Origin of the sequence: Acutalibacter sp. JLR.KK004 (genome assembly GCF_036941085.1) — a bacterium.
In the GTDB taxonomy this organism is placed as follows: Bacteria; Bacillota; Clostridia; order Oscillospirales; family Acutalibacteraceae; genus Acutalibacter.
The window spans coordinates 1-677,146 of sequence record NZ_JAYMNQ010000002.1 but is presented as its reverse complement, the minus strand read 5'-3'; the positions used below and the strand labels follow the sequence as shown (position 1 = coordinate 677,146).

654 protein-coding genes, 5 tRNA genes, 1 other RNA gene, 25 pseudogenes and 1 other annotated feature are annotated in these 677,146 nt (G+C 54.9%); of the genes and pseudogenes, 395 read left to right on the top strand and 290 right to left on the bottom strand.

The genetic code is table 11. The features are described from left to right. A partial coding sequence (locus VSQ30_RS17740; protein WP_334466042.1) for an S-layer homology domain-containing protein occupies window positions 1-3,520 on the top strand: 3,520 nt, incomplete at its 5' end. Between the two features lie 358 nt (window positions 3,521-3,878). On the opposite strand, the gene VSQ30_RS17735 is transcribed toward VSQ30_RS17740, so the two are convergent. Further along, window positions 3,879-7,376, bottom strand: coding sequence for an S-layer homology domain-containing protein (locus VSQ30_RS17735; protein ID WP_334466039.1), 3,498 nt, complete (start codon window positions 7,374-7,376; stop codon window positions 3,879-3,881). A 148-nt stretch (window positions 7,377-7,524) separates the two neighbouring features. Between VSQ30_RS17735 and VSQ30_RS17730 the strand changes: the two genes are divergently transcribed. The 38 genes from VSQ30_RS17730 (at window position 7,525) to ychF (ending at window position 33,589) form a co-directional block, all read left to right on the top strand. After that, window positions 7,525-7,764, top strand: a complete 240-nt coding sequence (locus tag VSQ30_RS17730) for a hypothetical protein (protein ID WP_334466037.1) — start codon at window positions 7,525-7,527, stop codon at window positions 7,762-7,764. Then, window positions 7,754-9,178 carry an NAD(P)/FAD-dependent oxidoreductase gene (locus VSQ30_RS17725; RefSeq protein ID WP_334466035.1) on the top strand — a complete coding sequence of 475 codons (1,425 nt, stop codon included), beginning with the start codon at window positions 7,754-7,756 and terminating at the stop codon, window positions 9,176-9,178. The genes VSQ30_RS17730 and VSQ30_RS17725 overlap by 11 nt, the downstream gene beginning before the upstream one ends. Before the next feature lie 156 nt (window positions 9,179-9,334). Further along, complete coding sequence (gene mnmA, locus VSQ30_RS17720; RefSeq protein WP_334466032.1) at window positions 9,335-10,408, top strand: tRNA 2-thiouridine(34) synthase MnmA; 1,074 nt, start codon at window positions 9,335-9,337, stop codon at window positions 10,406-10,408. A gap of 24 nt (window positions 10,409-10,432) precedes the next feature. Continuing rightward, on the top strand, window positions 10,433-11,653 hold the full coding sequence (locus VSQ30_RS17715) for a class I SAM-dependent rRNA methyltransferase (protein WP_334466029.1): 1,221 nt from the start codon (window positions 10,433-10,435) through the stop codon (window positions 11,651-11,653). An 11-nt stretch (window positions 11,654-11,664) separates the two neighbouring features. After that, window positions 11,665-12,189: a cysteine hydrolase family protein gene (locus VSQ30_RS17710; protein WP_334466026.1), complete on the top strand. Its 525-nt coding sequence runs from the start codon at window positions 11,665-11,667 to the stop codon at window positions 12,187-12,189. 84 nt (window positions 12,190-12,273) lie between these two features. Then, window positions 12,274-12,705, top strand: coding sequence for a hypothetical protein (locus VSQ30_RS17705; RefSeq protein WP_334466023.1), 432 nt, complete (start codon window positions 12,274-12,276; stop codon window positions 12,703-12,705). 2 nt (window positions 12,706-12,707) lie between these two features. Next, the gene (locus VSQ30_RS17700) at window positions 12,708-13,391 is read left to right on the top strand and encodes a Type 1 glutamine amidotransferase-like domain-containing protein (RefSeq protein WP_334466020.1); all 684 of its coding nucleotides are present in this window, start codon (window positions 12,708-12,710) and stop codon (window positions 13,389-13,391) included. Between the two features lie 22 nt (window positions 13,392-13,413). Further along, the gene (locus tag VSQ30_RS17695; RefSeq protein WP_334466017.1) at window positions 13,414-14,454 is read left to right on the top strand and encodes a 3-deoxy-7-phosphoheptulonate synthase; all 1,041 of its coding nucleotides are present in this window, start codon (window positions 13,414-13,416) and stop codon (window positions 14,452-14,454) included. Between the two features lie 456 nt (window positions 14,455-14,910). Continuing rightward, on the top strand, window positions 14,911-15,081 hold the full coding sequence (locus VSQ30_RS17690; protein ID WP_334466014.1) for a tyrosine-type recombinase/integrase: 171 nt from the start codon (window positions 14,911-14,913) through the stop codon (window positions 15,079-15,081). Window positions 15,082-15,548: 467 nt separating this feature from the next. After that, on the top strand, window positions 15,549-16,010 hold the full coding sequence (tnpA, locus tag VSQ30_RS17685) for an IS200/IS605 family transposase (RefSeq protein ID WP_334462478.1): 462 nt from the start codon (window positions 15,549-15,551) through the stop codon (window positions 16,008-16,010). Window positions 16,011-16,270: 260 nt separating this feature from the next. Further along, window positions 16,271-16,645, top strand: coding sequence for a hypothetical protein (locus tag VSQ30_RS17680; RefSeq protein WP_334466013.1), 375 nt, complete (start codon window positions 16,271-16,273; stop codon window positions 16,643-16,645). 330 nt (window positions 16,646-16,975) lie between these two features. After that, a complete protein-coding gene (locus VSQ30_RS17675; RefSeq protein WP_334466011.1) occupies window positions 16,976-17,326 on the top strand; it encodes a hypothetical protein in 351 nt (116 codons plus the stop codon). Further along, window positions 17,289-17,882 carry a hypothetical protein gene (locus tag VSQ30_RS17670; protein WP_334466009.1) on the top strand — a complete coding sequence of 198 codons (594 nt, stop codon included), beginning with the start codon at window positions 17,289-17,291 and terminating at the stop codon, window positions 17,880-17,882. Before VSQ30_RS17675 ends, VSQ30_RS17670 begins: the two co-directional genes overlap by 38 nt. Window positions 17,883-17,959: 77 nt before the next feature. Then, window positions 17,960-18,301, top strand: coding sequence for a nucleotidyltransferase domain-containing protein (locus VSQ30_RS17665; RefSeq protein WP_334466007.1), 342 nt, complete (start codon window positions 17,960-17,962; stop codon window positions 18,299-18,301). Further along, complete coding sequence (locus VSQ30_RS17660; protein ID WP_334466005.1) at window positions 18,294-18,701, top strand: HEPN domain-containing protein; 408 nt, start codon at window positions 18,294-18,296, stop codon at window positions 18,699-18,701. Before VSQ30_RS17665 ends, VSQ30_RS17660 begins: the two co-directional genes overlap by 8 nt. A gap of 192 nt (window positions 18,702-18,893) precedes the next feature. Further along, window positions 18,894-19,250 (top strand): hypothetical protein, encoded by a 357-nt coding sequence (locus VSQ30_RS17655; RefSeq protein WP_334466004.1) that lies wholly within the window; start codon window positions 18,894-18,896, stop codon window positions 19,248-19,250. A 32-nt stretch (window positions 19,251-19,282) separates the two neighbouring features. Next, window positions 19,283-19,723, top strand: a complete 441-nt coding sequence (locus VSQ30_RS17650) for a hypothetical protein (RefSeq protein WP_334466002.1) — start codon at window positions 19,283-19,285, stop codon at window positions 19,721-19,723. Between the two features lie 11 nt (window positions 19,724-19,734). Further along, a complete protein-coding gene (locus VSQ30_RS17645; RefSeq protein WP_334465999.1) occupies window positions 19,735-20,811 on the top strand; it encodes a vWA domain-containing protein in 1,077 nt (358 codons plus the stop codon). Window positions 20,812-20,821: 10 nt separating this feature from the next. After that, window positions 20,822-21,235, top strand: a complete 414-nt coding sequence (locus VSQ30_RS17640; protein WP_334465997.1) for a hypothetical protein — start codon at window positions 20,822-20,824, stop codon at window positions 21,233-21,235. Window positions 21,236-21,341: 106 nt separating this feature from the next. Continuing rightward, window positions 21,342-21,572, top strand: coding sequence for a type II toxin-antitoxin system antitoxin VapB (gene vapB, locus VSQ30_RS17635; RefSeq protein WP_334465995.1), 231 nt, complete (start codon window positions 21,342-21,344; stop codon window positions 21,570-21,572). Further along, the gene (gene vapC / locus VSQ30_RS17630) at window positions 21,569-21,970 is read left to right on the top strand and encodes a type II toxin-antitoxin system tRNA(fMet)-specific endonuclease VapC (protein WP_334465993.1); all 402 of its coding nucleotides are present in this window, start codon (window positions 21,569-21,571) and stop codon (window positions 21,968-21,970) included. Before vapB ends, vapC begins: the two co-directional genes overlap by 4 nt. A 163-nt stretch (window positions 21,971-22,133) precedes the next feature. Further along, window positions 22,134-22,403 carry a type II toxin-antitoxin system RelB/DinJ family antitoxin gene (locus tag VSQ30_RS17625; RefSeq protein WP_334465991.1) on the top strand — a complete coding sequence of 90 codons (270 nt, stop codon included), beginning with the start codon at window positions 22,134-22,136 and terminating at the stop codon, window positions 22,401-22,403. Continuing rightward, window positions 22,396-22,674, top strand: a complete 279-nt coding sequence (locus tag VSQ30_RS17620; RefSeq protein WP_334465989.1) for a type II toxin-antitoxin system YafQ family toxin — start codon at window positions 22,396-22,398, stop codon at window positions 22,672-22,674. Before VSQ30_RS17625 ends, VSQ30_RS17620 begins: the two co-directional genes overlap by 8 nt. Window positions 22,675-22,881: 207 nt before the next feature. Further along, the gene (locus VSQ30_RS17615) at window positions 22,882-23,241 is read left to right on the top strand and encodes a helix-turn-helix domain-containing protein (RefSeq protein WP_334465987.1); all 360 of its coding nucleotides are present in this window, start codon (window positions 22,882-22,884) and stop codon (window positions 23,239-23,241) included. A gap of 80 nt (window positions 23,242-23,321) precedes the next feature. After that, on the top strand, window positions 23,322-23,582 hold the full coding sequence (locus VSQ30_RS17610) for a type II toxin-antitoxin system RelE family toxin (RefSeq protein ID WP_334465984.1): 261 nt from the start codon (window positions 23,322-23,324) through the stop codon (window positions 23,580-23,582). Between the two features lie 15 nt (window positions 23,583-23,597). After that, window positions 23,598-23,819, top strand: coding sequence for a hypothetical protein (locus tag VSQ30_RS17605; protein ID WP_334461591.1), 222 nt, complete (start codon window positions 23,598-23,600; stop codon window positions 23,817-23,819). A 316-nt stretch (window positions 23,820-24,135) separates the two neighbouring features. Further along, complete coding sequence (locus tag VSQ30_RS17600) at window positions 24,136-26,082, top strand: AAA family ATPase (protein WP_334465981.1); 1,947 nt, start codon at window positions 24,136-24,138, stop codon at window positions 26,080-26,082. Further along, window positions 25,982-26,842 carry a hypothetical protein gene (locus VSQ30_RS17595; RefSeq protein WP_334465978.1) on the top strand — a complete coding sequence of 287 codons (861 nt, stop codon included), beginning with the start codon at window positions 25,982-25,984 and terminating at the stop codon, window positions 26,840-26,842. The genes VSQ30_RS17600 and VSQ30_RS17595 overlap by 101 nt, the downstream gene beginning before the upstream one ends. 177 nt (window positions 26,843-27,019) lie before the next feature. Further along, complete coding sequence (locus VSQ30_RS17590; RefSeq protein ID WP_334465975.1) at window positions 27,020-27,295, top strand: type II toxin-antitoxin system RelB/DinJ family antitoxin; 276 nt, start codon at window positions 27,020-27,022, stop codon at window positions 27,293-27,295. Window positions 27,296-27,420: 125 nt separating this feature from the next. Then, window positions 27,421-27,651 (top strand): type II toxin-antitoxin system Phd/YefM family antitoxin, encoded by a 231-nt coding sequence (locus VSQ30_RS17585; protein WP_334465972.1) that lies wholly within the window; start codon window positions 27,421-27,423, stop codon window positions 27,649-27,651. Further along, window positions 27,648-28,025, top strand: a complete 378-nt coding sequence (locus VSQ30_RS17580) for a hypothetical protein (RefSeq protein WP_334465969.1) — start codon at window positions 27,648-27,650, stop codon at window positions 28,023-28,025. The genes VSQ30_RS17585 and VSQ30_RS17580 overlap by 4 nt, the downstream gene beginning before the upstream one ends. Before the next feature lie 207 nt (window positions 28,026-28,232). Continuing rightward, the gene (locus VSQ30_RS17575; RefSeq protein ID WP_334465966.1) at window positions 28,233-29,150 is read left to right on the top strand and encodes a ParM/StbA family protein; all 918 of its coding nucleotides are present in this window, start codon (window positions 28,233-28,235) and stop codon (window positions 29,148-29,150) included. 3 nt (window positions 29,151-29,153) lie between these two features. Then, window positions 29,154-29,504 (top strand): hypothetical protein, encoded by a 351-nt coding sequence (locus tag VSQ30_RS17570; RefSeq protein ID WP_334465964.1) that lies wholly within the window; start codon window positions 29,154-29,156, stop codon window positions 29,502-29,504. Between the two features lie 351 nt (window positions 29,505-29,855). After that, window positions 29,856-30,269 carry an RNA polymerase sigma factor gene (locus tag VSQ30_RS17565; protein WP_334465963.1) on the top strand — a complete coding sequence of 138 codons (414 nt, stop codon included), beginning with the start codon at window positions 29,856-29,858 and terminating at the stop codon, window positions 30,267-30,269. Beyond that, window positions 30,266-30,541, top strand: coding sequence for a helix-turn-helix domain-containing protein (locus VSQ30_RS17560; protein ID WP_334465962.1), 276 nt, complete (start codon window positions 30,266-30,268; stop codon window positions 30,539-30,541). Before VSQ30_RS17565 ends, VSQ30_RS17560 begins: the two co-directional genes overlap by 4 nt. Window positions 30,542-30,822: 281 nt before the next feature. Continuing rightward, window positions 30,823-31,092, top strand: a complete 270-nt coding sequence (locus VSQ30_RS17555) for an excisionase (protein WP_502876310.1) — start codon at window positions 30,823-30,825, stop codon at window positions 31,090-31,092. A gap of 140 nt (window positions 31,093-31,232) precedes the next feature. Continuing rightward, window positions 31,233-32,417: a tyrosine-type recombinase/integrase gene (locus VSQ30_RS17550; protein WP_334465960.1), complete on the top strand. Its 1,185-nt coding sequence runs from the start codon at window positions 31,233-31,235 to the stop codon at window positions 32,415-32,417. 77 nt (window positions 32,418-32,494) lie between these two features. Continuing rightward, window positions 32,495-33,589: a redox-regulated ATPase YchF gene (gene ychF, locus VSQ30_RS17545; protein WP_334465958.1), complete on the top strand. Its 1,095-nt coding sequence runs from the start codon at window positions 32,495-32,497 to the stop codon at window positions 33,587-33,589. Between the two features lie 172 nt (window positions 33,590-33,761). On the opposite strand, the gene VSQ30_RS17540 is transcribed toward ychF, so the two are convergent. From VSQ30_RS17540 to eno, 5 genes are all read right to left on the bottom strand, one after another. After that, window positions 33,762-35,048: a 2-hydroxyglutaryl-CoA dehydratase gene (locus VSQ30_RS17540; RefSeq protein ID WP_334465956.1), complete on the bottom strand. Its 1,287-nt coding sequence runs from the start codon at window positions 35,046-35,048 to the stop codon at window positions 33,762-33,764. Between the two features lie 204 nt (window positions 35,049-35,252). Continuing rightward, the gene (locus VSQ30_RS17535) at window positions 35,253-38,162 is read right to left on the bottom strand and encodes an acyl-CoA dehydratase activase-related protein (protein ID WP_334465954.1); all 2,910 of its coding nucleotides are present in this window, start codon (window positions 38,160-38,162) and stop codon (window positions 35,253-35,255) included. Between the two features lie 333 nt (window positions 38,163-38,495). Beyond that, on the bottom strand, window positions 38,496-39,899 hold the full coding sequence (locus tag VSQ30_RS17530) for an MATE family efflux transporter (RefSeq protein WP_334465951.1): 1,404 nt from the start codon (window positions 39,897-39,899) through the stop codon (window positions 38,496-38,498). Between the two features lie 115 nt (window positions 39,900-40,014). Next, the gene (locus VSQ30_RS17525; protein WP_334465950.1) at window positions 40,015-40,842 is read right to left on the bottom strand and encodes a purine-nucleoside phosphorylase; all 828 of its coding nucleotides are present in this window, start codon (window positions 40,840-40,842) and stop codon (window positions 40,015-40,017) included. A 56-nt stretch (window positions 40,843-40,898) separates the two neighbouring features. Further along, the gene (eno, locus tag VSQ30_RS17520; protein ID WP_334465948.1) at window positions 40,899-42,125 is read right to left on the bottom strand and encodes a phosphopyruvate hydratase; all 1,227 of its coding nucleotides are present in this window, start codon (window positions 42,123-42,125) and stop codon (window positions 40,899-40,901) included. Window positions 42,126-42,240: 115 nt separating this feature from the next. On the opposite strand from eno, the gene VSQ30_RS17515 reads away from it, so the two are divergent. From VSQ30_RS17515 to VSQ30_RS17470, 10 genes are all read left to right on the top strand, one after another. Beyond that, window positions 42,241-42,858 carry an MBL fold metallo-hydrolase gene (locus VSQ30_RS17515; protein ID WP_334465945.1) on the top strand — a complete coding sequence of 206 codons (618 nt, stop codon included), beginning with the start codon at window positions 42,241-42,243 and terminating at the stop codon, window positions 42,856-42,858. Between the two features lie 171 nt (window positions 42,859-43,029). After that, window positions 43,030-44,559 (top strand): serine hydrolase domain-containing protein, encoded by a 1,530-nt coding sequence (locus VSQ30_RS17510; protein ID WP_334465942.1) that lies wholly within the window; start codon window positions 43,030-43,032, stop codon window positions 44,557-44,559. Window positions 44,560-45,104: 545 nt separating this feature from the next. Further along, complete coding sequence (gene rpmE, locus VSQ30_RS17505) at window positions 45,105-45,305, top strand: 50S ribosomal protein L31 (RefSeq protein WP_160643558.1); 201 nt, start codon at window positions 45,105-45,107, stop codon at window positions 45,303-45,305. An 11-nt stretch (window positions 45,306-45,316) separates the two neighbouring features. Continuing rightward, window positions 45,317-45,586: a DUF2087 domain-containing protein gene (locus tag VSQ30_RS17500; RefSeq protein ID WP_334465939.1), complete on the top strand. Its 270-nt coding sequence runs from the start codon at window positions 45,317-45,319 to the stop codon at window positions 45,584-45,586. A gap of 66 nt (window positions 45,587-45,652) precedes the next feature. Continuing rightward, a complete protein-coding gene (locus VSQ30_RS17495) occupies window positions 45,653-46,282 on the top strand; it encodes an IMPACT family protein (RefSeq protein ID WP_334465936.1) in 630 nt (209 codons plus the stop codon). Window positions 46,283-46,460: 178 nt separating this feature from the next. Beyond that, window positions 46,461-47,465, top strand: a complete 1,005-nt coding sequence (locus tag VSQ30_RS17490) for a deoxyguanosinetriphosphate triphosphohydrolase (RefSeq protein WP_334465934.1) — start codon at window positions 46,461-46,463, stop codon at window positions 47,463-47,465. Between the two features lie 216 nt (window positions 47,466-47,681). Continuing rightward, complete coding sequence (dnaG, locus tag VSQ30_RS17485; RefSeq protein ID WP_334465931.1) at window positions 47,682-49,445, top strand: DNA primase; 1,764 nt, start codon at window positions 47,682-47,684, stop codon at window positions 49,443-49,445. 45 nt (window positions 49,446-49,490) lie between these two features. After that, window positions 49,491-50,585, top strand: coding sequence for an RNA polymerase sigma factor RpoD (rpoD, locus tag VSQ30_RS17480; protein ID WP_160643550.1), 1,095 nt, complete (start codon window positions 49,491-49,493; stop codon window positions 50,583-50,585). A 75-nt stretch (window positions 50,586-50,660) separates the two neighbouring features. Then, window positions 50,661-51,113: an RrF2 family transcriptional regulator gene (locus VSQ30_RS17475; protein WP_334465927.1), complete on the top strand. Its 453-nt coding sequence runs from the start codon at window positions 50,661-50,663 to the stop codon at window positions 51,111-51,113. Next, window positions 51,070-51,288, top strand: a complete 219-nt coding sequence (locus tag VSQ30_RS17470; protein WP_334465925.1) for a hypothetical protein — start codon at window positions 51,070-51,072, stop codon at window positions 51,286-51,288. The genes VSQ30_RS17475 and VSQ30_RS17470 overlap by 44 nt, the downstream gene beginning before the upstream one ends. A 40-nt stretch (window positions 51,289-51,328) precedes the next feature. On the opposite strand, the gene VSQ30_RS17465 is transcribed toward VSQ30_RS17470, so the two are convergent. Next, the gene (locus tag VSQ30_RS17465) at window positions 51,329-51,781 is read right to left on the bottom strand and encodes a hypothetical protein (RefSeq protein WP_334465923.1); all 453 of its coding nucleotides are present in this window, start codon (window positions 51,779-51,781) and stop codon (window positions 51,329-51,331) included. 347 nt (window positions 51,782-52,128) lie between these two features. Between VSQ30_RS17465 and rpoB the strand changes: the two genes are divergently transcribed. The 6 genes from rpoB to tuf all read left to right on the top strand — a co-directional run bounded on the left by rpoB (window position 52,129) and on the right by tuf (window position 64,279). Next, window positions 52,129-55,845, top strand: coding sequence for a DNA-directed RNA polymerase subunit beta (gene rpoB, locus VSQ30_RS17460; RefSeq protein ID WP_334465920.1), 3,717 nt, complete (start codon window positions 52,129-52,131; stop codon window positions 55,843-55,845). 31 nt (window positions 55,846-55,876) lie between these two features. Beyond that, complete coding sequence (rpoC, locus tag VSQ30_RS17455; RefSeq protein ID WP_334465917.1) at window positions 55,877-59,578, top strand: DNA-directed RNA polymerase subunit beta'; 3,702 nt, start codon at window positions 55,877-55,879, stop codon at window positions 59,576-59,578. Between the two features lie 225 nt (window positions 59,579-59,803). Continuing rightward, window positions 59,804-60,229, top strand: a complete 426-nt coding sequence (rpsL, locus tag VSQ30_RS17450) for a 30S ribosomal protein S12 (RefSeq protein WP_160643897.1) — start codon at window positions 59,804-59,806, stop codon at window positions 60,227-60,229. 168 nt (window positions 60,230-60,397) lie between these two features. Then, window positions 60,398-60,868: a 30S ribosomal protein S7 gene (gene rpsG, locus VSQ30_RS17445; protein WP_160643895.1), complete on the top strand. Its 471-nt coding sequence runs from the start codon at window positions 60,398-60,400 to the stop codon at window positions 60,866-60,868. Between the two features lie 16 nt (window positions 60,869-60,884). Next, window positions 60,885-62,981 (top strand): elongation factor G, encoded by a 2,097-nt coding sequence (gene fusA / locus VSQ30_RS17440; RefSeq protein WP_334465914.1) that lies wholly within the window; start codon window positions 60,885-60,887, stop codon window positions 62,979-62,981. Window positions 62,982-63,076: 95 nt separating this feature from the next. Continuing rightward, window positions 63,077-64,279 (top strand): elongation factor Tu, encoded by a 1,203-nt coding sequence (tuf, locus tag VSQ30_RS17435; RefSeq protein ID WP_160643891.1) that lies wholly within the window; start codon window positions 63,077-63,079, stop codon window positions 64,277-64,279. Between the two features lie 63 nt (window positions 64,280-64,342). On the opposite strand, the gene VSQ30_RS17430 is transcribed toward tuf, so the two are convergent. Next, window positions 64,343-64,780, bottom strand: a complete 438-nt coding sequence (locus tag VSQ30_RS17430; protein WP_334465911.1) for a hypothetical protein — start codon at window positions 64,778-64,780, stop codon at window positions 64,343-64,345. A 115-nt stretch (window positions 64,781-64,895) separates the two neighbouring features. On the opposite strand from VSQ30_RS17430, the gene hisH reads away from it, so the two are divergent. From hisH to VSQ30_RS17395, 7 genes and pseudogenes are all read left to right on the top strand, one after another. Then, complete coding sequence (gene hisH, locus VSQ30_RS17425; protein ID WP_334465908.1) at window positions 64,896-65,528, top strand: imidazole glycerol phosphate synthase subunit HisH; 633 nt, start codon at window positions 64,896-64,898, stop codon at window positions 65,526-65,528. Window positions 65,529-65,534: 6 nt separating this feature from the next. After that, window positions 65,535-66,302 carry an imidazole glycerol phosphate synthase subunit HisF gene (gene hisF / locus VSQ30_RS17420; RefSeq protein ID WP_334465906.1) on the top strand — a complete coding sequence of 256 codons (768 nt, stop codon included), beginning with the start codon at window positions 65,535-65,537 and terminating at the stop codon, window positions 66,300-66,302. Window positions 66,303-66,831: 529 nt separating this feature from the next. Next, window positions 66,832-67,117, top strand: a pseudogene (locus VSQ30_RS17415) (hypothetical protein); the annotation flags it as partial. Window positions 67,118-67,507: 390 nt separating this feature from the next. Further along, on the top strand, window positions 67,508-67,873 hold the full coding sequence (locus tag VSQ30_RS17410; RefSeq protein WP_334465905.1) for a DUF4258 domain-containing protein: 366 nt from the start codon (window positions 67,508-67,510) through the stop codon (window positions 67,871-67,873). A 402-nt stretch (window positions 67,874-68,275) separates the two neighbouring features. Next, complete coding sequence (locus VSQ30_RS17405) at window positions 68,276-68,749, top strand: helix-turn-helix domain-containing protein (RefSeq protein WP_334465904.1); 474 nt, start codon at window positions 68,276-68,278, stop codon at window positions 68,747-68,749. Beyond that, on the top strand, window positions 68,739-69,461 hold the full coding sequence (locus tag VSQ30_RS17400; RefSeq protein ID WP_334465901.1) for an ImmA/IrrE family metallo-endopeptidase: 723 nt from the start codon (window positions 68,739-68,741) through the stop codon (window positions 69,459-69,461). Before VSQ30_RS17405 ends, VSQ30_RS17400 begins: the two co-directional genes overlap by 11 nt. 13 nt (window positions 69,462-69,474) lie before the next feature. Continuing rightward, window positions 69,475-69,717 carry a hypothetical protein gene (locus VSQ30_RS17395; protein ID WP_334465899.1) on the top strand — a complete coding sequence of 81 codons (243 nt, stop codon included), beginning with the start codon at window positions 69,475-69,477 and terminating at the stop codon, window positions 69,715-69,717. A gap of 168 nt (window positions 69,718-69,885) precedes the next feature. On the opposite strand, the gene VSQ30_RS17390 is transcribed toward VSQ30_RS17395, so the two are convergent. The 6 genes and pseudogenes from VSQ30_RS17390 to VSQ30_RS17365 form a co-directional block, all read right to left on the bottom strand. Continuing rightward, a complete protein-coding gene (locus VSQ30_RS17390; RefSeq protein WP_334465897.1) occupies window positions 69,886-70,362 on the bottom strand; it encodes an RNA polymerase sigma factor in 477 nt (158 codons plus the stop codon). An 81-nt stretch (window positions 70,363-70,443) separates the two neighbouring features. Continuing rightward, a complete protein-coding gene (locus tag VSQ30_RS17385) occupies window positions 70,444-70,872 on the bottom strand; it encodes a sigma-70 family RNA polymerase sigma factor (RefSeq protein WP_334465896.1) in 429 nt (142 codons plus the stop codon). Between the two features lie 421 nt (window positions 70,873-71,293). Next, the gene (locus VSQ30_RS17380) at window positions 71,294-71,662 is read right to left on the bottom strand and encodes a metal-dependent transcriptional regulator (protein ID WP_334466087.1); all 369 of its coding nucleotides are present in this window, start codon (window positions 71,660-71,662) and stop codon (window positions 71,294-71,296) included. Further along, complete coding sequence (locus VSQ30_RS17375; RefSeq protein ID WP_334465893.1) at window positions 71,659-73,038, bottom strand: MATE family efflux transporter; 1,380 nt, start codon at window positions 73,036-73,038, stop codon at window positions 71,659-71,661. Before VSQ30_RS17375 ends, VSQ30_RS17380 begins: the two co-directional genes overlap by 4 nt. Beyond that, a pseudogene (locus VSQ30_RS17370) lies at window positions 73,035-74,246 on the bottom strand (cation diffusion facilitator family transporter). Before VSQ30_RS17370 ends, VSQ30_RS17375 begins: the two are co-directional and overlap by 4 nt. Before the next feature lie 65 nt (window positions 74,247-74,311). Beyond that, complete coding sequence (locus tag VSQ30_RS17365) at window positions 74,312-74,881, bottom strand: TetR/AcrR family transcriptional regulator (protein ID WP_334465891.1); 570 nt, start codon at window positions 74,879-74,881, stop codon at window positions 74,312-74,314. Window positions 74,882-75,050: 169 nt separating this feature from the next. On the opposite strand from VSQ30_RS17365, the gene VSQ30_RS17360 reads away from it, so the two are divergent. After that, on the top strand, window positions 75,051-75,422 hold the full coding sequence (locus VSQ30_RS17360) for a helix-turn-helix domain-containing protein (protein WP_334465890.1): 372 nt from the start codon (window positions 75,051-75,053) through the stop codon (window positions 75,420-75,422). A 26-nt stretch (window positions 75,423-75,448) separates the two neighbouring features. Here the strand turns inward: VSQ30_RS17360 and VSQ30_RS17355 are convergent, their stop codons facing one another. The 6 genes and pseudogenes from VSQ30_RS17355 to VSQ30_RS17330 all read right to left on the bottom strand — a co-directional run bounded on the left by VSQ30_RS17355 (window position 75,449) and on the right by VSQ30_RS17330 (window position 78,815). Continuing rightward, the gene (locus VSQ30_RS17355) at window positions 75,449-75,748 is read right to left on the bottom strand and encodes a hypothetical protein (RefSeq protein ID WP_334465888.1); all 300 of its coding nucleotides are present in this window, start codon (window positions 75,746-75,748) and stop codon (window positions 75,449-75,451) included. Window positions 75,749-75,759: 11 nt separating this feature from the next. Beyond that, entirely contained in the window at window positions 75,760-76,131 is a 372-nt protein-coding gene (locus VSQ30_RS17350; RefSeq protein WP_334465885.1) for a TnpV protein, read from the bottom strand. 16 nt (window positions 76,132-76,147) lie between these two features. Further along, window positions 76,148-76,306 carry a hypothetical protein gene (locus VSQ30_RS17345; protein WP_334465882.1) on the bottom strand — a complete coding sequence of 53 codons (159 nt, stop codon included), beginning with the start codon at window positions 76,304-76,306 and terminating at the stop codon, window positions 76,148-76,150. Continuing rightward, complete coding sequence (locus VSQ30_RS17340; protein WP_334465881.1) at window positions 76,281-77,165, bottom strand: recombinase zinc beta ribbon domain-containing protein; 885 nt, start codon at window positions 77,163-77,165, stop codon at window positions 76,281-76,283. The genes VSQ30_RS17345 and VSQ30_RS17340 overlap by 26 nt, the downstream gene beginning before the upstream one ends. Before the next feature lie 41 nt (window positions 77,166-77,206). Further along, window positions 77,207-77,452, bottom strand: a pseudogene (locus tag VSQ30_RS17335) (plasmid recombination protein); the annotation flags it as partial. Between the two features lie 328 nt (window positions 77,453-77,780). Beyond that, the gene (locus VSQ30_RS17330; RefSeq protein WP_334465879.1) at window positions 77,781-78,815 is read right to left on the bottom strand and encodes an AAA family ATPase; all 1,035 of its coding nucleotides are present in this window, start codon (window positions 78,813-78,815) and stop codon (window positions 77,781-77,783) included. Between the two features lie 902 nt (window positions 78,816-79,717). Between VSQ30_RS17330 and VSQ30_RS17320 the strand changes: the two genes are divergently transcribed. The 4 genes from VSQ30_RS17320 to VSQ30_RS17305 all read left to right on the top strand — a co-directional run bounded on the left by VSQ30_RS17320 (window position 79,718) and on the right by VSQ30_RS17305 (window position 84,433). Continuing rightward, window positions 79,718-79,792: transfer RNA gene (locus VSQ30_RS17320), tRNA-Thr, on the top strand. Between the two features lie 267 nt (window positions 79,793-80,059). Continuing rightward, window positions 80,060-81,754, top strand: coding sequence for a DAK2 domain-containing protein (locus VSQ30_RS17315; protein ID WP_502876309.1), 1,695 nt, complete (start codon window positions 80,060-80,062; stop codon window positions 81,752-81,754). Between the two features lie 141 nt (window positions 81,755-81,895). Next, window positions 81,896-83,926, top strand: coding sequence for an ATP-dependent DNA helicase RecG (gene recG, locus VSQ30_RS17310; protein ID WP_334465874.1), 2,031 nt, complete (start codon window positions 81,896-81,898; stop codon window positions 83,924-83,926). Window positions 83,927-83,965: 39 nt separating this feature from the next. Further along, complete coding sequence (locus tag VSQ30_RS17305) at window positions 83,966-84,433, top strand: GNAT family N-acetyltransferase (protein ID WP_334465871.1); 468 nt, start codon at window positions 83,966-83,968, stop codon at window positions 84,431-84,433. Window positions 84,434-84,602: 169 nt separating this feature from the next. On the opposite strand, the gene VSQ30_RS17300 is transcribed toward VSQ30_RS17305, so the two are convergent. The 6 genes from VSQ30_RS17300 to VSQ30_RS17275 form a co-directional block, all read right to left on the bottom strand. Beyond that, entirely contained in the window at window positions 84,603-85,772 is a 1,170-nt protein-coding gene (locus tag VSQ30_RS17300; protein ID WP_334465869.1) for a hypothetical protein, read from the bottom strand. A gap of 230 nt (window positions 85,773-86,002) precedes the next feature. After that, window positions 86,003-86,572, bottom strand: coding sequence for a CDP-diacylglycerol--glycerol-3-phosphate 3-phosphatidyltransferase (gene pgsA / locus VSQ30_RS17295; protein WP_334466085.1), 570 nt, complete (start codon window positions 86,570-86,572; stop codon window positions 86,003-86,005). A 2-nt stretch (window positions 86,573-86,574) separates the two neighbouring features. Beyond that, window positions 86,575-87,927 (bottom strand): 30S ribosomal protein S12 methylthiotransferase RimO, encoded by a 1,353-nt coding sequence (gene rimO, locus VSQ30_RS17290; RefSeq protein WP_334465867.1) that lies wholly within the window; start codon window positions 87,925-87,927, stop codon window positions 86,575-86,577. 69 nt (window positions 87,928-87,996) lie between these two features. Beyond that, complete coding sequence (locus VSQ30_RS17285) at window positions 87,997-89,064, bottom strand: GNAT family N-acetyltransferase (protein WP_334465865.1); 1,068 nt, start codon at window positions 89,062-89,064, stop codon at window positions 87,997-87,999. Window positions 89,065-89,347: 283 nt separating this feature from the next. Beyond that, on the bottom strand, window positions 89,348-90,505 hold the full coding sequence (locus tag VSQ30_RS17280; protein WP_334465863.1) for an RNA polymerase sigma factor: 1,158 nt from the start codon (window positions 90,503-90,505) through the stop codon (window positions 89,348-89,350). Between the two features lie 14 nt (window positions 90,506-90,519). After that, entirely contained in the window at window positions 90,520-91,419 is a 900-nt protein-coding gene (locus VSQ30_RS17275) for a YihY/virulence factor BrkB family protein (RefSeq protein ID WP_334465861.1), read from the bottom strand. A 534-nt stretch (window positions 91,420-91,953) separates the two neighbouring features. On the opposite strand from VSQ30_RS17275, the gene VSQ30_RS17270 reads away from it, so the two are divergent. The 6 genes and pseudogenes from VSQ30_RS17270 to tnpA (VSQ30_RS17245) form a co-directional block, all read left to right on the top strand. Next, window positions 91,954-93,717, top strand: a complete 1,764-nt coding sequence (locus VSQ30_RS17270; protein ID WP_334465858.1) for a peptide ABC transporter substrate-binding protein — start codon at window positions 91,954-91,956, stop codon at window positions 93,715-93,717. A 390-nt stretch (window positions 93,718-94,107) separates the two neighbouring features. Continuing rightward, window positions 94,108-95,049: an ABC transporter permease gene (locus tag VSQ30_RS17265; RefSeq protein ID WP_160642162.1), complete on the top strand. Its 942-nt coding sequence runs from the start codon at window positions 94,108-94,110 to the stop codon at window positions 95,047-95,049. Window positions 95,050-95,053: 4 nt separating this feature from the next. Continuing rightward, a complete protein-coding gene (locus tag VSQ30_RS17260) occupies window positions 95,054-96,007 on the top strand; it encodes an ABC transporter permease (protein WP_160642163.1) in 954 nt (317 codons plus the stop codon). A gap of 28 nt (window positions 96,008-96,035) precedes the next feature. Next, a complete protein-coding gene (locus tag VSQ30_RS17255; protein WP_237076189.1) occupies window positions 96,036-97,061 on the top strand; it encodes an ABC transporter ATP-binding protein in 1,026 nt (341 codons plus the stop codon). Continuing rightward, window positions 97,054-98,028 carry an ABC transporter ATP-binding protein gene (locus VSQ30_RS17250; protein WP_160642164.1) on the top strand — a complete coding sequence of 325 codons (975 nt, stop codon included), beginning with the start codon at window positions 97,054-97,056 and terminating at the stop codon, window positions 98,026-98,028. The genes VSQ30_RS17255 and VSQ30_RS17250 overlap by 8 nt, the downstream gene beginning before the upstream one ends. 207 nt (window positions 98,029-98,235) lie before the next feature. After that, window positions 98,236-98,541, top strand: a pseudogene (gene tnpA / locus VSQ30_RS17245) (IS200/IS605 family transposase); the annotation flags it as partial. A 141-nt stretch (window positions 98,542-98,682) separates the two neighbouring features. Here tnpA (VSQ30_RS17245) and VSQ30_RS17240 read toward each other — a convergent pair. After that, window positions 98,683-98,964 carry a hypothetical protein gene (locus VSQ30_RS17240; RefSeq protein ID WP_334465853.1) on the bottom strand — a complete coding sequence of 94 codons (282 nt, stop codon included), beginning with the start codon at window positions 98,962-98,964 and terminating at the stop codon, window positions 98,683-98,685. 99 nt (window positions 98,965-99,063) lie between these two features. Here VSQ30_RS17240 and VSQ30_RS20695 point away from each other — a divergent pair, with 99 nt between their 5' ends. Further along, complete coding sequence (locus tag VSQ30_RS20695; protein ID WP_350339963.1) at window positions 99,064-99,291, top strand: helix-turn-helix domain-containing protein; 228 nt, start codon at window positions 99,064-99,066, stop codon at window positions 99,289-99,291. Here the strand turns inward: VSQ30_RS20695 and VSQ30_RS17235 are convergent. The 13 genes from VSQ30_RS17235 to VSQ30_RS17175 all read right to left on the bottom strand — a co-directional run bounded on the left by VSQ30_RS17235 (window position 99,230) and on the right by VSQ30_RS17175 (window position 104,370). Continuing rightward, window positions 99,230-99,442 carry a helix-turn-helix transcriptional regulator gene (locus VSQ30_RS17235; protein ID WP_334465851.1) on the bottom strand — a complete coding sequence of 71 codons (213 nt, stop codon included), beginning with the start codon at window positions 99,440-99,442 and terminating at the stop codon, window positions 99,230-99,232. The genes VSQ30_RS20695 and VSQ30_RS17235 overlap by 62 nt on opposite strands. A 12-nt stretch (window positions 99,443-99,454) precedes the next feature. Next, entirely contained in the window at window positions 99,455-100,810 is a 1,356-nt protein-coding gene (locus tag VSQ30_RS17230) for a DEAD/DEAH box helicase (RefSeq protein ID WP_334465849.1), read from the bottom strand. Then, window positions 100,807-101,163, bottom strand: a complete 357-nt coding sequence (locus tag VSQ30_RS17225) for a hypothetical protein (RefSeq protein ID WP_334465847.1) — start codon at window positions 101,161-101,163, stop codon at window positions 100,807-100,809. The genes VSQ30_RS17230 and VSQ30_RS17225 overlap by 4 nt, the downstream gene beginning before the upstream one ends. A 13-nt stretch (window positions 101,164-101,176) precedes the next feature. Then, complete coding sequence (locus VSQ30_RS17220) at window positions 101,177-101,338, bottom strand: hypothetical protein (protein ID WP_334465846.1); 162 nt, start codon at window positions 101,336-101,338, stop codon at window positions 101,177-101,179. Window positions 101,339-101,343: 5 nt separating this feature from the next. Beyond that, window positions 101,344-101,727: a hypothetical protein gene (locus VSQ30_RS17215; protein WP_334465843.1), complete on the bottom strand. Its 384-nt coding sequence runs from the start codon at window positions 101,725-101,727 to the stop codon at window positions 101,344-101,346. Between the two features lie 84 nt (window positions 101,728-101,811). Continuing rightward, window positions 101,812-102,045, bottom strand: coding sequence for a hypothetical protein (locus VSQ30_RS17210; RefSeq protein ID WP_334465841.1), 234 nt, complete (start codon window positions 102,043-102,045; stop codon window positions 101,812-101,814). Then, window positions 102,042-102,326: a hypothetical protein gene (locus VSQ30_RS17205; protein ID WP_334465839.1), complete on the bottom strand. Its 285-nt coding sequence runs from the start codon at window positions 102,324-102,326 to the stop codon at window positions 102,042-102,044. The genes VSQ30_RS17210 and VSQ30_RS17205 overlap by 4 nt, the downstream gene beginning before the upstream one ends. Next, window positions 102,316-102,633, bottom strand: coding sequence for a hypothetical protein (locus VSQ30_RS17200; protein WP_334465836.1), 318 nt, complete (start codon window positions 102,631-102,633; stop codon window positions 102,316-102,318). The genes VSQ30_RS17205 and VSQ30_RS17200 overlap by 11 nt, the downstream gene beginning before the upstream one ends. 13 nt (window positions 102,634-102,646) lie before the next feature. Further along, window positions 102,647-102,997, bottom strand: a complete 351-nt coding sequence (locus VSQ30_RS17195) for a helix-turn-helix domain-containing protein (protein ID WP_334465834.1) — start codon at window positions 102,995-102,997, stop codon at window positions 102,647-102,649. After that, window positions 102,994-103,344: a hypothetical protein gene (locus VSQ30_RS17190; RefSeq protein WP_334465831.1), complete on the bottom strand. Its 351-nt coding sequence runs from the start codon at window positions 103,342-103,344 to the stop codon at window positions 102,994-102,996. Before VSQ30_RS17190 ends, VSQ30_RS17195 begins: the two co-directional genes overlap by 4 nt. Before the next feature lie 126 nt (window positions 103,345-103,470). Further along, a complete protein-coding gene (locus tag VSQ30_RS17185) occupies window positions 103,471-103,656 on the bottom strand; it encodes a hypothetical protein (protein ID WP_334465828.1) in 186 nt (61 codons plus the stop codon). 64 nt (window positions 103,657-103,720) lie between these two features. Next, window positions 103,721-104,176, bottom strand: coding sequence for a hypothetical protein (locus VSQ30_RS17180; protein ID WP_334465825.1), 456 nt, complete (start codon window positions 104,174-104,176; stop codon window positions 103,721-103,723). A gap of 32 nt (window positions 104,177-104,208) precedes the next feature. After that, on the bottom strand, window positions 104,209-104,370 hold the full coding sequence (locus VSQ30_RS17175; RefSeq protein WP_217960200.1) for a hypothetical protein: 162 nt from the start codon (window positions 104,368-104,370) through the stop codon (window positions 104,209-104,211). 136 nt (window positions 104,371-104,506) lie between these two features. Between VSQ30_RS17175 and VSQ30_RS17170 the strand changes: the two genes are divergently transcribed. Both VSQ30_RS17170 and VSQ30_RS17165 read left to right on the top strand, forming a co-directional pair. Further along, window positions 104,507-105,130: a helix-turn-helix domain-containing protein gene (locus VSQ30_RS17170; RefSeq protein ID WP_334465822.1), complete on the top strand. Its 624-nt coding sequence runs from the start codon at window positions 104,507-104,509 to the stop codon at window positions 105,128-105,130. 256 nt (window positions 105,131-105,386) lie between these two features. Further along, complete coding sequence (locus VSQ30_RS17165; protein WP_334465819.1) at window positions 105,387-106,478, top strand: tyrosine-type recombinase/integrase; 1,092 nt, start codon at window positions 105,387-105,389, stop codon at window positions 106,476-106,478. Window positions 106,479-106,540: 62 nt separating this feature from the next. Here VSQ30_RS17165 and VSQ30_RS17160 read toward each other — a convergent pair. Further along, window positions 106,541-106,617: transfer RNA gene (locus tag VSQ30_RS17160), tRNA-Val, on the bottom strand. A 173-nt stretch (window positions 106,618-106,790) separates the two neighbouring features. Between VSQ30_RS17160 and VSQ30_RS17155 the strand changes: the two genes are divergently transcribed. Further along, window positions 106,791-107,642, top strand: a complete 852-nt coding sequence (locus VSQ30_RS17155; protein WP_334465816.1) for a hypothetical protein — start codon at window positions 106,791-106,793, stop codon at window positions 107,640-107,642. Between the two features lie 15 nt (window positions 107,643-107,657). Beyond that, window positions 107,658-107,852, top strand: a pseudogene (locus VSQ30_RS20690) (transposase family protein); the annotation flags it as partial. Between the two features lie 13 nt (window positions 107,853-107,865). Here VSQ30_RS20690 and VSQ30_RS17150 read toward each other — a convergent pair. The 6 genes from VSQ30_RS17150 to VSQ30_RS17125 all read right to left on the bottom strand — a co-directional run bounded on the left by VSQ30_RS17150 (window position 107,866) and on the right by VSQ30_RS17125 (window position 111,380). Beyond that, window positions 107,866-108,006, bottom strand: a complete 141-nt coding sequence (locus VSQ30_RS17150; protein WP_334465813.1) for a hypothetical protein — start codon at window positions 108,004-108,006, stop codon at window positions 107,866-107,868. Between the two features lie 127 nt (window positions 108,007-108,133). Further along, window positions 108,134-108,721, bottom strand: coding sequence for an ABC transporter ATP-binding protein (locus VSQ30_RS17145; protein ID WP_334465811.1), 588 nt, complete (start codon window positions 108,719-108,721; stop codon window positions 108,134-108,136). After that, window positions 108,643-108,996, bottom strand: coding sequence for a hypothetical protein (locus VSQ30_RS17140; protein WP_334465808.1), 354 nt, complete (start codon window positions 108,994-108,996; stop codon window positions 108,643-108,645). The genes VSQ30_RS17145 and VSQ30_RS17140 overlap by 79 nt, the downstream gene beginning before the upstream one ends. A gap of 136 nt (window positions 108,997-109,132) precedes the next feature. After that, window positions 109,133-110,500 carry a sensor histidine kinase gene (locus tag VSQ30_RS17135; protein WP_334465805.1) on the bottom strand — a complete coding sequence of 456 codons (1,368 nt, stop codon included), beginning with the start codon at window positions 110,498-110,500 and terminating at the stop codon, window positions 109,133-109,135. Continuing rightward, window positions 110,484-111,155, bottom strand: coding sequence for a response regulator transcription factor (locus VSQ30_RS17130; protein ID WP_334465802.1), 672 nt, complete (start codon window positions 111,153-111,155; stop codon window positions 110,484-110,486). The genes VSQ30_RS17135 and VSQ30_RS17130 overlap by 17 nt, the downstream gene beginning before the upstream one ends. A gap of 36 nt (window positions 111,156-111,191) precedes the next feature. Beyond that, window positions 111,192-111,380 carry a helix-turn-helix domain-containing protein gene (locus VSQ30_RS17125; RefSeq protein ID WP_160641739.1) on the bottom strand — a complete coding sequence of 63 codons (189 nt, stop codon included), beginning with the start codon at window positions 111,378-111,380 and terminating at the stop codon, window positions 111,192-111,194. Window positions 111,381-111,492: 112 nt separating this feature from the next. Here VSQ30_RS17125 and VSQ30_RS20825 point away from each other — a divergent pair, with 112 nt between their 5' ends. Beyond that, the gene (locus VSQ30_RS20825; protein WP_502876307.1) at window positions 111,493-111,873 is read left to right on the top strand and encodes a helix-turn-helix transcriptional regulator; all 381 of its coding nucleotides are present in this window, start codon (window positions 111,493-111,495) and stop codon (window positions 111,871-111,873) included. 29 nt (window positions 111,874-111,902) lie between these two features. On the opposite strand, the gene ppdK is transcribed toward VSQ30_RS20825, so the two are convergent. Both ppdK and VSQ30_RS17110 read right to left on the bottom strand, forming a co-directional pair. Beyond that, window positions 111,903-114,533, bottom strand: coding sequence for a pyruvate, phosphate dikinase (ppdK, locus tag VSQ30_RS17115; protein ID WP_334465799.1), 2,631 nt, complete (start codon window positions 114,531-114,533; stop codon window positions 111,903-111,905). Window positions 114,534-114,730: 197 nt separating this feature from the next. After that, window positions 114,731-115,477: a glycyl-radical enzyme activating protein gene (locus VSQ30_RS17110; RefSeq protein ID WP_334465797.1), complete on the bottom strand. Its 747-nt coding sequence runs from the start codon at window positions 115,475-115,477 to the stop codon at window positions 114,731-114,733. Between the two features lie 408 nt (window positions 115,478-115,885). On the opposite strand from VSQ30_RS17110, the gene VSQ30_RS17105 reads away from it, so the two are divergent. Genes VSQ30_RS17105 through VSQ30_RS17095 form a run of 3 tightly spaced genes read left to right on the top strand, consistent with a single transcriptional unit; the run spans window position 115,886 to window position 117,696 of the window. Further along, complete coding sequence (locus VSQ30_RS17105) at window positions 115,886-116,155, top strand: hypothetical protein (RefSeq protein WP_334465796.1); 270 nt, start codon at window positions 115,886-115,888, stop codon at window positions 116,153-116,155. Window positions 116,156-116,214: 59 nt separating this feature from the next. After that, a complete protein-coding gene (locus tag VSQ30_RS17100; protein ID WP_334465794.1) occupies window positions 116,215-116,817 on the top strand; it encodes a hypothetical protein in 603 nt (200 codons plus the stop codon). Between the two features lie 60 nt (window positions 116,818-116,877). Further along, complete coding sequence (locus tag VSQ30_RS17095; RefSeq protein WP_334465793.1) at window positions 116,878-117,696, top strand: HAD-IIA family hydrolase; 819 nt, start codon at window positions 116,878-116,880, stop codon at window positions 117,694-117,696. Between the two features lie 211 nt (window positions 117,697-117,907). On the opposite strand, the gene VSQ30_RS17090 is transcribed toward VSQ30_RS17095, so the two are convergent. Genes VSQ30_RS17090 through VSQ30_RS17050 form a run of 9 tightly spaced genes read right to left on the bottom strand, consistent with a single transcriptional unit; the run spans window position 117,908 to window position 124,970 of the window. Next, window positions 117,908-118,213 (bottom strand): helix-turn-helix domain-containing protein, encoded by a 306-nt coding sequence (locus tag VSQ30_RS17090; RefSeq protein ID WP_334465791.1) that lies wholly within the window; start codon window positions 118,211-118,213, stop codon window positions 117,908-117,910. 23 nt (window positions 118,214-118,236) lie between these two features. Beyond that, complete coding sequence (locus VSQ30_RS17085) at window positions 118,237-118,944, bottom strand: tRNA threonylcarbamoyladenosine dehydratase (protein ID WP_334465789.1); 708 nt, start codon at window positions 118,942-118,944, stop codon at window positions 118,237-118,239. After that, window positions 118,931-119,584: a ComF family protein gene (locus VSQ30_RS17080; RefSeq protein ID WP_334465787.1), complete on the bottom strand. Its 654-nt coding sequence runs from the start codon at window positions 119,582-119,584 to the stop codon at window positions 118,931-118,933. The genes VSQ30_RS17085 and VSQ30_RS17080 overlap by 14 nt, the downstream gene beginning before the upstream one ends. 35 nt (window positions 119,585-119,619) lie before the next feature. Continuing rightward, window positions 119,620-121,125 (bottom strand): UDP-glucose--hexose-1-phosphate uridylyltransferase, encoded by a 1,506-nt coding sequence (locus VSQ30_RS17075; protein ID WP_334465786.1) that lies wholly within the window; start codon window positions 121,123-121,125, stop codon window positions 119,620-119,622. 16 nt (window positions 121,126-121,141) lie between these two features. After that, window positions 121,142-121,825, bottom strand: coding sequence for a (d)CMP kinase (cmk, locus tag VSQ30_RS17070; RefSeq protein ID WP_160642181.1), 684 nt, complete (start codon window positions 121,823-121,825; stop codon window positions 121,142-121,144). Further along, complete coding sequence (locus tag VSQ30_RS17065) at window positions 121,807-122,412, bottom strand: GNAT family N-acetyltransferase (RefSeq protein WP_334465785.1); 606 nt, start codon at window positions 122,410-122,412, stop codon at window positions 121,807-121,809. The genes cmk and VSQ30_RS17065 overlap by 19 nt, the downstream gene beginning before the upstream one ends. Continuing rightward, window positions 122,409-122,816 carry a hypothetical protein gene (locus VSQ30_RS17060; RefSeq protein WP_334465784.1) on the bottom strand — a complete coding sequence of 136 codons (408 nt, stop codon included), beginning with the start codon at window positions 122,814-122,816 and terminating at the stop codon, window positions 122,409-122,411. Before VSQ30_RS17060 ends, VSQ30_RS17065 begins: the two co-directional genes overlap by 4 nt. A gap of 37 nt (window positions 122,817-122,853) precedes the next feature. Then, window positions 122,854-124,101 carry a BaiN/RdsA family NAD(P)/FAD-dependent oxidoreductase gene (locus tag VSQ30_RS17055; protein WP_334465783.1) on the bottom strand — a complete coding sequence of 416 codons (1,248 nt, stop codon included), beginning with the start codon at window positions 124,099-124,101 and terminating at the stop codon, window positions 122,854-122,856. Then, the gene (locus VSQ30_RS17050; RefSeq protein WP_334465782.1) at window positions 124,098-124,970 is read right to left on the bottom strand and encodes a MurR/RpiR family transcriptional regulator; all 873 of its coding nucleotides are present in this window, start codon (window positions 124,968-124,970) and stop codon (window positions 124,098-124,100) included. The genes VSQ30_RS17055 and VSQ30_RS17050 overlap by 4 nt, the downstream gene beginning before the upstream one ends. Window positions 124,971-125,451: 481 nt before the next feature. Between VSQ30_RS17050 and VSQ30_RS17045 the strand changes: the two genes are divergently transcribed. The 4 genes from VSQ30_RS17045 (at window position 125,452) to VSQ30_RS17030 (ending at window position 128,021) form a co-directional block, all read left to right on the top strand. Further along, the gene (locus VSQ30_RS17045) at window positions 125,452-125,844 is read left to right on the top strand and encodes a helix-turn-helix domain-containing protein (protein ID WP_334465781.1); all 393 of its coding nucleotides are present in this window, start codon (window positions 125,452-125,454) and stop codon (window positions 125,842-125,844) included. After that, window positions 125,807-126,268 (top strand): transposase, encoded by a 462-nt coding sequence (locus VSQ30_RS17040; RefSeq protein WP_334465780.1) that lies wholly within the window; start codon window positions 125,807-125,809, stop codon window positions 126,266-126,268. Before VSQ30_RS17045 ends, VSQ30_RS17040 begins: the two co-directional genes overlap by 38 nt. Window positions 126,269-126,326: 58 nt before the next feature. Continuing rightward, a complete protein-coding gene (locus tag VSQ30_RS17035; protein WP_334465778.1) occupies window positions 126,327-126,620 on the top strand; it encodes a helix-turn-helix domain-containing protein in 294 nt (97 codons plus the stop codon). A 93-nt stretch (window positions 126,621-126,713) separates the two neighbouring features. Then, a complete protein-coding gene (locus VSQ30_RS17030) occupies window positions 126,714-128,021 on the top strand; it encodes an IS4 family transposase (protein WP_334461212.1) in 1,308 nt (435 codons plus the stop codon). A 233-nt stretch (window positions 128,022-128,254) separates the two neighbouring features. Here VSQ30_RS17030 and VSQ30_RS17025 read toward each other — a convergent pair whose 3' ends face one another. From VSQ30_RS17025 to VSQ30_RS20820, 6 genes are all read right to left on the bottom strand, one after another. Beyond that, a complete protein-coding gene (locus VSQ30_RS17025) occupies window positions 128,255-128,581 on the bottom strand; it encodes a hypothetical protein (protein ID WP_334465776.1) in 327 nt (108 codons plus the stop codon). A gap of 203 nt (window positions 128,582-128,784) precedes the next feature. Beyond that, the gene (locus VSQ30_RS17020; RefSeq protein ID WP_334465775.1) at window positions 128,785-129,123 is read right to left on the bottom strand and encodes a hypothetical protein; all 339 of its coding nucleotides are present in this window, start codon (window positions 129,121-129,123) and stop codon (window positions 128,785-128,787) included. Between the two features lie 112 nt (window positions 129,124-129,235). Then, window positions 129,236-129,415, bottom strand: coding sequence for a hypothetical protein (locus tag VSQ30_RS17015; protein ID WP_334465772.1), 180 nt, complete (start codon window positions 129,413-129,415; stop codon window positions 129,236-129,238). Window positions 129,416-129,887: 472 nt separating this feature from the next. Beyond that, window positions 129,888-130,022, bottom strand: a complete 135-nt coding sequence (locus VSQ30_RS17010; RefSeq protein ID WP_334465769.1) for a holin — start codon at window positions 130,020-130,022, stop codon at window positions 129,888-129,890. Further along, window positions 130,019-130,306 (bottom strand): hypothetical protein, encoded by a 288-nt coding sequence (locus VSQ30_RS17005; RefSeq protein WP_334465767.1) that lies wholly within the window; start codon window positions 130,304-130,306, stop codon window positions 130,019-130,021. The genes VSQ30_RS17010 and VSQ30_RS17005 overlap by 4 nt, the downstream gene beginning before the upstream one ends. Before the next feature lie 473 nt (window positions 130,307-130,779). Then, complete coding sequence (locus VSQ30_RS20820) at window positions 130,780-131,640, bottom strand: DUF6273 domain-containing protein (protein ID WP_502876314.1); 861 nt, start codon at window positions 131,638-131,640, stop codon at window positions 130,780-130,782. 2,641 nt (window positions 131,641-134,281) lie between these two features. On the opposite strand from VSQ30_RS20820, the pseudogene VSQ30_RS16995 reads away from it, so the two are divergent. The 16 genes and pseudogenes from VSQ30_RS16995 to VSQ30_RS16920 all read left to right on the top strand — a co-directional run. Continuing rightward, a pseudogene (locus tag VSQ30_RS16995) lies at window positions 134,282-134,512 on the top strand (DDE-type integrase/transposase/recombinase); the annotation flags it as partial. A gap of 123 nt (window positions 134,513-134,635) precedes the next feature. Further along, entirely contained in the window at window positions 134,636-135,943 is a 1,308-nt protein-coding gene (locus VSQ30_RS16990) for an IS4 family transposase (protein ID WP_334461212.1), read from the top strand. 39 nt (window positions 135,944-135,982) lie between these two features. Then, window positions 135,983-136,312 (top strand): annotated as a pseudogene (locus VSQ30_RS16985) (IS30 family transposase); the annotation flags it as partial. 519 nt (window positions 136,313-136,831) lie between these two features. Next, a complete protein-coding gene (locus VSQ30_RS16980; RefSeq protein ID WP_334465756.1) occupies window positions 136,832-138,103 on the top strand; it encodes a glycosyltransferase family 2 protein in 1,272 nt (423 codons plus the stop codon). 184 nt (window positions 138,104-138,287) lie between these two features. Further along, window positions 138,288-142,046 (top strand): phosphoribosylformylglycinamidine synthase, encoded by a 3,759-nt coding sequence (locus VSQ30_RS16975; RefSeq protein WP_334465753.1) that lies wholly within the window; start codon window positions 138,288-138,290, stop codon window positions 142,044-142,046. A gap of 254 nt (window positions 142,047-142,300) precedes the next feature. After that, window positions 142,301-144,205 (top strand): glycoside hydrolase family 13 protein, encoded by a 1,905-nt coding sequence (locus VSQ30_RS16970; protein ID WP_334465751.1) that lies wholly within the window; start codon window positions 142,301-142,303, stop codon window positions 144,203-144,205. 152 nt (window positions 144,206-144,357) lie between these two features. Beyond that, window positions 144,358-146,655, top strand: coding sequence for an S-layer homology domain-containing protein (locus VSQ30_RS16965; RefSeq protein ID WP_334465749.1), 2,298 nt, complete (start codon window positions 144,358-144,360; stop codon window positions 146,653-146,655). 595 nt (window positions 146,656-147,250) lie between these two features. After that, window positions 147,251-148,354, top strand: a complete 1,104-nt coding sequence (locus tag VSQ30_RS16960; protein ID WP_334465747.1) for a Gfo/Idh/MocA family protein — start codon at window positions 147,251-147,253, stop codon at window positions 148,352-148,354. A gap of 262 nt (window positions 148,355-148,616) precedes the next feature. After that, a complete protein-coding gene (locus VSQ30_RS16955; protein WP_160642171.1) occupies window positions 148,617-149,234 on the top strand; it encodes a cytidylate kinase-like family protein in 618 nt (205 codons plus the stop codon). 235 nt (window positions 149,235-149,469) lie between these two features. Next, complete coding sequence (gene rpsB / locus VSQ30_RS16950) at window positions 149,470-150,219, top strand: 30S ribosomal protein S2 (RefSeq protein WP_334465745.1); 750 nt, start codon at window positions 149,470-149,472, stop codon at window positions 150,217-150,219. A 134-nt stretch (window positions 150,220-150,353) separates the two neighbouring features. Then, entirely contained in the window at window positions 150,354-151,280 is a 927-nt protein-coding gene (gene tsf / locus VSQ30_RS16945) for a translation elongation factor Ts (protein WP_334465742.1), read from the top strand. Between the two features lie 212 nt (window positions 151,281-151,492). Beyond that, on the top strand, window positions 151,493-151,909 hold the full coding sequence (locus tag VSQ30_RS16940; RefSeq protein WP_334465739.1) for a hypothetical protein: 417 nt from the start codon (window positions 151,493-151,495) through the stop codon (window positions 151,907-151,909). A gap of 10 nt (window positions 151,910-151,919) precedes the next feature. Next, window positions 151,920-152,399, top strand: coding sequence for a GNAT family N-acetyltransferase (locus VSQ30_RS16935; protein ID WP_334465737.1), 480 nt, complete (start codon window positions 151,920-151,922; stop codon window positions 152,397-152,399). A 118-nt stretch (window positions 152,400-152,517) separates the two neighbouring features. Next, window positions 152,518-153,792, top strand: a complete 1,275-nt coding sequence (locus VSQ30_RS16930) for a competence/damage-inducible protein A (protein ID WP_334465734.1) — start codon at window positions 152,518-152,520, stop codon at window positions 153,790-153,792. Next, window positions 153,793-154,758 carry a tRNA glutamyl-Q(34) synthetase GluQRS gene (gene gluQRS, locus VSQ30_RS16925; RefSeq protein ID WP_160642176.1) on the top strand — a complete coding sequence of 322 codons (966 nt, stop codon included), beginning with the start codon at window positions 153,793-153,795 and terminating at the stop codon, window positions 154,756-154,758. A gap of 165 nt (window positions 154,759-154,923) precedes the next feature. Further along, window positions 154,924-157,113, top strand: coding sequence for an alpha-galactosidase (locus VSQ30_RS16920; protein WP_334465728.1), 2,190 nt, complete (start codon window positions 154,924-154,926; stop codon window positions 157,111-157,113). Between the two features lie 272 nt (window positions 157,114-157,385). On the opposite strand, the gene VSQ30_RS16915 is transcribed toward VSQ30_RS16920, so the two are convergent. The 5 genes from VSQ30_RS16915 to VSQ30_RS16895 all read right to left on the bottom strand — a co-directional run bounded on the left by VSQ30_RS16915 (window position 157,386) and on the right by VSQ30_RS16895 (window position 161,222). Beyond that, complete coding sequence (locus tag VSQ30_RS16915; RefSeq protein ID WP_160203198.1) at window positions 157,386-158,897, bottom strand: recombinase family protein; 1,512 nt, start codon at window positions 158,895-158,897, stop codon at window positions 157,386-157,388. A gap of 94 nt (window positions 158,898-158,991) precedes the next feature. Continuing rightward, entirely contained in the window at window positions 158,992-159,183 is a 192-nt protein-coding gene (locus VSQ30_RS16910) for a hypothetical protein (protein ID WP_430981912.1), read from the bottom strand. A gap of 4 nt (window positions 159,184-159,187) precedes the next feature. Continuing rightward, window positions 159,188-160,129: a MobV family relaxase gene (gene mobV, locus VSQ30_RS16905; protein ID WP_066534335.1), complete on the bottom strand. Its 942-nt coding sequence runs from the start codon at window positions 160,127-160,129 to the stop codon at window positions 159,188-159,190. A gap of 172 nt (window positions 160,130-160,301) precedes the next feature. Further along, window positions 160,302-160,697, bottom strand: a complete 396-nt coding sequence (locus VSQ30_RS16900; RefSeq protein WP_160203196.1) for a replication initiator protein A — start codon at window positions 160,695-160,697, stop codon at window positions 160,302-160,304. Window positions 160,698-160,808: 111 nt separating this feature from the next. Further along, complete coding sequence (locus VSQ30_RS16895; protein ID WP_016304738.1) at window positions 160,809-161,222, bottom strand: cysteine-rich VLP domain-containing protein; 414 nt, start codon at window positions 161,220-161,222, stop codon at window positions 160,809-160,811. A 370-nt stretch (window positions 161,223-161,592) separates the two neighbouring features. Here VSQ30_RS16895 and VSQ30_RS16890 point away from each other — a divergent pair, with 370 nt between their 5' ends. From VSQ30_RS16890 to VSQ30_RS16855, 8 genes and pseudogenes are all read left to right on the top strand, one after another. Further along, entirely contained in the window at window positions 161,593-161,985 is a 393-nt protein-coding gene (locus VSQ30_RS16890) for an MBL fold metallo-hydrolase (protein ID WP_334465726.1), read from the top strand. A 27-nt stretch (window positions 161,986-162,012) separates the two neighbouring features. Continuing rightward, window positions 162,013-162,456, top strand: coding sequence for a YfbO family protein (locus tag VSQ30_RS16885; RefSeq protein WP_016304742.1), 444 nt, complete (start codon window positions 162,013-162,015; stop codon window positions 162,454-162,456). Between the two features lie 585 nt (window positions 162,457-163,041). Next, window positions 163,042-163,200 (top strand): annotated as a pseudogene (gene tnpA / locus VSQ30_RS16880) (IS200/IS605 family transposase); the annotation flags it as partial. Between the two features lie 173 nt (window positions 163,201-163,373). Beyond that, window positions 163,374-164,753, top strand: a complete 1,380-nt coding sequence (locus tag VSQ30_RS16875) for an MATE family efflux transporter (RefSeq protein WP_334465723.1) — start codon at window positions 163,374-163,376, stop codon at window positions 164,751-164,753. A 383-nt stretch (window positions 164,754-165,136) separates the two neighbouring features. After that, on the top strand, window positions 165,137-165,415 hold the full coding sequence (locus VSQ30_RS16870; RefSeq protein WP_502876313.1) for a transposase family protein: 279 nt from the start codon (window positions 165,137-165,139) through the stop codon (window positions 165,413-165,415). Between the two features lie 321 nt (window positions 165,416-165,736). Continuing rightward, complete coding sequence (locus VSQ30_RS16865; protein WP_334465718.1) at window positions 165,737-166,939, top strand: Gfo/Idh/MocA family protein; 1,203 nt, start codon at window positions 165,737-165,739, stop codon at window positions 166,937-166,939. Window positions 166,940-167,082: 143 nt separating this feature from the next. Continuing rightward, entirely contained in the window at window positions 167,083-167,451 is a 369-nt protein-coding gene (locus VSQ30_RS16860) for a VOC family protein (RefSeq protein ID WP_334465716.1), read from the top strand. Window positions 167,452-167,519: 68 nt separating this feature from the next. Beyond that, window positions 167,520-168,347 carry a sugar phosphate isomerase/epimerase family protein gene (locus VSQ30_RS16855; RefSeq protein WP_334465715.1) on the top strand — a complete coding sequence of 276 codons (828 nt, stop codon included), beginning with the start codon at window positions 167,520-167,522 and terminating at the stop codon, window positions 168,345-168,347. A gap of 146 nt (window positions 168,348-168,493) precedes the next feature. Here the strand turns inward: VSQ30_RS16855 and VSQ30_RS16850 are convergent. The 4 genes and pseudogenes from VSQ30_RS16850 to VSQ30_RS16835 form a co-directional block, all read right to left on the bottom strand. Continuing rightward, window positions 168,494-168,762: pseudogene (locus tag VSQ30_RS16850) on the bottom strand (helix-turn-helix domain-containing protein); the annotation flags it as partial. A 269-nt stretch (window positions 168,763-169,031) separates the two neighbouring features. Continuing rightward, a complete protein-coding gene (locus VSQ30_RS16845; RefSeq protein WP_334465712.1) occupies window positions 169,032-169,649 on the bottom strand; it encodes a flavodoxin family protein in 618 nt (205 codons plus the stop codon). A 474-nt stretch (window positions 169,650-170,123) separates the two neighbouring features. Then, a complete protein-coding gene (locus tag VSQ30_RS16840) occupies window positions 170,124-171,953 on the bottom strand; it encodes an ABC transporter ATP-binding protein (protein WP_334465710.1) in 1,830 nt (609 codons plus the stop codon). 396 nt (window positions 171,954-172,349) lie between these two features. Continuing rightward, window positions 172,350-174,173, bottom strand: coding sequence for an ABC transporter ATP-binding protein (locus VSQ30_RS16835; protein WP_334465709.1), 1,824 nt, complete (start codon window positions 174,171-174,173; stop codon window positions 172,350-172,352). A gap of 489 nt (window positions 174,174-174,662) precedes the next feature. Here VSQ30_RS16835 and trhA point away from each other — a divergent pair, with 489 nt between their 5' ends. The 5 genes from trhA (at window position 174,663) to VSQ30_RS16810 (ending at window position 181,192) form a co-directional block, all read left to right on the top strand. Further along, a complete protein-coding gene (gene trhA / locus VSQ30_RS16830) occupies window positions 174,663-175,343 on the top strand; it encodes a PAQR family membrane homeostasis protein TrhA (protein WP_334465707.1) in 681 nt (226 codons plus the stop codon). A 282-nt stretch (window positions 175,344-175,625) separates the two neighbouring features. Then, complete coding sequence (locus VSQ30_RS16825) at window positions 175,626-177,698, top strand: elongation factor G (protein WP_334465706.1); 2,073 nt, start codon at window positions 175,626-175,628, stop codon at window positions 177,696-177,698. 370 nt (window positions 177,699-178,068) lie between these two features. Then, window positions 178,069-178,848, top strand: a complete 780-nt coding sequence (locus VSQ30_RS16820; RefSeq protein WP_160643537.1) for an ABC transporter ATP-binding protein — start codon at window positions 178,069-178,071, stop codon at window positions 178,846-178,848. Then, on the top strand, window positions 178,841-180,832 hold the full coding sequence (locus tag VSQ30_RS16815) for an ABC transporter permease (protein ID WP_334465703.1): 1,992 nt from the start codon (window positions 178,841-178,843) through the stop codon (window positions 180,830-180,832). The genes VSQ30_RS16820 and VSQ30_RS16815 overlap by 8 nt, the downstream gene beginning before the upstream one ends. A gap of 96 nt (window positions 180,833-180,928) precedes the next feature. Next, window positions 180,929-181,192 carry a hypothetical protein gene (locus VSQ30_RS16810; protein ID WP_334465700.1) on the top strand — a complete coding sequence of 88 codons (264 nt, stop codon included), beginning with the start codon at window positions 180,929-180,931 and terminating at the stop codon, window positions 181,190-181,192. 176 nt (window positions 181,193-181,368) lie between these two features. Here the strand turns inward: VSQ30_RS16810 and VSQ30_RS16805 are convergent, their stop codons facing one another. After that, window positions 181,369-182,049 (bottom strand): transaldolase family protein, encoded by a 681-nt coding sequence (locus VSQ30_RS16805; RefSeq protein ID WP_334465698.1) that lies wholly within the window; start codon window positions 182,047-182,049, stop codon window positions 181,369-181,371. A gap of 133 nt (window positions 182,050-182,182) precedes the next feature. Beyond that, window positions 182,183-184,585: a glycyl radical protein gene (locus VSQ30_RS16800; protein ID WP_334465695.1), complete on the bottom strand. Its 2,403-nt coding sequence runs from the start codon at window positions 184,583-184,585 to the stop codon at window positions 182,183-182,185. A gap of 369 nt (window positions 184,586-184,954) precedes the next feature. Here VSQ30_RS16800 and VSQ30_RS16795 point away from each other — a divergent pair, with 369 nt between their 5' ends. From VSQ30_RS16795 to VSQ30_RS16785, 3 genes are all read left to right on the top strand, one after another. After that, window positions 184,955-187,069 carry a glutamine synthetase III family protein gene (locus tag VSQ30_RS16795; protein WP_334465692.1) on the top strand — a complete coding sequence of 705 codons (2,115 nt, stop codon included), beginning with the start codon at window positions 184,955-184,957 and terminating at the stop codon, window positions 187,067-187,069. Between the two features lie 153 nt (window positions 187,070-187,222). After that, window positions 187,223-188,116: a helix-turn-helix transcriptional regulator gene (locus VSQ30_RS16790; RefSeq protein WP_334465690.1), complete on the top strand. Its 894-nt coding sequence runs from the start codon at window positions 187,223-187,225 to the stop codon at window positions 188,114-188,116. 77 nt (window positions 188,117-188,193) lie between these two features. Continuing rightward, complete coding sequence (locus tag VSQ30_RS16785; protein WP_371721648.1) at window positions 188,194-188,466, top strand: zinc ribbon domain-containing protein; 273 nt, start codon at window positions 188,194-188,196, stop codon at window positions 188,464-188,466. Between the two features lie 69 nt (window positions 188,467-188,535). On the opposite strand, the gene VSQ30_RS16780 is transcribed toward VSQ30_RS16785, so the two are convergent. The 3 genes from VSQ30_RS16780 to VSQ30_RS16770 form a co-directional block, all read right to left on the bottom strand. Beyond that, window positions 188,536-190,065, bottom strand: a complete 1,530-nt coding sequence (locus VSQ30_RS16780; protein ID WP_334465687.1) for a putative ABC transporter permease — start codon at window positions 190,063-190,065, stop codon at window positions 188,536-188,538. A 450-nt stretch (window positions 190,066-190,515) separates the two neighbouring features. After that, window positions 190,516-191,196 carry an MgtC/SapB family protein gene (locus VSQ30_RS16775; protein WP_160642625.1) on the bottom strand — a complete coding sequence of 227 codons (681 nt, stop codon included), beginning with the start codon at window positions 191,194-191,196 and terminating at the stop codon, window positions 190,516-190,518. A gap of 356 nt (window positions 191,197-191,552) precedes the next feature. Then, the gene (locus tag VSQ30_RS16770) at window positions 191,553-193,244 is read right to left on the bottom strand and encodes a M3 family oligoendopeptidase (RefSeq protein ID WP_334465686.1); all 1,692 of its coding nucleotides are present in this window, start codon (window positions 193,242-193,244) and stop codon (window positions 191,553-191,555) included. Window positions 193,245-193,897: 653 nt separating this feature from the next. Here VSQ30_RS16770 and glgX point away from each other — a divergent pair. After that, on the top strand, window positions 193,898-196,009 hold the full coding sequence (glgX, locus tag VSQ30_RS16765; protein WP_334465685.1) for a glycogen debranching protein GlgX: 2,112 nt from the start codon (window positions 193,898-193,900) through the stop codon (window positions 196,007-196,009). Window positions 196,010-196,087: 78 nt separating this feature from the next. On the opposite strand, the gene VSQ30_RS16760 is transcribed toward glgX, so the two are convergent. The 5 genes from VSQ30_RS16760 to VSQ30_RS16740 form a co-directional block, all read right to left on the bottom strand. Beyond that, window positions 196,088-196,237: a hypothetical protein gene (locus tag VSQ30_RS16760; protein ID WP_166554247.1), complete on the bottom strand. Its 150-nt coding sequence runs from the start codon at window positions 196,235-196,237 to the stop codon at window positions 196,088-196,090. A gap of 67 nt (window positions 196,238-196,304) precedes the next feature. Beyond that, entirely contained in the window at window positions 196,305-196,541 is a 237-nt protein-coding gene (locus VSQ30_RS16755) for a hypothetical protein (protein WP_334465681.1), read from the bottom strand. Between the two features lie 54 nt (window positions 196,542-196,595). Next, entirely contained in the window at window positions 196,596-197,447 is an 852-nt protein-coding gene (locus VSQ30_RS16750; RefSeq protein ID WP_334465678.1) for a hypothetical protein, read from the bottom strand. Window positions 197,448-197,633: 186 nt separating this feature from the next. Next, window positions 197,634-198,251 carry an HAD family hydrolase gene (locus VSQ30_RS16745; protein ID WP_334465676.1) on the bottom strand — a complete coding sequence of 206 codons (618 nt, stop codon included), beginning with the start codon at window positions 198,249-198,251 and terminating at the stop codon, window positions 197,634-197,636. A 158-nt stretch (window positions 198,252-198,409) separates the two neighbouring features. Further along, window positions 198,410-199,582 carry an MFS transporter gene (locus tag VSQ30_RS16740; protein ID WP_334465674.1) on the bottom strand — a complete coding sequence of 391 codons (1,173 nt, stop codon included), beginning with the start codon at window positions 199,580-199,582 and terminating at the stop codon, window positions 198,410-198,412. Between the two features lie 284 nt (window positions 199,583-199,866). On the opposite strand from VSQ30_RS16740, the gene VSQ30_RS16735 reads away from it, so the two are divergent. After that, entirely contained in the window at window positions 199,867-201,657 is a 1,791-nt protein-coding gene (locus tag VSQ30_RS16735; protein ID WP_160642632.1) for a flavin reductase, read from the top strand. A 66-nt stretch (window positions 201,658-201,723) separates the two neighbouring features. Here VSQ30_RS16735 and VSQ30_RS16730 read toward each other — a convergent pair whose 3' ends face one another. After that, a complete protein-coding gene (locus VSQ30_RS16730; RefSeq protein WP_334465672.1) occupies window positions 201,724-203,073 on the bottom strand; it encodes an O-antigen ligase family protein in 1,350 nt (449 codons plus the stop codon). A 168-nt stretch (window positions 203,074-203,241) separates the two neighbouring features. Here VSQ30_RS16730 and VSQ30_RS16725 point away from each other — a divergent pair, with 168 nt between their 5' ends. From VSQ30_RS16725 to VSQ30_RS16710, 4 genes are all read left to right on the top strand, one after another. Then, on the top strand, window positions 203,242-204,957 hold the full coding sequence (locus tag VSQ30_RS16725) for an ABC transporter ATP-binding protein (protein WP_334465670.1): 1,716 nt from the start codon (window positions 203,242-203,244) through the stop codon (window positions 204,955-204,957). A 19-nt stretch (window positions 204,958-204,976) separates the two neighbouring features. Beyond that, complete coding sequence (gene proC / locus VSQ30_RS16720; protein ID WP_334465669.1) at window positions 204,977-205,771, top strand: pyrroline-5-carboxylate reductase; 795 nt, start codon at window positions 204,977-204,979, stop codon at window positions 205,769-205,771. A gap of 412 nt (window positions 205,772-206,183) precedes the next feature. Further along, entirely contained in the window at window positions 206,184-207,311 is a 1,128-nt protein-coding gene (locus VSQ30_RS16715; protein WP_334465667.1) for a sodium ion-translocating decarboxylase subunit beta, read from the top strand. Between the two features lie 163 nt (window positions 207,312-207,474). Then, complete coding sequence (locus VSQ30_RS16710) at window positions 207,475-207,681, top strand: sodium ion-translocating decarboxylase subunit beta (RefSeq protein ID WP_334465665.1); 207 nt, start codon at window positions 207,475-207,477, stop codon at window positions 207,679-207,681. Here VSQ30_RS16710 and VSQ30_RS16705 read toward each other — a convergent pair. Continuing rightward, on the bottom strand, window positions 207,644-207,859 hold the full coding sequence (locus VSQ30_RS16705) for a hypothetical protein (protein ID WP_334465662.1): 216 nt from the start codon (window positions 207,857-207,859) through the stop codon (window positions 207,644-207,646). The two genes, VSQ30_RS16710 and VSQ30_RS16705, sit on opposite strands and share 38 nt — an antisense overlap. 115 nt (window positions 207,860-207,974) lie before the next feature. Here VSQ30_RS16705 and VSQ30_RS16700 point away from each other — a divergent pair, with 115 nt between their 5' ends. Genes VSQ30_RS16700 through VSQ30_RS16685 form a run of 4 tightly spaced genes read left to right on the top strand, consistent with a single transcriptional unit; the run spans window position 207,975 to window position 209,296 of the window. Then, window positions 207,975-208,181 (top strand): helix-turn-helix transcriptional regulator, encoded by a 207-nt coding sequence (locus VSQ30_RS16700; protein WP_334465659.1) that lies wholly within the window; start codon window positions 207,975-207,977, stop codon window positions 208,179-208,181. A 14-nt stretch (window positions 208,182-208,195) separates the two neighbouring features. Beyond that, complete coding sequence (locus tag VSQ30_RS16695) at window positions 208,196-208,663, top strand: hypothetical protein (protein WP_334465656.1); 468 nt, start codon at window positions 208,196-208,198, stop codon at window positions 208,661-208,663. Next, the gene (locus tag VSQ30_RS16690) at window positions 208,653-208,862 is read left to right on the top strand and encodes a hypothetical protein (protein WP_160642640.1); all 210 of its coding nucleotides are present in this window, start codon (window positions 208,653-208,655) and stop codon (window positions 208,860-208,862) included. The genes VSQ30_RS16695 and VSQ30_RS16690 overlap by 11 nt, the downstream gene beginning before the upstream one ends. Before the next feature lie 14 nt (window positions 208,863-208,876). Beyond that, entirely contained in the window at window positions 208,877-209,296 is a 420-nt protein-coding gene (locus tag VSQ30_RS16685) for an acyl-CoA thioesterase (RefSeq protein WP_334465653.1), read from the top strand. A gap of 310 nt (window positions 209,297-209,606) precedes the next feature. On the opposite strand, the gene VSQ30_RS16680 is transcribed toward VSQ30_RS16685, so the two are convergent. Next, a complete protein-coding gene (locus tag VSQ30_RS16680; RefSeq protein WP_334465651.1) occupies window positions 209,607-211,652 on the bottom strand; it encodes an S-layer homology domain-containing protein in 2,046 nt (681 codons plus the stop codon). 268 nt (window positions 211,653-211,920) lie between these two features. On the opposite strand from VSQ30_RS16680, the gene hrcA reads away from it, so the two are divergent. The 3 genes from hrcA (at window position 211,921) to dnaK (ending at window position 215,524) form a co-directional block, all read left to right on the top strand. Next, on the top strand, window positions 211,921-212,952 hold the full coding sequence (gene hrcA, locus VSQ30_RS16675) for a heat-inducible transcriptional repressor HrcA (protein WP_334465649.1): 1,032 nt from the start codon (window positions 211,921-211,923) through the stop codon (window positions 212,950-212,952). 64 nt (window positions 212,953-213,016) lie between these two features. Further along, on the top strand, window positions 213,017-213,565 hold the full coding sequence (grpE, locus tag VSQ30_RS16670; protein WP_334465646.1) for a nucleotide exchange factor GrpE: 549 nt from the start codon (window positions 213,017-213,019) through the stop codon (window positions 213,563-213,565). 114 nt (window positions 213,566-213,679) lie between these two features. After that, complete coding sequence (gene dnaK / locus VSQ30_RS16665) at window positions 213,680-215,524, top strand: molecular chaperone DnaK (RefSeq protein ID WP_334465644.1); 1,845 nt, start codon at window positions 213,680-213,682, stop codon at window positions 215,522-215,524. 311 nt (window positions 215,525-215,835) lie between these two features. On the opposite strand, the gene VSQ30_RS16660 is transcribed toward dnaK, so the two are convergent. Beyond that, window positions 215,836-216,450 (bottom strand): stage II sporulation protein R, encoded by a 615-nt coding sequence (locus tag VSQ30_RS16660; protein WP_334465642.1) that lies wholly within the window; start codon window positions 216,448-216,450, stop codon window positions 215,836-215,838. A 121-nt stretch (window positions 216,451-216,571) separates the two neighbouring features. Here VSQ30_RS16660 and VSQ30_RS16655 point away from each other — a divergent pair, with 121 nt between their 5' ends. Beyond that, window positions 216,572-217,405, top strand: coding sequence for an arsenic efflux protein (locus tag VSQ30_RS16655; protein WP_334465640.1), 834 nt, complete (start codon window positions 216,572-216,574; stop codon window positions 217,403-217,405). Between the two features lie 81 nt (window positions 217,406-217,486). Here VSQ30_RS16655 and VSQ30_RS16650 read toward each other — a convergent pair whose 3' ends face one another. The 3 genes from VSQ30_RS16650 to VSQ30_RS16640 all read right to left on the bottom strand — a co-directional run bounded on the left by VSQ30_RS16650 (window position 217,487) and on the right by VSQ30_RS16640 (window position 219,741). Further along, complete coding sequence (locus VSQ30_RS16650) at window positions 217,487-218,035, bottom strand: HDIG domain-containing metalloprotein (protein ID WP_334465638.1); 549 nt, start codon at window positions 218,033-218,035, stop codon at window positions 217,487-217,489. A gap of 35 nt (window positions 218,036-218,070) precedes the next feature. Continuing rightward, window positions 218,071-219,288 carry a GNAT family N-acetyltransferase gene (locus VSQ30_RS16645; RefSeq protein WP_334465636.1) on the bottom strand — a complete coding sequence of 406 codons (1,218 nt, stop codon included), beginning with the start codon at window positions 219,286-219,288 and terminating at the stop codon, window positions 218,071-218,073. Window positions 219,289-219,375: 87 nt separating this feature from the next. Then, entirely contained in the window at window positions 219,376-219,741 is a 366-nt protein-coding gene (locus tag VSQ30_RS16640) for a metal-dependent transcriptional regulator (RefSeq protein WP_334465633.1), read from the bottom strand. A 228-nt stretch (window positions 219,742-219,969) separates the two neighbouring features. Between VSQ30_RS16640 and VSQ30_RS16635 the strand changes: the two genes are divergently transcribed. The 5 genes and pseudogenes from VSQ30_RS16635 to VSQ30_RS16615 all read left to right on the top strand — a co-directional run bounded on the left by VSQ30_RS16635 (window position 219,970) and on the right by VSQ30_RS16615 (window position 224,867). Then, complete coding sequence (locus VSQ30_RS16635; RefSeq protein WP_334465630.1) at window positions 219,970-220,674, top strand: transglycosylase domain-containing protein; 705 nt, start codon at window positions 219,970-219,972, stop codon at window positions 220,672-220,674. A gap of 174 nt (window positions 220,675-220,848) precedes the next feature. After that, window positions 220,849-220,944: pseudogene (locus VSQ30_RS16630) on the top strand (DNA-binding transcriptional regulator); the annotation flags it as partial. A 218-nt stretch (window positions 220,945-221,162) separates the two neighbouring features. Then, on the top strand, window positions 221,163-222,701 hold the full coding sequence (locus VSQ30_RS16625) for an S-layer homology domain-containing protein (RefSeq protein WP_334465627.1): 1,539 nt from the start codon (window positions 221,163-221,165) through the stop codon (window positions 222,699-222,701). 128 nt (window positions 222,702-222,829) lie between these two features. Continuing rightward, window positions 222,830-223,837 carry a stage V sporulation protein AD gene (gene spoVAD / locus VSQ30_RS16620; protein WP_334465625.1) on the top strand — a complete coding sequence of 336 codons (1,008 nt, stop codon included), beginning with the start codon at window positions 222,830-222,832 and terminating at the stop codon, window positions 223,835-223,837. A gap of 205 nt (window positions 223,838-224,042) precedes the next feature. Beyond that, window positions 224,043-224,867: a PHP-associated domain-containing protein gene (locus VSQ30_RS16615; RefSeq protein WP_334465622.1), complete on the top strand. Its 825-nt coding sequence runs from the start codon at window positions 224,043-224,045 to the stop codon at window positions 224,865-224,867. A gap of 131 nt (window positions 224,868-224,998) precedes the next feature. Here the strand turns inward: VSQ30_RS16615 and VSQ30_RS16610 are convergent, their stop codons facing one another. The 4 genes from VSQ30_RS16610 to VSQ30_RS16595 all read right to left on the bottom strand — a co-directional run bounded on the left by VSQ30_RS16610 (window position 224,999) and on the right by VSQ30_RS16595 (window position 230,424). Then, window positions 224,999-225,436 carry an HIT family protein gene (locus VSQ30_RS16610; RefSeq protein ID WP_334466081.1) on the bottom strand — a complete coding sequence of 146 codons (438 nt, stop codon included), beginning with the start codon at window positions 225,434-225,436 and terminating at the stop codon, window positions 224,999-225,001. A gap of 343 nt (window positions 225,437-225,779) precedes the next feature. Then, window positions 225,780-226,604, bottom strand: coding sequence for a TrmH family RNA methyltransferase (locus VSQ30_RS16605; RefSeq protein ID WP_334465619.1), 825 nt, complete (start codon window positions 226,602-226,604; stop codon window positions 225,780-225,782). Between the two features lie 191 nt (window positions 226,605-226,795). Then, window positions 226,796-227,758 (bottom strand): uroporphyrinogen decarboxylase family protein, encoded by a 963-nt coding sequence (locus VSQ30_RS16600; protein WP_334465616.1) that lies wholly within the window; start codon window positions 227,756-227,758, stop codon window positions 226,796-226,798. A gap of 224 nt (window positions 227,759-227,982) precedes the next feature. Continuing rightward, the gene (locus VSQ30_RS16595) at window positions 227,983-230,424 is read right to left on the bottom strand and encodes a glycogen/starch/alpha-glucan phosphorylase (RefSeq protein ID WP_334465613.1); all 2,442 of its coding nucleotides are present in this window, start codon (window positions 230,422-230,424) and stop codon (window positions 227,983-227,985) included. Window positions 230,425-230,762: 338 nt separating this feature from the next. Here VSQ30_RS16595 and VSQ30_RS16590 point away from each other — a divergent pair, with 338 nt between their 5' ends. From VSQ30_RS16590 to nrdG, 16 genes are all read left to right on the top strand, one after another. Beyond that, window positions 230,763-231,722, top strand: a complete 960-nt coding sequence (locus tag VSQ30_RS16590; RefSeq protein WP_334465611.1) for a hypothetical protein — start codon at window positions 230,763-230,765, stop codon at window positions 231,720-231,722. Window positions 231,723-231,786: 64 nt separating this feature from the next. Continuing rightward, entirely contained in the window at window positions 231,787-233,832 is a 2,046-nt protein-coding gene (locus VSQ30_RS16585) for a peptidase U32 family protein (RefSeq protein WP_334465610.1), read from the top strand. Window positions 233,833-234,086: 254 nt separating this feature from the next. Continuing rightward, the gene (gene dut / locus VSQ30_RS16580) at window positions 234,087-234,530 is read left to right on the top strand and encodes a dUTP diphosphatase (protein ID WP_334465607.1); all 444 of its coding nucleotides are present in this window, start codon (window positions 234,087-234,089) and stop codon (window positions 234,528-234,530) included. A gap of 563 nt (window positions 234,531-235,093) precedes the next feature. Then, window positions 235,094-236,110 carry a rod shape-determining protein gene (locus VSQ30_RS16575; RefSeq protein ID WP_166554245.1) on the top strand — a complete coding sequence of 339 codons (1,017 nt, stop codon included), beginning with the start codon at window positions 235,094-235,096 and terminating at the stop codon, window positions 236,108-236,110. Between the two features lie 494 nt (window positions 236,111-236,604). Next, complete coding sequence (gene mreC, locus VSQ30_RS16570) at window positions 236,605-237,498, top strand: rod shape-determining protein MreC (protein WP_334465604.1); 894 nt, start codon at window positions 236,605-236,607, stop codon at window positions 237,496-237,498. Continuing rightward, window positions 237,495-238,004: a rod shape-determining protein MreD gene (locus VSQ30_RS16565; RefSeq protein ID WP_160642821.1), complete on the top strand. Its 510-nt coding sequence runs from the start codon at window positions 237,495-237,497 to the stop codon at window positions 238,002-238,004. Before mreC ends, VSQ30_RS16565 begins: the two co-directional genes overlap by 4 nt. Before the next feature lie 332 nt (window positions 238,005-238,336). Beyond that, on the top strand, window positions 238,337-240,748 hold the full coding sequence (locus VSQ30_RS16560; protein ID WP_334465602.1) for a peptidoglycan D,D-transpeptidase FtsI family protein: 2,412 nt from the start codon (window positions 238,337-238,339) through the stop codon (window positions 240,746-240,748). A gap of 303 nt (window positions 240,749-241,051) precedes the next feature. Beyond that, on the top strand, window positions 241,052-241,822 hold the full coding sequence (locus VSQ30_RS16555; RefSeq protein WP_334466078.1) for a nucleotide-binding protein: 771 nt from the start codon (window positions 241,052-241,054) through the stop codon (window positions 241,820-241,822). An 87-nt stretch (window positions 241,823-241,909) separates the two neighbouring features. Continuing rightward, window positions 241,910-242,308, top strand: a complete 399-nt coding sequence (locus tag VSQ30_RS16550; protein WP_334465600.1) for a methylglyoxal synthase — start codon at window positions 241,910-241,912, stop codon at window positions 242,306-242,308. Between the two features lie 466 nt (window positions 242,309-242,774). Continuing rightward, a complete protein-coding gene (locus VSQ30_RS16545; RefSeq protein WP_334465598.1) occupies window positions 242,775-243,086 on the top strand; it encodes a MazG-like family protein in 312 nt (103 codons plus the stop codon). A gap of 64 nt (window positions 243,087-243,150) precedes the next feature. After that, entirely contained in the window at window positions 243,151-244,437 is a 1,287-nt protein-coding gene (gene hisS / locus VSQ30_RS16540) for a histidine--tRNA ligase (RefSeq protein ID WP_334465596.1), read from the top strand. 338 nt (window positions 244,438-244,775) lie between these two features. After that, a complete protein-coding gene (aspS, locus tag VSQ30_RS16535) occupies window positions 244,776-246,557 on the top strand; it encodes an aspartate--tRNA ligase (RefSeq protein WP_334465594.1) in 1,782 nt (593 codons plus the stop codon). A 691-nt stretch (window positions 246,558-247,248) separates the two neighbouring features. Then, entirely contained in the window at window positions 247,249-249,546 is a 2,298-nt protein-coding gene (locus tag VSQ30_RS16530; protein WP_334465591.1) for an anaerobic ribonucleoside triphosphate reductase, read from the top strand. Window positions 249,547-249,648: 102 nt separating this feature from the next. Next, window positions 249,649-249,825, top strand: a complete 177-nt coding sequence (gene nrdD / locus VSQ30_RS16525) for an anaerobic ribonucleoside-triphosphate reductase (protein ID WP_160642827.1) — start codon at window positions 249,649-249,651, stop codon at window positions 249,823-249,825. A gap of 1 nt (window position 249,826) precedes the next feature. Beyond that, entirely contained in the window at window positions 249,827-250,576 is a 750-nt protein-coding gene (surE, locus tag VSQ30_RS16520) for a 5'/3'-nucleotidase SurE (protein ID WP_334465588.1), read from the top strand. A gap of 9 nt (window positions 250,577-250,585) precedes the next feature. Beyond that, window positions 250,586-251,080 carry an anaerobic ribonucleoside-triphosphate reductase activating protein gene (gene nrdG, locus VSQ30_RS16515; RefSeq protein ID WP_334465587.1) on the top strand — a complete coding sequence of 165 codons (495 nt, stop codon included), beginning with the start codon at window positions 250,586-250,588 and terminating at the stop codon, window positions 251,078-251,080. 511 nt (window positions 251,081-251,591) lie between these two features. On the opposite strand, the gene VSQ30_RS16510 is transcribed toward nrdG, so the two are convergent. Next, on the bottom strand, window positions 251,592-252,413 hold the full coding sequence (locus VSQ30_RS16510) for a TrmH family RNA methyltransferase (RefSeq protein WP_334465585.1): 822 nt from the start codon (window positions 252,411-252,413) through the stop codon (window positions 251,592-251,594). Window positions 252,414-252,608: 195 nt separating this feature from the next. Further along, window positions 252,609-253,133: a hypothetical protein gene (locus VSQ30_RS16505; protein WP_334465582.1), complete on the bottom strand. Its 525-nt coding sequence runs from the start codon at window positions 253,131-253,133 to the stop codon at window positions 252,609-252,611. 198 nt (window positions 253,134-253,331) lie between these two features. Between VSQ30_RS16505 and VSQ30_RS16500 the strand changes: the two genes are divergently transcribed. Further along, window positions 253,332-254,351 (top strand): hypothetical protein, encoded by a 1,020-nt coding sequence (locus tag VSQ30_RS16500; RefSeq protein ID WP_334465580.1) that lies wholly within the window; start codon window positions 253,332-253,334, stop codon window positions 254,349-254,351. 221 nt (window positions 254,352-254,572) lie between these two features. On the opposite strand, the gene VSQ30_RS16495 is transcribed toward VSQ30_RS16500, so the two are convergent. The 3 genes from VSQ30_RS16495 to VSQ30_RS16485 form a co-directional block, all read right to left on the bottom strand. Then, window positions 254,573-256,630, bottom strand: coding sequence for an S-layer homology domain-containing protein (locus VSQ30_RS16495; RefSeq protein WP_334465577.1), 2,058 nt, complete (start codon window positions 256,628-256,630; stop codon window positions 254,573-254,575). A 96-nt stretch (window positions 256,631-256,726) separates the two neighbouring features. Then, window positions 256,727-258,268, bottom strand: a complete 1,542-nt coding sequence (locus tag VSQ30_RS16490; RefSeq protein ID WP_334465574.1) for a cellulase family glycosylhydrolase — start codon at window positions 258,266-258,268, stop codon at window positions 256,727-256,729. A 120-nt stretch (window positions 258,269-258,388) separates the two neighbouring features. Continuing rightward, window positions 258,389-258,787, bottom strand: a complete 399-nt coding sequence (locus VSQ30_RS16485; protein ID WP_334465571.1) for a TM2 domain-containing protein — start codon at window positions 258,785-258,787, stop codon at window positions 258,389-258,391. 499 nt (window positions 258,788-259,286) lie between these two features. Between VSQ30_RS16485 and VSQ30_RS16480 the strand changes: the two genes are divergently transcribed. The 3 genes from VSQ30_RS16480 (at window position 259,287) to VSQ30_RS16470 (ending at window position 263,497) form a co-directional block, all read left to right on the top strand. Next, window positions 259,287-261,572 (top strand): AMP-binding protein, encoded by a 2,286-nt coding sequence (locus VSQ30_RS16480; RefSeq protein ID WP_334465569.1) that lies wholly within the window; start codon window positions 259,287-259,289, stop codon window positions 261,570-261,572. A 307-nt stretch (window positions 261,573-261,879) separates the two neighbouring features. Next, on the top strand, window positions 261,880-263,010 hold the full coding sequence (locus tag VSQ30_RS16475; protein ID WP_334465567.1) for a glycoside hydrolase family 32 protein: 1,131 nt from the start codon (window positions 261,880-261,882) through the stop codon (window positions 263,008-263,010). A 4-nt stretch (window positions 263,011-263,014) separates the two neighbouring features. Next, complete coding sequence (locus tag VSQ30_RS16470) at window positions 263,015-263,497, top strand: P-loop nucleotide/nucleoside kinase family protein (RefSeq protein WP_334465565.1); 483 nt, start codon at window positions 263,015-263,017, stop codon at window positions 263,495-263,497. Window positions 263,498-263,636: 139 nt separating this feature from the next. On the opposite strand, the gene VSQ30_RS16465 is transcribed toward VSQ30_RS16470, so the two are convergent. The 4 genes from VSQ30_RS16465 to VSQ30_RS16450 form a co-directional block, all read right to left on the bottom strand. Next, the gene (locus VSQ30_RS16465; RefSeq protein ID WP_334465562.1) at window positions 263,637-265,829 is read right to left on the bottom strand and encodes a polyribonucleotide nucleotidyltransferase; all 2,193 of its coding nucleotides are present in this window, start codon (window positions 265,827-265,829) and stop codon (window positions 263,637-263,639) included. 306 nt (window positions 265,830-266,135) lie between these two features. Then, a complete protein-coding gene (gene rpsO, locus VSQ30_RS16460; RefSeq protein ID WP_160642842.1) occupies window positions 266,136-266,399 on the bottom strand; it encodes a 30S ribosomal protein S15 in 264 nt (87 codons plus the stop codon). A 532-nt stretch (window positions 266,400-266,931) separates the two neighbouring features. Next, a complete protein-coding gene (locus tag VSQ30_RS16455) occupies window positions 266,932-269,070 on the bottom strand; it encodes a hypothetical protein (protein WP_334465559.1) in 2,139 nt (712 codons plus the stop codon). Next, window positions 269,060-269,593, bottom strand: coding sequence for a sigma-70 family RNA polymerase sigma factor (locus VSQ30_RS16450; RefSeq protein WP_160642846.1), 534 nt, complete (start codon window positions 269,591-269,593; stop codon window positions 269,060-269,062). Before VSQ30_RS16450 ends, VSQ30_RS16455 begins: the two co-directional genes overlap by 11 nt. 570 nt (window positions 269,594-270,163) lie before the next feature. On the opposite strand from VSQ30_RS16450, the gene VSQ30_RS16445 reads away from it, so the two are divergent. From VSQ30_RS16445 to VSQ30_RS16435, 3 genes are all read left to right on the top strand, one after another. Next, window positions 270,164-270,736 (top strand): N-acetylmuramoyl-L-alanine amidase family protein, encoded by a 573-nt coding sequence (locus VSQ30_RS16445; RefSeq protein WP_334465558.1) that lies wholly within the window; start codon window positions 270,164-270,166, stop codon window positions 270,734-270,736. Between the two features lie 331 nt (window positions 270,737-271,067). Then, complete coding sequence (gene tdh / locus VSQ30_RS16440; protein ID WP_334465556.1) at window positions 271,068-272,105, top strand: L-threonine 3-dehydrogenase; 1,038 nt, start codon at window positions 271,068-271,070, stop codon at window positions 272,103-272,105. Window positions 272,106-272,371: 266 nt separating this feature from the next. Further along, a complete protein-coding gene (locus VSQ30_RS16435; protein ID WP_502876301.1) occupies window positions 272,372-273,559 on the top strand; it encodes a glycine C-acetyltransferase in 1,188 nt (395 codons plus the stop codon). A 75-nt stretch (window positions 273,560-273,634) separates the two neighbouring features. On the opposite strand, the gene VSQ30_RS16430 is transcribed toward VSQ30_RS16435, so the two are convergent. Continuing rightward, a complete protein-coding gene (locus VSQ30_RS16430) occupies window positions 273,635-274,408 on the bottom strand; it encodes a TIGR00282 family metallophosphoesterase (RefSeq protein WP_334465553.1) in 774 nt (257 codons plus the stop codon). Window positions 274,409-274,637: 229 nt separating this feature from the next. Further along, window positions 274,638-276,191 (bottom strand): ribonuclease Y, encoded by a 1,554-nt coding sequence (gene rny / locus VSQ30_RS16425; RefSeq protein WP_334466075.1) that lies wholly within the window; start codon window positions 276,189-276,191, stop codon window positions 274,638-274,640. A gap of 987 nt (window positions 276,192-277,178) precedes the next feature. On the opposite strand from rny, the gene thrS reads away from it, so the two are divergent. From thrS to VSQ30_RS16405, 4 genes are all read left to right on the top strand, one after another. After that, the gene (thrS, locus tag VSQ30_RS16420; protein WP_334465550.1) at window positions 277,179-279,083 is read left to right on the top strand and encodes a threonine--tRNA ligase; all 1,905 of its coding nucleotides are present in this window, start codon (window positions 277,179-277,181) and stop codon (window positions 279,081-279,083) included. Window positions 279,084-279,251: 168 nt separating this feature from the next. Further along, window positions 279,252-279,746, top strand: coding sequence for a 2'-5' RNA ligase family protein (locus VSQ30_RS16415; RefSeq protein WP_334465547.1), 495 nt, complete (start codon window positions 279,252-279,254; stop codon window positions 279,744-279,746). Between the two features lie 129 nt (window positions 279,747-279,875). After that, a complete protein-coding gene (locus tag VSQ30_RS16410) occupies window positions 279,876-280,454 on the top strand; it encodes a hypothetical protein (RefSeq protein ID WP_334465544.1) in 579 nt (192 codons plus the stop codon). Between the two features lie 9 nt (window positions 280,455-280,463). After that, window positions 280,464-280,676 (top strand): helix-turn-helix domain-containing protein, encoded by a 213-nt coding sequence (locus VSQ30_RS16405; RefSeq protein WP_160642390.1) that lies wholly within the window; start codon window positions 280,464-280,466, stop codon window positions 280,674-280,676. 119 nt (window positions 280,677-280,795) lie between these two features. Here the strand turns inward: VSQ30_RS16405 and VSQ30_RS16400 are convergent, their stop codons facing one another. Further along, the gene (locus VSQ30_RS16400; RefSeq protein WP_334465542.1) at window positions 280,796-282,340 is read right to left on the bottom strand and encodes an ATP-binding cassette domain-containing protein; all 1,545 of its coding nucleotides are present in this window, start codon (window positions 282,338-282,340) and stop codon (window positions 280,796-280,798) included. 367 nt (window positions 282,341-282,707) lie between these two features. Beyond that, window positions 282,708-283,043, bottom strand: a complete 336-nt coding sequence (locus VSQ30_RS16395; protein WP_334465539.1) for a helix-turn-helix transcriptional regulator — start codon at window positions 283,041-283,043, stop codon at window positions 282,708-282,710. A gap of 151 nt (window positions 283,044-283,194) precedes the next feature. Between VSQ30_RS16395 and VSQ30_RS16390 the strand changes: the two genes are divergently transcribed. Next, window positions 283,195-283,812: a methyltransferase domain-containing protein gene (locus tag VSQ30_RS16390; protein ID WP_160642393.1), complete on the top strand. Its 618-nt coding sequence runs from the start codon at window positions 283,195-283,197 to the stop codon at window positions 283,810-283,812. Between the two features lie 72 nt (window positions 283,813-283,884). On the opposite strand, the gene VSQ30_RS16385 is transcribed toward VSQ30_RS16390, so the two are convergent. Continuing rightward, window positions 283,885-284,739 (bottom strand): late competence development ComFB family protein, encoded by an 855-nt coding sequence (locus tag VSQ30_RS16385; protein WP_334465535.1) that lies wholly within the window; start codon window positions 284,737-284,739, stop codon window positions 283,885-283,887. Between the two features lie 123 nt (window positions 284,740-284,862). After that, the gene (locus VSQ30_RS16380) at window positions 284,863-285,642 is read right to left on the bottom strand and encodes a ParA family protein (RefSeq protein WP_334465533.1); all 780 of its coding nucleotides are present in this window, start codon (window positions 285,640-285,642) and stop codon (window positions 284,863-284,865) included. Between the two features lie 269 nt (window positions 285,643-285,911). Between VSQ30_RS16380 and fliD the strand changes: the two genes are divergently transcribed. The 3 genes from fliD to VSQ30_RS16365 all read left to right on the top strand — a co-directional run bounded on the left by fliD (window position 285,912) and on the right by VSQ30_RS16365 (window position 289,890). Next, window positions 285,912-288,719 (top strand): flagellar filament capping protein FliD, encoded by a 2,808-nt coding sequence (gene fliD, locus VSQ30_RS16375; protein WP_334465530.1) that lies wholly within the window; start codon window positions 285,912-285,914, stop codon window positions 288,717-288,719. A gap of 319 nt (window positions 288,720-289,038) precedes the next feature. Continuing rightward, entirely contained in the window at window positions 289,039-289,443 is a 405-nt protein-coding gene (locus VSQ30_RS16370; RefSeq protein WP_160642397.1) for a flagellar export chaperone FliS, read from the top strand. A gap of 42 nt (window positions 289,444-289,485) precedes the next feature. Beyond that, window positions 289,486-289,890: a hypothetical protein gene (locus VSQ30_RS16365; RefSeq protein ID WP_334465527.1), complete on the top strand. Its 405-nt coding sequence runs from the start codon at window positions 289,486-289,488 to the stop codon at window positions 289,888-289,890. Between the two features lie 101 nt (window positions 289,891-289,991). Here VSQ30_RS16365 and VSQ30_RS16360 read toward each other — a convergent pair whose 3' ends face one another. Then, a complete protein-coding gene (locus VSQ30_RS16360) occupies window positions 289,992-290,897 on the bottom strand; it encodes a C39 family peptidase (RefSeq protein ID WP_334465525.1) in 906 nt (301 codons plus the stop codon). Between the two features lie 238 nt (window positions 290,898-291,135). Here VSQ30_RS16360 and VSQ30_RS16355 point away from each other — a divergent pair, with 238 nt between their 5' ends. The 35 genes from VSQ30_RS16355 (at window position 291,136) to VSQ30_RS16185 (ending at window position 324,124) form a co-directional block, all read left to right on the top strand. Beyond that, the gene (locus tag VSQ30_RS16355) at window positions 291,136-291,840 is read left to right on the top strand and encodes a cell division ATP-binding protein FtsE (RefSeq protein WP_160642400.1); all 705 of its coding nucleotides are present in this window, start codon (window positions 291,136-291,138) and stop codon (window positions 291,838-291,840) included. Between the two features lie 132 nt (window positions 291,841-291,972). Then, window positions 291,973-293,757, top strand: a complete 1,785-nt coding sequence (locus VSQ30_RS16350) for a methyl-accepting chemotaxis protein (RefSeq protein WP_160642401.1) — start codon at window positions 291,973-291,975, stop codon at window positions 293,755-293,757. A 125-nt stretch (window positions 293,758-293,882) separates the two neighbouring features. After that, a complete protein-coding gene (locus VSQ30_RS16345; RefSeq protein WP_334465520.1) occupies window positions 293,883-296,048 on the top strand; it encodes a cell division protein FtsA in 2,166 nt (721 codons plus the stop codon). A gap of 29 nt (window positions 296,049-296,077) precedes the next feature. Beyond that, the gene (locus tag VSQ30_RS16340) at window positions 296,078-296,494 is read left to right on the top strand and encodes a hypothetical protein (protein ID WP_160642403.1); all 417 of its coding nucleotides are present in this window, start codon (window positions 296,078-296,080) and stop codon (window positions 296,492-296,494) included. 394 nt (window positions 296,495-296,888) lie between these two features. Continuing rightward, window positions 296,889-297,281, top strand: coding sequence for a flagellar basal body rod protein FlgB (locus tag VSQ30_RS16335; protein ID WP_160642405.1), 393 nt, complete (start codon window positions 296,889-296,891; stop codon window positions 297,279-297,281). 18 nt (window positions 297,282-297,299) lie between these two features. Then, window positions 297,300-297,758: a flagellar basal body rod protein FlgC gene (gene flgC, locus VSQ30_RS16330; RefSeq protein ID WP_334465508.1), complete on the top strand. Its 459-nt coding sequence runs from the start codon at window positions 297,300-297,302 to the stop codon at window positions 297,756-297,758. A gap of 56 nt (window positions 297,759-297,814) precedes the next feature. After that, the gene (gene fliE / locus VSQ30_RS16325) at window positions 297,815-298,117 is read left to right on the top strand and encodes a flagellar hook-basal body complex protein FliE (protein WP_334465506.1); all 303 of its coding nucleotides are present in this window, start codon (window positions 297,815-297,817) and stop codon (window positions 298,115-298,117) included. 52 nt (window positions 298,118-298,169) lie between these two features. After that, window positions 298,170-299,819: a flagellar basal-body MS-ring/collar protein FliF gene (gene fliF, locus VSQ30_RS16320; protein WP_334465503.1), complete on the top strand. Its 1,650-nt coding sequence runs from the start codon at window positions 298,170-298,172 to the stop codon at window positions 299,817-299,819. A 166-nt stretch (window positions 299,820-299,985) separates the two neighbouring features. After that, a complete protein-coding gene (gene fliG, locus VSQ30_RS16315) occupies window positions 299,986-300,978 on the top strand; it encodes a flagellar motor switch protein FliG (protein ID WP_160642456.1) in 993 nt (330 codons plus the stop codon). Next, window positions 300,971-301,813: a FliH/SctL family protein gene (locus tag VSQ30_RS16310; protein WP_334465500.1), complete on the top strand. Its 843-nt coding sequence runs from the start codon at window positions 300,971-300,973 to the stop codon at window positions 301,811-301,813. The genes fliG and VSQ30_RS16310 overlap by 8 nt, the downstream gene beginning before the upstream one ends. Window positions 301,814-301,816: 3 nt before the next feature. Further along, window positions 301,817-303,118, top strand: coding sequence for a flagellar protein export ATPase FliI (fliI, locus tag VSQ30_RS16305; RefSeq protein ID WP_160642410.1), 1,302 nt, complete (start codon window positions 301,817-301,819; stop codon window positions 303,116-303,118). A gap of 14 nt (window positions 303,119-303,132) precedes the next feature. Beyond that, complete coding sequence (fliJ, locus tag VSQ30_RS16300) at window positions 303,133-303,579, top strand: flagellar export protein FliJ (protein WP_334465497.1); 447 nt, start codon at window positions 303,133-303,135, stop codon at window positions 303,577-303,579. Between the two features lie 183 nt (window positions 303,580-303,762). Then, window positions 303,763-304,881, top strand: a complete 1,119-nt coding sequence (locus tag VSQ30_RS16295; RefSeq protein WP_334465495.1) for a flagellar hook-length control protein FliK — start codon at window positions 303,763-303,765, stop codon at window positions 304,879-304,881. A 29-nt stretch (window positions 304,882-304,910) separates the two neighbouring features. Further along, entirely contained in the window at window positions 304,911-305,513 is a 603-nt protein-coding gene (locus tag VSQ30_RS16290) for a flagellar hook assembly protein FlgD (protein WP_334465493.1), read from the top strand. Window positions 305,514-305,549: 36 nt separating this feature from the next. Continuing rightward, complete coding sequence (locus VSQ30_RS16285) at window positions 305,550-305,921, top strand: TIGR02530 family flagellar biosynthesis protein (protein ID WP_160642414.1); 372 nt, start codon at window positions 305,550-305,552, stop codon at window positions 305,919-305,921. Window positions 305,922-306,042: 121 nt separating this feature from the next. Further along, entirely contained in the window at window positions 306,043-307,389 is a 1,347-nt protein-coding gene (locus VSQ30_RS16280) for a flagellar hook-basal body complex protein (protein WP_334465488.1), read from the top strand. A gap of 88 nt (window positions 307,390-307,477) precedes the next feature. Then, window positions 307,478-307,696, top strand: a complete 219-nt coding sequence (locus VSQ30_RS16275) for a flagellar FlbD family protein (protein ID WP_160642416.1) — start codon at window positions 307,478-307,480, stop codon at window positions 307,694-307,696. A 56-nt stretch (window positions 307,697-307,752) separates the two neighbouring features. Next, window positions 307,753-308,559: a motility protein A gene (locus VSQ30_RS16270; protein ID WP_334465484.1), complete on the top strand. Its 807-nt coding sequence runs from the start codon at window positions 307,753-307,755 to the stop codon at window positions 308,557-308,559. Between the two features lie 55 nt (window positions 308,560-308,614). Beyond that, complete coding sequence (locus VSQ30_RS16265) at window positions 308,615-309,523, top strand: flagellar motor protein MotB (RefSeq protein WP_334465482.1); 909 nt, start codon at window positions 308,615-308,617, stop codon at window positions 309,521-309,523. A gap of 3 nt (window positions 309,524-309,526) precedes the next feature. After that, window positions 309,527-310,549, top strand: coding sequence for a flagellar motor switch protein FliM (locus VSQ30_RS16260; protein WP_160642419.1), 1,023 nt, complete (start codon window positions 309,527-309,529; stop codon window positions 310,547-310,549). Further along, on the top strand, window positions 310,539-311,999 hold the full coding sequence (gene fliN, locus VSQ30_RS16255; RefSeq protein ID WP_334465478.1) for a flagellar motor switch protein FliN: 1,461 nt from the start codon (window positions 310,539-310,541) through the stop codon (window positions 311,997-311,999). Before VSQ30_RS16260 ends, fliN begins: the two co-directional genes overlap by 11 nt. 41 nt (window positions 312,000-312,040) lie before the next feature. Continuing rightward, window positions 312,041-312,406, top strand: a complete 366-nt coding sequence (locus VSQ30_RS16250) for a response regulator (RefSeq protein ID WP_160642420.1) — start codon at window positions 312,041-312,043, stop codon at window positions 312,404-312,406. A 6-nt stretch (window positions 312,407-312,412) separates the two neighbouring features. Continuing rightward, window positions 312,413-312,787 carry a FliO/MopB family protein gene (locus VSQ30_RS16245; protein ID WP_160642421.1) on the top strand — a complete coding sequence of 125 codons (375 nt, stop codon included), beginning with the start codon at window positions 312,413-312,415 and terminating at the stop codon, window positions 312,785-312,787. Between the two features lie 20 nt (window positions 312,788-312,807). Further along, complete coding sequence (gene fliP, locus VSQ30_RS16240; RefSeq protein ID WP_502876299.1) at window positions 312,808-313,491, top strand: flagellar type III secretion system pore protein FliP; 684 nt, start codon at window positions 312,808-312,810, stop codon at window positions 313,489-313,491. 27 nt (window positions 313,492-313,518) lie between these two features. Continuing rightward, window positions 313,519-313,779 (top strand): flagellar biosynthetic protein FliQ, encoded by a 261-nt coding sequence (locus tag VSQ30_RS16235; RefSeq protein ID WP_160642422.1) that lies wholly within the window; start codon window positions 313,519-313,521, stop codon window positions 313,777-313,779. Between the two features lie 3 nt (window positions 313,780-313,782). After that, the gene (locus VSQ30_RS16230) at window positions 313,783-314,571 is read left to right on the top strand and encodes a flagellar biosynthetic protein FliR (RefSeq protein WP_334465470.1); all 789 of its coding nucleotides are present in this window, start codon (window positions 313,783-313,785) and stop codon (window positions 314,569-314,571) included. 125 nt (window positions 314,572-314,696) lie between these two features. Then, window positions 314,697-315,761 carry a flagellar biosynthesis protein FlhB gene (gene flhB, locus VSQ30_RS16225; RefSeq protein ID WP_334465467.1) on the top strand — a complete coding sequence of 355 codons (1,065 nt, stop codon included), beginning with the start codon at window positions 314,697-314,699 and terminating at the stop codon, window positions 315,759-315,761. Between the two features lie 327 nt (window positions 315,762-316,088). Next, window positions 316,089-318,194 carry a flagellar biosynthesis protein FlhA gene (gene flhA / locus VSQ30_RS16220; RefSeq protein ID WP_334465464.1) on the top strand — a complete coding sequence of 702 codons (2,106 nt, stop codon included), beginning with the start codon at window positions 316,089-316,091 and terminating at the stop codon, window positions 318,192-318,194. Then, window positions 318,191-318,967: a sigma-70 family RNA polymerase sigma factor gene (locus tag VSQ30_RS16215; RefSeq protein WP_160642425.1), complete on the top strand. Its 777-nt coding sequence runs from the start codon at window positions 318,191-318,193 to the stop codon at window positions 318,965-318,967. The genes flhA and VSQ30_RS16215 overlap by 4 nt, the downstream gene beginning before the upstream one ends. Window positions 318,968-319,033: 66 nt before the next feature. Then, window positions 319,034-319,783, top strand: a complete 750-nt coding sequence (locus VSQ30_RS16210) for a flagellar hook-basal body protein (RefSeq protein WP_160642426.1) — start codon at window positions 319,034-319,036, stop codon at window positions 319,781-319,783. 55 nt (window positions 319,784-319,838) lie between these two features. Continuing rightward, complete coding sequence (locus VSQ30_RS16205) at window positions 319,839-320,588, top strand: flagellar hook-basal body protein (RefSeq protein ID WP_334465458.1); 750 nt, start codon at window positions 319,839-319,841, stop codon at window positions 320,586-320,588. 141 nt (window positions 320,589-320,729) lie between these two features. Further along, window positions 320,730-321,356 carry a chemotaxis protein CheC gene (locus VSQ30_RS16200; protein ID WP_334465456.1) on the top strand — a complete coding sequence of 209 codons (627 nt, stop codon included), beginning with the start codon at window positions 320,730-320,732 and terminating at the stop codon, window positions 321,354-321,356. Then, the gene (locus VSQ30_RS16195; protein WP_160642428.1) at window positions 321,349-321,837 is read left to right on the top strand and encodes a chemotaxis protein CheD; all 489 of its coding nucleotides are present in this window, start codon (window positions 321,349-321,351) and stop codon (window positions 321,835-321,837) included. Before VSQ30_RS16200 ends, VSQ30_RS16195 begins: the two co-directional genes overlap by 8 nt. Before the next feature lie 27 nt (window positions 321,838-321,864). Then, window positions 321,865-322,803, top strand: a complete 939-nt coding sequence (locus tag VSQ30_RS16190; protein WP_237076222.1) for a chemotaxis protein — start codon at window positions 321,865-321,867, stop codon at window positions 322,801-322,803. Between the two features lie 58 nt (window positions 322,804-322,861). Beyond that, on the top strand, window positions 322,862-324,124 hold the full coding sequence (locus VSQ30_RS16185; RefSeq protein WP_334465449.1) for an EAL and HDOD domain-containing protein: 1,263 nt from the start codon (window positions 322,862-322,864) through the stop codon (window positions 324,122-324,124). A 243-nt stretch (window positions 324,125-324,367) separates the two neighbouring features. On the opposite strand, the gene VSQ30_RS16180 is transcribed toward VSQ30_RS16185, so the two are convergent. From VSQ30_RS16180 to VSQ30_RS16150, 7 genes are all read right to left on the bottom strand, one after another. Continuing rightward, window positions 324,368-325,153 carry a sugar phosphate isomerase/epimerase family protein gene (locus tag VSQ30_RS16180; protein ID WP_334465446.1) on the bottom strand — a complete coding sequence of 262 codons (786 nt, stop codon included), beginning with the start codon at window positions 325,151-325,153 and terminating at the stop codon, window positions 324,368-324,370. A gap of 14 nt (window positions 325,154-325,167) precedes the next feature. Next, window positions 325,168-325,821, bottom strand: a complete 654-nt coding sequence (locus VSQ30_RS16175) for an HAD family hydrolase (protein WP_334465443.1) — start codon at window positions 325,819-325,821, stop codon at window positions 325,168-325,170. Further along, a complete protein-coding gene (rsmI, locus tag VSQ30_RS16170; protein WP_334465438.1) occupies window positions 325,818-326,681 on the bottom strand; it encodes a 16S rRNA (cytidine(1402)-2'-O)-methyltransferase in 864 nt (287 codons plus the stop codon). Before rsmI ends, VSQ30_RS16175 begins: the two co-directional genes overlap by 4 nt. Window positions 326,682-326,822: 141 nt before the next feature. Further along, window positions 326,823-327,548, bottom strand: coding sequence for a tRNA1(Val) (adenine(37)-N6)-methyltransferase (locus VSQ30_RS16165; protein WP_160642433.1), 726 nt, complete (start codon window positions 327,546-327,548; stop codon window positions 326,823-326,825). Between the two features lie 89 nt (window positions 327,549-327,637). Then, a complete protein-coding gene (fdxA, locus tag VSQ30_RS16160; RefSeq protein WP_160577953.1) occupies window positions 327,638-327,808 on the bottom strand; it encodes a 4Fe-4S ferredoxin in 171 nt (56 codons plus the stop codon). Between the two features lie 113 nt (window positions 327,809-327,921). Further along, a complete protein-coding gene (locus VSQ30_RS16155) occupies window positions 327,922-328,806 on the bottom strand; it encodes a helix-turn-helix transcriptional regulator (RefSeq protein WP_334465434.1) in 885 nt (294 codons plus the stop codon). A 348-nt stretch (window positions 328,807-329,154) separates the two neighbouring features. Then, complete coding sequence (locus VSQ30_RS16150) at window positions 329,155-331,566, bottom strand: cation-translocating P-type ATPase (RefSeq protein WP_334465431.1); 2,412 nt, start codon at window positions 331,564-331,566, stop codon at window positions 329,155-329,157. A gap of 432 nt (window positions 331,567-331,998) precedes the next feature. On the opposite strand from VSQ30_RS16150, the gene VSQ30_RS16145 reads away from it, so the two are divergent. After that, window positions 331,999-332,655, top strand: coding sequence for an RICIN domain-containing protein (locus tag VSQ30_RS16145; protein WP_160642436.1), 657 nt, complete (start codon window positions 331,999-332,001; stop codon window positions 332,653-332,655). A gap of 141 nt (window positions 332,656-332,796) precedes the next feature. Here the strand turns inward: VSQ30_RS16145 and VSQ30_RS16140 are convergent. Both VSQ30_RS16140 and VSQ30_RS16135 read right to left on the bottom strand, forming a co-directional pair. After that, window positions 332,797-332,928: pseudogene (locus tag VSQ30_RS16140) on the bottom strand (DUF4368 domain-containing protein); the annotation flags it as partial. Between the two features lie 25 nt (window positions 332,929-332,953). Continuing rightward, a pseudogene (locus VSQ30_RS16135) lies at window positions 332,954-333,073 on the bottom strand (transposase); the annotation flags it as partial. 28 nt (window positions 333,074-333,101) lie between these two features. Here VSQ30_RS16135 and VSQ30_RS20685 point away from each other — a divergent pair. Further along, window positions 333,102-333,188, top strand: a pseudogene (locus VSQ30_RS20685) (hypothetical protein); the annotation flags it as partial. 17 nt (window positions 333,189-333,205) lie between these two features. Here VSQ30_RS20685 and VSQ30_RS16130 read toward each other — a convergent pair. Further along, window positions 333,206-333,448 (bottom strand): ATP-binding cassette domain-containing protein, encoded by a 243-nt coding sequence (locus VSQ30_RS16130; protein ID WP_502876312.1) that lies wholly within the window; start codon window positions 333,446-333,448, stop codon window positions 333,206-333,208. A gap of 198 nt (window positions 333,449-333,646) precedes the next feature. On the opposite strand from VSQ30_RS16130, the gene VSQ30_RS16125 reads away from it, so the two are divergent. Together VSQ30_RS16125 and pyrE are read left to right on the top strand one after the other, a co-directional pair. Further along, window positions 333,647-334,627 (top strand): ComEC/Rec2 family competence protein, encoded by a 981-nt coding sequence (locus VSQ30_RS16125; protein ID WP_334465424.1) that lies wholly within the window; start codon window positions 333,647-333,649, stop codon window positions 334,625-334,627. An 18-nt stretch (window positions 334,628-334,645) separates the two neighbouring features. After that, entirely contained in the window at window positions 334,646-335,311 is a 666-nt protein-coding gene (pyrE, locus tag VSQ30_RS16120) for an orotate phosphoribosyltransferase (protein ID WP_334465421.1), read from the top strand. 76 nt (window positions 335,312-335,387) lie between these two features. Here the strand turns inward: pyrE and VSQ30_RS16115 are convergent, their stop codons facing one another. Further along, window positions 335,388-338,042, bottom strand: a complete 2,655-nt coding sequence (locus VSQ30_RS16115; RefSeq protein WP_334465419.1) for a hypothetical protein — start codon at window positions 338,040-338,042, stop codon at window positions 335,388-335,390. Between the two features lie 410 nt (window positions 338,043-338,452). Between VSQ30_RS16115 and VSQ30_RS16110 the strand changes: the two genes are divergently transcribed. Further along, window positions 338,453-339,088, top strand: a complete 636-nt coding sequence (locus VSQ30_RS16110; protein WP_334465416.1) for a hypothetical protein — start codon at window positions 338,453-338,455, stop codon at window positions 339,086-339,088. Here the strand turns inward: VSQ30_RS16110 and VSQ30_RS16105 are convergent. The 5 genes from VSQ30_RS16105 to VSQ30_RS16085 all read right to left on the bottom strand — a co-directional run bounded on the left by VSQ30_RS16105 (window position 338,976) and on the right by VSQ30_RS16085 (window position 342,134). Next, entirely contained in the window at window positions 338,976-340,304 is a 1,329-nt protein-coding gene (locus VSQ30_RS16105) for a relaxase/mobilization nuclease domain-containing protein (RefSeq protein WP_334465413.1), read from the bottom strand. The two genes, VSQ30_RS16110 and VSQ30_RS16105, sit on opposite strands and share 113 nt — an antisense overlap. After that, entirely contained in the window at window positions 340,273-340,608 is a 336-nt protein-coding gene (locus tag VSQ30_RS16100; protein WP_334465410.1) for a plasmid mobilization protein, read from the bottom strand. The genes VSQ30_RS16105 and VSQ30_RS16100 overlap by 32 nt, the downstream gene beginning before the upstream one ends. Window positions 340,609-340,732: 124 nt before the next feature. After that, a complete protein-coding gene (locus VSQ30_RS16095; RefSeq protein ID WP_334465407.1) occupies window positions 340,733-340,978 on the bottom strand; it encodes a DUF6103 family protein in 246 nt (81 codons plus the stop codon). 117 nt (window positions 340,979-341,095) lie between these two features. After that, window positions 341,096-341,536: a helix-turn-helix domain-containing protein gene (locus VSQ30_RS16090; RefSeq protein ID WP_334465404.1), complete on the bottom strand. Its 441-nt coding sequence runs from the start codon at window positions 341,534-341,536 to the stop codon at window positions 341,096-341,098. A 283-nt stretch (window positions 341,537-341,819) separates the two neighbouring features. Then, window positions 341,820-342,134 carry a hypothetical protein gene (locus VSQ30_RS16085; RefSeq protein ID WP_334465402.1) on the bottom strand — a complete coding sequence of 105 codons (315 nt, stop codon included), beginning with the start codon at window positions 342,132-342,134 and terminating at the stop codon, window positions 341,820-341,822. A gap of 371 nt (window positions 342,135-342,505) precedes the next feature. Between VSQ30_RS16085 and VSQ30_RS16080 the strand changes: the two genes are divergently transcribed. From VSQ30_RS16080 to VSQ30_RS16065, 4 genes are read left to right on the top strand one after another with little or no spacing between them, the layout of a single operon-like run. Then, on the top strand, window positions 342,506-343,078 hold the full coding sequence (locus VSQ30_RS16080) for a tyrosine-type recombinase/integrase (protein ID WP_334465400.1): 573 nt from the start codon (window positions 342,506-342,508) through the stop codon (window positions 343,076-343,078). Between the two features lie 42 nt (window positions 343,079-343,120). Then, complete coding sequence (locus tag VSQ30_RS16075) at window positions 343,121-344,092, top strand: hypothetical protein (protein WP_334465397.1); 972 nt, start codon at window positions 343,121-343,123, stop codon at window positions 344,090-344,092. Next, the gene (locus VSQ30_RS16070; RefSeq protein WP_334465394.1) at window positions 344,089-346,509 is read left to right on the top strand and encodes a TrbL/VirB6 family protein; all 2,421 of its coding nucleotides are present in this window, start codon (window positions 344,089-344,091) and stop codon (window positions 346,507-346,509) included. Before VSQ30_RS16075 ends, VSQ30_RS16070 begins: the two co-directional genes overlap by 4 nt. A gap of 60 nt (window positions 346,510-346,569) precedes the next feature. Next, entirely contained in the window at window positions 346,570-347,865 is a 1,296-nt protein-coding gene (locus tag VSQ30_RS16065; RefSeq protein ID WP_334465392.1) for a hypothetical protein, read from the top strand. A gap of 213 nt (window positions 347,866-348,078) precedes the next feature. On the opposite strand, the gene VSQ30_RS16060 is transcribed toward VSQ30_RS16065, so the two are convergent. Then, window positions 348,079-348,154, bottom strand: a tRNA-Pro gene (locus tag VSQ30_RS16060). A gap of 483 nt (window positions 348,155-348,637) precedes the next feature. On the opposite strand from VSQ30_RS16060, the pseudogene VSQ30_RS16055 reads away from it, so the two are divergent. Beyond that, window positions 348,638-349,092 (top strand): annotated as a pseudogene (locus VSQ30_RS16055) (transposase family protein); the annotation flags it as partial. A gap of 408 nt (window positions 349,093-349,500) precedes the next feature. Here VSQ30_RS16055 and VSQ30_RS16045 read toward each other — a convergent pair. Then, window positions 349,501-349,797, bottom strand: coding sequence for a hypothetical protein (locus VSQ30_RS16045; RefSeq protein WP_334465386.1), 297 nt, complete (start codon window positions 349,795-349,797; stop codon window positions 349,501-349,503). 314 nt (window positions 349,798-350,111) lie between these two features. Between VSQ30_RS16045 and VSQ30_RS16040 the strand changes: the two genes are divergently transcribed. Both VSQ30_RS16040 and VSQ30_RS16035 read left to right on the top strand, forming a co-directional pair. Continuing rightward, a complete protein-coding gene (locus VSQ30_RS16040) occupies window positions 350,112-350,543 on the top strand; it encodes a helix-turn-helix domain-containing protein (RefSeq protein ID WP_334465383.1) in 432 nt (143 codons plus the stop codon). A gap of 109 nt (window positions 350,544-350,652) precedes the next feature. Next, window positions 350,653-350,729: transfer RNA gene (locus VSQ30_RS16035), tRNA-Arg, on the top strand. Window positions 350,730-350,858: 129 nt separating this feature from the next. Here VSQ30_RS16035 and VSQ30_RS16030 read toward each other — a convergent pair. From VSQ30_RS16030 to VSQ30_RS16005, 6 genes are all read right to left on the bottom strand, one after another. After that, window positions 350,859-352,037 carry a tyrosine-type recombinase/integrase gene (locus VSQ30_RS16030; RefSeq protein ID WP_334465380.1) on the bottom strand — a complete coding sequence of 393 codons (1,179 nt, stop codon included), beginning with the start codon at window positions 352,035-352,037 and terminating at the stop codon, window positions 350,859-350,861. Window positions 352,038-352,186: 149 nt separating this feature from the next. Next, complete coding sequence (locus tag VSQ30_RS16025) at window positions 352,187-353,242, bottom strand: tyrosine-type recombinase/integrase (RefSeq protein ID WP_334465377.1); 1,056 nt, start codon at window positions 353,240-353,242, stop codon at window positions 352,187-352,189. Between the two features lie 73 nt (window positions 353,243-353,315). Beyond that, window positions 353,316-353,621: a DUF6017 domain-containing protein gene (locus VSQ30_RS16020; protein ID WP_502876297.1), complete on the bottom strand. Its 306-nt coding sequence runs from the start codon at window positions 353,619-353,621 to the stop codon at window positions 353,316-353,318. 300 nt (window positions 353,622-353,921) lie between these two features. Further along, window positions 353,922-355,340 carry a cysteine--tRNA ligase gene (cysS, locus tag VSQ30_RS16015; RefSeq protein WP_334465374.1) on the bottom strand — a complete coding sequence of 473 codons (1,419 nt, stop codon included), beginning with the start codon at window positions 355,338-355,340 and terminating at the stop codon, window positions 353,922-353,924. Window positions 355,341-355,508: 168 nt separating this feature from the next. Next, window positions 355,509-356,189, bottom strand: a complete 681-nt coding sequence (epsC, locus tag VSQ30_RS16010) for a serine O-acetyltransferase EpsC (RefSeq protein WP_334466071.1) — start codon at window positions 356,187-356,189, stop codon at window positions 355,509-355,511. 457 nt (window positions 356,190-356,646) lie between these two features. Beyond that, on the bottom strand, window positions 356,647-357,828 hold the full coding sequence (locus VSQ30_RS16005) for a ribose-phosphate pyrophosphokinase (RefSeq protein WP_160642187.1): 1,182 nt from the start codon (window positions 357,826-357,828) through the stop codon (window positions 356,647-356,649). A 493-nt stretch (window positions 357,829-358,321) separates the two neighbouring features. On the opposite strand from VSQ30_RS16005, the gene VSQ30_RS16000 reads away from it, so the two are divergent. After that, window positions 358,322-360,043 (top strand): WG repeat-containing protein, encoded by a 1,722-nt coding sequence (locus VSQ30_RS16000; RefSeq protein ID WP_334465371.1) that lies wholly within the window; start codon window positions 358,322-358,324, stop codon window positions 360,041-360,043. A 68-nt stretch (window positions 360,044-360,111) separates the two neighbouring features. Here VSQ30_RS16000 and VSQ30_RS15995 read toward each other — a convergent pair. From VSQ30_RS15995 to VSQ30_RS15970, 6 genes and pseudogenes are all read right to left on the bottom strand, one after another. Beyond that, window positions 360,112-360,411 (bottom strand): annotated as a pseudogene (locus VSQ30_RS15995) (transposase); the annotation flags it as partial. Window positions 360,412-360,563: 152 nt separating this feature from the next. Then, window positions 360,564-361,019 (bottom strand): PTS sugar transporter subunit IIA, encoded by a 456-nt coding sequence (locus tag VSQ30_RS15990; RefSeq protein WP_160642774.1) that lies wholly within the window; start codon window positions 361,017-361,019, stop codon window positions 360,564-360,566. A 137-nt stretch (window positions 361,020-361,156) separates the two neighbouring features. Continuing rightward, complete coding sequence (locus tag VSQ30_RS15985; RefSeq protein ID WP_334465369.1) at window positions 361,157-366,142, bottom strand: S-layer homology domain-containing protein; 4,986 nt, start codon at window positions 366,140-366,142, stop codon at window positions 361,157-361,159. Window positions 366,143-366,236: 94 nt separating this feature from the next. Then, the gene (locus VSQ30_RS15980; RefSeq protein ID WP_334465366.1) at window positions 366,237-366,866 is read right to left on the bottom strand and encodes a PilZ domain-containing protein; all 630 of its coding nucleotides are present in this window, start codon (window positions 366,864-366,866) and stop codon (window positions 366,237-366,239) included. Continuing rightward, window positions 366,863-367,252: an EscU/YscU/HrcU family type III secretion system export apparatus switch protein gene (locus VSQ30_RS15975; RefSeq protein ID WP_334465363.1), complete on the bottom strand. Its 390-nt coding sequence runs from the start codon at window positions 367,250-367,252 to the stop codon at window positions 366,863-366,865. Before VSQ30_RS15975 ends, VSQ30_RS15980 begins: the two co-directional genes overlap by 4 nt. Next, the gene (locus tag VSQ30_RS15970; RefSeq protein WP_334465360.1) at window positions 367,239-368,651 is read right to left on the bottom strand and encodes a hypothetical protein; all 1,413 of its coding nucleotides are present in this window, start codon (window positions 368,649-368,651) and stop codon (window positions 367,239-367,241) included. Before VSQ30_RS15970 ends, VSQ30_RS15975 begins: the two co-directional genes overlap by 14 nt. Window positions 368,652-368,973: 322 nt before the next feature. Between VSQ30_RS15970 and VSQ30_RS15965 the strand changes: the two genes are divergently transcribed. From VSQ30_RS15965 to VSQ30_RS15895, 15 genes and pseudogenes are all read left to right on the top strand, one after another. Further along, entirely contained in the window at window positions 368,974-371,070 is a 2,097-nt protein-coding gene (locus tag VSQ30_RS15965) for a chemotaxis protein CheA (protein WP_160642770.1), read from the top strand. Between the two features lie 109 nt (window positions 371,071-371,179). Next, window positions 371,180-371,671: a chemotaxis protein CheW gene (locus VSQ30_RS15960; protein WP_160642769.1), complete on the top strand. Its 492-nt coding sequence runs from the start codon at window positions 371,180-371,182 to the stop codon at window positions 371,669-371,671. A gap of 19 nt (window positions 371,672-371,690) precedes the next feature. Next, the gene (locus tag VSQ30_RS15955) at window positions 371,691-372,497 is read left to right on the top strand and encodes a CheR family methyltransferase (RefSeq protein WP_160642768.1); all 807 of its coding nucleotides are present in this window, start codon (window positions 371,691-371,693) and stop codon (window positions 372,495-372,497) included. Between the two features lie 112 nt (window positions 372,498-372,609). Then, the gene (locus VSQ30_RS15950) at window positions 372,610-373,656 is read left to right on the top strand and encodes a protein-glutamate methylesterase/protein-glutamine glutaminase (RefSeq protein ID WP_160642767.1); all 1,047 of its coding nucleotides are present in this window, start codon (window positions 372,610-372,612) and stop codon (window positions 373,654-373,656) included. 418 nt (window positions 373,657-374,074) lie between these two features. Beyond that, entirely contained in the window at window positions 374,075-374,374 is a 300-nt protein-coding gene (locus VSQ30_RS15945; RefSeq protein WP_160642766.1) for a flagellar biosynthesis anti-sigma factor FlgM, read from the top strand. Between the two features lie 3 nt (window positions 374,375-374,377). Next, window positions 374,378-374,824 (top strand): flagellar export chaperone FlgN, encoded by a 447-nt coding sequence (gene flgN, locus VSQ30_RS15940; RefSeq protein ID WP_334465354.1) that lies wholly within the window; start codon window positions 374,378-374,380, stop codon window positions 374,822-374,824. A 33-nt stretch (window positions 374,825-374,857) separates the two neighbouring features. Continuing rightward, on the top strand, window positions 374,858-376,882 hold the full coding sequence (locus tag VSQ30_RS15935; RefSeq protein ID WP_334465352.1) for a flagellar hook-associated protein FlgK: 2,025 nt from the start codon (window positions 374,858-374,860) through the stop codon (window positions 376,880-376,882). Window positions 376,883-376,911: 29 nt separating this feature from the next. Beyond that, the gene (locus VSQ30_RS15930; RefSeq protein ID WP_334465349.1) at window positions 376,912-378,312 is read left to right on the top strand and encodes a flagellin N-terminal helical domain-containing protein; all 1,401 of its coding nucleotides are present in this window, start codon (window positions 376,912-376,914) and stop codon (window positions 378,310-378,312) included. Between the two features lie 52 nt (window positions 378,313-378,364). After that, on the top strand, window positions 378,365-378,979 hold the full coding sequence (locus VSQ30_RS15925) for a DUF6470 family protein (RefSeq protein ID WP_160642763.1): 615 nt from the start codon (window positions 378,365-378,367) through the stop codon (window positions 378,977-378,979). Between the two features lie 6 nt (window positions 378,980-378,985). Next, window positions 378,986-379,465 (top strand): flagellar assembly protein FliW, encoded by a 480-nt coding sequence (gene fliW / locus VSQ30_RS15920; protein WP_201751265.1) that lies wholly within the window; start codon window positions 378,986-378,988, stop codon window positions 379,463-379,465. Beyond that, window positions 379,437-379,697 carry a carbon storage regulator gene (locus VSQ30_RS15915; protein ID WP_160642762.1) on the top strand — a complete coding sequence of 87 codons (261 nt, stop codon included), beginning with the start codon at window positions 379,437-379,439 and terminating at the stop codon, window positions 379,695-379,697. The genes fliW and VSQ30_RS15915 overlap by 29 nt, the downstream gene beginning before the upstream one ends. Window positions 379,698-379,809: 112 nt before the next feature. Further along, window positions 379,810-381,744 (top strand): thioredoxin domain-containing protein, encoded by a 1,935-nt coding sequence (locus VSQ30_RS15910; protein WP_334465342.1) that lies wholly within the window; start codon window positions 379,810-379,812, stop codon window positions 381,742-381,744. 175 nt (window positions 381,745-381,919) lie between these two features. Further along, window positions 381,920-382,615 carry an RNA polymerase sporulation sigma factor SigK gene (gene sigK, locus VSQ30_RS15905; protein ID WP_334465339.1) on the top strand — a complete coding sequence of 232 codons (696 nt, stop codon included), beginning with the start codon at window positions 381,920-381,922 and terminating at the stop codon, window positions 382,613-382,615. Between the two features lie 191 nt (window positions 382,616-382,806). Further along, window positions 382,807-382,998 carry a transposase gene (locus VSQ30_RS15900; RefSeq protein WP_334466091.1) on the top strand — a complete coding sequence of 64 codons (192 nt, stop codon included), beginning with the start codon at window positions 382,807-382,809 and terminating at the stop codon, window positions 382,996-382,998. Window positions 382,999-383,020: 22 nt separating this feature from the next. Continuing rightward, window positions 383,021-383,188 (top strand): annotated as a pseudogene (locus VSQ30_RS15895) (transposase); the annotation flags it as partial. 170 nt (window positions 383,189-383,358) lie between these two features. On the opposite strand, the gene VSQ30_RS15890 reads toward VSQ30_RS15895, so the two are convergent. The 3 genes from VSQ30_RS15890 to VSQ30_RS15880 all read right to left on the bottom strand — a co-directional run bounded on the left by VSQ30_RS15890 (window position 383,359) and on the right by VSQ30_RS15880 (window position 386,767). After that, a complete protein-coding gene (locus VSQ30_RS15890) occupies window positions 383,359-384,195 on the bottom strand; it encodes a P-loop NTPase (RefSeq protein WP_334465336.1) in 837 nt (278 codons plus the stop codon). Window positions 384,196-384,341: 146 nt separating this feature from the next. After that, the gene (locus VSQ30_RS15885) at window positions 384,342-385,262 is read right to left on the bottom strand and encodes a S66 peptidase family protein (RefSeq protein WP_334465333.1); all 921 of its coding nucleotides are present in this window, start codon (window positions 385,260-385,262) and stop codon (window positions 384,342-384,344) included. Between the two features lie 20 nt (window positions 385,263-385,282). Further along, window positions 385,283-386,767, bottom strand: a complete 1,485-nt coding sequence (locus VSQ30_RS15880; protein ID WP_334465330.1) for an L-fucose/L-arabinose isomerase family protein — start codon at window positions 386,765-386,767, stop codon at window positions 385,283-385,285. 227 nt (window positions 386,768-386,994) lie between these two features. Between VSQ30_RS15880 and VSQ30_RS15875 the strand changes: the two genes are divergently transcribed. Then, window positions 386,995-387,450, top strand: a complete 456-nt coding sequence (locus VSQ30_RS15875) for an RNHCP domain-containing protein (protein ID WP_334465327.1) — start codon at window positions 386,995-386,997, stop codon at window positions 387,448-387,450. Between the two features lie 64 nt (window positions 387,451-387,514). On the opposite strand, the gene nifU is transcribed toward VSQ30_RS15875, so the two are convergent. The 3 genes from nifU to nifS form a co-directional block, all read right to left on the bottom strand. After that, window positions 387,515-387,946 carry a Fe-S cluster assembly scaffold protein NifU gene (gene nifU, locus VSQ30_RS15870; protein WP_160641766.1) on the bottom strand — a complete coding sequence of 144 codons (432 nt, stop codon included), beginning with the start codon at window positions 387,944-387,946 and terminating at the stop codon, window positions 387,515-387,517. A 106-nt stretch (window positions 387,947-388,052) separates the two neighbouring features. Continuing rightward, entirely contained in the window at window positions 388,053-388,367 is a 315-nt protein-coding gene (locus VSQ30_RS15865; RefSeq protein ID WP_160641767.1) for a hypothetical protein, read from the bottom strand. Between the two features lie 17 nt (window positions 388,368-388,384). Continuing rightward, window positions 388,385-389,587, bottom strand: a complete 1,203-nt coding sequence (gene nifS, locus VSQ30_RS15860) for a cysteine desulfurase NifS (RefSeq protein ID WP_334465324.1) — start codon at window positions 389,585-389,587, stop codon at window positions 388,385-388,387. Window positions 389,588-389,877: 290 nt separating this feature from the next. Here nifS and ilvD point away from each other — a divergent pair, with 290 nt between their 5' ends. From ilvD to VSQ30_RS15845, 3 genes are all read left to right on the top strand, one after another. Continuing rightward, the gene (gene ilvD / locus VSQ30_RS15855) at window positions 389,878-391,623 is read left to right on the top strand and encodes a dihydroxy-acid dehydratase (RefSeq protein ID WP_334466066.1); all 1,746 of its coding nucleotides are present in this window, start codon (window positions 389,878-389,880) and stop codon (window positions 391,621-391,623) included. 19 nt (window positions 391,624-391,642) lie between these two features. After that, window positions 391,643-392,296, top strand: a complete 654-nt coding sequence (gene eda / locus VSQ30_RS15850; protein WP_334465322.1) for a bifunctional 4-hydroxy-2-oxoglutarate aldolase/2-dehydro-3-deoxy-phosphogluconate aldolase — start codon at window positions 391,643-391,645, stop codon at window positions 392,294-392,296. Between the two features lie 229 nt (window positions 392,297-392,525). Beyond that, window positions 392,526-393,401: an aldose 1-epimerase family protein gene (locus VSQ30_RS15845; protein ID WP_334465320.1), complete on the top strand. Its 876-nt coding sequence runs from the start codon at window positions 392,526-392,528 to the stop codon at window positions 393,399-393,401. Window position 393,402: 1 nt separating this feature from the next. Here VSQ30_RS15845 and VSQ30_RS15840 read toward each other — a convergent pair whose 3' ends face one another. The 5 genes from VSQ30_RS15840 to VSQ30_RS15820 all read right to left on the bottom strand — a co-directional run bounded on the left by VSQ30_RS15840 (window position 393,403) and on the right by VSQ30_RS15820 (window position 398,962). Then, window positions 393,403-394,281: a sensor histidine kinase gene (locus VSQ30_RS15840; RefSeq protein WP_334465318.1), complete on the bottom strand. Its 879-nt coding sequence runs from the start codon at window positions 394,279-394,281 to the stop codon at window positions 393,403-393,405. Between the two features lie 333 nt (window positions 394,282-394,614). Further along, complete coding sequence (locus VSQ30_RS15835) at window positions 394,615-395,454, bottom strand: hypothetical protein (RefSeq protein WP_334465316.1); 840 nt, start codon at window positions 395,452-395,454, stop codon at window positions 394,615-394,617. A 162-nt stretch (window positions 395,455-395,616) separates the two neighbouring features. Beyond that, window positions 395,617-396,450 carry an ABC-2 transporter permease gene (locus tag VSQ30_RS15830; protein ID WP_160641775.1) on the bottom strand — a complete coding sequence of 278 codons (834 nt, stop codon included), beginning with the start codon at window positions 396,448-396,450 and terminating at the stop codon, window positions 395,617-395,619. Next, window positions 396,443-397,357 carry an ATP-binding cassette domain-containing protein gene (locus VSQ30_RS15825; protein ID WP_334466064.1) on the bottom strand — a complete coding sequence of 305 codons (915 nt, stop codon included), beginning with the start codon at window positions 397,355-397,357 and terminating at the stop codon, window positions 396,443-396,445. The genes VSQ30_RS15830 and VSQ30_RS15825 overlap by 8 nt, the downstream gene beginning before the upstream one ends. A 201-nt stretch (window positions 397,358-397,558) precedes the next feature. Continuing rightward, the gene (locus VSQ30_RS15820) at window positions 397,559-398,962 is read right to left on the bottom strand and encodes an MATE family efflux transporter (RefSeq protein ID WP_160641776.1); all 1,404 of its coding nucleotides are present in this window, start codon (window positions 398,960-398,962) and stop codon (window positions 397,559-397,561) included. A 329-nt stretch (window positions 398,963-399,291) separates the two neighbouring features. Between VSQ30_RS15820 and VSQ30_RS15815 the strand changes: the two genes are divergently transcribed. From VSQ30_RS15815 to VSQ30_RS15795, 5 genes and pseudogenes are all read left to right on the top strand, one after another. After that, on the top strand, window positions 399,292-400,773 hold the full coding sequence (locus tag VSQ30_RS15815; protein ID WP_160641793.1) for a DUF1846 domain-containing protein: 1,482 nt from the start codon (window positions 399,292-399,294) through the stop codon (window positions 400,771-400,773). 150 nt (window positions 400,774-400,923) lie between these two features. After that, a pseudogene (locus tag VSQ30_RS20815) lies at window positions 400,924-401,052 on the top strand (MFS transporter); the annotation flags it as partial. A gap of 219 nt (window positions 401,053-401,271) precedes the next feature. After that, a complete protein-coding gene (locus tag VSQ30_RS15805) occupies window positions 401,272-402,426 on the top strand; it encodes an aldo/keto reductase (RefSeq protein WP_334465309.1) in 1,155 nt (384 codons plus the stop codon). 162 nt (window positions 402,427-402,588) lie between these two features. Then, window positions 402,589-403,824 carry a galactokinase gene (locus VSQ30_RS15800; protein ID WP_334465307.1) on the top strand — a complete coding sequence of 412 codons (1,236 nt, stop codon included), beginning with the start codon at window positions 402,589-402,591 and terminating at the stop codon, window positions 403,822-403,824. Between the two features lie 44 nt (window positions 403,825-403,868). After that, the gene (locus VSQ30_RS15795; protein ID WP_334465305.1) at window positions 403,869-404,030 is read left to right on the top strand and encodes a hypothetical protein; all 162 of its coding nucleotides are present in this window, start codon (window positions 403,869-403,871) and stop codon (window positions 404,028-404,030) included. 6 nt (window positions 404,031-404,036) lie between these two features. Here VSQ30_RS15795 and VSQ30_RS15790 read toward each other — a convergent pair whose 3' ends face one another. From VSQ30_RS15790 to VSQ30_RS15755, 8 genes are all read right to left on the bottom strand, one after another. Further along, on the bottom strand, window positions 404,037-406,136 hold the full coding sequence (locus tag VSQ30_RS15790) for an LTA synthase family protein (protein WP_334465302.1): 2,100 nt from the start codon (window positions 406,134-406,136) through the stop codon (window positions 404,037-404,039). 35 nt (window positions 406,137-406,171) lie between these two features. Next, window positions 406,172-407,293 (bottom strand): non-hydrolyzing UDP-N-acetylglucosamine 2-epimerase, encoded by a 1,122-nt coding sequence (wecB, locus tag VSQ30_RS15785; RefSeq protein WP_334465299.1) that lies wholly within the window; start codon window positions 407,291-407,293, stop codon window positions 406,172-406,174. Between the two features lie 663 nt (window positions 407,294-407,956). Further along, entirely contained in the window at window positions 407,957-408,670 is a 714-nt protein-coding gene (locus VSQ30_RS15780; RefSeq protein WP_334465296.1) for a WecB/TagA/CpsF family glycosyltransferase, read from the bottom strand. 27 nt (window positions 408,671-408,697) lie between these two features. Beyond that, window positions 408,698-410,071, bottom strand: a complete 1,374-nt coding sequence (locus tag VSQ30_RS15775; RefSeq protein WP_334465294.1) for a sugar transferase — start codon at window positions 410,069-410,071, stop codon at window positions 408,698-408,700. A gap of 174 nt (window positions 410,072-410,245) precedes the next feature. After that, window positions 410,246-410,635, bottom strand: coding sequence for a glycerol-3-phosphate cytidylyltransferase (tagD, locus tag VSQ30_RS15770; RefSeq protein WP_160641783.1), 390 nt, complete (start codon window positions 410,633-410,635; stop codon window positions 410,246-410,248). Between the two features lie 163 nt (window positions 410,636-410,798). Further along, window positions 410,799-411,962, bottom strand: a complete 1,164-nt coding sequence (locus tag VSQ30_RS15765; protein ID WP_334465291.1) for a CDP-glycerol glycerophosphotransferase family protein — start codon at window positions 411,960-411,962, stop codon at window positions 410,799-410,801. 21 nt (window positions 411,963-411,983) lie between these two features. After that, complete coding sequence (locus VSQ30_RS15760; protein WP_160641785.1) at window positions 411,984-413,264, bottom strand: oligosaccharide flippase family protein; 1,281 nt, start codon at window positions 413,262-413,264, stop codon at window positions 411,984-411,986. Window positions 413,265-413,277: 13 nt separating this feature from the next. After that, window positions 413,278-414,252 carry a glycosyltransferase family 2 protein gene (locus VSQ30_RS15755; protein ID WP_334465288.1) on the bottom strand — a complete coding sequence of 325 codons (975 nt, stop codon included), beginning with the start codon at window positions 414,250-414,252 and terminating at the stop codon, window positions 413,278-413,280. A gap of 181 nt (window positions 414,253-414,433) precedes the next feature. Here VSQ30_RS15755 and yfcE point away from each other — a divergent pair, with 181 nt between their 5' ends. Then, window positions 414,434-414,979 (top strand): phosphodiesterase, encoded by a 546-nt coding sequence (gene yfcE, locus VSQ30_RS15750; RefSeq protein WP_334466061.1) that lies wholly within the window; start codon window positions 414,434-414,436, stop codon window positions 414,977-414,979. Here yfcE and VSQ30_RS15745 read toward each other — a convergent pair. Further along, entirely contained in the window at window positions 414,976-415,152 is a 177-nt protein-coding gene (locus VSQ30_RS15745) for a hypothetical protein (protein WP_334465285.1), read from the bottom strand. The two genes, yfcE and VSQ30_RS15745, sit on opposite strands and share 4 nt — an antisense overlap. A gap of 79 nt (window positions 415,153-415,231) precedes the next feature. On the opposite strand from VSQ30_RS15745, the gene VSQ30_RS15740 reads away from it, so the two are divergent. From VSQ30_RS15740 to VSQ30_RS15730, 3 genes are all read left to right on the top strand, one after another. Then, a complete protein-coding gene (locus VSQ30_RS15740; protein ID WP_334465282.1) occupies window positions 415,232-416,047 on the top strand; it encodes an alpha/beta hydrolase in 816 nt (271 codons plus the stop codon). Between the two features lie 118 nt (window positions 416,048-416,165). Further along, complete coding sequence (locus VSQ30_RS15735; RefSeq protein ID WP_160641789.1) at window positions 416,166-416,570, top strand: Fur family transcriptional regulator; 405 nt, start codon at window positions 416,166-416,168, stop codon at window positions 416,568-416,570. Between the two features lie 76 nt (window positions 416,571-416,646). Further along, window positions 416,647-417,189, top strand: a complete 543-nt coding sequence (locus VSQ30_RS15730; RefSeq protein WP_334465280.1) for an NADH peroxidase — start codon at window positions 416,647-416,649, stop codon at window positions 417,187-417,189. Between the two features lie 262 nt (window positions 417,190-417,451). Here the strand turns inward: VSQ30_RS15730 and VSQ30_RS15725 are convergent. The 3 genes and pseudogenes from VSQ30_RS15725 to VSQ30_RS15715 form a co-directional block, all read right to left on the bottom strand. Beyond that, a pseudogene (locus tag VSQ30_RS15725) lies at window positions 417,452-418,167 on the bottom strand (transposase family protein). Between the two features lie 40 nt (window positions 418,168-418,207). Continuing rightward, complete coding sequence (locus VSQ30_RS15720; RefSeq protein WP_334465278.1) at window positions 418,208-418,630, bottom strand: MATE family efflux transporter; 423 nt, start codon at window positions 418,628-418,630, stop codon at window positions 418,208-418,210. A 25-nt stretch (window positions 418,631-418,655) separates the two neighbouring features. Further along, window positions 418,656-419,588, bottom strand: a complete 933-nt coding sequence (locus VSQ30_RS15715; protein ID WP_334465275.1) for an MATE family efflux transporter — start codon at window positions 419,586-419,588, stop codon at window positions 418,656-418,658. Between the two features lie 309 nt (window positions 419,589-419,897). Here VSQ30_RS15715 and VSQ30_RS15710 point away from each other — a divergent pair, with 309 nt between their 5' ends. Next, window positions 419,898-420,785, top strand: a complete 888-nt coding sequence (locus tag VSQ30_RS15710) for a LysR family transcriptional regulator (protein ID WP_334465273.1) — start codon at window positions 419,898-419,900, stop codon at window positions 420,783-420,785. 592 nt (window positions 420,786-421,377) lie between these two features. Here the strand turns inward: VSQ30_RS15710 and VSQ30_RS15705 are convergent. Continuing rightward, complete coding sequence (locus tag VSQ30_RS15705) at window positions 421,378-421,563, bottom strand: transposase (protein ID WP_502876295.1); 186 nt, start codon at window positions 421,561-421,563, stop codon at window positions 421,378-421,380. Between the two features lie 293 nt (window positions 421,564-421,856). On the opposite strand from VSQ30_RS15705, the gene VSQ30_RS15700 reads away from it, so the two are divergent. From VSQ30_RS15700 to VSQ30_RS15690, 3 genes are read left to right on the top strand one after another with little or no spacing between them, the layout of a single operon-like run. Next, window positions 421,857-423,236: a MurT ligase domain-containing protein gene (locus VSQ30_RS15700; protein WP_334465271.1), complete on the top strand. Its 1,380-nt coding sequence runs from the start codon at window positions 421,857-421,859 to the stop codon at window positions 423,234-423,236. A gap of 1 nt (window position 423,237) precedes the next feature. Further along, on the top strand, window positions 423,238-424,029 hold the full coding sequence (locus VSQ30_RS15695) for a hypothetical protein (protein ID WP_334465270.1): 792 nt from the start codon (window positions 423,238-423,240) through the stop codon (window positions 424,027-424,029). 30 nt (window positions 424,030-424,059) lie between these two features. Beyond that, entirely contained in the window at window positions 424,060-424,881 is an 822-nt protein-coding gene (locus tag VSQ30_RS15690; protein WP_334465268.1) for a sugar phosphate isomerase/epimerase family protein, read from the top strand. Between the two features lie 79 nt (window positions 424,882-424,960). Here VSQ30_RS15690 and VSQ30_RS15685 read toward each other — a convergent pair whose 3' ends face one another. From VSQ30_RS15685 to rsxC, 6 genes are read right to left on the bottom strand one after another with little or no spacing between them, the layout of a single operon-like run. Next, on the bottom strand, window positions 424,961-425,752 hold the full coding sequence (locus VSQ30_RS15685; protein ID WP_160643252.1) for an RnfABCDGE type electron transport complex subunit B: 792 nt from the start codon (window positions 425,750-425,752) through the stop codon (window positions 424,961-424,963). 13 nt (window positions 425,753-425,765) lie between these two features. Continuing rightward, a complete protein-coding gene (locus VSQ30_RS15680; protein WP_160643254.1) occupies window positions 425,766-426,383 on the bottom strand; it encodes an electron transport complex protein RnfA in 618 nt (205 codons plus the stop codon). Continuing rightward, window positions 426,383-427,066, bottom strand: a complete 684-nt coding sequence (rsxE, locus tag VSQ30_RS15675) for an electron transport complex subunit RsxE (RefSeq protein WP_334465262.1) — start codon at window positions 427,064-427,066, stop codon at window positions 426,383-426,385. The genes VSQ30_RS15680 and rsxE overlap by 1 nt, the downstream gene beginning before the upstream one ends. Before the next feature lies 1 nt (window position 427,067). Beyond that, the gene (locus tag VSQ30_RS15670; protein WP_334465260.1) at window positions 427,068-427,649 is read right to left on the bottom strand and encodes an RnfABCDGE type electron transport complex subunit G; all 582 of its coding nucleotides are present in this window, start codon (window positions 427,647-427,649) and stop codon (window positions 427,068-427,070) included. Beyond that, window positions 427,650-428,612, bottom strand: a complete 963-nt coding sequence (locus VSQ30_RS15665; RefSeq protein ID WP_334465257.1) for an RnfABCDGE type electron transport complex subunit D — start codon at window positions 428,610-428,612, stop codon at window positions 427,650-427,652. Beyond that, a complete protein-coding gene (gene rsxC, locus VSQ30_RS15660; protein WP_334465254.1) occupies window positions 428,612-429,955 on the bottom strand; it encodes an electron transport complex subunit RsxC in 1,344 nt (447 codons plus the stop codon). The genes VSQ30_RS15665 and rsxC overlap by 1 nt, the downstream gene beginning before the upstream one ends. A 222-nt stretch (window positions 429,956-430,177) precedes the next feature. Between rsxC and VSQ30_RS15655 the strand changes: the two genes are divergently transcribed. The 4 genes from VSQ30_RS15655 (at window position 430,178) to VSQ30_RS15640 (ending at window position 433,526) form a co-directional block, all read left to right on the top strand. Continuing rightward, window positions 430,178-430,639: a MarR family transcriptional regulator gene (locus tag VSQ30_RS15655; RefSeq protein WP_160643264.1), complete on the top strand. Its 462-nt coding sequence runs from the start codon at window positions 430,178-430,180 to the stop codon at window positions 430,637-430,639. Window positions 430,640-430,645: 6 nt separating this feature from the next. Then, complete coding sequence (locus VSQ30_RS15650) at window positions 430,646-431,245, top strand: flavin reductase family protein (RefSeq protein WP_160643266.1); 600 nt, start codon at window positions 430,646-430,648, stop codon at window positions 431,243-431,245. Between the two features lie 176 nt (window positions 431,246-431,421). Then, entirely contained in the window at window positions 431,422-432,102 is a 681-nt protein-coding gene (locus VSQ30_RS15645) for a response regulator transcription factor (RefSeq protein WP_334465248.1), read from the top strand. Beyond that, complete coding sequence (locus tag VSQ30_RS15640; protein ID WP_334465246.1) at window positions 432,099-433,526, top strand: HAMP domain-containing sensor histidine kinase; 1,428 nt, start codon at window positions 432,099-432,101, stop codon at window positions 433,524-433,526. The genes VSQ30_RS15645 and VSQ30_RS15640 overlap by 4 nt, the downstream gene beginning before the upstream one ends. A 333-nt stretch (window positions 433,527-433,859) precedes the next feature. Here VSQ30_RS15640 and VSQ30_RS15635 read toward each other — a convergent pair whose 3' ends face one another. The 53 genes from VSQ30_RS15635 to VSQ30_RS15385 all read right to left on the bottom strand — a co-directional run bounded on the left by VSQ30_RS15635 (window position 433,860) and on the right by VSQ30_RS15385 (window position 470,392). Next, window positions 433,860-434,528 carry a YczE/YyaS/YitT family protein gene (locus VSQ30_RS15635; RefSeq protein WP_160642262.1) on the bottom strand — a complete coding sequence of 223 codons (669 nt, stop codon included), beginning with the start codon at window positions 434,526-434,528 and terminating at the stop codon, window positions 433,860-433,862. A gap of 267 nt (window positions 434,529-434,795) precedes the next feature. Next, the gene (locus tag VSQ30_RS15630) at window positions 434,796-435,065 is read right to left on the bottom strand and encodes a helix-turn-helix domain-containing protein (protein ID WP_334465244.1); all 270 of its coding nucleotides are present in this window, start codon (window positions 435,063-435,065) and stop codon (window positions 434,796-434,798) included. 98 nt (window positions 435,066-435,163) lie between these two features. Then, window positions 435,164-435,922 carry a DNA adenine methylase gene (locus VSQ30_RS15625; RefSeq protein WP_334465241.1) on the bottom strand — a complete coding sequence of 253 codons (759 nt, stop codon included), beginning with the start codon at window positions 435,920-435,922 and terminating at the stop codon, window positions 435,164-435,166. Between the two features lie 67 nt (window positions 435,923-435,989). Then, window positions 435,990-436,970: an N-acetylmuramoyl-L-alanine amidase gene (locus VSQ30_RS15620; RefSeq protein ID WP_334465239.1), complete on the bottom strand. Its 981-nt coding sequence runs from the start codon at window positions 436,968-436,970 to the stop codon at window positions 435,990-435,992. Continuing rightward, window positions 436,963-437,316: a hypothetical protein gene (locus VSQ30_RS15615; RefSeq protein ID WP_334465236.1), complete on the bottom strand. Its 354-nt coding sequence runs from the start codon at window positions 437,314-437,316 to the stop codon at window positions 436,963-436,965. The genes VSQ30_RS15620 and VSQ30_RS15615 overlap by 8 nt, the downstream gene beginning before the upstream one ends. 141 nt (window positions 437,317-437,457) lie before the next feature. Next, window positions 437,458-437,871, bottom strand: coding sequence for an isoaspartyl peptidase (locus VSQ30_RS15610; protein WP_334465233.1), 414 nt, complete (start codon window positions 437,869-437,871; stop codon window positions 437,458-437,460). Next, window positions 437,861-438,481 (bottom strand): carbohydrate-binding protein, encoded by a 621-nt coding sequence (locus tag VSQ30_RS15605; protein WP_334465230.1) that lies wholly within the window; start codon window positions 438,479-438,481, stop codon window positions 437,861-437,863. Before VSQ30_RS15605 ends, VSQ30_RS15610 begins: the two co-directional genes overlap by 11 nt. Beyond that, window positions 438,442-439,623, bottom strand: a complete 1,182-nt coding sequence (locus VSQ30_RS15600) for a reverse transcriptase domain-containing protein (RefSeq protein WP_334465227.1) — start codon at window positions 439,621-439,623, stop codon at window positions 438,442-438,444. The genes VSQ30_RS15605 and VSQ30_RS15600 overlap by 40 nt, the downstream gene beginning before the upstream one ends. A 245-nt stretch (window positions 439,624-439,868) precedes the next feature. Beyond that, window positions 439,869-439,991 carry a DUF6273 domain-containing protein gene (locus VSQ30_RS20810; RefSeq protein WP_502876294.1) on the bottom strand — a complete coding sequence of 41 codons (123 nt, stop codon included), beginning with the start codon at window positions 439,989-439,991 and terminating at the stop codon, window positions 439,869-439,871. Between the two features lie 40 nt (window positions 439,992-440,031). Then, complete coding sequence (locus VSQ30_RS15595; RefSeq protein ID WP_334465224.1) at window positions 440,032-440,496, bottom strand: hypothetical protein; 465 nt, start codon at window positions 440,494-440,496, stop codon at window positions 440,032-440,034. A gap of 190 nt (window positions 440,497-440,686) precedes the next feature. Beyond that, window positions 440,687-442,678 carry a DUF6273 domain-containing protein gene (locus VSQ30_RS15590; protein ID WP_334465221.1) on the bottom strand — a complete coding sequence of 664 codons (1,992 nt, stop codon included), beginning with the start codon at window positions 442,676-442,678 and terminating at the stop codon, window positions 440,687-440,689. A gap of 11 nt (window positions 442,679-442,689) precedes the next feature. After that, window positions 442,690-443,082: a phage tail-collar fiber domain-containing protein gene (locus VSQ30_RS15585; protein WP_334465220.1), complete on the bottom strand. Its 393-nt coding sequence runs from the start codon at window positions 443,080-443,082 to the stop codon at window positions 442,690-442,692. Next, complete coding sequence (locus tag VSQ30_RS15580) at window positions 443,082-444,227, bottom strand: putative phage tail protein (protein WP_334465218.1); 1,146 nt, start codon at window positions 444,225-444,227, stop codon at window positions 443,082-443,084. Before VSQ30_RS15580 ends, VSQ30_RS15585 begins: the two co-directional genes overlap by 1 nt. Further along, the gene (locus tag VSQ30_RS15575; protein ID WP_334466059.1) at window positions 444,211-445,308 is read right to left on the bottom strand and encodes a baseplate J/gp47 family protein; all 1,098 of its coding nucleotides are present in this window, start codon (window positions 445,306-445,308) and stop codon (window positions 444,211-444,213) included. Before VSQ30_RS15575 ends, VSQ30_RS15580 begins: the two co-directional genes overlap by 17 nt. A gap of 8 nt (window positions 445,309-445,316) precedes the next feature. Next, the gene (locus VSQ30_RS15570; protein ID WP_334465216.1) at window positions 445,317-445,760 is read right to left on the bottom strand and encodes a DUF2634 domain-containing protein; all 444 of its coding nucleotides are present in this window, start codon (window positions 445,758-445,760) and stop codon (window positions 445,317-445,319) included. Further along, window positions 445,757-446,005, bottom strand: coding sequence for a hypothetical protein (locus tag VSQ30_RS15565; protein ID WP_334465215.1), 249 nt, complete (start codon window positions 446,003-446,005; stop codon window positions 445,757-445,759). Before VSQ30_RS15565 ends, VSQ30_RS15570 begins: the two co-directional genes overlap by 4 nt. A 13-nt stretch (window positions 446,006-446,018) precedes the next feature. After that, on the bottom strand, window positions 446,019-447,032 hold the full coding sequence (locus VSQ30_RS15560) for an XkdQ/YqbQ family protein (protein ID WP_334465213.1): 1,014 nt from the start codon (window positions 447,030-447,032) through the stop codon (window positions 446,019-446,021). Continuing rightward, on the bottom strand, window positions 447,029-447,304 hold the full coding sequence (locus VSQ30_RS15555; RefSeq protein WP_334465211.1) for a hypothetical protein: 276 nt from the start codon (window positions 447,302-447,304) through the stop codon (window positions 447,029-447,031). Before VSQ30_RS15555 ends, VSQ30_RS15560 begins: the two co-directional genes overlap by 4 nt. Window positions 447,305-447,319: 15 nt before the next feature. Next, window positions 447,320-447,967 carry a LysM peptidoglycan-binding domain-containing protein gene (locus tag VSQ30_RS15550; protein ID WP_334465208.1) on the bottom strand — a complete coding sequence of 216 codons (648 nt, stop codon included), beginning with the start codon at window positions 447,965-447,967 and terminating at the stop codon, window positions 447,320-447,322. A 13-nt stretch (window positions 447,968-447,980) separates the two neighbouring features. Beyond that, window positions 447,981-450,413 carry a phage tail protein gene (locus VSQ30_RS15545; protein ID WP_334465205.1) on the bottom strand — a complete coding sequence of 811 codons (2,433 nt, stop codon included), beginning with the start codon at window positions 450,411-450,413 and terminating at the stop codon, window positions 447,981-447,983. A 170-nt stretch (window positions 450,414-450,583) separates the two neighbouring features. Beyond that, a complete protein-coding gene (locus VSQ30_RS15540; protein WP_334465204.1) occupies window positions 450,584-451,021 on the bottom strand; it encodes a hypothetical protein in 438 nt (145 codons plus the stop codon). A gap of 17 nt (window positions 451,022-451,038) precedes the next feature. After that, complete coding sequence (locus tag VSQ30_RS15535; RefSeq protein WP_322176656.1) at window positions 451,039-451,473, bottom strand: phage tail tube protein; 435 nt, start codon at window positions 451,471-451,473, stop codon at window positions 451,039-451,041. Between the two features lie 14 nt (window positions 451,474-451,487). Then, entirely contained in the window at window positions 451,488-452,552 is a 1,065-nt protein-coding gene (locus VSQ30_RS15530; RefSeq protein WP_334465192.1) for a phage tail sheath subtilisin-like domain-containing protein, read from the bottom strand. Between the two features lie 4 nt (window positions 452,553-452,556). Then, window positions 452,557-453,039, bottom strand: coding sequence for a phage tail terminator family protein (locus tag VSQ30_RS15525; RefSeq protein WP_502876292.1), 483 nt, complete (start codon window positions 453,037-453,039; stop codon window positions 452,557-452,559). An 11-nt stretch (window positions 453,040-453,050) separates the two neighbouring features. Then, window positions 453,051-453,452: an HK97 gp10 family phage protein gene (locus tag VSQ30_RS15520; protein ID WP_334465187.1), complete on the bottom strand. Its 402-nt coding sequence runs from the start codon at window positions 453,450-453,452 to the stop codon at window positions 453,051-453,053. After that, a complete protein-coding gene (locus tag VSQ30_RS15515; RefSeq protein WP_322175661.1) occupies window positions 453,452-453,814 on the bottom strand; it encodes a hypothetical protein in 363 nt (120 codons plus the stop codon). Before VSQ30_RS15515 ends, VSQ30_RS15520 begins: the two co-directional genes overlap by 1 nt. Further along, the gene (locus tag VSQ30_RS15510; RefSeq protein ID WP_334465184.1) at window positions 453,807-454,178 is read right to left on the bottom strand and encodes a head-tail connector protein; all 372 of its coding nucleotides are present in this window, start codon (window positions 454,176-454,178) and stop codon (window positions 453,807-453,809) included. The genes VSQ30_RS15515 and VSQ30_RS15510 overlap by 8 nt, the downstream gene beginning before the upstream one ends. Further along, the gene (locus VSQ30_RS15505) at window positions 454,135-454,425 is read right to left on the bottom strand and encodes a hypothetical protein (protein ID WP_334465182.1); all 291 of its coding nucleotides are present in this window, start codon (window positions 454,423-454,425) and stop codon (window positions 454,135-454,137) included. Before VSQ30_RS15505 ends, VSQ30_RS15510 begins: the two co-directional genes overlap by 44 nt. Continuing rightward, a complete protein-coding gene (locus VSQ30_RS15500; protein WP_334465177.1) occupies window positions 454,422-455,393 on the bottom strand; it encodes a hypothetical protein in 972 nt (323 codons plus the stop codon). Before VSQ30_RS15500 ends, VSQ30_RS15505 begins: the two co-directional genes overlap by 4 nt. 1 nt (window position 455,394) lies before the next feature. Further along, entirely contained in the window at window positions 455,395-456,036 is a 642-nt protein-coding gene (locus VSQ30_RS15495; protein WP_334465175.1) for a DUF4355 domain-containing protein, read from the bottom strand. Between the two features lie 47 nt (window positions 456,037-456,083). Next, window positions 456,084-456,287 carry a Lar family restriction alleviation protein gene (locus VSQ30_RS15490; protein WP_334465173.1) on the bottom strand — a complete coding sequence of 68 codons (204 nt, stop codon included), beginning with the start codon at window positions 456,285-456,287 and terminating at the stop codon, window positions 456,084-456,086. Continuing rightward, window positions 456,284-457,309, bottom strand: coding sequence for a minor capsid protein (locus VSQ30_RS15485; RefSeq protein WP_334465171.1), 1,026 nt, complete (start codon window positions 457,307-457,309; stop codon window positions 456,284-456,286). Before VSQ30_RS15485 ends, VSQ30_RS15490 begins: the two co-directional genes overlap by 4 nt. Beyond that, window positions 457,306-458,694, bottom strand: a complete 1,389-nt coding sequence (locus tag VSQ30_RS15480; protein ID WP_334465170.1) for a phage portal protein — start codon at window positions 458,692-458,694, stop codon at window positions 457,306-457,308. The genes VSQ30_RS15485 and VSQ30_RS15480 overlap by 4 nt, the downstream gene beginning before the upstream one ends. A gap of 1 nt (window position 458,695) precedes the next feature. Next, window positions 458,696-458,959 (bottom strand): hypothetical protein, encoded by a 264-nt coding sequence (locus VSQ30_RS15475; protein WP_334465168.1) that lies wholly within the window; start codon window positions 458,957-458,959, stop codon window positions 458,696-458,698. A 10-nt stretch (window positions 458,960-458,969) separates the two neighbouring features. Further along, on the bottom strand, window positions 458,970-460,724 hold the full coding sequence (gene terL / locus VSQ30_RS15470; protein ID WP_334465166.1) for a phage terminase large subunit: 1,755 nt from the start codon (window positions 460,722-460,724) through the stop codon (window positions 458,970-458,972). 300 nt (window positions 460,725-461,024) lie between these two features. Then, a complete protein-coding gene (locus VSQ30_RS15465; RefSeq protein ID WP_334465165.1) occupies window positions 461,025-461,522 on the bottom strand; it encodes a transcription termination/antitermination NusG family protein in 498 nt (165 codons plus the stop codon). 4 nt (window positions 461,523-461,526) lie between these two features. Then, a complete protein-coding gene (locus tag VSQ30_RS15460; RefSeq protein ID WP_334465163.1) occupies window positions 461,527-462,090 on the bottom strand; it encodes a phage protein Gp27 family protein in 564 nt (187 codons plus the stop codon). Window positions 462,091-462,102: 12 nt separating this feature from the next. Beyond that, window positions 462,103-462,756: a hypothetical protein gene (locus VSQ30_RS15455; protein ID WP_334465162.1), complete on the bottom strand. Its 654-nt coding sequence runs from the start codon at window positions 462,754-462,756 to the stop codon at window positions 462,103-462,105. Continuing rightward, window positions 462,753-463,067 carry a hypothetical protein gene (locus VSQ30_RS15450; RefSeq protein WP_322175630.1) on the bottom strand — a complete coding sequence of 105 codons (315 nt, stop codon included), beginning with the start codon at window positions 463,065-463,067 and terminating at the stop codon, window positions 462,753-462,755. The genes VSQ30_RS15455 and VSQ30_RS15450 overlap by 4 nt, the downstream gene beginning before the upstream one ends. 98 nt (window positions 463,068-463,165) lie before the next feature. Further along, window positions 463,166-463,477 (bottom strand): Mor transcription activator family protein, encoded by a 312-nt coding sequence (locus VSQ30_RS15445; protein ID WP_334465160.1) that lies wholly within the window; start codon window positions 463,475-463,477, stop codon window positions 463,166-463,168. Further along, window positions 463,474-463,965 carry a regulatory protein GemA gene (locus VSQ30_RS15440; protein ID WP_334465159.1) on the bottom strand — a complete coding sequence of 164 codons (492 nt, stop codon included), beginning with the start codon at window positions 463,963-463,965 and terminating at the stop codon, window positions 463,474-463,476. Before VSQ30_RS15440 ends, VSQ30_RS15445 begins: the two co-directional genes overlap by 4 nt. A gap of 49 nt (window positions 463,966-464,014) precedes the next feature. Further along, complete coding sequence (locus VSQ30_RS15435) at window positions 464,015-464,668, bottom strand: hypothetical protein (RefSeq protein ID WP_334465158.1); 654 nt, start codon at window positions 464,666-464,668, stop codon at window positions 464,015-464,017. Continuing rightward, window positions 464,661-464,909 carry an AbrB/MazE/SpoVT family DNA-binding domain-containing protein gene (locus tag VSQ30_RS15430; protein WP_334465157.1) on the bottom strand — a complete coding sequence of 83 codons (249 nt, stop codon included), beginning with the start codon at window positions 464,907-464,909 and terminating at the stop codon, window positions 464,661-464,663. The genes VSQ30_RS15435 and VSQ30_RS15430 overlap by 8 nt, the downstream gene beginning before the upstream one ends. A gap of 95 nt (window positions 464,910-465,004) precedes the next feature. After that, window positions 465,005-465,382 carry an addiction module toxin RelE gene (locus tag VSQ30_RS15425; RefSeq protein WP_334465155.1) on the bottom strand — a complete coding sequence of 126 codons (378 nt, stop codon included), beginning with the start codon at window positions 465,380-465,382 and terminating at the stop codon, window positions 465,005-465,007. After that, on the bottom strand, window positions 465,355-465,576 hold the full coding sequence (locus VSQ30_RS20675; protein WP_350339961.1) for a Lar family restriction alleviation protein: 222 nt from the start codon (window positions 465,574-465,576) through the stop codon (window positions 465,355-465,357). The genes VSQ30_RS15425 and VSQ30_RS20675 overlap by 28 nt, the downstream gene beginning before the upstream one ends. After that, the gene (locus VSQ30_RS15420; protein WP_334465153.1) at window positions 465,531-465,761 is read right to left on the bottom strand and encodes a hypothetical protein; all 231 of its coding nucleotides are present in this window, start codon (window positions 465,759-465,761) and stop codon (window positions 465,531-465,533) included. The genes VSQ30_RS20675 and VSQ30_RS15420 overlap by 46 nt, the downstream gene beginning before the upstream one ends. 36 nt (window positions 465,762-465,797) lie before the next feature. Continuing rightward, the gene (locus VSQ30_RS15415) at window positions 465,798-466,088 is read right to left on the bottom strand and encodes a hypothetical protein (RefSeq protein WP_334465152.1); all 291 of its coding nucleotides are present in this window, start codon (window positions 466,086-466,088) and stop codon (window positions 465,798-465,800) included. Continuing rightward, on the bottom strand, window positions 466,079-466,336 hold the full coding sequence (locus tag VSQ30_RS15410; RefSeq protein WP_334465150.1) for a hypothetical protein: 258 nt from the start codon (window positions 466,334-466,336) through the stop codon (window positions 466,079-466,081). The genes VSQ30_RS15415 and VSQ30_RS15410 overlap by 10 nt, the downstream gene beginning before the upstream one ends. 140 nt (window positions 466,337-466,476) lie before the next feature. After that, window positions 466,477-467,436, bottom strand: coding sequence for an AAA family ATPase (locus VSQ30_RS15405; protein WP_334465149.1), 960 nt, complete (start codon window positions 467,434-467,436; stop codon window positions 466,477-466,479). Continuing rightward, a complete protein-coding gene (locus tag VSQ30_RS15400) occupies window positions 467,429-469,390 on the bottom strand; it encodes a Mu transposase C-terminal domain-containing protein (protein ID WP_334465147.1) in 1,962 nt (653 codons plus the stop codon). Before VSQ30_RS15400 ends, VSQ30_RS15405 begins: the two co-directional genes overlap by 8 nt. Before the next feature lie 15 nt (window positions 469,391-469,405). After that, window positions 469,406-469,472, bottom strand: an RNA gene (locus VSQ30_RS15395) — hammerhead ribozyme type II. Next, the gene (locus tag VSQ30_RS15390; RefSeq protein WP_334465145.1) at window positions 469,472-470,170 is read right to left on the bottom strand and encodes a BRO-N domain-containing protein; all 699 of its coding nucleotides are present in this window, start codon (window positions 470,168-470,170) and stop codon (window positions 469,472-469,474) included. Before VSQ30_RS15390 ends, VSQ30_RS15395 begins: the two co-directional genes overlap by 1 nt. 3 nt (window positions 470,171-470,173) lie before the next feature. After that, entirely contained in the window at window positions 470,174-470,392 is a 219-nt protein-coding gene (locus VSQ30_RS15385) for a helix-turn-helix domain-containing protein (protein WP_334465144.1), read from the bottom strand. A gap of 155 nt (window positions 470,393-470,547) precedes the next feature. Between VSQ30_RS15385 and VSQ30_RS15380 the strand changes: the two genes are divergently transcribed. Then, window positions 470,548-471,072 (top strand): helix-turn-helix domain-containing protein, encoded by a 525-nt coding sequence (locus VSQ30_RS15380; RefSeq protein WP_334465143.1) that lies wholly within the window; start codon window positions 470,548-470,550, stop codon window positions 471,070-471,072. A gap of 537 nt (window positions 471,073-471,609) precedes the next feature. On the opposite strand, the gene prmC is transcribed toward VSQ30_RS15380, so the two are convergent. From prmC to VSQ30_RS15315, 13 genes are all read right to left on the bottom strand, one after another. Beyond that, window positions 471,610-472,593, bottom strand: coding sequence for a peptide chain release factor N(5)-glutamine methyltransferase (gene prmC / locus VSQ30_RS15375; RefSeq protein ID WP_334465141.1), 984 nt, complete (start codon window positions 472,591-472,593; stop codon window positions 471,610-471,612). Further along, on the bottom strand, window positions 472,590-473,534 hold the full coding sequence (locus tag VSQ30_RS15370; protein WP_334465139.1) for a DUF1385 domain-containing protein: 945 nt from the start codon (window positions 473,532-473,534) through the stop codon (window positions 472,590-472,592). The genes prmC and VSQ30_RS15370 overlap by 4 nt, the downstream gene beginning before the upstream one ends. Then, window positions 473,535-475,007, bottom strand: coding sequence for a sensor histidine kinase (locus tag VSQ30_RS15365; RefSeq protein WP_334465137.1), 1,473 nt, complete (start codon window positions 475,005-475,007; stop codon window positions 473,535-473,537). Between the two features lie 123 nt (window positions 475,008-475,130). Further along, the gene (locus tag VSQ30_RS15360) at window positions 475,131-476,093 is read right to left on the bottom strand and encodes a DHH family phosphoesterase (protein WP_334465135.1); all 963 of its coding nucleotides are present in this window, start codon (window positions 476,091-476,093) and stop codon (window positions 475,131-475,133) included. Then, window positions 476,093-476,473 carry a 30S ribosome-binding factor RbfA gene (gene rbfA / locus VSQ30_RS15355; RefSeq protein WP_334465134.1) on the bottom strand — a complete coding sequence of 127 codons (381 nt, stop codon included), beginning with the start codon at window positions 476,471-476,473 and terminating at the stop codon, window positions 476,093-476,095. Before rbfA ends, VSQ30_RS15360 begins: the two co-directional genes overlap by 1 nt. A gap of 153 nt (window positions 476,474-476,626) precedes the next feature. After that, complete coding sequence (locus VSQ30_RS15350; RefSeq protein ID WP_334465132.1) at window positions 476,627-477,940, bottom strand: acetyl-CoA carboxylase biotin carboxylase subunit; 1,314 nt, start codon at window positions 477,938-477,940, stop codon at window positions 476,627-476,629. Window positions 477,941-477,980: 40 nt separating this feature from the next. Continuing rightward, complete coding sequence (fabZ, locus tag VSQ30_RS15345; RefSeq protein WP_160642268.1) at window positions 477,981-478,400, bottom strand: 3-hydroxyacyl-ACP dehydratase FabZ; 420 nt, start codon at window positions 478,398-478,400, stop codon at window positions 477,981-477,983. 125 nt (window positions 478,401-478,525) lie between these two features. After that, complete coding sequence (gene accB, locus VSQ30_RS15340; RefSeq protein WP_160642269.1) at window positions 478,526-478,960, bottom strand: acetyl-CoA carboxylase biotin carboxyl carrier protein; 435 nt, start codon at window positions 478,958-478,960, stop codon at window positions 478,526-478,528. Between the two features lie 65 nt (window positions 478,961-479,025). Next, window positions 479,026-480,261: a beta-ketoacyl-ACP synthase II gene (gene fabF / locus VSQ30_RS15335; protein ID WP_160642270.1), complete on the bottom strand. Its 1,236-nt coding sequence runs from the start codon at window positions 480,259-480,261 to the stop codon at window positions 479,026-479,028. Window positions 480,262-480,403: 142 nt separating this feature from the next. Continuing rightward, window positions 480,404-481,141, bottom strand: coding sequence for a 3-oxoacyl-[acyl-carrier-protein] reductase (gene fabG, locus VSQ30_RS15330; protein WP_334465130.1), 738 nt, complete (start codon window positions 481,139-481,141; stop codon window positions 480,404-480,406). Between the two features lie 129 nt (window positions 481,142-481,270). Then, window positions 481,271-482,185 carry an ACP S-malonyltransferase gene (locus VSQ30_RS15325; protein ID WP_334465129.1) on the bottom strand — a complete coding sequence of 305 codons (915 nt, stop codon included), beginning with the start codon at window positions 482,183-482,185 and terminating at the stop codon, window positions 481,271-481,273. Beyond that, on the bottom strand, window positions 482,173-483,117 hold the full coding sequence (locus VSQ30_RS15320) for a nitronate monooxygenase (RefSeq protein WP_334465128.1): 945 nt from the start codon (window positions 483,115-483,117) through the stop codon (window positions 482,173-482,175). The genes VSQ30_RS15325 and VSQ30_RS15320 overlap by 13 nt, the downstream gene beginning before the upstream one ends. 258 nt (window positions 483,118-483,375) lie before the next feature. Beyond that, window positions 483,376-484,344, bottom strand: a complete 969-nt coding sequence (locus VSQ30_RS15315; RefSeq protein ID WP_160642274.1) for a beta-ketoacyl-ACP synthase III — start codon at window positions 484,342-484,344, stop codon at window positions 483,376-483,378. Between the two features lie 199 nt (window positions 484,345-484,543). Between VSQ30_RS15315 and scfA the strand changes: the two genes are divergently transcribed. From scfA to VSQ30_RS15285, 6 genes are all read left to right on the top strand, one after another. After that, on the top strand, window positions 484,544-484,693 hold the full coding sequence (gene scfA, locus VSQ30_RS15310; RefSeq protein WP_160642275.1) for a six-cysteine ranthipeptide SCIFF: 150 nt from the start codon (window positions 484,544-484,546) through the stop codon (window positions 484,691-484,693). 217 nt (window positions 484,694-484,910) lie between these two features. Then, a complete protein-coding gene (scfB, locus tag VSQ30_RS15305) occupies window positions 484,911-486,296 on the top strand; it encodes a thioether cross-link-forming SCIFF peptide maturase (protein WP_334466057.1) in 1,386 nt (461 codons plus the stop codon). Beyond that, window positions 486,293-487,642, top strand: a complete 1,350-nt coding sequence (locus tag VSQ30_RS15300) for an Orn/Lys/Arg family decarboxylase (RefSeq protein ID WP_334465127.1) — start codon at window positions 486,293-486,295, stop codon at window positions 487,640-487,642. The genes scfB and VSQ30_RS15300 overlap by 4 nt, the downstream gene beginning before the upstream one ends. Before the next feature lie 170 nt (window positions 487,643-487,812). After that, window positions 487,813-488,820 (top strand): aspartate--ammonia ligase, encoded by a 1,008-nt coding sequence (asnA, locus tag VSQ30_RS15295; RefSeq protein WP_334465125.1) that lies wholly within the window; start codon window positions 487,813-487,815, stop codon window positions 488,818-488,820. A gap of 36 nt (window positions 488,821-488,856) precedes the next feature. Continuing rightward, window positions 488,857-489,006 (top strand): VOC family protein, encoded by a 150-nt coding sequence (locus VSQ30_RS15290; protein WP_334465123.1) that lies wholly within the window; start codon window positions 488,857-488,859, stop codon window positions 489,004-489,006. A 12-nt stretch (window positions 489,007-489,018) separates the two neighbouring features. Continuing rightward, window positions 489,019-489,654, top strand: coding sequence for a sugar O-acetyltransferase (locus VSQ30_RS15285; RefSeq protein ID WP_334465122.1), 636 nt, complete (start codon window positions 489,019-489,021; stop codon window positions 489,652-489,654). Between the two features lie 130 nt (window positions 489,655-489,784). On the opposite strand, the gene VSQ30_RS15280 is transcribed toward VSQ30_RS15285, so the two are convergent. Next, window positions 489,785-490,474, bottom strand: a complete 690-nt coding sequence (locus VSQ30_RS15280; RefSeq protein WP_334465120.1) for an MBL fold metallo-hydrolase — start codon at window positions 490,472-490,474, stop codon at window positions 489,785-489,787. Between the two features lie 32 nt (window positions 490,475-490,506). After that, complete coding sequence (locus VSQ30_RS15275; RefSeq protein ID WP_334465119.1) at window positions 490,507-491,400, bottom strand: metallophosphoesterase family protein; 894 nt, start codon at window positions 491,398-491,400, stop codon at window positions 490,507-490,509. Between the two features lie 208 nt (window positions 491,401-491,608). Beyond that, window positions 491,609-491,843: a binding site (T-box leader), on the top strand. 153 nt (window positions 491,844-491,996) lie between these two features. Between VSQ30_RS15275 and VSQ30_RS15270 the strand changes: the two genes are divergently transcribed. The 15 genes from VSQ30_RS15270 to VSQ30_RS15200 all read left to right on the top strand — a co-directional run bounded on the left by VSQ30_RS15270 (window position 491,997) and on the right by VSQ30_RS15200 (window position 503,169). Continuing rightward, window positions 491,997-493,025 (top strand): phenylalanine--tRNA ligase subunit alpha, encoded by a 1,029-nt coding sequence (locus tag VSQ30_RS15270; protein ID WP_334465118.1) that lies wholly within the window; start codon window positions 491,997-491,999, stop codon window positions 493,023-493,025. 416 nt (window positions 493,026-493,441) lie between these two features. After that, on the top strand, window positions 493,442-495,808 hold the full coding sequence (gene pheT / locus VSQ30_RS15265; RefSeq protein WP_334465117.1) for a phenylalanine--tRNA ligase subunit beta: 2,367 nt from the start codon (window positions 493,442-493,444) through the stop codon (window positions 495,806-495,808). A gap of 3 nt (window positions 495,809-495,811) precedes the next feature. Continuing rightward, window positions 495,812-496,420 (top strand): DUF1349 domain-containing protein, encoded by a 609-nt coding sequence (locus tag VSQ30_RS15260; protein WP_334465116.1) that lies wholly within the window; start codon window positions 495,812-495,814, stop codon window positions 496,418-496,420. A gap of 334 nt (window positions 496,421-496,754) precedes the next feature. Continuing rightward, on the top strand, window positions 496,755-497,696 hold the full coding sequence (gene pyrB, locus VSQ30_RS15255; RefSeq protein WP_334465114.1) for an aspartate carbamoyltransferase: 942 nt from the start codon (window positions 496,755-496,757) through the stop codon (window positions 497,694-497,696). Window positions 497,697-497,699: 3 nt separating this feature from the next. After that, the gene (locus VSQ30_RS15250; protein ID WP_334465112.1) at window positions 497,700-498,119 is read left to right on the top strand and encodes an aspartate carbamoyltransferase regulatory subunit; all 420 of its coding nucleotides are present in this window, start codon (window positions 497,700-497,702) and stop codon (window positions 498,117-498,119) included. 11 nt (window positions 498,120-498,130) lie between these two features. Beyond that, window positions 498,131-498,496 (top strand): VOC family protein, encoded by a 366-nt coding sequence (locus tag VSQ30_RS15245; RefSeq protein ID WP_160642289.1) that lies wholly within the window; start codon window positions 498,131-498,133, stop codon window positions 498,494-498,496. Continuing rightward, window positions 498,493-498,690, top strand: a complete 198-nt coding sequence (locus VSQ30_RS15240; protein WP_334465109.1) for a hypothetical protein — start codon at window positions 498,493-498,495, stop codon at window positions 498,688-498,690. Before VSQ30_RS15245 ends, VSQ30_RS15240 begins: the two co-directional genes overlap by 4 nt. 60 nt (window positions 498,691-498,750) lie before the next feature. Further along, window positions 498,751-498,888, top strand: coding sequence for a nucleoside triphosphate pyrophosphohydrolase family protein (locus tag VSQ30_RS15235; RefSeq protein ID WP_334465107.1), 138 nt, complete (start codon window positions 498,751-498,753; stop codon window positions 498,886-498,888). Continuing rightward, window positions 498,873-499,067 carry a nucleoside triphosphate pyrophosphohydrolase family protein gene (locus VSQ30_RS15230; RefSeq protein ID WP_334465106.1) on the top strand — a complete coding sequence of 65 codons (195 nt, stop codon included), beginning with the start codon at window positions 498,873-498,875 and terminating at the stop codon, window positions 499,065-499,067. The genes VSQ30_RS15235 and VSQ30_RS15230 overlap by 16 nt, the downstream gene beginning before the upstream one ends. Before the next feature lie 140 nt (window positions 499,068-499,207). Beyond that, the gene (rplU, locus tag VSQ30_RS15225; protein WP_334465105.1) at window positions 499,208-499,516 is read left to right on the top strand and encodes a 50S ribosomal protein L21; all 309 of its coding nucleotides are present in this window, start codon (window positions 499,208-499,210) and stop codon (window positions 499,514-499,516) included. After that, window positions 499,517-499,846 carry a ribosomal-processing cysteine protease Prp gene (locus VSQ30_RS15220; RefSeq protein WP_334465104.1) on the top strand — a complete coding sequence of 110 codons (330 nt, stop codon included), beginning with the start codon at window positions 499,517-499,519 and terminating at the stop codon, window positions 499,844-499,846. 27 nt (window positions 499,847-499,873) lie between these two features. After that, a complete protein-coding gene (gene rpmA, locus VSQ30_RS15215; RefSeq protein ID WP_160642294.1) occupies window positions 499,874-500,152 on the top strand; it encodes a 50S ribosomal protein L27 in 279 nt (92 codons plus the stop codon). A gap of 269 nt (window positions 500,153-500,421) precedes the next feature. Further along, a complete protein-coding gene (gene obgE, locus VSQ30_RS15210) occupies window positions 500,422-501,693 on the top strand; it encodes a GTPase ObgE (RefSeq protein ID WP_334465103.1) in 1,272 nt (423 codons plus the stop codon). A gap of 11 nt (window positions 501,694-501,704) precedes the next feature. Further along, the gene (locus VSQ30_RS15205; RefSeq protein WP_334465102.1) at window positions 501,705-502,142 is read left to right on the top strand and encodes a Mini-ribonuclease 3; all 438 of its coding nucleotides are present in this window, start codon (window positions 501,705-501,707) and stop codon (window positions 502,140-502,142) included. Between the two features lie 91 nt (window positions 502,143-502,233). After that, complete coding sequence (locus tag VSQ30_RS15200; RefSeq protein ID WP_334465101.1) at window positions 502,234-503,169, top strand: YitT family protein; 936 nt, start codon at window positions 502,234-502,236, stop codon at window positions 503,167-503,169. A gap of 62 nt (window positions 503,170-503,231) precedes the next feature. Here VSQ30_RS15200 and VSQ30_RS15195 read toward each other — a convergent pair whose 3' ends face one another. Further along, window positions 503,232-503,366, bottom strand: coding sequence for a hypothetical protein (locus VSQ30_RS15195; protein ID WP_334465100.1), 135 nt, complete (start codon window positions 503,364-503,366; stop codon window positions 503,232-503,234). A 300-nt stretch (window positions 503,367-503,666) separates the two neighbouring features. Here VSQ30_RS15195 and VSQ30_RS15190 point away from each other — a divergent pair, with 300 nt between their 5' ends. Further along, window positions 503,667-504,992, top strand: coding sequence for an RsmB/NOP family class I SAM-dependent RNA methyltransferase (locus tag VSQ30_RS15190; RefSeq protein WP_334465099.1), 1,326 nt, complete (start codon window positions 503,667-503,669; stop codon window positions 504,990-504,992). A 2-nt stretch (window positions 504,993-504,994) separates the two neighbouring features. Here the strand turns inward: VSQ30_RS15190 and VSQ30_RS15185 are convergent, their stop codons facing one another. Beyond that, complete coding sequence (locus VSQ30_RS15185) at window positions 504,995-506,005, bottom strand: hypothetical protein (protein WP_334465097.1); 1,011 nt, start codon at window positions 506,003-506,005, stop codon at window positions 504,995-504,997. A gap of 309 nt (window positions 506,006-506,314) precedes the next feature. Here VSQ30_RS15185 and VSQ30_RS15180 point away from each other — a divergent pair, with 309 nt between their 5' ends. Next, a complete protein-coding gene (locus VSQ30_RS15180; RefSeq protein WP_160642299.1) occupies window positions 506,315-506,920 on the top strand; it encodes a ribonuclease H1 domain-containing protein in 606 nt (201 codons plus the stop codon). A gap of 214 nt (window positions 506,921-507,134) precedes the next feature. Here the strand turns inward: VSQ30_RS15180 and VSQ30_RS15175 are convergent, their stop codons facing one another. Together VSQ30_RS15175 and VSQ30_RS15170 are read right to left on the bottom strand one after the other, a co-directional pair. Beyond that, the gene (locus VSQ30_RS15175) at window positions 507,135-507,578 is read right to left on the bottom strand and encodes an FMN-binding protein (RefSeq protein ID WP_334465095.1); all 444 of its coding nucleotides are present in this window, start codon (window positions 507,576-507,578) and stop codon (window positions 507,135-507,137) included. Next, a complete protein-coding gene (locus tag VSQ30_RS15170; protein ID WP_334465093.1) occupies window positions 507,575-509,614 on the bottom strand; it encodes a methyl-accepting chemotaxis protein in 2,040 nt (679 codons plus the stop codon). Before VSQ30_RS15170 ends, VSQ30_RS15175 begins: the two co-directional genes overlap by 4 nt. Window positions 509,615-509,933: 319 nt before the next feature. Here VSQ30_RS15170 and VSQ30_RS15165 point away from each other — a divergent pair, with 319 nt between their 5' ends. Together VSQ30_RS15165 and VSQ30_RS15160 are read left to right on the top strand one after the other, a co-directional pair. Next, complete coding sequence (locus VSQ30_RS15165; protein WP_334465091.1) at window positions 509,934-510,179, top strand: helix-turn-helix domain-containing protein; 246 nt, start codon at window positions 509,934-509,936, stop codon at window positions 510,177-510,179. Between the two features lie 26 nt (window positions 510,180-510,205). Next, window positions 510,206-510,646 carry a hypothetical protein gene (locus tag VSQ30_RS15160; RefSeq protein WP_334465090.1) on the top strand — a complete coding sequence of 147 codons (441 nt, stop codon included), beginning with the start codon at window positions 510,206-510,208 and terminating at the stop codon, window positions 510,644-510,646. 359 nt (window positions 510,647-511,005) lie between these two features. Here VSQ30_RS15160 and VSQ30_RS15155 read toward each other — a convergent pair. Beyond that, a pseudogene (locus VSQ30_RS15155) lies at window positions 511,006-512,216 on the bottom strand (IS256 family transposase). 296 nt (window positions 512,217-512,512) lie between these two features. Between VSQ30_RS15155 and tnpA (VSQ30_RS15150) the strand changes: the two are divergent. Next, window positions 512,513-512,974, top strand: a complete 462-nt coding sequence (gene tnpA / locus VSQ30_RS15150; RefSeq protein WP_334462478.1) for an IS200/IS605 family transposase — start codon at window positions 512,513-512,515, stop codon at window positions 512,972-512,974. A 144-nt stretch (window positions 512,975-513,118) separates the two neighbouring features. Here the strand turns inward: tnpA (VSQ30_RS15150) and VSQ30_RS15145 are convergent, their stop codons facing one another. Both VSQ30_RS15145 and VSQ30_RS15140 read right to left on the bottom strand, forming a co-directional pair. Then, entirely contained in the window at window positions 513,119-513,667 is a 549-nt protein-coding gene (locus VSQ30_RS15145; RefSeq protein ID WP_334465088.1) for a helix-turn-helix domain-containing protein, read from the bottom strand. Between the two features lie 137 nt (window positions 513,668-513,804). Continuing rightward, the gene (locus VSQ30_RS15140) at window positions 513,805-514,047 is read right to left on the bottom strand and encodes a helix-turn-helix domain-containing protein (RefSeq protein WP_334466054.1); all 243 of its coding nucleotides are present in this window, start codon (window positions 514,045-514,047) and stop codon (window positions 513,805-513,807) included. 207 nt (window positions 514,048-514,254) lie between these two features. Between VSQ30_RS15140 and VSQ30_RS15135 the strand changes: the two genes are divergently transcribed. From VSQ30_RS15135 to VSQ30_RS15125, 3 genes and pseudogenes are all read left to right on the top strand, one after another. Continuing rightward, entirely contained in the window at window positions 514,255-514,806 is a 552-nt protein-coding gene (locus VSQ30_RS15135; RefSeq protein WP_334465086.1) for a hypothetical protein, read from the top strand. 54 nt (window positions 514,807-514,860) lie between these two features. Next, a pseudogene (locus tag VSQ30_RS15130) lies at window positions 514,861-515,028 on the top strand (tyrosine-type recombinase/integrase); the annotation flags it as partial. A gap of 104 nt (window positions 515,029-515,132) precedes the next feature. Then, window positions 515,133-516,440 (top strand): IS4 family transposase, encoded by a 1,308-nt coding sequence (locus VSQ30_RS15125; RefSeq protein ID WP_334461212.1) that lies wholly within the window; start codon window positions 515,133-515,135, stop codon window positions 516,438-516,440. 416 nt (window positions 516,441-516,856) lie between these two features. Here the strand turns inward: VSQ30_RS15125 and VSQ30_RS15120 are convergent. Then, window positions 516,857-517,683 (bottom strand): annotated as a pseudogene (locus VSQ30_RS15120) (IS5 family transposase). 917 nt (window positions 517,684-518,600) lie between these two features. Then, complete coding sequence (locus tag VSQ30_RS15115; RefSeq protein ID WP_334465085.1) at window positions 518,601-521,165, bottom strand: hybrid sensor histidine kinase/response regulator; 2,565 nt, start codon at window positions 521,163-521,165, stop codon at window positions 518,601-518,603. Between the two features lie 710 nt (window positions 521,166-521,875). Here VSQ30_RS15115 and VSQ30_RS15110 point away from each other — a divergent pair. Beyond that, the gene (locus tag VSQ30_RS15110; protein ID WP_334465084.1) at window positions 521,876-522,847 is read left to right on the top strand and encodes a carbohydrate kinase family protein; all 972 of its coding nucleotides are present in this window, start codon (window positions 521,876-521,878) and stop codon (window positions 522,845-522,847) included. A gap of 46 nt (window positions 522,848-522,893) precedes the next feature. Beyond that, complete coding sequence (locus tag VSQ30_RS15105) at window positions 522,894-523,730, top strand: DegV family protein (RefSeq protein ID WP_334465082.1); 837 nt, start codon at window positions 522,894-522,896, stop codon at window positions 523,728-523,730. 112 nt (window positions 523,731-523,842) lie between these two features. Here VSQ30_RS15105 and VSQ30_RS15100 read toward each other — a convergent pair whose 3' ends face one another. From VSQ30_RS15100 to VSQ30_RS15090, 3 genes and pseudogenes are all read right to left on the bottom strand, one after another. Further along, complete coding sequence (locus VSQ30_RS15100; protein ID WP_334465080.1) at window positions 523,843-524,223, bottom strand: DUF2752 domain-containing protein; 381 nt, start codon at window positions 524,221-524,223, stop codon at window positions 523,843-523,845. 94 nt (window positions 524,224-524,317) lie between these two features. After that, a pseudogene (gene tnpA / locus VSQ30_RS15095) lies at window positions 524,318-524,761 on the bottom strand (IS200/IS605 family transposase); the annotation flags it as partial. Between the two features lie 368 nt (window positions 524,762-525,129). Beyond that, window positions 525,130-528,276 carry a PAS domain-containing hybrid sensor histidine kinase/response regulator gene (locus VSQ30_RS15090; RefSeq protein WP_334465079.1) on the bottom strand — a complete coding sequence of 1,049 codons (3,147 nt, stop codon included), beginning with the start codon at window positions 528,274-528,276 and terminating at the stop codon, window positions 525,130-525,132. Window positions 528,277-528,495: 219 nt separating this feature from the next. On the opposite strand from VSQ30_RS15090, the gene VSQ30_RS15085 reads away from it, so the two are divergent. From VSQ30_RS15085 to VSQ30_RS15075, 3 genes are all read left to right on the top strand, one after another. Next, window positions 528,496-528,930: a cell wall hydrolase gene (locus tag VSQ30_RS15085; RefSeq protein ID WP_160641797.1), complete on the top strand. Its 435-nt coding sequence runs from the start codon at window positions 528,496-528,498 to the stop codon at window positions 528,928-528,930. 14 nt (window positions 528,931-528,944) lie between these two features. Next, window positions 528,945-529,388, top strand: a complete 444-nt coding sequence (locus VSQ30_RS15080; protein ID WP_160641796.1) for a hypothetical protein — start codon at window positions 528,945-528,947, stop codon at window positions 529,386-529,388. A 198-nt stretch (window positions 529,389-529,586) separates the two neighbouring features. After that, the gene (locus VSQ30_RS15075) at window positions 529,587-530,036 is read left to right on the top strand and encodes a hypothetical protein (RefSeq protein WP_334465077.1); all 450 of its coding nucleotides are present in this window, start codon (window positions 529,587-529,589) and stop codon (window positions 530,034-530,036) included. 107 nt (window positions 530,037-530,143) lie between these two features. On the opposite strand, the gene truB is transcribed toward VSQ30_RS15075, so the two are convergent. Both truB and VSQ30_RS15065 read right to left on the bottom strand, forming a co-directional pair. After that, window positions 530,144-531,052: a tRNA pseudouridine(55) synthase TruB gene (gene truB, locus VSQ30_RS15070; protein ID WP_334465075.1), complete on the bottom strand. Its 909-nt coding sequence runs from the start codon at window positions 531,050-531,052 to the stop codon at window positions 530,144-530,146. 215 nt (window positions 531,053-531,267) lie between these two features. Beyond that, window positions 531,268-534,327, bottom strand: a complete 3,060-nt coding sequence (locus tag VSQ30_RS15065) for a glycoside hydrolase family 2 TIM barrel-domain containing protein (RefSeq protein ID WP_334465074.1) — start codon at window positions 534,325-534,327, stop codon at window positions 531,268-531,270. Window positions 534,328-534,510: 183 nt separating this feature from the next. Between VSQ30_RS15065 and VSQ30_RS15060 the strand changes: the two genes are divergently transcribed. Next, the gene (locus tag VSQ30_RS15060) at window positions 534,511-537,597 is read left to right on the top strand and encodes a phospholipid carrier-dependent glycosyltransferase (RefSeq protein WP_334465072.1); all 3,087 of its coding nucleotides are present in this window, start codon (window positions 534,511-534,513) and stop codon (window positions 537,595-537,597) included. Window positions 537,598-537,655: 58 nt separating this feature from the next. Here the strand turns inward: VSQ30_RS15060 and VSQ30_RS15055 are convergent, their stop codons facing one another. Further along, window positions 537,656-537,847 carry a hypothetical protein gene (locus VSQ30_RS15055; protein WP_334465070.1) on the bottom strand — a complete coding sequence of 64 codons (192 nt, stop codon included), beginning with the start codon at window positions 537,845-537,847 and terminating at the stop codon, window positions 537,656-537,658. 46 nt (window positions 537,848-537,893) lie between these two features. After that, entirely contained in the window at window positions 537,894-538,274 is a 381-nt protein-coding gene (locus VSQ30_RS15050; protein ID WP_334465069.1) for a transposase, read from the bottom strand. 40 nt (window positions 538,275-538,314) lie between these two features. Here VSQ30_RS15050 and VSQ30_RS15045 point away from each other — a divergent pair, with 40 nt between their 5' ends. Both VSQ30_RS15045 and VSQ30_RS15040 read left to right on the top strand, forming a co-directional pair. Continuing rightward, entirely contained in the window at window positions 538,315-538,932 is a 618-nt protein-coding gene (locus VSQ30_RS15045) for a DUF4368 domain-containing protein (protein ID WP_334465068.1), read from the top strand. A 956-nt stretch (window positions 538,933-539,888) separates the two neighbouring features. Continuing rightward, window positions 539,889-541,253: an ABC transporter substrate-binding protein gene (locus VSQ30_RS15040; RefSeq protein ID WP_160644784.1), complete on the top strand. Its 1,365-nt coding sequence runs from the start codon at window positions 539,889-539,891 to the stop codon at window positions 541,251-541,253. Between the two features lie 395 nt (window positions 541,254-541,648). Here the strand turns inward: VSQ30_RS15040 and VSQ30_RS15035 are convergent. Further along, window positions 541,649-542,408 (bottom strand): annotated as a pseudogene (locus VSQ30_RS15035) (IS5 family transposase). 78 nt (window positions 542,409-542,486) lie between these two features. Here VSQ30_RS15035 and VSQ30_RS15030 point away from each other — a divergent pair. From VSQ30_RS15030 to VSQ30_RS15015, 4 genes are all read left to right on the top strand, one after another. Beyond that, the gene (locus VSQ30_RS15030) at window positions 542,487-543,494 is read left to right on the top strand and encodes a radical SAM/SPASM domain-containing protein (protein WP_334465066.1); all 1,008 of its coding nucleotides are present in this window, start codon (window positions 542,487-542,489) and stop codon (window positions 543,492-543,494) included. A gap of 73 nt (window positions 543,495-543,567) precedes the next feature. Next, window positions 543,568-544,584: a TIGR04066 family peptide maturation system protein gene (locus VSQ30_RS15025; protein WP_334465065.1), complete on the top strand. Its 1,017-nt coding sequence runs from the start codon at window positions 543,568-543,570 to the stop codon at window positions 544,582-544,584. A 256-nt stretch (window positions 544,585-544,840) separates the two neighbouring features. Continuing rightward, window positions 544,841-545,917 (top strand): S8/S53 family peptidase, encoded by a 1,077-nt coding sequence (locus VSQ30_RS15020; RefSeq protein ID WP_334465064.1) that lies wholly within the window; start codon window positions 544,841-544,843, stop codon window positions 545,915-545,917. A 39-nt stretch (window positions 545,918-545,956) separates the two neighbouring features. After that, window positions 545,957-546,379, top strand: coding sequence for a hypothetical protein (locus VSQ30_RS15015; RefSeq protein WP_334465063.1), 423 nt, complete (start codon window positions 545,957-545,959; stop codon window positions 546,377-546,379). 94 nt (window positions 546,380-546,473) lie between these two features. On the opposite strand, the gene VSQ30_RS15010 is transcribed toward VSQ30_RS15015, so the two are convergent. Next, a complete protein-coding gene (locus VSQ30_RS15010) occupies window positions 546,474-547,661 on the bottom strand; it encodes an IS110 family RNA-guided transposase (RefSeq protein ID WP_334465062.1) in 1,188 nt (395 codons plus the stop codon). Window positions 547,662-548,240: 579 nt separating this feature from the next. On the opposite strand from VSQ30_RS15010, the pseudogene VSQ30_RS15005 reads away from it, so the two are divergent. After that, window positions 548,241-549,000: pseudogene (locus VSQ30_RS15005) on the top strand (IS5 family transposase). Between the two features lie 279 nt (window positions 549,001-549,279). Here VSQ30_RS15005 and VSQ30_RS20805 read toward each other — a convergent pair. Next, entirely contained in the window at window positions 549,280-549,492 is a 213-nt protein-coding gene (locus VSQ30_RS20805) for a DUF6508 domain-containing protein (RefSeq protein ID WP_502876289.1), read from the bottom strand. On the opposite strand from VSQ30_RS20805, the gene VSQ30_RS15000 reads away from it, so the two are divergent. From VSQ30_RS15000 to VSQ30_RS14685, 65 genes and pseudogenes are all read left to right on the top strand, one after another. Next, entirely contained in the window at window positions 549,397-550,023 is a 627-nt protein-coding gene (locus VSQ30_RS15000; protein ID WP_334465061.1) for a DUF3849 domain-containing protein, read from the top strand. The genes VSQ30_RS20805 and VSQ30_RS15000 overlap by 96 nt on opposite strands. A 300-nt stretch (window positions 550,024-550,323) precedes the next feature. Continuing rightward, window positions 550,324-550,614, top strand: coding sequence for a hypothetical protein (locus tag VSQ30_RS14995; protein ID WP_334465060.1), 291 nt, complete (start codon window positions 550,324-550,326; stop codon window positions 550,612-550,614). 39 nt (window positions 550,615-550,653) lie between these two features. Next, window positions 550,654-550,923: a DUF6103 family protein gene (locus VSQ30_RS14990; RefSeq protein ID WP_334465058.1), complete on the top strand. Its 270-nt coding sequence runs from the start codon at window positions 550,654-550,656 to the stop codon at window positions 550,921-550,923. 792 nt (window positions 550,924-551,715) lie between these two features. Continuing rightward, a complete protein-coding gene (locus VSQ30_RS14985) occupies window positions 551,716-552,036 on the top strand; it encodes an HTH domain-containing protein (protein ID WP_166554326.1) in 321 nt (106 codons plus the stop codon). A gap of 36 nt (window positions 552,037-552,072) precedes the next feature. Beyond that, window positions 552,073-552,324: a helix-turn-helix domain-containing protein gene (locus VSQ30_RS14980; protein WP_160644985.1), complete on the top strand. Its 252-nt coding sequence runs from the start codon at window positions 552,073-552,075 to the stop codon at window positions 552,322-552,324. Next, complete coding sequence (locus tag VSQ30_RS14975) at window positions 552,325-553,497, top strand: tyrosine-type recombinase/integrase (RefSeq protein WP_334465057.1); 1,173 nt, start codon at window positions 552,325-552,327, stop codon at window positions 553,495-553,497. A gap of 398 nt (window positions 553,498-553,895) precedes the next feature. Continuing rightward, window positions 553,896-554,210, top strand: a complete 315-nt coding sequence (locus VSQ30_RS14970; protein ID WP_334465055.1) for a DUF6431 domain-containing protein — start codon at window positions 553,896-553,898, stop codon at window positions 554,208-554,210. 22 nt (window positions 554,211-554,232) lie between these two features. Continuing rightward, complete coding sequence (locus VSQ30_RS14965) at window positions 554,233-554,442, top strand: hypothetical protein (RefSeq protein ID WP_161474046.1); 210 nt, start codon at window positions 554,233-554,235, stop codon at window positions 554,440-554,442. Window positions 554,443-554,618: 176 nt separating this feature from the next. After that, window positions 554,619-555,041 (top strand): hypothetical protein, encoded by a 423-nt coding sequence (locus VSQ30_RS14960; RefSeq protein WP_334465054.1) that lies wholly within the window; start codon window positions 554,619-554,621, stop codon window positions 555,039-555,041. A 187-nt stretch (window positions 555,042-555,228) separates the two neighbouring features. Then, complete coding sequence (locus VSQ30_RS14955) at window positions 555,229-555,621, top strand: hypothetical protein (protein ID WP_161474044.1); 393 nt, start codon at window positions 555,229-555,231, stop codon at window positions 555,619-555,621. Window positions 555,622-555,791: 170 nt separating this feature from the next. Continuing rightward, window positions 555,792-556,025, top strand: coding sequence for a DNA-directed RNA polymerase I (locus VSQ30_RS14950; protein ID WP_161474043.1), 234 nt, complete (start codon window positions 555,792-555,794; stop codon window positions 556,023-556,025). Window positions 556,026-556,134: 109 nt separating this feature from the next. Next, the gene (locus tag VSQ30_RS14945) at window positions 556,135-556,308 is read left to right on the top strand and encodes a hypothetical protein (RefSeq protein WP_334465052.1); all 174 of its coding nucleotides are present in this window, start codon (window positions 556,135-556,137) and stop codon (window positions 556,306-556,308) included. Between the two features lie 726 nt (window positions 556,309-557,034). Further along, complete coding sequence (locus VSQ30_RS14940) at window positions 557,035-557,211, top strand: histidine kinase (RefSeq protein WP_161474034.1); 177 nt, start codon at window positions 557,035-557,037, stop codon at window positions 557,209-557,211. Continuing rightward, window positions 557,204-557,785 (top strand): hypothetical protein, encoded by a 582-nt coding sequence (locus VSQ30_RS14935; protein WP_334465051.1) that lies wholly within the window; start codon window positions 557,204-557,206, stop codon window positions 557,783-557,785. The genes VSQ30_RS14940 and VSQ30_RS14935 overlap by 8 nt, the downstream gene beginning before the upstream one ends. Before the next feature lie 20 nt (window positions 557,786-557,805). Beyond that, entirely contained in the window at window positions 557,806-558,321 is a 516-nt protein-coding gene (locus VSQ30_RS14930; protein ID WP_334465049.1) for a hypothetical protein, read from the top strand. A 34-nt stretch (window positions 558,322-558,355) separates the two neighbouring features. Continuing rightward, window positions 558,356-562,408 carry a DUF5906 domain-containing protein gene (locus VSQ30_RS14925; protein ID WP_334465048.1) on the top strand — a complete coding sequence of 1,351 codons (4,053 nt, stop codon included), beginning with the start codon at window positions 558,356-558,358 and terminating at the stop codon, window positions 562,406-562,408. A gap of 75 nt (window positions 562,409-562,483) precedes the next feature. After that, window positions 562,484-562,978 carry a hypothetical protein gene (locus VSQ30_RS14920; protein WP_161474030.1) on the top strand — a complete coding sequence of 165 codons (495 nt, stop codon included), beginning with the start codon at window positions 562,484-562,486 and terminating at the stop codon, window positions 562,976-562,978. A gap of 104 nt (window positions 562,979-563,082) precedes the next feature. Then, a complete protein-coding gene (locus VSQ30_RS14915; RefSeq protein ID WP_334465047.1) occupies window positions 563,083-563,961 on the top strand; it encodes an N-6 DNA methylase in 879 nt (292 codons plus the stop codon). After that, window positions 563,948-564,229 (top strand): hypothetical protein, encoded by a 282-nt coding sequence (locus VSQ30_RS14910; protein WP_161474028.1) that lies wholly within the window; start codon window positions 563,948-563,950, stop codon window positions 564,227-564,229. The genes VSQ30_RS14915 and VSQ30_RS14910 overlap by 14 nt, the downstream gene beginning before the upstream one ends. A 10-nt stretch (window positions 564,230-564,239) precedes the next feature. Then, complete coding sequence (locus VSQ30_RS14905; RefSeq protein WP_334465046.1) at window positions 564,240-564,548, top strand: hypothetical protein; 309 nt, start codon at window positions 564,240-564,242, stop codon at window positions 564,546-564,548. Next, entirely contained in the window at window positions 564,549-565,382 is an 834-nt protein-coding gene (locus VSQ30_RS14900; RefSeq protein ID WP_334465044.1) for a hypothetical protein, read from the top strand. Window positions 565,383-565,889: 507 nt separating this feature from the next. After that, window positions 565,890-567,932, top strand: a complete 2,043-nt coding sequence (locus VSQ30_RS14895) for a DUF8224 domain-containing phage-derived protein (RefSeq protein ID WP_334465042.1) — start codon at window positions 565,890-565,892, stop codon at window positions 567,930-567,932. A gap of 15 nt (window positions 567,933-567,947) precedes the next feature. Beyond that, the gene (locus tag VSQ30_RS14890; protein WP_334465040.1) at window positions 567,948-568,334 is read left to right on the top strand and encodes a hypothetical protein; all 387 of its coding nucleotides are present in this window, start codon (window positions 567,948-567,950) and stop codon (window positions 568,332-568,334) included. Between the two features lie 244 nt (window positions 568,335-568,578). Continuing rightward, complete coding sequence (locus VSQ30_RS14885) at window positions 568,579-569,325, top strand: hypothetical protein (RefSeq protein ID WP_161474018.1); 747 nt, start codon at window positions 568,579-568,581, stop codon at window positions 569,323-569,325. Between the two features lie 146 nt (window positions 569,326-569,471). Then, window positions 569,472-569,699: a hypothetical protein gene (locus tag VSQ30_RS14880; protein WP_161474017.1), complete on the top strand. Its 228-nt coding sequence runs from the start codon at window positions 569,472-569,474 to the stop codon at window positions 569,697-569,699. Continuing rightward, window positions 569,683-570,615, top strand: a complete 933-nt coding sequence (locus VSQ30_RS14875; RefSeq protein WP_334465037.1) for a prohibitin family protein — start codon at window positions 569,683-569,685, stop codon at window positions 570,613-570,615. The genes VSQ30_RS14880 and VSQ30_RS14875 overlap by 17 nt, the downstream gene beginning before the upstream one ends. A gap of 318 nt (window positions 570,616-570,933) precedes the next feature. After that, window positions 570,934-571,212 (top strand): hypothetical protein, encoded by a 279-nt coding sequence (locus tag VSQ30_RS14870; RefSeq protein ID WP_334465035.1) that lies wholly within the window; start codon window positions 570,934-570,936, stop codon window positions 571,210-571,212. Then, window positions 571,205-572,197, top strand: coding sequence for a DUF5662 family protein (locus VSQ30_RS14865; protein WP_334465033.1), 993 nt, complete (start codon window positions 571,205-571,207; stop codon window positions 572,195-572,197). Before VSQ30_RS14870 ends, VSQ30_RS14865 begins: the two co-directional genes overlap by 8 nt. Beyond that, window positions 572,181-572,405, top strand: a complete 225-nt coding sequence (locus VSQ30_RS14860; protein WP_334465032.1) for a hypothetical protein — start codon at window positions 572,181-572,183, stop codon at window positions 572,403-572,405. Before VSQ30_RS14865 ends, VSQ30_RS14860 begins: the two co-directional genes overlap by 17 nt. 473 nt (window positions 572,406-572,878) lie before the next feature. After that, entirely contained in the window at window positions 572,879-573,136 is a 258-nt protein-coding gene (locus tag VSQ30_RS14855) for a hypothetical protein (RefSeq protein WP_334465031.1), read from the top strand. 7 nt (window positions 573,137-573,143) lie between these two features. After that, window positions 573,144-573,476 carry a basic secretory protein-like protein gene (locus tag VSQ30_RS14850; protein WP_334465030.1) on the top strand — a complete coding sequence of 111 codons (333 nt, stop codon included), beginning with the start codon at window positions 573,144-573,146 and terminating at the stop codon, window positions 573,474-573,476. Beyond that, window positions 573,473-573,997 (top strand): dCTP deaminase, encoded by a 525-nt coding sequence (dcd, locus tag VSQ30_RS14845; protein ID WP_334465028.1) that lies wholly within the window; start codon window positions 573,473-573,475, stop codon window positions 573,995-573,997. Before VSQ30_RS14850 ends, dcd begins: the two co-directional genes overlap by 4 nt. 387 nt (window positions 573,998-574,384) lie before the next feature. Next, the gene (locus VSQ30_RS14840) at window positions 574,385-575,017 is read left to right on the top strand and encodes a nucleotide modification associated domain-containing protein (protein ID WP_334465026.1); all 633 of its coding nucleotides are present in this window, start codon (window positions 574,385-574,387) and stop codon (window positions 575,015-575,017) included. A 34-nt stretch (window positions 575,018-575,051) separates the two neighbouring features. After that, on the top strand, window positions 575,052-575,561 hold the full coding sequence (locus VSQ30_RS14835; protein ID WP_334465025.1) for a hypothetical protein: 510 nt from the start codon (window positions 575,052-575,054) through the stop codon (window positions 575,559-575,561). Window positions 575,562-575,746: 185 nt separating this feature from the next. After that, window positions 575,747-575,983 carry a hypothetical protein gene (locus VSQ30_RS14830; RefSeq protein ID WP_334465024.1) on the top strand — a complete coding sequence of 79 codons (237 nt, stop codon included), beginning with the start codon at window positions 575,747-575,749 and terminating at the stop codon, window positions 575,981-575,983. Then, window positions 575,976-576,296 (top strand): hypothetical protein, encoded by a 321-nt coding sequence (locus VSQ30_RS14825; RefSeq protein WP_334465023.1) that lies wholly within the window; start codon window positions 575,976-575,978, stop codon window positions 576,294-576,296. Before VSQ30_RS14830 ends, VSQ30_RS14825 begins: the two co-directional genes overlap by 8 nt. A gap of 26 nt (window positions 576,297-576,322) precedes the next feature. Then, a complete protein-coding gene (locus tag VSQ30_RS14820; protein WP_334465022.1) occupies window positions 576,323-576,637 on the top strand; it encodes a hypothetical protein in 315 nt (104 codons plus the stop codon). Between the two features lie 816 nt (window positions 576,638-577,453). Then, window positions 577,454-577,579 (top strand): annotated as a pseudogene (nrdD, locus tag VSQ30_RS20670) (anaerobic ribonucleoside-triphosphate reductase); the annotation flags it as partial. Beyond that, entirely contained in the window at window positions 577,576-577,866 is a 291-nt protein-coding gene (locus tag VSQ30_RS14815; protein ID WP_334465021.1) for a hypothetical protein, read from the top strand. The pseudogene nrdD (VSQ30_RS20670) and the gene VSQ30_RS14815, both read left to right, overlap by 4 nt. Window positions 577,867-578,115: 249 nt before the next feature. Continuing rightward, window positions 578,116-578,352 (top strand): hypothetical protein, encoded by a 237-nt coding sequence (locus VSQ30_RS14810; protein WP_334465020.1) that lies wholly within the window; start codon window positions 578,116-578,118, stop codon window positions 578,350-578,352. Between the two features lie 115 nt (window positions 578,353-578,467). Then, window positions 578,468-578,848 carry a hypothetical protein gene (locus VSQ30_RS14805; RefSeq protein ID WP_334465019.1) on the top strand — a complete coding sequence of 127 codons (381 nt, stop codon included), beginning with the start codon at window positions 578,468-578,470 and terminating at the stop codon, window positions 578,846-578,848. Window positions 578,849-579,715: 867 nt separating this feature from the next. After that, window positions 579,716-580,786, top strand: a complete 1,071-nt coding sequence (locus VSQ30_RS14800) for a hypothetical protein (RefSeq protein ID WP_334465017.1) — start codon at window positions 579,716-579,718, stop codon at window positions 580,784-580,786. Window positions 580,787-580,950: 164 nt separating this feature from the next. Further along, window positions 580,951-581,241 (top strand): hypothetical protein, encoded by a 291-nt coding sequence (locus tag VSQ30_RS14795; protein ID WP_334465015.1) that lies wholly within the window; start codon window positions 580,951-580,953, stop codon window positions 581,239-581,241. Beyond that, window positions 581,213-581,770, top strand: a complete 558-nt coding sequence (locus tag VSQ30_RS14790) for a PD-(D/E)XK nuclease family protein (RefSeq protein WP_334465014.1) — start codon at window positions 581,213-581,215, stop codon at window positions 581,768-581,770. Before VSQ30_RS14795 ends, VSQ30_RS14790 begins: the two co-directional genes overlap by 29 nt. 4 nt (window positions 581,771-581,774) lie before the next feature. Beyond that, complete coding sequence (locus tag VSQ30_RS14785; RefSeq protein WP_334465013.1) at window positions 581,775-582,137, top strand: hypothetical protein; 363 nt, start codon at window positions 581,775-581,777, stop codon at window positions 582,135-582,137. A 562-nt stretch (window positions 582,138-582,699) separates the two neighbouring features. Continuing rightward, entirely contained in the window at window positions 582,700-583,062 is a 363-nt protein-coding gene (locus VSQ30_RS14780; protein ID WP_334465012.1) for a phage head-tail connector protein, read from the top strand. Between the two features lie 61 nt (window positions 583,063-583,123). Next, window positions 583,124-584,008 carry a toxin glutamine deamidase domain-containing protein gene (locus VSQ30_RS14775; RefSeq protein ID WP_334465010.1) on the top strand — a complete coding sequence of 295 codons (885 nt, stop codon included), beginning with the start codon at window positions 583,124-583,126 and terminating at the stop codon, window positions 584,006-584,008. Between the two features lie 3 nt (window positions 584,009-584,011). Beyond that, window positions 584,012-584,236 carry a hypothetical protein gene (locus VSQ30_RS14770; RefSeq protein ID WP_334465009.1) on the top strand — a complete coding sequence of 75 codons (225 nt, stop codon included), beginning with the start codon at window positions 584,012-584,014 and terminating at the stop codon, window positions 584,234-584,236. A 20-nt stretch (window positions 584,237-584,256) separates the two neighbouring features. Then, the gene (locus VSQ30_RS14765) at window positions 584,257-585,183 is read left to right on the top strand and encodes a DUF7211 domain-containing protein (protein ID WP_334465008.1); all 927 of its coding nucleotides are present in this window, start codon (window positions 584,257-584,259) and stop codon (window positions 585,181-585,183) included. A gap of 4 nt (window positions 585,184-585,187) precedes the next feature. Continuing rightward, on the top strand, window positions 585,188-586,936 hold the full coding sequence (locus VSQ30_RS14760) for a terminase TerL endonuclease subunit (RefSeq protein WP_334465006.1): 1,749 nt from the start codon (window positions 585,188-585,190) through the stop codon (window positions 586,934-586,936). Between the two features lie 63 nt (window positions 586,937-586,999). Next, the gene (locus VSQ30_RS14755) at window positions 587,000-588,247 is read left to right on the top strand and encodes a phage portal protein (protein ID WP_334465005.1); all 1,248 of its coding nucleotides are present in this window, start codon (window positions 587,000-587,002) and stop codon (window positions 588,245-588,247) included. After that, complete coding sequence (locus tag VSQ30_RS14750; RefSeq protein WP_334465004.1) at window positions 588,228-590,165, top strand: HK97 family phage prohead protease; 1,938 nt, start codon at window positions 588,228-588,230, stop codon at window positions 590,163-590,165. The genes VSQ30_RS14755 and VSQ30_RS14750 overlap by 20 nt, the downstream gene beginning before the upstream one ends. Before the next feature lie 20 nt (window positions 590,166-590,185). Next, complete coding sequence (locus VSQ30_RS14745) at window positions 590,186-590,497, top strand: DUF7253 family protein (protein ID WP_334465003.1); 312 nt, start codon at window positions 590,186-590,188, stop codon at window positions 590,495-590,497. Beyond that, window positions 590,494-590,796: a hypothetical protein gene (locus tag VSQ30_RS14740; RefSeq protein WP_161473994.1), complete on the top strand. Its 303-nt coding sequence runs from the start codon at window positions 590,494-590,496 to the stop codon at window positions 590,794-590,796. The genes VSQ30_RS14745 and VSQ30_RS14740 overlap by 4 nt, the downstream gene beginning before the upstream one ends. 11 nt (window positions 590,797-590,807) lie before the next feature. Beyond that, entirely contained in the window at window positions 590,808-591,491 is a 684-nt protein-coding gene (locus VSQ30_RS14735) for a hypothetical protein (protein ID WP_161473993.1), read from the top strand. A gap of 71 nt (window positions 591,492-591,562) precedes the next feature. Next, window positions 591,563-591,985 carry a hypothetical protein gene (locus VSQ30_RS14730; RefSeq protein ID WP_161473992.1) on the top strand — a complete coding sequence of 141 codons (423 nt, stop codon included), beginning with the start codon at window positions 591,563-591,565 and terminating at the stop codon, window positions 591,983-591,985. A 22-nt stretch (window positions 591,986-592,007) separates the two neighbouring features. Then, complete coding sequence (locus VSQ30_RS14725) at window positions 592,008-592,553, top strand: hypothetical protein (RefSeq protein WP_161473991.1); 546 nt, start codon at window positions 592,008-592,010, stop codon at window positions 592,551-592,553. 10 nt (window positions 592,554-592,563) lie between these two features. After that, the gene (locus VSQ30_RS14720) at window positions 592,564-593,316 is read left to right on the top strand and encodes an N-acetylmuramoyl-L-alanine amidase (protein WP_334465002.1); all 753 of its coding nucleotides are present in this window, start codon (window positions 592,564-592,566) and stop codon (window positions 593,314-593,316) included. A 78-nt stretch (window positions 593,317-593,394) separates the two neighbouring features. Continuing rightward, a complete protein-coding gene (locus tag VSQ30_RS14715; protein ID WP_334465001.1) occupies window positions 593,395-593,703 on the top strand; it encodes an HK97 gp10 family phage protein in 309 nt (102 codons plus the stop codon). Further along, window positions 593,700-601,439, top strand: a complete 7,740-nt coding sequence (locus VSQ30_RS14710) for a tape measure protein (RefSeq protein ID WP_334464999.1) — start codon at window positions 593,700-593,702, stop codon at window positions 601,437-601,439. The genes VSQ30_RS14715 and VSQ30_RS14710 overlap by 4 nt, the downstream gene beginning before the upstream one ends. Before the next feature lies 1 nt (window position 601,440). Further along, window positions 601,441-602,217, top strand: a complete 777-nt coding sequence (locus VSQ30_RS14705; protein WP_334464997.1) for a hypothetical protein — start codon at window positions 601,441-601,443, stop codon at window positions 602,215-602,217. Between the two features lie 2 nt (window positions 602,218-602,219). Beyond that, a complete protein-coding gene (locus VSQ30_RS14700) occupies window positions 602,220-604,895 on the top strand; it encodes a phage tail protein (protein WP_334464995.1) in 2,676 nt (891 codons plus the stop codon). A gap of 21 nt (window positions 604,896-604,916) precedes the next feature. Beyond that, complete coding sequence (locus tag VSQ30_RS14695) at window positions 604,917-605,306, top strand: hypothetical protein (protein ID WP_334464994.1); 390 nt, start codon at window positions 604,917-604,919, stop codon at window positions 605,304-605,306. After that, window positions 605,306-606,409 carry a hypothetical protein gene (locus VSQ30_RS14690; RefSeq protein ID WP_334464992.1) on the top strand — a complete coding sequence of 368 codons (1,104 nt, stop codon included), beginning with the start codon at window positions 605,306-605,308 and terminating at the stop codon, window positions 606,407-606,409. Before VSQ30_RS14695 ends, VSQ30_RS14690 begins: the two co-directional genes overlap by 1 nt. A 16-nt stretch (window positions 606,410-606,425) precedes the next feature. After that, window positions 606,426-608,936, top strand: a complete 2,511-nt coding sequence (locus VSQ30_RS14685) for a hypothetical protein (protein ID WP_334464990.1) — start codon at window positions 606,426-606,428, stop codon at window positions 608,934-608,936. Window positions 608,937-608,979: 43 nt separating this feature from the next. Here VSQ30_RS14685 and VSQ30_RS14680 read toward each other — a convergent pair whose 3' ends face one another. Next, window positions 608,980-609,294: a hypothetical protein gene (locus VSQ30_RS14680; RefSeq protein WP_161473983.1), complete on the bottom strand. Its 315-nt coding sequence runs from the start codon at window positions 609,292-609,294 to the stop codon at window positions 608,980-608,982. Between the two features lie 396 nt (window positions 609,295-609,690). Between VSQ30_RS14680 and VSQ30_RS14675 the strand changes: the two genes are divergently transcribed. The 16 genes from VSQ30_RS14675 (at window position 609,691) to VSQ30_RS14600 (ending at window position 617,241) form a co-directional block, all read left to right on the top strand. After that, a complete protein-coding gene (locus VSQ30_RS14675; protein ID WP_334464988.1) occupies window positions 609,691-610,734 on the top strand; it encodes a reverse transcriptase/maturase family protein in 1,044 nt (347 codons plus the stop codon). Window positions 610,735-610,748: 14 nt separating this feature from the next. Further along, window positions 610,749-611,039, top strand: coding sequence for a hypothetical protein (locus VSQ30_RS14670; RefSeq protein ID WP_334464986.1), 291 nt, complete (start codon window positions 610,749-610,751; stop codon window positions 611,037-611,039). Between the two features lie 23 nt (window positions 611,040-611,062). Beyond that, window positions 611,063-611,263, top strand: coding sequence for a hypothetical protein (locus VSQ30_RS14665; RefSeq protein ID WP_334464984.1), 201 nt, complete (start codon window positions 611,063-611,065; stop codon window positions 611,261-611,263). Between the two features lie 71 nt (window positions 611,264-611,334). Beyond that, window positions 611,335-611,472: a CD1375 family protein gene (locus VSQ30_RS14660; protein ID WP_334464983.1), complete on the top strand. Its 138-nt coding sequence runs from the start codon at window positions 611,335-611,337 to the stop codon at window positions 611,470-611,472. 47 nt (window positions 611,473-611,519) lie between these two features. After that, window positions 611,520-611,651 carry a CD1375 family protein gene (locus tag VSQ30_RS14655; protein WP_279286456.1) on the top strand — a complete coding sequence of 44 codons (132 nt, stop codon included), beginning with the start codon at window positions 611,520-611,522 and terminating at the stop codon, window positions 611,649-611,651. An 11-nt stretch (window positions 611,652-611,662) separates the two neighbouring features. Further along, window positions 611,663-612,073 carry a hypothetical protein gene (locus tag VSQ30_RS14650; protein ID WP_334464981.1) on the top strand — a complete coding sequence of 137 codons (411 nt, stop codon included), beginning with the start codon at window positions 611,663-611,665 and terminating at the stop codon, window positions 612,071-612,073. 15 nt (window positions 612,074-612,088) lie between these two features. Then, window positions 612,089-612,427, top strand: coding sequence for a hypothetical protein (locus VSQ30_RS14645; RefSeq protein ID WP_334464979.1), 339 nt, complete (start codon window positions 612,089-612,091; stop codon window positions 612,425-612,427). 85 nt (window positions 612,428-612,512) lie between these two features. Further along, window positions 612,513-612,764 carry a DUF2829 domain-containing protein gene (locus VSQ30_RS14640; RefSeq protein ID WP_334464978.1) on the top strand — a complete coding sequence of 84 codons (252 nt, stop codon included), beginning with the start codon at window positions 612,513-612,515 and terminating at the stop codon, window positions 612,762-612,764. A 70-nt stretch (window positions 612,765-612,834) separates the two neighbouring features. After that, window positions 612,835-613,095, top strand: a complete 261-nt coding sequence (locus VSQ30_RS14635) for a phage holin (protein WP_161473978.1) — start codon at window positions 612,835-612,837, stop codon at window positions 613,093-613,095. Window positions 613,096-613,098: 3 nt separating this feature from the next. Continuing rightward, window positions 613,099-613,692: a hypothetical protein gene (locus VSQ30_RS14630; protein WP_334464977.1), complete on the top strand. Its 594-nt coding sequence runs from the start codon at window positions 613,099-613,101 to the stop codon at window positions 613,690-613,692. A gap of 13 nt (window positions 613,693-613,705) precedes the next feature. Beyond that, window positions 613,706-614,149 (top strand): hypothetical protein, encoded by a 444-nt coding sequence (locus VSQ30_RS14625; protein ID WP_334464976.1) that lies wholly within the window; start codon window positions 613,706-613,708, stop codon window positions 614,147-614,149. A 127-nt stretch (window positions 614,150-614,276) separates the two neighbouring features. Next, a complete protein-coding gene (locus VSQ30_RS14620) occupies window positions 614,277-614,444 on the top strand; it encodes a hypothetical protein (RefSeq protein ID WP_334464974.1) in 168 nt (55 codons plus the stop codon). 73 nt (window positions 614,445-614,517) lie between these two features. Next, window positions 614,518-615,183 (top strand): hypothetical protein, encoded by a 666-nt coding sequence (locus tag VSQ30_RS14615; RefSeq protein ID WP_334464973.1) that lies wholly within the window; start codon window positions 614,518-614,520, stop codon window positions 615,181-615,183. A gap of 15 nt (window positions 615,184-615,198) precedes the next feature. After that, the gene (locus VSQ30_RS14610; protein WP_334464972.1) at window positions 615,199-615,732 is read left to right on the top strand and encodes a hypothetical protein; all 534 of its coding nucleotides are present in this window, start codon (window positions 615,199-615,201) and stop codon (window positions 615,730-615,732) included. A gap of 90 nt (window positions 615,733-615,822) precedes the next feature. Continuing rightward, window positions 615,823-616,014, top strand: coding sequence for a helix-turn-helix domain-containing protein (locus VSQ30_RS14605; RefSeq protein WP_334464970.1), 192 nt, complete (start codon window positions 615,823-615,825; stop codon window positions 616,012-616,014). 39 nt (window positions 616,015-616,053) lie between these two features. Further along, window positions 616,054-617,241, top strand: coding sequence for a tyrosine-type recombinase/integrase (locus VSQ30_RS14600; RefSeq protein WP_334464969.1), 1,188 nt, complete (start codon window positions 616,054-616,056; stop codon window positions 617,239-617,241). Between the two features lie 96 nt (window positions 617,242-617,337). On the opposite strand, the gene VSQ30_RS14595 is transcribed toward VSQ30_RS14600, so the two are convergent. Beyond that, window positions 617,338-617,413: transfer RNA gene (locus VSQ30_RS14595), tRNA-Trp, on the bottom strand. Window positions 617,414-617,592: 179 nt separating this feature from the next. On the opposite strand from VSQ30_RS14595, the gene tnpA (VSQ30_RS14590) reads away from it, so the two are divergent. Both tnpA (VSQ30_RS14590) and VSQ30_RS14585 read left to right on the top strand, forming a co-directional pair. Continuing rightward, on the top strand, window positions 617,593-618,054 hold the full coding sequence (gene tnpA / locus VSQ30_RS14590) for an IS200/IS605 family transposase (protein WP_334462478.1): 462 nt from the start codon (window positions 617,593-617,595) through the stop codon (window positions 618,052-618,054). 309 nt (window positions 618,055-618,363) lie between these two features. Next, a complete protein-coding gene (locus tag VSQ30_RS14585) occupies window positions 618,364-618,561 on the top strand; it encodes a hypothetical protein (RefSeq protein ID WP_334464968.1) in 198 nt (65 codons plus the stop codon). Window positions 618,562-618,912: 351 nt separating this feature from the next. On the opposite strand, the gene VSQ30_RS14580 is transcribed toward VSQ30_RS14585, so the two are convergent. From VSQ30_RS14580 to ruvC, 20 genes are all read right to left on the bottom strand, one after another. Further along, window positions 618,913-621,354 carry a beta-mannosidase gene (locus VSQ30_RS14580; RefSeq protein WP_334464966.1) on the bottom strand — a complete coding sequence of 814 codons (2,442 nt, stop codon included), beginning with the start codon at window positions 621,352-621,354 and terminating at the stop codon, window positions 618,913-618,915. Window positions 621,355-621,370: 16 nt separating this feature from the next. Continuing rightward, entirely contained in the window at window positions 621,371-624,886 is a 3,516-nt protein-coding gene (addA, locus tag VSQ30_RS14575; RefSeq protein ID WP_334464964.1) for a helicase-exonuclease AddAB subunit AddA, read from the bottom strand. After that, complete coding sequence (locus VSQ30_RS14570; protein ID WP_334464962.1) at window positions 624,879-628,211, bottom strand: PD-(D/E)XK nuclease family protein; 3,333 nt, start codon at window positions 628,209-628,211, stop codon at window positions 624,879-624,881. Before VSQ30_RS14570 ends, addA begins: the two co-directional genes overlap by 8 nt. A gap of 92 nt (window positions 628,212-628,303) precedes the next feature. Next, window positions 628,304-628,951, bottom strand: a complete 648-nt coding sequence (locus VSQ30_RS14565; RefSeq protein ID WP_334464961.1) for a CDP-alcohol phosphatidyltransferase family protein — start codon at window positions 628,949-628,951, stop codon at window positions 628,304-628,306. 73 nt (window positions 628,952-629,024) lie between these two features. Then, entirely contained in the window at window positions 629,025-629,726 is a 702-nt protein-coding gene (locus VSQ30_RS14560; RefSeq protein WP_160641821.1) for a CvpA family protein, read from the bottom strand. Between the two features lie 172 nt (window positions 629,727-629,898). After that, window positions 629,899-631,173: a DUF5711 family protein gene (locus VSQ30_RS14555; protein WP_334464959.1), complete on the bottom strand. Its 1,275-nt coding sequence runs from the start codon at window positions 631,171-631,173 to the stop codon at window positions 629,899-629,901. Between the two features lie 99 nt (window positions 631,174-631,272). After that, on the bottom strand, window positions 631,273-632,052 hold the full coding sequence (truA, locus tag VSQ30_RS14550; RefSeq protein WP_334464957.1) for a tRNA pseudouridine(38-40) synthase TruA: 780 nt from the start codon (window positions 632,050-632,052) through the stop codon (window positions 631,273-631,275). A 170-nt stretch (window positions 632,053-632,222) separates the two neighbouring features. Further along, complete coding sequence (locus VSQ30_RS14545; protein WP_334464955.1) at window positions 632,223-632,732, bottom strand: helix-turn-helix domain-containing protein; 510 nt, start codon at window positions 632,730-632,732, stop codon at window positions 632,223-632,225. A gap of 140 nt (window positions 632,733-632,872) precedes the next feature. Further along, on the bottom strand, window positions 632,873-633,691 hold the full coding sequence (locus VSQ30_RS14540) for an energy-coupling factor transporter transmembrane component T family protein (protein WP_160641826.1): 819 nt from the start codon (window positions 633,689-633,691) through the stop codon (window positions 632,873-632,875). A 3-nt stretch (window positions 633,692-633,694) separates the two neighbouring features. Next, window positions 633,695-634,567, bottom strand: coding sequence for an energy-coupling factor transporter ATPase (locus VSQ30_RS14535; RefSeq protein ID WP_334464953.1), 873 nt, complete (start codon window positions 634,565-634,567; stop codon window positions 633,695-633,697). A gap of 25 nt (window positions 634,568-634,592) precedes the next feature. Then, complete coding sequence (locus tag VSQ30_RS14530) at window positions 634,593-635,042, bottom strand: GNAT family N-acetyltransferase (RefSeq protein ID WP_334464952.1); 450 nt, start codon at window positions 635,040-635,042, stop codon at window positions 634,593-634,595. 26 nt (window positions 635,043-635,068) lie between these two features. Continuing rightward, the gene (locus VSQ30_RS14525; RefSeq protein WP_334464950.1) at window positions 635,069-635,929 is read right to left on the bottom strand and encodes an energy-coupling factor transporter ATPase; all 861 of its coding nucleotides are present in this window, start codon (window positions 635,927-635,929) and stop codon (window positions 635,069-635,071) included. Window positions 635,930-635,932: 3 nt separating this feature from the next. Further along, on the bottom strand, window positions 635,933-636,349 hold the full coding sequence (locus tag VSQ30_RS14520; RefSeq protein ID WP_334464949.1) for a DUF5655 domain-containing protein: 417 nt from the start codon (window positions 636,347-636,349) through the stop codon (window positions 635,933-635,935). After that, the gene (locus VSQ30_RS14515) at window positions 636,319-636,675 is read right to left on the bottom strand and encodes a hypothetical protein (protein WP_334464948.1); all 357 of its coding nucleotides are present in this window, start codon (window positions 636,673-636,675) and stop codon (window positions 636,319-636,321) included. Before VSQ30_RS14515 ends, VSQ30_RS14520 begins: the two co-directional genes overlap by 31 nt. Window positions 636,676-636,886: 211 nt before the next feature. Continuing rightward, on the bottom strand, window positions 636,887-637,816 hold the full coding sequence (locus VSQ30_RS14510; protein WP_334464947.1) for a class I SAM-dependent methyltransferase: 930 nt from the start codon (window positions 637,814-637,816) through the stop codon (window positions 636,887-636,889). Further along, complete coding sequence (glmM, locus tag VSQ30_RS14505) at window positions 637,816-639,168, bottom strand: phosphoglucosamine mutase (protein WP_334464946.1); 1,353 nt, start codon at window positions 639,166-639,168, stop codon at window positions 637,816-637,818. The genes VSQ30_RS14510 and glmM overlap by 1 nt, the downstream gene beginning before the upstream one ends. Window positions 639,169-639,322: 154 nt before the next feature. Further along, window positions 639,323-640,432, bottom strand: a complete 1,110-nt coding sequence (ruvB, locus tag VSQ30_RS14500; protein ID WP_371721317.1) for a Holliday junction branch migration DNA helicase RuvB — start codon at window positions 640,430-640,432, stop codon at window positions 639,323-639,325. Beyond that, complete coding sequence (locus VSQ30_RS14495) at window positions 640,429-640,695, bottom strand: hypothetical protein (RefSeq protein WP_334464945.1); 267 nt, start codon at window positions 640,693-640,695, stop codon at window positions 640,429-640,431. The genes ruvB and VSQ30_RS14495 overlap by 4 nt, the downstream gene beginning before the upstream one ends. A 143-nt stretch (window positions 640,696-640,838) precedes the next feature. Beyond that, the gene (ruvA, locus tag VSQ30_RS14490) at window positions 640,839-641,438 is read right to left on the bottom strand and encodes a Holliday junction branch migration protein RuvA (protein WP_334464944.1); all 600 of its coding nucleotides are present in this window, start codon (window positions 641,436-641,438) and stop codon (window positions 640,839-640,841) included. Between the two features lie 118 nt (window positions 641,439-641,556). Further along, a complete protein-coding gene (gene ruvC / locus VSQ30_RS14485; protein ID WP_160641835.1) occupies window positions 641,557-642,054 on the bottom strand; it encodes a crossover junction endodeoxyribonuclease RuvC in 498 nt (165 codons plus the stop codon). 241 nt (window positions 642,055-642,295) lie between these two features. Between ruvC and VSQ30_RS14480 the strand changes: the two genes are divergently transcribed. Beyond that, entirely contained in the window at window positions 642,296-643,642 is a 1,347-nt protein-coding gene (locus VSQ30_RS14480) for a PepSY1/2 domain-containing protein (RefSeq protein WP_334464943.1), read from the top strand. A gap of 242 nt (window positions 643,643-643,884) precedes the next feature. Here the strand turns inward: VSQ30_RS14480 and VSQ30_RS14475 are convergent, their stop codons facing one another. The 6 genes from VSQ30_RS14475 to VSQ30_RS14450 form a co-directional block, all read right to left on the bottom strand. Then, window positions 643,885-645,654 carry an ABC transporter substrate-binding protein gene (locus tag VSQ30_RS14475; RefSeq protein ID WP_334466046.1) on the bottom strand — a complete coding sequence of 590 codons (1,770 nt, stop codon included), beginning with the start codon at window positions 645,652-645,654 and terminating at the stop codon, window positions 643,885-643,887. Window positions 645,655-645,871: 217 nt separating this feature from the next. Next, window positions 645,872-646,975: an ISAs1 family transposase gene (locus VSQ30_RS14470; protein ID WP_334462467.1), complete on the bottom strand. Its 1,104-nt coding sequence runs from the start codon at window positions 646,973-646,975 to the stop codon at window positions 645,872-645,874. Window positions 646,976-647,379: 404 nt separating this feature from the next. Further along, window positions 647,380-647,556: a pro-sigmaK processing inhibitor BofA family protein gene (locus tag VSQ30_RS14465; RefSeq protein ID WP_160641837.1), complete on the bottom strand. Its 177-nt coding sequence runs from the start codon at window positions 647,554-647,556 to the stop codon at window positions 647,380-647,382. Window positions 647,557-647,632: 76 nt separating this feature from the next. After that, entirely contained in the window at window positions 647,633-649,837 is a 2,205-nt protein-coding gene (rnr, locus tag VSQ30_RS14460; protein ID WP_334464942.1) for a ribonuclease R, read from the bottom strand. Between the two features lie 234 nt (window positions 649,838-650,071). Further along, window positions 650,072-651,457 (bottom strand): UDP-N-acetylmuramoyl-L-alanine--D-glutamate ligase, encoded by a 1,386-nt coding sequence (gene murD / locus VSQ30_RS14455; RefSeq protein ID WP_334464940.1) that lies wholly within the window; start codon window positions 651,455-651,457, stop codon window positions 650,072-650,074. 16 nt (window positions 651,458-651,473) lie between these two features. Next, a complete protein-coding gene (locus tag VSQ30_RS14450; protein ID WP_334466044.1) occupies window positions 651,474-653,204 on the bottom strand; it encodes an ABC transporter ATP-binding protein in 1,731 nt (576 codons plus the stop codon). A 245-nt stretch (window positions 653,205-653,449) separates the two neighbouring features. Here VSQ30_RS14450 and VSQ30_RS14445 point away from each other — a divergent pair, with 245 nt between their 5' ends. The 4 genes from VSQ30_RS14445 to VSQ30_RS14430 all read left to right on the top strand — a co-directional run bounded on the left by VSQ30_RS14445 (window position 653,450) and on the right by VSQ30_RS14430 (window position 656,482). Beyond that, complete coding sequence (locus VSQ30_RS14445) at window positions 653,450-654,067, top strand: TetR/AcrR family transcriptional regulator (RefSeq protein ID WP_160641840.1); 618 nt, start codon at window positions 653,450-653,452, stop codon at window positions 654,065-654,067. Window positions 654,068-654,325: 258 nt separating this feature from the next. Further along, the gene (locus VSQ30_RS14440; protein ID WP_334464938.1) at window positions 654,326-654,736 is read left to right on the top strand and encodes a hypothetical protein; all 411 of its coding nucleotides are present in this window, start codon (window positions 654,326-654,328) and stop codon (window positions 654,734-654,736) included. Window positions 654,737-654,773: 37 nt separating this feature from the next. Further along, the gene (locus tag VSQ30_RS14435; protein ID WP_334464936.1) at window positions 654,774-655,301 is read left to right on the top strand and encodes an LURP-one-related/scramblase family protein; all 528 of its coding nucleotides are present in this window, start codon (window positions 654,774-654,776) and stop codon (window positions 655,299-655,301) included. Between the two features lie 137 nt (window positions 655,302-655,438). Beyond that, a complete protein-coding gene (locus VSQ30_RS14430; protein WP_334464934.1) occupies window positions 655,439-656,482 on the top strand; it encodes a hypothetical protein in 1,044 nt (347 codons plus the stop codon). Between the two features lie 130 nt (window positions 656,483-656,612). Here VSQ30_RS14430 and VSQ30_RS14425 read toward each other — a convergent pair whose 3' ends face one another. After that, entirely contained in the window at window positions 656,613-657,956 is a 1,344-nt protein-coding gene (locus VSQ30_RS14425) for a citrate/2-methylcitrate synthase (RefSeq protein WP_334464933.1), read from the bottom strand. 539 nt (window positions 657,957-658,495) lie between these two features. Between VSQ30_RS14425 and spoIIP the strand changes: the two genes are divergently transcribed. The 7 genes from spoIIP to VSQ30_RS14390 all read left to right on the top strand — a co-directional run bounded on the left by spoIIP (window position 658,496) and on the right by VSQ30_RS14390 (window position 664,458). Beyond that, entirely contained in the window at window positions 658,496-659,572 is a 1,077-nt protein-coding gene (gene spoIIP, locus VSQ30_RS14420) for a stage II sporulation protein P (RefSeq protein ID WP_334464931.1), read from the top strand. A gap of 76 nt (window positions 659,573-659,648) precedes the next feature. After that, window positions 659,649-659,939 carry a hypothetical protein gene (locus VSQ30_RS14415; protein WP_334464930.1) on the top strand — a complete coding sequence of 97 codons (291 nt, stop codon included), beginning with the start codon at window positions 659,649-659,651 and terminating at the stop codon, window positions 659,937-659,939. Between the two features lie 34 nt (window positions 659,940-659,973). Continuing rightward, window positions 659,974-660,288: a hypothetical protein gene (locus VSQ30_RS14410; RefSeq protein WP_334464928.1), complete on the top strand. Its 315-nt coding sequence runs from the start codon at window positions 659,974-659,976 to the stop codon at window positions 660,286-660,288. Window positions 660,289-660,577: 289 nt separating this feature from the next. Next, window positions 660,578-661,816 carry a murein hydrolase activator EnvC family protein gene (locus tag VSQ30_RS14405; protein ID WP_334464926.1) on the top strand — a complete coding sequence of 413 codons (1,239 nt, stop codon included), beginning with the start codon at window positions 660,578-660,580 and terminating at the stop codon, window positions 661,814-661,816. 81 nt (window positions 661,817-661,897) lie between these two features. Beyond that, complete coding sequence (locus tag VSQ30_RS14400) at window positions 661,898-662,485, top strand: histidine phosphatase family protein (RefSeq protein WP_334464925.1); 588 nt, start codon at window positions 661,898-661,900, stop codon at window positions 662,483-662,485. Further along, entirely contained in the window at window positions 662,482-663,342 is an 861-nt protein-coding gene (locus tag VSQ30_RS14395; protein ID WP_334464924.1) for a hypothetical protein, read from the top strand. The genes VSQ30_RS14400 and VSQ30_RS14395 overlap by 4 nt, the downstream gene beginning before the upstream one ends. 249 nt (window positions 663,343-663,591) lie before the next feature. Beyond that, window positions 663,592-664,458 (top strand): C39 family peptidase, encoded by an 867-nt coding sequence (locus tag VSQ30_RS14390; RefSeq protein ID WP_334464923.1) that lies wholly within the window; start codon window positions 663,592-663,594, stop codon window positions 664,456-664,458. A 152-nt stretch (window positions 664,459-664,610) separates the two neighbouring features. Here VSQ30_RS14390 and VSQ30_RS14385 read toward each other — a convergent pair whose 3' ends face one another. The 3 genes from VSQ30_RS14385 to VSQ30_RS14375 form a co-directional block, all read right to left on the bottom strand. After that, entirely contained in the window at window positions 664,611-665,258 is a 648-nt protein-coding gene (locus tag VSQ30_RS14385) for a DUF1751 domain-containing protein (RefSeq protein WP_334464922.1), read from the bottom strand. Window positions 665,259-665,462: 204 nt separating this feature from the next. Next, on the bottom strand, window positions 665,463-668,183 hold the full coding sequence (locus VSQ30_RS14380; RefSeq protein ID WP_334464920.1) for an SbcC/MukB-like Walker B domain-containing protein: 2,721 nt from the start codon (window positions 668,181-668,183) through the stop codon (window positions 665,463-665,465). Beyond that, complete coding sequence (locus VSQ30_RS14375; protein ID WP_334464918.1) at window positions 668,180-669,301, bottom strand: exonuclease SbcCD subunit D; 1,122 nt, start codon at window positions 669,299-669,301, stop codon at window positions 668,180-668,182. The genes VSQ30_RS14380 and VSQ30_RS14375 overlap by 4 nt, the downstream gene beginning before the upstream one ends. Window positions 669,302-669,550: 249 nt before the next feature. Here VSQ30_RS14375 and VSQ30_RS14370 point away from each other — a divergent pair, with 249 nt between their 5' ends. The 5 genes from VSQ30_RS14370 to spoVAC all read left to right on the top strand — a co-directional run bounded on the left by VSQ30_RS14370 (window position 669,551) and on the right by spoVAC (window position 676,089). Next, window positions 669,551-671,215 carry a D-alanyl-D-alanine carboxypeptidase family protein gene (locus tag VSQ30_RS14370; RefSeq protein WP_334464917.1) on the top strand — a complete coding sequence of 555 codons (1,665 nt, stop codon included), beginning with the start codon at window positions 669,551-669,553 and terminating at the stop codon, window positions 671,213-671,215. A 238-nt stretch (window positions 671,216-671,453) separates the two neighbouring features. After that, a complete protein-coding gene (gene lepA / locus VSQ30_RS14365; RefSeq protein WP_334464915.1) occupies window positions 671,454-673,256 on the top strand; it encodes a translation elongation factor 4 in 1,803 nt (600 codons plus the stop codon). Between the two features lie 73 nt (window positions 673,257-673,329). Then, window positions 673,330-674,697, top strand: coding sequence for a UDP-N-acetylmuramoyl-tripeptide--D-alanyl-D-alanine ligase (locus VSQ30_RS14360; RefSeq protein WP_334464913.1), 1,368 nt, complete (start codon window positions 673,330-673,332; stop codon window positions 674,695-674,697). A gap of 3 nt (window positions 674,698-674,700) precedes the next feature. Next, window positions 674,701-675,174: a VOC family protein gene (locus tag VSQ30_RS14355; RefSeq protein ID WP_334464912.1), complete on the top strand. Its 474-nt coding sequence runs from the start codon at window positions 674,701-674,703 to the stop codon at window positions 675,172-675,174. A gap of 465 nt (window positions 675,175-675,639) precedes the next feature. Next, window positions 675,640-676,089, top strand: a complete 450-nt coding sequence (spoVAC, locus tag VSQ30_RS14350; RefSeq protein ID WP_334464910.1) for a stage V sporulation protein AC — start codon at window positions 675,640-675,642, stop codon at window positions 676,087-676,089. Between the two features lie 698 nt (window positions 676,090-676,787). Here spoVAC and VSQ30_RS14345 read toward each other — a convergent pair. Then, on the bottom strand, window positions 676,788-677,146 hold a 359-nt coding region (locus VSQ30_RS14345; protein ID WP_334464909.1), incomplete at its 5' end, for a hypothetical protein.

Genomic DNA, 677,146 nt, shown 5'->3' with positions numbered 1-677,146 from the left:
GGCTGACCCCGCCGTTGTTTCCAGGGTTTCTGTTAACACTGTGGACGCAACGGAGGAGGGAGACGTTTGGACCGCGAAGATTCCTGATCCCGGTTCAAACGCTGTCACCGTAAACGTGACGCTGGCTAATGACAACGCTACCGCTGTTGTTACCCATGAAGCTGGAACCCATGGTACTGCGGCATCTACAGCACCTAACGCTCAGGGCGTGTGGACTTTTAACATGTCCGACGAGGAGAAGGCTGTTAAGGAAGCCAAATTCCTGGTGTGGGACGAAAACGGCGCAGAGAGCGGCAAGGAATACACAGTGAAGTTTGATGTGAACGACGGCTCTGACGATGTGAGCATTAAGTCCATCACTGTGGACACCCAGTATGGCGAAACCGTTGTAGACGGCGACACCTACACCATCACTCTGCCCTATAACACCAGCGGCCCCCAGACACTGAAGGTCGAAGTGAACCACAAGAATGCTTATGTTGATGGGCAAACTCCCAATACTACAGGTATCTATGAAGTGACCTCCGGTGCCATTACTGATGGCGCAAGCACTACCACGATCACTATTAAAAACGGCGCGACTGCCCATGTCTATACCGTTAAGACCGTAAACGCTGCTGCTTTTGCTGCGTTCTCTGTAGCTGGCGAGCGCAAGGAAGCGAAAATTGACACAGAGCACAAAACCGTTACTGTTTACATGCCCTATGGCAGCAATACTGATGCAAATGGTAATTTCAAAATTACTCCCACCTTTACACCTGGTTATGCTTCTGTAGATATCAAGGCTGTAAAGACCGATAGCAGCAAGGTTGCATTGGAAAGTGGTAAGGAGATTAACCTGAAAGATTATCTTGCTACTTTAGCAGCCAGCAAGCCGCTTAATAACACTGGCAATTCAGATTTAAGTCTGAAGATCAGCTACAGCGACGTTGGGACTGCAGAGCCTTGGACTGTTGAGTTTGATGTCCCCGCCAACGACCCCGCTCCTGTTCTGAAGGATCTGTACATTGGCACCTTCAAGGCGGAAATCGACGAGGCCAAGCACACTGCTGTTCTGAATGTGCCCAAGACTCTGCGCGTTTCCACCGCTAAACTTATGGGCCTTGCCTCTCCTGGTGCAACGATTCTTCTTACCGATGTTGATACTGTGGTTGCACAGAAAATTGCTGCCACTCCTGTAGCGAAGCTTCTTAATACCGCTACCGATGGCGGCACTACTGCTGTAGACTTTGGCATTGCCACCAAGAACAACTTCATCATCCGCGTGACCGCTGCTGGCGATGAAAATGGCGTAGCAGTGGATGCCGCCCATAAGGGTGCCGTTCAGGACTACAAGCTGACCATCAATACAGTGGATTCCGTAGGCACTGCTGAAATCACCGAAATGATCCTGGAGGATAACAGCGACGCCAAAAATCAGTATAAAGCAGAGATTAAGGACAATATCATTACCTTTACCCTGCCCTTCGCTACCACCAATGATCCCGATAAGATTGGCGCTGGCGTGGTTGACTGGAAACTGTACTATGGCCTGAGCAATGGTACAACTATCGAAGCCGGCACTATTGATGAGGCTTCTGGCCTGACACTTGATGGCACTGAAGCTTACCTGCCTGCTACATTTAACGATAACAGCGTCAAGGGCACACCGATTGTTGTGACCAATGGCAAAAGCACCACTAACTATAATATTGCTGTGAAGCTGGCCCCTGCGCGGACTGCCAACAGCATGACAAACTTCAAGGCTACTACCAAAGATGACTTTGCGGACATAATAGACAACGAGAACGCTTTTGCCGCTACTGGCTCCAGCGACCTGCTCGTTACTGTCCCCTATTCCAAGTATAATGATTTCAAGACCGGGCCGTTTGTCAACGCGGATGTGTCTGATGGCGCAGTTGTATACTATGTTGACAAAGATGACAAGCTTCAGGCTGTTGATATCGTGAAAGATGGGGCTACAACTGCTACACACAATCTGCCTGCAACTGACAGTGCCGATTTGCCCTATGACGGCGTGAAAGAAAAGCCTGCTGGCACAAAGGGTAAACTTACCCTGGTTGTAGTCAATGAGAAGGGCGCAGTTAACGCTGATGGCACTGCTAAGATTACTGCTGGTACAACTCTGTCCGCTGCCCTTGAGGTTGGCACTTTCAGGAAGTATGTTCTCACTGTGAAGCAGGCTGCTGCCCAGAAGCAGCATGTTCTGGATTCCTTCAGCGTGTACGATTCTGTTACAAAGACTGAAATTCCGGCAAACGTGGACTCTCGCAACCACAAGATCACCCTGACCCTGCCCGCTTCCTTTGTGGGAACAAAGGCCGCTGCTGGCGGCGCTAACGCTTCCGATCTTACCGGCGGTATGGAGCGCAACCTGTGGTTCAACTATGGCACTAGCCATTACGAGAGTGTAAGCGCTTTGGACAATACGGATACTGCCATTGGTACAGCTGGCGTGAAAAAGCTTACCATCAAAGATGGTGCTGTAGTAACTGCTGACAGCACCGACCTTATGGTGGCCACTAACAATAGCGGCGTAGGCGAGTTGAAAATGGCTGACGCCACCACAAACACAGCGATTGCCAAGATCCGGGTCGAGAGCGAAGCATACAATGCAGGTACCCCCGATGAGGGCGGCTACCAGGAATATGACCTGGTGGTAAAGTATGAGGCTGTTAAGCTGGGCTGCACCTTGAACAGTGTGACCATCAACGGCGTAACCGCTAAGCCCGACGCCAACGGCAAAGTGACCGTCACCCTGCCCAAGGCCACCGAGCTGACCGGCCTGAAGCCCACTTTCAATGTATCTGAGGGTGCAAATGTTTCTTCTCAGAAGAATCTGGGCGCAAACAACGCAAACCTTATCACCTCCGGCTCTATTATGAACTTCACCCAGCCCAAGAGCGTTTGGGTTCTGTCTGAGAACGGCGCGAACACGCAGAAGTACACCATCGAAGTGAAGATTGATGATGGCTTCAGCGATGTGAAGCCCGGCGACTGGTTCTACAGCTACGTAATGGACGCTTCCAAGCGCGGCATTATCATCGGCAACGGCGACGGCACCTTCGGGCCTCACACCAACGTGACCCGCGTGCAGTTTGCCACCATGATGGCCCGCGTGGACGGGTTCGATGCCTCCGCATGGGAGGATAAGCCCAGCCAGTTCAGCGATATGAACGGCATCACCGGCGAAGCGGCCGCAGCAGTGGCTTACTGCGCTGACAAGGGCTATATCACCGGCGACGGCGGCTCCACCACCTTCCGGCCCAACGATACCATCAGCCGTCAGGAGATGGCAGTTATCATCTCCCGCGTGATGAAGCTGGATGTTGAGAACGTGGAAATTGGCATTCGCTTTGCGGACGACGCGAAGATTGCAGGCTGGGCAAAGAACTACGTTTACGCCTGCGTGAATGCCAAGATGCTCATGGGCGAAGGCGATAACACCTTCAATCCTCTGGGCAGCACCACCCGCGCCGCAGCCGCTACTGCTGCTGTCCGGGTTGACGACGCGAAATAAGGTATTTCAACTCACCTAAATTTTACAAAGCCCGAAGCGAAAGGGGACGGAGCAATCCGTCCTCTTTTGCTTTCGCTGCCTCCGGCGGGATAAGAAACTTTTTTGAGGAAAAGAAGTTCAAAAGATTGCCTTCGGCAACTTTCTTATCAATCTTCAAAAACCTCTGTGATAATATAGGGAACCGGGTGGATTGCGCCGCGATTCTCTGCCATTTGGTGCGTCTCAAAAGTTTCTGGGGATTCGTAAGGGACTTTTTACAAAAATCCCCTTTGGCCGCCGGAGGCAGAAAAGCAGAAGGGAGTGCGTTTCCGCACTCCCTTCTGCTTTGGGAACTGTAAAATTTAGGTGAGTTGAAACCTTACTTGATTTTCAGGGAATCCACCATGACCTTCGCTGTCTCAGCGCGGGTGATTCTGGTGGTGCCGTTGAAGCGGTTGGCCTCGTCGCCGTTAAAGACCTTGGCAGTCTGCACAGCGGCAACATAGGGCCGCGCCCAGCCGGAAATCTTGTTGGTATCCGCAAAGGTGGGAGTGCCGGTAACCTCCAGGTCAAGGGCAACTGCCAGAATCTTGGCGGCCTCCTCACGGGTGATGTTGTTCTTCGGCTTGAAGGTGCTGTCCTCATAGCCGCCGATAATGCCTTCCTCGGCAAAGTAAGCTACATAGCCCTTGGCATAGCCGCTTACGCTGGAAGCGTCCTTGAAGGGCACAGTGGCGTTCTCGTCCACTTTAATGCCCAGCATGCGGCCGGTCATCACAGCGAAGTCCTCGCGGGTGATGTGGGTGTAAGGCCCAAACAGCCCTTCCCCAATGCCCTGCACAATGCCCTTCTCAAAGGCTTCCTTCACGTAGGGAGCGAACCAGGCGTTTGCAGGCACATCGCTGAACTGCTCGCCGGTCTTGACGGTGAGGGTGTAAACAGTGGTCTTGTCACCCTTTTCGGACTGAACCTCAATCTTCACAGGCTTGCGGAGATCATAGGTGGTGTCAGCGTTAAAAGCAGCGTTGTTGATTTTCACAGAAGCCATCTTGGAGGCAGTCAGCTCCAGCTTAATTTGGCCCAGGTTGGTGCCAAAGGGTACGCTGGCAGTGATCGTTTCGGCAGTCTGGTTAATGGAAGCAGTCACGCCGTTCACCTTGGCCGCAGTGATCTCAGCGCCAGTGTTGGCATCGGCAATTTTGACTTCCTTGATGAAATATGTCTTGTTGGTTGTCCCATCTTCAGCAAGCACTGCCAGACGGTTATCATTTGTTGTATCGCCAGCAGTCAAGTCATACCATGTGGTGCCAGCGCCAAACTGCAAGCTATAGGTATTGGGAGTTCCAACAGTCTCTTTTACTTTGAACTGCACATTAGCAGTTGCAGCATTGCCGCCAGAGTATGCAGCAGCCTCCGCCTTAACTTTATCGTCCGCATACGTCTTTTTACCGTCAGAATACATACGGTAAATTCCAGCAGCATTTGCCGTCACAGTTGCGGGCAAAACACCAGCTATTGCATTGGGGGAGGTTGTGAAGTTCAGGAAGAATTCCTTCCCGTTCCTGTAGCTGTAAGGCACAGTCAGGGTAATTTCATTGCCGTTTGCGCCGCCGATAATGCCAGTGATGTTGCCGTCAACAGCGGACAAATTGCCGGTAAAACGAGCGGCAGTACTGGCAGTGGCAGGATCGTTCACAAAGGTATACTCAACGAAGTTATTGGGATAATTGTTGCGGATCTGGGTATACGATGCAACGGTAGTGTCTGTCGCACTATTTGCAATGCGGGTAGCCAAAGCCTCATCTGCTACAATATATTTGCTGCCCTTTGCAAAAGTGAAGTTTGTAGCCTGCAGAACGCCATGTTCATCAGCAGGCTCTATTGCCGCTCCCATGGCATTGCCAGCATTTGCAGGAACTGCAAACAGCTTTGCGCCCTTGGAAAGTTCAAAGCTGGCGTTCAATGGAGTAACGCTGGAGGGAACATTTACTTTGAAATCCTTGCCGGAAACCTCAACCTTATAATTTTTATAAGCATTGTAGTTCATCAAGTTTTTGTTTCCTGCTTCGGTCAGCACAAAGTTCGTGATGGACTTGCCGGTTTCGGGGTTGGCACGGACGTACTTGACAGCATAAACCAGTTCATCGCCGCCCCCGGCGCTTACAGACACCTTACTGCCGCCGCTGATTGTAGCGCTAGACAGTGCAGTAGTGTTAATAAAAGAGCTTTGGCTCTTGGCAAAGGTGTACTCTACGATGGGATCAGTCGTGCTGGGTTGTACGGCTGTGTCAAAAGTGGAATGGGGTACTGTGAAAGTGATAGTGCGGGCCGCAGTGTCCACCACGCCGTTGCTGGTATGCTCATTGTCCTTGCCCTTGTTTAGCACCAGCTTGGCAGCGGTGATGGTGGGCTGCAGTTCAGTGGCATCAGCCTCTGTGACAATCAGGTTGTACCAGCCCTGGGTCTTCTGGTCGGCAGCAGTCACCGTAACGCGGCGGGTTGCGGTTACGTCAACATCGTCAGCCGTTCCAACATTACTGGCCCAAATTGCAACTTTGGGAGAAGTTCCTGCGGTACCGTTCGCAATTGAGATAGCGGGATCGTTAGTAGAAACAGTCTTCGGCCCCTTGAAGGTCAACTTCACCTTGGACAAATCCGCGCCCTTGGGGACAGTGATGTTAATGTTTTCGCCTTCGATAGTGCCTTCAACCTTAAAGGGCTTAGTGCTTGAAGCAGAAGCATTCCTTCCTGCTTCAGCCACTACGCTTGTCAGGGTGGTGTCCTTATCGTTCTTTTCGAAAACGAGTTTATAAGTTTTCGCAGTCGCGCCAGTAGTAAGACTTGTAAGTTTAAGGGTAGCGCCTGTGGTTCCACTGGTCAGCATGTAGGCAAAATCAAACTCTTTGCCAGATTCGATCGGGGTGTCTGTGCCAGCAACTGTCTCCAGTGTAGCAGCAGCAAAATGGGAACCAACTTCAAAGGTGGGAACCAGCTTCAGAGCGCCGTTGGCGTCCACTGCCAAGTCAGCCGGAACAGCAAAATCGATTTCGCCGTTAGCATCATTCAGATCCTGGTTGGGGCTGGACTGCTTTTTGAAAACACCTTCATAGTTGCCAATTTTGATGGACTTGAGGGCCTCTTCTTCCACAATAAAAATGTCATAAGCAACATCCGTTAAAGCGTCCTCAGTTATGGCAGTCAGCTTTTCAGCGACCGCTTTGGATCTGTCCGTTCCAATAACGCCGTTGCCGTCGGTTTTAACAGCGCCGCTGGTGTTAGAAGTACCAAACATTGAAGTGACAGAAGAACCCGTGCATCCATTCATCCCAATGGTGTAGGATTTAGCACCATTATAGCCAAAAGGCACGGTAAAGGTGATGGTCTTTGCGGTCTCGTCCACAACGCCATCGTAGGTGTTGTCCATTTTGGCAGACTTAACAGAAGCGCTGCCAGAAGCGGCCTTCATTGACCAGGTAACAGTATAGCGCTCGCTGATATTGGTGTCATCTGTACCCTTGCGAATTTCAAAGATGATAGGCAGCGGGTTGCCATCATCATCGCGCTCTGCCGTAAGCTCGGTAGGTATAGAAGCAAGTGCAAAGGTAGTCTGTGTGCCGTCCTTCTTAACCTGGGACACCTGATCATCGGCATGGCCTGTCTCAACTTTAATTTTCGGCAGATTGCCTGCATTATAATTGAAAGCTATGTTCCAATTATACCCGCTGCCCGTAACCTCGCCGGAGAACCCTCCCGCAGGAACAGGCTTAACCCCCGTGGGTTCATAGGCAGCAGCAGCGCTGAGCGGAATCATTGCGGCAATCATAAGAACAGCCAAGACAGCCGCAAGTGATTTCTTCAGAAACTTGCTTTTGTTCATAAATTTCAACCCTCTTAAATTTTAGATTCTCGCCTGGCCATTAGAGCAGCGCGCAAGGGGGATTTCGCAAGGCCTTCCCCCTCCTCCCCGCTCCGCCGGCGAGTGGAAGTTATCTATAAACTCACACTTGCAGGGATTTTGGCGGGAAATGGGGAGGTTAAGGGGGAAAACGGTGGGGAGAGGGTTGAATGGAGGGCAAAATGAGAAGGGGTGTGTGGGCGGGATGGGGCAAATTCTTCCCAAGAAGTTTTGCCTTGCAGGAAAAGGGCTTTTGTGCTATGCTATAGAAAGGAAAAAGCGCTTGGTTTTTCACAAAACAGCAGGCGCCGCAATAGGGCCTGACAGCCCTGACGGGAAAATGAGAGAGAGGATACTATATGAGATATGACGCGGTTATTATAGGTGCGGGCGTGACAGGCAGCGCCATTGCCCGGGAGCTTTCCCGGCGGGAAGGGCGGTTCCTGGTGCTGGAACGTGCCGGGGACGTGTGCGAGGGCACCAGCAAGGCAAATTCTGCCATTGTCCACGCAGGGTTTGACGCGGAGCCGGGCACCATGAAAGCCAGGATGAATGTGCAGGGCAACGAGATGATGACAAAGCTCAGCGAGGAGCTGGACATCCCCTTTAAGCGGGTGGGCGCTTTCGTGGTGTGCCTGGACGAGGGGGACATGCCCAAGCTGCGGGAACTGTATGACCGGGGCGTGGCGAACGGCGTGCCGGGCCTTAGCATTTTAACCGGGGAGGAAGCCCGGAAGCGGGAGTCTAATCTCAGTGACAAGGTGTGCGCAGCCCTGCTGGCGGAAACCTCCGGGATTATCTGCCCGTTTGAGCTGACTTTGGGCCTGGCGGAGTCGGCGGCGAAAAATGGTGTGGAGTTCCGCTTTGGCACAGAGGTACAGAAGATAGAGAGAACAGCGGAGGGCTGGTACGTGACCACCTCCCAGGGAGAAGTGGAAGCCCAGACAGTAATAAATGCCGCTGGGATATATGCCGATATCTTCCACAACCAGGTGTGCGAAAAGAAACTGCACATCACGGCCAGAAAAGGGGAATACTGCCTGCTGGACAAAACAGCTGGCAGCCATGTGAAAAGCACCATTTTCCAGCTTCCGGGCCAGTATGGCAAGGGGGTGCTGGTGTCCCCCACTGTACATGGCAACCTGCTGGTAGGCCCCACTGCCACAGACATTGAGGACAAGGAAGACACCGCCACCACGCCGGAGGGCCTGGCGGAGCTACAGGAAAAGTCTGCCCTGGGTGTAAAGAACGTGCCCCTGCGGCAGGTGATCACTTCCTTCATGGGCCTGCGCGCCCATGAGGACGGGGACGATTTCACTTTGGGCGAGACAGCGGAGGGCTTTTTCGACGCGGCGGGCATCGAGTCTCCTGGCCTTTCCAGCGCTCCGGCCATCGGCGTGTATATTGCCGGGCTGGTGGCGGACAAGCTTTCCTTGAAAGAGAAGGCAGGCTTTGACCCGGTACGCAAAGGCGTGCCCCGGCTTCACGAGATGAACGCGGAACAGCGAGCCGCGAAAATACAGGAAAACCCTGCCTATGGCAATATTATCTGCCGCTGTGAGGAGGTTTCCGAAGGGGAAATTGTAGACGCCATCCATGGCATACTAGGCGCCCGCACCCTGGACGGCGTGAAGCGCCGCACCCGGGCCGGCATGGGCCGCTGCCAAAGCGGCTTCTGCTCTCCCCGGGTGATGGAGCTGCTCTGCCGGGAGCTGGGGCTTACCCTGGATGAGGTGCGCAAAAACGGGCCAGACTCCCAGATTGTGCTGGAGAAAACACGATAGAAGGTGCTTTTTGCCCTGATAAGTATCCCGGAAACCTTTGCCAGGCTTACGCAGAGTGCGGCTCCCCCGCAGGCAGCCGCGCTCTGCTGGTTTTTTCGGGAAAACGGAGAATTTTAGAACCAAACTATTTTAAGGGTTTGCGGGAAGGAGGGCACAATGGAAAAAATCATGGTGGCCATGAGCGGCGGGGTGGACTCCAGCGCGGCGGCCCTGCTAGTGAAACAGGCAGGCCTGGAGGCTGTGGGCGTTACCTTGAGCCTCCGCCGGGAGGAGCGGGAAGAGGTATTTCCCGGGGAAAAAACCTGCTGCTCAGCAGATGACATAAATGACGCACGCATGGTGTGCGCCCGTCTGGGGATTCCCTTTTATGTGTTCAACTTCCAGGAGGATTTCCAGGAACAGGTAATAGACCGCTTTGTAAACGCCTACTGCCAGGGGAAAACCCCAAACCCCTGCATCGACTGCAACCGGCACATTAAGTTTGGGAAGCTGCTCCGGCGGGCGGCGGAAACGGGCTTTGACAAGGTGGCTACAGGCCACTATGCCCGGGTGGAGAGGGACGAGGCTTCTGGGCGGGTTCTTTTGAAAACCGGGCTGGACAAGGACAAAGATCAGAGCTACATGCTCTATTCCCTGACCCAGGAGCAGCTTGCCCACACCATGTTCCCCTTAGGGGAACTGACAAAAGCCCAGGTGCGGGCGCTGGCAGAGGAAAACGGCCTTTTAAACGCACGCAAGCGGGACAGCCAGGACATCTGCTTTGTGCCGGACGGGGACTATGCCGCCTTTATCGAAGGCTATGCGAAAACATCCTTCCCCAGCGGGGACTTTGTGGGAACGGCTGGGGAGGTGTATGGCAGGCATAAGGGGATTATCCACTACACCATTGGCCAGCGCAAAGGCCTGGGGCTTTCCTTTCCCCAGCCCATGTATGTGTGCGGCATTGACCCGGAGAAAAACCAGGTTACCCTGGCCCCCCATGAAGCCTTGTTTTCCCGGACTGTTACAGCCCATGGCATCAACCTCATTGCCTGTGAAAGGCTGCCCGGCCCTGTCCGGGCGCAGGTGAAGCTGCGCTACCGCCATGCCCCCCAGCCAGCCCTTCTGGAGCAGACCGGGGAAGACACGCTCCAGGCCACCTTTGACCAGCCCCAGCGGGCCGCCACCCCAGGCCAGGCGATGGTAGCCTATGACGGCGACATCGTAATCGGCGGAGGCGTGATAGCGTAAAAAAGCTGGAAGGGAGAAAACGGAATGAAAACAGAACGTCCCTATCCCTATGTGGAAATAGACAAACGCGGTGCGGCCCGCGCCAGGGAAGGCCATCCCTGGGTGTTTGATAACGAAATTACGGATATGGAAGGGGAGCTGCAGGACGGCGCCCTCTGTGACGTTCTCAGCCCTAAAGGCCGCTACCTGGGTACAGGCTTCTATAACAGCCATTCAAAAATCCGGGTGCGCATCATTTCCCGCAACGCCAACGACAGGTTTGACGAGGATTTTTACCGCCGCCGGGTACGTCACGCCTGGGAATACCGGAAAACCGTTATGGCAGGGGACTTCAACTGCTTCCGGCTGGTGTTCGGGGAGGCCGACCGCTTCCCCGGCCTGACCGTGGATAAGTTCGGGGGCGTTCTGGTGACCCAGACCCTTTCCCTGGGGGTGGAAAAAATCAAGCCCCTCCTCTTTCCCCTCCTTGTGGAAGCCCTGGAGCGGGACGGCATATCGGTCTGCGGCATCTATGAGCGCAACGACGTACGGGTGCGGGAGTTGGAGGGCCTGGCCCAGAACACAGGCTGGTTCCCCCTGCCGGGCCGGGAAGCGCCGGAGGAGACCACTGTGGAGATAGAGGAAAACGGCGTCCGCTACCTGGTGGATTTTGCAAACGGCCAGAAAACCGGGTTCTTTTTAGACCAGAAGTATAACCGGGCCGCTGCCGCCCGGCTGGCTGCCGGCAGGCGTGTGCTGGACTGCTTCACCCACACAGGATCCTTTGGCCTCAACTGCGCTAAAGCCGGGGCGGCTTACGTACGCTCTGTGGATGTGTCTGAAACCGCCATTGCCTGCGCAAGGGAAAACTGCGCCCGCAACGGCCTTTCCCGCATAGTGGAATATGAAACCGCCAATGTGTTTGATCTGCTGCCTTCCCTGAGGCCAGGGGAATATGACTATATCATCTTAGACCCGCCCGCCTTTACCAAGTCCGGCAAAACTGTGGACAGCGCGGAGCGTGGCTATAAGGAGATAAATTTCCGGGCCATGAAGGCCCTGCCCCGGGGCGGGTTTTTAGCCACCTGCTCCTGCTCCCACTTTATGGGAGACGCCCGCTTTCGGGCTATGCTTCAAAGCGCCGCCAGGGACGCGGGGGTGGAGCTGCGGCTGATTGAGGCCCGGACCCAGGGGCCGGATCACCCGGTGTTATGGAACGTGCCGGAGACGGACTACCTGAAATTCTACCTGCTTCAAATCGTGTAGGAGGAAACGCCATGGATGAAATACAAAACGCCGCCCTGCTGGTGGTAGACGTGCAGCAGGGGCTTTTGGACAAAGGCCCCTTTGAAAAGGAGCGGCTGGCGGAGACTATCGGCAGGCTGCTGGGAGAGTTTCGCAGGGAACAAAAGCCCGTTCTCTTTGTCCGCCACGACGACGGTCCCGGCACAGAGCTTACCGCAGGCGCGCCGGGCTGGGAAATTGCCCGGGAGGTAAGCCCTCTGAAAGGAGAAAAAATTTTTGACAAGCGCTTTAACAGCGCCTTCCTGGAAACAGGGCTGGAGGAGTATCTGGGGGAGGCGGGCATAAAAACCCTGGTGGTGGCAGGGCTGCAGACAGAATACTGCATAGACGCCACAGTGAAATCTGCCTTTGAAAGGGGCTTTAAAGTTTTGCTGCCAAAGGGCGGCATCACCACCTTTGATAACGGCGGCTTCTCCGCCGCCCAGATAAACCGGTTTTACTATGAAAATATCTGGCGGGGCCGGTATGGGGAAATCCTGGAAGGGGCAGGCGTGTGAAAAATATAGAGAAAGGAATGATACCGGGCACAAAAGACTGACGTTTCAGCTCTTTTTGTGTACATTCGGTATCCCATGGCCATTATGAATATTGACAGATTTTCTTACAAACTGGGGGCCGCAGACTGCTTCTGCGAAATGGTGCGGGCTGGGGTGAAAAAGCTGGCGCTGGCCCACCCCTGCGACAGCCGGGAGGAACGGGACAGCTTCCTGCCGGAATTCCAGAAGCTTTGTGCCGAATACGGGGTGAAGCTGTATCCGGAGGACGACGCCTTCATTACAGACCTGTTCCCCGTCTCCATGAACAAAAACCGCTTTAACGCTATCTTTTATCAGGATGAGGCTGTGCTTCAGGCCTATCTGGACTTAAAGGAGGAAAAGCGGCAGGCCCAAGCCGGGGGCGCATATACCCCGGAAAAGCGGCGGGACATTGCTTGGCGGTATGGGAAGCTGCTGTCCTATACGGACGAGGGCATAGAGCGGCTGCTAAAAAACAACCAGGAAAGGGAGACGTGAATATGCGCGTGTTTTTAAACGGCGGGGGCGATGGGGCCAACGCCCAAGAAGCCTACCAGCGCTTTGGCGCGGCGATAGATAAGACAAAACCACTGCTTTATATCCCTATGGCAATGGAGAAGGAGGAATATTCCGGCTGTCTTGGCTGGATAACCGGGGAGCTTTCCCTGCTGGGCATAGAAATTTTCATGGCCCGCTCCGGGGAAGAACTGGCGGGGCTGGATTTATCCCATTTCGGCGGGATTTTCATCGGCGGGGGCAACACCTACAAGCTGCTGCACGAGTTAAAGGAAAGCGGCGCCCTTTTAAAGCTTACAGAATATCTGAAGGCTGGCGGCCCGGTATTCGGCGGCAGCGCTGGGGCCATTATCTTGGGGGCGGACATTGATACCTGCCGGTATGCCGACGAGAACCTGGCCGGCCTTTCGGACACGGCAGGCATTGACGTGCTCTCCGGCATTTCCCTTTTGTGCCATTATGGCAATGAGGACGAGGAAATTACCCAAAGGCACACAACCCATCTGCTGGGGCTTTCCCAATCCGGGCGCAGGATACTGGCCCTGCCGGAGGAGGACACAGTGGTGCTAAACGGCGAGAAGGCGGAGGTTATAGGCACGCGGCCCTACTATCTTTTCAAGGAGGGCCAGCGGATAGAATGCCTGCCGGGGCCGCTGGAGCTAGGATAGGTCGGAGGCAAAACAGAAAGGGATGAAGAAAATGTCTATGAAGCTGAACCGGGAGCTGCCCCTCCCGGCAGACCTGAAAGGGGAGTATCCCCTGTCAGCGTCCCTGCGGGAAAGGAAGGCCCAGAGGGACAGGGAAATCCGGGCGGTGTTTACCGGGGAATCAGATAAATTCCTGGTAATCGTAGGGCCTTGCTCGGCGGATCAGGAGGACTCTGTGCTGGAGTATGTCCACAGGCTTGCTAGAATCAACGAGCGGGTGGGAGACAGGCTGCTGCTCATCCCCCGGGTGTACACCAACAAGCCCCGCACCACAGGGGCGGGGTATAAGGGAATGCTTCACCAGCCCTCCCCGGACAAGGCCCCGGACTTGCTGGGAGGCATTATCGCCATCCGCCGCCTGCACATCCAGGTGATGGAGGAATGCGGCCTCACCGCTGCCGATGAAATGCTGTATCCGGAAAACCGCAGTTATCTGGACGATGTGCTCTCCTATGAGGCTGTGGGGGCCAGATCTGTGGAAAACCAGCAGCACCGTCTGACTGCCAGCGGCATGGATATCCCGGTAGGCATGAAAAACCCCACCAGTGGGGATTTGTCTGTGATGCTCAACTCCATCCAGGCAGCGCAGTCCGGCCACACCTTTATCTACCGGGGCAACGATGCCACCACCACCGGCAACCCCCTGGCTCACGCCATCCTCCGGGGCGGCGTGGACAAATACGGCACCTGCGTACCCAACTATCACTATGAAGATCTCCGGCGGCTGTGGGAGCTGTATGAGGAGCGGGAGCTGCAAAACCCAGCGGTTATCGTGGACGCCAACCATTCCAATTCCAACAAGCAGTATAAGGAGCAGATCCGCATTGTCAGCGAGGTGCTCCACAGCCGCCAGTATAACCCGGCCTTGAAAAAGCTGATCAAAGGCGTGATGGTGGAAAGCTACCTGGAGGAGGGCACTCAGCCCATTGAGGCAGAGCGCACCTTTGGCAAGTCCATCACCGATCCCTGCCTGGGCTGGCAGGACACAGAGCGCCTGCTCCTTTCCATGGCAGAGCGGGTGTGAGAGAGCGTGTGAATAACGTGTTTAAAAATGGAGAAATACGAAAGTTTCGTCCACCTTTTCAAAGTTGGTGGGCAAAAGCTGACGTAAAACGTTAGCTTTACGCAAAATGTTTCGCATTGTGGAAAAAAGTGAAAGTCCTGTTGCCGCCAGAAAAGCCAAAGCATGGAGGAAGGCCGGGTCAACCATACGGCAGGCGTACATCACAACGGGGACTTTATTCAAGCCTGCGCTTAATAATATTTTAAGAGAATGTTATGAGGAACGGGATGTCCGAAAGGCATCTGAGGTGCTTACACAAACACTTGAGTATCTGGACAGGCGGACAGGGCAGAAAATGTATCTGACGATGCGTGACCTGGTATTTGTCAACTGGCGGACGGGAGAACCAGCGAAAAACAGCTCATACGATACTCACCTGTATAAGCTGTGCGATGAGGCGGGTTTCCGGCGGTTTGTATGCATACTTATGCAACCCGAGCTATTGAAAGCGGGATGCCGCCCAGAGTGTTACAGAAGCTGTTGGGCCATGCTAGCATCAAAACGACTATGGATCGCTACGTCCATGTCACGGACGATTCACTGGTCAGTGCAGTACGGCAATTTGAGGCAAACACCATATCCCCATGACAAATAGATGCGGAGACAAAAAGAAAACGTCAAAAATCCAGTCATAATAAGGAGTCGTGAACACATATGAAATTAGGCATCGTAATATATTGGCTTGATTCCGTATGTTAATGTAACTCCATATGATTTCGTAAACCCGCATGGGTACTGGATTTATTGGAAGTCGTGGTACATATAAACCTATAAAACCTGATATATCTTTAGAAGAATTTGGTGCGGAATTGGTGCGGCCACCGTACAAAGATAGAGACTTTCGCGACACTGGTTTTTATCTCAACGACACATAGATTCTGTTTGTAAGGGGCGGTTTCAAAAGGAAACCGCCCCTTCTGGTTTATAAGAGCAACCACCGGCTATGCCGGCGGAGACCGAAGAAAGCGATAGCGTTGATTATAAAAAAAGACCTCCTTTGATATAATGGAAGCGGGTAACGCCAACCGCACAAAAATCAAAGGAGGTCAGTCCAAATGGACGAGCAAAGTTTATCACATACAAAATGGAAATGTCAATACCACATTGTGATCGTACCAAAGTATCGCAGGAAAGTAGTATATGGGAAACTGCGGGCAGATATAGGGAAAATCCTGAGGAAGCTATGTGAATACAAGCATGTGGAAATCATAGAAGCCCATGCAATGCTCGATCATATCCACATGCTGCTTTCTATACCGCCAAAGTTGAGCGTGGGAGAATTTATGGGATATCTGAAAGGGAAGAGTACCCTGATGATATTTGAGAGACATGCGAACTTGAAATACAAATATGGGCGTAGAGTATTCTGGGCCAAAGGATATTATGTAAGCACCGTAGGAGGAAACAAAAAAGCCATTCAGAAGTATATCCAGGATCAGGAAAGAGAAGACCAGATCATGGATCAGATGAGCTTTAAAGAGTACGAAGATCCCTTTAAAGATTTAGAAGAAGTGTAAAAAAGAAACGCCAAACCCAAAGTGCGGTTGGCGTTTCTCATTCTGCGCCTTTAGGCGCTGCTGGCATCATGCCCTTTTAGGGCTTATCATTCATACCACGTCCTTTGGGCGTGGTATTGATTGCCCTTGAATAAATATACAGAGGTACGACATGGAAATGGGAGAGCCATTTTTTACGTGCCGATTCAATTGTTTATAAGTTTTTAGGGGTAGTTTCAAAAGAGAAGCTGTCCTTTTTGTTATGATAGGAGGTTCCCGTCGTGAAATGCCTGCAAAAATATCACTGGGTCAAATTGCCCCGCAAGTCCCTGCCACAGGGCAAAGGCATCCTGTCCGCCTGGGCGAAGCTTGCTTCCCGTGCGGCTTTCCGTAAAGGAGTAGCCTCCTATTGCGGCCATAATAACCCCGTAGAGCCCGGTATGTGGGCCGGGGGCGTTGTTGGGCTAAAGAGTATCCTGGGCGTAAGAAGCCGCTCCAAAGCTCTGGAAACGCTTGATAAGCTGGCTCAGCTCGGCTACCTGACCTATGGCCTGGACAAAGAAACCAAGAAACTTACCTACCAAATCACGGACTGGGTGGTAAAATGCTCTGGCACGGCCTGCATGAAAGGCGTCGTATACACGACCGACGGGTAAGGCTTTCTGTGCGTACCCCGGAACATAACAGAACGCCTGGCCAGGCAGCACTACAAATTTGAAGAAACAGACGCCTGGTTAGACCTATGGTGTCACACAGTATGGGAGGATCCGGACAACGGGTTCTCTTTTTTTGCGCCTGTTATCCAGTATGGAAAGTATGGCGCTAACTTGACTTTGGAAACCCTAGGGCAGCGATGGGGCTGGGAAAAGACCAAGGTATGGAGATTTCTGAAAAAGCACGGGGATGCCTTCGCTCTGTACCGCTTGCCCGGCTCGTATGGCTGCCTCATTTTTAATAAAGCGTACCCAATCGGTACGGAGGTTTCATTGCCCGACCAGAGGGAAGTTGTGCGCATTTTTAAGGAAATACGCACAATGGGGGAAAATACGCCTAACGGGAACAAAGGACAAACGCGGTTTGGAAAGCTGGTTGCATGGTTCAGCAGGAAAATCAGCCGCGTTGCAGTTTCGGCTTCTATAATACGCGCGTATATTTCTTCACCCAAGAATTGGAAGAACTTTAATGAGGACTGCAAGGGTGGTGGTTATATCCCTGCCCTTGCGAAAATCAGGAGCTACGGGAGCCCTGGGGGAAGTGTGCCCCTTGGCTTCACGGAAATTGGAAAGGATTGGTTTGATTATGAAGAACCACGACGAAAAAGCCAGAGAATTTATTGATTTGCTCACCATTCGAGGCATTTTAGGCGATAAAAAGATAAAAAATGAAGATATGCGCGTTCAAAAGCAGGAAAAGGCCCGTAACAGCTATCATAACACGCTGCTGCTTTTGCAGCAGTACCGGACGTTGGTCTGGCTCATGGAGTGTTTCCCGGAAACCGTGGCGGAGGAGCTGGATCAGCCGTTTCAAGGCATTGACGAGCTGCTGGAGCAGATGGACTTGACTTTGGCCATGGGAAATCGCAGGATGGAAAACCGGCTGGAGGGCACTAAAAAGACCCGCATCCTGCTGGATCGGATCAACGAGGCTCTGACCGTGCTGAAAAAGAAACCGGGAGATGGGAAGCGCTTGTACCAGATCCTCTACCTGACATACATAATGCCTGAGCCCCTGAGCCATGCGGAGATACTTTACCGGCTGGAGATGTCCTCCCGCAATTACTACCGGCTTCGTCAGCAGGCCATTACCATTCTTTCTATTCGGCTGTGGTCAGCCCCTTCGACAGATGTGGACTTTTGGCTGGAAATGTTGGAGTTCTTGGAGAAAATGGAGTAACTTTTTCTGTGGTCGGCTCCGGTTGCAAAGATACAATATTTCAGGTATAATAGAATCGAGAAGAAAGGAGGGATCGTATGCTTGCCATGCAGGAAGTGAAAAGGATAGCCGGGGAGATGTGCCGACTGGTTTCCAAAATTTTCCCGCAGGAACGTATAGACGCGGTTTTATTTGGGTCTTACGCGCGCGGCGATGCGGAGGAGGGCTCAGACATAGACCTTCTCCTGCTTGTGGATTCCTCCAGGGAAACGATCTCGGAGAAAAGCTGGCAGATAGGCGGGGCGGCTGCGGAATTGCTTTTGAATTATGGTGTTTTGCTGTCTCCCATTGTGGAAAACCGCCAGTATTTCCAATCCAATTCCCAACTGCTTCCTTTGTTCCGAAATATCTCTGCTGAGGGGGTGCCGCTCAGTGCCTGATATAACCATTGCAGACCTTTCCCAATACCGGCTGCACAAAGCCGGGGAAATGCTGGTATCCGCCAGACGCGACATAGAAGCGGGAGACTACGCCTCTGCAAACAACCGGGCTTATTATTGCATATTTCACGCAATGCGTGCGGTACTGGCCTTGGATGGCCTGGATTTCAAGAAACACTCCGCAGTCATATCACAGTTTACCCTGCGGTATCTCAAAACAGAAATCTTCTCTAAGGAGTTTGGGAAACTTATCACAAATGCTTCACTCATCCGCAACCGAAGTGATTATGAAGATTTTTATATCTGCTCTGTTTCTGATACGGAAGAGCTTCTGGCAGGAGCAGAATGCTTTTTGCGAGAGGTAAAACTGTTTCTTGAGAAAAAGTACAAGACGCTCTAAAATGCGTGGCACAAAATTTGCACAAAATTTGCGCTCCATAGCCGATGACACGAAAAAAGAAAAGTGCTATAATGATATCGTACCAAATTGGGGCCAGACAAAACGTTTGTAAAACAAACGTTGAAAGCCGTTTCGAGCAGCAGCTTGAAGCGGCTTTTTTGTTACCCTAAATTCATCTACAGGAGGTTATTTATGACAAAGCCAAAGAAAAAGGGCCGGAAGCTGGTCACGGCCTACTGGTCGCTGGTGGGAGCTGGGGCGGCGGTGCTGGTATCGCTGCAGCAGGTGTACGCGGACACCATCTGGAACCGGTTTTCTACCATCATGAAGGACGTGTACGGGCAGCTGGTGGCTATCAGCACCATCGTGGCAGTGACGGCCGCCGCCATCGCCCTGCTGGTGCGGATGATCTCCCGGAACCAGCGTGCGGTGGATGAGGCCACAAGCTGGCTCAAGCGCATTGTAGTGACGTGGATCACGCTAAATTCATTGGGGTTCATTGTGGCGTATTTACAGCCGCTGATCGCCGGGGGCCAGTACACAGGATGATGAAAGGGGCGAGACCTTATGCGGGCCATCCCATGGTGACCCGAGAGAAAGGCCGGCAAAACCGTTATCAGGCCGTCTGCGGCCTGTACGCCCACGAGCTGGGCCATGTGCTCTATACGGATTTCCTCGCGCCCCAGACCCAGTTAAATTTCTTGGGCCGGGGCCTTTGGTACCCGGAGCCGCCCGCCCTGCGCACATTCGCAGAGTTTGGGAACGAAAAGGCTCTGTGGGCCTACGTCAAGGCAGATGAGAAAAACCAAGAGGCCGTGCAAACCGTGGCCCATACTATCCTGAACGTGCTGGAGGACGGCTATGTGGAGAACCGTATGCTGCTCCATTTCCCCGGCACCCTGGGCTTTGCGCTGGAGGCCGTGCGGGCAAGGCAGCAGAATGAGATGCCCACCGTCACCCAGATGAAGGAGGCCGAGGAGGATGGCCGCTGCCATATCCTGGACAGCATCCTGCAATGCTGATGGGCGGCTCCATGGACGCCGGCAAACAGGATGTGTCCACTGAAGAAGGGGGGCGCATCCCTTACCACCAGACAGATTCCGTATACGAACCTGTAGGCGGCACCACCGAGTACAACGCCGATTATGAACGGGAGCAGTATGAAAAAGCTGCCTCTGATATCGAGCGGGTACTGGACAAGATGGCGGAACGCGCCGCCTGTGAGCAGCTGGAAAATGAGCGGCTTGCGGAGCTTAACGAAATGGCCAACAATATCTCCTATGGGGACATCCACAAAGGCGTCCATATGCGCATCAACCGCATGGCCAGCGTGGACGAAAATCTGGTGGAGCAGTATGATTCCATCGCGTCCCAGCTTCTCACTATCTCCCGGCAACTTCAGCGGAGCATCCAAAAGGAACTGAAGGAGCACCAGCGCGGCGGCAAGCAGACCGGCCTTATCATGGGCCGCAGGCTGGATTCCCACGCCCTGTGCAGGGGCGACGGCAAGGTGTTCTACAAGACTGCCCTGCCCAACGAGATCCCCGAACTGGCCGTGGGCTTGCTGGTGGACGAATCCGGCTCCATGAGTGATGCTGACCGAGCCACTTACGCCCGGGCCGCCGCTATTATTCTCTATGACTTCTGCGAGGGCCTGGAGATCCCCGTGATGGTCTACGGTCATTCAACGGGCAGCGGCAACCAGGGAAACACAGTGGAAATGTACTCTTATGCCGAATTTGACGGCTTTGACCGGGATGACAAATACCGCCTGATGGACATCTCTGCCCGCAGCAGCAACCGGGACGGCGCGGCCCTGCGCTATGTGGCCGAGCGGCTGTCCCGGCGTCCCGAGGCCGTGAAGCTGCTGATCCTGGTGTCCGACGGCCAGCCCGCCGACCTGGGCTACAGCGGTACTGCCGCCGAGGAAGACCTGCGGGGCATCAAACAGGAGTACCAGCGCAAAGGAATAGCTTTTGTGGCCGCTGCCATCGGCGACGACAAGCCCAACATCCAGCGGATATACGGGGACTCTTTCCTGGATATCACCGATCTGGAGAAGCTGCCCGCCAAACTGACAGCGGTGGTGAAAAAGCATATACGGATATAGGGGGAAAATTATGAGTGTGAAAAATATCCCTTATACAGAGAGCACAACAGAGACTGTAGAAATGACCGAACTTGACGGCATGGAGCACGGAGCCGTCCTCCGATATATGGATTTAGGCGGGCCTAGCAAACCGTGTTCCACGAGGGAGGTCAAGACCACGATGGGCGACCTTTATGTGATCGTGAATGCCCTGCGGGACTACGCAAACCTTCTGGAAAGCGCTGTTTCCGCCTGGGGGCTGACCGGATATCATGAGGCCACTTACCAAATTCATGCGGAAAGATGCCGGAAAATCAGCCGGAAATACGCGAGAGCCATGGGCTACGACTACGATATGGCGCTGGCACGCTGCCGTAAGCGGCGAACCCGTGACGGCGGCACAGGCATGGATGGGCTGGAGGCGCTTGTCCACAACAAACAATAAACCTATTTGTTCTGTTCTGTGGAAGGGCATCGGTTCGCCGATGTCCTTCCTTTTAGGTTGACAAAATACATATCATGATATATCCTATTTGTAGGAGGTGAGCGCCATGGAAGTCGCAAAAATTTTTGAAACAGGCAGGAGCCAGGCTGTACGGCTGCCGAAAAAGTTCCGGTTTAACGATAGTGAGGTCTTGATCCAGCGCCTGGGTGACGTGGTGCTGCTGGCGCCGAAAGAGGCGGCATGGAATGTGTTCCTGGAAGGCTTGAACAGTTTTACCGACGATTTTTACGAAGGCGGCAGGGAACAGACGGTACAGCAGGAGCGCGAATCCTTATGAAGTATATGCTGGACACCAATATCTGCATCTATGCCATCAAGAACAAGCCGGAACAGGTACTGCAAAGGCTCAAGGAAAACCAGCAAAATGGCTTGTGTATTTCCACCATAACTTTGTCAGAGCTGGAATATGGCGCGGCAAAAAGCTCCAACCCACCGAAAAACCAAGCCGCTATCATGCAGATGCTCCTGGTTCTGGAAGTCTTGCCTTTTGATGACCGGGCCTCCATGGAGTACGGAGGAGTCCGGGCTTACCTGGAGAAGCGGGGAACGCCCATCGGCCCCTTGGATGCTCTCATAGCCAGCCATGCCAGGGCAGAGGGTCTGGTTCTCGTTACGAACAATGTCCGGGAATTTGAGCGGGTTCCAGGGCTGAAGGTTGAAAATTGGGTAGAATGATAAGTCAGCTATCTACAGTTTATCTTATTTTGGGGCACCGGTTCGCTGGTGCCCTCTCTCCATGTGGATAAGCCTAATTTACAAAAAAGCGTGCAATACACTTGCAAAGCAAATGAATATTGCGTATAATGAAAATGAACAATGGAGAAAGGGGAGGCTCAACATGGCAAACAAACAAAATATGACGCTTCGGATTGAGCCGGAACTGAAAGAACAGGCAGCCGCGCTTTTCAAATCGCTTGGTATGGATCTGAGCACAGCAACGGGGATTTTTTATCGGCAGGCACTGCGTCACCATGGCCTGCCTTTTGAGGTGAGACTGGATGAGCCCAATGAGACCACCTATGCGGCCATGGAAAGTGCGGAAAAAGAGGAAGACCTGTATGGGCCCTTTGACAGTGTGAAAAGCTTGATGGAGGCCCTTGATGCTTAAACCGGAGTTTACAGGGCAGTTTAAGAAAGACTACAAGCTGGCTGTAAAGCGCGGATGTGACCCCAAAAAGTTAGAGAAGGTCATTTCCTTGCTTTGCAGTGAAGAGCCGCTGCCGGCCTCATACCGGGATCATGCTTTGGCAAATTCCAGAAATTACATGGACATGCGAGAGTGCCACATTGAGCCGGATTGGCTGTTAGTCTATAAGGTAGTGAAAGATATACTCATCCTAAAACTGATCCGGACAGGAACGCATAGCGATTTGTTCTGACGATAGTAAATCAGATCGTTGTGCAGTTACACAATGTAAAGAAAAGTCTTGCAGGAAGGGCACCAGTTCGCTGGTGTCCTTCCCTTTTGAAATTTTCTTCCCACACACAGTAATACAATTATAAGAAAAGTTTTACTCGCTGTTTAACTCAAAGCAAAGCCTGTATACTAATAGCACAACTTTTAGAAACAGGGAGCGGGTACGGCCATGGGCAATAAAATGGTAGGGCGCAGGTTCAAGGAGTGCAGGGAGAAGGCCGAACCCACCCAGGCAGAACTGGCCGGAAAAGTTGGCTGCACGGAGCAGTACATCTCCGTGATAGAACGCGGCATCAACTTCCCAGCTTATAACCGGCTTGTCCGTATCCTCAACATCCTGGACGTTTCCGCCGACGCGGTGCTCCGTGACGTGCTCGACTACGCTGCCGAGCAGCGGGCTTCTGAACTTTCCGAGATGGTGGCGGCGCTGTCTGCCCGTGACAAACGTGAGATATTTGAGGTTGTGGAATTGCTGGTGAGACAGGCGGAGGTGAGAGAAAAGGGAAGTGAGCCTTCTGCGGATGTCTGAAGAAATTCTATTTGCATATCTGGGCGCAGTCTGGTAAAATAGTATAAAATAGATAGTATCCCCTTGAAAGGGTGTGCGGCGTGAAAGTTCGGTATTCCAGAAAGTCGCTGAAATTCCTGAGCAAGTTGGATTTGAGGTCTGTAGAGAGGATCCGGGCTGCTATAGCCGGGCTGACAGAAAAGCCTCCGAAGGGTGATATCAAACCCATGCAAGAATATAGTGATGGCCGGATGCGGCTGAGGGTAGGCGGCTGGCGTGTGGTATACCGGCTGGAGCAAGATGGAAGAGTAGAAGTCCTCCTGATTATGGAGATAGGAAACCGTGGCGATATTTACAAGTGAGAGGGGTGTGATCGTATGTCAGAAAAAGTTGTGGAAGCAGCCAGGCTGATGGATATGCTCCCGGAGGCGGATCAGAACTTTGCCTATGAGTTTATTAAAAAACTGGTGCGTGCCTGGGACCCGGATTTTACAAAGGCCACGCCGCAGGAAGCCAAGGAACTGGAAGAAGCGGAAGCAAGCGGTTTTGTGGACGAAGAAGATGTCGATTGGGGCAATTTATCCAGGTATTCAGATTGACACCCCCCTCAAAACCTGCTAAAATAGAACCACAGTATCCGGTTCGTAAAACGAACACAGTCTCCGAGTTACAAAGTGTCATGTTGTGCCTTTTGGTGCAAGTGGCACTTTTTTTGTTTCTGTGTAAAATGTTTCCGGGCCGGGTGCGGCAAAAAAGGCAGCAGTCTGTAATAGTAAACGCGTTATAAATCCTGTAATACAGGATTTATAACAGGCGGCATAGCCGCCAGAACAAAAGAAATTTATTCTTTTGTTCTGTGTTAACTATTTGACCGCTGCCTTTTTCTATTTTACAAAACGAAGGGAGTCCTACAAAATGTCAAACTGCCAAGACAACTACTGCGCCACTTTCCGAAACTATCCCTCCCTGCTCCTGTATCAAGAGGAGCAGGCCACCCGCAGCCAGTGGGAGCGCCACCGGGTCAAAGACCTGCGGGTGGAGCCCCTGGACAAAGCCGCGCCCCTTTACAGCGACCTGTCCTCCTTTGCCTCCGGCGTTAGCCGCGACGCAGTGGAGGACACGGCCAAAAACCTGGGCCTTGCCATGCGCATGGCAGAGGGCTGCTACCCCATCCGGGATACGGCTTACAAGAGCCTCCTGGGCCGGGCGAAGATCAGCGGCTCGGCCCTGCCAAAGCTGAAAAGGGACACGCTGGCCAGCGTCCTCAACGCCCGCCTGGGCCTGTACGGCGCGGAGGCCCTGCTGCTCATCCGGGACGAAAAGGTCACCGCCGTCCATGCGGACGATGCGGCAGACTACTCTGTCCTGCCCGTAAACGAGCTGCTCCGGGCCCTGCAAAACAAGCTGGACAAACGCTTCCCCGGCAGCAAGTTTGAAAACGGCTACCTGTCCTCCGGGCAGATCAAGGGCATCGGCCCCAAAATGGCCGAACGGCTCTACGATGCCTTTGGCCTGCAGGCCCTGGAGGTGCTGGACAAGGAGCCCGAGAGGCTCCTGGAAGTCAAGGGTATCACGGAAAGCAAGCTGGAAAAGATAAAGAGCTCTTACCTGATGAACCGTGGCGCCAGGGACGTGATAGCGTTCCTGGCCCCCCACGGGGTATCCCCCAACCGGGCTGTGAAATTATACCAAGAGTATAAAGGACAGACCATGGACATCGTGAAGAACCACCCCTACCGGCTCTGCGAGCTGGCGGGGATAGGCTTCAAAACAGCGGACACCATCGCCTACAGCATGGGCTTTGACCGCCTCTCTGCCGAGCGGGTGGACGCGGCGCTGCTGTATACTTTGACGGAAGCCGAGGAAAACGGCCACCTGTGCATGGAAAAGCACGCCTTTATCAATGCCTGCCTGAAGCTGCTGGACACAGAGGGCCTGACCATGATGGCAGCGGCAAACCGTGCCGCCAAGCTGGTGGAAAACGGGCAATTGGTGAGCTTCGGCAAGTACGTCTACCGCACCAAAACCGCCCATGCGGAAAGCCATTTGGCACAGCGTATCCGGCAGTTTGTGCGGGTGCAGGTGCAGGGCATCAAGACCCTGGACAACGAGCTTTCCCAGGAAGAGGCCCGACTGGGGGTGCAGTTTGCCCCGGAACAGCGGGAGGCCATCAAAATGGCTCTGTCCCACAGCCTGTCCATCATCACCGGCGGGCCGGGCACGGGCAAGACCATGATCCAACGGGCCATTCTGGATATTTATAAGCGCCACGACCCGGAAGAAAAAATCTGCTACTGCGCCCCCACGGGCCGCGCCGCCCGGCGCATGGAGGATTCCACGGGCTTCCCGGCCTCCACCATCCACCGGGCGCTGAACCTGATGCCCGGCGAAGAAGGTGGGCAGAACAGCCCGGAACCCATTGACGCCAAGCTGGTGTTGGTAGACGAGGTGTCCATGCTGGACATCTACCTGGCAAACAAGCTGCTGGACGCCGTGATGCTGGGCTCTCGTTTGGTGCTTATCGGCGACGCCGACCAGCTCCCTTCTGTGGGGACCGGGGCGGTGCTCAGCGAGATGATCACCAGCGGCTGCGTGCCGGTTGTCCGGCTGGACAAGGTTTTCCGCCAGGAGGCGGGCAGCCGCATCGCCGCCAACGCCAAGCTCATCCGGAACGGCTACAAGACCCTGGAGTGGGGAGAGGATTTCGCCTTTGTGGAATCGCCCTCTATCGAGGGATCCGCCGAAAAAAACATTAAAAGAGGTGTTCCGGTGCGCCCGCTGCGGCGAGGCAGGCGGCATCTTCGACCTGTACGCCCTGTTTACGGGCACGCCCAGGGAGCAGGCACGCAGGGCCATCATTGAGCGCATCGGGGTGTATCAGCCTCAAATCAGGCGGCATGAACCCGAGGTGCATCCTATAGAAAAACCTCTGGCCCCCGTTGCCGTCCGCCACAAGACCTACATGGAGTTTTTGTCCGTGTTGTCTTTAACAGATGAGCACCGGGAGAACCTGCGGGGTCGCGGCCTGACCGACAGCGCCATTGCCCGCTTGGGGTACAAATCTATGCCCATGGGCAGCGGCACGGCGCTGGCTCGACGGCTGGAAGAACGAGGCTTGCAGATCTCTGGCGTACCCGGCTTTTTCCGCACACGCTCCGGCGAGTGGTCTTTCGTCCACCAGCGGGAGGGGATCTTGATCCCCGTGCGGGATACCCAGGGATTGATCCAAGGGCTGCAGGTGCGCCTGGACAACACAGACCGGCGCAAATTCCGTTGGATATCCAGCGGCACCTTCTCCTGCGGCTGCAAGGCCCAGGGATGGGTGCATCTGGCGGGGGAACCTAAAAGCAAGATGCTGCTCACAGAGGGCCCAATGAAGGCTGATGTGATAAACGCCTTGACCGGCCTGACGGTTTTAGCCGTGCCCGGCGTAAATGCCCTGACCAAGCTGGAAGAAGCTCTGTCGCATCTGCGGCAGGCAGGCTTGCGGGAAATCAAGACAGCCTTTGACATGGACTACTGCACGAATTGGTATGTCCAGAAAGGCTATGAAGAGCTTCTTCGCCTGCTGGCCCGCATAGGCTTTCGGTATGGCACCTATGTGTGGGGCCCCCCGGTATAAGGGGCTGGATGATTTTGTCTGGGCAAAACTGAGGAATAATCTGGATAGAGTGAGTTGAATGCTGAGGGGTGATGCACTGCATTGCCCCTTTACCATTCAAGAAATCCCTCTGTTGAGTTGATTTTATATTGCAGCAGGAGTACAATAGATGTAGAAAGAGCAAGAGGAGCTTGTGTTATGGCAAACACCACGAATTTCAGTGTCCGTATGGACAGCGAGGTAAAAAAACAGTGCGAGGCCCTTTACAATGATTTGGGCATGACGCTTACCACCGCCATCAATGTGTTCTTGCGTCAGTCTCTGCGGGTGGGCGGCCTGCCCTTTGAACTTCGGAAGGAGCGGCCCAACAAGGAGACGATTGCAGCCATGCTGGAGGCCGAGCGGATTGTCCATGATCCCTCTGTAAAAGGGTATGATGATTTGGCCGAACTGTTTGCGGAGCTAAAGTCATGATGTGGTATTAACGATAATTTGCTGGTACTGACGTTCGTTTATAATACGACGCATAGTGACGTGTTTGGAGAGAGAAATGGTAGGGCAGTTGGTGCGTCTGGCTAAACAGGAAGGAGCAGCCCAAAATGCACATTGTTACGGCAACTGAACTCCAGAACAACTTTGGAAAGTATTTACAGCTGGTGCAGGGAGGCGAGGAGGTATGCGTGCTCAAAAACGGCAAGGAGGTGGCCCGCCTTATCTCCAAAGAGAAAAGCGTCCCCTTTTTGAGCGATTCCCTGCTGGGCGTGCTGAAAAACGACTATGACGAAAAAGCGATGAGAGCGGAAAATTGGAATAGGAGGTGCCCCACATGAGCTGCCACAATATAGGCCACGGTTTGAACGAGGTGGTTCGCAAGGTTCTTGTAGAATATGATGCCGGGCTGATTCCCTACGAGTCTGCCTTCCGTATCCTGCAGCAGTGTGTAAAAAGCGTAAATTGGTGTGACGGGAATGATTATGAAGCTACAGCCTGTATGTACGACCGTTGTGGGCGGTGTCTGCGGAAAGGGCTGCCTATGTTCGAGTTGGGGAGTTATTATGTGATGCGGAAAGTTTGGGATAAGGTCAGCAAAGGAGTCATCAGCTACCACCTGTGCCAAGACTGTATTGACGAGATGGGTCTCCAGGAGTTTGTCAGTAATCCCTGGGACGTGGAACAACAAGCCAGATACGACTACTATGGCTGATTTTAGAAAAGAAAAGTCAAGCTGAGCTTCTTAGCAGAACCCAAAGCGCCCTGAAAAATATAGGCTCGTGAAGACAACATGATACAAAGCAAAGGATGAGAGCGGCCATGCCGCTCTTTTTCTTTTGCAAATTTTGCGTATTCCCATTGCAAATGCGCACGATAAAACGTGTAATCCCAACAAATAATCCGTTGGAGGTTTTCTATTATGTTAATTGCCATCGACCACGGCAACTACGCCATAAAAACACCCCGGTTCTCCTTCGTCTCCGGCCTGGCCGAGCACACGGTGAGGCCGCCCATGTCCGAAGAAATTTTGGAGTATGGAGGCAAATTTTGGACGCTCACCACTCGCCGCCTGCCCTACATGCGGGACAAGACCCAGGACGACCGCTATTTCATTCTGACCCTGTTCGCCATCGCCCGGGAGCTGGAGCGCAAAGGCCAGTATTCCCCCACCGAGCGCATCCAACTGGCCGTGGGCCTGCCCCCGGAGCATTACGGCAGCCTGAAGGAGAAATTTGCCGCCTATTTCAAGCGGGGAGGCCCCGTGAAATTCACCTACAAAGACCGGGCCTACACTATCTTCATCGACCAGGTGATGGTATTCCCCCAAGCTTTTGCTGCGGTGGTGCCCCGCAGCAGCATGGTGGTCAAGACCCTGCGGCTGTTCATCATCGACATCGGCGGCTACACCACGGATGTACTTCTCCTGCAAAACGGCAAGCCCGACCTGCAATTCTGCCGTTCCCTGGAAACCGGCGTCATCACCATGAACAACGAGGTCATCCGCAAGGTCAGCACCAAATTCGATATGCGGATTGAAGACGACCATATTTCGGCTGTCCTACAAAACCGGGAAATCTGTCTCCCAGATGAAGTCAAGGAAGAAATCTTCAAAGCGGCCCAACTCCACGCCAACGATATCCTCCACCAGCTCCGGGAGCTGCAAGTTGACTTGCGGGCCAACCCAGCCATCTTCATCGGCGGGGGCAGCATCCTTTTGCAGCCCTATCTGAGCGAATCCCCCCTGGTGGGCAAGGCCGAGTTTATCGACTCCCCCAACGCCAACGCCCTGGGCTACGAGATGCTGGGGGAAAGCCAACTGGCCCGGTCGAGGGGGTAGCCTATGCGGAAAAAAGGAAAATACCGCTTCACCCTGCAATTCCCCGCTGACACAGAGGAGCAGATCCAGGCCGGCGAGCTGCTGGAACGGCTGGGCAATAAGAAAAGCGCCGTCCTGGTGGCGGCACTGTGCGAGTATTTGCAGGCCCACCCGGCGCTGCAAAACCCGGAGTGCAAAATAGAACTCAGGGCGACCCACCGCTACCCACCGGAGGCCCTTGCGGAGCTGGTGCGGGAGATGGTGGGGGAGCAGTTGGCCCAGGCAACCGGTATAGGGGCGCAAGAGCCGCCCAATGTCCCACAGACCGGCTCGGATGTGGCCGAGATGCTGGAAAATTTAGAAATATTCCTGTGAAAGGGTACAGAATTTACACAAATAAAAGTTTTACAATTAGAGAACGTGTTTTCTTTTCTTTTCTATCTATAAGTTATGCTATATAATATATGAATGAAGGGGAAATAAGTAGATTCTCTAATTTTAAGATTTGTTGTGGTAAATGTGGTTTTGAAACCAGTTTACCGCATGACAAAGGGGTGGCTCCACTGAACAAGGTGGGCTGCCCCTTTGCGCCTTTTAAGAGGCAATAGGGTAGAAAAACAAGACCGAACGTCAACCATTTTTGAGCCCAAGCATACCATCAAGGTATGTCTGGGCTTTTTCGTTTCCCGCGCTCTGATGGTGTGCTTTGGCGGAAAGGAGCATACCATGTACGGAAAAAGCACGGAACGGGATGAACTGCGGGGGAGGTTTACCAAATGGATGGAGGTGACAGTTTATAGGGCCAGGCTCAACTACTTAAAAGCGCAAAGACGCCGCATAGATACCATCCCATTGGAGGATGCCTCTATAGAGAAGCTGTGCAGCCAGGAAGGCGAGGAACAGTGGATCCAGAAAATGAGAAGGGCAGATTCCTTGGATTTTGAAGAAGAGGCTCTTGCTGCCGCATTTTCTCAACTCTCCGCTTTGAAAAAGGAAGTGCTCACCATGCTGTTCCTGCTAGACATGACCCCACAGGAAATCGCAGGTGAGTTATTCTGCACTGTACAGTACGTCTATAAGCAGAGGTCACTAGCGTTGAAAAAACTACGTGAAGCGCTGAAAGGCGGTGATGCCCTGTGACGGCTGACACATTCCGCAAAACCCTCATAGAAGCTATCGGGGGCAGCAATGAGGCCCTGGCCGATATAATTGAAATGTATATGCCTCTGATAAACCGGTACAGCTATGTGGATGGAGAGTTGGACGAAGACCTGCGGCAATACATATTTCTGCACATTTTCAAAAATCTTTCAAAATTTTGCCTTAAAAGGGTAGATTTCCCGATTTCCGGTTGTTCTTATAGATTGAAAGGCAATCCCCATGCCCTGCACCTTGAAAATTTCACAGTCTGACCCGGTACATTCCCTGTGGGCGAGCGGCTATCTGTCTATCTGGCAAATAGAACAAGAGCACTCCTATGCTGGCGGCACCAGCATAACGCGATGACCCTGCAGCGGGACAATGATACTTCCGTAATTCGCGGCCCGGCCATGATGAAGGCGGGGGGGTTGAAATTACCTATGGCCCGTCCGCTGCGGGCGCCGGGGAAGATTTTTATATTTGGAGTTGTAAAGCATAACTTTGATACGTGTAGTTTTTTGTATGAAAGTCCCTGGAGGAGAGAAATAAATATATGGAAAGGCATAAGGTGAAAAACATGAATATGAAAGAATACAGTGGACTGTCTTCCGATAAAACAACCAATGTTAAAGAGGCGGTACCTATCCACTTGAAGATGACGCTTACCATTAAGGAGGCCGCAGAGTACAGCAATATTGGTATCAACAAGATCGATGCATTATTGAAACAGCCAAACTGCCCCTTTGTGCTCTTTGTGGGAAACAAAAAGCTGGTCAAGCGCCGGGCATTTGAGGAGTTTATCAGTGCCAAACTGATTATCTGAATGCATGGAGGAAAAATCCTCTGGTGCGCACCAAAATTGGCCGAAAACCTTGAAATGTGTTCGAGTCCTATGCTATAATAATATGTCGCGAAGGACTCTTCTTACGCACGTCCGATGTGTTTAGGAAAGGAGTTCAAATCATGGGAAAAAACTTAAAAGGCAGAGAATGTGGGAAAGGCATCTGCCAAAGAAAGGATGGGAAGTATACTGCAAGATACAGTGCCAAAAATGGCAAACGGCATGAAAGGCATTTTGATACACTTCCGGAGGCTAGAAATTGGCTTGCAGAGGCGCAGTACAAGGAAAGCCATGAGCTTGTAACAGACCATTCGATTTTGACGGTGGATATGTGGTTTGCATATTGGATTGAGAACCTGATTTGCGATCTCGCTTCCAATACAAGGAGGAACTATAGGGAGAGATACAAAAGCAATATCCAGCCAGTTATTGGCACTATGTTTATGTCCGATGTAAGGCCGATGCACTGCAAAGCTGTCTTAAACCGTATGGAGGCTGAATATGCTGGGTCAACCATACGGCAGGTGTACATCACAATGGGGACTTTATTCAAGTCTGCTCTTATGAATGGAATCATTGGCAAACACCCTATGGACGGAGTCCGCTATACGAAGCCATTGCGTGCTGTTGATGACATCAAATTCCTCAGCTTGGAGGAGCAGGCGAAATTCCTAGAGGCTGCTAAGCGATCCCATAACTATAGGCAGTATGCCTTGCTCTTGGAGACTGGCCTGCGGACATCCGAATTGATTGGCCTGACATGGGATTCCATCAGCTGGGAAAAACGGACGCTGACAGTAAACAAAACGCTGGAATACCGGCACAAACAAGGCTGCTGGCGTGCCGGCCCTCCTAAGACCCAAAAAAGTTACCGCACGATTCCTTTGACCGACCGAGCCTATAGTATTTTAAGAGAGTGTTATGAGGAACGGGATGTCCGAAAGGCATCTGAGGTGCTCACACAAACACTTGAGTATCTGGACAGGCGGACAGGGCAGAAAATGTATCTGACGATGCGTGACCTGGTATTTGTCAACTGGCGGACGGGAGAACCAGCGAAAAACAGCTCATACGATACCCACCTGTATAAGCTGTGCGATGAGGCGGGTTTCCGGTCGTTTTGTATGCATGCTTTAAGGCATACTTATGCAACCCGGGCCATCGAAAGTGGGATGCCGCCCAAGGTATTACAGAAGCTGTTGGGCCATGCCAGCATCAAAACGACTATGGATCGCTACGTCCATGTCACGGACGATTCACTGGTCAGTGCAGTACGGCAATTTGAAGCAAACACCATATCTCCATGACAAATTGGTGCGGGATTGGTGTGGAAATAAAAGTAGAACGTCGAAAATCCAGTCATAGCAAGGAGTCGTGAAAGAATATGAAATTAGGCATCGTTGGCCTGCCCAATGTGGGCAAGAGCACACTGTTTAACGCTATCACCAACGCGGGGGCGCAGTCGGCAAACTACCCCTTCTGCACCATTGAGCCTAACGTGGGCGTGGTGGCAGTGCCGGACAAGCGGCTGGACAAGCTGGCAGAAATGTATGAACCGGAAAAATTCACCCCTGCTACCATTGAGTTTGTAGACATAGCGGGCTTGGTCAAGGGCGCTTCCAAAGGGGAGGGCCTAGGCAATAAGTTCCTTTCCAACATTCGGGAAGTGGACGCGGTGGTGCATGTGGTGCGCTGCTTTGAAAATGACGATATCATCCACGTGGAGGGCAGCATTGATCCCCGGCGTGATATTGAAACCATTGATCTGGAACTGGTGCTTTCCGATATGGAGGTGCTGGACAGGCGCATTGACAAGACCAGGAAGCTTTTAAAAGCTGACAAGAAATATCAAGGGGAGCTGGATTTTTTCCTCCGGGTGCGGGAGGCCCTGGAGGAGGGGAAATCTGCCCGCAGCGTGGACTGCGACGAGGAGGAGCGGGAGTTGCTGTCCTCTGTTTCCCTGCTGACCAACAAACCTATCATTTTTGCCGCCAACATGAGCGAGTCGGATTTCCAGCAGGGAGTGGGGCAAAACACTCGCTTCCAGGCAGTGCAGGCGCTGGCGGAGCAGGAGCACGCCGCTGTGCTGCCTATCTGCGCGGAGATTGAAGCGGAAATTTCCGGGCTTTCCCTGGAGGAGAAGCTGCTGTTTTTAAGCGACATGGGATTGGAGGAATCGGGCCTTGACCGCCTCATCACCGCCTGCTATTCCCTTTTGGGGCTTATCTCCTATCTGACTGCCGGAAAGCCGGAGGTGCGGGCCTGGACTATCCAGAAAGGCACCCGGGCGCCCCAGGCGGCAGGGAAAATCCACACGGATTTTGAGCGCGGCTTTATCCGCGCAGAGGTTATCAGCTTTGATGATCTCATGGCCTGCGGCACCATGGCTGCCGCCAAGGAAAAGGGGCTGGTGCGCTCAGAAGGCAAGGAGTATGTGATGCAGGACGGAGACATTGTGCTGTTCCGGTTTAACGTATAGTGCAGGCGGATCCCCGCAAAGGGGGGCTTTTACTGTATGGCCTTTTTCCGTTCTGCCGGGAATGCATTATTTCTAAAAAGAAGCAGCGGGAAAATCTGAAGCCGCTTATACTGTGATACAATAAAAAAGGAAGCCGCCTGGAATGAACAGGCAGCTTCCTTTTTAGCTTTTCTTAACCCTGAACCCCTACGGGGGCAGGAACGGCCCTTACAGGGGCCTCCTCATTTGCCACAGCCAGCATTAATTTAATACGGTTTTCCTGGTTTACCTTTGTGGCGCTGGGGTCATAATCGATAGGCACAATATTGGCCCGGGGATAAATGCTTTTCACCTTGCGTATCATGCCCTTGCCCACAATGTGGTTGGGCAGGCAGCCAAAGGGCTGGGTACACACCACATTTTCATAGCCGTTTTCAATCAGCTCCATCATTTCAGCGGTGAGCAGCCACCCTTCCCCCATTTTGCAGCCAAAGCCGATTACCTGCCCCGCCAGCTTTTTCAGGTGGGAATAAGGTGAAGGGGCGGTAAACTGGGGATATTTCTTTACGGCGGCAATCAGGTCTGCCTCAAACTTGGTGAAATACCATTTCAGCAGGGTACACACCTGCTTTTTTGCGGCGCTGCCCCCATACAGGCGGATGTCCTCCAGGCGGTTGTCCACCTTGAAAATCATGAAGCCCACAATGCCGGGAGTCATCACCTCGCAGCCCTGCTGGAACAGGAATTCTTCCAGATCGTTATTGGCCAGGGGGGAATATTTCACATAGATTTCCCCCACCACGCCAACCTTGGTTTTTTGCCGCTGCTGCCGGGGGATTTCCGCAAAGGAGCGGGCGATCTCATCAAAATAGGCGTGAACCTCCCGCTGTGTAAAGGCCTTGTTCTGTTCAAAGAGCCTTGTCAGCTTTAAAATCCACTGCTGCACCAGCGCGTCGCTGACCCCTGGCTCTGCTTCATAAGGCTTTGTCTGATTCTTTAAAAGCATCAGCAGATCCCCATAGGTAAGGGCCGCAATGCCCCGGCGCAGAAGGGGCAGGGTCACCTTAAAGCCGCTGTTCGACTCCAGACCGGAGATATTCAGGGAAATGACGGGGATAAAATCCAGGCCGTCCTTGTGCAGGGCCTTGCGCAATAAGTGAATATAGTTGGAGGCCCGGCACCCGCCGCCTGTCTGGGTCATAATGAGGGCCACCTTATGCAGATCGTATTTGCCGCTGTGCAGGGCATGCATCAACTGCCCGATAGACAGCAGCGCCGGATAGCAGGTGTCATTATGGACATACTTCAGTCCCTCGTCCACAATTTCCCGCCCGGTGGTGCGCAGCAGCTCTATTTTGTAGCCAAAGCTCTCCAGCACATTTTTAATCAGCTCAAAATGGATGGGGGCCATGTTAGGCGTTAAAATGGTGTATTCCTTTTTCATTTCCCGGGTAAATTCCACCCGGCTGACTGTCTCCATATGATTTCACTCCTTTTGCAGCGTGACGCTGCACCCAGGACGCGGGAACGCTCACTGCGTTCGCTAGTCAAGCAAAAGCTTCCGCCGCGGAATGAGATTCCGCGCTTACGCAGTCTCCCGCGTGTAAACGTAAATATTGTCATTGAGTTTTGGCTCAAGCCTTTTTTAAAAGGCTTGCAGGGTGCGGGACAGCGTCCCGCGGCCTTATTCCCCCAGCCCCAGGGCGGCGAACAAACTGCGCAGGCGTATGCGCACGGCCCCCAAGTTGGTGATCTCATCAATCTTAATCTGGGTGTAGATACGCCCGCCCTCTTCTAGGATGGCCCGCACCTCGTCTCCGGTGATAGCGTCTACGCCGCAGCCGAAAGACACAAGCTGCACAAGGTTTACGCGCTTGTCCTGGGAATCTACCACGTATCTGGCGGCGGCATACAGCCGGGCATGGTATGTCCACTGGTTTAAAACCCCGGTGCGGAACTTTTCCACCTCTTCGCTCACTGCGTCCTCCGTCACCACCACAGCGCCGCACTCGCAGATGAGCTTGTCTATGCCATGGTTTATCTCCGGATCCAGATGATAGGGCCTGCCGGAAAGGATGACCACCGGCAGGTTTTCCTCCTCCGCTTTCCGCAAAAATTCCTGGCCCTTTTCCTGGATGCGCTTCATGTACGACGCATATTCCCCGTAGGCAGCCTTTGCCGCCGCCTTAATCTCCCGATCCGGAATTTTGGGGAAATACTTTGCCAGGATGGCCTGCATCTTTTTGGGGAAATCCTTGGGGCGGTGGATGCCCACATAATCGTATATAAACCTGGTTTTGGAGAGGGCTGTAACATTTGCATCCAGCACCTCGGGATAATAGGCCACCACAGGGCAGTTGTAGTGGTTGTCGCCCTTGTGCTCGTTTACGTTGTAGCTCATGCAGGGGTAGAAAATGGCGTCTGGCTTCTGCTCCAAAAGGGCTTCCATGTGCCCGTGAAGCAGCTTTGCCGGATAGCACACCGTATCAGAGGGAATGGTGTGCTGGCCTTTGAAGTATAGCTGCCGGGTGGATTCAGGGCTTGCCTCCACCGTAAAGCCCAGCTTTGTAAAGAAGGTGTGCCAGAAGGGGAAAAGCTCGAACATATTCAGGCCCATAGGAATGCCGATGCGCCCCCGGCTGCCGGGAACAGGTTTATAGGAAGCCAGCAGCTCCTTTTTATACTCGTACAGATTATACCGGGCGGCAGGGTTTTCCCGTTTCAGGGGCCTGTCGCAGCGGTTGCCCGCTATGTATTTCTTGCCGTTTGCAAAGGTGTTGATGGTGAGGCGGCAGTGGTTCTGGCAGCCGTTGCAGGCGGCGGCCTTCACCTCGTGGGTGAATTTTTCCAGCTCTTCCGGCCCCAGGATGGCGCTTTCGCCTTTGCCCTTTTCCTGGGCATACAGCGCCGCGCCATATGCCCCCATCAGCCCGGAAACAGAGGGCCGGGTGACATACTGGCCGATCTCTTTTTCAAAAGCCCTGAGCACCGCGTCGTTTAAGAAGGTGCCGCCCTGCACCACAATGTGCCTGCCCAGGCTTTTGGCGTCTGTAACCCGGATAACCTTATAGAGGGCGTTTTTCACCACGCTGACGGAAAGCCCCGCCGAGATGTTCTCTATGCTGGCCCCATCCTTCTGGGCCTGTTTCACAGAGGAATTCATAAATACCGTGCAGCGGGAGCCTAAATCCACTGGGTTTTCAGCAAAAAGCCCGCATTTTGCAAAATCTGCCATCTCATAGCCCAAGGCCCCGGCAAAGGTTTGCAGGAAGGATCCGCAGCCGGAGGAGCAGGCTTCGTTTAAGAAAATGTTGTCGATGGCCCCGTTTTTAATCTTAAAGCATTTGATGTCCTGGCCGCCGATGTCGATGATGAAGTCAACCTCTGGCTCAAACTTCCGGGCGGCTGTAAAGTGGGCGATGGTTTCCACCACACCCAGATCCAGGGAAAAGGCGTTTTTGATAATCTCCTCCCCATAGCCAGTGGAGGCTGCCGCCTTGATTTTGATATGGGGGAACTTCCTGTATAAATCCAGCAGGAACTCCTTTACCAAAGGCACAGGGTTGCCGGAATTGGGTAGGTAGCGGGAGAAGATAATCTCCTGCTGCTGGTTTATGGCTACAGCTTTTACGGTGGTGGAGCCTGCGTCTATGCCCACAAAGGCTGTGCCGTCTTCCGGCAGGGAGGCGTCTGTCTCCACCCTGTCCCTTTCATGGCGGCTGGCAAACTCGTCATACTCCTCCTGGTCATGAAACAGGGCCATGCCGCTTTGATAGTGGCGGCTGGAACTGTAACGGGCTATTTTCTCCGTAATCTCTGGAAGGCTGAATTCCGCTGTCTGGGAGGACAGGGCTGCTCCTGCCGCCACATAGTACAGGGAGTTTTCCGGACACACGCCCTCCACCCTCAGGATGCTGTCGAAAGCTTGGCGCAAGCGGGAAAAGAAGGTCAGCGGCCCGCCCAGGTACACCACCCGGCCTTCAATCTCCCGGCCCTGGGCCAGGCCCGCGATGGTCTGGTTTACCACCGCGTTTAAAATGCTTTGGGCAATGTCATCCTTTTGCGCCCCCTGGTTTAACAGGGCCTGTATATCAGATTTTGCGAACACCCCGCAGCGGGAGGCAATGCTGTAGGTTCTGGCGCTTCTCTCCGCCGCTTCGTTTAACTCCCCGGGGGTCATGTTCAAAAGGGTTGCCATCTGGTCGATGAAAGCCCCGGTGCCTCCGGCGCAGGAGCCGTTCATGCGCACCTCCATGGAGCCGGAGAGGAACAGGATTTTCGCGTCCTCGCCTCCCAGTTCGATTACCACGTCCGCCTCCGGCAGGTATTTCTTCACCGCCGTCCGGGTGGCGTACACCTCCTGGACAAAGGGAATGCCTAAATCTTCTGAAAGCCCCATGCCCGCGGAGCCTGAAATGTACAGCTCTGCCCTTTTCGCCTGGGGGAAACGTTCTTGTATGCGCTGGAGCATTCCGGAAGCCTTTTCCGGAATTTGGGAAAAATGCCGTTCATATTCCTGAAAGGCCGGCATGCCGTCATCCCCGTACACCAGGCATTTCAGGGTGGTAGATCCTACGTCCAATCCGATTTTCATACATCTCGCCTCGCGATACGGGCGCGCCCGGTATCGGCCCTTTCCTTGTTGTATCCGGGGCCGCGCCCCTCTCTAAAATAGACCAATTTACCTCTAAGTATAGCATTTTCCAACGGGAAAATCAATATTCCGCGCCCAGACAATCCTTACCAAAAGATACTTTTCCCTTTGGGAATTTATGTGCCAAAAAATTTTCAGTACGGCTGCGTCCTGATGCAATTATACATGTTATATACCTCGTGTGTCAAGGTATATAACAAAGCGAAGCATAGAGGCGGAATAAAAAAGCCCCCTGCCGGAATATTCCGGCAAAGGGCTTTCTGGTGGCTGGACTCATTCTGCCGCCCGGGCTGTGGCCCGCTTTTTCACAAAGAGGAAGGCGGCAAACTGTATCAGGCCTGTTACAAGCCAGCTAATGGGATAGGACAGGAACAGCATTTGCCAGGTGGGGTTCAGGGGGAAGATGGTGTACACCCAAGCCACCCGCAGCACGCAGGTGCCAAACACTGTGATAAGCATGGGGGTGACAGAGGATCCAAGGCCCCGGAGCACACCTGTGAAAACCCCCATGGCCCCGCAGATAAAATGGGGCAGGGCCACCATAAACATGCGCTGGGTGCCGTATTCAACCACCTGGGGATCTGTGGAATAGATGCCCAGCAGGGGCTTTGAGAGCAGGTAGACCGTCCCGCCCAGCACAATGCCCACAGAGGACACCAGCAAAATGCAGTCCAAGAGCACCTTGTTAATGCGGGAAAACTTTTTGGCGCCATAGTTCTGCCCGGTAAAACTCAGGGCTGCCTGGGCAAAAGCGTCCTCGGCAGTGAACACAAAGCCTTCGATGTTCCCTGCCGCTGTGCCTCCAGCCATGGCAATGGATCCAAAGGAGTTTACAGTAGACTGGATAACCACATTGGACAAGGAGAACATGGCCCCCTGTATCCCGGCAGGCACCCCGATTTTTGTCATTTGCAGAAGCTTGCCCTTGTGGATGCGCAGGGCCTTGAGATCCAACTGGTAAGGCGCGTTGCTGCGGATGAGGCACAGGATTACCAGCACGGCGGAAATGCACTGGGACACCACGGTGGCTACAGCCACGCCTGCCACACCCATGCGCAGGGCGATGACACAGAACAGATTAAGGATAACGTTTATCACGCCGGAAATCAGCAGGAAGTACAGGGGGCGCTGGGTGTCCCCCACAGCCCGGAGGATGGCGGCGCCGAAGTTATACAGCATCATGGCAGGCATGCCCGCGAACACGATGCGCATGTACAGCACCGACTGGTCGATAACGTCTGCCGGGGTGCCCATGAGGGTGAGCAGGGGCCTGGAAAGCCCCGCCCCGACAAACACCAGCAGCACGCCGCACACTAAAGCTGTAAGGATGGCGGTATGTACAGTCTCTTTCAAATCCCGGAAGCTCTGCCCTCCGTAAAACCGGGCCACCAGCACGTTCACCCCTACGGAAAGGCCCATAAAGAGGTTTACAATCAGCATGTTCAGCGCCCCGGTGGAGCCTACCGCCGCCAGGGCCTGGCTGCCTGCAAAGCGCCCCGCCACCACAATGTCGGCAGCATTGAACAGGAGCTGCAAAATCCCCGCCAGGGCCAGGGGGATGGCAAACCGGACGATTTTCCCAAGCAGAGGCCCGTTTGTCATGTCAATTTCATAGGAACCCCGCCTGCCTTTAAACGGAAGCTTCATAAACTCCATTCCCTCTTTCTTTTCAGTCATATAAAATTCATTATAGCAGAATCCCGGCCCAAGTACAAACCTTATTTTAAAAATTCACATTCCCAATGGCAGCAAAAAAGCAGGGGAAAGGCGAACCTTTCCCCTGCCCTGCGGCTTATTCTTCCAACCCCTCCAGCAGCTCCCACAGAAGCCCTTGGAAGTCCCCGGACACCCGGGTCGCAATCTCCTGCACTTCTTCATGGGACAGGGCTTTACCCCCCAGGCCTGCTGCCAGGTTTGTCACGCAGCTAATGCCGCAGACCTCCAGGCCCATGTGCCGGGCCGCCATGGCCTCGCAGGCGGTGCTCATGCCCACAGCCCCGGCCCCCAGGGCCTTAAACATACGGATTTCCGCCGGGGTTTCATAGTTCGGCCCGGTACACTGGACGTAAACCCCTTCCTGCAAAGCAACCCCTTTCGCCTTTGCCGCCTTGCGGGCCAGCTCTTGCAGGCGCCTGGAATACACCTCCGTCATGTCCGGGAACCGGGGGCCTAAAGCCTCTTCATTTGGCCCGATGAGGGGGGAGGGCACAAAGGTGGTGATATGATCCGTCAATAACATCAGGCTGCCGGAAGCCAGTTCCGGGCTGATGCCCCCGGCGGCGTTTGTCAGGAACAGCTCCTTAGCCCCCAGCCTGCCCAGCACCCGGATGGGCAGCACCACGTCCTCCATGGAATAGCCCTCATAGTAGTGTACCCGGCCCTGCATCACAGCCACCGGGGTTTTCCCCACATAGCCGAAAAGGAACCGGCCTGCGTGTCCCGGCACTGTGGACACCGGGAAGTCTGGAATGTCCCTGTAGCTTACCTGTGCCGAAACCTGTATCCTGTCTGCGAAGCCTCCCAGGCCGGAACCGAGCACCAGCGCGGCCTGGGGCACAAAATCTGTTTTCTCCCGGACAGCCTGCACGCATTGCTCTATCCTGTCCAATACCTTACCCATGGCGCATCCTCCTCTGCCGAATTCTACCACCATCATAAGGCATTTTAGGGGGATTGTCAACATTCTTCTATGCGCAGCAGGCGGTTATACTTTGCCACCCGCTCTGTGCGGCAGGGCGCTCCGGTTTTTATCTGCCCGGCGTTTACCGCCACCGCCAAGTCCGCGATAAAGGTGTCCTCCGTTTCCCCGGAGCGGTGGGAGATAATGGTCTTATACCCGCTGCGCTTGGCAAGGTCGATGGCTTCCAGGGTTTCCGTCAGGGTGCCTATCTGGTTGGGTTTGATGAGAATGGCGTTTGCCGCCCCCTGATCGATTCCCTGCTGCAGGCGCTCCAGGTTGGTGACAAAGAGATCATCCCCTACAAGCTGCACCCGGTTCCCCAGCCGGGCCGTCATCTCTGCCCAGCCGGAAAAGTCCTCCTCTCCCAGGGGATCCTCAATGGACACAATGGGATACTTGTCCAAAAGCCCCTCCCAATAGCTGATTAAGTCCTCTGTCACATAGGTTTTGCCCCGCTTTGGCAGGCGGTACGCGCCCTCCTGCGCCCATTCGCTGCCTGCCGCGTCCAGGGCCAAAGTAACTTTCCCGCCATACCCCGCCTTCTCCACTGCGGCCAGGATTTCCTCAATGGCCTCTTCGTCGGAGCTTAAGTCCGGGGCAAAGCCGCCCTCGTCCCCCACCCCGGTGGACAGCCCTTTTTGCCGAAGCTGGGCGCCCAGGGTGTGGTATATCTCGGCACACCACCGCAGGCCCTCCCGGAAATTTTCCGCCTGGGCGGGGATGATCATAAACTCCTGGATGTCGATATTGTTGGCGGCATGGGCTCCACCGTTTAAAATATTCATCATGGGCACTGGCAGGCGGGAAGCTGCCGCTCCTCCTAAAAACCTGTACAGGGGCATCCGGTAGTGGGCCGCCATGGCCCGGGCGCAGGCCAGGGATACCGCCAGGGTGGCGTTTGCCCCCAGATGGGCCTTGTTAGGGGTGCCGTCCAGTTTTTTCAGGATATCGTCCACCTGGCGGACGGTAAGGCTGTGGGCCTTTTCCAGGGCCGGGGAGATGATTTCGTTGATATTGCGCACAGCCTTTAAAACACCCTTGCCCCCATAGCGGCGCTGATCCCCATCCCGCAGCTCCACTGCCTCAAACTTGCCTGTGGAAGCCCCGGAGGGGGCTGCCGCCGTGCCCACAGTGCCGTCTGTAAGCTGCACTGTGGCGCTAACTGTGGGGTTCCCCCGGGAATCTAAAATCTCGCTGCCCATAACCTTCTGAATCCGTACCATAGCTTTTCCGCCTTTCCAAAAATACTTTTTCATGTCTAGTATTAGGAATTGCAGGCCGTTTTAATCTGTGCTATACTAAATTTAAAAGAAGTTTCCTATCGGAAGGAGGCGCGCCATGCCCACACAAGTAGTGCCCCTGCCTGCAAGCGGGGGCCATGCCTACCTGCTGCGGGGAGAGGGCGGCAGCGTTTTGGTGGACACCGGGACCCAGAAGCTTGCCGAGCACACCCTGGCTGCCTGCCATCACATGGGCCTAAAGCTGATTCTGCTGACCCATGGCCATTTCGACCATTGTCAGAATGCTGCCTATTTCGCACAGGAGTTGCACTGCCCTGTTGCCATCAGCCCCCTGGACGCGCCCCTGCTGAAAGGGGAGAAGCGCACAGTGTCGGGGGAGGGCCTGTGGGGAAAGGCTTTTGCCTGGGCCTCTAACCGGAATATCCAAAAGCAGCCTATCCCAGAAGCGGTTCCCACGGTGTTTTTAGAGGACGGCATGTCCCTTGCGCCCTATGGCATTGACGGGAAGGTGGTGGCCCTGCCAGGGCACACCGCCGGTTCTATGGGCGTATTTTTAGACAGTCGGGAACTGCTGGCAGGAGACGCTATGTCCGGCCTTTGGGGGCCTGGCCCGACCTGGTGCTGGGAGGATAAGGCCCTAATGGAAGCGAGCCTGGAAAAAATCCGGGGCCTGCGGGCAAAACGCATTTATACCGGGCACAGCCTGCGGGTGTGAGGCAGCCTCCCGCCCGCAAACCAGCGGTTTCTGAGAAACCGCTGCGGCGGGTTCCGCCGGAGGGGCCTGGAAGGCCCCCGTTTGCGGGCAGGGGAAGCTGCTGCCTTTTGGCTTGCTTGTCGTTTTATTAGGGGAATAGATTTTATTATTTTTCAGAAAGGTTGTGTTTGTATGAGTTTGCAGCACGTCACACCCGAAAGCGTGGGTATCCCCTCCGGAGCCGTCACCGCCATGCTGGAGGAGCTTTATGCCCAGGGCATTGAAATGCACAGCTTTATGCTGCTGCGCCACGGGAAGGTCTGCGCAGAGGGCGCCTGGAAGCCCTATGCTATGGATGAGCCTCACATCATGTTCTCCTTCAGCAAAAGCCTGACCTCCACTGCCATCGGCTTTGCCGTCCAGGAGGGCATCCTCTCCCTGGATGACAGGCTGGTGGAGCTGTTCCCAGACAAAATTCCGGAAAACCCCAGCGAAAATCTGCAAAAATGCTGTGTGAAGCATCTTTTGATGATGGGCTGCGGCCATGAGACAGAGATAGCCTGGGGGCCGAATCAGGAAAATGACTGGATAGCGGATTTCCTCTCCCACCCCTTTGTGTACGAGCCAGGCACCCATTTCCTCTATAATACAGCAGGCACCAACATGCTCTGTGCCATCCTGCAGAAAAAAACGGGCCTGTCTCTGACAGAGTTCTTGAAGCCCCGGCTGTTTGGGCCTTTGGGCATGACAGATATCCAGTGCCACACCCTCCCCAATGGCGTTTCCATGGGCGGGGCTGGGTGCTGCCTTACCGTAGAGGACATGGCCCGGTTCATGCAGTTTGTGGCGAACAGGGGCCAGTGGGACGGAAAACAGCTTTTAAATGAGGGCTGGTTTGGCCTGGCCACAACAAAGCAGATTGACAATGCCGGGGCCGGCTGGGGCGGCGACCCGGACTGGCAGGCGGGCTACTGCTTCCAGTTCTGGCGGTGCGCGCCGGAGGGCGTGTTCCGGGGCGACGGGGCTTTTGGGCAGTATGGCGTGGTGATGACAAAGCAGGATGCAGTGCTGGTTATCCAGTCTGCTTCCATGAAGCTGCAGGCGGTGCTCACTGCTGTGTGGGAGAAACTTCTTCCCCAGATGGCAGAAGGCGTGCTGCCTGAGGATCCCAAGAGCCTGCATGTTTTGCAGAACCGTCTGAAAAACCTGGAGCTGAACCCCATGCTGGGTATGCGCAGCCCTGGGGCAGAGGAGTCCCTCCGTGGCGCGGTGTACGTTCCTGACAAGCCTGTACCCGGCTTTGCGGACATCCTGGGCGGGGTAGGCCGTTTTGTACCGGAAGGGAGCGCTTTGCGAACCCTTTCCTTCCACTTTGGCCCTGCGGGCCTGCGTCTTATAGCCCAGCAGGACAACGGTGAGTTCGCCTTAGACGTGGGGATGCAGGGGCATTTTACCCAGAGCCGGGTAAACGGCGTGCTCTATGGCGGAAACGGCCGCTGGCGTGCCAAAGACAAGCTGGAAATGGAGCTGCGCAACACCCGGACTGTGGCTGGCAAGCGGTTTGTGCTCCAGTTTGCCGGAGACAAGCTGTATATTACGGCAGACTCCACTATCCCCGAAATCGGCGGCCTGGGCGAGCCTTTGATGGAAACTATTTCCTTTACCCTGCAGGAGGGCGAGGTGAGCACCAAGACAAAAATGTACTGGGAGGTAAACGAGTAATCTCTTGTTGAAAAGGAGAAGAGAGGGCTGGGCTGGTTGTGGCTTTGCGAAAAAACTGAAAAATGTTTTCAGATGATTTGAGAAAATAAAGAAGGACGTTTAAGCGGTAAAATAAACCGTTTAAACGTCCTCATTTTTTTAGAAAGCAGCTTGGCTTTTTCCTGCGGTTTCCATGCTCCTCCAGGATAAGGTTTGCCGGTTCGGTATATATTCCAGCAGCTCCGACAGGTCGCAATCTAAAAAGCCTCACAGATTCTGTCCAGATGGTCAAAACGGATACGCCCGGCAATCTCGTTGTATAAATTGCCTATATACTTTCGCGGGTCTTTCTTTGCGCTATGCTCCAATGGGTACGCGGTGAACCGCCGATTAAAAACTTGCAACCTACGCTAATTGTAATGCTTGCAAAAAAATTCTTGCTTTTTTTCTGAAAACGTGGTATACTAACGGACGATTCAGTATGCTTTTACGGCGGCGTGCAGAAACCGCCTCCCAGAAGGCTTGCGGACACAAACAACGAACAGGGATAAAGAGGTGAAACGAGAATGAAGCAGAATATACATCCCGACTACCAGGAGACTACTATCACCTGCGCCTGCGGCAACGTGATTAAGACCCGGTCTACCAAGAAGGATATCAAGGTCGAAATATGTTCAAAGTGCCATCCGTTTTTCACGGGCAAGCAGAAGCTGGTTGACACCAGCGGGCGCGTGGATATGTTCAAGAAGCGCTATGGCCTGAAGTAAGCGAGAGTTTTATGAAATCGCTGGAAAATTTTTTGGATGAAAGCGGCAGGCTGCTGCGTTTCCCGGCAAAGCAGGCCATGAAGCAGGAGGCTCTCCGGTATTTAGCGGGGAAATTCCAGCAGGGCAGGGCCTATACGGAACGGGAGGTAAACGATCTTCTGAACCAGTGGCACGTCTTTCACGATCCTGCCACACTGCGCCGGGAGCTTTACGACCACCGTTTTCTCAACCGGGACGCTTACGGCACAGCTTACGAGCTGGCCCCGGAAGAAACACCATAAGTTTGCGAAACTGAAAGACGGCGTATTTTTGCGCCGTCTTTATCCTTTTGCGGAAGCGGGGAGGGCATGATGGAATATATCACTGTGATGGGCGAGGGAGAGGCGGAGTTTGTGGAAAAAAAGTCCCGCTTTATCGGCGCCTGCCGCCCGGTGCAGACAGAGGAGGAGGCCCTGGCCTTTATAAACGGGAAGAAAAAGCAATTTTGGGACGCTAACCACAATGTATATGCCTATATCCTCCGGCAGGGAGGCGTGCAGCGGTTTTCCGACGACGGGGAACCCCAGGGCACGGCGGGGATCCCGGTGCTGGAGGCCATGAAGAAGTCCGGGGTGACGGACGCGGTGGTGGTTGCCACCCGGTATTTCGGCGGCATCCTGCTGGGGGGCGGGGGCTTGGTGCGGGCTTATTCCCACACAGCCTCCATCGGGCTGCAGGCGGCAAGGAAGGTGCTGATGCGCCGCTGCCTGCTGCTCTCCGCCTCCTGTGGCTATTCCCTTTACGGCAGGGCTGCCGCTGTTATCCCGGACTGCGGCGGCGTGGTGGACAGCACAGATTTCCTGGAGGATGTTACCCTGCGCTTCCACCTTCCTCCTGAAAGCCTCCCAGCCCTGGAAAAGCGCCTGGCAGATGCCACTGGCGGCAAGGCGGCTATAGCGGAAGAAGGGGAACAGTTTTTTCCCTTCCCCCTTCCCTGACCCCAAAGGCTGCCCCGCTCTATAAAATATACTAAAAGTACATTTTCTCCGGCGCTTCTTTTGAAAAAAACCCAAAAATTCTCGCTTAGAAAAAAGTAATCGGCCTGTTTTTTGCGTATATATTAGGCAAAACCGGACATGCGCTTTAAAGCGCGCGGGAGAAGGGAGTGGACAGGCTGTGACGGTACGAGACGAGATACAGCGGCGGGAAAAGGAAGGGCTGGCCCCCTGGGCGGCCCAGTCCGCAGATACGAAGGGCCGCAGGCGCCCGGAGGAGGAATGCCTCCTGCGCACCCCTTACCAGAGGGACAGGGACAGGGTGATACATTGCAAGTCCTTCCGGCGCTTAAAGCACAAGACCCAGGTGTTCCTCTCCCCAGAGGGGGATCACTACCGCACCCGGCTTACCCACACGCTGGAGGTTTCCCAGATTGCCCGCACCATTGCGAGAGCTTTGCGGCTGAACGAGGATTTGACGGAGGCAGTGGCCCTGGCCCATGATTTGGGGCACACCCCCTTTGGCCACGCCGGGGAGCGGGCCTTGAACGCCTTGATGCCGGGAGGCTTCCGGCACTACGAGCAGAGCGTGCGGGTGATTGAAAGACTGGAAAAGGACGGCAGGGGGCTGAACCTGACCTACGAGGTGGCAAACGGGGTTTTGTGCCACACAGACGGACTGGAGGCGGAAACCGCCGAAGGGCGGATTGTGCGGTGGGCAGACCGCATTGCCTACATAAACCACGATATTGACGACGCCATCCGGGCGGGGGTGCTCCGGGAGGAGGATATCCCGTCGGAAATAACGGACAAGCTGGGGCACACCAAAACCCAAAGGCTTACCACCCTGATAAGCTCTGTGGTGGCAAACAGCTTTGAAGGCCTTATCGGCATGGATGAGAACGTGCGGGACGCCTACGAGAAGCTGCAAGGCTTTATGCATGAGGCGGTATATCTTAACGAGTATGCCAAAAAAGAAGAGACAAAGGTGCCCCACATTATCAAGAGCCTGTACCTGTATTTTCTTCAGCACCCGGAAAGGCTGCCGGATTATATGCAGGAAATTGCCAAAGAAGAAGGCCCTCAGCGGGCGGCCTGCGACTATGTGGCGGGCATGACGGATCATTTTGCTATCACCAGCTATCAGGATCTGTTTATCCCCAAGGCATGGCATCTGGGCGTCTAAAAGTGTTTGAGCAGCGCGGCTTGCATACCCGGATACCGGGCCAGAGAGGTTGTGGCTTTCACAGCGGGCGGGGCGGTTGACTTTAGGGCCTTGACCTGGCTGAACCCTGCACGTTTGGGCACCGGGCCGGAGAGGCTGTGACTCTCACAGCGGATGGGGCGGTTGGTTTTTGGGTCAAGCCTTTTTTCAAAAAGGCTTGAAAGGAGGGGTGGGCAAATGGCGTTTTCGCCGGAATTTCTGCGGGAGCTGGAAGCCCGCAGCCCTATTGAGGACATTGCGGCGGGATATGTGCAGCTTAAGCGCCGGGGAAAAAACCTGGTGGGGCTGTGCCCCTTCCACAATGAAAAGACACCCTCCTTTAACCTGTACCCGGACAACAACTCCTACTACTGCTTTGGGTGCTCCAACGGGGGCGGGGTTATCCAGTTTGTCATGAATATTGAGCGGCTGGACTTCCCCGAGGCTGTCCGATGGCTTGCCCAGCGGGCAGGCATGGCCCTGCCGGAGGAGGGCGGGGACGACAGCATGACTCGGCTGCGTATGCGCATTCTGGAAATAAACCGGGAGGCCGGGCGGTTTTTCTTTAAAACCCTGGGCACCCCGGAGGGCAGGCCGGGGCTGGACTATTTCCGGCGGCGGGGGCTGGACGGGCAGACCATCCGGCACTTTGGGCTGGGATATGCCCCAGACTCAGGGTTTGCCCTGGTAAACCACCTGCGCGGCAAGGGGTATGCACCGGAAGAGCTGGTGCAGGCGGACGTGGCCCGCATGTCCAGGAACAACAACCCCTACGACCGCTACCGGGGCCGGGTGATGTTCCCTATTTTCGATTTGCGGGGGAACGTGGTGGCCTTTGGAGGGCGGATTCTCACAGACGAGAAGCCCAAGTATATCAACACCATGGACACCCCGGTTTATCACAAAAGCAGCGGGCTTTTCGCCATGAACTTTGCGAAAAACCAGGGCAGCCGCACCTTGATACTGGCGGAAGGATATATGGACGTGATAGCCCTGCACAGGGCAGGGTTTACAAACGCCATTGCGTCTTTGGGCACCTCCCTTACCGAGGAGCAGGCCCGGGTGATAAAGCGCTATGCCGACGAGGCAATACTCTGCTATGATTCCGATGAGGCCGGGCGCAGGGCTACCCAGCGGGCCATTCCCATCCTGCGGGGGACAGGGCTGCGGGTGCGGGTGGTGACAGTGCCGGGGGGCAAAGATCCGGACGAATTTATGAAGCTTCATGGGGAAAACGGGCCTTTGCGCTTTAAGCAGCTTTTAAAGAGCGGGGGCACTGATGTGGAATACCGCATGGACGCAATCCGGGAAAAGTATGATCTGGAGACAAATGAGGGCAAGGTGGCTTACCTGCGGGAGGCGGTGGAGCAGGTAATTTCCCGCATCGGGGAGCCGACAGAGCGGGAGGTCTATGCCCAGAAGCTTTCCCGGGAAACCGGGGTGGATACAGCCGGGATTCTGGCTACAGCCGGAAGGCAGGCAGCCCGGGAATCGAAAAAGAAAGAAAAGAAGCTTATACAGGAGCAGCAGGAAATCAAGGCTGTGAAAGCAGGGGCCAACCCGGAGAAGGAGAAGCACCTGCGGGCAGCCCTGGCGGAAGAGCGGGTGCTGGCGTTCCTCTACCGGAACCAGGACAGGGCAAAGGCCCTGGAAGCGCTGCTGCCGCCGGAAAAATTCGTGACAGCATATAACAGGAGAGTATATAAGCTTTTGCTGGGTAAAATACGGTATGCAGAAGTATCATTGGCAGATTTTTCCCAGGAGCTTACCGGAGAGGAAGCGGCGGAGTTCACCCGCATCCTGGCGGAGACGGCGGAGGTACCTTCCCAGTGGAAGGACATGGAGGCATACGCCAGGATTATCAAAACAGACGGGGGCTTTTCAGACCCCGCGTGGGTGCGGGAAGCCTCTAAAGAGGACATACAGCGGAGGATACAGGCGCTGCGGGACAGGAAGGCATAGCAGCAAGGGCACAGGACAGGCATAAAGAAAGGGATGGGTATACGCATGGGCGCACAGCCGGACAAGAAAACGATTATTAAAGACCTGGTGGAGCTGGGAAAAGGCAAGGGCCAACTGAGCACAAAGGAAATCCTGGACGCGCTGGGGGAGCTGGACTTTGACCCGGAGCACATAGAAAAATTCTATGATACGCTGGAGAGCCACGGCGTGGAAATCGTGGAGGACTTTGACGATATCCAACTGGACGACGCAGAGCTTGCCAAGGTGAGCGGCGGGGATCCCATGGAGCCGGGCATTGGCGCGGACGGGGTGTCCATTGACGACCCGGTGAAAGTGTATTTAAAGGAAATTGGCCGGGTGCCCCTTCTGACCCCGGAAGAGGAAAAGGATTTGGCGGTGCGGATTTCCGCAGGGGACGAAAGCGCCAAGAAGCGGCTTTCAGAGGCTAACCTCCGCCTGGTGGTGAGCATTGCCAAGCGGTATCTGGGAAGAGGGATGCAGTTCCTGGATTTAATCCAGGAAGGCAACCTGGGGCTTATCAAGGCTGTAGAAAAATTCGACTACACCAAGGGCTTTAAGTTTTCCACCTATGCCACCTGGTGGATCCGCCAGGCCATCACCAGGGCCATTGCCGACCAGGCCCGCACCATCCGCATCCCGGTGCATATGGTGGAAACCATCAACAAGGTAAAGAAGGTTTCCAGCCAGCTTCTGCACCAGAACGGCCGGGAACCCAGCGCCGAGGAGGTTGCCGAGGAGCTGGAGATGCCGGTGGACAAGGTGCGGGAGATTATGCGGGTGGCCCAGGAGCCTGTATCCTTGGAAACGCCTATAGGCGAGGAGGAGGACAGCCATCTAGGGGACTTTATCCCTGACGACGAGGCCCCCGCCCCGGCAGACGCGGCCTCCCACACCCTTTTGAAGGAAACCCTGGGCAATGTGCTGGACAGCCTCACCACCCGGGAAGCCAAGGTGCTGTGCCTGCGGTTTGGCCTGGAGGACGGGAGAAGCCGGACGCTGGAGGAAGTTGGCAAGGAATTCAACGTGACGCGAGAGCGGATCCGGCAGATTGAGGCCAAGGCCCTGCGGAAGCTCCGGCACCCCAGCCGCAGCAAAAAGCTGAAGGATTTCCTGGACTGAGCGGCACAATGCCCCGCCTGATTCACAAAGGCTGGCTGGAAACAGACACTCTGAGGAAAGATGATGGAGTAGCGTATGTTCATGACACTGGAAGCGGACTACGCCGTACGAATCGTAGAATATCTGACAAAGCACCCCTGCCGGTGCGACGCCAGAACCATTTCCGAGCAAATGCAGATCCCCCAGCGGTTTTCCCTAAAAATCCTGCGGGAGCTGGTGGCAAAAGGCATGGTGTGCTCCTATAAAGGGGCAAAGGGCGGGTACACCCTGGCAATGGGTCCGGAGGAGATAACCCTGCGGCAGGTGATCGAATCGGTGGAAGGGGAATATATGCTCAGCCGGTGCCAGAAGGAGGAGTATAGCTGCGGGCGCGCCCACTGCAGGCTGCATAAAATTTATGAGAAGATTTCCGAAGATGTGCGGCGGGAGCTTGACAGCTACACCTTTGACGTGATTTGCGCGGAAGAAAAGGAGGGCTGCTGCGATGGTGCCGCTGGTTTTGATAAAGCGGAACAGGATACTGGCTAAGCTGAAAAAGGCCGGGTCCGTAAGCCCCCAGGCGGCAGTGACCCTGGAGCAGGCCGGCGTGGCAAAGGGCGACCGGAATTATCCGGGCCTTGTGGCGATGATGCTGCGGGAGGGAGATCTTCTGGCGGCAGAGGAAGCAGGGAACCGGTTTTACCTGGGGAAAAAATGGAACTAAAAAAGCCGTGCCCATGTGGGCACGGCTTTTTTACGTGGTTTCAGCGAATGAAGCAGAGGCGGGAGGAGATGGGGGACACAATGGCGCTGACCAAAGGGGATGAGGCTGTATCATCCCGCAAAAGCGCCAGATTCGCAGAGGAGCAGATGCCCTTGCGGCAGTCGGGGCAAACGTCGTTTACCTCAGGCAGTTCCTCTATGACGTTGCCACTCCTGTCTATCACAGCGGCCCTCAGAACGCCTTCTGCCTGGACATACCAGCCATTGCTGTGATCGCCTTTTTGGTGGTGGGTTTTGCCTGTGGGCACATAGGAAGGATCCTGTACAGGGAGGCATTCCACGGCCCAGTCCGGCAGGGAATAATCGGCGGCATCAGGGTTTCCGGCCCATACCCTGTGGGCAATTACGCCATCCCCTGTTTCCGAGGCATAGGCCGGGGCCGCTATGGAAAACAGGAGCAGGGCGGACAGAACGAGCGCGAACATTTTTTTCATAGGCGCTGTCTCCTTTTTTTAAACAATACAAGAATAGTAAGCATTTGTCAAGAGAAAAACTGAAAACAAAAAAAGCTGCCAAGCGGCGGAAAAAATTGCAAAAAAAGCTTGACAAGCCCCTCTGTATGATATACACTTAGATAATGTATCAATATCAATAAGAGCGCCTTGTCCTATGGCACAATGCCAGTATAGCACATCATGCAAAAATAATCAAGTGTTTTGAGAAAACTTGCAAACTGTGCCGGGTGCTTCCAGACTAAATGCGGTATACGGGCCGGATTTTCCCCACAAAGTCCGGTGTAAAGGCTTTCAGAATATGTAAAGAATGGAGAGTGGCTGCGCCAATGGTGAATGTGAAACCGGTACAATTGGGCAAGAACACCCGCATGAGCTTTTCCAAAATCGAAGAGGTTCTCAAAATGCCGAACCTCATTGAGATTCAGAAAAACTCTTACGAGTGGTTTTTGAAGCAGGGCCTCAAGGAGGTTTTCGACGATGTTTCCGGCATAACGGATTTCAACAACAATCTGGTGCTGGACTTTGTGGACTACAAGCTGGACGACAAGCCCAACTACAGCGTCACGGAATGCAAGGAGCGGGACGCCACCTATGCGGCGGCCCTGCGGGTGACGGCGCGGCTTCTCAACAAGGAAACCGGGGAAATCAAAGAGTCTGAGGTGTTCATGGGAGACTTCCCCCTGATGACCCAGAGCGGCACCTTTGTGATAAACGGCGCGGAGCGGGTTATCGTCTCCCAGCTTGTGCGCTCCCCCGGCGTGTATTTCAAGATGGACTACGACCGCTCCGGCAAGGAGCTGTTCTCCTCCACCATCATCCCGAACCGGGGCGCGTGGCTGGAGTATGAAAACGACGTAAACGACGTGTTCTATGTGCGCATTGACAAGAACCGGAAAATCCCCATCACTGTGTTCATCCGCTGCTTAGGGCTGGGCACTGACCAGGAGATTTACAATGTGTTCGGGGATGACGACCGTATCCGGGCCACCATGGAGAAGGACACCTGCAAGACCATGGAGGAGGCCCTGTTTGAGATCTACCGCAAGCTGCGCCCCAGCGAACCGCCCACCATTGAAAGCGCCCAGGCCCACATCAACGGCCTGTTCTTTGACCCCCGGCGGTATGATTTGTCCCGGGTGGGCCGCTATAAATATAATAAGAAGCTGCGCCTGGAGGGCCGCCTGACCGGGCAGACCCTTTCCCAGCCCATTGCCGATCCCTCTACCGGGGAGCTGCTGGCAGAGGCCGGGGAAACCGTCAGCCGGGAGCTGGCGGAGAAGCTGGACGATGCCGGCGTTATGGAGGCTGTGGTGCTGCTGGAGGGCAAGGAGGTTAAAATCCTCTCCAACGGCATGGTGGACATCCAGAAGTATGTGGATTTTGACGCCAAAGAAGCCTGCGGCATTAACGAGCGCGTATGCTTTAAGGTGCTTGCGGAAATCCTGGACAGCGCCGGGGAGGACGAGAGGGCTTTGAAAGCTGCCCTGCGCGCCCGGCACAGCGAGCTTATCCCCAACTTCATCACCATTGACGATATTTTTGCTTCCATTAACTATATGAACTGCCTGGCTGTGGGCCTGGGCGTTACCGATGACATCGACCATCTGGGCAACCGGCGGATCCGCTCTGTGGGCGAGCTTCTGCAGAACCAGTTCCGCATTGGCTTCTCCCGCTTGGAGCGGGTTATCCGGGAGCGCATGACTTTGCAGGCCCAGGATTTGGAAACCCTTACCCCCCACTCCCTGATTAACATCCGGCCTGTGGTGGCGGCTATCAAGGAGTTTTTCGGTTCCTCTCCCCTCTCCCAGTTCATGGATCAGACAAACCCCCTCTCTGAGCTGACCCACAAGCGCCGCCTGTCTGCCCTTGGCCCCGGCGGCCTCTCCCGTGACCGCGCCAGTTTTGAGGTGCGGGACGTACACTACACCCACTATGGCCGCATGTGCCCCATTGAAACCCCTGAAGGCCCCAACATCGGCCTTATCTCTTATCTTGCCACCTTTGCCCGCATTAACGAATACGGGTTTATTGAGGCGCCTTTCCGCCGAGTGGACAAGGAAACAGGGCGGGTTACAGAGGACGTGGACTATATGACCGCCGACGTGGAGGATGATTTCATTGTGGCCCAGGCCAACGAGCCTTTGGACAGCGAGGGCCATTTTATCAACAGCAAGGTGGTGGGCCGCCACCGCAGCGAGTTCGTGGAGGTGGACGCCCGGCAGGCCGACTATATGGACATCTCCCCCCGGATGGTGGTTTCTGTGGCTACAGCCATGATCCCCTTCCTGGAAAACGATGACGCAAACCGCGCCCTGATGGGTTCCAACATGCAGAAGCAGGCTGTGCCCCTGATTAAGACAGAAAGCCCCATTGTAGGCACAGGCATGGAATATAAGGCCGGGGTGGACTCCGGCGTGTGCGTGCTGGCAAGACGGGGCGGCGTGGTGAAGTCTGTCAGCGCCAGCCTGGTGCGGGTGACGGCGGACAACGGCGACACCGACGATTACGAGATTATCAAGTTCATGCGCTCCAACCAGAGCACCTGCATTAACCAGGTGCCCGTGGTGTCTGTAGGCGACCGGGTGGAGAAGGACGACGTGATTGCCGACGGCCCCGCCATTAAGAACGGGGAAATTGCCCTGGGCAAAAACGCCCTCATCGGCTTTATGACCTGGGAAGGCTACAACTACGAGGACGCTGTCCTCTTAAATGAAAAGATTGTGCGCAATGACGTATACACCTCCATCCACATTGAGGAATATGAGATGGAGGCCCGGGACACAAAGCTTGGCCCGGAGGAAATTACCCGGGACATCCCCAACGTCAACGAAGAACTGCTGCGGGATTTGGACGACCGGGGCATTATCCGGGTGGGCGCGGACGTGCGGGCCGGGGACATCCTGGTGGGCAAGGTCACGCCTAAGGGCGAGACAGAGCTTACCGCTGAGGAGCGCCTGCTGCGGGCCATTTTCGGCGAAAAAGCCCGGGAAGTGCGGGACACCTCTTTGCGTGTGCCTCATGGCGAATATGGCGTGGTGGTGGACGTGAAAGTGTTCACCCGGGAGAACAGCCACGACGAGCTGTCCCCTGGCGTAAACAAAGTGGTGCGCTGCTACATTGCCCAGAAGCGGAAAATTTCCGTGGGCGACAAGATGGCAGGCCGCCACGGCAACAAGGGCGTTGTGTCCCGTATCCTGCCGGAGGAGGAAATGCCCTTCCTGCCTGACGGCACTCCCCTGGACATTGTGCTGAACCCCCTGGGCGTGCCCAGCCGCATGAACATCGGCCAGGTGCTGGAGGTCCATCTGGGCATGGCAGCCAAAACCCTGGGCTGGAAGATTATGACCCCTGTGTTCGACGGCGCCCACGAGGCCGACATCCGGGAAGCCTTCCGCATGGGCGGCCTGCAGGAGAACGGCAAGTTCCTGCTGCGGGACGGGCGCACCGGCGAATATTTCGACAACCCTGTTACAGTGGGATATATGTATTACCTGAAGCTCCATCACCTGGTAGACGATAAGATCCATGCCCGTTCCACCGGGCCTTACTCCCTGGTTACCCAGCAGCCCCTGGGCGGCAAGGCCCAGTTTGGCGGCCAGCGCTTCGGCGAGATGGAAGTGTGGGCCTTGGAGGCCTACGGCGCGGCATACACCCTGCAGGAAATCCTAACGGTGAAGTCTGACGACACGGTAGGCCGCGTGAAAACCTACGAGGCCATTGTGAAGGGCCAGAACATCCCCACCCCGGGCATCCCGGAATCCTTCAAGGTGCTGATTAAGGAGCTGCAGTCTTTGGGCCTTGACATCAAGGTGCTGGATAAGGACAACGAGGAAATCGACCTGAAGCAGAACTTCGACGAGGACGATGATATGGGCCTGAACCGGGGCGATCCCATGTTCGACGAGGAGAACGTGGCAGATGACCTGGACGGGTATTCCATGGAGGACGAGAACGGAGAGCCTTTGTTTGACGAGGAAGAGGAAGAAGAGGACATGGGCTTTACGGAGGACGATTTTAATCTGGACGACGACGATTTATTGTAGTCAGCAAGCAGAAAGGATGAGGGCATAAGCTATGGAGTATAATACTTTTGAGTCTATTAAAATCGGCCTTGCTTCTCCAGATCAGATACGGGAATGGTCCCACGGCGAGGTGAAAAAGCCGGAAACCATTAACTACCGCACCTTAAAGCCCGAGCGGGACGGCCTGTTCTGCGAACGCATTTTCGGGCCTACCAAGGACTGGGAGTGCCACTGCGGCAAGTATAAGCGCATCCGCTATAAGGGGAAGATCTGCGACCGCTGCGGCGTGGAAGTCACCCGGGCCAAGGTAAGAAGGGAGCGCATGGGCCACATTGAGCTGGCGGCCCCTGTGTCCCACATCTGGTATTTTAAGGGTATCCCCTCCCGCATGGGGCTGATTCTGGACATCTCCCCCCGGGTGCTGGAGAAGGTGCTGTACTTTGCCATGTATATTGTAACCGATCCGGGAAGCGTGCGGGAGCTTTCTAAAAACCAGACCCTGACTGAAAAAGAATACCGGGATCTGCGGGAAAAATATGAGGACGATTTTGAGGCGTCCATGGGCGCGGAGGCAGTACAGCGGCTGCTTTCCGAGATAGACGTGGAGCAGGTTGCCAAGGATCTCAAGGAAGAGCTGGAAACAGCCAACGGCCAGAAGCGGGTACGGCTTTTAAAGCGGCTGGAGGTGGTGGAATCCTTCCGGCTTTCCGGGAACAAGCCTGAGTGGATGATTTTAAACGCTGTGCCGGTAATCCCGCCGGATATCCGGCCCATGGTGCAGCTAGACGGCGGGCGCTTTGCCACCAGCGACTTAAATGATTTGTACCGCCGGGTGATAAACCGCAACAACCGCCTGAAAAGGCTTCTGGAGCTGGGCGCGCCTGACATTATCGTGCGCAACGAGAAGCGGATGCTCCAGGAGGCTGTGGACGCGCTTATCGACAACGGCAGGCGGGGCCGGCCTGTTACAGGCCCCAACAACCGCCCCTTAAAGTCCCTGTCCGACATGCTTAAGGGCAAGCAGGGGCGCTTCCGCCAGAACCTTCTGGGCAAGCGCGTGGACTATTCCGGCCGTTCTGTTATCGTGGTAGGCCCAGAGCTGAAAATGTATCAGTGCGGCCTGCCCAAGGAAATGGCTCTGGAGCTTTTCAAGCCCTTTGTCATGAAGCGGCTGGTGGAAACCGGGGCTGTGGGCAACATCAAGGCAGCAAGGAAGTCTGTGGAGCGCGCCCGTTCCGAGGTGTGGGACGCACTGGAAGTGGTGATTAAGAACCACCCTGTGCTGTTAAACCGCGCCCCCACCCTGCACAGGCTGGGTATCCAGGCCTTTGAGCCTGTGCTGGTGGAAGGCCGCGCTTTAAAGCTTCACCCCCTGGTATGTACCGCCTACAACGCCGACTTTGACGGCGACCAGATGGCTGTGCATGTGCCCCTCTCCGCTGAGGCCCAGGCAGAAGCCCGGTTCCTGATGCTGGCGGCAAACAACCTTTTGAAGCCCTCTGACGGGCGGCCTGTGGCTGTGCCTTCTCAGGACATGGTGCTGGGTTCCTATTACCTGACCCTGGACAAGGACGGGGAGCCGGGCGAGGGCAAGATGTTCCGCAATATGGACGAGGCCATGATGGCCTATGATGCCAAGGCTATCAGCCTTCACGCCAAAATCCAGGTGCGCCGCACAGTAGAATATAACGGCGAAGCTGTTACCGGCATGGTGGAAACCACCATGGGCCGCATGATCTTCAACCAGTCCATCCCCCAGGACCTGGGCTATGTAGACCGCAGCCTGCCGGAAAACGCCTTGAAGTTTGAGGTAGATTTCCTGGTGGGCAAGAAGCAGCTTGGGCAGATTATCGACCGGTGCATCCGGGTGCATGGCACAGAGCGCACTGCCGAGGTGCTGGACGAGATGAAGGCCCAGGGCTATAAATATTCCACCATCAGCGGCATTACTGTGGCGGTAAACGACGCCACCATCCCGGCAGACAAGAAGCGCCTGCTGGCTGAGGCCGAGGCTGAGGTGGACGAAATCCGCGATGAATACAACGAGGGCCTGCTCTCTGAAAACGAGCGCTACCAGAGCGTGCTGAAGGTGTGGGATAAGTGTACCCGGGACGTGGCCACTGCCCTGCAGAAGGGCCTTGACCCCTATAACCCCATCTTCATGATGGCGGACTCCGGCGCCCGCGGCAGCATCTCGAACCTGAACCAGCTTGCGGGCATGCGGGGCAACATTTCCAACACTTCCGGCAAAACCATTGAAATTCCCATTAAGGCCAACTACCGCGAAGGCCTGACCATTTTAGAATACTTCATTTCCTCCCGCGGCGCCCGGAAGGGCCTGGCAGACACTGCCCTGCGCACCGCCGACTCTGGATACCTGACCCGCCGCCTGGTGGACGTTTCCCAGGAGGTTATCATCCGGGAAGATGACTGCGGCACCCACGACGGCATTGAGGTCTTTGAAATCACCGCAGGCCCCGAGTCTATTGAGCCGCTGCACGAGCGCCTTATCGGCCGCTATCTGGTGGAGGACTTCTGCGACGGGGAAGGGAACGTGCTGGTTTCCAAAGATAAGCTTATGGACGATAACGACGCAGATATTATCACCGGCCATGGGGTAGAGCGCATTAAAATCCGCTCGGTGTTAAACTGCCGGGCCAGAAACGGCGTGTGCAAGAAGTGCTATGGCGCGTCTTTGGCAAACGGCAAGCCTGTGCAGGTGGGCGAGGCCGTGGGCATTATTGCGGCCCAGTCCATTGGCGAGCCGGGCACCCAGCTTACCATGCGCACCTTCCACACCGGCGGCGTGGCCAGCGCCGAGGACATCACCCAGGGTCTTCCCCGTATCGACGAATTGTTTGAGGGCCGCAAGCCCAAGCACGTGGCCATTATCAACGAGATTGACGGCAAGGTAACCTTTGAAGAGATTAAGAAGAACCGCCATGTAGTGGTGACGGACGATGAAACCGGGGACAGCCGCTCCTACCTCATTCCCTTCGGCAGCCGCCTGACGGTAAAGGAAGGGGAATATATCAAGCGGGGCAGGCGCATCACCGAAGGCTCTGTAAACCCCCACGACGTGCTGGCTATCAGCGGCACCCAGGAGGTGCAGGACTACCTTATCCAGGAAGTGCAGCGGGTATACCGGATGCAGGGCGTGGACATCAACGATAAGCACATTGAAATTATCGTGCGGCAGATGCTTCGGAAGGTACGGGTGGACGACGCGGGAGACACAGGCCTGCTGGTAAGCAATCTGGCAGACAAGAACGAAGTGCTCCTTGCCAACGAGGAAATCCGCCGCCGCATTGAAAACGGCGAGACAGGCCTCCGGGAAGCTGTATTCACCCCCCTGCTGCTGGGCATTACCAAGGCCTCCCTGGCTACGGACTCTTTCCTATCCGCCGCCTCTTTCCAGGAAACCACAAGGGTGCTCACCGACGCCGCCATCAAGGGCAAGGTGGACAGCCTCATTGGCCTGAAGGAAAACGTGATTATCGGCAAGCTGGTGCCTGCGGGCACAGGCATGAAGTGCTATAGCGAGGTGGAAATCCAGCCCGACTTCATCCCCGAGCCGGAGCCGGAACCCCAGGAGCTTCCCGTCCCGGAGGCAGATCTTTCCATGGAGGATGAGGATGACGATTTTGACATGGATTTGGAACTGGAGGGCGAAGAGGGGGATCTGGAGGAGGATGAAGCCCTTTCCAGCCTGCCCCAGGAGGATCCGGCCCCGAGCGTCAGCGGTTTACTGTAAAAAAAGCGGGAAAAAGCTTGACACAGGCAAGACGGTGATGTTATAATGCAAAGCTGAGGGCCTTTTGGGGAGATGTATGCCCAAAAGGCCCTTTGCCTCCGGCGGCTTAAGAACCTCGAAAAAATGCCTGCCAGACGGCATTCCCTATTTTTCCTTTGTTTGCATGGCGGGGCTTCCCCGCCTGTGCATATAACTTATTATACTTTATACCAAGGAGGTGCAAATATGCCAACCTTTAACCAGCTTATCCACAACGGCCGTTCCATTGCGGAAAAGAAGAGCAAGGCCCCTGCCCTGCTGAAAGGGTGGAACTCCAAGAAGCGCAGCGCTATCGATCAGGATTCCCCCCAGAAGCGCGGTGTGTGTACCACGGTGAAAACCCAGACCCCGAAGAAGCCCAACTCTGCCCTGCGGAAGATTGCCCGTGTGCGTCTTTCCAACGGCATTGAAGTGACCGCTTATATTCCCGGTGTGGGCCACAACCTGCAGGAGCACAGCGTGGTGATGATTCGCGGCGGCCGCGTGCGCGACCTGCCTGGCGTGCGTTACCACATTATCCGCGGCACCCTGGACGCCCAGGGCGTGGCAAAGCGTATGCAGGCCCGCTCCAAGTATGGCGCCAAGCGGCCCAAGGCCGGTGCGAAGAAGTAAGCTTCCCCTTACTGATTTGCCCATTTTTTCGTAAGACAAAGAATACCTAACGGCTGCCGCGTGCAAACTAACACGGGGAATGGCATTTATGATATATATGCCTCATGGCCGAACGGGAGTATTTGCTTTCGAGTACCGATGAATTCATTTTATGAAGGAGGGAAGATCATGCCAAGAAGAGGCAATGTGGCAAAGCGCGATGTTTTGCCCGATCCTATGTATAATTCCAAGCTCGTAACCCGCCTTATCAACAGCGTGATGCTGGACGGCAAGAAGGGCGTTGCCCAGAAGATCGTGTACGGCGCGTTTGAAATCGTGCAGGAAAAGACCGGCAAGGAGCCTTTGGAGGTTTTCGAGCAGGCGATGGAAAACGTAATGCCCAGCCTGGAGTGTAAGTCCCGCCGCGTAGGCGGCTCTACCTACCAGGTGCCCATGGAGGTGCGGCCTGAGCGCCGCCAGACCCTGGGGCTTCGGTGGCTCACCACCTATTCCCGCACCCGCAGCGAGCGCACGATGCGGGAGCGGCTGGCTGGAGAAATCCTCGACGCGTTGAACGGCGCCGGCGGCGCCGCCAAGAAGCGTGACGATACCCACAGGATGGCAGAGGCCAACCGCGCCTTCGCCCATTACAGATGGTAACGAGAAGGAGGAAATTATGGCCAGACAGGTACCACTTGAATTGACCAGAAATATCGGCATCATGGCTCACATTGATGCCGGTAAAACCACTACTACAGAACGCATCCTGTTTTACACAGGCGTCAACTACAAGATAGGCGAAACCCATGAAGGCGCCGCCACCATGGACTGGATGGCCCAGGAACAGGAGCGCGGCATTACCATCACTTCCGCCGCCACCACCTGCTTCTGGCCGGACCGCAACGGCAAGCAGAACCGCATCAACATTATCGACACCCCCGGCCACGTGGACTTTACCGTGGAGGTGCAGCGCTCCCTGCGCGTGCTGGACGGCTCTGTTACCGTATTCTGCGCCAAGGGCGGTGTGGAGCCTCAGTCTGAAACCGTTTGGCGGCAGGCTGACGAATACCAGGTGCCCCGCATGGCCTATGTCAACAAAATGGACATTATGGGCGCGGACTTCTACCGGGTTGTGCAGATGATGAAGGATCGCTTAAAGTGCAACGCGGTGCCCATCCAGCTTCCCATTGGGGCTGAGGAAACCTTCAAGGGCATCATTGACCTGGTGGAAATGAAGGCCTATGTCTATTATGACGATTTGGGCAAGGACATCCGCTGCGAGGACATCCCTGCGGACATGCTGGAGAAAGCCCAGCAGTACCGGGCCGAAATGGTGGAGCATGTGGCAGAGCTGGACGACATCCTGATGGAAAAGTATTTGGCGGAAGAGGAGATCACCATTGAGGAGATCAAGACCTGCATCCGCAAGTCTACCATTGCCAACCACATGGTGCCCGTTGTCTGCGGCACTTCCTATAAGAATAAGGGCGTGCAGAAGCTTCTGGACGCTATTGTGGATTATATGCCCGCCCCCACAGACGTGCCCGCTATTAAGGGCGTGAATCCGGACACAGAAGAAGAAGTGGTGCGCAATTCTTCTGACGAAGAGCCTTTCTCCGCTCTGGCTTTCAAGATTGCCTCAGACCCCTATGTGGGCAAGCTGTGCTTCTTTAGGGTGTATTCCGGTTCTATTGAAGCAGGCTCTACAGTGTATAACTCTGTGAAAGACAACAACGAGCGCATGGGCCGCATTGTGCAGATGCACGCCAATGACCGCAAGGACATTGATCGTGTGTACGCAGGCGACATTGCCGCCGCTGTGGGTTTGAAGAACACCACCACCGGCGACACCCTGTGCGACGAAAAGCACCCGGTTATTCTGGAATCCATGGAGTTCCCGGATCCCGTTATCCGCGTGGCTATTGAGCCGAAAACCAAGGCTGGCCAGGAAAAGATGGGCATTGCCCTCTCTAAACTTGCCGAGGAAGACCCCACCTTCAAGGCCTACACCGATGAGGAAACTGGGCAGACTATTATCGCCGGCATGGGCGAGCTGCACCTGGAAATCATCGTAGACCGCCTTCTGCGCGAGTTCAAGGTGGAGGCAAATGTGGGCAAGCCCCAGGTTGCTTATAAGGAAACCATCCGCAAGGAAGCTTCGGCAGACACCAAGTATGCCCGGCAGTCCGGCGGTAAGGGCCAGTATGGCCACGTTAAGATCCGCATTGAGCCGAACCCCGGCGAAGGCTATGTGTTCAGCAATGACATTGTGGGCGGCTCGATCCCGAAGGAGTATATCCCCGCTGTTGACCAGGGCATCCAAGGCGCTATGCTGGCTGGCGTTCTGGCTGGCTACAACGTAGTGGATGTAAAGGTAAGCCTGTATGACGGTTCCTACCATGAAGTGGACTCCTCTGAAATGGCCTTTAAGATTGCCGGTTCCATGGCCTTCAAAGAGGCTATGCGCAAGGCTGACCCTGTACTGATGGAGCCTATTATGAAGGTAACTGTTATCACTCCTGAGGAGTATATGGGCGACGTTATCGGCGACCTGAACTCCCGCCGCGGCATGATTCTGGGCATGGACGCCCTGCCCGGCGCACAGCAGGTGAACAGCGAAGTGCCCCTTTCTGAGATGTTCGGTTATGCCACAGACATGCGGTCCAAGACCCAGGGCCGCGGCCAGTATACCATGGAGCCTGCCCACTATGCGGAGGTGCCCAAGAACATTTCTGAGAAGATCATGACGGAGCGGGGCAAAAAGTCTGAATAAAGGAAAATATCTCTTGATTTTTCCGTTCATTGTTGGTACAATGAACCATAAGAGCAAGAAAAGCATTTTGTTTCAATAAAAGGAGGCAAATCCCAATGGCAAAGGCAAAATTTGAAAGAAATAAACCCCATGTCAACATTGGCACCATCGGCCATGTTGACCACGGCAAGACCACTTTGACCGCTGCTATCACCAAGGTGCTGGCTATGAAGGGCGACGCTGACTTCATGGATTACGCCAATATCGACAAGGCCCCCGAAGAGCGGGAGCGCGGCATCACCATCAATACCGCCCACGTGGAGTATCAGACTGACGCACGTCACTATGCCCATGTGGACTGCCCCGGCCACGCCGACTATGTGAAGAACATGATCACTGGCGCTGCCCAGATGGACGGCGGCATCCTGGTGGTTTCCGCTGCTGACGGCCCCATGCCCCAGACCCGTGAGCACATTCTGCTGGCCCGTCAGGTGGGCGTACCCAGCATTGTTGTGTTCATGAACAAGTGCGATCAGGTAGACGACGAGGAGTTGCTGGAGCTGGTTGAGATGGAAATCCGCGACCTGCTCAGCGAGTACGAGTTCCCTGGCGACGACACCCCCATCATCAAGGGTTCTGCCCTGAAAGCTCTGGAGTGCGACAGCAAGGATCCCTCTGACGAGACCTATGCTCCCATCCTGGAGTTGATGAAGGCTGTTGACAGCTATATCCCCACTCCCGAGCGCAAGGCTGACCTGCCTTTCCTGATGCCTGTTGAGGACGTGTTCACCATCACCGGACGCGGCACTGTGGCTACTGGCCGTGTGGAGCGTGGCCAGCTCAAGATGTCTGAGGAAGTTGAAATCGTTGGCCTCAACGACGAGACCCGCAAGTCCGTTGTTACCGGCATTGAAATGTTCCGCAAGCTGCTGGATTACGCTGAGGCTGGCGACAACATCGGCGTTCTGCTGCGCGGCATTCAGCGCACTGACATCGAGCGCGGTCAGGTTCTGGCTAAGCCCGGCTCTATCAACCCCCACACCAAGTTCAAGGGCCAGGTGTACGTGCTGACCAAGGATGAAGGTGGCCGTCATACCCCCTTCTTCAACAACTATCGTCCTCAGTTCTATTTCCGTACCACTGACGTTACCGGCGTTATCTCCCTGCCCGAAGGCACCGAGATGTGCATGCCCGGTGACAACGTTGTGATGGACGTTGAGCTGATTACTCCCATCGCCATTGAAGAGGGCCTGCGTTTCGCTATCCGTGAGGGTGGCCGTACTGTTGGCTCCGGCGTTGTTACCGCTATCAATTCCTAATCTGGGGGTTCAAATCTTTCTAAAGCAAAACGAGCGCGGCCCGTAAGGGTCGCGCTTTTTGTTTTAGACTGTTTTTAGGTGAAGCTCCCGGCAAAAAGGTTCAAAATAGGGAGTGCTGCTCAAATAAATATCATTTGAATAGATCATAACACTCTGATCTGTAAAGGTTAGGCGGGAAAGTTCCCGGCCTTCCTGGCTATATAGCATCATGTAGCGTTCGCTAAGGCATCCGGATATGTTGCTGCGGTCATAATATGCCTGGTAGCGGAAATAGTTGATGATGGACATGAGCGTGTCGATCGTTTCCCGGTCAGTGATTTCCAAATCCGAAGTGCCTCTGCGGACTACTACGATACGACCCACATCTTCACTGCCAATCTGCAAAACCTTGGCAAAAGAGCGTCCATAACGCCACAGGGCCATGATTACCAGCATAGCAAGGAGAAGAGTAAAAGCTACGTAAATCCGCCGTTTCCAGTCTTCTTTCACAGTATTTTTCATGGAAGCACCTCCTTTGTAGAAAATTTTACCACACCCCTGTCCCGAAGTAAAGCCCGCTTGCCAAACGCCAGGAAAAATGGTATAATTCCTTTACTAAAGCAGAGAGGTGAAGTTTATGATCGCCATCATCGACTACGGCGCGGGGAACCTGCAAAGCGTGGAAAAGGCCCTGCGCTATATCGGCTGCGACTGCCAGACTACATCTGACCCCGCTGTGCTTCTAGCTGCCAAAGCCGCCATCCTCCCCGGCGTGGGGGCTTTTGGAGACACCATGGAAAATCTTCGCGCCCAGGGACTGGAGGAGCCTATTAAAGCATACATTCAGAGCGGCAGGCCCTTTTTGGGCATCTGTCTGGGCCTGCAGGTTCTCTTTGAAAGCAGCGAGGAATCCCCCGGGGTGCCGGGGCTGGGGGTTCTTAAGGGGAAGATTGTGCGCCTGCCGGAGGGACCGGGCTTAAAAATCCCCCACATCGGCTGGAACAGCCTGGATATCCGGAGGCCCGGGGGACTGTTTGCAGGCCAGGGGGCGGATCCTTTTGTGTATTTCGTCCACTCTTACTACTTACAGGCAGAGGAGGATGTAGTTACCGCCACAGCGGAATACGGTGTTACCATCCATGCCGCTGTGGAGAAGGGGAATCTGTGGGCCTGCCAGTTCCACCCGGAAAAGAGCGGCGAGGCTGGGCTGCAAATGCTGCGCAGCTTTTGCGGCAAGGTGGAGCAGGAGGTTAAAATTCAAAGGGGGTAAGGCTATATGTATGCCAAGCGGATTATACCCTGCCTGGACGTAAAAGACGGGCGGGTGGTAAAAGGCACTGGCTTTGTGAATATCCGGGACGCGGGAGATCCGGTGGAATGTGCCATCGCCTATGACAGGCAGGGTGCGGACGAACTGGTGCTTTTAGACATCACGGCCTCCTCCGATGCCCGGAACATTATGGCGGACGTGGTGTCAAAGGTAGCGGACAGCGTGTTTATTCCCTTTACTGTGGGGGGCGGCATCCGCACAGTGGAGGATTTTACTGCCATTTTGCGGGCTGGGGCCGATAAGGTGGCGGTGAATTCAGCGGCGCTGAAAAACCCGGAGCTTATCACCCAGGCGGCGAAGAAATTTGGCAGCCAGTGCGTGGTGGTGGCCATGGACGCCAAGCGTCGGCCTGATGGCGGTTGGACGCTGTATTTAAACGGAGGCCGGGTGGACACAGGCGTGGATGCTGTGGAGTGGGCCGCAAAGGTACAGGCCCTGGGGGCCGGGGAAATCCTGCTGACCAGTATGGATCAGGACGGGGTGAAAACCGGGTATGACTTGGAACTGACCCGGGCTGTGTCCCAGGCGGTTTCTATCCCAGTGATAGCCTCCGGCGGCGCGGGGGCCATGGAGCACTTTTATGATGCCTTTGTTAAGGCCCAAGCAGACGCGGTGCTGGCAGCTTCCCTGTTCCACTACAAGGAGATGACCATACCGGAGGTAAAACGGTATCTGGCAGGCCGGGGCGTGCCTGTGCGGCCGGCAGGGGGATAGAAAAAAAGAGAGGGCATCACAGATGTAAGTTTTTATGAAGAGTGAGAAATTCAGGGCGGGCCTGCTTTTCGATGTGCAAGAATATGGAAAAACTCGAGAATCTGCATAAATACTAGGTTTTTCGCGGAAAACGTATGCGTATGGATGGAAATTTTGCAATCTTGCAAAATGGGATTGCAAAATTTTTTTCCCATTTTGGCCCCGAAACGGCCTGTGCAGCCTCAACCCGCAAACCGTAAAAAAGAACCCCATCAAACCGTTTAAATATGCGCCCGCAACCTTTAAGAAACCGAATAAATCGAGAATTGGCGCGTTTTAAGCGGCTTTTAAGAAAATAACAAGCCCATTAAGCAAACGCATACAAACGCCGCTTAAAGGGCTTGTTTGAAAATAGAGGCAATGACGAATTTTCGGTTAGAAGCGGTCAGATTCCAGGAAAAAACCGCAAGCCAACCTGGCGGTTGACGAAGATTTTTGACGCGGAAGATGGCCGCTTCTGGGCAAAAGACAACGTTTTCGGTTTTTCAAGCAAGTCCTAATCTCCACCATTATGAACGCCGCCGGCTTCGGTTCGGCACAGCAGACGGTACTGCCCTCGGAAATCGTGACGGCGGTGGAGGACTGCGGCTTTTTCGAGAGCATCCCCCTATGGGGCGGTGACGCTTATTGGCGGGCTTTTTATCACGGTGCTGTCATTCATTCTGATTATGTTGGCGTACGGCAGGTTTTTCAAGCTCTGCCTATACACCGCCATTGCGTCCGTTCCGCTTTCCACCTTTGCAGGCTCACCGAGCCAGAGTGTGGGAATGCAGTTTAGCAGCGTGCTTTTTCCAGAGAAAAGGACACATCTTTTAAGGCATCAACTTGCCCCTCAACAATCGCCTTTGCTAATGGCAGTCCAAGTCCAATCCCTTGACTGTCTGAAGTGTTTTTACATCAGTAAAATTCCATTAGAGAACATTTAATTAATGCCTTTTGCCCTGCAGTATACTCCACAAAGTATTGGATATAATGTGGGATAGTGTAAATGGGATAACGACCAGGAACAAGATACTTTTTCTTGTCCCTGGTTATTTTTACTCCCTCATTTAGAGGAGACAAACCTTGTATCTCAAAGGCACAACAAATTTAGTCAAGGCACTTGACTTTTATTTCACCGTATGTTATAAAGTATTATAAATTATTATAAGAAAGGGATGGTACTTATGCCAATGACACAAGCCGATCTGCCTGATATTCGCCGGTTGGCTTCGAATGGAGCGTTTTCTTTTACAGGGCACGCTTCTCAGCAAATCATTAGTCGAGGTATTCCCTATGATGATGTGGAAGATATCTTGACGAGTCAAACAAACCAGATTATTGAATGTCAATCTCCATCTTGTATGCCTGGGAAGGCGCACACAAATGAACGAATTCTTCTTTATGATCCGAAAAGCCGCGTTGATGCAATTGTGGTTTTTTGCCTATTATTTCTGCCCACCCCAGAGATTCGAATTATAACGGTGGAAATGGTCGATGCTGCCATATGGATTCGTCGAGACGGGCAAATCCCTTGTCTTATACGGAGATAGGTAAAGAAATCCATGAATACATATTCGTAGTTAATCCTTTTCACAGTATTCATAAATCTGTACAGGTTTGTGGGCCGATGGTTTCGATTAATGTTGGCCAATCCTTACTGGAACTTAGTGCCCTCATCGGCCTACACCTGGAACGGGTATTGCCCATATCCATATAATGAAGGGCGATAAAAATATCGCCCTTCACAGAGTGAAATATCCATATATTACCACGCCTTTCTTCTGAGTAAAAGGGACGGTCACATTACATATCATATTTTACTGTGGTAGATTAAGCATAATCAGAACAGAAAGTGTCAATCCTGTTTCAAACAATTTATATTAAATTACTAACATTTTTCTGAACAAGTTTTTTCAATAACATTTTCATACGGCAACAGGAGGAGGACAACCGTGAAGGAACTTAATTACAAAATTTGCAGTGAATGCGGGGGCAAAATGTTGCCACATACTATGTCCAAAATATTTCAAGTAAACGGAAAAGAAATTGAAATCAAAGGGATTGAAGGATATCAGTGTAAAGATTGTGGGGAGGAGGTTTTTACAGCAAAAGAAATTCGTATGATTGACAGATTAATTCGCGCTATAGATGATCGACCAGTTTTGGACATATTAAATTTAGATGAAACTGCAGAATATCTTCGTGTAAGCAATCAAACAGTTTATAATATGATTCGCGATGGAAGAATTAGAGCATATAAGGTTGGCCGGGAGTGGCGCTTTTTGCGAGCGGACATAATGGCTTATTTAGATTCTACCGCCAATGAAAGTGTACTTTCTATGGCAGCTAAAGGAGGCAGCATCGATAAACATGATTTAGATATCATTAACAAAGAAATTGCAAAAAGGAAAACAAATGATGAATAGTGTTACCATTCGGCAAGCATTGGAATTTATCGGTCTCCTTTCAACGTCTCCCAGCAATCCTTATAATCTTTGTAATACTTTTGGAATTGAAGTTATCGATAATGAACCAATAAATAAAGATGGATATTTGGTTTGTGACCGAGGATGTAAATTAATTTTTATCAGTTCAAATATTACAAATAGGCATCGTAAAAAGTTTATTATTTCGCATGAATTAGGGCACTTTTTATTACATCGTGAAAAGCTTTACTGTTGTACAGATATTTCTGAGATCGGGATATCACAAATTAATAGTAATTGTCAGGAAAACGAAGCCAATTACTTCGCCTCGGAATATCTTTTGCCGCAGGAACAATTATTAAGGATGCTACCACACGAATCAATTAGATTTTCTGACATTTTTAAGATTGCTGCACACTTTGATGTATCTGTAACTATGGCAGCAATGAAAGCCACACGTCTTTCAAATGCGGAAGACGAAATACTTCTTTGCTATAAAGGTCAACAGTTGAAATGGTTCTCGAGCGGAGATACAGGCCTTTGCTATAAAATGCTCCCTCAAAAATGTCCTGTCGATTTAACAAGAGCCCCCTTAGAAGTTGATATTGGCGGGGTTTGGGATACATTGTATGAAGGCACAGTACATCAAGAAGTTTTTAATCCATTTGAGGATCAGCGATTAGTTCTTTTATCTGGAACACGTTGCTTATGAAAGGGGAATTTTAGTGAATACAAAAATGAGTAGCTCCATACTCGCATCACAAGCATCAAAGGTACTGCATAACAAAAATGCATCAGCAACACAAAAATCATTGGCTGCAAGCGTTTTGTCGCAAAGGAATCGTCGTAATCAGACTGGTGCTGTAATGGAGAAGAAAGCTTCGCGTATATTACAAAGTGATAAATATTCTGCTCAAACAAAAAGTTTTGCCGCCAGTGTTCTTTCTCAATCAAATAAGGAACGGTGATTATTTGTCAAAACCATAAGTAGTGTCACTTTTCGATTAAGCATAAAGCACCTATCTACCGCGCACTATTTGGTAGATGGGTGCCTTTGCAATTTAGCGTCCTATACCCTAAACCATGTGTAGAACAAAAATGACTATTCTGTGATATTTTCCTAAATAATGTCCCTATTATCCAATTCGATACTTCACTATCTCTGCCCTTATTTTCTCCCTTGCCCGAAGAACAGAATGCCTTATTGACTGCGGCCTACAATGCTCCATTTCACCAATTTGGCGATAGTTGAAGTCATACTCATGGTAGAGCAGGAGCCGCCGCCGCTGGATTTCAGGGAGGGCGGCAATGGCCTTGTTGATTAGCTCCCGTTGTTCTGCGTCAAAGATCAATTCCTCAACACTTTTGGGCACTCTGAACGCCCGGTTATAGAGTGTTTCGTCCCACAAGTCTGACGCTTCTTGGTGCCGCCAATTGGATTGTTGGAGGTTACGGTTTTTGCGCTCCATCTGCCGAAATTCTACAAAGAACGGCTCGGATACCTCCAAATCATAAAATTCACCTTGACCATCTGTAAAGCTGATAAAGTACAACGTTTCGCCATCGCTACGCACCTCTGTCCGAAGCGTATAGACCTTATCCATGAATGTCATTCGCCCGTCCTCCTACGAAAAAGCTGGGTGAGAGGACTTGACCTCTCACCCAGCAGCCCGTGGGGACGTGCAATTTTGGAGTTACTCTTGGAATTTTTTCAATTTCTTTTTTAGTGTCGCTATACGCTTATAGATAGCATCCGTAGACAGGTGGACGAGTACAGCGATTTCATTGGTGGAATACCCATTCATTTTCAGCAAAGCAATTTGTAGGGTGAGCTTGTCCACTGTCAGCAGGGTTTTGAGCAGTTCCGCATTTTCAATATCGTTCAGCAGATTTTCCACTGTATAAATCTCGGTTGGTGCTTCGTTGGTGGCAGCGCAATCCAAGTATGTACCTGTATCCTGCAATTTCTCATAAAAGCACCTGTCCGAATTGAACATAGCCCTGTCCCAAAGGCGAAGCTGTTCGATTGTGCGTTCATCCATGCCGCAGGCCCGGAGTACCTTTTCTTCAGCCAGTTTCCAACGCTGCCATTTTCGTTCTTCCTTGCCATGATTGTATGACACGGCTGTTTCCTCCTATCTGAATTTTGAAAGTCCAGATAGGAGGGGCGGGGAGCGGCACCCTACTAAAGAACAAGCAACTGCATCTATCTGTAAGAAACAGACAAGTGCAGTTGCTTTGTTAGATATATTGATATGATTTGAGAGTTCATAGTTATAGGCGGAATAACCTCTTGTGGCTGTCAGGATTTTTTTGACAAATCAATCCTCACTGGATATGCTGGAAACGCTCTATGCTCCACAGCGGCTACCTCCTATCAGCCGCCAGTTCCACAAACAATCGGACGGCGGCTTTCATCTCCGAAAACCGCCGTCCGATTTGGCATCATGTAAATTGGGCGCAGGAAATTAGCTGCCTCGACCAACGGTTTTTTTCTTTCCCGTTGGGGGCAGTCAATTTGCGTAACAGCGAAACCGATGTTCGCTAATCGGTCTGCTGTGCTTTTTCTTTCAGCTTTTGAAATGACAGGTCGCTGATTGCGTGTTCTATCTGGTGGGCGTCTTGCTCTGCTGTTTCCTGATCGACACCAGCAGCGATTAGCTGCTCCATGAAAAATTGGCGGCGTTCATAAATCTTTTCAGCGACTGTTTGCCCTTTCTCGGTTAGACAAAGACAGCCGTTTTCATCTATGACCAGAAATCCGCCAGTCTGCAGGTTCTTTACCGCATGGCTGACACTTGGTTTTGAATATCCCATATGTCCGGCAAGGTCAACCGATCTGACACTTCCCCCTTTCTGGTGGAGTATCAAAATGGCCTCCAAGTAGTCCTCCGGGGATTTACCTAATGTCAGGTTGGTTCACCCCCTTGTGGATATGCAGATGTTTCTACGGTTAAAGCACGATTGATTTTGATTGCAAAAATGAAAGTAACTGCGGTTGTCAGCAAGTCGGCTGCTGGCTGAACCCAAATGACCCCGGACAACTGGAACAGCCGAGGCAGTATGTAGATCAGCGGCAGGAAGAAAATTCCCTGTCGGCTCAAACTCAACAGTCCACCCACCAGACTTTTTCCGATGGAGAGATAAAGGCTTGCATATACCATCTGAAAACCAAAGGTGATAAACAGAACTGCGTTCAGCCGGAGGGCCTTGCCTGCCAGATTTACCATTTCTGCATCGGTTCCAAAAATGGATACGATTGGTTCTGCAAAGGCAAAGAGTACGATAGCCGCGATCATGCCGAATGTTGTAGACCAAATCAGACAAAGGCGGATGGCCTTTTTCAGCCGGTCAAATTGCTTGGCACCGTAGTTATATCCGGCAAACGGCTGGAACCCTTTCAAGAAACCAAAGACAATGTAAGTCCCGACGGTCATAATACGGATCACAGCCCCCATTGCCGCCACGGCGTAGTCCCCATAAGGCTTTGCCGCGCTGTTGGTAAGTCCCATAGACGCGCTGGCAAGAAGCTGGAACAGAAGCACAGGAATACCGATTTTCAAAATCTCGCCCAAAAGCTGGGGTGAAAGACGGATATTCCGAAGCGACAGCCGTAGAACCCCTTGCTTTGTTGCTATGTACCCAATATAAAGGGCCATGTTGACGCCCAGCGAAATCACCGTGGCGATAGCCGCGCCCTCAATGCCCCAATCCAGGGCGTAAATCATAATCGGATCTAAAATGATGTTGATGATAATGCCGGTGAGCATAGAGATCATGGTGAACCGGGTAGCACCCTGCGCCGTCAGAAGGTTGTTCATTGTGACGGTAAACACATTGATGATGGAGCCAGTCACATAGATTTGGGCGTAGGCTCTCGCATAAGGCAAAATCGTATCAGTTGCCCCCAGCGACATCAGCACAGGGTCGAGGAATACCATAATCCCTGCGATAATGACCGCTCCTACAAAAATGCTGGCAAAAAGAGCGGTGGAGGCGGTTCGATTGGCTTCTGCGTTATCTCCCTTTCCAAGTAACCGGGAGATATAGGACGATGCTCCGGCCCCAAACATCATCCCCAAGCCAATAACGATCTGTACGATGGGAAATACAACAGACACCGCCCCCATCTGGCTCATGCCCAGGCCGCTCACAAAATAGGCGTCGATGGCGTTGTAGAGTGCGGAGATCAGCATACCGATCATGGTCGGTATGCCTAACTTCATCAACGAGGCCGCTACCGGCTCGTCCCGCATGATGCTGATTCGGTTGTTGCTTTGCTGGTTCATTTGTTGTCCTCCTGATTTTTGGATTTATTTCGACGGTGGGAACCATATCGCTCCCGCCGAAGAATACTTTTGATGATTGTACGGTATTGAGGATTTTCGCTCTCTAATTCCATTTCAATCTCCCGACAAATGACTTCCTCGCTTTTTTGCAGCTCAACAGGATAGAGAAGATCGAGTGAAATTGTGGTATAGCCGCCGCTTTCAATCAGCCGGAAATGGTCTATGCTGACCTTGCCGCTGTACTTTTGTAGAACAAATTTGACTTTATCCCGCAAATATGCCGTCACCCCATCGTCATCTATGAGATAGTCCACTTGGATGAAACAGTCACAATGAAACTGCTGGTATAAGGCGCAGGATATTTCGTGAATTGCGTTGTAAAGCTGTTCGCCGTCTTTTCTGTACCCCTCAATTCGCAGAGAGATCACGAAATAGCCGAACCCATAATCATGCACCATCAGATTCTGTACCGCCGCAATTTCCGGGTATGCTTCAACAGCCCGCAGAACATCGTCAATGATACTCTGGTCGGTGGCTTGGCCCATGACCCGCCCCAGCACTTCCCAAAGGCTTTTTGTCCCCGCAATCACAATAAAGGCAGATACCAATACGCCACAGTAGCCGTCAATCTGCCAGCCTATCATATGGCTGATTACCGTTGAGAGCAAAACCGCTCCCGTAGCGGCGGCATCGCTGATACAGTCCGTGGCAGTTGCTTTCAGCGTTTCAGAATTTGTAACTTTTGCAAACTGCTGGTTGTAAAAATACATATAGCCTTTTACCAGGATGGACAGCGCCAGGATGATTACGGTTGCTACGCTGAATAACGGCGTTTGAGGGTGGAGGATGGATTGGAGAGAAGTATGGATTAGCTGGCCTCCCATCAGCACCACAGCAAGGGAAGCGAAAATCCCCATAATTCACTCAAACCGCCCGTGGCCGAACGGGTGAGTGCTTCCCCGGCCATACCGCGCGATCTGGAACCCTAAAAGCGTCATCAGTGAAATTCCTGCGTCTGACAGGTTGTTAAATCCGTCCGCTGATATGGCAACCGAGTGACTGAAAAGCCCGGTCACAATTTTGGCCGTACACAGGAGCAAGTTCAGGATGATACCCGCGATGCTTGACAAAGACGCATAGGCCCGTTTTGCGGCGGCGTCAGATGTGTTCGTTTTGTTTCTAAAATACAGCTTGATTAGTTGAGCCATCATAGACTGTTCCTCCTTTATATTGAACGCAAATTCAATATTGTTCAATAAAAAAAGGAACCGGCCTAAAGGCCGATTCCAGACAAATACATTTTGGATAACTTATGTAAAATCATAATTGCCCATTCCTTTCCCTTGTAGTGGTACATAATCTGCATGAGGCCGTCCACAAAATTGTTTGCGATAATGTGGATGAAAACTGCGTCTGCGGTGGTATCGTCCCGATGCTCCAGCAAGTGAGCTTCTATGTCTTTGACAAAACGCTCTTTCTCACATTCATACTTTGTGCCGCCGCTCTTGTCAATCAAGATGATAAATTCTTTTCGATGGTCAAATAAGTTTAGCAGACATTCCGTTTCAGCCTTGCTCAACCCATAGATTTCTGTGCCTAAGTGTCTGCTTTCGTTTTTCTCACCGGCAGTCAACACCCGCTCCCAATCATACAGCACAGGGCGGAGAATGGCATCAAATAAGTCGGCCTTGTTTTTGTAGTAAGAATAGATAAGGCCGGTAGGGATCTGCGCTTTGGCCGCGATACTACGCATAGCAGCCAGTTTGTAACCTCTATCAAAAAATTCATCTAAAGCCGCAGCAAGAATTTTCTCTCGTATTTCATCTTTCAATACTTGTGCCATAGCGACCTCCAATATTGAATTTATGTTCAATTATAATCAGGAGTGAAGATTTTGTCAAGTTCTTTTTTACTTACACAAATAATATGAATTATTTTAGCCACTCAATAGAACTGTATAGACATATTCAAAGCAAAAGAGGAACGGTAGAATGTAACAGGGTGATATGAATATGGCAAAAAGGCCAGTACCACGATATGACTTTAAGGCTTTTGGGGCAGCAATCAAAGCGGCGCGGCTGGAACGTAAAGAGAGCCGGAAAAAGGTATGTGACGAGATGTACTTATCCCCGCGCTATCTTGCCAACATTGAGAACAAAGGCCAGCACCCAAGTCTGCAAATCTTTTTCGAGTTAATGCTGCGCTACAACATATCGGTTGACCAATTCCTTTTGGAACGGCCCACAGGGAAGAACACCCAGCGCCGCCAGCTTGATGTTCTGCTGGATGGTATGGGTGATGATGGGCTGCGGATCATGACCGCAACAGCAAAAGAAATCGTGCAGATTGAACAGGCCCAACCAAACGGACAGGAGGACGCTTGACCGCACCCTCCTGTCCCGCTCTGTCGCTATTGCCCCATGCACTTGGCCCGGAGCAAATCACACTGCCTTTTTATCTCGGCGGTTTCCTGTTCGGTCAAATCCCGCTCATTGTCGGTTATCTGATCTTCCATGAAATTTGCGTAGGTATCTAACAGACTATCCATCAAAATTTCCGGGGTTTCCATATATCTGGCCTTGTACCAGTCGTTCCTTTTCGGTTCCCAGGCCATCAGCGTATAGCCGTGGCTGGTGGTGATGACCTCATAGAGCGGGTCTTGTTGCAGATAATCTCCGAAAACCTCTAATACCTTTTCAAATGTCAACATAGATAATCCCCCTAAACATAAATCAATTCCGCCAGAATGACTTCCTCCGCCTGGGCCTTGCAATTATTCATCCGGCCTACCCATTCCATTTGATTTTCAGTCTTTAACTGTTCCGTTATGCCCTGCCTCTGTGCGTAATTTTTTACCAACTGAAAGAACATTTCCTCGGCCTGCCGGTCAATATCGGCAAGGTAATCATGCAGCCCGCCGCCCATCCAGAGGGCCGTGTAAAGGGTCTTGCGGTGCTGCCTGATATACCGTAGGTGCCGCTGGCCCCACACCCCTACCGGCTTTTCTTCAGCCGGTAGAGCAAGGCAGGGGAGCCGGTAATCGCCCCGCATCTCATATGTACCGCCCATCCGCTCAAAAAGAGATTTTTCCATTGTAATACCTCCATCATCATATTTTTACTGTCTTTGCACTGACTGTCTTTACCAGCAGTTCATCCACGCAATCGGTGTAGCGGCCCTGGGCGATCAGCTTGTTGCGGAATTCGTTCAGATAGAACACCAGCCGCCGCCACTCCGCTTCATCAAGATACAAGTAACGCTTTTTCATTGTCCGCCCCTTTCTTTCGGGAGGGATGTTTCAGCACCCTTGCCCTGAAACACCGCTCCCCTATGTAACCGCCGAAGCGGTAACAGATACGGATGGTCTGCTCCACTCCGTCATCTGTCGCCGCCCGGTCAAAAACCTCAATGCGCTCCACAAGGAGATTGAGATTTTCGGCGGTCAATTCCTGGATACCGGCGTACTCCGCCATCAGGTCGGCCCACTGTACGGCATTCTGCCGGGTGTCCCTGACCTCCTGCATAGCCCGTTCCAGCGCGTCGATCTGCTCCAGAAGCTGGGCCTGCTCCGCCTGATACTTGTCCACCAGCCGGGTGAAATTGTCGTTGGAGATACGCCCGGACAGGGAATCCTCATACAGCCGGTCAAACATCCTGGTCACTTCGTCATAGCGTTTCCGAGCCTGTTTCAGCTTGCCCTCGCTGCTTTTCGCCTTGCTGCCCTCCGCTTTGTCGTTCATCCTGACAGCCAGGGCAACGGCCTTGTCCCTGTCCTCAAATGCAAGCTGGGCATGATACTGAATATCGGCTAAAACCGCGTCGTATAGGTCGTCGTAAAAAATGCGGTGGTCGGTACACGCTTTCGTGTTATGGGCATAGGTGGTACAGACGTAAACCCTGTGCCGCTTTCCCGTCCAGTAGCGCAGACCCAGCGCCTTCCCGCACGTCCCGCACTTCACCAGCCCGGAAAAGATAGATACAAAATTGTCCGTAGTGTCACGCCGTCGGCTCAAAATTTTGGCGTTTGCCCCGTCAAAAACCTCCTGTGATACCAGCGGCTCATGGGTGTTGTCCACCCGTATCCGCTCGGCTTCGGGAACCTTTTTGTATTTTCCGACCTTAAACACGACTTCTGTTTTGCACATCACTGTATGGCCGAGGTAAACGGGATGAGCGTTTCCACCAGCATCACGCTGTCCCGGCGCACCCGGCACCCCGCCGCCCCTGTCTTGCGGTTGATCTCCTTTTTGTAGGTGTACCGGGGCGGGGCCACAAGATGATAATTCTCCCTGGAACGCTCCATGTCAATATCCGGGTTGCTTTTGTAGGCTTCTTTTTTCCGCTCGTTGTGGCGCTCACAGGCTGCGACAGAACCGGCCTTGCGCTTCTGGAAGCGCAGTATCGCATAGGGCATGGTCATCCCTCCAATCGAAATGTGCGGGCAGACCGGGGGAGCGTCCGCCCGTCAGGTTGACAGCGGTGACGGCGGTGACGCTTATTTTGGGATGCCCCCCCGCCGCTGTCACCCTGACGGGAGAACACCCCGGAAACGCATGGTGCAGGGACAGGGCTTTCCTCGCGCCACGGCTCGGAAAGTGCCACCCCTGCGGCCGAAAAAATCTCCGATTTTTCCGGCTGCGTTTCCAGGGTGTAACACACTACACCTTGCAAGCAAGGCCGTGTGCCAGACGTTCCCTCTGGACTCCCTTTTTGCGGGGCTGCGCCTCGCATGACCCTCCGGGTCACAGGACAGGGGTGACGGCTGCTTCCACCTTTGACGGCATCCCGGATAAGCCGTCACCGCTGTCAACACCGTCACCCCGCGAAAGAACGATGCGCCGCCCCGTCTTGGTGCGGCGGTACACATAGCGGACGTTGTTCTGGCGCAGGATGGTGGCGTGGTACTCGTTCAGCAGCTTTGTGATGACGTTGGGCGCGGTGTCCGTTTCCCCCATCTGCGTCAAAAGCTCGGTGGCCGTCCCCGACCACTCCCACCGCCCCTCCATAAAGGCCACCAGCCGAAAAAGGATAGGCGGCACCTCCGCCGCAAGCTGTTCCTGGGATTTCCGCTCCACCAGCTCCCAACTGCACTCACGGAAACGCAGGGTGAACTCCTGGTATTCAATGTCCCTGCCGATGGCGTAGAGGGCGGCGGTGTCGGACGCCCGGTGTTCCTTTTCCAGCACAAAGGTGGCGTCCGCGCTGCCGGTCAGCCCCGTTGTCCCCGATACCCGGTTGAACACGTCGCTGTCCCCCTGCTTGCGGATGTGGTGGACGACCACCACGGCCAGGGCGTGCCTGTCCGCAAAATCCTTGAGCAGCGATATGTCCCCGTAGTCGTTGGCATAGGCGTTGTCCTTGGACGCGGTTCGTACCTTTTGCAGCGTGTCGATGACGATGAGCCGGGTGCCGGGGCGCTCCTTGAGATAGTCCTCCAACTGGCCCACCAGCCCGTCCGTCAGCTTGCAGCTTGCCACGGCAAAGCGCAGGCGCTCGCTGGCTTCATCGGTCAGCCGGAATAACCTGTCCTGGATGCGATAAAAGGTGTCCTCCAAACACAGGTACAGCACGTCCCCCGGCGCGGAAGGCAGCTCCCACAGGGGCCTGCCCTCCGACACGCACAGGCACAGCTTCAGCATGAGCCAGCTTTTCCCGATCTTCTGTGCCCCGCAGAACAGCGACAGGCCGGTGGGGATCAGGCCGTCCACCACGAAGCTGGGCTTGTCAAGCGGCTGATACAGCAGCGTGTCCGCGTCCACAGTTTTCAGCTTCTTCACGGCGGCACCTCCCCCGGCGTTTTTTCCTGATATGAAACATAGGCGTTTCCTCCTTTGAAAATTCACACCCCGCGTTTGCGGGATATGTAACGCAGACCGCCATACGGTTCCCCGCCCAACTCTGGCCGGGTTTTCTCTGCCGGCGCTATGCGCGAATTAAGCAGCAGGTACGCTCATGTCATGGCACACTATCTACTGCGGCAGGTATCTCTCTGACGGCTGCTATTCAGTTTTCAAAAGAGGAATGTCGTTCCATCTGTTTACTCACGAATAGCCGCTTTTGAAAGTCTACTCCGCAAAATTTCCAGAGGAAATAAAAAAGCGCCTGCCCTTGGCCCAAAGGCCAAAGGCAAGCGCCTGTTTCCTGTTTATGTTCTCTAAAAAAGTTTTGCATCGGTAAAACCCCTTAAATATGTGGTGTATATCCACCTGAGCAATACCGTGTCCGTTATCTGTAATGGATATCTGAATCATAGCAGGAGTCCCGTTCCCACGATATTGTGATTTTCCCTCCCGCATCTGTATGGTCAAGTGTGTTTTTGACAATGTTCTGCGGCTGTAAGCTTTAATATCTTTCCCTTTAACAAGACAAAGCTGCCTAAAAGTCTATCTTGATATCGCTACATTCCATACCTGTTCCTTGATTTAACAATCCTGTCCACCGCAGCAACGCTCGGATGCGTGAACATAGCTCGCCCAACTTAAACGGTTTTGTTATGTAGTCGTCACCGCCGCAATCCAGACCACGGATAATGCTGACTTCTTCATCGGAAGCTGTCAGAAAATAATCGGTATCTGGCTTCCGTTCTTTCGCGCCTTTTCACATATCGCAAATTCCTCACAAAAATTTTCCGGATATCTTGACAATCTGAAGGGAGTCGGATATAATAAAAAAAACATGCGCTACTGTGGCTCAGGGGTAGAGCAGCTCACTCGTAATGAGCAGGTCGTCGGTTCAAATCCGACCAGTAGCTCCACTTTTATTTTTAGAGTAAAATGCACCTTGTTTGTAGAGGGCGAACTGTTGCGTGGGGTGCAGGGGTAAGCAGAAGGGTCAGCAAAACAAATAAATTGCAGGGCAGGCGCGGATATTTTCCGAGCCTGTTCTTTTATGTTTTTCCAAACCGCCAGGGAAAAAGTGCTGCTGGCGCATTGTATTTTACAGGTGGGTGTGGTACAATAGGAAAAAGTATGGTTTAAAAACGGAAGCAACGATGGAATTAGAGAGTAAGGATGTGTTTCTTGTGATACAAGGCTATCAGTTTAAAAACGCGGTTATTTCAGGTTCCAACCATATCGCAAAATACAAAAAGCAGGTAAACGAGCTGAACATTTTCCCTGTGCCTGACGGCGACACAGGCACCAACATGTCTATGACCGCCGGGGCCGCCGCCGATGGCGTATCCGCCCTTTCCGAGGATATAGGCATAGGGGAGGCCGCCAAAAAGGTTTCCTCCACCATGCTGCGCAATGCCCGGGGCAACTCCGGCGTTATCCTTTCCCTTTTGTTCCGGGGCCTTGCAAAGGGCCTGGAGGGCCTTCACGAGGCTGGGGCCGGGGATTTGGTGAAAGCTTTGGAGCTGGGCGTGGAGGAAGCCTATAAGGCTGTGATGAAGCCCACGGAGGGCACCATGCTCACAGTGGCCCGGGTGGCGGCGGAGCGGGGCCGGGAGGCCTTGGAAAACGGCACAGAGGATCCGGTGCAGGTGTGGGATGCTGTGTGCGCGGGTGCCGGGGACGCTTTGGAGGAAACCCCGGAGCTGCTGCCGGTGCTGAAAAGGGCTGGCGTGGTGGACGCAGGCGGACAGGGCGTGTGCCTGATTTTTGAGGGGATGCGCAGCGTGTTCCGCAGCGGCATTATCATTGAATCCGGGTTAAGCGAAGAGGAAAAGGCCCAGGAGACGGAAGCGTTTTTCCGCAATGTGGCGGCAGAGTTTGACAGCGAGATAAACTTTACCTACTGCACAGAGTTCATTGTAGGGCGGGATCCGGAAATTAAGAAGGATCCTTTGGATCTCCGTCTGTTCCTGGAGACTATCGGCGACTGCGTGGTTGTGGTGGACGATGAGGAGATTATCAAAACCCACGTGCACACAGAGAATCCTGGCAACGCCCTGCAGGCGGCTTTGCAGTATGGCCAGCTTTTGACAGTGAAAATAGAAAACATGAAAGAGCAGCACCGGAAGGCTGCGGAGGAAAACCAGGCCCGCAAGACTGTTTCCGGCGCCCAGGCGCAGCCCAAGCCCGCTTTGGAACAGCAGGCTCCTGTGGAGGAGCTGGGCTTTGTCTCCGTGGCGGCAGGAGAAGGGCTTCGCGGCCTGTTTATGGAGCTGGGCTGCGCTGTGGTGGTAAGCGGCGGGCAGACCATGAACCCCAGCACAGAGGATTTGCTCCAGGCTGTGCTGGCCACCCCGGCAAAAACCGTGTTCATCCTGCCCAACAACAAAAACATTATCATGGCTGCCGAGCAGGTAGTTCCCCTGGTGACGGACAGGGAGGTTGTAGTGCTGCCTACCCGCACCATCCCCCAGGGCGTTTCCGCCATGCTGGCCTTTGACCCGGACGGGGACGGGGAGGAAAACCGCCAGCACATGATGGAGGCCGCCGGGAACGTGGATACAGGCCTTGTCACCTTTGCCGCCCGGGATTCGGAGTTTGGCAGTTCCACCATCCGGCAAGGGGATATTTTGGGCCTGAAGAACGGCAAGCTGGATTATATTGAGAAAGATCCTGTATCCGCCTGTGTGCGGGTGGCCCGCTCCCTTGCCAGAAGGCACGAGGACACCTCCTTTATCACCTTGATTTACGGCGAGGGCATTACAGCCCAGCAGGCGGAGGAAGCAAAACGCCTGTTGGCAGCAAAGGTCAGCAGCGATGTGGAGATTACGCTGGTAGACGGCGGACAGCCTGTGTACTACTTCATCATCTCTGTAGAGTAAGCTTTCCTGAAACCGGAAACGAGGAACCCTCCTGTGGGGGGTTCCTTTGCTTTGCGGGGCTTTTTCCGGGGGCCTTTTTAAGGAAAAGGCCCCCGGCCCCCCAAAACCTTCAAGGGAAGGGCGCAAAAAGGAGGTGGCTGCGTGCCGTCGCTGTATGGGATGGAAATTGAAAAGCTGAAAGGCGTGGGGGAAAAGCGGGGCAGGCTTTACCGGAAGCTGGGCGCGCCCACAGCGGGGGATCTGCTGCGGATGTACCCCCGGGCCTATGAGGACTGGGGAAGCCCCCAGCCCATTGGGGAGACCCTTCTGAATGAAACCGGGGTGGTGCGGGGCACTGTGCTGCGAAAGCCTCGGGAAACCAGGATACGGGGCGGGATGACCCTGTACAAAACCCTGGTGACAGATGGGGCGGAGGATTTGCAGCTTACCTTTTTTAATAACCGCTATATCCCCATGCTGCTGCGGGAGGGGGAAACCTACCTGTTCCGGGGGCGGGTGACAGGCAGCCTGCTGCGCAGGGAGATGTCCTCCCCGGAATTTATAGCAGAGGGGAAGGCGAAGGCCATTGTGCCCGTATATCCGGCCACCCAGGGGCTGACCTCCCGGATGATTTGCTCTGCCATGGAGCAGGCTCTCCGGCTTTTGCCGGAACAGGTGCAGGATCCCCTGCCGGAAAGCCTGCGGGAGGAACTGGGGCTTGCCGGGCTGGGGGAGGCCCTGCAGGGGATACACTTTCCCCAGTCCAAAGAGGAGCTGGCGCTGGCAAAAAGGCGGCTTGTTTTTGAAGAATTCCTGGTTTTGCAACTGGGGCTGCTGCACATGAAAAGCGGCAGGAGCGCGGAAAACCTCCACCCAGTGCCTGAAGGCTTCCCGGAAGCCTTTGCACAGCTTCTGCCCTTTGCCTTAACAGGGGCACAGCGCCGGGCCATCACCCAGGCCATAGGGGACATGGCAGGCCCCGCCCCCATGAACCGCCTTATCCAGGGAGACGTGGGCAGCGGCAAAACCGCTGTGGCGGCGGCCCTCTGCTGGGCGGCGGCACAGCAGGGATACCAGGCGGCGCTGATGGCCCCCACGGAAATTCTGGCACAGCAGCACTTTGCCTCCCTGTCGGCCCTTTTAGGCCCTGGGGGCGTGCGCTGCGCCCTGTTTACAGGCTCTATGCCTTTGGCCCAGCGCCGGGAGCAGCAGGCCCGGCTGGCGGCGGGGGAAATCCAGCTTGCCATTGGCACCCATGCCCTGTTAAGCGAGAAGGTGGCTTTCCGCGACTTGGGCCTTGTCATCACAGACGAGCAGCACCGCTTCGGGGTGAACCAGCGCTCCGCCCTGGCAGGCAAGGGCGCGGCCCCCCATCTGCTGGTGATGAGCGCCACCCCCATCCCCCGCACCCTGGCCCTGCTGATGTATGGGGATCTGGACATCTCCATTTTAGACGAGCTGCCCCCCGGGCGGCAGGCGGTCAGCACCTATCTCATTGACCCGCCCAAGCGGCAGAGGGCCTTTTCCTATATCCAAAAGCACCTGGAGGCCGGGCGGCAGGCATATCTGGTGTGCCCTCTTATTACAGAGGAGGATGGCCTCTCCCTGATGAGCCTGGAAAAATACCGGGATATTGTTTCCCGGGCCTTTCCCGGGGCGCCTGTGGGGGTGCTCCATGGAAAGATGAAAAACAGCGAAAAGGAACAGGTGATGGAGGCCTTTGTAAAGGGGGATATCCGCCTGCTTCTTGCCACTACGGTAGTGGAGGTGGGGGTGGACGTGCCCAATGCCGCCATTATGCTGATTGAAAACGCGGAACGCTACGGCCTGTCCCAGCTTCACCAGCTTCGGGGCCGGGTGGGCAGGGGGAAGCACAAGTCTGCCTGCATTCTGGTGACAGACGCCCAGAACGAGGACACCCTTTCCCGCCTGCGGCTGTTCCGGGACACCCGGGACGGCTTTAAAATTGCGGACGCAGACTTGAAGCTTCGCGGCCCTGGCGATTTTTTCGGGGCGCGCCAGCATGGCCTGCCCCAACTGAAAATTGCGGACATGGCAAATGATATGGAGACGCTTCTGCAGGCCCAGCGCTGCGCCCAGGAAATTTTCCCCCGGCTTTCCGAGCCGGAATACCGCCCCCTGCGTGGGGAAATCCGCAGGCTGTTCCAGGACGGGAACCAGGTGGTGCTGTAAAAGGCAGGCAGTTTGTTTACTTATAAAGGAGGGAGCGCTGTGATAATTCGCAGGGCAGTTTTAGAGGATGCGGACAGGCTAGTGGAAATGCGCCGGACTTTCCAGCAGGAGGCAAAGGGGAACCCGGGCAGCGAGGCTTTTGCCCGGTCAGTGAAAGCGTACATGGAAAAGCATATCCCCGCAGGCACCTGTATTGTGTGGCTGGCAGAGGAAGGGGAAGAGGTGGCCTGCTGCGCCATGCTTTCCTGTGTAGAGGAGCTGCCCACCCTGGCAAACCCCGGGGGCAGGAAGGGGTATCTTCACAATGTGTTTACCCTGCCGGCATACCGCAGGCAGGGGCTGGCGGAGAAGGTTGTGAAGGGCTGCCTGCAGTCGGCTAAAGAATGGGGCGCGGGCCTGGTGCATTTGGGGGCCACCGCGGCGGGCAGGCCCCTTTATGAAAAGCTGGGCTTCCAACTGCTGGATGGCGAGATGGAGCTGGATCTCCAGGCGGAATCCGCTTTGTAAGCCAGGGAGAGGTTTTGGGGGTTCAAGCATAAACGTTTACCACCGGGCTGGCGGGGACTTATAGTAAACGCATTTCAAAAGAGGCAGAATACCTCTTTTCAGGTGCGTTTACTATAAAGCCCAAAAGAAAAGACGTTTTGGCTTTTGCCAAAGCGTCTTTTTTCTATGCCTATTTGGAATCCTTGCCCAGCAGCTCCCGGAGGATTTCATCCGTGTCATAGGGGTTGTGATCCGCGGGAGGCGCGCTGTGGGCAGGCGGCTTTTGAGGGGCGGGCTGCTGGGACTTCTGGGGAAGCTGGAACTCCTCCGTATACAGGCTGTCCTGAACCGGGGCGGTGTAGCTTCCCTGGGGGAGATCGAATTCCTCAGTGTAGAGGCTGTCCTGGGCAGGGGCCTCATAGCCGTCATAAGGCTCTGGGGGCCGCTTTGCCGGGATTTCAAATTCCTCGGTGTACAGGCTGTCCTGGAGGGGCGCGGCTTCATAGCCGTCATAATATACAGGCTCCTGCTGGGGCGCGTCGAACTCCTCGGTATAGAGGCTGTCCTGCTGGGGTGCGTCGTCGTAATAAGGCTCTGGCGGCACAGGCGGCGCAGGCGCATGGGGCTGGTGAGGGGGATATGCCTCTGGCTGGCGCTGCTCGGCCACGGCTATCTCTTCAAAAATGCCGTCCCGCTCGTCCAGCCGCCTGTTGTGGAGAAACAAGGCCAGCAGCATGATAAGGCCGATAACCCCGAAAAGGGCGCTGGCGGCCCCGCCGTAAAAGAGGGTGATGGACATGGAGTTTGCCTTCTGGTTTAAGCGGGCAAAGGTGAAATAGTTAGGTTCCAGGGAATCGGATGCCCCCGCCGGCGCAGAGGCGCTGCTGGAGCCGGAACTGTTCAGGGAGAGCTTGGGCCTGCCCACCTGGGGGCGGGAGGTGCTGGGGCTGCTGGCGGAACGCCGGGGCGTGGGCTGGGGAGTCTGGACAGGGGCCGCAGGCTCGTCATACACAGGAGGCGGCTGGCTGGAAGGCTCCTCGTCGGGAGGGGCGGAAGAAAAATCGACCGGCGGCGGGCTGGAAAGCTCCCCGCCTACGGGATCGGAAGAGAAGGGCGGTTCGCTGGACACGTCGGGCGGATCAGAGGATACAGGCGGATCCACCGGGGGATCGCTGACAGGAGGGGGATCCGGCGTGATGTCCTCCCCGCCGGAGATCGGCTCATCCGCAGCCATCGGGGGAAGGGTTTCCTCGTCTGCAAAAGCCAGGGAGGGAAGGGCTGCCAGCGCTAAAAAAAGGCTTAACAGCACAGCCGCCAAAACCCGGATTCTTTTACCGCGTTTTTTTTTGTTTTGCTTCATTGCCACAGGAACCATTTTTCAACCCTGCCTTTTCTTAAAAAATCATGGTATAGTTAACGCGGTTTAAAAGAGGCAAATGCCCCTTTAAACCAGACGGCAAAGCCGCCCAGCTTTAAAATCGGTATGTACCGATTTTAAAGCGCGTTTATTATAGGCCATTGTCTGACTCTGGGATATTATAGCACACAGGGCCTGGCAATGCAACAGAACAGTCCTGGGAATTGACATTTTCAGTCCAGCAGCACCTGCCGGTTGTCCTTGATATAGATAAACCCGGAAAGCAGGGTGGCGGCGGCAACGGCCCAGCAAAGGATCTGGGTAAGGAGGGAGACAAGGCCCGCGCTGTCCGCCGGGGCGAAGAAGCAGGCAAAGTAATAAAAAATGATGGTGAGCATTTGCAGCACGGTTTTTACCTTGCCCCACATGTTGGCGGCGATAACCCTGTCTTTCGCTGCGGCTATCATCCGCACCCCGGCTACCGCAAATTCCCGGAACAGCACCAGGGCCAGCACCACAGGATGGCACACCCCGTCTACCACCATGTAAATAAGGGCGGCGGTGGTGAGCATTTTGTCTGCCAGGGGATCGGCAAATTTCCCGAAGTCTGTTACCAGGTTCCGCTTGCGGGCCAGGTTTCCGTCCAGATAGTCCGTAAGGCTGGCGGCCGCAAACACCAGCCCGGCAAGCAGGCTGTACGCGGGATGAAAGTCTGCCTGCCCGTAATGGGACAGGGCGGCAAATACCATGAACACCGGCACCAAAAGCGCCCGGGCCAAAGTCAGCTTGTTCGGCAGGTTCAGCTTCATAGGTGTGATTCCTCCCCCGTGTTTTTTGGCAGGGAACAGCCTACAGGCTCCCCATCCATGCAGTCTTGAATGCGGACTTCCACAAAATCTCCGGGCAGGGGATCTTCCTCTGCTGTGAAGTATACCCGGCCGTCTACGTCCGGGGCGTCCATGTAGGAGCGCCCGAACCAATACCCGCTTTCCTCCTCAAAGCCCTCTGTAAGCACAGTGAGGGTTTTCCCTATGAGGGCGCGGCCTTTTTCCTCCATAATGGTAAGCTGGCTTTCGGTGATAAGCGCTGCCCGGCGTTCCTTGACCTCTTCCTCAAGTTGCCCTGGCAGGCTTGCCGCGGGGGTGCCTTCCTCCTGGGAATAGGGGAAGCAGCCCAGGCGCTCGAAGCCCACGTCCTTTACAAACCCTGCAAGCTCCTCGAAATCCTCTTCCGTTTCCCCGGGGAATCCGGTGATAAGGGTGGTGCGCAGGACAACCCCCGGCACCTTTTCCCGGATTCTTTTCATCAGGGCTGTCAAGCTTTCCCTGTCCCCCCGGCGGTTCATAGCCGAGAGGACTTTCCCGGAGGCGTGCTGGAGGGGAATATCCATATAGGGCACAATTTTCTCCTCCCGGGCCATGGTTTCCAAAAGCCCGTCGGTGATGGAGTCGGGATAGCAGTACAGCACCCGCAGCCAGCGAAGGCCCTCTATGGGGCACAGCCGGGCGAGAAGCTTTGAGAGGGAATATTCCCCGTACAGATCCAGGCCGTACCGGGTGGTGTCCTGGGCGATGAGCACCAGTTCCTTCACGCCGCCGGCAACAAGCGCCCTGGCTTCCTCCTCAATGCTTTCCATGGGCCTGCTGCGGTAACCGCCCCGGATGAGGGGGATGGCGCAGTAGGTGCAGCGGTTGTCGCAGCCCTCGGCAATTTTCAGATAGGCGGTAAAGCCCGGCGCGGAAAGCCTGCGGGCCCCGCACAGGGGCATGGCGGACTTTTCCGGGAAACGCTCTAAAAAGCCCTTTTCCAGCATTTCCTTTACGCAGGAGGCAATGTCGCCGTTTGCGCCGATGCCGAACACCCCGTCCACCTCCGGCAGCTCCCGGTGGATTTCCTCCTGATACCGCTCGGCAAGGCAGCCGGTGACCACCAGCTTCCCGATGGCCCCCTCCGCTTTTAGCCGGGCCAGCTCCAATATGGTTTCAATGGATTCCTTTTTGGCGCTTTCAATAAAGCCGCAGGTGTTAATGAGCACGATGTCCGCCTCTTCCGGCTCCGCTGGCGTGAACCCGCCGGCTTCCAGCGCCGCAAGCAGCATTTCCCCGTCCACCTGGTTTTTGGCGCATCCCAGGCTGATAATTCCTACTGTTTGTGCCATATGTGTTCCTCCTTGGCGGCTGCCAAAATGTGTTTGAAACTTTCCGGAAATGTGTGCAGCGTTTAGGGCCTACCAGAGCTTGTTTTCCCCCAGGGGAAGGGTGATGGCGGTGTTCCGAAAATCCGCCCCATGGGCAATGGCTTTGGGGGAGAGCAGGGACAGCATTACCGTAAGGCCCAGGCTGCTGCTGGGAAAGGGCTTTTCTGCCGAGCCGCCTGTCAGGCACAGGTCAGGGCATGGCGTCCAGCCTGCCTTTTCATACAAAGGGACAAGGGAGGGCTGGCAGGTGAAAACACAGAGATCAGCCTGCCGCCGCTGGATGTCGGTATTCATCCTGCGCAGAAGGCTTAGGGCATAGCCCCTGCCCTGGAAATCCGGGTGGGTTGCCACTTCCGCTACGCCGCAGGCAAAATAACGTTCCCCTTTGTGGGTAAAAGAAGTGCCCGCCACCGCCCCATGGGCGGCAAGGCGCTCCCCCTCCATACGGCAGAAGGAGGCAAGGTGCTCCCGCTCGGGCCAGGGATCTGCAGAAAGCTCCGGCCAAGGGATGGCCTCCAGGGCCAGAATTTTCTCCCGGAGCGCCTCATCCCCGTTCTCCCTTATCCAAATGTGCAGGCTGCTGTCCGCTTCCCTGACGAAAGCCCGCAGGATGGGGAAAAAATCCCCTTTTGCCGGGGTAAGGATTTCCCCGGCGGCAGCAAGGCGCTCCCACTCCTCCAGGGAGATCCATTTGGCCCCGTCTGTCTCCCCGGGCTGGAAGCGCAGGGAATCCGCAGGGAAGTCCATCTTTACGCCGTATGTATCCATGAAGAAATCTTTCCGCTTATCCCGGTACAGCAGGGTAAGCTGGGAGGGCGCAAGGGTTAGGCCGATTTCCTCCCGGATTTCCCGGATGGCGGCAAAAAGGCTTGTTTCCCCGGCCCGCACGCCGCCTCCGGGACTTTCCCACATGTTGGGGCACAGCTCCTTTTCCGGAGAACGGTGGGTGCAGAGCAGTTCCCCTTTGCTGTTGGCAAACACCACTGTACACACCAGGTGGTATTCCCCTGGCTGCTGGGCTGCGCCGCGGGGATGTGTGTGGCCTGTGGGCCTGCCCTTTTCATCATATATATCCCAAAGTTCCATAAAAACTGTCACGCGATACAGGGTTCCTGCAAAGGCCCATACAAACAGCCTTTTGTGCCCGGTATCATGCTCTCCTTTGTGTTTTTCACGCAGGGTTCCTTTTCCGCTGCTGGAATAATTAAAGCACAAATTGCCCCAAAGCGCAAGCGGCGGGAAGGGGAGTGTATGCAAGAGAATCATGAAATTTGGATAACATAAAAGTTTCGTCCACCTTTACAAAGGTGGTGGGGTATTTAGGGGCAAAGCCCCTAAACCGCCGGAGGCATAGGCCCGTCGCTTCAGGCACTCCTTCGTACTATTCGCGGTAAGGCGTGGTGACAGTGCGGACGGGAGTAAGCTTCTGTCCCAGCATGTCCTGGGCTGTTTTGCCGGAAACAGCCAGTTCTTCCCCGGCGCTTACCAGGTGCAGTTCCTCCACGTCCGGCCAGGACGCGGAAATGGTGGCGGCCATGGCGGAGAGCATCTGTTCCCCCTCCGTTTCGGAAACGGAACGGAACCACTGGACGGCTTCCTCCGAAAGCTCCCAGGCAATAAGGCCCTCCTCCTGCTCTACAGAGAGCAGGGAAGCGCCCTCCGGCGCGCCGCCCAGGGCCACCATCTGCTGCAGGAGGGCCTGGTGGGACAGGGGGCAGTTTGTCACGCTGTACAGCACAATTTCCCCCTTATCCACGCTGTATATGGAGGCCGTTTTTTTGACGCTGTAAATCGTGGCGGAATCTGCCCCATAGCCGCTGGAGGGGGTGGGGGTGTAAGCCTCTGCCCCAAGCCAGCCGTATTCCACGCTGCAATAGGCCAGCGCGCACAGGGATACTACTCCCAGGGCGATAAAGGGGATGGCGCTGTCCAGCCAGCGCTTGAAGCGGCGGAGGCGCTGGCTGCCTGTAAAGCCCTTGTCCTCCCGGCTGATGAGGAAGCTGTCCCACACCTCCTGCGGCCCGGACTCCGTAGGGGCGATGGCGGAGAGGACGGCCCCTGCCCGCTCTGGGGTAAGGATTGTCCGTTTCAGTCCCTTTTCCACCAGTTTACCTGCCTTTTTAGGGGAACAGCCCGCAGCCTGGGCCGTATCCTCCAGGCTCCAGCCCAGAGCCAGGCGGAGGTACAGCGCGGTTTTGTACTGGGGAGGCAGATCCAGCAGCGCCCGGAGGGCGTCTGTCATGGTAAAGGGCAGGCTGGAGCCAGGGGAAGCGGGAACGCTCCCTTTTTTCTTTTTCCGCCGGGGGCGGTTCCAATATCTGTCCATGCAAAGGGCGTGGGCACAGCGGAACAGCCCGGCGTCATGGGCGGAAGCCTGTTTCCAGCACCGGGGGCTTAGGAGCAGATCGCATAAAAGGGTGTGCAGCAGGACGGCGGCGCCCTTAGGCCCGCCGGTGTGCAGGTAGAACAGGGCAAAGAGCCGGGGGGCCTGGGAGAAATAAAGCTGCTCCACCTGCCGCAGCTCCGGGGATTCTGCCATAAATAGCGCTCCTTTCAGGGAGAGGTGTTTTCATTTTTTTGCGGGGTGCGCCCTCTTTTTTTCCGGGCGCGGCGCTTTTTCCATTTCCTCCGCAGGTTTTGGAGATCCTGCCCGATGCCGCTGCACTCCAGCCACATGCTGACCTCCGCCCCTAAAAACAAAATATACATGCAGAAGAAAAGCCAGAACATGAGAATAACCAAAGTGGCAAGGCCGCCGTAAATAGAGAAGTTGGAGAAGTTTTCCACGAACAGGGAGAAGAAGAAGGAAAACAGCACCCAGCCCGCCGCGCTGAAAGCCGCCCCTGCCAGGTTGTGGAGCAGGCGCACCCGCCGCCTGGGCAGGAAGGTGTACATGAGGGTAAAGAAGGCCAGCAGCAGCACAAAGCCCAGAAGGGATTTGAAGTTCATCAGCAGGGTGGCGAAAAAACGGGGAGACTTTGCCAGCAGAAAATTGTAGATGGTGGAGCCGAACACCAGCAGCACAGCGGCCAGCAGCAGCACCACAGCGAAAAGGATCACATACACCGCCGCCACAACGCGCATATGCACCAGATTCCGGATTTTCTTCACCTCAAAAATTTTATCCAGCCCCTTGATAACCGCCACCATGCCCGCTGAGGAGGACCACACCGCCGTGATAAGGGCCACGGGCAGGATGCCCTCCGCTGTGATGGCAGAGGGCATAAGCCCCTGCACGTATTCCGCCACAGCGCCGGGCAGGAATTCCAGGGCGGTTTCTATCAGGGTGAGGCCGGAGCTGAAATGGATGCGCTGCATGAGCGTAAGCAGGAAAGCCACAAAGGGCAGGAAGGAGATAATCAGGAAGTAGGCGGCGTGGGCCGCAGAGGAATCCAGGCGGTCCTGGACAACGCGATCCATAAACCAGCCGATATGCTTTTTTAGAAGCTTCATGGCGTTCCTCCTTTTTTCCAGCGGCAGGGAGCCGCTCTTAAAGCCCCGCGAAGAAGACCTTGGGGGCGCTGCCCCCAAGCCCCCGCAAATCCTTTTGGAAAAGGATTTGATTCTAAAACCGGACTTTTAGTTTGTTATACGGGGATTATACCATACGCGGCTATTATACCATGGAAAACGTGTTTTTACCACTGTTTCCGGGACGGTTTTTGCAGGCGGGGATAAAATTGCAGGGGCAGGGCGGGGAAGTTGCAAAAAACGAGGCTGGAAAGCCTGCGGGGGAGAGGCGGATTCCCGGATTTTGCCTGAAAAACGGGGGTTTGCAGTGGTTACAAAACTGAAACAACTCTGGGTTTCATGCAACTTTTCGCATTAAAATAGGCAAATGACACAAAAAGCAGAAGCGGGACAAAGGGATTTTTTCGGGTTTGCCAGTTGTCAAAAAACCATTCATCGTGTAAAATGACCCTATTGTGAATGATACGTGAACAGCGTGTGATTCCAAAATCAAACCTTATCAGGGGGAATTTGAGAATGAAACGCAGCAAGATTTTAGCGCTGGTTCTGGCAGTTCTTCTGGTAGTCGGCACCTTTGCGGCCTGCGGCGACGGCAGCAACAGCAGCACCGCAAGCCAGGGCGGCGCCAGCAGCGCCGGCACCGATACCAGCAAGCCCGCCAGCGACGCCAGCGAGCCTGCCACCAGCGACACCAACAATGACGCGCCCGCAGGCGACGACACCCTGAACCTGGTGCTGACCATGGAGCCTACAGGGCTGAACTCCCTGCTGACTACCTACAGCATTGAGTTCTCCATGCTCAAGCATCTGTATGACAACCTGTACATGCTGGACGACAACGACGAGCCTCAGCTCTCCGCTGCCGACGACGTGGAGATTTCCGAGGACGGCACTGTCTACAAATTCCACATCCGCGAGGGACAGAAATGGTCTAACGGCGACCCCGTTACCGCCAACGACTTTGCCTTTGCCTGGAAGCAGGTTCTGAACCCCGAGGTAGCCGCTGACTACGCTTACTTCATTTATGATACCCTGGCTGTGAAGAACGCTGCCGCGTACTTCAAGGGCGAGTGCGAGTGGGAAGAGGTAGGCATTAAGGTGGACGGCGACTATAACCTGGAGGTTACCTTGGATCACGCTGTACCCTATGCTCCCTTCCTGTTCTCCTTCGGCACCCTGTGCCCCATCAACGAGAAGTTTTACAATGAAGTGGGCGCTGACAACTACAGCAAGGAGACTGAGTACTTCTGCACCAACGGCGCTTTCAAGATGAAGGAGTGGACCCACAACACCCGCATCGTGTTCGAAAAGAACACCGACTGGTGGCGTGCGGACGAAGTGTCCCTGAACACCATCAACTGGACTTACATCAAGCAGCCCCAGGCCGCCCTCAACGAGTTCCTGTCCGGCGGCGTGGATATGGTTGGCCTTTCCACCGGCGAGCTTATCGACCAGGCAAAAGCCAACGGCTATGATGTTATCAACTACACCGATGGTTCCGCTTTCTATATCTACTTCAACCATAACAACGAATATCTGAAGAACGCTAACCTGCGCAAGGCTCTGGCTCTGGGCTTTGACAAGCAGGGCCTGTGCGATACCGTTATGAAGAACGGCAACGTGCCCATGACCAGCTTCACCTGCCCCGATGTTAAGGGCTTTGACGGCAAGTCTTTTGCCGAGGGCCTGACTGCCTGGAACGGCGGCGCGGAAATGACCCCTGCCAAGGGCGACCCTGAAGCTGCCAAGGGCTATCTGGAGACTGCCCTTTCCGAGCTGGGCTGCACCGTGGAGGATCTGTCCGCCAGCCTGTCTATCGACTGCGGCGACGATGACTTCTCCGCTTCCATCGCTGCTTACTATCAGGAGCAGTGGAGGCAGAACCTGGGCATCGAAGTGACTGTGAACCCCATGCCCACCAAGAACGGCTCCGCTAACCGGAAGGACGGCAACTATGTCATGTCCATGACCGGCTGGGGCCCCGACTACAACGACCCCATGACCTTCCTGGATCTGTGGGTGTCCACTGGCGGCAACAACCAGACTGGCTATAAGAGCGAAGCCTATGACAAGCTGATTTCTGAGGCCACCATGATGGAAGTTGGCGAAGAGCGTCAGGAGAAGTTCTACGAGTGCGAGAAGCTCATCGTAGAGGATCTTCCCGTTGCCCCCTCCTACTGGAGAGGCGCCTGCTACGCCATCAACACTGACCGTGTGGAAAGCGGCATCCACCGCTCCACCTTCCAGGACATCAACGTGGTGTTTGCGAAGATGAAGTAAGAAGCAGCGGCAAGCTGTAAATAAATACCGGAAGCACAGCGAGGGCATCTGAACTATAGGTGCTCTCGCCCTGCGGTATTTATGTGGTTTATCGTGAAAAAGTTGTAAAGCAGAAAAATTTCCTGTTGAAAACCCGTTCCAAAGGCAGTATAATAAGGGATGGGCAGATGAAAGAAGCGCGAAACCGGTACCGGTTTTCCCGGCAGCTTTTCTAAAAGCAAGAAAAGCTGAATGGAAAGGGTATGGGCACTGCGCGGATTATATGGAACGTTCAATTGTGCCAAAGGCGGCAGATGGAAAGTCCCCCCTTTGGCCCTTTTTATATAGCCTGCCTGTTTGGCAGGAAGCACGAAAAATCAACTAAAAAAGAGGAAAGGGGGAAATTGCCCTATGGCTAAGTATATACTGAAGCGGGTAGGCTATACCATTGTAACGCTGTTTGTGCTGGTTACGCTGACGTTCTTCATGATGCGCCTGCTGCCCGGCGACCCGTTTACAGGCGACAAGCAGCTTCCGGAAAAGACCATGGAAGCCCTTAACGCCAAGTATGGCCTGGACAAGCCTGTGGCTACCCAGTATATCATATACCTTGGCAATTGCCTGCACGGGGATCTGGGGCTTTCTCTGAACAACGACCGCCCTGTGACCACCATCATTGGAGAATCTTTTGTCTGTTCCTTTGACCTGGGCATCCGCGCCGTTCTGATTGCCTTTGTGCTGGGCGTGCTGCTGGGCACCATTGCCGCCATCAAGCGGGGCAGGCCCACAGACACCATCTGTATGCTTATCGCGCTGATAGGCGTTTCTGTGCCCAGCTTTATTGTGGCGGCTGTGCTGCAATACTTTTTGGGCCTGCAGCTCTTCCTGCAAACAAAGCCTGTGCGCATTTTCGCCGTTACCGGCTGGGACGCTTTCAACTCGAAAATCCTGCCGGTGTTTGCCCTGGCCTTTGGTTCCCTGGCACAGATTTCCCGTCTGATGCGCACCAGCATGCTGGACGTTTTAGGCCAGGACTACATTAAGACAGCCAAGGCAAAGGGCCTCTCCCAGGGGGCCATTATCTGGAAGCATGCCATCCGCAATGCCATTATGCCTGTGGTTACAGTGCTGGGGCCAATCACCGCCAGCGTGCTGACAGGCGCTTTCGTGGTGGAAAGCGTGTTCGCTGTGCCGGGCCTGGGACGCTATTTTGTGGAGAGCATCCAGGTGCTGGACTACACCATGATTTCCGGTACCACCATTTTCTACGGGGCTTTCCTGATTCTGGCAAACCTTGTGGTGGACTTGACATATGGCTTTATCGACCCGAGAGTGAAGCTGGAGGAGGGCTGAGCAGATGGAAAAAATTGACAAGAGCCGTTTTGGCTGGGTGGGTGCAGACCCGGAGCACCGGGAAGGCATTTCCCGCCCAAGCCTGACCTACTGGCGGGACGCCATGGGCCGCCTGGTGAAAAACAGGGTGGCGCTGGTATGCCTGGTGTTTATTATCATTTTGCTGCTGTCCTGTATCCTGCTACCCTTCTTCTCCCCGTTCTCCAGCCGGGAGCAGCATTTGGCGGAAACCAACCAGGGCCTGTTCTCTGCCTGCGTGGACGAGCGCTTTGAGGGGCAGAACGCTGTGCATATTTTCGGCACCGACAAGCTGGGCCGCGACATGTGGACCCGCACCTTTGAAGGGGGCAGGGTGTCCCTGATGATTGCCTTTGCCGCAGTGTTTGTAAACCTGATTATCGGCATGATTTACGGCGGCGTTTCCGGCTATTTTGGCGGGGTTGTTGACAACGTGATGATGCGCATTGTGGAAATTGTAAACGGCATCCCCTATCTGATTGTGGTGCTGCTTTTGATGATGGTGCTGCCCAAGGGCACCTTCAGCATGGTGGTGGCTTACGCCACTGTGGGCTGGACGGGCATGGCCCGCCTGGTGCGCGGCCAGGCTTTGAGCCTGAAAAACCAGGAATTCGTGGTGGCCGCAGAGGCCATGGGCGCCAAGGCTTCCAGGATTATCGCCAAGCACTTGCTTCCCAATGCCCTTTCCGTCATTATCATCAACGTCACCCTGGCAGTGCCCAGCGCCATCTTTACAGAGGCTTTCCTTTCCTACATCGGCTTAGGCGTGCCGGTGCCCCAGCCTTCCTGGGGCGTGCTGGCCCAGGAAGGTGCGTCGGTGTTCCAGGTGTATCCCAGCAAGCTGTGGATTCCTGCCATCGCCATCAGCCTGACCATGCTTTCGTTTAACCTGCTGGGCGACGGCCTGCGGGACGCCTTTGACCCCCGCCTGAGACGCTGACCCGCTGGGAGAAAGGATTGAATCGAATATGGCTAAAGACATGAACAATAAGGTCCTCAGCGTGGATAACCTCCATGTGTCCTTTGACACCTACGCTGGGGAGGTGCAGGCTGTACGGGGCGTCACCTTTGACCTGCACCAGGGCGAGGTGCTGGCGATTGTGGGAGAGTCTGGCTGCGGGAAAAGCGTGACAGCCCAGACCATTATGAAGCTGAACCCCATGCCCCCCGCCCGCATTCCCGAAGGGGCGGTAACCCTGGGGGATGTGGACATTGTAAACGCCTCTGAAAAAGAGATGCAGAAGCTGCGGGGCAAGGAAGTTTCCATGATTTTCCAGGATCCTATGACCTGCCTGAACCCCACTAAAAGGGTGGGCAAGCAGATTGTGGAGGCCATTGTCCACCACACCCATATGAACCGGGAGGACGCCAAGGCCGAGGCCATCAAGTGCCTTTCCCAGGTGAACATCCCCAATCCCGAGGAGCGCGCCCAGCAGTATCCCCATGAGTTTTCCGGCGGTATGCGCCAGCGGGCCATGATCGCTATGGCCCTGTCCTGCAACCCCAAGGTACTCATTGCCGACGAACCTACCACGGCCCTGGACGTAACCATCCAGGCCCAGATTATGGATCTGCTGGCGGAAATCAAAGAGCAGGTGAACACAGCCATCATCTTAATCACCCATGACCTGGGCGTAGTGGCCAGCATGGCAGACCGGGTGGCAGTGATGTATGCCGGGAAGATTGTGGAAACCGGCACCTGCGAGGATATTTTCTACCGCAACGCACACCCTTACACCCAGGCGCTTTTAAAGAGCCTGCCCTCTGTGGATGCGGACAAGAAAGACCGGCTGGTGTCCATTGCCGGATCTCCCCCCGACCTGCTTGACCCGCCCAAAGGCTGCGCCTTTGGGGCCAGGTGTACCCACTGCATGCATATCTGCCGGGAGGAGCAGCCCCCGGAGTTTACCATAGGCGAGGGCCATACGGCCTCTTGCTGGCTGCTGCACCCCGACTGCCCCAGCGCGGAAGAAAGAGGTGAAAAGGATGTCTGAGAACAAAAAGGAAGTGCTTCTTTCTCTGGAGGACATTTGCAAATATTTCAAGGTTTCCGGCGGCACCCTGAAAGCTGTGGATCACGTAACCTTTGATATCCACAAAGGGGAGACTATGGGCCTGGTGGGAGAGTCCGGCTGCGGCAAGTCCACCCTGGGCCGGGTGGCTATGGGTATTTACAGCCCCACCTCCGGCAAGCTTTCCTATAAAGGAGAGGTTTTAAACCTTTCTAAAGGGGCAAACCGGTTCCGCTATGCCAAAAAGGCCCAGATTATCTTCCAGGATCCGTATGCATCCCTGGATCCCCGCATGACCGTGTCCTCCATCATTGAGGAAGGCATGGTTATCCACAAAATGTATGATGAAAAGCGCCGCAAGGAGCGGGTGTATGAGCTGCTGGAAATGGTGGGCCTGAACCGGGAGCATGCCAACCGCTTCCCCCATGAGTTTTCCGGAGGCCAGCGCCAGCGCATCGGCATTGCCAGGGCATTGGCTATTGAGCCGGAGTTTATCGTCTGTGACGAGCCGATTTCCGCCCTGGACGTGTCCATCCAGTCTCAGGTTATCAATCTGCTCCATGACTTGCAGGAGAAGCTGGGGCTGACTTATCTGTTCATTGCCCACGATCTGAACATTGTGAAGTATATCAGCGACCGTATCGCTGTAATGTATCTGGGCAATGTGGTGGAGCTGGCAAGCTCTGACGAGCTGTACCAGAATACCCTGCATCCTTACTCCCAGGCCCTGCTGTCCGCTGTTCCCATTCCAGACCCCAGTGCAGAGGCGCAAAAGCAGCGGATTATCATTTCAGGCGACGTGCCCAGTCCCATCAACACCCCGAAGGGCTGCAACTTTGCCGGGCGCTGCCCCCGGGCCTGCGACAAGTGCCGGGAATCTAAGCCTGTGCTGCAGGAGATTGTGCCCGGGCATTTCGTAGCCTGCCACCTGGTAGAGCCGGAGAAGTAAAGCTTCCCAGACTGTTTTGAAACGAAAAGGGAAAATCCCGCCGCCTGCAAGAGCGCAGGGGCGGGATTTTTAAATTATAAGAGCAACCACCGGCTATGCCGGCGGAGACCGAAGAAAGCGATAGCGTTGATTATAAAAAAAGACCTCCTTTGATATAATGGAAGCGGGTAACGCCAACCGCACAAAAATCAAAGGAGGTCAGTCCAAATGGACGAGCAAAGTTTATCACATACAAAATGGAAATGTCAATACCACATTGTGATCGTACCAAAGTATCGCAGGAAAGTAGTATATGGGAAACTGCGGGCAGATATAGGGAAAATCCTGAGGAAGCTATGTGAATACAAGCATGTGGAAATCATAGAAGCCCATGCAATGCTCGATCATATCCACATGCTGCTTTCTATACCGCCAAAGTTGAGCGTGGGAGAATTTATGGGATATCTGAAAGGGAAGAGTACCCTGATGATATTTGAGAGACATGCGAACTTGAAATACAAATATGGGCGTAGAGTAGCGCCAGACTTTAGATGTTTTGACCGTATAACTTTTGTGTTTCCACAGTCGCAGAGACACAAAAACCTTGTCGCCCCATCATCTGCATTTTCCGCACGTTCCAGAACAATCAGTTTCCCAAAGCGCTGACCAGTCAAATCAATGAACTTTGGCACCTTCTCCACTCCTTACGTTATTCAGTTTTTTCCAAAAGGTCGTCGCTTCATCTACTCCCTGCCGCAGTTCCACCGTAGCGTCATGCAGAAGAATTTCCGCACCGGCCAGCCCTTTCTCCCAATCGTCGGGGGTGTCCATCGGCATGACATCCGCTACCATCTGGAATACTCTCAACGCACATTCAAGCCTATACTGGGCGCTAGCGATACCGTCCAGTATGTCAAAAATTTCATGGTACAGAGTTTGTTCATTAATAACTGGCATAATTGTCCCTCCGTTTTACGCGCAAAATGCACGTTGTATTTGCTCACATTATAGCGTACAATTTGCGCGTAGTCAATACTATTTTTGGAGGAACGCAAAATGTTTGGAAAAAAATTGAGAGAAGTTCGGTTGGCTAGGAAGTTTACACAACAGAGGCTTGCTGATGCCGTGGGTATTGCTTTGCGCAGCTATCAGTGTTATGAGCAGGGCGTCAGGGAACCATCCCTTGATATGCTTGTGAAGCTAGCCGATGTTTTGGATGTTCCTACTGACTATCTGCTCTGCCGGGACTTATCTCCCTTAAAAACCTTTGATGGATTCCAGTGATATCTTCCAGTGTGTCCCAGATGATAAAATCCCCGGTACGATCCCCAGCTTCTATCTGCTGATAATATCGCAAACTAATTTCCAATCTATCCGCCATTTGCTGTTGAGTTAATCTAGCAGCTTTTCTTGCCTCTTTTAAATTCGCTCTCATATAATTTATCTCCTAGAAATATTCTCGCCAATTATCTACTATGGTTTTTGCTAAGTCCTCTTTCCTCGCGAGGGCTTTCATCACGGTTTCATCCACTGTTTTTTCAGTTATGAGATGGATGTACAGACATGGATGCTTTTGCCCTAAACGGTGGATACGGGACAGGCTTTGTTCATAAGTAGCATAATTCCAGTTGACGGAGTAATAAACACAAGTGTCCGCAGCCGTCAACGTCACCCCTACCCCAAGCGTGTCAATCTGCCCCACAATCACCATCGTGTCCGGGTCGATCTGGAACTGCCGGACGATATCGCTCCGCTGCTCCTTTGGTATGTCGCCGTAGATGGCCACACACCGCTTTCCGGCCTTGCCCAGCATATCCCCGGTCAGCTTGATAATTTCCATCACCTCCGGGATGAACCGGGCGAAGATGACCAGCTTCTTGCGGCCCTCCAGAACATAGTCGTGGAGGATATCCGCGAGAGCGTCCAGCTTTCCCCGGCTCACAAGCTGGGGCCTTGTGGCCTCGTCCTCTACCAGAAAGCCCCCGGTGAACTGCTGCAGCCGCAAAAGCCGGGTCAGCACCGTGGTGGCCGTCACCTGACCGCCGCCCTCCAGCTGGGCCACGCTGTCCCGCTTCAGCTGGTTGTAGATGCCCCGCTCTTTCTTGCCCAGGGCGACGATGCGGTTTTCAAAGGTCTGCTCGGGCAGGTCCACCGCTTCCTCTTTGGTGACCCGGTAGGCGATGCTGTGTTCCTTGCGGATCAGTTCGTCCATGTCCCGGTAACCCACCACCTGCTTTTTGTTGAAGCCTCCCATCACGGCATAGCGGTTGCGGAAAGTATAGTAATTCTGTCCGAAGATGGTTGGGTCTAAGAATCTGTACTGGCTGAAAATGTCCATCGCGTCATTCTGCACCGGGGTGCCGGAGAGAATCAGCTTGTACCGGGACTGGTCGCCCAGCCGGTGCATGGCCTTGCTCTGGGCGGCGTCGTGAGTCTTGATGCGCTGGCTCTCGTCGCATATGATGAGGTCGGCGTCAAAGGCTTGCAGGCGCTCAAATATACCCTCTCTCCATGTACTCTCATAATTTATCACCGCCACCAGCAGCGCCGGGAACGGCCACTTTTCCAGGTCATCCAGTTCCTTGAGGCGCTGCGTTTTGGTACCCAGCAGGGTGCGCACGGTGTAGGGGAAGTCAGCATACTCCTGGAACTCTTTGGGCCACACGGCGCACACACTGGTGGGGGCCACGATTAGCACTCGCCGGAGGTGCCCCAGCTTGTAGCCGGTCCCGGCCACGGCGATGGCTGTTAAGGTCTTGCCACAACCCATTTCAAATAAGAAACCGAAGCCTTTACCGCTCATGCACACCCCTCCTTTTTCCGCCGTTTGTGGTAACCTGTGGTCGTTCTGGCCGGGAGCCCATTGCGGTATCGCCAAGCATATACCCCGCCAGGGGACACTCCCAGCTTGTCAGCAATTTGGCCGTCATTGAGGCCCTGGTCATAGAGCCGCCGGGCTTCCTGCTGATCCAGCTGCTTTCGTTTCTTGCGGGTCGGCGGGGGCGTGTCCAGCACTACCCCCTCTCGGATCAGCGCAGCAGTAATGTCCGAGGGACCGGCGCCGTTCAGCTGAGCCAGAATCTTGACCGCCTTTTTCGGGTCAAGGCCGTTGCGGTAACGCCTTGCGATTTCGGCATCGCTCATGGGTAATTTCATCGGATACCCCCTTTTATCTAACGATAATTTCTGTATGGATTTCTTTCTTGCTACAGCCATGCTCCGCAGCTAATTGTTCTTTTGTGGCTGCAATTTCACCTGGAAAGCTCCCACGAACTGTAATTGCGCATAGTTCTTTGTCCTGCAAGTAAAATACAATCCACGGCTCTTTCATTGAAATCACCCTTTCCAGTCCTTCAGCCGGATAATATTCCCCTCCGGCGGTACCCATCCAAACTCCAGCAGGGCCATATTTGCCCCTCTCACCTGATGAGCGTACAGCGGTAGTTTCACCGGGTACTTGTAAAAGGGCCTGGGTTCAGGGTTTGTGCGCTCCTGATCCACTGCGTCCAGCACCCAGCGCAACTCCCGACGGCGGGTCTCTACACTGGGAGTCAGCCGTACCAATCCAGCCAGCTTGTCCAGCAGTTCCAGGTCAGCGGTACCACGCAGCTGCTTTGTGGTCTTGTCCCAGCGCATTTTGTTCCAGCTTTTGATAATGGTAAATTGGGCGGTGTCCACCTCAATCAAAATGAGGGTGGCGCCTTGCAATGCCATTTTCATTGACAAACGTATCCTTTCCCGATATAATGATATTGGTTTTTTTAGCTTGCCGCTTTTCCGGTGCCAGCCGGGGAGCGGCTTTTCTTATTCACGCCCTGCCTCCTGCCGAAGCAAAGCGGCATATTCTTTCAGCAAGCCGATCTGTCTGGCCTGCTCCAGGTTGATATTCTCATAAAGTCCCAGCTGCTCGTCCCTCAGCGACAGGACTTCCCGGATCCGCTGTATTTCCTCGTTCTGAAGCTGGATGTAATGCTGCTGCCAGAGGATGCAGGCCAGGGACGCGATGCCGCAGAGCATGGTAATCATTGACCGTATCATTCCTGCCACCAAGACTTTTTCCCCCTCATCCCCAGGGTGTCCCGGATAATTCGCGACACCGTCCAGTAGAATACGGGGAGGAATAATGCGAAAACTTCCCCGCCCAGCGCCTCATAGCCACGTTCGGCAAGGGCCCGAGTCTGTCCGGCCCGGAACAGCAGGATTCCGGCCACTGTCAGGGCGGTGTATTTGGCTACGACCGCGATTCGGATATGCTCCCGCAGCCGCCACTTCCTTTGCTTGCGGAAGATATTTACCGGCTCACGGCGTTCAATCTTCATCAGAGGTCCCACTTTCTGGCGTCAAAGCCTCCTGATGGAAAGCGATCCGCTTATTGCGGTAGCCATCAAAAACGAGCCGCTCGTGACAATAGCAGCCAAAGTTGCCGCCGGACTTGTACATTTCTGTTGCTTTAAACCTTTCCTCCGTGTACGTGAACGCGCAGTTAAGGATTCCCGCATGGCGGTCAGGGTGGACCGCAGAGAAAATCTCCCCAGCTTTGTCTGGGTCCGGCGCCTCTATCTCCGTCCATCCGCCCTGGAAGGGGTAGGACGGGTCGGTACCGTAGGTAAAGTAGAATTTTGGCATGGTTTTGCTCCTTTCAAATTCCCAGCGGCTGGCCTTTGTGGGCAGCTACCGTTCGGTTTGCACGTGTCCGGGCCTTGCTGGGCTGCTTCTTCACGGGGCCGCTGTGGTCGGCGATGAACTTGTCCACGCCGGCCTGGGTCACCCTGGTGGAGCTGCCTACCGTCACCGACTCCCCGAACTCCCCGGCGCGTACCCACTCCCGCACCGTGCTCTTGGACTTGCCCAGCATCTGCGCCAGGTCGTCGTAGGTGTACAGGCGGGTGGCGGGCTGGGGCTCGTCCCGAGCGTGGCCCAGCATTTCCAAGCAGTCCACAAGAGCCGCCGTCAGGGCCGTGCAAGCTTCTTCCAGCGTTTTGGGTTTCATGACTGATCCCTCCTTTCTGCCTGAGCAGCCATGTAGTCGTAGAGTTTGGCCTTAAGGACGATCAGCTGAGCCTCTGCGGCTTCGGCCCTGGCCTTGTATTCGTCACGTTCCTCGGCCAGCTGGCCCACCTGAACGGTGCGCTGGGCCAACTGCTCCCCCAGCTCCTGGGCGTGGTCGACCGGGTTCCCGGAGAAGTCGTTGTCGATGTTCTCTTCGGCGATATCGAACACGCCGCGGAAAGCGGTGGCAATGTAGCTGTTCGGCCCCAGGCCGGCCACCAGGGCCTTGATCTGCTCCAGGGCCTCACGCTCCTGGTCTTTGGTAATTTCTACGTTGTTAGTACACATTTGATTTTCCTCCTTGCCAGCCAGCAGGAGGTATGTTAAAATAGTCCTGCGGGCCTAGTTGTGTTTAATGTAGGTAGGTCTGCAAGCCTCGGCGGGTGCCGTTAACACCTGCCGAGGCGCTCTTGCTTATACGCCCGGCTGTAAAGCGGGCAGGTCATAAATGCTCAGCTGTTCGGGAATGTTTTTTGCCAGCGCGTAGGGTACCGGCACATTATAGGTGATGAACACGCTCTGAACCATCGCAGCCACCTCGACAGGCGTACTGCCCATGTCCAGCATGACCCGGCGGGTGATGTTGATCAGCTTCGCCAAACCCTGGGGTGACACCTCCGGGGACATACGTCCTGTTTGGCAGCCGCCGCTTTGGGCGGGTTTTTCATGTGCTGGGCGGTGCAATGACAATCCGTCGCTGGTGTTCACTGCCCATCCGCATAGAAACGGAATACCGCAGCTTGCCACATTCCGTAACGCCCTCCAAAACTCCTTTCTGATAAAGATGCTTTTTCACCAAGAGCGGCTGAAGGTCACGGGCCAGGCAGAACAGATTGAATTCCTCCGAGGTGAACAGGTAGCCGCGCTCGGTATGCTCCCGGCCCTGGGTCAGCTCTGACAAGAACTGCTCTGTGTCTATCAGGGCGCTACGGGAGTGCGGGTTCTCGTTTTCCAACAATTCTTCCAGGCCATCCAGGTCGACCCTGGCCATGCTGAATACCTGGGCGATCATCGGCATACGCGCCGCCGGGGCGGTAGCGATGATTTTTGAGATACGGATGGCCTCGTCAATGGTCAGGCGCTGTTCCTCAAAGGCCGTTGTAGTTCTTTGGTTTTCCATGTGGTTGTCTCCTTTCTTTGTGAGGGAAAGCGCTAGGCGCTGTCCCTCTCATCAGCTTTTCGCTGTGCATCCAACGTCTGCTGGAGCCGCATACCTTCCAACATTGCGTAAGCGATTTTCTGTTCTTCTTCTGACATTAGCCGAAGACCAAACAGTATGGCGTTCCCTTCCTTGCGGATAGCAGTTTCATCCATGCGATTCACCCCCTTCCTTTTGGTTTCACTGTGAACATTATAATACACTATGTGTCATAAGTCAAGGCGTTTTTTGCATTTCTTGTTGACACCGTGAATTTTTTGTGCTATTATCTTTTAGAGAGGAGGCATCACATTGGACTTAGGAAAACTAGGAAACTGCCTTGCAGGTAGAGTTTACGCAATACGAAAGGATCAGAGGCTAAGCCAAGATGATTTTGGCCGCGCCATTGGTGTGAGCCGGTCTGCTATTTGCAACTACGAAAACGGCACACGACCGGTAAGTGAACAATCTATCCTCGCTATCTGTAGAGAATTCAACGTGAATGAACTATGGATGCGTAACGGCGTTGGTGAACCATATAAAACCAAAGGGCAAGATGCAATAACTCGTTTGATTTCTGAACTCAAATGTTCAAATTTTGAAGGTGAATTTCTGAAATCGTACTTTCAAATGGACAGGACTGAAAGAGAACAATTTGTTCAGGCAATGTATCGGCTCATCACCCCATTCGCAAAAAATTTGAATGGAAAAAATCCTTTTGCTGAATACTATGATCTTACACTTGACAATGAACTTATCCATGCCAAAGCTCAAGCGGATAAAGCAGCAGAGCATAATAGGGCTCTCCAAGCCATCCAAGAAAAAAGAATTGACAAATTAGAGAAAGAAAACGAAGAACTACAAACTCGCTTGGAGGCTATCGAAAAAGAAGAGGCCAAAACGATAAAGTCGGTTATCGTTTCCAAGCACCACTGATTTTTGTGTTCTACTGTAGGAATGAAGACAAATAGAAAAACCGTTCTAGAAACACGTAAACACGCGAAAAAAATAATCCCCCGCCAAATAGGCGAGGGAAAATAAAAAAGCCGCCCCCGGTGCTGGAACACCAAAAGCGGCAGACAATGGGCCGGGTAGGGCACACATCGCCTCGACAACGATATTGTACCCCATCCCGCCCTTAAAAGCAAGAGGGAACGTATTTTCCCTTTGCGGAAAGGACGGTTTTTATTTTATGAAAAAAAGAAAGGATGGACGCTATCAGAAAAAAGTCATGCTGTCAGACGGCAGATCGCGGCTTGTCTATGGCCGCACCATCGCCGAGGTGAACCAGGCCGCTGACGCTCTCCGGGGCCAAGACCGGCAGGGCCTTGTGGTGGGGGACACCACCACCGTGGATGAATGGGCTAAGACGTGGTTTGTTACATACAAGAGCGGCCTGCGGAATAACACACAGAACGCATACCGCAACGCCTATAACAACCATATCCTGCCCTTCATCGCTACCCGCAAGTTGCAGGAGGTGAGGCCCGTCCATGTTCGGCAGGTGATGCAGGCCGTGGCAGACCAATCAGAATCCCTCCAGGGGAAGGTGCTTGTCACCATGCGGCAGCTATTCACGACTGCCAGGCAAAACGGCTTAATGCAGGGCGACCCCACCGAGGGAATCAAGATCACGCCCCACGCCCGCCCCAAGAAAAAGGAGTACCTCGCCCTGGATGAGCAGGAGGCTCTTATGGCCGCTCTGGAAAGCGCCGACCCCCGCGCCCGGTGTTTCGTGGGGCTATGCCTTTACTGTGGCCTGCGCCGGGAGGAGGCCCTGGGGCTCCAATGGGGTGACATCCAGGGGGATAAGCTGACGGTGAACCGGGCGGTCACGTTCCTGAATAACCAGCCGGATCCCATTCAGGAACTGAAAAGCAAATCCGCCCACCGCACTCTCCCTGTCCCCCAGCGCCTGCTGGACTTGCTGGCGGCGGTGCCCCGGACAAGCCTCTACGTTGTCACCTGTGCCGATGGGGAAGTAATGACCCGCATCGGGTTCCGCCGGATGTGGGACAAGGTCAAGCGGGCTTCTCCCTGTGAGGTGAGGCCCCATCAGCTCAGACACAGCTATTGCAGTAACCTCTACCGGGCGGGCATCGACCTGAAAACAGCCCAGTACCTGATGGGCCACGCAACCATCCAGATGACCGCCAACATCTACACCCACATGGAGAAGGAGGACGCCTCCGCCTCCCTGATCCAGTTGGAGCGGTATCTTTCCGGCGGTAGTCAGGCCGGGGGTGATTTTTCAAAAAGTAGTCAAAAGGTAGTCAATCCGTAAAAGACCAGACCCGACCACACAAAGCAAAAACCCCGGAAACCGCATGGTTTCTAGGGTTTTCATGGTGGGCGCTAACGGACTTGAACCGCTGACCCCCTGCACGTCAAGCAGGTGCTCTAGCCAGCTGAGCTAAGCGCCCGGAAACAAAATCAAATTGCTTTATTATTTTACACGATAAGACAGGAAAAAGCAAGAGCTTTTTGAAAAAAAGAAAGACGGCAAGCATTACAATTAGGTTACACAAGGTCAAACGACCTGTGTACCCTAATTTTTTTGTATATCCGGGCCGGGAAATCAAAGGAGGACACCAAAATGAAACACGTTACATTTCAAGAGTACGAAGCCGCGAAAGCCGAAATTCTGTTAGGCGTACAGTATAAAGAAGATTCCACGCTGGAAGGCAACGTCATTCGCAAGACCTATGCCACAAAGGAAAACGGCGTGTTCTATGAAGTGAACGACGGTGGGCGCATTGAGTTTTGGAGCGACAAACACCCGGAAAGCCGGATTTACGATGAAAACGAGCGGGCCGCGTCCCCTGTCGCTGAAACCGCCGCGGCGGAAGCTGCCACCCCGGAACGGGTCCCCGGTTACGGTGAACTGTTGCAAGAAAAGATCAGGACGGAAACAAAGGATTTTAACGCCCTGAATGAGTTTGAAAAGTTCATTCTAAACCGCGGGTATCTGTACGACACGGAAGAGGAATTGAAAGCCGGATATGATCGGGCATGGAAAGCAAGTCACGGAATCATGGTGACGGCGGAAGAGTTCGCGGCGGAGATCAAAAGACGGGTCAAGTGGGACAAGGAACTTGATGTGTTGCCTTTGTATGACGTTCTTTCCCGGTTCGTTAAAGAAAAGAAACTGAAACCCGGCGACGTTTTCCAATACGCAGTTTATACATGGTGCTTGCGCAATCCTGCCGCAATCGTTGCATATCAGGAAAGCCGCGATAAGTGGCTGGTGAACAACTGCGACACGGAAATTTCGGAAGAGCGGGCGCGTGTCGAGGTTTGCGAGGAATGGGGTTTTGAAGCCAGCCGGGTGCGTATCATCGGAACCCCGTACTATGACGCGACCGATTGGCAGTTTATCCGCTTTGACTGCGCCCACATGACGTGGCTTTGGAAAGACGGAAACTTGTATCAGGCGTACGCGGATTAAAAGAAGAAGCGTTCCAAGAATCATCCGTTGTCCAAACAAGAACGCAAAGATAACCGCAAGATTTCAAGGGAGCGTATCTTTGTTGAACACGCTATCCGCTTTGTCAAAAGGTTTCGCATTTTCTCTGAACGCTATCGCAACCGTAGGCATCGTTTCGCACTTCGCTTTTCTTTGATTGCTGGTATCTGTAATTTTGACCGTTTTGCCTAATTTCGCAAGAGGTCTAATATTGCTCTGTGAGCAGCTGGGGCGTGAAGCTTTTAAGTCCGCCAGAAAAATCGGGCACTCCTGACAGCAGGGCCGTGCTGCCCACCACCAGCCAGTTGACCTCTGATACCATAGCGGTGGCGCCGATTGTCGCCACCGCTGTCTGGGCCACCGTCTTAACGGCCCGAATCCCCGCTGCTTTCCACCATTTTTTGTCATAACAGTTTCTGTTTGTGTAAATTGGGGTTCTTTTTCCCCTTAATGGTATGTGATAAATGCTGCATTTAGTTTTTCCGTCCTTTTCTCGTATCTGTATCGGGAGTATCTGCAATTTGCAGTTCTCCTTTTCGCAATTTTAAAATCACATCAGCTTGCTTTGCAAGCTCATTGGAGTGCGTGACGATAACCACGCATTTATTCATCTGATGGGCACATTCTTTCAAAATTGCCGTGATTTCTGCTGCTGTATCTTCATCAAGGTTGCCTGTCGGCTCATCGGCAAGGATGACCTTTGCATCAGAAGCTAACGCACGGGCAATCGCTACACGCTGTTGCTGACCGCCAGAAAGTTTCAGAACATTTCGTTTGCTTTCTTCTTCGGTCAGTCCCACCCGCTCTAAAATAGGCTGTGGCGGCAGTTTAGAAGTCAGAGCCACATTCTCTTTTGGTGTAAGATAATCAATCAGATTGTAGCTCTGGAAGATAAAGGCTACATTGTTTTTGCGGTGCGTGGCAAGACCTACGGTATCAATGTCTTGCCCTTCAAAAAGGATTTGCCCCTCAAGCGGACTGTCTAATCCACCAAGCAGGGAAGCAGTTCGCCTTTGGCATATCCATAATTGATAGGATTGTAGTACGCAATATTGCCGCAATTTTGTATCCGCTTTATCTCATTGTCAGTAATACGGATATGATTTTCCGTAACAGTCATTTCGCCATTCTCGTCTGATACAACGCCTGTACTCGCCCTTAGATAAAAGGCTGCTCCTAAAGCTCCTCGGATGTCACTCGCTAACTTCTCGGAGGCGGCAAGGAGTGAAAAACAGGCAATGAGAAAGGTCGACACGACCATAATGAGCAGAAAGATACTGATGGCTTTTCCTTTTTTACGGAGCAGATACAGACCTGCCCGCTTTTTATAATCCATTTAGGCTTCATCTCCTTTCTGCTGACAATCATATCTTTTTTTGATTAGTTTTTAGTTAGCATTTGATATGCGTTTCGTTCGTTTTTCCAAACGCAAAGAAACCGCCAGATAACTGACGGCTTCTTTAGAAGATGGCTTAATTTAATTTCAGATAGAACGCAACACCCTTGTCGGTATTCGAAATTTTGTATTCCATTCCGTGTAGGTCAAGAATAGTTTTTACAATGTATAAACCCAGACCGCTTCCGCCTGTGGCTTTGCTGCGGGATTTGTCCGCCCTATAAAACGGCGTAAACATATTTTCCAAATTATCCTTGTCTAAAAATACGCCTGTATTTTCTACAACCAAAATGTGCGTATCCGTGTCATAATCTGCATAAACCTTAGCATCTGCTTTAGAGTGACGGATGGCGTTGCCAATGATGTTGGATAACGCCTTACCGAACAGGTTGCGGTTGACTGACACACTTATATCTTCGGAGATATTCTGAAAAATAGCAATGTCTTTTTCAGTCGCCAAAGGCTGCAACTCTATAACTACTTTACTTACCATATCAGCTAAAGAAAGTGTTTCCAAAGAGCTGCCGATGTTCATTGTTTCCATTTTGGTAATAGATAGTATCTCTTTAACTAAGTATTCAATGTCCTCGGCGGATTTTAGTGCCTGCGGCAGATATTTGTCGTGGTTCTGGTAATCTCCAAAACCTAATATCATATTCTCAAGCTGACCTTTCAAAATAGTCAACGGTGTTTTCAGCTCGTGGGAAACAGCAGCAAAGAAATTCCTATGCTGTTCCTCCAACCTTTGAAATTTCTTAACATCTTTGGTTAGCTGCTGATTTGCCGTTTCCAATTCTTCCATTGTACTTTGCAGCCTTGCCGCCATTGTATTCAGACTGGAAGAAAGTACGCCGATTTCGTCCCCTCTGTCTGTATCACATCTCCAAGTCATATCAAGCTTGGTCATTCGCTTGGAAATCTGACTGATTTTTGCAATCGGTACAACAATCACTCGGCTGCAAATCAAAGCACTTAGGGCAGATAGAAGCAGAATGACCGTCAATACTAACGGAATAAAGCGGAGCAGCAGACTGAACAGTTCACTTGCCGTTTTGGAAAGAGAAATAACAGAAAGCGTATAGCTTGCTTTATCTTCTGCAAAGGTCACATCAGTTGTATAGGTCTGTGCCGTTGACAGGTCATCAGCAATGGTTTCAAAGTCCCCGAAAGTAACGCTGTTCTTTTCGTTTCCTAACATCGCCACGGCGTTGTTCTCAATGCAGAAATTTGTAATCAGCGTCGTCCCTTCCTCATAGCTTTTGTTTTCCAGAGCAGAGAATAACGCTCCTGCATTGTTCTCAAACTGTTTGCTGCCTGTGAGTTGATAACTTTGTGGCACAAATACAAGGACGATGCCGTATATCAAAACGCTGCACAAAGTCAATGCGGTAAAGACCCAAAGGAACACTTTTGTACTTAGAGAGTTACTAATTTTCTTTCGCAACTTTATATCCCACCCCTCTGACCGTTTCAATATAATCTACACCTAACTTTTTCCTCAGATTCATAATGTGGAAGTTGACACTTTTTTCCTCGCCGATAAACTCATATCCCCAGACAAGATTGAGCAGCTCATCTCTTGTGAATACTCGCCCTTGATTTTTAAGGAACAACAGTAAAATATCAAACTCGGATTGCGTGAGAATGACCTCCGCACCTGATACAAGGACTTGTCTTTGCTTTGCACTTATCTGAAGTTCTTTGTATCGAATGGTGTCTGTATCCATATCCGCTGTTTCCGTTCTTCTAAATAATGCTTCCACACGCTTTAGTACCAATTTAATCGAAAATGGCTTCGTAATATAGTCATCTGCCAACAAATCAAACCCCTTTATCTGGTCGTCCTCTGTATCAAGGGCAGTCAAAAGGATAATAGGAGTCTGGGCTTCTTGTCGTATCATTTCGCAAACAGCATATCCATTGATTTTCGGCAGCATAATATCCAAAAGGACAAGATCTATGTGGTGGGAATGAAAAGCATTGATACCCTCCAGACCATCCGAAGCGGTTACAACTTCATAACCGCAGGTTCTAAGCGGCTCGGCTAAGATGTTTTGTATTGCGATTTCATCTTCAATAATCAGTATTGTCTTTGGCATATCTTAAACCTCCAATCTGATTATACTAAGGCTTGGTTAGTTTTTGATTAGTTTTTCTGATTTTCTTCGCTTATCAGCAGGCTTTTTGGCATCTTTAGGAATCAGCCATACTCGATTAATATTCAAAACACCCTCAATACGATTTTCTTTGCATAACCGTTGCACCCATCTAAGTGATACATTCCACTTTTCAGCGACTTCCTGTGCCGTCATATATTCAAACATAACTGACCTCCTAAAATCGTACTGTATTTATTATAGAACGTTTAAACGAACTATATCAAGTGTGCAAATATAAACTTTCATCTCTTGCAGCAGGATATTTCGTATCCTTATTATGAGAGATTTCACGCCGATGGGACAGGCTATCAAGAAAGCCCGTGAAGCCAGAGGAATGACAAGAGAGGAGCTTTCTGGGATAATCGGATATGCTCCCAGACACATTCACTCTATCGAAAATGTGGGGCACTATCCGAGCATCAAGCTGTTTATCCAGCTTATTACGATGTTCGATGTGTCGGTTGACGAGTACATATTGATATTCAAAGGTGTAAATAAGCGAAAAAATAAGCGTACCACTATTTCTAATGATACGCTTATCCTAATTCAGTTCTTAATCAAGGTCGATATATACCGTTACGGTAGTTTATCTCCATTGATTTTTCCTTACATACTGTCCGTTAGCCTTTCGGTAAGCTGCCGCCTGCTCGAAAGATAGCGGTAATTCAAAGGAAAGAGGACTCTTTTTTACTTACTCTTGATAGCCGCCTGTGCTGCTGCCAGACGGGCAATGGGCACACGGTAGGGAGAGCAGGAAACATAGGTAAGGCCTACGTTGTGGCAGAACTCAATAGTGGTGGGATCGCCGCCATGCTCGCCGCAGATGCCCAGGATGATATCCTTGCGCACAGCCTTGCCCTTTTCAGCAGCCAGCTTCACCAACTGCCCCACACCCTCCTGGTCGAGGCGGGCAAAGGGATCGTTCTCATAGATCTTGTTCTCATAGTAAGAGGTCAGGAACTTGCCAGCGTCGTCACGGCTGAAGCCGAAAGTCATCTGGGTCAGGTCATTGGTGCCGAAGCTGAAGAACTCAGCCTCCTCTGCGATCTTATCGGCTGTGAGGGCGGCGCGGGGGATCTCGATCATGGTGCCAACCTTGTACTTCATGTCAACGCCAGCCTCAGCAATGATCTTGTCCGCAGTCTCCACCACAGTCTTTTTAACAAACTTAAGCTCCTTCACCTCGCCTACCAGCGGGATCATGATTTCAGGCACCACGTTCCAGTCGGGATGGGCCTTGTTCACGTTGATGGCAGCCTTGATAACGGCTTCGGTCTGCATTTCCGCGATTTCGGGATAGGTGACAGCCAGACGGCAGCCGCGATGGCCCATCATGGGGTTGAACTCGTGGAGGCCGGAGATAATGGCCTTGATATCCTCAACGCTCTTGCCCTGGGTCTGGGCCAGCAACTCGATGTCCTTCTCCTCAGTGGGAACGAACTCGTGCAGAGGGGGATCCAGGAAGCGGATGTTCACGTGCTTGCCCTCGAGAGCCTCATACAGCTTCTCGAAGTCGCCCTGCTGCATAGGCTCCAGCTTAGCCAGAGCGGCCTTGCGCTGCTCTACCGTGTCAGAGCAGATCATCTCGCGGATAGCAGCGATGCGGTCAGGCTCAAAGAACATGTGCTCGGTACGGCACAGGCCGATGCCCTCAGCGCCAAAGGCCACAGCCTGCTTGGCATCGGTGGGGGTGTCCGCATTGGTGCGCACCTGGAGGGTGCGGTACTTGTCGGACAGCTCCATGATACGGCCAAAGTAGCCGCCCTCAGTGGAGGCGGGCACAGTGGGAATGGCTTCGCCATAGATGTTGCCGGTGGTGCCGTCCAGGGAGATATAGTCGCCCTCTACATAGGTGCGGCCATTCAGCTCGAACTTCTTATTGGCTTCATCCATCTTGATAGCGCCGCATCCGGAAACGCAGCAGGTGCCCATGCCGCGGGCCACAACAGCAGCGTGGCTGGTCATACCGCCGCGCACAGTGAGGATGCCCTGGGAGTAATGCATGCCCTCAATGTCCTCGGGGGAAGTCTCCAGGCGCACCAGCACAACCTTCTCGCCGGCTTTGCCCTGTTCCACAGCGTCCTCAGCGGTAAAGACGATCTTGCCGCAGGCAGCGCCAGGAGAGGCAGCCAGAGCAGTGGCCACAGGTGTGGCGGCCTTCAGGGCCTTGGGGTCAAACTGGGGATGGAGCAAAGCGTCCAGCGCCTTGGCTTCCAGCATCAGCAGGGCCTCTTCCTCTGTCTTCATGCCTTCGTCAATGAGGTCGCAGGCAATCTTGATAGCGGCGGCTGCGGTGCGCTTGCCGTTACGGGTCTGGAGCATAAAGAGCTTCTCGTGCTCTACGGTGAACTCCATGTCCTGCATGTCATGGTAGTGGTTCTCCAGGGTCTTGCAAACCTCCTGGAACTGCTTGAAGGCAGCGGGGAACTTCTCTTCCATCTGGGCAATGGGCATGGGGGTACGCACGCCAGCCACCACGTCTTCGCCCTGGGCATTGGTGAGGAACTCGCCCATGAGCTTCTTCTCGCCGGTGGCGGGGTCGCGGGTAAAGGCCACGCCTGTGCCGCAGTCGTCGCCCATGTTGCCAAAGGCCATCATCTGGACGTTAACGGCAGTGCCCCAGGAATAGGGGATTTCGTTCTGCATACGGTAGTAGTTGGCGCGGGGGTTGTCCCAGGAGCGGAACACAGCCTTCACAGCGCCCATAAGCTGCTCTTTGGGGTCGGCGGGGAAGTCGGCGCCAATCTTCGCCTTATACTCAGCCTTAAACTGGTTTGCCAGCTCCTTCAGATCCTCAGCGGTCAGCTCGGTATCCTGGGTGACGCCCTTCTTTTCCTTCATCTCGTCGATGAGTTCCTCGAAGTACTTCTTGCCCACTTCCATAACCACGTCGGAATACATCTGGATAAAGCGGCGGTAGCAGTCATAGGCCCACCGGGGATTGCCGGAAGCCTTGGCCATATACTCCACAACTTCCTCGTTAAGGCCCAGGTTCAAAATGGTGTCCATCATGCCGGGCATGGAAGCGCGGGCGCCGGAACGGACGGAAACCAGCAGGGGGTTCTCCTTATCACCGAACTTCTTGCCGGTGATTTCCTCCATCTTGCCCACATACTCCATGATTTCGGCCTGGATATCGTCATTAATCTTCCTGCCGTCCTCGTAATACTGAGTGCAGGCTTCGGTGCTGATGGTGAAGCCCTGGGGCACAGGCAGGCCCAGCTTGGTCATTTCCGCCAGGTTTGCGCCCTTGCCGCCAAGGAGCTCCCTCATGGAGCCGTCGCCTTCGCTGAACAGATACACATACTTGTGGCTCATTGGTATCAACCTCCATAATAATGTTCAACCGGACGTAAACCTCCGGGTGACAGCAATGCTAACCGTTTGGGCAGGACAACAAAGCCTGTCCTTACGGGCTGCTATCAGAATTATACCAAACAATCGCTGAAATTGCCAGTATAAATTGGGAAGATTTTGAAATATTTTTCTTTTTGGGCAGAAGTTTGGGGCGGTTTTCAAAAAAATGCGTCTATGCCCTGCTGCTGGAAAGCCTGCCGGTATGTTTCCAATTCCTCCGGGTGCAGGGCAGGCACGTCCTTATAGGCATAGTCCCGGCCCAGAAGGACATATTTCTGCTCCCCCAACTGATGGAAAGGCAGAAGCTGTACCCTTTTGGCCCCCGCTTCCAACAGACGGCGGCAGAAGCCAGCCGCATCAGAAAGGCTGTCATTATAGCCAGGGATAACGGGGATGCGGGGCAGCACCTCTTTCCCGGCGGCAATGGCCCATCGGAGGTTTTCCAGAATCAGGCGGTTGTCCACCCCTGTACCCTCCCGGTGCCGGGGGCTGTCCCAATGTTTCATGTCGTAAAGGAAATAGTCTGTCTCTCCTGCTACGGACTGGAACGCCTTGGGATCTGCAAAGCCGGTGGTTTCCAGGGCCGTATGGATGCCCTTCTGTCGGAGGGCCTGCAGCAGGGCCAGGGCGAAATCAGGCCACAATAAAGCTTCCCCGCCGGACAGGGTGACGCCCCCGCCGCTTTCCTCATAGAAGGGCTTGTCCTGCAGGCAGGCTTCCAGCACCTCCTTTAGGCAGGCGCGCCGCCCACCCAGATCCTGGCCTGTCCCCAGCGCCCGTTCCTGACTTTCGGGATTGGCGCACCAGCGGCAGCGCAAAGGGCATCCCTTGAAAAAGACTACGGTGCGGATGCCTGGGCCATCGTGCAGGCTGAACTTTTGTATGTTGCAGATGTTGGCTTCCATGTGTTTCCTCCTGCCACAGGCTGTTTCTTCCTGCTTTTTGCCTGTTGGGCCGTATTCTCTTTTTTCAGCTTACCACAGCTTTTGGAAAAAGGCAATATCTGAAAGCAAAAAAGTTACGAATGAAACAAAGTGATGTATGTCCTATGCAGAGGAGATACCCGCGCCTGGTTTTGGCAAACTTTGCACAGCCCAGGGGCGGGACACTCCCCTTACTCACGCCCGTCTCATAAAAAGTGGCATAATAATGCAGGGTGATAAAAATGGAAGAAATCCGGGCCAGGATACCAGGATGTCAGAAATAGAATACAAGCGGCATCCAAGTTATATAAAATATACGCTGGCGGACATATTTATTATCGTAATGTGCGTTGCGAGTAGGGAGTGCCCAAAATAAAGATAATATGAATAATGAGGAAATATGAGAAAGAGAACAGAAGAGGCATGGAAAAATGCCCAAAATGTGGAAAGACAGAAAATCAGGTCAAGGCCGGGTACAACAGATCGGGGACGAGGCGCTGCAAGTGTAAGGAGTGCGGCATATATTACACGATAGACCCGAAGCGTCACGCGTATCCGGAAGATATCAGAAAACTGGCGATCAAAATGTACTACGGTGGGGCCAGCGGCCGCAGCGTGGGAAAAATACTGGAAATGAACAAGCCCAATGTAGCAAATTAGATAAAAAGAGCGCGAAAAATGATGTAGAAAAGCACAAAACTCCCTGCCCGTCTGAGACGGTGGAGCTGGATGAGCTGTACTGGTTTCTGGAACGCAAGCCCCGCACGGAAACGCGGGAAAACATCTATATCATGACGATGGTGAGCAGGGAGCCGCGACAAATTGTAGGTCATATGGTGAGTACGGACAAATCTTCCCGAACAATCCAGCGGATGGTGGACGCAGCCCTTGAAGCGAAGAGATACTGCACGGATGGGTCTAGCGGCTATCTGGACGTGATCTTCCCTGGAAAGCACATCTTCAATGTCCATAACAAAAGTGACACCTTCACCGTGGAAGGTGCCACTGCTGACCTGCGGCATTATATCCCCACTCTGGCACGGCGCAGCAGGTGCTTTCCCAGAAAGCTGGAGAACCTCAGGGCTGCTCTGCGTCTTTTTGTGTGTGCTTACAACCGGTTCGGAGCGGCCAAGGCCCGCTTTCGGATTCTCTACCCGCTCTCCGAACCTCCTTTTTTCTCTTCTCGATTTCTTTTAAGTGTTCGCTTGGACACTCCCCTCCTTCCCTCCTGGTTGAAAAACAGAAGCTTCCATGATAAAATGATCCATAGACAGGCGCTTGCTGGCAGGTTTTCCATCCAGCCCTGCTTTCGCCTGCAATGAAAACAGGAGGGACCTGCCCGGCTTCAAAGCATGCGGGCCTCCCCCACAGGAGACAAACCTATGGAAAAAAATTCCACTCAGTATACTACAGACGCCGCCGCTCTCGCAAGGCTGCACAAGATAAAAATGTTTGTGCTGGATATGGACGGCACCATCTATCTGGGAGACAGGCTCTTCCCCTTTACAAAAGGCTTTTTAGAAAGAGTGCGGCAAAAAGGCGGGGATTTCTGCTTTTTCACCAACAACAGCTCCAAAAACCGGGAGGCCTATTTGCAAAAGCTTTCCAGCATGGGCATCCATATCCCCCCGGAAAAAATGCTCATTTCCAATGATGTAATCCTCCGCTGGCTGCAAAAGCATCACCCTGGGGAAAGCTGCTATGTAGTAGGTACGCCGGCTTTGCGGGAGGATTTTGCCCAGGCAGGCATTCCCCAGCAGAAGGAGGCAGAGTATGTGGTGCTGGGCTTTGACACCACGCTGACCTATGAAAAGCTGTGCATTGCCTGCGATTTGGTGCGGGCAGGCAAACCTATATATGGGGTGAATCCAGATTTAAACTGCCCAGTGGAAGGGGGCTTTATCCCAGACTGCGGTTCTATGGCAGCGCTTATCAAGGCCTCCACCGGGGTGCAGTGCGAGTTTTTCGGAAAGCCCTCCCCCCACACCCTGGACTATATGCTCTCCCAAACAGGCTGCAAGCCAGAGGAAATGGCCGTAGTGGGCGACAGGCTGTACACAGACATTGCTGTGGCAGCAGGGACAGCGGTTTCCTCCATTCTGGTGATGAGCGGGGAAACCACCCCGGAAATGCTCTCCCAAAGCGAAGTGCAGCCTGACTTTGTGTTTGCCGATTTAGGGCAGCTTGCCCAGTGCCTGTAAGCAGAAGCCTTGTCTCCCCTGCTCTTTGGAGCCAGTCCCATCCGCCTATTACAAACAAGGGGTTGACAAAAAAGTGCGGCGAAACTCTGAGTGGAATGCCGCTTTCTATGATCCGGAAAATGGGGGAGCTCCCAGAACAATACGTCAGGCAGCACGGCTGGAACCTCTGGCACATGAACGCGCTCTTTGACCTGGAGAAATGAAACTGGAATTACCTGATCCGTATTCGGGACAAGGCTCGGGGCATTGCATACGGTATGCCTCTGCCTGACCAGCCGGAGTTCGGCATTCCCCTCAAACTCACCCTGGGCCGGCTGACGCCGTGGCCTCGACGCCCAATAGCAAACCCTTCCGGCCCTTCTGTTAGATAAATCCGTTCCCAGTCTTGCACCCGCTTATGGCGGATCCCAAATCTCTCTGCCGTTTCCCAATAACTGGGCTTTTCTTTTTGCATCGTTTCCACCACCAGTTTTTTGAATCCCGGTGTGTATTTCTTATTTGGAACCCCTTTGGGCATTATAAATCACCCCAGGCTTTCTTTTATTTGAGCAAATCCCGTATTACCTCTGCCGCCAGCAGCAGCCCCGCCATAGCGGGGGCATAGGAGATACTGCCAGGGGCAGGGCGGGCGGCTGTGCCCTTTGCCTCACAGGGGGCTAAGGAAGGAAGGGGCGGCTCTGTGGAATACACCACTTTTACTTTTTGGATGCCCAGCTTTTTTAGTTCCCGGCGCATTACCCGGGCCAGGGGGCACACAGAGGTTTTCTCCATATCCGCCACCTGGAAGGCTGAAGCGTCCAGCTTGTTGCCCGCGCCCATGCAGGAGATGACCGGCACCCCCGCCTGCTTGCAGCAGCGGATGAGGGCTACCTTGGCGGACACAGTATCGATGGCGTCGCACACATAGCTGTACTGGGAAAAGTCAAACTGCGCCGCTGTATCCTCTGAAAAAAATAGGGGGATAGCCTCTGCCCGGCATTGGGGGTTGATGTCCAGCACCCTCTCTTTTGCCGCCTGGGCCTTGGGTTTTCCCAGGGTGCTTTCCAGGGCCAGTATCTGCCGGTTGCAGTTTGTCAGGCTTACGTCATCGTTGTCGATGATATCCAAGGCCCCCACTCCGGCCCGGGCCAGGGCCTCTATCACATAGCCCCCCACGCCTCCGGCCCCGAACACTGCCACATGGGCCTGTTCCAGTTTTTCCAGGCCCTCCCGGCCTATAAGCTGTTCTTCCCGGCTAAACCTGTCCATGGGATTCTCCCTCCTTTTTCTGGGCGCTGGCAGCGCACAAGCCATACACCTCCCTGGCTCCAGCGGCATAAAGCGCCTGGGCGCACTGGCACAGAGTGGACCCTGTGGTGACGATATCATCCACCAGCAGCAAAGCTTTCCCCGCTGCCTGGGGCTTTGCCCGGTATCCGCCCGCTTTGGCGTTTTCCAGCCGCTGCGCCCGGCCCAACTGGTGCTGGCGGCGGGTATCCTGAGTTTTTTCCAGCAAGGGGAGCAAAGGCAGCCCCAAGGCCCTTGCCAGGCTTTTGGCCAGCAGCCTGCTTTGGTCATACCCCCGCTCCTTCCGCCTTTCCCTGGAAAGGGGCGCAAAGGAAACCCCATCGAAGGAAACGGGGAATTCCAGCGCCCTGCCTGCCATAAGCCTCCCTAGCTGTCCGGCAAGCCCCCGCTCCCCTCGGAACTTATATCGGTGCAGGGTTTCCCGGAAGCCGCCCCGGTAGTAGAGGGGCGCGGCAGCCGTCAGGGTTTTCCTGACCCCTTCCAGGGGGAACTGCCGCAGGGGCGGCGCTTCCGCCAAAGGCGCGCAGTCCTTGCACAGCAGTCCCTTAGGCGGCAGCACCCTGCCGCAGCAAAGGCACCGGGCCGGGAAAAACAGCGCCAAAAGCCGCTCTCCCAAGGACGGGGGAAAAGCCTGCCTCACAGGGCCGTGAGGAACCGGCGGAAGGCTTCATGGCCCTCCTCTGTGTCCTTAAACACCCCGGCGTTGCCCAAAATCTTCTGGAAAATATCCCCCACGCTGTGCTCCACTGCTTCCCGGGCATTCTCCCTGCCTGCGCCCTGGCTGCGCAGATCCTCAAACCAGGCCCTGTGCTTTTCCATTTCCGGCCGGGCCAGTATTTCCGGCGCCTTTTCCGAGCTTTCCAAGGCTTCCTTTAATAATTCTGTCTCCAGAAGCAGCCGGGGGGGCAGGATGGCAAGGCCCATCACCTCGATCAGCCCGATATTCTCCTTCTTCACGTGATGGTACTGGCTGTGGGGATGGAACAGCCCCAGGGGGTGCTCCTCTGTGGTGCGGTTGTTGCGCAGGACTAAGTCCAGTTCGAAAGCTTCCCCCCTGCGCCTTGCAATGGGGGTGATGGTGTTGTGGGGGGTGTCCCCGGAAAAGGCCAGAATTCCCACGCTTTCGTCAGAATATCCACGCCACTTTGCCAGCACCCTGTCTGCCAGCTCCACAAGCGCTTCCTTGTCCCCTGCTTTCAGCCGCAGGACGGACATGGGCCAATGGACAATGCCTGCCTCCACCTGGGGAAATCCTGGGATGGAAACTGTTTCCCGCAAGGGAGCCTTTGCCATGGGGAACTGGAAATTGCCCCCCTGGAAATGGTCGTGGGACAGGATGGAGCCGCCTACAATGGGCAGGTCGGCATTGGATCCCAAAAAGTAGTGGGGCAGAAACTCCACAAAGCCCAACAGCCGCCGGAAGGTGTCCTTATGGATTTTCATAGGGCGGTGCTCCCCGCTGAACACAATGCAGTGCTCGTTGTAGTATACATAGGGGGAATACTGCAAAAACCACTCCTCCCCGCACAGGGACAGGGGGATAAGCCGGTGGCTGCCCCGGGCGGCCTGGTTGAGGCTGCCCCTATAGCCCTCGTTCTCCCGGCACAGGGCGCACTTGGGATAGCCGGACTGGGGGGCGTTTTTCGCCGCCGCAATGGCCTTGGGATCCTTCTCCGGCTTCGACAGGTTGATGGTGATGACCATATCCCCATATGGGGTGGGGGCGCGCCAGCTTTTATCCTTTTTCACCCGGTCGGTGCGGATGTAATTGGTGGCCCGGCTCAGCCCGTAATAGTAGTCTGTGGCGGCCTTTTTGTCTTTTTCATAAAGACTGTAAAACTCTTTCATGATTTCCGAGGGCCGGGGGGTGAGGCAGGCCATGATTTCCGTATCGAACAAGTCCCGCCCGTCCTGGGTGTCCGGCTGGATTTTCCCCTCCCCCGCCGCCCAATCACACAATGCCTTTAAAGGCTCTGCCGGGCTTTCCAGCTCCTCTTTCACTTCGCAAAAGGCAAATTCCCCTGCCCCCAGCAAAGCCAGTATCCTGTTTGCGCAATAAAACATATCCTCTTTTTGCAGCAGGCCCTTTTGAAGCCCATACCCTATCAGCCTGCTGATTTCCCTGCTTATGTCTGCCCCCATCACGCTGACCCTCCTTTTATCCGTTTTCCTGTTCCTGCCCCATGCGCGCCCGCACTAGGGAGACAAGCTTCTCTACAGATTCCTGGAAGCTTATGCCGCTGGTATCCAGCAGCACAGAATCCGCCGCAGGCTTTAAGGGCGCCGTTTCCCGGGTGGAATCCTGAAAGTCCCGCTGGCGTATGTCCTGGAGGATTGCCGCAAAGTCTGCCGCCTGCCCGCCTTCCTCCATCTGCCGTACCCGCCGCCTGGCCCGCTCCTCTGGGGAAGCGGTGAGGAATACTTTCAGGGGTGCATGGGGCAGCACCACAGTGCCGATGTCCCTGCCGTCCATAAGCACGTTGTGCTCTTTTGCAAGGCCGCGCTGCAGCCCCAGCAAAAAAACCCGCACCGCCGGGACAGCCGCCACAGCAGAGGCTCCCATGGAAACCTCCGGCGTGCGGATGCGCCCGGTCACGTCCTCCCCGTTACAAAATACCTTCTGTCCCTCCGGGGCATAGGCCAGCCGGATGTCCAGCCCCGGCAGGGCGGCCTCTGCCGCCGCTGAATCGCCGGGATTTTGGCCTTTTTCCAGCAGGTGCAGGGCGATGGTGCGGTACAGCGCCCCTGTGTCCACATAAACAAAGCCCAGCTCCTTTGCCGCCGCTTTCGCCACACTGGACTTCCCAGCCCCGGCAGGGCCATCTATCGCAACTGCAAACATAGGCTGAAACCCTCCTTCTTCCGCGATGCCTGTTTATCCCGCCCGGCTTCATATTCCTCCCGCAGCAGGCGGTATTCCACCCGAGACTTCATTTTCCCGTCGTGCCACTCCCAATCGGGCCTGCAGGCCTCCTGTATCATGCCGCATTTCTGCATAATGCGCTCTGATCCGCAGTTCTCCGCCAGGCACCCTGTGTTCATGCGGTAAACGCCGTCCTTCTGGAACGCGAAGTCCAGCACAGCCCCAAATGCCTCGCTGCCGTAGCCCTGCCCCCAGAATTCCGGCAGGTAAAAATATCCCGCATGGCATATTTTCCCCACAGGCGTGCGCGCTATCACCGTGTAGCCCGCGCTGCCAATCTGGGCGCCGTCCTTTAGCTCCACCCGCAGGAAATAGAACCTGCGCTCCGGAGAGGCCGCGTCCGCCAGCACCCGGGCAAAATCTTCACAGGCTTCCTCCCGGCTGTGAACCATGATGTCCTGCAGATAATACATGGTTCTGCTGTGGGTTTTTAAAAAGAAATAAGCTTCCCCGTCAGCCGGGGTGTAATCCCGCAAAACCAGCCGCTTTGTTTCCAAGCGTATCATGTGCGCTTCCTCCCTTCCAGAAAAGTATCTATCCGCCTGATGTCTGCCCAGTCTTTCTCCCGGCCCAAAGCTTCTTTCTGTTTCCGGATGCTCAGAAGGCTTGCCGCCGGCAGGCCTTCAACCTGTATCACTTCGTCTGTCTCCCAGTTTTCCAGCACCTCTATCTGCCCGCTGTAGGCAAATATCCTAGTATTCCCTAAGGGGCTGCGGCGGAAAGCCACGCCCTTTGCCTCCAAGCGATCAGCCAGTTCTGTTGTGCAGACAAGGTCGATATCCCGCGTCTGCTCCTTTATGCCGTACAGCACCAGCGCCGCCCCAGAGGCAAGCCAGCAATCCTCCCCCAGAAAGGGCGCGCCCTTTAAAATTTCCAGGATATCTTCCCTGCCCAGCATGCCTTTTTCCATACGTTCTCCCTCCTTGGGTTTCTTCCGCGCCCCCCGCCTAAGCGTGCAGCCCTGCCAGCCGCCCGGTGGCAAAGGCTATCTGGAGGTTGAAGCCCCCGGTGGGGGCGTCGCAGTCCAGCATTTCCCCGGCAATAAACAGCCCCCTGCACAGCTTTGACTCCATGGAGCGGGGATCGATCTCCTTAAGGTTTACGCCTCCCGCTGTTACAATGGCCTCGGCAAGGGGCCGGGTACCTTGTATCTCCAGGGTGAAATCCTTCAAAAGCCTGCCTAATCCCCGGCGCTGCTCTTTCGTAACAGAATGGCAGCGGGTGTCAGGCCCAATGCCGCTGCGCTCTATGACAACGGGAATAAGCTTTTGGGGCAGGAGGCTGTCTAAAGCGTTTGCGTATATGCGGTTTTTCTGCCCCTCCAGCTCCCGGAGCAGCCGGGCATCCAACTGGGCCTCGTCCAGGGCTGGCTTTAAGTCGATGTGTACCGTATATTTCCCCGGCTCCATGGGCCGCATATAGGCAGAGGCGCTTAGGACAGTCGGCCCGGAAAGGCCGAAGTGGGTGAACAGCAGCTCGCCAAAATCCTCATATACCGGCTTCTTTTTCCCTTTTTCCGTCACCCGCAGGCCGCAGTTTCGCAGGGAAAGGCCCATCAGGCGGCTGCACCACTGCCCTTTTTCCACCAAAGGCACCAGGGAAGGCCCTATGGGCATAATGGTGTGCCCGGCAGCTTCTGCCAGCTTATAGCCTGTGCCGTCAGAGCCTGTGCCGGGATAGGAAGCGCCGCCGCAGGCCAGCACCAGGCTGTTGCAGGCATACCGCCTGCCCTGCCCTGTTTCCACGCCTGCGGCGCGGCCCTCAGACAGCGCCAGCCCTATAGCCTCCTCCTGGAGCACCTGCACCCCCTGGCTTTCGCAGAAGCGGGCCAGGGCCTCCGCAATGTCGTGGGCGCTGTCCGACTGGGGGAACACCCTGCGGCCCCGCTCTGTTTTCAAGGGCACGCCTAGGCCCTCAAAAAAAGCCATTACATCCTGGGGGCCGAACTGGGCCATGGCCCCCCGCAGAAACTTTGCCCCCCGCACAGCGGCGGCAGCGGCTTCCTCCGGGGCGCAGTTATTTGTCACGTTGCAGCGGCCCTTGCCGGTAATGCGCAGCTTGCGTCCCACCTGCCTGTTTTTTTCAAACAGCGCCACCCGCTTTCCCTGGCCGCCGCACATCCCGGCGGCCATCATTCCCGCAGGCCCGCCGCCTACCACAATTGCGTCAAACTCTCCCTTTATGCCTTTGCTCACGTGTTTTTCTCATCCACCTTTTCATAAACTCCATACTCGTCCCAAATAGATTCAATGCTCCGCAGCGTATCCGCCACCTCCTGGTGCCTGCGGATGGCCACTGCCACAATCAGGGCGTTGATAATGCTTTGGGGGCCTACAAGGGAGTCCACGAAGGAAACCATATCGCTCCTTGCCAGCAGCAGGTGGGCAGCATGTTCCGCTAAGGGGGACAGGGGGCTGTCCGTAATAGCCACAGTGACCATGTGCCGGTCAGAGGCATAGCGCAGGGTTTTTGCCGCCTTTTTTGAATACCGGGGGAAGCTGATGGCAATCACCGCGTCCCCCTCCCCGGCCCGGATAATCTGCTGTAAAATAGTGGCCTCGCTGGTGGCCTCTACCAGATGCACTGTGTCGAAAATCAGCCGCAGATAGTGGGCCAGGAAGGAAGCCAGGGCAAAGGAACTGCCCGCCCCCAGCACATAAACTTTCCTGGCCTTTGCCAGGGCGTCTGCGGCCCGGTTAAAGGCTTCCCGGTCAATATTCTCCCGGGTGCGCTTTAAAATGTCAATATCCTGTTCCAGCACCGCGTCCAGAAGCTTGTCAGGCCCTATGTTCTGGCTGGTCATTTCCAGGCGTTGGACGCTGGTGAGCTTGCTGCGTATCATCTCCTGCATGGCCTGCTGCAGGGCCGGGTATCCGGCATAGCCTATTTCTGTGGCAAAGCGCACCACAGTGGACTCGCTTACCCCCACTGTGGCCCCCAAGCGGGACGCCGTCATAAACGCCACCTTGTCCGGGTGCTCCTGGATATACCGAGCAATGGCCCGCTGGCCTTTGGAAAAAACCGCACTCTTGCTGCGGATCCTTTCAGAAAGCTGACTGTTCATAGTCCCTCCCATTTTGCAAAAAAGAAAATTTCCTCTTCATGCTTCATTCTAAGGCTTTATCCTGCAAAAAGCAAGAGGATTTCCGCCAAATTCTCCTCCCTACGGGATTTTTTTGCAAGCCGCCCAGCCTGTTTGCCCAGACACGCCTGCTGGTGCGCCCTGGCGGCTTCCGGTGCCTCCGGCGGCTTAAGGGGTTTTTTGAGGAAAAACCCTTAGGGCTTGTTTGAAAATAGAGGAAATGACGAATTTTTGATTCAGAAGTGGTCAGATTCCAGGAAAAAAACGCAAGCCAACCTGCCGGTTGGCGAGGATTTTTGACGCAGAATATGGCCGCTTATGGGCAAAAAGACAGCGTTTTCGATTTTTCAAACAAGACCTAGTAATCCCCAAAACCTTTGCGCAACAAAATATAACTATACCACCCCAATAAAATAACAGTGTATTGACATTAGGTGTAGAATGATATCAGAAGGTGATAGCAATGTTACACAACGAGGCGAGAAGACTACTGGTGCAGGCATACGAAAAGACCCACGACGCGCAGACAGTGGCAAAGTATTTCCAGGTGAGTACAAGCACAGTGTATCGTTTAAGCGGACAAATGAAGAAAACTGGCAGTGTAGAACTTCAAACCAGTCAGCGAGGAAGGAAACCAGCACTGACAGAAGAAGATTTGCAGGATATTGACCAGCTGATCACAGCCCAGCCGGATATCACGATCGACGAGATCATCGAAAAACAGGGACTGTCTGTCAGCAACGAAACGGTGCGAAAGGCCGTGATAGGGCTGGGTTATGTTTACAAAAAGAAGTCCTTTTACGCGGCAGAGCGGGAGCGTGTTCGATGTTGTGGCAGCGAGAGAGGCCTGGAGTGAAATGATAACGCAGTGCGAAGCGGACAAACTGGTATTCCTGGATGAAAGCGGTGTAAATACAGACTTGAGCCGCCGCTATGGGCGGGCCATTGGAGGGGAGCGGTCAGTAGACAAGACTCCCCTGAATACACCTGCCAATACCACGATTCTTTCCTCCGTAAGACGCAATGGTGAGACTGCTTATACGATTTACAGGGGTGGAACGACCCGTGAAAAATTTCTGGACTATCTCAAAAACACGCTCATTCCCACGCTGCACGAAGGGGATATTGTCATCATGGATAATATGCGCACGCATCATGTCAAAGAGGTCCAAACGCTTTTGCAGTCGAGCCTACTCCACCGAAAGAATCAAGCACCTTCATTCCTTTTTTCCCGAAAAGAAAACAAAGAATTGGAGGATAGGAAATATGAAAATTTATAACAAGAAAGGATTCATTACACCTCTTGCGAAAATAAAAATAGAGCGATAAAATAGAAGCATGAAATACGAAAAGCTAGCGGAATATTCAAACACAAAATTTGGGAGAATTACCGGGGTAAAGCGAGTAACATTTGACAAGATGGTAGAAATTCTGCAAAAAGGATATGCGGAAAAGCACCGGCGCCGTGGGAGGACGCCAAAGCTGAGCATAGAGGATCTGCTGCTGGCCACCCTGGAATATCTGTGGGAATACCGTACCTATGCCCATATAGCGGCCAGTTATGGGATAGCGGAAAGCAATATCTATCGAGGGATCAAGTGGGTCAATGCCATTAAGTTAAGCATTTTGTAAAAAGATAAAGAAACCGGCAAAAAGCCCTTGACAAAATGAGAAAAATATGCGGCGAAGCCCCTTGAAAAATAAAAACTTCAAGGGGCTTATAAAATGAAACAAACCGCAAAAAACTTACGAAAAAAGCTGCTGTCTCAGGTAAGGAAAATGGGAAAGAATCCCCAAATTTACGCCAGCCGGCCGGGACGGGATTTCACCCGCCGCAGGGCGCTGGATTTTGAAAATATCATTTTCTTCTTGCTCACCATGAGCTGTGAAAGCGTGGGCAAAAATCTCATGAAAGCTTTCCGTTTTCAAGAAAAAACACCTTCTGCCTCCGCCTTTGTGCAGCAGCGGAAAAAGCTTTTGCCTAAAGCCTTGGAGGACTTATTTCACAGCTTTTCAAATTCACTTACCCCCGAAAAGAAGTACCGGGGATATCGGCTGCTGGCAGTGGATGGAACGTCCTTGAAATCATCAGCATACCCTGCAGATTTGCTTTCTTATCTGCCCGGAACAGACCGCCAGCACGGTTGGAACAAGCACCTGATAAACGCTCTTTTTGACTTGGAAAACGGCATTTATACAGACTTAATTGTCCAAAAGGAACACGAGAAAAATGAAGGCAAAGCTCTGTGTGAAATGACAGACCGTTCGCGGATTTCAGAGCCGGTTATCCTTTTAGCTGACCGGAACTATGCGTCCCTGAACAACTTGGCGCATCTGGAAAACCGGGGATGGAAATATGTCATCCGCCTGAAGGAAAGGGATTCGGTTTTTGGTGTAAAACTTCCTTGTTTTCCCGAATTTGATATACCCGCAAGCCTCACTTTGGGGCGCCTCACAAAACGAAAACTGGAAACAAGAAATATCCCTGTTCCGGCAGATTATTATAAGCTTACAAGTCAGCGTGTTTTCGATTTCCTGCCTGTAGAAAGCGTTGGCTTTTACCGGCTTTCTTTCCGTATCGTACGCGTAAATTTCTGCAATGGAAAAACGGAAACCTTCCTGACAAATCTGAATAAAAATCAATTTCCGCCCGAAACTTTGAAAGCTCTTTACGCCAAACGCTGGGGCATCGAAACATCTTTCCGCAGCCTGAAATATTCAGTGGCGCTCATTCATCTCCACTCCAAAATTCCAGAACTTATTTTACAGGAGGTTTTTGCTGCTTTCCTGATTTTTAACTTTGCACAGGCAGCAGCCTGGAACGTGAAGCTTTCCTGCCACAACACAAAACAAAAACAGCGCCTCAATTTTTCCGACGCTGTCTTTGCCTGCTGTGCTTTCTTACGGAAACCTTTTCGAGAACTGGAAGGGTTGCTTTACAGGAAACGCTTTCCGGTAAGGCGGGGACGGGCTTTCCAGAGACCTGTTTCCTCGGGTAATCGGATTTCTTGGTTTTATCTTCCGGCACGATAGCGGGGCTCTTTGGGGGCGCTTAACTTAATGGCATTGCCCAGGGGGGGACATTTCTTTATTTGGGGATATTAGAAGATGGATGAATTGAAAAAGCCGACCACCTATTCCATATGGCTTTTCCGCCAGATTGGAAATTGCAAATAAGGAAATAATATTACAATTTTGAAAGCCTTGTAAATAAATTGCGGAAGTCTCAGCATTCTCAAATGAAGGAGGGCTGGGGCTTTTTATTTTTACGCCTGAAACGGCGGCGCTGTATATTCTACAGGTATAACGTCCTCTATTTCGTCGCTGTCCTCCGCTTTCTTCATCAGGTTCAATTCTGTGATTACGAAAACCTCCAGCCGCCCGTTCCTGCTCTCTGACGGCAGCAGCGGCACAACAAAGAACACCCGGCTCAGAAGGAAGCCTTCTCCCTCGAACACATCTTCATTGCATAGCTGACAGCCTAAAATTTCTTCTTCATCCTTCGGTTTCGCCGTGTCTGTGGCCTTATCGTGAAACCAGGCCAGATAACTTTCATATGCTTTGCAGAAAGAATATCCCTTTTGTACGCCCATTCCATAACGCCTCCATGTACTATATTCGCTTCCCGGCCGATTTTGCGGTGCTTTTATATTACCCCGCCGGACAGGAAAAAACAAGCGCCTAAGACGCACAAATTTTCGAGGGAAACTCTGGCCGTCCTGCCAGTTTGACAAACCTGCCTTTCGGCGGGATAATAATAGGGACTACCGGGTTTTCCAGCAGTCCCTATGTTCCTTTAGGCCGTCATATAGTCGTACAGCTTGGCCTTAAGGACAACCAGCTGTGCTTCAGCCGCCTCGGCCAGAGCCTTGTACTTGTCCCGCTCCTCGGCCAGCTGGCCCACCTGAACGGTGCGCTGGGCCAACTGCTCCCCCAGCTCCTGGGCGTGGTCGACCGGGTTCCCGGAGAAGTCGTTCTCGATGTTCTCTTCCGCGATATCGAACACGCCGCGGAAAGCGATGGCGATGTAGCTGTCCGGCCCCAGGTCGGCCACCATAGCTTTGATCTGCTGCAGGACTCCCCGCTCCTGGTCTTTAGTGGCCATTGCGGCCTCGGTTGTGTTTTCAATACACATTTTTAATTTACCTCCTTGTATTTTCCCCAGAGGTTTGGTAGAATAGATTTACCAAGCCTTTCGGGGATTGGTGTGTGAGGGTACTGGGTGTCTTGGAAGGGCGACCAGTATCCTACTTTTTCTTGATGGCCTGATTGACTAACTCTATACCACGGCGCAACGAAGCAACTCGTGTTTCATGAAAATGCTCTGCATTTTCGTCTAACTTTTTGAGCGTATCTGCATCGAGTCTTACGCCGATTTGTGTGGCTTTAGGGTGGTCACTTTTTGGCCTTCCCATTTTGGTGGGCACCGACTCACCTCACTTTTTGATTCCCATTATACATTTTGGGAATCAGAAAGTCAAGTACCATTTTTCCGCGATCGGCAAAATGGTACTTGGTGTGTTCCTGCATCTGACTACTTTTTGACTACCCAGCGGTTGAAAATACCCCATTCCCGCCCGTGCCGGGAGAGTCGAAAAAGCTAGGTTTTATGCGGGTTTTTGTACAAGTGTGTACTGGTTCGGAGTGCTTGACGTGCAGGGGGTCAGCGGTTCAAGTCCGTTAGCGCCCACCATGGGAAACCCGCTTAAACACTAGGTTTAGGCGGGTTTTTGCTATCTCTTTTTGTCCTGATTTGTGGCGAAAAAACTCTGAAATTTGAGGTTAAAATGAGGTTAAACCGCCCGTTTGAGGTTAAATTTGAGGTTAAAAGAGCCTGGCTGTCAGAAAAGAGACAGTCGGGCTCTTACACTTTGCAGAAATCACAAAATGCGTGATTATCTAACGAAAAACTATGTTATCTCCCTTTTTCATGCAAAAGCTTACCATAGCGGTGGTGCCGATTGTCGCCACCGCCGTCTGGGCCACCGTCTTAACGGCCCGGATTCCCGCTGCTTTCCACCATTCCTTTGTCATGATTTTTTCCCTCCTGTGTTTTCTAAAGTTGTTATGCGTACTTCGTGGTTATTCACCTGCCCGGCTACTTCATCAATGCGCTCATGCAGCCGCCCCCGGGCTTGGCGGGTGCTTTCCTGGAAATCCCGGTCAGCGCCCTCCAGCTTGTCCACCCGGGCTGTGATGCTGTCTAAAATCGTGGAGATCTTCGTCAGGTTTGAGCTGACCTTTATCATAGGCCCGGCCACTGTCACGATCAGCCCCACAATGGCGGCAATCACACCCACAACGCCCCATTCAGTCATATGGTTCACCCCCTTTCCTGCAAAATAAATACCCGGCCTTGTTCTTGACAAAGCCGGGGTATATGGTATAATAATGATAAAGAGGGCGCTGTCACATGGCGGTTAGCCCTAGACAATCAACATGAAGTTATGTTGACCGTTCGGGTGCCTGCCGAGCGGTCAACACGCTTTTATGGGTGCTATGTAAGCAAGCAGTATTGCTACCGCCAGCAGTACCAGCACAAAGCGCAGGATTTTCATCCAGCGTCCTTTTCCCATATCGCGCCACCTCCCTTCGTATACTTTCCGAATGGAAAGTATTAATCTCCGGGAAATGTATCACCCCCTTTCAGTCGGGGATGGGCTAACCGCCTTTTATGTATACAGCGTCCTCCGGCGCAAATCTGCGCCTGCCCCTCTTTCGGAGGGGCATTTTTTATTATAGCTGTGCTGTCGGATTTTGTCAATTTATCCTGTGCATATCAGGTTCCTGATTACGTAAAGAAGCAGAGCGGCAGAGATTGCGAAAAAACCACATTTTCTTGATAGGAGCCGCCTTTGGAATCCACAGATCTAAAACCAAAGCAATTATAGGCGGATCGCGTCCGCCACGAAGCAGACGTTGTTATGCCGACCTTCTTTTTGGTTCTGCTTATGTTATCCGGGAAAAGAACCTTATATCTTGGCTGATTTATCCCGCTTAAAGAGCCGTACAGTTCAGTATACGAGGGCGGACAAACCTTTTCTTCTGTAGTTTGGGTGTAGCCGTCACCTGCTGCATTATACGCTTCCTGATTCTTCAGCACGGTCTTTAGCTGTACCCTTATACTTTCAGGGATCAGCGATAAAAGGGTACCATAATAGTATCTACGCAATTCGCTCTTTTCCCATCCGCCGATAGAGCCAGTGCCCAATTGATAGTCTTGAATCTCTCCTCGTGTAGGAGCCTCTTCAATATTTGCTGTAATCAAAATATTACCAGTTCCAGTAATGCGGATATTTCCTTTGGTATTTGTCTCTGCAATGAGATTATAGGCTGCACTCACTGTCAAAGTATCTTCCTTTTGTACATCTACTGTATATCTGGCGTACTTAGAGGAACAGTATTTTTTTGCTATTATCTCTCCATTCACTTCTACAGTAAGATTATTGTAATAACTTGTACTGCTCGAAGTATTATACTCTATCGCTATAGTGCCTGCTTCTTCTGCGATTATTGTCCATGTCGCACGAGCTACAGAGCCTTTATAGAATTTTATCTGCGTTGTCCATAGATTCGCATCACTTCCCGTTCCTGGCGCCCAGGATGGAACATTAGGATAGTCATAGTTTGTAACCAGAGATGAATTATTCATTCCCCTATTAGTCTTAAGCAGTTCAATCCCTACCCAGCTAAGGGGTGCCATGCCGGAACCATCTGCCAGGGCGTCTACATCTTTTCCGGCAATCTGCATGTTGATGATGCCCTCTGTACCCATGTCCAGGGGCTTATAGTTGCCGATCTTGTACTTTTGCTTGTAGGTGCCATCGGCGCAGGCGGCCAGGATATCATCCCAACTGTCCTCAATCTCCTTGACTTCCAGCGGAGAGCCGAACACAGCTATACATTTTGTGGTGCCGGTGATATTGGTGGGTTGGGGGTTCCACCCCTCGAAGGGGTAGTCTGTGGCGGGGCCGTCCGGACTTACGGGCGTGGCCCCGGTATAACTTGCACTCCCCCCATAGGGCACATTCTGTACCGTCTGCAGCAGCGTGGAGCCGTTATAGAACGTCACCGTATACTTTCTTACCGTAGAGGTAAACTTCGCCTCCACGTCCACAGGGGCCGTCACATTGGCATAGCTGCCCTGCCACCCGCTGAAGGTGTAGCTGTACTGGGCCGTGCTGGCCTTTGTGGGCGTGCCGCTGGGTGTCTGGGCGCTCTGCCCGGCTGTGGCCCACTGGGTATCAAAGGCCGCCTCGCCGTTCATAAAGCGCACCCGGTACTGGGTATCGTACTGGGCCACCACGCTCTCGTTTTTGCTTACCGCCTGGGGCAAAGCGCCGAAGTCCCGGAAAGCATAGCGGGTGTCCTCCGTGCCCTCCCGGGCGGGGGCGTCCAGCAGGCCGGATGTGACGGGGTTCGGGGCTGGGCTGCCAGCGCCTACCACGGCCCGGTACAAGAGGGTGTTGTCCCAGTCCACATACCGCACGATGAATTGGGGCTCACCATCCGCCACCACCACAAGCTGGGGGAAGCTGTCGTTTATTTCCGTCAGCAGCTCTGGCGAGATGGAAGCCACCAGCACCCGGCCCGTCACCACAGCGGAGGGCGTGTTCTGCCCGGCGGCGTCCAGGCCGATGCAGCCCTTGAGCTTCGTAATGCTCTCTTGCAGGGATGCTTCGCTTTCTGCTTGCCACTCCACCCCCAGCAGGCGCACACGATTGAGGTTTGCGGCACCCGTGATGATGGCGTCCAGCGGCACATGGGGCATGTTCTCAATGCGCAGGGTGGTGAGATTTTCAAAGCTTGCCATGTCCAATGTCTCAAAGTGCTTGAGTTCCCGCAGGGTCAGGTTGGTAACAGTGCCCGACAGTTCCAGGGTCCGCAGGCGGCCGCCTACGGGCAGATTTACACCCGTTATAGCCGAACCCTTGGCCCTGATCGTCTCCAGCCCCACGCACCCGGAAAGGTCAACGGACATAGACAGGCATACGCAATTCTGGATATCCAGCAGGGAGAGAAGTCCGTTATTGCCCACGTAAAGCTCCGTGAGCCGGGTGTTCTGATAGCCCGCCCCACCATCCCCCAGCTTGAGGCTTTGGAGCTTCCCGGCCATGGAGAAGTTGGCATAGCCCACCTGCAGGGGCGAGAGATCACCAATAGCCGCCAGCCGGTCAGCAGAATAGATATAGACCTCCGTGTCGTTCATGTCCTCCAGGGGGCAGGGGAGGGTGCAGGGCACATTGCGCTTTCCCCGCTGGGTAACCGTGTAGCTGCCGTACTTCACCCGGGGCCATACGTGGCTGTAAGGTGTGACGGTGATATCCCCGACGCGGTAGCAGCGCAGGGTGATGAAACTGCCCTGGGCGTCCCCACACTGGTATTTGCTGTCCCGGTAGCGGAAGCCGTTAAAGAGCCACCAGGCCCGCTGGCTGGCCTTGGAGCCTTGCAGCATGGCAAGGTAGGAGCCGTCGTTATCATGCTCCAAAGGCTCCAGATATTTCTCCCAGGCGTCCTCGTTCCACACGGCCTCGGGCCAGACGGACTGGTGTTCCTCGAAGCTGAATTCGCTCCCGCTGCGCAGGGTGTTGTACATGGCTTTCAGCTCATCGGGGAAAGCGCCCCGTATGTTCTGCCACAGCACGCTTTCCTGGCCGTTGAAGATGTTGGCCCCGTCTAAGTGGTCGGTATCCTCCAGGTCATAATCAAAGACAAGCTGGCCCTCGTTGTTTATGCCCAGGGCCGTGTCGAAGTCGTAAGGGAAGGGGAGCCAGTGCACCCCGTCAAAGGTGGTGGGGAAGAAGTTTTTCGCCCGGCTGTCCACCATCAAGAACACTTCGGTAAAGAGGTAGTAGAACAGCATGGGGGCTTTCACGAAGTGTTCCTCAAACTCACTCTTGAATTTTTCAAGCCGCGCGGCCTTTTCTTCCTCTGTGCTTACCGCTGTCCGGTCCGTAGAGGCCACCCAGGCGCACAGCGCCGCAAGGTTTGTGCAGTCCGTGTTGTGCCAGAATATGATGCAGGGCACGCCGTCAATGCCCACCCGCACCTGGGGGTTATCTTCCTGGGGCGGGGCCTTGTGGGGCACGGTGTCGTTATAGAGCCGCACCAGCTCCACGTTGTTTGCCCCTTCGGAGGACGCCACGTCCGCTTTCATGCAGAAAACGCTTGCGGGCAAGGAGTCCTCCCGGAGCTTATAGGTCATGCCATCCTTTAGGGTGAACTTGAAGTTTTTCTTCTTGTATCCGGCGGAGGACGTGCCCTGCACGTTGATCTGTGCTTGAGCCGTGAAGCGCGCTCCGAAGGGCGAAAGCATAGAGGAACGCCCCGCCGAAGTGGACGCGCGGGAAGACGTGGGACATTGGGAAATGGACACCGTATATTCAAAAAAGAAGAGTTCAAAGAAAACCCTTCTTGTGCTGACCGAACGGAAAAGCCGTCTTCCCATTATGGAGCTAATGCCGGATCGGACGGCTGAAAGCGTGGTTGCCGCCCTTGACCGCATAGAAAGGCGTTTCGGTTCGCGCAATGCCATTAAGTTAAGCATTTTGTAAAAAGATAAAGAAACCGGCAAAAAGCCCTTGACAAAATGAGAAAAATATGCGGCGAAGCCCCTTGAAAAATAAAAACTTCAAGGGGCTTATAAAATGAAACAAACCGCAAAAAACTTACGAAAAAAGCTGCTGTCTCAGGTAAGGAAAATGGGAAAGAATCCCCAAATTTACGCCAGCCGGCCGGGACGGGATTTCACCCGCCGCAGGGCGCTGGATTTTGAAAATATCATTTTCTTCTTGCTCACCATGAGCTGTGAAAGCGTGGGCAAAAATCTCATGAAAGCTTTCCGTTTTCAAGAAAAAACACCTTCTGCCTCCGCCTTTGTGCAGCAGCGGAAAAAGCTTTTGCCTAAAGCCTTGGAGGACTTATTTCACAGCTTTTCAAATTCACTTACCCCCGAAAAGAAGTACCGGGGATATCGGCTGCTGGCAGTGGATGGAACGTCCTTGAAATCATCAGCATACCCTGCAGATTTGCTTTCTTATCTGCCCGGAACAGACCGCCAGCACGGTTGGAACAAGCACCTGATAAACGCTCTTTTTGACTTGGAAAACGGCATTTATACAGACTTAATTGTCCAAAAGGAACACGAGAAAAATGAAGGCAAAGCTCTGTGTGAAATGACAGACCGTTCGCGGATTTCAGAGCCGGTTATCCTTTTAGCTGACCGGAACTATGCGTCCCTGAACAACTTGGCGCATCTGGAAAACCGGGGATGGAAATATGTCATCCGCCTGAAGGAAAGGGATTCGGTTTTTGGTGTAAAACTTCCTTGTTTTCCCGAATTTGATATACCCGCAAGCCTCACTTTGGGGCGCCTCACAAAACGAAAACTGGAAACAAGAAATATCCCTGTTCCGGCAGATTATTATAAGCTTACAAGTCAGCGTGTTTTCGATTTCCTGCCTGTAGAAAGCGTTGGCTTTTACCGGCTTTCTTTCCGTATCGTACGCGTAAATTTCTGCAATGGAAAAACGGAAACCTTCCTGACAAATCTGAATAAAAATCAATTTCCGCCCGAAACTTTGAAAGCTCTTTACGCCAAACGCTGGGGCATCGAAACATCTTTCCGCAGCCTGAAATATTCAGTGGCGCTCATTCATCTCCACTCCAAAATTCCAGAACTTATTTTACAGGAGGTTTTTGCTGCTTTCCTGATTTTTAACTTTGCACAGGCAGCAGCCTGGAACGTGAAGCTTTCCTGCCACAACACAAAACAAAAACAGCGCCTCAATTTTTCCGACGCTGTCTTTGCCTGCTGTGCTTTCTTACGGAAACCTTTTCGAGAACTGGAAGGGTTGCTTTACAGGAAACGCTTTCCGGTAAGGCGGGGACGGGCTTTCCAGAGACCTGTTTCCTCGGGTAATCGGATTTCTTGGTTTTATCTTCCGGCACGATAGCGGGGCTCTTTGGGGGCGCTTAACTTAATGGCATTGTTCGGTTCGCGCCTCTTCCGGTTGATCTTCCGCACGATCACCGTTGACAACGGCGGGGAATTTGCGGACGTGGAACGGCTGGAACGTTCCGTGCTGACAAAGGGCAAGCGCACGAAGATTTACTATTGTCACCCATACAGCAGTTACGAGCGGGGAAGCAATGAGAACGAAAACAAAATGATACGGCGGCACTTCCCGAAGGGAACGGACTTCGGGAAAGTGACCGCCGCAGAAGTCAAACGCGCGGAAAGCTGGATTGCCAACTATCCACGTAAAATTTTAGGTTGGAAAACGTCTGAAATGCTCTTCCGTGAAGCCGTCGCCGCCCTCTGAAAAAAATATTTCAAATTTTTTCGCATTTACTCTTGACATTTTCCAAAAAAGTCTGGATCCTGTTTTATAATTCTTAAAGAAGCCCCTTTTCCCATTGGCAAGCCGTTCCTGGGCAATCCCGGAAGAAGCAAAAAGAATTCGCGCAAACTTCAGCACCTTCTTCGCTCTCAAACAGCCTCTGGGGCAGGCGGGTTCTAAGAACGTGCATAAGGCGGAAAAGCCTGTTTTTCATGGCTTGCTGTGCGGTTTTGGCATCCCATGGCGGATCAAATGGAGGGAAAAAGGCAGCTTGTTAATAAATTCGTAAGAAATTCGTTGCGTCCGTCTTAATTTGTTCACAATATTATAATATCATAGACTAAATACAGTTGCAAGGCCTGTCCGGCAGAGCATGTCCTCTGGGCAGCTTCCGGCAGCCCTTTCCTCTGTTTTATGGAAACAACCCGGCTGGAAAACGGAATTTTTCAGCCGCTCCTAATATTGATATATTGGAAAAGACTCTGAGAGGAGCGAAGGAATATGAAAGCTCTTTCTGTTATCAATTTCGTGGTGGCGGCACTGTTTGTGGCCTGCTGCTGTTACCAGGCGATTTACTGCGCGGTTCGGATTATCCGCCGGCGCAGGGCGGGGACAGAGAAGGAGGCCGGAAGGCTGTGCCGCTATGGCGTGCTGATCTGTGCCCGGAACGAAAGCGCTGTGATAGGCCAGCTTCTGGACAGCATTGCCGGGCAGACTTATCCCGGAGAGCTGGTGGAGGTTTTTGTGGCGGCGGACAACTGCACGGACGATACAGCCCGGATAGCCCGCGCCCATGGGGCCGTGGTGTATGAACGGCAGAATAAGCTCCAGGTGGGAAAGGGCTATGCCCTTCGCTTCCTTCTGGGAAAGATACACGAGGAGCGGGGCCTGGAAAAGTTTGACGGCTTCTTTGTGTTCGATGCGGACAACCTGCTGGATCCCCATTACATAGAAGAAATGAACAAGGTGTTTGCAGACGGGGCCAGGGCAGTCACCAGCTACCGGAACACCAAGAATTTCGGGGACAACTGGATAACAGCTGGCTATGGCTTGTGGTTTTTGCGGGAATCGGAGTACATGAACCGCCCCCGGGATATCCTGGGGGTGTCCTGTGCCGTGTCCGGCACAGGATTCCTCTTTGACCCCCGACTGCTGGAAAAGACAGGGGGCTGGGAGTATTTCCTGCTGACAGAAGATTTGGAGTTTACAGCCGACCTGATTGCCAGGGGGGAAAAGATACGGTACTGCCCTGGCGCCATATTGTATGACGAGCAGCCCCGCAGCTTCAGGCAGTCCATTATCCAGCGTTCCCGCTGGGTGAAGGGCTATCTCCAAGTAGTGGCAAAGCATGGCGGCAGCCTGCTGCGCACCCTGGTAAGCACCGGCAGCTTTGCCTGCTATGACACCTTGATGACCACCATCCCGGCCTGCGTGCTCACCGTATGCAGCTTTGCGGTGAACACAGGGATGTTCGTGCTGGGGATGCTGGGGGCCAGGGAGGAGATGGGGGTTTTCTTCCAGTCTGTGCTTAGCGCCCTGATAAATTCTTATCTGTTAATGTTTGTCATGGGCCTTTTGCCCCTGATTACGGAGTGGCGGAACATTTACTGCTCCAGAGGGAAAAAGATACGGTATGCCTTTACCTATCCCATTTTTGTCTTTACCTTCGGCCTTGCCATGGTGCTGGCTGTGTGCGGGAACATAGAGTGGAAGCCTATCAAGCATACAGTGGCCGTGTCCATTGGGGACATGGGGCCGCGCACCCGGAAGTGAGGCAGGGGATTTTTCCAAAAAAACTGTAAAACCGCTTTATAAATGACGGCTCTTGTGATAAAATGGGAAAGGCAAAGGCCTGCCCCCTCACAGGAGCTGTTCTTTTGTGCGGACAGGCCCGCCTGCCCGAATCCCGGAAGCAAACCCATAAACGCCATTATCTATAGAAAAAGGGAGTGCCAGTATGGTAACAAGAGTATTCGTAGAAAAACGCAAGGGTTTTGACGTAGAGGCCCAGGGGCTGCTTGCCGACCTGCGGCGCAACCTGGGGCTTACAGGCCTTGAGGAGGTGCGCATTCTCAACCGGTATGACGTCTCGGGCCTCAGCCCGGAGGAGTTTTCCGCCGCTGCCCGCACAGTCCTGTCCGAGCCGCCCATGGATAACGTGTATCCCGAGAGCTTCACCCTGCCTTCAGAATACCGGGTGTTTGCCATGGAATACCTGCCCGGGCAGTATGACCAGCGGGCAGACAGCGCTGCCCAGTGCGTGCAGCTTCTCACCCAGGGGGAGCGGCCCCAGGTGCTTTCCGCCAAGGTGATTGGCGTGAAGGGGGAAGTGGACGACGCGGGGTTCTCGAAAATCAAAGCCTATCTTATAAACCCTGTGGAAGCCAGGGAGGCTTCCTTTGAAAAGCCGGATTCCCTGGATCTGAAAGCGGACATGCCCGGGAAGGTAGCCCGGGTGGAGGGCTTCACCCAGTGGGATGAGGCGGAACTGGAAAAATATTTCGGCTCCATGGGCTTTGCCATGACCCTGGAGGACCTTGCCTTCTGCCGGGACTATTTCCGGGACGAGGAGCACAGGGATCCCACGGTTACGGAGCTGCGGGTCATTGACACCTATTGGAGCGACCACTGCCGCCACACCACCTTCCTCACCCGCCTGGAGGAGGTGCAGGTGGAGGAAGGCCCCTTAAAGGAAGCGGTGGAAAAATCCCTGCGGGAATACCTGGAGGTGCGCGGGGAACTGTACGGGCAGACGGATCGGCCCGTTTCCCTGATGGACATGGGCACCATTGGCGGCAAATACCTAAGAAAGCAGGGCCTTGTGCCTGATTTGGACGTAAGCGACGAGATAAACGCCTGCTCCATCGAGACCCCGGTGAAAATCAAAGATAAAGACGGGGAGCGGGTGGAAACCTGGCTTATCCAGTTTAAAAATGAAACCCACAACCACCCCACAGAGATAGAGCCTTTCGGTGGGGCCGCCACCTGCCTGGGCGGCGCCATCCGGGATCCCTTGTCAGGCCGGGCCTATGTATACCAGGCCATGCGGGTGACAGGCTCTGGGGATCCCACCCTGCCCTTCTCTGAAACCCTGCCCGGCAAACTGCCCAGCCGGAAAATTACCACCGGGGCCGCGGCGGGATATTCCTCCTACGGCAACCAGATTGGCCTTGCCACCGGCCAGGTGACAGAGCTGTATGACCCAGGCTATGTGGCAAAGCGGCTGGAAATCGGCGCGGTGGTGGGGGCCTCCCCCAAGGAGAACGTGCGCCGGGAAGAGCCTGCCCCCGGGGATGTTATCGTCCTCTTGGGCGGGGCCACAGGCCGGGACGGCATTGGCGGGGCCACAGGCTCCAGCAAAGCCCACACAGAAAAGTCTGTGGAGGTGTGCGGGGCCGAGGTGCAGAAGGGCAACCCGCCTACAGAGCGGAAGCTCCAGCGGCTTTTCCGGAATAAAGACTGCGCCCGGCTTATCAAGCGCTGCAACGACTTTGGCGCGGGAGGCATGTGCGTGGCCATTGGGGAACTGGCCCCGGGGCTGGAGATAGATTTAGACAAGGTGACAAAAAAATATGAGGGCTTGGACGGCACAGAGCTTGCCATCTCTGAATCCCAGGAGCGCATGGCTGTGGTGCTCTCCCCGGAGGACGTGGGGAAGTTCCAGGCCCTGGCCCATGAGGAGAACCTGGAGGCCACCCCCGTGGCAGCGGTGACAGAGTCCCCCAGGCTGAAAATGGCCTGGCAGGGGGATGGCATTGTAGACCTTTCCCGGGCCTTCCTGGACACAAACGGCGTCACCCAGCGGGCAAAGGCGGCAATCTCCGCCCCCCAAGGCCCCTGCTACCGGGAAGCAGTCCCGGCGGCCTTAGAGGGCAAAGAGGGCTTGGAAGCATTGAAAACCAACATGGCCCGGCTGGAGGTGTGCGGGCAGAAGGGCCTTTCTGAGCGGTTCGACGCCTCCATCGGCGCGGGTACGGTGCTGATGCCCTTTGCCGGGGAAAACCAGCTTACCCCCGAGGAAGCCATGGTGGCAAAGGTACCCCTTTTAGAGGGGGAGACAGACGACTGCACCGCTATGGCCTATGGGTACATCCCCGGCATCGCCAAGTGGTCGCCCTATATGGGCGCGGCCTACGCAGTGGTGGAAAGCCTGTCAAAGCTGTGCGCTGTAGGGGCTGATCCTTTAAAAGCCAGGCTCACCTTCCAGGAATACTTCCCCCGCCTCCACGAGGATCCCAAGCGGTGGGGCCTGCCTGCCGCGGCGCTTTTAGGGGCGCTTTCCGCCCAGCTCCATATGGGCCTGCCTGCCATTGGCGGCAAGGACAGCATGTCCGGCTCCTTTGAAAACCTGGATGTGCCTCCCACCCTGGTAAGCTTTGCCCTTTCCATGACAAAGGCCAGCAGAACCCTGTCTGCCTGCGTGCAGGAGCCGGGAACAAGGCTGGTGCTGCTGCCCCTGCCCGAGGACAAGGACGGTATGCCGGACTGGGAAAAGCTGAAGGCATATTACACCTGCGTACTGCAGCACATGGACTGCGGAGACATCACCGCCTGCGGCGTGGTGCGGGAAGGAGGCGCGGCCGCCTGCTGTATGCGCATGTGCTTTGGCAGCGGCCTGGGTTTCAAGTTTGCGGCTGGATTAAGCCGGGAAGCCCTCTATGCCCCCAAGGCTGGCGCGCTGGTTGCTGCCCTTTCCAGCGAGGCAGAGGTAAAGGATGGCATCCTGCTGGGCAGCACCACTGGCAAAGGCTGCGTGGAACTGGACGGCGGGAAAATGCCCATGGAGGAGCTTGCCGCCATCTGGAACGGCACCCTGGAAAAGGTGTTCCCAAACCTTGCGGAGGAAGTGCCTGTGGCAGCGGACGTGCCCCTGTATGAAAGCCGGGAGAAAAAGCCGGGGCCTGCCATTAAAACAGTTAAGCCCCGGGTGTTTATTCCGGTGTTCCCCGGCACAAACTGTGAGATAGATACGGCCCGGGCCTTCCAGAAGGCAGGGGCTGAGACAGATATCCTGGTGGTGAAAAACCTTTCCCCCCAGGACATTGAGGAAACCATTGCCCGCATGGAAAAGGCTGTAAACGAGGCCCAGATTGTCATGCTGCCCGGGGGCTTCTCCGGCGGCGACGAGCCGGAAGGCTCCGGCAAGTTTATTGCCACCACCTTCCGCAACCCCCGCATTGCCCAGGCTGTCACAGACCTTCTGGAGAAGCGGGACGGCCTGATGCTGGGCATCTGCAACGGCTTCCAGGCTTTAATCAAGCTGGGGCTTGTGCCCTATGGAAAGATTACCGAGCCTAAAGAGGACGATCCCACCCTGACCTTCAACACCCTGGGCCGCCATGTGTCCCGGATGGTATACACCCGGGTGACAAGCGTGAAATCCCCCTGGCTCGCAGGGGCAGCCCCCGGGGATGTATACGCCATTCCTGTGTCCCATGGGGAGGGGCGGTTTGTGGCAGACGAAAAGGCCCTGAAGGCCCTGATTGCAAACGGGCAGATTGCCACCCAGTATGTAGACGCGGGAGGCGCGCCCAGCGGGGACATCCGCTGGAACCCCAACGGCTCAGTGTGCGCCATTGAGGGCATCACCAGCCCCGACGGCAGGATATTCGGCAAAATGGGCCACTCCGAGCGCAAGGGGAGGAATCTCTACAAAAATGTGCCGGGCAAAAAGGATCAGCTTCTCTTCGAGTCCGGCGTGCGGTACTTCCAGTAACCCGCCTGCTGTTCCCTGCCTCCGGCGGCTTAAGAACCTTTTTTCAGGAAAAAGGTTCTTAAGAATCTCCCAAAACCTTCACTTTGGGCGGGGCTGGCCTGCTTTAGGGAAGCATATACTGTCTATATATAGAGAAGGGCCTGCTTTCCACAAGACAATAAGGTATCTTAGTTTTAGGATCAACCCCTTTTTCAAAAGGGGTTGTGGGGGCTTGGGGGCAACGCCCCCAAAGCCTTAAAGGAGAGATAACAAGCATGTTCAATTCCAGAAGCCGTAAATACCGCAATCCTACAGGGGCCGTAGCCGACGGGCAGGGGGTGCATTTCCGCATTACCCTGGATCGTCCCTTAAGCTGCACCTCGGCCCACCTAGTTATACAGCCAGAAGGAGGGGAAGCCCTGGTTTGGGACATGTTCTGGTGCGGGATGAACGGCGAGAACCGGGAGTGGTGGGAGTGCGAGTTTACCCCCGAAAAGCCGGGGTTGTACTTTTACCACTTTGAAATCCACACCTGCCGGGGCATCCTGACCATCTACCGGGGCGAGGGCGGCACAGGGGTGTTCGGCGGCACCAACCAGTGGCAGATGACGGTATACGACCACCGCTTCACCACGCCTTCCTGGCTCTTGGGGGGCATCATGTACCAGATTCTCCCCGACCGCTTTGCCCGTTCGGACAGCCCCAAGGGGGAAATCCCCTATGGCCGTAGCTTCCATACGAACTGGCACGAGCAGCCGGAATGGCGGCCCAACGAGCAGGGGGAGGTTACCAATTCCGACTTTTTCGGCGGGGATTTGCGGGGCATACAGGACGCCCTGCCCTACTTGAAAGAACTAGGCGTCACCTGCCTGTACCTGAACCCCATCTTCGAGTCCCACTCCAACCACCGGTACGATACGGCGGACTACTCGAAAATCGATCCCCTCCTGGGAACAGAGGGGGATTTTAAAGAGCTGTGCCAAAGGGCCAAAGAGCAGGGCATCCGGATTATTCTGGACGGGGTGTTCAGCCATACAGGCAGCGACAGCCTGTATTTCAACAAGTCCGGCCGCTATGGAACAGAGGGCGCGTACCAGTCCCAGGATTCCCCCTATGCCCCCTGGTATTCCTTCTACAAATGGCCTGATGGCTATGACTGCTGGTGGAACTTCAACACCCTGCCAAATGTGCAGGAGACAAACGAAAGTTTTAACGCCTATATCAACGGCTCTGGCGGCATTGTGCCCAAGTGGCTTAGGGCTGGGGCCTCGGGCTGGCGGCTGGACGTAGCCGACGAACTGCCCGACCTGTTTTTAGACAGGCTCGCCGCCGCGGCCAAAGAGGAAAAAGAGGACGCCCTGGTGCTGGGGGAGGTGTGGGAGGACGCTTCCAATAAATCCGCCTATGGCGTGCGCAGGCGGTATCTTTTAGGGGGGCAGTTGGATACAGTGATGAACTACCCCTTCCGGGATGCGGTTCTGGGCTTCATGCTGGGGGCGGATCCCCGGGAATTCAAAGAGATTGTAGAGAATATTGTGGAGAATTACCCGCCCCAGTGCCTGCACCTGCTGATGAACCACCTGGGCACCCACGACACCGAGCGCATCCTCACCATGCTGGGGGGCGAGCCTGCCGGGGGCCGGGGACGGGAGTGGCAGGCGGCCCAGCGCTTGACAGAGGAACAGCGCACCCTGGCCCTCCAGCGGCTGCGGCTTGCCTCCTTGATACAGTACCTGCTGCCTGGGGTGCCCTGCATCTATTATGGGGACGAGGCTGGCGCGGAGGGGTATCGGGATCCCTTCTGCCGCGCGTGCTTCCCCTGGGGCAGGGAGGACAAAGACCTGATAGAATGGTATAAGGGCCTGGGCCGTATGCGTCTGGCCCACAAGGACATCCTGGCCCAGGGGGCTTACCGCACCCTCCGGGCCGAAAACAACCTGCTGGTTTTCGAGCGGTATATTTTCACAGAAACCACCCGGGAAAGCCTGCTGCTGGTGGCAAACCGCAGCGGCAGGCCCCAGAGCATTAAAGGCCTGGGGCTGGATTTCACAGGGGCGGTTCCCGTGCTGGGAAGCCATCTGGGCACGGTGCAGGTAGTGCTGCCCTATAGCGGATCTGTGATGCGGTTTTCCCGGCGCCTTCCCCCGCCCCGGGAAGAACCTCTTGCCCAGGAGGAATAGGCAGGATTTTCCAGCCTTTTCTTACACCCTTCCGGTAGACTTTTCCACTGGGAGGGTGTATAATTAGTTCAATGAAAATCCCCCCCGTGGCTGCAAAAGCCTGTTCCCTCATCTGAACGGGGGCAAAATGAATTGCTTCAGGAGGATGCGCTATGAAAAAACGATTGCTCAGTATCATCACCGCGCTGGCCCTGTGTCTGTCCCTGTGCCCCATAGGGGCTTTCGCGGCGGATGATACTACGCCGACGGAAGAATTATCAATAGATGATTTGAGAGATTTGAAGGTAGCGTCCGTAAAATTTACGGATGCCTATAAGGAAGGGCTAAGCAAAACGTACGACGGGAAAGAAGCGGCTGCACCTGTTGTAACAGATCTGGTGCTGGTAGCTGAAAATGGCACAGAATACAAGCTTCCGGCGGACACCACAGATGATGAATTGGAATATAGTTGTGTTCCTGCCTGGAAAAAGGGTACGGAAACTGTTTCAAGGCCAAAGGATGCGGGAAGCTATAGACTGGACGCGAAAGTGAGCCTGACAATTCCGAAGCAGGATCCGACAGATCCAGATGATCCTGATACAGGAAAAGATCGCGTAGAAGTGATAAAGGACATGTCCGCCCCGCAGTGCAGCTTTACCATCGCCCCCCTTGCAATTACCCCTGTGCTGCGTGAAGGCATTACAAAGCCGTATGATGGCACATCCAAGTATGAACCCTCTGTAGAGGAAGATTCGCCCATTGACTACGAAGAAACAAAGATTATCCAAGATGATTTTGACCGCGTTTCCTTTGAGGGCACTTTCCGTTTTGCGTCATCCAAGGTGGAGTCCCAGAACCTTTTGGGCATGAACATTAAAATAACGGGGGAAGCTGCCGGAAACTATAAATTGGAATCCAGTACTGTGTCTGGCGAAGCAAAAATTATACAGGCTTCCGCCCCTGTTTCCAGTGCCAGCCCTACGCTTACAGTGCGCAACAGACGCGCCCACATATATAAATATGCCCTGGAAGAGCTGCTGCCCGCCCTGCCTGCCGGACAGGAGTATGGCACAATAACCCCCTCCATCCAAAATATTGAAGTTCTTTACAGTGACTTCTTCCATAACAACGATCACCCTGCGGAGAAGGAGGTTAAAGTCACCGCAAATGAACTTACGCTGGACATTTCAGAAGCGAACCACGACGGCAGAAACAGGGTTGCTGAAATCATCCTGTTAATTGAGTCTGATAATTTCAACGAATTTTCACTCACGCTGCAGGTGTACAGCGATGACAAAACCGGCATTACCATCACAGGTCTGGAACCTGTTTCCCCGCCCTATGACGGCACGCCCCAATTGGGGTATGCGGGCCTGCCCCAATATTCCCAGACAGAGGGGACTGCCGGGATGGAGATGCCCGAGTATGACGCTTCTGAACTGGATCACTCCTATGTAGGCAATGGTGACACAGACTATGGGCCTACAACGGAGCCGCCTACAGAGCCGGGGAAGTATACTGTTACCCTCAGCATTCCCGAGGCGGACGGGGACTTCACCGGAAGCTGGACCAGCCAGTTTACCATTACAAAGGCTATTGTCACCGTCACTGCCATGGAGCGCAAAATCAAAGTGGACGATCCGGTGCCGGATTTAAGCCGGCCTGTGCTGGACGTGGACTATACTGTTACCGGGCTTGCGGAGGGGGACGAGCTGAAATTCCCTCCCACCATGAAATATGCTACTGTGGCGGATTCCATCAGCGACGGGGAGTTTGAAATCCTGATAGACGGGGCCATGGTGCCGGATATGGATCACTACAACCCCGCCATCAAGTACGTGTCCGGCAAGCTCATTGTCACCTCCCTTTCGGATAAGGATGAAAACCCCTTCAGTGATGTAAGCGAGTATGCCTGGTATGTCACTGCCGTAAAATATGTGTACAACGAAGGCTTGATGAAGGGCACCACAAACACCCTTTTCTCTCCCACCAGCAATATAACCCGGGGCATGATGGTGACCATCCTCTACCGCATGGAAGGGGAGCCTAAGGTGTGGAGCACCAACCCCTTCACAGACGTGGATGAGGATGAATATTATTACGACGCTATCCGCTGGGCAAATTCCGAGCATATTGTACAGGGCTATGGCAACGGGCGCTTTGGGCCAAACGATGCCCTGACCCGGGAACAGCTTGCTATCATTTTCTATAACTATTCCCGCTACAATGCGGTAAACGTCAACAAGGCCGCCAGCTTGGATCGCTTTGTGGACGCCAAGTATACCAGCCCCGCAGGATACCGCGCCCTTCAGTGGGCCTGCGCGGAAAAACTGATTCAAGGCACTGGCAGCACCACCCTCTCCCCCAATGCCAAAGCCCTGCGGGCGCAGGTGGCAGTGATACTCATGCGTTACCGCACCAACGTGGCCCCGCCCCCGGCGAAGCCAGAGGAAACCCCGCCGGAGGTATAAGAAGCCCTAGAGCATGTTCACATAAAGCAGTCACACGCATCTTTTCGGGTTATTTCATGGGCTTCTGTGTTAGGAATCCTCGAAGATGCGAAAACGTTTTTCAAACGTTCGCCTTTCTTGCGGTTCCTGCCTTGAATCCCACAAAATCCCCTCGAAAATCTGCATATTCAACTTGTGTGAACACGCTCTAGTTTCACAGGAAAACAGAGAGCCGCCTGGGCAGAAATGCCCGGGCGGTTTTTTCTATAAAACTTTCCGGTAATATCGCCAAAACGGGATCTGCTCTTTTGGCTGTCCCGCTAAGAAAACTATGTGGACTTTTGGGGCTGGGGCTGGTATAATAGCCGCAAGCGGCTATGGCGCTTTGTACCCATAGCGCAGGGCCGCAGGCACTTTCCCACAATAACAGGGGCGCTGCCCCGCAGGTATGGTCACGTAACTTGAAAAATTGCATTTTTCAAGTTACAGGATATCGCTGTCCGATATCCTGTTGGTTGGTTTGCCCCGACGAGCAAACCAACATGACTCATGTATCCGATTAAGCCGAAAACATAGTTTGGGGCTTAATCGACTATAAAACAAAAGGAGCTATGTCATGGAAAAAATTCGGATTGGCATTATCGGAACCGGCGGCATATCCAATGCCCACGTGCGCGCTTACAAAAAGATGGAGGACGTGGAGATTGTAGCAGGGGCGGATATTATCCCCGGCAAGGCCCGGGAGGCCTTAGACCGCTGGGAGTTCCCGGAAGCCCAGGCCTTTGAAAGCGCCCAGGAAATGCTGGAAAAGGTGAAGCTGGATGCGGTAAGCGTGTGTACATATAATTCCACCCACGCAGAGTGCGCCATTGCCGCCCTGGAAGCAGGCTGCCACGTACTGCTGGAAAAGCCCATGACCGTCACCCTGGAGGATGCCCAGAAGCTGCGCCGGGTGGAGAAAAAGACGGGCAAAATCCTCACCATTGGTTTCCAGCCCCGGTATGACGAGCGGATGCAGAAGATTAAGGAAGTGGTGCAAAGCGGCAGGCTGGGCCAGGTCTATTATGTGCAGACAGGCGGCGGTCGCCGCAGGGGCATTCCTGGCCGCACCTTCATTGAAAAGCGCTATGCAGGCGTAGGCGCTTTGGCAGACATCGGCTGCTATTCCCTAGACATGTGCCTGAACGCCCTGGGGTATCCGAAGCCCCTCACCGTCTCCGCTGTCAGCTATGATTTTTTCGGCACAAACCCCAAGTATACCCCGCCTGAGGATGCCGCCCGTTTCTCTGTAGACGATTTCTGCGGCGCGTTTATCCGGCTGGAGGGGGGCATTACTCTGGATTTCCGTATGTCCTGGGCCATGCATATGGACACCACCGGCAGCACCATTTTCCTGGGAAAAGACGCGGGACTGAAGGTAGAGCCTGCCAATCCAGAGTCCCTGTGGGGCGGCGCCTGGGATGGAAGCTGCGGCAATGTCACCCTGTTCCATGACGAGTTCGGCGCTCCCACCCACACACCCATCCCCCTGCCCGCGCCTAAGGGGGACAAGACAGACTGCTTCTACCTGAAGTGCCGCTCCTTTGTAGACGCGGTGAAGGAAGGCGGCACAGCCCCCATCCCCACCAGCCAGATTATCTACAACCAGGCCATCATCGACGGTATTATCCGTTCCTGCGAATGCGGCCATGAGGTGGAAATCCACGTGGAAGAAATCTAACCCCCATTTGTCCGCCAGCCTTCCCTTCGGCCGGCGGATATTTTTTGCCTGACGGAAAAAATATTCCCATCTAAAACGGAAGGGGCGGCTTGACTTTTCAGCAGAAAGCGTGTATCATAAATATAGAGGAAATTTATAGAAATTCTCTTATAAATCCAGATAATTCATGCGAAAAACACAGAAATCGGCACGAGGCAGCCAGAGAAGCCCTGCCGGGAGCTGTGGGCGGTTTAGAAGCTTTTTTCAGATAAGGAGGAATTGTATGTTACCGGTTATTACGATTGCGCGCCAATACGGAAGCGACGGGCGCGATGTGGGAGAGATGCTGGCAAAGCGCCTGGAAATCCCCTTTTACGACAAGGCCCTGATTGCCATGGCGGCAAAGCAGAGCGGCCTTTCCGAGGAGGTTTTTGCCGACGCGGACGAAAAGGCCACCAGTAGCCTGCTGTATTCCATGGTTATGGGCAGCTATGCCTTTGGGGCTAGAATTCCCGGTGTAAACGAGATGCCCATCAATGACAAGCTGTTTATCATTCAGTCGGATATCATCAAAAAGGCGGCGGCAGAAGGCCCCTGCGTGGTGGTGGGCCGCTGCGCGGACTACATCCTTCGGGAACATGAAAACTGCCTGAATGTCTTTATCCACGCCGACAAGGCCTACCGGGTCAGGCGGGCGGTGGAGCTGGGGGACTGCGAGGCCAAGCGTGCTCCGGATTTTGTCACCAAGAAGGATAAGCAGCGTGCCAACTATTACAATTTCTATTCCAACAAGCGCTGGGACGACCTGCAAAATTATGACATGGTGCTGGACACCTCCCGTTTCACAGTGGAACAGTGCGTGGATCTGCTGGAGGTGGCAGTGAAGCAGTTGGCGAAGTAAAGCCCTGCGATTTTTAACGCATATGCGAACCCTTGGAAGGGCCGGGTTTTCCCGGCTCTTCTTTTTATTAGGGAAAACCTGCGAAAACCCTTGATTTTTTCAGGGGGGCTGTGGTAAAATAAAGCGGTTACAGCAAAACACACGCCGCAGGCTTGGATTGGTGCCCGGGTTTGCCCCGGGTCTGCCCCAAAAAAGCCCCTGCGGCGGCGGAAAAAACCAAGGAGGTATTTGTAACATGGCAGTTGTATCTATGAAGCAGCTTTTGGAGGCCGGCGTTCACTTCGGCCACCAGACCCGCCGGTGGAACCCCAAAATGGCCCCCTACATTTTCACGGAGCGCAACGGTATCTACATTATCGACCTGCAGAAAACTGTGCGCAAGCTGGAGGAAGCCTACAATTTTGTCCGGGATCTGGCCACCGAGGGTAAGAACATCCTGTTTGTGGGCACCAAGAAGCAGGCCCAGGACTCTGTCCGGGAAGAAGCCACCCGCGCAGGCGCGTACTATGTAAACGCCCGGTGGCTGGGCGGCATGCTCACAAACTTCACCACCATCCGCACCCGCATCCAGCGCCTTGCCCAGCTTCGCAAGATGGAAGAGGACGGCACCTTTGATCTGCTTCCCAAGAAGGAAGTCAGCAAGCTGCAGCTTGAAATTGAGAAGCTGGAGAAGTTCCTGGGCGGCATCAAGGAGATGAAAGCCTTCCCTGGCGCCCTGTTCATTGTGGATCCCCGCAAGGAGCGCATTGCTGTGGCAGAAGCCAAGAAGCTGCACATCCCCATTGTGGCCATTGTGGACACCAACTGCGATCCTGACGAAATCGACTATGTTATCCCTGGCAATGACGACGCTATCCGCGCTGTCAAGCTGATTGCCGGCGCCATGGCAGACGCTGTCATCGAGGGCCGTGAGGGCCAGATGGGCGCTGCTGCCCGGGAAGAAGCCGCGGAGGAAGAGGCTCCCGCCGCTGAGGCCGGGGAATAATTCCAAAGTAATTTCCCACGCATACACGTTATAGATAGTTCGCCTGCCAAAACGCGGGGAAGGGGAGAGTGGCCCTCCTTGCGTGGAGGCAAAGCCTCTGGCTGGAAGTTTGAAGAAAGGACGGAGATTATAGAATGAATTTTACTGCTAAAGACGTTGCCGCCCTGCGGGAGAAGACCGGGTGCGGCATGATGGACTGCAAAAAGGCTCTCACAGAAGCTGAGGGCAACATGGACAAAGCCATTGACCTGCTGCGGGAGAAGGGCCTTGCCGCTTCCGTAAAGAAGGCCGGGCGCATTGCCGCCGAGGGCGTAGCCTATGCGGCTGTCAGCGACTGCGGCAAGGTGGCTGTGGTGGTGGAGGTCAACGCCGAAACCGACTTCGTTGCCAAAAACGCCGAGTTCCAGGCCTTTGTGAAGGTTTGTGCTGACACCATCATCCATCAGAACCCCGCTGACGTAGAGGCCCTGCTCCAGTGCAAGGCCGAGGGCAGCGAGCTGACGGTGGACGCCCTGCTGAAGGAAAAGATCCTCACCATTGGGGAGAACATCAAGGTGCGCCGCTTCGACCGTTTTGAGGGCGTTGTCACCTCTTATGTGCACGCCGGGGGCCGTATCGGCGTTATCGTGAAGTTTGAAACCAGCGATGAAATCGCCGCAAACGACGCCTTTAAGACCTGCGCCCACAATGTGGCTATGCAGATTGCCGCTCTCAACCCCGAGTATCTGGATGAGGCTTCTGTGCCTGCCGAGCGGGTGGAGAAGGAGAAGGAAATCCTCAAGCAGCAGCTTGCTGAGGACGAGAAGAACAAGAACAAGCCTGCCAATGTGCTGGAGAACATCGTAAAGGGCCGGATCGCCAAGTTCTTCAAGGAAATCTGCCTTGTTGACCAGGCCTATGTGCAGGACGGCAGCATGAGCGTGAAGCAGTATGTGGACGGCGTTGCCAAAGAGCTGGGCGGCGAAATCAAGATTGCCGGGTTCACCCGTTTTGAGAAGGGCGAGGGCCTGGAGAAGCGCGAGGACAACTTCGCCGAAGAAATCGCCAGCATGGTAAAATAAGCAGCGCGGCGAAACGCTTTGCGCAGCAATGCGTTTTTGCACCCAAGACGCGGGGAGCATAAGCGGGAATCTTCCGCCGCGTCACTGTGTGCCACGTTTACGCGAGCCATCGCGCGCCGGACGTGCTTCCGGTTTTGCTGGATTTATAGGTTGGATTTGGGAACGGCGTGGCTTTTGGGCCGCGCCGTTTTTTCAAGGAAAGGGAGAAAGCCATGAAAAAAATATTTCTCATTTGCAGCAAGGCTTTTTATTCCCAGCTTGCGTCTGCCAAGGCGCGGCTGGAGGAATTAGGCTGGGAGGTCTATATCCCTTTCACCCACGACAGGCCCGAGGCGGAAAGCCAGTGGTATGCCAAGGGGCCGGAGGAGCACAGCCGCATGAAAAGCGAGTTGTTCCGCCGCAGCCGGGAACGGGTGCGGCAGATGGACGCGGTGCTGGCCCTGAACTTCGACAAAAACGGCCAGGAAAACTATATTGGCGGCTCCACCTTCCTGGAGCTGTATGAAGCCTTTATGGAGGGCAAAAAAATCTATCTCTGGAACGATATTCCGAAAGGCCTGCTGTATGATGAAATCAGCGCCTTTTCCCCCACCGTCATTCATGGGGGCTTAGACAAGGTGAACCCATAAAGGAGGCGTTATGGACTGGAATTTCACACCTATGACAACGAAGGCCGCACAGGCCATTGCCCTTTGGCAGTATGAGCCGCCATACGATTTTTATAACTGGGAAGAGGAGGACGGCCCGGACGGGCCTCTTGTTCCCGGGGCCTTTGTGTGCCTGGATACCCAGGGGCAGCCCATGGGTTTTTTCACCTTTGAGGAGGAAGGGCGAATTCCCACCTTGGAGGAAAGCCCCTACACCCCCGGCTTTTTGGACATTGGCCTGGGCCTGCGGCCTGACCTGTGCGGGAAAGGCCTAGGCGCAGGCTTTGTCCTGGCGGGGCTGGCCTTTGGCAGGCGGGAGTATGGCGCAGAGCGCTTCCGGCTTTCTGTGGCGGCCTTTAACAGGCGGGCCATAAAGATTTATGAGAAATGCGGGTTTGCAGTTTCTCAGGTAGTTACCAATGCCGCCTATAAAGATCCGAAATTCAATAGATTTCTTATTATGACCCGCTGACCCGCCCCATTTCCAGCCAGCCGGACAGGCAAAGTTTTTTGAAGATTCTTAAGGGGCTTTTTTGGAAAAAGTCCCTTAAGCGGGTGCAGGGCAGGGCCTGCAAAAAGGAGGAATACACATGAACGCTGAAATTATTTCTGTTGGCACTGAACTGCTGCTGGGCCAGGTGGTGAACACAGACGCCGCCATTGTGGCCCAGGCGCTGTCAGGCTTGGGTATCAACCTGCTGTACTCCGCAGTGGTGGGGGACAACGCAGACCGCCTGCGCTGCGCTGTGGAGACTGCTATCTCCCGCAGCGATCTGCTTATTATGACAGGGGGCCTGGGGCCTACCACCGACGATCTGACAAAGGAGACTGTCGCGGCGGCAGCCGGGAAGAAGCTTGCCCTCCATGAGGAGAGCCTGCGCAGGATTGAAAATTATTTTAATGAAAAGCATGTCAGCGAGAACCAGGCAAAGCAAGCTTGGCTGCCCGAGGGCTGCACTGTACTGCAAAATGACAATGGCACTGCCCCTGGCTGCGCTTTCCAGGCGGAAAACGGCTGCACCATCATTATGCTGCCAGGGCCGCCCTCCGAGCTTGCCCCCATGCTCCATAACTATGCCGTACCCTATCTGGCTAAAGGCCAGGAGTCGGTGATTGTCTCCCACAACATCCATATTTACGGCCGGGGGGAGGCCCCGGTGGCCCAGATGATGGACGATTTAATGGACGGGGAAAACCCCACCCTGGCCCCTTACGCCAAGGAGGGGGAGTGCCTTTTGCGGGTGACCGCCAAGGCGCCTGACGCTAAAACGGCAGATGAAATGTGCCAGCCTTTGATTTCTGAAATCAGGCGGCGGCTGGGGGATTTTGTGTACAGCCTGGACATCGGATCCCTGGAGGAGCTGGTGGTGCAGGAGCTATTAAAGCAGGGGAAAAAGCTTGCCTGCGCCGAATCCTGCACAGGGGGGCTGCTTTCTAAGCGCCTGACAGATATCCCCGGTTCCTCCGCTGTGTTCGACATGGGCTGCGTCACCTACGCAAACGCCGCCAAAGAAGCCCTTTTAGGCGTTCCCCATGACATTTTGGAGCGCCATGGCGCTGTCAGCGAGGAAACGGCCCGGGCCATGGCAGAGGGCATTGTAAAGGCCTCGGGCAGCGACTTGGGGGTTGGCATTACAGGCATTGCCGGGCCGGAGGGGGGCACAGCCGAAAAGCCTGTGGGCCTGATTTATATCGCCCTCTCCGATGGCAAAGACACCTGGGTGACAAAGCGCAGCCCCATCGGCCGCACCAAGAGCCGGGAATGGCACCGGCACTGCGCGGCCTCCCAGGCTCTGGACATGGTAAGGCGGTATCTTTGCGGTATGCCGGTTGTGGCGGATTACGCCAATACAAAGCAGAAATAAATGGGCAGCCAGAAAGAAACGGTGGGCCGTTTTGCCCCCACCCCCAGCGGCAGGATGCACCTGGGAAACCTTCTGTGCGCGCTGCTCGCCTGGCTCTCCGCCCGGAAGGACGGGGGACGGGTTATCCTGCGCATAGAGGACTTGGACGTGGAACGGGCAAAGCCAGCCTACACCCGGCAGCTTTTGAAGGACTTGCTCCTTTTGGGCCTTACCTGGGACGAAGGGGGCCTGGCGGCGGGAGAGCCGGGGCCATACTGCCAAAGCCAGCGCACAGCCTACTATGAAGGCCTGCTGCAAAAGCTCCAATGCAAAGGGCTTCTATATCCCTGCTTCTGCTCCCGGGCAGAACTGCACGCTGCCAGCGCCCCCCACGCCTCTGACGGAGAACTGATGTACAGCGGAAAATGCCGGCAGGTTTCCCCAGAGGAAGCAGAGAAGCTTGCTGAAAAGCGCCCTCCTGCCCTGCGCCTGGTGGTGCCGGACAGGGAGATTGCCTTTCAGGACGGGCACTATGGGGAAATCCGGCAGAACCTGCAAAAAGAGTGCGGGGACTTTATCCTCCGCCGCTCTGACGGGGTGTTTGCGTACCAGCTTGCAGTGGTGGCGGACGATGCCGCCATGGGGGTTACCCAGGTGGTGCGTGGGCGGGATCTCCTTTCCTCCACCCCCCGGCAGCTATACCTCTATGAACTGCTGGGCTTTACGCCTCCGGCGTATTTCCACACCCCCCTGCTGCTGGCCCCGGACGGCCGCCGGCTTTCCAAGCGGGACGGGGACATAAGCCTTTCGGCCCTGCTGGAAAAAGGCTTTTCCCCCAGGGACATCACAGGCCGCCTGGCCTGCTGCGCCGGGCTGCTGCCGGTTCCCCGGCCCGCCTCCCCCCAGGAGTTGCTTCCTCTTTTCTCCTGGGACAAGGTGCCGAAAGAGGATATCCGCCTGCCAGCAGGGTTATTTGAAAGGCCGTAGGGTCGTGGAACTCTGTTCCACACCTTGCAAATCCTTTTAAAAAAGGATTTGATTCTAAAACCTGATTTTATACACGTATGGAGTTCCATCCCACTGCCTTACGCCATTATCCATAAAGTATAGAAACTCCACTCGAAAACCTGCCTTATGAAAGGGGCGCTGTTTATGCAAATCAAATTTCACGAAGAATCCCGCCTGTTCCAGTTAGATTCTAAAAACTCCACCTATGCGTTCCAAATAAACGAAGGGGGGTATTTAGTCCACCTGTATTACGGGAAAAAGCTTTCCTCCCTGCAGGGCTTGGAAAAAAATGCCTTTAGAGGGGTGTACGATTCCCTAAGCCCCCAGAACCCCTACGTGGATGATCCGTATTTCTCCCTGGACATCGCCCCCTTGGAGTTCCCCTGCAACGGGGCCGGGGATTTCCGCATCTCCGCCCTTTCTGTGCGGGGGGAAAAGGGGGATACAGTGACGGACATGCACTATGTGTCCCACCGGATTCTCTCCGGCAAGCCCGGCCTTTCCGGCCTGCCTGCCGCCTTTGGGGAAGAGGGTAAGGCCCAGACCCTGGAAATTGAGCTTACAGATAAAGTGACAGGGGTGCGCGCCTTCCTGCTGTACACAGTTTTCGCGGACTTTGACGTGATAACCCGCAGCGCCCGCCTGGAAAACGGGGGGCAGTCCCCCGTAGATCTGGAGCGGGCCTACAGCGCCTGCCTGGAGCTGCCGGGCATGGGCTTTGACTGCATACACCTTCACGGCCGCTGGGCCAAGGAGAATACCGCGGTGCGCCACCCCTTGCAGCATGGCCTGCAGGGGATACAGTCCAAGCGCGGCATGACAGGCCCCAACCACAACCCCTTTATGGCGCTGGCAGCCCAGGGCGCAGGGGAGGAGTCAGGCGAGGTGTACGGCCTGAACCTGATATACAGCGGCAACTTTGCCATTGATATGGAGGTGGATGACCGGGGCGTCACCCGGGTGCTTGCAGGCATAAACCCCGCGGACTTCCGCTGGCGCCTGGAGCCGGGAGAAGTTTTCACCACCCCGGAGGTAGTGCTGGCGTATTCCAATGAGGGCCTTGGAGGCATGAGCCGCACCTTCCATAAGTTCTATATAGAGCACCTGATGCGCAGCGCCTGGGCCAAGAAAAAGCGACCGCTGCTGATCAATAGCTGGGAAGCGGCTTTCTTTGACTTTGACGACGAGAAGCTGGTAGAATTTGCCAAAGCAGCGAAAGATCTGGGCATTGAGATGCTGGTGATGGATGACGGCTGGTTTGGGGACAGGCACGACGATTTCCGGGCTTTGGGAGACTGGCAGGTAAACGAGGAGAAGCTTAAAGGCGGCCTGCAAAGCCTTATTAAGCGGGTAAACGACCTGGGTGTGTCCTTTGGCATCTGGTATGAGCCGGAGATGATAAACCCGGACAGCGACCTCTACCGCGCCCACCCGGACTGGGCTGTGTGCGCCCCGGGCCGGGAGAAGTCCCTTTCCCGCCACCAGTGTGTGCTGGACATGACCCGCAAAGACGTGCGGGACAACATTTTCCAGCAGATGTACGACGTGATTTCCCAGAACAACATCGAATACATCAAATGGGACTGCAACCGGCATATCAGCGAGGCTGCCAGCCTGTCCCTGCCCCCGGAGCGCCAGGGGGAGTTTTTCCACCGCTACGTGCTGGGGGTGTACGACCTGATGGACAGGATTACCACCGCCTTCCCCCACATCCTGCTGGAGAACTGCTCCTCTGGGGGCGGTCGGTTTGACCCCGGCATGCTGTACTATTCCCCCCAAATCTGGGCCAGCGACAACACAGACGCCATCGAGCGGCTTTCCATCCAGTTCGGGGCCTCCCTGTGCTATCCCGCTTCCTCCATGGGCGCCCATGTGTCCGCAAACACCCGCACGGATATCAGCACCCGTGCGGCGGTAGCCATGTGGGGCACCTTTGGCTATGAGCTGGATCCCCGGCTTCTCACAGAGGAGGAAAAGGAAGCTGTACGGGCGCAGGTGGCAGACTATCACAAGTATTACGACCTCACCCATTACGGCGACCTGTACCGCCTGAACACCCCCACAGAGAACCCCCATTTCTGCGACTGGATGTTCGTAAGCCCCGACAAGAGCGAGGCACTGTACACCCGGGTGATTATGCGCAGGCCGGGCAAGGTATACCAGGTGCAGCGCCTGCAGGGCCTTGACCCGGACAGGCTCTATAAAGACGAGGAAACCGGAGAGGTGTATGCCGGCGGCGTGCTGATGCAGGCAGGCCTTGACCTGTCTGCCCGGCAGTGGGCCGACTTGGGAGACGGCACCTGCGTGGTGAAGCACTTTACCGCACAGCCTTAAAACTGCACAACAAAAGGCGGGAGGGCCAAAGCCTTCCCGCTTTTTTGTCTAACGAAAACCACTGGCAAGGCGAGTGGTTCAAAAGAAGGCTTCTGCCGATAATGTAGAAAGAAAAACTCCTTTTGGTGTAGAATAAGCTTGCGGTCTGGCAACCAGCAAAAACACCAAAAGGAGGACATACAGACGGATGTCAATAAAAGTTTAGCACATACAAAAGTACAGTTTACAAGGGACTACACAAGGTAACGGTCTGACGGGCGCTGATATGCCCGTCAGATTTTCCATGTGATGTTTAAGCTGTCGCTTGTGGCGGCAATGGTGGTAATCATCAAATCCACCACCCGCCGCTTGTCGTCAAAGGATACGTTCTTCCAAGTGTCGAGGTAGCCGGAAATCTGGCTGACCTGTTCCGGGCTGATGGCTTCCACGGTCAACTCCGCCATCTTCGCCAGAAGTTCCTGCTTGCGTCCGTCCAGTTCGGCTATCTTCACATTCACATAGGAGAGCAGCACATTATTTGCGCCTGTCAGACTGTCCAGCAACTTTTCAATCTCGCTATCCACATGGGCAAGTTCCACTTGCAGGGCGGTGATTTTGGGATTGGCCTTTGCCGCTTTCTTCCTGCCCGTCAGTGTCTTGTAGCTGTCCAGCTTTTTCACCATCTGCCGATACACCACCGCTTCCAGTTCCGCCGTGATGATTTTCCCACAGCCGGGACAGCTTTTGTTGTCCAGCCGTTTCGTACAGCGGAGGTACTGTCTGCCGGAGGGATTGAAGATACTCATAAGGGCGTACCCGCAGTTCCCGCACTTGATTTTCCCTGCCAGCCATGTATGGGTGGCTTTCCGGGCGGACTGGATTTTCATGTTGTTCATCAGCTTCTTGCGGCAGGTCAGCCATATATCCGAGGGGACAATCCCCTCATGGGGCGCAAGCACCAGCATTTGGTCTTTCAGGCTTTGGGCCTTGCCCGGCTTCACATCCCGGCCTTGATAGAGATAACACCCGTTCATGCCCGTGAAGTCGGCGACGTCATTGACAAGCACCGTCCCCTGACTCTTGAAAAACTCGTACACATCCAAGTCCGCCTGCACATAGACGGGGTTGCGTAACATCTGCGCCAGCGTGGGGCGTATCAGTTCCCGGCCATTAAATAAAATGCCCTGTTCCGCAAAGTGCCGGGTAATGTCCCCATAGGAAGTTGTCGGCTCGGCGTACATTTCAAACATCAGCCGGATATTTGCCGCTTCCTCCGGCTTCACTACCAGCCGCTTTGTATTGATACCGTCCATCTTGATAGGCTCCGTATGGAAGCCATAGGGGGCTTTCCCGCCCATCTTGAAGCCCCGCTGACTGCGGGAATAGTAAGCGTCCGTCACCCGCTTCTGTATCGTTTCCCGTTCCAACTGTGCGAACACGATACAAATATTCAGCATGGCCCGGCCCATCGGGGTTGAAGTATCAAACTTTTCCGTGGAAGAAACAAACTCCACATTGTACTGCTGGAACAGCTCCATCATGGTTGCGAAATCCAGAATGGAACGGCTGATACGGTCAAGTTTGTAGACAATGACTTTTGCTATCAGGCCCTTTTTAATATCCCGCACCAACTCTTGAAATTTCGGGCGGTCTGTGTTTTTGCCGCTGTATCCTTTATCTGTGTATTCCCTGCAACTACCGCCTTTCAATTCGTATTTGCAAAACTCAATCTGGCTTTCAATGGAAATGCTGTCCTTTTTGTCTACCGATTGTCTTGCATAGATTGCGTCTATCCGATTATTCATATTGTCGCTCCTTTTCTTAAAAAAGAAACGGAGCTGCTGACAGTCTTATTATACCGCCAACAGCCCCGTAAATCAATGATGTGGCTGGAAAAACTTACGCCCCGGCTTCCTCTTTCTGCCGCTTGTCGGCGTACTTGCGGAACACCTCATAAAGCTGCTGTTCCAGTTCCCGGCGTTTGGCCGCTTCCTGCTCCGGTGTAAATACCGGGGAGAGATTTTCCAGCGTGATTTCCTTTCCTTGAAAAGTCACGATTTCTGTTTCCTTTTTGTATCTGATATTCGTTATAAAATCACCTTTCCTTTCCATAGTTCGGTTGCCGCTTCAACTCTGCCAGCACTTCCGGCGGGATACGGTCAACCAGCCGTTGAATGTTGTGTAACTCGCTTTCCAGCTTTGCCCGTTCCATAACGCCTTTCATCTTGTCCTTTTCGCTGGCCTTTGCCCTTGCCTCCAGTTTTTCATTTTCTGCCAAGAGGTCATTTATCGTGACCTTGTATTTCTTCAACTGCCCGGAGAAGTTCTCCATCTGCGGAAACCACTTTTTGAGCATAGAGAGGGCTTCCTCTTTCTTCTTTCCGGCGTTAATTGGATTGATACCGTCCAGCGTGGCTTCAATCGCCCTCGCCTGTTTGGAGAGGGAAACCGCCTGTTTGAAAAGCCGGGTGGGGATATGCTTTCTTCCCGTTTTGCTTGCGCTCTCCCCACGCTCCAAGCTGGGGTACTTCTCCAACATATAGGCGTGAAAATCGTCCTGCCACTTTGTCAGATTGGCCCGGTTGCCTATGATTTCTTTGGCGCACAGGCGGTTGTCTTTCGTCAGCGGAACAAAGGTCAAATGCAGGTGGGGCGTTTTCTCGTCCATGTGTACTATCGCCGACACGATATTTTCCCGGCCTACCCGGTCAATGAGGAAGTCCGCCGCTCTTTTGAAAAACGCCTGTATTTCCTCCGGGGATTTCTTCTTGAAAAACTCCGGGCTGGCGGTTATCAGCGTATCGACAAAGCGTGTACTGTCTTTCCTCGTTCTGCACCCAGACTGTTCAATGCGGCTCTGAATGAAATGGTAGTAGCGCCCCTCCGGCTTGACGATATGGAAATTGTACTTGCTCCGGCTGGTGTCAATGTCCGGGTTGCTGGCGTACTGCTCCTTTTTCCGTTCGTGGTGGGCTTCCAGCGGTCTTGCCGGGTTGCCCTTGTGTTTCTCAAATCGCAAAATTGCGTGTTGCGCCATTGAACTCCTTTCCCCATTCCATTCCTTTCCGGCGGGTTTTCCGCCGAAAATATCTCTGATAGGATTGGAATGGAATCGATATAAATAGATGGTTTTAATCTCTGTATTTCTATATATCGTCCGGTTTCCGTACTCCAAGAGGATTGATTTTCGTACTTGTAGGGTACGGTTTTCATCCCTCCGGCGTACCGCAGCCGGACTTCTTGAAGTCGGTGTTTGGAACCGCTTCATAGGATTTTGGGTAAATGCGGTTGGGTTTTCCACAGCCCTGTTTCTGTATTTCCACCAGCCCCGCATACTGCAACTCCCGCAGGGTATTCACCGCCTTCTGCCGCCCACAGTGGAGCAGGGCGACCACCTCGCAGATGGGGTAATACAGGTAAATCCGCCCATATTCGTCCGCCCACCCGTTTTTCCGGGATAACTCCGCCCGCCGCAGGATAAAGGCGTACAGCACCTTCGCTTCGTTGGACAGGGGCTTGAATGATGGGGCTTCAAAAAGGAAATTGGGGAGCCGGGTGAAGCTGATGACTTTCTCCGGCTGGTGAATGTAAATCGTGTTTGTCATAGCGTGTTTTGTGGACGGTTAGAAGCCCGTTTTCCGGGGTGGGCGATAAAACATACCGCCCGCCCCGGTTTTGGGCTTGCGGAGCCTTGCAAATCAAGGCTTTTCTCCGCCTTAACTGTCCACAGCAGACCTCCTTTTCCGTTCACTTTCTGTTTTCTGCCGCCTGTGTACTCTGGCAGCGCAGTTCGGGCAGTATTTGCCCCGGTTGGATTTTGGCACATAGGGCTTTCCGCAGACCGAGCAGCGTTTCAAAGCACAGTCACGGTAAATCTCCGCTTCCAGCGTCCTATCCAGCGGCAAGACCGCCCAGCGGAACCACTTGCAGCAGACGGAGAATGTAATCATCTGCGGACAGGTGCAGGTGTCGCCATCGTCCAGCGCAAAGCAGTTTCCACCACCACAGTTGCAGCACTCCCGGCGGATCAGGCTGCTGGCCCGCTTCCTCTGCGCCGGGGTCATGCGGTAGGGGAAGCTGTCCGGCCTGTGTTCCAGCGGTGGCAAATGTTGATAGGGTCTTTCTTTCATGCACTCCCTCCGTTGTTCTTCTTGCTGCCGTTTTCCCCGAAAAGGCTTCCTGCCCCATTCCTGCGGCGTGTTCCGGCGTTGGTACGCTCACCCTCTCTGGTCACGGTGTCCAGAAGCGGGGTCACAGCACACTTCCCCAGCCGGGGTATTCCTTTTCAGACGGTCATTTAGTTTTCAAGAGGCTTGTCCATCGATGAACTATCTCAAGTGTATACTTTTTTGATTGCCTGTGCCGTATATCCAAGAGGTAGGAAATCAGCCCGGAAAACTCGCTATTTCCACGCTCTCGGAATTGTGGTATAATGGGAAAATACAGAACAGTAAATTGAAAGTTGACGCCGATGAAAATAAATGAAAAGAGAGAACATCTATGCTCAATGCAGGAAGCAGGATAGTAAATAATTGGATATATCCTATTGACAACGGCTATGTACTGATTGATACAGGGTATGAAAGAGGATTTGCACATTTCAAAAAGCAACTGGCAAAGATGCAAATAGCCCCTCAACAGATACGATATATTTTTCTGACACACGCTCACGATGACCATGCAGGCTATTTGAATGAAATACTCTCGGAATGCTCTGACATTCAAATCGTTATGAGTGACAAGGCGTTAGAAAGATTATATAAAGGGCAAAACTCTTTTCATGGCGGTTGCACAACCAAGATTGCCTTGCTCTTTTGTTGCTTGATGAACCAAATTGCGGAGTTAGAAGAACGGAAAAACAAGAAAATCCGGGGAGAGGATAAAATCAACTAATTCTGATTTGCGAGGAGAATTGTGACTATGATAGAGTTGAATACATTCAAAAAAATATTGGAAGAAAATGAAGAACGCTTGCCATTACTAACGCTTGATGAATTTTTCGATGGAAACACAGAGGAGGATTCCATTGCTCCGAACCAATGGGAATTTGGCCGTCCAACGCTTTCTGAAATACGAAATATGCTACAAAAGATTGAGTTAATGCCTGACATAGCATGGGTGCGTGTTGCTCTCCACGATGATACAGAAATCGTAGAAAACAATGGGAAAGAAGAATTAGTTCTTGCAGGAGATACAATCGTGATTTGCACAACCATTTTGCCTGCGGAATTAGAAAAATTAGTAAATTGCGAATGGCTATGCTCTGATGGAGTAATTACAATAGAGGCATTTGAATTAAATACTTATTCGTGCGTACCACCAATTCCAGATAACTTCGATTGTTTGGAAATCGTGTGGGACTAATCTAAAACTTTCAGTTTATCGGGGGAGATAGCAAAGGCAGCCGAGCCAGTCAACGGTCAAGATGAACGGCGCACAAATGCGCCGCCGTTGACAGCCCCGCCTGCCTTTGCTGATGGGCAATCAAGGCGGGAAAGCCCTAAAATGGCTTCCCGCCCATTTCAATTTTGAGAAAAGAACGACCACTAAAATAAATGAGTGTGGCCACACATATAGTCACGGTGTCTAAAGGTTTGGGACATTTTGTCCCATAGGCTGAGGACGGTGGACGAGGGCTTTCATATACGCCCTGTCTGCTGCTGAAACCAGCCCTTTGTTTCCGGCTTCCCAGCCCCAAACAAAGCCCTGTTTTCCTGCCGCTTCAAATGCCCTTGCCCTCCCCGGCGGCAACGGCATTTTCACGGCAACGCCGACAGAGCGTATAACACACTACACTTTGCTTCGCAAAGTCGTGTGCCAAATGGGGCGTTGCCCCCTTTGGATACCCCCACAACAAACAGGCGCTATGCCCCTTGCCGGGAGCATAGCGCCTGTTTGTTGTCAGCAGCCCGTTTCACGGTCTGCGTGTAGTTCCTTGTAAAATGACCTAAGTGGAATTGCAAATACCACATAGTATTTGCACCAAAGTACAGAAGGAAGGTGTTCTATAAGGAGAAGAGGGCAGAGGTAGGGAAAATATTGAGAACTCTTTGCGAGTGGAAGAAGATAAAGATAGTGGAGGCGGAAGTGTGCCCGGATCACGTATACAATCCGTTTTCTGCCGCGTAAATAAAAAATTGATTTAGACAACTCTCTCAAAGTGTCTAAATCAATTATGACATCCGCCGGACACTCCCCCCGCAGAGGATATGCTTGCAAAAGCAGTCGGGTTTTGGTATAATAGCATGGTTATGCAAAAACAGAGAAAGGATGGAATTATCTTGGAAAAATCCATGTCAAAAGAAAACCGGATGGGAACGGCCCCCATGCTGCCGCTGATTTTTTCCATGGCCCTGCCTGCCATGTTCTCTATGCTGGTGCAGGCGCTGTACAATATTGTGGACAGCTATTTCGTGTCCCAGGTCAGTGAAAAAGGGCTGGCGGCAGTGTCCCTGGCCTTCCCTATCCAAAACCTGCTGATCTCCTTTGCGGTGGGCACCTCCGTGGGCATTACCTCCCTGATTTCCCGGCGCCTGGGGCAAGGCCGGCAGCAGGAGGCAGACGCTGCCGCCTCCCATGGCATTCTGCTGGGAGTTGTTACCTCCCTGGCCTTCGCCGTTTACGGGGCATTTTTCACCACCCCCTTCTTCCAGATGTTTGAGTCTGACCCGGAGATTGTCCATATGGGGGATCAGTATATTTCTATCTGTTGCATTTTCTCCTTTGGCAGCTTTATTGTAGTAGCTTTGGAAAAGATTTTGCAGGCCACAGGCAACATGATATGGCCCATGATTTTCCAGCTTATTGGCGCGCTCACCAACATCATCCTGGATCCCATCCTGATTTTCGGCATGTTCGGCCTGCCTGCTATGGGCGTTACCGGGGCTGCTATCGCCACGGTGGGCGGGCAGATTCTCTCCATGCTGGTGGCAGCGGTGGTCGTGGCTGTCAAGGAGCACAGGGTACATATCACCTTCAAGGGCTTTAGGCTGGATTTCACCATCATCCGGGACATCTACGCCGTCGGGCTGCCCGCCATTGTCATGCAGTCTATCGGTACGGTTATGACCATGGCTTTAAACGGCATACTCTCCGGATTCTCCACTGCCGCCTATACGGTGTTCGGCCTGTATTTCAAGCTACAGTCTTTTGTATTCATGCCTGTGTTTGGCCTGACCCAAGGCCTTCTGCCCATCATGGGCTATAATTACGGGGCAAAGAACAAAAAGCGCTTGCTTTCCGCTTTTTATAACGGCTGTGCCATTGCCCTGGTGATTATGCTGGCAGGTACCCTGCTTTTCCTGCTGGCCCCTCAGTGGCTTCTGGGCATCTTCAGCGCCTCGGAAGAACTGCTGGAAATCGGCATACCTGCCCTGCGAATTATCTGCACCTGCTTCCTGTTCGCGGCCCTGGGCATTGTAGGCTCTACCCTGTTCCAGTCTGTGGGCCGGGGGACTTACAGCCTGATGCAGTCCCTGCTGCGCCAATTGGTTATCCTGGTGCCTGCCGCCTGGATGCTGGCGCGCTTTACCGGGCAGGTAAACGCAGTGTGGTGGGCTTTCCCCATTGCCGAGTGCGTTTCCCTGGCAATTTCCCTGGTGCTGTATGCCCGGCTGTACCGCACAGAGATTAAAAACCTGGAAACCGCTGTATCCCGGTAAAATAAGTATAAGCAAGAACACCCTCTGCCTAAAAAGCAGGGGGTGTTTTTCTCTTGTTGAATCTACCGTCCACGCGAATGGCATTGCTAACGTTTGTTTGCTTTTGGTTTTACATTATCTTGATGCCATAAACTGTAATTAAAGGTATGTTCCCACCCTCCAACAGGCAAAAACCTGCGCCCGGATCAATTTCCTCTGCAAAGGATTTTATCCCCTGATTTCCTTCCGGTGCGTCATATATGGTAGGAGCTATCAGCCCTTTCACGTCTATCCGCAAAAGGTTATAGCTGAAATAGCCTCTGTCCTCCTTGGGAACCTCTGCAAACTTTTCCAGTCATTCCATTGCTTCTTTTTGGTTCATAAACCTTGCCGTTTCAACTGGCATGGAAACTGTGTTGGAGGCAGATGCCGGATACCAGGGGCTTGCTCTGATACACGCCAATTCTCTTCTGCCAAAAAAGCGTTTCAGGAACTATCCGTTGTCTAAACAAGAACGCAAAGATAACCGCAGGATTTCAAGAGAACGTATCTTGGTTGAACACGCTATCCGCTTTGTCAAAAGGTTTCGCATTCTCTCTGAACGCTATCGCAACCGCAGGCATCGTTTTGTACTTTGCTTTTCTTTGATGGCTGGTATCTGCAATTTTGACCGTTTTTCTTAATTTCGCAAGAGGTCTGTTGCCCTTCTTTTGCTTTTCCTCATATCTTCCTTATTCTGTCATAAAATGTTTGCCTTGGACACTCCCCGTCCCTCGCCTGGCTTTCCACTCTCGAATTCCTTGCCCAATTTGTTTGACAATCCTACAGGAAAATTTACACAAAGCCGTTCCTACGGCTGGAAATTTCAGGCAAAAGGCGCTATAATAGAGGCAAGCCGTGTGGTTTCCCGGTTTTACATACAACCGCAAAGGGGAAATGCCTCCATTGCGGAGGCTGTACAAAGCTTCCCGGGGCGGGCATTTCCTAAAGAAAGGATGGTTTCCATGGAACAAAAGCCAGTAAGAGTTGCCATGATAGGCGTAGGCGCTATCAGCGGCATTTATTTGCAGAATATCACCCGCACCTTCCGGGAGGTAGACCTTGTGGGGGTGTGCGACTTAATCCCTGAAAGGGCTGAGAAGGGCGCGGCCTATGTGAGGGAGGAGATAGAGAAGGGCGCGCAGGTGCGGGATCCGAAAATCTACAAGGACATGTTCGAGGCCTTTAACGATCCGGAGGTGGAGGTGGTTTTAAACCTCACCCGGCCTTATGAGCACTTTGAGGTGACAAAGCAGGCCCTCCTCCACGGCAAGCATGTGTACAGCGAGAAGCCCCTGGGGGTGGACATGGAGGAGGCAAACCAGCTTATCTCTCTGGCAGAGGAGAAGGGGCTGCAAATCGGCGGCGCGCCGGACACCTTCATGGGCGCGGGCATCCAAACCGCCCGGCATCTCATTGACAGCGGCATGATAGGCGACGTGGTGGGGGCCTCCTGCGCCATGGTATGCCATGGGCATGAAACCTGGCACCCGGATCCGGAATTTTACTACAAGCGGGGCGGCGGGCCTATGCTGGACATGGGGCCGTATTACATCACTGCCCTGGTACAGCTTCTGGGGGAAGTGAAGGGCGTAATGGGGATGACGAAGAAAACCTTCCCCCAGCGGCTTATCACCTCAGAGCCTCACCGGGGAGAAACCATCCAGGTGGACGTGGACACATGGCTTTCCGGGAACCTGGAGTTTTCAAGCGGGGCCATTGCCCAGGTGTTCACCACCTTTGACGTGCACTACACCGCCCAGGCCCGGTTTGAGGTGTATGGCACCAAGGGCAGCCTGATGGTGCCGGATCCCAACACCTTTGGCGGGCCTGTGCTCCTGCTGCGGCCTGAGGACGCGGCGGCGGCCCCTAAAACCGATCCGGGCCTGATGCGCCACGGGGTCCCGGATTTCTATGCTGGCTGGAAGGAAATGCCCCTGCTCTATGACTATCCGGAAAACAGCCGGGGCCTGGGGCTTGCGGATATGTGCAAGGCCCTGCGCACCGGGCGGGATCACCGGGCAAACTACCAGCAGCAGCGCCATGTGCTGGAGGTGATGACCAGCTTCAGCAAGTCCTGCGAGAGCCGGGCCTATCTGCCCATGGAGACAAAATATACCCGCACAGCGCCTATGGAGTTAAACCCCATGCACGGCATTTTGGACTAGGGGTTGTTTGAAAAACCGCAAACACTGTTTTTGCCGAAATCCGGGGCTTTCCGTATTGGGAACCATGCGAAGCCCCCTCGAAAATCTGTATGTTCTGCTTGTGCGAACACACCTTGGAAATTATCTCGGAAGGAGGAGGCGGCATGATTCGCTTTGACCATTTTAATTTCAATGTGCTTGATCTGGAGCGGAGCCTGGCTTTTTACAAAAAAGCCCTGGGCCTGAACCCTGTGCGGGAAATCGAAGCCCCGGACGGCGCTTTTAAAATTGTGTTTTTAAAGAATGAGGAAAATGATTTCAAGCTGGAGCTGACCTGGCTGCGGGACAGGGAAACCCCTTATGATTTGGGGGATTTGGAGTATCATCTGGCCTTTGTCACCGACGAGTATGAGGCGTTTTACGCCCGCCATCAGGAGATGGGGTGCATCTGCTTTGACAACACAGAGATGGGCATTTATTTCATCCAGGATCCGGACGGCTATTGGATTGAGATTGTGCCGCAGCGGCAGTGAGCTTTTGGACAGAAAGCCTTTTAGAGGCCTGCATAAAAAACAACTTGCATAAAAAGGAGCCATAAAGTATGAAAGCAGCATATACAGGCTGGACCTGGATTGCCTCCAGGGAGCCGGAGGAAGCCAAAAAGCAGTTGGAGCAAAGCTTTAAGGAATGTAAATTTTTAGGATACGACACCGTGGAGAACTTCGCCTTTCTCCGCGACTTTTTCGCGGAGAATCCCCAGGAGCTGGTGGACATGACAAAGCGCTGCGGGGTAGAACTGGTGAACCTGTACGGGCACTTCACCCTGGACGTGGAGGAATCCCTGCGCATCGCCATGGAGCAGGTGGATTTCCTTTCCGCCATTGGCGGCAAGTGGTATAACTGCCAGCATGGCGGCTTTGGGGAGGAGCCGTATGAGCGGCCCACCAACCCGGAAATGCTGGACAAAATTTGTGAAATCTCGAACCGCCTGGGAGAATATGCCAAAGGAAAAGGCGTGACCGTGTGCTTCCATCCCCATTTTGGCACCTGCGTGTTCTCTCAAAGCGACATCGACTATTTTGCCGCCCACACAAAGCCGGAGTATGTGTCCTTCTGCCTGGATACCGCCCACACCACCCTGGCGGGCATAAACCCGGCGGCGCTTATCCGGCAGTATGGGGACAGGATTGCCTTTATGCACTTGAAGGACGTGGACACCTATGCCCTCAGCAAAGCGGAGGGCCGGGAGAAGATGGCCTCTTTCCGGGCGCTGGGCCATGGCACAGTGGATTTCCCCGCTGTAAAGGCTGCCCTGGAGGAAGCCGGCTTTGACGGGGTGCTCTGCGTGGAGCTGGACAGACCCGAGGTGTGCAACTTCCACTCCGCAGAGGTTTCCCGCATCTACCTGCGGGACGTGCTGGGGATTTAACCTATTTATTGTAAAAAAAGTAAAATTCTATTAGCCCACTTCTTTTGCGCGGTTTTAGCATAGCTTTTATATTGGGATAATTTTCATCATCAATAGAGCATATAAAACTTTTTATTTATCAATAAAATTTTCTATATACTATCGCTTTTGCTTTTTTTAGGTCGTTCCATAGGCGATTCCGCTGCGTCAACCAGAATCACCTCATACCCGCATCGCTTTTCAGCTGCGCTTTCCGTCCTGACAGTGAAAATGTACCGTCCCGGATTAGCGTGTCTTCTACCCACTTGATTCCTCGGTAGATATTGCTTTCCGCTATATGGGCATAAGTACGGTATTCCCACAGATACTCCAAGGATGCCAGCGGCAGATCCTTTATGCTCAGCTTTGGCATCCTCCCACGATGTCGGTGCTTTTCCGCATATCCATATATTATTCTGAGAGCGTCTAAAGAAGAAACCATGTGGAAACAGTTTTGCTGTTTGGGAATCTATGAGCAAAACGTGATAGACTTAACCGAGCTCTCTGTTCAGGATACGGTTTCCGCTGTAAAAAGGTGCTTGCCCATAAAACTGCCCTTCTCTGCGAATAATCTCTCAAGCCAGACACCGCAAAGCTTGATCCCTTCGCACAGAAAAGGCAGGACAGACCATTTCGGTTTGTCCTGCCTTTTCTTGTACGTTCTGTTTACCGCACGAAATTTGTCCGCTCAAATGGCTCTCGCTCCGGCAGGCCAAACTGCTCCTTTGCCAAAGCAATGCCCCGCATAAGGAACACCATGTTCCGGGCCAGGGTGCGCATACCCTGCAGGCCTTCCTTATCCTGCTCTGCCTCTCCGGGGGTCTGCCCGTGGATGCTGTTCCAATACTGGCCGGAAGCCACCGGCATCCCGGAAATGGTAAAGAACTTGTTCAGCTCGTCAAAGGTGGCGGAAAGGCCGCCTCTGCGGGCCGCAACCACGCTTGCCCCTACCTTCATCGTTTTGTCGAACCGGGTGCTGTAAAACAGCCGTGTGAGGAAAGCCACCAGCGTGGCGTTGGCGGAAGCGTAATATACAGGGCTGCCTACCACCAGGCCGTCGCAGGCTTCAAACTTCTGGGCTGTCTCGTTCACCAGATCACTGAACACGCATTTTCCCAGTTCCCCGCATTTCCGGCAGCCAATGCACCCCCGGATATCCTTGCTGCCCACCTGGAGGATTTCCGTCTCCACACCCTCCTGCTGGAAAATTTTTTCCATCTCATGCAGGGCGATATAGGTGTTGCCCTGTAAATGGGGGCTGCCATTAAGCATCAAAACCTTCATACAGTCCACGTCCCTTTCGTTTTTATGATATCTATAAGTATATCAGCCTGAAAGCCTTTTGAGAAGCCCTCTGCGCTATATTTTACAAATACGTGTAGGATTGTCAAACAAATTGGACAAGGAATTCCAGAGGAGAAAGCCAGGCGAGGGGAGGCGTCGGTAAGTTATTGGAGCTGTGGTTATGGGCAGCAAGCTGTTTCTCAAAGTCAGCCAGAGAGAAGAAAGAGTGGACAGAATAAAAGCGTTTCTGGTCTTCCCAGTGCGAGATTCAAAGCACCTAAACCGCCGGGTGCATAAAACGCGCGCTTGGACACTCCCTGCTCCCTCCTTGGCTTGCGTATATCATAAAGCGGCGGTTTCCGGCGCGGGCAGTGCTTGGTGCATACCGCCCGCCTAAAACGCGAATCAGGTTTTTTGGGGGTTCAGGGGGAATTTTCTCTAAAATTCCCCCTGGTGGGTTCTTAGGGCAAAGCCCTAAGCGCTGAACACGCTCTCGGCGGTTTCGGTTTCAAACTGCTTGTTATAGAGATCTGCATAGTAGCCGCCCAGAGCCATCAGCTCCTCATGGGTGCCCTGCTCGATAATCTTGCCGCCCCGCACCACCAGGATTAAGTCTGCCTTGCGGATGGTGGAGAGCCGGTGGGCGATGAGGAAGGAGGTGCGGCCCGTGAGCATGGTGGAGATAGCCTCCTGGATGAGGGCCTCGGTTTTGGTGTCGATAGAGGCGGTGGCCTCGTCCAGGACGAAAATGCGGGGATCTGCCAGCACCGCCCGGGCAAAGGACACAAGCTGCTTTTCCCCGGTGGAAAGCTGCCCACCCCCTTCGCCCACGTCGCTGTCATAGCCCTTTTCCATGCGCATGATGAAATCGTGGGCGTTGACCATCTTTGCCGCAGCCATCACTTCCTCGTCTGTGGCGTCTAAGCGCCCATAGCGGATGTTCTCCTTTACAGAGCCGGAGAACAGGTGGGGGGTCTGCAATACATACCCAATGCTGCTGTGCAGCCACAGCATACTGCGTTCCCGATAGTCCCGGCCGTCTATCAGGATGCGGCCCCCGGTTGGCTCGAAGAAGCGGCAGGCAAGGTTCACCAGGGTGGATTTTCCCGCCCCTGTCTCCCCCACAATGGCTACTGTAGTGCCCGCAGGCACGTCCAGGGTGAAATGCTCCAGCACATTTTCTGTGCCGTCGGGATACTGGAAGGTGATATCGTCAAAGGTGATGTGGCCCTTGAGTTCCTCCCAGTTCTCCCGCTTTGGCTCAAAGGAGGTGCCGTATTTTTCTATTACCTCCGGGGTATCCTGAATTTGCGGCTCCAGCTCCAAAAGGGCGGAGACGCGCTCGATGTTTGCCTGGGTGGCGATAAAGTTTGAGATAGTGCGGGCCAGGGTCTGGACGGGGTCGGCAATGACCAGGGCGAAGTTGACGAATACGGTCAGTTCCCCGATGCCGATGTTCCCCCACATCACCATGCTGCCGCCCCCTGTGATGACAAAAGCCACAGCAAGGGCTGTTAAGAAGCCGATAATGGGCACATAAATGGCGTTTAGCATGACGGCCCGGATGGTGGTGTGCTTCATGCGGCCTGTCACTTCCTGAAAGGCCGCGGTGTTCTTGTCCTCAATCACCAGGGTTTTGGAGGTTTTGGCCCCAGAAATGCCTTCGTTATAGTGGCGGGTAATCTCCGCGTTGATTTTCCGCACCTTGCGGTTCAGGTTTAAAATGCGCTTCTGGAAATAGAGGGTGGCAAGGGCAATGGCAGGCACCACCACAATAATCAGCAGGGCCAGCCGCCAGTTGATAAACAGCATAACCCCCATGCACCCCAGCACATAGGCAAGGCTCCAGAAGATGTCCACCAGGCTCCAGGCGAACACGCCGCCGATACGGTTGGTGTCGCTCATCACCCGGGCCATAATAACCCCTACAGGGGTGGTGTTATAATAGGAAAAGCTGAGGGTTTGCAGGTGGGTGAACAAGGTCTTTTTCAAGTCCCGGCCCAAGTACATTTCCACCTTCAGGGCTGACCGGGCAAATACGATGGTGCAGGTCATCTGCAGCAGCACCACCAGCATATATACAACCGCAAATCCGGCTATGCCCTCTGTAGTCCTGGGGGTGACAAAGCGGTCTACCACGTACCCGGACAAGAGGGGGTAGCAGATGTCTACCGCCGCATTTACCAGCATAGTGGCGATAACCACTGCCATCAGCCCCCGGTAGGGCCGCAAAAAGGGCAGCAGCTTGGCCCAGGTTTTCAGCGACGAAAACTTTTCCTTTCTTTCTGTATTTTGATTTTTCATATATGGTAAGTCTCCTTTTCAGGTTTTGCTTTTAGTGGGCATCCTGCGAGAAAACCCCTCGCAGTGGTTTTCTCGCGCTCTTTCCGGGCCGGAGATTTTCCCCTCGGGAAAAATCCCCACAGGAAAACCCTTACCAGGTGTTCCCTACAAGGCGACAGTCCACCGGACTGTCGCCTTTACCTTCCCGTGCTTTCCGCACGGCTCTGTACGGTCGTGGGACTCCGTCCCACACCCTGCAAACCTTTTTGGAAAAAGGTTTGATCGAAAAACTTTTGAAAGTGCGTTGGGCACGCGAGGGCTTACGTAAGCGCGGAATATCATTCCGCAGCGAAAAATTTTATCCACGTCCCCCGCGTCTTAGGTCAAGCGTTACGCTTGCGCGTCTCGGATGCAACGTCACGTTGCCGATTGCATGTCGAAAATGCGCTTGTAAATGCCCTCCTGCTGGGAAAGTTCTTCATGTGTGCCCATCTGGGCCACCTTGCCTCTGTCCAGCACCAGAATCTGGTCGGCGTTCATGAGGGTAGTGATGCGGTGGGCGATAAGGATGGTGGTGCCATGGACGTTCTCCTTAATGGAATGGCGGATTTTCGCGTCTGTCTCCATATCCACAGCAGAGAGGGAATCGTCAAAGATTTTAATGGCGGTGTCCTGCATCAGCATCCGGGCAATGGCTACCCGCTGCTTCTGCCCGCCGGAAATGGTCACGCCCCGCTCGCCAATAGGTGTATCGTAGCCCTGGGCGAAGTTTTCGATGGCGTCGTCAATAACAGCCAGGCGGGCATAATGCCGCACCGTCTCAATGTCCTCCCGGGCCGCGCCGTCGGCAATGCTTTCCCGGAAGGTTTTGGAGAAGAGGAAAGGCTCCTGCAGCACGATGCCGATGTTTTTCCGCAGGTGGGCAATGTCCATTTTACGGATATCCACCCCGCCGATGGTAATGCTTCCTTGGCCCTCCGGCAGCTCGTAGAGCCTGTCCAGCAGGTACATCAGGGTGGATTTGCCGCTGCCAGTGGCCCCCAGGATGCCAAAGGTGCTGCCCGCTTTTACGGTGAAGCTCACGTCCTCCAGCACGCCGGCGCTGCCGGTGTATCCGAAGCTTACGTGGTCAAATACGATGTCTCCGGTGAGGGCGGGGGAAACAGGGCTGGGGCAGTTTTCTTCCTCTTTGGCGTCCAGGATGTCAAACAGGCGGGTGGCGCTGATGGTGGTTTTGCTCAGCTCGCTGAGCAGGCGGCCCAGGTTGCGCACAGGCCACACCAGCATGGAGTTGTAAGCCGCAAAGGCCAAAAACTCCCCGGCGGTAAGCTCCCCCCGCTCCACCAGGAAAGCCCCTGCCACAATGATAACGCACACCTGAAAGCCTGCGAAAAAGTCTCCTAGGCCCCAGTTAATGCCCATCACCTTGCCCAGGCGCACCCACATGCCTGTGAATTCTTCGTTTTTCTTATTAAAGCGGTCGATTTCAAAGCGCTCCCGGCCAAAAGCCCGCACCACCCGCACGCCGGTGAGGTTTTCCTGCACCAGGGCGGTCAGTTCCCCTTCTGTTTCATCGGCTTTCTGGAACTTTTTGCCCACAATGCCGAAGAAAACGAAAGAGGTGACAAACACCACAGGGATAAAGGCGGTGACCAGCAGGGACAGCCGCACGTTCATGGCGAACATAAGCCCCAGGGAGACTACAATCAGCAGGAAAATGCGGATGCACTCCATAAGCTGGTCGCTGACAAAGTTGCGGATGAGATCCACGTCCATGGTGCAGCGCTGGATAATGTCCCCGGTCTGGTGGGAGTTGTGCCAGGCATAGGGCAGGCGCTGGATGTGCCCAAACAGGGTGTCGCGGATTCTGGCCACAGTGCCCTCGCAGGCCCGGGCCAGGTTCATGCGGGAAGAGTAGCTGCTAAGGCTTGCAATGGCGGCAAAGCCCAGGGACACTGCCGCGCATATGGCAATGCTGCCCCGGAGCAGCTCCCGCAGGGCCTCCTCCCCTCCGATGGACGCTATCCACCCTGAAAGGAAGCCGGGAAGCTGGAAAGCGTTGTCGTTTATGACAGAGTCCACAGTGACCCGGATGACCTGGGGAGTCATATAGTTTGCGATAACGGAAATAACCACCATTGCCATGGACAGCAAAAACCGCAGCCGGAATCCCTTGGTATAGGGGTAAAACCGCAGGATGGTGGACTTTTTCTGTTCCTTCTCTTTTTTCTTTCTTTTCATAACATATGTACCTCGTGCGCTGAAAGCGTGTCAAAATGGTTTTTTCAAAAAAGGTTCTCTGGCGGGTGCGGAGTGAGCGTCTGCAAGCATGCGAGCCGGCAGGCGGGACCCAGCGCCCCGCGGTTCTGCGCCGCTGGCGCCATAAAAAAAGCGCGGCAAGCCAAGGCATCCGGCCCCATGACACGGAGGGGCAAAATACAGTTTGGCTATGCCAGCTCGGTTCTGTGCAACGTACAGCAGACAGCGGGCAGGAATGACGGTATAGAAAATATTAGCATAGCAGTGCAAAAAAGTCAACACTGGAAAAAGGTTTTTAAAAAATTCACAAACTTCTTCCTAAAAGCGGTTGATTTTTCTTTTTATAGGGAGTATACTATCATCATAAATAGTTTTAAAAACTAGATGTCGCAAAAATGTCGAATCTCTGCGCAGGGGTTGTTTTCAAAGCAGCCACCGGAAAGGACGGAAGCTATGGAGCAGGCAATGAAAATGAATTTGATGCAAAAAAGAGAGCAGCAGGCGGAAAAGCGCAGACGGCTGGGACTGCCCCGGTACACCCTGGGAGAGGAGATTTTCTCCTCTGTGTCCCATGGGGTATCGGCGCTGCTGGCAGTGGCGGGTCTGGTGCTGCTGCTGGTGTTCTGTGAAAAAACGCCTTTGAAGGTATCCAGCGTTTCCATTTACGGGGCCACCATGGTGCTGCTGTACACTGTCTCCACCCTATACCACGCTTTGGGGCTGAACAAAGCCAAGGTGGTGTTCCGCTCTTTAGACCACTGCACGATCTTCCTGCTGATAGCCGGAACCTATACCCCCATCACCCTTGTCAGCCTGGGGGGCATTCAGGGATGGGCCATGTTTGCCCTGGTGTGGGCGGCAGCGGTGCTGGGCATTGTACTCAATGCCATCAGTGTGGAGCGCTTTAAAATAGTTTCCATGATTTGTTACCTCGCCATGGGCTGGGTGGTGGTTTTTGCCATGAAAACCTTCACCCAGAACGTCAGCCCTGTGGGCTTCTGGTGCCTGCTGGCAGGGGGGCTGTGCTATACCCTGGGAGCCGTCCTCTATGGCATGGGGAAGAAAATTCCCTATATCCATTCGGTTTTCCACCTGTTCGTCCTGGCGGGCAGCGTGCTGCATACGATTACAGTATATCAGGTTGTGAAATAAAGGGTATATGCGCACTGGCTTTGCAGGGCGGTTTTCCGGAAAGGAAGCCGCCCTGCATCTGTTTTGACCAGCCTCCAAGCAGGCGGACTGCCCCAAAATACACAAAAAAGAAAGGCGCTTTACAGAAAATTCAGATATTTTTTCACATTTGTCCTTGTGTTTTTCGGCAGAATGCTATATAATAGAAAAAGCCTTGCAGGGTCTGCCTTGAAAACGGTTTTTAGGGCAGGCTTTGGGGCTTGTGCAAAATACTTATGAAGCCTGTGGAAGGGGCAAACGCTTATGAACCAATATCAGGAAAAGAATATTATCAATCTGGCGGTTGCGGGCCATGGCGGGGCAGGCAAAACCTCCCTGGCGGAAGCCATGCTGTATCTTGCCGGGATGTCCGACCGCCGGGGCAAGGTGGGGGACGGCAACACGGTCTGCGACTTTGACCCCGAGGAAATCCGCCGGAAAACCTCTATCGGCGCGGCGGTTGCCCCGCTGGAATGGAAAAACAAGAAGATAAACCTGCTGGATGCCCCCGGGCTTTTCGACTTTGAGGGCGGCATGTGCGAGGCTATGCGGGCCGCCGACACAGTGCTGGTGGTTATCTCCGGCAAAGACGGGGTAGCTGTGGGTACGGAGAAAGCCTTTGAGGCTGCGTCTAAGCGGGATTTGGCGAAAATTTTCTTTGTAAACGGCCTGTGCGACGAGAGCGCCCGGTTCTACCGGGTTTTTGAGGATTTAAAGGCCCAGTTCGGCCCTTCGGTGTGCCCGGTGGTGGTGCCCTATATTCAGGATGGCCAGGCCAACATCTATGTGAATTTGCTGGAGTATAAGGCTTATGACTATTCCGACGGCAAGCCTGTGCAGGTGGCCATCCCCGACATGGGCGACAGGCTGGAAGGCCTGCGCACCGCCATTTATGAGGCTGTGGCGGAGACAGATGACGCGCTGTTTGAGAAGTATTTCGCCGGGGAGGAGTTCACCCCCGAGGAAGTGATTGTAGGCGTGAGCAAGGGCGTGAAGTCCGGCACCATCACGCCTGTGTTCTGCGGGGATGCCATGCTTATGCGGGGCATGGAGCAGTTTATGGACGGGCTTGCCTGGCTTGCCCCCTCCGCCCAGGAAAAGGCCGGGGAAATCGGCACAGACGTGGACGGAGAGCCTGTGGAGCTTACAGTCAACAGCGAGGGCGCTGCGGCGGCCATTGTCTTTAAGACTGTGGCAGATCCCTTTATCGGCAAGCTTTCCTATTTAAAAGTGATATCCGGCAAGATTTCTACAGAGTCCCAGCTTGTGAACATGCGCACCGGCAACACGGAGCGGGTGGGCAAGACTGTGATGATGACAGGCAAGAAGCAGGAGGATGTGAAGTTTATCGGCGCAGGCGATATCGGCGCCATCCCCAAGCTTACCGCCACCAACACAGGGGACACCCTGTGCAGCCCGGCCCGGAAGGTTGTCCTGGAAGGCGTGGAGTATCCCACTCCCACCTTGTCTATGGCTATTGTGCCGAAAAAGAAGGGCGAAGAGGACAAGATTGCCCAGGGGATGCTGCGGCTGGCAGAGGAAGATCCCACCATCCGGTTCCAGTCCAACACAGAAACCCACGAGCTGGTGGTAAGCGGCCTGGGCGAGCAGCACCTGGATGTGATTGTGTCAAAGCTCAAGGCCAAGTTCGGCGTGGAGATTACTTTGAAGGATCCCAAGGTGCCTTACAGGGAGACTATCCGCAAAAAGGTGCAGGTGCAGGGTCGGCACAAGAAGCAGACCGGCGGCCATGGGCAGTTTGGCGATGTGTGGATAGAGTTTGCCCCCTGCGACAGCGAAGGCCTGGAGTTTAATGAGCGGGTTGTAGGCGGGTCGGTGCCCAAGGGCTTCTTCCCTGCTGTGGAAAAGGGCCTGCGGGAGTGCATCCTCAAGGGGCCGCTGGCAGGATACCCTGTGGTGGGCCTGTCTGCCACCCTGTATGACGGCTCTTACCATCCGGTAGACTCCTCTGAAATGTCCTTTAAGATGGCGGCAACCATTGCCTATAAGAACGGCATGCCCCAGGCAAACCCTGTGCTGCTGGAGCCTATCGGGCACCTGCGGGCCACTGTGCCTGACGGCAACATGGGCGACATCATGGGCGAGGTGAACAAGCGCCGGGGCCGCGTGCTGGGCATGGAGCCTGCGGGCGCAGGCAAGCAGACGGTAGAGGCAGAGGCCCCCATGGCGGAGATGCATGATTTCAGCACCTTTGTGCGCCAGTGTACCCAGGGCCGGGGCAGCTTTACCTTTGAGTTTGAGCGGTATGAGGAAGCCCCCGCCAATGTGGCCCAGAAGGCTATTGAGGCCGCAAAGGCTGAAAACGGCGAGGACTAAGGCAGGAATATTGAAGCGAAGGCCGGCGCGGCGTTTAAGCTGCGCCGGCTTTTTCTATCTCTGGCCATCCCCAAAAACTTCTGGGATGCACAAAGCGGCGGGGAATAAAAACGTGCTGTGCCCGGTTCTCTGCCGTTTTGATGGATAAAGGTTTTTGAAGATTGAAAAGAAAGTTGCCGAAGGCAATCTTTTGAACTTCTTTTCCTTAAAAAAGTTTCCTTTCCCGCCGGAGGCTGCCTTACAAAAGTGTAAGACAGTCTTTCCGATTTGTAATGCCGCCGTAAGGTTTTCGTAAAAACTAGCGGGTATACTGGAAGCAGAAAAAAGGAGGGCGGCGAAAGGCGGCCTTATAGAAAAGGAGTAATTGGAAATGGCATTGTTAAGCGTGCAGCATGTGAAGAAAATATACGCCACCCGCCTGGGCGGGGCCAAGGTGCAGGCCTTGGCAGATGTGGATTTTACTGTGGAGCAGGGGGAGTTCACCGCTATTATGGGTGAATCCGGCTCTGGCAAAACCACCCTCTTAAACATCCTGGCAGGGCTGGATAAGCCCACGGGCGGGGAAATCTTTTTAAACATGCGGAATATCTGCACTTTGGGGGAAAAGGAGATTTCCGCCTTCCGCCGGGATAATTTGGGCTTTGTGTTCCAGGATTTCAACCTTCTGGATACCTTTTCTATCCAGGACAACATCTTTTTGCCCCTGGTGCTGGCTGGGAAGAAATTTGACGAGATGCAAAAGCGTCTGGAACCCATTGCCCGGGGGCTGGGGATTGTAGACATCCTGCAGAAATTCCCCTATGAGGTTTCCGGCGGGCAGAAGCAGCGCACCGCCATTGCCCGGGCCATCATCACAAATCCCCAGCTCATTCTGGCGGATGAACCCACCGGGGCGCTGGACTCCCGCTCTGCCGGGCAGATATTGCAGATTTTCGAGGACATAAACAGCCGGGGCCAGACCATCCTCATGGTTACCCACTCCATCCAGGCCGCCAGCCGGGCCGGGCGGGTGCTGTTTATTAAAGACGGCCAGGTGTTCCACCAGATTTACAGAGGGGACATGGACGGGGATCAGATGTACCAGAAAATTTCCGATACCCTCACAGTCCTTGCCACCAGCAGGGAGGAAGGGGGCGCATACCATGGCTAAAGGCCTGTATTGGAAGCTTTCCTGGGGCAACCTGCGGAAGAATTACCGCCTTACCCTGCCCTATCTGCTCTCCTCCACCGGTATCTGCATGATGTTTTACATGCTCTGCGCTTTAGGCGGGGGCATTGACAAAAGTGCCATGTATGGCGGCAACTCTGTAGCAGCCATGATGGAGTTGGGCGTGTACGTTATCGGCATATTCGCTGTGATCTTCCTGTTCTACACCAACAGCTTTATCATGAAGCGCCGGAAAAAGGAGCTGGGGATTTATAACATCTTAGGCATGGAGAAGCGCCACATTGCCCGGGTCATCCTGGCGGAAACCCTGCTGACAGCCCTTGCCACCCTTGTGCTGGGCCTGGGAATGGGCATCCTCTTTTCCAAGGTGCTGTTCCTGGCCTTGCAGAAGGTGCTGGGGCTTACGGTGCCCATCGCCTTTCTGGTGCCCCCTAAAGCTCTGGCAGCTACGGTCATTTTGTTCCTGGCGATTTTCTTCCTGCTTCTTTTGTATAATGTCTTGCAGGTGCGGCTCAGCAAGCCTATTGAGCTGCTCCATGGCGGCGAGGTGGGGGAAAAAGAGCCGAAAGCCCACTGGCTGCTGGCAGTGCTGGGCGTCCTGCTGCTGGGGGCCGGGTATTATCTGGCAGTTACCATCCAGTCTCCCATTGAAGCCATGATGTTCTTCTTCATCGCCGTTGTCCTGGTGATTCTGGGCACCTACCTGCTGTTTGTGACAGGCATCACCGCCCTTTTGAAGCTTCTGAAGAAAAACAAGCGCTTCTATTACAAAACCCGGCATTTCACCGCTGTTTCCGGTATGCTCTACCGCATGAAGCAGAACGCCGCGGGCCTTGCCTCCATCTGCATTTTGTCCACCTGTTTGTTGGTGACAGTGTCCACCACCTTCTCCCTGTACACAGGCATTGAGGATTTAATACACAGCCGCTATCCCCGGGAGTATTCCCTTATCATGCAAAACCCAAACGACGCCGCCATCGAGACGATGCACACGCTGGCGGGAGAGGAGGCCGCAAAGCTGGGAGTGTCCCAGGAAAATGCCTATGAATACAAGGTGCGTATGTGGAGCACAGCCCGCACAGGCACAGACTTCCACATCGGAGACGACAGCTACAGCACCACCTATGCCATTTTCCAGGCCTGCACCCTGGAGGAGTTCAACCGCTTTTCCGGGCGGCAGGAATCCCTGGAGCCAGGACAGGTGCTGCTGTCCGACCCCCGGAACAGCTTCGACAGCCCCGCCATCTCTTTTGATGGTAAGGAGTTTTCCGTGAAGGAGACGGACTATGCTGCGGAAGGGGAGATGAACGCCGTGGTGTACGAGGTGTACACCATCGTGTTCCCAGACGAAGAAACCCTCTTGTCCCTGTTAAGCCAGGAGCAGATCGGTGTCTATAGAGCGGATGTGCCCCAGTGGTACTATTATTTTGACCTGAGCGGGGATGACGAGTCCTTGCAGGCCTTTTCCGATGCCATGGACAGACACATCGAGGAGGATTTCCCCATGGCGGGGGTAACATTTGAATACCTGCGCACAGACGATGCCTTTAACGCCCGGGAGGATTTCCTCTCCCTGTATGGCGGCCTGTTCTTCCTGGGCATGTTCTTAGGCCTTCTGTTCCTTATGGGGACGGCGCTGATTATCTACTATAAGCAGATTTCCGAGGGCTATGAGGATGCCCGCCGCTTCTCCATCATGCAGAAGGTAGGCATGAGCCGCCAGGAGGTGAAGCGCAGCATCCACAGCCAGATTATCCTGGTGTTCTTCCTGCCCCTGCTTGCCGCCATACTCCACCTCGTCTTTGCTTTCCCCATGCTCCAGCGGATCATGACCCTGATGAATATGGTAAACTACCAGCTCGTCCTGTTTTCCACCATCGGCTGCGTGGCAGTCTTTGCCCTGTTCTATTTCATCATCTATGCATGCACTGCCCGCACCTATTATAAAATTGTAGAGCAGGGCTGATTCCTCCGCCATAAGGGGCTTAAATAAAGCGTATGATTCCCCAAAAACTTTTGCGAAGTGCATATAACCCAATTTTACCCGTAAGGAGCTGTTATAATGATAAGCGCGATTTTTGAACTGATTAGTGCCTGCGCCCATTTTATGTGGGATCTCCTGTGCGCGCTGCTGAACCTGGGCGGGAGTTTGCTTTCCGCTGTGTTCACAGTATTAAGCTGGCCCTTTAAATCCTTCCATGGCCTTTTGCAGGGCACCCTCCATTGGACACCCCTGTTCCTGGCCGTCTGCTTTGTCCTGGGCGCTCTGGTGCTGGGATTTGCCCTGCTGGCGGTGGTGAACCAGTGGCGGCGGAAATATAAATAAGTCCCAAAAAGCCGCGCCTCTTGTAGAAGGGGCGCGGCTTTTTTGCGTCTGTGTTTTCCGGCAAAGCCGGCTTGTAGTAAACGCACTTGAAAAAATCGGCACATCCCGGTTTTCAAGCCAGACGGCTGAGCCACTTAGTTCAAAAGAGGCATTCTGCCTCTTTTGAACTGCGTTACCTATAAACAGTCCCGCATGGTGCGTCCAGGGCCTGCAAGGGTTTCAAAGTCCTGCACAAAGGCCTGCACAGCGCTGTCAATGGCGGGATTTTTCACAAGGGCTTCCAGCACCTCTGGGGGAAGGGTGGCAGCGCCTACCCCATGCTTGCACAGCTCCAGCACCTGCTGGGAGTTTTTAAAGCTGGCGGCAAGCACTTGGCAGGGGATGCTGTTTTTCTCGAAGATGTCGTGGATTTCCCGCGCGGCCCCAATGCCGTCACAGCCCATGTTGTCGATACGGTTTACATAGGGCGCGGCATATTTTGCCCCGCACATGCCCGCCAGATATGCCTGCATGGGGGTGTATATGGCTGTGGCGGTAACGGGGATACCCTCTGCCGCCAAAAGCTTCATGGCCTGAAAGCCCCAGGGTACAGCGGGCACCTTCACAAAGGTATTAGCGCCCAGCTCTTTTACAATGCGCCGGGCTTCCTCCAGCACCTCTTCCGGGCAGGAGGACACAGCCTGGGCGTGAAGCTGGGCCTCCTGCCCAATGAGGGCGCGGATGTCATGCAGCACCTTAAAAGGCGGCTGCCCGGATTTTTTCAAAATGGTGGGGTTGGTGGTGACCCCTGTTAGGGGGTAAACCTTCCACAGGCGCTCTATGGCCTGTATGTCCGCGGTATCTATCAACAGCTTCATAAATAAAACGGCCTTTCTTTAAAAGTAAAATCAGTTGGCATGGTGTTGGGAGTCCAGGGGGAATTATTCCCCCTGGCGGGTTCGGGGGCGGCGCCCCCGGCAGGGTGCGGGACGGAGTCCTGCCAGCGGGCGCCTAGAACACCTGCTCTGTGCGGGCGATGATGTCGTCCTGGGTTTTCCGGGAGAGGACGTTAAAGAAAGCGCTGTAGCCTGCCACCCGGACAATGAGATCCCGGTGGTTTTCCGGATGGGCCTGGGCGTCCAGGAGGGTTTCCCGGCTTACCACGTTGAACTGGACATGGTAGCCCTGGAGGCGGTTAAAGAAGGTGCGCAGCAGGAGCATCAGCTTCTGGCAGCTTTCTTCCTTTTCCAGCAGTTGGGGGGTAACTTTCTGATTTAACAGCACGCCTCCGGTAATTTCCTTTGTGGGCAGCTTTGACACGCTTTTAAACACAGCGGTGGGGCCGTTTTTGTCGGCGGCGTGGCTGGGGGAGCAGCCTTCGGCTAAAGGCTCGCCTTTTTTGCGCCCGTCCGGGGTGGCAAGGGTGCCTGCGCCCTGTGGGACGTTGGCAGAGATGGAGCTGGTGCCCGCATAGTATACGCCGCCAATGGGGCCGCGGCCGTAACGGGTGTTGTGATACTTTTTCATTTCGTCAATATACACGTTATAGGCGGTTACCACCAGCATATCTACATAGTCGTCATCGTTGCCATACTTGGGGGCAGCCTGCAAAAGCTCCCGGATTTCCTCATAGCGGGGGCCTTCAAAGTCAGCCTGAAGGGCCTGCCAAAGCTCTGCCGGAGATACAGCCTTGTCCTCAAAAACCACCTTCTTCATGGCGGCTAAGCTGTCCGCCAGGTTGGCAATGCCCACCTGTAAATCGCTGATAAAGTCGTATACCGCGCCGCCCTCTTTCATGTTCAGGCCCCGCTCAATACAGTCATCCGTCAGGGCGGAACAGAGGATGTCGGCAGTGTCCTGCTCTAAAACCATGTCGCAGGTAGCGTCTATAATGGTACACTGGCGGCACATCTCCCGTATCACCTTATCCCAGCACTGGAGCACCTGGTCAAACGAGGTGAAATCCTTAAAGTGGCCTATGCCCTGGCACAGCTTTGTGCCAGAGGCCGGGTCAACCCCATTGTTCATGGCAATGAGCAGGGCCTTGGGGAAGTTTAAAAAACTCATGCCTGTGCAGCGGTAGCCCCACTTGCCAGGGACAGCGGTTTCCACGCAGCCAATGGCGCTGTAGTTGTAAGCGTCCTCCGGCTTTACCCCTTTCTCAATAAAGCTGGGGATAATAATTTCGTCATTATTAAAGGCAGGCATACCAAAGCCGCAGCGCACCACCTGGATGCACTCCCGGAGGAAATCATCGGGGAGGTTTTTATGGTAGCGGACGGTCAGGTTCGGCTGGGTAAGGTGGCACCGGGCCACTGTGCGGATGATAAGCCAGGAAAGGAGGTTCGTGGCGTCTTTGCCGTCTGCTGTCTGGCCTCCTACCGTTACGTTCTGGTACAGGGGCGATCCGGCGGAAAACTGGGTGTGGCTCCAGGATCGGATCTTATTGATGGTGTAGGTTTTCAGCCACAAGCAGCACAGCAGCTCTTCCGCCTGCTCCTTTGTGATTTTCCCTGCCGCCAGATCCCGCTCATAGTAGGGGTTCAGATACTGATCCATCCTGCCGTAAGACAGGCTGTGCCCGTTTGACTCTATCTGCAAAACCAGGTGGATAAGCCACAGGCTCTGCACAGCCTCCCGGAAGGTTTCCGCCGGCTCCCAAGGCACCTTATAGAGGATGCGGCTCATTTCCAGAAGTTCCTTTTTGCGGGCTTCATCCTGGGTTTTGGCGGCAGCTTCCGCCGCTAAGTCTGCATACCGTTTGGCGAAAGCTTTCACAGCCTCTGCCACAATGAGGATGGCCCGGTAGAAATAGCTTTTCTGTATGTTTTTGTAATCTGTCAAATCCAGTGCGTCCAGCTTCTCCTTTGCCCGGCGGGCATAGTCCTTCAGCCCCAGGCCCAGCAAGCCCCCATAGTTTACCGCGCAGTGGGCGTCGCCGCTGGTGATGTTGCCCTCGGACTTGATAATGCCCAAGTCGTAATACAGCTTCGAGTGGGGCGGGAACGCTGCCAGTCCCCTGTCCAGCAGAGTGTTGTGCTCCCAGAAAGGGGCGATTTCCCGCAGCTTTTCTTTATTCTCCTCTGTGATGCGGAACACGTCCCCATCCCGTTTGTCAAAGGAGTCCAGCTCGTCTATCACCCACTGCATGGCATATTCCGGGAAAATGGGGGCGCTGCGGTTGGTGCTTGCCTGGTTCCCCGCCAGCAGGGTTTGAGGCTCAATGAAAATGCTCATGTGGGACAAAACGTTTTCCAGCATCAAAGCCCGCTTGATGGCAAGGGGCTTGTCGCCATGCTCCCGGTAAGACTGGGTGGTGAGTACGGCCCGCTCTACGCAGATTTGGGGCTGTGTTCCCAAAAGCGCCTCCCGGAAATCCGCCATCCGGGGGCTGAGCCTGCCAAAATAGTCCATATGCCGCCTTCTTTCTTTTCATATGAAAGTAAAGAGCTTTCTTTCAATTGAATAGTACCACAATTTCCATGCACTGTCAAGGCGCGGAGAAGAAAAAGGGCGCATCAGAGCAAGCACACAAAAATTTACATCTGTCTTATAAATGTGTTTTTGTACAAAGATACGGGCCGGAGAGTGTGGAGGCAGAAGCAGACAGCCATTCTTTGTCCCCAATTGTGCTGTTTTCCAATTGATAGGACACAAGAATTTAATGCCTCCTGTACAAATGTCCCTTTATAAGGCGGGCGTGCCCCCTGCCCCCCTCTGCCTTGACAAATCCGGGCTGTTGGGATACAATAACAACCAACAAAAAGGAAAGAGGGGTCTGGTATGGGAACGTGTGCGGAAAACAGGAAAAGCGTGCCGGCGCTGTTTGGCAGCGCTGTGTTTAACGATGACGTAATGCAGGAACGGCTGCCCCGGGATGTGTACAAATCCCTGCGCAAAACCATAGATGAGGGCAAGGATCTGGATCTCACCGTGGCAAACGCCGTGGCCTCTGCCATGAAGGACTGGGCGGTGGAGCAGGGGGCCACCCACTATACCCACTGGTTCCAGCCATTAAACGGCATTACCGCCGAAAAGCACGACAGCTTTATCTCCCCCACCAGCGACGGCCGGGTAATTATGCAGTTTTCCGGCAAGGAGCTGATAAAGGGGGAGCCGGATGCCTCTTCCTTCCCTTCGGGAGGCCTGCGGGCTACCTTTGAGGCCCGGGGCTACACGGCCTGGGATCCCACCTCCTATGCCTTTGTAAAGGGGGATTCCCTGTACATCCCCACAGCCTTCTGCTCCTACAGCGGGCAGGTGCTGGATAAAAAAACGCCCCTTTTACGCTCCATGGAGGACTTAAGCCGCCAGGCTGTGCGCATCCTGCGGCTGTTCGGGGACGACAAGACAAAGCAGGTGATCACCACTGTGGGTCCGGAGCAGGAATATTTCCTCATTGACCGGGCACTTTACGAAAAACGGGCGGATCTGCGCTTCTGCGGGCGCACCCTGTTCGGTGCCCAGGCGCCCAAGGGGCAGGAGCTGGAGGATCACTATTACGGTTCCATCAAGCCCCGGGTGCAGGCCTTTATGAAGGAACTGGACGAGGAACTGTGGAAGCTGGGCATTTTAGCCAAAACAAAGCACAACGAGGTGGCCCCGGCCCAGCACGAGCTGGCCCCTATTTTTACCACCACCAACATCGCCTGCGACCATAACCAGCTTACCATGGAAGTGATGAAAAATGTGGCTGCCCGGCATGGGCTTACCTGCCTGCTGCACGAGAAGCCCTTTGCCGGGGTCAATGGCAGCGGCAAGCACAATAACTGGTCTATTTCCACAGACTCCGGGAAAAACCTGCTGGAGCCGGGGAAAAAGCCGGAAGAAAACCTTTTGTTTTTGCTGATTCTGGCGGCGGTTATCAAGGGCGTGGACGAATATCAGGATTTGCTGCGGATTTCCGTAGCTTCTGCCGGAAACGACCACCGGCTGGGGGCAAACGAGGCGCCTCCCGCCATTATTTCCATGTTCCTGGGAGACGAGCTGACCGCCATTCTGGCGTCCATTGAAGAGGGCAGGCCCTATGAGGGCGCTCCTTCTAAAAAGCTGGAAACCGGGGTGCATGTGCTGCCGGACTTAAACATGGACACCACTGACCGCAACCGCACCTCCCCCTTTGCCTTTACAGGCAACAAATTCGAGTTCCGCTCCTTAGGCTCTGCCATCTCCATTGCCTGCCCCAACATAATGCTTAACACCATTGTGGCGGAGGAGCTGCGGCAGTTTGCGGAATTCCTGGAAGGCCCCGGGGAGCTTGCCCCCCGGGTGACGGAACTGGTGCGCAAGGTGGTGACAGCCCACAAGCGCATTATCTTCAATGGCGACGGCTACTCCCCAGAGTGGGTGGAGGAGGCAAAGCGCCGGGGGCTTCTCAACCTGCCCACCACGGTGGACGCTTTGCCCCGGTATCTGGATCAAAAAAACATCGAGCTGTTCGCCCGGCATAAAATCTATACCGAGGCGGAAATGGAGGCCCGGTATGAGACGATTATGGAGGAGTATGTAAAAACCCTGCACATCGAGGCCCTCACCATGATTGGCATGGTGCGCCAGGAGGTGCTGCCTGCTGTGAGCCGGTATGTGCAGGGCCTGGCGGAGGCGGTAAACGCCAAGCGGCAAGCCGTAAGCTCCCTGCCCTGCAGGGCGGAGGCTGCCCTGATTGAAAAGCTTTCCGGGCAGATGGACAAGGCCTTTGAGCTGGTGGAGTATCTGGACGAAAAGCTGGGGAACCCCCGTTCCCGCAGCGTGAACATACTCTCTGCCGCCACCTATTACCGGGACGTGCTGGTGCCTGCCATGGAGGATCTGCGGGGCGCGGTGGACGCTATGGAGATGCATGTGTCGGCAGAGTGCTGGCCCTATCCCACCTATGCGGACTTGATGTTCCGGGTGTAGCGGTTAAATGTACTCTCCCGCCCTACGGGCGGGGGAGTACACGGACGACACTGTTCCGGGTGCAGCGGTTAAATGTAAGGCTTATCACAACATAATGGGAAGCGGCCCGGGGCGCGTCCTCCGGGCCGTTTTGTGCGCGAAAGGGAGAGGAACATGGCAGACAGCAGGCTTTTTAAAATGCTATACTACCTTTTGGACAAGGGCCGCGCCACCGCTTCCGAGCTGGCGGAAAAATTTGAGGTTTCCCAGAGGACGGTTTACCGGGATGTGGAGGCCTTAAGCGGGGCGGGCATCCCGGTTTACGCCGAGCCGGGGCGGAAGGGTGGCATCTGCCTTTTGCGGGGGTTCACCCTGGACAGGGCCGCCTTTTCCCGGGAAGAAAGGCAGGAGGTGCTGGCGGCAGTGCAGGGCATTGCTGCCACAGGATATTCGGGAAAAGAAACCCTGGCAAAGCTGTCGGCGGTTTTTCAGGCTGATATGGAAAACTGGCTGGAGGTGGACTTTTCCCGCTGGGGAAACAGCGGCAGCGACAAGGAGAAGTTTGAAGGGCTGAAAACAGCCGTGATACAGCACAGGGAGACGGAGATTGTCTATGAGAGCAGCTATGGCCAAAGGAGCCGGCGCACCATCCAGCCCCTGAAGCTGTGCTATAAGGACGCGGCCTGGTATGTAAAGGCTTTCTGCCTGGAGCGGCAGGACTTCCGCGTTTTTAGGCTGAACCGCATCGTAAGCCAGAAAGTGACGGGAAGGGTTTTTGTGCCGCAGCCGTATCCGGAGCCGGACAGCGCTTCCCAGCCTGCATACCAGCGGATTTCCCTTTTATTTGCCAAGGAGGCGGCATATCGGGTGTATGACGGGTTTGACGAGACGCAGATGGAGCGCCGGGAAAACGGGGATATCCTTGCCCGGGCGGAAATGCCTGTGGACGCCTGGCTGATTGGATACCTGCTGTCTTTCGGAACCCTGGTGGAAGTGGTGGAGCCGAAGTATCTCAAGAAAATCCTGGCCGGGGAGGCGAAAAAGATTTACGAAAAAAATAAACCATGACAGAGGGTGTCAGGGTATATATGGTATCCTATAGCCATAGCAGACAGCTAAAAAATCTTAGAGCGGAGGAGAAAGACATGCAGGAAATGAACCCAAAATTCTGCCAGTGCTGCGGGATGCCTTTGGGAGAGGGAACGGACATGCAGGGCACAAACGCTGACGGCAGCAAAAACGGGGACTATTGCAAATACTGCCTGGACAAGGGAGCCTTTACCTTTAACGGCACCATGGAGGAGATGGCCGCCTTCTGCGCGCCCAAAATGGCTGCCGCCAATCCGGGCATGACAGAGGAACAGGCGGAAAAGGCTATGCTGGAGTGGTTCCCTACCTTGAAGCGCTGGAAAAAATGAACAGGCAGGAAAGAAGCAGGGCTTGGGTTTTCCAAAGCCCTGCTTTTTTCGTGCTGTTTAGAGCAGCCTCTAGGGCAGCCGGGGGGTGCGGGTGAAGATTTCCGGCTTGCCCACATATTCCATGCTGGGATAAATAATATCCAGGAACTCATCGGGAAAATAGTAATCAAAAAACTGCTGGATACCTGTGGAGGCAGGGACGCCGTTTATCCTCTCCGACTGGCGGAACACAGCGCCGGCAGAGAGAAGAATGTCTACTGCCATAAAGATGGAAACGCCAATGGTTAAGGCGCGGCCCAGCTTTTTGGGAATGCGTTCAATGGCCCGGGAGAGGACGGGGTACAGGTCTTTCAGCCAGATAAGCCCCAGCACGCCCCAGAAGAAGGAATACATCAGGTTGGTGCGGCCGCTGACATTTAAGACAGAATCGCTGTACTCCCAGGAGACTGTGCCAAAAAGGGACTGCTGCAAAAAGCTGCACAGGTATTCAAAGGCTCCGCCAATAAACATGCTGGCTATGAAAATCAGCACGTCCCGCTGGTTATACATCTTATAGAGGAACAGGGTGATGGCTACAGCCCCAAAGCCGTATACCAGGATGAAAGGCCCCAGCACCACGCTGACCCGGAGCTGGAACTGGTGGGGCGGCACCACCAGGGCATAAACTGTCTCCAGGCAGAAGCCAGCCACGTTCCCGATCATGAAAATCCAGAAAAGCTTCTGGAAGCAAAGCCCATAGGCAAAGGGGCGCTCTGCCCCCTGGGGCAGTTTTCCCTCGTATACTGCCACGGCGTTTTCGCTGCGGCGGCGGATAGCCTCAGAGGATTTGCGGCGGAACACGTTTACATTCTGCCGCAGGGCCTCCAGCTCCTCATTGTGGCGCAGGGAGTGGAGATCCGGGAAAGCCTTTAAGAGGCGCTTGTGCAGATAATTTGCCTGCAGGCCCTTTTCGTACTTTTCTTTCAGGCGGGCTGCTTCTTTCTGCCAGTCCTTCTCCAGATCCTGCACAGCGGCGGCCCCGGTGTACAGCCCCTGCCCCAAGCGGTCGGAGCCGGCCCGGAGCTTCATGGAAACGTATTCCAGGTTTTTCAGCTTCCGGTTCAGGCCCGCAATAGACACCACCGTAACCACGAAGTCGGCAAAGAGCAGGGAGAGCATAACCGTGAGCAGCACCCAGCCAATGGAGCGGGGGATCTTGTTTGCCAGCATCCCGGCAAAGGGCATAACAAACCGCACCACTGCCGCCCCTGCCAGACCCCAGACAATGGCAAAGCTTAAACACACATAGCCCCCGATGTTGTGGGGCTTATCGGAGTAATCCCACCATTTCTGGTGGAAAACCTTTTCCAGCAGAAAGCCTGCCAGCCACTCCAGCCCTGTGCCCAGAAACATGGAGCCTACAATGAGCACAGCCAGGTTGTCCCCAAAGGGCTTCATAAGGAAGTCAATAGTGAGAACTCCCAAGCCGTATATGGGGCACAGCGGGCCATTGAGAAAGCCCCGGTTTACAAACCGTTTTTCTTCAATGGCGGCATAGACCACCTCGCTGCACCACCCTAAAAAGGCAAATGTAAAAAAACACCACAAATAGATATACATAGATTTTTCAGGCTCCCTTTTCATACATACGGCATATTGAATGGCAAAGGCGCTTAAAAATTGGCTTCTGCCAACTTTCAAGCAGGCGGCTTATTTTAAGGCAACACCGCACAATTCCTTGCTTCCGCCTTAAGCGGCATTGCTTTAACTATAGCACAAAACAGGAGGGCTTTCCAGCAGAATTTTGCGCCTGTAAAAATGGCGGCATTGTAATCTCTTTGTTGCTTGACAAAGGAAGATTCTGGCTATACAATAAGTAGTGTAAGGATGACCCCCTCTCAACAGATACAGGGGTTCCGCCTTACCCAACCCTCTAACTATATTTCCCAGGTCCGGCAATATCCCAGCCCAGGCACCTCCGGGGGCTTTACCACTCCCGGAGGCTTTCGGGCCGGGCGGAAAATGCAGGCGGTGCATGGCTTTCATGCGCCGCCTGCATTTTCCTTGTGATTATGTATCTATGGAGATGATTTCCGGGAAATCCTGGGTAAGCTCTACCAGCTTTTCCGCGTCAAAGTCCAGAGGGAAGAGCACATCCATCTTGGCCTCCACCGCTTTGTCTTTCCCCACGCTGAGATGGGTGGAGATAACCCGCACCTGCATTTCTGTGAGGGCGGCGGCAATCTGCTCTGGGGCCGCGCCCCCCTCCCTTACCCGCAGGTGCATCCGGCCCATCTTTTTTTCCTTCACCAGATGCATGGTGTGATGGAACACGTATTGCAGCACCAGCAGAATAATCGTGCTGCCTATCCCTAACACCCACATGCCTGCGCCGATGGTCATGCCAATGCCCAGAGTGGCCCAGACGCCTGCCGAGGTGGTGATGCCGGTGATGTTGGTTTTGCGGTTGAGGATAATGCCTGCGCCCAGAAAGCCCACGCCGGTGACAACGCCTGCCGCCACACGGGAGGCGTCTACCTGGACGCTGTCATAATGCACCACGTCAAAAAAGCCGTATTTGGACACGCACACCATCAGGGCCGCCGCCATGGAGACAATGGTGTGGGTGCGGATGCCTGCTTTTTTCAGCCGGGCCTCCCGCTCCGAGCCGATTGCCAGCCCGCACAGCGCCGCCACGATTACCCGCAGGAGATAATCGCCTTCTGTCAGAATAAAGCTGCCCCAATCCATGACCATTCCTCCTTAACCATAAACATACTTTATAGGAATCCATATTATACTCGATTTCAGAAAAAATGTCAAGTTTTGCAAAAACATTCTGGCAAAATTCCACAGTTTTTTGTGATAAAAAAGCGGCAGAGAGCCAGATTGTGGCTCCCTGCCGCTTTGAAGGAATGAAATTTCTGCGAATTTACTGTGCAGCCCTCCGGCATTTTTGTACGTCTGAAAATTTGGGAGAAGGTCAGCGCAAAGAACCGGGCCTGCTAAGCCGTGGGTTTCCGGCACCCCGGTGCGTCTAAAAAGTTTTTAGGATTCTTAAGGGCTTTTTACAAAAATCCCCTTATGTCCCGGAAGCCGCAGGGGGCTTACTCGGCAAGGTGTTCTTCTGTCCACTGGAAGGCAGCTTCGCACACAGCCTTTACGCAGCCTTCGTCCAGGGGGCTGCGCAGGCCTGTGGCGTGGGCCAGATCCACAAATGTCTTAGTGCCGCCCAGGCGCACAAAGGACATATACTTCTCCCAGGCCGCTTTGGCATTTTCCAGGGACAGGGCAAAAACCTGTAGGGACATGACCTGAGCCATGCAGTAGTCAATATAGTAGAAGGGATAGAGGTAAATGTGGAGCTGCCGCTGCCAGCCCGCGCCCCGGCCATAGAAGGGAAGGCCGTCAAAGTCGATATAGGGCCGGTAGAGCTTCTCCAAGCGCAGCCAGGCTTCGTTGCGCTGCTGGGGGGTATACTCGGGGTGCAGGTACATCTCCTCCTGGAAATGATCCACCAGGCAGCCGTAGGGGATGAACAGCAAAGCGTCCTCCGCATGGGAAAGCTCGTATTTATCTGTCAGAGACCCAAAGAACAGGTGGTGCCAGGGGGCGGTTAAAAACTCCATGCTCATGGAATGGGTTTCCGCGCCCTCCATGGTGGGGCAGCGCAGGGCATGGATATCTACAGTTTGGCCCGCGATATAGTCGGCAAAGGCGTGGCCCGCCTCGTGGGTGAGCACGTCCACGTCCCCGGAGGTGCCGTTGAAGTTGGAGAAGATAAAGGGATAGCCGTAATCCTCTAAACCTGTGCAGTAGCCGCCAGGGGCCTTGCCCTCCTTTGCCAGCACGTCAAACAAATCGTTTTCAAACATCATGTCAATGAAAGAGGCCGTTTCCGGGGAAAGCTCCTGATACATTTTCTTTCCCGCCGCCATAATTTCCTCCGGCGTGCCCTGGGGGGTGGCAGAGCCATCCTTGAATTTCAGGGCGTTGTCGTGGAACTTGAAGTCGGAAATGCCCAGGCGCTTTGCCTGGCGCTCTTTCAGCTTCAGGGTCAGGGGCACTAAGTCCTGCACCACCTGCTGCCGGAAGGCCGCTGCTTGGGCCGGGGTGTAGCAGTTGCGCTGGCGGCGCAGGGCGCCTAATTCCACAAAAGTTTCAAAACCCAGGGCCTTGGCCTGCTGGGTGCGGTTTTGCACCAGCTTGTCGTATAGCTCATCGAACCGGGCGCGGTTTTCATCGAAGAAGCCGCCTTCCGCTTCCAGGGCGGCCCGGCGGGTGGCCCTGTCTGTGCTTTCCTTATAGGGGCCAAGCTGGGCAATGGTCATCTCCTTGCCCATAAAGGGCACCCGGGCGCTGGCATACAGCTTCTGGTATTCTGTGGTGAGCCTGTTCTCCTCCTGCATGAGGGGGATGATTTCCGGGGAAAAAGATTTCAGTTCCATCTCCAGGTTTAAAAACAGCAGGGAACCCAGCTCTTTTTCCAGTTCCGGGCGCAGGGGGGATTCCACCAGCGCCTTATGGAAGGCCTGAAGCTTTTCCTCCAGCAGAGGGGCCTGCTCGTCATGATAGGCCTGCTCCGCCTCATAGAAGGCGTCGCGGGTGTCCACTGTGTTGCGGATGGAGCAGATGGTGGCCTGTGTGCTTACATGGGACAGGAGCTGCTCCTGCTCCTTGTAGACTGCCACCTGCTCCGGGGCAGTCTGTGCGGCTTTCAGCCGGGCGGTGAGGGTTTCCAGATCCTGGTAAACCTGGGGATAGTCCGGCCGTTTGTAGGGCATATCGGGGAATTTCATAGCGCGCATCCTTTCTTTTCTGTTTGCTTTGAGTATACTGCCCTGAGGGGCGCAAAGTCAAGAAAACTTGCGGGAATTTTTGGTGAATCTTTGTGTTTACAAAATGTTTAGCAAATTGACATGCACTGTTCAGAGAAATGTCACATTTATGGGGTATCATAAGGTCGTGGTCAAAGGAAGCGCGGCACAAGCTTTACGCAAAGCCGCCTTAGGAAGCCACAAACTCTTTTTCATCATATCCTCATTTTAACTCCTTACTTCCTCTTAGAAGAAGCCGGCAGGACACCCACCTGCCGGCTTCTTTCCTTTGCGTCTGGCGGCGTTTGTCTAAACTTCGCAATTTTCAGTTGATTTGTATAGGAAAATAGTATATAATGTTAGAGCATGTTTGCACAAGGCAGCCGCACATGTCCTTAGAAGCTGTACCGATAGGATTGGTGCGAAGATTTTTGGGGAAATTTTGTGGGGTTCAAGGCGGAAACCGCAAGAAATACTTGCGTATTTCGAGGATTTCCAACACTGAAGCCCGCTAAATTTCCCGAAAAGGTTTGTGCAGGAGCCTATTGGTACAGCTTCTTAATTTAAGGGGCTGTATGGTTCCGCCGGTGCAAACACCCGTTGAAAATCGCGCCCTGGAAGGAAGGATACACGTTATGGATATAAACAAAAAAGAGCAAATCGCAGAGTTGAACCTGCCCCGCACCATCCATCTGGTGCCTTTAGACATCATAAACGGCTTTTCCGTGCGCCCCGGGTTTTACGAAATAAACGGGGCCACCGCCATTCCTGGCGGCGTGAACTTTACGGTGCATTCCTTCAGCGCCACGGGGATTGAGCTGGTGCTGTTCCACAGGGGGGAGAAAGAGCCTTACGCAGTGCTGCCCTTTCCCCAGCACTACCGTATCGGCAACGTGTATTCCATGATCGTGTTTAAGCTGAACATGGAGGAATTTGAATACGTCTACCGGGTGAGCGGGCCTTACGACCCGAAAAAGGGCCTTATCTTTGATTCTACCAAGGATCTGCTGGATCCATACGCCAAGGCTGTTTCCGGCCAGCGGGAGTGGGGCAAGGGAGATTTCTGGCAGGAGAACAGCTATCGCGCCCGGGTGGTGAAGGACGACTTTGACTGGGGCAACATGAAATCCCCCCTGATCCCCATGGAAGACCTGATCATTTACGAGCTGCATGTCCGGGGCTTTACAAAAGACCTTTCCTCCGGCGTGCTGCACCCCGGCACCTTTGAGGGCCTGATGGAAAAGCTGCCCTATTTAAAGGAGCTTGGGGTAAACGCCGTGGAGCTGATGCCCATTTTCGAGTTTGACGAGATGCAGGACTCCCGCATGGTAGACGGGAACATGCTCTATAACTACTGGGGCTACAGCACCGTCAGCTTTTTTGCACCCAACACCAGCTATACTGCCAGCCAGGAGTATAACCGGGAAGGCAACGAACTGAAAAAGCTGATCCGGGAGTTTAACAAAGCAGGCATTGAGGTGTATCTGGACGTGGTGTTCAACCACACCGCGGAGGGCAACGAGCAGGGGCCTTTCTTCTCCTTCAAGGGCTTTGACAACAATATCTATTACCTGCTGACGCCGGACGGGCATTATTATAACTTCAGCGGCTGCGGCAACACCTTAAACTGCAACCATCCCATTGTCCACCAGATGATTATGAACTGCCTGCGCTACTGGGTCACCACCTACCGGGTGGATGGCTTCCGGTTCGATTTGGCCTCTATCCTGGGCCGCAACGAGGACGGCAGCCCTATGGATAAGCCTCCTCTTTTGCAGGCCATGGCCTTTGATCCCATCCTGGGGGACGTAAAGCTCATTGCCGAGGCCTGGGACGCAGACGGCCTGTACCAGGTGGGCACCTTCCCCTCCTGGAACCGCTGGGCAGAATGGAACGGGCGGTACCGGGACGACATGCGCCGGTATATCAAAGGGGATCCGGGCTGTGCCCAGGCTGCGGCCCTGCGCATTGCCGGATCCAGAGACATTTACGCGGAGAATCTCCGGGAAAACGCCTCTGTAAACTTCTTCACCTGTCATGACGGCTTTACCCTTTATGATCTGTATGCCTATAACTATAAGCATAATGAGAAAAATGGCTGGAACAACACCGACGGCGCCAATGACAACAATAGTTGGAACTGCGGCGTGGAGGGGGAGACAGCAGACGGGGAAGTGAATGCCCTGCGCATGCGCATGATGCGCAACGCCTTTGCCCTCCTGATGTGCAGCCGGGGTATCCCCATGTTCCTTGCCGGCGACGAATTCTGCAACACCCAGTTTGGCAATAACAATGCCTACTGCCAGGATAACATCACCTCCTGGCTGGACTGGTCGCTGCTGGAAAAGCATCAGGACATGTTTGATTTCTTTAAATATATGATTGCTTTCCGCAAATCCCACCGCATCCTCCGGGCCAACATGAGCGGCGGGGCCTGCGGCTTCCCGGACGTGAGCTTCCACGGCATCCATCCCTGGCATGACGGCCCCTTCTCCAAAGACGATCACTATGTGGGGGTGGCTTTCGCCGGATGGGACAAGGAAGCTGGGCCTCAGCTTGTCTATGTGGCCTCCAACGCCTACTGGGAGGATCTCACCATCACCCTGCCCCCCCTGCCCGCCGGCCTTTGCTGGAATATGGAAGCAGATACCTGGGAAAGCGCCCAGCGCCCCCGCCCCTGCCCGGAAGGGCGGTTTACCATCCGCCGCCGCTCTGTAATGGTGTTTACCGCTTCGGCCTCCCATTAAAATGGCGGAAAAGCTTGACAGGCAAGCAAAAAACGGCACGGGATTTTTTCCCCTGCCGTTTTTCCTTTTTCCTGCCGATCATTGGATTGAGCAATCCAGATAGTGCTCCAGCTCCTCGTCATCCCGCTTTCTGTCCAGATACAGCAGAAGCGCGGATAAAGAGGCTACAACGGCCGCTATCGCCGCCACAACTCCAATGAGAATAGCCAGCTTGCTCCCTTTTTTCATAAGACGGGCACCTCCAGAACTAGTATGCATATCCATACTATAATCATACTCACTTTTTGCCCAAAAGTCAACCGGAATATGCGGGAGAGGATGCCTGGGCGAAAAACCGCAGCTTTTCCAATGTCATCTTGGGCCTCCGCCAAGCCCGGGCCTGGCTGAAAACCTCATAGGGCGTGTACCACTGCCAGAAGATGTCAAAGCCCCCGCCCTCCATCTGGGACTTTGCCCCTTCATACAGACGGGGATTTCTCCCTCTAGGAGGAGTGCAGGCCAAAACGCACTCGCTTTTTTGAACCAGCGGCACAGCCGCGTATGCTTGAAAATCAGGCTATACCGATTTTTACGTGCGTTTACTATATTATCCGAAAGCTGCCTGGTTCTGCACAGGGCTTGCGCGCTTTTCCAGGTTGGGGAAGCGGTGCTCTATGGCCGCCAGGGAGATTTCAATGTCCTCCTCCGCTTCGTTTGCGGAAAAGGCCCCCACTGTCACCATGTCCTTCTCCCGGATGGCGTTCCAGGAGAAGGTAAGCCCTACATAGGGGGAGCAGCGGCCCGCTGCCATGGACTTGATGGTCATCACAGGCTTTTTGGCGTTGTGGATAATGGAAGCCACTGTCTCAATCTCCACCTGCATTAAAAAGCCCATGCAGTTGAAAATCTGGATATATGTCTGGACATCGTAGCCGTTTTTGTCGGAATAGACCACCAGCTCCGGCATGTGGGCGGAAAGCCCCGGCACCATGCCCGCGTCCCGCACCATCTTGGTGTAATCGTCCAGCCGGGGAATCTGCCCCAGGTTTTTGTTCACAAGCTGCTCCACGCAGGAGTGGTGCAGCAGGCACAGCTTTGCCCCCCGGCTGGCGGCAGCCTTTACCATGCGCTCCGCCTCCCGGCGGGCTTCCGGGGTGTCGTCCACATTCAGGGTGGGGGTGTCTATCATGACAATCTCCCGGCCCATATGCTGTTCCGTCTCCTTCACAGCCTTTGTCAGCTCTGGGGAAAGGCCGAAGGGGGCCATAATGCTGTCAACCCCGTGGCGGAGATAGGCCTCCAGCACAGGCCTGAATGCCTGGGCGCTGTCATACCGGGCCTTAATCATCTCGTCGGCAGAGACGCTGGTATGGCTCCAGCCTAAGAGCCAGTTTGTGCCGATGAGCATCCGGGAGAGGGATATCCCCTCCACCTGCGTGCGTGGGAACTGCTTTTCCATAACTTTTCTGCTCCTCTCGTTTTAATTGGACTTTTGCGGAATTTTTTCAGCGCTAGAAGACCTTGGGACGCTGTCCCAAACCCTGCAAGGGGCCTAACGCCCCTTGACCGCGCAATCTGTCCAGCGCCATCTGTTTTCCAAGAAGGCTATATATATTATGAAGTATGCATTTCATGAATGGTATTTTTAAGTGCGGCAGCTGTATGCCTCCCCCAGCAGCACCCCTGCCGCTTCGTGGAGGGAGGAAATGGTGTAATCGGGCGGGCCTATAAAGGGGGGGATTTCCATAAACCGGTTCGCGGGCAGCCAGGCTGCCGCCATGCCGGCGCTGTGGGCGCACAGCACGTCAAAGGGATGATCCCCCACATAAACGCTTTCCCCAGGGGCCGCGCCCAGCTTTTCGCAGGCAAGCTGCAAAATCCGGGGGTCAGGCTTATAGAGGTTTACCTCTTCGGAAATTACCATACAGCCAAAGAAGCCCTCCAGCCCCATGCCCGCTAAAACCTTCCGCACGCCGCTGTGGTTGTTGCTGACAATCCCCAGGGACAGGCCCTCTGCCTGCAGCCGTCCCAAAAGCTCCTTGGCGCCGGGCATAAGCTGGTATTCCTTTTTATAGTCCCTGCCGAAAAGCTCTGTAAGGCTTTGGCAGGCTTTCTCCCCCAGGCCCAGGGCGCGGCGGTAAATGCCTGTGACATTCTCCAGATATTCCTCATCTGCCATGCGCACCCCTGTTTCGTTCTCCTTTTGGATTTGCTGCCCCTGCCACAATTCGCTTTCAGCGTAGGCCTTCTCCGCCTCGTCCATTGTAAGGGACGGGTTCTCCCGCGCCGCCAGCTCATAAACTATTTCAGCAATGGTAGGTTTTTTATAAGCAGGGTGTTGTCAATGTCGAAAAGCGCGCAACGGTACATATGCATCAGCTCCTTTTAAAATATGTCAAACAGGCGAATCCCCTGCAGCCATCACGAGAACACCTTTTCATCCTTGCAGGCAGGCAATCCCAGGGCCAGCAGCATCCCCAGGCCTGTGAGCACCGCCAGGCACAGGTACAGCACCTGGATGTTCCACTGGTCAGTGACAAAACCCCCGGCATTTTGCAGCAGGATAATGGACACGCTGTTTAAAGAGTTTATCACAGAAAGGCCTGTGGTGGTAAGGCTTCCGGGCAGGAGGTTCCGCACCATTTTCAGGGTGATCATCTGGAACAGGGTGGAAGCAATGGCCTTGATGGACACCATCACCGCCACCACCACCAGGGCGGAACGGGAGAACCCGTAAAACAGGAACTGGACAGTGATAATGGCAAAGCTTGCAAGCATGAGGGCCTTGCCGGAAAACTTATCCATGTATTTGTGGGAAAACAGGATGAGGGGGATTTCAATCAGCGTGCTGAAAAACAGCACTGTGCCCACTGCCCCTGTGGACACCCCCAGGCTGGAAAGCAGCACAGGGGCAAGGTTCATGTTCACCCCGGAGCACCCGGCAAACAGGAAGGCCGCCAGCACATACAGCAGGAACTGCCTGTTCTGCACCAGGGAGGAAAGAGGCGGCTTCTCCCGCTTTTCTGCTTTTTCCGCCTTCTTTTCCCCTTTCTCCTCTGTGCCCGCAAACCCCAGGGCCGTCAGGCCGCAGGAAATGAAGAGGGCGGCAAACAGCACCATGGGCGGGTAAAGCTCTACCGCTACGCCGGCGCACTGTGCGCCCACAGCATACCCCAGGGTGCCCCACACCCGCAAAGCGCCGTAGCGGTATTTGCTCTGCCCGGCCATGCGCTCCGTAATAGGCATGATGGAGTTGATAAAGGACATAATAAGCCCGTCCAGCAAAAACAGCGCCCAGGTGGCCCGGCACACGGCGAACACCAGCCCCAGCACCCCCACCCCCAGAAGCAGCAGGGTGCTGATAAGCCGGGGCCTGCGGGTTAAGTCGTTTAAGTATCCCACCGCCGGCACCATGGCAAAGGAGAAAAGCCCGGAGGCCGAGATGATGAAAGACATTTCCGACGCAGACTTCCCAATGCCCGTCAGGTATACGGAAAGCACAGAGCCGAACAGGGCCATTGCCATGAAATAGAAAAAGAAGGTCAGCACATAACAGAAATAACTGCCCTTATACCGGGGAAAAAACTTTTTCACATTACCTCTCCTCGCTGGGAGCAAGGCCCCAGGAACCCCCTGACCCGCGCCCGATACTCTCCTCCTTATTACAGCCGAAACCGCAGGGAATGTCAAGCCCTTTTCCAAATTTCACAAAGTTTTTCCCTTTCCCCCGGCGAAGCGCCCATGCCATAAAAAACCGCAGGGGCAGGCCCTGTCCCAAAGGCCTTTTCCTCTTGGCAGATGGGAATTTTTATGCTATACTATGGGCTGTGAAGAAAGCCCCCTGGGGGAAGAATACAAAACAAAAGAAGGAGCAGACTATGGAAATTACAAAGGACATCCGGTATGTAGGCGTAAACGACCATCAGGTAGACCTGTTTGAGGGCCAGTATGTGGTGCCAAACGGCATGGCCTACAATTCTTATGTGGTGCTGGACGAGAAAACCGCTGTGTTCGACACAGTGGACGCCCGCTTCACCCATGAATGGCTGGACAACCTCCAGAACGTCCTGGGGGACAAAAGCCCGGATTACCTCATCATCCAGCACATGGAGCCTGACCACTCCGCCAGCATCCACAGCTTTATGCAGATGTATAAAAGCACCACCATTGTCTCCAGCGCAAAAGCCTTTTCCATGATGGAGCAGTTTTTCGGCACAGCCTTTGAGGACAGGCAGATAGTAGTGGCCGAGGGGGACACCCTTTCCACAGGCCGCCACGATTTTGCCTTTGTGGCTGCCCCCATGGTACACTGGCCCGAGGTGCTGGTGACCTATGATAGCACAGACAAGGTGCTTTTCTCTGCCGACGGCTTTGGGAAGTTCGGCGCTTTAGACGCGGACGAGCCTTGGGACTGCGAGGCAAGGCGGTATTACATCGGCATTGTGGGCAAATACGGCGCCCAGGTGCAGGCCCTTCTGAAGAAGGCGGCGGGCCTTGACATCCAGGTTATCTGCCCCCTCCATGGCCCGGTCTTAAAGGAAAACCTGGGGCACTACCTGCATCTGTATGATTTGTGGTCCTCCTACACCCCGGAGAGCGAGGGCATTGTCATTGCCTATACCTCTGTGTATGGCAACACCCGCCGGGCTGTGGAGCAGTTTGCCGAAAAGCTCAGCCAGAAGGGCTGCCCCAAGGTGTCCCTGTTCGATCTGGCCCGCTGCGACATGGCAGAGGCTGTGGAGGACGCTTTCCGCTACAACAAGCTGGTGCTTGCCACCACCACCTACAACGCGGAAATCTTCCCCTTTATGCACACCTTTATCAACCACCTCACCGAGCGCAATTACCAGAACCGCACGGTGGGCTTCATTGAAAACGGCACCTGGGCGCCTATGGCGGCGAAGGTGATGAAGAACATGTTTGCAAAATGCAAGAAAATCACCATTGCCGAGCCTACCGTCACCATCCGTTCCGCCTTGAACGCGGAGAGCAGCGAAAAGCTGGAGGCTCTGGCCCAGGAGCTGTGCCAGGATTATATCGCCCAGCACAGCGAAACCGCCGACAAGCACGACATGACCGCCCTCTTTAACATCGGCTATGGCCTGTATGTGGTGACAAGCAACGACGGCAAAAAGGACAACGGCCTGATTGTGAACACCGTCACCCAGGTGACAAACACCCCCAACCGCATTGCCGTCACCATCAACAAGGAAAACTATTCCCACCACGTTATCAAGCAGACCGGCGTGATGAATATCAACTGCCTCTCCCAGGACGCGCCCTTCTCTGTGTTTGAGAATTTCGGCTTCCAAAGCGGCCGGACGGCGGACAAGTTTAAGGGGGAAGAGGTGCTGCGCTCTGACAACGGCCTGGTGTTCCTGTCCCGGTTTATCAACTCCTTCATGTCCCTGAAGGTGGAGCAGTATGTGGACTTAGACACCCATGGCATGTTCATCTGCAGCGTGACAGAGGCCCGTGTTATCAACAATGTGGAAACCATGACATACACCTACTATCAGAACTTTGTCAAGCCCAGGCCCCAGTTAGAGGGAAAGAAGGGCTTTGTATGCAAGGTGTGCGGCTATGTATACGAAGGGGACGAGCTGCCTGACGATTACGTGTGCCCGTTGTGCAAACACGGGGCGGCAGATTTCGAGCCTATCGGATAAAACAGCAAACCTGAACGCATAAGGAAGCGGCCTAGGGGTTTCCCCGGGCCGCTTTTGCGCGTTTTTCTATGTGCCGCCCTCAGGTGGGCCTAAGCAGCCCGGGGCTGCCAGCAGGGCCAGGGGCGTCCAGAAAAAAAGCGCTGTGGTACACATGGAAATGCCGAAAAAGGCCTGGATGCAGTATCCCAGGCACCCGGCCCCTAAAATAGCGGTGCCGGCGCTGGCCGGGGCCTGGGCAATCCAGCGCTTTGCCAGCAGGATCAGCAGGGAAAGATACGCGCCCAGGGCAAAAACACCCTGGTGGTAGAGGATATTGAGATATTCGTTGTGGGCCGCGTCTATTTGTGCCACAATAGTCCTGCCCATCTGGCTGTCATATCGCTGGAAGGGCTTCAGGCCCCCATAGAGCATGGTGTCCGGCCCGGCCCCCAGCCACAGGCGCTTTGGGATTCTTTCCAGCACCTCCCCCCAGATGTGCAGCCGCCCGGAACCAAACCCCGGATCCGCCTGGCCCCGCAGCAGGCAGTGGGCCTCATGGAGCATCCCTGTGCCAACGTCGGCGGCATACAGCGCGGCTATCCCCAGCAGGACAGCCCCTCCCAAAAGGAGCGCCGCTGTCCTGCGCTTTTTAGGGCTTATAAACCCTGCCCCGGGCACAGCTAAAGCGCACCCGCCGAACACCCCCGCCAGCCCGGCGGAAACATCCATCCATAGCAGCACCCACAGGGAAAGCCCCAAGGGCAGGAGCAGCAAAAACCGGGCTTTCCCCCGCAGGCGCACCAGGGCGTATGCCAGCATGGGGATGCAGAGGCTATAAAAAGCGGCCACCAGATCCACGTTGCCAATAGTGCCCAAATAGGCCCCCAGGTAGGCCTTGCCCCCGTCCTGGTAGGTATATCCGGCAGGATAGAGGCCAAAGGGGTTATATCCGTACAATTGCAGCAGGCAGATAAGGCTGAACCCGCACACAGACGCCCCCAAGAAGCCTAAAAGCCGCTTGTCCGCCCTGCCATAGGCGCTCACCAGCAGGAAGCTTGCCCCGTACAGGGTGATGGGCAAGGCCCCCTCAAAGCGGGAGGCCCCCAGGACAGTGGCAGGCCAAAAGGGGGAGCACAGGGCCGAAACCCAGGTGAGGGCCAGGTAAACCAGCACAAGCCGCTGGGGCCAGGAGGTTTTCCGCAAAAGGGAAAGGGGCGAAAAGCCTTTTCCCCCTCCCAGCAAAAGGGAGCCTGCCCCCCACAGGGCCATCAGCAGGACATACCCGCCGCAGAGGAGGAAAAAGGCCCCGGCCTTTGCCTCCATAATCCTGCCGTAGCCATTGGCGTCAAAATAGAAAAGGAAAACCGTCAGCAGCAGGCGGACGTAACCTGTGGCGGCAGCGCCCGGAAGCTTCTGCCATTTTTCTCTTATCTCCATAGGGCCTTCCCCTCCCTGCCTCTGTTTTGCTTTGGTATAAGCATACCACAGAAGGGAAGAAAGGGCAAGCAAGGGCGGCCCCGGGGTGTAAAGAGTTTGCCTGTCTCTTTACAAACAGGGGGCAGTATGTTATAGTTATGAGGAAAAAACGGGAAAGGCGGGATGGTTTTGGGGGAGCGCAAGGATGGAAAACAGAAAAAGAAGGGGCCGCTGCTGGATCCGGCCCTGAAGCGCGCGTTTTTCTATTTAAAGCCCTATAAAAAGGAATTTTCCCTGGTGGCCCTGGCCCTGTTCATCTCCACTGCCGTGGGGTTTTTGCAGCCCCTGGTGATACGGGCCATTACGGACGAGGGGATGCTGCGGCAGGACATGGGGGTCATCCTCCGCTCGGTGCTGGTGCTGGCGGTGCTGGTGCTTATCAGCCAGGGCGTCGATCTGTGGCAGACCTATATTTTCGCGGACGTACACAACAAATCCTATTATGCGGCCTTCCACCAGGTGTTTGAAAAGCTGCTGCACCTGCCCAAGGCCTATTTTGAGGACAAGAACAACACGGAGATCTTAAGCTTTCTGCAGATGGACGTATCCCAGGTGTCCTCCATTACAGACCGGTACATGGTAATGAGCGCGGGCTATGTGTTCCGCATTTTCAGCGGCCTCATCGGCCTGTTTATCATAAGCTGGAAGCTGGCCCTGGTGGTGCTTACCATGGTGCCTGTGAAATTTTTCCTGGTGCGGGGGCTTTCCAAGCGGCGGGAAAAGGCCATGGACGAAATGCTGGAGTCCAGCCGGGACTTCTCCCGGTGGTTCGGGGACAACCTGGGGGGCGTGGACGAAATTAAGCTGTGGAACCTGTTCAAAAGCCGGGAGGAAGCCTTTTCCCGGCAGCAGGGAGCGCTTTTGAAGCTGGAGAAAAAGGGCGCCATGATCGACGGCTGGAACACCTTCTGGGAGATGCTGCTGGAGTGGTCTGTCACCATTGCGCTGTACCTTTTAGGCGGCTGGCTTATCTGCACCGGAAGCCTGACCATCGGCGCGGTGTTCGCCTTTGCCAGCTACTCCGGGTATGTGACAGGGCCTGTCTCCGCCCTTATCAACCTGAAAATGTTCTTTGCCCGCATTATGCCCTCGGCCCGGCGGCTGTTCCAGTTTTTGGATATGGAAACAGAGCGGGACAAGGGTGGGGAAAAGGCGGCAGGCCGCCCGCCCCGGCTGGAATTTCAAAACGTGGCCTTCTCCTATGAGGAAAGCCGCCCCATCCTGCGGGGCGCGGCCTTTACGGTGGAGCCGGGGGAAAAGGTGGCCATTATCGGGCAGAACGGCAGCGGCAAGTCCACCATTTTAAACCTGCTTTTGCGGTTTTACCAGCCCGGGGAAGGGGAAATCCTGGCAGACGGCAAGGATGTGGAGGGCCTTTCCCTGGAAAGCTACCGCAGCCTCTTCTCTGTGGTAAGCCAGGAGCCATACCTGTTTCTGGGGGATATCCTGGAAAACGTGGATTTGGATAAATCCGCTTCTCCAGAGCGGATAGAATGGGCTTTGCAGCAAAGCGGCGTGCAGGGATATCTGCCCCGGATGCCGGAAGGGGCCAAAACCCCCATAGGCCGCAACGGCGCAAAGCTTTCCGGCGGGGAAAAGCAAAAGCTGGCTGTGGCCCGGGCTTTATTAAAGGACGCCCCTGTGGTGATTCTGGACGAGGCCACTTCCGGGTTCGACGTGGAGTCGGACGCATACCTCCACGATATTATCGTCAACCAGATGCAGGGGAAATCCGTTATCATGATCACCCACCACTACCATAATCTGGCAGGGATGGACAAGGTATACCGGCTGGAGGAAGGCGTGCTGCGGCAGGTGGACCCGGAGGATGTGTTAGAAAATTAGACAGAAGGGATGTTTTAGCGTGAAAACAGGGATTATCGGCTGCGGGAACATGGCCCGGGCCATTGTGGCGGGGATGCTGAAAAAGGGCTTCTGCAAGCCCGGGGAGGTGCTGGCGGCAGACGCTGCCCCCCAGGCGGCCCAGGCCTTTGCGCGGGATTTCGGGGTGCGGCGGGCTGAAAGCAATCGCGCCCTTTGCGCCGAAAGCGACGTGCTGCTGCTGGCTGTGAAGCCCCAGGTGTATGAAGCGGTGATAGAAGCGATCCGGGAAGCCTGCCATGAGGGCCAGCTTATTATCTCCATTGCCCCGGGGAAAAGCCTTGCCTGGCTGGCGGAGAAGTTCCAAGCGCCTGTGGGGCTGGTGCGGGCCATGCCCAACACCCCCGCCATGGTGGGAGAGGGGCTGACAGCCTGGTGCTGCGGGGAAAATGTCACAGAAAGCCAGCAAAAGCTTGCCCAGGAGCTTCTGTCCAGCTTCGGCAGGGCAGAGGCTGTGCCCGAGCACCTGATGGACGCGGTGGTGGCGGTAAGCGGCAGTTCCCCCGCTTATGCGTTCATCATGGTGGAAGCCATGGCAGACGCCGCTGTGGCCCAGGGCGTGCCCCGGCAGCAGGCCATTGCCTTTGCGGCCCAGGCCCTGCTGGGCAGCGCCAAAATGGTGCTGGAAACCGGGCGGCACCCGGCGGAGCTGAAAGACATGGTGTGCTCTCCCGGGGGCACCACCATTGAGGCTGTGCGGATGCTGGAAAAGACAGGCTTCCGTTCCAGCCTGATGGAGGCCATGGATGCCTGCTGGAAGAAATCCAGAGGGATGTGAGGAGAGTGTCTGAATGAAAGGACTCTTAAAAAATGCAATAAATTTCTAAAATTGGTTTTAGGGTCAACCCCTTTTTTAAAAGGGGTTGTGGGGTTTTAGGGGCGAAGCCCCTAAACCGCCGGAAGCATAAAACGCGCCGTCTGGACACTCCCCCGCGCGGAAAAGGGCTTGACAGCGCCAGGGAAACGTGATACACTTTTGGCAATAGCTGGGGGAGTAGTCGGCAGCGCAAGCTGTTGCTGATTCAACAATCATGGGCGGATACGCCCTGGGTTAGCATGAAACGACCAGACCTGTGCTGCCTTTCGGGGCATGCGCAGGTCTGTTTTCTTTTATGGCTGCTTCTTTGGTAATTTGGTACATTTCCGGGCAGAATGGAAATGGACAGGAAGAAAAAAGAGGGAGATGCATTATGGAATTTTTATGGGAAGGCCTGCTGTCTATCACCTGGCAGCAGGTGGTGATGTATCTGGTGGGGGCTGTGCTTATCTGGCTTGCCATCAAAAAGGATTATGAACCGGCGCTGCTGCTGCCCATGGGCTTTGGGGCCATTCTGGTGAACCTGCCCCTTTCCGGGGTGCTTAACCAGACCATGCAGGGCGTGGGGGAAACCCAGGGCATTATCCAGTGGCTGTTTGAAACCGGGATTGAGGCCTCGGAGGCCTTCCCCCTGCTGCTGTTTATCGGCATCGGCGCTATGATAGACTTTGGCCCCCTGCTGTCAAACCCCAAGATGTTCCTGTTCGGGGCTGCGGCCCAGTTTGGCATATTCCTGACCATTGTGCTGGCAGCGGTGCTGGGCTTTGACATCCGGGACGCGGCCTCCATCGGCATCATCGGCGCGGCGGACGGCCCCACCTCCATCCTGGTTTCCCAGGTACTCAAGTCCAACTATATCGGGCCAATCGCTGTGGCGGCTTACTCGTACATGGCCCTGGTGCCCATTATCCAGCCCATGGCCATCAAGGCGGTGACCACCAAAAAGGAGCGGGCCATCAAGATGGACTACCGGCCCAACGCTGTCAGCAAAACCACCCGCATCCTGTTCCCCATCCTGGTGACCTTTGTGGCCGGCCTGGTGGCCCCGGCCTCTGTATCCCTGGTGGGCTTCCTCATGTTCGGCAACCTCATCCGGGAGTGCGGCGTTTTGAACCGCCTGTCGGAAACGGCCCAGAACGATTTGGCAAACCTTATCACCCTGCTTCTTGGCATTACCATTTCTTTCTCCATGCGGGCCGAGCACTTTGTCACCCTGCAAACCCTGATGATTATGGCTTTAGGGCTGTTCGCCTTCGTTTTCGATACTGTTGGCGGCGTGCTGTTCGCAAAGCTGCTGAACCTGTTCAGCCGGACGAAAATCAACCCCATGGTGGGCGCGGCGGGCATTTCTGCCTTCCCCATGTCCGCCCGGGTGGTGGAAAAGATGGGCATCGCGGAAAACAACCAGAACCACCTGCTCATGCACGCTGTAGGCGCAAATGTCTCCGGGCAGATAGCCTCTGCCGTAGCGGGGGGCATTGTATTAGGCTTCTTCATGTAGCAGCGTGACGCTACACCCGAGACGCGGGGTGCGCGCTGCGCAGGCTTCCGCCGCGCCACCCTGTGACGCGCTTACGCAAGCCATCGCGTGCCCAACCAACTCCCGGCAGCCTTTGCAGGGAGCGTCAGAAAATTTTAAACTTCCAGAGAGGTGGCAAACTTTTATGATACAGCATTTATTGGCAGCGGCAAGCTCCATCGGCGTTATCGGCGGGGCAGACGGCCCCACCGCTGTTTATGTGACCAGCGGCCTTAACCCCAACATTACGGAGGCCCTGGGGATTATGGGCAAAGGCATGCTGGGCATCTTCGTGGTTATCGGCATCATTGCGCTCATTGTGCTGGCGCTGACCAAAGCTGGCAACAAATAATCGCAAGCCTTTCGGCATGCTGGGCATCTTCGTGGTTATCGGCATCATCGCGCTTATCGTGCTGGTGCTGACCAAGGCCGGCAGCAAATAGCCGCAAGCCTTTCGGCATGCCGGGTATTTTTGTAGTTATCAGCATCATCGCGCTCATTGTGCTGGCGCTGACCAAAGCCAGCAGCAAATAGAACCCCTAAAGGCCCTCCGCTTATGGTGAGGGCTTTTTTATCCGACTTTTTGTAAAATATACTTGACTTTTAGAAAGGTTTACTATACAATAAACAGCAGGAGGTGATGGCTTGGGGAAAAACCTGAAGCTGAAAGCCGCCCGCGCCGCCATGGGCCTCACCCAGCAGGGCCTGGCCGACACCGTGGGCGTCACCCGGCAGACCATCGTAGCCATTGAGAAGGGGGACTATAACCCCACCGTGAGGCTGTGCATCCTGATTTGCCAGTCTCTGGGCAAAACCCTGGATGAGCTTTTCTGGCCGGAAGCACAAGAGTGAAGGGAGGAAGCGGCATGAAAAACAAGCTTTTCAGATGCAGGAACGATTTGGACGAGCGGCAGCTTTTGCAGCGGGGAGACGTGTTCCAGCATGGCATCATCCTCTTTTTCGTCCTGCTGCTGGCAAACGCCTTTTTAAAGGAGGGGGGCATCGTCTGGGCTGAGGGCATGTGGGAGAACCTGCTGATTATCTGGTCGGTCATCACCCTGTGCATGTGCGAATATGCTGTGAAAGAAATATACCCTATGGGCGGCGGCATGGCAGTGATTTATGGGATGGACGGCCTGGCTGGCGCGTTCCTGCTCGTTATAGGCATTGTGGAGGCCGCCATGGGCCGGGATCCTTTTTTCGCCAGCCCTCACACCTTAAGCCGTATCGGATGCCAAATCATAGAGGGTGCTTTGATGGTGCTTCCACTGCTGGTATTCTGCGGCAAAAAGGTGTATAATCACAGGAAGGAGACACAAGACAATGAAACCTAAATACAATGCGTTTTTGACCTACTGGCCCTGGCTGCTGCCCATAGGGATCCTGCTGTGGACAGCGGCGCTTATGCTGAGGCATTTCCATGTCCTGCCAGACTACTGGGCCGGTTTTATGCTGGGCTTCAGCAGTTTTCTGGCCCTTATAGGCGCTGGGATGCTGATTGCACGCATCTGCCGCAAAAACGCCCGGAAATGAAAGGAGCGACCTTTTTGCACACTGTCACTTACTCCCGCGAAGTTTACTATTACGAAACTGACCGCATGGACTGCGTACACCATTCCAATTACATCCGCTGGTTTGAGGAAGCCCGGGTACACTTCATGCGGGAAATGGGCTTCCCCTATGACAAGCTGGAAGCCTCCGGCATTGTAAGCCCGGTGCTCCATGCCGAGGCGGATTACCGCGCCATGTGCCGCTTTGGGGAGCAGGTGGAAATCGCTGCCGGCATAGAGTCCTACACCGGCACCCGCATCGGCTTTTTCTACGCAGTGACAGATAAGGCCACAGGCGCTCTCCGCTGCCAGGGGCGCACCCTCCATTGCTTTATAAACGAAACCGGGCGGCCTGTGTCCCTGCGCAAGGCAAACCCTGCCTATGACGCCCGGGTACGGGAACTGCTGGAGGACTAGAGCGTGTCCACACAAAGCAATCACACGCATCTTTTCGGGTTATTTCATGGGCTTCTGTGTTAGGAATCCCACAAAATCCCCTCGAAAATCCGCATATGCAACTTATGTGAACACGCTCTAAAAATTTTTCTGCCCCTATATTTGAAAAAAGCACCGCCCGGAAAGCCTTGTGGGACGCTTCCGGGCCGGTGCTTTTTCCTTTTGAACGGTGTTTGCCTATAGTGAAGAATCCAAAGAAGGGCGCGGCGCTAAGCGCAAAAGGGGAATGCGCCCTCTCTTTTTGTGTAAATCCTGTAATCGCCTGGCGGTTTTAATGGCACACCTTGCAGGGATTCTTTTTCCCGGCGGCCTGGGCATTCGCCACGGTACCGCTGTAAATCGTGGAAGAATTGTGGAGGGAGGCGCAGCTTCTGGTAGAATGATACACGCTGCCGTTCGGCACCCAGTATACGGTGCCGTCTATGCCGGGCTTAGGAGAGGGCGTGGGCACAGGGGTCGGGGTGGGCAGTGGGGCAGGAATAATGCCGGAGGCGTCCCCAGCAGCGTCCTGATACCGCACGAACACAGTGGCTGCGGCGCAGCGCTCTGTTTTATCCCCAGGGGCAAAACAGTTTTTATCGTCACCCTTTACAAGACCCAGTTCCTTGCAGGCATATACGGCCTCCTTGGCCCAGGAGGAAATTTTCCCGTCATCTGCAAACCGCCCGGAAGACGTACTGGTGGAAACACCCTGGCGCTTTGCCAGGTTATACAGCACCAGGCACATTTCCTGCCGGGTAATGGGGGCTTCCGGCCGGAAGGTGCCGCCTGCGTCCCCGCTCATAATCCCCGCTTCCTTAATCCAGGCAATAGGCTTTGCGTACCACTTAGAGGCGGGCACGTCTGTAAAATAGGAATTTGTATAGCCGGAGGTATCCACCTTCACCATGTTTACCACCACCTGCACAAACTCCGCCCGGGTGATGGAGGCTGTGGGACGGAAGCTGCCGCTGCTGTCTCCCTTTATCAGGCCTTTCTCTGCCGCATCCTCTACGTACTCATAATACCATGCCCCGCGGCCCACGTCCGGGAAACGCAGAGGCGGGTAGTCATGGCCCAAATACTGGTAAGCTGTGGCCCGCTTGGTGGGAAAGCGCAGGGTCAGGTTGTTGGTAGCTGTATTCGGGGTAAAGGGGTTTTTCTCCACATGGCTGGGCTGGCGGGAAAACGCCTGCCCGTCCACCACAGTCTGAGAGCCTATGAGGAAATAATCTGTACAGATTTCATCCCGGTCGTCATCGTCCCAGGTTACGTCCACATTATACCAGAGGCCGTCATCCATTTTCACGTTGTTCCACATGTGGGTTTCGCTGACAGGCACCGCGCAGTATATCTTCAGGCGATCGCACACCAGCTTAAAGGCCTCAGAATAGCCGTCGCACACAGGCTCATAGCTGTCCCCTGGAATGAGGGCGCTGTAAGCGCAGTGGGACATCTCGTAAGGCAGCCCGGAAATGGCGTTGTCTGCCGCCGCGTGGTTGTATGTATTGGCCTTTACCAGCACGTCATGCACCAGCCGCACCTTTCTATACTGATCCGGCTGGGAAGCCGCGCCCCGCGCGATAATATCCGCCGCCTCCATCATGGTTTCGTGCATCTGGCCTTCAATGCCGCCGAAGTCCAGGGCGAAAGAGAAATTCACAGTGGTAACCTGCGCTTTGGTGGAGGAAACCCTGGTGGAGCTGTAGCCATAAGACATGGTGCGGATCCACACCATGTCCGGCCTGTCGCTGTACAGGGACACAATGGCTGCCCGCAAATCCGTCATCAGGGATTTCTGGGCCGCTGCCCCGGCGCTGTCCAGCTTGAAGCTGCCCCCGCTTACGTAACCGGAAAAGGTAATGCCCTTCACGCCTGTCACGCTCAGCTTCACCTGCCTGTAGCCATTCGGCCCTTTGGACGCGGTAAGCACCTGGCTTACCGGCACGTTCACCAGGGCATTGTAACAGATCTTCTGGCGCTGGGTAAGCTGGCTGTACATGGTGCCGTCCCCATCCTGTATGGCGTTAAAGAGCTGTTCAGACACAGCCTCCTGCGCGCCGTCCTCCTGGAAGAACTGCTCCATGGAGATTTCCTCCTCCACGTCCGGCATGTCCCCCTCCTGCGCAGAAGCAAAAGGCCCGTCCACCCGGGGCGCTTCCTCTATAGGATTTTCCGAAAATTCCAGGGCGGGCATGGCCTCCAACTGGCGCAGCGTCTGCTGGAGGCAGGCCTCATACCGGGCCTCCTCCCCGCCCTCCAGGGCCAGCGCCCCCATGGGCATAAGCGCCAGAAGCAAGAAGGCTATAAACCCTGCCAGCACTCTTTTCTTTTTCACAACTGATACAGCTCCTTCCCCGCCGGCCGCAGCCGGAAGAATAAATATACAATACTATTATGCGCCTGCCGCGCCTCCTTGTCAATGGGCTTTTCTAAAGTAAACGGGCGCCCGGCCCTGCAAAAACCCCTGAATCCCTTTCCCAAAGCCATTCATAAAGTATTTACAAATAGAAACTTGACTTTTGCTGACCTAAGTGATACATTATAAGTAATCTGTTAGCACTCGCACGCCTTGAGTGCTAACCTCCCAAAAAGAGGTGAGAAAAATGGATCTGACCCAGCGGCAGGAACGGGTGCTGGCCTGCGTGGTGGCAGGCTACAGCAAAACCGGGGAGCCGGTAGGCTCCAAGGCCGTGTCGGAGGAGCTGGGGGTTTCCTCTGCCACTGTGCGCAACGAGATGGCAGGGCTGATTGAACTGGGGCTTTTAGAGCAGCCCCACACCTCCGCGGGCCGGGTGCCTTCCCAGCGGGGATACCGGGAATATATAGACCGGCTGATGCCCCCAAAACCTCTGGAGGAACGGGAAAAGCGGATTTTCGATTCCATGCTGCTGGGCAGCGCCCACGATCCAGAGGGCCTGCTGCTGCGGGCGGCCCAGCTTCTGGCAGGGGCCTCCCAGTGCATGGCGGCGGCAACCACCCCCAACGGGGCGGGCACTGTGATAAAGGCTGTGCAGTTTGTGCAGACCGCCCGGCGCAGGGCCATGCTGCTGCTATTAAGCTCTGCGGGATCCATGAAAACAAAGGTGTTCCGCTGCGATTTCGATTTAACCCCGGAACTGACGAGACTGTTCTTCCGGGTGTTTAACGAGCGGGTTACCGGGAAAAGGGCAGAGGACATCACCCCGGCCTTTGCCCAGTCCATGGCAGCCTCTTTAGGGGAAATGTACGTGCTTTTAGGCCCGCCCCTCCAGGCCCTGCTGGAAACCGCCCGGGATACGGCGGAAACCCAGGTGCTGTTAAGCGGGCAGATGAACCTGCTGTTTTACCCGGAGCTGGAGCAGCGCGGGGTGCGCCGGGTGCTGGATTTCCTGGAGCGCCGGGAGAATCTGCTGCGGCTGCTGGAGGCAAGGCCTGGCAAGGCCCAGGTGCTTATCGGCAGGGAAATCGGTCGGGCAGAGCTGGAGGACGTTTCCCTGGCAGTGGCCCGCTATCAGGTGGACGGGCAGGACGCGGGAAGCCTCTGCACTTTGGGGCCTGTCCGGATGGATTATCCCCGGCTTACCGCCATATTGGAATATCTGGCCCGGCAGGTAGGCGGGCTGCTCACCGGCCTGAGCCGGGAAGGGCAGGAATAAAAACAGGAAAAAGAAAAACCATATAAGATACAGCGACGCTGCGGCGGGAAGGGAGACTGAAAACATGGAGCAGGAACAGAAGCAGCCCGATCAGGAAATGGAGCAGGAGCAGGCAGGGGAACAGGTTCCCGGGGAACAGGACCCGGAGGTTCAGCAGGAAGAGTCCAAAACGCCTGAGCTGGAAAAACTCCAGGCGGAGTTTGAGGCCCACAAGCAGCAGCACCTGCGTGTGCTGGCGGAGTATGATAACTTCCGCAAGCGCAGCCAGAACGAAAAAAGCGCCATTTACAACAACGCGGTGTCCGACACAGTGCAGGCCCTGCTGCCCATTGCGGACAATATAGGGCGGGCGCTGGAACAGGAAAACGCTTCGGCAGAGGATATGAGGAAGGGTGTGGAAATGATTGAGTCCCAAATCCAGCAGGCTTTTGAGAAGCTGGGCATCACCCCCTGCGGGGCAGTGGGCGAACCCTTTGACCCCAACCGCCACAACGCTGTAGCCCATATTGAAGATGAAAGCCTGGGCGAAAACGTGATTTCCGCTGTGTTCCAGAAAGGGTATCTTTTAGGCGACCGGGTGGTGCGCTTCGCCATGGTGCAGGTGGCAAACTGAGTCTCCGGCTCAAGGGTTCCATCCCTTGGAACCCACGCTCCGCTTCCCGCGCCATACAAAAACCAGGCATCTATAATGACAATAAATATATAATAATAAAGCGAGGTAATAACTATGTCAAAGACCATTGGTATTGATTTGGGCACTACAAACTCCTGCGTGGCAGTGATCGAAGGCGGCGAGCCTGTGGTTATCGCCAATGCCGAGGGCGCCCGCACCACCCCTTCTGTAGTGGCTTTCTCCAAGGACGGGGAGCGCATGGTGGGCCAGGTGGCAAAGCGCCAGGCCATCACCAACCCCGACCGCACAGTTTCTTCCATCAAGCGGGAAATGGGCAGCAATTATAAGGTTGCCATTGACGGCAAAAGCTACACCCCCCAGGAAATTTCCGCCATGGTGCTGCAAAAGCTGAAGGCGGACGCGGAAGCCTATTTGGGCGAGCCTGTCACAAGCGCTGTCATCACCGTCCCCGCCTACTTCACCGACGCCCAGCGCCAAGCCACCAAGGACGCGGGGAAAATCGCGGGCATGGATGTAAAGCGCATTATCAACGAGCCTACCGCCGCGGCCCTCTCCTATGGCGTGGACAAGGACAACGACCAGAAGGTGATGGTATATGACCTGGGCGGCGGCACCTTCGACGTGTCCATCATTGAAATGGGCGACGGCGTGCAGGAGGTTCTGGCAACTGCCGGCAACAACCGCTTAGGCGGCGACGACTTTGACCAGCGGGTTATCGACCACATTGTAAGCACCTTTAAGATGGAGCAGGGCGTTGACCTTTCCGGGGACAAGATGGCCATGCAGCGCATCAAGGAAGCTGCCGAAAAGGCGAAAATTGAGCTTTCCGGCGTGACAAGCGCTTCCATCAACCTGCCCTTCATCACCGCCGACGCCACCGGGCCTAAGCACCTGGACATGACCCTGACCCGGGCCAAGTTTAACGAGCTGACCGCCGATCTGGTGGAAAAAACCATGGGGCCTGTGCGCCAGGCTTTGCAGGACAGCGGCCTGTCCATTGGGGAAATCAGCAAGGTGCTGCTGGTAGGCGGCTCCTCCCGCATCCCGGCTGTGCAGGACGCCGTAAAGGGCTTTATCGGCAAGGAGCCTTTCAAGGGCATTAACCCCGATGAGTGCGTGGCTATCGGCGCGGCTATCCAGGCAGGCGTGCTGGGAGGCGAAGTCCAGGGCCTGCTGCTCCTGGACGTAACCCCCCTGTCCCTGGGCGTGGAAACCATGGGCGGCGTAATGACCAAGATTATCGAGCGCAACACCACTATCCCCACTAAAAAGAGCCAGATTTTCTCCACTGCCGCTGACGGCCAGACCCAGGTGGAAGTAAACGTGCTGCAGGGCGAGCGGGAGTTTGCCCATGACAACAAGCAGCTTGGACTCTTCAAGCTGGACGGCATTGCCCCCGCCCCCCGGGGCATCCCCCAGATCGAAGTTACCTTTGACATCGACGCAAACGGCATTGTGAACGTATCCGCCAAGGATTTGGGCACAGGCAAGGAGCAGCATATCACGATTTCCTCCAGCTCCAACATGAGCAAGGACGATATCGACCGGGCTGTAAAGGCAGCCGAGCAGTTTGCGGAGGAGGACAAGAAGCGCCGGGAGGAAGTGGACACCAAGAATAACGCCGAGAACCTGTGCTATTCCGCTGAAAAGCTTATTGCAGACAGCGGCGACAAGCTGCAGGACGCGGACAAGAACGAAATTAACGTGAAGGTAGCCGCCCTGCGGGATACCCTGCAAAACGGCACTGTAGACGCCATCAAGGCAGGCATGGACGAGCTGCAGAAGGCGGTCTATTCCGTCAGCGAGAAGCTGTACCAGCAGGCGGCCCCCCAGGGCCAGCCCGGCACACCCCAGCCCCCCTTTGACGGGCAGCAGCCTCCCCAGGGCGGCGCACCGGACGGCAACGTGTATGACGCCGACTATAAAGACGTTGACTAAATCTTTCTGAAGATACTAAAAGAGGACGGCGGCACGCGTGCCGCCGTCCTCTTGCAGCGTAACGAAACGCTTTGCACAGCAATGCGTTTTTGCACCTAAGACGCGGGGCGCAGGCATTCCGTCTGCTTGAAAGCGGAAACTTTTCAGCGGACTATCGCGTGCCCAGGGTGCTCTCGAAAGTTCTTTTTAGGGGCTGGTGCTGTTGAGAAATGCACCGCAATAAAATGTGTCAAAATTGGTTTTAGGGTCAACCCCTTTTTCAAAAGGGGTTGCAGGGTTTGGGACGGAGTCCCAAGGTCTTGTCAAAGCCCCTAAGCCAGCAGATCCCGAAGCTGCTCGTACCACTCCAGAAGCTTCAGCTCCACCCGGTAGTCCTGGGGGTGCTCCACAATCTCCCGCTGGCTTTCCGGCAGGGCGGAGAGCACGTCCTCCCGGTTCCCGGCGGCAGGCAGGCACAAAGCGGGAAAAACCACGCACCACCAGTTCTTGCCCTTCCCCTCCCCAATGGTCACACGCAGGGTTCTGTATGTACCGGCAGGGAGCGCTATCCCGTCATACCACCGGGTGGGAAAATACATGTCCGTCACCTGGGCTTTGGCGTTCATAGGAAAGCCGTTTTCCCGCAAGGCTTCATTGGCGGCCTTTGTAAGGGACTGCAAGTGGGTGCATACAGCGAAGTTTGCCTGCTCCAGGTTTTCCGCGTCCCCATACCACCGGGCCGCTTCCCGGAGCACCGCGTCCCGCACCTGCAGCTTCACCGCCTGATCTGCCTCCGAGTTGGAGTTTGCCACCACATGAAGCCGCAGCACGTGCTGGGGAAGCTGCTCAGACGCGGCGGCAAAAGGGAGAAAGCTGGCGGCTGCCGCCAGTATGAAACCGCATACCAGCGCCCGGGCCAGAGTCCGTTTTCTTGTTTCCTTTTTCATGGAACCTACCGTCCTTTCTGTTTCTGGAAAAAGTATGGGACGGCTTTGGCGGGAATATGCAAAAAATGGGAACGAAAGCACACAGGGCACAGCAATAACAGAAAGAGAAGGAGGAAAAGCCATGCTGGAGGTACTCATAGACGCAGTGCTGGATGCACTAAAAACCCTGCCGTTCCTTTTCGCCGCCTATCTTTTCATGGAGCTGCTGGAGCACAGGCGGGGAGGGAACCCGCCCGCGCTGCTGCAAAAGCTTGGCCCCTTAGGCGGCGCTGTGCTGGGGTGCGTGCCCCAGTGCGGCTTCTCCGTGGCGGCGGCAAACCTGTATGCCGCTCGGTTCATCACCCCCGGCACCCTGCTGGCGGTTTTTCTCGCCACCAGCGACGAGGCAGTGCTCATCCTCCTGTCCAGGCCCCAGGCCCTGCCGGAGGTGGCAAAGCTTCTGGGGGTGAAGCTTTTAGCAGGGGCGGCGGTGGGCTTCCTGGCAGATTTGCTTTTGCGCCCCAGCGCCCGGCCCGACCCCCATCCCCTGTGCGAGGAAGCCCGCTGCGGCTGCGGGGAAGGCGGCCATGACGCTGCGGGGGCGGCCCTGCGGCACACCCTGCGGATTTTCCTCTTCCTGCTGGGCATAAACCTTTTCCTGGGCCTTGCCTTCCTCTGGGCAGGGGAAGAAGCCCTTTCCCGGCTGCTCCTTTCCGGCAGCGCGTTCCAGCCCCTGCTTACAGGGCTTCTGGGGTTCATCCCCAACTGCGCCGCCTCTGTCCTGCTGACGGAACTGTATTTAAGCGGCGCTTTGTCCTTTGGATCGGCTGTGGCAGGGCTGTGTACCGGGGCCGGGCTGGGGCTGGCAGTGCTGTTCAGGGTGAACCGCCCCCAGAAGGAAAACTTTGCCTTTTTAGGGGCCTTGTACGCAGGGGCGGTTGCCACAGGCTTTCTGTGCGGCTGGGTTTTTCCATAAATCTTCAAAACAAAAAGCAGGTACGGGGACTGTTCTCCCGCGCCTGCTTTTTCTTTCATTTCCTCTATTTCCAAACAAGCCCTAAAGCCCCAGAGCCTCATGGTTTTCCCGCATACCCGCAATACACTCTGCAATCACCTCGTCCAGCTCTGCCCCAAGCCGCTTGCAGCCGTCCAGGATAACCTCCCGGTTCACCCCGGCGGCAAACTTTTTGTCCTTAAACTTTTTCTTCACAGACTTTACTTCCAGATCCATCACAGAGTGGGAGGGCCGCAGGATGGCGGCGGCGTTAATCAGGCCGCTCATCTCGTCCACCGTATACAGCACCTTTTCCATGTAAAGCTGCGGCTCCACATCGCACACCAGCCCATAGCCGTGGCTGACCACCGCCCGGATGAAGCCCTCGTCATATCCGGCATTCTGGAGGATTTCCACCGCTTTTTTGCAGTGCTCCTCCGGATACCTTTCGTAGTCCACGTCGTGAAGCAGGCCCACGCAGCCCCAATACTCCACGTCCTCCCCGGCTTTTTCCGCATAATGCCGCATAATGGCCTCCACAGCCATGCCATGCACCACCAGCGCCGGGTTCTGGTTATACTCCTGTAAAAGTGCGAATGCTTTTTCTCTCATCCTGTCCACCCTTCCTGTAAGTTCCACTGTCCGCGTTACACTTCGCCGGAATCCCGCCAGCGCTCCAGCGCCTTGCTGGCCTTGAAGCGTATGCGGTTTTCAATTTCGTCCTTCTCCACGCCATGCTTCTTCAGCAATATGGCTGTGGTAAGCAGCACGTCGCAGGCTTCTTCCACCAGGCTTTCCCGGCTACCCTTGCCCCGCTGTTCCTTCATCAGTTCTTTAATAAGTTCGGCACATTCCTCCGCGGCATACACCCCGGAATCCATTCCAGACGCCTGGTTCAGTTCATACACAGCCCCAATCAATTCTTCAACAGTCCGCTGGCCCGCAGGGCTTTCCTTCCCTTTTTCCAGCAGGCCGGACAGCAAGCCGAGAACCTCCTCCTCCGTGCCCAGGTCATAGTCCCCGGCAAGGCCCTCCCGGTGGTACACAAGCCCGGCCTTTACGCCGTTTTCCAGGCAGTCCAGCAGGGCTTCCTCTCCATGCTCCCGGACAAAGCGGGCAAAAGCCCGAACCCTTGCTTTTTCCATCATGGGCGCGTCGCAGGGAAACCCCGGGCACTCCCAGCAGCCGGAAAAGCCTTTCTCCTGACAGCACTGGTAATTCCGGCAGGTTTCATGGTTTCCGCATCCCGCCTCCTGGCAGCCAGGGCAGGTGGCGTTTTCGCTGCACAGGCAGCAGGCCAGCCCGCAATAAGCAATCCCCAACTCCCGGCGCATCCTGCCCGCCGGCATCCGGTAATAGTCCGGATACCCCCGGAACGCCTCCGGCCCTGCAAAACCCAGGGCTTCCAGCACCTTCCGCCGGGCCTTGGCAGCAGGGGGCGCCTTTGTCACCAGGGCGCTCATAGGAAAATCCCGGGTGAATTCCCGGAGGGCCAGGGTGTAAAGCTCCCTTAAAACATCCTCCCGCTCATAGTCCCGCCGCAGGTCAACTCGCAGCACCCCGGCTTCCCCGCCGAAAATCTCCAGTGTTCCGATAACCTCCCCAGTGTGCTTGTCTATCACAGCCGGGCGGGCATAGCCTTCCCCCTGCCAGATGCGGATGTAGCTTTCCATGTCCGCCAGGGTGGCGCAGTAAAAGCCCCTGCCGCAGTTGTCCCCGTTCATCAGGGCCACAGCCTCCGCGTCCCCATAGCATTGCAGCAATGCCGGAGCGTCCTCCGGCCCAACCTGCCGCAGCGCAAAGTTTGCCGTCTCATAGCGGTATCCCCGGTATTTCCCCTTGTTTTCCTTGTTCCAGTCCCACATGCAGCGCAACCTCCCGTTAGAATATATGTTCTAACAGCAGTATACCACCCCGCCGGAAAGAAGTCAAGAAAAATCGAACAAATTTTCTCACATATTCACATGCCTGCGGATGGCCTGGAAGGTTTCCTCGCTGATAACATGCTCAATGCGGCAGGCGTCCTCTGCCGCCACCTCCGGGTCAACCCCCAGGGACTGGAGCCATTGGGTAAAAAGGATGTGTCGCTGGTAAACCCCTTCGGCAATGCGCCTGCCCTCCTCTGTGAGGGTGATAAACCCTTCCGCGTCCACGGCAATGCAGCCCCTTTCCCGCAGGTGCTTCATGGCCACGCTGACGCTGGGCTTGCTGAACTCCATTTCAGCGGCAATGTCGATGGAGCGCACGCTGCCCTCCCGCTGCTGCAGGATGAGAATGGTTTCCAGATAGTTTTCGGCTGATTCCTGTATTTTTTTCAAAGCCGCCCGCCTCCCTGTGGAAAAATTTCCTTTTTATTATAGCCCTTTTCCCAGGCCCTTGCAAGCCCTTGGGGAGGCTGGGCCTGCAAATCTGCATATGCCGGCAGGGAAGCTTACAGTTTTGTCAGGTTTGCGTGATTTTGTAAGGGGAACGAAAGAATTTGGCTGGGGAATTCGCAAGGGCAGGGCGGTACTATAGGGGCAGAAAGAGAAAGGAGGCGCGTCTGGATGAAAAGAGCGCTGCGGTTTTTAAGAAACATATTTCTGGTGGTGCTGGCGGTAGGCCTGTGCGCGGCTGGGGCGGTGGCCTTCCAGGGCTACAAGCTGTACACCAGCGCGCTGGAGGAAATGCCCCTGTATAAAAGGGTGGAGCAGGTGCGGCAGCAGCCGGATTTCACCTCCCTGGAAAGCCTGCCCGTCACCTACAAGGACGCTGTGGTGGCAGCGGAGGATCACCGGTTTTACTCCCACGGCGGCATTGACCTGCTGGCAATAGGCCGGGCGGTCTGGAACGATCTGTGCAGCCTCTCCTTTGTGGAGGGCGGCAGCACCATTACCCAGCAGCTTGCGAAAAACATGCTGTTCACCCAGGAAAAGGATTTGTGCCGGAAGGCGGCAGAGGTGTTCGCTGCCTGGGATCTGGAAAGCCATTACAGCAAGGATGAAATCCTGGAGCTGTACGTAAACAGCATTTATTTTGGCAGCGGGTGCTATTCCGTAGGGGCCGCCAGCCAAACGTATTTCGAGAAGGATCCCGCCCAAATGGACGCCAACGAATGTACCCTGCTGGCAGGCATCCCCAATGCCCCGTCTGTGTATGACTTGTCGGTAAACCCGGAGCTTGCGGCCCAAAGGCAGCGGCAGGTGGTGTCCTCCATGCTGGAGCATGAATTTTTAACCCAGGAGGAGGCAGAAGAGCTGCTGGCCTCATAAAACTACAGAAGCCCCTGCCTGTATGGCAGGGGCTTCTTACTGGGTGTGTTCGTTGCGGGAAGCTTTGCACAGACAGCGCAAAGCCTCCCCCTTTGTTCCGGGCCTTGCACCCCCTAGGCAGGTATGGTATTATAATAAATGCACAGGGATTACACCATAGGGAGGGGGCGGCATATGAAGCTGGACAGGCTTATTGGCATACTTTCCATCCTCCTGCAGGGAAACAAGGTCACCATGCCCTACCTAGCAGAAACCTTCGAGGTTTCCCGCCCCAGGCTTTTAGCTTTGAAATATTATAAAAAAGTATGATTTTTAACAAATTTGTCTGAAAACTTGCTGTTTGTATAATTTTACCACTATCCCCCCCGAAAAGCAAGGTTTTTGCCCTGCTTTTTTGACAAATCTGTTTCTCCTGCCCCCTGGCAAAAAAGCATACATTTTTGCATTCTGGGGATTTGCTGGAATTTTTGACAAACGGAGGAAAAGACATGAAGAAGAAGTTTTTTGCCGTGCTGCTGGCGGTTTTGCTGGCAGCGGGTGCCCTGCCCATGACGGCTTCGGCGGCGGCCAGCGGCGATTGTAGCGCGGCTGGGGACGGAAGCGTCACCTGGAAAGTGGAAAACGGCACCCTGACCATTTCAGGCTCGGGCGATATGGCACGCTATCTGCCTGGCCCTTCCATCAATTCCGAGGGGGAACCCTCCACACCCTGGCAGGATTATCATCCCAAGAAGGTTGTCTTTACATCCGATGTGAAGCTGATAACCAGGAAGGATGGGAATTGGGTGACAGAAGGCGGACAGTTTTGGGACAATCAAGAGGTTGAAAGCTTTGAAGTGGAAGCAGGCAACAAGACCCTGTTGGCTTATGATGACTGCCTGTACATGAAAATTCCGGAGACGGGTGATTACTATCTGTATGCAGTGCCCCCAGCTAAAAAGGGCAGGCTGACCATTATGGAAGGGGCCATTGACAGAGTTCAATATAACTCCTATGCTTTTTTGACTCCCTGCAAACAGTTGACAGAAATATATTTCCCCAGCACTTGGTGGACGAAACATAGACCGGACTTCAATTCCTTCGGAAGCTCCATCGGTCTGATGTGGCTTAGTACGCCGAGCCATATATCTTCCTATATCGTCTCCGAAAACCATCCCGATTCTAAATCCATTAATGGCTGTATCTACACGAAGGATGGTAAGGAATTGGTTCTTGCCCCGCATACGCCGCCCAATGATGAAATCCGAATTGCGGAGGGCACAGAGACATTTGAAGAGTCTTTTGCAGACTGGTTCGACATATTTCTGCAGGGCCGTCACTGGAAGACAGAAGAGCCTATAAAGCTTTATATCCCGAAGAGCATGACAAAGTTTGAAGTGCATTTGACCTCCGCTACATCGCCTGATTGGCTGCAGATCTACGGCTACAAGGGCACCGAAGCGGAACGCTTCGCCAAGGAACATAACGTCCAGTTCTTCGATTTGGACGGGGAAACCACGCCGCCTACGAATTTCACTGACGTGGAATCTGGCGCTTTCTATGAGGACGCCGTAAAGTGGGCTGTGGAAAACAAGATTACCCAAGGGGAGAGCAGCACCACCTTTGCCCCTAACAAGACCTGCACCCGTGGGCAGATTGTCACTTTCCTGTGGCGGGCCAACGGCTCTCCCGAACCTTCCTCCACGGCGAACCCCTTTGTGGACGTGAAAAGCGGGGAGTATTACTATAAGGCCATGCTGTGGGCAAAGGAAAAAGGGATTACCAGCGGCACGGACGCCACCCATTTCTCTCCCAACGCTGCCTGCAACCGGGCACAGGCCGTCACGTTCCTGTGGCGCGCCAATAACAAGCCTGCCGGCTCCGGCAGCAGCTTTGGGGATGTCCCCAGCGGAGAGTATTACGCTGAGGCTGTGAAGTGGGCCAACGGTGCAGGGGTAACCTCCGGGGAAACCAGCACCACCTTTGCCCCTGATAAGAGCTGCACCAGAGGGCAGATCGTAACCTTCCTCTACCGGGATAAAGCCTGATAAACAGGAACGCGCAAAAAGCTAATTCCCAATGTAACCGCTCCTCCATGGGGCGGTTATATTTTTGGAATGACTTTTCCATATGCGGGCATACTAACCCCAGAATCAAAAAATTGGGGGACAAACACATGAAACGCATAGGCAAGCAGACGCTGGAATTTTCCACCCCGCCTAAAATTGAGTCCCACGGGGCCATTGGGGGCAAGAAGGAGGCAGAAGGGCCTTTATCCGCAGACTTTGACCAGACCTTCCAGGACACCAGCCTGCAAACGGAAAGCTGGGAAAAGGCGGAAGCCCAGCTTCAAAAGGAAGCTGTGGCCCTGGCCCTTGCAAAGGCCGGGGTGAAGCCCCAGGAGGTGGACTTTATTTTCGCCGGGGATTTGCTGAACCAGTGCATTTCCTCCACCTTTGGGCTGCTGGATTACAACATCCCCTTTCTGGGGCAATATGGCGCCTGCTCCACCATGGCCCAGACCTTGCTGATGGCCTCTGTCCTGGTGGACTGCGGGGCAGCAAACCGGGCGGCAGCCGTGACAAGCTCTCACTTCTGCTCGGCGGAAAGGCAGTTCCGCACGCCTTTGGAGTATGGCGCCCAGCGCACCCCCACGGCCCAGTGGACTGCTACAGCGGCAGGGTGCGCCCTGGTGGGCCAGAGGGGGGCGGTAGAGGTGCGCCGGGGCTTAGCGGGGAAAATCGTGGACTTGGGTGTGAAAGATCCCGCCAACATGGGCGCTGCCATGGCCCCCGCTGCGGCGGACAGCATCTTCCAGTTCCTCCAGGACACAGGCACAAAGCCAGAGGACTATGACTGCATCTACACCGGCGATCTGGGTCAGGTGGGCACAGATCTGCTGTACCGGACTCTCCAGGAAAACAGCCTGGACATCTCCTCCCGGCACCAGGACTGCGGCCTGCTCCTCTTTGACCGGGAGAAGCAGGACGTACACGCCGGAGGCTCTGGCTGCGGGTGTTCCGCTTCTGTCCTGTGCGGGCACATTCTCAACCGCATGGAGGCCGGGGGCCTGAAAAACATCCTTTTCTGCGCTACCGGCGCGTTGATGTCCCCCACCTCTTCCCAGCAGGGGGAAAGCATTCCAGGCGTGTGCCACATCCTGCAACTCAAGCGCGGCGCCTGAACCAAAACCCGGGCAGGCAGAGGAGGAAAAAGAAAATCCAAGCGCCTGGAAGGGCTTGCTGTCTGTGTGCGGCAGACGGCAGGCCCTTCCGCTTTGCTTTTATGGAGTTTATCCTATCGTTAACGCGGTCTGCCCCTTGCAAAATCTGCCTGTTTGCGGTATGATTATTCCTGCGAAAGCAGATTTTCGCCCTATGGCGGATGGCGTGAAAAATTATGACGGAAGGGACGATACCGGGCACAGGGACGGAAGCTTTTTATCCCTCTTTGTGCGAACTCTGTATCGCGTGGTGATTTACATGAAAGAATATGCCTATCAATATGAAATGCACTGCCACACCAACTGGTGCAGTGCCTGCGCCCACAACAGCCCGGAGGAGATGGCTGCCGCCTATTTCCAGGCGGGCTATGCCGGGATGGTGATAACGGATCACTTTCTCAGCGGCAACACGGCCGTAAACCGGGCGCTGCCCTGGGAGGACAAAGCCCGCCGCTATTGGGAGGCCTATGGAGCCGCTAAAAACTGGGGGGCGGACAAGGGCTTTACAGTGCTGTTCGGACTGGAACACCTGTATGGCGACGGCAAGGAAGTCCTCACCTATGGCATAGACCTGGACTTCCTCCTGGCCCACCCGGATCTGGATAAATATTCCCTGGAGGACTACAGCGCCGCTGTCCATAAGGCCGGGGGCTTCCTCTCCCATGCCCACCCCTTCCGCCATGCCCCTTATATCAACACCAGCGTCCCGCCCCAGATTCAATATATGGACGCAGTGGAAACCTTTAATTTCTACAACGAGGACGAGGAAAACCGCCAGGCCGCCAAGCTTGCCCGGGAAAAGGGCCTGCTCACCACCTCCGGCGGGGACGAGCACATCCAGGACGGGGAAGCAATCGGCAGGGCCGGGGTGCTTTTCCCTGTGCCGCCTAAGGATAACCAGGAACTTGTGTCCCTGCTCCGGGCTGGGGATTACAAGCTGTGTGCCAAAGGCCAGGCCGTTTCAAAAGACAGCCTTCTGGAGTCTGTCTGAAATCCCTCCACAGGAAGAACGCCCCGCCCCTTACAAGAAGGGCGGGGCGCTTTCTTTTAGAAGCTTGTATCAAGAGAGCATTTGTCAAGGGGGATTTCACCCAAAAGATGAAATCCCCTATAAACTAAAATTTACAACAGTTTATTTAATTCATAGAGTAATCTTTGTTTCATATTTAATAACTCGTTCTCAGTCGGACGGTTATCATCACAATACATTTTTTCCATTGGAAACCACCAAACAGGACCTTTACCGTTATTTCCGTAGTTTTCTATATCTCCGCTTACTCTGGGAAATAAATGCCAATGAAGGTGGGCATCACCCATTCCAAGAAGTTCATAGTTTATCTTTTCTGCTCCAAATGCTTTTGAAACAGCCTCCGCCACTATTGACATTTCCTCCAGAAACTTCATTCTTTCAGTTACATCAAGGTGAAACAGTTCTGTTTTATTTTCGTGAGCCTTGTATAGAAAAAGAGTATATCCATAAAAATGTTGATTATCTCCGATAACAACATATCCTGTATCGAGTTCTTTTACAAAATAAGGATTTGTACCATTTTTAATCATTTCGATTCTATCACATATTAAGCAAATATATATTACTCCTCTAAATTCCAGATTTGTCGATTTGTCATAAGTCAAGCATACCACCAATACTGGCAACTTTCAACCCTCATTTATAGGCACTGGTAGTAGTGGCAAGTAATGCGCAGGTATATACCCGGTGTAGCGCAAATCCTCCAGCCCGGCATACTGCCGCCGCATCTGCCTCACAAAGGCCCTGGTTTCCGGGGTGGAATATGCATTCTCCAGCGGAGGCAGCAAAAGCCGCTGCAGCAGAAAGGGGGAAACAGCGCCAACAAAACCCCGGCGTATATCCACCACACCGCAGGACGCTTTTCCTTACGCCTCATGCCTGGGCCCGCTGCCTGGCCGCCTCATACAGCAGCACCGTACAGGCACAGGCTACATTAAAGGAGGACGCGGCGCAGCCCTCTGCCATGGGAATGGTACACAGAGCATCGCAGGCGTTTTTAAAAGCATAGCACAGGCCGTCGGTTTCGTTGCCTACCATGAAAAGCAGGGGGCCTGCCAGGTTTTCCCTGTAAAGGGGAGACTGTTTGTGGGCGGTGGTGCCCAGCACCCGCAAACCGGGGTAACGCGACCGCATCCCTTCTATAAAATCCAGGACAGAGCGGTTGTCCCCGGCGTGGATGGCAGGCACCCGGAAAAAGGATCCCATGGAAGCCCCCGCCACCTCCGGATCGTATAAATCCACCCCATGGCCTGTGAGGATTAGCCCACTGGCCCCCAGCGCGTCACAGGAGCGCAGGATAGTCCCCAGGTTGCCCCGGTTGGAGGGGCGGTCGAAAAGCACCCACAAGGGGGTTTCTGGGGTGTTTAGCTGGGAGAAGTCATCCGGGCGCATTTTCACCACAGCCAGCAGCTCCGAGGTGTCCTCCTTGCCACTCAGCTCTGCCATCAGGCCCGGGGCAAGCTGGTAATTGCACGCTGTGGGGACATCCGCCAGCATGTCCTTTGCCCAGCCGGACAAGGGCGCCCCCTGCCCGTATAGGAAAGAGGAGATTTCCCAGCCGTTTTTTACGGCTTCGTTCAGGTTGCGCACACCCTCCACAAAAAATTCCCCGTAGCGGCGGCGCTTCTGGCGGTTGGTTTTCAGCACCTGGAACTTCTGATACGCCGCATTCCGGCTGGCTATCCGGCGGGTTTCCATACTCTGTGCCCCCTTTTTGCGTTTTATTTGGTTTCCCCCGCTGCCGGCCCGCCCGGCCGGGTGGTTTTCAGAGAAAACCACCCCTGGGGGCTTCGCCCCCGCGCCGGGGCCGCAGGCCCCGGCGGGCCGGGCGGGCAGCGCTGTTTCTCCTATCCAGGGCCGGGCGGCCCTGCTGTAATCCTGCGCCAGCTTCAGCGGCTCTCCCGCAAGGCCTCTGCAATGGCCCGGATGCGCCCTGTGTCGATCTCTGTGGGCAGGGTGCAGTCAGCCCCTAAAATGAATCCGGTTTGCCCATAGCGGGCCACCGCGTCCTTTGCGGCCTGGGCCAGCTCTTCCACTGTGCCTTCCACCATCACGCCGCTGCGGTTTGCAAGGCCGCCCATAATGGTCTTGCCGGGGAACAGCTTCCGGGCGTCCTCCACAGAATAGGGCGCCTCGTAAATGCCCCAGTTCACCACGTCGCACACGTCATTGTACCCCTTATACCGATCCATTTCCAGCCCATCCTTGCAGATGTGCAGGAAAGCCTTGCACCCGGCCTTCTGGATTTCCGAAAGGATTAGCTTGTCAAAGGGCGCAATCCACTTTTCAAACTCTTCCGCGGTAAACCACCGGTGCTCTGCCCCCAGGGAAGCGTAATAGACAGCGTCCACCCCGGCTTTCCCATAGCCATGGGCCAGGCTGCACATGCCTTCGGCAATTCGGGCCATAGCGTCCAGGACAGGCTGGCTGTCCTCCCGCAGGTGCTCTGTCAGCAGGGTGCGCACCGGATCATAGCCATACACTGCCTCAATGGGATGGATGGAGGAGGCGGTAATGCCATGGAGGGTGCCCATGGTGAAGCCCTCTGGCTGGCAGCGGCTTAAAATCTCCTTGGTAAACTCCAATTGGGTGTGGATGAAGGGGGTGTTCTCATCCATTTTGCCAATACATGCCCAGTCTGCCGGAGCCTTGATAGTCCCATAGTTGGGCACCAGGTTCTCGTTCATAACCTTCAGGATGTCTGTGTCCGTCTCCTGAAAGAAGTCCAGATGGGCCTGCACCCCGGCTTCCCCGCTGTTTTTCTCCGGCGGGAAATGGAGGGAGAAGCCGCAGGGGACAAAGTCCACAGGCTTCCCGGCAATGGCTGCATACACGCGTTCTTTTTTGTTCATAGCTTTGACAACTCCTTATATAGATTTATATACTATAGTAAACGCGCTTGAAAACCGGTACAGCCCGGTTTTCAAGCAGGCGGCGTTGCCGCTGGTTCAAAAAACGCTGCCGCCTCTTTTGAACCGCGTTCACTATACACGTTGAAATCCTTTTATAAATATACCGGCCCCACAAAAAGACAAAAACGGGGGAGCGCCCGAAAGGCCTCCCCCGCAGGGCGTCATTACTTTGTCTCCACTTTTGCCATCAGGTTTTTCTCCGGGGGCACAGGAGAAGCGTGCCAGATACTGCCCGCATAGTCCCGGATAGCCCGGTCTGCGGCGAAGCGGCCTGCGTTGGCGATATTCACCAGGCCCATCCTGTTCCATACCCGCTGGTTCTGATACAGCCGTTCCGCCCTAAACTGGGCTTCCCGGTAAGATTTGAAATCTGCCAGCGCCATGTACCTGTCCTCGCTGATAAGGGCGTGGAAGATATCCTGGAAATGCTGCCCGCCAATGCCATGGTTCAAAGAATCCATGGCCCGGCGCAGCAGGGCGTCGTGCTGATACTGGAGGGTGGGATTGTAGCCCGAGCGCTTCAGCTCCTCCACCTGGGAGGCGGTCATGCCGAACAGGATGATGTTTTCATCCCCCACAGCCTCGTGAATCTCCACATTGGCCCCGTCCAGGGTGCCCAGGGTGACAGCGCCGTTTATCATAAACTTCATGTTGCTGGTGCCGCTGGCCTCTGTGCCGGCCAGGGAAATCTGTTCGCTGATTTCAGCGGCAGGGGTCAGAAGCTCTGCCCAGGTGACGCAGTAGTTCTCCACAAACACCACCTTCAGCTTCTTGTTCACCCGCTGGTCATTGTTGATCACTTTAGCCAAGGCCGCGATAAACTGGATAATCTGCTTGGCAAAATAATATCCCGGGGCGGCCTTTGCGCCGAAGAAATAGGTGTGGGGGGTAAAGTCCGCGTTGGGGTTTTCCAGCAGCCACTGGTAGGTTGCCAGGATATTCAAGGCGTTCATGTGCTGGCGCTTGTACTCGTGAAGGCGCTTCACCTGCACGTCGAAAATAGAATCGGGATCCACTGTGTCGTTCTGGGAGCGCTTCAAATAGGCTGCCAGCCGCTCTTTGTTTGCCCGTTTGATTTTTTCCAGCTTGTCCAGCACAGCCGGATCGTCCTTATACTGCAAAAGCCCGGAAAGCTTGTCCGCGTCATAGATATAGTCCCTGCCGATAAGCTCTGTCACAAGGGAGGCAAGCTGGGGGTTCGACTGGTTCAGCCATCTCCGGTGGGCAATGCCGTTTGTCACGTTTGTAAACTTATACGGCTCGTCCATATAGAAGGAATGGAACAAGTCGTCCTTTAAAATCTCGCTGTGCAGGGCAGATACGCCGTTTACGCTGTGGGAGCCAATCACCGCCAGGTTTGCCATCTTCACATAGCCATTGGAAATGGGGGCCATGCGGGCAATGCGGTTGTGATCCATGCCCTTTGCCTTCATGTCCTCCCAGAAGCGGCGGTTGATTTCCTCCACAATCTGGTAAATCCGGGGCAGCCGCATCCGGAACAGGTCGCAGCCCCAGGTTTCCAAAGCCTCGCTCATAACGGTGTGGTTGGTGTAGGCCACCGTGCGCTTGATAATGTCCCAGGCCGCGTCCCAGCCATAGCCGCACTCGTCCAGCATCACCCGCATCATTTCCGGGATAGCCAGCACAGGATGGGTGTCATTCAAATGGATAGCCGCCAGCTTTGGCAGATCGTCCAGGCTGCTGTGGGAATACAGGTGCCGCCGGATAATGTCCTGGATAGAGGCGGACACCAGGAAATACTGCTGGGAAAGGCGCAGAAGCTTGCCGTCGGTGTGGTTGTCCTCCGGATACAGCACCTTGGTGATAACCTCTGTCATGGCCTGCTGCTCCATGGCCCGCATATAGTTGCCGCTGTTAAACAGGCTCATGTCAAACTTGTTGTTCTCCGCTCTCCACACCCGCAGAAGGCTTATGCCCCTGCCGTCCATGCCCGCTACATACAGGTCATAGGGCACAGCGGTGACGGTGGTGTAATCTTTGTGGCGGACGGAATGGTACTGGTCATGCCACTTTTCCTCAATGTGCCCGTCGAAATGCACCTCCACAGAGCTGTCCGGCACCTGCTGCATCCACACGCTGCCTCCGGGAATCCAGAAGTCGGGCAGCTCGGTCTGCCAGCCGTCCACCAGCTTCTGGCGGAACAGGCCGTATTCATAGCGCAGGGAGTATCCCATAGCCGGATACCCCTGGGTGGCAAGGCCGTCCAGGAAGCAGGCCGCCAAGCGCCCCAGGCCCCCGTTGCCCAGGCCCGCGTCCGGCTCCTGCTCATACAGGGCGTCCAGCTTGATGCCCATTTCCGAAAGGGCTGCGCGGAACGGCTCTTCCAGCCCCAGGTTATACAGGTTGTTGCGCAGAGAGCGGCCCAGCAAGAACTCCATGCACAGGTAATAGATCTGTTTTGTCTCCGTCTTTTCAGCGTTTGCCACAAACTCCGCCCGGCCCTTTGCCAGCAGCTCCCGCACAGTGAGCACCACAGCCTTGTAATATTCCTCATTGCTGGCGTTTTCCAGGGAGACGCCAAAGGTGTGGGACAGCCTGTCCCGGATGATTGTTTTGATCTGCGAAACGGTCAGATTGTAATTCATCACTAAAAACCTCCTAAAACTATAGGAAAATAACAATTTTTTGCAACCAAAGCAAGATGTTTTCCTGTAATACTAGTCATTATAGACTAAAACCAGCAAAAAATCAACCATAATAAGGCAGGAAAGGAAGAATTTTCCCCAGGGGAATAATGGCTTTCTTTTTTCATCATAACACAACCCAGGGCCTGTGACAATACCAAAATTGCGGGTTAAATCCATTTTTTGCCGCCAAAGGCAATTTTTTTCCGAAAACCCGGGGAAAGGGCTTCCCGAAAGGCCCTTTTTGCACTATAATAAAGATATATGTACACAGATGCGCAGGAAAGGATGATAGGGCTGTGGAAAAAAGGCGGATGCGGCTGGATATAAACGGGGTGGTGTGCGGGCTTATCACCCAGGAAAGCGAGGAATACATGAGGGGCCTGGCAGACGAGGTGGGCAGCCTGATGCGGGGGGTGCTGGAAGCCTCCCCCTATATCACCCGGGAAGCCGCCGCTTTGACGGCAGCCCTCTCCTGCTGCGACGACGCCCGGAAAAACGGCAGGAAGGCCGCCGCCCTCCAGGAGCGGGTGGACGAGCTGGAGGTGGAGTCCGAGCTGTGGCAGGAGGAAAAGGAAGAGCTTTTGAAATCCGTGGTGGATTCCCAGAAGGACGCCAGGCTGCAAGAGAGGGTGGCCCGCCTGGAGGCGGAAAACACCGCCCTGGCAGACGCGGCCCGGCAGGCCAGGGAGCTGGAGGAAAAAGCGGCCTCCCTGGAGGACGAGAACAGCGCCCTGCGGGAAAGCGCTTCCATGGGCGCCCAGGCCCTGCGGGAGCTTTCCGCCCTGCGGGAAAAGTGCCAAGCACTGGAAGAAGAGCTTGCAAAGCACGCACCCCAGGACGGGGAGGGGGAAAAGCTTCTGCGCCTGGAAGGGGAGATTGAGGAGCTGCAGCGCCAGGCAGAGGAGCAGTCTGCCCGGGCACAAAAGGCAGAGGACGAAAAAGCCGCCGCTGTGTCCGCAGCCAAGCGGGCTATGGAAGAGGCTAAGGATATGATGGACGAGCTGCGGGAGGAAGCCCAGAAGGCCCGGGAAGAGGCCAGGCGCCTGCGGGAGCAGGGCGCCTCCCCCGCCCTGGACGCCTTAGAGCGGCAGGCCCAGAAGGCCCAGGAGGCGGAAGAAGCCCAGCTTCCTGCCCCGGCAGAGGAGCCGAAGCCTAAGGAAAAGCCCGCGCCCCGGAAAAAGCGGAAAAACCCCCTGCGCTATGAGGAGGATTTCCAGCAGGAAGGGTTTGTCAGCTTCTTTGAAAAGAAGGGGTAGGCCCCCTGAACCTCTAAAAACCTTTAAGTTTTTCTTTGTGTTTTAGAAGCGAGGTGGACAAAATATGGAAATCCTTGCGCCGGCAGGCGGGCCAGAGGCCCTGCAAGCGGCAGTGTTCGCAGGGGCGGACGCGGTATATTTAGGCGGCCCGGCCTTTGGGGCCAGGGCCAGCGCCCGGAATTTCTCCCGGGAGGAACTGCGGGAAGCGGTGTCCTTTTGCCGCCAGCGGGGCGTGCGGGTACATGTCACCGTAAACACCCTGCTGCGGGAAGGGGAAATGGAACAGGCCCTGGAATTTGTGGCGTTCCTGTGCTCCCTGCCGGTAGACGCGGTGCTGGTGCAGGACATGGGGCTTTTTTCCCTTTTGCGGGAAAAAGCACCCGGATTGCCCCTCCACTGCTCCACCCAGATGAGCCTGCACACCCCCTTAGGGGCAAAGCTTTTGTATGATGCAGGGGCCAGCCGGGTGGTGCTCAGCCGGGAGCTGAGCCTGGAGGAAACCGGGGAAATTGCCCGGGCCTGTCCGGTGGAGCTGGAAAGCTTTGTCCATGGGGCGCTGTGCATGTCCGTATCGGGCCAGTGCTATTTCAGCGCCCTTCTGGGGGGCCGCAGCGGAAATCGGGGCATGTGCGCCCAAACCTGCCGCCTGCCCTTTGCCGCTCCCGGCGGCACAGGCCACGATTTGTCCCTGAAGGATCTGTCCTTCATCCCGGGAATGGGCAGGCTGGAAAAGGCCGGCGTGTGCTCCGCCAAAATTGAGGGGCGCATGAAGCGGCCGGAATATGTGGCGGCGGCTGTGTCTGCCTGCCGCCGGGCCGCGGACGGGGAAGAAATCCCCCCGGAACTGCTCCAGAACCTGGAGGCAGTGTTCTCCCGCTCCGGCTTCACCCAGGGGTATCCCGCCGGGAAGCGGGGCCGGGAGATGTTCGGCGTGCGCCGGAAGGAAGACGTGACAGGGGCCACGGAAAAGGTGCTTTCCTCTTTGCGGGGGCTGTACCGGGGGGAGAACCAAAGGGTTCCTGTCTCCCTCTCCCTGTCCCTTTCGGAAAATTCCCTCACTGTCACTGTTCGGGACAGGGAAGGCCGCCATGCCTGCGCCACAGCGGCCATGGATACACAAGCCCCTTCCCTGCCCCGGGAGCGCATCCTCCAGCAGTTAAAAAAGACCGGGGGCACGCCTTTTTTGGCAGAAGAACTCCGGGCGCCCCAGGAGGCGCCTGTGCGGGTGGCCCAGCTAAATGCCCTGCGCAGGCAGGCCCTGGAAGAACTTTTGCAGATGAGGGGGCAAGGCACGCCTATCCCCTTTGCCCAGGAGCCTGTGGAGAGGCCGGCCCGGCATCAGCCGGCAGGCTTTTCCCTGCGGGGGGCTTTCTCCCGGGTAGAGCAATTGTGCCCGGAGGCAAAGGGGCTGGATGCCCTCCTCCTGCCTTTAGAAACAAGCCTGGACGACCTGAAGCGCCTGGGAGAGGAGGGTTATCCCCCTGTGCTGCTGGAGCTGCCCCGGGCCATGTTCGGGGAGGAAAAGGCTGTAGGCCAGGAAATGGAGGCAAAAATGGCGGCGGGCTTTCAGGATTTCACCTGCGGGAACCTGGGGGCCTTGGCCCTGTGCCGGGAACTGGGGGCAAAGGCCCACGGCAGCTTTTCCCTGAACATCTGGAATTCCTGGGCGCTGGAAGCGTTCCGGAAGCTGGGCCTTGCGGACGCGGAGCTTTCCTTCGAGCTGGCAGGCCGGGAAGCCGGGGCCTTGGGGGGCAGCCTGCCCCGGGGGATGATGGTTTATGGGCGGCAGGCCGCCATGCTCACCAGGAACTGCCCTCTGGCAAACGGGCCAAAGGGCTGCCTGCACTGCAAAACCCCTGGCGCTCTAACCGACCGCATGGGAAAATCCTTCCCGGTGATGTGCCGGAAGGGAGGCCGTTGGGGCATAGAGGTTTTCAACAGCGTGCCCCTGTGGCTGGGCGGGCTTCCCCTTACCGGGCTGGATTTTGGCATTTTCCGGTTTACCCTGGAGAATTCTGCCGAATGCGGGCGGGTTTTGTCATGTTTCAGCGGGGATGGGGCCTTGGATGCCCCCTTCACCCGGGGGCTTTACCGCCGGGGTGCGGAATAATTGTGGAAAACTCTGTGGAAAATGTGGAGTATTATCCCGGAAAACGGCTTGTCCCATAGGGTTTGGCGATGTTAAAAATGTGAAAACCTGGAAATTCCCTGGTTTAAAACCGGGAAGCCGGGAAATTTCCTTAAAGAGTAGAAAAAAACTCTGTGAATAAATTGTGAATAATGGTAAAAACCGGCTGTTTTTTGGCATTTTGTAAACAATTTGTCATCTTTATTAGATGCGGGCCAAAGGGGAAAGGAGAAGGCATGGAAGAAAAGGTGCTGAAAGTAAAACTTTTAAAGGAGGGGGCGGCGCTGCCCTGCCGGGAAACCGCTGGCAGCGCGGGCTTTGACCTGCGGGCCTGCCTGGAAGCGCCCCTTCTGGTAGAGCCGGGGGACTGGGCCATGGTGCCCACAGGCCTTGGGGCGGAAATCCCCCAGGGGATGGCGGGGATGGTGTTTTCCCGCAGCGGCCTGGGCACAAAAAGCGGCATGGTGGTGGCCCAGGGCGTGGGCGTGATTGACAGCGACTACCGGGGGGAGATAAAAGTCCCTCTGCGGAACATGGGAAAGAAAGCCTATGAGATCCAGCCCGGGGAGCGCGTTGCCCAACTGGTGCTGCTGCCGGTGTGCCTGCCGCCTGTGGAGGAAGCGCAGGCGCTCTCTGCTACCCAGCGGGGCGAAGGCGGCTTTGGCAGCACGGGGAAATAGGCATATCTGGTAGGAGAACCGGGAAAGCTGGGCATATATGCGGAATTTTTCGGGTTTCTGCGAATTGTTCCGGCAGGGCAGTTGAGAATTGGCGGAAAATAGGGTATAATAGCAACGTGACGAAACGTTTTGCGAAGCAATGCGTTTTTGCATCCAAGACGCGGGAAGCGCAGGATGTGACTTATACGTTTAGGCACGCGCCACGGACACGCTGCAGAAAGCAGCGGCAGCGTAACGCAACGCTTTTCGGAGCAATGCGTTTTTGCACCTAAGACGCGGGTTCCCACCTGCCGGTTCGGCCGGTGCTGGACGATTGCCACTGGCAATCAGCACCACTCACTGCGTTCGTTGCTGGGCGGAGGATTTTCGCCGCGCGAAGGGTTCGCGCGGCTCCGCTGAGTCACCGCGCGGCTGGAGTGCGGCAGGGGCGGACAGATAAAACGAAGGCAGAAACGAAGCGTGATTTTTCAAAAGAGGCGATATAAAGTAAACGCGGCAGGCGGGCGCCGGGAAAGGCAGAATTATAAATGGCTGGATTATCAAGTTTTTTCTCTATGTTCTCCATGTTTTCCAAGGATATCGGCATTGACCTGGGCACAGCCAACACCCTGGTGTTCATGCGGGGCAAGGGCATTGTTATGCGGGAGCCTTCTGTGGTGGCGGTGGACGTGCGCACAGACGAGGTGCTGGCAGTGGGCAAGCAGGCCAAGGAAATGCTGGGGCGCACCCCCGGCTCCATTGTGGCGGTGCGGCCTTTGAAGGACGGCGTTATCGCGGACTTCGACGTGACTGCCGCCATGCTGAAATATTTTATCAAAAAGGCCTTGAAGGCCGGGGCTTTAAGCCGCCCCCGCATTGTCATCTGCATCCCTTCCGGGGTTACGGAAGTGGAGCGCCGGGCTGTGGAGGACGCTGCAAGGCAGGCTGGCTCCAACAACGTGGATCTGGTGGAGGAGCCTATGGCGGCGGCCATTGGCGCGGGCCTGCCTGTAAGCGAGGCCACCGGCAGCATGGTGGTGGACATTGGCGGCGGCACCAGCGAGGTGGCTGTTATCTCCCTGGGGGACATTGTGACGGCGGTTTCCGTCCGCATGGCGGGAGACAAGTTTGACGAAGCCATTGTCACCTATGTAAAAAAGAAATATAACCTGCTGATAGGCGAGCGCACCGCCGAAGAAATCAAGATGCGCATAGGCTCGGCTTTTCCCACAGAGGAAACTATCAATTCTTTTGTGGAGATAAAGGGCCGCAACCTGGTGGACGGCCTGCCCAAGAACGTGACCATCCACGCTGACGAGGTGCGGGAAGCCCTGACGGACAGCGTGATGATTGTGGTGGAGGCCATTAAGGATACCCTGGAGCAGACCCCGCCGGAGCTGGCGGCGGATATTATTGACCGGGGCATTATGCTGACAGGCGGCGGCGCCCTGCTGCGGGGCCTTGACCGGCTGGTGAGCCAGGAGACAGGCATCCCCGTCCATGTGGCGGAGCGCCCCCTGGACTGCGTGGTGGAAGGCACAGGCAAGAGCCTGGAGGTGGAACTGCCCAAGTCCTATTACCGGGCGCGGAAAAGAACCTGAGAGGGACGCGCCTGTATAGCAACTCTGCCCGGGTGGGTACCGGGCGGCTGAAAGTTTTTGAGGGATTCCCAAGGGGACTTTTTTCAAAAAGTTCCCTTGGGGCGGGCGCAGGGAGAGGAAAAAGGAGGACTGCCGCGGGGCTTTTATGGCCCCGGGCAGTCCGTATTCGCTTTATAGTCGATTAAGCCCCAGGCTATGTTTTGGGCTTAATCGGATAAATGAGTCATGTTGGTTTGCCCCGGCGGGCAAACCAACCGGCAGGATATCGCACAGCGATATCCTGCAACTTGAAAAATATATTTTTCAAGTTCAGTGACTAAGGGCTTGTTTGAAAAATCGCAAACACCGTCTTTTTGTCCAAAACGTGCGCTTTCTGTGTTGGAAATCCTCGACAGGCGACAGCCTGTCTTGCGGTTTCCGCCTTGAAACCACCCCGTTTGTCTCAAAAATTCGGCACTTTCTCTATTTTCAAACAAGCCCTATAGGAGGGCCGTATGAAGGATTTTTTTAAAGGAAGCTCTTTTAAGGTGTTGGCGATTGCCGTGGTGGTGCTGCTGGGGCTGGCAGCCTTTACGGCCACGGCGGGAAGCGCCTTTGTGGCGGGGCTTTTAGGGTTTGTCTCCGCGCCCATGCAGAGCATTGCCACAGACGTGACTGGGAACATGACGGAGTTTTTAGACCTGGAAAGCTATTCCAAGGAGGACTTGCAGGCTTTGGTGGAGCAGCTCCAGCAGGAGCGCAGCGCCCTGGCCCAGCAGCTTGTGGACTATGAGGAAAAGAAGCGGGAGAACGAGCAGCTTAAGCAGCAACTGGCAATCGCCCAGCTTGAGCCGGAAAACGAGATGCGCTCGGCCTCGGTGATTGGGCGGGATCCCAACGAGGTGTTTGCCGGGTTTTCCATAGACAAAGGCTCCCTTTCCGGCGTAAGCGAGGGGGATCCGGTGATTACCAGCCAGGGCCTTGTGGGGGTGGTGAGCCAGGTGTATGCCACCAGCAGCATGGTGACCTGCCTGCTTTCAGAGGACTTGCAGGTGGCGGCGGTATCCATAGACCGGGAGGAAAGCGGCGTTATCACCAGCGACATCATGACCGCAAGCGCCGGCCTTCTGCGGCTGAACTATCTTTCCAGCGAGACAAAGCTGGAGAAAGGCGACATCATCACCACTTCCGGGGCTGGGGGGGCATATCCCGCCAACATCATCATCGGAGAGGTGCAGAGCGTGGAGAAGTCGGAAAACGACATCTCCAAATACGCGGTGGTGAAGCCCTATGAGGATTTGGCCCACGTGAAGGACGTGCAGGTGATTGTCAGCTTCCCCGGCAAGGGGGAGGAGGCCTCTGTGCTGCCAGAGGGCGAGGAAGATCCTGCCAAGGAGGACGGCGAATGAGGGACTTTAACCGGGTTATACGCTGCCTTGCCTACACCCTGGAGCTTCTGGTGCTGTTTATGCTGCAGGAAACCCCGGGACTGCTGCCCCCTATTTACGGCGTGCGCCCGGTGCTGCTGCTGCCTGCGGTGATAGCGATAGCCCTTTTCGAGGAGGAGATTCCCGCCATGGCCTTTGGCATTGTGGGAGGGCTTTTCTGCGACTTCGGCCTGGCGGGGGCTTTGGGCTTTCATGGGGCGGCGCTGGCGGTGCTGTGTTTTTTCATCAGCCTGCAGAGCAGGAGCGTGATGCAGGTGAACCTTGCCACAGCCCTGATTACGGGGGCGTGGTCTATAGGGCTTACGGTTTGTGCCCAATGGTTCTTTTTGTATTATTTTACTTACTCCATGCCGGAGTATGCTTTTACCCATCACTACCTGCCTAAATATTTTTACACCATGCTCTTTGTGCCCCTGCTCTACCTGCTGAACAAAGCTCTGTACCAGGCCCTCCGCCCGGCAACGTGACGTTGCATCCAAGACGCGGGGAACAGAGATGGAATTTTTCGCCGCATAAAGAGTTTATGCGGCTTATGTGGGCCATCGCGCAAGCGTGACGCTCGGCTGGAATGCGGCGGACGCAGGATACAGTTTGTACGCTTAGGCACGCGCCACGGACACGTTTCGGGAAGCAGCATAAAAACTGGAGAAATAAAAACACACAGGACGCGCCCCGTAAGAGTACTTGGCCGAAAAGGCTGCGGCGGTGGGGCGGCTGGTTTTAGAATCAAATCCTTTTTTCAAAAGGATTTGCAGGGTTTGGGACGGAGTCCCAAGGTCTTGGAAGCGGAGGTGTGCAAATGGAAAAACCGAAGATGAGACGGCCGGGACGCTTTGCTATATGCATCCTGCTTGTGCTGCTGGTTTTTACAGGCTTTGAGCTGCGGCTGGTGCAGTGGCAGCTTGTGGACGGGGACAAGTATGAGCAGCAGGCTTTAAGCGATTTGACAGACACCATTGAGATAGACGCCGCAAGGGGCGAGATTTGGGACAGTGACGGGAACGTGCTGGCAGGCAACCGCACCTCCTACGACGTGATATACAACGCCCTCTACATGGACTATACCCGGGGAAAGCGCAACGCCACCATTTTAGAGGTGGTGGATCTGCTGGAAGAATACGGGGAGGAATGGGTGGACAGGCTGCCCATTGAGCTGACCGAGGAAGGGGAGTATGTCTTTAAAGAGGACAGCGAAAGCGAGATTGCCCGGCTGAAAAGCAAGGACATGTTGAACCTGGCGGACTATGCCACAGCAGACGACTGCATGAACGAGCTTGCAAAGCTTTACGGCTGCCAGGGACTTTCCCGGCGGGATATCCGCACTATCACCTCTGTGCGCTACGGCATGACCATGGACGGCTATTCCCGGCACAATCCCTATACCATTGCCAAGGACATTTCGCCGGACATGGTGGGCATTATCAGCCAGGTTTCCAGCCAGTGGCCGGGGATTGAGGTGCGGGTAAGCGTTACCCGGTATAACGGGGAGGACGGCACCCTGGCCCCCCACGTGCTGGGGATGGTGGGCGCCCTTTCCGGGGAACAGTATGAAAAGGCTGTGGAGAATGGCACTGCCTACAGCAGCAAAAGCAGCAACCCCAATATTTCCGGCTACAAATGGGCGGACGTAATGGGCCAGGGGGGCGCGGAAGCCGCCTTTGAAAGCGAGCTGCGGGGCAAGCGGGGCCAGCAGTCGGTTTTTACAGATGAGGACGGCAACGTGGTGAGTACGGCCCTGACCGTACAGCCTGAGGAAGGGCATACGGTGCAGCTTACTCTGGACAGCGATTTGCAGCGGGTGGCAAATCTTTCCCTGGAAAAGAATATTAAAGGGAACACCGAGGCAAAGGGCTGCGTTGCCGGGGCGGCGGTGGTGCTGGATGTGAAAAACTTCGGGGTGCTGGCCTGCAGCACCTATCCCAGCTATGATTTGAACCGCTACCTTTCCGACAACAAATATTATAATGAACTGCAAAAGGACGAGGAGGCAAAGCCCCTTTTTAACCGGGCTTTGGGAGGAAGCTTTGTCCCTGGCTCTGTGTTCAAGCCCCTGGTAGCCATTGCGGGGCTGCAGGAAAGAACCTTCAGCGCGGGAACGGCGCTTTATAACTGCAACAGGATGTTTGAGTATTATGATTTGAGGCTGGGCTGCACAGGCGCCCACGGCTTTGCCAATGTATATCAGGCCCTTGCCAACTCCTGCAACGCCTATTTCTGCCAGGCGGGCCTGGACATCACCATTGCCAAGCTGGACGCTTACGCGGAATATTTCGGCCTGGGCCAGTATACCGGGGTGGAGCTGTATGAGGCCCAGGGGATTATGTCCAGCCCCCAGGAATATATGATGACCTACGGCACCCCCTGGACAGACGGCAACACAGCCCAGACAGCTATCGGGCAGCTTGACAACCACTTTACGCCTATCCAGCTTGCCACCTACTGCGCTACCATCGCAAACGGCGGCGTGCGTAAGCAGGCCCATTTCCTGGACAAGGTGTACGACTACACCGGGCAGGAGCTGCTCCAGGACTTCCAGGCCCCGGTGGTGGCAGACGCGGGCATATCCAGCGACGTAATGGGCGTGGTGTGGGAAGCTATGCGGCAGGTGTGTACCCAAGGAACGGCCCGAGACGTTTTCGGCGACTATCGGGTGGCCCTGGCTGCCAAAACTGGCACGGCGGAAACCTCTGACCGGGAATCCGGGGGGACGGAGCCGAACCTGAGCTTTATCTGCTTCGCGCCTTTGGACGATCCCCAGATAGCGGTGGCGGTGATGCTGGAATATGGCAACGACGGCCCTTACGCCAAAAACGTGGCAAAAGACATTCTGGATCAGTATTTTGGCTTTTACACCTGGGATGAGGACGGCAACCGCCGCAATCCCGAAGGCAAGCTGGTGGACGAGGATGGCAAGGTAATAGAGGACGACGAGGACGAGGACAACCCCTCCTCCCAGCCGGAGGAGAGCAGCTCCGAACCGGAGGGCGATGTTTCCCCCTCCCCCACCCCCTCCCGGGGCAACGACATCCCGGACGCGCCCTATACCGGCGGGGAGGTTCCTTCCGCGACGGAGGATCAGGAAGAGGAACCCAGCCCCTCCCCCAAGCCCAGCAGCGCGCCCAGCGGCGCTCCCTATTACAAAGGCGGGGCCAAAAAGGACGGCGGCGATGTTTCCGGCAGCCCTGAAAGCTCCGGCGATCCGGAGGGGTAGGCTGGCAGGAAAAGGCTCCCGGCCCGCAGCCAGCCGGTTCCTTGAACCGGCTGGCTGCAAAGCAGCCGCGGGGACATGCGCGGCATGTTCCCGCGTTTGCGGGCCGGGGCCTTTTGGGAAGCTGTGCGGCAAGGAAAAAAGCCCTTCCCCTATAAATTTGACACAATTTTTCCGGCAAAGCAATATTTCTTTTTGACAATTTGGCTTCTATGTGCTAAGATGATAAGCGGGGTGGCATTGGTATGAAAAATACAAAGGAAGGAACGGTACCGGGCGCAAGGGGCTGAGGGGTTATCCCTTTTGGTGCGGATCCTGTATCGCATGGCGATTCTCATGGGAGTTTCAGTGGTAGTCACTTCTGGCAAAGGCGGCGTGGGGAAGTCCACCGTAGCCCTGGGGCTGGGGCGCAGTTTGGCCCAGAAAGGACGCAGGGTGCTGCTGGTTGACTGTGACGCGGGGCTGCGCAGCCTGGACAGAATGACCGGGGCCGAAGAGAACCTGGTGTTTGACATTTCAGACGTGGTGTTTGGCAGGTGCGCCCCTGCCGAGGCCATTTATCCCTGCGGAGAGGGGGAAGGCTTGTTTTTGCTGCCCGCGCCTTCTGCCGGGGAAAATATGATACGCCCGGCGGTGATGCGCAAGCTGGTGCCCCTTTTAAAGCGGTATTACGATTATGTGCTGCTGGATTCCCCTGCGGGAGTGGGGGGCGGGTTCCGTTCCGCGGCCTGCGCGGCGGACAAGGCGCTGATTGTATGCAGCCCGGATCCGGTGTGCGTGCGCAATGCTGGAGCGGCAAAGGATTTGCTGGAAAAGCTGGGGATTGAAAACAGGCGGCTGGTGATAAACCGGTTTAGCGCTCCCCTTTTCAGCGCCACCGGGGCTTATAAGGATTTGGATGGAGTTATTGACGCCGCAGGGGTGCGGCTTTTCGGCCTTGTGCCGGAGGACGCCATGCTGGCGGCAGCGTTTCTGCGGGGCAGGGCGGCCCCTGTGGATTCCAGGGCTATGAAAGCCCTGTGCCGCATGTCGGGGCGGCTGGAAGGGGAGTCTATCCCTATTCCCGACCAATTGTGAGGACGGTTCACGCTGGGTGGAGACCAGCGTTTGGATTTGTATTGAAAAGACAAGTTATATTTGTACTAGTTGGGAGGAGAGAACCACATGAACATCGCACTTACTGCCCACGACGCTAAGAAAGAACTGATGGTACAATTCTGCATTGCCTACTGCGGCATACTCAGCCGACACAGCCTGTGCGGAACCGGCACCACCGGGAAAATGGTGGCGGATGCTACGGGCCTGACGCTGCAGCGGTTTTTAAGCGGGCCTCAGGGCGGCGACCAGCAGATTGCGGCGCGCATTGCCTGCAATGAAATTGACCTGCTGCTGTTTTTCAGGGATCCCTTAAATCCCAAACCCCACGAGCCAAACGATATGAACCTTTTGCGCCTGTGCGACATGCACAACATCCCTGTAGCCACCAACATCGCTACGGCAGAGGTGCTGGTACACGGCCTGGAGCGGGGCGATTTGGACTGGCGCGATATTGTGAAGGGATAGCTTTGGCTGCACCACTATGGAGGATAAAGGCCCGGCGCGGAAATTTTTCCGGGAATTTTCTGGAAAAACCTTGCAAAGGCCGGGCCTGCAGGTTATAATAAACTGGATTTACACTTGCATCCGGCTATGACGCAGGATGAGTATCCCGGGAAGCCCGGCAGAGAGAGGGGGCGCGGAAACCGCGCTGGAAGCCCCCTTCGGAGGGAACGGGTGAAAGACGCCTGCCAGCCGCAACTGAATACCACAAGGAGCGCAAGGGGGGCAGTTTGCCTTTGCGCTTGAAGCAGGGTGGCACCACGGAGCATAACCTTCGTCCCTTCACGGCTCAGCCGCAGGGGGAGAAGGTTTTTTGTTTTAAAGCACTTCGCCGCAAAGCCGCCCCTGCACCCTGCCAGAGGGGATAATCCCCTCTGGACTCCCAACGCGTTTGCGAGGCTTAGGCATAGTTTTTGGAAAAGGAGGGCCTATGGAAAAGGCGCAGAAACAGGTGAAGGATTTCATGGAGGCGCAGGGCCTGTCCTTTTCCCTGGAGGCACGGATGCTGGATTTGGTTTCAGAGGTGGGCGAACTGGCAAAAGAGGTGCTGAAAGGCTCTGATTACGGCACTGCGCCGCTGCTGCCCGGGGCCGGTCTGGAGGAGGAAATGGGGGACTGTCTGTTTTCCCTCCTGGCCCTGTGCAGCGCCACAGGCCTGGACGCAGAGAAGGCCCTTGCCGCAGCGCTGGAGAAGTATGCTTCCCGCGCCGCCCGGACGGGCCAGGTGGGCAGCGGGCGGTAAAAAAGCGGTAAAGAAAGTAGAAAAACAGCCGGAAGGCTTCAGAGTTAAGAAGGAGGAAATGAACATGGAACTATTGACAAAGGCCCCCAAGGGCACAATGGATCTGACACCGGGGGTGACGGAAAAATGGCAGGTTGTGGAGGACGTGCTGAAAAGCGAGGCGGAGTTAAACGGCTTTTCGGAAATCCGCACCCCGGTTTTCGAGCACACAGAGCTTTTCCTGCGGGGCGTGGGAGACACCACAGATGTGGTGGAAAAGCAGATGTACACTTTCCTGGACAAGGGCGGGCGCTCCATCACCCTGCGGCCCGAGGGGACGGCGGGGGCTGTGCGGGCCATGCTGGAAAACGGGCTGTACAACGCGGGATACCCGGTGAAGCTGTACTATCTCACCTCCTGCTACCGCTATGAAAAGCCCCAGGCCGGGCGGCTGCGGGAGCTGCACCAGTTTGGGGTGGAGATGTTCGGCGCGGCGGATCCCGGGGCAGACGTGCAGGTGATTGCCCTGGGACTGGCCATCTATAAACGGCTGGGGCTTCATGACGTGGGCCTGCAGCTAAACTCCATCGGGTGCCCTGCCTGCCGGAAAGAATACCACAAGGCGCTGAAGGAATATTTCAGCGCCCGGAAGGATGAGCTGTGCGAAACCTGCCTGTCCCGCCTGGAGCGCAACCCCATGCGCATTTTAGACTGCAAAAGCCCGGTGTGCCAGGAGATTGCCAAGGGCGCGCCGAAGATTACCGACTATCTGTGCGAGGAGTGCAAGGCCCATTTCGGGAAGGTGCAGGAGCTGCTGGACGCTTTGGGCATTGCGTATGAGCTGGATCCCGGCCTGGTGCGGGGCCTGGACTACTACACCCGGACAGTATTTGAGTTCCCCTCCAAGAGCCTGGGCTTTGCCTTAGGCGGGGGCGGGCGGTATGACGGGCTGGTGGAGGAACTGGGAGGCAAGCCCACGCCGGGGCTGGGCTTTGGCCTGGGTCTTGACCGCATCCTTCTGGCCCTGGAGGAGCAGAAGGCGGAATTCCCGGAGCCTGTGCGCTGCGAGCTTTACCTGGCAGCCATGGGGGACGAGGCCCAGAAAAAGGCCTTTGTGCTCATGGACAAGCTGCACAAGTGCGGCGTGGCGGCAGACTGCGATTTGTGCGCCAGGGGCTTAAAGGCCCAGATGAAGTATGCTGACCGCATTGGGGCCAGGTACACCATGGTGCTGGGAGACAACGAGCTGGAAGCCGGCAAGGCGGAGCTGAAAAACATGCAGACCGGGGAAAAGGTGAAGATATCTATCGGGGAGGATTTCGTGGACGCTTACCTTACCGCCAGCACTGCCCAGGATGATTTGAGCTTTTAGCAGCGTGACGAAACGCTTTGCGGAGCAATGCGTTTCTGCACCCGAGACGCGTGGACGCTCACGAATGTTCGCTGGCGAGTGGTAGTTTTTCGCTGCGTTGCATGGCACCGCGCTTACGCGAACCAGCGCGTGCCGGACGTGCTCCCAAAGGCGTTCACCCGGTGCGTGGGCAAACAGGCAAATAGACTTTAGGATCAAACCCTTTTTAAAAGGGGGCCGCTGCGTCCCATGGATCGAAACGTTTCGCGGACTTTCGCGTCCAGCGGCTGGCCGAACTGACAGACAGGAAACAGGGTGTAGGGCAGAGCCTTACGGCCTTAAAAAAGGAGCGGATAAAAATGGAGACGATACAAGGGTTAAAGCGGAGCCGCTATTGCGGGGAATTCCGCATGGAGCATGTGGGAGAAAAGGCGGTTGTGTTCGGCTGGTGCCAGCGGCAGCGGGATTTGGGCCAGCTTATCTTTATCGACCTGCGGGACAGGACAGGCATTATACAGCTTGCCTTTGACGAGGACAGCGGCAAGGACGCCTTTGACAAGGCTTTCCGGGTACGGTCGGAATTCGTGCTGGCGGCAGTGGGGACGGTGCGGGAGCGCACGTCAAAAAACAAGGAGATCCCCACAGGGGACGTGGAAATCTTCGTGGAAGAACTGCGGGTGCTGGGGGAATCGGAAACGCCTCCCTTTGAGATTGTGGAGGGGTCAAAGGCCAACGAGGAACTGCGGCTGAAATACCGCTATCTGGATTTGCGCAGGCCGGAACTCCAGCGGAACCTGCTGCTGCGGCACAAGGTGGCAAAGGCCACCCGGGATTATTTCTATGACAACGGCTTTATTGAGATTGAAACCCCTATGCTGATTAAGTCCACCCCAGAGGGCGCCCGGGACTTTCTGGTGCCGTCCCGGCTGCACAAGGGAGAGTTTTACGCTTTGCCCCAGTCCCCCCAGCTTTATAAGCAGCTTTCCATGGTGGCGGGGTTTGACCGCTATATCCAGCTTGCCCGGTGCTTCCGGGACGAGGAACTGCGGGCCGACAGGCAGCCGGAGTTTGTGCAGATTGACATGGAAATGTCCTTTGTGGATGTGGAGGACGTGCTGACCATGGCCGAGGGCTTTGTGCGCCATGTGTTCAAGGAGGTGCTGGGAGAGGACATCCCCCTGCCCCTGCCCCGGATGACCTATAAGGAGGCTATGGAGCGCTATGGTTCTGACAAGCCGGACACCCGGTATGGCATGGAGATACAGGACATCAGCGGGCTTGTGAAGGACTGTGGCTTCGGGGTGTTTGCAAACGCTGTGGCAGGAGGCGGCAGCGTGCGGGCTATTGTGGCAAAGGACGCTGTGAAGGCCCTTTCCCGCAAGGAGATTGACAAGCTGACGGAAGCTGTGAAAGGCATTGGCGGCAAGGGCGTGGCCTGGGTGCGCCTGCTGCCAGAGGGGTATGCCGGATCGTTCCTGAAGTTTATGAAAGAGGAAGAAATGCAGGCCATCTACGAAAAGACCGGAGCCAAAGTGGGCGACGTGCTGCTGGTTATCGCGGACACGAAAACCAGCCATGTGCTTTCCCAGCTTGGCTATCTGCGCACCATCACCGCCCAGAAGCTGGGCATTGTGCCCCAGGGAATGCGGAATCTCTTGTGGATTACAGAGATGCCCTTCTTTGAGTTTGACGAGGATTTAAACGAGTGGGTGGCTATGCACCATCCCTTTACCTCTCCCCTGGACGAGTGCCTGCCCTATCTGGAGACGGACAAAGGCCGGGTGCGGGCTAAGGCTTATGACCTGGTGATGAATGGCATGGAGCTGTGCTCCGGCTCTATCCGCATTACGGATCCGGAGCTGCAGGGCCGTATTTTCGCCCTGCTGGGGCTTTCTGACGAGGAGGCCCACGAGAAGTTTGGCTTCCTGCTGGACGCTTTCCGCTATGGCGCGCCGCCCCACGGCGGCATTGGCCTGGGCCTTGACCGGCTTGTTATGCAGATGGCAGAGGCTGGCAGTATGCGGGACGTGGTGGCGTATCCCAAGGTGCAGAACATGAGCGAACTGATGACCCAGGCCCCGGCGGCAGTGGATAAGCTCCAGCTTGACGAGCTGGGAATTGCCCCTGTGAAAGCAACGTGACCCAGTGGCGCCTACAGGAGTGTTCGCACGTAGCTTTCCGGCCTGTTTTGGCTGCTCCTGCGTTAAAAAATTTAGAGTATAGTAAATAGAGTTAACGCGGTTATTATATGCACTTGAAACGTCCGCCCTGGCTATGCAGGGCGGACGCGGTTTTTGGGTGGGTTGGCGGAACATTTCCCAGGAAGGATACCGGGCCAGGAAGGGATTGTTTTTGGGCGGGCCGGGGGTGGGCGGAAGTTTTTAAAGAGTCCAGAGAAGCTTTTTCAAAGAATTATCTTTGGCCTGCCCTGTGCACTGGGGGATATCCCAGGAAGGATACCGGGCCGGGGAGAGGTTGTTTTCCGGCAGGCCGGGGGCGGGTGGAAGTTTTTAAAGAGTCCAGAGAAAATGTTTTCAAAAATTGTCTCTGGTTGTCTCTGGGGAGGGATGGAGTAAAAAAATTTTCACGGGAAGCAGGGCGAGAATGACAAGTCCTTCACAAGCGTGAAACAATGGCAGAAAGCCAGCCTCCATGCTGGCGCAAAGGGACTGTGAAACGATAATCCGGCAATATATTTTGAGTGGAAATATGCTGAAATTACCAAATGTACACAATATATAGTATTGACAGAAAAAGGGAGAACAGGTATAATGGTAAAGCTGGCGGGCGGCTTTGCGCCCCCATGTACGAGTGAGGAAAGGATCAGGATACATGCTGAAAACCATTATCAAACGAAGCGGGGAAAAAGCCCCCTTTGACGCCGCCAAAATACGCGCCGCCATTTTCAAAGCCAATGTGCGCATTGCCACAGAGAAGTTCAGCGATGAGGAGCTGGACAGGCTTACAGAAGAAGTGGTGGCAGAGCTGGAGAAGATGAAAGAAACCCCCACTGTGGAGCAGACCCAGGACGTGGTGGAGGAAAAGCTGATTGCCGCAGACTACGCCAAAACGGCGAAGGCCTACATCCTGTACCGGGCGGAACACCAGAAGCTGCGGGAAATGGACGACGAGCTGGTGAAGATTTACTCCGCGCTGACTTTTGTGCCTGCGGAGGACGCGGATATCAAGCGGGAAAACGCCAACATCAACGCGGACACCGCCATGGGCACCATGCTGAAATATGGATCGGAGGGGGCTAAGAGCTTCTATGACAAATATGTTATCCCCCCCCATATCGCCCAGGCCCACGCAAGCGGGGAAATCCACATCCATGACAAGGACTTTTACACCCTGACAGAAACCTGCTGCCAGATTGACCTGATTAAGCTGTTTAAAAACGGCTTTTCCACTGGCCACGGCTACCTGCGGGAGCCGCAGGATATCCGCAGTTACGCGGCCCTTGCCTGCATTGCCATCCAGGCAAACCAGAACGAAATGCACGGCGGCCAGAGCGTGCCTATCTTCGACTATGCCATGGCTTTAGGGGTGGATAAGACTTACCGCAAGGAATTTTTCAAGGCCCTCATCCAGTTTTTGCAGATCCACAAGGGTATGCCCCACAGCCACGCGGAGGCCCTTATAAACGCCGCCAAGCGGGAACTGGGGAGCAAGGTGACCATGAAAAATGTGGGACACTACAGCGAGCGTTTTGTTGCTTTCCTGCCCCGGCACCAGAAGGAAAACGGCTATGAGGAGATCATCACCGAGGAGGCGGAGGACGCCTGCACTTATGCCCAGGAGGCTGCCTGGCGGGAGACAGATCATGCCACTTATCAGGCTATGGAAGCCCTGGTACACAACCTGAACACCATGAACTCCCGGGCAGGCGCCCAGGTGCCTTTCTCCTCCCTGAATTACGGGACGGATACCAGCGAGCAGGGGCGCATGGTGATTCGGAACCTGCTGCTGGCCACAAAGGCCGGGCTGGGAGATGGGGAAACCCCTATTTTCCCGGTGCAGATTTTCAAGGTGAAGGAAGGGGTAAACTATAACGAGGGGGATCCCAACTATGACCTCTTTAAGCTGGCCATGGAGGTTTCCGCCCTGCGGCTGTTCCCCAATTTCAGCTTTATAGACGCGCCCTTTAATTTGCAGTATTACAAGGCCGGGGACTACGACACAGAGGTGGCCTATATGGGTTGCCGCACCCGGGTGATGGGCAACACCCACGATCCCAAACGGGAAACCACCTGCGGCAGGGGCAACCTGAGCTTTACCTCCATCAACCTGCCCCGCATCGGCATAGAGTCGGAGAAGGATATTAAAAAATTCTATAAGCTGCTGGATGCCCGGATGGATTTGGCTATTGAGCAGATGCTACACCGCTTTAAAATCCAGTGCAGCAAAAAAGCCTATAACTATCCCTTCCTCATGGGCCAGGGGGTGTGGATTGATTCTGAAAAGCTGGATCGCAACGCTTCTGTGGCAGAGGTTTTAAAGCACGGCACCCTGTCCGTAGGCTTTATCGGCCTGGCGGAAACCTTGAAGGCCCTGACAGGCAAGCACCATGGGGAGGATGAAAAGAGTTATAAGCTGGGACTGGAGATTATCACCCATATGCGGGCGTATATGGACAAAACCTCCCAGGAGACAGGCTTAAACTTCACCTTGCTGGCCACCCCGGCAGAGGGGCTTTCCGGACGGTTTATCCGGATTGACCAGAAGAAGTTTGGGAAAATCCCCGGGGTGACGGATCGGGAATACTACACCAACTCTTTCCATGTGCCGGTGTATTATCCCATTGGCGCTTTTGAGAAAATTCAGAAGGAAGCCCCCTTCCATGCCCTGACAAACGCCGGGCACATCAGCTATGTGGAGCTGGACGGCGACATCTGCAAGAATGTGGAGGCCTTTGAAAGCGTGATACGCTGCATGAAGGAGGCTGGCATTGGTTATGGCTCTGTGAACCACCCGGTTGACCGGGATCCGGTGTGCGGCTATAACGGCATTATCGACGACGTATGCCCCCGCTGCGGCCGCCATGCCGGGGAGGGCGTACCCCTTTCCAAGCTGGAGGAGCTGCGGAAAAAGTATCACGATGTGCCGGACTATACGTGTTTGATACATTGAGCTTTAAGACCGTGAGGCGCTGCCCCACACCCCGCAAACCTTTTTTGGAAAAAGGTTTGATCCAAAAATCCATTTTGACATAGTTATAAGGAGGAATTTCACATGACAAGCGTAAAGGAATATAAGACTGAAGGCAAAGAGGTTATCATCGGCGAGGGACGGGATTTTGAGCGCATCCGCCGCATCACCGGCTATCTGGTGGGCACCATTGACCGCTGGAACAACGCCAAGCGGGCCGAGGAGCAGGATAGGGTAAAGCACACCCTGGGAGGGAAATAAGTTGCATATTTTATTGGTGAATGACGATGGCATTAACGCCCCTGGCCTGCATGCCTTGGCAAAGGCCCTGGGCAAAGAGCACAGAATCACCGTCAGCGCCCCCATGGAGGAGCGCAGCGCTGTGGGCCATGGCCTGACAGTGCGGCTGCCCCTGTTTGCAGAGAAACGGGAGGTGCCCGGCGCGGCGGCTGCCTTTGCAGTCTCCGGCACGCCGGCGGACTGCACCCGGCTGGGCGTGCTCTCCCTGGCGGAAGAGCCTGTGGATCTGGTGGTTTCCGGCATGAACAAGGGCCTGAACGTGGCTATGGATATGCTCTATTCCGGGACGGTTTCCGCCGCTATGGAAGGGGCTATGCTGGACAAGAAGTCCATCGCCGTATCCACCCAGTGGGACGGGGACTTTGACAGGGCGGCGGAGGTGTTTGTCCGGCTGCTGTCCCAGTTGGATGTGGAGAAGGATATTGACTTTATGCTGAATGTTAATATTCCCGCCCTGCCCGGGCAGGAGATACAGGGCGTGAAGTGGGTGCCTGCCGGGCGGACCCATTTGTGGGCCGATACCTACGAGCACCGCCAGACCCCGGACGGCCGGGATTACTACTGGCTGAAAAACCTCCAGGACGCCGCCACGCCGGATTTCGGCATGGACAGCGATATCGGCTGCGTGGCAAACGGGTATGTGGCCTTGTCCCCCCTGGTGTATGATTTGACAGACGGAGAGGGCTTTCGCAACAAGTCCTTTGTCCTGTAGGCGGGCTGTATGGAGCTTCAGATAGCGGGAATTGTGGCGGAATCCATTGTGGACGGCCCTGGGATACGGTATGCCCTGTTTGTCCAGGGCTGCCCCCATCACTGCCCTGGGTGCCACAATCCGCAGACACATCCCTTTGAGGGCGGAAGGACAGTGGATACAGCGGAGATTTTTGCGGAATTCTGCGGGGATCCCATTTTAAAGGGCATTACTTTCAGCGGCGGGGAGCCTTTCTGCCAGCCTGCCCCTCTGGCAGAGCTTGCGGGGCAGGTACACGCCAGGGGCAAAGACGTGGTAGTTTTCACCGGCTATACTTATGAGCAGCTCGCTGCCATGGACAGCCCGTCCGTGCAGGCTTTGCTTGCGGAAACGGATCTGCTGATAGACGGACCTTTTATGGAGGAGCAGAAAAACCTGGAACTGGCTTTCCGGGGCAGCGAGAACCAGCGGGTGATAGATATGTGCAAAACCAGGGAATCTGGCAGGCTTGTGCTGCGGGCTTGATGGTGATTCCTGGTCAGATATATTTGTTAGAGTCTGTCTTAAAACTCCGAAAAACCGTCTTTTTGTCCAGTGGCAAACGGTTTCTGCGTTAAAAATTCCCGACGAGGCTAAACATTTCGTAAACGGAATGTTTAGCCTTTTTAAACGTTGTGGTTCTTCGTCTTGAAACCGCCCGCCCTGAATAAAAATACTGGCATTTCTCTGGTTTTAAAACAAGCCCTACAGGGGAGGCCGCTTTTGTTAGCGGCCAGGAAAGGGAACCCTCTGTCATGGCCACGCCCTGTTTGTCTGCAAGCTCTGCCACACGGGTAATAACCTGCCCATCCTGCTGCCCGGTAACCCCCGCATCTATTTCTGTCTGGCTTTGGGGCGGGAATTTGCCTTGATTGGCCCCCAAAATTCTCGCTCATCCGGCTTTCAATTATGAATACAGGTTCTAAGTTCCGAATTGCCCAGCCTTGCGTACTTCATACATGCTTCCTCCCGGAATTTTTATGGATGGACATGGCCTTCATTCCCGCTGAACCAGGGCATAAAAGGCCACAGCACTGGCGGCAGCCACGTTGAGAGAGTCTACCCCGTGGTACATGGGGATACGCACTGTGTAGTCGCAGGCGGCAATGGTGGCAGGCGCCAGCCCGTCCCCTTCCGTACCCAGCACCACTGCCAGCCTCTTTTCCTTTTTCAGGCGGGGATCCGCCACGTCCAGGGAATCCTCCCGCAGGGCCATGGCTGCGGTTTTAAAGCCCCTCTCCCCCAGGAATTCCGTCCAGGGCCTGTCTTGGGGGAGATACGCCCACGGCACCAGAAAGACGTTTCCCATGCTCACCCGCAAGGCCCGGCGGTACAGGGGATCGCTGCCAGCTTCTGTAAGCAGCACTGCCTCTATGCCCAGGGCGGCGGCACTGCGGAAGATAGCCCCCAGGTTTGTGGGGTTCATCACGTTTTCCAACACTGCCACCCGCCGGGCATTCCGGCAGGCCTCCTCTGGAGCAAGGGCCGGGGGCCTTTTCATGGCGCAGAGCATGCCCCGGGTCAGGTGGAAGCCTGTAAGGGCGCACAGCACCTCTTCCTCCGCCGCGAACACAGGCACATCCCCGCAGCGGTCTAAAAGCGCCCTGCCCTTGCCTGCAACATGCTTTGCCTCCATCAAAAAGGAGACGGGCTGGCACCCTGCGTCTAAGGCCCTGCCGATAACCAGGGGGCTTTCCGCGATAAACAGGCCGTCGCTGGGAGACGCCCGGTTTACCAGTTGGTTTTCCGTTAAGCGGGCATATATGTCCAGCTCCGGCGCATTAAAGTCTGAAATTTCCACAATCCTGGGTTCTCCCATAGCCTTTCCTCCTTGAATCCCTGCGCCCTCGTCCCGGCGCTTTCCCGTATTGCTTTAAGTATAGCATGTTACTGGCGGCAAGGCAATTCTTCCTTGGGGAAAAGAATATAGATACTGCCCCGCCTAAGAGGCGGGGCAGTATCTATATTACAGCGGCCTTTAAGCGGCCCTTTGAGAAACCATCCTGGCCGCGCCCTATTGGATATACAGCCGGGATCCTGTAGGGGTTAAGTTTCCGGAAGGCTCTTTTCGGAGGGTTTCCTCCTCAAAGAACACAAAGCACTCCAGCCGGAGCGGGGTAAGCTTTGGGACGATATAGTACAGGCGGCTTACAATCTTGCTGTCATCCTCAAAAACATCATATTGGACGGCAGGATACATGCTCCAGTCCTCCTGGGCAGACTCGTCCTCCAGCCAGACGGCTATCTGCTCCCTGAGCTGCTCCTGTGTAACCTCCCTGGCCGCAGGCGGCTCTCCGGGGTGCAGGGCCGTGTGGAAGGCATGGATCAATTCCAGCGCGGCAGAGCCGCCCATATAGTCCAGCAGCAGAAGCAGCGGCGGGCCGGAGGGACAGTATACCCCGTTTTCCAAATCCGCATAGGAATGGGGATCTATATGGAGGATCTGGGACATGGCCTGCTTGGTAGCATGGCGGGCAAGCCGCGTGCTGCGCATACGGGAACTTATAAACTCTCTGGCAAAAATAGTATCCATATGCATTTGAGTTACCTCCTAGGATATATAGTAATAAAATATTACCATTAAAGGATGTTTACCGCTAGGAGGTACACCTACATTTTTGGAAAAATATGGGTTTTTCTGCCGGCAATAAAGGCAAGCCGGCTGTCATGGCTGCCTCTTTAAGCGCATACACTGTAGGGAATGCCCAGATTAACCGGGAAGAGAGGAATCACATTTATGCTGCAGACAAACCAGGAAGCCATCCATTTTTTCGTCGATTCCACAGGCCCCAAGGCCGGCGGCTTTTACCTGTCCAACTTCGGGCACCTGAAGCACCGGGCAGTCCTCAGCGGCTGGCCCCACAGCGTACAGCAGGAGATTTTTGAAAACCTGCGCAGGCAGGCCCGACAGCAGGGCACTCCCTGTGAATTGGTGTTCCACCCGCTGGACAACACTATCCAGGGAATCCTGCTGCCCCAGCTTTCCACCGGGGCCTTTGGATTTGACCCAGACTCCCCCTTTGTGCGGGGGGCGGAGGCCCTGCGGCCCCAGGGGGATCTTGCCGCCTACCGGGAGGCCATGAAGGAGGCCCGGGCCGCTTTCCAGGAAGCCCGGGCCGTACATAACAGCCAGGAGCGCATTTATCTGGAACACATGGATTTTTCCGCCGCCGACAGCCTGGGAGACGCTTTGGTGCGGCGGCTGCTGGGCCACAAAAGCGGCACCCGCCCTGGCAGGGAATTCCACCGCTTTTTCGGGGCGGCCACAGCGGAGGGGAATCTGGATCATATCCCCCAGGTGACAGCGGGCCTTGACTGCCGCATCTTTGTCAAGGGCCGTCCGGGCACCGGGAAGTCTACCCTGCTGAAAAAGGTGTGCGCCGCAGCCCTGCGCCGGGGCTGCGATGTGGAAATCTATCACTGCGCCCTGGACGCAGACAGCCTGGACTTAATCGCCGTGCGGGAGCTGGGTTTCTGCCTGCTGGACAGCACCCCGCCCCACGAGTATTTCCCCGCCCGGGAGGGGGATGAGATTCTGGATATGTATGCCCGCTGCGTGGTGCCTGGCACAGACGAAGCCCATGCCGGGGAACTGAACAAGCTGGAGGGGGAATATAAAGCGCTGGTGCAGACAGCCACCGGGCACCTGAAAGAAGCCCTGGAGGCCCTGAACCGCCTGTATGAAAGCGCGCCCAAGCCTGATCCGGAAGCGGTGGAAGCAGAACAGGCCCGCCTTTCCGCCGAGCTTTTTGCATAGGCAACGCAACGCTGCATCTAAGAACCTGTATTCACAACCTGTAACCGCTGTTTAAGCGGTCTTTTGGGAGCCGCTCTATGGAAAATTTCTTGCGGAGGCGCAAACGGTAGCCTTGATTGATCCCCAAAATTCTCGCTCATCCGGCAATTTCGATTATGAATACAGGTTCTAAGGCGCAAAAAGCCCCTTGGCTGCTTAGGCCAAGGGGCTTTCGCTTTCTGTCAGTCTGGATACCGGGTTACATAGCGCACAGTGCTGCCGAATTTTTCCAAATCTTTCTTTTCAATCCTGCGATCCCACTCGATTTTGCAGGAGCTGAAGTCCCGGTTCACTTCCACTACCTTCACATAATCCGGGCCTTTTTCTATCACAATCATGGAGTGCACCGCGTATGTCAGGCGGATGTGATCTCCCACCCGCAGCTTGTCAAAATCCTGGAAGGTGCGCACAGGCGCGTCTTTGCCGAAAAGCTGGTCGCTTATCATGCTGGCAAAGCCCAGGCATTGGATGGCAGGCTGATTGGAAACAAAAACCTGGCCAGACTTCCCTGTATAGGAGTTGCACCAGCTTGCCCCTGTCCAGTGGCTGCAGGGCGTGGAGGTGACGGCCTCCCAGGAAGCCGGGACGCCCTTGTGGTTCCAATATTTTCCATGGGGGAATTTCTGCCGCAGGGCCGCAAGCTTGGCCAGCAGGGCGTCCTCCAGGGTGAAATCCTGCTGGAGGGCGGCGCCGTCCTGGCCGATGTAGATTTCTACAGGCCCTGCCTCCACATACCCGTCCTTGGCGGCAGAAGCCTGATAAACCCCGGGGTCAAGGCCATAAATCCCATATTCCCCCCGGCTGTCTGTACGGGCTGTGCGCCGGGCGCCGCTTTCCCCGGTAAGGGTGACAACAGCCCCTGACAGCACTTTGCCAGAATCCTCCTGGACTGTGCCGTACACGCCGCCCCGGACAGGCAGTTCTGTCTCTCTGGGTTCGTAATAGTTTTGGATAAGCTGGGCAAGCTCCGCCCGGATGCAGCGGCCCTGGGGATCCAGCACGGCCCCGCCCCGTCCGGAAAGCACCCCCTCCTGCACCGCCCAGGCAATGCCTTCCTCTGCCCAGGAGCTGATGGAGGCCCTGTCTATGAAGCTGTTTAAACAATTGAGGTTCAAAGAGGGGATTTCCCCCTTGTATGCTTTGAAGCGGCTGAAAAGCACCGCGGCCTGCTCCCTGGTAAGCGTCCCCTCCGGGTCGAAGGCATCATCCCCTATGCCTTCAGACACCCCTTCGGCATATGCCCAGGATACGGCCTCTAAAGCCCAGTGCCCCTCCATATCTGTGAAAGGCAGCGGTTCTGCCCCCTCCGGCAGGGCTGGCTTTCCCTCCATATTGTACAGCACCTGCACAAGCTGCGCCCGGGTAACTGTGTTTTGGGGGCGGAAGGCTGTTTCCGTCTCCCCCCGCATATAGCCGTTTTCTTTTACAAACAGCACCGGCTGGGCAAACCAGTCCTCTTCCCGCACGTCTGTAAACCCGGCGAAAGGCTCCGGTTCAGGAACCTTGGGGGCGAATTTAATCAAGATATAGGCGGAAGCCGGGGTGTTTACCATAGGGCCAATATGGTTCCTGCCCTCCGCATTCTGCCACACCTTGTTTTCCCCAGGGGAGTCCCCCCAGAAAATCATCATGTGGTTGTCATAGTCGTTCCCAGTGAATTTGTCTGTCCAGAACCGCAGCACCAAGTCCCCTTTTTCGCACTTGCCATCTTTCAGCATGGCAGACTGGCTTTCGTAAACATGGGCCACCAGCTTGCCATACTGTATCCAGCTTAGGTAATTGCTGGCCTTGGCAAGCTCGTTATAGGGGCGGCTGCTGTTCCAGCGGCCGGCAGAGGGGCTTTTGCGGATATCCCGGATGGCGGCGGCTGCGTCCAGCCCACACTTTCGCAGCACATAGGAGACAAACCCGGCGCAGTTCATGCCAATGGATCCATTATAAGAGGGGTCGCCCTTGGGGGACTGCCAGTCCCCGCTCTTTTGGGGCGTGCCCAGGTAATAATTGTCCTTCTCGTGGGCGGAAAGCTCTGCCAGCAGCATTTCCCGGGTGACGCCGTATTTATCCAGGTAATCGGTGCCTCCGGCGCACCGGGCGCGCACGGTTTCAATGGGGATTTTCACATCCACGCCGGGCTTTTCCACCCCTTCCTCCAGGGAAGCCTCCGCCCCCTGCCCTGTAACCGGCAGGCTGAAAGCCAGCAGGCACAGGGCCAAAAGCCCTGATAACAGCCTCTTTTTCATAATATTCCTCAAACCCCTTCACAAAAAATTCATTTATATACATTTTATCAGTATCCTTTTTAAAATGCAAGGGCTTTTTCTATTCGGGGGGAACCCTCAAAACCTCCCGAACACGAATTTCCCTGATTCGCTTAAATCAGACGCTGTCCAGGCCCGGGTGGCGGGGGTGCCGGGCTTTAAGGCGGCGGAGGTTTCATCTTTATCGCATAAAGACCAGTTTGCCCAGCTTATGCCCCGCTTCTGGAGGAAGTCCAGCCACTCCCCGGCCTCCTTCAGGAACACCCCGCCGCTGCCGTCTGCCCGGCTTACGCCCCACTCGCTGATGAAAACGGGCAGGCCTTTTGCCAACACCTGATCGATGCGGTCCCGCAGCTCCTTGCCATGGGTGCCCGCATAAAAATGCAGGGTGTACATGAGGTTTTCCCCTTCCAGGGGATCCTGGACCGCCAGGTGGATGTCCTGGCTCCAGGTGCTGCTGCCGATAAGGATAATGCCTTTGCTGTGCTGGCGGATGGCCTTTACCACCCGCTGGGCATAGGGCTTGATGTCCTTGCCCCAGGCGGCGCCGCCGTTTGGTTCGTTGCAGATCTCATAGATCACCTCCGGCCTGTCCTGGTAGCGCCGGGCCATTTCCGAGAAGAAGGCCTCGGCTTCCTTTACGTGGGACATGGGGTTGCCGTCGGAGAGGATGTGCCAGTCGATTATCACATACATGTCCTGAGCGATAGCCGCGTCTATGGACTCTATGGCCTTCTTTTTCATGGCTTCCGGCTGGCTGAGATACCCGTTTTCCCCGGTATACATGGCAACCCGGAACAGGTTTGCCCCAAAGGCGGTCGTGTTTTTCACAGCCTGCTTTCCGGCAAACTGCCCATACCACTGGAGGCCATGGGTGCTCATGCCATGGAGGGCCACTGGCTTGCCCTGTTCATTGCAAAGCTGGGCGCCTTTCACCTGAAGCCAGCCGTTTTCCGAAGCCCCGCCCTGGATGGTTTCCACAGGGCCGCTAGGGATATCCGGGGCCGGAGGCAGGACGCCATCTGTCTTTTTCAGCGCCCGCTGGATGATAATGCATGCCTCCGCCCGGGTTAAGGAGCCTAAGGGGCGGAAGGTGCCGGAAGGATCGCCAATGATAACGCCTGCGGCATAGGCCCCCAGGGTGGTTTCATAATACCTGCCGTTTAGCTCGGAAAAGTCCGCTATTTTCTGGGACTCTGTGTTGTAATCCCCCCGCGCGTCAGGCAGCAGCGCCCGCATAAGGGCCTTTACCGCCAACTGCCGGGAGATGGGCTTGTCAAAAAGCGCCCCGGTGGGCGGGCACTCGTCCCAGTCTATCCAGCTTCTGTCCAGAGCCGCCTGCACCCAGCCTGCGGCCCAGTGGCCTGTTTGGCCGGCACCCTCCTGTGCCCCTGCGCACCGTCCTACAATGGCAAGGAATTCCCCGGCGGAAACAGTGTTTTCCGGGCGGAACCGGCCGTCGGGATATCCCAACAGATATCCCTGGGCAGTCATCTCCGTAACAGCGTTTTCGTACCAGTCCCCTGGCTTTACGTCGGAAAAAGCCCCGGCAGGCAATGGCACCCCCAGCAGCAGTATTGCCGCCAAAAGCCCCCAAAGCTTTCGTGAAATCCGTTTCATCACAGCCCCGCCTTTCCTGCATAAGAATTTATATTCATAATAGCACAGGGCTGAGGGGTTTGTAAATGGTTTTGCCGTCTAAAAAAGAAGCCGCAGGGCACAGGGCCATGCGGCGGTTTTTTATACATAGTAGGGATTAGGCTTGAAGAGCAGGGCGATAAAATCTATCAGGATTCCGACTACAGCCAAACCGAAGGTGAATAAATACAGCACGCCCATGCCGGTTTTCCCCTCATAAAACTTGTGGGCGCCAATGCCTCCCAAGAAAAAGCACAGCAACAAAGCCACCCACTTGTTCCGGGCCCTGGTCTGCATGTAGGCGTTCATGGTGTTTATGTTTTCGTTGGTATTGTTGATGACGATATTGGGCATGGCCTGGGCCTGGGCCATTTCCTCCACCTGCCTGCCGCACAGGGTGCAGATCACCGCGTCTGCCGGAATGCGGCCGCCGCAGTGTTTGCAGAATTTCTGCGCCGGGGGCTCCGGAGGCCAGGGCTGCATGTTCTGTTCCATATCCATATTGTTCCCTCCTTCATGTTTCTTATTTGTAAGTATATCATAGGGGGCACAGTTTCGTCAAATTAAAATAAGTAGTAATAATAATTAAATATCCAAAACAGAACCGGACAAAAATCCTGGAAAAAAACCTTGACATTTCCTTTGGCGCTGTGTATCATTAAAAGCAGACAGTTTATAATTGCATAGGCATAAAGGCTGTGACGAAGACGGCGGGGGCGCTTTCCCTTCAGAGAGCTGGCGGCAGGTGCGAGCCAGCGGGGGCAACCATGCGCCAATCCCTTCCGAGCCGGAAATCCGAAGCCCTCAGAGGTGGTAGGCGTTTCCCGCGTGTGCTGCGTTAGTGCATAGGGCTTGCTGGAGCCTGACGAGGCGGCGCGAAAGCGCAATATGAGTGGTACCGCGGACTTTGACTTTGAGTCCGTCTCATAGAAGGACATACTTCTTCTGTGAGGCGGGCTTTTTTATTGTATCTACAGGAATATTGAAAGGGGCAGAAAACATGGAGAAAACAGATTTGAAAGCACAGCTTGCGGAGGTGGCCCAGCGCATCCGCACCATGCGGGAAATTACCGGCCTTTCCGAGGAGGAAATGGCAAAATGCACAGGCACCTCCAAGGAGGAATACCAGCAGTGCGAGCAGGGGGAGCGGGACTTCAGCTTTACCTTTATTTACAAATGCGCCCAGCGCTTTGCGGTGGATCCCACAGATCTGATTAAAGGCGCAAGCCCCACCCTATCCTCCTATACCGTTTCCCGCAAAGGGGACGGCCTTCCCATCGCCCGGCGGCAGGGATTCAAGTATCTGAACAAAGCGCCCTTGTTTAAAAACAAGACCGCCGAGCCGTTCTTTGTCACCATGCCTTACTCTGAGGCGGAGCAGAAGGTTGCCATCAAGCTTTCCACCCATGTGGGACAGGAATTCGACATTGTGGTAAAAGGCTCCATGAAAATGCAGGTGGGCAGCCACATTGAAATCCTCCACGAGGGGGACACCATCTATTACAACTCCGCCACCCCCCATGGCATGATAGCCACTGGCGGGGCAGAGTGCCAGATTTATGCCCTGGTGCTGAAAGGCCCGGAGGGGTTTGCCCCGGAGCAGGATCGCTTCCAGCGGCTGATTGACGCGAAAATCGCCCGGCAGAACCGGGAGACCGTGTCCGACGCCTTTGTTCACACAGAGCTGGACGAAAACGGCATCCTCAAGGGCATCCACTTTACGGATGAGGAGAAGTTTAACTTTGCCTTTGACGTGGTGGACGCCATTGCCCAAAAAAGCCCGGACAAGCTCGCCATGCTCCACCTGTCCAGGGACAAGACAGAAAGGCGCTTTACCTTTGGGGACATCAGCCGGTGGTCAAACAAAACAGCCAACTATCTGGAATCCCTGGGCATCAAGCGGGGGGACAGGGTGCTGGTGGTGTTAAAGCGGCATTACCAGTTCTGGTTCGTCATCACCGCCCTGCACAAGATGGGGGCTGTGGTGATACCCGCCACCAACCTTTTGATGGAGCACGACTTTGATTACCGCTTTAAGGCCGCGGGGGTGAAGGCCATCCTCTGCACAGCCGACGGGCAGGTGGCCGAGGAGGCGGACCGCGCCGCCCAAAGCTGCGGAGTGGATATCAGGATTATGGTGGGGGAGAACCGCCTGGGCTGGCATGATTTCGACAAAGAGGCAGAAGCTTTCCCCGACACCTACGAGAGGAGGCCACAGGCGCCTGCCGGCAGCGACCCCATGCTGATGTTCTTCACCTCCGGCACCACAGGGTATCCCAAAATTGCGGAGCACAGCTATAAATATGCCCTGGGGCACTTCATCACCGCCAAATACTGGCACAACGTGAATCCCGACGGCCTGCACTTCACCATCTCCGACACAGGCTGGGGCAAGGCTTTGTGGGGGAAATACTACGGGCAGTGGATGAATGAGGCCGCCATTTTCACCTATGATTTTGACAAGTTTGACGCCCACGATATCCTGCCCATGTTCGCAAAATACCACATCACCACCTTCTGCGCGCCTCCCACCATGTACCGCTTCTTTATCAAGGAGGATTTGTCCCAATACGACCTGTCCTCCATCGAGTATTCCACCACCGCCGGGGAGGCCCTGAACCCGGAGGTATACGAGCAGTGGAAGCGGGCCACCGGGCTTTCCCTGATGGAGGGCTTTGGCCAGACGGAAACCACCCTGTCTATCTACAACCCTGTGGGCACTGTGCCGAAAACCGGCTCTATGGGCGTGCCCAGCCCCTTATATGACGTGGACATCGTCCTGCCCGACGGCACCCCGGCCCCTGTGGGCGAGACAGGGGAAATCGTTATCCGTACAGACAAGGCTGTGCCCTGCGGCCTGTTCATGGGGTATTACGGCGACGAGGAAAACACAAAGGAAGCCTGGCACGACAATATGTACCACACCGGGGACACAGCCTGGCGGGACGAGGACGGCTTTTACTGGTATGTGGGGCGCACAGACGACGTGATAAAGTCCAGCGGCTACCGCATCGGGCCTTTTGAGATTGAGAGCGTGATTATGGAGCTGCCCTATGTGCTGGAGTGCGCTGTTACCAGCGCGCCGGATCCTGTCCGGGGCCAGGTGGTAAAAGCCTTTGTGGTGCTGACAAAGGGCACTGAGGGGACGGAAGAACTGAAGAAGGAAATACAGGGATATGTGAAAAAGCACACCGCGCCTTATAAGTATCCCCGCATTGTAGAGTTTAGGGAGGATTTGCCTAAGACCATCAGCGGCAAAATCCGGCGGGTGGAGCTGAAAGGCTAAGGCAGCGCGGCGCTGTACCCATGGCTACGGGGGCGCCGCCCCCGCGCCCCCGCAAACCTTTTTAGAAAAAAGGTTTGATCTAAAAACCAATTTCTTATGAAAGGGAAAGCTTTGACAGGCGCATCTCGGCAGGCGAGAAGAAGCCCCACGGCCTTGCAGCGGGCCTTGCCCCAAGCCAAAGAGGATTGACCAGAGGGCGGCGGTGTGCTAGAATATAGCTATACGCATCTATGCGGGAAGCAAGATGCAGGCAGTACGAAAAATACAAAAGAAAGGAGCGGTACAGGGCACAGAAGTCTGTTTTTCCATGGCTTTTGTGCGGCTTCTGTATCGCACGGCGATTTTTATGATGGGCATTGAAAGACTTTCTTACCATTTCGAGCCGGAAAAGGGCTGGATAAACGATCCCAACGGGCTTTGCTGGTTTAAGGGGGAGTATCACGCTTTTTTCCAGCACAACCCCCATGCCCCCAAGTGGGACACCATGCACTGGGGCCATGCTGTCAGCAAGGACTTGCTGCACTGGCAGGAACTGCCCATTGCCCTGTACCCGGACATGCCTTATGAAAACGGGGACGGCTGCTTTTCCGGCTCTGCCCTGGAAAAGGACGGGGACTTGTACCTGATGTATACCGCTGTTTCCAAGGATCTGGGCCAGACCCAGTGCATTGCCATAAGCCATGACGGCAGGCACTTTGAGAAATATGCGGGGAACCCGGTGATTGCCCAAAGCCCGGTTGATCCCGCAAGCCGGGACTTCCGGGATCCTAAAATCTTCCCCTATGGGGACGGCTACCGCATGGTGTGCGGCGCGGGGGCAGACGGCCTTGGTAGTGTGCTGCTGTATAAATCGGCCGATTTGCTGCACTGGGAGTATATTGGCCCCATTTTCCAGAGCCGGGACTATGGGCCTGTGCCGGAGTGCCCGGATCTTTTCCCCTTAGGGGACAAGTGGGTGCTGCTGTTCTCCCGCATGGACAAGAGCCGGGCTTCCCAGTTTGTTGTGGGCAGCTTTGACGGGGAAACCTTCACCCCGGAAAGCTTCCAAATCCCGGAAAAAGGCCCGGACTTCTACGCCGGGCAGACCTTCCTGGACGAAAAGGGCAGGCGCATCCTCATCGCCTGGATGCATAGCTGGGAGCGGGAAGTGCCGGCAGGCGCTGTGCGGGCAGGCGCCCTCACGATTCCGCGGGAAATTTCCCTGGCAGGGGGCAAAGTGTGCACCTATCCGGTGGAGGAAGCCCGGCACCTGCTGCGGGACGCCGCGCCCCTCCTGAGTCAGGAGGGGGAGGAAGCTGCCCTTGTCCAGGGTGAACAGGTAATGCTGTCCCTGCCCCGATCCCAGGTACGGGAGGCGGTCTTTTTGCAGGACGGCCATGCCCGGGAGGTATTTATAAACCGCGGGGAATTCTCCTGCACGTTCTACGCGGAGGAATAAAGCTGTGGCGGATTTATTCCTGATGGTGGGCCTGCCAGGTGCGGGCAAAACTACTTATGCTCAAAAGCTGGCAAAGGAAACCGGGGCAGTGCGCTTCACTCCGGACGAATGGCACCTCTTCCTGTTTGGGGACGACTTCCACCAGGTAGAGCAGGAGATCCATGACAGCCGCCACAACCGGGTGGAGGATTTGATGTGGAAGGTGGGGCAGGATCTGCTGCAAAAGGGCGTAAGCGTGATTCTGGATTTCGGCTTCTGGGTGGAGGAACAGCGTGAGGAAAAGCGCCTGGAGGCCGCGGCCCTGGGGGCGGAAACAAAGGTGTGCTTTTTGGACACGCCTTTAGAGGAGCTGCTGCGCCGTTTGGAGCGCCGCGCCGCCCAGAACCGGGACGACGTGTTTTCCACCATCACAGAGGAGGATATGCAGGCATGGGCCGGGCTGTTCGAACCGCCTGTAAACCCCTGGAGGCATATTCGCTCATCCTGAAAACAGAAAACCAGCCTTCCGGCAATCCGGCAGGCTGGTTTTTTTGTCTTTAAAGAAGCGAAACGCGGGTTTTCAAAGGGTGATAACCCTTTGGCAGCTTCTTAAGGGCACTGCATGCCGGCAGGCGAGGCCCAGCGCCTTAATGCCGGTCGTAGTCCCGGCGGGGGCGGCGGTCACGGTCGGGGCGATCCCGGCGGGGCGGGCGGGACTCGGAGATGTCGTTCTCCGGCACAGCGCCGTCCAGGTCGATGAGGGCGTCCCGGCGGGAAAGGTTCAGCCGGCCCTTATCGTCAATTTCCAGCACCTTCACCTTTACCACGTCGCCTACATTTACCACGTCTGTCACTTTCTCTGTGCGCTTGATGTCCAGGCGGGAAATGTGTACCAGGCCTTCCTTGCCCGGGGCAATCTCTACGAAAGCGCCGAAGTCCATCAGGCGGGTGACCCGGCCGTTATAGTAGGAGCCAGGCTCCGGGTCGTTTACAATGGTGTCCACAATGTCTAAAGCGCGGCGGCACTTTTCAATGTCAATGCCGGTGATGAACACATGGCCGTCCTCTTCCACGTCCATGGTGATTTCGCACTCAGCGCAGATTTTCTGGATAACCTTGCCGCCGGTGCCGATAACCTCCCGGATTTTGTCTACGGGAATCTGGGTGGAGAGCATTTTGGGGGCGTACCTGGAAAGCTCGGGCCGCACCTCGGGAATGGCCTTGAGCATGATTTCGTCGATGATATAGTTGCGGGCCTTGTGGGTTTTCTCCAGGGCCTCTTTCACCATCTCCGGGGTCAGGCCGGAAATCTTCAGATCCATCTGGATGGCGGTGATGCCCTTCTTGGTGCCGCCCACCTTAAAGTCCATGTCGCCAAAGAAATCCTCAATGCCCTGGATGTCCACCATGGTCATCCAGCGGTCGCCTTCGGTGATAAGGCCGCAGGAAATGCCTGCTACCGGGGCTTTAATGGGCACGCCCGCGTCCATCAGGGCCAGGGTGGAGCCGCAGATGGAAGCCTGAGAGGTGGAGCCGTTAGAGCTTAAGACCTCAGACACCAGGCGGATGGTATAGGGGAACTCCTCCATGGAAGGGATGACAGGCACCAAGGCCCGCTCGGCCAAAGCGCCATGGCCCACCTCCCGGCGGCCCGGGCCGCGGCTGGGCCGGGTTTCGCCTACGGAATAAGAGGGGAAATTATAGTGGTGGATATACCGCTTGGACTCTTCCTCGTCAATGCCGTCCAAAAGCTGGTTGTCCCGGATGGAGCCTAAGGTGGCGACTGTCAGCACCTGGGTCTGGCCTCGGGTGAACATGCCGGAGCCATGGGTGCGGGGCAAAAGGGACACTTCGGCAGCCAGAGGCCGCATGTCATCCATGCCCCGGCCGTCTACCCGCTTCTGCTCGTCCAAAAGCCAGCGGCGCACCACGATTTTCTGGGTCAAATACAGGCACTCGTCAATTTTCCCTTCCTGTTCCGGATACTCCGGATCAAAGCGCTCATGTACCTTTTCATATACAGGCTTTAAGCGGGCATCCCGGACAGTTTTATCGTCGGTATCCAGGGCGGCGCGGACATCCTCCTGGGCAAAGGCCAGGATGGCGTCTATCATCTCCTTTTCCGGCTTGTTGCTGGGATAGGAGAACTTTTCCTTGCCGATTTCCGCCACAATGCCGTTGATAAACTGGATGATTTTCTGGTTCTCCGCATGGCCTGCCATAATGCCATTGTACATGTCCTCATCGCTTACCTCATTGGCCCCGGCCTCAATCATGGCAATGCGCTCGCTGGTGGAGGCCACAGTGACCGCCATCTGGCTTGCTTTGCGCTGGGCGGCAGTGGGGTTCATAATAAACTCGCCGTCAATAAGGCCTACGGACACGCCGGAGATGGGGCCGTTCCAGGGGATGTCGGAAATAGAGAGGGCAATGGAGGTGCCCACCATAGCGGCAATCTCCGGGGAGTTGTCCTGCTCCACAGACATGACGGTGCAGACGATGGAAACATCATTGCGCATATCCTTGGGGAACAGGGGGCGGATGGGGCGGTCGATCATGCGGCAGACCAGGATGGCCTTGTCAGAGGGGCGGCCCTCCCGCTTTAAGAAGGAACCGGGAATTTTGCCTACGGAATAGAGCTTTTCCTCAAAGTCTACGGAAAGGGGGAAGAAGTCGATGCCGTCCCGGGGCTTTGCGGAAGCAGTAGCGGCTACATGCACCACTGTGTCGCCATAGCGCACCAAGCACTCGCCATTTGCAAGCTGGCCCATTTTTCCGGTCTCCACAACCAGGGGGCGGCCCGCAAAGGTCGTCTCATATACCTTGAAATTTTCAAACATGTTCAGTTTTCCTTTCTCCCTGTTTTTGGGGATCTTCTTCGCGGCGGCCCTGTTTTATAACCAAACATGCCGAAAGCCCCGGCCTGTTTGGTTGTAAAACAGGGGATGTCCGCCTAAAAAGAGTAAAAGGCTGCGCTTGCAGGCTGTGTTATAGCTAACGCGGTGCGCAAAAGTGGATTCCCTCTTTTGCACCGGACGGCAAAGCCGCCGAGCGTTAAAAATCGGCCTGTACCGATTTTAACGTGCGTTACCTATAGCCCGCAGGCGGCAGCCTTTGGCTCCTGTTGTACAGTTTTGGCAGGTTTTTTACTTACGGATGCCCAGTTCGGCAATGATGGCGCGGTAGCGCTCAATGTCGATCTTGGTCAGGTAGTTTAAAAGGCTGCGGCGCTGGCCAACCATCTTCAGCAGGCCCCGGCGGGAGTGATGATCCTTCTTGTTCACCCGCAGGTGCTCGGTGAGATCATTGATGCGCTTTGTCAGCACAGCCACCTGCACTTCGGGAGAGCCGGTGTCGCCCTCGTGGCGGGCATACTTCTGGATAATTTCGGTTTTCTCTGCCTTTGTCATAAAAAATCACCTTTCTGCGGCGTTTTGCCGCGCTCATTTTTTCGCCCATTGTTTAGAACTTTGCGCAGGCGCAAAGCCGCACAGCGTTTTCCAGAAATGCCGACCGCATTCTAAATCACGCTTGCCCACAGGCAGGGCCGGTGTTTCCCGTGTCCGAGGGCAGGGCATCTCATATATTTTAGCACAGCCCCGCAGGTTTGTAAAGTGGAAAAAACAGCGGGGGAGTGTCCGAACACGCAGTTTATATCTACGGCGCTTACCCATGTGGCTTTGCGTCTCGCCCGCCGGCTCGGGGAGGAAACGCTGGCACATGGCGTTTGCGTTTCGCCATATGGCAGCCCTCGCCCCCTAAAAACCCCATAGCAACGCTAACGCGCAGTGTTTTGCGTAAAGCTGACTTTGAAGAAGGTGGTGCATTCGTTACACGAATGCATGAAACTTTTGTGGTTCCCCGCTTTTTAAAATGCTTGTTTTGAACGCCCCAGGCAAAAGCAAAACAGCGGGCCTTCAGCGGCCCGCTGTTTTAAGCCTGTCAATTGTAGTCTGATGCAGCCCCTTCCGACTCGCCCGCCCAGGAACGGTTCCCTTCTTCTAACTCCTTATAAAGGCTTCCGCACAGGGTTTCCTCCAGGAGCGTCCGGTTTATCCCGCGCAGATCCGCCAGTATCACCTCGCCTGTAGCGGCGTCCACCAGATCCATCCGGCTGAAAGAGGATAGCACCCCGCCATAGCTGTCCAAATCCCACTCCGGATACTCTACGATGAAGTGCAGGTGGGCATAGTCGTCGTCCTCATAATTAGACTGCCCGCTCTCTTCCCGCCAGAAAAGTCCGCTGCCGCTGTTATATACGGCAAGATCCTCCAGGGCGCCGCTTCTCTCGTTATAGGCGCTGTCATCCTGTACGTCGCAGGCGTATACAGTCTGGGCCAGCTCATCGCCGATATAGCACTGCAAGGCCCAGTCCTGCACCCATGGCAGCCGATCCGGTCTGACGCACAGGCTTATCCAGCTCACGCGCTGGTCTGCGAACAGTATGTCCTCCGTCACCCCCTGCACATATATCCCCTCCTGCAGCTCGGGGTGGTGCAGGATATAAGGGGACATCTCCGCATCCGGCTTTACAAGCCCCTGTTTCTCATAATTCACGCTGGGGGCGGCAGTGCCCTCCGCCAGATCCAGGGTGAATTCCGCTGCCACCGGGTTCACCAAATCCCCGGCTGGAATGCCAGCAGAATCCATCGCAAACTTTACTTCTTCCGGATCGAAATAGTACAGGGTGAGCACCAGGCTCTGCCGCTTTTCCGGCGAAAGGTTCACGCGCAGCTTCATCCTCTGGTAACCGGAAAGCCGATCCGCTTCGTAGGCGGCCCGCTGCGTTGCAGAATCGTCCCAGATATTCTGGCTGGCAAGCACAGTGCCGTCTTCCCCGCTTACCACCGCGTACATGCCATAAGGCTTCTGCGGGACAGGGCCTCCGTGATACCGGGCAGGAGGCAGCAGGCTGTAGCCGCAATATCCCAGGAAGGGCACGTTGAGGGTGGCGGTAAGCTCTGCAGGGGTGTAGGACATCTGGGTAATCTCCACCTTATTGTCCGCCTGCAGGGCTTCCAGTTCCAAGGCCCCGCTTCTGTCCGCTTCCACTGTAAAGTCCCCTTGAAAGGCATCCTCCAGGATAGCCATGGACTGGCCGCCCTCCCTCATTTCCGGCGCGATAACGCCTGCATAGAAGAGCTGCGGGAGGTTCAGGGAAACGGAAAAAACATCCGCGTCCCTGGCCCCCTGAGGGACTTCCAGCACCCAGTTCCCTGTATACCTGGCAAAGGCCTGGACGCCCTCTTCTGCCAGAACCCTGTCCTCAGTCTCCTCATAGTGCAGGGCCAGAGCGCTGTTTGTTTCCGCATATTGCAGATAGGCAGGGTCTCTTGTTTCCATAACGCTTTCCACTTTCTGCCCGTTGATGGAAATGCTGCTCCACTGATAGCCTGCCGCCTTATCGTCAAACTCCTCTCCGGGATAGTATTCCTGAAATATTTCAGCCGCCACATCCCTGTAAGCGTCTGTAAGGAAAAACAGCACCGGAGGGATATAGCCGTAAGGCATGTCGCTGGGCTGAGACAGGGTTTGCAATTGGGACTCCAGCGCCAGCAGGGACATGTGGAGATACAGCTTTTCCCCGTCGCTCCAGGCATTTTCCACAGTCAATTCCTCTAGAATATCGCCCTGGCAGGACAGGGTCACTGGCTCAAATTCTGGCATAGCCAGCTTTCCCTCCGCCACTAGGGGAACCGGCAGCTCCGGGGTGTCGGGGGTTTCCTCCGGCTTTGCGCCGTTCATAGCTTTAAAGAGCATCCCCACCCCGGGCAAGCTTTCCGTAAGCTGGGGATACACGCTGTTGGCCCCCAGCAGGGAAACCCCGAAAACCACCAGCAGCACCGCCACAGTGGCAAGACTTTTCATGGCAGACCGGAAGGGGTAGTGCCGCACAGGCATATCCCGGGGCAGCTCGGCATACACCCGGCGCATGGCCTTGGAGAAAGATTCCGGCGGGACTTCCATCTCCAGCTCTTTTGCCAAAAACCCGCAGAACTCCGGATCCCGCCGATAGCCCTGTCGGACAGCTTTTTCCCGCCTGGGCGCCGGAGGGGTGAACCGCTTCCCTCTATTTTTCATAGCTGACCGCCCTCCTTTCCTGCTCCCGCATTTCGTAAGCTTCCTTGAAGCGCCTGCGCCCATGTACCAGCCGCTGCTTTACGGCCCCCTCGCTGATGCCCAAAAGCTTGGCCACATCCCGCACCGAAAGGTCGTTTAAGTAGTACAGCGTCAAAATCAGCCGGTCGTTTTCCCCCAGGGCCGCCAGGCTTTCCCGCACGTCCAGGGCGGCGTCCCTGTCCTCCTCATAGCCTGTTTCCGGCAAAAGCTCCAGGGAAACAATGCCCCGCTGATCCCGCAGCAGATCATAGCAGCAGTTGATAACCACCCGGGTTATCCATGTTTTAAAATACCGGGGCTGGCGCAAATCCCCGATTTTATAAAAAGCCCTGCACACCGCTTCCTGCACTGCGTCCTCCACATCGTCCTCTCTGTGCAGGATTGCCTTCGCTGTGCGGTACATAGCCAGCTCGTTTTCCCGCATCAGGGTTAAAAAGGCGTCCTTGTCCCCGTTCTGTGCCTTTTTCACCATGCGCTCTGACATACTTCCTCACCCCACTCCAATTGCCTGCTTAGGCCCTCTTTTCATCTATTAGACGGGCCTTCGGCCTGTTTGGTTAGGCGCTTTTCAAAAATTTTTTAAAAAAATACAATATGTAGGGCAGAGGATTCCCTTGCCCGCCCTCCATTGAAGCATGTTTTCCCGGCTTTGTCAAGGAAGGCTTGATAATGGGGAGTGTCCGAACACGCAGCATATATCTACGGTGCATACCTATGGGGCTTTGCCCCATATCCCACAACCCCTTTTAAAAGAACCAGACCAATTACTCCCTTATCATAAAAAAAGCGCAGAAGGTAAAGCGCGAATCTATGGCAGGCCAATACTGGTGTGCGCTGTCTGTCTGCTTTATCCACAAAAGTTTCAAAGCATATCAAGGCTCAGTTCATAAGTGTAAATTCAGGCTGCTATCTTGTAGAAATGCCTGTAAACTGGGGCTTTTTGAGGTAATAATTTTGATTTACTTGAAAACTCTGGCATTTAAAATAAGCCCTAGGCACAGCCTGCCTGTTTGGGGAATAGAATAGGGAAGAACCATCACAAGGAGGTTTTTCCATGGCGATTCGGATTTTCATCGATCAAGGCCACAACCCCCAGGGTATCAACGCCGGGGCGGAGGGCAATGGCCTGCGGGAGCAGGATGTTACTTACCAGGTAGGCATGTATCTGCGGGAGCTTTTGGAGGAGGATCCGCGCTTTGCGGTGCGGGTTTCCCGCCACACGCCCAATGAGATACTGGGCACCAGCAACGCCACCAGCCTGCGGGCGCGGGTGCAGATGGCAAATTCCTGGCCGGCAGATTATTTCCTCAGCATCCACTGCAACGCAAATTCCAACCCCGCCATCAACGGCAGCGAGGCCTATGTCTATCAGGCCAACACCCAGCCTTACTGGCTGGGCCAGCACATCCTCATCGGCATCACCCAGCAGACCGGCACCCGGGACAACGGCGTGCGCCTGAACCCCTCCCTGTACGTCCTGCGGAAAACCACCATGCCCGCCGTGCTGGTGGAGCTGGGGTATCTGACAAACCAGGCGGATGCCCAGCGCCTGAAAAATGACCAGTGGGGGTTCGCCCAGGGCATTTATTACGGCCTGCTCAGCTATTTCGGCTTCCGCGCGCTGTAAGGGCCTGCCTGGGCAAATGAATTCTCATCCCCTTGCTCCGCAGAGGCAATCCAAAGGGCAGGGCGCCGCCAGAAGGCGCCCTGCCCTTTATAGTTTGCGCCATAAAGCCAGCTTTATAGTAAACGCACTTGAGAATCGGTATATACGCTTTTCAAGCCGGGTGGCTGCGCCACCTGGTTCAAAAGAGGTATTCTGCCTCCTTTGAACCGCGTTAACTATAAATTTATTTTTCCCCGCCCTTGACTTTCCCCCTGCAAAGCTGTATACTGTCTACAATGGGCAAACAAAAAGCGCCTAAAAACCGAAAAATGTATTTTGCAGGAGGACAGTTATGCCGCAACTCATGGACGCGCTGGTAAAACCCGCAGCAGGGCCGGGCCTGGAGCTTCGCCAGGTGCCTGTGCCTGAACCGGGGCCGGGAGAAGTGCTTATCAAGGTTCACAAAACCGCTATCTGCGGAACGGACGTACATATCTACAACTGGGATCCCTGGGCAAGGGAGCATATCAAGCCGCCCATGGTTATCGGCCACGAGTATGTGGGCGAGGTGGCAAAGCTGGGCGCCGGGGTTTCGGGCCTGCATGTAGGCCAGCGGGTCAGCGGCGAAGGGCACATCACCTGCGGGCGCTGCCGCAACTGCCACACAGGGAACATCCAGTGGTGCTGGGACACCAAAGGCGTGGGGGTAGACCGGGACGGCGCTTTTGCCGAATATGTATGCATCCCCCAGAGCAATGTCATTATCATTGACGAGAGCCTCAACGAGGAAGTGGTGGCTTTCTTCGACGCGTTCGGCAACGCCACCCACACCGCCCTTATGTGGGATCTGGTGGGGGAGGACGTGCTCATCACCGGGGCCGGGCCTATCGGCATTATCGCTGTGGGCATCTGCAAATACGCTGGGGCGCGCCGGGTGGTGATCACCGACGTAAACGACTACCGCCTGGACTTGGCCCGGAAAATGGGCGCGGATGCGGCGGTCAACGTGAAGGATGAAGATCTGGCAGGGGTTATGCACAAGCAGGGGCTGGTGGAAGGCTTTGACATTGGCCTGGAAATGAGCGGCAACGGCGCTGCCCTAACCCAGATGATCTCTGTCATGCGCAACGGCGGCAAAATAAGCCTTCTGGGCATTTCCAATGAGCCTGTGCCCATGGACATGAACGGTATCATCTGCAAAGGCCTCACCCTCCAGGGCATTTACGGACGGAAGATGGACAACTGGCACCAGATGTCCTACATGGTCCAGGGCGGCCTGGACTTGACCCCCGTCATCACCCACCGCTTCCATTACAAGGACTTTGAGGAGGGCTTTGCCGCCATGAACAGCGGCAAGTCCGGGAAGGTCATTCTAGACTGGGCCGGCTGATTTGATTGGGGATTCCATCCCCAAACCCCTGCCCGAGACAATTTTTGAAAAAATTTTCTCTGGACTCTTTAAAAACTTTTGCGTTTTGCTTCATCAGGCAAGGCTATAATTTTAGAGTATCGAAAGTAAGTAGTTTTCGGATCGAACCCTTTTTTAAAAGGGTTCGTGGGGTGTGGGGTGAGCGTCTGCCAGCGGCAGACAAGTCGCGAACCGACCGAGCCGGCAGGCGAGAAAAGCCCCATGACCTTCAAAAGGAGTGTATGAGCATGAAACAGGCACTGAACAAATATATAGAAGAACTGGAAGCCATCAAAGAGGCGGGCACCTGGAAGGGGGAGCGGGTGATCACCACCCCCCAGAAGTCCCGCATCGACACCACCGAGACAAAGGGTGTGGTGAACATGTGCGCCAATAATTACCTGGGCCTTTCCAACAATCCGGATCTGATTGCCGCCGCCAAGGAAAGCTATGACAAGTGGGGCTTCGGCCTCTCCTCTGTGCGGTTTATCTGCGGCACTCAGAGCGTCCACAAGGAGCTGGAGCGGAAGCTGGCAGAGTTCCTCTCCATGGATGATGTAATTCTCTATTCCTCCTGCTTCGACGCCAACGGCGGGCTTTTTGAAACCCTGCTGGGGCCGGAGGACGCGGTCATTTCCGACGAGCTGAACCACGCCTCCATCATCGACGGCGTGCGGCTGTGCAAGGCCAAGCGCTACCGCTATAAAAACAACAATATGGAAGACCTGCGCGCCCAGTTGGAGGCCGCCAAAGAGGCCGGGGCAAAGGTAATGCTCATTGCCACAGACGGCGTGTTCTCCATGGACGGGTATATTGCCAATTTGCGGGGCATCTGCGACCTGGCAGAGGAATTCGGCGCCCTGGTGATGGTGGATGACAGCCACGCCGCCGGGTTCATGGGTGACAAGGGCCGGGGCACCCCGGAATACTGCGGCGTGCAGGAGCGGGTGGATATCATCACCGGCACCTTTGGCAAGGCCCTGGGCGGGGCCTCCGGCGGGTTCACCGCCGCCCGCCAGCCCATTGTAGACCTGCTCCGCCAGCGCAGCCGCCCCTACCTGTTCTCCAACACATTGGCTCCCGCCGTCTGCGCCGCCAGCGTCAAGACCCTGGAGCTGCTCACAGCCTCCACAGCCCTGCGGGACAAGGTTCATGAGAACACCGCCTATTTCCGGGCAGAGCTTGGAAAGTTGGGCTTCGACGTGCTCCCCGGCACCCATCCCATCGTGCCCGTCATGCTGTACGATGCCAAAACAGCCGCCGAGTTTGCCGCCCGGATGCTGGAGAAGGGCGTATACGTGGTGGGCTTCAGCTATCCTGTGGTGCCCCAGGGCAAGGCCCGCATCCGCACCCAGGTTTCCGCCGGGCATACCAAGGAAGACTTAGACTTCGCCGTATCCTGCTTCAAGCAGGTCAAAGAGGAAATGGGGCTGTAAGAAGCCGCTCTCTTTTGGGGGTTAGATAAAAAAAGCGCCGCCGCAGAACTTCTGCGGCGGCGCTTTTTTTAGGTTTTATACAATGGACAGCCGTTCTGCCTCCAGGCACAGCCCGGTTTTTTCGTCGGCGGAAAAGAGCGCGCAGTCCATGCGGCAGGGGCCTTTTGCCAGCTCGAACCGGGTGGGCATTTTGGTAACAAACTTCTGAATGCTGATTTCCGGCTTCACCCCCAGCACCGAATGGATAGGCCCTGTCATGCCCGCGTCGGTAATATAGCCGGTGCTGTGGGGCAGGATACATTCGTCAGCAGTCTGCACATGGGTGTGGGTGCCGAAAAGGGCCGTCACCTTGCCGTCCGCGAAAAATCCCATGGCCCGCTTTTCCCCTGTGGCCTCCGCGTGGAAATCCACCACGCACAGCCGGGGGAAATCCGGGGCTTTCAGCAGGGATTCCAGGGTTTCAAAAGGGCAGCGCTGGCTTTCCAGATACAGGGTGCCAATCAGGTTTATCACTGCCACCTGGACGCGGCCCATGTCCACCACGCACATGCCCTTGCCCGGGGCGGCGGGGGGGAGGTTAGCCGGGCGCAGCAGGGTGGGCACCTCCTCGTAAAGGTCATAGGATTCTCTGCGGCGGAAGCTGTGGTTCCCTGTGGTAATCACATCCACGCCGCTGTCAAACAGGTGCTGGATGGACGAGCGGGTAACGCCGTTGCCGTCGGCGGAGTTTTCGCCGTTGCAGATGACCAGATCCAGCCCCTTCAGCCGTTTCAGCCCAGGAAGCTTCTCCCGCAAAAACTGGCACCCCACCGTGCCCACCACGTCTCCGATACACAGGATATTGACCATACAGGCTCCTTTCTGCCTTGCCGCGCCCGGGGATAAAGTTCGTGGGGGTTCCGCCCCCACACCCCCGCCGCTTTTTGAAAAAAGCGGGCAAAAACTTCATGGTGGTTCCCCGGCAGGGCTTTAAGCCCTGCCGGGGAACCACAACGAAAGTTTCGTCCACCTTTTCAAAGGTGGCAGGGTTTGGGACAGAGTCCCAAGGTCTTAGGCCCGGACGCGGCAGGGAAGCGTGCTATTTGGCGTAGTCCACCGCCCGGCTCTCCCGGATCATGTTCACCTTAATCTGGCCGGGATAGTCCAGCTCTGCCTCTATCTTCTGGCAGATTTCCCGTGCCAAAAGGGTCATCTTCTCGTCGCTTACCACCTCAGGCTTAATCATGATGCGCACTTCCCGGCCTGCCTGTATGGCATAGCAGTTCTCCACGCCTTCAAAGGAGGAAGCAAGCTCTTCCAGCTTCTCCAGGCGCTTGATGTAGTTTTCCAGGTTCTCCCGGCGGGCGCCCGGCCTTGCGGCGGAAATAGCGTCTGCCGCCTGGACAATGCAGGCCACAATGGTCTTGGCCTCCACATCCCCGTGATGGGCGGCGATGGCATGCACAACCGCCTCGCTCTCCCGGTATTTCCTGGCGCAGTCCACGCCAATCTGCACGTGGCTGCCCTCCACCTCGTGATCCAGGGCCTTTCCAATGTCGTGCAGCAGGCCCGCCCGCTTTGCCACTGTGGGGTTCAGCCCCAGCTCAGAGGCTATCATGCCGGAAAGGAAGGCTACCTCCAGGGAGTGGTTCAAAACGTTCTGCCCATAGCTTGTGCGGTACCGCAGCCGGCCCAGAAGCTTCACCAGCTCGTGGTGCACGCCGTTTACGCCCACCTCCAGCACAGCCCGTTCGCCCTCGGACTTAATGGTGTTCTCCACCTCCCGCCGGGCCTTTTCCACTGTCTCCTCAATGCGGGTGGGATGAATGCGCCCATCGGAAATCAGCTTCTCCAGGGCAATGCGCGCCACTTCCCGGCGCACCGGCTCAAAGCTTGACAGGGTGATGGCCTCCGGGGTGTCGTCGATAATGAGATCCACCCCTGTCAGGGTTTCAATGGCCCGGATGTTCCGGCCTTCCCGGCCGATAATGCGGCCCTTCATCTCGTCGTTGGGCAGGGGCACCACGCTGATGGCGGCTTCAGAAACCTGATCCGCCGCGCAGCGCTGGATAGCCAGGGCAATAATCTCCCTTGCCGCCTTGTCGCTGTCCTCTTTCACCTGCTGCTCATACTCCCGGATTTTCATAGCCTTTTCGTGGACCAGCTCGTTTTCCAGGTTCTTCAGCAGATATTCCTTGGCCTGCTCCTGGGAGAAGGAGGAGATTTTCTCCAGCATGTCAAACTGGCTCTTCTTCACGCTCTCCGCTTCCCGCAGGCGTTCCTCTGCCTTTTTGTTCTTTTCGGCAGCCTGTTCCTCTTTCCTGTCCACGCTTTCCAGCTTGCGCTCCAGGCTTTCCTCTTTTTGCAGAATCCGGCGTTCCTGGTGCTGGATTTCCTTGCGGCGATCCGCCAGCTCTTTTTCAGACTCGTTCCTCAGCCGGTGTATCTCGTCCTTGCCTTCCAGCACAATCTCCTTTTTCCTGGCCTCTGCCGTTTTCACGGCCTCGCCCACAATGCGCTTGGCCTCCTGCTCAGCGGAGCCAATCGCGGCCTCCGCCTTGGACTTGCGGTAGTATACGCCGAAGAAAAACGCGATACCGCCTGCCGCGGCAGCAGCCGCCAGAATGAGGACGATACACAGCCATACTGCCATCCCGTTCAACCGGGCACCTCCTTTGTACGATTTTTTTACGGAACCTTAGTTTTGCGAAAGAAAGAAATGTAACCCAGCCGGGGAAGAAAAAATCCGCCCCCCGGCAAATGCATGGTGGCGGTAAAAACGTTCATCATATATCATTGTTTTATTTCAGCTTTTTATGGCAGGCCGCCCCGGCCTTGCAAAACGATACAAAATACGCCGCCAAACGCAAAAGGGCATACAGGGCCTTTTGACTGCGGAATATTAAAGGGCCTGCATTCACAACCTGCAACCATCGCCTGCGCGGCTTTTTTAAGAGCCGTCCTGTGTTGATTTTTTGCAAGGCCGCAGCCTTTCTGCGAAAATATGCCTTGATTGGCTCTGAAAATCCCCGCCCATCCGGCGGTTCCAAATTATGAATACAAGTTCTAAAACCCAGGGCAAACGCTGCCTGAACTATGAAATAAGCAAAAAATATATAAAGCACCAAGTGCATCTCAAGGTATATTGTATCTCGGGGACAGTGGCTTTGTCAAGGTGCTGGGGGCTATTCTTTTCCAAAAAGGAAAAATTATCCGGAAAAAATTTTTGTTCCCCGCGTTTCCTGCCTTGACAAACCCATTTCCGGGTGCTATGATACAGGCAGCAATTTTATACAAATGCGTTGATAAGGACGCGCAGGCTTCTGCAAAAGAGTTTGCCGCCAAAAGAGAGCGGGCGCCATGGGCTGAAAGCGCTTGCAGCGGAGCAGGGCTTCCCTGCCAGAGGTTTGCGTACCGCCTTGGAGCATCTGCCGACCCCGGCTGGGAATTTCCCGCCGGCTAAGGACAGACGGATGGCACCGTTACGGCTATAATGAAGGAAGCGCGGCTTTTGCGCTTTGAATCCGGGTGGAACCGCGGGCCGCTTCAAAAAACTGACGTGAAGCATGCCTGCCCCAGAATTTTTGCTGGGGCGGGCATTTTTTATTTTGCCTGCCCCCGGCAAGGAAGGAGCACACCTATGGTAAAGATTGATTTGAAAGGGCAAGTAAAGGAATTTGAAAATGGCGTGACAGCCGCAGAGGTGGCAAAGTCCATTGGCATGGGGCTGTATAAGTCTGCCTGCTGCGCCCGGGTAAACGGGCAGGCCTGCGACCTGCGCACCCCCATTGAGGCAGACTGCCAGATGGAAATCCTCACCTTTGACAGCGAGGAAGGCAAAAAGGCGTATTGGCACACCGCCTCCCACATTATGGCCCAGGCAGTGTGCAGGCTGTATCCCGGCACAAAGTTTGCCATCGGCCCTGCCATTGACAATGGTTTCTATTACGATTTTGACATGGAAAATCCCCTGTCCCTGGACGACCTGCCGAAAATCGAGGAAGAAATCAAGAAGATCATCAAAGAGAACATCCCCTTGGAGCGGTTTGAGCTTGCGCCGGGCGCAGCCAAGGAGAAGATGGCCGGACAGCCCTATAAGCAGGAGCTGATTGACGAGCACGCGGGCAACGGGGAAAACATCAGCTTCTACAGCCAGGATGATTTCACCGACCTGTGCGCCGGCCCCCACCTTATGAGCACCGGCATGGTGAAGGCCGTAAAGCTGACAGCCATCACAGGGGCCTACTGGCGGGGGGACGCCACCAAGAAGATGCTCACCCGTGTGTACGGCATTGCCTTCCCCAAGCAGTCCCAGCTTGACGAACACCTGCAAATGCTGGAGGAGGCCAAAAAGCGGGATCACCGGAAGCTTGGCAAAGAGCTGGGCCTGTTTATGCTTAGGGACGAAGGCCCAGGCTTCCCCTTCTTCCTGCCAAAGGGCATGGTGCTGAAAAACACCCTGATGGAGTATTGGCGGGAAGTCCACAAGAAGTACCGTTATGTGGAAATCTCCACCCCTATTATGCTGAACCGCCAGCTATGGGAGCGTTCCGGCCACTGGGATCATTATAAAGACAACATGTACACCACTGTAATTGACGAGGCAGACTTTGCCATTAAGCCCATGAACTGCCCCGGCGGCATGCTGGTATATGCCAGCGAGCCTCATTCCTACCGGGATCTGCCCCTGCGGGTGGGGGAAATCGGCCTTGTCCACCGGCATGAACTGTCCGGCGCGCTCCATGGCCTGTTCCGGGTGCGGTGCTTTAACCAGGATGACGCCCACGTATTTATGACCCGGGAGCAGATGCAGGACATCATCCAGGAGACAGTGCGGCTGTTCGACGAGGTGTATTCCACCTTTGGCCTCACCTACACCATCGAGCTTTCCACCATGCCGGAGGATCACATCGGCACTGTGGAGGAGTGGGAGAAGAACCAGGACATTCTGAAGGAAGCCATCACAGCCATGGGCAAGGAGTTCGTGATAAACGAAGGGGACGGCGCCTTCTATGGCCCGAAGCTGGATTTCCACATTGCCGACTCCTTAGGGCGCACCTGGCAGTGCGGCACCATCCAGTTGGACAGCCAGCTGCCCGAGCGGTTCGAGCTGGAGTATGTGGGGGTGGACGGGGAGCGCCACCGCCCTGTGATGATCCACCGGGTGGTGCTGGGTTCCTTTGAGCGCTTCCTCGGCGTCATCACCGAGCACTTCGCCGGGGCCTTCCCCCTGTGGCTGTCCCCTGTGCAGGCGGTTATCCTGCCCATCGCAGAGCGCCATCACGAATACGCCAAGGCCCTGCAAAAGCAGATGGAGGAGGCTGGGCTGCGGGTAGAGTGCGACCTGCGCAGCGAAAAGACCGGGTATAAAATCCGGGAAGCCCAACTGAAAAAGACCCCCTACATGCTGGTGGTAGGCGACAAGGAGCAGGAGGCCCAGGAGGTTTCTGTGCGCCACCGGAAGGACGGCGACCTGGGAGCCATCTCTGTGCAGGCCTTTATCGAAAAGGCAAAGGCGGAGATTGAAAGCAAGGAAATAAAGTAACCTCCGCATATAGCCGGACAGGACAAAACGCGGAGTTTTTCGGTCAAGCCTTTTTTCAAAAAGGCTTGTGGGGGCTTGGGGTGAGCGTCTGCCAGTGGCAGACAAGCTGCGAACCGGCCGAGCTGGCAAGCAAGACCAAGGCCTCCCAAGGTCTTAGGAGGTTGTAGTATGGACAAAACCTTCCTGTGCGCCATGGCGGTATACGATGACGAAACCCAGCGGCGTATAGAGGAAATAAGGGCGCGGCTGGTGGAGGCGGGCTTTGTGGGCAGGCAGACCAAAAACCTGCCCCACCACATCACCCTGGGGATTTTCCAGCCCAGCGAGCAGGAAGAGGCCCTTGCCGCAATGGAGGAAGCGCTGCGGCAGACCAGGGCTTTTTCCCTCGCCTTCAACCATTTAGGCGTATTCGGCGGGGGCCGGGTGCTGTTCCTGGCGCCGGACGTGAACCGGGAGCTGCTCACACTGAAGGAGCATTTCGGCACAAGCCGGGGCTGGACAGCCCACACCACCCTGCTGATAGACGGGCCAGAGCAGGTTTGCGCGGCCCTGCCCCTGGCGCTTCAGGGATTTGAGGCCTTTGAAGGCCGGGTAGGTGGGGTGCGGCTTTACCAGTTCTGCCCCCGGGAACTGCTGCGGGAAGGCGCGCTTCCCAGCCAATAAGCAAAAGAAACCCTCTCTGGCTGTCAATGCTTGCCAGAGGGGGTTTTATCGAAAAACGTTAAAAATTTATTGACAAACGATAAAAACGGATATATACTAGTGGCATAATCCATTTGGGAGGTGCCCTGTATGACATTCTTTGACACACATGAAAAAAGGGTTACGAAAATCGCCGCCATCCTTTCCAAGATATTGGAAATCGCCTACTTTGCCGCCATGATATGCGTAGTGGTAATGCTGGTGCTGGTGCTGGTGAACCCCGCGCTGCCGGGCCGGCTTGGGCCTTTGGAGGAGCTTTCCTCCCGGGGCTTCTCCATTATCATTGCCGACAGCCAGGGGAGACTGCTGCCCGGCGCGCTGCCTGTGTTCTTTATCGAAGCGGCCCTGTCATTAGGCCTGATGTCTATGGTGTTCCGCAATGTAAACCTCATTTTGCGCACCTCCCAGGGGCAGACCAAGTTTTCAAAAGGGGCCACGCCCTTCCAGAAGGACAATGTGCGGATGCTGCGGGAAATCGGCCTGTTCTTTATCTCCATCACGCTGGTGCAGCTTATTTTCTGCGGCACTGCCATGCTGGTGCTGGGGCCGGAAAACGCGGAGGTCAGCGCCGGGGCCGGGGATCTGATCACCGGCATCCTTATGCTGTGCCTGTCCCAGTGCTTTGCCCGGGGGGAGAAGATCCAGCAGGACGTGGACGGCCTGGTATAAGGGGGGAGTATGGGGAAAATCGTGCTGAGCCTGGACAGATTGATGGCAGAGCGGAAGGTGTCGCTGAACCAGTTGGCAGAGCAGGTGGGCATCACCAATGTAAACCTGTCGAAAATCAAGAACAACCACGTCACCGCCCTGCGGTTCTCCACCCTGGCAGCCCTGTGCGAGGCGCTGGACTGCCAGCCGGGGGATATCCTCTCCTACAGCCAGGAGGAGTAAAGGAATATAGGTAACGCGGTTCAAAAGCGCGTTACCTATATAACTAAATAACCAATAATATAGAAAAGGGATCGCGCACAGCAGCGCGATCCCTTTTCTGTCTCCACATCTTCCCGGCGCTACAGGCTTTCCAGGTCATATTCCGAAAGCCCCTGCCCTGTCAGCTCCAAAACCCGCCCGCAGGATTCCCGGATATACTTCCTGTCGTGGGAAATGCTGATAACAGCCCCGGGAAAATCCCCCAGCAGGCCCCGGATCACCGGGCCGGAAAGGGGGCTGAAATTCCGGGTAGGCTCATCCAGCACCAGCACGTTTGCCCCGTCCAGGATCATCTTGAGGAAGAAAAGCTTGGCCCTCTGCCCCCCGGAAAGCTCGCCCACCGGATGCGCGAATTCCTCCGGGGTATATTTCATGCTGCCCAGATAGGTTTTAATCCGGGTGTGCTCTTCCTTTTCCCCGGTTTTCGCCAGAAACTCCACCGGGGTCTGGGCCGGGTTCAGCAGTTCGTTGTAGTCCTGGGGCATGTATGCCGCCTTTATGTCCTCCCGCCCCAGCAGTTCCCGGGCGATTTCCCGCAGCAGGGTGGTTTTCCCGGCGCCGTTTTTCCCGATAATGCAGATGTGCTCCGGCCCCCGGACAAACAGGCGCAGGTTTTCCGCCAGCACCCGGCCCCCGGCCTCCAGCCGGGGCAGGGAGAAGTCCAGGACGGTTTTCCCGGCAGGCAGGCTGATGTCCTCCCCAAAGCCCGCCAGAATGGCCTCCTCTGTGTCGGGCATCTCCATCATGTCGTCCCTCTCCCGCTCATAACGCTTTTCCAGGGATTTTACGGCTTTCATCTTCTTTTTCAGCAGCCGCCCGCTATGGGGATCCTGCCGGGAAACGGCGTTCTGTTGGTGCTCCACCTTCTGGTAAAGCTGGCGGAAACACTCCTGCTGCTTTTTCTCCTCCTGCCGTTCCTTCCTGGCAAGCTGCTCCTGCTTCTGGAAGCAGTGAAGCCGCTCGCTTACATACTGGGCATACCCCATGCGGGCCACAGTATGCCGGGGCAGGGTTTTGCGCCGAAGCTGCTCCATGTGGAGCACCACGTTGGCTGTGGCCTCCAGCAGGGTTTCGTCGTGGGAAATGTACACCACCGGCTGGGGGCAGTCCCGGATGAATTCCTCCAGCCAGCGCAGAGTGTCAAGATCCAAATCATTGGAAGGCTCATCCAGCAGGTAGCAGTCCGGCCTTTCCAGGGAGAGCAGGGCCATGCGCAGCTTCACCTTCTCCCCGCCGGAAAGGGCGTCCATAAGCTGATCGCTGTAAAAGGTTTCCGCCGGGATCCCCAGCTTTGCCCCCAGGGAGGCCAGCTCTTTGGGGCTTGCCTCTGAAAAGCCCCCGCTTTCCAGGCACTTTTCATAGATGGTTTTCCCCTTGTCCGCCTCCGGCAGCTCCTGGCTGAGGTATCCCATCAGCATCCCGTCCTTCTGAATGCGCCCTTCCCATTGGGCATAGCCCTCCGCCAGGCTTTCGTCATAGAGAAGCTTCAGCAGGGTGGATTTCCCGTTCCCTTCCTCGCCCACCACAGCCACCTTGTCTCCAGGCCGCAGGGTAAAGGTCAGGCCCTCCACCAGGGTGCGAAGGTCTTTTTTCATGGTTATTTTCAGGTTTTGTATTTGCAGCATAGGGCAGTCCCTCCTTTTTTCGCACAAAAAGGCCCGTCTCCAGCATTGCCGGAAACAGGCCGCATACGCAAAAAGACAGAGACACCCCCAGACAGGGTTTCTCCCTTTCACAGTCAAAAAAGAATGCGTATAAGACCCAGCCGGCAACAAAAACAGGCCCGGGGAAAGCAATGCCTTCCTCCCAGACGTTTTATCACCTTTTTCATGGCCTTATACTAACATTCTTTCACTCCCAACTATCCAAAACTGACGCTATTATACCCACCCGCCGCCGTTTTGTCAAGCCTTTGCCTATAGAAAAGTTGAAAAGGCCCCGTTTAAGAAGCTGTACCGATAGGATTGGTGCAGGAGCCTATTGGTACAGCTTCTAAAGTTCTTGCTCCCGGGCCATGTCCAGCAGCCCCTGCATATAGGCGGATACAAGTTCAACCTGTCTTTTCGTCAGCTTGGAGAGCCGGGCGATTAACTGGGACATGCCGCTGTCCTCGCAGGCCTGGGTGGGATTGCGCACGTCCGACAGTCCCATAATATAGTCAATGCTGGCATTAAACAGGGTGGACATTCTGGAAAGCTGCAAAAAGCTGGGATAATGCTTCTGGTTTTCATAGGCGCTCACAGTTTCCTGGGATACCTCCAGTTCAATGCTCAGCCTCACCTGGGTCATGCGCAGCTCTTCCCGCAATTGCCGGATACGATTCTGCATGGGATCACCTCACCAAAAGGATACAGGTTATACTTGTATTTTCCAGAGTTTTATGCTATACTCTGTACCAGTTTAACCTGTACTCCCCCTTGCGGTTTTGTCGCCGCAGGCAGTGCGGGCCATATTTCAGTAAAGCGGAAGGTGATTTTGTTTGCGGGATTTATTGGTAAAGTGCAAGCGGTATGGAAAGTTTTTGTGCCAGTTTGCGGTGGAAAAAATGCGGGGGCTGGATTTCACCCTGCCCGCCGCCAGCGAGGAAATTCAAAACTCCAGGGAATACAACGGCTACTGCAAAACCCCGGAGAAGCATATGGCGCTGATACTGCAAAGCCTGCGCGTCCCTTATGCCGAAAGCAGTTTTTTAGATATCGGCTGCGGCAAAGGCGCGGTTTTGCGGGAGGCAAGCAAGGTGCCGTTCCGCCGGGTGGCAGGCATTGAGCTGGACGGGGAGCTGACGGAAATCGCCCGGCGCAATATGAAAAAGCTGGGCCTGGAACGGGTGGAGTGCATCCAGGGCAATGCGGTAACCTTTGAGCGCTATGGGGAATTCAATGTGTTTTTCCTGTTCAATCCCTTCTCCAGCGCGGTGCTGTCGCAGGTTCTTGAAAAAATCCTGCAAACCCTGGAGGATTCCCCCCGGGAAATCTATATCATTTACCACCATCCCGTACACCACCATCTGCTGGATGTGCCGGGCCTGCACCGGGAGAGCGTTTTATATGACCGCCTGAAAAATTACGAAACATATATTTATACCAACAGAACATAAAGGCCCGTTTCAGCAGGGCATATAAAAACCGCAGGCCGTTTAGGCCTGCGGTTTTTTGCGGCATAAAAGTATTTAGTGCCTGGGATTATCCAGCACCTTTTTGCACGCCCACATGATCTGGGCAATGACGGCGGTGTTATAGCGCCCTTCGTACACAGTCAGCATGGGGGTGGCCTCGTTTTCCCGCACCACCACATATTTTGCGGGAAGGCTGGTGAGGGTGAGGGCCACCACGTCCACCCGGCAGCGGGGGCAGGTACACAGGCCGAACATTTTCATGTATTTGTCAACCTTTTCCTCCACCAGCTCCTGCATGACGTTCAGGCAGGTAATAGGCCGATCCTCCTCCGGCACTTCTTCTTTCGCTTCCGCTGCCGGAGCGGGTACCGGCTCCGGGACAGGTTCAGGCGCGGAGGTGGGTACCGGCTCCGGGACAGCTTCAGGCTCCGGCGCGGGTTCCGGCTCCATCTCTGCAACTGGTTCCGGCTCCGGCTCTGGCGCAGGCATGGGGGCGGGTTCCTGGGCCTGCTCTAAAACAGGCTCCGGTTCCGGTTCTGGCTCCGGAACAGGCTCGGGCTGAGGCTCCGGCTCAGGGGCAGGGGCCTCCTCCAGGGGCGTGGCGTCTACCGTGGCTTCCGGTTCTACCGCAGGGGCAAAGTCCTGCATGGGGATAAAATCCTCCTCGGGCAGGGCTTCCGCAGGGGCTTCCCCCAGCTCGGCGGCTAAATCCTCCTCCAGTGCGTCCCGGATGGTGGCGGCGACAGTTTCATTGTCTGCAAGCTGGGGGGGGGCGGGAGGCGCGGCAGGAGGGGTGCGTCCGGCAGCCCCTTCCTCCTGGGTGTGGTCTGTTTCGGTGAGCAGGTTGAGCACATGGGCGGTTTTGCTGCTTTTGCCGCCCCTTCCAGATTTTCCGGTAGCTTTTGGCATGGTGTCACGTTCCTTTCTTTCAAAAATGGCGGATCATGAAATGGGAAAAGATTCCCCTATGATTACATTTCATATAATATATGGTATGCCTGCCCTCCAGCGGGGCCGTCCGGCGCCGGCGGCTCACCGCCGGGGGGGCCAGGGCCGGGGGTTGCCCATCAGCTCGTCCAGCAGGTTCTGGAAGTCCAAGGCGGGGTTGGAGTTGGGCGCATAGCTTAAAACGCTTTCGCCATGGGCCGGGGCCTCCGCCACAGTGACGCTGGTGCGGATTTTCGTCTCAAACACCTTGGTGTCCAGGCGGCGGGCAATTTCCGCGGAAAGCTCCAGCACCTCCCGGTTCAGGGTCAGGCGCATGTTATACTTGTTCAGCAGGATGCCCAGCACCCGCAGGTCCGGGTTATAGTATTTGCGCACCGTGTTGATGGTATCCAGAATCTGGGAGATGCCCAAAAGGCTTAAAATTTCCGGGGCCATCGGGATAATAAGGGCGTCGGAAGCCACATAGGCATTTACGGTGAGGACATTCAGGGCCGGGGGCGTGTCGATAATAATGTGGTCATAGAGGTGGGCAATTTTTTGCAGCTCGTTTTTCAGCATATACTCCCGCCCCGGGGAATTGAATTCCAGCTCGGCAGTGGAGAGCAGGATGTTGGAAGGCAGGATATCCCCCAAATCCGTGGGCACAATGGCCTGTTCCACAGAGGCGGTGCCCTTAAACACATCGTAGACGGTAGTGCTGTTTTCAATGTCCAGCCCGGCGGAAAAGCCCAGGCTGCCCTGGGGGTCAAGATCCACCCCCAGCACCCGGCGGCCCCGCATGTGCAGGGCGTTAATGAGGGAGAGGGAGGTGGTGGTCTTGCCCACGCCGCCCTTCTGGTTGGTTACGGTAATAAATTTCTCCATAGGAATCGCCATGCGATACAGGATGCGCGCAAAAGCTAAGAAAACGCCGTCCTTTGCGCCCGGTATCGTTCCTTTCTTTAATATTAAAACCTCTATGTCAAAGCAAAATTTGCTGAAAGCCCTTATCTTTCTATTTGTATTGTCGATATAAATAGGGAAAGAGTTAAGTGTCTCTGCGGCTTTTTTTACATTTGCCGCCCGCTGGGCGCGTTTATTTGAAAGGCCGCTTTCTTCCAAAGCTATTATATCATAAAAGGAGTTGAGAATCAATGGCGTCTATCAGCAGTTTAACTGGCAGCAGCTCCACCAGCAGCATATATGGCAACAGGAATGTTATCAGCGGCCTGGCCAGCGGCATGGATACGGAGGCCATGATCGAGAACAGTATCTCAGGGTATAAGAACAAAATCTATGCTCTGCAGAGGCAGCAGATAAAAACCGAATGGAAGCAGGACGCCTACCGCAGCATCATCAGCAAGATGGTTGGCCTCACCCAGAAGTACACCTCCTACACCTCGGGCACAAACCTGTTCAGCAACAGCTTCTTCAACCGGGCGGTCATCACCAAGGCCAATGGCAAGTATGCCGACAAGGTGTCCGCCACAGGCAAAAGCTCCAATGATGTGCAGATCAGCAGCATAAAGCAGTTGGCCCAGGCCGCCAAATATACGAAGAGCGCCGATTCCCTCATCGAAAAGGCCTCCCAGGCGGAGATGATGGACTGGTCCCAGCCTGTAAAGGAGAGCACCATTGCGGGCAGCATGAACCTGGTATACGGCAGCAACAACCTGACCATCCGCTTCGGCGAAGACGATATTTTTGAAAGCCAGCAGGATCTGGTTGACAATATCAACAAACAGCTTTCCGAGCAGACCATCAAAACCAGCGGCGGCGCCGGCAAAGCCTCCGAATACCTGGAAGCCAAGCTCAACGATGACGGGCGCATTGTCCTCCAGCAGAAGGAAGGCAAGGATAACAAGTTCTATATTGACAGCGCCAGCGACAGCATTATAGACAACCTGCTGGGCGGCAAGGGCCAAATCGGCGAGGATACATCCGGCAGGGTGAAGGTTTTCGGCGCCAGCAAGCCACAGGACTGGGCAGAAGACGTCAGCATGGTGGATCACCTGAAAGAGCGCTCCATCAGCTTCACCCTCAACGGCTCCACCAAAAGCGTCAGCTTCGGTTTCCTGGAGGATGACGAGGCTAAGGCCCGCTTTAAAGAACTGGATGAAGACACAAGCCTGACAGAAGGCGAGAAAAGCAAAAAGAAGACGGAATACATAGCCGACAGGCTGCAAAAGGAAGTAGACAAAGCTTTCGGCAAAGACAAAATCAGCATTGGCGTGGACGAGGTGCTGGGTGACGGCGGCCAGGTTTCCGGCGGCAAGCTGAACATCCAGGCTGTCAAAAAGCTGGACGGCAGCGGCAATGACATGAATAACTTTACCCTCACCGTCAATTCCTCTGCGGGCCGGGCTTTGGGCCTTGGCAAAAACGGCATTGGCAACACCCTGAACACAAGCTGGACCCTGGGGGACCTGTTTGGCGAAGAGAACGAAATGTTCAAGCAGACGGACGAGGACGGGAATGTAAACTATAACGGCGAACAGGAGCTTATCATCAACGGCAAGTCCCTGGGCAAGTTTAACAAGGATACCACCATCGAGCACATCCTCACCAGCATCAACAGCAATGCGGACGCAGGCGTAACGGTGAACTTCTCCAAGTCCACCAACGAGTTTGTGTTCACCACCCGGGAGATGGGCGCGAACCAGAAAATTGAGATGGGCGACGGCTTGGCCCAGAAGCTGTTTAGCCCCGAACCTGAGAAGCTTTATACAGGCGATATGAATCTATGGGAGGCTTGGGGCATCTCGTATACTAATGACGACAGCCTTAATTTCAGCTTCGATACTCACCACATTCTGATGCCGAACTGTGGACTTAGTGCAGATACCACGTTGCAAGATATTGTGGATTTATATAATAATTCCAATGAAGGTGCTAACGGGAAGACCGCTTCTATAAATCCGTACTCAGGCGAAATTGAGATTGTGGACCGAGATGGAAACAAGCTGGATTTTGAATTGCTGACTTACATGAAAGGTTATGCTTATGAGGAGGACAAAGAGGATGATTTCCCTCCTATAAAAATTGAAACCACAAAAAAGCCCCTTGCTGTTTACACCCCTGGGCAGGACGCAGTCTTTACCGCCAACATCAACGGCACCGAAAAGACCATGACCCGCTCCTCCAATGTCATCGACCTGGACGGACTCAGCGTCACCCTGAAGGGCACCTTTGAGCAGGAAGCTGGCGAAAACGAGCCTATCACCTTCACCAGCACCACGGATTCCGACACCATCGTGGACGCCATCAAGTCCTTTGTCAACGATTATAACGAGATGGCAAAGGAAATCCACAGCGCTTACTCCACCCTGCCTTATAAGAAGTCCAGCGGCGGCTTTGCCAATTACGAGCCTTTGGTAGGCGATGAAGCCGATGAATACAGCGAGAGCGAACTGAAAAAATACGAGGAAAAGGCCAAGCAGGGCATCCTCTTTGGAGATTCGGATCTCAGAAGCCTGTATCAGAGCCTTACCGGCTACATCCAGGGCAGCGGCGTAGACGGGGCCATCCTGCGCTCCATCGGCATTGAAACCGCTTATGAGGACGGCATGACCACCATCAGCCTCAACGAGACAAAGCTGCGGGAGGCTCTGGAAGCCAACCCCGACAGGGTGCGGGACGCTTTCACCAAAACTACGGAAAACGGCGCCTCTACCAACGGCCTGATGCAGAACCTGAAAACCACCATAGACAGGTATGCCAGCACCTCCATCGCCACTCCCGGCTCCCTGGTGCAGAAAGCGGGCACGCCCCTTTCCTCCTATTCTTTGCAGAATAACTTCCTGCAAACCCAGATCGACAACCTGGACACCCAGATTGAAAAGTGGCAGGATAAGATGAGCGACCGTATCGACTACTACACCAACCAGTTCACCCGGCTGGAGCAGCTTATTAACCAGATGAATTCCCAAAGCTCCGCGCTGGCGGGGCTGATGGGCGGCTGATACGGGGAGTGTCCAAAGCGAGTCTTTTAAAGAATGAAGAAACATAAAAGTTTCGTCCACCTTTTCAAAGTGTGGGCAAACGCAAATGCTTTGCATTAGCGTTGCTCCGGGGTATTTAGGGGCAAAGCCCCTAAACCGCCGGAGGCATAAACGTGCTGTCTGGACACTCCCGCTGATGCGGCCCGGCTGGACAGGGAAGATAAAATCCTTTTAAAACGGCGCGGCAGCGTGAAGAATACGGAAGAAAGGAAAGATACTGGGCATAAAGCGCCGCTTTTTCAGGGCCTTTTGTGCGAATCCTGTATCGCGTGGCGATTATATGGAACACAACGGTTTCCAGCAGTATAAGGAACAGTCGGTCAACACCATGACCCAAGGCGAGCTGCTCCTGCTGCTGTATGACGAGCTGGTAAAGCATCTGGTGCGTTGCGAGCTGGCCCTGAAGCAGGAGAATTTCGAGCTGCTGGAGGCTTCGGCAGATAAGGGCATGGACATCATCCAGTATCTGGACGACACCCTTGACAGGCAGTACCCCATCGCAGGGGATCTCCACCGGCTCTATGATTACTTCAGCTATCAGTTGGGCCGGGTGAAAATCGGGCGGAACAAGGATGTGCTGGAGGAGATAAAGCCCATGATACTGGAGCTGCGGGAAAGCTTCCGCACAGCGGATAAGAACTGCGCCGAGCAGGCGCAGCCCCAGCCCCAGCAGCAGGAAAGTTAACAGGAAAGGGAGGGCAGGGCCTCTGCGGCCCTGGCATCCGGTATGGACGAAGCAACCCTGAAGCAATTGCTTTTGCAAGCCAGAAAGCAGTATATCAAGCTGCTGGAATTTTTCGACCTGACCCAGCAGTTGGGCCAGGCAGTAGACAGGAAGGACGAAGTGTCTGTGCAGATGCTCCTGCATATGCGGGAGGATCCGGTAAAGGACTTGAAAGAGCTGGAAGCCCAAATCCACAGCGGGGTTTTGAAGCTGCCGGAGGAGGACGCCATCCGCGCCCACCAGCTTTTAACCGGCAGCCCCCCCGAAAAAGAGGGGGAGGAAGCCCTGTGCGGCCAGATAGCCCAGAACCGCAGGCTGCTGGAACGCGCCCAGGAACTGGACAGGCGCATCAGCCTGCGCATAGACGGCAGGCATTCTTTCTACAGCAAGTTCAGGACAAGCAAGTAAATAAGCAGGCAAAATGCCGTCAGGAAAAAATCCAGACGGCATACTTTGCTGAAAACAGATAGAAACCATGAAAGGCGGTTTTTCCAGGGCGCTGCTTCCCCTTAAAGCTGGGGCGGCGGGGCGGAAATCTGCCAGAGCCACAGGCCCCGGCCGTCGCTTGCGGAGATTTCGTCCAGCAGAAGCTGGGGATCCCAGGAAGCAAGGCTGTTCTCCCTGCTGTTGGGATCCGCCACCAGGATCTCCCCGGAGAGGGTGGCCCCCCGCAGGATGATGAAGTGCCCGCTCTGGGTAAAGTGCCCAGGCCCCATCAGGGCCACCATCATGTCCCCCTGCAGCAGGGTGTTGATAATCATGGAAGGGGTGCATTCCGTCAGGCGGGTGCAGCCCAGGCCGAAAGCCAGGGAGGCGTCGGGGATAAGGGAGTGGCGGGAGCCGCTCTGGGGCGCCCAGTAGCCGTTGTCCGCGGCCCAGGCCGCCATCTGCCCTGGATCCATGGAGGTGGAAGTCATGGAGGAAATGACCATGGACATGGCCACCGGGCCGCAGCCATAAGGCCCGATTGGATCTTTTCCAAAAGGCATACTTGACCAAGGGGCCTCTTGTTGATTATAATACACACAGGGGATTATGCCGCCGGTGAGGATCTCCCGCTCATCCTTCTTGTCAAACTGGGTAATAACGGGATCCGCGGGAACGGGCTTTTCCAGGTGGGGCACCAAGGGTTCTTCCACCACCTGGGGCAAGGCAAACTCCAGAGGGAAGGGCGCGGCGCTTGCCTCGGCGCACTGGCGCAGCAGGGCTTTTGTCCGCAGGCTTACAGCAAGCTGGTGGAAATATGCCCCGGTCGATTCAGCCGCCTGCACCACCGGGCGCACAATGGGCTGGGTGATGCGGTCAAACTGGGCGGGAGCGAAATGCCAGCAGAACAGCAGCTCCATGCCGGCCACGCACAAAGCGGCCAGCAGGAACCAGGGCCATATGCGCTTTTTCTTCTGATTCGGCCTCATGCGGTTCCCTCCAGTGCAGCAGCAGTTTCTTCCGTATTATGAGGTAAAGTATAACACATGGCCGCTGTTTTTGTAAAGCGGCCTGCCCGGCAGGGGCATGTCCATCCCGCGGATATTGCGGCGGCAGGCTGTATGCGCAGCCCCGCCAGGTTTGGGCTGGAAGCCCAGCGGCGCAGCGCGGATGCGCAATGGGACATTCCTCTCCGGACAGGGAAGGGGGCGAAGGAGCAGACAGATTATGCCAACCATCCGTTTGGAGCACGCTTCAAAAATATTCAAGGGCCACCGCCACAAGTTTGAAACCCTGCGGGACGTCAACCTGACTGTGGAGCAGGGAGAGTTCGTGTTTATCGTGGGCAGCCGCGGGGCGGGCAGCACCACCCTGCTGGACATGATAGCAGGGGATCTGCCGCCGGATGACGGGGTGGTGTACCTGGATCATTTTAATTTGGATAAGCTGAACCGCAGGCAGCAGAAAAAGCTGCCCTATATCTTCGGCAGGGTGCCCCAGGAATCCGCCCTGGTGCGTTCCGCCACAGTCTATGACAACATGTGCTCCATGAAAAAGATGGAGCGCCTGCGCACCCGCCTGGTTGACGAGCCTCGGATGAAAAAGGCCCTGGGGCTGGTGGGCATGGCGGGATGCGAATACCGCTACCCCTTGGAAATGTCCATCTCCCAATGCAAACGGGTGGAGCTTGCCAAGGCCATCTTCAACAGCCCCCCCATTCTGCTGCTGGATAAAATTACAGACAAAATGGACGACGACAGCATTTGGGACATCTTCATGCTCTTAAACGAGCTGAACAGGCGGGGCACCACGGTTATCATGTCCACCCACGCTAAACAGTTTGTAAACTTCATGCGCAGGCGGGTAGTAACCCTGGTGGACGGCCGGGTGGTAGGGGACGTGCAGAAGGGCCGGTTTGGGGATATTGTATAAGCGGGATGGGAAAATACGGGGATGCGGCACAGCCGGGGTTTCCATAAACAAGGCGCGCCTTCCAAAGCAGCCCCGATTTTATATAAAATCAAAGCACACGCAAGAACACAAATTTGAAGGAGGAACTTTATCATGCTCAAGAACATGAAGGTCAAAGCGAGCCTGATACTGGGGTGGGGAGTCACGCTGCTGGTATCTGTGGTGATTATCGTCGCCACATTGATCATTATGAACCAGCAGACCGGGACGTATCAGGAAATCATTGACAGCAACATCCGGGCCAGCAGCCTCATTTACCAGGCCCGTATGAACACAAACATCGGCGCCCGCCACCTGCGGGACATCGCGCTCTCCCCGGAGGGCAGCGACAACGCTTCCAAGGAAACCCGCATTAACGAAGCTTTGACAACGCTGTCTGAGGAGCTTAAGGAACTCAAGGAGATCTATCCCCTGGAAGACACCACCAAGCTGGATGAGTACCTGAACAGCGTGGCAAGCTGGGGCGAGTCTGTACCCGGCATCATGGAAACCTTGGAGACCGATAAGGAAGAGGGCGTCCGCATGATCCTGGAGGAGTGCTCCCCCCTGATCAACGCCACAGCGGAAACCTCCCAGTCTGTTACCACAGCCTTGAACGACGCGGAGTCTTCAATCCTTGCCCGCCAGGAAATGGTAGTCATGTGGTCTATCATTATCATCATCGCTGTGCTGGTCATTTCCGCCGTCTTCGTGTTCATGATGGAAATCAGCATTATCCGCGGCATCACCAAGCCTGTTGAGGAAGTCCGCACCGCGCTGGTAGGCTTCAGCGAAGGCAAGCTGGATATCCCTGTAAACTACGAAAGCGAAAACGAGCTGGGCGATATGTGCAAGGCCCTGCGCACCAGCCAGCATGTACTTACCTCTGTTATCGGTGACGAAAGCCGCCTGCTGGAGGAAATGGCTGAAGGCAACTTTGATGTGCGCACCCAGGCGGAAGACATGTACGTGGGCGCCCTGTCCTCTGTGCTCACTTCAGTGCGCGGCATTAACAAGAGCCTGAGCAACACCCTGCAGCAGATCCAGTCCTCCTCCGATCAGGTTTCTTCCGGCGCCGAGCAGGTCAGCAACAGCGCCCAGGCCCTGGCCCAGGGCGCAACCCAGCAGGCCAGCGCTGTGGAGGAGCTGTCCGCCACTGTTACCGAAATTGCCCAGGGCGCTGAGGAGAGCGTGGGCCTGGCCAGGGATTCCAGATCCATGTCCAACGACGCCAACTCCCAGATCACCGTGTGCAACGATCACATGCGCGGCATGGTAACCGCCATGGAGGAGATTAAGACCGCAGCCGAAGAGGTGCGGGAGATTATCGACACCATCTCCAACATCGCTTTCCAGACCAACATCCTGGCCCTGAACGCCGCTGTAGAGGCTGCCCGGGCAGGTTCCGCCGGCAAGGGCTTTGCGGTTGTGGCTGACGAGGTCCGGCAGCTTGCTTCCAAGTCCGACGAGGCTTCCAAGGCCACCAAGGCCCGCATCGAAAACGCCATCACCGCCGTCCAGAAGGGCAGCACCTACGTGGCAGACGTGTCCGAAGCCCTGGAAAAGACTGTGGAGCTGGTAAACTCCGCTGTTTCCAAGATGGGCGACGTAGCAGATGCCAGCCAGCAGCAGGCTGAGTCCATTGAGCAGATCCGCGAAGGCATCGACCAGATCTCCGCTGTTGTGCAGAACAACTCCGCCACCAGCGAGCAGAGCGCCGCTGCCAGCGAGGAGCTGTCCAGCCAGGCCCAGCTCATGAAGCAGTTAATGGCGAAATTCACCCTGCGCAGCTATGCTGGCAGTGAAAGCGTGTCCGCCCCTGCTCCCGCTCCCCGGGAAATCAGCAGCGCCGACAGCAGCTCCTACAGCTCCAGCAGCTATTATGACGACAAGTATTAAGCCCTAAAAAGGAACATACTATAGCGTGAACGCAAGCAAAGCCGGACGGCCTTCTGGGGCTTGCCCGGCTTTGCCAAACAAAAGGGCCGAAAAGGCCGGAGAAGTTACCGAGGAAGGTGAAAGCCATGCAGGGGAAGCAGGACGCGGGACAAATTTTTGCACTGGACATTGGCACCCGCAGCATTATCGGCATTGTGGGCCAGGAGGAAAAAGGCCGCTTCCATGTGGCTGCCATTGAAAAAGAGGAACATGGGCGGCGGGCCATGCTGGACGGGCAGATTGTAGAAATACAGCAGGTGGCAGAGGTGGCGAAGGCTGTGGTCAGGCGCTTGGAAGCCAAAACCCAAACCCAGCTTAAACGGGTGTGCGTGGCGGCAGCGGGCCGGGCCTTGCGCTCCCAGGGGGCGGGGTTCTGCCTGGAGTTCCCAGAGCTGCGGATAGCCGACGCGGATCTGCTGGGCCAGTTGGAAGCTGGGGCGGTTTCCGCGGCGGAAAGCGAGCTGGCTGCCCGGAACGAGACAGGGGACAGGTATTATATGGTGGGATACACCGCCCGCCAGTACACCCTGGACGGCTACCCCCTGGGAAACCTTTTAGGCCACCGGGGCCGGAAGTTTGAGGTAGAGGTAGTGGCAACCTTCCTGCCCTGCGGGGTGGTGGAAAGCCTGTATGCCGTGGTGTCCCGGCTGGGGTTGGAAGTGTCCTCCCTGACACTGGAGCCGATCGCCTCCCTGAACGCGGCAATCCCGGAGGACATCCGCCTTTTGAACCTGGTGCTGGCGGACATCGGCGCGGGCACCTCCGATCTGGCAGTGTGCCGAGAGGGCAGCGTGGTGGGCTATACCATGGCCACCGTAGCGGGGGACGAGGTAACAGAAGCGCTGATGAAAGGCCTTCTGGTAGACTTCAAAACCGCCGAGCGCCTGAAGCTTGCCATAGGTGCCAAAGAGCCTCAGCCCTATTCCGACATCCTGGGCATGAAGCACGAGGCGGATCCCCAGGATCTCCGGGAGCTTGCCCGCCCCGCCGCCCAGCGCCTTGCCAAAGAGATCGCCCAGAAGGCTCTGGAAATCAACGGGGGGACCCCCTCGGCGGTGTTCCTGGCAGGGGGCGGCAGCAAGCTGCAGGGCCTGCCCCAGATGGTGGCGGAGGAACTGGAGATGAGCGAGGGCCGGGTGGCCCTGGCAGGCAGGCACTTTGAGGCCAGCGCCTATTCCGAGGAGTACGATCTGGAAGACCCGGAATTTGCCACGCCCCTGGGCATCGCGGTATCCGCCGCCCTGGGCATGATAAACGACAGCTATATGATCACCCTGAACGGCGGCCCGGCAAAGCTTTTCCGCAGCGGGATGCTCACCCTGCGGGACGTGCTCCTTATGAACGGCTACCATTACGCCGACATGATGGGCCGCACCGGGGCCAACCTCACCCTAACGCTGAACGGTGAGCGCAGGTTCTTCCGGGGAGGCCCCGGCGCGCCTGCCCGGATGATCCGCAACGGGGAAGAGGCCACGCTCTCCGATGTGGTGCAGGCCGGGGATCGCATTGAGTTCACCCCGGCTGTGGCAGGGGCTGCTGCGGCCTGTACTTTAGGGGAGCTTCTGGGCGGAGGCGTTGCCGGAGCCATGGTCAATGGCAAAGGGGAAGGCCCAGGCTATGCCCTGCGCCAGGGGGACGTGGTGGAAGCCCTTGTGCAGGATGTCCCGCAGGCTCCGCCAGAACCTCCCGCCCCAGCGCCTAAGCCAGTTTTGCCGGCAGAAACCCCGGTGCCCCCGGCCCGTAAGCCAGTTCTGTCAGCGGAGAACTTAGCAGCCCCAGTCCGCAAGCCAGTTTTGCCAGCGGAGGACTTGGCCCCCCCGGCCCGCAAGCCAGTTCTGCCAGCGGAGGACTTGGCCCCCCCGGCCCGCAAGCCAGTTCTGTCAGCGGAGAACCTGGCAGCCCCGGCTCCAGCGGCTCTGCCCAAAGAGGAGGAATTGCCTGCCCTGCCGAAAAAGCGGGAGCGCCCCCTGCCTCCGGCGGAACCGCCCAAGCGGGAAGAGCTGGCGGGGCAGATGGAGTTCGGGGGCGGCAGCCCTGGGGCGCTGCAAATCCAGATGAACGGCGGAATGCTCCGCCTGCCTCCCAAGCCCCAGGGCGGGGAGTATTACCTCATGGACGTGCTGCAATATGCTGGGCTGGATTTTGACAATCTGGAAAAGCCAGTGGAGCTGCTGGTAAATGGGGAGGCCGGGCAGTTCACCCAGGTGCTCAAGCCCCTGGATGACGTAGTCATACAGTATCAGGAGGGCTAAAAAGCCCAGACAGAAAGGGGGGATCGGATTTGAGACGAATTTGCACACTGCTGGCAGGGTGCCTGCTGCTGCTTACCCTGGCGGCCTGCGGCGGCGGGGAAGGGACTTCCTCCCTGGGCACGCTGGCGGAAAGCGCTTTAAGCCAGTTGGAGTCTGCCCAAAGCGAGCTGGAAGTGATGACAGTGGAGGAAACCGTAGAGAGCTTCAAGCACCTTTCGCCCCAGGTTTTAGGGCTGAAAGGGGACAGCCTGTCCACGTATGAAATCTACCACGAGCAGGCCAGCGTCCCGGTGGATGGGATTCCCTGCCTGGAAATCAGCGTGTACGGGGAAAGCGAGTCAGCCCACACCAACGTGGTGCTGGGAACATACCTGTATGCCAGGGACGGCACAGCGCTGTACGAGCTGGATGTGGAGACAGACACCCTCACCCGGCTGGAGCTTTAGAAGCCATACCAATCGGTACAGCTTCTCAAAACTGCACAAAAAAGCCGCGGTTTCCCGCGGCATTTTTTGCGTACGAACAGCCTGAAAGTCCTTGTAATATGCTCCAAAGATCCAAAGGGTGAATATGAAATTTTTAGATATTTTACAGAGAGATTCAAAACCGCAACCAGGCAAAATGCCGGCCCCATCCCGGTTTTGTCAGGAAATAGCAGGGGTTGGGGCCTGCTTTTAACGAAAATGGAGGGCGGGGCAGCAGTAAATATTGGCTCTTGCAATTGGAAAAGCTTCATGCTATAATTTATGTTGTCAAAAAAGGCAGGCGAAACCGCCAAAGAATTATATGAATTTTGTTAGTTTATAATAAAAAACACATAAACAGCAAGGAGGGCCTGTTGTGATCAGTCTGACTAATAACAGTATGCGCATGATGGAGCGTTCCATGGATTTCCTGTGGACAAAACAGGCGGCCATTCTGGATAATATATCCAATGCGGAAACACCTAATTATAAAGTGAAAACCGTTACCTTTGAAGAGTCCTTCCAGCAGGCCATAGAGGCCGCCGACCGGGATCGCCAGGGCAGCGGCGTCCAGCCTGCCATGCGCAAGGCTATTGAAAGCGTAAGCTGGGACGTTATGGAGCCGGAAGAAGTGGTGCGCATGGATGACAATGGCGTGAACGTCACCGAGCAGAGCATGGAGGCTGTGCGCAACGCCTACCAGCTCCAGTATGTATACCAGAGCATTTCCAGCGACATAAACGCACTGCGCACCGCTATTAACGGCTAACGGGAGGGTACATAGCATATGGCTTTTTTAGGTTCCATGAATATAGTAGGCTCCGGCCTTACGGCCCAGCAGCTCCGCTTAGATGTAATTTCCGAAAATATTACAAATCTGAACACCACCCGCACTGAAGAGGGCGACGGGCCGTACCGGCGGAAAATTGTGGTGTTTGAGGCGGAAAGCGGGCGCAACGATTTCCGCATGGCAATGGCAAGCGCCATGGGCGCTTCAAACCGAGGTTCCGAGCGGGCCGGGGGCGTGAAAGTGGTGGAAATCGCGGAAGATCCTTCCCCCTTCGCCATTTCTTATGATCCCACCCATCCCGACGCGGACGAGGAAGGGTATCTGGAAATGCCCAACATCACCCTTGTCAAGGAGATCACCGACGCCATGGCCGCCACCCAGGCGTATTCGGCAAACGTAACGGCGTTTAACACCCTGAAGGCCGTAGTGGCCCGGGGCATGGATATCGGGCGGTAATAAAGCCGCCGGCTTTTTTGCGCGTTTTTACACATAGGAAAGAGGGTAAAAAAACCATGAACCATATTTCGCAAATCTCCCCGCTGTGGAGCACCATGCCCCTGACCAAGGTGGAGGAAAAAGAGAACGTCACCCCTGGGGCTGCCTTTGCCGATATTTTCGGTTCGGCTGTGGAGGCAGTGCGCCAGTCAGACGAGGAAAAGAGCCACGCCCAGTACCTGCTGGCAACAGGCCAGCTGGATAACCCCGCGGAATTGCAGATAGCCGCCAGCAAGTATGAGATGTCCGTAAGCCTGATGGTGCAGTTGCGCAACAAGGGCTTGGAAGCTTATAACGAGCTGATGCGCATCAGCCTGTAATGATTCCTCTTGCTTGGGGAAAAGCGGTTGGGACTGAGTGGAGGTAGTGCCCGTGGGAGAGAAAGCAAAAGATGTCGTGTCTAAAACAAAAGGCTTCCTGGGGAAGCTGGGGAAAAAGCTGTGGATTATCATTGCCGCTGCAGTGGCGGTGGTGGCGGGTATCATTATATTCGTCTCTGTCCAAGGCTCAAAAAACCCCTATGAGGTGCTGTTTACAGGGCTTGTCAGCGAAGACATGCAGTCGGTAACAACGTACCTTGCCAGCGCCGGCGTAACCGATTACCAGATACAGGGAAGCGACACCGTGCTGGTGCGGAAGGAGCAGGAGCCGCAGCTTAAAGCCCAGCTTCTGATGGAGGGGTATCCCCAGTCCGGCTTTGGGTATGAAACATACCTGAAGAACGTGGGTTCCCTTTCCACAGAGTCGGATAGGCGCACCATGTATATATATGAGCTGCAGGATAGGCTGGGAGCCACCATCCGCTGCCTGGAGGGCGTGCAGGACGCAAGGGTGAACATTTCCGTCGGGGAAGACAGGCGCTATGTGCTGGGCCAGGACGATGTCCTCATGGCCAGCGCCGGCGTCACCGTCACCATGAAGGACGGGGAAGAGCTTGGCAAGAAGGAAGCCAACGCCATCCGTTCCCTGGTAAGCCGCAGCGTCCAGGGCCTGGAAATGGAAAAAATAACCATTATAGATACCCAGGGCAATACATATGACGGCACCGAGGTAGACAGCGAAAGCACCGATATGGAGCTGCAATACGCCATTGAGGAGCATGTCAACAATAAAATCCGCAAAAGCGTGCTGGCTGTGCTCACCCCCATGTTCGGGGAGGGGAACGTTTCCGTAGGCGTGAACACCACCGTGGAAATGAGCACCAGGTTTGTGGAGAGCACAGAATACGACCTGCCTGACTGGGCCAACGACGGCAGCACCAACGGTGAAGGCATTGTGGGCCAAAAGGTATGGCAGGGAAAAATCGTCCGGGGGGACGATGCCGCCGGCGGCACGGTAGGCACCACCACCAACGCCGACCTGCCCACCTATGTGGAGCGCGCCCCTGTCACAGGCAACGAGGATGAGCTGGAAGCCAGCGGGGAGAAGATATATAAGGTAGACGAAACCCACACCCAGCAGGAAATCCTGGCAGGCACGGTTTCCGATGTGATGGTGTCCGTCACCATTAACAGCGACGTGCCCAATGTAGCCGACGCCGACGCCCTTTTAAACCACGTGGGCCGGGCTTCTGGCATCAGCGCCGACATGCAGGCCGAGAAAATATCCATTATCAGCCATCCCTTCTATGCACCGGAGGACGATCCGGACACCCAGGCCACCGACGGCCCGGTAAGCATTATCAGCGGCATACCGGATTGGGTGCTGTACGCCCTGGCCGCAGGCCTGCTACTGTTCATGATCCTGTTCTTCCTGCTGCTCGTCATGCGCCGCAAGAAGAACCAGGCTGTGCTGGAGGAAGCGCCTGTCATGTCCATTATGCCTGAGGTAATTGCCCCGGCGGCAGAGCCGGAGCAGGAGCCGGAAGGGGCAGACATTATGGAAGTTCATGCGGAACGGAGCATGGAGCTGCGCCGCGGCGTGCGGGAGTTTGCAGAGCAGAATCCTGAGATAGCGGCTCAGATGGTCAAGACCTGGCTGAAGGGAGATGAGGAGAGCAATGCCGGCGAAAGTGAAACGTGAGAAGCGGGAAAAGCGCGAAAAGAAGAAAAAACGCAAAAAAGGCGAGCCTGATATAGAAGAACTGGCGCTGGCGGAAGCCCCTGCGGCTGAAATGGAAGCAGCCGCCCCTCCGCCGCCTGTCATAAACCTGGAAACAGGCAGGCCCATTTCCCCCATTGTGGCAGGCATGAGCGGCGCCCAGAAGGCGGCCGCGGTCATCGTGGCCCTGGGCGTGGATAAGGCTTCCGCAATATACCAGTATATGGATCCAGAGGATATAGAGCTGCTCACCTTAGAGGTGGCAAAGCTGGGCTTCTTGGACTCAGACGCCACAGAGGACGTGCTCACAGAGTTCTACCAGATGTGCATGACCAACAAGGCCGTCACCGAAGGCGGGTTGGAATATGCCCGCACCGTGCTGGAGAAGGCCTTTGGGGAACAGTCGGCTTCCAGCCTGCTGGATAAGGTGACAAAGTCCCTGAAGAACAGGGAGTTCGCCTTCATGAACAAGGCCGGGGAAAAGGATCTGTTCACAGCCCTGCAGCACGAGCGCCCCCAGACCATTGCCCTGGTGCTCTCCTATATAGAGCCAGACAAGGCGGCAGGCGTGGTGGCGCAGCTCGATCCCCGTACCCAGCTCAAGGTGGTGCAGCGCATTGCCCAGATGGACAGCGCCTCCCCCTCTGCCATTAAAATTATCGAAACCGAGATGTCCAACAAGTTTGCCAGCATCTTCAGCGCCAGCCATGTGCAGGTGGGCGGCATAGACTTTGTGGCAGACGTGATGAACCATTTGGACCGTTCCAGCGAGAAAGGCATTTTCGACGGCCTGGTGGAGCGGGACGCGGTTCTCGCGGACGAAATCCGCAAGCGGATGTTCGTGTTCGACGATATCATCACCATGGACGACCGTTCTGTGCAGCGCTTCCTGCGGGACTGCGATCCCCGGGATCTGGTGCTGTCCCTCAAGGCGGCCAATTCCGAGGTGGCAAACAAGCTCTTTACCAATATGTCCTCCCGTATGGCAGAGTCCATCCGGGACGATCTGGAAATCACCACCAATGTGCGCATGAAGGATGTGGACGAGGCACAGCAGCGCATTGTCGGCATCATCCGCACGCTGGAGGAACGCAACGAGATTATTATCCTGAAGGGCGGAAAGGACGATATCATTGCCTAATATCCTGAAGCGCTTTACCAATGTCACCGCCAATAAATATGTATTTCCCAACGCGGCGGATCTCCCTGTCCTCGGCGAGGAGCAGGCTGCGCCCCCGGCGGCAGAAGAGCTGGAGGAGGGGATGCCCCAGGAGGAGGCTATACAGGAAGAGCCAACGCCGGAAGAGCCGGAACCTGCCAGCCAGTCCCCTGTGGATTTTGCCCAGGTGCAGGCGGAAGCCATTTTGGCAGACGCACGCCGGGAAGCGGAGCGCTTTATGGAGCAGGCAAGGGAAGAGTCCGCCCTGGAGCTGGAGGATATGCGCCGGCAGGCGGCCTCCGAAGGCTTCCAGCAGGGAATGCAGGAAGGGCTTCTGGCCGGCCGGCTGGAGGCGCAGCAGCAGCTTGAAAAGGACGCGGCACAGCAGGCGGCAGATGTAAAGGCTTTCCTGCAGGCCGCCCAGGTGGAAAAAGAACTGCTGCTGGAAAAAAGCAAGGAAGATTTAAAGGAGCTGGCCCTGGCCATTGCGGAAAAAGTCATCCGGGTAAGCCTCCGCAGCTCCAGCGATATCCTCATCCGCATGATAGAGGCCGCAACGGCGAAAAAGCGCCGCTGCGAGTGGGTGCAGATCTATATAGCAGACTGCGACGCCAGGACAAACGCCCAAACCATCCCAGAGCTGACAGAGGCCATGCGCCACCTGTCCGACCGGGTGCGGGTTATCCCCATGGCGGACGACGAGTCCGGCACCTGCATCATTGAAATGCCAGACGAGATTATTGACGCCAGCGTTTCCACCCAGCTTGACAACCTGCGCGGGGTGCTGGATAACGGAGAAAGGGACCCAGGGAGATAGCCCATGTTTCAGGATACCATCCGCCGGGTGCAGCAGGCTGAAACCATCGGCCACACCGGCAAAATTGAGAATATCGTGGGCATGTCCATTGAGGCCTCCGGCAGCCGCGCGGCTGTAGGGGACATCTGCCGTATTTACAGCGGCGAGTCCGGAGGGCAGATTCCCGCGGAGGTGGTGGGGTTCAAAAATGACCGCATCCTCCTGATGCCCTACAGCGAGATGACCGGAATCTCCTCCGGGAATTTCGTGCGCAACACCGGGCACCAGCTCCGTATGCGGGTAGGCCCTTTCCTCAAGGGCCGCATTATCAACGCCCTGGGCCAGCCCATAGATGACATGGGTGCCTTTGAGGGCGGCGATTCCTACTGCATCGGCAGTTCCTACATAAACCCCCTTTCCCGTCCTCCCATCCGGGAGCGCATGGAGTTTGGGGTCAAGGCTATCGACGGCCTCCTTACCATCGGCAAGGGCCAGCGCATGGGCATTTTTGCAGGCTCCGGCGTAGGCAAAAGCACGCTCTTAGGCATGATAGCCAAAAACGTAAAAGCAGATATCAACGTTATCGCCCTGGTGGGCGAACGCGGGCGGGAAGTATTGGAATTTGTGCAGAAAGACCTGGGGGAGGAGGGCATGGCCCGCTCTGTACTGGTGGTGGCCACCTCCGACCAGCCCGCCATGCTGCGGATGAAATGCCCCTCGGTTGCCACGGGCATTGCCGAGTATTTCCGGGATCAGGGGTACGACGTGCTCCTGATGATGGATTCCCTCACCCGCTTCGCCATGGCCCAGCGGGAAATCGGTCTGGCAATTGGGGAGCCGCCAGTGGCCAGAGGCTACACCCCTTCCATCTATGCGGAGCTGCCCAAGCTTTTGGAGCGCAGCGGCAACTTCAAGCGAGGCTCCATCACCGCCATCTACACAGTGCTGGTGGAAGGCGACGACACCAACGAGCCTATTGCCGATACCGTGCGCGGCATTCTGGACGGGCATATCGTGCTGTCCCGCCAGCTTGCGGCCCAGAACCACTATCCCGCCATTGACATCGGGGCCAGCATTTCCCGTCTGATGGTGGAAATCGTGGACACAGAGCACCAGCGGCTTGCCTCCCGGCTGCGGGATATTTTAAGCATATATAACCAGAACGCAGACCTTGTCTCTATAGGCGCCTATAAAGCGGGCACCAACCAGAAGCTGGACTTTGCCTTAACCAAGATTGACGAGATAAACGGCTTCCTCATGCAGGGCACCAAAGAGGTTTTCAATTACGAACAGTGCCTGGCGGAGTTACATAAAATATTACAGTAAAGGGGTGATGGGCCATGAAGAAGTTTAAATTCCAGTTGGATACTGTCCTGCGCTATAAAGGGCAGGTGCTGGACACCCGCCTCCAGGAGCATGGGCAGGTGCTGGCACAGGTACACCGGCAGGAGGACGTGCTGGAGGAGGCCCGAGGGAATCTGTGGGATTATCTGGAGGAATACCGGGAAAAGCAGGCCGCCGGCATGACGGTTGTTGACGCCATGAAGTACCAGATGGGCATTGAAGTGCTGGAAAGAGCTGTGCAGCGGGAAGAGGAAAAGCTCCGGCGGCTGCGGCAGTTGGAAGAAGAAAAACGGGCGCGGGTGGTGGAGGCCAAACAGGAAACCTCCACTTTGGAGCGGCTCAAAGAGATAAAGCAAGGGGAGTATAACAGCGCCTTAGCCAAAGAGGAGGAAAAGCTGATAGATGATTTGGTCAGCGCAAGGCGGGCGGCGCAGCATGTGTAAAGACTGTGCAACTTTTTTTGTAAAAACTGATGACAGCCAGAAAAAGATAGTGTATAATAAAGTGTGACTTGTCGGTGTTTCCCGAAAAACACCGGCTTGACGGTTTTTCTGAAACAGGCGTATAAGGCTGGGGAGGCCCAGCGTACACATAGATAGCACGGATACAGAAAGGAGGTGGACAAAATGCAGGTGAATTCTTTCTTCCAGGGAATGCTGAACATCGGCGCTCCCGGCAGCCAGGGAACATCCCAGGGCGCTTCTTCCGAGGAAATCGCCAAGCAGTTTGAAGACATGTTGACAGAGCATGCCCAGCAGAACAAGCAGGAGAAGCCCGCCGTAAAAAAGGACGGGGAAACAGCGGAGAAGCAGCCCCAGCAGCCCCAGGACGGGAAACAGGAAGCTGTCCCGGAGGAGGGCCAGGAGGTAGCCGCAGGCTTGGTAATGTCCCAGCCGGTGGTGCTTTTTGACGTGCTCCCCGCGGAAAACGGCCAGCAGATCCCGGCCGGGGCTGATCCCCTGGCAGGCGTGCAGGAGCAGGCTCCCATACTCCAGGAGCAGGCGCTTCCGGAAGCCGTGCAGGAGCAGGCCGCTGCTCCGCAGCAGCTGGAGGTGGAAATCCCCCAGGAGCAGCCTGTACTGCAAGAGGCTGAACAGCCAGTCGCCCCAGTGGAGCCCCAGCCCGAAACTCCTGAAACAGAGGTGGAGGCAAGGCCCCAGGAGCAGCCAAAGCTTCAGGTGGAAAGCGAAACCACCCCTGTGGCGGATCAGGCTCAGGATGCTGACACAGACGTGCAGGAAATCTGGTATGACGGCGCCCGCCCCGTATTCCAGCGGGAGACGGCAGCCCCTGTAAAGGTAGGGGAGAACTACGAGCCTGTGGCCCCGGAGGAGGCAGACGCCCCCCAGCAGCTTGTGAACAGGCTGGGCCAGATGCTGGAGCAGGGCGACACCCATGTGGAAATCAACCTGGCCCCGGCAAACCTGGGTAAAATGACGATTTCCATCACCCGCACCCAGGAAGGCGCCCTTCATGTGGTGCTGGGCGCGGTAAGCCAGAAGGCCACAGATCTTCTGCAGCAGAACAGCGGGAGCCTTCAAAGCCTGCTGGCAGCAGGGAACCAGGGCGAAGTGCGCATTGAGGTGCAGCAGCAGGATCCCCAGGAGCAGCTCAACCAGTTCCTGAACCCCGACGAACAGAACAGGCAGCAGCAGAACCAGCAGCAGAAGCCCCAGAAGCAGGCGGCCTCCGAAGACTTTATCCAGCAGCTCCGTTTAGGGCTGGTTGATAAAGAGGAGGAGTAAGCAAAACCAACTGAAAGGAGGGACAGCACATGGCAAATGATTACATGGGCGACCTTGCAACCATTATGAAAGTCCCAACCACCAACAAGGTGGCAGACAAGAGCACTAACAAGAAAGCTGGCTCCGACCTGGACATGACCGACTTCCTCACCCTGATGGTAGCGGGCTTTAAGAACCAGGACATGGAGAACCCGGCGTCCACCTCGGACATGATGAACCAGCTTGTGCAGATGTCCGTAGTAACCGCCATCAACAACATCAACTCCCTGATAAGCGAGTCCACTGTTATGACCTATGCCGCTTCCCTGGTAGGGAAGACCGTCACTGTGGCCAAGGCGGCTGCGGGCGGCAAGGGATATGAGGAAATCGAGGGCGTTGTAACAGGCACCGGCACGTTAAACGGCAAGCAGGTAATTTTCCTGGGCGAGGACACCTACTACCTCACCGACATTATGGCAGTAGGCAAGCTCCCCGAACAGAAAGAGGAGATCGACCCGGACGGCGGCGCAACGGATAAACCCGATGGTTCCGGCGGAACAGAAGGCTCTGGCGGGACGGAAGGATCCGGTTCCACAGGCGGCGACAACGGCGTAAAGCCTGATGGCAATATGAATATCCCGTCTGCCATATAAGCCCGGGCTAGTTGCAAGAGGAAGGATGGCCCAACCATGATTGACAGAATCTCAAGGGGGGCGGGGGTTGCCAATGCCCCTGGCACGAAGCAGGCAGCGGCTTCCCAGAAACAGCGCCAAAGCTTTGGGCAGGTGCTGCAGGGAGAGCTGCAAAACCAGGTGAACTTTTCCAAACATGCCATTTCCCGGGCAGAAGAACGGGGAATCGAGCTGACGCCCACCTTGATGGAAAAACTGGCGGGGTCGCTGGAAAAGGCCCAGGAAAAAGGCGCTAAAAACATATTGGCATTTGACGCCACACAGGCCTTCATCATTAACGTCCCTTACGGACGGGTCATCACAACCATGAGCCAGGATGAGATGAAGGAGAATATTTTCACAAACATTGACGGCGCTGTGCTCCTGTAAAAATAAATTATACAGATAGCCGGACCCACCGGGGGCTTTCCGCCCCCACGGGATGCTATGGCAGGCGGCCCGAATGACCGCCTGCCGGCAGCGCCCACATTATAAAGGAGAAATTATCCCTATGACTGGTGCAATGTATTCCGCTGTTGCCGGCCTGCGCGCTCACATGAACGCGTTGAACGTAATCGGCAACAACATTTCCAACGTAAACACAAACGCATATAAGGCCTCGCGCTATACATTCCTGGAGTCCATGTACTCCAACGTCCGCGGCGGTTCTGACGGCACCACCATCGTGGGCGGCAGAAACCCCGCTCAGAACGGCTATGGCGCCTCCATCGGCACCATCGACCTGGACATGAGCACAAAAAACTTCACCCCCACAGGCTTCAACGGCGACTGTATGATCAACGGCAACGGCTTCTTCATTGTGGGCGACAAAAACAATGTGATTTCCAACAGCTCCGACCTGAAAGACATGCTCCTCACCCGCCATGGCGACATTGGCTTTGACAACCAGGGCTATCTGGTAGACGGCAACGGCAAGGTGGTATATGGTTACCTGGCAACCGAGAAAATGGTGCAGAACGATGATGGCGACTGGGTGCCCCAGTACGAGGGCCAGCCCCATCTCACCGCCATGCGCCTGCCTATGACCGTAAAACAAGAGTGCTATGTTTACACGGATGACAATGGCCAGGTGTTCTTCACCAAAGATAAACCCGAGGCAGGAAAACAAATTACAATCCAGGATATTTATGGCAAAGAAACGCAAATTACGCTGAAAACTGACGAAAACGATACTACTAATACCATAGACGCCAATGAATGGCTCCACAAAGAGGTGGGAGATTGCGTTTCCCCTGGTTACCGACAGGTGCCAAAAGATCCCGCCAACCCTAATCCTGCCACAGATCCCTGGGAGTTTGCTGACACGACGAACTCTACCTTCCTTGACGAAAGCCGCGCCCTGGTGGACAACATCAGCATCGATGAAAAGTCCGGCCGCGTAACCGCCACCACCCAGAGCGGCAAGGTGGTTGTCTGCGGATACATCGCCATCGCCAAGGTAGATAACCCCAACGGCGTTTCCCACATCGACGGCCACTACTATCAGGCCCTGGAAGGCGCGGGCCAGGTCCACGCCACCTCTATCGGCCATGCGGTGCAGAATTCCCATGGGGAGTATACAGACGCGAACGGCAAAGTGGTAAAGAAAAGCCTGGGCTGGCGTCCCACTGATCCCAATGACCCCACTAAAGGAGGGCAAGGTGTGCTGGGCGAGTATCTGGGCATCTTGAATTCCGGCGGCACCACCCTGATCACCGGCGGCCTGGAGTCCTCCGGCACAGACCTTGCTTCTGAAATCAGCAACATGATTCTCGTACAGCGCGGCTATCAGGCCAATACCCGTATCGTAACCGTTACAGACACCATGCTGGAAGAACTGGTCAACATGAAGCGATAAAAATAAACAAGGCCACCAAAAGCGGGGAAAATCCCAGAGGTTTCATCCCCGCTTCGGCGTGGCTGTATTGAGAAAGGCGATGAACTGGATGATCACACTGACTAAAACAAACAAGGAACGGTTTTTGGTGAACCACATGCAGATCGAATGTATCGAGATGATCCCCGGCACAAAGGTGGTCATGATGAACCACGACTTTTACCTTGTAGAAGAAAGCGCCCAGGAGATCATTCAGAAGATTGCGGACTATAACGCCAAGGTAATGGACATCCGCCGGGAAGTAACCGTAACAAACGCTAGAAGATAAGCGCAGACGCTGACATACAGCGCCCGGGAATATCGACTGAATGAGGGTGACGTTTTATGAACATAGGATATTTAATCGGCCTGGTTTTGGCTCTGGCCGTTATGCTGGTGGGTATGGCGTTTGACCCGTTCCCTGCCATGAACTTTACACTGTTAGGCAACTTTGTGGACCCATCCAGTATCTTTATCGTTATCGGGTGTACGCTAGGCATCGTGATGGCAAGCTTCCCGCTGAAAACTGTCCTCAGCATTCCCAAGCATTTCGGCATTTTGTTGAAAAATCCGAAAATGACAGCGGATGTGGTTATCAACCGCCTGGTGGATTTGGCGGGCATTGCCCGTAAGGACGGCCTGCTGGCCCTGGAAGAACACGCCAACCAGGAGGAAGACCCCTTCTTTAAACAGGCTATTATGCTCATTGTGGACGCCAACGACCCCGACCGGGTCCGCGCCACCTTGGAGAATGATATAGAATGCATGTCCGCCCGGCACAACGCGGCTGCGGCCCTGTATGACAAAGGCTCTGCGGTGGCCCCGGCTTTCGGCATGGTGGGCACCCTGGTGGGCCTTATCAACATGCTGCAAAACATGGACCCCACCTCAGGCTCCTCCACCATCGGCAAGGACATGGGCGTTGCCCTTATCACCACCCTGTATGGCTGCGTGCTGGCCCATATGATTTTCAGCCCCATCGCCAACAACCTCCGCGTCCGCGACGAGGACGAGGTGCTCATAAAGCTGATTATCGTAGAGGGCATCACCTGCATCCAGGCTGGTGAAAACCCCAAAATGCTCAAAGAAAAGCTCTTAACCTTCGTGGCGCAGAAGCAGCGCGAAAAGATTGGAGCAGGCAGCGGCGAGTAAACTTCCCTGCCTGCGGCCCTGTATAGAAACTAGGTAAAGGAAGTGACTTGCTGCCATGAAAATGAAAAAGAGCGACGGGGGTGGCGGCGGCGCCAACTGGATGGACACCTATGGCGACATGGTTACCCTGTTGTTATGCTTCTTCGTGCTTTTGTATTCCATGTCCACTGTAGACGAAAACAAGTGGAAAGCTCTGGTGCAAAGCTTCAATCCGGACGCCATCGAAACCCCGACCGATCCAAAGGGCAACGACGGGCCTAACGCCGATCCCCTGCTGCCGAACGCTTCCTCCGATACCCTCTCCCCGGAGGAGATAGATGCCCAGGCCGCCCAGAAGGAAGTGGACAGCGCCATGGAGGATCTGTACCAGATGCTCATGCAGTATATCCAGGATTCCGGCAAGAACATTGAGGTAACAAAAGGCGACGGCGTGGTGTATGTAAACTTTGACGACACTGTGTTCTTTGACGGCGAGGAATACGTCATCAAGCCGGCAGGCGAAGAAACCCTCAATGTAGTCTGCGGCGTGCTGGACAATGCCGCCCCATACATCGACGAAGTCCGGGTGCTGGGCCACACCGCCCAGGCCAACGCGGATCGGCCCAATACCCCGTCGGTAGACCGGTTCCTGGCCTCGAACCGTGCTACCAATACTGTCATCTATATCCAGGAGCACACCAGCGTGCTGGATTCAGCCCGCCTGGTCAGCGAGGGATATGGCCAGCACAGGCCCATCGCCCCCAATGACAGCGAAGCCGGCCGTGCCAGGAACCGCCGGGTGGAAATGATCATTTCCGGCAAAAACATGCTGGATAAGCTGGGGGACAGCATCGAACAGTACCATACGCTTGTAAAGGGCGAGGCGCAAGCGCCCGAATCCTCTGCCCCATCTTCTGCCAGCCAGGAGGAATCCAGTACGTCCCATGACGCCGGGCTGAGTAACACAGAAGGGCAGGAGGGGTAGTCCATGGCGGAGGTATTATCACAAGCGCAGATTGACGCGCTTCTAAACTCCATGAACGGCGGGGGCGGCGATTCTTCTCCAAAAAAGGAAGAGGCCCCGGAGAAAAAATACCGCAAGTATGATTTCTCCAGCCCCCGGAAGTTTACAAAAGACAGGCTGAAAATGCTCAGCGGCATTTTTGATAACTATTCCCGCGTTCTCAACACCCGCATAAACGGCCTTGCCCGGGCCACTTGCGAGGTGGAAGTGGAAGGCGTGGAAGAGCAGCGGTATTTCGAGTTCGCCAACGCCCTGACAGACACCATGGTGCTTACCAGCGCCCACCTGAACCTGAAGGGGGAAGTAGAGGAAACCCCTGTGCTAATGTATGTAAGCACCCCCTTCATGGTCAGCATGATGGATCGCATGACTGGCGGGGACGGGGATGTGGTGGATGATCTGCCAGACGATTACGTTTACACGGATCTGGACTTAAAACTCTATGAAAGCCTGGTGAAGGATTTTGTCTCCATCATGGGCCGCAGTTGGGAAAACTACATCCAACTGGATTTTGAGTTCGGCAAGGTGGAGACAAACCCCACCCTGGTGCAGCTTATCGGCATGGACGAAACCGTCGTGCTGGTGGAGCTAAGCGCGAAATTCCCCAACGTGGAGGGCCGTATCAGCATCTGCCTGCCAGGAATGGTGCTGATGAATGTTTTCGCGGCAATCAACGCCGACAACCCCGCCAAGCGGGCGCACGAGGAGGACAACTCCGGGGAAATTATGGACAACCTGCGGGATTCCACCCTGGAGATACACGCCGAGCTTGCCCGCACCAGCCTGCGCTTGGGGGATGTCTACCGCCTCAGCGTGGGGGATGTCATAGACCTGAACCAGAAGCAGGACAGCCCGGTGTTCCTGCGCATAGGCGGGAACCAATGGTTTGACGGCCTGATGGGCGTAAGCGAGAAGAAATTAGCGGTGAAGATCAAAGAGGTATATCATAACGCCGAGAGAAGGGACAGTTTGGAAAATGAGCAATGATGTTTTTAGACCAATAGAATTAGACGCTATCGGCGAGATCATGAATATCAGCTTGGGTTCATCGGCCACAGCCGTATCCAACCTGCTGGACCACAGGGTGGATATCACCACGCCCACTGTGGAAGTGGTGAATGTGGAGGACTTCTCGCTAGGCTCCATTGAACCTGCCGTAGGCGTTGAAATCAAATACGTAGAGGGCCTGGAGGGCAGCAACATCATGCTGCTGCGCCTAAGCGATATCAAGGTCATTGTGGACATCCTCATGGGTACGGATACCCCCTTGGAGGACTTCGTGCTGGATGACCTGACCCTGAGCGCGGCCTGCGAGGTTATGAACCAGATGATGGGCGCGGCGTCTACCGCCTTGTCAGATTTCCTGGGGCGTGTGGTCAATATCTCCACCCCGCAAACCTTTGACGTATATGACCTGGACGCGTTCAAAAAGGAACGCATGCCGATAGAGTCCGGACCCATTGTAGCGGTTCGTTTTGCCTTGAGCATTGAGGGCAAGCTCAAGAGCGAATTTATGAACGTCATCTCCGTAGAGCTGGCAAAGGAGCTGATTGCAGGCTTTGGCCTGGATACAGAGGAAGAAACCCTTCCCGCCCCTGCACCTGCACCCGCTCCCGCCGCGCCGGCCCCGGCTCCCGCCCCGTCCTCTGGCGGCGTGATGAGCCAGGAGGAAATCGAGAAAATGTTGGCGGGAGGCGCGCCTGCCGCCGCGCCGGCCCCGGCTCCCGCCCCGTCCTCTGGCGGTGTCATGAGCCAGGAGGAAATCGAGAAGATGCTGGCGGGGGGCGCGCCTGCCGCCGCGCCGGCCCCGGCTCCCGCCCCGTCCTCTGGCGGCGTGATGAGCCAGGAGGAAATCGAGAAAATGCTGGCAGGAGGCGCGCCTGCTGCCGCCCCGGCCCCGGCTCCCGCAGCCCCGGCCCCTGCGGCCCCCGCGCCTGTTCCTCCCGCGGCCATGCCTCCCGAAGGCATGGCGCCCCCGCCCTATTACCCGCCCTACCCGGGGCAGGAAGGGCAGCAGTGCGGATATCCCGGGTACCCGGGATACTATCCCCCGCCCTACTATGGCTGGCCCGCTCCCCCGGCTCCCCAGCCGGCAGATCCCAAGGTCATTCCCACCCAGCAGCCGAAAATGCCCAGGTTGGAAAATGGCCAGGAGTTAAGCCAGGAGCAGGCAGAAAACCTGGATTTGATTATGAACGTGCCCCTGGAGGTCACGGTGGAAATAGGCCGCACACGGCGGCGGGTACAGGAAATCCTGGCCTTTGCCAAAGGCTCCCTGGTAGTGCTGGATAAGCTGGCAGGGGATCAGGTAGACCTGTTTGTCAACGGCAAGTGTATTGCCCGGGGCGATGTGGTGGTAGTCGATGACAACTTCGGCATCCGGGTGACAGAAATACTCAAAAAACCCGATCTGGAGGATGTGGCTCAGTTAAAATGAGCGCCAGATACGAACCAAACTAAGAAAAGAGGAGAACTACAATGGCAAAGATCTTATTAGTTGACGACGCTGCATTCATGCGCAAGGTTATCAAGGATACCCTGAGCAAAAATGGGTATACTGACCTCCACGAGGCTGTGGACGGGGCCGACGCCGTAGAAAAGTTCACGGAGCTTTCCCCCGACCTGGTAATCATGGACATCACCATGCCCAACATGGACGGCCTGGAGGCCTTGAAGGCTATGAAGGCCAAGAACCCCGCCTGCAACGTGGTTATGTGCTCTGCCATGGGCCAGGAAGCCATGGTTATCGAAGCCATCCAGTCCGGGGCCAAGGACTTTATCGTAAAGCCCTTTAAGCCGGATCGCATTATGAAGACGGTTTCCTCCATCGTCGGGGAGCCGTAAGGAACCATGCCCCAGGGAGTTTTATCGCTCTTAGGCATGCTGCTGACCATAGGGGTGGTGCTGGTGCTGGCCTATTGGTGTACGCGCCTTATCGCCCGCCGGGGCCTGCCGGGCCTGCCCGGATTTCCCCGGTCAGGAGAAAAAGCCCATGAAAACATGGCCCTGTTGTGGCAGCGGAACGTGGGCAAAAATGAACGCCTGGTGCTGGTGCGTGTACACAGCCGCTGCCTGCTTTTAGGCGTGACAGGCGGGAGCATCCAGGTGCTGACAGAGCTTTCCCAGGAGGAAGCAAAACAGTGGCTGGAGGGCCAGCCCCCGGGCGGGGACAGCGCTCCCAGCTTTGCCCAGATACTGAAAGGGAGCTTTCCCTCAAAAAAATGACGAAAGGATGGTGACAGCGTTTGGACAGCGGCCTTGACAACCTGAACAATCTTGTAAACATCAACGGCGACAGCGTGCAGGTGTTGGACATCATCCTTTTAACTACGATTATCACACTTCTGCCCTCCCTGGTGATCATGTGTACATCCTTCACCAGATATGTGATTTCCCTGTCGTTCCTGCGAAACGCCATGGGCACCCAGCAGACGCCGCCCAATATGGTGCTGGTGGGCCTTGCCCTGTTCTTAACCCTGTTTACCATGGGCCCGGTGCTTTCCCAGGTGCAGGCAGAGGCTTACGAGCCATACATCAACGAGGAAATCACCCAGGAGGAATTTTTCGACCGGGCGAAAGCCCCTCTAAAGGAATTTATGCTGCGGCAGACAGAGCCATCCTCCTTGGACATGTACTGCGGGATGGCGGGTATCAGCAAGCCGGATACAGAGGAGGAGGCAAGGGAATTGCCCCTGCGGATTATCGTGCCCTCCTTTGCCACCTCAGAGCTGAAAAGGGCTTTTGAAATTGGCTTTTACCTCTATATCCCCTTCCTGCTCATCGACATCATCGTGGCTTCCACCCTTATGTCCATGGGCATGGTCATGCTGCCGCCTTCCATGATTTCCACACCCTTCAAGCTCCTGCTGTTCATCACCCTGAACGGCTGGGAACTGGTGTTTTCATCCCTGGTGCAGACATTCCGCTGAGGCAGATAGAGAAAGGCAGGTGGCAGTATGGGGACCACGCAAGTTGTAGACGTATTCCGGGACGGCATCGGTGTTGTCATCCGGCTGGCAGGGCCAATGCTGCTGCTGAGCATGGCAGTGGGCGTGCTCACCGCCATCATACAGGCCGTCACGCAAATCCATGAACAGACCATCTCCTTCATTTTAAAGCTGGTGGTGGTGGGGCTGTTCCTGGTTATCGGCGGGGACTGGATGCTGGGAAACCTCCAGGAATATGCCAGGGAACTGCTGGAACTGATCCGGGCATAACCTATGGGCAATTTAGACAATCTGTTAAATTGGGACAGCTTAACCCTGTTCATCTATATCACAGCCCGCATGTCGGGCTTTGTGCTGTTTACCCCCTTGTTCAGCCGGTCTAATATCCCCCGGTATTTCAAGGCCGGGTTTATTATGCTTTTAAGCGTGTCGGTAAGCTATGCCTATACAGGCGTTGTGACAACCCCCGGCACCCTGCTGGAGCTGATGGTAAAAATTCTGCTGGAGCTGGGCCTGGGCTTCATGGTAGGCATGATCATGCAGATGTTTTTCTTTATCCCAGCCCTGGCCGGTACGGTTATGGACGAACAGATGGGCCTTGCCATGGCCGCCACCTATGACCCCGGCTTTCAGGGGAACATGACCCCCTCGGCAAACCTGCTGAATATTTATGCCATGCTCCTGTTCATTGCCGCTAATGGGCATTACACCCTTTTGCGGCTGATGATCTCCTCCGGAAACCTGGTGCCCTTTGGGGCGGCAGCTTTTGGGGAGGCCACAGCGGAGCGGGTGGTGGAAATTTTTGCAGACTGCGCCCTGATGGGGGTGAAGCTTTGTATGCCCATCCTGGCGGCGGAGTTTATGGGCCAGATAGGCATGGGGGTTCTGATGAAGGTCATCCCCCAGATAAACGTGTTTGCGATTAACATTGAGTTAAAAGTGCTGGTAGGCACCGTCATCCTGTTCTTCCTGCTTTCCACCTTCAGCGAATACATCCTGGCAATGGAAACCACCATGCTTTCAGAGCTGGAGAAGGCTGTGTCCCAAATCGCCGGCGGGTAGCCCCAGCCCCTCCAAAACCGGGAGGGATCCATAAAAAACCATTTCCCAAAACGAAAGGTTTTTGAGGGGGGCGCGGGGGCAGGCAAGCACGCCGCAAAAGCGGGGAAGCGCAAAGGGGGGACACTGTGGGAGACAAAACCGAAAAGGCCACGCCGAAACGAAGGCGTGACGAACGGAAAAAAGGCAACGTGCTGCTGGTGCAGGACGTGATAGCAGTGGCAACCCTCATAGGCAGCGTCATGATGATCCGGGTGCTGTTCCCCACCTATGTGGAGAAGCTGCAAGGCATGTTCCGCTATACTTATTCCTATCTGGGCCTGATGGCGGAAGGCGTAGCCATAGAAGAATTCCTGGGAGAGATTGTGGTGCAGGGCGCCATCATTTTCGTGCAGACCGCCGGGCTGATGCTGGCAATCACCGTATTGATGGCGGTGTCAGCCACCTTTGCCCAAACCCGCCTGCTGGTCACCGGGGAGCTTTTAAAACCCAAGTTCAACCGCATAAGCCCGGCCCAGGGCATCAAGCGGATTTTCTCCCTGCGCAGCATCGTGGAGGCCCTGAAGGGCCTTTTGAAAATCAGCATCCTGCTGTACTTGATTTACACCAGCGTGGAAGAACTGGTGCGCGTTTCCGGCAATTTCCTCTACACTGCCCTGCCGGAAGCCTGCGGCTACTTGCTGGAAGCCATTTTCTTTATGCTTTTGAAGGTAATTTTGGCCTTCGCCGCTCTGGCAGGCTTTGATTTCCTCTACCAGTGGTGGGATCACGAGCGGAAAATGAAAATGTCCAAACAGGAAATAAAAGAAGAATATAAACAGACCGAAGGCGACCCCCAGGTAAAGGGGAAGATTAAGGAGATCCAGCGGAAGATGGCCCAGGCCCGTATGATGCAGCAGGTGCCCCAGGCCGATGTCATTATCCGCAACCCCACCCATTACGCCATTGCCCTGGCCTATAAGCCGGGGCAGGACGCTGCTCCCAAGGTGCTGGCTAAGGGCCAGGATGAGCTGGCCATGCGCATTGTGCAGAAAGCCGAGGAGTGCGAAATCCCCACCATCGAAAACGTCCCCCTGGCCCACGCGCTTTATGACACCGCGGAGCTTTACCAGGAGATCCCGCCGGCGCTGTACGGGCCGGTGGCGGAAGTGCTGGTGTATGTGTTTAAACTGGCAAACAAGCTGCCCGGATAAAAGGCCTTTTACCTTTGTGCATTTCTGCCAAATCTCTGGCAGCACAAAAGGTGACAAAATGGTTTCAGAAATGACAAAATGTTTACAAAACCACCGCTTTTTCCCAAAAACCAGCAGTTTTTTGCAGAAAAACAGCAGGTTTTTCACCGCCTCGCAAAGGCAGGTTTTATAGGGAACAGGCTTGCAGGCGCGTTTTTTATGCATTTTGACGGCATGGCAGATATTTCTTCCCGCAATGCCGCAGGATAGTCTTTATTTATCCGGGAGTTTATGATATAATAGACCGTACCCTTTAAGCAAGTCCAGAAAAAGGAAGGGAGGATGCCCATGAAGCGGATACTGGACAACGCGGTTTCCCTGTTTGTGGTGGTAGTGGTGCTGTTCCTGATTTTGCCCCTGCCCACCTTTATGCTGGATGTCCTTCTGGTCATCAACATAGCCCTTTCCGTGATAATCCTTCTTATCACCATGAATATATCGGAGGCCCTGGAATTTTCCATTTTCCCCTCCCTGCTGCTCATCACCACCCTGTTCCGCCTAGGCATGAACGTTTCCTCCACCCGGCTGATTCTGTCAAACGGGGGCAACGCGGGACAGGTTATTGCTGCGTTTGGGCAGCTTATCACCAGCGGCAACATTGTAATTGGCTTCATCATATTCTTTATTATTGTGCTGGTGCAGTTCATCGTTATCACCAAAGGCGCGGAGCGTGTGGCCGAGGTTGCCGCCCGCTTCACCCTGGACGCCATGCCTGGCAAGCAGATGGCTATTGACGCGGATTTGAACACCGGCGTAATCGACGAGCAGGAAGCCCGTATGCGCCGCTCGAAAATCCAGAAGGAATCCGACTTTTACGGCGCTATGGACGGCGCTACGAAAATCGTCAAGGGCGACGCGGTGATGTCCCTTATCATTACCCTGATAAACCTTATCGGCGGCATCCTGATCGGCGTGGTGCAGGGCGGCCAGGACATTGGGACAGTGGCCTCCATTTACTCCACCGCCACCATTGGCGACGGCCTGGTTTCCCAGCTTCCCGCCCTGATGATTTCTACCGCCACCGGCATGATTGTCACCCGCTCTGTTTCCGACGGCAGCCTGAACAGCGACGTGCTGGGACAGTTCAAGGCCCAGCCCCGGGCGCTGATGACGGCGGCAGCGGCGCTGGTGTTCCTGGCGGTTATCCCCAACACCCCCACTGTCCCCCTGGTGATAGTGGCCAGCGTTATCTTTGCCATGGGCTTCATGATTAGCCGCAGCGGCAGGGCCAAGCAGGTGCAGGAGCAGGAGGCCGAGGAGGCTGCTGCCCTGGAGCAGGTCCCGGAGGCCGCGCCTGCGGAGTCTGACTACTATAAGGATATCAGCAACGTGTACTCCCTGCTTTCTGTGGAGCCGATTGAGCTGGAGGTGGGCTACAGCCTTATCCCCCTGGTGGATGAAAGCAGCGGCGGCAAGCTGATTAACCGGGTGGTTATCTTCCGGCGGCAGTATGCCCAGGAGATGGGCTTTGTGGTGCCCACCGTGCGTATGCATGACAGCTCCATTATCGGCACCAACCAGTATGTGGTGCGCGTGAAGGGAGAGGAAGTGGCAAAGGGCGAAATCCTGGTGGACTACTACCTGGCTTTGGAGCCTGCCAAGCCCCTGGGAGAAATTGACGGCATTGAGACAGTGGAGCCGGCCTACGGCATCCCCTCCCGGTGGATTCTGCCGGAGAACAAGGAGATGGCGGAGATTTACGGCTATACGGTTATCGACCCCCTGTCCGTTATGCTGACCCACCTTTCCGAAACCATCAGGCGCCATGCCCACGAGCTGCTTACCCGTTCGGAGACGATCCAGCTTGTGGAGAACCTGAAGAATACATCCCCGGAGCTGGTGGAGGAGGCCTGCCCGGCAGTGGTTTCCTATGCCATGCTGGAAAAGGTGCTGCGGAACCTCCTGATGGAGGGCGTGCCCATCCGGGACATGGAAACCATCCTGGAAACCATGGTGGACGCCATGAACACCACCCGGGATCCGGATATTATTACGGAGAGCGTGCGCAGCGCTTTGAGCCGCACCATCACCCGGCGTTTCTGCGAGGACGGGCAGCTTAGGGCCATGACCCTGGACGCGGAGGTGGAGCGGAAGATTGTGGCTTCCCTGGTGAAAAACGACCACGGCATCTATTTGGCAATGGAGCCGGAGCTGATACAGACTGTTATCACCCAGCTTGCGGAGCACATCCCCAAGTTTGGCGATTTGAACCAGTCGCCCATCCTGCTTACCAGCCAGGTGATACGCATTTATCTCAGCCGGCTTTTGTCCCAGTATTTCAACAACCTCTACGTGCTTTCCTTCAGTGAAATTGTGGGCACAGTGCAGATCCAGTCTATCGGCAACGTGACCATGCAGCAGGGGGCAAACGTGCGAAGGGCGGTGGGCACATGACGGATTCCGCCCGGAAGCCTTATGAGGAAATGACCACCGAGGAGCTTTTCGCCCTGTACGGGGAAACCCGGGATCAGGATTTGAAATGGGAAATCGCCTTACGGTATACGGGGCTGATACGCAGCATAGCCCTGCAGATACGGGGCGTGTTCTGCAGCTTCACGCAACTGGACGACATCATCAACGAAGGCCTGATTGTGCTGGCCGACGCGGTGGATAAATTTGACCCGGAGAAGGGGCGCTTTGAAATGTATGTGGCAAAGCGCATCCGGGGGATGATTGTAGACCTGGCCCGGCAGCAGGACTGGGTGCCCCGCACAGTGCGGCAGCGCGCCCAGCGCATTGACAAGGCTGTAACGGAAATGTATAACCAGACGGGGAAAATGCCCAGCGACAGCGAAGTGGCGGAAAAGCTGGGCATTACCATAGAGGAATACCGGGAGGCCATGGCAAACGCCTCCTTGCACAACATCCTGTCTTTAGACGAGGTTTTCGAGGGCAATGACAGTTGGGAGGCCGCCGCGGATCCGGAAAGCGGGGGGCACCCCGAGCAGGCGCTGATGGGGGAAGAGCTGGTGAACACCCTGGCAAAAGCTGTCAGCACCCTGAAAACCAACGAACAGCTTGTTCTGTCCCTTTATTATGAGCGGAACCTGAAAATGAAGGATATTGCCACAGTGCTGGAAATCAGCGCGCCCCGGGTGTCCCAGATACACGCCAGGGCTGTGCAGAAGCTGAAGGTGCTGATGGAGGACTATATGCGCAGCGGGTAAGGCTGCGGCAGGGGCGGACTTACCCCCCAAACCAATTTCAGAAATCTTTTTCGGGAGGAAAAGGAAATGTTCAAAGGCTTTTACAACCTGGCGTCCGGGATGATTACCCATGGCAAAAACCTGGATGTCATTTCCAACAACATGGCAAACGTGGCCACTTCCGGCTTTAAGGAGGACTGCTTTACAGGGCAGACCTTTGACGAGGTGATGTGGAGCCGCGTAGGCAACAAGGAGAAAATCTATACGGATATCGGCGGCATCAGCTATGCCACTGTGCCCAGCCAGCTTTATACCGATTACACCCAGGGCGCCTTTGATGAAACAGGCATGCCTTTGGATTTCGGCATAGAGGGGGAGGGCTTTTTCGCCATTCAGACGGGGGACGGCATCGCGTACAGCCGGGCCGGCAACTTCACCCTGGATGACGAGGGGTATCTTACCCTGCCGGGCTTTGGGCGGGTGCTGGACATTAACCGGGAGGAAATCCTGCTGGTGACAGACAAGGTGCGTGCCGACGATTACGGCAGGATTTACACAGAAAACGGCGGCTTCTTAGGGCAGATCGGCGTTTACGAGTTTGCGGACAACGGGGAGCTGACCAAAAACGAGCGGGGCCTGTTTGTGGGCGGGGGGGAACCCCAACTTGGCACTGCCAGGGTGCTTCATGGCATGGTGGAACGCTCCAACGTGGGCATGGTGCAGCAGATGGTGAAAATGATGTCTACCCAGCGGGCCTACCAGAGCGCGGCGCAGCTCACCAAAATGTATGATCAGGTGATGACCCACGCCACCACAGATGTGGGCCGGCTGCAGTAAAACTGCCGGGCAATGAGCGCGGTTCTATAAACACAGGGAAAGAGGGCATAAAACAATGAACCAATCCTTCTATACAGCGGCGGTGGGGGCCTGGCAGCAGCAGGAGCGGCTGAATGTCCATGGCAACAACATTGCCAATGTGAACAACTATGGCTTCAAGGCCAAGAAGCCTTCCTTCGCGGCGCTGATGTATGATTTCATTGCCGGGGCGCAGGCCGACGAGCTGCCCCGGGGCACCGGCACCTATATGGTGGGCGCGGACACAGACTTTGGCAGCACAGGCTTTGCGGACACAGGGCTTGATTTGGATTACGCCATTGAGGGCCACGGCTTTTTCGCTTTGTGGGATCCTGCCAGCGGGGAGTACAGCTACACCCGGGACGGCTCCTTTACCAAGGCCGAATTTTATGTGGAGGGGGCGGTGGATCCGGACACCGGGGAACCCACCCAGGAAGCAAAATGGTATCTGTCAGACGGCGACGGGCGCTTTGTCATGGGGCGTGACGGCAGGCTGATTGAACTGACAGAGGAGAACGAAAAAAGCGAACTGCCCATTGGCATTTTCGACTTTGTGAACACCAACGGGATGCTGCATGTGGGGCGCAACCGTTTTGTGCCTGTAGAGAAAAACGGGCAGCTCCAGATGGGGCAGGGAAAGCTGGTGAAGGGCTATCTGGAGCGCTCCAACACAGATTTGGCCCATGAGATGGTGAAGGTTATCGAGTCCCAGCGCTCTTTCAGCTATGCGCTGAAAATGATCCAGACCTCGGACGAAATCGAAACCACAGTAAACGGCCTGCGCTAAAAAAGAGGAAAAAATCGAGGCTGGCATGGCGCCTGGCGGGCGGAAAAGCCAGACAGGAAAGGCTGGAATGCCTGAACAGAACGGGCAGGACGGCGTTCTCCTGCGGGGCTGGGAATGCGGGCCTCTGAGAGGAGGAACCATATGGAAATTAAGAATTATGACGACTTGGGCAGCATGGAAATGGATACCCTGCGGGAAGTGGGAAGCATTGGCACGGGCAACGCGGCCACAGCCCTTTCCGGGCTTTTGAACCGGCGGGTGCGCATTACCATGCCGGAGGTGCGCATTATGGAGTATAACGAGGCTATCGACTGGATAGGCGGCCCGGAGAATGTGACGGCCGGGGTGCTGGTGCGCATTGGCGGGGACATTGGAGGCATTATGCTTTCCGTGCTGCCCCTGGAGTTTGTAAACATGGTGCTGGAATGTATGCTTGACAACAAGGTGGAGGAGTTCGAGCATCTGGACGAACTGCAGCGCTCTGCCCTGGTAGAGGTGGGGAACATCATGATTTCCACCTTCATCAACGCCCTGTCCGGGCTGTCCGGCGTAACCATGGAACTGACCGTGCCCAGCCTCACCGTGGACATGCAAGGGGCCATTCTGGCAGTGCCCATGGCGGAATATGGCGGGCAGACGGATTACCTGATGACCATTGGCGGCAATTTTACCTGTGATGATTATGAGCTCCCCTGCAGGCTGCTGCTTTCCCCGGAGATTCGGGGCCTCAATTATCTTTTGCGTAAGTTGGGCGTGACAAATGGCTAACGGACAAAAGCTGGTGGTGAAGATAGCCGACATGAAGATGGCGCAGTATGGAGAGGAGCTTATAACATACGCGCTGGGATCCTGTATCGGCATCTGCCTGCAAGACAAGCGGACAAAGCTTTCCGCGCTTATCCATATTATGCTGCCTATCAATATGGAGGCGGGGCGGAAGAATACCATGAAATACGCGGACACAGGCATACGGGAAACCCTGAAGCAGATGGAAGCAAGGGGCGCCCGGCGGGCAAACATTGTGGCAAAGGTTGCCGGGGGCGCGAAAATGTTTGAAACAGCCCAGGGGAGCGCCCTGGGGAATATCGGCAAGCGCAACGCCGACAGCGTACATATGATTTTGCGGGCTGAGAAAATACCCCTGCTGGCAGAAGATTTGGGGGGCACTACAGCCCGGACCATCTCCTTTGACCCGGGTACGGGGAAGGTGACGGTGCGCAGCTATGGCAAGGCGGACTATGTGATTTGACTCAGGAGAAGAAAGGGAGCGAGTGTAATGGCGGCCATCATGAATGATGAAATCCTGCTGGAATCTGGTACCAACGAAATAGAGATTATGGAGTTCACCATTGACGGGGTGCTTTACGGCATCAACGTGGCGAAGGTGACGGAAATCATGATCTCTGCGCCGGTAAAATTCATGCCCCACACCCATATGGCGGTGGAGGGGATCTTCAAGCCCCGGGACGCGGTGATTACGGTGATAAACCTGCCTAAGTACCTGGGCGTGGAGGAATGCGAGCCAAAGGAAAAGGATCTGTTTATTGTAACGGGGTTCAATAAAATGACCCTGGCTTTCCGGGTGCATACGGTGGTGGGCATTAACCGCATTTCCTGGACGGAAATCCAGAAGCCGGATAAGACCATCAGCGGCGGCGACGACGGGGTGGCCACAGGCATTGCCCAGTGCGGCGGGGATTTGGTGACTATCCTGGACTTTGAGAAAATTGTGGCGGAGATTGCCCCGGAAACCTCCATCCAGATAAGCGAAATTGACGAGATGGGCCCCCGGGAGCGGAACCTTCAGCCCATTTACATAGCGGAGGATTCCATCCTCCTTTCCCGCATGATCCGGGACGCCCTGACAAAGGCGGGCTACACCCACCTGAGCATGTTCCCCAACGGCAGGGAGCTGTGGGAGCATTTGCTGGAAAGCAAGCGCCATGGCACCATTGACAACGATGTGTCCCTCATTGTGACAGATATTGAAATGCCCCAGATGGACGGACACAGGCTGACAAAGCTTGTGAAGGATGATCCAGAGTTAAAGCATATCCCGGTGATCATCTTCTCCTCCCTGATAAGCGAGGAAATGCGTATTAAGGGCGAAGAGCTGGGGGCAAACGAGCAGCTTACCAAGCCTGAAATTGGGCGGCTGGTTTCCGTTATGGACGGCCTTCTCCAGGAAAAGGCGGCGCAGGGCGAGACAGCCTGACACTGCCGGGGGAAGCAGGCCGGTTTTTTAGAGAAAACGCCTGATATGAGGAGGCTCTATGAGAGAAAAATATATTGTGCGGCAGCCTATTAAAAATGCGGGCAGCCAGGTGATAGGCTATGAGATACTGTATCATGGCGAGAACCAGGCATATGGCAATGAAGAGGCCACAAATGACTTTGCCGCGGCGGATACGGTATATAACTTTTTGCTGCAAAACGTGGAGCGCTCCCTAAAAGGCCCGGTCCACTTCATGACATTTACCACAAACCTTCTGATGCGCAAGGCCCCCCGGCTTTTTGGGAAGGAGAGCCTTGTCATCCAGATAGATGACAGCGTGATTATCCACCCCTTTGCCATGCGTTTTGTGCAGCAGTTCGCCAGGGATGGGTATAAGATTGCGGTGAACGAGTTCCGCTTTTCTCCCCGGTACATGGCGCTGATGGGGGAGATTGATTACATCAAGCTGAACTTTGAGACAACTGCCGACGCTTCATTGCGCAACATCATTGAGATGGCCCACAGCATGAATAAGCAGTGCATTGCCACCCAGGTGGAGACGGAGGAAATTTATAACAAAGCCGTTTCCATGGGCGTGGACGCTATGCAAGGCTCTTATGTGGCCCAGAAGCTTGCCACCAAGGCCCACACCAGCGGGTATCTCCAGAGCAACTTCTTCCGGCTGATGGTGGCTGTGGTGCAGGAAGAGCCGGATATGGAGGAGATAGAGCAGATTATCGCCACAGACGCCACGCTGACCTATGGCCTGCTGCGGGTGGCGAACACAGCCTATTTCTCCACCAGCCGGGTTACCACTATCCGGCAGGCCATTATGACGCTGGGCATTGGGCAGCTTAAACAGTGGATTTACCTTTTGAGCGCCAGCAACGCGGAAAACGAAATTGACCCGGATTCGGAGGAATTCCTGAAGCTTTCCTTTATGCGGGCCAGCTTCTGCAGCGAGCTGATGCGCTATGCAAAGAATATGCCTATCAGCCGCACAGACGCTTACCTGATGGGCATGTTCTCCACCCTGGATTACCTCATTGCCGCTCCTTTGGAGGAAATCCTTTCTACTGTGCCTGTGGCAGAGGAGATTAAGGACGCTCTGCTGCGCCACGAGGGCCGCTGCGGCGCGCTGTATGACCTGGCCATCAGCTATGAGCGGGCAGACTGGAAAAACATCAATGTGTACGCGGAAAAGCTGGGCATTGCCACAAACCTTCTCACCAGCACCTATTTTAGCTGCACAGAGGAAGTAAACATGATTTGGAAGCAGCTTACGGAGATGGAATCTTACGCCTCGGCAGAGGAGGCGTAAGAGCGCTTGCCGCGGTTATGTCTCTGGCGGTTGGGGCACCGCCCCAAACCCCGCCTAAGAACCCTTTTTAAGGAAAGGGGTTCTTAGGAATCTCCTAAAACCTTCAATCTTCCATTCTTGTATAGTGGGCGCAATTTAAAAGGGAGAAAAGCTCCTTTTGAGTTGTGTTTACTATATCTGTTGCCATTTATAAGAAAGGAACAGCATGTATGTGCATACATGCTGTTCCTTTCTTTATGGCTGTCAGGCCCGCCGCAGGCTGTTAAGCAAGGCAAAGCTTTCTTTAGCATCGGGCAGGAAGTTTGCGCACTGGCCTTCCACGCTTACCCGGCCCTCATAGCCCATGGCCCGCAGAGTGGAAAAGAGGGAGGCATAAGCCTCCTGATCCTGCTGCGGGTCTTGCCTGCTGGGATAGGCCCGGTTCTGGGGCCTTGCCATGTGGACGTGCCACAGCAGTTCCCCTGCCTCTGCAAGGGCGGAAAGGGGTTCGTTTCCAGCGGCCATGTGGTAGGTATCCCCCAGCACGCCTACATGGGGAAGCCGGAGCAGGGAGGCCAGGATAAGGGCTTCCGAGACGAAGTGAAGGATGTTGCACTCCTGCCGGCGCAAAGGCTCTATGGCAATGCGCAGGCCGTTTTCCCTGGCAAGGCCGTCTGCCAGGGTGAGGAAATCCCCTAGCTGCCGGAAGGCTTTTTCATGGGGAAAGTTTTCCGGCACCCGGCGGCTGGCCCCGGATCCAAAGACAATAACCTTTGCACCCAGCTTTCGGGCACGGCTGAAGGCCCGAGAGAGATATTCCCCGGCCCGGGATACATCTGCCTGGGGGCCTGTAAGGGGGATTTCCCCCGGCATCATCACGTTCATGGCTTCGCAGGCAAGGCCCGATTCCAGAAGGGTTTTCTCGGCCTGCTGGAAGCCCTCCTCAGACATGGCGGCAACGGCGCTGAGGCTGGTTTCGATGTAATCAAAGCCGGCTTGGGCCAGAGCTTTGGCGTTTTCAACTCCTGTGCATACACCCAGCTTTATCATAATGGGTTCCTCCTTTATGGTTTTTCCTGGCTTTGGAAAAAGGCGGGCAGGTCGAAAAGGGAGGGCAGGACAGGGGCGTGGCACTGGGCAAGCCGCCCGGCGCTCTGGTGGCCCTGGGCCACCAGCACACAGCGGCAGCCCATCTTTGCCGCCACCTCCCAGTCGTGGAGGGTGTCCCCCACGCACCACACCTGCCCAGGGGAAAGGCAGCGGGCCTGGAGGTATCTTTGGGCCACCCCGGCTTTCCCAGCGCCCAGCACGTCCCGGATGCCCAGGAGTGCGTCAAAATAACCCTCAATGCCCAGGGCTTTTACCTGTTCCTCCAGGGCCTCCTGATGGGAGGCAGAGGCCACAGCCTGTCCCACGCCCCAGGCTTTAAGCTGCTCCAGGGCTTCCTTTGCGCCGGGGCACAGGCCGCAGGCAGCGGCGGCCTGGTTATAGGGGCGGATATATTCCTCCGCCAGCAGGGGGAAAGGCTCCTTTGCGAAATCGAAGCCGGCGGCGCGGTAATAGTTTTCCACAGGGAAGGTGAAAATCTCCCGGTAGCGGGCCATGGTGAGAAGGGGCAGGCCCCGCCTGCTGAGCATGGCGTTCATGGTGTCTACGCAGGTTTGGGCATCGTCCAGCAGAGTGCCGTTCCAGTCCCAGATAACGTATGCAGGCTTCACAGGCTTTCCCCCTCTCCTTTTTCTTCGGTTATCATCCGGTAGATATCCCCTTTGCGCAGGCCAGTGGCTTTGGCGGCCTCCTTGGCGGCGGCGCTGGGGGAAAGGCCTTTTTCCATCTGCGCCCGGGCCAGGGCGGCAGCTTCCTCCAAGGAGGGTCCGCTTTCCTCCTGGAGGGCGGGGGAGGCCCCCTTGATAACCAGTACATACTCTCCCCGCGGCTCCTGCTCCCGGTAACGGGCGGCGGCTTCCCCTAAGGTGGTGCGCCACACCTCCTCGTGGATTTTCGTAAGCTCCCGCACCACAGCTATGGGCCTGTCCGGCCCAAAGGTTTTAGAGAAGTCGGAGAGGGTTTTGCGCAGCTTATGAGGGGCTTCATAGAAAACCATGGTGCGCTCCTCCTTTTCCACTGCCAGCAGGTGCTCCCGGCGGCTGCGCTTATTGACGCTTAGAAAGCCCTCAAAGGTGAAGCGCCCGGTGGGCAGGCCGCTGACAGCCAGGGCGGAAATCACCGCCGTTGGCCCGGGCACCACGTATACGGGCAGGCCCTCCCGGGCGCAGGAGGCCACCAGGGCTTCCCCGGGATCGGAGATGGCAGGCATGCCTGCGTCGGAAACCAGGGCGCAGGTTTCGCCCTCCTTTAGCCGGGACAGGATTTGCGCCCCCCTGTCCAGCTTGTTGTGCTCGAAATAGCTGATGAGGGGCTTGTGGATGTCGAAATGGGTGAGCAGCCCCCGGGTTACCCGGGTATCCTCCGCCGCGATGAAGTCCGCTGCCCCCAGCACCTCCCTGGCCCGGGGGGAGAAGTCTCCCAGGTTCCCAATGGGTGTGCCCACTATGTATAGCGCGCCTTTTTCCAGCATGTGCCGCCCTCCTAAGTTCATGGGACTCTGTCCCATACCCTGCAACCCCTTTTGAAAAAGGGGGTTGACCCTAAAACCATGCAGGGAATTTTTCTTGTATCACAATAACCAGTGCAAGTATGCTTGTCCTTCTTACATGATTTATGTTGTGCGGTAGTCCCCGTATATCCCCAAAAGCTCTGGGGAGGGGGCGCCGGCGGGATGTTCCAGCAGCAGGGCGGGCTGCATCTCCAGGCCGGGCTTCCCGCCCTTGCGGCACTCCAGCAGGAACAGGTAAGGGGCTTTGTCCAGGCGCTGCTGCACAAGGCGCAGGCGCTTTGGCTCCAGGCCCATCTGCCCAAAGGCCAGGATTGCCTGGGCCAGGCGCTGCACACGCAGGCAGACGCAGAGCCTGCCCCCATACCGCAGGGCAAATTTCGCGGAGCGTCCCAGCTCTTCCAAAGAGAGGGTGCTGCCCACCCGAGCCAAGGCCCGGGCCGGGCTGGGGCTTAAAAGGCCTGTGCCCGCTGCCTGGTAGGGCGGGTTGCAGGCCACCAAATCCAGGCTTTCGTGGGGCAGGAGGGACTTTATCTGCCGCACATCCCCTTGTAGAACCGTGATGACGCCGGAAAGCCCGCTGGCCTGGACCGAAGCCGCCGCAAGGGCCGCCGCCTCTTTTTGCAGCTCTATGGCCCGCACAGCCCCGGGCTTTCCCCGGGCGGCCCACAAAAGGGGGATGGCTCCGCAGCCTGTGCCAAAGTCTGCGCAGGACTCCCCGGGGTTTGGCTTGGAAAAATCTGCCAGCAGCAGGGTGTCTGTATTAAAGCTGTGCTCTTTTGTCACCTGCACCCGGCAGCCCGGGGCCAGGGTTTCCCAGCGCGGTTCCATGGCGCACCCCCTTCCTGTATACAAAAAGAGAGCCTGCAAAAGGGAAAGCCCCCTTCCCAGACTCCGCTTTTCTTGTTTGGCAATGCCAATCAGCCCTCGACAGGAGCGCCTACGGGGCAGGTGCCGGCGCAAGCGCCGCAGCTGATGCAGGTATCGCCGTCGATTACGTACTTGCCGTCGCCCTCAGAGATGGCGTCAACAGGGCAGTCGCTGGCGCAAGCGCCGCAAGCGATGCACTCGTCATTGATAACATAAGGCATAGGGAACACCTCCATATATTTTTACACCCACATTATATCACATTTTCTGAAAATTGCAATGCCCACAGCCCATTTCCCAGCAGGGAATTTCTGTTTTCCACGAAAAACCGCCGTTATTTTTCCCCGGAGGCCTGCCGGCGGAAGCGGCGGGGGGGATAGCCATGCTCCCGGCGGAAGGCTTCTGTGAAATAGCTGGGGCTGTTGAACCCGCAGGCATAGGCGATTTCCGTGACAGACTGCCCGGTGGTGCGCAGCAGGTGGGCGGCGGCCTCCAGGCGGTAGGCCATGAGGAACTCGCCGGGGGTTTTCCGGAAATATTTTTTGAAAATCTGGCAGCACTTGCTTTTGCACACGCCGCCGGCCTGGGCTATCTGCCCCAGGGTGAGCTTGCGGGGGTAGTTGCGGTAAATGTAGTCTGCCATCTGCTTCTGTACGGCTACGTCCGGGTCGGACCGGGGAGGCGGGCCGGCGTTGCTTTCCTGCTGGACAAGCTGGAAGAACAAGGCCCACATCTGGTTGAGCTGGCTTAAAACACGCAGCTCAAAGGCAGTGGCCTTTTCCCGGTGGAGCCGGGCGGCTTCGTCCAGGCAGGCGCAGAGGGGATGGCTTTCCTCCAGAAGCAGGTAGGGGATATGGGCGCTTATGACGGGATCGATATAATTGCTGCGCAGGGCAATGTTATTGCTGAGGATTTCCGGGCGGAACAGCACTGCCAGGTAGACGCAGTCCTCCCCGCTGGTGGCCTGGGCATGGTGAAGCTGCCGGGCGTTTATCAGCACAGCCTGGCCGGCGCCCAGGGGGATTTCCACGCCGTTGACATGGTAAGCCATTTTCCCTTCCCGCACGTGGATATACTCGACGTCCTCGTGCCAGTGGGCAAGCATTTCCCGGTTGGGGAACATGGAAAGGCGGGAATTGTCGTTGACGTAAAAAGGAACCTCGGGATCGTTATAGTACATGATTTCCGAATCGTCCTCCCGCCGGTGGATTTGAGCCACAGGACACCCCTCCTTTGTGGGAAAAATACGATTGTTATAAAAGCAGATGTTTTTCTTGTAGAAATCTCAGGACTGTTCGGGTATGATTATACCATAAACCATAAGGAAATGTCCAGGCTGGCAGATTCTTCTCCAACTGCTTATAAGTTATCCTTTTCATACTACATCCTCATAAAAGGGAAGCCCCCGCAAAACCTGCGGGGGCTTCCCTTTTTGCGGTTCATTAGGGGCATGTAGGGCTGGCCGCGTGCCGCCAGGCGCCTGCCCGCACCAGGGGGCGGTGCGCGGGGAGCGGAGCGAGGGATTCTTAAGGGCGGAAGTCCTTAAGCGGGTTCTTCGGGAAGCGCCCTAAGCGCTGCGCTTGCGGGCGCGGCGGTGCTTTCTGAAGGGATACATGGGGCTTTGGGAGTTTGCGATGACGTGGTCTATAAAATGGAGCAGGGCCAGCATCAGGACGATGGCGAAAAGGAGCATGGGCAGCAGGGCAATGAGCATGGGCAGGGTGAGGCTTACCAGAGAGAAGAACTGCCCCAGGAACAAAAGGGCCACCACGAACACGGCAAGCAGGCCACCGAATAGGAAGCCCCGCAGGGAATTGAAGGGGGTGCAGACCTTAAAGAGCATGATGAAGCCTGTGAGGGAGGTGAGGATAACCGCCAGGGTGGACATCTCCTGGGAGGCAAGGCCCAGGGGGCCGCTGAGGGCACACAGCAGGACAATGTTCGCGGTCATGGTGAGGGCGGCGGGGATGCACATTTTCAGGACGTTGAAGATGAACTTCCCCCGCAGGCGGTCCCGGTTCGGCTCCAGGGCCAGGATGAAGCTGGGCACGCCAATGGTGAGGGAGCTGATGAGGGTTTGCTGGATAGGCTCGAAGGGGTAAGTATAATTGATGAAAATAAACAGCACGCCGATGAGGGCGGAGAAGATAGTTTTTTGCAGGAACAGGGAGCTGGAGCGCTGGAGGTTGTTGATGGAGCGGCGGCCCTCCTGCACCACCAGGGGCATGGAGGCGAAGTTGGAGTCTAAAAGCACCAGGTTGGAGACGGTGCGGGCGGCGTCGCTGCCGGAGGCCATGGCAATGGAGCAGTCGGCTTCCTTTAAGGCCAGCACGTCGTTTACCCCGTCCCCGGTCATGGCAACGGTGTGGCCGTCCTCCTTTAAGGCCTTTACAAAGGCCAGCTTCTGCTGGGGGGTCACCCTGCCGAACACAGCGTATTCGCTTACAGCCCGGCGGATATCCTCGTCGCTGCGCAGGGTGGTGGCGTCGCAGTATCTGTCCGCGTTTTCCAGCCCCGCCCGTTTGGCTATCTGGGAGACGGTGACGGCATTATCCCCGGAGATAACCTTTAAGTCCACCCCCTGGTCGGCAAAGTACCGCAGGGTGCGGGGGGCTTCCCGGCGGATTTTGTCGCTTATCAGCACAAGGCCCATAGGCTCCAGGCCCTCTGGCAGGGACTTGTCCTCAAAGGGGCTGTCTGACCGGGCCAGAAGCAGCACCCGCTGGCCGTTTTTGGAATATTCCTCCGCCTGGGGGAACCGCTGCCGGAAGGCTTCCCCCAGGACGAATTCCCCTGCGCCCATGACATAAGCCCCTTTGCCGGGGAAGAAGGCCCCCGACCATTTCCGTGCGGAGGAGAAAGGCACGGTGCCGGAGGCATACCAGGCGCTTTGGCCGGGGAGGTAGTCCTTCAGGGCCAGGAAGGTGGGGTTGTCATCCTGAAGGCTGCCTGTGAGCGCGGCAAGGGCTTCTTTCATCTCCGCTTCTGTGCGGCCTTCAAAGGGGGAAAGCCCGTCTACCTGCATGGAGCCTTCGGTGATGGTGCCGGTTTTGTCCAGGCACAGGGTATCTACCCGGGCCAAAGTTTCGATGCAGTACATATCCTGCACCAGGGTTTTGTGCCGGGAAAGCTTGATGACGCTGACCGCAAAGGCCAGGCTGATGAGCAGCACCAGGCCTTCGGGAATCATGCCCACCATGGCGGCGCAGGTGCTGACCACAGAGCCTTGGAAGGTGTCCCCCAGGACAAAATACTGCTTCCAGAACAGCAGGCCTCCAATGGGCAGGATGGCAAAGCCGATGATTTTTACAATCAGGTCGATGGAATCCATAATTTCGGAATTCCGCTTTTTGATGTATTTGGCGTCCCCGGCGATTTTATTGGCATAGTTTTCCGCCCCCACATGCTCCACCTGGGCGGAGCACTGGCCGCTTACCACAAAGCTGCCGGAAAGCAGGGACTCCCCCGGCTGCTTTAAAATGGGATCGGACTCGCCGGTTATCAGGGACTCGTTTACCTCGCACTCCCCGGCTGCCACTACCGCGTCGGCGCAGATCTGGTTGCCAGCGGTGAGCAGGAGGATATCGTCTAAAACCACCTGCTCCACCGGGATGGTCTGGCGCTTGCCGTCCCGCAGGACAGCCGCCTTGGGGGAGGAGATGAGGGAGAGCTTGTCTATGGTGTGCTTGGCGCGGATACCCTGGAAGGATCCGATGACGATATTCGAGAGGATAACCCCCATGAAAAGGGCGCTGCGGGGGGAGCCTACCAGGATAACCGCTGCCGCCAGGGCGAAGTTCAGAAGGTTAAAAAAGGTGAACACGTTTTCCCAGATAATCTGGCCCTCGGTTTTGCTTTTCACGCCGGAATCCCCGTTGTGCAGGCCCCGCTGTATCTGCCCCGCAACCTGCTGGGAGGAAAGCCCCGCGGCCGGATCCGGGTGGAGCCGCTGCCCCCTTGTCTGGTCTGTCTGTGCCATGTATGCCGCTCCTTTCTGCGCCTGGAAACACCGTCCCGTTTATTGGCTGTGCGTATGTTTTTTACAGTTGCAAAGCTGCCGGCGGAAAAGGCAGCACTTATAGTATACACCAGGGAAATGGCTTTTCCAAGCGGGATTTTCCCAGATTCCGGAATTTATTTTTTGCCGAATTTAAAAGCGCCCCGGCGGAAAGAATTACCTATAATGGCTAAAAATTCATGCCCTAAGGGGGGCGGTTCGCCAAAAAGCGGGGCCATATGCGGGGAAAACACCTTTTTCACAAAGGAGTGATATTTGACAGAAAGAGAATGAACCGCTATAATGATAACAGCGGAAAGCGCTGTGAAACGGCGCTGCCACGCGGAAAACAGGCAACAAGGCCCTTTGTATATTTATAAACTGTGCAATGGCGAGCTGAAAGGAAGTAAGGATATGGTTGGGAAGAAAACGGCAGAATTTATGATTGTAAACCGCAGGACTGGCAAGGCCCTGCAGGCCGCTGGCGTGGAGAACGGGCAGGGAGTGTGCCAGACCGCCCCCACCGGAGAGGACGCTCAGTTGTGGGCCCAGGACGGCGGACGGCTTATTAACAGGCTTAGCGGCAAGGCCCTGGACGTGGTGCATGGCGGCGTGGAAAGCGGCGCGCGGGCGCACCTTTGGGAAAAGGTGGAGGACGCGTCCAGCCAGCAGTGGGAGCTGGTGAAGGTTACCGCTACTTACAAGAAGCTTTTGAACGTCCAGTCCGGCAAGGTGCTGGATATTGTGGACATGAGCGAGGAGGACGGCGCGTCTGCCCAGCTTTGGGATGACGTGGACGGCGTGGGCCAGCAGTGGAAGCTTGTCCCCGCCGGGGAGAGCGCCCCTGCGAAAACTGTCACCAAAACTGTGAAAAAGCCTGCCTCCCCTAAAAAAGAGGCGGTGAAGGACGCTGCCAAGAAGGTGGAGGAGGCTGTGAAAGAGACTGCCGCCACCGTGAAGGAGGCAGTGAAGGAAACGGTGGCAAAGCCTGCCGTGCGGAAGGCTTCCGAGGGGGCGGCCCCTGCAAAGGCCCCCAGGGCAAAGAAAGCCCCTGCCAGAGGGAAAAAATAAGAACCTGTTTATAGCCGGAGCCGCCGGATCAGGCGGCGGGCAAACGGGTTTTAAAAAGAGAGACGGAAAAAGGCCCCGGCAGGCTTCTGTCAGGGGCCTTTTCTTGTCCTGCGGAATGTCCCCGCCAATGAAGCCTATGTCACTGTAGTGGATTTCGATGGTCCGCATAGCTTTCTTCGACCACTTCGTGCTTCTCTTATGCACCACAATCTTCTGGATGAACAGCCGCGGCAGCTCTGGGGTCAACTCCGTGATGTCGGTGTATCGCTTGGCTTGTTTCGTCCACCAACTCCTGCTTGATCAGGGCTGCGAGGATATCTTCCGATACCCCAGCTTTTGTCCAGGCACGGAACCGGCTGTACACGCTCTTCCATGGCCCGAACCGCTCCGGCAAATCCCGCCATGGTAATTCTCTTCTGCCAAAAAAGCGTTCCAAGAATCACCCGTTGTCCAAACAAGAACGCAAAGATAACCGCAAGATTTCAAGAGAACGTATCTTTGTTGAACACGCTATCCGCTTTGTCAAAAGGTTTCGCATTCTCTCTGAACGCTACCGCAACCGCAGGCATCGTTTCGCGCTTCGCTTTTCTTTGATGGCTGGATCTGTAATTTTGACCGTTTTGCCTAATTTCGCAAGAAACATATTTAAAAGCCGGCTTCGGCCTAATGGGTCAAGACCGCTCGTTGGCTCGTCCATGATAAGCAGTTCCGCTTTATGGGAAAATGCCAGCGCTAAAGCGTATTTCATTCGCGTCCCTTTTGATAAGGTATTGATTTTCTGCTTAGAGTTCAATGAACCTTAACCGATTTGCCCCATCCCTCTACATCTTTTCTTCCTCTTCTGTCCAATATGTATGGTACTCCTGCACGCCAGGTGTGTCTCCCGGCCTGAAAAGGATTGCGCTTTCCCGGCGGATATGGTAAAATGTATCCGGCGTTGGCGCGGGCCAAAAGGTCCCGGCTTCAAGGGCGCCGACTATAGGAGGTACATATGAAACAACAAGGACGCAGGCAGTTTCAGCCCCGCAGGCTTGGCCCGGTGGCCGGGCTGCTGGTGCTGGCAGTGCTGTTTATCCTCTCCAGCCGCATGGGGCCTATGGGCCAGGACGCCCCGGAGGATATCACCTCCATCCCTCTGCCGGAGAGCGCGGCGGAAGGGACGCAGGGGCTTGAGGTCCATTTCCTGGATGTGGGCCAGGGGGACAGCCAGCTTATCCGCATACCGGGAGAGGGCGGATACTTCGATGTGCTTATTGATACAGGGGAGTATGGGTATGCCGACGGCCTGACAGACTATCTGCGGGATCTGGGGGTCGGGGAGATAGACGCCCTGGTGTGCAGCCATCCCCACACGGACCACATGGGCTGCATGGCCCGGATTGTAGAGCGGTTTGACATTGGCAGCCTGTACATGCCCCAACTGCCCGAGGATCAGACGCCCACCACCCGGGCCTATGAAAAGCTTCTGGACGCGGCGGCGGACAAGGATCTCACCGTTATCCGCCTGCACGAGGACGCTTTGATGGAGTCCCCTGCCGGGGCGCAGTTTCAGGTAATGGCCCCCCGGATGGATGCGGACTGGGAAGGGGCCAACAACTACTCCGCCGTCATACGGCTGGTGTATGGGGAGACATCCTTCCTGTTTACCGGGGACGCGGAATCGGAAAGCGAAAAGACAATCCTGGAGGACGGCTATGGGGTAAGCACAGATGTGCTCAAGTGCGGCCACCATGGCTCCTCCAGCTCCACCACCAGGGCGTTCCTGGATGCGGTGGATCCCCTGTATGCAGTGATAAGCTGCGGAGAGGGCAATTCCTACGGGCACCCCCACAGGGAAACCCTCCAGAGCCTGCAAAAACGGGACATCCCTGTATACCGCACGGACAAAGACGGCACCATACTGGCAAAATCGGACGGGAAGAACATAACCTTTGAAACCGGACTGCCCAGCGTGCCGGGGAAGGACGACTAATCTAAAGGAGAGATGGCCATGCTGACGGAAAAGAAACGGGATTTTATCGCATTCATGCTGTCTGCGGAGGTGCTGCGCTTTGGGAACTTTGTCACCAAAAGCGGGCGGAACACCCAGTATTTTGTGAACACTGGAAACTATAAGACCGGGGCGCAGCTTTCCCGCCTGGGAAGCTATTATGCCGGGCTGGTGGCGGACGCCACCGGCGGGGACTTCGACGCCATGTTCGGCCCGGCCTATAAGGGCATTCCCCTGGCTTCGGCCTGCGCCATTGCCCTGTACCGGGAGCACAACATTGACAAGCCCTATTTCTTCAACCGCAAAGAGGTGAAGGATCATGGGGAGGGCGGCGCTACTGTGGGCTACAAGCCCCAGGACGGGGACAGGATCCTTATTATTGAGGACGTTATCACCGCCGGGACTGCCCTGCGGGAGTCCATCCCCCTTCTGAAGGCCTGCGCCGACGTGGCCATCCCCCACATGTTCATCAGCGTAGACCGCTGCGAGGTGGGCCGCACCCCTGGCAAAACCGCTATTATGGAGGTGGAGGAGGAGTTCGGCATCAAAGTCCACCCCATTGTGACGGTGGCGGACATCCATGAATACCTGCAGGAGCAGGACACCTCCCCGGCCCTCCTCAAGGCCATGGAAGGCTATATGGAGCAATACTGCATCCTGCCCTGACCGCCGCCCCCATTCTAAGAATCCCCCTGCTGCAAGCACGCGCCTGCGGCGGGGGGATTTTTCAAAGGCGGCTTTGTCACCACAGCAACTGGCCCAGGCCGTCCAGATCCCACTGGCTCATAGAGGCCAGGGGCGCGTCTAAAAGGGACTTCTGCATATCCCACAAAAGGGAGCCTGCTTCCCCCGCGTCCCGGACAGCCTGATACTGGCTGGCGCCATATGCCTGATCCAACTGGCTGTACAGCGCGCTGTAGGCCCGCTGTATGTGGGTGATCCGCTGCTTCCCGGCGGCAAGGGCCTTCACAGCGGCCTGGGCCGCTTCCCGGGTGGAGATGTCCAGCGCATCCAGCCCCAAAGCCTGCAGGGGAGGATGGGGCAGGGGCTTGGCGCCTGGCGCCGCGTCGCCGCCGGGGCGGGCTTTGGCAGCGTCCCCGCGGCCTGCGGCCGTAACCCTGCCGCCGCGAATCATAATGGAGGCGGTCTGCTGCTTTCCCACGCCGCTGTCCCGGCCAATGCCCGCGCTGCCGGCGCTGCCTGTGGCGGTAAGGGCGCCGGGAGGGCCGCCGCCGCCTTTTGCACGGTCAATGCACAGGGAGGTGCCATCCCCCAGGGAGATGCCCGCGCAGCCTGGGCCGCTTTCAAAGATGTTATGGGTGCCGTCGGGCAGCAGGAGCGTCACCTGGTTGCCACGGCCCAGGCTGAAGGCCCGCCCGGAGGCCACCCGGCACTCCACCCCGTCCAGGGTAAGGGATACAGCGCCGATGCCGTCTGCCAGGGCCAGCCTGCCGCTGAAAGGCTGCTGGTTCAGGTCTGTGCCCGCCCCGCCGGATATGGCGTCCACCTGGCTGGTAAGCACCCGCAAAGTGCAGCTTTCCTCCTCATAGCGCCAGTCTGTGTCGGCGTCGCCCCCGGTGACAGTAAAGGGGTTGGGATACAGGGGGGCCTGCTGGTAAGCGCTTTCCCGCTGGCTCCACAACAGGTATACATACCGGGTGCGCAGCCGTCCGGCCTCGTCCCGCCCCTGCAGGAGCACGCTGTGGGCGGGATAGCCATGGGAAGGGTCTGGCTTTGGCAGCCAGAGGCGGGCCATTTCCTGCCTGCCGTCCTTTGTCCAGGAAAGGGGCGCCTGCCTGCCGTCTACCGTTAGGGAGGTCAAGGCGTTCCAGCCCGGCACCAAAGCCTTCCACAGCAGATCAAAGGGCTTCACAGCCTCTCCCTGGGGGGTGTAAACCGGCATGGGCCTTGCCCCCAGCAGGAAGGAGGCGCTGTCCAGCACAACGGGGACAGGCTGCCCCTCCGGGCTTTCTTCCTGCACCGCGGCGGCACATCCCAGCAGGCGCAGAGCGCTGCCTGCCCCGCCCTGCAAAGAGCGAATCCGCACCACTCCCTCCCCCTCCAGGGTAAGGGATGTGCCAGCGCCCAGCCGCACCTGGCCCAGGGCGCCGCCCCCCTGGCTTTGAAGCCGCGCCTGGGGTGTTTGGACGGTTAGCTGCGGAATGGACGCCCCCCGCAGAACCACCATCCCCGGGCCGGCAAGGCGCAGGGCAGGGGCCTGACCGCCAGTCCCCTGCAGGAGCAGGGGCATGTCCCCGGCTGCTGTAAGCACGCCTGTTTGGGGGTCAAAGGAAACGCCGGAAAGGGTGGCGCCCACAGCCCGAATCCCCGCCGCTTCCAGGGACTCCCCCTGAAAGGCAGGGGACTGGCTTTGGGCTTCCGGCTGGCCCGCCTCTCCTGGCAGGGGGAAGGGCTGTGTAAGCAGGCTGTCCCCTCCCGCGCCCAGGGGAAGATCTGCCTCTAGGCCCTCCAGGGAGGCCAGCAGGTTTAACAGCAGGGAAAGGCCGTCCCCGCTGCCGCCGCCAGGCAGCAGGAGGGCAGGGGGTATGCCGGGATCGGCGGCCCCGCCCTCTGCCGGCAGCAGCAGATCCGTTAAAAAGGACTGAAGGCCCGGGGCCGCGCCTGTGGTGAACTGCTCCTGGAAGTCGGCAAGGCTGGTGAATCTGCCTCCTGTCAGGCTTTCAACAGCCTGATCCGGCGAAGCGCCTTTTGCTATGGCCTCTAAAAGCTTTTGCAGGCCCTCTGCCGCCAGGGCTGGATCCAGGGCCTCTTGGGAGCCGCCCCCGGCAATGACAGAGCCTAAGTAAAGGGAAGCCAGACAGCCTGCGGCAGAGCTGTCCTCCAAAGAAAGCCTGCTCAGGGCCTCCAGGACTTCCCGGCCAGTGGCAGCGGCATCCAGGCCCAGGGCCGCCAGAAGCGTTTCCTTGTCCGGCGGGGCGGAAGCCATGCCCCCCAGCAGCCAGCCGGGCAGGCTTGCCGCGTTTTCCCCTTCCCCCGGGAGAGGCGCGTCCGCCTGGAAGAACCCCGCGTCTACAGCGCTGCGGATCACCCGGTCTACCTGCTTGGAAAGCTCCTCCAATTGGGCCTGCAGGGCGTCGGAGTCCTCCGCTGTTCCCCCGGCGGCCTTCTGGGCCAGGCTTTCCATGCGGCTCAAGGCGTCCCGGACCTCCGCCAGGGCGGCTTCCCCGCCCAGCAGGCCCCGCTTTGCCTGCTGCACCTGGCCTGCCGACTGGCTGATACGGGCCGCCAACTGCCGCAGGGTGTCGGAAACCGCCACGCCCGGCTTTGTGCCCGCCTGCCGCACAGAGGCAGAGCCTGCCTGCTTTTCCGTTTTTGCCGTCCCTTCATAGCGGGGCGGCGCAAAGCCCCTGTTCCTGCGCACTCTCAATTCTCCCATCCGCTGCTCCTCCTTCCAGCAATGCCTATAAGAACCTGTATTCATAATCGAAAATCGCCAGATGAGCGAGAGTCTTGGGAGCCAGTCAAGGCAAATTTCCGCAGCCACGCTGGCGCATGGCAAGAAAATTTAACACAGAGTGGCTTCAAAAAGGCCGCTCAGATGGTGGTTGCCGGTTATGAATACAGGTTCTAATATAGTTATCGTCCTGCTGGCAGGAAAAATAAGCATAAGCCCGGGCGGCCTGGCAAAGGGAAAACGCCGCCGCAAACACAGCGCCCAAATGTCAAGAAGTTTTTAGAAAAAAAGAAAGACGGCAAGCATTACAATTAGGTTACACAAGGTCAAACGACCTGTGTACCCTAATTTTTTTGTATATCCGGGCCGGGAAATCAAAGGAGGACACCAAAATGAAACACGTTACATTTCAAGAGTACGAAGCCGCGAAAGCCGAAATTCTGTTAGGCGTACAGTATAAAGAAGATTCCACGCTGGAAGGCAACGTCATTCGCAAGACCTATGCCACAAAGGAAAACGGCGTGTTCTATGAAGTGAACGACGGTGGGCGCATTGAGTTTTGGAGCGACAAACACCCGGAAAGCCGGATTTACGATGAAAACGAGCGGGCCGCGTCCCCTGTCGCTGAAACCGCCGCGGCGGAAGCTGCCACCCCGGAACGGGTCCCCGGTTACGGTGAACTGTTGCAAGAAAAGATCAGGACGGAAACAAAGGATTTTAACGCCCTGAATGAGTTTGAAAAGTTCATTCTAAACCGCGGGTATCTGTACGACACGGAAGAGGAATTGAAAGCCGGATATGATCGGGCATGGAAAGCAAGTCACGGAATCATGGTGACGGCGGAAGAGTTCGCGGCGGAGATCAAAAGACGGAAAGTGTATGTGATGCCCTTGTACGTCACCCGGAATAATTCATCTACTGCTTCTGCCGTTGTGTCCATGTGTGCCCCCTTTCCTGTGCCAGCCGCTCCCGCGCCGCCACTTTTTCCCGGCGGGTTTCCGCATCCACCACACCGCTGCGCTTCCTGATATCCGCGCAGAGGAAGCGTTCACGGTACAGGGGCCGCACCTGTTTTTCCAATTCTTCAATTTGCTTTTTCAACGCCTGCCTTTCTTCATCTGTGATATCCTTTTTTAGCGTCCGTTTCAAATACCATTTCTTTTTATTGAGCGTATGGATTTTCTCATCCAGTAATTTTTGAAAGGACTGCAAATCTTCCTGGGTGTCGATTTTCTCCCGCGCCAGCAACCTCGCCTGCGCCGAGTAGCGGTTCAGTTTGGCAGCCTCTTTGCGCAAATCAATACTTGGATAGCGTGGGTACGTCTGCCGCTGGACGCTCCGCAAAAGATAGCGGTAGTGGAGATAAGTAGCCCGTAGGCTCCGCATGGTGAGCCTACGGGCAAAGTACCGGGTGAACCGCACCTGATAAAAGTGAAATTCTTTTTGATTGTTCCATGCACCATAAACTTTGCTGGGTGCGTGAGCCTTGCTCTTTTCCTCTATCCTGCGCCGGATATCTTCCTCTGTGTACCCCCTCTTAAATTTGTAGAGCCGGAAAAAGCCGTGCCCCTCTGGTGCAATAGCTGGGTGGGCTGTGTCCCGCTTGACACGGTACCCCATTTCCGTTAAGATATGATAAAAACCCTCCATGTCACGGGCAGCGCCCACGGCCCGGTCGATGTCCTCATACATGGCAGAGTGGACGGTGGGGGATGCCTGCGGTTCCCGGTGGTGCTGGGCCGGATAACTTTCATAGCGGGACGGCTCTGCCTCCTTTATAATAGAAAGGCCGTACTTCTGGCAGAGGGCATCGGACACTTTGCGGATATGGTTTTCATAGAAACTGTTAGGCTGGTGGAATTTCTTACCATCCGCAAAGGAAACAGAATTTAATAGTATGTGGTTGTGGATGTGTACTTTGTCAACGTGGGTGGCAACCACAACCTCATACCTGTCCCCAAACAATTCCCGCGCCAGCTCCACGCCGATTTTGTGCGCCAGCTCCGGCGTGTCCTCCCCCTCCGCAAAACTCTGCTCCATGTGATAAGCCAGCCGTCCGCCCGGTTTACCAAAACGCTTTTTGGTCTTGCGCATTTGGCTGGTGGGAGACTGCCAATCGCAGAAGGGTATAAACAGGTTCACCCCCGAAACCAGCCTGCCGCCCTGGGTCTTGTCCGGGTTCATCACATAACGGACGCAGCGGGCCAGATGGTCAGTCACCGGCCATATCTTCGTCTGTGCCATCCGCTGTCCCCACAACGGCGTTCTCAATGCGCTTCAGCGCATCCCGCAGCTGTGCCGCGTTCTCAAAGTAAGCCGCCTCGTCAATCAGCCCGGTAGCGTTTGCCACAAAAGCAAGCTGGTTCAGGTTGTTGCCGATTGCTTTTATCTCCCGCGTCATGGAATGGTAATCGGCTGGGGGCGATTCCCTAGGCTTATACCCATTGATGATTTGCCGGACATAGGCCGACATGGTAAGCCCGCAGGACTTAGCCCGTCTTTGTAACCGCCGGTGCTCCTTTTCCGTCAAACGGAAATTAAACCACATTTAATCCTCCTTTCCGGGGTCTTAGGGGCAGCGCCCCTAACCAGGCGGATGTGTATACGCTTGTGTATACAGGCGTGTATACATTTGCGATGCTGGCTCGTCTTTGAACCGGGGTTCCCCCGGTTCAAAGATTTGACGGCCCTTCGGGCCTTTTTCCGTTCTCCCCAGCCTGCTTTTTCAGTGTAGCGTCGATGTATTTCCGTATGGCAACCGGAACGGTTTTGCGGTATAACTGCTCCACCGATTCCACCATGCAGCACTCCAAATCTTCCCCGTTTTCCTCCAAAAAGTGTGTGAGTGCCTGGGATTTTTCATCTGGGAAGGGCAGGGCAAGACTCAAGATATTTTCCTTTTTTGCGATAAAGATCACCTCGGCTTTCCCAAAATCCGTATGAAAAAAACCACCTGGGGGGCGATCTGGCAGGGTGCATATTGCGGTCAGAGTTCAATATCATCGCCCCTTTTCCGTGCGTGCTTGATGGGTTTCTCATGGTTCTGTGAACCCTTCTCCTTCCCCAAAACCTGTTCCCGGAACATGGAAATGAAGCCGTCCAGTATATCCCGTCTCTTTCTGAATAGTTTTTGTGGGGATCTGCTTTTTCTTGAACAATATAACTCGCAGCCGGTTCTTTATGTCCGGATCGTCCTCAGAGGCAATAGCGGATATTATTTCGGATAGTTCTTTCATCGTAGCATCATAACTGCCAACTATAGCTATAAGTCCAGTTCGTACATATTTGCGAACCCACAGCGTAACGGATGGCTCTGAACAGCCTAATGAGCTGCAGATTTCTGACACTGGGACTCCTTGAGCGTACAAGGACAAGGCATGTAATCGTTTCTTAACCGCTGCGTTCCCTTTGTATGTCTTATAGGCGTTTATGAGTTCAGCTTGCTGCTCTTTAGTAAATTTAACTCTTCGGCCCATAAAGTGTAAACTCCCGTATAATTCATATTCTTTTGTATGATTATAGCATAACATTTTAATGTGTGCGGTATGGGTGCTACAGAAAATGGCGACTCTTGATACAGAGCCGCCATAGACTTTTTGGGTGAATAGACGGAACTAACTGTTTTTCCGTACTACTCGAATCGAGGAGGTAAAAGGCGCAAGTTTGCGCTGTGTCAACTATCATGGTATGACCGAACCCCAAACGCGAGACGAAACGCCCGCCCTTAAAGCCCTTGGCCTCCTCGTGCAGCTCACGAACTCATGGACGAGGCAGCCGTCCACTCCCGCCGCACCAGTCACAGGGCAGGCCATTTTTCTTGCCTGTGCCGTTACACCAGTTACATTCCACGGTGTAGGTCTCGAAGGATGACAGTTCTCCTTGGTTCATTTTGGGCGGGTTTTTCAGTTTTCTCCCAATATCTGGATCAATGCCGTGCCGTATTGCACTGTTTCGTATCTTGGCATCGTATGCAGCTCTTGCTGCAGTGCCCTGACAGCATTGAAACGAGGCACTGCCTGTCCAATGTCTTTTGTGACAAATCGGACATTCATAGCCTTTGAGAAAATCAAACATTTCTATTTCCCTCCTTTTTCTAAAGTGCATGGTTGGAGCCAGTTCCCACGATTGTAACTCACCCAATAAATATATGCAAACTTGAGCGGTTACACAATTGAAAACTTAGAGATTTTATACAAGTTTTCTGCTGTAGAACGTAGAATGCAACAGACTTGTTAAGATGTTGCATCTATGATGTAGAATACCTTAGCATACAGCAGCACGCACAGCCTGTTCCTCGAGCAAATCCAGGGAGGAGGAGAATTTCTTCTTGCAATCAGCGCCGCAAAGTGCTAGAATATGTATCAATCTAACAAAACTGTAACAACTGTTTGCCTGTAATCCGTTATACTAACCTAAAACCACAGGCAAAGGAGTAAAGGATCATTATGGCAGCAACCGAACCAATCCGGGATAGACAACAAATAAAAGCGCTGGGGAAGTATTTTCTCCAGCGCGGGCAGCTTAGAAACTATGTATTGCTGGTCATGGCAGCGCACACGGTTCTGCGGATCAGCGACCTTCTAAGGCTGAAATGGTCAGATGTTTACGATGAGGAACGAGGTGAGTTTTTGCTGCATGTTACTGTAACTGAACACAAAACCGGCAAGGCGAAGACTTTTGCCCTAAATAAACAGGTTCTTCATGCGCTGCGTCTGTACCTACCCCACAGACGCAGCGATTTCATTTTCTCCAATAACCGTAAGGTTCCAAAACCGATCTGCCGCGTACAGGCGTGGCGCATTCTCCATACTGCAGAGCTTGCGGTGAAAATCAAGCAAAAAGTGGGGTGCCACGGCCTGCGAAAAACCTGGGGCTACCATGCCTGCCGCAGCGGAAAAGTCCCGCCTGCGGTGCTGATGAGCGTGTACAACCACACTAATTTCAAGATGACAATGCGATACCTAGGAATTGAACAAGACGATGTGGACAAAGCCTACCTGGAAGTTGAACTGTTCTAAACCGCTCTTGCCGCCTAATACCGATTATGGTAACATAGTAATATGGATAGTGATGAAAAGCCAACAGAAAACAAACAGGCTGGTATTTTTAGTTCACCCAACTTAACGGTGGACACAGAGAAATTAGCAGGGCTTGGTCGGAATACGTCTACTGCAAGGACACAGGGGTCTCAATCCGCAGTTAAAAGCACGGCAGGCAAGAAACGCAACGTTATCCCGCTAATCATTGCTGCTGCGGTGATACTTGTGGTGGGCGGAGTCGTGGCAGGCGTAGCTTTGAGCAAAAATGTCTCTCAAGGTTCTGGCTCGGCTGTAGAATCTAGGCAGAAGTTTGACCAATTTGCAACCTATCTACTATTTATGGAAAGCAGTACAAATCTGTCGGGAGAATATGAGCCGGGACACAGCTATCAGTTGTCTGAGCATTTTTACAGCGAAACGCCAGATGATGACTATTGGGAAACTTCTGGTCTTTTGCTAAAGAATGCGGTGGAGGCTTACTCCGCCATGCAAAATGGCCAGAGCCAAGATATGTTGTCTCGATTGCAAGACTATCAAACCCGCTTTAAGGTGCTGCACACTTGTCATACGCTCGGAGACCCTACGCAAGATCAACTGATTGCCAGCTATACCGCATCAGGGCTTGAAGGAGCCAAGGCTTTTGTTGAGAATTACTACTCTCCACTAACAGATATCGAGTCAGCCACAGCCCAAGAAATCACCAACGGAAAGATTATTTATAACCAGCTCTATCTTGATTACTTGGATGCAGCGTTTAAGGGAGGCTGCATAAAAGACGGCAAAATTGCCCAGCAATGCTCTGGCGGTGGGGATTCCGCCATGAGTACGTTAGACTATTTGGATTTACTGGGGGAAATGAATTTGGCGGAAAACGCGGCGTCTGCATTGGTATTAAACCTGGTCGATGACTTGGAAGAGCAGTGCTGGACGATTCATGGCGAACTTAGCAATACTGTCAGCGTATTGCTGTCTTACCCGAAAGGAGTGGCATGAACCGTTCTGCCAAGATAAAGCGGTGGGGCGGGGTGTTCCTGGCATTTGCGGCGCTTTTAGCTGTGGTATTATTCTCGGCCCCAACCTTTGCGGCAGGAATCTCTAAGGACAGCTTAATAGAGAAAGCGGCGTTAACTGGTCTCTATCGTTGTTATCTTAGCGGGAACATGCGCAAAACGATCGATATTGACAAATACACCGGCCCCAGCTATCTGTACACAGGAGATGCGCAATTTAAGGTGGCTATGCCGTCTGGTTACACAGACCGCAATCTCCTCACCTGTACGCAGATTCTTGACGGCGTGAGGGACAGGAACAAAGGAGCCAACGCATACGGTGGCCTGGCAACTACTGCAGGCGCATTGTCCACACTCACGACACCAGACGCAAAAGCACGTTTCCTGACAGGCATGGGTTACCAACTGGAAAGCAGTTCATCAGAAGAGTCTCAGAGCTGTGCGATTTTTACCTATGATACTACAATCGACCCGGCAGATTTCCGGCAAGACACCGTTTCTTCTGTGAATACAACCACGGTTTGTTTAAAGACCGCAGACGGCAAAATTGACAGTGACCGGCCAACTGTTACCCATAGCTCCAGTATCAATAATGGGCAGGTTACGCAGGATAATAGAAATAGCGGTTTACAATTTGTTGCCGGGAAGAATAAAGTTACCTGTCAATTTGCGGGTGATAGCAATAAAACTGAAGTTAAGTTCAAGGTTGGGGATACATGGCAGAGCTTTTACGATGGCATACTTACCAATGGCTGCGCCAAAGATTCCACTACATATGTTTCAGCTGGCGGCGGACTGGTTACCCAGCAGCGCAGGGAGCCACAAAACAACCCTGGCGGGAATGCCGCATCCACATACGAATTCCCTTCCGACAAAAAAGAAACCGCAGCGGAGTCAGCTATCCGCACTTTGTCGAATAGTTCTTACCGCAACTATGCGGCGGTAGCGCTCAATCAAGAAGAGAAGGTTATTTTACTACAGACATACTTAGAAGGCTTTTACCAAATCTCAAATAAAGGCTGTGAGCTGACGGGAGACAGCTTATCTCTGGCGCAAGGAGATGGATATAAAGCGGCACGGATTTTTGACAAAGAAAGCAATAGTTTCAAGAGTTGTTATGTAAAGGCTGAAAAGAATGCCGACAGCAAAGTATATGTCTGGGATGACACCGACCACATAAATCGAGACAACCAGATGACTTTTGATGAAGTCCTGAATGCTCTGAATGGGTTTACTATTACTGCCCTGTCTGATCCAAGTGCGATTGGCGATATTACAAGCGCTACAGAAGATCCGGCTGACGTTTCCTCTACGACCGCCTGCTTTGCCAACGCTGGGCCTTTGGGGTGGATTGCTTGCCCGGTTTTGGAAGCCGCCGGAGGATTGGCGGAAACGCTTTATGGCTTTATAGAGACCAATTTCCTACAATTGGACGGCAGTCTTATTACTACAGATGGCCTACGTAGCGGATGGACGCAGTTCCGGGATTTTGCGAACATTCTGTTTGCTATAGCGTTTGTTATTGTGATATTAGCACAGGTTACTGGCATCGGAATATCTAACTACAATGTAAAGAAAATACTCCCGCGTCTCATTATGGTAGTAGTATTAGTCAACGTCTCGTTTCTTCTATGTCAGCTGGCAGTAGATTTATCCAACATAATTGGATATAGCGTGCGAAACCTGTTTGACGGCTTTGCGCAGACCGCCGCTAATGCAGTGGAGGTAGATGGGGTGAGAGGTGTCCCGTTCAACTTCATGGATGTATTTAGCGGTGTAATAGGCGCAGCTTCGTCAACGGCCGCGATAGCAGGTATTGTAGCTGTGTTTGCCATAAAAATTCCTTGGGAGTTGTGGCTCTTCCCAATCATTTTAGCCGTTATCGGGTGCCTCATCAGCATTTTCTTCTTCCTGCTTTTACTTGGCGTGAGGCAGGCAGGCGTCATTGTCCTTGTTGCGCTGGCCCCCGTCGCCATCGTGTGCTATGCACTACCGAACACGAAGCCGATTTTCGACAAATGGCGCAAAATATTCGTAGGCTTGCTGTTAGTCTATCCAATCTGTGGCCTCTTGATGGGTGGCGGTCAGTTTGCGTCCACGCTCCTGCTATTAGTAGGACACGAGGGCGATGTGGGAGCGTTCTTCACAATTGTAGCCATGTTGCTGTCAGTCGTACCGTTTTTCCTCATTCCCTCAATCTTGAGGAACTCCATGTCTGCTGTAGGCAACCTGGGAGCTAAAGTAACCCAGTTCGGGAAGAATCTTGGCGGTGGTATTACTCGTGGCATTCGTGGCTCTGAATGGGGTAGGAACTTCCAGCGTCAGCGACAGATGAGTTATGACCTAAAGGCATCGCAAAAGCTACAAAAGAAAAGAGAGCGAAAACTTGCTAACGGTTAAGATTTGGGTCGTGGTGCCGCTCGCAGACTATTCCTACACACATCCGCATATAACCGTGCTATGTCAGAAGATATTCGCGCTGGCGGCGGACAAGAGTTACTGGCCCCGGGTACGCCAGCTTATGAGGCAGCACAAGCAAACACAACCAACACTCAGCTGACTGATGATACAAAGGCTCGCCGTAGTGTCTACGAGTCCAGCATGAACACTGGTAATGCTGCCGTAGTGGGCGCAGAATATGGCAGAGCCCTCGAGCAGCTCCATGCTAACCCCACCGACCGCAATGCCTTGGTAAATGTCCGTGCCTTGCAGGATATTCTAAGCGAGACAGATGAAGGCCGAGGTCAAGTCCAAAGTCAGATGAACCGGGTACTGAACAACCATCGCGATTTCTACTCCAGCGCCGCCGCCAAAACACAGGATTCCGCCCTCAGCCAAGCAGCCCGACATCTCTCGTCCACATATGGCGGACAGTACAAGAAGACTAACCGTGGCACATTCGCGATGATCAACGACTTTACAAATAAAGATTTCGACAAGGCGTTTGGCCAGTCCAGCGATGGCATGCAGTACGGAATCTCCGATCAAAACGGCACTGCTCGTTCTAATTACTATGATCAGGCTGGTATGACGAGCTATACGGCACAGACCTTGCCCGAAGCAGATGAAGGCGCTCTACAAGGTATCAGCAATACGTTGGATGGCATGGCGGAGCTAGAAAAGAATGGTGTTACTTTGAGTGAGCATTCTGCCATGCAGCGCAGTCAGATTGTTGCTACAGCCGGAGATGCGCTGGGTAACGCTAATATCCATATGAAACCAAAGGTTGCGGAACAGTTGCAGAGTATGATCATCAAGGGTAACTCCGCCCAAACTATTGGCGGTACGAACGCCGGTGCGCTCAACCGTATGGCAGAGAGTATCGAACAGAACACTATGAGTTCTGTTGAGCAGGCTCAGCTTGTGTCCATGGCACACGATGCACTATCTGGCGGACATGTAACAAACACAGAGAAAGCTGCTGCACTTAACCACATTTTGGCGGCAGCAGGCCAGCCAACTATTGACATCTCTCAGCCTATCAATGGAGCAACCGACGTTGACTCGGGGAGTATTCCAGTTCCTCATGAGGATTCTGTGCCCTCACCATCGCCTGCACCGGCAAGACCAGCTAGTGACGAGATTTTCACCATAAACCCTGATGGAACAATATCCGGCGGCATAAAACCATTTACTATAAGTAATGGTAGGCTTACAGATAGCGGGATCATTCTTCCTCCGGAGCGCCCGAACCGCACCCGGCCTGGTTCCCGGAGCAGTAAACCGGGTCAAAATGGCGGCGAAAGAACTGAATAAGTTCTGATGATTGGTCGTCGTGCAAATGGGTGCAAAAGCCTGTAATCGTGTAAAGTTGCCTCGTAGCTTATAAACAAAAGGTGCTGGAACAAGCCTCCATTTAGCTTGCTCCAGCACCTTAAATTGACCCCAAAACAGGAGAAAACCCCTATTTCTAGGGGTTTTCTCTACGTCACGGCAGATATTTTTTGTATCAAACGTGACGTCCAAACATGGTCCGAGTGACAGGATTCGAACCTGCGGCATCCTGCTCCCAAAGCAGGCGCGCTACCAACTGCGCTACACCCGGTTATTTAAGTTTTTCGTCCCGCTACGCATATTCTCCCAAATGTCGCACGCTACCAACTGTGCCACACCCCGAGAGGTATTCTCATAGCGATCATCTAAAGACTTACTTCTACCCTCATTATCCCAACAGTAAATAAAGTTGAAGCTACTTTACAACAAAATATTATGGTCACCCCCCAATACGGTCTTTGAATGTTCTTATTATACCGTAAATAGCCACAGAAGTCAATTCTATAATTTTATCGGAAGTGTCCAAAAGCAGAGTTAAAGGAAGTCAAAGAGAGAAAAAGGGACAGCAGCCCCAGGATGGCGAGAGAGATAACGGCTTTTCTGTGCGCCAAAGCGGTTATAAGCACGAACGAAAACAGTAAGAACGGCCTAAAGGTTCTCCAGCTTTCTGGGAAAGCACCTGCTGCGCCGGGCCGAGGTCGGGATATATAATACACCTCTTGCGAAAATAAAAATAGTGCGATAAAATAGAAGCATGAGATACGAAAAGCTAGCGGAATATTCAAACACAAAATTTCGGAGAATTACCGGGGTAAAGCGGGCAACATTTGACAAGATGGTAGAAATTCTGCAAAAAGGATATGCGGAAAAGCACCGGCGCCGTGGGAGGACGCCAAAGCTGAGCATAGAGGATCTGCTGTTGGCCACCCTGGAGTATCTGCGGGAATACCGTACTTATGCCCATATAGCAGCCAGCTATGGGATAGCGGAAAGCAATATCTACCGAGGGATCAAGTGGGTGGAAGACACGCTGATAAAGGATGGGACATTTTCGCTGCCAGGACGGAAAGCGCCGCTGAAAAGCGATGCCGAGTATGAGGTGATTCTGGTTGACGCAACGGAATCGCCCATTGAACGACCTGAAAAAAGCAAAAGCGATACTATTCCGGAAAGAAAAAGCGGCACACACTGAAAACACAGATCAAGATCCACATGACAGGGCGAAGACCACCCATGAGCATGAACGCGAAATTGATGACGAAGTAGATGGCGGAAAAGATGCCAATCGTAATCAGGCCTCTACCCTTCAGCATTTTTCCGCTTGCTTCGTTTGATATTTTGTCATTCCTCTTATAAGTTAGATGTTGCTAACTTCACTGGGAAAAGAGATGCGCTTTCCCAGCGCGTCAATAGGAAGAATAGCAGGATGCAAATGCTTTGTCTGTCCCTATTCGACCAGTTTGTCCCATTTGGACAATAAATTTTATCGCTCACTTGTTGCAACTATGTTCTATTAACTAAAAGATAATTTATATTATATACTACTGTACTGCAACAAGGAAATTGAATATCCATACCACCCATATATCTTGTTGTGGTACGTTTGCTGCACTAGGTTCAAAGCTTGTATGCCACATACAAAAAATTGCACAGCTTGATTACATAAAAACGAGCATCTTCCCTGCTCATATCATGCCGTATCGGTTCAAAAAGTGCGGTGTAGAAGGAGTGCGTCAGCATATGAAAGACTTTGAGCATAACATCAAAATTGCCGATGTTCTCTTTCCGCATCTCTGCAAATTGTTCCAAAAAACCGCTGTTGATGCTTGTCACTTTCTCAATCATTGCAACATATCGAGAACCCTCCAAACACCCCATAGCAAGTTTGAACGTATCAGACGGGCTGGCACCCATCCAGCAGGCCTTTGTGTGCTATAGCGGAAAAAATGGCAGCGAGATGTGTGCCAAGCCGTCAGGCGCGATTTCTTCAGTGGTTCCTTAAGTGCGTTTACTATAAAGCTCCCTGCATCCGCAGGGCTTCCTTCCGGGATGCGGGTTGTATGATGGTGATAATTTTTCACGATTTATAAAAATTTTAAAAAAATGCTGGCTTTTTTTCCGCAAACACGTTATAATATGTCGTACCGCAAAGAAAAAGTGGGTATGCTGTTTTGGTGTATGGACAGGCAAAGGGCTTGGCATCATCTTTACGGAAAAGGGAGCGCGGCATGGAAAAGAAGGCAGGCAAAACCTACAAGCTCCGCCAAAGAGCCAATCTGGCCACCCTCCTTCGGGAGTTGCGCCAGCGTGCGGGCTTTTCACAGCGGGAAGTTGCCAGTATCTTAAATATGAACCGTTCTACCTATACGTATTACGAGACAGGCAAAACGCTGCCGGATCCTATGACGCTAAACCGGATTGCCAAGATTTTTGGCGTACCGCTGGACAGCTTTTTTATGGAAGATGAAGCGCTTCTTATTTTATCCGATTCTTCTGTCCCCGCCAACCGCGCCCGGAAAAAGCGGTTTAATCCCCAGCATGTGGGAGACTTAACCACAGAGGAGCGGGAGATTATTGCTTATCTGCGGGACAGGGAACTTTCTGCGGAGGCAGTGCTCCAGGCATTGCGCAACCGCTTCGACCATATGGAAGAAGAATAATCCCTATCAAAATTGAAGCGGCCCCAGCAGGTTTCGACAATTTTTGCGGCTTTCATGGGGTAAAATGTGAAAAGAAACCGCGACATGCAACTTGAATATAATAATATATGCGCTTGTAGCTCAGTTGGATAGAGTATCAGACTCCGACTCTGAGGGCCGCTGGTTCGAATCCAGTCAAGCGCGCCACAACCTCCAAGGTTTGATGCCTTGGAGGTTGTTTTATAGTATAAAATGATGATTAAAATAGCAAAATGCATAGTTGTGAGGCTGGGCTTTTGGTTATCCAACTAGTTTTTGCAGCAGTCAAAATAGTAGTCAAATGTCCAGGCTTTCCTGTAGAACCGCACTCGCCGCTTTTTTCTTGTCATCAAAGGCGTGGGTGTAAATATCCAGCGTGGTGGACACCTGGGAGTGCCCCAACAAACCAGACACGGTGGCTACATCGGCCCCACCCGCTATCATGAGGCTCGCCGCCGTGTGCCGCAACGAATGGACGTTGAGGTCTTGTGGCAGGCCGTGCTTCTTGAGGATCATCTTAAAGCGCCAGGTGAAGCTGCTGGGGGTCATTGGCAGTTCCATGCCGTGGCGGCGGAAGATATAATCGCCAGCGGATAGTTGGCGTTCGTCATAGGTTTCCGTTTCCTGCGCGCAGAATTTGCGGTACTCTTTGAGCAGGCTTGCCATCTCAGCGGAGAAGTAAACGTAGCGGTCACCAGCGGTAGTCTTTGGCTCCTTGACGATGACTTTTTCGCCGGTGACTTTCACCACGTTGCGGCAGATATGTATGGACTTCTCCTTAAAATTCACATCGCACCACTTCAGGCCACAGCATTCGCCCCGGCGCATGCCAGTGGCGATAATCAGTTTGAAGTAGGTTTCGTACTTGATGCTTTCTTCCTCAAGCGCGGCAATGAATTTTTGAGTAGTTTCCTTATCGGCAACATTCTGCTTTTTCTTCTTTTTGCCGGTGTACTTGTAGGTGCGCCATGCTGGGTTATGTGACAAAAAGCCGCCCTCCATCGCGTCGGAGAGGATACCACACAAGCAAGCGTGGACACCCTCAACGGTGCATTCAGAGAGCGGCTTTTCTGTCACAGAGTTTTTTTGCTTTCGGAGTTCGGCATAAAGGTTGCGGAAGTGTTCGGGCTTTAAATCAGTCAATTTGTAGCCGCCCAGGTACGGCATAAATCGGTCGATGTCCTGCTTGTCCCTGGCTAGAGTGGATTTTACCAGTTTTGCGGGGGCAATCTCCCGGAGCCACAGTTCTGTGTAGGCCGCGAGGGTAATGGCCTTGTCCACTTTCATTGGCTCATTGTGACATTGTCGCTCGAAGAGGGCAGCTTCTTCCTCGAGCCATTTTTCCTTGGCCTTGGGCGTTAATCCCTCGGGCGGGTGAACGGTTTTCTGCTGGGGCTTGCGGCGCTTGCCGTCAAAATTGTAGCCCATGGAAACAACCAGCAAGTAACTGTTGCCCCGTTTACGGATGCTCGCCATACTGCCAACCTGCTTTCTGTTGTGATTTGCCCTGTTGAGGCAACCACACAATACCACACCCCTTGCCGGAAATCCAGCGGCAAAAGCACTTTCTACCACTCTGACAAAGAGAGGGCGGTATGTCTGTTCGAGAGCGAATCACTTTGCCACTAAGCGGTGCGGAAAAGCGTTTCCCCCATCACATCAGCAGCTTGATTTTTCAAATCCATCTGAGGATGGCAGTAGGTGCGTTCCAGGAAAGAGGTGTCTGCGTGGCCTACCAGCTCGACCACAGTCTGCTTATCCACCCCGTGGTGGAGCAAGGTTGTGATGAAGAGATGCCGCAAAGTGTGCAGGTGGAAGCTGTCTGGGAAGTCGTTTTCCCGGTAGCTTTGGCGCAGGTGCTTCGTGAAAGTGTCCGGATGGACAGGCTTGCTTTCCTCATTTCTGAAAAGATACGGGCTATGTTCGGCGTGGCTTTGTTCCTCACCCTTTCGCTTGATGCAGTAATAAGTCAGCAGAAATGAGGTTGTATCCTCTTCGATGGCAATGGTACGGTTACGGCCTTTTTTGGTTCTTCCCTCCTGCACGCCGCCCCCAGCGATAACGCTGCGGGAGCGGCTGACAGTTAAGACAGCACGTCTACCAAAGAAACGGAAGTCATCCCATTTTAAAGCACACAGTTCGCCCCGGCGGCAGCCTGTGTAAATCGCCAGGATGTAATACGCCTTATACACCCATTCTTCGTCCAAAAGAGCCACAATGAGCTGTTCAGCCTGCTCCTCCGTGGGAATAAATTGCTCCCGCTTTTCGGTGTCGGGCAGGTCAATCATCCGTGCCGGGTTCTTGGCAATGATTTCGTTGCGCTTGGCATCGCTGAGCACAGCTGATACCACAGTCAGATACTTCTGAACGGTGGCCTCCTGCACAGGCTTGCCATGGCTCTCGCGCTTGCGCAGCTCTACCAGCATATTCTCAAGCGCCATAGGCCGCAGCCTACCCAACTGAATCTCACCAATGAGCGGGTAAACTTTTTGCAGCATCCTGCGGTAGCTGGCCAGCGTTCCCGGCGCATATTTCACTTGCCTGTCCAGCCAACGCCGAGCGTATTCCTCGAAGGTCATCTCGGCGTCCTCGCAGAAGCCATTCTTCACTGTGCGCTCAATTTCTTCAGCGGCATGGCTCACATACTGGCTGATGCCGCGCCTGCTGACACTGTCAGGCACGATGATGGCCTTAGCCCTACAGATTTTTCTGCCATCCGGACGGTAGCCGTTGCTGACAGTGATTTTGAATTTCCTAGCGGGTGATTTTCGTCAATTCCTTTTCCTTTGCGGCAATCTGGTCGTTAAGGCGGTGGGATTGACTTTTTTTCAGCGGGGCCGCATTGATACGGGCTACTATTTCCGAATAGGAAATGCGGATTGTCTTTCTCCGGGTGCAGACGGTTTCAAGCATGATGTCAACAATTTCGTCCAGCCTGTCCCCGTCAAACTTCATATCCTGCATGAGAATGTCATAGGAGATATTGTCCTTGATGATCTCCCGGTAAATCTCAAAAGCTGTCTGTGCGTCCGATTCCTTTCGTTTCCGTTCCGGCGGCATATCACCTTCTGATAGCGTTCTACACCTTAAGAACCTGTATTCACAACCAGCAACCGCCGCCTCATCGGTCTTTTGGGAGCCGCTCTATGTGGAAGCCCCCGACAAGTCCAGCGGCAAGCACCGCCAGAGCGTCCATATCAAGTATGACGGCATGGGCTTTATCCCTCTGGATGAACTGATGAAAGGGGCGGCGTGACCGAAGTCGCTCCGCCCCTTGAAATCACAGGGTTTTCAGGCTTTTTGCCGAATACTGTTTTATGATCACCGTCCATCCCGGCAGGGGGCCTTTTTGCATACCTGCTATTTTTCCACGTGCCACTCCACGCCATTGGGCGTATCCTTCATGACTACATGGCGGGCAGCCAGTTCGTCCCGGATGGCGTCGGCTGCAGCCCAGTCCTTTGCCTTGCGGGCGGCGGCGCGCCTTTCCAGCAGGGCTTCAATTTCTGCGGTTGCCTCTGGGGAAAGGCTGCTTTCCGGCTTCTCCGCCGCCTTTTCCCCGGCCTTCAGCAGATCCAGGGAGAGAACCTTATCGAAGTCCGCAATAAGCCAGCGCTTGGTAGCGTCTGTCAGGTCAGACTTCAGCAAATCATACAGCACCGTCAGCCCCAAAGAGGTGTTCAGGTCGCTGCCCAGGGCCTGGGAGAATTTCTCCTGGAAAACCTTGGCTCCCTGGAAATCCGGCTGGCCCTCCTTGGAGAGCGCCCCAATGCGCGCTGCCAGCTTCTGATACGCCTGGGCGGCATTTTGCAAACTCTCAAAGGAGAAGGTGAGGGGCTTGCGGTAGTGGGACTGCAAGCAGAACAGCCGGTAAACCAAGGGGTTATACCCCTTCTCCTCCAAGGAAGAAACCGTAACAAAGTCGCCCCGGGACTTGCTCATTTTGCCCCGGGCATCGTTCAGGTGCAGCACATGGAACCAGTATTTGCACCAGGGGTGCCCCAGGTACGCCTCAGACTGGGCGATTTCGTTGGTGTGGTGGGGGAAGGCGTTGTCAATGCCGCCGCAGTGGATGTCCAGATAATCCCCCAGCTCCTTCACGCTGATGGCGGAGCACTCAATGTGCCAGCCCGGATACCCCAGGCCCCAGGGGCTTTCCCATTTCAGCTCCTGGTCGTCAAACTTGGACTTGGTGAACCACAGCACAAAATCCGTCTTGTTCCGCTTGTTCCCGTCCGCGTCCACGCTGTCCCGCACGCCCACAGCCAGATCGTCACTGTTCTGGTTGCCGAACACATAATATTTCTCCAGCTTGCTGGTGTCGAAATACACATTGCCCCCGGCCACATAGGCATAGCCCTTTTCCAGCAGCTTCTCCACCATCTCAATGAAATCGGGAACCCGGGTGGTGGCAGGCACCACGGTATCGGGCTTACGGATGTTCAGCTTCTCGCAGTCCTGAAAAAAGGCCTTTGTGTAAAAGTCCGCAATCTCCAGCACAGACTTGTGCTCCCTTTTGGCTCCCTTGAGCATCTTGTCCTCCCCTGTGTCGGCGTCAGAGGACAGGTGGCCCACGTCGGTGATGTTCATCACCCGCTCCACCTCATACCCCTCATAGCGCAGGAATTTCTCCAGCACGTCCTCCATCAGGTAGGATCGGAAGTTGCCGATTTGGGCAAAGTGGTAAACCGTCGGCCCGCAGGTGTACATTTTCACCTTCCCTGGCTCGTGAGGCGTGAAAACCTCCCTTTTCATGGTGAGTGTGTTCGTCAGTTCCATAGCTTTCCCTTCCTTTCTGGCTGTCGGGCTGCCGCCCGCACCTGCTTTAAGAAACTTTTTGAAAAAAGTTTCTTAAAAATCTTCAAAAACTTTCAAGTATTCAACTCCTGGAAACCTTCCGCCCCCGCTGGTTTTGACTGCGTCAAAACATAAAGGTTTTGGGGGTTCTCAGGGGGCCTTTTCCTCAAAAAGGCCCCCTGAGCCGCCGGAGGCAAGCTCCTCTACCTTAGCCTGCAGGCGCTCCAGCTCGCCCCGCAGGCGGCAAAGCTCCATAGACACCGGATCCGCAATGTGGATCTGGTCAAGCTGCCGGCTGGCCGGGCCAACCTTTGTATTGCCGATTTTCACCACCCGGGCAGGCACGCCTACAGCGGTGGCGTCCGGGGGAACGGCATCCAGCACCACAGCGCCGGCAGCCACCCGGGCATTGTCCCCCACAGTGAAGGGGCCTAAAACCTTTGCCCCCGCCCCCACCAGCACGTTGTTGCCCAGGGTGGGATGGCGCTTGCCCGTATCCTTGCCAGTGCCGCCCAGGGTGACGTTCTGGTACAGGGTGCAGTTGTCCCCGATTTCCGTCGTCTCCCCGATAACCACGCCCATGCCGTGATCGATAAATAGCCCCCGGCCTATCTTTGCCGCCGGATGGATCTCAATGCCCGTCTTTTTCCGGGCGCGCTGGGAAATCAGCCGGGCCATAAATTTCATGTTATGGCGGTAAAACCAGTTGGCCTGGCGGTGCGCCCGCACTGCCTTAAAGCCCGAGTAGAGGAAAAAGACCTCTAACCGGGAGCGGGCCGCCGGATCCCGCTCCATTACGGCGTCTATGTCTTCTTTCAGTTTGCGAAATATACGGATCCCTTCTTTCCTGGGCCAGAGGCAGACGCCTCCTGGCCCGCTTTTTTCCGCGAAAAGAAAAACGCCCCCGCAGACAGGGCTTTCCTGCCTGCGAAGGCGGTGCTGGGCCGCGGTTCCACTTCGCTTTGTAACTCTTCCAGGTGATACCGGCCCCCGCCGGGCAGGGATTTCCTCCTGCCTGCTCCAAAACGCATTTCTCCCCGGCTGGCAAAAGGGGCTTCCACCCGGCGCGCGCCGGCCCCTTCTCTCTGCTGCCACCCTTTACGGGATACTCCCTTTTCTTCATCGCGTCTGTATATAAAATATATAGTAAACGCGGTTCAAAAGGGGCAAAAAGCCTCCCCGGAACCGGCGGCAGGGCCGCCTGCCTGAAAACCGGCCATCCCGGTTTTCAATCGCGTTTGCTATAGGATATGCGCGCCCACGTTTGGGCGTGCGCATCAAAGGCTATTTAAAAACTGAGCTGTGCGCCCTTCTGCTTGGACTGCTCCTCCCGGCGCTTTTCCAGCAGGGCCTTTATCTTCTCGTGGGGATCTATCAGCGCCCCGGCGGACATGTCGTGGTGCAAAGCCGCGATAAAGTAGGCGATATACTTGGAAACGTCCACCTCATAGAACCATTCCCGCTGCTTCAGCTCTTCTGTGCGGTAGGTCAGGTTGGTGCCGAACACCCCGTCGATAATGCCGTCCTGATAGGCCTTGTCAAATGTCTCCAGCCCGTTTGTAAAGATGGCATAGGTGGCAAAGGCAAACACCCGGCGGGCTTTGCGCTGGCGTAGGTTATAGGCTAAATCCAGCATGGATTCGCCGGAAGCGATAATGTCGTCGGTGATAAACATATCCTTGCCTGCCACGTCGCTGCCCAGATATTCATGGGCCACAATGGGGTTGCGGCCATCCACCACCCGGGAATAATCCCGGCGCTTGTAGAACATGCCTAAATCAACGCCCAGCACAGAAGCGTAGAACATATTCCGGCTTAAGGCGCCTTCGTCCGGGCTGATGACCATAAAGGAATCCCGGTCGGTGGAAAGGGTTTTAAAATTCTTGAAAAGGCACTTGAGCACCTGGTAGGAGGGCATCAAGTTATCAAAGCCCATTAAGGGCACAGCGTTCTGCACCCGGGGATCGTGGGCGTCAAAGGTGATAAGGTTCTGCACGCCCATGTTCTGCAGCTCCTGCAGGGCAAAGGCGCAGTCTAAAGACTCCCGGTAATTCCGCCTGTGCTGCCTGCCGCCGTAAAGCAGGGGCATAATCACGTTTATCCGGTGGGCCTTGCCGCTTACCGCCTGGATAAGCCGCTTCAGATCCTGGAAATGGTCGTCCGGGGACATGCAGTTTTCCTTGCCGAACAGCTTATAAGTGCAGCTATAGTTTCCCACGTCCACAATAAAGAACAGGTCATAGCCCCGCACAGTGCTCTCAATAATCCCCTTGCCGTCGCCGGAGGAGAACCGGGGACAACTGCAAGGGATGCGGAAGGTTTCCGCTTTGCGCCCGGCCTGCTGCGCCCAGCGGGCCAGATGGGCCTCTATTTTGTCAGAAAGCTCCGTGGCCCCTTCCAGGGAAACAATCCCTAAAGGGGGCAGGTGGTTGTCAGGTCCGAAAAAAAACTTAGCGGTTTGCTCCTTCATCTTTGACCATTCCTTTCCGCAGCGTGACAGGATATGTATTTTTTCCATGGGTAATTTTCCCCCATCATTCTAGCACAAATCCCCTGACAATTCCACCGGAATTTTGCAGTTTTCCCGCATTTTGCCGCATTTTCTCCTTTTGGCAATGTTTCTTTGCAATTCTCCCGCCGGGATTTGTTTTAATTACCAAAAACGGCTGCCCTTATAGGGCCGATGCCCCTGCGGGCAGCAGGGAGTTTCTCCCGGATTTTTGCAGCAAAACCCCTAACAGGCAGGGACAGCGCCTGTTTGGGCAGATTTGTGCAATTCTTTTCTACTTAGAGTATTCTTCCTGCTTTCCCCCGCTTTCATGCGCGGGGCCTGAAACAGGCTCCTCAGGAAAGCTTACATGCCCCCGGGGCAGCGCTTCTTTTTTCTTTTCGGTATAGAAAAAAAGCATTATATGTGTTATAATGGGATAAGCAGTATTTCCACTTTTAGAGGAGGATTTTGCATGATGAAAAAAGTTTTATCCCTTCTGCTCACGGCGTGCCTGTTTGCCGCGCTGTCCCTGCCGGCAGAAGCGGCTGGTTCGGTAAAGGTGACAGCCGTGAAAACAGGGGTGAAGGCAGACAGTGTTTTCAACTGCCAGGGCTATGGCAGCCTGGTGGCAGCAGGCGAGACAGACAAAGACGGCGCGGTTGTGTCCCGCCCCCAGGCAGCCCTGCTGGACAAGGAAGGCAGGCTGGTGTTCCCCTACCGGGAAACCTACAACCAGTTTTATTACGAGGACGGCGTGGTGTCCCTGACCAGCAATTCTTCCTATACCATAGCGGCAGATCTCCTTGTCGTCCAGGATGGCCTGGGGGAAACGGATCTGAACCTGTACTACTACGATATAAACGGGAATAAGCTTTTCAGCTTTATAGACACAGAAAGCACCGAAGGGGAGACGGCTGTCGGAACCAGCTATCTGGGCGGCCCTATGGAGAACGGGCTTGCCCTGGTGATGGAATGTTCCTATGCTTTCAGCAACGGCTCCAGCGAAGGCGACAACAGCACCGAGCAATGGTCCGCCTATGTTGTGGATAAAACCGGGCAGCCAGTCCTGGAACTGCCTGCGGATTTTTCCACTGTGATTGCCAGCGGCGCAGGCGGCATTGATACCAAAAAGAGCCTGGATCCCTTTGGGGAGGGACTGGCGGCTTTCTTTGCCAACACATACGAGGGCGAGGACTTTACCAGCCAGCCAATGGGCTATATGAACGCCAAAGGCGAAACTGTGCTGGACCTTTCCGGCCGGGGCTATACGAACACAGGCGCTTTTCAGGACGGGCTGGCCTGGGTAATAGATGGAAACGGAAAGGTGGGCTTTATCGACAAATCCGGGCAGGAAGTGATTGCCTGCACCTATAGCAGCGGATATCCCTTCTGCGACGGCATTGCCGCAGTGGAGAAAAACGGCAAATGGGGTTGCATTGATAAAGAGAACCATGTGGTGGTTCCCTTTGTCTATGACGATGCCTACGGCAGCATGTCCGAGGATTTAGTCCCTATGGGCAAAAACGGCAAATACGGGTTGGTTGACCGGCAGAATAACATTGTGCTCCCCATGGAGTATGATGATGTCAGCACCTTCGAGGGCGGCGTGGCCTATGCCATAAAGGACGGATATGTATATATCGTCACAAAGCAGGCGCCCAGGCCCACAGTGGGGGGCTTTGATGACGTATTCGAGGGGGAGTATTACGCGGAGCCTGTAAAGTGGGCGGTGGAAAACAAGATTACCGCCGGGGAAACCGATACCACCTTTGCCCCTGGCAAAACCTGCACCAGAGGGCAGATTGTCGCTTTCCTGTGGCGTGCTAATGGCGAGCCGGAGCCTGCTTCCGCAGCAAACCCCTTTACAGACGTAAAGGCCGGGGACTATTACTACAAAGCCATGCTGTGGGCCAAGGAAAAGGGTATCACCAGCGGCACGGATGACACCCACTTTTCTCCCAATGCCGCCTGCAGCCGCGCCCAGGCTGTCACCTTCCTGTGGCGGGCTAACGGCGAGCCGGCCGGCACAGGATCCACCTTTGGAGACGTGAAGGATGGCGAATACTACACAGAGGCCGTAAAGTGGGCCACCGGGGAAGGGATTACCGCGGGAGACACCAGCACCACTTTTGCTCCCAATAAGAACTGCACCAGAGGGCAGATTGTGACGTTCCTGTACAGGGATAAAGCCTGAGAGGCATCCCGCAGAATGTAGTGAAGTGCCCTCCCAAAAAGTTAGACAAAGATTCAGGTACAAATTGTTCAAGCAGCCGAAAGGGCTTGCTGTCTGTGAAGAGCAGGTGGCAAGCCCTTCAGCTTTGCCTTGATACGGCGGTTGTTGTAGGAATCGAGATATTCCATGAGTTCCTGCCTGAAGCGTTCCACAGAACAGAGTTCTTGCGGATAAAAGCAGCTCGCTCTTGAGTAATCTGAAGAAGTTCTCTATAACAGCATTGTCCAGACAATTTCCCTTCCGCTTATGCTTTGCCGGACGCCTTTGTTCCGGAGCATCCTCAGATGCTGTTTGTGCTGGTATTGCCAGCCCTGGTCGGAATGGAGGATCAGGCCGATCCCGGCTGGCCCGGGGCGGAAACGCTGACACATGGCGTTTGCGTTTCCCCGCTTTTTAAAATACTTGTTTGGGACACTCCCCAATAAAGCAGGCGCACCATTTACGGGAAATGGCGCGCCCGCCCTATGCTTTCCAATACGCTTTAATAGAGCATGACCAGATCTTCCCCGGCGGCAACCATGCCCAGCTTTAAAATGCGCAGGCGGCGCTGGGCGCAGTTGCAAAAGACCATAGGCATTGCCAGGGAAAAGCCGGACTGGGTAAGTATCGTTGGGTCGAATGTGAGCAAAGGTTCCCCGCGCGCCACCATGTCCCCCCGGGAGACGTGAAGCTGGAAGCCCCGGCCCTGAAGCCGGTGGGTATCTAGGCCCACGTGGAGGATAAACTGCTCGCCCAGGGAGGTTTGCAGGCCCACGGCATGCCCGGTGGAAAAGGCAAAATACACCTGGGCGTCAGCAGGGGCCAGCAGGGTGTGGGTGGAGGGCAGCAGCAGCACGCCCCGGCCCATGCGGCCCTGGGCAAAGCAGGGATCCTCGCACTGGGAGAGGGGCAGCACACTGCCGGAGACAGGGCTTGCAAAGACAGAAGGGACAGCCATAGGTGAACCTCCTTTCAAGGGCAGCTCTTTGCCTGCATTATACCCCAAGTATAAACAAAAAGCAATAGGTTTCCCCATTTCGCCTGCAAAAAAAGCAAAAAGAAGCCCCCGCCGGGAGGCGGGGGCTGTGGGGCGGCTTAAACTTCTTTTCCGTCTACCAATACAATAACATTATTATCTTTGTCGAGCTTGACAGTAATGGTAATTGGTTTGATACGGTTTCCAGCCTTGTCTGTTATGGTGTTGCCCAAGATAACCTTTTCACCAGAAAAGGCTCTATTAAGGGTCAGCGAGAAATTGGTAGTCGCAGTGTCAGTACCATGACTGCCGTTCAATGTAGGCTTAATATTAACAGCAGAACTCATGCATTGATATGCGTGGTTTTTCATGCCAAAAGGATCGTTTGTTTCATGGAAACAAATTGGCTCAGGATCCGCCAGAGTACCAGTGCCGCTTGAAGCCTTAAAGTAAATATTCTCTGTGAAGGTAACGACTATCTCTCCCGTTATACGTCTTGCAGTCTCATCATACTCAACAGCAGGACTCACGGTTACGATAGCAGGCGATGTTGTGTCCGTTAATCTGACAGGATAAGTTGCCCGGAACGCATCGGCGGATCCGGTGTCGCTTTTGCCAACTGCCAGGAAAATATAGTCGGTATCCATCACTAGCTCCATCTTGCTGCAGTCCACACTATATATTTGGTTCGCTGTAACATTCAGTTTGCCGGAGCCTTTTACTAAGCCGTTGCCGGCGGATGTGGAGCGGATTTGCTGGGCTAAAGTTGCCTTGTGGGTGTCATCAGCCTTGTCATCGTATTCAGATCCTTTTGCGCCGCCAGTGGCGTTCATGGACAATGCTGCGCAAGCAGTAATGTCATCACCACTGGCTTGCTTTTTCCAGCCGGTAGGGGCTGCGCCTTTATTGGCGTCGCCGATTCTTAGAAAATCCAGTGCTTCCTTTGTATAGGGCAGCACAATGTACTCTACAAGGCCGGAGTGCGTACTGGACACCTGGACAGTGGAGCCGCCAAGCGTAAGGGTGATTTCAGGCCGCACAATATCTGTTGTCAGGAAAGAGTACACTTCTACGTGCGAAATGGTGCTGGAGCTTGTGCCCTCAATGACGAAATAGGCATAATACAGGGTATTGGGCTTGAGGCCTGTAACGGGAATATCCTGTACCATCCCGGTTACGCCAGGTACACGTCCATAGGCTGCTCTGGAGGTGTCGGTAACCAGGTTGTTGCCAACAGGGTTCATGATATCGGACTGTATGGGCCAGGTTATAGACTCTTGGTTGAAGTTTGGCGAGGAAGTTCCCCCCTGTTCAGGAACATTCGTTGACCATTTTGTCTGGTCTGTTGTTTCTTGACCAGTACTATCTTTCTTATTAAGGCCGTCCATGACACCATGTTCATCCCTCGGCCGGAGGTTTTCAGCCGGAGCAATGACATAGTAGACATTGCCGGAGCGGTTTTCCAATCCCAAGTGCATGGTCACGCCGCTGTCACCCGGTGTAAAGCGAGGCAAATTGCTGCCGAAGCTGGGGGCACTGCGGTCTGTAAACTGTTTGTTCAGGTCAGCGCCGGGGCCATTGGTGATGTCGTTCAAATCCTGGGTTCTGTTGACGATTTCTTCCATGCCGCTTATGGTGTTCTGGCTTAAAGCGGCATCCAGGCTCAGGTTTGTGCCTGTGAGTATGCTGACCTTTGCGGTGATATACTGGGTGAAATCCTCGCGGTTGCTCAGGCCAGCCACCTTTGTGAAGTGGATGGCATATTCATACACTCTGCCGTCATACAAGTTGAAATTATCCGCCGCATCATTGGTACCCTCTATGGGGAACGAGGACGTGCCGCTGGCGCTGGTTACGATATTTGTCAGAGAAACGCCGCGCATTTCGTTGGTGGGAGGCGTGACGCTTGCGGAACCAACTTTGTCCCAGCCTGCATTGGAGGACTTATCCTCAGGCCGCACGCGCCGGTAAAGGTCAAATTCCACTGCGGTGTCGAACCAAAGCTTCATGTTCCACCGCAGGCCCGGCTCTGCGGAAGAAGTGGATTCCGGCGTTAAGGAGAAGGCCATGTCGATGGCATTATCATAACTGGTACTGTTATCGTTTATATAGCCTGATGTCACGTCTTTGCTCAGGTTAGCCAGCGCCGAAACCGTTGTAAACCGTTCTGTCCTGTCCTGTTCCATGCGGTTCTGGGCCGGGGAGGCGTCTATGATATTCCGGAATTCAAAATAGTAGGTGCTGCCGCTGCCCATGTTGATGGCGTCGGTTTTTTCCGGGCCGCTGGGCAGGGTGAGAACCATCTTGCCGCTGCGGTCCAGCTCCAGCCTGGCGTTTTCAAAGTTAATCTTCACTTCAGTGGCATTGCCGCCTGTCACCTGATACATCTGGATCATCTTCGGCAGAATATCCAGCAGCTCCTGGCGGGCCGCCTGCTGCTGCGCGCCGGATATAGTGGAATCCTTGCTCTTCCAGGTGTTGTACAGGGCCAGAGGCTCGGCGCTGGTAGGCTCGTAGAGGATATTTTCGCTGAACTCAATGTGTACATCCGCGTCAGCATAGGGCTGGGGCCTGTTGTCCACGCCTGTGGCCGATCTGCTGAAGGTGACCTCCGCTGTGGGCGGGGTGCTGTCCAGGGTATACACGGTGATTTTCTTCACGATGTCCGAGTAGTTCCCTGTAGGCGTGGCATTGTCCACCGCGATATAATACATATCATAGATGGTTTCCTTCTGCAGCCCGGTAATATTGGTGGAAGCCGGCACGCCGGCTTCGGCCTTCATGCTGCCCCGCTTTATAACCTTGCCGCCGTCCGCGGTTTGGGCATTGCGGATCTGTATCTTGGCAGAGTCATCCCGCAGGAACTCCTCGGTGGTGTTGGTCCAGGGCGGATCGTGGCCCTTAGGCGGCGTGGGGAAGTTTTCGCCGGTTTTTACCAGCACCCAGTAAATCGTGCCCGGCTCGTTGATAATGCACTCGGCGCCCACATTGGTGGCGCCCATGGTGGTCTGCTGCATATCTGTGGTGAACTCCGGCGGGGTTTTGTCCCGGGTGGTGAACTGCAGCTTCGTAATGCTGGAGCTTTTAATGCCGTCGGCATCTGCCAGCCACAGGTACAGATCATAGGTGGCCTGCTCTTCCAGCTCTACCACCTTATCCGGCTGGGTGGAGTTGGGATAGATAATCCGGTTCACCTGCACAGACTCTGTCTTGTTCTTGCCCAGGCCCACCCGGCCGTATCCCAGGGGATCCACAAAGCCGAAGGACAGGAACTCGTTCTGGGTGGGCTGGGTGCTGCCCTTGGGCAGCAGCACATAGTAAAGGTCGCACTTCTTGTTTGCCATTACTGTGACCCAGGACTCCTCTGTTTCCACCTCCAGCATCCGGGGATACTCCGGGTTGAAAGCGGGGGTGATGTTGTCCGGGGTTTCAAAGCGCTCGCTGTACACAGGGCTTTTGTGCCCCCGGGCGTCTACCAGCACGGCGGAAACATAATAGGTGCCGCTGGAGGTGAGGCCCTTGAGCTTTTCGGGGAATACAAACTCTGTGTTGGAGGATTCGGACTTATAGTTGCCGGAAAGCAGGAAGCCGGAACCATAGGAGGGGTTGATAAGCTTATCCTGGCCTTCTGTGGTATCAGGCACAGGGCCCATGGCAGCGGTGGTCAGGCCCCAGTATACAGTGCCGGACTTGTTGGTGGAGGCAATGCCGTCAGCCTCAGTGGGGGCCACGTTTGCCACCTTGGGATAGCCGTTTAAGATGCGGGGCTCCTGGGAATACTCCTGGGCCTGGGAGGCATCCATGTTCTCGCCGGAAATCTCCGCGTCCAGGCCGGGCCGGATGGTTATCTTGTCCGGCAGCATGGTGGTGGTGGAGTCGGGGGAGTTGATGGTCAGATGGCCGATGTCCCCGGTGCCCTCCACCTTGGTGCCCACATCCAGGTTCACCTCGTCAGCCGCCGCGTTTACTTCCAGGCGCAGGGTGGAGTTTGTGGCCTTTTCGTCAATGGTAACCCGGGAAGCGTCTGCGTCGCCCAGGATCAAGGTGGAATTGGGGGTGCGGTTCACCACGTTTTCCAGGTTCCCCGCCAGGGTGAAGCTGTCTCCGGAAGATCCCTCCAGGGATACGTTCAAAATGCCGTAGCCGTCCCGGCAGCCGTCCTCCAGGAAAGCGTCAGAGCGGAACAGGCCGTTGGTGATATGGGTGCGGCCCTCGGTGAGCACAGAAATATACTGCCCGGTGGGAGCGTCTACAATCAGCGTGCTGGCGTCCACGCCCCGGAGCAGGACGCTGTTTTTGCCCAGCTCGCTGGAGCCGCCGCCGGCTATGATGATGCGGCCCCGCACCTGCACGTTTTCCAGCACCACATCACCCAGGCTGACGCCGCCGCTGATGTAGAGATCCCCGGTAATGATAGTGTCCCGCAGGGTGACGTTGGTGCAGTTGATGGTCAGGCTGCCGAACACGCCGCCAGGGGCATGGACGCCAGGTTCGTTAATCAGGGAGCCGATGCCTACGCACAGCATCTTCATGGCCTCGCCCCGGGTGACGTTTTGCTGGGGCCGGCAGGTGCCGTCCGCGTAGCCGTCGATAATGCCTGCCAGGATGGCGGCCCGCACATAGCCCCGGCTGTAGGGGCTGAAATCCCGCCCGTCTGTGAAGTCTATCACTTCCCCGGGGATTTCGTCCAGACGCATGTTCCGGGCCAGCAGGGTGATGGCCTGCTCCCGGGTGAGGGGCGCGTTGGGCGCGGCGGTGGCGTTGTCGTGGCCCTTGAAAATGCCTGCGGTGTAGGCCTTGCAGATATCCTCATAGAACCAGTCCTTGGGATGCACGTCCTTAAAGGGGATAGGCCCTAAATCCGTATAGCCGTAGGCCCGGTTCATCATGGCGACGAATTCCGCCCGGGTGATGGGGGAGTCCGGGCGCATATTGCCGCCCGGATCGCCTTTCACCACGTCCCAGCTCTTCAGTTTTTCCAGATAGGGCGTTACCCAGCTTGCGGCGGAAGCCGTCTGGCTGGGCAGCAGGGAAACGGAAACCGCCAGCAGCATGCATAAAAGCATGGCCAGCGCCCGTTTGCCGGTGCGTTTCAAGGTGTTCATAGTAAAATCCCTCTCTTTGCTGTGGAGTCTTTATGGATGCGGGCGCTGTGCCCGGTTGAAAAGGAAACATCAAAAGGTCAAGGCTGCGGGCCTTTTAAGAAGCCTGCCGGTCCCGGATATGCTGGAGCTGGGCGCGGAAAACCGCCTCCCGCACCAGGCTCTCCTCCTCGTCGATAATGTCCAGGAACTTGGCGGCATACAGGGTGTATTCCCCGTTGGCGCCGCCCTTGCGCAGGATTTGGCACTTTAACAGCAGGGGGGCTGTCCGCGTGATGGGGATGACCACCTCCAACTGATCCCCGGGGGCAAATTCCCGGGCGCAGTAGAAGGCGACGCCGCCGCCGGAAAGGTCGTTGGCCCGGATGGCAGAGCGGGTTTTGTCGGCTGTGCCAAGGGGATAGGCATAGCTGGTAAAATCCACAGGCATGCGCAGGTTTGTGCGCGCCTCCTCCCCCTTCAGTTCCCGCAGGGGGGTGAAGGATATCACATCGTTGTCGTCGCAGTCTACAACCCGGCCCAAAGTTGCGGGCTGATCCTCCTGGGAGGGGACAATCTGCACTTTATTGGTGCGCAGCACGTCCCGTATGCTGCCTTCGGTCACCTTCACCCGCAAAAAGCCGTCCCCCTGGGGTTTTTCCAGCCGCCCTTTTGCAAGCACCTTGGACAGGCTGTCCATAATCATGCAGGTGTTCTGTTCCTTCTTTTTCTTTCCGAACCCTATCATGGCGATTCCTCCTTTGCCTGGGTGTTTTCCTCCGGCTGCTCCGGGGCCGGCGCGGCTGCCTCGGAAGGAGGCGGTGCCTGCTGCTTCTGCCCCCGCCTGCCGGGGTCGTTGGGGTCAAAATTCAAAAAGTATACGTATATCTCCACCACCGCCCGGTACAGCTCCTCCGGGATCTCCTGCCCCACGTTGAGCTGGGACAGGATGGTGGCAAGGGAATTGTCCTCATAAACCGGCACGCCGCTTTCGCCTGCCACGTCCACAATCCTTTCCGCCAGATATCCCATGCCTGCCGCCACCACCACCGGGGCCTGATCCATCACGCCATACTGCAGCGCCACAGCCCTTTTGGCGGCGGGGCGGGGATCCGGCTCGCTAGACCTTGACATCGACACCTGTCATCACCCTTTCAAATAGTTTTGGGAATGCATCGGAAATGTTCAGGGGCTTGCGCAGAGGCCCCACCCGGATGTCCCCGGGCTTCAGGCCGTTGCGCTCCAGAATGCCGTTTAACGACCGGCTGACTTCCCCTGCGTGGGCCGCCACGGTTTCCGGGCAGGAAACGTTCATGGAGGTGCGGCCCGCGCTGCTGTCAATTAAAAGATCAAAGGCCCCCAGGCCCTCTATGTCCATTTTAATCAGGATGCGGGAGGACTTCCCCTGGCCCCCCTGGCCGGATTCCTCGTCCGGATCCACCCACATCTCGGAAAATACCGCCTTGTCCTCCCACTGGAAGGGCAGCAGCAGGTGTTTCAAAGGCATGTACACGCTTTCATTCACCAGGATGGAAAGCATGATGTTGCGCAGCGCCTCCTGGGTCTGCATGTTGGCCTCGCCCCCCAAGGCCCTGGCGGTAAGCTGGGTCAGGTGGTCGGCAAAGCTGTCGGACAGGGAGGCTTTGGAATAATCTGTGCTTTTCAGCAGCCGCAGGATATCCTCGTCGGAAAGCTTGCTCATGTCCCCGGGGAAAATGCCGTAGCCGCTTAAATGCCGGAAAGCCGCCACCATCTCCTGCTCGCTGCCGTTTTCATACCGCACCATGTCCAGGGTCAGCATGGACAAAAGCCCTCTGGCCCTGCCATGGTCGTGGGTTTGGCTCACATAGTTGGAGATAAGGGGGAACACCTGCTCCCGGAGAAGCCGCAGGTTCCCCTGCCGGTCCCCTGCTGCCACCCCGTTTTCAAGCTGGGCCGCCGTATCCAGCAGGCGGCTGGACCAGTGGGAGGGCAGGGACTGGGTCATATCGTACAGGGTGCGCACCATGCGCCCTTCCAGATGGGCGGTGGAGGAAAAGTCGCTGTACTGCCTTAAAAACTGGAGGATTTCTGTGCGCAGCATTTCAGAGCCGGAACGGTTGAAGGCTGTGTGCAGGGCCTGGAAAAGCGCCCCCCCGAAGCGGCTGCCGCTTTGGAGCTGGCCCTTGAGGAAATCCAGGAGCTTCCCCTCGTCCATCTGCAAATATTCCAGGAACTGCCCCATCTCCGCCGCCAGCCCCTCGCTGATGCCGGAGCTTACCTGCAGCCCCCGGCCCAGAAGCTGGATGAAGGCCTGGGCGGAATCCGGGGCGTTCTTCAGGCGCTGGACAAAGGTGAGGAAGTTGGAATCATACCGCAGCTTCTGGGCCGCGTCCCCGGGCTGCTGCTGTTCTGTGCGCTGATCCGCCCGGGTCACCCGGGAGGGATCCACTACGTTCTGTATATGGGTGTCATTGGGGGTAATAGGCTGGCTGCGTACATTGGCGTTGTCATAATTTGGCACCGGGTTTGTAGGCCGCAAAATTTCGGGCATGGTATCGACTCCTTGGGGCAGAGGGAGGGGGCGCCTCCTTCCGCGCATAGTGGTGCGCAGGCCCCCGGGCTGCCTTTTAAAAGGCCCGGCGGTCTGCGTGGCTTATGGGATATACTGCCAGAAAAATAAGCCGGAAAAGCAAAATCCTCGCGCCGCAGTCTTATTTTCCATGGAAGATTGCCGATAAACTAATTAAGGGAACCGCGTTTTGCCGCGGAAGCGCCCTCTCTGCTGAAATTTTGAGAGGAGCGGACGCCGGGCCGTCTGGGCCTGGCCTGCCTGACATGAATCCCTAATTCTTACTAGAAAAGGTGGAAACGATATGGGCAACGATATGATGGAAGCATATCTGTACGAAATGAATACGCTTCTGGAGCAGCTTGATGACATCGTGCTGGCTGCCGAGGAGGCGAAAACCTTCTCCCAAGAGGATGTAAATGAAATCTTCCGCATCATGCATACGTTCAAAGGCTCCTCCGCCATGATGGAGTTCAACACCCTCATGACAGTGGCCCACCGCATAGAGGATATGTTCTTCATTATCCGGGACAAGGGCATGGAGGTGGTTTCGGAGAATCTGCGGCCCGAACTGTTCGAGCTGGTTTTCCGCTCCATTGACTTCTTCCGCGGGGAAATTGAGAAGCTTGAAAATGATCAACCCCTCACAGAAGATATCGACAGCATACTCGCTAATATTAAGAGCTTTTCAAACAAAATTCAAGGCGGCGGTGAAGGTGAAGAAGAGCAGCCTGCCGGCCAGGCAGAATCCCAGGGCGCTCCCGCTTCCGGCGGCGAGGAAATGTTTGGCAGCGACCAGTTCCCCTATGGCATCCGGGTGTTCTTCGACGAGGGCTGCGGCATGGAGAACCTGCGCTCCTTCATGGTCCTCAACGCGGTAAAGGATCTGTGCGAGCCGGGGCAGATGGACTGCTGGCCTGCCGATGTGGAGACAAACCCGGAAAGCGCCTCTTTTGTGGCGGAAAAAGGGTTTTTCCTGCGCTTTTTAACCCCTGAGCTGCGGGATCTGGCCATGCCCATTGTGGCGGAAACCGGCTCTGTGCAGGAGTACGCCTCCTTTGACCATGCGCCCGCCGCCCCTGCCCAGGAGGAAAAGCCTGCCCAGGCAGAAGCAAAGGCGGCCCCCGCCGCCCCTGCCCAGGCGGCTGCCCAGCCTGCCGCAAACAGCGGGACCAAGCAGCCCGCCCAGGCGCAGCAGGGCCAGGGCCACAACAAGGAAAGCCTTATCAGCGTGAACCTCTCTAAGCTGGACGAGCTGCAGGCTGTGGTGGGGGAAATCGTGATTACCGAATCCATGGTCACGGCCTCTCCGGATTTGAAAGGCCTGAAGCTGGACAGCTTCACCCAGGCCGCCCGGCAGCTCCGCTCCCTGACCGACCAGCTTCAGGACGTGTCCATGTCCCTGCGCATGGTGGCCGTATCCGCCACCTTCCAGAAAATGCGCCGCATTGTGCGGGACATGAGCAAGAAGCTGGGCAAGGAAGTCACCCTGACTTTAGAGGGCGAGGACACGGAAGTGGACAAGACCATTGTGGACAGCATTGGCGACCCCATTATGCATATTGTGCGCAACTCCATGGATCACGGCATTGAGGAGCACGTGGAAGACCGCATCAGGGCCGGAAAGGATCCTGTGGGCAACATCATCCTCTCTGCCCGGCACACCGGCAGCGAGGTTATTATCCAGGTGATTGACGACGGCGCGGGCGCGGATGACGACGCCATCCTGAATAAGGCAATCCGCCAGGGCCTGGCCCAGCCGGGGGCGGACTATTCCCATAAGGACATCCTGAACTTCCTTTTGATGCCCGGCTTCTCCACCAACACCGAGGTTACGGAGTATTCCGGCCGCGGCGTGGGCATGGATGTGGTGAAGTCCAACGTGGAAAGCGTGGGCGGCACTGTTACCATCAGCAGCGAAAAGGGCCAGGGCATGACCACCACCCTGAAAATCCCCCTGACCATGGCTATTATGGACGGCATGGAAGTGCGGGTGGGGAATTCCGCCTTTACCGTACCCATCCAGAACATACGCCAGATTTTCCGGGTAACAGAGGAGCAGATTATCCACGACGCGGCCCGGGGCGAGATGATAGAGCTGATGGACAATTTCTATTCCATTGTGCGCGCCAAGGAATTCTACCAGATGGAAGGCGGCGTGGACGATTTCGAGGACGGCATCCTGCTGTGGGTGGAAAGCGGGGAAACCTCCTTCTGCCTGTTCGTGGATGAGCTGATAGGCGAACAGCAGGTGGTGGTGAAGCCCCTGCCCAGCTATGTTACAGACTTCGGCATCAGGGACTATGGCATAGCCGGCTGCACTATTTTGGGCGACGGCAGCATCAGCATTATCCTGGAGGTTTCCAGCATTTACGCCATGGCCCAGAGCTATGCCAGATAAACCCAGGCGGCAAGCCTGAGGAGCCATGCCAGCAGGCCGCGGCGCAAGCCTTTGGGCCGCTCCTGCCGGCACAGCCCCTAATTCCAGTAGAGAAAGGACTTGTGTATTTATGTCACAGGAAAACGGACTGTTCGCCAGGGTTGACGAGCAGAGCGAGAGGGTGGATGAAACCCCCCAGGTGGATACGGAAAAATATCTGGTGGTTTCCTCCGCAAACGTGCTGTACGGTGTGAACACCCGGTATATTGAGACTATCCTGACGGAAATCTCCATTACCTGGCTGCCTATGCTGCCCCCCCATATCCGGGGGGTGATAAACCTCAGGGGCGCGGTTGTGCCCATCCTGGACTTCCGCCTGCTTTTGGGCCAGGAGCCTGGGGAGAAGTCCTGCACCATCGTGCTGGACAGCGGCGGCGTGCAGATAGGCATTATGGTGGATGAGGTGGACCAGACGGTGGATATTGAGCAGGAACGCATCCTGCCGGTTCCCTCCCAGACCGCGGGGGACAACAAGCTGGTTTCCGGCATGTGTACCCTGCCCAACCAGAACGGCACCCTGATGGTGCTGGACTGCTCCCTGCTGTTCAATGGTCAGCTCTAAGAAAACAGCTCCCGGCGCCATGGCTATCTCCGAAGCCGACTTCCACCGTCTGGTCAGCTTCGTAAAGCAGAAATACGGGATAGACCTGCACGAGAAAAAGCAGCTTATCACCAGCCGCCTGGCGAACACTGTAAAAGGCATGGGCTTTGGGGGCTTTACAGAATATGTGGATTACCTGCTGAAAAGCGGCACCGGGGATGACATCAACGCCCTGCTCTCCCGCCTTACCACCAACTATACCTATTTCATGCGGGAAGTGGAGTCTTTCGACTATTTCACAGGCACCATCCTGCCAGAGCTGGTGCGGGCGCACCAGCGGGACAAAACCCTTTCCATCTGGAGCGCGGGGTGCTCCTCCGGGGAGGAGCCGTATAACATGACCATGTATATCATGGACTATCTCGGCTCCCAGTACAGCCAGTGGGATACCCGCATCCTGGCAAGCGACCTCTCCCTGGAGGCCCTGAACAAGGCCAAGGCCGGCGTATACCAACTGCCGGACACCATCCCTGAGAAGTGGCGCAAGCAGTATTTTGTGCCAGTGAAAGGGAAAACGGATCAGTATACCGTAGCGCCCAAGGTAAAGCAGAATGTGCTTTTCCGGCAGTTCAACCTGATGGATCCCATCCAGTTCCGGCGCAAGTTTGACTTGATTTTCTGCCGCAATGTGATGATCTACTTTGACCAGCCTACTAAAGACGCCTTAGTGCGAAGGTTTTATGACGCCACTGTGCCCGGCGGCTATCTGGTTATCAGCAAGGCGGAAAATTTGTCTCCTGACACCCCCTACGGGCGGGTGGCAACTTCCATATTCAGAAAAAAATAGCATACAGCGCAGTGCGCAGGCCCTGTCTCCGGAATGTGGGAGCAGGGCAGGGCGCTTTGCGCTTTTTGGCATTTTATTTTGCGGCGGGCGTCGCCGCGTAAGGAGGAAGAGGATGAACGCATTGGGAAAAAAGATCCGGGTCCTGGTGGTAGACGACTCCATTGTAGCCAGAAAAACCATTATAGACGCCCTGGAGGCTTCGCCCCGGCTGGAAGTGGTGGGCTATGCCATCAACGCTATGGACGCCCAGCGGAAAGTGGAACAGTTAAACCCGGACGTAATGACCTGCGATGTGCAGATGCCCGGCATGACGGGGATAGAGTTTTTGAAGAAGCTGCTGCCGGAACACCCGCTGCCAGTGGTGCTGGTTTCGTCGCTGAACCTGAAGGTGTTCGACGCCCTTCACGCTGGGGCTGTAGACTTTGTGCGCAAGCCTGACGGCGCGGAGAGCAAAGAGCAGTTTGTCATGTCCCTGGTGCAGAAGGTGGTTGTGGCGGCCAGCGCCAAGGTGCGCCGCCCCCGGCTTATCAAAGAGCCGGATGTGCCCCTGGCCCCCCCGGTGTTGCTGGGCATGGCCCCCCAGTACATTGTGGGCCTGGGCGCCTCCACCGGAGGGACGGAGGCCACCCTGGAGGTGATGAAGCGCCTGCCGGAGGACATTCCCGGCATGGTGATTGTCCAGCACATGCCCCCGGGGTTCACCAAAATGTATGCGGAGCGCTTGAACCGCCTGTGCCGCATGGAAGTGCGGGAGGCGGTAAACGGGGAGCGGATCCAGAAGGGCGTGGCCCTGGTGGCCCCGGCTGACCTGCAGTGCCGGGTGAACCGCACAGCAGGAGGGGAATATTTTGTCACCTGCACCCAGGGGGAACGGGTGAGTGGGCACCGCCCCTCTGTGGATGCTCTGTTCCATTCCATGGCGGAAAATGTCCGCTGCAAAATGGTGGGCATCATTATGACGGGCATGGGCGCAGACGGCGCGGAAGGCCTTCTGGCCATGCGGAAAAAAGGCGCTTATACCATTGGCCAGGATAAAGAATCCAGCGTGGTGTACGGGATGCCGGCTGTGGCCTATGAAAAGGGCGGGGTGTGCGAACAGGCTTCCTGCGAGAATATCGCCGGCGTGCTGATGCGCCGGTTGAAAATGAGCGCGCACTGAGGTTTGTTTTCCTGTAGCCCGCAGTTTGTTCAGTGCTGCTTTTGCGCTGCGAATTATATGATAATAAAAAGTGTTTCCTTCTTGGAAATTGGCAAAAATTTTTGCAAGCGTATTCCCTGTTTTCTTCTGGAAGGCAGGGAATACGCTTGTTTGCAGGGGCTTTTGCCGGCCGCTTTCAGAAAGAAAACGCAGGGCTTAAAAGGCGGCATCCCGCCTGAAAAGCGGGGGTGGGACAGACTATGGGGATTTTCAAGTTTTATGGCTTGCAAGGCATTTTCAGGCATATACAGGGAAGATTATTATCGGATAGCCCTTAATTTTTCCAAAAGGCTATCCGATGTTTTATATAGACAGAAAACAGACTGCGGAAAGAATATGCGGGAAACCAGGCTATAACAGGCAGAAAAGAGGGACGTATATGATAGAAATTTCCCGAAACGGCATAGCCCCGGTAGGCGGCCCTGTAAGGGCTGGGCGCGTTCGCCCGGCCGCGGCAGCGCGCGCTGGCCAGGCGGGTGGAAAATATGACAGCGTGACCATCAGCTCCCACGAGAACGACCCCTTTATGATGGAAATGAAAAGCCGCATAGCCCAGGATGTGCGCACCGCCACCACTACAGGCGAGATCAGCGCGCTCCATGACCAGGTGCAGGCAGGGGAATATAAAATAGACGCCGGGAACATTGCCCGGAAAATGCTGCTGCTGGGGGAGGTTTAAGCTGTGAAGGAACCCCATGGGGAGTATCTCAAGCTGCTGGAGGAGCTGGCAGGCAAGCTCAGCCAGCTTGCGGACATCGCCCGGGAAAAGGTTGACTCGACCCGCAAGGGCGATTTGGAGGTTTTAGACCAGTGCATGAAGCGGGAGCAGGTTTTGGCCCTGTCCCTGCGGGGCATTGAGCTGAAGCGGGGAAAGCTTCTGGCGGAAATGGGCTTGCAGGATGTGCCGCTGAACCAGCTTTACCAGCACTATCCGGACGATATGCACCGCCAGGCAAAGGAAGCCGTGGAAGCGCTGCAAATACAGTTTACCCGGTATCAAAGCGCGGCAACTGCCGCGCGCACAGTGATGGAAGGGGCGCTGCGGGACATCGAGAAGATGATGCCGGAAAATCAGACCCCGGCCCCGGGGGAAGCCCCCCCGAACATGAGAACGGATATCCGGGCATAGGCCCGGCACAGCAGGCAAGGAGGAAAACAAAACATGAGCAATATATCGACCTTTGGCACTTTCGGCACCGCAAGGCTGGGCATATACGCTTCCCAGAAGGCTTTGGAGGTTGTGGGCAACAATATTTCCAATATCAACACGCCTAATTACACCCGGCAGGTGCTGAACCAGAAGGCTTTGCATGTAGGCGGCGTGGATCACTACACCATGAGTTCCGACGTGCGGGTGGGCGCAGGCGCTTTAGTCACCGGCGTTTCCCAGCTTCGGGATCCATACCTGGACATCCGCTACCGCAATGAAATGTCCAACGTGGGCGCCGCTGACGCCAAGCTGGCAGGCCTGCAGGAGCTTGCCGGCATCTTTGACGAGGTGGGCATGGGCGAAAATAAGGACGGCGTGCTGTATCTGGCCATGAACAACTTGTTCGAGAAGCTCCAGAATCTGAACACCTCCGGCGCGGGCCGGGATGAGTATGACGGCATCACCCGCGGCGCGGCGCAAGCTGTGGTGCGGTGGTTCAATGACTACGCGGATCAGATAGAGGTACTGAAGAAGAACCACGCGGCTGCATACCGCCAGGACGTGGACAGGGTAAACAAGGTACTTACTGGCATCCGGGATTTAAGCGAGCAGATCCGCAAGGAACAGATTCATGGCGGCGACGCGCTGGAACTGAAAGACGAGCGCAATGCCCTGATTGACGAGCTTTCCGGATATATGCGCATCCACGTTACCTATACCGATGAGGACATCGGCGCGGGCATGACTGTGGAAAAGCTGAAGATTGAGATGGCGGATAAGAACAGCGTCATGGGCGGCATTCCCCTCATTGACGGCATTTATGGCGCGCAGATTTCCATCCAGCAGCTGCGGGAGCAGGCCCTGGGCGGAGACGATGGCAAAACCCCGCTGTGGCTCAATCCTGACGGGAAGGCAACAAGCATTAAGGCGGACGCCGCGCTGGATAAGGACGGCAATCCGATTCCTTACATGGTGGCAGTGGATCCTGCCGAAGAGGACGACTTGTACCGCCTGCAGGTTTCTGTGCTGAAAGACCGCCGGGATCATATTAAGCCTGGGGATGTGGACAGGATTAAGGATGATCTTACCCATATTGAGCAGGACGGGGAATTTTATACCGCTGTGGGCGACAACTATATGTATGGCTCCCTCCAGTCCACCAGGGAGATCCTGACGGAGAAGGGCGAATATTCCACTGACGCTGACGTGGCAATTGACAAGGACTGCACCACCAAGCGGGGCATCCCCTATTATGAAAAGGCTATCGACCATCTGGCAAATATCTTTGCCAAGTGGATGAATGACGCGAATACGGTTGATCCCATGCGGAACCCGGAGTTCTATTGGCACAAACAGGTGGGAACAGATGCAGACGGGAATCCTATTTATGATTTCTTTGCAAGCGATCCTGATGCCGTCCCGCACCCTCCGGCTATTGACCAAAAAAATGAGGGCTGGATGGATAAAGTTGGGCTTGACCCGAAGTACGAGAAGGAATATGCTGCCATGAAGGCCGGCGTGCTGTTCAGCAACAGCGGCGAGGGCGATAGCACAGAAGGCATTACCGCCAAAAACCTGTCTATTTCCAAGAGCTGGTCTACCAATGCGGTGCATATTGTGAACACCAAGGATCCGGACGCGATCCTTGGTCAGACCACTGCCAACGACAACCTGAACCACTTTGTAGCCATGATGGAACAGAAGTTCCAGTTCAAGCCCAACGATATTGTTGATAACCCGGAGGCATATGACGGCGACAAGGCATATTTCGAGGGGACTTTCTTCGGGATGCAGAACAAAATAAACAGCACGCTGGGTGTTGATAAGAAAGCTACGGAGGAATCCCTGGACAACTACAGCGTGGCCTCCGAGGATCTGTATCTGGCCCGGCAAGGTGTTTCCGGCGTGGATCTGAACGATGAGACAGTGAACATGATGCAGTATCAGAAATCTTATACGGCGGCGTGCCGCCTGCTTACCACAATAGACGAGATGCTGGAGAGGCTTGTTACCGGCACAGGCATTGCGGGCAGATAAAAAATTCTAACTGAAAGAGGTGTTTCAATATGGTACGCCGCATAACAACAAACGGCACAATGTACAGCTATAAATCTACCCTCCAGCGCACATACCGGGGGCTTGCTGACGCCAGCAATAAGATGATGACAAACCGGCGGTTCAACTCTTATTCTGAGGATCCTGCCGCCGCCAGCCGGGCTTTCCAGCTTCGTCGGGCGCGGTGGAACACAGAGGCCCAGATAAGCAACAACGACGCGGTTTCCGGCAAGTTCAGCCAGGGCTGGGACGCTTTGGAGAAGGTCTATAATGATCTGGGCCGGGAACTGGGCGAATATTCCGTCCTCCGCGGCAAAACCGATTCTACGGCTTCCGGGCGCAAGGCCCTGGGCCAGTCTCTGATGGCTACGGCGGAGTCTATCGTGTTTACCATGAACTCTAAGTATGCTGATGAATACATCTTTGCCGGGGCAGACGGCCTGCGCGCCCCCTTTGCCTGGGACGATGACGGGGATTTGACCTTCCGGGGCATTAAGGTGGACACAGACCCCAATGATCCGCGGTTTGACGGCGAAAAAGCTGTTTGCGAAACCGGGACTTTGGATCAAACAACAGTAGTTGTTGGCAGCGATGTTACAATTGGCGAATATACAGTCGCTACTACTGCAACAGAGTTTAAAGATCAGTTACAGGATTTTATAGCTGCTTACAATGGAGATGCTGCCAATGCCGATTGGACTGCCTCCATCAACGAGAAAGGCGATGGCATTACTTTCACCGCCAAAAAGATAGGGGAAATTGGCAGTGAAGGCCCCGCCGATAAGGTTCCCGGTACTACAGCCCATGTGGGCAAAGACGAGGATGTAGACGGCCGGGCGGCAGCAAAGGAAGCCCAGGACGCCATTAAGAAGATGCTGGGGGAAACAACCTTTGTAGACCTGGGCATGGGCATGGAAGAGGGTTCGGACGGTAAAATCAAGCCTGCCACAGCCTTTAACTCTGCCCTGTGCGGCCTGAAATATCTGGGCGGCAGCGACAGCCAGGACGTGTATGGCGGCTATGGCCTGGACGAGGACGGGGATCCCCGAAACTTCGTCACACTGCTGAAAAAGGCAGGCGAGCTGCTTTATAATACCGACCAGGATACCGGCGATTGGGAAAAAATTGAAAATGTGGCGGATATGGATCGCCTCACCAAGAAAATTCAGGATTCGCTGGGCAAGGTCAGCCTGACCCATGTGGATTTGGATACAGATGTGGCGTTCCTTAAGAGCAATAAAGACCGCCTGAAAGCGCTGGATGATACCCTGAACGATCAGATTGTGGGGACAGAGGATATGGATCCGGCTGAGTCCATTACCGCTCTGATGTGGGCGCAGTATTCCTACAATGCCGCGCTGAAAATAGGAAATGGCATTTTATCTAATTCTTTGCTTGACTATTTGAGCTAAAAGGGTTATTATGTACTAAAATGGAGATTTAGAGGAAGGGAGCACGTGGACTATGGGACCGTTGATTGAAATAAAAACTGTGCCCATTGAAATTGAAATGCGCACGAAGAATGCCCGGCTGGTGTATAACAATGCCAGTGCCGAGGTGGAGATTAGCCGGGACAAGGGCGGGCTGAACATTAAAAGCCGCCCCATCAAGGTGAAGATGGATTCCTTTGAAGCCCAAAGCTCTATCCGTCCCACTGCTCCCCAGAGCATCCAGCAGTCCGCGCAGAAGGGCAAACAGGCTGTCTATGAGGCTACGGCTACGTATGCCCAGCGGGGGCAGATCTGTATGAATGCCAAGCTGGGCCAGGAGTTTATCACCCAGTTTGCGGCGGAGGACTTTGACAAAACCCTTATCGCAGGGGATCCCAATAACTTTGGCCTGGATTTCATCCCCAAGGGCGGCGTGAACATGGAGTGGGAAGACGGCACCATGCAAATCCGCTATGAGATGGATAAACTGAACTTTGACTGGAAAACCGGCGGCGTGGGCTTTGAGTTTGAGCCTGGAGACATTGAAATTTCCGTGGTGCAGCGCCCTGAGGTCATTATCAAATACGTAGGCGGGCGCATGTATGTGCCGCCCTCGGCAGATCCGAATTACGTAGACGTACAGGCATAACGAGGTATGAGTGTGAAGCTTTCCACCAAATATTTCGGTGAAATCGACTTTGAGCGGGAGGATGTGCTGTCCTTCCCCAAAGGCCTTTTTGCCTTTGAAGAGGAAAAAGAATTTTTGCTGCTGCCTTTTTCCGGCAGCGACGGCACCCTGCTGTGCCTGCAAAGCGTGGAAACGCCGGAGCTGGCCTTTGTCTGCATTAACCCCTTTTCCTTTAACGGCGGCTATGCGCCTGTTTTGCAGCCGGAAGAGTTGAAGGTTATGGGTGTGGAGGACAGCCGGGAGCTGTGCTACTACGTGTTGTGCGTGGTAAAGAACCCGGTTTCCAGCAGCACGGTAAACCTGAAGTGCCCCATTGCCATTCACGATGAAACCAGGCAGGGGATGCAGGTGATATTGGAGGGAACAGATTACGGCATGCGCCACCTGCTTTCCGAGTTTGGGGAAGGAGGGGGAGCGGATGCTGATCCTGCGCAGGAAAAGCGGTGAGTCTTTCCGCATTGGGGAGGATATTACCATTACAGTGCTGTCCACTAAGGACAGCGAGGCCCAGATAGCCATTGACGCGCCCAAGGAAGTCCCTGTGCTGCGCAGCGAGCTGTACAACGCCATGGAGGAAAACCGGGACGCTGCCGAGGAGCAGTCCCAGCCCCAGGAGCTGCTGGCTATGCTCACCCAGTTGCAGCACAAGTCCCCGGAGCCTTCAGAAAAAACAGAATAAAAATGGGAAAGAGCGGTGCGGAGAAGCGCCGCTCTTTTTGCATAATCCCCCTTGATGTGGATTATCCTATAGTCAGGCTGCTATTTTACAGCACACATATTGGAGGGTTTTTATGGCAAACCATCTGCAAAATGAGACAAGCCCTTACCTGCTTCAGCACGCGGAGAATCCGGTGGACTGGTATCCTTGGGGGGAGGAGGCTTTCCGCCGGGCCAAGGAGGAGGACAAGCCTGTTTTCCTCAGCATTGGATACAGCACCTGCCACTGGTGCCATGTTATGGCCGGGGAAAGCTTTCAGGACGCGGAAACAGCCCGGCTGCTGAACCGGTGGTTTATCAGCATTAAGGTTGACCGGGAGGAGCGGCCTGACCTGGACAGCGTTTATATGGCGGCCTGCCAGGCCTTTACCGGCAGCGGCGGCTGGCCTGCCAGCCTCTTTTTAACGCCGGGAAAGGAGCCTTTTTATGCGGGGACGTATTTCCCTAAGCGCAGCCGGGGCGGCATGGTTGGATTCCAGGAGCTGTTGGAGCTGATCCATGAGAAGTGGGAGCGGGATCGTCCGGCCCTGCTAGACAATGCCAGGAAAGCTGTGGCGCTGCTGAAGCGCCAGGAGCAGGCGGCCGGCAAGGCGGAGCCGGGGCTGCTGGAAACGGCTGTACGGGAATATAAGCACAGTTTTGACCGGGAGCATGGAGGTTTTGGCGGCGCGCCCAAATTTCCCTCGCCCCATAACCTGCTTTTCCTGCTGGCCTATTATCGCAGGCGGGGGGACAGGGAATGCCTGGAGATGGCGGAAAAGACCCTTGTGCAAATGTACCGGGGCGGGCTGTTTGATCATATTGGCGGCGGTTTTTGCCGATACTCGACAGATGCGCGCTTTTTAGCGCCCCATTTTGAAAAGATGCTATATGACAATGCCCTGCTGGTTTTAGCCTGCTGCGAAGCCTATGAGATAACCCGGAAAGAGGTGTATCTGCTGGCAGCGCGGCGCACAGCGGACTATGTGCTGGGGGAGATGACAGCGGATGCAGGGGGCTTTTACAGCGCCCAGGACGCGGACTGCCAGGGGGAAGAGGGGAAATATTACCTTTTTACGCCGGAGGAGATTATCCGCGTTTTGGGACGGGAGCAGGGGGAACGGTTTAACAGGCATTTTGACATCACAGCAGCCGGAAACTTTGAGGGGAAAAGTATTCCCAACCTGCTGGGCAGCGACCCGCTGGATCGCGCCTTTGATGAGGCCTTGAAGCGCTTGTATGCCTATCGCAGGGAGCGATATGACCTCCACCTGGATGATAAGCATCTGACGGCCTGGAATGGTTTGATGATTGCCGCGCTGTGCCGCCTGTACCGGGCCAGCGGCAGGCAGGAATATCTGGAGGCGGCGAAGAAGGCAGACCGCTTCCTCTGGGAGCACCTGTGGGATGGGGAATCCCTGTATGTCAGTTTCCGGGCGGGGCGCCGAGGCGCAAAAGGGTTTCTGGATGACTATGCCGCCGGCGTGTTCACACAGTTGGCACTTTATGGCGCAACACTGGAGGGGAAATATCTTGCCCAGGGAGAGATGCTCTGCCAGAAGGCTGTTTCCAAGTTTTGGGACAAGGAAAAGGGCGGATTTTCCCTTTACGGAGAGGAGCAGGAAGCCCTGTTCCTCCGGCCCAAGGAAACCTATGATGGGGCTATGCCCAGCGGGAACTCCCTGATGGCCTGGAACCTGGTGCGGCTGGGGCAGCTTACCGGGGAGGAGGGGATTACCCGGCTGGCAGAGCGCCAACTGGATTTCCTGGCAACAGAGGCAGAACGGTATCCCGCAGGCTTTGCCATGTTTTTGCTGGCCTTGCTGGACAACACAGATCCGCCGCCCAAGGCTACTGTAGTGCTGGCGGACAGACGTAAAAGGCAGGAGCTGCCGCTGGCGCTTCCCGCAGAAGCTGTTGTCACTTTGCGGGAGCCAGGCCAGGAGTATCCTTTGAAAGAGGGCAGGACTACCTTCTATGTGTGCCGGGGACGCCAGTGCCTGCCGCCGTCCAACAGGTGGCCAGAGTAAAAGGATTTTCCCGCGGCGGAAATACAGTTTTTCAATGGGGCGTGTCTCAGGCGAAGGGGCACGCCCTTTCAGTTTCTTTTCTAGTGGAAGGGATTTTTTAAATGTGCCGGCTGTACAGGCAGTTTTATGGAGCGGGGGACATAAAATCAAAGAGAAACAAAAGGGGGTGGCAGCCGTGTTTTTTGCACAGCTACTAGATTTTCTGTCCAACATTTTTTACCTGTTCCTGCATGTCACGGGAAACGGCACTTTTCCCAGGGCGCTTACCGGCGCCCAGGAGAAAAAGTGCCTGGAGGAGATGGCGGCAGGCAGCGCAAGCGCCCGCCGCATGCTGATTGAACACAACCTGCGGCTGGTGGCCCACATTGTCAAGAAATACTACGCCAGCCAGAACGACCAAGAAGATTTAATCTCCATCGGCACCATCGGCCTCATTAAGGCCATTGACAGCTTTGACCCGGGGAAGGGGATCCGCCTTTCCAGTTATGCGTCTAAATGTATTGAAAATGAGATTCTTATGTTTTTCCGCAGCGGCAAAAAGAGCGCACAGGATGTTTCCATCAATGAACCTATCGATACGGATAAGGACGGCAATTCCCTGACCATCATGGATACCATGGCAGTGGAGGACACCATTATCGACAACATTGACGTGCGCATGAAAAGCGAAAAACTGTATGGGTTTATTGACTGCGCCCTGAGCAAAAGGGAAAAAGATATTGTCTGTATGCGGTATGGCCTGCTGGGACACGCTGCCATGCCCCAGCGGGTGGTGGCAAAGCGGCTGGGGATTTCCCGGAGCTACGTGTCGCGCATTGAGAAAAAAGCTCTGGAAAAGCTGCGGGCAGAGTTTGGAGAGGGAGAATATTAGGGTATATTATTGTATATGGGAATATAATCAAATTTGAATAGCGCTTCAACCCAAAAAGAAACGGAAGACATTATCAGTCTGTCGAAAAAGCCGGCCAGATGGCAGATTTTTCTCAATGAATCCAGTAAAACAGGAACGGGTGATAATCAAGATGTTTAAATGAGGGAAAATGAGCGGGGTCCATAGAAACGGTGGACACGGAACGCCTGGTGCCAGCAGATCGCCTGTTTCGGCAGGCAGACGCGGCGGTGAACTTTGAGAGGCTGTGCGAAATTGTGGAGCCACTGTATAGTGAAAGCGAGAGGCGGTACAGCATTGGCCCAGTGGTGCTGTTCAAGATTGTCCTGCTGCAACATCTGGAAGGATCACGAGGAGCTGGCTGATGATGCCAGATACACTCCGGAATACATGGAACTTTACGCAAAACGCATAGAAACCGTTGAACGGGTTTTTGCCGACGCCAAAGAAAAGCACGTCATGCGATATACCCATTACCGTGGTCTGACCCAGGTTTCCAACTGGGTGAGGCTTAAATTTGCTGCCATGAATCTCAAAAAGCTGACCAGATGGAAAGATAGACGGTATTTCCCTACTCGTTCACCTACCATATTTTCCTGTTTTTGGGGGCCTGTCTGGAACTTCCCCAGACAGGCCCCTTTTCGACAAATTGGAACGCCAGCCTTTTTAAGGGCTGGCGTTCCTTTTCTAGCGCCCCGGCCCTGTGGGAGGGGCGCTTTTCGTTTTTACAGGCTTTCCACCAGATCCGCCGCGCTATCCAGCCAAGCGCCCTCAAACAGCTCGATGGCGCCCTGGTCGCAGGCTGCGGCCAGCTTGGGATCCAGAGGCAGCTTGCCCAGCACCTTTAAATCGTACTTGGCGGCTACCTCGTCAATATGGCTCTCCCCGAACACGGAGAAGGGCCTGCCGCAGTCCGGGCACTGGACATAGCTCATGTTCTCCACCAGGCCCAGCACAGGCACATCCATCATTTTTGCCATTTCCACAGCCTTGGAGACGATCATGGACACCAGCTCCTGGGGGGAGGTGACGATGATGATGCCGTCCAGGGGCAGGCTTTGGAATACAGTGAGGGGGGCGTCCCCGGTGCCGGGGGGCATGTCCACAAACATATAGTCCACGTCGCCCCACACCACGTCTGTCCAGAACTGCTTGATGGCCCCGGCAATCACCGGGCCGCGCCAGACAACGGGAGTGGTTTCCTCATCCAGCAGCAGGTTGATGCTCATGACCTTTACGCCGGTTTTGGTGTCCATGGGGTACATGCCGTTTTCGTCTGCCATGCATTTGCCCTTTAAGCCAAAGCACTTGGGGATGGAAGGCCCGGTGATGTCCGCGTCCAGAACGCCTACGGACAGCTCCCGGCGGCGCAGGGTGGTGGCAAGCAGGGAGGTTACCAGGGACTTGCCCACGCCGCCCTTGCCGCTGACCACGCCGATAACCTTCTTCACGTGACTTAAATCGTTGGTCTTTTCCAGAAAGCTTTGGGGGCCTTCCCTGCTGGGGCAGTTTTCCCCGCAGGTGGAACAGTCGTGTGTGCAGTTCTCAAGATTTTCGCTCATATTGCTTCTCTCCTTTTGTTTTTCTGAGGGCAATGCCCAGGCATTCTAAAGCGGCATATCATTCTGCCAGCGTGCGCAAAAATGCGCAGCCATAAACCTGGCGGTGCTGCCCTAAATATGGTTCTACCTGTCAAAAGGGCGGTCTTCTAAAAATAGCAGAGGGACAGCGCTTCCCCGTCCAGCCGGGCGGGGCGGCCGATGGGCAGGATGGCGTGGTTTTCCCCATGGCCGAAGTCGTCGCAATAGACAACGGGGATGTGATGGCGCTGGCCCAAAAGCTTTAAACGGGCATAGAGATGGGGGCAGGGGTGGTCTGCAAAGTTCCCGAAGATAAGGCCTGTCACCGTTTTCATAAAGGGGCTTTGCTCGATACAGGCCAGCATGGAGCTGACGTGGGCTTCATCCCCGAACATCTCGTGATCCTCCAGAAAGAGGATGTGGGGCTGCGCAAGGTCTACAGGGAAATAGTCTGTCCCCAGCAAAAGGGCAAAATTCATGGTGTATCCGCCGCAGAGCACTCCTTCCCCCGCGCCGGGGCTTAAGGAAAGCCAGGGGGAATTTTTCTCGTGCTCTGTCATGCTGCCGCTGAGGATGTGGCCCTCAAAGTGGCGGCGGTTATACGCTGTCCAGCCTGTGAACATGGTGGGATCCTGGCCATAGTAGGTTTCCAGGCCCGTCATGGCCCAAACCGCGTTTAGCAGGGTGGTGCCGTCGCTGTAGCTGCACAGGCGCTTGGGGTTTTCCCGGAACAAATCAAAGTGCAGGTAGGGCAGAAGCTCCGGGCTGCCCTCGCCCCCGCCGAAAAGGATGTAGTCCACATCCCGGTTCCCGGCAAGCTGGTTCAGATCCGCGGCCCGCTCTGTGTCGGAGGCCAGATATCCCCAGGTGTTTTTGTAGAGGTTATCTGCCTGCACCACCTGGAAGCCCTCTTTTTCCATCTCCCCGATAATGTGCTTAAACTCCCGGCTCCAGGGGATTTCCTGCCCTGGCCCGGCTTCATAAAGGGGGATGTGGCTGGGGGAGCAGACGCCGATAGTCCCGCCCTTTGGCAAAGGCTTTGCACGCATATTTTTCCTCCTGAGGGGCCTTAACAGAAGGGGTTTTCGCTCTTATAGAGCATCCCCTTGGGCTGGTTAAATCCAATGTCCTCCACGCCCAGGAACTTGAACACCTCGAAAAGGGCCTTGCCATAGTGGCCGAAGGCTACGGCCCCGTGGTGGGGGTAATTCTTCTCAATGAGCACGTGGCGGTAGAACCGGCCCATTTCCGGGATGGCAAACACGCCTACGCCGCCAAAGGAGCGTGTGGGCACAGGCAGCACCTCGCCCTGGGCCACGTAAGCGCGGAGGATGCAGTCTGCTGTGCTTTGCAGCCGGAAGAAAGTGATATCGCCAGGCTGGATGTCCCCTTCCAGGGTGCCCTGGGTGACCTCCTCAGGCAGGCTGCGGGCCATGATCATCTGGTACTTCATGGTGGGCTTGCACAGCTTTTTCGAGCAGGTGTTGCCGCAATGGAAGCCCATGAAGGTATCTGTAAGGCTATAGGGGAACTTGCCCTCAATGTCGGACTTATACATATCCTTGGGCACTGTGTTGTTGATGTCCAGCAGGGTGACAATGTCGCTGGAGACGCAGGCGCCGATGAACTCGCTGAGGGTGCCCCAGATGTCCACCTCGCAGGAGACAGGGATGCCCCGGCCTGTCAGCCGGGAGTTTACATAGCAGGGCACAAAGCCGAACTGGGTCTGGAAGGCGGGCCAGCATTTGCTGGTGAGGGCCACGTATTTCCGGTATCCCTTATGTTCCTCCACCCAGTCCAGCAGGGTGATTTCATACTGGGCCAGCTTTTCGAGGATTTCCGGCTTCTTGTTGCCCTCGCCCAGCTCCTCCGCCATCTCTTTGGCAACCGCCGGAACGCGCTTGTCCCCCGCGTGCTTGTGGAAGGCCTCGAACAAATCCAGCTCTGAGTTTTCCTCAATCTCCACGCCCAGGTCGTACAGCCGCTTGATAGGCGCGTTGCAGGCCAGGAAGTTTAAGGGCCGGGGGCCGAAGCTGATGATTTTCAGGTTTTGAAGCCCTATCAGCGCCCGGGCAATGGGGAAGAACTCGTGGATGCGGTCGGCACAGTCCTGCGCGTCCCCTACGGGGTTTTCCGGGATGTAGGCTTTGATTTCCCGGAGCTTTAAGTTATAGCTGGCATTGAGCATGCCGCAGTAGGCGTCGCCCCGGCCGCCCACCAGGTCGTCGCCGCTTTCCTCCGCGGCGGCAATGAACATGGCGGGGCCGTCGAAGTGCTTGGCTAAAAGCGTCTCGGAAATTTCCGGGCCGAAGTTCCCCAAGTATACCACCAAGGCGTTGCACCCGGCTTTTTTGACGCCCTCCAGGGCCTGCACCATGTGGATTTCGCTTTCCACAATGCAGACGGGGCACTCATAGACGCTGGGCGCTTCCGCGCCGTATTTGGCGGCGAAGGCGCTTATCAGGGCCTTGCGGCGGTTTACGGACAGGGATTCCGGGAAGCAGTCCCGGGACACGGCGACCACGCCGATTTTTACTTCTGGGATGTTTGTCATGGTTTTTTTCCTCCTTTTGAGATCCTGGGGACGCTGTCCCGTCTGCCGGCTCGGCCGGCTCATGGTTCGCCCCCAGAACCCACAAACCCTTTTTTAAAAGGGGTTGACCCTAAAATAAATTGCTTCATCCATCATAACGCAAACGGCAGGAAAAAGCAATTGTTTTTCATTGCAATCCCTCCCGCGCTGTGCTATACTGAATCAAAACAAAGCGGGAGCGTGTATACATGAACCGGGAAAACAAACGCCGCCAATATGAAAAAGGCTTTTACAAAACCCATGCCTGCGATGAAACCTTCACCTGCAAGGTCTGCGGGCGGGAGGTGGTGCCTGCCGGGGCGGGCAGCGATCACCGCAACCACTGCCCCAACTGCCTCTCCAGCCTCCATGTGGACATAGAGCCTGGGGACAGGGCGTCTGACTGCGGGGGGGTGATGGAGCCGGTTGCCGTATGGGTGCGCCATAACGGCGAGTGGGCCATTGTCCACCGCTGCAAACGGTGCGGCGCCCTCAGCTCCAACCGGGTGCTGGCAGACGACAACCCCATGAAGCTGATGTCCATTGCCTTAAAGCCGTTGGCCTGCCCCCCCTTCCCCTTAGAGCGCATTGAGGAGCTGACCAGGATGATGGGCGGCTCCGGCGATTTGCCCCCCGCCCCCAAAGCAGGGGGCGGGGAGAGTTGAAGCGCATCCGCAAAAATGGCCTGAACCGGGAAGTGGTTCAGGCCATGGGTTTTTCTGGGGAGGTTTATGCGTCGCAGGCGCAGTGGTCACACTCGGTCAGTTCCCCCACAATGGGCAGGGGATCAATGCCCTGGCGGGTGTAATAGTCTGCCACAGCGGCCTTGATGGCCTGCTCTGCCAATACGGAGCAGTGTACCTTTACCGGGGGCAGGCCGTCCAGGGCCTCCATAACGGCCTTGTTGGTAAGCTTTAAGGCCTGGTCAATGGTTTTGCCCTTGATCATCTCTGTTGCCATGCTGCTGGTGGCAATGGCCGCGCCGCACCCGAAGGTCATAAAGGAAACGTCTGTGATGGTGTTCCCCTCCACCTTGATATACATGCGCATAATATCCCCGCATTTGGGGTTGCCAACCTCGCCCACCCCGCTGTATTCCTTCATTTCCCCCACGTTGCGGGGATTGGAGAAATGCTCCATTACCTTTGCACTGTATGCCATATAGGGTCATCCTTTCTTTTCGATTTTCCGTATTTTTCTGGAAAGCTTTATTTCTCTTTGAAATTCCCTGCGCCCCTGGAAGAACAGGTTCACCAGAAACGGCTTCTTAATATCTCCGGAAGCGCTTCTGCTTTATCATCACGATGGTTCTGTCCTCTTCCACCAGCCCGTCCCGGGGAGCTGGGGCGGCTTCCCGCAGGGCCACGCGGTTTGCCTGGGTTTTGTTCCCAGGCCGCACTGCCTGCCACACCAGCAGCCCCACCAGCACCGGGGCGCTGAGGATGGGTATCAGAAAGAGGATCCGGAGCAAAGGGGGCATTCCCCCTGCCATAGTTATGAACATGATGCCGATGCCGGAGGAGGCCAGCGTAGCCAGGAACGCCAGCCCCCGCAGAAGCGCACGTGCGCGTCTTGGGTTCATGCGTTTCATCGTATCACCTACATATATTCGTCATAGCTGACCTGCCCCTTCTGGATGGAGTCCCACAAGGGGGACATGGCCCGCAGGCGCTGGATGATGGGGGGGATGACCTCCAGGAGATAGTCAACATCCTCCATGGTGTTGTAGTCCCCAAAGCTTAGCCGCAGGGATCCATGGGCCACCCCGTGAGGTAGGCCGATGGCTAAAAGCACATGGCTGGGGTCTAAGGAGCCGCTGGTGCAGGCAGAGCCGGAGGAGGCGGACACCCCCTGCATGTCCAGCATCAGCAGCAGGGATTCCCCCTCCACCCCCTGGAAGCAGAAGTGGACGTTGCCGGGGAGCCGGTGCTCCCGGTGGCCGTTTAAGCGGCTGCGCTCTATTTTCAAAAGCCCGTCGATGAGCTTGTCCCGCATGGGGGTAAGCCGGGCAATGCGCTGGTCTATGGTGGAGCAGGCCTCCTCCATGGCTGCGGCAAGGCCCGCGATTTCTGCCACGTTTTCTGTGCCGCCCCGCTTGCCACGCTCCTGGGCGCCGCCGTCCAGCAGGTTCTGAAGCTGCGTGCCCAGCCGGACATACAGCGCCCCCACGCCCTTAGGCCCATGGAGCTTGTGCCCGCTTAAGGACAGCATGTCAATGTGCTGGGCCTTTACGTCGATGTGGACGTTGCCCACAGCCTGCACCGCGTCTGTGTGGAAGGGCACCCCATGCTTCTGGCAGATCTCCCCGATTTCCGGGATGGGCTGGATGGTGCCGATTTCGTTATTGGCGTACATAATGGTAACAAGGGCCGTTTTGTCCGTTATGGCGGACTCCACCTCCTCCGGGCGCACCAGGCCGTCCTTGTGCACAGGCAGGTAAGTGACGGCAAAGCCCTCCTTTTCCAAAGCCTGGCAGGTGTGCAGCACCGCGTGGTGCTCAAAGGCGGAGGTGATGATGTGGTTTTTGCCATGTTTTTTAAGCTGGGCCTTTGCGCAGCCTTTGATGGCCCAGTTGTCGCTTTCTGTGCCGCAGCTTGTGAAGAAAATCTCGTTGGGCTTTGCGCCCAGGCATTTGGCTACTGTCTCCCGGGCCTGTTCCAGCTTTGCCTTGGCCTCCTGCCCCAGCCCGTACAGGCTGGAGGGGTTGCCGTAAACTTCTTTATAAAAGGGAAGCATCGCCTCCAGAACCTGCGGGGAAACAGCAGTGGTAGCGGCGTTGTCCGCGTATACCTTTCTGCCCATGAAAAATCATCCTTTCCTGAAAAGTGGGCGGGAACCCGATGAAGCAAGGATAGTGTGCCCGCCTGGGTTTAATATACACCTTTTTAGTATACATTTCAATACCTGAACGCATTCTTCCAAGATTTTTTACAATCCTCCCTGTATTTCCCAGCAAACATTTGGCTGGTTGCACAAAGCGGAGCGGGAATAAACTGGCAGAATAAACAATTGTATTGTGGGAAATGCCATGGTATCCTGATAAGAGGAAATTTTCTATTTAGAAACCATACCTGGAAAGGACGATTGCCATGCTGATAAGCCAGAAAATGCGCACCCTTGCCCCGGAGCTGGATCCCCTCCGGCTGGGCACCGGCTGGAAGCCGGAGGATCTCCCCAAGCCCCAGATTTTTGTGGAGAGCACCTTTGGGGACAGCCACCCAGGCTCTGGCCACCTGGACAAGCTGGTGGAGGCTGTGCGGGAGGGTGTCGCCGCCGCGGGGGGCTATGGCGCCCGGTACTTCTGCACGGACATCTGCGACGGGGAAAGCCAGGGCACTGACGGCATAAACTTCTCCCTTTGCAGCCGCGAGATGATTGCCAACATGATTGAGATACAGGCAAACGCCACCCCCTTTGACGCCGGGGTGTACCTGGCAAGCTGCGACAAGGGAATGCCCGGGAACCTGATGGGCATGGCCCGGGTGAACATCCCCTCTGTGGTGGTGGCGGGAGGCGCCATGGCGGCAGGTCCGGAGCTTCTGACCCTGGAGCAGCTTGGCATGTACAGCGCCATGTACCAGCGGGGGGAAATTGACGAGGCGAAGTTTAACTGGGCCAAGGAGAACGCCTGCCCAAGCTGCGGGGCCTGCTCCTTTATCGGCACAGCCTCTACCATGCAGATTATGGCGGAGGCCCTGGGGCTGTCCCTGCCGGGCAGCGCCCTGCTGCCTGCCACAAGCCCTGACCTGCTGGAATATGCCCGGCGGGCAGGGGCCTTGGCTGTGAAGCTGGCCTGCTCGGAAAACATGCGGCCCCGGGACATTGTGACCATGGACAGCTTTGAAAACGCTATTTTGGTCCATGCCGCCATTTCCGGCTCTACCAACTGCCTGCTGCACCTGCCGGCTATAGCCCATGAATACGGCTTGGAAATTACAGGGGATACCTTTGACAGGCTTCACCGGGGGGCGAGATACCTGCTGGACGTGCGGCCTGCCGGGCGCTGGCCCGCCGAGTTCTTCTACTATGCCGGCGGCGTGCCCGCCATTATGGAGGAGATTAAGGGCCATCTGCACCTGGACGCCATGACGGTCACAGGGAAAACCCTGGGGGAGAACCTGGAGGATCTGAAGCGGGACGGCTTTTATGAGCGCTGCCAGAAATGGCTGGAGGAAGCCAACCGGAAATACGGCATCAGCATACAGAGGGAAGATGTTATCCGGCCCTATGGCAAAGCCCTGGGCTGTGACGGCTCTATTGCCATTTTAAAGGGGAACCTGGCCCCGGAGGGCGCGGTTATCAAGCACACCGCCTGCCCTAAGGAGATGTTCTCCGCCGTTTTAAACGCCCGCCCCTTTGACAGCGAGGAAGAATGCATTGACGCGGTGCTGCACCGCCGGGTGAAGCCCGGGGACGCGGTGTTTATCCGCTATGAGGGGCCGAAAGGCTCCGGTATGCCGGAGATGTTCTACACCTCCGAGGCCATTTCCTCTGACAAGGAACTGGGCCGCAGCATTGCCCTGATTACGGACGGGCGGTTCTCCGGGGCCTCTACCGGGCCTGTTATCGGCCACTGCAGCCCTGAAGCCCAGGCCGGCGGGCCTATTGCCCTGGTGGAGGAAGGGGACTTGATTGAGCTGGACGTGGAGAAGCGCATCCTCGCCATTGTGGGGGTGAAGGGGGAGCGCAAAACCCCGGAGGAGATGGAGGAAATATTGGCAGAGCGCAAAAAGCACTGGGCGCCGAAGCCTGCGAAATACCAGTCCGGGGTGCTGCGCCTGTTCTCAGAGCTGGCAGAATCTCCCATGAAGGGCGCGTACCTTTCATTTGGGGAGTAACGAAAAGGAGGGGAAAGCTATGCATAGAATAAATGAACAGATTGCCGCTATCGGCATTGTGCCGGTGATTAAGCTTACAAACCCGGAGCGGGACGCGGTCCCCCTGGCAAAGGCATTGTGCGCGGGAGGCGTGGCTGTGGCGGAGGTGACCTTCCGGGCGGCCGGGGCTGAAAGAGCCATCCGCCTGATGAAGGAGGCCTGCCCGGACATGCTGGTGGGGGCTGGCACAGTGACCACAACAGGGCATATTGACAAGGCCCTGGCGGCTGGGGGGCAGTTTATCGTCACCCCTGGCTTTGACCCGGAGCTGGTGGCCTATGCAAAGGAAAAGGGCGTGCCCATCTATCCCGGCTGCACCACCCCTACGGACTACCATGCCGCTTTGAAATTCGGCCTGGAGGTGATTAAGTTTTTCCCGGCGGAGCAGTCTGGGGGCCTGGCGAAAATCAAGGCCATGAGCGCCCCCTTCCCCCAGTTTAAGGTGATGCCCACCGGGGGCATTTCCCTGGGGAACCTGGAGGCCTACAGCGCCTGCCCCTGCATCTGCGCCTGCGGCGGCTCTTATATGGTGACGGCGGAGCTGATTGAAAACGGCAGGTGGGAGGAAATTACCCAGCTTTGCAGGCGCTCCCGGGAGATTGTGGAGGGGGCCAGGAAGGGAATGGCGGTTTAAGAACCTGTATTCACAACCTGTAACCACCGTCTAAGCGGCCTTTTTGAAGCCACTCTATGTTAAATTTTCTTGCAAGGCGACAGCCTTGCTGCGAACATTTGCCTTGATTGGCTTCAAAAATTCCCGCTCATCCGGCAATTTCGATTATGAATACAGGTTCTAAGAGCCTGTTTGAAAAATATAGAGAAAGGAACGGTGCGGGGAATCCTGTACCGCATGGCGGCTTTTTATGATATTTACCATTAAGAATGACAAGTTTACAGCAAAGGTGGACACCCTGGGGGCGCAGATTATCTCCCTGGAGGACGCGCAGGGCCGGGAGCTTTTGTGGACAGGGGATCCGGCCTACTGGCGGGAGCATGCCCCTGTGCTGTTCCCTATTGTGGGGGCCTTGCGGGATAACCGGGTGAAAATCAAGGACGTCTGGTTTGAAATGACCCGACACGGCTTTGCCAAGCACAAGGAATTTGATTTGGTGAGACGGGGGGAGGGGGACATCTTCCTCCGGCTTCAGGATGACGGGGACACAAAAAAAGCATATCCCTTCAGCTTCGCGCTGACGGTGGAATATGCTTTGACAGAGGAGGGCTATGCCACTGCCTTTACTGTGGAGAACACCGGGAAGGAGCCGCTGCCCTTTGCCATTGGCGGGCACCCGGGCTTTAACCTTCCTTTGGAGGACGGGGCGGAATTTGAGGACTACGTCCTCCGGTTTGAGCAGGAGGAAAGCCAGCAGTGCCCCACTGTCCGGATGGACACCGGGCTGCTGGACTATGAAACCCCGGGCTTTGCCCTGGAGGGCAGGGAGATCCCCCTGCGGCACAACCTGTTTTACCGGGATGCTTTGGTGTTTTCCGGCCTTAACTCCCACAAGGCGGCAATTGTGAACAAGAAAACAGGGAAGGGCATTGAGATGGACTTTGCCGGGTTCCCCATGCTGGGGGTGTGGTCTGCCCAGAACGACGGGCCTTACGTATGCTTGGAGCCTTGGACGGGCTGCGCCACCCTCACCACAGAGGGGGACGAGTTTACAGGGAAAAAAGGCATAATTACCCTTTCCCCCGGAGAGAAAACAGAGCGGCGGTTCACTGTACGGGTGATGTAATTTATTCCGGGAAGGACAGCTCGATGCGCAGCCGGCCCTTTTCCCAGGAGGCGGTGATGGCGCCGCCCATGCGCTCGGTGAGAAGCTTGGCGATGGAAAGCCCCAGGCCAGTGGAATCCCGCCCGGTTTCCACTGTGTAAAAGCGGTCGAAAAGCCGGGCGGCGGACACCGGGTTCAGCCCTGGCGCGGAATTTTCAAAAGTGGCCCTGCCGTCTTTGGTGAGGGCCGCTTTTAGATCCCCGCCGCTGTATTTCAGGGCATTGGAGAGGATATTGGAGAGCACCCGGCTAAGGGCCTCCCCGTCAAGCTGCCGGGGCACCGGCCCTTCCGGCAAGCTGATTTCCGGCGCAATGCCCCGCCCCTGGAAGGCCCCGTAAAAGGACACCAGGCTTTCCTCCAGCGCCCGGGAAAAATCGACGGGCTGAAGGCGCACAGGCTCTGCCGCCACCACGGAATAACGGAACAGCTCTTCTGTGAGGCGGCTCATGGCTTCCACCCGGCCCGCGATAAGGCCCAGGTATTTCCTGGCAAGGGCCGGGCTTTCCTCCCGCTCCAGCAGTTCCAGGTAGCCCCGGATGGCGGTGAGGGGGGTGCGCAGGTCGTGGGAGATATTGGTGACGGCTTCTTTCAGCTCCAAGTCCCCCTGCTGGTACTGCCGCCGTTTTTCCCGCAGCAGCGCAAGATCCCGGTTCAGCGCCGCCGCCAGCTTCCGCATGGCCCTGTCCCGGCTGGAAATGTCCACCAGGGTGTTTGTTTCCATGTCTTTGCGCTCTTTCAGGCCCTGCACCAGCTCCCGGGCGGCCTTGCGCATCAGCCGCACCTTGATTCCCAGCCCTGCCGCCACGCACCCCAGCACAGCCGCCAATATCCATCCTGCCATTCTTCCTACCTCCTAAGACCTTGGAGCTTTGCTCCAAACCTCACAAGCCTTTTTGGAAAAAGGCTTGACCCAGGGCGTGTTCACATAAGCGCTTGCAAGCGTCTTTTTGGCGGTTTTTTGCCATCTTCTTCGCCAAAAATTCTTGAGGTACGCAAGTACATCTGCGAATTTTTGACTTGATTCTGCCAAAAACCTGCTCAAAAATCCACATACTCCTCTTATGTGAACACGCCCTAAAAACTTACCGCACCCACGCCGATGCTGGCCGGGGCTTTTGCGCCCGGCGCCCGGTGTGGGTGTGGTTTTGCTTTTTGTTGTTTTGCCCCCGCTGGGTCAGCGCAGGTCTTTCCGGTAAAAGCCCCGGACGCCTGCCAGGGTGGCAAGCGCCCCTGTCACCCCAGCGTTCAGGATGATGAGCCAGGGCTTTCCTGCGTCCAGGGAGGAGCACTGGAACACCATGCCGCCCAGGGTGTAATTGTAGAAAAATTCCAGCGCCGACCGGTACGCGCCCTGGGGGCAGGCCGGGTTAATGGTCATCTCCCCGGTGGGCAGGGACAGGTTGTCCGTCCCTGAGGCGTACAGGGGTAAAAATTCCGGCGTGTGGAGAAGGAGGCTTGCAAACCACCCCGCTATCACAAAGAGGAAGCCTGCCGCCAGGCCTATGGTCACGCCCCAGGCCTGGCTCTGTATCAGCATGGCAAGGGCCGTAAAAAACGCCGCCAGCGCCAGCAGCACTATCAGGGAGCACACAGCCAGGGCCAGCAGGTACCCCGGCTCCCGGCTCATCTCCGCCTCCGGTGCAAGGGCCAGGAAAAGCCCCAGATAGCACAGCAGGTATACCCCCGCAAACCACAGCGCCGCCATAAAGCTGACAAGCAGCGCGGAAAAATAGACCCTGCCCCGCCCGTGCCCCACGGCCGTTTTATTGCGCATGCCGCCGCAGCCGTACTCCCGGCCCAGGGTGATGGAGCAGAACACCGGCAGCACGATACTGGCTATCATCAGGCAGTTGAAGGCCCCGGAGTCCCAGGGAAAAGCAGCGTTCTTTTCGCGGCAGGCCTCCACGCCGTTCAGGACCATAAACCCCCCGCCCCAGGCCGCGAAGGCCGTCTCCGCCCAGAAGAGCCAGTCCCGGCAGATGCTTCGTGCCCAGGCACGTAAAATATTTCCCATAGCAGGTCATCCCCTTGCCGCAAAATTGCCCCTATGTGGGGCGCGTTTGACACGCACAACACCAACAGTGTTCGCGTTTGCCTGCATAAGCGCGGCACAACGTGCCGCAGCGCAAACTCGCCACCCGTTTCCCCGCGTCGAAGATGCAACGTTACGTTGCCCTCACTTTAGGTCTTTTCTGGCAAACAGCCCCAGGCCCGCAAAAATACTGGCAAGGCTTATCCCCAAATCACACAATGCAAAGCGCAAAGGGTTTGTGATTCCCATGCCCGCGCACTGTATCGCCTGGTTTACAGGCAGGAAGTCGTTGAGGAACTCATAGACGGCCCGCTTTATACCGGTCAGGTAGGCGGGGTTGGGGACGCTGTCATCGGCTATCTCCATACCGTTTTCTGTAAACGTCACCATGCCCTCATTCGTGGGCGGCTCCATTAAAGCGCCGTTTATCACAGTAGCGGCGACAAACAGCACCATGGGGATGATGAGGCATATGGTGGACGCGACAGCTTTATTGGGGCACAGCATACTCACCAGCACGTAAATGGACGTGACCGCGACGGCCACCAATATGCTGAGAAGCGCGGTCGTCAAAAAGGCCATGGCGGGCGCTTTCGCGGCGCCCAGCAGGAAGAGGGAGATTACTGTGGCGGGTACGGCAAAAGCCAGGCACAAAAGCAAAGTCCCTATGACGCACACCACCCAGTTGGACATATAGATCTCATTGCGGGTGCGGCCCACCATCATTTTGTTGCGGATGGTGCCGTCGCTGTAGTCTATGCCCAGGTACAGGCTGATGAACACCGCCGCCGCGATGCAGATAAACGGCGTATAATTAAAGACAAGGTCATCCGGCGCGAAAACCGTGTTATAGCGCAGGCTGTCAAAATATTGTGCCACCGGAAGATAGACGCCCAGCGCCGCCATGCCCCAAAAGCACACCCAAAAGGCCAAATCCTTTTTTAACCGGGCAAAGCCCGCGAATACCAGTTTATTCATGGTGGGCACCTCCTACCAGATTGATGAAATAGCTTTCCAAAGATTCGTCCCGCTCCTGCATGGAGAGCACCTGGCAGCCCTCCTGGTCCAGGGCCTTGATAAGCTGGGTGATGTTCAAGGGGTCGTACACGTCTGCCACGCTGTCGTTTACAATGCTGTATTTCAGCACCATGCTGTCCAGCACCCTCGATAGGGCCTTTGTGTCGCTGACAGTGAGGCGGGTGCATTTGCGGCAGGCAGCCTCCAGGTCTTCGGCGCTGATTTCCTTTACCATCCGGCCCTGGTCGATAAACCCATAGTGGGTGGCAAGGCGGGAAAGCTCGTCGAGAATGTGGCTGGAGATGAGGACGGTAATCTGCCGCTCCCGGTTCAGGCGCAGGATCAGCTCCCGCATTTCGATGATGCCCTGGGGGTCAAGGCCGTTGGTGGGTTCGTCCAGGACGAGGAAATCCGGATCCCCGGCTAAAGCCACGGCTATGCCCAGCCGCTGGCGCATGCCTAAGGAGAAATTCCGGGCCTTTTTCCCGCCTGTGTCCCCTAAGCCCACCAGATCTAAAAGCTCTGGTATGCGGTCGAAGTCCGGCCTGCCCAGCACTAGGTGCTGCTCTTTTAGGTTTTCCTCTGCTGTCAGGTGCAGGTAGATGGAGGGGGTTTCCACCACCGCGCCCATGCGCCTGCGGGCCATGGTGATGTCCTTTGCCCCGTTTTGCAGGCCGTACAGGGTATAGCTGCCCCCAGTGGGCCGCTGCAGGCCGCAGACCAGGCGGATGAGGGTGGTTTTCCCCGCGCCGTTTTTGCCTACAAAGCCGTATATGGAGCCTTTGGGCACATGGAGGGAGAAATTATCCAGGGCCTTGAAATGCTTATACTGTTTGGAAAGCCCCTGGGCTGTCAATACATATTCCATCATGCGTACCTCCTTTAGTATGGTGCCCCTATTGTACACCCAAAAGGTAAAGACAGCGGTAAAGAAAAGGGTAAAGATTTCGTAAAGATTCGGGGGCGTTGAAGCCTTGCCCTAAAAAAGTATAGCAAAAAGCCCTTGACAAAACAACAATAAAAAAGAAGGCGCAGGCTTTTTAGGCCTGTGTCTTCTTTTTTATGTTTCTTATTCCTTTTCCGTGTTGATAATAGACTTTTTCTTCCATTTGCCCATCTTATAGGCAATAGCTGTCAGCACCGCGCCGATAACCCAGGACAGCAGCAGGGAGAAGAACAGGGGCGTGGGCGCGCCGGAACCCATAGCGCCGCCCTCGGGCCGGGTGAGGAACTCCAGGCCGTAGGCGATGGGCACCCGGACGATAACGGTGGTGATGATGGAAATCCACATGGGGGTCATGGTGTCGCCTGCCCCGCGCATAACGCCGGAGAGAATCTGGGTGACAGCCATGGCCACATAGCCCACAGCCAGAGTGCGCAGCATCTGCTGGCCCAGATCAATGACCTCAGGCGTGGACGTGAACATCTCCATCAGGTACTTGCCAAAAAGCAGGATAAGCCCCACCAGGATGACAGACACCGCAAGGCCCACCTTCAGGCCGCCCTTGGTGCCCTCCTCCACCCGGTCTACCCGGTTTGCGCCGATGTTCTGCCCTGTGTATGTAGTCATGGCGGTGCCAAAGGTGAAGTTTGGCATCATGGCAAAGCCGTCCACGCGCATCACCACCGTATTGGCGGCGATAACGGCGGTGCCGAAGGAGTTGGTCAGGGACTGGATAATAATCATGGCAAAGGAGAAAATGGCCTGGGTCAGGCCGCTGGGCAGGCCAAGCTGCACCAGCTTTTTCACAAAAAGCCCCTTGGGACGCAGGGTGTGGAGGTTTACGGTAAGCACGTCCTTCATGCGCATCAGCCGCCACAGGCACAGTGCCCCGGAAACCGCCTGGGCGATAATGGTGGCCCAGGCAACGCCGGCAACCCCCATCTGGAAGCCTGCCACAAACCAGATGTCCAGTATGATGTTGAGCACGCAGGCCACAATGAGGAAAATAAGGGGCATGATGGAATCCCCCAGGCCCCGGAGAATGCCGGAAATAATGTTATAGTAGGCGCAGCCGATGATGCCCGCGAACAAAATCACCAGATAGGTGCAGGACATCTCATAGATATCCGCCGGGGTGTCCAGCAGGGCCATTACAGGCCGGGTGATCAGCGGCCCCAGCACCATGATAAAAATGGAGGAAACCAGGGTGGCTGTGATGGTGGTGCCTACGGTTTCGGAAAGGTTGTCCCGCTCCCCGGCGCCGTAATACTGGGACACCATAATGCTGGCGCCTACGGAAATGCCCATAAAAAGCACCAGCAGCAGGTTTAAAATAGGGCCGCTGGCCCCCACTGCCGCCAAAGCCCCGTCGCCTACATAATTTCCCACCACAATGGAGTCCACTGTGCTGTAAAGCTGCTGGGCCAGGTTGCCGATAAGCAGCGGCACTGAAAATTTCACAAGATTGCCCACCGGGCTGCCCTGGGTCATATCCTGCGCGCCGAACATAGATGACAATTTTCCTGCCATGCACATCATCCTTTCCAAAACGTTTTTGGGTTTTCCCACTCTCAAAAAATTCGTATCCTAACAATTATAGTGAATTGCGGGAAAAAAGTCAACGTGTGAAAAGTGATAAATTTCCCCCTGGGGCGCGTTGTGAAATGCCCACAAAAAGCTGCCCAAACCAGGGCCTGCCCATCTTGCGCGGCGGCCCGGAATGTGGTATACTATTGCAAGGCAACTGAGAACAAACGGTAAAAGGCCCCCGCCCGCCAGGCAGGGGGTTGGTTTTTTTGTTGCCGGCAAAAAAGGTGTAAAGCGGCAGGCAAACAGTGGAGAAAGGGGCAGTAATGAGGATGAAAACGGGGTTTGACAACGACAGATACCTGCAAACGCAGTCCCAGCATATCCGGGATCGCATCGAACGCTTTGGAGGGAAGCTGTACCTGGAGTTTGGGGGAAAGCTTTTTGACGACTACCACGCCTCCCGGGTGCTGCCGGGCTTTAAGCCGGACAGCAAAATCAACATGCTCCTGGAGCTGAAGGATCAGGCGGAGATTGTCATTGTGATAAACGCCTCTGACATTGAGAAAAACAAGGTGCGGGGGGATTTGGGCATCACCTACGATTTGGACGTGCTCCGGCTTATCGACGCCTTCCGGGAAATCGGCCTGTATGTGGGCAGCGTGGTGCTGGCCCAGTATGCCGCCCAGCCCGGCGCCCAGGCCTTCCAAAGCCGGCTGGAGGGGCTGGGGGTGAAGGTATACCGGCACTACACCATCCCCGGCTATCCCTCCAATATCCCGCTGATTGTAAGCGGGGAGGGCTTTGGGAAAAACGAATATGTGGAGACAAGCCGCTCCCTGGTGGTGGTAACCGCCCCCGGCCCGGGCAGCGGGAAAATGGCCACCTGCTTAAGCCAGCTATACCATGAGCACCGCCGGGGCATTAAGGCTGGGTATGCGAAGTTTGAAACCTTCCCCATCTGGAACCTGCCCCTGACCCATCCTGTGAACCTGGCCTATGAGGCCGCCACCGCCGATCTCAACGACGTGAACATGATAGACCCCTTCCACCTGGAGGCTTACGGCGAAACCGCCGTCAACTACAACCGGGATATTGAGGTGTTCCCGGTGCTGAACGCCATCTTCGAGAAGATTGCCGGGGAGTCCCCCTATAAGTCCCCTACGGACATGGGGGTGAATATGGCGGGAAACTGCATTATAGACGATGGGGCCTGCTGCGAGGCCTCCCTGCAGGAAATCATCCGCCGCTATTACAGCGCCCGGTGCGATAAGCGCCAGGGCACCGGGGACGGGGAAGTGGTGTATAAAATCGAGCTGCTGATGAACCGGGCCGGTATTAAGCCGGAGGACAGGCCTGTGGTTACCGCCTGCATGGCCCGGGCCGGGGAAACCGGTATGCCTGCCGCCGCCATCAGCCTGCCGGACGGCCGGGTGGTTACAGGCAAAACCACGCCCCTGCTGGGGGCTGCCGCCGCCGCCCTCTTAAATGCCCTGAAGGAGCTGGGAGGCATTCAGAAGAACATCCACCTGATTTCCCCCATTATCATTGAGCCTATCCAGAAGCTGAAAACCCAGCACCTGGACAGCCGCAACCCCCGGCTGCACACAGACGAGATTTTAATCGCCCTGTCCATCTGCGCCGCCACCAACCCCACAGCAGAGCTTGCCATGCGGCAGCTTAAAAAGCTTCGCGGGTGCGAGGCCCACGCTTCGGTTATCCTCTCCCATGTGGATGAAACCGTCTTTCGCAAGCTGGGGGTGAACCTGACCTGCGAGCCTACCTACCAGACCAACAGGCTGTACCATAAATAAGGAAACCCAGAAGGCCGGAAGCTTTGATTCCGGCTTTCTTTTCCGGCATTTTTGCAGGATTCTTATATTTTTTCCTCGATTCTGTCTGGAACTCCCGAAAAATCACTGCTATAGTGGGAAAACAAACCTATTTCTAAAGGAGGCTTTTTTATGGCTTCGCTTCTGCTCAGTATCATTTATGTGGCGTTTATCAGCCTGGGCCTGCCCGATTCCCTTCTGGGGGCGGCCTGGCCCTCCATGTATGGGGGCGCCTGCCTGATGCCGCCCTTCTTCGGCGTGCTGGCAGATCATTTGTCCCCGGCGCTGTTCCCCTTCTACCTGCTTGTGCTGCTGGGGGTGATGGCGGCGGCCCATGAAGCGCTGGTGGAAGCCTGCGGGGGAAGGGCAGGGCGGTAAAGCCGCCCGCGAAAAATTCACAAAGAAATCCCGGATTCCCCCCTTGCGTTTTCATCCAGTTTCCACTATAGTAAAGGCAGGAACCGAATAGGAGGAAGCCATATGAAAAACAGGGTTTTAGGCCGCACAGGCCTTTCTGTCAGTGAAATCGGGCTGGGCAGCGAGGCCTTTGTCAACCAGGACGACGCCTTTGCCCAGGAGCTGATAAACGCCGCCCTAAAGGCCGGCGTCAATTACTTTGACCTTTATAACCCCGAGCCATACATCCGCAGCTCTTTTGGCAGGGCCATGCAGGGCCGCCGGGACAAGTTCATCCTCCAGGCCCACCTGTGCTCTGCCTGGATTGACGGGCAGTATAAACGCACCCGGGACATGGGGGAGGTAAAAGCTGCCTTCGCGGATTTAATGGACCGGCTGGACACAGGCTACATTGACGTGGGCATGGTTCACTATGTGGACGAGCAGAAGGATTTTGATGAGGTGTTTTCCGGGGAAGTCATCCAGTTTGCCAAGGAGCAGAAGGCCCTGGGGAAAATCCGGCACCTGGGCATGAGCACCCACAATCCCCGGATAGCCATGCAGGCCGCCAAAACAGGCTTTATAGACGTTATCATGTTCAGCGTCAACCCGGCTTACGACATCCTGCCCCCCAGCGAGGATGTAAACGTCCTTTTTGAAAAGTCCACCTATGAGGCCCCGGACGTGCTGTCCTCCACAGATCCGGAGCGCCTGGAGCTTTACAGCCTGTGCGAAAGCCAGGGCGTGGCCCTTACCGTCATGAAGCCCTATGGCGGCGGCGCGCTGCTTAAGGCCGGGGAATCCCCCTTTGGCGCGGCCATGACGGTTATCCAGTGCCTGCACTACTGCCTGACCCGCCCCGGAGTGGCCTCTGTGCTCTGCGGCGCGCAAAGCATGGAAGAGCTTCTGCAGGCTGCGGCCTACAGCGAAGCGCCGGAGAAGGAAAAGGACTATGCCGGGCTGCTCAGCGGCTGCCCGGCCCACCCCTTTACAGACAAATGCATGTACTGCGGGCACTGCGCCCCCTGCACCGTGGGCATTGACATTGCCGCCGTAAACAAATTTGCTGATTTGTGCGCGGCCCAGGGCATGGTGCCAGAGACAGTGCGGGAGCATTATGCCGCCCTTTCTGCCAAAGCGGGGGACTGCATTGCCTGCGGCGCCTGCGAGGAAAGGTGCCCCTTTGGGGTGAAGATTACCGGGCACATGGAAAGGGCAAAAAAGCTGTTCGGCGCCTGAGGCAGGGAAAACAGGGGTGCATCTATTTTTCTTTCCCTTTTCAGATTGGTGCTGCTGAAAAGGGCTTCACCAAACCATTTGTGAAAATATCCAAAGCGGGCAGCCCTTCACTGGCGGATGAGTGCCCAATAAAGCAGAATGTTAAAGAAAGGCGGCATATTTATGAAAGCAGGCGTGAAGCATTTATACGGGGCGGGCTGGGAACAGGAAAAGGCCCGGTATGAGGAGATTCGGGCGGGGTTTGAAACCTTCTTCGGCGATTCCCAGGAGGCGCGCTTTTTCAGCGCCCCGGGCCGCACGGAAATCGGCGGCAACCACACTGACCACAACCATGGCAGGGTGCTGGCCGCTGCCATCAACCTGGATGTGGTGGGCATGGCAAAGACCAACGGCCTGGAGGTTATCCGGCTGAAATCGGTGGAATATGACCGGGTGGACGAGGTGGACATTACTAGCCTTGCCCCCAACCAGTCGGACTATGGTTCCCGCTCCCTTATCCGGGGCATCTGCGCCCGGTGCAAGGAGCTGGGCTATGAAATTGGCGGCTTCGACTGCTTTACCAAAACCCGGGTGCTGAAAGGCTCTGGCCTTTCCAGCTCCGCCGCCTTTGAGATTTTGGTGGTGACGGTGGTGAGCTGCCTGTTTAACGGAGGAGAAATCGATCCGGTGACAGCCGCCATGATAGCCCAGTATGCGGAAAATGTGTATTTTGGCAAGCCCTGCGGGCTTTTAGACCAGATGGCAAGTTCTGTGGGCGGGGTGACGGCTATGGATTTTCACAATCCCCAAAAGCCTGTTATCGAAAAGCGGGAGCTGGATTTGGCGGCTTACGGCTATGCCCTTTGCGTGGTGGACACCGGCGGCAACCATGCAGACCTCACCGATGAATATGCCGCCATCCCGGCGGAGATGAAGAAGGCCGCGGCCTTTTTCGGCAGGGAATTTTTGCGGGATGTGGACGAAAAAGAATTTTATCAGAACATAAAGGCCCTGCGCGCCGCTGCCGGGGACAGGGCTGTTTTGCGGGCCATGCATTTCTTTGATGACGACCGCCTGGCGGCAGCGGAAGCCAAGGCCCTGGAGCAGGGGGACTTTGAGGGCTTCCTCCGGATGGTGCGGGATTCCGGGCGCTCTTCCCTCATGCGCCTGCAAAACGTGTTCGCAAGCTCCGCCCCGGCGGAGCAGGGCATCACCCTGGCGCTGGCTGTGGCAGAATCCCTGCTGCAGGGCAGGGGGGCCTGCCGTGTACACGGGGGCGGCTTTGCAGGCACCATGCAGGCCTATGTGCCCTTAGATCTGCTGGACGCCTACCGGGAGGGCATGGAGAAGGTGTTCGGGGAAGGCGCCTGCCATGTGCTCTCTGTCCGGGACGTGGGCGGCGTAGAAGTTGAACTGTAAAAGCATAAAAAGAATCCCGCGCCAGCTGGCGCGGGATTCTTTTTATGGAAGCGCTGATTAAATTTGGTGCGCAAGGCTGCGTGCCAAGCCGCTGGGCGTGGTTTATAGTAAACGCACTTGAAAATCGGTACAACCCCGGTTTTCAAGCCAGACGGCTTTACCGCCTGGTCCAAAAGAGGCAGAATGCCTCTTTTGAACTGCGTTAACTATATTCAGCGGCTCTCTACCTCAAAGAGCCTGTCCTGGCGGCCTTCATCCTCAAAGGCATGGTTATACTGGAGCATGGCATACTCGTTCAGAAGGCTGTCGTAAGGGGTTCCCCCCTCGTTTTTGTAAACTTCCCCCTCCTTGTCTATCATCCCCACTGCCGTTATTACCGGCAGGGTTTGCCGAAGCTCTTCCAAAAATTTCGTATAGGCTGTGCCCTCTAAGCCCGCCGCCCGCAACAAGAGGCCGGAAAGGTAATTCAGGCTGATGCTCTCTATTTCTTCCCCTTCCAGGGGGTAATTTGCCCAGATGAAGAAAGGCACTTGGTATTTGCGCATCATGGTTTCAATGTTGACGGCGTCATCGTCTGTCCCCAGCAGCTCCTGCACAAAGCCCGGCTCCAGGTTGGGCCAGTGATCCCCAAAGAACACCACCACAACCGGATCTGGCTGCCTGGCAAAATAGTCCAGCAGAAATTCCAGGGCTGTGTCTGATTTTTTCGTCAGGCTCAGGTACTGCTCTGCCTGGGGGAACTTCCCGGGATAGTCTGTAAGCTGTACAGTGGTTTCATACTCCTCGTCCTCATAGCCGCCGTGGTTCTGGATGGTCACATTAAAGAGGAACAAAGGGCTGTCTCCTCGGTTTTCATATTCATATATCACCTGATCATAACAGGAACGGTCGCTGGTCAGGCCATGCTCATAGCGCCGGGGCACGTCAAAAACAGAGGCGTCTATAAACTCGTCAAAGCCTAGATAGGGATAGGCCTCGTCCCGCTGCCAGGCAGAACGCCTGCCCGGGTGTACCGCCAGGCAGCGGTAGCCATAGCTTTTCAGGATGCTGGGCAGGCCCGCCTGCTCGTGGTCGATATACTGCTGATAGGGCTTGCTGCTGACAGGCAGGAAAGCTGTGGTGTTGCCGGTGAGGAACTCATACTCGCTGTTGCAGGTGTTGCCCCCGTATACAGAGGAATAGGCTGTGCCCCACACAATCTGGCCCGAGGCTTCCAGGGAGTGGATAAAGGGCAGGTTGTCCGGGGTGAAGGACATGCCGCCTACCCGGGAGAAATCTGTCATGGACTCGTTCATAATGGCAATGATGGTAGGCAGTTTTTCCGGGCTGCCCAGCATTTGGGGGCTTTCCTTTTCCGAAAGCTCTTCTCCCAGGGCTTTCACGGCCTGGGTGGAATAGCCTTCCGGCTTTTCCACCATCACAAACTGGACGTTTGCAAAAAAGCCTGCCACAATGCCTGTCAGCTCTGAACTCACCTTCTGGTTCCAGGCCCACACGGAAATGCCCATGCTGGAAAGGATGTTGGCGGGGAACAGCAGGAAAAACAGGCCGATGGATATGCACACCGCCGTAAGGCGCTCTCCCATGCGGAACCGCCGGGTGGCTGTGCCCCGTCCCTGCGGCCCGGTTTTGGAGCTGAACACTGTGAAGCATAAAAAGGCCATAGCCGCCAGGGCCATCTGCTGGGTGGGGGTGTATTCATAGCCCCCGGAAACCGCCATAGCGGTGCCCACAGACTGGAGATCCCAGGGCAGAATGGGCTGGCCCCGGAACTGCACCACAAAATAATTGGCAATGCCAAAAGTGAGGAAGGCCGCGCCCCCGGCGAAAATGGTGATCCACACCCGGCGGCACAGGGCATATATGGCGGCAAAGACCATCAGGTAGCATAAATAGTTTGCAAAGGCCTTGCGCAGGGGGAAGGTGAGGATACGGGTGCCGTTTATCAAATCCACTGCGTAGAAGGTGCCCAGGGGCGCCAGCGCCAGCAGTATCCAGCCAAAAGCCCTTCGGGCCAGGTGGGGGATGCGGAACTCCAGGAGGCAGAGGGCCGCTCCCAGCAGGGTGAGCAGAAGGTATACAGCGGCATACCAGCCATACATATGTACCTGCTCTGCCGGCTGCTCCCCCTCTGCCTGGAATTTTTCCAGCAGGAAAAAGGCCCCCGCTGCCGTCAGCAGCAGGCCGGCCATCAGCAGGTGCCACCGGCTGACGGCCAGCTCGACGCCCCACCGGCTTTTTTCGATAAACTCTCCCTGCCGCCCTTCCCGGGGCAGGGCTGTGCTCTTGTCATTCCTCAGTTTCAGTGCCATATCTTCCTTGTCCTTTTCGCGCGGCTGCGGGGCCTTCAGTCCTGCCGCTCCTTCTTAAAATAATCTATAATGGCGTCCGCAATGCGGCGGCTTGCCTGCCCGTCCCCGTAGGGGTTGCTGGCATGGGCCATGCGGGCATACTCTTTTTCGTCTGTAAGCAGTTCCCGGATAAGGGCATAAATGGTTTCTTCCCCTGTGCCAGCCAGCTTCAAGGTGCCAGCCGCAATGCCCTCCGGGCGCTCGGTGGTGTCCCGCAGGACGATAACCGGCTTGCCCAGAGAGGGGGCTTCCTCCTGGATGCCGCCGCTGTCCGTCAGGATTAAGGCAGAGCGCGCCAGCAGGTTGTGAAATTCCACCACTTCCAGGGGCGCAATGAGCCGCACCCGGTTACAGCCCCCCAGCTCCTCCTCCGCCGCTTTCTGCACCAGGGGGTTCAAATGCACAGGATATACCATCTTCACATCCGGGAACTCCTCAATAATCCGCCGGATAGCCCGGAACATGCGGTGCATAGGTTCCCCCAGGTTTTCCCTGCGGTGGGCTGTGAGCACAATAAGCCGGGAGCCTGCGGCCCATTCCAGCAGCTCGTCGGTGTAGTCCTGCCGCACCGTGGTGGAGAGCGCGTCTATAGCGGTGTTGCCTGTCACCACAATGGTTTCCGGCCTCTTTCCTTCCCGCAGAAGGTTCTGGCGGCTTAATTCTGTAGGGGCAAAATGCAGGTCTGCCATGCACCCCACAAACTGCCGGTTCATCTCCTCCGGGAAGGGGGAATACTTGTCCCCTGTGCGCAGGCCCGCTTCCACATGGCCCAATGCAATCTGGGCGTAATAGGCTGCCAAGGCCCCGGCAAAGGTGGTGGTGGTATCCCCATGCACCAAGACTATGTGGGGGTTTGCCTCCTGGAGCACGCTTTCCAGCCCTTTTAACACCCGGGCGGTGATGTCGGAGAGCGTCTGGCCCTGGCGCATAATGTCCAGGTCAAAATCAGGGCGGATGGCAAAGGCCCGCAGCACCTGATCCAGCATCTGCCTGTGCTGTGCGGTAACGCACACCATGCTTTCAAACTCTTCCCGCCTTTGCAGCTCTTTCACCAGGGGCGCCATTTTTATGGTTTCCGGCCGGGTGCCAAACACAGACAGTACACGGATTTTTTTCATAGCATTCAATCCTTCCTACAGTATACGCAAGCTTTCTCAATTTAATGTCTACAATTTTTTTACAAATCCCTTACAGGTGTGACACCTGGCCCAAGACGCGGGCAGCGTAAGCAGAAATCTTTCGCTGCGGAATGCGATTCCGCGCTTACGCTTATTATCGCGTGTCCGGGGCGCTCCCGCCAACGTGACGTTGGATCCAAGACGCGGGGAGCGTATGCGGGAATTTTTCGCCGCAAAATTTGCGGCTGCACACTCCCTCGCGTGCCCGGGGCGCTCCCGCAAGCGTAACGCTGCGTCTGAGATGCGGGCAACGTGACGCTGCATCCAAGACGCGCCAACGTGACGTTGGATCCGAGACGCGGGCAGCGTATGCGGGAATTTTTCGCCGCAAAATTTGCGGCTGCACACTCCCTCGCGTGCCCGAGACGCTCTCGGAACACATCTTCTCCGGGTATGGCGGGCCTAAATGACAACTTGGTTACAAAGATGACAAACCGTTTACAAAACCACAGGTTTAGTGTGAATAATTTTGTAATTTAATAATTTGTTCACATTTATACAGTGAATTATAATCACCAAAGTGCAAGCTGTCCGGGGAAATCCTGCAAAACTGCCCGCCGCCCCAAGTGTAAAAAGGCCCGCCAAAAAGGGGGCCTTCTTGCATTACTTCCTGGCGGCTTTGCGCACTTCACCCAGGAATTTCACGTTGGAGCGCCAGAAGCGCTTTAAGCGGGAAGGCTCCCGTAAAATGCGGTACAGCCATTCCGTATTGGTCTTGACAAAAAGGGCGGGTGCCCGGCGCTTCATGCCGCTGAGCACGTCGAAAGATCCCCCTACCCCCATAAGCACGCCCTTTGTAAAATCCTGCAGATGGCGGTGGATGAGAAACTCCTGGGCCGGCACGCCCAGGCCCACCAGCACCAGGTCTGGGGAGAGGATGGCAATTTCCTTCATGATGGAGTCCTTGTCCCCGTCATAGCCGTTATGGTAATGGAGGGTCATGGCGGGATAATGGGCTTTCAGGTTTTTGACCAGGGTGGACACCACTTCCTCCTTGGCGCCCAAAAGGTACACGCTTTTGCCGGAACGGCCCGCGCTGTGCAGCAGCTTGTCTGCCAAGTCCACCCCGGTTATCCGCTCGGTAACGGGCAGGCCCAGCATCCCCATAGCCTTCACCACGCTGATGCCGTCGGGCACAATCTCCGCGTCCGCAGATAGCAGCAGCTCCCGGGCCTTTTCGTCCCGGCCCGCTGCCATCAAGATTTCCGGGTTTGCCGTTACAACGAACATGCGCCTGCCGCTTTCCATGGCGGACTCCGCCTTTTTGCAGAACTCCTCTGCGGAGCCGGGGAATACCCGGCGGAAATATTCTTCCATGGGCCAAACCTCCCTTACACTGTAACGCTATTCCTTCTCTTCGTCAAAGTCGTACAGGTTTTCCTTGCCAAAGGCTTCCGTGCTTTCAGAGGCCTTGAGGAACACCGTGATGGTCTGGAAAATCAGCTTCAAATCCTGCCAGATACTGTAGTTTTCAATATACATCAAGTCCATAACAAGCTTGTCCTTGGGGGAGGTGTTATACTTGCCGGAAATCTGGGCAAGGCCTGTAAGCCCTGCCTTCATCCGCAGGCGGTAGGAAAATTCCGGCAGGTCGCTGGTGTATTTCTCCACGTTCTCCAGCATTTCCGGCCGGGGGCCTACCACAGTCATGTCCCCCTTTAAGATGTTCAGCATCTGGGGCAGCTCGTCTATGCGGAATTTCCGCAGGATGTTGCCTACCTTTGTAATGCGGTCGTCGTTTTCCGTCACAGATTTGTGGATGGAGTTTTCCTCTTTCATGGTGCGGAACTTGTACACCTGGAACACCCGCCCGTATTTTGTCAGGCGCTTCTGCTTGTAAAACACCTTGCCCCCGTCCTCAGCCTTGATGGCAACGGCGCAGACCAGCATAATGGGGCTGGTAAGCACCAGGGCGAACAGGGAGATGGAAATGTCCATCAGGCGCTTTATAATGCGCTGCTCCATGGTTAAGTCCTTTGCCATGTGCATCACCAGGGACTTGTCGTCCAGGGTGACGTATTTGGCCCCCTGGCTTACCACGTCGATCATCTCGAAGTTGTAATAGATGTTCTTCTGGGTCTGATAGCAGAAATCGATAAGGCTGGTGCGCTCCCGGGTGGGCACATCGTAGAGGAACACCGTGTCGTTGCGGGCTATCACGTCCAGCACCTTAGGGGAGTCGTACCGCACTGTTTCCGTAATGTTATACTGCTTCTTAAAGCGCTTTATCTTGGGGATAATGCTGCCCAGGCTCTCCCGGGAGGAGGATATTACGCAGCAGCGCTCGGGCGGCTCCAGGGAAAAATAAATGAAATTGCCAAAATAAGAGAAGAAAACAATGACAATTACCTGCAGCACCATCACCAAAAGCAACAGATGGGGCGTCTCATAGACGAAATGATCGTTGTTAAACTGGCTGGTGTTCATAATGGACAACTGCAGGTGGGTGACCAGGTCTGTGATAATGGTGGCCAGGGCCATGGAGTGGACAATGGGCTTTGATTTCTGGGTGCCTACGGCATAGCCGCCGTACACGGACATCAGCGCAATGCCCAGCACAATAAACGTGACCATGGTGACGCCTGTGGTGCGGGAGAGGTTCCAGAGCCAGGGGTTATGGATGCCGAAAATCCCGAAGAAAATGCCGAACAGGGCGGCAAACAGGGCCAGCTTTAATATAAACACAATGGAACGCTTTAATTTTTTGATTGTATGCATGGCAAAAACTCCATCCGGCAGCGGGGAAAAATTGGCGGAAACCGCCGCGCTTTGCCCCCATTATAGCAGAACAGGGCGAAAAAAGCAAAACCTACCTTCCTATTCTTCCCGAAAGCTCTACCGCTTGTGCAGTTTCCATTTTTTTACACTATATGCGGATTCCTGCCAGAGCCGCTACCGGTTTAAATCCTTCTTTATCTGGGTGGTGGAGATTTCCGGGGTGCGGGACAGGTAAACCACCTGGCACTGCTCTTTCAGAAAGTCAAACTTCCCTTCCCAGTCGTCCCCCATAACAAAGGTGTCAATGTGGTATTCCTTTACGTCTGTCTTTTTCTGCTCCCAGTTTTCCTCCGGGATAACCAGATCCACATAGCGGATGGCCTCCAGGAGCTGCTTGCGTTTTTCATAGGAGAAATAGCATTTCTTCTGCTTTTCGTTCCAGTTAAACTCATCTGTGGACAGGGCCACTATTAGATAGTCCCCCAGCTCCTTGGCCCTGCGCAGCAGGTTGATGTGCCCGTAATGTAAAAGATCGAAGGTGCCATAAGTGATAATGCGTTTCATAAAAAAGTCGCCATGCGATACCAAAAATCCCGCAAAAGGTGGAAGCCCTGCCCCTTTGCCCGGTACCGTTCCTTTCTGTTTATTTTTTATAGTTAACACAGTTCAAAAGAGGTATACCTCTTTTGAACCAAGCGGCATAGCCGTCCAGCTTGAAAATCGGTATCTACCGATTTTCAAGTGTGTTTACTATACCCAGCCTTGCCCGCCTTGCTTCCAGGAAGTCTGCCGTATGGCCTGCTGCCCGGCCTGTTTCCGTTATGCCAAACTCCGCCTGGAAACGCTCCAGGGCCTGGGCCTGGAAGGCTTCGTCAAAGCCCAGCACAGCCTGCTCCAGGGCGTCATTGTCCTCTGCCCGGGGATAAGGAAGCCTGTCCAGGTCAAAATAGAAGTTCCGGTCGTCCTTATAGGCGGCAATGTCGTTTACATAGAGGAAACAGGGCTTTTGGGTGTTCATATAATCGAACATCACAGAGGAGTAATCTGTGAACAGGGCCTCGCAGGCCACGTACAGTTCCTGGATGTCCGGGTAATCCGAGGCGTTTCGCACCACCTGGGGATCCAGGCGCAGCTCCCCGGCCCGGGCCGCTATATTGGGGTGAAGCTTTGCCAAGAGCAGCCATTCCCCCCCAAACCGCTGCCCCAGGGCCTTTGCGCACCGGGCATAGTCCATGTCGTAGGCGGAAAGGCCGTTATCCTTGCGGAAGGTGGGGGCATACAGGGCCAGCCGCTTCCCAGAAGGGATTCCCAAGGCCTCCCGCACCTTTTCCGCCACTTCCGGATGCTTTCCAAACAGCAGGTCGTTGCGGGGGAAGCCGTATTCTAAAATTTCCCCTGCAAACCAGAAGGCCCGGCGGTATATTTCTGTGAGGAAGCGGCTGTTTGACAGGAACACGTCCGCCATGGCGGAATCCTTTTTCGCCGCCCTGATATAATCTGCCGGCAGGGCGTCTATAGCGTCCTTTTCAATGCGCTTTAAGGGGAAGCCATGCCAGGTTTGGACATAGCAGGTGGCCCCCCGCTTCTGGGTGTAAGCCCACTTGCGGCAGCAGTCCACCCACACCCCGGCTGTACACAGGTGGTAGATGGCCTCCGGGCTTTCACAGGCCACAGGGATGATGCCCGCAGGCAGGGCGTCCTTTTGGGACATGTCGTTTACCACCCAGTACACCTTCCAGCCCCGGCGCAGCAGCTCCAGGGCAATGGCCCCGGGGCTGTCGGAAAGGCCGCGCCCGTAAAAGCTTTGGCACACGGCCTTGTTCTGATCCTTTGGCAGCAGGGAGTATAGCTGCCAGAGGCTGTTGCGTTTTACTTTTTCTAAAAGGCCCACGCCCATCTCTCCTTTTCCGCCTTATTTTTCCGGCTGCCTGGGGCTGGCCCGGAATTTCTTCCTGTTTCGCAGGATAACCGCCACCCGGAAGGCCAGGATGGAAAACTCTGTCACGCTGGAAAGCATGCACAAAGCCAGCAGGCCTATGCTGTGGGTAAGCCACGCGGCGGCAATGCCCAGCAGGAAAACCGCTGTGCCGAACACCACGGAGATGTTGGCATACTTTGTAAGCCCCATAGCCCCTAAGGTGGGATATCCCAGCACGTAATTGGGGAAACAGAACACCGCCACCGGCATCAGCATCCGCAGGGGCGGGGCCACGCCCCTGCCCTCCGGGCCAAGCCACAGCACCAGCAGAGGCTCCGCAAAAATGAACACTACGGCGCACCCGGCTAAAATGACCGGGTATACAAAGAGCAGGGCTTTTTTCACAATGCTAAAATTCCGGTTCTTCATCATGTGGGGGTAAAGGCTGTCCGCAATGGGGGACATGCCGGAGCGGGCCACAGTGATAACTTTGTCCGCGTTGGTGTAAAGGCCCGTTACCGCGTCCCCGGCAACAGCCTTTAAAAGCACGCCGTTTAAGCTGGAGTTGACAGAGCCTGCCACCTTGGAGAGGAAAAACTGGGAGGACTCTTTCACCTCCGCCCAGATTTCCCCGGGCCTTACCTTTGTAAAGCCCACCTTCACCCGGGTGAACAGGTGCCAGTATACAAAGGCCAGGGCGCCTCCGTTTCCAAGGGCTGTAAACAGGGGCACTTTATAGTAATCCGCCGGCTCCCGGATGAACAGGAAAATCATGATGGTGGCAAATATCTTGATGGAAACCGCCCGCACCGTAACGGCGGACATCTGCTCCAGGCCCCGGTACATAAAGTCTGGCAGGAAGGATCCCATGCATACGGAGAGCAGGTAGAACACATATACCATCAATTCCCCTTCCCCGGTGAGGCTGGGGGCGATAAAGGCCAGCAGCACCCCAAAGGACAAAACCATGAACAGGGACTTTGCCGCCACCACGCAGGTGAGCACCCGGGAAAGATAGGCCCTGTCCTCCCTGTGCTGGGAAATTTTCGCTGTGGCGGAGAGGATGAAGCCGAAGTCGATAAACATCTGGAAAAAATTCGTGGCATAGGCCGCCGCGCCCAAGGCCCCCACCTTCTCCATGCCCAGCACCCGGGTCTGGAACCCCTGGGTGAAAAAGCCCAGGGCCATGGTGGAGAACTGGAGGATATACAGCATAATGGTGTTTTCCAGCAGGCCGTGGCGGGCGCGGCCCCGCCATTTTTCTCGCAGGCTCATATGGCGCTCCCCCCTATCCCTTGATTTGAAACAGCAGGCGGACAAGCCCGTACAGCCGTTTTTCCACCAGGGCCAGCAGCAGGCGCTGCTTTTTTGTCAGCCGCCGGAGATAAGCGCTTTGGCGAAAGCCTGGGAAAGCCTTTTCCGTATAAGCCCGGAACCGCCCTAAAAGGGGGCTTTTTGTATCAAGCCTTGCCACCCGCACAGAGGCGGTCAGGTATACATGGAACAGGGTGAGGTAGCACAGCTCCTCCTGATACCGGGGGAAAAGCCCTTGCGCCCGGAAATATCCCAGCAAGTCCTCAAAGGCCTCCACAATTTCCACGTTCCGATCCAGGTTGATGCTGGACATGATGGAGCCGGCCCGCTGCAGGTAGTTATACCCCACATAGTCGATAAATACCACCCGGCGGCAGGCGGCCATCAGCTTGGGGGTGGTGCGCACGTCCTCATACCACACCCGGGGGGGATACAGCACGCCGGTTTTCTGGAACAGCTCTGCCCTGTACAGCTTGTTCCAGGCGCAGGGGGCGGCAAAGAGCATGTCCCGCTGATCTTCCGGCACAAGGGGCGTATCAAAGGGCAGGCTTTCCCGGAAGGTACCCAGCACCTGGCCCCCTTCGTTCACAGTCTGGAAGGCAAACACCGCCATGTCCGCGTCATGCTTTTGGGCGGCGTTATAGGCGCGCTCCAGGGCTTCCGGCTCCAGCCAGTCGTCGCTGTCAGGAAAAAGGAGCCACTGGCCCTTTGCCTCCCGGATGCCGGTGTTCCTGGCCCCGCCCAGGCCCTGGTTTTCCTGGCGGACAACCCGTATCCGACCGTCCTCCCGGGCAAGGCGCTGGCAGATTTCCCCGCTCTTGTCCGGGGATCCGTCGTCCACCGCCACTATTTCAAAGTCCTGGAAGGTCTGGCCCAGCACAGAGCGCAGGCACTTCTCCACATAAGCTTCTACATTATATACTGGTACGATTACACTGATTGCAGGCATACTGCCTCCTTCAGGGGAAAGGCCCCGTCAAAAATTATCATGGGAATGGATAGGAGTATTATACACGTTTCCTTTCCATTTTGCAAATCCTGCCAGCCTGCGCCGATTTCATTTGACATTTCCCCTGGAGATCGCTACAATGGAGGAAGAAAAATATGCTCTGGAAAGGGGTGCGGGCAAAATGAAATGGATGATAGCTTCAGACATACACGGGGCGGCAGGGTTCTGCGGGCAGATGCTGGAGGCCTTCCGGGAAGAAAAGGCAGACAGGCTGCTGCTTTTGGGGGATCTGCTCTACCATGGCCCCCGGAACAGCCTGCCGGAGGGATATGACCCCAAAAAAGTGATCGCCCTGCTTAACGGGGCAAAGGAAAAGATTTTCTGCGTGCGGGGCAACTGCGAGGCAGAGGTGGATCAGATGGTGCTGGAGTTCCCGGTGCTGGCGGACTTCTGCCTGCTGGAAGCGGCGGGGCATCTGGTGTTCGCCGCCCACGGCCATCACCACAACCTGGAAAACCCGCCCTCCCTGGGGAGCGGGGATGTGCTGCTTCACGGGCACACCCACGTGCCTGCCAAGACAGGGCGGGACGGCTGGTGGTATGTAAACCCGGGATCGGTTTCCCTGCCCAAGGAGGGCAGCGCCCGGGGATATATGACACTGGAAAAGGGCGTTTTCACCTGGAAAACGTTAGAAGGCCAGGCCTATGACAGCCTGGCGCTTTCCTAATCTACAATTGTATAGGCGAAATTTTCCCAGTGCAGCCGGGTGCCGATGTCTGTGCCCTCTGGCAGCAGGGCCACGGCAATGGGCATAGGCTCCCCGGGGGCGGGCAGATCCGTGCGCTGCAAGGTGGCATAATCCCCCGCAATGGTTTCCACAATGTATTCATAAGGCCCCATAATAAAATCCCTCCGCTTTGTTTTCTTTCAAGTATACCCCATGGAGGGGCCGGGCGCAAGCGCGGAAAGGAGCGTTTTTATGCAAATTATTACTTTCAAGCCCTTCCCGGAAACGGACGGGGAGGTGACAGCCTATCTGCACACGCCCATTATGGAGATGGGAAAGCGCCGGGAAATTTTCCCCGCTGTGGTGGTGTGCCCTGGGGGCGGATACCGTTTCTGCTCCCAGCGGGAGGACGAGCCGGTGGCCATGGCTTTTTTCGCCCGGGGCTATCAGGTTTTTGTGCTTCATTATTCCACAGGTCCGGAAAAGGCCCGGGATTTCCTGCCTTTAGCGGAAGCCTCCAAGACCGTTTCCCTGCTGCGGGCTAACAGCGCCCAGTGGCGGGTGGATCCCGGACACATTGCGGTGTGCGGCTTTTCCGCCGGCGGGCATCTGGCAGGCTCTTTGGGCACCATGTGGAAGGATCCGGAGCTTTTGCGGCGCTATGATTTCCAGGACGGCAGCAACCGCCCGGACGCCATGATTCTGTGCTATCCGGTGGTGCTGGCAGGCCGCTTTGCCCATGTGGAATCTACGGAGAACGTCAGCGGGCATAAGCAGGGGGAGCCGGGGTATGACTATTTCTCCTTAGACAGGCATGTTGGCCCCCACACCTGCCCTGCCTTTTTGTGGCACACAGCGGAGGACGACGTGGTGCCGGTGGAAAACACCATTGCCATGATGGCGGCTTTAAGCCGGGAAAAAATCCCTTTTGAGGCCCACGTGTTCCCCAGCGGCCCCCATGGCATGTCTGTGTGTACCCAGGAGGTGGGCAGCCTGGACGGGCATAACGCCCGGTGGGTGGATTTATGCCTTGCCTGGCTGGACAGGGAGTTTGGCTATTGCCTGTAGCGGGTGCAAAAAAATAAAATAAGAATGATTCCTACTTTACAAATGGAAAATTCTGTGTTATACTGTCTGTAGAATATAAGAAGATCAGGCGTGTTTACTGGCAAGAAGGCAGGTGTTTATGGAACGCAAAGAGCATTTCAGCCGCAAGCGGGCGGCTATTTTGGAAGCGCTGCAGGGCACGAAGTGCCACCCTACGGCAGACTGGGTGTACCAGCGGCTGAAGCCCCAATATCCCGATTTGAGCCTGGGTACAGTGTACCGCAACCTGAACCGCTTTTGCGAGACAGGACAGGCTATCAGCCTGGGGGTTATTGACGGTTACGAGCGTTTTGATGGGGACACCAGCCCCCATGCCCACCTGGTATGCCGCCAGTGCGGAAGCGTGGTGGATATTTTCGAGGTGCCCTTTGAAAAAGAGCTGTTTGAGGTGGTTTCCCAGCGGGCCGGCTGCCAGGTGGAAAGCGCCAGCATCACCTTGCGGGGATTATGCCCTGGGTGTGTAAAAAAGGGGAAAACAGCCTAAACTATATTGTATCAGGCAAAAGGCGGCAACGCTTTTTATAAAAATTTATCATTGTGAAAAACAGGAGGAAACTGACATGAAGAAGTTTGTTTGCCAGATCTGCGGCTATGTACACGAGGGGGATTCCGCCCCGGAGAAGTGCCCTGTCTGCGGCGCCGCCGCTGAGAAGTTCACCGAGCAGGCTGGCGAGATGACCTGGGCCGCCGAGCATGTGGTGGGCGTAGCCAAGGGCGTGGATGAAGAAATTCTGCAGGGCCTGCGGGAAAACTTCCAGGGCGAGTGCACAGAGGTTGGCATGTATCTGGCCATGGCCCGTGTAGCCCATCGCGAAGGCTATCCCGAAATCGGCCTGTATTGGGAAAAGGCCGCCTATGAAGAGGCAGAGCACGCCGCCAAGTTTGCCGAGCTGCTGGGCGAGGTGGTCACCGACTCCACCAAGAAGAACCTCCAGATGCGCGTAGACGCTGAGAACGGCGCTACCGCCGGCAAGATGTCCATTGCCAAGAAAGCCAAGGAACTGGGCCTGGACGCTATCCATGACACCGTCCATGAGATGGCCCGGGACGAGGCCCGTCACGGCAAGGCATTCAAGGGCCTGCTGGAGCGGTACTTCAAGTAAGATAAACACTGCAATTGCGGCGCTTTTGAGGGGGACAGGGAAACCTGTTCCCCTCTTTTTGTCTAACGAAAACCACTTGCTGGGCGAGTGGTTCAAAAGAAGGATTTTGCCAGTGATGTAGAAAGAAAACTCCTTTTGGTATAGAATAAGAACCTGTATTCACAACCAGTAACCACCGTTTGAGCGGCCTTTTGGGAGCCGCTCTATGTTAAATTATCTTGCAGAGACGCAAACATTTGCCTTTAATAGGCCTCTTGCGAAATTAGGCAAAGCGGTCAAAATTGCAGATACCAGCAATCAAAGAAAAGCGAAGCGCGAAACGATGCCTGCGGTTGCGATAGCGTTCAGAGAGAATGCGAAATCTTTTGACAAAGCGGATAGCGTGTTCAACCTGGATACGTTCCCTTGAAATCTTGCGGTTATCTTTGCGTTCTTGTTTGGACAACGGATGATTCTTGGAACGCTTTTTCGGCAGAAGAGAATTGGCGTGTATCTGAGCAATCCCCTGGTATCCTGTATCCGCCTCCAACACCGTTTCTGCCTTGACATGGACATGAGAATCCTTGAATAGTTGAAAATCATGCCTCTTTCCGTTAGAAAATGCCAGTGCAATGATTTCTCCGGTTTGAAGGCTGACAAGCATCTGTGATTTCAGTGTGTGCCGCTTTTTCTTTCCGGAATAGTATCGCTTTTGCTTTTTAGCGTGTCTTCCACCCACTTGATTCCTCGGTAGATATTACTTTCCGCTATCCCATAACTGGCCGCTATATGGGCATAGGTACGGTATTCCCGCAGATATTCCAGGGTGGCCAGCAGCAGATCCTCTATGCTCAGCATTGGCGTCCTCCCACGGCGCCGATGCTTTTCCGCATATCCTTTTTGCAGAATTTCTACCATCTTGTCAAATGTTGCCCGCTTTACCCCGGTAATTCTCCGAAATTTTGTGTTTGAATATTCCGCTATCTTTTCGTATTTCATGCCTCTATTTTATCGCACTATTTTCATTTTCGCAAGAGGTCTATTTTTCCGCCACCTCTTTATTGAAAATCTTTTTCCAGAAAGCGCCTAAAGTGATCAAAGAAATCACGCCGGACAGTCCATCGCCAACAGGCCCGGCCCACAGGATGCCTTCCACGCTCCACAGGTATCCAAAGAGCAGCATGGCGGGAATCAGGAAAATGATCTGCCGGGACAGGGAGAGCAGCGCGGCGGGGACAGGCTTTCCGATGGCCTGGAAGAAGATGCCGGTCACAGCCCCCGCGCCGATCATAAAGCAGGCCAGCAGATACACCCGGAAGCACTTCACCGCAAACTCCATGTACAGGTCGGGCTCCTGCCCAAACAGGTTGATGATGTACTCCGGGCAGAATTGGAAGATGAAGAAGGCCGCCACCAAAATCAAGGTGCATCTCGTCAGGGCCAGCTTGTAGGTTTTCTTCACCCGGTCATACTGGCCGCTGCCGTAGTTAAAACCGGAAAATAGGCTGGATGCCGGTGGCGATGCCCAGGGCGATGCCAGTGATCAACTGGCTCACTTTCATCGTGATGCCAAGCGCCGCCAGAGGAATGTCGGCTCCGTACTTGGACATGGCCCCGTACTTTACCAGGGAATTGTTCATGACCGCAATGACAAATACCGAGGCGGCCTGAGAAATAAAGCTGGATGTGCCAAGGGTTAAAATCCGTTTGATGACGCTCCACGTCGGAATCATGTGCCGCTTTTTTATCTCAATGGTCTTAAAGCGCAGCATACACGCAACAAAGTAGACGGCGTTCAGAATCTGGCCGATGATGGTGGCCCAGGCCGCGCCCTTGACCCCCCAATGGCACACAAAGATGAAGATGGGGTCCAGAATGATGTTGGTGATACAGCCGATCAGCAGGCCAACCATGCTCACCTTCGGACGGCCATCCGCCCGGATGATGCTGCCGAACGCGCCGTCGATCATGGCGAAGGGGAAGCCCAACACAATGATGCTTCCGTATTCCAGGGCGTAGGGCAGATTTCCCTCCGTGGCCCCGAACAGATGGCAGAGCGGCTCCAGAAACAGCTCAAAGAGAACCAGCAGAAACACACTGATGCCAACCGTCAAAGCAACTGCATTCCCCACGCCTTGAGCTGCGTCCTCGTTACAGCCCTTTCCCAAATTCAGACTCATGTAAGACGCCGTTCCGTCACCGATCATCATGCCCAGGGCCAGCAGGATGGAGGTGAGCGGCAGAATGATATTGGTAGCGGCATTGCCCAGGTAACCAACTCCCTGCCCAATAAACACCTGATCTACCATGTTGTAGAGAGAGTTGACCACAATGGAGATAATGCTGGGAATGGCGTAGCGGATCATCAATTTCCCAACCCGCTCGGTTCCCAGCGGGTTGGCGGCAACTTGTTCGTTCATTTCAAATTCCTCCTAACGAATGAGAATTGTTCAGGCAATGGCGCTGCCTGTGTAAAGGTCACCTCGCTTGCTGCCAGCTTCCCGCTTTCATAGAGGCCCAGGCAGATGTTGATTTGCCGAAGCGTCAACAGCAGGTTCCCATCAGGCATTTCACACCACCCTTTCTTTTGCGGCTTTGTTTGGGTTACGACTGTTCGGCAGACAATTTTCACTGGCGCTACCGTCTATTATACTCATTTCCTCTTGAATGTTAATTCAAAAAATGTTATAACATATAAAGAACTTTTATCAATCCCAGAGAGGAACCCTATGAACACCTTTCAACTTACTTGTTTTTTGACCGTGGCGGAAACACTCAGCTTTGCGAAATCCGCCAAGCTGCTCAATGTGACTCAGCCAGCGGTCACCCATCAAATCCACTCTTTGGAGGAGGAGTTGAACGCACAGTTGTTTAAGCGCACCACGCGATCGGTAGAGATCACCCAGGAAGGGCTGATCTTTTTGAACGACGCCCAAAATGTACTGAATATCATCACGCTGGCAAAAAAGCGTTTTGAGGAGCCTGTGGCGGATGAACGGCGGTTCTTTTCCATCGGCTGCCACAGCCATAACGAATTGCGCCTGTTGCCTGAGATACTGCGGCAAATGGCAGATTCCTGCCCTATGCTGTATCCTGTGTTTCAGGTCGTTCCGTTCCAGCACTTGTACCAACTGCTGGACGAGGAAGCGGTCGATGTGATCATCGCGTTTCAAGAAAAGAACACAAAGAAAATAGATGGCATTTACAAGGAGTTGTCTCAGGTCCAAATCACCGGCGTTCTGCCAGCCACCCATCCGCTGGCAGAAAAGGAGATGCTGGATGAGGACGATCTCCGAACCCAGCGGCTGCTCCTGCTGGACCCGCAGAGATGTCCCGATCGCTTGAACGCGGTCCAGCATGGTTTGGCAACAGAAAGGGCTGTTTCTGATTTGCTTATGTGCAGCTCCGCCAACGCCTGCCTTACGCTGGCCAAAGCTGGTTTTGGAATTGCCGTCCAGCCCGACTTTCCGTCCCTGCGGGACCCTGCCCTGACTTATATCCCAATCAATGGAACGGAACCGCTTTCCTATGGGGCATACTACAAAACCGCATCAGGAAAGCCCTTACTGAAAGCCTTTCTCCAGTTATGCAAAGAGTCTTTTTCTTCCGTGAATTAACGTATCAAGCGGAAGGGATCGCTGAATTTTGGCAATCCCTTCCGCTTGATTGATAAAGCATCTTTATAGCCTATTAAAAAATGTATACAACAAATTAGCACTCTCGTGTTAACAGCGCCAATTTTGGCGGCTATACTATAAGGCCCACTGCTGGTCTGGAAATTTATCCAGCCAGCGGTGGCCTTTTCTTAAAGGAAACACTGAATAAAGCAGGAGGAATTCCAGTAAGCAGTCAAAAGTAATGGTAAAAGTGAAATAAAGGAGCAAATGCGAGGGTAATTTTCTCGTTTTCCATACTCCATCCCGCCAAAAGGGCGCAAAAACCCCTAAGCGAGGGAGAGGGCCGCCCGCCCTGGCAAGCATATACAGATTCGCGCTGGCAAAAGAACGTGTAAGCGGTTCAGGTTCTTCCTCATCCCCCTGTAAACGGCCTTTTGGAAACCGAAGATGTTCTTCACGATTCGGTAGTGGTGTTCCACTTTGTAGCGCACAGATGATTTTTGGTTTTCACTAATATTGCTCCCAGTCAATGGCGTTGTCCGAAACCTTGGGCAGCCGGCCCGGCCCACGGTTAATGTGGTATGTGATGGCATCAAAAAAACAGCTTGCCAATACCTTTCTCCTCCAGCAGGTGCCGGAAGCGCAGCAGGGTTGCGGCATCCTGTTCGAAAAAATTGATCCCCATAAATTTTCGCATGGCATAGCTGTCATATATGGCGTCCTCTACCCCTTCGTCGGACAGGCTGAACCAGCATTGCAGCAGATACATCCACGGCATGGTTTCTGTCTCTATGGGCGGACGGCCGCGCTTCCCGCTTTGTCTTCTTTTTCCGGCATCTGTATTCCATGTCGCTGAAACTTTCCTGTTTCATTTTATGCCCCCCTTTTTTTGATTTTATCACCTCTCTTCGTCCTGCGATTAAAGCAGGGATTCCTTAGCATGCGGCATTGCCGCTGGTTCAAAAAGGCTGCCGCCTCTTTTGAACTGTGTTCACTATACCCCCTCCGGCTTGACTATCCCCCCGGGATCGTGTACAATGTTTTCACAAATATCTAAAGGGGGCCATTGCCTTGAAGCGCACCTTCCGCTTTTATTTTGCCTTATTTTTTGCTAAATGCACTGCTTTAGTCCTAAAACTTATCGGACGCAAAGGCACCTCCATGCCTGGCTCCTGGGCCATTATCCTGTGCCCGGACTTTTTAGGCCGCATGCCATTGCCGGAGCAGGTGGTGCTGGTTGCCGGTACCAACGGCAAAACCACTGTTTCAAACCTGGTGGAAGATATCCTGACAAAAAACGGGGTGGAATATCTCTGCAACCGGGACGGGGCCAATGTAAACACCGGCATCGCCTCCTCCCTTATCGCGGACAGCACCCTTTTCGGGCGGCCCCGGCACAAGCTGGCCATCTTTGAGTTTGACGAGCGCTCCGCCCCCCTTATCCTGCCCTATATCAAGCCCCAGACCTTCCTGTGTACCAACCTCTGCCGGGACGCGCTGGATCGCAACGCCAACGTGGACTTTATTGTGAAGCTTTTAAACGACAACCTGTGGGACGGCGCCAAGCTGGTGGTAAATGGGGACGACCTGATTGCCAGCCATCTGGCCCCGGGCAGCAAGCGGGTGTGCTTCGGCATAAGCGAGCTGCCTCGGGACAGGGAAGCCCGGCCCAACCTGGTGCGGGACATTGTGGCCTGCCCCCAGTGCGACACACCCCTCCAGTATGATTTCCTGCGGTATAACCACATTGGCCGGGCCAAGTGCCCCCAGTGCGGCTGGGGCACCTTCCCCATAGACTATGACTGCACCCAGGTGGATATGGATTCCATGCGCTTCACCCTGCAAACCCCGGAAGGGGAGGAGTCATACCGCCTGCCCGGGGAGAACATCACTGACCTTTACAACACTGTCACTGCCGTCTCCTTCCTGCGGGACTGGGGCCTCAGCTACCAGCAGGTGTCCTCTGCACTGGAGCAGGTGGAGCTGGCCCGCTCCCGCTATGATGTGGAGGAAGTGGGGGGGAAGGAAATCATCTTCTGCCTGGCAAAGGGCCAAAGCCCTATTGCCAGCTCCCGGGTGTTCGATTTCATCACCCAGCGGGGAGGCTCTGCCGCCATCATCCTTTTAAACTATGACAGCCACGATCAGGCCCATTCCTCGGAGAACATGGGCTGGATTTATGAGGTGGACTATGAATTTTTGCGGGATGGATGCGTGAAGCAGCTTATCCCTACAGGCAACCGCTGCTATGACTACCAGGTGCGCGCCCTTTTGGCGGGCATGGAGCCAGAGCGGGTATGCGCTGCCCCCAAGCCGGAGGAAGCCGCCGCTCTAGTAGATTTGGATAAGGTGGACAAGGTGTATATCCTCCACGCGGTGTTCACCGTGGGAGACGCCCGGCGTGCCCGGGAGGAGCTTATCAGGCGGATAAACGGAAAGGAGGTGGGGTAAGATGAAAATTGAAATCCTGTTTCCAGAATATGCCAACCTGTTTGGCGACATGGGCAACATCCTGTACCTGAAGGCCTGCCTGCCCCAGGCGGAATTCATGGAAACTGCCATGAACGACGCCCCCCGCTTCCTGTCGGAGCCTGTAGATCTCATCTATATGGGTCCCATGTCAGAAGCCGCCCAGGAGAAAATCATTGCCCGGCTTATGCCTTGCAAGGAAAAAATGCAGGAGCTGATAGAGGCCGGCACCTGCTTCCTCTTTACAGGGAACGCGGTGGAAACGCTCTACCAGGAGATCGAGGACGGGAACAGGAAAATCCCGGGTCTGGGGCTTTTCCCCTTTACTGCCAGGCGCTCTTACCTCCACCGCCACAACTCCAACTTTTTGGGGGACATGGACGGCATTTCCATTCTGGGCTGCAAATCCCAGTTCACCATGGCCTATGGGGACAACTCCAAGAATTATTTCGCCAAAGCAGAGCGGGGCATAGGGCTGAACCGGGACACGCCCCTGGAGGGCATCCGCCAGAATAACTTCATCGGCACCAACCTCATCGGCCCCCTGCTGGTGATGAACCCACCCTTTACCCGCTGGCTGCTGGACGCTATGGGCGCGAAAGGCGTGCCTTTGGCCTATAAAGACGCTATGGAGCAGGCCTATGCCCAGCGCCTGAAGGAGTTTCAGGATCCGGCTGTGCGCATGGAAAAAGAAGGGGATACAAACCAGCTAAGGATTGATTTTTCCCCGAAATCTTGGTATAATTATCTAAAGTCAAAAATGCGCCGGGGATAATCCCGGACCCAAAAGAAAGGATGTATTCCCATGAAAACCTTACCCGTTGCCGTGCAGGTTTACTCCGTCCGTGACGACGCTGAGAAGGATTTTGCCGGCACTATGAAAAAAATCAAGGAAATCGGCTATGACGGCGTGGAGCTTGCCGGGCTGTACGGCAAGGAGCCTGCTGAAATCAAGGCTGCTATTGAGGCTGCGGGCCTGGAGGCCGTTTCCGCCCACGTCCCCTTTCAGGAGTTGGTGGCGGACATGGAGGGCACCATCCAGAAATATGTGGAAATCGGCGTGAAATATATTGCCATCCCCTATCTCATGGAGGAGGATCGCCCCGGCACCCCCAAGTTTGAGGGCAACGTGAAGCTCTTTGAGGAAATCGGCAAGGCCTGCAAGGCCCATGGCATCCAGACCCTGTATCACAACCACGACTTTGAGTTCATCAAAATGCCTGACGGCCGCTATGCCTTGGATTATATCTACGACACCATCCCCGCCGACATCCTGCAAACGGAGATCGACACCTGCTGGGTAAACGTTGCTGGGGAAAACCCCGCTGCGTACATCAGGAAGTATGCAAACCGCGCCCCTGTTGTCCACCTGAAGGACTTCTACAAGGAGGGCAAGCCTGCCAATATGTACCAGCTTATCGGCACCGACGTGGAGGAGCAGGAGAGCCATGGCTTCTTCGAGTTCCGCCCTGTGGGCAGCGGCATGCAGGACTTCCCCCCCATCCTGGAGGCAAGCGTGGAAGCTGGCGCCAACTGGGTAGTGGTAGAGCAGGATCAGTCCAACGGCCGCACCCCCATGGAAGCCATCACCATGAGCCGTGAGTATTTAAAGTCCCTGGGCTGGTAAAAATTTTACCGCAGCAGTTCAAAAACCCCCTGGAAGCTTTTCGGAAAGCTTCCAGGGGGTTTTCTGTATGGGGAAGGGATTACGCCTCCAGCATTGTGATTACGTGCCGGGGGCAGCTTTCCACACACAGGCCGCAGCCAGTGCATTTCTGCGGATCTACAGCGGCACAGCCGTTTTCCATCGCGATAGCTCCCTGGGGGCAGGTTTTCACGCATTTGGTACAGCTAATGCAGCCCACCTTGCACACGTCCATCACAGCCTTGCCCTTGTCACAGTTGTGGCAGCGCACCACAGCCTGCTTCTTTACAGGCGCCAGGGAAATAAGCCCTTTGGGGCAGGCCGCCACGCATTTGCCGCAGGCTTTGCACAGGGCGGGGTCAATTTTCGCCACGCCGTTGCACACCTCTACCGCGCCATAGTCACAGGCTTTCACGCAGTCGCCCAGGCCCATGCATCCAAAAAGGCAACTGCTGGAGCCGCCTGCCAGCAGGATGGCGGCGCTGCAGCCCTCTATGCCGTCATACACCAGCTTGTCCGTTGTGTTATCATAGCTTCCCATGCACCGCACCAGGGCGGCTTTTGTCTCCATTTCCACATCGCCTGCGCCCAGAACCTCCGCGCACTTTTTAGCCACAGCCGGCCCGCCGGGAGAGCACAGCCCTGGCTGGGCCTCGCCCTGGGACATGGCGGCGGCATAGCCGGAGCACCCGGAATAGCCGCAGGCGCCGCAGTTTGCGCCAGGGAGGATTTCTTCCAAAGCCTCTGCTTTCTCATCCTTGGGCACCGCCATGACGATGGACGCCACCGCCAGGATAATGCCCGCCAGCAGGCCGATGATACCCACAATGAGTATAGGGGTGATAAATTCCATAGTTTCCTCCTCCTTACATCAGGCGGTCCACAAGGCCGTTAAAGCCCAGGAAGGACACAGCCACCAGGGAAGCCGCCACCAGGGTGATGGGCAGGCCCTGGAAGGTTTCGGGAATGTCGCAGTCCTCCAGGCGCTCCCGCACCCCGGCAAAGAGGATCATGGCTACTAAGAAGCCGATGCCGGAGCCAAAGGAATTGACCAAAGACTGCAAATATCCAAAGCTGGGATCTGCCGCGCCCTTTTCCAGCACCAGCATGGTCACGCCCAGCACGGCGCAGTTGGTGGTGATAAGGGGCAGGTAAATGCCTAAAGCGCTGTACAGCGGCGGCATGTATTTGCGCAATACAGTTTCCAAAAGCTGCACCAGCGCGGCGATAACCAGGATGAACACAATGGTCTGGAGATACCCCAGGCCCTGGGGCACCAGCAAATACGTGTAAAGGGGCCAGGTAACGGCAGTGGCAATCACCATCACCACCGTTACCGCGCAGCTCATGCCAAAGGCTGTGTCCAGCTTCTTGGACACGCCTAAAAAGGGGCAAATGCCTAGGAATTTATTGAGCACATAGTTTTCTGTCAGGATAGCCGCCAGGAAAATGGCAACCAAAGTTTTCAGTGTCTGTCCGTCCATTATTCAGCCGCCTCCTTTTCCTGTATTTTAGAGCAGGAAGCCGCCAGGGGGCAGTGGGCGCAGCCTGTGGAGGCCGGTGCCTTCCCCCCCTTGGAGAGCTTGCCTGCCAGGGCAATCAGCATTCCAAACACAAAGAACCCGCCGGGAGGCAGCAGGAAAATGATGACAGGCTCCATGAAGCCGGAGAGGACAGGCAGGCCGAACACAGTGCCCGCGCCCAAAAGCTCCCGGATAATGCCCATAGCCAGCATGGCGGCTGTGAAGCCCACGCCCATGCCCAGGCCGTCAATAATGGAGGGCAGCACCTTGTTCTTGCTGGCAAACATCTCCGCCCGGCCCAGAATAATGCAGTTCACCACAATCAGCGGCAGGAACACCCCCAGGGCTGTGTCCAGGGCCGGGGAGAAAGCCTTGATAAAAAGCTGCACCACAGTAACGAACCCGGCAATGATGGTGATAAAAGCCGGGATGCGCACCTTGTTGGGGATGACATGCCGCAAAAGGGAAATGGCGGCGTTGGAGCACACCAGCACAAAGGTGGTGGCAGCGCCCATGCCAATGGCGTTAGAGGCGGCAGTAGTCACCGCCAGGGTGGCGCAGCAGCCTAAAATCAGCCGCAGCACCGGGTTTTCCTTGATAATGCCTTTTGTAAACTCACTCCACAGGCTTCTTTTTTCCTCCATGTCATTTCCCCCCTTCCGAAGCGTATGCGTCCTGATACATTTCAATGGCGCTGTTGACAGCGTTTGTAACAGCCGCGCTGGTGATGGTAGCGCCGGTCATGGCCTGTATTTCGCCTTCATTTGGCGCCTGGAATTTTACAACCTGAATGCCGCCTGCCAGGTTTCCTACAGGCTGCTGATACTGTTCCCGGAAGGATTCCTTCTCCGCGTTTGCCCCAAGGCCGGGAGTCTCGCTGTGGCTTAACACCACCACGCCGGTGATTTCCCCTTCCGTGCTGATGCCGGTCATCACCTTCACAGTGCCGCCATAGCCCTTGCTTTCTGTTTCAAACACATAGCCCACTGCGCCGCCGTCAGGCGCTTCCTTGCTCAGGCCAATATAGTGGGTGCCGTCCCCGCTTTCCTGAAAGGCTTCCGCGCCGGGCAGCACCACCATGCGGCTCTCTTCTGCCTTAGCCAAAGCCGCCTGGGCGATGCGATCCTCTGTCAGGGCGTTGGTGCCTGCCAGGGCCGCCGCCACCACAATGCAGATGGCGAACAGGATAGCGGCTGGGGCCAGCACGCTTTTCGCGTCCAGTTTCATTCAGGCCGCCCCCTTTCCTTTTTTCTCTTTGGGCTTTCCAAAGGCCCGGGGTTTTACATACCGCTCAATAAGGGGCGTGATAATATTCATCAGCACGATGGAATAAGAAACGCCCTCGGGCAAAGAGCCAAACTCCCGGATTAAAATGGTCAGCACGCCGCAGCCCACGGCAAACACAATCCGCGCCTTCCAGTACAGGGGGCTGGTGGTGTAGTCCGTCGCCATGAAGAAGGCCCCCAGCATCAGGCCGCCTGCCAGCAGGTCAAAGAGGGGATCCCGGCCCAAGATGGCGGAAAACACCGCCACAGTGGCAAGGTATGTAACCGGGATAACCGGGCTTATCACCTTCCTGGCAATCAAATACAGCCCACCCAGGATGATAGCCAGAGCGCAGGTTTCGCCCAGGCATCCCCCATGGGTGCCCAAGAGAAGCTGCTGATAGTCTGGGGCGCTGTTAGGGGAATTTACATACATCATGCCGGAAAGGGGCGTGGCAGTGGTCACCGCGTCCGCCGCGGCGGAATAATCAAAAGCGTCCGTCCAGTGGGTCATGGGGGCGGGGAAGGAGTTCATGAGGATGATGCGGGCGGTCAGCGCCGGGTTTACAAAGTTCTGCCCAATGCCGCCGAACATCTGCTTGACCACCACAATGGCCGCCACGCTGCCGAACACCGCCATCAGGGGGTTGATGGTGACGGGCAGGTTTAAAGCCAGCAGGATGCCTGTCACCACGCAGGAGAGATCCCCCACAGTCTGGGGCCGCTTCATCACCCGGCGGGAAATGTACTCGCTTGCCACGCAGGCGGCAATGCAGGTGACAATCACCACAGCCGCCCGGATGCCAAAGATGATAACGGAAGCTATCATGGCAGGGGCAAGGCCGATAATCACGTCCAGCATAATGTTCTGGGTTGTCTTTTTCCCGTTAAAATGGGGGGAAGACGATACGATAAGCTTGTCCATTATTTCTTCCCTGCCTTTCTCACAATGGATTTCCCCATCCGGATAGCCTGCACCAGCCTGCGCCCGGCAGGGCAGGAGAAGGCGCAGCAGCCGCACTCCATGCAGGTCATTACGTCCAGGGCCAGAAGGGACTCCGCGTCTTTTTTCTCCGCAGCCTTCTCCAGCTTCGTGGGCATCAGCTCCATGGGACAGGCAGCCACACACCTGCCGCAGCGGATGCAGGCGGTTGTCTCATAAAGCTTTGCCTCCTGCTGGTCAAAGGCCAGGATGGCATTGTTCTGCTTTAGAATGGGCAGCTCGTCCGAGGTGATGGCAATGCCCATCATAGGCCCGCCCATGAGCATTTTCCGAGGCGGGGCCTTATAGCCGCCGCAGAATTCGATTACATCCTTAATAGGCGTGCCCACAGGCACAATGACGTTTTTCGGCTCCTTTATGGCAGAGCCGTCGATGGTCACCCGCTTTAAGGTAAGGGGCATCCCGGTGCGCATATAGCTTGCCAAGAACGACACAGAGGCGATGTTCATCACCAGGCACCCCACGTCAGCGGGAAGCTGCCCGGCAGGCACCTTCCGCCCTGTGCAGGCCTGCACCAGCACCTTTTCCGCACCCTGGGGATAGCGGCTCTTTAAAGCCAGCACCCGCACCTCGTCTTTCGGATCCTTCTCCGGGTCGTCGGCGATTTCCGTCAGCCTTTCAATAACGTCGGGCTTGTTGTCCTCCACCGCGATAATCACCCGGTGTACGTCCAGGATTTCCTTGACCTTATAGACGCCCTCCAGCACATTTTTACCGTTTTCCAGGGCCTCCCGGTGGTCAGAGGTGACATAAGGCTCGCACTCCGCCACGTTGATAATCAGGGTGTCAATGGACTTCCCGTCCGGGACGTTCAGCTTTACATGGGCCGGGAAGCCTGCGCCGCCCAGGCCCACCAGCCCGGACTTCCGGGCCGCTTCTGCCAGCTCTTTTTTATTGGTAACCGGAGCCGGCGGGGCAATAGCGGGATCCGCCTCCATCTGCCCGTCAGATTCGATTACCACTGCTTCTGTGGCCTGCCCGCCGGTAAGCAGCACCTTTGTCACCTGCTGCACTATGCCGGACACAGAAGCGTGGATAGGCGCGCACACAAAGGCTTCGCTGTCGCCTATCACTTGCCCCAGGTAAACGTGGTCGCCCTTTTTCACTGTAGGCTTGCAAGGCGCGCCAATGTGCTGCTGCATAGGGATTATAACCCGTTCAGGAGGCGGCAGCACCGCCGTAGGTGCGTTCCACGTGTTTTTGTGGTGTGGCACCGGCGCTCCGCCGTGGGTTCTGAAAGGGTGCTTGGGAAACTGCTGTTCCATGAGTTATTTCCAGCCTTTCTTTCATAGTTCTTTGCCGTTTAAACGCGTACTGTTTCTATTTTACATGAAAATCCATATCCTTGCAACATAATTTAAAAGTTTGTCCATGTTTTGTTCACGATTTCCCGCTTTACAAGGCCCGCATCATCCTATAGGATAAGAGCAGGGAAAAATGCTTGACAAAACAAGTTCTATATAGTACCATTTACAAGGAGGGCGCATATGGAAACCAGGACGGGCTTTCTCATCACGCAAATCAAGCAAGTGCAGGGCCGGGTGTTCCAGCGCCTGCTGGACGCCTGCGGCGTGGATGCGTTCAACGGGGCGCAGGGGCGCATCCTTTACGTGCTGTGGCAGGAAGAGCATGTGCCCATCAGCGCCCTGGTGCGTGGCACAGGCCTTGCAAAAAACACCCTTACAGCCATGCTGGCCCGCATGGAGGAACAGGGGCTGGTCACCCGGGAAACCAGCCCCCAGGACCGCCGGCAGGTGCTGGTGGCGCTGACAGGGAAAGCCAGGGGCCTGCAGGCCCCATACGAGCAGGTGTCTGAGGAAATGAACAGGCTGTTTTACCAGGGCCTCACCCAGGAGGACGCCGCGCTGCTGGACAGCCTGCTGGACAAAATCCTGCTGAACCTGGAAGCATGTGAGGCGCGGCTGAAAAATCCACAAAAGAAGGAGTAATGCACCATGGGAAAAATGAAAGGCAGGCTGGGCAACGATTTCTGCCCCCAGCCCCTGTTCCTGTACGGGAATTACCAGGCGGACGGCACGCCCCACTTCGGGCTGTTCTGCTGGTTCAGCTACTGTTCCCTACAGGATGGGGAGGAAGAGGCGTTGGGCGTTATGGCCTGCATCGGGGAAGAAAAGCTGACAAAAGACCTTATCCGGGAACAGGGTATGTTTTCGGCAAACCTGGTCACCCGCCCGCTTTTGCCCCTTGCCGATTATTACGGCACCACTTCCGGTCGGGAGTTTCCGGACAAAATGCGCCGCCTTCCCACTGTGGAGCCTGGCCAGATGCTCCATGTGCCCACCATTGTGGAAAGCCCGGTAAGCTTTGAACTGAAGGTGGTGGAGGAACGGCGCCTTGCCGCTGGCAGCGGCCTGTTCCTCTGCCGTGTGTGCAATGTCATGGTAGAGGAGGGGCTGGCGGACAGCTCCCTGCCCTTTATCCAGCGCCTGCATAAGGCAGATCCTGTCATTACCGCCGGGGAGGCCCGGTACGCTTCCATTTCCGGGGAAGATCTGGACGCCTGGGGCGAACCCGGGGCCGCTCTGCGGCAGTAAGGCCGCACAGATGGCGGTTGCAGGTTCGGGCAGCAGGCCACGCGGCGCCGGGCAGAAAAATGATATGCAAAGGTTTTTGGAGATTCTTAAGAACCTTTTTCCTCAAAAAAGTTCTTAAGCCGCCGGAGGCAAAGCGCCGGAATCCCGGCGCACTTTAGCAAAAAGGAGGGAGCGGGATGTACCGTTTGCTGGTTGTGGATGATGAAGAAAAAATCCGGAAGCTGATACGGAAATACGCAGAGTTTGAGGGGCACCAGGTGACGGAAGCGGAAAACGGCATGGAAGCGGTGGAATTGGTGCGCCGCAGCCCGGAGGGCTTTGACCTGGTGATTATGGACGTGATGATGCCAGAGCTGGACGGCTTCTCCGCGGCAGGGGAAATCCGGAAGGCTTCCCCCATGCCGGTGCTGATGCTTTCTGCCCGGGGGGAGGAATACGACCGCATCCATGGCTTTGAGCTGGGAGTGGACGACTATGTGGTAAAGCCCTTTTCCCCCAAGGAACTGATGCTGCGGGTAAACGCCATTATGAACCGGGCCAGGCCCCAGGAGGAAAGCGCAAAGCGCAGGCAGGTGGCGCTGGAGGGCCTCTGCATTGACTTTGACGCCCGGGTGGTGACAGTGGACGGGCAGCGGGCAGAGCTTTCCCCCAAGGAGTACGAGCTGCTCACCTACCTGGTGGAAAACAAGGGCCTGGCCCTCACCCGGGAGATGCTCATCACAAACGTGTGGGGCTATGACTTTTACGGGGACGACCGCACCCTGGATACCCACATCAAGCTTTTGCGCAAATCTTTAGGGCCTTACAGCCGCTTTATCGTGACCCTGCGGGGCGTGGGCTACCGCTTTGACGCATGAGAGGGCGGGAGAAAGGGGGCAAGGGCCTGCCCCCAAGGCCCCTGGGGCTGCGTGCGCAGATTACGGCGGGGTTCTGCCTCTTTGCCCTGCTCATCCTGCTGCTGCTGTGGGTGCTGCAAACCGTCCTGCTAAACCCCTTCTACCGGGCCATTAAAACCGGGGAGGCACGGCGCATTGCCGATTCTATTGCGAAAAACATCGACAGCCCGGAACTGGATTCCCTGGCCTATGATACCTGCCTGCACACAGGCGTAAATATTTTCATCACCGACCCTATCGGGCGCAGCCTGGTGGCTTACCGCCAGAGCTTTAAGGACAGCCTGGTGGCGGGCATGGGCCGCCTGGAGCGCATTGCGGCCTTTGACAAGGTAAACCTTCTAGGCGGCTCTTATATGGAAACCTTCACCTCCCGGAGCGGCGGCGCCCAGCTTATGCTTTTGGGGGTGCTGGCCCCCACGGCCTCGGAGGAATACTGGCTGGTGCTGGTGGAATCGGAAATCACCCCGGTAGACGCCACAGTGGACACGCTGCGGGTGCAGCTTTTCTGCGTCACCCTGGTGATGCTCCTGCTGGGGGCGGCTCTGGCGGCCTTCCTGTCCCGGCGGATTGCTGGGCCTCTCACCGCTATGAGCGAATCCGCCAAGCTTTTGGGGCAGGGGGATTATTCCATCCGCTTTCAGTCCCAAGGGGCCAGGGAGGTCAGCGAACTGGCCCAAACCCTCAACTATGCCGCCGGGGAGCTTTCCAAGGTGGACAAGCTCCGCCGGGAGCTTCTGGCAAATGTATCCCACGACCTGCGCACCCCCCTTACCATGATAAAGGGCTATGCCGAAGTCATGCGCGACCTGCCCGGGGAAAACACCCCGGAGAACGTCCAGGTGATTGTGGAGGAAACAGAGCGCCTGACAAACCTTGTCAACGACCTGCTGGATCTCTCTAAGCTGGAAGCCGGGGCTGTGGGGCTGGTGAAGTCCAGGTTCAACCTCACCGCCTGCATTAAGGGGATCCTCACCCGCTATGACAAGCTGGCAGATTACAGCTTCCCCTTTGCCTTTGAAGAGGAAATCTGGGTGGAGGCAGACGAGCTGAAAATCTCCCAGGTGGTGTATAACCTGGTGAATAACGCCATTCACTATGCCGGGGCGGATAAAACCGTCTCCCTTGCCCAGACAGTCCTGGAGGGCCGGGTGCGCATCAGCGTCTCCGACACAGGGGAAGGCATTCCGCCGGACAAGCTCAAGGACATCTGGGAGCGCTATTATAAAGTGGACAAAGAGCACCGCCGGGCACAGGTAGGCACAGGGCTGGGACTTGCCATTGTGAAAAACGTGCTGGAGCTTCATGGCGGGGCCTATGGGGTGGAAAGCACCCTGGGCCAGGGCAGCGTCTTCTGGTTCGAGCTGCCCGCCTGCGGGCCGGATTGATATAGAAAAAGGGAGCCATTTGGAAATATATGTTTTGTTAAGCCATCAAGCAAAAGAAAAAAACAAACTCAGAACCTGTATTCATAATCGAAATTGCCAGTTGAGCGAGAATTTTGGAGCCAGTCAAGGCGAATTTTCGCGGGCATGCTGGCGCGTGGCAAAAAAATTTAACACAGAATGGCTTCAAAAAAGGCCGCTCAGATGGTGGTTACAGGTTGTGGAATACAGGTTCTCAAATAAAAATACCTAAGAAAACTGTAAAAAGCTTTCTTAGGTATTTTGCCTAGCCCCCCAGGCTCCCTTGAGAGCCTGGGGGGCTTTTTGGTTCCCGCCTTATCCTTTGGGGATGTCCGCAATTTTTAAAGCCGGAGCGGCAATATATTTGTTGCAAAGGGGCAGCAGGGGGCCTGTGCCAAAGGCCATAATCAAGGTGCCCAATCCCACAGTGGCCCCGCAGAGGAAACCGATGGCCACACAGGTAAAGTCGCTGATAATGCGCCACCAGCGGAACGGGATTTTCGTCCTGTTGGGGACGATAAAGGACACGCAGTCATAAGGGGCCATGCCCAGGTTGGCGGTTACGTAAAAGGAACAGCCTAAAATCTGGCACACCACGCCCAGGAGGGTGAGGGCCACCCGCAGGGGTATGCCCAGTTCCTCTGTGGGCGGGGCTATGTCCGCCAGCAGGGAGTTGCAGATGTCTGCTGTGATGCCGATGAGGAACATGTTGCCCAGGGTGCCCAGCCCCAGCATGGAACGGTCAATAAAAAATATGGCTGCCAGCAGGATGCCGTTAAAGATAATCTGCCATGTGCCAAAGGTCAGCCCCAGCTTGGAGGAGACGCCCAGGTTCAGGGTGGAAAAGGGATCCGCGCCCATGCCCCCCAGTACATATAAGGATACCCCTATACCCATAATGATAACCGCTGCCAGCATGGCGGTGATGCGCCTGGGCAGCCGCTGCCCGGCATACCGGCCTGTATATTTTATCCGCTTCCCCATCTCACTGCCTCCTTTTTTTGTCAGGTACAGTCTACACAAATATCAGGAAAAGCGCAATCCCCCTGCCGCTGGTTTTTCCCCCGCCAGAAGAATTTCCACGTTTTCACTGAAATCCATTTCCCGGCCCCGCTTTTTTTCTACAGAATCCTCACGGGGCCAATGTAGCTTTGCAAAAAAGCCGCAAAAAAATTTCAAATAATCTGCAAAAAAGAAAGGGCGTTTAAGAGGTTAAGAAAAACCTTTTAAGCGCCCTTTCTTTTCTTCAAATCAGCTTGTCTTTTTCCTGCGGTTTCCATGCTCCTCAAGGATGAGGTTTTCCCCTGTCCTGGGCTGCTGGTTTGGTATGTATTCCAGCAGCTCCGACAGGTCGCAGCCTAAAGCCTCGCAGATTTTGTCCAGGTGTTCAAAACTCACACGCTCGGCCAGACCTTGGTAAAGGTCATTGATTGTACCGGGCCGTATACCTGTTTCCCTGGACAGTTTGGCCTGTGTCCACCGGCGTTCGCCGAGGATTCTGGATAGATGATTTTTTATCATCGCTTATGCCCCTTTTATAGGCATTTTACCAGAATAAGTATTATTTGTCCGTACTTTGTAAGGTTCTGACGAAAAGCGTAATAATCTTACAATATCCGTCAGAAATTGCGGATAATTACCTCGGCATACCGCTTTTTGTTGTTCCCACTGCTGGACAGGTTTTCCCTGCGCTCTATCCTCTCGATAGTATAACCTTTGTACAATTCCCGCACCTCGGGGCAGTCATTGTAAGAGAGGATAAAACGGCCCTTAATAGGCTCCAGAGCGGCCTGTAAGCGCTGATGGTCATCCGGGGTAAAGGTGCCGTCATAGTATGCCTCTGCGCCTACACACGGCGGGTCAAGATAGAACAGCGCAGCCTTGCGGTCATACACCTGGATAAGGTCGGCAAAGTCTTTGCGTTCTATGTTTACCCCCTGCAGGCGCTTGTAGGCTTGGGCCAGGCGGGGAATAATGTTAGACACATTCTTGCTGTCCGTTGCATAGTCCTCGCCAGCCTTTCCAAAGCTGATTTTTACCCGGTACAGGAACCGTGCGGCCCGCTGGATATCCGTAAGTCCCCGCATATTTGCCTGGGCCACATAATCAAAAAACTGCTCCCTGGAGGAAAGCAGCCAGTCAAATTCCCGCTGCAGCTCCCCGCAGTGGTACTTTACACAGCGGAACAGGTTCACCAGATTGCCGTTGATATCGTTATAGACCTCCAGCTGGCCCGCCTGCTTTTCTTTGGCGAAAAGCACCCAGGCCGCACCGCCGAATACTTCAATATAGCGCTCCACCTTATCCGTGGGGAAACGCTCCAAAATGGCTTTGCGCAGCATACGCTTGCCGCCGATCCAGCCCATAAAGCTGTCCATAGATAGTCCATCCCTTCATAAAAATTAAGGGGCAGAATCCTCGGGCGGACTACCAAAGGGCAGCAGGCTATTTCAGCTTTTCCGCGATCCGTTTGGCAAGCACGGCGGCCTTGCACTCGCTATGAGTCAGGCCCAGCTTGCCTCCGCCCACGCCGCTGATAATGCCTTTCTCCACCAGCTCCCGGATATCGTCCCGCCAGTAGCCGGGCACCTCATCCAGGGTGTTGTATGTGGGGTTGATATCGTCATACATTTTTTTGAACTGCTTGCCGTCCATGATGCTTTCCTCCTTTGCCGCCGGGTCTTTAGCCGAGGCGATTTTGTTAATGTAGTCCAGGCACACCCAGCCCTCGCCGGTATAGCCCCAGCAGCCGTCCTCTTTGGTGATAGTAACCACCGTGCCGTCTGTGTAGACCTTAAGCACCTGGCCATTTACCGGGGCCGTGCGGCAGTTAAGGCCGTCATCGGCGTTGACCTGCCCCTGGTATGCCTTAAAAGGGCCAGCGGGAGCGCCGCTCAATTTCTGATTGATCTCTTTTGCCAGCTGCCCATACCGGCTATAGAGGTAATCACCCGGGCAGGACTTGTTATCAAACCATCGATGGGCAGAAAGCACCACCTCCCCGGGCTTGTGAGAATAGGCTAATGTTGCCTCCTTGCTTCCCAGCCATAACACTTTTGTTTTACCGTTACGCTTGCAGGTGTCCGCGCACAGCTCCACCAGGGATTTCCAAACATTGGCGTTGATGGCATAGGGCCAAAAAGCATCGCTTGCACACTCGATGGTAATGGCCCTGTTGTCATTTGCCGCGCTGCTGGAACACCAGGAACGGTCGGCCTCATCCACGACAGTGCCCCTGCTGCCGTCATAACCGATACCATAGTTGCAGCTTGCACCTTTAGATGGGCGGCTGAATTCATTGCATAGAGCCTGGATGCTCATCTGGCCCACTGCACAATGGGGGGTAAGGGTGTCAAACTCGTGGTTCCGGGGGCTGTTGCGGTTGGGGCTTATCTGCCGCATACAGCATAAAGGGCTGTTACTCATCCCGCACCCCTTTCTCCGGCTCAAAAATCTCGCCGGGCAGTAAAATAGTGTCCCTGGAGGCCCGCACCTTTTCAATCAGCTCATGGATGGGCGCAGCGCCTGCGGACAGGATAAGGCCGGTCATGACATAGGCCACGGCGGGCAGCTGGGCCGTGTAGCCGAACATGGCGAACACGTCCAGCCGGAAGAGGAACGCGAACAGGACGCCCAGCAGGGCGGCCCATACCGGTGCCTTGACATACCCCATAACTTTCTCTCCCACGATGCCCTTTACCCTGTCCACCAAAAACTGCACCAGGATAGCAAACACCAGCATAATGGCCACGGCCTTAGAAGTTTCCAGCATGAAAAATCTCTCCTTTGTAAATGTATTTTTTGCACCGTTTACAGGCCCTTTACAAGGGCCAAAAACTGCCCATTTTGACCGCCCCCCTTTTTAGCGCATATGAAAAAAGGCTGGAGGATAATCACCCCCAGCTTTTCCTCTCTAAATTTTCAAGCCTGCCAGCCTTGCTATGTGCCGCAGATCATCCACAGGCGCATTATAAAAATCCTCGTTCCAGAGCCATTGCTCCTCGTGTTTTGGGTGCTTATAACGCTTACAAAGCGGGTCTGCCCATATCTTTTCCCACCGCCCCGCCGCCTTGCCTTTGCGGGCCTCCTGCGGCCCCAGGCGGGCCAGTATGAGGGTCACAAGGTCACCCCGTATCTTGCCCAGCCCGTCATCGTCCTGGACAAAGTAGTCTTTCACTCTTTGGCTGGTAGCGGCACATAGTTTTTTGTTTTTCCAAAAGAGAAAGCCCTCCCGGCACTCCAAAGCTGTGCCGTAGGGCAAATTAACCGGGCCGCCCAAGCCCTGGAAACGGGCACGGCGGCGGACTATGTATCTTTTATACGCCATCTTCCTGGGCCTCCTCCCAGCCATATACCCCCGGCTCCCACACGTTATTGTCCGCCGTGGAGAGCCAGCGCTTTTCTTCGTGGCTTACCCTGGCCCCCAGGGGGTATGCGTCCTGCGCCCCTATGGGCTGGCTCCAGGCGGGCCACTCCTCTGCGGGGTCGGCAATCTGCACCCAAAGGCTGGGGGCTGCGTCCGGCTGCCAGCCCTCTTGCGAGGTATGGCCCTGCAGGCATTTATATAGCCTGCCGCCGTGCTGGCGTATCTGCCCGGCGGCATAGTTTACCGGGCAGGCCCAGGGGGCAAAAAGCTCGGTGTGCTCGGCAGCGGTCGCGTGGTCGATCTGCCCGCCCTCTGCCAGTGTTACGAACATAAGCCCGCTGGTTTCGCTGGCTTTGCGGATTTCCCTGCCGCCGTCCACCTGCTCCAGCATGATGGTGGGGGCGTCCGGCACCCCCTCCCGGCCCAGCAGGCCGTATACCTTGCCCTCATAGGCAATGCCCATGGCCTCATTTTCCGGGCACAAAACAAGGCACCCATTGGGTGCCTGCTTAATATAGGTGGGGGCCTCGGTCATGCCGAGGCTGGCCCCGTCTTTGGTAATTCTATACACGGTTTACCTCCCATTATGTCACCGAACAGGGCAAAGCACAGCCGTGAGAGCCGCAGCACCCGCCCATGGTCGTTATAGTTTTTGTAGTAGGCAAGCTGGCAGGTCATGAATTGCTTTACATCTTCAACGGCCCGCCTGCCAGCCTCCACCTCACGCTTGAAATACTTCAATTTGCGCCGTGCCCGCTTCATGCCGTCCCGGCAGCCGTTTACAATGACTTTCCCGGTTTCCTGCAGGCGAAACTTGGCCTTGCAGAATTTGAAGGGCTTTGTCAGGGGGATAATTTTGCACTTGCGCTGGTTTACCGGCACCCCGATGGCCGCGAACTTCCGCACCATCTCATGGGCCAGCTGTTTAAGCTCTGCTATGTCGGGCAAGATCACATAGTAATCATCCATATAATGTCCCATGCACTTTATGCCCTTCTGGCACTTGAGCCAGTTGTCCACGGCGCTGGGCAGGGCCACCATTTCCTGCTGGCTGGGTTCCACCCCCAAGGGCATACCCCGGCCCGGCGTGGGGCACGGGGAGTGGGCTATGATGGTATCCGCAAGCCATCTTAAATGCGGGTCTGGTATCAGCCGTTGGTGGCGCTGGTATATGGTCTTGTGGGGGGCGCTGGGGAAAAACTGCTTTAAATCCATAAGCAGCACCCCGCCCTGCCTGCCATAGCGCCGGTAATGCCAGCGCAGGTGCTCTTTGACCTGGCCAAACTGCCAATGCAGGCCCCGGCCCTTTTGGCTGGCCCCGTTGTGCCGTATCACGCTGGGGCTGTACAGGGGCACCAGCACATTATTGCAAAGGGTCTTATGCACCTGCCTGTCCGACACATGGGGCGCGTCTATGGGCCGTATCTTGCCCCTTTCCCGCAAGGTAAAGTGGGAGCATTTCATAGGCTTCCATGCCTGCTCCAGCACCAGCCTGCGGCGCTTGGCTGTGCCGGAAAACAGGTGCATTTCAAAGTTTTGCACAGACTGTTTCCAGCGCACCCCGTTGCAGCACTTCCTGCCGTACTTGAACATTTCCCGGTATGAGAATACTTTCCCGATGGGGCCAAGCCCCTCACACCGCTTTTGCCTGTTTGCCGCCCGTTTTTCCCGGCGGCGCTGGTAACGCGCCTCCCGGCGCTCCTCACTGGTCATAATAATTCGCCCTCCGTATAGTGTTTGGGGCCTTGGTGCCAAAAAGTAACTACATAACCCCGGCACATGAAATGGGAAAAGCACCCGTTTCCCACCATGCAAGCAGCGTCCGTGCAGGGGTATCAGGGGGCAGTTTCGTCACTCAAAGGTAACGGGAAGTATCTCTCCTTCCGAAAAGGTCGTCTTTCAGCTGTGCAGTTAATGCAAAGCATTACCTGCTGCTTACTCCATTTGACCTATGCGTTTCAGAATCCGGCGCGAACTCCACCCGAGTTGTTAGCGTTATTGTTGTTGGGATTGCCATCGTTGTTGACAATGCAGAAGTTATTATTGTTGTTGTAATAAGGGGAGCGCAGGAACCACCACACCGCAGACAGCGAGTTTTCAGAGATACACCCAAAGAACAGGTCAGGCTTTCTTTTTTCGGCCCAGGGATTCCAGCGCACCTTTTATCAGGTCGTTTTCCCGGTCTATCAATCCCCCCAGGCTTTGCGACATTTTTTCAAGCTTATCCTCTGCTTTACCTGGCGGCACGTTTTGCCCCGCCGAGTTGGTAAAGGCCCCTTGCGGGTTCTGCATGATGACCTCATAACACAGGGCCAGCCGCACATCCAGGGCCATAAGCGAGGCCCGCGCCTCCAGTAAATGGGCTTTGCGCAGCCTTATGCGCTGTTCGTCCGAGGGGTATATGCTGTTTGCCTTTTCGGCTTCATCCAGCACCTCCCCGGCCAGCTTTGCCGTTGGTTCTGCCAGCAGGCGGGAGTACCGGGCCGAGAGCCGGGTCAGGAAAGCCATGGTTTCCACAAATATTTGATGGGCCACATTGATAAAATCCGCTTTACTGACCGTGCGCTTGTCCTTTAAGACCGACATAAAAGAATCACCTCTTTTCGCTATTCCGCTGCCAATTATACCATATTCCGCCAAAGGGGGAAAGGGCCAATTTTTGCAATTTTGCGCGACCGCCTTACGGCGGTATGGGGGAAGGTCTTAAGGGCCTGCTCCCGCTGGGCTTGCTGTCCTGGGGACGGGGTGCTTTCGCACCCCTGGATATAGGGGCCGATTAGGCTGCCGCCGATATGCGGAAGCCGGCGCGAACTCCACCCGAGGCGTTAGCGCCATTGCCGGTGGGATCGCCATCGTTGTGGACAATGCAGAAGGAATTAGCGTCGGTGTAATAAGGGGAGCGCAGGAACCACCACACCGCAGTTGTAACTGCGGTATGTCGATTAGCAATCTTTGGGTTTCCTGCCTTAAAATAATCATACTGCTGCTGGTAGTTTTGCTCCGCGCTATTTGCATAGCTCCTTGCACCGAATACCTCAAACTCTGCCAACAGGAACAGCAGACAAGCTTTGCCCGTTACATAAGAGGCCGTGTTTGAGCCGCCGCCTGTGTTGTCTGTGTACTTGGTGGTGGGCTGGATCGCCGCCTGCAGGTCGCTGGGCAGCGCTTTCAGCAGGCTATTGCTGGCACCGTTAAGGAGCGTCTTATTCATATAGCTGCCGTCCCAGCCACCGCTGTTGCTGTTGTTCGGGTTCATGTTGAAATAGCCATTGTTGCTTTGGCCGCTATTATACTGACCGTCACACAGCGCCACCTCTTTGCCGTCTATCTTCCCTATAAGGAAATGGATGGACTTTGTGCCCTCCCTGGCGCTGTTGTGGTCAAACCCTATAATATAGGTCTGGACGGCTAAATTCGCAAAGGTGAAATTCCCCACTTTGCCGTTTATGGTAATACTTTTAGTATCACCCACGCTCCAATAGTTGGCGGCGTTACCCGAGGCCGCCACGTCCTGGATGGTGGCCCAGCTGTTGTCGTTCAGCACCGTGGTGGGCAGGGTGACCGTTACGCTTACGGTCTGGCTGGCCGGGGCCGTGTGGTTCGTGCCTGCCCCCACCGCTATGGTGATATTGACCGAGCCTTTGGCCTTTGCCGTCACCGTGACCTCGTTCCCGTCCACACTTACCGTGGCTATGCTGGTATTGCCGGAGCTGGCAGTAATTGCCCCGTCACCCGGCCTTGTTACCGTGATAACCCCCGACATGAGGGACGCCCGCAGCTCCAGGCTGTTTTTATCCAGGGTTATGCTGCCAGCTGCCGGGGCTATTGCCCAGCTTACCTCCTTGGCCCCCGTGGTGCCGTCCGGCCATTTATGGTTTGCGTCCGGGGTAAACTGCACCGTATAGGTGCCAGCATTGGTGCCTGCCTGCGCCCCTGCAATGGCCATCTGCGCGGCGTTGTAGCCCTCAAAGGCCGGGGACTGTTCTTCCCCGGTATAGGTAAGGCTGCCGCTCTGGCTGGGCACAGCGGCTATCGTGGCCCGCTCTATGCCCCATGCCACCTCACGGCTGCCCACCGTGCCGTCCGGCCATTGGTAATTGTTGTCCAGGATGAAATTTGCCGTATACTCCCCGGCCCCGGTGCCGCTGGTGTCCCCGGCCAGGGTCATAATATCCGGCTGGTAGCCCTCCCATGTGGGGGACTGGCTTTCCCCATTGTAAACCGGCGCATTGCTTTGGCTGGGCACCTCTACCACGATACGGCCTATTGTCCAGAAGCTGCTCCGGCTCTCGTTGCCGCCGTTATCCGTCCAATAGTAGCCCTGCTTGGGGGAGAATATGACCTCATAGGTGCCTGCATCCGTGGCCTCCTGTATCCCGCTTATCAGCATGGCCGCAGGGTCAAAGCCATTCCAGACGGGTTTCTGCACTTCCCCGTTATAGGTAAGGCTCCCAAACTGGTATGGCGTCCGGGGGATGCCACGGTCAACGGAAACGGACTCCTTTACCTCATCCAGAAATTCATCCAACGGCTGGCCGTCATAGGTAAAATTGGAGGCGTCCATTTCCGGCAGCTGGCTGGCGTCCACCTTGCCGTCCTCCCCCAGTGCCGCCTTATGTACCTGCACATGGGCCAGGCTTTCCAGCATTGCCTCTATCAGGGGGTTAAAAATCAGGGTGGCGCTGGCCGGGTCGCTGTCCTGCAGCTTACGGATTGCGGCGGCCCTGTACTGCGGGTCTTTCGGTATCTTGTAATATTCCTCTGCCATTGCGCCCTCCCTTAAAATTCATCGTCAAACTCAAAGGTAAATTTCACATCCTCATCCTTGCCCTTATTGAGGAATGTTTTCACCGCCGCCAGCTGGCCCTCTGCGTCCACCAGCGCCATCTCGTTGATGTTCTTCCCGTTTAAGTCGCTTTCCGGGATGGTGACCGTGTAGCGGTTGGTGGTCTCCACGGGGTTCTCCACGCTGGCGATCTCATACCGCCCGATCTCGTTGTTTAATTCCGTCTGCAGCTCGTTGGGCTGCAGGGGCTGGCCGTCCTCGCCCACGCCACCGTCCCCAAAGGCTATATGGGTAATTTTCGGGATGGTCTCAACGGCCCCCCTGGTGATCTTCGCAAGGTTTATGCGCCTTGCCCTGGTGATAACGCTTGTGCTGCTGCTTGCCATTATAATTCACTCCTTATTGTCCCGGCGTTCAGTTTCTTTACGCCGTCCAGGTAAAAAGCCCCGTCCAGCCCCCGGTCTATCCGGGAGGTGACGGAGCCTGCCGCCCTTTGGGCGTTTACGGCCCCGCAGGCGGTTGTAAAGCCCTGCTGCCGTGCTGTCTGTACATTCTTCCCCATGGCCCCATAAACGGCCTTTACAGCCCCTTTACAGGGGCTGTGTGCCCGTGCCCGTAAGTGTATGCCCCCGTGCGCGTCCTGCCCGTTCGTGGCCTTATAGCCCAAAAGGAAACGGGACAGGCCCACCCCCTTGCTGAAGGAGGCCGCAAGATACCAGCCGCCGTCCAGCGGGCGCTTGCCGTTCAGGAGGGTTTCCTCCAGCCCCAGGTTGTTTGCGCCGTAGCGGCACACCTGCATACTGGCAAAGCCCACCGTATTCCGCATATGAGCTATGGCCCGGACAGCCCAGGCAAGGGCCTGCCCCCAGCCGCCCCGGTTGCTGGCCCCCATGGAAAGCAGGAGCCGGGAAAAGGCCGCGCCCCGTGTAAACCTTTGGGTGAGCTGCCAGGTGCCGTCCAGGTTCCTGCGCCCGTCCAGATAGATGGCGCTTTCCCCCAGGTTGCTCACCCGCAGCCGCAGCCCCTGGCTTACGAACAGCAGCCGGTTTTTGTTTTCCAGCACCACCGGCTCCACCGCCCCGATGGTGTCAAAAACCAGGTGGGCGGGCTTTATTCCGTCTATCTGCCGGATAAGCTCCCCCAGGTCTTTGGTGGCGTCCGGGAAAAGCAGGCGGACGGTCACGGAAAAGGCATAGTCCGCAAAATGCTCGGTGACTTCCCCCTCCCGGCCCGTTATGATCTGCACCAGCTCCCGTATGGCCTGCACCGTGGTGACGCCCCGTGTGTTAAGGCGGGCCAGCACCCTGGCGCGGCGCACCTCCAGGCCCTCCCCGGTATCGACCGGCAGGCCGAATATGCGCTCATGCCGGGGCAGGAGGAAAGTGCTGGTGCCCACCGCCAGCTGGGCCGACATAGCGTCTATGGTTCGCTGGGCCTGGTTTATTTCCGCCTCCTCTGCCTGCAATAGGTCAGTCATCTGCTCCATTGTGCGCACCCGGCGGGGCAGCATGAAATCATCCGTCAGGGGCATGGATGTCCACCTCCTCCAGGGTGAAGTATTCCCCATACCCGCAGGAAAGGGAGGTAAGGCCACCGTTTAGGGTATAGCTTACGATATCGGCCACGCCCTCCACGCCAAAAATAAGGTCGCCTATGCGGTAGTAGCTTATGGTGCTTTCCCGCCCCTCATCGCCCCGGGCCGGGGCCTGGTCAAAGTCTTCCCGGTTTACGCTGTCCACATACGCCTGCAGCACCGCTATGGCGTTCTGGCGTATGTCGGCTATGTTGTAGCCGGGGGCCGCCTGCACCTCCACCACGATATGGGCGGCTTTGGGGGCTGCCCCCGCCACCGTCACGTCCGCGCCGATCTGCCGTTCTTCCTCGATATGGGCTTTCACGTTTTCCAGCACCACGCTGTCCGGGGCTTTGTATTGGTCGGACAAAACGATCACTTTGACCTTGCCCGCCCCGCAGACTTCCGCGCCCAGGCACTTGGCCCCGCCCACGCCGGACACCTGCTTGGCCCAATAGATAAAGTGGTTACGGTTGCCGCTGGTAATGGGCCGCCGTATCTTGTCAAAAATGCGCTGCCGGAAAGAATCGTCGCTTTCGGCCCCGGTGCCGCCCCCAAAGGGCTGGGGGTTCTGGACGGATTTCACCCCGTCCACCGATGCCTGCAGGGATGTTATGGCCCCTGCCGGGACGTTGCCCGCTGGCCCGGTGGTCTGGCAGACGGCCCCCACCTGGCAGGTGCCGTCCATGCCGATCCGCGCCGGGGCCGTTGTCTCAAACACCAGAGCGCCGTATAGCGCCCCGGTGCCCTGGGGGATAGCCGCGCCCACGTCCCCGGTGAAAAGCAAGGTGCCCGTGGCTGCCGTGGCCGGGTTCCTGGTTTCGTTATAGTCCAGAGCCTTGCGGTCTAAAAACTCCCCCTCGGCTGTGTCCAGCAGCACCCTGTCCGGGATGGGCATGACCTCCATGGTATCCAAGCGGGATATTTCCTCTGCCACCGCCTGCAGGTTGTCCATGCAGAAGCCGCCCTCCATGCGGTTGGCGTCATTCTTAAGGCTTTCCCGCATACGCTGCAGCACCGCGCTGGCGCTGAAACTCATCTCACTCACTACAGTTTCACCCCCTTAAGTTCACCTGAGATTTTGTCCGGCCCGTAGATAGTTGTGCAGTCAAACTCAGCCCTCACCCCACTGCCGGTCTGGCTGATCCGGAAATTGCCCAGCTCCTCTATGTATGGGTTTACCATCAAAGCCTCCACAATAAAGCGCTTTAGCTCTGACTTTGCGATATCCCCATGGAGGGGGCTGCCTATCAGGGTATCAATCTCGCTGCCAAAGTCGGAGTCATAGGCCGTATAGCGGAAACGCTCGGTAGAGAGGGCCTTAAATATCCATATCCGCAGCGCCTCGTTGCCCTCTACCAGGTAGGTCTGCCCGTTTTTCAGCAGCAGGCGGTTGTTTTCAAAATCATAAGCATACTCCCGGAAGAGGGGCAGCTCTGTGCTTTCCTCCTGCTGCAGGGCGTCCGGGTCGATAAAAGGGAAAACGCTCATGCGGGCACCACCTTCATCAAGATATAAAAGGCGTCCCCCTGCCGCAGGGCCAGCACCTGATCCCCGGCCTGGGGGATATAGCCGTAATTTCGATACAGGTGCCGGGAAATGGCCTGCCCGTTTACCTGGATAACCAGGGGGCTGGCGTTGTTTATCCGGGCAAACAGCAGCCCCTGGCCGCTGCCGTTCCCGCCCGCAAGGCCCTGCATGGCGCTGGCCATTGCCGCCGCCCAATGCTCTGCCATGGTACTGCCCTCCTTATGTGTTGGTCTCTTTGTCTATTTCCTTTTCGTCCATCATGTTGGAGAAAGCCAGGGTCAGCTGCATTTCGTCCTTGCCGTCCGAAAAGGTGTGGGTATCGCTTTCAATGTAGAATTTGCCGTAAAGCCCGGTGACAGGCTCCTGCACGATGATGGCATAGCCGGATATGGCCCGCACATCGCTCATGGCGGTCACCGCCCCGGACTGCTCTATGGCCTGCAGCAGGGCCTTGGCCTCGGTTGTATCGTCCTTGCCGTCCTGCTGCTGGTATACCCGCTGGATGGTGCCATATTTTTTCCGGGCGTCCCCGTCCTCCACCGCGCCCACCTCAGTGCCCTCCTTATTGGTGATCACCACCCGGTTGACCATATTCTGCAGGCTGGTTTTGTAGCTGGCCTCGGTCAGGTTGTAGCCGCCCTCCAGGACGGCCCCGCACAAGGTTCCCTTTTCTATGACGCATACCTTGTTGATGTCCCGCATCATGGGCATATACTTTTTGCCGTTCTGGCGGCTGGCGGCTGTGTAGGCCGCCATGATGGCCTCATAGGCCCTCTTGCCCAAGCACGGCATATACACCCGGATGCCCGTGGGGGCAGCCGAGCCAAAGGGCACCCCCAGGTGGGAGCATACCCAGGCGGTAATGGCCTCCGGGGTATCGTCAAACACATGGCTGATGTCGCTGCCGTTGATATAAAACAGCAGGTCTAAGGCTGTGTATGTGATACTGTTCCCGGAGGCCGCCTTGTCAATATCCAGGACAGGCCCGCCGAAAAGCACCTTTTCCGGGGCGCTTTTATCTTTGTAAGAGAAAACAACCTGATCCCCCTCGCGGATGGGCACCTTGGGCAGGAAGCGGTCGCTTGCCCTGGAGGCCACCGTAAACACCAGTTTCCGGGCCACCTGCTTGCTGTCCCCGCTCCAGGTCACCGTCCCCACCAGTTGGGATATGTCGCGGTTATTGACCACCAGCTTTTTGTATTTCGTGGCCCCGCCTATAAACCAGTCGATCACGTCCCTTTACCACCTCCAGGTATCAGCTTGAATTTTGACCGGGCCGCCTGCGCCCGCCGTTCTATGCTTTTTATGGCCTCTTGGAAACCGGCGCAGCTGCGCCGCCATTGGCTGCTCTGGCGGGGGTTGCCGCTCCAGTGCCTGCACTCATCACAAAAGTAACAAAACAGCGCCACGTCCTGTATTTCCCCCGGCGTGGTAAGGTCAAGGGAAAGCTCAACATTCCGTGCGCAGCGGTCACATTTACAGGTGCCACAAGTGCTGCAGCCCATAGCGCCCCTCCTTTCTTACGGGATCGTAAAAACCTGCCCCACCCGTATCAGGTTGGGGTTGCTGCCGATCACCCCCTTATTGGCGTTGTATATCTTAGTGTACTGGCTGCCGTCCCCATAGAATTTCTTGGCGATATTCCAGAGGCAGTCCCCGGATACCACCGTGTAGGTCTTAGGGGCGGGCTTGGTATTGGGCCGCTCCTTTAGGCCGCTCTCCTTTTTAGGGGCGGCAGTCTCCTGTTTGACCGTGGGCACGTTTAGAAAGCGGTACTCCGTCAAGTCCAGGGTGTAATATACGTCCTTATCCCCCTCCTTGTGGCTGTATTTCAAGCTGTCAATGGTCATAGCCAGATTGAAGTCGCAGTCGCTGATAATCACCCGGATGGGCTGGGTCTTGGATTTCCATTTCTGCAGCAGCTTGATATATTCCATAGGCTCCCTGTCCGCATACCGGGCAAAGGGGGAGGAGCGGGCCGGGAAGAAGCTGGAAAAGGAGCCGGTCAAAAGCCCCCGGTGCCCCATGAGGTTTGCCTCCCCGATATTCAGCAGGGTAATGCGCTGGTTGTTGTGGGGTTCCGTAAATTCAAACTCCTCCGGGTTCAGCGGCAGCTCGAACATTTCCTCATGGTTATTGTAGCTTAATTCAATAATGCGGTTTTTCATGCTGCCCTCCTTCCTATGCCGGTACAAGGTTCTCTATGGCCAGTATCACCTTTTTGGCCACCGCCTCGCCTATGCGGTCGATGTCCGCATCCTCCCGCACAATGATCTGGTCGGCAAGCTTGGCAATGGTCAGGTGCACTACTATGCCGCCCCTTTGGGGCTGGGCGGCGTTCCTCGCCACCTGTACGCTTTCCTTATTGGGCAGCACCCGGCTGCCACGGGGCAGGTCTACAAGCTCCGGGCCTTCTTCGCCCACCCATGTGGGGCCGCCCCGCCAGTTGTTGGTGCCCTCGGCGTTAGCGCCCACGCCGCCGCCTCCACCGCCGCCGAATATGCCGCCGAACAGCCCGCTCACCTTGCTGGATACCCAGGAAAGGGCGTCCGCCACAGAGGAGATAATGGGCTGGATGGCGTTCCAGACGTTTTGCACCACGCCCAAAATGCCGTTAAAGACGGTTTGTGTGACATTGAAAAGCAGCTGGAACACGCTGATCGCCATGTCCAGTATGGGGGAAATTACAGACCACGCAGAGGAAAGCACGCTGGAAATTAGCGGCGCTGCCTGCCCTATGATCTGCTGTATCCACCCCATTTTGCTGCCGACAAACTCCAGCACCGTGCCCACTTTCTGGCCGATGCCGTCAAAGATGGTCTGGAATACGGGGGCCAGGGTAGAAATGACTTGCCCGATGCCCTCCACCAGCCCGCCTATGACCGGGGCCGCCGCGCTTATAATGGAGCCTATTTGTGTGACTACTGTCTCCAATACCGGCAGCACGGCGGGGATCACCGCCTGCACCGTGTCCATGATGCTGGCAATAACCGGCATGACCGCTGTGCCCACCTGCTGGATGGCCCCCATGACCGCCCCGCCGAAGCTCATAACAGACGGCATGATGGACTGGAAACCGCCCGCTATGCTGGCTATGACCGGAAGCACCGTGTCAAAGGCGCTCACCAGGGTGGGCATGGCTGCAGCCGCAAAGTCTATGGCCCCGCCTATGCCGCTTATGACAGCCTCCCCAAAGGAAACAAGGTAGGGGGAGGCTGATTTCAGCATGGAGCCAAGCCCCGAGGTTATCTTTCCAAAGGCCGGGCCGATTTTAGGCAGCAGGCCGTCAAAGACAGAGGTGACAAGCCCGCCCATGCTGGAGGGTAAAATACCCTTGATACCGGCCTTTAGGCTTTTAACAATTTCACCGCCCGCAGCCTTGATTTTCGGGCCTGCGGACTTGATGCCGGACTTTATTGCCCCCGGCAAGGAGGACATTACACGCCCTATCATGGGGATGGCGTTGTTAAACAGGAACGTGGAGGCCGTGTCCACCAGGCTCTGCATGGAGCCGGTCACGTCCCCGCCTATGGCCATATTGCCCAGCAGGTTCTGGGCAGCGGCTTTCATGGCTGAGAAAGAGCCGCTGAAAGTCTCGCTTGCCTCTTTCGCCGTGGTGCCGGTTACCCCCAGCTGGTTCTGTACGGCGTGGATGGCGTTGTATACGTCCGACAGGTTGTCGATATTGTACTCGGTGCCAGTAAGCTTCTGGGCGTCCTGCAGCAGCCGCTGCATTTCTTCCTTGGTGCCGCCATACCCCAGCTTGAGGTTGTCCAGCATGGTGTAGTTTTGCTTGGCAAAACCCTGGTAGGCGTTCTGGATGGACTCCATGTCCGTGCCGAACTTGTTGGCATTGTCGGACATATCGCCCATAGCCATGTCGGCCACCGTGGCGGCCTTGGCGGTATCCCCGCTCAGGCTGCTGATAAGTGACGCCGAAAAGCTGGTGACCTGTTCCATGTACTCGTTGGCAGACAGGCCAGCCGTTTTGAACGCCGAGGCGGCGTTTGCCTTGACCACGCCGGAGCTGTCCTTAAAGAGCGTATCCACGCCCCCAAGGCTCTGCTCCAGCTTGGCCCCCTGGCTGATTGCCCCCATGGTGACGGTCGCGGCTGCCAGGGTTACGGGGATCACCACGTTTTTGCCCACCGCCGCAAGGCCGGACTTTATCTTGGGCAGGCCAGCGGTAACGCCGTCTTTCAGCTTTACCGTGGCATGGGCCACCAGCTTCCCCACGGACTTCACCTTATTGGTGACGCCCTTAATCAGGGAGGTGGCCCCGTCCTTGAGTTTCACAAAGGGGCGGGCCACCAGCTTGCCCACCCCTTTGACCTTATTGCTTACATTCCGTATTTTGTCGCTGGCGGCGTCCTTAAGGGCTGCTGCCATGACGATTTTCTTTCTTAGCGGCTGGGCTTTTTGCTTTAGGCTCTCCATAGCTTTATGGGCCGCCGTAGCGTCCAGCCGTGCCGTGCGCTTTTTATCCCAGGTGGCTTTCAGCTCCTGCTTGGTCTTGGCCACATCCTGCCGGAAAGCGCTCTGCTCCTGCCGTATGCTGCGCAGGGTGGCCGACATATTGTCCTTAATGGAGATAGCTCCCTTGATAACGCCCAATCAGCCACCCCCTTTTGTGTCAATCTGGAACATGGCGGCCCTGTCCTCCAGGGCCTTTTCCATGGACGCAGCATAAAAGAGCCGGGATTCACGGTCTAGGCTCAAAAACCTTTCCGCATCCCAGCCCTTTTGTATATAGTAGTGCAGCAGGTACGCCTCGCCATCCTGGGTTATGAGTTTTTTAACTCTTTTACCGCCGTAATATCCTTATCCTTGCCGCCGATCACGCCGCTGAGCTTCATGACTGCCGCCGCGATCTGGTTTATCTCGAATATCTCAAAGGCGTTTACGATATCCAAAGGCTCATGCAGGGTATGCTCCTCCGGGGGGAGGTCGGCCTCGGCCTCCATGATTTCCTTGGCGGCGGCCTTTAAGTCCGGCTCCACCATAGCCAGGTAAACGCCGTATTTGTCGCTGCGCCCCTTGTCTACGCTGTCATCAATTTCGTTACATTCCGCGATCTCGTTGTAAGTCAGGCTGCGGATGGTGATATCCTGATCCAGGCCCGGCACATGGAGCACCTGCTTTTTATGCACCTTTTTGGCCTGCAGCCGCTGCATGGCCTTGCGGGAAAATTCAGCCAAAAGGCTCTTTTTATTTTCTGCCACTGTAAGTACCTCCTAAATTATGCAATCTTGTCCAGGTTCACAAGGTCGGACGGGGTAAAGCCGCCGCTTACCTCCTGCTCGATAATTGCGCCCATTTCCATACTGATAAGGGGCAGCTCGTTAAACCAGATATTATCGCAGCTATAGCGCTCGATCTGCCCGCCCACGGCGTCCGGGTCTGCCAGCTTGGTAATGATCTGGCTGCGCTGGTCGATGCCCTTTTTCCAGTTCTCAAATACGGCGTTATACCGGGAATACACCTTTTTGGTGGTGAGGGTCAGCTCACCCTTGAGGCCGGTCATTTTGCTGTCCACGTCCAGGCCCAGCTGCACGTCCTCCCGGTTGGCGGTTATTTTCAGTTCCACCTTGGACAGCTCAAAGATTTTCTCGCCGTCCACCCACACCTCGCCCCAGGTGCCGGAAAGGGTCTTATTTCCCCTGATTTTGCTCATGCGCTTCTCCTTTCCTACATATTGCACACCAGGCTCAAATCTTCCATGGCGTCCACAAATTTGACGTTGCTGGAAATAAACACCTTGGAGCCGGTGTTGTACATGGCGATATCAATGTCGCTCATGTCGGTGGTGTCGATGCCCTTGCCCTCAATATACAGCCGCTGCTGCTCGATATCCACGGCGGCGGTATTGTCAAAGCTGCGGTCAAGCACATTGCCCTCCAGGGATTTCTGGTAGGCAACGATGGCCGCCACAAAAGCCTGTTTGTTGTCGTAGTCGTTGATGACCTTGCCCACATAGGCGTCCTCAAAGGTGCTGCGGATATCGTCCTGGTACAAGTCCACCCCTTCCATAATCTTGATTTTGGAAAACTCCTCGCCATGCTCGGCGGTAAAGGTGGTCAGGCTGTTCACGCCCCGGCCTATCTTGTATTTCTCGCTGTCAAAGACGATCACCAGCTCCCCCTTGTCGATCCGTTCGTCCGGGTCGTCCGGCACATCCGCGCTCACAATATCCGAAAGCACAAAATAGGTGCTGCTGCGGGCCAGGGAAAGCCCTGCCAGCACCCCGGCTATCCGGGCGCAGTATTCAGCCGTGGAGAAAGCCTCCCCGCCCAGGGTACTCTTGATGTTGCCCGTGGTCAGGTTGATAATGCCCTCATGGTCGGCCACGCACTCCGGCAGCACGGCCTTAAAGGTCTTGTGGTCTTTTTCCCGTTCTTCCTTTATCCAGGCGGATATCAGGGTCTTTTCATCATTGGTGATACCCGGCACCGTGAGATAGTTCCACTTCAAGTCCCGCAGCTTCTTAAGCCAGGGGGACAGGCTTTCCGTGGTGGTGGGCACCTTTACCACGATGACCTTGTAAGGGCCGCCCTCATAAAGCAGCTTGAGGTATTCATAATTGCGCTGGGTAAACTGCGAAAAGTCCACGTCCAAAATGCTTTTATAAATACTTACAGGCTGCCCGCCCTCGGTATCATCCTTGAGGATAACGGCCACAATGCCGCGCTCGCTGCGCTGGATGGCGGTCAGGCCCTTGGTCTTGAAAATGATATTGATCTCAGGCAATCCCATTGCCTCACGTCCTTTCTGTATTGCTTATATGAATATCCAGCTCCTCCATAAGGGGCAGCTGGGGCGGTTCCTGCAGGCTGTCCCGGAAACTGAGGGTAAAGGTGCAGTGCAGCACCCGGTCAACCACCTTGAGGGAAACGTCCGGCACCGTAATGGCCCTGGCCTCACCCCTGTCCGTAAAGCGGAACACGGGCCGCACCGCCCCGTCCACCTCCTGGCCCATGCGCAAATATTCTGCGTTGCTTTCCGAGGCCGTATGGATAGCGGCGTCCACCAGCACCCGGCGGTCTGTGTGGGCCGCGCTTGCCGTAGTGTTGGCGGTGGGGACGATATCCAGGAAGATATAGTCCTCTATGTCCGGCTCCGGCGCGTCATTCTGCGTTTTGGGTATTTCCTCACAGAACACGTCAAAGGCCGGGTACAGGCCCTTAAACAGTCCCACAAGGCTTTCTTTTATGCTTTCAAATATAGTGGACGCCACCGCCATGCCTCCTTTCCTCATAGGTCATGTGTGCTTATGAAATCATCCAGCCAGCCCTGCAGGAAACCGGGCAAACGGGCCGCCACCTCCTCCAGGGAGAGCTGCATCATGTGCCTGCCGGGGACAAAGCCCCGGCCCCCACGGGTTCGGTGGCCGTATTCCACAGGCTCGGCATAGTCCACATTGGTGTATACTTCAATGTAGTACTCATTCCCGCGCTTCTGGATTTTCCCCACCTTCCAGCTGTCCTGCAGGCGGCCTGTCCTTTTAGGGGTTTTTTCTTTGACCTTTCCCTGCAGCTCATAGGCCACCTGCAGCACCATCTGCTCAAACTCGGCGGGGTATTCCTGCTCTATCATCCGGGAAAGCTGCTGCTCCAGCTTATCCAGGCCCTCAAAGCTATAATCCGTGCCAGCCATTATGCTTTGTCCTTCTGCAGCTTTAGGGGGACATTATTGTGGGAGGGGTGCCGCTCCGGCAGGCCCGCACCGCACACAAACCGCTTGCCCAGGCGCACCGCCACCACCGTGTCCCCCGGCTGGATATCCACCTCCGGGCGCACGAACAGCGAAAAGTCCGTGTCCACGCTGGCCGTGGCCCTGCCCTGGCTGAGCTTGCCCCCGGTGGGGCTTGACAGGGCGCAGGGGATGGCCTCATATACTGCCTGCCCCTCCAAGCCTTTCTTGAATACGCTCTCCCCGCTGGGCTGCACCGCCTTATGGGGCCGGTAGACCGTGCAGGTATCCGTATAAGTGCTGGCTAAAATATCCGCCTCAGTCATAGGGCTGCTCCCTGGGGTACTTCATCCGCCGAAAGGGGATAAGAAACTTTTCATAGTCCCGGACAAAATTGGCGGCGTTTTGGTAGGCCGAGGCTTTATCCCGGTAGTGGATGCTGGTGTCCCCACGGGTAATGCTGGACACCTCATTCCCGCCGCTGGCAGGGGATTGGTCGGCCCGCAGCATATCCTCCACCATTTGTGCCGCCACGTCCTCCAGCGGCTCGGGCAAGTCCTTGCGGCTGCAAAATATGCGGATACGGTTCACCGCCCGCCGCACATATCGCAGGACAACAGGCTGCTGCTCCTCCGGCAGCCCCAGGTTACTTTGCGCCGTCTGCGCTATCCGGCTGATCTGTTCCTCCATCCTTGCCCTCCTTTTTGCTGTTCCTTGCGGCTTTCGGTTTTTCCGTGGACAGCTCGGCCAGCAGGTCTGCTTTTAACCGTTCATAAAGGCCCTGCATGGCCATAGCCAGGTCACCCATGGTGGCGGGGCGGTCAGCTGCAGGGGCAGCCTCCCCGCCCACACGCTCAAAGCCCTGCCGTGCCAGTTTGGCGGCGTCCTCCTCGCTGGGTACTTCTTTCACCACGCCTAATTTTTTCATAGTAATCATGTGCCCTGCCCTCCATTTTCACCCTCCGGCTTGGCGGCGGGCTTTGCCTGCTTGAGGTTCACCAGGATGCTGGGCATTTTGTTGTCCATGATCCACAGGTCGTGGTACTTGCGGTAGTCCACGGCCCAGGCCCGTTTCTTCTGGTAGGTTTTCGGGTCAAAGATACGCACCTCATCCGTGCGGGAAACGGCAATGGGGGCGTTGCGGGGGCAGATGATCCAGTTGATGTCCAGCGCCCCCTCTGCCGGGGTAAAGCCGCCCTTTGTCTGGTTGGTGGTGGAGCCGTCATTAAACTGGTAGGCGGTTTTCAGCCGCCCGGAGCCTGCCCGGATAATGGGGTGCTGGCCGTTGATAGCCTTGATTTTAAGGTTTACGCCGCCCTGCTGGAAATCCGTCACACTGACGGAGCGGGACAGGTTTGTGTTAAGGTCGAACAGCGCCGCCACGGAGGTGGCCATAGTGATCACCAGGGGGGTATCGTCCCCCACCACGTCCTGGACGCTGGCGATATCCGTATAAAGCTGCTTTAAGATGGTGGACTCTGCCGGGGTGTAGCCATACACGGCCCGGTCTTTTGCCATAGCCAGGGCGGCAATGGTGCTATAGCGGTAGGCGTCGATCTCCGGCACCACCTTTGTGCGCTGGAATTCCCCCATGACCGAGGAGGCGGTCAGCACAAAATTGGTATCGTTGACCTCATGCTCATCAAAGGTAAACTGGCGGCCCCTGTCCATGGTCATGGTCTTGGTCTGCCATGTAAGGTTGATAGTGCCCTCCACAAAGCCGTTTTGCCGGTCATAGTCGGCAAGGCCGTCCATATCCAGCTGGGGGATTTTTACCTCCGCGCCCCCTTCATACTTTACCAGCTTGTCATTAAGCTCCATCCAGCCGCTGGTGGCACCCGCCACCGCCGCCTTGTCAAGCTCGCTCTGAAAAACAGACGCATACTGCAAAACATTGTTAGCCATATTAGTTTAACCCTCCTCTGATATTCTGCGCGATCTGATCCCGGATGGCGTTTTCCGCAGAAGCGGCCCCGCCCAGGCCCTCCGGGGTCTTGCCCCGCAGCCGTTCCTTGACGGCGGCCTCCAGGCAGCCTTTGAAAACATCCTGCACATGGGCCATGCTCTTTTCCATGGCCTCCTTGTCCGTGTAGGTAAGCAGATCGGCAAGCCCTGCGGGGAAACCGTCCTTTTCAAGCTGCTTGAGGGCGGCGTCTTTAAGGTCGCGCTGCAGCAGCTGCGCCCGCAGGCCCTCCAATTCTTCCCGCTGGGCGTCCGCCTCGGCCTTGGCCCGCTCCTCCGGGGGGAGTTTCTCCAGCCGCGCCTGTTCCTGCTGCTGGGCGGCCCACTCGGCCTTTGCGGCCTCCAGCCGGGCCTGCAGGTCGGCCTCGGTGTAGGTCTTGGCCTCCGGCTCGGGCTGGGCGGCGGGGGGCGTATCTGTTTCCGCGCCCTCTGCGGGGGCGGCGGGTGCCTTGCCGCCCAGCAGGCCGCTCAAAAACCGCTGGAAAGCGTTCTGCTGTTCCTGGGTGGGGGCGGCCTCTGGGGCCGTCTGGGGCGTACTGGCAGCGGGGGCCGCCGCACTTTGGGTGGTATTGACTTCATCTGCCATTGTGTAAATCCTCCTTAAAATGGTTTTGGGTATAATAAAAACGCCGTTTAACCGGCGCTTAAATTATCATCACCTGCGCGGCGGTTCCAGTATTGGATGGCCACCGCTTTATTTTTATTGCACTCTTCATTGTTGAAACTGACTATGGCCCCACATCCGTGGCACTCAAAAACCCGGATGCCTGCAAGGCCCACGCGCTGGGTCACCTTCCCCTTGCAAAAGGGGCAGTTTTTTTGTATTCGCGCTTTCATGCCGCACCTCCCGCATATTTTTCCTGCCATTCCTTAAACTTGATATTATCCGACAAGGGCCGGGCGTCCTTGCGGTCTGCAAACAGGCTCTTGTCAAAGGCGGCCACCACGATGCACAGGCAGTTAGGGTGCATGGGTGGGAAGTTCACCCCGGCCACCGCCTCCTCTACCAGGAATACCCGGCCATTCAAAAGGGCGCAGTCACAGTGTGTGCTGCCCTCGGTGCCGCCGATAAAGCGGTATTTCTTAATGCCATTTTCCTTATAGGCCAGCAGCTCCCCCTGGTTTGCAAAGTATTTGCACTCGGTACGCACCAGGCGCTGGGCGTTGTACCGGCCCCTGTCCATAACCTCATCAACTGCGCGGGCCATTTCATCCACGCCGCTGCCCTTGATAAAGCCCAGGGTGATCTCCCTCTTTGCCACAGCCGCGATATGGTCGCAGGCACCCCACACAGCCTCCGAAAAGTGCTTTTCGCTCCAGGGGTAGGAAACGATCTGCCGGATAAGGGCTGTGTCCAGCTTTGCCACGTTAAAGCCCATGCCGATGCCCTTTTGCATGGCAAAGCAGCTTTCATAATAATTTACTCGCAGCATATCCCCCAAAAGGGTGGTAAGCCGTGTTTCACTGTCCCCGGCTAAATCCATCATAGCCATATATACGGACGCCAGCAGCTGCTCCTTGCGGCTGATACGGCTTTTCATGGCTAATGTGTTCAGCTCCAGCAGGGCTTTGCTGGCTTTGGCCTTGTCCTTGCCTTTGGTTTCCGCTATGTACTCCTCAATAGACTTGCGCCAATGGCTGTACTCCTGGCCCGACAGCAGCCGGGACGCCTCGGCGGCGGTCAGGTGGTTGTCCTTTGCGTACCGGGCAAAAAGGGTGTTGATCTCTTTTTCTATACTGTAGGCCGCCTCATCGTAGAGGAAAAGCAGCTCCCGCGCCGCTTTGTCCGCCCGGCGCTCATTTTGCAAAAGCCGGCTTTTCGCGTCCTCTATCCACTCATTGCGGGTCATATAGCTCATGCGTCAGCCACCCCCTGCTGCTGGGCCGGGGGCAGCTGCTGGGCCTGTTCCGGGGCCTGGGCCTGCTGCAGGGCATGGGCCAGGGCGTCATACCCGCCAAAGTCCCCCATGTCCGCTTTCTTTTCCTCCTCCAGCTTCTGCAGCTCATCCTGCACATTTTCAACCGTGGGCAGCAGCTGCAGCCGGGACTCCCGGCTCAGTTCCCCGGACAGGGTGGTGACAATCTGGGCGCTCTCCAAAAGGTTCTGGGGCCTGTTGCGCCTAAACTGGATATCAATATCCCGGTAGTCATAGTGGCCGCCCTGGATGTTCAGCATGGTGGTGATAAGCTCAATGCGCCGCTGCAGCGCCCGCTTGAATTTTCGCTCCTTGATGGCGCAGACCTGCTCCAGGCCCCACAGCTTATAGGACACGGCCACGCCGGACAGGTTCCCGCCAAAGTTCTCATCGTTCAGGTTGGGGACGTTGGAAAAAAGGTGCATATCATCCCGCAGCCGCTTTTTGTAGTTTTCCAGCGGGGCGTCGGCCACTTCCTTAATAAGCCACTGGATGTCCCCGCCGTCCTCCAGCAGGATGGCCCCGGCCTCTTTCATGTCCCGGATGTCCTGGGGCTTTACATCCCCCATTTTCAGCACCTTAAGGATGGCCTCATCGTTATATTGGAAAAAATTGGCGGTATTGCTCTGCGCCCGGTTGTAGGCGTCCACAAGCGTAATAACGCCCTCAAAGTCCCCCAGCCGTTCCTCATTGTTGATATATTCCACAAAGGGCACGTCCTGCCAGTAGTGCTCCACAATATCCGTAAGCTCCAGGGGGCCGCCGTTGTAGCTTACAAAATGCCAGCACTCGGTGGAAGTCCAAAACTCCACTTTTTTGATGGGGTTGCCGCGCCTGTCCCTGGAATAGATAAAGCGCAGCGCTGCCATGGGGGTGGTGTAGCCGGTCTCATAGAACATGATGCAGTTGCCGGGGGCCACCTTTACAAAGCGGATCATGGCGTCCTCATCCATGTACAGCATTTCAAAGCAGCTGCCGTCTATGCTGGCGGTTTTCGCCAGCTCCGTGTTTTCGTCCTGCTCATCGTTATAGTCAAAAATATCCTGCAGGGCCTGGAGGAAAGCATCATCCTGGCTGGAATAGGCCACAGGCTTGCCCAGGAAGTACCCCACAGCCGTGTCCGTGATATACCGGGGCATATTGTTTACCAGCCGGTTATTGGGCACGGCCTTGTCCTTTTTGGTATACCGCAGGATATCATGATCCCCCACATAGTACCCCTCCAGGCGCTGGTACTTGATACTGCCCTCGTTTTCCTCTATGATTTTCTTGATATCTGCCTCGGTAAGCCCCTCCAGGGCCGAGCGTTCCATGTACAGTACAGGCAAATTATGCATCCCCTTGGAACAGCATGGGCGGGAAATGGCTTTCCTCCAGCTGCTTCTTAATCTTTTCAAGGTCAATGGTAATAGTAGTATTTGCGTCAATCTTGACAGAGCGGTAATCATGGGGCTGCAGCAGCGGCTGGGTCAAAGGCTGGGCAAGGGGCGCTGCCGCAGGCTTCAAAACCCCCTCGCCCATCAGCAGCTTATGGCTGCAGGTCTCCCGGTAGGGGCAGGCCCTGCACCCGCTGTAAAGCTTTGTGTATCCCATGCAATACCTCCTATAATCCTAAATCCGCACGGTCTACAATGCGGAAACGCCTTGACTTTTTGGCTATGGTACGGGCACCCTCCAGGGCGTCCGGGCCGTCATCGTGGGCCGCCATGGGGAATTGGGTCAGCTGCTCCAGGAGCCTTTTATGGCGGCGGTTAAACTTGATATACTTGTTTTTTACATCCGGCTGCAGGGTCTGGATACGCAGCACCTTGTCGCTGGACTGCTGCACTTCCTCGATAGGCAGGTACAGCCCCGCCCTGGCGCTGGCCTTTGCCAGCTCCTCCTTGAGGAACCACTGGAATTGGTTCACCTCGGCCCCAAACTTCTTATAGCCCCGGCCATAGGTGGCCCGCAGCCAGCGCTCCTTGTCCAGCACGTCCATGATAATGCGGTCTGGATGCCTGCGCTCGATATCGGCGTCCATTATGAACATATAGCCGCTGGCCTTGTGCTTGGCTATGGTCAGGATAGCGGAAAAGTCGCTTTTCTTGTTTTTGCCCAGGGAGGGGTCTACAAAGCCAAAGAATTGATAAGCCCGGTCGCGGAAATCTATCTCGGCCTCGTTGTAGTAGTCCAGCCATTCCTCCATAAACAGGCAGTCGTCCGGGTTGATAGGCTCGTTCTGCATTTCACTGTTGAAAGCGCTCTCGCCCTCAGATACCCGCATAACCATAAGGTCATAATAGGAGAGTTTTTCCTCCCATAGCACCTTTGTGCCCGCCAGCATAGTGGCCTGGTGCATATGGAAGAAAGCCAGGGCGTCCTGTTCCCGGCCATCGTTTGCAAGGTCTGTATAAATCTCCGTCCACTGCTGCCAGAGGGCGTCCGCCTCCGAAAAGGAAATGACCGCCTTATACTTGATAGCCCTATAGGCCGGGTTCTTCAAGGTGTTGGCAAGCAGGCTGTCATAGTGCAGCAGGGTGCCGATATAGATAATGTCCGTGTAATCGTCCCCGGCCTTGGATACCGCTTTCTTGAACCAGTTGTCGAGCTTGGCCCTCTGGTCTGGGGTACGGACATTTTCATCATTCTCCACATCGTCCAGGATAATAAGGTCGGGCCTCCAGTTCCGGTGCTTGCGCCCACGGATTTTCTTGCCGCTGCCGATGGCCTCCAGCTTGATGTTGCTTTTGGTCACCAGCACATTATTGCGCCATACCTTGCCGGGCAGAAAGCCAAAGTCCTCTATAATGGCGGCGTTTTCTTCAAACTCCACCCGGATATTGTCCAGAAAGCCCTCGGCCTGTTCGCTGCTGTCCGATATAATAATGGGGTAATGTTTATACTGGTACAGGACGGCGTGCATTGTGCCCTTAAAGGTCAGGTTGGTGCTTTTGGCGTGGCCACGGGGCGCGGCCACTACCCGGCGCACACCAGGCAGGCGGCTGATTGCCTTGGCGTCAGCCGGGGCCAGGGGGGAGCGGCCTTTCAGCACACCCTGCTGCCAGATGCCGTCCAGCTCCCGGTGGAAGTCCGGGGAGGGGCGGCTGAAATAGTGGGGGAAGTAGGCCCGCCCGAAAAATTCCATGTCAATGGCCGCCAGCCGTTTGCGCAGGCCGCTGCCCCCGGTAAGGGGCAGGCCCGCGATATAATCCTTTTTCAGCTGCTCCCGTTCCGGGGAATGATCCCTCTCCAGAAAATCCTTTAAGAGCGCCCGCAGGGCGTTTAAGTCCGTGCCCTCGGCCTCGTATTTTTTAGCCTCGGCCTCGGCCATGGCCCCCGTAAGGGCCTCTATGCTCTGCTTTTTCCGCTGCTTCAAACAGCCCGCCTCCTTTCCCTTGCTGATACGGGGCCAGAAATGCCCCTATTTGCCCCTTTGCCTTTTGGTGGTAACTTTTCCCGCCCTCTTGGCTGGGGCGCGGTTTGAACGGCCTTAAACGGTTCTTAAACGCATAGAAACAAAACAAAAGAGGCCGGGGCCGCAAAATCCCGCCCCGGATGGGTGTGCTTCGCCATCCGGGGCCTGTTTTGGCCCGGTCTCCATGCGTCTATGTCCACCGATCCGCGCCGGGGGGACGCATCAACCGCCCGGCCTTTTTCGGTTTCCTGTATGTACCTTTTAAGAATCGTTTACAAGCTCCACCGAAAGCTGCACCGTTTTCGGCTCCCCGCAGATGGTCAGCTCCACTTTGGCCCTGCGGGCGTGGCTGTCATACTGGATAGCACGGCTGGCAAAGTTCCCCAGCACCCCGCCCACGATTTTGAGGGAGCCGTCTGGCTGCCTGCGCACCCTGGTGGGTTCCAGGGGCTTGCCGCCCCCGGAAAGCACCTTGATCCACTCGGCCTCCAGGTAGGTGAGCCGGGAGGGGGAAAGGCCGCTGGTGCCCAGGAACCGCTGCACATGGGGCACGTCCCGCACCTTATAGTAGTTGTCGGCGTTATAGTCCAGGCTTACAAACACATAGCCCGGAAAGAGGGTATACTCCTTGTGTGTCCAGGCCCCGCCCTTACGGACGGCCCGGTTTTCCCTGGGCACCAGGGCAATCATGCCCATGCCCCGCAGCGCCTGCTGCACGTCCTGCTCCTGCCCGGTATCCACCTGCAGCACATACCACATACCCTCACCCCTTTTCCAAACCGTCCCGCTTTTTCGCGTTCAAAAATTCGCTTACCTGCCTGTAAAGCTCCGGCTGCTCCCTGGCCATGGCCTCGAATACCAAAGTCCGCACAGCCTCCAGGCCCGCCTCGGTGGCGTCCTGGTTCTGCATTTCCACCCGTTTCTTGTAGGCGGCGGCCCGCACCAGGGCATTGGCCTCCCGGAGCATCTTGTCGATGCTTACCCCCTGCCAATCCTCCTCGCTGGCCCCGGCCAGGGCGTTCAGCAGGTTCTGGCTGGTGAGCCGGATAATGGCCTCGGTGGTGTCCAAGTCCGGGTAACGGTCTAACTCATCCATCATGCGCCGGAAATTCTCCTGGGCCACCGCCAGCATCTGTACATTGGCCTGGTATGCCTGGGCGTACCGGCACACGCTTGCCACCGATATGCCCACGCCGTTCTGGCCTAAAAAGTCCACAATCTCCCCATAGGTGGCATTGGACAAAAGCATCTGCTCCACCGCTTCCCGCAGCGCGGGGTCTAACCCGTCTATTTTGCTGTGCTTTCGGTTGCCCGCTTTTTTGCCCATGTGCCCGCTCTCCTATACTTCGATCATGTTGTCCTCTATGCCGCCTTTCAAAAGGCGCTTGCCCCGGCTGGTGAGCTTACCCTCCAGCTCGGTATATTCATGGTCTGCCAGCAGCGCAGGCTCCCGTGTAGAAATCAGCCTTAAATGGATATAACCCTCAGACGCTAAAAAGTTTACGCTGTCCAGGAATTCATCCTCGGCCACACCTTCACCAGCCAGCAGGCTTTGCAGGTTGCCCAGCCTATTGTACTTGTGGGAGAGGATATTCAAGGGCCGCAGCACCCCGCCATTGTTCTGGACAAAGTTGCCAGCCCGCAAAAGGCTCTTGTCGCTGCTGGACACTTCCACCATATCGTCATCGATCCCCCCGGCCCGCAGCCTAATGCCCTTGCCAGTGAGCTTGGCCTCCAGGGCTGTATATTCCGCATCGGCCAGGGTGGCCGTCTCTTTGGTGGAAATATACCGCAGATGGATATATCCCTCTTCTGCCAGGAAGTTGACGCTTTCCAGAAATTCATCCGGGGCCATGCCGCTGCTTTTCAGCACCCGCTCTATCCCGGCCAGCTTGTTAAACTTTATGCGCAGGATATTGACCGCCTGCAAAATCTGGCCATTGTTCCGGGCAAAGTTACCAGCCTTTATGCGCTTTACGTCCATTTCCGTCATGCGCCCCTGCCTCCCTGTTTCATCAATATATCCAGTATTGTGTCTAGCTTGCGCTCTGTTTTGGCCTGCTCACGAAAAAAGTCCTCTTTGGTCAGATAGTTTTCTGTTATCTTTTTTATTTCTGCCTGTGTAGCATCGTGGTCTTTATCATGCACCCTGCGGGGGGTATAGTCCTGTTTTATCCGCTCAATATCATCGGCCAGCCTATCTACCCGCCCGAACACAGTCCGCTTTACCAGGTAGGTCAAGCCGCCTGTTATCAGTCCCAAAAGGGCCAGCGCCAGCCACCATGTCCCATTATCAAACGTCACACGAACACCCCCGAAAAAAGAAAAGGTATGATTGATTTGCCTCAATCATACCTTCAAAACACGCAAGCGGTCAACGTAAAGCGTTTAAGTTTTTTATTTTACAATAGGGAGAGCTGCCCATCCATGGGGCGGGCACGGACGGCCCGCATCTTATCTGATACAATACTCCTTATTGTGACTTCTGTCAATCCGTATTTTTGTGCCAGTTCCCGGAAGTTGTACCCGTCAAACTCGGCCTTGATTTGTTCATTCCTTTCCATGCGCTCAATTTTGTCCGTTTTTGGAATATAGAAGTAAGTGCCTCCATACTCCTCCATTAGCTTTTTGAAATTGTCCTCGCCTATCAAATCAGCTATTTTCTTCTGTTCCTGGCTCAAATCTTCCAGCCAGCTTGTTTCCGGGGCACTCATCGCGGATCACCTCCCGGCGGGCTTTTCCCCGCATTTGCCACATACTTTTTCAGTATCTCAATGAGACGGTTGCAGGTCTGGAAGTCTATCCAGGCAAAAGGCTCCTTGGGTAGGGCGTCTATGTGCAGCTCCTTTTTTAGGATTCCGCACAGGCGCTGCCCTAAAGTGGCCCTGCTGGGCGCTGCGTCCGCTTTTTGCAGCTCATAGAGTAAAGCCCACACCTTGCGCTGCTGGGCTGCCGTGGCCCCGCCAGGGCGCTCTGTGTGCGTCTTGGGTTTACGGCGCGGGGGCGGGGTGCCCTGGCGCTGCTGCAGGTCGTTAATCACCGCCTGGGCCTCGGCGCTGGTGAGCGCCCTTACAGAGCCTTTCCCGGTAATGGCCGCCACCAGGGAGTGCAGGGCGTCCTCCTCGTTGTCCCGCTCCACAATGCCCAGCGCATTGCCTATGGCGTAAATTTTCTTAATCTGCTGCCCGTTGATAGCTGCCATATCTTCCTCCTTTCCCCGCTCTATGCAATAGTTAACAAAGTCTTGTTAACTATAACGGCTGTTCGGCCTCCACGCCCACCTTTATGCTTTCCTCCACGATAACGGCGGCCCGGATAATGTCCACGGCCTCCTGGGTGCTGCCCTGCCAGCCAGCGGCCCGCAGTACCTGGGTGAGCCATTCCCAATTTATCACCTCGGCGGCAAGGTAGGCCCAATCGCTGGCCTCCTGTTCCGGCAGGCCGCCCACTTTTATGAGCGTGGCCTTGTCCCGGTTGTAAGTACCCTTGAGCCGTTTCTGCAGGGTGGCCTGCACCTTGGGGTCGCTGCTGATTTTCTGGATCAGGCTGTCTAAAGTCCCCTCGGTGTAATTCCCCTGGGCCACCATCCCCAGCAGTTTTTTGCAGGGGGCTGTCATGGTGTCGGTTGTTTCCGTCTTGATAAAGTCCCCGGCCACGCTGCCCAGCACCTCCTTGACCATGGTAAGGGATACCGGCTTGACCGTGGCGGCGTTTGTCACCGTCACCCGGCTGTTTTGGCTGCCCCAATAGGAGGCGGTCAGCAGCTTGGTGTCCTTAAGGTCATCGGCGGCCAGGGTCTCAAAGTACCCCTTGAGCCAGTCCATGCGCTCCTTTATCCTGCCGGATTCAAGGGTCAGGGCGGCGTATTCGTCCACATAAGCCTTGACCTGTTCCTGGTTAATCATCCCCGGCCACCTCCCGCAGGCCCTGGCGGCACTCCCGGCAGATGTCAAAGCCCTTAAACTTTATAACACCCTGGGTGCCGCCGCAGATATTGCAGGTCGGCAGGTGCTTCTGCAGCAGCAGGCCCCCGTCCTCTGTCGTGGTGATATCCAGCGCCGCGCCCCCCTGCAGGCCCAGCTGGTGCCGCAGCTGCTGGGGGATGGTCAGGGTGCCTTTTTTGCCCAGCTTCTTTTGTGCGTCCATCCGCATACCTCCTTTGTGTTTTCCTCACTCTGCGTCTATCCGGGCTTGTGACCGTTGCCCCAAAGGGCAGCCGCATTAAGGCGGGGCCGAGGCCCCTATAGTTTCAAGACGGGCATTATCACCTCCTCAATCAATTCCCCCCAGGTGTAATCATCCCGGCCCTCGCCCTTGAGCCGTTGGGAAAACTTGTCCATTTCCACCGCTAACTTTAGCAGTTTAAGCACCCCCACCTCCTCCGGGGTAACTTCCAGCATATCCGGCCCCACCATGCAGCCGATGGCCTTAAGGAGGAAAAACTCCCGCCGGATGGGTTCCATGGCCTCATATTCTGCCCATACCTCTTTGGCAAACTTTTTGCGGTTCAGCCGGGGCTTGTCAGGCGGGAGTATCCCTTTCGCCTGCAGCTCCTTTTTGGCCTGCGCCCTTTCAGCCTTTTGGCGCTGGGTCATGCGTTTTTGTTTTTTGGGTGCCATACTGCCAGCTCCTTTCCTGGGCTGCGGCGGTTCCAGGCCGCTGCCGCATAGGACGGCTTTCCAAAAAAACCAGTCCTGCACCCGCACCGTGTGCAGATGACGAAAAATATAAGTTCTGCGCAAAGCCGCCCAATCGCCCAATCATCGTTTATAAAAGCTTCGCCCCCGCAAAAGGGGCAGGATTCCAGCTCCATGCCAGCCTCCTTTCCCAATCCCCGCATACCTCGCAGGGGTTCATGATCTGCATTTTCTTCCAGCACACAGGGGAGTCGATGTCTAATCCCCAAAACCGGCAGGTGCAGCAGGCCCGCTCCCCGGTTTCCAGTATCCTGTCGGCTTTCCCGCACCTGCTGCAGGTATAGGGCCAGTTACAGACCATCCGCGTCCACCTCCCTACCATGTCCTCGTTCTGCATTTACACGGGCTTGTGGCCGTTGCCTCCCCTTGTGTCCAGGGCGTCCCTTACTACCCGGGAAACCATCCAGTAAAGCACCGGCAGGAACAGGGCGAACACCTCGCCACCTAGCGCCTCATATCCTCGCTCGGCAAGGGCATGGGCTTGTCCGGCCCGGAAAAGCAGAAAGCCTGCTAAAGTCAGGGCGGCGTATTTGACGAGGGTTCTGACGGAAACGTGTTCCCGGAGCCGCCATTTCTGCCGTTTTATGTAGGGGTTGACCGGGACTCGGCGCTCAATTTTCAGCAGCATAAACCCCTCCCCTTAATCGTGATTTTCTCATGGCAGCAGGCCCCGAAGTTGTCCTCGTCCATTCCCGTGCGCCGAAACTCGTCCTCGTTGTAGATGTCCGCGCAGTTGAGAATTCCGGGTGTGCGGTCGGGGTGGTGCATCTGAAACAGTTTGTCCGCGCCGGGCCTGTCCAGGGCCTCAATTTCCGTCCAACCGCCCTGGTAGGGGTAACGGGGGTCGGTGCCGTAGGTGTAGTAAAATTTTGACATGGTGACGCTCCTTTCCGTTTGACTGCCTACCCCACTCTGCGTTTCCACGGGCTTGTGACCGTTGCCCCGGAGGGCAGCCGCATTAGGGCGGGGCCTATGGCCCCATTTTGTTAAGCTCTTAATCCCCGGTTAAAAGTAATTTACACCACGCCTATGCCCATATTGCGGGCCATGTTGTAAAGCCCTGTATAGGTAATGTCCTCGTTGTTTACGGCGTTGTTATAGACATTCACAGCGCCCCGGACGCCCCACTTGCTTTGACAGATGCCGTGCAGGAAAGCAGCCTCCTTTTTCTGCCCCTCCTCGCAGAGCTTTGGGAAAAGGGCCTTTACGTCCTCGGCTGTGACCTTGTGGGTGCTGTAAAAGCGGTTCATGCGGATACGGGAGAACAGCTGCGCGAACCGGGCCTCCTGCTTGCCCACCATGCGGGTGTATGTCTCGGTGTTGCCGATCAGCGCTATGCCCACGCCCTGCTGCCCGGTAATGGGGTTGGGGTCTGTCCATGTGCGTATCTCCTCCAGCGCCCGCAGCTGCAGGTGCTGGGCCTCGTCAATGATGATTACCCGGTTGGTGCCCTCCAGCTTCTCCCGGATGGAAAGGGCCAGCTCCAGCTTGCTGCGGCTTTCCGGCACCCGCAGCGCCCGCGCCAGCATCTTCAAGAGGTTGCCCAGGGTGCCGATGCTGGGGGTGGCCTGTATGTACACGCTGCTGGTGGGGTTGTCCCTCACAAACTTTTCCGCGCCCTTGGTCTTGCCGATGCCTGCATCCCCGTGGATAATGACCATGCCCTTTTCCAGCTGGCAATAGCGGATCAGCTTGTACACATCCTCGGAAATGGAGGTGGGGATATAGTCCTGGATGGGCTTATAGGGCAGGGCCTTTTCCGTGCTGGCGTCCTGTTCGTCCTGGGCCTTGAAAAACTCCTCCAGCTTGCTTTCCAGGGCTGAAATATCGCCGTTGTCGTACATACTGCGGCGGTATTGGGAAAGGGCCGTCTGGCTGATACCCATAAGGGGCGCGGCCTTGGCCTGGCTGATCTGCCTGTCCTGCAAAAACTGCTCCACCCTTGCCTGCAATGCGCTGTTATAAACCTTACTCATTGTCAAAGCCTCCATTTCGTTTCATTGCGTTTCTATTCATAACATCCAGGTCAGGCCCGCCCACTGCCTTAAGCAGCGGCTCCTCGTTGGGCCTTTGCAACTCCAGCACTTTGGGCCGGGGTTCCGGGATGATCCGGGCCGTTTGGTTTTCATGGGCCTGCTCCAACACCAATTCCAGGGCGGTACGCCTGCCGAAAGCCTGTACTGTACTGGCCTCCAGGGCCTCTTTGGTAATGCGCTCCAGCCGCCGCACCTTGCCCATGGCCTGCTTGACTTCTTCCTTGCTGGCCCCATAGGTGAGCACCGCCGTATTATCCACTGGCACCTCCATGATGAAACGATCCTCCAGGTCATACACCCGCACAGCGCTCAAATCGTCCGGGTCATAGCGGAAATACACCTTTTCGCCCATATAGTTAAAGATAAAATCATCGTTCCAGTAGTCAAGCCGCTGGCCCGCGATGTCCAGATGCACCCCGCGCCGGGTGACCTTCTGTACCCTGGCGCTGCGCATGAGCATGAGGTTCAAGTCCTCGGCCCCGGCCACCCGCTTGGTGTGCAGGTTTTCATTGTAGACCTGCTGGCGGGGCTTGCCGTGGTCTGCGGTTACCTCGCCGCCATAGGGCTGCTGGTTGAAATACCCGTCCAGCAGGGTATCCACCGTGTCGGTGAAAGTAGCGTCCAGGGGGATTTCCCCATTTTTCAGCACACCCTTGAGCTTTTCCGGCTTTTCCACCACGTTGCCGCCCGTGTAGGTCTCAAACAGGCGGGACAGTTGGTCTTTCACATCCCGGAAGCGCCGCTCTATGATTTTCGCCTTGGCGTTCTTTACGATGGCATTTGTCATCTTGATGCCCAGCCGCTCAAATACCGGGGGCACTTCAAAGCGCTCCTCGCCGTCCTTGGGCTTTTTCTTCCGGTGGCCCAGGCCGCCAATGTCGTGGGTCAAAAACTCGCGGCCATTGTCCACATAGATATTCTCCGGGATGCCGTATTTCAAAATGCCCTTGCGCAGCGCGATGAGCGTTGACTGGCTGCTGGGGGCCGTGGTGACGTGCCACCCGGTATAGAAGCCCGACCGGGCGTCAAAGAAAGCCGTAAGGTACAGCCGATGGAGCTGGCCGTTCTCGCCCTGGGTGATAACGTCAAAGGTGTGGTTGTCTGCCACCCACCACTCGTTGCTGGCCATGGCCTCATATGTACGCCGGATATACGGGGCGCAGCGGTCGCGGAAAGCTTTCTGGCCCTGGCGGCCCAGCACTTCCACAGCCTCGGGGATGTCCCTTTGTATCCTGCGCCAGAAAGTGGAATAGGCGGGGATATCTGCCACCACCTGGGGGGCTGTGTCCTGGAAGTATATCCGGGTGTACTCATAGCACTTTTGGATGGGGTGCTGGGCCTCGTCCAGGTAGTAGCTCAAAAAAGTCTGCCACATTTCCTCGGTGATTTTGCTTTTCCCCTTGCGGGCCTTGCCGCGCTTGTCCAGCAGGCCGTCCAGGCCCAGCTTGCGCAAATTGCGCTCCTTGCGGTATAATGTATCTACCGAGAAGGTGTTTTCCGGGTCAAGCTCTGCGCGGATAGAGATAAACTTTTGGTCAGCCTCGGCCTTATCCCCTGGATAACGGTTTCTGTATTCTTTCCAGTCCTCCAGGGTTTTTTGCCACCAGATGATTTCCTCGCGCTCTTCCTCGCTGAAATGGTCAAAGGGCCTACCCTCTTTTTGTAGGGACTTCGTATATTCAGCCAGCCCCGGCATTTCTGCGGCTTTATTCTTATAGTATCTAAGCTGCAAGTGGGCCTCCAGGTTTTTGAGGGGGAACACCCATTCCGGGGAGCCATCGGCGTTTATGCGCTTTTGGCCCTGCAGCTTCTGCTCACCAGCCAGTTTGCGTATCCATTGCGGACTGCATCCCTTAAGGTCGGCCAGCTCTTTAACACTTAACACAGGATTCACTATTTCACCGTCTTTCGTGACCTGCCATCGTCAGCGCAGGGCGGTCATCCCCTGCGGACTGCCCCGTGGGGCAGTTTCGGCTTATGCGGCTGCAAAATGCCGCTGGTAGTAGGTTTTTACGGCGGGGCTGGAAATGGTATAGCCGTTGATGGTGCAGAACCGAGCAATCATGCTAAAGTTAAGGTTTTGCTGTTCCTCCATGGCGGTCAGCATTTCCTCCACCTTGCGGACGATATCCGGCGGGAATGTTTCCAGCTTGCACTTAGCGGGGCCGTCACTTGTGAAAAACGGGATCACCTCCGGGGCCGTGGCCGCTGGTGCTGCAGGCTGTGCAGGTTGTGACGCTTCTTTTATTGTGGCAACAATGATGGGCACGATCTGCGTCACCACCTGGGCGGCTACCGCAGCCGCAAACTGTGCCATCTGCTCCATGGTGAAGGGCTGCGCTGCACCCGGCTGGCTGTAGCTGCCGGTCTTGCGGATGGTGGGCAGTACCTCATGGGTCACCCAGCGGGTGAACTTCTTTGCCTCCGGCTTGTCCGACCGCAGGATGACTTTGTACAGCCCGGACTCATTGATGATGGTCATTTTCTGGCCTCCGCCAAGGGTACTCACCAGATGAGTACCCTTTTCATCCGGGTCAAGTTTTCGTGCAGTGCTGTCCGTGCGCCTAATTTCCAGCACCCGGCACACATCTGCAAGCACCCACCAAGGCTCATCGTCTTTCATAACCGTGCGTACCTCGTTGCCCTCGTAGTTGAATACCTGCATTGCGTTCATTTGTCATGCTCCTTTCGCATCTGTAAAAATTTCCTCCACCTTACAGTCCAGCACTTTTGCTATCTCTCTGGCCCGCAGGTGGTTGATCCGCTTTGTTCTACCGCTTTCAATGCGGCTAATAGCACAGCCGCTTAAATCTGACTGCAAGGAAAGCTGGTGCTGTGAAAGCCCGATTTCCTCCCGCCGTCTTTTGATTTCTGGAACATTTGGGATTACAAACATTTTTTGCCCTCCTTGTATTTGTACGTTTGACGAACTTACAGTGTTATTATAGCTTGTACGTTTGACAAAGTCAAGCCTTTTCGCAAATTTTTCTTTTGCATTTGTACAACTTGTGATATACTAGGAAACATCAAAGAGTGAAAGGTTGTAGTACAATGAAAAAAACCCCAGAAAATACCCTCGCTGGCCGCCTTAAAGAGCTAAGGCTAGAGAAAGGAATAACGCAAAGACAGCTTGCTGCTGAAATAGGGGTAAGCTATGGTGCTATTGTTGGTTATGAGAATGGCCGCCGGGAACCCAATTCTAAGGCGATGGCTGCGCTGGAGCAGTATTTCGGTGTAAGCGGCGAATTTCTTCGGGGTGGGGTAGATCGGGATGCCTTTATGGAGAATATCCCCGTAATACACGCCGAGCTGGATAGGGTGATAGCCCGAATGGGACAATTTAAGGATGCCTATACCGTAAGCAATCAGGACGAGCAAGCCCTGGCTGCCAACGTACTATCCCAGGCCCTTGAGCTTATTACAAAAAACCTCCTGCAGCAGAACAAGCCGGTCAACATGGTATACCAAGAAATCACGGGGCCATTTGCCGCTGTCTTTCAACTAAATGCCGCAGGCCGCGCTGAATTGAACAAGCGGGCCGAGGAGCTGCAGCAGCTGGCTCAATACAAAAAATAGTATCATTTGCATAACCTTACCACACCCATGGAGCGCTGTCTTAGGTTTGTAAGATTCTGACGTATTCCGTCATATTCTTACAAAAAGCGTAAGGCTTTGGGGCACCTTTTAAGGAACCTAACTTTTTCTTTCAAAAAGTGGGGAGGGGGGTGCAAGTAGCCCGGAAGTCTGCCCTTGTTTCCGCAAAAACGTGAAAAGCCAAAACCCCTTGATTTTATTAGGTTTTTCGGCAGTTGCGCCCCCCTAGCGGTTACTTGCGGGGGGTGTTGCGGGGGTCAGGCTCTTAAAAGCAAAAAACAAGCCCTTTAAGCGGCGTTTGTATGCGTTCGCTTAAAGGGCTGTTGTTATTTTCTTAAAAGCCGCTTAAACCGCGCAAATACTAGGTTTGTGCGGTTTCTTAAAAGGTTTTGTGCGCGGCCTTAAACGCTCCTAAAAGGTAACTTTGAACGGTTGACGGCTTTGCGCCGCGCAGGCTGTTTTTGGGCCGAAAACGGGCAAAAAAATTTTGCAATCCCATTTTAAGGAATCGCAAAATTTTCAGCGGTATGCAAGCGGTTTTCCGCGAAAAAACCTAGTATTTAAGCCGTTTCCCGGAGTTTTCCACATTTTTTCATGTTGAAAAGTAGGCCCGTCCTGGGTTTTGCAGGTCTTGTGAAAACTTACAGCCAAAGCGGTGACTGCCCGGGGAAGCCCGGCCCAGTCTTTGTGGAGGACAATCCGCGAAAGGCCGGAGGCCTGGAAAAGCTCCATAACAGCCTCGCCCTGCTCCTCCCCGATCTCCACCCCCAGCACGCCGCCCTGGTTCAGAAGGGGAACCCATTCCTTTGCAATGGCCCGGTAAAACAGCAGGCCGTCCGGGCCGCCGTCCAGGGCCATGGCAGGCTCTCTTTGCACCTCCGGCTGGAGGGAGGGGAGAATGTCTTTGGCAACATAGGGAGGGTTTGCGGCAATCACGTCCAGTCCCTGGAACCGGGCTGCGGTTTCCCCTGAAAGGATGTCCCCCTGAAAAGCCCTGACAGGGTATTGGGGATACGCTTGGAGGTTTTTTTCCAGATAGGAAAACGCCTGGGGGGAAAGCTCCAGGCAGTCCATTTGAAGCCCTGGGCACAGGGAGCAAAGCCCCAGGGCCACAGCCCCTGTGCCCGCGCAGAGATCCACCCCCGAAAGGCACTCCCTTCCCGCAAGCTGCCGGGCAAGGGCCTCCACCAAAACGGCTGTGTCCTCCCGGGGCACCAGCACCCCCTCCCCCACCTGCAGGGTAAGGCCCATAAAGTCCCAGCGCCCCAGGATATATTGTAAGGGCCTGCGGCCTGCCCGCTCCCGGACTGCCTGCAAAAAGGCCTGCCGGGCAGGCTCCGGGCAATGCTCTTCCCCATGAACCGCAAGGCCGGGGCGGTCTAAGGAGAAAAAGTGCCGGCACAGCAGTGCCGCGTCTGTGCCGGGATCTTCTATGCCAGCGGCCCGCAGCCGGGAAAGGCAGTGCAGGTATAGCTGCCGGTAGGTATCCGCCTTTTCCGTCACGAGAGCAAATCCTCCCCGTTTTCCGGGATAACCGCCTCCATGGCGGCAATAGCGGCCTCTATCATTTTATCATCCGGCTCCTTCACCGTGATGCGCTGCATCCAAAGCCCCGGGGCGGTGACAATCCGGGAGAGAAGCCCTGTGTGCCGGGCGCAGGCCTTTTGCAGCTCAAAGCCGATGTTTACCATCAGGGGGATGCACAAAAGCTTTGTCACTGTGCGCAGAAAGGGATTTTCAAAGGGAATGAAAAAGCCCACAATAATGCCGATAAGCAGCATGAGAATCAGGAAGCTGGTGCCGCACCGGGGATGGAACCGCTTCTGCTTTTTCACATTCTCCACAGTCAGGGGCAGATCGTTTTCATAGCAGAAGATGGTTTTATGTTCCGCCCCATGATACTGGAAGGTGCGGCGCATGTCTGGCAGCAGGGATACCAGCAGGATGTATCCCACAAAGATGGCAATGCGCAGGAAGCCCTCAAAGACAGAGCGCCAGGGGGCGATGTCAGCGGGAAAGGCTTTTTGCAGCAGGTTAAAGAGGACTGTGGGCAGGAAAAAGAACAGCAAAATGGCAAGGGCCACGCCCAGCACGCCGCCAATTGCCATCACCGCCCCGGTAAGCTTTTCCCCCAGGTGATCATACAGCCACTTGTCCAGGCCGGAAAGCTCCTCTTCCCCGTCCTCCTCCGTCAGCTTGTCCGCGGAGATGGATAAGGCCTTGTAGCCCAGGCGGAAGGTGTCCACCAGGGAGAAAATGCCCCGGATGAAGGGCTTGCCCAGAATGGGCCATTTATCCCGCAGCCGGGGGGTCGTAATGTCCTCTGTGGTGACATTGCCCTTCTCGTCACAGAAAGCGGCTGTGGTGCGCTTGGGGCCAACCATCATAATGCCTTCAATCAGGGCCTGCCCGCCTATGGTGGTGATTTTCTTTGTTTTTTCCATTTATTCCCGATTCCTTTCCAGCAGCTTTTGTATCTCCGGCGTCTCCACAAGCTCAGGCGACGCCTCCAAAGTGGCGCACAGAGGCAGGGAGATGGCGGCACAGGTGCCCTTCCCCTCCTGGCTTTCCAGTTCCAGCGCGCCGCCGTGCATGGCGGTGATCTCATCCGCCAGCGCCAGGCCAATGCCAGAACCTCTCACAAGCTGGTTTGCCTTGTAAAACTTTTTCTTTACATTAGGCAGGTGCTCTGCCGGAATGCCGCAGCCTGTGTCTGTCACCAGCACCTTCACATAGCCCGCCTCTACAGAGGCCGCCACGCTGACGGCTCCGCCTTCCCCTGTATATTTCAGGGCGTTGTCCAGGATGTTCACGAACACCTGCCGCAGCCTGTCCCTGTCCCCGTAAACCGGGGCAAGCTGGTCTGTCTCCGCGTAGCGCAGCTCCTTGCGCTCTGTGCGGGCGCGGTCGGTAAAGAGGTACACCGCCTCGTCCAGCTCCGCTATCAGATCCAGCCGCTCGGCAATCAGGCGCATGCGCCCGCTTTGCAGCCGGGAGAAATCCAGCAGCTCTTCCACAAGGCCGGAAAGCCGCTCCGATTCCCGGATAATCACCCCGATGCCCTTTTCCTCGGTGCCGGGATCCGCGCCCCCCTGAAGGGTTTCGGCCCAGCCCTTGATGGCGGTAAGGGGGGTGCGCAGCTCGTGGGAGACAGAGGAGATAAAGTCGTTTTTCATCCGCTCCGCCGCCCCCAGCTCTCCCGCCATGTCGTTGATAGCGTCGCAAAGCTGGCCTATCTCGTCATCCTTGGACTTCTCAATGCGCACCTCAAAGTCCCCTTGGGCAATCTGCCGGGCGCTCTGGCTTACCTGCCGCACGGGCACCAGGATGGAGCGGATAAAGTAGGCGCCGCTTAAAGTGAGCAGCAGCATGATAAAGGCCCCGCCCAGCACCAGCGCGCTTATGACCAAGGCTGTCTGGCGGTCGGCCCGCTCCAGGGAAACCATGTAGCGGATGGCCCCAATCAGGCTCCCGCTGCTGTCCCGCACTGCCCGGGTGACAGCCATCACCTTCTCCCCGGTGTCCAGCTCCCCCACCCATTTGCCGGCATTGTCCCCGCTTCTCAGGGCCATTTCATAGTCGGGCATGGCCTGCTGCTGGTCAGGCTCAAAGCCTGTGGAGGTGATGAACACCTTGCCGTCCTTGCTTAAAGCCATAATTTCCATCCGGTTTTTTTCCTGAAACACGTTTTCAATGTAGTCCCGGGTGATGGCGGCAAACTCGGAGGTTTCATATCCCCCGGAACTGCCGGAGAGCCAGTTGAGCAGTTCCTCCAGCCGCCCGGTGAGGGCCAGCTCCATGCCGTTATAGGTGGAGCTTTGCACCATCATGGAAAGGGTGAGGATGGACACCAGCAATATCAAAAACACCACGCCGATGGTGTTGATAAACCACCGGCGGGAAATCCCTCTTGTCATGGCGCGCCTCCTTCTAAATTGCCTCCGGCGGCCAAAGGGTTATCACCCTTTGGAATCCCGCGCTTCGCTTTTCGCGCTTTAGCCAGAGAGGCACAGCCACGCTCCCTGCCCGCGCCATTCGCTCTACAGCAGCCCCAGCCTCAGAAGCTGTTCCCGGCAGGCCGCCTCCACCTTCTCCGCCGCCTGGGACAGGGTCATCCCGGGCAGGGTGAACCCGGCAGCCCCCGGGTGCCCCCCGCCGCCAAAGCTTTCCCCGATTTCCCGGGCGTTGGCAGGGGGGTTGCTGCGTACAGAGCCTTTCACCAGGCCGTTCTCCTTCTCCTTTAAGGTGACGCCTAAAAGCACCCCTTTTATCTGCCGGGGCAAAGCCGCCATCCCTTCCAGATCGCCTTCCTGCACGCCTGTACGCTCGTATATGGAAAGGGGCACCTGTACCATGGCGCACTTCCCGCCGCAGGAAAAGGCCATGCTCTCCATCAAGATCCGCTCAGCCTCTATCTGGGCCTTAGACTTGCTTTCATGCATCTCCCGGTTTATCCTGGCCCCGTCGGCCTCCAGTTCCAGCAGCCTTGCAGCGATGCGATGGGTGCGGGGGGTTACATTGGCATAGCGGAAGCACCCGGTGTCCGTAGAAATGCCGGTGTACAGGCAGTCTGCCATGGCCTTGTCAATGGAGACTCCCAGTTCCTGGAGCAGCAGGTAGATAAGCTCGCTGTTGGCGGCGGAATCCGGCTCCACCCAGCTTTCCCGGGCAAAAAGCGTATGCCCGCTGTGGTGGTCAATAGCCAGATCTATCCGGCCCGCATATTCCTCTTCCAGGCTTCCCAGCAGGGAGGGCGTGGCCACGTCTACCGACACGATATGGGCAGGCTCCCGGCCAAGGGGCGCAAGCCCCTCAAAAAGATAGCTGTATTTTTCGTCAATTTTGTCCCCGCAGGCAAAAAAAACCCGCTTTCCCAAGGCGCCAAGCCCCCGCACCAAGGCCCCGGCAGAACCCAGGGTATCCCCGTCCGGGGAAGCGTGGCACAGCACCAGGATGTCGTCCCAGCCCCGCAGCAGCGCGGCTGCCTTCATGCAGTCTGCCATCAGTCCTCTTCCTCCTCTTTTGGCTCTTCTTCCTCCGGAATGTCCAGATCCTGAAGCATCCGGGAAATGGACGCGCCATAAGCAATGGAATCTGTGGCCTTGAAAATCAGTTCCGGCACGTGCCGCAGCTTCAGCCTGCGGCCCAGCTCCCGCCGGATATATCCCCCGGCGGATTTCAGCCCCTGCACAGCAGTTTTTGTGCGCTCCATGCCCTCCATGGTGCTGGCGTATACGGTGCAGTAGGAGAGGTCGTTTGTCACCTCCACCCGCACGACGCTCAGCAGGCAGTCCTTCACCCGGGGATCTTTCACCTCCCGCAGGATTGCCGTCAGTTCCCGGTGTACGTCCTCCGTCACCCGGGCTATCTTGTTTCCTGCCATCTTTACGCTGCTCCTCTCTGCCAGAGGCAAAACGCTTCTGCCTCCGGCGGCATAAGAACTTTTTTCAGGAAAAAGGTTCTTATGCATCTCCAAAAACCTTGGAGAACGGTCATTTGTTTCATTCCCACATTTATTCTTTACAGCAGGGCTGGATTATCCCCCAAAGTGCTGCATAAAATCTGTATAATAGTCCCCGGCCTTGAAGCGGGCGTCCCGGACAATTTCAATCTGGCTCTCAATATTATTGCGGGTGCCTCCCACCACCAGCTCGCATAAAGCGGACTGCATCTTGCGGATGGCTTCCCCCCGGGTGGAGGAATAGACAATCATCTTCCCAAGCATGGAGTCGTAATAAGGCGGGATGTCATAGCCCTGGTAAAGGAAGGTGTCAAAGCGCACCCAAGGCCCGCCAGGCGTGTGGAAAAAGCCCACCTTGCCAGCGCCCAAGGCGTTAATGCGGCACTCAATGGCAGCCCCCCGCACCTGGATATCCTCCTGGGTGAAGTCAAGCGGCACTCCCGCCGCTATGCGGATCTGCCACTTCACAATGTCCACCCCGGTTACAAGCTCTGACACAGGGTGCTCCACCTGCAGGCGGGTGTTCATCTCCATGAAATAGAAATGGCCCGCCTTGTCCATGAGGAATTCTACTGTCCCCGCGTTTTCATAGCCCGCCGCTTTGGCGGCCCGGGCGGCTGTTTCCGTCAGCTTTTCCCGCAGCTCCGGGGTGACGGCGGGGGAGGGGGACTCCTCTATCAGCTTCTGGTTGTTCTTCTGGATGGAGCATTCCCGCTCTCCCAGGCACACGGTGTTCCCCGCCTTGTCCGCCAAGAGCTGCACCTCTATGTGCTTGACAGGGGCCAGATATTTTTCCAGATACATCCTGCCGTCGCCGAAAGCCTTTTCCGCTTCCTGGCTGGCTGTGCCAAAGGCTTTTTCCATGTCCTCCGGCCTTTTCACCAGCCGGATGCCCTTGCCGCCGCCGCCGGCGCTGGCCTTAATCAGCACAGGATATCCGATGGCTTTTGCTGCCTCGCAGGCCTCCCCGGCGTCTTGCAGGATGTCTGTGCCGGGGGTGACAGGCACGCCGTTTGCCTGCATTAAGCGGCGCGCGGCGTCCTTGTCCCCCATCTGGGAGATAACCTCCCCGGGAGGGCCGATAAACACCAGGCCATACTGCTTGCACATTCCGGCAAACCCGGCGTTTTCCGCCAAAAAGCCGTAGCCGGGATGGATAGCCTGGGCGCCTGTGGCGATGGCAGCGCTGACAATGCGCTTTGCGTCCAGATAGCTTTCCTCCGCCCGGGCGCCTCCAATGCACACAGCCTGATCCGCCAGGGCCACGTGAAGGGACTCCTTGTCCGCCTGGGAATACACCGCCACTGTGGAGATGCCCATCTCCTTGCAGGCCCGGATAATGCGGATGGCGATTTCCCCCCGGTTCGCAATTAAAATCTTCGTGAACAATTTGTTTTCATCCTTTCAAGAGGAGCCAAAAGCCCGCCCCTTATTCCGCCCCGTCTACCAGGGCAAAGGAAAATTCCGCGCTTACGCACACCTTGCCGTTTACACGGCCCACGCCCTTGGCAAAGTAAAAGCTGCCCCGCTGCCGGGTAAGCTCGCATTCTGTTTCCAGGGTGTCCCCAGGCTTCACCTGCCCCCGGAACTTCACATTGTTCAGGCTTGTAAACAGGGGCGTTTTTCCCTGCGCGCTTCCAATAAGCAGCACGCAGGCCGACTGGGCCATCATCTCGCACTGGATAACCCCCGGCACCACCGGGTTCCCGGGAAAATGCCCCTGCAGAAAGTATTCGTCCCCTTTAATATGGCATTTGCCATGGGCCTTGCCGTCTATCAGCTCCACCTCGTCCACCAGCAGCATTGGCTCCCGGTGGGGCAGCAGCTTTTTGATTTCTTCCTTGTTCATACCAGTACCTCCTAAGACCTTGGGAACTGTCTCGTCTGCCGACTCGGTCGGCTCATGGTCCGCCCCCAATCCCCTGCAAGCCCTTTAAAAAGGGCTTGCGCCTAAACTATTCCAAAACAGAAGTATTATATTATTCTAAATAGTGGTTGCCCGTATTCCACCACCTGGCCGTTGCTCACGCAGATTTCCGCCACCCTGCCGGAAACCTCCGCCGGGATCTCGTTCATCAGCTTCATGGCTTCGATAATGCATAAAGTGTCGCCTTTTTCCACCTGATCCCCTACAGCCACAAAGGGCTGGCTCTCCGGGGAAGCCGCCGCGTAAAACACCCCCACTGTGGGAGACGCCACCAGGGTGCCTTCCTTCTGGGCAGGGGCCTGCTCCGGGGCCGGGGCCTCTACAGGGGCCGGCACAAAGGGGGAACCCTCTGCCTGGGGGAAGGCCGCGGCCTCCTGCCGGCGCTCCAGCTTCAGGGAAACCTCGCCTTCTTTAAACGCAAGGCTGGTCAGGCCGTTTTCTTTCATCAGCCTTGCCAGGGCTTCAATCTCTTTTATTTCCATACCTGCATCCTTTCTGGTTCGGGGACTGCCCGCGGTTTTCGGGACAGTCCCCGGTTTGGAAGTTTTTATAAAGCTTTTTTAAAGGCCAGATAGGCGTTGTGCCCGCCAAATCCCAGGGAAGCCGACAGGGCCAGCTCTATCTCCGCCTGCCGGGCTGTGTTCGGCACATAGTCCAAATCGCAGTTGGGGTCAGGCTCTTCATATCCGATGGTGGGGGGCACAACGCCCTCCTCCAGGGCCTTCACGCAGGCAATGGCCTCCACAGCCCCTGCGGCGCCCAGCATATGCCCTGTCATGGACTTGGTGGAGCTGACCATGCATTTGCGGGCCGCTTCTTCCCCCAGGCCCTTTTTAATGGCCAGGGTTTCGCAGGAGTCGTTCAAGGGGGTGCTGGTGCCGTGGGCATTTACGTATATCTTCGCGGGATCCCCGCAGCCCCCAGCCTCGTCATAGGCCATTTTCAAGGCCCGGGCGCCGCCGGCAGCCTCCGGATCCGGCGCGGTGATATGGTGCGCGTCGCAGGTGACCCCGTAGCCGCAAAGCTCCCCGAAGATTTTTGCGCCCCGGGCCTTGGCGTGCTCATATTCCTCCAGCATCAAAGCGCCCGCGCCCTCGCCCATAACAAAGCCGTTGCGCCTTGCGTCAAAGGGCACGCAGGCCTTTTCCGGATCCTCTGTGGTGGAAAGGGCCTTCATGCTGGCAAACCCCGCCACCCCCAGGGGGATAATAGCCGCTTCCGCGCCGCCTGTCAGCACCGCGTCCAGATAGCCATGCTTAATGGCCCGGTAGGCCTCGCCAATAGCGTTGTTGCCTGTGGCGCAGGCTGTCACAGCCGGGATGGCAGCGCCCTGGAATTTGTATTTAATGGCGATAAGGCCGCTTGCCATGTTGATAATCAGCGCGGGGATGAAGAAAGGGGACACCCGCCGGGGGCCTTTTTCCATCAGCGCCTGCTGCTGCGCGGCAAAGGTTTCAATGCCCCCAATGCCAGAGCCGAAATAGGTGCCGATGCGCTCCGGCTCCAAAGTGCCCACAATGCCGCTTTCCTCCACAGCCTGCCCGGCCGCTGCCATGGCATACTGGCAGAAAAGGTCAAACTTGCGCGCGTCTCCCTTGTCCATGTACCGCAAAGGATCGAAATCCTTTACCTCTGCGCAAACCTTTACCTTGTATTCTGCCGCGTCGAATTTCGTAATCGGCCCTATGCCGCATTTCCCGGCCTTTAAAGCCTCCCAGAAGCTGGGCACGTCGTTGCCTATGGGGGTTACGGCGCCCATGCCTGTTATCACAACTCTACGCAATGTGTAAACGTCTCCTTTCCCTGTTCCGCCTCCGGCGGCTGAAGGGACCTGCCTTTGCCAGGCCCCTTGAAGAATCTTCAAAACCTTGCGGCGCACAAAGGTCGTGCGTTTCCAGGGCTTCCCGCCCTGCATCCGGGGCTCTTTACGTTGCCAGGCCCCCGTCCACCCGGATGGTTTCGCCTGTGATATAGTCGGAATCCGGGGAAGCCAGGAACAGGGCCGCGTTTGCCACGTCCTCCGGCTTGCCCATTTTCCTCATAGGCACCTGCTGCAAAAGGGGGTTGTCCTCCTTGATGTCCTTTGTCATGTCTGTCTCAATGAAACCAGGGGCAATGCAGTTGCAGCAAATGCCCCGGCCCCCCAGCTCCTTGGCAACAGACTTGCTCATGCCGATAAGCCCGGCCTTGGAGGCGGCATAGTTTACCTGTCCGGCATTGCCCACCAGCCCCGCAATGGAGCTGATATTGATGATCTTTCCATAGCGCTGGCGCATAAAGCCCCGGCAGCAGGCCCTTGTCATATGGAAAGCGCCCTTCAGGTTGATGTCCAGCACCATGTCGTAATCCTTCTCGTCCATCTTCACCAGCAGGCCGTCCCGGGTAACCCCGGCGTTATTCACCAGGATGTGGATTTTCCCCAGATCCTCTGTCACCGCCTTAACGGTATCGTTCACAGCCTCTTCCTCCCGCACGTCGCAGAAATAGGCCTTGGCCCTGCGGCCCATGGCTTCTATTTCCCTGCAGACGGCAAGGGCAGGCTCTTCCGGGCCTACATAAATCACGGCGATATCTGCTCCGTTTTCAGCAAGCTTCAGGGCAATGGCCTTTCCCAGGCCCTGGGAAGCCCCTGTCACAAGGGCAATCTTGTTTTCCAGCTTCATGTGTGTTTCCTCCTTTGGTTTGGCGTGGACGCGAGTTCTTTGCCAGCTTTCTCCGAAAGAAAGCTGCGGGAGTGTGAGGGCAGCGCCCTCACGGCCTTAAGTGTGGCAGGCGAGAGAAGTCCCGCGGCCTTAAGTGCGGGAAGCCTCCAAAGCGGCTTGAAGCGTCTCAGCGTCCTGCACCTGGTATGCCTTTGCGGTTTTTATGGTTTTCTTAATCAGCCCGCAAAGGGTTTTCCCTGGGCCGCACTCAAAGAAGGTGTCCGCACCCTCTGCCGCCAGGGCTTCTATTGTCTCCTGCCAGCGCACCGGGCTTTTCACCTGCCGCACCAGCAAAGCGCCCATATCCCCTTCGTAGGGCTGGGCGGTGGCGTTTGCGTAAATGGGAAGAGAGGGCTTCCCCAGGGGAATTTCCCCCAAGGCTTCCAGAAGCTTCCCGGCGGCGCTTTCCATCAGCGGCGAGTGGAACCCCCCGCTTACAGCCAGGGGCGCGGCCCGGCCTCCGGCCTCTTTCACCTTTGCCTGGAAAGCCGCAAGCTGCTCCGGATCCCCCGCCACAACAAGCTGGCCCGGGCAGTTATAATTGACAGGCCACACCCGGGAAAACTCCCCGCACAGCGCCTCCACCTTTTCGTTTGAAAGCTTCAGCACCGCCGCCATAGCGCCGGGATTGTCCTCTGCCGCCTGCTGCATGGCCTGCGCCCGTCTGCACACGAAATCAAATCCCGCTTCCGGGGCGAACACGCCTCCAAAGGTGAGGGCCGCAACCTCTCCCAGGGAAAAACCCGCCGCGAAGTCCGGGCGTATCCCCGCTTCCTCCAGGGCCTTTGCCGCCGCCAGATCCACGCAGTAGACACAGGGCTGGGTGTTTTTGGTAACAGCCAGTTCCTCCGCTGTGCCGGAGAAGCACTGGGCAGAGGTGCCCGGGCGCAAAGAGTCCGCCAGGGCGAAAACCTCTTTTGCGGCAGGGCTTATCCCGCACAGGGATTCCCCCATGCCGGGATACTGCGCCCCCTGGCCTGAAAACACAAAGGCTATTTTACCCATTTCCCCGCCCCCTTCAGCACTTCTTCCGCTTCTGTGAACATCTCTTTGATAATCTCGGCGGCGGGCTGTTCTTTGTTCACCATGCCGGCAATCTGCCCGGCCAGGAAGTCCCCGGTTTTTTCGTCGCCCTCCACAGCGGCCCGGTACAGCGCCCCGCTGCCCAGCTTCTCCAGCTCTTCGTCGGAAATCTGGCTGTATTCCGCTTTCAGGAAATCCTTGGCGAACTGGTTCTTAATCTGCCGCACCGGATGGCCCAGCCGCTTGCCGGTGGTCATAGTGGCAATGTCGTTTGCCTTTAAAACCTTTTTCTTGTAGTTGGGGTGTACGCCGCATTCGTGGGCCACCAAAAACCGGGTGCCCACCTGCACGCCTGCGGCTCCCAGCATAAAGGAGGCCGCAATGCCCCTGCCGTCCCCGATGCCCCCTGCCGCCAAAACAGGCAGGTTTGTGGCGTCGCATACCTGAGGCACCAGCACCATGGTGGTCAGTTCCCCCACATGGCCGCCAGACTCCCCGCCCTCCGCGATAATGGCGGAGGCCCCGGCCTTTGTCACAAGCTTTGCCATGCCCACGCTTGCCACCACAGGGATAACCTTCACCCCTGCCTCCAGCCACAGGGGCATGAACTTAGAGGGGTTCCCGGCGCCGGTGGTGACAACCGCCACCTTTTCCTCCGCCGCCACCTGGGCCACTTCCTCCGCGAAGGGGGACATAAGCATAATGTTCACCCCAAAGGGCTTGTCTGTCAGGCTTCTGGCAAGCTGTATCTGTTCCCTTACATACTGGGCGTTGGCGTTCATGGCGGAGATAATGCCTAAGCCCCCGCCGTTTGAAACAGCGGCCGCCAGCTTCCCGTCGGATATCCAGGCCATGCCCCCCTGGAAAATGGGATATTCAATTCCCAGCAAATCACACAGCGGTGTTTTTATCATGATGAAACCATCCTTTCTCTATTTGGGGGCGCCGCCCCCATCCCCCCGCTTAAGGAACTTTTTGAAAAAAGTTCCTTAAGGATCCTCAAAAACTTTTAGAAGCTGTACCGATAGGAGTGGTGCAAAGATTTTCGAGAAAATTTTGTGGGATTCAAGGCGGAAACCGCAAGACATGCTGTCGCATGTCGAGGATTTCCAACACAGAAGCCCGCAAAACTTGCCGGAAAGATTTGTGCTAGGCCCTATTGGTACGGTTTCTTACTTTGCTTTAGTCCACCGTACCACGCAGGACGCGCTGGAAAGCCCGCCCCCAAAGGCGGAAAGCAGGATATAGTCCCCGGGCTGGAACATCCCCTTGCGGCGGGCCTCGTCCAGCAGGAGGGGTTCGCTGGCAGAGGAGGTGTTGCCATATTCCTCAATGTTGAGAAGGAACTTTTCCGGGGCTATTTCCGGCAGGCGCCGCCTTGCCTCGTTGATAATCCGGTAATTTGCCTGGTGGGGGATAACCGCCTTCACCTGCTCCCCGGTTATCCCGGCCTTCTCCAGTACGGATTTAATATCCGACACCATGGAAGTCACGGCAAATTTATAGGTGGCCTGCCCCTCCATGTTTACCTTATTTTTCGGCAGCTCGCGCTGGTAAAAGGGGGAGTTGTCCCATTTAACAGGAATGCTGATAATATCGTCCCCGCCCTGGGTGTGCAGCTCGGAAGCAAGGTACGCGTCCCCTTCTCCCAGCACGACAGCCCCCGCGCCGTCCCCGAAAATGCAGCAGGTAGCCCTGTCCTCCCAGTCCATAAGGCCGCTCATGCGCTCAGCGCTTACCACCAGCACCTTTTTAACCGCCTTCCGCGCAAAAAAGCCCGCCGCCACGTCCAAGGCAAACAAAAAGCCCGGGCAGGCCACATTCATGTCAAATGCCGGGCAGCGGGCGCCCAGCCGGTTCTGCACCATGCCCCCCAGCCCTGGGGAGATGGTGTCCGCGCTGATGGTGGCGGCGATAATCAGATCCAGCTCCTCCGGCTGCACGCCCGCGTCTGCCAAGGCCCTGCGGGCGGCCTCCACGCCTAAATCAGTGACTGTTTCAGAGGTACACACGCGGCGCTTGCGCACCCCTATCCGCTTTACAATCCATTCGTCGGAGGTATCCACCATCTGGGAAAGCTCCTCATTGGTGACAACCCTCTCCGGCACAAAGCTGCCGGTGCCCAGTATCTGAAAGCTCATCTTTTTTCTCCCGTCCTGAATTTGCCCGCCTGCCCCGGTTTGCCGGAAAAAGGCGTTTCACTTTATTTTACCGAATTTGCCCAGCTTTGTCAACGTTTGCGGCGATTCGGGCGCCGCCCGTCATGCTTGACAACCCGGGCAGCATATGCTAAAATAATAAAAAAATATGCCCTTAGGGGCTTTAACGGAGGGATATGCCATGGAGATGATTAAAACGCTCAAGACCCGGGATCTTTGCGAAAGCGCCAAAAACGGCGGCTGCGGCGAGTGCCAGACTTCCTGCCAGTCCGCCTGCAAAACAAGCTGCGGCATCGCAAACCAGCCCTGTGAAAACGACAGCGAGGAATAAAACGGCCGTTTGTTTCGGTGCCGCCGTAATGGGCGGCACTTTTTCGTTGTATGGATACAGGCAGCGCCGCTGGGTTCACAGCTATTATTTCTGAAAGGAATGATAGGAAAAGATAGCCGTGTGTTCCCCCGCCCGCAGGGGGGGAATACACCTCATTTCTTACTATTGTGTACAGAGCCTTAAGCGGTATGGCCTATAGAAAAGAGGAATGGAAAACATGGTGCATCAATATAAGCTGGGCGGCTGGAACATCGTGCTGGACACCTGCTCCGGCTCTGTCCATGTGGTGGACGAGGCGGCTTATGACGTCATCGCCTTATATAAGGAAAAGAGCCGGGAGGAAATTGCCCGGATTGTTTTGGAAAAATACGCCCACAGGCCGGAAATCACCCCGGCGGAGGTGGAAGCCTGCCTGGACGCCGTGGGGGAGCTGGAGGAGGCCGGGAAGCTGTTCACGCCGGACGCCTTCGCCCCTATGGCGGGAGATTTCAAGGCCCGCAGCGGCAATGTGGTGAAGGCCTTATGCCTGCACGTAGCCCACACCTGCAATTTGAACTGCTCCTACTGCTTTGCCTCCCAGGGGAAATTCCACGGGGAGCGGGCGCTGATGCCCTTTGAGGTGGGCAGGCGGGCGCTGGATTTCCTGATGGAAAATTCCGGCAGCCGCCGCAACCTGGAGGTGGACTTTTTCGGCGGGGAGCCTTTGATGAACTGGGATGTGGTAAAGCGCTTGGTGGCCTATGCCCGGTCTGTGGAAAAGGAAAAGGGGAAAAACTTCCGCTTCACCCTCACCACCAACGGGATGCTCATTGACGAGGATGTTATCCAGTTTGCAAACCGGGAGATGCACAATGTGGTGCTGAGCCTGGACGGCAGGCGGGAGGTGCACGACCGCTTCCGGGTGGACTATCAGGGCCAGGGGAGCTTTGACCGGATTGTGCCCAAATTCCAAAAGCTGGTGCAGGCCCGGGGGAACAGGAATTATTACATGCGGGGCACCTTCACCCACTGGAACCCGGACTTTTTACAGGACATAGAGGCCATGCTGGACCTGGGCTTTACAGAGCTTTCCATGGAGCCGGTGGTGTGCGCCCCGGAGGATCCCGCCGCCCTGACGGAGGAGGACAAGGGGATTGTGATGGAGCAGTATGAAAAGCTGGCCCAGAAGATGCTGGAGCGGAAAAAGGCGGGAAAGCCCTTCACCTTCTACCACTATATGATAGACCTGGAAAGCGGCCCCTGCATCTATAAGCGCATATCCGGCTGCGGCTCCGGCACAGAGTATATGGCGGTCACCCCCTGGGGGGATTTATACCCCTGCCACCAGTTTGTGGGAGAGGAGAGGTTCCGGCTGGGCAGCGTGTTCGAGGGGGTGACAAACCCCGGCGTGCAGGAAGAATTCCGCCGCTGCAACGTGTATGCCCGCCCGGACTGCGCGGACTGCTGGGCAAAGCTGTACTGCGCCGGGGGGTGCGCCGCCAACGCCTACCATGCCACAGGCTCCATCAGCGGCATTTACCGGTATGGCTGCGACCTCTTCCGGAAGCGGATGGAGTGCGCCATTATGCTCAAGGCCGCCGAGCAGGCCCTGGAGGAAGCATGAACACCCCTGTCTGCGACTTTGTAAAGCGGTATGGACAGGAAAGCCCGGTGCGTATGCACATGCCTGGGCATAAGGGCGCATCCTTTCTGGGCTGGGAAGGGCTGGACATCACCGAAATCGAAGGGGCGGACTGGCTGTATGGCCCGGAGGGCATTATCCGGGAGAGCGAGGAAAACGCCGCCGGGCTTTTCGGCGCTGGGCAGACCCTGTATTCTACAGAAGGATCCTCCCAGTGCATCCGGGCCATGGCATACCTGGCCCTGCTGGCTTTTTGGGAAAAATCCCCTGGCGCAAGGCCCACCATCATCGCCGGGCGCAACGCCCACAAGTCCTTCCTCACAGCCTGTGCCCTGCTGGACTTTGACATTGTGTGGCTGTTCCCGGAAAACCAGGACTACAGCCTGTGCCGGTGCGATATCAGTCCGTCCCGGCTGGAAAAGGCGCTGGAGGAAACCCCCAACGCCGCCGCCGTATACCTTACCAGCCCGGACTATCTGGGAAACTGCGCGGACATTCACGCCCTTTCCCGGGTATCCCGGAAAAAGGGCGTGCCCCTTTTGGTGGACAACGCCCACGGGGCATACCGCCGCTTTCTCTCCCCCTCCCGCCACCCCATGGACCAGGGGGCCGACATCTGCTGCGACAGCGCCCACAAAACCCTGCCTGTGCTCACCGGCGGGGCCTATCTCCACATTGCCCCCGCAGCGCCCCAGGCGTTTTTTAAACGGGCCAGGGAGGCCATGGGGCTGTTCGGCTCCACCAGCCCGTCTTATCTTATTTTGCAGTCTTTAGACAGGGCAAACCTGTATCTGGCAGAGGGCTATAGGGAAAAGCTGCTGGAAACTGCGGGGCGGGTGCAGAAGCTGCGGCAGCGCCTTTCCCGGCGGGGATGGCGCTTTGGAGGGGACGAGCCTGTAAAGCTTACCCTGAAGGCCAAAGAATACGGCTACACCGGCCAGGAAGTGGGGGCGCGCCTTGCGGGGAAGGGGATTGTCTGGGAATATGCCGACCCGGACTATCTGGTGCTGATGCCCTCCCCGGAAAACCCGCCGGAGGATTTCGCAAGGCTGCGCGAGGCCCTTTTAGCTTTAGAAAAAAGGCCTGCCCTTTCCAGGGGGCTTCCCTGCCTGGAAAGGCCCCGGCAGGCCATGTCCCTCCGGCAGGCCATGCTTTCCCCTTGGGAGGAAGTCCCCCTTGAGGCGGCCCTGGGCCGGACGGCGGCTTCCCCGGCGGCCTCCTGCCCTCCCGCCATTTCCCCGGCAGTGCCGGGGGAAGTTATCACAGATGTTGCGGCGGCAGTGTACCGGTATTACGGCATAGGGAACGTGCAGGTGGTGGCAGGATGATGGAAAAGGACAGGGCTTCTATCCTGCCTTCCAGGCGGGAAGCTGAAAAATAGACAAAAAACTGGGGGATACGGCGGGAAAAATTTCCGCCCGCCCGGTTTTGGGTGTGCTATAATACTTATGAAATCGGAAACCGCCTGAGGAAGGCGCATACCAGAAGAGAGAAGTGATTGATTATGACCGTCATCCCCCCCCGCTACAAGGCCGCCCTGCGGCTGTATGAAACCCAGAAGGCCATCGGCCTGATTAAAAACGTGTTCCAGGTGAAGCTTTGCGCCGCCCTGCATTTAAAGCGGGTGACGGCCCCCCTGTTTGTGGATCCCGCCACTGGCCTGAACGACGACTTGAATGGCGTGGAGCGCCCGGTGGCCTTTGACATCCCCGCTGTGGGGAAGGAGGCCCAGGTGGTACACTCCCTGGCAAAGTGGAAGCGGCTGGCCCTGCACGATTACGAATTCTTTGTGGGCAACGGGCTTATCACAGACATGAACGCCATCCGCCGGGACGAGGAGCTGGACAATCTCCACTCGGTATATGTGGATCAGTGGGACTGGGAAAAGGTGATAGACCGGGGGATGCGCAACGAAGCTTACCTCCGCGAGACAGTGGGGCGCATTGTCAGCGCCATCTGCGGCACCTTAGACGAACTGAAATGGCAGTTCCCGGATTTGGACACCCAGCTTTGCCGGGACGTGGCCTTTTTCACCGCCCAGGAGCTGGAGGATCGCTGGCCCCAGCTTTCCCCCAAGGAGCGGGAAAACGCTATTGTCAAGGAGCACAAGACCGTGTTTATCGGGCAGATTGGCGGGAAGCTGAAAAGCGGCCAGCGCCATGACGGCCGCGCCCCGGACTATGACGACTGGGGCCTTAACGGCGACCTGTTCTTCTGGCACGAGGCCCTGGGCCAGGCCATGGAAATCAGCAGCATGGGCATCCGCGTGGACGGGGAAAGCCTTGCCCGGCAGCTCCAGGAGGCAGGCTGCGAGGAGCGCCGGGAGCTGCCCTTCCACCAGATGCTGCTGCGGGGGGAACTGCCCCTCACCATCGGCGGGGGCATCGGGCAAAGCCGGCTGTGCATGCTGCTTCTGGGCAAGGCCCACATCGGCGAGGTGCAGGCCTCCCTGTGGGACGAGGAAACCCGCCGGGTCTGCCGGGAAGCCCACGTGACGCTGCTGTAATCCTGTGCAATTTTTATAAAACCCCGCAGGAAAGCGATGGGGAGCAGGAAGCAGGTGGACGCACTCGCCGCCTGGCTGCGGGAGGACGGCTGCACTGTGAAAAGCGGCCCCCGGGTTACAGGGGACGGGTATTATGAAAGCAGCGTGCTGGATAAGGAAGGCAACGCCATAGAAATTACCGTATAGGAGGGAAAAACCATGAGCCCAGAAGAAAAAATCAGGGCTGGGGTGCTGTTCTGCCCTGGCGAACCAGAGCTTGTAGCGATTAAGCGCAAGACTCACAATTTGAATGTAGACTACAACCAGACCCACGAGGACGAGGTGGAAAAGCGGGCCACCATCCTCTCCGAGATCATCGGGGAGATGGGGGAAGGCGTGCGTATCCAGGGGCCTATCGCCTTCCACTACGGGAAGCACACGAAAATCGGCAAAAATTTCTTTGCCAATTTTAATTTCACCGTCCAGGATGACGGGGAAGTGACCATAGGCAACGACTGCAACTTCGGCCCTAATGTTACCATTGTCACGCCGGTGCATCCCATGGTGGCCAGCGAGCGCAGGCTTATGCGCACAGGCGCCGGGGAGGAAAAGCGTTTATGCTACGCAAAGCCTGTGCATATCGGCAATGACTGCTGGTTTGGGGCCAATGTCACCGTGTGCCCCGGGGTGACCATCGGGGATGGCTGCGTTATCGGCGCGGGCAGCGTTGTCACCCGGGATATCCCGGCAAACAGCTTTGCCGCCGGGGTGCCCTGCCGGGTGATACGGGAAATCACAGAGGCCGACAGCATGGCACATATGCCGGAGGTGCTGGCAGACAACCAGGTGCTGTAAAGAAAAGAGGAAGGCCCGGCGGGTTCCGGGTTTTTGCCGCCTGAAAGGGACAAAAAAGGCCGGCGGAACATGTTCCGCCGGCCTTCCTCTGCCGAAAAGGTTTGTGCAATTTACTTCTAAACATATTGCCTTAAATCTCAAACACCTGCCCCGGTGCGCTGACGTCCATTACATGGGGGGCATATTCCCGGTAGGTGGGGGTGGACTTGAACAGGGGCACCACAGAGTAATCCCCCCACATGTGCATGGGGAACACCTTCTCCACCTTGGCGGCCTCGAAGAAATATTTCATGCCCAGGTCGAAGTCCGACTCCTGCCGCGGGTCAAGGGGCACAAAGGCCGCGTCTATCTTCCGGCAGCCCAGGGGGCTTAGCTCGTCCTTATAAAGGCGCACCATCTGGTCGTTCTGCATCCGGGGCGCGCCGTCCCACACCCAGCAGTTCAGATCCCCCGCATGGTAGAGCAGCTTTCCCTCGCACTCCACCAGGAAGGCCACGCCCGCGTCTGTAGAGCGCAGGGTGGCAATGCGCAGGCCCTCCACCTCATAGAAGCTGTGGGGGGACACAAAGGTGGTCTGGGCGCGGAGATGCTCCGGCACCCGGCGGGAAAAAATGTCGTCAGACAGCAGGTAGTGTACCTGCCGCCCCTCCTTTGCAAGGCTAAAAACCGCAGGGGAGAAATGATCCTCATGGCTGTGGCTGGCAAACACATACAGGGGCTTGTCCGATTCCGGCACTTCCCCTTCGTAATAGTCGAAAAGCAGGCAGCAGCCCTCCAGCTCCACATGGTAGCAGCTATGCAGTATAAACGTAACTTTCATACAGGCCATCCTTTCTTTGCCATATTGGGCAGTCAGCAGGCGGTTTCACAGCGGTATGCCAGGGCCGCCTGCTGCCAGTATTCTTCCGGGATCTCCTGGTAAGGAGCCTTGCGCCCGCAGTCCTGCTCGTAAAGAGCCTGGGCATAGGGCGGCAGGAGACCTACCATGTTTTCCCCGGTAATGAGGGCATGGCGCACCATGGCTGTCCACACCCGGCCCCGTTCCAGCAGGCCGGACTCTTCCAGATCCCCCACAGCCCCCTCCAGGTCATAGGGCACCAGGGCGTATTCCGGCCTCCAGCGGGGCATGTCCCCCTCCACGCTGTGGAGGAAAAGCATCTGGGCCTTGCCGGGGGTGGAAAGGGGGAGCCCAACCGATCCCGCCCGCACCACCTGCTGGCACCCCCGCTCAAAAAGCCCGGAAAACCAGGAACCCAGCCGGTGGGTGTGGCCGCACAGGATGAATTTCTCCGGCAGCTCCCCCAGCTTTTCCTTCACCGCCGGATCCCCCTGCTCCAGCCTTCCCCCCACAGCCCAGGGGGAGCCGTGGCAGTAAAACAGGGGCGGCGAGCCGGGAAAGCTTTCCCGCCCGGCAATTTCCAGGCTCTGGAACCAGTCCAGATCCCGGGCTGTCAGGTTTTCATAGGTATACAGCAGGGAGCCTGTGGAGGAGCCGTCCTGCCAGCCGGAGATTTTCCCGGCCCTGTAGTCCAGCATATATTCCTCCCGGTTTCCCCGGATAAAGCGGCAGTCAAACCGGGCGGCGCAGTCATAAACCTGCTCCATGGTTCTTTGGGGATAAGCCCCGTCGGAAATATAGTCCCCCAAAAACACATACCCCTGGGCGCCCCGATCCCTGGCGTGGCCCAGGCAGGCCTTTAAGGCCCGGGCGTTTCCGTGTATGTCGCTGAGCACCGCTATAAGCATAGGATCCCCCCTTTTTTATCCCCTATATCATAGCACGAAACCCGCCCTGTGGCAAGCGCCCCAGGAAAAGAGGCGCCGGAAAACCGGGCGTCCTGCTTGAAGCATTCCCTTTCAAACAAAAGGGTTGCAAGTTTCTGCGCTTTATGGTATGATACAGAAGCCAGCTTCCGGGAAAGCTTTTCCGGAAGGCTGTTTTGCAAACAGATTGAGAAACGCTGGGATGAAAGAAAGTACCCCTGTACCGTCCGTTCAGAGAGCCTGGGCCATCGGCTGCAAGCCCGGGCACGGGGCAGGCGGGGGGAAGTTCCTTTCGGAGCGGCGGGGCTGAAGCCGGTCGCGGTGGGTAGGCCCCGACGGCGCGGCCCCGTTACAGGCCGGCACAATGAGGGCAGTTTTCTGCCGAATTTGGGTGGTACCGCGTGGCTTTATGCCCCGCCCCATGTTGGGGCGGGGCTTTTTTGTTCCCACCCCCGCGCAGCTTCGCGCCGGCCTTGCTGGACGCGCCTCTGGTACGCCATGCCCGTGCAAGCAGCGGAAAATTTATACAGAGCAGCGGGCGCGGCGCTCCGCCACGCTGCCGGAAAGGAAGAATGGACATGAAGGAAAAAATCGAGGCCCTGGCCCGGCAGTTCCAGCAGGAGCTGGAAGGGGCGGGCACCAGCGACGCAGTGGAAAAGCTGCGGGTGGCCTATCTGGGCAGGAAAGGCTCTGTCACCCAACTGCTCAAGGGCCTGAAGGAAGTGGAGGCCCAGCAGAAGAAAGAGCTGGGGCAGCACATCAATATGCTGAAAAAGACAGTGGAGGACAAGCTTTCCCAGCAGGTGGAGGCCATCCGCCGGGCAGAGGAGCAGCGGATGGTGGAAGCCGCCGAGCAGTATGACGTAACCCTGCCTGTAGGAAGCGGGGCAGGCTCTTACCATCCCATCACCATTGTCCAGCGGCAGTTGGAGGAAATATTCGCCTCCATGGGCTTTACCATTGAGGACTACAAGGAGATTGTGACGGACTATGAGTGCTTCGAGGCTGTGAACATCCCCAAGGATCACCCGGCCCGGGACATGCAGGACACCTATTACCTGGAAAACGGCCAGCTTTTAAAAACCCACACCTCCGCCGCCCAGAACGCCATTATGCGCAAATATGGCCCGCCCCTGCGGGCCATATTCCCGGGCAGGTGCTTCCGCAACGAGGCCCTGGACGCTAGCCACGAAAACACCTTCTTCCAAATGGAAGGCATGATGATTGATAAGGACATCTCCATTTCAAACCTTATCTATTTCATGAAAACCATGCTCTCCCAGGTGTTCGAGCGGGATATCAGCGTCCGCCTGCGCCCCGGGTTCTTCCCCTTTGTGGAGCCTGGCTTCGAGCTGGATATCTCCTGCCTTATCTGCGGCGGGGAGGGCTGCTCCACCTGCAAAGGCTCCGGCTGGATAGAGCTGTGCCCCTGCGGCATGATCCACCCCAACGTCCTGAAGGCCGGGGGCATTGACCCGGAGGAGTACACCGGCTTTGCCTTTGGCCTGGGGCTTACCCGCCTGGTGATGATGAAATACGGCGTGAAGGATATCCGGGATTTAAACAGCGGGAACCTGAAAGCCCTGTCCCAGTTTACCCACGAATAGCAGCATACTGCTGCACCCGGGACGCGGGAAACGCGAGCGGGAATTTTTCGCCGCAGAACTTTGTTCCGCGCTTACTGAGGCTGTCGCGTGCTGAACGCGGTTCCCGCAAGCGAACCCCTTGACCTGAGACGGGGGTACACAAAAGTTTTTGAAGATTTTTAAGGAACTTTTTACAAAAAGTTCCTTAGGGCTTGTTTGAAAAATCGCAAACACCGTCTTTTTGTCCAAAACATGCGTTTTCTGTGTTGGAAATCCTCGACAGGCGACAGCCTGTCTAAACGCATATATGCGTTTGCGGTTCATCCGCCTTGAAACCACCCTGTTTTGTCTCAAAAACTCGGCACTTTCTCTACTTTCAAACAAGCCCTAAATCAGAGTTTGAGGCGGCAGCCTCAACAAAGGAGGAAGCGAACGTTATGCTGATATCCATGAACTGGATTCAAGATTTTGTAGATTTACGCGGCCTGGATTTAGACGTCCTTATCCAGCGGTTCACCCTTTCCACCGCGGAGGTGGAGGAGGTTTTCCACATGGGGGAAAACCTCCGGGACGTGGTGGCAGGCAAAATTATCTCAATGGAAAACCATCCCAACTCCCAAAAGCTGCACCTTTTGAAGGTGGACGCGGGGGACGGCATTTATGACGTGGTGTGCGGCGCGCCCAACGCCCGGGAGGGCATTATCGTGCCCTTTGTAAAGGAGGGCGGCATGGTGATGGGCCAGGAAATCGGCTGCGCCCGTTTGGCGGGGTTCGAGAGCCATGGCATGTGCTGCTCCGAGCACGAGCTGGGCATTTCCGCCGACCACTCCGGCCTGATGGAGCTGCCCGAGGGCACCCCCGTCGGCCATGACATGACAGAGCTTTTCGCCATAAAAGACCTGGTGTTCGAGGTGGACAACAAATCCCTGACAAACCGCCCCGACCTCTGGGGCCATTACGGCATTGCCCGGGAGTTCGCGGCCCTGGCCGGGCGGGAGCTGAAGCCCCTGGAGACAGCGGCCCTCTCCGCCTTCGACTCCCTTCCCCCCATTGAAATCCAGGTGGAGGACAAGGAGCTGTGCTTCCGGTACACCGGGCTGAAGGTGCAGGGCATTAAAGAAAAGGTAAGCCCTGTGGACATGCGCATCCGTTTGTTCTACTGCGGCAGCAGGGCCATCAACCTGCTGGCGGATCTCACCAACTACCTGATGCTGGAAATGGGCCAGCCCATGCACGCCTTTGACTGCGCCAAGGTGGACAAGATTGAAGTAAAGCGCTTCCCCGCCCCCTTCACCTTCACCACCCTGGACAGCGTGGAGCGCAAGGTGGACGAAAACACCCTGATGATCTGCTCCGGCGGCAAGCCCGTGGCTGTGGCGGGCATTATGGGCGGGCTGGAATCGGAAATTGAAGACGATACAGACAGCCTCCTGCTGGAGTCCGCCAACTTTGACGGGGTCAGCGTGCGGCGCTCCGCCACCCGCCTGGGCCTGCGCACAGACGCCTCCATGCGCTATGAAAAGACGCTGGATCCGGAAATGACCGTACCTGCCATCGGGCGCTTCATGAAGCTGCTTTTGGATATCGACCCAGGCGCCCAGGTGGTTTCCCGGCTGACAGACGTATATGTAAAGCGCTACCCTGCTGTTTCCCTCACCTTTGACAAAGCCTATGTGGACCGCTACACCGGCATTGCCATAGAGGACGGCCGCATTTTGGAGACGTTGCGGGCCTTGGGCTTCCAGGCACAGCAGGAAGGCGGCTCCTTCACCGTACAGGTGCCCTCCTGGCGGGCCACCAAGGACGTGACCATCAAGGCGGACATCATTGAGGAAATCACCCGCATTTACGGCTATGACAACTTCCAGATTTCCACCACCTTAAGCCCCTTGTATCCCCAGAAAAAGAGCGCGGGGAACAAGGCGGACAATTTCGCAAAGGATCTGCTGGTGCAGCGCTGGGGCCTCCACGAGGTGCATTCCTACATCTGGTTCGACCAGAAGAAGTGCAAGGGCCTGGGCATCCCCTTAGAGGGGAACGTGAAGCTGATAAACGCCCAGACCCCGGATCACGAGGTGCTGCGCACCAACATGGGGCCAACCCTGCTGTCCTTTGTGCTGGAGAACAAGTCCTTCGGGGCAGACTTCGGCCTCTTCGAGATAGGCCGGGTATGCGAAGGTTTAAGCGAAGATGGCCTGTGCAGGGAGCGGAAAAAGCTGGGGCTTGCCCTGTACAGCCGCGCACGCAGCGAAAAGGAGCTGTATTTTGAGCTGCTGGGCATCCTGCGCACTCTGGGCCGGGAGATTAAAGGGGCAGATTTCGCCTTTGCAAACTGCGCCCCCCTCCATCCCTGGCAGCACCCCCGGAACACAGCGGCAGTGTCCTGCGGCAGCCAGAACCTGGGCTGGCTGTGTGCCCTGCACCCGGCTGTGCAGGGCCAGATAGACAAAAAGGCGGCAGTGGTGTGCGCCCAGCTTGATATGGACGCTTTTGCCGCCCTGCCCGCCCCGGACGCTGTTTACCAAGAGCCTTCCCGGTTCCCGGGGATTGACATCGACCTCTCCCTCCAACTGCCCGAGGGCGTCACCTTTGGCGGGATGGAGAGCGCTTGGGCGCAGATAGATCCCACCCTGCTCACAGGCGTATCCCTTATCGACTCCTTCCAGCAGGGAGCCATGAAGAGCCTCACCCTGCGCTTCGCCTTCTCCTCCCAGGAGAAAACCCTTTCCAAGGAGGAAGTGCAGCCCTGGGTGGACGGAATCGTGGAAAAGCTTGCCCAAATGGGCGTGGCGCTGCGGGGGTAAGCTATGGAGTTTGCAACAGACAGCCTGCGCTGGACGCGGGAGCCGGAAAGCTTCCTCATAGCCCCGGATAAAATCGAGATTGTCACGAAATCGCGCACAGACCTGTGGCAGCGCACCTATTACCACTTCCAAAATGATAACGCACCTGTCCTGCAAATGGAGACGGCAGAACCCTTTTTCTCCTTTGTGGTGAGGACAGATTTCACAGAAAGCCATCACCGCTTCGACCAGTGCGGGGTGGTGATGTACCTGGACAGCGAAAACTGGCTGAAGGCCTCTGTGGAGTATGAAAATGAGGAGTTCCAGCACCTGGGCAGCGTGGTGACCAATAATGGCTATTCCGACTGGGCCACCACGGAGATTCCGGCTTCTGTGAAATCCATGTGGTACCGTCTCAGCCGCCGGGAGGACGATTTCTGCCTGGAGTGCTCACAGGACGGGGCGCGCTTTCGCCAAATGCGCATATGCCACCTGCACAAGGGGAACGGCCCTGTGCGCTTCGGGGTATACGCCTGCAGCCCGGAGGATTCCTCCTTTAAGGCGGTGTTCACCCGCATGGCCCTGCTGCCCTGCCAATGGCAGGCCCACACCGGACAGGCCCCGGACGCATAAGAAAGGCCCTTTGCATCCAGTAATACGGAAGCCGCCAGGACAGATTGGCGGGTTTTCCCAAAGAGAAAGAAAGGCTGTTGTGCTTTTGGCACAACAGCCTTTTCCCGCCATATGCGTTTTCGCGCCCGCCCCTTACACGCCGATAAGCTGGTTCCAGGCCCGGGCCTGCCCGGACAGCTCCTTGGATACAGCGGCGCCTGCTTTTCATTGACTTCTCCCTGCCGGGGGAGTATAATAGCCGCAAGGCGGCTCGTATACATAACGCTGCCTGCCCCGGCAGGCCTTGGGCGCTTTCCCGGGCGGCAGGCTCCTTTTTGAGAAAGGCGGTAAAACAATGCGGCATTTAATCGACCCACTGGATTTCACCCGGCAGGAAACAGACAGGCTGCTGGAACTGGCGGAAAACATCATACAAAGCCCCGGCGCATACGCCCACAGGTGCGCCGGGAAGATACTGGGCGCCCTGTTTTTCGAGCCAAGCACCCGCACGCGCCTAAGCTTTGAATCGGCTATGCTGCGGCTGGGAGGGCAGGTGTTGGGGTTCTCAGACGCGGGCAGCAGCTCTGCCTCCAAGGGCGAAAGCGTGGCGGATACCATCCGCATGGTGTCCGCCTACGCGGACATTGCCGCCATGCGGCACTTTAAGGAGGGCGCGCCCTTTGTGGCCTCCCGGTATGCGAAAATCCCTGTGATAAACGCCGGGGACGGCGGCCACCAGCACCCCACCCAGACCCTTACAGACATGTTCGCCATCCGCCGGCGCAGGGGGAAAGTGGACGGGATGACCATCGGCCTGTGCGGGGATTTGAAGTTCGGGCGGACAGTACACTCCCTGATAAAGTCCTTAGTGCGCTATGAAAATGTGCGCTTCATCTTCATCTCCCCGGAGGAGCTGCGGGTGCCCGGCTACATCGTAAAGGAAGTGGTGGAGCCTTCAGGCCACAGGTGGGAGGAAGCCAGGGCCATGGAGGAGGTTATGCCGGAGCTGGACATCCTCTACATGACCCGGGTCCAGCGGGAGCGCTTCTTCAACGAGGAAGATTATGTGCGCCTGAAGGATTCCTATGTGCTCACCCCGGAAAAGCTGCGGGCGGCAAAGCCGGACTTGTCCATCATGCACCCTCTGCCCAGGGTAAACGAGATTGCCCCGGAGGTGGACAACGATTCCCGGGCCGTGTATTTTGAGCAGGCTAAAGGCGGCGTATACGTGCGCATGGCCCTGATTTTAACGCTGCTGGGGCTGGAAAAAGGCATTTTAGACGGGGAGGAGGCATAAAACATGCTGAATATAGACAGCATAGAAAACGGCATCGTCATCGATCACATCACCGCGGGCCGCAGCATGCGGGTGTATGACCTGCTGGAGCTGGACAAGCTGGACACCTGCGTGGCCATCATTAAAAACGCCAAAAGCGAGAAATTCGGCAAGAAGGACATCATCAAAATCGAAGGCGCCACAGATATCGACCTGGACGTGCTGGGCTTTATCGACGACCGCGCCACGGTCTGCATCATCCGGGACGGGAAGCTGGTAGAGAAAAAGCGGCCCCGCCTGCCCCAAAAGCTGGTAAATATTGTAAGCTGCAAAAACCCCCGGTGTATCACCAGCGTGGAAAAGGTAGACCAGGTGTTCTATCTGTGCGACGAGAAGGCCCACCGCTACCGCTGCCGGTACTGTGAGCAGGAATACAAGAAGTGAGGGCATAGCTTATGGAAAAGTGCAAACTGGGTTCCCTGTACCTGTGCGTAAGGGACATGGAAAGGGCCATCGCCTTTTACGAAGCCCTGTTAGGATGTCCTGCCGCCCAGCGGGATGAAATCTACAGCGTGTTCGACATCGGCGGCTTCCGCATGGGGCTGTTCGCCTTTGAGAAAAAGGACGAGCCCCACACCTTTGGCAGCAACTGCCTGCCCAGCTTCAGTTGGGAAACCCTGGAGGCCCTGAAGGGGAAGCTTCTGGGGCAGGAAATATGTTTCCCCCTGACGCGCATCGGCCCCAACTGGGTGGCGGAGATTGTGGACAGCGAGGGCAACCACATTGAAATGACGGCGCCGGCTAAGGAGGGCGGCATATGAAAAAGCAAGGCGCTAGGCGCAGGCCCGGCACAGGGGCAAAAATCTTCCTGGCAGTGGTGACATGCGTAAACCTGATGCTGACCCTGGCCCTGTCCATACTCCGCCGGGTGGAAATCATCCACGCCATAGAGGGGGACGAGGACGTGAAGCTGCTGCTCACCACCCAGGCGGCAAAGAAAAAAGAGAAGAAATAAGAGAAGAAATAAGAGAAGAAATAAGAGAAGAAATAAGAGAAGAAATAAGGGGATATATCCATGGACGGCAGAACCACCATAAAATACCTGCAAAATTTTATCAGGCAGAAGGACTGCCGCCCCGAGCTTCTCAAAGACTATTTCCTGAAGCTTGCCGAGGAGGTGGGGAGCTTTCCCGGGCCATGCGCAAGGGGCTGAAGGCAGCTTCCCCCGAAGAGATAAAGGGTACTGTGGACGAAGAGCTGTGGGATGTCATCTATTACGCCATCGCCATGGCAAACCTCTATGACATCGACCTGGAGCAGGTGATAAAAACCAAGTCCAGGATGAACGAGAGCCGGTACCCCTCTCCGGTGGTGTTTGAGGAAAACAGGTAGTTTCCCTCTTGACTTTGCGCCCGGCATATGGTACAGTATAAAAGCCGCATACTGCGGGCTAAGGGGCGAAGTATGCCCTGGCGAAGAGGCCATAAGGCCCGCCTGACAGCAGCGAGACTATAGTAAAGGCAGGAATAAACATGTTTGCAGTTATTGAAACCGGCGGGAAGCAGTACAAGGTGCAGCCCGGCGACGAGCTTTACATTGAGAAGCTTGCAGCCGCCGAGGGCGAAACCGTCACGTTCCCCGTGCAGGCCCTGTTCGGGGAGGGCGAAACCAAGGTGGGCACACCTCTGGTGGAGGGCGCTTCCGTTACAGCCAAGGTGCTGAAAACCGGCAAGGCTAAGAAGATCACAGTGTTTACCTATAAGCCCAAGAAGAATTCCAAGCGGAAGATGGGCCATCGCCAGCCCTATACCAAGGTGCAGATTGAGGCAGTCAACGGCTAAATGATCTCCGTGGATTTTTACACCCTGCCCCAGGGCGGCCTGGTGGGCTTCCGTCTGGAAGGCCATGCCGGCATGGGAAGCAAGGGGGAGGACATTGTGTGCGCAGCGGTGTCAAGCGCCGCATATATGGCGGCCAACACCATTACAGATGTCCTTTTTGTCGCGCCCCTGTCTCTGCACGCAGAGGAAGGGGAAATGGCCCTGCGCATCGGGGGGCGGGACGAGCCTGCCTGCCGGACCGTGCTTTTAGGGCTGAAGCTGCACCTTTTAGGCCTGGAGGAGCAGTATCCCGAGGCCATATCGGTAAGCTATGTGGAAACACGATCCTGAAATTATCCTGAAAGGAAGGAAACTGTCATGCTGAGAATAGACATCCAGCTTTTTGCCCATAAGAAGGGCATGGGCTCCACTAAAAACGGTCGCGATTCCGAATCCAAGCGCCTGGGCGTCAAGCGCGCCGACGGGCAGTTTGTGCTGGCTGGGAACATCCTGGTCAAGCAGCGGGGCACCAAGATCCATCCCGGAGAGAACGTAGGCCGGGGTTCTGACGACACCCTGTTTGCCAAGGTAGACGGGCGCGTGCGGTTCGAGCGCCTGGGCGCGGACCGCAAGAAGGTCAGCGTATACGCCGAGTAGCAGCATAATGAAACGCTTTGCTCCGCAATGCGTTTGCACCCAGGCCGCGTGAACGCTCGCTTCGTTCGCCGCGTCCTGGAACTTTAAACATGCACCATCGCGTGGCCGGGGTACTCCCGGTCACTTTTCTTTAAAGAAGCAAAAACCCAGTCCTGCGGACGCAGACCCACAGAATTCTACAAGGCCGGGCGCGTCACAGTTTTTGAGGATTCTTAAGGGGCTTTTTTCAAAAAGCCCCTTAAGCCGCCGGAGGCCAAAGGAGGCAGGTTATGTTCATCGACAGCGCGAAAATCAAGATAAAGGCCGGGGACGGCGGCGACGGCGCGGTTGCCTTCCACCGGGAAAAATATGTGGCGGCCGGAGGGCCGGACGGCGGCGACGGCGGCCGGGGCGGCAGCGTGGTGTTCCAGGTGGACGAAAACCTCTCCACCCTGGCAGACTTCCGCTATAAACGCAAGTATACAGCCCAGCGGGGGGAAAATGGCAGGGGCGGCCGCTGCGCGGGGAAAAGCGCCCCGGATCTGCTGGTAAAAGTCCCCCGGGGCACCTTGGTAAAGGATGCCGCCACAGGCAGGCTTCTTGCAGACATGTCCGGGGACAGCCCCCAGGTCATTGCCGCCGGAGGCCGGGGAGGGTGGGGCAACACCCACTTTGCCACCCCCACCCGGCAGGCCCCCCGCTTCGCAAAGCCCGGCACCCCGGGCCAGGAGCTGGAGGTGCTGCTGGAATTAAAGCTTTTGGCAGACGTGGGCCTAGTGGGCTTCCCCAACGTGGGAAAATCCACCCTGGTTTCCGTTGTCAGCGAGGCAAAGCCTAACATCGCCAACTACCATTTCACCACCCTCACACCTGTGCTGGGGGTGGTGCGCATGGGGGAAGGCCGTTCCTTTGTCATGGCAGACATCCCCGGGCTGATTGAAGGGGCCTGGGAGGGCCAGGGCCTGGGCCACCAGTTCCTGCGGCACGTAGAGCGCTGCCGCCTGTTGGTACACGTGGTGGACGTGTCCGGCAGCGAGGGCCGGGATCCCAAGGAGGATTTCCGGATTATCAACGAAGAGCTGGAAAAATTCAATCCAGAGCTGGCACAGCGGCCCATGCTGGTGGCAGGGAACAAATGCGACCTGACAGACGATGAAGCAGTGGAGGCCTTCCGCGCCTATATAGAGGAGCTGGGCTACGCGTTTTTCCCCATCATGGCCCCCATCCGCCACGGGGTGGACGAACTCTTAAACGCTGTCAGTGAGCGGCTCTCCAAGCTTCCCCCCATCCTCCGGTTTGAGCCGGAGCCGGAACCCCTGGCCCCGGAAAGCGCCGGCAGGCGGGAGCCTGTCCAGGTGACAGAGGAAAACGGGGTATATTTTGCAAAAGCCCCCTGGCTGGAAAAGGCCCTCTCCACCATCGACCTGGCAGACAGCGAGTCTTTGCAGTATATGCAGCGGCTTCTTATCCAGTCCGGCGTAATCGACGCCCTGCGGGAAGCAGGGGTGCAGGAGGGAGACACTGTAGACCTGTACGGCGTGGAATTTGACTTTGTAGAATAAGGGGTGAAAATGTGGAAAATCTGGTAAAGCCTGTCCCCGCAAAGGAGTACAGCCCCCTCACCCTGGCGTTTATGGGGGACTCTGTATATGAGCTGCTGGTGCGCAACTATCTGGTTTCCGAGGGCAACTGCCCTGTGCGGTCTTTAAACAAGCGGAAGGTAGAGCTTGTCCGCTGTCAGTCCCAGGCAAAGGCCCTCACCTTCATGTGGCCCGCCCTGTCAGAGGAGGAGAAGGAAATCGCCATGCGGGGGCGAAACGCCCACGTGGGCCACGTGCCCAAAAACGCTTCCATAGGCGACTATCACGCCGCCACCGCCCTGGAGGCACTTTTCGGCTATCTCTTTTTAACAGACCAGAGCGTGCGCCTGGGCCAGCTTTTTGTCCTGGCAATGGAATCGGGGCGGCAGGAGGGGGACGAGTCCTTTGCGGTGTCCCATCTGCCCCAGTAAGAAGGAAGATCCTGTAAAAAACTGAGGAAAGGAACGATACCGGGCACAAAAGGCGGCTTGCCCATGGCTCTTTGTGCGAATGGTGTATCCCATGGTGATTGCTGTGAAAACGAAAGCTATCCGAAAATTTCTGATGGACGCCCTGGTTATGACCCTGGGCGCTATGGCCTATGCTGTGTGCGTCAACGCCTTTACAGCCCCCAACAATATTGCCGCCGGGGGCGTGACAGGCATTGCCACCATGCTGCAATATGTGTTCGGCACCCCCATCGGCCTGATGGTGCTGCTGATTAACGTGCCCATTGTGGTGTGGGGCATGGTGGAAATCGGCTATAAGCTGGTGATGAAAACCCTGGCAGCCATTGTCCTGTCCTCGGTGATGATAGACCTGTTCGCCAAGTTCGTCCCTGCCTACCAGGGCGATCCCATCCTGGTGGCCATCTTCGCCGGGGTGTGCGAGGGCTTGGGCCTTTCCCTCACCTTTATCCGGGGGGCCACCACCGGCGGCACAGACATGGCGGCCCGGCTTATCGGTCGCCGCCTGCCCCAGTTTTCCATGGGCAAGCTGATGCTGGTGATAGACGGCCTGGTGGTGGCGGCCTCAGCCTTTGTATATGGCAGCATTGAAAACGCCATGTACGCCTGCATCGTCATCTTCGTGTCCACCAGCCTTATCGATTCCATCCTCTATGGCGCCGACGCGGGCACAGGCAAAATGTTCCTGGTTATGTCCCCTAAGGTGCAGGAAATTGGGGCGCGCATTATGGGGGAAATCGAACGGGGCGTTACGTATCTGGACTCCCAGGGCGGCTATACAAAAGAGCCGGGCCAAACCCTGCTGTGCGTGGTGCGCCGCTTTGAGGTGTTCCAGGTGCAGTCCGTCATCAAAGAGGTGGATAAACACGCCTTTGTCATTGTGGGGGACGCGGGAGAGATCACCGGCGAGGGCTTCCGGCCCATGCATGGGGACGACAAGCCCTTAAAAGAGCTTCTGCAAAAGGCAAAGGGCGGCGAAAAGGAAAGCTGAGCGCGCAGAGAAAAAGGCCCGGTAAACCAAAGGGCTTACCGGGCCTTTTTGCCAGCCGCTTTTTACTCGCAGTCGTCCTGCCGCTTGTTCTGGCTCTGATTCTGGTTCTGGTTCTGGGTGCGGTTCTGGCTGTTCTGGTTCTGCTGGTTTTTGCTGTTCTGGCTCTGCTTATTCTGGTTCTTGTTCTGGTTGCTCATGGATTTTACCCTCTTTCTTTTGTTTGGCTTTTTCGCAAAGGGAAAAGGCCGCTTCATGGGGAGTGCCCAAAGCGAGTATTTTAAAAAATGAAGAAACACAAAAGTTTCGTCCACCTTTTCAAAGGTGGTGGGGTTTTTAGGGGCAAAGCCCCTAAACCGCCGGAGGCATAAAACGCGCGGTTGGACACTCCCGCTTCATGCCTTTTCCTTTTGTTATTGTAAGCGGGAAAGCGGCTGTTATGCACAAAAGCAGAGGGAAATTTTTCCTGCACCAATTTTTTGAAAAAAGGAGGAAGCGCTGTGGTTCTGCCTGAAAAATTTTTGGAGGAGCTGGAAGCCCTCCTGGGAGAGGAGCAAAAGGCCTTCCTGCTGGAAATGGAGAAGGAGCCTCGGCGGGGGGTGCGGCTGAATCCCTTAAAATGCACAGAGGAAACCCTCCGGCGCAGCCTGCCCTTTGCCCTTGCCCCCAGCCCCTTTTCCCCCCTTTCCTTTTACGCGGAGAAGGGAGAGCGCTTTGGGGCGCTGCCCGCCCACCACGCGGGCATGTTCTATTCCCAGGAGCCTTCCGCCGCCTCCGCCGTCACCGCCCTTTCCCCCAAACCAGGGGAGCGGGTGCTGGATTTATGCGCCGCGCCAGGGGGAAAGTCCACCCAGATTGCCGCCCTGCTGGCAGGGGAGGGACTTTTGTGGTCTAACGAGGTGGTGCGGGGCCGGGCAGACGCCCTGCTCTCCAACCTGGAGCGCCTGGGGGTGCGCAACAGCGTGGTGTCCTGCTGCCAGCCCCAGCGGCTGTGCGAAGCCCTCCAGGGATGGTTTCACCGGGTGCTGGTAGACGCCCCCTGCTCTGGGGAAGGCATGTTCCGCCGGGATCCCGGGGCCTTGGCGGCCTGGTCGCCAGAGCATGTGCGGGCCTGTGCCCAGCGCCAGGGGCTGATTTTAGATTCCGCCGCCCTGGCGGTGAAGGAAGGCGGGGTGCTGGTATATTCCACCTGCACCTTTTCCCGGGCGGAAAACGAGGAGGTGTGCGCCGGGTTTTTAAAGGCCCACCCGGAATTTATGTGGGATCCGGTTCCCGCCTTCTTCGGCAGGCCTGCCCTGGATTGCCCTGCCCGGCGGATTTTCCCCATGGACGGGGGAGAAGGGCACTTTGTGGCCCGGTTCCGGCGGACAGGGGAAAACCCCGCAAAAACAGCCCCCTTCACCCAAACCCTGGAGGGCGGGGAAAGACGGCTGGCGGAGGGACTGTATGGGGAATTGTTTACAGGAACCTGCCCCAGCCCCCTTGGCACAGCCGGGGACAGGGTGCTGCTGCTGCCCCAGGGCCTGCCCGCCCTTTCCGGCCTGCCGGTGCTGCGGGCCGGGGTAGAGCTGGCCCGGATAAAGGGCAGGCGGCTGGAGCCTGCCCACGGGGTTTTTGCCAGCAGGAAAATGGAGGAATGCCGCCAGGCCATGGATTTTTCCCCGGCAGATACAGCTCTGCTGGCCTTCCTGCGGGGAGAAGAAACCGCCTGCCCCCATAAGGGTTACACGGCCCTGTGCGTAAACGGGGTGGTGGCAGGCTTTGGCAAGGCTTCCGGCGGGACGCTGAAAAACCATTATCCCAAGGGCCTGCGCCTGCGGAGCTAACGTCACCCCTCCGCTGCAGAATCCGCCACAGGAAGGGGGGGAAGGGCCGTCCAGCCGTTTTCCCCCTGGTACAGGGGATAGCGGGTGATGGCGTATTCCACGTCCCAGCCATACAGGGATTCCCACTCCTCCCAGGTGAAAAAGCGATCCCAGGAGATGCGGCAGTCCTCATATTCCGGGTTGGCCTCCGCCAGCCGCAGGCCCTCGTCGTTTGCCTCCCGCACAATGACGGAATGCTCATATTCCCCCAGCCGCAGGTGATCCCCCACCCGCACCCTGGCCCCAAAGGGGAGCAGGTAGTAAGGGGATTCCTTCCCGAAAAGCCGGTCGCTCAGCAGGCAGGCAAAGCCTAAGCACTGGCACAGATGGGTATACTCCGGGAAAAAGGCCAGCAGGCTCCCGTTATACTGGTTGCAGTAGTCCTGCCAATGCAGGCTGTGGATGCATGGCTCCTCTGTTACGGAAAAAGGTGTTTCCACCCCCTCCGGCAGTTCCTGGCCCATGTGGTTCCAATATGCGTCCTGGGGCAGCTTTTCCTCCAGCAGGGCAAAGCGCTCCTCCAGCATCAGGCTGGTAAGGCTGATTTCCCCAGGTTTGCCGCTCTCCGCGGGATACAAATCCTCCCCATACAGCCAGCCCTGTTCGCAGGCAAACCACAGCGGCCCTCCGCCAGGCTCTACCTGCAAAAAGGTGCCCCCTGCAACAGTTTCATGGCTGAGCGCCTCCCCGTCAGGAGCGGCAAAAACCGGGGTGCGCGCCGGGACATACACCGTCAGGGCGCTTTGGGCAGCCTCTTTTTCCGCCTGAACGCTGGGGCCGGGCTGGTACAGCACCTGGAAAATGCCCCACTCCGCCCCAGGCAGGGAATCCCCCGGGAGAGCGGCCTCCGCTTCTGCCGGGGCCTCCCCCCAGGGGAAGGGGATGAAGTCCAAGGGGGGCGGGAAGCCGCAGCCACCCAGGGCCACAGAGAGGACAGCCAGCAAAACCCCCAGCAAGCAGGCCTTCTTTTTCATAGTCAGCTTCCCTCCCGGCACAAAAAATGAAAAATCCCAGGCAATGCCCGGCAATCACAAAGGGTTACAAAGGGTTTACAAAACCGCGTTTTTTTACCGGAATTTACCGGTTTTAACAGTTTGTTCATATTCTTCACAGGCAAAATAATCATTTCCCCTCCTGCGGCCCTGAAAAAATTACAGGCCCGCAGGAGCCGCGTACACTTCCAGTATATTGTGATTATACCTTGGAAATCCCCAAAAGGTCAATAAAAATTTTGCGGAATTTTGTCGAATTTTTCCGCGCCACCCAAAGCAAAGGAGAAGCCTATGGCAGAGAGCAAAGCAAAGAAGAAATTTTACGCGGTAATTGGCGGCAGGGAAGGAACCACTATATACAGTAGTTGGGACGCCTGCAAAGCCCAGGTTATAGGGGTAAAGGGCGTTATCTATAAAGGCTTCCCCACCCTGGAGGAAGCCGAAATTTTCCTGTCCGGCGGCACAGCCGCCCAAACCCTGCCCCAGGAAGGCCTTGCTGTGGCCTATGTGGACGGCAGCTATTATAAAGGCAAATTTTCCTGCGGGGCAGTGCTGTTCTATGAAGGGGAGCAGGTGGAGTTTTCCCGGAAGTTTGACGACAGGGATATGGCTGCCATGCACAATGTGGCAGGGGAAATTATGGGGGCCTTGACCGTGATAGAATACTGCCTGGAAAAGGGGATTCCCGCCCTGGAAATCCACCACGATTACGAGGGGGTGGCAAAGTGGGCGCAAGGCCAGTGGAAAGCCAACAGGCCCGGCACCATAGCCTATGCCGCAGCCTGCCGGAAGGCCCGGGAAAAGCTGAAGCTGGGCTTTGTAAAGGTGAAGGGCCATTCTGGAGATACGTACAACGATTTAGCTGACCGTCTGGCAAAGCAGGCCCTGGGCATTTAACGGGTATCAGCTTCTTTCCAACATGTGTTCTTTCATTTCATCAGGCGTAGGGATTCGGGGCTATACTTTTTTCATAAGGAATCCTTAAAGATTTATCAGGGCGCACCCGGCCCCGCCCTTTCGGGTACAAGCAAAGCCACCAGTTTCCTGGTGGCTTTGTTCTGCTGCCTGTGTTATGGCAAACGCGCTCATTCTCTCTGTTTTCAAACAAGCCTTAATGGGCCGGGTCTACGAACACAAGGCTGGAATCCCCCTTCCGGGCCTGTTCCAGAACCGCCTGCGCCAGCAGTTGGAATGTCCCATGGGAGGAGGAAGCCCCTGAAATAGCGTCAATGCTTTGCTCCCCCTGGCCCTCCAGAAGCTGGCTGGCGTAATCGCGGGTATACTCGTTGGGGTAAGTGCCGTTGGAGTGGAGCATAGTCTGCATATATGCGTTATCCCAGCTTTTAATAAAGCCGCTGGCATTCTCCGCGTTGTATTCTACGGAAACGATGCTCCCGCCCTTTACCAGGATGGTGATATACTCCTTCCAGCCATGGCTGAATTCAGACATCTGGGCAGTATAATACCCGTCCTGAAGCCCTGCCTGGCTGCCGCAGCCTGCCAGCAGGGACACTGCCAGCAGAACGCCCCAAAATACAGCTAAAAACCGTTTCATCTGCCTTGCCTCTCCTTCAAAACAAATTTCCGCACCTGAGACTGGAGCGATTCGGCTTCTTTTGCCAGCAGGCCGCTGGACTGCTCCGTTTCCCCTGCGTTTTGCAGGTTGCGGTCTGCAATGGAGGAGATGGCGGCAATCCGCGTCTCCATAGCGGCAAGGGCGGCTTCCTGGCCCTGTACCGCTGCTGCCAGTTGATCCGAAATGGTGTTGATCTGGGAGGAAACCTCGGAAATGGCCCGGAGGGACTCTGCCGTATCCGCAGTCATCACCACGCCGGTCTGGATAATGGCTTTGGTATTGTCCACCATGCCTGTAGCGCTTTGCGCGGCCTCGGCGCTCTTGGCAGCCAACTGCTTCACTTCATTGGCCACCACAGCAAAGCCCTTCCCGGCAGCGCCTGCCCGGGCCGCCTCCACAGAGGCATTGAGGGCCAGGATATTGGTCTGGAAGGCAATGTCCTCAATATCCTTTGCAACCTTTGTAATTTGCTGGGCATTGGCGCTGATGTTGTCCATGGCAGCGGAGAGGGCCGCCATCTGTTCGTTGGCGCTCTGGATTCTCTGGGTAATCGCCTCTGTCTGGGAACGGGTCTGGCCGCTGCTTTCCGTCACGTCAGCCAGGCGGTCTTTTACATTGTCCACCTCATGTACCAGGTCTTCTGTGGACTGGTTCTGATCCATAGACGCCTGGTGAAGCTGGGCAGACTGCCCGCTTAACTGCTCTGCCATGTTGGTAAGCCGGTCTGCGGCGTCGCGGAAGCCAAGGAGGGTTTCGTTCATAGACTCTGTAATGGTGTGCAGGCTGCTGCGTATCAGCACAAAGTCGCCTTTATAGTCCACCTGGGGCTGGGTGCCCAGGTCGCCGCTCGCCACCTGCGTCAGCACCTGCTGGATATCGGATATGTACCGGTTCATGCTTTCCCGCGTGGCGTCCAGGGTCTGGGTCATAACCTCCAGCTCGTCTCCTGTGCGGACAGGAAGCACCTCTGTGTGCAGATCGCCGCCGGCAAGGGCCACCATGCGGTCTGTCACCTGCTGCACAGGGCGGGAAATGGAACGTGCCAGGCGCAGAACCAGCAGGATGGAAACAACCAGCACCGCCAGGGTTGTCAGGATGGCAAACAGCATGGCCCCGTTAATGAAATGGTTATAATCCGCCTTGGGGATCCAGATAACCAGGGACCACTGGGTGCCGCGGATGGGAGAAAAGGCCACCAGCATTTTTTCCCCGTCCACAGGGAATTCTGTTGCCCCTGTTTCGCCTGTGGTTACCCGCTCCACCGCGTCGCTGTTGCCATCGCAAAGCTGTGCCAGGGAGCTTTTGTTCAGTGCCAGGGACTGGTCGGGGTGGCCGGTAACAACACCGTTTTCATCGACCATATAGGCCATGCCGCTTTCACCTAAATTGATGCTGCTGATAACGTCGTTAAGGGTGTCATATTTATATACGCCCATCACGTAGAGGACAGTTTCGCCCTCCTCCTTCACAGGCATACCCATGGTAATGCCCAGCCTGCCCTGGTAAAGGGTGGAAGAGCTGGTGGTCAGGTTGTCTGTTTCCTGCAGCAGGGCCAGAAAGCCGCTGTCCAGGCTTTCCGGCGCGCCGTCGATTCCCTGCACCAGCCGCCCGTCCAAATCATACAAGGCAATGGTGTAAAGCTCATAAATTTCAGCGGCTTCTTCCAACACAGCCATGCGGCTTTCTGCGGTTGCCGCCGCGTCCGGCTGCGGCTCCCCTGTTTCGCCTGATCCAGCAGCGGCTGCTGCGTGCATCCGGGCGTCGCCGGCAATGGTCATCATGCGGTCTGCCAGCATGTGGATGTTGGCCTCCACCGTTTTAGCCGACTGCCGGGCCATTGGCTGAAGGCTGTCCAACAAAATATTGTTGGCAAGCGACTGCATGGAAACGGCCATAATAGCACAGCTAATGACCACCAAAATCAGGATATTAAGCGTGGTGTTCCTCAATATCCTTCTATTCAGGCTCCGTTTTATCCCCCGGCTGGCCAGGGGATCCCTTTGCTTTCCCGTCACGTTCCTGTCGCTCCTTTTCCTGATATTTTTGTTAAAAAACAGAATAAAAGCGGGAATATCCGCGTCAGGGGCGCAGGCATCATCCCCACAATGCGGGCATTCTCGGCAAAAAACTGCATGTTCTTGCCTTCGGGGGCTTTGCGCCGCGCCAAGGCCTGAACAGCCGGTTTCAAATATTTAGTATACCATAGATTTTGTATAAAGGGAAGTGTTTTTTTGAAAGGGGGAGTGTCGGCGCGGTATATCATTAAGTGCGAAAGAGCTATTTAGCTCGGACGCACTATTTTTTTATCGAAAAACAGAGAGAGGAGGCGGGAAAATGGCGGGAATTTGTTTGACGCTCGGCAAGCGGCGGGAAATTGAGCGGCTCTATAACGACGACATGAGGCCGAGCGAAATCGCGGCGGCGATCGGGGTAACGACCGCGACCATTTACCGGGAGCTCAAGCGGGGCGAGACGGGCGAGCTCGACAAGCATTTCCGCCCGGCGTACTCGGCGGAGGCGGCGGAGCGGGCGGTACGGCTCTCTATCAGGAACAGGGGCCGGAGAAAGGCAGAAAAATAAATCCGAGAGGGGATTTTACTTATACCATGAAAGAAAACGGCATTTTGAAAAGCCTCCGCGAGACGTACCTCCGTGTGGCGGCGGATTTGGAGCTATTCCCGGAGGGCTCGGAGGAATACCGCCGGGCAGAGCTCGCGGCTATGAACACGTCGAGGACGGTTTTCGAGCTTTACGGGGCGACCGCCGCCGAGGATTTGCGGGCGGCGGGATTGCAGGAGCGGAGCCGGGTAGCCGAGCGTATGCGCCGGGGACACGCGGCGACGGATTTCGAGAAAATCACAGCGAGCCCGGAGGCCCTCGCCGCTTTCCTCTCCTCCCTACCCGTGCTCTCGGGGCCGTGGGACGAGGCTTTTCACCGTCGGTATTGCGACGCTTGCTCGGCGGAGGAGTGCGGCGGGTGCGAGAACAGAGCCCTAAACAATCCGCTATGGTGGTTGAGCCTTGCGGCGGAGGAGGTAGAGGCATGAGCGGGGAAAGTAGCCACAAGAGAATAATCGACGTTGCGTGTGGTAGCAAAATGTTTTGGTTCGATAAGCATAACCCGGACGTGGAATTTTGCGACAAGCGGACAGTCGAACATCACGAGTTTTATCCGGATAAGGTAGAATAAGTTTCGCAAAAAGGAAAAGAGACATAGTTTGCAGAATTCTGGTAGAATGAAGCTACCACACACCATTCCGAAAGGAGACAGCAAAGGCCAGTTGGGTCAGCTTCTTCCAATGGCTGCGTGGCCGCGGTCTGGACGGGGTCAAGCTGGTGGTTGGGGACAAGTGGGTAGTGTCAAGAGTTTTTCGCAAAATAGTAAGCAGGTTCTGTGGGAAAGAAGTCAGCCAGCGATAGAGACGCCTTCCAGGCTTGCCTCTAAGTGCTTCATATTCATGTACCTCTTACTGCCCCACTGAGTACCGGCTACATGGCGCAGCCTGGCACAGACCAGCATGAGGGTGGAGTTTCCGTCCGGGAAACAGCCCACCACACGGGTGCGGCGGATTTCCCTGTTAAGCCGTTCAATGACATTATTGGTGCGGATGCGCGTCCAGTGTTCGCTGGGAAAATCGCAGTAGGTAAGCGTCTCTTCGATGCCATCTTCTACCTTCTTGGCGGCTTCTTTCAGTTTCATGGAACGAAGTTCCTCTACAACTGCTTTCGCCTTCTCCCGGGCGGCTTTTTTGCTCTCCTGAGCATGGATCGCCAAAGTTTGCGAAGCAAATCTTTTGAGCATCTCTTGGCTACCAGCTTTACCTTGGAGCGAGGTGTTACCGAGAACACATTGCGGTAAAAGCGGACCGTACAGCGCTGGTACTTGGCCTCCGGGAACACTTCTCCCACAGCCTCCAGCATCCCCAGGCACTTGTCCCCAACCACCAGCTTGACCCCGTCCAGACCGCGGCCACGCAGCCATTGGAAGAAGCTGGCCCAACTGGCCTTGTCCTCCTTCATCCCCTCGGCGGCACCCAAAACCTCACGGTATCCATCCTCATTTACCGCAATTGCCACCAAGATTGCCACATTTTCATACTCTCCGCCCCAGTTCCGCCGCAGATAGATCCCGTCCACATAAATGTAGGGATATCTGCCGCCCTGCAAGGGCCGATTCCGCCAATCCTCGATATGGACGTAGGCTTTCTTGTTCAGTTCGCTGATGGTGGCCGGAGATACCTTGCTGCCCCACAGCGCCTCGGTGATATCCTCCACCCGCCGGACTGACACCCCAGCCAAATACATCTCGATAAGCGCTTCCTCCACACTGCTCTCCCGTCGGCGGTACCGCTCGATAATGGCAGTCTCAAAAGAGATCCCCTTGAGTTTGGGCACCTTCAGGGTGACATCACCGGAAGTCGTGGTGAGATTACGGCTGTAGTGGCCGCTGCGGTACCCCTGCCGCTGCTCATTGCGCTCGTACCGCGCCGCCTGGGTCAACTTCTCTACCTCTGCCTCCAGCAGCTCGTTCAGCGTTTCCTCCACGCTGCCTTGCACAAGTTCCTTGATCTGACACTTGATTACTTCCTCGTTTAGCTGTACAATCTTCTCAGACATGGTTTGCTGTCTCCTTTAGGAATGGTGTGTGGTAACTTCATTCTACCAGAATTCTGCAAACTATGTCTCTTTTCCTTTTTGCGAAACTTATTCTACCTTATCGAAGTATCTACATGGTACAAAAGGCAACGGCCTCACGCACAATGAGGCCGCTGCCTTTCTATTATAAGAGCAACCACCGGCTATGCCGGCGGAGACCGAAGAAAGCGATAGCGTTGATTATAAAAAAAGACCTCCTTTGATATAATGGAAGCGGGTAACGCCAACCGCACAAAAATCAAAGGAGGTCAGTCCAAATGGACGAGCAAAGTTTATCACATACAAAATGGAAATGTCAATACCACATTGTGATCGTACCAAAGTATCGCAGGAAAGTAGTATATGGGAAACTGCGGGCAGATATAGGGAAAATCCTGAGGAAGCTATGTGAATACAAGCATGTGGAAATCATAGAAGCCCATGCAATGCTCGATCATATCCACATGCTGCTTTCTATACCGCCAAAGTTGAGCGTGGGAGAATTTATGGGATATCTGAAAGGGAAGAGTACCCTGATGATATTTGAGAGACATGCGAACTTGAAATACAAATATGGGCGTAGAGTATTCTGGGCCAAAGGATATTATGTAAGCACCGTAGGAGGAAACAAAAAAGCCATTCAGAAGTATATCCAGGATCAGGAAAGAGAAGACCAGATCATGGATCAGATGAGCTTTAAAGAGTACGAAGATCCCTTTAAAGATTTAGAAGAAGTGTAAAAAAGAAACGCCAAACCCAAAGTGCGGTTGGCGTTTCTCATTCTGCGCCTTTAGGCGCTGCTGGCATCATGCCCTTTTAGGGCTTATCATTCATACCACGTCCTTTGGGCGTGGTATTGATATGTGAAGGAGGGTTGCCAAAAATCACTCCTGCACTGCTTGTATCATAGATTCCAGCAGGTTCAGCACAAACCTCTGCTTTTCAGGGGGCAGCGCTGCAATCTGGCTCTGGAGCATGCCGGCCTTCTGTGGTGCGGCGGCATCTAAACTGTCCATAAAGGCAGCATCGGCGGACATTCCCAACGCGTTCAAGATTTTTATGCATGTTTCCAACTTGGGGATTTTTCCTCCATTTTCAATCAAACCCAAATAGGCAGATGTCACGCCCACACGCTTTGCAAGCTCTGCACGCTCTATGTCCTTCTCTTCCCGATACTGTTTGACTCGTTCGCCAAATTTTTTAAGCTGCAGAGAGTTGGTCGATTCGGAAGCTGCTCCAAACACAGTGCGGCCCACAAGGAAATCAATCGTAACCCCGAAAAAATCCGCAAGTGAGGCAAGGGTTTCTATATCCGGTTCAGTTGATTCCTGTTCATATGAAAAAATCCGCCTTGCAGTCAGCCCAGTCAAGGCTGCTAGTTTTTCCTGGGAGAGCTTTCGGCTTTCCCGAAGCATCCGCAAATTTTTCACCATAGAGTATGCGCCATCCTATCCCAGCATTTTACTATTTCAGTATAGCAGGTGAAGGGGAAAAGAAAAACAACTTAATTTGTATAGAAATTACCCTTTACACAACGGATTCAGTGGTTTATTATTATAAGTATGGAGATCTACTTTTCCTCCTGGCGGATTTCCCTAAGCAGGGTAAGGATTGCCTCCTTGGCTCTGGAATTACGCAGGCAGGAGAGTTCTGATATCATCCGATCTCCAGCTTTATCCCATGATTTCCGGACAGTGGTACGCCCTATTAGATAATCAATAGAAACGTCAAAGTAGTCTGCTATCTGAATCAGGGTAGAAAACTTTGGTTCGTTGATTCCCGCCTCATACTGTTGATAAGTAGACTGCGGAATACCCTATTCACCCGCCATTTCAAGCTGGCTGTATCCCTTTTCAAGTCTTAGATGCCTGAGGTTTTGCACACTTACCCCTCCTGTACAGTGCTATCTATACGATATGTATTGTACAGATATTTTAAGCCACTTTCAAACCTAAATACAGGATATACCTTTATTTAAGGATTTTCTAAAAAATAAAAAACGAGGATAGGATGGCGTGAAGTGACTATTGAAGAGATCAGCTGTTATGAATTAGCCTATCAGATTCGGCGTTACCTTGATACAAGAAAAATTGACGAGCCACAGTTTTCTGAGTCCATCTCTATCCCTTGTAATGAACTTACACGGTTCTTGGAATGTCAAGGAGCGAATTTGTCTATAAGCCAGATTTCTAAAATCTGTGATGTGCTGTGTATTTCCATGGACTTATTAGTTAGAGGGCCGGTAGAAGAAAGTAGTTTTCGTGTCCTGGTGAAAAAGTGCGTATTTGCAGAGAAATTGAAGGGCACAGTTTTATATCCTGCCTACATTTCCTTTTTGAAAAGGTGGCAAGAAAAAAACATCTCAGCGTCCTGTTTGGAACGATATACACAGTGGTTCATTTATCTCTCATCCAAAAATGACATTTCTTACCATAGCATAGTAGGTGCTCCTCAGATTCTTCCGTCCGCTGTCTGTTTCACCAGAAGGATTTCAAAGAAAAAAGCTGAAAAACTAAAACGACTAATTGATGATTACTGGAAAAAGAATAAGGACAAACCCGAAACCCCTTGATATCACTGGGTTTCTCGATTTGTCTATATTATACCGTAAGGGCACACTTATACAAGTAACCTGCTGGCAAACGGCGCGACCCCCAAGGATGTACAAGAGCTGCTGGGGCACGCTGACATTCGTACAACCATGAATGTCTATGCCCACGCTGAAAGAGACTCCAAAAGGGCGACAGCCAGGCTGTTGGACAAGCTGGCGAGTGGGGCAATGCCATTAAGTTAAGCATTTTGTAAAAAGATAAAGAAACCGGCAAAAAGCCCTTGACAAAATGAGAAAAATATGCGGCGAAGCCCCTTGAAAAATAAAAACTTCAAGGGGCTTATAAAATGAAACAAACCGCAAAAAACTTACGAAAAAAGCTGCTGTCTCAGGTAAGGAAAATGGGAAAGAATCCCCAAATTTACGCCAGCCGGCCGGGACGGGATTTCACCCGCCGCAGGGCGCTGGATTTTGAAAATATCATTTTCTTCTTGCTCACCATGAGCTGTGAAAGCGTGGGCAAAAATCTCATGAAAGCTTTCCGTTTTCAAGAAAAAACACCTTCTGCCTCCGCCTTTGTGCAGCAGCGGAAAAAGCTTTTGCCTAAAGCCTTGGAGGACTTATTTCACAGCTTTTCAAATTCACTTACCCCCGAAAAGAAGTACCGGGGATATCGGCTGCTGGCAGTGGATGGAACGTCCTTGAAATCATCAGCATACCCTGCAGATTTGCTTTCTTATCTGCCCGGAACAGACCGCCAGCACGGTTGGAACAAGCACCTGATAAACGCTCTTTTTGACTTGGAAAACGGCATTTATACAGACTTAATTGTCCAAAAGGAACACGAGAAAAATGAAGGCAAAGCTCTGTGTGAAATGACAGACCGTTCGCGGATTTCAGAGCCGGTTATCCTTTTAGCTGACCGGAACTATGCGTCCCTGAACAACTTGGCGCATCTGGAAAACCGGGGATGGAAATATGTCATCCGCCTGAAGGAAAGGGATTCGGTTTTTGGTGTAAAACTTCCTTGTTTTCCCGAATTTGATATACCCGCAAGCCTCACTTTGGGGCGCCTCACAAAACGAAAACTGGAAACAAGAAATATCCCTGTTCCGGCAGATTATTATAAGCTTACAAGTCAGCGTGTTTTCGATTTCCTGCCTGTAGAAAGCGTTGGCTTTTACCGGCTTTCTTTCCGTATCGTACGCGTAAATTTCTGCAATGGAAAAACGGAAACCTTCCTGACAAATCTGAATAAAAATCAATTTCCGCCCGAAACTTTGAAAGCTCTTTACGCCAAACGCTGGGGCATCGAAACATCTTTCCGCAGCCTGAAATATTCAGTGGCGCTCATTCATCTCCACTCCAAAATTCCAGAACTTATTTTACAGGAGGTTTTTGCTGCTTTCCTGATTTTTAACTTTGCACAGGCAGCAGCCTGGAACGTGAAGCTTTCCTGCCACAACACAAAACAAAAACAGCGCCTCAATTTTTCCGACGCTGTCTTTGCCTGCTGTGCTTTCTTACGGAAACCTTTTCGAGAACTGGAAGGGTTGCTTTACAGAAAACGCTTTCCGGTAAGGCGGGGACGGGCTTTCCAGAGACCTGTTTCCTCGGGTAATCGGATTTCTTGGTTTTATCTTCCGGCACGATAGCGGGGCTCTTTGGGGGCGCTTAACTTAATGGCATTGGGCGAGTGGGGAGTAAGAAAGTGTCCCTTATGGGAAGCTGGTAAGGGACAAAATGAGGGGCAAAAGGGAGAAAACATGGCTATGCCCCCGCATAAACCCAGTGTTTTCGCGGGGTGTAGGAATAAACAGCAAAAAACCGCGTAACTACGCGGTTTTTTGCATCTCAAAACGCTGGATTTCGAAAGTGCGAAGACGTGGATAGCAAAACGGCATTTTGGCTTTGCGGCAGGAACCGAACTATCACAACAGCAGAATAGAACGAAATGAGAGGGCCAGCGGAGATGATCTGTTGGCCCTCTCATGGTAGAAATACATAGCCGGTCGCTGGAGGGCAATCCCCAAAACAAGCGACCGGCTTTTTTATTAGACCTCTTGCGAAATTAGGCAAAGCGATCAAAATTGCAGATACCAGCCATCAAAGAAAAGCGAAGCGCGAAACGATGCCTGCGGTTGCGATAGCGTTCAGAGAGAATGCGAAACCTTTTGACAAAGCGGATAGCGTGTTCAACCTGGATACGTTCCCTTGAAATCTTGCGGTTATCTTTGCGTTCTTGTTTGGACAACGGATGATTCTTGGAACGCTTTTTCGGCAGAAGAGAATTGGCGTGTATCAGAGCAAGACCTTGGTATCCGGTATCTGCCTCCAACACCGTTTCTGCCTTGACATGGACATGAGAATCCTTGAATAGTTAAAAATCATGCCTCTTTCCGTTAGAAAATGCCAGTGCAATGATTTCTCCGGTTTGAAGGCTGACAAGCAGCTGTGTTTTCAGTGTGTGCCGCTTTTTCTTTCCGGAATAGTATCGCTTTTGCTTTTTTTAGGTCGTTCAATGGGCGATTCCGTTGCGTCAACCAGAATCACCTCATACTCGGCATCACTTTTCAGCGGCGCTTTCCGTCCTGGCAGCGAAAACGTTCCATCCTTTATCAGCGTGTCTTCCACCCACTTGATTCCTCGGTAGATATTACTTTCCGCTATCCCATAACTGGCCGCTATATGGGCATAGGTACGGTATTCCCGCAGATATTCCAGGGTGGCCAGCAGCAGATCCTCTATGCTCAGCTTTGGCGTCCTCCCACGGCGCCGGTGCTTTTCCGCATATCCTTTTTGCAGAATTTCTACCATCTTGTCAAATGTTACTCGCTTTACCCCGGTAATTCTCCGAAATTTTGTGTTTGAATATTCCGCTATCTTTTCGTATTTCATGCTTCTATTTTATCGCACTATTCTTATTTTCGCAAGAGGTCTAATGTAAGTAAAGAAACGCCTAACCAAAGTGCGGTTGGCGTTTCTCATTGTGCGCCTTTAGGCGCTGCTGGTATTATGCCCTTTTAGGGCTTATTATTCATACCACATCCTTCGGGCGTGGTATTGATTTGCGGTTCTTCGTCTTGAAACCGCCCGCCCTGAACAAATTACTGGCATTTTGCTGGCTTTAAAACAAGCTCTAACTCTTTCGCAATATTTTTTATTGCTTTTATAGACGGAAATCGCCTTATAGCTTCTTACAAGCCTTTTATAGAAAACGGCAAAATCCTTGCTGCAAGTGGTTTTGCAGGCGCGTATCTGGCGCGGCAGGGTTATACCTTATCCGCCGAAACCGCGCTTCTACCGCGTAACAGCCCCACAGCGAAAGGAGTGATTTACCATGACCGTTTTCCGGGTGGAAAGAGACATGGGCTACCGAGAAAACATCTGCTTGCCTTCCCGAAACGGGGCGGTTCTGTAAGACAGCCTTGATCATAAAACAAGACTGTTTGACCGGGAACTATGGCGGGCAAGAAAGCGAAGCCCCAATGAAGCTGAATTTCCAGATGCCGGGGCCCCAGGCCGCAGAGGTATCCGCCGGCAGCCGCCCGGTGAACAGGACATAGCCCCGCCCGCTTCTGCCACGCTGCGCCTGTTGTAACCCGTGCCAAACCAGCGGCGGCGCCCATATCCTCCATCGTGTTTTCGTCCGTATGGTAAGCAGACATGCCAAGAAAAGAAAACACAAAAACAAGGGAGCAGACGATCGCGGCTATGCTGGTTTCAAAAGAACGGGAGAAAGCGTTGCTTTCCCTCCCCACAGTTTTAAACAGGCAAAAGAGGCCTGCCTAGCCGACCTTCCCCTTCCCGCTCTGTCAGCCTTTCAGCCGGCTCATGGCCTGGAACATTTTCCGGAGATCCACCGGCTTTGCCAGGTGCTCATTCATCCCGGCGTCCTTTGCCATTGCAATATCCTCGTCGAAAGCGTTGGCGGACAGCGCTATGATGGGCACAGTTTCCGCATCGCTCCTGCCCAGGCCGCGGATCACCCGCGCCGCCTCATATCCGCTCATGACCGGCATCATCAAATCCATGAGCACGCAGTCGAAGGCCCCTGGCTCAGCCCCCGCAAACGCGTCCACAGCAGCTTTTCCGTTGTTGGCAGTTACAACCGCCACGCCTGCGTCCCGGAGAATATACTCCACAATCTCACAGTTGATCTCATTGTCCTCCACCAAAAGCACGCGCATCCCGGCAATATTCTCCGGCATACTCCAGTTCTCGTCTGTGGACGCTCCATTTCCCGCCTCATCGGCCCGGACAGGAAGCGTGATCTGAACCACGCTCCCCTTGCCAACCTGGCTGTCTATCTTCACTGTCCCCTTCATCTGATCTACCAGCTTCTTTACGATAGACATGCCAAGCCCCACGCCGTTATAGTTGGTTCTCGCGCCCTGATGCTCCTGTGTGAACGGCTCAAAAATATGCTTCTTGAAATCTTCTCCAATGCCGATTCCAGTGTCCTCAATAACAAACCGGCAGTTTGCCGTCCCGTCGTGGAAGGAGGTTTCCTCAGCCCGGACGAAAACAGCGCCATAGGGCCGGTTATACCGCAGCGCATTGTCGATGACGTTGGTCATAATTTGTTTCAAATGCAGCGGATTTCCGATGACCCTGCTGTGCCGCAGCCCGGAATCCTCCAGCTCCAGCCGGATTTCCCGCTCCTCTGCCAGGGGAGACAGAATCATAATGCAGTCTTCCAGCGCCTCGTGAAGGTCAAAAGGCTCTTCCACTGCCGCTGGCCTTCCGCTCTCCAGCTTGCTGACCTGCAAAACGTCGTTCACCAGGGACAGCAAATGCTCTGTTGACACGCGGATCTTCTTCCGGCATTCCTGCTGCCGCTGGGCGTCGTGCTGGCTTTTTTCCAGAATAGCCAGCATGCCCAGAATCCCGTTGATAGGCGTGCGGAGATCATGGGACATGTGGGAGAGGAATTCGCTTTTTGCCGAGTTCGCCTGCCTCACCCGCTCCAGAAGCTCCATGATGGACTGCTCCTGCTTCTTCCTCGTCACCATAGTCTCCGTGATGTCCTGGTGGTATCCGTTCAGGCTGACGCCGGGCTTTTTGAAGGTTTTGTCCGGCACGCCGCCGCAGCGGACATAGATCTTCCCAAGCTTTGGATGGTTCCAGGGATAAACCACTTCAGAACGCCCGCTTTTCAGCATCTCCCGCACTGCTTCCTCCACCATCTCTACATAATCCGGATCAACGCCTTCAAACCAGTGCCGGTAGCACGCCTCCGGTTCAATTTCCTCCGGCACGCCCAGGAGAATCCGCATGGTTCTGTCCGCATACATTCTGGGCTGGCAGCCGTCTTCCAGCTCTATAGTCCAGATGCCAGTCCGCGCCCCCTCCAGAATATCCTCCAGGCTCTGCCTTGCCTCCAGCTTGTACTTCTCCTCCTGCTCTACAAGGGCATTCACATCCCGCTGGGCGAAAATGGCGCAGTTTTCCGCCGTTGTATCCTCAGTGGCGGAAAAATGAATCTCCAGGTGCTTCAGCCCGGAGGCGCAGCCTTCTACCTGGTATCGCACCGAGAACTTTTTCTTGGCCTTAAGCCGGGCCAGCACATAGCCTTTGTTTGTCACCGTGCGAAGCCGGTCCCGATCCCGGGGAACCACATAGGTGGAAATATACCGCTCCATTGCCGCCGCGTAGCCGTCCTGGAAATTAACCGCCCAATCCACTTCCAGTTGCCCGCTGTTGCGGTAAACCTCGCATTCGCCTGTGTCGAAATTCACCTTATATATGCCAAGATAGTCCATGCTAAGGGCGTGAAGCACGTTATAGCTCCGCTTTTGCAGTTCCCGAACCAGATTCCGCCGTTTCAGGGAGGATACGATAAAGTATGCCGCGGTCTGGAGCATATTCGACGCATACTCCAGCGACCTTACAGGAGGGTTGTCCACGCCGTAAAAGCCGATGAGTTTTTTGCCGTCATACAGGGGAACCACCACAAGGGAATGTACGCCCTGCCTCTTCAGGTTTTCATACTGAAGCGATTCTGTCTCCCGGATATCCTCCAGGCTTCCAATGACAATGTGCTTGCCAACGCGGAACTTCCGGTACCAGCTTGCACACACCTCCGGAGGGACGTTTTGGAGGCTGTCTTTTTCTGGCTCCACCCCCTCGGCCACCCATTCATAAGTATTATCATCGCAGCCAGACTCGTTCTGCTCGAATATATAGGTCCGTTCCCCGCTCAGCGCATTCCCCAGATGCTCCAGCAACACCTGCAGCGACTGATCCGGCGTCTCCTCCAGCAGGGCCACGCGCAGGCCCTCGTTGATAACAGCTTCCAAATTCTGAACGCTTCGCATGCCGCTGTGCTGCTCGTGAGCCTCCAAAGCCCGTTCCAACAGCTCCCCTGAATAATCCATATATGCCTGCCCTCCGTATTAAACGATTCCCAGTCCGCGCTTCCCCAGCGCATTTCCAAAAATATGCCGAAACGCTTTTCCCAAAAATAAATTGCTATCTCACAATGCTGGTATCGTTTTCTGTTGTCCTCACAAATCCACCGAAAAATCTATGTTATAATACCATGTTCCGCCTGACCGTGTCAATAATATGCAGCAGAAAGGGTGTGTCCAGACAGCGCATTTTATATCTGCGGCGTAAAACCATGGGACTCCTCTCGCCTGCCGGATTTTTGAAACGGTTGGTGAAGAGGTACGCCCGCGGGGGCATCCGTGTGGAATGTGTCCAGACTGACAACGGTTTCAAAAGCCTCCCAACAACTTACCGACGCGTCCCCCCGTCTGGCTTTCCCCTCTCGAATTCCTTGTCCAATTTGTTTGACAGTCTTACAGCGAATCTCAGTTCCTTTTGGGACGGAAATCTATTATCCTTCAAGCGCCAGCAAGTCTTCAGCGTGCTCTGAACAGTTATTTTGTTGTTGTCCTTGTGCGGGGTGGCCCTTCTGCCAGGGGCCTTTTCTTTTAGAAAAATCCCTTGGAAAAATCTTGCCAAAAGGCCCCGCAAGAGGTATTATATAGTAGAGTATATTTTTGAGAAGCTGTACCGGCAGTTTCCATGCGCGGCGATGGTGCGGCGGCTCCGGGACATACATATAGAAAGGAAGATAAACATGGCACAGCTTTTATCCATGGGCGAGCTTTTGATTGATTTCACCCCTGTAGGGACAACAGAGGACGGCAGGCTGCTTTTTGCCCGCAATCCAGGCGGGGCGCCTGCCAATGTGGCGGTGCAGGCCCTGCGGGCCGGGGTGTCCGCCGGGTTTTTAGGCCGGGTGGGGAAGGATATGTTCGGGGATTTCCTTGCGGACACCCTGCAGGGCTGCGGCGTGGAAACCCAGGGCCTTTCCCAGGATCCGGACTACGCCACCACCCTGGCCTTTGTCCAGCTTAGTGAAACAGGGGACAGGGACTTCAGCTTTTACCGCAACCCCGGCGCGGACACCCGTCTTGCTGCCGGGGAGCAGGAGCGGAGGCTGATAGATCAGTGCGGGCTTTTATGCTTTGGCTCTTTGCTGCTGACAGCGGAGCCTTCCCGCTCCGCTGTGGAGGAGCTGGTGGGGTATGCCAGAAGCCAGGGGAAGGTGACGGCCTATGATCCCAACTGGCGGCCGCCCCTGTGGCCCAGCCAGGAGGAGGGCGTGGCCCGGATGCGCAGCCTGGTTCCCCAGGCAGACATTATGAAGGTTTCCGACGAGGAGCTTTCCCTGCTGACTGCGCGGGAGGGCATGGAAGAAGGGGCCAAGGCCCTGCTTGCCAAGGGCGTCAGCGTGGTGGTGGTGACCATGGGCCCCAAGGGGTGCGCTGTGTTCACCCAGGGCTATTCCTTCCGGAAGAACACCTATGACACCCAGGTGAAGGACACAACCGGGTCTGGCGACAGCTTCTTCGGGGCGCTGCTGGCGAAAATTGTGCAGAGCGGCAAAAAGCCCGGGGAGCTTGCCCAGGAGGAGCTGGAGGGCTTTGTGGACTTCGCAAATGCCGCCGGGGCTGTATGCGCCACCAAAACAGGGGCCATCCCGGCCCTGCCGGACGCGGCTGCCATTGAGGCGTGCCGCAAAACAGTGCCCCTTTTGAAGCTGTAAAGGCAGCGTGTGATAATAATACAAGTGAGAGAAAGGCTGACTGCATATGGTAAAGATTTTAACGGACAGCTCCTGCGATTTAAGCCCTGCGCGGTGCGAGGAACTGGGCGTGGAGATGCTGCCCATTACGGTGAATTTCGGGGAGGAAAGCTTCCGGGCTAACATAGACATTACAAACGACGAGTTTTACGCAAAGCTGTCCCAGGCAAGCGAGCTGCCTAAAACCGCCCAGATTTCCCCGGCCTTCTTTGAAAAGAAATTTTCGGAATACAAGGACAGCGGGGACGAGGTGGTGTGCCTGTTTATCTCCTCCCGCATGAGCGGCACTCTCCAGTCTGCCACTGTGGCAAAGGACATCCTGGGGGCGGAGAACATCTATCTGCCGGACACGCTGAACGTGACCTTCGCTTTGGGCCTGCTGGTGGAGGAGGCTGTGAAAATGCGGGACAGGGGCCTGCCTGGGGCGGAAATTGCCCGGCAGGTGGAGGAACTGGTGCCCCGGGTGCGGCTGTGGGCCTTGATTGACGATTTGAAGTATTTGAAAATGGGCGGCAGGCTTTCCGCCACCAGCGCCCTGGTGGCCAGCATACTGGGCATATGCCCCATTATCACCCTGAAAGACGGCTTGGTTGAGGTGGTGGGCAAGGCCCGGGGGAAGAAAGCGGCTTTCAAGTTTATGCAGGGCTTAGTGGACAAGGAGCCGATTTCCGCCGACTACAGCGTGACAGTGGGACATGCCGCTGTGCCCCAGACCCGGGATGACTTTATGGAATTCATGAGCGGGGAGCTGAAAAAGCGGGAGGTACATAAGCTGGACATTGGCAGCATTGTGGGCACCCACACAGGCCCCGGGGCCTGCGGGCTGGCATATATCAAGAAGTAGGCAAGGAACAAAAAGGCCGCCCGCCTGCCGCCCCGGCGAAGCCGGGGCCGGGAGGGCGCAGCCCTCCCCCAGGGCGCCAGCTTGCTGGCGGCAGGGGCAGGCGGGGCAGGCGCTACGGGCCGAGCAGGGAGAAGCCCGGCAGGTTTCGCAGCAGGGTGAAGGCTGCTGCCAGCAGGAGCACACCTAAAAGAGCCAGGCGCGTCCCCTTTCTTTTATAGAGGGGCGGTTTTCCGAACCCATACCGCCAGCCTTCCCACAGGGCATAGATCGCCCCCAGGGGCAGGGCAAGGAACATAAAGGGGTTATGGGAAAAGGCCCTGGGAATATCCCCTTGCAGCAGGGCGGTTATCATCCGCTGGGTGCCGCAGCCGGCGCAGTACAGGCCGGTGTGCTGCAAAATCAGGCAGGGGGGCCGCAGCAGGTAGACGGCGGCCCCGCAGAGGGCCAGCCCGCAGAGCAGGGCCGCGGTTTTGCATACCCGTTTTTTGTCCATGATGTTTCTCCCCTTTCGCTGTGCTTCTTCCAGTATAGCAGGCGGGGCGGAAATTTGCCAGGAAAAAAATCTTACAGGTGTCTTCTAAATCTTTAAAGGGATCTTCATACTCTTTAAAACTCATCTGATCCATGATCTGGTCTTCCCTTTCCTGATCCTGGATGTATTTCTGAATGGCCTTTTTATTTCCTCCTACTGTGCTTACATAATATCCTTTTGCCCAGAAGACTCTGCGGCCATATTTATACTTCAGATTTGCATGCCGCTCGAATATCATCAAGGAGCTTTTCCCTTTCAAATATCCCATAAACTCCCCCACACTCATCTTGGGCGGAATGGACAGCAACATGTGAATATGGTCCGGCATAGCGTGGGCCTCTATGATTTCTACATGCTTATACTCTCATAGCTTCCTCAAGATTTTTCCTATATCCGCTCGCAGTTTCCCGTATACTACTTTCCTGCGATACTTTGGTACGATTACTATGTGATATTGACACTTCCACTTCGTAATGTGCAATCGCAAGTGCCTTGCGATAAACTTTGCTCGTCCATTTGGACTGACCTCCTTTGTTTTTGGTGCGCTTGGCGTTACCCGTTTCCATTATATCAAAGGAGGTCTTCTTTTTTATAATCTTCGCTATCGCTTTCTCTGTTCTCCACCAGCTTAGCCGGTGGTTCCATAGACAATATAATCAAAACCACCAGTAAACTGGTGGTTTTGATTGCATTCAAACAGTTTTACGCGAAAAGCCTGGTGTTTAAACCGCTTTCCAGATTTTTCCGCATCCTTGCGTATGGAAAAGCAGGCCTGTTCTGGGTTTTGCAGGTCTTAGAAACTTACAGCAAATCCCTCACAAAGAAAGCACATGTAAAATCAAACAAGCTTTACAAATTCCCAGCCGGTTACTCTTCTTCCTCCAGCAGGGAGTCCATGGCCTCCATCAGCGTATCCACATTGATAGGCTTGGGTATATGCCCGTTCATGCCGCTGCGGATGGCCTCCTGCCTATCCTCCTCAAAGGCGTTGGCTGTCATGGCCAGGATGGGGATGCGGGAAAGCTTCTTGTTTTTCAGCCTGCGGATTTCCCGCGTAGCCTCATAGCCGTTCATCACAGGCATCTGCACATCCATCAAAACCAGCCGGTAATACCCGGGCTGGGAGCTTTCCAGCTTTTCCACAGCCGCCTGCCCGTTTTCCGCCACATCAATGGTGAACCCGGCCTCCTCCAGGATAGCCACGGCAATTTCCTGGTTCAGCTCATTGTCCTCCGCCAGCAGGATATGCCCTGTGCGGCGGGCAGGCTTTTCCTCCGCCTTCCCGCCGTCCTCCCGTTCTGTGATAATAGACTGCAGGCAGTCCCGCAGTTCTGAGAGGAACAGGGGCTTGCTGCAAAAAGCGGTAACCCCCGCGCTCCTGGCCTCGTCCTCAATATCCGACCAGTCATAGGCTGTCAGCACAATGATAGGCACTTCCTCGCCTATTTCCTTGCGGACCCGCCTTGCCACCTCAATGCCGTTCATGTCCGGCAGCAGCCAGTCAATGATATAGACGCTGTACTCGTCCTCCCGCATGACAGCCTGCCGGGTACGCAGCACAGCCTCCTTGCCGGAAAGAGTCCACTCAGCCCGCAGGCCGATTTCCTGCAGCATGCAGGTAACGCTGTCGCAGGTGTTGAAGTCATCGTCTACCACCAGCGCCCTGCAGTTCTGCAGTTGGGGGATGGTCTGGGATTCCGGCACGTCCCCATCCAGCTTAAAGGTGAAGCATACCGTAAATTCTGTGCCCACGTTCTGTTTGCTCTTTATGTCAATGGTGCCGTTCATCATGTCCACAATGTTTTTGGTGATAGCCATGCCCAGCCCAGTGCCCTGTATGCCGCTGGTGGTGGAGTTGCGCTCCCGCTCAAAAGGCTCTGCAATGCGGGCCACAAACTCCTCGCTCATGCCGATGCCTGTATCCCGTATGCAGAACTCATAGCGGGCAAAGCCCTCCGGCGCGCCAGGCTTCTCGGAAATGCGCATGCTCACCATGCCCCCGGGGCCTGTATACTTGATGGAGTTGCCCAAAAGGTTCAGAAGCACCTGGTTTAGTCGCAGGTTGTCGCAGACAATGTTCTCATGCACCACGTCCACTGTGTCCATATACAGCTCAAGCTGTTTGGCGTGTACATCCGCCAGCACAATGTTCCGAAGCCCATGGAGAATCTCCGGCAGGCTGCAGGGCTTTTCTTCCAGCTGCAGCTTCCCGCTTTCAATGCGGCTCATGTCCAGCACATCGTTTATCAGGCTTAACAGGTGGTTGCCGGAGGTCATAATCTTTTTCAGATATCCCTCCACCAGTTCCCGGCTCTCAATATGGGAAACCGCCAGGGCCGTAAAGCCGATAATGGCGTTCATGGGCGTGCGGATGTCGTGGGACATATTGCTGAGGAAAACAGTTTTAGCCCGGCTGGCCCGGTTGGCCTGCATCAGGGCGTCCTTTAAAAGGTTCGTCTTTTCCAGCTCCAGCTTTGTCTCCTCGTCAATGCTCCGAAAGCCCAGCACCACCCGGCCGCTTTCGCTCTCCGAATCCAGGCGCACTACCTTCATCTGGAAATACCGGATGTCTTCAGCGCCCTTGCAGTTGGTACGGTAATTGACGTAAAAAATCTGCCGCTGGGAAAGCTCCTGTATAAGGTTGTCCTGGGAGACTGTTTCCCGCATCATGTCCTGGTCGTCCGGGAATACGCAGTTGTCTATATACCGGCTCATGCACTGGGAAAGCTCCAGCGGGCCGCTGAAGGCCTCGTCCAAGTCCCCGTAAGGGCAGCCTGTAATGCGCAGGGCGTGGCCCTCCCCGGTTTCCAAATCAAAGAAGCACACCAGGTTATAGTCAATGCTCAAAGCGTGTATCAGGGCCTCCTGCCGGCGGCGCTCGCTTTGCTCCTTCTGCTTCTGCTCTGTCACGTCCAGCAGGAAGCGCTGGCACACCAGCTCTCCGTTTTCCCGTATCAGCTTGATGTTGCCCATTACATGTAAGACTTTTCCATCAAGATGCCGCACCCGGTATTCGGCGCTGGCGCTGTCCCCCTCGTTTTTCAGGGAGGTGATAACCTGCCGCAGAGCCTCCTTGTCCTCGTCCAGCACAGAGTCTGCCATCATGTGGAAGCCCCCGGCCATCATGTCCTCCCGGCAGCCATACCCCAGTATTTCCAGAGCAGCCGGGTTGATGCTCAGCACCTGGGAGCCGTCCAGGGTATGTACCATCACGCCGCATTCCAGGGAGGTAAACAGCGTCTCCAGGGTGCGGCTCTTCATCTCCAGCTCCTCGGCGTAGGCGCGCTCCTGGGTGATGTCGATAGCCACGCCCACGGTGCCCATAACAGAGCCGTCATAGTCGTACAGGGGAGACTTGTAGGTGGTCAGAAGCCGCTCGCCTCCGCCTGTGCGTATCCGCTCCTCCGACACGCAGGTCTGCCGCGTGCGCATAACCTCCGCCTCAGATTCGATGCAGGCCGGATCGTCCTCCTCCACGTCCCAGATATAGGCGTGGCCCTGGCCCTGCACCTGCTCCCGGGTTTTCCCCACTGTGTGGCAGAAGCTGGCGTTCACCTTTTCGTGTATGCCGTCCCAGGTTTTATACCACACCAGGTTCGGCACGCTGTCAATGGTGGCGTCCAGGAACTGCCGGGTTTCCCAGAGATCCATCCTCTGTTTATGCCCTTGCTGCCACCGGGCAAAGCGGAACCGGGCCTCTTCCTGGCCCATAGGCAGGAACCACACGTCTGAAAGGCCGCCAAGGGGCAACCCTGGGGCCTGTTCCTGATCTGCCAGCACAATTAAATCCCCGTCTGGCTTTTTAGACTCCAGCAGGGGCTTCAGAAATTCTTCAGGGTTTTTTCCCCGCACATCGGCAAAAATCACGTCTGCCCTGGCGGCAAGCCTGCACACAGGCTCCTCGCTCTGGGAAAATTCATGGGTCATGCCCTCTAAAGGCGCCTCCCCCTGGAAGGCTTCCAGCTCCGCCCCGGCAGGGCCGGCCCAATACAAATGCACATGGCACCGATACATAAACTGTTTTCACTCCTGTATGCAATAATATACACAATTGGCTGCCGTACTCTTCCCACTTATATTTTACAAAATCCCGGCCCCGGTGTCAATATTCCGGCGCTTTTTTTACAGGAAAACCCTCCGATAATACAGCCGGCCTCCCCCGCATACAGCGGCCTTCCCTTTCATAGATATGACAAGGCGGTAAAATAAAAGAAGGAAGGATTGGGAAAACCGATGGCATTTTCCGACAGGGAGCTTTTAGCCCGCATTGTGGAATGTGAAGCCGGCGGCGAAGGCGAGACGGGTATGCAGGCAGTGGCCTGCGTGGTGATGAACCGGGTAATTGTGACGTATGGGGAATACGGCAGGCTGGATACGGTCCGGCAGGTGGTATACCAGCCCCGGCAGTTCACCTGCGCCATGGAAACCGTAGGCGGGAAGTACAACATGCAGAACCTTTACAATATGCGCCCTACGGACGTACATTTCCAAATCGCGGACTGGGCCATGGCAGGGGGCCGCCTGACAAACCTGGGCTTTGCCCTCTGGTTTTATAATCCCTTCAAGCCCACCTGCCGGGATAACTTCCCCTCTTCCGTAGGGGAATTCGTTATCCGCATCGGGGATCACTGCTTTTATAACCCCACAGACCAGTACGCGGAAACCTGAAGGAGGTACAGCTTATGGATAACAGCACAAAAGACCGGGGCACAAACTCCCCCGCCATGCAGCGGCTTCGCAGGCGGGCAGACTACACCTGCACGCCGGAAGGCGCGGGGGAAATGGACAATTTCCGCCACCCCGTGCAGCCCACCTTTGACTCTGAGGAGATGCAAGGCTCCATGCAGGCCATTCTGGCGGACAATATCGGAAACTACGTGGTTATCGAGTTCCTTATCGGATCCAACGAGCTTATCCGCAAACAGGGAATGCTCTATTTTGTAGGCCGCAGCTTCATCACCCTCTATGACGAGCACGCCAACAACTTCATTGTCTGCGACATTTTCTCTGTCCGTTTCGTCTATTTCTATATGCCCGGGGACCGCCCCCGGTATAACTACAACCTTCTGCCCCCTGTCAGCGGCGAACCGGGCATGGGCATGGCGCCCCAGGGCCGCAGGCGGTAAACTCTTTGCGCCCCGCCGCCTGAATCGCCCTTTTTTGTCAAAATCCGCCCCTGCTGCATAGAATGTCCTGTATGGGAAAATCCAGGCATACCCAGGCCGGGAGGCAGTATCTGCCTGTCCCTTCCCCCAGCAGGCGGGAAAACAGGCAAAAGCGCCCCCGCCTGGCCTATCAGAATCCTGGAGGAAGGGGGAGAGGACATGCGGGGAACAGGCGGGCTGTGGGCTTCTGTGCCGGATATGGCGTCCCGGGAAAAGCAGGAGGCGCTGCGCCTGCTGGAGGAATCCCAGGGGCTTCTGGGCGCCATCCTAATGGGGGTGGCCCTGCAATACCGCTCCCTGGACATGGAGCAGGCAAAGCTTCTTGCAGGCTGGGAGGAAGCCTGCGGCCCAGGGCCGGAAGACGTGCGGATGGCGGCGTCCCTTATCACGCTGTGCGCCCTGTTCGGATTCCAGCGGCAGGCGGAAGGGCTGGCAGCCCGGGAAGCCCAAAGCGGGGAAACACCGGACATGATGGACGTGAAGCTGGGGGCTGTGAGCATCCTCATATCCCTGCTGCGCCTGGCGCGCCTGCAAGAGGCTTTCCGGGAAGCCGGGCCTGCCGGAAAGCAGGCGCAACTGGAAGCTTTGGACGAAATGCCCGATCTGTAAAGAGACTGCCAGCCAAAAAAAAGAGCGCCTTTCCCGGGTAAAGGAAAGGCGCTCTTTTCTTCCATTCATTCGTTTTTATGAAGCCAAACGGAAGCTTTTCCTGTTTCTCACAGTTCCCCCAGCAGCTTCACAAAGTCCAGCCGCCCCAGCTCCCCCTGCCAGCGGCCCAGGCCTAAAAAGCGCCTTTCCGGCCCGTAAATCCGGCAGAGGGTTCCTTCCTCCGGCGGAGGCAGGGCCAGGCGCAGACGGGCTGTGTCCAGCCAGCCCCCGTTCAAAAAGCGGGCGCTTTGGGCGGCGCTCACTGAAACCGCCGGGCAGGCGGCAAACAGGGAGTCTGTAGGCCGCAGCACAGAAGGCAATTCCCCCTGGCCCGCCAGCTCTTTCAGGCGCTCCAGGGGCAAAGCGTCCTCCAGGGAGAACCCGCAGGCCCTGGTGCGGCGCAGGGCCGTCATGGTGCCCGCCGTGCCTGCCGCCCGGGCAATGTCCTCAATGAGCACCCGGATATAGGTGCCTTTAGAGCAGGAAACCGCCAGTTCCCCTTCCCGGGCTTCCCCATCGTAAGCGCCCAGCTCCAGGGAAAAAATGGTGACAGGCCTTGCCCTGCGCTCCACCTCCAGCCCTTTGCGGGCCAGCTCATACAGGCGCCTGCCGCCGACAGACACAGCGGAATACATGGGCGGCACCTGGAGGATATCCCCCCGGAAGCCCGTTAGGGCCTCCTCCAGCCTTTCCCGGCTTACAGGGGTTTCGTCTGTCTCCACCACCTGTCCGGTACAGTCCCCGGTGTCCCGCCGCTCTCCCAGCCGGAAGGAGGCCCGGTATTCCTTCCCCGTGTCCGCCAGCAGGTCGCAAGCCTTGGCGGCCCGGCCCAGCAGCAGGGGCAGCACCCCGGTTGCCATGGGATCCAGCGTGCCTGTGTGGCCGATTTTTTTCTCCCTGGAAAGCCCCCGCACCACAGCCACCGCGTCAAAGGACGTGAAGCCCTGAGGCTTGTCCAGCACGATTACGCCGTTCAAAAAAACCGCCGCGCGATACAGGATACGCACAAAAAGCCATGAAATAACAGCGCTTTGTGCCCAGTATCTTTCCTTTCCTTCGTATTTTTCATACTGTCTCTCCTCTCCAAAATTAAAGGTTTCAGGGCTTAGGGCTTTGCCCCTAAGAACCCCGCCACCCCTTTTGAAAAAGGGGTGGAACCTAAAACTAATTTAAGGTTTGCCCATGGGTTCCCCTATTCCGCCAGCAGGGTGAAGGCAAAGGTGAAGTTCTGGGCGTCCAGCCGGTATTTTTCCAAAAGCTCCGGCCCGCAGCTATTGCTGCCCACGCCGCTCATGGCATAATCCAGGCACAGCACCGTATCCCCGCAGGGAGCAAGCTCATGGTTGTGCCGGGCTTTTTTTAGCTGCTCCTGGGTATAGCGGGAGATGTTCATGGAGAAAGGCCGCTCTGCCGCGCAGGTGAGGGAAAAGGCCCCGTCTGAAACGGTACAGGTGCGGCAGCCCATGTGGGAGGAGTTCTCCTGGGGCATGAGGTACGGCTCAAACATGCTGTCCACAGTCTGGGCATACACCCCCAGCCGCGTGGCCTGGTGTTTGTCCACATAGCTTTCCGTAGGCCCATAGCCGAAATATTCCGCAAAGCCAAAGTCCTTTGGCAAAAACAGGCGCAGGCCGAACCGGGGCAGGTAAGGGAACCGGGCGTCCCGCTGGCAGTGCAGCTCGCAGTCAATGCGGCCCTGGGCGTCAATGTGCCACTGGGCGGTAATGTCCAGGAACTTGGCGATGGAAACCGCGGCAATCCCCAGCCGGCAGGTGAGCACTGCCCCGCCGCTTTCGCCCCGGCTGGCCTCCACGCTGTATACCTTTACAGTGGGCCTGTCATAGCCAACAGCCGTCCACTGCTTGTCTATATACTGATCGTTGTCCGTAGGCGCCCGGTATACGTTCCAGCCCATAGGCCGGGTAAGCAGGTTCCTGTTCTTGCAGGCCATGGAGGAGAAAAGCCCTGTCCGCTTGTCAAATTCATAGCGGAAGCTGTCCCCGGCGATAATGAGGGAGCAAGGCCCCTCCTCTATGCGCACTTCCCCCTGGGCGGGAGCGTCCAGGAAGAAAGGCTCCTCGCTGAGGATGAGCTGGTCAAAGCCCAGCTCGTGGCCCGCCTCATAGAAGTCCCCGCCGTCCTTTGCCAGGTAGAAGAAGGTAAGGGCCACAATGCCCCCCTCCGGGATATCCAGCCCCGGGATTTCCGCCTCCGCCTCCTCGTGGGGCGGGATGGAGGGCAGGCTGAACTCCCCGGTCTGCAGCACTTCCCCGTCCTGGGCAAGCTCATACCGGAGGGAAACCGCTTCCCCCGCGTCGGTAAAGTCCAGGAAGTTGTGGAAAACAAAGGCGTTCCCGCCTTTCTCCGCCTGCCTGGCCCGCAGGGGCCGTATAACGTTTTTATATTCCAGAAGCCCGGTGTGGGGCGCCCGGTAGGGATATACCAGGCCGTCCATGCAGAAGTTCCCGTCGTGGGGGAACTCCCCGAAGTCCCCGCCATAGCGGTAAATGGGCTTGTTGTCCGGGGTCTGGCCCCCATACACGGCGTGGTCGCACCACTCCCACACAAAGCCCCCGCAGAAGCCGGGATACTGCATAATCTGCTGCTGGTAGTCCTCCCCGTCCCCAGGGCCGTTGCCCATGGCGTGGATATACTCGCACTGGACAAAGGGCATGCGCCTGCCCTGGAGGTTTTCGTCCAGTCCGCCGCCGCCGAAATAGGCGTCCACCTCCTGCACGGAGGCATACATCCGGCTGTACAGATCCAGCATGGAGAAATCCGGGGTGCGGGCCTTATGGTAGGTGAGGAAGTTTTCATAGTGGAGCAGGCGGGAGGGGTCGTATGCCTTCACCCATTTCCCCGCGTCCTCAAAGTTCTCCCCCCAGCCGCTTTCGTTGCCCAAAGACCAGATGACAGCCGCCGCGTTGTTCTTGTCCCGGATGACACACCGCTGCACTCGGTCTAAAATCGCCAGGGAGAACTGGGGATCATCAGCCAAGTCCGCATAGGCCTCGTCCCCGTCCACAAAGCCCAGCCCGCCGTATTTCTCCGCAGAGCCATGGCTCTCAATGTCTGCCTCGGCAATTACATAGAACCCAAAACGGGAGCAGAGCTGCAAAAACCAGGGCGCGTTGGGATAGTGGCTGGTGCGGATGGCGTTGATGTTATGCTGCTTCATCAGGGCCAGATCCCGGAGGGCCTGCTCCCGGCTGATGGTGTAGCCTGTCACCGGGTCGCTGTCGTGGCGGTTCACCCCTCGGAACTTAATGGGCACGCCGTTTAAGAGCACCACTCCGTCCTGCACCTCAATTTTCCGCAGGCCCACCTGCTGGGCAATATACTCTTCCCGGGTGTTCAGCACCAGGGTATACTGGACAGGGCTTTCCGCGTTCCACAGCGCCGGGTTTTCCACCAAAAAGGTGAACTTCTCCCGCTCCGGCCCGGCTGTGGCCAAAAGGCTCCCCTGGGGGCTGTAAAGGGAGGCGAACACCTCCGCGTCCCCCATGGTTTCCAGCTCTACGGAAAGGGCGGCCTCTTTAAAATCCTCTGAGAAGCTTTCTTTTACAAAGTAGTCCCACAAAAAGCTTTGGGGCCTTGCCAGCAGGTACACGTCCCGGAAAATGCCGCTCATGCGCAGCTTGTCCTGATCCTCCAGATAGCTGCCGTCGCACCACTGCAGGACCAGCACCGCAATTTCATTGTCCCCGGGCTGCAAAAGCCCTGTCACCTCAAATTCCGAGGTGCAGTGGGAAACCTGGCTGTAGCCCGCGAACTCCCCGTTCACCCACAGGTAGAAGCAGGAGTCTACCCCCTCAAAGTTTAAAAACCACCGGGCGGAAAGGCTCTCCCCGGAGATTTCCACATGGCGCACATACAGCCCGCAGGGGTTTTCCTCCGGCACTGTAGGGGGATCCACCGGGAAGGGATAGCGGATGTTAGTGTACATATGCCGGCCCCATCCCTGGTTCTGCCAGCAGGAGGGCACCGGGATGGCGTCCATGTCCGCCTCGTCAAAGCCCAGCTCCCCCTGGGGAGAGACAGCCTCCGAAAAGCTTTCGTAATACTGGAAGGCCCATTCCCCGTTTAAGGAGAACACCCTGCCGGACTGCTCCCCCAGGGCCTCCTTTTCAGAGGCGCAGGGCAGGTAATAGCCGCGGTTTGGCATGGCGCCCACATGGAGAAGCTGCGGGTTTTCGTGAAATTGCATCCAGGGCTGGCTCATAAAAATCACCATGTGATACAGGCTGCGCACAGCCGTATCGTTCCTTTCTATATTATATATGACTATATATGGATGTGCCCTTCCTGAAAGGGCGGGAGGCCGTCTGGAAATTTGACTTTCCCGCCTGAAAGGGATATACTGGTACAAATAAGCTTACACTGAAAATTCCATGCCGTCAAGCCCCAAAACAACGAAAGGAACAAAGCACCGCCTATGGGAATTGAAATCATTGTATCCATCACCTTTGCCGCCCTGCTGGTATACCAGGGCGGCAGGCGCCAAAAGGAAGCCGCGCTGGACAGGTTCGCCCTCTGGGGCGGGCTTCTGCTTTTTTCCGCCTTTTTGCTGCGCCTGCTGCTGGGATATTACACCCAGGGCTACCAGACAGACATCGACACCTTTAAAAGCTGGGGCCGCATTTTAAACGAGGTGGGCTTTAAGCGGCTGTACCAGCAGGATATTTACCTGGACTATCCCCCGGGCTACCTGTACGTGCTGGGGCTGCTGGACAGGATAAGGCTGTTTCTGGGCCTGCCGGAGGCAAGCGGGGGCTACACCCTTCTGATGAAAACCCCGGCTATTTTCGCGGATCTCCTCTGCGGCTGGGCCTTGCTGCGGCTGGGCCGCCCCCGGATTGGGGACAGGGCCGCCCTTTTTGTAAGCGGGGCCTACCTGTTCTGCCCTGCTGTGCTGGTAAACTCTGCCCAGTGGGGCCAGGTGGATTCCTTCTGCACCGCCCTGCTGCTAGGCTCTGTGCTGCTGCTTTATAAGGAGAAATATCCCCTCTCCGGCCTTATCTACGGCCTTGCCGTTATCTGCAAGCCCCAGATGCTGATTTTCGCCCCCCTGTACCTGTTCTTTGCCCTCAAGCGCAGGCGCTGGGCAGGCCTGGGCCTGGGGATTGCCTGCGCCCTCTTTGCCATCCTTTTGTGCTCCCTGCCTTTTACCAAGGGCTTCAACTTCCTCTGGCTCATTGAAAAATACCGGGCCACCCTGGAGTATTATGACTACTATTCCTTAAACGCCTACAATTTCTGGGCGCTTATTGGCAAACACTGGCAATATCTTCCCGGCCCCGGCCTGCACAAAACCCTTTTGACCCTTGCCGCCCCTGTCCTGGCCACCGCCTGCTGCGGGGCTGTTATATTCCTTTCCCGGCGGAAGGACTGCCTTTTCATCTGCCCTTCTGTGCTCATGGCCGTAATGTACCTGTTCGGCGTGAAAATGCACGAGCGGTATCTGTTCCCCATGTTCCTGTTTTTGCTGCTGGCCTTTATCGCCGTAGGGGACAAGCGCCTGCTGTGGGCCTATGGCCTTGCCTGCGGCATCAATTACCTGAACGTGGCCCATGTGCTTTGGATTTTCCACTATCTGGGAAACAATTATGATCCCAACCACTGGGCTGTGCAGGTGCAGTCCTTTTTGCAGGCAGGCACCCTAGGATACTTTTTCTATGTGGCATATTCTGTCTATATCCGGGGGAAAATCTGCCCGCCCCAAAGGGAAAGCGCCGCCGGCAAGCCTTGGGTTTTCCCCAAGGGCGCAAAAATGTGCCGGGCCGACTGGCTGTGCATGGCCCTTGTCACCCTGTGCTATGCGGGGACGGCGTTCTGGAACCTGGGAGGGCATACGGCTGCCATAAGCCCCTGGACGCCTCTTGAAGGGGAGCAGGCTGTGCTGGAAGCCCAGGGGGAGGCCGACGCCCTCCACTACTGCGCGGGCATTGCCCCGGATATGCAGGGCTATGCCGCCCGGGTGGGAACCCAGGTGCAGGTGGAGGTGAGCCGGGACGGGCAGGCCTGGACAGACTGCGGCACTTTGCCGGAATGCTATGTGTTTGCCTGGCAGCAGTTCTCTTTGCCGGAAAAGGCTCGGTATGTGCGCCTTACAGCCCCGGACAGCTTTACCGCCATCAATGAAATCGGCCTTTCTGACGGAAGCGGCCTTTTGCCCCTCACAGCCCAAGGCCCCGGGGCTGAAAAGCTTGTGGACGAGCAGGGGGCTGTGCCCCTTTCCACCACCTACGAAAACTCTGCCTATTTCGATGAAATCTACCATGCCCGCACAGCCTATGAACACCTTCAGGGCCTGGAGCCATATGAAAACACCCACCCGCCTTTAGGCAAATACATCATCGCCCTGGGGATCTCCCTTTTTGGCATGAACCCCTTTGGCTGGCGCTTTATGGGGACGCTGTTCGGGGTTTTGATGCTGCCAGTGTTCTACTATCTGGCAAAGCAGCTTTTGGGCAAAACCTGGCTGTGCGCCATGGGAACCTTCCTCTTTGCCTTTGACTTCATGCACTTCACCCAAACCCGCATTGCCACCATCGACACCTATGCCGTATTTTTCCTGCTGCTGATGTATAGCTGCATGTGGGCTTTCCTCCGCCAGGACATCCTCCGGGACGGCTGGAGGCGGCTGCTCCCCCCCCTGGCCCTTTCCGGGTTTTTCATGGGCCTGGGCATTGCCTCCAAGTGGACATGCGCTTACGGCGCTGTGGGCCTTGCGGTGCTGTACTTTTGGAAGCTGTGGATACAGCTAAGGGAGGAAAAGCAGGCAGGCCGGGACATGCGCCCCGCCCTTATAAAGGCTGGGAAGCTGTGCGGCTGGTGCTGCCTGTTCTTTGTCCTCATCCCCTTTGTCCTGTATTTCTGCGCCTTCCTGCCCATGACCACCCTGCCCCACAACGCAGGCAATATCTGGGGGAGTTTCTGGAACTACCAGACGAACATGTTTCACTATCATGCCCAATTGCAGGCAGAGCACTATTTCGCCTCCCCCTGGTACGAATGGCCTGTTGACCTGCGGCCCATCTGGTATTTTGCCGGCGGCGGGGAAGGGGCCTACAGCACCATTTCCGCCATGGGCAGCCCCCTGCTCTGGTGGGCGGGGCTGCTGGCCTTGCCGGGAGCGGCAGTCCTGCTTTTGCGGGACAGGCGGGCAAACTGCGCCCTGCTGCTAGCAGGCTACCTTTCCGTATACCTGCCCTGGGTGCTGGTGCCCCGGCTCACCTTCATCTACCATTATTTCACTGCTGTGCCCTTCCTGGTGCTGGCCCTGCTGGCAGCAGTGGGACGCTGGGAGGAAACGCCCCTTTTCTCCCGCAGCATCCGCCTGGGCGCAGGCCGGGAGGGCGCTCCCGCGGCGGAACTGCCTCTTGTCCCAGCTTTCCTGTTTGTGTTCTGCGCCGGCTGCCTGGGCCTGTTCCTTTTATATTATCCCATCATCTCCGGCGCTCCCACCACGCGGGCCTTTGCCGACGCCTTAGAGCTTCTGCCAGACTGGCATTTTGCCTAGAGTCTGTCTTAAAACTCCGAAAAAAGGTCTTTTTGTCCAATGATAAACGGTTTCTGTGTTAAAAATCCTTGAAAACGTGGAAAACTTCGGAAAACATTTGCGTATTGGTGGAAATTTTGCAATCTCGCAAAATGGGATTGCAAAATTTTTTGCCCGTTTTTGGCCCTGAAGCGGCCTGCGCCGCCCCAGCCTGCGAACCGTAAAAAACGCCTTGACAGCCGCTGCCGCACTGACGGCTGATGGCAATCACACATTTTTCATTTTTCCGCCACCTCTTTATTAGACCTCTTGCGAAATTAGGCAAAGCGGTCAAAATTGCAGATACCAGCAATCAAAGAAAAGCGAAGTGCGAAACGATGCCTGCGGTTGCGATAGCGTTCAGAGAGAATGCGAAACCTTTTGACAAAGCGGATGGCGTGTTCAACCAAGATACGTTCCCTTGAAATCCTGCGGTTATCTTTGCGTTCTTGTTTGGACAACGGATGATTCTTGGAACGCTTTTTTGGCAGGAGAGAATTGGCGTGTATCTGGGCAAGCCCCTGGTATCCGGTATCCGCCTCCAACACAGTTTCTGCCTTGACATGGACATGAGAGTCCTTGAATAGTTGAAAATCATGCCTCTTTCCGTTAGAAAATGCCAGTGCAATGATTTCTCCGGTTTGAAGGCTGACAAGCATTTTTGCAGGACTGTTTTACTGCGAAGCCTGCGGAACATCCATGAAGTTGGGTGTCAGCCAGCAGAAGTATTTTTACTATATGTGCGGGCGCAGTCAGGCGATAGGGACAGTAGCTTGTTCCAGCCACTATATTAACCGTGACACGCTTTATCAGGTGGTTCAGGAGGATATTCAGCGCAATGCCAGACTGTTCAGCGAGGACACCGAGAAAGCAGCACAGAAACTGATGGAACTGAAATGCGCCGATCAGCAGAAACAGACCGCGACAATGAAGCGCGACCTGGCATCAGCAAAGAAGCGGCTGGCTGACTTGGATATGAAGCTGAAACGCACCTACGAGGACAATATGAGCGGCAAGCTGCCCGACCACATCTTTACCATGTTTATCGCAGATTACGATACGGAACGGGCAACGCTGAAAGCGAACATTGCAGAGATGGAAAAGGCACTGGAAAAGGTTCGGGATACCAAGGCCGATATTGACCGCTTCGCTGACCTTATCCGAAAATACACCAGCTTTGAAAAACTCGACCGCTTCATGCTTCATGAACTGATTGACCGGATTACGATTTACGAAACGCCAGGTATGGGGCGCTGCCGCAAGGGTAAGGAAAAGCGCATTACCATCTACTACAAATTTGTCGGGGCTATCCAATAATAGAAAAACGGCATCCCTTATCAGGTGCGTTTTCCCTGTTCGACAGAACAAGACTTTATGCTAAAACTCTTTGAAATGGACAGCTTTTTCAAACACGTCCGTTTCATAAACCAACAAGTTGCACAAGAAGCTACGTCCTAAGTCATGGTATTGCATTGTAAATGAGGACACTTTTGGAGAATAGCGGCTCATATGGAGCTTTTCAAGACTCCCCCGGCCGCTGATTTTTGTGTAATGTTACATTTATGAGGCGAGCGTGCCTTTTTAAACTTATATACTTGACAAGGTTCCTTAAATGCGATAAAATAGATTTAAATAAAAATGCTTAGAAGAAGGAAATGTTAATTGGTTCTAAAATTCTATAAAACATTTCCCTTCATGACTATAAAATACAATTCTAGGAGGTGAATTCATTATGAAGGTAAAGCTTAGAAAAGCGCCTGAAAATCGTCAATTATCCACTTTGTTCGATTTATACGGCAGTTGTGGTGGATGCGGATCATGTGGGTGCTCTGACTCTGTAGCAGCTTGTGTAGGCAATTACGAAATGGCTGTGCGGATAGTTAAGTCTGCTAATCAAGAAGCTAACTACAGGAACAATTATGGAACTTGATTCCCATAGTTTAAGAAACAGTCAGTCAAGTGGTTTTCAAAGATCACTTGGCTGACTGCCTGCTTACATGAATAAGTGTAGGTAAAACTCTGATTTGCTTGCCATGTGATACAACACGATTCTGTTGATGAAGTGCTGCTCGAAAAAAGCTGCACAATAAAAAGTGGGAAAATACGGGTTTCAGGATGGAGGGTTCACCTCTTTCCCCTCGGCCTCTGTGTATTCTACCAATATCTGCTTGCGATTTTGAGCTTTACCAACACGTCGAACATACATGAAATTATATAATATATTCTGTTCTGTCCATCCTTGTTGTATTTAACACAGACGGAGGTGTTATGGTTTGAAAAAAAAGGTGTTTGCTGTGGCGGTATGTTTCATGTTGCTTTTTTCAGGATGCACAAGCACACAGGGTTCAGACAAAGATGGGAGCTATGCCTCCACTCAGGAGAGTTCAGGCCTGCCCGCGGAGGAATCCGCAGCTAAAACAGCATCCGGAGAAACCAGTGCGGAAATTTCTGGTGATTTAATTCTGCGCACTTGTGATGACCCTTCCACCATCAGCACTTGGGAAACCTATATAAATAGTTTCCATGAATCCTACCCGAACGTGAAAATAACCCTCAAGGCCGAGGGATCCCCTTGGAATTCAGAAACTTACCGCACAGGCGTTAGTGTGGAAATGTTTTCGGGAGAAGCGGGGGATTTGCTGGACTTGAGTTTTCTCCCCGGCCCGAAATATGCTGAAAGCGGCTTGCTAGTAGAAGTGGATAGCCTGCTGGAAAATATGCCCGGATTTTCCTGGGAAAGCTATTATACCAATGTGTTCGACGCTGTACGCTATAAAGGCGGGTTGTACTATGTCCCCTATGAGATGGATCTTTTTGGGATACGCCTGAATAAGCTTGTATCCGATCAATTAGATTTCCAGGAGGAAGGCCGGGACACAATATCCATTCCTGAGTTGTTGGAGTTGTGCCGTAAGGCAAACGAGCTGCCCGGCTTGCCAGAAGATTTTTATACGGAAAGCGGCGCCGACTGGACATTCCTCAGTTCCTTTGAAATGTCCTCCTATGTGCAGGAAGGAAATAAATCCGCCTCTTTTACATCGAAAGAGTTTATAGATTATCTGGAAAATTTGAAAGCGCTGCCTTTTCCGCAAAACATGCGGTATGGTATGTATGGCAGTGACCAGAAAGAATTTCCTGAAAGCCAGTTTTACGGCTTTATTGCTTTGCAGCCCATTGGGGAAAGCAATGCCCAGCGGTATCTGGAGAGTGCAGAATCAGAATTGGTTACAAAATATATGTTGACGGAAACCAGTCTGGGCGGCAAGACTTTTGAGACAAATGCGATTGGAATCACTTCTTCATGTAAGGATTTGGAAGCGGCGACAGCTTTTGTCCGTTTTCTGTTGGATACAGATATCAAAAAAGAAAAGGCCGACCTGCTTTCCTGGATGTTCCCCGTCAACCGTAGGGTGAATCAGGAAATTCTGCGCCGATCTTTTGGAACAGGCCAGGAAGAAGTTGTACAGCAAATGGACAAGTGGTGCGGGCAGGTGGATACTTTAATGCTTCTCCAACGCAGCCCTGAATTATTTGCTGTGTTGCAGGAAATTATGGGAGAGTACATGGATGGCTTAATTTCTCCAGAGCAATGCGCTCAAAAACTACAGGAACGGGCGGAGATTTATTTGCAGGAATAAGGAGTGAAGTAATGTGACATGGACAGTATTTAGAACAATATCAAAGTGCTATTTATATGATAGAAATATAAATTCTGTTGTGGAAATCCCGGAATCAGACTATATTGAATTGAATTCCGCTCATATTTCAGAAAATCTTTTGGAAAAATATAGAAGGAACCGGATGTTGGAAAATACACAATTGCAGGAGATTAGACATGGTTTCACAGATTTAATCGAAGACTACCTGGAAGAGCGAATGGAACAATTAGTTCTTCAAGTTACGCAACAATGTAATTTGCGATGTGAGTATTGTACATATACAGATAACGAAAAATATAACAATCGTACACACGCAAACAAGTTTATGAGTTTCTATACAGCTAGGGCTTGTTTGAAAAATCAAGGAAGCTGTGCTAAATCAACAAAATGGCGATGGATGCCAAGTAAACAAAGGCGAGAAAAGAAGCGTCCAACTTGTCATATCTGGTGGCAATTCTGCGAAACCATTTGAGCTTCTGGAAGAAGCACTCAACTAAATGGCGCTCTTTATATAACCACCAATCAACCGGCCACGGCTCAGAAACATTGCTCTGAGGCGGGATCACATAGCTGGCTCCCTGTTCTGAGATATAAGCCCGAATCGTTTTTGCCCCATAAGCACGGTCTGCCAATACATTACTGCCGCTGATCTGTACCTTTTCCAGTAGTTCAACAGCATGGACCGAATCATGGTCATGCCCTGCGGACAGCATGAATGCAACCGGGTTTCCCAGTCCATCCACAATAGCATGCAGCTTTGTATTCAGCCCGCCTCTGGTTCGCCCGATTGCTTTATCTGCCGTTTTTTCCCCCTCCGTTGGCACTTTCGTGAACCTTGATACAGGTAGAGTCCAGACTCAGGTTTTCCATATCCGCATCTGCGGACAATGCGCGAAATATGGCTTCCAATGTGCCGTCGTCCCGCCATTTGGCAAATCGGGCGTACACAGACTGCCACGGGCCATACACCTCCGGCAGTTCCCGCCACTGCGCTCCGCTGCGGGCGATCCACAGCATACCATTGAGCATTCTCCGGTCATCTTTCCGGGGCCGGCCGCGTTTCCCTGTTCTTTCCGGCGGAAGCACTGCTTTTACGCGTTCCCATTGTTCCTTTGTCAATTCATATCGTTTCATGCCTCTATTTTATACTTATTCTCAATTTGTGCAATATGCATTTTTCAAACAAGCCCTAAACGCGGAATTGATTTCTTAATGTCTCATTCAAAGCGGCTACAAAAAGTAATGGTCGGTTTTTATGGAGGGGAACCACTATTAGCTATAGGCTTAATACAACAAGTAATTGCCTACATTGAGGAAAATTATCCGGAGAAGGATGTCTCATATGCGATGACCACCAATGGAACTCTTTTGAATAAGGAAATAGTGAATTACCTTGTAGAAAAGGATATCATCTTAACTGTTAGTTTAGATGGGCCGAAGGAGTTACATGATTACTATAGGAAGTTCCGTGATGGGAGAGGAAGCTTCGATATAATAATGAAAAACCTATACCAGCTAGAGCAACTGTATCCGGACTATTTCCGTAAATGTCAGACTAATACGGTATTAACACCAGATAAAGATGTCAATTGTACAAAAAGTTTTTTATTAAACGAAAGTGTAGTCGCATATGCGAATTCAAAAATTAGTTTATTAAGTGATGCGGGTGCAACAAAACCGCTCCAACCATATGATGAACAGGTTCTGGTCATGCAGAGGGAAAACGAAGTAATGCAGCTGTTAGCTGCAACAGCAGAAATGCCGTATAGCTCAAATTTTTCGCTGTTTGGCAACATACTCCAGGAACTCGAACGAATCAGTTTCTGTCTAACTTTAGGACCAGTAAATTATCGTGCCGGGCACCCCGGCGGGCCGTGCCTTGCTGGGAGCAAGAGGGCTTTTTTAGATATTGACGGAACTTTTTATCCCTGCGAAAAAGTGTCAGAAATTCCCGAATTGAGTATTGGATCATTAGAGGGATTCGATATCGCAAAGATTCAAAGGCTTCTAAATATCGGCCAGGGAACAGAAAAGGAATGCCGACAGTGCTGGGCCTTTTTGTTTTGCGGTCAATGTGTTGCTTCTATGCTGGATGCCAAGGGAGTAAGCGATAAAAAAAGGCTCTCCAAATGTGATAATACTAGAAGCACAACAAGAGAATTACTTATTAGTTTTATGGCATTGAAGGAAAACAAAGTATGCTTTGATAATTATACATAAAGAGTCCAATAAATTATTGATTAGCGTAAAATACATATTTTACATTTATTTGTTTGAGAAGGCAGGGCTGATAATGGAAATCTCGAATTTATATATCTATCCTTTTACTGAACACACAATGCCTTTATGCAGATTCAATGACAGGCTCCAGCAATTTGATCATGTAATCCCGATCGTTCCACATGAATTTGGATTCTTAGGCGGGGATGCGGGCATTGTAGACAAAGGGCCGCCTATTGGGGCTATTATTGAAGAAGTAATTCCTCAAAATATTAGTAAAAGTGATGCGCTTTTGCTTTGCGATCCCACTAATAGTGTGGTTTCAGCGTTGCCATATCAAAAGCAAATCCAAGTTGCTCAAGAACTAGGAATAAGATTTTTGGCTTCAAAAAAGATAGTTACTTTACTCAAGATGAATGGAATCGATGGTGAAATTGTAGACTATCCTGATATTGAGATCGACTTAAAGGGGTATAGAAACTTGCAAGACATTAGCGTTCCTGTAATCATAATTTTAGGTACAGGAAAAGGGTGTGGAAAGTTCAATACACAATTAATGGTTAGTGAAATGTTTATTCGTGCGGGTTATAGGGTAGCCCAGATTGCCAGTAAAGAGTATTCCTCACTTTTTGGCATTTCACCTTTTCCTTCTTTCATGTTTGATGAATCCAAGAGTTCTCTGGAAAAAATCCAAAAACTTAATCAATTTGCGGTGGATCTTATTGATCAAAAGAACGCTGAAGTGCTTATTGTTGGTGTCCCGGGTGGAATTATGCCAATAAGTAAGTTCGAGTTTGATGAGTTTGGAGAATTAGCATATTTAGTATCTCATGCTATTCCAAGTGATATAGGTATTTTAAATGTGTATTATCAGGAATACAACGCAGAGATTCTCAAAACACTTATCAAATTATGCAAATTTAAATTCAATGTAAAAATAAAGATCATATCTGTATCTAACAAAGTTTTGTATATTTCTCCAGAAGAAAAGAGGACTTGTGATTTTTATATTCCATATAAAAAAGTTTCTGTAAATAATTCTATTGCAGAGTCTTTTTTTTTCAGATGCTTTTCTCTTAAACCCATATGACAATAACTCCTTAGTTGAAGCAAAGAATATTATCATGGAAGAACTTACGGACAAACTTTTTCTATAAAGAAGATACCAACGAATTTAAAAATTACAGCATAGCCAAGATTGTTTATTCAAAGAAATGTTAATATGAATTCTGGGGAATTGTATTGTTTGCTGATGTACATTAAAAACCAGTATTCAATAAATATTGATAATTACCTTGTAAATATGGTTGGTTTTTCGATTGATTCATTAGCAAAGAAATTTAGAGATGTTTCCAAATAAAACAGGGGAAGTGGGTAGTATAAAACTTGTTTGTATAGATAATTGGATATCATATGGTATTTTGCAACTATTATACGATAGATGCATCAATTTCTACTATGTCAATGATAGCAAAATCTTCAACCAGAAAAGTGCAGAAGTATCAAGATCTCATGGCACCATTTGTGCTTCCATTCTTGCAGAAACCATGCCTGATTCTGCTGAACTTACTACTATTTCTACAACTGATGGAAACAGACCTATCATGATTGGAAACGTTTGCATTGCTCTGGAGTGGTGTATGAATGAGTCACCCGATTACCTTTGCATGAGCATTGGCAGCGAAAACTGGCTGGAAACGGAGGAACTGGGAAAGCTGACAAAACAGCTTGCGGATAAGGGCACCCGTATTTTTGCCGCCTGTGCCAACAATGGTCACATTGTTTTTCCAGCGGCATACCCATGGGTGACAGGTATCCGCTATGAACCGGGAACTGCCTGTCTTTATCAGGAAAAAAATTCTCCTATCGGCAGCAACCTTATTGTGGGCGATTTTACTACCTCTGTGCTGGAACAGTTTGCTGCGGAAAACAGTTTTTTCAAGTGCCGCACAAATAGTATGGCTACTCCATATGCCTTGGGAAAAATGCTGTCAAAAGACTTGGCGCTGGCTGATCTGCCTATGTGGGAAGGCCGTAATTCTCCAAAAAAGGTAGGCGAATGGCCTATGCCAGTTGTTGCATTATGCGGCCCATTCCAACAGATGAAAGAATTGCTGGCTTTGCTCCAAAAAGAAAGCTATCAGGCAGCATTACTGACTTCCCGCAGCGAAACAGATTGGATACGGATGGTGCTTCACACTACATTTAAAAATTTATCTGAATGGGTAAAACCGCTGGAGAAAGCTGGAATTCTGCTGATAGACGCTGAAAGCAGCTTAGACTCCATACAAGAGTGCGCCGACTGTCTGATCGATTTCAGAAAACAAAATGTATCGGCGGCATATAGAGAAATTTTGGAATTTTTTGGAACCGAGGAGGTGAAAGAAAAAGCTGAATCCCAGGCGGATGTTTTGCGGTTGTAAGTGAAGGAGACTGAATTATCGGGGAAAGGGTGAAATGTTATGAACGGAAAAGATTTAGGAAGTACTTTATTAGGTGGAGAGAAAGGAAAAACTATCGAAACGGATGGCTTTCTCATACAGGGCCATCTGCTGCGGTGGGAGGATGTAGTCATTCAAATCCGTAATATCTCTATGGTTTCTGCCCGTGCTGTGCCAACGCCAAAGTTTCCGATTTGGGCGCTGGTGACGGCTTTAGTGGGCTTTTGGCTTTTTTCTGTCAACACCACGCTTGCGCTTATTGTATGTTTCATCGGTATTGGCGCGATAGCGCTTTGGTATGCGCGGTACAATAAGGTGAAAGAACAGAGTTGCCTGCACATCCTCCTGAACTCTGGCTATACATTTTCGCTTATTGCCCAGGATGTAGACTTCATCAAGAAAATACTGGAAGTTTTTACTAATATATTTAAAGCAGCCGGCTAAGAGTTTGTCAAGAGGAAAACCCGAAAAAAGATGAATAAATAGTCAGCAAATTAATAAGAGCACAAAGGAGCCATCTTAATCCCTAAGTACAAGTTCAAGAAACATCTGGAAGGACAGGAGCATAAATCTTGTTGTCCCGCAGGATAGCAAAAATCACAGCGGTCATCTTCTTGGTGACGTGTCCAATAATATTCATATATTTCAGCCCCTGGGCTGCCTTCTTGTCGTAATAAGCACGGAACATGGGGTCGCGCTGCACAGCAACAATGGAGGCCATCCAAACGGCTCTTCGCAGGTAAGGGGAGCCGCGTTTGGACATATGTGCGTGGTCGCTGATGTATTCCCCGGACTGGTTTACAGAAGGGTCTACGCCAATGTAGGCGGTCAATTTATCTGCTGAACGAAAACGAGTCACATCCCCGATCTCACTGAGGATACAAGCGCCAAGAATGGGACCAATACCCGGAACAGACGTGATCGTGCTGTCAAATTCCTTGAGCAAGCTTGAAATCCTCTTTTCCAACTCGTCCGCCTTTTCTGTCAGGGACTGAATCTCATCCAGCATCGTCAGCAGAAGCATGGAGTAAATGTCCTCACAATCTTCCACGCCAAAACTGTCACGGGCAAGGCTTTTCAGTTCTTGAGCCTTCCATTCCCCGAAGCGTCCGTTGCTGCTGTCCAAAAGGATCTCCGTAAGCTTGGAGAGGTTCGCGTGGGCAAGCTTTTTCGGGGTGGGATATTTTTTCAACACGGCAATGGAGGACTTGCAGAATATGGTTTCAAACTGGGTTTCGTACTCAGGAAAAATACGGTCAATCAGAGCAATCGCCTTCCGCTTCAAATCACTGGCCATATCCACGAGATAATAGCGGTTCCGGCACAGCTCCTTCAAAGCAAGGAGCTTGTCCTGGGCCACGTTGCTCTGTGCGTAACGGCCAAAACGGATCAACTCGGCAATGAGGAAGGAGTCCTTGGAATCGGTCTTGGTTTTGCGGATGGACATCTCCCGCATGGCGCTGGTCTGTATGGGATTGAGGACGATGGCCTTATAGCCATCCTTTCTCAGCCGGGTATACAGCGCCAGCCAGTAATGGGCGGTGGATTCCATGGCAAACACGATCTGACTTTTGACGTTGGTGAGCTTTCTGAGTTTTTCCATCATCAGGTTATATCCCATGCAGTTATTACGGATGGAAAAGGCCTTCTGCACGACCTGGCCCTCGGAAGTGATAACTGTGGCTTCGTGGCTGCGTTTTGCCACATCGATTCCTACAATGAACATTTGCTTTCACCCACAAACAAGATTTGCAGACATTCCCCATGTTCTTATGAGTCATACCCTGCTTCGATATCAGCGGAGAAAATTTCCCGCATCCGGCTCAAAAATGGAATCTCATAAGATAGAGGCCTCACGCTGCTTAAAGCGGACTGTGCCGCAGGGAGAAAAGAAGAGGACGCTCTGTCTGCATGAGGTTATTATATCATCACCCCTAAGGGTATTGATACCTAAAGTTCGTTTGCCAGCTTTGCATGATTATTCATTTTGGAGGGGCTGTCTAAAGTATAGCAGGAGAAAGGCGGGTGGGTTGCTATGCACCCACCCGCCAGTTCACAACGCCCGGCAACGCCAGTCGTTTCAAGGAATTCCGGGCTTTCTAGTGCAAAATCACGATAGGGGTTGCTGATGACACTTTGGAGTGAAAAGTGGGGTTGCTATCACGATAAACGGCGGTGCTGTGAGGGATTGCTAAGGGGTTACATATGATACCCTGGGAAACGAGTACAAAGATACCGCTAAAGAACTAGGGCTTGTTTGAAAAATGCATATTGCACAAATTGAGAATAAGTATAAAATAGAGGCATGAAACGATATGAATTGACAAAGGAACAATGGGAACGCGTAAAAGCAGTGCTTCCGCCGGAAAGAACAGGGAAACGCGGCCGGCCCCGGAAAGATGACCGGAGAATGCTCAATGGTATGCTGTGGATCGCCCGCAGCGGAGCGCAGTGGCGGGAACTGCCGGAGGTGTATGGCCCGTGGCAGTCTGTGTACGCCCGATTTGCCAAATGGCGGGACGACGGCACATTGGAAGCCATATTTCGCGCATTGTCCGCAGATGCGGATATGGAAAACCTGAGTCTGGACTCTACCTGTATCAAGGTTCACGAAAGTGCCAACGGAGGGGGAAAAAACGGCAGATAAAGCAATCGGGCGAACCAGAGGCGGGCTGAATACAAAGCTGCATGCTATTGTGGATGGACTGGGAAACCCGGTTGCATTCATGCTGTCCGCAGGGCATGACCATGATTCGGTCCATGCTGTTGAACTACTGGAAAAGGTACAGATCAGCGGCAGTAATGTATTGGCAGACCGTGCTTATGGGGCAAAAACGATTCGGGCTTATATCTCAGAACAGGGAGCCAGCTATGTGATCCCGCCTCAGAGCAATGTTTCTGAGCCGTGGCCGGTTGATTGGTGGTTATATAAAGAGCGCCATTTAGTTGAGTGCTTCTTCCAGAAGCTCAAATGGTTTCGCAGAATTGCCACCAGATATGACAAGTTGGACGCTTCTTTTCTCGCCTTTGTTTACTTGGCATCCATCGCCATTTTGTTGATTTAGCACAGCTTCCTTGATTTTTCAAACAAGCCCTAGCTTTGATTACCGGCTGGACACCACAGCAGGCCGAAAAAGTGCTGGCTTTGGTAGCCGGATTCTCCAAGGATTATCTAACACTTTCCCTATCTCTCCCTAATTCCCCCTAAGTATTGCTACTGTTACCTTTTGGGAGCTTTTGCTTTCCCTGTCTCGGCGTATCTCCCCCTATCTCTCCGTAAGTTTAGTATCACAATAGTATAAAGAAAGAGCCTTGACTGTTCGTTTCAGTCAAAGCTCTTTTCATTATGTTTCATCTATTTCTTGAAGCCGTCTAAGCCACTTGGTAATTGTTCCCGTCCGAAAGAAATTAAGTAACGCACCATCAACAAATCGTTCAGCTCGGCTTACGCGGAGGAGCTGTTGGAGCAGATCCCGGTGGAGGAAACCATCCAGCCGAAGCCTGTTTTGACCCTGGATCAGAAGGCCCAGGCCATTCAGGACTTTATAAAGGAGCACTGGATGGAACCAGCCGGGCAGTCCATGTGCGCCCGGCGCATGAGCCTGCGGGAGGGGGACGCCGCCGGGCTGGAGGCCCTGTACCTTGAAACGCGGGGCGCGCCGGAGGGCCGGGAGCCTTTTCCCCCGGTCTACCGGGAAACCCTGGCATATGCCGCCGCCCATGGGGAAAAAGCCCGGTGGCAGGCTTCCCAACGCCTGAACCGGGCCTGCCGGGACGCCCTGGACGCCTTTATCCAGGAAAGCTATTACGACAGCCGCCTGCATATGGAGGGCTTCCCGGCGGTTTCCGCCCGGTTCGGGCCGGAGCGCACAGCCTGGGTGCTGGCAGGGACTATCCGCTCCCAGCCATGGGACAGGCGGTATTCCCCCGGAAACAGGCAGTGGGCGCAGGGCGCTCCCGCCTGGGAGGGAAAGGATGATTGCCGCCTCAGCAGCCACCCTGGACTGGTGGATTTGCTGGCTTCCCAGGTGCGGTTGCTGGAGCGGCAGAGGGAACAGGCCTCCCCCTTACAGGGGCAAGAACGGTAAAAAAGCAGGGAAAGGGGCGGCGGGGGCTGTCCTTTTTCTTTATATTATTCTATAAGAAAGGACTGGTTTTATCATGCTGGAGACACAGGCAGGGGCTTGCGGCCCCAGGCAGAGAATCAAGGTGGCGCTTTCGGAGACAGCCATTTCCCATCTGGATCAGTTGTGCGCTGAACGGGGGCAGTACCGCCCCCAGGTGGTGGAAGCCGCTGTGGAGCAGATGTACCTTGCGGAGGGAGGCGCAGGCGGAAAACCGCAGGGCGGCAGGTTTTACAGAAAAATGTGTATAAGGGGGGGAAAACGGTGGGGGCATTTTACAAAATGTGGCAGGGCAGGCGGTATGCCCGGCAGGAAGCGGAGCGGGAGCGGAACCGGCTGCTGGAGGAGCTGGTGGAAAAATACCGGAACCTGACAGGAAGCTATGAGGAATTCCTGGCGGCGAAGGATCTGCTGCTGTACAAAAAGGACGATGTGATCCGCGCCCAGCGGGCGCTCATCGGCAGGCAGAAGGATCAGCTTCTGGTTCTGAAACAGGAAATCCCCGGCCTGGAGGAAGCCCTGGAAAGGGAAAAAGCAGGGGGGCATTGGCCCTGAAAATGAAGAAAACCGATCATAGGAAGGAGGGATTTTCAGATGTCAAAACAGGGGAAAAACCAGGCGGAGAGCTTGTTTAAGGCGGCGTTCCCCCAGGAAAAAACAGAAGCCCTTACCATTTATCTGGACAAAAAGGGGCTGTCTTTGGAGCGGTCTTTGGGGGAATTTCTGGAAAAGCTCTATGAAAAAAACGTGCCCGGACAGGTGAAGGAGTACCTTGCGGCAAAGCGAAGGCCCGCTGGAAAGTCGGTTTTGGACAGTCCGGAACCGCCTGCCCGGCAGGAGGAAAACGGGGAGGTTTTGGGGTGAGAACCGCCGCAGGCGGCAAAGCGTCCGGAACCCTGGTTCTGGACGAGCAAGCATCGCATTTTTTCTCGAAAAGCGCCACAAAAAGTGCCACGTGGCACTTTTCCGCTTCTCTCGAACATGCTGCTTGTTAGGGGTAAGCGCCATCGGCACTCGCTCGCCCCTAAAACCCCGTCCGCTGCCGCGTGTGAATATAAAAAAATTTATTTGAAAGCCAGTCTGAAAAATTATAAAAATTATGAATGAAGGAAAGACACCGGGCACAAAAGGCTGAGGCTTCATCTCTTTTTGTGCGAATCCTGTATTGCGTAGCGATTGGCGTGTGTAAGGAAAAGAAGACGGTAAATTTTTGTCAACCCCAAAAGTGCAGACTTTTTGCAGACTTTTTTGTGATATAATGAGTAGAGTGAAAGGTGTGAGAAAGACTGCGGTGTGAAAACTGCGGTCTTTTCCGTGTCTGAATTTTTTTAAAGCGAGAAGCGTTTGTAAATTTTACCTAAAAAAGCGCAAAATATACACTCTTCTTTTTCTTAAAGAGGGGAATTTTAGGGGACTTTTTCCTGTTATACTTAGTACAGTGAAAGGTGTGGGAAGGGCCGCGGCATATCATTTCCGCGCCTTTTCTTTTTACGTAAAAAAAGCGGTGTGTTAGCCTCATGCAGGGCTGAACGCCGCTTTTTTATGCCCGGAATAAGCTGTTATGATAAAGTGAATCAAATTATTTTTAAAGCAGACACACGCTGTCTGCTTTAACTTTTATCCTGTTCATGCAGACCGAGGGAAGGAGGTGAGCACATGAGCGCTGCGGAGCGCCGGAAAGCCGTATTGGCGGCCCTTTGCGCCAGGCGGCACGATACATACGAAAACCTGGCACAGGAATTTAGCGTGTCCACGCGGACTATCCAGCGGGATGTGGAGGAACTCATGTGCTCTTATCCTCTGAAGACTGTCCGGGGCCGGTATGGCGGCGGTGTGGAGGTGGAGGAGGGCTTCTATCTGACCCGGAAAACGCTTACCCCCAAAGAGACAGAGTTGCTGCGGAGGCTGTGTGCACAGCTTGAAAAGGAGGATAGAAAAACAATAGACGGCATTCTTTCCCGGTTTGCACCCTGGTGAGTTCAAGACAATCAAAAAGAAAGGAAACGTGATTTTATGAAAAGCAGAATTTTTGCGGAGTACCCGGATGTGGTTTCCGCTAGGGATTTGCAAGCCATGCTCCATGTTGGCAGGAATACAGCCTACAGCCTGCTGAAAAGCGGGGCGGTTTCCAGTATTCGCATAGGGAGGAAATACATCATTCCAAAGGCGAGTGTAGAGGAATTTCTCCGCTTGCGTGCGGCTTCCAAATCTGGTACAATGGAGCCATCAGATGAAGCCGCTGAAAGCCTGGAAAGGAGTAAATAAATGGCAGTCACCGGCTTTATAACAACGAAAAACGGCAAATACTATGCCGTGTTGAACCTGAAAGAAGAGACAGGAAAACGCAAACAAAAATGGTTCTCCACAAATCTGCCCCTGAGAGGGAATAAGCGCAGCGCAGAGAAGTTTTTGCAGAAGTTGATTGACGAGTGGGAGGCAAAGTCTACTCCGTTTTGCCGGTTAACTTTTGCCGACTATCTGGAGCAATGGATTGAGGGAGCAGGAGTGAACATTAAGCCCAATACCTACCGAACCTATCGGGCCATGGTAGTAAACCACATCGTGCCGTATTTCAAACAGCACCCGGTATTGCTGCAAGAGCTAAAACCCACTGATCTGGACGCTTACTATCAGTCCAAGCAGCAGCCAGGGAGCAAGCAGAACGGCAAGGGTACGCTGTCGGCCATGTCCATCCGGCACCACCATCAGGTGATTTCCAAGGCCCTGAGCGATGCCGTACACGATGGCCTGATCCAGTTTAACCCGGCCAGCGCGGCGAGGAAACCCAAGACGGAGCGTTATAACGCCAGTTTCTTAAACCCGTCTGAGATAGACATGATGCTGGCGCTGTTCATCGGGAATGTAGTGGAGCTGCCGGTCAATCTGTGCGCTGTCTATGGCTTCCGACGCAGCGAGGTGCTGGGCCTGAAGTGGGAGCATATCGACTTTGAGAACCGCACCATAACGGTCACAGAAACGCTACAGCAGGGCGTGGACGGCGATTATGTGGACACGCCCAAGACCAACAGCAGCTATCGTACCTTACCCATGACAGACAGCGTGTACAAGCTCTTAAAGGGGCAGAAACACCGCCAGGAGCGCCTGCAAGGGGCCTTGGGCGCGGGGTACATACAGAATGATTATGTGTGCACTTGGCCCGATGGAAACGTGATCTCGCCAAATTACCTAACCCGGACTTTCCACAACGTCATCGCCAAAAGCAGCCTGCCGAATATCCGCCTGCATGACCTCCGTCACAGCGCGGCATCAAATCTGCTGAACATGGGCTTTTCCATCGTCCAAGTGCAGCAGTGGCTGGGCCATGGCAGCGCCTCTACCACGCTGAATTTTTACGCCCACGTCGATAAAAATTCCAAGCTAGATATGGCAGCGGCGATGGAGAGGGCTATCTATCAGCCTACTGTGCAGGAGGGCTGATAGAAAAATGATAGAAAGCCCCGAAAAAGCTGATAGAAGAGAAAAAGAAAAAGCCCGGAACCCGCATGATTCCTGGCTTTTTTGGCAGGGGCAGAAGGATTCGAATATTAAACCGCAATACCAACTTGTTATATTGAATACCTGTATATACCATATGTGGTGCTTTCACAACTGCATATTTATCGTCTTTTACCTTCTAGTACCACCTAGTACCTCCCTCTTAAGGGAAAAAATAAGGGAAACTTTTTGAAACCTTCAGTACAGCAGATACTCCATTTTTTATAGTTTACCTAAAACAATAAGAAATATTTTCCTAGTTGATTCATTATCCGTAATCATATAGAATGTGATTGAGAACATCGTCCGAATTCTATCCTAGATTAAAGGAGAGCTCGGGTATGGTTATCAATAATGAATCAAGTTGTCCAAAGTGCGGAGGTAAATTGAAATATTACGATAGAGTTGAGAGAATTGTACGGACGAAAGGCCGCAGTACCAAGTGGGTAACAGTACGCCGCCTTAGATGTTGCAGATGTGGTATGCTGCACAGAGAGCTTCCAGAGTATGTATATCCGTATAAACAGTATGAGATGGAAGTCATCACGGGTGTTTTGGATGGGATAATTACATCAGACACCCTTGGATATGAGGATTATCCTTGTGGTATGACCATGGCAAACTGGATTTCGCATAAATCCCAGTTCCTCTTATGAATACATACTTAGGAGGTTCACTATGGCAAACAAGAGTACCGACATGGATAAAGAGATGGTAAAGCTACTTGAGCACTTTGCGCAAGAGTACCACAAGATAGTTGTAAAAGAAACTGTAACACTGGTTATGCTATGCGCCGGGGCATCGGTTCTGGCATCTTTTACCGTTGAGAGTATAAAGCAGTGTGTTCGGGAACATAACTTCAGAAAGATGTATAGAAAAAAGAAGTGAGAGGCCAGCACGGCCTCTTTCTTTTTTGCTCCGCGAAATTCGCAAAGGCTATTGTGAAGGGAGTGTCACATATTGACGCTCTCTATTACTTTTTCACCGACTTCTTTTTTACTTTAGAATTATTTTAACCTAGAATAGAAATCGGAGGGAAACTTAAGCCGAAAGGAGCAAGTATTATGAGTAAGAATCTGAGGCATCCTGAGCTATCGGAGAAAAATCCATACTGGATTGAGAGGCACCGTTACTACGAGCTTAAGCATTTCTGCTTGCAGTACCCTCTCTGGAAGAAGGAGTACGACATAATAGATGGGGCCAGCAAGCGCGGAGGTGACCTGGGGACAGTCATTCAAATCAGCGGATATGGCGACCCAACCGCAAAAGCGGCCGAGGCAATGATCTATCTTTCTACCAGGATGGACATGGTTAAGAAAGCCGCTGCTGATTCGGACGAACTACTTGCAAAGTATCTTGTCATAGGAATTACGGAGGGATGGTCCTACGATGTACTTAAAGCTAGGTTAGAAATTCCATGCGGTAAGGATACGTATTATGACCGGTATAGGAAGTTCTTCTGGCTGCTGGACAAGATCAGAGCATAGCGAGGACTGGGCTGTGGGGACACAGCCTTTTCTTCTTGATATTTTCCAGTACGCAAACGCCCGGGAAGCGTGCTATTTTAGTATCGGAAAAATTCCCGGCTGGGAAATTTCGGAAAACATTTCAAACTCCGCGAGAATATCATCGCCTTTTATGGAACGATATTTTCATTGAAAGGAGCCCATAAATATGGACGAGAAAATTAAGGAACTGTTGGATGAGGAGATACGGTCACAAATTATAGACCTAGCTTCATTCAAGAGCGGCAGTAAAGAAAAGGCGGATGCAATCGATGATCTGGCCACACTATACAAGCTGCGTATCGAGGAGGTTAAAGCCGAGATGGACCTAGACGATAAAGTCGACGCTCGCGACAGCGAAGACCGTTATCGTCAGGAACAACTGAAGGAAAGGACCAAAGACCGGTACATCAACTTGGGCATAGCCGCTGCTGGTATTGTATTGCCGCTGATATTTAACTGCGTCTGGATGAGCAAAGGGTTTGAGTTTGAGAAGACTGGAACATTTACCTCTACCACATTCCGAAATCTGTTCAGCCGTTTTAGGACGACCACGAAGTAAGTTCCAATCGAGGAGTGCGCGCAATACGCGTGTCCTCTTCGATTTTACTCGCTAAAAATACATATCCTTTTATGGAAAAGAGAACAAAGAGCTCTTTACTCTTGACTAATTCAAGGATGGACTGTACACTGATTACAGAACTTCCGAGTTAAACATAGGAGGAATATGTTATGAATTTCTTTAATGAGGCAAAAATCAAGGCGTTCGAAACCGGACGATATATCTGCGAGAAATGCGGGTCCGTGATGAAATTCGAGAATGAATGGGAAGAAACCCTAATCTGCGAGAAATGTGGCCATGAGGTAGAGTTAGAGAAATATGGCTTCACAGATGAAGAATATGAGGATCTGTATCCAACCTTAGAAGAAGTGTTGGAGCTGGAAGAGGGTTCGAACGACGATTAAGAAACATAACAAAAATTCACAGAGAGGAGAGTCCTGACGAGGGCTCTTTTCTTTTTTTGCGCATTTTTTGCATTGTCTATTATAGAAAACTATAAATGGAGGTTGTTATATGGGATATATAAAACAAGGGTTTCAATTGGCGATAGGGATGTGTCTAGGAAAGGCGGTATATGACCTAATAAACAGTACCGGGGGGAGAGCAATTCAACACTTGGTGCCTGAAAAATATTGGAATACCCGCCATCCTGATTATCCGATTAGATCTAAGGTTGAAAAAATCTGAAAAAACCCATAGTCAAAATCCGATAGGGTTCAAGGTAGATTGAGTCGCACAGGCTCTTTCTATTTTTTGTTGGGAGGACAACGATGCGGTACCACTACAAGAAACCTGTAATATGTCTGACTATGTACGGCAAAGTCTATACCTGTAATCATCCAGTATACAACCGCTGCACTTTATTTCAGATAGGCGATAAAGGATTAGCTGTGATTCAGCAAAGGTTTTCTCACGATACGAAATCCACATATTGGAGTGAAATAGACTCATGGCTGGCAAACGATTTATATTTGCATCCGAAATTCAAGCAATATTTTGACAGCCGTGCTGGGACTTGTACGGACGAGCTTTACCCAACAGTGACCATCCGACAAATCATGTGGGCATTAAAAATAAAACCATTGAAAAGAGAAAGATGGGAAACCGTCTTCGATAGACGAAACATTTAATTTATGGAGGACAGTATGAAACTGCTTACTGGATATTTGAACATTGACAAAGGGTCCTTAACTTATCCGGATTTCTTGATGATAACCGAAAACACTTGCAAAAACATCCGCGAGCGTTACTACGAAAAGTTAGATAAGGACACCGTATATACGTCGTTTACAATAGGACTTCGTGATGGTGAGATTTTGATACGAAAACTTCCATCATATTTTTGACAATGTCGGCAATGGCCGGAATCTGTTTCGTGAGCGGGATTACGATTCTTGCGGGAGGTAGGGCTTAATGACGGATAGCTTTGGAAACCTTATCTCCATGCTGGACTATGTGTTGTGTACCCGCCGCAGAAGGCATATTACCGGAGGCGTTCTTTTGAGCGTCTCCTTGCTTTTTGGTGGGCTTGCTTTAACAGCTATCACATTAAGGGCGGATATGGATAAGGAGGAAGATGACGATGAATAAAAATCTGCGTTTCATTCTCGGTTGGATCGGTGGGGCGGCCTGTGGGGTTTTGGCCACAAGAAAGTTTCTCCGTGACAAATATGAACAGCAGGCCCAAGAAGAGATTGATTCGGTCAAGGAGAGTTTTGCCAAACTGACCGAGAAGTATAAAAAGAGCAAAGAAAAGCTCAATGCGGTTTACGGTCAGAATGCTATCCCTACGGCCAAACCAGACTTGTCCGAGTATACGGCGAAACTGAACGAATTCCACTATGTGTCCTCTGCAAAGGAGCCGACTTCCGGCAGTGATATTGAGGTGATATCTCCAGAGGAGTACGCTGAAGACGACAGCTACGATACTATCAGCCTCACCTATTATGCGGACGGCGTCCTGGCAGATGACGATGACCGGCACATGGACGAAGAATCTATCCGAAACGCTGTAGGAGAGGATGCCTTCAAGTATTTTGGGGAATATGAGGAGGACACGGTATATATCCGAAACGACACGCACAAAACATACTATGAAATTTGCCGCGACGAACGGACATATGATGAGGTCTTGGAAGAGCGGCCATATCTTGAGGAGGACTAATGAAGGAGAAGGACGTACAGATGCTGTATTACGATTGGCTCTGTGCTCATATCGGCGAAAAAACTGGCGGATACAGCAAGCTGCTGGAATATCTCTATGCCCGGGATTTTACATACATAATCCCACTGGACGGGAACCGCGCGGCAGACGGCATCGACCTGAGATACAATTTCGGACGGGAAAAGGGTATTGCGGACTACATCATCGCAAGCTATCTGGATCACCGCCCTTGCAGCATTCTGGAAATGATGGTTGCGCTTGCCACTCGGTGTGAAGTACACATTATGGATAACCCCGAGTACGGAAACCGGACGAGTCAATGGTTTTGGGAAATGGTGCAAAATCTCGGATTGTCGAAGATGACAGATGGGAGATTTCGCCATGGGGACGCTGAGCGCATTATTAACCGGTTCCTCGACCGTGAGTACGGGCCTGACGGGAGTGGAGGACTATTCACTGTCGGGAGCGGTCATGGAGACATGAGGTCTGTTGAAATATGGTATCAGATGGAATGGTACTTGGACAGATTCGATTGATATTTTGTAAGAGAGGAGGAGAGCACTGGATGGTATGTTTGATTTTCTGATGATTTCAACTCGAAGTACAAAGCGCGGCGTGATAGAGATCTATCCTAAGTTCATCATTAAGAACAGCTCAGACTTAATGATACGAGGCGGAGACTTTTACGCTGTATGGCTTGAAGATCGGGGATTATGGTCTACTGACGAGCAGGACGTAGTCCGATATATTGATCGAGAGCTTGATATTTACGCAAAAGAAAACAGCCAGCGCTTTGACTCCAACATACAGGTTCTGCATATGTGGGACAATGAATCCGGGATGATAGACTCCTGGCACAAATACTGCCAAAAACAAATGTGGGATAACTACCACATGCTTGACGGCAAGCTGGTATTTGCCAACAGCCCGACAGACAAGAAGGATTATTCCAGCAAGAGGCTCACATATCCCTTGGAACCCTGTGAGACACCTGCCTATGACCGTCTGACATCGGTTCTGTATACCGACGAGGAGCGTCATAAGTTTGAATGGGCGATTGGCGCAATTGTTACTGGCGCATCAAAAAAGCTACAAAAGTTTATGGTGTTCTATGGTGCTGCCGGAACAGGTAAGTCGACCATCGTGAACATTATCGACCAGCTATTCGAGGGGTATTCCGTTGCGTTTTCAGCGAAGGAACTGGGTTCAGCGAGCAGTGCGTTTGCTATGGAACAGTTTCGGGCGAACCCGTTGGTAGCGATAGACAATGACGCAAAACTGTCTCGGATTGACGATAATACTCGCATCAACAAGTTGGTGTCCCATGAAGTTATGACTGTAAATGAGAAGTTCCAAAAGACCTATACGAATAGTTTTCAATGTTTCCTTTTCCTGGCCACGAACGAACCTGTGAAAATTACGGACGCAAAATCCGGCCTAATCCGGCGACTGATCGACGTAGTCCCAACCGGAGATAAAATACCGGTAAAAGAGTATAACTCGCTTGTGGAACAGGTAAAGTTCGAGCTGGGGGGTATTGCCTGCCATTGCCGGGATGTGTATCTCGCTGACCCGCACAGGTATGACGATTATATCCCAACTCGGATGTTGGGAGCGACTAATGACTTTTACAACTTTGTGCTGGACTCCTATCCCATTTTCAAACAGGACGATGGGGTTTCAGCCAGTGCGGCCTGGGCCATGTATAAAACTTATTGTGAGGAGGCAAGGGTGCTCAATCCATTATCCAGCAGGCCGTTTAAGGAGGAACTAAAGAACTACTTCCGTGAGTTCAAAGACCGGCCCACCCTATCGGACGGTACAAGACCTAGGCAGTATTATAGCGGATTTCGTTTTGAGAAGTTTATGTACGATCAAAACCAGGAAAGTGCAAATTCGGAAACAGGGCCGTCCTGGCTTAACTTAGCAGAGCAACCGTCTATATTTGATACTGTGTGTGCAGACTGTCCCGCTCAGTATGCGTCATCAAAGGATACGCCAACTAGAAAATGGGATAATGTTGTCACTAAGCTGTCGGATTTGGATACTTCAAAGGTTCATTATGCGAAGGTGCAGGAGGCTCATATAGTCGCCGACTTTGATATGGTGGACGAAAATGGTAACAAGTCTTTAGAACTCAACATGAAAGAGGCCGTCAAATGGCCACCAACATACGCCGAACTAAGCAAAAGCGGTGCCGGTATCCATCTCCATTACATGTATACAGGTGATGTGTCAAAACTAAGCCGGGTATATGACGACCATATTGAAATTAAAGTATTTACAGGCAAGTCTTCACTCCGCCGCAAATTGACAAAGTGTAATAATCTCTCAATATCGGAGATCAGCTCTGGCTTGCCATTGAAGGAGGACAGCAAAATTGTAAATTTTGAATCTATAAAAAACGAGAAAGGGCTTCGCACACTGATAAAGCGTAATCTCGCCAAAGAGATACACCCAGGAACGAAACCAAGTGTGGACTTCATCTATAAAATTTTGGAGGATGCATACAATGATGGCCTGAACTATGATGTGACCAATATGCGCGGTTCAGTCCTTGCTTTTGCGGCTGGCAGCACACATCAGGCCGATTACTGCATCAAACTTGTCAACAAGATGAAGTTCAAGTCGGACGAGCCGTCCGAGCCTATCGCTAATACTTTAGAAGAAAAGCCGCTGGTGTTCTATGATGTGGAGGTCTTCCCTAACCTATTCCTTGTGAACTGGAAGGTTCAGGGCGAGGGAAAGCCAGTTGCCAGAATGATTAACCCTAAGCCGAAAGAACTTGAGGAACTTCTTAGCTTTAGGTTAGTTGGCTTTAACTGCCGCCGGTACGATAACCACATCCTGTATGCAAGATATATCGGATATGATAATGAGCAGTTGTACAAGCTTTCGCAGAAAATTATATCCGGAAATTCAAACTGTTTCTTTGGGGAAGCGTATAACCTCTCCTACACGGATGTATATGACTTTTCCAGTAAAAAGCAGTCGCTCAAAAAGTTTGAGATCGAGCTTGGCATTCACCATCAAGAGCTGGGATTGCCTTGGGATCAACCAGTGCCGGAGGAGCTGTGGATCAAAGTTGCAGAGTATTGCGACAACGATGTTTTGGCTACCGAGGCGGTGTTCAACGCTCGTAAAGCTGATTTCACAGCTAGGCAAATTCTGGCCGACGTGGCTGGTATGACTGTCAATGACACGACCAACTCGCTGACTACCAGGATTATCTTCGGTAAGAACAAGAAACCGCAGAACGTCTTCAACTACCGCAACATGGGGGTAATTCCTACAGACGAGGCAGTATGTACCCATACTATCACTCCGGATGGTATCTTCTTTACCAATTTCGGAGACGAGGATTACACCGTATTTGACGAGTGTGGACGTCCTATCTTTCCGGGGTATAAGTATGAAAACGGCAAGTCTACATATCGCGGTGAAGAAGTTGGCGAGGGTGGATATGTCTACTCTGAGCCTGGTATGTACAGCAACATTGCCCTGCTTGATATAGCCTCTATGCATCCGTCGAGCATCGTTGCCGAGAAACTGTTTGGAGAAGAGTACACGCAGCGATTCAAAGATATTTTGGACGCTCGTATCGCCATTAAGCACAAGGACTTTGATAAAGCCCGGAAGATGCTGAATGGCGCTTTGGCGAAATATCTGAACGACGAAAATGCTGCTGCCGACTTGGCTCAGGCTTTGAAAATAGCCATTAACTCGGTGTATGGCCTGACTGCCGCAAACTTTGAGAACGCATTCCGCGATGCTCGGAACAAGGACAATATAGTTGCCAAGAGAGGCGCACTGTTCATGATCAACCTCAAGCATGAAGTACAGAAACGCGGCTTCACCGTTGCTCATATCAAAACAGATTCCATCAAGATTCCGGACGCAACTCCAGAAATCATTCAGTTTGTTATGGATTACGGTCAGCAGTACGGCTACAACTTTGAGCATGAGGCTACTTATGACCGTATGTGCCTGGTAAACGACGCCGTGTATATTGCTAAATACGCAACGGTTGAGCGTTGTGTTGATTTGTACGGGCAAGACTATGTACTCAACGCCAAGGATACAGTGAAAGACTGTAAGAAACATCCTGGCGAATGGACTGCTACCGGAACCCAGTTCCAAGTTCCCTACGTGTTCAAGAAACTTTTCAGCAGGGAAGACATCAAGTTCGAGGATATGTGCGAGACGAAATCGGTCAGCACCGCCATCTATATCGACCGTGATCCCGAGGAAGCCTTACGCTACATCAATAATCCAAACATGACTGTCGATACCGAGAGTGATATTTGGCTGGACAACAAGCATTTGCTGCACTTTGTCGGTAAAGTAGGCTTATTTACACCGGTAAAGCCTGGAGCAGGAGGCGGTACTTTGGTTCGTAAAAGCAAGGCGAAAGACGGTACAGATAAGTACGATGCCGTTACCGGGACGAAGGGGCATAACTGGATGGAATCCGAGATGGTGCGTATCTTGAACAAAGAAGACTATATTGACCGCTCTTACTATGATAATTTGGTTACTGAAGCGGCCGAGTCCATCTCAAAGCACGGTGATTTCGAGTGGTTCACATCGGACGATGTTTTGGAGGCTGCCAAGACCGCGTAAAACGCACGTTATATAACGAAAGGGAGAGGACCTTAGAGGTTCTTTCCCTTTATTTTTTTCAAGGGAGGCCAGATTATGGCTCGCAAAGATATACCCAATATCATTATTGAAGAAGCTAATATCCTGTTCCGTAACTTCGCCGGTAAGGCGGACAAGTACAACCGTGAAGGCAACCGCAATTTCTGTGTGATTATCGACGATACGGAACAGGCGCAGAGACTCTTGGAAGACGGATGGAATGTTCGCATTCTTCCAGCCAGGGATGAAGACGAGGAGCCTCGCCATTACATCCAAGTAGCCGTGAGTTTCAAGAACATTCCGCCCCAGGTGCATCTGCTGACAGAACGGCAGCGTCGTAGAAAAGAGGCCGGAACACGACTGGACGAAGAGTCTATCGTATGCCTTGATACGGCAGATATTGTGAACGTAGATCTTATCATTCGTCCATACGAGTGGGAAGTCAACGACAAGAGAGGCGTCAAAGCCTATCTGAAGACCATGTATGTAACCATCGAAGAAGACGAGTTTGCTGAGAAGTACGCAGCTTTGGAGGGGCCTGCTGACGACTAAGCAAATGGATATTTTCGGAGTGCCGTCTTTACATGACGTGTTAAATGTCCAGTAAACCGAGATAAGAGGAAACAGCTCCATGTAAACTGAAAGGAGAATCTAGCATGGCGAAGTATAAGAAACCGGATTGGAAACCGAATGATGCGCCAAATAGCTGGAATGCTCGCAAAGAAAAGAAACATCCCGAACCATTAAAAAAGTCCAGTCATTACCCATGGAGCTCTAGCGAAAACGTTTCGACATCGCTCAATCATCAAGGGGAGTTTTCGAAAAAGATAAAAACTCTTGCGTATAGCAGACCCCTTTTTGAAGTGTGGAATGATTTTGTTATGCTTGCGTCCTGCGCCATATCCAATGCGTTTGACAGAATGAATTTCGAACAGCGTGAGAATCTCTATATGCGTATTATCAGTAAGTATAGGGACAACGACCGTTATGTGTTTACAGAGTTACTTACGCTAATAGTTGACGCGCTGGAAAAGAATCCAGACCAGGACTTCCTCGGGAGTATCTTTATAGAGTTAGGGCTGGCCAATAAGCACAACGGACAATATTTCACACCGTACGATGTTGCAAAAGCTATGGCAGAGATAACTCTTGGTGATGTTGAGGACACCTTGGCCAAGAGTGGAGCTGTTACAATACATGACTCATGCTGCGGCAGCGGCGCTCTTTTAATTGCATCCATAAACGTAGCGCGTAAGAAGTTAAGTTGTAGTGGGGTAAATTTCCAAAACGTTGTCTTTGTTTCGGCTCAAGATATTGACCCAACTGTGGCGGCCATGTGTTACATCCAGCTTTCACTTCATGGTGTAGCGGGGCACGTTAAGGTTGGAAACGCCCTTGTGGAGCCTGTAGCGACTACAGATTACTTCGAGAATTACTGGTTTACACCTATGTACTTTTCTGATGTATGGCGTACCCGGAGAACAATTGCGGCATTCATGGACTTGATAGGGGGTATTGACAATGAAAAAATTTGACCTCGGTATGCTTGTAGCAACGCTCGGGGTAAACAGCCGCATGGCATTCGACACGAGTTTTCGCGTATTTGTAACAACTTCGTTACAACGATACGAAGCCTGCGATTGGGGCACTCTTAGCAACGAAGATAAAGCTCAAAGCGAATATGCGGTCGAGCATGATGAACGCATCATGGGGCAGTACGAGTGTTCCGGTCAACCCAAAATATGGATCATCACCGAACCGAATCGGAGCACCACTACGGTTCTATTTCCTGAAGAATACTAAGGAGGCTATCATGAGAGTGATTTTGACACAGGAAGACTGCCGGTGCAAATTGGTAGATTTCTATGAAACTGTAGCAAAAAGGGCAGGAATTAAGTTCGATGACAATTCCATGTTCGACTGCCGGAAAATTCTGATTACAAAAAGGGTCCAATTTGAAATCAGGTCTTATTATCACGAACAGGGTATGACTGAGGAGGAAATCGGTATCACTCTTGCTCAGTATGGACCAAAAGCGTCATTGCAGGAAACCTTGGAGACGCCGTACATAGCCGAGATTCAGGACGGCTTTATCACCGAGTATCCAAGGTCTAGTGTGTAGATGAGTATTGAACTTCGTAATCACCAGCTTGACGCGGTGAAGCGAATGCGTAACGGCTGTATCCTTTGCGGCGGGGTCGGTTCTGGCAAGTCCATGACGGCCCTGGCCTATTATTATCTTGAACAAGGCGGAGATCCCATCAGTTTGACGGGCGGCGAATATATGCCAATGGATGATACCAGAATTCAAGACCTATATATCATCACTACCGCCAGAAAGCGCGATACGCTGGAATGGAACGGTGAACTCATACCGTTTCTGATGACCGCTGGCACTGAGAGCAAACTATACAATCATAAAGTAATAATAGATTCCTGGAACAATATAGGAAAGTATTCGGATGTTACAGATGCTTTCTTTATATTTGATGAACAGAGGGTGGTTGGCTCTGGCGCATGGGTCAAAGCGTTCCTAAAAATCACCGTGCGGAACAACTGGATTCTTTTATCAGCAACCCCAGGGGACACATGGTCTGACTATATTCCGGTGTTCATTGCTAACGGATTCTATAAAAATCGAACGGAGTTTATCCGCGAGCATATCATTTATAAGCGGTTCAGCAAGTTCCCGCAAGTAGACCGGTATGTTAACACCAAAAGGCTTATTCGACTGCGCGACCGCATCTTGGTAGACATGGATTTCGACAGACAAACTGTTTCCCATCACGAGGATGTACATGTCGGGTATGATGTTCTTGCCTATAAAGCGATAAAACGTGACCGTTGGAATCCGTTCGAGGATAAACCCATCAAAGACACTGTCTCGGACACCTATTCCTGTGATATCTGTGGGTTTGAAATGCAATGGGACGCATCTGACTTAATTCACGGTTAGATGTGGGAGTGTGATAAATGCGGCTATACATTTTGCTCAAAGTGCTTTATTGACCGTTACGGACGTGAGGAATACACGAGGATGATGCAGAAGAGCGACTTCGTTTACTGTCCATCCTGTTGGAAGAAAGTGCGGAAAAAGCAGGCGACAGTGCCACCGTTACCAGAAAGTCAGAGGTGCGACAATGCCTAAGTACCCACGGAACCATGTGGATGTCGAGTATTACGTCCCCGGACGAAAGCGGCGGGTAGCTGGCTCAACGAAACCAACAAGCGACTTTCTGGTGATGATTCACCAGCGGCATCCAACCGCAACCATCAGGCAGATATACGCCATAATAACCGACCGGAGCACATGGCTCCCAAACCTAGAAGCCATGGCGGTGTTGGAGGCACACATAAGAGCGGGCTATGGCGACCGCATACCGGATTGGAGGTGAGCAGAGAGGAGCAAACCGAGTAAGACGGGGACAAGCCTGTTCTTGTATATTTGAAAGGAGAAGAATCAATGTTTACAAACTTCAAAAAGGCGATTCAGGACCATTTCGCAAAACTAAGTGAAACGGCTGACCATATCTACCAGGTGGAAGTGGACAAGGACGAGTTGTGGAATCTGTACCTGAATAGTTTCCCGGACGGAACAAATGAGATTTACAGAGAGCGCCGTGAGTACGATTGCAGCTGCTGCCGTCAGTTCATTCGAACAATCGGTAATGTTGTGTTCATCCAGGACGCCATTGTCCACACCATTTGGGAGCTTGAGGGCCTCGGCGCTAAATTCCAGCCCGTCGCGGATGCTTTGGACGCTTTCATCAAGGAACACGCTGTTACAGACGTTTATATTTCCAAGTTCACAAAAATCGGCACCGATAAGAACCATGAGCAGTTTCCTGATGGCGGAGTGCATACGTGGGAGCACTTCTATTTAGAACTCCCCTCCAAATTTGTGGACAAAAGCCATCGCTCAGTTGGCGATATACAGGGCTCATTTCGTGACACTAAGAATGTGTTCATGCGGTCTCTGGAAGAGATTACGGACGATGCCGTCGACACCGTGCTGGAGCTGATAGGTCAGAAGTCCCTCTATAAAGGTGAGGAATGGCAGCGTGCTTTGGAAGAGTTCAAGAAGTATAAGACAATGTATGCTGCCACTCCGGACGAGCTCCGGGACAACTTTGTTTGGGAACAGTCTGCAAAGGCAGGTATGACCATTGGCCGCATCCGCAATCACAGCATGGGCAACCTCTTGGTGAACATTAGCCAGGGGATGAATCTGGACGAGGCGGTTTGCAAGTATGAGGCAATCGTAGCCCCTACAAACTACAAGCGGCCGAAGGCGATTTACACGAAGAAAATGCTGGAGGATGCGAAGAAGACGATTTCCGACCTTGGATATTTGCCGTCCTTGGGTCGAAGGTTTGCTACTCTGGACGACATTACAGTGAACAATATTCTTTTCGCTAACCGTAATGCTACACAGCGTATTCAGCCGGTTAATGATATTTTCAGCGAGATGGAGCGTGACATTTCTGTCGATCCTAAGAAATTTTCTCGGGTGCGGGAGATTTCGATTGAGGACTTCGTCAAGAACGTGCTCCCAACGGCCACTTCTGTGGAGGCCTTGCTGGAAAACCGACACGCAGCCAACATGGTCTCGCTGATTGCTCCAACTGAAAAGGACAGCCGGTCCATGTTCAAGTGGGCTAATGGTTTTAGTTGGGCGTACGCCGGCAATATCACCGACAGTGATATCCGAGAGAATGTTAAGATGGCTGGCGGAAAGGTAGACGGTGTACTTCGGTTCTCTATCCAGTGGAATGACGAGGATTACTGCCCGAACGATTATGATGCTCACTGTCGACTTCCCTATGGTAATAAGATTTTCTTTGGCCGAAAGCGGGACCCAATTACTTGCGGCGAGTTGGATGTGGACATTATCGATCCTCGAAGAGGTACTCCAGCGGTAGAAAACATTGTGTGGCCCAGCCTGTCTAATATGCGAAAGGGAACGTATCTGATGTATGTCCACTGCTATTCCTATAGGGGTGGCAAAAGTGGATTTAAGGCAGAAGTAGAGTTCGATGGAACAATCCATTCCTTCGAGTACAATAAAGGACTGCGGAATGGAGAGGTTGTCAAGGTTGCAGAAGTGACCTATGATCCTGCTACAGGTTTCGCGATTAAAGAACTACTTCCCTCATCCGTGTCCGGACGAGATATTTGGGGCCTAAAGAGCAATCAGTTCATTCCGGTCTCTGTTGTTATGTACTCGCCAAACTATTGGGATGAGCAGGATGGCATCGGCCATCGGCACTATTTCTTCATGCTTAAAGACTGTGTCAATCCGGAACGGCCAAATGGGTTCTATAACGAATTCTTGAAACCGGAACTGGAGCAGCACCGTAGAGTCTTTGAGGCACTCGGAAGCAAAGCCGCAGTTCAGGATGTAGCCAATCAGCTATCTGGTCTGGGTTTCTCCGCTACAAAGCGGAATAATCTGCTAGTCAGGGTAACAGGAGCCACCGAGCGTGTCCTGAAAATTATATTTTAATAGGAGGCACCAAAAATGAAAAACTTAGACATGTTCGAGATCGCAGTTCGCAACAAGTACCGTTTCCCCTTTAAGGGATCTATCTCCGTGGAAGATCTCTGGGACCTGTCAGTCCATCAGCTGGACAGCATCTTCAAGACTCTCAAGTTTCAGGAGAAAGGAGCGCAAGAGGAAAGCCTTCTGAATACCCACACGCCGGAAGACCAGGTTTTGATGACGAAAATCGACATTATTCGGCGCATCGTCTCCGTCAAGCAGGAAGAAGCTAAGCAGGCTGAACATGCCAAGGAGCTGCATGACCAGAAACAGAAGATTCTTGGTATTCTCGCTGACAAGCAGGATGAGGATCTTCGGAACAAGACTCCTGAGGAGCTTAAGGCTATGCTGACTCAGCTCGATTAAGATGAAAGAAGTGGAGAAGGGCCCTGGGAAACTGGGGCTCTTTTCTTTATATTTTGAAATAAGGAGATTTTGTATGAAAGATGTAATAATTACCGTAATAAACAATGTCACAATGCTGGGTATTGCCGCTATCTTGAGCGCTACCCTTGTAATACTTGCACAGATTTGCTAATCGTAAGAACTGTATGATGCTGGATACAGAAAAACTGAAGAATAGAGAACGTTCTTTGAGAGGAGCATAGTGATGATAAAAATTGAAAACATCCAGGTTGTTGGTCTGGAGCCTGCCATCCGCGGAATGCGGAACCCGATGAACAGTTGGGACAAGTCAGACAGTGATTATCGAATCGTGTTAAGTAAGAAATGCGATGCATGCGGAAGATATATGCTTCCGGATGACGACTCCTGCGACGGTTGCGAAATTAACGACATGCAGTTCAATTTCGAGGGGTATACAATCGGCCCTAACGATCGCGACCTGATGCTGCGTCTCGCCAGGCAAGGCCCAGTCCATGGCAAGTACCGCCGGATGATTGTGGTGTATGTTGACATAACCGCCCCGCTCTACTGGTGGAAACAGTTCGATACCTATCAGGTTGGTACTGTAAAAAACTCCTGCTCTACCATGCACAAGATTCACGCTAAGGAGTTTACATTGGAGGATTTTTCCAGCGAGTATCTAATTTGTTGGGGGGACGTTGAGAAGGAAGTTCTTGTTGCTATGAAAGGCGTCCTTGACGCTTTGAACTTCGCCCGCAATAAGTATCTTGAAACGAAGGACGAAAGATACTGGTACCAGATGATCCAACTCCTACCTAACAGCTACAACCAAAAACGGACGGTCATGCTGAACTACGAGGTCCTGGCTAATATCTATCAGTATCGCTGGAATCACAAGCTGGACGAATGGCGAGAGTTCTGCGTGTGGATAGACTCCCTACCCTACAGCGATATTATCGCTTGCAGTTCATATGGTGAAGACCGTGAATAAGCAGCTGAGAAAGCGGTATAACCTCTGGCTATTCAAGAAGTATGGTTTTAACCGGGGACCATTCTTCGAGCGAATTCCTACGATTTACAAGTTGATTCCGCTGTGGTCGCCATCTTTGTATCATCACTGCGAAGGAACACAAATTTGTGAGCGGGTTATTCAAGGTCTTGAAGAAGGAATTAAAAAATATGAGCGAGGTTAACTATCCGACTGATATTTTGGTAGTTGATGGTATGGGAGTATCAGTTGAAGAGACTATGGAAATTATTAAGGCACATAAGGAGGGTTATGGGCCTAATTCTTTCCATGACGTCCCTTTTGACATATACATCATTAAAAAATTGGAGGTACCTATCTATGAAATTCTTTGTTGAGAAAATTGAAAAGACCTACACTCGCTACGGCGAGGAATACACAGAAGTTGAACGCCGCCTCCGGCTTGATCGGATCATCATCTGCGGTGTAGCAGCCATCGTTGCTCTCGGACTGATATTTACCAGCTTCACTGTTGTTGGGGCGGGCCATACTGGCGTGGTGTCTACGTTTGGTCAGGTAAGCGAGGACGTTTTGCAAGAGGGGTTCCACTTCAAGGCGCCCTGGCAGAAAGTCACCAAGATGGACAACCGGATCGTCAAGCTGGAGGTATCCACTGAGGCTTTCAGCTCAGACCTGCAAACGGTCAACGTGAACTTGGCCGTCAACTATCGCGTTGACACGGCGAAGTCTTTTTCCATTGTCAAGAACGTGGGCACCAACTATGAGGATGTACTTATTACGCCAGCAGTCAACGAGGTTATGAAGTCGATTATGGCCAGCTATACTGCTGAGCAGAGCATTACCAACCGAAACATCATTTCTACAGCCTTGCTCGATGAATTGAACGATAAACTTTCAGACAGCGGAATTTATGTTTCAGATATTAACATCATTGACTTCGACTTTAGCGACGTATATGTGGCAGCTATCGAATCCAAGCAGGTTGCAGAACAAGAGAAACTTCGGGCAAAAATCGAACAGGAGCAGCTTACTATGGAAAAAGAGTCGGAGTCTGCCCGTCGGGTAATCGACGCCGAAGCCGCTGCGGAGGTTGCCAAAATTGAGGCGGAAGCGGCGGCGTATGCTGGTGAGAAAGAGGCTGCCGCAAATGAAAAGATTGCGGAATCTCTGACACGGCCGCTCATCGAGTATTACAAAATCCAGCAGTGGGATGGTAAGCTCCCTTCGGTTACAGGAGCGGATACCATTATAACGATGGATAACGAGAAATCGGACGAGAGCAAGGAGGAGTAATCAATGGAAATTATAACTCCGGGAAATCTCGAACGATTACACAACCCGAAGATATTTACGTGTAAAAGATGTGGATGTGTTTTCAAAGCTACCGATAAGGAGTATGTCTATAGCGATTATATAGCCGCTACCCATGATGGCATATATGCTTCATGTACGTGTCCGTGCTGTGAAGACACTGTATATCTTTACTCATCAGACTTGGAATAGTCCAATATACAGTCGACTTTACTTCGTGAAAATTACAGACGCTATTGTGAAAGGGCTGAGAGAAATCTTGGCTCTTTTATATTTTTATTAGGAAGGGGCAAGGTTAGTATGAACGAAACTGGCAAAGAAATCTTGTGTACCGAGTGCGCCCACAGAGAAGTATGCGAGCGAAAAAACGAATACCAGCACGCCGCGGCACTTGCAAACGACATCATCGAAGAATTGATGGATATAGTACATTTACAGTTGCGCACTATTCCTTGGGTTCATGTACGGCCACCTGAAGTAATTTGCGATTATTTCATGAGGCGGCGCAAAATGATGGCGGTCTGGGACAACTTGAAGGAGTCCTGTACGGATACGGTCAGCGGAGGAACCAATGAGTAAAGAATACGATGAATACCTACAAGAGCATCGATCAAACCTCTGCTTTGGTCTGGAATGGCTTAAGCAGAATCTTCCTGAGGTGCTTGAAGGAGCGTACAATATTGACTGGCTCGTTCAGAACGCCCATGACCATTCTAAGTACGGGTCGGAAGAATACAACGCCTACGATACATATTTCTACACAAACATCAAATCGTATCGCGTCCAGCAGGATTTTCAGCTAGCCTGGCTCCATCACATCCATCATAACCCTCACCATTGGCAGCACTGGGTGCTTATCAACGACGATCCAGCAGAAGGAACTGTCTGCCTTGAGATGCCGCGATGCTATATCATTGAAATGATTTGCGACTGGTGGTCTTTCAGTTGGGCTAAGAATGATTTGACGGAGATATTTCGTTGGTATGACGAGCATCGGGAACGCATGCTGCTTGCCAAGAATACCCGCGAGGCAGTAGAGGATATTCTGTACAAAATGGCTGAAAAGCTTGACTGCCAGGGCGAGTTGTGGCATCATGGTATCAAAGGACAGAAATGGGGACAGCGCAATGGTCCTCCTTATCCTTTAGACGATGGCGATAAGTCGGTTGCGGAGAGAAAGGCCGAAATCGATAAGTCTGGGACCGCCGAAAGAAATTCCATTGTTGATGACGCTATCCAATCCGGCAAGATTTCTACAAAAATCAACCGCGAAAAACAGATACGCCACACGCTTAATGAGCATAAAGAAGGCCGTAGTTATATTCATGGAGATTTAGACTACGCTCAGAAGCTGGTAGACGAGTTAAGCGGAACGGGCAGCCCGATAATGGTAAAAGGTAATCACTGGACTAATCAAGAACGAGTTCGGGCTCAAACAATCATTGGAACACATGTTAATCATGAATCTGGTGAAGAAACCGAAACCAAGAACGCGGTCATTGTATATTCAAAGACCGGAACACATATATACCCTGGAAAGGAGAAAAATGATGGAGTTAAGTAAGTTGGAAGGAAAAAGGGTTCGATTAACCGACATTGATGGTGAAGTTTTCGAAGGGGAAGTAGGAAATTATATTTTCCCAGAAGACAATGAACCAGAAGGCATTGAAGGTATCGTGCTTGACTATCCAAAGCGAAATGATGGATATAAGTACAAGGACTTAGTTCTATTCAACGCCACAGACATCAAATCCATTGAGGTGATTTCCTGATATGGACGAGAACTATCAAGAGGTTCGCTATGATCTATACTGTAAGAACTGCAAACACTTTCGCTTACATGGGTATGAAGAGCCTTGCAACGAATGCCTAGAGTATCCAGCGAGGCTTGACTCAAACATTCCAGAACGATTTGAAAAGAAGTAAACAGGTGATGAAGGAAAAAGAGCTTAGAGAAATCTAGGCTCTTTCTTCATTTTTGATAGGAGATGAAAAACACATGATAAAGCAAATCACATACCATGACGGCCTTTCCTCTTTTTGGGTGGAGCGAGCTGAAGATGGATATTTGGCTTATCTGTCATTCAAGCACTATTTGCGTGGAATAACGTCGCCAATGCTCATGGCTCACTTGGGTCAAAACGGGCTAAGGGCGGCGTATTTTTCTGTGTAATCATTACGGGTGCTTTTGGAACGAAGCCTATTGGTCATATCTTAAAACTATAAAAACAAGGAGTAACTAACGATGAAAACTTTGAAAAACAAAATTGCAGTGGCACTTTCCGCGCTCTTTTTGATGGGGGTCCTGGCTGGGTGCAATAAGACGTTTATAGACACAACATATGCATTCGACTATGCCTATGTGGAACTTCCCAATGGCACGGTAGTCGAAGGTAAAGTTCAGTCATGGAAAGACTTTGATGACGGCGATCAGATTCAAGTGACCATAGACGGAAAAACATATCTTACAAACAGCACACGGGTCGTACTCGTAACGAGGTGATAAAAGGATGAAGGTTAACGTTTTAGGAACTGATTACACGATTGTTTTGGTTACCGATGCCGTGGATAAGCGACTGGCCTATATTGACGGATTCTGTGACGATACCACAAAGGAAATCTATGTAGATAACTACGAGGCACATCAGGACGAACCACACAAAAAGTCCAATCTGGATGTGCAGATCAAAAAGAACATTCGTCACGAATTAGTTCATGCGTTTCTGTTTGAGAGTGGTCTCGCCGAGAACAGCCCATGGGCACAAAACGAAGAATTGGTTGACTGGATTGCGATACAAGGGCCGAAACTGTGGAAAGCATGGCAGGAGGCAGGTGCCGTATGATTCTATCCGGCTTGGAGATTCAGAAACACATCGGCCATGAGATCGTCATTGAGCCGTTTGACGAAGACTGCCTTAATCCCAACAGCTACAACCTGCGTTTGGCAGACGAGCTGCTGGTGTATAACAATAAAGTCCTGTTTATGGATGAGGATAATCCAGCTACACGTATCACGATTCCGAAAACGGGTTTTCTTCTGGAGCCCGGAAAGCTATATCTCGGCCGAACAATGGAGTTTACAAAGACCGAAGGGTTTGTGCCGATGCTAGAGGGACGGTCTTCTGTAGGACGGCTTGGGTTGTTCATCCATGTCACAGCAGGTTTCGGGGACGTGGGATTTGCCGGATACTGGACGTTGGAGATGCATTGCATTCAGCCAATTATGATATTTCCCGGGGTGGAGATTTGTCAAATCTATTACAACACTTTGCAAGGTGATTATATGCCGTACCGCTCCGGTAAGTATCAGAACAACGATGGTATCCAGACGAGTATGCTGTGGGAGGATTTTATTAGAAAATAAAGCGCGATTTAGTGATGGTTCCTTTGGGGTTTCTATGCACGATTGCCAACGTATTGTATGCGCTCACATCATGGAGTGTGTTTGCGAGATTGGCGGTTACGTTGGCGAAGCTTGATCTAAAGGTCTATTTGCTAATACGATATATTGCAGCAACATGGCTAACTGAAAAAGAACTTTCCGAGATAGAGTCTGAACTAGATATATTTCATAAAGACAGTTAATCTCATTAGAGAAGAGTTGCGGCAGCAGCTTTTCTCTTTTTTGTTGAAAGGAGACAGCGATGATTGGGTACTACACGGACTACGGCTACATGGGATATGTTGGCGGTGAGTGGATGCTTTTTGCTACCGAGGATGAATACTACGAACATCTTAAGGAGGATGCGGCGTGAATACCAAAGTACAAGCTCACAAGGAAATCTGTGAGTATTTGAACAATTTGTACGAACGCAAAAACCATGATTATGGTGACAGCTTTCATCAGACCTTTGTTGAGGAAGGGATGGCAATGGCCAGGATTCGGCTGGGGGACAAGCTTTCTCGGTTTAAGACTTTGACTCTTAATGGCAGCCAACAGGTGCAGGATGAGTCGGTACGCGACACTTTGCTCGACCTGGCTAACTATGCCATCATGACTGTGATGGAGATGGAGATGGATTTAGTCGACATGAATGAATCGAAAACCGATGAAGAATCTGACATCACAATTCGTGATCCCTTGAGCATGGTTCAAGCGAATGACGAACATTCAGTAGTTTCGACTCCTTATTGTTTTGGTTATCACATGGCCGCAAAAGAGTTTCTCGAAGAGGTCAATGACCATATTGCGAAATATGGTTTAATCAGTGTAGCTGATGTAAGGCGTATGCGAAATGAACCTGCAAAAGCGGAAGATACATATCTCGGCTGGATATCAAAAATCTCTGTTAAAAATATAACTCAAGGGTTTTCCAAAAAGAGAGGTGGTAGCTATTATTGGGTTAAGTTTCCAACCCCAGTAAAATTAGATGGCGTAAAATAACGCCAAAATCAAACCGAATCGGAGGGATATAGTCATGGATATTCCGAGATATATCCATTATGGAGCGACAGAATTCATACCCACGAAAGGATTCCCAATCAAAAATCTAGAGCATTTCATGAAACCAAAAGGTGGATTATGGGCCTCACGGAAAAACGCTTCATTTGGTTGGAAAGACTGGTGTGAACAGGAAGATTTCCGGCATTGTGACATGGAAAATTCGTTTGAGTTTACATTTACTAACCAGACAAAAATAGTTACGATTAGCACAGTTCAACAGCTGCACAATCTTCCCCAAATGGAGGATGGTGGACTTTCATGGTGTTATAGCATTGACTTTGAGAAATGCTTACACTTGGGGATTGATGCGATTGAACTTTGCTGGTATGGGAACGAATACCGCGATGTAGCATTTGGCGATTTGTATACCGAATTATATGGATGGGATTGTGATTCTATAGTTGTACTAAATCCAGATGCAATCAAGCAGATAGATAATCAAAAAGAAAGAGAGGCATCTTCATGTATATTATCAAGGATCTAACAAAATCTGTTCGACATACATATCATATACGCGATGCTAAGGATGCTAAAGACATCGTAATCGGTATTACCGGGAACGACTTGTATGGCTGTGAGGCATTGAACATAGCAGTCAACATGCATTTTGGTGATCGGTTTTTAAGATCTAATCTCTATTCAATTCGGTGTGTCGAGGAACATTGATGAATGTTAAGCTATAATTTAGTATTCAATAAACTCATAGCACTCGTACTGATTGGTGCGGGGGCTTTTGCTGTTTGGATGGAGGGCGATGGTACATTCCTGATGTTTGCGCTGTTGATCGGTGTACCTCTAGAGTGCTTATTTAGGAAGTCGAAACCAGGTATGCTAACTGTGCCACACGGAAGCGTTACCATTTTATCAAATCTTTTTCACCGGAAAGGAAGTTATATTTATGTTTAATACGCGAGACGATTATGAGGCTTATTATAAGGAACTTATAGCTAAAGTTAAATTCGAAAATTGGATAAAGGATGCTCATAGCGTTTTGGTTCGGGAATACAGCGTTTATAGAGATGAACGGTTCAAATTCCTAGCAGAGATGCCGTTTGAGCAAGGAAGGGACTGGGTGCGGAATATGATCATTTTATATGACGAACTCAATGCTGCCGATCCGGCTAAGTATCGAGCTACAACGTACCGAGATATGGCGATTGCAGTTAAAGAGTACCGCAAAATCAGAAAACAAAAAACGCAAAACAGAAAAAGCAATTGATCGAACATAGACGTGAGGTAATTCAAATGAAAGCTATCTATCATGCAAGGCTCACCCCAGAAGAACGCAAGGCCATGGACATGGAAATTAAGCGTCAGTGTGCCGAGTACGATAAGAGGAACGCCACCGAGATTGATGCTATGGTGCTGTGGATTCTGCATCAGGAGTTTGGCTTTGGACCAGAAAGGCTGCATAGATTCCATGAGAGCTTCTTCGCTGGTATGGATGCTTTGGTAAAGAGGTACGAGATGGAGGACGAGGCTTGGCTCTGCACGCAGAAGCTTAAAGAGTATGGGGTGGATGTGGAGAGTTGGGCTGGAGAAAGAAGAGCTGCTAAATGAACCACAAAAAGGTTAGTAAAACAAAAGACGATTGGCTATATATCGGTGTTAATAACCGAACAGGAGACCACTGGACACGAAAAAAGAGTGCCGCAAATGGTTGAAAGGAGGTAACAGATGGAACGTTTAACTAAGCCCGATAGCGATTATTGCCATGTCAGATGTGGCAGTGTAAATGGCTGCACAAGGCTTACGGGCGACAAAAAGCGCTGCCGTGACTACGACTTGTACGAACGGCTGAAGATGTATGAGAATGTTTGGCCCGCCATAGTCCTAATAGAGATAGAAAGCTCATTGCTACAAGGCAACGGAGCTGAGACGCTAATCAACGATCTACTGAATCGGCATCTATATCAGGAGGTATCAAAAAGTAATGAACAACACTAAAAGGGATAAGATGGTAATCGGAACTGATTCGGCGCATATCTAACGATGGTGCGCGAAGAGCGCACTTCCTTTTATGGAGGTGATACTTGTGAAAGTAGGTAATGTTAAAATCGTGACAAGGAAAAATTTGCGAGAGGAGTACTCTACGGAGCCCAAAATTCTAAAAGGTAAGCCTTGGCGGTTGTTATTTATCAAAGTTTTTCAATGCGATGATAACAACATCTGGTTTAACTGGGTGTGTGCGTTTACTCCGTGGAGACTCTTTGCAACTTTCTTTGTAAAGAGGAGCAAATACTATAAAGCACGAGTTGAGACATGGTAAAGGAACTGAGCCCACTTTGGGCTCTTTTTCTTTTGTGCCAACGACAAACCAGGAGGTACTAAAAGGTAATGAATAACACTAAAAGGGATAAGACGGTAATCGGAACTGGTACTGGTTTTGAACGAATTCGGCGCATAACCGGATATCTAGTCGGCACTATTGACCGCTGGAACAACTCAAAAAGGGCTGAGGAGCGCGACCGCATCAAGCATAAGATGGGAGGCAAACAATGAACAAGACTGATAATCTGATGATTACTGCGGGGGTCGTCTCGGCCATGGCCGGCAGCGAATATTCTACACCGATGCTTAAGATGAGGTCGAATCGGCGGTCGATGGGGCAGCAAGTGCGCTGTCACATATGTGGTAAGGCGCGTGTGACATTATGTAAAGATGACTCCAACCCCGGCAAGTACATATGTAAGGCGTGCAAAGACTCGCTCATGCAAGCTATACCAAAGGCTGTTCTGAAGGAAGCATGTAACAAGATCAAAGAAGAAGGATTGTACAATGAGTTATAACATATAGACTGCTTATTCGTTAAGAAAAGACATTACATTTTATGACGGAAAGAGATCAGCGAAAGAATGCGGAGGGCTATGCAGATCCTACAGCGTACGAGGCCATTCGAAATGTCGATAAAGATGACGAACGCTTTCATCGACTGCTACACACAATCTTTTATATTTGTGAGTTGGCGGGCTTTCAGATTGAAGGTCGGGTCGTGCTCGTAGATAAGAGAAACGGAAAGGTATGGAGGTAGTAAATATATGGCTTTATCAAAACTGGCGCCTAAGTGCCGAGCCTGCCCTAAAGTGCTCACATGTGACCATAAAGAGATGGAAATGTATGGATTCCTACCGATTCCCGAAGGTGGGTTTAACAATCCGGATGTTGATATTGTTGCGGGAGTTGACATCGACGGATTATACCCGACTTTACCGGACGAACTCAAGCAGACCCTGACGAGAATCATGGAGGAGCGTAGGTATGGAGTCTTTGGTTAGGGAGAAAGTTATATATTTTTTGATCGGAAAAAGATTTCGAAATGGTTTTAAGAAGAATCTATAAGCCGATTTAACTCGCAAAGCTATAGCAGAAGCTGATAAAAGGAGGATAAAGATGGTCTACTCGGACGAACAGGTGGCGAGACTAGAAAGCGTTGTGGATGCTCTATGCGGTAAAGGATTTTTCAAATTTGCAGAACAAATCAGCCTTATAATGGAGGCGGTTGGCCAGTTTATGCAGTCCGTGAAAACAGTTACTGACTATATAGCTGAAATGACAGCTCAATATATTCCACCAGAACCAGTCGACTCGTTGGAGGAGGTATTTCAAAAGTTCGAAAAAGAGGCTAGTACCGTTTTAGACCGTAACTTATCTCCCCGTGAATACGGAGAACGGTTGAGCTGGGGTTCTCGCGGCCATCGGTACAAGTCTAGAAACTATCCTTACATACCGCTGTTCAAAAGGAACCTTCCATATCAAAAAAGAGCCGGGTAAAAGTGTTATGGAGGGCAAAAATCCCTTGCCCTCTTCCGTCTTCAGAAAAAAATAAGGCTATTCTAGGTTAGAAACCCGGTGAATTTGGTTCTATTTTAGAATTAAATAATTGTACCACTAGGTAGTGAAAAAATGGCCAAAACCTGTCCAAAGGCCCAATTTTCTGTCCAAATACTTGAAATTCCAAAGCGGTGTAAAGGCGTTTACTTTACAAAAACTGTCGTTTTTTGACCAATTTTTGGCCAATTGTACCACCTTTGTACCACTTTTTTTAACAAACTGGTACAACAAAAACCCAGTAATAATGCGGCTTTGCGGGCTCTTTGTACCAGTTTCCCACTTTTTTCTCTTAATTTAATGCGAAGAAAAATTTAATAATTATAAGTAAATATGGTCAAAAAACTGGCCAACTGGCCAAAAGGTCATTAAAGAGGTGAATTTACAGTGAAAACCACATGGCAAGATATTTTCAACGCGTTCAAACAAAAATACCCACGATTATCTTTGACAGCCGTTTCGTATCGCCCCTGTGATTTCATGACAATCGAGGTTTTTTTAAGTGATGGTCAGCGTGTTCTCTATAGCGGATTTGGAGGGCAGGCAAAAGTGATATCGTGAAAGTGTATTTAGGTATTCCATTTTGTGAAAGGATGTGGTATACTGTACGTGCGAGACAATTCAATAAATCTTCTAGGCTTTATGGGACTAATACTCTGGCAAAGAGTGTTTTTCCTCTTATCTCGTATACCCTAAAGCCTAGGGAATGGGAATTGTCTCGCAAACAATGAGGGATACACGTTTGCGGGTGCGTCTCTCAAGCAGAGGTGCATTCTATTTTTGCGGGACAATTACGAAAGAGAGGGCCTTATGCCGGAGTTTGAGAACACAGAGAAGAAAAGCATTATAAATTTTGAGGACTCTATCATGATAGAGCCTGCAAAGACCACAGTGGATTTGGACAATGTGTCTAAATTCCAAAAACTTATGATGAACAAACAGCAACTTGCCCAAGTGAGTGAGTTGACAAGATATCTACCAGCAGCTGCTGCAACTGCAATGGCCGCCACTCAGGATATTTATGTAATGACTGTACCCAAGGGTTTACAGTACACTTTGGCAAAATTCAAGAACGGACAAGGGCATATGAATACCTTTCGTGATGCCGAAGGCAAATTTGCTATGCAAGGGGTTTTGCAGAAAGTAGCTGGAAATCCTGCTGTGCTTGGAGCTTTCACGACGGTTGCGGCTGTAAGTGGACAGTATTTCCTTGCTGAAATAAACAGTGAGATGCGGATGATGCGTCAAGGCATTGACGATATCATGGAGTTCCTGAATGATGAAAAGCAATCTGAGTTATTAGCTGAAGTTACTTTCGTAAAGTATGCTCTGCAAAATTATAACTCCATCATTCAGTGCGACACCCAGAGGATCGCAACCATAGTCGGGCTTCAGTCGGCAAAAAAGATCGCGAACAAGAACGTCGAGTTTTATACAAGAGCGCTCGACAGCTCTCTAGCTGATAACGATGTGTTTAAGTCTGTAGACAGTGCGGCAAAAGCAAAAGACAGTTTGGACTTGTCGATGCAGCTCTCGACAATGAGCACTTTGTTGGAGGTTTATTACTCTCAGAATTTTGACCCTGGATATTTGGACTGGATTGAAGAGTCCGAAACGCAATACATCATGAGCCATAATAGCAAGGTGAATGATATTTTCAATCGACTGACCGGGCGTCTGGATAACAAAGGAAACGTATTCTCACGCAAGGATGACCGTCGTACTGAATATCATGAAAAATTGTCAAGGCTTCTGGATACCGTCGATACAAGCGACAAGTCAGGGCTGTGTGAAACACTTCATTCCGGGCTCCATTCCATTATGGAGGAAACAAAATTATATTTAACAAAAGATTCGGATGTGTATCTGAGTATTGTGTAATCATTATGACTCATGGCGGGGATGCTTAACGGTGTCCCCACTTTTTTATGCCATTTTTCAGGTACGCGAAATTTCCATACCCTTTTATGAAGAGAGAAGAAAATAAGGCCCGAAAAACAAATCGGGCTTTCTCTTTTGAACTTTTTTGAAAGGAGGCCGTTCTAATGCTTGAAAGTCGGTTTCAACATCGACTCATCACGGAGCTTAAGGAAATGTTCCCTGGGTGTATAGTTATGAAGAGCGATTCTGGTTATATTCAGGGGATTCCTGATTTGTTGATACTGTATCAAGACAAATGGGCCTCGCTTGAATGCAAGAACGGAGCCAATGCGAAGCGGCAGCCAAATCAAGAATATTATGTTGGGCGAATGAACGAGATGTCTTTCTCTCGTTTTATAAGCCCGGAAAACAAGGAGGAAGTTTTACATGAACTTCTACAGGCATTCCGATCTTGAAGGGCAGCACGCCTTTCTTGGAGCAAGCAAATTTCATTGGATACGTTATGATGAAACAAAACTTGCGGATAGCTATACCAAGTTTCTTGCTACACAAAAGGGTACAGAACTCCACTCCTTTGCAGCTCAGTGTATCCGTTTGGGGCAAAAGCTCCCTAAATCCAAGAAAACACTGAATATGTATGTTAACGACGCCATTGGCTTTAAGATGACGCCCGAGCAGCCTTTGTTCTACTCAGAAAACTGTTTTGGCACGGCGGACGCGATCTCATTTCGAAAGAACCACCTCCAGATACACGATCTGAAGACAGGCGTAATACCCGCCCATATGGAGCAGCTGCTAATTTATGCTGCTCTTTTTTGTTTGGAGTATCAGATGAAAGCCTCTGATATTACGATTGAACTTCGTATCTACCAGGCAAATGATATTTTAGTTTGCGTACCTACGGCAGAAGACGTAGCCCAGGTTATCGACAAGATTGTAACCTTCGACAAGGTGATTAACAAAATTAAACTTCAGGAGGGTTAATCCTATGGGGGCAATTTTGAACGAGATAGAAGATGTGCTGATGCATTATGGTATGCCGAGGCGTTCTGGACGGTATCCCTGGGGGTCCGGGGAAAATCCCTATCAGCATAGCGGCGATTTTCTCAGCCGTGTGTATGAGCTTAGAAAGCAAAACTTTACTTACACAGATGAGGATGGTAAGCTGTGGACTGGTGATACCGCTATCGCGAAGTCTATGGGCCTTACCAGCAGTCAGCTCAGAACTCAGATGAGTCTAGCAAAGGATGAGCGAAGATCCTTGCAAGTAGCCACGGCCAAGGGGCTGCGTGAGAAAGGGTACAGCCTTAATGAAATTGCCGAAAAGATGGGTTTCGTTATTTGCAGCTAAACGGAAGCGTTGGGAAAGACACTTTTGGATTTGACCGATATCTGAATCAGAAGTTTTATCGTTCTCCAGAATGGAAACGCGTTCGAGATATGGTGATTGTAAGAGATAATGGATGCGACCTTGGAGTGGCTGGCTATACGATTCCAAGTCGAATTATCATTCACCATATGAATCCAATCACGGCAAGAGACATTGATTCTATGAGTGGATGTTTACTTAATCCTGATTTTCTGATTTGTACTACTCACCAAACACATAACGCAATCCATTATGGAGATGAAAATCTATTACCGAAAGCTCCGGTTGAACGATACGCAAATGATACGTGTCCATGGAAACGTTGAAAGGAGGGTGCATATATGCAAGGCGTGATTGTAAACTGTTTCCACACAGCGCTCAGAGATGCTCCCAGCCTTGACGCAAAACCGGTTGTCAATCTGGCCTGCCTGACAGAGATCTAGGTGGTCTTGGCCAGATCGAATGAGAGTTTCTATTGTGTGATAACCCCATCATACTGTGAGGGATTTTGCTTGAAGCAATATGTAGCACTGAGGGAGCAGAGGTGACGACTGTGGAAAGTATTCTCACATCAATAAAGAAACTTTTGGGTATAACAGAGGATTATGAACATTTCGATGGCGAGTTGATGATACATATTAACTCTGTATTTGCTGTTCTAACTCAGCTTGGTGTCGGTCCGAATGCAGGCTTTGTAATAGCCGACAAGAGGTTTGTGTGGAAGGACTTTCTTAATGATGACAAGACCTTGGAATTCGTAAAGTCTTTTGTATACCTGAAAGTCAGGCTGCTGTTTGACCCACCGCAAAGCTCTGCTGTTATTGAGGCTATCAATAGACAGGCCAGTGAGTATGAGTGGAGAATATTGGTAGCGGCTGATTTAGATGGCAATAAGTATATAGAGTAATTTGTTTGGGGCTATGGAAACATAGTCTCTTTTCTTTTGTGTGGAAAGGAGGAATTTCAAAATGGGCAACATATTGACCCATCACGGTATCAAAGGCCAGAAGTGGGGAGTAAGAAGAGGACCGCCGTATCCACTTAAACAAGTAACCAGCAACGTAAAGGCCAAATCAGTGAAAACGGATTCTGATGGCAAATACAAGCGGGCATTGAGAGATAAAGGAAAAGCTTGCTATAATCGGGTGAAAAATATGCCGATATCCAGCAGGAGAGCCGGCAGTAATGAGGAATTGATTGCCTATGCCGCAATGACCGCATTAACGGCTGCTGGAATATTGGTTTCCAGAAAGGTTTCGCTTAATCGAGACATAAAATACCTCGAAAAGAAAAAGAATGAATGGGGTATCAATAGTCTTGATTCTTTACCCCGCATAAAAGGAAAGATGCTGGCATCTCAAAGTGTAAAGAAAGTCAATCCTGGTTATCCTGGCGATGGTAGAACGATGAATTGCACATTTTGTACAACTGCCATGGCACTTCGGGAAAAAGGATATGACGTAACCGCGGCTACCTTGACAGAAAGAGAAGGTATGCATGATAAAGCGATGTTTGGTAAGGGGTTTGATTCTCCATCCGTTAAAATGCCGCGAAAAACCACAGCGCAGAGCGCGATGGATATATTAGCCAGCAATGGCGAAGGGTCATATGGCAGCTTGTGTGTTACATGGACAATTGGAGGCGGCCATAGCATGTTCTGGAAAATAGAAAACGGAAAACCTCACATTTATGATGGACAAAACGGAGAAGAATACACAGCTTCTGAAAAATCGTTCAACGAGTTTAAGAATCATGTCGTGTGGGGATCGTCGGTAATAGTTAATCGTCTGGACAATTGCGAACCGACCGACTATGTTTTGGGCGCGGTCGAGCCTAATAAGAACAGGAGGTAAATCATGAACCCTAACGAAGCAGCTAAACTTGTCGTCAAGAAGTATCCAGGGAGAATACCGACTGGATACTGGATTCGAGGAGATGCCGTTATCATCAACACAAGACGACTTGGAGTATCAACAGGCATACCGGCACCTGCGCAATTTGTGGTAAAACGTGATGGTAATGTTTACGGAATCACCCCTATGGGATATGATATATCTCTTTCCGATATGTTAAGATTTTAGAAACCATGGAGGGATTCAAAATGGAAAATACTTTGGCCCATCATGGAATCAAAGGTCAGAAGTGGGGCGTTCGACGCTTTCAGAACAAAGACGGAACCCTTACTGAACTTGGCAGAAAGCGTTTAGCAAAAGAAGCTAGTCAAGATGCCAAAGAATACGCAAGAGCCAAGATGTATTACGGAAAGGGTGCGGGAAATAGGCGAAAGCTTATCAAGGCTTCTGTAGAACAAAAGATGAAAGATAAGAACTATAAAGATGCTTTTGATAAGGCGCTTGCCGATCAGGATATGGCTAAACGCGCGTCCGAAGCTCGTGTGAAACGTAAGGTTGAAGATACGAAAGACTCTACGGCCAAAACAGCAAGAGGACTGGTTAACGCCGCTACTGGAAACATAGGCCGAGCTTCTGCCGCATCGGCAGCCATCTTCACGGCGGCCCATATAACCGGGCTTGACAAGAAAGTGGTCGAGGCTGGTAAAAAACAGCTCGGTCGTCTGTTGAACCGAAAGATAGGTTCGGCATTGCCGGATAAAAAGCAAAAAGCCAGTGAAATGTCAGATGCCGATCTTTCCAGCAAAGTTAAGCGCCTTAATTTAGAAAAGCAGTACAATAAACTGTCTAAAACTGATTCCGAATCCTCAAAGCTTGACAGCTCAAAGCGTATAGTAGATTCCGCATCAAGTGCTCTTAACCAGCTTAGAAACTCTAACAAATCCGATTCGTCTAAAGTTCGCCCCGATATGAGCAAAATGTCTAATAAAGATTTGCAGGACCGCATAACCAGAGAGAACCTTGAACGACAGTATACCAACATGTTTGGCGAAAAAGCGCCGTCCACGAAAATGTCTAAAGTTATCGACGGTATCATAGATTATGGCGGTCCTGCGCTTTCTACGGCAAGCTCTGTGTTGGCTATTGCCATTGCCGTTAAAGAATTGAGGAAGTGATACTATGTCTCTTTCCAATACTGCTACCCCATACTACTACGGACAATTCCGAAAAGCGGTAATGAACGGCGAGATTCCTGTGTGTGATACGGTAGTCATGGAAATGCAGCGGATAGACGAACTTATAGAGAATCCGCGGTATTACTATGATGACGAAGCGGTAAATGGGTTTATCTATTTCTGCGAGGACGAACTGACTCTAACAGATGGCGCCGACCTGCATCTGCTGGATACATTCAAACTTTGGGCAGAGCAAATCTTTGGATGGTACGAGTTTGAAGAGCGGAACATGTACGAGCCGTACCCGGACGGCCATGGAGGCCGTTATGTACGCAGGATGATCAAGAAGCGGCTGGTGAATAAGCAGTATCTTATCGTTGGGCGTGGAGCGGCAAAGACTCAATATGCTTCCTATCTACAAAATTATTTCCTTAACGCTGATACAACGACTACACACCAGATTACAACCGCTCCGACCATGAAACAGGCTGAAGAAGTGCTTTCTCCCATACGGACCTCTATCGTTCGGTCGAGGGGGCCAATGTTCAAGTTTCTCACTGCCGGTTCTCTCCAGAATACCACTGGCTCAAGGGCAGATAGGGCACAGCTTGCGTCTACCAAAAAGGGTATCCAGAATTTCTTCAATGGTTCCCTCTTGGAAGTGCGCCCCATGAGTATCGATAAACTTCAGGGTCTACAGGTCAAGGTGTCAACCATAGACGAATGGCTGTCAGGCGATGTGCGGGAGAACCCTATAACCGCAATCGAGCAAGGCGCTGCAAAGGTCGACGATTACCTTATTGTAGCGATAAGCTCGGAGGGCACGGTACGCAACGGTATCGGCGATTCCATCAAAATGGATTTGATGCGGATACTTCGTGGTGAAGACGGAGCCTATGAGCCAAACACTTCTATCTGGTGGTATAAGCTGGATTCAAAGGAGGAGGTTGGCGACCCGGCTAAATGGGCAAAGGCAAACCCGAATCTTGGGCTTACTGTGAAGTATGATACCTATGAAAAAGAGGTTCGTCAGGCAGAACGCGACCCATCTACTCGAAATGATATCCTCGCAAAGCGATTCGGGATACCGACAGAGGGGTATACGTATTACTTCACATATGAAGAGACCCTTGTCCACCGCAGGAGAGAGTTCTGGAGAATGCCTTGTTCACTGGGGGCCGATCTATCTCAGGGCGATGATTTCTGTGCGTTTACATTCTTGTTTCCGTTGAAGAACGGCGAATTCGGGATAAAAACCAGAAATTACATTTCCTCGTCAACGATGGCGAAACTCCACATGGCAATGCGCGTCAAGTATGAAGACTTTATGAAAGAGGGAAGTTTGGTCGTACTTGAGGGCACAGTCCTTGATATGATGGAAGTCTATGAGGACTTAGACAATCATATAGCCAAGTGCGAGTATGACGTGTGCTGCCTTGGTTTTGACCCGTATAACGCCCGGGAGTTTGTTGAGCGCTGGGAGACTGAAAACGGCCCATATGGGATTGAGAAGGTCATACAGGGAGCAAAAACAGAATCTGTACCTTTGGGAGAACTGAAGAAACTCGCAGAGGAACGGATGCTTTTGTTTGACGAGGATTTGATGACCTTTGCCATGGGTAACTGTATTGCCATGGAAGATACCAACGGTAACCGTAAGCTGATGAAGAAACGGTATGACCAAAAGATAGACGCCGTGGCGGCGATGATGGATGCGTATATCGCGTATAAGCTCCATAAGGACATGTTCTAAACCAGTATGTCCGCAATTTCATAAGGAGGGAGCACCTACCGGAAACGAAGGTGATGCTATAAAATGAATAACGAATCCATCGGTTCCAGGTTCAAACGAGCCTGGAATCTTTTTTTGAACCGAGATCCCACCTATGGATACGGTGATTATGGGTACAGCTCCGGCCGCAGGCCTGACCGCATCCGGCTTACCAGAGGGAATGAGCGTTCTATTATCACCTCTGTTTATAACCGTATCTCAACGGACGCTGCGGCGGTTGATATCAAACACGTTCGTTTGGACAGTAATAGGCGTTTTCTGGAAGAAATCGACTCTAATTTCAATAAATGCCTTACCACAGAGGCCAACATCGACCAGACGGGCCGTGCCTTTATGCAGGATGTTGTGATGTCTATGTTGGATGAAGGCTGCGTTGCGATTGTTCCTGTGGATACGGATACCGACCCGGATTCTACTGGGTCCTACAACATTCAGTCGATGCGGACGGGGCAGATCATTGAATGGTATCCAGAGCATATCCGCGTCCGCGTATACAACGACAGAACTGGCCAGAAACAAGATGTTACTGTTCATAAGAGTTCGGCGGCTATAATAGAAAACCCATTTTATGCTGTGATGAACGAGCCTAACTCGACTATGCAGCGGCTTATTCGAAAACTGAATATTCTGGACGTTATAGACGAGCAGAGTGGATCGGGGAAGCTGGACATAATTGTCCAACTTCCTTTTTCTGTAAGGAACGACGTCAAGCGCAAGCAAGCTGAAGCAAGGCGGAAAGATCTTGAGGAACAGCTATCCAAATCCAAATACGGCGTTGGATACATTGATACAACGGAGCATGTAACGCAGCTGAATCGCCCGGTTGAAAACAAGCTGATGTCCCAGATTGAATACCTAACGAGTATGCTTTTCAGCCAGTTAGGTATCACTCAGAGCATATTAGATGGTACAGCCGATGAGCAGACGATGCTGAATTATTATAACCGTACTATCGAGCCTATTCTGTCTGCTATTACCACTGAACTAAAGCGTAAGTTCCTGACTAAAACAGCTCGCTCTCAAAAGCAGTCGGTTGAGTTCTATCGCGACCCGTTCCGTTTGGTACCGGTCAGCAGCATGGCTGAGATCGCGGACAAGTTTACCAGGAATGAAATCATGACGTCCAACGAGATCCGGCAGATTGCTGGTATGATGCCGTCCAGCGATCCGAAAGCCGACGAATTGAGGAACTCAAATCTAAGCGCTCCAAATGGGGGATACCCATCAAATTCCGAGAAGGAGGAAAATCAAAATGAAGCCAAAGAAGTATGACTTTGGAGGCTGGGCCACCCGAAACAATCTGCGCTGCTCCGATGGTAGGACCATTGTGAGAGACGCATTCAAAGATTGCGATGGATTGACCCGGCCTCTGGTCTGGAATCATCAGCACAATAGTCCCGATAACGTTCTCGGCCATGCTGTGCTGGAGAACCGCGCGGACGGCGTGTATGCTTACTGCTCTTTCAATGACACAGAAAACGGCCAGAAAGCGAAAAAGATCGTCGAGCATGGTGATGTAGTTGCCCTGTCTATCTTCGCCAATCAGCTCAAGCAGGACGGTTCCCGTGTCATTCACGGAGCAATCAAGGAGGTCAGCCTGGTGCTGGCTGGCGCCAATCCAGGGGCGCTTATCAACTCGGTTATGGCTCACGGCGAGGAGACCGATGCCGCTGAAATTTACAATGGCCTGGATTATATCGAGTTTAATCTGGAGCATAGCGATGACAGCGATGGCGGCGTTTCAGATATGGACAAGCCGGAAGATGAAGAAGAGGAATCATTTGAAGATGTGGCAGCAGACTCAGCAGACATACAGCATGTTGATGTCGATAAAACAGAAAAAACTGATGCATCGAGCAAAGCAAAGACAGTCGATGACGTGTTTGAGACACTCAACGACGAACAAAAAGTCATGGTGTACCAGATGCTTGGAGTTGTTGCAACAACTGGCATCGATGACGAAGAGGACGAGAATAAAGTAAAACATTCCGAAGGAGGAAATGATTCTATGAAGAAAAATCTGTTTGACCAGGAAAGCAAGGCAGAGGGCACTGTGCTGGCTCATTCCGACCAGGAACTGATTCTGGAGGCTGCTAAGTCCAAGAGCGTCGGTAATCTGCGGGACGCTATCCAGATGTTCGCCGAGCAGAACACCGATACTCTCAAGCACGGCATCGATGACATTGATTCCCTGTTCCCGGATTATCGCGACGTTAAGCCCGGCGCTCCCGAACTGGTCACCAGAGACCAGGGGTGGATTACGGCGGTTATGAACAAGGCTCATAAGACTCCATTCAGCCGTATCCGTACCCGTCAGGTCGATTTGCGGAACAAGGACATTCGCGGCAGCGGCTATAAGAAAGGCGAGAAGAAACAGAATGCGGTCAACATGAATGCTCTCACACGCACTACGGACCCGCAGACCATCTATGTAAAGGATTATCTCGACCGCGATGACATTGCCGACATCGTTGACTTTGACGCCGTTGAGTATCAGTACGGCGCCATGCGTCTGCTGCTGAACGAGGAGGTCGCTACAGCCATCATGATCAGCGATGGCCGCGAGGCAGATGATAAGCAGAAGATCCACCAGCAGCATGTCCGCTCTATCTGGCATGATGATGAGCTTTACTGCCTCCACGTTGATGTTGATGTTGAAAAAGCCCGCAATGAACTTCAGGGAACCGATACCGGCGCTAATTTCGGCGATAACTTTGTGTATTCCGAGGCTGTCATTACCGCCGCTCTCCACGCCCGTGAAAACTTCAAGGGCAGTGGTACCCCTGACTTCTTTTGCACGCCGCATCTGCTGAATGTCATGCTGCTGGCCCGCGACCGCAACGGCCATCGTCTGTATGAGTCCCGGTCTGATCTGGCAGCCGCACTCAATGTAGGCGAGATCTATACCGCCGAGCAGTTTGAGGGACAGATCCGCACTGACGAGGAGGGCAATAAGCATAAGCTGCTGGGCCTCTTTGTTAATATGATGGACTACACCATCGGCGCTACCAAGGGCGGAGAGATTACCCGGTTCAACCAGTTTGACATCGACTTCAACCAGGAAAAGTACCTGCTGGAGGCACGTATGTCCGGCGCACTGAGCCGTATCCATTCTGCCATTGCCCTGGAGGAAGCGGTCAAGCAGGCGAGTGCCCGGACCCCCGGTAACACGAACGCCCCAGCAGCCTAAGGTAAAGGAGGAAATTCAAAATGGCAAAATATTTCGGGAAAATCGGCTATGGAGTGTCCGAAACAACGAAGCCTGGGAAGTCTGTCCCTAAAATAACCGAGAGGGAATATTACGGCGACATACTCCAATTCAGGCGGCGGTGGGAGAACGGAGAGCATCTTAATGACAACCTGAATGTTGACAATAAGATCAGCATCGTAGCCGACCCCTTTGCCTATGAGAATTTCCATGCAATTCGTTATGTCTGGTGGATGGGTACAAAATGGAAAGTGATAAGCGCAGAGGTGCAGTATCCGAGACTTATTCTAACCATAGGGGGCGTGTTTAAGTGAATACCCTGGATGATCTGCAAGTAATATTGACCAACTTGCTTGATATTCCCGGTTGGTATCAGCCCCCGGAAACATCAGAAATGGAGTATCCCTGCTTTGTGTTCCAACTGGACAAGGCTGCCGCAAAATATGCTGACAACTCCATATACCAGTACATGAAACGGTACAAAGTTACCGTCATAGACCGAGAGCCTGACTCAGTGATTCCGGATAAGATGTTGTCCCTGCCTTATTGCAGCTTTGACAGGTTCTATACAGCATCCAACCTGAATCACTGGGTCTATATTTTATACTTTTAGGAGGTTTTTATATGAGAGCTATGTGGGACGAAATTGGCAAAAGATATTACGAAACCGGCGTAGACCGGGCCATGCTCTATAAAATGAAAGATAACGCATATCCTTTGGGTGTGCCATGGAGCGGCATTACCAGCGTAGAAGAAAGCCCTTCCGGGGCCGAGTCTAACGGCTTTTACGCGGACAATATCAAGTATTTCAACTTGACTTCTGCCGAGGAGTATGCTTGTACCATTGGCGCTTATATGTATCCGGATGAGTTTGCCGAGTGTGACGGCTCTGTGGAGGTTGCTGATGGCGTCCGTATCGGCCAGCAGACACGCGCACCGTTTGGTTTCTGCTACCGCACGGTCTTGGGGAACGACACACAGAAGAACAAGTATGGTTATAAGCTGCACCTGGTCTACGGTTGCGAAGCATCGCCCTCCAGTAAAGAGCACGGTAGCGTAAACGACAGTCCGGAACCTGCTGAGATGTCCTGGGAAGTTAATACAACGCCTGTTCCGGTAAAGGGCCATGAACCTACCGCAACCATGGAGGTGGACTCTACCAAGACGCCGCCGGAGAAGCTGAAGCTGCTGGAAGACATCCTGTATGGCAAAGATCCAACATCCGACGATTCCGATGACGGCACAGATCCCCGGCTGCCTCTGCCTGACGAAGTGATTGCTCTTGTCGGCATTGCGGCCGTTGCATAAACAACATATATGATATTGGCCGTGTCCTTGGAGATGCGGCCTTTTTTTTATTTCTGAAAGGAGAAGACATTATGCTTAAAAGAACGATTAAGTACATCGATTACAACGGCGTTGAGCGCGAGGAGGATTTCTACTTCAATCTCACAAAGGCTGACGTGGCTGAGATGGAGCTTACTACTGTCGGCGGCCTTGAGGCCATGTTCAACAAGATTTCCCAAGCACAGGACATTCCGGCTGTGGCTAAAGTCTTGAAGGGGATTATCTATAAGGCTTATGGCGAGAAGAGTCCGGATGGCCGACAGTTCATTCGTACTCCTGAGGTCAAGGACGCTTTCTTTAACACTGAGGCATACTCGGAGCTTTTCACAGAGTTGGTTACTGATCCGGTAGCTCTGAATGACTTTATCCGCGCTATCCTGCCAAAAGCACCAGCAGAGGCAGCCGTGCCGGCAACCACCACCGCGTCACAGCCGGTTCTTCTTCCGATAAACTGATTTTATCTAAGGAGGGATGGGAATGCTCCGAATCACAGTACCCGAAAAAGAATTGTGGGACGAACGCAACCAGGTGTTTATCCAGGTTAAAGAGCAGACTTTGCAGCTTGAGCATTCCCTTGTCTCTCTTTCAAAATGGGAGTCGAAATGGCGCAAATCGTTTTTGAAACATAAGGATAAGTCTTTGGAGGAAACAATCGATTACGTTCGATGTATGACCGTTACGCAGAATGTTAATCCCAATGTTTATCTATGCCTGACAGATGGCAACATTGCTGACGTAAACCGCTACATTGCTGATCCTATGACTGCTACATACTTGTCTAATGACGATTCTTCAGAGGGAAAAAGCAATGACGTAGTCACAGCAGAACTTATTTATTACTGGATGATAGCTTTCAATATTCCAGTTGAATTTCAGAAATGGCATTTGAACCGTCTGCTCACTTTAATTCGGGTGTGCGAGATGAAGAACCGTTCCGGCAAAAAGAAAAATCCTAAAGACATTATGCGCCGCAACAGGGCTAGAAACGCCTACAATCGTAAACGGTTTAATTCAAAAGGATAGGAGGAGAATTATGGTCCCAATTATAAAACAACCCTGCCCGGAAAATAAGTACGGCATTAAATGCCCATTTCAGCGGACTCCGCAGTTCGTTGTGGTGCATAACACTGGCAATACCGCCCCGGCGGACAACGAAGTTGCCTATATGCTTCGCAATAACGATGAAGTGTCTTTTCACGTAGCGGTAGATGATAAGAAAATCATCGAGGCCTTACCTTTTGGGCGAAACGCGTGGGCAAGCGGTGATGGACAGGGTCGTGGCAATATGTACGGCATTCATATCGAGATTTGCTACTCCAACTACAATGACGAGAATGCGGGGATGTACAAGCCCAAATTCTTGCAAGCTGAGAAGAACGCCGCCGAGTACATTGCCCGTTTGCTGAAAAATTACGGCTGGGGTATCAACGAGGTAAAGAAACATCAGGACTTTGACAGAAAATATTGTCCTCACAGAACCCTGGACCTGGGATGGCAGCGTTTTCTGGACATGGTTAAAAAATATATAACAATAAAGGAGGAACCCGAATTGACAGAATCACAGATAAGGGCTATCGCTCGGGAAGAGTTTGCAAAGCTGGAAAAAGAAAGAGCAGAAAGCAATGTGAGTAAGTGGGCGGTACCCGCCATGGAGTTCTGTAAGGAACACGGTCTTATGGTGGGTGATGGCAACGGGAATCTACGCCCACAAAGCTATGTGAAACGGGAAGAGCTTTCCCAGGTTCTATTTAACCTGTATACAAAGAACGATGTAACCGCCAAGTAAGGTGATAGCATGATAAGTTTCAGCCACAAGGGCGACTTCTCAAAACTCACTGGCTTTCTGGAGAGGGCAAAAGGCATTGTGCATCTGAGCGCTCTCGACCGGTACGGTCGGAGGGGAGTGTCCGCTCTTGCGTCTGCAACGCCGGTTGAGTCTGGTGAGACCGCCGCGTCATGGTCTTACGAAATTCAAAATGGAGATGGAACCGCTGCTATTACCTTTAAGAATTCACACATCGTAGACGGCGTGCCCATAGCCATAATCCTGCAATACGGGCATGGAACCGGAACCGGCGGCTGGGTGGAAGGGAGAGATTATATCAATCCTGCCATTCAGCCTATCTTTGACGAGATTGTGGAAGAGGCTTGGAGGGAGGTTGCCCAGCTGTGAGTAAAACCATTGAAGAAAGAGTCGTCGCCATGCGCTTCGACAACAAACAGTTCGAGCGCAACGCCCAAACGAGCATTTCTACCCTGGACAAGCTGAAACGTGCCCTGAATCTGGACGGAGCTGCCAAAAGCTTTTCCCAAGTGGATTCGGCCGCTAAAAAGCTGGACCTGTCTGGAATAAGCTCTGCGGCAGAAACTCTGAAAACGAGGTTTTCTGCATTAGAGGTTATGGCCGTAACCAGCTTGGCAAATATCACCAACTCCGCTGTCAATGCTGGAAAGCAAATTGTCCACTCCCTCACCATTGCCCCTATAAAACAGGGCTTTGACGAGTATGAGCTTAAGATGGGCTCCATCCAGACTATGATGATGAGCACCGGCGAGTCGCTGGAAAGCGTAAATCATTATTTGGATGAGCTGAACACCTACGCTGATAAGACAATCTATTCGTTCAGCGACATGACCTCCAATATCGGAAAGTTTACCAATGCGGGTGTTGGACTAAAGGATTCCGTCAAGGCTATCCAGGGCGTGTCAAATGTAGCGGCTATATCGGGGGCAAACGCCAACGAGGCGTCACGGGCCATGTACAACTTTGCTCAGGCCCTGTCGGCAGGCTCTGTAAAGCTTATTGACTGGAAGTCTATTGAGAATGCCAATATGGCTACGGTGGAGTTCAAAAATGAGCTGATTAAGACCGCTGTCGCCATGGGTACTCTAATCGAGAGCGAAGGTCGCTACATAAGTACGACCACCGATGCGAACGGTCATGTTTCAGACGCCTTTACCGCTACCAGCTTGTTCAATGATTCTCTGTCCAGCCAGTGGATGACCACTGAAGTCCTGGTGGAAACTTTGGGCCGGTATTCCGACGAAACGACCGAGATAGGTAAAAAAGCTTTTGCCGCCGCGCAGGACGTCAAGACCTTTACCCAGCTGATGGATACCTTACAGGAGGCTGTAGGTTCTGGCTGGGCCACTACGTGGGAAATTGTATTCGGCGATTTCGATGAGGCAAAGGTTCTTTGGACAGAGCTGAGCAATACCATCGGCGGGTTTATCGACGACCAGTCAAAGTCCCGTAATGAGATGCTCAAAATTTGGAAAGACCTGGGCGGACGTGATGACCTGATTGAATCCGCTAAGAATTCGTTTGGAGGCTTACTAAGTGTTATTCAGCCAATCCAGGAAGCGTTCCGTGAAATCTTTCCACCCATTACGGCCCAGCGGCTGGCCGATATTACCAGCAATCTAAAGGAATTCACCTCACATCTGAAACTGAGTTCCGCGACTTCGTCAAACCTGAAAAGCACATTCAAAGGCTTGTTCGCGATACTGGATATCGTGGGGCAGGCCTTTTCTGCTGTCTTTCATGCGGCAAAGCCTCTGCTCGGAATTTTCGGAAACCTTAGTGGAGGCGTGCTTGGCATAACTGGCTCTTGGGGCAAATGGCTTGTTAATCTCGATGAATCCATCCGAAAAAATGACACTTTTGGGAAAGCGATTCAGAAGGTTATCGACCTCGTTAAGGGTGCTAAAACGGCAGTCGATGAGTTTGTTCAAAATGTAAAAGATAAATTCAATCTACCGACCCTTGACGAAATGAAAGTCTCAGTAAAGGACTTTGTTAAATCGCTGAAAGAGAACTTCAAGCTGCCTGGGTTTGAATCTTTCCATTCTGCTCTGGAAAAGGCGCATAAAAATTTGTCCAGCCTCAGCAATATTGCCAGATCGGTTAAGAACGCCGCTGCAAACGTCTTCAAATCCATAGGAAAAGCGGCTGCTGATTTCGACATCGCGCATGCATTCCAAAGTATCCTTGGCGGTATTACCACCTTTATCGGTGGGATAGCCAAGATAGTCAGCGGGCTTATCAAGGACGTATTTACCAATATCGGTCAGGCCGATCTTGGCGGGTTGTTCCAGCTTGCCGGGGCATTTGCTACAGGCGGAATAGGCATAGGCATCAAGAAGTTCTTTGACAGTATGTCTGACGCCTTTGGCGGCGTGGATGATTTGTTTGACAGCGCAGACGGTATGCTGAAGAAAGTTACTGGTATTTTAGACGGCGTCAAAGACTGTTTCAAAGCATACCAAACCGAGTTGAAGGCCTCGGCTTTGCTGAAGATAGCAGGCGCAATCGGCATTCTAGCCTTATCCTTGACCGCTATCGCAGGTATCGACGCTGAAAAGTTGAACGGGGCATTGGGTGCTATTACCATCCTCTTTACGGATTTGATGGCCTCCATGGCTATTTTCTCAAAGATAAGCGGTGAGATGAAGGGCGCGGCAAAGACCACAACGCTGATGCTGGGGCTTGCTGTATCCATCCGAATTCTGGTTTCGGCGCTGAAGAGTGTTGCGGAATTGGAATGGGAGGACATAGGTAAAGGTCTTCTGGGCGTCACCGTCTTGATGGGTGAAATGGTCGCGGCACTGAAGCTGCTTGGCAGTGACGGCAAGAAAGTCGGTAAAGGGGCAACCAACGTCCTGATTTTCGCGGCAGCAATAAAAGTGCTTGCATCAGCCTGTAAGGATCTTGGTCAACTGAGCTGGGACGAGCTGGGTAAAGGCTTGCTTGGCGTAGGCGTTCTGCTTGGGGAGATTGATATATTCCTCAACACGGCCAAGTTTAGCGGCAAGACAATTACTACGGCAACCGGCATTGTGATTCTATCTGCCGCTATCAAGATTCTGGCATCTGCCTGCAAGGACTTTGGGCAGATGAGCTGGGAAGGGATAGCCAAAGGTCTGGGGGGTATCGGCGTACTTCTTGCCGAAATCACGGCATTTACCAAGCTGAATGGAAGCGCGAAAGGGATGGTATCCACCGGTGTGTCGCTGATAGCTATTGGCGTGGCGATGAAGATATTCGCCTCGGCGGTATCGGACTTTGGCCAGATGTCATGGGAGCAGATAGGAAAAGGCCTGGCCGCTATGGGCGGAGCCTTGGCCGAGGTAGCCATAGCCGTCAATGTTATGCCTAAGAATATGCTGAGTGTAGGTGCCGGCCTCGTAGTTGTCGGCGCAGCCCTGGAAATCATCTCACATGTGCTTGGCAAAATGGGCGGTATGTCTTGGGAAGAGATTGCTAAAGGGCTTGTTGTCATAGGCGGCGCGCTTGCGGAACTCTCGATTGCGTTGAACCTCATGAAGGGCACCCTGGCTGGTTCTGCGGCTTTGCTGGTGGCCTCTGCGGCGATCGCGGTACTGACCCCGTCTCTGGCGATTCTTGGAGCAATGAGTTGGGAGGCTATCGCGAAAGGGCTTGTCACCATTGCCGGGGCGTTCACCATCATGGGTGTGGCCGGAGCGGTATTGGGGCCTCTTACCCCAACCATCCTTGCTCTAAGCGGCGCATTCGCGCTGTTTGGAGTTGGCGTTGCGGCTATAGGCGTTGGGCTTGTAGCGGCGGGTGCTGGTTTGTCGGCGATTGCTGTCGGTCTCACAGCTTTGGCGGCGGCCACTGCGGCTGATGTAGGCGCAATCGTCGCGTCTCTATCACTCATCGTCACCGGTATTGCCGACCTGATCCCGGTTGTAATAGGTAAAATTGGTGAGGGTATTGTCGAGTTTGGTAAAGCCATAGCGCTTGGAGCGCCTTCACTCGGCGAGGCCGCGAAAGCGATAATCCTTACGCTGGTCGACGTTCTGGTGGAATGCGTACCGCAGATTGCGGATGGTGCTTTACAGCTAATCGACGGCGTCTTAGCGGCTCTGGTTCAGTATACACCTTCTATCGTGAATTCGTTGTTCCAGTTCCTGATTCTTTTGCTGGACGGCGTGGCCGACAACCTCCCGACGCTTATTCAGTCCGCGATGAACGTAATTATGGCTTTCTTCCAAGGCGTGGTTGACGCTTTGAGTGGGCTTGATGTGGATACGCTGATTAAAGGAGTTGCGGGCGTTGGAATTATGTCGGCCATGATGTTCGCCCTCAGCGCGGTGGCATCCCTTGTTCCAGGGGCTTTGATTGGCGTAGCGGGTATGGCGGCTGTTATCGCAGAAATGGCATTACTTCTGGCTGCCATTGGTGGGCTTGCCCAGATTCCCGGCCTGAACTGGCTGATAACTGAGGGCGGCAACCTTCTTCAAAATGTAGGTACCGCTATCGGGCAGTTTATCGGCGGTATTGCCGGTGGATTTATGACAGGTGTGTCCAGCCAATTCCCACAAATCGCTACAGACTTGTCCAATTTCATGACCAATCTCCAACCCTTCATTGATGGGGCTAAAGGCATCGACTCATCTATGATGGCGGGTGTTGGCGCCCTGGCCGGAGTAATACTTGCGCTGACGGCCGCTGATATCCTGAACGGAATTGCCTCCTGGATAACTGGAGGCTCATCGTTCTCGGATTTCGCTGAACAGCTTGTCCCCTTTGGGGAGGCCATCGCGGCTTTCTCGGATGTGGTCGATGGGAAAATCAATGAGGGCGCTGTGTCCGCGGCGGCAAACGCCGGAGCCATACTGGCTGAGCTGGCAGGCAATCTGCCCAACAGTGGGGGAGTCTTAGGTTGGATCATGGGTGAGAACAATCTGGACGACTTTGCGTCAAGGTTGGAGCCTTTCGCGGACGCTATTGTAACATTCTCGTCAAAGGTGGATGGTAAAGTCAGTGAGAGTGCGGTTCAGGCGGCAGCGAATGCTGGTGCAACATTAGCTGCTCTTGCGTCCGATTTACCTAACACTGGCGGTGTACTCGGCTGGCTGGTGGGCGAAAACAACATCGATGATTTTGCGTCTCGACTGGTTCCGTTTGGAGAGGCTATTGCCGAGTTTTCATCCGCGGTAAACGGAAAGGTCAGCGAAAGTGCCGTACAGGCTGCCGCTAACGCCGGTGCTACTTTGACTGCTCTCGCGAAGGATATTCCAAACAGCGGAGGAGTTTTGGGTTGGATTATGGGCGAAAACGACATTGATGCGTTTGGCTCACAACTGATTTCCTTCGGGGAGAACTTTGCCGCCTATTCCGACAAAATGAGCAGCGTTGATTCAAATATCGTTACCGCGACTACAAATGCCGCGAAAGCTCTTGTATCATTGAGCAACAGTCTCCCTGAAAAGGGCGGATGGTTCTCTGGAGATATGAGCCTCTCTGACTTTGGCAGCGATATTTCCTTATTTGGCTCTTTCTTTGCAGGATTCTACAGTTCCATAAGCGGGATTGACCCTTCGACTTTATCGGCGGTTATCGCCGAATTTGAGAAGTTGGTATCTTTAGCAAATGGCGCGAGCAGCGTTGACTTTACAGGAATGTCTACCTTTGGCCAGTCTTTGACCAATCTTGGGCAGGCTGGTGTCAATGGCTTTATCAAAGCTTTTACCGACGCTATGCCCCGTGTGAATGTACAAGGCGCTGCTTTAATTACCAATGCGAAAAACGGAGTTCAAACCGGGGTGTCTGGTTTCTACTCCCTCGGTATTAACGCCGGTCAAGGCTTTATCAATGGTCTCTATGCCATGAACGGTCCTGCTTGGACCGCGGGCTGGAGTATTGGCAATGCTGCGCTCATGGCCGCGAAAGCCGCTCTGGACAGCCACTCTCCTTCCCGAGAGTTTATCTATTTGGGGCAGCATACCGGCGAGGGCTATGTGATTGGCGTTAACAATAGTATTGGTTCTGTCAAGAATGCCACATCGGCGATGATGAACCAATCGATTGCTACCGCCAAAAAAGGAATCGACACCTTCGAGGACTGGCTGGATGAGCGGAAATACTACAACGAAATCTCCATCAAAGAAGAGCTTGCCGGTTGGGAACAGCTCCAGAAACAGTACAAGGAAGGTTCCGAGGAACGCAAGAAAATCGACCGGGAAGTGTTCCGTTGTCAAAATGAGCTTGTTAAAGCGACCTATCAGTTCTCCGTTGACTGGATTGAGAAAGAGAAGTATTATAAGCGGCTCAGTCTGGAGGACGAGCTTGCCGCATGGAAACGGGTTCAGTCCCGGTATATGGCTGGTTCCGAGGAACGCAAACAAGCCGACCGGGAAGTGTTCCGGGTCGAGAATGAGTTGGAAGACGAGCGGTACCAGAAAAGGCTTGACCACATCGACAACGAGGTGTTCTATGGCCGCATGAGTGTTCAGGAAGAACTTGCCGCGCTGGAAGAGCTTCAGAAACAATACGAAGTTGGTTCTGAAAAATACCTGGAAATCGACAAGACGATATACTCTAAGCGGAAAGAGGTCGTAAAAGATTTCTACGATACGCTTAATGATTATATCAGCAACGAAAGAACCTTCGGACGTATGGGCGACATAGGCGAGCTTGGTACAATGCTTGCGTATATCGATCAGTTGGAAGAAGGCTCTGACGAATGGAAAAAGGCCATGACCTCTGTGTACACCCTGGTTATATCCATAGGCGAGGCGCAGCTCCAGTATGAAAAGGACGTGGCGGCCGCCGAGGCAGACCACGCCGAGAAGCGCCTGCAACTGGAACAGGAATATGCGGACTATGTAAAAGAGGTCAACCAACAGCTTGAGGCCGATATAGAAAGCCTTAACAAGAAGTATGAGGATGCCGTCCAGTCCCGAGCCGACAGCCTGTACCGGTCTTATGGGCTGTTCGATGAGGTAAAACAGAAGGATGACGTAAGCGGCGATACGCTTATAAACAACCTGAAGGGCCAGGTTGCCGAGTTTGACGAATGGCAAGCTATGCTGAAGTCTCTTGCGGCCAAAGGCGTCAGCGGCGAATTGCTTGAGGAACTTCAGGAGATGGGGCCGTCCTCGATTGCCAACGTCCGCGCCCTGAACGGTATGACCTCTACCCAGCTCACCCAGTATGTGAATCTTTGGTCCACAAAGCACCGTCAGGCCAAAGACCAGGCAACCAGTGAACTGGAAGGAATGCGGGTCGAAACCCAGAAACAGATTGCACAGCTCAAGGTCGACGCGGCAAATGACCTGGAGGAGTACAAGAAAGTCTGGCAGACAAAGATGTCCGAACTGGATGAGTCTTTGCAGAAAACGCTGAAGGACCTGGAGACCGATTTTCATAAGTCCATTGGCCTGATTTCAAAATACACCCAGGAAGAACTTAACACAATGGTTGGGAGCGTCAGTCAGCTTTTGGGTGAAAAAGGGTTCAATATCGGAACAAATCTACTTCAGGGAATCATCAAGGGGTTTGAAGAGGAAAAACCCAACTTGATTAACGCTTCCAAAGCTGTTGCGGCTAACATTGTAGATCCTATCGAAGGGGAACTGGATATTCATTCTCCTTCCCGGGTTACATATCAATTAGCGGTGTTCGCGGTACGCGGGTTCGTTAATGCTCTTAATGATATGTGCCCGAGCGTATACGACGCGAGCAATAACCTTGCCGAGGCATCCAGTGAAGGCATTGGAAAAGCTATCCAGTATATGATGCGGCTGCTTGATGGCGACATCGAAACGCAGCCGACGATTCGGCCAGTGCTGGATTTGTCTGATGTGTCAAGTGCGGCAGCCAAGCTGGATAACCTGCTTTATGCAGAACGAACCGCACGGCTCGCAAGCGATCTTGAATTGAGTATGAACCGAAAATCTCCGGCGACGGGCAGAATTGTTATAGACAACGGGGATGTGGTAGAGGCTATCCAAGATCTCAGGCGGGATATGGCTGCCATGTCAGACGCTGTCACGCATATGCAGGTAGTCTTGGATACAGGTGTTCTCGCCGGCGAAATGACCGGGCCCTTGGACAGGAATCTTGGCCGCAGGCAAATCTATAGAGGAAGGGGGAACTGAGATGTCAAAAGAATCCAAGCAATACCATTCTGTCATTTTCGGGGAAAAGAACTCCTGGGATGATTGGCACCTGATCCCCACCTCCCGGCCGGTGTTTAATCCGCCCAAACCGAAACTCAAAACCGTGGATGTTCCCGGTGGGGACGGACTTCTGGATGTTTCAGAACTCCTCACCGGATATCCGGTTTATGAGAACCGCACAGGTTCCATTGAGTTTATGGTCCATAACGGATATGAGGAATGGCAGGTGGCCTATTCGAACATCATGGACTATCTTCACGGGCAAAGGCTCCGAGCCATTCTGGAAGACGATCCGGACTATTTCTATGAGGGCCGCTATTCAGTCAACATCTGGAAGTCAGATAAGGCTTACTCTCTGATTACCATTGACTACAGCGTAAACCCCTACAAGCAGTCCGTTCTCTCCACGACAGACGAATGGCTGTGGGACCCGTTTAATTTCCACACGGGCATGGCTTTGACAAGGACCTTCAAAAACATTCCGGTTACTGAAATCTATGAGCCCCACCACTTCATAGACGACATTATGGGCCGGGCTCCGGTATGCCCTACTTTCGATATCCAAACCGAAACAGGAGGCGGAATCTATATCCGTTTCGTGAATGAGCATTTGGATATTGACATTGAAAAACATGCTCCGGATGGGAAAAGACGCTATCCGGAGTTTGTCTTTCGTGGAAAAGCGCCGGTCATCTACTTCAAGACTGTAACCGGCCGGGGCACTGTGTCGGTAGATTACCGTCCAGGGAGGTTGTGAGTATGTACAGTATTTATGCGGACGGAGTCTGCTTTTACAACGATGCTTTTGCCCTGGAAGAGCTGGCGGTGCTGGAGCCTAAGCTCACCATGGAGGACAACGCGTCCGGCTCTCTCAGTTTCAAGCTGCCGCAGAGAAATACCGCCTATGATTCGCTTGTCCGGCTTGCCACTGATATTTCTGTGTGCAAGGATGGAAAGGAGATATGGGCCGGTCGGGTGCTCACGGAAGATATGGATTTCTGGAACAACCGCAGTATTTATTGCGAGGGAGAGTTGGCGTTCTTCAATGACAGTTCCCAGCTGCAAAAGAAATACCACGGTACCATTCGCGGCTTTCTGGAAGCAATTATCGATGTCCATAACCAGCAGGTCAAGGCCAACCGGCGGTTTCAAGTGGGAGCGGTCACGGTTCAATTGGACGATCCCGCCGACTTTCTCACAGATTACCAGAAAACCATGGAGGTGGTAAACAGCCTGGTGGAAGCCTATGGCGGACACCTGCGTATCCGTAAGGTTGACGGAATCCGTTATCTGGACTATCTCTCAGACGACTCGCTGGAGGGAATCGATCAGTTGATTCAGTTTGGAAAAAATCTGCTGGATTTCACTAAGTCCTGGGATTCCACGGAGTATGCAACCGCCCTACTGCCTCTGGGTTCCAGAAATACCGGAGGAGCCTCCGATTCAGACGGTAACCCAGGAGAAGAACTTAGCGCCTACTACCTGACTGTGGAAAGCGTGAACGACGGTAAGCTTTATGTAGAAAATACCGCAGCCGTGGCCAAATACGGATGGATTGAGCGTGTGATCCGCTATGACGATGAGACGGACCCCGCAGCTCTGCTCAGCAAGGCAAAAAGCTATCTGAGCCAATTTCAAAATGGAGAAGTCACAGTGGTACTGCCCTATGGAGCGTTCCTTGGAGCAACAGAGGATGATCCGGAGACGGACGAAACCATAACCGGCCTGGAATCCTATGTTACGGTGGAGAGCGTCAATCAGGGCAGTATCTTTGTGTCATCCTCCGAGCTGGTGGATAAGTACGGGTGGATCATCCAGATTGTCAACTTCGATGATGCCAGCGAGCCGGCCGAGCTGTTGGAGCGCGCGAAGAAGTACCTGCTGGACCTGCAATTAGACGCCATGCAGTTGGAGCTGAGTGCGCTGGACCTGCATTATCTGAACCCGGAAATCAAAGACATCCGGCTGCTGGACAAAATCCGGGTGCTCTCTCGGCCCCACCATCTGGATGCCTGGTTTACGCTCACCCGGCTGGAAATTCCTCTGGATTCCCCGGAGAGTTCTAAGTTCACCCTGGGGGACACTGTCAAGACCTCACTGACCCAAGTCAATAATCAGATCAATACTGATTTGACAAAGAAAATCAATACCCTCCCCAAAGCCCATGATATTTTGGATGAGGCCAAGGAGAATGCGGCCCAGATCATCCAATCCGCTACCACAGGCCATATCACCATTACTCAAAACCAGCAAGGGGCGGACACCCTCTATATTTCTGAGGGAATGGACTATACCAAGTCCCAGCGCCTGTGGATATGGAATATGGGTGGGCTTGCCTACTCTAAGGACGGCGGGAAAACCGTTGAGGTCGCCATGACCATGGACGGCTCGATTACGGCCAATTTCATCACAGTGGGTGCCATGGCTGCTGACCGTATCCGCACAGGACTTCTGCAATCGGAAAACGACAACTTTACACTGAACTTGAACGATGGCACTTTGACCATGAAAAAAGGCTCCATTGATATTGGCGGTAAATTCACCGTTACCGACGAGGGGTATTTGACTGCCAATGAGGCTGACATTCGTGGAACCATCCGGGCATCCGCCGGTAGTATAGGCGGGCTGACCATCGACCCGGACGGTAAGCTCTACTCCAACAGCGGTAACTGGTATATTGGCGTCAACGGCTCGAATACCAACACGGAACGGGAGTATGCGTTCTGGACAGGAAACCCAACGCCTGGAAACGCGCCGTTCTGGGTAAAGAAAAACGGCGAGCTGTACGCCAGTAAAGGCACGTTCAGCGGCAGGCTGGAAGCGGCTACCGGCAATTTCCTCGGCGTGGTGCAGGCCAGCGATTTTCTGGACCGCAACGGCAACAGCATGTTCACAAGCCAGAACAAGTTTAAGGCCGACTATCTTGACCTATACGGGTTAACGGTCAGAAACAAATCCACCGGACTGATTACGTTCCAGGTGGACAAGAACGGCAAGGTTGCCATCAATGGCGACATCACTATGGGAGCGGCCAGTACCATTGACTGGGCCCTGGTGACCAACGTGAACATCAATTCCAACCCCGCCTATTCGCTGGCTCAGCAGGCCAAAAATGCCATTCCCAGTTACATTAAGTCAACACATATCGACGCGGTTACGATAGAGTCTCCTACGCTTCGCGGGGAAGAAATCAATGTAATCGCGGGGAAGGAACGCGGCAGTTTCAATCTGTACGCTACGTATGGTTCCCGCCTTTATCACATGTTTACGATTGATTACTGGGAAGGAATGTCGCCGGAAGTCCATCTGTACAGTCCCGCTGCCGCGGATATGTATTTCGGTAAAGATGGATATTGCTTTATCTATTTTATCGGGGATGTTTCGTTTGAAGGAACGGTCGATTTTTCAAGGGCTACCGTAAAAGGTTTGAAATAAGTAAGAAAGGAGGCGCCTGGTATGAAGAAAACTCTTAAAAACGCGGTTATGGTAGACATGCTTATGCAGCTGAAACCGCTGCTTTCCCGACGTGACAAGATTGGCTATGCCGCGGCCCGGAATCATCGCAGGCTGGCCGAGTGCCTGACCGAGTACGAACGGTTCCGCAACAGTCTGATTGAGAAGTACGGCGAGCATGAGAAAGATGAGAACGGGAACGAACTCCCGTCAATCTCCCTGAGCTCTACTTCGCCCAATTTCAAAATGTTTCTGAGCGAACTCGCTCCTTACAATGAAATGGAGCATGAGGTGGAACTTATGGAGCTGCCCTACAGTGAGGTAATCGGCAGTTTGTCAGGAGAAGAAATCCTCGCGATTGACTGGATGCTGGTAGATGGGGAGGAAGAGTAATGGCAGATATTTCTTCACAGCTCCAAAAAATACTGGAAGCCATATATGGCGAAGAGGTCCGAGGTTCTATCCATGACGCTCTGGCGGCCATGAATGTGGAATCCAACGCCGCCATGGAGTTTGCGGCTACGGCAAAGGATTCCGCTATGAACAGCGCTGCTGCCGCAAAGGCATCAGAGGAGAAAGCAGCCCTGTCCGAATCAGCAGCCAAAGAATCCGAAACTAACGCCGCTGCATCAGAGCAAGCAGCGTTTGAAAGCGCGTCAGAATCTATTGACGCGGCAAATGCCGCTAAAAATTCTGAAATAAATTCCGCCGCATCCGAGGCCGCAGCTAAGGCATCCGAAACCAATGCCGCCAACTCCGAATCAGCAGCAAAAGAATCCGAGACTAACGCTGCCGTATCGGCAGCCACTGCTACAGAGAAAGCGGCAGCATCCTCAGCCTCAGCAGAGGCCGCAAAAGCGTCCGAGGAAAAAGCCGCCCTATCAGAGAATGCCGCTAAGACTTCGGAGACCAACGCCGCATCCTCTGCCTCCATCGCGTCTGAAAAAGCGGCCGAGGCGTCTTCTTCCGCGTCTGCTGCAAAGGTTTCCGAAACGAACGCCTCTGATTCTGAAGTGGCCGCGAAAAAGTCAGAGGTTAACGCGTCCGCATCCGCCAATGCCGCTGCCTCCAGCGAAACAAACGCAAAGGCCTCTGAAACAAGCGCCGCTCAATCTGCCGCTCACGCCATACAGGAGAGAGAAGACTACTCCCAATGGGTGGAACAGCAGGAGGCCGCTTTTACTCAGTGGTTCGATGGTATTAAGGAGCAATTTGGCGACGACGTTGCGGGAAATCTCACCAACCAGATTAACAAAGAAGAAATTGACAGAATCCTGAGTGTCGGTTTTGCGGATGGTGTCAAGGAGTTCAGCGAGGACGGTACAACGATTATCTCAACAGCTCCGGATGGCCGGACGCTTACCAAGACCTTCACCAACAGCTTTCAGACTATGACCGCGGTTCTCAGGAAAGCCGATAAGACCGTTGCTGCCACACTGACAAAAGAGTTTGCGGCAGACGGAAGTACAATCAGCACGACTATAACCTACTCATGAAAGGAGAGAATTCAAAATGGCAGAAGAAGATATGCTCTACGGCAAAGCACGGCATCTTTTCGGCGGCATCGAGCCGTCCAACATGAAAGCTTTTTCCGTAACCGCACCGGGCAGCGGTAGGCCGGTTATCACAGCGGTTCTGCCGGACAATACCGTTATCGATGGTCAGACCCTGTGTACTGTGGCGGGGGCCGTGATTCGCAAAAAGTCCACCGGCTACCCCAAGGACGAGTTCGATGGGGAGAAGGTAGCGGAAATCGCGGAATCTACTACCTTCACAGACGTCACTGCCAATGCGGACGGCACCTATTATTACGCGGCTTATCCGTTTACCACGCAGGGTGTATATAACCGCAACCCGGCTAACCGGGCCGTGTTCAACGAACCAGAGCCTATGGCTGCTTTCACTTCCCGACTGGTATACAGTTCCGCGTCTCAGACCTCCCATGTGGAGCTGACCGCCACTTTGCCGCAAGGTGCGGCCGGAGCGGTGATTCGTAAATCCACCGTGGGATATCCACAGGACGAGGAAGACGGCGAGGTGTTCCAGAACATCACCGCCAGCACGGTTATCACGGATACAGACGTGGAAGAGGATGTCACCTATTACTATAGCGCCTTTGTCTACACCAGTACCGGAGCTTACAACCGTGACCCGGCTAACCGGACAAGCTGCACCGTATACGCGGGAGAAGCCCCGGACGACATGGCCGCTTTCAGTGTTGTATGCGACGCGGTCAATCAGGCGAAAATCACGGCAACTCTTCCTGGCAATAAGACCGAAGGTGATGTTGAGATTTGCACTGTAGCCGGCGCCATCATTCGCCGCAAGACAGGCAGCTACCCAGTCAATGAGACGGACGGCGAGGAAGTTACTGATTTGAAACAGAGCGGTACTTACACCGATATGGGCCTGACCGGCGATACAATCTACTATTACGCCGCTTTCCCCTACTCCGACCGGGGGATGTTCAACCGTAACCAGACTGCGGAAAATCAGGCAAGCTGTAAGGTGTTCGCTCCGGTTGCCCCCGGCAATATGAAAGCGTTCTCTGCCAGTTCTGCGGCCGCCGGCAAAATTGTCCTGACAGCCACTCTGCCGGACAATACCATAGAGAGCGGGGTGACTACCAGTGCCGTGGCGGGCGTTATGATCCGCAGGAAGTTGGACGGCTATCCCGCCAATGAAACAGATGGGACCCTGGTGGCAAACCTGACCGAGAGCGGAACCTACACGGATACGGACATTGTGGGCGGGCAGATGTACTACTATGGGGCGTTCCCCTATTCCGACAAAGGCCTGTACAATCAAAATGCGGTTCCGGACAATCAGGCCAGCGCCGAGGGTAAGACCTATGAGTATCTCTATGGCTATGACCTGGACACTGCCAACAGCAATCCGGCTACCCGGGTCACTTACCCCGCAGACGTGGACAACACGGGCTTTGCCGCGGCAAAGATGGGAACCAGCGCGTTTAACTATGGCGGCTGGCCCAGCACTCCGGGCGAGAAATTCATGCCCAGGCCCTGTATGCTGACTTTTGCGGGAAAAGTAGACCACTACCTGAACCCCAATGACTATACAAAGAAAACAGATGGCACGGCCTCTAAAGTTGCGGATACATCCTTTGGCGGAAACGCCATGATGGAATGGCCCAAAATCTTTGTAAAGCGTTGGCAGGAGGGCAATATCTACCACTTCCGTGTCTCTGATGTGAAGCTGGATGACGACTTCGAGTGCTGGTCCAACTATGACCGCCAGAATCATGAGATTGAGCACTTCTACACACCGATTTTCTTTGGCTCCAATGTTTCCAGTAAACTTCGCTCCATCAGTGGCCAGGCGAACAGCGTGTCGACTACTGCTGACCAGGAAATCACCTATGCCAAGGCCAACGGCGCGGACTGGTACACCGAGGTTGTGGCGGACCGTATGCTAATCAACGACTTGCTGACCATGATGGCGAAGTCTACCGATTTGCAGACCGCGTATGGCTCCGGCAGAACAAAGAGTTCCAACAGCAGCGCGATATCTCCTGGTACCATGAACACAAAAGGAATGTTCTGGGGTTCCACGAATGGTACGGACGGCGTCAAGGTTTTTGGCATGGAAAACTGGTGGGGGAACATTTGGCGGCGTATTGCCGGGTGGATGCTGGTAAATAGCGTTCAGAAAGTCAAGCTGACTCGCGGAACGAAAGACGGAACTACCGCAGCCGATTATAATACTACCGGCGATGGATATAAGTCTCTGAGTAATGCTGCGCCTACTGGTTCCAGCGGCGGCTACATTTCAAAATGTAAAACCGAGAAGTTTGGGCGGTTCCCATACGAGTTGTCGGGTTCGGCCACAACCTTTGAGTGTGATGCTATGTGGTATTCCACTGGAACACGATACGCGTTTGTCGGCGGCTACTGGAACAATGACCTTCAAGCGGGTCCCTTCTACGTGAACCTGAACAATGCGCCGTCGAACTCCACCTCGAGCGTTGGCGCGGCCCTCTCTTGTAAACCGCTTGCGGCCTAGGAGAGGTCTGGAGAACCTAGGTTCTCCGGGAAAACGATGGCTACTAGAGCATGGACGCTAGGCATTTAAGTTCGGCTACTTCATCCGCAGTTATTTCAGCGTCATCCCACTCTGAGACTTCAACGGCGTGCATGGCGAATGCCGCGTATAGTTTCGGATCGTCCTTGATTTTGTTGACGAATAGTGACGCGCGATTTAATGCGGATTTGTTCATGGCCATCATGTCTTGTTGGGAAATGCTATATTTTACATGCACGTCTTCGATAACCTGTCTGAAGATGTAGCTGGCCAGTGCTTTTGCGTGAGCATCCGGTATGCTGTATGCTGTTCGTAAGAATAAAGCGCCCAGTTCATCCATAAGTTCCATCTCCTTGCTGCTTTTTCATAGATTATATCATTCTGTGGAAAAAGATGCAAGGTTCTGATTTTAGGGGTATGCGCTGCGCCTGCGCGCGTATGTCGGCGGCAACTGGAACAATGACCTTCAAGCGGGTCCCTTCTACGTGAACCTGAACAATGCGCCGTCGAACTCCAACTCGAACATTGGCGCGGCCCAATCTTATCCAATACATGGTAATATGTTTCTCGATTTTTAATGCAGCGCATATTCCTCACCCCTTGGTGAAAATCAACTCGATGCAAGCGCCTGCCGGTAGCTGAAAAAGGACGAAAGCGGGCGAGAGGATAAGAGAGAATGAAATCCTACACTCACTTGTATGAAATATGTACATCCGAACAAAACAGAATAAGAAGCGTGCAGTCGGCCAAGAAGAGCAAGCGTATCCGAAACATCATCAAGGCCCGGCATTTGTCTGATGCGGCTCTGGCGGAAAAATCCCGTGATTGGATTATCAATTACGAGATCAAGGAGCATGCCCCCATTTATATTTTAGATGGAATCAGCCATAAGCAGCGGACAATCTATGTGCCGACCCTGGAAGAGCTTATTGTCCAGCACTGCGTAGTGAACGCTCTCAAGCCCATGTTCTATAAAGGTATGTATGAGCACAGCTATGCCAGTCTGCCGGGGCGAGGTTCTCACAAAGCCAAAAGGGTCATTGAGAAGTGGATTCGCACTGACGCAAAGAATGTAAAGTATGTCTTGAAAATGGACATCAGGCATTTCTTTGACAGTGTCCCCCACGATGTTCTCAAAGCAAAGCTCTCCAAACACATTCATGACGAGCTTATGCTGGATTTGCTGTTTAAGATTATTGACACCACGGACGCGGGGATTCCCCTGGGGTTTCATACCTCCCAGTGGCTGGCAAACTGGTTCCTGCAAGGATTGGACCATTACATCAAGGAACAGCTCCAAGCAGCCCATTATGTCCGGTATATGGATGATATGGTGATTTTCGGCAGCAATAAGAAAGCCCTCCACAAGATGCGTCAGGCAATTTCGGAGTATCTTGGAAAAGAGCTTGGTCTTGCGTTAAAAGGGAATTGGCAGGTGTTCCGGTTCTCCTATGTGAAGAATGGCGAATACCTGGGGAGAGACCTTGACTTTATGGGCTTCCGGTTTTACCGGGACCACACTGTTTTGCGGAGAAGTATCATGTACAAGGCCAGTAGGAAAGCGAAAAAACTTGCGTCAAAAGCCAGGCCAACTGTTTACGACGCCCGGCAGATGCTGTCGTATCTTGGCTGGATCAAGTCCACAGACACCTATGCTATGTATTCAAAATGGATTAAACCTTACGTAAACTTTAGGAAACTGAACCGAAAGGTATCCAAGTCTGACAAGAATAATCCCTTACAGATATATTACCGGCTGGCGAGGGTTTATCAAACATAAAAGGAGGCGGTTTTATGGAACCTACTTACCGATATTCCGAAAGCACGGTCCGGCCAGAGCAGGTCCAGATTTCCGGCGATACCGTATATCTGCGCAAGGACATCAAAGAATCCAAGCGTGAGGATATGGACGGCGGGACAGTCAGCTACTGGACGTACCAGGAGGCGGCTATGTCTACCGAGGAGTTCAACCGGAATTCCAGCGCTCTTCTTCTGAAGAGGCAGTTGAACAGCGACGGCGACATGCTGGCCATTATGGAGGCTATGGCTGATATGTATGACGTGCTGGCTATACTGATGGAGTAAAAGCAGAAGAAAGGAAGACAATCATGCACTTTACCAAAGAAATCTGTTTGAAGATAGATGGCATTGATGAGTTGACTGCGATAGCAGAGAAAGCTCAGCGGCAATTGGACGAACTGATAGATACCGTGCAGGAACTGAATCGCGTGCAAATTCGGGTGGAAGCGAGTCTAAACGACGAGAGATCTCCGGGGAAGGTTCCAAAGGAAACATGTCTGAAAAATTGATATGGACTTCGTTACCGTCTGGTATTTGGTTATAGTGCAAGAGAAGAGTACAAATCGAAAGGGCTGTTGACATGGTAAATATCTACTGTACGCTTATCATCAATAAGCGAAGGAGCTTTGATGACATCCGGGAGGACTTCAAAGAAAAAGTAAAAGCCCGGCTGAAAGAACTCGGTTACGACCAGAACGGCGACAAGCTGGAGGCGTAACCGTGCTTTTTTATATTTTAACTAAACTTCTGATTGGAGGTAACAACATGGTTGCATTGTATGTAGCGCTCATCATCAACGGCAGGCGGTCTTTCGACAAGGTGCCCGACAAGTTCAAGGATGCGGTCAGGGCTGACCTGGAGGCCCTGGGCCTTACCGAGAACGGCGACCCGGTGTAAGGTGACCGCCTATGGTTGACACCGGAAGTTGGGTGCTGGTCAGCAGGCGGCTGCCGCCATATCCCAGGGCGGGTTCTAAGGCAGTCGAGTCCTGGTGCGGCCTTTCTGCTGATCTTGATATGCTGCCCAAAACAGGATGCACAGGCAGCACGGCTTATTGCATCGACACAGGAGACCGTTACATGTTTGAGGAGACTACCGATACCTGGTATCCCATGCTCTCCTCGGGTGGCAGCGGTTCGGCTCCAGAGGGGGTGGCCCCTTACACAGGACCCTACAGCGTGACCCCGAAAGCGTCCGTGACGCAAATCCTGCCCACCTCCAGCAAATACATGAAGAACAATGTTGCCGTGGCTAAAATCCCATATTCCGAGACGAGCAACGCCTCTGAGGGTACTACGGTAAGCATTGCGGCAAGCTGACGGAGGTGATGGATAATGGAAGGTGAATTCATTTCACGAGCTGAGCATGAAGAGTTCCGGCGCAGTATGGACGCCAAGCACCAGCGTCTGGAAGACGAGAACATTCGCCAAAACCGTCGGCTGGAGATTCTGGAGGAAACGGTTAAGCAGATCGCCAAAATCAGCACCTCGGTGGAGAAGCTGGCCTTGAACATGGAGAACATGGTGAAAGAGCAGATTTCTCAGGGGGAGCGGCTGACGGAACTGGAGGGCCGGGACGGCGAGATGTGGCGCAAAGTAGTTGGCTGGGTCATTTCCGCAGTAGTGGGCGTGGCTGTCGGCTATTTCTTTTTCAAGCTTGGGGTCCATACTTAGGAGGGACTTCAAAATAAGATTCTGACTAGGCGGTTCTGATAGCCATGTAGAAAAAACGAAACATTACGAACTGGAGGAATGATCTATGGATTTTGGAAAGGCAATCGAGGCTGTAAAGGCTGGCAAGAGAGTATCCCGCGCTGGATGGAACGGCAAAGGCCAGTATATCGAGCTGGCTGCCTGCGTCAGTTATAAAAATGCAGCCGGAGAAATCGTCAACGTAAACCATGACGCGCTCGGCAACAATGCGATTGCGTTTGTCGGTACTTCCGGCGTGCAGCTTGGTTGGCTGGCCTCCCAGGCAGATATGCTTGCTGAGGATTGGCAGATTCTGTAAGAGGAGAGGAAACGGATGACGCGAAAGTCGATTGTACATAGGCATTATAAAACATAGGGAGTGATTCAAAATGAACATCAACTGGAAAGTACGCATCGCAAACAAGCAGTTCTGGTTCTCGCTGGTACCGGCAATTCTGCTGGTTATCCAGGCTGGCGCGGCCATCTTTGGTTATACTGTGAATTTCGGCGAGCTTGGGAACAGCCTGCTGGCCTTTGTGGACGCAGTGTTCGTTATCCTGGTGCTGCTGGGCATCGTTAACGACCCCACCACCGCCGGGTATAGCGACAGCAAGCGGGCCAGACACTATGAGAAACCCTGGAAGGAGTAACATATGCCTGAAACCGTAACCAAGAATATCAACAAGGTCATCTACAACGGCGAGGTACTTATTGACCTGACCGCCGATACAGTGACCGCGGACAACCTGCTGAAGGATGTCACGGCCCACGACAAGTCCGGCTCGGCTATTGTCGGCGCCTGTCCCTTTGACGTGGATTCTTCCGAGGCTACTGCCGCAGTCGGCGAACTGCTGGAAGGCAAGACCGCCTACGCCAGAGGGGCAAAGATTACCGGCGCCATGAAGGACAATGCCGCTGTCGCTGGGGTGATTGCCACCAAGGAGCAGGAGTACACCGTTCCACAGGGCTACCACGACGGTTCGGGTAAGGTGTCCATCGACGCCAACGAGCAGGCCAAGCTGGTTCCCGGCAACATCCGAGAGGGCGTGACTGTCCTGGGTGTTGAGGGTACTATGTCCGGCAGCGAGGACTCCAAACCCCAGGCCAAGAGCGTAATACCCTCCGCAGAGGAGCAAATAGTTCTCCCCGACGAGGAATACAACTGCCTGTCCCAGGTGACAGTGGCGGCGATTCCTTATGTGGAAGCGGAAAACGCGGCCGGAGGCACCACCGTGACCATTGGGTGAAGGAGTGAGCCAGATGGCTGTAAATAAAGTTATAGCGAACGGCAAAGTCCTTATCGACCTGACTGGCGACACGGTAACCGCCGGTTCGCTGAAAAAGGGCGTGACAGCCCATGACAAGACCGGTGAGATTATCACTGGAACGCTTGACCAAAGCGAAGAAATTGACGACATTGACCTGGTACTGACCTATGGGTTCTCTGAGGGAACAAGAATGTTTGCAGATGACGGTACTGCCGTAGCGCGGGACTCTGCCGGCAGGACGCTGACTCGGACGTTCTCCGAAGATGGAAAGACTTGTACATCCGTACTCACCGATACGGATGGAGTAGAGCTGGGCAGGCTGGTGAAGACCTACGGAGAGGGTTTCTCCCAAGTCACCATCACAGACCGGCACGGCAATGTCAAGGTCAAAAAGATTTCGTACAGCGGTTCGCAGGTGGATGTGACCGTTGAGTAGGTAGAAGAAGACCCCGGCTGTCTTTGCGATGGCCGGGGCTTTCTCTTTTATATTTAGAGACGTTCATATAGGGGGCGTTAGGTAACATAATAGTATGAGACTATAAAATAGGTAAGGGCGATGTACTATGTATAAAACACTTGAAGAAATTCCCTCAAAGGATAGGTACATTTTTGAGAAATTGGTGACGAATGGCATTATTTCAGCTGATGATCAGGGGCGTATAAATATCGGTGAAGAAATGTATCGTATGATACTAATTCTGGCACGTTTAGGATTATTGCCAGAGGTCTAGCGTTGGTTAGGTATTGAAAAAAATCCCGATCTATGCTATTATAATATAAAAAGTGTGCTAAGAGGTGTTTGAAGTGCCAAATGAAGTGCCAAATAAAGAGATAAAAGAAGTAGCATTTGGTGCTGCGTTTAGCCCTAGGTTTCAGCTTTTGGATTTGTGGGGTGAAATTGCAGATAGAATTCTTTATGATAACAAATATTTTTCCACTGATATGTTTCCGAAAATATCATCAAACTATACAATTGAAAGGAGATTATATAATCCTCAAAACAACAATTGCTTTGTGCTAACTTCAAATAATTTGGTGTATGTACAGCCTATCGAAAAGGATTTTATTGGAGAATTCAACAAATTTAAAAAGCGAGTTAGTGAGTACATTGTGCCAGAAATACTTTCGAAACACTCCCTTGTAATTAGGCGTTTGGGGGTTGTATACACTTGTGCGTGGAGTGACGCGGAAATACAGAAATTTGCAGGAAAGTTTTTTCTTCCAACTATTAGCAATATCTCTGATTTTCGTTTCTCTCAAAAAATGGGTACAGTGAAAGGAACCCTTTTTTCGGAAAACTCTGACTTTATAAATAAAATATATACAGTTGGAAATGTTTCGGAAGAAATAAAGGGCGTAATGTATGATTACCAGCAGCATTACCATCCTTTAAGGTCTGATGTAAGAAGCGAAATTGGCAAAGTGCTATCCAAGTCTTATGACAGTTTCCAAGAAGATGTGACAACATGATTTGAGGAGATTGACATGGGAAAAAGGAAAAACAGAGGGAAATTAAAAAAGAACTGGGAAGAAGTTGCCGACTACAAAAGATTCATAGCCAATTCAAGCATTTCGCCCGAAAGCACGGTACCAGTGAAAAACGAAATGTTGATGAGTTCTAAGGAATTTGTTGATGATGAAGATAGCCGTAGTAAAGACTTACCAATAAAGTCGAAACCACTTAGATATAAATTCTTTGACTGGATAAAAGAAAATGTTTTTCCAGTCATTATTACAACCATAGTTGTATCGGTATCCGGTGTGGCCATAAAACATATGGTTGATTTGGCAGTCTTAAGTCAAAGAGTAGAGGCTTTAGAGAAACAAGTAGACTCTTTTGTGGATGATTATGTAACGCAAGAGATACTATCTCTTCAGCTTGATAAATTAGCGGCTAGTATTAATTCAGACCTTACAGTTTCGACAAGCGACATAAAAATGAAATTAGCTGAAATTGAAGCCGAAATTGAAATCCTAAAAAATGATGTTGAAAAGAAACATCAATTAGGAATTGAGTAGGGAAACGTTGAGAATATGCTAAACAGGAGCGGCGGTTATCCGCTGCTCTTTTTCTTTATACTCTAAATTTAACTATGGAAGTGATACTTCATGAATAGCGAGAATTCAACAGTCTTCAAGGTAGAAGACATAGCTAAAATGCTGTCCATAAGCCGCAACACAGCCTACGAACTTGTCCGCTCCGGCAAAATCCGCAGCGTGAAGATAGGCAGAACCTATAGAATCCCGTACTCAGCAGTAGAAGACTACTTGAATGCCTCGGTCGAAGATGGTATAATATAGTCAGTATCTGCTGTACGGCATTTCTGAAAGGAGGCAATCATGCCGAGCAGCAAAAAGACCGCCAATGGAGGCGGTAGTATCCGTAAGAAGACCGTTATGAAGAACGGCAAAGCGTATACATATTGGGAAGCCCGCGTTACCGTCAGTGCGGACCCAATGACCGGAAAGCAGAGGCAGCGCTCCATAACGGGTAAGACCCAGCAAGAGGTCGCTCAAAAACTGAGGCAGCTTACTGCTGAAATAGACAACGGGACTTATCGCGAACCCTCTAAGATGACCGTAGGGGAGTGGTTGGATACTTGGCAGGAACAGTATCTCAACGATCTAAAGCCTCTTACCAAAGAGATGTACGCGACCGCTGTCCGTATCCATCTGAAACCCGCCTTTGGGATGAAGAAATTAGACACCTTGTTACCGATTGATATTCAACAGTTTTACAACTCCCTGATGCAAGGTGAAAAGCCTCTGTCGGCCAAGACAATAAAGAACATCCATGGAATTTTCCATAGGGCTTTACAACAGGCCCTTGACTTAGGTTATCTTCGCAATAACCCCGCGAACCCATGCAGGCTCCCGAGAGTCGAGAAACCGATCATTCACACGCTTGACGATGTGAGCACCAAGAAATTTCTAAAAGCGATACAAGGCCATCGCTTTGAAAACCTCTTCCTTGTAACGCTATTCACCGGTTTGAGAGAAGGCGAAGTGCTTGGCCTCAAATGGGACTGTGTAGACTTTACCAATGGTTCTCTTTTGGTCGGGAGACAACTTCAGCGCAAGCGGGATGGCTCCAGCCAATATTATCTCATTTCTCCTAAGAGCGGAAAGTTCCGTAAGGTGGTTCTGGCTCCTTTCGTGTTGGATATTCTTCACAGGCAAAGAGCCGAACAGGAGATATGGAAACGCATCGCTGGTAAAAGCTGGATGGATACAGGACTGGTATTCACGGATGAACTGGGTGACAATCTCACGCCTGAAACAGTCTATAAGAACTTCAAGAAGATTGCCATTGAGATTGGATGCGAATCCCTGCATTTCCACAGTCTCAGACATTCCTACGCTGTGGCCGCGCTTCAAAGTGGTGACGACATAAAGACTGTCCAGGAGAATCTTGGGCACTACACGGCAGCCTTTACTTTGGATGTGTATGGACATGTTACCGACAAGATGAGGCAGGACAGCGCCGACCGTATGCAGAAATATATTGATATTCTACATGACGAGTAAAAGCTGGTAAGGGAAAATTAAGGGAAAACTTCGTGCCGGGGAAAAGAAAAAATCCCGAAAAACGGCGGTGTTAAGCCATTTTTCAGGACCCGTAAGTGGCAGGGGCAGAAGGATTCGAACCCTCGGCACGCGGTTTTGGAGACCGCTGCTCTACCAGCTGAGCTATACCCCTATCTTGATTACACTTTCATTTTACCACTTTTCAACCTTGCTGTCAATTGTTTTTTTGTGGCGAAGAATCGCCGGCGGAGACCGAAGAAAGCGATAGCGTTGATTATAAAAAAAGACCTCCTTTGATATAATGGAAGCGGGTAACGCCAACCGCACAAAAATCAAAGGAGGTCAGTCCAAATGGACGAGCAAAGTTTATCACATACAAAATGGAAATGTCAATACCACATTGTGATCGTACCAAAGTATCGCAGGAAAGTAGTATATGGGAAACTGCGGGCAGATATAGGGAAAATCCTGAGGAAGCTATGTGAATACAAGCATGTGGAAATCATAGAAGCCCATGCAATGCTCGATCATATCCACATGCTGCTTTCTATACCGCCAAAGTTGAGCGTGGGAGAATTTATGGGATATCTGAAAGGGAAGAGTACCCTGATGATATTTGAGAGACATGCGAACTTGAAATACAAATATGGGCGTAGAGTATTCTGGGCCAAAGGATATTATGTAAGCACCGTAGGAGGAAACAAAAAAGCCATTCAGAAGTATATCCAGGATCAGGAAAGAGAAGACCAGATCATGGATCAGATGAGCTTTAAAGAGTACGAAGATCCCTTTAAAGATTTAGAAGAAGTGTAAAAAAGAAACGCCAAACCCAAAGTGCGGTTGGCGTTTCTCATTCTGCGCCTTTAGGCGCTGCTGGCATCATGCCCTTTTAGGGCTTATCATTCATACCACGTCCTTTGGGCGTGGTATTGATTTACAGACAGTGTGGGAAGCAGAAAAAACGGCAGAAAACGGATTGTATAGGAAGAGCCGTTTCAGGCTGGCAAGTGAATATTCCACACATAGGTGAAACTTCCGAAATTTGGGGCAGGGCTAAGTTTGCGGAGGGAATTGCAGGATTGTTTTAGACACTTTCCGGAAAGGGAAAGGGAGAGGGAGGGTATGAAGCAGTATTTCATGGAGTACGAGAGCGACAGGAAGGTGTGCGGCGGGTATTCCTACGTCTGGGGCTTTGCCAGCAGCATTAAAACTGCGAAAGGGTATATCGCCAGGTGCAGAAAGCGGGAGGCGGAGCACAATCCCCGGAATTTCCGTATCCATATAGTTAACACAGTTTATAAAGAAGTATACTTCTTTTAAACCAGGCGGCAGCGCCGCCCAGCTTTAAAATCGGTATTTGCCGATTTCAAAGCGCGTTTACTATAGACACCCGGGCAGACTGCCTGGAGGGAGAGCATGTCCCCTGCGTGTACCGTGAAGAGTGGCTGGAGAACTACCCGCAGCGGATATTGGGCTGGGCAACGCCGCAAATGCTTTTCGAGCGGTACATAACATAGCCCCCGAATAATTGAACACAAAGGGAGCGAAGCTGGAAGCGAAAAACGCCCGGTTTGGTTTCCTGCTGCCTTTTTGCACAAAAGCGGGGGTTCCGAACACGCCGGAACCCCCACTTTTCATAAGTCGGGAAAATTTTTTGAACTTTTTTGTAATTTACTTTTGACCTTTGGCGATATCATAGACGCTGCGCGCCCGCAGGCCGAAAGGCTCGCCACGGAGGATTTTCACCCGGCGCTCCCCGGGGTTCATGTCAAAGTAGTTGTCGGAAAGGAGCAAGTCCTCCGCCCCATTTTGGATCTCCACGCCTCTGGCATAGGCCCCCGCCGTCACCACGATTTCGTCCCCCTCCAGCCGCAGCCCCAGGCGGGGGTCTGCAAACTGGAAAAATTTAGGCAGGGAGAAAATGACGGTGCCGCTGGAAAGCTCCCGGCCCAGCTCGTAGAGATGGTAGCTGACATAGTCCTGGAAAATGTCCGCCTCCGGCAAGTGGGTTTTGGGCAGGGTTATGCTTTGCAGGGGGTTCACCGACAGGCAGATGGTTTCCTCCCGCTTCACCCGGCCCAGCCTGTCCCGCAAGGCCCATTTCGCCACAAACTGCCGGGGCTTTAAGGTATCGTTTGTTACGGCAAGGCGGATGCTCTTTTCCATGTCATAGGGTTCTGCGTTGATGTTGGGGTTCTGGGTGAGCATGCCCTCCTCCTGGCAGGAGAGGAGCACAGGGGCAAAGAACCGTTTGGCAAAGTAATGCAGGGCCTTCCAGCGCCCGGTGCAGTCGATAGACGACCAGGAGGCCCCGGGCCAGCAGTCGTTAAGCTGCCAGTAAATAGTGCCCATGCACAGGCCCCGCTGGCGGCGCATGTGTTCCACCCCATAGCGCACAGCCTCGGCCTGGAGAAGCTGGGAGGCATAGAGGGCTGTTTCAAAGCTGGCGGGGTATAAATACATCTGCTGGAGGTAGGCCATGGTCAGGGCGCTGCCATGGGCGCAGCGCTGGTGCTTTTCCATCACATAGGAAAAGAGGTTCCTGTCCTCCGGCAGGGTGAAGGTTTCCACTGTTTTCAGGCAGGGGAAGGACTCGAAACCAAACTCGGAGAGATACCGGCAGGCGCCCTTGCGGTAGTCCGCAAAGGGCCGCATGCCATGCCAGATGCTCCAGTCGTGTACATCCCCCCGGCCGCGCCCGTTGGGATCGTCAAAGCCCCCGCCGCTGGAGGGGCTGGCGGGCCAGTAGAAGGCGTCGGGATCCTGTTCCTGTACCACTTTGGGGATGATGTATTCGTACATGCGGATGTAGTCTGCCTTCTGCCGGAAGGAAGCCCCCCATTCCCCCTCGTCCACAAACATTTCCATCTCGTTGTTGCCGCACCACAGGGCCAGGGAGGGATGGTGGCGCAGGCGCTTAACATTGTACGCGATTTCCGCCTGGATGTTCCGGGAAAACGCCGGGGTCAGCTCATAGGTGGCGCAGGCGAACATGCAGTCCTGCCACACTAAGAGGCCCAGCTCGTCGCAGACGTCATAAAACCAGTCGTCAGGGTAATAGCCCCCGCCCCACACCCGGATGGTGTTGAAATTGGCGGCGCAGCAGTCCTCCAGCAGCCGGCGGGTGCGCTCCGGGGTAACCCGGCCCAGGAGGTTGTCCTCTGGGATATAGTCCGCGCCCATGGCGAAAACCTGCACCCCGTTTATCTCGTGGGCAAAGCTTTCCCCGAATGCATCCTTTTCGATGTGCATTGTGGCTGTGCGCAGGCCGATTTTCCGCTCCCACATGTCCAGCACCCGGTCTCCCTGGGACAGGGCCTTCACTTTGACGGTGTAAAGGGGCTGCCCGCCGTAGCCCCTTGGCCACCATAGCTGGGGATTTTCTACAGTTAAGGCCATGGGGACAGTGGAAAAGGCTTTGGCGTTCCCGTCCGGATCTACCAGCTCTGCTGTAAAGCGTACACCCTTTGCGGTGGAGGAGGCGCTTAACCCCAGGGAAAGCTCCACCTTGCCGTCCGCGTGCTTCTGCCGCACCCGAACCTCCCGGATATACGCGCCCTCGTCCCCCAGCAGGGTAACAGGCCGGAAAATGCCCGCGTCGGGCAGGCGGGGGCCCCAGTCCCAGCCGAACATGCAGTGGGCCTTGCGCAGGGCGGGAAAGCCCTTCATGGCGTCGCTTGTGCCCTCCGCCTTCTGGGGGTTATAGTGTTCCCGGATGAACCGGGTGGGGGAGGAGAGCTTTACCCGCAGAACGTTTTCCCCTTCCCGCAGCAGGCGGCCGGCTTCAAATTCCCAAACCCGGTGCATGTTGTCTGTCTGCCCTAAGGGCACGCCGTTAAGGCTTACCTCCCCCAGGGTGTCGATGCCCTCAAACCGCAGGTAGACGTTCTGGCACTGGAGCATTCCCTCCGCCGGGACAAAGGCGGTTTCAAAGAGGAAATCGTCCTCCATCACCTGCAGGGCCTTCAGCTCGTTGTCCCGCCAGAAGGGATCTTCCATGGACCCGGCTTCCAGCAGCGCGCCATATACCGTGCCCGGCACCTTTGCCGGGTATTTCCTTTTTTTCCCCAGGATTTCCAGCGTCCATCCTTCATGCAAGCTCTGGCTTATCATATCCGCTCCCCCTTTTTTATGATGCGTCCCGGCTGTAGGGCTTCACGCAGGCCTGGCTGAGATAGGTGGAATATAAAATTAAGTCTCCCACCTGCTGCCCTGTGGCCTGCTCCATGGCATAGGCATACAGGCGTATCTGTACCTGGTACCGCTGCCAAAGCTCCTCAACCGTTTCCACCCGGTCTGTTTTAAAGTCAATAATATGTATGCGTCCGCCTTCCAGAAAGGTGCAGTCCACAGCGCCCTGGAGCACCACCTGCTCCTCCAGGCCCCCGTCCTCCAGGCCCTCCCGAACCATATGGGCGGGGAGGGTGACAGTGAAGCGCCTTTCTTTTAAAACCTCGGCTGAGGCCAGCACGCGCCTGCCCAGGCTTCCCTGGAAAAAGGCCCGCACCCGGTGAACGTCCACCGCTTCCCCCTGTTCCGGGGTAAGCCATGCCTTTTCCACCAGCCTTATAAGCTCCTTTTCCGGGTTTTCGGCGGCAGCGTGAAAGTCTGCAAACTGCATGAACTCATGAAGGGCAATGCCCCTTTCCGCCGGGGTCATGCCCTTTTCCCCCAGCCAGGCAGGGCGGGACAGGCTGATTTCCCCGGCCCCGCCCTGCTCTGCCGCCAGCTTGGAGGCAGACACCTTGGCGGGGATCTCCAGCCGCCCGGCATAGGGATACTGGAAGGCGGCCCGCTCCCGCAGACGCGCCGCCAGCATAAGGTCTGGAGGCGGGATATCTTCCACTTCCCCAGCTTCCGGCAGGGGAGGGGGGGCATATGGGATGGCCTGGATGCGCCAGGGGGTGAAAGATTCCCGGCACAGGGGCAGGTCTTCCGCCCCGGCTGTTTTCCGCAGTTCCCCGCCGTCCGGATGGCGCAGGGCGCAGAGGATAAGCCACTCCAGTGCGTTTTTTGCCTTGCGCACCAGATAAGGGCTTACCCCCGCGCCAGCGGCCCGCATGGCAAGCTTTCCCACCATTTCTTCCATTTTTTCCCCGGAGCCTGCAAGGATAAGCTTTTCCTTGGCCCGGGTCATGGCTACATACAGCACCCGCAGTTCCTCCGCCGCGGAGGAGCGGGCAGATTCCAGGGCAATGGCCTCCCGGGCGGTGGTGGTATACCGGGCGGAGCGGGCCGCGTCCTTCAGCTTCACCCCCAGGCCCAAAACAGGGTGGAGCAGCACGTCCTCCCGCTGTTCTGTTACAAAGCTGCGCCCGCAGCCCGCCACAATGCACACCGGGAATTCCAGGCCCTTTGCCCGGTGTACGCTCATAATCTGCACTGCGGGGCCGTCCTCCTGCTGGGGCTGGGCGGCCTGCAAATCCGCGCCGCCCTCCCGCAGCCTGTCTAAAAAACGGACAAAGCCGGAAAGCCCGTGGTACCCGGAGCCTTCATATTCCTTGGCGTACTGCTGCAAAAGCCGCAGGTTTTCCAGGCGGGAGCGGCCCTCCTCTATGGCCAGCACCATGTCGGGATATCCTGTGCGGCTGTAGAGCAAAGTGAGGAAGGCGTCGGCAGGCATGGTGGCGCAAAGGCTCCGCAGTTCCCCCACCTCTTCCAGAACCCGGCGGCACAGGGCGTTTTCCTTTGCCCCCCGCAAAAGGGAAATGTACAGGGAGGATTTCCTGTCCCCCTCCCGCAGGCGGGCTAAATCATCGGGGGTGAAGCCGTATAAAGGGCTCATCAGCACAGCCAGCAGGGGGATATCCTGGTTGGGGTTGTCGATAACCCGCAAAAGGGACAGCACAGCCTGCACCTCCTTGGCGGCAAAAAAACCGCCGGAGGACGCCGCCCGGGCCGGCACCCCCAGGGCCGCAAGCTCCCGGGCATAGCGGTGGGCGTATTTATTGGCGCTGCGCAGCAGGATGCAGAAGTCCCCCCAGCAGGCGGGGCGCTCCCCTTCCTTGGCGGTGATGGGAAAGCCCGCCTCCACCATCTCCCGGATTCGCTTCCCAATGGCGGCGGCTTCCGCCGTTTCCGCCGGCACGCCCTGGCGGTCTATCAGCAAAACCTCTGTTTCACACCCTGCCTTGTCCTCATAGGGGGCGGCGCACACCAGCCGCTCCTCCCCGGTGTAGTCGATGTCGCCCGCCTCCCGGCTCATAAGCTGGGAGAACACAAAGTTTACCGACTCCGTCACCTCCCGGCGGGAGCGGAAGTTCCTGTCCAGCACAATGGAGGCGGGATAGCTGTCCTGTTCCCTGTCGTACAGGGGAAAGCTCTTTCTGCGCCGGAGGAAGATTTCCGGCATGGCCCGGCGGAAGCCGTAAATGCTCTGCTTTACATCCCCCACCATAAAGAGGTTCTTTTCATCCTGGGACACAGCCCGGAACAGGGAATCCTGCACCTCGTTAATGTCCTGGTATTCGTCTATCATGATTTCCCCGAAGCGCGCCGACACCTCTTTAGCCACAGGGGTGGGGGAGCCGTCGGGCCTGCAGAAAAGCTCTATCGCCAAATGCTCCAGGTCGCTGTAATCGAGGAAATCCCGCTCCCGCTTTTTTTCCCTGTACCGCCGGGAAAAGTCCAGGGTGAGGGCTTGCAGGCTCTTTAAAAGGGGGGCGGCCTCCTGCAGCTCCCGGCAGTTTTCCCCTCTCGTGCCGCACAGGCACTTTTCTAAAGGTTCCAGGGCCTTTGCCACTTCCTTGCGGCAGGCGTCCAGCCGGCAGAAAAGGGGATCTTCTTTATAGCCCCGCAGGGGCTTCCGGCGGCTGGGGGCAAAGGCCTGCCGCCGGGCCAGGGCTTCGTCCCAGTCCCCGGCAGCGCAGGCCTCCATAAGGGCTGAAAGCTGCCGCCTGTCCTCTGTGAACACCGGGCCGAAGTTTTCCTCCAGCTTCACGTCCTGGGCTGCGGCTTCCTGCCCGGCTTCCAGCAGGCCGCAGCAATAGGCGGCAGTCTCTTTGGCATAGGACAAAACCGCCCCTTCCCACAGCGCCCCGTCCCCCTGCTCGTAAAGGGCCACCTTTTCCTCCAGCCACCTTTCCGGAAAGGGATGGGACTGCATAAAGCGGTACAGGGTGCGCACCATGGCGGCAAGCCGCCTGTCGTCCCGCTCCCCGGTAAAGGCGTCTGCCAGCTCCGCCACCTCCCCGGACTCAAAGGCCGCCTGGAGGGCTTCTTCCAGGGCCTCCCCGCAAAGCTCTTCCTCCCGCTTGTCGGAAAGGATGGTAAACTCCGGGGAGATGTCCAGCACGTGGAAAAATTCCCGCACCATCTCCGCGCAGAAGCTGTCCACTGTGCCGATGTGGGCCTGGGGCAGAAGCAGGCTTTGGCGGCGCAGCACCTGGTTTTCCGGGTTCTCCCGGATAAGCCCCCACAGGCGCTGCTCCAGCCTGGCCCGCATTTCCTGGGCCGCGGCCTTTGTAAAGGTGACAATCAGCAGCCGGTCGGCGGGAACCGGGTTTTCCCTGTCTGTCAGCCGCTCAATGGCCCGCTGTACCAGCACGGCCGTCTTGCCGCTGCCCGCCGCCGCCGCCACCAGCACTGTGCCCCGCCGGGCGGAGATAGCGTCCTGCTGGGCACGGGTCCAGGCTGTTTCAGCCATCCCACTCCCCTCCTTCCTGTAAAGCTTCCCTCATACGGGCCAATGCCTCCTCCTGGGAGGCGTCGTCCTCCTGCACGTCGTTTTCTGAAAACTCGCTGCCGCACACAGCCCCATAGGGGCACAGCCGGCAGGCGTTGTGCCGGTTTAAATTGGGGCGGGCTTCCGCCGCGCCCCGCAGCAGTTCCCGGCCCATGGCGGCAATCAGCTTCTTGGAATAGGCAAGCACCAAGGCCATCTGCTCTTTTGTCAGGGGCGGGGAGGGGCTTTTGCGCAGGCTGCCGTCCTTGTTCAAAGCGGCGGGGATAAATTTCCCCTTGGCCCCTGCCTCCATGGCCTCGATAATCTCCGTATCCGCCAGCACCACCCCGTTCATGCGCAGCAGCTTGTCCGCCCGCTCCTGAACGGCGGCGTCCTCCTCCCCACGCCCGGCGGAAACGGAAGGCTCTGCCGCCGGCATGTAGAGAATGCCTGCCGGGGCCTGCCCGCCCTGCTCTACCAAAGCGGCAAGATACACCAGCATCTGCATGTTCAGCCCGTAAAGCACGTCTGCCATCTTGAAGATTTTCCGCCCTGTCTTATAGTCAATCACCCGCACGTAATCCTGCCCGCTGGGGCTGTGGTACACGTCCACCCGGTCGATAGTGCCCCCCACGGTGACAGTGCGGCCGTTTCCCAACTCCACCTGCAGAGGGGGATAGCCGCCGCTTCCCAGGCCCAGCTCGAAATGTTCCGGGGCAAAGCGGCTTTGGGAAAGCTCCTTTTCCACATGGCGTATCAGTTTGCAGGCAGACTGGGCCATGCGCCCCAGCCGGTATTTCTGCCTGCCGCTTAAAAGCTCCATGCCTCCCAGGCTGTCCCGGGCATAGTCCCCGATGTGCCTCTGCACAATCTGCTCCAGCTCCTGCTGCGTCCAGGCTTCCCGCTGTTCCTTGGGGCACTGGAACACCTGCTCGAACAGATAATGCATCAGGGTGCCGTACTGCATCACGTCCACCTCGGCGGGGCGGCGCTCCCGGGCGTTTATGCCGTAGCGGCAGAAATATTTAAAGGCACAGCTATGGAAGGTTTCAATCTGGGTGGGGGAGACAAAGGGCTTTTCCCCATATATTTTTTGGGCCAGTTCCGGGCTTTCCATGCCCGCAGCCCCCTGGCCCGCCGCCCGCTCCAGGGCGGCAATGCGGCCCTCATAATAGGCGTCTCCTGCAAAAAGCAGGCGCAGGGCCTGGGCCTGGGGGCTTTTGTCCTGGAGACGGGGGGCCATGTAGGAGAAAGCCGCCTCCAGGGAATTGGCAAAATATTCCTCCGGCAGGTTTTCCAAGGGGGCAAGGGCTGGGAACAGCGCCCGCACCTCCGCCACCAGCTCGCTTGGCTCCCTGTCCTCCCCGCCTATGGAGGCAGGCCAGCTTATATACAGCGCCTCGGAAGGGGCGCAGGCAACGGAATAGGCCAGATACCGCTCCTCTATGGCTTTCTGCTCCAGGGGATCCCCCAAAGGCAGGTTAAGCTCTAAAAGCGCCCGGCGTTCCGCGTCGGAAAACACCCCGGAGGAATGGGGGGCAAGGGGAAATTCCCCCTGCGCCACGCCGATGAGGAAGGCCGCCTTGGGGGAGGACTGGCGCACCTGCTCTGCTGTGCCGAACAGCACCTGGTCCACGGTCTGTGGGATTTCCGACACGTCCTCCGCCGCCAGCACCTCCCGCAAAAGCTGGAAATACCGTTCCCGGGAAACTTTCCTGTCCCCTAAAATGCTGTGCATCTGATCCAGAAGCTCCATCAAAAGCTCCCACACCCGCACCTGCCGCGCCGCAAGGCCCTCCTCGCCCGCCCTTTCCAGCTCCCGGCAGTAGGCTGGCAGGGTTTCTTCCAGGCCGTATGCTGTCAGCAGGGTGTAAACCGCCTGGGAGATTTCCTCCCCTGTGGCGTCCCGGGTGGCGGCGGCGAACTGTTGCAGCGGGGTGATAAGCCGCTGCCGCAAGCCGTTTACATAGGCTAAAAATTCCCTGTCCGCTTCTGTAAATTCCCGCCCAAAGCCCTGGGGGTGCCGGACAAATTCCTGCCGCCAGCCGGAACCAGTTACCTTCCACAGGAAGGCATAATTTTCCAAATCGGAAATTTCCTCCGCCGTAAAGCCGGACACCCCGGTTTTCAGAAGCTCCAAAAGGCTGTCTGTGGCAAGCCCCGACTGCACGCACCGGAAGGCCCCCAGGGCAAAGCGGGTTACAGGCTCCGCGTCCACCCGCATGGGCTGGGACATGAAACAGGGAATGTCCCGTTTTTTCAGGGCCACGTCCAGGCTGCCGTAATACCGGGAAGGATCCCGGCAGATGATGGAGATGTCCCGGTACCGCCAGTGCCGCTCCTCCACCAGCCGCCGGATAGTGGCCGCCACAAATTCCGACTCCTGGTACACGTCCTTGGCCTGAAACAGGGCAACTCCCTGGCTGTCCTCCGCAGAAAGCCCCTCCCCGCCGGAGAAAAGCCCAGCCTCCAGCAGCTTCAGGCTTTCATTATGAAAGCGCGGCGCGCCTGTCAGCACCACAGGAGGCAGCATCCCCACCCCCTGCTCCTCTGCCAGGCGGCGCAGGCGGGCGTGGGTGCGGTCTACCAGGGCGAAAAGCCCGGCGTCATCCCCAAGGCCGTCGGTACACAAGGAGACGGTAACGGTTTCGGCCCGCCGGAGGATTTGCCCCAGCACCTTCATTTCCTGGACGGTGAAGCCTTCAAAGGAATCTACCGCCACAGTGCAGCCTGCAAAAAAGCGGCTTTCCTCCAGGGCCTGGGCCAGCCTTGTCAGGTCGTCCCGGGCGTCCAGGTAGGAAGCCGCCACCAAAGCTTCATAGGTTTCAAAAATCAGCCCCAGCTCCCGCACCTTCTGCCCCAGGCCCCGGCCCTTCAGCCGCCCTGCCGTTTCCAAAAGCTGCAAAGGCTCTATCCCGCACATTTTCATCTCGTTTACCGCGGTGAGCATCATGTCTGTTGTCCGCCCGCTTTGGGCAGCGCTGCGGTATACCTCCAGGCTGTCCTGGCAGGCCGCGATGGCGCAGGACATCAGGATGCGCCTGCCCCCATCGCTGAGCCTGCGCCCTGCCGCCCCGCCTTCCCGGCGGAAAACGGTTTCCGCAAGCCGGGTGAAGCTGTAGATGCCGATGGCATTGGCCTGCCTGGCCCCTGCCAGGCGCAGCATGGCCTTTTCCGTTTCAAAGGAATACTGCTCGGGCACCAGCATGATGCACCTGCTGTCTCCTGACAGGGCCTTGTCTGCCAGCATCCTGCGCATATATTCTGTTTTTCCGCTTCCCGCGCGGCCCAGCACAAATTGCAGCATAAAACGCTATGGGAACCAAAAATCCGCACAAAAGGGAAAAAGCCCCCTGCGCAGATTGGCGCCGCTCCTTTCCGTTGGGTTTAAGGCAGGCCCTAAGCCGCTGGGGGCGGGCCGCCTTTTTTGGCGTGGATCTCATCCGGGAGATCCAGATGGTTTTCCTCATCGGTGGAATGGAGCAGGGTGAAGAACACCTGGGAATACCGGAAAGCGGCGTACAGCATCATCAGGGCTGTAAGCGTCAGGAGCACAAAGGACACTGTGTAAAAGGCCTGGGGCGTGGCGGCCAGGTGCAGGCCGTCCATCACCACAATGACGGACACAGACACATAAAACATCACCGTGGCCACCTTGCCATACCACTTGGCCCCGCCGGGGCGGCGGCGCTTTTTCAAAAGTACCAAGGCACAGCAGAGCATCAGCAGCTCTTTGGCGATAAACAGCCCTAACAGAGGGCCTATCATGGGGAACCTGATGGCAAGGCACAGGGCCACAACCCCCTGGGTCAGCTTGTCGGCAAAGGGATCCAGAATTTTTCCCAGCTCCGTTATCTGGTTGCATTTGCGGGCAATCAGCCCGTCAAACATGTCGGTAAGGCCCGAAAGCACCAGCAGCGCCGCCGCCCAGGTTAAGCTTCCCCGCAAAAAGCACCAGGCGAAAAAGGGCACAAGCAAAATGCGCATGCAGGACAGCGCATTGGGGATGGTCAGATTTTGGTTTCTCGGCTTCTTTTCTCGGGACATTCCCTTCTTTTCCCTTCTTTTATAATTCCTTTTTCAAATAGTGTGGCGCAGGCGGGGGCGTCCTAAACAGCCCCTATGCCGTAAACATATGGCCCAGGGGGTTTATGTTCACAAAAATGCCCGCCACAATGGAGTCTTCCAGCGCCTGGTGTATCTGGGACTGGGTGGAGGCGTCCAGCATGGGCACAAAAACCTGGGCCGCGGCCAGCATAACCCACACCAGCACCAGGGCCAGCAGAAAGCCGCACACGCCGCCTAAAATGCTGTCAAGCTGCCCTAAGACAGGCAGGCGCAGGACATGGGAAAGCACTTCCGCCAGTATCCGCACCACGACCATTAAAAGGGCAAAGATGACAATAACCGCCAGCACCTTTAAAAAGCCCACAAAGGTGGGGGCCAGCAGATCGGCAATGCGCTCTGCCGCCGCGCCGCTTCCGCTTACAATGCTGCCGCTGATGGAAGAGGCGGTGACCCCGGCATCCTGCAGGGCGCGAACGATAAAGTCCGGCAGGGAGGCCAGCAGGTTATCCACAGAGGAAAGGGCGTCGCTGGTGCCCAGCATGTTTAAGGACTCCTGCACCCGCTCTACCAAAGCCCCCCGGAACATGGAATCAAAAAGCCACTGGGCCGCCATGCCCCCTAAAACAGCGGACAGGCAGGCGGCAATAATGGATCCCAGGAAATGGATGGCGGATCGGATAAACCCACGGAATACCCCCATCGCCACAAACAAAACAAAAACGCCAAAAAGCACCAAGTCCAGCACGTAATTCACTGGCAGCAACCTCCCTTTTCAAACAGCCATCTTAAATATAGCACAATTCTCCTTTTTTCACAACCCCCACCCGCCTTACAGATATCTTACGGGGGGCTTACAAATACGAAAGCCCGCCCCTATAGCAGATATACAGCCAGGGGAAGGAAAACATGACAGGGAAAAGCCGGGCTTATTCCGCCCGCAGGGCGCGCACCTCGCTGACCCCCAGCACATAGGCGGCGCTTTCGCTGGAAAGGGCCAGGGCCTTGGCGTCCCCGCCGGCGTCGGCCCGGCCCAGCTCTTTGCCTGTGGAATAGTCGAAGAACACCGCTTCGCCGCCTGCAAGCACCCCGACCGTCCCCCCGTATACGGAGACAGACTCTATGCGCTTTTGCACCTCCATGCGCACAGGCTCCTCCCCGCTGGAACCATAGGCCAGCAGGGTGCTTGCGCCAGCATGTTCGTAAGCGGAAATGGACAGGAAGGCCTGCCCCGCGCCCAGCCGGAAAGCGGTAAGCTGCCGGCCCTGGTAGTTGTCCTCTGAGAAGCTGTAGTCGGAAGAGCTGGCCCGCAGGAGGGCTGCGTCCCCCACAGCATAGATAGAGCCGTTCTCCCCCCAATAGGCAGCCAGCAGCAGGTTTTCCCGGGTTTCATATTCGGCAATGGGGGCTTCGTTTGTAAAGTCGAACACCAGCACCTTGGAAATCAGGATGCCCTTGTCGCTGCGCACAGTGCATACCACCCCATAAGCCCCGTCGAAGTTCAGGGCAATGGCGGTGATGTAGTCCCAGGCCAGGGAATACTGGTACTGGAGGGTGCCGTCCTTCTGGTATACTTTCAGCTCCGAGGCCCCATTGGTTCCCTGCACCCCCAGGGCAAACCGCCCGTTCTGGGCGATGGCTCCTGTAAGGATGTCCCGTTCCTCCACGCTGTTTACCACCACGTCTGTGCCGGAAAGGGCTGTATAGCCGGTGCTGCCGCTGTTATAAAGGAGATACCGATCCCCGGCGCTCTGAAGCACAGGATGGTTCAGGCTGTGGCGCAGGGAAATTTCCTCCCGCCCGGTAGGATTGAGGATGCTGAACACGGTGTCGCTGAGCACCACCGCGTTGCCTCCCTGGGCCAGGAAATTGGCTTCCAGCACCTCGGAACCGGTAATCTGCACTGGAAAGCCGTCGCCGATTTCCGCCCCGGTAATCTGCAGCTTCAGCCAGGAACCAATGCTCTCCGGATTCAGGCTTGTGCGGTTCATCCACAATGCCAGTCCAATTACCAGCACCAGCAGGATGATTGCCGCCCGGTAAACCGCTTTGGGTACGGCGGCGGGCTGTTTTCTTTTCCCTTCGTCGTATGTAATAGACGCGCCGCCCTCCGGTTCCTCTTCAGGCCCGGTCTCCTGGGGCGGGTTCTGGTAATCCCGGAGCTGGATAATCTGCGGCTCTTCCTTTTTACTGTGTTTTCCCATACGCCTGCTCTGTGGCCCAGCCGGGGCCGCTCCTTTCTTCAAATGAAACTACTGCCAATATGCGGGGAACTTTTTTCAGGAAAAAGTTCCCCGCATCCTCTAAAAACCTTCCCGCTGTGCAGAAAGCCTGCTGCCGGGCAAATCGTAGAAAACCCGGTTAAGGTACAGCCCACAGGCAGGGGCTGTTGGCCCGGCGGCCCGGCGGTCTTTGGCCCCGATAACGGCGGGAATGTCCTGGGGGGAAAGCTTCCCCTGTTGCACCCGGAGAAGGGTGCCTGTCATGATGCGCACCATGTTATAGAGGAAGCCGTCGGCGGATACGGTAAACACCACCATGTCCCCTCGGCGCTCTACCCGGGCCGCTGTGACGGTACGGGTGAAATCCCCTATCTCCCGACTGTCCAAAGTGCAGAAGGAGGAAAAATCGTGGGGGCCAGTGTAATGGGCGGCGGCCTCGTTCAAAAGGTTTTCGTCTATAGGATACCAGTAGTGCAGCGCCCGGTTATGGAGGAAGGGATCCCGCACCGGATGGTTCCAGATTTCATAACAGTATTCCTTGCCCAAACAGGAATACCGGGCGTGAAAGCCCTCCGGCACCTCCCGGCAGGATTTCACCGCAATGTCCGGGGGGAGATAGCGGTTTAAAGCGGCAGGCAGGCGCTCTGGCGGGATGCGGCTCTCTGTTTGAAGGCTTACGGCAAATTCCCGGGCATGCACCCCTGTGTCTGTGCGGGAGCAGGCCTTGATGTCCTCCCCGCCTTCGGTCACCCTTGCGAGGGCAGACTGGAAAACCTCCTGCACAGTCAGGGCATTTTCCTGTATCTGCCAGCCATGGTAATGGGCGCCGTCGTAGCTTAAAGTGATAAGCAGGTTACGCATGGGACACTCCTTAATCAAATGCCAGCGCCCTGGGGGGCGGCGGCACGTCCTTTTTATCATTGATCGCCAGCCCGGCGGCGGACACGATGTATTGGGGAAAATCCATAGATGGGCCTCCTTTCAGGGCAAAGCGTATTGTTGTCAGAACGGCGCCCCAAAGGCGGGAGGATTTATACTTTCTTCCGCGTCAAAAAGGCTCCTACGATGCCCCCCGCAAGAATGACGGGCGCTGCCCGCACAAACACCCACTCAAAGGCGTGGAAGGCTGTCCCGGCAATGGCGAGTTCCGGATCGGCATAGTCCCAGCCTAAATAGGGGCTGTGTAAGACGGTTAAGGCCGCAAAAATAACTGCGATGGCCGCGCACAGGGAAATAGACAGCCAGTGGAGTATTTTCCTTTTCAACGCTTCCCTTCGGGCAAGCTGCAGGTTTATGACCTCCAGCTTTTCGGCAATGGCCTTTATGCTGTCTGCCTCCGGCTCTGTAACCGCTTCCCCCAGCAGGGTGCTCACAGGCGTTTCAAAGGCCTCCGACAGGGCAACCAGCATATCCGCGTCCGGCACAGACAGCCCCTGCTCCCATTTGGAGATGGTCTGGCGCACCACATGCAGCTTGATGGCAAGCTCTTCCTGGGAAAGGCCCTTTGATTTTCTCAGTGCTTTCAGGTTTTCGTTTAACATAGGGATAACATCCTTTCTGTAAGTTTGTTACCACTATTGTATACAGGACAGCCCGTTGCTACAAGCAACGCAAATTAACATGCGGGATTCCCGGCAGGCAGGGACCTGTAAAAAAATCCTTAAGCCGCCGGAGGCAGCCTTCACCGCACAATGGCAGGCGGGAACACCATATTCAGCGTGATAAACGCCGCCAGGGCCAAAAGGGCCGAGCCGATAATGCAATAGTCGTGGGAAGAAAAGCGCAGCACCTTCATTTTGGTGCGGCCCTCGCCGCCATGGTAGCAGCGGCTTTCCATAGCGGTGGCTAAATCATAGGCCCGGCGGAAGGCGGAGACAAACAGGGGGATGAGCACCGGAATCAGAGCCTTCACCCGCTGCACCAAGCCCCCGCTCTCCATGTCCGCGCCCCTTGCCTTTTGGGCGCTCATAATCTTGTCGGTTTCCTCCATGAGAAGGGGCACAAAGCGCAGGGCAATGGTCATCATCATGGCAAAATCGTGGACAGGCACGTGCAGCTTGGAAAGGGGCCGCAGCAGCCGCTCGATAGCGTCTGTAAGCTGGGTGGGGGAGGTGGTGAAGGTGAGCACAGAGCTTGCCAGAATCAGCACGATAATGCGGATGGAGACAAACAGGCAGTTCAAAAGGCCGTTTTTGGTGATTTTCAGGATGCCCCACTGGAAAAGGGGATCGCCTGTGCCGTAAAAAATATTGAGCACAGCGGTGAACGCCACCAGGAACAAAATGGGCTTTAAGGCTCTGAGATACATTTTCAGGGGGATTTTCGACAGGGCCATGGCCAGGGCAATGTACAGCACTGCCCATCCCAGGGAAAAAAAGTTTCCGGCGGCAAAAATCAGCACAATGGAAAAAATGGTGAGACAGATTTTAAGCCGCGGGTCTGCCTTATGCATCAGGCTTTTCGCGGGGAAAAACTGGCCCAGGGTAATGTCTGACAGCATGGGCTAGGACTCCTTTCCGGGATTCAACTGCTTGAAATAGGGGATAAGCTGTTTTAAGGCGTGGTCAACCGTCAGGGTGCTGGGGTCAACCGGGCATCCCAGCCTTTCCAGCGCCTGGACGATTTTTGTAATCTGGGGCACCCGCAGGCCCATTTCCTCCAGCCGCCCGCTTTGGGCAAACACCTCTTGGGTGGGGGCAAGATACGCGCACCGGCTGCTGTTCATCACCAGCAGGCGGTCTGCTGTGCGGCCAATGTCCTCCATGCTGTGGGAGACTAAAAGCACCGTGTTTCCCCGCTTCTTGTGATACTGGGTAATCTGTGTCAGCAGTACGTCCCGGCCCCGGGGGTCAAGGCCCGCCGTAGGCTCGTCCAACACCAGCACCTCCGGATCCATGGCAATAACCCCCGCAATGGCTGCCCGGCGCTTTTCGCCTCCGGAAAGCTCAAAGGGGGATTTCTCTAAAAGCTCCGCCTTAAGGCCTGTAAAGGCAGCGGCTTCCTCTGCCCGGGCCTGGGCCTGGGCATCAGAAAGCCCCATGTTTTTCGGCCCGAACATGATGTCTTTTAAAACCGTCTCTTCAAAAAGCTGGTATTCCGGATACTGGAACACCATGCCCACTTTAAAGCGCACGTCCCGGATTTTCTTTGGCTCGGCCCAGATGTCCTTTCCCTCCAGCAGCACCTGGCCCGAGGTGGGGCGTATCAAGCCGTTGAGCATCTGGATGAGGGTGGACTTGCCGCTGCCTGTGTGGCCTATCACCCCTAAGAACTCGCCCCTTTCGATTTGGATGGATACATCCTCCACCGCTGTTTTCTCAAAGGGCGTGCCAATGCCGTATTTGTAGGTTAGGTTCCTGGTTTCCAGTACTGTCATGTTTGTGAACACGTTCCTTTCCGGTTTATACCAGCTTTTTCATGCGGATGCGGCCGCCCTCGTCCTTGTCATCCGTAAAGCCTGACCGCTTATAAAGCCTGCGGGCGCGCAGGTTCGATTTTTCCACGTGGAGAACCATTTGGGGGATGCCCCTGTCCCTGGCGTATTGCTCTGCTGCTTTCAAAAGGGCCATGCCAATTCCCCGGCCCCGGCAGGGCGTGCTGACGCTGAAATCGTCCAGATAGATATAATCCGCCGGCTCGTGGTGCTCTTCAATGGAGAGGAAAGCCTCTACCCTGCCCTCAGCTTCCGCCACGCATATCCAGTCTCCGGCACCTGCGAAAAAGCGGTCTATATCGCCTTCCCTGTATCCCTCCACATCTTTCCTGTTGTAAATGGCCTGGAGCATTTCCATGAACAGCGCCTCTACCCTGGCTTTATCAGACGGCACAGCTTTTCTCACCGTATATTCCAAAACTTTTCCACCTCAGTTTTTCAGCATTAGCCCAACAGGTTTTGGAACATCCCCACGCACTCCTCCACAGAAAGGGGGATGTCCGGCAGCGCCACCCCTGCGGCCCGCAGCCTGTAGCATAATTCTGTGGCCTGGGGCACGTCCAGGTCGTGGCGCTTCAGGCGCTCCACCTGTTTGAAAACGTGCTGGGGCGTGCCGTCCATCAGCACCTGCCCCTTGTCCATCACCACCACCCGGCCCGCCTGCACAGCCTCGTCCATATAGTGGGTGATGAGCACAATTGTGATGCCCTTTTCCCGGTTCAGCCGGGTGATAGTCTCCATCACCTCCTGGCGGCCCCGGGGATCCAGCATGGCGGTAGGCTCGTCCAGCACAATGCACTTTGTCTCCATGGCAATGACCCCGGCAATAGCCACCCGCTGCTTCTGCCCGCCGGAAAGCTTATGGGGGGCGTGCTCCCGGTAGTGGTACATGTCCACGGCCTTTAGGGCCTCGTCCACCCGCCGCCGGATTTCCTCCGGGGGCACCCCCAGGTTTTCCGGGCCGAAGGCCACATCCTCCTCCACAATGCCAGCCACTAGCTGGTTGTCAGGGTTTTGCAGCACCAGCCCCACCTGCCGCCGCACTGGAAGCTGGTTTTCCTCCAGCCCAGCGTCCAGCCCGTCTATGAGCACCTGTCCGCGGGAGGGGGCCAGCATCCCGTTTAAAAGCTTTGCCATGGTGGATTTGCCGCAGCCATTGTGCCCTAAAAGCGCCACAAACTCCCCCTGCCCAATGTCCAGGTTAATGCCATGGAGCACTTCTTTTTCCGCCCCGGCCTCCATGGCATAGGAAAAACGCACGTCTTTTATCTCAATAAAAGCCATCTGCTGTCCCCTTTCTTTCATTTTCTACCGTTTTCCCGCCGAAAAGGCGGCGGCCTCCTCTATCCATCCCAGCAGCTCCCCGTCGATTTCAGAAGCCGCGCCTATTACCACATGATGCGTCCACCTGCCAGGATAAGGCTCCACAGCCGCGGCTATCCGAGGGGAATCCACCCTGCGGGAAAGGCCGAAGGTCGCCACCAGATACGGTTGGGGCAGTTCTTTTGCTTTTTTCACCCGCAGAAGGGAGGCGCAGGCAAACACCCGCCTGTTGGAAAAGGTAATCTGGGTTTTCCGCACCTTCCGCCCTGCCCCGGGCACCCACTGGGAAACCGCCTGCTCCAGGGCCTCGTAAAGAGGCAGCGCCTGTGGCTTTTTCTCAAAGAAACGCAGAATATCCCCGTCTATGCCCATCATCTTTTCTCCCGCAGCGCCTTCCACCACAGGTACAGCCCCGCGCCCAGGAAATAGGCGAACATCACCAGGTAAAAGGGCATAAACTGCACATAGGTTCCTGCGTAGGCAGCCTTACTCAGCGCCCTGTAGAAAAGCGCCGCCGATATCGCCGCCCCTAAAAAGTACACCATCCGGGGCACAGGCTTCTGCTCTCCGCCCCGGGTCAGATCCCGCACAAAGAGGATGACGAAGGCTGTCAGCCCTATGACGCCCAGGGAAAAATACAGGGCGGCGCCTGTCCCTGTCTGTACGCACTCGTAAATCATGCTCAGCACCCAGCCCAGGGCCAGCGCCGCATATATCCATCTTGCCATAAATCTGCTCCTTTTTGGCTGCTGCCTGAGTTTTTGGGGCTTCCCAAATTTTTGTCCTGCAAAGGTTTCGCAGTCTGCGGGCCGCGACCAAAGGGCCTTGCCCTTTGGAATCCCACAAACCCTTTTAAAAAAGGGTTTGACCCTAAAACCAAATTTTTCCACATAATCGGCAGTGCCCCGGACACGCGGCCGCCTCTGTAAGCGCGGAATCTCATTCCGCGGCGGAAAATCTTCTCCCGCCAGCAGGCGGAACGCCTGCGCCCCGCGTCTTGGATGCAACGTCACGTTGCCAGATGGCGGTGCTGCCGCAGGGCAGGACAAGGCCGGTGCTGGTTACCCGCAGGCCGATTTCGTCTGCGGAGACAGCCCCGCCGGCTTTCGGGCAGAGCAGCACCCCCAGCAAATATTCCATTACAGCCGGGGAAAGGCCGGTGGTGTAGGAATTTAAAATGAAAAACAGGGGCTTTTCCGACAAAATAGGCAGGCACATGGAGATAAGCCCGTAAAGCTGTTCCTCCAGCTTCCACACCTCGCCTCCAGGCCCCCGTCCGTAGGAGGGGGGATCCATAATAATGCCGTCGTAGGTGTTGCCCCGGCGCTGTTCCCGCTGGACAAACTTCACGCAGTCATCAACGAGCCAGCGCACCGGCTTATCCGTAAGGCCGCTTGCCTGGGCATTCTCTTTGGCCCACTGCACCATGCCCTTGGAGGCGTCCACATGGGTGACGGCGGCTCCCGCCTGCAGGCAGGCCAGGGTGGCGGCTCCTGTGTAGCCGAACAGGTTTAAAACCTTTACGGGCCGCCCGGCGCTTTGGATTTTCTCTTTGGCAAACCGCCAGTTTACCGCCTGCTCCGGGAAAAGCCCGGTGTGCTTAAAGCCCATGGGCTTTAAGCGGAAGGTCAGCCCCTCCCAGCCGATTTGCCATACCTCGGGCATCTTTTTGTAGGTTTCCCAGTGCCCCCCGCCTTTGTTAGAACGCACATACCGGGCATGGGCCTTTCCCCACAGGGGGCCGTTTTTGTCCCCCTCCCAGATAATCTGGGGATCGGGCCGGATGAGGAGGATATCCCCCCAGCGCTCCAGCCGCTCCCCGCCTGCTGTGTCTAAAAGTTCATAGTCGTGCCACTGTGCGGTACGCATTAGGAAAGTTCCCTCTCAATCACGTCCGCCACTTCCCTTGCAATCTGCTGGATCTGCCCCTCGTCGCGGCCCTCTACCATTACCCGCAGCAAAGGCTCTGTGCCGGAAGGCCGCACGATAACCCGGCCTTCCTTGCCTAAAGCGGCGGCGGCCTTGTCGATGGCGGCTTTTACGGTATGGTCTGTGTAGAAGGCAAGCTTCCCTTCCGGGGTGACCTTGATGTTAATCATGGTCTGGGGATAGCGCTGCATGAGGGTGGCAAGGCTTGAAAGCTTCGCTTCCCGGCGGCGCAGAAGGCTTAAAAGCTGGCAGGCGGTAAGCTGCCCGTCGCCGGTGGTGGCGAAATCCCGGAAAATCACATGCCCGCTCTGTTCGCCGCCGAAATTGTAGCCGTCTAAGCGCATCTGCTCCAGCACATAGCGGTCGCCCACCTTTGTGGCCTCAAAGCGCATGCCGTTTTCCTCGCAGAACCGCTGGAAGCCCAGGTTTGTCATAATGGTGCCCACCACAGCGCTGCCGGAGAGCTTCCCCCGGCTCTTCATATCCAGGGCGCAGATAGCCATGATAAAGTCGCCGTCAATGAAATTGCCCTTTTCGTCCACCATCAGGCAGCGGTCGGCGTCGCCGTCAAAGGCCACCCCCGCGTCTACCTCATGGGTTTTCACATATTCAATGAGACCCTCCATGTGGGTGGAGCCGCAGTTTAAGTTCACGTTGATGCCGTCGGGGGCATCGTTCATCATGGTGACCTCTGCCCCCAGCTCGGTAAACAGGGCCTGGGCTGTGGCGCTGGCCGAGCCATTTGCGCTGTCGATGGCGATTTTCAGCCCGTCTAAAGAGAAATGCACGGTGTTTTTCACATGGTCGATATAATCCCGCACAGCGCTGTCCGCATGGGCAACTGTGCCGATGCCGTCCTCCTGGGGGAACTCGTGGGAGATGTCGGACTTGCCTAAAATAATGTCCTCAATGCGCTCCTCCAGGTCGTCGGGCAGCTTGTAGCCGTCCCCGGAGAAGATTTTAATGCCGTTATACTCAAAGGAGTTGTGGGAGGCGGAAATCATAATCCCCGCGTCTGCCTTATACTTTTCTACCAGATAGGCCACAGCCGGGGTGGGCACCACGCCCAAAGTGATAACGCTGGCCCCGATGCTGCAAAGCCCCGCTGCCATGGCGTTTTCCAGCATGTCGGAGGAGAGGCGGGTGTCCTTGCCGATAAGCACCCTTGGGTGGCGGTTGGATTTGTTGGTCAGCACCCGGGCCGCCGCCCGGCCTAACTGGGTGGCAAGCTCGCAGGTCAGGTCTTTGTTGGCAATGCCCCTGATTCCGTCAGTTCCAAAAAGTCGTCCCATAATAACACCTCGTTTATATTTTTCTTGTTTATAAGATATGCAGCTTTCCTGCCCTTCTGCCAGAAAGGTAAAGTTCTTTACCGGCTTTCTCCGAAAGAAAGCCGCAGGGTGTGGGGCAGCGCCCCACGACCTTGCAACGCCCCACGGTCTTGCCCTACTCCGGCAGCCTGGTCTGCTCCGGCGGGGCAGCGGCGGGCTGCAGAGCAGCGGGCACAGGCAGGCCCAGGTGCAGGTAAGCCGCCGCTGTGGCACAGCGGCCCCGGGGCGTGCGGGAGAGAAAGCCTATCTGCATGAGGTACGGCTCGTTTACGTCCTCAATGGTCACAGCCTCCTCCCCGATAGCCGCTGCCAGGGTTTCCAGGCCCACAGGGCCTCCGCCGTAAAACTGGATGATGGCGGAGAGCATCCGCCGGTCGCTCTGGTCTAAGCCCAGCTCATCAATCTCCATCCTGTCCAGGGCGATTTTCGCGGTGTTCAGGGTGATAACCCCGCCGCTCATCACCTCGGCAAAATCCCGCACCCGCTTTAAAAGGCGGTTGGCAATGCGGGGGGTGCCCCGGGAGCGGCTGGCAATTTCCAGCGCCGCGTCCGCCTCAATGTCCGCCCCCAGGATTTTCGCGCTGCGGGTGACGATTTTCCCCAGTTCCTGGGGGTTATACAGCTCCAGCCGCAGCACCACCCCGAAGCGGTCCCGCAAGGGGGCGGAAAGCTGGCCCGCCCTGGTGGTAGCCCCCACCAGGGTGAAATGGGGCAGGGGCAGATGGTAGCTTGCCGCCATCTGGCCTTTCCCGGTGATGATGTCTAGGGCAAAGTCCTCCATGGCCGGATACAGGATTTCCTCCACCTGCCGGGAAAGCCTGTGTACCTCGTCGATGAACAGCACGTCCCCGGGGGAGAGGTTTGTCAGCAGGGCGGCTAAATCCCCGGGCTTTTCAATGGCGGGGCCGCTTGTCACCCGCAGGTTTACCCCCATTTCGTTTGCCACAATGCCTGCCAGGGTGGTTTTGCCCAGGCCCGGCGGGCCGTACAGCAGCACATGGTCTAAAGATTCCTTCCGGCTCAAGGCCGCCCCGATATAAATTTTCAGGTTTTCCTTCACCTTCTCCTGCCCGATATACTCGGAGAAGGCCCGGGGCCGCAGGGGGTTCTCTGTCTCCCTGTCTTCCGGGGTGTAGCCCGTATGGGTAAGGCGGTTTTCCAAATCCATCTCGTCCTGGGCGTCCCAGTCGATGCCATACTCCATCCCGCCGCTTTTTTCTATCATGGATGTTTATCTCCTTTGGTTTCGTTTGCCCGCCTTTTGGCAAGCTTACGGTTCACGATATACAGCGCCGCCGCTTCTGCCGCCGCCAGCAGTGCTGTAAACACCGCCCCTGTCAGCAGAGATGTGTACCAGGGCGCGCCCCCCATGGCGTATAAGTCCGGGTGGGCCTGATAGTCCCGCCACTGCCAGAAGCTGTGGCCCAGATACACCCCGATGGTGGAGCCTATGGATATCTGCAAAAACCGCTTTGCTTTTTCCAGCATAGCAACGCCTCCTGATAAAGACCGTGGAGCGCTGCTCCACACCTCTGCTTCTCGCCTTCCGGCTCGGTCGGGTCAGAGCGGACCCCACCGGGGGCCTTCCCCCTTTTCCCCCAAAAGGTTTGATCGAAAAAGGACTTTTCCGTTCACGCCCCTGCAAAGCCTTTTAAGGCCAGCCGTATCAGTTCCTCCACAGGCAGGCTGCTGTCCAGGCGGCCTACAGCGGCGGCCGCGTCTGTGGGGGAATACCCTAAAGTGGCAAGGGCCTCCACAGCCTGGGCGGCATTGCCGGAAGCCGAAGGCCCGCCGGGCTGTAGGAAGTCTGCCCCCAATTCCCCGGTGGAAAAATCCACCACCTTGTCCTTCAATTCCAGCACAATGCGCTGGGCAAGCTTTGGCCCCACGCCGTTTGCCCGGCAGAAGCGCTTTACATCCCCGCCAGCCGCCGCCAGAGCCACCTCCTCCGGAGACAGCTCCGAAAGGATGGCAAGGCCTGCCTTTGGCCCCACGCCGCTGATAGCGGTGAGCAGCTTAAAGCAGTTGAGTTCCGCCTGGGTGGCAAAGCCGAAAAGATCCAGCGCGTCCTCCCGCACATTTAAATGGGTGTACAGGGTGGCGGACCCGTTCAGGCGCAGGGTGCGCAGGGTGCCCATAGAGGTGGCGCACTTAAAGGCCACGCCTCCCACGTCCACCACGGCAAAGCCCGGCTCTGTATGCACGATTTTTCCAGTCAAACTATAAAACATAAGTAAATCTCCTTGCTTTTGGAGGGTTCTGCTCCTTCCCTGTCCAGGCAGGCGCCAGTTGTTTTCACAAGCCTGTCATGAGGAAAGCGCAGCGCGGGAGGGCGGGAAGCCCCAGGGTCTAGCGCAGCAGTGCCCGGCGCAGGGGAGAGCCTGCGGCTTGGCCATGGCAGATGGCAAGGGCCAGGGCGTCGGCGGCGTCGTCGGGCTTGGGGATGGAGGGCAGGGCCAGCAGGCGGCGGGTCATCTCCTGCACCTGTGGCTTCAGGGCCTTGCCATAACCTGTTACCGCTTGCTTCACCTGGGGCGGGGTATATTCATATAAAGGGACGCCCCTCTGGGCAAGGGCCAGGAGGAGAACCCCCCGGGCCTCCGCCACGCCGATGCCGGTGGTCTTGTTGTTTGTAAAGTACAGCTTTTCTACAGACGCCGCCTGGGGCTGCAGGGTGTCAAGCAACTGGCACATGCCGTCGTATATCTCCCGCAGGCGCTCCCCAAAGTCCGCCCCGGCAGGGGTGGTGACCGCGCCGTATTCCAAGGGCCGGTAGGCCCCGTTTTTTGCCTCAATTACCCCGTAGCCCACAATGGCATAGCCGGGATCAATGCCTAAAATGCGCAAAAAGCGTCCTCCTTGGCGGCAGTGCCGCCGCATAATCACAATCAGTATACCACAATCCGGAAGAATTGAACAGATAAAAAATGCGAACAGCCTATGAATTTTCCCCGGCTCCTTCGCGGAAACTAGGGGAAAGGCGTTATAGGGTTTGTTTGAAAAATTTTATGAAAGGAGCGATACCGGGCGCAAAAGGCTGTTCCTTTACAGCTCTTTGTGCGGATTCCGGTTCGCAGGGCGATTGAATATGAGCAGACGAGGAAAAATCAGGCTGTGGGCTTTCGGGCTGGCCCTGGTGTTTATAGGGGGCGGCTTTCTTATAGACCTGCGGCTTTCCCTGAACCAGAGCGGCACCCGCCTGGAATATGTATACCAGCGGGCGCTGGGGGACTTGACCGATGAAGTCAGCGGCATGGGCCGGACGCTGGAAAAAGCCCGGTATGCCGGAACCCCCGCCATGCAGAGCGTGCTGTCCGCCCAGCTTCTGGAGCAGAGCGGCGGGGCCAAGGCAGCCTTGGGAAGCCTGCCCTTTTCTATGGAGAAAACGGAGCGCATCAGCCGTTTCCTGTCCCAGGTGGGGGACTATGCCCTGGCCCTGACACGGAAATCCTTTTCCGGCAAGGAGCTTCAGCGGCAGGACTTAGAGGGCTTTTCCACCCTGCAGGCATATGCGGGCAAGCTGGAAGAGGCCCTTACAGGCATACAGGCCCGGCTGACGGCAGAGGGGGCGCAGATAAACAGGCTGGAAAGCCTTTTGAACAACGTGGATGAAATTGAGGAGCTGGCCCTTCTGGACGATGATTTTGACAGCGTGGCAAAGGAGTTTGCCGACTTCCCCGCCCTGCTGTACGACGGGCCTTTCTCCGACCATATCCCCCAAAGGGAGCCTTTGTACCTGAAAGGGGAAGGGGAAATCAGCCGGGAACAGGCCGGGGAAAAGGCCGCCGCCTTTTTAGGCTGCGAAGAGGGGGATTTGGAATTTGCCGGGGAAGGAGGCGGGCAGCTTCCTGTGTTTTCCTTTGCCCGGGAGGGCGAGCAAATCCGTGTCACCCGGCAGGGCGGGGAAATCGCCTATTATAAAAAGGAAAACAGCGGCGCTGGCAGCCTTTCCTATGAAGAAGCCTTAAAGGCGGCAAAAAAGGCCCTGGAGGGCCTGGGGCTTCCCCCGCTGCAGGAAAGCTATTATGTAAGCAGCGATGGATTGTGCACGGTGAATTTCCACACAAAAGCCGCAGTGGGGGAGGAGGAAGCCCTGTGCTATCCCGATCTTATTAAAGTTACGGTAGAGCTTGAGAAGGGCGGCATGGTGGAATATGACGGGACAGGGTTTTTGATGAACTGCCGCGAGCGCTCCCTATCCACCCCGGCCCTTTCGGCGGAAGAAGCCGCCGAAGGCTTAAGCCCGCTGCTCCAGGTGGAAAGCACCCGGCTGGCGGTTATCCCCACCCCTGGCCTGGACGAGGTGCTGTGCTGGGAGTTTTCCTGCAAAGGGGAGGACAGGCGGCGGGTGCTCAGCTATGTGAACACAGAAACAGGCCTGGAGGAGCAGCTATACCTGCTGCAGATAGATGACAGCGGGGTGCTGGCGTCTTAGGAGGTGTTCACGCGCCGCCTTTGCTCCTTTGCGCGCTGGACACAGGCCGCGCAACCGAAAAATGAAAGTGGGCTTTTATAGTTAACACAGTTCAAAAGAGGTGCACCTCTTTTGAACCAGGCGGTAAAGCCGCCTGGCTTTAAAATCAGTAAATACCAATTTTAAAGTGTGTTTGCTATATATGCGGCAAAAAGCAGGCAGGCGTTCACAAAAGGAATGCCTGCCTGCTTTTAATATTTTGTTTATTCCCAGGGGCTGTCAGGGGAAACGGTTTTCTGCTCTTCCAGATATTCCCGCAGCATCCCGCCGGCAGAGCCTTCCAGCACCTGTGCGCCGTAAGCCCCGGCTGCCTCCTCTGTATAGCTGCCCTTGAGGAAGGCAATCTGGTACGTCTCCTCATCCCGCAGCTCTGCGCCGCCCTTTGTTACCAGCACATAAGGATATGGCTGGCTTTCCCCCTCGGGGGTGAAGCCGGCCTCTTTAAAGGCCTTTGCCTCCTTCCCGGTCATGGAAAGCAGGGCATATTCGCCGTCAAAGTCTGGGGAAATGGACGCCGCCACATCTGTGTTAATCCGGCCCGCGTAAAGCTTCCCGGTGACTCCGGCCCGCATCACCGGCACATCCCGGTGGTATTCCCCCATAAGCACCATAGAGGCATCTGCCCCTGTCCTGCTTCCCAGGGCCTTGCCGATAAGGGCGGCGGTTTCCTCCAGGGTGAAATCCGCGGTGCTTTCGCAGAAATAGACCTGTCCCGCGCTGTCCAGATAGTCCCGCTGCAATTCATCCATCCGGGCAATGCAGCCTTCCCCGTCTGTATTGTTTTCCCCCCGGAACCACTCCTTGTAGGCCAGGCCGATGTCGGCGAGGACATTTTCCCAGCCGGCATAGGTCATGGGGAAGGCCCGGCCCTCCTGCATGGCCTGCTGGGCATCGTAAATCATAGAATCCTCCGGCATCTGCGCGCTGCTTAAAGCCCCCAGCACACAGGGGGTTTCTTCTGTGATAAAGGAGGCCTGGCCTTCCGGGGAAAAGAGCAGGGAAAGAAGCTTGACGGCATCCTCCAGCTTTTTCTCATTGCCAGGCTCTGCCAGGCGTTTACTGATGCCGATGTAGCTGGTGGGGTTGTACATATAGATGTTTTTGCTGCCGTCCTTGCTGATATAGGGCATCATCCCCAGCTTATCCCCTGTTTCCGGCAGCTCTGTAATATTTACGGTGAACACCGCTGTACAGAACACAGACTTCCTGTTCCCCAGGTAGTCCAGCAGGACGTCGGGGTTGTTCCTGTCCTCCGGATCTGTGGCGAACATGCCGATATCCATGTACTGTCCGGCATAGTCCACCGTGTCCTCCCACATGCCGGCGGCTGTGGCGTCCCCCGCAAGGAAGCCCTGCTCCCACTTGGCCCCCTCAGGGGTGGTAAGCCAGCTTGTTTTGGCAAGGTTGAACATGGCGGAAAAGGTGTTGCCTGTAAGGTGGGTGCCCAGCACCCCGGGAACCATCCCCGCCTCCCGGATTTTCCCGCACAGGGCCTCCAGCTCCTGGAAGTTTTCCGGCACCTCCCAATGGTTCTCTTCTAAGAGGGTCTTGTTGTAGAAAATGCCGTACATGGCGTAATTAATAGGAAGCAGGTAAACCTTCCCGTCTATAGCCACCTGATCCAGGGTGGAGGTGGGGAAATCATTGATGAAGTCATAGCCCGACAAGTCCAGAAGCTGCTCCGCCGCCAAATCCCTGTCCAGAATCTGGCTGGTGGTAAAAATATCGGAAATATCCCCGGCGCGCATTTGCGCCCAGTTATAAGATGTCGCGCTGTTTCCTGTATAAGAAATCTGCTCCAGGCCTATATCTGGATAAGTTTCCTCCAGCAGGGCAATGAATTTCTCATAGCCCCGCCATGTCACCCAGGTAAGCCCTTTGCTTCCGGCTTCCCCGCCAGAGGCGGCACAGCCTGACAGCAACAGGGCCGCGGCCAGGGCCAGCGCCAGCAGGCGCACGATTCCTTTTTTCATCACGTTCAAACGCTCCCTTCTCAATACTGGCCTGCTGCGGGCTTTTAGAAGCCGCGGTGAAAAGATTTGTGCGGCGGTTGGCACAGCTTCTTAAAAACCGCCGCCTTTGGGAACCAGGAAAATGTTTCAAACGCGGCAGGCGCAAATATACAAATATTTTACAGTGAACATGGGGAAAAGTCAAGATTGCCGCCCCCTGGTGCCAGGGCGACAGCATTTAAGTTCCCAACAAAATGGAGAGGAAGGTATCAGGATTAAGGGAAGCGCGGAAGCGGCGTTTCTGTAGGCTTGATTTACGGAGATTAGGGTTCTGACAATTTTTACAGAGAGACAGAGCAACCTTGCGAAGGACATTCAGGTTGAGCGGTGACATATCTTTCCTTGCTCTGGAGCTATCCTCGTCAAAAATAACATCCAGACACCAATGCAGCTGGTTTTCAATAGACCAATGGCATCGTACCGCATGGGCAAAACGTGGCAGTTCGGTTAGCGAGGAGATGAAATACCGAGTATCAGTAGAAGTTTCCCTATTCCTTGTAACAGTTGTGCGAACCTCTCCCACTGACTTTAGGCCACTCCAGTCTTTCTGTTCCGGCAGCCAGGACAGGTCTGTTAATAAACGGTATTCCCGTTTTTCTATTCGGCCATGGTCTTTTTCATCTGTGCTGAACAGAGGGATTTCTTCCCGAAAGCTGTCAAAATACAGAACAACATTCTCCAGTAGTCCAGGCTGGTTCCTTTTCAGGGCAATCACATAGTCAGCTTTTTTACTGGTAATTGTTCTTACGATCTCCTTCTGGCAACTCATGGCATCCGCTGTCACGATATTGTTTTTTATCTCCAACAGCTCCAGAAGTTCCGGTACAGCAGTGATTTCATTGGACTTTTCTTCGGTAACGATCTCTCCCAAAGTGACCTGATTTTCCGCCACGAAAGCACTTACTACATGATATGCCTTGTGATTATGGTTTCCGCTTCCACAAATCGTTTTACCATCTACTGCAATTACACTGCCTTCTTTTCGGTTGTTGGCCAGCCAGTCATACAGACTTTCGGCCAGCATTTTAGGGTTCAATCGCTCGAAAATTCGCCGGAATGTGTCACTGTCTGGTATCCCATTTGGCAGTTCCAGGAAGTTCCTTAGCCATTCCTCCCGTTCCCTTCCGAAATCCTCCATATCCGAAAAATCACTGCCGTTGCATACCAGAGTACACAATCCGATTATTAAAATGTCCTCCAATTTGTGCAGTACATGGCCTCGGTCCGTTCTTCTCGGGTCCTCTACCTTTTCCAGTGCTGTTTTTAATCTTTCTATTTCCATTCCTCTATTTTACCATGTTCCGACAAAAAGTTAAATGCTGTCGCCCTGCCCCTGGTGCAAAAGCGTCCAAGGCATGTGATCCCTTATGCGTCAGTTTGAAGCAGACCCGCTTCTTATAGTATGACAAGCCGCCCTTCTTGTGCACTGGCAGAAAAACCGGCGGGCCGCAGAAAAGGCGGCCCGCCGGGGGGGATTTTGTGTTTTTCAAACAGACTCTAAGAAGTTGTACCGATAGGAGTGGCGCAAAGATTTCCGAAAAGATTTCGTGGGCTTCAAGGCGGATGAACCGCAAACGCATATATGCGTTTAGAAATACGAACGTTTTCGTATCTTCGAGGATTTCCAACACAGAAGCCTGCAGAATTTGCCGGAAAAATTTGTCCTATGGCCTATTGGCACGGCTTCTAAAGCAGCAGGCTGTTGCAGACCACCAGCAGGGTGACGCCGGGAATGCCCAGCAGCCCCGCGCCCAGCAGGGACAGGCGGTTTACAGGAAGGTACACCCCTGTAAACTGCCCGCAGAAGTTTACCAGCGCCAAGGCCCCCAGCCCCAGTGCCGCCGACAGGAGAAAGCTTTTCACGCGCCCACGTCCTTTCCGAAATGTGGAGCCTGCGTCACACATGTCCACATCCCAGCATATGAAAAGCCCTGCCCCTTTATGCCTCCTCAGGCATGAAGTCAATGCGGCCTGTGGCCACGTCAGCCGCCGCCACAATGATGGGCAGCTCGTCCCCCATCATCAGCACCCGGCCGGAGCGCAGATCCCGGTGGCAGATTTCCCCGTCGAACTCAAAGTCGCAGCCTTCAAAGTCCTGCAGGCTTACAAAGCCCTCGGCGTTGTTTTGCAGCTTTACGAACACTCCCTTGGGCGTTACCCCGCTGATAACCCCCAGATGATGCTCTCCCAGGTGGGCGCGCATATATTCCGCCATATAGCAGTCCTCCGCGTCCCGCTCCCCGGTGACGGCCCGGATTTCATTTTTGGAGGACTCGAAGGCGGATTCCTCCGCGAAAACCCCGTACCGCTTGCGGATAGTCCCCTTGTCCACGCCGCCCACTAAATCCGTCAGGATGCGGTGGATGGAGGTGTCGGGATACCGCCGGATGGGGGAGGTGAAGTGGCTGTATTCCCCCAAAGCCAAGCCAAAGTGCCCCAGCTCCTTGTGGTTATACTTGGCCTTTTCCATGGTGCGCAGAATCCGCTGGTTCACTAGGGATTCCCGGGGCGTGCCCTTCACCCTGTCCAGCACCGCGGCAAAATCCACAGTGCCGGGCTGGCCCTTTTTCAGCTCCTTGCAGGGGATGGAGAGCCTGTCTAAAAGCTCGTAAAGCTCCACCACCCGGTCGGGCTGGGGCCGCTCATGCACCCGGTACAGGAAGGGGATGTCCGCGTCAAGGGAAGCCCGGGCGGCGCAGATGTTGGCGGCTATCATAAGCTGCTCAATAAGCTGCTCGGCTTCTCCCTGGGTGCGGGGCAGGATGTCTATGCATACGCCTTCCCCGTCCAGCACAAACTTTGTCTCGTCGCTGGACAAATCCATTTCCCCGCGCCTCTTTGCCCGGGCCTGGAGCACATGGGCCAGCTCCCGGGTGCAGGCAAGGCTGTCCTTCACAGGGGCATATTTCTCTAAAATTTCCGGGGAGGCAGTGCCGTCGAAAATCTTGTTTACCTCTTTATACACCCCCCGCACCTTGGAGTTTATCACAGACTTGTGGAAGGAATAGCCGGTAATTTCCCCCTCAGTGTCAAACTCTATCAGGGCGGAGAAGGTCAGCTTTTCTGTGCCCGCGTTTAAAGAGCACACCCCGTTTGACAGTGCTTCGGGCAGCATGGGGATCACCCGGTCTGCAAAATAGACGGAGGTGCCCCGCTTGTAGGCCTCTTCATCTATAGGGGTTTTGGCCTTCACGTAGTGGGAAACGTCCGCAATGTGTACCCCCAGCTTGTAGCCGTATTCTGTCTTTTGGGCAGACACCGCGTCGTCCAGGTCTTTGGCGTCGGCGCTGTCGATGGTGAAAACAGGCCAGTCCCGCAGATCCAGGCGGCTGTCGATGTCCGCCTGGGTGACGGTCATTTTGGAAATCTCCTCCGCCTGCTCCAGCACTTCCGGGGGAAACGCGGTGGGGATGCCGCAGCGCTCGATAATGGCGTCGGCGCATACTCTGGCCCGGCTGCCTGTGCCGAACACGGTGCGCACCTCGCACAGGGACCAGTCCCCGCGCCCGTCCATTTTCGGGGCAATCAGCACTTTGTCCCCGTCCTTCGCCCCGTTCAGTTTCCCGGGGGCTACCCGCATGTCAAAGCGCACCGCCCCGTCCGGGGTGACTGCGGCGCCCTGCTCCCCTATATGGAGGGTGCCGGTAACGGCGCTTTCGCTGCGCTTCACGATGCGCTTCACCCGTCCGCTGGGGCCGCGTTCCCGCTTCTGCAAGTCCCCGATGATAATTTCATCTCCTACAAAAGCCCCGTTTAAGGCGCTGCCGGGGATGAAAATGTCCTCCGTGCCAGCTTTGGGCTTGGCAAAGCCAAATTTTTCCGAAAGGGAAACAAGGGTGGCTTCTATATCCCCGGTGCGGGGCACAAGCTGCACCCAGTGATCCTTGTCCACCTTGATTTCCCCCACAGCCTCCAGGCTGTGCAGGGCGTCGTAAAAGGCGGTTTTGTCGCTTATCCCCGCCTCCCGCAAAAGGGACTTGGCGGGTACGCCTTCCCCGCCGCAGCGCTTCAGGGCCGCCACCACCAGCTTTTCCTCAATGGTTTTCGCCGCGCTGGGCAGCTCGTAGGTTTGGGCGGAGGAAATGGTGCGGGGCGTCCTGCCGCCGCTTCTAAATTTCTGGTTTCCAAATTTTTTAGGTTTCATAATCGCCATGCGGTACAGAATACGCACAAAAAGCCATGAAAAACGGCCTTTTATGCCCGGTACCGCTCCTTCCTTTCGTATTCTTCACACGATGCTTTCCCGGAGAAAAACTCCGCATAAATTGGTTTTTGGATCGACATTCCTAAAGGGGAATGTTTAATGTTTAACCTTCTTTTTCAAAAAGGTCTGTGGGGTTCTTAGGGTCAGCAAAGCCCCTAAGCCGTCGGAGACAACTTACAGCCCGTTTACCAGTTCCTTAAAATGCCTGCCCCGCACCTCAAAGTTGGGATACAGGTCGAAGGCGGCGGAGGCCGGGGAGAGGGACACCACGTCCCCCGGGGCGGCCTCCCTTTGGGCCAGGGCCACAGCCTCCTCCATAGACGCGGCGCGGAGGATACGGGGCGCGCCCTCCTGATAGTTTGCCGCGTTTTTTACTGCTTCCTCAATTTTTGGGCCGGTTGCCCCCAAAAGGATGAGGGTTTTCACCTTTTCACAAATAACAGGGCCTAAGGGGGCGTAGGGGATGTGCTTGTCATAGCCCCCGCAGATAAGGATGATTTTTTCCTTGTAAAGGGACAGCGTGCCGGAAATGGTGCGGGTGGGAGAGCTGGCAATGGAGTCGTTGTAATATTTCACGCCGTCAAGCTCCCGGACAAGCTCTGCCCGGTGCTCCACCCCGCCGAATTCTTTTGCCACCCTGCGGATGTTTTCCGGGGATACGTCCCCCCACACCGCGCCAATAGCCGCCATATAGTTTTCCACGTTGTGCCAGCCGGGGATTTTAATGTCCCCCACTTTCAGCACTTCTTCCCCGTTTACAAAAATGGTTTCCCCGTCGCACCACACGCCCCGGGAAGGCTTTTCCTTCCGGCTGAAAAGCCATAAGTCCCCCCGAACCTCCGGGGCGAAAGAGGCGGTGATTTCATTATCCGAATTGCAAACTGTCCGGGAGAAGGCGTTCTGGTGCAGGTAGATGTTGCGCTTTGCGTCAATATATTCCTGCATGTCCTTGTGCATATCTAGGTGGTTCGGGGAGAGGTTCGTCACCACCGCCACCTGGGGAGACTCCTTCATGGAGATAAGCTGGAAGCTGGAAAGCTCCGCCACCGCGCAGTCTGCGGGGGCGATATCCTCAATCTCCGGCAGCAGGGGTTTGCCGATGTTCCCGCCCACATGGACGGTTTTCCCCTCAGCCTTTAAAAACTCTGCAATCAGGGTGGTGGTGGTGGTTTTGCCGTCGCTGCCAGTGACGGCGTAGGTTTTGCAGGGGCACAGGTCAAAGAAAACCTCCAGCTCGCTTGTCACCGCCTGCCCCCTTTTCCGGGCTTCCTCCAGCTCTGGCAGATGATATTTCATGCCCGGGGTGCGGAAGATGATGTCCTCGTCCATGTCCTGGAGATACGCTTCCCCCAAATGGAGGGATATCCCCAGCGCCTGCAGCTTTTCCCCGTTTTCCCCCAGTTCCGCAAGGCTGCGCCTGTCCCTGGCGGAAACGACGGCGCCCTTGCTTTTAAAAAGCGCCATCAGGGGCATGTGGCTGCGGCCTATGCCGCAGAAGGTAACGGATTTGCCTTTCAGGGAATCGAAAAATGCCCTGCACTTAAAATTGCCGCTGTCCATGGGTTTCGCCCTCCTTTTATGCATCGTCTACAGCATAGCTGTTGTACAGGTTATAGTATACGCCTTTTTTCTCCATCAGCTCCTGATGGGTGCCCTTTTCTTCAATGCCCTTGTCCGTCAGCACCAGAATTACCGTGGCGTTCCGGATGGTGGTAAGCCTGTGGGCAATAGTGAAGGTGGTGCGGCCCTTTGACAGCTTCTCCAGGGAGGCCTGCACCAGCTTTTCGCTTTCATTGTCCAGGGCGGAGGTGGCCTCGTCCAGAATCATAATGGGCGGGTTCTTCAGGAAAGCCCGGGCAATGCTGATGCGCTGCTTCTGCCCGCCGGAAAGCTTCACGCCGCGCTCTCCTACATATGTATCATACCCGTTTGAAAGCCCCAGGATGAAGTCGTGGGCGCCGGCCTGCTTTGCCGCCTCCATCACCTCTTCCCGGGAAGCCCCGGGCCTGCCGTACTGGATGTTTTCAAACACTGTGCCGGAGAACAGGTATACATCCTGCTGCACAAAGCCAATCTGGCCCCGCAGGGACTCCAGGGTGACGGTGCGCACGTCCCTGCCGTCTATGAGGATGCGGCCTGTGGTCACATCATAAAACCGGGGAATCAGGTTGCACAGGGTGGTCTTGCCGCCTCCGGAAGGCCCCACCAGGGCCACGTTTTCCCCTGCCTTCACTTGGAGGCTGATATGGGAAAGCACCTGCTTGCCGTCGTCGGCATAGTGGAAACTGACATTTTCAAAGGTTACGTCCCCTTTTTTAATTTCCACCGGGGTGGAGCCAGGCTCGTCGAAAATTTCCACGTCCGCGTCCATCACCTGGAAAAACCGCTCCACGCCGGTCATGCCCTGCTGGAACTGCTCGGCAAACTGCACCAGCCGCCGGATGGACGCGATAAGGGTGCCCACATACAGCATGTAGGCCACCAGGTCGGCAGGCTGCACCTGCCCGTTTATCATGAACAAGGCCCCGGCTATGAGCACCAGCAAATTCATCAGGCCGTCAAAGAGGCGGTTGGAAGCCTCAAAGCCGCCCATGTAAAAATACCGTTTGCGCTTCACGTTATAAAAAGTGCGGTTGCCTTCCTCAAATTTCTCCGTCTCCAGCCCCTCGTTTGCAAAGGATTTTACCACCCGCACGCCTAAGAGGCTGTCCTCCACCTGGGCGTTTATCTCTCCCAACTGCTTGCGCTGGGAGCGGAACTGCTCCTTCATCTGGTGGTTGAAATAGATGGCAACAGCCACCATGGGGGGCACCACCGCAAAGACAATGAGGGTCAGCCACACATTCACCCCGCACAGAATGATGAAGGAGCCGAAAATCTTGATGGCCGCAATGAAAAACTCCTCCGGGCAGTGGTGGGCAAACTCTGTCACGTCAAAGAGATCCGTGGTGATGCGGGTCATAATCTGCCCCACCTTGGTGTTGTCGAAATAGTTAAAGGATAGCTTTTGCAGGTGGGCGAACATGTCAGAGCGCATGTCCGTCTCAATCCGGGTGCCCATAATATGCCCGATGGAAGCCATAAAGAAGTTGGCCCCCGCGTCCACCAGCCGCAAAAACAGGTATAGCCCGCCGATTTTCAGCACCACATCCACCGTCAGCGCCGCCAGGTTGTTAATGCCCATGTCTGTAATATACCGCACCAGCATGGGCAGCACAAGCTCGCACACAGTGGTCAGAGCCGCACAGAACAGGTCGAACACCAGCACCCCTTTATACCTGCCGAAATAGGGGATGAAGCGGCGCATAAGCCCCTGCCTGCCCGCCTTTTTTTCACTCTTTTCCAAAATGCACCCACGTCCTTCTTAATCAGTTATTTTACTATAACAAAATTATGCCATAAACGCCGGGAATAATCAAGCCCTTTCCCGCAGCGTGGGAGGGCTTTGGAACAGCCCGCCTGTAAAAAACGGTTGCAAAAAGGGGAAGGGTAGTGTATAATAGGCGGGAAATTACCAGTGAACGGTTGTTTATTTGAAAGAAGGGGTGACGATTGGACGACACCAGAACCCGCATCCTTTCAGCGGCAATGAAAGCAGTACGGCAGTATGGCCTGGAAGGGGTGCGGATACAGAATATCAGCGAACTGGCAGAGCTTTCCCCCGGGGCGCTGTACCGATACTTTGACAGCAAAGAGCAGTTGATGGCAGAGTGCTTCACCTATGTGGACAAGCAGGCCGCCGCCATTTTTGACAAGCTTAAGCTGAACCCCCTTAACATGCTTGCCGACCCCCTGGGCGCGGTAAAAAGCCTGTGGCTGCCCTATTTCCGGTTCTGGGTGGCCCGTCCTGATGAAACGGTTTTCTACCACCGCTTCCGGGACAGCGCCGCTTTCCCGGAATTTTACAGCACCCAGGAAACCAGCTATTTTGACGCCTTTGGCGATATGGTGCGGCTTTTCCGCAGGCTGTTCCCTTCGCTTACGGAAATCAACCAGAACCTGCTGTGGCTCCATGTGCTCACCACCACTGTGATGTATGCCAAATATGTGGTGGAAGGGCAGCTTCCCAATGACGAAGAAACAGAGGACACGGTGTTCCAGTTTTTGTCAGTAGGCTTAAGCGGATACTTAATGCCCAGGAAGCAGAAAAGAGGAAAGCTGAAAAAGTAGAAACGAATCGGATAGGGGGTTCGTTTCTGCCTTTATGAAAATGAATGTTTATTTATATCCTGCTTTGTCTGTCTCGTTTGCGCCGTTGAAGGCGTTTTCTTTAGGCTTGTTAGTAAATAAACGTTTACTAACAGTGAGAGGCAGGCAAAAGAGCCTGTAACAAGAAGCAGTGTTCCCCGTTTTGGGGGAGGACATGGTGATATTTCCCGGGAAAACGGGATTATCATAGAATCCACTGGAAGAAAGGAGTTTTTGCACGTGAAAAAGATGCTGAAAGGGCTGTCCGTCCTGGAGATCATCATTGGAATCCTGGCTGTCATTGTGGCTGTTGGGGGCCTGGCCATGGGTGGGCTTATGGAAGGCGGCGCAGAGAACGGCCTCCAGATGCAGGCCGTTGTCACCGTAAAAGCGTCTGCCATACTGGGCCTTATCTCCGGACTGTTCAACCTGGGCTGCGGCTTCTGCGGTTTCCAGGGCGCAGGCGGGAACCGGGGCCTGCTGGCCCTGGCGGTTATCCTGGGCTGGGTAGGCCTTTTGTCCGCTGTGGCGTCAGCAGTACTGCTGCTGTTTGGCAGCGTGACAGCAGACCGGATAGGCACCGCCATAGCCAGCGCCATCGTGCCTGTGCTGTTCCTGGTTTCCGCCATGAGCGTAAAGCGCAGGCGGTAACTATGCATACACCGTTTGAGCAAAGGGGGAAGGCCGCGTGAAACTGCGGATTAAGTCGAAAATTGCAAGCGCACACAGGAAAATGGAAATAACCGGCAGCGAAGGCCAGGTTCTGTACCGTGTCCACAGCAAGGTTGTGTCCCTCCATGGCACCACCTTCCTTACCCGGGAAAATGGCGATGAGGTTGCTGTCATCACCGCAAACCCCATGTCCCTGCGCGACACCCACCGGATTGAAATGGCAGACGGCTCTATTGTGGACATACGCACCGAGCTGCTGCACTTGACAAAGGACGTGCTGGATATAGATGCCCTGGGGTGGTATCTGTCGGGGGATTTAGTCCAGCACAATTACAAGCTGATGGACAGTGAGGGCCGCATATTGGCCCAGGCCCACAGGAAGTGGATGTCCCTGCACAATACCTACGAGCTGGAAGTGGAAGACGAAAGCCAGTTGGACAGTATCATGGCAGTGCTGGTGGCCCTGGAGCGGATTGTGGAGGATCGCCAGCGGGTTCTGGCAGAGCCATCCGGAAACATATCTGCCCCGGGAAGCGGACAGTGAGGAAGCCAGCGTGGCATAGGTATCTGGGACAAGGCAAAAACGCGGCTTGCAGCTTGTCTGATTTTAATAGTGAAAGAAAGGAGAGGCGCCGGGCGCGGAGAGGGCTTTTCCCGCCCGGCATCCCAAAGGTGATTACAATGAAGAAAACAGGTATGATTTTGGCGCTGTGCGCCCTGGCACTGGCCCTGTCCCTGGGGGCCTGCAAGGAAAAGACGCTGGCAAAAAGCGGCGTTCTAACAAAGCTGGAGAAATTCTCCCTGTCCATCACAGCTTCCGACGGCACAGTTTACCGCTATTCCATTGATGGCGAAACAAAACTGGACAGCAAGGCGGAGGCCCTGGGGGATACCTTGGAGGTCATTTCCAAGGGGGAGTATGAGGAAGGCGTACACGCGGAGGAGGTGAAGCTGCTGAAGGCTGCGGAGCATCCCCCCGTAGCTGTGGAAGTGATTTACGGGGAGGTGGCGGACGCTTCCAATTCCTCCCTGTCCATCACCGCTGGAGACGGCAAAACCTATACCATCCTGAAAAATGATGAAACCGTTGTCCACTCCGGCCATGGCATCACCATTGGGGATCATGTGGAGGTGCTCTATACCGGATCCCTGTCAGAGGAGAACGCGGTAGCCCAGAGCATCATGATAAGCAGCGAGGGTGAGTCCCAGGCCGCGGCTGCGCCAGGCCCTGCCGCCACCCCGGAACCCGATCCCGCCCCTTCAGCGGGGACAGAGCCTGCCCCTGCGGGCCAGGAAGCCATCCGTTATGTGGACGGGCCTTGTGTGGATGACACCATGAATTCCATCCTGCTGGACTATGAGGGCTTCACCTATTCCATCCTGAAAGACGATTCCACTGTGGTGGTAGGCGATATTGCAGCGGGGGACACCATCCGGGTGTTCCACAAGGGGAACCTTTCCGACGGCATGACCGCCACAAAAATCCTGCTGGTTGCAAAGGCGCAGGACAAGGGGGAAGAGGACTTTGACCTGAAAAAAATCTATGGAACTATTTTGGACGAAACGAAATCTTCTCTTCTCCTCTCCACAGATGACGGCAGGGAAGTGCAAATCATCAAAACAGACGGCACAGAGGTTCTGGCTTCTGGCCTGGGCGTATACGTGGAGGTGTCATACCGGGACGAAACGCCGGATGGATATCCCATGGCCCTGACTATCCGTTAAAAGAAAATACGCTTTGGCTATATAGTAAAAAACCCAGGGCCGGGAAATCCCGGCCCTGGGCTTTTTAGAAACAGGCAGGCGGAAGGACAGGTTCTTCCAAGCCTTATATGGAGTGCCCGGGCGCTCTTTTTTACGGCAGCGGGCGGCGGGGCTGCACCGCCATGTAAGCCGGGCGGATAATCTTGCCGCCGCCAATCAGCTCCTCAATGCGGTGGGCGCTCCAGCCGGCAATGCGGGAGATGGCGAAAATGGGGGTGTAAAGCTCCATGGGCAAGTCCAGCATACTGTAAATAAAGCCACTGTAAAAGTCCACGTTTGCCGACACGCCTTTGTAGATCTTGCGCTCTTTGGCAATCAGCTCCACTGCCAAGCGCTCCACGCTGGTGTAAAGCTTATATTCCTCTGTGCGGCCCTTTTCCGCCGAAAGCCCCTCCACAAAGGCGGCCATGGTTTTGGCCCGGGGGTCGGACATGGAATATACCGCGTGGCCCATGCCGTAAATAAGGCCGGAGCGGTCAAAAGCTTCCTTGTGCAGCAGCTTCTGGAGGTAGGCTGTAATCTCCTCATCGTCCCCCCAGTCCCGCACATGCGATTTGATATCCTCAAACATCTGCACCACCTTAATATTGGCGCCGCCATGGCGGGGACCTTTCAGGGAGCCTAAGGCAGCGGCAATGGCAGAGTAGGTGTCTGTGCCGGAGGAGGTGACCACGTGGGTGGTAAAGGTGGAGTTGTTGCCGCCGCCATGATCCGCGTGGAGGATAAGGGCAATGTCCAGCACCTTGGCTTCCAGGGCGGTATACTGGCAGTCGGGCCGCAGGATGCGCAGGATGTTTTCCGCTGTGGAAAGCGCGGGGTCGGGCTGGTGGATGAACAGGCTCTGGCCGTCGTGATAATGGCGGTAGGCCTGATAGCCATATACAGACAGCAGGGGGAACAGGGCGATAAGCTGCATGCACTGGCGCAAAACGTTCTCCACAGAAATATCTTCCGCTGTTTCGTCATAAGAATATAGGGTGAGCACGCTGCGGGCTAAGGTGTTCATCATGTCGCTGCTGGGGGCCTTCATAATGATGTCCCGTACAAAGCTGGTGGGCAGGGTGCGGTAAAAGGACAAAAGGCCGCAGAACTTTTTGAAGTCCTCCTCTTGGGGCAGGTTCCCGAAAAGCAGCAGGTAAGCAATGCGTTCATAGCCGAAATGCTCCTCCTTGGGCTGGCTGCGGATTAGCTCCTCCACGTCGTACCCCCGGTAATACAGCTTCCCCTCGCAGGGGATGCTTTTGCCGTCCACAGTTTTGCTTGCCACAATTTCCGAAATGTTTGTAAGGCCTGTAAGCACGCCTTTGCCGTTTAAGTCGCGCAGGCCGCGTTTCACGTCATACTTCTGATACAGTTCCGGGTCTATCCGGCTGTTTTCCACGCACAGCTTGGAAAGTTCCCGCACTTCCTGTTTGATTTCCGAATAAATAGACATTCGATCTCTCCTTTCGTGGTTTTGTCCGAGTGGTGTACTGGTGTTTTCCTTAATTTATGCCTTTTCACATAAAGTATTTCAAGATTTATTATACTAAAGCGCCGCCAGCTTCACAAGGGGTTTTTTGTAAACTTTTTGTGGCGGGGCGTGCGGAAGAATATGGAGGAATAAACGGTACCAGGCGCAAAAGGCGGATGCTTTCTTCTTTTGGGGGCCTATCCCGTACCATGCGGCGGTTTTACGGAGGGTATATTCTTCGGGGATGCCGAAAGAGAGTGTTAAGAAATGGAGAAACACAAAAGTTTGTTGCATTCATGTAAGGAATGCACCGCCTTCTTCAAAGTGTGGGCAAACGCAAACGCTGTACGTTAGCGTTGCTTCAGGGTTTTTAGGGGCTGCTGCGCCCCGGTGGGGCGCGTCCAGCAACTGACCGAGCCGGGAGGCGAGACTCAAAGCCCCTAAACCGCCGAAGGCTGGTTTTCTTTACGGGAATACTAGATTTTTTAGAAAGGGCTGCGCGGCAAGCGCAGGGTGAGCGTATGCATAGGCTGTGGAAATTTTTAAAAAACCTGATGGTGGTGGCTTCTGCCGCTGTGTGCCTGTGGTGCGCGGCGGGATATGTGCAGCAGTGGGCCAAAGAGCAGGGAGGGGATGCCCTGCTCTTTGCGGCAGGGATGCAGGCGGCCCCTGCCTCTTCCCCGCCGTCGGAAGCCCCCCAGCAGCAGGATGCCACCCTGTCAGACGAGCCGGAGCCTTTCCTGCCGGACGACGGCGTGGTGCCCTTCCACAGCGACCTGCTTCCCGGCGCAAGCGCCACCCCGGAGCCGGGGCGGAATACCGGGAAGGTGGAGGAAATCCACATAGAAGGCGGGCAGCAGGTGGATAATTTCTTTGTAAAGGACACCACAGAGTCTGGCACAGACCTGGCGGCGGAGCTTTTGGAGGATCCGGCGGTACACTTAAAGGGGGACGGCAGCGTGGAGGTGCTGCTGTACCACACCCACACCTCGGAAGCCTATGTGAAAAGCCACCAGGGCTTTTACTATACAGATATGGAAAACCGCACCCAGAACCAGGACATGAGCGTGGTGGCAGTGGGAGAGGAGCTGAAAAAGGCCCTGGAGGCCAGGGGCATCGGGGTGGTGCATGATACCTCGGTGAACGATACCCTTTTCAACGGTTCCTATGCCCGTTCCTGGGAAGTCCTGCAGAAAAACCTTTCCCAATACCCCACCATCCAGGTGACCATCGACCTGCACCGGGATTCCATGACCACCCAGGAGGGCGTTAAATACAAGCCCACCGCAGAGATAAACGGCAGGAAAGCCGCCCAGTTCATGGTGCTGGCCGGCTGCGACGCCGACGGCGGCTGGGGGGACTTCCCCGACTGGCGGGATAACCTCCGCTTAGCCCTGCGGGTGCAGCAGACCGCCGCCCGGCTCTACCCGGAACTGGCCCGGCCCTTAAATTTTTCCAACAGCAAGTATAACATGAACGCCACGAAAGGCTCCCTGCTCATTGAGGTGGGCACAGAGGTGAGCACTGTCAGCGAGGCCCGGTACACCGGCAGCCTTCTGGGGGAAATCCTGGGGGAAACCCTGCTGCCGGGACAATGAAAAGCTGGCAAAAAATGCCGGGAATAGAAGGCGCAGCCCAGGGAACGATAAAGAAAAACGAAAGGCGGGCTGGCGTGTGGGAAAAAGAAAAGCAGTCAGGAACAGGCGGGAGGAACGGCGCGCCTTCTGGTTTGGGATGGGGATAGGGCTTTTTGTGTTTGTGACATTGGCAGGGTTGGTGGTGGTGGACTATCAGGGGCGCAAGCTGAGCTTTGGGGACAGCACGCCCCCTGTTTCCCTGGACAGGCAGTCAAACCCGCCCCAGCTCCGGCTAAAGGCCTTTGGGGTGGAAGAGAGCTGGGACGCAACAAAAATCAAGGAGGCCATAGATTTTCTGTGCGATTTCGGCTGCCTGCCCCACAAATAGGGCCAAGCAGGCCTGCCGGAAAGGAGGCGGCCCCATGAAAAGCCTGTTTCCCCGGCTGTGGGTAGCCATGGTGGCCATTGCCTTCGGGCTTTTATGGGCATTGGGCCTGAACGCCGCCCCCCTCCACGGAGACGCCCTCTGGCCCAGGCTGGTGGGCATATGGGGCTGGGGGCTGGTGGGGCTGGGCTTTTTAGGGGTAGTCCTGGCAGTCAGGCTTGCCTCCCGGCCCAAGAAGCCCCGCAGGCTGGTACCCATTGCCTGCGCCCCCAAAAGGCCCCAGAAACTGCCAAAATCCCCCTACACCCCACCGCCCCACCGCCGCTACCGCCGCAGTGTGGTCAGGCGCTGACTTCCTTTTTCCGGTAAATCTGACAGGATGGCGGGGAAAACCCCAGAAAAATGCCGGAGGTTTTACCAAAAACAACCATATCTGGTAGGAAACCCCTAGGGATATCCCAATTTCAAAGTTTATTTACAGGATAATTCCTTTTTAGAAAAATATCTTCTGGAAAAAGGGGTATACTATGGTTACAAACATGTAACTATTGCTGGTTTCAAACCTGCAATAGGGCAGAAAGCCTGCAAAAACGCGTTTTTGAAGGCATTTTCGTTCCTGCCCGCAGAAAGGAAGTCGATACATGATGAGACGCAAGTTTCAAAAGCGCCTGTGCGCCGGACTGCTGGCCCTGTGCATGGCTGCCGTAGTGCCCCTGAACGCTGCGGCCCGCACCATTGCGGAGATTGAGGCGGCCCAGACAGAGCTGCAAGCAGAGCGGGACAGCCTGCAGGCCCAACTGGAGCAGCTTCGGGACGACGAGGCCCAGAAGCAGGAATACCAGCAGACCCTGCAAAAGCAGATTGACGTGGTGGAGGGGCAGATTGATGCCGCCATACAGGATATTGACGATCTAAACCTGAGCATCAAAGAGCTTACCATGAAGCTGGACAAGTCTGAGGAGGAGATGGGGGATACCATCCAGGCCTTCCGGGACAGGGTGGTGGCCCTGTATCAGGCAGGCTCTGTAAGCACCCTGCAGATTTTGCTGGATTCCACCAGCCTCAGCGATTTCACGGCCCGGTCTGAACTGATAAGCGCCATGAGCCGCCGGGATAAAGAACTGGTGGATAAAATCACCGCGTATATGGAAGCCACAGAGGGCGAGCGCACGGAGTGCGAGGAAAAAAAGGCCAAGGTGGCGGAGCTGAAAAAAGAGCTGGAGCAGAAGCAGGAGGAGCTGGATGGGCTGTATGAGGAAAACGCCCAGGCCATTGCGGATCTGCAGGGGGCGCAGGCGGCCACCCAGAACACCCTCCAGCGCAACCAGGAAGAGCTGGACGCCAACGAGGCGGAAATCGCCGCTCTGATAGAGGCCCAGCGCAAATATGAGGAAGAGCAGAAACGCCTGCAGGAGGCAGCCGCCGCGGCTGGCAACAATAATAACGGCGGCAGCGTCAGTGGCGGCAGCGTCAGCTATCCCACCGGAGGCGGCGGGGTGGAAGGATTCAACCCCATCTGGCCCCTGCCCGGCGTGTCCTACATATCCGCAGGCTATAACGGCTACCCCGGCCACAAGGGCCTGGATATCGCCGGGCCTTACGGCACGGCTGTGGTGGCGGCGGAGTCCGGCACCGTGATTGAAGCCAACAACTACGATTCCTGGGGCATGTCTTGGGGCTATTACGTGCTCATTTACCACAACGGCACCTACACCACCCGCTATGCCCATCTGAGCAGCGTGGCGGTGAGCAAGGGGCAGACAGTCTCTGCCGGGCAGATTGTGGGCTATGAGGGCGCCACAGGCAACGTAACCGGGCCGCACCTGCACTTTGAGGTGTATCAGAACGGCACCCGGGTGGATCCCATGGCATTTCTGTAAAATTTTAGAAAGCGAAAGGCGCCCTTTGCCGGGCGTCTTTTTGTGTATGGATATATAAACTTTGAAGGAGTGGGGTTGGGGATGACAGAGGTGTATGTGGTGCGCCACGGCGAGACAGACTGGAACAAGCAGGGCCGTTTGCAGGGGCAGGAGGATATCCCTTTAAATGAAAAAGGCCGCGCCCAAGCCCTAGCTTGCGGCAGGGCGCTGGAGAAAACACGGTTCCAGGGGATATTTACAAGCCCTCTGTCCCGGGCACGGGAAACGGCAGAGAAAATTGCCCAGTTCCAGGCATGCCCCGTAACAGAGGAGGCTGGCTTGCTAGAACGGGATTACGGCGTCCTTTCCGGCCTCACTCTGCCGCAGCGGGAGGCCTTGGCCGCCACAGGCCGGCCGGACGGGATGGAGCCTTGGAAGTCCTTGGCCCAGCGGGCGCTGTCGGCGCTGAACCGCTGCGCGGATGCCGCTGGAGAGGAGGGACGGGCCTTGCTGGTGTCCCATGGCGCATGGATAAACGCTCTGCTGGCACTGCTTTCAGGGCATGCCATCGGCACAGGGAAAACCGTGCTGAAAAACACCTGTGTCAGTGTATTGCGGCGGGAAGGGGAAGGCTGGCAAATTCTCTCCTATAATGAACTGCCGGAGGAAATGGGGAGGAAGCCAGTGTGAAAAAACCGGAAGGAAAAAGTGGAACCAGGCATAAAAGGCGGCATTTCTTCCGCTTTTTGCAGGGGTTCTGTTGTGTTTCAAGGCAGTTCAAAAAGCTGTGGGCGGGCCTTTTGGCAGGGCTGTTCATGTTGGTTCTGCCTGTAGGGGCCTTAGCCAATTCCGCGGAGCTGCCCAGTTTAACCATCCTGGTGCGGGGCGGGCCGGCAGATTTGAAAATGGCTGTGCGGGTTACAGATGGAAAAACCCTGCGGGAGGAAGAATTGGAACTGGTGAAGCGGCCTGGGGCCAGGTATTACCGGTGGTACGACACCCTCACCCCCTGGGTGCTGGAAAACTGGTACCACATGGGGCCGGAGGTGGAGGTTTCCCTTCTGGCCCGGGGGGAAGGGGTGAGCCTGGAAGTGCCCCTTGCGAACCCGCCAACCGATCACTATGCCCCTTACGCCCGATTGCAAACGCTGGATCTGGAAAAGGGCGCCCTGCTGCCGGGGGAACGGCCCTTTTGGTGGATTCTCCTGAAAATCGCCCTGCGGGTGGGGGCGACCCTGCTGCTGGAAGGGCTGGTGTTCTGCTGGTTCGGCTACCGGGAAAAGAATAGCTGGATAACCTTTTTTGTGACAAACCTGCTGTCCCAGGCTTTTTTAAATGCCATACTCATGGGCCAGGGTGCAGGCCCTTATAATGGGCTTGCCGTACTGCTGCTCTTTGTGGAGCCTGTGGTTTTCCTGGGAGAGCTGCTTTTGCTCTGCGTGTTTATCAAGGAGAAAAAGCGGTGGGTTACCGCCCTGTACAGCCTCCTGGCAAACCTTGTGAGCCTGGCTTTGGGATGGAAGCTTATTGATTTGTTCCCCGTGTAGGTTGGAATATGAATAAAAAATGAAGGGTGTTGAGGAGGTAAAAAACGCTGCTTTGTAAACGAATTGCCATCTCTGTCCTTTTTTGTGATTTTTATACTATCCCTGTTACCAAAAGGAAGCCGCCTCCGTCTAATCTGTATAGACAGAGGCGGCTGTTAGTATGAAAAAACAGAGAAAGGAACGATGCAGGGCACAAAAGGCTGATATTTGGCTTTTTTTCTGCAAATCCTGCATCATATGGAGACTGGTATGAAAAACGCGGCGGCAAGAAACAGGCATAGAGTGGGGGAAGGCGGTTTTTCCGCCCGCTTTGCGCAGGCCCGGGGCGTAGGGATGGTCAGGAAACGGAAAGGAGCCAGGCGGAAAAAGCAGAAGCTGGGGCGGACGGTGTTCCTGTGCCTGACCCTGTGCGGCCTGTGGGGCGTGCTGGGCTTTTCGCTGTGGCGGGAGCTAGGAAAAACCGGGCGGGCCATGGAGCAGTATACAGCCCCAGTGCAGGAGGAATCTGTCCTGCTGGACGTGCCTTTTATTGACCAGCGGGGCAGGTTCCCCACTGGCTGCGAGGGAGTGACAGCCACCATGGCCCTGCAATATGCCGGGGTAGACGTGACCCCGGAAGAAGTGCTGGAAGCCATTCCCAGAGGCGCGGCGCCCCACCCGGACGGGGCTGGAGGCTATATAGGGTGCGATCCCAGGGAAGCTTTCCCGGGAAATCCTTATAGCGAAGAGGGATGGGGCTGCTATGCGCCAGTGGTGGAAAAAGCCGCGGAGGATATCCTCCGCGAGAGGGACGTTTCGTCCCTCTCAATCATAAACCTGACGGACACGCCTTTGCCGGAACTGTGCCAAAGATGCCTGCGCCAAGGCGTGCCTGTGCTGGTGTGGGCCACCATTGATATGGAAACGCCTGTGCCGGGCATTGTTTTTACCATAGAGGGTACCGGGGAGGAGTTCCAGTGGATATACCCCCTGCACTGCCTGCTGCTGGTGGGGGAGGATGAGTCCAGCTATTATTTTAACGATCCTATGGCAGGCAAGGCCGTGGCCTACGGCAAGCGGGAGACGGAACAGGCGTATGAGGCTTTGGGCAGGCAGGCCCTGGCCATTTATAGTTAACGCAGTTCAAAAGAAACTGCTTTCTCTTTTGAACCAGCGGCATAGCCGCGTATGCTTGAAAATCGGGCTGTACCGATTTTCAAGTGCGTTTGCTATAGCCTATGGCGTGAAACAAAATGTTCCCCCGCCCATGGGGCAGGGGAACGCACGCTTTAGAACCTGTTGTTTTTGCGGAACTGCCGGCGGGTTTTCCAGTATCCCGCCTGCTGGCGGATGTGGCGGAACAGGTCGCCCCCGAAAAAGAGCCAGATATTTAAAAGGGAGAACAGGATGGCTGCGCGGGCAGTCCAGCCGCCTACAACAAACATATAGAGGAAATAGAGGGCGTTTGCGGCGGCCAGCCATTTCACTTTGATGGGCAGGAAGAAAAAGAGCATAATCTGGTTTTCCGGATAGACAGCGGCATAAGCGAAAAACAGGGACATATTCAGGAAATGGTTGACCCCGGTGCCTGTGATAAAGCCTGCCAAAATGGAGCCGGCAACGCCGCAGAGATAGAACAGGTTAAAGCGGAAGGTTCCCCAGGCGCTTTCCAGGGCATTGCCCATAAGGCAGTAGAAATACAGGCTGAAGGCAATCCACAGAACCGAAGTGCTGGGAGGCAGGAAAATGAAGGTGATAATCCGCCAGACCTGCCCCTGGAGGATAAGCCCCCGGTGGAAGAAGAGCATGGGGGACACAATGCCCCCCAGCACCAGATTGGCGGCGAAAACCGCCAGCATAATACCGGTGACGACATACATCATGTGGGGGACAGCGTACCTGCCCAGCTTCCTTTCCAATTTGTCCATCCAATGCATATAAAATCGCCCTGCGATACAAAACATGCGCCGAAAAGCGGGAAAACAGCCTTTCGCGCCTGTACCGCTCCTTTCTTTGTATTTTTCGCGGGGCCAAGGCCCTGCGGTTTTTCCTCTGTATGTTAAGGATAGCAAGTTTTTCCCGCCCTGTCAATTTCATTTTTCCGACAAATTCTTACGGATTTGCAGGGATGGCCAAAAATTTCACAGCCGCACCTGGGCATGGGAGAAGCCCCCGCTGTCCCGGGTTATTTGAATGCGGCTGGGGATGCGGGTTTGCAGCTCGGAAACGTGGGAGATAACCCCGATAAGCCTGCCGCTGGAGCGGAGCATGGAAAGGGCCTTCATGGCAGTGTCCAGGGTTTCCGCGTCCAGGGAGCCGAAGCCCTCGTCGATGAAGATGGATTCCAGCTCCACTGCCCCGGCGTGGCTCTGGATTACGTCGGAAAGGCCAAAGGCCAGGGACAGGGAGGCCAGAAACTGCTCGCCGCCGGAAAGGGTTTCAATGGATCGGGGCAGCATGGAGGCGCCGTCCAGCACCTCTAAATCCAGCCCGGCATAGGCGTTGCCCCCTTTAGGCCCTTCCATCAGCCGCAGGGCATAGCGGCCCCGGCTGAGGACGGCGAAGAAATGGTTGGCGCTGACCAGCACCTGATCCAGGGTGACGCTGAGGACATACTGCAAGACAGGCAGCTTCCTGGGGTTGTTCCCGGAAAGGAGCCGGGAAAGCTTTGCCACCCGGCTGTAAACCGCTTCCAAATCCCCAAGCTTTTCCTGCAGCTCCGCAAGCTGGGAAAGCCGCTCCCGCTCCGCTTTCAGCTCCGCCCCTTCTCTGGCCAGGGCTTTGGCAGATTCCAGGCTTTTTGCCCGGAGGGCTTCCGCCTGCTGACGGAGGCTTTCCAGAACCGGCGGCTCCTCCCAGGGGGCGGGGAAGGCGGCAAGGCTTTCCTTTGCCTTCTCCAAAGCGGCTTTCGTAAGGGCAGCGGCTTCCCCGGCCCGGGCAAAGGCGGCTGCTTCCTCCTCTGCCTGCTTTAAAAGGGAGGCGGCTGTTTCCTCCAGGCTTTTCCGGGCCTGCCGCTTTTCTGCCGCCTGCTTTGACAAATCTGCCGCGCTGGGCTTCCCGGCGCTTTCCGCTGCCTGGCGCTCCAGCTCCGCCGCCTGCGCCCCCAGGGCCGAGACAGCCTCCCGGGCTTGGGCGCCGCCGCTTGAAAGCTGTTCCCGCTCTTTCCGCAGTTCCTCCAGCCTTGCCCGGGCCGGAGCCAGAAGCTTTGCGCCCCGGCGGGCCTCCTGCTCCCGGACGGCTGTCTCCTCCGCCTGTCGGGCGGCTTCTGCCTGGGAGGGCAGGCCCTTGCACAGGGCGGATTGCTCTTTCCAGGCGCTTTCCGCTTCCTCCAGAGCCTTTTCCGCCGCCCGCAGGCTCCCCAGGGCCTCCTGGGCCGCGGCGCGGACTTTCTTTTCGGCGGCGCGCAGGCTTTCCAGCTCCCTTTCGTTCAAAACCTGCCCGCTGCCTTTTGCCGGGGCGGGGTGGTTGACAGATCCGCACACCGGGCAGGGCGCCCCCTCCTCCAGGCCCTGGGCAAGCTCTAAAGCAGCGTTCTGCCTGCGCAGGGCCTCCTGCTCCTCCAGGCGGGCGGCAAGGGCCGAAAGGGCGGCTTCTGCTTCCCCGGCTGCTTTTTCCCCGTTCAGGCGGGCCTGCTCTGCCTTTTTCAGGGCTTTCTGCCGCTTTTCCAGTTCCTCCAGGGAGGAGAGGGCCTTTTCAAGCCTGGCCCGCTCCTCCACCAGGGCGGGCAGGCGCTCTGCCCCGGCCCGGTATTGTGCTTCGCAGGCAAGGCCCTTTTCCATGCGGGCCTGGGCTTCCTGGAGCTTCCCAGCAAAAGCCTCTGCTTCCTTTTGCCGCGCTTGCTGGGCGAGCCTGGTTTCTTCTGCCTTTTTCCGGATTCCCTCTGCCCGTTTTGCCTCCAGAAGCTGCCCCTCCAGCCGAGCTTCCTCCTGGGCGGCAACAAGGGCCTGCTTCTGGGCGGCCTGTGCCTGTGCCCGTTTTTCCGCAGTTTGAGGGGCGGACTTTTCCAAAGCCTCCCGGCGCAGGCAGGCAGACTTCCACTCCTTTTCCGCCTGGGCAAGGGCCTGCTCCAGACGGGCGTGGTTCTCCCGGGCCTGCAAAAGGGCCTGGGTTTCCTCCAGCTCCTTCGCGGTTTTTTCCCCTTCCCGGCTTAAGGTTTGGATTCCCTGCTCCCGCTCTTTTATGGCTTTTTCCAGGGCGGCGGGGGTGTCCGCGTGGGCCTGGCTTAAAAGGCCTGCCTGCAGGTCGGACAGGCGGCGGCTTTCCTCCTCCAGGGCCTTGCTGCGCTGGGCAAAGGCGTCCCGGAGGGATTTCCAGATTTCAGCGGAAAACAGGGTGCGCAGGATTTCCCCTTTCTCCTGGGAGCCTGCCCGCAAAAGCCGCAGGAACTCCCCCTGGGGCAGGACGGCCACCTGGGAAAACTGCTCGCAGGAAAGGTGCAGAAGGCTTTCCGCCCGGCGGCGGACAGCGGTTTCCGTGCCGCTTTCCAGCAGATGGGCCTTCCCGTTTTCCAGGGTGAAGCACTCGTGGCTCTCCTGGATTTGCGGCTCCTTGGTGCGGCGGTTGATTTTATAAAAGCGGCTGCGTTTGAAGCGGTAGGCTTTTCCCCCGAGAGAGAAGTCGAACTCCACCTGGGTGGGCAGATCCATGGGGGCGCTCATGCAGCGCATACTGGAAAAGTCCCGCTTGCCGCCGGTTGCCTTGCAGTACAGGGCAAAGCACACCGCGTCCAGCAGGGAGGTTTTCCCCCCGCCGGTAGGCCCGGCGATGAGGAACAGCCCTGTCTCCTCAAATTTTGTAAAATCTATCTCCACCTGCTCCAGATACGGCCCGAAGGCCTGGGCGGAAAGACGGATGGGCTTCATAAACGCACCTCCTGTAAAACCTCCCGGAACAGGGCCATGTCCTCCTGCTCCGGCTCCTCCCCGCAGACCTCTTGGAAAAAGGCGGAGAAAACCGTCCCCTCATCCGCCCCTGAAAGGGCCTTGGCCCGCCTGCCCGCCGCCCCTTCCAAGGCCCACTGGTTCCGGACGGAAAGAAGGTTCGGATAAAAGGGGCGCAGGCGCTCTGCCGCCAGGAGCACAGGGGCTTTGTCTGTAAGGCACAGTTCCACATAATCCTCACAGGGGGCCGTCTCCCCGGAAGCCAGGAGATCCTTGAAAAGCCCGGTGATTTTCCGCACGTCCCGCAAAGGCTTTGCCTCCCGGTGCTCCGCTGAAAAGGAGTTTCCGTCCCAGGCAAGGGACAGGTATCCCTTTTTCTGGCCCGCCTCGTCTATGGAATATTTTAAGGGCGTGCCGGAATACCGGGCCGTTTCTCCCGCCTTTTGAGGGCCATGGAGGTGGCCCAGGGCTACGTAATCGAAGCGGGAGAAAAGGGAAGGGGGGATCTGCCCGCTGCCGCCCACAAAGGTTCCGCTTTCCGAATCGCTTGTCATGCCTCCGGCGCAGAAGCAGTGGGCCATGAGCACGTGGGCCGCCTCCGGCAGGAACAGGGGATACAGCCGCTCTAAAAGCTTTTCCATGCAGGCGGCCTCCCCCCGCAGGGAGGCGTCCCCTAAAAACTCCCGGGCTGCGGGGCAGTCAAAATAGGGCAGGAGGAACACCTGTACCCGCTGGCCTCCTTCTTCCAGCAGCACCGGGGAGAGCATGTCCTCTAAAGACGTGGCGAAGAAAACGCCGCTGTGCCGCAGAGCGCCCTTTAAAAGGGCCATGCGCTGGGCGCCGTCGTGGTTCCCGGAGATGATGAGCGCTTTCACTCCCCATTCCACCAGCCGGGAAAGGGTGCTGTCAAACAGGGCGATGGCCTCCGGGGGGGCCACCTGCCTGTCATAGATATCCCCGGCAATGAGCAGGGCCGCGGGTTTTTCCCGCTCTATGGCGGGGAGCAGGAGGCTTTCCAGGAAGTGGCGCTGGTCGGAAAGCAGGCTTCTGCCATAGAGCATACGGCCCAGGTGCCAGTCTGAAGTGTGAAAAATACGCAAGGTTGACGCCCCTTTTCAAAAATTATTCAAAAATTCCGCCTTTTCTTTTTGCCCACAAAATAGTATACTATAAGTAAGCGCCCTTGAAAGCCGGGTGCCCCGATTTTCAGGCAGGCGGCCCTGCCGCCGGTTCAAAGGAGGCTTCCGCCCCTTTTGAACCGCATTGGCCGCAAAAGGGAACTGCCCGCGGAAACTGTGCCAATACTATATATTGTAACATATCTGCCCTTTAGGTACAAGGAAGAAAGGATGAAGCTTTTTATGAAAACCGCCATGCGATACAGAATACCCATAAAAAAGGCCTGCCGCTCTCTTTCAGCCCTGTTTCTGGCAGCGTGCCTGACGGTTTGCCTGTCCCTTCCCGCCCAGGCGGAGGGCTTTGACTTCGGGTGGGATCAGGACGAACAGAACCCGGAAGGCCCCCACTGCAAATCCATTATCATGCTGAACCTGGACACAGACACAGTGGTGTATGCCCTGAATCCGGACGAGAGGCTTTCCATGGCTTCCCTGACGAAAATTATGAGCTACATTGTGGCCTATGAGACGATTCCGGACATTGAGAACACGGTAATCACTGTGCCCCAAAGCGTAGCGGACGATCTGGAGGGCACAGGCAGCTCCTTAGCGGGCATTGCGGTGGGGGAAGAGCTGACAGGCCTGCAGCTTTTATACCTGATGATGGTGCCTTCGGGCAATGACGCGGCTTTAACCCTGGCGGAATATGTGGATTCCCTTCATGCCCAGGGGCTTATCGCGCCCAAAGAGGAGGGAAAGCCGGAGGATCCCCAGGCGGCCCAGGGGGGCGGGGAAAGCGCCCCTGGCAGCGGGCAGGCGCAGGCAGACGATCCCCAGGCAGCGCCCCAGGGGGAAGCGGCGGGGGAACCGGAAATGGCCCTGCTGGCGGAAGGCGGGGACTCCCCGGAGGACGGCGGCACAGAGGACGGCGGGGAAGAGGAATTCACCGGGGATCCGGCAGGCTATACGCCGGACAGCTATTTTGTGCAGCTTATGAACAAGAAGGCGGAGGAGCTGGGCTGCCGGAACACCCATTTTACAAACCCCCATGGCCTGTATAACCCGGATCACTATTCCACAGCCCGGGATTTGGCGCGGATTGCGGAATATGCCATGACATTGCCCAATTTTACAGACATTACAGGCACCTTTGCCTATGTAAAGCCTGCCACAAACGTGAACGAGAGCGAGGAAACCTTTCACAGCACCAATAAGCTTTTGCAGAATTATATGGACGAGCAAAGCGGCATAGAGTATTATTATAAGTCTGCTACAGGCATCAAAACAGGCTCTCACAACCAGGCGGGATACTGCCTGGCGGCTTCCGCCACCGCTTTGGGGTATACCTATGTGGTGATATGCCTGGGGGACATGGAAGGCTATGAGGAAGGGATTCATGGGGAAATGCTGGACGCCCGCTCCCTGTTCCGCTGGGCCTTGGAGAACCTGGGGAAAAAGACGGTGGCTGTCCCGGGAGAGGTGCTCAGTTCTGTGAACCTGGAGTATGCCTTTCAGCAGGATCAGCTCCTGCTGGCGGCAGGGGAAAGCGCCAGCGTCATGCTGCCCAACAGCGTGGACGCCAGCAGTATTGTGGTGACGGTGAACAAGCCGGAAAGCGTGCAGGCCCCGGTGCGCAAGGGGGAGCAGGTGGGCACTGCCACCTTAAGCTATGCCGATGAGGTGATTGCTACTGTGCCTTTGGTGGCGGCAGAGTCTGTTTCCCGCAGCGACCTGCTGGCAAGCTGGGAGCAGGGGAAGTCCCTGCTTTCCTCCCCCTGGTTTGTGGTGATTATCGCGGTTATTGTGGCCCTTATCATTGTATATTTTATTTTGATGGTCATGTACCGCCGCAAGCAGCGGATGCTCCGCCGGGTGCGCAAATTCCGCGACATGTGAAACGTGACGTTTCATCCGAGACGCGGGGAGCATGAGAGGAAATTTTTCGCCGCGGAACAGGATTCCGCGCTTACGTGAGCCGTCGCGTGCCCAGCGTGGCTTCCGGCGGCTTACACTGGAAGCGAAACAAACAGGAAAGTTTTTGAAGATTCCTAAGAAACTTTTTTCAAAAAGTTTCTTAGGCCAAGGTGTGGAACGGAGTTCCACGGCCTTAAAGGGAAGGACGGAGAAGAAACAGATGGACAGGAGTAAAATCAGAAATTTTTGCATTGTAGCCCACATTGACCATGGGAAAAGCACCCTGGCAGACCGGATTCTGGAAAAAACCAGCGCGGTAGCCCTGCGGGAAATGGAGAACCAGCTTTTGGACAATATGGACTTGGAGCGGGAGCGGGGCATCACCATCAAAGCCCACGCGGTGACCCTCCGGTATCAGGCTCAGGACGGGGAGGAATACACCTTCAACCTTATCGACACCCCGGGGCACGTGGACTTTAACTATGAGGTGTCCCGGTCCTTGGCGGCCTGCGAGGGGGCTGTGCTGGTGGTGGACGCCTCCCAGGGGATTGAGGCCCAGACCCTGGCAAACACCTATCTGGCAGTGGACGCGGGGCTGGAAATCCTGCCGGTTGTCAATAAGATCGATTTGCCCGGCGCGGAGCCTGAGCGGGTCTGCCATGAGATTGAGGACATTATCGGCATACCGGCTTTGGACGCGCCCCGGATTTCCGCCAAAACCGGGGCGAACGTTGAAGAGGTTTTGGAGCGGATTGTCACGGATATCCCCGCGCCGGAAGGGGACGAGACGGCCCCCCTCAGGGCTTTGATTTTCGACTCCTATTATGACTCTTACCGGGGCGTTATCGTGTATATCCGGGTGATGGACGGGGAGCTGCGGCCTGGGGACTCCATCCGCATGATGGCAACAGGCGGGGAGTTCACTGTGGTGGAATGCGGCTTTTTGCGTGCCACTTCCCTGGAGCCGACCCAGTGCCTGCAGGCCGGGGAAGTGGGGTATATTGCCGCCTCCATCAAGGATGTGCGCCACGCCCGGGTGGGCGACACCGTGACTTTGGCGCGGCGCCCGGCGGCGGAGCCTTTGGCGGGCTACAGGGCTGTACAGCCCATGGTGTTTTGCGGCATTTATCCGGCGGACGGCGCCCACTATACAGATTTGCGGGACGCCCTGGAAAAGCTGCAGTTAAACGACGCCTCCCTCACCTTTGAGCCGGAAACCTCCATTGCCCTGGGCTTTGGGTTCCGGTGCGGGTTTTTGGGGCTTTTGCACATGGAGATTATCCAGGAGCGGCTGGAGCGGGAATACAACCTGGATCTCATCACCACCGCCCCCAGCGTGGTGTATGAAATTACCAAGACAAACGGGGAAACCATCCGGGTGGATAACCCCACCAACTACCCCGACCCCGCCGTTATCAAGGAGGCCCAGGAGCCTATTACAAACGCCCACATCTATGCCCCCTCCGATTATGTGGGCAATATTATGGAACTGTGCCAGGAGCGCCGGGGCGTGTTCAAGGACATGCGCTACATTGACACCGACCGGGTGGATATCCACTATGAGCTGCCCTTAAATGAAATTATCTACGACTTTTTTGACGCGCTGAAGTCCCGCACCCGGGGCTATGCCTCCTTTGACTATGAGCTTTTGGGCTATCAGAAATCCGAGCTTGTAAAGCTGGACATTATGCTTAACGGCGAGGTGGTGGATGCCCTTTCCTTTATCATCCACGCGGAAAAGGCATATCCCCGGGCCAGGAAGATGTCGGAAAAGCTGAAGGAGAAAATCCCCCGGCAGCTTTTCGAAGTGCCTATCCAGGCCTGCATTGGCGGGAAGATTATTGCCCGGGAGACGGTGAAGGCCATGCGCAAGGATGTGCTGGCAAAGTGCTATGGCGGCGACATCACCCGGAAGAAGAAGCTTTTGGAAAAGCAGAAAGAGGGCAAGAAGCGGATGCGGCAGCTTGGCACAGTGGAGGTGCCCCAGGAGGCATTCATGTCTGTGCTGAAGCTGGATGAGTAAGAACTGCTTTTGAAATACTTTATGAAGAAAGGAAAGAGCGCCAGGACTGCCTGGCGCCGGGCTGGTGGTTGATATGCGGACAAAGCTGGAGGAAATTGCGGCGGCTGTGGAAGGGAGAATCCTGTGGGGCGATGGGGGGAGGGAAGTCACCCATTTTATCACAGACAGCCGGGAGGCAGGGCCGGGGGCCATGTTTGTGCCCATCCGGGGGGAACGCACAGATGGGCATACATATATTGCCTCTGTGTTTGAAAAGGGCGCTGCGGCAGCCTTTACAGATCATGAAATCCCCTTCCCCGGAGGCCCGGTGGTGCTGGTGGAGGACTGCCGGGGGGCTTTGCAGCGGTATGCCGCCTGCTACCGCAGCCAGTTTGACCTGCCCATTGTGGGGATAACCGGCAGCGTGGGCAAAACCACCACCAAGGAGATGCTGGCCCAGACCCTCAGCGCAGGGTTTGACGTGATGAAAACCGCCGGCAGCCAGAACAGCCAGGTGGGCGTGCCCATCACCATCTGCGGGCTGGAGCCGCGGCACACCGCCGCAGTGGTGGAGATGGGCATGAGCATGCCCGGGGAGATGGGGCGCATTGCCCCGGTGGTGCGGCCCACCTGCGCGGTTATCACCAACATCGGGGTGTCCCACATTGAGTTTTGCAAAACCCGGGAGAATATCTTAAAGGAAAAGATGCACATTGCAGACTACCTTCCCTATACCGGGGCGCTTTTCGTAAACGGCGACGACGACCTGCTGTCCGCGTTAGAGGACACTGCCGCCTGTCGGGTGATACCCTATGGCCTGGGGGAGGACTGCTATTGGCAGGCCCAGGATCTCCGGGAGGAAAACGGCGGCACCCGTTTTACCTGCCTGTCCCCCCAGGGCTGGGAGCAGGAGGTCTTTGTGCCGGCCCCGGGGGTACACAATGTGCGCAACGCCCTGGCCTGCATGGCGGTGGCCTGCCATCTGGGCATGGCAGGGGAGGCGGCCGCCCAGGCCATTGCAGACTACACCCCGCCGGCCATGCGCCAGCAGATCCTCCAGGCAGGGGGCGTGACGGTGATAGACGACAGCTATAACGCCAGCCCCGATTCCATGCGCGGCGCCTTGGATGTGCTGTGCTCCAGGCCCTGCGAAGGCAGGCGCTTTGCTGTGCTGGCGGATATGCTGGAACTGGGGGAGGTTTCCCGGCAGGCGCACCTGGAAGTGGGCCAATATGCCAGGGAGAAGGGCATCCATGAGCTGATAGCGGTGGGTCCGCTGGCAAAGGACATCGCCCAGGGCTTTGGGGACGGCGCCAGATGGTTCCCTTCAAACGGGGAGGCGCTGGGCTTCCTGAAGGGCGCTTTAGGCGCTGGGGACGCGGTGCTGGTGAAAGGCTCCCGGGGGATGCATACGGATGAGATTGTGAAGGCCCTGTGTGGAGGAAGCCAGCAGGGCAAATAAAAAATGAAAAGAAAGGAACGATGCGGAGTGCGGGGCTGGCTGCCTGTCCTTTTGGCGCGCTTTCTGCATCGCATGGTGATTGTTATGAAGCTGGGTGAATTTGCCGCGGGCCTGCAGCATGTGGGCCTGCCTACAAACGACATGGATAAGACCATCGCCTTTTATGAGGGGCTGGGGTTTGAAAACGTGTATGAGACGGTGAATGAGGCCGCAAAGGAGCGGGTGGCTTTCCTGCGACTGGGGAACCTGACCATGGAGGCCTATGAGAACAAGCAGGCCGCCATGGAGTCCGGGGCCATTGACCATCTGGCCCTGGATGTAAAGAATATAGACGCATGCTATGATAAGGCCCGGGAGCAGGGATATGAGATTGTAAGCCGCGGCATGGAGGAGCTGCCCTTTTGGGAAAAGGGCGTGCGGTTTTTCATCATCCTGGGGCCGAACCAGGAACGGATCGAGTTTAATGAAATGCTGTAAAGCCAACTGAACGGCACAAGGAAAACAGAAGCGAAAGGAACGGCACAGGAGGCAAAGGGCTGCCTTTGGGGCCTGTGCCCCAGTGGGAAAGCTGAGGGAGATACGGGCGGTTGCGATTGTATCAGCAAGGAGAAAGGAGAGGATGCTAAAAACCAAAAAGAGGAGATAGTTATGCATATGCCAGACCCAAATGCGGTTTTTCCCAACGAATATGGGGCACCCCGCAAAGGCCCGCTGCATATTTTTGAACTGGCAGTACAGACTATTCCTGCGCATATACAGTTGACGCACCTGCAAAATATCATTTTGTAGTGGCAGGCTTGCAAGAAGCACGCAATCCTGCTCTCTGTTTTCCTTTGGAAAACAGAACAACTCGCTTATCCGCCACCCTAAAATTTTTACCGCTTTTTAAGTGTGGTGGCTATAAGGCGCTCGCGATATGGGCGAGAAAGGAAGAGGACTGCCATGAAAACAGTGAGCAAAAAACAATATGATCAGATGGTGAAGGAGGTTTCGCCCCCGTCCCCGGTTTTCAAGGACTGCCTGCTGGCCTTTGTAACCGGAGGGTTCATCTGCACCATAGGCCAGTGGCTGTGTAATGCCTACCAGGGCATGGGGCTGGAGGTAAAGGACGCCAGGGCTGTGGTGTCCATCAGCCTGATTTTGATCTCCGCCGCCCTGACGGCCTTTGGCTGGTATGACAACCTGGCAAAACACGCCGGGGCCGGGATGCTGGTGCCCATTACAGGCTTTGCCAATTCCATGGTGTCCCCGGCAATGGAGTTTAAAGCAGAAGGCTTTATCACCGGCCTGGGGGCGAAGTTGTTTACAGTAGCCGGCCCGGTGCTGGTGTTCGGCATTACGGCCAGCGTGGTGTTTGGCGTTATTCTGTTCCTTTTGGGGATGTGGATGTGAAAAGTTATGCTAAGAATCTGTATTCACAACCTGTAACCACCATATAAGCGGTTTTTGGGAGCCATTCTATGTTAAATTTTCTTGCCATGCACCAGCATGGTTGCGGAGACTTGCCTTGATGGTCTCTCCAAATTTTCGTTCATCCGGCAATTTCGATTATGAATACAGGTTCTAAGGGGGACCACTGAAGAAAGCGCGCCGGACGGCTTGGCACACATCCCGCTGCCATTTTTCCGTCATGGTACACAAAGCCTGCTGGATGGGTGCCAGCCCGTCTGTCCATCCTTTATGCGCCCTGACGAAAAAACCTGCCGACGCGACATATACACCAGATTTAATCCGTACTTCCCTAAAGGCATAAAAAGGCGTGGGCAAACGGGGCGGTGACGTAAGAAAACATTTTAAGCGAAGGGCGGCGCAGCGTCAAGCTGCGCCGCCCCCCGCATTATTTTTGTCTTGGGCAGCTTGGGATTGCTCCCGCGCTTCCTCAAAATCAAACGCACCAATGAAGTTATAGCCGATCTCAATTTCCCGGATTTTCACCCGCTTTGTCCGGTACCTCCATGAAGGCGTCCCTGGTGTAGCTAGGGTAGCAATACTTCCTCAAATTGATTACCGTCATTAGCCGCCCTCACTTCCCCATTCACTTTTACGATACTTACACAATTCATACCGGCGCTCTCACCGTCAATTCAGTTTCAGTTATTTCCTAATTCGGTTAGCGCTTTCAGCGTACCATCCAGATTTTCCTTATGCCAGTTTTTGAAGAAACCGGCATATATGGTGGCGTAGATGCCGGAACTCCGCAGGTCGCTCAGTTCCGCCTGCTGGGTGGTCAGGCGGATGGTGTCCGACCGGGTACGGATGGTGATAACCGTGTTGAGCAGGTCATCCCGCAGCCCCACTGACTGGATGTCCCCATAGGGAAGGACCAGGGATACGTCTTTGCGCAGGTTGCCCCATGTGGTGTTGAAGGGGAGCAGGACGATCTCGTGTTCACACATCTGGAGAACATAAAATTCCGAGTTAAAAAACGCCGCAAATTGTTCGCTCAGAT

What these genes read in the sequence shown, in the direction of transcription:
- VSQ30_RS16865 (WP_334465718.1), top strand. Translation starts at nt 165,737, where the DNA reads ATGGAACAAAAGCCAGTAAGAGTTGCCATGATAGGCGTAGGCGCTATC.
- fliG (WP_160642456.1), top strand. Translation starts at nt 299,986, where the DNA reads ATGAGCGGCGCCCAGAAGGCGGCCGCGGTCATCGTGGCCCTGGGCGTG.
- vapB (WP_334465995.1), top strand. Translation starts at nt 21,342, where the DNA reads ATGGAAGTCGCAAAAATTTTTGAAACAGGCAGGAGCCAGGCTGTACGG.
- VSQ30_RS17105 (WP_334465796.1), top strand. Translation starts at nt 115,886, where the DNA reads ATGAGGAAATATGAGAAAGAGAACAGAAGAGGCATGGAAAAATGCCCA.
- VSQ30_RS15975 (WP_334465363.1), bottom strand. Translation starts at nt 367,252, where the DNA reads ATGTCAAGGTCTAGCGAGCCGGATCCCCGCCCCGCCGCCAAAAGGGCT.
- VSQ30_RS16825 (WP_334465706.1), top strand. Translation starts at nt 175,626, where the DNA reads ATGAACCAATATCAGGAAAAGAATATTATCAATCTGGCGGTTGCGGGC.
- VSQ30_RS16485 (WP_334465571.1), bottom strand. Translation starts at nt 258,787, where the DNA reads ATGGATATGGAACAGAACATGCAGCCCTGGCCTCCGGAGCCCCCGGCG.
- VSQ30_RS17725 (WP_334466035.1), top strand. Translation starts at nt 7,754, where the DNA reads ATGAGATATGACGCGGTTATTATAGGTGCGGGCGTGACAGGCAGCGCC.
- VSQ30_RS15430 (WP_334465157.1), bottom strand. Translation starts at nt 464,909, where the DNA reads ATGGACGCACAAAAGAAGCTGGGCAAAAAAGGCACCCTGACCATCCCC.
- VSQ30_RS15460 (WP_334465163.1), bottom strand. Translation starts at nt 462,090, where the DNA reads ATGGGCAAAAAAGCGGGCAACCGAAAGCACAGCAAAATAGACGGGTTA.
- VSQ30_RS15380 (WP_334465143.1), top strand. Translation starts at nt 470,548, where the DNA reads ATGAAAAAAACCCCAGAAAATACCCTCGCTGGCCGCCTTAAAGAGCTA.
- VSQ30_RS17410 (WP_334465905.1), top strand. Translation starts at nt 67,508, where the DNA reads ATGCCAATGACACAAGCCGATCTGCCTGATATTCGCCGGTTGGCTTCG.
- VSQ30_RS17620 (WP_334465989.1), top strand. Translation starts at nt 22,396, where the DNA reads ATGCTTAAACCGGAGTTTACAGGGCAGTTTAAGAAAGACTACAAGCTG.
- VSQ30_RS16900 (WP_160203196.1), bottom strand. Translation starts at nt 160,697, where the DNA reads ATGACAAACACGATTTACATTCACCAGCCGGAGAAAGTCATCAGCTTC.
- VSQ30_RS16760 (WP_166554247.1), bottom strand. Translation starts at nt 196,237, where the DNA reads ATGAAAAAAGGGAGCAAGCTGGCTATTCTCATTGGAGTTGTGGCGGCG.
- VSQ30_RS15275 (WP_334465119.1), bottom strand. Translation starts at nt 491,400, where the DNA reads ATGCTTATAGCGGTGCTCAGCGACATACACGGAAACGCCCGGGCCTTA.
- VSQ30_RS17270 (WP_334465858.1), top strand. Translation starts at nt 91,954, where the DNA reads ATGAAACGCAGCAAGATTTTAGCGCTGGTTCTGGCAGTTCTTCTGGTA.
- rsxE (WP_334465262.1), bottom strand. Translation starts at nt 427,066, where the DNA reads ATGGAGGAAAAAAGAAGCCTGTGGAGTGAGTTTACAAAAGGCATTATC.
- hisS (WP_334465596.1), top strand. Translation starts at nt 243,151, where the DNA reads ATGGAACTATTGACAAAGGCCCCCAAGGGCACAATGGATCTGACACCG.
- VSQ30_RS15525 (WP_502876292.1), bottom strand. Translation starts at nt 453,039, where the DNA reads ATGGCGGTGGCGTCCACTATATTTGAAAGCATAAAAGAAAGCCTTGTG.
- VSQ30_RS20820 (WP_502876314.1), bottom strand. Translation starts at nt 131,640, where the DNA reads ATGAATAATTCATCTCTGGTTACAAACTATGACTATCCTAATGTTCCA.
- VSQ30_RS16215 (WP_160642425.1), top strand. Translation starts at nt 318,191, where the DNA reads ATGACGGATTCCGCCCGGAAGCCTTATGAGGAAATGACCACCGAGGAG.
- VSQ30_RS15185 (WP_334465097.1), bottom strand. Translation starts at nt 506,005, where the DNA reads ATGAAAAAGAAGGCCTGCTTGCTGGGGGTTTTGCTGGCTGTCCTCTCT.
- VSQ30_RS16030 (WP_334465380.1), bottom strand. Translation starts at nt 352,037, where the DNA reads ATGGCGAGCATCCGTAAACGGGGCAACAGTTACTTGCTGGTTGTTTCC.
- dnaK (WP_334465644.1), top strand. Translation starts at nt 213,680, where the DNA reads ATGTCAAAGACCATTGGTATTGATTTGGGCACTACAAACTCCTGCGTG.
- VSQ30_RS14955 (WP_161474044.1), top strand. Translation starts at nt 555,229, where the DNA reads ATGGACGAGAAAATTAAGGAACTGTTGGATGAGGAGATACGGTCACAA.
- VSQ30_RS14930 (WP_334465049.1), top strand. Translation starts at nt 557,806, where the DNA reads ATGCTGTATTACGATTGGCTCTGTGCTCATATCGGCGAAAAAACTGGC.
- VSQ30_RS14965 (WP_161474046.1), top strand. Translation starts at nt 554,233, where the DNA reads ATGGCAAACAAGAGTACCGACATGGATAAAGAGATGGTAAAGCTACTT.
- VSQ30_RS14540 (WP_160641826.1), bottom strand. Translation starts at nt 633,691, where the DNA reads ATGCTGTCAGACATTACCCTGGGCCAGTTTTTCCCCGCGAAAAGCCTG.
- tnpA (WP_334462478.1), top strand. Translation starts at nt 617,593, where the DNA reads ATGGACGAGCAAAGTTTATCACATACAAAATGGAAATGTCAATACCAC.
- VSQ30_RS16915 (WP_160203198.1), bottom strand. Translation starts at nt 158,897, where the DNA reads ATGAATAATCGGATAGACGCAATCTATGCAAGACAATCGGTAGACAAA.
- VSQ30_RS15910 (WP_334465342.1), top strand. Translation starts at nt 379,810, where the DNA reads ATGGCAAACCATCTGCAAAATGAGACAAGCCCTTACCTGCTTCAGCAC.
- VSQ30_RS17190 (WP_334465831.1), bottom strand. Translation starts at nt 103,344, where the DNA reads ATGTGTACTAACAACGTAGAAATTACCAAAGACCAGGAGCGTGAGGCC.
- VSQ30_RS16635 (WP_334465630.1), top strand. Translation starts at nt 219,970, where the DNA reads ATGAAAAGAGCGCTGCGGTTTTTAAGAAACATATTTCTGGTGGTGCTG.
- VSQ30_RS15285 (WP_334465122.1), top strand. Translation starts at nt 489,019, where the DNA reads ATGAGCCCAGAAGAAAAAATCAGGGCTGGGGTGCTGTTCTGCCCTGGC.
- VSQ30_RS17575 (WP_334465966.1), top strand. Translation starts at nt 28,233, where the DNA reads ATGTTAATTGCCATCGACCACGGCAACTACGCCATAAAAACACCCCGG.
- VSQ30_RS14795 (WP_334465015.1), top strand. Translation starts at nt 580,951, where the DNA reads ATGCTTGAAAGTCGGTTTCAACATCGACTCATCACGGAGCTTAAGGAA.
- VSQ30_RS17730 (WP_334466037.1), top strand. Translation starts at nt 7,525, where the DNA reads ATGGGGAGGTTAAGGGGGAAAACGGTGGGGAGAGGGTTGAATGGAGGG.
- VSQ30_RS15435 (WP_334465158.1), bottom strand. Translation starts at nt 464,668, where the DNA reads ATGATTAACCAGGAACAGGTCAAGGCTTATGTGGACGAATACGCCGCC.
- VSQ30_RS16235 (WP_160642422.1), top strand. Translation starts at nt 313,519, where the DNA reads ATGGGGACCACGCAAGTTGTAGACGTATTCCGGGACGGCATCGGTGTT.
- VSQ30_RS15420 (WP_334465153.1), bottom strand. Translation starts at nt 465,761, where the DNA reads ATGGTCTGTAACTGGCCCTATACCTGCAGCAGGTGCGGGAAAGCCGAC.
- VSQ30_RS16510 (WP_334465585.1), bottom strand. Translation starts at nt 252,413, where the DNA reads ATGGGAGAACCCAGGATTGTGGAAATTTCAGACTTTAATGCGCCGGAG.
- VSQ30_RS14810 (WP_334465020.1), top strand. Translation starts at nt 578,116, where the DNA reads ATGGCTTTATCAAAACTGGCGCCTAAGTGCCGAGCCTGCCCTAAAGTG.
- VSQ30_RS17690 (WP_334466014.1), top strand. Translation starts at nt 14,911, where the DNA reads ATGCATACTTATGCAACCCGAGCTATTGAAAGCGGGATGCCGCCCAGA.
- VSQ30_RS16195 (WP_160642428.1), top strand. Translation starts at nt 321,349, where the DNA reads ATGGCTAACGGACAAAAGCTGGTGGTGAAGATAGCCGACATGAAGATG.
- VSQ30_RS15925 (WP_160642763.1), top strand. Translation starts at nt 378,365, where the DNA reads ATGGGACCGTTGATTGAAATAAAAACTGTGCCCATTGAAATTGAAATG.
- VSQ30_RS15325 (WP_334465129.1), bottom strand. Translation starts at nt 482,185, where the DNA reads ATGGGTAAAATAGCCTTTGTGTTTTCAGGCCAGGGGGCGCAGTATCCC.
- VSQ30_RS17140 (WP_334465808.1), bottom strand. Translation starts at nt 108,996, where the DNA reads ATGGATTATAAAAAGCGGGCAGGTCTGTATCTGCTCCGTAAAAAAGGA.
- flgC (WP_334465508.1), top strand. Translation starts at nt 297,300, where the DNA reads ATGGCTTTTTTAGGTTCCATGAATATAGTAGGCTCCGGCCTTACGGCC.
- trhA (WP_334465707.1), top strand. Translation starts at nt 174,663, where the DNA reads ATGAATTTGATGCAAAAAAGAGAGCAGCAGGCGGAAAAGCGCAGACGG.
- VSQ30_RS14685 (WP_334464990.1), top strand. Translation starts at nt 606,426, where the DNA reads ATGGCAGAAGAAGATATGCTCTACGGCAAAGCACGGCATCTTTTCGGC.
- VSQ30_RS16370 (WP_160642397.1), top strand. Translation starts at nt 289,039, where the DNA reads ATGGAACACAACGGTTTCCAGCAGTATAAGGAACAGTCGGTCAACACC.
- lepA (WP_334464915.1), top strand. Translation starts at nt 671,454, where the DNA reads ATGGACAGGAGTAAAATCAGAAATTTTTGCATTGTAGCCCACATTGAC.
- VSQ30_RS15175 (WP_334465095.1), bottom strand. Translation starts at nt 507,578, where the DNA reads ATGAAACGGTTTTTAGCTGTATTTTGGGGCGTTCTGCTGGCAGTGTCC.
- VSQ30_RS16655 (WP_334465640.1), top strand. Translation starts at nt 216,572, where the DNA reads ATGCTGGAGGTACTCATAGACGCAGTGCTGGATGCACTAAAAACCCTG.
- VSQ30_RS17050 (WP_334465782.1), bottom strand. Translation starts at nt 124,970, where the DNA reads ATGAACAGTCAGCTTTCTGAAAGGATCCGCAGCAAGAGTGCGGTTTTT.
- VSQ30_RS17585 (WP_334465972.1), top strand. Translation starts at nt 27,421, where the DNA reads ATGCACATTGTTACGGCAACTGAACTCCAGAACAACTTTGGAAAGTAT.
- VSQ30_RS16845 (WP_334465712.1), bottom strand. Translation starts at nt 169,649, where the DNA reads ATGAAGGTTTTGATGCTTAATGGCAGCCCCCATTTACAGGGCAACACC.
- VSQ30_RS15220 (WP_334465104.1), top strand. Translation starts at nt 499,517, where the DNA reads ATGATCTCCGTGGATTTTTACACCCTGCCCCAGGGCGGCCTGGTGGGC.
- VSQ30_RS14970 (WP_334465055.1), top strand. Translation starts at nt 553,896, where the DNA reads ATGGTTATCAATAATGAATCAAGTTGTCCAAAGTGCGGAGGTAAATTG.
- tagD (WP_160641783.1), bottom strand. Translation starts at nt 410,635, where the DNA reads ATGAAACGCATTATCACTTATGGCACCTTCGATCTTTTACATTACGGG.
- VSQ30_RS16895 (WP_016304738.1), bottom strand. Translation starts at nt 161,222, where the DNA reads ATGAAAGAAAGACCCTATCAACATTTGCCACCGCTGGAACACAGGCCG.
- VSQ30_RS14790 (WP_334465014.1), top strand. Translation starts at nt 581,213, where the DNA reads ATGAACTTCTACAGGCATTCCGATCTTGAAGGGCAGCACGCCTTTCTT.
- VSQ30_RS15410 (WP_334465150.1), bottom strand. Translation starts at nt 466,336, where the DNA reads ATGTCAAAATTTTACTACACCTACGGCACCGACCCCCGTTACCCCTAC.
- VSQ30_RS14835 (WP_334465025.1), top strand. Translation starts at nt 575,052, where the DNA reads ATGGATATTCCGAGATATATCCATTATGGAGCGACAGAATTCATACCC.
- VSQ30_RS16200 (WP_334465456.1), top strand. Translation starts at nt 320,730, where the DNA reads ATGGAAATTAAGAATTATGACGACTTGGGCAGCATGGAAATGGATACC.
- truA (WP_334464957.1), bottom strand. Translation starts at nt 632,052, where the DNA reads ATGCGTAACCTGCTTATCACTTTAAGCTACGACGGCGCCCATTACCAT.
- rbfA (WP_334465134.1), bottom strand. Translation starts at nt 476,473, where the DNA reads ATGGCAGGAAACAAGATAGCCCGGGTGACGGAGGACGTACACCGGGAA.
- VSQ30_RS16795 (WP_334465692.1), top strand. Translation starts at nt 184,955, where the DNA reads ATGGGAACGTGTGCGGAAAACAGGAAAAGCGTGCCGGCGCTGTTTGGC.
- VSQ30_RS17525 (WP_334465950.1), bottom strand. Translation starts at nt 40,842, where the DNA reads ATGGGTAAGGTATTGGACAGGATAGAGCAATGCGTGCAGGCTGTCCGG.
- fliI (WP_160642410.1), top strand. Translation starts at nt 301,817, where the DNA reads ATGTTTCAGGATACCATCCGCCGGGTGCAGCAGGCTGAAACCATCGGC.
- VSQ30_RS16280 (WP_334465488.1), top strand. Translation starts at nt 306,043, where the DNA reads ATGACTGGTGCAATGTATTCCGCTGTTGCCGGCCTGCGCGCTCACATG.
- VSQ30_RS15365 (WP_334465137.1), bottom strand. Translation starts at nt 475,007, where the DNA reads ATGACAAGAGGGATTTCCCGCCGGTGGTTTATCAACACCATCGGCGTG.
- VSQ30_RS16250 (WP_160642420.1), top strand. Translation starts at nt 312,041, where the DNA reads ATGGCAAAGATCTTATTAGTTGACGACGCTGCATTCATGCGCAAGGTT.
- VSQ30_RS15565 (WP_334465215.1), bottom strand. Translation starts at nt 446,005, where the DNA reads ATGGCAGAGCATTGGGCGGCGGCAATGGCCAGCGCCATGCAGGGCCTT.
- VSQ30_RS17125 (WP_160641739.1), bottom strand. Translation starts at nt 111,380, where the DNA reads ATGTTTGAATATATGACGGCACAGGAAGTCGCTGAAAAGTGGAATGTA.
- VSQ30_RS15235 (WP_334465107.1), top strand. Translation starts at nt 498,751, where the DNA reads ATGGACGGCAGAACCACCATAAAATACCTGCAAAATTTTATCAGGCAG.
- VSQ30_RS16355 (WP_160642400.1), top strand. Translation starts at nt 291,136, where the DNA reads ATGCCAACCATCCGTTTGGAGCACGCTTCAAAAATATTCAAGGGCCAC.
- rpsG (WP_160643895.1), top strand. Translation starts at nt 60,398, where the DNA reads ATGCCAAGAAGAGGCAATGTGGCAAAGCGCGATGTTTTGCCCGATCCT.
- VSQ30_RS16350 (WP_160642401.1), top strand. Translation starts at nt 291,973, where the DNA reads ATGCTCAAGAACATGAAGGTCAAAGCGAGCCTGATACTGGGGTGGGGA.
- VSQ30_RS15240 (WP_334465109.1), top strand. Translation starts at nt 498,493, where the DNA reads ATGAAAAAGCAAGGCGCTAGGCGCAGGCCCGGCACAGGGGCAAAAATC.
- VSQ30_RS15735 (WP_160641789.1), top strand. Translation starts at nt 416,166, where the DNA reads ATGGAACGCAAAGAGCATTTCAGCCGCAAGCGGGCGGCTATTTTGGAA.
- VSQ30_RS15930 (WP_334465349.1), top strand. Translation starts at nt 376,912, where the DNA reads ATGGTACGCCGCATAACAACAAACGGCACAATGTACAGCTATAAATCT.
- VSQ30_RS15360 (WP_334465135.1), bottom strand. Translation starts at nt 476,093, where the DNA reads ATGGCAGACTGCATGAAGGCAGCCGCGCTGCTGCGGGGCTGGGACGAC.
- VSQ30_RS15705 (WP_502876295.1), bottom strand. Translation starts at nt 421,563, where the DNA reads ATGCCGTGGATGTATCTGCTGCAATGCTGGTTCAGCCTGTCCGACGAA.
- VSQ30_RS15060 (WP_334465072.1), top strand. Translation starts at nt 534,511, where the DNA reads ATGGGAATTGAAATCATTGTATCCATCACCTTTGCCGCCCTGCTGGTA.
- VSQ30_RS14385 (WP_334464922.1), bottom strand. Translation starts at nt 665,258, where the DNA reads ATGCATTGGATGGACAAATTGGAAAGGAAGCTGGGCAGGTACGCTGTC.
- VSQ30_RS15575 (WP_334466059.1), bottom strand. Translation starts at nt 445,308, where the DNA reads ATGAGTTTCAGCGCCAGCGCGGTGCTGCAGCGTATGCGGGAAAGCCTT.
- tdh (WP_334465556.1), top strand. Translation starts at nt 271,068, where the DNA reads ATGCCGCAACTCATGGACGCGCTGGTAAAACCCGCAGCAGGGCCGGGC.
- VSQ30_RS15600 (WP_334465227.1), bottom strand. Translation starts at nt 439,623, where the DNA reads ATGACCAGTGAGGAGCGCCGGGAGGCGCGTTACCAGCGCCGCCGGGAA.
- VSQ30_RS14585 (WP_334464968.1), top strand. Translation starts at nt 618,364, where the DNA reads ATGAAGCAGTATTTCATGGAGTACGAGAGCGACAGGAAGGTGTGCGGC.
- nifU (WP_160641766.1), bottom strand. Translation starts at nt 387,946, where the DNA reads ATGGCATACAGTGCAAAGGTAATGGAGCATTTCTCCAATCCCCGCAAC.
- VSQ30_RS14545 (WP_334464955.1), bottom strand. Translation starts at nt 632,732, where the DNA reads ATGTTAAACGAAAACCTGAAAGCACTGAGAAAATCAAAGGGCCTTTCC.
- rpsL (WP_160643897.1), top strand. Translation starts at nt 59,804, where the DNA reads ATGCCAACCTTTAACCAGCTTATCCACAACGGCCGTTCCATTGCGGAA.
- VSQ30_RS16075 (WP_334465397.1), top strand. Translation starts at nt 343,121, where the DNA reads ATGGATAGTGATGAAAAGCCAACAGAAAACAAACAGGCTGGTATTTTT.
- VSQ30_RS17065 (WP_334465785.1), bottom strand. Translation starts at nt 122,412, where the DNA reads ATGATACGCTTGGAAACAAAGCGGCTGGTTTTGCGGGATTACACCCCG.
- VSQ30_RS16785 (WP_371721648.1), top strand. Translation starts at nt 188,194, where the DNA reads ATGCAGGAAATGAACCCAAAATTCTGCCAGTGCTGCGGGATGCCTTTG.
- glgX (WP_334465685.1), top strand. Translation starts at nt 193,898, where the DNA reads ATGGATATAAACAAAAAAGAGCAAATCGCAGAGTTGAACCTGCCCCGC.
- VSQ30_RS16735 (WP_160642632.1), top strand. Translation starts at nt 199,867, where the DNA reads ATGGAAATTACAAAGGACATCCGGTATGTAGGCGTAAACGACCATCAG.
- VSQ30_RS15670 (WP_334465260.1), bottom strand. Translation starts at nt 427,649, where the DNA reads ATGAAACTGGACGCGAAAAGCGTGCTGGCCCCAGCCGCTATCCTGTTC.
- VSQ30_RS17035 (WP_334465778.1), top strand. Translation starts at nt 126,327, where the DNA reads ATGAAATACGAAAAGCTAGCGGAATATTCAAACACAAAATTTGGGAGA.
- VSQ30_RS16100 (WP_334465410.1), bottom strand. Translation starts at nt 340,608, where the DNA reads ATGTGGTTTAATTTCCGTTTGACGGAAAAGGAGCACCGGCGGTTACAA.
- VSQ30_RS17625 (WP_334465991.1), top strand. Translation starts at nt 22,134, where the DNA reads ATGGCAAACAAACAAAATATGACGCTTCGGATTGAGCCGGAACTGAAA.
- VSQ30_RS14360 (WP_334464913.1), top strand. Translation starts at nt 673,330, where the DNA reads ATGCGGACAAAGCTGGAGGAAATTGCGGCGGCTGTGGAAGGGAGAATC.
- VSQ30_RS16645 (WP_334465636.1), bottom strand. Translation starts at nt 219,288, where the DNA reads ATGTGGGACTGGAACAAGGAAAACAAGGGGAAATACCGGGGATACCGC.
- VSQ30_RS15520 (WP_334465187.1), bottom strand. Translation starts at nt 453,452, where the DNA reads ATGGCTGGCACGGATTATAGCTTTGAGGGCCTGGATAAGCTGGAGCAG.
- VSQ30_RS14690 (WP_334464992.1), top strand. Translation starts at nt 605,306, where the DNA reads ATGGCAGATATTTCTTCACAGCTCCAAAAAATACTGGAAGCCATATAT.
- VSQ30_RS15105 (WP_334465082.1), top strand. Translation starts at nt 522,894, where the DNA reads ATGGTAAAGATTTTAACGGACAGCTCCTGCGATTTAAGCCCTGCGCGG.
- VSQ30_RS17580 (WP_334465969.1), top strand. Translation starts at nt 27,648, where the DNA reads ATGAGCTGCCACAATATAGGCCACGGTTTGAACGAGGTGGTTCGCAAG.
- VSQ30_RS14480 (WP_334464943.1), top strand. Translation starts at nt 642,296, where the DNA reads ATGAGCAGACGAGGAAAAATCAGGCTGTGGGCTTTCGGGCTGGCCCTG.
- VSQ30_RS14535 (WP_334464953.1), bottom strand. Translation starts at nt 634,567, where the DNA reads ATGACAGTACTGGAAACCAGGAACCTAACCTACAAATACGGCATTGGC.
- rsxC (WP_334465254.1), bottom strand. Translation starts at nt 429,955, where the DNA reads ATGGAACAGCAGTTTCCCAAGCACCCTTTCAGAACCCACGGCGGAGCG.
- fliD (WP_334465530.1), top strand. Translation starts at nt 285,912, where the DNA reads ATGGCGTCTATCAGCAGTTTAACTGGCAGCAGCTCCACCAGCAGCATA.
- VSQ30_RS14915 (WP_334465047.1), top strand. Translation starts at nt 563,083, where the DNA reads ATGGCGAAGTATAAGAAACCGGATTGGAAACCGAATGATGCGCCAAAT.
- VSQ30_RS17700 (WP_334466020.1), top strand. Translation starts at nt 12,708, where the DNA reads ATGCGCGTGTTTTTAAACGGCGGGGGCGATGGGGCCAACGCCCAAGAA.
- rpsB (WP_334465745.1), top strand. Translation starts at nt 149,470, where the DNA reads ATGGCAGTTGTATCTATGAAGCAGCTTTTGGAGGCCGGCGTTCACTTC.
- VSQ30_RS15555 (WP_334465211.1), bottom strand. Translation starts at nt 447,304, where the DNA reads ATGGGCTGCAGCACTTGTGGCACCTGTAAATGTGACCGCTGCGCACGG.
- VSQ30_RS17500 (WP_334465939.1), top strand. Translation starts at nt 45,317, where the DNA reads ATGAAATCGCTGGAAAATTTTTTGGATGAAAGCGGCAGGCTGCTGCGT.
- VSQ30_RS16005 (WP_160642187.1), bottom strand. Translation starts at nt 357,828, where the DNA reads ATGAAGGAGCAAACCGCTAAGTTTTTTTTCGGACCTGACAACCACCTG.
- VSQ30_RS15775 (WP_334465294.1), bottom strand. Translation starts at nt 410,071, where the DNA reads ATGCATACAATCAAAAAATTAAAGCGTTCCATTGTGTTTATATTAAAG.
- VSQ30_RS15665 (WP_334465257.1), bottom strand. Translation starts at nt 428,612, where the DNA reads ATGGACAAGCTTATCGTATCGTCTTCCCCCCATTTTAACGGGAAAAAG.
- VSQ30_RS15030 (WP_334465066.1), top strand. Translation starts at nt 542,487, where the DNA reads ATGTCTCATTCAAAGCGGCTACAAAAAGTAATGGTCGGTTTTTATGGA.
- VSQ30_RS15680 (WP_160643254.1), bottom strand. Translation starts at nt 426,383, where the DNA reads ATGGACGGACAGACACTGAAAACTTTGGTTGCCATTTTCCTGGCGGCT.
- fliW (WP_201751265.1), top strand. Translation starts at nt 378,986, where the DNA reads ATGAGTGTGAAGCTTTCCACCAAATATTTCGGTGAAATCGACTTTGAG.
- VSQ30_RS15740 (WP_334465282.1), top strand. Translation starts at nt 415,232, where the DNA reads ATGCAAATTATTACTTTCAAGCCCTTCCCGGAAACGGACGGGGAGGTG.
- VSQ30_RS15465 (WP_334465165.1), bottom strand. Translation starts at nt 461,522, where the DNA reads ATGTGGTATGTGCTGCAGGTGGATACCGGGCAGGAGCAGGACGTGCAG.
- mnmA (WP_334466032.1), top strand. Translation starts at nt 9,335, where the DNA reads ATGGAAAAAATCATGGTGGCCATGAGCGGCGGGGTGGACTCCAGCGCG.
- VSQ30_RS17165 (WP_334465819.1), top strand. Translation starts at nt 105,387, where the DNA reads ATGAAAAAAAGAAAGGATGGACGCTATCAGAAAAAAGTCATGCTGTCA.
- VSQ30_RS15945 (WP_160642766.1), top strand. Translation starts at nt 374,075, where the DNA reads ATGATAGAAATTTCCCGAAACGGCATAGCCCCGGTAGGCGGCCCTGTA.
- VSQ30_RS15760 (WP_160641785.1), bottom strand. Translation starts at nt 413,264, where the DNA reads ATGAGCCTGCGAGAAAAATGGCGGGGCCGCGCCCGCCACGGCCTGCTG.
- VSQ30_RS17265 (WP_160642162.1), top strand. Translation starts at nt 94,108, where the DNA reads ATGGCTAAGTATATACTGAAGCGGGTAGGCTATACCATTGTAACGCTG.
- VSQ30_RS16475 (WP_334465567.1), top strand. Translation starts at nt 261,880, where the DNA reads ATGGCTTTTGTGCGGCTTCTGTATCGCACGGCGATTTTTATGATGGGC.
- VSQ30_RS17600 (WP_334465981.1), top strand. Translation starts at nt 24,136, where the DNA reads ATGTCAAACTGCCAAGACAACTACTGCGCCACTTTCCGAAACTATCCC.
- VSQ30_RS14770 (WP_334465009.1), top strand. Translation starts at nt 584,012, where the DNA reads ATGAACCCTAACGAAGCAGCTAAACTTGTCGTCAAGAAGTATCCAGGG.
- addA (WP_334464964.1), bottom strand. Translation starts at nt 624,886, where the DNA reads ATGGCTGAAACAGCCTGGACCCGTGCCCAGCAGGACGCTATCTCCGCC.
- VSQ30_RS16660 (WP_334465642.1), bottom strand. Translation starts at nt 216,450, where the DNA reads ATGAAAAAGGAAACAAGAAAACGGACTCTGGCCCGGGCGCTGGTATGC.
- VSQ30_RS16230 (WP_334465470.1), top strand. Translation starts at nt 313,783, where the DNA reads ATGGGCAATTTAGACAATCTGTTAAATTGGGACAGCTTAACCCTGTTC.
- pyrE (WP_334465421.1), top strand. Translation starts at nt 334,646, where the DNA reads ATGCTGACGGAAAAGAAACGGGATTTTATCGCATTCATGCTGTCTGCG.
- VSQ30_RS14910 (WP_161474028.1), top strand. Translation starts at nt 563,948, where the DNA reads ATGAAAAAATTTGACCTCGGTATGCTTGTAGCAACGCTCGGGGTAAAC.
- VSQ30_RS16835 (WP_334465709.1), bottom strand. Translation starts at nt 174,173, where the DNA reads ATGAAAAGAAAGAAAAAAGAGAAGGAACAGAAAAAGTCCACCATCCTG.
- VSQ30_RS16565 (WP_160642821.1), top strand. Translation starts at nt 237,495, where the DNA reads ATGAGGGACTTTAACCGGGTTATACGCTGCCTTGCCTACACCCTGGAG.
- cmk (WP_160642181.1), bottom strand. Translation starts at nt 121,825, where the DNA reads ATGTTTGCAGTTGCGATAGATGGCCCTGCCGGGGCTGGGAAGTCCAGT.
- VSQ30_RS16365 (WP_334465527.1), top strand. Translation starts at nt 289,486, where the DNA reads ATGGACGAAGCAACCCTGAAGCAATTGCTTTTGCAAGCCAGAAAGCAG.
- VSQ30_RS16980 (WP_334465756.1), top strand. Translation starts at nt 136,832, where the DNA reads ATGAAAGCTCTTTCTGTTATCAATTTCGTGGTGGCGGCACTGTTTGTG.
- VSQ30_RS17235 (WP_334465851.1), bottom strand. Translation starts at nt 99,442, where the DNA reads ATGAGAGCGAATTTAAAAGAGGCAAGAAAAGCTGCTAGATTAACTCAA.
- VSQ30_RS15445 (WP_334465160.1), bottom strand. Translation starts at nt 463,477, where the DNA reads ATGAGTGCCCCGGAAACAAGCTGGCTGGAAGATTTGAGCCAGGAACAG.
- VSQ30_RS17510 (WP_334465942.1), top strand. Translation starts at nt 43,030, where the DNA reads ATGAGTTTGCAGCACGTCACACCCGAAAGCGTGGGTATCCCCTCCGGA.
- gluQRS (WP_160642176.1), top strand. Translation starts at nt 153,793, where the DNA reads ATGGGCAGCCAGAAAGAAACGGTGGGCCGTTTTGCCCCCACCCCCAGC.
- VSQ30_RS15550 (WP_334465208.1), bottom strand. Translation starts at nt 447,967, where the DNA reads ATGAAAAACCGCATTATTGAATTAAGCTACAATAACCATGAGGAAATG.
- ruvA (WP_334464944.1), bottom strand. Translation starts at nt 641,438, where the DNA reads ATGTTTTATAGTTTGACTGGAAAAATCGTGCATACAGAGCCGGGCTTT.
- VSQ30_RS16045 (WP_334465386.1), bottom strand. Translation starts at nt 349,797, where the DNA reads ATGGGTGCCAGCCCGTCTGATACGTTCAAACTTGCTATGGGGTGTTTG.
- VSQ30_RS17645 (WP_334465999.1), top strand. Translation starts at nt 19,735, where the DNA reads ATGGACGCCGGCAAACAGGATGTGTCCACTGAAGAAGGGGGGCGCATC.
- VSQ30_RS15300 (WP_334465127.1), top strand. Translation starts at nt 486,293, where the DNA reads ATGAACACCCCTGTCTGCGACTTTGTAAAGCGGTATGGACAGGAAAGC.
- VSQ30_RS16275 (WP_160642416.1), top strand. Translation starts at nt 307,478, where the DNA reads ATGATCACACTGACTAAAACAAACAAGGAACGGTTTTTGGTGAACCAC.
- VSQ30_RS14700 (WP_334464995.1), top strand. Translation starts at nt 602,220, where the DNA reads ATGTACAGTATTTATGCGGACGGAGTCTGCTTTTACAACGATGCTTTT.
- VSQ30_RS14655 (WP_279286456.1), top strand. Translation starts at nt 611,520, where the DNA reads ATGGTTGCATTGTATGTAGCGCTCATCATCAACGGCAGGCGGTCTTTC.
- VSQ30_RS15790 (WP_334465302.1), bottom strand. Translation starts at nt 406,136, where the DNA reads ATGGCACTGAAACTGAGGAATGACAAGAGCACAGCCCTGCCCCGGGAA.
- VSQ30_RS16790 (WP_334465690.1), top strand. Translation starts at nt 187,223, where the DNA reads ATGGCAGACAGCAGGCTTTTTAAAATGCTATACTACCTTTTGGACAAG.
- VSQ30_RS14680 (WP_161473983.1), bottom strand. Translation starts at nt 609,294, where the DNA reads ATGGATGAACTGGGCGCTTTATTCTTACGAACAGCATACAGCATACCG.
- VSQ30_RS20675 (WP_350339961.1), bottom strand. Translation starts at nt 465,576, where the DNA reads ATGGAGCTGGAATCCTGCCCCTTTTGCGGGGGCGAAGCTTTTATAAAC.
- VSQ30_RS17715 (WP_334466029.1), top strand. Translation starts at nt 10,433, where the DNA reads ATGAAAACAGAACGTCCCTATCCCTATGTGGAAATAGACAAACGCGGT.
- VSQ30_RS14625 (WP_334464976.1), top strand. Translation starts at nt 613,706, where the DNA reads ATGGCTGTAAATAAAGTTATAGCGAACGGCAAAGTCCTTATCGACCTG.
- VSQ30_RS17225 (WP_334465847.1), bottom strand. Translation starts at nt 101,163, where the DNA reads ATGAAATTACCCATGAGCGATGCCGAAATCGCAAGGCGTTACCGCAAC.
- VSQ30_RS14650 (WP_334464981.1), top strand. Translation starts at nt 611,663, where the DNA reads ATGGTTGACACCGGAAGTTGGGTGCTGGTCAGCAGGCGGCTGCCGCCA.
- VSQ30_RS17230 (WP_334465849.1), bottom strand. Translation starts at nt 100,810, where the DNA reads ATGAGCGGTAAAGGCTTCGGTTTCTTATTTGAAATGGGTTGTGGCAAG.
- VSQ30_RS14355 (WP_334464912.1), top strand. Translation starts at nt 674,701, where the DNA reads ATGAAAAGAAAGGAACGATGCGGAGTGCGGGGCTGGCTGCCTGTCCTT.
- VSQ30_RS16020 (WP_502876297.1), bottom strand. Translation starts at nt 353,621, where the DNA reads ATGCCGCCGGAACGGAAACGAAAGGAATCGGACGCACAGACAGCTTTT.
- VSQ30_RS14400 (WP_334464925.1), top strand. Translation starts at nt 661,898, where the DNA reads ATGACAGAGGTGTATGTGGTGCGCCACGGCGAGACAGACTGGAACAAG.
- VSQ30_RS14905 (WP_334465046.1), top strand. Translation starts at nt 564,240, where the DNA reads ATGAGAGTGATTTTGACACAGGAAGACTGCCGGTGCAAATTGGTAGAT.
- VSQ30_RS16975 (WP_334465753.1), top strand. Translation starts at nt 138,288, where the DNA reads ATGGTAACAAGAGTATTCGTAGAAAAACGCAAGGGTTTTGACGTAGAG.
- VSQ30_RS17695 (WP_334466017.1), top strand. Translation starts at nt 13,414, where the DNA reads ATGAAGAAAATGTCTATGAAGCTGAACCGGGAGCTGCCCCTCCCGGCA.
- VSQ30_RS15580 (WP_334465218.1), bottom strand. Translation starts at nt 444,227, where the DNA reads ATGCCCCTGACGGATGATTTCATGCTGCCCCGCCGGGTGCGCACAATG.
- VSQ30_RS15230 (WP_334465106.1), top strand. Translation starts at nt 498,873, where the DNA reads ATGCGCAAGGGGCTGAAGGCAGCTTCCCCCGAAGAGATAAAGGGTACT.
- VSQ30_RS17020 (WP_334465775.1), bottom strand. Translation starts at nt 129,123, where the DNA reads ATGTGTATTGAAAACACAACCGAGGCCGCAATGGCCACTAAAGACCAG.
- VSQ30_RS15100 (WP_334465080.1), bottom strand. Translation starts at nt 524,223, where the DNA reads ATGGACAAAAAACGGGTATGCAAAACCGCGGCCCTGCTCTGCGGGCTG.
- VSQ30_RS17540 (WP_334465956.1), bottom strand. Translation starts at nt 35,048, where the DNA reads ATGGAGACAGTCAGCCGGGTGGAATTTACCCGGGAAATGAAAAAGGAA.
- tuf (WP_160643891.1), top strand. Translation starts at nt 63,077, where the DNA reads ATGGCAAAGGCAAAATTTGAAAGAAATAAACCCCATGTCAACATTGGC.
- VSQ30_RS17570 (WP_334465964.1), top strand. Translation starts at nt 29,154, where the DNA reads ATGCGGAAAAAAGGAAAATACCGCTTCACCCTGCAATTCCCCGCTGAC.
- VSQ30_RS15615 (WP_334465236.1), bottom strand. Translation starts at nt 437,316, where the DNA reads ATGCTGGAAACTTCTAAGGCCGTGGCCATTATGCTGGTGTTTGCTATC.
- rpoB (WP_334465920.1), top strand. Translation starts at nt 52,129, where the DNA reads ATGGTGAATGTGAAACCGGTACAATTGGGCAAGAACACCCGCATGAGC.
- VSQ30_RS16295 (WP_334465495.1), top strand. Translation starts at nt 303,763, where the DNA reads ATGCAGGTGAATTCTTTCTTCCAGGGAATGCTGAACATCGGCGCTCCC.
- VSQ30_RS17195 (WP_334465834.1), bottom strand. Translation starts at nt 102,997, where the DNA reads ATGAAACCCAAAACGCTGGAAGAAGCTTGCACGGCCCTGACGGCGGCT.
- VSQ30_RS14470 (WP_334462467.1), bottom strand. Translation starts at nt 646,975, where the DNA reads ATGGAAATAGAAAGATTAAAAACAGCACTGGAAAAGGTAGAGGACCCG.
- VSQ30_RS16530 (WP_334465591.1), top strand. Translation starts at nt 247,249, where the DNA reads ATGCTGAAAACCATTATCAAACGAAGCGGGGAAAAAGCCCCCTTTGAC.
- VSQ30_RS14640 (WP_334464978.1), top strand. Translation starts at nt 612,513, where the DNA reads ATGGATTTTGGAAAGGCAATCGAGGCTGTAAAGGCTGGCAAGAGAGTA.
- VSQ30_RS17025 (WP_334465776.1), bottom strand. Translation starts at nt 128,581, where the DNA reads ATGGGCGTACAAAAGGGATATTCTTTCTGCAAAGCATATGAAAGTTAT.
- VSQ30_RS14890 (WP_334465040.1), top strand. Translation starts at nt 567,948, where the DNA reads ATGAAAAACTTAGACATGTTCGAGATCGCAGTTCGCAACAAGTACCGT.
- VSQ30_RS16505 (WP_334465582.1), bottom strand. Translation starts at nt 253,133, where the DNA reads ATGCATATGGATACTATTTTTGCCAGAGAGTTTATAAGTTCCCGTATG.
- VSQ30_RS17735 (WP_334466039.1), bottom strand. Translation starts at nt 7,376, where the DNA reads ATGAACAAAAGCAAGTTTCTGAAGAAATCACTTGCGGCTGTCTTGGCT.
- VSQ30_RS17345 (WP_334465882.1), bottom strand. Translation starts at nt 76,306, where the DNA reads ATGAAAAAGCGTTACTTGTATCTTGATGAAGCGGAGTGGCGGCGGCTG.
- VSQ30_RS14425 (WP_334464933.1), bottom strand. Translation starts at nt 657,956, where the DNA reads ATGTCTATTTATTCGGAAATCAAACAGGAAGTGCGGGAACTTTCCAAG.
- VSQ30_RS17535 (WP_334465954.1), bottom strand. Translation starts at nt 38,162, where the DNA reads ATGAAAATCGGATTGGACGTAGGATCTACCACCCTGAAATGCCTGGTG.
- VSQ30_RS16070 (WP_334465394.1), top strand. Translation starts at nt 344,089, where the DNA reads ATGAACCGTTCTGCCAAGATAAAGCGGTGGGGCGGGGTGTTCCTGGCA.
- VSQ30_RS17710 (WP_334466026.1), top strand. Translation starts at nt 11,665, where the DNA reads ATGGATGAAATACAAAACGCCGCCCTGCTGGTGGTAGACGTGCAGCAG.
- VSQ30_RS15780 (WP_334465296.1), bottom strand. Translation starts at nt 408,670, where the DNA reads ATGGAAGAATATTTCCGCCGGGTATTCCCCGGCTCCGCAGAGGAGTTC.
- VSQ30_RS15710 (WP_334465273.1), top strand. Translation starts at nt 419,898, where the DNA reads ATGAACACCTTTCAACTTACTTGTTTTTTGACCGTGGCGGAAACACTC.
- VSQ30_RS15010 (WP_334465062.1), bottom strand. Translation starts at nt 547,661, where the DNA reads ATGTTCATTGTAGGAATCGATGTGGCAAAACGCAGCCACGAAGCCACA.
- VSQ30_RS14765 (WP_334465008.1), top strand. Translation starts at nt 584,257, where the DNA reads ATGGAAAATACTTTGGCCCATCATGGAATCAAAGGTCAGAAGTGGGGC.
- VSQ30_RS14525 (WP_334464950.1), bottom strand. Translation starts at nt 635,929, where the DNA reads ATGAAAGAAAGGGGACAGCAGATGGCTTTTATTGAGATAAAAGACGTG.
- VSQ30_RS15640 (WP_334465246.1), top strand. Translation starts at nt 432,099, where the DNA reads ATGAGAGGGCGGGAGAAAGGGGGCAAGGGCCTGCCCCCAAGGCCCCTG.
- VSQ30_RS17180 (WP_334465825.1), bottom strand. Translation starts at nt 104,176, where the DNA reads ATGGAAAACCAAAGAACTACAACGGCCTTTGAGGAACAGCGCCTGACC.
- VSQ30_RS17240 (WP_334465853.1), bottom strand. Translation starts at nt 98,964, where the DNA reads ATGCCAGTTATTAATGAACAAACTCTGTACCATGAAATTTTTGACATA.
- rsmI (WP_334465438.1), bottom strand. Translation starts at nt 326,681, where the DNA reads ATGCTGGAAAAAGGCGCGCTATACATAGTGGGCACACCCATTGGGAAC.
- eno (WP_334465948.1), bottom strand. Translation starts at nt 42,125, where the DNA reads ATGGTACGGATTCAGAAGGTTATGGGCAGCGAGATTTTAGATTCCCGG.
- VSQ30_RS17555 (WP_502876310.1), top strand. Translation starts at nt 30,823, where the DNA reads ATGGAAAGGCATAAGGTGAAAAACATGAATATGAAAGAATACAGTGGA.
- fliN (WP_334465478.1), top strand. Translation starts at nt 310,539, where the DNA reads ATGAGCAATGATGTTTTTAGACCAATAGAATTAGACGCTATCGGCGAG.
- VSQ30_RS17300 (WP_334465869.1), bottom strand. Translation starts at nt 85,772, where the DNA reads ATGAAGCAAAACAAAAAAAAACGCGGTAAAAGAATCCGGGTTTTGGCG.
- VSQ30_RS15830 (WP_160641775.1), bottom strand. Translation starts at nt 396,450, where the DNA reads ATGAATAAACTGGTATTCGCGGGCTTTGCCCGGTTAAAAAAGGATTTG.
- obgE (WP_334465103.1), top strand. Translation starts at nt 500,422, where the DNA reads ATGTTCATCGACAGCGCGAAAATCAAGATAAAGGCCGGGGACGGCGGC.
- VSQ30_RS16560 (WP_334465602.1), top strand. Translation starts at nt 238,337, where the DNA reads ATGGAAAAACCGAAGATGAGACGGCCGGGACGCTTTGCTATATGCATC.
- fliE (WP_334465506.1), top strand. Translation starts at nt 297,815, where the DNA reads ATGAACCATATTTCGCAAATCTCCCCGCTGTGGAGCACCATGCCCCTG.
- VSQ30_RS16970 (WP_334465751.1), top strand. Translation starts at nt 142,301, where the DNA reads ATGTTCAATTCCAGAAGCCGTAAATACCGCAATCCTACAGGGGCCGTA.
- scfA (WP_160642275.1), top strand. Translation starts at nt 484,544, where the DNA reads ATGGAGATGATTAAAACGCTCAAGACCCGGGATCTTTGCGAAAGCGCC.
- VSQ30_RS14785 (WP_334465013.1), top strand. Translation starts at nt 581,775, where the DNA reads ATGGGGGCAATTTTGAACGAGATAGAAGATGTGCTGATGCATTATGGT.
- nrdG (WP_334465587.1), top strand. Translation starts at nt 250,586, where the DNA reads ATGGAGCTTCAGATAGCGGGAATTGTGGCGGAATCCATTGTGGACGGC.
- VSQ30_RS16400 (WP_334465542.1), bottom strand. Translation starts at nt 282,340, where the DNA reads ATGCTGCAAATACAAAACCTGAAAATAACCATGAAAAAAGACCTTCGC.
- VSQ30_RS17495 (WP_334465936.1), top strand. Translation starts at nt 45,653, where the DNA reads ATGATGGAATATATCACTGTGATGGGCGAGGGAGAGGCGGAGTTTGTG.
- VSQ30_RS15485 (WP_334465171.1), bottom strand. Translation starts at nt 457,309, where the DNA reads ATGAGCTATATGACCCGCAATGAGTGGATAGAGGACGCGAAAAGCCGG.
- VSQ30_RS16965 (WP_334465749.1), top strand. Translation starts at nt 144,358, where the DNA reads ATGAAAAAACGATTGCTCAGTATCATCACCGCGCTGGCCCTGTGTCTG.
- VSQ30_RS15200 (WP_334465101.1), top strand. Translation starts at nt 502,234, where the DNA reads ATGGTGATTGCTGTGAAAACGAAAGCTATCCGAAAATTTCTGATGGAC.
- VSQ30_RS16800 (WP_334465695.1), bottom strand. Translation starts at nt 184,585, where the DNA reads ATGGACTATTTTGGCAGGCTCAGCCCCCGGATGGCGGATTTCCGGGAG.
- VSQ30_RS17360 (WP_334465890.1), top strand. Translation starts at nt 75,051, where the DNA reads ATGGCAAAAAGGCCAGTACCACGATATGACTTTAAGGCTTTTGGGGCA.
- VSQ30_RS15990 (WP_160642774.1), bottom strand. Translation starts at nt 361,019, where the DNA reads ATGGCTGTCCCTTCTGTCTTTGCAAGCCCTGTCTCCGGCAGTGTGCTG.
- scfB (WP_334466057.1), top strand. Translation starts at nt 484,911, where the DNA reads ATGGTGCATCAATATAAGCTGGGCGGCTGGAACATCGTGCTGGACACC.
- VSQ30_RS20695 (WP_350339963.1), top strand. Translation starts at nt 99,064, where the DNA reads ATGTTTGGAAAAAAATTGAGAGAAGTTCGGTTGGCTAGGAAGTTTACA.
- VSQ30_RS16690 (WP_160642640.1), top strand. Translation starts at nt 208,653, where the DNA reads ATGAAACCTAAATACAATGCGTTTTTGACCTACTGGCCCTGGCTGCTG.
- glmM (WP_334464946.1), bottom strand. Translation starts at nt 639,168, where the DNA reads ATGGGACGACTTTTTGGAACTGACGGAATCAGGGGCATTGCCAACAAA.
- VSQ30_RS15045 (WP_334465068.1), top strand. Translation starts at nt 538,315, where the DNA reads ATGAAGTTGGGTGTCAGCCAGCAGAAGTATTTTTACTATATGTGCGGG.
- VSQ30_RS17650 (WP_334466002.1), top strand. Translation starts at nt 19,283, where the DNA reads ATGGTGACCCGAGAGAAAGGCCGGCAAAACCGTTATCAGGCCGTCTGC.
- VSQ30_RS17260 (WP_160642163.1), top strand. Translation starts at nt 95,054, where the DNA reads ATGGAAAAAATTGACAAGAGCCGTTTTGGCTGGGTGGGTGCAGACCCG.
- rnr (WP_334464942.1), bottom strand. Translation starts at nt 649,837, where the DNA reads ATGAAACCTAAAAAATTTGGAAACCAGAAATTTAGAAGCGGCGGCAGG.
- ppdK (WP_334465799.1), bottom strand. Translation starts at nt 114,533, where the DNA reads ATGAGCCACAAGTATGTGTATCTGTTCAGCGAAGGCGACGGCTCCATG.
- VSQ30_RS16285 (WP_160642414.1), top strand. Translation starts at nt 305,550, where the DNA reads ATGATTGACAGAATCTCAAGGGGGGCGGGGGTTGCCAATGCCCCTGGC.
- VSQ30_RS17045 (WP_334465781.1), top strand. Translation starts at nt 125,452, where the DNA reads ATGTTACACAACGAGGCGAGAAGACTACTGGTGCAGGCATACGAAAAG.
- VSQ30_RS16770 (WP_334465686.1), bottom strand. Translation starts at nt 193,244, where the DNA reads ATGAAATTCCCCGATATGCCCTACAAACGGCCGGACTATCCCCAGGTT.
- VSQ30_RS14370 (WP_334464917.1), top strand. Translation starts at nt 669,551, where the DNA reads ATGAAGCTTTTTATGAAAACCGCCATGCGATACAGAATACCCATAAAA.
- VSQ30_RS16710 (WP_334465665.1), top strand. Translation starts at nt 207,475, where the DNA reads ATGATACAGCATTTATTGGCAGCGGCAAGCTCCATCGGCGTTATCGGC.
- VSQ30_RS17350 (WP_334465885.1), bottom strand. Translation starts at nt 76,131, where the DNA reads ATGGAAAAATCTCTTTTTGAGCGGATGGGCGGTACATATGAGATGCGG.
- VSQ30_RS14805 (WP_334465019.1), top strand. Translation starts at nt 578,468, where the DNA reads ATGGTCTACTCGGACGAACAGGTGGCGAGACTAGAAAGCGTTGTGGAT.
- VSQ30_RS17665 (WP_334466007.1), top strand. Translation starts at nt 17,960, where the DNA reads ATGCTTGCCATGCAGGAAGTGAAAAGGATAGCCGGGGAGATGTGCCGA.
- VSQ30_RS17010 (WP_334465769.1), bottom strand. Translation starts at nt 130,022, where the DNA reads ATGACAAAGGAATGGTGGAAAGCAGCGGGAATCCGGGCCGTTAAGACG.
- VSQ30_RS17355 (WP_334465888.1), bottom strand. Translation starts at nt 75,748, where the DNA reads ATGTTGACATTTGAAAAGGTATTAGAGGTTTTCGGAGATTATCTGCAA.
- VSQ30_RS16465 (WP_334465562.1), bottom strand. Translation starts at nt 265,829, where the DNA reads ATGTTTGAAAATTTCAAGGTATATGAGACGACCTTTGCGGGCCGCCCC.
- VSQ30_RS16105 (WP_334465413.1), bottom strand. Translation starts at nt 340,304, where the DNA reads ATGGCACAGACGAAGATATGGCCGGTGACTGACCATCTGGCCCGCTGC.
- VSQ30_RS15085 (WP_160641797.1), top strand. Translation starts at nt 528,496, where the DNA reads ATGGCATTTTCCGACAGGGAGCTTTTAGCCCGCATTGTGGAATGTGAA.
- VSQ30_RS14390 (WP_334464923.1), top strand. Translation starts at nt 663,592, where the DNA reads ATGAAAAACGCGGCGGCAAGAAACAGGCATAGAGTGGGGGAAGGCGGT.
- VSQ30_RS16405 (WP_160642390.1), top strand. Translation starts at nt 280,464, where the DNA reads ATGGGGAAAATCGTGCTGAGCCTGGACAGATTGATGGCAGAGCGGAAG.
- VSQ30_RS17110 (WP_334465797.1), bottom strand. Translation starts at nt 115,477, where the DNA reads ATGGAAGCCAACATCTGCAACATACAAAAGTTCAGCCTGCACGATGGC.
- VSQ30_RS15125 (WP_334461212.1), top strand. Translation starts at nt 515,133, where the DNA reads ATGAAACAAACCGCAAAAAACTTACGAAAAAAGCTGCTGTCTCAGGTA.
- VSQ30_RS16730 (WP_334465672.1), bottom strand. Translation starts at nt 203,073, where the DNA reads ATGGAGATAAGAGAAAAATGGCAGAAGCTTCCGGGCGCTGCCGCCACA.
- fusA (WP_334465914.1), top strand. Translation starts at nt 60,885, where the DNA reads ATGGCCAGACAGGTACCACTTGAATTGACCAGAAATATCGGCATCATG.
- VSQ30_RS16090 (WP_334465404.1), bottom strand. Translation starts at nt 341,536, where the DNA reads ATGGGCCGAAGAGTTAAATTTACTAAAGAGCAGCAAGCTGAACTCATA.
- VSQ30_RS14450 (WP_334466044.1), bottom strand. Translation starts at nt 653,204, where the DNA reads ATGCGCCGCTTCATCCCCTATTTCGGCAGGTATAAAGGGGTGCTGGTG.
- tsf (WP_334465742.1), top strand. Translation starts at nt 150,354, where the DNA reads ATGAATTTTACTGCTAAAGACGTTGCCGCCCTGCGGGAGAAGACCGGG.
- grpE (WP_334465646.1), top strand. Translation starts at nt 213,017, where the DNA reads ATGGAGCAGGAACAGAAGCAGCCCGATCAGGAAATGGAGCAGGAGCAG.
- VSQ30_RS15955 (WP_160642768.1), top strand. Translation starts at nt 371,691, where the DNA reads ATGGCTATCTCCGAAGCCGACTTCCACCGTCTGGTCAGCTTCGTAAAG.
- VSQ30_RS14645 (WP_334464979.1), top strand. Translation starts at nt 612,089, where the DNA reads ATGGAAGGTGAATTCATTTCACGAGCTGAGCATGAAGAGTTCCGGCGC.
- VSQ30_RS15730 (WP_334465280.1), top strand. Translation starts at nt 416,647, where the DNA reads ATGAAGAAGTTTGTTTGCCAGATCTGCGGCTATGTACACGAGGGGGAT.
- aspS (WP_334465594.1), top strand. Translation starts at nt 244,776, where the DNA reads ATGGAGACGATACAAGGGTTAAAGCGGAGCCGCTATTGCGGGGAATTC.
- VSQ30_RS15440 (WP_334465159.1), bottom strand. Translation starts at nt 463,965, where the DNA reads ATGGCAGCTATCAACGGGCAGCAGATTAAGAAAATTTACGCCATAGGC.
- VSQ30_RS14725 (WP_161473991.1), top strand. Translation starts at nt 592,008, where the DNA reads ATGCTCCGAATCACAGTACCCGAAAAAGAATTGTGGGACGAACGCAAC.
- VSQ30_RS14990 (WP_334465058.1), top strand. Translation starts at nt 550,654, where the DNA reads ATGTCAAAACAGGGGAAAAACCAGGCGGAGAGCTTGTTTAAGGCGGCG.
- fabG (WP_334465130.1), bottom strand. Translation starts at nt 481,141, where the DNA reads ATGAAGCTGGAAAACAAGATTGCCCTTGTGACAGGGGCTTCCCAGGGC.
- VSQ30_RS14730 (WP_161473992.1), top strand. Translation starts at nt 591,563, where the DNA reads ATGCTTAAAAGAACGATTAAGTACATCGATTACAACGGCGTTGAGCGC.
- VSQ30_RS17130 (WP_334465802.1), bottom strand. Translation starts at nt 111,155, where the DNA reads ATGCCAAAGACAATACTGATTATTGAAGATGAAATCGCAATACAAAAC.
- VSQ30_RS14705 (WP_334464997.1), top strand. Translation starts at nt 601,441, where the DNA reads ATGTCAAAAGAATCCAAGCAATACCATTCTGTCATTTTCGGGGAAAAG.
- VSQ30_RS17465 (WP_334465923.1), bottom strand. Translation starts at nt 51,781, where the DNA reads ATGAAAAAAATGTTCGCGCTCGTTCTGTCCGCCCTGCTCCTGTTTTCC.
- VSQ30_RS17590 (WP_334465975.1), top strand. Translation starts at nt 27,020, where the DNA reads ATGGCAAACACCACGAATTTCAGTGTCCGTATGGACAGCGAGGTAAAA.
- eda (WP_334465322.1), top strand. Translation starts at nt 391,643, where the DNA reads ATGCATAGAATAAATGAACAGATTGCCGCTATCGGCATTGTGCCGGTG.
- VSQ30_RS15875 (WP_334465327.1), top strand. Translation starts at nt 386,995, where the DNA reads ATGAACCGGGAAAACAAACGCCGCCAATATGAAAAAGGCTTTTACAAA.
- fdxA (WP_160577953.1), bottom strand. Translation starts at nt 327,808, where the DNA reads ATGCCTTATGTTATCAATGACGAGTGCATCGCTTGCGGCGCTTGCGCC.
- spoIIP (WP_334464931.1), top strand. Translation starts at nt 658,496, where the DNA reads ATGCATAGGCTGTGGAAATTTTTAAAAAACCTGATGGTGGTGGCTTCT.
- VSQ30_RS14555 (WP_334464959.1), bottom strand. Translation starts at nt 631,173, where the DNA reads ATGGGAAAACACAGTAAAAAGGAAGAGCCGCAGATTATCCAGCTCCGG.
- VSQ30_RS15515 (WP_322175661.1), bottom strand. Translation starts at nt 453,814, where the DNA reads ATGACTGAGGCGGATATTTTAGCCAGCACTTATACGGATACCTGCACG.
- VSQ30_RS14985 (WP_166554326.1), top strand. Translation starts at nt 551,716, where the DNA reads ATGAGCGCTGCGGAGCGCCGGAAAGCCGTATTGGCGGCCCTTTGCGCC.
- VSQ30_RS16780 (WP_334465687.1), bottom strand. Translation starts at nt 190,065, where the DNA reads ATGTATATCTATTTGTGGTGTTTTTTTACATTTGCCTTTTTAGGGTGG.
- spoVAD (WP_334465625.1), top strand. Translation starts at nt 222,830, where the DNA reads ATGAAACGCATAGGCAAGCAGACGCTGGAATTTTCCACCCCGCCTAAA.
- VSQ30_RS16855 (WP_334465715.1), top strand. Translation starts at nt 167,520, where the DNA reads ATGAAAGCAGCATATACAGGCTGGACCTGGATTGCCTCCAGGGAGCCG.
- VSQ30_RS16395 (WP_334465539.1), bottom strand. Translation starts at nt 283,043, where the DNA reads ATGCAGAATCGTATCCGGCAATTGCGGGAAGAGCTGCGCATGACCCAG.
- VSQ30_RS15795 (WP_334465305.1), top strand. Translation starts at nt 403,869, where the DNA reads ATGGAAGCGCTGATTAAATTTGGTGCGCAAGGCTGCGTGCCAAGCCGC.
- VSQ30_RS15165 (WP_334465091.1), top strand. Translation starts at nt 509,934, where the DNA reads ATGGCGGGAATTTGTTTGACGCTCGGCAAGCGGCGGGAAATTGAGCGG.
- VSQ30_RS16775 (WP_160642625.1), bottom strand. Translation starts at nt 191,196, where the DNA reads ATGGATTGGGGCAGCTTTATTCTGACAGAAGGCGATTATCTCCTGCGG.
- VSQ30_RS16935 (WP_334465737.1), top strand. Translation starts at nt 151,920, where the DNA reads ATGGACTGGAATTTCACACCTATGACAACGAAGGCCGCACAGGCCATT.
- VSQ30_RS15315 (WP_160642274.1), bottom strand. Translation starts at nt 484,344, where the DNA reads ATGAGCTTTCAGATACTGGGCACCGGCAGCTTTGTGCCGGAGAGGGTT.
- nrdD (WP_160642827.1), top strand. Translation starts at nt 249,649, where the DNA reads ATGACAAGCGTAAAGGAATATAAGACTGAAGGCAAAGAGGTTATCATC.
- VSQ30_RS16450 (WP_160642846.1), bottom strand. Translation starts at nt 269,593, where the DNA reads ATGTCAGAGCGCATGGTGAAAAAGGCACAGAACGGGGACAAGGACGCC.
- VSQ30_RS15290 (WP_334465123.1), top strand. Translation starts at nt 488,857, where the DNA reads ATGGGGAGCAGGAAGCAGGTGGACGCACTCGCCGCCTGGCTGCGGGAG.
- VSQ30_RS16750 (WP_334465678.1), bottom strand. Translation starts at nt 197,447, where the DNA reads ATGGAAAAGCAGTTCCCACGCACGCAGGTGGAGGGGATATCCCTCTCC.
- VSQ30_RS17515 (WP_334465945.1), top strand. Translation starts at nt 42,241, where the DNA reads ATGCCCACACAAGTAGTGCCCCTGCCTGCAAGCGGGGGCCATGCCTAC.
- murD (WP_334464940.1), bottom strand. Translation starts at nt 651,457, where the DNA reads ATGGACAGCGGCAATTTTAAGTGCAGGGCATTTTTCGATTCCCTGAAA.
- VSQ30_RS14865 (WP_334465033.1), top strand. Translation starts at nt 571,205, where the DNA reads ATGAGTAAAGAATACGATGAATACCTACAAGAGCATCGATCAAACCTC.
- VSQ30_RS16810 (WP_334465700.1), top strand. Translation starts at nt 180,929, where the DNA reads ATGATAAGCGCGATTTTTGAACTGATTAGTGCCTGCGCCCATTTTATG.
- fabZ (WP_160642268.1), bottom strand. Translation starts at nt 478,400, where the DNA reads ATGAACAAGGAAGAAATCAAAAAGCTGCTGCCCCACCGGGAGCCAATG.
- VSQ30_RS17655 (WP_334466004.1), top strand. Translation starts at nt 18,894, where the DNA reads ATGACAAAGCCAAAGAAAAAGGGCCGGAAGCTGGTCACGGCCTACTGG.
- VSQ30_RS14750 (WP_334465004.1), top strand. Translation starts at nt 588,228, where the DNA reads ATGAAGCCAAAGAAGTATGACTTTGGAGGCTGGGCCACCCGAAACAAT.
- VSQ30_RS16150 (WP_334465431.1), bottom strand. Translation starts at nt 331,566, where the DNA reads ATGGCACAGACAGACCAGACAAGGGGGCAGCGGCTCCACCCGGATCCG.
- vapC (WP_334465993.1), top strand. Translation starts at nt 21,569, where the DNA reads ATGAAGTATATGCTGGACACCAATATCTGCATCTATGCCATCAAGAAC.
- VSQ30_RS17605 (WP_334461591.1), top strand. Translation starts at nt 23,598, where the DNA reads ATGTCAGAAAAAGTTGTGGAAGCAGCCAGGCTGATGGATATGCTCCCG.
- VSQ30_RS16085 (WP_334465402.1), bottom strand. Translation starts at nt 342,134, where the DNA reads ATGTTTGATTTTCTCAAAGGCTATGAATGTCCGATTTGTCACAAAAGA.
- VSQ30_RS14665 (WP_334464984.1), top strand. Translation starts at nt 611,063, where the DNA reads ATGCACTTTACCAAAGAAATCTGTTTGAAGATAGATGGCATTGATGAG.
- VSQ30_RS15835 (WP_334465316.1), bottom strand. Translation starts at nt 395,454, where the DNA reads ATGGGAAATATTTTACGTGCCTGGGCACGAAGCATCTGCCGGGACTGG.
- VSQ30_RS14980 (WP_160644985.1), top strand. Translation starts at nt 552,073, where the DNA reads ATGAAAAGCAGAATTTTTGCGGAGTACCCGGATGTGGTTTCCGCTAGG.
- mobV (WP_066534335.1), bottom strand. Translation starts at nt 160,129, where the DNA reads ATGGCGCAACACGCAATTTTGCGATTTGAGAAACACAAGGGCAACCCG.
- VSQ30_RS16920 (WP_334465728.1), top strand. Translation starts at nt 154,924, where the DNA reads ATGCAAATCAAATTTCACGAAGAATCCCGCCTGTTCCAGTTAGATTCT.
- rpoD (WP_160643550.1), top strand. Translation starts at nt 49,491, where the DNA reads ATGGGCGCACAGCCGGACAAGAAAACGATTATTAAAGACCTGGTGGAG.
- VSQ30_RS15595 (WP_334465224.1), bottom strand. Translation starts at nt 440,496, where the DNA reads ATGTCGGTCTTAAAGGACAAGCGCACGGTCAGTAAAGCGGATTTTATC.
- cysS (WP_334465374.1), bottom strand. Translation starts at nt 355,340, where the DNA reads ATGGAACTGACGAACACACTCACCATGAAAAGGGAGGTTTTCACGCCT.
- VSQ30_RS14900 (WP_334465044.1), top strand. Translation starts at nt 564,549, where the DNA reads ATGAGTATTGAACTTCGTAATCACCAGCTTGACGCGGTGAAGCGAATG.
- VSQ30_RS16265 (WP_334465482.1), top strand. Translation starts at nt 308,615, where the DNA reads ATGAAAATGAAAAAGAGCGACGGGGGTGGCGGCGGCGCCAACTGGATG.
- thrS (WP_334465550.1), top strand. Translation starts at nt 277,179, where the DNA reads ATGGTAAAGATTGATTTGAAAGGGCAAGTAAAGGAATTTGAAAATGGC.
- VSQ30_RS15115 (WP_334465085.1), bottom strand. Translation starts at nt 521,165, where the DNA reads ATGGATTATTCAGGGGAGCTGTTGGAACGGGCTTTGGAGGCTCACGAG.
- VSQ30_RS17530 (WP_334465951.1), bottom strand. Translation starts at nt 39,899, where the DNA reads ATGACTGAAAAGAAAGAGGGAATGGAGTTTATGAAGCTTCCGTTTAAA.
- VSQ30_RS15845 (WP_334465320.1), top strand. Translation starts at nt 392,526, where the DNA reads ATGATATTTACCATTAAGAATGACAAGTTTACAGCAAAGGTGGACACC.
- VSQ30_RS14925 (WP_334465048.1), top strand. Translation starts at nt 558,356, where the DNA reads ATGTTTGATTTTCTGATGATTTCAACTCGAAGTACAAAGCGCGGCGTG.
- VSQ30_RS15270 (WP_334465118.1), top strand. Translation starts at nt 491,997, where the DNA reads ATGAAGGAAAAAATCGAGGCCCTGGCCCGGCAGTTCCAGCAGGAGCTG.
- VSQ30_RS16380 (WP_334465533.1), bottom strand. Translation starts at nt 285,642, where the DNA reads ATGGAGAAATTTATTACCGTAACCAACCAGAAGGGCGGCGTGGGCAAG.
- VSQ30_RS14475 (WP_334466046.1), bottom strand. Translation starts at nt 645,654, where the DNA reads ATGAAAAAAGGAATCGTGCGCCTGCTGGCGCTGGCCCTGGCCGCGGCC.
- rny (WP_334466075.1), bottom strand. Translation starts at nt 276,191, where the DNA reads ATGGCAGTATGGCTGTGTATCGTCCTCATTCTGGCGGCTGCTGCCGCG.
- VSQ30_RS17060 (WP_334465784.1), bottom strand. Translation starts at nt 122,816, where the DNA reads ATGGAAAAAGGCATGCTGGGCAGGGAAGATATCCTGGAAATTTTAAAG.
- VSQ30_RS17475 (WP_334465927.1), top strand. Translation starts at nt 50,661, where the DNA reads ATGTTCATGACACTGGAAGCGGACTACGCCGTACGAATCGTAGAATAT.
- VSQ30_RS15685 (WP_160643252.1), bottom strand. Translation starts at nt 425,752, where the DNA reads ATGGAATTTATCACCCCTATACTCATTGTGGGTATCATCGGCCTGCTG.
- VSQ30_RS16990 (WP_334461212.1), top strand. Translation starts at nt 134,636, where the DNA reads ATGAAACAAACCGCAAAAAACTTACGAAAAAAGCTGCTGTCTCAGGTA.
- VSQ30_RS15415 (WP_334465152.1), bottom strand. Translation starts at nt 466,088, where the DNA reads ATGCTGCTGAAAATTGAGCGCCGAGTCCCGGTCAACCCCTACATAAAA.
- VSQ30_RS17705 (WP_334466023.1), top strand. Translation starts at nt 12,274, where the DNA reads ATGAATATTGACAGATTTTCTTACAAACTGGGGGCCGCAGACTGCTTC.
- VSQ30_RS14820 (WP_334465022.1), top strand. Translation starts at nt 576,323, where the DNA reads ATGAAAGCTATCTATCATGCAAGGCTCACCCCAGAAGAACGCAAGGCC.
- VSQ30_RS17615 (WP_334465987.1), top strand. Translation starts at nt 22,882, where the DNA reads ATGGGCAATAAAATGGTAGGGCGCAGGTTCAAGGAGTGCAGGGAGAAG.
- VSQ30_RS20825 (WP_502876307.1), top strand. Translation starts at nt 111,493, where the DNA reads ATGAGAGATTTCACGCCGATGGGACAGGCTATCAAGAAAGCCCGTGAA.
- VSQ30_RS14755 (WP_334465005.1), top strand. Translation starts at nt 587,000, where the DNA reads ATGAATAACGAATCCATCGGTTCCAGGTTCAAACGAGCCTGGAATCTT.
- VSQ30_RS16205 (WP_334465458.1), top strand. Translation starts at nt 319,839, where the DNA reads ATGAACCAATCCTTCTATACAGCGGCGGTGGGGGCCTGGCAGCAGCAG.
- tnpA (WP_334462478.1), top strand. Translation starts at nt 15,549, where the DNA reads ATGGACGAGCAAAGTTTATCACATACAAAATGGAAATGTCAATACCAC.
- VSQ30_RS16435 (WP_502876301.1), top strand. Translation starts at nt 272,372, where the DNA reads ATGAAACAGGCACTGAACAAATATATAGAAGAACTGGAAGCCATCAAA.
- ruvB (WP_371721317.1), bottom strand. Translation starts at nt 640,432, where the DNA reads ATGATAGAAAAAAGCGGCGGGATGGAGTATGGCATCGACTGGGACGCC.
- VSQ30_RS16890 (WP_334465726.1), top strand. Translation starts at nt 161,593, where the DNA reads ATGCTCAATGCAGGAAGCAGGATAGTAAATAATTGGATATATCCTATT.
- VSQ30_RS16490 (WP_334465574.1), bottom strand. Translation starts at nt 258,268, where the DNA reads ATGAAACGGATTTCACGAAAGCTTTGGGGGCTTTTGGCGGCAATACTG.
- VSQ30_RS14760 (WP_334465006.1), top strand. Translation starts at nt 585,188, where the DNA reads ATGTCTCTTTCCAATACTGCTACCCCATACTACTACGGACAATTCCGA.
- VSQ30_RS14610 (WP_334464972.1), top strand. Translation starts at nt 615,199, where the DNA reads ATGGGAAAAAGGAAAAACAGAGGGAAATTAAAAAAGAACTGGGAAGAA.
- dnaG (WP_334465931.1), top strand. Translation starts at nt 47,682, where the DNA reads ATGGCGTTTTCGCCGGAATTTCTGCGGGAGCTGGAAGCCCGCAGCCCT.
- tnpA (WP_334462478.1), top strand. Translation starts at nt 512,513, where the DNA reads ATGGACGAGCAAAGTTTATCACATACAAAATGGAAATGTCAATACCAC.
- VSQ30_RS14870 (WP_334465035.1), top strand. Translation starts at nt 570,934, where the DNA reads ATGAACGAAACTGGCAAAGAAATCTTGTGTACCGAGTGCGCCCACAGA.
- VSQ30_RS15370 (WP_334465139.1), bottom strand. Translation starts at nt 473,534, where the DNA reads ATGGAAAAAACAAAGAAAATCACCACCATAGGCGGGCAGGCCCTGATT.
- VSQ30_RS14935 (WP_334465051.1), top strand. Translation starts at nt 557,204, where the DNA reads ATGAATAAAAATCTGCGTTTCATTCTCGGTTGGATCGGTGGGGCGGCC.
- VSQ30_RS15755 (WP_334465288.1), bottom strand. Translation starts at nt 414,252, where the DNA reads ATGCCTGCAATCAGTGTAATCGTACCAGTATATAATGTAGAAGCTTAT.
- VSQ30_RS16610 (WP_334466081.1), bottom strand. Translation starts at nt 225,436, where the DNA reads ATGATTAAAAATGGTACAAATCCTTATTTTGTAAAAGAACTCGATACA.
- VSQ30_RS17090 (WP_334465791.1), bottom strand. Translation starts at nt 118,213, where the DNA reads ATGCCCAAAGGGGTTCCAAATAAGAAATACACACCGGGATTCAAAAAA.
- VSQ30_RS16480 (WP_334465569.1), top strand. Translation starts at nt 259,287, where the DNA reads ATGGAGAAAACAGATTTGAAAGCACAGCTTGCGGAGGTGGCCCAGCGC.
- rpoC (WP_334465917.1), top strand. Translation starts at nt 55,877, where the DNA reads ATGGAGTATAATACTTTTGAGTCTATTAAAATCGGCCTTGCTTCTCCA.
- VSQ30_RS15630 (WP_334465244.1), bottom strand. Translation starts at nt 435,065, where the DNA reads ATGATAAAAAATCATCTATCCAGAATCCTCGGCGAACGCCGGTGGACA.
- VSQ30_RS14515 (WP_334464948.1), bottom strand. Translation starts at nt 636,675, where the DNA reads ATGGCAAGATGGATATATGCGGCGCTGGCCCTGGGCTGGGTGCTGAGC.
- VSQ30_RS15455 (WP_334465162.1), bottom strand. Translation starts at nt 462,756, where the DNA reads ATGACGGAAATGGACGTAAAGCGCATAAAGGCTGGTAACTTTGCCCGG.
- VSQ30_RS14920 (WP_161474030.1), top strand. Translation starts at nt 562,484, where the DNA reads ATGGCTCGCAAAGATATACCCAATATCATTATTGAAGAAGCTAATATC.
- VSQ30_RS14605 (WP_334464970.1), top strand. Translation starts at nt 615,823, where the DNA reads ATGAATAGCGAGAATTCAACAGTCTTCAAGGTAGAAGACATAGCTAAA.
- VSQ30_RS16125 (WP_334465424.1), top strand. Translation starts at nt 333,647, where the DNA reads ATGAAACAACAAGGACGCAGGCAGTTTCAGCCCCGCAGGCTTGGCCCG.
- VSQ30_RS15195 (WP_334465100.1), bottom strand. Translation starts at nt 503,366, where the DNA reads ATGAGCAACCAGAACAAGAACCAGAATAAGCAGAGCCAGAACAGCAAA.
- VSQ30_RS15880 (WP_334465330.1), bottom strand. Translation starts at nt 386,767, where the DNA reads ATGACAAACATCCCAGAAGTAAAAATCGGCGTGGTCGCCGTGTCCCGG.
- VSQ30_RS15080 (WP_160641796.1), top strand. Translation starts at nt 528,945, where the DNA reads ATGGATAACAGCACAAAAGACCGGGGCACAAACTCCCCCGCCATGCAG.
- VSQ30_RS16695 (WP_334465656.1), top strand. Translation starts at nt 208,196, where the DNA reads ATGAAAAACAAGCTTTTCAGATGCAGGAACGATTTGGACGAGCGGCAG.
- VSQ30_RS17550 (WP_334465960.1), top strand. Translation starts at nt 31,233, where the DNA reads ATGGGAAAAAACTTAAAAGGCAGAGAATGTGGGAAAGGCATCTGCCAA.
- VSQ30_RS14380 (WP_334464920.1), bottom strand. Translation starts at nt 668,183, where the DNA reads ATGAAGCCCATCCGTCTTTCCGCCCAGGCCTTCGGGCCGTATCTGGAG.
- VSQ30_RS16455 (WP_334465559.1), bottom strand. Translation starts at nt 269,070, where the DNA reads ATGAAAAATAGAGGGAAGCGGTTCACCCCTCCGGCGCCCAGGCGGGAA.
- VSQ30_RS15890 (WP_334465336.1), bottom strand. Translation starts at nt 384,195, where the DNA reads ATGAGCGAAAATCTTGAGAACTGCACACACGACTGTTCCACCTGCGGG.
- nifS (WP_334465324.1), bottom strand. Translation starts at nt 389,587, where the DNA reads ATGGGCAGAAAGGTATACGCGGACAACGCCGCTACCACTGCTGTTTCC.
- VSQ30_RS14720 (WP_334465002.1), top strand. Translation starts at nt 592,564, where the DNA reads ATGGTCCCAATTATAAAACAACCCTGCCCGGAAAATAAGTACGGCATT.
- VSQ30_RS17155 (WP_334465816.1), top strand. Translation starts at nt 106,791, where the DNA reads ATGAAACACGTTACATTTCAAGAGTACGAAGCCGCGAAAGCCGAAATT.
- VSQ30_RS15985 (WP_334465369.1), bottom strand. Translation starts at nt 366,142, where the DNA reads ATGAACACCTTGAAACGCACCGGCAAACGGGCGCTGGCCATGCTTTTA.
- VSQ30_RS16190 (WP_237076222.1), top strand. Translation starts at nt 321,865, where the DNA reads ATGGCGGCCATCATGAATGATGAAATCCTGCTGGAATCTGGTACCAAC.
- rpsO (WP_160642842.1), bottom strand. Translation starts at nt 266,399, where the DNA reads ATGACAAAGGCAGAGAAAACCGAAATTATCCAGAAGTATGCCCGCCAC.
- VSQ30_RS15625 (WP_334465241.1), bottom strand. Translation starts at nt 435,922, where the DNA reads ATGGACAGCTTTATGGGCTGGATCGGCGGCAAGCGTATGCTGCGCAAA.
- VSQ30_RS15245 (WP_160642289.1), top strand. Translation starts at nt 498,131, where the DNA reads ATGGAAAAGTGCAAACTGGGTTCCCTGTACCTGTGCGTAAGGGACATG.
- rpmE (WP_160643558.1), top strand. Translation starts at nt 45,105, where the DNA reads ATGAAGCAGAATATACATCCCGACTACCAGGAGACTACTATCACCTGC.
- VSQ30_RS16360 (WP_334465525.1), bottom strand. Translation starts at nt 290,897, where the DNA reads ATGAGGCCGAATCAGAAGAAAAAGCGCATATGGCCCTGGTTCCTGCTG.
- yfcE (WP_334466061.1), top strand. Translation starts at nt 414,434, where the DNA reads ATGAAATGGATGATAGCTTCAGACATACACGGGGCGGCAGGGTTCTGC.
- VSQ30_RS15475 (WP_334465168.1), bottom strand. Translation starts at nt 458,959, where the DNA reads ATGGGATACACAAAGCTTTACAGCGGGTGCAGGGCCTGCCCCTACCGG.
- VSQ30_RS14495 (WP_334464945.1), bottom strand. Translation starts at nt 640,695, where the DNA reads ATGCTGGAAAAAGCAAAGCGGTTTTTGCAGATATCCATAGGCTCCACC.
- VSQ30_RS15495 (WP_334465175.1), bottom strand. Translation starts at nt 456,036, where the DNA reads ATGGCAGATGAAGTCAATACCACCCAAAGTGCGGCGGCCCCCGCTGCC.
- VSQ30_RS14430 (WP_334464934.1), top strand. Translation starts at nt 655,439, where the DNA reads ATGAAGAAAACAGGTATGATTTTGGCGCTGTGCGCCCTGGCACTGGCC.
- VSQ30_RS16550 (WP_334465600.1), top strand. Translation starts at nt 241,910, where the DNA reads ATGAACATCGCACTTACTGCCCACGACGCTAAGAAAGAACTGATGGTA.
- VSQ30_RS15405 (WP_334465149.1), bottom strand. Translation starts at nt 467,436, where the DNA reads ATGAGTAAGGTTTATAACAGCGCATTGCAGGCAAGGGTGGAGCAGTTT.
- VSQ30_RS17085 (WP_334465789.1), bottom strand. Translation starts at nt 118,944, where the DNA reads ATGGACAGGTTTAGCCGGGAAGAACAGCTTATAGGCCGGGAGGGCCTG.
- VSQ30_RS16080 (WP_334465400.1), top strand. Translation starts at nt 342,506, where the DNA reads ATGGCAGCAACCGAACCAATCCGGGATAGACAACAAATAAAAGCGCTG.
- VSQ30_RS15020 (WP_334465064.1), top strand. Translation starts at nt 544,841, where the DNA reads ATGTTTCCAAATAAAACAGGGGAAGTGGGTAGTATAAAACTTGTTTGT.
- VSQ30_RS15510 (WP_334465184.1), bottom strand. Translation starts at nt 454,178, where the DNA reads ATGGAGGAACAGATCAGCCGGATAGCGCAGACGGCGCAAAGTAACCTG.
- VSQ30_RS17390 (WP_334465897.1), bottom strand. Translation starts at nt 70,362, where the DNA reads ATGACATTCATGGATAAGGTCTATACGCTTCGGACAGAGGTGCGTAGC.
- VSQ30_RS17470 (WP_334465925.1), top strand. Translation starts at nt 51,070, where the DNA reads ATGGTGCCGCTGGTTTTGATAAAGCGGAACAGGATACTGGCTAAGCTG.
- VSQ30_RS16870 (WP_502876313.1), top strand. Translation starts at nt 165,137, where the DNA reads ATGGAAACTGTGTTGGAGGCAGATGCCGGATACCAGGGGCTTGCTCTG.
- VSQ30_RS16110 (WP_334465416.1), top strand. Translation starts at nt 338,453, where the DNA reads ATGAAACACGTTACATTTCAAGAGTACGAAGCCGCGAAAGCCGAAATT.
- VSQ30_RS16270 (WP_334465484.1), top strand. Translation starts at nt 307,753, where the DNA reads ATGAACATAGGATATTTAATCGGCCTGGTTTTGGCTCTGGCCGTTATG.
- VSQ30_RS15490 (WP_334465173.1), bottom strand. Translation starts at nt 456,287, where the DNA reads ATGAAAGCGCGAATACAAAAAAACTGCCCCTTTTGCAAGGGGAAGGTG.
- VSQ30_RS15505 (WP_334465182.1), bottom strand. Translation starts at nt 454,425, where the DNA reads ATGATTACTATGAAAAAATTAGGCGTGGTGAAAGAAGTACCCAGCGAG.
- VSQ30_RS15280 (WP_334465120.1), bottom strand. Translation starts at nt 490,474, where the DNA reads ATGAAAGTTACGTTTATACTGCATAGCTGCTACCATGTGGAGCTGGAG.
- VSQ30_RS15825 (WP_334466064.1), bottom strand. Translation starts at nt 397,357, where the DNA reads ATGGAATATGTATTGACAGCCCAGGGGCTTTCCAAACAGTATAAGCAT.
- flhA (WP_334465464.1), top strand. Translation starts at nt 316,089, where the DNA reads ATGAAGCGGATACTGGACAACGCGGTTTCCCTGTTTGTGGTGGTAGTG.
- VSQ30_RS17565 (WP_334465963.1), top strand. Translation starts at nt 29,856, where the DNA reads ATGTACGGAAAAAGCACGGAACGGGATGAACTGCGGGGGAGGTTTACC.
- VSQ30_RS14635 (WP_161473978.1), top strand. Translation starts at nt 612,835, where the DNA reads ATGAACATCAACTGGAAAGTACGCATCGCAAACAAGCAGTTCTGGTTC.
- VSQ30_RS16260 (WP_160642419.1), top strand. Translation starts at nt 309,527, where the DNA reads ATGGCGGAGGTATTATCACAAGCGCAGATTGACGCGCTTCTAAACTCC.
- VSQ30_RS17400 (WP_334465901.1), top strand. Translation starts at nt 68,739, where the DNA reads ATGATGAATAGTGTTACCATTCGGCAAGCATTGGAATTTATCGGTCTC.
- VSQ30_RS16600 (WP_334465616.1), bottom strand. Translation starts at nt 227,758, where the DNA reads ATGAACAAAAAAGAACGCGTGTATGCAGCCATTGCCGGGAAGCCTGTG.
- VSQ30_RS15965 (WP_160642770.1), top strand. Translation starts at nt 368,974, where the DNA reads ATGGGCAACGATATGATGGAAGCATATCTGTACGAAATGAATACGCTT.
- VSQ30_RS15820 (WP_160641776.1), bottom strand. Translation starts at nt 398,962, where the DNA reads ATGGCAGGAAAATTGTCATCTATGTTCGGCGCGCAGGATATGACCCAG.
- VSQ30_RS16445 (WP_334465558.1), top strand. Translation starts at nt 270,164, where the DNA reads ATGGCGATTCGGATTTTCATCGATCAAGGCCACAACCCCCAGGGTATC.
- VSQ30_RS15960 (WP_160642769.1), top strand. Translation starts at nt 371,180, where the DNA reads ATGTCACAGGAAAACGGACTGTTCGCCAGGGTTGACGAGCAGAGCGAG.
- VSQ30_RS14855 (WP_334465031.1), top strand. Translation starts at nt 572,879, where the DNA reads ATGAAAACTTTGAAAAACAAAATTGCAGTGGCACTTTCCGCGCTCTTT.
- VSQ30_RS17430 (WP_334465911.1), bottom strand. Translation starts at nt 64,780, where the DNA reads ATGAAAAATACTGTGAAAGAAGACTGGAAACGGCGGATTTACGTAGCT.
- VSQ30_RS14825 (WP_334465023.1), top strand. Translation starts at nt 575,976, where the DNA reads ATGTTTAATACGCGAGACGATTATGAGGCTTATTATAAGGAACTTATA.
- VSQ30_RS16930 (WP_334465734.1), top strand. Translation starts at nt 152,518, where the DNA reads ATGAACGCTGAAATTATTTCTGTTGGCACTGAACTGCTGCTGGGCCAG.
- VSQ30_RS16385 (WP_334465535.1), bottom strand. Translation starts at nt 284,739, where the DNA reads ATGCCAAAAGCTACCGGAAAATCTGGAAGGGGCGGCAAAAGCAGCAAA.
- VSQ30_RS15815 (WP_160641793.1), top strand. Translation starts at nt 399,292, where the DNA reads ATGAAAACGGGGTTTGACAACGACAGATACCTGCAAACGCAGTCCCAG.
- VSQ30_RS16575 (WP_166554245.1), top strand. Translation starts at nt 235,094, where the DNA reads ATGTTTTCCAAGGATATCGGCATTGACCTGGGCACAGCCAACACCCTG.
- ychF (WP_334465958.1), top strand. Translation starts at nt 32,495, where the DNA reads ATGAAATTAGGCATCGTTGGCCTGCCCAATGTGGGCAAGAGCACACTG.
- VSQ30_RS14830 (WP_334465024.1), top strand. Translation starts at nt 575,747, where the DNA reads ATGTTAAGCTATAATTTAGTATTCAATAAACTCATAGCACTCGTACTG.
- VSQ30_RS17640 (WP_334465997.1), top strand. Translation starts at nt 20,822, where the DNA reads ATGAGTGTGAAAAATATCCCTTATACAGAGAGCACAACAGAGACTGTA.
- VSQ30_RS16430 (WP_334465553.1), bottom strand. Translation starts at nt 274,408, where the DNA reads ATGGTCAATATCCTGTGTATCGGAGACGTGGTGGGCACGGTGGGGTGC.
- VSQ30_RS14565 (WP_334464961.1), bottom strand. Translation starts at nt 628,951, where the DNA reads ATGTCCCGAGAAAAGAAGCCGAGAAACCAAAATCTGACCATCCCCAAT.
- VSQ30_RS14950 (WP_161474043.1), top strand. Translation starts at nt 555,792, where the DNA reads ATGAATTTCTTTAATGAGGCAAAAATCAAGGCGTTCGAAACCGGACGA.
- VSQ30_RS17670 (WP_334466009.1), top strand. Translation starts at nt 17,289, where the DNA reads ATGAAGAACCACGACGAAAAAGCCAGAGAATTTATTGATTTGCTCACC.
- accB (WP_160642269.1), bottom strand. Translation starts at nt 478,960, where the DNA reads ATGGAAATAAAAGAGATTGAAGCCCTGGCAAGGCTGATGAAAGAAAAC.
- hrcA (WP_334465649.1), top strand. Translation starts at nt 211,921, where the DNA reads ATGGATCTGACCCAGCGGCAGGAACGGGTGCTGGCCTGCGTGGTGGCA.
- VSQ30_RS16185 (WP_334465449.1), top strand. Translation starts at nt 322,862, where the DNA reads ATGAGAGAAAAATATATTGTGCGGCAGCCTATTAAAAATGCGGGCAGC.
- VSQ30_RS15800 (WP_334465307.1), top strand. Translation starts at nt 402,589, where the DNA reads ATGAAAGCAGGCGTGAAGCATTTATACGGGGCGGGCTGGGAACAGGAA.
- VSQ30_RS16860 (WP_334465716.1), top strand. Translation starts at nt 167,083, where the DNA reads ATGATTCGCTTTGACCATTTTAATTTCAATGTGCTTGATCTGGAGCGG.
- VSQ30_RS15180 (WP_160642299.1), top strand. Translation starts at nt 506,315, where the DNA reads ATGGCAGAGAGCAAAGCAAAGAAGAAATTTTACGCGGTAATTGGCGGC.
- dcd (WP_334465028.1), top strand. Translation starts at nt 573,473, where the DNA reads ATGATTCTATCCGGCTTGGAGATTCAGAAACACATCGGCCATGAGATC.
- VSQ30_RS14735 (WP_161473993.1), top strand. Translation starts at nt 590,808, where the DNA reads ATGAGAGCTATGTGGGACGAAATTGGCAAAAGATATTACGAAACCGGC.
- VSQ30_RS16650 (WP_334465638.1), bottom strand. Translation starts at nt 218,035, where the DNA reads ATGAGAGAAAAAGCATTCGCACTTTTACAGGAGTATAACCAGAACCCG.
- VSQ30_RS15840 (WP_334465318.1), bottom strand. Translation starts at nt 394,281, where the DNA reads ATGGCAGGATGGATATTGGCGGCTGTGCTGGGGTGCGTGGCGGCAGGG.
- VSQ30_RS17200 (WP_334465836.1), bottom strand. Translation starts at nt 102,633, where the DNA reads ATGCCAAAATTCTACTTTACCTACGGTACCGACCCGTCCTACCCCTTC.
- VSQ30_RS16000 (WP_334465371.1), top strand. Translation starts at nt 358,322, where the DNA reads ATGATGAAAAAAGTTTTATCCCTTCTGCTCACGGCGTGCCTGTTTGCC.
- VSQ30_RS14405 (WP_334464926.1), top strand. Translation starts at nt 660,578, where the DNA reads ATGATGAGACGCAAGTTTCAAAAGCGCCTGTGCGCCGGACTGCTGGCC.
- VSQ30_RS14660 (WP_334464983.1), top strand. Translation starts at nt 611,335, where the DNA reads ATGGTAAATATCTACTGTACGCTTATCATCAATAAGCGAAGGAGCTTT.
- VSQ30_RS16290 (WP_334465493.1), top strand. Translation starts at nt 304,911, where the DNA reads ATGGCAAATGATTACATGGGCGACCTTGCAACCATTATGAAAGTCCCA.
- rpmA (WP_160642294.1), top strand. Translation starts at nt 499,874, where the DNA reads ATGCTGAGAATAGACATCCAGCTTTTTGCCCATAAGAAGGGCATGGGC.
- VSQ30_RS16065 (WP_334465392.1), top strand. Translation starts at nt 346,570, where the DNA reads ATGTCAGAAGATATTCGCGCTGGCGGCGGACAAGAGTTACTGGCCCCG.
- wecB (WP_334465299.1), bottom strand. Translation starts at nt 407,293, where the DNA reads ATGAAAAAAATCCGTGTACTGTCTGTGTTTGGCACCCGGCCGGAAACC.
- VSQ30_RS15535 (WP_322176656.1), bottom strand. Translation starts at nt 451,473, where the DNA reads ATGAGCAAAATCAGGGGAAATAAGACCCTTTCCGGCACCTGGGGCGAG.
- VSQ30_RS16410 (WP_334465544.1), top strand. Translation starts at nt 279,876, where the DNA reads ATGACATTCTTTGACACACATGAAAAAAGGGTTACGAAAATCGCCGCC.
- VSQ30_RS15885 (WP_334465333.1), bottom strand. Translation starts at nt 385,262, where the DNA reads ATGCGTGCAAAGCCTTTGCCAAAGGGCGGGACTATCGGCGTCTGCTCC.
- hisH (WP_334465908.1), top strand. Translation starts at nt 64,896, where the DNA reads ATGATCGCCATCATCGACTACGGCGCGGGGAACCTGCAAAGCGTGGAA.
- VSQ30_RS16345 (WP_334465520.1), top strand. Translation starts at nt 293,883, where the DNA reads ATGCAGGGGAAGCAGGACGCGGGACAAATTTTTGCACTGGACATTGGC.
- VSQ30_RS14580 (WP_334464966.1), bottom strand. Translation starts at nt 621,354, where the DNA reads ATGATAAGCCAGAGCTTGCATGAAGGATGGACGCTGGAAATCCTGGGG.
- VSQ30_RS15935 (WP_334465352.1), top strand. Translation starts at nt 374,858, where the DNA reads ATGAGCAATATATCGACCTTTGGCACTTTCGGCACCGCAAGGCTGGGC.
- VSQ30_RS16715 (WP_334465667.1), top strand. Translation starts at nt 206,184, where the DNA reads ATGGAATTTTTATGGGAAGGCCTGCTGTCTATCACCTGGCAGCAGGTG.
- VSQ30_RS17075 (WP_334465786.1), bottom strand. Translation starts at nt 121,125, where the DNA reads ATGGGGGCAGACATAAGCAGGGAAATCAGCAGGCTGATAGGGTATGGG.
- VSQ30_RS15320 (WP_334465128.1), bottom strand. Translation starts at nt 483,117, where the DNA reads ATGATAAAAACACCGCTGTGTGATTTGCTGGGAATTGAATATCCCATT.
- VSQ30_RS15050 (WP_334465069.1), bottom strand. Translation starts at nt 538,274, where the DNA reads ATGCTTGTCAGCCTTCAAACCGGAGAAATCATTGCACTGGCATTTTCT.
- VSQ30_RS17375 (WP_334465893.1), bottom strand. Translation starts at nt 73,038, where the DNA reads ATGAACCAGCAAAGCAACAACCGAATCAGCATCATGCGGGACGAGCCG.
- dut (WP_334465607.1), top strand. Translation starts at nt 234,087, where the DNA reads ATGGAAGAAAAGGTGCTGAAAGTAAAACTTTTAAAGGAGGGGGCGGCG.
- VSQ30_RS14745 (WP_334465003.1), top strand. Translation starts at nt 590,186, where the DNA reads ATGGCAAAATATTTCGGGAAAATCGGCTATGGAGTGTCCGAAACAACG.
- VSQ30_RS16805 (WP_334465698.1), bottom strand. Translation starts at nt 182,049, where the DNA reads ATGAAGCTGTTGATAGATACCGCGGACATACAGGCCATAGAGCGCCTG.
- VSQ30_RS15865 (WP_160641767.1), bottom strand. Translation starts at nt 388,367, where the DNA reads ATGAACCCAAGACGCGCACGTGCGCTTCTGCGGGGGCTGGCGTTCCTG.
- VSQ30_RS15585 (WP_334465220.1), bottom strand. Translation starts at nt 443,082, where the DNA reads ATGGCAAGCAGCAGCACAAGCGTTATCACCAGGGCAAGGCGCATAAAC.
- spoVAC (WP_334464910.1), top strand. Translation starts at nt 675,640, where the DNA reads ATGAAAACAGTGAGCAAAAAACAATATGATCAGATGGTGAAGGAGGTT.
- VSQ30_RS17005 (WP_334465767.1), bottom strand. Translation starts at nt 130,306, where the DNA reads ATGACTGAATGGGGCGTTGTGGGTGTGATTGCCGCCATTGTGGGGCTG.
- VSQ30_RS17215 (WP_334465843.1), bottom strand. Translation starts at nt 101,727, where the DNA reads ATGAAAATGGCATTGCAAGGCGCCACCCTCATTTTGATTGAGGTGGAC.
- VSQ30_RS14670 (WP_334464986.1), top strand. Translation starts at nt 610,749, where the DNA reads ATGGAACCTACTTACCGATATTCCGAAAGCACGGTCCGGCCAGAGCAG.
- VSQ30_RS14410 (WP_334464928.1), top strand. Translation starts at nt 659,974, where the DNA reads ATGAAAAGCCTGTTTCCCCGGCTGTGGGTAGCCATGGTGGCCATTGCC.
- VSQ30_RS15805 (WP_334465309.1), top strand. Translation starts at nt 401,272, where the DNA reads ATGAAAAACAGGGTTTTAGGCCGCACAGGCCTTTCTGTCAGTGAAATC.
- VSQ30_RS15655 (WP_160643264.1), top strand. Translation starts at nt 430,178, where the DNA reads ATGGAAACCAGGACGGGCTTTCTCATCACGCAAATCAAGCAAGTGCAG.
- VSQ30_RS15390 (WP_334465145.1), bottom strand. Translation starts at nt 470,170, where the DNA reads ATGAACGCAATGCAGGTATTCAACTACGAGGGCAACGAGGTACGCACG.
- VSQ30_RS15610 (WP_334465233.1), bottom strand. Translation starts at nt 437,871, where the DNA reads ATGGCGTATAAAAGATACATAGTCCGCCGCCGTGCCCGTTTCCAGGGC.
- VSQ30_RS15690 (WP_334465268.1), top strand. Translation starts at nt 424,060, where the DNA reads ATGAAAACCTTACCCGTTGCCGTGCAGGTTTACTCCGTCCGTGACGAC.
- VSQ30_RS14510 (WP_334464947.1), bottom strand. Translation starts at nt 637,816, where the DNA reads ATGCGTACCGCACAGTGGCACGACTATGAACTTTTAGACACAGCAGGC.
- VSQ30_RS15695 (WP_334465270.1), top strand. Translation starts at nt 423,238, where the DNA reads ATGAAAATTGAAATCCTGTTTCCAGAATATGCCAACCTGTTTGGCGAC.
- VSQ30_RS14800 (WP_334465017.1), top strand. Translation starts at nt 579,716, where the DNA reads ATGCCGGAGTTTGAGAACACAGAGAAGAAAAGCATTATAAATTTTGAG.
- VSQ30_RS14600 (WP_334464969.1), top strand. Translation starts at nt 616,054, where the DNA reads ATGCCGAGCAGCAAAAAGACCGCCAATGGAGGCGGTAGTATCCGTAAG.
- VSQ30_RS16745 (WP_334465676.1), bottom strand. Translation starts at nt 198,251, where the DNA reads ATGGACGAGGCGGAGAAGGCCTACGCTGAAAGCGAATTGTGGCAGGGG.
- VSQ30_RS15620 (WP_334465239.1), bottom strand. Translation starts at nt 436,970, where the DNA reads ATGAGTAACAGCCCTTTATGCTGTATGCGGCAGATAAGCCCCAACCGC.
- VSQ30_RS14630 (WP_334464977.1), top strand. Translation starts at nt 613,099, where the DNA reads ATGCCTGAAACCGTAACCAAGAATATCAACAAGGTCATCTACAACGGC.
- VSQ30_RS14850 (WP_334465030.1), top strand. Translation starts at nt 573,144, where the DNA reads ATGAAGGTTAACGTTTTAGGAACTGATTACACGATTGTTTTGGTTACC.
- VSQ30_RS16245 (WP_160642421.1), top strand. Translation starts at nt 312,413, where the DNA reads ATGCCCCAGGGAGTTTTATCGCTCTTAGGCATGCTGCTGACCATAGGG.
- rplU (WP_334465105.1), top strand. Translation starts at nt 499,208, where the DNA reads ATGTTTGCAGTTATTGAAACCGGCGGGAAGCAGTACAAGGTGCAGCCC.
- VSQ30_RS15715 (WP_334465275.1), bottom strand. Translation starts at nt 419,588, where the DNA reads ATGAACGAACAAGTTGCCGCCAACCCGCTGGGAACCGAGCGGGTTGGG.
- VSQ30_RS14940 (WP_161474034.1), top strand. Translation starts at nt 557,035, where the DNA reads ATGACGGATAGCTTTGGAAACCTTATCTCCATGCTGGACTATGTGTTG.
- VSQ30_RS17205 (WP_334465839.1), bottom strand. Translation starts at nt 102,326, where the DNA reads ATGAAGATTGAACGCCGTGAGCCGGTAAATATCTTCCGCAAGCAAAGG.
- VSQ30_RS15650 (WP_160643266.1), top strand. Translation starts at nt 430,646, where the DNA reads ATGGGAAAAATGAAAGGCAGGCTGGGCAACGATTTCTGCCCCCAGCCC.
- VSQ30_RS17175 (WP_217960200.1), bottom strand. Translation starts at nt 104,370, where the DNA reads ATGGATGAAACTGCTATCCGCAAGGAAGGGAACGCCATACTGTTTGGT.
- VSQ30_RS16960 (WP_334465747.1), top strand. Translation starts at nt 147,251, where the DNA reads ATGGAAAAAATTCGGATTGGCATTATCGGAACCGGCGGCATATCCAAT.
- rimO (WP_334465867.1), bottom strand. Translation starts at nt 87,927, where the DNA reads ATGGCACAAACAGTAGGAATTATCAGCCTGGGATGCGCCAAAAACCAG.
- fliJ (WP_334465497.1), top strand. Translation starts at nt 303,133, where the DNA reads ATGAAGAAGTTTAAATTCCAGTTGGATACTGTCCTGCGCTATAAAGGG.
- VSQ30_RS15530 (WP_334465192.1), bottom strand. Translation starts at nt 452,552, where the DNA reads ATGGGATTGCCTGAGATCAATATCATTTTCAAGACCAAGGGCCTGACC.
- VSQ30_RS15915 (WP_160642762.1), top strand. Translation starts at nt 379,437, where the DNA reads ATGCTGATCCTGCGCAGGAAAAGCGGTGAGTCTTTCCGCATTGGGGAG.
- VSQ30_RS16940 (WP_334465739.1), top strand. Translation starts at nt 151,493, where the DNA reads ATGAAAAAAATATTTCTCATTTGCAGCAAGGCTTTTTATTCCCAGCTT.
- VSQ30_RS16040 (WP_334465383.1), top strand. Translation starts at nt 350,112, where the DNA reads ATGGAAAAGAAGGCAGGCAAAACCTACAAGCTCCGCCAAAGAGCCAAT.
- VSQ30_RS14975 (WP_334465057.1), top strand. Translation starts at nt 552,325, where the DNA reads ATGGCAGTCACCGGCTTTATAACAACGAAAAACGGCAAATACTATGCC.
- VSQ30_RS15950 (WP_160642767.1), top strand. Translation starts at nt 372,610, where the DNA reads ATGAACGCATTGGGAAAAAAGATCCGGGTCCTGGTGGTAGACGACTCC.
- VSQ30_RS15260 (WP_334465116.1), top strand. Translation starts at nt 495,812, where the DNA reads ATGGAGTTTGCAACAGACAGCCTGCGCTGGACGCGGGAGCCGGAAAGC.
- VSQ30_RS14875 (WP_334465037.1), top strand. Translation starts at nt 569,683, where the DNA reads ATGAAATTCTTTGTTGAGAAAATTGAAAAGACCTACACTCGCTACGGC.
- VSQ30_RS16605 (WP_334465619.1), bottom strand. Translation starts at nt 226,604, where the DNA reads ATGGAAACCCGCCGGATAGCCAGCCGGAATGCGGCGTATCAGAAGTTC.
- VSQ30_RS16815 (WP_334465703.1), top strand. Translation starts at nt 178,841, where the DNA reads ATGGCTAAAGGCCTGTATTGGAAGCTTTCCTGGGGCAACCTGCGGAAG.
- VSQ30_RS17250 (WP_160642164.1), top strand. Translation starts at nt 97,054, where the DNA reads ATGTCTGAGAACAAAAAGGAAGTGCTTCTTTCTCTGGAGGACATTTGC.
- VSQ30_RS15160 (WP_334465090.1), top strand. Translation starts at nt 510,206, where the DNA reads ATGAAAGAAAACGGCATTTTGAAAAGCCTCCGCGAGACGTACCTCCGT.
- VSQ30_RS15090 (WP_334465079.1), bottom strand. Translation starts at nt 528,276, where the DNA reads ATGTATCGGTGCCATGTGCATTTGTATTGGGCCGGCCCTGCCGGGGCG.
- VSQ30_RS17095 (WP_334465793.1), top strand. Translation starts at nt 116,878, where the DNA reads ATGGAAAAAAATTCCACTCAGTATACTACAGACGCCGCCGCTCTCGCA.
- VSQ30_RS16820 (WP_160643537.1), top strand. Translation starts at nt 178,069, where the DNA reads ATGGCATTGTTAAGCGTGCAGCATGTGAAGAAAATATACGCCACCCGC.
- VSQ30_RS16210 (WP_160642426.1), top strand. Translation starts at nt 319,034, where the DNA reads ATGTTCAAAGGCTTTTACAACCTGGCGTCCGGGATGATTACCCATGGC.
- VSQ30_RS16840 (WP_334465710.1), bottom strand. Translation starts at nt 171,953, where the DNA reads ATGAAAAATCAAAATACAGAAAGAAAGGAAAAGTTTTCGTCGCTGAAA.
- VSQ30_RS14860 (WP_334465032.1), top strand. Translation starts at nt 572,181, where the DNA reads ATGATGGAGTTAAGTAAGTTGGAAGGAAAAAGGGTTCGATTAACCGAC.
- VSQ30_RS16500 (WP_334465580.1), top strand. Translation starts at nt 253,332, where the DNA reads ATGCTGCAGACAAACCAGGAAGCCATCCATTTTTTCGTCGATTCCACA.
- VSQ30_RS16115 (WP_334465419.1), bottom strand. Translation starts at nt 338,042, where the DNA reads ATGGGAGAATTGAGAGTGCGCAGGAACAGGGGCTTTGCGCCGCCCCGC.
- VSQ30_RS17365 (WP_334465891.1), bottom strand. Translation starts at nt 74,881, where the DNA reads ATGGCACAAGTATTGAAAGATGAAATACGAGAGAAAATTCTTGCTGCG.
- VSQ30_RS15645 (WP_334465248.1), top strand. Translation starts at nt 431,422, where the DNA reads ATGTACCGTTTGCTGGTTGTGGATGATGAAGAAAAAATCCGGAAGCTG.
- pheT (WP_334465117.1), top strand. Translation starts at nt 493,442, where the DNA reads ATGCTGATATCCATGAACTGGATTCAAGATTTTGTAGATTTACGCGGC.
- VSQ30_RS15500 (WP_334465177.1), bottom strand. Translation starts at nt 455,393, where the DNA reads ATGGCTAACAATGTTTTGCAGTATGCGTCTGTTTTTCAGAGCGAGCTT.
- VSQ30_RS15075 (WP_334465077.1), top strand. Translation starts at nt 529,587, where the DNA reads ATGCGGGGAACAGGCGGGCTGTGGGCTTCTGTGCCGGATATGGCGTCC.
- pyrB (WP_334465114.1), top strand. Translation starts at nt 496,755, where the DNA reads ATGCGGCATTTAATCGACCCACTGGATTTCACCCGGCAGGAAACAGAC.
- VSQ30_RS17255 (WP_237076189.1), top strand. Translation starts at nt 96,036, where the DNA reads ATGGCTAAAGACATGAACAATAAGGTCCTCAGCGTGGATAACCTCCAT.
- VSQ30_RS16545 (WP_334465598.1), top strand. Translation starts at nt 242,775, where the DNA reads ATGGAAAAGGCGCAGAAACAGGTGAAGGATTTCATGGAGGCGCAGGGC.
- VSQ30_RS15970 (WP_334465360.1), bottom strand. Translation starts at nt 368,651, where the DNA reads ATGCCCGAAATTTTGCGGCCTACAAACCCGGTGCCAAATTATGACAAC.
- VSQ30_RS14570 (WP_334464962.1), bottom strand. Translation starts at nt 628,211, where the DNA reads ATGCTGCAATTTGTGCTGGGCCGCGCGGGAAGCGGAAAAACAGAATAT.
- VSQ30_RS15570 (WP_334465216.1), bottom strand. Translation starts at nt 445,760, where the DNA reads ATGAGCGTTTTCCCTTTTATCGACCCGGACGCCCTGCAGCAGGAGGAA.
- VSQ30_RS15015 (WP_334465063.1), top strand. Translation starts at nt 545,957, where the DNA reads ATGAACGGAAAAGATTTAGGAAGTACTTTATTAGGTGGAGAGAAAGGA.
- VSQ30_RS14960 (WP_334465054.1), top strand. Translation starts at nt 554,619, where the DNA reads ATGAGTAAGAATCTGAGGCATCCTGAGCTATCGGAGAAAAATCCATAC.
- VSQ30_RS15385 (WP_334465144.1), bottom strand. Translation starts at nt 470,392, where the DNA reads ATGTTTGTAATCCCAAATGTTCCAGAAATCAAAAGACGGCGGGAGGAA.
- VSQ30_RS15635 (WP_160642262.1), bottom strand. Translation starts at nt 434,528, where the DNA reads ATGGGGAAGCGGATAAAATATACAGGCCGGTATGCCGGGCAGCGGCTG.
- VSQ30_RS17220 (WP_334465846.1), bottom strand. Translation starts at nt 101,338, where the DNA reads ATGAAAGAGCCGTGGATTGTATTTTACTTGCAGGACAAAGAACTATGC.
- VSQ30_RS15025 (WP_334465065.1), top strand. Translation starts at nt 543,568, where the DNA reads ATGGAAATCTCGAATTTATATATCTATCCTTTTACTGAACACACAATG.
- VSQ30_RS14695 (WP_334464994.1), top strand. Translation starts at nt 604,917, where the DNA reads ATGAAGAAAACTCTTAAAAACGCGGTTATGGTAGACATGCTTATGCAG.
- VSQ30_RS16955 (WP_160642171.1), top strand. Translation starts at nt 148,617, where the DNA reads ATGTTACCGGTTATTACGATTGCGCGCCAATACGGAAGCGACGGGCGC.
- VSQ30_RS16180 (WP_334465446.1), bottom strand. Translation starts at nt 325,153, where the DNA reads ATGATAAAGCTGGGTGTATGCACAGGAGTTGAAAACGCCAAAGCTCTG.
- VSQ30_RS16885 (WP_016304742.1), top strand. Translation starts at nt 162,013, where the DNA reads ATGATAGAGTTGAATACATTCAAAAAAATATTGGAAGAAAATGAAGAA.
- VSQ30_RS16585 (WP_334465610.1), top strand. Translation starts at nt 231,787, where the DNA reads ATGGAAATCCTTGCGCCGGCAGGCGGGCCAGAGGCCCTGCAAGCGGCA.
- VSQ30_RS15110 (WP_334465084.1), top strand. Translation starts at nt 521,876, where the DNA reads ATGGCACAGCTTTTATCCATGGGCGAGCTTTTGATTGATTTCACCCCT.
- VSQ30_RS14620 (WP_334464974.1), top strand. Translation starts at nt 614,277, where the DNA reads ATGTATAAAACACTTGAAGAAATTCCCTCAAAGGATAGGTACATTTTT.
- VSQ30_RS16145 (WP_160642436.1), top strand. Translation starts at nt 331,999, where the DNA reads ATGGTTGGGAAGAAAACGGCAGAATTTATGATTGTAAACCGCAGGACT.
- VSQ30_RS14815 (WP_334465021.1), top strand. Translation starts at nt 577,576, where the DNA reads ATGAACAAGACTGATAATCTGATGATTACTGCGGGGGTCGTCTCGGCC.
- VSQ30_RS16595 (WP_334465613.1), bottom strand. Translation starts at nt 230,424, where the DNA reads ATGAATTACAATCTGACCGTTTCGCAGATCAAAACAATCATCCGGGAC.
- VSQ30_RS16495 (WP_334465577.1), bottom strand. Translation starts at nt 256,630, where the DNA reads ATGAAAAAGAGGCTGTTATCAGGGCTTTTGGCCCTGTGCCTGCTGGCT.
- VSQ30_RS14945 (WP_334465052.1), top strand. Translation starts at nt 556,135, where the DNA reads ATGGGATATATAAAACAAGGGTTTCAATTGGCGATAGGGATGTGTCTA.
- VSQ30_RS16625 (WP_334465627.1), top strand. Translation starts at nt 221,163, where the DNA reads ATGAAGAAGAAGTTTTTTGCCGTGCTGCTGGCGGTTTTGCTGGCAGCG.
- VSQ30_RS14895 (WP_334465042.1), top strand. Translation starts at nt 565,890, where the DNA reads ATGTTTACAAACTTCAAAAAGGCGATTCAGGACCATTTCGCAAAACTA.
- VSQ30_RS17210 (WP_334465841.1), bottom strand. Translation starts at nt 102,045, where the DNA reads ATGATACGGTCAATGATTACCATGCTCTGCGGCATCGCGTCCCTGGCC.
- VSQ30_RS15980 (WP_334465366.1), bottom strand. Translation starts at nt 366,866, where the DNA reads ATGATAGGGTTCGGAAAGAAAAAGAAGGAACAGAACACCTGCATGATT.
- mreC (WP_334465604.1), top strand. Translation starts at nt 236,605, where the DNA reads ATGAAGGATTTTTTTAAAGGAAGCTCTTTTAAGGTGTTGGCGATTGCC.
- VSQ30_RS16415 (WP_334465547.1), top strand. Translation starts at nt 279,252, where the DNA reads ATGGACAAAACCTTCCTGTGCGCCATGGCGGTATACGATGACGAAACC.
- VSQ30_RS15250 (WP_334465112.1), top strand. Translation starts at nt 497,700, where the DNA reads ATGCTGAATATAGACAGCATAGAAAACGGCATCGTCATCGATCACATC.
- VSQ30_RS15145 (WP_334465088.1), bottom strand. Translation starts at nt 513,667, where the DNA reads ATGGTGAAAAATTTGCGGATGCTTCGGGAAAGCCGAAAGCTCTCCCAG.
- VSQ30_RS14885 (WP_161474018.1), top strand. Translation starts at nt 568,579, where the DNA reads ATGATAAAAATTGAAAACATCCAGGTTGTTGGTCTGGAGCCTGCCATC.
- VSQ30_RS17030 (WP_334461212.1), top strand. Translation starts at nt 126,714, where the DNA reads ATGAAACAAACCGCAAAAAACTTACGAAAAAAGCTGCTGTCTCAGGTA.
- VSQ30_RS17275 (WP_334465861.1), bottom strand. Translation starts at nt 91,419, where the DNA reads ATGAAGCTTCTAAAAAAGCATATCGGCTGGTTTATGGATCGCGTTGTC.
- VSQ30_RS15425 (WP_334465155.1), bottom strand. Translation starts at nt 465,382, where the DNA reads ATGGCACCCAAAAAACAAAAACGCATGACCCAGCGCCAAAAGGCTGAA.
- VSQ30_RS17280 (WP_334465863.1), bottom strand. Translation starts at nt 90,505, where the DNA reads ATGGCAGAATCCCCGGAGCTGCGGCAGGTGGAGCAGCTTTATTTCTCC.
- VSQ30_RS14775 (WP_334465010.1), top strand. Translation starts at nt 583,124, where the DNA reads ATGGGCAACATATTGACCCATCACGGTATCAAAGGCCAGAAGTGGGGA.
- VSQ30_RS15590 (WP_334465221.1), bottom strand. Translation starts at nt 442,678, where the DNA reads ATGGCAGAGGAATATTACAAGATACCGAAAGACCCGCAGTACAGGGCC.
- VSQ30_RS16165 (WP_160642433.1), bottom strand. Translation starts at nt 327,548, where the DNA reads ATGGAACCGCGCTGGGAAACCCTGGCCCCGGGCTGCCGGGTGCAGGTG.
- VSQ30_RS15745 (WP_334465285.1), bottom strand. Translation starts at nt 415,152, where the DNA reads ATGGGGCCTTATGAATACATTGTGGAAACCATTGCGGGGGATTATGCC.
- hisF (WP_334465906.1), top strand. Translation starts at nt 65,535, where the DNA reads ATGTATGCCAAGCGGATTATACCCTGCCTGGACGTAAAAGACGGGCGG.